Source organism: Cellulosimicrobium sp. Marseille-Q8652, assembly GCF_965112045.1.
In genome coordinates this window covers 285,606-1,208,351 of the sequence record NZ_CBCOPS010000002.1, presented here as the reverse complement: position 1 = coordinate 1,208,351, position 922,746 = coordinate 285,606, and the positions used below count along the sequence as shown (strand labels likewise).

Here is a 922,746-nt window from a genome sequence, read left to right as displayed (position 1 = left end):
CCACGTGCACGACGGCGGTCGCCGGGTCGATGCGCACGCCCAGCTCGCGCACGCGCACCCCGTCGACCTCGACGCGGCCGTCCGCGATGAGCTCCTCGCACGCGCGGCGCGAGCCGAGACCGGCCGACGCGAGGACCTTCTGCAGCCGCACGCCGTCCTCGACGTGCACGTCGCGGACCGGCTCCGTGGGCTCCGGCCGGCGGCGCTGCTGCTGCGGGGCAGGCCGTGCGCCGGGAGCGCCCCGACGGCCACGACCGGCGCCGCCCGGTGCACCGCCCCGACCCGAGGCCCCGCGACCGGTGCCACCGCCGGTGCGACCGGCGCCGCCCGCGCCGCGACCGGCGCCGCCGGTCCCCCGGCCTGCGTCGCGGCCCTGCGCGCCCTCGCGTCGTCGTGACCCGTCGCCGTCCCGGCGTCGGTCTGCTGTGCTCATCGCTGTCCTTCGTCCGTGCCCTCGTCGTGCGCCGCGTCGGTCGACGCGGCGTCGTCGGGCGTCTGTGCCACCGAGGGCCGTCGGGGGCCGGCCGACCGGAGGTCGGCGAGCCCGTCGATCCCCTCGAGATCGTCCATCCCCGGCAGGTGCGGCGCGAGCGGGGGCAGCTCGTCGAGCGACGAGAAGCCCATGCGCTCGAGGAAGTACCCGGTCGTGCCGAACAGGCCTGCGCCCGTGTGCGGGTCCTGCCCGACCTCGGCCACGAGCCCGCGCGCGGCGAGCGTGCGCACCACGCCGTCGACGTTCACGCCCCGGACCGCGGACACCTGCCCCCGGCTGACCGGTTGACGGTACGCGATGACGGCCAGAGTCTCCAACGCCGCCTGGGTCAGCCGGGCCGTCTGACCGCCCCGCACGAACCGCCCGACGACCTCGGCGTGCGCCGGCGCGGAGTACACGCGCCAGCCACCGCCCGCCTCGCGCAGCTCGAACCCGCGCGCCCGGCCGCCGTCCTCGCCGCGGTACTCGGCCGCGAGCGTGACGAGGGTCTCGGCGACCTCGTCGGTCGGGACGGCGAGCGCCGCGGCGAGCTCGACCACGGGGATCGGCTCGTCGGCGACCATGAGGACCGCCTCGAGCGCGGCGGGCAGCCCGCCGGGGAGCCCGTGGACGTCGGGCAGGTCGACGGCGTCGTCCGCCGTCACGGCAGACTCCTCCACGGTCGGGTCGTCCTCGACCTCGGTCACGCGTGCACCTCCGTCGCGTCGCGCGCCAGGACCACGTCCTGGTCGCGTCCCTGCTCGTCGTCCTCGTCGTCCTCGTCGAACTCGCTGCCGACACCGGCCGCGAGGCCCGCGTCGTCCTCGCCCGCCCACCGGACCGTGAGCTCGCCGAGCGGGGAGACCTGGTCGAACCCGACGAGCCCTTCGCGGAAGAGCTCGAGCAGCGCGAGGAAGCGCGCGACGACCACGACCGTCTCCCCCGCGTCCGCGACGAGGGCCCGGAAGGTCGTCGCGCCCTGGCGCCGCACGTGCGCCGCCACGACGTCCGCCTGCTCGCGCACGCTGACCGCCGGGGCGTGCAGGTGCGCGAGGTCGACCCCGGGCGGTGGCGCCTTCGGCGCGAGCGCACCCGCCGCGAGAGCCGCGAGGCGGTCGGGACCCATCGTCCACACGAGCTCCGGCAGGAGCGCGGCCAGGTGCGGTTCGAGCTGCACGACGCGCGGGAACCGACGGCCCTGGCTCTCCAGCCGCTGCGCGAGCACGCCCGACACCTCCTTGTACGCGCGGTACTGCAGGAGCCGGACGAAGAGCAGGTCGCGGGCCTCCAGGAGGGCGAGGTCGTCCTCGTCGTCGACGATCCCCGACGGGAGGAGCCGGGCCGCCTTGAGGTCGAGCAGGGTCGCCGCGACGACGAGGAACTCGCTCGCCGTCCCGAGGTCCCAGCCGGGGTGGGCGTCGCCCGCCGCGTGCGCCTGCGCCGCGGCGCGCTCCTGGGCGCGGATGTACCCGATGAAGTCGTCGGTCACGCGACCGAGCGCGATCTCCGTGATGTCGAGCTTGTGCTTCGTGATGAGCGACAGCAGCAGGTCGAACGGCCCGTTGAAGTTGTCGAGCCGGACCTCGAAGCCACGCGGCTCGGTGCGCGGGGGCGCGGCCTCGGTGTCAGGCGGCGTCGCCACGGGCGACCAGCTCCCGCGCGAGCTGCCGGTAGGCGTGGGCGCCCGGGTGGTTCGGCGCGTAGATGGTGATGGGCTCCGCGGCGACGGACGCGTCGGGGAACTTCACGGTGCGGCCGATCACCGTCTGGAGCAGCTTGTCGCCGAACGCCTCGTGCACGCGGGCGACGACCTCGCGCGAGTGCAGGGTCCGCGAGTCGAACATCGTCGCGAGGATGCCGTCGACGTCGAGGCGCGGGTTCAGCCGGTCGCGCACCTTCTCGATCGTCTCGACGAGCAGCGCCACGCCGCGCAGCGCGAAGAACTCGCACTCGAGCGGGATGAGGACGCCGTGGGCGGCGGTGAGCGCGTTGACGGTCAGCAGGCCGAGCGACGGCTGGCAGTCCACGAGGACGACGTCGTAGTCGTCGACCACGGGGCGCAGCACCCGGGACAGGACCGACTCGCGCGCGACCTCGCCGACGAGCTGGACCTCCGCCGCGGACAGGTCGATGTTCGCGGGCAGCAGGTCGAGGTTCTCGACGTCGGTGGGGACCAGCACGTCGTGGATGTCCGCGCCGCGCTCCATGAGGAGGTTGTAGACCGTGCGGTCCAGCTCGTGCGGGTTGACCCCCAGGCCGACGGAGGCGGCGCCCTGCGGGTCGAAGTCGACGAGGAGCACGCGGCGCCCGCACTCGGCGAGCGCCGCGCCGAGGTTGATCGTCGTGGTCGTCTTGCCGACGCCGCCCTTCTGGTTGCACATCGCGATGATGCGTCCCGGTCCGTGCGACGCGAGCGGCGCGGGGTCCGGGAACACCGGGAGCGGGCGGCCGACGACGTCGACACGCGGGGCCTCCGCCGCCGGGGTCGCGGGTTCCGCCGGCACGCCCGGCGACGCGTCCGAGGGGGCGGCGGGACGGGCGCCGGCACCGGGCGCGGGGTACGTGCCGCCGGTCTCGTGCTGGGTCTCGGCCTGGCTGCTCACGTCCGCCACGGTATCGCAGCCCTCCGTGCCCGCCCGTGCGCACGCGCCCGCGCGCCGCGATCCGGTGCCCGGACGACGGGGGCGGACGGCAGCCGGCGGGACGCCGAGCGGACGGCGTCCGACGGCGGGACTACGCGGTCCCGCGGGTGCGCGGCGCGCGACCGTCAGCCGAGCGCGCGCGGGTGCGAGGCCGTGTAGACCTCGCGGAGCGTGTCGGGCGTGACGAGCGTGTAGATCTGCGTCGTGGTCACGGACGCGTGGCCGAGCAGCTCCTGCACCACGCGCACGTCGGCGCCGCCGGCGAGGAGGTGCGTGGCGAACGAGTGGCGCAGGGTGTGCGGGGAGATCCGCTCGGGGTGCGCGAGCCCCGCCCGCTCCGCGGCGGTGCGCAGGACGGCCCACGCGCTCTGCCGCGACAGGCGCGCACCGCGCGTGTTGAGGAACGTCGCCGGTGTGCCCCGGCCGCGCGACGCGAGGTCCGGGCGGCCGCGGACGAGATAGGCGTCGAGCGCCCGCCGCGCGAACGAGCCGACCGGCACGACGCGCTCCTTGCCGCCCTTGCCGAGGAGGCGCACGGCGCCGGTTCCGAGGTCGAGGTCGTCGACGTCGAGGCTGACGGCCTCGGAGATGCGGGCCCCCGTGGAGTACACGAGCTCGAGCAGGGCCCGGTCGCGCAGCGGCGCAGCGCCGTCGCCCGCACCGGCCGCCTCGAGGATGCGCTCGACCTCGTCGGTCGAGATCGCCTTCGGCAGCCGCTTGCCCTGCGCGGGCGGGCGGACGTCGGCCGAGGCGTCACCGTCCGCGAGGCCCTCCGCGGCGCAGAAGCGGTGCCAGCCGCGCACCGCGGCCACGGACCGGGCCGTGGACGACGGCGAGAGGCACGCGCCGCCGTCGGACCCGGTGCGCAGCGCGGTGACGTACGCGCCGACGTCCTCCGCGGCGACGTCGCGCACGGCGTGGTTGCCGCGCCCGGCGAGGAACGCGACGTAGCGGGCCAGGTCCCGGCGGTACGCCGCGACGGTGTTGGCCGACAGCCCGCGCTCCACCGCGAGGTGCGCGAGGTACTCGCGCGCGGCCCGGTCGAGCGCGTCGGGCACGACGACGGGCGCCCGGGACGCCGCGGGCGCGGCGGGCTCTGCGGACGCGTCGGGGACGGCAGGCGCGGCGGGCGCCGGTTCGCCGGCTCGGGTGGAGAGGGCAGGGGGCACGGGTCCATCATGCCCGCGCGGACCGACGCGGCCCCGGAGGCTGCCCGGGCGACACCCAGGTCGGCGCAGAGCTCGGGTGGGCCCGGCCGCTGACCGCCAGGTCTCAGAAGGGCAGGAAGACGTCGACCGCGACGGCGACGAACAGCAGCGTCAGGTAGGTGATCGACGCGTGGAAGACCTTCATCGCGCCGATCTTGCCGCGCGACGGGTCCTGGGCGCGGCGCAGCATCGTCACGCACGACGCCATGAACCACACGCCGAGCACCGTCGCCACGAGGCCGTAGACCCAGGTCATCCCGGCGAGCGGCCACAGCGCGAGCGACGAGGCGACCATCGCGAGCCCGTACACGATCATCTCGCGCGCGACCCTGCGGTCGTCCGCGACGACGGGGAGCATCGGGACGCCCGCGTTCTCGTAGTCGCGCTTGAACTTGATCGACAGCGGCCAGTAGTGCGGCGGCGTCCAGAAGAAGATGACGAGGAAGAGCGCGACGGCGGCCCAGCTCAGCGAGTCCGCGACGGCGGACCACCCGATGAAGACCGGCATGCAGCCGGCGATGCCGCCCCAGACGATGTTCTGCGGCGTGCGGCGCTTGAGGATCATCGTGTAGCCGACGACGTAGATCGCGATGGCGGCGAACGTCAGCCACGCCGAGAGCGCGTTGACGAGCACGGCGAACCACACGAGCGCCACCACGCCGAGGACGGTGGCGAACACGAGCGCCGCGCGCGGCGTCACCTCGCCCGTGACGAGCGGGCGCCGCTTGGTGCGGTTCATCATCTCGTCGATGTCGCGGTCGAGGTAGCAGTTGTAGACGTTCGCGGACGCGGCGGCGAGGGTGCCGCCGACGAGGGTCGCGACGACCAGCCAGAAGTCCGGGAACCCGCCCGCCGCGAGGATCATCGTCGGGACGGTCGTGACGAGCAGGAGCTCGATGATGCGCGGCTTCGTCAGCGCGACGTACGCGCCGACGCGCTCCCTCACCCCGCGCGCCGCGACGGCCGCGGAGGGACGCGTCGCCTCGTCCGCCGACCCGGGGGTCGGCACGGTGCGCGACGGGACGACGGTCCCGTCGATCGGTGCCTGGCTCGTGGTGTGCACGCGCTTCGGTGTTCCGTTCTGACGAGGGGGGCGAGCGGGGACGGACCACCGGCCGTCCCCGAGCATCGTACGTCGCGACCTGCCACGGGGCCGACCGCACGGGCCCGCATATTGTGTGAGATCCGACCGAAATCCACGAGGTGAGCACCCACCGGGCGGGAACCGGGCACGTGTATAGGCTGGGTGGTGCAACCGCGCTGCGCCGCACCGTGCCCGTCGTCCGCTCGACCGGCGGGTCGCGCCGTCCGCGGCCGGTCCCGACGACGTCGGGGCGTTATCGGCAGGGACAGGTCGACGGTTGCTTCGAGTTGTCGCGAGGATCCGGGGCGCGCGCTCCGGACGGGAATGAGGTTCGGTGAACGCGTTGCCCCCTGCTCACACGCCCCTGGACTGGACGGACCTGGACGACCGGGCCGTCAAGGCGATCAAGGCGCTCGCCGCCGACGCCGTCGAGAAGGTCGGCAACGGCCACCCGGGCACGGCGATCTCGCTCGCGCCCGCGGCCTACCTCCTGTTCCAGAAGGTCATGCGCCACGACCCGGCCGACTCCCACTGGGTCGGCCGCGACCGCTTCGTGCTGTCGGCCGGCCACTCGTCCCTGACGCTGTACCTGCAGCTCTTCCTCGCGGGCTACGGCCTCGAGATGGACGACATCGCCGCGCTGCGCACGTGGGGCTCGAAGACCCCGGGCCACCCCGAGTACAAGCACACCAACGGCGTCGAGATCACGACCGGCCCGCTCGGCCAGGGCCTCGCGTCCGCCGTGGGCATGGCCTTCGCGTCGCGCCGCGAGCGCGGCCTGCTCGACCCGAACGCCGCGCCGGGCGAGTCGCCGTTCGACCACCACGTCTACGTCATCGCCTCCGACGGCGACCTGCAGGAGGGCGTGACCTCCGAGGCGTCGTCGCTCGCCGGCCACCAGCAGCTCGGCAACCTCGTCGTGATCTGGGACGACAACAAGATCTCCATCGAGGACGACACCGACATCGCGTTCACGGAGGACGTCCTCGCGCGCTACGCGGCGTACGGGTGGCACACCCAGCGCGTCGACTTCACGAACGGCGGCACGGGCTACACCGAGGACGTCGACGCCCTCGGCGCGGCGCTCCAGGCGGCGCGCGCCGAGACGGGCAAGCCGTCGATCATCGCGCTGCGCACGATCATCGGCTGGCCATCGCCCACGAAGCAGAACACGGGCGGCATCCACGGCTCCGCGATGGGCGCCGACGAGGTCCGCGGCCTCAAGGTCGAGCTCGGGCTCGACCCCGAGGCGACGTTCGCCATCGACGACGACGTGCTCGCCCACACGCGCGCCGTCGCCGAGCGCCAGGGCGACCAGCGCGCCGCGTGGGACACCGCGTTCGAGGCCTGGAAGACCGCGAGCCCGGCGGGCGTCGAGCTGCTCGAGCGCCTCACGACGCGCACCCTCCCCTCGGGCTGGGAGGACTCGCTCCCCTCGTTCGAGCCGGGCAAGGACGTCGCCACCCGGGCCGCCTCGGGCAAGGTCCTCACGGCGCTCAAGGACGTGCTGCCGGAGCTGTGGGGCGGCTCGGCCGACCTCGCGGGCTCCAACAACACGACCATGGACGGCGAGCCGTCGTTCGTGCCGGTCGAGCACGCCACGAAGAAGTTCCCCGGCAACGAGTACGGGCGCACGCTGCACTTCGGCATCCGTGAGCACGCGATGGGCTCGATCCTCAACGGCATCGTGCTGCACGGCGGGACGCGCGCCTACGGCGGCACGTTCCTCACGTTCTCCGACTACATGCGACCGGCCGTCCGTCTCGCCGCGCTCATGCAGATCCCGTCGACGTTCGTGTGGACGCACGACTCGATCGGCCTCGGCGAGGACGGGCCGACGCACCAGCCGATCGAGCACCTCGCGGCGCTGCGGGCCATCCCCGGTCTCGACGTGGTCCGCCCCGCCGACGCCAACGAGGTCGCGTGGGCCTGGCGCACGATCCTCGAGACGACCGAGCGCCCCGCGGGCCTCGTCCTCACGCGCCAGAACGTCCCGACGTTCCCGCGCGGCACGGACGGCTTCGCCGACGCGTCGGGCACCGCGCGCGGCGGCTACGTGCTCGTCGACGCCGAGGGCACGCCCGACGTCATCCTGCTCGGCACCGGCTCCGAGGTGCAGCTCGCCGTCGAGGCGCGCGAGCAGCTCGCGGCCGAGGGCGTGCAGGCGCGCGTCGTGTCGCTGCCGAGCCGCGAGTGGTTCGACCTCCAGGACGACGCGTACCGCGAGTCGGTCCTGCCGGCAGCGGTCCGGGCCCGCGTCTCCGTCGAGGCGGGCGTCGCCCAGGGCTGGCGCGAGCTGGTCGGCGACGCCGGTCGCGTCGTGAGCATCGAGCACTACGGCGCGTCGGCCGACTACAAGGTCCTGTACCGCGAGTTCGGCATCACGGCGGAGGCCGTCGCCGCGGCAGCCCGCGAGTCGATCGCGGCCGCGCGGGGCGGCGACGCCCCGGGCGGGCCTGCCAAGCCCGTCGAGGGCGGCACTGGCGACCTCTCCTGACCGACCGTAGATTCCGAGGTGGGGCCCCGGTCCCGGCGCCCCACCTCGGACCTGCGCCACGGGTCGTCGACCCGCGGCCCACCCGCCGGGACGGACCGCCGGGGCCCTCGAGCCCCGTCGAGGCACCACGAGAGGACCCCTCATGACGCAGACCACCGTCCCCGGACCGATCGAGCAGCTCACGCAGGCGGGTGTGTCCATCTGGCTCGACGACCTGTCCCGCGAGCGCCTGCGCTCGGGCAACCTCGCCGACCTCGTCGCCACGCGCGGCGTGGTGGGCGTGACGACGAACCCCACGATCTTCGCCGCCGCCCTGTCGAAGGGTGACGCCTACGACGCACAGCTCGCCGAGCTCGCGCCGTCCGGCACCGATGCCGCGGCGGTCGAGGCCGCGGTCGAGCGGATCACGACCGACGACGTGCGCGCCGCCGCGGACCTGCTGCGCCCGCTCTACGACGCCACCGACGGCGTCGACGGTCGCGTGTCGATCGAGGTCGACCCGCGCCTCGCGAACGAGGACGCCGCCGCCACGGTGGAGGTCGCGGAGCGCCTGTGGCGCACGATCGACCGACCCAACGTCTACATCAAGATCCCGGCCACGCTCACCGGCCTCGAGGCGATCACCGGGACCCTGGCCCAGGGCATCAGCGTCAACGTCACGCTCATCTTCTCGCTCGAGCGCTACCGCGCCGTCATGGACGCGTTCGCGACCGGGCTCGAGCAGGCGCGCGCGGCGGGCATCGACCTCGGCCCGATCGGCTCGGTCGCGTCCTTCTTCGTCTCGCGCGTCGACACGGCGGTGGACGCCGCCCTGGAGAAGGTCGGCAGCCCGGAGGCGCTGGACCTGCGCGGCCAGGCCGCGATCGCGAACGCACGCCTCGCGTTCGAGGCGTACGAGGAGTTCACCGGCACGGACCGCTGGCGCTCGCTCGCCGCGGCCGGTGCCCACCCCCAGCGGCCGCTCTGGGCGTCCACGGGCGTGAAGAACCCGGAGTACCGCGACACGATGTACGTCGACGAGCTCGTCACCGACGGCGTGGTCAACACCATGCCCGAGGGCACCCTCCAGGCGTTCGCGGACCACGGCGTCGTCACCGAGGACACGGTGACGGGGACGGCCGCCGCGGCGAGGCGCACGATCGAGACGGTCGAGTCGTTCGGCGTCTCGATCACGGAGGTCACCGCCCGCCTCGAGGCCGAGGGCGTGCGCAAGTTCGAGGACAGCTGGACCGAGCTCCTCGAGACCACCGCGGAGAACCTGCGCAAGGCCGCCGACCAGGGCTGACGCCCGTCCCGGTCCGCGAGCAGACCGCACGGGCGCGCCGCGTCCCCTCCTAGGATCGCGGCGCGCCCCAGACCCCTCTCCCCTCTTCGAACGGAACGGTGCCACCAGGTGAGACCGGCCAAGATCACGGCAGAGCACAACCCCCTGCGCGACCCCCTCGACCTGCGGCTGCCGCGCATCGCGGGCCCGTGCGGGCTCGTCATCTTCGGCGTGACGGGTGACCTCGCACGCAAGAAGCTCATGCCCGCGGTGTACGACCTCGCGAACCGCGGGCTCCTCCCCCCGGGCTTCGCGCTCACCGGCTTCGCGCGCCGTGACTGGGAGGACCAGGACTTCGCCCAGGTCGTCCACGACGCGGTGAAGGAGCACGCCCGCACGCCGTTCCGTGAGGCGACGTGGCGCCAGCTCGCCGAGGGCATCCGCTTCGTGCAGGGCTCGTTCGACGACGACGACGCGTTCGAGCGCCTGCGCGAGACCGTCGAGACGCTCGACGCGGAGCGCGGCACGGGCGGCAACCACGCGTTCTACCTCTCGGTCCCCCCGGGCGCCTTCCCGGTCGTGTGCCGCCAGCTCGCCGAGTCGGGCCTCTCGCGCTCCGAGGGCGACGCCTGGCGCCGCGTGGTCATCGAGAAGCCGTTCGGGCACGACCTCGAGAGCGCGCGCGAGCTCGACGCCGTCGTCTCCGAGGTCTTCCCCCCGGACTCGGTGTTCCGCATCGACCACTACCTCGGCAAGGAGACGGTCCAGAACCTCCTCGCCCTGCGCTTCGCGAACCAGATGTTCGAGCCGATCTGGAACGCGAACTACGTGGACCACGTGCAGATCACCATGGCCGAGGACATCGGCATCGGGGGCCGCGCCGGGTACTACGACGGCATCGGCGCCGCGCGCGACGTCATCCAGAACCACCTCCTCCAGCTCCTCGCGCTCGTCGCGATGGAGGAGCCGGTCTCGTTCGACGCACCGTCGCTGCGCGCCGAGAAGATCAAGGCGCTGTCCTCCGTCCGCGTGCCGCGCGAGATGTCGCGGCACACGGCCCGCGGCCAGTACGCCGCCGGGCTGCAGGGCGGCGAGGAGGTCATCGGGTTCCTCGACGAGGACGGCATCCCGGCCGAGTCGAAGACCGAGACCTACGCCGCGATCCGCGTCGACATCGACAACCGCCGCTGGGCGGGCGTGCCGTTCTACCTGCGCACCGGCAAGCGCCTCGGCCGGCGCGTGACCGAGGTCGCCGTCGTGTTCAAGAAGGCGCCGCACCTGCCGTTCGAGACGTCGCAGGCGTCCGACCTCGGCAACAACGCCCTCGTCATCCGCGTCCAGCCCGACGAGGGCGTGACGATGCGCTTCGGCGCCAAGGTGCCCGGGACGGCCATGGAGGTGCGCGACGTCACGATGGACTTCGGGTACGGCCACGCCTTCACGGAGTCGTCGCCCGAGGCGTACGAGCGCCTGATCCTCGACGTCCTGCTGGGCGACCCGCCCCTGTTCCCCACGCGCGAGGAGGTCGAGCTGTCGTGGAAGATCCTCGACCCGATCACCGCGCACTGGGCCGCGAAGGGTTCGCCCGAGCAGTACCGCTCCGGGACGTGGGGTCCGGCGTCGGCCGACGAGATGCTCGCGCGCGACGGTCGCTCGTGGCGGCGGCCGTGAGCGCTCGCACCGGCACCCGCCGCCCTGCCGGCGCCGCCGCCGGACCGCACCGACCCGCGCGTCTCCCGGCGCGCTCCGCCAGCACGCGACCGGGGAGGACCCCGCGATGATCATCGACCTGCCCGACACCACGACGAACGCCGTGAACAAGCGACTCGTGCGCCTGCGTGACGAGGGCGGCGCGATCGCCCTGGGTCGCGTCCTGACGCTCGTCGTCATCGCGCGCGAAGCCGACGTCGAGACCTCGATCGAGGCCGCGAACGACGCGAGTCGCGAGCACCCCTGCAGGGTCGTCGTCGTGGCTCCCGCGGCGCGCAGCAGCTCGGCACGCCTCGACGCGCAGATCCGCGTGGGCGGAGACGCCGGCGCGTCCGAGGTCGTCGTGCTGCGCACCTCGGGCCCGCTGCTCGAGCACGCCGACACCCTGGTCATGCCGCTCCTGCTGCCCGACGCCCCGATCGTCGTGTGGTGGCCCGGCGAGCCGCCGGCCTCGCCCGACGACGACCCGGTGGGTGCGATGGCCCAGCGCCGCATCACGGACTCCATCACGGCCAAGAACCCCGAGGCGACGCTCGCCACGCTCGCCACGACCTACGGCCCCGGGGACTCCGACCTCGCCTGGGCCCGCGTCACGCTGTGGCGAGGGCTCATCGCGGCGGCCCTCGACCAGCCGCCCTACGACCCCGTGACGAGCGTGACGGTCGAGGGGCAGGCCGGGCACACCTCGCTCGACCTCCTCGCCGCGTGGCTCGGGCAGCGCCTGCGCTGCCCCGCGGAGGTCGTCCGCCGCCGCGGCGCCGAGGCGATCACGCGCGTGACGCTCGAGCGCAAGAGCGGGCCCGTCGTCCTCGACCGGCCCGACGGCCGTACGGTGACGATCAGCCAGCCGGGCAAGCCCGACCGCCGCGTCGCGCTCCCGATCCGCACGCTCAGCGAGGCGCTCATCGAGGAGCTGCGGCGCCTCGACCCCGACGAGGTCTACGGCGAGGTGCTGACCAAGGGGCTCGCCAAGGTGGGCGCGTGAGCGGCGAGGGAACGGTCACCCCCGGTGCCGCCCACGCGTCGCACGCGCGCCTCGTCGTCGTGCACCCCGACGGCGCCGTCCTCGCGGAGGCCGTCGCCTCGCGCCTCGTGACGCGCCTCCTCGACGTGCAGTCGACGCGTCGACCCGTGCACGTCGTGCTGACGGGCGGCACGGTCGGGATCGCGAGCCTCGCCGCGCTCGCGCGCCATCCCGCCCGGGACGCGGTCGACTGGTCCGGCGTCCACCTGTGGTGGGGGGACGAGCGGTTCCTCGCGTCAGGTGACCCCGAGCGCAACGAGACCCAGGCCCGCGACGCCCTGCTCGCCCATCTGCCGCACCTTCCCGCCGAGAACGTGCACCCGATGCCGGCGTCCGACGTCGTCGCGACACCGGAGGACTCCGCGGCGCGCTACGCGGAGGAGCTCGCCGCCCACGCCGACGACGGTGCGGTCGTCCCGGAGTTCGACGTCCTGCTCCTGGGGATGGGGCCGGACGGGCACGTCGCCTCGCTCTTCCCCGGACACCCCGGGCTCGACGTGTCCGGCGTCCCGACGGCGGGCGTGCACGGCTCGCCGAAGCCGCCGCCGGAGCGCGTCACGCTGACGTTCGAGGCCCTCGCGGCCGCTCGTCAGGTCTGGGTCGTGGCGGCGGGTGCGGAGAAGGCGCCGGCGGTCGCCGCGGCACTCGGCGGCGCCGACCGGCACGACACCCCGGCCGCGGCCGTCGCCGGGACCGAGCGCACGCTGTGGCTCGTCGACGTCGCGGCCGCCGGGACCGGTGACGCGTCCGAGGAGACCTCGACGCGCTGACCCGAGCCGGACGAGACCCGGCGACCGGGACGGCCCGCCACCTCACGCTCGACGTGAGATGGCGGGCCGTCCCGCTCGTGCACAGGGCACCGTGCGCTGCGTCCCGACCGTGCTGCGGCGCGGTCAGCGCCCGCGGCGCGCCCGCAGAGCGGCGAGCGCCTCGTCGAGGATCGCGACGCCGTCCTCGTCGGAGCGCCGCTCCTTCACGTACGCGAGGTGCGTCTTGTAGGGCTCGTTGCGCACCGGGACGGGCGGGTTCTCGGGGTCCCGGCCGGCCGGGAAGCCGCAGCGCGGGCAGTCCCAGGTCTCGGGCGCCTGGATGTCGGCCTCCGACGAGAAGCTCGGCCGGGTCTCGTGACCGTTGGCGCACCAGTACGAGACCCCGAACCGGGGAGCCATGTCGCCGCGCTCGGACTCGCCGAGCGGACCGGCCCCCACCCGCGACCCACGGATCGCGCTACCACCTGCCACGTCTACTCCCCCGTCATGCGTGCCACCGTCGGCACCCGGTCGTTGCGGGCGGGGCACCTCGCCCCGCCCGACGCCGCCCCGTCCGGGGCGGCGGGGTCAGCTCACCTTCTGGATCAGACCCAGCAGGACGATGACGACGGCCCAGACGAGCGCGAAGGTCACCGTGATGCGGTTGAGGTTGCGCTCGGCGACGCCGGAGCTGCCCACCGAGCTCGAGATCCCGCCGCCGAACATGTCGGACAGGCCGCCGCCCTTGCCCTTGTGCATGAGCACGAGCAGAGTGAGGAAGCCGCTGGTGAGCACCAGCAGGATCTGGAGGATGATGCGCAGCGCGTCCACGAGTACGTCCTTGAGGCTCAGGGCCGGCTCGACGACGTCGAGGGCGACCGCTCGGTTGTCGTGGGCAGGACGTGGCCTGCCGCACAGGGGACAAGAGTAGGCGACGCGGGGCCACCACGGCCAACCTCCGCCGGTGGTGTCTCGCGTCCTGGCCGCGCGGCCCTCGGCGCACGCGCACCGAGGACCGCGGGCAGAGGCTCAGGCGGTCGCGTGCGCCTGGTACCGCGCGATCTTCGCGAACTCCTCGGGGTCGAGGCTCGCGCCGCCGACGAGCGCGCCGTCGACGTCCGGCTGGGCCATGATCGCGGCGACGTTCGACGACTTCACCGAGCCGCCGTAGAGCACGCGGGTCGCCGCGGCGACGTCCCCGTCGTACAGGTCGCCCAGGGCGCCGCGGATCGCGCCGCACACCTCCTGCGCGTCCTCGGGCGTCGCGACCTCGCCGGTGCCGATGGCCCAGACGGGCTCGTAGGCGATGACGAGGTCGGCGATCTGCGCCGCCGGGAGCCCGGCCAGCGCACCCTCGACCTGGGCGAGGGTGTAGGCGATCTGCTCGCCCGCCTTGCGGACGTCCAGGCCCTCGCCGACGCAGAGGATCGGGGCGAGGCCCTGACCGACGGCGGCGACGATCTTCTCGTTGACGAGCGCGTCCGACTCACCGTGGTACTGGCGACGCTCGGAGTGCCCGATCGCGACGTAGGACACGCCGAGCTTCGAGAGCATCGACGCGGAGATCTCGCCGGTGTACGCGCCCTCGGCGTGCGCCGAGACGTCCTGGGCGCCGTACTTCAGCTCGAGCTTGTCGGCGTCGACCAGCGTCTGCACGGACCGCAGGTCCGTGAAGGGCGGGAGGACGGCGACCTCGACGGCCGCGTAGTCGTGCTTGGCGTCCTTGAGGGTCCACGCCAGCTTCTGCACGGTGTGCGTCGCCTGGTGGTGGTCCAGGTTCATCTTCCAGTTGCCCGCCATGAGCGGGGTGCGGTTCGCCACGATCGTCTTCTCTCGTCGTGACGTGCGGCCCCGGTCCTCCGGGGCCGCACGTCGGGGATGTACAGGGGGATCAGGCCTCGAGGACCGAGATCCCCGGCAGCTCCTTGCCCTCGAGGAACTCGAGGCTCGCGCCGCCACCGGTCGAGATGTGGCTGAAGCCGGCCTCGTCGAACCCGAGCGTGCGCACGGCCGCGGCGGAGTCGCCGCCGCCGACGATCGTGAACGCGCCCCGGGCCGTCGCGTCGACGAGCGCCTGGGCCACGGCACGCGTGCCGCCGGCGAACGCGTCGAACTCGAACACGCCCATGGGGCCGTTCCACACGACCGTCCTCGCGTCGACGATCTTGCTCGCGAAGAGCTCGGCCGAGGCGGGACCGATGTCCAGGCCGATCTTGTCGGCGGGGATCGCGTCGGCGGCGACGACCTCGTGGGGCGAGTCGGCGGCGAACGCGTCCGCCGCGACGATGTCGGTCGGCAGGACGATCTCGACGCCGTTCTTCTCGGCGTCCGCGAGGTAGCCCTTCACCGTGTCGATCTGGTCGGCCTCGAGCAGCGACTTGCCGACCTGGTGGCCCTGCGCCGCGAGGAACGTGAAGACCATGCCGCCGCCGATGAGCAGGCGGTCGGCCTTGGTCAGGAGGTTCGCGATGACGCCGAGCTTGTCGGAGACCTTCGAGCCGCCGAGCACGACCACGTACGGACGCTCGGGGTCCTCGGTCGCGCGCTTGAGGGAGTCGACCTCCTTGAGCACGAGCTCGCCGACGGCGGCGGGCAGCACCTGCGCGACGTCGTAGACGGACGCCTGCTTGCGGTGCACCACGCCGAAGCCGTCCGAGACGAACGCGTCGGCCAGCCCGGCGAGGTCGTCCGCGAGCGCGCGACGCTCGGCGTCGTCCTTCGACGTCTCGCGAGCGTCGAAGCGGATGTTCTCGAGGAGGGCGACCTCGCCCTCGCCGAGCGCGTCGACCGTCGACCGCGCCGACGGGCCGACGACGTCCTCCGCGAGGTGCACGGGCACCCCGAGCAGCTCGCCGAGGCGGGCCGCCACGGGCGCGAGCGAGTACTTCGCGTCCGGCTCACCCTTGGGGCGCCCGAGGTGCGCCGTGACGATCACCTTCGCGCCGGCGTCGGTGAGCTTCTTCAGCGTGGGGAGGGCGGCGCGGATGCGACCGTCGTCCGTGATGGTCGTCCCGTCGAGCGGGACGTTGAAGTCGGAGCGGACGAGCACGCGCTTGCCGCGCAGGTCGCCCAGGTCGTCGATGGTCTTCATGCGGTCTCCTACGGTTCGGTCGCCGTCGTGCGGCGCGCGGCTCGGCCGGCGCGGCCCGCACATGAGGACGTCCGCGTGCGCGTCACCGGCCGTGGCCGGGACGCGCACGCGGACGCATGGTGCTCAGGGCTGGCGCTACGGGAGCGGCAGGGTCAGAGCTTGTCGCCGACCAGCTGGGTCAGCGCGACGAGGCTGTTCGAGTAGCCCCACTCGTTGTCGTACCAGGAGACGACCTTGACCTGGTCGCCGATCACCTTGGTGAGCTTCGAGTCGAAGATGCTCTGGTGCGGGTCGGTGACGATGTCGCTCGAGACGATCTCGTCCTCGACGTAGGACAGGACGCCCTTGAGCGGGCCCTCGGCGGCAGCCTTGACCGCGGCGTTGACCTCCTCGACCGTGACCTCCTTGGAGGCGGTGAAGGTGAGGTCCGTCGCCGAGCCGGTGATCGTCGGCACGCGGAGCGCGAAGCCGTCGAGCTTGCCCTTGAGCTCGGGGAGCACGAGGGAGACGGCCTTGGCGGCGCCCGTCGAGGTGGGGACGATGTTCTGCGCGGCGGCACGGGCGCGACGCAGGTCGCGGTGCGGGCCGTCCTGCAGGTTCTGGTCACCCGTGTAGGCGTGGATCGTGGTCATGAGACCACGCTCGATGCCGATCGAGTCGTTGAGCGCCTTCGCGAGCGGGGCGAGGCAGTTCGTGGTGCACGACGCGTTGGAGATGATGTGGTGCGCGGCCGGGTCGTACTGGTCCGAGTTGACGCCGACGACGAACGTCGCGTCCTCGTTCTTCGCCGGGGCGGAGATGATGACCTTCTTGGCGCCGCCGTCGATGTGCGCCTTGGCCTTCGTCGCGTCGGTGAAGAAGCCCGTCGACTCGATGACGATGTCGGCGCCCAGCTCACCCCAGGGGAGGTTCGCGGGGTCGCGCTCGGCGAGCGCACGGATCTTCTTGCCGTCGACGATGATGTTCTCGTCGTCGAAGTCCACGCTCAGGGGGAAACGGCCGAGGACCGTGTCGTACTTGAGCAGGTGCGCGAGCGTCTTGTTGTCGGTGAGGTCGTTGACACCGACGATCTCGATGTCAGCCCCCGACGCCACGATGGCGCGGTAGAAGTTCCGTCCGATACGACCGAAGCCGTTGATACCGACGCGGATGGTCACAATGCCCTCCTCAGGGCGCGCCGGGTGTACCGACGCACACGGTTGATGCCGAACGATCACGTACGACGGCGTACGCAGGTGGTGATCACGCCCGTGCTCGCTGCCCGATCATCGGCTCAGCACCCGTCGTGCTCGCGGGAACGTCACGGCGACAGCCGGGACCACCCACGCCCACGAGGGGTGTCAGCGAAGGAGCACGTCGTTGTCACCTGACGTACCCGAGCCTATACCAACACCTCTCCATCGTGTGACCTGGATCCCACGCTTCGGGACCATGGTCCCGACAGCGCATGACCACCACGGTGCCACGTGTCGCCGGGCGCGCAACAGGACCCGTCGCGCGTCGTCCCTCCGGCGCCGTCGGACGTCGAGGGCGACGCCGTCAGAGGTCGAGGAGCTCGGGGCTCAGACCGGCCTCGGTGTCGGGGATGCCCAGCTCGGCCGCCCGCTTGTCGGCGGTCGAGAGCAGCCGACGGATGCGCCCGGCCACGGCGTCCTTGGTCAGCGGCGGGTCCGCGAGCTGCCCGAGCTCCTCGAGCGACGCCTGCTTGTGCGCGAGACGGAGCTCGCCCGCCTCGCGCAGGTGGTCGGGCAGGTCCGGGCCCAGGATCTCGAAGGCGCGCTCGACGCGGGCGCCCGCCGCCACCGCGGCCCGCGCCGAGCGGCGCAGGTTCGCGTCGTCGAAGTTCGCCAGGCGGTTGGCGGTGCCGCGCACCTCGCGACGGGTGCGGCGCTCCTCCCAGACGAGGACGGCGTCGTGCGCACCGAGCCGCGTGAGGAGCGCGCTGATCGCGTCGCCGTCGCGGATGACCACCCGGTCGATGCCGCGCACCTCGCGCGACTTCGCGGAGATGCCGAGGCGGCGCGCCGCCCCGACGAGCGCCAACGCGGCCTCCGGGCCGGGGCACGTCACCTCGAGCGCCGACGACCGCCCCGGTTCCGTGAGGGAGCCGTGCGCGAGGAAGGCGCCGCGCCACGCCGCCTCGGACTCCTCGACCCCGCCGGACACGACCTGCGGGGGCAGGCCGCGCACCGGGCGGCCGCGCTGGTCCAGCAGCCCGGTCTGGCGGGCGAGCGACTCGCCGTCGCGCACGACCCGCACCACGTAGCGGCTGCTCTTGCGCAGCCCGCCGGCCGAGACGACGATCAGCTCGCTCGTGTGCCCGTAGACGTCCGCGATCGTCTCGCGCAGCCGCCGGGCGGCGATCGCGGTGTCGAGCTCGGCCTCGATGACGATGCGTCCCGAGATGAGGTGCAGGCCCCCGGAGAAGCGGAGCATCGCCGAGACCTCGGCCTTGCGGCACGCGGTCTTGTCCACGCGCACCCGTGCCAGCTCGTCCTTCACCTGTGCCGTGAGCGCCATGGCGACATCCTGCCATCGATCCACCGGCCGGGCGGCGGCGCCGACGGCGGCGGGGTCAGCGCGTGGGCGTCCCGACGTCGCCGAGGAAGTCGTCGAACACGTCGCGGTACGCCGCGGCGAGGCGCAGAGCGTCGTGGCGGGCGGTGCCGTCGCCGAGCGCGACCTGGCGCAGCAGGAGACGCGCCCCCATGCGCTGCGCCGCCTCGGCCAGCTGCTCCGTGTCCTCCACCGCGGTCGGGTCCGCGACGACGGCGTCGATCCGGAGCTCGGGCGCGTGCTTGTGCAGCGCCTCGAGGTGCTCCGTCGCGGACAGCCCGTACGTCTCGCCGGCCTCGCTCGAGAGGTTGAGCGTCACGCAGCGGCGCGCGCTCGTCTCGTGCAGGGCCGCCGCCAGCTCGGGGACCAGCAGGTGCGGCATGACGGACGAGAACCACGAGCCGGGGCCGAGGACGACCCAGTCCGCGTCCCGCACCGCGGCGACCGCCTCGGGGCACGCGGGCGGGTCGGGTGGCACGAGCCGCAGCTGCTCGATGCGGCCGTGGGTCACCGCGACCTCGCTCTGCCCCACGACGGTCTGGAGCCCGTCCTCGGTCCGCACGTCCGCCTCGATCCCCAGCGGCACCGCCGCCATGGGGAGCACACGACCGCGCGCCCCGAGCAGGCGCCCGACCCAGTCGAGCCCGGCGACCGGGTCGTCCAGGAGCTCCCACAGCGCGACGATGAGCAGGTTGCCCACGGCGTGGTTGTCGAGGTCGCCCTCGGACGTGAACCGGTGCTGCAGGAGCGCGCTCCACGTGCGTCCCCACTCGGAGTCGTCGCACAGCGCCGCGAGCGCCATGCGCAGGTCCCCGGGGGGCAGCACGCCGAGCTCGGCGCGCAACCGCCCCGACGACCCGCCGTCGTCGGCCACGGTGACGACGGCGGTCAGCCGGTCCGACATGAGACGCAGCGCGGACAGGCTCGCCGAGAGCCCGTGCCCGCCGCCGAGCGCGACGACCGCCGGCGACCTCCTCGTGACCACGGCCGGCTCACTCCTTCCCGAGGTCGCGCGCGGTCACGGTCACGCGCTGGCCCTGCGCGCGCAGGCGCACCGCGATCGCCTCGCTGATCGCGACGGAGCGGTGCTTGCCGCCGGTGCACCCGACGGCGATGGTCACGTAGCGCTTCTCCTCGCCGAGGTAGCCCGCGAGGACCGGCTCGAGGGCGCTGACGTACCGGTCGACGAACTCGACGGCCCCGGGCCGGCCGAGGACGTAGTCGCGCACCGGGACGTCGCGACCCGTGAGGTGGCGCAGCTCGGTGATCCAGTACGGGTTCGCGAGGAACCGCACGTCGACCACGTGGTCGGCGTCGAGCGGCAGCCCGTACTTGAAGCCGAACGAGACGACGTTGATCCGCAGGGCGTCGGGGGTGCCGTCCGCGACCGCCGAGCGCACCTCGCGCGCGAGGTCGTGCACGTTGAGCTCGGAGGTGTCGATGACGACGTCGGCGCGCTCCTCGAGGCTCGCGAGGAGCCGGCGCTCCTCGACCAGCCCGTCGAGGATGCGCCCCTCCCCCTGCAGCGGGTGCGGACGGCGCACCTGCTCGTACCGGCGGACGAGCACCTCGTCCGAGGCGTCGAGGAACAGGATCCGGTAGAAGACGCCGTTCTGCCGCAGGTGGTCGAGGACCTCCACCAGGTCGGTGAAGAACTCGCGGCCGCGCACGTCCACGACGGCGCCGATGCGCTCGAGCGTCGACCCGGAACGGGTCATGAGGTCGACGAGCGGCACGATCATGCGCGGGGGCAGGTTGTCGACGACGTACCAGTCGAGGTCCTCCAGGACCGCGGCCGCGCGCGAGCGCCCCGCGCCGGACATGCCGGTGATGATGAGCACCTCCGGCTCGCGGCGCTCCGGGGCGTGCGTGGCCGCCTCGATCGCCGGGATGCCGCTCGGGACCGTGGTCGGGGAGGGTTCCGGTCTCATGGTCCCAGCATGCCAGCCGGTCACGGCCGGACGGGGGCTGCGTCCGGGACCGGTGTGTCCGCGAGGGCGGTCCCGCCGTCAGGAGCGTCGGTCGTGGCCCCGGGTGCCGCGGGCGTGCCGCCCTCCGCGAGCGCCGCGACGACCGCCTGTGCGGTGCGCGCCCCCATGCCGGGGACCGTCGCGATCTCCTCGGCGCTCGCCGCGCGCAGGCGCTTGACCGAGCCGAAGTGCTTGAGCAGCGCCGCCTTGCGCGCCGGCCCGAGACCGGGGACGTCGTCGAGCGCGGACGCCGTCATGCCCTTGCTGCGCTTCCTGCGGTGCTGGCTGATCGCGAAGCGGTGGGCCTCGTCGCGCACGCGCTGCAACAGGTAGAGGCCCTCGGACGAGCGCTGCAAGATCACCGGGTAGTCCTCGCCCGGGAGCCAGACCTCCTCGAGGCGCTTGGCCAGCCCGCAGAGCGCGACGTCGTCGACGCCGAGCTCCGCGAGCGCGCGAGCGGCAGCCGCGACCTGGGGCGGGCCGCCGTCGACGACGACCAGGTTCGGCGGGTAGGCGAAGCGCGCCCGGCGGTCGGTGGGAGCGTCGGGGTCGACCTCGCCGCTGCGGGGCACGTACCCGGCCACGGCGGCGGCGCGCTGCGCCTCGCGGTCCGCGGCGTCGGCCCCGCCGGCCACGTCGTCGGCCTCGAGGTCCATCTCGACCTCGCCCGACCGCGAGCGGTCCGCGAGGTACCGCTTGAACCGCCGGGTGATGACCTCGTGCATCGCGGCGGTGTCGTCGCGCGCACCGTCGCCCTCGGGGCCGCGGATCGTGAAGTGCCGGTACTCGCTCTTGCGGGCGAGCCCGTCCTCGAACACCACCATGGACGCGACCTGGTACGTGCCCTGGTTGTGCGACACGTCGTAGCACTCGATCCGCAGGGGCGCGGTGTCCAGGTCGAGGGCCTCCTGGATCTCCCGGAGCGCCTGGCTGCGCGTGGTGAGGTCCCCCGCGCGGCGCGTGCGGTGCAGCGCGAGCGCGTGCTCGGCGTTGGCCCGCACGGTCGCGGCGAGCTCCTTCTTGTCCCCGCGCTGGGGGACGCGCACGTCGACGCGCGCCCCGCGCAGGCCGGTGAGCCACGTGGTCACCTGGTCCGGGTCGGGCGGGAGCACGGGCACGAGCACCTCGCGCGGCACGACGTCGCGGGCGCCGCCTCGCGCGCCGGCCCCGGTCCGGGCGTCGACCGCCGCGGCGTCCTCGGCCGCGCCGTACACCTGCTGCAGGAGGTGCTCGACGAGCTCCGCGTCGGTGACGTCCTCGACCTTCTCCACGATCCAGCCGCGCTGGCCCCGGATGCGCCCGCCCCGGACGTGGAAGACCTGGACGGCCGCCTCGAGCTCGTCCCCGGCGAGCGCGAACACGTCGGCGTCCGTCGCGTCACCGAGCACCACGGCGTTCTTCTCCGTGGCCCGCTGGAGCGCGCCCAGGTCGTCGCGCAGCCGCGCGGCGGCCTCGTACTCCATCGCCGCGGCCGCCTCGCGCATCTTGCGCTCGAGCCGCTTGACGAACCGCTGCGTGTCACCGGCCATGAAGTCGCAGAAGTCCTCCGCGAGGGCCTTGTGGTCCTCGGGCGTGATGCGCCCGACGCACGGCGCCGAGCACTTGTCGATGTAGCCCAGCAGGCACGGCCGGCCCGTCTGGTGCGCTCGCTTGAACACGCCTGCCGAGCACGTGCGCACCGGGAAGACGCGCAGGAGCAGGTCGAGCGTCTCGCGGATCGCCCAGGCGTGGCCGTACGGACCGAAGTAGCGCGTCCCCGCCCGCTTCGCGCCGCGCATGACCTGCGCCCGGGGGAACTCGTCGCCCATCGTCACCGCGAGGTACGGGTACGACTTGTCGTCGCGGTACTTGACGTTGAACCGCGGGTCGAACTCCTTGATCCACGTGTACTCGAGCGCGAGCGCCTCGACCTCGGTGCCGACCACGGTCCACTCGACCGACGCCGCCGTGGTGACCATCGTCTGCGTGCGGTGGTGGAGGTTGGCCACGTCCTGGAAGTAGCTGGACAGCCGGGAGCGCAGGTTCTTCGCCTTGCCGACGTAGATCACGCGGCCGTGCTCGTCCCGGAACCGGTAGACGCCCGGCGAGGTGGGGATCTCCCCCGGCGCAGGGCGGTACGTCGCGGGATCAGCCATGTTCTCCAGCCTAGGTCAGCGCACCGACAGCAGGGCGCCGTGCGGTCGTCTCGGATCGGTCGTCGGTCGGTCGTCGGTCGGTCGTCGGGTCGGTCGTGGACCGCTCGTGGAGCCGGCTGGTCGGGCCCTCCGGGGGCAGTGGTCCCCCGGCTCGGTCCCGCGGTGTGATCCGCACCACCGGCCGTTAGGGTGACGGGCATGAGCGCACAGCACGGGTACGCGGGGACGGTCCGCTGGACCGGGGCCGGCACGCGAGGGACGAGCTCCTACACCGCGTACGGGCGGGACCACGACGTCCTCCTCGACGGCCGACCGCCGCTGCCCGGCTCCGCCGACCCGGCCTTCCGCGGGGACCCGACGCGCTACAGCCCCGAGGAGCTGTTCGTCGTCAGCCTCTCCCAGTGCCACATGCTCTGGTTCCTGCACCTCGCCGCGGCGGCGGGCGTGGTCGTGCGCGAGTACGTGGACGACGTCACCGGCACGATGCGCGTCGAGTCGGGCGGGGAGGGCCAGTTCAGCGACGTGACGCTGCACCCGCGCGTCGTCGTCGACGACGGCCCGGGCACCGACGACGACGCGCTCGCCGTCCTGCACCGCCGGGCGCACGACCACTGCTTCATCGCGCGCTCGGTGAACTTCCGCGTCCTGGTCGAGCCGGCCCCGGCGCGGCGCGCCGCGGCCTGACACCTCCCGGCGACGTCGGTCGCCGGGAGGTGGGCGGCCCCTGCGCGGTCAGGCCGCGGAGGCCTTGCGCCGGGACGTGCCGCGGCCGGCTCCCGGCTCGTCGGTCGCCCGTCGCGCCCGGGCGGACCTGCCCTTGCCCGCGGGCGCGGGTGCCTCGGCCTGCTTCGCGACGGGGGCTGCGACCGGCACGTCGGGGTGCTCGTCGAGGATCTCCGCGAGGAACCGCCCGGTGTGGCTCGCGGCGACCCGAGCGACCTGCTCCGGGGTGCCCTGCGCGACGACCTTCCCGCCGCCCGAGCCGCCCTCGGGCCCCATGTCGACGACCCAGTCCGCGCTCTTGATCACGTCGAGGTTGTGCTCGATGACGAGGACGGAGTTGCCCTTGTCGACGAGCGACTGGAGCACCCCGAGCAGCTTGCGGATGTCCTCGAAGTGCAGGCCGGTCGTGGGCTCGTCGAGGACGTAGATCGTGCGTCCCGTCGAGCGCTTCTGCAGCTCGCTCGCGAGCTTCACGCGCTGCGCCTCGCCGCCCGACAGCGTCGGGGCGGGCTGGCCGAGCCGGACGTAGCCGAGCCCGACCTCGACGAGCGTCTTGAGGTGCCGCGAGATCGCCGGGACCGCGGCGAAGAACTCCGCGGCCTCCTCGATCGGCATGTCCAGCACGTCCGCGACCGTCTTGCCCTTGAAGTGGACCTCGAGCGTCTCGCGGTTGTACCGCGCGCCGTGGCACACCTCGCACGGCACGTAGACGTCCGGGAGGAAGTTCATCTCGATCTTCAGGGTGCCGTCGCCCGAGCACGCCTCGCAGCGCCCGCCCTTGACGTTGAACGAGAACCGGCCGGGCGTGTAGCCGCGCACCTTGGCCTCGGTGGTCTCGGCGAAGAGCTTGCGCACGTGGTCCCACACGCCCGTGTACGTCGCCGGGTTGGACCGCGGCGTGCGCCCGATCGGGCCCTGGTCGACGTGCACGACCTTGTCGAGGTGGTCGAGGCCGGTGACCCGCGTGTGCCGCCCGGCGACCTGACGGGCGCCGTTGAGCTCGTTCGCGAGCACCGTGTAGAGGATCGAGTTGACGAGCGTGGACTTGCCCGACCCCGACACGCCCGTCACGGCCGTGAACGTCCCGAGCGGGAAGCTCACGTCGATGCCCGTGAGGTTGTGCTCGCGCGCTCCGACCACCGTGATCTGCCGCTCCGGGTCCGTCGGACGCCGCTCCGCGGGCAGCGGGATGCTCCGCCGCCCGGAGAGGTAGGCACCCGTGACCGACTCCGGCGCCTCGAGCAGCCCGGCGTAGTCGCCCGAGTGGACGACGCGACCGCCGTGCTCCCCCGCGCCCGGGCCGATGTCGACGATCCAGTCCGCCGTGCGGATGGTGTCCTCGTCGTGCTCCACGACGATGAGCGTGTTCCCGAGGTCGCGCAGGCGCGTGAGCGTCTCGATGAGGCGGCGGTTGTCGCGCTGGTGGAGGCCGATGCTCGGTTCGTCGAGCACGTAGAGGACGCCGACGAGGCCGGAGCCGATCTGCGTCGCGAGCCGGATGCGCTGCGCCTCTCCTCCGGACAGCGTCGCCGCCGGTCGTTCGAGCGAGAGGTAGTCCAGGCCGACGTCGAGGAGGAAGCCGAGGCGGGCGTCGATCTCCTTGAGGACCTCCGTGGCGATCGCGCGCTCGCGCTGCCCGAGCTCGAGCGAGCCGAGGAACTGCGCGGCCTCGCGCAGCGGGAGCCGGCACACGTCCCAGATCGACTTCCCGCCGACCTTGACCGCGAGCACCTCGGGCTTGAGCCGCGCGCCGCGGCACACGGGGCACGGCACCTCGCGCATGTACGCCTCGTACTTCTCCTTCGACCAGTCCGACTCGGTCTCGGAGTGACGACGCTCGAGGAACGTGATGACGCCCTCGAAGCCCGTCGAGTACTGGCGCTCGCGGCCCCACCGGTTCTTGTACCGGACGTGCACCTCGTGGTTCTGCCCGTGCAGGACGGCCTTCTTCGCACGCTCGGGCAGCGCCCGCCACGGCGTGTCCATCGAGAAGCCGAGGTCGTCGGCGAGCGCCGTGAGGACTCGCTCGAAGTACTCGGACGAGACCTGCGCCCACGGCGCGACGGCACCCTCGGCCAGCGACTTCTCCTCGTCGGGGATCACGAGGTCCGGGTCGACCTCGAGCCGGAAGCCGATGCCCGTGCACTCGGGGCAGGCCCCGTACGGCGCGTTGAAGGAGAACGTGCGCGGCTCGATCTCGTCGAGCGCGAGCTCGTGGTCGTTGGGGCACGCGCGCTTCTCCGAGAAGCGGCGCTCGCGAGCGGGGTCGTCGGCCTCGGCGTCGACCAGCTCGACGACGACGAGCCCGCCCGCGAGGCCGAGCGCCGTCTCGACCGAGTCGGTGAGCCGACGCTGCACGCCCTCGCGCGCGACGAGCCGGTCCACGACCACCTCGATGTCGTGCTTGAGCTTCTTCTCGAGCGCCGGCGGGTCGGTGAGCGTGCGCACCTCGCCGTCGACGCGGGCACGGGCGAAGCCCTTGGCCTGCAGCTCCTTGAAGAGCTCCGAGTACTCGCCCTTGCGACCGCGCACGACCGGCGCGAGCACCTGGTAGCGGGTGCCCTCGGGCAGCTCGAGCAGGCGGTCGACGATCTGCTGCGGCGTCTGGGCGGTCACCCGCTCGCCGCACACCGGGCAGTGCTGCGTCCCCGCGCGCGAGAAGAGCAGGCGCAGGTAGTCGTAGACCTCGGTGATGGTGCCCACCGTCGACCGCGGGTTGCGGTTGGTCGACTTCTGGTCGATCGACACCGCGGGCGACAGCCCTTCGATGAAGTCGACGTCGGGCTTGTCCATCTGCCCGAGGAACTGCCGGGCGTACGCGGACAGGGACTCGACGTACCGGCGCTGGCCCTCGGCGAAGATCGTGTCGAACGCGAGCGACGACTTCCCGGACCCCGACAGGCCGGTGAAGACGATGAGCTGGTCGCGCGGGAGGTCGAGGTCGACGTCGCGGAGGTTGTGCTCGCGGGCACCGGAGATGACGAGGCGATTGCTCACCGAAGAATGGTACGACCGACCACTGACACTCGCACAGATGTTCGACGCGTCTCCTCCGGATCCGCACGTCCCGGTCCCCGGAGGTCCACGCCGGCGGCCCACGGCCGTCGCACGTCGGGGCCGACGCCGGTTCCGACCCCGATGCCGATGCCGATGCCGATGCCGACGCCGACGCTCGACCTGGACGCGTCGGCCCGACCGGCAGACTGTGCGTCATGACGTACACGGGCGAGGTCGTGGTGGGCGGACCGGCGGACGTGCGCCGGCTCGACGAGCTGGAGATCCGGAAGGTGGCGGTCGGACCTCTGGCGAACGACGCGTACCTCCTCGTGTGCCGGCGCACCGGCGAGCGGGTCCTCGTCGACGCCGCGGCCGAGCCGCGCCGGCTGCTCGACCTTCTCGCCGAGCACTTCGCCGAGCACTTCGCCGAGCCCTTCGCCGGGCCCCTCGCCGGGTCTCCCTCCGAGCGCGTCGTCGAGCCCGTCGTCGAGCCCGTCGTCGGGCCCGTCGTCGAGCCCGGCCACGCGCCCGCAGGCCGGTTGACGACGGTCGTCACGACCCACCGCCACCACGACCACGTCGGCGCGCTGGCCGACGTGGTGGCCGCCACCGGTGCCGTCGTCGCCGTCGGGGACGCGGACGCCGACGCGGTCACGACGGCGACCGGCGTCCCCGTCGACCGGAGGCTGCGCCACGGGGACACGGTCCGCGTCGGGCGTTCCCTCCTCGAGGTGGTCGCGCTGCGCGGGCACACCCCGGGGTCGGTCGCGCTCGCCTACCGGGAGCCGTCGCGCACGCACGCTCCCGACGCGGTGGCCGGCCGTGCGCACCTGTTCACCGGCGACTCGCTCTTCCCCGGTGGCGTGGGGAACACCGACCGTGACCCCGGCCGGTTCGCGCGGCTGCTCGGCGACGTCACGGAGCGGGTGTTCGACCGGTTCGGCGACGACACGTGGGTCTACCCCGGGCACGGCGCGGACACCACGCTCGGCGCGGAGCGCCCGCACCTCCCCGCGTGGCGCGCCCGCGGCTGGTGACCTCGGTGCCCCGGCGTCAGCGGGCGCCGCGCAGCGCCCGCGGCTCGAGGCGGGCCTCGACCGCCGTCGGCACACCGTCGGCGTCCTCCTCGCGCCGGACCTCCCACGCCCCCGCACCCCGGACCTCGGTGACGGCCTCGACGAGGTGGCCGCCCCGGTAGACCAGGCCGACGCCGTCGTCCGTCGCGTACGAGGTGGGCAGCGTCCCCTCCGCCACGAGCCGCTGCAGGAGCGGGCGGCGACCGGGCTCGGCGTCGTAGTGGACGCCGTTGCCGTACGGCACGAACGCGAGCCCGTCCGTCACGGGGCGCAGCCGCGGGCCGAACGAGTCCGTCGGACCTCCGACGTGCCAGCACAGCGACCCGGCGCTGATGCCGGCGAGCACGACACCGCTCTCCCCCACCGCCCGGAGGGTCTCCGGCAGGCCGTGCGCGCGCCAGACCGCGAGGAGGTTGACGACCGAGCCGCCCCCGACCCACACGACGTCGTGCTCGCGCAGGAAGGCCTCGACGTCGTCGACGTTGGGCATGCTGAACAACGAGAGGTGGGACATCCGCACCCCGGCGACCCGCGCGGCCTCGTCGAGCTCGGCGCGGAACCACGACTGGTCGCCGCCCGCCGTGCCGACGTGGCACACGCGCGGTGCGCCCTCGGCGCCGGAGAGGTCGGTGGCGTGCCGGACGATCGGTCCGAGCGCGAGGCGGGTCCGCAGACCGGGCGCGTACCCGCCGGACGTGGCGAGGATCGTGAGGTCGCTCATGCGCCGTGACCCTAGGCGCGTCGGGCGGCCACCGCCACGCCTTTCCCGGCGGGCGCCGGCTCCGCGGACGGACGACCACCGCGGCGCGCTGCCCTGCTTCAATGGCGCCATGCCGATCCACGCCGTGACCTACGTCTACCCCGACCGTCCCGCCGAGCTCGACGCGGTCCGGGCCGAGCACCGGGCCTTCCTCCGCGGGTTGCACGAGCAAGGGACGCTCCTCGCGTCGGGTCCTCTCCCCGCCACCGAGGACGCCCCCGCCGGCGCGCTGCTGGTGCTCGACGCCGCGTCGCCCGCCGCGGTGACCGAGATCCTCGACGCCGACCCGTTCGCGCACGCCGGCCTGGTGGCCGAGCGCACGGTGCGCCCGTGGTCGCCCGTGATCGGGGACTGGGCGCACCGCGCCTGACGGGCTACGGCGCGTCGCGAGGCGGCGAGGCGTCCCCGACGGCGGCCGCGTCGACCGGCGCGTCGACCGGCGAGTCGTCGGCCACGACGGGGGCCTCGCCGGTGACCTCCCGTGACCGGACCGCGCCCTGCGCGCGCGTGCGCAGCAGGCTCGCGACGGTCGTCACGAGGAGCGCGCCGACGATCACGACGAGCGACAACCAGATCGGGACGGTCGGCACGCTCTCGAGGTGCTCGCCGCCGTTGATGAACGGCAGCGTGTTCTCATGGAGCGCCTCGAGCACCAGCTTGACCCCGATGAAGCCGAGGATCACCGCGAGGCCGATCGGCAGGTAGACCAGCCTCTCGAGCAGGCCGCCGAGCAGGAAGTACAGCTGCCGCAGGCCCATGAGGGCGAAGACGTTCGTCGTGAACACGATGAACGGGTCCTGGGTGAGGCCGAAGATCGCCGGGATCGAGTCGAACGCGAAGAGCAGGTCGGTGCTGCCGATCGCGAGGAAGACGACGACGAGCGGGGTGAAGACCTTCCTGCCGTCCTCCACGGTGCGCAGGCGGCCGCCGTCGTAGCGCGTGCCGATCGGCACCACGCGGCGCAGCAGGCGCACCGCCCGGTTCTCGTGGTACTCCTCGGGTTCGTCGCCGCCCGTGACGAGCTTGATCGCCGTGTACACGAGGAACGCGCCGAACAGGTAGAACACCCAGACGAACTGCTCGAGGACCGCCGCGCCAGCGAGGATGAACGCGCCCCGGAGCACCAGGGCGACGATGATCCCCACCATGAGCACGCGCTGCTGCTGCTCCTTGGGCACCGCGAACCTCGCCATGATGATGACGAAGACGAAGAGGTTGTCGACCGACAGGCTGTACTCCGTCAGCCAGCCCGCGTAGAACTCCCCCGCCGGTGCCGCTCCCCCGACCGCACCGACGATCGCCCCGAAGGCGAGCGCGAGCGCGACGTAGAACCCGACCCACAGCGCGCTCTCGCGCATCGAGGGGACGTGCGGGCGCCGGCCGACGACGAACAGGTCGACGAGGAGGAGGACACCGAGCGCCGACAGCGACGCCCACTCGAACCAGAGCGGGAGCTCGTGGACCATCAAGAACCTTCTTCGATGCGCGCGTCCTCACGGCGACGGTCGGCGTTCGACCGGGCCAGGCTCGCGACGGTGGTGATCGTCAGGACGACGAGGATGAAGCCCAGCGAGACGGGCGTGGAGATCTCGGGGATGGCCGTGACGTGCTCGCCACCGTTGATGAAGGGCACCTCGTTGGTGTGCAGCGCGTGGATGACGAGCTTGATGCCGATGAAACCGAGGATCGCGGCGAGCCCGTAGTTGAGGTAGACGAGGCGGTCGAGGAGCCCGTCGATGAGGAAGTAGAGCTGGCGGAGGCCGAGCAGCGAGAACGCGTTCGCCGCGAAGACGAGGTAGGTCTCCTGCGTCAGGCCGAAGATCGCCGGGATGGAGTCGACGGCGAAGAGCAGGTCGGCGCTGCCGATCGCGATCATGACGATGAGCATCGGGGTGATGAACCGCTTGCCGTCGATCTTCGTGGTCATGTGGTCCTCGACGTACGTGTCCGTCGTCGGGAACAGGCGCCGCGTGAGGCGCAGGACCGCGTTCTCCTTGAACTCCTCCTCGTGCTCGGTCCCGGAGCGCGCCTGCGCGATCGCGGTCCAGATGAGGAAGGCGCCGAAGATGTAGAACACCCAGGCCCAGTTCTCGATGACCGCGGCACCCAGGAGGATGAAGATCGTGCGCAGGACCAGCGCGATGGTGATCCCGATGAGCAGGACCTTCTGCTGGTACAGCCTCGGGACGCGGAAGCTGGTCATGATGAGGACGAACACGAAGAGGTTGTCGACCGACAGGCTCTTCTCGGTGATGTACCCGGCGAAGTACTCGCCGCCGTACGTGCCGCCCCAGACCACCCAGACGATGACGCCGAACACGAGGGCGACGGCGACGTAGGCGATGGACCACCGCGTGGCCTCGCGCAGGCTGGGGGCGTGAGGCGTTCGGACGTGGCCGACGTAGTCGACGGCGAGCATCGCGAGGATCACGCCGACGGTGACGATCCAGACCCAGACGGGGACGTCCATGCAGAAACCTCCGGTACGTAGCACTGAGTACCGAAGGTCTCTTCCGCCACGCAGCGCACGACCGTAGAGACGGTACGGGGGCTGCGGGACCGGTGACACCGGGCCGACGACTGCGCCGGCCGTGATGACGACATCACCGCGGAGGAATACTCCCCTTCAACGAGGAGCCAGCATAGGCCATGCAGGCTCACCAGGGCACAACGTCCCGCGCCGTCGCCATCATCCCTGTCGCCGCTCGCTTCGCCGCGTCCCCGCCGTCGCGAGGGTCCGCGCACGTGTCACTGGAGGCAGAACTCGTTGCCCTCGGGGTCGGTGAGGACGACCCAGAACTCCCCGTCCTGCTCGACCTCGCGCTGCACGGCCGCGCCGCGGCCCACGAGGTGCCGGGCTCGCGCGCGGACGCGCTCGGCGCGCGCGGCGTCGTCCGCGGCCCCCGCGCCGACGTTCACGTCGAGGTGGACGCGGTTCTTCGCCGTCTTCGGCTCGGGCACCCGCTGGAGGTACACGCGCGGTCCCCGGCCGTCGGGGTCGACGATCGCGTACTGGTCACCGGCCCGCTCGGGCGGGACGCCCCACGACGCGAGCGCCTCCTCCCACGTCGCGAACCCCTCGGGCGGTGGCTGTTCCACGTAGCCGAGCACCTCGCACCAGAACCCGCCGAGCGCGCGCGGGTCCGCCGCGTCGAACGTCACCTGGACCTCGACCGCCATGTCCGTACCTCCCGTCGCCCGCCGTCGCCGTCGACGGCGGTCCGTGGCGCGACCCGTGCCTCCCGGGGCCGTCAGGCCGTCGCCGCCTGCATCTGCCGGAGCTCCTTCTTGAGCCCCGAGATCTCGTCGCGCAGCCGGGCCGCGAGCTCGAACTGGAGCTCGCCCGCCGCCGCGTGCATCTGGTCGCTGAGCTCCTGGATGAGCTCGGCGAGGTCGCTCGCCGCCGCGCCGGCGAGCCGGTTGCCCGACGTCGCGCCCTCCTTCGGCGCCCCCGGAACCGGCGCCTTGCCCTTGACGCCCTTGCCGGGCTGGCGGAAGCCTCCCGCGAGCAGCTCCGCGGTGTCGACGTCCTCCCGGGCGAGCATGTCGGTGACGTCGGAGATCCGCTTGCGCAGCGGCGTGGGGTCGATGCCGTGCTCGAGGTTGTACGCGACCTGCTTCTCGCGACGCCGGTCCGTCTCCTCGATCGCCGCCGCCATCGCGGCCGTGATGCGGTCCGCGTACATGTGCACCTGGCCGGAGACGTTGCGGGCCGCGCGACCGATCGTCTGGATGAGCGACGTCGGGGAGCGCAGGAAGCCCTCCTTGTCGGCGTCGAGGATCGCGACGAGCGACACCTCCGGCAGGTCGAGGCCCTCGCGCAGGAGGTTGATGCCGACGAGGACGTCGTACTGGCCGAGCCGCAGCTCGCGCAGCAGCTCCACCCGGCGCAGGGTGTCGACCTCCGAGTGCAGGTACCGCACCCGCACGTCCTTCTCGAGCAGGTAATCCGTGAGGTCCTCGGCCATCTTCTTCGTGAGCGTGGTGACGAGCACGCGCTCGTTGCGGTCCGCACGCTCGCGGATCTCGTGGAGGAGGTCGTCGATCTGCCCCGTGGTGGGCTTGACCACGACCTCCGGGTCCACCAGGCCGGTCGGGCGGATGATCTGCTCGACCACGCCGTCGGACATCGACATCTCGTACGACCCCGGCGTCGCGGACAGGTACACCGTCTGGCCGATCCGCTCGACGAACTCCTCCCAGCGCAGCGGCCGGTTGTCCATCGCGCTGGGGAGCCGGAAGCCGTGGTCGACGAGGCTGCGCTTGCGCGACATGTCGCCCTCGAACATCGCGCCGATCTGCGGGACGGTCACGTGCGACTCGTCGATGACGAGGAGGAAGTCCTCCGGGAAGTAGTCGAGCAGCGTGTTGGGCGGCGTGCCCTGCACGCGGCCGTCGATGTGGCGCGAGTAGTTCTCGATGCCGGAGCACGTGCCGATCTGGCGCATCATCTCGATGTCGTAGGTAGTGCGCATGCGCAGGCGCTGGGCCTCGAGCAGCTTGTTCTGCTGCTCGAGCTCCGCGAGGCGTTCCGCCAGCTCCGCCTCGATCGACGTGATCGCCCGCTCCATGCGCTCCGGCCCGGCGACGTAGTGCGTCGCGGGGAAGACGTGGATCGACGGCTCGGACCGGACCACGTCGCCCGTCAGCGGGTGCAGCGTCTGGATCGACTCGATCTCGTCACCGAAGAACTCGATCCGGATCGCGAGCTCCTCGTACACCGGGATGATCTCGACCGTGTCGCCGCGGACACGGAACGTGCCCCGCGTGAACGCCATGTCGTTGCGCGTGTACTGCATGGTGACGAACTGGCGCAGGAGGTCGTCGCGCTCGACCTGCATGCCGACGTCGAGCCGCACCATGCGGTCCACGTACTCCTGGGGCGTGCCCAGGCCGTAAATGCACGACACGGACGCGACGACGACGACGTCCCGCCGCGTGAGCAGGGAGCTCGTCGCCGAGTGCCGCAGGCGCTCGACCTCGTCGTTGATGGACGAGTCCTTCTCGATGTACGTGTCCGTCTGCGCGATGTACGCCTCGGGCTGGTAGTAGTCGTAGTACGAGACGAAGTACTCGACCGCGTTGTTGGGCAGGAGCTCGCGGAACTCCGTGGCGAGCTGCGCGGCGAGCGTCTTGTTCGGCGCCATCACGAGGGTCGGGCGCTGCAGCTCCTCGACGAGCCAGGCGGTCGTCGCGGACTTGCCCGTCCCGGTGGCGCCGAGCAGGACGACGTCCTTCTCCCCGGCCCGCACACGGCCGGCGAGGTCGGCGATGGCGGTGGGCTGGTCCCCCGAGGGCTGGAACTCCGAGATCACCTCGAAGGGCGCGGCGGTTCGCTGCAGGTCGGTCACGGGGCGCATGGACCCACGGTACGACCCGCCACCCACACCCACACGCGGCGTCAGCGCAGGGCTGAAGGACCGCGGCCGATCAGGACTCGGTGCCCGCGGCGAGCACCGGCTCGCGCGCACCGGCGAGCGCCGTGCGCGCCACGACGGCCACCGCGCGCACCTGCACCTCGACCGGCAGCACGTCCGCCGACGGCACGTGCACGAACCCGGCACGCACGCCGGGCGCACCGGCTGCGTGGTGCATCAGGCGGTAGAAGGTGGCGTTGCACACGTACGTCCCTGCCGTGCTCGACACCTCGGCGGGGATCTGCTCGGCCCGCAGCGCGGCGAGCGCACCCTTGAGCGGCAGGCCCGACCAGTACGCGACCGGCCCGTCGTCCACGACCGGCTCGTCGACGGGAGCGGCGCCCGCGTTGTCCGGGATCCGCGCGTCGACGACGTCGATCGCGACGCGCTCCAGCCGGATCGCGCGCGCACCGCCCGCCAGGCCCAGGGCGACCACCACGGACGGGTCGTGCGCCCGGATCGCCTCCTCGAGGACCGGCCACGCGCCGTCGAACGTGCACGGGAGGCGGACCGCGACGACGTCGTCGCCGACGAGCTCGTCCCCGCGCTCGGCGAGCGCCCGCGCGGTCTCCCACGACGGGTTGGTGTCGTCACCGCCGAACGGCTCGAACCCGCTGACCAGGACCGTCACGCGTCGGCCTCGCTCTCCTGGTCGAGCTCTCGGCAGACCTTCGCCCACAGGTCGTCGACCTGCGCGCGCAGCGCGTCGGCGGTGCCGCTCCCGTCGAGCGTCACGTCGGCGACCGCGAGACGTGCGTCGTCGTCCGCCTGGGCCGCGATCCGGGCGGCCGCCTCGGCCGGGTCGAGCCCGCGTCCCGCGAGCCGCTCCTCGCGCAGCGCGGACGGCGCGTGCACGACGACCACGAGGTGGAAGTGGGCCGGGTCCCCGGTCTCGACGAGCAGCGGGATGTCGTGCACGACGACGGCGCGCGGGTCGGCCGCCGCGGCGGCCGCCTCGTGCTCGGCCGCCAGGCGCCGCACCTCCGGGTGCACGACCGCGTTGAGACGTTCGCGCGCCGCGTCGTCGGCGAAGACGACCTGGGCGAGCGCGGCCCGGTCGAGCGTCCCGTCGGCGGCGAGGACGTCCCGTCCGAAGGCCTCGACGACCTCGTCGAGGCCGATCGACCCGGGCGCGACCGCGTCCCGGGCGAGGACGTCGTAGTCGACGACCACCGCGCCCAGCTCGGCGAAGCGTGCGAGGGCGACGGACTTGCCTGCCGCGATGCCTCCGGTCAACCCGATGCGGAACATGGGCCCATCCTGCCAGCCGGGACCGCCGGGCACCGGGCGAGGGCGTCAGGCGGGCGGCTCGCCGGCGACCGCCCGCAGGAGCCGCAGGAGCTCCGCCCGCTCGGAGCCGTCGAGGCGCGCGAGCAGCGTGCCGGCGCTGCTCGACCGTTCCGCGCCGACCCGCTCCACGACGTCGCGACCCCGCGAGGTGAGCTCGACCAGGGTCGCCCGACGGTCGTGCGGGTCGGGCGTGCGCCGCACGAGCCCCGCGGCCTCGGCGTCGTCGACCTTGGACGTCACCGACCGGGGGGCGACGTCGAGCGCGGCGGCCACCGCGCCCAGCCGGCACGGGCCGTCGCAGCGCGCGAGGTGGCGCAGCATGCGGAACTGGCCGGGGGTGGTCCCGGCCGGCTCGAGACGCTCGCTCGCCTCGCGGCGGACGGTGCGCAGGGCGGCGTGCAGCAGCGAGAGGAACTCCCCCGCCTCGTCCTCCGTGGCGGCGGCGCGCGGAGCGGCACCGGTCGCCGGGCGCTCGACGTCGTGATGGGTCACGAGCCGAGCGTACCCGCGCGAGGGCGTGTTGTGCGACGGCCTCATAGTGAGTTAGACTCAGCATCATGTGCGCGAGAGGCCCCGCCCCCACGAGGTGCCCGCGCCCGCAGGCCGGCGACCCACGCCGCCGCGGACGACCAGCGCTCCCTACCCCACGGGAGGCCAGATGACGTACCCCACTTCCTTCTCCGGACCGGGCTCCGGCGGCGGGCGCGGCATGCGCTCGTTCCGCCAGGACTCCAGCGTCGCCCACCGGCGGCTCCACCGCGGCACCGTGCGCCGCGTCCTCACCTTCGCGCGCCCCTACCGGCGCCAGCTCGCCGTGTTCCTCGCGCTGATCTCGGTCGACGCGGCCGCGGGAGCGGTCACCCCCCTCCTCTTCCAGCGGATCATCGACGACGGCATCGTCGAGGGCCGCGTCGACGTCGTCGTGACGTTCGCGCTCGTCGCCGCCGGCCTGGCCGTCCTCTCGGGCGGGCTGGGCGTCGTCCAGCGCTGGTTCTCCTCGCGCATCGGCGAGGGCCTCATCGTCGACCTGCGCACGGCCGTCTTCGACCACGTCCAGCGCATGCCCCTCGCGTTCTTCGCGCGCACGCGGACCGGCGCGCTCGTGCAGCGCCTCAACGGCGACGTGCTCGGCGCGCAGCAGGCCTTCACCTCGACGCTGTCGAACGTGTTCTCCAACCTGCTGACGGTCGTCTTCGTGCTCGCCGCGATGCTCTCGATGTCGTGGCAGCTCACGCTCCTCGCGCTCACGCTCCTGCCCGCGTTCGTCCTGCCCGCCCGCTGGGTGGGCAAGCGGCTCGCCGCGATCACGCGCGAGAGCTACGAGCTCAACGCCGAGGCCGCCCAGACGATGAACGAGCGGTTCAACGTCGCGGGCGCGCACCTCGTCAAGGTCTTCGGGGACCCCGAGCGCGAGTCGGAGCGCTTCGCCTCCCAGGCGGGGCGCGTGCGCGACATCGGCGTCAAGCAGGCGATGTACGGGACCGTGTTCCGCGTCGGGCTGACCGTCGTGGCCTCGGTCGCGGTGGCGATCGTCTACGGCCTCGGCGGGGTCATGGCCATCGGCGGGTCCCTGACCGTCGGCACCGTCGTGGCGCTCACCGCGTACCTCGGCCGGCTCTACGGCCCGCTGACCGCGATGTCGAACGTGCAGGTCGACGTCATGACCGCGCTCGTCAGCTTCGAGCGCGTGCTCGAGGTCCTCGACCTCGAGCCGACGGTCGTCGACGCGCCGGACGCCGACGACCTCGCCGACGACGTCGCGCGGCGCGGCGCGACGCTCGAGCTCGACGGGGTGCGGTTCCGCTACCCGTCCGCGGCAGAGGTCTCGCTCGCGTCCCTCGAGTCGGTGGCGCTCGACGGCGTCGACCCGACGACCGACACCCTCGTGGACGTCTCGTTCTCCGTCCCCGCCGGCGCGATGGTCGCCCTCGTCGGCGCGTCCGGCGCGGGCAAGACGACCGTCTCCCAGCTCGTCACGCGCATGTACGACCCGACGGACGGCGCCGTGCGCATCGCCGGCCGCGACCTGCGCGACGTCACCCAGGAGAGCCTGCACGACGCCGTCGGCGTGGTCACGCAGGAGGCGCATCTCTTCCACGACACGATCGCCGAGAACCTGCGCTACGCCAAGCAGGACGCGACCGACGCCGAGATCGAGGCGGCGCTGCGCCGCGCCCACGTGTGGGACGTCGTCGCCGCCCTGCCGTCCGGCATCGAGACGGTCGTCGGCGACCGCGGTTACCGCATGTCCGGCGGCGAGCGCCAGCGCCTCGCGATCGCGCGCGTCTTCCTCAAGGCCCCGGACGTCGTCGTGCTCGACGAGGCGACGGCGCACCTCGACTCGGGGTCCGAGGCCGCGGTCCAGGCCGCGCTCGCCGAGGCGCTGCGCGGGCGGACGTCGCTCGTCATCGCGCACCGGCTCTCGACCGTGCGCGAGGCCGACCTCATCGTCGTGCTCGACGCGGGCCGCGTCGTCGAGACGGGGACCCACGCCGAGCTGCTCGCCCAGGACGGGCGGTACGCCGAGCTGTACCGCACGCAGTTCGCGCAGTCGCCGGTCGCCGCCGCCTGAGCGCGGGAGCGACGACCCCCTCGTCGGCAGGGCACGCACCGCCGAGCTCGTGCCGACGGCGAAGGCCCGCCACCCCCAGGGGTGACGGGCCTTCGTGCTGTCCCGTTCGCGACCCGACGGGCCGCGGTCGGATCAGTTGCCGGTGAGCTTCTCGCGCAGAGCGGCGAGCGCCTCGTCCGAGGCGAGCGTGCCCGTCGCCTCGGCGGCCGGGGCCGACGAGTACGAGGAGCTGCTGCCGGCCGAGGACGAGGAGGACGACGACGACGAGGAGGACGAGTCGGAGCCCGCCGGGGTCTCGTAGTCCGCCTTCAGCGCCTCGGCGACCTGCTTGCGGTGCGCCTCCCAGCGCTCGTGGGCCTTGGCGTACTCGGCCTCCCACGCCTCGCGCTGGGTCTCGAAGCCCTCGAGCCACTCGTTGGTCTCCGGGTCGAAGCCCTCGGGGTACTTGTAGTTCCCCTGCTCGTCGTACTCGGCGGCCATGCCGTAGAGCGCGGGGTCGAAGTCGTCCGACTCCGGGTCCACGCCCTCGTTGGCCTGCTTGAGCGACAGCGAGATGCGGCGACGCTCGAGGTCGATGTCGATGACCTTGACGAAGACCTCGTCACCGACGTTGACGACCTGCTCGGGCAGCTCGACGTGGCGGACGGCGAGCTCGGAGATGTGCACGAGGCCCTCGATGCCGTCCTCGACGCGCACGAACGCACCGAACGGGACGAGCTTGGTGACCTTGCCCGGGACGACCTGGCCGATCGCGTGGGTCCGGGCGAACGTCTGCCACGGGTCCTCCTGCGTCGCCTTGAGCGACAGCGAGACGCGCTCGCGGTCGAAGTCGACGTCCAGGACCTCGACCGTGACCTCCTGGCCCACCTCGACGACCTCGGAGGGGTGGTCGATGTGCTTCCAGGACAGCTCGGAGACGTGCACGAGACCGTCGACGCCGCCGAGGTCCACGAACGCACCGAAGTTGACGATCGAGGAGACGACACCGGGGCGCACCTGGCCCTTCTGCAGCGTCTGCAGGAAGGTGGAGCGGACCTCGGACTGCGTCTGCTCGAGCCACGCACGGCGCGAGAGCACGACGTTGTTGCGGTTCTTGTCGAGCTCGATGATCTTCGCCTCGATCTCCTTGCCGACGTACGGCTGGAGGTCACGGACGCGACGCATCTCCACGAGGGACGCGGGCAGGAAGCCACGCAGGCCGATGTCGAGGATGAGGCCGCCCTTGACGACCTCGATGACGGTGCCGGTGACGACGCCGTCCTCTTCCTTGATCTTCTCGATCGTGCCCCAGGCGCGCTCGTACTGGGCGCGCTTCTTGGACAGGATCAGACGGCCTTCCTTGTCCTCCTTCTGGAGGACGAGGGCCTCGACCGCGTCGCCGACGTTGACGACCTCACCGGGGTCCACGTCGTGCTTGATGGACAGCTCGCGGGAGGGGATGACGCCCTCGGTCTTGTAGCCGATGTCGAGAAGGACCTCGTCGCGGTCCACCTTGACGATCGTGCCTTCGACGATGTCACCGTCGTTGAAGTACTTGATGGTCGCGTCAACGGCGGCGAGGAAGTCCTCCTCGGTGCCGATGTCGTTGACGGCAACCTGGGGTGCGGACTTCGCGGGGGTAGAGATGGTCATTGAGTTCGATGCTCCGATGCGGACAGGGAAGTCGTGCGGATAAGGGAGTGTGCAGGCGTCCTGAGGTGACGACGAGCACGGTGTGGTGGCGTAGGTCGTGACGACAGGCGCAATGCACCGCCGTCCATCCTACGCGTGGCGGGTCCGGAGGGTCAACGCGGGCGCGCGACCGAGCCACGGCCGTCTCCCGACCGGACTCCCGACCGGCCCGACGGCGACCCGGGGAGCGCGCTCAGGCGAGGACCTTCGCCACGCGCAGGAGCTCCGCCGGGACGCGCTTCGGCCGTCCCGCGACCTCGGCGAGCGGGACGAGCTCGACCCGCTCCCCGCGCAGCGCGGTCATGACGCCCGTCGTCCCCGCGCTCACGGCGTCGACCGCAGCGACGCCGAACCGGCTCCCGAGGATCCGGTCCGTCGGCGTCGGCTCGCCTCCGCGCTGCACGTGGCCGAGCACGGTCAGCCGGGTGTCGAAGCCCGTGCGTGCGGAGATCTCCGCGCTCACGCGCTCGCCCACGGACCCGGCGACGATCTCGCCGAACCGCCCGAGCTGCTGGGTGAACTCCATCGACGACCCCTCGCGCGGGACCGCGCCCTCGGCGACGACGACGATCGAGAAGTTGGCGTGCGCACGGTGACGGTGGCGCAGGAACTTCACGACCTGGTCGATGTCGAACGGCTCCTCGGGCGCGAGGACGACCTCGGCACCGCCGGCGATGCCCGCGTTCACCGCGATCCAGCCGGCGTGCCGGCCCATGACCTCGACGACCATGACACGGTTGTGGCTCTCCGCCGTCGTGTGCACGCGGTCGAGCGCCTCCGTCGCGATGTTCACGGCGGTGTGGAACCCGATCGAGAGGTCGGTGCCCTCGACGTCGTTGTCGATGGTCTTCGGGATCGCGACGATCGGGACCCCGGCCTCGCCGACGCGGCTCGCGGCGTGCAGCGTCCCGTCGCCGCCGATGCAGATCATCGCGTCGAGCCGCTCGGCCTCGACCGTCGCGAGCACCGCGTCCATGCTCCCGTCCTCGGTGCTCGGGTGGAACCGCGCGGTCCCGAGCAGCGTCCCGCCGACGGGCAGCACGTTGCGGATGTCCTGCCGTCCGAGCGGGTGCACGTCCCCGTCGACGACGCCACGCCACCCGTTGCGGAAGCCGATGATCGTGTGGCCGTACTCCCCCGTCCCCTGCTTCACCACGGCGCGGATCGCCGCGTTGAGCCCGGGGCAGTCTCCGCCGCCCGTGAGAAGTCCGATCCGCACCCTTGGTCCTCCGTCTCGTCGTCGGCGCGCCCGCGGCGCACCTGCCCGGCGAGACGGGGGCGCTGCCCCCGCGGCGCCGCGTCCGTCACCACCCTAGTCGCGCGACCCGTCGTGCCCGCGGCGCGTCCTGCCATCCGGGCGCACGCGAGACGAAGGTCCCGGCGACGGCGGGCAGGAAGGCCCGACAATGGCTCCATGCCTGCACCGACCTCTCCCCGGGACGAGCGTCCCGGACCTGCCTCGCCTCCCCCGGCGCCCCCCGGCCCCGTCGCGCACGCGGGCTACCGGGACGTCGCGGACTCCGACGGCGGTCGCGCGGGGCGGTCGTGGTGGGACGCGAACGCCGCCGAGTACCTCGCCGACCACGGCGACTTCCTCGGCGCGACCGACTTCTGCTGGTGCCCCGAGGGGCTCCGCGAGAAGGACGTCCACCTGCTCGGCGACGTCGCGGGGCGGCACGTCCTCGAGGTCGGGGCCGGCGCCGCTCAGTGCTCGCGCTGGCTCGTGACGCAGGGGGCCCTCGTCGTGGCGACCGACGTGTCGGGCGGGATGCTCGCCGCGGGCACGGACCTGGACCGGCGCAGCGGGGTCCGGGTGCCGCTCGTCCAGGCGGACGCGCGCCGCCTGCCGTTCGCGGACGCCACGTTCGACGTCGCGTTCACGTCGTTCGGCGCGCTCCCCTTCGTGCCCGACGCCGACGCCGTCCACCGGGAGGTCGCCCGCGTCCTGCGTCCGGGCGGGACGTGGACCTTCTCCGTCACGCACCCGTTCCGCTGGGCGTTCCCCGACGACCCCGGCGAGCACGGGCTGACCGCGAACCGCTCGTACTTCGACCGCCGGCCGTACGTCGAGTCCGACGCCACCGGTCGGGTGCTGTACGCGGAGTACCACCGCACGCTCGGCGACCACGTCCGGGACGTGGTCGCCGCCGGGCTCGTCGTGACCGACGTCGTCGAGCCCGAGTGGCCCGAGGACAACACCGAGGTCTGGGGCGGCTGGGGACCCGTGCGGGGCGCGCACCTCCCCGGGACGGCGATCTTCCGGACGCGCCGGCCCGCCTGAACCGACCGGCAGGCGGCGCCTTCGCACCGCCGGCCGGACGCGCTCGTCAGTGGCCGGCGTCGTGCCAGGTCGGCCCCGCGCCGACGGACACGTCGAGCGGCACGTCGAGCCGTGCCGCGGCGCCCATCTCCGTGCGCAGCACCGCCTCGACCTCGTCCCGCTCCCCGGGCGCCACCTCGACCACGAGCTCGTCGTGCACCTGGAGCAGCAGGCGCGAGCGCAGCCCGCGCTCGTCCAGCGCCCGCTGCACTCCGAGCATCGCGACCTTGATGAGGTCGGCCGCGCTGCCCTGGATGGGCGCGTTGAGCGCCATGCGCTCGGCCATCTGCCGACGCTGCCGGTTGTCGCTCGTGAGGTCGGGCAGGTAACGACGACGGCCGAGGATGGTCGCGGTGTACCCCGTCGCGCGCGCCTCGTCGACGACGCCCGTGAGGTACTCCCGGACGCCGCCGAAACGCTCGAAGTAGTCGTCCATGAGCTTCTGCGCCTCGCCGACCTCGATGGTCAGCTGCTGCGAGAGCCCGAACGCCGAGAGCCCGTAGGCGAGGCCGTAGGACATCGCCTTGATCTTGGAGCGCATCGCCGGGGTCACCTCGGCGGCGGGGACCTCGAAAACGCGCGAGCCGACGTAGCTGTGGAGGTCCTCGCCGGAGCGGAACGCCTCGATGAGGCCCTCGTCCCCGGACAGGTGCGCCATGATCCGCATCTCGATCTGGCTGTAGTCGGCGGTGAGGAGCGTCTCGTACCCCTCGCCGACGACGAACGCGCGCCGGATCCGGCGGCCCGCCTCGGTCCGGATCGGGATGTTCTGCAGGTTCGGGTCCGTCGAGCTGAGCCGGCCGGTCGCCGCGATCGTCTGCTGGAAGGTCGTGTGGATGCGCCCGTCGTCCGCCACGGACTTGAGCAGGCCCTCGACCGTCTGGCGCAGCCGCGACGCGTCCCGGTGCGCGAGCAGGTGCTCGAGGAACGGGTGCTGCGTCTTGACGAAGAGATCGGCGAGAGCCGAGGCGTCGGTCGTGTAGCCGGTCTTGATCTTCTTCGTCTTCGGCATCCCGAGCTGGTCGAACAGGACCTCCTGGAGCTGCTTGGGCGACCCGAGGTTCACCTCGCGGCCGATCACCGCGTAGGCCTCCGACGCGGCCGTCACGACGAGGTCCCCGAAGTGCCGCTCGAGCTCGGTGAGGTAGTCCACGTCCGCCGCGATGCCGGTGCGCTCGACGCGCGCGAGCACGCCGGTCAGCGGGAGCTCCAGGTCGGTCAGGAGGTGGCCGGCACCACGGTCGTCGAGCTCGCCCGTGAGGACCTCCGCGAGCTGCACGACGGCGAGCGCCCGGACCGCGTCGCGCTCCTGCTCGCCGTTGCCGTCGAGCGACAGGTCGAGCGCGCCCTGCGCGTCGCCGCCCGCGCCCGTGTCAGGTCGCAGTTCGCGGTGCAGGTGCCGCACGACGAGGTCGCCGAGGTCGTAGCCCCGCTGGTCGGGGTGGCACAGGTACGCGGCGAGCTCGGTGTCGAACACGACGCCCCGCAGGTCGAGGCCGCGCGCGGCCAGCTCGTGCCACGCGGACTTCGCGCCGTGGACCACCTTGGGCCGGTCGGCGTCCAGGAGCCACGCCGCGAGCGCCTGCTCGTCCGCGGGGTCGAGGTCGGCGAGGTCGAACGCGACGGCCGACCCCGCGTCGTCGGACAGGGCGAGCGCCCAGGCGTCCCCGCCCGCGGGCACGGCCTTGCCCGACACCTCGACGCCGAGGCGACGCTCGCCGTGCTCGGCGAGCCACGCCCCCAGACCGCCCGGGACCACGTCCGCCACGTCGACGTCGAAGCCCTCCTCCGTCTCGACCTCGCCCTCGGGCGCGATGGCGAACAGGCGGTCGCGCAGCGCGCGGAACTCGAGCGCGTCGAGCACCTGGTGCACCGCCTCCCGGTCCCACGGCCGCGCCGCCAGGTCGTCCGGGCCGACGGGCAGCTCGAGGTCGCACAGGAGCGCGTTGAGGCGCCGGTTGAGCCGGACCTGCTCGACGTGGGCGCGCAGGTTCTCCCCCGCCTTGCCCTTGATCTCGTCCGCGCGCTCGAGCAGCGCCTCGAGGTCGCCGTAGGTCGTGATCCACTTCGCGGCCGTCTTCGGCCCGACGCCGGGGATGCCCGGCAGGTTGTCCGACGTCTCGCCCACGAGCGCCGCGAGGTCCGGGTAGCGCTCGGGCGGCACGCCGTACTTCTCGACGACGGCGGCCGCGTCCATGCGCGCGAGCTCGGAGACCCCGCGCTTGGGGTACAGCACGGTGACGTCCGGGCCGATGAGCTGGAACGAGTCGCGGTCGCCGGAGCAGACCAGGACCTCCATGCCGGCGGCGGCGCCCTGCGTGGCGAGCGTCGCGAAGATGTCGTCCGCCTCGTAGCCCTCGCGCTCGAGCGTGGGGATCCGCAGCGTCTCGAGGATCTCCTTGATGAGCGGGACCTGGCCCTTGAACGGCTCCGGGGTCGACTCGCGCGTGCCCTTGTAGCTCGGGAGGACCTCGGTGCGGAACGACTGGCGACCGGCGTCGAAGGCGACCGCGACGTGGGTGGGCTCCTCGTCGCGCAGCAGGTTGATGAGCATCGACGTGAACCCGTAGACGGCGTTCGTGTGCTGGCCCGTCGTCGTCGAGAAGTTCTCGGCCGGGAGCGCGAAGAACGCGCGGTAGGCCATGGAGTGTCCGTCGATGAGCAGCAGGCGGGGTCGCGCGGAGGTCGTCACGGGTGCCAACCTATCGCCCATGACCGACACGAACGGTGCCGACGGCGCCCACCCCGCTCCCGCCGCTCCCGACGCCCCCGACGCCCCGCGGCACGCCTACGAGGCCCTCGGCCTGCGCACCGAGGGGACGCTCATCGAGCGCATGGGCATCGAGCTGGAGGACGTCGCGGCGGACCACGTGTCGGCGCGGATGCCCGTCGCGGGGAACACCCAGCCGGCCGGGCTGCTGCACGGCGGCGCCTCGGTCGTGCTCGCGGAGACGCTCGGGTCGATCGCCGCGCAGCTGCACGCCGGACCGGGTCGGGCGGCGGTGGGCATCGAGGTCAACGCGACCCATCACCGCTCCGCGCGCGAGGGCTGGGTGCACGGGGAGGCGCGCGCGCTCCACCGCGGCCGCACGACGGCGAGCTACGAGATCGTGGTGACCGACGACGCCGGGCGGCGTGTGTGCACGGCGCGGCTCACGTGCATGATCCTCGACCGGTCCTGACCCGCGGGCGCAGCCGTGTCGGGGGCGCGCCCCGACCCAGCCGCCGAGAGGGCTCAGCCGGACAGGCGCTCGTGCTCCGCGGCCCCGGCGCGACTGCGGTACTCGGCCTGGAACTCGCGCAGGTCCACCGGACCGCTCATGCCCTCGGTGCGCGCGCGACGTCGGCGGGCGATGAGGTCCTCGAGGGACCGCGTACCGCGCCGGGCGGGCGCGAGGTCGGCGGCGAGGCGACGCTGGAGCACCGCGGTCTGCACCACGCGGTGACCGGCGACGGGGCCGAAACCGAGCCGGGAGAGGAAGCGCTGCACACCGCGCGAGCCCGGGATCGGCACCGAGTAGACGTGCGACGCACCGGCTGACGCGGCGAGCTCGGCGGTCGCGCTGAGCAGCGCGTGGCCGACGCCGCGGCGTCGGGCGTCCTCGCCGACGTACACCGCCTCAACGTACAGGCTCGGCTCGTCGGCGAAGAGGTGGGGCTCGAGCACCCGGGCGAGGACGAACCCGACGGGACGGCCGTCCTGGAGCGCGACGAGCACGTTGCCCCCGGGCAGGGCGAGGAGCACGGAGAGGTGACGGACGAGCCGGTCCATGTCGGGTGCGCAGATCTGCGCGCCCGACGCCGACTCGGAACGGGCCTCCGCGCACAGCGTGGCGACACCGGGCAGGTCGTCACCGACCGCTGGCCTGACCTCGACTGCTTGGCGCACCGCTCCTCCTCGTTCTCACCGTGGTCCGACGGCACAGGGAGGACGTGGGGCGTGAGAAGGTCCACGTCGCTCCGTACGAGACGACAGCTGCCGATGGCTGCCGACCGAGCACTACGTGGCGACCGCGTTCACCGCCCCGGAAACAACTGGACGCCAGTCCAAGACGATAGCCCTGTTCCCGGGGGTGTGACAAAGGCCCAGATCAGGCACCCCTGACACCGCGGTCACCCGAGAAGGGTCAGGCTCCGCCCACCTGCTCGATGACGGCGTCCGCGACCTCGCGCATCGTGAGGCGGCGGTCCATCGACGTCTTCTGGATCCAGCGGAACGACTCCGGCTCCGACAGGCCCATCTTCGTCATGAGCAGACCCTTCGCCCGGTCGACGCGCTTGCGCGTCTCGAACCGCTCCGCGAGGTCCGCGACCTCGGACTCGAGCGCCGAGATCTGCGAGTAGCGCGAGATGGCGATCTCGACGGCCGGCAGGAGGTCCGCCGGGGTGAACGGCTTCACGACGTACGCCATCGCCCCCGCGTCCCGCGCGCGCTCGACGAGCTCGGCCTGCGAGAACGCGGTGAGCAGCACGACCGGCGCGGCGTGCGCCTTGCCGATCTGCTCCGCCGCCGAGATGCCGTCGAGCTCGGGCATCTTGACGTCCATGACGACGACGTCCGGCTTGAGCTCGAGCGCGAGCCGCACCGCGGTCGCGCCGTCGCCGGCCTCGCCGACGACGTCGAACCCGGCCTCGCGCAGCGTCTCGACGACGTCGAGGCGGATGAGCGCCTCGTCCTCGGCGACGACCGCGGTGCGTGCGGGACGACCCGTCGACGGCGGCGTCGTCTCGACGGGCTGGGGCTCGAGCATGGGGGGCAGGTCGAGCGGCTGCTTGTCCGCGGGCTGCGCTGTCTGGTCACTCACGGTGTTCATCGTAGTGCGCCCGACCCCCTGCCGCCCCCGGGTTCCACCGTGACGCGGTGTGATTCTCGCTCCACCTGCGCCGTGTGGTTCGATGGAGCCGCGCCACCGCCGTCGACGGCGGCGGCGCGAGGCCCCGGTAGCCCAACCGGCAGAGGCGTTCGGCTCAAACCCGATCCAGTGTGGGTTCGAATCCCACCCGGGGCACCTCGGCGCACGTCGCCGGCACCGACGTCACGTCGGTGCCGCGGGCAGCTCGGGCAGCCGCGCACCGAGGAGCCACGCGTCGAGGAGCGGGTCCACCTCCGCGCCCGCCGCGCGCAGCTCCGCCCGCAGGTCGTCCGTGGTCACCGAGCCGTGCCGGTGGACGTCGGTCCAGCGGCGCAGGAGCGCGAAGAAGTCGTCGTCCCCGAGCGTGAGCCGCAGCGCGTGCAGCGTCAGGGCGCCGCGCTTGTACAGCCGGTCGTCGAACATGAGGTCCGGCCCCGGGTCGGCCAGGACGAGGTCCTGCGGCAGCGCGGAGAGCCGGACGTGGGCCCCTCGCGCGTGCGCGTCGGCGCTCTCGCGTCCCGCCGCCTCGGACCAGAGCCACTCGGCGTAGCACGCGAAGCCCTCGTTGAGCCAGATGTCCCGCCAGCGCGCGACCGACACGCTGTTGCCGAACCACTGGTGCGCGAGCTCGTGCGCGACGAGCCGGTCCCAGGTCCCGTCGCCGTCCAGGTGGTTGGCGCCGAAGATCGACAGCCCCTGCGCCTCGAGCGGGATCTCGAGCTCGTCCTCCGTCACGACGATCCGGTAGCCCTCGTCGAACGGGTACGGCCCGAACATCGACTCGAACGCGCTCATCGTCTCGGCGTGCCGGGCGAGGTCGTGACGCACCGCGTCCCGCTGCGCCGCGTGCGCGAGCGCAGTCTGCGCCACGGGGTGCCGGACGACGTCCAGGAGGCCGGGGAGACCGGGACGGCGGCTGACGTCGAGGTCGTCGAACCGTCCCACGACCACGGTCGCGAGGTAGGTGCACATGGGTGCGGTGGGACCGAAGCGCCAGGTCCTGGTCGAGGCCTTGCGCGACACGTCGAGCAGCGGGCCGTTCGCCGCGACGGTGTAGCCCGCGTCGGCGGTCACGGTGATCTCGAACGTCGCCTTGTGCGCGGGCGTGTCGTTGCACGGGAACCACGTAGGGGCGCCGTCGGGCTGGCCCGCGACGAGCGAGCCCTCCGTGAGCTCCTCCCACCCGACGTCGCCCCACGGGCCGATCCACGGCCGGGGACGGCCGCCGTAGACGACCTCGACGCGCAGCGCGGTGCCGCGCACCGCGACCCGTCCCAGCCGGACGGTCAGCCTCCCCCCGGCGTGGCCGAACCGCACGGGCGCGCCGTCGACGCTCACGCGGGTCGCCTTGAGGTGGACGAGGTCGAGCACGACGGCGTCGACGTCGGCGTCCAGGACGACGTCGAGGGTCGCGACGCCGTCGAGACGGTTGGGGCGCACCCGGTACGACAGCCGGAGGCCGTAGCGGTTCACGTGGTGGTCGGACGACCCGCGGTGCGGGGCGTAGGGGTCGGGGCCGTTCAGCGATCGACGGTGGGCCACGGTCCGGCGTCCTCCAGGGTCGGGTCCGCCGCATCGTACGCGACGACGGGTCCGCTCACCGCCCGCTCGTCGGCCCTCACCGCACGGCCGGCGCGGGCAGCTCGCCCGTCCACGGGACGATGGGGTTCCCGTGCCAGAGCGACCCCGGCGGCACGAGCTCGCCGCGCATCACGAGCGACGCGGGGCCGACGCGGGCACCGTCCGCCACGACGGCGGCGGGCAGGACGACCCCGTGCGGGCCGATCGACGCACCGCGCGCGACGCGCACCGTGTCGAGGCTCATCACTCGGTCGTGGAACAGGTGGGTCTGCAGGACGCACCCGCGGCCGACGGTCGCGCCGTCGTCCAGGTGGACCAGGTCCGCCTCGGGGAGCCAGTACGTCTCGCACCACACGCCACGACCGACCCGCGCGCCGAGCGTGCGCAGCCAGGCCGGGAGCAGCGGGGTGCCGTAGACGTGCTCCGCGAACCACGGGGCGGCGACGACCTCGACGAAGGTGTCCTGGAGCTCGTTGCGCCAGACGAACGTGCTCCACAACGGGTGGTCCCCCACCCGGAACCGGCCGACCAGCACCCACTTGACCGCCGAGGTCACGAGCGCGCCCACCGCCCCAGCGGCGAGCAGGACGACCCCGGACAGGAGCGCGGCGACGCCCGCTCCACCGGCGTCGAGGACCGTCAGGAGCACGAGGACCACCGCGACGGCGAGGTACGCCGAGCACACGACCGCCAGCCAGCGCAGCAGCTCGAACGCGCCGCGCGCGACGAGGAGCCGGGCGGGCGGTGAGAACGTCCGGGACTCGTCGGTCTCGCCCTGGGCGACGCGCCGCAGCCGGGTCGGCGGGCTGCCGAGCCACGACGAGCCCGCCTTCGCCTTCGCCGGAGCGGCGGACAGCACGGCGACGAGACCGTTCTTCGGCACCGAGCGTCCGGGCGCGGTGATCCCCGAGTTGCCGAGGAACGCGCGCTTGCCCACGCGCGCCCGGGCGACCCGCACCCAGCCACCGCCGAGCTCGTAGGGCGCGACCATCGTGTCGTCGGCGAGGAACGCCCCGCGCGCGACCTCCATCATCGACGGGAGGCCCACCACGGTCGAGGCCTCGACGTCGCGGCCGACGCGAGCGCCCAGCAGGCGCAGCCACCCGGGGGTGAAGACGCTCGAGTACAGGGGGAACAGCGCCGTGCGCGCCGAGTCCATGAGGCGCTGCGTGACCCACGCCTGCCAGCCCTGGCGGCTGTGGACGGCGTGGTAGCCCTCGCCGAGCCCGAGGGCGAGGAGGCGCACGCACGCGAGCACGAGCAGGGCGTACGTCGCCGCGGCCGCGAGCGCCGCGACGGGTACCCATGCCGCGAGCGGCCCGAGCAGCGCGCCGACGTCCCGGGGGGAGCCGGTCACGGGGACGCCGGCGAGCAGGACGAGGAGCCCCACGGCGACGGCGAGCACGGGGAGCAGGCTCAGACCGAGCCCGCTCAGCCCGTAGGCGACCTCCCACCGGCGCCGGCGCGGAGGACGCTCGTCGGGCCAGGGGTGCTTCACCTCGCTGCGGACGCGCACCGCGGGCGAGCCCGCCCAGTACTCGCGAGCGCCCACGCGTCCGTCGACGCACGACCCGGCGGCCACGTCGGCGCCCTTGCCGACCCGGGCGCCGGGCAGCAGGGTCGAGCGGGCGCCGACCGTCGCACCGGCGCCGACCCGGACCCTGCCGAGGTGGAGCGTGTCGCCGTCGAGCCAGTGGCCGGACAGGTCGACCTCGGGCTCGACCGCGCACCCCTTGCCGAGGGTCAGCATCCCGGTCACGGGCGGCAGCGCGTGCAGCTCGGTGTCACGGCCGACCTGTGCGCCGAGGAGGCGGGCGTACAGCCCGACCAGGGGCGCCCCGGCGACCGTCACGCCGCCGCTCGCCCCGACCAGCCCCTCCGCCGCCCACAGCCGCAGGTGGACGCTGCCGCCGCGCGGGTAGCTGCCCGGGCGCACCCCGCGCAGGAGCACGCGCGCGCCGACCGCGGCGACGAGCAGGCGCCCGGGCGGGCTGACCAGCAGCAGCCACCCCGCGACGACCCACCACCAGGAGACGGGGCGGACGAACGACAGCGACGTCGTGGCGGCGAGCACGTTGCCGAGCGCGGCGACCCAGACCAGCCAGCGGAGGCCGGCGATCGTGCGCAGCGCGAGCACGACGAGCAGCTGGACCGCCTGCGTCCGCCGCCCCACGGGCGCGGCCGGGCTCGTCGGCCGGGCCGTCCGCCCGCCTGGCGCGGCGCCGACCGTGGCCGCGGCACGGGCCACGGCGCCGCGCTCGACGAACGCGGCGAGCTCCCCCAGCGACGGGTTGTCGTAGAGGTCGGCGACCGTGGTGCTCGGCAGGCGCTCGCGCAGCACCGAGACCACCTGGGCCGCCGTGAGGCTCCCGCCGCCCAGCTCGAAGAAGTCGTCGTCCGCGACCTGCGGCGCGGCACCGAGCACCGTCCGCCAGATCCCCGCGACCCACTCCTCGCCGGGAGTGAGCGGCGGGGCGTCGTCCGGCACGCGGGACTCCGCGGCGAGCTGCGCACCCTCCGGCAGCGGCCACGGGAGCGCGTCGCGGTCGACCTTGCCCGACGTCCGGGTCGGGATCTCGTCGACGACCGCGAGCAGGGGGACGAGCGCGGCGGGGAGCGTGTGGCGCAGCGCCTCGACGCTCGCCCGCGCGTCGAGCGGCTCGTCCCGACCCCGGTCCGGCACCAGGTACCCGACGAGCACCTGGTTCCCCGCCTCCGAGCGGCGCACGGCGCTCGCCGCGGCGCTCACGCCGTCGAGCGCGAGCAGCGCGGAGTCGATCTCGCCGAGCTCGATCCGCCGGCCGCCGACCTTCACCTGGTCGTCGGCACGGCCCACGAACAGCAGACCGGCGTCGTCCCGGACCACGAGGTCCCCCGACCGGTACGCGCGGTCCCACCCGAGCCCCGGGTGCGGGGCGTACTTCTCGGCGTCCTTGGCCGGGTCGAGGTAGCGCGCGAGCCCGACGCCGCCGATCACGAGCTCGCCCGTGGCGCCCTGGTCGACCGGTGCGCCGTCGGGCCCGACGACGGCGAGGTCCCAGCCGTCGAGCGGCAGACCGATGCGCACGGGCCCCGGTCCGCCGAGCGGCGCGGCGCAGGCGACGACGGTCGCCTCGGTCGGGCCGTAGGTGTTCCAGACCTCGCGCCCGGGGACGGCGAGCCGGTCGGCGAGCTCCGGCGGGCACGCCTCCCCGCCGAAGACGAGCAGGCGGACCGACCGCAGCGTCTCGGGCGCGAGGAGCCCTGCGAGCGTCGGGACGGTCGAGACGACGGTGATCGCGCGCTCCTCGATCCACGGGCCGAGGTCGACGCCGGTCCGCACGAGCGAGCGCGGGGCGGGCACGAGGCACGCGCCGTGGCGCCACGCGAGCCACATCTCCTCGCACGACGCGTCGAACGCGACGGACAGGCCGGCCAGGACGCGGTCGCCCGGTCCCAGGGGGGCGTCGCGCAGGAAGAGGCGCGCCTCGGCGTCGACGAACGCGGCGGCGCTGCGGTGGGTCACCGCGACGCCCTTGGGCGTCCCCGTCGACCCGGACGTGAAGATGACCCAGGCGTCGTCCCCCGGGCCGGGCCGCTCGCCCGCGCGGGGGTTCGGCGCGACGTCGGGCGGCACGGCGAGGTGCCCGTCGTCCCCCACGACGGCCTGGACGCCCGCTTCGGTGAAGACGAGCTCCGCCCGCTCCGCGGGGTCGTCCTTGTCGACCGGGACGTAGGCCGCTCCCGCGGCGAGGATCGCGAGGACGGACAGGTACAGATCCGCCCGACCGGACGTCGCCCGGACGCCCACGCGGTCCCCCGGCCCCACGCCCTGCTCGACGAGCAGGGCGGCCCGGGTGCGGACCCTGGCGAGGAGCTGCGCGTACGTCAGCGGACGGCCGTCGTCGAGCGCCGGCGCGTCCGGGTGCGCCTCCGCCGTCGCGGCGAGCACGTCCAGGAGCGTCCTCGGAGCGGGCGCGCGGTCGGCCGCGAGGAGGGGGTCGGGCGGGGTGGTGAGGGGCTGCACGCTGCTCCAGGGGTGAGGGACGGTCCTGGGCGAAGGGTAGACGGGGCAGGTGGACGGCGGGCGAACGGACGGTGCCGGTGGACGGTGCCGATCGGGTGCCGGTCGGCGGTGCCGGTGGGCGCTCGCCGGACCGGCACCCGCGTCACCTGACGGAAACTCCCCCGACACACCGCGGTCGTACCGTCGCAGCACGACGTCCGCACAGCACCGCGGCGCAGACCCGCGGTGCCGCGAGAGGGGGGCCATGACGGACAGCCTGCTCGACCTCGTCGACCCCTTCGTCGGCACGGAGGCCACCGCCCTGCCGCCCCCGACGGGCCTCGCGGCGACCTGGTGGGCGCCGAAGCCCCAGGTGGGCAACACCCACCCGGGCGCGTGCCACCCGCTCGGCATGGTGTCCGCGTGCGCCTACTCCGGCGCGTACCCCACCGGGTACGGGCGGTACGACATCAGCACCGAGGGGCGGCCCGTCCCCCTGGTCGACGACCACGTGGCGTCCGGCGTGACGCACTTCCAGCAGTCGGGCACGGGGGCGATCCGCAAGTACTACAACTACCTGCGCGTCACGCCGATGCTCGAGCCCCTCGACGCGCTCGGGCGCACGTGGCGGCTCCACGACGAGGTCGCCTCACCCGGGTCCTACGCGGCGACGCTGGACAGCGGCGTCCGGTGCGAGGTGACGGTGGGCCCCAAGAGCGCGGTGCACCGCTTCACCTTCCCCGAGCACCACGACGCGCGGATCGTCGTCGACCTGTCGCTCGGCGGCCTCGCCATCCCCTACGGCGCCACGGTCCCGCTGCGCGCCCACCTCGGGACCCTCGGGCCGGGGTCCGCCTACGGCGAGATCGTCGTCGAGGGCGCCCCGCTCGCCGCGCACCTCGAGTGCGACGCGCCCCGCTGGCGGCAGATGCTCTGGTACGACCGGCGCCTCATGCCCGGCAGCACGCGCCTGGAGTTCGGTGACATCCGGCCGACGACCCTGCGACCGTTCGGCCTCGTGTGGGCGGGCCCGACGAGCGCGGGCCAGGTCGTCGAGCTGCGCGTCGGCTTCTCGCTGCGCGGGCCGGCGCGGGCCCACGAGAACCTCGTCACGGACTGCGGGCCCGGCCCGACGTCCTTCGCGGAGCGGAGCACGGTCACGGCCGGGGCGTGGCGCGAGCACCTCGGTCGCGTCGAGGTCGACGGCGTCGACGACGACCGCCGGTCGGTCTTCGCGACCGCGCTCTACCACTCGCTCGTCAAACCGTGCCTCGCGCCCGACGAGAGCCCGTTCTGGCCCACCGACGGGCCGTTCGCGTACGACGTCTCCACGATGTGGGACATCTACCGCACGCAGCTCCCGCTGCTCACGACGTTCTTCCCGGAGCGCGCCGTCGAGCTCGCGACCGCGCTCCTGCACATCTGCGAGGAGGAGGGCAACTTCCCCATCGGCTACCGGATGGCGCGCGGCGCGGACCGGTTCTCCCGCCAGGCCAGCGCGCTCGCCCAGACGTTCCTCGCCGACCTGTGCGCGCTCGAGGTGCCGGGCCTGGACTGGGACTGGGCCCTGGTCCACATGCACAACGACCTCCGCCGGACGTACGGGGAGGACTATCTCCTGCACGGCGTCGCCCACCCGATCAGCCACACGCTCGACCTGGCGTTCGGGTACTGGTGCACGGAGCGCGTCGCCCGGCGCGTCGGCGACGTCGCGCTCTCGGACGAGCTCGCCCGGCTCGCCGCCGGGTGGGTCACCGCGTTCGACCCGTCCACGGGCCTGCTGCACGACTCCACGTTCTACGAGGGCGGGCGCTGGAACTACTCGTTCCGCCTCGTGCACGACATGGCCGCACGGATCGCGCTCGCGGGGGGAGACGCCGCGTTCGTCGCGCTGCTCGACCGGTTCTTCGGCTACGGCGCGGAGCCGGTCGTCCAGCCCGGAGAGCGACCGGGGGCCGCGGAGATGGCGGCGGGCTACGCGCTGGACCGGTTCGAGGGGCTCAACAACGAGCCCGACATGGAGGCGCCGTGGGCGTACCACTACGCGGGCCGCCCCGACCGCACCGCCGAGGTCGTGCACGCGGCCGTGCACCAGCGGTTCGGCACCGGCCCCGGCGGACTGCCCGGCAACGACGACTCGGGCGGGCTGAGCTCCTGGTACGTGTGGGCGTCGCTCGGCCTGTTCCCCGTCGCCGGGCAGGCGCTCTTCCTCGTCAACGCGCCCTCCTTCTCCGAGTCCCGGCTGCGCGTCCCGGGCGGCGTCCTCACGGTCGAGACCACCGGGTTCAGCCCGCCGGGACCGTCGACGCCGCCGCAGTACGTCCGCGCCGCCTGGCTCGACGGGCGGCCGCTCCCCCGCACCTGGCTGCCTGCGAGCGCCGTCCGGCGCGGCGGGCGCCTCCTCCTCGAGCTCGGACCGGAGCCGGCCGCGTGGGGCACGGCCCCCGCCGACCGGCCCCCGTCCTTCCCGCCGCCCCACCCGACCACCACCCCACCCTCCCGGGAGACGCCATGAACCGCACCGACGCCACCCGCGACCGCCGACTCGTGATCGTCGTCCGCGCCGACCCCGTGATCTGCGGCCACTCCGGAGAGGCGCGCAACCTCGCGGAGGCCGCGCTCCACCGAGGGTTCACCGACGTCCGGATCGTCACGTGGCCGGTCGACCGGCTGCGCGAGGCCGGGCTGCCGCTCAAGCCGCTCGACACCGTCCTGCCCTACAGCCCGGGCATCACCGTCGAGCGGCCGGAGCCCGTCGGCGACTACAAGGTCCCCGACGGCCGGTACCTCGCCGGGCTCACGGGTCGGCTCGTCGAGCTCTTCACCGACGGCGTCCCGACGGTCTGCCTCTCGCTCTACCTCAGCCCGCACACGACCGCGGTCTCCGACGCGGTGCGCGTCGCGCGCAGCACCGGTCTGCCGGTCGACGTCGCGACCGTCGCGGAGGCCGTCGGCTCGGACGTGACGAACGTCGTGCGCTCGTGCGTCGAGGCCGGGCGGTTCGGCGCCGCCGCGCACGTGCTCGCCGACTACCTGTCCAACGACCTGTGCGTCGCCGTGTCCCGCTACACGCGAGACCTCATCGTCGCGTGCGCCCAGGAGATCGACGACCGGCACGGGACCTTCTTCGCCCCGCAGTGCCGCGAGCGCGTGCGGGTCTCGTACCCGGCGATCGACACGAGCGCGTACACGGAGCTCGACCCGGCGACGACGGCCGCTGTCCTCGCGCGACGAGGGCTCCACGCGGACGGCTACGTGCTGTTCCTCTCGCGGCTCGCCGCCGCGAAGGGCGTCGACGACCTGATCGAGGGGTTCGCGCGCTCCGGTGCGGCCGCGACGCACCGGCTCGTCGTCGCGGGCCGTGGCCCGCAGGAGGCGGAGCTGCGCGCGCAGGCCGCCGCGAGCACGGTCGCCGACCGCATCACGTTCCTGGACGACGTCGACGACGCCGAGAAGCCGCACCTCATGGCGGCGAGCGCCGCGTTCGTGCTCCCGAGCAAGCCGCGGCCCGAGTTCGTCGAGACCTTCGGCATCGCCCTCGCCGAGTCGATGCTCGCCGGCGGGGGCCCGGTCGTGACGACGGACACCGGAGGCATCGGCGAGGCCGTCGGTGACCACGCGACGATCGTCCCGGTCGCCGACCCGGCGGCGATCGCCCGCGCCCTCGACGAGATCCTGGCGGCCGACCCGGCGGCGCGCGAGCGCGCGCGAGAGGCCGCGCGCGCCCACGCGCTGCAGTTCGACCGCGCCGCCGTCCTCGACGGCATGCTCCGGGCGCTCGCCCTCAGCCCGGACGCGCCGGCGTGGCTCACGCCGTGGGAACCGGCCGCCGTGTGACGTCCAGGGCGTACCGGTCCACGAGCCCGCGGAACGCCGCGGCGGCGGTCCCTCGCGCCCCCGCACGGTCCCCTGCGGCACCGTCCGCCGCCCCGCGGTCCGCACGCGTTCCGACCGCCGTCCGGGCGCGCTCGAACTCGTCCTCGACGAACCCCAGGAGGATGCCGGGGGCCGGTCCCGCCCCGGCCTCTCGCGTGACCGCCTTGCGCGCCACGAGGTCGGTCGCAGCGCGGACGACGGCGCCGGGCGCGTCCGACTCCTCGAGGAGCGCGAGCAGGTCGATCGGCGGCGCGACCGCGCCGTCGTGCACGCGCAGCCACCGCAGGGCCGCAGCGGGACGCAGGACGTAGAAGAACGTCTTCAACCGCGGCCCGGTCGCGGCGACCTGCACGCCGCCGTGGCCGGTCCCGTGCCGTCGCCCCTGGGCGAGCGCGACGTGCAGGTAGTGCCGTCGCAGGGCGTCACGCTCCACGACCTGCTCCGCGAGCCGCAGCATCTCGGTACGGAATCCGTCGTCCCCGCGATAGACGATCGGCGACCGCAGCCACTCGGTCACGGTCGCGTTCCCGCGCACCATGAGGCGCACGGCCTTGAGCAGGTCCCAGCCGTCGACGTCGAGCACGGCGTCGAGCGGCGTCTCGACGACGTCGCGCGGCGGCCAGGGGTCGAGGTAGTCCGCGCGCGACCGCACGTACAGGAACCGGCAGTCGTCGTCGGAGTCCGGCGACGGGAAGCCCCAGGCCCGGCTCCCGCTCTCCACGGCGAGCGGGATCGCGACCCGCTCGTCCCGCACCACGGCGTCGAGCCGCGCGTCGACCCGACGCACGACCTCGGGGTCCAGGGAGTCGGGCACGGCGCGCATCCCGAGAGGGTAGGGGCGTCGCCGGGTCGCTGTCGCTCCGTTTCCGTCCAGCTCGACCGCTCACGCCGCCATCTCGAGAGTGCGGGACGACGACGCCCGGGTGGGTGCGCCGTGCGGCGCGCCCACCCGGGCGTCGGGTCGTGCGCACCCTCACGGGTGCGACGGCGTCACTTCAGCGTGTCGGAGTGGTCGCCGATCTTGTGCACGAGGATCGAGTTCGTCGTGCCGGGCTGGCCGACCGGCGCGCCCGACACCACGACGACCAGGTCGCCGACCTCGGCGAGGCCGTTGGCCTGCAGCGTCGTGTCGACCTGGCCCACCATCGCGTCGGTGTTCTCGACCTCGGGGACCTGGTAGGTCTGGGTGCCCCACGAGAGCGACAGGACGTTGCGCACGTGCTCGCGCGGCGTGAAGGCAAGCAGCGGGATCGACGAGCGCAGGCGCGACATGCGGCGCGCGGAGTCGCCCGACTGCGTGAACGTCACGAGGTACTTGACGCCGAGGATCTCGCCGATCTCCGCCGCGGCACGCGTGATGGCGCCACCGCGGGTGTGCGGCGTGGAGCCGAGGGGGGCGATGCGCTCGCGCCCGGCCTCCTCCGTCGCCTCGATGATGCGGGCCATCGTCTGGACCGTGAGGATCGGGTACTCCCCGACGCTCGTCTCGCCGGACAGCATGACCGCGTCGGCGCCGTCGAGCACCGCGTTGGCGCAGTCGGACGCCTCGGCGCGCGTGGGGCGCGGCGAGTTCGTCATGGACTCGAGCACCTGCGTGGCCACGATGACGGGCTTGGCGTTGCGGCGCGCGAGCTCGACGATGCGCTTCTGCACGAGCGGGACCTGCTCGAGCGGGAGCTCGACGGCGAGGTCGCCGCGCGCGACCATGACGCCGTCGAAGGCGTCGACGATCTCGGCGAGGTTGTCGACGGCCTGCGGCTTCTCGATCTTCGCGACGACGGGGACCGTGCGGCCCTCCTCGTCCATGATCGTCTTGACGTCGTCGAAGTCCTTGGCCGAGCGCACGAAGGACAGCGCGATGATGTCGGCGCCGAGGCGCAGCGCCCAGCGCAGGTCGTCGCGGTCCTTCTCCGACAGGGCCGGCACGGAGACGGCGACGCCCGGCAGGTTCAGGCCCTTGTTGTTCGACACCGGGCCGGCCACCTCGACGCGCGTCACCACACGCGGTCCCTCGACCGCCGTGACCCGGACGAGGACCTTGCCGTCGTCGATGAGGATCGGGTCGCCCACGCGCGCGTCGCCCGGCAGGCCCTTGTGGGTCGTCGAGACGAGCTCCTTGGTGCCGACGACGTCCTCGGTCGTGATGGTGAACGTGTCGCCCTCGTCGAGCCAGTGCTTCTCGTCGCCGCCGAAACGCCCGAGGCGGATCTTCGGCCCCTGGAGGTCGACGAGGACGGCGACGGAACGGCCCGACGCTGCCGCTGCCTCACGGACGCCGTGGTAGACGGCCTCGTGCTCCGCGGCGCTGCCGTGGCTCCGGTTGATCCGGGCCACGTCCATCCCGGCGTCGACGAGCGCCTTGAGCTGCTCCTTCGACTCGGTCGCGGGTCCGATGGTGCAGACGATCTTTGCTCTGCGCATATCTCCAGCCTCTGGTTCTCCGACCGGCCGCGAGCCGGTCGTCGCGGGGTGCCCCTCCCAGGATGCCCCGCTCATCGTCCCGGCGCCGGACATCCGACGCCGGGTGCACGTCAAGCGCGCAAGGACACGGTGCTCGCGCGTACCGGCGCGGGCAGCTCCGTCCCTCCCTGAAGGTAGGCGTCGACGGATGCCGCCGCCGCCCGACCCTCGGCGATCGCCCACACGATCAGCGACTGACCGCGTCCGGCGTCCCCCGCCACGAAGACGCCGGGGAGCGTCGACGCGAAGTCGTCGTCGCGGGCCACGAGCCCGCGAGCCGTCAGACCGGCCTCCGACTGCCCCGTGAGGGTGTCGGTCTCCGGTCCGGTGAACCCCATCGCGACGAGCACGAGGTCTGCGGGGATCTCGCGCTCGGTGCCGGCCTTCGGCACGCGCCGGCCGTCCGGCAGGTACTCGGTCTCCGCGACGCGCAGCGCCGTGACCTTCCCGGAGGCGTCGCCGAGGAGCTCGACGGTCGAGGCGAGGTACTCGCGCTCGCCGCCCTCCTCGTGCGACGACGACACCTCGAAGAGGATCGGGTCGGTCGGCCACGGCTGGCTCGCCGCGCGCTCCAGCGGGGGCTGCTTGCCGATCGCGAGCGTCGTGACGCTCGCCGCGCCCTGCCGCAGGGAGGTCCCGAGGCAGTCGGAACCGGTGTCGCCGCCACCGATGACGATGACGTGCTTGCCCGTCGCCGTGATCTGGTCGGGGACCTCGCGCCCCGCGACGACCGCGTTCGCCTGGTGGAGGAACTCCATCGCGAAGTGGACGCCGTCGAGCTCGCGGCCGGGGATCGTCAGGTCGCGCGGCACCGTGGCGCCCGTCGCGACGACGACCGCGTCGAAGCGGGCCCGCAGCTCGTCCCACGTGATGTCGACGCCGATCTCGACGCCGGGGCGGAACCGCGTGCCCTCGGCCTCCATCTGCGCGATCCGACGGTCGATGTGGACCTTCTCGAGCTTGAAGTCGGGGATGCCGTACCGCAGCAGGCCGCCGATCGCGTCGTCCCGCTCGTACACGGCGACGGTGTGGCCGGCGCGCGTGAGCTGCTGGGCGGCGGCGAGCCCCGCGGGGCCGGACCCGACGACGGCGACGGTCGAGCCCGTCAGGCGCTGCGGCACCTGGGGCGTGACGTAGCCCCGGGCGAACGCCTCGTCGATGATCGAGACCTCGACGTTCTTGATCGTCACGGCCGGCTGGTTGATGCCGAGCACGCAGCTCGACTCGCACGGCGCCGGGCACACGCGACCGGTGAACTCGGGGAAGTTGTTCGTCTCGTGGAGGCGGTCGATCGCGTCGGCCCACTGCTCGCGGTAGACGAGGTCGTTCCACTCGGGGATGAGGTTCCCGAGCGGGCAGCCCTGGTGGCAGAACGGGATGCCGCAGTCCATGCAGCGGCCGGCCTGCTCCTTGAGGAAGACCTGCCCCTCCTCGAGGTGGGCGTGCACGTCCTTCCAGTCCCGCAGCCGCACGGCGACGGGCCGGTTCGGCGGGAGCTCGCGCTCCCGCACCTTCAGAAAGCCACGGGGGTCAGCCACGGGCCACCTCCAGAATCTGGTCCCACACGCCCGGGGCCGCCGGGTCGAGACCCGAGGACTCGGCCTTCTCGAGGGCGGAGCGCATGCGCGCGAAGTCGGTCGGCAGCACGCGGGTGAACCGCTGGACCGCCGCGGGGAAGTCGGCGAGGAGCTCGGCCGCGAGCATCGACCCGGTCTCCTCCTGGTGCCGGCGCACGAGCTGCTCGACGAGCTCGACCTCGGCGTCCTCGAGCGGTCCGAGACCCAGCTCTCCGGTGGCGAGGGCGCTCGTGTTGAGCGCCGCCTCCCGCAGGTCGAGGACGTACGCGGTGCCGCCGGACATGCCCGCGCCGAAGTTCCGCCCGGTCGGCCCGAGCACCAGCACGGTGCCGCCCGTCATGTACTCGCAGCCGTGGTCGCCCACGCCCTCGACGACGAGCGTCGCGCCCGAGTTGCGCACGCCGAACCGCTCGCCGACACGCCCGCGCAGGAAGATCTCGCCGGACGTCGCGCCGTAGCCGATGACGTTGCCCGCGACGACGTTGCTCGACCCGGTGAGGACCGCGTTGCGGTCGGGCCGCACGACGATGCGCCCGCCCGACAGGCCCTTGCCGACGTAGTCGTTCGCGTCGCCGAACAGGCGCAGCGTGACGCCGCGCGGCAGGAACGCGCCGAGGGACTGGCCGGCGGAGCCCGTGAGGGTCACGTCGATCGTGTCGTCGGGCAGGCCCTCGCCGTGGTAGCGCCGGGTCACCTCGTGGCCCAGCATCGTCCCGACGGTGCGGTTGACGTTGCGCACCGACAGCGAGATCCGCACCGGCTCCTGGCGCTCGAGCGCGTCGGCCGCGAGGGCGATGAGCTGGTTGTCGAGCGCCTTGTCGAGGCCGTGGTCCTGCGTCGTCGTGTTGCGCAGCGACGAGCCCTCGACCGGCACCGGCCGCTCGAGCACCGGACCGAGGTCCAGGCCCTGCGCCTTCCAGTGGTCGACGGCCTTGCGGGTGTCGAGGTACTCGACGTGCCCCACGGCCTCCTCGATGCTGCGGAAGCCCAGGCGCGCGAGGTACTCGCGCACCTCCTCGGCGATGAACTCGAAGAAGTTCACGACGAACTCGGGCTTGCCCGTGAAGCGTGCGCGCAGCTCGGGGTTCTGGGTCGCGACGCCCACCGGGCACGTGTCGAGGTGGCACACGCGCATCATGACGCAGCCCGAGACGACCATCGGGGCGGTCGCGAAGCCGAACTCCTCGGCCCCGAGCAGAGCGGCCACGACGACGTCGCGCCCGGTCTTCATCTGCCCGTCGACCTGCACGACGATCCGGTCGCGCAGGTTGTTGAGCACGAGCGTCTGCTGGGTCTCGGCCAGGCCGATCTCCCACGGCGTGCCGGCGTGCTTGAGCGAGGTCAGCGGGCTCGCGCCCGTGCCGCCGTCGTGCCCGGAGATGAGCACGACGTCCGCGTGCGCCTTGGACACTCCCGTCGCGACGGTCCCGACGCCGAACTCGGAGACGAGCTTGACGTGGATCCGCGCGGCCGGGTTCGCGTTCTTCGCGTCGTGGATGAGCTGCGCGAGGTCCTCGATCGAGTAGATGTCGTGGTGCGGCGGCGGCGAGATGAGGCCGACGCCCGGCGTCGAGTGCCGGGTCCTCGCGACCCACGGGTACACCTTGTGCCCCGGGAGCTGACCGCCCTCGCCGGGCTTGGCGCCCTGGGCGAGCTTGATCTGGATGTCGTCGGCGTTCGTCAGGTACTCGCTCGTGACGCCGAACCGGCCCGACGCGATCTGCTTGACCTTGGAGCGGCGCTCCGGGTCGTACAGGCGCTCCGGGTCCTCGCCGCCCTCGCCGGTGTTGGACCGGCCGCCGAGACGGTTCATCGCGATCGCGAGGGTCTCGTGCGCCTCGGCCGAGATCGACCCGTAGGACATCGCGCCCGTGTTGAAGCGCTTGACGATCTCGCTCACCGGCTCGACCTCGTCGAGCGGCACCGCGGGGCGCTCGCCCTCGCGCAGCGCGAGCAGCCCGCGCAGCGTCATGAGCCGCGACGACTGCTCGTCGACCCGGTGCGTGTACTCGCGGAAGACGTCGAACCGGCGCTCGCGCGTCGAGTGCTGCAGGCGGAAGACCGTCTCCGGGTCGAAGAGGTGCTCCTCGCCGTCGCGGCGCCACTGGTACTCGCCACCGGTGGTCAGGCGCACGTGCGCCTGGTGGTTGCCCGACGCCGGGTAGGCCTCCGCGTGCCGGGCCGCGACCTCGGCGGCGACGACGTCGAGCCCGATGCCGCCGAGCCGCGAGGTCGTGCCCGCGAAGTAGTCGCGCACGAGGTCGTGCGAGAGGCCGACGGCCTCGAACACCTGGGCGCCGCGGTACGAGGAGATGGTCGAGATGCCCATCTTGCTCATGACCTTGAGCACGCCCTTGCCGAGCGCCTTGATGAGGTTCGCGACGGCCTTCTCGGGGTCCACCGCGAGGTAGCCGCGGCGCGCGAGGTCCTCGACCGTCTCCATCGCGAGGTACGGGTTGACCGCGGCCGCGCCGTACCCGATGAGGAGCGCGACGTGGTGCGTCTCGCGCACGTCGCCCGCCTCGACGACGAGCGACACCTGGGTGCGGGTGTGCCGGCGCAGGAGGTGGTGGTGCACGGCGCTCGAGAGGAGCAGCGACGGGATCGGCGCGAGGTCGGAGTCGGAGTCGCGGTCGGACAGCACGATGAAGCTCGCGCCGGCCTCGACGTGCGCGTCGACCTCGGTGAAGATCTCCTCGAGCCGCTCGAGGAGCGCCTCTCCCCCGCCGGCGACGCGGTACAGGCCACGGACCGTGACGGCGCGGAAGATCCCGGCGAGGTTCGGGTCCTTGTCGACGCGGATGATCTTGGCGAGCTGGTCGTTGTCGAGCACGGGGAACGGCAGCACGAGCTTGCGCGCGTGCTCCGGCGTGTCGACGAGCAGGTTCGGCTCGGGACCGATCGCGCCGCCGATCGACGTCACGAGCTCCTCGCGGATCGCGTCCAGCGGCGGGTTCGTCACCTGGGCGAACATCTGCGTGAAGTAGTCGAACAGCAGGCGCGGGCGCTGCGAGAGCACCGCGACCGGCGTGTCGGTGCCCATCGCGCCGAGCGGCTCGGCGCCCGTGTTGCCCATCGGCGTGAGGATGATCCTGAGCTCCTCCTCCGTGTAGCCGAAGGCGCGCTGGCGGCGCTGCACCGACGCGGGGCTGTGCGCGACGTGCTCGCGCTCGGGGAGCTGGTCGAGGTAGACCGAGTTGTCGGCGACCCACTGCGCGTACGGACGCTGCGCGGCGAGCTGCGACTTGATCTCCTCGTCCTCGATGATCCGTCCCTGGCCCGTGTCGACGAGGAACATGCGCCCCGGCTCGAGGCGGCCCTTGCGCACGATCGTCGCCGGGTCGAGGTCGAGCACGCCCGCCTCGCTCGCGAGCACGACGAGACCGTCCTCGGTCACCCAGTACCGTCCCGGGCGCAGGCCGTTGCGGTCGAGGACGGCGCCGATGAGCGTGCCGTCGGTGAAGTTCAGGCAGGCCGGTCCGTCCCACGGCTCCATGAGGGCCGCGTGGTACTCGTAGAAGGCGCGCAGGTCCGGGTTCATCTCGGCGTGGTTCTCCCACGCCTCCGGGATCATCATGAGGACCGCGTGCGGCAGCGGGCGGCCCGACAGGTGCAGGAGCTCGAGCACCTCGTCGAAGCTCGCCGAGTCGCTCGAGCCGTCGGAGCACACGGGCAGCAGCGGGGCGAGGTCGCCGAGCGCCTCGCTCTCGAGCGTGCCCTCGCGCGCGGCCATCCAGTTGCGGTTGCCGCGGACCGTGTTGATCTCGCCGTTGTGGGCGATCATGCGGAACGGCTGCGCCAGGGGCCACGACGGGAAGGTGTTCGTGGAGAAGCGCGAGTGCACGAGCGCGATCTCGCTCGCGTAGCGCGGGTCGGAAAGGTCCGGGAAGAACGGCTCGAGCTGCGCCGTGGTCAGCATGCCCTTGTACGTGAGCGTGCGTGCGGACAGCGAGGCGAAGAACAGGCCGAGCTCGTTCTCGGCACGCTTGCGCAGCCGGAACGTGCGGCGGTCCAGGGCGACGCCCGAGAGCTCGCGCGCCGGGTCGGCGACGACGACCTGACGGAACGTGGGCATGGAGGCGCGCGCCGACGGGCCGACGAGGTCGGCCGTCACCGGCACGTCGCGCCAGGCGAGGACGTCGAGCTTCTCCTCGGCCGCGATCGCCTCGACCCCCCGGACGGCGGCCGCTGCGGCCTCGGCGTCCTGCGGGAGGAACGCCATGCCGATCGCGTAGTGCCCCGCGGGCGGGAGCTCGGCGTCGACGACGTCGCGCACGAACGCGTCGGGGATCTGCGTGAGGATCCCGGCGCCGTCGCCGCTGTTCTCCTCGGCGCCGACGGCGCCGCGGTGGTCGAGGTTGAGCAGGGCGGTGAGCCCCGCGTCAACGATGTCGCGTCCGGGCGTGCCGCGCAGCGTCGCCACGAAGGCGACACCGCACGCGTCGTGCTCGGCGGCGGGGTCGTACAGACCGAGAGCCGTGGGAGGCACGGACAGGGCAGGTGCCCGGTGCGCGTCCCGATGCTGCGGCGTGGTCATCAACACCGTCCTCACAGGCGCCCGGCCGCGAGGGCCGGGCTGGTTCCAGCTGGGGGGATTCGGGACGTCTTCGGCCCTACGGACATGACAGAACCCACCGGGCGGTCGCCCGGCGGATTCGCCGGTGAATGACGGGCGCTCAGCGACCTGGGTCTGGTCGCGCGGCACCTGCCTGTTCGGACTCCTCCGAGTCGTCGGAGTCCTCTTCGTGCTCGGCGGCGTCGGTCGACTGCTCGACCGGCCCCTCCGACTCCGTGGACGACGCCGCCTCGGCCGGTCCCTCGGGAGACGTCTCCAGCGAGACGTCCTCCTCACGCCCGGGGTGGCGGCGCCCGACCACGACGAACGCTATCAACGCACCGACACCGACCACGATCGAGGTCCAGACGTTCAGCCGGAGACCCATCACGAGCTCGGCCTCGTCGATGCGCAGCATCTCGATCCACACCCGACCCAGCGTGTAGACGAAGACGTACAGCCAGAATACCCGACCATGACCGAGCCGGAACCGGCGGTCCAGGTAGATGAGGAGGAAGGCGGCGCCGATGTTCCAGACCATCTCGTACAGGAACGTCGGGTGGAACAGGGTGCCCGGCGGGAAGCCCGCGGCGGCCGCCACGGAGTCGTCGACCCGCAGGCCCCAGGGCAGGGTCGTCGGGGAGCCGAACAGCTCCTGGTTGAACCAGTTGCCGAGCCGGCCGACCGCCTGCGCGAGGAGCAGCCCGGGCGCGAGCGCGTCGGCGAACGCGGGGAAGCTCACGCGCTGCCGGCGGCAGCCGATGTACGCGCCCACGGCGCCCAGGGCGACGGCCCCCCAGATCCCGAGGCCGCCCTCCCACACGTACAGCGCGCGGACGGGGTCGCCGCCCGGTCCCCAGTACGGGTCGGGCGTCGAGAAGACGTGGTAGAGCCGCCCGCCGACGATCCCGAACGGCACGGCCCAGAAGGCGATCTCGAGCACGTCGTCGGCGTCGCCGCCGCGCTCGACCCAGCGTCGCCGGGTGAGCCACAGCGCGACGACGATGCCCGCGAGGATCGCGAGCGCGTAGGCGCGGACCGGGAACGGCCCGAGGTACCACGTGTGCTGCGGCGGGCTCGGGATCGCCGCGGGCAGCGCGCCCGCGGCCTCGACGACCTGCGCGACGGCGAGGGCGGCGCTCATGCGAGCACCTCGCCCGCGCTCGCGGCCGGCCTGGCGTCCGCGGGTCCGTCGTCGGGCGCGGGACCGCGAGCCGCCCGGACGCCGTCGACGAGCGAGGACGCCACCGCGCGGAGCGTGGCGAGACGCTCCTCCCAGGGAGCGTCCGTGAGCAGCGGGCGCACGAACGCCGACCCGACGATCACGCCGTCGGCGAAGCGCGCGACCTCCGCGGCCTGCTCGCTCGTCGAGACGCCGAGGCCGACGCACACGAACGGCGCGCCCGCGGCGCGCGTGTCGGCCACGAGCTGCTCGGCACGAGGGCCGACCTGCGTCCGCTCCCCCGTGACACCCATCGTCGACGCCGCGTACACGAACCCGCGCGACGCGCGCACGGTCAGGCTCAGCCGCTCGGGCGTCGAGCTCGGCGCGACGAGGAACACGCGGTCCAGGCCGTGGCGGTCCGCGGCCTCGACCCACTCCCTGCCCTCGTCGGGGATGAGGTCCGGCGTGATGAGACCCGCTCCGCCGGCCGCGGCGAGGTCGCGCGCGAACGCCTCGACGCCGTAGCGCAGGACCGGGTTCCAGTAGGTCATGACGAGCACGGGGACCGCGCCGCGGGTGTGCGTGGTCACGGCGTCCACGACGCGGAACACGTCCGCGACGCGGCTCCCCGCGTCGAGCGCCGTCTGCGCCGCGGCCTGGATCACCGGCCCGTCCATCACCGGGTCGGTGTACGGGACGCCCAGCTCGAGGACGTCGACACCGGCGTCGACGAGCGCGAGCGCGGCCTCGACCGACCGGTCCACGGTCGGGAACCCGACCGGGAGGTAGCCGACGAGCGCCGCCCGCCCCTCGTCCCGCAGCGCCGCGAGGCGGTCGCCGGTGGGCGAGCCCCCCGGTCGCACCCCCGTCGGCACCGCGCCCGGGGCCTCCTGCACGCCGTTCACAGCTCTCCCTCCGTACCCGTCGCCGTCTCGGCGATCGCGTCGTCGTCGACGAGGTCGAACCACCGGGCGGCGGTCGCCACGTCCTTGTCCCCACGGCCCGAGAGGTTGACGAGGATCACGTGGTCCTCCCGGCCGGCGTCGACCGCGTCGCGGCCGAGCCGCAGCGCGCCCGCGAGGGCGTGCGCCGACTCGATCGCCGGGATGATGCCCTCCGTGCGGCACAGGAGACGGAACGCCTCCATCGCCTCCGCGTCCGTCACCGGCTGGTAGGTGGCCCGGCCGAGGTCGTGCAGCCACGCGTGCGCGGGGCCGACGCTCGGGTAGTCGAGCCCCGCCGACACCGAGTGGCTCGGCAGCGTCTGGCCGTCCTCGTCCTGGAGGAGGGACGAGCGAGCACCGTGCAGCACACCGGGGACGCCGCCGCTGAACCGGGCCGCGTGGCGGCCCGTCTCGACGCCCTCGCCGCCCGCCTCGAACCCGAACAGCTCGACGCCGTCGTCGTCGAGGAACGCGTTGAAGATGCCGAGCGCGTTGGACCCGCCCCCGACGCACGCCGCGACGGCGTCCGGGAGCCGGCCGACCCGGTCGAGGACCTGCGTGCGCGCCTCCTCGCCGATGACGCGGTGGAACTCGCGCACCATCTCCGGGAAGGGGTGCGGCCCCGTCACGGTGCCCAGGAGGTAGTGCGTGGAGTCGACGTTCGCGACCCAGTCGCGCAGGGCCTCGTTGATCGCGTCCTTGAGGGTGCGCTGCCCGATCGTCACGGGGACGACCTCGGCACCGAGGAGCCGCATCCGCGCGACGTTCAGCGCCTGGCGCCGCGTGTCCTCCTCGCCCATGTAGACGACGCACTCGAGGTCCATCAGCGCCGCGGCGGTCGCCGTCGCGACGCCGTGCTGGCCCGCCCCCGTCTCCGCGATGACGCGCGTCTTGCCCATGCGCTTGACGAGGAGGGCCTGGCCGAGCACGTTGTTGATCTTGTGCGAGCCCGTGTGGTTGAGGTCCTCGCGCTTGAGGAACATCCGGACCGCTCCCGGTGCCCCGCCGACCTGCGCGGCGAACCGGGGCACCTCCGTGAGCGGGCTGGGACGTCCGGTGTACTCGCGCTGGAGCCTGGCGAGCTCGTTGACGAAGGCGGGGTCGTCGAGCGCCTTGCGGTACTCGGTCTCGAGCTCGTCGAGAGCGGCGATGAGCGCCTCGGGGACGAAGCGTCCGCCGAACGCGCCGTAGTACGGACCTTCGTGGTTCGCGAGCGAGCGGGTGAGCTCGGCGCGCACGGAGGCGGTGTCGGCGGTCTCAGGGGTGGTGGGTGTCGAGTCGGGCACGGGGCCGGACCTCCTGCGGGAGACGGGGTGGGGGCCGGGGCGCGGCACCTGCTGCGTGACGGTCGGGGACGGTCGACGCCTCAGGGCCGCACCGACCACAGCGACGGGTGCGCTCCGGCCGCCACGAGGTCCGCGACCGACGCGCGCGGGGCGTCGTCCGTCACGAGCGCCTCGCCGACGAGCACGGCGTGCGCTCCGGACCGCGCGTAGTCCATGACGTCGTGCGGGCCGCGCACGCCCGACTCGGCGACGCGGACCACGTCGTCGGGGATGGCGGGCGCGAGGCGCGCGAAGGTCGTGCGGTCGACGTCGAGCGTCTTGAGGTCGCGCGCGTTCACGCCGACGACGCGGGCGCCGGCGTCCAGCGCGCGCCCCACCTCGTCGAGCGAGTGCACCTCGACGAGGGCCGTCATGCCGAGCGAGTGGACCCGCTCCACGAGGGACGTGAGGACGGTCTGCTCCAGCGCGGCGACGATGAGGAGCACGAGGTCGGCGCCGTGCGCACGGGCCTCCCACACCTGGTACGGCGTGACGACGAAGTCCTTGCGCAGCACGGGCACGTCGACCCGGGCGCGCACGGCGTCGAGGTCGGCGAGGCTGCCGTTGAACCGCCGCTCCTCGGTGAGCACGGAGATCGCGGACGCGCCGCCCTTCTCGTACTCGCCGGCGAGCTCGGCCGGGTCGGCGATCGAGGCGAGCGCACCCTTGCTCGGGCTCGAGCGCTTCACCTCGGCGATCACGGCGACCGCGTGGTCGGCCTTCAGCCGGCTCACGCACTCGAGCGCTCCGGGCACGCGTGACGCGCGTTCCTTGAGGTCGTCCAGCGAGGTCGTCGCCTGGCGTGCCGCGAGATCCTCGCGCACCCCGGCGACGATGTCGTCGAGTACCGTCATCGCCCCATCACTCCCCGTGCTCGTCCCCTCGGCCTCCGTCGTCGGTCGACCGGAACGGGCTCGTCCACAGGTACGAGTCGGCCCGTTGACACGGAGGTATCTGCCATCGTAGGGCCGTGCCCGAGTGACGATGACCACGGCCCACCCCCCGAGACGGGCGCCGGAGCCCTCAGGAGGGAACGGGTCCGAGCCACTCGACGAGCCCGGGGACGTTGCGCAGGACGCCGAACGCGACGAGCACGACGAGGCCCGCCCACGCCACGGCGGGCGAGAGCGTTGGGCCGGACCGGCCGCGCCAGGACCGGACGAGCCACACGCCCCACAGGGCCACCAGCAGCGGCGCGACGAGCACCCACAGGGGGTTCATCCCCCACGCGCCGGCCAGGTCGAGGTGGACCAGGTCGTGCGTCGCGCGCAGTCCGCCGCACCCCGGGCACGCGAGTCCCGTCAGCGCCAGCAGCGGGCACGTGAGGAAGTGGCCGGGACGGTTCGGGTCGACGAGCCCGACGTAGGCGACCGCGGCCGCGACCACGGCTCCGGTCGCCATCGGGGCGACCGCGCCGCGCGGACCGCGAGCCCGGCGCGCGGGCGTCGGTGCGGGCGTGGGTGCGGGCTCCGAGGCGCGCCCTGACCCGGGCCGGCCGACCGCAGGGACGGCCGCGGATCCGCGGGACGACGGCGCGGTCACTGCTGGTCCGGGATCGACCCGACCCACACGAGCAGCGCGGGGAACAGGACGGCGGCCAGGGCGATCGCCACGACGGACAGCGCGACCGAGATCCAGCCGAGCACGATCCCCGCGGTGGCCAGCCCGCCGTTGTCGGCCTGGCCGCTCGCCACCGCGCGCCTGGCCTGCGTGCCGAGGACGATCGCGGGGATACCCGTCAGGAACCCGCAGCTCAGGACGAACGACGCGATGCCGAGGACGAGCGACCACACCGCGAGGCCGTTCTGCGGCAGGACCGGCGGGTACGGGCCGGATCCGTACGGGGCGGGTCCGGGGTACGGAGCAGCGCCCGGGTTCGGAGCAGCGACCGGGTTCGGGGCAGCGCCGGGGTACGGCGACGCCGGAGGGCGCTCGCCCTCCGGCGGTCCGCTGACCGGCGGCTGGGTCACCGGGAGACGGACTTCTGCCCGTACCCCATGTTGCGGAGCACGACGCCCGCGACGAGGCTCAGCGCGACGACGCCCATGCCGACCCAGAACAGCCAGACGGCTGCGACGACGACGCCGATCGCGGCGACGAGCGCGCCGAGCATGATGCCGATCATCGTGGTCCACGCCGCGACGGTGTGTCCGTGGTTCGTGGGCGGCGCCGCGGGCGGCAGGTAGGCGATCTCGGTCGTCTTCTGGTTCTCGGCCATGGGGGTCGTGCCTTTCGTCAAGATGTGCAGCCAGACTATCGGAACCGTCCTCGGAGCCGCGCGTGCGGCGGGCCGTCGGCCGGGTCAGGTCAGGTGGGGTCGGGGGAAGGGGTCAGCGGTCGGTGGGGTCCTCGCCCCGGGACAGCGCGTCCCAGGCGTCGTGGTCGGTGAGGTCGTCGTCCTGCGGTGTCGTCGCCGTGGCACCGGTCCCTGCGGGCGCCTCCGGGGCGGTCGCCGCCCCGGCCTCGCCCGGCACCTGCACTGCTGCGGCGGCGGCACCGTCGCGCTCGTGCCGCGTCGAGGCCCGTTGCCAGCCCCTGGACCCGACGGCGACCCACACCACGGCCACGACGGTCAGCACGCCCAGCGCGGCGGCGACCCACGGCGCCGCCGTGAGCGAGACGGCCGACGTGAGCTCGGTGACCCCGGTCGCCTCCGCGACGGCGGACCGCGCGCTCGGCTCCGGGTCGAGCGCGACGCCGAGCGCCGCGGCCGTGGTGACGGCCCCGCTCGCCGCGGCGACGGCGAGCACGACCCACCGGCCGACACGACCGACGAGACCGAGCGCGAGGCCGGCGGCCACGAGGACGAGCGCGGCCGCTCCGACGCCGGGGGCCGCGGTCGTCCCGCTCACGGAGACCTCCACGACGGGATCGAGAGCGGTCGCCCCCGTCGTCGTGGACCACGTGACGGCCGACGCGGCCAGGGTGGCCCCGCCCAGGAGCAGGAGGAGCCAGATCGACGCGCGACGCGACGGCGCCCGCGCGCCGGCACCCGTCGCCGGACTCATCGCAGTCCTCGCAGCCGCGCCGCGACCTGGACCGCCCGGACGGCGGCCGCGGCCTTGTTCCGCGACTCCGCGTACTCGAGCGCGGGGACCGAGTCGGCCACGATCCCGCCCCCGGCCTGGACGCTCGCACGGCCGTCGCGGATGAGCGCGGTGCGGATCGCGATCGCCATGTCCATGTCGCCCGCGAAGTCGAAGTACCCGGCCGTGCCGCCGTAGATCCCGCGGCGCGCGGGCTCCAGCTCGTCGATCAGGGCGATGGCTCGCGGCTTGGGTGCACCCGAGAGCGTGCCGGCGGGGAACGTCGCGCGGAACGCGTCGAGCGCCGTCGCGCCGTCGCGCAGGGTGCCCACGACGGTCGAGCACAGGTGCATGATGTGGCTGAACCGCTTGGTCGCCATGAACTCGACGACCTCCACGGACGTCGGCTCGCAGACCTTGACGAGGTCGTTGCGCGACAGGTCGACGAGCATGATGTGCTCGGCGCGCTCCTTCGGGTCCTCGAGGAGCTCCTCGCCGAGCGCCACGTCCTCCTCGGGCGTCGCGCCACGCGGGCGCGAGCCGGCGATCGGGAAGGTCACGACGCGACCCGCGGTCACCTTGACGAGCGTCTCCGGGCTCGACCCCACGACGGCGAAGTCCCGGCCGTCGGGGTCGGTGAGCTGGAAGTAGTACATGTACGGGCTGGGGTTGATGGTCCGCAGCGCCCGGTAAACGTCGAGCGGCTCCGCCGGGCAGTCGAGGTCGAGCCGCTGCGACAGCACGACCTGGAACACCTCGCCCTCGCGGATCGCGTCCTTGCCCGCGACGACCGACGCCTCGAACTCCTCGCGCGTCGAGCGGAACTCCAGCTCGGGCTCGGGCACGTCCGCGCCGACCGACACGACGTGCGAGCCGCCGGACACGAGCCGCGCCTGCATCGCGTCGAGCCGCGCGACGGCGTCCGCGTAGGCCTCGTCGACGCGCTCGTCGGTGTCGTCGAAGTTGATCGCGTTCGCGACGAGCCACACGCTGCCCTCGCGGTGGTCGACCGCGGCGACGTCGGTCGCGAGGCACAGCGTCAGCTCGGGGACCCCGAGCTCGTCGGGTGCCGCGGCGGGCAGCGTGGGCTCCCAGTGCCGGATGACGTCCCAGCCGATCGCGCCCGCGAGGCCGCCGGTGAGCGGCGGGAGGCCCTCGACCGGCGGCGTGCGCAGGGCCTCGAGCGTCGCGTCGAGGACCTCGACGACGTCGCCGTCGGTCGGGATGCCCACCGGCACGTCGCCGGACCAGACGGCCCGGCCGTCGCGCGCCGTCAGCGTCGCGCGCGACGCGGCACCGACGAAGGACCAGCGGCCCCACGTGCCGTCCGACTCGGCGGACTCGAGCACGAAGGTGCCCGGCCGGCCCTGCGCGAGGGTGCGGTACAGCCCGACGGGCGTGACGTCGTCGGCCAGGAGGCGACGGACCACCGGCACGACGCGGCGCCCGGCCGCCAGGGCACGGAAGCCCTCGGCGGCGGGCCACGTCTCGCCCCACGCCGGTCCGCCTGCGGGGACGGTGACGGGCTCGGCCTGCGCGGTCGCGTTCACTGGTTCTCCTCCTCGGGGTCGGTCGCGGGACCGGACGTGGCGCCGGGAAGGGTCTCGGGGGCCGGGTCGGGAAGCTCTCCGACGACCGCGCCGAGGTCTCCACCGGCCTCGAAGCACGTCCGCGTGCCGGTGTGGCACGCCGCGCCGACCTGGTGGACGCGCACGAGCAGCGCGTCACCGTCGCAGTCGAGCGCGACCGAGCGCACGACCTGCACGTGCCCGGACGTGTCGCCCTTGCGCCAGTACTCCTGGCGCGACCGGCTCCAGAACGTCACGCGGCCGCTCGTGAGCGTGCGGTGCAGCGCCTCGTCGTCCATCCAGCCGAGCATGAGCACCTCGCCGGTGTCGTGCTGCTGGACGATCGCGGCGACGAGGCCGGCGTCGTCGCGCGTGAGGCGCGCCGCGACGTCGGGGTCGAGGGACGTGGTCGGCGCGGGGACGCGCGTGTCGTCGGGCACCCGAGAATCCTGCCAGACGCCGCGCGCCGCCGTGCCCCGTGTCTCGCCCGGGGCGGACGTGGTCCCCGTCACCGCGTCTGCGACACCCACGCGTCGTGCAGGTGCGCGTAGACGCCTCCGGCGCGCACGAGCTCGTCGTGGTGCCCCACCTCGACGACCCGGCCGGACTCGACCACGACCACGAGGTCGGCGGCCTCCGCCGTGGACAGCCGGTGCGCGATCGTCAGCGTCGACCGGCCCGCCGTGAGCGACGCGAGGGCGCGCGCGATGCGCACCTCGGTCGCCGGGTCCACGGCGGACGTCGCCTCGTCGAGGACGAGCAGGTCGGCCTCCGCGAGGTAGGCGCGCAGGAGCGCGACGAGCTGGCGCTCGCCCGCCGACAACGACTCGCCGCGCTGCCCGACCTCGGTGTCGAGGCCGTCGGGCAGGTCCGCGACCCAGTCGGCGAGCCCGAGCCGGTCGACCGCCGCCTCGATCTGCTCGCGGGCCGGCGTGCCCGCCGCGGGGACGCCCGGGTCGCCCCGCAGTCCGTAGGCCACGTTGTCGGCGAGCGTGCCGTCGAACAGGAAGCCCTCCTGCGGGACCAGCACGACGCGCTCGCGCAGGCTCGCGGTCCGGATGTCACGGAGGTCGACGCCGTCGAGCAGCACGCGGCCGGCGGTGGGGTCCATGAGCCGCGTGACGAGCTTGGCGATGGTCGTCTTGCCGGACCCGGTCGCCCCGACCACGGCCACCGAGGCGCGCGCCGGCAGGTCGAGGTCGACGCCGTGCAGCACCTCGGGACCGTCGGGGTAGGCGAACCGCACGCCCTCGAGCCGGACGTGCGCCGGCCCGCGCGGGCTCGTCGTGCCGGCCTCGCCCGGGTCGACGACCTCGACCGGGGTCTCCAGCACCGCGAGGACGCGGCGCCACCCGGCGACGGCGTTCTGCAGCTCGTTGAGGATCTCGGTCGCCATCTGGACCGGTCCGGTGAAGAGCTGGACGAGGAAGAGGAACGCGAGGAGCCGGCCCACGGAGATGTCCCCCGCCACGCCCAGGAAAGACCCGACGACCACGACGACGGCCAGGACGAGGTTCGCGACGAGGACGCCGCTGGAGAACACCACCGCGACGAGCTTCTGGGCGCGCACCATGGCGCGCCGCGTGCCGTCGACCGCGGCGTCGATCCGCCGCGCTGTCCGCGCACCGGCGCCGTAGGCGCGGATGGTCTCGGCGCCGACGACCGACTCGGAGATCGCGCCGAGCATCGCGCCGACGCGCGCCCGCACGGTCGTGTAGGCGTCGTTGACCCGCCGCTGCGCGGGACGCAGGACGAGGAAGAGCGGCACGAAGCACGCCCACACGACGATCGTGAGCTGCCACGAGTAGATCGCCATGAGCACCGTCGCGACGCCGATCTGCAGCACGGAGACGAGCAGCATGATGCCGCCCCACTGCACGAACAGCGAGATGGTGTCGACGTCGCTCGTCACGCGGGAGACGAGGGAGCCGCGACGCTCGGTGTTCTGCGTGAGGACCGACAGGTCGTGGACGTGGCGGAACGCGCGCACGCGCAGGTGCGCCAGGCCGGCCTCCGTCGACCGGAAGAGCCGGACGTTGACGAGCGCCGAGCACAGCCCCGCCACGACGAGCACCGCCGCGGCCGCGCCGACGAGCAGCCCGACCCGACCGGTGTCCGGGCCGCCGTCGGCGAGGATTCCGGTGTCGATCGTCTGCTGGACCGTGACCGGCACGACGACGCGCCCGAGCGCCGCCGCGACCGCGAGGCCGAGGGTGATCCACAGGCCGTCGAGGATCTGCGGCGAGACCTGCACGCCGCGGCGCAGCGTGGCGAGCACGCCCAGGGTGCTGGCCGAGGCGATGCGCGGGTCGGCGGTCGTCCTCGCGGTCCCGGTCGTGCCCGGGGTGTCCGTGGTCGTCGTCGTCACTCCTCCAGCGCCCCTGCCTCGGCCCGACGCACCACGTCGTCCGCCTCGTCCTCACGCCAGCCCTCGTGGCGGTCCAGGTCCTCCGTCGTGGGATCGGCCGTCTCGTCCGCCGCCCGCGCCTCGTGCCGGTGGATCTCGTCGTCGGCGGCGTCCTCCTCGTCGGCGGCGCGGCGCGCCGCCTCGCGCGCGTACGCGGTCGCGAGCTCCCGGTAGCCCGGGTCGCGCGCGAGCAGCTCCTCGTGCGTCCCGACGTCGACCACCCGGCCCGAGCCGACGTGCACGACGACGTCCGCGAGCGCCACGCTCGCCATCCGGTACGCGACCATGACGACCGTCGGGCGCTCGCGGCCCTCGTCCCGCAGCCCGGCGAGGATCTGCTGCTCGACGCGCGGGTCGACGGCGGACGTCGCGTCGTCGAGCACGAGCAGGCGCGGTCGCCGGACCAGGGCGCGGGCGATCGCGAGCCGCTGGCGCTGCCCGCCGGAGAGGTTCGCGCCGCGCTCGCCCAGCGGCGCGTCGAGGCCCTCCGGCAGCCGCTCGACCACGTCGTCGACGCGCGCGAGACGCAGCGCGTCCCACACCTGCGCGTCGTCGGGCCCGGTGCCCTCGTCGGCGAGCGTGACGTTCGAGCGCACGGTGTCCTCGAACACGAAGGCGTGCTGGGCGACGAGCGCGACCTGCGCGGTGAGGTCGGGCTGCCGCACGTCGCGCACGTCGGTGCCGTCGAGCGTGACGCGGCCCCGCGTGGGGTCGGACAGGCGGGCGAGGAGCGAGACGAGCGTCGTCTTGCCCGCGCCCGTCGAGCCCACGACGGCGACCGTGCTCCCGGGGGCGAGGTCGAGGTCGACCCCGTCGAGGAGCGTCACGGGCCGGCCGCCGGGGCGGACGTCGACGCCCACGCCCTCGAAGCGCACCCGCAGCCCGCCCGTGCCGGTGAGCGCCCGCGATCCCGGGACGAGCCCCGTCCCGGCGTCGACGACGCGGCTGATGCGCTCGTACCCGACGAGGCCGCGCGGCAGCTCGCCGAGGACCCAGCCGAACGCCCGCACCGGGACGGCCATGATCGTCAGGAGGTACGCCGCCGTGACGATCTCGCCGGGCTGGACGCCGCCCGCGGCGAGACGGACCGTGCCGACACCGAGGACGAGCAAGGTGCCGAGGGACGGCAGCAGCTCGATGACCGGGTCGAAGAAGGCCCGCACGACGCCGACGCGGACGTTCGCGGCGCGCAGGGTGTCGGTGCGCTCGGCGAACCGGCGCTCCTCGCGGTCCGCCGTGCCGAGCGACGTGACGAGCAGGGCTGCCTCGAAGCTCTCGTGCGCGACGTCGGCCACCTCGGCGCGCAGCTGCTGGGCGCGCGTGATGGCGGGCGACATGTACCGCTGGAAGACGACGTTCACGGCGACGGCGACCGGGATGACGACGAGCGCGGCGCACGCGAGCCAGACGTCGATCCGGAACAGCATCACGGCGGACACGCCGATCATCACGACGACGCCGAGCGCGAAGGGCAGCGGGTTGAACACGCCGGTCGCGGCCTCGACGTCCGAGCTCGCGTTCGACAGGAGCTGACCGGCCGGGTGCGCGCGGTGCCACGACATCGGCAGCCGCAGGTACTGCCGCGTCACGGCCGTGCGGTGCCGGGCCTGGAGCGCGGCGTAGCCGTTCCCGGCGAAGATGCGGCGGGCCGCGACGCTCGCCGCGAGCGAGACGGCGATGCCGGCGAGCACGAGCCCGGCCAGCCAGATGCGGTCCCGCGCGGCCGCGTCACCGGCGAGCGCGGGGACGACCACCTCGTCGGTGACCGTGCCGATCGCGCTGCTCACGCCGACCGTCAGCGCGCCGAAGAGCGCGGACGAGCCGATCGCCAGGACGTAGGTGCGCGGCTCGTCGCGCAGGCCGCGGCCCATGAGGGCGAGCGAGCGGCGTACGCGCGACCCGGTCAGGCCGTGCGGACGACGGACCCGCGGCTCTGCGGGGAGGGAGTCGGGGGCGGAGGGCTGGGCGTCGGCACCGTTCGGGCGCGTCGTGCTGCCGGGCACGGGACGTACCTCGTCTTTCGTTCGGGATCCGACGATCCTCTCACAGGGCGCCGACGCCGCCGTGGCCCGCCAGCAGGGCCCGACCGCTCCCCGACGCGCTCCCGGCCGGAGTCGTCCCGTCGTCCCGGCGCGGGGTCCTCGTCCGGGGCGCCGCCTTCAGCGCACCTCGACGCCGGCGGCGCGCAGGGCGTCCTTGACCTGGCCGACGGTGAGCGTGCCGAAGTGGAAGACGCTCGCCGCGAGGACGGCGTCCGCCCCCGCCCGCGCCGCCTCGACGAAGTGCTCCGGCGTGCCCGCTCCGCCGCTCGCGATGAGCGGCACGCGCACCTCGCGGCGGACCGCGGCGAGCATCTCGAGGTCGAAGCCCGCAGTCGTGCCGTCCGCGTCCATCGAGTTGAGCAGGATCTCGCCCGCCCCCAGCTCCGCCGCGCGCGCGGCCCAGCCGACCGCGTCGATGCCGGTGCCCCGCCGCCCGCCGTGGGTCGTGACCTCGTAGCCCGAGTCCGTGACCGTGTCCCCGGTGGTGCGGCGGGCGTCGACCGACAGCACGAGCACCTGGCTCCCGAACCGGTCGGCGATCTCGGCGATGAGCTCCGGGCGCGCGATCGCCGCGGTGTTCACGCCGACCTTGTCGGCCCCCGCGCGCAGGAGCCGGTCGACGTCGTCCACCGCGCGCACGCCGCCGCCCACGGTGAGCGGGACGAAGACCTGCTCGGCCGTCCGGCGCACGACGTCGTACGTCGTCTCCCGGTTGCCGGAGGACGCCGAGACGTCGAGGAACGTCACCTCGTCCGCACCGTCGCCGTCGTAGCGGGACGCGAGCTCGACGGGGTCGCCCGCGTCGCGCAGGTTCTCGAAGTTCACGCCCTTGACGACGCGGCCCGCGTCGACGTCGAGGCACGGGATCACGCGGATCGCGACGGTCATGAGGTCTCTCCTTGGTCGGCCGGCGCCTCGCCGGTCTGGTCGGGCGCGGCGGGATCGGCGTCCTCGGCCCCGCCCGCCGCCTCCTCCGCCGTCACGGGGAAGTGCGCGTCGAGGATGTCGACGACGTAGACGAGCGTCTCGCCCGCGAGCGGGCTCGCGGTCCCCTCGTAGCCGAGCTCCGGCGGGACGACGAGCATGACCTGGCTGCCCACCGACTGCTCGAGCAGCCCCTGCTCCCAGCCCTCGATGACCTCGCCGAGACCGATCATCACGGACGACGGCGCCGCGTCCGGCGCCCACGACGTGTCGAACACCTCGCCGTCCGACCAGCGCACGCCCGTGTAGCGGACGGTGACGACCTGGCCGGCCTCGACCTGGCGCCCGTCGCCCCGGATCAGCGGACGGATGCCGAGGTCTCCCGGCGGTGCGGAGTCCGGCGGGACCGCGATCGTCGGGGCGCCGTCCTCGGCGAGCGTCACCGTCGGCACGCCCTCGGCGGCCGCGGGCGCGACGGCCTCGCCCTCGGCCCGCGTGGGCAGCACGTCGGCGACGAGCACCACGGGGACGCCCTCGTCCTCCTCGACGTGCAGGAGACGGGCCCCGACGCGCTGCCCGCGCAGCTCGTCGGCCAGCTCGCTGCCCACCGACGCCTCGTCGAGCGTGAGCCACTGCGGGGCGTCGGCGTAGGTGTTCTGCAGCACCGTCCCGTCCCGCGCGTCCTGCGCGTAGAGGTTGAGCAGCACCGGGTCGCCGTCCACGAGCTCACGACCCGTCCCGGGCCACACCACCTCCGAGCGGCTCTCCGGGACGTCGAGCGGCGGCGTGTACTCGAGCGTGGGGGGCGCCCCGGCGGAGCCGGTCACCTCGAGCGCGGTGTTCGCCGGCGTCTCCGGCGTGTCCCCGGGCTCCTCGCACGCCCCCAGCAGCAGGGCGACGAGCACGATCCCGGCCGCACCGGCCCCGCGCACGCGACGTCGTACCGGCCGTGCCGTCCCCGGGAGGGTTCGCACGACCGTCGGGACACCGGTCCTCACATCAGGTCCCGCACGTCACATCGACTCGATGAGTCGTTCCACGCGCTCGTCCACGCTGCGGAAGGGGTCCTTGCACAGCACCGTGCGCTGCGCCTGGTCGTTGAGCTTGAGGTGCACCCAGTCCACCGTGTAGTCGCGGCGCGCCTCCTGCGCGGCGCGCACGAAGTCGCCGCGCAGCTTCGCGCGCGTGGTCTGCGGCGGCACGGCGGTCGACTCGAAGACCTCGAGGTCGGTGGTGATGCGCTCGACCATGCCACGGGCCGCGAGGAGGTTGTACAGGCCCTCGGTCCGCGAGATGTCGTGGTAGGCGAGGTCGAGCCGGGCGATGCGCGGGTCGTCGAGCTCGAGGCCGTGCTTGGCCTGGTAGCGCTGGATCAGCCGGTACTTGATGACCCAGTCGAGCTCGCGGTCCACGAGCGAGAGGTCGCCCGACTCGAGCGCGCGCAGCCCGCGCTCCCACAGGTCGAGCACCTGCTTGACGACCGGCGTCGGGGAGACCCCGTCCTCGACGAACTCCTTGACCCGCTGCAGGTACTCGCCCTGCAGGTCGATCGCCGTGACCGTGCGGCCGCTCGCCAGCTGGACCGGCTGCTTGCCCGTCATGTCGTGGCTGATCTCCCGGATCGCGCGGATCGGGTTCTCCAGCGCCAGGTCCCGCATCGGCACGCCGGCCTCGATCATGCGCAGGATGAGGTCGGTCGTCCCGACCTTGAGCATGGTCGTCGTCTCCGCCATCGACGAGTCGCCCACGATGACGTGCAGCCGCCGGTAGCTCTCGGCGTCGGCGTGCGGCTCGTCCCGCGTGTTGATGATGGGCCGCGAGCGCGTGGTCGCGCTCGACACGGCCTCCCAGATGTGGTCGGCGCGCTGCGACAGGCAGTACACCGCACCCCGCGGGGTCGAGAGCACCTTGCCGGCACCCGTGAGGACCTGACGGGTGATGAGGAACGGCACGAGCACGTCCGAGAGCCGGGCGAAGTCGCCCTGGCGGCGCACCAGGTAGTTCTCGTGGCACCCGTAGGAGTTGCCCGCCGAGTCCGTGTTGTTCTTGAACAGGTGGATCCGACCCGGCAGCCCCTCGTGCTCGAGGCGCTGCTGCGCGTCGGCGACGAGACCCTCGAGGATCCGCTCGCCGCCGCGGTCGTAGGCGACGAGCTGGCGCACGTCGTCGCACTCCGCGGTCGCGTACTCCGGGTGCGAGCCCACGTCGAGGTACAGGCGCGAGCCGTTGCGCAGGAACACGTTGGACGAGCGACCCCACGCGACGACCTTGCGGAACAGGTAGCGCGCGACCTCGTCGGCGGACAGCCCGCGGCCGTCGTCCGACGCGCACGTGACGCCGTACTCCGTCTCCAGGCCGAAGATCCTGCGGTCCATGCCGTCCTACCCCTCGCTCGTCGCGCCGGACGCGGGTCCCGCGTCGTCGCCCGCGGCCGGGGCCTCGCCGGGCGGCGCCTGCAGCAGGCCGTCGAGCACGGTCCCGGACAGCCTCCGGAACGCGCGCCGCGGTCGCGTGCGGTCGAGCACCGCGACCTCGAGCTGGTTCGCCGCGATCTCGCGCGGCTGCTCGCCCTCGCCGCCGGACCCCAGGGCCCGCACCGCGAGGCGCAGCACCTCGCCGAGCGACAGGTCGGGCTCCCACGCGTCGTCGAGGATGCGGCCCAGCTGCTCCGACCGCCCGCCCATGACGACGTGACCCTGCTCGTCGGCGACGGACCCGTCGTAGGAGATGCGGTAGATCTGGTCCTGCGCGGACGTCGGACCCACCTCGGCGACGACGAGCTCGACCTCGAGCGGCTTGGACTCCGTGGTGAAGACCGTGCCGAGCGTCTGCGCGTACGCGTTCGCGAGACCGCGCGCGTTGACGTCCGTCCGGTCGTAGGAGTAGCCGCGCAGGTCGGCGTAGCGCACTCCCGCGACGCGCAGGTTCTCGAACTCGTTGTACTTGCCCACCGCGGCGAACGCGATGCGGTCGTAGATCTCCGAGATCTTGTGCAGCGCGCGCGACGGGTTCTCGGTCGCGAACGCGATCCCGTCCTCGTACGCGAGCACGACGACGGAGCGGCCGCGGGCGATGCCCTTGCGCGCGAAGTCGGCCCGGTCCTTCATGAGCTGCTCGGGCGAGACGTAGAACGGCATCGTCATGCGAGGTCACCTCCCTGCTCGGTCGCGCCGCGCCCGCCCCCGGCGAGCCCGCGGCGCTCCTCGACGATCTGCTCGACGACGGCCTCGAGCTCCGCCTCCGGCACGCGCTCGTACCCGGCCCCCGTCACGACGGCGACGACCGGCCAGATCCGGCGGACCGTGTCCGGGCCGCCGGTCGCGGAGTCGTCGTCCGCGGCGTCGTACAGCGACTCGACCGCGACGCGCACGACCGCCTCGCGGTCCAGGCCCGGACGCCACAGCTTCTTCAGCGCGCCCCGCGCGAACACCGACCCCGAGCCGACGCTGTGGTGGTCGCGCTCCTCGTAGCGCCCGCCCGTCACGTCGTAGGAGAAGATCCGCCCCTGGCCGCGGTCGAGGTCGAAGCCCGCGAAGAGCGGCACCACGGCGAGGCCCTGCATCGCCATGCCGAGGTTCTGGCGGATCATCGTCGACAGCCGGTTGGCCTTGCCGTCGAGCGACAGCAGCGTGCCCTCGATCTTCTCGTAGTGCTCCAGCTCGAGCTGGAACAGGCGCACGAGCTCGACCGCGAGACCCGCCGTGCCGGCGATGCCGACGGCCGAGAACTCGTCCGCCGGGAAGACCTTCTCGATCTCGCGGTGCGCGATCATCGAGCCCATCGTGGCGCGCCGGTCACCGGCCATCACGACGCCGCCAGCGCCGTCCGTGCCGAACGTGCAGGCGACGATGGTCGTGGCGTGCGGGGCCGCGGGTGCGGCGCCCGAGCCGGCGTGCGACGCCGCGCGGCGGGACGGCAGCAGGTCAGGGGCGTGACCGGCGAGGAAGTCGAGGAACGACGACGACCCGGGGGTCGTGAACGCGTCGGGGAGCCGCCCGGGAAGGCGGTCGGGCTGGTGGGTGCTCATCAGCGGTCGGCCACGCTTCCTACTCGCCGCCCTTCTGGACGAATCCCCGGACGAACGACTCCGCGTTCGTCTCCAGGACCTCGTCGATCTCCTCGAGCAGCGCGTCCACCTCGGCGTCGCGGGACTGTGCCTGCGGCGCGGTGGGGACCTCCGGGGCGTCCGGCTCGTCGTCGGGACGACGGTCCTCGTGCGACGCGTGCGTGCGCTCGGTACCCGCCATGGTGGCCTCCTCGTCCGCCGGTCGTGACCGGCGCTCGTCGTCCGACCGCTCGCGGCCGCGGCCACGAGCGGTTCCTGCTCGCACGCGACGCCCCGTGGGGCGCCGTCGTACGTCCAGCCTAGTTCCTGACCGTCACCCCGGAGCCGCGAGACCCGCCAGGAGGGACGCCGCGTCGGTGCTCGCGTCGAGCAGCGCGCCGATGTGGGCACGGCTGCCCCGCAGCGGGTCCATCATCGGGACGCGCTGCAGCGACGGCGAGCCCGGCACGTCGAAGATCACGGAGTCCCAGCTGGCCGCCGAGACCTGGTCCCCGAACCGCGCCATGACCTCCCCGCGGAAGTACGCGCGCGTGTCCTCCGGCGCGTGGTGCACCGCCGCTCCCACCTCTCGCTCGGTGACGACCCGGTCGACGGCCCCCGCGGCGAGCAGGCGGTGGTAGATCCCGCGCTCGGGACGCACGTCGGACCACTGCAGGTCCAGCGCCGCCAGCCGGGAGTGGCCCCAGTCGAGACCGTCGCGCTCGCGCAGGCGGTCGAGCAGGCGCAGCTTCGCGACCCACTCGACGTCGCGCGCGCACGACTCCCGGTCGGTCGCGAGACGCGTCAGCACGGACTCCCAGCGCTCCAGGACGTCGCGCGTCGGCGCGTCCGTGCCGTCCCCGCCCGCGAGGCGCCGCGACGCCTCCGTCGCGACCTCGAGGTACTCGCGCTGGATCTCCAGCGCGGTGAGCGTCCGGCCGTCCGCGAGCCGCAGCCCCTGCGTCAGGTCGAGGTCGCGACTCACGCGCTGCACGTCGCCCACCGGGTCGGCGAGCCGCAGGCCCGCGAGGCGCGCCCGCACCGCGGCCCCCAGCTCCTCGAGGTGCTCGACCACGAACAGCACGAGCGACGTCGTGCCCGTCTTGAGGTACGTCGCCGTCTCGAAGAGGTTGGCGTCGCCGATGATGAGGTGCAGGCGCCGCCACCGCTGCCGGTCAGCGTGCGGCTCGTCGCGCGTGTTGACGATCGGGCGCCGCAGGGTGGTCTCGAGACCGACCTCGGCCTCGACGTAGTCCGCACGCTGCGAGACCTGGAACCCGTCCCCCTCGCCCGTCGGCCCCAGCCCGACCCGCCCCGACCCGGCGAACACCTGCCGCGTGACGAGGAACGGCGTGAGGACCTCGACGATCACGCCGAACGGCACCGCGCGGTCCACGAGGTAGTTCTCGTGCGTGCCGTAGCTCGCGCCCTTGCCGTCCGCGTTGTTCTTGTAGAGCACGACCGGCGCACCCGGCGCGCGGGCGAGCTCGCGCGACGCCGCGAGCATCACGCGCTCCCCCGCGACGTCCCAGCACACCACGTCGTGCGGCACGGTCACCTCGGGCGACGAGTACTCCGGGTGCGCGTGGTCGACGTACAGGCGTGCACCGTTCGTCAGGATGACGTTCGCCGCGCTCGGGTCGTCGTACTCCTCCGTCGTCGGTCGTGCGACCTCCTGGAACGACGCGTCCTTCTCGTCGGCCCCGTCCCCCGCGACCGGTCCCGACGGCGCCGGCGCGGCCGGGTCGTCCGTCAGCAGCGACGGGTGCGCCGACGCGCGCGGCACGTGGAACCCGCGCGCGTCCTGCAGCGGGTCCTCGTCGTCGTAGTCCCAGCGGGCGCGACCCCGCGCGCCGTCGCTGCGTGCGGCGAGCGCTCGGTACGTCGTGACGACCTGGCTCGACATGAGCATCGGGTTCGCCAGGGGCTGGCCCGGCTGCAGCACGCCGTACTCCGTCTCGATCCCCATGACCCGTCGAACGCTCACGCGCCCACCCTAAGCCGCACCTGCGACGACGCGTCGGCCGTGTCCACCATCGGTGCTCGGGCCGGCCGCGGGTCGTGGTGTCGGGTCCGCGGGTGGGGCGCCGTCGGTGCTCGGGCTGTCCGCGCCGTCGCCACAGTCTTTCGGCCGTGGGTTCTCGGAGCGCGGCCTCGACGCCCGTCGCATCCGACGTCGCCCCACCCGCTCGTCCGGTCCCTCACCGACTCGCTCGGTGAGGTCCGTACGCGACGGCGCCGGGGCGTGGCCGGAGGGGCGGCCGCCCCGGAGTGCCACGTCCCGGCGCCACCGACACCGCCTCTCGGAAGCCCGGGAGCGCTACAGGTACTGGCCGGTGTTCGTCACGGTGTCGATGGTGCGCGGGGAGCCGCCCTCGCCCTTCTTCTGGACGATCGTGCGGATGAAGACGATGCGCTCGCCCTTCTTGCCGCTGATGCGCGCCCAGTCGTCGGGGTTGGTGGTGTTCGGCAGGTCCTCGTTCTCCTTGAACTCGTCGACGCACGCCGCGAGCAGGTGGTCGACGCGGATGCCGCGCTGCCCGGTGGCGAGGAGGTCCTTGATCGCGGACTTCTTCGCGCGGTCGACGACGTTCTGGATCATCGCGCCGGAGTTGAAGTCCTTGAAGTAGAGGATCTCCTTGTCGCCGCTCGCGTAGGTGACCTCGAGGAACTGGTTCTCCTCGTCCTCGGAGTACATGCGCTCGACGACGGAACGGATCATCGCGTCGAGCACCTCGCGCTCGTCGCCGCCGTGCTCGGCGAGGTCCGCCGCGTGGATCGGCAGGTCGTCGGTGAGGTACTTCGCGAAGATCTCCTTGGCCCCCTCGGCGTCGGGCCGCTCGATCTTGATCTTGACGTCGAGGCGTCCGGGCCGCAGGATCGCCGGGTCGATCATGTCCTCGCGGTTCGAGGCGCCGATGACGATGACGTTGTCGAGGCGCTCGACGCCGTCGATCTCCGACAGGAGCTGCGGCACGATCGTCGTCTCGACGTCCGACGAGAGGCCGGTGCCGCGCGTGCGGAAAAGGGACTCCATCTCGTCGAAGAACACGACGACGGGCGTGCCCTGGGACGCCTTCTCCCGCGCCCGCGCGAAGATCAGCCGGATGTGCCGCTCGGTCTCGCCGACGTACTTGTTGAGGAGCTCGGGACCCTTGACGTTGAGGAAGAAGCTCTTCGCGCTGCCGGGCGCGACGTCCTCGCCGCGCGAGCGCGCGACGGTGTGCGCGAGCGAGTTCGCGACGGCCTTGGCGATGAGCGTCTTGCCGCAGCCGGGCGGGCCGTAGAGCAGGACGCCCTTGGGCGGGCGCAGCCCGTGCTCGCGGAAGAGGTCGGGGTGCGTGAACGGCAGCTCGACGGCGTCGCGGATCTGCTCGATCTGCGGGCCGAGCCCGCCGATGTCCTCGTACCGGATGTCCGGGACCTCCTCGAGGACGAGCTCCTCGACCTCGGACTTGGGGATCACCTCGAACACGAAGCCGGAGCGCGTGTCGATCGTCAGGGAGTCGCCGACGCGCAGCGCGGTGTGCGCGACGGATCCCGCGAGGCGCACCACGCGCTCCTCGTCGGCACGCCCGACGACGAGCGCGCGGTCGGCGTCGAGGATCTCCTTGACCGTGACGATCTCGCCGGTGCGCTCGTACCCGCCGGCGGCGACGACCGTCATCGCCTCGTTGAGCTTGACCTCCTGGCCCGGGCGCAGCCGCTCGACGTCGAGGCTCGGGCTCGCGCCGACGTGCATCTTGCGACCGGACGCCGACACGTCGACGGAGCCGTCCGGGTGCGCCGCGAGGAACACCGCGTACGTGCCCGGGGGCTTGGCCAGGTCGTCGATCTGGCGCTTGAGGTCGAGGATCTGGTCGCGCGCGGCGCGCAGCGCCTCGGCGAGCCTCTCGTTCTTCGCGGAGAGCAGCGCGAGCTCTCGCGCACCGCTGGGCGCGCCCTCGTCGCTTCGGCCGAATGTCTCGCTCATCGGGTGTTCCCCTCTCGCCGGCGGCTCCCCCGGTCGCCGCACGGCAGCCGGGAGGCCCGCGGCGTGAGCCGCGACCTGCCGTGGTCGGCCACCACCGGCGATCGGGTTCTAGACCTTAGGCACAATTCTGGTCCGCGTACACGGACGACACCCACCGTGAGACGACGCGGCACCGATCGTTACCGGAACGTCACGCACCCGACACGTCGTCCGGGGCCTCGCCGCCATCGCCCGACGCGGCCTCCGACGCGGTGTCGGGAGCGACCTCCGACGCGGTCTCCGGGGTGTCCGCCCCGGGTGCCTGCCCGACGTCGCGCCGCACGCGGCGGATCTTCTTCTCGGACACCGGGCGCTCCCCGAGCTCCTCGGGGGACCACTGCTCGGCGTCCGTCGGGTAGGCGCCCTTCGCGGGCCGGCGCCTGCGCTCCGGCGGCGCGACGCCGTCGGCGAGACGCCTCGCGGTGAGGAGGAAGCCGGTGTGCCCGATCATGCGGTGCTGCGGTCGCACCGCGAGCCCTTCGAGGTGCCAGCCGCGGACCATCGACTCCCACGCGACGGGCTCGGCGTAGCGGCCGTCGGAGCGCAGGTCCTCGGCGAGGCGGGAGAGCTGGGTGGTGGTCGCGACGTAGCAGACGAGCACCCCGCCCGGCACGAGCGCCCGCGCCACGACGTCGAGGTTCTCCCACGGGGCGAGCATGTCCAGGACCACGCGGTCCACCGTGCCGTCCGCGGCGACCGTCGGCAGGACGTCGGCGAGGTCGCCCACCGAGAGCGTCCACGCGGGGTGCTCGCCGCCGAAGAAGTTCTCGACGTTGCCGCGCGCGATCGCCGCGAAGTCCTCGCGCCGCTCGATCGAGTGCAGCTCGCCCGCGTCCCCGACGGCGCGCAGGAGCGACATGGTGAGCGCGCCCGAGCCCACCCCCGCCTCGATCACGCGCGCACCGGGGAAGACGTCGGCCATCGCGACGATCTGCCCGGCGTCCTTGGGGTAGACCACCGCGGCGCCGCGCGGCATGGAGAGCACGTAGTCGGAGAGCAGCGGGCGCAGGGCGAGGTACTCGATCCCCGCGGTGTTGCGCACGACGGAACCCTCGGGGGCACCGATGAGGTCGTCGTGCCGGAGGTAGCCCTTGTGGGTGTGGAACGTGGCCTCCGGCGCGAGCGTGATGGTGTGCAGGCGGCCCCGGGGGTCCGTGAGCTGCACCTTGTCCCCCACGCGCAGCGGGCCGCGCCGCTGGTCGGCGCCGGTCGCGCCGGCGGGCGCGGAGCGGTCCGCGGTCTCGGGGGCGGAGGGCTGGCCGGGCGGGGTGGCGGGGGGCTCGTCGGTCCCGGGCGACCATCCTACGGGCAGCCCCGCCGCGGTCCGCCCGGCGCGTAGGACGCCCGGGACCGCGAGGCGTCCGGGACGCCGGTCAGCGCCGTCGCGCGTCGCGGAGCGCGCCGACGACCCGCGCGACCTCGAGCACCCCGACGACGCGGCCGCCGTCGGTCACGGGCACGAGGGCCGTCTGGCGACCCACGCGGGCGAGCGCCGCGAGCATCTCCTGGCCGGCGAGAGCCGCGTCGACGGTGGCGCCCGGCGGGAGCGGCACGGCGACCGCCCCGACCGGGGTGGACTCGGCGGCGTCGGGCGGCACCGCGGCGGCCGCGGCCGGGTCGACGTACCCGACCGTCCTGCCGTCGGCGTCGACCAGCACGGCCAGAACGTGCGGTCCGCCCGCGACCGCGACGGCGCGGCCGGCCGCCGCGACCGAGGCACCGGGGCCGACCGGGACGGCAGGCCCGGCGAGCCCTCGCACGGACAGCCCCGAGACGGCCTCGCGCGTCCGGCCGGCGGCGATCGCCTGTCCTGCGCCGGACCACAGGAACGCGCCGATGAGCGCAGCCCACGCGACGGTCCAGAGAGAGGGCTGGGCGCCGACCGACAGCGGCCACAGCAGCGCCCACGCGACGACGCCCACGGCGACGGCCCGCCCGACCCACCCCGCGGCGACCGTGCCCCTGGTGCGCGACCCGGTCGCCGCCCACACGGCGGCCTCGAGGATCTGCCCGCCGTCGAGCGGCAGCCCGGGCAGGAGGTTGAAGAACCCGACGAACGCGTTGGAGAACGCGCCCGCGTAGAGCAGCAGAGCGGGGACGGAGAAGACGTCCATCGCCTGGAAGGAGAGCCAGAACACGACCGCGAGCGCGAGGTTCGTCAGCGGGCCGACGACCGAGATGAGGAACCCGTCGAGCGGACGGGCCGACGTCCCGGAGTAGGCGGTGTGCCCGCCCCACAGAGTCACGGCGAGCTCGGTCACGTGCTGGCCGCGCGCACGCGCGACGAGAGCGTGCGCGACCTCGTGGAGGAAGACGGAGCCGAAGAGCAGCAGGACGAAGACGAACGAGACGAGGAACCGCTCGCCGCCGAGCTGGGGCGCGAGGTTCTCGACCGTCGGGGCGAACAGCACGGTGAGGATCGCGGCGGCCAGGAACCACGACGGCGTGAGGATGACGGGAGCACCCGAGACGCGGCCGATCACCCAGCCCTTCGTGCGCCCGGGCACGTCCTGACGTGGGGGCGTGCGGGGGGCTCGGGGCTCTGGTCCGTCCACCGGCACAGACTATGCGGTCGCCGGGTCCGCTCCCCCGAGCACGACGGCGAGCTCCTCCCGCGAGTGGATCCCGAGCCGCGTGTAGACCTTGCGGAGGTGGTACTCGACCGTCTTGGGGCTGAGGAACAGGGCGGCGGCCGCCTCGCGCGTCGTCCGCCCCTCCGCGAGGAGGAGGCACACCTGCAGCTCCTGCGGGGTGAGCGCGTCGGCACCCGCTCCCTCCCGCGCGGGGACCCTCTCGCCGGTCGCCCCGAGCTCGGCCCGCGCGCTCGCCGCCCAGATGACGGCCCCGAGGGTCTCGAACGTGCCCAGCGCGTCCCGCAGGAGCGGCCGGGCGTCGACGCGGCGCGCGGCCCGACGCAGCCGCATCCCGTAGGCGAGCTGTGTCCGGGCGCGCTCGAAGAGGTCCCTCGTCCGTGCGTGCCGTGCGAGCGCCGAGTCGAAGTGCGCCGCGAGCTCGCCCTCGGCGGCGACGAGGCCGAGCGCCCGGTCGGCGCGCGCGAGCGTCCACGGACGCCCGCTGGCCGTCGCGGCGGCCGCGTACCGCACGGCGACCGTCCGCGCCTCGCCGGCCCGGCCGGTCCGCAGCAGGGCGTCGACCAGCTCCGGCCCGGGATGCAGGTCGGGGTCGCCGACACCCAGGAGCTCGAGGCGCGCCGCGAGCGCCGTGAGCCGGTCCGCCGCCTCGCCCGACGCGCCCTCCGACAGCGCGAGGTCGCCGAGCGCCAGCTCGCACCAGATCTCGCCGAACAGCATCGACCGCTCACGGCAGAGCGCCGACGCCTCCGCCGCGTGCTCCCGGCACGCCGCCGCCCGTCCCGCCCGCGACTCGAGCCAGGTGAGTCCCGCGAGCGCCATGGCGAGCCCGCCGCCCTGACCGGTCTCCCGGGCCAGGCGTGCCGCCTCGTCGTAGTTGGCGGCCGCCCGGTCCCAGGCGTTCGAGGTCGCCTGGTCCCGCGCGACGTGGAAGAGCACGTCGGGCAGCACGCCCACGCCGACGCGCGTGCGGACCTGGTCCACCAGGTCGCGCAGCCGCGCCCCGTCGACGGCGTCGCGCAGGAACAGCGGCGCCAGCATCAGCCACGGCAGCGCCGCGGGATGGGTGAGCGGGTCGACGTGCTCGGCGAGCAGCGCGACGGCGGCGCGCAGCCGGGCCGTGCTGTCCCGGCCGAGCAGGACGCCCGACGCCCCGGACGACGCCAGGCCGACGGCCCGCGCCACGGGGTCCGTCGTCCCGGGGAGCGCGGCGACGAGTCGGGCCTCGACCCGGCGCAGGGCCACCGTGTCGACGAGGTACATGCACGCGCGGCTCGCCTCCGCGAGCAGCAGCACGCGCTCGTCGGCAGCGGCGAGGCCGGCCGCCCGCTCGAGCAGGTCCAGGCCGGCGCGCACCGACCCGGAGCGCAGCGCGAGGGTCGCCCGCAGCTCCGCTCCCGTCGCGGTGAGGGGTCCGGTCGGCGGCTCGGCCTCGTCCAGCAGGGCCAGGGCACGCTCCGGCAGGCCTCCCGACGCCGCGGCGCGGGCCGACGCGAGCAGTCGTGACCGTGCCGCCTCGGGCGCCGGGCTGAGACGGGCCGCGCGCTCGAGCGCGGTCGACGCGACCGTGAACGCCGTCCGCGCCGTCGCGCGGGCACCGAGCTCCTCGAGGAGCGCCGCGACGTCCTCGTCGAGCCGGGTCGTGGCGGCCGCGAGGTGCCACGCGCACCGGTCGGCGTCCACGGCCCGGAGCTCGTCGGCGAGGCTCCGGTGCGCGCGACGCCGGAGGTCCTGGTCCGCCGCGCCGTAGACGACCGAGCGCAGCAGCGGGTGGCGGAAGGCGATGCGCGGGCCCTCGACCGTGACCAGCCCGGCCGCCGCGGCACCGTCGAGTCCGGCGGGGTCGAGCGCGAGCCGACGACAGGCCGCGCGGGTCAGGCGGAGGTCGCCCCCGGCCAGCGCCGCCACGAGGGCGACGGCGCGCTCGGCCGTCGACAGGGCGTCGAGCCGCCGGGCGAAGGCCCGCTGGAGCCTCTCGGGAAGCGTGTGCGGGAACCCCGCGGCGGCGTCGCCCGCCGTCGGGTCGTCGTCCGGCTCCCCCGCCAGCTCGAGCAGGGCGAGGGGGTTGCCGCCCGTCTGCCGGTAGAGCTCGTCGTGCGCCCGGGAGGGACCGTCCGGGTAGGCCTCGCGGAGCAGCCGCGTCGCGGCGTCCCGCGCGAGGCCTCCGAGGTCGAGACCGGGCAGGCCGCGCACGGGCTCCGGGAGCTCGCCGCTGCGTCCCGCGATCAGCACCGCGACGGGGTCGTCGCGCACGCGGCGGGCGGCGAAGGCCAGCGCGTCGACCGAGGGCCGGTCGGCCCACTGAGCGTCGTCCAGCACGACGACGACCGGGCCGTCCTCCGCGTACCGGCTGAGCAGGCTCAGCGTCGCCGCGCCGATGGCGAACCGGTCCCGCCCGTCGCCGGGACGAAGACTGAGCGCGGCCCCGAGCTCGACCGCCTGGGGCTGGGGGATCTCGTCGAGCAACGGCACGGCGGGCCGCAGCAGGGCGTGCAGCGCCGCGAACGGCAGCTCCTGCTCCACCTCCGCGGACGTCACCGCGAGCACGCGCGTGCCCCCTCCGTCACGGACGGACGTCGCGACGGCGTCGGTCAGCAGGGCCGTCTTGCCGATGCCGGGCTCCCCCGTGACGGTCAGCGCGCCACCACGCCCGAGACGCGCCGAGGCGAGGAGGCGGGAGACCACCTCCTGCTCGGCCGCCCTGCCGAGGAGCACCACGTCCATGAGTCTAGGGAGGCGTCGACCGGCCGCGCCGGGACGACTCTCCCGGCCCGAGGACCAGGGGGCCCACCTGACGCGGGGGCCAGGCTCCGACGCCTACGTTCACCGGTACCGGCACCCGCCGGGAACCGACACGACAGGAGCATCCGATGACCACCTCGAGCGAGGCGCCCCCGGCCCTCGACATGGACGCGCTCATGGCGTTCGTCTTCCGCGCGGTCGACGAGGTCGGCGCGACCCTCAACGCGGCGCTCGTCGTCCTCGGCGACAAGCTCGGCTACTACCGCGACCTCGCGGCCCACGGCCCCACGACGCCCGCCGAGCTGGCCGAGCGCACCGGGACCGCCGAGCCGTACGCCCGCGAGTGGCTCAACGCCCAGGCCGCGGGCGCCTACCTGACCTACGACCCGCCGTCGGGCCGCTACACGCTCCCGCCCGAGCAGGCGGTCGCGCTCACGGTGGAGGACAGCCCGGCGTTCCTGCCCGGCTTCTTCCAGATCGCCCTCGGCACGGTGCACGACGTCGACCACGTCCTCGACGCCGCCCGCAGCGGCGGGGGGTACGGGTGGCACGAGCACGTGCCGGACGTCCACGTGGGCTGCGAGCGGTTCTTCCGGCCCAGCTACCACGCGCACCTGGTCGCCGAGTGGCTCCCCGCGCTGGACGGGGTCGTGGAGAAGCTGCAGGCCGGCGCCCTCGTGGCGGACGTCGGGTGCGGGCACGGCGCCTCGACCGTGCTCATGGCCCAGGCCTTCCCGCGGTCCCGGTTCGTCGGCTCCGACTACCACGCCGAGTCGATCGCCACCGCGCGTCGGCGGGCGGCGGACGCGGGCGTCGCGGACCGCGTGCGGTTCGAGGTGGCCTCGGCCCAGGAGCTCCCGGGCACGAGCTTCGACCTCGTCACGATGTTCGACTGCCTGCACGACATGGGCGACCCCGTCGGGGCGGCCGAGCAGGTCCGGCGCGCGCTGGCTCCGGACGGCACCTGGATGGTCGTCGAGCCGATGGCCGGCGACCACGTGGAAGACAACCTCAACCCTGTGGGGCGGGCCTACTACGGCTTCTCCACGCTGCTGTGCACGCCCGCGTCGCTGTCCCAGGACGTCGGGCTCGCCCTCGGCACGCAGGCCGGGCCGGCGCGGATCCGCGACGTCGCGACCGCGGCGGGCTTCGGCCGGTTCGCGTCGGTCGCCGAGACGCCGTTCAACCGCGTGCTGGAGATCCGGCCCTGACAGACCGGCCCCGCGGGCTGTAGGAAGGAACCGAGAGGGAGGAAGGACATGCGAGCGGAGGAGCCGCGGCCGGCCCGGCTGCCCGACCGCACGGGCGTCACCGTCCGCGACGGCGTGCGGCTCCCCTGGGCCGTCCACGGCACCGGGTCCACCACCGTGTTGCTGCTGCCCACCTGGTCGCTCGTGCCCTCCCGCTTCTGGAAGGCGCAGGTGCCCTACCTCTCGCGGTCGTCGCGCGTCGTCACGTTCGACGGTCGCGGCAGCGGGGACGCCGGGCGGCCCGAGGGCGCCGCGGCCTACACCGACGAGCAGTACGCGGCCGACGCGGCCGCGGTGCTCGACGCGACGGGGACCGACCGCGCCGTCGTCGTCGGGTACTCGTGCGGGGCGGCCTGGGCGGTCCACCTGGCGGTGGCGCACCCGGCACGCGTGCAGGGGATCGTCGGCATCGCGCCGTCGTGCGGGCTCGACGTGGCAGCACCGGAGCGCGAGCGGTACGCGTGGGACACCCACCACGACACCACCGACGGCTGGGCCAAGTACAACAAGGAGTACTGGCTCGGCGGTGGCTACGACGACTACGTCGACTTCTTCGCCGGGCGGATGTTCACCGAGCCGCACTCCACGAAGCAGGTCGAGGACGTCGTGGGGTGGGCCCACGAGATCTCCCCGCAGACGCTCGCCGACACCACGGCGGGGCGGCTCGGGCTCGAGGGCGCCACCGCGACGCCGCTCGACCCCCTGTGCCGGCAGGTGCGCTGCCCGGTGCTCGTCGTGCACGGCGCGCAGGACGCGGTCCGGCCCGCCGCGATCGGGCGACGGCTCGCCGAGCTGACCGGCGGCGGTCTCGTCCTCGTCGAGGGCGGGGGCCACGGCCTGCCTGCGCGAGACCCCGTCCGGGTGAACCTGCTCCTGCACGAGTTCGTCGACGCGAGCACCGCCGCGCAGACCGGCTCCCCGCCGCGCCGGGGGACCTGGACGCGCGCGCAGCACCGTGGGCGTCGGGCGCTCTACCTGTCCTCCCCGATCGGCCTCGGCCACGCCCGGCGGGACCTGGCCGTCGCGCGCGGCCTGCGCGAGCACCACCCGGACCTCGAGGTCGAGTGGCTCACCCAGCACCCCGTGACCCGTGTGCTCGCCGACGCCGGCGAGCGGGTCCACCCCGCCTCGGCGTGGCTCGCGAACGAGTCCGCCCACGTCGAGGACGAGTCCGCCGACCACGACCTGCACGCGTTCCAGGCGATCCGCCGGATGGACGAGATCATGGTCGCGAACTTCATGGTGTTCGCGGAGGTGGTGGAGGAGGGCGGCTACGACCTCGTCGTCGGCGACGAGGCGTGGGACGTCGACTACTTCCTCCACGAGAACCCGGAGCTCAAGCGGTTCTCGTTCGCCTGGATGACCGACTTCGTCGGCTGGCTCCCGATGCCCGACGGCGGCGCCCACGAGGCGGCGCTCACCGCGGACTACAACGCCGAGATGATCGAGCAGCGCGAGCGCTTCCGGCGGGTCCGCGACCGCTCCGTCTTCGTCGGCGACCCGGCGGACGTCGTCGACCTCCCGTTCGGCCCCGGGCTGCCGGGCATCAGGGAGTGGACCGAGGCCCACTTCGACTTCGCCGGCTACGTCACGGGGTTCGTGCCGCCGACCGCGGAGGACCGGCAGGAGCTGCGACGGAGCCTGGGCGTCGGTCCCGACGACGTGCTGTGCGTCGTCACCGTCGGAGGGTCCGGGGTCGGCACGTCGCTCCTGCGGCGGGTGCTCGACGCGGTCCCGGTGGCGCGACGCCTCGACGACCGCCTCCGCTTCCTCGTCGTGACCGGCCCGCGGATCGATCCCGCCGCCCTCCCCCGGCGTCGTGGCGTCGCGTATCGCGGGTACGTGCCGGAGCTGTACCGGCACCTGGCCGCGTGCGACCTCGCCGTGGTCCAGGGCGGCCTGACGACGTGCATGGAGCTCGCCGCCGCGGGGACGCCGTTCCTCTACGTCCCGCTGCGGCACCACTTCGAGCAGAACGTCCACGTCCGGCACCGCCTCGAGCGCTACGGCGCCGGACGGTGCGTGGAGTACGCCGAGGCGTCCGACCCGGACGCGCTCGCCGCGGCGATGGTGGCCGAGCTCTCCGGCGGCCGCGACCGGCGCACCCTGCCGGTCGAGACCGGCGGCGCCGCGCGCGCCGCCTCGATGCTCGCCGAGCTGCTCTGACGCCGGGCTCCGCAGCGGCTCAGGGACGCGCGGCGGGCTCCGGGGCGCTCGGGGCGTCGTCGCCCAGGAGGTCGACGACCTCGCCGGACACGAGGCGCGCGAGGAGGCCGAGGTCGACGAGCTCGAGGGACGGGGTGCGGCTCAGCCCCGCCGCGCGCTCGACCGGCACGACCGCCTGCACGCCGAGCGTGGCCGCACCCGACGCGCGGGCCGACGCGATGCCCGCCGGCGAGTCCTCGATAGCGACGCACCGCGTGACGTCGACACCCAGGCGCTCCGCCGCGAGGAGGTACGGCTCCGGGTCGGGCTTGCCGCGCTCGACCTCGTCGCCGCACACGAGCACCTGGAACGCGTCCGACGGCGCGAGCTGTGCGACGGGCTCGGCGAGCTCGCGGTACGACATCGTCACGAGCGCGCACGGGACGCCCGCCTCGCGCAGCGCGACGAGCAGCTCGCGGGCACCGGGCTGCCAGGGCACCTCGACGCGGACCTGGTCGATGACGCGGCCGATGAGGAACTGCACGATCTCCTCGACCGGCAGGTCGACACCGCCGCGGTCGCGGATGATCTGCGCGGAGGTGAGCAGCGGGTTGCCGACGAGCGACATCGCGTCCTCGTGCGTCCACGTGCCGCCGTGCGCGTCGACGAGCTCGTGCTCCGCCGCGATCCAGTACGGCTCGGTGTCCACGAGCGTGCCGTCCATGTCCCACAGGACGGCCTCGGGCAGGGTGACGGGGACGGCGGGGTCCGCGGCGCTCTGACCTGCGGAGACGTCGGTGGTGCGAGAGGGCAAGAGGGATCTCCATCGTGAGTCGTGCGACCGGTCGCGCACCCACCGACCCTAACGGCATCGCGCGCCGCCGGCCGCGGGCGCCCCGGGTGCGGCACGTCACCCCGGCGCGAGGCCCTGGCGCGAGGCCCTGGCAGACCGAGCCCACGCGGCGTAGCGTGCCCTCGTCCGCTCTCGGTCCTGTCCCGACCCGTTCCCGAGCCCTTTCCTCTGCCGTCCGCGAGCCCGTCCGCGGGCGGTCCGCGTGCCGCCGAGGCCCGCCGAGGAGGTCCTCATGACACAGTTCGGCCGGTCCGACGACCTGCGGGGCGCGTCGTTCGTCGGCGCGGACCTGCGGGGCGCCCGGTTCGTCGAGTCCGACCTCTCCGGCGTCGTGATGCGGGGCGTCGAGGTGCGGTCGATGGACGTCGACGCGCCGTGGCTCGCCGACGCAGGCGCGTCCTTCCGGGTCAACGGCGTGGACGTGACCGCGTTCGTCGAGACGGAGCTCGACCGCCGGTTCCCCGGCCGGTCCCTGCGCCGTGCCACGGAGCCCGACGCGCTGAAGGAGGCCTGGGCCGCGCTGGAGCGCACGTGGGCGGCGACGCTGGACCGGGCCGGGTCGATGCCGGCCGGCACGGTCGACGTCCAGGTCGACGGCGAGTGGTCGTTCGCGCAGACGCTGCGGCACCTGGTCCTCGCCACGGACGTCTGGCTGCGGCGGGCGGTCCTGGGCGTGGAGCAGCCGTTCCACCCGCTCGGGCTGGCGGGCCCGGGTGCCGGGGACGACGGCCTGGACCTGTCGGTCCTCACGACGCGCACGCCGACGTACGCCGAGGTGCTCGAGGCCCGTGCCGGACGGGTCGCCATGGTGCGCGACGTCCTCGCCGCCGTGACGGCGGACGACCTCGCGACGGCGCGCACGAACCCGTGGTCCCCCGACCGCCCGGAGACGACGCTGTCGTGCCTGCACGTGGTCCTCGAGGAGGAGTGGGAGCACCACCGGTTCGCGGTGCGGGACCTGGAGACCATCGCGGCGCGCGGCGCGGACGGGTACGCCACGGGCGAACCTCTCCCGCCGCCGTCGGGCGGGTCCGCATAGGCTGGGGCGATGAGCGAGAACGCGCACGACGGCGCCCGCCAGACCGTGATGATCGCGGCGTTCGAGGGCTGGAACGACGCGGGGAGCGCCGCGACGTCCGCGCTGGCGCACCTGCACGAGGTGTGGGGGGCGGAGGACGTCGACGAGCTCGACCCCGAGGACTACCACGACTTCCAGGTCAACCGCCCGGTCGTGACGACCGACGAGGACGGCCGGCGCGAGATCACCTGGCCGACGACGACGATCGCGACCGCGACGATCGCCCCCAGCGGCCGCCGGGTCGTCCTCGTGCACGGGATCGAGCCGTCGATGCGGTGGCGCAGCTACTGCCGCGAGATCCTCGACATCGCCGTCGAGCACGACGTGCGCACCGTCGTCACGCTCGGCGCGCTGCTGGCCGACGTGCCGCACACGCGGCCGATCCCCATGACCGCGACCTCGGAGAGCGTCGGCCTGCAGGCCGTCCTCGACGTCGAGCCGAGCACGTACGAGGGGCCCACGGGCATCGTCGGCGTCCTGCAGCACGCCGCGGCGGAGCGGGGCATGCAGTCGGTCTCGCTGTGGGCGGCCGTCCCGCACTACGTCGCGCACCCGCCGTCGCCCAAGGCGACGCTGGCGATCCTCGCGCGCGTGGAGGAGCTCGTCTCCGAGGCGATCCCGCTCGGGGAGCTGCCCGAGGACGCGCAGGCGTGGCAGCACGGGGTCGACGAGCTCGCGGCCGAGGACGCCGAGATCGCGGAGTACGTGCAGCAGCTCGAGGAGGCGAAGGACACGGCCGAGCTCCCCGAGGCCAGCGGCGAGGCGATCGCGCGCGAGTTCGAGCGCTACCTGCGGCGGCGCGACCCGGGCGGTCCGGGCGAGCGCGGCAAGGGCCCGACGGTCTAGGGGCGCGCCGCCGGTTCCCGAGCGGTCAGAGCCGGACGCCCAGCAGGGCGTTGACCGCCCGGGCGACGACGCCGGGCGCGCCCTCGTCGTCCGCCCTCGTGTCCCGGCCGGGGCGCAGCGACTCCGCGGCCCACACGTCGACCGCCGCGAGCGCGGCGGGGGCGTCGAGGTCGGTGGCGAGCGCGGCCCGCACGGCGTCGAGCATCGCGGTGGCGTCGGGGCCACCGTTGCCCGAGACGGCGTCACGCCACGTCTCGAGCCGCGCAGCGGCGGTCGGCAGGTCGTCGTCCGTCCACTCCCACTCGGTGCGGTAGTGGTGCGCGAGGAGCGCGAGCCGGATCGCCATGGGGTCCACGCCCGTCGCGCGCAGGTTCGACACGAGCACGAGGTTGCCGAGCGACTTGCTCATCTTCTGGCCCTCGTAGGCGACCAGGCCCGCGTGCACGTGCACGCGCGGCGCCTCGCCGCCGGACAGGACGCGGTCGTGCGAGGACGACATCTCGTGGTGGGGGAAGAGCAGGTCCGCGCCGCCGCCCTGGACGTCGAACGGGAGGCCGAGACCGTCACGGGCGATGACCGCGCACTCGACGTGCCAGCCGGGACGACCGGTGCCGAGCACGCCGCCGTCCCACGCGGGCTCGCCCGACCGCTCGCGCCGCCACAGCAGCGGGTCGAGCCGGTCCTTCTTGCCGTCCCGGTCGGGGTCTCCCCCGCGTTCGGCGAACAACCGCTCCATGACGTCGCGCGGGAAGCGGGAGACGGACCCGAAGGCGCGGTCCGCCGACAGGTCTGCGTAGACGTCGCCCAGACCGGCGTCGGTGCCGCCCGCCCCGGGCTCGACGGGGACGCGGTACGCCGTCCCGTCCGCGAGCATCGCGGAGACCGCCTCCACGACGGCCGGGATCTTCTCGACCGCGCCGTCCCAGACGTCGGGCGGGACGACGCCGAGCGCCGTCATGTCCTCCGCGAAGAGCGCGATCTGCTGCGTCGCGAGCGCGCGCCAGTCGACGCCCGTGGCCGCGGCGCGCTCGAGCAGCGGGTCGTCGACGTCGGTGACGTTCGACGCGTACGTGACCCGCTGGCCGGCGTCGCGCCACGCGCGCACCAGGAGGTCGAACGCGACGTAGGTGTTCGCGTGGCCGATGTGCGTCGCGTCGTAGGGCGTGATGCCGCACGCGTAGAGCGTCGCGGTGTCACCGGGGGCGGCGACGACGAGCTCGCCGGTCGTCGAGTCGTGCACCCGGACGGGATGGCCACGGCCGGGAAGCTCGGGGATCTGGGGGGCGGGCCAGCTGTGCACGCGACCACCTTAACGGCCGCGTCGCACGCGTCGCGCCGCCGTCCCGCCCGGGCGGGCGCCCACGTGGCGCGCGACAATGCGGACGTGACGCACCCCACGCCCTCCGGCCCGTCCGCGCCGGGACGGCCGGCCGCAGGGCCTCGACCGGCCGCCGCCTGGCACGTCGACGCGGGCACGGCCGGCGAGGCCCGGCCGCTCGACCCAGGCGCGCTCGCGCCGGTCGCCGACCTGGTGCGCGGGCACGCCCCCACGGGACCGGCCGACGGGGCGACGTGGGTGCGCCTGCCGGACGTCGAGGCCCTGCACGAGGTCGCCGTGACGCTCGGCACCGACGCGCGCGCGGGGGCGCGGCGCCCGGACGCCCTCGGGTCGCGGCACCCGCTCGCCGTGGTCAAGCGCGTCACGGACGACTGGCTCCTCGTCGTGACGCCCACGGCCTGGTACACGCCGGACGACCGCCAGGTCCACACGGGCCGGTTCGCGACGCTCGTGGGCCCCGGCGTCGTGCTCACCGCCGAGGACGGTGGCGCCCGGGTGCACGACGAGATGCTCGACCGCCTGCAGGCTCCGGGCGCCCCGTGCGGCGGCGCGGTCCGGCGCGTGACCGCGGCCGCCGTCACCGCCGTCGTCGCCGGGGCCTCGGACGTCGAGCTGGAGCTCGGGGACGCGGTGGCGAGCACCGAGCGGATCGTGTTCGAGCAGCAGCGCGCCGACCCCCTCCAGCGCATCTACGACCTCAAGCGCGAGATCACCGAGGCGCGGCGCGCGCTGCTGCCCGTGACCGCCGAGCTGCCCGAGCTCCTGGACCCGGACGTGCCCGACCACCTCGGCGTGGACCGCCGCGTCCTCGAGCGCCTGGTCTCGACCGTCGAGCGCATCGACCGGCACCTCGACGCCCACGACGACCTGCTCTCCGACATGCTGCAGGTCCACATGTCGCAGGTCTCGGTCCGCCAGAACGAGGACATGCGCAAGATCTCGGCGTGGGCGGCGATCCTCGTCTACCCGACGATCGTCGCGGGCGTGTACGGCATGAACTTCGCCCACATGCCCGAGCTGGCCTGGACGCTCGGCTACCCCATGGCCCTCGCGCTCATGGCGGCCGGGTGCGTCGTGCTGTACCGGGTGTTCCGGCGCGCGGGGTGGCTCTGACCGGTCGTGCCGCCGTCGACGGTCAGGGCGTCGTGGCCGCGGTGCCGCCCGGCTCGAGGACCCCCGTCAGCAGGAGCAGCACGAGGAGCGCCGCGAGCACGAGGCGGTAGACGACGAACGGCGTGTAGCTGAAGGTCGAGACGATCTTGAGGAACGCGATGATGACGAAGTAGCCCACGACGAACGCGACGAGCGTGGCGATGAGCGTCGCCCCGGCGCCCGGTGCACCCGGCTGCGGCTCCCCCGCCGACTTGAACAGCTGGTAGAAGCCCGACCCGAGCACCGCGGGGATCGCGAGCAGGAACGAGTAGCGCGCCGCGGCCTCGCGCGTGAACCCCATGAGGAGCCCGGCGGTGATCGTGCCGCCGGAGCGGGAGACGCCCGGCACGAGCGCGAGCGCCTGCGCGAACCCGAACGCGACCGCCTGGCCGGGGGTCAGCTCGCGCAGCGCGCGACGCTTGGCGCCCACGCGGTCCGCCCAGCCGAGCAGGAGCGCGAAGACGGCCAGCATGAGGGCCGTGAGGTACAGGTTGCGGAACGTGTTCTCGATGGCGTCCTGGAACAGCAGCCCGAGGAGCACGATCGGGACCGAGCCCAGGGCGATGTACCAGGCCATCAGGGCGTCGTGGTCGCCGCGGCCCATGCGCGAGCGCCAGTCCGTGCCGTGGTCGCCGCGCAGCGCTCGCCACCACGCCACGCAGATCCGCGCGATGTCCCGGCGGAAGTAGAGCAGGACGGCCGTCTCGGTGCCGATCTGGGTGATGGCCGTGAAGGCCGCACCCGGGTCCTGGGACCCGATCAGCTCGCCGACGATGCGCAGGTGCGCGCTCGACGAGATCGGGAGGAACTCGGTCAGGCCCTGGACGAGGCCGAGGAGGACGGCTTCCCACGCATTCACGAGCGGCCACGATACCGGCCCGGGCACGCCGCCCCGACCACCGGGTGAACCTGCCTGCGACCGCGTCCGGCGGCGCGCGTCCGACCCGCGGGAGCCGGTGGGCGCCGGTACCCTCGGCTCCCATGGAACTCCGCCAGCTCGGCCGCACCGGCCTGCGCGTGTCCGTCCTCGGCCTCGGGACGATGACGTGGGCCCGCGACACCGACGAGCTCGACGCGGGAGAGCAGCTGCGCGACTTCGTGGACGCCGGCGGGACCCTCGTCGACACCGCGGCGTCGTACGCCGACGGGGACGCCGAGTCGCTGCTCGGGTCGCTGCTGGGCGACAAGGTCTCCCGGCGCGACGTGCTGCTGTGCACCAAGGCGGGCGTGCGGCACACGCCGCAGGGACCGGTCGTGGACGCGTCGCGCGGCGCGCTCCTCGACTCGCTCGACGACTCGCTCCACCGGCTGGGCACCGACCACGTCGACCTGTTCCTGGTGCACGCCCCCGACGCCGGCACGCCGTTCACGGAGACGCTCTCCGCGCTGCGCCACGCCGTCACGTCGGGTCGTGCGCGCTACGTGGGGCTCTCCAACCACCCCGGGTGGGCCACGGCGCAGGCCGCGGCGCTCCTCGGCGGGACCGACGACGTGGGCCTCGCGGCGGTCGAGGTCGAGTACTCGCTGCTGCAGCGCGGCGCAGAGCGGGAGGTCGTGCCCGCCGCCGAATCCCTCGGCCTGGGCCTCCTCGCGTGGTCGCCGCTCGGCCGCGGGGTGCTCACGGGCAAGTACCGCCGGTCGCTGCCCGCCGACTCGCGCGGGGCGTCGCCCCACCTGTCCGCGTTCGTCGAGCCGTACCTCGACCAGGGGTCGTCGGGCGTGGTCGAGGCCGTCGTGACCGCCGCGGAGGGCCTCGGGCGCGCGCCGCTCGACGTCGCGCTGTCCTGGCTGCTGGGTCGGCCCACCGTCGCGAGCGCCGTCGTCGGGGCCCGCACGCCCGCGCAGCTCCGCGCGTCGCTCGACGCGACCGACCTCGTGCTCCCGCACGCCGTGCGCGCGGCGCTCGACGACGTGAGCGAGATCGAGGTCGGGTACCCCGAGCGGTGGTGAGCCCGCGAGGTCAGCGCGCGCCGTCGGTCTCGAGCTCGCCCGCCAGCTCGTCGTCGTCGATCGTGTCGAGCGCGTCGTCCTCGTCGTCCGCCTCGTCCGCGTCCTCGTCGTCCTCGTCGTCCTCGTCGTCCTCCTCGGCGAGGTAGAACGGCGTCGCCTCCCCGTGCACCTGGCCGAGGGCCTCGTCGTAGACCTCGAAGGCGTCCGCGAGCACGTAGTAGGCGTCGTCCACGGACGGGTCGTCGTCCCCCCGGCGGGCGGCGACGGCGTTGTAGTGGGCCTCGAGCGCGGCGATGAACCGGTCGAGCGCGGCACGCGGGTCAGCGGTCATACCCTGACGGTAGCCCCGGGAGGGGCACAATGGGCACTCGAAAGTCGTCGGTGGCCGAGCGCGTCCGACCACCGACGGACCTGCGGAACGAGGACGGTGACACGTGGAGAGAAGGCCGACGTCACGCCGGCGGCCCGAGAGGGTCTCGCAGGGTGGGCAGTACGAGTACCGCGTCCTGACGATCGACCGCACGACGAGCCGGTCCGACGCGACCAGGCTCCTCACGGACGAGGCGGAGTACGGCCGGTGGGAGCTGGCCCGCACGCGCCTCTACGTCGGCGGGGAGCGGCGCGTGTGGCTGCGGCGCAAGATCATCCGGGTGCGCTCGACGCTGTGACCCGGGGGGCGCCCGCATGAGCGACGTCTTCACCAAGTCGCGCGCGGACGCGCCCCCGGGCTTCTTCGCGTGCGAGGCCGCCGGGCTCGCGTGGCTGCGCGTGCCCGGCGGCCCGCGCGTCGTGGAGGTCCGCGACGTGGGCCGCACGCACCTCGACCTGGAGCGGCTCGTGCCGAGCCGGCCGACCCCGTCGGCGGCCCGCGTGCTCGGGCGAGGGCTCGCCGTCGTGCACGACGCCGGCGCGCCCGCCTGGGGCGCGCCGCCCGCCGGCTGGGACGGGGACGGGTTCTTCGGCCCGCTCGACGACCCGCTGACGATGCCGACCGGCGCCTGGCCCGACTGGCCGACGTTCTACGCCGAGGCCCGCCTCGCGCCCGTGGTCGAGCAGGGTCGCCGACGCGGGGCGCTCGAGCCCGACGACGCGGCCCTCCTCGGGCGGCTCGCCGACCGTCTCCCCGACCTCGCGCGACCGGCGCTCGACGACTCCCCCGCGCGCGTGCACGGCGACCTGTGGTCCGGCAACCTCCTGTGGGTCGCCCCGGCGGGGACGCAGCGACCCGACGACGCGCCGGAGGCCGAGGGTGTGCTCATCGACCCCGCGGCGCACGGAGGGCACCGCGAGGCCGACCTCGCGATGCTCGCGCTCTTCGGCGCCCCGCACCTCGACGAGATCGTCGCGGGCTACCAGGAGGTCCGTCCGCTGGCCCGGGGGTGGCGGCACCGGGTCGCGCTCCACCAGGTCTACCCCGTCGCGGTGCACGCCGTGCTGTTCGGCGGCGGCTACCGCGCGCAGCTGCGCTCGACGGTCGCCGCGCTCCTCGACGGCCGCTGACGCGTCAGCAGGTGCGCAGGAGGCGGTCGAGCACGCGCACCCCGAACCGCAGCGAGTCGACGGGCACGCGCTCGTCGACGCCGTGGAACATGCCCGAGAAGTCGAGGTCGGCGGGCAGGCGCAGGGGCGCGAAACCGTAGCCCGTGATGCCGAGGCGCGCGAGCGACTTGTTGTCGGTCCCTCCCGAGAGCGTGTACGGCAGGACGGTCGCCTCCGGGTCCTCGGCGACCAGCGCGTCGACCATCGAGTCGACGAGGTCGCCCGTGAACGGCACCTCGAGCGCGATGTCGCGGTGGATCTCCTCGATCCGGACGTGCTCGCCCGCGAGCTCGCGGAGGCGTTCGAAGCCCTCCTCCTCGTGACCGGGGAGCAGTCGCGCGTCGATCGTGGCCTCCGCCCGGCCCGGGATGACGTTGGCCTTGTACCCGGCGCCGAGCTGGGTGGGGTTCGACGTGTGCCGCACCGTCGCGCCGACGAAGCGCGACGCGGGCCCGAGGGCTGCGACGAGCGCGTCGACGCTGCGCGGGTCCTCGGGGTCGTACCGCAGCCCCGTGAGGTCCGCGACGCCCCGCAGGAGCGCGTCGACCGTGGGCGTCAGCGTGTTCGGCCAGTGGTGCGTGCCGATGCGGGCGACGGCCTCGGCGAGACGCGTCACCGCGTTGTCGCCGTTGACCTGCGAGCCGTGGCCCGCGCGCCCCTCGGCGACGAGCCGCAGCCACGCGATGCCCTTCTCCGCGGTCTGCAGCAGGTACGCGCGCCGGCCGCCGACCTCCACGGAGAAGCCGCCCACCTCGCTGATCGCCTCGGTCGCGCCCTCGAAGAGCTCGGGCCGGTGGTCGACGGCGTAGCGCGCCCCGTAGGTCCCGCCCGCCTCCTCGTCGGCGAAGAACGCGACGACGACGTCGCGCGCCGGCTTGCGCCCCTCGCGCACCATCTGGCGCACGACGGCCAGGATCATCGCGTCCATGTCCTTCATGTCGACCGCGCCACGGCCCCACAGCAGGCCGTCGCGCTCCTCGCCGGCGAACGGGTCGACGGACCAGTCGGACGCCTGGGCCGGCACGACGTCGAGGTGCCCGTGGAGCACGAGCGCGGGCCGGGTCGGGTCCGTGCCCTCGAGCCGCACGACGACGCTCGCGCGCCCCGGTGCGGACTCGAAGAGCTCGGGCTCGAGCCCCACCTCGTGAAGGAGCGCCATGACGTGCTCGGCCGCAGCCCGCTCGCCGGGTCCGGACCCGTCGCCGAAGTTGGAGGTGTCGATGCGCAGGAGGTCCTGGCAGATGCGCACCACCTCGTCCTCGGCGGTCGGGACGGGCACGGCGGAGGACTCGGGGCGGACGCTCGTCATGCACCCACGCTACCGGGAGCGAGGTAGTACCCCGTTCCCGCGAGGTAGTACCCGGTGGTCACCGGGTACTACCTCGCGGGTGCGGGTGGGACGGTGCGTGGCGTCCCGTCAGCCGTCGAGGCCGCGCCGCGCGAGCAGCGGGGCGATGTCCGCGTCGCGCCCGCGCAGCTCGCGGAAGGACGCGAGCGGGTCCTGCGAGCCGCCGCGCGCGAGGAGCACGCGCCGGAACCGCTCGCCGTTCTCGCGCGTCAGCCCGCCGTTCTCGCGGTACCACTCGACCGTGTCGGCGTCGAGCACCTCGGACCAGATGTACGAGTAGTAGCCCGCCGAGTACCCGCCGCCGAACACGTGGTTGTAGTACGTCGTGCGGTAGCGCGGCGGGACGGGGGCGAACGCCACGCCCGCGGCCTCGAGCGCGGCCGTCTCGAAGGGCACCACCTCGTCGACGCCCGACGGCACGGCGTCCGGCGCGAGCTGGTGCCACGCCTGGTCCAGCAGCGCGGCGGCGAGGTACTCCGTGGTGCCGAAGCCCTCGTTGAACTGGCGCGACGCGAGCATCGTGTCCACCCACTCCGACGGCATGGGCTCGCCCGTCTCGTGGTGCACGGCGTAGGCGCGCAGGATCTCGGGCTCCCAGGCCCACATCTCGTTGACCTGCGAGGGGTACTCGACGAAGTCGCGCGGCACGTCGGTGCCCGACTGCGACGGGAACCGCACGTCGGAGAAGAGCCCGTGCAGCGCGTGCCCGAACTCGTGGAACAGCGTGATGACCTCGTCCCACACGAGCAGCGTCGGCTGGCCGGCCGGCGGCTTGACGATGTTGAGGTTGTTCACCACGACCGGCTTCTGGTCGAGCAGGTGGTTCTGGTCGACCAGGTTGTTCATCCACGCGCCGCCGCGCTTGGACTCGCGGGTGTACCAGTCCGCGAGGAACAGCCCCATGCCCTCGCCCGGCCCGCCCGGGGTCTCGGCGTCGAAGACCTCGAACACGCGGACGTCCGGGTGGTACCCGGCGAGGTCGGTGCGCTCGGTGAACGAGATGCCGAAGAGCCGGGTCGCGGCGCGGAAGACGCCGTCGTGCACGACCTTCTCGAGCTCGAGGTACGGGCGCAGGAGCGCGTCGTCGAGCGCGTAGCGGTCCTTGCGCACGCGCTCGGCGTAGAACGACCAGTCGGACGCACGGAGGCTCGCGCCGGCGTGGTCCGCGTGCAGGGCCGCCTCCAGGTCCGCGGCCTCGCGGCGGGCGTTCGCGACCGCGGCCGGCGCGAGCCGGGACAGCATCGCGTTCACGGCGTCGGTCGTCTTCGCCGTCGCGTCCTCGGCGACGTACGCCGCGTGGTGCTCGTAGCCGAGGAGGCGCGCGCGCTCGGCGCGCAGGCGCACGGTCTCCAGGACGATCTCGCGCGTGTCGTGGTCGTCGCCCGTCGCGCCGCGGGCCTCCGACGCCCGCTGCACGCGCTCGCGCACGTCGCGGTCCGCGAGGGACGCGAGGACTCCCTGCTGGGTCGGGAGCTGCATCTCGAGGAGCCACGCGCCCTCGTGCCCGCGCGCGGCCGCGGCCTCGGCCGCTCCCGCCACTGCGTCGTCCGCGAGCCCGGCGAGCTCGGCCCGGTCCGTGACGAGCACGCTCGCCGCGTTCGCACCGGCGAGGAGCCTGCGGCCGAACGCGGCCTCGAGGCTCGTCAGGCGGCCGTTGATCTCGCGGAGGCGCTCCTGCTGGGCGTCGTCGAGCTCGACGCCCGAGCGGCGGAAGTCGGTGAGCAGCGTGTGCAGGAGCCACGCGGCGTCGGGATCGAGCGTCGCGTCGCCGGCGTCGACCGCGTCCTGCAGGGCGCGGGCCCGGGCGTACAGCCGCGCGTCCATGTAGATCGCGTCGTGGTGGGCCGCGTACTCCGGGGCGAGCTCCTCCTCGATGTCCTCGAGGCCGGGCGTCGCGTCGGCGCTGAGCTGGTTGTAGAAGGCGTGCGCGACGCGCGAGAGGTCGCGGCCCGAGCGCTCGAGCGCCTCGAGCGTGTTGGCGAGCGTGGGCGCCTCCGGATCGGTGGCGATCGCCTCGACGGCGGTGCGCTGCGCGGCCATCGCGGCCCGCAGCGCGGGCACGTAGTGCTCCTCGCGGACCGCGGCGTAGTCGGGCAGCTCGTACGGCAGGGACGACGGCGCGGCGAACGGGTTGGCGGGGTCGAGGTCGAGGTCGGCGCTCGTGGGCGCCTGCGGCTGGGACGTCATGGGCCCATCCTCGCCCCGCGGCACCGCCCGGGTGAAACGGATCGCCCGGGCGGGCCGCCGGGCCTCACGAGGTCGTCGCGAGGCGCGGGACGTCTGCGGGCCACGGCTCGGCCGGCTCGCGCGGGTCCTCGGGGAGGAGCGTCGCGACCCAGGCGTCCCGGCGCACGCCGCGCTGCAGCGAGTGGCCCCGCACGGTGCCCTCGACCCGGAACCCGAGGCGCCACGCGAGGCGCCGCGACGGCCAGTTCCCGACGTACGCCTCCCACGACAGGCGGGCGAGGCCGAGGCCCTCGGGGTCGAACGCCCAGTCGACGACGAGACGGCCGGCCGCCGTGGCGAGTCCGCGACCCCTGCCCGCGGGCGACATCCAGTACCCGATCTCGGCCGAGCGCTGGCCGTCCGGGCCGTCGTCGAGGCCCAGGCCGAACATCCCGAGCAGCGGGCCGGACCCCTCCGGTCCGGGCACGCCCGACGGTCCGACCGACTCGCGCACCGCCCACGTGAAGACGTTCCCGCGCTCCCAGCCCGGCGCGACGTAGTCGCGCACGAAACCGAGCGCGTCGTCGCGCGTGTACGGGGACGGGACGACGGTCCAGGCGGCGACGTCGGGGTCCTGGCACGCGGCCGTGATCGCGTCGACGTCGTCGAGGGTCGGGGTGGCGAGGTGGACGACGCCGTCGTCCAGGGCGAAGGGCTGCACCGGGCCACCCTGCCACGGCGCGGTGCCGGGCCTCACGTCCTTTCCACCGGGCTCGGGGCGGTGCGGGCGGTCGGGCTCAGCCCGGCAGCGCCTCGCCGGGGGGCGACCACTCGAGCGCGTGCGCCGCCGCGACCGCCTCGTTGAGCAGCACGCCGTGGTGGGTCGACGCCCCGGTCCTCAGGAGCGGGTCGTCGCGGACCGCGTCGAGACCGCCGTCCGCGAGGGTCGCGACGTACGGGAGCGTCGCGCTCGTCAGCGCCTGCGTGCTCGTGACGGGCACGGCGCCGGGCATGTTGGCGACGCAGTAGAACGTCGTGCCGTGGACCGCGAACGTCGGGTCGTCGTGCGTCGTGGGCCGCGACCCCTCGAAGCACCCGCCCTGGTCGACCGCGACGTCGACGAGCACCGCCCCCGGGCGCATCCGGGCCACGAGGTCGTCGCTCACGAGGCGCGGCGCCCGCGCCCCCGTGACGAGCACCGCCCCGATCACGAGGTCGGCCTCGAGCACGGCCCGCTCGACGGCGTACAGGCTGGACGCGACGGTGCGCACGTGGCCGCTGAACTCCCGGTCCAGCGCGCGCAGGACCGGCAGCGACACGTCGAGGACGGTCACCTCGGCCCGCATCCCGACCGCGACCTGGGCCGCGTTGCGCCCCGCCGTCCCGCCGCCCAGGACGACGACCCGCGCCGGCGGCGTCCCCGGCACGCCGCCGAGCAGCACACCGCGCCCGCCGGCCGGGCGCTGCAGGAGCCAGGCACCCACCTGGGTCGCCATGCGCCCCGCCACCTCGCTCATCGGCGCGAGCAGGGGCAGGCTCCCGTCCGGTCCCCGCGCGGTCTCGTAGGCCACCGACGTCGTGCCGGCGGCGAGCAGGGCGTGCGTCCCCGCGGCGTCCGCGGCGAGGTGCAGGTAGGCGAACAGGAGCAGGTCCTCGCGCAGGAGGGCGTACTCGCTCGCGACCGGCTCCTTGACCTTGCACACGAGCTCGGCCTCGCCCCACACCTCCTCGGCCGTCGCGACGACGCGCGCGCCGGCGCGCTCGTACTCGTCGTCGGGCAGGTGGGAGCCGGTGCCGGCCCCGGACTGGACGAGCACCTCGTGCCCGGCCCGCACGAGGTGGTGGGCGCCGCCGGGGGTGAGCGCGACGCGGTCCTCGTGGTTCTTGACCTCGGTGGGTATCCCGATCCTCATGGACCAGTGTCGTCGCGGTCCGCGCCTTCGCGCACGACGGCGACGAGCAGGTGCCCGGGGCGTCGACCGTCCCGGCCGGCGGTCCCGTCCGCTACGGTCGGGCCATGCCCACGTGGACGGACCCCGGCGCGGTGGAGTTCGACGCCGTCCTCACCGACTCGGGCACGGCGACGGGGGTGTTCGTCGAGGTGCCGGTGGACACCGCCGAGCTGTTCGGCACGCGGGGCCGGGTCCCGGTGCGCGTCGAGGTCGACGACGTCGCCTACCACGCGTCGCTGGTCGCGTACGGCGGCCCCCACCTGCTCGCCGTCCTCCGGGCAGTCCGGGCCCGCCTCGGCAAGGGCGTGGGCGACCGCGTCCACGTGAGCCTCCGGCTCGAGTGCGGCGTCTCCACCGTCCCCCGCTGACCGGGGCAGCGGCGGCGCTCGCGCGCCGGTCAGCCCTCGTCGCGGGGGTGCAGCAGGGCCGACGGACCGTCCGAGAGCGCGATCTCCTTGGCCGTGGGGATCTCGTCCTCCATCGGCGGGTCCTTGTGCCGCAGCTTCGAGAACACCGCCCAGGCGACGGCCACGAGCGGCACGGACACCACGGCCCCGAGGATGCCGGCCAGCAGGGTCCCGCCCGTGACGGCGAGCGCGACGACCACCGGGTGCAGCGACACCTGGGCGCCCATGATGAGCGGCTGCAGGATGTGCCCCTCGAACTGCCCGATGAGCGCGATCCCGACCGTCACGATCAGCGCCGTGACGAAGCCGTCCGCCGCGAGCGCGACCACCGCGGCGATGATCATCGCGAGCGGCGCCCCGATGATGGGGATGAACGCTCCGATGAACACCAGCACCGCGAGCGGCGCGGCGAGCGGGACGCCGAGGATCGCGAGGAGGATGAAGGCGAGGACGCCGTCGGCGAGCGCGATGAGGACGGTCCCGCGCGCGTAGCCGGAGAACGTGTACCAGCCCGCTCCCCCCGCGATCTTCCAGCTGTCGCGCGAGCGCGCCGGGAGCTGGTTGAGGAACCACGTCCACAGGTCCTTGCCGCGCGCGAGGAAGAACACCGTGCAGAAGATGGCGAGCGCGATCGCGGCGAACGCCTCGAACACCGAGCCGGCGCTCGCGGCCGCCTGGCTGGCGATGTCGCCGCCGTGCTCGGCGAGCCACTGCCGTCCGTTCTCGATCCACTCGTTGACGTCGTCGCCCGTGATCGAGACCGGGAGCGGACCGTTCTCCAGGAAGTCGAGGATCTGGTCGATGCCGTCGCTGAACTCGCCCGCGAGCTCCTCCCACTGCCCCGCCACCGACGTGATGATGTACGTCAGCAGACCCGCGAAGAAGAGCAGCGCGGAGAGGATCGCGAGTGCGGTCGCGAGCCCGCGCGGCATGACCCGCGCGTAGAAGTCGGTCACCGGCCGCAGCACGGACGTGATGACGAGGGCCAGGAACACCGCGACGAACACGAGCTGGACCTGCGCCGTGGCGTAGAAGATCAGGGCGACCGCGGCCACGACCATGAGCAGCCGCCAGGACCAGCCGGCCGTCGTGCGCAGCCACGAGGGCACCGTGTCGTCGTACCCGACCACGGACGGGTTCCGGCGCGCCCCCGCGACCTTGCGCGCCTCGCGCGAGGCCCCGGCGAGGTGCTTGACCGACGCCGCCGAGCGATCGGACCCGGCGCCGGGGCGCGGGGTGGGAGTGGGCCCGCTCGCGGGCCGCTGCTCGTCCGTCACGCCCGGCACCGTCCGCTCGTCGCCCTCATGCGCCCAGTGTGCCCCAGGTCGTCCCCTCTCGCCGGGCACGGCGCACGGGTTCCGAGCAGGCGATCTGCACGCCTGCGCGACGTCGCTGCGGCTCCTCGACGCACGCCGCCGGACGGCCGGACGCGATGCAGGATCCCCCCGCGAACCGTGCTATGTTTTTCCCCGCACCGGAACGGCGGGAACGCCGGGAAGGTCCACTCGTCCGGGTGGCGGAATGGCAGACGCGCTAGCTTGAGGTGCTAGTGCCCTTTATCGGGCGTGGGGGTTCAAGTCCCCCTCCGGACACTCGTTGAGACAGCGACGGCGGAGCGGGTCCAGGGAAACCTGGGCCCGCTCCGTCGTTCTGCCGTCCGTCGACCTCAACCCGCCCGTCGACGTCACCCCGCGCTCTGCGGCGGCGTCCCGTCGCCGGGGGCCCGGTTCCAGGCCCGGAGCTTGTCCGGGCTGAGGACCGCCCAGGCATGGGTGACCCGCCCCGCGCGCACGGCCACGCTCAGGACCCCGGTGACCACGTCGTCGTGCCGCACGACGAGGGCTCCCGCGCCGTTCACCGACTGCACCGCGACCCGCACGCCCGGCCCCGCGGCGAGGATCCGGACCAGGTGCTGCGCGGCGTCGTCGGACCCCTCGACCGCGCCGAGCCCGTCCCCGTACGCGCTCCCCACGGCGTCGACGAGCAGGACGACCGCCGGGGCGAGCAGGGCGCGCACCCTCGCCACGTCGCCGTCCAGCACCGCACGCCGGAGCGCGGAGAGCACCCGGTCGTGCGCGAGCGCCCGGCCGACGCTGCGTCCTCGCCTGGTCATCCCGTGCCTACGACGTCAGCGGGGCGAGCTTCTTCGGGTTCATCATCCACAGCACCCGGTCGATGCCGTCGACGGCGGCGCGGACGGTGAGCACGGCGAAGACCGTGCCGTCGCGCGAGAGCAGGGCCGCCGCGCCACCGTTGACGTCAGCAGGCTCCACGTCGACCCCGACCCAGAAGTGGCTCGCGAACGCGTGCACGTACTTCGCGACGCGCTCGCGCCCCACCACGGGGAACTTCGACGCGCGCACGACGCCACCGCCGTCGGAGTAGGAGACCACGTCCTCGGCGAAGAGTCGCTCGAGCACCGCGACGTCGCCGACCTTGGCCGCGGCGACGAACGCCGTGAGCAGGGTGCGCTGCGCCTGGGGTGCGACCGGGGCGCGGCGCTCCTCGCCGAGGTGGCGACGGGCCCGGCTGACGAGCTGGCGCACGCTGGCCTGCGAGTGGCCGATCACCTCAGCGATCCGCGCATAGGGGTAGTCGAACGCCTCCCGCAGCACGTAGGCGGCGCGCTCCGTGGGCGTGAGCCGTTCCAGCAGCATGAGGATCGCCACCTCGAGGACCTCGCCGCGCTCGGCGCCGAGGGTCGGGTCCGCGCTCGTGTCCACCGGCTCGGGCAGCCAGGGCCCGACGTACGTCTCCCGGCGGACGCGCGCGGACTGCGCGACGTTGATCGCCAGCCGCGTGGTGGTCGTCGTGAGGAACGCCGCGGGGTTGCGCACCGCGGAGCGGTCGCACGTCTGCCAGCGCACCCAGGCGTCCTGCAGCACGTCGTCGGCCTCGGCCGCGCTGCCCAGGATCCGGTAGGCGATCCCGAACAGCTGTCGCCGCACCGCGCTGAACTGCCTCTCGGCCGCCGCGAGGTCCCCGGGCACCTCCGCCGTGCCTTCCGTGCCTTCCGTACCGCCCGTGTCGTCCGCCACCACGCGCCTCCGTCTCGACGTCCTCACCCCGGAGCGGGCGCTCCGAACCGTCCCTCGCGATCTCGACCGCGCAGGGCACGTCGTCGTGACAGCCTCCACCCTCGGGGTGGGGCGCGACGCGGCCGGCCTCGTGCCTCGGGGCCGCCGTGCGTCGGCTCAGTGCGCGCCGACCGCCCGCGCCCGCTCGACGGCCTCCTCGACGCTTCCCGTCCACGGGTCGCCGTGGCCCGGCAGGAGCGTCGTCGCCCCGGTCTCGACCAGCCGGTCGAGGGACGCGAGCGCCTGGGCGCTGTCGGCCGTCGCCGCGCCCGCGATGATCTGCGGTCCGCGGACCCCGGTGTAGGGGTCGAGCGTGACCAGGGCGTCGCCCGTGAGCAGGACGTCGCGCTCGGGCAGGTGCAGCGCGCAGTGCCCGGCCGTGTGCCCGGGGCTGAAGACGACCCGGGGCGAGCCCGGCACCGGGAGCGTCGCCCCGGGCTCCGCGTGCCGCAGACCCCGCACGCCGGGCACCCGCAGCGCGCCCGCCGCCGTCATGGACGCGAGGATGCGCAGCGCCGCCGGGTGGCGCAGCGGGTAGAGCGCGCGGACGTTCTCGTGCGCGTACCGGTACGGGTGGGCGGCGATGTGGGCGTCGTCGTCGTGGAGCCAGATCGGGACGCCGAGCCGCGCCTGGGCTCGCGCGGCCGAGCCGGTGTGGTCGAAGTGGGCGTGCGTGAGCACGACGGCCGCGACGTCGGCGGGGCGATGGCCCAGGTCGCGCAGCGCACGCCCGAGCAGGTCCCACGTCGCCGGGAGCCCGGTGTCCACGACGAGGACCCGGCCGTCGTCGTCGGCGACGAGGTAGACGTTGACGTAGGCGTGCTCGAGACGGTGCACGCGGTCGGCGACCTCGGTCAGCACGGCAGCTCCCTCCTCCGGCGGCAGTCCGGCCACGGTAGGCAGGGTCCCGCGCGCTCGCGCGCTGCGACCGTGACCGGGCCGGGCCGGGTCACGCCCGCGTCAGGCGCACCTCGGCGCGCAGGCCCCCGAGCGGCGACGCCGACAGCACCACGTCGTCGCCGTGCTCGCGCGCGGTCTCGCGGGCGATCGCCAGGCCGAGGCCCGTGCCGCCCGCGTCCCGCTCGCGCGCCTCGTCGAGCCGGGTGAAGCGTTCGAAGACGCGCTCGCGGTCGGCCACGTCGATGCCGGGGCCGTCGTCCTCGACGACGAGGCTGCCCGGTCCGGCCGTCACGCGGACGGACGACGCGGCGTGCCGGAGCGCGTTGTCGACGAGGTTGCGCAGGATCCGGGCGAGAGCGGACCGGTCGCCCCGCGCCGTGGCCGTGCCGTCGACGACGACCGTCACGACGACCGGGGGACGTCCCTGCTCCCCCGGCTGCTGCCTCTCCTCCGACACCGCGACCACCTCGCGCGCCAGCGCACCGAGGTCGACGTCCTGGTCGACGAGCGGCAGGGCACCGAGCCTCGCGAGGACGAGGAGGTCGTCGACGAGCGCCTGCAGACGACGCACCTCGTCCTCGAGCTCGACCGCGAGCTCGTTCCCGGGGTAGGCCGCCGGGTGCAGGCGCGCGACCTCGATGCTCGCGCGCAGCGCCGCCACGGGCGAGCGCAGCTCGTGCGCGGCGTCCGCGACGAACGACCGCTGTCGTGCGGCGGCGGCCTGCAGGCTGTCGAGCATCGCGTTCAGCGTGCGGGCGAGCGCCCCCAGCTCGTCGTCGGCGCGCGGCACCGGGAGCGCCCCCGGCCCTCCCGACCGGGCGATGGCGTCGGCACCCCTGCGCAGCTCCTCCACGGGGGACAGCGCCCGCCCCAGGACCGTCCAGACGACCGCCGCCGCCACGAGCGTGAGCAGCGGCACGACCACGGCGAGCGAGACGCGCAGCGCGCGCACCACCCCCTCGACCTCCTGCAGCGGCATGCTCGCCACGGCGGTGGCCCCGTCGGTCCCCGCTGCGGGCGCCACCGCGACCCGCGCCGCGGCGTCGTAGGCGCTGCGGTCCGTGCCGGCGACGCGCACGTCGTCCGCCGCGACGGCCTCGGCCCGCAGCGCCGAGACCTCGTCGGCCGGCAGGACCGGCAGGGTCCGGCTCGCCGACGCCGAGGACGCCAGGACGTCGCCCGCCGGCCCGAGGAGCTGCACGACCTCCCCCGGCTCGGAGACGGGCAGGACGTCCGGCACCTGGTCGCTCGTCGCGAGCCGGGCGACGAGGAGCGCACGGTCTCGCGCGATGTCGTCCAGCGCGGCGACGCGGCCCCCCGACACCACCGAGGACAGGGCGAGGGCGCCGACCGCGAGCGCCGCCGCGACGACCACGGACGCCAGCGCGGTGAGCCGGGCGCGCAACGACCAGGTCCGCACGGGCGTCACCGGTCCTCGGGACCGGTCACGGCGCGACGGGACGGGGTGGCGCGGGCGCCGCGGACGTCGCGGGCACCACGAGTCGGTACCCGGCGCCGCGCACGGTCTCGATGACCGCCTGGCCGAACTTGCGTCGCAGGTAGCCGACGTACACTTCGACGACGTTGAGGCCGTCGCCCGCCGCGTCCCACACGTGGTCCCGCAGCTCGCCCTTGCTCAGGACCTGTCCCGGCCGGCGCATGAAGTACTCGAGCAGCGCGAACTCGCGCGCCGTGGTCACGACCTCGTAGCCGCGCTGGGTCACGACGCGCGTCGCCGGGTCGAGGGTGAGCTCGCCGACCGTGAGGACCGTCGGTCGCGGCTGCGGTCCGCGTCGCACGAGGGCCCGCACCCGTGCGACGAGCTCGACGAACGAGAACGGCTTCGTGAGGTAGTCGTCGGCGCCGAGGTCGAGGCCGTCGGCGATGTCGTACTCGCCGTCCTTGGCGCTGAGGATCAGCACCGGCGTCCAGACCCGGAGCTCGCGGAGCCGGGCGACCACGTCGTACCCGTTGAGCCCCGGCAGCATGATGTCGACGAGGACCGCGTCGAACTCGCCCGACGCGGCGAGCTCGAGACCACGCCGCCCGTCGAGCGCGACGTCGACGGCGAACCCCTCGGCGAGGAGGCCGCGGCGCAGCGCGCGGGCGACGCCCCGCTCGTCCTCGACCACCAGCACCCGCACGCCGACAGCATCCCACCGACCCGGCGGCGGGCGCGCGGCGGGCGCGCCGTTCTCAGCGTGGCCACAGGTGCGGTGTGCGACGGTGACGTCATGGCTGCCGAACCCGTCTCCTCGTCCCCTCGCGAGCCTGCCCGCGGGCCGTCGCGCCGCGCCCGCTGGGCGGTGCCCGTCGTGGTCGCCGCCGTCGTCGGCGGCGCGTTCGCGGCGCCTGCGCTCATGGCGTCCGCCGACTCCGACCTGCCCGAGCTCACGCCCGCCGAGCTGCTGGCCCGGGTCGCGGAGGCCGACAGCGTCCCGCTGTCGGGGACCGTGGTCCACACCGCGCGCCTCGGGCTGCCCGAGCTACCGCTCGAGGAGATGCAGGGCGCGAGCCCGCTCGACCTCCTGGGCGGCAGCTCGACCGTCCGGCTGTGGTCCGACGGCGAGGACCGCTCGCGCGCCGCGCTGCTCGGCGACCTGTCCGAGTACTCCGTCGTCCGGGACGGGGCCGAGGCCTGGACGTACTCGAGCCGTGACGACGAGGTCGTCCACTACACGGTCGCGCCCGAGGACCTCGCGGCGTACGAGGAGCTCGACGAGGCAGCGCGCGCCGGCACCGCTCCGGACGTGGCGGGCGACCTGCCGACGCCCGCCGAGGCGGCCGACGCGATCGTCGCCTACGCCGGGCTCTCCACGGACGTGACGGTCGGCTCGGCCACCGAGGTCGCGGGCCGCGACGCCTACCAGCTCGGCCTCGTGCCGCGCACCGACGGCACGCTCGTGGAGCGGGTCCTCGTCGCGGTCGACGCCGAGACGTCCACGCCGCTGCGGGTCCAGGTCTGGAGCACGCAGGACACGCAGACGCCGGCGCTCGAGATCGGCTTCACCGACATCTCCTTCGCGACGCCGGACGACGCCGTCTTCGACTTCGCCGCTCCCGCGGGCGCTTCCACGAGCGAGGTCGAGGTCCCGCTGCCTGACCCGGCCGACCACCCGTCGTCGGGCCCCGAGGCGCTGACCGCGGCACCCGAGGGCGTCGCGGTGAGCGGCACCGGCTGGGAGACGGTCGTGTCGATCGATGGCGTCGACGTCCCCGGCCTGCTCGCCGGAGACCCGGCGTCGGCGGCCGCGCTGCCGGGGGCCGAGCGCAGCTTCGGCTCCGCCGGCGCCCAGGACCTCTACGGCGAGCTCGTCGGGGAGGACGGGACGGCGCCCGGGCTGCCGGAGATCGACGCCGCCGCGCTCTACGAGCAGCTGACCGAGGAGGTCCCGGAGGGCAGGCTGCTCTCGTCGGCCCTGCTGTCGGTGCTCGTGACCGACGACGGTCGCGTCCTCGTCGGGGCCGTGCCCGCCGAGGTGCTGCGCGACCTCGCATGACGCGTCCGACGAGCATGTCGAGCATGTCGAGCACCGCCACCGCGGCGCAGCTCGCCGTGAGCACCCGCGGTCTGACCAAGCGCTTCCGCTCGGGTCAGGTCGCGGTGGACGCGGTCGACCTCGCGGTGCCGCGCGGCGCCGTCTACGGCTTCCTCGGGCCCAACGGCTCGGGCAAGACGACAACGCTGCGCATGGTGCTGGGGCTGGTCGCCCCGACCTCCGGCACGGCCACGCTCCTCGGCGAGCCGATGCCCGGGGCCGGGGCACACGTCCTGCCCCGGGTCGGCGCGCTCGTCGAGGGCCCGGGGTTCCACCCCTACCTGTCCGGTCGCGCGAACCTCGACCGGCTCGACGCCGTCGACGCGACCGCCGACCCCCGGACACGCGACCGCCGGGCCGGCGCGGCCCTCGACCGGGTGGGGCTCACGGCGGCGGCACGCAAGCCGTTCCGGCAGTACTCGCTCGGGATGAAGCAGCGCCTCGGCCTGGCCGCGGCGCTGCTGCGGCCGCGCGAGCTGCTGGTCCTGGACGAGCCGACGAACGGTCTGGACCCCCAGGGCACGCGCGAGGTGCGACACCTCCTGCGCGAGCTCGCGGACGCGGGCACGACGGTCCTGGTGTCGTCGCACCTCCTCGGCGAGGTCGAGCAGGTGTGCACGCACGTGGGCGTCATGAGCCGGGGGCGGCTCCTCGTCCAGGGACCGCCCCAGGAGCTCGCCGCGGACGCCGAGACGACCGTGGTCGTCAGCACCACCCGCGCGGGCGTCGACGGCGCGACCCGGCTCCTCGCGGACCTCGGCCTGGTCGACGTGCAGGTCGAGGGCACGGCGCTCACGGCCCGCCTCGGCATGGTCGCGCCGGAGAAGATCTCGGCCGCCATGGTCGGCGCCGGGCTGGACCTCGTCGGGCTCGAGGTCCGACGACCGAGCCTCGAGAACCTGTTCGTCGAGCTGACCGGGGAGGGATTCGATGTCGCTCGCTGACGTGACGACCGCTGCGGAACGGTCGACGCCGCCCGCCCGCGCCCGCGGCTCCTTCGCCCGGCTGCTCACCAGCGAGCTCCGCCTGGTCCTGGGCCGGCGCCGCAACCTCGTCCTGCTGGTCGGCCTCGCCCTCGTGCCCGTGCTGATCGGCACCGTGGTGTTCGTGACCCAGGACACCGCGGTCGGTGCCGGCGGACCGCCGTTCCTCGACCGGGTGACCGGCAACGGCCTGTTCCTCGTGCTCACCGCGCTCGTCGCGTGCCTGCCCCTGCTGCTGCCGCTGGTGGTGGGGATCGTCGCGGGCGACGCGATCGCCGGCGAGGCGCAGGCCGGCACCCTGCGCTACCTCCTGCTCGTCCCCGTGCCGCGCACCCGGCTCCTCGCGGCCAAGGCGCTCGCGGTGCTCGTGTTCGCCGCGTGCACCGTCGTCGCGATCGCGCTGTCCGGGCTCGTCACCGGAGCGGCGTACTTCGGCGTCGGAGAGGTGACCCTGCTGTCGGGAGACACCGTCTCGACCGCCGAGGGCGTGGTGCGGACCGCCGGGATCGTCGCGTACGTCGGGCTGTCGCTCACCGGGCTCGTCGCGGTCGGGCTGTTCTTCTCGACGCTCACGGAGGTCCCGGTCGCGGCGATGGCGGCCACCGTCGTCGTCGCGATCGTGTCCGGCGTCCTCGACGCCCTCCCGCAGCTGTCCGCCGTGCACGGCGCGCTCCTCACCCACCACTGGCTCGACGTCGGCGAGCTGCTGCGCGCCGAGATCGACCTCGGCGTGCTCGGCGAGGGGCTCGCCGTCCAGGCGGCGTGGGTGGCCGTCTTCGGCGCCCTCGCCTGGAGCCGCTTCACGACGGCGGACGTGTCGTCCTGAGGCGACGGCGACGGCGCGCGGCGGCCCGTGGACAGGGCCCGGGTGCGAGCGGGCGCGGCGCCTGCGCACGATGGCGGACGGGCTCGAGCACACGGGTCCTCACCCCTGAGAACCAGGAGGTCGCCATGCGCGCAGTCGTCTACCGCGGGCCGAAGCAGGTCGAGGTCACCGAGGTCCCCGACGCCAGGATCGAGAAGCCGACGGACGCCCTCGTCCGGATCACGACCACGAACATCTGCGGATCCGACCTGCACATGTACGAGGGCCGGACCGCGGTCGAGGAGGGCAAGGTCCTCGGCCACGAGAACATGGGGATCGTCGAGGAGGTGGGCGACGCCGTCGACCGGGTCCGGGTCGGCGACCGGGTCTCGGTCCCCTTCAACATCGCGTGCGGCACCTGCCGGAACTGCATCGCCGGCTGGACGTCGTTCTGCCTGCGCACGAACCCGACGGAGGGCATGGAGGGCGCCGCCTACGGGTACGCGAACATGGGCCCGTACGACGGCGGCCAGGCCGAGGTGCTGCGCGTCCCGTACGCGGACTTCAACCTGCTCGAGCTTCCCGAGGGCACCGACCACGAGAACGACTTCACCATGCTCTCGGACATCTTCCCGACCGGCTGGCACGGCACCGAGCTCGCCGGCGTGTCCCCCGGTGACGACGTCGCGGTCTTCGGCGGCGGGCCCGTCGGCCTCATGGCCGCGCACAGCGCCCTGATCCGCGGGGCCGCGCGCGTGTTCGTCGTCGACAAGGAGCCTGACCGCCTGCGCCTCGCCGAGTCGATCGGCGCCCAGGGCGTCGACTTCTCCCAGGGCGACCCCGTCGAGCAGATCATGGAGGCCACGCTCGGTCGCGGCGTCGACAGCGGCGTCGAGGCCGTCGGCTACCAGGCGCACGACCCGTCCGGCGAGGAGCACCCCGAGCTCGTGCTCGACAACCTCGTGCAGGTCGTCCGCGCGACCGGCGGCATCGGCGTCGTGGGCGTCTACGTGCCCGAGGACCCGGGCGCGCAGGACGAGGGAGCGAAGCAGGGCCGCATCGGATGGGACTACGGGACGTTCTTCACCAAGGGCCAGCACATGGGCACCGGCCAGGCGCCGGTCATGCGGTACAACCGCCAGCTGCGCGACCTCATCGTGGCGGGCCGGGCACGGCCGTCGTTCATCGTGTCGCACGAGCTCGGGCTCGACGAGGCGGCGGACGGCTACGCGCGCTTCGACGCGCGCGAGGACGGCTGGACCAAGGTGCTGCTCAAGCCGGGCGGCTGACGGCCCGCCCGGCGCATCTCCACCCGCACGAGCACGACGGCGACGGTACGACGGACGCGGTCGACGCCGGGAGGTCCCGGCGCCGACCGCGTCCGTCGTGTCCGCACGTGTCCGCACGTGTCCGCACGTGTCCGCACGTGTCCGCACGTGTCCGTACGGTGGTCGCCGCGTCAGCCCTTGACGCAGAGCAGCGTGGTGAGCCGCGCGACGACCTCGACGAGGTCGGACTGCGCCGCGACGACCGCGTCGAGGTCCTTGCACGCGCCGGGGATCTCGTCGAGGACCCCGGCGTCCTTGCGGCACTCGACGCCCGCCGTCTGCACGGCGAGGTCGTCGAGCGTGAAGGTCTTCTTCGCCTTCGTCCGCGACATCCGGCGCCCGGCGCCGTGCGACGCCGACCAGTACGACGCCGGGTTGCCGAGGCCGCGGACGATGTACGAGCCGGTGCCCATCGACCCCGGGATGAGCCCGAGGTCGCCCGCGCCGGCGCGGATGGCGCCCTTGCGGGTGACGACGAGCTCCCGGCCGTCGACGTGCTCGACCGCGACGTAGTTGTGGTGGACGTTGACCGCCTCCTCGAACGTCACGTCCCGGTCGGGGAACGAGGCACGGACCGCGCCGACGACGAGCGTCATCATCACCGCGCGTGACCGCGCCGCGTACTCCTGGGCCCACCAGAGGTCGGCGAGGTACGCGTCCATCTCGGGCGTGCCGCCGAGGAACACCGCGAGCTAGCGGTCGACGAGTCCCTGGTTGTGCTCGAGCCGCTTCGCGATCGCGACGTGCTGCTCGGCGAGCGTCTTGCCGATGTTCCGCGACCCCGAGTGCAGCTGAAGCCAGACGCGGCCCTCGGTGTCCGAGCACAACTCGGCAAAGTGGTTGCCTGAGCCAAGCGTCCCGAGCTGACGACGGGCTCGAACCTCGAGGTCGGAGACCTTGCCGTGCAGGCCGCTGAACCTCGACCAGAACGCCTCGTCGCCGCGCGCGACCTCGGCCGGACCGTTCCCGGCGATCGACCGCAGCCGCCGCAGGTCGACGGCCTCGTCGTGCGCGTGGAACCCGACGGGGACGGCCGCCTCGATCCGCGAGCGGACCGCGTGCAGGTCGTCCGGCAGGTCCTCCACCGTGAGCGAGGTGCGCACGCCGATCATCCCGCAGCCGATGTCGACGCCGACCGCGTTCGGTGAGACCGCGTCGCGCATCGCGATGACCGAGCCGACGGTCGCGCCCTTGCCGAGGTGGACGTCGGGCATGACGCGCACGCCCTCGACCCACGGGAGCGCGGCGATGTTGCGCAGCTGCTGGAGTGCAGCGCTGTCGACCTCGTGCTCGTGCGCCCACATGAGGGTCGGCGCCTTCGCGCCGGACAACGGGACGGGGAACGCGTGGGCCTCGGTGCTCACGGTGATGACCTCCTCGGGTCGTCGTCTTCCCATGGTGCCCGCCGGGTGGCGGGACGGGGTGCGCGCGGAGGGGCTCGAACCCTCGACGCCCGGCCCGGAGGGCCGGCGCTCTTCCGCTGAGCTACGTGCGCTGGTGCCCTTTTGCGTCGGGCAGACGTCGTGACGAGAACACCACGAGAACGCGACAGGACTCACCGTCCTGCATTCACCACGGCCGCACGGACGGAGCACGCACGGCACCGGCAAGAAGGACGATGAATGGTCGCGAGAATGCAGCGCCGACCGATGGTCGGCGCACAAAAAAGCCGCTCTGGACGAATTCTCCGGAGCGGCCCGCCGTGTCGACGTGAGAGTCAGACGACGGAGCCCCCAGAGGGCTCGGCAGCATACGTGGAGCGGTGCTGCCGGAACATGACCGGCAGGACGAGGCCCTGCTCGTGACGCAGCACGGGACGACGCAGATCGCGTTCACGGAATACGCGCACGGTGCTGGTCCTCTCTCGTCGCTCTCCGGCCGGAAGGCCCACGTCTGGGTGGACCGAGGGAAACCGTACGGCACTGTCGAACGACGCACAACCCCTTTTTCGAATGCTCCGATCTGGGGAGATCAATGCGTGCACCAAGGCGCGGACCGAGAATCCGGTGCAGCTCAGGGCCGACGCCCGGGAGCACCGCCAGGATCCCGTGCGACGGACAGCGCCCAGGCGACGAGCGGGACCTGGAGCGGGAGCCGGCCCCACGCCACGGCCGGGCGGCGAGCCCACGCACGTGCACCACGGCGCGAGTCGAGCGCCATCTTCACGTTGCCCGGGAACACCCCGACGAGGAGGGCGGCGCTCGCCGCTCCCCCGAGCCGGCGGGTCGGCGGCAGCGCGAGCGCGGCGGCGCACGCGAGCTCGGCCGTCCCGCTGCCCACGACCCATGCCCTGGCGCAGCCGAGGGCGTGCGGGATCAGCGGCTCGAAGACCTGCGGGCGGACGAGGTGCAGCACGCCCGACGACCCGAGCAGTGCGGCGAGGCCGGCGGCGGAGAGGGTGCGAGGACGCATTCGCCGAGGCTACGGGCGCCGTCGTCCGCGCGCCCGGTGACGTCGCTCGCGTGCGACGCGGTCCGCGACAGGCCGCTTGGCACACTTTTCCGCTCGATGCCGTCGTGCCGCCCGGTGTCGGCGACCGCCGGTAGAGTTCGGACGTTCCGGACAGACCTCCCGACGCCGACGGACGCGGCGGGGCCGACGACGAGGAGACCGCCTCACCATGATGGGTGCCAACCACGCCGCGACAGGAGCCGCGGCCTGGATCGCGGTGACCTCCACGGCCCCGTTCGCCCTGGGTCTGCACCCGGTGTCCTCCGTGGGCGTCATGACCGGGGCGGTCGTGTGCGCGGGCGCCGCGCTCCTGCCGGACGCCGACCACCACAACGGCACGTTCGCCCACTCCCTGCCGCCCGTGAGCGAGTGGGTCTCCGACGCGGTCGAGGCGATCTCCGGGGGCCACCGGCAGGGCACGCACTCGTTCCTCGGCATCGCGGTGTTCACGGCGCTCGCCTGGGCCGCGGGGCTCGTCACGGTCGAGACCGAGTCGTTCGGCACCGTGTACGTCGGCGGCGGGATCCTCGCCGTGCTGCTCGTCGCGCTCGCCCTGAAGGCCCTCAAACTCACGCGCCGCGGCAAGCTCGCGCCGTGGCTCACGTCGCTCACCGTCGCCGCCCTCGTCGCCCTCTTCTCCCCCGAGGAGTGGAACTGGCTCCCCGTCGCCGTCGGCCTCGGCGTGACCGTCCACATCCTCGGCGACGTGCTCACGACGAACGGCGCGCCGCTGCTGTGGCCCGTGAAGCTCCGCTCGCCGCGCTGGGTGCGGCGCTCGTTCCTCGTGGACGACGTCTGGCGCCCCGGAGGCAGCTTCGCCGTCCCGCTCCTCGGCGATACCGGGTCCGTGCGCGAGTGGCTGCTCGCGACCGCCGTCGGGCTCTACGCCGTGGTCGGGTTCACGTGGTCGGCGCTCGACCAGATGGGCTTCGACACGCTCGGGACGTGGGAGCGGCTCGTCACGGTGATCGGCAGCGCGGTGGCCGTCGCGCTCTGACGGCAGGTGCCGGCAGGTGACGGCAGGTGACGAAACGGCGGTGGCGGAAAAGACGTTGCCGCACCGCACCCGGCGGTGGCACGGTCTGACCAGCCGCCCGCGTCGACGGGCACCGGAGGACGGAGGTACGCCATGAGCTGGACGAGCCAGTCCCGCGTGTCCACCACCCCCGGGAGCGCCGCGCGCCGCTGAAGCCGGCCGCCGTCCGCCCGCGCCGCACCGGCGCCGGGCCGGCACCGAGCGCTCCTCGCCCGAAGGAGCCACCCGTGCCCGAGCACGACCTGTCCGACCCGTACCCGTACCTGCCCCCGACGTTCGCGCGCGACCCGCGCACTCCCCCGCCGCGGCGTCTGCGTCGCACGGTCCGCCCTGACGATGCCGGCGATTCCCTCGGCGTGCTCGACGCCGCCCTCGGTCCCGATCAGCGGTGGTCGACGTGGCACGCCGTGGAGAAGGGCCAGCGCGGCCCCGAGCCGCACCCGCCGTGGCTCGTGACGGCCGACGCCGCCGTCGACACGGACCTCGGGGTCCTCAAGACCGGCAAGGAGGCGGACGTCTTCCTCGTCGAGCGCGCCGTCCCCGGCGACCCGGCCCGGCGGTCGCTGCTCGCCGCGAAGCGCTACCGCGACCTCGACCACCGGTCCTTCCGGCGCGACACCCTGTACACCGAGGACCGGAGCGTGCGCCGCACGCGCGACCGACGCGCCCTCGACCGCAAGTCCTCCTACGGGCGCCAGGTCGCGGCGGGTCAGTGGGCCGCGGCCGAGTTCGCGGCGCTCGGCGAGCTGTGGTCGGCGGGCGCGCCGGTCCCCTACCCCGTCCAGATCGACGGGAACGAGATCCTCATGGAGTTCGTCGGGTCGAGCGACGGCGAGGCCCACGAGGCCGCGCCACGCCTCGCGCGCACGCGACCGGGCGCCGACGTGCTCGCCTCGTGGTGGGACCAGCTGCGCGACGCCATGGCCGTGCTCGCGCGGCGGGGATACGCCCACGGCGACCTGTCCCCCTACAACGTGCTCGCCGACGACGACCGCCTCGTCCTCATCGACCTCCCGCAGGTCGTGGACCTCGTCGCGAACCCGTTCGGCACGGAGCTCCTCCTGCGCGACTGCCGGACCATGACCGCGTGGTTCCGCTCCCGCGGTCTCGACGCCGACGCGGACGACCTGTTCGCCGAGCTCCTCGCGCAGGCGTGGTGACGCGCGCGCCCGCCCGTGCCGCGCGGGCGCGCGCAGGGTAGAAACGAGGGCATGGAGTCCTATGACAGCGACGACGTCCAGGCGTTCCTCACGACGTTCGGGGTGGCGGTGAGCACAGGCGACCTCGACGCCATCGCCGACGGGTACGCGTTCCCCGCACTGGTCGTGGACCCGGCGTCGTCCCGGCTCGTGCCCGACCCCGACGCCGTGCGCGACGCCGCCGTGGGCGCCGCGCGGGGGCGGACCGAGCGCGGGCTCGTCGCCGCCGCCCCGTACCTCGAGGACGTCGAGGAGGTCGGTGACGCGCTCCTGTGGGCGCGCGTGCGCTGGAGCTACCGGGACGAGAACGCGAACGAGAAGGAGTCGAGCACCGTGCGCTACCTGCTGCGCCGGGCCCGGGACACGTTCGAGGTGTGCGTCGTCGTCGCGGAGGCGCCCGACGGCGCGTGAGGCTCGTCCTCAGCAGCCGCCGTCGGGTGCGACCGGTCCCTGTCGGGGCGCTCCGCCCTGCGGGTCCGGCGGGAGATAGTCCAGGCGCACCCCGTCCATGACCGGCACGGCGAGCACCGCGGAGTCCCGTGCCGCGCGCGACCAGTCGCGCGGGACGAGGAAGTACGTCCCGCCCGCCTGCTGCACGAGGACCAGCCCGTCGTACCGGTACCGGAAGGCGGTGCCCTCCGGACCGCAGACCCGCGGTTCCACGCCGGGCGCGACGAGCCGCAGGTCCGCCGTGCTGCGCACGACGACCCCCGGGTACGCGGCGAGCTCGGCCTCGAACTGGCGGCCGCGGTTCTCCCCGATGTCCGCCGAGTAGTTCGCGACCGCCCAGAAGAGCGAGACGGCCACGAGCACGAACACCGCTGCCCACTCGGTGAGACGTGCGGCGACGGACGGTGGACGCCACTCCGGGCGGGAACGTCGGAGCTCGTCGCGCCACCTCCGGACGACGGCGACCAGGACGAGGAGGCCGAGCGCGAGGCAGAGCGGCGCGACCCACGACGGGACGCCGTCGGCGAGCCCCCGTCCCGGCCAGACGGCCTGGAAGAGCCCGAACCCGATGAGGACCGCGGCGACCGCGCCGATACCGACGAGCGCGCGCGGGTGCGGCCGCCGCTCGTCCGCGCGGACCGAGCCGCCCCGCACCCAGAGAGCGACCAGGATGGCGACCGCCACCACCGCGAGCGGGAGGAGGATGCCGTCCTGCGCCTGCACCAGGTAGTCCGTCGACGTGAGCTGGAGGGACGTGACGTCGACGCCGAGGTACTGGTAGAAGAACATGACGCGCTGGCGGCCGAAGAAGTAGAGCAGGGCGCTGAGCAGGCTCGCCGGAGCCACGACCTGCGTCACGAACCGCACGAGGCGCGGCACGTCCGTGCTCGGGTCGGCGTCCTCCGGTGGCCGGGCGTCGTCCGGGCGGGCAGCACCGCTCGGTGCCGGAGGACCCTCGGTCACGGCCCGTCGCCCGTCGTGGCGCCCCCGCCGCCGTCGGTGCCGCCCGGTTCGCCGCCGGTGCCGGTGTCCGTGCCGTCGGTGCCGTCCGTGCTGTCGGTGCTGTCCGTGCTGTCGGTGCTGTCGGTGCTGTCGGTGCTGTCGGTATCGGTCGTGGTCGCGCTGCAGTCGGCCAGGAGGACGACGGTCGACCACCGCTCGACGGTGAGGCCCTCGCGCCATGCCGGGTCGGAGCCGTCGTAGAGGCACCCGCGCCCGGCGTCGGAGGGATCGGAGACGACGATCACGCACAGCTCCCCGCCGCAGCTCTCCGTCATCTCGTCGAGGAACGTCGCACGCACCTCGGCGAAGTCGATGCCGACCTGCTGCGCGGCGGTCCCCATCCTCACGGGCGAACCGCCGGTGGCTCCGCCCCGCGCCGGGGGCTCCCCACCGTCGGTCGCCGTCGCGTCGCCGGTCGCCGTCGCGTCGTCAGTCACCGTCCCGACGTCCGGTGCGGGCTGCTCACCGTCCCAGCTGCACGCGGCGGCCGCGCACACGACCCCGGCCGTCAGGAGCGCGGCGGTGACGCGACGCGAAGACCGGCGCCGTCCGCCCTGTCCTGTCTCCGTCGGCATGCCCGGTCCTTCCGTGGTCCTCTACGAGGAGGGAGCCACCGCGCGGAACGCGTGATACGGGCCGGCTCAGCGGAAGTCGCGCGACGTCGTCGACACCTGGAGCGAGAGCGGGGCGAGGTGCTCCGCGACGAGGTTCGTCGCGCCGTCGGCCCGCTCGAGCCTGCCCCGGACGACCATCGCAGCGGACGCCCGCGCGACCTTGCGGAACCGCCGCCAGAGCCCGGCCGAGCACACGACGTTGAGGATGCCGGTCTCGTCCTCGAGGGACAGGAAGGTCACGCCGCGCGCCGTGCCGGGCCGCTGCCGGTGGGTCACGACCCCCCCGACGGCGACGCGCGACCCCGGCCGCGTGCGGGTCCCGGGCGGCTCCCCCGCCGCTCGCTCGGCCTCGTCCGCACGCTCGATCGCCTCCGCCGCACGCACCGCGCCCGCGACGGTGAGCACGCCGGCGGCGTCGAGACCGGCGCGCACGTGCTGCGTCGGGTAGGAGTCGGTCGAGACCCCGGTGGCCCAGACGTCGGCGACGGCGGTCTCGACGTCGGTCATGCCGGGCAGCGCCGGCGCCTCGACCCCGACGCTCACGCCCGGCAGCGTGTCCGGGCCTTCCTGGGACAGCGCGCCCGCCGCCCACAGCGCCTCGCGCCGCGTCGTCCCGAGCGACTCCGTCGCCCCCGCCGTCGCGAGGCCCTCGAGCTGGGCGGTCGTGAGGTCCACGCGCCGCACGAGGTCACGCAGGTCGGTGAACGGCCGCGGCCCGTCGTCGGCCCACGGCGACGCGAGACCGGACGACGCCGTCCCGGGACCCCCGTCACGCGCCGCGACGATCCGCTCGGCGGCCTGCTTGCCCAGCCCCCGCACGCTCGCGAGCCCGAGCCGCACCGCGAGCCCGAGGTCCGGCTCGGGCCCGAACGCGGTGTCGATCCGCGGCCCCCCGCTCGGAGCGGGCACGGGCGAGGGCGGGGACCGCCGAGGGCCGTGGTCGGGCCTGGCGGGAGGACCCGAGGGACGAGGGTCCGGAGGGTAGGCCCGAGCGCGGTCCCCGCCCTCTCCCGTGCCCCCGTCCGCAGGGAGACGCTCGACCGTCGCCTCGACGCCCGACGCGTTGACGTCCGGGCGCAGCACCGTCACGCCACGGCGCCGCGCGTCGGCCACGAGCGACTGCGGCGAGTAGAACCCCATGGGCTGCGCCGCGAGCAGCCCCGCGTAGAACGCCGCGGGGTGGTGCACCTTGAGCCACGAGCTCGCGTACACGAGGAACGCGAACGAGTACGCGTGCGACTCCGGGAACCCGAAGTCCGCGAACGCCTTGAGCTTGTCGTAGATCTGCTCGCCCACGTCCGGAGGGACGCCGTTCCTCGCCATCCCCTCGAGGAGCCGCCCGTGCAGCGCCTCCATGCGCTCGACCGAGCGCTTCGACCCCATCGCGCGCCGCAGCTGGTCCGACTCCGCCGGCGAGAAGCCCGCGACGTCGATCGCCATCTGCATGAGCTGCTCCTGGAACAGCGGCACCCCGAGCGTCTTGCCCAGCGACTTCTCCAGCAGCGGGTGGAGGAACGTCACCGGCTCCCGCCCCCGCGCCCGGTTGATGTACGGGTGCACGGAGCCGCCCTGGATCGGTCCGGGGCGGATGAGCGCGACCTCGATGACGATGTCGTAGAACCGGCGCGGCCGCAGGCGCGGCAGCGTCGCCATCTGGGCGCGCGACTCCACCTGGAACACGCCCACGGTGTCCGCCGCGCACAGCAGGTCGTACACCGCCGGGTCGTCCTCGGGGAGCGTGTGCAGCTCCAGGTGCGACCCCTCGTGCTGCTCGACCAGGCCGAACCCGATGCGCAGCGCCGTGAGCATCCCGAGCCCCAGCAGGTCGAACTTCACCAGCCCCGCGTCGGCGCAGTCCTCCTTGTCCCACTGCAGGACCGTGCGCCCCTCCATGCGCGCCCACTCGACGGGGCACACCTCGATGACCGGGCGGTCGCACATGACCATGCCGCCCGAGTGGATCCCGAGGTGCCGCGGCAGGCGCAGCATCCGGTCCGCGAGGTCCAGCACCTCGTCGGGGATCTCGCCGTCCTCCGCGGCGGACGGCGGCCGCTGCTCGGGCACGACGTCGTGCGTGTCGTCCGCGCGCAGCGCGCCCTCGATCCTGTTCCTGTGGTCACCACGCTCCCGGTCGCCTCCGACCGGGGGGTGGGGACCGCGCTCGGGCCTACCATCCGGACCCTCGTCCCTCGGGCCCTCCCGCCAGGCCCGACCACGGCCCTCGGCGGTCCCCACCCCCCGACCTCTGCCGTGCCCGTCGCCCTGGTCCTCGGCGAGGGGGTCGACGACGCGCGGACGCACCGCCCGGCCCGTCAGGTCGGGCGACCAGTCGCCCCGGTGCCCGACGTGCGGCCGCTCACCGCGCCCACCGGACGTGGCGTCGCGCGAGGCACCGTCCCGGAAGGTGCCGGTGCGTCGAGAGGTGAGGCCGTCGTCGCCCGAGGCTCCACCTCGGGAGGTACCGGTGCGTGGGGAGGTGGGGGTGGCGCGCGCGGCCGTGGTCGGGTCTGGCGGGAGCGGGCCGAGGGACGAGGCCCGCGGAGGGTAGGCCGCGCGCGCCACCCCCACCTCCCTCCCAGGTGCCACCGACCCCGGAGAGACAGGACCCCAGAGCGCGGCGACGCGTGCGTCCTTCTCGGCGGTCTTCGTCGCGATGTCCCGCTCCTTGGCCGCACGGTCCGCCGCCGGCGAGGACGGGTCCGGTCCGCGCAGGGAGCCCCAGCGCTCGATGGACTTGCTCCAGGCGTCGGCCTGCCCGACGTCGTACCCGAGCGCCCGCGCGGCGTCGCGCACGGCGGACTTGGGACGGTAGGAGATGACGTTCGCGACCTGCGCGGCGTGGGTGCGGCCGAACGTCGCGTAGACGTGCTGGATGACCTCCTCGCGCCGCTCGGACTCGATGTCGACGTCGATGTCGGGCGGGCCGTCGCGCTCGGGCGCGAGGAAGCGCTCGAACAGCAGGCCGTGCTTCACGGCGTCGACGGCGGTGATGCCGAGCGCGTAGCAGACGGCGGAGTTCGCGGCGGACCCGCGGCCCTGGGCGAGGATCCCGTGGACGCGGCAGAACTCGACGAGGTCGTAGACGACGAGGAAGTACCCGGGGAACTCGAGGTCTTCGATGACCTTCAGCTCGTGGTCGATCTGCCGCCACGCGCCGGGCACGCGCTCGCTCTCGCCGGGCCGGGGGCGGGGCCCGTACCGGTCCTCGGCCCCGCGGCGCACGAGCTCGCGCAGCCACGTGGCCTCGGTGTGCCCGTCGGGCACGGGGTACGGCGGGAGCCGTGGCGCGACGAGGCTCAGGTCGAACGCGCACTCGTCGCCGAGCGCCGCGGCGGTCGCGACCGCCTCGGGATACCGGCGGTGGCGCGTCAGCATCTCGGCCGCGGAGCGCAGGTGGGCGGTGGGGGCGCCGGGCAGCCAGCCGTCCATGTCGTCGAGCGACGACCGGGCGCGCACGGCCGCGAGCGCCCCCGCGAGGTCCGCGTCCCGGGGCCGGGCGTAGTGCGCGGCGGTCGTCGCGACGAGCGGGAGCCGCGCGTCGGCGGCGAGGTCGGCGAGCGCGTCGTGCAGGTCGGCGGTGCGCGGGTCGTCGTCGGCGGTGATCTCGACGGCGACGTTCCCGGCGCCGAACACGGCGACGAGCCGGTCGAGCTCGCGGCGCGCGGCGGCGCGCCCCTCGGTGACGAGCGCCCGGCGCACGGCACCCTTGCGGCACCCGGTGAGGACGAGCCACTGCCCGTCGGCCTCGTGCCCGAGCCCCTCGAGCCGGTAGTCGGCGGCGCCCTTGGTCCCGGTCGCGAGGTGCGCGGTGGCGATCGCGCGCGACAGGTTCCGGTAGCCCTGGGGGCCGCGCGCGAGGGCGAGCAGGTGGGTGGAGCGCGGGTCGGGCACGCCGGTGGGCGGGTCGAGCACCGGTGCGCCCGAGCCGGCCGGGACCGGCAGGTGCAGCTCCGCGCCGAAGACGGTGGGCAGCGACACCTTCGCGGCGGCCTGGGAGAACCGGACGACGCCGTAGAGGCCGTCGTGGTCGGTGATCGCGAGCGCGGACAGCCCGAGGCGCGCGCCCTCGGCGGCGAGCTCCTCGGGGTGGGACGCGCCGTCGAGGAAGCTGAACGCGGAGTGGGCGTGCAGCTCGGCGTACCGCGGGGGGCGGTGGGTCATCAGTCGTACACCCCCTCGACGGTCCACCGACCGCGCGTGCTCGCGAGCAGCAGCCCGCGGCCGTCGTCGAGCAGCACCTGGAGGTGGACGCGGCGGCGGGGCGCGGGGGTCCACCAGCGCTCGGCGACGGGCCAGGGCCCGGCCCAGTCGACGACGGCGCCCTCCTCGCCCGCGGTCTCCTCGCCCACCCCCGCCGGCACCCGGCGGTCCGTCCCGGTCGTCTCGTCCGCGGGGCACCGCACGGTCGCCGGCTCGCCGCTCATCGCGAGGCGCGCGTCGACCACGACGGGGCGCCCGGCGTCGTCGAGCACGACGGCGTCCTGCGGCGCGGTGGGCACGACGGCGGGGGCCGGGCTGGGCAGCGCGCCGGGCCAGGGCCGGTCGGGGTCCCGCGGGAGCGCGACGTCCTCGCCGAACGGGGCGAGGTGGACGCGGTCGGCGGCCTCGCGGCCGCCCTGGACGCGCGCGCGCAGCACGGCGTCGCCGCCGAGCAGGCCCTGGACGCGGCCGAGCGCGCGGTGGGCGCGCTGGTCCTCCCCGCTGGAGGCGCCCCACAGGCGTGGTTGCTCGGCGCCCGCCGGGACGACCTCCTCGGCGGTGAGGGCGAGGCGCGCGAGGGGTGCGCCGTCGGGCACGGCGGCGGTGCCGCCGGGCCGCCCGGCGGCCCGGAGCGAGGCCGTGGTGAGCCAGCCCTCGAGCTGCCAGCGCACCCGGTCCGTGATGCGGGCGGGGCTCAGCACGCCCGTGGGGCCGTCGAGGCGCCACGTGCGCTCGAGGTCGTCGCCCTCGGTGGTGCGCGCGGTGATGCGCAGCCTCCCCGCGACGAGGGACCGGGTGACGAGCTGGTCGTGGAGGTCCTCCGCGAGGCGGCGCGCGGCGAACGTCGCGACGTCGACCCGCTCGGCGGGCGGGTCGAGCTCGGTGGCGACGGCGACGTCGGGCTCGACGCGCCGCCGGGCGGGCGGGCGCAGGTCCTCGCCGCGCGCGAGGCGGTGCGCCCACGCACCGGTCTCGCCGAAGCGCCCCTCGACGGTCGCGGGCGGCAGGGCGGCGAGCGCGCCGAGCGTGCGGACCCCGAGCCGGTCGAGGAGCTGGACGAGCTCGGTGACGGCGACCGCGACGTCGGGCCGGGTCGCGACGTGGACGAGGTCGGCCGCGGGGCGCGGCGCGAGGAACGCCGCGGCCCCGCCCCACGGCACCACGACCGAGGAGCGCGCGGCGAGCACCGCCGCGAGGATGCCGTCGGCGACGCCCACCTGGGCCTCGTGGCCCGTGCGCTCGACGACGCGCGCCACGAGCGCCTCCGCGAGCGCGGCGTCGGAGCCGTGGTAGCGGCTCGCGCCCGCGGCGGGCAGGAGCAGGAGGCCGGGCCGGGTGATCTCCAGCCCGGCCACGACGGACTCCGCCGCGAGCGCCACGGGCTCGAACTCGCGGGCGTCGCGCGCCTCGTCGACGTCGAGCAGCTCGAGCTCGGGGCAGCACTCGCGGGCCCGACGGCGCCGCATCCCCCGGCGCACCCCGGCGGCCCGCGCGGTGGCCGAGACGGCGACGACCCGGCGGCCGTCGTGCGTCGCGGCGGGCACGTGCGCGGGGATCTCGCGGACGGCCATCGCGGCGAGCACGGGCCAGTCCGGGACCCACAGGGCGGCGGTGCGCGTCGAGGCCCGGCCCGCGTCGGTCGGGCGGCTCATCCCACGAGCCTCAGCCGGTCCGCGCGCTGCGTCAGGGCGACCGGGTCGTCGGCCGTCCGCCGGTCGACCGCCGTCGCGCCGTCGCGCTCGACGAGGTACGCGGGCCAGTCCCGGCGGCCGAGCGGCAGCTCGACCTCGAGGCGGGCCGGGCGCGCCGCTCCCGCGCGTCCCGCGCGCTCGACGCGCAGCGTGCGGCGGCGCAGCCAGCCCGCGCCGTGGTCGGCACCCGACCAGGCCCCGCCGGTCACGGTGAGCGCGACGTGCGCCCCGGGCCACGTGGTCGTGGCGAGGAGCACCGTGCCGCGCTCCCTCGCCCGCGCGACGACGCGACGGCGGTCGGCGTCGACGAGCGCGGCCGCCGGGCCGACGACCACGACGTCCATCCCGTCGACGAGCGCCGCGAGGGCGACCGCGGCGTCCGGCCCCGGGCGCGGCACGAGCGCGAGGCGGCCGAGGTCGACGCCGGCGTCCGCGGCGGCGAGCAGCCCGACGTCGGGCAGGCCGACCGCCGTCGTCCACGCCCCGGCCGCCGACGCGCCCGCGACGAGCGCGAGCAGCAGGCTCGTCGAGCCCCGCACGGCGACGACCGTGCCGCGCTGGAGCGCACCGGTGGGGAGGAGGGGGGCGAGCGCGTCCTGCACGGGCCACGACCGCTCGTCGGGCGCCGTCGTCGTCCGTGACGGCTCGCGCGGCGGGACGGGCACCGCGGGCACGGCCCGCACGTCGGTGCGCACGTCATGGCGGACGTCGGTGCGCACGTCATGGCGCACGTCGGTGCGCACGTCATGGCGCACGTCCAGGACGCGGTCGGGGACGACGGCGACGGGCGTGACGGGAGCGAGGGTCGGCGTCGCGAGAGGGCGACGGCGGTCGTGGTGACGGACGCCTGCGCGCTCCTCCGCCCGGCGCAGGGCTGCCCGGGCCAGGGCGGCGCGATCGGCCGGGTCTGCGGCCGGGGACGTCGGGCCGGCCGGAGGTGTCGGGCGCTCGGCCGGATCGGCGAGGACGGTCATCTCGCCTCCAGGTCCTGCTCGTGCTCCACGGCGCGCGTCGGTCAGGACGAGCGCACGTATCGAACAGATGTTCGAACATCTCCAGTGTTCGACCGGCCCGGCGGCCCTGTCAACTCCGGAGGATCAGGTCGTCGGCTTCGTCCGAATGCTCCTCGTCGAACCCTCGACCACCGCTCGAACGTTGCTGCGCGTCGCGCTCGAACCCTCGACCTGAACCTGAGGGTCACTCGTTCGCCCGACGTCCGGCGTCGGCGCCCCGCACCGCGCTCCGCGACTCTCCCTGACTCTCCGTGACCCTCTCCGTGACGCTCCGCGAGATGCCTGCGAGCGTGGGGTTCGGCACGATGTGGCCATGACCCTGACCCTGGACCTCGACTCCCGTCCGACCGCACCCGACCCCTACGACCGGCTGCCCGCCGTGCCGTCCTTCGCGCTCACGAGCACCGACCTCGCCGAGGGCGAGCCCATGCCCGCCGCGCACGTCGCCGCGGAGGGCGACCGCTCCCCCGCTCTCGCGTGGTCCGGCGCACCCGAAGGAACGCGCTCGTTCGTCGTGTCGTGCTTCGACCCGGACGCCCCCACCCCCGCGGGCTTCTGGCACTGGACCGTCGCCGACGTCCCCGCCACCGTGACGTCCCTGCAGACCGGCGCCGGGGCGCCCGACGGTGCCGGCCTGCCCGACGGCGCCTTCCAGGTCCGCCACGACGGCGGCGGCCCCGGCTACACCGGCGCCGCGCCGCCCGCGGGCGACCGCCCGCACCGCTACGTGTTCGCGGTCCACGCGCTCGACGTCGACTCGCTCGCCGACGCCGCGGGACTGGGCCCCGACGCGACGCCGACCGCGGTAGCGTTCAACGCGCTGTTCCACACGCTCGCACGCGCGACCCTGACCGTGACCTACCAGGTGCAGGACTGACCGGCGGCCGCCAGGCCACCCTCCGGCCGCCTTCCACCCACCCCTCCGGGCAGGTGCGCGCCGTGCTGCCGACCCACCGGAAGGACCCATGGACGCACCGGCCCTGCCCACGCTCGGCTCCCTGCGCTGGGAGCCCGCGCTCGACCACCTCGACCTCGTCGCCCCCGTGACCGCGGACGCCCTGCGCCGCTGGGCCGACGTCGACCCGGACGTCGCCGCCCTCGTCGCCGTGACGGAGATCGACCCCGACCTCGCGGACACCGCGACCCTCAACGAGACGTTCGCGCTGCCCGTCGAGGCGTCGGCGAACTGCGTCGTCGTCGGCGGGTCGCGCGCGGGCGACGAGCGGATCGCCGCCGCCGTGGTCCGCGCGCACACGCGCGCGGACGTCAACACGCGCGTCCGCAAGCTCCTCGACGTGCGCAAGGCGTCGTTCCTGCCCACCGACCGCGCGACGGCCGGGTCCGGCATGGAGTACGGCGGGATCACCCCGATCGGGCTGCCCGAGGCATGGCGCGTCCTCGTCGACGCGCGCGTCGTGGCCGACGGCGAGCTCGCGCTGATCGGCAGCGGGGTGCGCCGGTCGAAGCTGCTCCTGCCCGGCGCGCTGCTGGGCCGCCTGCCGGGTGTCGAGGTGGTCGACGACCTCGCCGTCCCGGTCGGCTGACCTGCCGCACCGGTCCGCCCGCTACGGACGCCGAGGGCCCCGCCGGACGATCCCGGCGGGGCCCTCGCACGTCAGGACGGCCTCAGCTCTCGGCGCGGCCCTGGCGCCAGTACCCCATGAACGCGACGGCCCGGCGGTCGACGCCCAGCTCGGCGACGAGGTGGCGGCGCAGCGTCTTGATGACGCTCGCCTCGCCCGCGAGCCACGCGTACAGGACGGTCTCGTCCTCGAGCAGGGCCGGGACCTCCCACAGGATGGACGCGTCGACGTCGACGTCCTCGAGCGACTCCGCGGTCGCGCACTGCGTCGGCGGGTCCGTGCCCAGCACTCCGGCGGCGAGGATGCGCTCGGCGGCCTCCTTGACGGCGGGCACGAGCAGAGCGCCGTGCCCGGCGTGCGTGCGGCCGCCGGGCCCTGCCCCGGTCACGTCGTCCACCACGGCGTCGGTCTCCGTCGCGGCGTCGCGCGCGAGGAACGTCACGCGCACGCCGGGCGGCGCGACGAGCTCGCGCGCGTCCTGCGCGTGCGGAACCTCCACGTACACCTCGCCCCACGCGTCGGCGGGCAGGTCCTCGCAGATCGCGGCGATCGCGGGCAGCGCGGTCTCGTCGCCCGCGAGCAGGAGCGCGTGGGCCCTCGTCGGCGGGTGGAACTCGATGCCGCCGGTCGGGCCGTCGAACCGGGCGTCCGGGCCGAGCAGCACGAGCGGCGTGCCGACCTCGGCGTGCAGCGCCCATCGCGACGCCGGTCCGGCGTCCCCGTGGAGCACGACGTCGACGTCGACCTCGCCCGCCTCGGGGCGCACGGCGACGGTCGTGTAGGTGCGGAACGGGTTGCGCCGCTCCTCGGGCTGGGCGCGCCACGCGGCGTACCACTCGTCGGAGCGCACGAGGTGCTCGTAACCGCCGTCCGGGGCGGGCAGGACGAACTTGATCCGTACGTCGCGGCCCGGGTCGGCGAAGTGCGCGAGCTCGGGGCCGGTGAACGTGAAGCGGCGGAAGCTCGGCGTGACCTGCTCGATCCGAGCGACCTCGACGTCGAAGAACTGCCACGGGCTCGTGGCCCGCGCGGCGGCCCGTGCAGCGGGGCGGCGACGGGCGGCGGTCCGGGGCGTCTCGACGGTCTGGCTCACACAGGTGAGGCTAACCTACGCGGTGCCACCCGGGTCAACCCGTCCGGGCTCCGGACGACCACCGGACCCGGTGATCCGCGTCACGCGCCCCGGCCCCGGCTGCGCCAGAGCAGGTAGACGAAGTACGGCGCCCCGAGCAGCGCGGTGCCGAGGCCCGCCGGGATCTGCTCGGGAGCGATGACGACGCGCCCGAGCGTGTCCGCGACGGACACGAGGAGCGCGCCGAGGAGCATCGCGACAGGGACGACCCGCGCGTGCCGGGCGCCCACGAGCGCCCGCGCCGCGTGCGGGGCGACGAGCCCCACGAACGCGAGCGCGCCGATGGCGCACACGGCCGCGGCGGTGAGCAGGGCGGCGGCACCGAGCAGGAGCAGCCGCGTGCGGTCGAGCGCGACGCCGAGGACGCGCGGCGTGTCGTCGTCGAGCGCGACGACGTCGAGGTCGCGGCGGTACACGGCGGCGAGCGGCGTGATGACGAGGAGCGCGAGCGCGACCGGGAGGAGCTGCTCGAGCGTGCGCCCGTACGTCGAGCCCGAGAGCCACGTGAGCGCGAGGTTGACGTCCCACGGCGCGACGACGACGACGAGCAGCGTGATGACGGCCATGACGCCGGCCTGGGCGCCGATGCCGATGAGCACGAGCCGGTCCGAGCTCAGCCCGCCGCGGTACGACAGCCCGTAGACGAGGCCGAACACCGCGAAGGCCCCGGCCGCCGCGGCGGCCGACATCGGCCAGATGCCGACGCCCGGGACGAGGAGGATCATCGTCACGGCCCCGAGCCCGGCGCCCGAGGTCACGCCGAGCAGGCTGGGCTCGGCGAGCGGGTTGCGGCACACGGCCTGCACGATCGTGCCGGCGAGCGCGAGCGCCGCGCCGGCGAGCAGGGCGGCGAGCACGCGCGGGAAGCGCTGGTCGAGCACGAACGTCACGTGCCGTCCCGCGACGCCGTCCCACCAGTTCGCGACGTCGCCGAGCAGCACGACCCGATCCCCGAGCAGGAGCCCGGCGACGGCCGCCGCGGCGACCGCGAGGGACAGCACGACGACGACCGCGAGCACTGCGCGGCGCGAGCGCGGCCGGCTCAGCGCGCCGTGCGCGCCGCGCGCCCCGGACGCGGAGTCGCGCAGCCGCCGCGCGAGCCAGACGAGCAGGACGGCGCCGAGGACGGTGGTGACGACGCCCGTGGGCACCGCGATGGACAGCGTGCTCGGGAGCAGGAGGCGCAGCAGGACGTCCGCGCCGAGGACGACGACCACGCCGACGACGGCCGCGAACGGCAGGAGCAGCACGTGCCGCCCGAGCCCGGGGACGCGGCGCGCGACGAGCCGCGCGACGACGGGGGCGGCGAGCCCGACGAACCCGACAGGGCCGGCGACGCTCACCGCGATCGCGGCGAGCAGCACGGCGACGAGGACGGCGACGACGCGCGTGCGGCGCACGTCGACACCGAGGACGGTCGCGGCGTCGTCACCGAGGCCGAGGAGGTCGAGGCGCCGCGACAGGACGAGGGCGGCGAGCACGCCGACGACGACGACCGGTGTCGCCATCGCGACGGTGCGGGTGCCCGACTGCACGATGGACCCGCTCCCCCACGCGAACAGGCCCGTCGTCTCCTGCTCGAAGAGCACGAGCAGGACCATCGTCAGCGAGTGCAGCGCGAGCATGATCGCGGACCCGGCGAGCACGAGGCGGGTCGGCCCGTCGGCACCGCCGCGCGCGAGCACGAGCACGAGACCGGCCGCGGCGAGCCCACCGAGGAACGCCAGCCCGCCCTGGAGGTAGAACGGGATCGAGAGGCCGAACGCGGCGACGACCACGACCGTGAGGTACGCGCCGGCGTTCACCGCGAGCGTGTCCGGGGACGCGAGCGGGTTGCGCGCGACCGACTGCAGCACGGTGCCCGCGACGCCGAGCGCGACGCCCAGCAGCAGGCCCGCGAGGAGCCGCGGCACGCGCGAGGCCACGAGGACGGCGACGGTCTGGTCGACACCGTCCCCGCCGGTGGCCAGGCGGACCAGGTCGAGCGGTCCGACGTCGGCCGTGCCCTGCGTGAGGTGCACGGCGGCGAGGAGGGCCGCGACCACGAGCGCGACGACGAACGCCCCCGCGATCCCGAGCCGGGACGACGGCACGCGTGCCGCCGCCGTCCCGGTGGGGGTGCCGCCGGGGGTGCCGCGGCCGGCGCTCTCGGCCGTCGGCACGACGGCCGGGGCCGGGTCCTCCAGGAGGAGGGTGTCCGGCTCCGCCGTCGTGTGCTCTCGCCTGGTCACGGTCGGGGGGAGGTCAGGCGGTCAGCGCGTCGACGACCGCGTCGGCGTACGCGGAGGCCGACAGCGGGCCGCCGAACATCCAGATGCCGTCGGGCAGGCGGTGGACGTCGCCGGAGACGACGAACGGGAGCTGCTCCCACACGGCGTTGCCCTCCAGGCCGTCGGTGAACGGGTTGGGCTCCGACTCGCTCGCCACGTAGAGGAACTGCACGTCCCCGAGCTGCGTGAGGCCCTCGACGTCGGTCTGCGCGAGACCGTAGTCGGGGTCGCCGCCCTCGGTCCAGGCGTTGACGAGACCGAGCTCCTCGCCGATCGCGCCGAAGAACGAGCCGGGCGTGTACATGCGGACGGACACGGACCCGTTGGTGATCCAGCCGTCGGCCATGGCGAACTCGGCCCCGGCGAGGCCGGCCTCGTCGAGCGCCGCCGTGGCGTCCTCGATCGCCGCGTCGTAGTCCTCGAGAGCCGCGGTCGCCTCGTCCTCGCGGCCCGTGACGGTGGCCAGCGTCTCGACCGTGGACCGCATGTAGCCGATCGGGTCCTCGCCGTCGGAGCCGCGCAGCGCGAGCACCGGGGCGACCTCCTCGATCTGCGCGATGACGTTCTCCGGCAGGTCCGTCGTCGTGACGACGAGGTCGGGCTCGAGCGCCGAGATGGCGTCCAGGCTGGGCTCGCCCCGCGTGCCGACGTCGGGCGTGCCCGCGTCGATCGGCGCGACCGTGTCCCACGTGTTGTAGCCCTCGACGTCGGCCTGGCCGACGGGCTCGACGCCGAGCGCGACGAGGTTCTCCGTGAGCCCCCACTCGAGGGAGACGACGTCCGTCGCGGGGGCGTCGAGCGTGTGCTCGCCGCGCTCGTCGGTGTAGGTGACGGGGCCCGCCGTGGCCGCGGTCTCGGCGGTGTCCCTGCTGTCCGACGACGCGTCGGCGGCCGGGTCCTCCGTCGTGCCGCACGCGGCGAGGGCGAACGTCGCGGCGAGCGCGAGCGCGCCCGCGGCGAGGGATCGGGTTCGGGTCGAGCGCATGGGTGTCCTCACAGGTTCGGGCTGGGTGCCGGGCGCGACGGTGCGGCAGGAGGCCGCGCGGGACCCGGGCGTGGCGGGATGGGGGTCGTGGGGAGGGTCGTCAGGCGAGCACGGCGGCACCGACCCGGGCGGCGTGCCGCCCGAGCGGCTCGCAGCACGTGCGGCCCGTGAGCGGGTGGGTGTAGACGTCGACGTGGATGCCGTACACCTCGGTGAGGAGCTCCGAGGTGAGCACCGCGTCGGCGGGACCCGCCGCGCGCACCACCCCGTGGTGGAGCAGGACCACGTGGTCGGCCACGGAGGCCGCCTGGTTGAGGTCGTGCAGGACGACGCCGACCGCGACGCCGTGCTCGGCGGCCAGGTCGCGCACGAGGTCGAGCAGCTCGACCTGGTAGCGCAGGTCGAGGTACGTCGTGGGCTCGTCGAGCAGGAGCACGCCGGTGTCCTGGGCGAGGCACGTCGCGAGCCACACGCGCTGCAGCTCGCCGCCGGACAGCTCGTCGACGCCGCGGTCGGCCATCGCGGCGACCCCCGTCACCTCCATCGCGTGCGCGATCGCGCGCGGGCCGTCGGGGTCGTTCGCGCGGAACCGGCCGCGGTAGGGGTGACGGCCGTAGGCGACGACGTCGCGCACGCACACGCCCGACGGCGTGGGCCGGCTCTGGGACAGGAGCGTCACGCGCCGTGCGAAGTCCTTGGGGTGCAGCGCGAGGGCGTCGGTCGCGTCGTCGAGCGTGACGGAGCCGGTGTCGGGGCGGTGCAGCCGGGCCAGCGAGCGCAGCAGGGTGCTCTTGCCCGACCCGTTCGGCCCGATGAGCGCCGTGACCTCGCCGGGGACCAGGTCGAGCCCGGCGCCGTGGACGACCGTCCGGGCGTCGTAGGACAGGTGCAGGTCGTGCCCGGACAGCGCCGCGGCGCCGGGCCGGAGGCGGGTCGGGGTCTCGACTGAGGGTGCACTCACATAGGTGAGGCTAATCTACGTCGGCGGTTCTGGGCCAGCGCCTGGCGGTGCGACCGTCGTCACGCTCGTCGGGTGCCGGACTCCTGCTGGTGGCTCGACGGCGGGTGGTCCTCGTCGGCGGCGTGCGCGCGGGTCGGCGACGCGACGTGCTCGCCGCCGAGCGCGACCTGCACGACGAGCGCGCGGTGGTCCGACAGGCCCGTGTCGACGGCGACCGCCGGAGCCGTGGCGCGGACCGCCCCGTGGGCCAGCACGTGGTCGAGCTGGCGCGCCGGCGTGCCGACCGGGAACGTCGGGGCGCTCGCCAGCGGCTGCCAGCCGCTCGTGCGGGCGGCCTGCGGCGCGTCGATGTTGAGGTCGCCCATGAGCACGACGGGCTCCCCGGCCGGCGCGTCCTCGGCGAGCGAGCGCGTGAGCCGCACCAGCTGGGTGAGGTTGCGCCCGGGCACGAAGGTCAGGTGCGCGCACACGACGGTGAGCGGCCCGGCGGGTGCGTCGACGCGGGCGACGAGCGCGGCGCGCGGCTCGTCGCGCACGAGCGTGGGCACGCGGCTGCCGGGGAAGCGCACCGGGACGCGCGTGCGCGGCGGCGGCATGACGACGGTGCGCCAGGCACTGACCGGGTACCTGCTCACGACGGCGATCCCGTACGCCGCCTGGCCCGGCTGCTGCTCGCCCGTCGGCGCGGACCACACGCCCGGCTCCCCGACGAGCGTCGCGACGAACCGGTGGTCGACCGCTCCCGCGGCCTCGGCGGCGACCGCCGTCAGGTCGGCGCCGTGGGACCGCGGCTGGTCGCGGTCGACCTCCTGGAGCGCGAGGACGTCGGCGTCGAGCGCACGGACGGCGCCGGCGAACCGGTCGAGGTCGACCCGGTCGTCGACGGTCGACCGCCCGTGGAGGATGTTGAACGTCGCGAGGCGCATCGTCTCGATTCTGGGCGCGCGGGCGGGACGGCGCACCCGCAGCCGGTCGACGCGCGGTCCCGTGCGTCGTGACGTGCCGGCGGGCGTCCCGTGGTGTAGACCCTGGGGCATGGTGGACGACAGAGAGGCCCTGCACGACGGCCTGCGCATGACGGCGGCCGCGCTCGCCGAGGCCGGGATCCCGCACGCGCTCGTCGGCGGGTACGCCGCGTGGGCTCGCGGCGCGCCCGAGCCGAGCCACGACGCCGACTTCGCGATCCGCGAGGTCGACGTGGACCGGGCGCGCGAGGTGCTGGCCGAGGCGGGGCTCGAGATCACGGAGCCGACGGAGAACTGGCTCTTCAAGGCGTACCACCACGGCGAGCTCGTCGACGTGCTCTACCGCATGGTCGGCGAGCCGATCGACGACGACCTGCTGGCGCGCACCGACGAGCTCGAGGTGCTCGCGGTCCGCATGCCCGTGCTCTCGGCGACGGAGATCATGGCGTCGAAGCTGCGCGTCATCGGCGAGCACTTCTGCGACTTCTCGCGCCTGCTGCCCGTCGCCCGTGCGATGCGCGAGCAGATCGCGTGGCCCGAGGTGCGCGAGCGCGTCGACGACAACCCGTACGCCCGCGCGTTCCTCTTCCTCCTCGACGAGCTCGGTGTCGTCGACAAGGCGGACATGCGTGACCCGGCCGCGGGGCGCGAGGGGGCCTCCGGCCCCGCCTCGGGAGACCCGTCGAGCCACGTGGAGTGATCGGGGGGCGCTCGGCGCGCGAGCGGGCGCGAACCTGGTCAGGGTGGGGACGTACCGCCCGACAACGCCAGGAGGTATCACGATGAGCAACGTCACCCAGTCGATCGACGTCAGCGTCCCCGTCCGCACCGCCTACGACCAGTGGACGCAGTTCGAGGAGTTCCCCCGCTTCATGGAGGGCGTGGAGGAGATCCGGCAGATCGACGCGACGCACACGCACTGGAGGACGAAGATCGGCGGCGTGGAGCGCGAGTTCGACGCCGAGATCACCGAGCAGCACCCCGACGAGCGCGTCGCGTGGAACAGCACGTCGGGCCCCGACCACGCCGGCGTCGTGACGTTCCACCGCCTGAGCGACGCGGAGACGCGCGTGACGGTCCAGCTCGACTGGTCGCCCGAGGGCGTCGTGGAGAAGGCCGGCGACCTGCTGCAGCTCGACGAGCGCCGCGTCAAGGGCGACCTCGCGCGGTTCAAGGAGTTCATCGAGTCGCGCGGCGTCGAGACCGGCGCGTGGCGCGGTGACGTCAGCTGACGCACGCACGGCACGCACGACGACGGAGCGGGTCCGGGATCTCCCCGGGCCCGCTCCGTCGCGCCGGCGACCTCCGGCGGCCGTGCGCACCGGCCGCACGTGTCCCATGCTGAGGCCCATGCCCGCTCGCGCGTCGTCCTCGGTCCCGGTGGAGGACGAGACCGACGTGCGGTTCACCGTCGGCGACCTCACGGCCGTCGCGCACGTGAGCGGTGCCGTCTCCCCAGCGCTCGTCGTCGTCCTCGTGCACGGGCTGGGTTCCTCCGCGCGCGCCTTCCGTCCGGTCGTCGACGAGATCGCACGCCGCGACGACCTCCGCGCGGCCGTCCATGCCGTCGACCTCCCCGGGTACGGCGCCTCGCCGCGCACCGGTCGCGACGTCCCGCTCGAGGAGCACGCGACGCTCGTCGCCACGTACGTCCGCGACCACGCCCTGGCTGCGTCGCCCGACGGCGTCCCCGCGCCCCCGGTCGTGCTCGTGGGCCACTCGATGGGTGGGCAGGTCGTCGGCCAGGCGATGGCCGACCACCCTCGCGAGGCCCCCGCCGGGGTGCTCGTCGGACCGACTGCGGACCGTCACGCCCGCACCGCGCCGCACCACGCCCTGCGCCTCCTGCGCGACGGGTTCGGCGAGCGGCCCCGAGCGCTCGGCACGCTCGCCGTCGACTACGTGCTGCGCTGCACCCTGGCGTACTACGCGCGCCAGACGCGGCGCATGCTCGCTCACCACCTCGAGGAGGTCGTGCCGCGCGTGCCGGGACGTGTCGTCGTGCTGCGCGGCAGGGCCGACCCGATCGCGCCGCACCGCTGGGCCCGCGAGCTCGCGGACGCCGCGCCGCACGGCGAGCTGCGCGAGGTGGCCGGACGTCACCACGCCATGGACTCCGACCCGGGCGCGATCGTCGACGCGGTCGTCCACGCGGCGAAGGAGGTGCGGTGAGCGCGAGGATCTCCACCCGTGCGCGGCACCTGGCCGACTGGGCCGCGGACTACGTCTACGCGGGCACCCGCCAGCTCGAGCACGGGCTGCGCCCGCGCCGACCGGTGCCCGCCGGTGCGGGCGACCGGGCTCCGGTCCTGCTCCTGCCCGGCGTGTACGAGACGTGGCAGTTCCTCGCGCCCGTGGCCGGCCCGCTCGCGGCGGCGGGCCACCCGGTGCACGTCGTGCCGGACCTGCGGTACAACCGCGCACCCGTCGCGGCGGGCGCCGGGCTCGCCGCGGCGTACCTCGAGGAGGCCGACCTGCGCGGCGCGGTCCTCGTCGCGCACAGCAAGGGCGGCCTCATCGGCAAGCGCGTCATGCTCTCCCCCGCCGGCGGCCGCGTCGCCGGGATGGTCGCGGTCGCGACGCCGTTCCGCGGTTCGCGCTGGGCCCGCTACCTCGTCGGTCGCACGCTGCGCGCGTTCTCCCCGACCGACACCGAGCTCCTCGCCCTGGTGGCGGAGCGTGCCGTCGACGCGCGCATCACCGCCGTCTACCCGCGGTTCGACCCGCACATCCCCGAGACCGGCGCGCTGCCCGGCGCGACGAACATCGAGCTGCCGCTGTCGGGTCACTTCAAGCCGCTCGGCGACCCGCGCCTCGTCGAGGTCGTCGTGCGCGAGGTCGAGCGCCTCGCGGAGGCCGTCGCGCCTCGCCCCGAACCATGAGGCCGCGCCTCACGACGACCCGGGCCGCTCGAGGCGGCGCCCCACGCCAGCGTCCGCTCGCGTCACCATCGCCAGGAACACGACCGCGGACACCACGTGCGCCAGCGTCGCCGCGTCCGCCTCCCCCACGTGGCCGCCGTGACGCAGCACGTCGGCGACCGCGTGCTCGGTCCGGTCCACGATGGCGAGCGCCTCACGGTGGTCCGGCTCGTCCGGGTCGCCGAACACATCTCGCGCAGGGAGGTCCGGCCGTTCTCGACCTGGGTGCGGTTGCACTCGACGACGGGGCGGACGAGCGCGAGGACCGCGTCGAGCACCTCGGGAGCGTCCGCTGCGGTCTCGATGCCGCGAGCCAGGGCCTCGGCGTAGGACGCGTTCTGCGCGAGGAGCAGCAGATCCCCCTTGCTCCGCGCGTAGAGGAACAGGGTGCCGGCGCCGACGTCGGCTCGGTCTTGACCGAGCGCATTCACTGTTGAGTGCTCTTCGACATCCGTGTCAGGAAGCCCGTCCGCCGACACCCGCGCCGCCCGTGTCACGGGCCTCGTGCTCACGGGTGGCGGCCCAGGAGGCGAGGAGCTTGAGGCTGTCGTCGGAGGGTGAGCCGGGCAGAGCGGTGTAGACGTTGAGCTGGAGTCCGGTGTCGGCGGGCAGCACGAGCGCTTCGTAGTCGAGCTCGAGCGTGCCGACGACCGGGTGGTGGAAGACCTTGGTGCCGGTGCGGTGCAGGCGTACGTCGTGCGCGGCCCACAGGCGGCGGAAGTCCTCGCTGCGGGTGGACAGCTCGCCGACCAGCGCGGTGAGCGCCTTGTCGTACGGGTTGCGCCCGGCCTCGGCACGCAGGATCGCGACGGCGTCGTGCCCGATCCGCTCGTACCGCTCGCCCCAGAACGCCTGGGCCGCGACGGGGTCGAGGAACTGGAACCGGGCGGTGTTCACGGGCTTGTTGACGATCCGCTCGGGCGAGTCGTAGAGCGGTGCGTACAGCGCGCGCCCGAGCGGGTTCGCGCCGAGCACGTCGAGGCGCCCGTTGCGTACGAACGCGGGCGCGCCGTCCATCGCGTCGAGGATCCGCTGGACCGCCGGGCGCAGGACGGGTGCGGGGGTGCGCTTCGCGCGCGAACGCGCTGCCCCGGACTGGTTCGCCGCGCGCGCGAGGTCGAACAGGTGGCCGTGCTCGGCCTCGTCGAGCTGCAGAGCCTGGGCGAGGGCCTCGAGGATCTCCTCGGAGACGCCGGCGAGGTTGCCGCGCTCGAGGCGGGTGTAGTAGTCGACGCTCACGCCGGCGAGCATCGCGACCTCTTCGCGACGCAGCCCGGGCACGCGGCGGTTGCCGCCGTAGGCGGGCAGGCCGGCGCGCTCGGGCGTGATGCGTGCCCGGCGGCTGGCGAGGAACTCGCGGGTCTCGGCCTTCAGGTCCATGCCTTCGACGGTACGACCGCGTCCCGGCACGTGGGAGGTTCTGCTGGTACCCGGCACACGGGGATCTCCCTCATCGCCGCGTTCCGTCGTCTGCTGGTGGCCATGACCACCGCTCCTCCCACCGCGCGCCTCGCCGCGCCACGCACGTCGCCCCGTTCGGGCACGACCGCGATCCTCGCGATCATCCTGGTCGGGTACTTCATGGTGATCCTGGACAACTCGATCGTCATCACCGGGCTGCCGCACATCCGGGCAGAGCTCGGGCTGTCCGAGGCGGGCGTGGCCTGGGTGCAGGACGCCTACCTGCTCACGTTCGGTGGTCTGCTGCTGCTCGGCGCCCGGGCCGGTGACATCCTCGGACGCCGCCAGATGTTCGTGGCCGGACTCACACTGTTCACCCTGGCCTCGGTCGGGGTCGGGCTGGCCCCGACCGGTTCCTGGCTCGTCGGCGCCCGAGCACTGCAGGGCGTGGGCGCGGCGGTGCTCGCGCCCTCGACCCTGGCGCTGCTCACGGCGAGCTTCCCGGAAGGCCCTGAGCGCACCCGCGCCACCACGGCCTACGGCGCCGTGGCCGGGATCGGCGCGAGCGTCGGCCTGGTCGCCGGTGGTCTGCTCGCCGACCTCGTGTCCTGGCGCGCGGGCTTCCTCGTCAACCTGCCCATCGGCGTCGTCATGCTGCTCGCCGGTCTGAAGGTGCTGCCGCGCACCGCCCGCACGCCGGGTCGTCTCGACGTCCGGGGAGCCCTGCTCGCCACCGCTGGGCCCGCCGCGCTCGTGTACGGGTTCGTGCACGCTGCCGAGGACGGGTGGACCTCCCCGGTGACTCTCACCGCCATCGGTGCCGGAGCCCTGCTCCTGGTCGGGCTCGTCGCTGTCGAACGCACGGCCCGCCAGCCGGTGATGCCCCTGACGCTCTTCACGAGCCGAGAACGCGTCGGGGCCTACGCCGCCCGCATGCTGTTCATCGGCGCGATGATGGGCTTCTTCCTCCTCACGAGCCAGTATCTGCAGGACGAGCGCGGGTTCTCCGCCCTGGCCGCCGGGCTCGCCTTCTTTCCCATGACGGTCGTGAACTTCGTCGTCGCCCTCGCCGTGCCGCGCCTGCAACGGCGCACCAGCGGTCCGCTGCTGCTCGTCGCCGGGCTCGTGCTCGCCACGGCCGGGATGGCCTGGCTCGCCGCCGTCGACGCCACCACCTCCTACGCGCTGGGCGTCGCCCTGCCCATGGCGTTGATCGGCGCCGGCCAGGGTTTGGCGTTCGGGCCCCTCACCGCGTCGGGCATCGCCGGGGTCGAACCGGCGCAGGCCGGCGCCGCGTCGGGCGTCGTGAACTCGGTGCACCAGCTCGGCGGCGCCCTGGGCATGAGCCTCGTGCTCGCGGTGTCGAGCTCGTACGGCGGGGCGATGCTCGCCGGCACGGTGCTGCTCGGCGGGGCGCTGGTCGCGGCCGTGGCCCTGGTCCTGCCGACCGTGAGCCGGACCAGGCACCGGCCAGCGGGGTACCAGCAGGGCCTGCCTCATCCGAGCGACCCCTCCTAGCGTGGAAGGCATGACGACGAACGCGATCCCCACCCTGACTCTGAACAACGGCGTCACGATGCCCGCCCTCGGGTACGGCGTCTTCCAGACCCCGCCGCAGGAGACCGTCGACGCGGTCACCGAGGCGCTGCGCACCGGCTACCGCCACATCGACACCGCCGCCGCCTACGGCAACGAGCGCGAGGTCGGCCGCGCGATCGCCCAGTCCGGCCTCGACCGCGACGAGATCTTCGTCGAGACCAAGATCTGGATCAGCGACTACGGCGACGACTCCACCCTGCACGCGTTCGACAAGTCCGCCGGCAAGCTCGGCGTCGAGACGATCGACCTCCTGATCCTGCACCAGCCGCTGCCCAGCCGGTTCGACCTGACGATCGAGGCCTACCAGGCCCTCGAGACGCTGCTCGCCGACGGCAAGGTCCGCGCGATCGGCGTCAGCAACTTCATGCCCGAGCACCTGGACCGGCTCCTGGCCGAGACGTCCGTGGTGCCCGCGGTCAACCAGATCGAGGTCCACCCGTACTTCCGCCAGCCCGAGCTCCTGGCCGCGGACGCGCAGCACGGCATCGTGTCGCAGGCGTGGTCGCCGATCGGCGGCATCACGTTCTACCCCGGCTACGGGGAGGACCGCCGCAGCACGCTCGACGACCCGACCATCGGGCGGATCGCGACCTCCCACGGCAGGACAACGGCGCAGGTGATGCTCCGCTGGCACTTGCAGCAGGGCCGCTCCGCGATCCCCAAGTCCGTCACCCCGTCGCGCATCGCCGAGAACTTCGCCGTCACCGACTTCGAGCTCACCGACGACGACCTCGCCGCGATCGACGCCCTGGACACCGGCTCGCGCGGGGGCCCGGACCCCGCCGACATCACGCTCGAGAACTTCGGCATGGACATCCCCGAAGCCTGACCCCCCGTCCCCCTACCCGCAGATCCCGACCTGAGAGGCCACCGCTTCATGCGAGCAACGTTCATGTACGGCGCCGGCGACGTCCGCACCGAGACCGTCCCCGACCCCTCCATCCAGCGGCCCACCGACGCGATCGTGCGCGTCGTGCGGGCCTGCGTGTGCGGGTCCGACCTGCACCCCTACCACTCGATGCCCACCTCCCAGCAGGGCAACCCCATGGGTCACGAGCTCATCGGCGTCGTCGAGGAGACCGGCAGCGCGGTGCAGAACGTGACGAAGGGCGACTTCGTCATCGCCCCGTTCGCGTTCTCCGACAACACGTGCGTGTTCTGCCGCGAGGGATTCCAGACCTCGTGCGTCCACGGCGGCTGGTACGGCTCCCCCGAGACCGGCGGCCTGCAGGCCGAGCTCGCCCGCATCCCGCTGGCCGACGGCAGCCTCGTCGTCGTGCCCGACCTCGACCCGGCCACCACCGACGAGGGCATGCTGAACTCGCTGCTCACCCTGTCCGACGTCTACCTCACCGGATTCCACGCCGCGCACATGGCACAGGTCGAGGCCGGCCAGATCGTCACCGTGATCGGTGACGGCGCCGTCGGGCTGTCCGCCGTCCTCGCCGCCAAGCAGCTCGGCGCCGAGCGCATCATCCTCATGGGCCACCACACCGCACGCACCGACCTGGGCCGTGAGTTCGGCGCGACCGACGTCGTCGCCGAGCGCGGCGCGCAGGGCGTGGCCCGGGTCATGGACCTGACCGGCGGCGAGGGCTCGCACGCCGTGCTCGAGGCCGTCGGCCACATGCCCGCCTACGAGCAGGCCTACGGCGTCGTACGCCCCGGCGGGATCATCTCCCGCGTCGGCGTCCCCCAGTACGAGGACGCACCCGTCGGGTTCGGCTCTCTCTTCGGCAAGAACGCACGCCTTGCCGGCGGCCCGGCACCCGTGCGCGCCTATCAGGAGGCCGCGATCACCCAGGTCCTCACCGGGGAGATCGACCCCGGCAAGGTGTTCGACGCCACCCTCCCGCTCGAGGACGTCGCCGAGGCCTACCGGCTCATGGACTCGCGCGAGTCCCTCAAGGTCGCCCTGCGGCCCTGACACCACCAGGGGGTGGGCGCACCGGGCGCCCACCCTCTGCCGTTCCGTACGACCCGAACCGACAGGAGACATCCCATGGCTGACTGGACACCCGCCGACCTGGCCGCGATCGACCGCGACGGCGAGCTGCGAGTCGCGGCACACCGCCTCGACGGGACGCTGCGTACGCCGCGCACCGTGTGGCACGTCGTCGTCGACGGCGCCCTGTACGTCCGCTCCGTCCGCGGGCAGGACGGCGCCTGGTACCGCGGTGTGCGGCAGACCTCCACCGGAGCCGTCGACTCCGGTGGCGTACACGCCGAGGTCACGTTCACGCGCGACGACACCCGAGACGACGCGATCGACACCGCTTACCACGCCAAGTACGGCGACGGCTCGGCCGTCCAGGCCATCACCGCGCCCACCGCGCGCACCACCACGCTGCGCATCGACCCCCGCTGACCCCGAGCGACCAGGGTGCACCGCCCCGGCGCGTCCGCACACCCCGCGCGACGTAGCGTCATCACCGTCGTCGGACCGCAGGCGCAGCGGCAGGCGCCCGCCGCGCCGACAGCGGGGGCGGTCATCCCATCTGCACCTGGAACCGGCCGGAGAGGATGGAGGCGATGACGCCCCCATCGATGAGCAGGTCGGTGCCGGTGACGAATGCTCCGTCGGGGCCGAGCAGGAAGGCGGCGGCCGCGGCGACCTCGTCAGGCGACCCGACGCGCCCCGCGGCCGAGGTCCGGACCATCTCCTGGTACGCCTCGCCGGCGGGGCCGTTGAACTCGTCGAGGGCCAGAGGCGTCATGATGATGCCGGGGCTCAGGGAGTTGAGGCGGGCGCTCCGGTCGCCCCACCCGACGCTGGAGGCCTGGACCCGCAGCACGTTCGCGCGCTTGGCCAGGGCATAGGCGAACCCGGAGCTCGGCACGGCGTCCGCCTGCAGCATCGGCAGGTCGGTGAGGTCGCCCGCGGGCGTGCGGGACAGCGCCTCGTTCTGGTCGGCGGGCAGCGGCGGGATCATGTGCCCGGCCTGGCTGGCGATGACGATGCCGGACCCTCCCGGGGCGACCACGCGTCCGAACGCTTCCAGGACGTGAGCCGTACCGACGAGGTCGACGGCGATGATCGCCTGCGGGCTCGCCTGCGCCGGTGACAGGCCGGCGGTGTGGATGACGCGCGAGACGGCGCCGAGCGCGGCGGCCTGCTCGGCGAGAGCGCTGACGGACGCACCGTCGGAGACGTCGACGTGACCGGTGGTCACCCGGTAGCCGGCACCCTCGAGGTTGCGCGCCGCCGCAGCGGCGTTGTCGTCGTCGACGTCGGCCACCAGGACGGTGCGGCCGGCGGCGACCCGACGGACGATCGCCTGGCCGATGGCACCGGCGCCGATGACGACGACGACCTCGGTGGCGGGGGTGGATGTAGCTGGTACGGACATGACGCGCTCCTCGGTGTGGGTGTCCCGCACGGTGCGGGGACATCGGTCAGTACGTGGTGGCGGCGGAGCGGAGGACCGTCCATCGGCCGACACGGTGGGCGTAGCGGGTGGTCGACTCCAGCGGCCAGGTCGCGCGCGTTCGCCAGATGGTCGCAGTCACGAGGTTGCGGGTGACGAGCACGGCGGAGCCTTCGGCGACCCGAAGCTCGCTCGACTCCCTCTCGACGTGGTGGTAAGCCATCGCTCCGGACGAGACCTGGGCCAACCAGTCCGCGCGGCTCTGCTCCTGGCCGGTGATGTGCACCGCGACGAAGTCCGGGGAGAGGAGCCGCTCGAGCGCGCCCACGTCTCGTCGGACGAGCCCGTCGAGCAGCTCGCGGTCGGCCGCCAGGATCGCGCGCCGGTCGGCGCTGTCGTCGTGCGTCGAGGTCATGGTGCGATCTCCAGGTTCGTGTGGCCGGTCAGGGGTACGTCGGCTCGTCGCCCAGCCAATCAGCCGCGCGCAGGCCGAGGTAGTGACGGCTCTTGCAGGTAACGCCAGTACCTGCCTCAGGCCCGGGGACCGGACGTAGCGTGGCAGCATGGCGATCAGAGACGAGGTGCACGACTTTCTCCGAACCCGGCGTGCCCGCCTGTCCCCGGAGATGGTCGGGATGCCCGCAGGAGGCGGTCGACGGCGCGTGCCCGGACTACGGCGTGAGGAGATCGCCCTCCTCGCGGGGATGAGCGTGGACTACTACAACCGGTTCGAGCGGGGGAACGTCGCCGGGGCCTCCGAGCCCGTCCTGGACGCGCTGGCCCGCGCCCTTCGGCTCGACGCCGCCGAGCGCCAGCACCTGTTCGACCTCGCGCGCGCCGCTAGTGCCGGCGCTGGTCCGCGGCGGCGCAGGGCACCGGTGAAGCTCCCGCAGGGCGTGCAGCACCTGCTCGACGCCATGACCGGGGTCCCCGCGTTCGTCCGCAACGGGCGCCTCGACATCCTGGCGATGAACGACCTCTCCCGCGAGCTCTACCACCCCGGCGGGGTGACGCCCCCCGCCGCGGAGAACTTCGCGCGGTACCTCTTCCTCGACCCCGCAGCCCGCACCGCGCTCGAGCGGTGGGAGGACATGGCCGAGGACTCGGTCGCCATCCTGCGCCAAGAGGCCGGGCGCGCCCCGCACAGCCGAGAGCTCGCCGACCTCGTCGGTGAGCTCTCCGTCGGCAGCGACGACTTCCGGCGCATGTGGGCCGTGCACGACGTGCGCTTCCATCACAGCGGGGTCAAGCAGTTCCACCACCCGGATGTCGGGGACCTCGAGCTGTCCTTCCAGGCGCTGGAGCTCTCCGGTCTCGACGGCCTGACGCTCATCGCGTACTACGCCGAGCCCGGCACACCCGCGCACGACGCGCTCGCCCTGCTCACGGCGATCAGTGCGACGCACCGCCACGAGCCGTCGGACGCCAGCACTCCGGCCGGTCTCACCGCAGGTGCACGCGCTGACTCTGAGTAGGGCGATCGACTCGGTCGACCCGTGCAGGCGCCGATGATCGAGCGCAGGGTCACGATTCCTGCAGGCGACACGGCGAGAAGGTGGCACCCATGATCGGTCTCGAGCTCGTCGTGATCCTCGGCGCGGTGATCCTCGCGTGCGGGGTCCTGTCGCGCCGCACCGGCATCGCCGGGCCCGTCCTGCTCCTGGTCGCGGGGATCGTCCTCGGCTTCGCCCCCGCCCTGCGCGACGTGCACCTTCCCCCCGAGCTCATGCTCCTGGTCTTCCTCCCGATGCTCCTGTACTGGGAGGCCCTGACCACCTCCCTGCGCGAGATCCGCGCGACGTTCCGCGGCGTCGTGCTCACCAGCACCCTGCTCGTCGTGGCCACGGCGGCTGCCGTCGCCACCGTCGCCCACGCACTCGGCATGCCGTGGGGACCCGCCTGGGTCCTCGGTGCGGCGCTCGCCCCCACCGATGCGACCGCCGTCGGCGCCCTCGCCCGCTCCCTGCCCCGCCGTGACGTCACCGTGCTGCGGGCGGAGAGTCTCGTCAACGACGGCACCGCGCTCGTGCTGTACGGCGTCGCGGTCGGCGTGACCGTCGGCGACGAGACCCTCGCCGTCGGGCACATCGCCGGCCTCGTCGCCGTGTCCTACCTCGGCGGCATCGCGATCGGGGCAGTCGTCGCCGCGATCGCCGCTCTGGCCCGTCACCGCATCCGCGACACGCTGCTCAGCAACGTGCTGGTGATCCTCATCCCGTTCACCGCCTATCTCCTGGCCGAGCTCGTCGAGGCCTCCGGAGTCCTCGCGGTCGTCGTGGCGGGGCTCGTCATGAGCCAGGTGGGCCCCCGCGTCGGGACCGCGGCCGCGCGCCAGCAGAGCACTGCGTTCTGGACCCTCGCGACGTACCTCGTCAACGGCTCGCTCTTCGTGCTCGTCGGCCTCGAGGCCCACGCCTCCGTCCGCGCGCTCGACACCGACGAGCTGAGGACCGGCCTCCTCGGCGTGGCGCTGATCGTCCTCACCCTCGTCATCGTCCGGTTCACCTTCCTCGTGGCCTCCGCCTACACGATCCGCGCGCTCGACCGGCGGCCGTCGCAGCGCCTGCGCCGGGTCACCCACCGTGCGCGCATGGTGTCCACCGTGGCCGGCTTCCGAGGAGCCGTCTCCCTCGCCGTCGCACTCTCGGTACCCACCTCTCTCGGCTCCGGCGCACCGTTCCCGGACCGCGACCTCATCGTCTTCATCACCGCCGGCGTCGTCGCCACGACCCTCGTCGTCCAAGGACTGCTCCTGGCACCCGTCGTCCGCTGGGCTCACCTGCCCGACGACGACGGCGTCGTCCGCGAACGCCACCTCGCCGAGACGACCGCCACCGAGGAAGCGCTCCGGTCGCTGCCCGAGGTCGCGTCCGAGCTCGGCACCGACCCCACGATCGTCGACCGGCTGCGCGGAGAGTACGAGGAGCACCTCGCCGTCCTCCGCGCGCGCGCCGACGACGCCCCGCCTCACGACCTCACCGTCCGGCTCGACGACGAGTACACGGAACTCAGGCTCAGCCTCCTCGCGCGCAAGCGCGACACCGTCATCCGGCTGCGCGACCGGCGCGAGATCGACGACACCGTCCTGCGCCAGGTGCAGGCCCGGCTGGACACCGAGGAGCTCCGGCTCACCCGGACGACGACGACCGAGTAGCCGGCGGACCCACCGCCGGCTACTACGGGCCGGCGCCCTCCTGGCCCGCGATCCAGGCCGCTACGCGCGCGTCGCCCAGAACGCCACCGCCGACGCCGCCGCGACGTTGAGGGAGTCCACTCCCCCGGCCATCGGGATCGTCACGACCTGGTCGGCCGCCTCGACCGCGCCGCGCGACAGCCCGTCACCCTCCGTCCCGAGGACGAGCGCGAGGCGCTCCGGCGCGTCGGCGACGAGCTCGTCCAGGCTCACCGCGTCGTCGGACAGCGCGAGCGCCGCGACCGTGAACCCGTCCTCCTGCAGCGCCGCCAGGCCGCCGGGCCAGGACTCGAACCGCGTCCACGGCACCTGGAACACCGTGCCCATGCTCACGCGCACCGACCGGCGGTACAGCGGGTCCGCGCACCGCGGCGAGACGAGCACGGCGTCGACGCCGAGCGCGGCCGCCGAGCGGAAGATCGCGCCCACGTTGGTGTGGTCCACGACGTCCTCGAGCACGGCCACGCGCCGGGCCCCCGCGCCGCCGCGGGCGCCGGCGACGAGCTCGTGGACGCTCGGCAGCGGCGGCCGGTGCATGGCGGCGAGCGCACCGCGGTGCAGGTGGAACCCCGTGATCGCCTCGAGCACGTCGGGTTCGCCGACGAACACCGGGACGGGTTCGCCCGTGCCGCCCGGGGCGTCGTCGACGGGGAACCTCGCGGCGAGCGCCTCGATGTCCTCCGCCAGGTCAGCCAGCCAGCGCTCCGCCATGAGGAACGACCGCGGCCGGTGCCCCGCGGCGAGCGCCCGGCGGATGACGGTCGAGCTCTCGGCGATGTAGATCCCCTTCTCGGGCTCGTGCTTCGCGCGCAGCGCCACGTCGGTGAGGCTCGTGTAGTCGGCGAGCCGCTCGTCGGCGGGGTCGGTGACGCGGACGACGTGCAGGCTCTCGGGGGTCACGACGTCGATTGTCCCCGATCACGCGGCGCCGACCGGCACGGTGCCCACCGGCGGCGCGACCCGCGCACCGGTCGGCGGGGGCGGCGGCGCCCCGAGCCGGCCGAGCACCGTGTCGAGGGCGAGGTGGTACGCCCACGCACGGGGGTAGCCGCTGTGCGCGGCGACGGTGAACAGGTAGGCCCCGCGGTCGACCTCGTCCGCGCCGCGGTCCACGGGGTTCGTGCCGTAGGACACGACGGGGAAGCCGAGGACGTCGGTGCGCCGCCACAGGTTGACCCACGCGGGCTGCCGCTCGCGGTGCCGCAGGAGCCGGACGAGCGTGGGGGTCGCGGGGTCGAGCGGCGCGGAGCCCGGCCCGGCGCACGCGCGGGACCACGCCGCGTCGGCCGCGCGGCGCTCGGCGGTGGCGGCCTCCCCGTGGAGCCGCGCGGCACGGTAGGCCCGCTCCGTCGCGTCGGCCTCGAGGCCGAGCGCCCGCCGTCGCGTCGCGACCGCCCCCGCCACGACGTCCTCCGCCGCCTCCAGCGGCACCCTGGCCGCCTCGAGCGCCGCCGTCGCGGCGACGACCTCTGCCCGCAGCAGCTCGACGCGGCCGCCGGTCAGCCCGCGCGCCGTCGCCGCGCGCAGCCGGCGCTCGGCCTGCCGCAGCTCGGCGTCCCGCGCGACGGCCGTCCGGCGGAGCGCGTCGTGGGCGTCGAGCGCGATCCCGGCCGCGCTCCCGGCCCGCGCCCCGGGGCTCTGGAGCCGGACGGCCTCGCGCAGCGCGACCCGGGGGTCCGTGCTCTGCCGGCGCCAGGGGTCCCCGCGCCACGCCGGTCCGCCGCAGGGCGGCGTCCCGAGCACCTGCGGGCCGAGCAGGGACGGGAAGAACCTCCCGAAGTACGGACGGAGCTGGACCCCGTAGGTGAGGAGCCCGAGCCGCCCGTCGCCGTCCGCCCGGAGCGGGGGTGCGACGTCGTCCGTGCGCGGAGCCGGGTTGCCCGCCCGACCGAGCACGACGGCGACGGCCATGACGGCGCCGAGCGAGTGCGCCGAGAGGACGACGCGGCGGCGTGGTGCGGCTCCCGCTCGTCGAGGTGCCGGCAGGTCCTCGGCGTCGAGCCACGACTCCACGCGCGCCGCCACCTCGGGGACGGTGCGCTCCGCGTAGCAGGGCGGGCCGAAGGGGTGCGCGCTGCGCGGCAGGAAGCACATGAGGGCCCACAGCAGCCCCCACGGCCGGGAGAACCCCTCCGCCCCCGCGGCGACGAAGCCGGCCACGAGCCCCAGGGCCAGCGCCCCCACGGCGGGCACCGCGACGGCTGCCGGCTGGTCCTGGTCCCAGCTCCCAGACCCCCGCCACCGACTCCCCCGTCCGCCCGAGCAGGATCGTCACGACGAGCGTGCACCACGACGCGAGGGCCAGGACCCCGACGGCGTTCTCCGCCCGGTGCGTGACCGCGGCGAGCTGCCGGGCGCGGACGGCGCGGCGCGGCGCCACGGGGATGTCGGCGACGCGTTGCCGGGTGCCCTCGGTCCGTCGCTGCTCGGCGTCGGCGATGCTCGACGCGGCCCAGGCCGTCGGTCCGGTCGTGTCGGACTCCGTCCCGGCGGCACGCCCGACCCACGTCGTCCACGGCCGGGTGAGGTCGTGCAGGCCCGGAGCGGCGAGCGCGACGAGCCCGACGACCGCGGTCGCGCAGAGCACCAGCGCGCTGATGCCGAACTCGGTGTACGCCGACGGGACCGGCACGTCCTGCACGCCGGGGACGGTCCGCACGATCGCGACGCTGAGCTGCCCCTCGGCGTCCGGGCGCACGTCCCTGCCGCCGGCCAGGTACACCTGGGTCCCCAGGACGAGCAGGCTCGTGAGCACCGCCGCGGTCGCGGTCGCGGTGAGCAGGAACACGCCCGGTCCGGCGCCCGACCAGCCCGACCAGCGCTCAGGGCCCTGCCGCCGGACGGGCGCGAGCGCCGGGACGAGCGCGACGCCGAGCGGCACCGCGAGCGCCGCGACGGCGCCCCAGACGAGGAACGCGTTCGTGGTCCCCCCGTACGCCGCGACGGCCCCGCCGTCGTCCACCACCCGCGCGACGGCGACGACGGCGAGGCACGCCGTGACGACCACCGGCACGGCGGCCCACGCGAGCGTCGGGACGCGGCGCCGCCACACGAGGGCGGCCGCGGCGATCCCGGTGAGGACGGCGCCGAGCATCGTGGGCGCGACGTCGATCCCGACGTACGACGGCAGCTCTCCCCCCGGCGTCCGGCGCGCGCTGACCACCGCGGAGGCGGCCCAGACGAGCACGGCGAGGACCAGGGCGACGACGGCGAGCGTGCCCTTCCAGCGGGGCGGTGTCACCTGGATCCCCGCGTCGTCGTTGCGCAGCGCGACGACGGCGGCGGCCAGGGCGACCACGGCGGCACCGGCGACCAGCAGCACCGTGCCGGCCCCCGACCGGTCGTCCGTCCACGCGAGGAGCACCGCGACGAGCGCGACCGCCGCGGCGAGGTGCGCGAGGAGGGCCGACGGGCCGGCGACGCGCCGGCTCCAGAAGCCCGCCCGGTACAGCAGCGGTCCCGTCCCGGCCCCGACGCGCACCTGCCCCGCGCGCGCGAGGGAGACGCGCTCGTCGAACCGGACCTGGCCGGCACGCGCGACGGCGACCAGCAGGAGGACGACGAGGACGGGGACGAGCGAGAGCAGGACCACGCGGTCGCCGTGGTCCGTGCGGGCGAGGCCGTCGAGCAGCGTGGGGACGCGGGAGCACACGTCGACGGTCGTCGCGTCGGGCGCCACGACGCCCATGCACCGCGTCCCGACGACGAGGACCGTGACCGTCGTGACCGCCGCGGTGAGCAGGAGCGTGAGGGCGAGACCGAAGACGCGGACGGCCGCCGCCGTCGCCTCGGGCCGCGCGCGCTCGACGGTCTCGTCGGCACGACGGGCCGGGGTGCGGGCGACGTCGCCGTCCTCGGCACCGGGCACGCGCCGGGCCCAGTACGCGACGTTCGCGAGGCCGAACGGGACGTTGAGGGCCCACAGGGCGCGCGTGAGCCCGCGCCCGACCGCACCGACGACGCCGGAGAGCGGGAACGCGCCGAGCCGCGCCATCGCGCCCCACGAGTAGGCCTCGCGCCGCACGTCGGGACGGATGGCGTGCAGGTCGCCCGGGGCGACGGCGGACGGTCCGGTGGCGGCGACCCGGTCCCGCGCGTCGGCCGCGGCGGTCGGGACCCAGAAGCTGCCCAGGCCGTCGCCGTCGCACTGCTCGACCTCGCCCGGCGGGAGGTCGAGCATGCCGTGGGGCGGCGTGTTCGCCACGCCGTGGATCCGCAGCTCCAGGACGGTCTGCTCGGTCGTGCGCTCGTCAGGCATCCTGCCCACCTCCGACGTCGACGTCGTGCGGCCGTCGCGCGACGCTGCCCACCACGTAGAGAGGGTTGCAGGGCACGAACCTGCCACGGGGACGACACCGCGCGCCCTGACCAGACGGTCCAGACGGACGACCGGAGGTGGCGCCGATGACGAGCTGGCAGGTCCGGGAGGCGAAGCGACGTCTCTGCGAGGTGCTGCGGCAGGCAGCCGACGGCACACCCCAGGTGATATCCGGCACGGCAAGGACGTCGCCGTGGTCGTGGGGATCGACCTCTCACGAGCTGGCGGGGGTCCGGCTCGAGCTCGCCGACCACCTCCTGCCGGCGTCCGAGGCCGGCGACCTCGACGTGGTGCGCGACCGTCCACCCTGCGCGAGGTCGACCTGGGGACCGGTTCGTGAGGTATCTGCTCGACACGAACGTCGTCTCCGAGCTGGTCAGGTCGCGCCCCGACGCGCACGCTCCCGGCGATCGACTCGCTGCTCGCGGCGGCCGCGCTGGTGCACGGTCTCACGGTTTCCACCCGCGACGCCCGGAGCTTCCGTGACACGGGCGTCCCTGTCGTCGACCCGTTCACGGACCCGGACGGACGCTGAAGGACGTTCGCCCTCTCGCGCGATGCGCCCGCGGGCGGTCGAATGGGCACATGGGACCCGCGCCGGACGCCGTGCCGACCACGACCACGACCCACCCCGACGATCCTGCGCTCACCGCGCCGTGGTCGCGGCCACCGACCGACGTCGTCGCCGCGCTGCGCTCGACCGACGACGGGCTGACGGGCGACGACGCCGCCGCGCGGCTCGCGGAGGTGGGGCCGAACCGCCTGGCGCCGCCGCAGCGCGACCCGTTGTGGAAGCGGGTCCTCGTCCACTTCGACGACATCCTCATCTACATCCTGCTGGTGTCCGCGGTGCTCAAGGCGATCCTCGGCGACTGGGTCGACTTCACCGTGATCCTCGCCGTCGCCGTGATCAACGCGGCGATCGGGTTCATCCAGGAAGGGCGGGCCGAGAGCGCGCTCGACGGCATCCGGAACATGCTCTCGGTGACCGCGCAGGTCCGCCGCGACGGGGCGTGGGCGAGCATCGACGCCGACGACGTCGTGCCGGGGGACGTCGTGCGCGTGCGCTCGGGCGACAAGGTCCCCGCCGACGTGCGCCTGCTGCAGGCGACGAACCTGCGTGTCGAGGAGTCGGCGCTCACGGGCGAGTCGGTGGCGTCGTCGAAGAAGGTCGCGGCCGTCGAGGCGGACGCGGGCGTCGGCGACCGGACGAGCATGCTGTTCTCCGGGACGATCGTCGCCGCCGGGCAGGGCGTGGGAGTCGTCACGGCGACCGGCCAGGCGACCGAGATCGGCCGCATCCAGACGATGATCTCCGAGGTCCGCAACCTCGAGACGCCGCTCACGCGCCAGCTCGACCGCTTCGGCAAGATCCTCGCGGTCCTCATCCTCGCGATGGCCGTCGTCATGGTGATCATCGGGCGCGCAGTGCACGACTTCTCCGTGCCCGAGCTCATCTCGGCGTCGATCGGGTTCGCCGTCGCGGCGGTCCCGGAGGGCCTGCCCGCGCTCGTGACCATCACGCTCGCGCTCGGCGTGCAGCAGATGGCGCGCCGGCGCGCGATCACGCGCAAGCTCCCCGCGGTCGAGACGCTCGGCTCCGTGACGACGATCTGCTCGGACAAGACCGGGACGCTCACGAAGAACGAGATGACGGCCCGGACCGTGCGCACGGCCGTGCGGTCGTTCGCCGTCTCGGGCGCCGGGTACGCGCCCGTCGGTGACGTGACGCTCGGGCCCGACGACGCAGCGCCGGGCGGGGCGCGACCGGACGGCGCCGCGGACGGCCGGCACGCCGACCTCGCCGACGACCCGGACCTGGCGGCGGTCGCGACGGCCATGATGCTGTGCAACGACGCGCGCATCGTGCCCGACGAGGCGGACGCCGACGGCTGGCGCCTGGTCGGCGAGCCGACCGAGGGGGCGCTCCGGACGCTCGGCATGAAGGCGGGTGTCGACCCCACGGGGTGGCGGCGCGTCGCCGTCGTGCCGTTCGAGTCCGAGAACAAGTTCATGGCGACGCTCGACGCGGACCCCGCCGGCGCGCTGCACGTGCACGTCAAGGGGGCCCCGGACCGGGTGCTCGACCGCTGCACGACGCAGACCGGGCCGGACGGCCGCACGGCGCCGCTCGACCGTGACCTGTGGGAGCAGCAGATCGACGCCCTCGGCGCACGGGGGCTGCGCGTCCTCGCCGCCGCCCGCACGACGGCGGCCGAGGGCACCTCGACGCTCGACGCGGACGACGTCGCGACGGGCCTGGAGCTGTGCGGGCTCGTCGGGATCGTCGACCCTCCGCGGCCCGAGGCGGTCGCGGCGATCGCCGAGTGCCGCGACGCGGGCATCCGCGTGAAGATGATCACGGGCGACCACGCCGGCACCGCGGTCGCCATCGGGCGTGAGATGGGCATCGTCGACACCGCGCCCGGCGCGGACGGTCACGCCGCCGGGCCCACCGTCCTCACCGGCCCGGAGCTCGAGGCGATGTCGACGGAACGGCTGCGCGCGGTCGTGCGCGACGTCGACGTCTACGCGCGCACGAGCCCCGAGCACAAGATCCGGATCGTCTCGGCGCTGCAGTCCCACGGCGAGGTCGTCGCGATGACGGGCGACGGCGTGAACGACGCGCCCGCCCTCACCCAGGCGGACGTCGGCGTCGCGATGGGGATCAAGGGCACCGAGGCGACGAAGGAGGCCGCGGAGGTCGTCCTCGCGGACGACAACTTCGCGACGATCGAGCGCGCCGTGAAGGAGGGGCGCCGGATCTACGACAACATCCGCAAGTCGGTCCTGTTCCTCCTGCCGACCAACGGGGCGCAGTCGCTCGTGATCCTCGTCGCGGTGCTGTTCGGCCTCACGCTCCCGCTCCAGCCCGTCCAGGTGCTCTGGATCAACATGATCACCGCGGTGACGCTGTCCCTCGCGCTCGCCTACGAGAGGGCGGAGCCCGACGTCATGCGCCGCGCGCCGCGCGACCCCGGTGCGTCGATCCTCGACGGCGCGTACCTGCGCCGCGTCCTGCTCGTGTCGTTCCTCATCGGCGGCGCGACGATCCTGCTGTTCTACGTCGAGCGCTCGCAGGGCGTCCCGCTCGCGGAGGCGCAGACGACGGCCGTGACGATGCTGGCCCTCGGCCAGCTCGCGTACCTCTTCAACTGCCGGTTCCTCGACCGCTCGAGCCTCACGCCCGACGTCCTGCGCGGCAACCGTGTCATCTGGATCTCAGCCGCGACGCTGCTCGTGCTGCAGCTGGTCTTCGTCTACACGCCCTTCATGCACTCCTGGTTCGAGTCCGCACCGATCGGGCCCGCGGAGTGGGGCAAGACGCTCGGGCTCTCGGTCGTCGTGTTCCTGCTCGTCGAGGTCACGAAGTGGGTCGACCGGCGCTGGCTGGCGCGCGACCACGTCCCCGCGCCGGCGGTCCGGGCGTGAGCGGCGCGGGTCCGGACCCCGGCCGGCTCGCCCGGTCCCTCGTCGCGGAGAACGCGTACCTCACGCTCGCGACGGCCGACGCGGACGGGGTGCCGTGGGCGACGCCGGTCTGGTTCGCCGCGCGGGGGCTCGACGAGTACGTCTGGGCGTCGAAGCCCGGCGCGCGGCACTCCCGCAACATCGCCGAGCGGCCTCGCGTCTCGCTCGTGGTCTTCGACTCGAGCCGGCCTCCCGGTGCGGGCAGCGCGCTCTACGTCGCGGCCGACGCGAGCCTCGTCGACGAGCGCACGTTCGCCGACGCCCTCGCCGTCTACGACGCGCGATCGGTCGAGAGCGGGCTCGGCTCCTGGGACCCGGCGGCCCTGCGCGCCCCCGCGAGGCACCGCCTGTACCGCGCCGTCGCCGTCGAGCTCTTCGTGCTCGACGACCACGACGAGCGCGTCAGGGTCTCCTAGCCGGCACGTCGTCGACGTGCGCGGGCGACGCGGCGGGGTCCTCGGCCTCCGCCCCGACGGGAGCCGCGAACTGGCTCTCGTAGAGGCGCGAGTAGGCTCCGCCCGCGGCGAGCAGCTCGTCGTGCGAGCCCTGCTCGACGATCGAGCCCCGCTCCATGACGAGGATCGTGTCGGCGTCGCGGATGGTCGACAGCCGGTGCGCGATGACGAACGACGTGCGTCCCGCGCGCAGGGCGTTCATCGCCTCCTGGACGAGCACCTCGGTGCGCGTGTCGACCGAGCTCGTCGCCTCGTCGAGGACGAGGATCGCCGGGTCGGCGAGGAACGCCCGCGCGATCGTCAGGAGCTGCTTCTCCCCCGCCGAGACGCTGCTGCCCTCGTCGTCGATGACGGTCGCGTACCCGTCGGGCAGGGTCCGCACGAACGGGTCGACGGACGTCGCGCGCGTCGCGGCGAGGAACGCCTCGTCGTCGACACCGTCGGCCTGACGCGACTCCCTCACGCCGTAGCGCAGGTTCTCCTCGATCGTGCCCTTGAACAGCCACGTGTCCTGCAGCACCATGCCGATGTCGGAGCGCAGGTCGTCGCGCGTCATGTCGCGCGTGTCCACCCCGTCGAGCGTGATCCGCCCGGAGTCCACGTCGTAGAACCGCATGAGCAGGTTGACCAGCGTGGTCTTGCCGGCACCCGTCGGGCCGACGATCGCGATCGTCTGCCCGGGCTCCACGACGAGGTCGAGGTGCTCGATGAGCGGCACGTCCGGGTCGTACGAGAACGAGACGTCCTCGAACGCGACCCGGCCGCGCACGGGCTCGACCCGCACGGACGGCGACGGGTCGGGCGACTGCTCCTCGGCGTCGAGCAGGTCGTAGACGCGCTCCGCGGACGCGACGCCCGACTGGAGCAGGTTCATCATCGACGCGATCTGCGTGATGGGCTGCGTGAACTGGCGCGAGTACTGGATGAACGCCTGCACGTCGCCGAGCGTCATCGTCCCCGACGCCACGCGCAGACCGCCCACGACCGCCACGACGACGTAGTTGAGGTTCGCGACGAAACCCATCGCCGGCTGGATCGTGCCGGAGATGAACTGCGCCTTGAAGCTCGAGCGGTACAGCGCGTCGTTCTCGCGGTCGAAGTCCTCGATCGCCGCCTGCTGGTGGCCGTACACCTTGACGAGCGTGTGGCCGGTGTACATCTCCTCGATGTGCGCGTTGAGGCGGCCGGTCGCCGCCCACTGCTCGATGAACTGGGGCTGCGAGCGCTTCGCGATCTGCGCCGTGATCACCACCGACAGCGGCACCGTGACGAGCGCGACGACCGCGAGCAGCGGGGAGATCCAGAACATCATCGCGAGCACGCCGACCACCGTGAGGATCGAGGTGACGAGCTGGGACAGCGTCTGCGTGAGCGTCTGCGAGATGTTGTCGATGTCGTTCGTCACGCGCGAGAGGATCTCGCCGCGCGAGTTGCGGTCGAAGTACGACAGCGGCAGGCGGCCGAGCTTCGTCTGCACGTCCCCGCGCAGCCGGAACACGGTCCGCTGCACGACGATCGCCGTGATGCGCGCCTGCAGCCAGCCGAAGAGGAACGAGCCGACGTAGACAGCGAGCACCCACGCGAGGACCGTCGCGAGCGCCGTGAAGTCGATCCCCTGGCCCGGGACGAGGCCGACCATGCCCGACACGAGGTCGGCGAGCTGGTCCTGGCCCTGGTCCCGGAGCCCCTGCACCGCCTGCGCCTGCGTGATGCCGGCGGGCAGCTGCGCTCCCACGACGCCCGCGAAGATGACGTTCGTCGCGTTCCCGAGGAGCTTCGGTCCGGCGACGGCGAGCGCGACCGAGACGATGCCGAGGACGAGGACCGCGAGGACCGGCAGCCGCTCGGGGCGCAGCGCGCCGGCGAACCGGCGCAGGGTGCCACGGAAGTTCATCGCCTTCTCGCCGGGCATGCCCATGCCGCCCATCGGACCGTGGCCGCCCCCGGTGGGGCGGCCGCGGAGCCGGGTCGAGGCGACGTCGCGCGGTCCTGTCGTCGCGCCGTCGGGCGTCGTGCCGTCCGCCGTCGCGGAGGCGGCGTCGCCGCCGACCGGGGTGCTCTGCTCGCGGCTCATGCTGCCTCCTCCATGGAGAGCTGGGAGTAGACGATCTCCTGGTAGGTCTCGTTCGACTCGAGGAGCTCGCCGTGCGTCCCGCGGCCGACGATCCGGCCGTGGTCGAGCACGAGGATCTGGTCGGCACCGCGGATGGTCGCGACGCGCTGCGCGACGACGATGACGGTCGAGCGGCGGGTCCGTGGCGCGAGCGCGGCGCGCAGCCGTGCGTCGGTCGCGTAGTCGAGCGCGGAGAACGAGTCGTCGAAGAGGTAGACGGCCGGTTCGCGGACCACGGCGCGGGCGATCGCGAGCCGCTGCCGCTGACCGCCGGAGAAGTTCGTCCCGCCCTGCGCGACCGGGGACGCGAGCCCCTGGTCGAGCTCCTCGACGAAGTCCCGGGCCTGCGCGACCTCGAGGGCCGTCCAGAGCTCGTCGTCGGTCGCCTCCGGCCGGCCGTAGCGCAGGTTGTCGGCGACCGTCCCCGAGAACAGGTAGGCCTTCTGCGGCACGAGGCCGAGGAGCGAGCCGAGGTCCTCGCCGCGCAGGTCGCGCACGTCCGTGCCGTCGATCCGCACCGACCCGCCCGTGACGTCGAACAGCCGTGGCACGAGGTTGAGGAGCGTCGTCTTGCCCGAACCGGTCGAGCCGATGATCGCCGTCGTGCGGCCCGGCTCGGCGACGAACGACACGTCGTGCAGGACCGGCTCCTCCGCGCCCGGGTAGCGGAACTCGACGTGCTCGAGCTCGACCCGGCCGGTGCGCTCGACGAGCGGCGTGGGCCGCTCGGGCTCGACGACGGACGCCTGGGCGTCGAGCACCTCGGTGATGCGCTCGGCCGAGACCGCGGCACGCGGCACCATGACGAACATCATCGTCGACATCATCACGGCCATGAGGATGTACATGAGGTAGGACAGGAACGCCGTGAGCGCCCCGACCTCCATGTCGCCGGCGTCGATCTGCCGGCCGCCGAACCACAGCACCGCGACGCTCGACGCGTTCATGACGAGCATGACCGTCGGGAACATCAGGGCCATGAGCTTGCCGGCGCGCAGGGAGGTGTCGAACAGCGCCTCGTTGGCCGTCCCGAACCGCCGCTCCTCGTGGCGCTCGCGCACGAACGCCCGGATGACGCGGATGCCCGTGATCTGCTCGCGCAGGACGGCGTTGATCGTGTCGATGCGCTTCTGCATCTGCCGGAAGTACGGGACCATCCGGGCGACGATGAGGCCGACGGTCACGCCCAGCACGGGGACGATCACGAGCAGGAGCCCGGACAGCTCGACGTTCTCCTGCAGCGCCATGATGACGCCGCCCACGAGCATGATCGGCGCCATCACCATGATCGTGAAGGACAGCAGCACGACCATCTGCACCTGCTGGACGTCGTTGGTCGTGCGCGTGATGAGCGACGGTGCGCCGAACCGGCCCATCTCCTGCGCCGAGAAGAGCTGGACGTTGGTGAAGAGGCCGGCGCGCACGTCGCGACCGAGCGCCATCGCGACACGGGCGCCGTAGTAGACGGCGACGATCGCGCACACGACCTGCCCCAGGCTGACGGCGAGCATGACGCCGCCGGTGCGCATGATGTAGGCGGTGTCGCCCTGCGTCACGCCCTGGTCGATGATGTCGGCGTTGAGGCTCGGCAGGTAGAGGGTCGCCATGGTCTGGACGAGCTGGAGGACCAGGACGACCACGATCGACGTGGTGTACGGGCGCAGGTGGGCTCGCAGGAGTCTGAGGAGCATGGGAGTCCTGTCGCTGGGACGGATCAGGGACGGATCGGGGACGTCGCCACGGGCGACGCCGTCCGGGTCAGGGGGACGGGTCGGTGCCCGTGGGCTCGGCGATCCCGTGCAGGAGGAGGTCGGCGACCTGGTCGGCGTCGAGAGGGCTGGCGCCCGCGAGGTGCGGGACGGCGTTGCCGAAGACGAACGACGAGACGACCGTCGCCGCGACGTGCGCGGGCACGCGGAGCTCGTCGGCGTGCGGACGCAGCCGCTCCTCGATCGCCGTGCGCAGCGCCGCGACCGAGCGCTGGCGCGCGTCGAGACCGGGATGCCCGTGGCCCGCACGGTCGTGCACCGGCCGCGTCTCGCGGCTCGAGCCCTCGGGACCGAGGCGCCCGCCGAGGACCTGGTGCGCGACCGCGAAGACGCGCATGCCCGCCCGCTGGGCCTCGGCGAGGAGCCCGGCGAGCTCTCGGACGAGCGCGGCGAGATCGTCCCCCGGCAGGGCGAGGATCGCGTCGACGAGCGGCTGCGGGTCGAGCGAGCGGACCACGGCGGCGCGCAGGAGCTCGTCCTTGTCCGTGAACGCCCGGAAGAGCGTGCCCTCCGCGACGCCCGCGGCCTCGGCGATCTGACGCGTCGTGACGGCGGCACCGTGCTCCACGAGCAGCGGCACCGTCGCTGCCGCGATCGCGTCCCGCCGGTCCTCGCGGGACATGCGCGCGGCGCGCTCGGCGCGCGCGGCGACAGGAGGGGATACGACCACGGGACGAGCGTAAATGAGTGAGCACTCACTTGCAAGGGATTTTCCCGCAGCGGACCCGGGCGGGCGCACGAGGACCCCGCACACGGTCGTGCGGGGTCCTCGTCGGGTCTCCTGCGCGGTCCCGCGCGGCGTCCGCACCGGCGTCCGCAGGGCGTCGGTACGGGGGCACGGGCTCGGGGTCAGCGCCCCGGCTCGAACGACGGCGGCTGCCCGAACGGAGGCTCGTCCGTCGGCGGCTCGTCCTCGGTCGCGGGGGGCGGCGGCGGCGCCGCGGGCGAGCCGCCCAGCGGCCGGGGGGACGTCGACCCCGGCTCCGCGGGCGTCGCCCGACGTTCGCCACCGGGGTGCTGGCCGCGCTCCGTCGACGGGTCGAACGGGAGCCCGGAGCGCGTGCCCGAGCTCGTCGCGTCGGCCGTGGCCGCCTCGGCCAGGCGTCGCGCCTCGGCGAGCGCCTCGGCCGGGTCGGTGAGCGACGGCGTCCCGAACCGCACGCGGTCGCGGTCACGCTCCCGGCGGGCCTCCGCGCTGGCCTCCGCCGCCTCGGCGTCCTCCGCGGGCGTCGGACCGGGCACTCCCCCGCCCGCGAGGCCGGGGACGCCGCCGAAGCCCTTGGCGATCGAGCCGAGCGCAGCCGTGAACTCGGTCGGCACGACCCACAGCTTGCTCGCGCTCCCGTTCGCGATCTGCGGCAGCATCTGCAGGTACTGGTACGCGAGGAGCTTGGGGTCGGCGTCGCCCTCGTGGATCGCGTCGAACACCTGGAGGATCGCCCGCGACTCGCCCTCGGCCCGGAGGATCTGCGACTGCGCGTCACCCTCGGCGCGCAGGATCGCGGCCTGCTTCTCGCCCTCCGCCGTGAGCACCTGCGACTGCTTGACGCCCTCCGCCGTGAGGATCGCGGCGCGCCGGTCGCGCTCGGCGCGCATCTGCTGCTCCATCGAGCCCTGCACGCTCGCCGGCGGGTCGATCGACTTGAGCTCGACCCGGTTGACGCGGATGCCCCAGCGGCCGGTCGCCTCGTCGAGGACGCCGCGCAGCTGTCCGTTGATCTGGTCGCGGCTCGTGAGCGTCTGCTCGAGGTCCATCGACCCGATGACGTTGCGGAGCGTCGTGACGGTGAGCTGCTCGATCGCCGTGATGTAGTTCGCGATCTCGTACACCGCGGACTTCGGGTCCGTGACCTGGAAGTAGATGACGGTGTCGATGCTCACCACGAGGTTGTCGGACGTGATGACCGGCTGCGGCGGGAACGAGACCACCTGCTCGCGCAGGTCCACCGACGCACGGACGCGGTCCACGAACGGGACGAGCAGGTGCAGGCCCGGCTCCAGCGTGCGCGAGTAGCGCCCGAGCCGCTCGACGATCAGCGCCACGGCCTGCGGCACGATGCGCACCGCCTTGACCAGCGCGACGATCACGAAGATCAGGACGAGAGCGAGGACGATGTAGGCGAGGATCGTTCCGGGGCTGGGGTCGTTCATCGGCTGCCTCCTGGTCGTCGGCCCCCGTCGGCCGGGAGCGCGGGGTCGTCTCGGGTGTGGTCAGGTACCTCGGGGATGATCGGCCGGGAACGGGGCGACGACGGCCGTCGCGCCGTCGATGCGCAGCACGCGCACGTCCGCCCCGGCGGGGATCGGTGGCGCGTCGGGTTCCGTGCGCGCGGTCCAGACCTCGCCCACGAGCTTGACCCGGCCGCCGACCTCGGTGACCTGGTCGACGGCGAGCGCGGCGCGACCGACGTGCGCGGCGACGTTCGTCTCGGTGAGCGGGACGCGGTCGCGCAGCCCCCGCAGCAACCACGGGCGCAGGGTGAGGAGCAGGATCACGCTCACCACGGCGAACGTGAGGATCTGCAGCCACAGCGGTCCGCCCGCGGCGTTCACGCCGGCCGCCGCGAGCGCGCCGCCCGCGAACATGATGAGCACCAGGTCGAGCGAGATGATCTCGATCAGCGCGAAGACGAGCGCGCCCCCGACCCACCACAGCCAGTCCATCTCGACCCCCGATCGTCCGTGCGGTCTTTACGACTACTTTACCCGTTCGACGCGCCGCCTCGCACGCGCCCGCACCCGGGACCGGGACCGAAGACGTCCGGCGTCAGGTCACGGCCGCGCCGCGCGGGCCATCCAGCGCCCGCCGCCGTGCGCCACGACCAGCGGCAGCCCGAAGGCCTCGCTGAGGTTCTCGGCCGTGAGGACCTCACCGATGGGGCCCGCCCGGTGGACCTGGCCGTCGCGCAGGAGCATGAGGTGCGTGAAGCCCGGCGGGATCTCCTCGACGTGGTGCGTGACGAGCACGAGGACGGGCGACGCCGGGTCCCCCGCGAGCTCCGACAGCGCGGCGACGAGCTCCTCGCGCCCGCCGAGGTCCAGGCCGGCGGCGGGCTCGTCGAGCAGGAGGATCTCGGGGTCCGTCATGAGCGCGCGGGCGATCTGCGTCCGCTTGCGCTCGCCCTCCGACAGCGTCCCGAACGTGCGGTCCGCGAGACCGTCCACCCCGAACGCGCGCAGCAGGTCGTCCGCGCGCTCGGTGTCGAAGTCCTCGTAGCTCTCGCGCCACCGACCGGTCACGCCGTACGCGGCGGTGAGCACGACGTCGCGCACCGTCTCGTCGCCCGGGATGCGCTCGGCCAGCGCGGCCGAGGCGAGCCCGATACGAGGACGCAGCTCGAACACGTCGACGCGGCCCAGGCGCTCGCCCAGGACCTCGGCCGACCCCGACGTGGGGTGCATGCGCGCCGAGGCGATCTGCAGCATGGTGGTCTTGCCGGCACCGTTGCGGCCCAGGATCACCCAGCGCTCACCCTCCTTCACCTGCCAGTCCACGGCGTCGAGGATGGTCGTGGTGCCACGTCGGACGGTGACGCCCTGCAGGTCGAGAACGGCGCTCATGGTCACCGACCCTATAGGTTGGCCGACGTGGATTCCCATTCGTCCAGCAGGCCCGGGGCGGCCTCGGCGTCCGCGCCCGGCGCGCTGCCCCGCAGCGCCCTGCTCGCGCTGTGGCTGCGGGCCGCGCACCGTGCTCCCACCGACGACGACGCCCTCGCGCGCGCCGTGCGTGCCGTCGAGCGCGACGACGAGCCGCACGTCGCGTCCGGTGCGCTGGGCGACGTCCGGCTGGCCGACCTCGTCGGCGCGTGGTCCGGCGACGCCCACGCCGTCGTCGCGCTCGCACCCGTCCCCGGAGACGTGACGGGCGTCCCGCCCGAGGTCGCCCCCGCGGCCACCGACGTCGGGGAGTGCGTCCTCGTCACGACGCCCGCGGGGTCGTGGGCCCTCACCCCGGAGGTCAGCGAGTTCGGCAGCGACCTCGAGCCCGGGCACCTCGTGACGTGGCACGTGACGGCCGTCGCCCCCTGGGCGTCCCGGGTGCTCGGTTCGACCGGCACCCTCGGCGAGGCCGAGCACGAGCTCCGGACGGCCCTCCTCGTCGCGACGCAGGCGCTCGACGCGCTCGACGTCGCCCGGTGGCGCGAGGACGCGGCCGACGCCATCGCGGGCCTGCGCTCGGGCGGCGCGCCCTCGTGGCAGCTCCCCGCGGCTCTCGACGGTCGCGCGGTCCGCGTGCTCGAGCAGGCCGTGCGGCTGCGCGCGATCGTCGACCTCGCGACGGCCGACGACGGCGGCGCCGTGAACCTCTGGCAGGCCGACCAGCGCTCGACGGCGCTGCGCGAGGTGGACCGGGCGTCCCGCCGCGCGATCGGGGCGGCGACCCTCTGGGTGGGCGACGGCACGACCGGTACGCCCCTGCCCTGAGCCTCCCGCGTCGCAGGTTGCGTCCGCGGCGAGGTCGGTCCGTGCGCTCGGGCTGGCGCGCCGTCACCCCGATCTGCGAGGTCACGTTCTCGCGCGCGCTCCTACGCCCTTCGCACACGGTCCGCCCCCACCGCTCGTCCCGCCCGGCAGCGGCACGTCCTGGCCCGCCGAGTCGAGGACGTGGCCGCCGGGTCGGACGTGCCGCGGGGCGCGGCTCTGGCGAGAACCGGTCGAGGCGGGACGACGGCGGCCGGGGCGGGGGGCGGGCGGAGGGGGGCAGCCGTTTCTTATACACAACTCCGAGCCCACGAGACGGGCCCCTCATTCGGATTCCCCCTTTTTCCTTGAAAAAAAAAAAACAATATACATTCTGACGTCTTCATCTCCGTGGCAGCCCGAGCACGTGACCCGCCCCGGCCACCCGGCCCGACCACGTCGCCCGCACCACCCCTGGCGAACCTGCGTGCGTCAGGACTGTCCCAGCACCGTCCGGTAGACCTCGAGCGTGCGCTCGCCGATCGCCCACGCGAAGTGCTCCTCGACGCGCGCGCGCCGCGCGTCCCATCTCGGCGGCGCGCGCGGGGTCGGTGGCCAGGCCTGCGTGAGGGCGTCGGCGAGGTCGGCGACGAAGCGGTCGGGGTCGAGCGGGGTGCCCGTCCCGTCGTCCGCCTGGTCGATCGGGACGAGGAGGCCCGTCACGCCGTCGTCGACGACCTCCGGGATGCCGCCGGTCGCGGTCCCCACGACGGGCAGCCCCACGGCCATCGCCTCGAGGTTGACGATGCCGAGCGGCTCGTAGACCGACGGGCACACGAACACCGTCGACGCGGCGAGGACGGCGACGAGCTCGGCGCGGGGCAGCATCTGCTCGATCCACACGACGCCCGTGCGCTCGGACTGCAGCACCTCGACGGCGCCGCTGACCTCGGCGGCGATCTCGGGGTGTCGGGGGCGCCCGCGCACAGCACGACGGACCTGGACCTCGGGCAGCGCGCGCGCGCGCGCGCGCAGGTACGGCAGGCCCTTCTGCCGCGTGATCCGCCCGACGAAGACGACGGCGGGGCGCTCGGGGTCGATGCCGAGGTCCCGGACGACGCGGTCCGCGACCACGCGGTCGGCCTCGCCCTCGGGCCGGCGCCACCCCTCCAGGTCGATCCCGTTGTGGACGACGTGGACCTTCGCGGGGTCGACCTGCGGGTACACGCGCAGGATGTCGTCGCGCATGCCCGCCGAGACGGCGATGACGCCCGCGGCGCCCTCGTAGGCGGTGCGCTCGGCCCACGACGACAGCGCGTACCCGCCGCCGAGCCTGCTCGGCCTTCCACGGGCGCAGCGGCTCGAGCGAGTGAGCGGAGAGCACGTGCGGCACGCCGTGCAGGAGCCCCGCCAGGTGACCCCCGAGGTTGGCGTACCAGGTGTGGGAGTGGACGAGGTCGGCGCCGGCGACGTCCCCGGCCATCTCGAGGTCGACCCCGAACGTCCCGAGCGCGGCGTTGGCGGCGGAGAGGACGCCCGGCACGGAGTACCCCGTGACGCCCTCCTCGGAGCGCGGTCCGTCGAAGCAGCGCACACGCACGTCGACGTGGCGCCGCAGGACGGCGGACAGGCTCCGCCACGTGGACGCCGGCGCCCCCGTAGACGTGCGGCGGGTACTCGCGGGTCAGCAGGTCGACTCTCACGCGCCACACGCTAGTGCACGGGGCGCGCGCGCCACGGGACCGGCCGCGCGCCCGTCGCCCAGGATCCGGCCCCCGGCTGCGAGGCCACGGCCCGAGGGACTACCGTCTGGGCATGGCCGCCGCACCCCGAGTCCTCGCCATCGTCCTCGCCGGGGGCGAGGGCAAGCGCCTCATGCCCCTCACGGAGTCGCGGGCCAAGCCTGCCGTGCCGTTCGGCGGCATCTACCGCCTGGTCGACTTCGCCCTGTCGAACCTCGTGAACTCGCACTACCTGAAGATCGTCGTGCTGACGCAGTACAAGTCGCACAGCCTGGACCGGCACATCACGAAGACGTGGCGCATGTCGGCCCTGCTGGGCAACTACGTGGCGCCGGTCCCCGCGCAGCAGCGGGTCGGCAAGCACTGGTACCTCGGCAGCGCCGACGCGATCTACCAGTGCCTGAACATCATCGACGACGAGCGCCCCGACATCGTCGTCGTGGTCGGCGCCGACCACGTCTACCGCATGGACTTCTCCCAGATGGTCGACGCGCACGTCGAGTCGGGCGCGCAGGCTCACCGTCGCGGGCATCCGCCAGCCGATCGGCATGGCGGACCAGTTCGGCGTCATCGAGACGGACGCGAAGGACCCCACGAAGATCGCCGCCTTCCGGGAGAAGCCGACGGACCCGGTCGGGCTGCCCGACTCGCCGAAGGAGATCCTGGCGTCGATGGGCAACTACGTCATCGACACCGACGCGCTCGTCGAGGCGGTGACGTCCGACGCCGCGAACGCCGGTTCGCGCCACGACATGGGCGGGGACATCGTCCCGGCGTTCGTCGAGAAGGGCACGGCGGCGGTCTACGACTTCATCCGCAACGACGTCCCCGGCTCGACCGACCGCGACCGCGACTACTGGCGGGACGTCGGGACGATCGACTCGTACTACGACGCGAACAAGGACCTGATCGATCGCGGACGCCCGTGTTCAACCTCTACAACGAGGAGTGGCCGCTGCACACGGGCTACGTGGGTCTTCCCCCTGCGAAGTTCGTGCACGCCGGGCGGGGTCGCCTCGGGCACGCGGCGGACTCGCTCGTCTCCCCCGGCGTCATCATCTCGGGCGCGACGGCCGTCGGCTCGGTCCTGTCGCCCGGGACGTACCTGCACTCGTGGTCGTCCGTGTCGGACTCGGTCCTCATGGACGGCGTCCAGGTGCACCGGCACGCCCAGGTGCACCGCGCCATCATCGACAAGAACGTCGTCGTCCAGGAGCAGGCGCGCATCGGGCTCGACCCGGAGCAGGACCGCGCGCGCGGCTTCACGGTCACGGAGTCCGGCATCACCGTCGTGCCCAAGGGCACGGTCGTCGAGTGACGGCCTCCACCGCCGTCGACCAGGGTCAGGGACAGGACCACGAACAGGACGGACGCGCCGTGACGCCCACCCGCCCCGCCCGGCTGCTCGTCATGGACGTCGACTCGACGCTCATCGAGCAGGAGGTCATCGAGCTTCTCGCCGACCACGCCGGGACGCGCGAGCAGGTCGCGGCGGTCACCGAGCGCGCCATGCGCGGCGAGATCGACTTCGCCGCGTCGCTGCGCGAGCGCGTCGCCACGCTCGCGGGCGTCCCCGTCGGGGCGTTCGCGGACGTCCGCGACCGCGCCACCTTCACACCGGGCGCGGCGGAGCTCGTCGCGGAGGCGCGACGCCGCGGCTGGGAGGTCGGGCTCGTGTCGGGCGGCTTCGAGGAGATCGTGGCGCCGCTCGCCACGGAGCTCGGCATCACGCTGTTCCGCGCGAACCGGCTGGAGGTCTCGGACGGCCGCCTGACGGGTCGCACGGTGGGCCCGGTCGTCGACCGGGCCGCCAAGGCCGCCACGCTGCTCGAGCTGGCCGCACGCACGGGCGTACCCGTCGCGGACACGATCGCCGTCGGCGACGGCGCGAACGACCTCGACATGATCGCCGCGGCCGGTGTGGGGATCGCGTTCGCCGCCAAGCCGGTCGTGCGCGAGCAGGCGCCCTACAGCGTGGACGGGCCCCGCCTCGACGCCGTGCTGGACGTCGTCGACCGTGCGGACGCGGCGGCGGGTCGCCCGTCGCTCAGGCCGAGGGGCGCCCCACGTACGTGAGCAGCGCGCCACCCGGACGCCAGTCCTGCCAGGCGGCGTCGGACTCCAGGACGCTGTAGGTCGCGGTGGGCACGCCGACGCGCACCTGGGCGAGCGCCCCGCCGTCGGACGCGGGGTCCGCGAGGTAGGACGCCGTGGCGGCCATCGTGGGCTCGTGACCCACGACGAGCAGCGTGCGCACCCGCGGGTCGGTCTGCCGGAGCAGCTCGAGGACGTCCGCGACGTCCGCGACGTAGAGCGCGTCGGTGACGGTCACGTCCGGTCGGACGTCACCGAGGTGCGCCGCGAGGAGGTCCCAGGTCTGGCGCGTGCGGAGCGCGGACGAGCACAGCACGCGGTCGGGCACGAGGCCGCCCTCGCGCAGCGCGGCGCCGACGCGGCCGGCCTGGCGGCGCCCGTCCAGGCGCAGGGGGCGCAGGACGTCGTCGACGGCACCCGCCCGCTCGGCCTTGGCGTGGCGCAGGAGGACGAGCCGCCGCGCGCCCCCGTTCCCGGCCTCCTCGGTCACCTGCCTCACTGACCCATGGCGTGCACGCCGCCGTCGACGTGCACGATCTCGCCGGTCGTCGCCGGGAACCAGTCGGAGAGGAGGGCGACGACGGCACGCGCGGCCGGCTCGGCCGTGGTCTGGTCCCACCCGAGCGGGGCACGCGTCGGCCAGGCGTCCTCCATCGTCGCGAAGCCGGGGATCGACTTGGCGGCCGTCGTGCGGATCGGGCCGGCGGACACGAGGTTGGCGCGGATGCCGTCGGGGCCGAGGTCGCGCGCGAGGTAGCGGTTGGCGGACTCGAGACCGGCCTTCGCCACGCCCATCCAGTCGTACACGGGCCAGGCGAACTGCGCGTCGAACGTCAGGCCCACGAGCGCGCCGCCGTTCGTCATGAGCGGCTTGGCCGCCGTCGCGAGCGACTTGTAGGAGAACGTGGACACCTGGAGCGCGGTCGCGACGTCCTCCCACGTGGCGGAGAGGAAGTTGCCGCCCATGACGGACTGCGGGGCGAAGCCGATCGAGTGCACGACGCCGTCGAGGACGTCGACGTGCTCGCGCACCGCGTCGGCGAGGCCGTCGAGGTCCGACTGGTCCGTGACGTCGAGCTGGACGACGGGTGCCTCGGCGGGCAGGCGCTTGGCGAACGCCTGCGTGAGCTTCATCTGGCGGCCGAACGAGGAGAGCACCACCTGCGCTCCCTCCTCCTGGGCGAGCCGCGCCGCGTGGAACGCGATCGAGGAGTCCGTGAGGACCCCGGTCACCAGGAGCTTCTTGCCGTCGAGCAGACCCATCGGTTTCCTTCCGTCGTGCGCCCGGTGGACGGGCGCGCTGGGGCGAGCGTACTGAAAGAGAGCAGGACGCGGGCGGCGCGGGACGCCCGGACGTCGGGTGGCGAGGGCGTCAGTGGCCCATGCCGAGGCCGCCGTCGACGGGGACCACGGCCCCGGACACGTACGCGGCGTCGTCGGACGCGAGGAAGCGGACGACGCCCGCGACCTCCTCCGGCTGGGCGAACCGCCCGGCGGGGATCGCCGCCTTGTAGGCGGCCTGGCGGTCCTCCGGCAGCTCGGCGGTCATCGCGGTGTCGATGAAGCCCGGCGCGACGACGTTCGCCGTGATGCCGCGCGACCCGAGCTCGCGCGTGATCGAGCGCGCCATGCCGACGAGCGCGGCCTTCGACGAGGAGTAGTTGACCTGGCCGGCGCCGCCGTACAGGCCGATGACGGACGAGACGAGGACGATGCGCCCGCGGCGCTGGCGGATCATGCCCTTCGTGACGCGCCGCACGCAGCGGAAGGTCCCCGTGAGGTTGACGTCGACGACCGACTCGAAGTCCTCGTCGGTCATGCGCAGGAGGAGCTGGTCGCGCGTCACGCCGGCGTTCGCGACGAGCACCTCGACCGGCCCGAGCTCGTTCTCGATCTCGGTGAACGCGGCGTCGACCGCGGCCGAGTCCGTGATGTCGGCGACGGCACCGAAGACACCCTCCGGCAGGTCCCCGCCGCGGTACACCGTGGCGACGCGGTCGCCGTCGGCCACGAACCGCTCGGCGATGGCCCGGCCGATCCCGCGGGCGGCGCCGGTGACGACGACGGTGCGCGGGGCAGGATTGGTGACATCGGACACGTGGGTCTCCTCGGTGGCGACGGCGGGGAGGTGCGCGCCCGCGTCGGCAGGCGCTCGGCACCGGACCGAACCTACCCCGTGGGCCCACGACGGTGCGCGCGCAGACCCTCACACGTCCTCGCGACGCTTTGTGGGGTACGCACAAACGTAGACTGGGTCCGTGAGCACACGACGTGCGGGCGGACGGTCCCCGGAGCCCGTCCCGAGCATCACGGCCGCCCCCGAGCCGCTGGCCGAGGACCAGGCGCGCCGCACGCGCCGGTACCTCGTCCAGATGGGGATCCGCGTCGTGTGCCTCGTCGCGGCGGTCGCCGTGTGGAACGTCCTGCCGTGGCTCACGCTGATCCTGGCGGTCGCGGCCGTCGTGCTGCCGTACATCGCCGTCCTCGGCGCCAACGCCGGTCGCGACCAGGTCCACTACGAGACCTCTCCGATGGAGCACCGCGTGCTGCCGCCGGGAGAGGTGCCGGGCGGGCACGGCCTCGGTCCCGGCCCGACCTCCGGGGGCGAGCGATGACGGACGTGCTCGGCCTCGCCGACCCGGTCGGCGACGAGGAGCTCGTGTGCAGCGCCAAGGGCTGCCGCGAGAGCGCCGCGTGGGGCCTGCTGTGGAACAACCCCAAGATCCACACGCCTGAGCGGCGCAAGGTGTGGCTCGCGTGCGACGCGCACCGGGAGCACCTGGAGACCTTCCTCGGCGCGCGCTCGTTCTGGCGGTCGACGGTTCCCGTCGACGACCTCGAGCGCCGGTCGGCACCGTGACCGCAGCGCCGACCGACCCGGGTGCGGCTCCCGCCGCCCCGGGCCCGACGCCGCAGCGCGCCACAGCGGACGCGCACCAGCCGCGCACGCCGCGGCAGTGGGTGACGCTCGCCGTCGGCGTCGTGGTGCTCGTCGCGCTGTGCCTCCTCGCGGGGCGCTGGCAGTGGAACCGGTACGTCGCGCGCGACGCGGAGATCCAGCAGATCGAGGCGAACTACGTGTCCGACCCGGTCCCCGTGGCCGAGCTCCTGCCGTCGCCCGGCGCGCCGCTCGACGAGGCCGACGTGTGGCGGCCCGTGACCCTCGAGGGCCGGTACGCGACAGACGGCGCGGTCCTGCTGCGCAACCGCCCGGTCGGGGGCTCGCCCGGGTTCCACGTCCTCGTGCCGTTCGTCACCGAGCCGGCCCCGGGCGCGCCCGAAGGGCTCGTGGTCGTCGTGGACCGCGGCTTCGTGCCGCTCGGCACCGACGCGGTGACGCCCGGCGACCTGCCCGCCCCACCGGAGGGCGAGGTCCGGGCGACCGTCACGCTGCGGGCCGACGAGCCGCCGTCGGGCCGGGACGCGCCCGCCGGGCAGGTGCAGGCGATCTCGACCGACCAGGTGCTCGCCGCCGGGCCCGACGGCGCGGCGTGGGCCGACGGCCGGACGGTGGGCGCGTACGGGCAGCTGCGGTCGGAGGACCCGGCGCCGGCCGAGCCGCTCCAGGCCCTGCCGAAGCCGGACACGGACCCCGGGTCGCACCTGTCGTACGCGTTCCAGTGGGCGGTGTTCGCGCTCGGCGCCGTCATCGGGTTCTGGCTGCTCGTGCGCCGGGACCGGCGCGACGCGCGCGGCGAGGAGACCACGCTGACCGCGGGCGACCTCCTCGCCGCCGACGAACCGGGCGCCGCGCGCGACCGCCGCGACGCACGCACCCGGCGCCCCACGGCGGAGGACGAGGAGGACGCGCTCGTCGACGCCCAGCTCGACGCCGCGCGTCAGGCGAGCGAGACCAGCTCCGCGTAGCCGTCGTTCCAGAGGTCCTCGTCGCCGTCGGGCAGCAGCAGGACGCGCTCCGGCTCGAGCGCCTCGACCGCGCCGTCGTCGTGGGTGACCATGACGACGGCACCCTCGTACGTCTTGAGCGCGCCGAGGATCTCCGCGCGCGACGCGGGGTCGAGGTTGTTCGTGGGCTCGTCGAGCAGCAGCACGTTCGCGGACGACACGACGAGCGTCGCCAGGGCGAGCCGCGTCTTCTCGCCGCCGGACAGCACGCTGGTCGGCTTGTCCGCGTCGTCCCCGGAGAACAGGAACGAGCCGAGCGTCGAGCGGACCTCGGTGTCGGTGAGGTCCGGCGCGGCGTGGCGCAGGTTCTCCACGACGGTCACGTCCATGTCGAGCGTGTCGTGCTCCTGGGCGTAGTAGCCGATCTTCAGGCCGTGCCCGGGGTGCACCTCGCCCGTGTCCGGCTTCTCGACGCCGCCGAGGATGCGCAGGAGCGTCGTCTTGCCCGCGCCGTTGAGCCCGAGCACGACGACGCGGCTCCCCCGGTCGATCGCCAGGTCGACGCCCGCGAAGACCTCCTGCGACCCGTACGCCTTGGACAGGCCCGACGCGGTGAGGGGCGTGCGCCCGCACGGGGCGGGCTTCGGGAAGCGCAGCTTGGCGACCTTGTCGGACTGGCGCTCCCCCTCGATGCCGGCGAGCAGCTTCTCCGCGCGCCGCATCATGTTCTGCGCGGCCACGGCCTTGCTGGCCTTCGCGCGCATCTTCTCGCCCTGGGCCTGCAGCACCCCGGCCTTCTTCTCGGCGTTCTGCCGCTCGCGGCGACGCCGGCGCTCGTCCGACTCGCGCTGCGCGAGGTAGGCGTCCCAGCCGAGGTTGTACTGGTCGAGCTCGCCGCGGTTGGCGTCCAGGTGGAACACCTTGTTGACGGTCGCGCGCAGGAGCTCCGTGTCGTGCGAGATGACGACGAAGCCGCCGGAGTACGCCTTGAGGTAGTCGCGCAGCCAGATGATCGAGTCGGCGTCGAGGTGGTTCGTCGGCTCGTCGAGGAGCAGCGTCTCGACGCCGGAGAACAGGATGCGCGCGAGCTCGACGCGGCGGCGCTGCCCGCCCGACAGCGTGTTGAGCGGCTGCGCGAGCACGCGGTCGTCGAGGCCGAGGTTGTTCGTGATGCGGTGCGCCTCGCTCTCCGCGGCGTAGCCGCCCGCGGCCTGGAAGCGCGCCTCGAGCCTCGGGTAGCGCTCCATCGCGGCCTCGTGCGTCTCGACGTCGGCGCTCGCCATGGCGCCCTCCGTCTCGCGCATCTGGCGGACGATCGAGTCGAGGTTGCGGGCCGAGAGCACGCGGTCCAGCGCGACGACCTCGAGGTCGCCCGTGCGCGGGTCCTGCGGGAGGTAGCCGATGTCGCCGCCGCGCGTGATCTTCCCCGCCGTCGGCTGGGTCTCCCCCGCGAGCGTCTTGGTCAGGGTCGTCTTGCCGGCGCCGTTGCGCCCGACGAGGCCGATCCGGTCGCCGGAGGCGATCTGGAACGTGGCCTCGTGCAGCAGGACACGGGCGCCGACACGCAGCTCGACGCCGTGGGCGGTGATCACGGGAGGGTCCTCTCGGGTGGTTCGTGGTGCCCGACGGCGGCCGGTCGCCTCGGCCTCGGGACAGGCGCAGGGCCGTCGGAGGGTGGGACCGGCCCGCGGTGGGCCGGGTCGATTCTACGGGCCGGGCGGTCGGTCCACCGGACTGCCCGTCCGGGGGCCTGCCGACGGCCTCGGCGGTACGTTGTGCTCGTGACGTTCCAGGAGGGTGGCTCGTTCGAGGGCGGACGGGTCCGCAAGGGTGGCGGCGGAGGCCGCGGACCGATGATCGCGGGCGGCGGGATCGGCGCCGTGCTCGTCGCGCTCGCCATCGCGTTCTTCAGCGGTCAGACGGGCATCGACCTCGGCGGGCTGACCGGCGAGGACGGCGGAGGGTCGGACGCGCTAGGCGAGGGGCAGGCGCAGGCCGTCGGGGACTGCACCGCCGAGCAGGCCAACACCGACCTCGAGTGCGAGCTCAGCGCGACCGCGCAGGCGCTCGACGCGTACTGGGGCGAGGCCCTGCCCGCCCAGGCCGGAGTCCAGTACGAGCTCCCCGAGGTCGTGAGCTTCACCGGCCAGGTGTCGACCGGCTGCGGCTCCGCGACGAGCGCCGTCGGGCCGTTCTACTGTCCGAGCGACCGCACGGTGTACATCGACGTGGGCTTCTACGACGACCTCACGTCGCGCTTCGGCGCGAACGACGGCGGCCTCGCGCGCATGTACGTCGTCGCCCACGAGTTCGGCCACCACATCGAGCAGCAGGTCGGCGCGATGGAGGCGGCCGACCGCAGCGGCACCGGCCCGGAGTCCGACTCGGTGCGGATCGAGCTCATGGCCGACTGCCTCGCGGGCATGTGGGCCGGGCACGCCGCGACGACGGTCGACCCGGACACCGGCGTGACGTTCCTCGAGCCCGTCACGGAGCAGCAGCTGCGCGACGCGCTCTCCGCCGCGTCCGCCGTCGGCGACGACCGCATCCAGGAGTCCGCGACCGGTCAGGTGAACCCGGAGGCGTGGACGCACGGCTCGAGCGAGCAGCGCCAGCGCTGGTTCACGATCGGCTACGACGGCGGCACCGTCCAGGACTGCAACGCGCTCGACGCCCCCTCGCTCTGACCTCCGCGATCGGCGTCAGAGCTCGATCGAGTACATCCGCGAGCCGCTGACCTTCTCGTACCCGAGGCTCGCGTACAGCCCGTGGGCGCCCGACGGGTTCTCGGTGTCGACGTCGAGGCTCGCGTACTGCATCCCGTCCGCCTCCATCGCCCGCATGGCCGCCGCGAGCGCCGCCACGGCGACCTTGCGCCCGCGGTACGCGCGGCGCACGCCGAGCAGCTCGGTGTAGCCGAACGTGTACCCGCGGACCGGGAAGTCCTCGTCGTAGCGCCCGGCCATCTCGTACCCGACGACGAGCGGCGCGCCGGCGCGCAGCGCCGCCGCGGTCTCCGGGTCGGTGTGCGGGTCGGCCACGAGCGCGTCGACGTCGGGTGCGTCGTCGACCACGAGGAACGACCACTGCGGCGCGAACTCGCTGCGACCGTGCGTCCAGGCCTCGGGGGTGCGCGGCTCGCTGCCCCAGTGGTCGCGGAACGCGTCGTTGTGCGCGAGGCGCGTCGCCTCGTCCAGCTCCTCGGACCACGGCACGACGCGCAGCGACCCGTCGAGCGGGACGTCCGGGACCGGGGCGGCGAGGTCGCGGCGCAGGTCGGAGTAGAAGCGGCGGGCCTCGAGCCCGAACCGCTCGTAGAGCCGGGCCTTCGACGGAGGGTCGGTGTCCTCGCCGTACACGGCGAGGCGGGCGGGCAGCTCCTTGCCGCTCGCGGCGAGCACCTGGCGACCGCGTGCGAGCGTCCAGGCGAGCACCTCGCGGCCGACGCCGCGACCGCGGTGCGACGCGTGGACGCCGCCCCACAGGAACGCGCGGACGGTGTTCGTGTCGCCGGGGTGGGTGTCGACGAGGGCGTACGCGCGCAGCGTGCCGTCGGCGTCGACGCCGACGAGCGAGTCCGTCTCGAACGCGCGCCACGGTGCGGTGAACAGCTCCTCGACCTCGGCGAGCGTCTCGCGGTACGGCTCGGCGTCGCTCGCGGCGATCTCGTTCTTCAGCGCGAGCAGGGCGGGGGCGTCGGCCGCGACGGCGGGACGCCACGTCAGGTCGCCCGCCGTCACGGGCGGGAGGGCCGCGGGCGCCGCGGCACGCTCGGCGAGGGGGGCGAGCGGCGCGGCGGTCGCGCTCGTGGCAGGGCTGGAAGGCATGCGGACCACGCTAGGCGAGGGACCGGCGTCGGGCACGCACATTTCCCGGCGTCCGCCGCGCGCACCACGGGTGAGACGTCGCTCCGGGCCGTCGCGGTCGGCGTCTAGGCTTCCCCCATGCCGACTGCTGCCGTCCAGGAGATCGCCGACGCCCGCTCCCGGGCCTTCGCCGAGGCGCTGCGGACTCGCGTCGTCGTCGCCGACGGCGCGATGGGCACGATGATCCAGGCGCAGGACCCGAGCCTCGAGGACTACGAGGGGCTCGAGGGCTGCAACGAGATCCTCAACGTGTCGCGTCCGGACATCATCGGCTCCGTGCACGACGCGTACCTCGAGGTCGGCGTCGACGCGATCGAGACGAACACGTTCGGCGCGAACTGGTCCAACCTGTCGGACTACGACATCGACCACCGCATCCGCGAGCTCGCGGCGGCCGGCGCACGGATCGCGCGCGCGCGCGCCGACGCCTTCACGACGCCCGACCACCCGCGCTGGGTGCTCGGCTCCATGGGACCGGGCACGAAGCTGCCCAGCCTGGGGCACACGACGTACGCGCACCTGCGGGACACGTTCGCGGAGCAGGCCGCCGGCCTGCTGGAGGGTGGCGCGGACGCCATCCTGGTCGAGACGAGCCAGGACCTGCTCCAGACCAAGGCCGCGGTGAACGGGTCCCGCGCGGCGATGCGCGACGTCGGGCGCTCGGTCCCGGTCATCGCCCAGGTGACCGTCGAGACCACGGGCACGATGCTCATGGGCTCGGAGATCGGCGCGGCGCTCACGACGCTCCAGGCGCTGAAGGTCGACGCGATCGGGCTCAACTGCGCGACGGGCCCCGCGGAGATGAGCGAGCACCTGCGCCACCTGTCGCGCCACGCGGAGATCCCCGTGACGTGCATGCCCAACGCGGGCCTTCCGGTGCTCGGGCCCGACGGCGCGTCGTACCCGCTGACGCCCGACGAGCTCGCCGCCGCGCACACGCAGTTCGTGCAGGAGTTCGGGCTCGGGCTCGTCGGCGGCTGCTGCGGGACGACGCCCGAGCACCTGCGCCGCGTGGTCGAGGCGGTGCGCGGGCGCCCGGTGGCCGAGCGGCACCCCCAGCGTGAGAACGGCGTCGCGAGCCTGTACTCGCACACGGACCTGCACCAGGACGCGTCGGTCCTCGCGATCGGCGAGCGGACGAACGCGAACGGCTCCAAGGCGTTCCGCGAGGCGATGCTCGCGGAGAACTGGGAGGAGTGCGTCGAGATCGCGCGCGCGCAGACGCGCGACGGCGCCCACCTGCTCGACGTGTGCATCGACTACGTGGGCCGTGACGGCGTCGCAGACGTGCGCGAGGTCGTCTCGCGCCTCGCGAGCGCGTCGACCCTCCCGCTCGTCGTCGACTCGACCGAGCCGGAGGTCATCGCGGCGGGCCTCGAGCTCGTCGGCGGGCGCGCCGTCGTGAACTCGGTGAACTTCGAGGACGGCGACGGCCCGACGTCGCGGTTCGCGCGGGTCATGCCGCACGTCGTGGAGCACGGCGCGGCGGTCGTCGCGCTGACGATCGACGAGGAGGGCCAGGCGCGGACGACCGAGACGAAGGTCGCGATCGCGACACGCCTCGTGGAGACGCTCACGCGCGACTGGGGCATGCGGGTCGACGACATCATCGTCGACGCCCTGACGTTCCCCATCGCGACCGGGCAGGAGGAGACGCGCCGCGACGCGATCGAGACGATCGAGGCGATCCGCGAGATCACGCGCCGCTTCCCCGGGATCCACACGACGCTCGGGGTGTCGAACGTGTCGTTCGGGCTCAACCCGGCCGCGCGCACCGTGCTGAACTCGGTCTTCCTCCACGAGGCCGTCGAGGCGGGCCTGGACTCCGCGATCGTGCACGCGGCGAAGATCCTGCCGCTCGCGCAGATCCCCGACGAGCAGCGCGAGGCCGCTCTCGACCTCGTGTGGGACCGGCGCCGGTACGACGACGAGGGCAACCTCGTGCACGACCCGCTGGCGGTGCTGCTCGACCTCTTCGAGGGCGTGGACTCGGCCGCGCTCAAGGACCAGCGTGCGGCCGAGCTCGCCGCGCTGCCCGTCGGCGAGCGCCTCGAGCGGCGCATCGTCGACGGCGCGCGCAAAGGCCTCGAGGACGACCTCGACACCGCCCTGGCCGACGGCATGAAGGCGCTCGAGATCGTCAACGACCACCTGCTCGAGGGCATGAAGGTCGTCGGCGACCTGTTCGGGCGCGGCGAGATGCAGCTCCCGTTCGTGCTGCAGTCGGCCGAGGTGATGAAGACGGCCGTCGCGCACCTCGAGCCGCACATGGAGCGCGTCGAGGGCGACACGGGGAGCAAGGGCACGATCGTGCTCGCGACCGTGCGCGGCGACGTGCACGACATCGGCAAGAACCTCGTCGACATCATCCTCACGAACAACGGCTACACGGTCGTCAACATCGGCATCAAGCAGCCGATCTCGGCGATGATCGAGGCCGCCGAGCAGCACGACGCCGACGTCATCGGCATGTCGGGGCTCCTCGTGAAGTCGACGGTCGTCATGAAGGAGAACCTCGCGGAGCTCGCCTCGCGCGGGCTCGCGGAGCGGTGGCCGGTGCTGCTCGGGGGCGCCGCCCTGACCAGGACCTATGTCGAGGACGACCTCGCCGGGCAGTTCCCCGGCGTGGTGCGGTACGCGCGCGACGCGTTCGAAGGGCTGCGGCTCATGGAGCCGCTCGTGCGCGTCGCGCGCGGCGAGTCGGCCGACGCCGTCGGGCTGCCCGCGCTGAAGAAGCGCCGGCACGCGGTCGTCACCGTGACCGAGACCGCGCCCGAGGACCTGCCCGCACGGTCCGACGTCGCGGCGGACAACCCCGTGCCCGATCCCCCGTTCTGGGGAACGCGGCTCGTCAAGGGTGTGCGACTCGCCGACTACGCGGCGTTCCTCGACGAGCGCGCGACGTTCATGGGCCAGTGGGGTCTCAAGCCGGGGCGTGGGGACGACGGCGCGTCGTACGAGGAGCTCGTCGAGACCGAGGGCCGGCCGCGGCTCAACGAGTGGCTCGACCGGATCCGGACCGAGGGCATGGTCGACCCGTCGGTCGTCTACGGGTACTTCCCCGTGTGGTCCGAGGGCGACGACGTGGTCGTGGCCCACCACGGCGGCGGGCTCGCGGGGATCGGCGCGCCCGACGGCGGGTCGGGCGGCGAGCCGGGGACCGAGCGCCTGCGCTTCACGTTCCCCCGGCAGCGCCGCGACCGGCACCTGTGCCTCGCCGACTTCGTCAAGCCGCGGTCGTGGGTCGAGGAGACCGGCCGGTACGACGTGCTGCCCGTGCAGCTCGTGACGATGGGCGCGAGCGTCGACGAGCACACCGCCAAGCTGTTCGCCGGCAACCACTACCGCGAGTACATGGAGCTGCACGGTCTCTCGGTGCAGCTCACGGAGGCGCTCGCCGAGATGTGGCACGCGCGGGTGCGGTCGGAGCTGGGATTCGCCGACGAGGACCCGAGCGCGGTCGAGGACATGTTCAAGCTCGAGTACCGCGGCGCGCGCTTCTCGCTCGGGTACCCCGCGTGCCCGGACATGGAGGACCGGACCAAGGTCGTCGAGCTCCTGCGTCCGGAGCGCGTCGGGGTCGAGCTGTCGGCGGAGCTCCAGCTCCACCCGGAGCAGTCGACCGACGCGTTCGTCCTGCACCACCCCGAGGCCAAGTACTTCTCCGTCTGACGTCCTCCCAGGTGTGTCCTGGCGGGTCGACGCAACTCTCGGGGGCCGTGACCTGCTGTGATGATCGTGAGTCACGGATCCAGCCATCGCTGGACGTATCTGACCGTACCAAGGCGTGTCGTAAACGTGTCGCCGGGAGAGCTCAGTCGAGCCATCCCGGGGCCGACGACACGAAATGCGACATGCGGCGATGCTTGAACCTCGACGCAGTACCTGGTCGGCAGCCGATGCACGCGCGGTGCGAGAGTTCTCACCTCGGCACCAGCCGGTTCATCCCACGGAGCGTGACTTGAAGCCGGTCGTAGTCGCGAGGCTTGCGTGGCCATCGGCGCGGCGACTGCCTGTACCGCTTCGCACGAAGGCCCCCGAGCAGCTCGCACGGGGGCCTTAGTCATGCGCGCACCGGTGCACGCTGGTGGAGTGGGCCCATCCCGGCCGCGGATGGGAGTACGCGGCCGGGCGGGCGGTCTGTGGGTTGGTCAGCCGACGCCGACGCCGCAGCCGAAGCCGCCGCGCCACGACCAGCCGCACCCGGCGTTGATCGGCGAGTCGCCGTCGTCGGCGTCGGGGACGGTCACGTCGGCGCCCGGGGCGGGCTCGGCCGGCTCCGCGGGCGGGTACTGCTTCTCGGCGTACGCCTGCTCGGCTGCGGCGTCGGTCTTCCAGTTGTCGTCGCAGCCGGCAGGGCGTTTGGCTCGCAGCGGCTCCAGCGCGGCGGCGATCGTCGCGTTCGTCGCCTCGACTTGGTCGGCCGGCACCGAGCGCTCGATGTCATGCGTCGCGTCCCAGGCCATGTCGGTCCAGGACTCGCAGAGCTCGGTCTTGGCGGCGTCGAGGTGCCAGTCGTCACCACAGCCCGCGGGGCGCTCGGCCAGCTTCGCGATGTGCGCGGCGCTAGCGACGTCGAACCCGCCCTCGACGTGCGCGGCGGACCAGACCTCGTCCTGCCAGACCTCGCACGCCTCGGCGGCCTGCGCCTGCGCGGACATGCCGCAGCCGGTCAGCGTCGAGGCGGCCAGGGCGAGCGCCGTGAGAGCCAGCGCGAGGCGCGAGCGGGAGGTGGGTGCAGGCATGGGGCATCCAAGGTCGTTGTCAGGTGACATCAAGATGGTGACACGAGCCACCGACACGTAACGAACCTGCTGGTCTAAGCCACGGCCTTGACGCTGCGCGGGGCGTTCAAGGCGCGCAGGAAGTCGGTCGCCTGGTCCAGGCGCGAGGCGCGGCGGGTGAACATCCCGAGCGCTTCGAGGTACAACTGCCGGGTCGGCTCGGGGTAGTTCAGGGGTCCGGTCTTGAGCAGGCGAGGGTTGAGCGCGCCCACCACCCCGCGGTGGTTGACCGAGCGCACCAGGCGCCCGGCGGACTGCTCCAGGAGCACGGAGGCGTCGGTGACGTACACCCACCGCTCGGCCGACCAGCGGTCGGTGTTGCATGGGTTCCATGATCGCCTTGACACGCGCGTCGTCGACCGGGTCGGACGCCGCACGGGGGACGCGGTCAATGGCGACGAGCTGACAGGTGACCCCGGGGGCGTCAGTGCCGGTCATCAGGGAGCGGGTCCCCACGAGCACCGACGTCTCGTCCGCACGCCCTAGCCCTGCTCAGGCCGCCAGGAGGCCACGTCGCGGTCGTTGATCGTCTGGGCCGCCGCCTGCCCGAGACTCCCTCCCGCTGCGGCCGTAGCAACGCTGGCGCTCCTCCCGGCGAAGCATCAGGTCCCGCATGAGAACATCGTCGGTTCGCCGTCCTAGTCGGCCGTCGTTTCGACGGAGGAGGAACGCAAACGCCTTGGCTACCTGACATGTCGGGCCCGGTGCTGGCCGCAGCCGCGGCGGCCGGCGTGCGGGGCATCCCGGCCACGCAGGTCACGACCGGGCGAGCCAGCGAAGGGGTCGGTCTCGGGCGGTACTCGACTCCGTCGTTGCAGCTCGCCGTCGCCCGCGCAGTTGAGCGGGCCAGGCCCAGGGCGCTACCTAGCACCGACACAAACGCAAACTGTGCAGTGCCGACGTGGGTGCACCTGTAGGGGACCGGTCTGCCCTGGTGTGGTGTGCGCCGCGGGAGCGCCTCCCAGGATCTATAATGACTCTAAACGACTCTAGAGGAGCCGACGGCGAACGCGCGCCGGTTCGACGACAAAGCCGGTTCGTCGACGTGGTGCGCGCGCAGACGATCGCGTTGAAGGTCCGCGGCCTAGCGCCCACGCACTGGCGCGCGGTCATCGGCGAGGCCTCGGCCCGCGTCTGGTCGGCGGCCCGAGCGCGTACCAGGACTGACTAGAGCGACTTCAGGATGTTGGCGCGCAACGTCTCGTACTCCTCCTCGGAGATGAGCCCCTGGTCCCGCAGCCCGGTGAGCGAGCTCAGTCGCTCGCCGGCGTCCTGGGCCGCGGGTTGTCCCGGCACCGCTGGCCCGTCGACGGGCTGCGCCGGCTGCCCGTTCATCGCGCGCGCCTGGGCGCTGAGCACGCCGTTGCCCGCGCCCTCCAGCTTCTTGATGCTCTTCATGCTCATCGCTGTCGGTGACTCCTCGTGCAGGACGTGGGTCCTGACCTCGGTCACGATCGACAGGTAGGCGTCCCCGCGCTTGTTCGACGACAGCAGGTTCAGCCCACCGGTGAGCACCGCCCCGGCGGCTCGCCCCGCCCCGGTCTTCTTCGTGATGTCCGCCGAGGACTCGATGGCGATGAGCTTCTCGTACTCCGACTTGCCCAACCCGAACGCGCCACCGACCCGGACGTAGCCGTTCTCGTAGATCGCCACGGTCTTGAGCGCGAAGGTGTCGCGGGCGACCTCGCGCCCGCACCGTTCCAAGGTCTCCTGCTCCTCGCGCTCCTTGGCCGTGTAGGCATGCTCCGCCGCAGCGGAGACGCCCTCGGGTGCGGGGTTGGCGATCGCGTACTCCAGGAAGTGCTGGACCATCTCGACGCCCTCTTGACGGTGCGTCACCTTGAACGTGATGTCGGTGCCGTCGTCCGAGGTGACGTGCACCTGGCCCTTCTTCGGGTCGTACTCGCGCGCCGTGATGCGTGGGTGGGGCGCGGCAAAACCGAGCTTGCCGTCCGCACTCGCGACTGCCAGCAGCCGCGCGTTCGTCACGACGAGCAGGTCGACCAGCGGACGGAAGTTCCGCACGCTGACGACCGCCCAGGCCTCCTCGCCTTCGAGCAGCCCACCGGCCTTGGAGAGCCCCTTGTCGACCGTCTGCTGCTTGACGCCCTTCCCCAGCTGCATCAGGACCTCTTCCTCATCGTCACGCTCACGTCCTTGGGAGGTTATCTGGCATGCGAGTGCCTGGGCAGACGGGAAGCGGGTGAGATTGCGGACCACATGGCAGGGACTTCTCCGTGCGCGCGCCCCACTCCCCCGGTGGAAGGAACAACCGGCCGGGAGGAGCAGTGACCGTGTGCGAGATCAAGGACGCCGACGAGCTCGGCCTGATGCCGTACGCCGTGCGCGTCGTGGGCTGCTGGTCCGCCAAGCAGTACGTGGCCGACACCCTCGCAGCGCACACCACGTTCACCAGGCTCGGCGAGCCCACCGACTCTCCCGTGTGGCCAGAGCAGGTCATCGAGACCGAGGTGCAGGGTGTTCGTCCACCCGGACGACGTGCGCAAGATGCTCTCCAAGCTGGAAGCGCTCGACGGGTGCCACGACGAGCGCAACGACCTGCTGGAGTCCCTCATCTTCCGGCTGCGGGTCACCACTCGCGCGACCACCTGACTAGACCGCGGAGCGGCCACGTTGCGGTGCGTCGACGGGCGTCCGATGGATCGACCACAGCGCGACGTCAGCGCACCCCTCGGCGCAGTACATCCCGCACACCGGGCACCGCCACAGGACGTGGAACCGCTGGGCTGTGCAGGAGCACGTCACGTTCGACTCGCGCGGCCGCATCCGTCCGAACGACGACCACCGGTGCCCCGCGTGGCAACCTGGCGGCGGGACGCGCACCCATCCGGTGCGCACCTGCTCCCACCTGGACCAGTCGACATCCGGGCGTCATGACTCGACGCTAGGACCGACCGCCGACACCGCAGCCGGACCCGTGCCCGCGCGCAACGGCGCTGAGCGGATCATCATGGAGAGCATGACTCGCGCACGCGTGTGCCTGGTCGTCGCAGGGGTGGTTCTGGCGGCGGCGTCGTGCTCGTCCGGCGGGGGTGAGCCCGAGGTGGAGTGCACCGAGGCCTCGCCCGAGCTCGCCGCGCAGATCGCCGAGGGGGCGAACGGCGCGGCGATCACTCCCGTCGAGACGGCCACCGTCCAGTACGACGACGACCTGTGGCTCGTGCCGATGTCCTTCACGATCGAAGGCATTGACGACACGGTGGAGACCGGGGTGTGGGCGGTGACGACACCGGACGCCGGCGGAGGGTTGACGATGTCGGTCGACGGGTTCGCCCAGGAGTTCACCGACTGGCCGCAGGCACCCAGCCCGGCGAACGGATCAGAGGAGGTGCTCGACGCGAAGACCTGCGTCGAGGAGTAGCCTCCCCCGGTGCACCCGACCGACACCGCCCGGCCCCGACCGTGACCGGCGCACCGATCATCGACACGGCGATCGCCGGTGCCGCGGTGGCCGTCATCGTCGTGGTGCTCGCCCGCCAGCGGCGTGCGGTGCGCGGGGACCGGCAGCGTCGCAACCCCGGTGCGCGGTAGCACCGACACCCCCTCACCCGCTGCGACACCCCCGGGCTCCCCCGCCCTTCGGGCGGGCGCGCGATTGCGCCGTGATGCTGGCCGCTAGGCCCTGGCGGCGGCGGGGTGCTGGCGGCCGCCGGCCGCCTTAAGAGGCTTCGGGCGCTGCGCGCCCTCGGCGTGTTGGGCGGTGCGTGCAACGGGGCGTTGTTCGTTGCGGGGATCGTTCGCCGTCAGGCAAGTCGTTTCGTGTTCGTTGCGTGGTTCTTGCGGGGCGGGGTTCGTCGTGGTGGGCGAGGCGGTGCGTGCGCTGCGCGCCCGCCGAACTGGGCCATGCCCGGAGACCAGGCTCACACCGTTGGGCGGGTCCCGGCGTGCCGGGACACGTCACGCCCGTCAACAGCACAGGTGACACCCCGACCCGACGGCCGTCGGGACTGCCCCAGCATCGGTTGACTCTTCGAGTCAGGCCGCGAGGGCCAGGGTGTTGGCAGCGTAGACGGTCTCGAACTCGATCGGGGTCATGCGGCCGACTCGTTCTTGCCGGCGTCGGCGGTGGTAGGTCTTCTCGATCCAGGTAATGATCGCCAGGCGCAGCTCGTCACGGGTGGACCAGCACTTTCGGTTGAGGACGTTCTTCTGCAGCAGGGCGAAGAAGTGCCGAGGTGTCTGGCCCGGGTCGTCGGGTGTCGGGCCATGGACTGGGCGAGGGCGTCGTCGGTGGCGTCGTGACCGATGCGGGTCGCGACGAACTCGTGCCGCACCTCCTCAACACCGAACCGATCGACGGAGTACGAGCGCGTGCGTCCGGCGGCGACGAAGCGTTCGCCCTTGTGGAACTCGCCCACGAGCCGGGCGGAAGCCAAGTACTACTCCGTGTGAGAAACCGGGCGACGGGCACCGCGGACCGGCGTCAGGCGGCCGTGCCGCCGTAGTGCGCGGCCAGGCGCCGCAGCCCCTCGTCGACGCTCACGGCGGGGCGCCAGCGCAGGTCGCGGCGCGTGGCTCGCTGGTCGAACCAGTGCGCGGTCGACAGCTGCTCGGCGAGGAAGCGCGTCATCGGCGGCTCGTCGGCGCCCGGGCGCACGCGCCAGACGGCCTCGACGAGGCTGCCCGCGGCCCGCGCGACCCCGGCCGGCACGCGCCACCGCGGTGGCTCGACGCCGCCCGCGCGGCAGATGCCGGCGAGCAGGTCGGCGACGGTGCGCGGCTCGCCGTTGGTCAGCACGTACGCGCGCCCGTGCACGTCGTCGGCACGGTCGAGCGCGGCGACGATGCCGTCCGCGGCGTTGTCCACGTAGAGCGTGTCGATGAGCGCCGCGCCGTGCCCCAGCAGGGGCAGGCGCCCGCCCGCCGCCCGCTCGAGCACCCGCTCGACGAGCTGCGTGTCGCCCGGCCCCCACACGAGGTGCGGGCGCACGGCGACGACGCTCGGTCCGGTCCCGCCCGACCCGTCCGGCCGCCGACGGCGGTCGCGGCCCAGGGCGAGCAGCTCGCCCGCCGCCTTGGTGCGTGCGTACTCGCCGCGTGCGTGCCGGGGGTCGGCCGGCGTCGTGCCGGCCCCGACCAGGGACGAGCCCAGGTGGGCCACCGACGGCGAGGACACCTGCACGAACCGCTCGGCCCCGGCGCGCTCGGCCGCGTCGAGGAGCGCGCGGGTGCCCTCGACGTTCACGGCGTGGAACTCCGCGGGATCGCCCGCGAGCGACACCTTGGCCGCGAGGTGCACGACCGCGTCGACGCCCTCGACGGCGCGCGCGACGGCTGCCGGGTCGGTCACGGACCCCTGGACGTCCTGGACGCCCGGCACACCCGAGGAGCGGCGCTGGAGCGTGCGGACCTCGTCGCCGCGCGCCACGAGCGCGCGGGCGACGGCGCCTCCGAGCAGTCCCGACGCCCCGGTCACGAGCACGGTCACGGCCGCCCCACCCGCCCGCCGGCGAGGACGCCGTCCGCCCAGGTGGCGAGGCGCGTCCGGTCGATCTTGGAGTTGTGCCGCACGTCGGTGGGCATGCGCGGCACCACGAGCACGGCCGCGAGCGGCACGGGCGACACGGCGCGCACGGCGGCGGTCAGCGCCTCGGGCGCCAGCCCGGGGCGCCGGGCGCCGGGTACGGTCTCGACCACCGCGACCGCCTGCTGCAGGCCCGCGGGCCCGACGCCGACGACGGCGGCCCGCCGCACCTGCGCCACCCGCTCGACGTGCTGCTCCGGCCCCACGGGCGCCAGCGGGCCCTCGGCGGTGCGGAGCACGTGCCCGAGCCGCCCCTCGATCCACAGCCGGCCCTGCCCGTCGAGGTGTCCGACGTCGCCCGTGCGGTGCCAGCGCCCGGGCGGGGTGTCGCGCTCGGCGGCCAGGTCGGTGAGCCACAGCCGGTCGTAGCGCTCCTTGAGGTGCCCGGCCCGCACGAGGACCTCGCCGAGCACGCCGGGTGCCGCCGACGGCGCGCCGGTCGCGGCGCCGTCGTCGTCGAGCGCGCTGACGAGCACCTCCGCCCCGGGCACGGGGAGGCCGACGCACACGCCCGCGTCGGGGGCCGCGGCAGCGTCACGGATGCCGTCGAGCGTGACGTCCGTGACCAGCAGGCACTCCGTCATCCCGTACGGGGTGTGCGCGGTGGCCGCGGGCATGAGCCCGGCGGCCGAGCCGAGCAGCTCGGCCGAGATCGGCGCGCCCGTGGAGAGGAACGTGCGCACGCGCACGAGGGCGGCGCGGTCGGCGGTGTCGAGCGCGTCGGCGGTCGCGACCACGTTGAGGATCGCGGCGGGCGAGAGGAACACGATGCGCGCGTCCGACGCGCGCACGGCGTCGGCGACGGCCCGGGCGGTGAGCGTGCGCGGCGAGGAGACGTCCATGCGCGGCGTCACCGACCGGGTGCCGAGCGCCGGCCCGAGCAGCGCGAACGGGGCGAAGCCCGTGACGAGCCCGGTGTCGGGGCCGACGTCGAAGTGCTCGGCGAGCGTGTCCCGCAACGCGGAGAGGCGGGCGTGCGAGTAGACGACGCCCTTGGCCGGGCCCGTGGACCCGGACGTGAACAGCACGGCGGCCTCGTCGTCGGGGCCGGGCTCGGACGGCAGCGCGATGCCCTCCCCGGCGCGCGCGACGTCGACGAGCTCGTGCGCGACGCCCAGCGCCCGCCGGACCGCGGGCGCGAGCGGGTCGGCCGAGATCCGCACGCCGGGCCAGCCGAGCGCGCGCGCCGCGGCCAGGCCCTTGGTCTGCGCGACGACGAACCGCGGCCACGCCCCGCGCTGGGCGCGCGTGAGCCCGCGGACGCCCAGCCCGGCGTCGGCGACCACCACGACGGCCCCGATCCGCAGGCACGCGTACACCAGCGCGGTCAGCGTGGGCCCCGGCTCGACGAGCAGCGACACCCGGTCGCCCCGGCGCACGCCGATCGCGTGCAGCCCCGCGGCCACCCGCTGCACCTGTCGGTGCAGCGCCCGCCAGCTCACGGCCCGGGCAGAACCGTCGGCGTCGGTCACCCCCATGTCCAGCACCGCAGGCGCGTCGTCCCCCGCCCGCGCGTCCAGCCCCGCCCACAGTGGCACGAAGGGCGAGGCGGCTCCCCCGTCGGCGCCCGTGGTCCCCGCACCGACCGTGGACAGCACCTCGCCCCCGAGCCACCCGAGAACAGCAGGCGTCCAGTCCGCGTCCTCGGCGACGAGATGACCGGCGTCCGCGAACCGGTGCACGTGCGCGTGCGGCAGCCGGCGCACGAGGTCGTCGAGGTAGCGGTCGGAGAACACCGGGTCGTGCGGCCCCCACAGCAGCACGGCGGGCACGCGGAGCCGCGCGACGCCGGCGGCGACGCGGTCGAGCTCGGGCGCGCTGGGGTGCGCGGCGTCCACGGGGATGTCCGCGACGAAGCCCTCGATCCCGTCGCGGTCGTGCGCGGCGCGGTAGGGCAGCCGGTAGGCGCCCGCGACGTCGGCAGGCAGGCGCGGGCGCGCCAGCGCGAGCGTCGTGTCGAGGAAGGCACGGGACGTGCGGGTGCCGACCCGGTGCACGGGCCCGGCGAGCGCGAGGCGCAGCGGCGCGGGCAGCGTGGCGCCGTTGGGCTGGTGCACGGCCGTGTTGAGCAGAGCGACGCCGGCGAGGAGGTCGGGGTGGTCGACGGCCCAGCCGAGGGAGACGACGCCGCCCCAGTCGTGGCCGAGGGTGACGACGGGCCCGGCAAGGCCGAGAGCGTCGGTGAAGGCGCCCAGGTCGGCGACGCGGCGGGCGAGCGGGCGGTGCTCGCCGGTGCGCGCGGAGAAGCCCATCTCGAGCTGGTCGACGGCGACGACGCGCCATGCAGCACCGCCACCGCTGGCGGCGGCGACGGAGCCGGTCACGAGCCGCCGCCACAGGTAGGCCCACGTGGGGTTGCCGTGCACGGCGAGCACGGTGCCGACGGGCGCGAGGCCGCGCCGCTCGAGCTCGGGGCCCGTGTCGAGGTAGTGCCAGGTCGCGCCCCGGGCGTCGCGCAGCACGTGGCTGTACCGCGGGTCCAGGCCGGGCAGCCCGGGCGGGACGGTGCGAGCGGGGCGGAGGAGGGTGTCTGTCGCGGGCGGGGAGACGGGCCCGGTCACCAGGCCAGCTCCAGCATCGCCGTGTTGATGCCGGAGCCGACGCCCATGAGCAGCACGCGGTCGCCGGCGTCGAGCGTGCTCTGCTCCTCGACGAGCGTGATCGGCACGGACGCCGGCCCCACGTTGCCGAGCCGCTCGTAGGTGGTGGGCACGCGGGAGCGGTCCAGCCCCACCGCCTCGACGATGGCGTCGGTGTGCACGCGCGAGACCTGGTGCGTGATGTACCGGTCCATGGAGGCCCAGTCCCAGTCGGCGACGGCGTCCTTCCAGGCGTCCACGACGAGCTCGAGCCCACCCTCGAGAAGCGCTCTCGCATCGGTGAACATGCCGTCGGTGCTGCCCACGCACAGGTCGTGGAACCGGGTCGCTGCCCGGGTGACGCCGCCCAGCACGCGGTGGGCGCGCGGGTGCTCGTCCGCGCGACCCAGCACGGCGGCGGCCGAGCCGGATCCGAGCGTGAGCGAGGCGAACTCCTGCATGAAGTCGTCGCGGTCGCGGTCCTCGCGCAGCAGCCGCTCGATCGTGCGGTCGTGGATGACGTCGGCGTCCTCGCCGTCCACGACGACCGCGTAGCGGATCTGACCGGACTCGATCATGCCCGCGGCGAGGCTCATGCCGTTGATGAAGCCGAGGCACGCGTTGGCGACGTCGAAGTTGGTGGCGGACGACGGCAGGTCGAGCCCGTGGTGCAGCCGCACCGCGACCGACGGCTCGAGGTGCTTGCGCGTGACCGACGTGTTGATCAGGAGCCCGACGTCGGTCGCGTCCACCCCGGCGGCGCGGAGCGCCTCCTGCCCCGCGGCGACCGTCGCGTCGTCGACGTCCTCCTGGGCGGTCCAGGCGCGTCGCTCCTGCACGCCCGCCACGCGTTGCAGCAGCGTGGACGGCAGACGCAGCCGTCGCAGCGCGGGAGCGAGACGCTCCTGCACCTCGGCGGACGTCCGCACGCCGGCGGGAAGCCGGCTGGTGACGGACAGCAGCGCGACGTTGGTGAACCTGGCGGTGGCGTTACCTGACACACGAGCTCCAGACGGCCGGGCGCACGTGCGCCCGGCTCAGCGACGAGACGGCCGGGGGGCCCGACCGCCGGTGCGGCAGCGCGACCGCGCCGGGCGGTCGCCGACGGCTGGTGCCGTCCACTCCCGCGCCCCCGAGCGTAGGACGCTCGGCGGGTGCCCGCCGTTCCAACCGGGCGCGGTGGGATGCGCCACGTCGGTACGGTCGGGCCACGCGCGCGCCCCGGCAGCGGCTCTCCTCGTCGAGCACGCCCCGTTCGTCCTCGTCGCAGAGGGGCGTGGTGCTCCTCGGTGATCGATGACTTCCCCGGCGTCGCGCGGTCTACCCCGGGACCGACACGGCGCGCGACCTGGAGGCGACCATGGGACTCATCGAGATCGAGCTGTTCGCGACCCTCGACCTCGTCGGGCAGGCACCCGGCGGACCGGAGGAGGATCCGGCGGACGGGTTCCCGTTCGGCGGCTGGCAGGCGCCGCTGCTCGACGACGTCGCGGGCGCGCAGGTCGACGCGGCCTACGAGGGCACGGACGCCCTGCTGCTCGGTCGGCGCACGTACGACATCTTCGCCGCCTACTGGCCGCACCAGGAGGACGGCCCGGACGGCGGCTTCGCCACGCTCTTCAACCGCATCCCCAAGTACGTCGCGTCGCGGGGGACGCCGGACCTGCCGTGGGCCGGGTCGACGCTGCTCGGGCCGGACCTCGCGTCCGCCGTGCGCGAGGTGCGCGACCGGCACGAGCACGTCAAGGTCGTCGGCAGCCTGAACCTGGTGCAGTCCCTCCTGCGCGAGAGGCTGTTCGACCGCCTGGACGTGTGGGTGCACCCGATCGTCCTCGGCGTCGGGAAGACCGTGTTCGACGGCGGAGCGGTCCCCACCAACCTCACCCTCCTCGAGCCCGCGGCGACCAGCCCGACGGGCACGGTCCTCCTGCGGTACGGGCTCGCCGACGGGACGCCCCGGACCGGTGACATGAGCGCGCCCGGCCGCGGCCTCTGAGGCCGTCGAGCACGCCGCCGGGTCCGGGACCGGCCGGTCCCGACCGCCCCGCGGTCTGCGCTACGGTGCCGGGGCGGGCTCGCCCCGCAGGATCGACGTCATCTTCTTGCCGCGCGCGACCTCGTCGACGAGCTTGTCCATCCAGCGGATCTTCCTCATGAGCGGGTCCTCGATGTCCTCGACCCGGTAGCCGCAGATCACGCCGGTGATGAGCGACGCCTTCGGGTTCATCGCCGGCGCCTGCTCGAAGAACGTCGCGAGGTCGACCTCGTCCGCGATCGCCTTCTTCAGTCCCGCCTCGTCGTAGCCCGTGAGCCACGTGACGACCTGGTCCAGCTCGTCCACGGACCTGCCCTTGCGCTCGACCTTGGTCACGTAGAGCGGGTAGATGCTGGCAAAGCTCATCGCGAAGATCCGTGGGTGCGCCATCGGTTCCCTCCGTGCTCGGACGTGGGCGGCGTCCTCGACGCGTGGTGCCACCTGTCGCACGCTGCCGCCCTCCCCGACAGTCTCCCACCCGGTGCCACGGTCCTGTGGCACGATCCCGGGCGTGAGCTCCCCGCACAGGCGTCGGGCACGTCGACGGCACAGGCGTCCGGCGCGTCGACCGGGACCGCCGTCGACGTCGCGCTCGCACGTCGCGACGACCCTGACGAGGTCGTCCACCTCGTCTGCTGCCGCGACGTCCCGTGGGAGACCGCGTCCTGCGGCGAGCCCGGGGGCCACGCCAACCTCGCCGCGACGGTGCTCTGCACGGTCGCCGCGAGTCCGTCCGGATCCTAGGCTCGCAGGATGACGATCCAGAGGTTGGACAACGTCGCCGTCGTCGTCGACGACCTCGACGCGGCGGTCGCGTTCTTCACCGAGCTCGGGATGGAGCTCGAGGGCAGGATGCCGATCGAGGACCGGCGGGCGGAGCGCGTCGTCGGGCTCGACGGCATGCGCTCCGAGATCGCGATGATGCGCGTGCCCGACGGCGCCGGTCGCCTCGAGCTCACCACCTACCACTCGCCGGACCTGGTGGACCGGGGCCTGCGCGACGCACCGCCGAACACTCTCGGCCTGCACCGCGTGATGTTCGCCGTCGACGACATCGACGGCACGGTGCAGCGGCTGCGCGGCCACGGTGCCGAGCTCCTCGGCGAGATCGTGCGGTACGACGCGTACCTGCTCTGCTACCTGCGCGGGCCCAGCGGCATCATCGTCGCGCTCGCCGAGCAGGTCGGGTGAGCTCTCCTCACTGGCCCGCGAGCGCCGTCCGGAAGGCGTCGAGCAGGGTGTCGCTGAACAGCACGAACCGCACCTCCTCCACGCTGCCCTGGTCCTGCGGCCGCCAGCCCCGCACGGCGTCGACCGCGACGGTCGCGACGACGTCCGGGTCCCACCCGTAGACCCCGGCGCTCACGGCAGGGAACGCCACGGATCGCGCGCCGAGGTCCGCCGCGACGTCGAGCGAGCGGGTGAAGCACGACGCGAGCAGCGCGGGGTCCGTCTGCCCGCGGTGCCGGTTCGGCCCGACGGTGTGGACCACCCATCTCGACGGCAGGTCGAACGCGTCGGTGGCGACGGCGTCGCCCACGGGCAGGCCGTCGCGGTGGCTGGTCTTGCGCACTCGCCGGCACGCCTCGAGCAGGCGCGGCCCGGCGGCCGCGTGGATCGCGCCGTCGACCCCTCCCCCGCCCAGGAGGTTCGAGTTCGCCGCGTTGACGACGACGTCCGTCGCCACGCGCGTGATGTCACCGCGCTCCGCCGAGATCTGCATGCCGTCGACCCTACTGGCGGCCGGTCCGTCCTCCGCGCTGTCCGGCCCTGACTCGCGCGGCCGTCAGGCCGGGCGCACGACGGCGGCGGCCGCGAGACCGTGCGACGCCTCGAGCCGGTCGACGAGCAGCGTCCCCGCCGCGACGAGCGGGACGAGCACGAGGTTGCCCAGCAGCATCGTGCGCAGGAACGGCAGGCCGGCGACGTAGCTCGCGACGAGCCCGTCGACGCCCGCGGGGTACCACGTGCCACGACCCTGCAGCCACACGCCGAAGTTCGTCCAGGCGAAGAACCACAGCGACCCGGCGACGCCGAACGCGGCACCCGCACCGACGCGTCGCCATCCCGACGTGTTGCGCGCGAGGAGCGACCCGAGCCCGACGACGAGCCACGCGCTCCAGGTGAACAGCGCGATCGCGGTGTTGCCCAGCACGACGTCGGAGACGACCGTCACGGCGAGCGGCACGACGAACGCCCACCGCGAGCGCAGCAGGATCGTGGCCGCGAACGTCGCGGCCGTGACGAGCTCGAGGTTCGGCGGCGCGCCGAGGTCGGCCCGGACGAGGCGCCACACGACGGCGAGCGCCGCGAGCGCGACGACGAGCGCCGGGCGCCACCAGCGGGTCAGGAGGTGCGTCAGGAGGTGAACGTCTCGAGCTTCCACGTGATCTCGTCCCCGTCCTTCGTCTCGAGCGAGCCTGCCCCTACGGTAGCCATCTCACCGTTGACGTACAGCGCCCAGAACTCGCTGTCGGGGTCGGCCGCGACGCCGTCGACCGCGGTGACGAACGCGTTCTCGCCCTCGCCGGTCACCTCGGCGGACGGGTCCGCCTCGAGCAGCAGGTCGAGCGCCATGCGGCCCTCCTCGCCCTCGTACGAGAACTCGGGGGCCTCGTCCGACGACGCGTCGTCCGGGGCGCCGGACTCCTCGGCCGTGCTGCTCTCCGTCGCGGACGGTGAGGCGCTCGGGGTCGCGTCGCCGGCGTCGTCGGCCGACGAGCACCCCGCGAGGAGGCCCGCGGCGAGGAGGAGGGAGGTGAGGGCTGTGAGCGAGCGCGCGGGCGTCTCGCGAAGGGTCCGGAGGGTCACCGGCACAGCCTACGCAGCGCCGACCGCGTCGTGCCCGCCCGACCGACAGGCGGACGCGCTGTCAGACGTCGATGCGGGCCCGGTCGAGCTCGGCGGCCCCTGCGACGATGAAGTCCTTGCGCGGCGCGACGTCGCTGCCCATGAGCAGCTCGAACACGCGCTCCGCGGCCTCCGCGTGCGCGGCGGTGACACGGCGCAGCGTGCGGTGCCGCGGGTCCATCGTCGTCTCGGCGAGCTGGTCGGCGTCCATCTCCCCCAGGCCCTTGTACCGCTGGATGTCGTCCTTGTAGCGGCGCCCGGCGCGGTCGAGCTTCTTCAGCGTCGCGGTGAGCTCCGCCTCGGAGTACGTGTAGATGTACTCGTTCTTGCGCCGCCCGGAGCCGATGACCTCGACGCGGTGCAGCGGCGGCACGGCGGCGAACACGCGGCCGGCCTCGACCATGGGCTTCATGTACCGGTAGAACAGGGTGAGGAGCAGGGTGCGGATGTGGGCGCCGTCGACGTCGGCGTCCGTCATGAGGACGATCCGCCCGTAGCGCGCGGCCTCGAGGTCGAACGACCGGCCCGACCCGGCGCCGATCACCTGGATGATCGCCGTGCACTCGGCGTTGCGGAGCATGTCGCTCACGGACGCCTTCTGGACGTTGAGGATCTTGCCGCGGATCGGCAGGAGGGCCTGGAAGTCCGAGCTGCGGGCGAGACGCGCCGTGCCGAGCGCGCTGTCGCCCTCGACGATGAACAGCTCGCTGCGACCGACGTCGTCGCTGCGGCAGTCCACCAGCTTGGCCGGCAGGGACGAGGTCTCGAGCGCGTTCTTGCGGCGCGAGATCTCCTTCTGCTTGCGCGCGGTGATGCGGGCGCGCATCTCCGCGACGACCTTGTCGAGCAGCAGCGCGGCCTGGGTCTTCTCGTCGCGCTTCGTCGACGTCAGCAGCGCGTTCAGCTCCTTCTCCACCACGCGCGCCACGATCGCGCGCACGGGCGCCGTGCCGAGGACCTCCTTCGTCTGCCCCTCGAACTGGGGCTCGGCGAGCCGCACGGTGACGACCGCGGTGAGGCCGGCGAGGACGTCGTCCTTCTCGATGCGCTCCGACGCGTCCTTCGTCGAGACCTTGAGCCGGCGCGCGTTGGTCTCGACGGCCTTGCGCAGCACCTTGAGCAGACCGGCCTCGAACCCGCCGAGGTGGGACCCGCCCTTGGGCGTGGCGATGATGTTGACGAAGCTGCGCACCTCGGTCTCGTACCCCGAGCCCCAGCGGAGCGCGACGTCGACCTCGCACTCGCGCGTGACGGCCTGCGGCGACATGTGCCCGCGGTCGTCCAGGACCGGGACGGTCTCGGTGAAGGTGCCGCTCCCCGTGAGGTGCCAGGTCGCGGTGACGGGCGTGTCGGGCGCGAGGAACTCCACGAAGTCCACCGAGCCGCCGTGGTGGACGAACGTCTCCTCGTGCGGCCCGTCCTCCGCCGGCGTGCCGGGCAGGCCACGCTCGTCGCGGACCGTGACCTCGAGACCCGGGACGAGGAACGTCGTCTGCCGCACGCGCGTGACGAGCTCGTCGTAGGAGAAGACCGCGCTCTTCGGGAAGACCTGGCGGTCGGCCCAGTACCGCACGCGCGTCCCGGTGACGCCCCGGCGGGTCTTGCCGACCACCGCGAGCTCCGAGCGGCTCACGAACGGCTCGAACGGCGCGTCCGGCGTCGGTCCGGCCTTCGGGTCCGCGAACGTCCCCGGCTCGCCGCGGTGGAACGTCATCCGGTGCGTCTTGCCGCCACGGTCGACCTCGACGTCGAGACGTGCCGACAACGCGTTGACGACCGACGCACCGACGCCGTGGAGGCCACCGGACGCCGTGTACGAGCCGCCGCCGAACTTGCCGCCCGCGTGGAGCTTGGTGAAGACGACCTCGACGCCGGACAGCCCCGTCTTGGGCTCGATGTCGACGGGGATACCGCGACCGTCGTCCTCGACGGTGACCGACGTGTCCGCGTGCAGCACGACGCGGATGCGCGTGCAGTTGCCCGCGAGCGCCTCGTCGACGGAGTTGTCGATGATCTCCCACAGGCAGTGCATGAGCCCGCGGGAGTCCGTCGAGCCGATGTACATGCCCGGGCGCTTGCGCACGGCCTCGAGGCCCTCGAGCACGGACAGGTGCCGAGCGGTGTAGCTGGACTCAGCGGAGGTGGTCGTCACGGCGGACAGCGTAGTCGAGGCCGCCCACGCCGCCGTGCTGCCGTGCCGTGGGCGCCGATCCCGGCCTGATCCGCCCTCCGCGCGGGACCTCGCCGTATTCCCGCGCAGGGCGGGCTACGCGGGTAGCGAACCGGGCCCTCTTCGGCACCGCGGAGGCGGCACAAGATGGTTTCATGGTCGTGTGACTGCTACGACGACCACCACCGAACCCCTGACCGCGGCCGACCGCTGCGACCGTTGCGGGGCCCAGGCGTACGTCCGCGTGGTCCTGCCGAGCGGCGAGCTGCTGTTCTGCGGCCACCACGCACGGGCCCACGCCGACGCCTACTCGGGCGTCGCGACCCAGATCCAGGACGAGACGGACCGCCTGCACGCCGAGCACGGCGCGGGCGCGATGCGCTGAGGCCACCCCTACCCCACGACGCCCCTTCCGGTGACCACCCACCGGGAGGGGCGTCGTCGTCCCCGGACGACCCCGACCTCGGACCGGCGTCGGGTCGGCGGCGGGCGGTCGCGGGGGGCTCGAGCGCCGGAAGACCGGGGACGACGGCGTCGGCACCCCGGGGACGACGAAGGGCCCGGGCGGACGACCAGTCCTCCCGGGCCCTTCGCGCGACACGTCAGTCGAGGTAGTCCCGCAGGACCTGGGAGCGGCTCGGGTGCCGCAGCTTCGACATCGTCTTGGACTCGATCTGGCGGATGCGCTCACGCGTCACGCCGTAGACCTTGCCGATCTCGTCGAGCGTCTTCGGCTGTCCGTCGGACAGCCCGAAACGCATCGAGACCACGCCGGCCTCGCGCTCCGAGAGCGTGTCGAGGACCTGGTGCAGCTGCTCCTGCAGGAGCGTGAAGCTCACCGCGTCGGCCGGGACGATGGCCTCGGAGTCCTCGATGAGGTCACCGAACTCGGAGTCGCCGTCCTCGCCGAGCGGGGTGTGCAGCGAGATGGGCTCGCGCCCGTACTTCTGAACCTCGACGACCTTCTCGGGCGTCATGTCGAGCTCCTTGGCGAGCTCCTCGGGCGTGGGCTCACGACCCAGGTCCTGCAGCATCTGCCGCTGCACGCGGGCCAGCTTGTTGATGACCTCGACCATGTGCACCGGGATGCGGATGGTGCGCGCCTGGTCCGCCATCGCGCGCGTGATCGCCTGACGGATCCACCACGTCGCGTACGTCGAGAACTTGTAGCCCTTGGTGTAGTCGAACTTCTCGACCGCACGGATCAGACCGAGGTTGCCCTCCTGGATCAGGTCCAGGAACAGCATCCCGCGGCCCGTGTACCGCTTGGCCAGCGACACGACCAGGCGCAGGTTCGCCTCGAGCAGGTGGTTCTTCGCGCGCTTGCCGTCGTGCGCGATCCACTGCAGCTCACGCTTGAGCTTGCGGTCCAGGTCGTCGCCCTCGGCCGCGAGCTTCTCCTCCGCGAACAGGCCGGCCTCGATCCGCTTGGCGAGCTCGACCTCCTGCTCCGCGTTCAGCAGCGCGACCTTGCCGATCTGCTTGAGGTAGTCCTTCACCGGGTCCGCGGTCGCACCCGCGGTGACGACCTGCTGCACCGGGGCGTCGTCCTCGTCCGCGTCGGACACGACGAAGCCGCGCGCCTCCTCGGCGCCCTCGGTCGCGGGTGCGCCGGTCGCCTTCGCGCCGGCGGCTGCCGCCACGTCGCCCTCGACGACCTCGTCCGTGACGTCGATCTCGAGGTCCTCGACGTCGACCACGTCGTCCGCGTCGGCGTCCTTCACGACGCCCGCCTTCGCAGCGCCCGCCTTCGCAGCGCCCGCCTTGGCGGAGGCCGCCGACTTCGTGGCGGTGGACCGCGGCGCGCGCGTCGTCTTGGCGCCGGCGCTCTTCGCCGCGGCGCTCTTCGTCGCACGCGCCGGGGTGGCCGGCGCGGCGGCGTCGACCTCCTCGCCGGTCGCGTCGGCCGACGGCGCTGCGGCGCTCGTGGTGCGCTTGGCGCCGGTCGTGGCGGCGGCCTTGGGGGCGCGCGCCGTCGTCGTGCTGCGCGGGCTCGCCGCCGCCGCGACCGCGGTCGCGGTCGGGATCTCGACCTCGACGCCTGCACCCGCGAGCGCGCGGAACACCGCCTTCAGCCGCTTGGCGTCGTTGACGGCCGCCTGCTCGCACGCGGTGCGGAAGCTCTCGGCGTCGACGCGGCCGTTCGCACTCCCGCGGCGCAGGAGCTCCTGCAGTGCGGGGTGCTCGAACTCGCGCGGGAGTGCGGGGATCTGTGTGGAGGGCGCCACAAACCGACCTTTCGGCATCACTTGGGGGGCGGTAGGGCCACCAGAGCGGGGGACATGGACCGTGATCAGGGTGCTGACTCGGGGACTCTCACGGGCTCACTCTGACTCTCACGGCGAGTCGACGGGCTCGGGTGGACATCTCTATTGTACCGGCGATCCGCGCGCGGAGCGTCGCGACACGTGGCTGCACGCGCTCGTCGTCGGCGGCTTCTCGTGCTCAGTGCTGTGTCGCAGGGCGCTTCCGCGCCGGGGCCTTGTGGGGTCAACGACCGCGGCGCCCCGAAGATTCCCGGCGGGCGCCCTCGTCAGCGGGCCGCGGGACGCTCCGGCTTGACGGCGAGCACCGGGCACGGGGCGTCGAGGAGGATCCGCTGCGCGTTGGAGCCCAGGATGAGCTTGCCGACCGGGCTGCGTCGTCGCAGCCCGATGACGATCAGGTCCGCCGACGTCCGCTCCGCGACGGCCACGAGGTCCTCGGCGAGGTCCGCGCTCCCGCTCTCCACCCGGAGCGTCGCGCCCGCACCCTGGAGGCGGTCCTCGACCCGGCGCAGGTCGTCGTCGCGCACCGTGCCGGCCTCCGGGGAGACCACGGACTCCCCAACCACGACCACGAGCTCGGTCCCGCGGCGCACCGCCTCCGTCGCGGCGGTGTCGAGCGCCTCCCGGCCCTCGGGTGTGCTCAGGTGGGCGACGACGACGGTCATGTGTCCTCCGCGGGCGGCTCGTCGGGACGGGCGGTGGTGCGGCGCGCCACCGTGCCCGACCGTACCCGAAGCCGCCCGCCGCCGGAGGACCGGCGTCCTCACGCCCGGGCACGGACCCAGCCCGGTGGGACCCCGGCGTCGAGCGCGCTCGCGAGCAGGAGCGCGAGGCGGTACGACCCGTCCTGGGCGAGCGCCTCGCGCACGCGCTCGGCCGCCCGGCCCCCGTCCCCGTGCCACCACGCGATCAGGGCGAGCAGGGTCAGCGCCGGGGCCGCGCGTCGCCGGGCGGCGTGCGCGACGACGGCCTCGAGCACGGCACGCGCCGGCTCGGTCTCCTGCGGCACCGGGGCGATCGCGACGGCCGGGTCGACGATCCGGGCGATCGCCTCGCCCGTCCCCGCGTCGACGTCCCCGCCGCGCGCGGTCCGTTCGGGCAGGTCACCGACGCCGGGCACGAACGACAGGAGCACGGCGTCCCGCACGGGGACGGCGTCGAGAGCCGCCTCGACACGGCCGACCAGCGCCGGCGGGAGCTCTGCGCTCCGCCCGGGCGGCGCGCCCGCGACGAGCGCCACCGCGCGCCGCCAGGCCGCGAGGCCGTCCTGCCTCCAGGCGACGGCTCCCGGCGTCGACGGCGCCGTGGAGGCCGCCCGCGCTCGTCGTGACGCGCGAGCCGCGCTCCGGCGTGCGTCCGGAGCAGCCGGCGGGATGCGGAACGCGTCCTCGCGCGAGTCGGCGACCCCCGCGCCGGACAGGACCATGTGCGCACCGACCTCGCTCGACTCGAGCTCGCTCGTCGGCCGACCTCCCGGAGGGCAGCAGGCGGGGTCGTCGCAGTCGAGGCAGCCCCAGCCCGTCGTCGTGACGACCCACACGTCGGTGGGCCCGAACGTGTCCTCGACCGTCTCGCGGCAGTGCTCGACCGCGGCCCGTTCACGGGCGGCGGTCGGACCGTCGGCGCGCAGCGGCGCGTCGGTGTACACGACGACGGCGGCGCGGGACGCGCCGTCGGCAGCCAGGTGGGCGAGCACCGTGCGCGCGACCTGCGGCCCGTGCTCGAGGTCGGCGACGTCGTCGATGTCGACGCGCGCGACGAGGCCGACGCGACCGCGCGGGCCGCGCAGGCCCACGAGCACGACGCTCTCGTGCGGGCGGTAACCGAGGCGGTAGGGGACGTAGGCGAGCAGCTCGCGCGGGCCGCGGGCCCGGATCAGGGTCGACATGGTCACATCCCAGCCGTCCCGGGCCGCGGAGCAGGGGCCCGCCGCAGGCCTGTGGACGCGCCCGGGGGGTGTGGTCGACCGTCCTGACCGCTGCTGGCCCGTTCCCGCCACGATGGCTACGGTGTGCGCGTGCCCACTCGACCGCCTCGCGCGTCCCGCGACCGCGCGGCCCGGGCCCTCGTGGTCGCCGCCCTCGTCGTCGTCATGACCGCGTGCGGCCCGGGGAGCGACGACGCCCCCGACGCCGGCCCCTCGCAGAGCGGGCAGCCGGCGGGCGAGGCGGGCGACGTCGACGGCGCGGACGACGCCCCGGCCGCGCCTCGGGGCACCCCGCTGCCCGAGTACGACGTCGCCTCGGCGGTCGGCGACCTGGTCCAGGGGTTCCCCGCCGAGCTCGTGCCCGTGGCCCCCGGCTCGCAGGTCCTCGCGAGCTCGGCCCGCCCGTCCGACGACGGGACGTTCGTCGTCGTCACGCTCAACCTGCGCTCGGAGGAGACCGTCGAGGCGCTCACCGCCTACTACGCCGAGACCCTGGGAGCCGCCGGGTTCACGGTCTCGCCGTCGGTCGTGCCGAGCGCGCTCACGTCGTTGACCACGTTCGTGCGCGCCCCGGCGGCCGACGCCCCCGCCGAGTCGGTGGCCGTGGGCGTCTTCGACGACGAGGCCGAGCGTCTCGTGACGATCAGCGGCCAGGTCGTCGCGGGCTGACCGCCGTCGCATAGGCTGCGTCCGTGCCGAACGGGACCCCTAGCGCCTCCGCGCCTCACGCCGGTCCGTCCGAGGACGGGCGGACCACCGCGACGAGCCTCGTCGACCGGGAAGGGGTGCGCCCCGGCGTCGACGCCGCGCTGGGCGCCGCGTGCGCCGGGCTCGCCGACGAGCTCGCGGCGACGCACCCCGACGCCGCGCCGCTCGTCCGCGCCACGGACGAGCTCCTCGCGGGCGGGAAGCGCCTGCGGGCGGCGTTCTGCTACTGGTCGTGGCGCGCGCACGGCGGCGACCCCGAGGACGCGCGGCGTGACGCCGTGCTGCGCGCGGGCGCCGCGCTCGAGCTGTTCCAGGCGGCCGCGCTCTTCCACGACGACGTCATGGACGCGTCCGACACGCGCCGCGGCCGCCCGACGGCGCACCGGGCGTTCGCCGCGCACCACCGCGGCTCCGGGTGGCACGGCGACCCGGACCGGTACGGCGAGAGCACCGCGATCCTCCTCGGCGACCTGGCGCTCATCGCGAGCCACCGCGAGCTCGGCGACGCGCTGGAGAGCGTCCCGGCCGACGTCGCCGCCCGGGCGCGCGGCGTGTTCGGACGGATGCAGACGGAGGTGACCGTCGGCCAGTACCTCGACGTCCACGCCCAGGTCCTCCCGTGGGGCGAGGACCCCGCGGCGGACGAGGAGCGGGCCCGCGCGGTCGTGCGCTCGAAGTCGGCGCGCTACTCCGTCGAGCACCCGATCGCGCTGGGAGCCGCGCTCGCGGGCGCGGACGACGCGCAGGTCGCGGCGACGAGCGCGTTCGGGCTGCCCGTGGGTGAGGCGTTCCAGCTCCGTGACGACGTGCTCGGCGTCTTCGGCGACTCCCGGGTCACCGGCAAGCCCGCGGGCGACGACCTGCGCGAGGGCAAGCGGACCGTCCTGGTGGTCCGCGCCCTGGCCGCCGCGTCGCCCGAGCAGCGCGCGCTGCTGCTCGGCCGCCTCGGGGACCCCGGGCTCGACGCCGGGTCCGTCGAGCTCCTGCGTGACGTGCTCGTCGGCACGGGCGCCCTGGCCTCCGTCGAGGCGCTCATCGACGAGCTCACCGCCCAGGCCTTCTCCGCCCTCGGCTCCGTCGACCTCCGCGAACCCGGGGCGGGGATGCTCGCCGCGCTCGCGCGCGCCGCCGTCGAGCGCACGGCCTGACGCTCGGGTACCTCGCGTCGGCGCGGCGCCGAGGACGACGAGTGACCGACCGGCCAGGCCCGGCCCGTCAGGCGAGCGACTGGGCGATGCGCCGCACGTGCGCCTTGCGTCCCGCGACGAGCGCGTCCATCGGCGACTCCCCCAGCTCCTCCTCGGGGCGGAAGAGCCACCCGATGATCTCCTCGTCGCGGAAGCCGGCGTCGGTGAGGACCGCGATCGTGCCCTGCAGGCTCACGAGGACCCCGACCCGCCCGTCGCCCGACGGCTGCTTGGCGTTCGCGGGCTCGATGAGGTGCAGGGGGACCAGGAAGCGCGCCGGCACCTGGAACGTGGCGCGCTCGCCGCGGCGCATGCCGACGACGCGGCGGTCCTGGAGGATGCGCCGTGCCCTGCCGACGTCCGTCCCGAGGGCCTCGGCGAGGTCGGGCAGGGTGAGCCACTCGCCCACGAGGGCGTCGAGCTCGGCGGAGGGGTCGGCGGTCGCGTCGTGATCGGTCACGGGCCAAGCCTACGGCGCCTGCACAGGACGCCCACGACCCGACCGCCCCGGCTCACCGGAACGGAGCCGGTCGCCGCCTAGACTGCCCCCGTGGCCACCGTGACGACCGATCCCCTCGTAGGCCGCCTGGTCGACGGGCGCTACGAGGTCGTGTCCCGCATCGCCCGCGGCGGCATGGCCACGGTGTACCTCGCGGTCGACCGCCGGCTCGACCGCGACGTCGCGCTCAAGGTCATGCACCCCCACCTCGCCGAGGGCGCGACGGGCGCCGACTTCGTCTCCCGGTTCCGTCGCGAGGCGCGCGCCGCGGCCCGGCTCACCCACCCGGGCCTGGTGGCGGTCTACGACCAGGGCCTCGACGGCGAGACGAGCTACCTCACGATGGAGTACGTGGCCGGGACGAACCTGCGCCGCGTCATGCTCACGGAGCGCACCCTCACGCTCGGTCGGACCCTCGACGTGCTGGGCGAGGTCCTCGACGCCCTCGCCGCCGCCCACCGCGCCGGACTCGTGCACCGCGACGTCAAGCCGGAGAACGTCCTGCTGGACGCCGACGGCCGGATCAAGGTGACCGACTTCGGCCTCGCGCGCGCGGTCAACGAGGTCACGTCGACGACGACGGGAACGATCCTCGGCACGGTCGCCTACCTCTCCCCCGAGCTCATCGCGACGGGCGCGTGCGACGCCCGGACCGACGTGTACGCCGCCGGGATCCTCGCGTACGAGATGCTGCTCGGCTCGGTGCCCTACGTCGGGTCCACGCCCATCCAGGTGGCGTTCCAGCACGTCAACAACGACGTCCCCCCGCCGTCGGACACCGCCCCGTGGCTCCCGCCCGAGCTGGACGACCTGCTGTGCGCGCTCGCCGCACGCGACCCGGCGGACCGTCCCGCCGACGCCGGCGCGGCCCTCGCTCTCGTGCGGTCCGTCCGCGCGGCCCTCGACCCCGCGGACCTCGAGCGGCGCGTGACCCCGCCCGCCGCGCCCGGCACCGCGGAGCCCGCCGCGGTGCCCGCGACCGGCGCGGTCCCCCTCGGCACCCCCGACGACGCGGACCACGCGGGACCGGCGCCCACGGCGTCGCTCGCCGCGCTGAGCCTGCGGGACCGCGAGGCCGCGGGCCTCACGGAGCCGCTCGCCGTCGGGCACCTCATGGCTCCGACGACGCAGCCCGGTCCGCCGGTCCCGCCACGACCGGGCGGACCCGTCCGACGCGGGCGCGCCGCCCGCGCGCTCGTCTGGACGCTCGTCGTGCTCCTCGTGCTCGCCCTCGGGGGCGGCGGCGCGGCCTGGTGGTTCACCTCCGGTCCCGGCGCGTACACGACCGTGCCGGACGGCCTCACCGGTGTCTCGCGGGCCGAGGCGGGCACCGTCCTCGACCGGGCCGGACTCGGCGTGACCGTCGACGAGCGCTACGACGACACCGTGCCAGCGGGCGCCGTCGTCTCGACGGACCCGCCGTCGGGCGACGCGGTGCGCAAGGACGGCAGCGTCCAGCTCGTGGTGTCGCAGGGCGTGCGGATGCTCACGGTGCCGACCGGCCTCGTCGGCGCCACGCAGGTCGAGGCCACGGCCGCCGTCGAGGGAGCGGACCTGACCCTCGGCGAGCCCGTGTCGCAGCACCACGACGAGGTCCCCGCGGGCGAGGTCATGGCCGTCACCGATCCCGACGGCGCCGCGATCGAGGAGGGCTCGACGATCCGCCACGACGTCCCGGTCGTGCTCACCGTCTCGGCAGGACCGGCGCCGGTCGTCGTCCCGCAGGTCACCGGCGCGCAGCGGGACGCCGCGGTGCGCACCCTCGAGGAGGAGGGACTCGTCGTGGACGTCGCCGAGGAGTACTCGGAGACCGTCGCGACGGGTCTCGTCGTGAGCCAGTCCCCGGAGCAGGGCACCGACGCCGTCCGCACCGACACGGTGTCGATCGTCGTCTCCCTGGGGCCGCCGCTCGTCGAGGTCCCGAACACCAACACGCGCAACGCCGCCGACGCGGAGCAGCTCCTGAAGGACGCCGGGTTCGAGGTCGAGGTCCGCTACCCGCAGGGCATCCACCCGCTCAACATCGTCTACGCGCAGGACCCGGCCGGAGGCGACGGCAGGACCGCCCCGAAGGGCTCGACGATCGTGCTCAACGTCTTCTGAGCCGGCGGCTCAGCGTCGCAGCATCTCCGCCACCTGGAACGCCATCTCCAACGACTGCTGGTGGTTGAGCCGCGGGTCGACGAGCGTCTCGTACCGCAGCGCCAGGCCCGCGTCGTCGATCTCCTCGGACCCGCCGAGCACCTCGGTGACGTCGTCGCCCGTGAGCTCGACGTGCAGGCCGCCGGGGACGGTCCCCGCCGCACGGTGGACCTCGAAGAACCCCCGCACCTCGTCCAGCACGTCGTCGAAGCGGCGCGTCTTGTACCCGCTCGCGGACGTGATGGTGTTGCCGTGCATGGGGTCGGTCACCCAGGTGACGGGGACCTCCTCGCGCGCGACCGCCTCGACGAGCGGGGGCAGCGCCTCGCGGATCCTGCCGGCGCCCATGCGGGAGATGAACGTCAGGCGCCCCGGCACCCGTCCGGGGTTGAGCCGCTCGGCGAGCGCCAGGGCGTCGTCGGGCGAGGTCGTGGGACCGAGCTTGACGCCGATCGGGTTGGCGACGCGCGACAGGAACTCGACGTGCGCGCCGTCGAGCTGGCGCGTGCGCTCGCCGATCCACAGGAAGTGCGCGGACGTGTCGTACGCGTCGCCGGTCCGCGCGTCGAACCGCGTGAGCGCGCGCTCGTAGTCGAGCACGAGGGCCTCGTGGCTGACGAAGAACTCGACCGTGCGCAGCGCGTCGAAGTCGGCGCCGCACGCGTCCATGAAGCGGATCGCGCGGTCGATCTCGGACGCCGTCTGCTCGTAGCGCGCGTAGGCGGGGTTCCGCATGAAGCCGCGGTTCCACTCGTGGACCTGGCGCAGGTCGGCGAAGCCGCCGGTGGTGAAGGCCCGCACGACGTTCCACGTCGCGCTCGAGATCTGGTACGCCTCGACGAGCCGCTCGGGGTCCGGGACGCGCGAGCGGGCGGTGAAGGCGTGGCCGTTGATCATGTCGCCGCGGTAGGCGGGGAGCGTGACGCCGCCGCGCGTCTCGCTGTCCGAGCTGCGCGGCTTGGCGTACTGCCCGGCCATCCGGCCCATCTTCACGACCGGCGTGCTCGCGCCGTGCGTGAGGATCACGGCCATCTGGAGGATGGTCCGGATCTTGTTGCGGATGCGGTCGGCGTTGGCCTCCGCGAAGGTCTCGGCGCAGTCGCCGCCCTGGAGGAGGAACGCCTCGCCCCGGCTCGCCGCGGCGAGCCGGGAGCGCAGGGTGTCGGCGGCGGCGGGCACCACGAGCGGCGCGGAGGCCGACAGGCGCTCGCGCACGTCGGCGAGCGCCGCCTCGTCCGGCCACGTCGGCTGCTGGAGCGCGACGAGGGAACGGAAGTGGTCGAGGTCGGTGCCGACCTCCGGCTCGCTCGTGGTGGTCATCGCCGTGCCGCCGGCGTCAGTGCGCGGCCGGCGCGGCGGCGACGAGGGGCTGCCCGATGCCGTCGAGCAGCTCGCCGAACCACGCCTGCGTGACGTCGAACGCCTTGCCGCCCGCGATGCGCGGGAACTCGATCGCCCGCAGGCGGTCGCCCTGCTCCTCGTCGTGGCCGATGACGCCGGACTCGCCGCGCAGCGCGCACTCGACCGCGAGGTCGGTCATCGACTTGATGAGGCGCAGGTCCTCGGCGTTCGCGGCCGCGGCGCGCGAGAAGTAGCCGGACTTCTGGACCATGACCTTCTCGGCGCCCAGCTTCTCGGCGAACTGCTTCGCGAACCACTGGCCGGGGTTGACCGTGTCGAGCTTGACGTGGCCGAACGGGTCGCGCTCGACGGTCTCGCCCGCCGCCTCGAGCTGGGCGACGATCTCGTGCATGCCGGCGCCCTCGGACAGGAAGATGTTGACGTTGCCCTGGGAGTCCATGATGCCCTTGAGCCGCTCGGCCTCGGCGTCGATGTCGAGCGCCAGCTCGGGCAGGAACACGGCGTGCACGTCCCAGCGCTCGCGCGTCAGGCCGAGCGCCGGGGCCCACTCCTGGGCGTCGAGCCACTTGCGGTACTCGGCCGCGGACGCCGCCGTGAGCCAGCCGCAGTGGCGGCCCATGACCTCGTGCACGATGAGCATGCGCGGGCCCGAGCGGTGCTCGCCGATGACGTTCGCCGCGAAGCCGGCGGCCTCCTCGGCCGCGGTCCACGCGCCGAGCGACTGGCGGATCGGGATCACGTCGTTGTCGATCGTCTTGGGCAGGCCCACGACCGTGAGCTCGTACCCGTTGTCGTGCAGGTAGGCCGCGAGGTCGGCGGCGGTCGTGTTGGTGTCGTCGCCGCCGATGGTGTGGAGCACGTCCACGCCGTCCGTCTTGAGCTGCTCGGCCGCGACCTGCAGCGGGTCCTCGCCCTCCTGGACGAGCCCGCGCCTGACGCAGTCCTTCGCGTTCGTCAGCTTGACGCGCGAGTTGCCGATCGGCGAGCCGCCGAAGCGGTGCAGCAGGCCGGCCTGCTTGCGGCCCTCGTCGTCCACGACGATCTTCGTGCCCGTGAGCAGGCCGTGGTAGCCGTACTGGTAGGCGATGATCTCGATCTCCGGGTCGAGCTCCGTGTACCGCTCGATGAGCCCGCCGACGGCGGAGGACAGGCACGGGGCGAAGCCGCCCGCGGTGAGGAGGGCGACGCGACGAACCGACATGTGAACTCAGAACCTCTCGTGGGACGGGATCCGTGGGACGGGATCTGCTGGCGCCCGGGGCCGTCGTGCTCGTGCGGCCGACGGCGGAGGTGGGCACCCTGAGGGCCGGCGACGGACCCGGTGCTCGCGGTCGCGTCCGCCCGGCTCAGTCTACTGATGCGGCGTCGGGCTCCGGCGGCGGTTCCGGCACCTGGACGTCGGGGACGGGACGCCCGCCGGGGGCCCCTCCGCCCTGCTCGACCTCCTGGTGACCGGCGGCGATCCGGGCCTTGGCGGTCGCCGCGTAGATGTCGACGTACTCCTGCCCCGAGAGCCGCATGATCGCGTACATGATCTCGTCGGCCACGGAGCGCAGGATGAACCGGTCGTTCTCCATGCCGCGGTAGCGCGAGAAGTCGAGGGGCTCGCCGACGACGATCCCGATGCGCATCGGCTTCGGGATGACCTTGCCGATGGGCTGGGCGATGTTCGTCCCGATCATCGCGACGGGGACCACGGGCGCGCCGGACTCGAGCGCGAGGCGGGCGACGCCGGTCTTGCCGCGGTACAGCCGGCCGTCCGGGCTGCGCGTGCCCTCCGGGTAGATGCCGAAGAGGTCGCCGTCGCGCAGGACCCGCAGACCGGTGCTCAGCGCGGCCTCGCTCGCCTTGCCCCCCGCGCGGTCGACCGGGATCGTCCCGACGCCGCGCATGAAGCCTGCCGTCAGCCGGCCCTTGACCCCGGTCCCCGTGAAGTAGTCGGACTTCCCGAGGAACTGCACCTTGCGGCCCAGGACCAGCGGCAGGATGAACGAGTCGATGACGGCGAGGTGGTTGCTCGCGAGGATCGCACCACCGGAATCGGGCACGTTCTCCACGCCCCGCGTCCAGGGACGGTAGAGCACCCGGAGAAGGGGTCCGACCATCACCTGCTTCATGAACCAGTAGAACAACGTTCCTCCTCGCGGGGTCCCGGCGCGGGACGTGCATCCGACTCTAGAGTGATTGTCATGGCCGCACCGAATGCCCAGCCGGACGCCGGACCCCCCGACGACGTCCCCGAGCCCTCCCCGGACGGGACGCCGGAGCCCTCCGACGCCGATCGTCCCCAGCCCGACGGCACCGACCCCGACCCCGTCACCGAGGACGCCGGGGCGGCCGACGCGAGCCGCGACGCGGCGGGCGAGACGAGCGGCGGGACGAGCGGGGACGAGAACCTGGACGTGGACGCACGCTGGGCGGGCATCGTCGCCGAGCTCGGCGACCTGTCCGACCTCGATCCCGGCCCCGCGCGCCCCGGCCCGGCCGACGGCGAGGTGCCCGGCCGCGGGACGGCGTCGGGCACGGGCGAGGCTCCCCGCGGGCGCGACGTGATCGGCTCCGTGCCGGTCGCGCCCTGGGTCCAGCCCCCCGGTCCGCGCGACTGGCCCGCGACGCCCGACGTGGAGGCGCTCGAGGAGGCCGAGAGCCACTTCGTGCCCCCGGACCCGCCGCTCGTGCTCGGTCGCGACCCGCTCCTGACGATGGCGTGGTCGCTCGTCGTCGGGGTGCCGGTCGTCCTGCTCGTCCTGCTCGTCGTCGCGCGACCGTTCCCGGTGGTCGTGGCGCAGGTCGGCGGGGTCGCGTTCCTCGCGGGGCTCGCCGTGCTGCTGTGGCGCATGCCGCACCGGCGCGACGACGACCGGGGGCCGGGCGCCGTCGTCTGACCGGGCCGCGGGAGGGGTGGTCTGCGGACCGCCCCTCCGGCGGGCACGTCAGCGACGCGCGAGATCGGCCGCGCCGACGATGCCGGCCTCGTTCCCGTGCTCGGCGAGCTCGATCTTCGCCTCCGGCCGGTGGCCGCGCGCGGAGAGCTGGTCGGCGAACGCGCGGCGGACCGGCTGCAGGAGGAGGTCGCCGGCAGCGCCGACGCCGCCGCCGATGACGATGAGCTCCGGGTCGAGCAGTGCGGTCACCGACGCCGCGCCCTCGCCGATCCAGCGGCCCAGGTTCGCGAGGAGCTCGACGGCGAGGTCGTCGCCCTCCTGCGCCGCCTGCGTGATCTGCGGGCCCGTCAGCTTGTCGGCGTCGCCGCCGCACAGCTCGAGGAGCCGGTGCGCACGGTCGGGCTGCGCGACGAGCGCGCCCTGGCCGTCGCGCACGAGCGCCGTGCCCGAGGCGTACTGCTCCCAGCAGCCCTCGTGCCCGCACCCGCAGTAGTGCCCGCCGGGCACGACGCGCATGTGGCCCACCTCGGCGGCGACGCCCCACCGTCCGCGCACGAGCTCGCGGTCGACGACGATCGCGCCGCCGAGGCCGGTGCCCACGGTGAGCATGAGCATGTCGGTCGCGTCGCGCGCCACGCCGAACTGGAACTCCGCCCAGCCGGCCGCGTTGGCGTCGTTCTCCACGACGATGCGCACGTCCTCGTCGCCGATCAGGTCGCGCACGTTGCGCGCCAGGGGGTACTCGCGCCACGCGATGTTGGGTGCGAAGAGCACGGAGGTCCGGTCGGGGCTGACGAACCCGGCGGCCGCGAGACCCACGGCACCCACCTCGTGGACGGCGGACAGCTCGGCGTACACCTCGGCGATCGCGCGGTCGATGCTCGCGACGTCGTCGGGCTCGGTGTCGCGACGCGTCTGGGCGAGGATCTCACCCTTGTCGTCGACGACGCCGGCCGCGATCTTCGTCCCGCCGATGTCCACACCGATGGCGTGCATGTCCCGTCCTCACTCGCTAGAAGTCGCTGACCGAGCCGATGCCGGGCGCCCGCGGCCGGGCGCGCGAGGACGCGTCGGGCCGGAACTCCACGCACGCGCGAAACGTTGCGCAAGCAGCGCACAGCGACTGAAGCCTACCGACATCCGGTGGTCCCCGGCACGCATCGCCACTGGGTAGGGTTCTCCCACCGTCGACTACTGCCACTGGAGCCAGCATGGACGAGATCAGCGCCCCACGGATCGTCGAAGTCGATCCGTCGAAGAACCTCAACGACCTTCTCGCGAGCCGTGTTGCGGCCGACCCGGCGGCGCCCATGGTCGAACGCCCCACGGGACCGGACGGCTCGTGGGAGGCGCTCAGCGCGCGCGCGTTCGACGCCGAGGTCGTCGCCGTCGCCAAGGGGCTCGTGGCGCGCGGGATCCAGCCCGGTGACCACGTGGGCATCATGTCGCGCACGCGGTACGAGTGGACGCTCCTCGACTGGGCCACGTGGGCCGCGGGCGCCGTGCCGGTGCCGCTGTACGAGACCTCGAGCGCGGAGCAGGTCCAGTGGATCCTGTCCGACGCCGACGTGCGCCTCCTCGTCGTCGAGACGGAGGCCCACGCCGCGACGGTCGAGGAGGTCCGGCAGAGCACGCCCTCGCTCGGCGACGTGCTCGTGATCGACAGCGGGGCGGTCGCGTCCCTCACCGCTGACGGCTCAGCCGTCGACGACGCGGAGATCGTCCGCCGCCGCGGCCTGGCCGACCTCGCCGACGTCGCGACGATCATCTACACGTCCGGGACGACGGGCCGCCCGAAGGGCGCCGAGCTCACCCACGAGAACTTCTACTCGCTCACCGTCAACGCGGTCGAGGCCGTGCCCGAGGTCTTCAAGCAGCCCGGGGCGCGCACGCTGCTGTTCATGCCCCTCGCCCACGTGTTCGCGCGGTTCATCGGGGTGCTCGTCGTCGCCGGCGGGACGGTGCTCGGCCACACCCCGGACACGAAGACCCTGCTCGCGGACCTGGCCACCTTCAAGCCGACCTACATCCTCTCGGTGCCGCGCGTGTTCGAGAAGGTCTACAACTCCTCGGAGCAGAAGGCGGCCGCGGGCGGCAAGCTGAAGATCTTCCACTGGGCCGCGGCGACGGCGATCGCCTACTCGCGCGCGCTCGACGACCCGAAGGGCCCCGGCATCGGCCTCCGGGTGCAGCACAAGGTCGCCGACGCGCTGGTGTTCAAGAAGCTGCGCCACGCGCTCGGCGGGCACGCGAAGTACGCCGTCTCGGGTGGCGCGCCGCTCGGCGAGCGGCTCGGGCACTTCTACCGCGGCATCGGGGTGCGCATCCTCGAGGGCTACGGCCTCACGGAGACGACGGCGCCCACGGCGGTCAACCGCCCGCAGAGCACGCGGATCGGGACGGTGGGCACGCAGCTCCCCGGCTGCGCGGTCCGCATCGCGGCGGACGGCGAGATCCTGCTCAAGGGTCACCACGTGTTCCGCGGCTACCACGGCAACGAGCAGGCCACGCAGGACGCGTTCGTCGACGGCTGGTTCCGCACCGGGGACCTGGGCTCCCTCGACGAGGACGGCTTCCTGCGGATCACCGGCCGCAAGAAGGAGATCATCGTCACGGCCGGCGGCAAGAACGTGGCGCCCGCGATGCTCGAGGACCGGATCCGGGCGCACGCGCTCGTGTCGCAGTGCGTCGTGGTCGGCGACCAGAAGCCGTTCATCGGCGCGCTCGTCACCCTCGACCCCGAGGGCCTGCCCGGGTGGGCGAGCATGCACGGCAAGGGCGAGCTCTCCGTCGAGGAGGCGGCCAAGGACGCCGACGTCCTCGCGGCGCTGGACGCGGCCGTCACCCGCGCGAACCAGGCCGTCTCGCGGGCGGAGTCGATCCGCAAGTTCACCGTGCTGACCACCGACTTCACGGTCGAGAACGGCTACCTCACGCCGTCGCTCAAGGTGAAGCGGTCCGAGGTGATGAAGGACTTCGCCGCCGACGTCGACGCGCTCTACGTCGACGGGCCCGCACCCGTGCGCTGACCCGTCCCCGTCCGGCCCACGGCCCTCCCGGTGCACGCCGGGAGGGCCGTCGCTGTCGGAGGCCGTGGCTAGCCTTCCCGCCATGTCGCCGAGCCCGCTGCTGTCACCTCCCCGCGCTGCTCAGGACACGGCTCAGCCGGCGGCGGCGGTGACCCGGGGGACGGCGGTCCAGGCCTCCTTCGACGACCTGGGCACACCGCTGAGCGACGTGACGTTCGTCGTGGTCGACCTCGAGACGACGGGCGGGTCCCCGGCCGCCGAGGGCATCACCGAGATCGGTGCCGTCAAGGTGCGCGGCGGACAGGTGCTGGGCGAGTTCCAGACGCTCGTCGACCCGGGTCGCCCGGTCCCTGCCTTCGTCGCGCGCCTGACGGGGATCACGTCAGCGATGGTGGCCGCGGCACCGCGGATCGAGGCGGTCCTGCCGAGCTTCCTCGAGTTCGCGCGCGACGCGGTCCTCGTGGCCCACAACGCGCCGTTCGACATCTCGTTCCTCAAGGCCGCGTGCGCGGCGGCGGGGTACGACTGGCCCGGCAACCAGGTGCTCGACACGGTGCCGCTCGCGCGTCGCGTCGTGACGCGCGACGAGGCGCCGAACCACAAGCTCTCGACGCTCGCGGCGCTCTTCCGCGCGACGGTCACGCCCGACCACCGTGCCCTCGCCGACGCGCGGGCGACGGTGGACGTCCTGCACGCCCTGCTGGGCCGCCTCGGCCCGCTCGGCGTGACGCACCTCGAGGACCTCGCCACCGCGACGGACCCGGTGCCCCAGGACGTCCGGCGCAAGCGGCACCTGGCCGACGGCCTGCCCGACGCGCCCGGCGTGTACCTGTTCCGCGGACCGGGCGAGGAGGTCCTGTACGTCGGCACGTCGACCTCCATCCGGCGCCGCGTGCGCTCGTACTTCACGCGCTCGGAGAAGCGGGGCCGCATCACCGAGATGGTCCGCATCGCGCACGCCGTCACGCCCGTGGTGTGCGCGACCCCGCTCGAGGCGCAGGTGCGCGAGCTGCGGCTCATCGCCGAGCACGCGCCCCGGTACAACCGGCGCTCGCGCCACCCCGAGCGCATGACCTGGGTGCGCCTGACCCACGAGGCGTACCCCCGCCTGTCCGTCGTGCGCGACGTCCGGGCGCCCGCCGCCCACATCGGCCCCTTCTCGTCGGCCCGGCAGGCCCAGGCCGCGGTCGACGCGCTCCACGACGCCTTCCGCATCCGGCAGTGCACCCGGCGCCTGCCCGTCGTCGCGAGCGCGGGCGCGAGCGCGTGCGTGCTCGCCGAGATGGGCCGCTGCTCGGCACCGTGCACCGCGGCGACGCCGGACACCGGCTACTCCGCGGTCGCCGACGCGGTCCGCGGCGCCCTCGAGGGCGACCCGTCGCACGTCGTCGCCGAGCTCGGTCGGCGCATCGCCGCGCTCGCCCGGGAGGAGCGGTACGAGCAGGCCGGGGACGTCACGCACCGGCTGCGCGCGTTCCTCGCGGGCGCCGGGCGCGCGCAGCGCCTCGCCCCGCTGTCCGCGTGCGAGCAGCTCGTCGCAGCGCGCGAGACCGAGGCCGGCGGGTGGGAGATCGTCGTGGTGCGCCACGCCCGGCTCGCCGCGACGGGCGTGAGCCGTCCCGGCGAGGACCCGTGGCCGCTCGTCGGGGCGCTCGTCTCCACGGCGGAGGCGGTCCCCGCGCCGGTCCCGCCCGCTCCCGCGTGCCATCCCCACGAGGCCGAGATCGTGCTCGCGTGGCTCGAGCAGCCGGGGGTGCGCCTCGTCGACGTGACCGGCGCCTGGACGTCCCCCGTCCGCTCCGCCCGCTCCCACGCCGACCCCGCCGTCACGGCGCGCGAGGTGGCCCGGCACGGCGTGCCCGAGGACGCCCGGATCGCGCCCGTAGAGTGGGCGCACGACGACGACCCGTCCCCGGAGGAACCATGATCACCGCCATCGTCCTGATCGACACCGACCCCGCACGCATCCCCGAGGTGGCGTCCGAGGTCGCGGACCTCCGGGGCGTCAGCGAGGTCTACTCGGTGACGGGCAAGGCGGACCTCGTGGCCATGGTCCGCGTGCACGAGCACGACCAGCTCGCCGACGTGATCGCCGACCGCATCAGCAAGGTCGCGGGCGTCGTCCGTACCGAGACCTTCATCGCGTTCCGCGCGTACTCGAACGTCGACCTGGAGCAGGCCTTCGCCCTGGGTCTCGACGACTGACGTCCCGACGTCCGGGACTCGCGGCCCGGCACGTCGCGGCCCTGCACGTCGGGCGAGACGCCTCGCGGTCGGCTCGCGCACCCCGCGGTCAGTCCCGCGCGGCCGCCTCGGCCCAGCGGGCGAGCGCCTCGCGCGCGGAGCCGGAGTCGACGCTCGCGGCCGCGAGGCCGTAGGCCGCACGCAGCCTCTCGACGAGCGGTCCGTCGCCGGTCCCCGGAAGGGTGGCGTCGGCGACGAGCGCCGCGGCCGCGTTGAGGAGCACCGTCTCGCGCACCGGCCCGGGCTCGCCGTCGAGGAACCGTCGCGCGACCTCCGCGTTGTGCACGGCGTCGCCGCCGCGCAGGTCCTCGACGGCGATCGCCGCGAGGCCGAGGTCCGTCACGGGGTCGAGGCGGTGCTCGACGACGACGCCGTCACGCACCTCCCAGATCGTCGCGGTCCCGGTGGCGGCCAGCTCGTCGAGACCGTCGTCGCCCCGGAAGACGAGCGCCGACGTCCCGCGCGCGGCGAGGACGCCCGCGATGAGCGGCGCCATGCGGCGGTCGGCGACCCCGATCGCCGCCGCCGGGGGCTGCGCGGGGTTCGTCAGCGGCCCGAGGACGTTGAACGCGGTGGGGATGCCGAGCTCCTTGCGGGCCACGCCCGCGTGGCGCATGGAGGGGTGGAAGACCATCGCGAAGCAGAAGGTGATGCCCGCCTCGTCCGCGATCCGCGCGACGCGCTCCGGTCCGTGGTCGAGCCGGATCCCGAGGGCCTCGAGCACGTCCGCGGCACCGGACGACGACGTCGCGGCCCGGTTGCCGTGCTTGACGACCCGCGGTCCGGCGCCCGCGACGACGAGGGCCGCCATGGTCGACACGTTCACGGTGTGCGCCTGGTCGCCGCCCGTGCCGACGATGTCGACCGAGGGTCCCTCGACCACGAACCGGCTGGCGTGCCCGAGCATCGCGTCCGCGAGACCGGTGAGCTCCTCGACCGTCTCGCCCTTCGCCCGCAGCGCCACGAGGAAGCTCGCGAGCCGCACCGGCGAGACCTCGCCGGACATCACCTGGTCCATCGCCCACGACGCGTCGTCGACCGTCAGGTCCCGCCCCGCGACCAGCTCGGCGAGGAGCGCCGGCCAGGACCGCGTCGCCCCCGTCGGACCCGGTGTCGTGCTGGCGGGATGGGAGGTGGCGGTCACGAGGTCCTGCCCTTCGGCTGGTCGGTCACGGGGTGCCGGCGGCACCCAGCAGGTCGGCGACGGCGCGCTGCAGCTCCACCGCGTCGAACGGGCGAGGCACCGCGTCGTCGGCGAGCGACCACGATGCTAGCCAACCGTCCTGCGGCCTGCCGGTGAGGACCAGGACCGGTGGGCAGCGGTAGATCTCGTTCTTCAGCTGCCGGCACAGGCCCATGCCCCCGGCCTTGTCGGCCTCCCCGTCGAGGACGATGAGGTCCCAGCCGCCGGCGTCGGCCGCGCCGACGACGGCGGTCGCGGTGGCGACCTCGTGCCACGTAATGTCGGGGCTGCCCGCCCGGAGCCGCCTCCCGACGGCGAGGCGCACCTGCTCGCGCACGCTCACGTCGTCGCTGTACAGCAGGATGCGCGGCGCGCGCGCGAGGGGCGTCGCGGCGTCCCCGTGCGTGGTCGTCACGGTCGTCGTCATCGTCGTCACCGTCACCTTCGTCCTCGGCGGTCGGAGCAGGCGGGCGGTGGAGCCCGGCTCACGCTGGCATCTTGGCACGTCCGGCGCGCTCGCAGCACCCCTGGACGGTCCCCCCGCCCCGGGACCTCCGACCTGCAGCGGTCCGCACCCGGTCGGAGGCACGCCCGTCCCGGTCGCCGCCGATTTCATGGCACTTGACGGGGATCCGTCACCAAGTGCAGGTCCGTGTGGGAAGATCTGGAGACTTTGTGAGATTCACCGCCCACGGGTGGCACGCCCGGTGCCGCGAACCGCCCTGACGTCGGCCATAATGGCTGCTGTGTCGACCGCAACGGCTGCCCCCCACGCCCATCAGCACGTGAGCGTCAACCGACCGAACCCCGTCTCGGTCGGGACGATCGTGTGGCTGGCCAGCGAGCTCATGTTCTTCGCCGGCCTGTTCGCCATGTACTTCACCGTCCGCTCGGTGATGCCCGCCGAGGAGTGGGCCGCGCAGGCGGAGAAGCTCAACTTCCCCTTCGCCCTGACGAACACCATCGTGCTGGTCCTGTCGTCGGTGACGTGCCAGATGGGCGTCTGGGCCGCGGAGCGCTTCCAGCCCGTGCGCACCGGCTCGATCTGGCAGGTCAACCGCTGGGGCATGAACGAGTGGATCACGCTCACGTTCCTCATGGGCGCGTTCTTCATCGGCGGCCAGGTCTTCGAGTACGCGGAGCTCGTCGAGCACGGCGTCTCGATCTCCTCCACGCCGTACGGCTCGGTCTTCTACATCACGACGGGCTTCCACGGCCTGCACGTGGTCGGCGGGCTCATCGCCTTCCTCTTCCTTCTGGGCCGCTCGTTCTCGGCCAAGAACTTCGGGCACCACGAGGCCACGACGGGCATCGTGACGTCCTACTACTGGCACTTCGTCGACGTCGTGTGGATCGCGCTGTTCTTCGTGATCTACATCCTGCGCTGACCTCCCACCGGGCCCCGCGCCCCGCCAGACCTCCCGCCCCCTGCTCCCCCACCTGCGAGACGAGGATCATTTCGTGAAGGCACTCGCCGCCCGCAGACACCACCGCCTCGCGCCGGTCGTGCTGCTGCTGCTGGCGCTGCTGGTGACCGGTGGCGTCTACGCCGCCCTTGCACCGACCCCGGCGAACGCCGAGACCGCCAGCACCGAGGACATCGAGACCGGCCAGAAGCTGTTCCAGGCCAACTGCGCCACGTGCCACGGGCCGAACGCGGAGGGCACGGACTCCGCTCCGTCGCTCGTCGGCGTCGGTGCGGCCTCGGTCGACTTCCAGGTGTCCACCGGCCGCATGCCCATGCAGATGGACGGGCCGCAGGCGCTCCAGAAGCCCCGCCAGTTCGACGAGGAGCAGACGGCGCAGCTCGCCGCCTACGTCGCGTCGCTCGGTGCCGGTCCCGCGATCCCGACGGACGAGCAGGTGGACGCCGAGCTGGGCGACATCGCCAACGGCGCCTCGATCTTCCGGACGAACTGCGCCATGTGCCACAACGCCGTCGGCGCCGGTGGCGCACTCTCCGAGGGCAAGTTCGCACCCCCGCTGTGGGACGTCTCCGAGCGCAACATCTACCAGGCGATGCTCACCGGGCCGCAGTCGATGCCCGTGTTCAACGACGCGACCGTGACGCCCGAGGAGAAGCGCGACGTCATCGCGTTCCTCGTCGACCAGCGCGAGGGCTCGGCCGGCGGCCTCAGCCTCGGCTCCCTCGGCCCCGTCAGCGAGGGCCTGTGGGCGTGGATCGTCGGAATGGGCCTCCTCATCGGGGCCGCGGTGTGGATCGGAGCGAAGTCCTCGTGAGCGACTACCAGAACCCGCGATCGCCTGAGTCCTCGCACCGCGAGGTCGGGCACCGCGAGGAGCTCGGAACCCTCGAGCGGTTCCCGGACCCGGGGCTGCCGGAGCACAAAAGCCGCCAGGCGGACCGCGACCCGCGGGCCGCGAAGCGTGCCGAGCGTCAGACCGCGACCCTGTTCGGCATCTCCGTGATCGGCACCATCGCCTCGATGGTCGTCTACTTCGCGCTGCCGCCGGACGGCACCACGGCCGGGGTCCGTCTCTCGACGCTCTCGCTCGGCGTGGCGATCGCGTTCGCGCTCCTCGGCATCGGCCTCGGCGCCGTGCACTGGGCCAAGACCCTGATGTCCGACCACGAGAAGGTCGACGAGCGCCACCCGGTCGCGAGCGACGAGGAGACGCGCGTCGCCGCGATCGCCGAGCTCGAGGCCGGCGTGAAGGACTCCGGCATCGCCCGCCGCGGTGTCCTCAAGGGCGCCGTGATCTCCGCGCTCGCGCTCTTCCCGCTGACCATCGCCGTGCCGCTCGTGAGCAGCGTCGGCGGCGACTGGAACGTGTCGAAGTTCAAGCACACGATGTGGAGGACCGGGACGCGGCTCGCGATCGACCCGTCGGGCCGTCCCATCAAGGCGGCCGACGTGACGATCGGGTCCGTCGTGCACATCATCCCGGACGTCTCCGAGGAGGAGCGTCAGTCCCACGAGTGGATCACGGAGAAGGCCAAGGCCGTCGTCCTCCTGGTCCGTCTCGACCCGCGCGACCTGCAGGCCGACCAGTCCCCCGAGGGGGAGACCTGGTCGTACGACGGCATCGTCGCGTTCTCCAAGATCTGCACGCACGTCGGCTGCCCTGTCGCGCTCTACGAGCAGCAGACGCACCACCTGCTGTGCCCGTGCCACCAGTCGACGTTCGACGTGGCCGACGGCGCCAAGGTGGTCTTCGGCCCCGCCAAGCGGCCCCTGCCGCAGCTGCCGATCACCGTTGATGACGAGGGCTACCTGGTCGCGCAGAGCGACTTCCACGAGCCCATCGGTCCGAGCTTCTGGGAGCGTCTGAAGTGACCACCAGCACCGGGAACGCCGCACCGACCGCCCGCGCCGGCGGTGCCGCACCCACCACGCGCGCGGGCAAGGCGGCGGACTACCTCGACCAGCGGACGAGCATCGGCTCCGCGGTCAAGGAGTTCGCGCGCAAGGTCTTCCCCGACCACTGGTCGTTCCTGCTCGGCGAGATCGCGCTCTACTCGTTCATCGTGCTCATCATCACGGGCATCTTCCTGACGATGTTCTTCGTGCCGAGCATGTCGCTCGTCACGTACCACGGCGAGCCCGCCTCCATGGACGGCGTGCTCATGTCCGACGCGTTCGCGTCGACGCTGAACATGTCGTTCGAGGTCCGCGGCGGTCTGCTCATGCGGCAGATCCACCACTGGGCCGCGCTCGTCTTCATGGCCGCGATCGTCACCCACATGATGCGCGTCTTCTTCACGGGTGCCTTCCGCAAGCCGCGCGAGGTCAACTGGATCGTCGGCATGCTGCTGATGATCATGGGTCTGGCCGCCGGCTTCTCCGGCTACTCGCTCCCCGACGACGTGCTGTCCGGCAACGGCCTGCGCATCACCGACGGCGTCGTCAAGGCGATCCCGCTCATCGGCTCGTACCTGTCGTACTTCATCTTCGGCGGCGAGTTCCCGGGCGAGCACATCATCCCGAGACTGTTCACGGTGCACATCCTGCTCGTGCCGGGCCTGATCCTGGCGCTCGTCGCCCTCCACCTCTTCTTCGTCGTGCTGCACAAGCACACGCAGTACCCGGGCGGTGGCCGCACCGACAAGAACGTGGTCGGCTTCCCGCTGTTCCCGGTGTACGTGGCCAAGGCCGGCGGCTTCTTCTTCGTCGTGTTCGGCATCCTCGCCCTCATGGGCGGCACGATGGCGATCAACAACGTCTGGAACTACGGGCCGTTCGACCCGTCACCGGTGTCCGCGGGCGCCCAACCGGACTGGTACATGCTGTTCCTCGAGGGATCGCTGAGACTCATGCCCGGTGGGGCGGAGTTCGTGACCTGGGGCGACTACACGGTCCCGCTGAACGTGCTCATCCCCGCCGTGGTGGTCCCGGGTCTGCTGTTCACGTTCCTCTTCGTCTACCCGTTCCTCGAGGCCGCGGTGACGAAGGACAAGCGCGAGCACCACGTCCTCGACCGCCCGCGCAACGTCCCCGTCCGCACCGGGCTGGGCGTCGCGTTCCTGACGGCGTTCATCATCCTGGCGCTCGCCGGCTCGAACGACCTCATCGCCACGCACTTCCACATGTCGATCAACACGATCACGTGGGCGTTCCGGATCCTGTTCTTCGTCGGTCCGTGGTTCGCGTACTGGATCACCAAGCGGATCTGCCTGGGGCTCCAGCGCAAGGACCGGGAGCTCGTGCTCCACGGGCACGAGACCGGACGCATCGTGCGGTTCGCGCACGGCGAGTACATCGAGGTCCACCGCCCGCTGGACGAGCAGGAGCGCTGGCTGCGCGTCAACTACCAGGCGCACGCGCCGCTCGAGATCGAGCCGGCCACCGACTCGCGTGGTGTGCGGCGCAAGGGCTACAAGAGCGACAAGCGCATGCAGCGTCTCTCCCGGTTCTTCTACGAGGACCGCGTGGAGCCGGTGACGCCCGTCGAGCTCGCCGCCGCCCACTCGCACGGCGAGCACGACGCCATCGAGGGCGGCTCCCACGCCGAGCTCGAGTCCGGTGCCGCCGTCGGTGGCGGCCGTGACCTGGTCGAGCCCGAGGGCGGTGCCGACGAGCGTCGTCCCTGACGTTCCTGCACAGTAGGACGGTGACCCGCGACACAGCTCCTCGGACTTCCGAGGGCCGGTCGCGGGTCATCGGCGTCTCCGGGGGCGGCTGAACCACGCAACCGCCTCCCGTCGCCCACCGACCCGCCACCGCGACGACGACTACCCTGCGGTGGCCCAACGAGGAGGTACTTCGGATGCCTGTCTACACGCTGCCCGAGCTGTCCTACGACTACGGTGCGCTGGAGCCGCACATCTCCGGGCGGATCATGGAGCTGCACCACTCCAAGCACCACCAGGCCTACGTCACCGGCGCCAACACCGCCCTGGACAAGCTCGCCGAGGCCCGCGAGTCCGGCGACTTCGCCGCGATCAACCTCCACGAGAAGAACCTCGCGTTCAACCTCGGCGGCCACGTCAACCACTCCGCCTTCTGGACCAACCTCTCCCCCGAGGGCGGCGGCGAGCCCACCGGCGAGATCGGCGCCGCGATCGACGAGCACTTCGGCTCCTTCGACGCCTTCAAGAAGCAGTTCGCCGCCGTCGCCGCAGGCGTCCAGGGCTCCGGCTGGGCCATCCTCGCCTGGGACTCCATCGGCCAGAAGCTCATCACCGTCCAGCTCTACGACCAGCAGGGCAACATCCCCCTCGGCCTGACCCCGATCGTCCTGCTCGACGTGTGGGAGCACGCCTACTACCTCGACTACCAGAACGTGCGCGCCGACTACGTCACCGCCTGGTGGAACCTCGTCAGCTGGACCGACGCCGAGGCCCGCCTCCAGCGCGCCCGCACCCAGACCGCCGGGCTCATCGTCCCCTGAGCACACAGCCAGACGACACCGCCTGACGACGAGAACGTCCTGGGGGCCGCTATCCATCGGATAACGGCCCCCAGGACGTTCTCGGCAGCGCTCGCGCGCCCCCCGCGGGTTCAGACCGGAGGCTGCACGAGCCACTCTGTGAACGCGTCTGTCTGCCTGCCGAGCCTCGCGCCGAGCCCGGGGGCTTACGACGAAGGCCCGGCACCTCCGCAGGGAGGGCCGGGCCGATGCTCGTCAGCTGCCTGCGCGGCAACCGCGGTGGATCAGTGGGCGTGCTGCCCGCGCGAGAACTCGAAGACCCACCCGACCAGCGCGATCGCTCCGAAGACGACGCCCACGTAGACGAGCCACCATCCGACGGCGAGGCCGAGGAACGTGATGGCGCCGGCGGACGCGATCGCGAGCGGCCACCAGCTCCACGGCGCATAGACGCCCTGGTCGCCGGCACCCTGCTCGACGAGCCCGTCCGGGTCGTCCTCGGGACGCGCGTCGATCCGCTTCGCCGTGAGGGCCAGGTAGCCACCGATCATCGCGACGAGTGCCGCCGTCAGGAGGATCGCGACCGACCCGACCGGCTCCCAGCCGCTCCAGAAGCCGTAGACGACTCCTGCGAGCACGAAGAACGGGGTCCCGTAGAGGAACAGCTTGTACTCGACCTTCACTTGCCCGTCTCCTCGTCCGTCGGGCCCGTCGTGCCGGGCTCGTCGATGATCGTCGTCGACGAGGATCTGCTCGCCTCGTCGCTGCCGCTCAGGCGGTCGAGCGCCACGCTCTTCTCACCGCGACGGTCGGCCTCGCCGTACACCTGCTCGAGGATGTTGGGGTTCGGCTCGGCGTGGTCCATCGCCGCGACCTCGGGGTGGTGCAGGTCGAAGGCCGGCGACTCGGAACGGATGCGCGGCAGCGACGTGAAGTTGTGCCGCGGCGGCGGGCACGACGTCGCCCACTCGAGCGAGCGGCCGTAGCCCCACGGGTCGTCCACGGTGACCTTGGGTGCGTTGCGCCACGTCGTGTACACGTTCCACAGGAAGGGCAGCGTCGACGCGGCGAGGATGAACGCTCCGACGGTCGACACCTGGTTCTCCCAGGTGAAGCCGTCCGACGGCGCGTAGTCCGCGTAGCGGCGCGGCATGCCCTCGACGCCCAGCCAGTGCTGGATGAGGAACGTGGTGTGGAAGCCGATGAAGAGCAGCCAGAAGTGGATCTTGCCGAGGCGCTCGTTGAGCATGCGCCCCGTGAACTTGGGCCACCAGAAGTAGAAGCCGGCGAACATCGCGAACACGACGGTGCCGAAGACGACGTAGTGGAAGTGCGCCACGACGAAGTACGAGTCCGACAGGGAGAAGTCCAGGGCCGGGCTCGAGAGGATGATGCCCGTCAGGCCGCCGAAGAGGAACGTGACGAGGAAGCCGATCGACCAGAGCATCGGCGTCTCGAACGTCAGCTTGCCGCGCCACATCGTGCCGATCCAGTTGAAGAACTTCACACCGGTCGGGACGGCGATGAGCATCGTCATGAAGGCGAAGAACGGCAGCAGCACCGCACCGGTGACGTACATGTGGTGCGCCCACACCGTCACGGAGAGCGCCGCAATGGCGATCGTCGCGTACACGAGGCCCTTGTAGCCGAAGATCGGCTTGCGGCTGAACACCGGCAGGATCTCCGTGACGATGCCGAAGAACGGCAGCGCGATGATGTAGACCTCGGGGTGCCCGAAGAACCAGAACAGGTGCTGCCAGAGGATCGCGCCCCCGTTCTCGGGGTTGAAGATCTGCGCACCCAGGCGGCGGTCCGCGCCGAGGGCGAACAGCGCCGAGGCCAGCGGGGGGAACGCCATGAGCACGAGGAGGCTCGTGACGAGCGTGTTCCACGTGAAGATCGGCATCCGGAACATCGTCATGCCGGGAGCGCGCATGGTGATGATCGTCGTGATGAAGTTGACGGCGCCCAGGATGGTGCCGAAGCCGGCGAGCGCGAGGCCGAAGACCCAGAGGTCTCCCCCGAGCCCTGGACTGAACGTCGTGTTCGACAGCGGTGCGTAGGCGAACCACCCGAACGACGCGGCACCCTGCGGCGTGAAGAAGCCCGCCGAGGCGATGAGCCCGCCGAAGAGGTAGAGCCAGTACGCGAACATGTTCAGCCGCGGGAACGCGACGTCGGGAGCACCGATCTGCAGCGGCATGATGACGTTCGCGAAGCCCGCGAAGAGCGGGGTGGCGAACAGCAGCAGCATGATCGTGCCGTGCATCGTGAAGAGCTGGTTGTACTGCTCCTTGCTCTGCACGAGCTGGATCCCGGGCTCGAAGAGCTCCGCCCGGATCACGAGGGCCATGAGGCCGCCGATGCAGAAGAAGATGAACGACGAGATCAGGTAGAGGTACCCGATCGTCTTGTGGTCGGTGGACGTGACCCACTTGATCACGGTCCGCCCGAGGGTCTGGCGCCGGGGCGCGAGACCGGGGACGACTTCGGCCTGCGCGACCATCAGTGCTCACCCTCCGTGGTAGCGGCGACGGGGTTCGGGTCCTGGAGCCGGCTGAAGCCCTCGACGGGGATCTGCCCCTCCTGGCCCTTCTCGCGGAGCGCCTCCATCTGCGCGTCGAACTCGGCGCGGTCGACGACCTCGACGTTGAAGAGCATGCCCGAGTGGTGCTCGCCGCAGAGCTCGGCGCACTTGCCGGCGTAGACGCCCTCGCGGGTCGGGGTCACGACGAACTCGTTCGTGCGGTGCGGGATCATGTCCTGCTTGTAGAGGAACGCGGGGACCCAGAACGAGTGGATGACGTCGCGGGACTGCAGCTCGAACCGGATGCTCTCGTCGACCGGCAGGTACAGGGTCGGCAGCGCCGCACCCGTGCCGGGAGCACCGTCGATCGCGGCGTCCTCCGTCAGGGTCCCGCCCACGTCGGCCAGGTGCTGGCCCGACTCGTAGACGTCCTCGTCGACGTAGTTGAAGTCCCAGCTCCACTGCTTGCCGATGACCTGGATCGTCATGTCGGACTCGACGTCACGATCCTGGATCGCGCTCATGTCGCGGTCCGTGTAGAAGAACAGCACGAGGACCATGAGGATCGGCACGGCCGTGTACATGATCTCGAGCGGCAGGTGGTAGCGCGTCTGGACCGGCAGGACGTGGTCGTCCTTGCGCTTGCGGTAGGCGGCGACGCACCAGAGCATCAGGCCCCACGTGATGATGCCGACGATGAGCGCGGCGATCCACGAGCCGTTCCACAACGAGGTGATCCGTGCGGTCTGGTTGGTCACCTCCCCGTCGTCGTATCCGGGCAGGAACCCGCGCTGGACCGTGTCGCTGGCGCAGCCGGACGCCACCGCCGCGACGGCGACGGCGAGAGCCGTCGCCCGCAGGATGGTGCGCCGTGTGCGGCTAGGGGGTTGCGAGTGCAAGGGGGGCCTTTCACGTCACGTCCTGCCCGAACCCGTCTCCACGAGCCCAGCACAGGACCTTCGTCCTCGACACACGAAGCCTAGCGCGGGATTCCGCCCCTCGTGCCCCGGAACGCCGTCCACCGGCGGGAGATCCCCGACACGTCCGCGCCGGTCAGGCCCGGTTCGGAACACGCCGGGCGAGTCTGTCAGATCCTTCGGCGGCGGCGGGCCGCAGACGTTCGGCGGTACCGTGCTCGTGTCCGGCGCACGGCGGCCGCGGGCCCGCGCGAGCGCAACGATCCTGCCGGATAGACCGCGCGGCCGGTGGCCCGGGCCGGTCCGTGCGGCCCTGCGCAGCCCCCTCCTCACGCGATGCTGGAGACCTTGTGACGCACACCACCCGCCCGTCCCGCGTCCGCCTCGACAACGGGGGACGCGCTCCGTGGCACCCGCTCGCCCGCGAGGCGTTCGAGCAGGCGCTCGACGACGGCTGGGCCGACCCGCGCCGGCTCCACGCCGAGGGCCGCCGCGCGGCGGCGCTGCTCGACGGCGCCCGCGAGGCCGTGGCCGCCGCGCTCGACGCGCGGACCGAGGAGGTCGTGTTCACGACGTCGCACACCACGTCCCTCCACACCGCCGTGGCGGCCCTGGCCGCAGGACGACGGCGGGCCGGGACGCGCGTCGTCGTCGGCGCGGTCGAGCGCTCCGCCGTGCTGCACGCCGCGGAGCACGGGGGGCTGGACCGCCTGGTGGTGCCCGTCGACGCCTCGGGCCGGGTCGACGCCACCGCGATGTCCGACGCCGTGTCCCGCTCCGGGACGGCGCTCGCCGCGCTGCAGCACGCCAACGGCGAGGTGGGCACGCTCCAGCCGGTCGACGAGGTCCACGAGGCCGCACGCGCGGCGGGAGTCCCCCTGCTCGTCGACGCGGGCGCGAGCCTCGGGCACGCCCCCGTCGGGCCGTCGTGGGACGCGCTCGCCGCGGACCCGGGCGACTGGGGCGCGGCCCCCGGCGTGGGCGTCCTCGCCCTGCGCTCGCGCGTCCGACGACGCAGCCCGTTCCCGGAGGACCCCGACCCGCTCGCGCCCGGCGGCGTGAGCGTCCCCGCGGCGTTCTCCGCCGCCGTGGGTCTCCAGGCCGTCCTCTCGGACCGGGAGGCGCAGGACGCGCGCCGTCGCGCGCTCGTCGACCGCGTCCGCGCGCGCGTCGCGACGATCCCGGACGTCGAGGTGGTCGGGGACGCCGTCGACCGCCTCCCCCACGTCGTGACGTTCTCGTTCCTCTACGTCGACGGCGAGGCGCTGCTCACCGAGCTCGACCGCGAGGGGATCGCCGTCGGGTCGGGCTCGGCGTGCACGTCGAGCGCGCTCGAGCCGTCCCACGTCCTCGCGGCGATGGGCGTCCTCACGCACGGCAACGTCCGCGTCGCGGTCGACCGCTCGACGTCGGACGAGGACGTCGAGCGCCTCCTCGCCGTCCTGCCGGGTGCCGTCGCCCGGGTCCGTGCCGCGCTCGGGGTGGAGGGGCTGTGACCACCGGCGGAACGGCCGGCGCCGTGGGCGGGGACGACGGGGCCGTCGTGGTGGACGCCCGCGGGCTGCGCTGCCCGCTCCCGGTGATCCGCCTCGCGGCGGCGGCTCGCGAGCGCGGAGCGGGCGACCTGCTCACCGTGTGGTCGACCGACCCGGCCGCGCGGCTGGACGTCCCGGCGTGGGCGCGCATGCGCGGCCACCGCGTGGTCGAGGAGCGCGAGCTGCCGGGCTCGCCCGCGGCGTGGGCCGTGACGGTCGCGCTCGGCGCCTGAGCGCCAGGCCCTCCCTCGCGGTCACGGGCCTCCCGCGGGAGGACGACGAGAGCCCGGCCCCCGAGGGGACCGGGCTCTCGTCGAGTCCGTGGACCGGTGCGTCAGCTGAACGAGCCGCCGCACGCGCAGGCGCTGCCCGCGTTGGGGTTGTCGATCGTGAAGCCCTGCTTCTCGATGGTGTCGGCGAAGTCGATCGTCGCGCCCTCGAGGTAGGGGACGCTCATCTTGTCGACCACGACCTCGACGCCGTCGTAGTCGCGGAGCGCGTCGCCCTCGAGCAGGCGCTCGTCGAAGTAGAGCTGGTAGATCAGGCCGGAGCAGCCGCCGGGCTGCACCGCTACCCGCAGACGCAGGTCGTCACGGCCCTCCTGCTCGAGGAGGGTGCGGACCTTGTCCGCGGCCACATCGGTCAGGTCGACGCCGTGGGTGGCAGTCTCGGTGGTCTCGCTCATCTCGTCTCCGCGCTGTCGGGGGCACGTGTGCCCCGGTGGTGGCCGGCTCTCGTGGGTCCCCGGGTCGTTCTCCCGAGAGATCCCGTCAGGTCCTCAACACCACACGTGCCGGTCGTATTCCCGAGTCTACGACGCGCGCGGGGCGTAGGGTCGAACGCGCCCGGCGACACCGGGTCGACGACATCGGGGCACGACAGGGGCGGCCATGGACCAGGCGGTGCACTTCCTGACGATCGCGACGCGCGACCTCGACGCCGCGCGTCGTTTCTACGCGGCGCTCGGCTGGACCGCCCAGCTCGACGTCCCCGGCGAGATCCTCTTCTACCGCTCCGCGGCCGGGCAGCTCCTCGGCTTCTTCGAGCGGTCGAAGTTCGTCGAGGACCAGGCCGTCGGCGGGCACGACCCGTCGGTGGCCGGCGTCACCCTCTCCCACAACGTCGGCTCGCGGGACGAGGTGACCGAGGTCGTCGAGCGGATGCTCGCCGCGGGGGGCGACCTGCGCAAGGCACCGCAGGAGGGCCGCTTCGGCGGCGTCTTCCACGCGCACGTCGCCGACCCGAACGGCCTCGTCTGGGAGGTCGCCCACAACCCCGCGTGGCGGGTGCTGCCCGACGGCGGCGTCGACCTCGGCTGAACGCGGTCCGCGACGCGCCGGTCCCCGACGCGCCGGTCCGCGACACCGCCAGACCCGAGGCGTCAGGCGCGCGACCACGTCCGGGCGACGCGCTCCACGAGACCCTGCGCAGGGTCCTGCCCCCACGCGTAGACACCGCTCAGCCCGGCGGCCGCCTGCTCGCGCCGGCCGGCGACGACCGACCGGGCGACGACCACGACCGGCACCGCGTGCCGCGCGGCGCGCTGGGCCACCTCGAGCACCGCCCCCTCCCCCAGCTCGTGCGCACCGAGCTCGTCCGCGACGACGACGGCGAGGTCGGCGGCGGCGAGGCGGTCGTCGAGCCCGACCGCGTCCGCGACCACGCGCAGAGCCGGGACGAGCCGCCCGCCGAGCGCCGCGACGGCGAAGGCCGCGCCCCCGCCGCTGCCCGTGCCGGAGCCGCCGGCGAGCCGGCGCGGCGCCGCCGCGGCGAGCAGGTCTCGCCCGACCGGCGCGGAACCCTCGCCGTCGAGCACCTCGACGGCCGCCGCGACGTCGTGCGCGACGGCGCCGAGCCGGCGCTCCAGGTCCTGGGCGACGGTGTCGTCGACCCCGCGGGCCGCGAGCGCCGCGCTCGCGCCGTGCAGCCCGAGCAGCGGTGCGTCGGTGCCGACCGCTGCGACGAGGTCCACGTCCCGCAGCACGCGTCGTGCGGCGCGCAGCACGTCGACCACCGGACGGCCCTCCTCGCCGGGACCGGCGAGCGCGTGGAGGAGCCCCCGCCCGGCGTCGTGGCTGCGCGCGCCCCCGGTCGCGAGGACGACGCGTCCACGGCGGCCGTCGGCGGACCGCGCCGCCTCCGCGGCCAGCGCGAGGAGGCGGCCGACGGCCGCGGACGACCGGGCCGGCAGCGGGCCCGCCGGGCCGTCCTCTCCCCCGCGCGGCCCGGCGTCGTCCACGGCGGGGACCTGGGAGGCGTCGGCGTAGACGGTGCCGGTCCGGGGGTCGCGCCGCACCGCGACGGGGACCCCCACGCCTCCGGGTCCGGGGACGACGCCCGCGAGGACCTCCGGGGCCACAGGCTCCACGGCGTCGAGGAAGCCGGGCCCTGCGCTCGCGAGGTCGAGGTGGTCCGTCTCGACGACGGGGCCGGCGGGACCGCCCGTGACGGCGGTGCGGCACGCCTGCTCCCACCAGCGGGCGACGTCGCGCGGGCGGGGCCCGGCGGCCGACGTCGGGCCGGCGCCCCCGGGCCACGCGCCGTCGGGCACGAGCGGACCGGTCGAGCCGGTGACGAGGACGCGCATGCGGGGATTGTGCCAGCCCTGCGGTGCGCGACGGCGTCCGCCGACCGGCCCGCCCGGACCACGTCCTGACGACGACGTGCTGTGCGACGATGTTCCCGTGAGCACTGGTAGCACCTTGCTGGACTCGGGCCTGGCCGGCCGCGACGCGGCCCGCTCCTCGGGCACCGGCTTCGCGGAACCCGCCTCCTCCCCCCTGCTCCTCCTCGGGCAGGGGCGCGACCTCGCGTCCGAGCGCGGCGTGGAGTGCGTGGGCGACCTGCCGGCGCCGAGCGACCCCGACCTGGTCGAGCGCGCCCGCGCGGCGCGCGCGGCGCTCGGCGAGCGCGCGTTCGTCCTGGGCCACCACTACCAGCGCGACGAGGTCATCGACTTCGCCGACGTCACGGGCGACTCGTTCAAGCTCGCGCGCGAGGCGGCGGCGCGCCCCGAGGCCGAGTTCATCCTGTTCTGCGGGGTGCACTTCATGGCGGAGAGCGCGGACATCCTCACGTCCGACGCGCAGCAGGTGGTGCTGCCGGACCTCGCCGCGGGGTGCTCGATGGCCGACATGGCGGCCATCGACCAGGTCGAGGACGCGTGGGACGTGCTCGAGGAGGCGGGGATCGCCGACTCGACCGTTCCCGTGACCTACATGAACTCGTCGGCGGCGATCAAGGCCTTCACCGGTCGCCACGGCGGGACGGTGTGCACGTCGTCGAACGCGGAGGTCGCGCTGCGGTGGGCGTTCGACCAGGTCGGCGGCGTCGACGGCACGGGCAAGGTCCTCTTCCTGCCCGACCAGCACCTGGGCCGCAACACGGCCGTGCTGAAGCTCGCGATGTCGCTGGACGAGTGCGTCGTGTTCGACCCGCGCAAGCCCAACGGCGGCCTCACCGACGCCGAGCTGCGCGACGCGCGCATGATCCTGTGGCGCGGGCACTGCTCGGTCCACGGGCGGTTCTCCGCGAAGAACGTCTCCGACATCCGGGCGGCGGTCCCCGACGTCAACGTGCTCGTGCACCCCGAGTGCAAGCACGAGGTGGTCACGGCGGCCGACCACGTGGGCTCGACGGAGTACATCATCTCGATGCTCGACGCGGCGGAGCCCGGCTCGTCGTGGGCGATCGGGACCGAGCTCAACCTCGTGCGCCGCGTCGCGCGCGCCCACCCGGACAAGCAGGTGCACTACCTCGACTCCACGGTGTGCTTCTGCTCGACGATGAACCGGATCGACCTGCCGCACCTCGTGTGGGCGATGGAGTCGCTCGCCGCCGGGCGCGTGGTCAACCGGATCGTCGTGGACGCCGACGACGCGCACTGGGCGCGCGTCGCGCTCGACCAGATGCTGGCCCTGCCGGGGATCTAGCGGCCCGGCGCGACGAGGCCGTCGAGAGACCGGCGGCACGCGGAGGTGGGTGCATGAGCACCGGCAACGGGGTGAACGTCGGCATCTTCGTGTTCGACGAGGCGGAGGAGCTCGACGTCGCGGGCCCGTTCGAGGTCCTCACCGCGTGGGCGGAGCACTCCGCGATCAAGCCGCACGTCTCGACGTTCTCCTGGGACGGTGGCGGCGTCCGCCTCGCGAAGGGTCTGCGGCTCGTCCCGGACCGGTCGGCCGACGACGTCGGCCCGCTGCACGTGCTCGTGCACCCCGGCGGCTGGGGCACCCGCGCGCTCCTCGCCGACGGCGCGCACCTCGAGTGGCTGCACGCGATGCGCGCGCAGACGCCGATCATCGCGAGCGTGTGCACGGGCTCGCTCGTGCTCGCGGCCGCCGGACTGCTCGCGGGCCGCCCGGCGACGACGCACTGGGCGCACTACGACGACCTCGCGGAGATCGACGCGAGCGTCGTGCTGGACACGGAGGCGCGCTACGTCGACGACGGCGACGTGGTGACGTCGGCGGGCGTGTCGGCCGGCATCGACATGGCGCTGCACCTCGTGGCCCGGCTCGAGAGCCCGGACGTGGCGCGCGCCGTCCGGCGGGCGATCCAGTACGACCCGGCCCCTCCGGTCTGACCCGCGCCGACCGGCGTCAGCCCGCGACCGTCGGTGCGGGGCGTCGGGAGCGGTACCGGCCCGTGCGGTGCGCCCAGACGTCGAACGCGACGGTGCAGAACGGCGGGACGGTGGCCGCGAGCGCGAGGAAGGTCGTCCACAGCGACCAGCGCAGGCGCACGGCGACGACCAGCGCGAGCGCGACGTAGACGAGCACCAGGCCGCCGTGGACCGGCCCGAAGATCTCGACGCCCCGCTCGGTCGTCCCGGCGACCCACTTGAGGTACATCCCGACGAGCAGGCCGGCCCAGGAGAACGCCTCGGCGATCGCGACGGCGCGGAACGCGCGGACGACCCACGGGGGCCGGGCGGCGTCGGGGGTGGCGGGAGGGCGAGGGGCGGTGCTCGTCGTCGTCACGCCGCGCATCCTCGCACACGCGCCTGGGCACCGGGCCGCTCGGGTCGCGGCCGGGCCGGCACCCAGATACCTGATACCGCAGGTGCGGGGTAGTAGCCTGCGACGGTGACCCGCCGCCCGGGCTCCTCGTCGCCACCACGAAGCCGCGCCGCGCCGTCCCGGGCCGCGACGTCCTCGACCCGTCGGTCACGCGGATGCGCGTGCGGCCCGGCGACCTCGACCTCTACCTCCACGTGAACAACGGCGTGTACCTGCAGATGATGGACGTCGCGCGCAGCAACTTCATCGCCGACCTCGGCGGGTTCCCGCTCCTGCAGGACAAGGGCTGGTACCCCGTCGTCGCCGCGTCGACCGTGAAGTACCGCCGCTCGCTGCAGGCCTGTGGGACCGGTTCGAGATCACCACGCGCGTGCTCGGCTGGGACGAGCGCGTCATCTACCTCGAGCAGGTCTTCACGCGCCGCGGCGACCTGTGCGCGCGGGGTCTCGTCGCGGGCCGGTTCCTCGCCCGCGGTTCCGGAGAGCGCGTGCCCGCGCCGGCCGTCGTCGCGCTGCTCGGCGACGAGGTCGTCGCCCCCGACCTTCCCGACGACGTCGCGGCCTGGTCGCGCGCGCTCGACGTCGCCCACCGCACCGTCTGACCGAGGGTGGGGTGCCGTCGTCCGGAGCCGGACGGCGGCGGGCGGTCCCCGCGTCCCAGGTGGTTCGATGGGCGGATGGGAACGGACCCGTTCGACGCCACGATGGTGCCCGCGCTGCCCTGCCCGGACGTCGACGCGATGCGCGACTTCTGGGTGGACCTGGGGCTCGAGGTCACCTACCGCCAGGCTCCGGCCGAACCCGTACGTCGCGCTGCGCCGCGGAGGGTTCCAGATCCACTACTTCGGGCTCGTCGGCGTCGCGCCCGACGACTCGTACAGCACGTGCATCGCGGTCGTCGACGACACCGCGCCCGTGTTCGACACGTTCGCCACGGGGCTGCGTGCCCGGTACGGGCGGCTCCCGCTCACCGGCGTCCCGCGCATCACGCGCCCGCGCCGGCGCGCGAACGCGGGCGGCGCGGCCGGGTTCAGCGTCGTGGACCCGGCGGGCAACTGGGTGCGGGTCGTGCGACGTCCGCCCGCCGGTGCGGACGGCCACCGCGGCGGAGAGGACCACGAGGGTCGGGGAGCCCAGGAGGGCCCGGAAGATCGCGTCGGCGACGGGTCGGCGCGGCAGGCCTACGCCGAGCGGCCGGCGGGCCGGGTCGCGCGAGCCCTCGACGACGCCGTCGTGCAGGCCGACTCCCACGGGGACGTCGTGCAGGCGCGCCGGATCCTCTCGGGGGCGCTGCGGCGCGCGGGGGACGACACGGCTCCCGGGGACCGGGCCCGTGCGCTCGCCTACCTCGCGGAGGCTCGCGGTGCGCACGGACGACCCTGCGTCCGCGCGCGAGCACCTCGAGGCGCTCACCCTGCTCGCCCCGACGCTCGACGACGCCGCGCGGGAGTCCGCCGGGTCGGCGCTCGAGGACGCCGCAGAGCTGCGCGCGGACCTCGACCGCTGACGGCCGACCGTGGTGACCGCCCGCCCCGCGCCGCGCGGGGCGGGGCAGGGCGGACGGACGGGGCGGGGCGGACGGGTCGGGCGGACGGGTCGGGCGGACGGGTGGACCGGTCAGGCGCCCGCGGAGCCGAGCCGCGCGAGGAGCAGCGCCTCGGCGAGCACGACCTTCTCGAGCTCGCCGAGGTGCACCGACTCGTTCGCGCCGTGCGCGCGGGAGTCGGGGTCCTCGACGCCCGTGACGAGGATCGCCGCGTCGGGGAAGACCTCGAGCAGGTCGGCGATGAACGGGATCGACCCGCCGACGCCGATGTCCACGGGGTCGGTGCCCCACGACGTCGCGAACGCCCAGCGCGCCGCCTGCATCGCCGCGGAGTCCGGCGGCGCGAGGAACGGCTTGCCCTGCTCGCCGTCGCGCACGGTGACGTGGGCGCCGAGCGGCGCGTTCGCCTCGAGGTGCGCACGCAGGGCCGCCATCGCGGCGGCGGGGTCCTGCCCGGGCGCCAGGCGCACCGAGAGCTTCGCGGTCGCGCGCGGGGTGAGCGTGTTGGACGCGTGCGCGACGCTCGGGGCGTCGAGGCCGATGACCGCGATCGCCGGCTTGGTCCAGAGGCGTCCGGCGATCGACCCCTCCCCCGCGAGCGCCGTGCCGTCGAGGAGCGAGGAGTCCGCGCGGAAGTCGGCCTCGGCGTAGTCGACCGTCGGCTCGTCCGCGACGACGAGGCCCTCGACCGCGACGGCGCCGGCGTCGTCGTGCAGCGTGGCGACCAGGCGCGCGAGGAGCGTGACGGCGTCGAGCACCGGCCCGCCGTACATGCCGGAGTGCACGGCGTGGCCGAGCACGGCGACCTCGACCTCGCAGTCGACGAGGCCGCGCAGGGAGGTGGTGAGCGCGGGAACGCCCACCTTCCAGTTCGTCGAGTCGGCCACGACGATGACGTCGGCCGCGAGCAGGTCGCGGTGCTGGGTGAGGAACGGCAGGAACGTCGGCGAGCCGACCTCCTCCTCCCCCTCGACGAAGACCGTCACGCCGACCGGCAGGTCCTCGGACCCGCCGAGCGCGGTCAGCGCGCGCAGGGCGCCGAGGTGGGCCACGACCCCGGCCTTGTCGTCGGCCGCGCCGCGCCCGTAGAGGCGGCCGTCGCGCTCGGTGGGGACGAACGGCGCGGTGTCCCACGCGGCGTCGTCGCCCGGGGGCTGGACGTCGTGGTGCGCGTAGAGCAGCACGGTGGGGGCGCCGTCGGGGGCGGGACGACGTGCGACGACGGCGGGCGCGCCCTCGTGCCCGTCGTCGGTCGTCGCACGCAGGACCTGGACCTCGGGCATGCCCGCGTCGCGCAGCAGCGCGGCCACGGCGTCGGCGCTCGCCGCGACGTGCGCGGGGTCGAACGCGGCGTTCGAGACGCTCGGGATGCGCACGAGCGCCTCGAGGTCCGCGCGCAGCGCGGGGAACAGGGCGGCGACCGTCTCGCGGAGCGTCGTCACGAGGGCGGGATCGGTGGTGTCCGGTGAGTTCGTCACGACGAGCACCGTACGTCACCCGCCCGTGGAGGCGGGTGAGGAGGGTGCCCGCTCTCGACTACGCTGGACCCGTGTTCTCCCGCAACAAGTCCGGCGCCACGCCGCCTGCCCCCGACCCCGTCGACGCGGCGGCGGAGATCGAACGGGCCGGTGGCCCCACGGCAGCCAGCAAGGGCCGCCCGACGCCCAAGCGCAAGGTCTCGGAGGCCGCGAACAAGCGGCCCCTCGTGCCGAACGACCGCCGCGCGGCGGCGAAGTCGGCCCGCGAGAAGCAGCGCGAGATGCGCGACCGCCAGTACCAGGCGATGCAGACCGGCGACGAGCGCTACCTCCCGCCGCGCGACAAGGGGCCGGTCCGCCGCTACGTGCGCGACCACGTGGACGCCCGCTGGAACCTCGGCGAGTTCTTCCTGCCGATCGCCCTCGTCTTCATCGTCATGTCGCTGCTGACGGCCCAGAACCAGGGCCTCGCGTTCGTCACGGTCATGGCGCTGTACGTCATCGTGCTGCTGACGATCGTCGACGCCTTCATCATGTGGCGCGGCCTGCGCAAGCGGCTGGTCCGCAAGTTCGGCGAGGTGCCGAAGGGCACGGTCATGTACGCCGTCATGCGCGCGTTCCAGCTCCGCCGGGCCCGCCTGCCGAAGCCCGTGCACAAGAAGCACGGCGTCTACCCGGAGTGACCTGTGTGAGACCGCCGGCCGGTTCCCCGGGCAACGGTCTCGGGCGCTAGGTTGGGGACATGCCCAACTACCGCTACCTCGGCAACTCGGGGCTCAAGATCTCCGAGATCACCTACGGCAACTGGCTCACCCACGGCTCCCAGGTCGAGAACGACACCGCGACCGCGTGCGTCCACGCCGCGCTCGACGCCGGCATCACGTCGTTCGACACCGCGGACGTCTACGCCAACACGAAGGCCGAGCAGGTCCTCGGCGACGCGCTCAAGGGACAGCGGCGCGAGTCCCTCGAGATCTTCACGAAGGTCTACTGGCCGACGGGCCCCGGGGGGCCCAACGACTCGGGCCTGTCGCGCAAGCACGTCATGGAGTCGATCAACGGCTCGCTGACGCGCCTCGGCACGGACTACGTCGACCTCTACCAGGCCCACCGGTTCGACACCGAGACGCCGCTCGAGGAGACGATGCAGGCGTTCGCCGACATCGTCCGGCAGGGCAAGGCGCTGTACATCGGCGTCTCGGAGTGGACCGCCGACCAGATCCGCGCCGGCCACGCGCTCGCCCAGGACCTCGGCTTCCAGCTCATCTCGTCGCAGCCGCAGTACTCGATGCTGTGGCGCGTCATCGAGGACGAGGTCGTGCCGACCTCGCGCGAGCTCGGCGTGTCGCAGATCGTCTGGTCCCCCATGGCGCAGGGCGTCCTGTCCGGCAAGTACGTGCCGGGCCAGCCGCTGCCCGAGGGCTCGCGCGCCACGGACGACAAGGGTGGCGCCCGCATGATCCAGCGGTTCATGACCGACGACGTCCTGTCCCGCGTGCAGGACCTCAAGCCCGTCGCGGACGAGCTCGGTCTGTCCATGGCGCAGCTCGCGATCGCGTGGGTCCTGCAGAACGACAACGTCGCCGCGGCGCTCGTCGGCGCCTCGCGCCCCGAGCAGGTCGCGGAGAACGTCAAGGCCGCCGGCGTGACGATCCCCGCGGAGCTCCTCGCGCGGATCGACGAGGTCCTGGGCGACGTCGTCGAGCGCGACGCGCGCAGGACGGCGGAGGGCGCTCCGCAGAAGCGTCCTTCCTGACGCCTGACGCCTGACGCCTGAGCAGGACGACGCGCGGGGCACCCGGCCGGTGCCCCGCGCGTCGTCGTCCCACCGGCCCGGGCGCGGGCATGCCTCCCTCGCCCGGGCCGGGAGCCTCACCGCGCCGCGGGCGACACCGCGGCGTCCTGGAGCGGGGCGCTCGCCGACGGCACGGCCTCCTGCGGCGCGGTCTCGTCGACGAGGCCGCGCGGCGCGAACCAGCGCGCCGTGAGCTGGACCACCGGCCCGACACCGACGGCGTACGCGAGCGTGGCCCAGCCGAGCGTCCCGCCCAGCGCCCAGCCGAGCGAGACCACGACGACCTCGATGAGCGTGCGCACGAGGCGCACCGACAGACCGGTGCGTGCGACGAGACCGGTCATCAGGCCGTCCCTCGGCCCGGGCCCGAGCCGTACGCCGAGGTACGCCGCGGTCGCCACGCCGTTGAGCACGATGCCGCCGAGCGCGAGGGCGATGCCCGCCCCCGTCCCGGGCGACGGGACGACGCGCTCGACGAGGGCGATGGCGGGGTCGATGCTCACGCCGATCACCACGACGTTCACCAGCGTGCCGATGCCCGGCCGCTGGCGCAGGGGGATCCACGCCAGGAGCGCGAGCGCGCTCAGCGCCACGACGACGACCCCGAACGGCAGGCCGGTCCGTTCCACGACGCCCTGGTGGAGCACGTCCCACGGCATCCCGCCCTGACCGGCGTGGAGCAGCATCGCCATGGACAGGGCGTAGCCGAGGATGCCGAGGACGAGCTGGGCGGTGCGCCGGAACGGTGACATGGTCGCCATCCTGTGGTCTGATTGGCATCGACATCTATAGCCAATCTGGAGCCAGTGGCCTGATGAGCGTCCCGAGCACGACCCCCGCCGACACCCGGGCGAGCACCGCGAGCGCAGCGCTCGACGTCCACCGTCACCTGTCCCCCGCGGCCGCCGTGCGGCTCCTCGGGCGCTGGCACGCGGGCGGTCCCGCCTATGTCGCGCTCGCGGACGCCCTGCGGTCCGCCGTCCTCGCGGGCACCCTCGCGCCGTTCACGAGGCTGCCGTCGGAACGCGACCTCGCGACGGCCCTCGGCGTCTCCCGCACGACGACCGCCGCCGCGTACAAGCGCCTGCGCGAGCTCGGGTTCTCCCGGGCGCGCACCGGCGCCGGCACCGTCGTCGTGCTCCCTCGCAGCGGCCGGCGACGCTCGCCGGCGCGACCCACCGGCGGCGACGCGCCGGCACCCGCCGGACCGCAGCGGGCCGGGGCGGCGTTCGACCTCGCCGAGCTCTCGCAGGCGACCTCGGCGGCACCGTCGGGACTCCACGCCGCCTACGGGCGCGCGCTCGAACGGCTGCCCGAGCACCTCGCGGGCGGGGGGTACGAACCGTACGGGACCGCGGTGCTGCGCGAGGCGGTCGCCGCGCGGTTCACCGCGCGCGGGACGCCGACCGATCCCGACCAGGTCCTCGTCACCACGGGCGCGCAGCACGCCATCACGACGCTCGCGGCGACGCTCCTCGGCACCGGTGACCGGGCCGTCGTCCAGTCGCCGACGTACTACCACGCCATGGAGGCGCTGCGACGGGCCGGGGCACGGCTCGTCGCCCTGCCCGTCGGGCGCGGTGGCGAGGGCTCCGCGCCAGGGTTCGACGTCGGCCTGTTCGAGTCCACGCTGCGCCAGGTCTCCCCGCGGCTCGTCTACCTCGTGCCCGACTTCCACAACCCGACGGGCTACACGCTGACGCCGGACGAGCGGGCGGGCGTCCGCGAGGCCGCGGCGCGCCACCGCGTGACGGTCGTCGGCGACGAGACCCTCACCGACCTGTCCCTCGACACGGACCCGGACGACCCGGGCGACGTCGCGCCACCGCTCGCCGGGGACGGCTCGTCACCGTACGCCGTCACCGTCGGCTCGGCGTCGAAGTCCTTCTGGGGCGGCCTGCGCGTCGGGTGGGTCCGCGCGCACCCGGACCTCGTCGCGCGCCTCGCGCGCACGCGCCAGTCGGCGGACATCGCGACCGCGGTCCTCGAGCAGCTCGCCGTCGTCGAGCTCCTCGAGGACCGTGCGGCCCTGCTCGCCGAGCGCCGCGTCACGCTGCGCCAGCAGCGCGACCTCGTGTGCGGGCTGCTCGCCGACGCCCTGCCCGACTGGCACGTCCCCGTGCCGCCCGGAGGGCTGTCCCTGTGGGCGGAGCTGGGCGCCCCGCTCGCGCACGCGTTCACCGCCGCGGCCGCGGCCGAGGGCGTGCTCGTCAACGCCGGTCCGACGTTCACGCCGGACGGCAGCTCGACCGACAGGCTGCGCCTCACGTTCTCGCGACCGGCCGACGACCTCCGCCGGGCGGTGCCCCGCCTGGTGGCGGCGTGGCAGCGCGTCCGGGGCTGAGCGGCGACCTCCACGTCGAGACCGTCGCTGCCGGGGACGCGGCCGCGGTCAGCCGGCCCGGAGCTCCACGGGCGCCGTCGCCTGGGCGCCGTCGTGCAGGAGGCGCGCGACGACCGCACCGCCAGCGGCGAGCGAGCGCCACGTCTCGCCGAGCCACTGCTCGGCGTCGAACTGCGTCGTGAAGACCGGGCTCACCGGGGAGCCCAGCGGACGCCCGTCGGCGTCGTCGAGCTCCCAGACCCACTGCGGCCGGATCATCGTGCCCCCTCCGTGTCCGTGCTGCTCGTCGTGCCGTCCGCCGTGGCCGAGGCCGTCGCTGTGCTCGTCCGCATGTCCGTCGACGTGCCCGTCGACGTGCCCCGCACGTTCGCGCCCGGCTCGGGGTGGCGCACGAGCGAACGGTTGATGCGCGCCGCCCAGAACGGCCCCTGGTAGAGGAAGCCCGTGTACCCCTGGACGAGGTCGGCGCCCGCGTGCAGGTAGTCGCGCGCGTCGTGCGGGGTCGTGACGCCACCCACCCCGATGATCGCGCGCCGGTCGCCGAGCCGCTCGCGCAGCCGCGCCACCACCGCTCGTCCGCGGGCGAGCACCGGCGGGCCGGACAGGCCGCCCGGTCCGCGGTCGTGACCGATCGTCGTGTTCACGGCCACGACGCCGTCGAGGTCCAGCTCCTCGACGAGGTCCGCGACCGCGTCGACGTCCTCGTCGGCCAGGTCGGGGGCGATCTTCACGAGGAGCGGCACCCGGCCGACGCCCGCGGCCGCGGTCGAGGAGTCGGCGGCCTCGCGCACGGCGACGAGGATCGGGCGCAGCGACTCGACCTCCTGCAGGTCGCGCAGCCCGGGCGTGTTCGGCGACGACACGTTGACGACCAGGTAGTCGGCGAACGGCGCGAGCAGGCTCGCGCTCGTCGCGTAGTCCCCCGGCGCCTCCGCGGCGGGCGTGACCTTCGACTTGCCGATGTTCGCACCCACGAGCACCGCCCGGCCGGCGGGCGTGGAGCGCAGGTCCTCGAGACGACGGGCCGCCGCGGCCGCGCCCTCGTTGTTGAAGCCCATCCGGTTGCGCACGCCGCGCACGTCGAGCTCGCGCCACAGGCGCGGCTTCTCGTTGCCCGGCTGGGCGTGCGCGGTCACGGTCCCGATCTCGACGAACGCGAACCCCAGCATCGTCAGCCCGCGCACCGCCCGCGCGTTCTTGTCGAACCCGCCCGCGAGCCCGAACGGCGCCGGGAACACCGTGCCCAGCACCTCGACGCTCCCGCGCCCCCCGGCGCGGCGTCCCAGGTACGGCGCGAGCGCGCCCTGCACGACGTCGCGCAGCACCGGCACGCGGCCCGCGGCGGAGATGAGGGTGAACGCGACCTCGTGGGCCCGCTCGGGGTCCATGCGCGTGAACACGGTGTCGAACAGCAGCGAGTACAGGACCGGGCGGCGGCTCATGCGAGGTCCTCCGAGGTGTCGTTTGCGGACGGGCGGGAGGTCCCGCTCGCGGGAGGGACATCGTGGGGCCGGCTTGCGGGCGGGTCGTCGGGGTGCTCGTGCGGCACGGCGCGCGTGCGCCACAACCACCACAGACCGACGAACGGCAGGACGAGCGGCACGTAGCCGTAGCCCTGCCCGAAGCCGGACCACACCGTGGCGCGCGGGAACGCTGCGGGGTCGAGGAGCGAGAGCGTGCCGACGGCGAGCACGCCGACGAGCTCGACGCCCACCGCGCACCACGCGACCCGCCGCGCCACCGGACCGCCGCGCGCGAGGGCGACGGTGGCGACGACGTACACGAGCGCGGCGAACGCCGACAGGCCGTACGCGAGGGGCGCCTCGTGCCAGTCGCGCAGCAGCTGCACGGCCGCGCGGGCCGTGGCGGCGACGGCGAAGACGCCGTAGACCACGACCAGGACGCGGCCGAACCCGCTGCCGGTCGAGCGGGGTGCGCTCATCGAGACCTCCGGGTCACGTGTTCCAGATCTGCCAGACCCGCCACTCGAGGAAGGCCACGGTGAGCGCGGCGACCGCGAGCACCACGGAGCTCCAGCGCGTGCGCTCCGCGAACGCCCACAGCGCGGCGACCGGCAGGACGAACAGCGCGGTCACGAGGTAGCCCCACAGCAGCACCGGGTCGGTCGGGGCGGTCCCGGTGGCACCGAGGACCCCGAGGACGACGCACTGGACGAGGATCAGGCCCTCGACGACGGCGGCGCCCCAGAGCTGGCGCAGGACCACGGCACGGTCGCGCACGACGTAGACGGTCGCCCAGCCCGCGAGCGCCACGCACGCCGCGACGACGACGAGCACGAGGGGAAGGACCACGCCGCCGAGCGTACCGGCGCCAGGCCGCCCGGGCGGAATCCCCCCGGTCGCGGGGTTAGCATCGCCGGTGTGGCTGAACTGACCGTCTCCAGCAAGAATCCCGCCGGTGCCAAGGTCGACGTGCTCGTCGTCGGCACCCACACGTCGTCGGACGGCGTCGCGATCGTCGGGGGCGACCTGCCCCGCACGGTCGTCGGCGGCCTCGAGGACCTCGCTCCCGCGCTCGGCATCACCGGTGCCGCCGACGAGGTGCGCAAGGTCCCCGCCGGGGCCGAGCTCGCCGCCGACGTCCTCGTGCTGGTCGGGCTCGGCGCCCGCCGCGCCGACGGCACGTTCGACGCCGAGGCGCTGCGCCGCGCCGCCGGTGCCGCGGTGCGGGCGCTCGCCGGCACGGAGTCCGTGGCGATCGCGCTGCCCGTGGAGGACGACGCCGACGTCGCGGCCGTCGCGGAGGGCGCGCTGCTCGGTGCGTACGCCTTCGCGCGGTACCGCACGGGCGAGGCCGCGAGCGCACCGTCCGCGCAGCCCGTGGCGAGGATCGAGGTGCTGGCGGGGAACGCCCGCAGCGCCGCCGTGCGGACCGCCGTCGAGCGTGCGCGCGTCGTCGCCGACGCCGTCAACGCCACGCGCGACCTCGTCAACGCGGCACCGAACGACCTCTACCCCGAGGCCTTCGCCGACGCGGCCAAGCAGGCCGTGAAGGGATCCGGGGCCAAGGGGCTGAAGGTCACGGTCCTCGACGACAAGGCGCTCGCCGCCGGTGGGTACGGCGGCCTCGTGGGCGTCGGCCAGGGATCGACGCGCGGACCGCGCCTGGTCAAGGTGTCGTACTCCCCCTCGCGCCCGGCCGCCAAGGTCGCGCTCGTCGGCAAGGGCATCACGTTCGACTCGGGCGGCATCTCCATCAAGCCCGCGAAGGGCATGGAGGCCATGAAGTCCGACATGGCGGGTGCCGCCGCCGTCCTCAGCACGGTCGTCGCCGCGGCCCGCCTGGGCCTGCCCGTCGCCGTGACCGGCTGGCTCTGTCTCGCGGAGAACATGCCGTCGGGCGCGGCGCAGCGGCCGTCCGACGTCATCACGATCCGTGGCGGCAAGACGGTCGAGGTCCTCAACACCGACGCGGAGGGCCGCCTCGTCATGGCCGACGGCCTCGTCGCGGCCGTCGAGGAGAAGCCGGACGTCGTGCTCGACGTCGCGACGCTCACCGGCGCGCAGATGGTCGCGCTCGGCAACCGCGTGTCCGCCGTGATGGGGACCGACGCCGTGCGGTCCGAGGTCGTCGCGGCCGCGGGCGCCGCGGGCGAGCAGTTCTGGCCGATGCCGCTGCCCGAGGAGCTCGGGGCCTCCCTGAAGTCGAAGGTCGCCGACCTCGCGAACATCGGCGACCGGTTCGGGGGCATGCTCGTCGCGGGCCTGTTCCTCCAGGAGTTCGTCGGCAAGACGCCGTGGGCGCACCTCGACATCGCGGGACCCGCGTTCAACGAGGGCTCCGCGCACGGCTACACGCCCGTCGGCGGGACCGGCGTCGCGGTACGCACGCTGCTCTCGCTCGTCGAGGGCCGCGCAGCACGCTGAGGCCCGGGGACTCGCGCCGGCGTCAGCGCCGACGCTGGCGCGAGTTCCAGTCCCGCATGCGCTGCGGGTACCCCGTGAACCGCACGTTGTAGACGGGGACGCCGAGCGAGCCCGCCACGTCGAACGCCGTCCGCTCGTCCGGGACGCGCCGGCGCGTCCACTCCCCCGTCGTCGCGATGAGCAGGAGCGTGGCGCCCGTGTCCTGCGTCGGGGGCTCGACGTACGCCTCGACGCCGACGCGCGTGCGGACGAAGTCCTGCAGGTGCGCGAGGGTCGCCCTGCGGGCGTCCGAGGAGGCTGCCGGGGACGAGGCCGCGGCCGAGCTCGTGGTCGGACGACGGGAGAACAGTCGTGAGAGCCGGGACACACCGGCAGGGTACAGCGCGGTGCTGGAGGGTTCCCCGGGTGCGCGCCGGGCGACGCCGACGGCGGGCCCGCCCCCGGGTCCTGTCTCCATCGTCACAGCCGTCGGGGCCGCCCTCGATTGGGGGCGCGGTGCCCGAGGTGCCAAGATGGCTCCGGAGAACGTTCACGTACCGTGGGCCGGGACCCACCGGTCCCGTCGGCCCGTCGTCGTGCCGTGGACGTCCGACACCGCTCTCCCCTCGCTGAAGGAGTCGCACACGTGGCCGAACCCGGCACACCATTCGACGTCGTCGTCCTGGGCGGAGGCAGCGCCGGCTACGCCACCGCGCTGCGGGCCGCCCAGCTCGGCCTCGACGTCGCGCTCGTCGAGTCGGGCAAGCTGGGCGGGACGTGCCTGCACAACGGCTGCATCCCCACCAAGGCCCTGCTGCACGCGGCAGAGCTGGCCGACGGCGCCCGCGAGGGTTCACGCTTCGGCATCCGCAGCACGTTCGACGGCGTCGACATGGGCGGGGTGAACGACTACAAGGACGGTGTCGTCGCGGGCCTCTACAAGGGCCTGCAGGGACTCGTCGCGTCGCGCGGCATCACGTACGTCGAGGGCCACGGTCGCCTGGTCGGGCCGGACACCGTCGAGGTCGACGGCACGCGCTACACCGGTCGCCACGTCGTCCTCGCCACCGGCTCGTACTCCCGCACGCTGCCCGGCCTCGAGATCGGTGGCCGCGTCATCACCTCGGACCAGGCGCTCGGGCTCGACCGTGTGCCGTCGTCGGTGGTCGTGCTCGGCGGCGGCGTCATCGGCGTCGAGTTCGCGAGCGTCTGGCGCTCCTTCGGCGCCGAGGTGCAGATCGTCGAGGCGCTGCCCCACCTCGTCCCGAACGAGGACGTGGCGCTGTCCAAGTCCCTCGAGCGCGCGTTCCGCAAGCGCGGCATCGCGTTCTCGCTCGGCGACCGGTTCGCGGGCGTCAAGGAGACCGACTCGGGGGTCACCGTCACGCTCGAGTCCGGGAAGACCTTCGACGCCGAGCTGCTGCTGGTGGCCGTCGGCCGCGGGCCTCGCACGGCCGACCTCGGCTACGAGGAGCAGGGCGTCAGGCTCGACCGCGGCTTCGTCGTCGTCGACGAGCGCCTGCACACCGGGGTCGGCAACGTCTGGGCCGCGGGCGACATCGTCCCCGGCCTGCAGCTCGCCCACCGCGGTTTCGCGCAGGGCATCTTCCTGGCCGAGCAGATCGCCGGCCTGGAGCCGACGCCGATCGTCGAGTCGTCCATCCCGCGCGTCACCTACTGCGAGCCCGAGGTCGCGTCCGTCGGGCTCACCGAGGCCGACGCGCGCGAGACCTACGGGTCCGACGCCGTCGAGGCCCTCGAGTACAACCTCGCGGGCAACGGCAAGAGCAAGATCCTCGGGACGAGCGGCTTCGTGAAGCTCGTCCGTCGCAAGGACGGGCCCGTCGTCGGCGTGCACATGATCGGTGCGCGCGTCGGCGAGCTCGTCGGCGAGGGGCAGCTCATCGTGGGCTGGGAGGCGTACCCCGAGGACGTCGCCACCCTGGTCCACGCCCATCCCACCCAGAACGAGGCACTCGGAGAGGCGCACCTGGCACTTGCCGGCAAGCCTCTGCACGCCCACAACTGACCCCCAACGATCGAAGGAGACCAGGCAGGTCATGTCTGAGAACGTGCAGATGCCGGCACTCGGCGAGTCCGTCACCGAGGGCACCGTCACCCGTTGGCTCAAGTCCGTCGGCGACACCGTCGAGGTCGACGAGCCCTTGCTCGAGGTGTCCACCGACAAGGTCGACACCGAGATCCCCTCCCCCGTCGCGGGCGTCCTCGAGCAGATCCTCGTCCAGGAGGACGAGACCGTCGAGGTCGGCGCGAACCTGGCCGTCATCGGTTCCGGCGAGGGCGGCGGCTCGGCCGCGCCCGCGCAGGCCGAGGAGCCGGCGGCCGAGGAGAAGCCGGCCGAGGAGCCGGCCCCGCAGGCCGAGGACCCCGCTCCCGCCGCGCAGGAGGCCCCGGCGCAGGAGGCGCCCGCGCAGTCCGCTGAGCCTGCTCCCGCGGGCGGTTCGGGCGGTGAGGAGATCAAGCTCCCGGCGCTCGGCGAGTCCGTCACCGAGGGCACCGTCACGCGCTGGCTCAAGTCCGTCGGCGACAGCGTCGAGGTCGACGAGCCGCTGCTCGAGGTCTCGACCGACAAGGTCGACACCGAGGTCCCGTCGCCCGTCGCGGGCACCGTCCAGCAGATCCTCGTCCAGGAGGACGAGACGGTCGAGGTCGGCGCGGTCCTCGCGATCGTCGGCTCGGGCGCGGCCCCGGCCGCGGCGCAGGAGGCACCTCAGCAGGAGGCGTCCCCGCAGGAGGCCCCTCAGCAGGAGGCGCAGCCGCAGGAGACGCCGAAGCACGAGGAGCAGTCGGCGCAGAGCCCGGTCGAGGCGCAGACCCCGGCGAGCGAGGCGGACGTCCCCGCGCAGGCGGCCCAGGAGGAGGCGCCCGCCACGAGCGCTCCGTCCGAGCCGGCGAGGCCCGCGCAGGAGGCACCTTCCGCACCGGGTGCGACCCCGGCGCCGGCGGCGAAGGCCGGCGGCACCTACCTCACGCCGCTCGTGCGCAAGCTCGCGGCCGACAAGGGCGTGGACCTGTCGACCGTGACCGGCACCGGTGTCGGAGGCCGTGTCCGCAAGGAGGACGTCCTCGAGGCGGCGCGCAAGGCCGAGGAGGCCAAGGCCTCGGCGGCGGCACCGGCCGCCGCGGAGAAGGCGCCCTCGGCACCGAAGAAGCCGTCCGTCCCCGCCGTGTCGCCGCTGCGCGGCACCACGGAGAAGACGAGCCGGCTGCGCAAGCTCGTCGCGAGCCGCATGGTCGAGGCGCTCAGCACCCAGGCGCAGCTCACGACCGCGGTCGAGGTCGACGTGACCCGCGTCGCCGCGCTGCGCAACCGTGCGAAGGCGGACTTCAAGGCGCGCGAGGGCGCGAACCTCACGTTCCTGCCGTTCTTCACGCTCGCCGCGGTCGAGGCGCTCAAGGCGTACCCGAAGATCAACGCCACCTTCGCCGAGGACGAGATCACGTACCACGGCCAGGAGAACGTGGGCATCGCGGTCGACACCGAGCGTGGTCTCGTGGTCCCGGTGATCAAGGACGCGGGCGACCTCAACCTCGCCGGCATCGCGCGCAAGATCGCCGACCTCGGCGCTCGCACCCGGGCCAACAAGGTCGGGCCCGACGAGCTCGCGGGCGGGACGTTCACCATCACCAACACCGGATCGGGCGGCGCCGTCTTCGACACGCCGATCGTCCCGGTCGGGCAGGTCGCGATCCTCGGCACGGGCACCATCACGAAGCGCCCGGCCGTGGTGACGGACGCGGACGGGAACGACACGATCGGCATCCGCTCGACGTGCTTCATCTTCCTGTCGTACGACCACCGCCTGGTCGACGGCGCCGACGCCGCGCGCTTCCTCACCTCGATCAAGAACCGGATCGAGGAGGGCGCGTTCGAGTCCGAGGTCGGTCTCTGACCGGCACGCTCGTGCGCTGACGCCGCATCCCGCCGAGGGCCTCCGACCGCACCGGTCGGGGGCCCTCGGCGCGTGGGGCGCGCCGCTGCGCGCGAGCGGCCACGCCCCGTACCGTGGACCCATGGACATCGTGGTGGCCGGCTCGCACGGTCTCATCGGCGGCGAGCTGCTCGAACGGCTGCGCGAGGACGGCCACCACGTGCGCCGGCTCGTGCGGCGCCCCCCGCAGACGAGCGACGAGCGCCAGTGGGACCCGGACGCGGGGATCCTCGACCCCGCCGCCCTCGAGGGCGCGGACGCGGTCGTCAACCTCGCGGGCGCGGGCATCGCCGACCACCGCTGGACCACGGAGTACAAGCGGACGCTCGTGACGTCCCGCACGCGCACGACGGGCCTGCTCGCCCGGACCCTCGCGGGTCTCGACCGCCCCGTCCCCGTCTGGGTGCAGGGCTCGGCGATCGGCTACTACGGCGACCGCGGTGCGCAGGTCCTCACCGAGACCTCGGCCTCGGGCGACGGCTTCCTCGCGCGGCTCGTGCGCGAGTGGGAGGCGGCGACGGCGCCCGCAGAGGACGCCGGGGTCCGCGTCGTGCACGCGCGCACGGGGATCGTCCTGTCCCCGGAGGGCGGTGCGCTGGGCCGCCTCCTGCCGCTCCTGAGGCTCGGGGTGGGGGGACGCCTCGGCTCGGGTCGGCAGTACTGGAGCTGGATCACCCTGCGCGACGAGGTCGCCGCCCTGCGCCACCTGCTCACCGCACCCGTGCACGGCCCGGTGAACCTGTGCGCGCCGCTGCCCGCGACCAACGCCGAGATCACGGCGTCCCTCGCGCGCGCGCTGCACCGTCCGGCGGTCGTGGCGGTGCCCTCGTTCGCGCTGAAGATCGCCCTCGGCGAGCTCGCGTCCGACATCCTCGGCTCCCAGCGGGCGCTGCCGACCGTGCTGGAGGCGAGCGGGTTCCGGTTCGCCGATCCCGGTCTCGACGCCGCAGCACGGTCGGTCGTCGAGGGCTGAGCCGCACCGCCCAGAGCCGCCCCGCTCAGAGGCGCACCTCGGCGACCCGCCAGCCCTGGGCCGTCCAGCGCAGGACGAGGGCGACGGTCGCGCGCGGCGTCGCGGCGACCTGGACCTCGCCGTCCGGCGTGCGCTGACGGTGCGCGCCCACCGCGTAGTCGACCTCGACGTGCGCCTCGTCCGGCGGCCGCGACGTCGGCCCCGGCGTCGGGGACGGGGAGGCTCGCGAGACGGCGTGGCGCGCGTCGAACACCTCCACCTCCGCGTCGAGCACGACAGTGTCCTCGAGCTCGGCCAGGAGCCCCTGCTCGCTCGTCTCCGCGGGCGACCCCGGGACGACCACCGCCGCGAGGTCGCCGCCGCCCCCGGTGACGAGCGCCAGGTGCCGGACCGTCAGCTCGCGCGCGGCCCCGAGCGGGTCGCCCCGGTCGGTGGTGGGGTCGCTCACCGCGCCCGTCGCGGCACTGCGCCCTTCCTGCCCCCCGACCTCCGGCGTCCCGGTGACCTGGAGCAGGACGGCGACGAGCACGGCGCAGCCCGCGAGGACGCCTGCGGCAGTCAGCACGGACCGCGCCGCCCCGCCGCCCCGCCGCGGCGTCCCCGCCCCGGACCGGGCCCCACGGGACGCCGCCCGGCTCGGCACCGCGGTCTGGCCGCGGGCGCCGGGACCGGCGGAGCGGCGACGACCTCCGAGGGCCGCCGCGACGAGTCGTGCCGGGTCGGGCATCGCGACGGGGCTCGGCTCGACCGCGTCGTAGCAGCGGGCCGCGAACGTCCCTGCGGCAGGACGAGCCGCCGGGTCCTCGCGCAGCGCCACGACGAGCTCGCGGTGCAGCGCGGCCAGCGCCTCGGCCTCCGCCGTGCCCGCAGGAGCCGTCGCGGACGTCGGGTGGCTCGACGCCGGCGGCGGGACCAGCCCGAGCACGAGACGGGCGAGGTCGCGCACGTCGTCGGGCGCCGTGCCGTCGTACGGGACGAGCGGCGGCCGGACCGCCGCGCGGCCGTCCGGGGACACGACGACCGACCGCGCGTCGAGCGCCCCGTGCACCCGGCCCGTCCGGTGCAGCGCCGCGAGCGCCTGGGCGACCGGGACGAGGACGGTCACCGCCTCCCCGGCCTCGAAGGGGCCCCGTGCCGCGGCGAGCTCGTCGAGGCGCAGGCCGTCGACGTGGTCGCGGAGCACGGCGAGCCGGCCGTCCCCCGTCTCGACGACCGCCCGCACGGCGACGAGGTGCTCCTCGCCCGCGGCGAGCCCCTGCAGGTGCTCGACCAGCGCGGCCCGAGCACCGTGCTCGCCCGGGACCGTCACGACGTCGACCGTGCACTCCACGCCGGACGGGTCGCGCGCGAGGAGACCGCCGGGGACGCCCGGCCGGGACCTGGTCCGCCATCCTGCGGCGGCGAGCGACTCGACGACGCGTTCCGAGACGGTCGAGGGCTCGGTGGCGGACGACGGCGCGACGGGCATGGTCCATCTCACCGTGCCCGGGACCACCGGCACCGGTTGTCCACAGGCCGAGCGCACGGCGCTCCGCCCCGTCGACCCGTCACACGTCGATCCGGCGGCCCTCGGCGTCGCTGCGCCGCGCCGCGTCGAGCACCTCCGCGGTCCGGACCGCGTCGCGCGGGTCGACCGGCACCGGGCCGTCCTCGAGGACCCACGACGCCACGGCGCGGTAGAAGTCCGCATGGCCACCGGGGGCCCGCTCCACGGCGGCGCGCTCGCGTCCGTGCGTGAGCCAGCCCTCGGAGCCCGCCGGCGCGGCGTCGTCGAAGACCTCGAACGGGGACGCGTCGTTCTCGAAGGTCGTCACGACGTACGCCCCCGCCGACCCGAGGACCCGGGTGCGCGGACCCGGCGCACCGACGACCGACCCGGCCCAGAGCCGGCTGACGACCGCGTGGCCGGCGGCGTCGGGCGCGTGGTGCAGCACGAGGAAGACGTCGTCCTCGGTCGGGGTCGTCAGGGACCGCAGCTCCGCCCACACCGAGGTCACGGGCCCGAAGAGCTGCGTCGCCGAGTCCACCAGGTGGGGGCCGAGGTCGAGGAGGAGGCCGCCCCCGACGGGGTCGTTCTCCTTCCACCGCTGCTGGGGCACCGGTCGCCACCGCTCCCAGCGGCGCTCGAACGTGTGCACGACCCCGAGCTCGCCCCGGCGGAGCACCTGGCGCAGCGTCAGCTGCTCCGGGTCCCAGCGCCGGTTCTGGAACACGGTGAGGGGCGTCCCGGCTGCCTCCGCGACCTCGACGACGTCCCGTGCCGACGCCGTGTCGAGGGCGAGCGGCTTGTCGACGACCACCGGGAGGCCCCCTCGCGCGAGTGCCGTCGCGTGCTCGGCGTGCAGCGACGTCGGGCTCGCCACGACGACCACGTCGTAGGCGTCGCGGTCGGCCACGAGGGCGTCGAGGTCGTCGTGCAGGTGCACGCCGGGCCAGTCCTCCGACGCGGCCGCGCGCCGCTCGGGCGACCGCACCACGACGGCGGTCACGACGTGGCCCGCCTCCCGCACGAGCCGCGCGTGGATCCCCCGCCCCGCTCCCCCGTACCCGACGATGCCGACCCTGAGCGGACGTGCTGCGCTGACCATGCGACCACAGTAGCGGCGCGGTGCGCGCCGCCCGGGCCGTCCCGTCCGGGCCGCGGGGCCCGCGCTCCGGTGCCCGTGCGGGTCCTCCGGGACGCGGTCGGACCATGCGTCCGGACCTGGCAGAATGTGCGCGTTGGTCCGGATTGGTGTACTGCGTGCGGGTCCTGCGCGCGGGGGTAGAGGATCGGATTCGGGAAGGTCGTCCCTTGAGCACCACGAGCCGTCGGGTTCCTCGACGCATCGCCCTGCGCTACGTGCTCGTCGCGCTGGCCCTCCTCATCGTCCTCGCCAACGTGCTCGGCGAGCGGTCGGCCGCCGTCGACGCGCCGGACGCCGCACCGCGGGACGGCACGGCGCTGGCCGTGCTCGCGGGGCTCGAGGTCAAGGGGCCCGGACCCGACACCGGCTACGCGCGGTCGGAGTTCGGCAGCGCGTGGGTCGACGTCGACGACAACGGGTGCGACACGCGCAACGACGTCCTCGCGCGTGACCTCACGGACCTCACGTTCTCGACGCGCGGCGAACCGTGCGAGGTCCGCACCGGGACCTTCCACGACCCGTACACCGGGGAGACGATCGCGTTCCGCCGCGGCAACGCGACGAGCGCCGCCGTGCAGATCGACCACGTGGTGCCGCTGCTCGACGCCTGGCGCAAGGGCGCTCGCGCCTGGGACGAGGCGACGCGCACGCGCTTCGCGAACGACCCGCTCAACCTCCTGGCCTCGGACGGACCGTCGAACCAGGCGAAGGGCGCGCGCGACGCCTCCGCCTGGCTCCCGCCGAACCACGCGTTCCGCTGCCCGTACGTCGCGCGGCAGATCGCGGTGAAGGCGGAGTACGGGCTGTCGGTCACGCCGTCCGAGGCCGAGGCGATGGAGCGCGTCCTCGCGGACTGCCCCGCCGAGCCCGTCCCCGCGGGGTAGCCCCCGACCTCAGCCCGCGGCGTGCCCCGCCGGCGCTGCCGGGGCAGCGGGCTCCACCGGCTCGTCCCGCTCTCGGGCGCCACCGTCGGTGCGGCCGAGCGCGCTGGGCCACCACGAGCGCCGCCCCACGTCGTGCACGAGCGCCGGGACGAGCAGGCTGCGCACGACGAGCGTGTCCACGAGCACCCCGAACGCCACGATGAAGGCGAGCTGGGCGAGGAACAGCAGCGGGATGATCCCGAGCGCCGCGAAGGTGGCCGCGAGCACCACGCCGGCGGAGGTGATGACGGACCCCGTGACGGCCAGCGCGCGCAGCACGCCGCGCCGGGTCCCGACCTGGAGGCTCTCCTCGCGCACGCGTGTCATGAGGAAGATCGAGTAGTCCACGCCGAGGGCCACGAGGAAGCAGAACGCGTAGAGCGGCACGGCCGGGTCCGCCCCGGGGAAGTCGAGGACGTGGTTGAACACGAGCGCGGCGACACCGAGCGCGGCGCCGAACGACAGCACGTTGGCCGCCATGAGCAGCACGGGCGCCAGGATCGAGCGCAGCAGCAGGATGAGGATGAGCAGGATCACGACGAGCACGACCGGGACGATGATCCGCAGGTCCCGCTGACCGGCGAGCTGCGTGTCGAGCCGCTCGGCGGCCGCGCCGCCGACGACGGCCTCGGGCGAGACGTCGTGCACCGCGTCGCGCAGCGCGGACACCGTCTCGACGGCCTCCTGGCTGTCCGACGGCGCGTCCGTCGTCACGTCGACCCGCACCTGGCCGTCGACCACGAGCGGGTCGCCCTGGGCGGGTGCTCCCGGCGCGGGGGCCGGCTGGTCGGTCACGGGGCTCGCCGAGGCCACACCGTCGGTCGCCTCTGCGGCGTCCACGACGGCCTGCACGTCGGCCTCGGGGGCGACGACGATGGCGGGCTGCGCGGAGACGCCCTCGAAGTGCTCGGTGAGGACCTCCTCGCCGTCGACGGAGTCGACCTGGGTGAGGAAGACCTCCGAGTCCCCGGTGCCGTCGGCGTCCAGGGTCGGGACGAACGCCGCGCACGCGGCGAGCACGACGGCCGTGGCGATCCACACGCGACGGTCGTGGCGCCCGACGAAGCTCGCGACGCGCGACCAGACGCCGTGGCCCTCGACGCTCACGCTGTCCTCGGACGACGCCGCCGGCGCACGGGCCGGGGCCGGGGCGGACTCACGGGCGAGCGGCGAGGAGCCGACGGCGGCACCCGTGCCCGGCGTCGCCACGGCGTCCTGGGGCAGCGCGTGGTCGCCCGCGTACCGCGGCATGCGCGGCCAGAACAGCGCGCGCGAGCGCTGGCCGGCGATGAGCAGCAGCGCGGGCAGCAGCGTGAGCGCCGCGACGAACGCCGCCGCGATCCCGATCGCGGCGACGGGGCCGAGGCTGCGGTTCGAGGCGAGGTCGGACAGCAGGAGGCACAGGAGCCCCGCGATCACCGTGCCCGCGCTCGCGGCGATCGGCTCGACGGAGGCGCGGACGGCACGGCGCAGCGCGGTGACGGTCGAGCGCACGTGCCGCAGCTCCTCCCGGTACCGCGCCACGACGAGCAGCGAGTAGTCGACCGCGGCGCCGACGACGAGGATCGACAGGATGCCCTGCGACTGCCCGTTGAGCGTGAGGACGTCCGCCGCGGCCAGGTGGTAGACGACGAGGCCGGCGAGCGTCAGGGCGAGCACCGCGGTGAGGATGACGAGGAACGGCAGGACGGGCGAGCGGTAGACGATCGCCAGGATGACGAGCACGGCGCCGAGGGCGACGAGGAGCAGGACCGTGTCGATCCCGCCGAACGCGGTGACCAGGTCGGCCACGAAGCCCGCCGGCCCGGTGACGTAGACCTCGAGGTCCGTGCCGGCGAGCCCCCCGTCGGCGGCGTCGGCGGCGGCCAGGTCGCGCAGGGCCCCGACGGCGAGCTCGCTCACGCTGTCCTCGTCGGCGCCCACGCGGTCGGAGGCGACGGCGGCGTCGAGCGAGACCACGACGAGCGCCGCCTCCCCGTCCTCCGACGGCACGACGACCGGGTCCGCCGTGGACACGTCGCCGACGGTGCGCGGCTCGTCGCCCGACGTGCCCTCGAGCTCCGCGTCCGGCACGGCCGCGGCGTACGCCTCGAGCGCGGCGAGATCGTCCGCGGCGAGCGCCGACCCGTCGCCCGTCGAGGCGACGACGAGCGCGGGGAGCGACTCCGTGTCCACGAAGTCGTCCGCGAGCTCGGCGGCCTGCGTGGACTCGGCGCTCGCGGGGAGGAAGGCCGCGGCGTCGTTGGTCTGGACGGTGCTGAGCTTCCCCTGCGCCTGTCCCCCGAGCGCGCCGATGGCCATCCACACACCGATGACTGCGACAATGATCAGCCCGCGGAGGATCCCGCTCGTCCTGTTGCTCAGCATGCTGAGGAATGGTGCCATGTCCGAGGGAGGAATGCACGTGGAGACACCGGCCGTGCGCCGTGCCGCCGGGTCGGACGCCGACCCGGCCTTCGCCGACCCCGCGTCCCCCGACCCCGCGTCCTCCGACCCGGCGGAGTGGCCCACGGGCCGGATCCTGTTCGCCGTCGCCCGCCGCATCGAGCGGTCGTGGAACGCCCACCTCGGGCAGTGGGACCTCAACCACGCCGGCTTCCCCGTCCTCATGCACCTGCTGGGCGGACCCCGCTCGCAGCGGGAGCTCGCCGCCGACTCGGGCGTGACGGAGCAGACGATGAGCCGCATCGTCGCGCGCCTGGAGCGCTCGGGATACGTCACGCGCACGGGCGACCCGCAGGACCGGCGCCGCCGGGTCGTCGCGATCACGGACACCGGTCGTGACGCGGGTCTCACCGCCGCCCGCCGTCGTCCCGCCGAGGACCTCGCGACGCGCGGCCTCGACGACGACCAGGTCGACGCCCTGCGCACGCTCCTGCTCGCGATGCTCGAGACCTTGCCCACAGCGCCCCGCGCACCGGGCGACGACGGCTAGCCTGGCCCGATGGACGTGCTCACCCTGCCGGGCCGGACGGACTACCACGAGGCGTGGGAGCTCCAGCGCTCGGTGCACGACGCCGTCGCCTCCGGTGCGCGCGAGGACACGCTGATCCTCGTGGAGCACCCGGACGTGTACACGGCGGGTCGTCGCACGAACCGCACCGACCGCCCGGACGACGGCACGCCCGTCGTCGACGTCGACCGGGGCGGGAAGATCACGTGGCACGGGCCCGGGCAGCAGGTCGTCTACCCGATCGTCCGGCTCGCGGAGCCGGTCGACGTCGTCGCGTACGTCCGGGCGCTCGAGGACGCCGTCATGGCCGTGTGCGCCGGCCTGGGCCTCGCCACGACGCGCGTCGACGGCCGGAGCGGCGTGTGGTTCCGGGCCGACGCGACCCGGCGTGAGCGCAAGGTCTGCGCGATCGGCGTCCGGGTGGCCCGCGGCGTCACCATGCACGGCCTCGCGCTGAACTGCGACCCGGACCTGGCGCGCTTCGACCGGATCGTGCCGTGCGGCATCGAGGACGCCGACGTGACCTCGCTCACCGCGGAGCTCGGCCGGACGCTCACGCTCGCCGACGTCGCGCCCGTGCTGGTCCCGGCCCTGGAGACCGCGCTCGCCCCGCTCCGCGCCGCCACGGCCGCCGGCACCGCGGGTCCCGCGGACCCGGCCTCGGCCACGGCCACGGCCACGGCCACGATGGGTTCTGCGGCGCTCGCCGCCGGGTAGCGCACTCCCCCGCGTTATCCTGGTGGCTCAGGGACGTCTTGCGCTCCGGAGTACGGGTGGGTCGGCGCGCGACCGGTCGACCCTGGACACCGCATGACACCCTCCTCGCGCGACTGCCGTTCTCCATGCTGACGATCGGCACGCTGCTGCTCGTCACCCAGACGACGGGCTCCGTCGGCCTGGGCGGCCTCGCGTCGGCCGCGACGGCGCTCGGCACCGCCGTCGGCGGGCCCACGCAGGGCGCGGTGGCCGACCGCGTCGGGCAGCGCCGCGTCGTCCTGGTCTGCGCGCCGCTCGCGGGGATCGCCGTCCTCGCGCTGCTCGCCGCGAGCGCGGCGTCGTCCGGCTCGGTCGGCGTCGTGCTCGTCGCTGCGACGCTCGTCGGGGCGTCCGTGCCGCAGGTCGGGCCCCTCGCCCGCGTCCGCTGGTTCGCCCTGACCGACGACGAGCCCCGCAGCCTGTCGGCGGCGATGAGCTACGAGAGCACCGCGGACGAGCTGAGCTTCGTGCTCGGCCCGGCGCTGGTCGGCGTGCTGGCGGCGGTCGGCTCGCCGCGCACGGCGATGCTCGTCGCGGCCGCGCTCGTCGTCGTCGCCGGCACGGCCTTCGCGCTGCACCCGACGGCGCGCACTGGCTCCCGGGGCCGGACGGCACCACGCGACGCCGGACCGGAGCGACCGGGAGCGGCGCGGCCGGGGGCGGAACCCGAGAGCGCCTCGACCGGGCCACGCGCCGCGCTGCGCCTCGTGCGGCGCGAGGCCGTCGCCGTCGTGGGGATGGTCGCCATGGGGCTGGTGTTCGGCGGCACCCAGGCGTCGCTCACCGCCCTGACGCGCGACGTCGGCGCCCCGGACCTGGCCGGGCTCGTGTACGCGGTGATGGGCGTCGGGTCGGCCGTCACGGCGCTCTCGGTCGTCGCGCTGCCCGACCGGTGGTCGCAGGCCGGCCGGTGGACGGCGTTCTCCGGCGGGCTCCTGGTGAGCGCCCTCGCTCTCCTCGGAGCGGCGTCGACCGGCTCGCTGCCCCTCGTGGTCGGGGCGGTCGCGGTCGTCGGGCTGTTCGTCGGCCCCGTCATGGTCACGGTCTTCACCGTCGCCGGACGGCGCGCCCCAGCCGGGCGGACCGCGGCGGCGATGACGCTCGTCGCGAGCGCGAACGTCGTCGGCGTCGCCCTCGGGGCGACGAGCGCGGGCCTGCTCGCGGAGTCCGTCACCACGACCGCGGCCTTCGCCGTCCCCGTCGTCGCGGGGACGCTCCTCCTCGCGTCCGGGATGTCGCTGACGTCACGTCCACGTGCTGGTCGCGGGACGGGAGCGGGTGCAGGGGCTGCCGTACGCTGACCTCAGTCCGGCGTCGTACCGGGCGTCGCGCCCACCGGCGAGGCGCCCTCCTGACCGCTCGCGGTCGGACGCCGGCGCTCACCCGCCACGACGACCGGGAGACACCCGTGACGATCGCACCAGAAGGCCGGCGCATGCTGCGGGTCGAGGCCCGCAACGCCGCGACGCCGATCGAGAAGAAGCCCGAGTGGATCAAGACCCGCGCGACCATGGGCCCCGAGTACTCCGAGCTCAAGGGACTGGTCAAGCGCGAAGGGCTGCACACGGTCTGCGAGGAGGCGGGCTGCCCGAACATCTTCGAGTGCTGGGAGGACCGTGAGGCGACGTTCCTCATCGGTGGCGACCAGTGCACCCGACGCTGCGACTTCTGCCAGATCGACACGGGCAAGCCGGCGGACTTCGACGCCGACGAGCCGCGCCGCGTCGCCGAGTCGGTGCAGGCGATGGGCCTGCGCTACTCGACCATCACGGGCGTGGCCCGGGACGACCTGCCCGACGGCGGCGCCTGGCTCTACGCGGAGACCGTCCGCCAGATCCACGCGCTCAACCCCGGCACCGGCGTCGAGCTGCTCATCCCGGACTTCAACGCGATCCCCGAGCTGCTCGACGAGGTCAACGGCTCGCGGCCCGAGGTCCTGGCCCACAACCTCGAGACCGTGCCGCGCATCTTCAAGCAGATCCGGCCCGGCTTCCGGTACGAGCGCTCGCTCTCCGTGCTCACCCGGGCCCGCGAGGCCGGCCTCGTGACGAAGTCCAACATCATCCTCGGCATGGGCGAGACGATCGCCGAGGCGAAGGACGCCCTGCAGGACCTGCACGACGCGGGGTGCGACCTCGTGACCATCACGCAGTACCTGCGGCCGTCGCTTCGCCACCACCCGGTCGACCGGTGGGTCAGGCCGGAGGAGTTCGTCGAGCTCTCGGACGCGGCCGAGGAGATCGGGTTCCTCGGCGTCATGTCGGGTCCGCTCGTGCGCTCGTCCTACCGTGCGGGCCGCCTGTGGGGTCAGGCGATGACGCGCCGCGGCATGGAGATCCCGGCAGCGCTCGCGCACCTCGCCGAGCCCACCACCTCGCGCCAGGAGGCCGCGAGCCTCCTCGCCCGCGGACCGCACTAGACTGAGGGACCATGGCCCGCAAGAACTCCGACGCCACCGGCGCGCCCGCGGCCGGCGAGCAGGTCGGCAAGCAGAAGAAGCCCAAGAAGCAGCGCTGGTACCACCAGGTGTGGGCCGCGTACCAGATGACGCGCAAGCAGGACCCCGCGGTCACGTGGATCATGCTCGGCGTGTTCCTCGGGATCGTGGCGGTCGCCGTGGGCATCGGCCTGTGGTGGGGCCAGTGGGTCTACACGCTCATCGTCGGCATCCCGTTCGGGCTGCTCGGGGCGATGTTCGTCCTCACCCGACGCGCGGAGCGCGCCGCCTACAGCCAGATCGAGGGCCAGCCGGGCGCCGCGCGCGCCGCGCTCGGCACGATCCGCCGCGGTTGGACCTTCGACGAGGAGCCCGTCGCCATCGACCCCCGCACGCAGGACCTCGTGTTCCGCGGCGTCGGGCGTGCGGGCGTCGTGCTCGTCAGCGAGGGCCCGGCGCACCGCGCGAACCGGCTCCTCGAGAGCGAGCGCAAGCGCGTGGCCCGCGTCCTGCCGAACGTCCCGGTGACGACGATCCAGGTCGGCAACGAGGAGGGCCAGGTCGCTCTGCAGAAGCTGCCGCGGACCGTGCAGAAGCTCAAGCCGACCCTCACCAAGCCCGAGACGGCGCAGGTCTCCAAGCGTCTGCGGGCTCTCGGTGCGGCGCGCCTCCCGATCCCCAAGGGCATCGACCCGACGCGCGCCCGCCCGGACCGCAAGGGCATGAAGGGCCGCTGACGGCGCCACGGCCGCTCATCGCGACCGTCGCCGCCGCCCGCCGACGCCCGGTCGGCGAGGAGCACCTCCTCGCCGGCCGGGCGTCGTCGTGCCCGGGGCGCTCGAGGTGGTACCCCGGTCGATCAGGTGCGGACGAGCACGGTCCCGGCGGCCCGGTCGTGCAGGCCCCGCCCGTCGGAGTCCCAGACCACCGCAGGGATGACGAGCAGGAGGAGGGCCGTGCGCACGAGCGCGCGCCCGACGCCGACCATCCGCGTGGGCGCCGCGAGCCGGTGGACGCGCATGCCGAGGAGCCGGTGACCGACGGTGAACCCGAGCGTGCTGACGAGCAGCACGTTCTCGATCGCGAACACGAGCGGCTGCGACCACACGGGCAGGGCGGAGATCCCCTCGAAGAACCCGGGCGCGGACGGGCGGAAGAACAGGTAGGCGACGAGGGTCGCGAGGGTCCAGTCGATCACGAGCGCGACGACGCGCCGCCCGACCGTCGCGAGCGAGCCCGGGCCGTCCGGCGGGAGCCCGAGCCGGGCACCGCGGCCCTCCTGCCGGCCGCCCGGGGTGCCCTCGAGCCACGAACCCATGTCCTCGCGTGAAACCACGGCTCCAGGGTACGTGCCCGGTCGTGGACGCCCGCGCCGCCCGACGGGTCCGCGACGGTACTGTGCGTCACGGCGCTCGGCCCGCACGGGCCGGTCGCGCCTCGCGTAGCACGACCGTCACACAGGGACGCAGGACGTAACACGCCCGAAACAATGGGTACACGGCGGGGAAACCGCCGCGGCCTAGGTTCGTGGGCGCCACGTCAGCGGCTCGTGCCGCGCGGCCCGACGGCACCACCGATCAAGGAGCAACGGATGTTCAACAACGCGGAGGAGGCAATCGCCTTCACGCGGAACGAGGGCGTCGAGTTCGTCGACGTCCGGTTCTGCGACCTGCCCGGCATCATGCAGCACTTCAACATCCCCGTCTCTCAGTTCGACGAGGCGGCGTTCGAGGACGGCCTGATGTTCGACGGATCGTCGATCCGCGGCTTCCAGGCGATCCACGAGTCGGACATGAAGCTCGTGCCGGACGTCAAGACCGCGTTCGTGGACCCGTTCCGCAAGCGCAAGACGCTCGTCGTGAACTTCTCCATCGTCGACCCGTTCACGGGCGAGCCGTACTCGCGCGACCCCCGCAACATCGCCGCGAAGGCCGAGGCCTACCTCGCGTCGACCGGCATCGCCGACATCGCCTACTTCGCCCCCGAGGCCGAGTTCTACCTCTTCGACGAGGCGCGCTTCGCGACGAACCAGCACTCGAGCTTCTACCACCTCGACTCGGTCGAGGCCGCGTGGAACACCGGTCGCGAGGAGGAGGGTGGCAACCTCGCGTACAAGACGCGCTACAAGGGTGGCTACTTCCCCGTCTCGCCGTCGGACCGCTTCGCGGACCTGCGCGACGAGATGGTGGCCGTGCTCGGCCAGGTGGGTCTCGACGTCGAGCGCGCGCACCACGAGGTGGGCACCGCCGGCCAGCAGGAGATCAACTACCGCTTCAACACGCTGCTGCACGCGGCCGACGACCTCATGAAGTTCAAGTACGTCGTCCGCAACGTCGGCTTCGAGGCCGGCAAGTCCGTCACGTTCATGCCGAAGCCGATCTTCGGCGACAACGGCTCGGGCATGCACTCGCACCAGTCGCTGTGGCTGAACGGCGAGCCGCTGTTCTTCGACGAGAAGGGCTACGGCGGTCTCTCCGACCTCGCCCGCTGGTACATCGGTGGCCTGCTCAAGCACGCGCCGTCGCTGCTCGCGTTCACCAACCCCTCGGTGAACTCCTACCACCGCCTGGTCCCGGGCTACGAGGCCCCGGTCAACCTCGTGTACTCGGCGCGCAACCGCTCCGCGTGCATCCGCATCCCCGTCACGGGCTCCTCGGCGAAGGCCAAGCGCGTCGAGTTCCGCGTGCCGGACCCGTCGGCGAACCCCTACCTCGCGTTCGCCGCGCAGCTGCTCGCCGGCATCGACGGCATCAAGAACCGCATCGAGCCGCCGGAGCCGATCGACAAGGACCTCTACGAGCTGCCGCCCGAGGAGCACGCCCAGATCGCCCAGGTCCCGGCGTCGCTCGGCGAGGCCCTCGACGCGCTCGAGGCCGACCACGAGTACCTCACGCAGGGTGACGTCTTCACGCCCGACCTCATCGAGACGTGGATCGAGTACAAGCGCACCAACGAGATCGACCCGATCCGTCTGCGCCCGCACCCGCACGAGTTCGAGCTGTACTACGACATCTGATCGGTAGCCCGACCAGCCCGACGACGGTCCGTCACCTCGCGAGGTGGCGGACCGTCGTCGTCGTGGCGCGCGTCGACGGCACGTCAGCCCGCGGACGCGACCTCGGCCGGTTCCGGGTCTGGTCCCCGCACGTGCGCCGAGGGCAGGTCCGCGTCCGGCCGCAGACCGGCGTAGGCCTCCGCCTCGACCTCGGCGCACCGGTCCTGGTAGACGTGGCCGCCGCCGAGGTACACGCCCATCTCCTCGCGCTTGCCGGGCACGTTGCCGCCGAGGAACCACGCGCCGGCCTTGCGGCCCTCCGCGTACATCACGGTCGCGTGCGCGGCCTGCTCGGTCTCCGCGTGCCACCAGTCCTCCGCCGCTCGCGTCGGCTCGAGCCGGTCCACGCCGTTCTCGCGCGCGAACGTCAGCGCGCGCTGCAGCCACTGCGCGCCGAGCTGGACCGGGACGGGGAGGTTGGAGAGCGGCGTCTGCGGGCCGAGCGACATGAAGAAGTTGGGGAAGCCGTGGACGGCGATCCCGAGGTAGGTGCGCAGCCCGTCGCGCTCCCACCGCTCCCGCAGCGTGATCCCCTCGCTCCCCACGACGTCGAACGCCGTCAGTGCTCCCGTCATGGCGTCGAAGCCGGTCGCGAGCGCGAGCACGTCGACCTCGTGCTCGACGCCGCCGACCACCACGCCGTGCGGGGTGATCTGCGTGATCGGGGACGCGAGCACGTCGACGAGCTCGACGTTGTCCCGGTTGAAGGCCGCGTAGTAGCCGTGACCCGTGGGCGGGCGCTTGCCCATGAAGGTGTACGTCGACGGGCAGAGCGCCTCGGCGGTCCGCGGGTCGGTGACGACCTGACGGATCTTGTCGCGGACGAACTCGGACGCGAGCGCGCTCGCCTCCGGGCTCGACACCAGGTCGGTGAAGCACTCGTTGGCGAAGTGGAAGCCGCCGGCCTCCCACTGCGACTCGAACACGCGACGGCGCTCCTCGGCGTCGACCTCCAGGGCGGAGCGCGTGGGGATCTCCATCGGCACCCCGAACGGGTGCCTCGCGGCCCGGTCGAAGACGTCGTCGTAGTTCTCGCGCAACCACGCGAGCTCCTCCGGCGTGACGGCGGGGCTCGTGGACTCGACGACGTAGTTCGGGGTGCGCTGGAACACCGTGACGTGCGCGGCCTCGGCTGCCAGCTCGGGCAGCATCTGGATGCCGGACGCCCCGACGCCGATCATCCCCACGCGCCTGCCGGACACGTCCACGCCCTCGTGAGGCCACCGGGCCGAGTGGTACGCCGGCCCGGCGAACGTCGCCAGACCCGGGACGTCGGGGTACAGCGGCTGCGAGAGCAGGCCGGTCGCCGACACGAGGTAGGTCGCGCGCAGCCGCGTGCCGTCCGCGAGCGTGAGCACCCACCGGTTCGAGGCCTCCGAGCGCTCGGCCCGCTCGACCGTCGCGCCCAGCCGGACGTCCCGGCGCAGGTCGAGCCGGTCGGCGACGAACTCGAGGTACGCCCGGATCTCCTCGCCCCGGGGGTAGCGCTCGGTCCAGTCCCACTCGTCGCGCACCGCGGTGGAGAACGAGAACGCGTAGGCGAAGTACTCCGAGTCGGTGCGGACCCCCGGGTAGCGGTTGGCCCACCAGGTCCCGCCGACGCCGTCGGCGCGGTCCACCACGAGGACCGACAGCCCCGTCTCCCGCAGGTGGTGGAGCATCGCCAGCCCCGAGTAGCCAGCCCCGATCACGACGACGTCGTAGGTCTCGCCGCCACCGTTCGCGCTCTCCGCCATGCCGACTCCCGTGTCCGGTCTGCCAGGGCGCCGCGGGCAGGAGCACGCGCGACGCGGTAAACCGTCCCACGTGCGCGGTCCTCGTGCCAGGGTGGGCCCGACGTTCCCGGCGTGCCGCTCTCAGAACGGCCAGACGAGCGGCACGTACAGGACCGCGGCGGCGAGGAAGACGAGCGCGAGGGGCAGGCCGAGACGCCAGTAGTCGCCGAAGCGGTAGCCGCCCGGCTGCAGGACCATGAGGTTGACCGGCGTGGCGATCGGGGTGAGGAACGCCGCCGCCCCGGCGACGGTGAGCGCCATCATGAACGGCTGCGGGCTCACGCCGAGCGTCTGTGCGAACGACACCGCGACGGGGGCCATCACGAGGACCGTCGCGACGTTCGAGATGAACTGACCGAGCACGATCGTGAGGATGCACACCACGAGGAGCGCGAGGCGCGGGGAGCCGTCTCCGAGGAGTCCGAGCACGAGCCCGGCGATCTCATCGGCCGCCCCCGAGGAGACGAAGGCCGCCGACAGCGGGATGAGCGCCGCGATCAGGACGACGGTGTCCCACGAGATCGCGCGAAATCCTAGGGGGACGGTGACGACCTTGGTGAGCACGAGGGCCATCGCCGCGAGCAGGCCGGCGATCACCGGCGGGACGACCCCGGTCGCCAGCAGCACGATCGTCACGACGAGCACCGCGAGGCAGCGGCGCCAGCCGCGACCCAGAGGGACTCCCCGCTGCAGGCTGCGGGAAGAGTCGACGGCGATGACGTCGGGCGACTGCGTGTAGCGGTGGAGCGCGTCCCAGGGACCGCGCACGAGCACGGCGTCGCCGGGCTCGAGGGTCATGGCCCCCGAGAGGGTGTCGGTGTCCGGGCCCGTCGACCGGCCCTCGCCGCGGCGGAGCGCGACGACGACGAGGCCTTCGTCCCGCGTCGTCATGCCGGGGCTGACGGTCCGCCCGACCAGGGTCGAGCGCGGCGCGATGAGCACCTCGACGACCCCCGTGCCGCCGGTGAACAGCCGCCCCGTCTCCAGGTCGGCGGTGTAGCTCTCCCGCCACGAGCGCACCCGCTCGCGGGGGTCGGTCGCCGTGTCGGCGAGGTGCTCGGGGACGCGCTCAGGGAGCAGCCGGTCCCCGAGCGTCACGACGAGCACCGCCGTGGCGAGCACGAGAGGGATCCCCACCAGGGCGAACTCGAAGTAGCCGAACTCCCGGCCGCCCGCCTCGGCCGCCGCCTCGGAGACGATGATGTTCACGGGCGTGCCGGTCAGCGTCAGCAACGATCCCGCGCCGGCGGCGAACGCGAGCGGGACGAGCATGCGCGACGGGACGATGCCGGCCCGCGCCGCCGCGACGACCGCGACCGGGAGGAGTGCCGCGACCGCGCCGTTGATGCTGATGACCGCCGCGAGGAGCGCCGCGACCCCGACCATCAGCGCGAGCAGCCCGGCACGGCCGAGGGACGCGCGCCGTTCGAGCCACTGCCCGATCCACGCGGTGATCCCCGTGGAGTCCAGCGCCTCGCTGAGCACGAACAGCGACGCGATGAACAGCACGATCGGGTCGCTGAACCCTCCCAGCGCCTCGTCGAGCGGGAGCACCCCCGTCGCCCAGAGCGCCACCGGGACGAAGAGCGCGACGACCACGAGCGGCAACCGGTTGGTCATGAAGCCCACGACCGCGAGCGCCAGGATGACGAAGGTCGCGACCATCGGATCGATCATGGGCACCCCCTGGGACGCCAGGATGCCACACGGCGCCCCGCCCGGGAGGTCGCCGGAATAGCGGGCGCGCCGGTGCGTTGTCGATGACCATGACGACTCTCGGCATCATCGGCGCAGGCAACATCGGCTCACAGGTCGCCCGGGCGGCGATCGCCCACGGCTACGACGTGGTCATCGCGAACTCGCGGGACCCCCGGACGCTCGACGGCCTCGTCGCCGAGCTGGGTCCGCGGGCACGGGCGGCGACCGCCGAGGAGGCGGCGCGCGCCGCGGACGTCGCCGTCGTAGCGGTGCCCTTCGGGGCGTACCGCGACGTCCCCGCCGAGCCGCTCGACGGCAAGATCGTCCTCGACACGAACAACTACTACTGGGAGCGCGACGGGCACGTCGAGGCGCTCGACCGGGGTGAGGCCACGTCGTCGGGCCTGCTCCAGGAGCACCTGGCCGGGTCGAAGGTGGCCAAGGCGTTCAACCACATCCGGTCGACGGATATCACGACCGACGGGACCCACGCGGGCACCCCGGGACGCCGCGCGCTGGCGACCGCGAGCGACTTCCCCGAGGCCGCCGCCTGGGTCGTGCGGTTCTACGACGAGCTGGGGTTCGATGCCGTCGACACGAGCCCGCTCGCGGAGTCGTGGCGCGTCGAGCGCGACCGTCCGGCGTACGTCGCACGCCAGGACGCCGACGAGCTGCGCGCGAACCTCGACCGCGCGCCCCGCACCCTCTGACGTGCCCGTCCCGGGGCGGGTGCCTCACACGCGCTCGCCCCGGGCGACGAGGCCCGCGCCCACGATCAGCAGCACGAGGAGCGCGACCACGAGGCCGAGGAGCGCGAACGCGCGGGCCGGTCCGAGCGGACCCTCCACGAGGCGCGCTGACCGTCGGCAGCCGACGCCGCACAGGCCCCACAGCACCGCGGCGGCGAAGGGCTCGGGGCGCTGCCACGCGACGGTCAGCACGACCGCGAACGCTGCGAGCGCCCAGGCGATCCACCCTGCCCAGCGCAGGCGCGAGCCGTAGAACGACCCGGCCGGCCGGCGGCCGCGCTCGGGCGCCACGCGGCGGTCGCAAGAATCGCCGAGCACCCGGGGCTCGCGCCGGTCGAGCAGACCCGGGACGGGCGGCTCGGCGCGCCGGGCCACGGTCAGTCCTCGCCGTAGAAGACGCGTTCCATGACCGACCGGGCGCGCCGGGCGGTGCGCAGGTAGTGCTCCTCGAGCTCCGCGCCCGAGTCGACGTCCGGGAGGTCGAGCACGCGCGCGAGGCCGGTGAGCGCGAAGCGGTCGTGCGGCAGCACGTCGACGGTCGTCCCGGTGGTCCGGCCGGACCACAGCACGAGCGCGCTGCGCAGACGTGACGCCAGGTGCCACGCCTCTCCCAGCACGACGGCGTCGTCGGTGTCCACGAGACCGGCCGCGACCGCCGCGTCGAGCGCGTCCACCGTCGACGTCGTCCTCAGGCCGGGGACGTCGTGCGCGTGCTGGAGCTGCAGGAGCTGGACGGTCCACTCGACGTCGGACACGCCCCCGCGACCGAGCTTGAGGTGGCGCGAGGCCTCGACGCCGCGCGGCAGCCGCTCCGACTCGACGCGCGCCTTGATCCTGCGGACCTCGCGCACCTCGGCCGGGTCCAGACCGCCCGTCGGGTAGCGCCGGCGGTCCACGACCTCGAGGAACGCCTCCCCCAGCCCGTCGAGCTCCCCGGCGACCGGGCGCGCCCGCAGCAGCGCCTGCGCCTCCCACACGCTCGACCAGCGCTCGTAGTACTCCGTGTACGACGCGAGGGAGCGCACGAGCGGGCCGTTGCGGCCCTCGGGGCGCAGGTCGGCGTCGACGGGCAGCGCCGGCTCCGGCCCGACGGCGGACAGCAGCTGCCGCAGGCGCGTCGCCACACCGGTGGCGAAGGCCTGGGCGTCGCGGTCCGTCGCACCGTCCACCGGCCGGTGGACGAACATCACGTCGGCGTCGGAGCCGTACCCCATCTCGCGGCCACCGAGGCGTCCCATCGCGACGACGAGGAGGCGGGCGGGCGCCGACCCCGGGTCGCGGGCGTCGTAGCCGAGCTCGTCGCGGGCGACGAACTCGGCGACCCGCAGCGCGCCGACGAGCACGACGTCCGCCGCGTCCGAGATGCTGCGGGCCGCGTGGACCGGGTCGACGACACCCAGCAGCTCGGCCGCCCCGGTACGGGCGAGCTCGCGCCGGCGAACGGCTCGCAGGCTCACCGTCGCGGGCTCGACCTCGTCCGCGCGCGTGAGGATCGCGTCGGTCTCCCGCGCGAGCCGGTCGGCGCCGCGCGGGGTGAGGTCGGCGTCGTCGGCGAGCCAGCGCACCGACTCGGGCGAGCGCGCGAGCGCGTCCGCCAGGTAGCGCGAGCTGGACAGCAGGTGGGCGAGGCGTCGGGCCGCCGACCCGGAGTCGCGCAGGAGCTTGAGGTACCAGTGGGTCGTGCCCAGCGTCTCGGAGAGCGTCCGGAAGGCGAGCAGGCCCGCGTCGGGGTCCGCGCCCTCGGCGAACCAGCCGAGCATGACGGGCAGGAGCTGGCGCTGGATCGCCGCGCGCCGGCTCACGCCCTCCGTCAGCGCCAGGACGTGGCGCATCGCGCCGGCCGGGTCGCGGTAGCCGATCGCGGCGAAGCGAGCCTTGGCCGCCTCCGGGGCGAGGCTCACCTCGTCGGGCGAGAGCTGGGCGGTCGCGGGCAGCAGCGGGCGGTAGAACAGCTCCTCGTGCAGCGTGCGCACCTCACGGCGCGTCGCACGCCAGCGCTCGGTGAGCCCTGCGGCGCCCTCGGCCCGCAGGCCGAGGGAGCGGGCGAGCCGGCGCAGCTCGTCGTCGGACGTCGGCACGAGGTGCGTCCGCTTGAGCCGGAACAGCTGGATGCGGTGCTCGAGGGCCCGCAGGAACCGGTAGCACACGCCGAGCCGGGCCGCGTGGTCGCGCCCGACGTACCCGCCCGCCGCGAGCTCGGCGAGCGCGGTGAGCGTGCTGCGGCTGCGGATCGACTCGTCGGCGCGACCGTGGACGAGCTGCAGGAGCTGGACCGTGAACTCGACGTCGCGCAGGCCGCCCTTGCCGAGCTTGAGCTGACGGTCGGCCTCCGCCGCGGGCACGTGGTCCTCGACGCGGCGTCGCATCGCCTGCGAGTCCTCGACGAAGTTCTCACGACCGGCGGCCGACCACACGAACGGCGCGATCGCCTCCTCGTACGCGCGGCCCAGCTCGCGGTCCCCCGCGACCGTGCGGGCCTTGAGCAGCGCCTGGAACTCCCACGTCTTGGCCCAGCGCTCGTAGTACGCGACGTGGCTCGCGAGCGTGCGCACGAGCGGCCCCTGCTTGCCCTCGGGCCGCAGCGCGGCGTCGACCTGCCACAGCGGCGGCTCGCCGGACGTGCCCCAGCACACGCGCGCGAGGCCCGTCGCGAGGCGCGCCCCGACGCTCGTCGCGTACGCCTCGTCGTGCCCGTCGGTGGGCTCGACGACGTAGACCACGTCGACGTCGGAGACGTAGTTGAGCTCGCGCGCGCCGCACTTGCCCATGCCGATCACCGCGAGCCGCACGCCGTCACCGTGGTCGTCGAGCTCGGCGCGCGCGATCGCGAGCGCGCCGTCGAGCGCGGCCGCCGCGAGGTCCGCGAGCGCCGCGCCGACGCCGGGCATACGCGTGAGCGGGTCGGTCACCGTGAGGTCGGTCGCGGCGATGCGCAGGAGCCGCTCGCGGTACGCGCGGCGCAGGGCGTCCACGCGCGCGGGCCCGCGCTCGTCCGCGACCGGGACGGGGGCGTCGGGGTCCGCGCCGACCGCGCGCAGCAGCTCCGCGCGCACGTCGCGCGCGTCGACGCCCGTCCCGGACGTGGGGTCCGCGACGATCTCCAGGAGCTCCGGGCGACGCACGACGTCGTCGCCCAGCGCGACCGAGGCTCCGAGCACGGCGAGCAGGCGGTCGCGCGCCGCGCCCGGGGCGAGGCAGAGCCGAGCGAACGTCGCCGCCACGCCGCCCGCCTCGACCTGCGGCCGCAGCGCGCCGGCGATCCGCACGACCTGCAGGAGCGCGAGGTCGGGGTCGGCGGACGCGCCGAAGGCGGCGAGCAGGTCGTCGCTCACGAGCTCCGCCGCGCCCGGCCCCGGGGCGACGTCGTCGCCGGGGCCCCGACCGCCGTCGAGCAGCCGGGCGAGGTCGTCGTCGGCGATCAGGCTCGCGGAGCGCGTGATGTCGGCGAAGCCGACGCGCGCGAGCCGTCCCGTGAGCGTGGGCCGGCGCGACCCGCCGGACCGCCCTGACGTCGTCGTGGGTCCGCTGCTCACAGGACCTGGAGGAACCGCTTCAGCTCGAACGGCGTGACCTGGGCCCGGTAGGCGTCCCACTCCTGGCGCTTGTTGCGCAGCACGAAGTCGAACACGTGCTCGCCCAGCGTCTCGGCGACGAGCTCGGAGCTCTCCATGATCTGGATCGCCGCGTCGAGCGACTGCGGCAGCGGCTTGATGCCCAGCGCGCGGCGCTCGGCGTCGGTGAGCTCCCACACGTCGTCCTCGGTGGCCTCCGGGAGGTCGTAGCCCTCCTCGATACCCTTGAGGCCCGCGGCGAGCATGACGGCGAACGCGAGGTACGGGTTCGTGGCCGAGTCGAGCGCGCGGTACTCCACGCGGCTCGAGTTGCCCTTGCCCGGCTTGTACATCGGCACGCGCACGAGCGCGGAGCGGTTGTTGTGGCCCCAGCACACGTAGCTCGGCGCCTCGGCACCGCCCCACAGGCGCTTGTACGAGTTGACGTACTGGTTGGTGATCGCCGTGATCTCCGCGGCGTGCACGAGCAGGCCGGCGATGAACTGGCGCGCCGTCTTCGACAGCTCGAACTGGGCCCCGGGCTCGTGGAACGCGTTGCGGTCGCCCTCGAAGAGCGACAGGTGCGTGTGCATGCCCGACCCGGGGTGCTCGGCCATCGGCTTGGGCATGAAGGACGCGAACACGCCCTGCTCGAGCGCGACCTCCTTGACGACCGTGCGGAACGTCATGAGGTTGTCCGCGGTGGTCAGCGCGTCGGCGTAGCGCAGGTCGATCTCGTTCTGGCCCGGGCCCGCCTCGTGGTGGGAGAACTCCACGGAGATGCCCATGGACTCGAGCATCGTGATCGCGGCGCGGCGGAAGTCGTGCGTCGATCCCCGCGCGAGGTGGTCGAAGTAGCCGCCCTGGTCGACCGGCACGAGCGGCGACTCGGCGTCGGCCGGCTGGTTGAACAGGTAGAACTCGACCTCGGGGTGCGTGTAGAACGTGAAGCCCTTGTCGCTCGCCCTCGCGAGCGCGCGCTTGAGGACGTTGCGGCTGTCCGCGAGGGACGGCTCGCCGTCGGGCGTGAGGATGTCGCAGAACATGCGCGCCGTCCCGTGCCGCTCGCCGCGCCACGGGAGGACCTGGAACGTCGTCGGGTCCGGCTTGGCGATCATGTCGGCCTCGTACACGCGCGTGAGGCCCTCGATCGAGCTCCCGTCGAACCCGATGCCCTCGGCGAACGCCGACTCGAGCTCGGCCGGGGCGACCGCGACCGACTTGAGCATCCCGAGCACGTCGGTGAACCAGAGCCGGATGAAGCGGATGTCGCGCTCCTCGACCGTGCGGAGCACGAACTCCTGCTGCCTGTCCATGCGGTACATCCTGCCTGATCCGTGTGACGAACGGGTGACACGACCGCGTGGCGGACCCGTGACCGACGTGCGACGGGCCCCGAACGCCGTCCCGCCCCCGGGACGAGACGCACGCCGCGCTCGTCTACGCTGGCCGCATGGCTGATCTGCGCGTCGCGCTGGCACAGGTCGACACGTGCGTCGGCGACCTCGACGGCAACGCCGCCCTGGTCCTCGAACGCACCCGCGCGGCGGTCGCCGCCGGCGCCGGCCTCGTCGCCTTCCCCGAGATGACCCTCACCGGCTACCCGATCGAGGACCTGGCGCTGCGGGCGTCGTTCCGACGCGCCGCCTGGGACGCCGCCGCCGACATCGCGGCGCGGCTCGCGGCGGAGGGCCTCGGCGGGACCACGGTCGTGCTGGGGACCGTGGGCACCTCGGGCCGCCCCCGGGGCGCCGGCGCCGCCGAGCGCGAGGCGTCGGGCAGCCCCGCGGACCTCCCGACGAACCGCGCCGTGGTGCTGCGCGACGGCGTCGTGCAGGCGGCGTACGACAAGCACCACCTGCCGAACTACGGCGTCTTCGACGAGTTCCGGATCTTCGCCCCGGGAGCCACGACGACGGTCGTCGAGGTGGAGGGCCGTCGCGTCGGCGTCGCGATCTGCGAGGACATCTGGCAGGACGGCGGCCCGGTCGCCGAGATGGCGGCACTCGACGAGGCGGGGAACGGCCTCGACCTCCTCCTCGTGCTCAACGGCTCGCCGTACGAGGAGGGCAAGGGCCACGTGCGCACCGACCTCGCCGCGCGCCGGGCGCGCGAGGTGACCGCGCCCGTCGCCTACGTCAACCTCGTCGGCGGTCAGGACGACCTCGTGTTCGACGGCGGGTCGTTCGTCACCGACGCGACGGGCGCCGTCGTCGCCCGCGCGCCGCAGTTCGTCGAGGACCTCCTCGTGTGGGACCTGCCCGACGACGGCGGGGCACCGCGCGGCCCGAGCGCCCCCGAGCTGCACCCCGACGAGGAGGTCTACCGGGCGTGCGTCACGGGCCTCGCGGGGTACGTGCGCAAGAACGGCTTCCGGTCCGTCGTCCTCGGCGTCTCCGGCGGCATCGACTCCGCGCTCACGGCGACGATCGCGGCGGACGCGATCGGCGGCGAGAACGTCGTCGGCGTCTCCATGCCGTCGCGGTACTCGTCCGAGCACAGCAAGGACGACGCCGCCGACCTCGCCAAGCGGCTCGGCGCCGACTACCGCGTCCAGCCCATCGCGCCCATGGTCGAGGCGTTCCAGGGCGAGCTGGAGCTCGAGGGCGTCGCCGAGGAGAACCTCCAGGCGCGCGTGCGCGGGGTGCTCCTCATGGCCATCTCCAACCGCGAGGGGCACCTGGTCGTCGCGCCCGGCAACAAGTCCGAGCTCGCGACCGGCTACGCGACGATCTACGACGCGGGCAGCATCGGCGGCTTCGCTCCCCTCAAGGACGTCGACAAGTCGCGCGTGTGGCAGCTCGCGCGCTGGCGGAACGACGCCGCGCTCGACGCGGGCGAGATCCCGCCGATCCCCGAGTCGTCGATCACGAAGCCGCCCTCCGCGGAACTGCGCCCCGGTCAGACCGATCAGGACTCGCTCCCCCCGTACGACCTGCTCGACGAGGTGCTCGACGCGTACATCGAGCACGCCGAGGGCCGCACGGAGCTGCTCGCCCGCGGCTTCGACCCGGAGGTCGTCGACAAGGTCGTCACGCTCGTCGACCGCGCCGAGTGGAAACGACGCCAGTACCCGCCGGGCCCGAAGGTGACGGCCCTCGCGTTCGGTCGCGACCGCCGTCTGCCCATCACCAACCGCTGGCGCGAGCCGCTCGACTGACCGCCGCACCGCCGGTCGCCCCCTCCACCCCGTCCTCAGGAAGGTCGTCCATGTCCGCTCACACCACCCCCGAGCCCGCCGCGGCCGGCGGCACGGGGCCGCGTCGCGTGCGCGTGCACCACCTCGGCGAGGCCAAGGCGCGCGGGGAGAGGATCACGATGCTCACCGCGTACGACGCCGTGACCGCGCGGATCTTCGACGACGCGGGGATCGACGTGCTCCTCGTGGGCGACTCGATCGGCAACACGATGCACGGGCACGCGACGACGCTGCCCGTCACCGTCGACGACCTGATCCCTCCCGCACGGGCCGTGGCCCGCGCCGCGCGGCGCGCGTTCACCGTCGTCGACCTGCCGTTCGGCTCGTACGAGGCCGGTCCGGAGCAGGCGCTCGCGACGGCCGTGCGGTTCTTCAAGGAGACGGGCGTGAGCGCGGTCAAGCTCGAGGGCGGTCGCCGCATCGCCGCCCAGATCCGTGCGCTCACCGACGCGGGGATGCCCGTCGTCGGGCACCTCGGCTACACGCCCCAGTCCGAGAACCTGCTCGGCGGGCCCCGGGTCCAGGGCCGGGGCGACGACGCCGCCGAGCGCCTCAGCGAGGACGCGCTCGCCGTGGCCGAGGCGGGCGCCGTCGCCGTCGTGCTGGAGATGGTGCCGGTCGAGGTCGCCGCGCGCATCACCGAGATCCTGCGCATCCCCACCATCGGGATCGGCGCGGGCACCGCGTGCGACGGCCAGGTCCTCGTCTGGACCGACATGGCCGGCATGACCGACTGGTCACCGCGGTTCGCCAAGCGCTACGCGGAGATCGGCGCGGCGCTCGGCCGGGCGGCCGCCGACTTCGCCGCCGACGTCCGGGGCGGCACCTTCCCGGACGAGGACCACAGCTTCGCCCGCTGACCCCGGCGGGGCGCCCGGTGCGCGCCGGCGGACCGGCTACCGGTCGCCGGCCGCCCGGTCCGCCGCCCACGCCCGGAGCCCGGCGGCGAGCGCGTCCGCGTAGCGCTGGCGCCCGTCCTCGGACGCCATGACGGCGGCCTCGTCCGCGTTGCGCATCTCGCCGAGCTCCAGCACCACCGCAGGGCGCTCGGCGTGGTTGAGGGTCGCGAGGTCCTCCCGGCGCTGGATCGGTCCGTCGTCCGCCGCGACCGACGACGACGGCGCGAACCCGGCCGCCTCGAGCGCCGCCACCAGCTCGCGCGCGAGCTCGAGGCTCGGAGCCCCCTGCGCGTCGTGCACCGGCGGGTCGGAGACGATCGCGAAGAACCCTCGGGCGCGCCGGTCGTCCGTCCCGTTGGCGTGGACGGACACGAGCACGTCGGCCTCGTTCTCCTGCGGGAACCGCCCCCGGGCGTCGACGCACGGACCGACGCCCGCGTCGTCGGACCGAGTGAGGACCACGACCGCGCCGAGCTCGGTCAGCCGCGAGGCGAGCCGGCCGCTCACGTCCCACGTGAACGCGTGCTCCGGGTAGCCGGCGTCGGTCGACGCGCCGACGGTGTTGCAGGCCTTGCTCCCGCCGCGCCCGTCGTCGACGGGCGCGTTGACCGTCAGCGGGTGCGCAGCGTTCCCGCCGTTGTGCCCGGGGTCGACCGCGACCGTGAGCCCGTCGAGCGGCGGCGGCGGCGCGGTCCCGGCGGTGCTCGCGGGGTCCGGGGTCGCCGTCGTCGGGCCCGGGGTCGGCGAAGAGGCGACGGCGGCGCCCGACGGCGCGGGCGTCGTCGGGCCTCCCCCGGGACCGGCACGCACCTGGAGCGCGACGAGGAACGTCAGCGCCCCGACGGCCAGGCCGGCGAGGAGCAGCCCGAGGCGCCCCGACCAGGCTCGCCACGGACCGGGCGCGGGGGCGTGCGTCACTCTCCGCGCTCGTGCCGGTCTTCCTCGTCCCAGGCCTCGGACCGCTGCCGGGCCGTGTCGAGGGCCTTCTGCGCCGCCTCACGTGTCGGGTACGGGCCCATGCGGTGCGTCCAGGACCCGCTCGGCCCGCGGTGCACCTCGCCGGTCCTCGTGTCGTAGTAGTACTGCTCCTCGGTCGTGGGGGTCTCGCCGTCGTCGGCGACAGGTCCGCTGCTCATCCTCCGATCTTCCCCCAGGTCGCGGGTGCGTCGCACCCGCCCGCGCCTTCGTAGACTGCGGGCATGGCGTCGACCACCTCCTCCCCCGGCGCGGGCAGCGTCCCCCCGGCCCGCGCGCCTGCTCGTCGCGGTCCCCTCACCCCCGGGACGGTCGGTCCGCGGCGCGCGGTCCCCGCGACGATCGCGCGCCCCGAGTACGTCGGCCGCCCGGGCCCGCAGCCCTTCACCGGCAGCGAGGTCAACGACCCCGGGACGGTCGAGCGCATCCGGGCCGCGTCCCGCGTGGCGGCGCAGGCGCTCGCCGAGGTGGGGCGCCACGTCGCGCCCGGCGTCACGACGGACCAGCTGGACCGGGTGGGGCACGAGTTCCTCCTCGACCACGGCGCCTACCCCTCGACGCTCGGCTACCGGGGCTTCCCGAAGTCGCTGTGCACGTCGGTCAACGAGGTCGTGTGCCACGGCATCCCCGACTCCACCGAGCTCGTCGAGGGCGACATCGTCAACGTCGACGTCACGGCGTTCCTCGGCGGTGTCCACGGCGACACGAACGCGACCTTCGCGGTCGGGAGGATCGACGAGGAGTCCGAGCTGCTCGTCGAGCGCACGCGCGAGGCGCTCGCGCGGGGCATCAAGGCCGTGGCACCCGGGCGCGAGGTCAACGTGGTCGGCCGGGTCGTCGAGCGGTACGCGGCCCGCTTCGGGTACGGGGTCGTGCGCGAGTACACGGGCCACGGCGTGGGCCGGGCGTTCCACTCGGGCCTCGTGGTCCCGCACTACGACGCCGCGCCCCTGCACGACACCGTCATCGAGCCCGGGATGGTGTTCACGATCGAGCCCATGCTCACGCTCGGCACGTCCGAGTGGCGGATGTGGGACGACGGGTGGACGGTAGTCACCGCAGACACCTCGCGCACTGCTCAGTTCGAGCACACGCTGCTGGTGACCGACGACGGAGCGGAGATCCTCACACTCCCATGAACGCGCACAAGACCTCCCACCCCTCCGGCCCGACCGGGCTCGCCTTCGGCATCGACGTCGGCGGCAGCGGCATCAAGGGCGCACCCGTCGACCTCGCCACGGGCGAGTTCGCGCAGGACCGCCACCGGATCCCGACGCCGCAGCCCTCCACGCCGCAGGCCGTCGCCGAGGTGATCGCACGGCTCGTCGACGAGTACGACCTCCCGGCCGAGGTCCCCGTCGGCGTCGCGTTCCCGGCGCCGCTCCAGCACGGGGTCGTCCGGTTCATCGCCAACCTCGACAAGTCGTGGACCGGCGTGGACCTGCCCGCCCTCCTGCACCGCGAGACGGGTCGGCACGTGGTCGCCGTCAACGACGCCGACGCGGCCGGCATCGGCGAGGTGCGGTACGGCGCGGCGCGGGACGCCGACGGCGTGGTCCTCGTCGCGACGCTCGGCACCGGTATTGGCAGCGCGATCGTCGTCGAGGGCCACCTCCTGCCCAACACGGAGCTCGGCCACCTCGAGATCGACGGGCACGACGCCGAGACGAAGGCGTCGGACGCTGCCCGCGACCGCGAGGACCTGAGCTGGGAGCAGTGGGCGGAGCGGCTCCAGCGCTACTTCGGCGTGGTCGAGGACCTCTTCTCGCCCGACCTCATCGTCGTGGGCGGCGGGGTGAGCAAGAAGCACGAGCACTTCCTGCCGCACCTGCACCTGCGCGCGCCGATCGTCCCGGCACAGCTGCGCAACGCCGCCGGGATCGTGGGCGCGGCGTCGCTCGCGGCCGAGGACGCGAGGCGCACCGCAGGGGCCGTCTGACCGCAAGATGGGCGGCGCCGGCGCGCCCGACGCGCTCAGGCCGTCGTGACCTCGTGGGTCGTCGTGACCTCGCGCCGATCGGTGCCGAAGATCTCGATGACGCCGAGCATCTCGAGCACGTCCGTCACGACGCTGGGCGGGTTGCGCAGCGTCACCGAGAGCCCTTCCTCGGAACCGATCGTGTAGAACTGCACGAGGAACGCGATCCCGGTCGAGTCCATGAACGTCACCCGGGACGTGTCGATGACCACCGGGACGTCTCGTTCGAGCGCGTTCGCGAGCGCCGCGCTCGCCTCGCTGCGCAGCGCGACGTCGATCTCCCCCCACATGGCGACCACGCTGGAGCCCGGCTCCTCGATCAGGCGGATCCCGCCCGTCTCGACCCCCGCGCCCTTCGTCTCCGTCTGCTGCATCGCGATCGCCCCGCCTTCTTGCTGTCAGCCCCGCCCGCCCCGACGGGTCGACGCCACCTGCTTGACGTCACCGACCGACCTGCTTCGCCCTGCACGTCCTCGGACACGGCGGCATGTTCGGTCGACGCCAGGGTAGCCCAAGAATGCCGCCGAATGGGAGCCCTCTGGCAAGAACTTTACCTGGGAGCTCAGGAGGGCTCGCGAGCCGGACGATGGTTGACGATTCATTCACCTGTTGGACAGACGTCCAGATGCCGACGGCCGCCCGCGGAGCTCGCGCTCCGGGGGCGGCCGTCGGTGCGGGGCCCCGTCAGCCGGTGTTCTGCAGACCGGCGGCGACCCCGTTCACGGTGAGCAGCAGGAGGTGCTGGAGCTCGTCCTTCGTCACGCCCTCGGCGCCCGCCCGCAGCCCGCGCAGGGCACGGACCTGGAGCAGCGACAGAGCGTCGACGTACGGGCTGCGCAGCTGGACCGCGCGCCCGAGGACCCGCCGGCCGGAGAGCGGCCACGCGTTGCCCGTCACCGCGAGCACGCGCTCGCGCGTCAGCCGGAGCTCCTCGAGCACCGCGGTCGCCAGGTCGTCGCGGTCCCCCAGCGCGAGGTAGCGCTCCGCGATGCGTGCGTCCGTCTTCGCGAGCGACATCTCGACGTTGTCGAGGAGCGTCGCGAAGAGCGGCCACTCGCGGTGCGCCTCGCGCAGCAGCTCGAGGTCGCCGAACTCGGCGAGCGCCGTCCCGAGCCCGTACCAGCCCGCGAGGTTGATGCGCGCCTGGGACCACGAGAACACCCACGGGATGGCCCGGAGGTCGTCGAGCGACGACACGGACAGCCCGCGCCGCGCCGGCCGGGACCCGATCGGGAGCAGGCCCACCTCCTCGAGGGGCGTGACCTGCGCGAACCACTGCGGGAAGCCGTCCGCGCGCACGAGCTCGTGGAAGCGGCGGCGCGACGAGGCGTCGAGCGCCACGGCCAGGTCCCGGTAGCGGTCGGTCGCCTCGGCGTTGCGCTTCTCGGTCGACGGCGCGGACGCGAGCAGCGTCGCAGCCGCCACCTGCTCGATGTGGCGCGACGCGATGGTCGGGTCGCCGTACCGGGCGAGGATGACCTCGCCCTGCTCGGTGAGCTTGAACCGGCCGTCCACGGAGCCGGGCGGCTGCGCCAGGACCGCGCGGTTGGCGGGGCCGCCCCCGCGGCCGAGCGCACCGCCCCGGCCGTGGAAGAGGGTCAGCGTGATGTCGTGCCGCTCGGCCCACAGGGCGATGCGGCGCTGCGCGTCGTGGAGCGCGAGGGTCGCCGAGACGGGCCCGACGTCCTTCGACGAGTCCGAGTAGCCGAGCATGACCTCGACCCGGCGGCCGTTCTCGGCGAGCCGCTTCTGCACCTGCGGCAGATTGAGCATCGACTCGAGGATGTCGACGCTCGCCTCGAGGTCCGCGAAGGTCTCGAACAGCGGGATCGCGTCGACGACCGGCTTGTCGTCCGCGCCCGCGAACGCGTGCTCCGCGAGCTCGTACACGGCCGCGAGGTGCTCGGGCGCCTGGGTGAACGAGACGATGTAGCGGCGCGCCGCGCGCACGCCGTAGCGCTGCTGGACCGAGCCGAGCGCGCGGAACGTGTCGAGGACCTCGCGCGTGCGGTCGGACAGGTCACCGTGCACGCCCTTCTCCGCGATCTCCGCGAGCGCCGCGGCGTGCACCTGCGAGTGCTGGCGCACCTCGAGCTCCGCGAGGTGGAACCCGAACGTCTCGACCTGCCACACGAGCTGCTGGAGGTCGCCGTAGGCCGCCCGGGGCGCGCCCGCCGCGACGAGCGACTCCTGCACCACGCGCAGGTCCGACTCGAGCTGCTCGGGGTCGGCGTAGGCGAGGTCGGCGTTGCGCGCGCGCGTCGCCGCGACGCGCTCGGCCACGACGAGCAGCACGGCGCGGTGCGGCTCCCGCGGGGACGCGGCGGCGGCAGCGGCCGTGACGGCCTCGGAGAGCTGGCGCTGGCGCTGCCACAGCGCGCGCAGCCCGTCCGAGGGCGGCGTGCCGACCTCGTCCAGCGTGAGCTTGCGGCCGACCCGGCGGGTCTGCTCCTCGAGCGCGACGAGCGCGTGCTCGGAGGCGATCGCCGCGGCCTGCCGCGTGACCTCCGCCGTGACGTTGGGGTTCCCGTCGCGGTCACCGCCGATCCACGTGCCCAGGCTCACGAAGGGGCGGACGAGCGGCTCCTCGCGACCCGCCTCGTCGCCGAGCAGCCAGTCGTCGAGGCGACGGTAGACCGTGGGGAACGTGTCGAACATCGTCGCGTCGAACACGCCGAGCGCCGTCTTCACCTCGTCGAGGACGGACGGCTTGTGCTCGCGGATCGGGGCGGTGCGCCACATGGTGTCGATCTCGGCCAGCAGGCGGCGCTCGTTCTCCGCGAGGGACGTCCCGCCGAGCGGCTGGGCGTCGCGCTCGTCGAGCAGGGTCGCGATGCGACGCACCGCCCCCGAGACGGCCCGGCGGCGCGCCTCGGTGGGGTGGGCCGTGAGGACGGGGCGGAACTCGAGGCGACGCAGCCGGCGCAGCGCCTCCTCGCGGCCCACCTCGGCGACGAGCTGCTCGAACGCCTCGGGGAGCGAGTCGTCGTGCGTGACGGCGCGGGTCGCGAACTCGGCCTCGCGCTCGCGCAGGACGCGCACGCGGTGGTACTCCTCGGCGAGGTTCGCGAGGTGGAAGTAGCACGTGAAGGCGCGCGCGACCTGCTCCGCCCGCTCGATCGTCAGGCCCTCGACGAGCGCCTCGGCCTCGCCGAGCGCTGCGCCCGTCGTGTCGTCGTAGGCCGCGATCGCGAGCTCGCGCAGGCGCTCGACGTCGTCGAGCAGCCCCTGCCCGCCCGTCTCGCGCAGCACGGTGCCGAGGAGCCCGCCCAGGAGGCGGACGTCGTCGCGCAGCGGGGCGGGGACGTCGTGGCGCGCGAGACCGCGGCCCTTGTCGTCCGCGGCCCCGGGGACGGCGGTGCCGAGCCGGGCGGGGTCGCCGCTGCCGGGGGTCAGTTCCGGTGGGGAGAGGTCGTTCACGGGGACGAGGGTATTCCTTGACCGGCGCCCGACGCGCACGCGTCCGGTGGGTGATCCCCGATCAGGGGCGGTACGCGCCCTGCCAGACCGTGTCGAACGGCGTCGCCGCCGGGACGCGCGCGGCGATGCCCTGCGTGACGACCTCCTTGGCGACCTGCACGGCCGACCGGACGTCCGCGCCCTTCGCGAGCTCGGCCGTGATCGCGGCGGCGAACGTGCAGCCCGCGCCCGAGACGCGCTCCTCGCCGACCTTCGGCCGCGAGAGCACGAGGACCCCGTCGCCGTCCACGAGGACGTCCACGGCGTCGGGGCCCGCGAGCTCGACGCCGCCCTTCGCGACGACGACGTCCGGACCGAGGTCGCGGATGCGCCGCGCGGCGTCGACGAGCTCGTCGACGGTCTCGATGGAGTCCACGCCCGCGAGCGTGCGGGTCTCGAACAGGTTGGGCGTCACGACGGTCGCGAGCGGCAGCACCTGCTCGCGCAGCGCCGTGTCGGTGTCGAGCGCGGCGCCCGGCTCCTGGCCCTTGCAGATGAGGACGGGGTCGAGCACGACGTGCTCCCACGACCGCGAGCGCAGCGACGCCGCCACGACGTCGATCGTCGCGGGCGTGCCGAGCATCCCGACCTTCACGACCGACGGCGCGTGCGTGGCCACGGCGGCCTCGAACTGGTCCGCGACGACCTGCGCGTCCACCGGGACGAACCGGTGGCCCCAGTCGTTCCTCGGGTCGAACGACACGATGCACGTGAGCGTCCCGACGCCGTACGCGCCGAGCTGCTGGAACGTCTTCAGGTCGGCCTGGATGCCGGCGCCGCCGGTCGCCTCGGAGCCGGCGATCACGTAGGCGACGGGGGGATGCTGGGGCTGCTGGCTCATCGGGGGCTCCTCGGCGTCGTGCGGCACGGTGGCGGGTCGCTCCGTGCCGTCGTGCGAGGGCGCGGAGGTGCGGACGAGCCGGTCTGTACGCCGGGTTCTGTTCCCGCGCGCGGTTGCCCCCGCGCGGGCGACGGTCATCCATCTACGACGCACGTTGCCGTACGCCTCCAGCGGTCTACCCGACTGTGCTTCTCAACAGAGAATCGGGCGGGCCGCCCTCAGACACAGTCTGTCTGACCTTGCTCCAGGTGGGGTTTACCGAGCCGGACCGGTCACCCGGCCCGCTGGTGGTCTCTTACACCACCGTTTCACCCTTACCGCGCGTGCCGAGGCCGGAGCCTCGACCAGCACGGCGGTCTGTTCTCTGTGGCACTGTCCCGCGGGTCACCCCGGGTGGGCGTTACCCACCACCTTGCCCTTCGGAGCCCGGACGTTCCTCGGCGGGGAGGTCTGGCGACCTGCCCCGACGCGACCGTCCGACCGACTCGTCCGCACCGGCAAGGATACTGCCCCGGGGCGCGTCGCCGCGCCGGGCGTCGTCGGCCGCGGTCAGGCGTCGGCCCGGTCAGACGTCGACGGGGTACGTCAGCGCGAGCTCGTCGCCGCTCACGCCGCGGATCCCCCAGCTCTCGCGCGGGGCCTCGAGGATCACGAGCTCGACGTCGTCCGCGCCGATCCCGAGGGCGGGCGCGACGTCGTCGTACAGGGCGGCGACCAGGGCGCGCTTCGCCTCGCGCGTGCGCCCCGTGAAGCACACGACCTCGACGACCAGGTACGCGGCGGAGCGCGGGGCGACGAGGTCGTCGTCGTCGAGGAGCAGGAAGCGGTGGAACCTCTTGTCCTCGGGAAGGTGCCACGCGCGCACGAGCGCGCCGTGCAGCGCGTCGGACACCTCCGCGCGCCGCTCGCCCCACACGCTGCGCCGTCCGTAGATCTTCACCTGGGCCACCGCGGCAGCGTAGCGCCCGGGCCCGACGGCGTGACGCACCCCACCCGCCCGGTCGGACCGCCCGCGCGGGCACGCCCCGGACGCGACCGTAGAGTGACCGGGTGCTCGTGCTCCTCCTCCCCCGTCCGAGGGCAAGACGCCCGCGCCGGACGGCCCCCGCCCCTCGACCTCGGCACCCTCACCTCGCCCGTCCTCACCCCGCAGCGCGAGCGCGCGCTCGACGCGCTCGTCGCCGCGAGCGCCCGGGAGGACGCCGTCGAGGCGCTCGGGGTCAGCCCGGGTCTCGCGGCCGAGGTGCACCGCAACACCGGGCTGCGGGCGGCGCCGGCGGCCCCCGCGGCGCACGTCTACACGGGCGTGCTCTACGGCGCGGCCGACCTGGGCGGCGCGCTCGCCGGCGGCGGGGAGACCGGCCGCCGGGCCGCCGAGGACGTCCGCATCGTCTCCGGGCTGTGGGGCGTCCTGTCCCCCGCCGACCGGGTCCCCGCGTACCGCCTGTCCATGGGCGTCGCGCTCCCGGGGCTCGGGCGCCTCGCGACGGCCTGGCGCCCGCACCTCGGTGCGGCGCTGGACGACCGCGCGGCGGGCGACGTGGTCGTCGACTGCCGGTCGGCGACGTATGCCGCCGCGTGGCGCCCCCGCACGACCGGTGACGACGCCGCGCAGTGGGTCGCCGTGCGCGTGCTGCGTGAGGCGGACGGCAGGCGCTCGGTGGTGTCCCACAACGCCAAGCACACGCGGGGCGTGGTCACGGCCCACCTCCTGCGACGTGCGGGCGCCGTGGCGTCGGCGGACGAGCTGGCGAAGGCCGCCGACGAGCTCGTCGGCACCGCGCTCCTCGACGCGAGCCTCCACGACGAGGGACGAGGACGGTTCACGCTCGAGCTCGTCGTCGCCTGAGTCAGAGGTCGCTCGGGACGCCCTGCGCGACGAGCTCGCTCGTCCCGTCGGCCCACAGCCGCAGGATGCTCACCGACGCGGGCGGCACGCGGAACCTGGACCACTGGTCGGGGGGCGCCTGGACCGCGACGCCGATCGCGGCGCGCACCTGCACCGCGTGGCCCACGACCACGACCGTGCGCCCCGACGCGGGCGCGTCCTCCAGCTGCGCGGCCACGAGGTCCCGGAGCCCCGCGCGCACGCGCGCCCCGACGTCGGCGACGGACTCGCCGCCGGGCGCTGCGACGGTTCCGGTGGAGTACCAGTCGCGGCGCAGCCCGGGCCACCGCTCGTCGATCCGGTCGGCCGTGAGACCCTCCCAGTCCCCGAAGTCCACCTCGGCGAAACGCGCGTCGGTCGTCACGGGCAGCCCGAGGCGCCGGCTCACCGCGCGCGCCGTCTCCTGGGTGCGCACCATCGGGGACGCGACGAGGACGGACGGGCGCGGCACGTCCGTCCACGCCGAGCGGCCGACGCGGAACACGAGGTCGGCGGCGCGCGCCGCCTGCGTGCGACCGTGCGGCGTGAGCGACGGACCGGGGACCGACGAGCCGCTGAACGCGCCCGCGACCGTGTACGGCGTCTCTCCGTGCCGGACGAGGACGACCGTCAGCGCCGGGGCGTCGTCGAAGCGGATCGTCGCCCCGGAGGGCCGCGCGAGCGGACCGGCGGTACCGGCGGGCTCCGCGCGCCCCTCCCCGGGCGCCTGCTCGAGCGGCGCCTCGTCGTGCCCGGCAGCCACGCCGCCGTCGTCCGGCGGGTCGTCCGTGCCGTGGTCGCGGGCGATCGTCCCGCCGGTGTCCATCGCCTCGTTCGCGAGCCGGTCCGCGTCGGCGTTCTGCGCGCGCGGGATCCACTCGTACGTCACCTGGCCCCTCGGCAGGACGGTCGCGGCCTCCGCCGCAAGACGACGCATGTCGGCGTGCTTGATCTGCCAGCGCCCCGACATCTGCTCGACGACGAGGCGCGAGTCCATCCGGACCGTCACCCGGGCGTCGGGGTCGATCGCGGCGGCCGCCCGCAGCCCGGCGACGAGGCCGGAGTACTCGGCGACGTTGTTGGTCGTCGTGCCGAGGAACGCGGCACGCTCGGCGAGGACGCGGCCGCTCGCGCCGTCGCGCACGAGGGCGCCGAACCCGGCCGGCCCGGGGTTCCCCCGGGAGCCGCCGTCGGCCTCGACGACGAGGTGGCGCGGACCCGAGGAGCGTCCCGGGCCCGTCGGGGCGTCGTCGGGGCGTGCGTCCGCGCTCACGCGCCCGTGGCCTCCGGACGCACGACGATGTGTCCGTAGTCCTCGAGCCGGACGACCTGGTCGGGGCTCGCGGACGTCACGGCGGCGAGCTCGGCCGGGCTGAGGTCGACGTTGAGGCCCTCCAGCCGGCGGCCGCGCATCGCGACGACCCCGCGTCCGCCGTTCTGGTCGCGCACGCGCTCGTAGAGGGCGAGGAGGGTGGCGTCGATCCCGTCGGCGGCCGCACGGCGGCGCTCCGCGACCTGCGCGGCCTCGTCGTCGAGCTCGGCGAAGCGGGCGTCGCGCGCGGCGACGACCTCGGCGCGCGCGGCCTCCAGCTCGGCGTTGGCGGACTCCAGCCGACCGAGCGCCTCCTCGTGCGCCTCGAGGCGCTCCATGACGTCGAGCTCGACCTCCTCGAGCACGCCCTGCCGGCGCGCGAGCGACTCGAGCTCCCCGACGAGCGCCTGCGCGTCCTTCGCACCGACCTGGCCCGAGTCGAGACGCGCCTGGTCGCGTGCCGCGCGCGTGCGCACCTGCTCGACGTCGCCCTCCGCCTTCTTCAGCTCGCGGCGCAGGTCGGACGCCGCCGTGCGGGACTCGACGAGCGACGTCGCGAGGTCCTGCACCTGCGCGTCGAGCTCGGCGATGCGCGCGATCTCGGGCAGGTTCTTGCGCTGGTGGGCGAGCTGCTGGAGACGGGTGTCGAGCTCCTGGACGTCGAGGAGCCGGAGCTGGTCTGCGGGCGGGGCGGTGGCCACGTGGTGCTTCCTTTCGTGGGACCGGTCGGGTCGTGGGACCGGTCGGGTCGGGCAGGTGCGGGTCGCTGCGGGTGGGTCGCGCCGGACGGCGGCGCGGCCGCCGGGCTCAGCCCGTCGCCGTCGTCCCCGGCGCGGACGGGAGCCGTGCCGTCCAGGGATCCGTGACGGTCGTGCTGACCCGCGTCTCCACCTGCTCGCCGCGCGCGGCGAGCGCTCGCGCGAGGTCCTCGGCAGCGTAGCGGAGCCACGGCCACTCGGACGCGAAGTGCGGGACGTCGACGAGGAACGGCGTCGCCGACGGCCCGCCCTCGAGCCGCGCCCGCTCGCGCAGCTCGGACACCGGGTGGTGACGCAGGTCGGACGTGAGGTAGACGTCGGCCCCGCTCGCGCGCACCGCGTCGAACAGGGAGTCGCCGGACCCGCCCACGACCGCGACGGACCCGACCGTCGCGTCGAGGTCGCCCGCGACCCGCACCCCCTGCACGGTCGCGGGCAGGACCTCGGCGACGCGCTCGGCGAACGCACGCAGCGTCGTGGGCGCGGCGAGGCGGCCGACCCGTCCCGTACCGGTGGTCACCGTCCCGTGCGGGGCCGTCGCGACACCGCGCGCGGCGGGGTGCGGGACGAGCGGCACGCGGTGGAGCAGGTCGAGCGCGTCGGCGAGCGCGTCCGCGACGCCGCGCTCGGCGGCGTCGGCGTTGGTGTGCGCGACGTACAGGCCGCACCCGCCTCGGATGAGGCGGTGCACGAGCGAGCCCTTGAACGTCGTCGCGGCCACGGAGTGCACGGGGCGCAGGAACAGGGGGTGGTGCGTGACGAGGAGGTCGGCGCCCCAGGACAGCGCCTCGTCGGCGATCTCCTCGACCGGGTCGACGGCCAGCAGCACCTTGCGGACCGGCGCCTGCGGGTCTCCGGCGACCAGGCCGACGGCGTCCCAGTCCTCCGCCGTGGCCGGCGGGTACAGCTCGTCGAGCGTGCGCACGACCTGGCCGAGCGTCGGGGCCGCGGCCCCTGTGTCGGGCCCGGCGGTGGGGTCGAGGGTCATGGCGGCAGGCTATCCCGCCCGGCACCTCCGGACGCGGGCGTCACGTCGCCCGCGCAGGCGTGACGCGGGCGTCACTTCGCCTGCGCGTAGTGCTCGACGGCGGCGACCGTCAGCGGGAAGTCGACCGGGAAGTCGCCGAACAGCAGGCGCCCCGCCTCGACCGCGGCCTCGCGGACCTCGTGCTCCACCGCCTCGACCAGCTCCGCGGGCGCGTGCACGACGACCTCGTCGTGCAGGAAGAACACGAGGTGCGCCCGGCCCTCGAACGGGGCGCGGACCCGACCCGGGACGGCGTCGCTCACGGGGAGCTCCCAGAGCCGGCGCCGGATCGACGCGAGCCAGCACAGCGCCCACTCCGCCGCCGTGCCCTGGACCACGAAGTTGCGCGTGAAGCGACCCCAGGCCCGCGTCTGCGACCGGGCGCGCGACTGGGCGTCCGCGCCGCCTCCCGGACCGCCCGGCGCCCCGGCCGCCGCGTCGTCGGCGGCGTACGCCCCGGACTGCGCCTCCTGCCACGCGGCGCCCGGCTCCGGCGAGCTGCGCCCGAGCCGCGTGGTCACGACCTCGCCCCGCTCCCCGGCACGGGCCGCGCGCTCGACGAGGTCGATCGCGTCGGGGAACGCCTTCGCGAGCCGCGGCAGGACGAGGGCGCTGTCCCCCGTCGTCCCGCCGTACATGGCGCCGAGCATGCCGACCTTCGCGTGCTCCCGGCTCGCGACCGCCCCCGACGCGACGATCCCTGCGTAGAGGTCGACGCCCCGGCCGGCGTCCGCCATGCGCTCGTCGTGCGCGAGCCCCGCCAGGACGCGCGGCTCCAGCTGGGCGGCGTCGGCGACGACGAGCCGCCAGCCCGGGTCCGCGACGACCGCCCGGCGCACCTGCCGCGGCAGCTGGAGCGCTCCACCGCCGCTCGACGACCACCGGCCCGTGACGACGCCCCCGACGACGTACTCGGTGCGGAACCGGCCGTCGCGCACCCACGTGTCGAGCCACGCCCACCCGTTGGCCGTGAGCAGGCGCTGCAGCGTCTTGTACTCCAGCAGCGGCTCGATCACGGGGTGCTCGATCGTCTCCAGCTCACCCTTGCGCAGCGAGCGCGCGCCGACGCCCGCGTACTGCAGCGCCTTGAGCAGGTCCGGGTGGGAGTCGGGGTTGAGCGTCGACGGGGCGTCGAGCGCGTCGCGGATCGTGCGGGCGAGATCCTCCATGCGCGCCGGGCGCTCGCCGGCGCGCGGTCGCGGGCCCAGGACTCCCGCCAGGATCTCGTCGTGGACGTCCGCGCGCCACGGCAGGCCGGCGTGGTGCATCTCCGCGGCGACGAGCGCCCCGGCCGACTCGCCCGCGAGCAGCAGCCGCAGGCGACCCGCGGCGTCCGCGCCCTGCGCCGCCGCGACCGCCTCGAGCTGGTCGGCGAGCTCGGGCAGCGGGTCCAGGCCCGACGGCGCCGCGAGCGCACCGGGCGCGTCCGCGCCGAGGTCGAAGAGCGACTCGGGGCGGAGCGGGAGCGTCGGGTCGGGGCCGGCCGGCGCGGCGGTCAGGGCGTCCCAGGGCCCGGGATCCTCCCGGGCGTACGGCGTGCCCGCGGTGAGCGCGGACCCGCGCAGGATCGTGCGCGCGAGCCGCAGGTCGTGCGACCGCTCGACCCGGGCGCCCGCGGCGAGCAGCGCGGGGTACCAGCGGTTCGTGTCGTCCCACGTCCAGCGGGCGGCGGGACCGGTGTGCGCGAGCTCGTCGGCGACGTCGGCGAGCCGTCCGCGCTCGACCTCGCGCGTCGTCACCGGGCCGTCGCCCTCGGGCACGGTGGTGAGCACCGCGCGGTCGGCCGGGGCGCGGGACAGGACGAGGTGCACGGCGAGAGTCTGCCGGTCGCCACCCACGCGGGGACGCCCGGTACCGCGGCGTCGTCTCAGGACCGCCCCGCGCCGTCGTCCGTCGCACCGGTGCGCTCGAGCTCGAGCTCCGCGGCGAGCACCCCGCCGGCGAGCACCGCGATGCTCGTGAGCCACAGCCACAGCACGCCCGCGAGGACGAGCCCCAGCATCTGACCGGCCACGCGCACCAGCGTCGCGGAACCGTCCTCGACGCCCGGCGTGGACGGGACCGCGAGGGCCAGGTAGAGGCCGAACCCCGACGAGACGAGCAGCACGCCGAGCGTCCCCACGACGGCACCGGGCAGACAGCGGGTCCACGTCGTGTCGACGTTCGGCGCGTACCGGTACAGCAGCGTGAGGTAGCCCGCGCACACCGCGACGACGACGGGCCAGCGCAGCACGTCCCAGGAGACGCGGAACGCCTCGCCGAGCCCGAAGCGGTCGGCGAGCGTCGCGCCGTCGCCCAGGAGCGGCCCGACGACGACCATCCCCAGCACGACGACGAGGGTCGCGACCGCGCCCAGCGCCAGCGACAGCCCGAGGACGTACTGCGCGACGACGCCGCGACGGCGCTCGACGCGGTACGCGTCGTCGAGGGCCCGGACCGCGGCCCGGAACACGCGGCTCGCGAGCCAGAGCGCGACGAGGAACGCGCCGAGCGCGAACCCGGTGCGCTCCTCGTCGAGGAGGCCGTCGACCAGCGGTGCGAGGACGTCGCTCGCGACCTGCTCCGCGAAGACCGTCGTGAGCCCGTCGACGATCGACGACCGGATCTCGTCGACCTGCTCGTCCCCGAGCAGCGGGCGCAGGAAGCCGAGGCTCGCACCGAGCGCCGTCGTCAGCGGGACGAGCGAGATCAGGCCGTAGTAGGACATCTCCGCGGCGAGGCCGGTGACGCGGACGTCCCCCGACCGGAAGGCTGCCCGGAGCGCGACCTCGGCGACGGGGACGCCGCGGACCCGGCCCCGCGTCCGCGCGGCCCGTGCGAGCAGGCGGTCGCGCAGGTCCGGGGTGTCGCGCGACCGCTCGACGCGGCGGGCCACGAGGGGGCGGACCACCCGGACAGAGATCAGCGCCCCCAGCGCGACGGCCGCCGGGCACAGCAGGAGGGCGCCGCCGGCCGCGACGGCCGCACGCTCCCCGGGCTCGGCGACGACCGCGGTCGCCACGCCGAGCGCCACGCACCCCCCGAGGACGGCGAGGATCGTCGAGCTCGCGGTGCTGGTCGAGTCCCGCACGACGGGCACGCGGCGCGAGACCACCGCGACGAGGAGCCCGACGAGGGTCACGGCGACGAGCACGAGGACACCTCCCGGGACCGGGGGGTCGTGCGACGCGCCGGCGGACGACGTCGGGGCGGTCGGTGGTGGGGTGGACGTCGCACGACGTCGTGGTGGGCCCGGAGGGACTCGAACCCCCGACATCCACGGTGTAAGCGTGGCGCTCTGACCAGCTGAGCTACAGGCCCCGAACGAGCGGTGCACAGCCTACCGGTTCGCCTGCGCCCCGCGGTCCCGCGCGGCCCGTCCGGCGTCAGAGCTGTTCGAGCGCGCGCCGGTAGCCGTCGAGGTCGCGGCGCTGCCCGCGCGGGTTGACGACGGACCAGCGCACGATGCCGTCGGCGTCGACGAGGAACGACCCGCGCAGGGCGAGCCCGTTCTCCTCGTCGAGCACGCCGTAGGCACGGGCGACGTCGCCGTGGGGCCAGAAGTCCGCGAGGAGGTCGAACTCGAAGCCCTCCTGCTCGGCCCACGCCTTCTGGGCGAACACCGAGTCGCACGAGATGCCGAGGAGCGTCACGCCCGCGGCCTCGAACTCGTCGAGGTGGTCGCGCAGCTCGCACAGCTCGCCCGTGCAGATCCCCGAGAACGCGAAGGGGTAGAAGACGAGCAGCACCGGTCCCCCGCGCAGGTCGGCGAGGTGGACGGGCGTGCCGTGCGTGTCGGGGAGCGTGAAGTCCGGTGCCGGGTCGCCCGGTCCGGGTCGCGCGACGCCCGCGAGAGCCGACGGCGTCGTGGGCTCAGCGACCACGACCCCGCGTCCCGAGCCGCGTCGCGGACCAGTCCTGCGCGATCGAGAACGTGCTCGTCGCGTGCAGGCCCGCGGTCGTGGCGGCTTCCTGGATGTCGTTGTGCCCCACGTGCCCCGGCCGGCCCGGCTTGAGCGTGAGGATCCAGATCAGGCCCCCGTCGTCGAGGACGGTCTGGACGTCCACGAGCATGTCCGTGAGGTCCCCGTCGCCCTCGCGCCACCACACGATCACGCCGTCGGTGACGTCGTCGTAGTCCTCGTCGACCAGCTCTCCGCCGACGAGCTCCTCGAGGTCGGCGCGCAGGTCGTCGTCGACGTCCTCCGACCACCCGAACTCCTGGACCACGTTCCCGGGCGCGAACCCCAGGCGGTCGATACCGCCGGATCCTGCGGTGTCCGTCACAGTCGTGCCGTTCCTTTCCTCGTCCGTCTCTGTCCTCACCGGCCTCGACCGACCCGCACCCGCGGGTCCGGACGGCCGGTGGCGGACCACCGTGTGCCGTGTCTGGCAAAGGTAGCCCACCGTACGGTGCCCTGCTTGGCAAGGCAGGCCCCGTGGACACGGCCCGTCGGCACGTCCTCCGCGAGCATCCCGCCTCGCGCGCGTGTCATGGAGATCACGCCTCCTTGACCACTCGTTGGTGTGACTTCAGGGCCGGATGAGAACACAATGGGGAGACCACCCTGGTCTCGTGAAGAGGCGCGGTCGCCACCAGCGGCCGCGGCCGCGTGCCCGGTGTGGCTCCGAGACGGACGACCGGGCGTGTACCGCGCGACCGGCGTCCGGCATCCGACGAGATATGAGGTTGCTGGTGGCTTCGTACGACGAGACCGGACCGCTGATCAATGGTCTGCTCAGCCAGGTACCGGACATCGACCCCGCCGAGACCGGCGAGTGGGTCGAGTCCCTCGACGGCCTGATCGACGACCGCGGGGGCCCGCGCGCCCGCTACGTCCTGCTGAACCTGCTCAAGAGGGCCAGGGAGCGCAACGTCGCCATCCCGTCCTCCTTCGCCACGCCCTACGTGAACACGATCGGCGTGCACGAGGAGCCCTACTTCCCCGGCGACGAGGCGCTCGAGCGCCGCTACCGGTCCTGGATCCGCTGGAACGCCGCCGTCATGGTGACGCGCGCCCAGCGCCCCGGTATCGGGGTCGGCGGGCACATCTCCTCCTACGCGTCCGTCGCGACGCTGTACGAGGTGGGGCTCAACCACTTCTTCCGCGGCAAGGACCACCCGGGCGGCGGGGACCAGGTCTACTTCCAGGGCCACGCCTCGCCCGGCGTCTACGCGCGGGCGTTCCTCGAGGGCCGGCTGTCCGCCGACCAGCTCGACGGGTTCCGCCAGGAGAAGTCGCACGCGGGCGGCGGCCTGCCGTCGTACCCGCACCCGCGCCTCATGCCCGACTTCTGGGAGTACCCGACGGTCTCCATGGGCCTCGGCCCGGCGAGCGCCATCTACCAGGCGTGGACGGACCGGTACCTGCACAACCGCGGGATCAAGGACACGAGCCAGCAGGACGTGTGGGCGTTCCTCGGTGACGGCGAGATGGACGAGCCCGAGTCGCGCGGCATGCTCCAGCTCGCGGCGCAGCAGCAGCTGGACAACCTCACGTTCGTCGTCAACTGCAACCTGCAGCGCCTCGACGGCCCGGTGCGCGGCAACGGCAAGATCATCCAGGAGCTCGAGGCGCAGTTCCGCGGCGCGGGCTGGAACGTCATCAAGGTCATCTGGGGCCGCGAGTGGGACGTCCTGCTCAACGCGGACAAGGACCGCGCGCTGGTCAACCTCATGAACGCCACGCCCGACGGCGACTACCAGACGTACCGGGCGGAGAACGGCGCGTTCATCCGCGAGCACTTCTTCGGGCGCGACCCGCGCACCAAGCAGCTCGTCCAGAACATGACCGACGACGACATCTGGAACCTCAAGCGCGGCGGGCACGACTACCGCAAGCTCTACGCGGCGTACTCGGCGGCGCGCGCCCACACGGGCCAGCCGACGGTCATCCTCGCGCACACGGTGAAGGGCTACGGCCTCGGGTCGACCTTCGCGGGCCGCAACTCGACGCACCAGATGAAGAAGGTCAACCTCGCCGACCTCAAGACGCTGCGCGACTCGCTGCGGATCCCGATCACCGACGAGGAGCTCGAGGCCAACCCCTACGAGCCCCCGTACTTCCACCCGGGCCCCGACGCCCCGGAGATCCAGTACCTGCTGGACCGCCGCCGCCAGCTCGGCGGGTTCGTGCCGGAGCGCCGCTCGAAGCCGACGCCGGTCACCCTCCCGGGCGAGAAGACCTACGAGATCCTCAAGAAGGGCTCGGGCCAGCAGGAGATCGCCTCCACGATGGCCTTCGTGCGCCTCCTCAAGGACCTCATCAAGGACAAGGAGCTCGGCAGGCGCATCGTGCCGATCATCCCGGACGAGGCGCGCACGTTCGGCCTGGACTCGATCTTCCCGTCGGCGAAGATCTTCAACACCCAGGGCCAGCACTACCTCGCCGTGGACCGTGAGCTCATGCTGAGCTACAAGGAGTCCGAGGCCGGGCAGATCATGCACACCGGCATCAACGAGGCCGGCTCCGCCGCCGCGTTCCAGGCCGTGGGCACGTCCTACGCCACGCAGGGCGAGATCATGGTGCCGGTCTACATCTTCTACTCGATGTTCGGCTTCCAGCGCACGGGCGACCAGTTCTGGGCGGCGGGCGACCAGCTCACGCGCGGCTTCATCGTCGGCGCCACGGCGGGCCGCACGACGCTCACGGGCGAGGGCCTGCAGCACGCCGACGGGCACTCGCCGCTCCTCGCGGGCACGAACACCGCCATGGTCCAGTACGACCCGGTGTACGGCTACGAGATCCGCCACATCGTCCGCGACGGCATCGAGCGCATGTTCGGCGACGGCTCCGACGGCCGGGACCAGAACGTCATGTACTACCTCACGGTGTACAACGAGCCGATGGTCCAGCCGGCCGAGCCGGAGGACGTCGACGTCGAGGGCATCCTGCGCGGCATCCACCGCGTCTCGGTGTCCGAGGCGGAGGGCCCGAAGGCCCAGCTCCTCGCGTCCGGCGTGGGCGTGCCGTGGGCGCTCGAGGCGCAGCAGCTCCTCAAGGAGGACTGGGGCGTGTCGGCGGACGTGTGGAGCGTGACGAGCTGGAACGAGCTCCGTCGCGACGGCCTCGCCGCCGACCAGGCCGCGTTCCTCGACCCGGCGGCCGAGCCCCGCACGCCGTACGTCACCGCGAAGCTCGCGGGGGCCGAGGGCCCGTTCGTCGCGACGAGCGACTACGACCACCTCGTGCCGGACCAGATCCGCAAGTGGGTCCCCGGCGACTACGAGGTGCTCGGCGCGGACGGTTTCGGCTTCTCGGACACCCGGGCCGCCGCTCGCCGCCACTTCAAGATCGACGGTCCGTCCGTCGTCGTGCGCACGCTGCAGGCCCTCGCCAAGCAGGGCAAGGTGCCCGCCGACGCGTCGGCGAAGGCGATCGAGAAGTACCGCCTCATGGACGTCACCGCCGGGACGTCCGGCAACGTGGGCGGCGACTCCTGACGGTCGGCGCCCGCTGACCGCTGCACGACGACGGCCGGTCACCTCCCGCGGGAGGTGGCCGGCCGTCGTCGTGGTGCGGACCGCCGGGTGCTACGTGCCCGCGCGGTGCTGCTCGGCCTGCGCGACGGCGCGCTCGAGCTCCGCGCGCACGGACGCGACGGCGCGCGGGTCGCCGTACGTCGTGAGGGACTCGAGGTGGTGGCGCGCCTCGACGGCGCGGTCGGCCTCGATGGCGGCCAGGACGAGCTGCCTCCCCACCTCGGGGACGTGCTCGCGCGCGCGCCAGTGCCCGACGCCGAGCCCGAGCGCCTCGCCCGGGAGCCCGGCGTCGCGCAGGACCTCCATCGACTGGGCGAGGGCGCGGCCCGTGTGCTCGCGCTCGGCGGCGGTGGCGAAGCGGCGCAGCGCGGCCTCCGGGTCGTCGTCGAGCGAGAGCCGGCCGAGCTCGATGAGGGGGAACCACCCCTTGGGGTGTCCCGCGAGCTCCTCCGCCAGCGCCCACACCGCCAGGTCCGCGGCACGCTGCTTCTCGGACTCGTCGGCCGGCGCGGCGAGCGGGTCGTCGACGTGCGTCCCCTCGGCGGCGCGCCGCCGCACCAGCTCGGCGAGCGCGTGGAACGCCCGCTCGTCGTTGGGGTCGTCCACCAGCATCGCGCGCAGGGCGTCCTCGTGGACCGTGTCGCCGCGCTTCTCCCCGGAACGGGGACGGCGCGCGCCGACGGTCGACGCGGACGTCGGGCGTCGCATGAGCTGACGCAATCGGGGCATGAGAGCCATGTCCCGACCCTAGCGGCTCCCCCGGACGCTCACCCGACCACCCCGTGCGGAGGCGCCCGACCGGCCCGAGGCTCCGACGGTTTGTGGACTGTCCACAACACCGGCCCGTATGCTCGGCGCGTGACGGCCACCTCTCCGACAGCCGCCGGGCGCTCGCGCGCGACCGGCGCCGCCGGCAACGCGGACAACCTCCAGGGGCTGCGGGACGGGAGCGGGCTGCTCATGGCCGCCGCGCTCCGGCGGCTCGACGAGGAGGTGCCCTGGTACGGCGAGCTGCCGGCGGAGGACCGCTCGTACGTCGGCCTGGTCGCGCAGTCGGGCATCACCGCCTTCGTCACCTGGTACGCCGACCCCCTCGCCCCCCCGCACGGCGTGAGCGAGATCTTCGCCGCGGCGCCGCCCGAGCTCACGCGCTCGATCTCGCTCCAGAACACCCTCCAGCTCGTGCGCATCGTCGTCGAGGTGGTCGAGGCGCACTCGGACCAGCTCGCGGCCCCCGGCGGGGAGCGCGACCTGCGCGAGGCCGTGCTGCGCTACTCGCGCGAGGTCGCCTTCTCGGCCGCGGAGGTCTACGCACGGGCGGCCGAGGTGCGCGGCGCGTGGGACGCCCGCCTCGAGGCGCTCGTCGTCGACGCCCTCGTGCGCGGCGACGGCGACGACTCCCTGCGCTCCCGGGTGTCCGCGCTGGGCTGGGGAGGCCGCGGCTCGACGCTGGTCATCGCCGGGACGACGACGGCGACGCTCGACGAGGTGCGCACCGCCGAGCTGCGGCGCGCGACGCGCCGCGCCGCGGGGGACGCGCTGGTCGGCATCCACGGGGACCGCCTCGTCCTGGTCTTGGGCGGGGAGGGCGACCTGCAGGCCGCCGCGGCCTCGCTCCTGCCCCGGTTCGGCCCCGGTCCCGTGGTCATCGGCCCCACGGTCGCCGGCCTCGAGGAGGCCGGCCGCTCGGCGCAGGCCGCGCTCGCCGGCCTGCGGGCCGCTCCCGCGTGGCCGCAGGCCCCGCGCCCGGTGCTCGCGGACGACCTCCTGCCCGAGCGCGTGCTGACGGGCGACACGACCGCCCGGCGCACGCTCGTCACCCAGGCCTACCGGCCGCTCGCCGAGGCGACGGGCTCCGTGCTCGAGACGCTCAGCGCCTACCTCGGGACGGGGCGGTCGCTCGAGGCCGCCGCGCGCACGCTGTACGTGCACCCCAACACCGTGCGGTACCGCCTGCGCAAGGTCTCGGAGATCACGGGGTGGGACCCGCTCGACGCCCGGGAGTCGTTCGTGCTCCAGGTCGCGCTCGCCCTGGGTCAGCTCGCCGCGGTCCCGCGCTGACGCGCTCGCGCCGTTCTTGGAGGTTCCGCACAAACGCCCTGCGCAAGGTTGGTGCGGGTCGTGACGTGGTGCACCGCAGGCGCGTTGGCACAGTTGACAGGTGCTCGCCGTCTTGTGCCCTGGACAGGGCTCCCAGTCCCCCGGAATGCTCGCGCCCTGGCTCGAGCTGGCCGGCGTCGCCGACCGCCTCGCCGCGTTCGGCGCGGCCGCCGACACCGACCTCGTCGCACACGGCACGACGTCGGACGCGGAGACGATCCGGGACACCGCCGTCGCGCAGCCGCTGATCGTCGCCTCGTCGCTCGTCGCGCTCCGCGAGGTCCTCGACGGTCGTGACGCCACCGACGTCGTGGACGTCACCGCCGGCCACTCCGTCGGCGAGCTCGCCGCGGCGGCCGTCGCGGGTGTGGTCGACGACGCGGGTGCCGTCGGGCTCGTCTCGCACCGCGCACGGTTCATGGCGCAGGCCGCCGCCGCGAACCCCAGCGGGATGAGCGCCGTCGTCGGCGGCGACCCGGAGGAGGTCCTCGCGGCGATCGAGTCGGCGGGCCTGTGGCCGGCGAACGTCAACGGCGGCGGCCAGGTCGTGGCGGCGGGCGCCCTCGAGCACCTCCTCACGCTCGCCGAGAAGCCGCCCGCCAAGGCGCGCGTCATCCCCCTCCAGGTCGCCGGGGCGTTCCACACGCCGTTCATGCAGTCGGCCCTGGAGGCCTTCGAGCCCGTGGCCGCCTCCTGGGACGTCCGCGACCCGCGCCTGCCGTTCCTCTCGAACGCGGACGGCGAGCCCTACGGCCGCATCGACCTCGAGGGCAGCGACCACGGCAAGGCGCGCGACGTCGTGCGCCGCCTCACCGCGCAGATCGCCGCGCCGGTGCGCTGGGACCTGTGCCAGGAGACGCTCGCCGAGATGGGCGTCACCGGGATCCTCGAGCTCGCCCCGGGCGGCGTGCTCACCGGGCTCGCCCGCCGCACCCTGCCCGGCGTCGAGACCGTCGCGGTGAAGTCGCCCGCCGACGTCGACAAGGCGCGCGACCTCGTCGCGCGGCACTCCGTCGCCGCGGGAGCCGGGGCGTGACGAGCCCGACGCTGCGGCAGGCCACCGGGCCCGCGCACTCCCGGATCCTCGCGATCGGCGCCGCACGCGGCGAGGACGTCGTCACCAACGACGACCTCGCCGGCCCCATCGACTCGTCCGACGAGTGGATCCGCCAGCGGACGGGCATCGTCACGCGCCGCCGGGCGGGAGCCGAGGTCGACGTCGTCGACCTCGCCGAGGCCGCGGCGCGGCGCGCGCTCGACGCCGCGGGCCTGAGCGGCGAGGACGTCGACGCCGTGATCGTCGCGACCATCACCTGGTTCCACCAGACGCCGTCCGCCGCCGCCGTGCTGGCCCACCGGCTGGGCGCGACGCCCGCCGCGGCCTTCGACGTGTCGGCGGCGTGCGCCGGGTACGCCTACGGGATCGCCCAGGCCGACGCCCTGGTCCGGTCCGGCCTCGCCCGGCACGTCCTGGTCGTCGGCGCCGAGAAGCTCAGCGACTTCGTGGACCCCACGGACCGGACCATCTCGTTCCTGCTGGGCGACGGCGCGGGCGCCGCGGTCGTCGGGCCCTCGGACGTGCCGGGCATCGGCCCGACGGTGTGGGGCTCCGACGGCAGCCGCGCGACCGCCATCCGGCAGACGCACGCGTGGACCGACCTGCGCTCGGACCCCGGGGCCGGCTTCGCGACGATGCGCCAGGACGGGCAGACGGTCTTCAAGTGGGCGGGCTTCCAGATGGCGCCCGTCGCCGCCAAGGCGATGGCCGAGGCGGGCGTCGGTCCTCACGACATCCGCGCGTTCGTCCCGCACCAGGCGAACCTGCGGATCACCGACCAGCTCGTCAAGCAGCTCGGCCTGCCCGACACCGTGGCGGTCGCACGGGACATCGTCGAGACCGGCAACACGTCGGCCGCGTCGATCCCGCTCGCGACCGAGCGGCTCCTCGCCGAGGGCCAGGTCCGCTCCGGCGACCTCGCCCTCCAGATCGGCTTCGGGGCCGGGCTCGTCTACGCGGCGCAGGTGGTCGTCCTCCCGTAGGGAAGAATCACCCGTGGGCGGTCCGTCGTCGACCGACGGGCCACGCCGCAGCCAAGTACCGCACCACCGCTCGGGCCCGCCCGAGCGCCGCCACCGGGACCGGACCTCCGGTCCCACGACAAGGAGAAACCATGGCTTACACCGAGCAGGAAGTCCTCGCCGGCCTCGCGGAGATCGTCGCCGAGGAGACGGGTCTGCCGACGGACGCCGTCGCGCTCGAGAAGTCCTTCACCGACGACCTCGACATCGACTCCCTCTCGATGATGACGATCGTCACGCACGCCGAGGACAAGTTCGGGGTCCGCATCCCCGACGAGGAGGTCAAGAACCTCGCCACGGTCGGCGACGCCGTCTCGTACATCACGGGCGCCCAGGCCGCCTGAGCACCCGGCCTGCCCGGCAGGCCGTGCGGACGGGCCGGCGCCATCTCGCCGGCCCGTCCGCCCACCGTCGACCGAACACCCTCGAGGAGCTCCCATGTCTGCCGTCCGTGAAGTCGTCGTCACCGGCCTCGGCGCCACCACGCCGCTCGGCGGGGACGTGCCCACGACCTGGGCGGCCGCGCTCGCCGGCGAGTCCGGGGCGCGCACCCTCGACAACGACTGGTCCGAGCGCTACGAGATCCCCGTGACCTTCGCCGCGACGATCAAGGTCAAGCCCGAGGAGGTGCTCGCGCGTCCCGAGATGAAGCGCATGGACCCCTCGACGCAGTACGCGATCATCGCGACGCGCGAGGCGTGGGCGGACGCGGGCAGCCCCGACGTCGACGGCGACCGGCTCGGCACCGTCGTGTCGTCCGGCATCGGCGGCATCTGGACCACGCTCGACGGCTGGGACACGCTGCGCGAGCGCGGCACCCGCCGGATGCTGCCCATGACCGTGCCGATGCTCATGCCGAACTCCCCCACCGCGTACGTCTCGCTCGAGCTCGGTGCCCGCGCCGGTGCCCACGCGCTCGTCTCGGCGTGCGCGTCCGGCGCCGAGGCCATCGGCTACGGGGTCGACATGATCCGCGCGGGCCGCGCGGACGTGGTCGTCGCGGGCGGGACCGAGGCCACGATCCACCCCATGCCGATCGCGGCCTTCGCCGCGTCGCGCACGCTCTCCCTGCGCAACGACGACCCGCAGGGCGCCTCGCGCCCCTACGACGTCGACCGCGACGGGTTCGTCATCGGCGAGGGCGCGGGCGTCGTCGTGCTCGAGAGCGCGGAGCACGCCGCGGCGCGCGGCGCCCGCGTGTACGCGCGTCTGTCCGGCGTCGGCCTGTCCTCCGACGCCTACCACATCACGTCGCCCGACCCGGAGGGCCGCGGCCAGGTCGCCGCCATGCGCCGGGCGCTCGAGGAGGCCGGCGTCACGGGCCGCGACGTCGTGCACGTCAACGCGCACGCGACGTCCACCAAGGTCGGCGACCTAACCGAGACCCGTTCGATCCGCACGCTGCTCGGCGGGGACGCCGACCACGTCCAGCTCTCCGCGACGAAGTCGATGACCGGTCACCTCCTCGGAGGCGCCGGCGCGCTCGAGTCGATCTTCACGATCAAGGCCGTGGCGGAGCGCCTCGCGCCCCCGACGATCAACGTCGCGAACCCCGACCCGGAGCTCCAGGTCCCGCTCGTGCGCGACACGCCGTCGCCGCTGCCCGCGGGCGACGTCGTGGCGCTCAACAACTCGTTCGGCTTCGGCGGCCACAACGTCGCCCTCGCGGTGTCGAGCGTCTGACGGAGCCCCTGCGCACGCGAGGCCGCCTCCCCTGCGGGAGGCGGCCTCGCGTCGTCGTGCTCCTCCGTGCCGGGCGGCTCCGGCGGACCGGGTCAGCCCACGCGGTGCAGCCAGCGCACGGGAGCGCCCGCCCCGGCGTAGCGGAACGGCTCGAGCTCGTCGTCCCACGCCTTGCCGAGCGCGAGGTGCAGCGCCTCGCGCATGGCCCAGGGGTCGTTCGCCTGCTCGAGCGCGGCGCGCACGCGGTCCTCGGGCACGACGATGTTGCCGTGCACGTCTGTCGCGGCGTAGAAGATCCCGAGGTCGGGCGTGTGCGACCAGCGCCCGCCGTCGACGCCGTGGCTCGGCTCCTCGGTCACCTCGTACCGCAGGTGTGACCAGCCGCGCAGCGCGGACGCGAGCTTCGCACCCGTGCCCTGCGCGCCCTGCCACGAGTACTCGCCGCGGTACAGCCCGCGCGCCGCGGGCTGCTCGGTCCAGTCCAGGGAGACGCGCACGCCGAGGACGTTCCCGGCGGCCCACTCCATGTGCGGGCACAGAGCACGGGGTGCTGAGTGCACGTAAAGAACACCGCGGGTGATGGCACCGGCCATGTCTGCCTCCCTAGGTCGAGGTTTCGTCTTCCCCAACGTCCTCACCAGGGTGGTTCCACGGCACGTCGCACAGACCGTCACGGCGTGTCTCGTGCCTATCTTGCACGAGGACCCGTGGATGCGCGAGAGATCCGCAGGGCGAGCCCGCTGCCCGTGCCGACGGCCGGCGGCGCGTCGAGCCGTCAGAGCTGGGCGCGCAGCTCCCGCATCGCCTTCTTGCGGACCGAACGGTCGAGACGGTCGAGGTAGAGCATCCCGTCGAGGTGGTCGCACTCGTGCTGCAGGCAGCGGGCCATGAGCTCCGTGCCCTCGACGACGACCTCGTTGCCGTCGAGGTCCGTGCCGACGACGCGCGCGTACCAGGCGCGCCGCGTCGGGAACCACAGCTCCGGGACGGAGAGGCAGCCCTCGTCACCGTCCTGGAAGTCGTCGGAGAGCTCGACGATCCGGGGGTTGAGGACGTAGCCGATCTCGTCGTCGATGTTCCACGAGAACGCGCGGAGGCTGACCCCGATCTGGTTCGCGGCGAGACCCGCTCGGCCCTCGTGGTCCACCGTCTCGACGAGGTCGGCGACCAGGGACCGCACGCGGTCGTCGATCGTGGTGATCTCGTCGCAGGGCGTCCGGAGCACAGGGTCGGGGATGGTGCGGATCTCTCTCATCGCCATGCCCGCATTCTTCCACGACGGCACCGACGCCCGAGGTCCCGGGCGGGCCGCACCCGCGGGTCCGGGCCCGCCCGGGACGCACGTCACATGCGTGCGTACCGTGCGCGGGCGAACGAGTACAGGCCGTAGGCGGCGAACCCGAGCCCGATGGCCACCAGGAGCACGGCGCCGAAGGGCTGCGCCGCCACCGTCGCGAACGCGGCGTCGAGCCCGCCGGCCTGCTCCGGGTCGTTCTGCACCGCGGCCACGACGAAGAGCGCACCGAGGACGCCCAGGGCGATGCCCTTCGCGATGTAGCCGACGCGGCCGAGCTGCACGACGGCGCGCCCGACCTGGCCGCTCGTGCCGCCCCGCAGGTCCTCGAGGAACTTCTTCTTCCAGCCCTTGACGACGTGGTAGACGCCCGTCGCGACGATCCCGACGCCGACGGCGCCGACCAGCAGCGCGCCACCCGGGCTCTGCATGAGGCGAGCGGTGAAGCTCTCCTCCTGGCCCGAGCCGCTCGACGAGCCCGACACGACCTGCACGGCCAGCACGCCGAGCGCCACGTAGACGACCGCCTTGCCCGCGGCCTTCAGACGGTCGGAGGTCTCGAGCGCGCCGCTGAGGGCGACCGTCACCTGCCACAGGCCGAGCGCCGCGAACGCGACCACGGCGAACCACAGGAGCGCCGTGCCGCCGGGCGTCTCGGCGACGGCGGCGAGCGCCCCCGTCTGGCTCGCCTCCTCGCTCGACGCCCCACCGGTCGCGACCTGCACGGCCAGCACCCCGATCACGAGGTGGAGCACGCCGCTCATCGCGTACCCCGCGCGTGCCAGCAGCTCCAGCGTCTTGCTCCCCTGCGCGCTGCGAGCCGCCGACTTCCCTGCTGAGCTCATGCTCGGTGCCACGTGTTCTCCTTCACCTCAGGACGCCGCCCCTCGCGTCGCCGGGATCTCCGGCCCCGACACTGTGGCAGCAGTCGAGGTTCCGCGCATTTCGGACGTCGGCCCCCCGGGCGTGGCACATCACGGTTTGGTAACGTGCGGCGGATGTCCACGCCGTCCCCTCGTCTCGTCGCGCTCGACGGGCTCCGGTTCGCCGCCGCAGCGGCCGTCCTGGCGTACCACTTCGTCGCCGTCAACCACCATGCCTGGGGCGGGCGCACGAGCGCTGTGATGCCCGGCGTCCAGCAGGTCGCGGCGTTCGGCTCGTTCGGGGTGCAGCTGTTCTTCGTGATCAGCGGCTTCGTCATCCTCATGACCGCCTGGGGACGCGACGTCCGCGGCTTCGTCGCGTCCCGTGCGGGCCGCCTCTTCCCCGCCTACTGGGCCGCCGTCCTCGTGACGCTCGTGCTGCTCGTGCTCGTGGCCCCGGGTCGGCGCGACGTCGACCTGCCGCAGGCCGTGGTGAACCTCACGATGGTGCAGCGGGCGTTCGGCATCCAGGACGTGGAGGCCGTCTACTGGACCCTCTGGTCCGAGCTGCGGTTCTACGTCCTGGTCGGCGCACTCCTCGCGGTCGGCCTGACGCGCGGTCGGCTGATCGCGTTCGTCACGCTCTGGCCGGTCGCGGGCGCGATCGCGACGCAGACCGGGTCCGACCTCCTGGCGACCGTCCTGGTCGCGGCCGACGCCCCGCTGTTCGCCGGTGGCATGGTCCTCTTCCTGCTCACGCGCGAGCCGCGCTCACCGGTGCTCTGGCTCGCGCTCGGGCTCGACGTCGCGCTCGCGGCCGCGCACTCGGGCCGCATCCAGGCGGTGCGGATCGAGAACAGCACCGACCTCGCCCTCGGTCCGGCGACGTACTGGACCGCGATCGTCCTGTGCTTCGTCGTGGTCGCCGCCGCGACCCTGACGCCGCTCGCGCGGCTCTCCTGGAGGTGGCCCACCACGCTGGGCGCCCTGACGTACCCGCTCTACCTCGTCCACTCCTCGTGGGGTCGGTGGGTCATCGAGACGGCGCACCCCGCCCTGCCCGGCTGGGCCACCCTCGCGCTGGCCACCGCGACGTGCCTGCTCCTGGCACTGGTCATCCACCGGCTCGTCGAACGACCGCTCGGGCCGCGGCTGAGAAGGGCGCTCGACCGGGACCTCCGGCGCGAGAGCGGGCCGCGGGAGGCACGCCCGGAGGCTCCCTCACCGGCCGCTCAGGTCGAGGCGGCGGGCGTCCAGGCCTCCAGGTAGTCGCGCAGGACGACCGCCTGGTTGTGCTCCCTGTCCTTCGCGCCGTACAGGAGCGTGACCACGGGACGGGACGCGAGCACGTCTCGGAGGTCGGCGACCGCCGGGTTGGCGTCGAGCTCCGCGCGGTAGCGCCGCGCGAACTCCTCGAACCGCGGCTCCTCGTGGTGGAACCAGCGGCGCAGCCCGTCCGACGGCGCGACCTCCTTGAGCCACAGGTCCGCCCGCGCGCGCTCCCTGCTGAGCCCTCGGGGCCACAGCCGGTCCACGAGGACGCGGAACCCGTCGCGGTCGGTGGGCTCGTCGTAGACCCGTCGCGTGAGGACGACCATCCACCCATGACAGAGCAGGCGTCGCGCCCGCGCCACCCGAGGGGCGGCGCCACCCGACACGCCGCGCCGCTCCCGTTGCCGCTCCCGCTGCCGCACGGGTGCGCCCGTGCACCGTGGGTGAAGTCCTCGTCCCCGCGACGACACGGGTGGTCGCGGTGGGGAGACTGGCGCCATGGCACGTTCCCGCAGACGCGAGTCCCTGGTCGCCCTCGCGAACCTGCCGCTGCTCGGCCAGCCGGCCAGGCGACGCCTGCTGCAGCTCGCCGGGATCGTCTTCGAGGGCACGTGCGACGTCGCCACGGGGCTGCTCGTGAGCCGTGACGGACCGCTCGTCATCGGGGACGGCGCCTCTCTCAACCACGGCGTCTACGTCGACACCGCGGCGCCGGTCCGCATCGGAGCGCGGGTCGGGGTCGCCGACCACGTGCGCATCGTCACCGCGACCCACGAGACCGGCCCTTCGGCCGAACGCGCCGGGACGTGGGTGGCAGCCCCGGTGACGATCGGGGACGGCTGCTGGATCGGCTCGGGCGCCACGATCCTCCCGGGCGTCACCGTCGCGCCCGGGTGCGTCGTCGGCGCGGGGGCCGTCGTCACCGCGGACACGCAGCCCGACGGCCTGTACGTCGGGGTCCCCGCACGGCTCGTCCGCGACCTCGGCGCCGCGGCCGGGAGCGGGACCGCTCCCCGGTGAGCGGTCCACCCGTGAGGCCGGTGCCGGCCCTCGTCGGTGCCCCGTGCAGGACTTGAACCCGCGACCGAGAGATTATGAGTCTCCTGCTCTGACCAGCTGAGCTAACGGGGCGCGCCGTGAGCATACCGCCGCGTGTCGGCGCCCGGCGGCGCGCTCGCCCCGACGCCGACCTCGGGCCGTGCGCGCACACCGGCTACCGTAGGTCCGTGCCCTGGTTCCGTCGCCACTCGCTCCCCGACCCGGTCCGGCGCGCCCTCGACGTCCCTGCGGGCGACCGGGTGCTCGCGTCCGCGGAGCTCGTGGACGGGTCGTGGGCCGTCGCGACGCGGAGCACCCTCCTCACGTGCGGGCCGTCCGGCGCGGTGACGCTGCGGCGTCCGTGGTCGGACGTCGACCGCGCGTCGTACGCCCCGGAGTCCTCGACGATCTCCGTCACGTGGGTCGACGGAGACGCCCCGGCGGAGCTCCGGCTCGCCGACCCACGACGCTCGTCGCTCGTCCAGACGCTGCGCGAGCGCGTCCAGTCGTCCGTCGTCCTGTCGGAGACCGTGACGTTCGCCGCAGGGCGCACCGCGCGGGTGGCGGTGCGGCGCGATCTCGACGGCGGCCTGTTCTCCCAGGTGGTCACGGGACCGGGGGTCGACCTCGGCGACCCGGAGGTCGCCGCACGGGTCGACGCCGCCGAGTCCCGGGTCCGGTCGGCGTCCGGACTACCCCTCTGAGCCTGCTAGAGTTTTCCCCGGTCGCCACGGTGCAGCCGTGGCCGATCCCGCGTAGCTCAGCTGGCAGAGCATCCGACTGTTAATCGGACGGTCGTAGGTTCAAGTCCTACCGCGGGAGCCTCCGGGAGGGGCGTCGACACAGGTCGGCGCCCCTTTCCTCGTCCCGGCGGAATTGCCCCGGACGACACGACCGCTCCCCCGCACCGGTGGCTCCGCCGTCCACGGGGCCGTGCCGCGCTCAGGCGATCTCGCCCTCCCGCAGCGTGCGCCGCTCGGCCTCGACGGCGAGGAGCCGGGCGAAGGCCTCCTGGTAGGCCGCGACGTCGGCAGCCGGGTCGAGCCGCTGCAGCCGGCTCTTCGCGTCGGCGATGCGGCGGGGCAGCCCGAGGTCCACGAGCCCCCGGACGACACCCGCGACGTACCCGCCGACGACGCTCTCGCGGTCCTCCGGCAGCGGGGCGACGGCGAGCTCGGTGACGAGGCCCTGGACCGGCTCCGCGGCCTGCTCGACGACGGCCTCCACCCACCGGCCCGCGCCGAGCGCGGCTCCCTCGCGCGCACCGCCGGCGGCACGCACCGCGGCGTGCACGGCGCGCCAGGCGGGGACCGAGAAGGCGTCCTCGTCGAGCGTGTCGAACACCGGCGGCACGTGCTGCGGGTACTGCAGCACCGCGACGAGGGCGAGGCGCTCGCGGCGTGCGACCGGGTCGCGCGGGTCCGGCGCGGGCATCGCGGGCACGACCGGGGCGTCGTCGGCGGCGGTCTGGCGCGCCTCCCCGGGGCGCGACGTGCGCACGGGGCCGGGGGTCGTGCGTCGGCCCGCCGACGCGACCTCGCGTCGCACGCGGTCCGCGTCCATCCCGATCCACCCGGCGAGCAGGCGCGCGTACTCGGGGCGCAGCGCGGCGTCGCGGATGCCGGCGACGATCGGCGCGGCGGCGCGCAGCGCACCGACCCGCCCCTCGGCGGTGTCGAGGTCGAAACCGGCGAGCGTCGTGCGGATGACGAACTCGAACAGCGGCTGGCGCCCGTCGACGAGCGCGCGCACCGCGTCGGGGCCGCGCGCCATGCGCAGCTCGCACGGGTCCATGCCGCTGCGCTCGACGGAGACGAAGGTCTGCGCGTAGAAGCGCTGGTCCTCGCCGAACGCGCGCACCGCGGCCTTCTGCCCGGCGGCGTCGCCGTCGAACGTGAAGATCACCTCGCCGCCGACCGACGCGCCCGACGCGAGCTGCATGCCACCGCCCGCCGTGGTGTCCCCGAGGAGCCGGCGGACGATGCGCGCGTGGTCGGTGCCGAACGCCGTGCCGCACGTCGCGACGGCGGTCGTCACGCCGGACAGGTGCGCGGCCATGACGTCGGTGTAGCCCTCGACGACGACGACGCGCTTCTGCTTCGCGATCTCGCGCTTGGCCAGGTCGATGCCGTACAGCACGTTCGACTTCTTGTAGAGCGACGTCTCGGGCGTGTTGAGGTACTTGGGGCCCTGGTCCTCGTCGTACAGGCGGCGCGCGCCGAACCCGACGATCTCCCCCGTCACGTCCCGGATGGGCCACACGAGCCGGCCGCGGAAGCGGTCGTAGACCCCGCGCTGCCCCTGGCTCATGAGCCCCGACGCGACGAGCTCGGCCTGCGTGAAGCCTCGGCCCTGGAGGTGCCGCTGGAGGCTGTCCCAGCCCGTCGGTGCGTACCCGACGCCGAAGTGCTCGGCGTCGGACCGGTCGAAGCTGCGCTCGGCGAGGAAGGCGCGCGCGGCACCCGCCCCCGGGCCGACGAGCTGCTCGGCGTAGTACTGCGCCGCGACACGGTGCGCCTCGAGGAGCCGCTGGCGTCTGCCCGGCTCCTCGCGCGGTCGGGGCGCTCCCCCGCCGCGCCCGCTCTCCTCGTACCGGAGCTGGATGCCCACGCGGTCCGCGAGGTACTCCACGGCCTCGGTGAAGGTCAGCCCGTCCACCTTCTGCACGAAGGAGATGACGTCGCCGCCCTCGCCGCACCCGAAGCAGTGCCAGCGCCCGACCCCGGGCCGCACGTGGAACGAGGGCGACCGCTCGTCGTGGAACGGGCACAGGCCCTTGAGCGAGCCGACGCCGGCGGACTTGAGCGTGACGTGCGCCGAGACGATCTCGTCGATCCGTGCGCGGTCGCGGACGGCGTCCACGTCCTCGCGTCGGATCAGGCCTGCCACGACCCGAGTCTATGCGTCCGGGACGGTCGCCGAGGTCGCGCCCGGCGCCCCGCCGGAGGCCGCGCCGACGACGGCCGCGAGCGCCTCGCGCGACGCGGCGCAGCGCCGCGCGTACGTCGCCGGGGTGGTCCCGGTGACGCGGGCGAAGTCGGTCCCGAGGTGCGCCTGGTCGTAGTAGCCGACGGCGGTCGCGAGGGCCGCGAGGTCGTGCCCGGGATCGGCGGCGAGCAGGTCCGCGGCGAGGTGCACGCGGTGCCGTTGCAGCACCCACTTGGGGCTCACGCCGACGTACCGGGCGAACAGGCGCTGCAGCGTGCGGGGCGTCGTCCCGACGACGTCCGCGAGGTCCGGGACGCCGGCGTCCGGTCCGAGCCGGCCCGAGACCAGCGCCGCCATGACGCGCCGGACCCGGTCGAGGTCGCGCACGGCGCGCGGGGAGCGGGTGGTGCGGGCGCGCGCCCGCACGAGCGGCTCGACCGTCGCGACGGCCTCCTCCGAGCGGCCGGCGACGGCCAGGGCGACGGCCGTGCGGGACGCCGCGTCCGCCGTCGGGCCGAGGAACGACGCGGCCGGGACGAGCGCGCCGGGGCGCACGGCGTCGGCGGAACCGAGCAGGACACGGAAGGCGCCCGGTCGGAGCTTCGTCCCCACGACGGCACCGGTCCCGACGAGGGTGCGCTCGAACAGCCCCGGGGGGATGCCGTGCGCGGCGTAGCCGGACGCCTCCGCGACGACGTTGGCGACGGGGTGCGGGACGACCACCTGCGTGAACGACTCCCCCGGCGGCAGGTCCCACCGCACGACCCAGTGCCGCTCGACGACGTCGGCGACGTCGGGCGCCGGGTCGACGCGGACGAGCTCGAAGCCGCGGCGCGCGGCGGCGGGGTCGACGATCCCGCGCAGCGACGTCGTCGCGGGACGCGCCGCGCGGGAGCCCTCGGGTTCGAACACCTGTCGCATTCCTCCAAGACTGGCACGGCCGGCCGACACGAGCATGGTGGTCCCGGGACCGACCCGGGGCAAGAGACCGGACGCACCCTGCGCGGCGCGTCCCCGGAGGAGGAACCCATGGAGATGTCGGCGCTGCACCCCAACGTCACGGTGAGCGGGGCGCGCGAGGCCATCGCGTTCTACGAGGCGGCGCTCGGTGCCGAGGTGGTCGACGTGGTCACCGCCGGCGACGCGGTGATCCACTCGGACCTGCGGCTCACGTCGGCGGCGGGCGTCTCGACGTTCACGGTCGCGGAGGCGTTCCCGCCCGACTCGGTCGCACCGGAGCACGGTGCGCCGACCCACGCGTCCTTCTCCGTGCCGGTGGAGGACACCGACGCGGCGTACGCCCGCGCCGTCGCGGCGGGGGCGTCGGGTCTCGCCGAGCCGGCGGACTGGTTCGAGGGCTTCCGGCAGGCCGCCGTGCGCGACCCGTTCGGCCACCGCTGGTACTTCGTCACGGTCGCCGACTCCGTGACCGCGGAGGACGTGCAGCGTGCGAGCGACGCGTGGGTCAGCGAGCGCACCGACGGCTGAGGCGTCCCGGCGTCAGCCGCGCGGGGGAACGAGCCGCGCGTGGAGCTGCATCGCCGACACGTCGGTGAGGGACGCGACCTGGTCGACGACGACGCGCAGGCGCGCGGCGTCGTCGGCCGCCTCCGCCCAGTCGGCGGCGAACGACGGCTCGAGCGCGAGCGGCGCCCGGTCGGCGAGCACGTCGACGAGGTCCGCGATCACCTCGCGCTGGCGCTGGTAGAGCGGCTCCTGCTCCCGGGGCGCCATGACGTACGCGACGGCGATCCCCTTGAGCACGAGGATCTCGGCGACCGTCTCGTCGGGGACGACGAGCCGCGCCGCGTACCGGGTGAGGGGGCCGTCGCCGAAGACGGCGCGCGTCGCCTCCTGGGCGGCACCCGTGAAGCGGCCGATGAGCTGGCTCGTCGCGTCCTTGAGCGCGGCCAGCGCGCGGCGCGAGCCGTCGAACCCCGTGACGAGGTGCCCCGTCTTCTGCAGCCGCTCGATGGCGGCCTCGAGCCCGGCGGCGTCCTGTGCGGTGCCGTACCAGGCGTGCACGGCGCGCACCACGCGCTCCCGCTCCTCGGCGTCCTCGAGCGTCGAGAGCTCGATGCGGCCCCCGACGACCGCGTCCTCGACGTCGTGCACCGAGTAGGAGACGTCGTCGGCGAGGTCCATGACCTGCGCCTCGAGGCACTTCACCTGGCGCGGCGCGCCGGCGCGCAGCCAGTCGAAGACCGGTCGGTCGTCCTCGTACACGCCGAACTTGTGCGTCGCGCGCCCGTCGGCGCGGGCCGGGCCCTCGCCGGCACCCCACGGGTACTTCACGCTCGCGTCGAGGCTCGCGCGCGTGAGGTTGAGGCCGACGGGCCGGCCGTCGTCGGTGACGACCTTCGGCTCGAGCCGCGTGAGGAGGCGCAGCGTCTGCGCGTTGCCCTCGAACCCGCCGATGTCGACGGCGAGGTCCGCGAGCGCCCGCTCGCCGTTGTGCCCGAACGGCGGGTGCCCGAGGTCGTGCGCGAGGCACGCGGTGTCCACGATGTCCGGGTCGCAGCCGAGCGCCTTGCCGATCTCGCGACCCACCTGCGCCACCTCGAGCGTGTGGGTGAGGCGGGTGCGCACGAAGTCGTCGCTGCCCGGGCCGAGCACCTGGGTCTTGGCGCCGAGGCGCCGCAGCGCCGAGGAGTGGACGATGCGTGCGCGGTCGCGCTCGAACGGCGTGCGGGCCCGGGACTTGGGCTGCTCGACGGACCAGCGCTCGGTGTCGGCGTCGGTGTACGACGCCGTCCCCTCCTCGCCGGGGGCCGGACGGGGGAAGGACCCGACGACCGTCGGGTCGAACGCGCCCTGCTCGAAGGTCTGCACCGGCTCAGCGTAGCGAGGGACGGGGCCCGCACCCGCCGCCCGGCCGCTCCGGGCGGGCGGTCACGCCGCGCCGCCGGTCACGTCGGGCGGCCGCGCCAGACGGCGGTGCGCAGCTCGCGCGCCCACGCGTCGGCGGCGGGCATCCCGGCCGCGTGCGCGACGGCGATCTCCGCCTCGACGTCGTAGGGCACGCGGACGACCTGGAGGGAGAAGGGCCCGGGCTCGGGGGAACCGACCTCGCCCTCGAGGACCACGTACGACGGCGTCGGCTCGTCGAGCGGGTTGCCGGCGCTGCCGGTGTTGAACAGGGTCCGGCCCGCGACGGTCAGCACGAACGCGTCGTGGACGTCGCCGTACCCGACGACGCTCGGCTCGGGACCCGGGCCCGTGAGCTCCGTCGCGACGAACATGCCCGCGAACTCCTCGGGCGTGTGCCGGAGGAACAGCTTGCGGTGCACGGACGCGGCGGTCGCGTGGAGGAGCCGCACCCTGCGTCCGCTGACGACGAGGTCGTGGCTCAGCGGCAGCGACCCGAGCCACTCGCGCTGGTCGGCCCGCAGCTCGTCGCGCCACCACACGTGCTCGGGCAGCCCGTCGTCCGGCGTCCCGGGCAGGAAGTCCTCCCAGTTGCCGCGCACGTTCACCGCGCAGACGGCGCGGCACCGGTCCACGACGGCCTGCCCGCGCGGACCCTTGCCGACCATGTCGCCGAGGTTGAGCACCTGGCTCGCGCCCCGCGACGCGGCGTCGGCGAGCACCGCCTCGAGGGCGGACAGGTTTCCGTGGACGTCCGAGAGGATCGCGAGTCGCTCGACGGGCACGTCCGCGATCCTGCCACGGAGCGCTCGGTCGCTCAGCGCAGGCGCCACACGCCGACCGCGGGGCCGTCGCCCGCGAGCCGCCAGGCGCCGTCGTGCACGGACAGGTCGAGACCGCCGTGCAGGCGCTCGGCCTCGCGCGCCGCGCCCACGACCGCGGGGTGCAGGCGCGCCCCCGGCCAGGCGTCCCGCGCGACGGCGACGAGCACGCGCTCGTCGGGGGTCTCGCGCAGGTAGACGAGCGCGTCGTCGTCGACGTGGACCCACCGCAGCCCGCCCGACCGCAGCGCCGCGGACGACCGGCGCACGCCGATCAGCGAGCGGTAGAGGTCGAACGTGGGTGCGTCCCAGCGCTCCGGCTCGTCCCACGGCATGGTGGCGCGCGCGTGCTCGCCGTTCAGGCCGGTGAGACCGACCTCGTCGCCCGCGAACACCACGGGCGTGCCCGGGTACGTGAGCAGGAGCGTCGCCGCGACCTCGACGAGCTCGCGCGACCCGACGATCGAGCGCAGTCGCGGCGTGTCGTGCGAGCCGAGCATGTTCCACTGCGACGCCGTCACGCGCCACGGGTGCACCGCGTCGAAGTCGCGCATCGTCTCGACGACGGACCGGCCGGCGCGCCGCGGCGTGCGCACGGGCAGGCCGAGGTAGGGCACCGAGGACGCGGCCGGCGACAGCCACGTCCACACCGGTCTCGTGAACGCGGAGTAGTTCATGTTCGCGTGCCAGCCGTCGCCCGCGAGGTCGCCCGTCGCGTCGTGGAAGTGCTCGGCGACGAGCGCGGCGTCCGGGGCGATCGCGCGCATGGTCGCGCGCAGCGTGCGCGCGACGTCGAGCGTGCGGTCCTCGGCGCCGTAGCGGCCCGTCATGTTGGCGACGTCGATGCGCCAGCCGTCGAGCCCGAACGGCTCGCGCAGGTAGCGCCCCACGACGGAGCCCGGCCCGTCGATCATGCGCGCCGCGAGCTCGGGCGACCCGTAGGAGAGCTTCGGCAGCGAGGCGTGCTCGAGCCAGCCGACGTAGCCCGGGTCGTCGTCGGTCCAGTAGTAGAAGTCCCGCTCCGGCGCCGCGGGGTCCGCGAGCGCCCGGGAGAACCACTCGTGACCGACGCCCGTGTGGTTCGTCGTGAGGTCGCCCATGACGCGCAGCCCCCGCGCGTGCGCGGCCCGGACGAGCGACGCGTACGCCTCGTCGCCCCCGAGGAGCGGGTCGACCTGGTCGAACGTGCTCGCGTCGTAGCGGTGGTTCGAGCGCCCGGGGAAGACCGGCGTCGTGTACAGCGTGGAGACCCCCAGCGCGACGAGGTGGTCGAGACGTTCCTCGATCCCCGCGAGGTCGCCCCCGTAGTACTGCGTCCCGACGTCGGGGCCCCCGCCGTGCGGCTCGTCGTCCCACGCCGCGGGCACCGCCCAGCCGGGCAGGTCCCGGCGGCCCGAGGCGACCGAGCGCGCGAACCGGTCCGGGAAGACCTGGTACACCACGCCGTCGGCCATCCAGGACGGCGCGCCCTCGTGCACCGTGAGCCGGAAGTCCGCGGCGTCGGGCACGTCGCGGTCCCAGGTGCCGCGGCCGTTGAGCCAGCGGTAGCCGCTGGTCCCGTCGGCACCCGGCGCGTCGAGGAAGAAGCGGTACCCCGTCTCCGGGTTGTGCACGAGGACGTCGGCGACGTACCAGTCCTCGTGCTCGTCCGAGCGGTCGAGCCGCGCGGGCGACACGCGCGGCTCGCCGTCGCGGACCGAGCGCAGCCACACGTCCCGCACGCCCGCGGCGCGCGGCACGCGCACGCGGACCGGGACCGTGTCGCCGAGCGACGGCGTGCCCTCGGGGACGTAGAGCGCGGAGCCGTCGTGGTGGGCCACCGGCGTCGTGGTCGGCGCGGCCGTCGGGTCGGCCGGGCGGTAGGACGGGTGCTGCACGCGGCGTCAGCCCTTCACGGAGCCCGCGGTCAGGCCGCCGACGATGTACTTCTGCAGGTACAGGAACAGCGCGAGCACCGGGAGCGCCGAGATGACGGCACCCGCCGTGAACAGGCCCCAGTTGGCCTCGCGGAGCGAGGAGACCCACCCGTAGAGCCCGACGGCGAGCGTCCAGTTGCTCTCCGACGACAGGACGATGCGCGCGATGATGAACTCGCCGAACGTGCTGATGAAGGAGAGCAGCGCCACCACGGCGAGGATCGGCGCGACGAGGCGCAGGATGATCGTCCAGTAGATCTGCGTGTGCGTGGCGCCGTCGATCTTCGCGGCCTCGTCCAGCTCGCGCGGGACCGTGTTGAAGAACCCGTACATGAGGAACGTGTTCACGCCCAGCGCACCGCCGAGGTAGACCGCGATGAGCGCGATCTTGCTGTTGAGGCCGAGCGCGGGGACCACGTCGCCGAGCGCGAGCAGCAGCAGGAAGATCGCCACGAAGGCCAGCATCTGCGGGAACATCTGGATGATGAGCAGCGAGGTGAGCCCGACGCGGCGCCCGGCGAACCGGAAGCGCGAGAACGCGTACGCCGCGGCGGCGCCCATGAGCACGGTGCCGACGGACGTCACGACGGCGATGACGAGCGTGTTCGTCATCCACGTCCAGAACATCGTGGTGCCGAGCTCCGCGTAGTTCGACGTGCTGACGTCGGAGAACAGGGAGTTGGACCCGGTCAGCGTGCCGTTCTCCGAGAGCGACGCGGAGAGCACGTAGACGAGGGGGAACGCCGCGTAGACGACGGCGACGAGGCCGACGACGTGGCGCCAGCCGAGCTCGGTGAACCAGCGACCGGGCTTCATGCGGCGCTCGGGGGCCGGCCGGGCGGCGCCGTCGACGACGGGCGCGGCGTGGGTGGTCGCCATGTCAGCTGATCTCCTCGAACTTGCGCGTGGTCCGGAACGCCAGGGCGGAGATGGTCCCGACGATCAGGAAGATGACGATCGACAGGGCGCTCGCGAGACCGAAGTCCTTCGCGGCGGAGCCGTCGACGCCCGAGATCGAGTAGACCATCGAGATGAGGATGTCCGTGTGCCCGAGCGGGACGGACGCGTCGGCGAACCGTGGACCGCCGCCCGTGAGCATGTAGATGAGCGTGAAGTTGTTGAAGTTGAAGGCGAACGACGAGATGAGCAGCGGGGCCGTCGCGATGAGGAGCAGCGGCAGCGTGATCGACTTCCAGGTGCGCCAGCGCCCGGCGCCGTCGATCTTCGCGGCCTCCATGACGTCCGACGGCAGCGACTGGAGCGCGCCCGTGCAGATGAGGAACATGTAGGGGAAGCCGAGCCACAGGTTCACGCCGAGGACCGCGAGCTTCGCGAGCCACGGGTCGGTGAGCCACGGGATCTCCGCCCCGCCGAGCAGCACGGTGTTGATGTACCCGAACCGCGTGTTGAGCAGGCCGGACCACAGGAGCGCCGCGAGGAACCCCGGGATCGCGTACGGCAGGATCATGAGGGTCCGGTAGACCTTGCGGCCCCGCATGCGCGTGTCGTTGAACGTGATCGCGAGGAACAGGCCGAGCAGGAAGGTCGTCGCGACGGAGCCGACGGCGAAGACGAAGGTCCACACGAGGATCTTGAGGAACGGCTCCGCGTACCGGCTGTCGGTGAAGGCGGTCGCGAAGTTGTCGAGACCCACCGGGACGCGCCAGCCGACGGCGAGCGTCGTGCCGTCCGCCGCCTCGAACTGCCCGTCGTCGTTGGGCGCGTAGACCGTCCCCGTCGTCGTGTCCGTCATCGTGTCGGCCGCCGGGTCCCACTCGAGGACCGACGTGTAGACGTAGCCCGTGCGGGCGTCGGTCGTGCGGATCGAGCCGCCCTCGGGGTCCTCCGAGACGGGGACGCGCAGCTCGGTCACCTCGCCCTGCCTCTGCAGGACCTGGTCGCGCGGGAGCACGGTCCACCCCGGGACCTCGGTGACGCGGTCGTCCTCGACGGTCGCGTCGTCGGCGGGGGCGAGCGGTCGCTCGGCCGTGCCCACCTCCACGTCGCCGTCCTCGGTGAGGATCGCGAAGCCGAGCTCGTCCCCGTCGGCCACGACCGTGAGCGGGACGGAGGGCGAGCCCTCGACGCGGCGCTCGTTCTGCACGAGCAGCGCGGAGACCGCCTGCTCCTTCGTGCCGTTGTGCCCCGTCCCGTAGTTCGTGAACGCGACGTAGCCCGTGTAGGCCACGACGAAGATCTGGAAGACCAGCAGGAACCCGAGTCCCGGGAGGATGTACTTCAGCGGCAGGGCACGGCGCGAGAAGTACACCCAGTTCGCCGCGACGAACAGCGCCAGGCTCGCGACGAGGACGCCGTACGAGCCGGCCTGCCACGCCGACCACACGACGTAGACCCCGAGCGCGTCGACGACGGCCATGAGCGCGAGCTTGACGAAGAAGCCCGGCCCGTAGTCCCGCGCGTGCGAGCCGTCGCGCGGCCGCAGCGTCGGACGCCGGCGGGCCGGCGGGTCGACCGGTGGTGTGCCGACGGGCTCGTCGGTCGTGGTCTGAGGGGCGGACATCGTGGTGCCTCCGAGGTGGTCCGACGCGGCGGCGGCACCGCGTCACAGGTCGTGGGCCGCCCTGAGGCGGCGGACCGGTGGGCCGCCGTCGGTCGTGGGAGTCGTCCCACGGCCGACGACGGCCGGTACCGGTCGGGGTCCGGTCAGGAACCGATGGCGCCCTCGATGTCGGCGATCATCTTGTCCCAGGTCGCGACGGGGTCCGCACCGCTGACGATCGCGGCCTCGGTCACGCCCCAGAAGCTCCACACGGAGGCCATCTCGGGGATGGACGGCATCGGCACGGCCTCGGCGCCGACGTCACGGAAGCCCGCGACGATCGGGTCGGACGACGCGGCGGAGTCGGCGGCGGCGGTGAGCGCCGGCGGACGGTTGCCCGCCTGGTACAGCGCGAGCTGCGCCTCCTCGGTCGAGAGGAAGTTCACGAGGAAGTCGTTCGCCACGATGGCGTTCTCGCTCTCGGCGCTGAGGTAGAAGCCCTGCACGCCGACGAACGGCTGCGCGGGCTGGTCGCCCGCGGCCGGGATCGGGTCGATCGACAGGTCCATGCCCTCGAAGGACTCGATCATCCACGGGCCACCGACGATGAACGGCGACTCACCGTTCTTGAACGCCTCGACCGCGATGTCGTAGGTGGTGTCCTGGCTCAGCACGCCCGCGGCGCCCTGCTCGCCCAGCCACGTCGCGTAGGCCTGGCCCTCGGGGCCGCCCATGGCGAGCTCGGACGAGTAGCTGCCGTCCTCGTTCTGCGTGAAGACCGGGGCGCCGAACGAGGTCTGGAACGGGTAGTGCGTGTAGGGGTCGCCCTTGTCGTTGTCCGACTGCACGAGGACGGGGAACTTCGTCCCGGCGGCCTGGCCCGCCGCGACGGCGTCGTCCCACGTGGCCGGGGCCTCGGAGGCGAGCTGCGTGTTGCGGATGAGCGCGATGTTCTCGATCGCGTAGGGCAGGCCGTAGACCTGGCCGTCCTGCGTGAAGGCCTGGAGCGAGACGGTCTCGAACTCCGACGCCTTGTCGCCCAGCTCGAGCGGCGCGACGACGCCGTTCGTCGTGAGCTCGCCGAGCCAGTCGTGCGCACCCACCGTGATGTCCGGGCCCTCGCCCGTCGGCACCTGAGCGAGGAAGTCCGCGCGGATGTCCTCGAAGTTCTTCAGGACGACCTCGACGCTCGTCCCGGTCTCCTCCTCGAACGAGGTCGCGGCGGCGGTGACGGCGTCCTGGCGGGTCTCGTCGACCCAGACGGTGAGCGAGCCGGTGGAGGTGGCGGTCTCCTCGGGCTCCGTGGTGGTCTCGTCGCCGCTCTCGCCGGACGAGCAGGCCGCGAGGGCGAGCGTCGTGGTCAGCGCGGCGGCAAGAAGGATGCTCCGTCGCATCAGGGGCACTCCAAGCGTGTGGTGATGGTGGCCCGCTCCGGCTGGCGCCGGCGCCGGACCCTGATGCGACAGACCGTAGATCGGCGGGTGGCGCCTGTGCAAGTTGTTGCGGTAACTTTCATGCAACGCTTTTCAGGGCGCCCGACGGCGCCTGCCCGCCTCCTCCGGCAGGCGACCGTCGCGCGCCCCGCACCACGGGCTCGCGACTCACCGGCCGGACGACCAGGACGAGGAGGTCCGGTGTCCCCTACGCTTCCCCACGTGCGCACCCGTCTCAGTGATCTCGCCGCCCAGGCCGGCGTCTCCACGGCGACGGTCTCGCGTGTGCTCAACGGGAAGGCCGGCGTCGCGAGCGAGACGCGCCAGTCCGTGCTCGCCGCGCTCGACGTGCTGGGCTACGAACGGCCGTCGACCCTGCGCACCCGGTCGGCCGGCCTCGTCGGCCTCGTCGTGCCCGAGCTGACCAACCCGGTCTTCCCCGCGTTCGCCCAGACGATCGAGTCGGTGCTCGCCGAGCACGGCTACACGCCGCTGCTGTGCACGCAGTCGCCCGGCGGGACGACCGAGGACGACTACGTCGACATGCTCATGGACCACGCCGTCGACGGCATCGTCTTCGTCTCCGGCCTGCACGCCGACACCCAGGCGAGCCACGAGCGGTACGAGCGCCTGCGCAGCCGCGGCATTCCGATCGTCCTGGTGAACGGGTACGCGGAGGGCATCGACGCGCCGTTCGTCTCGCCCGACGACGTCTCGAGCGTCGAGCTGTCGGTGCGCCACCTCGTCTCCCTCGGCCACCGGAGCGTCGGGCTGGCGATCGGGCCCGACCGCTTCGTCCCGGCGCAGCGCAAGCTCGCGGCCTTCCGGGAAGCCCTCGTCCGCCACGAGCTCGTCGCCGACGTGGCGGACGTCGACGAGCACGTCGTCGTGACGCTCTACACGGTGGAGGGCGGGCAGGCCGCCGCGGGCGAGCTCATCGACGCCGGGCACACCGCGATCGTGTGCGGCTCCGACCTCATGGCGCTCGGCGCGATTCGCGCCGCGCGGTCACGAGGCCTGCGCGTTCCCGACGACGTGTCGGTCGTCGGCTACGACGACTCCCCGCTCATCGCGTTCACCGACCCGCCGCTCACCACCGTGCGCCAGCCCGTCACGGCCATGGCCCACGCGGCGATCAGCGCCCTGCTCACCGAGATCGCCGGCGAGCGGGCGCCCCGCTCGGAGCCTGCTGTTCCAGCCCGAGGCTCATCGTGCGCGACTCCACGGGCGCCGCCCCGTCACGACCCGCCCCCGCCGCCGCACCGCCCACCGGGGCCCCCGCCGCCTGAGCCCGGCACGGCGCCGTCGCACCTCGACACGCCCCGACACGCCCCGACCGCAAGCGCTTACACTCGATGGCGGGTCGGCGCGACCACGCCCTCGACGCCCTCGCCCCACGACCCCGACGCACGACCACTCACGTGAGGATCCACAGCTCGATGACTCGTATCGATTCGACGATGTCGACCACCACCCCCACCCTGCAGCCGCTCGCCGCGGGCGCTCTCGTGCACGCGGGCGCGGGCGAGGCCGCCGAGTGGTGGCGCGACGCGGTGATCTACCAGGTCTACCCGCGCTCGTTCGCCGACGGCGACGGCGACGGGGTCGGCGACCTGCCGGGCATCACGTCGAAGCTCGACCACCTCGCCGAGCTGGGCGTCGACGCGGTGTGGCTGAGCCCGTTCTACCGCTCGCCCCAGAAGGACGCCGGGTACGACGTGGCGGACTACCGCGACGTCGACCCGCTGTTCGGCTCGCTCGCCGACTTCGACGACCTCCTGGCCCAGGCGCACGCGCGCGGCATCCGCGTGATCGTCGACCTCGTGCCCAACCACACGTCCGACCAGCACGCCTGGTTCCAGGCAGCGCTCGCGGCCCCTGAGGGTTCCGCGGAGCGCGCGCGGTACGTGTTCCGCGAGGGCGAGGGCGAGCACGGGGAGCTCCCGCCGAACAACTGGCAGTCGATCTTCGGCGGCCCGGCATGGACGCGCGTCACGGCGGGCGCCGGCGCGCGCCCCGTCACGGGCGCGCCCGACGAGGTTCCCGGCCAGTGGTACCTGCACCTCTTCGACTCCTCGCAGCCGGACCTCGACTGGGAGAACCCCGAGGTGCGCTCGGAGTTCGAGGACGTCCTGCGCTTCTGGCTCGACAAGGGCGTGGACGGCTTCCGCATCGACGTCGCGCACGGCATGGTCAAGGCCCCGGGCCTGCCCGACTGGGACGGTTCCGTCTCGATGGTCGAGGGCACCGAGGGCGGCGGCGCGTCCGACGAGGTCGTGGACCCGGGCGCCCCGGAGGACGGCTCGACCGGTGCCGGGAACTCCGGGCCGATGTTCGACCAGGACGGCGTGCACGAGATCTACCGCGCGTGGCACCGCGTCCTCGCCGCGTACGACGGCGACCGCGCGCTCGTCGCCGAGGCCTGGGTCGAGCCGCTGTCCCGCCTCGCGCGGTACGTGCGCCCGGACGAGATGCACCAGGCGTTCAACTTCTCGTTCCTCACGACGCCGTGGTCCGCCGCCCCGCTGCGCACCGTCATCGCCGCGTCCCTGCGCGCGAACGACGAGGTCGGCGCCCCCACGACGTGGGTCCTGTCGAACCACGACGTCGTCCGCCACGCCTCGCGCCTCGGCCTGGCCGAGCCGGGCCTGCGCCCCAACGGGATCTTCGCCCACGAGCCCCAGCCGGACGAGGAGCTCGGGCTGCGCCGTGCCCGCGCCGCGTCGCTGCTCATGCTCGGCCTGCCGGGCTCGTCGTACCTCTACCAGGGCGAGGAGCTCGGCCTGCCCGAGCACACCGCGCTCCCGGACGACGTGCGCGAGGACCCGGCGTTCTTCCGGACCCAGGGCGCCGAGGCCGGCCGCGACGGCTGCCGGGTCCCGCTCCCCTGGCGGGCCGACGCCCCGGGCTACGGCTTCGGCCCGACCGGCGCGACGTGGCTGCCCCAGCCCGAGTCCTACGCGCGCTACGCCGCCGACGTCCAGCGCGGCGTCGCGGGCTCGACGTACGAGACCTACCGCGCCGCGCTCGCGACGCGACGCGCCGAGCGCCTGGGCACGGGCACGCTCGCGTGGGTCGCCGAGCACGAGGGTTCCGCCGACGTCATCGCGCTGCGCAACCGCGACGTCGTCGTGCTGACCAACCTCGGGAGCGAGCCGGTGCTCCTGCCCCGCGGCGCCGAGGTCCTCGTCGCGTCCGGCCCGGTCCTCACCGACCGCTCGGCCGACCCGCAGGTGCGCGTCCCGTCCGACACGACGGTCTGGCTCCGCGCCCTCTGACGCGATCGGCGACGGCCGGGACCCCGAGCGGGGTCCCGGCCGTCGTGCTCGGGGACAGCTCCTGCGCGCGGGGCGCGGTCAGCCGCCCGAGACGCTCAGCTCGGCCTCCCGCAGCCGCTCCGAGTGCTCGTCGTCGAGCTCGCGCGAGTCCAGCCACCCGTACGGCAGGTGCGGCGTCCTGGGCGACCCCGCGCGGCCCCGCTGCCCCTCGGCCGCCTCGCCCGGGTAGGGCGCGTCGAGGTCGAGCGCGTCGAGCAGGGTGCGCAGCTCCTCGAGCGTCGAGACCATCGCGAGCGCGCGCCGCGCGTCGCCCCCGACCGCGTAGCCCTTGAGGTACCAGGCCATGTGCTTGCGCAGGTCGCGCATGCCCTTGCCCTCGTCGCCGTCGAAGTAGTCGATCATCAGCTCGCCGTGCCGGAAGACCGTCTCCGCGACGTCGCGCAGACCGGGACGCACGCGCTCGGGACGACCGGCGAACGCGGCGGCGAGGTCGGCGAAGAGCCAGGGGCGACCCTGGCAGCCGCGCCCGACGACGACGCCGTCGCACCCCGTCTCGTCCACCATGCGCAGCGCGTCCTCCGCGGACCAGATGTCGCCGTTGCCGAGCACGGGGACGCTCGTCACGGTCTCCTTGAGCCGCGCGATCGCCGACCAGTCCGCGGTGCCCGAGTAGTGCTGGGCGGCCGTGCGCGCGTGCAGCGCGACCGCCGCGACGCCAAGGCCCTCCGCGATGCGCCCCGCCTCGAGGTAGGTCAGGTGGTCGTCGTCGATGCCCTTGCGCATCTTCACGGTCACGGGCACGCCGTAGGGCCGCGCGGCCTCCACGGCTCCGCGGACGATGGCGGTGAAGAGGTCGCGCTTCCAGGGCAGCGCGGCACCACCACCCCTGCGCGTGACCTTGGGCACGGGGCAGCCGAAGTTGAGGTCGACGTGGTCGGCCCGGTCCTCCGCGACGATGATCCGCACGGCCTCGCGCACCGTCGCGGGGTCGACGCCGTACACCTGGGCCGAGCGCGGGGACTCGTGCGCGCCGAACGTCACGATCCGCAGCGCCTCGGGGTTGCGCTCCACGAGGGCACGGCTCGTGACCATCTCCGCCACGTACAGACCGGGGTCCTCGCCGGTGCTCGCCCCCGCCTCGCGGCACAGCGTGCGGAACGCCGTGTTCGTCACGCCCGCCATGGGCGCGAGCACCACGGGCGTGTCCACCCGGAGCGGGCCGATCTGCAGCGGGGGAAGCACGGGGGCGGCCGCGCGGGCGGGGTTCGTCGTGTCGAGGGTCGGAGCACTCACGCGCTCCATTGTCCCACCCGTGCGCGACGGCGTGCCGCTCGCCTGCCTCGCCGCGCGAGATGCACCGAGCTGTGGGAGGGTTCCCAGGTCGGCATTTCGGCCGACAACAGGACGAAAGGAACTCCATGCCTCTCTGGCTGATCCTGGTCATCGTCGGTGCCGTGCTGCTCATCCTGGGCGTGGCGATCGAGGCTGCGAAGGTGCTGCTCTGGATCGGTGTCGCGATCCTCGTCGTGAGCCTGGTGCTCGCGGTGCTGAACAGGGGCAAGGGCGCGGCGAAGAAGATCTAGCGCCTGGCAGCAGGGGGTTCTCCGTCCGACGGAGACACAGGGAGGGCGGGGCAGCAGCCCCGCCCTCCGTCGTGCCCGGGCACCCCGCCTTCCCGGGAAGTGCCCCGCAGGAACGGAGCGACGTGAGGCTCGGCAGCGGACCTCGGGAGACCTCGACGCCGGAGGGGCGCGACGCCGCGGCGTCGCGCCCCTCCGGCGTGGTGCGTCAGGCTGCGTGGTGGGTCACGCGCCGAGCAGGTGACCGCCCAGGTACTCGGTCACCTTGTCGAGGGAGACGCGCTCCTGCGCCATCGAGTCGCGGTGGCGGATCGTCACCGCCTGGTCGTCGAGCGTGTCGAAGTCGACCGTGATGCAGAACGGCGTGCCGATCTCGTCCTGGCGGCGGTAGCGGCGGCCGATGGCGCCCGCGTCGTCGAAGTCGACGTTCCAGTACTTCCGCAGCTCGGTCGCGAGGTCCTTCGCCTTGGGCGAGAGCTGCTCGTTGCGGCTCAGGGGCAGCACGGCGGCCTTGACCGGGGCCAGGCGGTGGTCCAGGCGGAGCACGGTGCGCTTGTCGACACCGCCCTTGGCGTTGGGCGCCTCGTCCTCCGTGTACGCCTCGACGAGGAACGCCATGAGCGAGCGCGTCAGGCCGGCGGCCGGCTCGATGACGTACGGGACCCAGCGCTCGTTCTTCGTCTGGTCGAAGTACGACAGGTCCTTGCCGGAGTGCTCCGCGTGGGTCTTCAGGTCGAAGTCCGTGCGGTTCGCGATGCCCTCGAGCTCGCCCCACTCCGAGCCGGAGAAGCCGAAGCGGTACTCGATGTCAACCGTGCGGGTCGAGTAGTGCGACAGCTTCTCCTGCGGGTGCTCGTACAGGCGCAGGTTGTCGCGCGAGATGCCGAGGTCGACGTACCAGTCGGTGCGCGCGTCGATCCAGTACTGGTGCCACTCGGCGTCCGTGCCGGGCTCGACGAAGAACTCCATCTCCATCTGCTCGAACTCGCGCGTGCGGAAGATGAAGTTGCCGGGCGTGATCTCGTTGCGGAACGACTTGCCGATCTGGCCGATCCCGAACGGCGGCTTCTTGCGGCTCGCACCCATGACGTTGGCGAAGTTCACGAAGATGCCCTGCGCCGTCTCGGGACGCAGGTAGTGCAGCCCGGACTCGTCCTCGACGGGGCCCAGGTACGTCTTGAGCATCATGTTGAAGTCGCGCGGCTCGGTCCACTGCCCGCGCGTGCCGCAGTTCGGGCACGCGATCTCGGCGAGGCCGCCCTCGGGCGCGCGGCCCTTCTTCTCCTCGAACTCCTCGATCATCTGGTCCTCGCGGAACCGCTTGTGGCACGAGAGGCACTCGGTCAGGGGGTCGGTGAAGACGCCGACGTGCCCCGAGGCGACCCACACCTGTCGCGGGAGGATCACGGACGAGTCGAGGCCCACGACGTCGTCGCGGCTCGTGACCGTGGAGCGCCACCACTGCTTCTTGATGTTCTCCTTGAGCTCGGTGCCCAGCGGCCCGTAGTCCCACGCGGAGCGCGTGCCTCCGTAGATCTCGCCCGACGGGAAGACGAACCCGCGCCGCTTGGCGAGGGACACGACGGCGTCGAGGCGGGCGGTCGGTGAGGGCGCAGCGGCCACGGTCATCACTCCTGGAGCTCGGCCCCGCACGTGGCTCGTGGGGGCTGGACGGGTGGGCGGGCGCCCGGGAGGGCGCCGACCGACCAGCGTACCCCGCGGGTGACCCGCCTCACCGCGAACGGTTTTGACATCCATTTTCACTAAGGAGGACACTGGTGCCATGCCCACCTCCTCCCGCCTGCCCCGCCGCGCGCTCGCCACGACCGCGGTCCTGGCCACCGCGGCGCTCGTCGCCGCCTGCTCGACGGACGGCGGCGCCGGCGGGACGTCGGACGACGCCCGGCTGGAGGTCCTCGCGTCCTTCTACCCGCTCCAGTACGTCGCGGAGCAGGTGGGCGGCGACCTGGTGTCGGTCTCCAACCTCACTCCCCCGGCCGCCGAGCCGCACGACCTCGAGCTCGCCCCCGCGCAGGTGCGCGCGATCGGGACGGCCGACCTCGTCGTGTACCAGTCGGGCTTCCAGGCCGCCGTGGACGAGGGCGTGTCCCAGCGCGACCCCGCGCACGTCGTCGACGCGACGGAGGCGGCCCACCTCGAGGAGCACCCGGGCTCCGGCACGGCGAACGAGCAGGAGGGCCACGAGGGCGAGAGCGCCGAGGAGCACGCCGGGCACGCGGACGAGGGCACGGGCGACGCGCACGACCACGGCACGCTCGACCCGCACTTCTGGCTCGACCCGACGCGCCTCGCGGCCGTCGGTGACCAGGTCGCGGCCGAGCTGTCCGCGATCGACCCCGACCACGCGGACCGGTACGCGGCCAACGCGGAGGCGCTGACGACCGACCTCGGTGCCCTCGACGCCGAGTACGCCGAGGCGCTCGCACCGTGCACGGGGGCGACGCTCGTCACCTCGCACGAGGCGTTCGGGTACCTCGCGGAGCGCTACGACCTCGTGCAGGTCGGCATCTCCGGGATCGACCCCGAGGCGGAGCCGTCGCCGGCGCGGCTGCGCGAGGTGGGCGAGGTCGTCCGCGACAACGACGTGACCACGCTCTTCTTCGAGACCCTGACCAGCCCGAAGGTGACCCAGACCCTCGCCGACGACCTCGGCGTGGGCACCGCGGTGCTCGACCCCCTCGAGGGCCTGAGCGACGGGGCGACGGACTACCGTGGGGTCATGGAGTCCAACCTCGAGGCGCTGACGTCCGGGCTGGTCTGCTCGTGACCTCGCCGGCCCCGCTCGTCGCCGCGCGCGGCGTGCACGTGAGCCTCGGCGGCAGCGAGATCCTGCGGGGCGTCGACCTGACGGTGCCGGAGGGCGACGTCGTCGCCCTCCTCGGTGCCAACGGCTCGGGGAAGTCGACGCTCGTGCGCTCGCTCGTCGGCATCGTCCCGGCCTCGGCGGGCTCCGTCGAGCTGTTCGGCGCGCCCCTCGGCCCGCGCGTGCCGTGGCGCCGGCTGGGCTACGTCCCGCAGCGCGTCGCCGCGCCGTCGGGCATGCCGTCGACCGCCACGGAGGTCGTGGCCTCGGGGCTGCTGGGCGGAGGGCGCCTGCGCCTGCCGCGCGACTGGCGGGCGCGGGCCGTCGACGCGCTCGACCAGGTGGGGCTCGCCGACCGCGCGGAGGACTCGACGGCCGAGCTGTCGGGCGGCCAGCAGCAGCGCGTCCTCATCGCCCGCGCGCTCGTCCGGCGCCCGGACCTGCTGGTGCTCGACGAGCCGGTCGCCGGCGTCGACAAGGCGAGCCAGGAGTCGTTCGCCGCGTCGATGGCGCGGCTCGTCGGCGACGGCCTCACCGTGCTGGTCGTGCTGCACGAGCTCGGGGCGCTCGCGCCGCTCGTGCGTCGCGCCGTCGTCCTGCGCCACGGCCGCGTGGTGCACGACGGCGCCCCGCCGCGCCCGTCCTCCCTGCACGCCGGGGCGACGCACCAGCACCAGCACCCGCACGAGCCGGCCGACGACGGCGCACCCGCCGGTCCGACGACCGGGCTCGTCCACACCCTGCAGCACGACCCGGCAGCGGGTCACGGACCGAGGACGGCGTCATGACCGGGTCGATCACCTCCGAGCTCGCCGCGATGCTCACCGACCCGCTCATGCAGCGCGCTCTCGTCGCGGCTCTCCTCGTCGGCGTGAGCGCGCCGGTCGTCGGCACGTACCTCGTGCAGCGCAAGCTCTCCCTCCTCGGGGACGGCATCGGGCACGTCGCCCTCACGGGCGTCGCGCTCGGCTGGCTCGTCGGCTCCGCGATGGGCCTCGTCCCGAACGACGCCCTCGCGATCCCGGGCGCCGTCGTGGCCGCGGTGATCGGGTCCGTCGCGATCGAGCTCGTGCGCGAGCGTGGCCGCACGAGCGGCGACCTCGCGCTCGCGCTGCTCTTCTACGGCGGCATCGCGGGCGGCGTGCTCCTCATCGGGCTCGCGGGCGGCTCCGCGGGGAGCCTCATGCAGTACCTGTTCGGCTCGATCTCCACGGTGACGACGTCCGACCTCGTCCTCACCGTCGTGCTGAGCGCCGTGATCCTCCTCGTCGGCCTGGGGCTGCGCGCCGCGCTGTTCTCCGTGAGCCACGACGAGGAGTTCGCGCGCGCGTCCGGGCTGCCCGTGCGGGCGCTCAACATCGCGGTCGCCGTCGTCGCCGCGCTGACCGTGACGGTGGCGATGCGCGTCGTCGGGCTCCTCCTGGTCAGCGCCCTCATGATCGTGCCCGTCGCGGTCGCGCAGCTCGTCACGCGGTCCTTCCGCCGCACGATGCTCGTCGCGTGCCTCGTCGGCGTCGTCGTGTGCGTCGTCGGCCTGTCGATCACCTACTGGCAGCTGTTCTCGCCGGGCGCCACGATCGTCGTCCTCGCGATCGGGACCTACCTCGTCGTGGCCCTGGCCCGCCCGCTATGGGTCCGCCGTCGGCCGCGCGTCGCCCACGACCCGCACCCCGACATCCCGGACGACCTCGACCTGCCCGAGGACCGCCTCGTCCCCGCCGGCACCGACCGCACCGCCCGGGGAGGTGACACGTGCAGCGCATGACCCGCCAGCGCGCCGCGGTGTCCGACGCCCTCGAGGGCGTCGAGGACTTCCGCAGCGCCCAGCAGCTCCACGAGATCCTGCGCTCGCGCGGCGACTCCGTCGGTCTCGCGACCGTGTACCGCACGCTGCAGGGCCTCGCCGACGGCGGCGAGGTCGACGTCCTGCGCACCGAGGAGGGCGAGAACCTCTACCGGCGGTGCGAGCGGCGCGAGCACCACCACCACCTCGTGTGCCGCACGTGCGGACGCACCGTCGAGATCGACGGACCGACCGTCGAGGCCTGGGCGACCCAGGTCGGCGCGACCCACGGCTTCAGCGAGATCGAGCACACGGTCGAGCTCTTCGGGACGTGCGAGACGTGCGCGGCCCACGGGTCCGAGCAGGGCTGAGCCGTGCCGGAGGCGCTGGACGGCGCACCGTTCGCCGCGCTGTTCGCCTTCTTCTTCGCCGTCGTCCTCGTGCGCACGCAGGCGACGTACTGGGTCGCTCGGCTCGTCACCACCTGGACGCTCGACCGCACCCGGCCCGTGCGGCCGTGGGTCGCGCGGGTGCACGCGTGGCTCTCGGGAGCCTCCACGGCGCGCGGGATCGAGGTGCTGCGTCGCTGGGGCCTCGTCGCCGTCCCCGCGTCGTTCCTCGCGACGGGGACCAAGACGGTCGTCAACGCCGCGGCGGGCGTCGTGCGCATGCCGTTCGGCCGCTACCTCGCCGCGATGCTCGTCGGGTGCGCGCTGCACGCGACGATCTACGCGACCGTGGGATGGGCCGCGTGGTCGGCCGCGGTCGCGCTCGCCGCCGGGTCGCCGTGGGGCGCCGCGGCGCTGGTCCTCCTGGCCGCCGGTGCGGTGACCGCGGCCGTCCTCACGGTCCGGCGGCGCGCGGCCCGACGAGTTCGGGACGCGGCGCCGGTCTCCTCGACATGACGACCTTCCTCCTGCTGCCGGGCGCCGGCGGCCACCCCGCCTACTGGCAGCTCCTGGTACCCGAGCTCGCGGCCCGCGGTCATCGCGCCGTCGCCGTCGACCTCCCCCAGCACGACGAGGGCTACGGGTGGACGGAGCTCACGGACGTCGCCGTCGCGGCCCTCGACGCCGCCGGCTCCACCGACGGCCCGTCGGTCGTCGTCGCCCAGTCGATGGGCGCGTACGTCGGCGGTCTGGTGCCGGACCGGCTCCCCGTCCGCCTGCTCGTGCTGCTCAACCCGATGATCCCCGCTCCCGGCGAGACCGGCGCCGACTGGTGGTCGGCCACCGCGCACGAGGCGGCCCGCGCCGCCGCCGGTCTCGGGCCGTTCGACGTCGTCGAGGACTTCTTCCACGACGTCCCCGCGGACGTCACCGCGCGCGTCCTGGCCGACGGCGACCGCGGGCCCTCGTCCCGGTCGTTCGGCGAGCCGTGGCCGGCGACCGCGTGGCCCGACGTACCCACCGTCGTCCTGCAGGCCAGCGACGACCGCCTCTTCCCGCTCGCGTTCCAGCGCGAGGTCGCCCGCGAGCGGCTCGGGACCGCCGTCGACGTCATGCCCGGCGGCCACCTCGTCGCGCTGAGCCGCCCCGCAGAGCTCGCGGACCGGCTCGACGCGCTGGCGCAGGCCGCCACCGGCTGACCGGCGGGCCGTCAGGCTCCCGTGCCGACGGCGTCGACCGCTCCCCCGTACCGCCTGTCGCGCCGCGCGTACTCCTCGACCGCGCGCCACAGGTGGCGCCGGTCGACGTCCGGCCACGGCTCGGGCAGGAACACGAGCTCGGCGTAGGCCGCCTGCCACAGCATGAAGTTCGACGTCCGCTGCTCGCCGGAGCTGCGCAGGAACAGGTCGACGTCCGGCAGGTCGGGCTCGTCGAGGTACTTCTGCACGGTGCGCTCGGTGACCTTCGACGGGTCGAGCCGCCCGGCCGCCGCCTCGCGCGCGATCGCCGCGGCGGCGTCCGCGATCTCGGCCCGCCCGCCGTAGTTGACGCACATCGTCAGGGTGCAGACGTCGTTGTCCTTCGTCTGCTCCTCCGCGACCTCGAGCTCCTTGATGACCGAGCCCCACAGCCGTGGCCGGCGCCCCGCCCAGCGCACGCGCACGCCCCACGAGTCCATCTCGTCGCGACGACGCCGGATGACGTCGCGGTTGAAGCCCATGAGGAAGCGCACCTCGTCGGGCGAGCGCTTCCAGTTCTCGGTGGAGAACGCGTACGCGGAGACGTGCTTCACGCCGATCTCGACGGCCCCCGCGACGACGTCGAGCAGCGCCGCCTCCCCCGCCTCGTGGCCCGCGGTGCGCGGCAGTCCCCGCGCGTTCGCCCACCGGCCGTTGCCGTCCATGACGACCGCGACGTGGTCCGGCACGAACTGCTGCGGGATCGCCGGGGGGCGCGCGCCCGACGGGTGGGGGAACGGCGGGACGACGGGACGCGTGCGGCGCGCCATCAGGCGTCCCGCTCCACCATGCGCAGTGATCGCAACGTTCTCTCCAGGTGATATTGGCCGTAGGCGGCGACGAGGCCGCTCGCCTCCTTGCGGTGCCGCGCCGTGGAGGCGTCGGCGGTCTCCCACTCCCCCGCGAGCAGCGCGGCGAGGAGGGCGAAGGTCTCGGGGGCGGGCGACGTCGAGCCCGGCGGGCGGCACCGGCCGCACACCGCCCCGCCCTGCGCGACGGCGAACGCGTGGTGAGGACCGGGCTCCCCGCACCGGGCGCAGTCCGTGAACGACGGCGCCCAGCCGGCGACCGCCAGCGCCCGCAGGAGGTAGGAGTCGAGCACGAGGTTCGGGGCGTGGGCGTGCTCCGAGAGCGCGCGGAGCGCCCCGGCGAGCAGCCAGTACTGCTGCACGGCCGGCTCGCGCTCGTCGGCGACGAGACGCTCCGCGGTCTCGAGCATGACGGTCCCGGCGGTGTAGAGGGCGTAGTCCTCGCAGATGCGGCGCGCGTACGGGCCCACCGTCTCGGCCTGGGTCACGGTGTCGAGGGACCGGCCGGCGTGGAGCTGGACGTCCACGACCATGAACGGCTCGAGACGTGCACCGAACCGTGACGACGTGCGCCGGACGCCCTTGCCGACGGCGCGCACCTTGCCGTGCTCGCGCGTGAGCAGGGTGATGATGCGGTCCGCCTCGCCCAGCTTCTGGGTGCGCAGGACGATCGCGTCGTCTCGGTAGAGGACCACCCGACCATTGTCCCGCACGCCACCGACGTCCGGCGCGCACCCGCCGTCGACGGGCCGCCCCGTCCGCGGCGCGACCGGACCGGGGTCGTGGGCGGTCTCCCCCTGCGAGACCGCCCACGACCCGACGGCTCAGAGGCGAGCCGTCTCCACGCGCACGTCCATCGCGGCGACGTCCGCGTACGCCCTCGCCACCGCGGCGGCGACCGAGGTCACGCGGGGCAGGCCCAGCTCGTCGACGATGCGCTCGAGCCGGTGCTCGAGCGTCCCGCCGACGACGACGCACGGGATGCCGAGCGTCCCGAGCGTCGTGCGCAGCATCGTGTCGGAGCGCTCGCGGAACCGCTCCGACACCGGCCGGTGCCCGTCCGCCACGAGGGGGAACTCGACCGGCAGGTGGACGAAGAGGTCGTACGACCGCTGCGCGTGCCGGCGGACGACCCCTCCGAACGCTGCCATCGCGGAGGCGAGGAACTCGCGTTCGGACGCTCGTGCGTCGTCCTGGCCCTGGTCGCTCGGGACGATGCCCGTCTGCGCGCGGACCGCCCCGTACACCCACTCGTGCAGGGACGACCCGTCGGACAGGAAGTCGTCCCCCGCGCGGCTCTCGTGCACCGCGCGCTCCGTGTACCGGACGATCCCGAGCTCGAGCAGCTCGACCGCGGTGCAGTCCTCCAGCCGGCGCCCCGGCAGCACCTCGGGGAGGATCTCGCGCATCGAGCGGGCGTGCGTGCGCGGGAGACCCGTGAGGTGGCTCAGGGCCAGCGACGTCGTCGTCTTCCCGGCGGAGTAGGTGCCCGAGACCGCGATGCGCATCAGGCGGCCTCGCCCGGTGCGACGTGAGGAGGCTCGACGGAGCGGTCCTCGTCCGACGGGAGCTCGTGGGCGAGCGCGTAGCGCGCCGAGTACGCGTGGTACGTCGCCGACATCTCGACCGCGCGCCACGTCGAGCCGTGCAGGGGGACGAGTCGTGCCGTGCGGAGGTCGGCGTGGGTGCGGAACGGCTCGCGCGGGACCTCGGCGACGGGTGCCTCGAGCCGGACGCGGCGCATCCACATCGTGTGGGACCGTGCGCGGTCCACCGCGTCGAGCGCGTAGAGCAGCACCTCGGAGACCTGCGCGAGGCCGACGATCGCGTCGACGAACGTCACGGCGGGCCGGTACGAGGCGCCGAGGTCGCACCAGCGGGGCGCGGCGGCGTCCGCCGACGGGACGACGGCGGCACGCACGCCGCGCGCGTCGTCCAGCTCGACGTCGAGGATCTCCTGCGACGACGCGGTGTAGCCGCCCGCGTGGAACCTCCGGCCCGCGGGCCCCAGGAGGTCGTCGAGGACGACCGGACCGTCCACCGGCCGGCGGCGGACGCCGGGCGGGTGCACGACGACCAGGACGGCCGTGAGCGTGCCCACCCTCGCCTCGACGGTCGTGGCCGGGCCGTCGGGGCTCGTGGAGGACGCGACCACCCGGGCGCTCAGCGGGACGGCCTCCAGGTCCTCCTGCGGCTGCGTGCCGGACCGCAGGTCCACCGAGCGGACCCACGCGCGCGAGCGGTCCTCGTCGCCGAGCCCGAGGGACCGGGCGAGCAGGACCTCGGCGAGCTGGGCGGCGAGGACGAACGCGTCGATCGACGACACGTGCGGGACGAGCGCGCGCCCCTGCTTGCTGGACCAGGACGGCGGGTAGCGGAGCGACGCGGTACCCCGCACCCGGGACGCACCCGTCGGATCCGACTCGAGCACGAGGTCGTGGACCTCGTGACGCACCGCGCGGTAGCCCGACCCGAAGAACCGCGCGGACGCCGGCCCCAGCAGGTCGTCGATCGACGCAGCGGTGCTCATGCGGCTCCTCCGGGCGTGCGCCGTGCCGGGTGGCACGTCAGGTCTCGCAGTCTAGCGCTGGCACTGCACGATCCGACCATCTTTCACCCGCACTTCCTCGCAGGTCGTGGGTCTACCATGCCGTCATGGTCCGTTCCCATGACCGCGACGACCGAACGCGGGATGTTCGCATCCTGCTGGAGGCGGTAGCGGAACAGTCGGAGCGGGCGATCAGGGGGATGTACGAGCCCTACGGGCTCACGTGCACGCAGGCGTGCGCGGTACGCGACCTGGTCGACCCGCTCACGCCCAGCCAGCTCGCCGTGCTGCTCGAGTGCGAGCCGTCCAACGTGACGTTCGTCGTCTCCCGGCTCGTGGCGCTCGGCTACGCCGAGCGGCGCCCGCACCCGACGGACCGCCGCTCCAAGCTCGTCGCGCTCACGGCGCGCGGGCAGGAGGTCCGCCGGGCGATGCTCGACCGGCTGAGCGCGGAGTCGCCCCTCGAGCGGCTCGACGACGAGGACCTCGCCCAGCTCCAGGTGCTCCTGGCACGCGTGACGGCGACGGACCGGGCCGCGGCACCCACGGGGGCGTGAGCGCCGCGGCCTCGCCGTCGCAGCAGGCCGTCCGGGCGCTCAGCCCGCGACGCGCTCCGCGCGGTTGACGGCGGACACGATCGCCTTGAGCGACGCCGTCGTGATCGACGGGTCGATGCCGACGCCCCACAGGACGTCGTCGCCCACCTGGCACTCGACGTACGCCGCCGCCGTGGCGTCGCCGCCCTCGGCCAGGGCGTGCTCCGCGTAGTCCAGGACGCGCACGTCGACCCCGACCTGGGCGATCGCGTCGACGAACGCGGCGACCGGCCCGTTGCCCGTGCCCTCGAGCGTCAGCTCCTCGCCGCGGTCGACGACGTCGACGCTCAGCGTGTCCGGGCCGTCCTCGCTCGACGACGCGCGGGTCGCGCGCAGCTTGAGGCGCCCCCACGGCTCCAGGCCGGAGCCCGGCTCGACGGGGAGGTACTCGTCCGAGAAGATCCGCCAGATGTCCTGCCCCGTGACCTCCGAGCCGTGCTCGTCGGTGTGGGTCTGGACCGACTTCGAGAACTCGATCTGCAGCCTGCGCGGCAGGTCGAGGTGGCGCTCGGTCTTCAGCAGGTAGGCGATGCCGCCCTTCCCGGACTGCGAGTTCACGCGGATGACCGCCTCGTACGAGCGGCCGACGTCCTTCGGGTCGATCGGCAGGTACGGCACCGCCCAGACGAGGTCGTCGACGGTCGTGCCCTCGGCCTCGGCGTGCGCCGCCATGGCGTCGAAGCCCTTCTTGATCGCGTCCTGGTGCGAGCCGGAGAACGCGGTGAACACGAGGTCGCCCGCGTACGGGTGGCGCTCCGGGACGGCGAGCTGGTTGCAGTGCTCGACCGTGCGGCGCACGTGGTCGATGTCGGAGAAGTCGATCTGCGGGTCGACGCCCTGGCTGAACAGGTTCATGCCGAGCGTGACGAGGCAGACGTTGCCGGTGCGCTCCCCGTTGCCGAACAGGCAGCCCTCGATGCGGTCCGCGCCGGCCTGGTAGCCCAGCTCGGCGGCGGCGACCGCCGTGCCGCGGTCGTTGTGCGGGTGCAGCGACAGCACGACGTTCTCGCGGTGGTTCAGGTGCCGGTGCATCCACTCGATCGAGTCGGCGTAGACGTTGGGCGTCGCCATCTCGACGGTCGCGGGCAGGTTGATGATGACCTTGCGCTCGGGCGTGGGCTCGAAGACCTCGAGCACCTCGTTGCAGATGCGCGCGGCGAACTCGAGCTCGGTGCCCGTGTAGGACTCGGGCGAGTACTCGTAGTAGACGGTCGTCCCCGGGACCGTCTCCTCGAACTTCTTGCACAGCTTCGCGCCGTCCACGGCGATGCCCACGATGCCGTCGGGGTCCGAGCGGAACACCACCTCGCGCTGGAGGACCGACGTCGAGTTGTACAGGTGCACGATCGCCTGCTTCGCGCCCTTGATCGCCTCGTAGGTGCGCGCGATGAGGTGCTCGCGGGACTGCGTGAGCACCTGGATGACGACGTCGTCCGGGATGCGGTCCTCCTCGATGAGCATCCGCACGAAGTCGAAGTCGGTCTGCGACGCCGAGGGGAACCCGACCTCGATCTCCTTGTAGCCCATCTCGACCAGCAGCTCGAACATGCGCAGCTTGCGCTCGGGGTTCATCGGCTCGATGAGGGCCTGGTTGCCGTCCCGCAGGTCGACGGCGCACCAGCGGGGCGCCTGCGTGATGCGCCGGTCGGGCCAGGTCCGGTCCGGCAGCGCGACGTCGAGCTGGCGGTGGTACGGCAGGTACTTGTGGATCGGCATGCCCGACGGCTGCTGCGGGTTGGCCTGCGCGGCGTCGGTGCTGGAGGTGCTCGGGCGGGCTGAGGCGTTCATCATCGGTCCTTCGGGTCGTCCTGATCGGTGTCAGCCGGCACACCAACCACCGCGACGAGGGACCGGCTAGAGGGCCTCGCCGCGGCAACGAAGGAGGAGCCGCCGCATCAGGTGCACGCGTTCACTGTACCCCGAGCGCGTGCGGGTGACCGGGACGTCCGCGCCCCGAGCACCCGCACGCGCCGGCCGGAGCCGCTCGCCGGGACGGTCAGCCCCGCCGCGAGCGGAGAGCGGCGTCCACCGCGGGGTCCCCGAGGTTCCCGAGCCACTCGAGCAGCGCCGGGTACGTCGACGGGTTGGCCGCGACCTGCGGACGCAGGTGGGGCGCGTCCTGCACGATCTGGGCGAGCACCTCGAGCGGGGTCGTCGGGTCGAGCGCCTGCTCGGGCGTGAAGCCCTGCGGGGCCGCGTACGACTGCTGGGCGTGACCCTGCTGCCCGTAGCCCTGGGACGGCTGCTGCGCGTAGCCCGGCTGCGCCTGCTGGCCGTAGCCCTGCTGGCCGTAGCCCTGCGGGTCGTAGCCCTGCTGCGCCGTCTGGCCGGGTGCGGCCCGGTGCTGCGGGTCGACGGGCTGCTGCGGTGCGGTGTAGCCCTGCTGCGCCGTCTGGCCCGGGGCCTCGTGCGGCTCGCCGGTGACCGCGGGCATGACCGCGGTCGTCTGGGAGTCCACGGGCGTCAGACCCGGACGCGCGGCGTAGCCGCTGCGCTCGGGCTCGACCGTCTGCACCGGGAGGACCTCGGTCGCGCCCGCCGCGGGCGACCAGCCCGTCGAGCCCGTCACGGGTGACTCGGGGCCGGCGGCCGGCGCCGGAGCGGGCTTCGCGGGCCGCGGCGGCCGGGGCGCGGGGGGCTGCCAGACGTACGCCGCGGTCGGGGCTGCGCCCGCCGCCGGGTCGGGCCGGTGCTCGGTGAAGTACGTCCGGACCTCCTGCGGGACCGTCAGCGCGTAGACGACGAGGAGCGGGAGGCCGAACGCGAGGAGCAGGTGCTCGACGCTGCCGCCGTAGGCCACCCGGCTCGCGGTCACGACCAGCAGCACGATGCCGAGCAGCGCCACGACGCCCGTGGCCCCGAGCGCGAGGGGGCGCCCCGTGGCCGCGTCGCGCGCGAGCGAGCGGCGCGCGACGAGGGCGACGCCCGCGACGAGGAGGCCGATGACGACGGCGAGGACCACGGGGACGCCCCGCATGCCGTCGGCGAGCTCGAGCACCCCGTGCAGGGCGAGGAAGGCGCCGACGACGACCACGAGGTCCAGGCCGCGGGCCGCGACGCCCAGCCACGCCTCGACGGGCGGGACCGGGGTCATGGCACGGCGCACCGCGGGCGAGGACGCCACCGCCGCGAGCGCCGGCACGAGGACCAGGCCGAAGCGGCCGATGTGCGTCCCCTCCGTCGTGAGGATGCCGTTGTCGCCGGAACCGAGGAGGAACGCCGCGGCCACGATGATGCCCAGGCCGACGAGCGTGAGCCGTGCCGCCTCCGAGCGTCGCCACGTGCCGAGGGCGGGAAGACCCGCGAGGGCGACGACGAAGGCCGCGATGGCGAGCAGGTCGATCACGTCGACCGCATCGATCTCGGACGCGCTGACCACCGTGAGGACCACGGCGAGGAGCGCGCCGACCACGAGGACGGCCGACAGCACGAGGTGGACCCGCAGCCACTGGCCCGTGACGGCGCGGTCGAGGTCCTCCGGGCCGAGCTCGCTCTGCCGCGGCTGCGCGGCGAGCAGCGCGCCGGCGAGCCCGAGGGCGACCGCCGACCCGACGCCGCCCCACCCGTCCGAGAGGTCCCCGCCGCCCACGAGGTCGACGACGAGGTAGACGAGGACGAGCAGCGCGTAGGGCGCGTTGGCGAGCAGCCGCACCTGGCGCGTCGTGTGGACCGTCCAGGTCGCCGGCAGCACGCCCGTCCGGGCGAGGTACGGCAGGGCGAGCGACAGCAGGGACAGGATCGTCAGCAGGACGACCTCGACCTTGTCGGACGCACGGTGGGCGACGTCCCAGGGCAGGGCGAGCGAGACGAGGAGGAGGAACGCGGCCACGCCGTCGCGGACGAAGTCGCTCACCGGGATGCCGGAGAAGGGCGAGAGCCCGCCGGTCCCGGTCGCCTCCGTGGTCCGCTCTCGCTCGCCCGTCCCCCCGGGCCTGGGCTCGGCGGTCGCCGCCTCGTCGCCGGAGGTCGCCGGGGTCTCCCCGGTCGCGGGCCTCGGCTCCTCGGTCTGCGGCGCGCCGACCGCTGGGCTCTCGTTGGTCATCGTGGCTCCCTACGTGTCGCACGGTGCGCGTCGCACCGCGACGGGCCTGGAAAGACCCGCACCGTTTCTACCGGTTCCGCACGCCTCGCTCAAGCGGCCACGCGGCGTCGGTCAGGACACCGCCGTCAGGCGGTCGGTCCCGAGCAGGAAGAGCCGACCTCCGGAGGTGAACGCGTGGTAGGTGCGCTCCGGGACCGGCCACCGCCACTCGACGGTACCGTCCGCGAGCGCGATCGAGACGAGGTGCTGGCGTCGTCCGCCCTCACCCTCGCCCTCGGCCACGAGCAGCGAGCGGCCGTCCGTGAGCGCGGGCCACGTCGCCCCGTCGGCGAGGGGCACCTCCCACCGCGTCGCGCCCGAGGCCACGTCGACCCCGTGCAGCGTCGTGTCGGTGCGCAGGACGACCAGGCCGTCGACGCGGACGACGGGACGGTGACCCGCGCTCCCGGTCGTCCAGAGCGGGGCACCGGTGACGGCGTCGACGCCGGCGATGCCGCGGAACGTGTTCATGAGAAGGACGCCCGGGACCGACCCGTCGCTCAGGGCCGACTCGACGACCCTGCCCCGGACCTCGACCCGCGGTACGCCGTCCGCGGTGAACACGGTCGTCGTGCCGCTCCCGTACTCGTTGCCGACGTACCGCCCGTCGGGCAGGCGCACGACGGTCCACACGTCGCCCTCCTTCAGCACCGTCCCGTCCTCGGTGAGGCTCGCGACGACCCCCGGGGCCATGACGGTCACGACCCCGCGGCCGGCCTCCAGCACGATGCCGGTGCCCGACGAGCTCACGGCCAGCTCGACGCTGCCCGAGCGCTCGCGCTCGACGCGCCGCTCCCACCGGACCGTTCCCGTGGCGGCCTCCTCGCGCACGAGGACGACGTCCCCCTCGTCCCACCGCGCGCGCACGACGTCGGCCTCGCCCACGGGCACGACGGCGTGCGGGACCGCCTCGACGACGCGCTGGCCGAGGGTCCGGCCCGTCGCGGCCTGCAGGACCGTGAGGCGCACACCGGGGCCGTCCCACGGCGTCACGCACACGACGACCTCGGTCGGCGACCGGTCCGCGCGCGGCACGCACGTCGCGAGCTCGCCGGCCGCCTCGGAGCGCCACACGGGCGTGCCGTCGTCCACCGCGTACGCCGTCAGCCCGTCGCGCTGCACGACGACGACACCCGGGCCGGCGATCACCGCGCCCCCGCGGTCGACGGGCACCGACCAGCTCACGTCCAGGGGCGCCTCGATGGGCCGCAGCCCGCCCTCGAGCGCCGCGACGTCCACGCGCTGGGCCGACTCCAGGGCGCGCGTCGCGAGGAACGAGCCGCCGAGCGCGACGACGGTCACCGCCACGACCCACGGGACGGGGTGCGCGGACCAGCGCCGGCGCCGGCGCGGCGCGCCCCTGCCCGGCGTCGGGACGACGGCGAGCTCGGGCGGCACCACCGGAGGCTCGTCGTCGTCCGCGTCGTCGCCCGACACGAGGTCGAACCGCAGCGGCGCGCGCTCGTCGACCGCAGGAGCGTCCGGGGGGCCGTCCGCCCGCCCGCGGGCTGGTCCCGCTCCGTCGTGGCCGCGTCGACGAGGCCTCACCCGTCCACGGTAGGCGCGCCCGCCCGAGGTCGCCGCCCGGGCACCGCCCGGACGCCGCTCAGATCCCGAGCTGGTACACGCCCCAGTACGCGAGCACCACGAGGAGCATCGTCGCGCCGGTGAGCACGCTCCACAGCATGAGGTGCGCCGTGACGCCCTCCGCGACGCGCACCGCGGAGCCCCGCTCGCCCGGCCCGTCGGCGGGCACGCTGCCCGCGAAGCCCCTGCGCGCGCCCCGCACCTCGGCCCAGCGGTTGATGAGCAGGGCTGCGGCCACGAGCGTCGCGAGCCCCGCGAGCCGCACCGCGACCCAGCCGCCCTGGACGATCCACGCGTCCTTCTCGTAGTCGAGCGCGAGCCGGGCGACCGCCACGAGGTAGACGACGAGACCGACGACCGTCGCCAGCGCGCCCGCGCCGAGCCCCGCCAACGGGCCCCGGAAGCCGGGCGCGAGGCCCGAGGGGCGCGGCCTGCGCCCGACGACCCGGCGCAGGCGCTCGACGAGCGTCGCGACGAGCCGGACCACGGGGCCCACGACGAGCAGCCCGACGGCCACGAGGACGAGCGCGACGAACACGTCGCCGTTGCCGAACCAGCGCGGCGTGGGGACGGGCCCCGCGAGGTACTGCTGGTTCGGCCGGGCACCGGCGACCTGGGGCGGCGCGTCGGCGCTGGCCGGCAGGGACTGCACCCACGCGGCGGTGTCGCGCGGGAAGTCGGGCACCAGGACGCCGTCGATCTTGATGCCGTGGTTGGCGCCGCCGTAGTAGCGGACCGTCGTGCCGGCCCCCGGCTGGTCCGCGGTCGCGTCGAGCACCTGCTGCGCGCCCTGCTCGACGGGCATCGACGGGTCGGCGGTCCCGTAGACCACGAGCACCGGCTGCGTCAGCCGCTCGAGGAACGGCTCGACGTCGAAGTCCGCGTACTCGAAGCCACCACCCGGGATCGCCATGCCGACGGCCCGGGGGATGGCGCGGAACACGCCGTGCGGGACGTCGGTGTTGCGCAGGTAGCTGTCGACCGCGAACGCGGCCTGCTGCCGCGGAGGGACGACGGGGGCCGAGACGAGCACGGAGAACGCGATGCGCGGGTCGTCGGCCGCGACGACGGGCACGATCCACGTGCCCTCGGACTCGCCGTACAGCCCGACGGCGGCGGGGTCGACGCCGGGACGGCCGCGCAGGAGGTCGACCGACCGCGCGTAGTCGCGCGCCATCGCCTCGTAGTCGCGGTGACGGGTCGTGTAGGTGTCGAGCCGCTTGTCGGGGACGAGCGTCACCACCCCGGCGCTGGCGACGTCGGTCGCGACGTCGACGAAGGCCTGGGTGGCGTGGCCCGTGCCCGCGCCGTGGACGAAGACCATGCCCGGCCGGTCCCCCGGGGCGCCCACGGGCTCGCGCAGGACGCCGCCGACCGAGGTGCCGTCGAGCCGCACGGTCACGTCGGTCTCGCGCACCTCGTACGTCCCGACCGCGTCGGCACCGCCCGACGGCTGGCCGCCGATGGTCGTGTCCGACGTCTCCGGCTCGAGGTGCTCGGACACGGGTACCGGGTCCCACTGCGGGCCGGTGACCGCGCCGAGGACCGCGAGCACGATCGCGAGGGCGGCCGTCGTCGCCGCGGTCCGGAAGATCACCGGAGGATCGTACGCCGCGGGACGGACCGGGATCCCTGGGACCGGCCCGCCGGTCGGACGGGGGCGCTCCCCCGTCCCGGCCGCGTGGGGGGCACGCGTCAGAACCCGAGACGGTGCAGCTGCTTGGGGTCCCGCTGCCAGTCCTTGGCGACCTTGACGTGGAGGTCGAGGTAGACGCGCGTGCCCAGGAGCGCCTCGATGCCCTTGCGGGCACGGGTGCCGACGTCGCGCAGGCGCGCGCCACCCCGCCCGATGACGATCGCCTTCTGGCTGTCCCGCTCGACGAAGAGGTTGACGCGCACGTCGAGCAGGGGCGGCCGCCCCGACGCCTCGTCCCCGGAGCCCTCGCGGGGCAGGATCTCCTCGACCTGGACCGCGAGCGAGTGCGGCAGCTCGTCGCGCACACCCTCGAGCGCCGCCTCGCGCACGAGCTCGGCGACCATGACGGCCTCGGGCTCGTCCGTGAGCTCGCCCCCGGGATAGAGGTCGGGCCCCTCCGGCAGGTGGCTGACGAGCACGTCCGTGAGGACGTCGACCTGGTACCCGTCCTGCGCGGAGACCGGGACGATGTCGGCCCAGCCGCCCGCCTGCTCCCCGAGGCGGTCGACGGCGAGGAGGTGCGCCGCGAGCGTGCCGCGGTCCACGAGGTCGGCCTTCGTGACGACCGCGACGACCGGCGTGCGGTGGCGTCCGCGCCGGACCTCGGCGAGCTCGTTCGCGATGTACCGGTCGCCCGGGCCGATCTTCTGGTCCGCGGGCAGGCAGAACGCGATGACGTCGACCTCGGTCAGCGTGCCGCGCACCAGGTCGTTGAGCCGCTCGCCCAGGAGCGTGCGCGGCCGGTGCAGACCGGGGGTGTCGACGAGCACGAGCTGGGCGTCCGGGCGGTGCACGATGCCCCGGATCGTGTGCCGCGTCGTCTGCGGCCGGCCGGAGGTGATGGCGACCTTCTGGCCGACGAGGGCGTTCGTCAGCGTCGACTTGCCCGCGTTGGGGCGTCCCACGAGGCAGGCGAACCCGGAACGGTGCTCGGGCAGGGGGTGCTCATGGGGTGTCCTTCGCGGGGGGGTGCGTGGTCGGGGGTGGCACGGCCGGCGGACCGGGGCGCGGCCTGCGGAGCAGGGTCGTCGGGGGTCGCGCGGGGGCCGTGAGGAAGCCTGCGCGGGAGCCGACCCGCTGCTCGGCGCGCGAGGCGACGAGCGTCGCGAGCTGCTTGCGGCGACCCTGCACCCGGTCGGCCTCCAGGCGCAGGCCGTGGACCTCGGCCGAGGAGCCGGGCAGCGGCACCTTGCCGAGCGCCTTGGCGAGCAGACCGCCGGCGGTGTCGACGTCGTCGTCGTGGAGGTCGAGGTCGAACAGCTCGCCGAGCTCCTCGACCCCGAGGCGCGCCGGGACCCGCAGCCGCCCGTCGCCGAGGTCCTCGACCTCCGGCTCGGGCCGGTCGTGCTCGTCCGTGAGCTCGCCCACGATCTCCTCGAGCGCGTCCTCGATGGTCACGAGACCGGCGATGCCGCCGTACTCGTCGACGACCATCGCCATGTGCGACGACGAGGCCTGCATCTCGCGCAGGAGGTCGTCCGCGGGCTTCGACTCGGGGACGAAGATCGCCGGGCGCGCGACCTCCCCCACGGGTCGCGCGGCGTCGCCCGGCGCGGTCTCGAGCACCCGCACGACGTCCTTGAAGTACGCGACGCCCACGAGGTCGTCGGCCGACGTCCCGGTGACCGGGATGCGGGAGAACCCGGAGCGCAGGAAGAGCGTGAGCGCCTTGCGCAGCGGGGTGTCGCGCGACGTCGTGACCATGTCCGTGCGCGGCACCATGACCTCGCGCGTGAGCGTGCTGCCGAGCTCGAAGACCGACCGGATGAGCTCGCGCTCCTCGTCCTCGATGACCTCGGACTCGTTGACCCGGTCGACCATGTCCTGCAGCTCGCGCTCGTGCGCCCCGGCGTCCGGGGCCGGCGCGAGCCGGGTCAGCCAGCGCGTCGTCGCCGCGACCGCCGTGAGCAGCCCCGACAGCGCGAGCACCACCCGCACCGCGTGCCGCCGCCCGAGCGACCGCGGGCTCACGCGCACGACGACGAGCCCGACGACGACGCTCGCCGCGAGGGCGACGAGCAGGACCTGCCACCACGGCTCGATCCACGCCGCGACGAGGAGCGTGAGGCACGTGACGGCCACCATCTCGACGACGACGCGCGCGAACCCGACCGACCGCGCCGTCGCGGCGGGGTCGGCGAGCAGCGCGAGCGCGCGCCGGTCCCGCGCGGGCGCGCCGCCCGTGCCGGGACGCGCCGCCTCCGCGACCGCGGCGCGCGTGACGCGCGGTACCGCGGCCTCGGCCGCGCTGAGCGCCGCGGCGAGCAGGACCGCGACGACGGTCAGCGCCGCGAGGAGCGCGACGGGTTCGCCGCTCACCGGCCGGCGAGGAACGTCAGGAGCAGCCGGCGCTGCAGCGCGAACATCTCCTTCTCCTCCTCGGGCTCCACGTGGTCGTAGCCGAGCAGGTGGAGGATGCCGTGCGTCGTGAGGAGCAGCATCTCCTCCGCGGTCGAGTGTCCCGCGACGCGCGCCTGCTGGGCGGCGACCTCGGGGCACAGCACGACGTCGCCGAGCTGGCCGGGACCCGACACCTCGCCGTCGCGCCCGGGGCGCAGCTCGTCCATCGGGAACGACAGCACGTCGGTGGGGCCGGGCTCGTCCATCCACCGCACGTGCAGCTCGGTCATGACGTCCGTGTCGACGAAGAGGATCGACAGCTCGCTCTGCGGGTGCACCCGCATCGCGTCGAGCACGTACCGCGCGAGCGCGGCGAACTCCGCCTCGTCGACCTGCGCCTCGGTCTCGTTGTTGACCTCGATGCTCATCGTCCGCCCGTCCGCCCCTCGTGCCGCTGGTCCGTCCCCCGGCCGCCGCGCGGTGCCGAGCGGTCGCGCTCCGTCGCCGTCGCGACGTCCCAGCGGGCGTACGCGTCGATGATGTCGCTCACGAGCCGGTGCCGCACGACGTCGGACGACGTCAGCCGGCAGAACTCGACGTCGTCCACGCCCGTGAGCACGTCCTCGATGACGCGCAGACCCGAAGCGGTGCCGCCCGGGAGGTCCACCTGCGTCGCGTCGCCCGTGATGACCATCCGCGAGCCGAACCCGAGGCGCGTGAGGAACATCTTCATCTGCTCGGACGTCGTGTTCTGCGCCTCGTCGAGGATGATGAACGAGTCGTTGAGCGAGCGGCCCCGCATGAAGGCCAGCGGCGCGACCTCGATCGTCCCGGCGTCGACGAGCTTGGGGATCGCGTCCGGGTCCATCATGTCGTGGAGCGCGTCGTAGAGCGGTCGCAGGTACGGGTCGATCTTCTCGGTGAGCGACCCGGGGAGGAAGCCCAGCCGCTCCCCCGCCTCGACGGCCGGGCGGGTGAGGATGATCCGGTTGACCTGCTTCGACTGCAGCGCCTGGACGGCCTTGGCCATCGCGAGGTACGTCTTGCCGGTGCCGGCGGGGCCGATGCCGAACGTGATGGTGTTCGCGTCGATCGCGTCGACGTAGCGCTTCTGGCCGACGGTCTTCGGCCGGATCGTCCGGCCGCGGCTCGACAGGATGTTGAACGTCAGCACCTCGGCGGGTCGCGACGCGGTCGCGGCCGTGAGCATCCGGATCGACCGGCGGACGACGTCCGCGGTGAGCTGGGTGCCGGCCTCCACGACCTCGACGAGCTCGTCGAGCAGGCGGGACGCGAGGGCGACGTCGCCGGCGGGGCCGGTCACGGCGATCTCGTTGCCGCGCACGTGCACGTCCACGGCGGGGAACCCGTCCTCGACGGCGCGGAGCACGGAGTCGCCGCTGCCGAGGAGCGCGACCATCGGGACGTGGCCCGGGATGACGATGCGGTGCTCGACCCGGTGCTCGGTGGTTCCTCCGTCCGGCGAGCCGGGTGCGGTGTCTCGTGGCAGGGATGTCATGAGCCGGCTTGCGCCGCTGCGCTCCTTCGTTCGGGCCGTGGTGGTCGTGCCGTCAGGCATCTCCATCGTACCGAGCGGCAGGAGCGCGCACACGCCGTCTCCGGCGGCGCCGTGGCGCGGGCGCGGATCAGGCGGGCGACCAGCCCAGCTCGGCGCCGGCGATGACGTGCCCGTGCACGTGGAACACGCTCTGCCCCGCGCGCGGGCCGGAGTTGAAGATCAGGCGGAACTGCCCGTCCGCGAGCTCGCCCGCCACCTGGTCCGCGAGCGCGACGACGTCGCTCAGCAGCTCGGGGTCGGCCGCGGCGAGCTGCGCGATGTCCCCGTGGTGGTCGCGCGGGACGACGAGCACGTGCACGGGCGCCTGCGGGTCGATGTCGCGGAACGCGATCGAGCGCTCGCTCGTCGCGACGACCGTCGCGGGGACCTCGCCCGCGACGATCCGGCAGAAGAGGCAGTCGGTGTCGGTGCTCGTCATGCGCCCGAGGCTAGCCCACGGCCTGGGCGTTCGCCCGGGACCTGCGGTGCCGTGCGCGCGGTGGTCAGCCGGGCTCGACGCCCCACCGTCCGAGCCGCTGCGCGAGGAGCGCGATGGCCACGGGGCCGGCCGTGGACGTGCGCAGGACGTGCGGTCCCAGCCGGGCCGCCACCGCCCCCGCGGCCGTCAGCGACTCGACCTCGCGCTCGGAGATGCCGCCCTCGGGCCCGACGACGACGAGCACCTGCGGGGGCTCGGCGCCTGCCGACGTCGCGCCGGCCGCGGGGTCCGGCAGCGGGACGTCGGCGAGCGCGGTCGTCGCCTCCTCGTGGAGGACGAGCACGAGCCCGCCCGCGGCGCGGACCTCCGCGGCGCGCACCGCGAGCCCGCGGGAGTCGAGGGCTTCCTCGACGTGCGGCAGGCGGGCCCGCCGAGCCTGCTTCGTCGCGGTGCGCACCGTCGCGAGCCAGCGCGCCCGCGACCTCGCCGCGCGCTCCCCGCGCCACACCACGACCGACCGTTCCGCCTGCCACGGCACGACGGCGTCGACGCCGACCTCGGTCGCGGCCTCGATGGCCATCTCGTCCCGGTCGCCCTTCGCGAGGGCCTGGACGAGCGTCACGACGACGTCGGGCGCCGGCTCGCGGTCGACCTCCTGGACGAGCAGCGTCACCGTGCCCGCCTCGGCGTCCTCGACCACGCAGCGCAGGCGGACGCCTGCGCCGTCGACGACGTCGACGCGCTCGCCGCGCGCCTTGCGCTGCACGACCCCGGCGTGGCGGCCCTCGGCGCCCTCGAGGACGTACCGGTCCCCGGGCGCGACGCGGTCGATGCCGGTCTCGGCGAGGAAGACGGGGGCGCTCATCGACGCGGCTCGCTCACGCGCACCGGTCAGCGTCCGGAGAGCTTGTCGCGCAGCCGCGAGAACACGCCCGGGTGCGCGGCGGACAGGCGCGGGTCGGGCCGCTCCTCCCCCCGCAGCGCCGCGAGCGAGCGCAGGAGCTGCTCCTGCTCCTCGTCGAGCGCCATGGGGACCTGGACCTCGATGTGGACGTTGAGGTCGCCGCGTCCCGCGCCGTGGAGGTGACCGACGCCGAGGCTCTTCAGCGTGACGATCTGGCCCGGCTGCGTGCCGGGACGCAGGTCGATCTCCTGCGGGCCGTCGAGGGTCTCGAGCTCCAGCACGGTGCCGAGCGCGGCCGCCGTCATGGGCACCTGGAGCGTGCAGTGCAGGTCGTCGCCGCGCCGCACGAACGTGTCGTGGTTGCGCTCGCGGATCTCGACGTAGAGGTCGCCGGCCGGACCGCCGGCGGGGCCGACCTCGCCCTGCGACGTGAGCTTGATCCGCGTGCCGGTGTCGACGCCCGCGGGGACGTTGACGGCGATCGTGCGCCGGCTGCGGACCCGGCCCTCGCCCGAGCACTCCGCGCACGGCTCCGGGATGACCGTGCCGAAGCCCTGGCACGCGGCGCACGGGGCGCTCGTCATGACCTGCCCGAGGAACGAGCGCGCGACGCGCTGGACCGTGCCACGACCGTGGCACACGTCGCACGTGCGCGGCGACGTCCCCGGGCGGCAGCACGAGCCGCCGCACGTCCCGCAGACGACCGCGGTGTCGACCTGGAGCTCGCGCTTGGCCCCGAAGGTCGCCTCGGCGAGGTCGATGTCGAGCCGCACGAGCGCGTCCTGGCCGCGGCGCGCGCGCGGGATGGGTCCCTGCTGCGCCTGGCCGCCGCCGAAGAAGGTCTCGAAGATGTCCTGGAAGCCGAACCCGCCGCCCATCGGGCCGCCGGCTCCGCCGCCCGGGGCGGTCGGGTCCACGCCGAGGTCGTACTGCTGGCGCTTCTCCGGGTTCGAGAGCACCTCGTAGGCGCGCGCGACGTCCTTGAACCGGTCGCCCGACTCCTCCCCCGCGACGTCGGGGTGCAGCTCGCGGGCGAGCTTGCGGTAGGCCTTCTTGATCTGGTCCGGGCTGGCGTCGCGGGCCACGCCGAGGACCTCGTAGTAGTCGCTCACACGTCACTCTCTGCTGGTGCCGGGCGCCGGGTGTCGGGCCCGAGGGGGTCGGTGGTCGTCGATCGTCGGTCGGTGGTCGTCGGTGCGCGGCCGGTCACGTGCCGAGCGCCCGCGACAGGTACCGGGCGACCGCACGGACGGCGGCGATCGTCCCGGGGTAGTCCATGCGCGTGGGACCGATGGAGCCGACCAGGGCGACCGTGTCCCCGTCGTTACCGTAGCCCGTCGTCACGACGGACGTCTCCACGAGTCCTTCCAGCCGGTTCTCGTGACCGATCCGGATGTTCACGCCGGACTCGGCCGCCATCTCCGTGAGCAGGCCGAGCAGCACGACCTGCTCCTCGAGCGCCTCGAGGACGGGTCGCAGCGCGTGCTCGAACCGCATGCCGGCACGCGCCAGGTTCGCCGTCCCGGCGAGGACGAGGCGCTCCTCGCTCTCCTCGGCGAGCGTCTGCGCGACGAGGTCGCCGACGGCCCGGACGAGCGGGGCGTCGTCGGGCTGGAACGTCTCCGCGACCTCCGCGAGACCCGGGATGAGGTCCGCGAGCCGCTTGCCGGCGGCCGCGGCGTTGAGCCGCGCGCGGGCCTCGGCGAGCGTGCCCTCGTCCGGGACGCTGCCGACCTCGAGGGTGCGCTGCTCCACGCGCCCCGTGTCCGTGATGATGACGACGAGCAGGCGCCCCTCGGCGACCGGCACGAGCTCGAGGTGACGCAGCCCGGAGCGGCGCAGCGACGGGTACTGGACGACGGCGACCTGGCCCGTCAGCTGCGCGAGCAGCCTCCCGGCGCGCGCGATGACGTCGTCGAGGTCGACGCCCTCGGACAGGAAGGTCTCGATCGCGCGCTTCTCGGGCGCGGAGAGCGGCTTGACGCCGGAGAGGCGGTCGACGAAGAGCCGGTAGCCCTTGTCCGTCGGGATGCGGCCCGCCGAGGTGTGCGGCTGCGCGATGTACCCGGCGTCCTCGAGCGCGGCCATGTCGTTGCGGATCGTGGCGGGCGAGACGCCCAGGCCGTGGCGCTCGGTGAGCACGCGCGACCCCACGGGCTCGCGCGTGAGGACATAGTCCTCGACGATCGCCCGCAGGACCTCCAGCCGGCGTTCCTCGCTCACGTCCACCTCCTGCGCACCCGCGTGCCGTCGCCCGGCGCTGCACGCGCCCGGGGGGTCGGCACTCTCACCCGTCGAGTGCTAATCCTACGCGGCCGACGCCCGGGTCGAGCCGTCCTCCGCTCCGCGCGAACGCAGGTCCACCAGACCGATGAGCAGCGCGACGCCCACGAGCCCGATGGTGACGAGCATCGCGTGCCCCGTCGCCCGGGCGGCGTCGGAGCCGGCGGCCAGCCCGCCGTAGTACACCGAGAGGATCACCGAGATGCCCACCGCGGACCCGATGCGCTGCCCCACCTGGATCATGCTCCCGGCGACGCCCCCGCTCGCGACGGGGACCTGGGCGAGCGCGAGCGTCTGGTTGGGCGCGATGACCATGCCGCTGCCCGTCCCCGCGACGAGGAGCGCGGCGGCGAGCGCCCAGCCGATCACGGCGGGCTCGTCGCCGAGCGTGCGCACGAGGAAGTCCGCGGCGACCATGCCGGCCAGGACGAGCACCAGGCCGAGGACGACCAGGCGGCGTCCGAGGCGCGCGACCGCGCGCCCGGCCAGCCAGGCGGAGACGCCGGAGGCCGCCGCGAACGGCATGCCGACGAGCCCCGACTGCAGGGGCGTGTACCCGACCTCGTCCTGCAGGTAGAGCGTGACGACGAGGAAGATCCCCGTGAAGCCCGCGAAGTAGGCCATGCCGAGCAGCGCACCGTTGCGGAACGAGGAGAGCCCGAGCACGTCCGGGTCGAGCACCGCGGCCCCGGTCCGCCGCTGGTACCTGCGCTCCCACACCAGCGCCACGACGCCCACCGCCGCACCGAGGGCGAGCCACCACCAGCGCGAGGGGTCGTCGCCGCGGCCCGTCGTCGTGACGAACGGCAGCATGACCGCGACCGTCACGACCGCGAGCAGGGTGAGCCCGACGAGGTCGAGACGCCGTGGACCGCGTCGACGCACGGGCGTCGGGACGAGACGCCACGCGAACGGCAGCAGCACGGCGATCACCGGGATGTTGACGAGGAAGATCCAGCGCCAGCCGTCGTCGGAGCCGGCGATCGCGAGGATGATGCCGCCGAGCAGGGGCCCGATCGCGGTCGAGACACCCACCGTGGCGCCGAACAGCCCGAACGCCCGCCCGCGCTCCGCGCCCCCGAAGAGCTCCTGGATCAGGCCCACGACCTGAGGGTTGAGCAGGCCGGCGCTCACGCCCTGGAGCAGGCGCGCGACGCCGAGCAGCTCGTCCGTGGGCGCGAGCCCGGACGCGAGGCTGAACACCGCGAAGCCGACCAGGCCGGCGATGAAGAGACGACGGCGCCCTCCGGCGTCGCCGAGCCGGCCCGCCGGGACCAGGGCGAGGCCGAACGCGAGCGTGTACCCGGCGACGATGAGCTGCAGCTGGCTCGGACCCGCCTCGAGCGAGTCCTCGATCGAGGGCAGGGCGACGTTGACGATGGACACGTCGAGCGTCGTGACGAACCCCACCGCGAGGCACACCGCCAGGACGTGCCAGCGGTGCCGCTCGCGCTCCGGGGTCTCGGTCACCGGTCCGTCGTACCACCCGGGGAGCCGGTCCGCCCGCCCGGCGGGACCGCGCGGCCCGGCACGCTCGCGCGTGTCGCAGGCCCGCGGGACGCTCCCCGCGAACCTAGGGTTGCGTCGTGCCTGCAGACCGCTACGGATCCGACGTCCTCGGGGGCCCCGCCACGCCCCACCACCGTGCGCGCCCCGTCTCGCGCCCCCAGGCGGCCGAGCGCGGCCTCGTCGTCGAGGAGGTGCAGACCGGCTGGGTCGGGGCGGTGGTCCGCGTCGAGAAGTCCGGCGGCATGCACGTCGTCGTCCTCGAGGACCGTGCGGGCCGCACGCGGACGTTCCCGCTCGGCCCGGGGTTCTGGGTCGATGGCGCGCCCGTCGTGCTGACGGCGCCCGTGACCTCGCGGGCGCCCGCCGCACCCGCACGGACCGCGTCCGGGTCGCGGGCGGTCGCCGGGCAGCGGGCCCGCGTCGCGCGCGGCAGCCGCATCTGGGTCGAGGGCAACCACGACGCCGAGCTCGTCGAGAAGGTGTGGGGCGACGACCTGCGCGTCGAGGGAGTCGTCGTCGAGCTGCTCGACGGCGTCGACAACCTCGCCGACGCGCTGGCCGACTTCCGCCCGACGCCGCAGCAGCGGGTCGGCGTCCTCGTCGACCACCTCGTGCCGGGGAGCAAGGAGCAGCGGATCGCCGACGCGGCCCTGCGCACCGTGCCCACGGGGACCGTCCTGGTGCTGGGCCACCCCTACGTCGACGTGTGGCAGGCCGTCAAGCCCGGGCGGGTCGGCCTCGACCGGTGGCCCGTGATCGAGCGCGGCACCGAGTGGAAGCGCGGGATCCTGCGCGAGCTCGGCTGGCCCGCCGGCTCCCAGGCCGACGTCGCGCGCGCGTGGCAGCGCATCCTCGGGACGGTACGGAGCTACGCCGACCTCGAGCCGTCGCTGCTCGGCCGGGTCGAGGAGCTCATCGACTTCGTCACCGCGCCCTGACCCGTCGGGGTGGCCCTCCAGCACGCCGCGGCCGGCACCCCGCAGGGCGCCGGCCGCGGCGGTGGACGACGTCGGTCAGGCGGGCACCTGCCCGGTCAGGCGGCGGTAGGCGAACGCGACGGCGACGTAGCTCAGCGGGATGGTGACGAACAGGCCGAGCCCGCACGGGATCGCGCCCAGGATGTTGATGCCGAGCAGCGCGAGCAGGAGCAGGAAGACCGACCCGAAGTTCTTCGCGACGACCGACCAGCTCGACCGGATCGCGGAGATGGCGTCCTGGCGCTGGTCGAGCGCGAAGTAGTACACGAACGCCGAGAAGATCGCCACGGCGATGCCCGGGAGGATGCACAGGAAGAGCCCGATCCCGGTGAGCAGCCCCACGATCAGCGCGGCGAGCAGGACGTTGACGACGTTCCCGATCCGGAAGAAGGCCGCGACGTCCGGCCGCCGGCCGGCCGACTCGTCGAGCGCGCCGCGCGTCAGGAACGCGGTGACGAGGTAGCTGATGACCGTCCCGACGACCGAGAGCACGACGCTCGTGACAGTGATCCCGCCGAGCGCCGCGAAGCTGGTGTCGTCGAAGTCGTACCCCTCCCGGAACTGGTCGAAGCTGCCGGTGACGAGGTTCCACGCCACGGTGACCGCGATGAGGATCAGCGCGACGAGGATCCACGGCAGCAGGTTGGACGTGACCTTGCGCCAGCCGTAGGAGATCGCCTCGCCGACGGAGAAGACGGGTCCTGCGTACCCGCCCGTGGGGTGCGCGGGCGGCGGGTACCCCGGTGCGGGGCCCGCCGAGGGCGGGTAGCCGGCCTCCGGGCCCGGCGTCGGCGGCGGGAAGGCCCCGGGCGGCGGGTAGCCGGCCTGCGCCCCGGCGACCGGCGGCGGGGAGCCCGCGGGGGGGGGGGGGGCCGGGCCGGCGCCCCGGGCCGCGGGGGCGGGGCCGGCCCGGGCGGCGGCGCCGGCCCCCGGCGCGTCGTCGGCACCCTCGGGGCCGTCGCGGCGGGGCTCGTCGCTGGGGTGGGCGGGATCCTGTGTCATGGGGTTGCCTCGTTCCGGCTCGGGACGGCGTCCTCGCTCCTACGATGACCGGTCCGGCCGCCGACCGCGCGCGGACGCGCCGCACGACCCCCGACGCGCGAGAGGGAGGCGCCGGCGGGCGCCTCCCTCTCGTCGTGCGAGCGCCCCGTCAGACGGGCTGCTCCTGGTTGAGCCGTCGGTAGACGTACGCGGTGGCGATCTGCGCGACGGGCAGCGCGACCAGCAGGCCGACGTAGCAGAGCAGCGAGCCGATGATCTGCGCGGCGTAGACCGCGAGGAACAGCAGCAGGACGGTCGCGAGGTTCCTGCTCACGACCGTGAAGCTCGCCTTGAACGCGTCGAGCACGCCGAGGTTCTTGTCGATGACGTAGAAGATCGTGAAGAGGGCGAAGAACGCGAAGACGATCCCTCCGACGATCGTGATGCTCAGGATGCCGATCGCCAGCCCCAGGAGCAGCGCGGCGAGGATCACGTTGCCGAGGTTGGGCAGGCGGAAGAAGTCGGCGTACTCGAGCTTCTTGCCGCGCGTGACGAGCAGCGAGACGTTGACGACGACGCCCTGGACGAGGAAGCCGAGCACGGCCATCACGGCGATGAAGGCGAAGAGGCCGAACCCGAAGACGAGGCCGCCCGAGGTGCTGATCTCGTTCGTCACGGGGTCGATGCTCGTCGCGGCCGTGCCGATCAGCAGCGCGTAGAACAGGATGCTCAGCACGGCCAGGGCGGCGACGTACGTCAGCACGCCGCCGATGATGACGCCCGCGTTCTGGGTGAACCTGTTCCAGCCGTAGGTGAACGCCTCGCCGATCTGCACGGGCTGGTCGACCTGCCCGTACGGCGACCCGGGCGGCGGGTAGCCGGGCTGCCCGTACGGCTGCCCCGGCGGCGGGTAGCCCGGCTGGCCGTACGGCTGTCCGGGCGGAGGCTGCTGGCCGTAGGCCTGTCCGGGCGGCGGCTGCTGGCCGTAGGCCTGTCCGGGCGGAGGCTGCTGGCCGTACGGGTTCCCCGGCGGCGGGTAGCCCGGCTGGCCGTACGGCTGGTCGGTGGCCGGCTGCGCCGGGGCGGTCGGGCCGTCCGCCGCGTACGGGTCCTGCGGCGCCTCGGGCTGCGCGGGGCCGGGCAGGTCGGGGGTCCCCGGCTCCGGCGGCACGCCCGGGTCGTTCTCGTCGCGCGGCGGGCCGCCGGCGCTCGTGTCGCTCATCGCGTCTCCTCGTTCGGTGCGTCGACCGCCGGTGCGCACGTCGCGCGTCGTGTGGAGGACTCGTGCCTTTCGCACCTTCCGGCGGCCGGGTACACCCTGTCGGGAATCCGTGACGTGCGCTAGAGGAAACGCCGGGTCCGTCGCCGCTTCACCCGGCCGTGAGCTCCCGGACCACCGTGTCGGCCAGCAGCCGTCCCCGCAGGGTGAGCTCGCCGCGGCCCGCGACGGCGGCGCGGCCGTCCAGGAGCCCGTTCGCGACGAGCCCCGCGACGGCGTGACGACCCGCCGGGGACAGGACCGACAGGTCGAGCCCCTCGCGCAGCCGCACCCGGAGCATGACCCGCTCGAGGTGGGCCTCGCCGTGCGTCAGGAGCTCTCGTCCTGCCGCGGGGCTCGAGCCCGCCTCGAGCAGCGCCGCGTAGCGGCGCGGGTGCTTCACGTTCCACCAGCGCACGCCCGTGCGACCGTCGGGCTGCGACGCGCCCGGGTGGGCCGCGACGTACGAGTGCGCGCCGGGGCCGATCCCCCACCAGTCGTCGCCGCGCCAGTAGGCGAGGTTGTGCCGGCAGCGGTCGGCGTCGGTGCGGGCCCAGTTGCTCACCTCGTACCAGCCGAGGCCCGCCGCGGTGAGCAGCTCGTCGGCGAGCTCGTACTTCGTCGCCTGGTCGTCCTCGCTCGGCAGGGCGAGGTCCCCCCGTCGCACCTGGGCGGCCATCTTCGTCCCGGGCTCGACGACGAGCGCGTACGCCGAGACGTGGTCCACACCCGTCGAGAGGGCGGTCTCGAGGCTCGTGCGCCAGTCGTCGACGCTCTCCCCCGGGGTGCCGTAGATGAGGTCGAGCGAGACCTTGAGCCCCGCCTCGGTCGCCCAGCGCACGACGTCGGGGATGCGCCGGGGGTCGTGCGTGCGCTCGAGGGTCGCGAGGACGTGCGGCACGGCGGACTGCATGCCGAACGACACGCGCGTGAACCCCGCGGCGGCCAGCTCGACGAGCGAACCCGGTGTGACCGAGTCGGGGTTCGCCTCGGTCGTGACCTCGGCGCCGTCCGCGAGGCCCCACGCCGCGCGGACGCCCGCGACGAGGCGGCCGAGGTCGCCCGCCGGGAGGAGGGTCGGGGTCCCGCCGCCGACGAACACCGTCGAGACCCGGCGCTCGGGGACGCGCGCGTCCCGCAGGACGCGGGCCGCGAGGTCGATCTCGCGCAGCGCCGTCGTCGCGTACGACGCCTGGCTCGCCCCGCCCCCGAGCTCGGACGCGGTGTAGGTGTTGAAGTCGCAGTACCCGCAGCGCACCGAGCAGAACGGGACGTGCAGGTAGACGCCGAACGCCCGCGCCGCCACGTCGTCCCCGGCGTCCGCCGCGTCGGGACCGGCGTCACCGACCCACGCGGGGAGGGCGCCGTCGTCGGGCACGGGCTCGCCGTCCGGGAGGGCCGGGCTCACCGCGACGTCACTTCTTCGTCTTGTCCTTCGTCTCCTTGCCGCCCACGCCGTCCGAGGAGAGCGCCGCGATGAAGGCGTCCTTCGGGACCTCGACGGACCCGATGTTCTTCATGCGCTTCTTGCCCTCCTTCTGCTTCTCGAGCAGCTTGCGCTTGCGGCTGATGTCACCGCCGTAGCACTTGGCGAGGACGTCCTTGCGCATGGCCCGCACCGTCTCGCGCGCGATGACCCGCGCGCCGACGGCCGCCTGGATCGGCACCTCGAACTGCTGGCGCGGGATGATCTCCTTGAGCTTGGCGGTCATCATCACGCCGTAGTCGTACGCCTTGTCCTTGTGCACGATCGCGCTGAACGCGTCCACCTGGTCGCCCTGGAGCAGGATGTCGACCTTGACGAGGTCGGCGACCTGCTCGCCCGAGGGCTCGTAGTCGAGCGACGCGTAGCCGCGCGTGCGGGACTTCAGCTGGTCGAAGAAGTCGAAGACGATCTCGGCGAGCGGGAGCGTGAAGCGCAGCTCGACGCGGTCCTCCGAGAGGTAGTCCATGCCGAGCATCTGCCCGCGCCGGTCGTTGCACAGCCCCATGACCGTGCCCACGAACTCGCTCGGCGCCAGGATGGTCGCGCGCACGACCGGCTCGCTGACCTCCTTGATCTTGCCGCCCGGGAACTCCGACGGGTTGGTCACCTTGACGACGCTGCCGTCCTCGAGCGTGACGTCGTAGACGACGTTCGGCGCGGTCGAGATGAGGTCGAGGTCGAACTCGCGCTCGAGGCGCTCGCGCACGATCTCCAGGTGCAGCAGGCCGAGGAACCCCACGCGGAAGCCGAACCCGAGCGCGACGGACGTCTCCGGCTCGTAGTTGAGGGCGGCGTCGTTGAGCTTGAGCTTGTCCAGGGCGTCGCGCAGCGTCGGGTAGTCCGAGCCGTCGACGGGGTACAGGCCGGAGAAGACCATCGGCTTCGGGTCCGAGTACCCGCCGAGGGCTTCGGTCGCGGGCTTCGCCGCGTTCGTCACCGTGTCGCCGACCTTCGACTGCCGGACGTCCTTCACCCCGGTGATGAGGTAGCCGACCTCGCCGACCCCGAGGCCCTTCGTGATGATGGGCTCGGGCGAGATGACGCCGATCTCGAGGAGCTCGTGCGTCGCGCGCGTCGACATCATGACGATGCGCTCGCGCGGGTTCAGGTTGCCGTCGATGACGCGCACGTAGGTGACGACGCCGCGGTACGTGTCGTAGACGGAGTCGAAGATCATCGCGCGGGCCGGGGCGTCGGCGTCGCCGACCGGGGCCGGGACGCGCTCGACGATCCGGTCGAGCAGCACCTCGACGCCCTCGCCCGTCTTGCCGGAGACCTTGAGGACGTCCGCGGGGTCGCCGCCGACGAGCCCCGCGATCTCCTCGGCGTACTTCTCGGGCTGCGCCGCCGGGAGGTCGATCTTGTTGAGGACCGGGATGATCTCGAGCTCGTTCTCCATCGCGAGGTAGAGGTTCGCGAGGGTCTGCGCCTCGATGCCCTGCGCCGCGTCGACGAGCAGCACCGCGCCCTCGCACGCCGCGAGCGAGCGTGAGACCTCGTACGTGAAGTCGACGTGCCCCGGGGTGTCGATCATGTTCAGCGCGTACGCCTGGTCGGCCCCCGACGCGTCGGCGCGCCCCCACGGCATGCGCACGGCCTGCGACTTGATGGTGATGCCGCGCTCGCGCTCGATGTCCATGCGGTCGAGGTACTGCGCACGCATCGCGCGGGGCTCGACGACGCCGGTGAGCTGCAGCATGCGGTCGGCGAGCGTCGACTTGCCGTGGTCGATGTGCGCGATGATGCAGAAGTTGCGGATCAGCTCGGGCGGCGTGGCCGCCGGCTGGATCCGGGTGCTCAGCTCGGCGCTGGGGATCGGGGACAACGCGGGTGCGCTCCTGTGACGTCGGCGAAGGCGTGGGCTCGGGCGGATGTGGGCCCGAATCTCGGTCGGCGGTCACGCCGGTGGTCCGGCGAGCCGACACGGACCTCCATTGTCCCACGCGTGCCCCCACCGGCGGGACGGACCGCCTCGCCCTGCGAGACCGCGGTCGCCGACCTAGCGTGGAAGGAGAACCCCCCACGAGAGGAGACCACCGTGCCCGCAACGGACCTGACCGGCCGCCGCGTGCTGGCGATCGTCACGAACTACGGCGTCGAGCAGGACGAGCTCGTCGTCCCGCTCGACCACCTGCGCGGCGAGGGCGCCCGCGTGGACGTCGCCGCCGTCTCCACCGACGACGTGCAGACGCTCGTGGGCGACAAGGACCCCGGCCGCTCGGTGACGCCGGAGCTCACGTTCGGGGACGTCGACGCCGCGTCCTACGACCTGCTCCTCGTCCCGGGGGGCACGCTCAACGCCGACTCCCTGCGCCTGGAGGACGAGGCGATGGAGATCGTGCGCGCCTTCACCACGGGCGGCAAGCCCGTCGCGGCGATCTGCCACGGGCCGTGGGCCCTGGTCGAGACGGCGGCGGTCGAGGGCAAGACGCTCACGAGCTACCCCTCCCTCGAGACCGACGTCCTCAACGCGGGCGGGGCGTGGGTGGACCGCGAGGTCGTGCGCGACGACGAGGGCGGGTACACGCTCGTGACGTCCCGCAACCCGGACGACCTCGACGCGTTCCTGCGGGAGGTCGACGCGGTGCTCGCGGCCTGACGTCCTGCGGGAGGGTCGCCGCGGTGCTCGCCGTCCGACGGCTCGCGCCGGCGGCGCGGGCCGCCCCGCTCCCGTGTCCCCGGCGCGGGGCATACTCCCCCCATGGACGACGAGCTCGCTCTACTCGGACGGCTGCAGGGCGCGTTCCTCGCCGGCGTGCCGGGGGCCGACCCGCACGCTCCGGTGCCCGCGTGCGGCCGGTGGCGCGTGCGGAACCTCGTCGAGCACGTCGGACGGATCCACCACTGGGCGGCGGCGCAGGCGCGGCGCCGGCAGGAGACGCCGCTCGGCCGCGGGCCGTTCGACCTCGCGCCCTTCTACGCCGAGCAGGCGTCCGAGCTCCGCGAGACCCTCGCGACGCTCGACCCCGACGCGCGCGCCTGGACGCTCCTCGAGAGCGACGACCCGGGCTCGACCGTGCGGTTCTGGCACCGCCGGCAGGTGCACGAGACGCTCGTGCACCTCCACGACCTGCGTGCCGCGGCCGGGAGCGCGGTCGACGACGTCGCGCCGGACGTGTGGGCGGACACGGTCGACGAGGTCGTCACGGTGATGCAGCCCCGCCAGGTGCGCCTCGGGCGCATGACCCCGCTGGACCGCCCCGTGGCGCTCGTCGCCACCGACACGTCGCGGTCGTGGGTGCTCGGCGCCCCCGACGGGACGCCGGCCGCGGTGCGCGTGTCCGCCCCCGCGCGCGAGCTCGCGCTCGTCCTGTGGCGGCGGATCACGCCGGACCCCGACGCCGTCCCCGGGCTGGCGCTCGACGGCGACGTGTCGGCGCTCGACGCCGCGCTCGCCGAGCGCCTCACGCCGTGAGCGCGGCGACCGTCACGCCCCGGGCCCGCACGAACGGCTCGCGCGGTCGCCCGACGCGGCCGGACCGTCGACCCCGCGTGTAGGGTGCCGCGCGTGGCACGCAACCGATGGCTGGGACTGCTCGGCGACGCTGCGCGCGCCGTCGTGCGCGGCGTCTCGCGTCCTTCCGGGCGCTCCGGCACCACGGGGACCCGTGGCCCCCGTCCCGCACCGCGCCCCGCTCCCCCGCGCCCGACGCCGCGCGGCGCCGCCGGCCCCGCCACCCGTCCGGGCGGCGCGTACCCCGGCGACTACACGGGAGCAGTCCGCGCGCGGTACGCGCCCCGGCTCGACGGCGCACCGGACCCGGGCGAGATCGTGTGGACGTGGGTGCCGTTCGAGGAGGACCACTCCCAGGGCAAGGACCGCCCGGTGCTGCTCGTGGGAGCCGACGGGCCGTGGCTCCTCGGCGTGATGCTCACGAGCAAGGACCACTCGCGCGACGCTCGCGACGAGGCGCGGTGGGGACGGCACTGGCTCGACATCGGCTCCGGACCGTGGGACGCGAGGGGCAGGGACAGCGAGGTGCGCCTCGACCGCGTGCTGCGCATCGACCCGGGTGCCGTGCGCCGCGAGGGCGCCGTCGTCGGCCGCGCCGTGTTCGACCGCGTCGTCGCGGGCGTCGCCGCGCACCGCTGACGGAGGCCGGACGCCCTGGGTCGACTGGATCCGGAGGGGTCCGGGCTGGTAGTCTCGTTGGTCGCGTGTCCGCCCAGGTCGGCGGGCACCGCTCCAGCACCTCTCCACGGGTTCCCCACCCCAGTCCCGGAGCTGGAGCCGCCCTCTACGACCTATCCGCTCGCTTCGGCGAACACACCAGAAAGCTCACACGTGGCCAACATCAAGTCCCAGATCAAGCGCATCCGCACGAACGAGAAGGCTCGCCTGCGCAACAAGGCGGTCAAGTCCGAGCTCAAGACGTACGTGCGCCGCGTGCGCGAGGCCGTCGCCGCCGGCGACAAGGACGCGGCGAGCACCGCGCTCCAGGCTGCCTCGCGCAAGCTCGACAAGGCCGTCTCGAAGGGCGTCATCCACGCGAACCAGGCCGCGAACCGCAAGTCGGCCATCGCGAAGACGGTCAACGCGCTCTGAACGACGCGTCGCCCCTGAGGCGACCACAGGCTTCTCCACGAGGGGCGCCGACCCGGACGGGTCGGCGCCCCTCGCGCACGCTCCGGGGCGACGGCTCAGCGGCCGCGCGATCCCGCGATCGTCAGGACGGCGCGCTCCACGGCGAACACGGGGTCCCGTCCGGCCCCCTTGACCTCCGCGTCGGCCTGCGCCACGGCGCTGATCGCCGTCGCGAGCCCTTCCGGCGTCCAGCCCGAGAGCTCGCGCTTCGCGCGGTCCACCTGCCACGGCGCCATGCCCAGCTCCTTCGCCGACGCGCCACCCCGCCCGCGCATCGCGCCGACCTTCGCGAGCGCACGGAGCTTCATCGCGAGGGCCGCGACGAGCGGCACCGGGTCGGCACCCGTCGCGAGCGCGTGCCGCAGCAGCGCGACGGCCTCTCCCGCGTTCCCGGCGACCGCGGCGTCGGCCACGCGGAAGCCCGTCGCCTCGACGCGCCCTCCGTAGTAGCGGTCGACCACCTGCTCGGTCACCGTGCCGTCGGTGTCGGTGACCAGCTGGGCGCACGCCGCCGCGAGCTCGCGCAGGTCGTTGCCGAGCGCCTCGACCAGCGCCCGGACCCCCGTGCCGTCGATCCGGCGGCGCGCTCGGCGGAACTCCGCGGTGACGAACGCCGCCTTGTCGGCGTCCTTCTTGACCGCCTCGACCGTGACCACGGGCGCGCCGCTCGTGCGGATGGCGTCGAGCATGCGCTTGCCGCGCACGCCGCCACCGTGGACCACGACGACCGTCGTCGCCGGGTCCGCGACCGGCACGTACGCGACGACGTCGGCGACGAGGGCGTCGGTCGCGACCTCCGCCCCGCGCACGACGACGACCTTCGCCTCGCCGAACAGCGACGGGCTCGCCGCCACCGTGAGCATGCCGGGCTGGTACGTCGCCGCCTCCAGCTCGACCTTCTCCACCTCCGGGTCGCGCTCGCGCGCGAGGTCGACCACCGCGTCGACGGCCCGCTCCGCGAGCAGCGACTCCGGTCCCTGGACGAGCACGACCGGCGCGAGCCGCACGTCGTCCCACGCGGTCGCGACGGGCGGGCGGGCGGGGGACCGTGTCGACGCGGGCATGCGCCAAGCCTGCCACGCCCTGCCCACGCCCTGACCCGGAGGCGGCCGGCTCGGCCGGCGGGCGGGGCTCGGCCGGCGGGCGGGGCTCGGCCGGCGGGCGGGGCTCGGCCGGCGGGCGGGGCTCGGCCCGAGGTCCCGACGCCGCCCACGCCGACCACCCGCACGACCTGCGCGACGCGCGGGGCTCGGGCACGGAGATGGGCGCCGGGAGCCGGGTGTCGCGGGATCACGCGCATCCCGCGGCGCCGAGGACGCCGTCGCGCACGACGAGCGCGAACGTGCCGCACGTGTCGGTGCGCAGCACGCTCGCACCGACACCCTTGTAGAGGTCCAGCGCCCGGTCGGTCGGGTGCCCGTACGTGTTCTCCCCGGGCTCACCACCGCCACGGCCGGGGCGAGGATCTCCGCGAGCCGCTCGGACTGGGTCGCCGAGCCGTGGTGCGCGACCTTCACCACGTCCACCTCGCCCAGCCCGCGCGGCGCGAGGGACCGCGCGAGCGCGCCCTGCCCGGAGTCCTCGAGGTCGCCGAGCGTGACGACGTCGATTCCCGACACCCGTGCGAGGAGCGCGATGCTCGCGTCGTTCGCGCCGCCGTCGCCCTCGTCGGACCCCGCGCGGCGCGCCGGCACCCCTCCCCGGCGCCCTCGTCGCCCGGGCCCGCCTGGAGGACCTCCCATCGCGCCCCGCCCTGCGTGCCCGCGTCGCCGGCGACCGCGACCTGCACCGGCACACCCGCCGTCTCCAGCGCGCCGAGCGTCCTGTCCGCCTGCGCCGGCGGGTCCGCCGTGCCCGTCACGAGCGCGCGCGCGACGGTCCGTCCACGCAGCACGGCGTCGAGCCCGCCGACGTGGTCCGCGTGGAAGTGGGTGAGCACGAGCAGGTCGACCCGCTGCACGCCGAGCTCGTCGAGGCACCGGTCGGCGGCGTCGCCGGGGGCCGACGTCCACCACCACCGCGGAGCCCGGGCCGGCGCGCAGCACCAGCGCGTCACCCTGCCCGACGTCGCACGCCACGACCGCCCAGTCCGGCGGCACCGCACCGCTCCCCACGACGAGGGGTCGCACGAGCACACCGACGAGCCCCAGCACGACGACCAGCAGCACGGCCGTCGCGATCTCTCCGGGGCCGAGGTCCGGTCGTGGACGACCGACCGCCCCGCTCGCGCGGCCCCGGCGCGCCCCCACCCGCACCGCCCGCGCGACCCGCTCACGCAGCGGCGCCGACGGGGCACGGCGGAGCCCCGACGCTCGCCCGCCGTGCGCAGCGCGCGCGAGCGTCCCACGAGGAGGAGCACGACCACCGTGACCACGGCGAGGAGCACGAGCCCGCCGACGCCTCCGGGCCACGGCAGACGCGCGCCGGGCAGCCCGGCGAAGGTCTGCGCGACCCCCGCGATCCACCCGGTGAACAGTCCCGCCGACCACCCGAGCGCGGTCGCGGCCGCGGGCCACCACGGCGCGACGAGCGTCGCCAGGACGCCGAGGACCGTCGCGGGCCCGAGCGCCGGCGCGGCGACGAGGTTGGCCTGGACCGACCACATGCTGACGCTCGGGTCGAGCAGGACCAGCACGGGCGCGCACGCGAGCCTGCGCCGCGACCGGGACCGCGACGACGTGCGCGGCCGTGCGCCCGCACCAGGGCGCGAGGCGGCGGGCGATCGGCGCCGTGAGGAGCGCGAGGCCCGCGGTCGCGGCCACGGACAGGACGAAGCCGTACGACCGTGCGAGCCACGGGTCGAGCACGAGCAGCACCACGACGCCGGTGCCGAGCGCCGCGACGGCCCGCGAGGGTCGTCCCAGCGCGATCCCGGCGACGCCGACCCCTCCCATCGCCGCGGCGCGCAGGACGCTGGGCTCGGGATGGACCAGCGCGACGAAGCCCGCCATCGCCGCGCCGGTGACGACGACCCGCACCGGGCGCGGCAGACGGGCCGCCACGCACAGCGCCGCGACGCACGCCACGACGATCGCGAAGTGCCCGCCCGAGACCGCGGTCACGTGGGTGAGCGACGTCGTGCGCATCGCCTCGTCGAGCACCGGGTCGAGCCGCGAGGTGTCCCCGACCGCCACGCCCGGCACCAGCCCGCGCGCCTGCGGGCTCAGCCCGTCCGTCGCGTCGAGCAGGCCCTGTCGCATGGCGTGCGCGCCGCGCAGGAACGGTCCGGGTGGCGCGACGACGTGCGGCGGTCCGTCCGTGCGCAGGAGCGTCCGGTCGCCCAGGACGTCCAGGCGACCGGTCGCGGTGATCGTCGCACCGTAGGCCGCGTCGGCCCACCCGCCGGCCCACCCGCCGGCCGGCCCGCCGGCGACGTCGGTGCCCGTGACGACGAGCGGTCCGGTCGCCGCCGTCGTGACGCCCCGGGCCGTGAGCCCGACGAGCGCGACCCGGACCTCGAGCCGGTCCGTCTCGCCCGACCAGGGGTTGGCCCGCGCGACGACGGCGGAGCGCACGGTCGCCGTGACCGTCGCCGTCGCTCCCCGTGCGGCGAGGTCGGCGAGGCCCGGTCCCGACCGTGCGGCGAGGTCGCCGCCGTCCGAGATCAGCACGGCCGCGACGCACGCGAGGACGATCACCACCTGTCCGAGGAGGCGGACGGGTCGGGTCTCGTCGCACGAGGCGCGCCGCCTCCGCAGGACGGCCGCCGCCACGACCCCGAGCACGACCGCGAGCGCGACGGTCACGAGCACGGCGCCGCGCAGGACGGCGTCCGGCGACGCGTCCACCGCGAGGAACGCCGCCACCCACGCCGCGAGCGCCGACGGGACCAGCCGCAGGTCCCTCACACGCGGACGAGGTCGCGGACGTCGGCGAGGACGGCCGGGCCGATGCCGCTCACCTCGCCCAGGCTCCTCGACGGAGGTGAACCGACCGTTCTCGTCGCGCCACGCCACGATGCGCTCGGCGAGCACGGGCCCGATCCCGGGCAGCGCGTCGAGGGCGGCTGCGTCGGCAGCGTTGATCGAGCGGTCCGACCGCGGCGTCCGCGCCGCCCCCTGCGCCCCCGGGTCGGGGAGCGCCACGACCTCCCCGGCCGCGGCACGACGATCTGCTCCCCGTCCGTCACCGCCCGCGCCAGGTTGAGCGCCGCGAGGTCGGCGTCCGGCGTCGCACCGCCCGCGGCCCGGAGCGCGTCGGCCACCCGTGCGTCCGGGGGGACCGTCACGAGCCCGGGCGCCGCGACCTGCCCCACGACGTGCACGACGACTCCCTCGGGTGCGCTCGTGGCCACGGCGACGTCCTCGGCCGCAGGGCTCTCGGACGCCGCGCTCGTCGAGCCTCGTCGCGCCGTGTGCGTCCGCCTCCTGCCCGGTCGCCGCTGCCGAGGCGTCGACCTCTCCGACCTGGGCGACCGGCTCGACCTCGCCCGACGGGAGCCGGACCGCCACGACGCCCGCGGCGAGCGCGAGCGCGACGACGACGACAGCGCCACCACGGTGCGCGGCCGCACCGACCAGCGTGGACGGCCCTCGTCGGCGAGCCCGGCGAAGCCGGAGTGGGCGGTGGGGTGCCCGTGCGCGGCGGCGTACGCGCTCGCGGCCGTCTCCGCGGCGCGGCGGCGCATCGACCCGACGGCGTCCTGCGCCGCCGCCGCTCCCCCGTCCGTCGGCACCGCCGGAACGGCCGGGGTGCCCGTCGCGCCCCGCAGCGGCACCTCGCCGTGCCGCGGCACTCCCGCACCCGCTCCCGGTCGCACCGGCAGCCACCCGACCTCCCGGTCCGGCGGTGCGACGCCGTCGGTCCCGTCCGGCGGCTCGGCGTCGCCCCGTCCGCCGTCTCGGGGAGTCGGGTCCGCGTCCGTCCACGGGACGCCCCCGTCGTCGCGGTCGACGCCGTGGACGGCCTGCGCGTCGACCTGCGCCAGCGTGCCGGTCGCAGGATGCCAGGCCAGCGCCGGCCGACCGGACCGGGACACGGCGCGCAACCGCTGCCGGACGATCGCGTCCTGACGGTCGCGCCCGGTCCGTGCCTCTGGACTCGGCTCGTGTCGTGGTGTGCTCACGCCGGGGACGCTAGGCACCCGGCGCACCTCGCCGCGCGGACGGCGGACCGCCTGTGGACCGGCACCCCGCCGAGTCGGCCTGTGCACGGCCACGAACCGCACGGCCCCGGGACGTCGCGCCGCGCGTCCCGGCCGCCCGCGGTCGGCTCAGCCGGCGGGCGGCCGGTCCCCGACGCCCGAGCCGCGGTCCGCGAGGTCGGCGACGACGACCGCGAGCACCCCGGGGCCCACGTGCGCTCCCAGCACGGCGCTCACGGGGGTCACCTCGGCGCGCAGGCCCGTGCGGTCGGCGAGCTCGTCGGCGAGGCGGTGCGCGGCGTCGTCCGCCCCGACGGGGGGGACGGCGAGCGCGGGCCGGGCGCGCCGGCCCGCCGACTCCGCGGCGACCGCCGTCATCCGCTCGACCGCCGCCGCCTTCGTGCGGACCTTCTGGACGACGTCGATCCGGCCGTCCCGCACGGCCAGCAGCGGTCGCACGCCGAGCACCGTCCCCAGCGCGGCCGACGCCGCGCTGAGCCGCCCGCCCCGGCGCAGGTGGTCGAGCGACTCGACGAGGAAGATCGCGCGGCCGGCGTCGGCGACCTCGATCGCGCGCCGTGCGACGACGTCGGCGGGCGCGCCCTCGGCCGCGGCGCGGGCAGCCTCGCGGGCCGCGAACCCGAGCCCCATCGCGACCGTCCTCGAGTCGACGACGCGCACCGGGACCGGCGAGTCGGCGGCCGCGAGCGCCGCGGCGTGCACCGTCCCGGACAGCTCTCCCGACAGGTGGACGGAGACGATCTCGCGCGCCCCCGCCGCCGCGGCCGCCGCGTAGGCGTCGACGAACGCACGGGGTGTGGGCTGCGACGTCGTCACCCGGCGCCCGTCGTGCAGGTGGGCTGCGACGTCGGACGCGGTCAGTCCCACGCCCTCCAGGTACGACTCGTCGTCGACCACCACGTGCAGCGGGACGACCCGCAGCCGGGGGTGGTCGGCGGGTGGGAGGGACGCCGTCGAGTCGGTGACGACGTGCACGTGGTGGTCGGTCATGGCGGCGCCCACCCTACGGCGCTCGCAGGCCCGAGCGCATCAGCACGCCCGCCCACGCCCGGACCGTGACGAGGTCCGGGACGCCGGCGATGCCGTTCCTGGCCCAGGGCGACCGGCTGCCTGCGCCAGGGCGCACGCGCCCGCCTCGCCCTAGGATCCGAGGCATGGGCGACGACGCACCGACCGATCCCGAGCTCGCGGCGCTGCGTGCGGCCGCGGCGAGCGCCGCGGCGGAAGCGGCCGAGGCCAGGGCGCGCGCCGCCCAGGCAGCTCTCGACGCCGCGGAGGCGGCCGCCGCGAAGGCGGCCCCTGCGCACGACTCCTCCCGCCCGGCCCCGGAGCGGACGTCGGACGCGGCGCCGGCAGGGGCCGTGGAGGGCTACGCCGCCGAGGTCGCCGCGGGGTACGCGTACGAGGGCGGGACCCTCGCGCTCGGGGCGCTGCTGGAGGCTGAGCCGGGCGGCGAGCCGAGCCCCCGTGCGGACGTCCAGGTGGGCTTCGCGCTCTCGATGCTCAACCGGCACGGGCTGGTCGCCGGCGCGACCGGCACGGGCAAGACCAAGACGTTGCAGGGCATGGCGGAGGGCCTCTCCGCCGCGGGCGTGCCGGTGTTCCTCGCGGACGTCAAGGGCGACCTGTCCGGTCTGACGCAGCCCGGGGCGTCGACCGAGAAGATCGTCGAGCGGTCGCGCTCGATCGGGCAGGACTGGGCGCCCACCGCGTTCCCCGTCGAGCTGTACACGCTCGGCGGCCTGGGGACGGGCGTGCCGATCCGGACGACGGTCACGGACTTCGGGCCCCTGCTGCTGTCGAAGGTGCTGGGCCTCAACGAGACGCAGGAGTCGAGCCTCGGGCTCGTCTTCCACTGGGCGGACGCGCAGGGTCTCGCGCTCCTCGACCTCAAGGACCTGCAGTCCACGATCGCGTACCTCACGTCGGACGAGGGCAGGGCCGAGCTCAAGGGCCTCGGCGGCGTCTCCGCCGCGACGGCCGGCGTCATCCTGCGCGAGATCGTCGCGCTCCAGGCGCAGGGCGCGGACGTCTTCTTCGGGGAGCCGGCGTTCGCGACGTCGGACCTGCTGCGCACCGCACCCGACGGACGGGGCGTGGTCTCGGCGCTCGAGCTGCCCGCGGTGCAGGACCGGCCGGCACTGTTCTCGACCTTCCTCATGTGGCTGCTCGCCGACCTGTTCCAGGAGCTGCCCGAGGTCGGCGACGTCGAGAAGCCGCGGCTCGTGTTCTTCTTCGACGAGGCGCACCTGCTGTTCACGGGCGCGTCGAAGGACTTCCTCGAGCAGGTCGTGCAGACGGTCCGGCTGATCCGGTCCAAGGGCGTCGGCGTGTTCTTCGTGACGCAGAGCCCCAAGGACGTGCCCGCCGACGTGCTCGCGCAGCTCGGCAACCGCGTGCAGCACGCGCTGCGCGCGTTCACGCCCGACGACGCGTCCGCCCTGCGCGCGGCCGCGCGCACGTTCCCGCACTCGCCCTACGACCTGGAGCGGCTCCTGCAGTCGCTCGGCACCGGTGAGGCGGTGGTCACCGTGCTCACGGAGAAGGGCGCGCCGACGCCCGTCGCCTGGACCCGCGTCCGGGCGCCGCGGTCGTCGATGGACCCCGCGCCGACCGCCGCCCTGGAGGCCGCCGTGGCGGCGTCACCGGCCTACGCCCGGTACGGCACGCCGGTCGACGCCGAGTCCGCGTTCGAGCTGCTGCAGGTCCGCGCGCAGGAGCAGGCCGCCGCACGGGCCGCCGCGGAGGCCGCGGAGGCCGAGGCCGCCGCGCAGGAGAAGGCGGCGAAGGACGCGGCGAAGGAGGCCGAGCGCACGGCGAGGAAGGAGCAGGCGGAGCTCGAGAGGATGCGCGCGAAGCTGGAGCGCGACGCCGCGAGACCCCCGTCGAGGACCGGCTCGTCGGAGTCGTCGCGCTCGCGGTCGTCGAACCCGCTCGACGCGTTCCTCCGCTCGGCCGGGACCCAGCTCGGGCGCGAGCTCACCCGCACGATCTTCGGCACGCGCCGCCGCTGACGCGTTCCCGCTGAGTGCATGGAATAGTCGCGCCTGATCGCCTCGGACGCGACTATTCCATGCACTCAGCGGTTGGTCGTCCACAGGACTGGGGCCAGGCGCACGGCGGCCGACCGCTGTGCGGCACCCTCGGCGGCATGACCTCGCAGCTGCCCGACCGGCCGTTCCGCACGCGCACCGCGCAAACCTTCGGCAGCACCCCGGCCTCGTTGCGCAGTCCGACTCTCGACGCACCGTTCGCCGGCGTCCGGGTGCCGGCCGCGAGCATCGCCACGACCGTCGACCTGTGCCGTGCCGCGGCACTCGTGCTGCCCGACGGCGCGGCCTTCAGCCACGTCACCGCGCTCCGGCTCCACGGTGTCGAGCTCCCGTGGCAGCTCGCCGCCGACGACCGCGTGCACGTGGTCTCGCCACGGCGCGAGCTGCGGCCGCAACGGTCGAACCTCGTCGCGCACTACTGCGGGCAGCGCCGTCTGAGCACCACCCAGGCGCACGGGCTGCCCGTGACCTCTCCCGCGCAGACCTGGCTCCAGCTCGCGCACGCGCTGTCGCCGGAGGACCTGGTGGTCCTCGCCGACGCGATGACGAGGAGGAGGGACGCCGCCACGACGGTCCACGAGCTGCGCCGGCTCATGGACGCCACGTACAAGATGCGCGGCATCGTGCGGTGCCGCGAGGCGATCGACCTCGTGCGCGCGGGGACCGACTCGAGCATGGAGACCAGGACGCGGCTGATCCTCGTCCAGGCCGGTCTGCCGTGCCCGCAGGTCAACGTCCCGGCGCTCGACGGTGCCGGACGATTTCTCGCCCTGCCCGACCTCTCGTACCCGGAGCTGCGCGTCGCGATCGAGTACGACGGCGACATCCACCGGACCGACCCGGCGACGTGGCGTCGCGACGTCGAGCGGCGTCAGCGCCTCGAGGACGCCGGGTGGATCATCGTCACGGCGACGGCCGACGATGTGATCCGGAACCCCGAGCGTCTGGTGCGCCGCGTGCGCGCGGCGAGGGACCGCCGTCGGGCATCCGCCCGCCCGTGAGTGCATGAAATAGTCGCGCCCGAGCAGGTCGGACGCGACGATTTCATGCACTCAGCGAAAGGGTCAGACGACGATGTTCACCAGCTTCGGAGCGCGCACGATCACCTTGCGGACCTGAGCACCGTCGATCGCGCGCACGACGTTCGGCTCGGCGAGCGCGGCGGCCTCGAGGTCGGCCTCCGTGATCGACGGCGGCACCTCGAGCCGGCCGCGGACCTTGCCCTTGACCTGCACGACGCACGTCACGGTGTCCTCGACGAGGTACTGCGGGTCCGCCGTCGGGAACGGCGCGTGCGCGAGCGAGCCGTCGTGGCCCAGGCGCTGCCAGAGCTCCTCGGCGAGGTGCGGCGCCACCGGCGCCGTCATGAGCACGAGCGGCTCCACGGCCTCGCGCGGCACGCGGTCGAGCGACGTCAGGTGGTTGTTGAGCGTGATGAGCTTCGCGATCGCCGTGTTGGGGCGCATGTGCTCCATCTCGACCCGCACGTCCGCGATCGCGCGGTGCACGGCGCGCAGCGTCTCGGGCGACGCCGGCTCGTCCGAGACGGTCGTCTCCCCCGTGTCTTCACTCACGACGTTGCGCCACAGCCGCTGCAGGAAGCGCTGCGACCCGACGACGGCGCGCGTCTCCCACGGGCGCGACAGGTCGAGCGGACCCATCGACATCTCGTAGACGCGGAACGTGTCGGCGCCGTACTCGGCGTACATGTCGTCGGGCGTGACGACGTTCTTGAGCGACTTGCCCATCTTGCCGTACTCGCGCTGCACGACCTCGCCGTTCCAGCGGTACACGACCTCGCCCGAGCCGTCCGCCGCGGGCTCCTCGACGACCTCGCCCGCCGGGACGTACTGGCCGCGCGCGTCGGTGAACGCGTACGCCTGAACGTAGCCCTGGTTGAAGAGCTTGTGGAACGGCTCGACGCTCGAGACGTGCCCCAGGTCGTAGAGGACCTTGTGCCAGAACCGCGCGTAGAGCAGGTGCAGCACGGCGTGCTCGACGCCGCCGACGTACAGGTCGACGCCGCCCGCGCGCCCGGCGGACGCGTTGTGCTCCGGTCCCATCCAGTAGCGCTCGAGCTCGGGGTCGACCACGGTCACGTCGGCGTTCGCCGCCCTGCCCGCCGCCCCACGAGCCGCCTCGTCCGGCGACCCGGACCACGTCGGGTCGAGGTAGCGCAGGTAGTACCAGCACGACCCCGCCCAGTTGGGCATGGTGTTGGTGTCGCGGCGGTACTCCTGCGGCCCGTCGCCCAGGTCGAGCGTCACGCGGACCCAGTCGTCGTTGCGGCCGAGCGGCGCCTCCGGCGAGGAGTCCGCGTCGTCGGGCTCGAAGGTCCGCGGCGCGTAGTCGGGCACGTCGGGCAGGTCGACGGGCAGCATCGCGTCCGGGATCGCGACGGGCTGGTCGTTGGCGTCCCACACGATGGGGAACGGCTCGCCCCAGTAGCGCTGGCGGCTGAACAGCCAGTCGCGCAGGCGGTAGGTGGTGGTGCCCTCGCCGAGCCCCTTCGCGACGAGCCACTCCGTGATCGTCCGCTTCGCCGCCGGGACGTCGAGCCCGTCGAGCGACACCTCGTCGTTCGACGACGCGACGATCTCGCCGTCGCCCGTCCACGCGCCCGTGAAGCCCTCCGGGAACCCGCCGGCGGGCCGGACGGTGTGCACGACGGGCAGCCCGAACGCCTCGGCGAACGCGAAGTCGCGCTCGTCGCCGCCGGGGACGGCCATGATCGCCCCGGTGCCGTAGCCCATGAGGACGTAGTCGGCGGTGAAGACGGGGATGGTCGCGCCGTTGACCGGGTTGACCGCGAGGTGACCCGTGAAGACGCCGGTCTTCTTCCCGGCGTCGGCCTGGCGCTCGACGGCGGTCTTCGCCGCGGCCTCGCGCCGGTAGGCGGCGACGGCCTCGACCGGCGACCGGTGCCCGCCCGTCCACGCCGACGACGTCCCGTCGGGCCAGTGCGCGGGTACCTCGTCGAGCAGCGGGTGCTCGGGCGAGACGACCATGAACGTCGCACCGAACAGGGTGTCGGGGCGCGTCGTGAAGACCTCGACCTGCGAGCCGGACTCCGCCGCGGCGTCGTTGGCGCCGTCCGCGCTGCCGAGCACGGCGAAACGCACCAGCGCGCCCTCGCTGCGACCGATCCAGTTGCGCTGCATCGCCGTGACCTTGTCGGGCCAGTCGATGAGGTCCAGGTCGTCCGCGAGCCGGTCCGCGTACGCCGTGATGCGCATCTTCCACTGGCGCAGGCTGCGCTGGAAGACCGGGAAGTTGCCGCGCTCCGAGCGGCCGTCCGCGGTGACCTCCTCGTTCGCGAGCACGGTCCCGAGGCCGGGGGCCCAGTTCACCGGCGACTCGTCGACGTAGGCCAGGCGCTGCGGGTCGATCACCGCGCGCCGCTGCACGGGGGTGAGCGAGGCCCAGTCCGCGCCCTCGTCGACGCCGGGCACCCCGCCGGGCACGGGCCGCGACCCGTCGGCGTACTGCGCCTCCAGCTCGGCGATGCGGCGTGCGCGGCCGCGGCCGCCGTCGGGACGCTCCGCGTCGGGGTCGTACCACGAGTCGAAGATCTGCAGGAAGATCCACTGCGTCCAGCGCACGTACTCCGGGTCGATCGTCGCGAACGAGCGGCGGGAGTCGTGCGCGAGGCCGAGCCGGCGCAGCTGGCGACGCATGTTGAGGATGTTGGCCTCGGTCGTCGTGCGCGGGTGCTGGCCCGTCTGCACGGCGTACTGCTCGGCGGGCAGGCCGAAGGCGTCGTAGCCGAGGGCGTGCAGCACGTTGTCGCCGCACATGCGCCGGAAGCGCCCGACGACGTCGGTCGCGATGTACCCGAGCGGGTGCCCCACGTGCAGCCCCGCACCCGACGGGTACGGGAACATGTCCATGATGAAGTACGGGCTCGCGCCCTCGGGTCCCCTGCCGTCGCCGTCGGTGAGCCCGCCCGTGGGGTTGGCGGCGAAGAACGTGCCGCGCTGCTCCCACAGCTCCTGCCACTTGAGCTCGATCTGCTCCGCGAGCGCCGGGGTGTACCGGAAGGCGGGCTGGCCGGAGGCGTGCGTGATCTCGGTGGTGTCAGGGGTGGTCACGCGGCCGATTCTACCGACCGCGCGCAGGCCCGACGGCGGGCCTGCGGACGCGTGCGCCGTGGCAGGATGTGCGCGTGATCGTGGTGACGACCAACGAGGTCCCCGGGTACCGCATCGACGCCGTCCTCGGCGAGGTGATGGGCATGACCGTGCGCAGCGCCAACCTCGGCGCCAACTTCGTCGCGGGCTTCCGCGCGATCGGCGGCGGCGAGGTCAAGGAGTACACGCAGCTCGTGTACGAGTCGCGCCAGGAGGTCATGCACCGCATGGTCCAGGAGGCGCAGCGGCGGGGCGGGAACGCCGTCGTCGGCATGCGGTTCGACACGGGCGAGATCGCGCAGTCGTTCTCCGAGGTGTGCGCGTACGGGACCGCGGTCGTGGTCTCCCCGATCCCGGCGGGCCAGCCCGGCGCGACGTCGCAGTCCGCGCACCAGGCGGCTTCCGCGCCCGCCCCCGCGTACGGCAGCCCGGGCGGGCCGCAGGACGGCCCTCCGGACCAGCCGGCCTGGCGCTGACCACCGGCCGGTCGGCGCCGGTCCCCCAGGGCCAGGACGGCCGCGGTCCGGACGACCCGAGGTCCGGACGGCTCAGAAGCTCGTGAGGATGTACTGGCCCATGACCAGGAAGACCCAGGCGATCAGGGCCACGTAGCCGATCGCCAGGAACAGGTGCCGGTTGCCGACGACGGTCCGCCGCACGCCGTCGCTCGCGGGCAGGAAGCCCTCCTGCACCGCGTGGACCGCCTGGTACCAGAACAGCGGCAGCATGACGGCCCAGACGACCATGCACCACGGGCACAGGCGCACGAGCGCGTACAGGCTCGTCCAGACGAGGAAGACGACGAGCGCGAGGGCGACCGTCGTCACGGCGAGCAGCGACAGCCAGTACCAGCGCGGGAGCCGTGCTCCCGCGAGGACGACGACGCCGGTCGTGACGACGACCGAGAAGCCCGCGATGCCGAGCAGGGGGTTCGGGAAGCCGAGCAACGACCCCTGCCACGACCCCATCGCCGGACCGCAGTCGACGAACACGCTGAGCGTGCAGGACAGCGCGTGGTCCGGGTCGACCAAGGTCAGGTAGCGCTCGACGGTGAGGTCGGCCGACGCGAGGAGGCCGATCGCGCCGAGGACGACGAGCAGCCAGCCGAGGGTGCGGGCGCCCAGGGGGCGCGGTCCGCCGGGGAGCGGCTCCTCGAGCTCGTGGGGACCGGACTCGCCCGTCGTGTCGACAGGGGCGCTCTTGCTCACGGGGACGCTCCTCGTGGGTCGCCGGCTCGCACCGGACCGTCGTGGTCGCGCCGTCGGCGCGGTGGGCACAACCTATCGCGACTCGCTGGGACGCGGCTGTGAGGGAGCCGACGGCGGCCGGTCGGGTCTGGCGCGCCGCGTCCCGGCGCCACGCGTCGGGGGTGGCGACCGGTACCAGCTCGTCGACGCGGGAACGACCTCGGGGACCCGGGTGCTACCTCGGCGAGACGGTGGCCTCGGGCGAGCGGACGGCGTCGGGCAGCGTGGCGACGACGACGCCCGCGGGGCGGCGCCCGACCAGCAGGATGATCGCGAGGCCCGCCAGCGTGAGCGCCACGCCCGTCCACGCCGGGGCGAGGTAGCCCCAGCCGGCGGCGATGACGACGCCGCCGAGGAACGCGCCGTTCGCGTTGCCGACGTTGAGCGCCGAGTGGCACAGCGCGGCACCGAGCGACGGGGCGGACGGCGAGAGGTCCATGAGCCGGGTCTGGAGCGAGAGCCCGAGCACCTGCGACGTGACGCCCAGGAGGAACAGCGCGAGCACCGCAGGGACGGGGTGCTCGCCGGTGAGCGCGAAGAGGACGAGCGCGGCCGCGGTCGACACGAAGCCGACGTAGACGGTGCGCATGACCGAGCGGTCCGCCAGCCGGCCCCCGAGCAGCGTGCCGACCGTCATGCCGACGCCGAAGACCGCGAGCACGACAGGCACGGCGCCGGTCGCGAGGCCGGTGACGCGCGTGATGGTCGGCTCGACGTACGAGTACACCGCGAACATGCCGCCGAACCCGACGGACGCGGCGACGAAGCCGATCCACAGCGGGCGGTTGCGCAGCGCGGCGAGCTCGCGGCGCGCGCTCGACGCCTCGTGGCCCGCCCCGGCGGGCACGAGCCACCACAGCGCGGCGAGCGTGGCGAGGCCCAGCCCGCCGACCAGGACGAACGCGGCGCGCCACCCGAGCTGCTGGCCCACGTAGGTGGACAGCGGCACGCCGACGACGTTGGCGACGGTCAGTCCCGTCATCATCATCGCGACCGCGTGGCCGCGCCGGCCCGGACCCACGACGGCCGCGCCGACCGCGGCCCCGACGCCGAAGAACGCGCCGTGCGGGAGGCCGGCGAGGAACCGGCCGGCGACGAGCGTCTCGATGCTCCCGGCCGTCGCCGACAGCACGTTGGCCACCGCGTAGAAGCCCATGAGCGCGAGGAGGAGCGTCTTGCGGGGCAGGCGCGCGGCGAGCACGGTGAGCAGCGGCGCGCCGACGACGACGCCGACGGCGTACGCCGTGATCGCGTGCCCGGCCGTGGGGATGGACACGTCGAGGTCGGTCGCGATGTCGGACAGCAGGCCCATCGTGGCGAACTCGGTCGTGCCGATGGTGAAGCCGCCCATGGCGAGCGCGAGGAGCGCGGGCCCGGTCCTCGGTGCGGTCATGGTTCTCCCGGGGTCGTCGAGGTGGTCGAGGTGGTGGGTCGAATCGATTCGATCGGTGTCGACGACGGCGGCGACGAAAGGATGGTGTGCGCGCCAGTCTAGGCGGACGCGGCGGGCCCGCGCACGACCCACACGTGCCCGGCGGCGCGCAGGCCGAGCTGGGACGGCGCGGTCGTCCCGCGCGCCGGACCGGCACCGGCACGGGTGTCGGCACCTGCTCCGGACCAGGCGACGGTCAGCGTGCCGGCGTACTCGCGGCGCTCGGTGACCGCGACCCGGGTGTCGAGACCGACGCCGAGCTCGGCGAGGTAGCGCAGCACGTCGGGGTCGGCGTCGGAGATCCGCACCACGACACCCTCGTCACCGGCGACGAGCTCGGCGAGCGGTACGGCGGGCGGGCGGACCACGACCCCGTCGGGACCCGGGATCGGGTCGCCGTGGGGGTCGCGCGTCGGCCGGCCGAGACGGACGTCGATGCGCTCGATCATGAGGTCCGACACGGCGTGCTCGAGGACCTCCGCCTCGTCGTGGACCTCGTCCCAGGCGTAGCCGAGCTCGGAGACGAGATAGGTCTCCAGGAGCCGGTGCCTGCGCACCATCGCGAGGGCGAGAAGCCGGCCACGGTCGGTGAGCGCGATCGCCCCGTACGGCGCGTGCTCGAGCAGCCCCTGGGCGCTCAGGCGCCGCACGGTCTCCGAGACGGTCGACGCCCCCACGCCCATCCGCTCGGCGAGGAGCTTGGTGGTCACGCGCTCGTCCGACCACTCCTGCGCAGACCAGACGACCTTGAGGTAGTCCTGGGCCACGGGCGTGAGGTCGTCGGGGCGGTCCACGCGACCACCCTAGGACACGGTCCCGGCCACCGACACGGCGCCGGACGCACCCGACGCCGGTCAGCCCGTCGAGCGGGACAGCGCGAGGCTCACCTCGACGGTGCCCTCGTCGCGCACCTCGACGGGCGCGAGCTGCTGGGCGCCGATGCCGTAGTCGGAGAACGTGACGCCGATCGCGCCGTCGACCCGCAGACCCTCGCCCGAGCGCTGGACCTCGAGGGCGACCGTCACCGGCTCGGTGACGTCCCGCAGGGTCAGGGTCCCGCTCGCCTCGAGGCGCACGGGCCCGGTCGCGTCCTCCAGGGCGGTGACGTCGAGGGGTGTCGTCAGGGCGAAGACCGACGTCGGGTAGATGTCGACCTCCAGCACGCGCCGCAGGAGGGCGTCCTCGACGGCGTCCCCGGTCGTGATGGTCGCGGTCGCGACCTCGACGTGCGCCGTCGTCGCCTCGCCCGACACGACCTCCACGGCGCCCGTCACGTCCTGCGTGCTGCCCACGACCGTCGCCTCGTCCCGCGGGACGCCGAGCCGTTCGGCGCGGAACCCGGCCGCCGAGCCGGGTCCGGCGACCCACCGCCCGTCGACGTCGAACGGGCCCGGTGCCGGCGACTCGACCGCGGGCGACGTCTCCCCCGGCGTCTGCAGGCCGAGCGGCGGCGGCGTGCGCCCCTCGGTGAGCTCGCTGTAGACGAACGGGGCGAGCAGCAGCACGACGAGAGCGAGGACGACCGCGACGACGCCCCAGCGCGTGGACCTGCTCATGCGCCCCATCCTGCCGCTCCTCGACCCGGCCCGGCGCGACCGACGCGCACGTCCCGCCTCAGTCCTCGGCCGCCGGGGCGGCGTCCGTCGGGGCCGGCCACGCGAGGCGCGGCCAGACCGTCGCCGACGCGTCCGTGCCCACCTGGACGAGCTGCCAGTCGAGGATCCTGCGCTGCTGCGGGTCGAAGCGCAGGACGGTCATCTCGGAGGTGCCCTTGAGCGGGCCGACGCGGAGCTGGTCCTTCACCGCACCGGCGGTGCTCCCGCTGACGTAGCGCACGCCGTCGCCCATCCGCTCCGGTCCGGACCGCGTGTGCATGTGCCCGGAGATCTGGTTCGGCACGCACCCCGACTCGATGGCGTCGTTGCCCATGCGCGGCGTGTGGATCAGGAGCAGGTCGATGCCGTCGCCCTCCTCCTGCTCGGTGCACGCCGCCTCCGCGAGGCGCGCCGCGTACTCCTCGGGCGTCTCCTCGCGCGCGGGCTGCGCGGCGGCGGCGAGCCGCGTCTCGAGCGGGTCGCGGTCCCCGAGGATCCGGATGCCCTCGACCTCGACGACCTCGCCGTCGAGCACGACCTGGCCGTGACCGCGCTCCTGGGCGGACGTCTCGACGCTGTCGTGGTTGCCGTCCGCGACGACCGTCGTCACGCCGTTCGGGATCGCGCCCGCGAAGGCGTCGACGCAGAACGACTCCACGGCGGTCCCGTTCATCGTCGTGTCCCCCGCGTTGAGCACGACGCTCGCGCCCGACCCCTCGACGACCGTCCGGATCAGCGGAGCCATCCCGACGTTGCAGTGCAGGTCGGAGATGACGACCAGGGTGACGAGGTCCTCCTCGGCCGCCGGCTCGGGCGACGTCGGCGTGCCGGACGACCCGTCGTCGTCGGTCGTCGGTCCCTCCGTGCCGCCCGCACCGCTCGCGCCGTCACCGTCGGCCGGTTCCTCGGTCGCGGCGTCCGTCGTCGCGTCGGCGTCAGGGCGCGTCGGCTCGTCGTCCGGCGCGAGCGTCGCGACGGCCCTCCCGCCGTCGGCCCGCGCGCCGCGCTCCGCGGCGGCGGCGTTGAGCCGCTGGACGGTCTGCCGCCGGTCCCAGGCGGTGACGAGGTTGTCGTTCGCCTCCGCGTAGAACTCCTCGTTCTCGCGGTAGAAGTCCAGGACGAGCGAGCCGTAGGTGTCGACGACGCCGGCGAGCCGCCCGGTGATGCGCGCGCCCTCGAGCGGCGTGCCCGCGAACACGGCGGAGGCCGGCTGACCCTCGCCGCGCGACGCCGCGGGGTCGCTCGAGGAGAGGGACGCGGCCACGAGGCCCACGAGCACGACGCTCGCGGTGATCTCGAACGTCCGGGGCGCGGCGACCGCGGTGAGCTCCCGGCGCCTCGCCGCGCCGAGCAGCGCGTACAGCCCCGCGCCGCCCGCGGCGACGACGAGGATCGCGAAGCCGGTGCGGCGCAGGGCGTCGACGACGAGCGCTCGCGCGACCGACCCGATCGTCTCCTGGGGCCCGCCGAAGAAGCGCAGGTAGTCCTCGAGGTCCTGCGACAGGCCCTCGAGCGTGTCGGCCTGGCCGACGGCCGTGAGGTCGGCAGGGATCTCCTGGACCGTCACGTCGGCGCCGAGGCCCAGCGGCAGGGGCGACTCGATCTGGAGCGTCCCCAGGGGCCCGAGGTCGACGACGACGAGCCCGTCGGTCGTCACCTCGTAGGTCGCCTCGTGCGGGCCGAGGCTGCGCTCGGCGGTCGCCGTCGTGACCCCCCACACGACGCAGGGCACGAGGGCGGCGAGGATGCCCAGGGTCCAGCGGACCCAGCGGGGCGGGGTGCGGTGCGGGGTGCTCATCACCGCCCACCTTCCCGGATCCGTCGCCGCCTCGCCAACGCGTCCCGCCCGATCAGGCCCGTGCGGCGCGCAACGTGACGAGCGCCACGCCCGACGCGACGAGCATGAGCACGACGCCGATGAGCGACGTCACGCCGACGCCGCTGCCGAACGCCGCGTGCGCCGAGTCGAGCAGCGCCTGCGCCTGCGCCGCGGGCAGCGTCCCGGCGACCTGGGTCGCGCCGCCGAGCGTCTCGGCGGCCGCCGCCGCGTCCGCCGCGGGCACGCCCGCCGGGACGACGACGTTCGCGTGGTAGGACGCGGTGAGGATGCTGCCGAGCACCGCGGTGCCGAGCACGGCGCCGACCTCGTACGCCGTCTCGGAGATGGCGGACGCCGCGCCCGCCTTCTCCGCCGGCACCGAGGACACGATGAGGTCGTTGGACACGGTCTCGGCCGCGCCCACGCCGAACGACAGCACGACGAACGCGACGACGAGGAGCGCGAGCGTGCTCTCCCCCGCCCCGGCCGCGACGATCGCGTAGCCGGCCGCGGAGAACAGCAGCGCGACGGCGACGACGCGCGCCGGGCGCACGCGCCGCACGACCTTCACCACACCCAGCCCGGCGACGACCATGAGCACGAGGCCCGGAAGGAGCGCGATCCCCGCCTGCATGGGCGACAGGCCCAGCACGAGCTGCACGTCCTGCGACACGAAGAACAGGAAGCCGACGAGCGAGAACACCGAGAGCAGGTTGACCAGCACGGCACCGCTGAACGCGGCGCGCGTGAAGAGCCGGACGTCGAGCATCGGGTCGGGGCGGCGCAGCTGGCGTCGCACGAACAGCGCACCGGCCACGAGCCCGACGGCGACGCTCGCCAGGGCGAGCCCGCTCGGCCCGGACTTCGCGAGCGTCTTGATCCCGTAGACGACGGGGGTCATCGTCACGATCACCAGGAGGATCGACCACACGTCGACGCGTCCGGGTGCGGGGTCGCGCGACTCGGGCACGAAGAGCGGTGCGAGGACCAGGAGCAGGACGAGCACCGGGACGGCGAGGAGGAAGACCGAGCCCCACCAGAAGTGCTCGAGGAGGAATCCGCCCACGATCGGCCCGAGCGCCGACCCCGCCGCGAACCCGGCCGCCCAGATCGCGATCGCGAGCCGCCGCTCCTCGCGGTCGGTGAAGACGTTCCGCAGGAGCGACAGCGTCGACGGCATGAGCATCGCGCCGAAGAAGCCGAGGCCCGCACGCGTCGCGACGAGCGCCTCCGCGCTCGGCGCGTACGCGGCGACGACGGACACCGCGGCGAAGCCGACGGCACCGGCGAGCAGGAGTCGTCGTCGGCCGATGCGGTCGGCGAACGAGCCCATCGGCACGAGCAGGCCGGCGAGCACGAGCGGGTAGATGTCGATGATCCACAGCAGCTGTGTCCCGGTGGGACGCAGCGCCTCCGAGATCTGGGGCAGCGCGAAGCTGAGCACCGTGTTGTCGATCGACACGAGCAGCACGGGGAGCATGAGCACCGCGAGCGCGAGCCACCGGCGCGCCGCGCCGAGCGCGGTGGCGGCAGGGGCGTCCGGGCGGATCGCGGGGCGGTTGAGCTGGGTCGCCGTCACGACGAGGTCCTTCCACGACAGCGGACGGCCGGGGCGACGCGGTGGCGTCGAACTTCCGGACCGTCCAGACGGTACAGTAACGTCCTCGGCTCGCTCGGGTCATCCCGCGCCGGCTGTGACGCTCCGCACCACCGGGGCTGCGCGCTCGCACTACCCTCGACGACATGCCGCCGCCCCCCGCCGCCCGCGCCAAGGTCCTGCGCGCCTTCGCCGCGCTCCTCGTCGAGCACGGCGAGCGCGCCGCGACGCTCGAGGCCGTGGCCGAGCGCGCGGGCGTCTCCAAGGGCGGGCTGCTCTACCACTTCGGGTCCAAGGACGCGCTCGTCGACGGTCTGGTCGACCACCTGCGCGAGCTCACCGACGCCGACGTCGCCGTGATGCGCGCCGCACCCGAAGGTCCGGTCGACTACCTGCTGCGCACGTCGACCGTCGTCGACGGCGAGTTCGAGCTCGTCTACCTCGCCGTCTCACGGCTCGCGCAGGGCGCCTACCCGCGCGCCCGCGCCGCCCTCGACGGCGCGCACGACGCCTGGACGCGAGCCGTTCTCGACGAGGTCGGCGACCCCGTCGTCGCGCGCGCCGTCGTGCTCATCAGCGACGGCCTCTACGCGCACGCGGCCTTCGACGGCGCGGTGCTGGACCCGGGTGCGCCCGACGACGACGCGTCACGGGGCGCCCCGGCACCGGGCGTCCCGGCGCCCGACGGGTCAGCACCGGGAGGCCCGACGTCGGAGGGCGACGACACGGAGCGACTCACCTTCCGGGCGCCGCGCCGGGGCGACGACGTGGACGACCTGCTCGCGCTCGTCGCCGAGATCGTCGCGATGCGTCGCTGACGTCCGACCCGATTCTCCTCGGCCGGGTGGTGGGTGGACGAGGCGCACGCCCCGCCGACGTCAGCCCGCGTACGCGGCGCGCAGCGGTTCCAGGTCGAGCTTGGTCTGCGTCATCATGACGTCGACGACGCGCTGGACCTTCGTACCGTCGGGGTCCTGCAGCATCTCCAGGAACTCGGTCGGGACGATCTGCCAGGACAGGCCGAACCGGTCCTTGAGCCAGCCGCACTGCGACTCCTGGCCGCCGTTCGCGGTGAGGACGTCCCAGTACCGGTCGACCTCGTCCTGGGAGTCGCACTCGACGACGAACGACACCGCCTCCGTGAACGCGAACTGCGGACCGCCGTTGATGGCGGCGAACCGCTGCCCGGCGAGCTCGAAGTCGGCGGAGACGACCGTCCCGTCGGGCTGGCGGTACATCTCGCCGACCTTCGCGTCGGGGAACACGCTCGTGTAGAACTCCACGGCCTCCTCGAGGTTCATGTCGAACCACAGGCTCGGGACGATCGCTCGCATGGTGCCTCCTCGTGTCGGGCACGACCCGCCCGGGCCGTCACGAGGTAGGACCACGCCCGGCGCCCGAACTCATCGCCGGGACGGCGAGCGGCCCGACGGTCCGACGGGTCGCTCAGGCGGACGCCTTCTTGCGCGTGCTGGTCGACGCCTTCTTCGCCGCGGATCCCGACGAGGTCTTGGCGCCGGACGCGCTCTTGGTGCCCGAGGCGCTCTTCGTGCCCGACTTCGCCGTCGTCTTCGACCCGGACGATGCGCTCTTCCTCGACGAGGAGGACGTGGACGACGACGACGAGCGGGACGTCCCCTTCCCGGAGGAACCGCTCTTCGCCGTCGTGCCCGAGCCGCCGGACGACCGGGACGACGAGCCGGAGGAACCCGACGAGCTCTTGCCGCTCTTCGACGACGCGACGGACTTCCGCAGCGCCTCCATGAGGTCGATGACCTCGGCGCCCTCGCCCTCCTCGGCCTGCTCCCCGAACGTCTCGGCGGCGTCGAGCGCGTCACCCTGCTCGAGCTTCGCGTCGATGAGCTGGCGGAGCTGGACCTGGTAGTCGTCCTCGTACTCCTCGGGGGCGAAGTCCGCCTCGAAGCTCGCCACGAGCTGCGACGACATCGCGAGCTCCTTCTCGGTGACCTTCGCCTCGTCGTCGAGCGACGGGAACGCGGCGTCGCGCACCTCGTCGGCCCACAGGAGCGTCTGGATGACGAGCACGTCGTCGCGCACGCGCAGCGCGGCGAGGCGCGTGCGCTGGCGCAGCGCGAACTTCACGATCGCCGTCCGGTCGGTCTCCTCGAGCGTGCGCCGCATGAGCACGTACGCCTTGTTGGACTTCGAGTCGGGCTCGAGGTAGTAGCTGCGGTCGAGCAGCAGCGGGTCGATCTGGTCGCTCGGGACGAACTCGACGACCTCGATCTCGCGGCTGCGCTCGGCCGGCAGGGCCTCGAGGTCCTCCCCCGTGAGCACGACGGTCTGCTCGCCGTCGGTGTACGCCTTCGCGATGTTCTCGTAGGGCACGACCTCGCCGTCGATCTCGCACACGCGCCGGTAGCGGATGCGTCCGCCGTCCTTGTCGTGCACCTGGTGCAGCGGCACGTCGTGGTCCTCCGTCGCGGAGTAGACCTTGACGGGCACGTTGACGAGACCGAACGTGATGGCGCCCTTCCAGATGGCCCTCATCCGTCCATGGTGGCGTGCGACGCGCCCGGGCGCGACCCCTCGGACCGGTCCGCGTGTGGGTGGCCCGCGGCAGGATCGCGGGGTGGCGACGACCGGGGGACGAGAGATGGCTGGCACAGGTACCGGCGGCGGGACCCGCTTCGAGTTCGAGGCCGAGCTGTGGCGCTGGGAGGCGCGCACGGACAGCTGGGTCTTCGCCGCGCTCCCGGAGGACGTGAGCGACGAGATCGCCGAGCTGCCCCTGCCGCCCGCCGGGTTCGGCTCCGTCAAGGTCGAGGTGACGATCGGCGGCTCGCGCTGGTCCACGTCCGTCTTCCCGGACGCGGGCCGCAAGACCTACGTGCTCCCCGTCAAGGCCGCCGTGCGCCGCGCGGAGCAGGTGGACGTGGGCGACGTCGTCCGGATCGGCGTCGAGACGCTCCACTGAGGTGTCTCACCCGAGGATCCCGAGGTGGAGCGCGCGCAGCACGGCGCGCGTGCGGTCCCGCGTCCCGAGCTTGAGCAGCACGGTGGACACGTGGTTCTTCACCGTCCCCTCGGCGAGGAACATGCCGTGGGCGATCTCGCGGTTGGAGTACCCGGCCGCCACGAGCCGCAGCACCTCGAGCTCGCGCTCGGTGAGATCCTGGACGGGCACGCCGTCGTCCTCCTCCGGTTCCGCGGCGCCCGACCGCACGGCGCGCAGGAGCTGGTCGGTGATCGACGGCTGGACGAGGGTGCCGCCGTCGGCGAGCGTGCGGACGGCTCCCGTGAGCTGCTCGAGCGTGACGTCCTTGAGGAGGTAGCCGCGAGCGCCGGCGCGCAGGGCGCGCAGCACGAGGTCGTCGTCGTCGAACGTCGTGAGCACGAGCACGGGGACCTCGATCCCGCTCTCGCGCATCGCCTCGAGCGCCCAGATCCCGTCGTGGCGCGGCATGCGCAGGTCGAGCAGCACCACGTCTGGCGCGTGCTCGCGCACCGCCGCGACCGCCGACATGCCGTCCTCGGCCTCCGCGACGACCTCGACGTCCGGGGAGATGCCCAGGAGGCTGCGGATGCCCTGGCGCACGAGCGTCTGGTCGTCGACGAGCAGGACACGGATCACCGCACGGCCTCGCGCGGAAGCACGCCCTCGCGGGCCTCGGCGAGCGTGACCTCGACGCGGAAGCCCGACGCGCCGTCGACGCGCACGGTCCCGCCGAGGGCCTCGACGCGCTCGGTGATCCCCCGCAGGCCGTTCCCCGGCTCGACACGCCGGGCACCGCGGCCGTCGTCCTGGGCGACGAGACGGACCCGGCCGTCGTCGTCGGCGACGACCTCGATGGTGAGCGCGGTTGCCTCGGCGTGACGGATCGTGTTCGTCACGATCTCCTGCGCGGCACGCACGAGCACGACGGTCTGCTCCTCGTCGACCACGACGTCGTCGGCCACGAGCACGCGCACGCGCGGCGCGAGCACGCGCTCGACGAGCGACTCGATCGCGTCCTGCAGGCTCGGTGCGCGACGCCGCAGCTCGCCCACGGTGGCGCGCACGTCACCCAGGAGCTCGCGCGCCACCGTCTTGGCGCGCAGCACGTGCTCGTGTGCCCGCTCCCCCTCCTGGTGGCTCGCCGTCTCGAGCTCGAGCGCGAGCACCGTGAGCTGGTGGCCCAGCACGTCGTGCAGCTCGCGCGCGATGCGCAGGCGCTCGTCGGACCGGGTCGACACGTCGCGGAGGACGGCGGCCGCACGCAGCTCGACGTGCGCGGCGGCGAGCTGTTCGCGCATCTGCCTCTCGCGCTGGAGCGCGAACGTCGACCCGACGCTGGCGACCTGGATGAGCAGGTAGATGATCCCGCTGAGCACGGCGTCGGTGAACGACCCGCGCATCCCGACGGCGACGGTCACGACCACCACGTTCACGACCACCACGACGGTCGTCACGCGCACGGGGACGACGTAGACGCTCACGGCCGCGACGGCGACGAGCAGGATGGGCAACCACCCGGCGCCCGGTGCGCTGAGGACGAGCGCGCCGACGAGCACGACCTGCGTGACGAGCAGCAGGTAGGCGCGCACCGTGCCGAACCCCGCGCGGAGCACGAGCCACCCGGTGACGACGACGAACACCGCGAACACCGCGAGCCAGGTGCCGACGGGCACCAGCACCGCCCCCGGTGCGGCGATCGGGACGAGGGCGCCGATCCCGAGCACCACGACGAGCATCGCGATGCCGGCCCACACCTCCGGGTCGATGCGTCGCATCCCCTCACCCTACGGACCGACCGGCGTGCCGCCACGTGCCGGAAGTCATGGTCGACGGCCGTGACGACCGGCACGCGCGCGACGCCCCTGGCGCTCCGTAGCGTCGAGGAACCGCTCGCGGACCGGCCGCGGGAGAACGGACGGACCACCGACGGGAAGGACGTGGGCAGCGATGAGCGCCGTCGACGCACGAGACCTGACGAAACGCTACCGCCGCAGGCACGGGACGACGGTGGCGGTCGACGCCGTGAGCCTCGTCGCCGCCGAGGGCGAGATCCTCGGGATCCTCGGGCCGAACGGGGCGGGAAAGACCACGACCGTCGAGATGGTCGCCGGGGTCCGCCGACCCGACGGCGGCTCGGTGCGCGTCGCCGGCCTCGACCCCTTCACCGACCGCGCGGCGGTGCGGCAGGTGCTGGGCGTCCAGCTCCAGTCCGGCTACCTGCACGGGGCGCTCACGGTGCGCGAGCTCGCGCACCTGTACCGCTCGTTCTACGGGTCGGGGCGCGACCCGGACGGGCTGATCGAGACCCTCGGCCTCGGCGAGCAGCGCGACGTGCGCTACGAGAAGCTCTCGGGCGGCCAGCAGCAGCGGGTCGCGATCGTCCTCGCGCTCGTCGGCGACCCGCGCGTCGTGATCCTCGACGAGCTGACCACGGGCCTGGACCCGCAGGCACGCCGCCAGGTGTGGGGCGTCGTCGAGCGGTTGCGTGACGACGGGGTCACGGTCCTCCTGGTCTCCCACCTCATGGAGGAGGTCGAGCGCCTGTGCGACCGGGTGACGCTGCTCGACGGCGGCCGCGTCGTCGCCCACGACACCCCGGCCGGTCTGGTCGCGGGCGCGGGGCTGGACCAGCGCGTGCGCTTCCGGGTCGCGGCTCCGCTCCCGCCCGCGCTCCTGGACCGCGTGCCGGGCGTCGAGGGGGTCGAGGTTCGCGGTGAGCAGGTGGTCGTGACCGGGCACGGCGAGCTGCTCCAGGAGGTCAGCACCGCGCTCGTGCGCGCGGGCGTCGTCGCGACGGAGACGCGGCTCGAGCGCGCGACGCTCGACGACGCGTTCCTCGCGCTCACCGGCCGCTCGCTGGGCGACGGCGCCACCCCCACCACGCCCGAGGTGGCCGCCTGATGATCACCGTCGCCCCCACCACCGCTACCTCGCGCACCACGAGCGGGCCGGGCCCGCGCGCGTGGGCCGCGCTCGTCGTCGCCGAGGCCAAGATGGTCGTACGCGACACGGCCGGGCTCGTCATGCCCTTCGGCATGCCGGTCCTCATCCTCGTCATGTACGGGATCGGCGACGCGACCGCGATCGTCATCCCGGGCTCGGGCGGTCGCACCGCGTTCGACGTCTTCGTCGTGCCGGTCGTGCTCGCGATCGTCGTCGGGATCATCGGCGTGATCAACATGCCGAGCTTCCTCGCCTCCTATCGCCGCACCGGGGTCCTCAAGCGCCTGTCCGTGACTCCGGCCTCGCCGGCGATGGTGCTCGTCGCCCAGGTCGTGGTCAGCGCCGCCCAGACCGCGCTCGGCGTCGCGCTGGCGCTCGTCGTCGCGACGGCGGCGTTCGACGCCACGCTGCCCGCCTCCCCCGCGGCGGCACTGGGTGTCCTGGCGCTCTGCGCGACCGCGATGTACGCCGTCGGGATGCTCGTCGCCGCCGTCTCCCCGACGCCCAACGCGGCGCTCGCCATCGGTCTCGTCGTGTTCTTCGCCTTCGGCGCGACGGGCGGCATGTTCGGCGACGTGTCCGACCTGCCGGAGCCGGTGGCGCGCGTGGGAGAGCTCCTCCCCTTCGGCGCGTCCGTCCAGGCGCTCGGGGACGCGTGGGCCGGGCAGCCGGTAGAGGCCTCCCACCTCGTCGCCCTGGGCGGGGCGGTCGCCGTGTGCTCCGTCGTCGCCGCCCGGTTCTTCCGCTGGACGTGACCGGGCCGCTCCCGTGCGCACGGCGGGAGCCGGGTCGCGGACGGCGTCAGTCCCCCGGGCGCACGAGTCCCGTCTCGTAGGCGAGCACGACGAGCGCGGCGCGGTCGCGGGCGTCGAGCTTCGTGAGGAGGCGGCTCACGTAGGTCCGCGCGGTCGCGGGGCTGAGGAACAGCGCGCGCGCGATCTCGTCGTTCGTCAGGCCCCGACCGACCTGTTCCAGGACCTCGCGCTCGCGCGCCGTGAGGGTCTCCAGGCGCCCGGCGTCGAGGGCGCGCGGGACCGCCTCGACCGCGGCGCGCATGACCGACGCCGTGACGCCCGGGGACAGCAGCGAGCCCCCGTCGGCGACGACGCGGATCGCCGACCGCAGGTCCCCGGGCGAGACGTCCTTGAGCAGGTACCCGACGGCGCCCGCCCGGATCGCCTCGACCACGTGCTCGTCCTCGTCGAACGTCGTGAGGACGAGCACCCGCACGGCGTCGAGGGCCGGGTCGGCGACGATCGCCCGCGTCGCCTCGAGGCCGTCCATCTCGGGCATGCGGACGTCCATGAGCACGACGTCCGGACGGTGCTCGCGGACCCTGGCGAGGCCCTGGCGACCGGTCGCGGCCTCGGCGACGACCTCGACGTCGCCGTCGTGCACCGCGAGCGCCCGCAGCCCGGCGCGGACGAGCTCCTGGTCGTCGACGATCACGACGCGGATCACGGCGCGAGCCTCGCCGGGAGCTCGGCGGTGACCACGAACCCTCCGTCCGGCGCGTCCCGGGCGTCGAGCCGGCCCCCGAGGAGCGCGGCGCGCTCGACCATGCCCGCGATGCCCTGCCCGGTGGCCGCGCCGCTCCCGCTCCCCACCGGCCCCGCCGCGGTGGCCGGGCCGTCGCCTCGAGCGCGGTCCCCGCGGCCGTCGTCGGCGACCCGCACCAGCAGGAGCCCGTCGACGACGTGCGCGGCGACCGTCGCCCGCCGGGCGCCGGCGTGCCGCAGGACGTTCGTGAGGGACTCCTGGACGATCCGGAACGCCGCGGCGTCGATCGCGCCGTCGACCTCACCCGGCACGACGTCGACGTCGAGCTCCACGTCGAGGCCGGAGGCGCGCGCGGGCCGGACGAGCGCGTCGAGGCCCGCGAGCGACGTCGCCCCGCGCGGGGCGACGTCGGGCAGCGGCCCCCGCAGGACCTTGACGGTCGCGCGCAGCTCGCGCAGCGCCGCCGACGTCGCGTCGCCCACCTGGCCGAGCGCCGCCCGCGCCGCGTCGTCGTCGCGGCCCACGGCCTCGCCCGCCACGTTCGCGTGGAGGGCCACGACCGACAGGTGGTGACCGAGGACGTCGTGCAGGTCCCGTGCGATGCGCACCCGCTCGGCCTCGAGCCGCCGGTCGGCCGCCTGCGCCTGCTCCGCGGCGGTGAGGACGCGCACGCGCTCCGCCTGCTCGCGCGCGGCCCGCGTCAGCCGGACGGCGACCCCCAGCGCGATCGCCGCCGCGACGAGCGCGACGTTCGTCACGAGCTCGTATCCGTACAGGTACGTGACGGGCTGGCCCTCGGCGACGCGGAAGTACGCGGCGACGGCCACGAGCACGGCCCCTGACCCGACGGCCCACCACGTCCGGCCCAGCTCCGCCGCGGAGTAGAGCGCCGCGACCGCGGGCAGGGCCATCCCGATCACGGGCAGACCGAGCGCGTAGTAGGCGAAGATGCCCAGCACCGTGAGCACGAGCATCGTGCGCGGGGCCCGGCGCCGGATCGCGACCAGCGCGCCGAACCCGACCGCGAAGACGTACGCGAGGGGACCCGAGTCCCCGGGCCCGTCGAAGTCCGCGGCGATGACGACGGCGATCGCGAGCGTCATCGCGACCGCCAGCACGCCGTCCGTGAGCCGCGGGTCGACGCCCGGCCGGGCCGCGGCGGGGTCGACCGCCGGGCCTCCTGCCGCGGCGGGCTGTCGCGCACTCATGGCGCCAGCGTACGGAGCCCGGCACCCCGAGGCATCAGCCCTCGGTCTCGGGGTGGTGTCGCCCCGGGGCGACACCCGTCGTCGCCGCGCCACGACGGTCTGCGGCCCGAACAGCCGACCGGGGGCCGATGTGACGGACCCGGTGCGCTCGGCATCGTCGGAGCCATGACCTCTCCGCACCCTGCGTCCCGTCCCGCACGTCCCCAGGACGGCTCCCGCACGACCGGTCCGCTCTCGTGGCCGACCGTGCTCGGTCTCGGCTCGATGGCCCTGCTGTGGCCGCTCACCGGGCTCCTCGGCCTCGACGGCGGCGGCGGGCGTGCCCTCGCCGTCATCGGCGTGACCGCGCTCGTGTGGGTCGGGGTCGTCGGTCTCGGCCGGGTCGCACGCCCGGTCCTCACCCTCACGCTCGCCGGCCTGACGTCCGGCGTCGTCGCGGCGGTCGTGTCCGCGCTCGTCGGGCTCGACGGAGGGCGGCCGTCGTGGACGCTCGTCCCGGCGCTCGTGCTGAGCACGTCGTGGGGCGCCGCGGCCGGAGTCGTCGCAGCGTTCGTGCAGCGCGCGCGGGGCGGGGCGGCACGATGAGCCCCGCAGTCCACCACGGATCCCGCAGCCCGCGCGGTCCCCGCAGCCCTCGCGTCGCCCGCACGCGGCTCGCGCTCGCCGCAGCGGTGGCTGCTGTCGCGCTCGCGCTCGCCGGGTGCGCCCTCGCGCCGTCGGTCCACCCCGTCCAGGAGCAGGAGTTCACGACGGCGCTCGCGATCCCGCCGCTCGCGCCGTCGCGCGTCGTCGACGGCACGCGCGTGTTCTCGCTGACCGCCCAGGAGGGCACGACGTCGTTCCTGCCCGGCGTCGAGACCCCCACCTGGGGCTTCGACGGCGCCTACCTCGGCCCGACGCTGCGGGCCGCGCGCGGCGAGCGCGTCGCGGTCGAGGTGACGAACGACCTCGACGAGCCGACGAGCGTCCACTGGCACGGCATGCACCTGCCCGCGGCGATGGACGGCGGACCGCACCAGGAGATCGCGCCGGGCGCGACGTGGCGCCCGACGTGGATCGTCGACCAGCCCGCCGCGACGCTCTGGTACCACCCGCACCCTCACGGCTCGACGGAGGAGCACGTCTACCGCGGGCTCGCCGGGTTGTTCCTCCTCGACGACGACGCGTCGGCCGCGGCCTCGCTGCCGTCGCAGTACGGCGTCGACGACGTCCCGGTCGTCGTGCAGGACAAGACGTTCGACGACGAGGGCCGGCTCACGCTCGACGGCGCCGGCGAGCCGGGGATCCTGGGCGACGTCGTGATGACGAACGGCACGGTGGGCGCGTACCACGACGTGACGACGGACCGCGTGCGCCTGCGCCTGCTCAACGGCTCGACGGCGCGCACCTACGACCTCGGGTTCGCGGACCGGGAGATGGACTTCGTCGCGACGGACGGCGGGCTGCTCGACGCGCCGGCCCGGATCGACCGCGTGCGCCTCGCGCCGGGCGAGCGCGCCGAGGTGGTCGTGCGGATGTCACCCGGCGAGACCACGCGGCTGCACTCCTTCGCGGTCGACCTGGGCGGCGTCGCGGCGTCGTTCGCGATGGGCGGCAAGGAGGCGTTCGACGTCCTCGAGCTGCGCGCCGCGGACGAGCTGGCGCCGTCGCCCGAGCCGGCATGGGCACCGTCGACCCACGCGGCGGCCGACGCCCTGCACGCCGAGGACGCCACGGTCGAGCGGACCTTCGAGCTCGCCGATCGTGAGATCAACGGGCGCCGCATGGACCTCGGCCGCATCGACGAGACCGTCACCGTGGGCGACACGGAGGTCTGGACCGTGCGCAACGCGCACCCCGTCCCGCACAGCTTCCACGTCCACGACGTGCAGTTCCGCGTGCTCGACGTCGACGGGGAGCCGCCGCCCGCGGCGCTCGCCGGTCCCAAGGACACGATCTACCTCGAGCCCGGCCGGAACTACCGTCTGCTGCTGCGCTTCGACGACTACACCGACCCCGACGTCCCGTACATGTACCACTGCCACATGCTGCGGCACGAGGACGAGGGGATGATGGGGCAGCTCGTCGTCGTCGAGCCCGGCGGGTCGGCGGGCGAGATCAGGACGCCCGCCGGGTCGCACGACACCTCGCACGACACCTCGGACGACACCGCGCACGACACGGGGCACGACACGGGGCAGGACGTGGACGGGACGGGACGCGAGCCCGGCAGCGGTCCTCGCCAGGTGCCCGGCGCCGGGCTGGACGACGGCCACGGGGGCCACGGCGGGTGAGCGGCTCCGCGGACGACCCGGCTCGGAGCGCGAGCCGGGTCAGCCGTCCCGACGTCGGTCGTGGAACGCCTCGTCCGTGGCCTGGGCGGTGCGCATGATCGCCTCGAGCGTCTCGCGCGGCGTCGCGAGGGTCTCGGTCGTCTCCGCGGGATCGGGGCTCCCGTCGAGCTCGCGCACCTCGTCGTGGATCCGTTCCATCGTCGTGTCGAGCGTGGCGGCGACGTCGGCCGCGAGCCGGAGCGCGTCGGTGAGGTGGCCCGGGACGTCGCGCTGATACTTGTAGTAGATCTTGTGCTCGAGGCTCGCCCAGAAGTCCATGGCGATCGTCCGCAGCTGGATCTCGACGACGACGTCCTCGACCCGGTCCGAGAGGAAGACGGGCACCTGGACGATGAGGTGCAGGCTCTTGTACCCGTTGCCCTTCGGGTGGGCGATGTAGTCGCGCTCCTCCAGCACCGTGAGGTCGCGCTGCCCGACGAGCATGTCCCGCACCCGGTAGATGTCCGAGACGAAGCTGCAGGTCACGCGCACGCCCGCGACGTCGAACATGCTCTCCCGCACGCCCTCGGGCGTGAGCGGGATGCCCTTGCGCCGCGCCTTGGTGAGGATCGAGTCGATCGTCTTGAGCCGCGACCCGACGTGCTCGATCGGGTTGTAGTCGTGGATGTGCCGGAACTCGTCCCGCAGGACGGTGATCTTGGTCATCACCTCGTCGATGCCGAACTTGTAGGTCATCATGAGGCGCCGGAAGTCCCGCACGCGCGGGACGAGGTCCTCGGGCAGCGGCCGGTCGACCGTCGTCTCGTGCGTCACGTGCGTCCTCTCGCCGGTACGGGCGGTGCCCGCGGGCGCGTCGGCGCCGCGCCCTTCCCACTGTCCCACGACCGGCGGGCGCCACAGGTTCCCCGGCCGACGCGCGGAGGCTTCCCCGGCCGACGCGCGGGGGCCCGGCTCGCGCGCCACCATGACCTCATGCCTTCCGCACGGTCCGCCGCCCCCGGCGGCTCCTCCGGCCAGACCGTCACCGTCGACGGCCACAAGCTCAAGGTGACGAACCTCGACAAGGTTCTGTACCCCGCCACCGGGACCACGAAGGCCGACGTCCTGGCCTACCTCGCGTCGGTCGCCGACGTCATGCTCCCCCACTGCGCGAACCGGGCCGCGACGCGCAAGCGCTGGCCGGACGGCGTCGACGGCCAGGTGTTCTTCCAGAAGAACGCCGGGCAGGGCGTCCCGTCGTGGGTGCGCACGCGGCGCATCGAGCACAAGCACAGCGTCAACGACTACGTGCTCGTCAACGACCTCGCGACGCTCACGTGGCTCGGCCAGACAGGGTCCCTCGAGCTCCACGTGCCGCAGTGGCAGTTCGGGCGCACCGGCGTCCACCTCGACCCCGACCGCCTCGTGCTCGACCTCGACCCCGGACCGGGCGCCGGGCTGGCCGAGTGCGCCGAGGTGGCGCGGCTCGCCCGGCGCATCCTCCAGGGGATGGACCTCGAACCCCTCCCCGTGACGAGCGGGTCGAAGGGCATCCACCTCTACGCCGCGCTCGACGGCAAGCAGGACGCGGCGGCCGTCTCCGCCGTCGCGCACGAGCTCGCGCGCTACCTCGAGGCCGAGCACCCCGACCTCGTCGTGAGCGACATGAAGAAGTCGCTGCGCGGCGGCAAGGTGCTCGTGGACTGGAGCCAGAACAACGGCAACAAGACGACCATCGCGCCGTACTCGCTGCGGGGCCGCGAGCGCCCCACGGTCGCCGCCCCCCGCACGTGGGAGGAGCTCGACGACCCCGACCTGCGCCACCTGGAGGCCGACGAGGTCGTCGAGCGCGTCCGGACGATCGGCGACCCGCTCGCCGCCCTCACGGCAGGGCACCTCTCGGCCCTCGAGCCCACGCCCGAGCGGATGGCGACGTTCGAGCGCGCGGGGACGGACCGCCTCGCGACGTACCGGTCGATGCGCGACGCGGCGAAGACCCCCGAGCCCGTCCCCGCCGACGCCCCGCCGTCGAGCGACGGCATGAGCTTCGTCATCCAGGAGCACCACGCGCGCCGCCTGCACTGGGACTTCCGCCTCGAGCACGACGGCGTCCTCGTCAGCTGGGCGCTGCCGCGCGGCGAGCCCACCGACCCGAAGAAGAACCACCTCGCCGTCCAGACCGAGGACCACCCCCTCGCCTACGGCTCGTTCGAGGGCACCATCCCGAAGGGCGAGTACGGCGCGGGCGAGGTCACGATCTGGGACGCGGGGACCTACGAGCTCGAGAAGTGGCGCGACGGCGAGGAGGTCATCGTCACCCTCCACGGCGAGCAGCACGGCACCCGCCGCCTCGCCCTCATCCACACGCGCGGCCGCGGCGGCAAGGACGAGGAGAACAACTGGCTCATCCACCTCATGGCCCCGAAGGGCGCGCCGGCGGACGGCTCGCGCACCGATCGGGACCCGGGTCGGGGCGCGGCGGACGAGGATGCGGCGCCGGGTCGACCGTCCGCGGCTCGTCCCTCGCCGCTCCCGCCAGACCCGCCACGACCCGGCGCACCCTCCTCGTCCACCGCTTCGTCGTCTGCCGGCGAACCGTCGTGGGCCCGCACGGACTGGCGGCCCATGCTCGCCACGTCGGGCATCCCGTCCGACTTCGCCGACGGCGACGACGCATGGGCGTTCGAGATGAAGTGGGACGGCTTCCGGACGCTCGCCGAGGTGTCCGCGGGATCGGTGCGGCTCGTGAGCCGGTCCGGCATGGACATGACGGTCACGTACCCGGAGCTGCAGGCGCTCGCGGACCAGGTGCCGGCAGAGGCGCTGCCCGTCGTGCTCGACGGCGAGATCGTCGCCCTGGACGCCCAGGGGCGCCCGAGCTTCCGGCGGCTGCAGCAGCGCGCGAACATCGCGAAGCCCGCGGACGTCGCCGTCGCACGGCGCAGGGTGAAGGTCGACGTCATGGTGTTCGACGTCCTCGAGTCGGGCGGCCGGTCGCACGCGAAGCGGACCTACGACGAGCGCCGGGAGATCCTCGAGGAGCTGTTGGCGGACGCGAGCGCCCCCGTGCACGTGCCGCCCGCGTTCGACGGCGACCTCGACGCGGCGATGAGCACCTCGAAGCAGCTCGGGCTCGAGGGCGTCGTCGCGAAGCGGCGGGACAGCACGTACGTCGTGGGTCGGCGCTCGCAGCAGTGGCTCAAGCTCAAGCACGCCCGCTCGCAGGAGGTCGTGGTGGTGGGCTGGAGGCCGGGTCACGGCGACCGCACGCACCTCATGGGCTCGCTCCTGCTCGCCGTGCCCGACGACGGCCGGCTGGTCTACGTGGGTCGCGTCGGCTCGGGCTTCACGGACGCCGAGCGGAAGGGCCTGGTCACGGACCTCGGGAAGATCGAGCGGACCACGCCGGCCGCGGTCGGCGTGCCGCGCGAGGACGCCCGGGACGCGCGATGGGTCTCGCCACGTCGGGTGGCGGAGGTCGTGTACGGGGACTGGACGGGGCGGCCGGAGGGCGGAGCCGAGGACGTGGCCGACGGTGACACGCCCCTCGGCAAGCTGCGGCACCCGGTGTGGAAGGGCTGGCGCCGCGACAAGTCGCCGGACGACGTCGTGGTCGAGCTGCCTCCGGCGTGACGAGCCGAGCCGTTGACTCCCGCGGGCCGGCGCGGGACCGTGGGCTCGTCCGACGTCCTCGCCGCTCAGGAGGCGTGCTCATGGGTGACCCCACCGTCGACCGCTCCGGCACCGGGCAGGCGCCCCGCCTGCCCCCGCGCTGGTTCGTGCGGACGGCGTGGGTGGTGCACCGGGCCTGGTACCGCGTCACCGGCGGCCGTCGTGGGCTGTGGCGTCCTGGGCCCACCCGGTGGGGCACCCTCCTGCTGCGCACCGTCGGTCGGCGTTCGGGCCGGGAGCACGCCGTCATCGTCGGCTACCTCGAGGACGGGCCGAACCTCGTCACGCTGGCCATGAACGGGTGGGCGGCGCCCGAGCCCGCGTGGTGGCTCAACCTCCAGGCGTCCCCCGACACGACCGTCGTGCTCGACGCCGAGACGCGCGCCGTGCACGCCCGTGCGGCGCGAGGCGCGGAGCGCGAGCGGCTCTGGGCGCGGTGGCGCACGATCGACGAGAAGCTCGACGGCTTCGCGGCCCGGCGGCCGACCGAGACGGCCGTCGTCGTCCTCGCACCGCGACAGCCCGCGCCGCCCGCCCCCGACCGCGACACCTGACGCAGCCGAACCCGGCCGGCTCGAGGGGCGGTGGCAGGATGCGCGTCATGACACCGGACCTGCAGGCTGCGCAAGCCCTTCCCACGGACGAGCGGCTGCACCTCCGCTACGGAACGTCGCCGACGGGTTGAACCGCACCGCGCGGTTCCCTGCCACCACGCACGGAGGGGGCGTGACTCAGCGGTGGTCGCGCCGTCGAGCCGCGGCCTCGCGCGACGTCCGCAGGTGGGCGACGGCGTGCTCCGCGGCGGCATCGGCGTCGCGGGCTCGCACGGCGTCGAGCAGGGCACGGTGCTCCTCCACCATCTCGGCGAGGTCTTCGTGCTGGCCCAGGAGCCAGCGCACGCGGCTCGCCGTGACGGCCGCGATCTCGTCGAGCAGGGGGTTGCCGGCGGCCGCGAGCAGCGCCTCGTGGAAGTCGGCCGCGGCACGGCGGGCAGCGGTCCCGTCGCCGCGAGCGGCGGCCTCGCCCTGGCGGACGAGCGCGGCGTCGAGGGCGTCCAGCCCCGCGGGGTCGTGACGTTCCGCCGCGCGACGCGCGGCGAGCTGCTCGAGCGCGGACCGGACCTCGAGGAGGTGCTCGACGTCGTCGTCGGTGAACGTCCGCACGACGGCCCACGTGCGCGGCCGGGGCGTCACGAGCCCCTCGGCGGCGAGCGCCCGCAGGGCCTCGCGCACCGGCACCCGGCTGACACCGAGCTCGGCGGCGAGGTCGCGCTCGACGAGGCGGCTCCCGGGATCGCGCGCCCCGTCGACGATCTGGTCGCGCAGTGCGCGTGCGACGCGTCGCGCCTCCGGCTCGAACGGACCGTCGGACGGCGGGCGGGGATCGTCGGGACGTGCCGTCCCCGTGCTCTCGGCGGTCATGGCCCCATCCTCCCGGAGGACTGCCCGTACGGGTCACGGCGATCCCGCGGCACTCTCCGCACCAGCGCTCCTCGGTCGTAAATGGTATACCATCTGCGAATGCCCTCGCTTTGCCCGTCCGCACCGAGCACCGCCCGGCGTCCCGTCAGACGCTCCGGTCTCGCCACGTCGATCGGTACGCTCGTCGCCGTCCTGGCGCTCACGGTGCTCGCAGCCTGCTCGCCGGGAAGCACGCCCGGCGGCGCGACCGACCCGTCCGGAGCAGCCTCCGCGTCCCCGCCCGCGACCACTCCCGACGAGCCCACCGACGAGCCCACGACCGCGACCGACGAACCGACGGCGACGACGACGGATCCGGCGCAGCCGCGCCTCCTGCTCGCCACCGAGGCGGAGTCCGACGGGCTCGCGGTCGTCGACCCGACGGTGCGCGAGGGCAGCGCCGTCGTGGCACGGGTCGTCGTCGGCGCGGCGCCGTGGGGTGTCGCGACGCACGGCCGCACGGCCTACGTCGCGACCGCGCAGGGCGTCGCCGTCGTCGACCTCGACGCGCTCGTACGCACGGACCTGATCCCCTACCGCGACACCCCGGACCGCGTCGCGTACGGCGAGCACCGCCGCGGCGGCATGGGCATCGCCGTCTCGCCCGACGGCGCGCGCGTGCACGTCGCGGTGCACCGCGGCGGCGACTCGACGCTCGAGACGATCGACGTCGCGACGCGCGAGGTCGTCGCGAGCACACCCGTCGGGCTGCGGCCCTTCGACGTGCTCGTCTCGGCCGACGGCAGCGAGGTCTACACGGTCGACCACGACGAGTTCTCCGTGCACGTCGTCGACACGACGACCTTCGAGGCACGCCTCGTCGAGGTCGCGCCGTTCGGCACCGAGGACGGTCTCGCGTCGTTCGAGAAGCCGCACTACGCGGTGCTCGACGACGACGGCGCCCTGCTCCTGCCGTACCAGGGCAGGGTGCTCGTGCGCCTCGACCCGGCGACCGGCACGACGACGAGCGTGCCCTCCTCGGCGGACAGCCACCAGCACGGCGTCGCGCGCACGCCCGACGGACGCGTCGTCGTCGTCGGCAACGGCCCGTTCGGGAACGCGACGGGCGGACCGAACGTCGCGGTGCTCGACCCGGCGACCGGCGAGGAGCACGTCGCGCCGCTCGCGCGCCGGCACGAGACCGTGACGACGTGGACCGACCCGGGCTCGGGCGCGCTCCACGCCGTCCTCGCGGGCGGGTACTCCCAGGCCGAGGCGTGGGACGGCGCGACGGTCGTCGACCTCGCGACGCTCGAGACGTACGAGATCCAGATCCCCGGGCGACCTCAGGTGGTCGTCCCGCTGCCGGAAGGAACCGACCGATGACCGTCCCCGACCCCACCGCCCCGACGGCACCCGCTGCGCGATCCCTCACCCTCCTGCGCGACGTCCGTCCGTGGGGCGGGGACCGCGTCGACCTCCACGTGACCGACGGCCGCATCAGCGCGGTGACGCCGCACGTCCCGGCGGAGCCCGCCCCGGCGGGCAGCGAGCCCACCGTGGTGGAGGGAGGTGGCCTGCTCGCGCTGCCCGGGCTCGTCAACGCGCACGCGCACGTCGACAAGAGCTGGTGGGGCAAGCCGTGGGTGAGCTACGGCGGCGAGGCGACGACGCAGGGCCGCATCGCGCACGAGCGCGCCCACCGCGACGAGCTCGGCATCCCCGGCGTGGACGTCACGCTCGCCGTCCTGCGGGAGTTCGTCCGCCACGGCACGACGGCGATCCGTACCCACGTCGACGTCGACCTCGGGCTCGGGCTGCGCGGCATCGAGGTCGTGCGCGAGGCGCTCGCGGAGCTCGGCGGCGCGGTGCACGCCGAGATCGTCGCGTTCCCCCAGGACGGCGTGCTGCGCCGGCCCGGCGTCCTCGACCTGCTGGAGGCCGCGGCCGCGGCGGGCGCCGAGCACGTCGGCGGGCTCGACCCGGCGTCGATCGACCGCGACCCGGTCGGCCAGCTCGACGGCCTCTTCGCGATCGCGGAGCGTCGCGGCGTCGGGATCGACGTGCACCTGCACGACGGCGGTGAGCTCGGCGCGTTCCAGGTCGAGCTGATGGTCGACCGCACGCTGCGCGCGGGCCTGCAGGGGAAGGTCAACGTCGCGCACGGCTTCGCGGTCGGGCAGGTGCCCGCGTCACGCCAGGCCGAGCTCGTCGCCGCGATGGGCGAGGCGGGCATGACCATGACCACGGTCGCCCCGATCGGTGCCGCCCCCCTGCCGCTCCACGCACTGCGCGGGGCGGGCGTCGCCGTCGGGCTGGGGACCGACGGGATCCGTGACCTGTGGTCCCCCTACGGCACGGGCGACCTGCTCGCCCTCACGACGCAGCTCGCGCGGCTCTCGCGCTTCCGCCACGACGACGAGCTCGTCACCGCGGCACGGATCGCCACCGTGGACGCCGCCCGGTTCGTCGGGCGCGACGTGCACGACCTCGTCGTGGGCGCGCCCGCGGACGTCGTCCTCGTCGACGCCGAGAACGTCCCCGACGCCGTCGTGCGCGCGCCGCGGCGCGCGCTCGTGGTGGCCGGCGGCCGCGTCGTCGCGCGCGACGGCGACGTGCTGGTCTGACGCGTCCCCGGCCCGGGACCGTGCGGACCCGGGCGCGTGGGCGGCGGTCCTTCTCGGACCGCCGCCCACGCCGTCGTGCGCGGTCGACGCGTCAGGCGAGCGGCGCCGTCGTGCGGGCGTGCTCGAGCGCCCAGTCGAGCGCGTGGTCGGCGACCGCCTCCCATCCCGGGGCGGCGCACGTCCAGTGGTCGCGACCGGCGAACTCGTGGTACTGGGTGACGGCCGGGCTCTTCTCCCAGTGCTTGGCGTTCGACCGGTTCACCGAGGGCGGCATGATGTGGTCCTTCTCGCCGCCGATGAACAGCAGCGGCGCACGGTCCGCGGAGTAGTCCACCCAGGTGTCCTGGTGCCCGGGCTTGAAGTTCGCGATGAGCCCGTACTCCCAGACCCACGACCCGGGCGCCGGGATGGCGTAGCGGTCCCACACGGCGCGCGACTCCTCGGCCGTCAGCGTGTTCGTGAAGGCGTAGTGGAACTCCTCGGGCGTGAAACCGACCGCGCGGTGCCGGTTCGCGGGATTGCGCAGGGCAGGGAAGAGCGAGCGCGCCTGCGACGGCGGGTTGACGCGCACGCCCTCGGTCGGCGCCGAGTCGACGACGACGCCCGCCGCCCCGAGCCCGCGGGCGAGCAGCAGCTGCGTGAGCGTCCCGCCGAACGAGTGGCCCATGATGATCGGCGGCTCGTCGAGCGCCTCGATCACCCCGGCGAGGTGGTCGACGGTCGCGGGGACGGTGAGGTCGGCGATGATCTGCGGGTTCTCCCGCAGACCCTCCACCTCGATCTCGAAGCCCGGGTAGCCCGGCGTGAGGACGCGCAGACCCTTCGCCTCGTAGTGCTGGACCCAGCCCTCCCAGCTGCGCGGCGTCATCCAGAGCCCGTGGACGAGGACGACGGTGCTCGGTCCGGGCGGAGCGCCCTCGGGTGCGCCGGACGTGGTGCTCTCGGTCATGGTGCTTCTCCTCAGGAGTCGATGAAGTCGAGCAGGTCGGCGTGCAGCCGGTCGCGGTCGGTGTCCGGGAGTGCGTGCGGGCTGCCCTCGTAGACGACGAGCCGGGCGCCCTCGACGAGCTCGGCGGACCGCTTCCCGCCGACCTCGAAGGGCACAATCTGGTCGTCGTCGCCGTGGATGACGAGCGTGGGCACGTCGACCGCCGCGAGGTCGTCCCGGAAGTCGGTGGCGGAGAACGCCGCGATGCACTCGTATGCGCCCCGGTGGCCGGTCGTCATGCCCTGGAGCCAGAAGGCGTCCCGGAAGCCCTGGTCCACGTCGTTGTTGCGGTTGTGGCCGAAGAACGGGCCGTCGGCGAGGTCGCGGTAGAGCTGGGCCCGGTCGGCGAGCTCGCCCGCGCGGATCTGGTCGAAGACCTCCACGGGCAGCCCGTCGGGGTTGTCGTCGGTGCGGAGCATGAACGGCGGGACGGCCGAGACCAGCACGAGCCGGGCGACCCGCCCGGTGCCGTGCCGCCCGATGTAGCGGACGATCTCGCCGCCGCCCGTGGAGTGGCCGACGAGCGTCACGTCGCGCAGGTCGAGCGTCTCGACGAGCGTGGCGAGGTCGTCGGCGTAGGTGTCCATCTCGTTGCCGTGCCAGGTCTGCGTCGACCGCCCGTGACCGCGTCGGTCGTGGGCGACCACGCGGTGCCCGTGCCGGGCGAGGAACAGCGCGGCGGCGTCCCAGGCGTCCGCGTCGAGCGGCCACCCGTGGCTGAGGACGACCGGCGACCCGCCGTCGCCCCAGTCCTTGTAGAAGATCCGTGCTCCGTCCTCGGTGGTGACGTACGGCATGCTGCCTCCTCGGGGTGGGTGCCGATCACCACGAGCCTGTCGTCACGACGCCGCGCGCGGACCACGCGCGGCACGTAGTCCGCCGAGGTCGCCCCGCGACGGCTCAGGCCGACGGTCCGTGCGGGAAGCGCTCGCGCAGCTGCCGGCGGGACGAGACGCCGAGCTTCTGGAACACCTTGCGCAGGTGGTAGTCGACCGTGTTCGCGCTGATGAAGAGGGTCGCCCCGATCTCGGCGTTCGTCTCCCCCTGCGCGGCGAGCCGGGCGATCGTCTCCTCGCGCGGCGTGAGGAGCGAGGGTGTGCCGGCCCGGGCTCGGCCCGGTGCCTCGCCGGTCGCCTCCAGCTCCGCCCGCGCCCGCTCGGCGAACGCGGCGGCGTCCGCGGCCTCGAAGGCCGCGAGAGCGGGGCCCAGCCGTGCGCGCGCCTCGGCACGACGTCGGTCGCGGCGCAGGCGCTCCCCCAGCAGGAGCCTCGACCGTGCCGCCTCGACCACCGCACCGGCCTCGTCGAGCGCCTCCGCGGAGGCGTCGAGGAGGTCGGACGAGGCCGTCCCGGGCGTCACCAGGGCTCGGCACCGCAGGGCGACGCCTCTCGCCCAGGGCGACCCGGTCGCGTCCGCGACCCGTTCGACCCGGCCGACGTGGCGCGCCGCCTCGCCGTCGTGCCCGCTGCGGACCGCGGCCTCGACGAAGTCCGGGAGCTGCAAGGGCGTGACCTGGAGGAACGGGTCGTCCACGAGCGGCCGCAGCGCGACGTAGGCGTCGCGGTAGTGGCCCTGCGCGAGGTCGCGCACCGCGAGCGCCGCCCGTCCGCTCGACTCGACGCCGCCGTACCCGGCCTGCCCGGCGGCTGCCGCCACGGCCTCGACCTGCGCTCGCGGGGCGTCGGTCCAGGCGAGAAACGCCACGTTGACCACGTGCTCGCCGTCGTATCCGATGGCCCGTCGCAGCTCGCGCACCTGCTCGACGTACTGGCCGGCTCGCCGCGGGGTGCCGCCGCTGAGCTCCGCGAGGGACGAGATCCACAGCCCCGTGTCGACCATCTGCAGCGACCCGGCGTCGCGCGCCGCCTGGGTCACCTGCTCGAGCCACGCGGTGCGGGCCGCCAGGTCCCACAGGGCGGTCGCGAGCGCCACCCCCGCCGAGGCGTACGCCAGGACGGCGGGCCCGTCGAGCGCGCGCAGCGCGTCCAGACCGCGCCGGAGCGCGGGCACGGTGTCCTCGGGGTCGTGCAGCACCAGGGCGCTCAGCGCGCGCAGCACGCGCGACGCCGCGTCGTCCCCGGTACCCGCACCGTCGCCGAGACGCCGGCCGAGCTCGGGCAGGGTCACGCCGCGGCGGGAGCGCTCGGCGACGAGGGCGTACTCGAACGCGCGGACCAGCGCCTCCCGTTCGCGGTCCGGCTCGTGGCCGCGGAGCTGCTCGGCCGCCCGGAGGAGGTCGGCGGTCGCGTGGGCGAGCACGTCGGGGTCGCCCGTGAAGAGGCCCTGCGACACGCGGACCGCGGTCACCCGGGCCTGGTCGACCGGCGGGAGGCGCTCGTCCGCGAGCCCGTCGAGCAGGGTGGCGCCGACCTGCGCCGCACCGGCGGCGACGGCCGCCTCCGCGGCCGCGAGGACCCGGCGGTCGTGGGTCCGGCCGGGCGGGCTCAGCTCGGCGGCGCGCGTGAGCACGCGCGCCCGCGAGACGAAGCCTCCTCGGGCGCCGGCCGCGTCCGCGACGGCCTCGAGCCGGTCGGCGACGGCGGCGTCCACGCCCACCGTCGCCTTCGACGCGTGCCACGCCGCGAGCTCCGGCAGGTCGCACGCGTCGGCCGCGTCGGACAGCGCGCGATGGGCGCGACGCCGGTCCGGACCGGACGCGGCCCCGTAGGCTGCGGCCCGCACGAGGGGGTGGCGGAACCGCACGGTCGCGCCGAGGACGACGAGTCCGTGCTCCTCCGCCTCGTCGGCGGCGCGGAGGTCGACGCCGAGTCCCGCGCACGCCTGCGACACCAGGCGCGCCGTCCCCGTCGCCTCGGCGGCGGCGACGAGCAGCCACTCCTGCACGGCCGGCGACGTCCGCCGCACCCGCGCGACGTAGTGGGCCTCGAGGTGCCGGCCGACCGGGACGGGCTCCTCGCCCACGGCCGACTCGCTGAGCTCGTGGGCGGTGAGCTCGTGCGCGAGGTCGACGAGGGCGAGCGGGTTCCCGCCCGTTGCCCGGACGACGCGCGCGACGACGAGGGGGTCGACGCCGTCGGCGAGGCTCGCGACGAGGAGCCGTGCACCGGACAGCGCGTCGAGCCCTCGCAGGGCCAGCACCGGGACGCCGGCGAGGGCGTCGTCGAGGCGGTCGTCGTCGCGGGCCGCCATGAGCAGCGCGACCGGCTCCGCCCCGAGCCGGCGCGCGACGAACGCGAGCACCGCGACGGTCTCGGGGTCGATCCAGTGCACGTCGTCCACGACGCACACGAGCGGTCGCTCGCGCGCGGCCGCCGAGAGGAGCTCGAGCACGCCGAGCCCGACGAGGAAGCGGTCCGGTGCGGTCCCGTCGCGCCCGCCGAGCACCGACCGCAGCGCGCCGCGGTACCGCGGGGCGAGACCGTCGACGAGGGCGTGCCACGGTCCGGTCAGGCGGTGGAGGCCGGCGTAGGCGATCCCCGACTCCGCCTCGTACCCGTCGACGCGCACGACGCCGACGCCGTCGAGCGCGGCGGTCGACGCGGCGAGGAGCGCGGACTTGCCGATCCCGGCCTCGCCCCGGACGACCAGCGCGCCGGCGATGCCGTTCCGTGCGTCGCGCACGAGGGTCGCGACCCGGTGCAGCTCGTCGTCGCGCCCGAGCAGGTCGTCCGGCATGCGGCGTCCTTCCGTCGGCGCGCGCACGCGCGTCCCGGTCCTGCCGGGAGCGTAGCGAGCAGCGGACCTCGCGCGACACCCCCGACCGTCCCCGACGCCTGCCGTGACCCGCGGTGACCTGCGGTGATCTGGCGCGACCGGCGGCGATGAGTTCCTCGCCGACGTGCCGTCTACCCCCTCGAGACGACCGAACGGGCACCGCCCGGGCGCACCACGCGCCACGACGACCGGAGGAATCCATGAGCACCCAGATCTTCGTCAACCTGCCCGTCCACGACCTCGACGCGGCCAAGGCGTTCTACACCGCGCTCGGGTACTCGGTGAACGAGCAGTTCACGGACGAGAACGCGTCGTCCATCGTCATCAGCGACACGATCTACGTGATGCTCCTCACCGAGGAGTTCGCGAAGCAGTTCACGAACAAGTCGGTCGCGGACGCCACCACGACGACCGAGGTCATCAACGCGCTCGGCGTGGAGAGCCGGGAGGCCGTCGACCGCATCGCCGACGCCGCGTTCGCCGCGGGCGCGACGGCCGTCAAGGACCCGCAGGAGGAGGGCGGGTTCATGTACTCGCGCAGCTTCGCGGACCCGGACGGTCACCAGTGGGAGGTCCTCTACATGGACCCGAGCGCGCTCGAGGGCTGACCCGCCCGGGGAATCGAACGCGCCGGTCCGCCGTTGCCGCCCGTATGCGAGCCATCACGTACTCCCGCTACGGCGGTCCCGAGGTCCTCGAGCTCACCGAGCTCCCCACCCCCAAGGTCGGCCCGGACTCCGTCCTCGTGCGCGTCCGCGCCGCGAGCGTCAACCCGGTCGACTGGAAGGTGCGCCAGGGCTACCTCGACCCGGTCATGGACGTGTCGTTCCCCGTCGTCCCGGGGTGGGACGTCGCGGGCGTCGTCGAGCAGGTCGGCCTCGACACCCCCGAGCTCCAGGTCGGTGACGAGGTGTACGGGTACGTGCGCAAGGACGTCGTCGGCGGGCAGGTCTCGGGCGGCACGTTCGCCGAGCTCGTCGCCGCACCCGTGCGCACCCTCGCGCGCAAGCCCGCCGCGTGGTCGTTCGAGGAGGCGGCGGCGGTCCCGCTCGCCGGCCTGACGGCCTACCAGACGATCCGCCGTGCGGGCCTGCAGCCCGGGCAGACCGTCCTCGTGCACGCGGCGGCCGGTGGCGTCGGGTCGTTCGCCGTGCAGGTCGCGCGCTCGCTCGGCGCGCGCGTGATCGGCACGGCGTCCGAGAAGAACCACGACTACCTGCGCTCGCTGGGCGCGGAGCCGGTGACGTACGGCGACGGCCTCGCCGGGCGCGTGCGGGCACTGGCCCCGGAGGGCGTCGACGTGGTCCTGGACTACGTGGGCGGCGACGCGCTCGACTCGGTCCCGGACGTCCTGCGCGACGGCGGCACCGTCGCCTCGATCACCGACGCCCGGGCGCGTGACGAGCTCGGCGGGCAGTACGTGTGGGTCCGGCCCGACACCGCGGACCTCACCGAGCTCGCGCGGCTCGGCGACGCCGGGGTGCTGCGCCCCGAGGTCGCCCAGGTCTTCGACCTGGCGGACGCCGCCGCGGCGCACGAGCTCAGCGCGTCGGGCCACGTGCGCGGCAAGGTCGTCGTCCGCGTCTGACGGGGCGCGGAGCGCCCTCAGGGACCGGACGACGCGGATCAGACGTCGGGGAGCTCACGGACCGGCGACGTGAGCTCCCCGCCGGCGTCACCCGTGTTCACGGTCCCCTCCCGCTCGACGAGCACGACGGCCGTCTCGACGGCGGCGCGCGGGCGGTGCTCCACGCCGCTCGGCACGACCAGCACGTCGTGGGGCCCGAGGACGACGGCGCGCTCGACCCCGTCCTCGCGCAGGTCGACCGTCAGCTCGCCCGCGAGCACGAGGAACAGCTCGTCCGATTCGGGGTGCGAGTGCCAGACGAACTCGCCGAGCACCTTGACGACCTTGACGTCGTGGTCGTCGACGCTCGCCACGCGGTGCGGCTGCCAGTGGCCGTCGAACGCGTCGAGGGCGGCGAGGAGGTTGCGGGCACCGGTCATGCCCACACCCTGCCACGCGCCGTCGTGCCCCGACGTCCGCCGGGTGCCACGCTGGCCCCATGAGCAGCAGCCCGACGTCGCCCGCACGCCCCGCCGCTTTCGGTCCCGAGGTCTACGCCGCGCGGCGCGTCCGCGCGGCCGAGCAGGCGCGCACGGCCGGGCTCGACGGCCTGCTGGTCGCCCCCGGGCCCGAGCTCGCCTACTTCACCGGGTACACGCCGACCGCGGTCACCGAGCGGCTCACGCTGCTCACCATCCCCGCGTCGCTCCCCGACGACGGCACGGCCGCGGTCGTCGTGCCGCTCCTCGAGCGCGGCGACCTGCTGCGCGGCGCGGGCACGTCGGACCTCGAGGTCGTGCCCTGGCGCGACGGGGAGGACGAGCACGCGACGGCGGCCCGGCTCCTCGAGCGCGCCGGGTCGTACGCGGTGTCCGACTCGACGTGGGCGCTGCACGTGCTCGGCCTGCAGCGCACGCTGCCGGACGCGCGGCTCGTCGCGTTCACGCACGCGCTGCCGATGCTGCGCGCGGTCAAGGACGCGGCCGAGGTGGAGCGGCTCGCCGCCGCGGGCGCCGCGGCCGACGCCGCGTTCGCCGACGTGCTGCGGGTGCCGTTCGCCGGTCGTCGCGAGACCGAGGTCGCCGCGGACCTCGACCGCTTCCTGCGCGCGCACGGCCACGAGCAGGTCGACTTCACGCTCGTGTGCTCGGGACCGAACGGTGCTGACCCGCACCACGAGCCCGACGACCGCGTCATCGAGCCCGGCGACCTGGTCGTGCTCGACTTCGGCGGGCTCCGTGCCGGGTACGGGTCGGACACGAGCCGCACCGTCCTCGTCGACGGCGGCGCCGAGACGGCGCTCGCCGAGCAGCGCGCGGTCCACGAGGTCGTGCGGCGCGCGCAGCAGGCCGGGGTCGACGCGGTCCGGCCCGGCGCGACGTGCCAGGACGTGGACCGGGCGGCGCGCGCCGTCATCACCGACGCCGGCTACGGCGAGCAGTTCGTGCACCGCACGGGGCACGGCATCGGCACGACGACCCACGAGCCGCCGTACATGGTCGAGGGCGAGGAGCGGCCGATCGAGCCCGGGATGTGCTTCTCCGTCGAGCCGGGCATCTACCTCCCGGGCCGGTTCGGGGTGCGCATCGAGGACATCGTCGTCGCGTTCCCGCCGGACGTGCCCGACGGCGCCCGCCGCCTCAACACCTCGACGCACCGTCTCCAGGTGGTCCGCTGACGGCGCGCCCGCACCGCGGGTCGGTCCGGCCCCACGGCCGAGCACGGTGCTCATCGCCCGGCCGACGCTCCTCGCACGCGCTCGTTGCGGATGCCGACGAAGCTGAGCACGCCGCCGAGCACGAGGAGGGCAGCGGTGACCAGCAGCGAGCGGTGGAAGCCGTCGAGGTCCAGCACGCCGCCGACGATCACGCCCGCCATCGCGATGACGACCAGCCCGGCGACGCGCGACACCGCGTTGTTCACGGCGGACCCGATGCCGGCGTCGGCCGCGGGGATGGACCCGAGGATCGCGGACGTCAGCGGCGCGACGGTCATCGCGAGGCCCAGGCCGAAGACCACGAGGCCCGGAAGCACCTGGGTCACGTACACGGCGTCCTCCGTGGTGGTGAGCAGCAGGAGGTAGCCGACCCCGCCGACGATCGGCCCGACCGTCATGAACAGGCGCGGGCCGTAGCGGCCCGCGAGCGCTCCGAACCGGGTCGAGAGGGCGAGGAGGAGCAGCGTGATCGGCACCTGGGCGAGCCCTGCCTGCGTCGCGCTGTAGCCGCCGACCTGCTGGAGGAACACCGTGACGACGAACCCGCCGAAGTAGAGCGCGCCGTAGATCGCTGCCGTCGCCAGGTTGCCCCACGCGAAGTTGCGCACCGTGAACAGCCTCGGCGGGAGCATCGGGTCCGGTGCCCGCAGCTCCCAGACCACGAACGCGACGAGGCAGGCCACGCCGACGACGGCCGGCCCCCACACGACCGGGCTGGACCACCCGAAGCGTCCCTGCTCGATGAGCGCGAACACGGTCCCGGCGAGGCCGACGGCCGCGAGGGTGGCACCCAGCGTGTCGATCCGCCGCCCCGCCGCGGATCCGTCCTCCTCGGCGGCGCTGCGCGGGATGCCGCGCAGCAGCCACAGCGTCACCGCGACCGGCAGCACGTTGATCCAGAACACCCAGCGCCACGAGAACGCGTCGACGAGGACACCGCCGAGCAGCGGCCCGACGATCGACGCCGTGCTCGTCCACGCGGTCCAGGAGCCGATCGCGCGCGACTGCCGCTCGCCGTCGAACGTGGAGATGATCATGGCGAGAGAGCTCGGGACGAGCAGCGCGCCCGCGACGCCCTGGAGCCCGCGGGCGACGACGAGGACCAGCCCGTCGGGCGCGAGCGCGCACGCGACCGAGGTCACGGCGAACCCGACGAGCCCCACCGCCATGACCTTGCGACGGCCGTGCACGTCCGACAGGGATCCCGCGAGGAGGATGAGGGCCCCGAGCGTGATCATGTACGCGTCCACGACCCACTGCTGGAGCGCGAGGCCGGTGACGGGCCCCGTCGTCAGCTCGTCCGAGATCGCGGGCAGCGCGACGTTGACCACCGAGCCGTCCAGGAACGAGACGAACGACGCGAGGATCGCCACGACCAGCACGCGCTGCGGCACCGTCACCCGCCTACGGTACGACCGGATGTCCATGACGTACCGACCGAGCGGTGCACCGCGCCGTGACATGCTCGGCGTGCAGCCGACGAGGGGAGACGCCGTGAGCGAGCAGGCCGACGAGGCGGACGGTCGCGCACGACCGCAGGGGGGCGAGGGAGCGTCGCTCCGCGAGCGCCTGCGTGCCCTGCCGGTCTTCGGTGACGAGCGCCCGGGCCTCGACCCCGACGCCGCGCCGGACGACCCGGTCGACCTCTTCGTCGCGTGGCTCGAGGAGGCGATCGACGCCGGGCTGCCGGCCCCGCACGCGGCGACGCTCTCGACCGCCGACGCCGGCGGCCGGGTGGACGCCCGCACGCTGATCCTCAAGGACGTCGGACCGGGCGGCTGGTTCTTCGCGACGCGCTCCGACTCGCCCAAGGGCGTCGCGCTCGGGCAGAACCCCCACGCGGCGCTGACCTTCCTGTGGCGCGAGCACGGTCGACAGGTCCGGGTCCGCGGCCCCGTCGTGCCGCTCGGCGCCGAGGCCTCCGCGGCGGACTTCCTGGCGCGGTCGGAGGCGTCGCGCGCGACGGCGCTCGCCGGGACGCAGAGCGCGCCGCTCCCCTCGCTCAGCGCGTACCGCGAGGCGTGGGACGCCGCGCTCGGACGGGTGCGCGCGGAACCGGGGCTCGTCCTCGACACCTGGTCCGCGTTCGCGCTCGAGGCGACGGCCGTCGAGTTCTGGGCGTCGACGAGCGAGGGCCAGGTCCGGCTGCGCTACACCCCGTCCGCGACACCCTCGTCGCCCGCCGCGGCACCCTCCGGCGGCTGGACGAGGTCTCTTCTCTGGCCGTGACGGGCCCGCCACCGCCCCGAGGACAGCCGTCCTCCCCGGTCCTCCGGGACCTTGGTCCCCGAGGAATGTGACGCACGCCCGTGACGCACCGCACAGTTTGTGCACTCTGTCACAAGCGTAGAATCGGCGTGTGTCGAGTCGAGCGAGCAACCCCGCAAGCACCGCAGACCAGATCGACGTAGCCCTCATCGGCGGTGGCATCATGAGTGCCACCCTGGGCGCACTCATCAACGTCCTGGAGCCGTCCTGGACGGTGCGCGTCTACGAGCGCCTGGACGCGGTCGCGCAGGAGTCGTCGAACCCCTGGAACAACGCCGGGACCGGCCACGCCGCCCTGTGCGAGCTCAACTACACGCCCGAGCGGCCGGACGGCTCGATCGACATCACCAAGGCGGTGGCGATCAACGAGCAGTTCGAGGTCTCGCGCGAGTTCTGGCACCACCTGCTCACGACGGGCGCGCTCCCCCAGCCGGCGAGCTTCATCTCGCGCACCCCGCACATGACGTTCGTGCGCGGCGCGGAGAACGTCGACTACCTGCGCCGCCGCTTCGAGACGCTGCGCCAGCACCCGCTGTTCAGCGAGCTCGAGTTCTCCGACGACCCGGCGGTCGTCGCGCAGTGGGCGCCCCTCCTCGTCGCGGAGCGCGACGGCGACGAGCCGATCGCCGCGACGCGCGCCACGAGCGGCACCGACGTCGACTTCGGCGCTCTCACGCAGCAGCTCGTCGACCACCTGGTGGCGAGCGGCACGCAGCTGTTCCTCGAGCACGAGGTGAAGAACCTCAGGAAGACCAAGGACGGCCGCTGGCGCCTCACGGTCAAGGACCGGTCGTGGAACGCGCCCGCGCGCCGCTCGACGGTCGAGGCGCGCTTCGTCTTCGTCGGCGCCGGCGGCGGCGCCCTGCCGCTCCTGCAGAAGGCCGGCATCCCCGAGGCCAAGGGCTACGGCGGCTTCCCGATCAGCGGCGAGTTCCTGCGCACGGACGACCCGGAGCTCGTCGCGCAGCACCAGGCCAAGGTCTACGGCAAGGCCGACGTCGGCTCCCCGCCGATGTCCGTGCCGCACCTCGACACGCGCGTCGTCGACGGCAAGAGCTATCTCATGTTCGGCCCGTACGCCGGGTTCAGCCCCAAGTACCTCAAGAAGGGCCGGTACCTCGGCCTGTTCACGTCGCTGCGCCTGCACAACCTGGGGTCGATGGTCGGCGCGGGCATCAAGAACCTCGACCTGACGCAGTACCTCGTCGGGCAGGTCCTCGCGAGCCCCGAGACGAAGTTCACGGCGCTCCAGGGCTTCATGCCGACGGCGCACCCCAAGGACTGGGAGACCATCACCGCGGGCCAGCGCGTCCAGGTGATCAAGAAGGACGAGGACGGCAAGGGCGTCCTCGAGTTCGGCACCGAGGTCATCGCCGCGGCGGACGGCTCGATCGCCGGCCTGCTCGGCGCCTCCCCCGGCGCCTCGACCGCCGTCCCGGCGATGATCGACCTGCTCGAGCGCTGCTTCCCGAACCGCTTCACCAAGTGGCGCCCCGAGCTCGCGACGATGATCCCGAGCCTCGGCCAGGCGCCGTGGGAGGCGGAGGAGCTCGAGGGCCTCGACCAGCTCACCGGCGACGCCGACCTCGACGTCTCGACGCGCGCCTGACGCGACGGCACACCGCGACGACGGCCCGGCCCTCCACGGAGGTCCGGGCCGTCTCGCGTCCCGGGCGCGAGGCCACGGTGCACGACTCAGCGACGGTCGAGCTCCCGAGCGCCCGGCACCTCGCCGGACCCGGCGGGGAACCACGGGCGCGCCGGGTCCTCGCGGCGCACCGCGAGGGCCACGACCGTCGAGCCGACGACGACGAGGAGGGCGATCACGCCCCAGAGGATGTCCATGGCTCGAGCATCGTCGGGCCCGACCCACGCCACGAGTGGCAGGACTGACGGGTATCGACAAGATCCCGCCAGGCGTCTAGGGTCGGGCCATGATCCGCACCGTCGCGGCCGTCGTGAGCGACGGCCTGGCCCCGTTCGAGTTCGGCGTCGTCTGCGAGGTCTTCGGCCTCGACCGCAGCGACCAGGGCGTCCCGCGCTTCGACTTCCGGGTCTGCGGCCCCGTCGCGGGCGAGCCCGTGCGCACCTCGGTGGGCGCCCAGGTGGTCCCCGCGCTCGGCCTCGACGCGGTCGACGACGCCGACCTCGTGGTGGTGCCGGCCATCCGCATCGGCAGCCACTACCCCGAGGCGGTGCTCGACGCCCTGCGCCGGGCGTCGGCGCGCGGCGCGACCCTGCTCAGCGTCTGCTCGGGCGTGTTCGTGCTGGCGGCCGCGGGCGTGATCGACGGCCGTCGCGTCACGACCCACTGGATGCACGCCGAGGAGCTCCGCCGCCGCCACCCCACGCTGGACATCGACCCCGACGTGCTGTTCGTCGACGACGGCGACCTCATCACGAGCGCGGGGACGGCCGCCGGGATCGACGCGTGCCTGCACCTCGTCCGGCGCGAGCTCGGCTCGCGCGTCGCGAACGTCATCGCACGGCGCATGGTCGTCCCGCCGCAGCGCGAGGGCGGTCAGCGGCAGTTCGTCCAGCGCCCCGTCCCGGCCGCCGAGGAGGACTCGTTCGCCGAGCTGCTCGACTGGATGACGGAGCACCTCGACGAGCCCCTGACGGTCGGCGACCTCGCGCGCCGCGCGCACACGTCGGAGCGGACGTTCGCGCGGACGTTCGTCGCCCAGACGGGCACGACGCCGCTCGCGTGGCTCACCGCCCAGCGTGTCGCGCACGCCCAGACGCTCCTCGAGGAGTCGCGGGCCGACCTCGAGGACGTCGCGCGCCGGTGCGGCTTCGGGTCCGCGGCCCTGCTGCGCCACCACTTCCGGCGGACCGTGGGGGTCACGCCCACGGAGTTCCGGCACACGTTCCGACACGCCGCCTGACAGGCCTTCGCGGCTTCTTCACGTGGCCGACCGTTGCGAACAACCTACGGTCCCGTAGGATCGGGCCATCTGCACCACGAGCACCCGCTCATCGTCACGGCTGGGAAGTCGAACCGATCGCCGCAAGGATGCACATGACCTCTGCCGTCGTCCAACCGGGCTTCCGAGCCACCCGACCGAAGTCCGAGGACGGCGCAGCCGTCACCAGCACGTACACCGCACTGTCGCGGACCGTGCGTGACGCCGGACTCCTCGAGCGCGCTCAGGGCTACTACCTGTGGACGCTCGGTGTCCTGACGCTCGCCCTGGGCGGCGTCGTCACGGGCTTCGTCCTGCTGGGCGACTCATGGTTCCAGCTCCTCATGGCCGCGGCGCTCGGGCTGATCTTCACGCAGTTCGCCTTCGTCGCGCACGAGGCGTCGCACCGCCAGGTGTTCGCGTCGGGCCCCGTCAACGACCGGGTCGGCAAGATCCTCGCCAACGCGGTCGTGGGCATCAGCTACTCGTGGTGGATGAACAAGCACACGCGCCACCACGCGAACCCGAACCGCCGTGGCAAGGACCCGGACATCGACCCGGACGTCATCGTCTTCCTCGGCGACGACGCCAGCCGGGCCACCGGCATCAAGGCGTTCATCAACCGCTACCAGGGCTGGCTGTTCTTCCCGCTGCTGACCCTCGAGGGGCTCAACCTCCACGTCACGGCGTTCCGCAGCCTCATCACCGGCAACGCCGTCCGCGCCGACCTGCGCACGCGGATGACCGAGCTCGCGGTCATCACCGTGCGCCTCGCGACCTACGTCGCCGTGATCTTCTGGGCGCTCCCGCTCGGCATGGCGTTCGCCTTCCTCGCGATCCAGCTCGCCGTGTTCGGCGTGTACATGGGCGCGTCGTTCGCACCGAACCACAAGGGCATGGCGATCATCCCCGAGGACAGCAAGATCGACTTCCTGTCGAAGCAGGTGCTCACGTCGCGCAACATCCGCGGCGGATGGTTCATGAACATCCTCATGGGCGGCCTGAACTTCCAGATCGAGCACCACCTGTTCCCGAGCATGCCGCGCCCGCACCTCGCCCGCGCACGCGACATCGTCCGCGAGCACTGCGCCCGGCTCGGTCTGCCCTACACCGAGACGAGCCTCGCCCAGTCGTACGCGATCGTCGTCCGTTACCTCAACGAGGTCGGGCTGTCCGCTCGCGACCCGTTCGACTGCCCGATGTTCAAGCAGCTGCGCAAGGTCTGAGCCGCGGTCAGGCCGACGCGGCCTGCCCGTGCCGCCAGTAGCCGACGAAGTCGACGTGCGTCTTGGGCACGCCCCGGTCGTTGACGAGGTGGCGGCGCACGCCGGTCACCAGCGACGACTCGCCCACGGCGTACGCGTACACGGGCGCCGACGGGAGGTCGGCCGCGAGGACCGCGTCGAGCGCGAGCCGGCCGGGGACCACCTGCTCGGCCGCGGCGTGGTCCGACCGCGCGATCCAGCGCAGCTCGACCCCGGCGGGGACACGGAAGTCCTGGACGTCGGCCGGGTCGGGGAGCTCGACGACCGCGAGGCCGCGCGCGTCGTCGGGCAGGGACTCGCAGATGCCCGCCACGGCGGGCAGCCCGGTCTCGTCGGCGACCACGAGCGTCCAGTCGTGCTCGACGCGCGGGTTGTACCCGATCCCCTGGTCGAGCAGGCCCACGCGCTCCCCGGGCCGGGCGGTCAGCGCGAAGCGCGACGCCGGGCCCTCGTCGCCGTGGACCACGAAGTCGACGTCGAGCTCCCGCAGGTCGGGCCGCACCGCACGCACCGTGTAGCTGCGCACGAACGGCCGCCGCGCCTTCGGGGTGGCCAGGTACTGGACGTACCACAGGCCCGACGAGCGGGTCGGGAGGCTCAGGGCGTCCTGGTCGGGCCGCGTGAGGAAGAGGCGGAACCACTGGTCGTACCCCATCGCCGTGAAGTGGTCCATGCCCTCGCCGCCGAGCGTCACGCGCACGACGTGCGGGCTGACGCGCTTCGACCCGACGACCTCGAGCGTCAGGACGTGCGCGTCGGCGGGCTTGACCAACTTGTAGTTCGCCACCGTCGGCTCCTCGTTCATCCACGGGCCGGGAACCGGCACACCGCCGGACGACCGATCACCGCCGGGCGATCGTAGGAGAGCAACCTCAGGGCGACGTGCCGTCGATGTGCTCGACGCCACACCCTGCGCGCGGCCGCACGGGGCCGCGACGTCGACCGGTCCTCGCGACCTGGCATGCTCGGAGGGTGGAGCTCCCCCTCGTCTGGTCCCTGGTCCTCGTCGTCACGGGCGTCTGGAACGTCGTCGTCTGGCCGCGGTTCTGGCAGCGCATCGCGAAGGACCCGCGCTCGCGCGACGCCGACGGGCGCGCGACCCGATTCCTCACCGTGCACGCCGTGATCATCGGCGTGTCCCTCGCGCTCGGCGTCGCCGTCGGCGTGCTCGGGGTCCTCACGCTCCTCTGAGCCCGGCGGGCCGCTCGGGGCCGCGGAACACGAGGACGCGCCAGGCGGTCGCCCGCGAGATCGACGGACCCGGCCGTGACCGGCACGCCCTCCGCGGACCACAGGACGCCGCGCTCGCCGTTGGTCGTCGCCGGCTCGACCGCGCGAGGTCCACGCGTCCACGGCGACGTCACGGCCGGTGCGCCCGCCTCTCGTTGCCCCGGCGGTAGTTCCCCGTGGCACGGGCGAGGAGCAGCTGGACCTCGTGCTCGTCCCCCCGGGCCTGCGCGCGGTCCAGCGCGGCGACCAGCCGGTCGGCCGTCGCCCCGGCGACCGTGACGACGACGCGGCCCCCGCGGGCGACCCGGACCCGCCCGTCCTGGGTCACCCGGTGGTCGAACGGGTCGGGGAACGCGTCGTCGGGCATGTGCCTCACGCTAGGCGCGCCGACGCCGGGAGCGCACGCCCTTTCGCCGGGTCACGTCCGGGACCGCTCGGCGCCGCGGCGCCGGTCGCCGCGGCGGGTGAGGTCGGCGAGCGCGGAGTAGCGCGGGACCCAGCGCACGAGCGCAGCCGTCGACGCGCCACCGAGGGCGGCGGCGGCCCAGATCCCCGCGGCGAGCGACCCGAGCGCCGCTCCCGCCGCCAGCACGAGCGGCCCGAGCGCGTCGCCCGTGTCCTGGAACAGCCGCCACACGCTGAGGAAGGTCGGGCGCACGTCGGCCGGGGCGACGTCCGCTCCCAGCGTCATGACGATGCCTGAGCCCATGCCGTTCCCGATGCCGAGCAGCGCGGCGACGACGGCGAGCGCCGCGGGCGTGTGCGCGACGGGCACGAGGGCGAGCGCGAGCGCCATCGTGAGCATGGACGGGACCGCGACCCACAGCCGGCCGAACCGGTCCATGACCTTGCCCGCGGGGTAGAACAGCAGCATGTCGAGCGCGCCGGAGATCCCGAAGATCACGGACGTCACCTCGGCGTCCAGGCCGAGGTGCTCGCCCCACAGCGGGATCACCGTCTGCCGTGCCCCGCGCACCGCGGCGACCAGGAGGATCGCGACACCGAGGGTGCCGAACAGGCGCCGGTGGTCGCGCGCGACCTGCGCGATGCTCGCCCGCGGGCGCGTCGCCCGCCCGGTTCGGCCGGGCGCGTCGCCGCCGTCGCGCTCCGGCGGCACGACGGCGACGACGGCCACCGCCAGGAGCGCGCAGACCGCGCCGAGCCAGGACGCTCCGCGCACCGACGTCGCGGCGATGACCGCGGCGCCCGCGAACGGCCCGATGAACAGCCCGATGCGGTGCACGCCCGCGAGCGTGGACAGGACGCGCGCGCGGCGCAGGGGCGGGGTGATCTCCGTGAGGTAGGACTGCCGGGCGAGGTTGAACACGGCGGACGACGCCCCGAGCGCGAGCACGCCGGCGGCCAGGCCCCACAGCGCGCTCGTCAGCGCGACCGTCGAGAACGCGACGACCGCGAGGCCGCCCGCGAGCAGCATCGCGGTGCGGTCGCCGAGGCGCGTGGCGAGCGACCCCGCGGGCAGGTCGAAGAGGATCTTGCCGAGCGGCAGGAGCGCGGTCACGAGACCGGCGACCGTGAGGCTCGCGCCGCGGCCGGTCGCGGTCACGGCCACGACCGGCAGCATCGCGCCCACGCCGATCTCGAGGACGAGCGTCGGGACGAACGCCCCGAGGACGACGCTGCGCAGCGGGAACAGGGGCGCGTCGCCCTCCGGGCGGGTCGAGGTCGGCCCCGTCACGAGGCGTCGGCGGCCGGGACGTCCGCGGCGTGGACGGCGGCGGTCCGGCCGTCGGCGGTCTCGCCGTCGAGGACCTGGGCGTCGGCCCCGCGGCAGGCGGGCGCGTCCGCGAGGAGCTCGAGCAGCTGCGGCGCGGCCGACGACCCCGCCCCGCGGCGACCGGTCACGACCGACACGACCCATCCGGGTGTGCCCGCCTCGGGCAGGGGCACCGTCACGAGGCGCGCGGCCTGGGGTTTCGCGGCGACGTGGCGCGGCACCACGGCGATCCCGAGCCCGCGGTCGACGAGCTCCAGCAGCGTGTGGACGTCGTTCACCGTGAACCGCACCCGGCGGTGCGCGCCGTGGGCAGCGCACGCCGCGTCGTTCACGGGGCGCGCAGCCCACGAGGGGTCGAGGTCGACGAAGTCCTCGCCCACGAGGTCGGCCCACCCCACCCGTCCACGGGTCGCGAGGTGGTGCTCGGGCGGGCACACGAGGACGAGGGGCTCCCGGCCGAGCTCCGTCTGGGTCAGGGCACCGAGGTGCTCGGTCGTCGCGACGAAGGCGACGTCCACGTCGCCGTCCCGCACGCGCGCGAGCAGGTCGTGCGACCCGGCCTGCACGAAGTGGATCTCGACGAGCGGGAACCGTCGGTGGAAGCGCTCGAGGAGCGCGGCGACGTCGACGACCCCGAGGCACTGCTCGGCCCCGACCCGCAGCGAGCCCGAGAGCGCGTGCGTCGCGCGGACGACCGCGTCGCGAGCGGCGGCCGCCTGGGCGAGCATGGAGCGGGCGAACGGCAGCAGCGCGAGGCCGGCCTCGGTCGGCTCCACGCGGCGGGTCGTGCGCGTGAACAGGCTGGACCCGAGCTCGTCCTCGAGGCTGCGGATCGCGGCGGAGAGGCCGGACTGGGAGACGCCCGTGAGCGCGGCGGCGCGCGTGAACTGCCGCTCGTCCGCGAGCGCCACGAGGTACTCCATCTGACGCAGATCCATTGACCACTCATTCTTCTGGAATTGACGACCGACAATCGTTGGACTTCTAGGTTATCGGTTCCTACGCTCGACGAGAACGTGACCGACGTGACGTCGCACGTCTCGCCCCTCCCCCTCGACCCGTGAGGAAGCACCATGCAGCAGCGCACGCTCGGATCCCGGACCGTCTCCGCCGTCGGCCTCGGCGGCATGCCGATGTCGATCGAGGGCCGCCCGGACGAGGCCCGCTCCGTCGCGACGATCCACGCCGCCCTCGACGCGGGCGTCACCCTGGTCGACACCGCCGACGCCTACCATCTGCACGCCGACGAGGTCGGCCACAACGAGGAGCTCATCGCCCGCGCGCTCCGGTCGTACGGCGGCGACACCTCCGACGTGCTCGTCGCGACGAAGGGCGGCCACCTGCGCCCCGGCGACGGCACGTGGACGAAGAACGGCGACCCGGCCTACCTCAAGGCCGCGGCGAAGGAGTCGGCGCGCCGGCTCGGCGTCGAGGCGATCGGGCTCTACCAGTTCCACCGCCCGGACCCCGCCGTGCCCTACGCCGACTCCGTCGGTGCGCTCGCCGAGCTCCTCGACGAGGGCGTCATCGAGATGGCCGGCATCTCGAACGCCGACGTCGCGCAGATCGACCTCGCGAACGAGGTCCTCGGCGGCCGGCTGGTGTCCGTGCAGAACCAGTTCTCGCCGCGGTTCCGGTCCAGCCAGGGAGAGCTCGAGCACTGCGCGACGCTCGGGGTCGCGTTCCTGCCCTGGAGCCCGCTGGGCGGGATCGCGAACGCGGGCGAGCTGGGCAGCACCCACGCGGCCTTCCAGGAGGTGGCCGACGCCCACGGCGTGAGCGTCTACCAGGTGACGCTCGCGTGGGAGCTCGCGCTCGCGCCCGTGGTCGTCCCCATCCCGGGCGCGTCGCGACCCGAGAGCATCCGCGACTCCGCGGGAGCCGTCGACCTCGTCCTCGCCGACGACGAGGTCGCCCGGCTCTCGGCGGCCTGACCGCCGACGGACGGAGCACCACCGTGAAGACCTTCACCCTGCCCGGGACGGACCTCGTGGTCCCGAACGTCGTGCTCGGGCTCATGCGGATCCAGGACAAGACGGACGACGAGGTGCGCACGCTCGTGCGCACCGCTCGCGACGCGGGCATCACGTTCCTCGACCACGCCGACGTCTACGGCGACGCGCTGCACGGCTGCGAGCGCCGCTTCGCGGAGGCGACGCGCCTGTCCCCCGCCGAGCGCGCGGAATGGGTCATCCAGTCGAAGGCGGGGATCGTGCCGGACGGGCCGTTCTTCGACTTCTCGTACGACCACCTCGTCGGGTCGGTGCACGGGTCGCTCGAGGCGCTGGGGACCGACTACCTCGACATCCTCCTCCTGCACCGCCCGGACGCCCTCGTGGAGCCCGAGGAGGTCGCGCGCGCGTTCTCCGACCTCCACGCGGCCGGCAAGGTCCGCGCGTTCGGCGTCTCGAACCACACCCCCGGGCAGATCGAGCTGCTGCGCCGCTACGTCGAGCAGCCGATCGTCGCGAACCAGCTGCAGCTGTCCGTCACGCACGCGCCGCTCGTCGCGCAGGGCGTGGCGTCCAACATGGCGTCGCTCGACCAGTCGGTCAGCCGCGACGTGGGAACGCTCGACTACTGCCGCCTGCACGACATCACGGTCCAGGCGTGGTCACCGTTCCAGGCCGGCTTCTTCACGGGCGTGTTCCTCGGCTCCGACGAGTACCCGGAGCTGAACGAGGTGGTCGACCGCCTCGCCGCGCGGTACGACGTGCCGCCGATCGCGATCGCGACCGCGTGGATCACGCGCCACCCCGCCCGGATGCAGGTCGTCCTCGGCACGACGAGCCCCGACCGCGTCGCCGGCGCTGCGCAGGGGTCGGACGTGCCCCTGACGCGCGCCGAGTGGTACGAGCTCTTCCGCGCGGCGGGCCACACCGTGCCGTGACCCCCGAGGCGGCGCGGGCCCGAGGACCCGCGCCGCTCGGTGGTCAGCGGGCGAGGAGGCCGCGCAGCTCGGCCACGACCACGTCCGGCGACTCCTCCGCCATGAAGTGCCCGACGGCGAGGGTGCGGTGCACGAGGTCGGTCGCCCACCCGCCCCACAGCCCGGCGGCGTCGTAGCCGAGCCGCGCGCCCCAGTCCTGCTGCACGACGAGCGTCGGCATGCCCAGCGTCCTGCCCCGCTCGCGGTCCGCGCGGTCGTGCTCGAGGTCGAGGCCCGCCGACGCACGGTAGTCGGCGACGATCGATGTCACGGCCTCGCGCGACGCGCGCAGGTACTCCGCCCGCACGGGCGCGGGGATCGCCCCGGGGCGGCCCGTCCAGCCGTCGAGGAACGAGGAGAAGAACGCGTCGGCTGTGGCCTCGATCATCGCCTCGGGCAGGCCCGCGGGCTGGGCCATGAGGTACAGGTGCCACGCGACGCGTGCGTCGGCGCCGTGCAGGATCTCCCACGTGTCGAGGGTCGGCAGCACGTCGAGCGTCGCGAGGTGCGTGACGGCGTCGGGATGGTCGAGCGCCGTCCGGAACGCGACGAGCGCGCCGCGGTCGTGCCCCGCGAGCGCGAACCTCTCGAACCCGAGCCCGTGGGCCAGGGCCACGACGTCGGCACCCATCGTGCGTTTGGAGTACGTGCTGCCGTCGGCCTCGGCCGGCTTGTCGCTGGCGCCGTACCCGCGCAGGTCGGGGGCGATCACCGTGCGGTCGCGCGCGAGCTCGGTCGCGACGTGGCGCCACATGAGGTGCGTCTGCGGGAAGCCGTGGAGCAGGACGAGCGGGTCGCCCTGCCCGCCGACGGCCGCGTGCAGCGAGACTCCGTCGGCGACGGGCACCCGTCGCGTCTCGAAGCCGGGGATGGTGAGGGGCACGGGGGTTCCTTCCGTCGGGGTCCGGGGACGGCACCAGCCTCCGCCGCGGGGATCAGCAACGGATCAGTGCTGCGGTCGGGGCGGTCGGGCGGCCTACGCTGGCCGGGTGCGGGACGACGGGCAGGGCGCGGCGGGGGCGGAGGGCACGGTGCGGTTCCGCGTCCTCGGGCCGACCGCGGCGTGGGACGCCGCCGGCACGAGCGTGGGCCTGCGCGGCCCACGGCACCGCGAGCTCCTCGCCCGGCTGGTCGCGGCCCACGGACGCGCCGTTCCGGTCCCGACGCTCGTCGACGACCTGTGGGACGACCGCCCTCCACCGCGCGCGGTCGGGACCGTGCGGACCTTCGTCGCGGACCTGAGGGTCGCGCTGGAGCCGGGACGGCGACCGCGCTCCCCCGCCCGGGTGGTCGTGACCGAGGGAGACGGCTACGCGCTGCGCGTGCCGGCCGCGCACGTCGACGCGTGGCGGGCGGAGGCTGCGGTCGCGGCGTCGGCCCGGGCGTCGGCCGAGCAGGTGGTGAGGACGCTCGCGCCCGTGGTGGCGGACTGGGCGCCCGACGCCTACCCGGACCAGGCGGGCCGCCCGTGGGCAGGACCCGAGCGCGTGCGGCTCGCCGGGCTGCGCGCGCTCGCGGTCGAGCGGCTGGTCGACGCGCTCGCCGGCACCGGGCGCGCGGAGGACGCGGTCGCTCTCGCGGGACCGCACGTCGACGCGCACCCCTGGCGCGAGGAGGGGTGGCGCCTCCTGGCGCTCTCGCTCTACCGCGCCGGGCGGCAGGTCGACGCGCTCGACGTCCTGCGCCGCGCACGGGCCGCCCTGCACGACGAGCTCGGCCTCGACCCCTCGCCCGCGCTCGCGTCCCTCGAGCACGACCTGCTGAGCCACGACCCCCGGGTACGGCAGACGGACGACGTCCTGCGGCGGGTCACCGACGACTCCGTCCGCGTGCTCGGACCTGGTTCCCGCGCCCGCCTCGAGACGGCCGTGACCGTGCTCGGCCGGCTCGCGGTCTCGGCGCCCGCGCCCGCCGAGCCGCACGAGGACCTGCTCGCGGCCGCCCGGTCGGCGGAGGCCATGGGCGACCCCGCGCTCACGGCGCGCGTCCTCGGCGGCTTCGACGTGCCGAGCGTCTGGCCGCGCAGCGACGACCCGGCGCGGTCGCGGCAGGTCGCCGCGCTCGCCGTGCGCACGCTCGACGCGCTCTCCGACGAGGCCCCGCCCGCCGCCCGCGCCCGGCTCCACGTGCTGGTCGCGGTCGAGCTGCGCGGGCTGCCCGGCACCACGGGCCGCCGCCACGCCGACGAGGCGGTCCGGCTCGCACGCGGGCTCGGCGACGCCGCGCTCCTGTGCTCCGCGCTGGGCGCCCTCGCGGTGCACACGTGCGACCGGGCCGGGCTCGCGGCCGAGCGTGACCGGATCGGCACGGAGATCGTCGCCGTCGCGCGGCGGCACGACCTGCCGACGTCCGAGGTCCACGGTCTCCTCCTGCGCCTGCAGGCGTCGGGCGCGCTCGGCCGCACCGACGACGGGGACGCGCTCGCGCTCGAGATCGAGCAGGTGTCGGCGCGCCACGAGCGGCCGCGCGCGCCCCTGCTCGTCGCCGCGTACCGCGCGATGCGGGCGGCGCAGGACGGCGCACCCGACGCCGCCGACCGGCTCTCGCGGGCCGTCCAGGGGCTGGGAGACGCGGGCATGCCGGGCGTCGCGGACGGGCTGCTCCCGCTCGCGCTCCTCGGCCTGGACCTCGTCCGTGGTCGGGCTGAGCCCCTGCCGGCCGACGGCTGGGGGCCGTACGACGCGTGGGTCCACCCGCTGGTGCTCGCCCGGGCCGGGGATCTTCCCCGTGCCCGGCGGGAGCTCGACGGGCTCGCCGACCCGCCACCGGGCCTGCTCCTCGAGTCGCTGTGGTGCGTCGTCGCCCAGGCGGCGATCGAGACCGGGCACGACGGCGCGGCCACCCGCGCGACCGAGGCCCTCGCCCCCGCCGATGACGAGATCGCCGGGGCCGGCAGCGGGACGCTCACGTTCGGGCCCGTCGCCGACTGGCTCGAACGCCTCGAGACCGGATCCCTGGGACCGGCCGAGCACGATCGGTCAGGTTTCGAGAAGCGGTCCTGTCCGGCCGGTTCCTAGCATCGGGACATCGAACAGACCGACCGACCGAGAAGGAGCGTCCGATGACGGGCACGAAGAAGGCTGCCACGACGAGCTACGAGGGGTTCACCGCCGAGGAGCGGGCCGCGATGAAGGAGCGCGCCAAGGAGCTGAAGGCGGCGACCGACGGCGAGGCCGCGGTGCTCGCGAAGATCGCCGAGATGTCGGACGCCGACCGGGCTCTCGCCGAGGCCGTCCACGCGATCGTGCGGGCCGAGGCCCCGCACCTGGTCCCCCGCACCTGGTACGGGCAGCCGGCCTACGCCCTGCCCGGCGTGGGGAGGAAGCCGGGCCCGATCGTGTGCTTCTTCCAGGCGGCCGAGAAGTTCGGCACGCGGTACGCGACGCTCGGGTTCCAGGAGGACGCCCGGCTGGACGACGGCACGATGTGGCCCACCTCGTACGCCCTTGCCGGGATGACCGCGGCGACCGAGCAGGAGATCGCCCGGCTCGTGCGCACGGCGGCCGGCTGAGACTCCGGGGCGAGCGGGCCGGGACAGCGCACGTGCTGTCCCGGCCCGTCGACGGGCATCCTCGGCCGCTGCCGCTCAGCGTGACCGAGGGCCGCGCGCGGCCGCGCTCAGGCGCACGGCCCGACGGCCGACCAGGGTCCCCAGGCGTTCGCGCCGGGCTCCTGCCCCCGGGTCCACCACTGGGCGCGGTGGTTGACGCCGTCGTGCGCCACCAGCTCGCCGCCGTGGTAGACCGTGGACGCGTCCCACGGCGCGGCGCACGCGGCCACCACGGGTGCTCCGGTCGCCGGACCGACCTCGGCCCACGGACCGAACCACGACGTGCCCGGCTCCTGGCCGCGGGTCCACCACCGCGCCTCGTAGGCGATGCCGTCGTGCTGCACCACGTCGCCGCGCTGGTACACCGCGCCGGCGTACCACGGGTTCGGGCCCGGCTCGGCGGCAGCGACCTCCGGCATCAGCTCGATGACCGTCGGCTCCGTGACGGGGGCGAACCGGGCGCCCGTGCCCGACGGCGCGGCGTCGGTGAGCTCCAGCAGCCCCGACATGTCGACCGAGCCGTCGGCGGCGATCACGGGTCGCACGCCGTCGACGTCGAGCGAGACGAACCACGAGGCGTCCACCGCGGAGCCACCGCCGAGGTTCCAGTGGTTCGACGGGTCGGTGAGCAGCGACGTGTCGGCCTGCTTCAGGGCGAGCACGTCCACGGCCGGGTGCTGCCACGAGACGACGCCGCGGGCCTCGTAGGCGGTCGACGGCGCGTTGGTCTCCAGGCGGACGCCGCGGTCGTTCGCGACGGACGTGACGCCGTCGAGCCGGACGTCGGGCCCGGAGTTCGACGTCACGCCCGTGGCGAGGTTCCCGTAGCTGATCGAGCGGCGCAGCAGGTGGTCCCCCGGGATCGACTCGCCGCCGAGCTTGAACCCGTTGCCCTCCCCGGTCCGCGAGGGGTCGGCCTCGAGCCGACCGTTGTCGTACGCGACGGAGTCCTCGACGACCACCGTCCCGATCGGACCCGTGGTCGACTTCGCGTACAGGTCCCAGCCGTCGTCGATGTTGTGGTGGGCGATGCTGTGCCGGAACACGTTGCCCTCCCCGACCGTGAGCTTCGCGGCGAAGCCGTCCGCGTCGTTGCCCCCGGCGTCGGCGTTGTTGTGCGCCACGGAGGAGACGACGAGGTTGTGCGACGGCCACATCGACGCCGGCTCGGTGCTGCGGCCCGAGATCTGGATGCCGGTGTCGGCGTTGTGGTGCGACTCGACCCGCTCCACCACGTTGTGGTGGCCCTCGACGAGCATCGGCTTCGCCTTGTCGCGCGACCCGGTGATCTCGAGGTCGTAGACGTGCCACCAGTCGCCGCGCAGGACGAGGCCGCCGTCGGGCGACTGCGACAGGTCCAGCGTCGCGCGCGTGCCGGGCTCCGACAGCAGCGTGATCGGCGCGCCGGGGGTGCCGTCACGGCCCCGCTCCGCGACGATCCTGCGCGTCGGGGTGTAGACGCCGTCGGTCAGGACGATCTGCTGCCCGGCCTGCGCGAACCCGACCGCGGTGTGGAGGTCGAGCGGGTCGGCCCGCGTGCCGGTGCCGTCGGCCGAGCCGTCCGGCGCGACCCAGATCGACTGCCCCGGCTCGCCGAACCGCTCGACGGTGACGGTCAGGGGCACGTCGACCGCGTCGGTGGACTCGATCTCCTCGCGCTCCCCGAGGTGCGGCTGCTCGGCGTCGGGCAGCAGCCGGGCGGTGAGCTCGTTGACGCCGTCCTCCAGGGCGACGGTCGCCAGGGCGCGCTCGCCGGGCACGAGCTCGATGCCGTCGACCACGACCTCGCCCGCCGCGTCGAGGATCTGCCCGGTGCCGTACATGGTGGACACCAGCGGGACCTCGAGGCTGCGCTCCGGCGTCGTCGAGGTGATGTCGACGGCGAGCTCGGCCGGGACGTACTCGGTCGGGGGCTCCTGGGCCGGCTCGTCGTCGTCGGGGTGGATCGTGGTGAAGTCCCAGTCGGTGACGGTCACCTGGATCTTGCGGGCGACCGCCATCCCGACGTAGAAGCGGTCCGGGTCCTGCTGCAGCAGCATCTGGGGGTCGTACTGGATGACCTCCAGCGTCTCGCCGTCGCGCTCCCACACCGCGTGGAACCCGGTGTTGGACCTGCGCAGCGAGAGCTCGAGGACGTCGCCGGTGGCGAACTTCGGACCGGTGACGTCCGCCCGCCAGGTCTCGTCGAAGACCTCGGCGTCCGAGGTGTCCCGCGTCCCCGCGGAGCTGTCGTCGGGCGCTCCGGTGTAGCCGTGCACGAACCGCGCGCCGGGCGTGCCGTCGCGCACCGTCCCCGTGCCCTCGCCGTACCGCGTGACCAGCGCGCCGGCGGAGTTGAAGTAGCGGGCCGCGGACTCCCCGGGCACGAGGGTGTCGACCGCCAGCACGCCGAACCCGGACTGGTTGTCCTTCGCCGCGGCGTCGTCCACGTGGAACGTCGCGGTGAGCGTGAAGTTCTCCGTCGTCGGGTCGATCTCGGTGTAGAAGTACTGGAACCCGTCCTCGGACGAGGCGAGCTTCGTCGAGCTGGCGCGCGCGTCGAAGGTGATGGTGCCGTCCGCGTTCTCGACCACCTGGCCGCCCGAACCGGCGTTGGAGCCGATGTCGGCGATCTTCCAGCGTTCGACGGCGGTGGCGACGACGACCTCGAACGGCTCGCCCACGGCGGACTCGGCGCCGCGGTGGGCGACGGCGCGGAGCTGGTAGGTCGTGCCGGTGGCGAGCCCGGTCACGTCCGCCGTGGTGCCGACGACCCGGTCGACCGCGGTGACCCACGTGGCGCCGTCGTCGCTGACCTGGACGGAGTAGCCCTCGGCCTCGGGGGTCGCGGACCACTCCGTGGTGACGGTTCCCCGGCCTCCGGAGACGGCGGTGGTCAGGGCGGAGGCGATCTCCGGACCGACGAGCGGGAGCGAGAAGCCGGCGTGCACGGCTCGGGCCGAGGTCAGCGGCGCGTCCTCGCCGTAGCGCGTGATCGAGAGCTCGACCTCGTAGTCGCCCGACCGCGGCGGCGTCAGCGCGACGGTCCCGGTCGGGCCGTCGGCCACGGCCAGGGCCCGGTCGACGACGGCGCCGGTCGGGTCGTGGAGCGAGGCGTGGGCGACGTCGCCGCCGTCGGGGCCGAGCAGGCCCGTGTAGCCCACGAGCAGCGTGCCCGGGTCGGCCGGGTCGACGGCGACGGAGTCGACGGTCGGGGCCGCGACGTCGGCCCACGGCGCGCGGTCGCCGAGGTCCACGGGGCCGAGCTGGACGGCGAACACGTTCACGCCGGAGCTCGGGGACGCGAGGTAGTAGTCGCCGGGCGCGGTGACGTCGATCGTCGCGGTCGCGACGGGCACCGTCTCGTCGTCGGCGGGCGCAGGCACCCGGGCGACCTCCCCGGCCGCCCCGTAGAGGGCGAGCGCGCGTTCGCCGGCGCCGCTGCTGCGGGCGTTGACGACGACCTGGGTGGGCACGTCCGCGGGGTCGACGGTGAAGTGCAGGGACCGGGCCTCGGCGCTGCCGGACCCGTTGAGCTTGATGCGCTGGGAGTAGACGTCCCCCCGGTCGGAGACGCGGTCCGTCGCGTCGACGGTGACCTTCTTGGCCTCGGTGGCGTGGATCGCGAAGTCGGTGCCCGTGCCGACGACCGTGGCGTAGTCGCCCGGCGCGAGGTCGCTCGCGTCCAGCGCGGTCGTCGGTCCGACGGCGGCGGCCGTGACCGTCGACGTCAGGGTGAGTGCCGCCGCGACCACGACCGCGAGCGACGTGCGGAGGGTCCGCCCGATCGGTGACATGGATCTCCTCGTCGAGATGCGCGCCTGATCTGCGGTGAGCACGCGAGAAACCGGTTTCCCGCACCGTAGCCGCACGGTGCGGCCCGCGTCAAGACGTCGCCACCGCTGCCGCCGAAGCAGGCCTTCCGTGGCGGGGGTGACGACTTCCATAACGTTTTGGTTACACTGGCGCGGTCCCGTCCACCGATCCCTGGAGCGCCCGTGTCCCGTGGCCGCCACAGCGCAGCACCCGCCGCACCCTCGCGGTCCTACCGGCTGCCGGCCCTCGCGCTCGTCACGCTGCTCGGAGCCGGAGTCCTCGGCTCGGGACCGCAGCCGTCCGCCGAGAGCACCGAGCTCGCACCCCTGAGCGCCGAGCCGGTCGCGGACCGCTCCCAGGTCGCCGCCAGCCGGTCCTCCGCGCGCGTGCTGCTCGACACGCTCCAGGAGGCGGCGTCGGCCACCCAGGCAGCCGGCGCCGCAGCTCCGACGCCGGCCCCCGTCCCGTCGGTCGTCCCGGCCCCCGACGCGGCGCCCGAACCGGCTGCGGCTCCCGCGCCCGAACCCCTCCCGGCCGTCACGGGCCAGCTCTGGACCACGGACGCCGTCAACGTCCGGACCGGGCCGTCCGTCGACGCCGCACAGGTCACGACCGCGCCGTCCGCGACGGTCGTCGACGTGACCGGAGCCGTCGAGGGCGACTGGAGCCAGGTCGTCTGGGAGGGCGCCGTGGCCTGGGTCAGCTCGCGCTTCCTGTCCGAGACCGAGCCGCAGGCGGCACCGGCCGCCCCGGCAGGACCGTCGGGCGCCGCGTGCGGCGTCAACCCGGAGATCGAGTCGGGCCTGCGGAGCAACGCGATCGCGGTCTACCGCTCGGTGTGCGCGGCGTTCCCGCAGGTGTCGGCCTACGGCGGCGTGCGACCGGGCGACAGCGGCGACCACGGCACGGGCCGCGCGGTCGACGTCATGATCAGCGGCGACCTCGGCTGGGACATCGCCCGCTACGTCCAGGCGAACGCCGGCTCCCTCGGCGTGACCTACGTCATCTACCAGCAGCAGATGTGGATGGCGGGCGACCCCGCGGGTGCCTGGCGAGCGATGGAGGACCGCGGCGGCGTCACCGCGAACCACTACGACCACGTGCACGTCAGCACCTCGTGACGACCGCGCCCTGAGAGCTGCCCGACGACCGGCGGGCCGGCGGCCGGTCGCTCAGGTGGCCGGTCAGTCAGGTCACGAGGCGCGACGGGAGTGCCGCACGGCCGGAGCGCCCGAGGAAGAGCGCAGAACGTGAAAGACGCGGGACATCTCTCGGATGTCCCGCGTCTCTTCGTCGGTGGAGCTGAGGGGACTCGAACCCCTGACCCCCTGCATGCCATGCAGGTGCGCTACCAGCTGCGCCACAGCCCCGAGGACCCGAAGGTCCAGGTACGACGCTCCTCCGGACGGTTCCCGTCCCGCGGAGCGTCGCTAGTCTACGCAGAAACGGGCTCCAAGTTCCAATCCGGTCCCGCGTTCCACTCGTCCAGCGGGAACCCCGCGCCGACGTTGTGCGCGACGAGGCGCCACGCCGGCACCGCCGCGGGTCCGGACCGGTGCAGGTGGGACCAGTGCACGTTGTGCAGTCCGCTGATCCCCCGCCAGCCCGCCGGGTCGAGCCCGAGCAGGGCCGTCACGGCGAGCGTGATCGCTGCGCCGTGGGAGACGACGACGAGCGTGTCGTCGCGGTCGAGCGCGTCCGCGTGCTCCGTCACCGCGGCGAGCATGCGCGCCGCGACGTCGACCTTCGCCTCCGCCCCGGCGCGCGTCGGCTCCTCGCCCGCCCGCCACGCGGCGTGCTGCTCGGGCCAGCGCTCGGCGATCTCGTCGCCCGTGAGGCCCTCCCACTCGCCGAAGCCGCGCTCGCGCAGCCGGGCGTCGAACACCGGCTCCACGCCGACGGCCGCGCCGTACGCGCGGGCCGTGTCGGCAGCGCGACCGAGGTCGGACGTCACGACGCGCGTGGCACGGTGCGCGGTCGCGAGAGCCTTGGCGCCCTGCTCGGCCTGCCACCGCCCGACGTCGTCGAGCGGGACGTCGGACTGCCCCTGCAGCCGCAGCGCGGCGTTGAACGCCGTGCGCGCGTGGCGCAGGAGGACGACGGTGCCCGCTGTCACGCGAGCGGCTCGTCCGAGAGGCGGATCGCCCCGTCGTCCTCGGACCGGCTCCCGCCCGTGGTGTCGTCGGCCGCGTCGACCGCCCCGTCGCCGCCGCGGGCGTCCTCGGGCAGCTCGATCAGCGGGCAGTCCTTCCAGAGCCGCTCGAGCGCGTAGTAGACCCGGTCCTCCGCGTGCTGCACGTGCACGACGACGTCACCGAAGTCGAGGAGCACCCAGCGGGCCTCCTGCTTGCCCTCGCGGCGGATCGGCTTCGAGCCGGCCTTGAACATCGCCTCCTCGACCGCGTCGACGATGGCGGAGACCTGGCGCTCGTTCGTCCCCGACGCGATGAGGAACACGTCCGTGAGGACGAGCTGCTCGCTCACGTCGAGCGCGATGATCTCCTCGGCCTTGCGGTCCGACGCTGCGCGCGCCGCGGTGACGGCGAGCTCGACGGCCCGTTCGGTGGCAGTCACGTGGTGTCCGTTCGTCGGTGGTGTGGGGTGGGGCAGGTCAGCGGACGGTGCCGAGGGCGCCGTCGGGCGCCCACGCCGGGTCCGCCGGCTCGACGGTCTCGATCACGGCCGCCGCGTCGTCGACGGCCGGGGCGGTGTCGTCACGGGAGATGAGCTCCCACACGAGCAGGCCCAGCACGAAGGCGACCGCCACGAGGATGAGGTAGTGCAGCCAGGTGTAGGACGGGCCGCGCGGCTCGACGTCGTCCTCGGCCTCGTCGTCGGCGCTCTCCACCGACCGGCCGTGCACGCGCGGGAAGAGGTCGTCGCCGCCGGGGGCCGACGCCGCGGGTGCTACCGCCGCGGGCGAGCCCGAGGTGGTCCCGAACGGCGACACGGGCTTCTCGACGGGGCGGGCAGGCTCCGGCGCGTCGCCCGAGGTGATCGCCGCCCACGGCAGCGCCGACCCCGAGGGCTCCGCGGGGGGCGGCGTCGACGGCCGCGCGGGCGGCGCCTCGGCCGGCTCGCGCGCGGCGGGCTGCACCTGCGTCGCCCCCCAGGGGGTCGCGGACGGCGGCTCCGCGCTGCGCGGTGTCGTCGTCGCGGCCGTCGAGCTCGCGAACGCGGACATGCGCTGCGGCTGGCTCGTCGGGGGCAGGTTCGGCGCGGGCGCGGGCGCGGGCGTGACCCGCTGCCCGAACGGGCTCGGCGCGGGCGTCCCGGGTGCCGGGGTCCGGCCCGACGAGGTCGAGAAGGGGTCGCCCGTCGGCGTCGGCGGACGGACGGGACCGCTCGCACCGGGCACGGCCGGGCGCGGGGCGCCGGCCGGCGGTCGCGAGCTCGTCCGGGTCGGGACGGCCGGCGTCGGAGCCGGCGGGCGGATCATCACGCGCTCCGCGGTCTCCTGGACCGGCGTCAGACGGCCCGTCTCGTCGAGGCCACGCATGCCACCGGACGCCGCGGGCGGCCGGACGACGGAGGGCTGGGACGGGTGCTCCGTCGGCCCTGTCGTCTCGCGCAGGGTGCGCCGCGACGGCGGCGGCGTGGGCGCGGCGGCCGGGCGAGCCGGTTGCGCAGGCGTCCACTGCGAGGTCGCTCCCGTGGCGGAGGGCTCCGGTGCGGTACCGCCCGCCTGCGCCGCGCGCTGTGCTGCGGCCGCCTGCTCGCGCTCACGGATCTCGCGCCGCGTGAGGGGGCGGACGGGCTGCATGTTGCTGCCGTTGTCACTCATCGTGCTGACCTCGATACAAACCGTGCTTGGCGATGTACTGGACCACGCCGTCCGGCACCAGGTACCACACCGGCTGGCCCGCCTGAGCACGTCGGCGGCAGTCCGTCGATGAGATGGCGAGGGCCGGCACCTCGAGCGTCGTGACGACGCCCGGAGGCAGGCCGTCGACGCTCAGCGGGTGGTCGGGGCGCGTGACAGCCACGAAGTGTGCCATCTTCCACAGCTCGTCGGCATCCTTCCAGGTCAGGATCTGCTCGATGGCGTCAGCGCCCGAGATGAAGAAGAGCTCGGCGTCCGGTCGCGCGTCGCGCAGGTCGCGCAGCGTGTCCACGGTGAAGGTCAGGCCCGGCCGGTCGACGTCGACCCGGCTCACCGTGAAGCGAGGGTTCGACGCGGTGGCGATCACCGTCATGAGATACCGGTGCTCGGCGGGGCTGACCTTCTGGTGCTGCTTGAACGACGGGTTCCCCGTGGGGACGAAGACGACCTCGTCGAGGTCGAACCGCGCCGCCGCCTCGCTCGCGGCGACCAGGTGCCCGTGGTGGATCGGGTCGAACGTCCCGCCCATGACCCCCAGACGCGGTCGGCGCGAGCTCATCGGACGGTCCTCGGACGCGGCACGGGATCCCGTTCTCCCCGTCAGTGGCGCGTGCCCACGCTGCGGAACGCGTAGGTCACGAGAAGGAGCGCGACGAGGCCTCCGAACGCGAGCAGACCGAAGGCGATCGGCGGGATGGGCAGGTGCGACGCGGCCTCGGCGCCTTCCTCGGCAGCCTTCACGACGGCTGGGATCACGACGTCCTCCTCGAGAGTCGTCCCCGGGCGGGGTCGACCGTCCGGACGTGTCCGGACGGTGCGTGCTGGGATGCTTGCGGGCGACCGGAGGGGCCCCGGTCGCCGACCAGTGTCTCACGGTCCCGTGGGAGACCGGTCCGGACGGTACCGGGTACTTCCGGACGCACCGGTCGTCACGGACGAACGTGACCGTCGCCGTGCACGACCCATTTCGTCGTCGTGAGCTCGGCGAGGCCCATGGGACCGCGCGCGTGCAGCTTCTGGGTCGAGATCCCGATCTCCGCGCCGAGGCCCAGCTGCCCGCCGTCCGTGAAGCGCGTGGAGGCGTTCACCATGATGGCGGCCGAGTCGAGCTCGGCGACGAACCGCTCGGACGCCTGCAGGTCGCGCGTGACGATCGCCTCGGTGTGCCCGGACGTCCACGTGCGCACGTGCTCGATCGCCGCGTCGAGGTCGTCGACCACGCGGACCGCGAGCTCGAGCGCGAGGTACTCGGTCGCCCAGTCCTCGTCGGTCGCGGGCAGCACGTCGACGCCCGCGGGCGCGAGGGCCGCCGTCCGCTCGTCACCGTGGACGACGACTCCTGCGCGACCCAGCGCCGCGAGCGCGGCGGGCAGGAAGTCGTCGGCCGCGTCGGCGTGCACGAGCAGCGTCTCGGCCGCGTTGCACACCCCCACGCGCTGGGTCTTGGCGTTGAGCAGGATCTGGAGCGCCATGTCGCGGTCCGCGCTCGCGTCGACGTACACGTGCACGTTCCCCACGCCCGTCTCGATGACCGGGACCGTCGACTCCTCGACGACGGTCCGGATGAGGTCCGCCCCGCCGCGCGGGACGAGGACGTCGACGAGCCCGCGCGCGTGCATGAGGGCGACCGCGCCCGGGCGACCGTGGGCGTCGATGGACTGCACGAGGTCGCCGGGCAGGCCCTGTGCCTCCAGCGCGCGCGCGAGCACCGCGACGATCACCTCGTTCGAGCTCGCGGCCGCCGACCCGCCGCGCAGGATCACCGCGTTCCCGCTCTTCAGCGCGAGCCCCGCCGCGTCGACCGTGACGTTCGGGCGCGCCTCGTAGATCATCCCGACGACGCCCATCGGCACGCGCAGCTGGCGCAGCCGCAGGCCGTTCGGGAGCGTCGAGCCGCGCACGACCTCGCCCACCGGGTCGGGCAGGCCCGCGAGCTCGCGCAGCGCGTCCGCGATCGCGGCGACCCGCTCGGGCGTGAGGGCGAGCCGGTCGAGGAGACCCGAGGCCATGCCGCGCGCGCGGCCGCGGTCGAGGTCGAGGGCGTTCGCCGCGACGATCTCGTCCGTCGCGGCCACGAGCGCGTCGGCAAGCGCGAGCAGCGCCGCGTCCTTCGTCGCGCGGTTCGCGGTCGCGAGCGTGCGCGACGCCGTCTTCGCCCGGCGCGCGACGTCCTCGACGGCGGCGGCGACGTCGGTGGTCCCGGGCTCGACGGCGGCAGCGGGTCCGCTGGTCGCGGACGTGTCCTCGATGGTCGTCATGTGCCGAGCCTACGACCGGCGGGCCGGGTGGCGGGAGCGGTGTCCGCCGACCGTCCGGCCGTGCTCGCCGAGACCGCGGTCGTGCGGGCCCGCGGTCGTGCGGGCCCGCCGGCGACGAGCGGACACGTCAGCGGGCCCGCCTGCGCACGAGGACGAGGTCGTCCCGGTGCACGACCTCGCGGTCGTAGCCCTCGCCCAGCTCCGCGCGCAGGTCGGTCGTCGTGCGGCCCAGCAGCCCCGGGAGGTCGCGCGACTCGAACGCGACGAGCCCGCGCGCGACGACGCGCCCGTCGGACGCCACGAGCTCCACGGGGTCGCCGGCGTCGAACTCGCCCTCGACGGCCGTGACACCGGCCGGCAGGAGCGAGGCGCGGCCGCCCTGCACGGCCCGGACCGCGCCGTCGTCCAGGACGAGGCGACCGCGCGTGCGCGCCGCGTGCGCGAGCCAGAGCCGGCGGCGGGTCGTCCGCTTGCCGGTCGCCGCGAACCACGTGCCCACGGGGTCCCCGGCGAGCGCGGCCGCCGCGTTCTCGGCCTTGGTGAGCACCACGGGGATCCCCGTCCCGGTCGCGATCGTCACGGACTCCAGCTTGGTCACCATGCCCCCGGTCCCGACCGCGCTCCCCCGCGACGTCACCTCGACGCCCTCGACGTCGGCGGGCGAGCGCACCTCGGCGATGCGGCGCGTCCCGGGTCGCGACGGCGGGCCGTCGTACAACCCGTCGACGTCGGTGAGGAGCACCATCGCGTCGGCCCGCACGAGGTGCGAGACGAGCGCGGCGAGGCGGTCGTTGTCGCCGAACCGGATCTCGTCGGTCGCCACGGCGTCGTTCTCGTTGACGACGGGGACCACCCCGAGGTCGAGCAGCCGCTCGAGCGACCGCTGCGCGTTGCGGTAGTGCCCGCGGCGCACCGTGTCCTCGGCGGTGAGCAGCACCTGGCCGACGCGCAGCCCGTGCGTCGCGAACGCCTCGGTGTAGCGGGCGACGAGCATGCCCTGCCCCACCGACGCCGTCGCCTGCGCCGTGGCGAGGTCGCGCGGCCGCGCCGGGAGGCCCAGCGGCCCGAGGCCCGCGGCGATGGCGCCGGACGTGACGAGCACGACCTGGCCGCCGGCCGCGCGCCGGGCCGCGAGGACGTCGACGAGCGCGCGCAGGGCGGCGAGGTCGAGGTGCCCGTCCGCCCCCGTGAGCGACGACGAGCCGATCTTCACGACGACGCGGTGGGCGGTGGCGATCTGGGACCGGGAGGACAGGGCGTTCACCGCCCCATCATCGCGGCCGGACGGCTGAGCGCGCTCCGGATTTCACGAGGCAGGACGCCGGGACGCTCCTGCCGGGCGGGAGAGGGGCTGGTTCCGCGTGGGGAACCGCGCCCGTCTCCCGCCGGCGACGGCAGTCAGTCGGCGTCGGGATCCGTCCACGTGCCGGCCTGGCGCTCGGTCCACAGCTCGCGGCGGGCCTCGGCCTTGGCGTCCATGCGCTCGTGGTGCTCGCGGCGCTTCTCGGTGCGCGTCGGGCGCAGGCTCTCGTCGAGGCGGTTGTCGGACCCGCGCGGGCCACCGAGCAGCTCGGATCCCGTCATGAGCGTGGGCTCCCAGTCGAAGACGACCGCGTTGACGTCGCTGCCGATGCGCACCTCGTCGCCGGCGACGGCGCCCGCGGCGAACAGCTTCTCCTCGACGCCGATCCGGGCGAGCCGGTCGGCGAGGTATCCCACGGCCTCGTCGTTCGAGAAGTCGGTCTGGCGGACCCAGCGCTCGGGCTTCGCACCGCGCACCTGGAACCAGTAGTCGGTCGCCCCGCCCTTGCGCGTGACGGTGAAGCCCGCCTCGTCGACGGCCCGCGGCCGCAGGACGACGCGCGTCGGCTCGGGGGCCGGCGCCTCGGCACGGGCCTTCTCGACGAGCTCGGCGAGCGCGTAGGTGAGGGCACGCAGGCCCTCGTGGCTCGCCGTCGAGATCTCGAGCACCCGCAGGCCGCGCGCCTCGAGGTCGGGCTTGACGAGCTCCGCGAGCTCTCGCGCCTCGGGCACGTCGATCTTGTTGAGCACGACGAGGCGAGGACGCTCCATGAGCGGCACCCGCCCGCCCTCGATCTCCAGGTCGCCCGCGTACGAGGCGAGCTCCGCCTCGAGGACGTCGAGGTCGCTGATCGGGTCCCGGCCCGGCTCGAGCGTCGCGCAGTCGAGCACGTGCACGATCACGGCGGTGCGCTCGATGTGGCGCAGGAACTCCAGGCCGAGGCCCTTGCCCTCGCTCGCGCCGGGGATGAGCCCCGGGACGTCGGCGACGGTGTAGCGCGCACCGCCCGCCTGCACGACGCCGAGGTTCGGCACGAGCGTCGTGAACGGGTAGTCCGCGATCTTCGGCTTGGCCGCGGAGATCGCGGCGACGAGCGAGGACTTGCCCGCGCTCGGGTAGCCCACGAGGGCCACGTCGGCGATCGTCTTCAGCTCGAGCACGACGTCGCGCTCGTCGCCGGGCTCGCCCAGCAGCGCGAACCCGGGCGCCTTGCGCCGCTGGGACGACAGCGCGGCGTTGCCGAGCCCGCCGCGACCGCCCTCCGCGAGCACGTACTCGGCGCCCGCGCCGACGAGGTCGGCGAGCACGGTGCCGTCGGTGTCCTTGACCACGGTGCCGTCGGGGACGCGCAGCACGAGGTCCTCGCCGTTCGCGCCGTCGCGGTCGTCGCCCATGCCCTGCGTGCCGGAGGTAGCGTGCCGGTGCGGCGAGTGGTGGTACTCGAGGAGCGTCGTGGTCTGGGGGTCGACGACGAGGCGCACGGTCCCGCCGTCGCCGCCGTTGCCCCCGTCCGGCCCGGCGAGCGGCTTGAACTTCTCGCGGCGCACCGACGCGCAGCCGTTGCCACCGTCACCGCCGGAGACGTGCAGCACGACGCGATCGACGAACGTGGCCATGATCAGATCCTCTCGCAGGTGCGCGGAGCGCGGGCGGCGACGGAGGCGTCGACCGCCGGGGTGGAGCCGGGTGGTACGGCAGGAGGGGCGCACCGCATCGGTGCGCCCCTCCTGCGTTCAGCCGTGCTGGGTGGTCGTCAGACCTCGGCGGCGACGATGTCGACGACCTTGCGGCCGCGGCGCGTGCCGAACTGCACGGCGCCGGCAGCGAGGGCGAACAGCGTGTCGTCCTTGCCGCGGCCGACGTTCTCACCGGGGTGGAAGTGCGTGCCGCGCTGGCGGACGATGATCTCGCCCGACTTGACGACCTGACCGCCGAAGCGCTTGACGCCGAGGCGCTGGGCGTTCGAGTCGCGACCGTTGCGCGAGGAGCTCGCGCCCTTCTTGTGTGCCATGACGAACCTGCTTTCGTGCGAGGGGGAGGGTGCCGGGCGGCGGTCGGCGGGGCCTCTCGGCCCGCTGCCTCACGCCGCGAAGATCACTTGATGCCGGTGACCTTGAGGCGGGTCAGCTGCTGGCGGTGACCCTGACGACGGCGGTAACCGGTCTTGTTCTTGTACCGCAGGATCGTGATCTTCGGACCCTTCTCGTCCCGCACGACCTCGGCGGTGACCTTGACCTTCGCGAGCTTCGCCGCGTCGGTGGTCACCTTCTCCCCGTCCACCAGCAGGAGGGCGGGCAGCTCGAGGGACTCACCGACGCCGGCGGACACCCGGTCCACCACGACGATGTCGCCGACTGAGACCTTTTCCTGGCGGCCACCGGCCTTGACGATCGCGTACACCACGTTGCTGCTCATCTCTCCTAGTCTTGGCGTGCTCGTCACGGCGTGAGACGTCTTGGGAACTCGACCACGCCGCGGCGTGCGAGTGCGAAACCGTCCGTGGGCACACGGGACCGGCGCGCCTGGGCGCGCCGACGTTCAAGACTACGGAACGGCGGCGGGCAGGTCAAATGGCACCGACTCGCCCCGCCGGTCGCACGCCCCCGGATCAGTCCAGGACGAAGGTGATCTCGAGCATCACCTGCCACGCCACGATGCGGCCGTCCTGCACCTCGACCTTCTGCTCCTTGACCCACGCGCCCGAGACGTTGCGCAGCGTCTCGCTCGCGCGCTCGACCCCCGTGCGGACCGCGTCCTCGAAGCTCGTCTCCGACCGCGCGCTGATCTGCGTGACGCGCGCCACCGTTCCGGCCATGGTCGCTCCCTCCGTCGGACGGGCGCCCTGGCGCGCCCGCGCTCCCTCGAGCGTCCCGCCCTCCGGGGCCGCGCGCCAGCGGGAGGGCGACGCGCGACGGGTGGTGAGCGGCGGGCACCGGGCGGTCGTGCCAGCCTGGTGACCAGAGGTCGTCGGGAGGTGGTGAGCGCATGGGCACCGGTGCCGGGTCCCCTCGGGACCCCGTCGACCCTCCCCGGGACGCCGTCGCCGAGGCGATGGAGGCCGTCGACCGGCGTGGCTTCCTGCCCCGTGCCCAGCGGCCCTTCGCCGGACAGGACCGGCCGCTCGCGCTCGGCCACGGGCAGACGAGCTCCCAGCCGTCGACGGTCGCCGCGATGCTGCGTCTCCTGGACGTCCCCCGGGGCGCGCGCGTGCTCGACGTCGGCGCCGGGTCGGGCTGGACGACGGCGCTCCTCGCCCGGCTCGTCGGGCCCGGCGGCAGCGTGGTGGGCGTGGAGCGCGACGCGGAGATCGCGGCGTGGGGAGCGGCGAACCTCGCGCGGGCGGACGTCCCGTGGGCGTCGCTCGAGGCGGCGCGCCGCGGCGTCCTCGGACGGCCTGGCGAGACCTTCGACCGTGTCCTCGTCTCGGCGTCGGCGGCGGCGCTCCCCCGGACGCTCGTGGAGCAGGTCGCACCCGGCGGGCGGCTCGTCGTCCCGGTCCGGCACACGATGCTGCTCGTCGAGCGCGGCGCGGACGGCGTGCGCACGACCGAGCACGGCTCCTACTCGTTCGTCCCGCTCGTCGAGGACCCGCCCGACGACGGGCCCGCCTGAGCCGCAGTCATCCCGACCGACGCGGCCTGGTCGCGCCAGGGCGCCTCGGTGAGGTGCGTCCGGCACCGCGCCTCGTAGCGCTCCGACCCGCCCACGTGCGCCGGGTCGGCGACCAGCGCGTCGCCCTCCCCGGCACGGGCGTCGCTCCCCGCGTCGGCGTCGACATCCGCGTCGGCGTCGGCACGGACGCTCGGCGCGGGAGGCCCCGTCCGCACGTGGAAGGGCGCGTCCTCGCCGCACACGGCGCACACGGCGGTGAGCCGGTCGACGCGCTCCGCTCGCGCGCCGAGGCTCGGCAGCGGCTCGAAGGGACGGGCGTCGTACGTGACGTCGAGCCCCGCGACCACGACGACCGCGCCCTCGTCCGCCAGCCGCTGGACGACGTCGACGAGCGCGGGACCGAAGAACTGCGCCTCGTCCACGGCGACGAGGTCCCACGGGCCCTCGGATCCCACGACGGTCTCGAGCTCGTGCGCGTCGTGCACCGTGCGCGACGCGAGGGACAGCCCCGAGTGCGAGCTCACCGTGCCGCTCCCCCGCCGCGTGTCGAGGACGTGGTCGACGAGCAGCACGCGTCGCCCGGCCACCTGGGCCCGGCGCACCCGGCGCAGCAGCTCCTCGGTCTTGCCCGCGAACATGGGCCCGGACACGACCTCCACCCGACCGGTCATCTCGACGCCTACCGGTGCCGCGCCAGGCCCGGGGACTGCCGGACGGGGAGCGGCTTGGGCGCGGGCAGCGGCGCGGCCGGCGTCGCACCGCTCGACGGCCGGGCGTCCTCACGACGTGCCCGCCGGGACGCCTCGGCGCCCTCACCCTCGGGCCGCGTCCCGCCGAGCACGGTGAGCTCGGGAACGCGGGTCACGAGCGGCAGCTCCTTGGTCCCCGTGGCGCCGTCGAGGGTCCGCGTCGCCGCGACGACCGTCGACACGCGCACCACGCCCGGCACCGGGAGGGCGCTCGGTCCCGGGGGGAGGTCCGCGAGGCGGTCGCCCGCCGCGTCGTCGTGCGCAGGCGGGTCGTCCACGGGGACGGTGTCGGCGCGCGGGTCTCCGACCGCACGGTCCGGCTCGCCGCTGCCAGCGCTCGCCCCACCCTCGGGCGACCCTCCCGGTGCGGCCGCAGCCGTGGCGGCCGGGGCCGCCGGAGACGCCGGGGACGCCGGGGACGCCGGGGACGCCGGTGCGACGGTCCGCGCGTCGTCGGACGCGGGCGGGAGGGCCGAGGACGCCGTCGCGAGGACCGGCCGACCGGGCGCCGCACCGGCGGGAGCCGGACCGGGTGCCGGGTCGCGGTTCAGCGCGCCGTACGGGACGTGGACGCTCGGTGCGGCGCGCCGGGCGGACTCGACGTGCGCGCGCTGGTCGTCGAAGAAGATGTGCGGCCGCAGCACCTCGAGGATCCCCGACTTGTCGATCCCGCCGAGGAAGAACGCGTCGTCGACGGACACGCCCCAGGACTTGAGCGTCGCCACCGCGCGCTCGTGCGCGGGTGCGGAGCGTGCCGTGACGAGCGCGACGTGGACGCGCGGGTCGTACGAGGGATCGACGCGACGACGCGCCCTCTCGACCTCCTGGAGCCGGTGGATCCCGACGACCAGGTCGCGCAGCGGTCCCCCGCCGAGCGGCACGTCCGTCAGCTCCGCCTCGCGCCGGCGGTAGGACGCGAGGTCGCCGCCGCGGAACTGCTGCTCCGACGAGTCGTCGGCGAGCACGCCGTCGAAGTCGAACGCGATGCGCAGCTCGTCTCCCGGCTCGTCGGCGAACGTCGGGTCGAGCACGTACCCCGCGGGGAGCCCGAGCGCGACCGCGTCGCGCACCGACGCCTCGTCGGCCGAGAGAAAAAGGTCCATGTGGAGCGGGCGGATGAACTCGTAGGGCGTGTGGCCCTGGCGGAAGACCGCCCGCGTGATCGGGAGGTCGTGGTGGCGCACCGACCGCATGACGCGCAGGCCGGTCTCCGGCGAGTTCCGCGACATGACGATGACCTCGACCAGCGGGTCGTCCTGCGAGACCGCGAGGTCGTTGAGGGCCAGCAGGCGCCGCACGAAGCCGAACGCGACACCCGGCCGCAGCGGCTCGTCGAGGTGCTCCTCCTGGAACGCGCGGTACGCGGACTCACCGTCGGTCCGGAAGACGCGGTCCGAGTCGGTCAGGTCGAACAGTGCGGACGAGGCGACGCCGACGACGAGGCGGCCCGTGAGGTCGTAACCCATGCGCGCACTATGCCAGGCCCGCGGCCCCCGACGGAACGCCGCCCGACCAGGCGGACCACTCCTCCCGGAGCACGCCGAGCACCACCGCGTCGTACCGGACGCCGTCCACGACGCGCGCCCGGCGGAAGCGGCCCTCCTCGACGTACCCGAGCCGGCGACCGACCCCGAGCATGGGCTCGTTCCCGGACCACGTGGCGAGGTCCAGGCGGACCCAGTCCGTCGCCGAGAACAGGTACGTGGTCCAGGCGCGCAGCGCCTCCCGCCCGACACCCCGGCCGCGCAGCGCCGGGTCGAAGACCGTCACGCCGAGGCGTGCCCACTGCGTCTCCGCCGACTCCCAGTACCAGGAGCAGGTCCCGACGAGGCGGTCCTCCGCGTCGGCGACGACCACACGGCGGGGCGGCAGGCCGTCGCTACCGAGCCCGTGAGAGTCGCGCGCCTCGGCCGCCGCGGTGTCCCTCAGGCGCGCGACGAGCGCGTCGGCCGCCGCGTCGTCGGGCACCGGGTAGTACGGCCCGTCCCACCGGTGCCACTCGTGGTGCGGCCGCATCCACTCGCGGAAGGTGGCGACGTCGCGCGGGGTCCACCCGCGCAGCCGCACCCCGGGCCCGACGCCGTACGTCGGGACCGCGGTCACGCCCGGTCCTCGACCGCCTCGTCCGGGGTCCCGGCCGCGGCCGCGTCGTCCGGGGCTCCGGCCGCGTCGTCGATCGGGTCCGCGGTCGTCCCGTCCGTGGCCGGTCCGGCAGCCTGCGCCGGGTCGTCCTCGCGCGCGCCGCCGTCGCCCTCGGGGACGTGCCCCTCGTGCCCGGGGACGTCGCCGTCGTGCTCGTCCCCGTGCTCGTGCGCGTGGTCGTGCGCGTGGGCCGCCGCCGCCGCGATGGTGGCCAGCGTCGCCTTGACCGCCTCGCGAGCCTGCGAGGAGACCTCGGGCAGCACCGGGACGCCCGCGTGGGGCAGCGTGATCGGGACGTCCTGGGACGCCCCCTGCTCCGCGGCCGAGCCGCCGCGCTTGCGGCGCGAGCGCTGCTTGCCCTCGCCGTTGCCCTCGGGAGCCCCGCCGCCGTTGCCCTGGCCGCTGCCACCGCCCGACTTCTCGACGGGGTCGGTGTGCACGATGAACCCGCGCCCGTGGCAGTGCTCGCACGTCTCGCTGAACGCCTCGACGAGCCCCTGCCCGACGCGCTTGCGCGTCATCTGGACGAGACCGAGCGAGGTCACCTCGGCGACCTGGTGCTTGGTCCGGTCCCGGCCCAGGCACTCGACGAGCCGGCGCAGGACGAGGTCGCGGTTCGACTCGAGCACCATGTCGATGAAGTCGATGACGATGATCCCGCCGATGTCGCGCAGCCGGAGCTGACGGACGATCTCCTCCGCGGCCTCGAGGTTGTTGCGCGTCACGGTCTCCTCGAGCGTGCCGCCCGAGCCCGTGAACTTGCCGGTGTTGACGTCGACGACCGTCATCGCCTCGGTGCGGTCGATGACGAGCGACCCGCCCGACGGGAGCCAGACCTTGCGGTCCATGCCCTTCGCGAGCTGCTCGTCGACGCGGTGCACGGTGAAGACGTCCTGCGTGCCCGTCCACTTCGAGACGCGCTCGCGCAGGTCCGGGGCGAGCTCCTCGACGTACGAGGAGATCTCGGTCCACGCGCCGTCGCCCTGCACGACGAGCGACGTGAAGTCGTCGTTGAAGATGTCCCGGACCACGCGGATCGCGAGGTCGGGCTCGCCCTGGAGCAGCGCCGGGGCGCTCGACGACTTCTTCGCCTTCGCCTCGATGGACTCCCACTGGCCGCGCAGGCGCTCGACGTCGGCGCGCAGCTCGTCCTCGCTCGCACCCTCGGCGGCCGTGCGCACGATGACGCCCGCGCCGTCGGGCACGACCTCCTTGAGGATCTTCTTGAGGCGGTTGCGCTCCGTGTCGGGGAGCTTGCGGCTGATGCCGGTCATGCCGCCGCCCGGCACGAACACGAGGTAGCGGCCCGCGAGGGTGATCTGCGACGTCAGGCGGGCGCCCTTGTGGCCGATCGGGTCCTTCGTGACCTGCACGAGCACGGGGTCGCCGGACTTGAGCGCCTGCTCGATCCGGCGCGGCTGGCCCTCGAGGCCCGCGGCGTCCCAGTTGACCTCGCCGGCGTACAGCACGGCGTTGCGGCCCTTGCCGACGTCGATGAACGCGGCCTCCATGCTCGGCAGCACGTTCTGCACGCGGCCGAGGTACACATTGCCCGCCATCGACGTCTGCGACTGCTGCGACACGTAGTGCTCCACGAGCACGCCGTCCTCGAGCACCGCGATCTGCGTGCGCCCGTGCGTCTCGCGCACGACCATCGACCGTTCCACGGACTCGCGGCGCGCGAGGAACTCCGCCTCGCTGATGATCTGGCGACGACGCCCGGCGTCCCGGCCCTCACGACGGCGCTGGCGCTTCGCCTCGAGGCGCGTGGAGCCCTTGAGCGCCGTGACCTCGTCCGCGAGGCTGCGCTCGCGGGGACGGGTCCGGGTCGTGACCTCGCCGGGCTCGCCGCGGCCACCGCGACGACGGCGACGACGGCGGCGGCTCGAACCGCTCTCGTCCTCGCCCTCGGCCGGCTCGTCGGTCTCGGCGTCCTCCGGCGTCTCCTCGGTGGTGTCGACGGCGTCCGCGTCGTCCAGCGGCGTCTCGCCGCCGTCCCGACCGCCGTCGTTGCGCCCGCGGCGTCCGCGGCCGCCCCGGCGACGACGACGGCGCGGCGCACCCTCGGCGTCGTCACCCTCAGCCGCGTCCTCGACGTCCTCGGCCGCGTCGACGTCGGCCGTGTCGTCGTCGGCCGCGTCCGAGCGCTCGGCGTCGGCCGCGCCGGAGCGCTCCGCGTCGACAGTGCCCGAGAGGTCCGCGTCGGCGAAGTCCTCGGGGCCGAAGACCAGGTCGGACAGCTCGACGCCCTCGGCGACGAGCTCCGACTCGATGGCCTCGATCTCCTCGACCGCAGCGCGGTCCTCACCGCTCAGGACGAGCTCGGCCGGGGTGTCCGCGGCGGCCGCCGGTGCCTGCGACGACTCGACCGGCGCCGCAGCGGCGGGCGACGGCTCGACAGGCGCCGCCGCTGCCGGCCGCGCCGGACCGGCGGACCGGCCCGCGGAGCGACGCGACGAGCGGGACGACCGGCCGGCCGGCCGCTCCGACGCGGTCGCGGAACTCTCCGCGACCGGGGGTGCCGACACCGGCTGCTCGGACGTCGGGCGCTCGGGCGCCGGCTGCTCGGACGTCCGCTGCCGCTCCGACGTCGCGCGCGCGGGCTCCGCGGCGGGCTCCGCCACCGTCTCGTGGTGCACGGGCGGCCCGGCAGGGCTCTGGGCGCGGCGCGGTCGGCGCGGGGCGGCGGCGGGGTCGGGCGCCTGGAAGAGCAGCGCGGTCGTCGCGAGGCGCGGCGTCCCCGTGCCCGTCGTCGCCACCGGGGAGGAGGTCTGCGCAGCCGCGGGGGCGGACGCTGCGCTCTCGGGCTTCGTACGCCCGGGCGCGGTGCGCTCCGGCGTGGTGCGCTCCGGCGTGGTGCGCTCCGGCATGGTGCGCTCAGGCGCGGTGCGCTCGGGCGCCGGGGCGTCGGACGTCACGCTCGCCGGCGCGGCGGCCGAGGCGGTCTCGTCGGCCGCGGCCTTCGCCCGGCGCGCTCGACGCGCAGGCTTCTTCGCGGCGGCGGCGGGCTCGGGCTCCGCCGCCGGTGCGTCACCGGTGACGGGCGCGGCGCCGGTCGTCGCGGCGTCGGTCGACGCGGCGCCGGTCGCCACGGAGTCGGTCGCCACGGAGTCGTCCGTCGCGTCCCCCGGAGCACCCGTCTCGGCGGCCTTCGTCGCGGACGTCGCACGCCGGCTCGACCGCCTGGCACGACGCGGCTCCGCGGTCGCGCCGAGCAGCGCGTCGGCGTCAGGCCCGGTGGTCGGGGCGTCCGCGGGCGTCTCGGCCGGCGCCTCACGCAGGCCGAACTCGGAGAGCACGTCGAGCGCCGGTGTCCCGGCGTCCGGCAGGGGCGTCTCGGCGGGCGCGGCCTTCGTGCGCTTGGCCGCGCTCTTCGCCCGTCGCGGGGCAGGTGCCTTCTCTTCGGGCGTCCCGGCGGCCGCAGCGGCGTCGGTCCCGTCCGTCGTCGACGCGGCGCGCGACGTCGCGGCGGCCGCCGCGGGCACGTCGTCGGTGGTGCCCTCGGCCGCGGTCGTCGACCGGGTGGCGCGGCGCGGCCGGCGCGTCGTCCGGGCCGGCGCGGCGGTCTCCTCGCCGGCGTCGGGCCGGGGTGCGTCCTGCACGTCCTGCGCTGCCGGCGCGGCGGCGACGGGAGCGCTCGCGGTGACGGCATCCGGGGCGGCGACGGCCGGCTCGACCGCGGGCGGGGCGACGTTCCTGGTCGCGCGACGGCGACCGGTCTTGCGCACCGGCCCCGCCTGCGTGGTGGGGTCCTGCTCGACGCCGCCCGTCGAGGGGGCGTCAGCGGTGGTGTCGGAGGTGTTGTCGAGCGTCACGCGTCGTGCTCCAGCTTGCTCGAGGCCCCGCCCCGCACCGTGCGGCCCCTCGAGCGGTCGGTCGTCGCTCGGGGAGAGCGCACCGGAGCGCGTCTCCCCCGCGACGGAAGTCGTCGGTCACGGCCGCGGCACGCGAGGGCGGCGCGGGCGCCTGCCGTACCGGGCCCTTCGCCCCGTGGCGGCGCTCCGCGGGCCGCTGTCGCGACTGCTGCAAGCACGTGTGTGCCGGTGGACGATGCGGTGCCCTCCTGGCACGCCCAGTATCGCACAGGGGGGCCGGCCCTCCCCGCCGACACGCACCCCCTCCCGGGACGATCGTCGGACGGGCGCGGGACCTTGGTCCCGCGACCTTGTGAACATGGTCACAAGGGGCGAGATTTCAGCACTTTCCGTCATCTCGACCGCTCCCGATGGTGCAGATTGGGCGTACCGTCGGACGAGGCGGCGCCGTGCGGCGCCCCGTTCCTGGCGTCGTCCTTCCGACCCCGTCGGCCTCCCGAGGAGCGCACGTGGATGCTCTAGATCTCGCCCGGTGGCAGTTCGCCATCACCACCGTCTACCACTTCATCTTCGTGCCGCTGACGATCGGCCTTTCCCCCCTCGTCGCGATCATGCAGACAGCCTGGGTCCGCACCGGGAACGAGCGGTGGCTGCGCCTCACGAAGTTCTTCGGCAAGCTCCTGCTCATCAACTTCGCCCTCGGCGTCGTGACCGGCATCGTGCAGGAGTTCCAGTTCGGCATGAACTGGAGCGAGTACTCGCGCTTCGTCGGAGACGTGTTCGGCGCCCCGCTCGCGATGGAGGCGCTCGCCGCCTTCTTCGTCGAGTCCACGTTCCTCGGCCTGTGGATCTTCGGCTGGGACCGGCTCAACAAGAAGGTCCACCTCGCGTGCATCTGGGCGGTGGCCCTCGCCACCAACCTCTCCGCGTTCTTCATCCTCGCCGCGAACTCGTGGATGCAGCACCCGGTCGGAGCGGTCTACAACCCCGAGACCGGGCGCGCCGAGATGAACGACATCTGGGCCGTCCTCACCAACAACACCCTGCTCGCGGCGTTCCCGCACCAGATCACCGCCACGATGCTCACGGCGGGCACGTTCGTCACCGGGATCGCCGCGTGGTGGATGGTGCGTCTCGTCCGCACGAGGAAGGCCGAGAACGTCGAGCTCGCGCGCGACGTCTACCGCCCGGCGGTGACGCTCGGCGTCATCGCGATGCTCGTCGGCGGGATCGGCGTCGCGGTGTCCGGCGACATCCAGGGCAAGATCATGTACGAGCAGCAGCCCGGCAAGATGTCGTCCGCCGAGGCCCTGTGCCAGGGCGAGGAGGGGGCCGCGTTCTCCATCCTCACGATCGGCGACCTGTCGAACTCGTGCGAGAACGTGCGGCACCTCATCGAGATCCCCGGCCTCGCCTCCTACCTCGGCACGGGCCACTTCTCCGGTCCGGAGAGCTACCTGCCCGGCGTCGAGGACGTCCAGGACCAGATGACCGAGCGCTTCGGCGACACCACCGCCGCCGGCGACCCCGTCACGTACACGCCGAACCTCGCGATCACGTACTGGTCGTTCCGCCTCATGATCGGCATGGCGGCCGGCTCCGTGCTCCTCGCGCTCATGGCCCTGTGGCTGACGCGCCGGGGCCGGGTCACGGACAACGTCTGGTTCGCGCGCGTCGGGCTGATCGCGATCCCCATGCCCTTCCTGGCGAACTCGTTCGGCTGGATCTTCACCGAGGTCGGTCGCCAGCCGTGGGTCGTCGCGCCCAACCCGACGGGCATCGACCAGATCCGCCTGCTCACCGAGCGCGGCGTCTCGACGGTCGTCAGCCCCGGCATGGTCCTCACGTCCATGATCGTCTTCACGCTCGTCTACGGCGCGCTCGCCGCAGTGTGGTTCCTCCTCATGCGGCGCTACGCCGTCGAAGGGGTGCCCCTGTCGGTGCGCGACGAGTCGCCGGAGGCGCAGGAGCCACCGGACCCGGACGCGGAGTCCGCCGACCGCCCTCTGTCCTTCGCGTACTGACGCGACACCGCTAGGAGCGACCCACCGTGGATCTCGCCGTCGTCTGGTTCCTGCTCATCGCCGTCCTGTGGACGGGTTATCTCGTCCTCGAGGGCTTCGACTTCGGGGTGGGCATGCTCCTGTCGATCCTGCCCCGGGGCGACAAGGCGCACCGCGAGAAGGAGCGCCGCCTGCTCATCAACACCATCGGTCCGGTCTGGGACGGGAACGAGGTGTGGCTCCTCACCGCCGGCGGCGCGACGTTCGCCGCCTTCCCCGAGTGGTACGCGACCCTCTTCTCGGGGTTCTACCTGCCGCTCCTGCTCATCCTCGTCGCGCTCATCGTGCGCGGCGTGGCGTTCGAGTACCGCGGCAAGATCGCCGACCCGCGGTGGGCCCGGCGCTGCGACGTCGCGATCCAGGTGGGGTCGTGGGTGCCCGCCGTCCTGTGGGGCGTCGCGTTCGCCAACCTGGTGCGCGGGGTCGAGCTCGACCCCGACCACCAGTTCGTCGGCGGGTTCTTCTCGCTGCTCTCGCCGTTCGCGCTGCTCGGCGGTCTCGTCACCCTCAGCCTGTTCCTCCTGCACGGCGCGGTGTTCGTCGCGCTGAAGACCGACGGCGAGATCCGGCACCGCGCGCGGCAGCACGCGGGGGTCCTCGGCGTCGCAGCCCTCGTGCTCGCGGGCGGGTGGGCCGTGTGGGCACAGGTCGCGTACTCGGTCCCGTGGACGTGGCTCGCCGTCCTCGCCGCCGCGGGCGGCCTCATCGGGACGCTGGTCGCCAACGCCCGCGGTCGGGAGGGGCGCGCCTTCACCTTCTCTGCCCTGACGATCGTCGCCGCGGTCGTGCTGATCTTCGGCTCGATGTACCCCGACGTCATGCCCGCGACCGACCCCGCGAACTCCCTCACCGTCCACAACGCGTCGTCGACCGACTACACGCTCACCGTCATGACGTGGGTCGCGCTCGTGCTCACGCCCCTCGTCATCGGCTACCAGGCCTGGACCTACTGGGTCTTCCGTCGCCGCCTGTCGACGCGGGACATCCCGGCGCCCGCGGGGCTCTCGCTGAAGAAGGTCCGCGAGGCGGCCTTCGGCGGGGCGTCGTCGGGCGGCGCGGCAGGACGTGAGCTCGGTACCGGAGACGGGTCGCGCGGTCCCGGCCGCGGGGACTCCGGCGCGTGAAGCCGCTCGACCCGCGGCTCCTGCGGCAGGCGCGCGCCGCGCGGGGCTACGTCGTCCTCACCGCGGTGCTCGGGTTCGTCACGGCGGCGCTCGTCGTCGCGCAGGCGCTCCTGCTGGGCGCGATCCTCGCCCCGGCGATCCAGGGCACGGCCGGACCGTCCGACGTCGCGCACCTCGTGGCGCTCCTGGCCGCCGTGGTCGCGGCGCGGGCGGGCACGTCGTGGGCGCAGGAGCGGTTCGCGCTGCGCGCCGCGACGCGCACGGTCTCCGAGCTGCGCGAGCAGGTCGTCGCGCACGCGGCGGCGCTGGGCCCGCGGTGGCTCGCGAGCGGGCGCGGGCCGGCCGTCGCCACCCTCGCGACGCGCGGCCTCGACGCGCTCGAGCCCTACCTCGTGCGCTACCTGCCCCAGCTCCTGCTCGCCGCGACGGTCACGCCCGCCGCGCTCGCCGTCGTCCTCGGGCTGGACTGGGTCTCCGCGCTGGTGATCGCCGTGACCATCCCGCTCGTCCCGCTCTTCATGGTCCTCGTCGGCCAGCTCACCGCCGGGACGTCGGAGCGTCGGCTCGTCGTCATGCAACGGCTCGGTGCGCAGGTGCTGGACCTGCTCGCGGGCCTGCCCACGCTGCTCGCGTTCGGGCGCGCGCGCGGGCCCGAACGGCGCGTGCGGGCGCTCGGCGACGCCAACCGCCGCGCGACGATGGGCACGCTGCGCGTCGCGTTCCTCTCGGGCATGGTCCTCGAGCTGCTCACCACCTTGTCGGTCGCCGTCGTGGCGGTCGGCGTCGGCCTGCGGCTGGTGCACGGCGGGATGGGGCTCGAGCCGGCGATCGCGGTGCTCGTGCTGGCGCCCGAGGTCTACCTGCCCCTGCGGCAGGTCGGTCTGCACTTCCACGCGTCGACCGACGGCATCGCCGCCGCGCAGCAGGCGTTCGAGATCCTCGACGAGCCCGCCCCCGAGCCGGGTCGGCGCCCGGCGCCCCGGCTCGCGGGCTCCACGCTCACCCTGCGCGGCGTCGGCGTGCGCGCGGGCGAGCGCGACGTCCTCGCGCCCGCCGGCCTCGACCTCGAGCTGCGTGTCGCGCCGTCAGCGGGTCGGGGCCGTGTCGTCGCGCTCGTCGGGCCGAGCGGGGCCGGGAAGACGACGGCGGTGCAGGTGCTCCTCGGGCTCGTGCGGCCCGACGCCGGGGACGTGACCTGGACGGCGCCCGAGGGCGAGCGGGTCCCGCTCGCCGAGATCGACCTGCCGACGTACTGGCCGCAGGTCGCCTGGCTGCCCCAGCGCCCGGCGCTCGCTCCCGGGACCTTGCGCGAGTCGGTGACGGACGGCCTCGTGGTCGAGGGCACCGCGCTCGAGCGGGCGGCCCGCACCGCAGGGCTCGACGACGTCGTGGCCGCCCTCCCGGACGGGTGGGACACCCCGGTCGGGCGCGGCGGGACCGGCCTGAGCGTCGGGCAGCGGCAGCGTGCCGCGCTCACCGCGGCCCTCCTCGGCGACCCGGAGCGCACGCCGCTCGTGGTGCTCGACGAGCCGACCGCTCATCTGGACGCGCGAGGCGAGCAGGTCGTGCTCGACGCCGTGCGCACGTGGCGCGACCAGGGCCGTACCGTCCTGGTCGTCGCGCACCGCGCGTCGCTCGTGCGCGCCGCGGACGAGGTCGTCGAGGTGTCGGCCGCACCGGCCGCCACCGCCCCGGCGCAGGTGCCCGCATGACCCGCGACACCGCCCGTGCCACCGCGCCGCGCGGACCGCTGCGCGCGCGGCTCGCCTCCGACCCGCTGTGGCGGGCCGTGCGTCTGCTCGACGTGCGCTGGCGCCGCGTCGCGTGGGCGATCACCCTCGGCACGCTCGCGCTGGGCAGCTCGGTCGCCCTCGCGGCGGTCGCGGCGTGGCTCATCGCCCGCGCGTCGCAGATGCCGCCCGTGCTCACGCTGTCGGTCGCCGTCGTGGCCGTGCGCGCGTTCGGGATCTCACGCGGAGTCTTCCGCTACCTCGAGCGGCTCGCGTCGCACGACGTCGCGCTGCGCGGCATGGCCGCGCTGCGCGCCAACCTCTACGCGGCGCTCGCCGGCGGCTCACCCGCCGCGCTCGTGCGCGTGCGCCGCGGCGACCTGCTCGCGCGCGTCGGGGCCGACGTCGACGACGTCGGCGACGTGGTCGTCCGCGCCCTCGTCCCGGCGGGCGTCGCGCTCGCCGTGTCCGTCGGCTCCGTGGTGCTCGTCGCCGCGTTCCTCCCCGCCGCGGGCCTCGCCCTGGCACTGTGCCTCGTGCTCGCCGCGGTGGTGGCGCCCTGGCTGTCCGCGCGGTCCGCGCGCGACGTCGAGGTCCGCGGCGCCGCCGCACGCGCCGCGATGACCACGTCGGCGCTCGAGGTCCTCGAGGAGTCCGGCCCGCTCGCCGTCTCGGGTCGCCTCCCGGGCCGCCTCGCCGACCTGCGGACCGCGGACCGCGACCTCGCGCGCGCGACCGACGACGGCGCCCGCACCGCCGCGGTGTCCGCCGCTCTCGCCGCGGGGGCCGTCGGGACGGCGGTGCTCGCGGCGATCCTGCTCGGTATGCCCGCCGTCGTGTCCGGGACCCTGACGCCCGAGGAGCTGTCCGTCGTCGTTCTCACCCCGCTCGCCGTGTTCGAGGCGGCCACCGTGCTCCCGGCCGCGGCGGTCCAGCTCCACCGCTCCCGCCAGGCGGCGCAGCGCGTCATGGACCTCCTCGACGTGTCGGGCACACCGGTCACCGCACCGGCTCCTGCACCGGAGGCGCCGCGCGTCTCCGCCGTCGTGGCGGCGCGACGGGGCACCGACGGTGTCCCCCCGGCCGGCACCACGCTCGTGCTCGACGACGTCGCGTGCGCGTGGCAGGCCGACGGCCCGCGGTCCCGCACCGTCGTCCAGGGCGTCGACCTCACGCTGCACCCCGGGCGGGCGGTCGCGCTCGTCGGCCCGTCCGGCGTCGGGAAGACGACCCTGCTGGCGACCGCCGCGGGGCTGCTCGCGCCGGTGGCGGGACGAGCGACGCTCGACGGCGACGACGTCGCCGCCCTGCCGCGCGACGTGGCCGCCCGGGGGGTCGTGCTCGTCGCGGAGGACGGTCACGTCTTCGACACCACCGTGCTCGAGAACCTGCGCGTCGCGCGCGGGGACGTCACCGCGGCCGAGGCCGAGGCCGTGCTGCGCGACGTGGGCCTCGGCGCATGGCTCGCCGGCCTCCCGGAGGGCGTCGCCACGACCCTCGGCCCCGACGCGACGGACGTGTCGGGCGGCGAGCGGCGGCGGCTCCTCGTGGCCCGGGCGCTCCTGGCCCCCGCGCCGCTGCTGCTCGTCGACGAACCGGCCGAGCACCTCGACCCGCGCACCGCGGACGCCCTCGTCCGCCGGCTCGTCGCCACGACCCGCGCCACCGCGGGCCGCCGCGGCCTCGTCCTCGCGACCCACCGCCTCGGTGCGCTCGAGGCGGTCGACGAGGTGCTGCTCCTCGGGCGACCGGACGACGACCCCGACGCGCCCGCCCGCGTCGTCGCCCGCGGCACGCACGCGGAGCTGCTCGCGCTGCCCGCCTACCGCTGGGCGCTCGACCAGGAGGCCGCGCCGACCGGCTGACACGACGGCCGCAAGCACGGCCCGACCCCGGCCGGTGCCGCGCCGGGTCGGTCACCTGCTGCTACGGTCGCGGGCGCGACGTGCCGCGCGACGGCAGGACGGTGCGCCGCACCCCGACACCCCTGGAGACGACGGTGAAGATCCTCGTGCCCGACACGATCGACCTGGACGTCGACGCCGCCTCCGGCGACGACGTCGTGGTCTACGACGCGGCGGCGCCGGTCCCGGACCGGGCGCACGACGCGGACGTGCTCGTCGCGTGGGGGAACACGGCCGACAACCTCGCCGACGCCGCACGCCGCCTCACGGCTCTCCGCTGGGTCCAGACGCTCGCCGCCGGTCCGGACGCCGTGCTCGCCGCGGGCTTCGGCCCGCACGTGACGATCACGTCCGGGCGGTCCCTCCACGACGGCCCGGTCGCGGAGCACGCGCTCGCGCTCGTCCTCGCCGCGGTGCGGCACCTCGACGAGCTCGGCGCCGCGCAGCGGGACCACCGCTGGGACCGTGCCGTCAACGACGCCCAGGCGGACCCGGCGACCGCGCGGCGGTACACGCTCGACGGCGCGCACGTGGTGGTGTGGGGGTTCGGCTCGATCGCCGCACGCCTCGCGCCCCTGCTCGCCGCGCTGGGCGCCCGCATCACGGGTGTGGCGAGCAGCCCTGGCGAGCGTCACGGGTTCCCCGTCGTGACCGACGACGACCTCGACGCCGTCCTGCCGACCGCCGACGTCCTCGTCTCGCTCCTTCCCGCGCTCCCCGCGACGCGGCACGCGCTCGACACGCGGCGGATCGACCAGCTCCCCGACCACGCGGTCGTCGTCAACGTCGGCCGCGGTGCGACGGTGGACGAGGACGCGCTCGTCGCCGCGCTCCGCGAGGGCCGGCTCGGGGGCGCCGCCCTCGACGTCACCGAGACCGAACCGCTGCCGCCCGCCTCACCCCTGTGGGACGCGCCGCGCCTGATCCTCACGCCGCACGTCGCGGGCAACCGTCCGCAGCGCGCGTCGGACCTCGTCAACGCCAACCTCGCCGCCCTCCGGGCCGGCGCCGAGCTGCGCAACGTCGTCCCGCGCTGAGCGGCGACCGCTCACCAGCGGCCGTTGCGCGGCCTGGGCTGGCAGCGCGGGCACGTGTACGACGAGCGGTTCATGAACTCGTCGCGCCGCACCGGCGTCCCGCAGCGCGGGCACGGCTCGCCCTCCTGCCCGTACACGGCGAGCGAGCGGGAGAAGTAGCCCGACCGCCCGTTGACGTTCACGTACAGGGCGTCGAAGCTCGTCCCGCCCTGCGCGAGGGCCTCGGACATGACCTCGGCGGCGGCGTCGAGGAGGCGGTGGGCCTCGGTGCGGCGCAGCGTGTCCGTCGCCCGCGCGTAGTGCAGGCGGGCGCGCCACAGGGCCTCGTCGGCGTAGATGTTGCCGACGCCGGACACGACCGTCTGGTCGAGGAGCGCACGCTTGACGCCGGTCCGGCGACGGCGGATCGCGTCGACCACGACGTCGCGCCGCAGGGCGGGGTCGAGCAGGTCGCGCGCGATGTGCTCGACCGGTCCCGGGACGGCGGCGAGGTCCGAGCCCAGGCCGCCCGGTGCGCCGTCGGGCGTGGGGACGAGGTCCTGGACGGACAGGTGGCCGAACGTGCGCTGGTCGACGAAGTCGAGCGACCGCGCGTCCCCGCCGCCCTCGGGCTCGAGCAGGACCCGGACCCGCAGGTGGGGCGACCGCACGTCGAGCCCGGTCCCCGACCGCACGAGGAGCTGGCCGGACATGCCGAGGTGCGCGAGCAGCGCCGCGGCGGGGGCGGCGTCCGCACGGCCCCCGCCGAGCGCGGGGGACGGCGGTCCCAGCGGGAGCCACAGGAACTTGCCGCGCCGCACGGCGGCGTCGAGGCGCAGGCCGAGGAGCTGGTCGCGGAACCCCGGCGGGCCGCCGTCGTGACGCCGCACGCTGTAGTCGCGCAGCACCTCGACGTCGGTCACGACCGTGCCGAGCACGTGGCGCGCGAGACCCTCCCGGACGGTCTCGACCTCGGGGAGCTCAGGCACCCGCGCCCTCGGTCGCGCCGTCGGCCGCGTCCCCGGCCAGAGCCTGCGCCCGTTCGACGGCGATCGTGCGGTACGCGCGCTCGGCCGCCTCCTGCTCGGCGTACTTCTTCGCCGTGCCGCTGCCCGTGCCGTACAGGCGACCGTCGAGGTGCACGTACGACGTGAAGACGCGGGCGTGGTCGGGCCCGACGGCGTCGCTCGAGTACACGGGCGGGCTCATGCCCGCCTCGGCCGCGGCCTCCTGCAGCGAGGTCTTCCAGTCCAGCCCGGCGCCGAGGTCGGCCGCCGCGGCGAGCCGCGGCTCGACGAGCCGCAGCACGAGGCCGCGCGCCGTCTCCAGGCCGTGGCTCAGGTAGACGGCGCCGATGAGCGCCTCGACCGTGTCGGAGAGGATCGAGTCCTTGTCGTTGCCGCGCGTGCGGATCTCACCCTTGCCGAGCAGCACGTAGCGGCCCAGGTCGAGGGCGCGGGCGATGATCGCGAGCGACTTCTGCGAGACCGTCGCGGCCCGCATCTTGGCGAGCTCCCCCTCGGAGAGGTCGGGATGGCGGCGGTAGAGCGTCTCGGTGACGACGAGCCCGAGCACGGTGTCACCGAGGAACTCGAGGCGCTCGTTCGTCGGGATGCCGCCGTTCTCGTGCGCGAACGACCGGTGCGTGAGCGCAAGGACGAGAAGCTCGGGGTCCAGCTGGACCCCGAGCTTCTCGAGCAGACCGGTTGCCGGTGCAGCCGGTGCCACGCGCCTCAGCCTGCGTGCTCGGTGCGCAGCGCCTCGGCGTACTGGCGGGCCTTGTAGGTGCCGCACGTCGGGCAGGCTGCGTGCGACAGCTTGTCGCCCTTGCACTGCGGGCAGGTGGTGAGGTTCGCGGCGGTCGTCTTCCACTGCGAACGACGCGCACGGGTGTTGCTGCGCGACATCTTGCGCTTCGGAACAGCCACGGCTAGCTCTCTTTCGTCTCGTCGGACACGTTCGAGGTGTCGAACATGCTCTCCAGCGCCGACCACCGGGGGTCGGCAAGTTCGTGCGTGTGCCCCGGGTCCTCGGCGAGGCGCGCTCCGCACTCGGAGCACAGGCCCGGGCAGTCCGGACGGCACACCGGACTGAATGGTAGTGCAGTCACCACGGAATCCCGTAGCGCGGGCTCGAGGTCGGCCAGGTCGCCGTCGAGCTCGTAGACGTCCTCGGCGTCCTCGAGATCGTCTCCCGAGTCCTGCGCCGCCTGCGCCCGCTCGGGGTACGCGAACAGCTCGGTGAGCTGGACGGCCACGGGCTCGGTGACCTCGTCGAGGCACCGGACGCACTCCCCCACGGCCCGTCCGGAGACGGTGCCGGAGACCAGCACGCCCTCCATCACGGACTCGAGGCGCAGGTCCAGGTCCAGCTCGCTGCCCTCGGGGATGCCGATGACCGCCGTCCCGAGGTCCGCGGGTGCGGCGACCGTCCGGCGGACCTCGAGCATGCTCCCGGGTCGCCGACCGAGCTCGTGCGTGTCGAGCACGAGCGGCGACGTCTTCTCGGCGGCGATGGCGCGCTCCAGGGTCGGTACCTGCGGGGCAGGCGAGGTGATGGACGGTGTCGGGGACGGTCGGCCGGCGACTGTGCCGGTCACCGGCGCGAGGAGGCGCCGTGCGGAACATGGCGGGGGCCTCGCGACGGTCGGCAGGACGAGCACACCGAACCAAAGGACGATCTTACGGCACCACGGAGGGTGAGGCCAACGAGCCCCGGGTGCGGCTAGCGTGCCGGCCGCGCCGCGGGCCGCTCGGTCGACCGCTCGGGCGGACGCGGCGCCATCGTGCTCGGGAACGGCGACGGCTCCGGAGACGCTCCGGCACCGTCGAGGCGCCCCGCGAGCTTCGCGCGCCCCGCCTGGACCTGCGCGAGCACCTTGCCGAGGTCGACCTCGAAGTCGGCGAGCCGCTGGTCGCAGTAGTCGTCGGCGTCGCGGCGCAGCCCCTCGGCCGACCGCTCGGCCTCGGCCACGATCTCGTGGGCGCGCGACTGCGCCTGGACCACGACCTGCTCGGCCTGGACGAGCTCGATCGCCCGGGCGCGCGCCGTCGTGAGGATCTCCTCCGCCTGGCGGTGCGCGTCCTCGAGGACCGCGTCGGCCTCGGCGAGGACCTCGTCGGCGTGGGCGAGCTGCACCGGCAGCGCCGCACGCAGCTCGTCGACCAGCGCGAGCGCGTCCGCCCGGTGCACCAGGACGGAGGCCGACATCGGCATCGTCCGGGCGTTCTCGACGAGGTGCGCCAGGTCGTCGAGGATGGTGTGCAGCCCGGCCTGCGCCTCGTCGCCCGTCGGTGCGCCCACCGACCCGTCCCGCGTCCGCGCCACGTCGTGCTCGCTCATCCGTCCGGTCCTCTCCGTCGTGCTCACCTGCTCGCGCGCTCCCGCGCCAGCGCCTGCCGTACCGCGTCCCCGACGCCCGGAGGCACGAGGTCGTCCACCGGGCCGCCGTGCCGGGCCACGTCCTTCACGAGCGACGAGGCGACGTGCAGCAACGACGCCTCCCCGGCGACGAAGACCGTCTCCACGCCGGCCAGGTGCCGGTTCATCAGCGCCATGGGGAGCTCGGCGTCGAAGTCCGCGCCTCCCCGGAGGCCCTTGACGACCGCCGTCGCGCCGATCTCCCGGCAGAAGTCGACGAGGAGCCCCGGGACGACCTCGACGCGCACCCCGTCCAGGCCTGCCTGCTCGACGGCCCGGCGGGCGAGGACGACGCGCTCGTCGGCGCTCAGGAGCGTGTTCTTCGCCGCGTTGCGGGCGACGCCGACGACGACCTCGTCGAAGAGGGCGCGGGCGCGGCGCACGATGTCGAGGTGGCCCAGGGTGATCGGGTCGAACGACCCGGGACAGACGGCTGCGGTCACCTCGTCACGGTAGTACACGGGTCCCGGCAGGCCGGGACCGACGCACCGGGCCACGTTGCCCGCGCGGCCAGGCTCCGCTCCGACCGACACGTGCCGGTCTGCGCGTCCGGGCCTGCGCCACCCGACCTGCGCACCGTCGCCCGGAGCGGGACGATGGCCGCATGAGCGCGGACGGCACGCACCCCCGCGGCGCCTCGGGTGCCGGCGCGCGCCCGGGCGACCCGGGCGTCGTGCCGCTCGACACCCCCGAGCTCGTCGCGTCGCTCCACCGCGACGTCCTCGTGCCCTCGTTCCCCCCGGCGGAGCTGGTCGACGCCCCGACGTTCCTCGCCGAGCACGCGTCCGGGCGGCTGCGGAGCCTCGGCGTCGTGGAGGACGCCCGCGTCGTCGCGGGCGTGGTCGGCGCCTGGTCGCCGTCCGCGCGCACCCTCCTCGTCCAGTACCTCGCGATCGCCCCCGGCCGACGAGGCGGCGGGATCGGCGGCCGGCTCCTCGACGCGGCGGTCGACGCGTGGTCGCGCGAGCTCGGCCCGGAGCTGGTCCTCGCGGAGGTGGAGCATCCCGCCCACCACGCGACGAGCGCCGCGCACGGCGACCCCGCCGCGCGCCTGCGCTTCTACGCGCGACGCGGTGCCCGGGTGCTGGCCGTCCCGTACTTCCAGCCGGGCACCGGACCGGGAGCGGAGCGCGTGCCGGCCCTCCTGCTCGTCGCGCTCCCCCACCGCGGCGGCAAGGACGCCGCCGGTCTGCCCGACGCGGTCCCGGCCGGCCCGCTGCGCGCGTTCCTCGAGGAGAACCTCCGGGCGGGCGAGGGCCGCGTCGCCGGCGACGGCGCGACCCGGGCGCTGCTCGACGCCGCGCGCGGCAGCGTCCCGCTGGTCGACCCCGCCGACGCGGACGCGCTCGCCGCGGTCCCGGTGGGTCTCCTCGCCGACGACGAGCGGCGTGCGCCCGGCACCTGAGGTGGTGGTTCGTGGGGTCGACGGCCCGCGCGGGCTCGACGGCCCGGTCGGCGCGGCGCCTCAGCCCGTGGCCGCGGTCGCCTCGTCGTCCGGGACGACCGGTCCCGTGAAGAACACGGCCGTCTCGCCGTACTCCTTGCGTGCCAGGAGCTCCCACCCGGCGGGCCACGTCGGCTCGGCGCTGCGGGCCGAGCGCTCCACGACGACGACGGCCGCGGCGTCGAGCACCCCGGGAGCGGCGAGATGGTCGAGCACGCGGTCGAGCGCGTCCGGCGCGAGGTCGTACGGCGGGTCGAGGAACACGAGGTGGAAGGGCTCCCCGGCGGCACCCGGCTCCGCCGCGGACGCCGCGGCGAACGCCTCTGCGGACCGGGCGACGACCCGCACGTCGCGCAGGCCCAGGGTCGCGACGTTGCGCCGGGCGACCTCGACGGCGACGCGCGCGGAGTCGACGAGCGTGACCTCGCGCGCCCCCCGGCTCGCCGCCTCGAGGCCCAGCGCGCCGGAGCCGGCGTAGAGGTCGAGGACGCGCGCGTCGTCGACCACGCCGTAGTGGTCGAGCCGCGAGAAGATCGCCTCGCGGACCCGGTCGCTCGTGGGCCGCGTGCCCCGCGGTGGGACCTGCAGGGTGCGTCCGCCCACGGTCCCCGCCACGATCCTCGTCACGCGCACAGCCTAGCCAGGCGCGCGCTCCGCGCGGTCGCGACCAGGTCGCGCTCGTGCCGTCCGCGGTCGGTCACGCGCGCTCGAGGAACTCCTCGCGCTCGGGGTCGAGCTGGGTCGCGATCGCCGCGCGCAGGGCGGGGTGGTGCTCGAGGAGCGGGTCCTCTCCGACGACCGCCGCGGCGTCCTCGCGCGCCGTCGCGATGACGTCGGCGTCCTTGACGACCCGCAGGAGCTTGAGCGAGCTCGCGCGACCGGACTGCGCGGCCCCGAGCACGTCGCCCTCGCTGCGCAGCTCGAGGTCGACCGTCGCGAGCTCGAACCCGTCCGTGGTCCGCGCGAGCGTCTCGACGCGTGTCGACGCGGGCGTCCCGGGCTGCGCGGTCGAGACGAGGAGGCACAGACCCGGCGCGGACCCGCGCCCGACGCGGCCGCGGAGCTGGTGGAGCTGCGAGATGCCGAACCGGTCCGCGTCGTGCACCACCATGACGGTCGCCTCGGGGACGTCCACGCCGACCTCGACGACGGTCGTCGACACGAGCACCTGGACCTCGTCGCTCGCGAAGGCTGCCATCACGGCGTCCTTCTCCACCGGCGGCATCTGACCGTGCAGGACCCCGACCGCGACGCCGGCGAGCCGCGGGTGCGCGCGCAGCTCGTCGGCGACCTCGAGCACCGCGCGCAGCGGCGCGCGCTCGACCGCCGTCCCGTCCTCGAGGAGGAAGTCGGGCACCTCGTCGATGTCGTCGCCCTCCGCGCCGGCGCGCGGCGCGTCGGTCCCGGGCTCGTCCGGGTGGATCCGGGCGCAGACGACGTACGCGCGGTGGCCGGCGTCCACCTCCTCGCGCACGCGGGCCCACGTCCGGTCCATCCAGGCCGGGTTGTCCGCCGGGACGACGTGCGTCGTGATGCCGGCGCGGCCCGCCGGGATCTCCGTGAGCGCGGACGTCTCCAGGTCGCCGAACACCGTCATCGCGACGGTCCGCGGGATGGGCGTCGCGGTCATCACGAGCAGGTGCGGGCTCGTGCGGGCCTTGGCACGCAGCGCGTCGCGCTGCTCGACGCCGAACCGGTGCTGCTCGTCGACGACCACGAGGCCGAGGTCGGCGAACTGCACGTTCTCCGAGAGCAGCGCGTGCGTGCCGACGACGATCCCCGCGGCACCGCTCGCGGCGTCGAGCAGCGCCTCCTTGCGGGCCGCCGCGCCGAGCGACCCCGTGAGGAGCGCGACGCGCGTGCCGTGCTCCGCCCCTCCGAGGAACCCGCCCTCCGCGAGCGGCCCGAGGAGCGTGCGCAGCGTGCGGGCGTGCTGCGCCGCGAGCACCTCGGTCGGCGCGAGGAGCGCGGCCTGGCCGCCCGCGTCGACGACCTGGAGCATCGCGCGCAGGGCGACGACGGTCTTGCCCGACCCGACCTCGCCCTGCAGGAGCCGCTGCATCGGACGGGGCCGGGCGAGGTCCTGGGCGACCTGCTCGCCGATCTCGCGCTGGCCCCGGGTGAGCTCGAAGGGCAGCGCGGCGTCGAGGTCGGCGAGGATCCCGGGCTCGCCCGGCGCGCGCGGCGGCCGCGCCGTCGCCGGCTCCGCCTCGGCGCGCGCCCGACGCGCCGCGAGCGCCGTCTGGAGGACGAACGCCTCCTCGTAGCGCAGCCGGTCGCGACCGCGCTGCCACTGCTTCTCGTCGTACGGCTCGTGCACGTCGCGCAGCGCCTCGAGGCGCGTGCCGAACCCGTGCCGCTCGCGCACGGCGTCCGGCAGCGGGTCCGGCACGTCCTCCTCGCGCAGCGGGTCGAGCACCGTGCGGACGGCGGGCTGGATCTTCCAGCTCGGGATGCTCCCGCTCGCGGGGTAGATCGGGATGGGCCGGCTCGCCTCGAGCACGGCGCTCTCGGTGTCCTCGGCGTCGTCGTCCATGCCGATGATCCGGTAGTCCGGGTGCGCGAGCTGGCGCGCACCCCGGTAGACGCCGACGACGCCGGTGAAGAGACCGAGCCGGCCGGGCGCGAGCCGCTGCTCGTGGTAGCGCAGCGCGCCCGGGCCCTTGGCGAAGAACGTCAGGGAGAGCTGCTGCGGGCCGTCGGTGACGACCGCCTCGAGGATGGCGCCGGCGCGGTTGCGCATGCGCCGCACGGTCGCCGAGCGCACCTGCGCGACGATCGTCACGTGCTCGCCGAGCGCGAGCCCGCCGAGGTCGGTGAGCGTGCCCGGGTCGCCGTACCGGCGCGGGTAGTGGCCCAGGAGGTCGCCGACGGTGTGCACGCCGAGCTTCGCGAGCGCACCGGCGCTGCGCGTCCCGAGCGCCTTGGCGAGCGGCTCGGCCATCCGGTCCGTCATCCCGCGACCCCTCCCGCGTCGGGGCCGGCGACGCCCGGCGGCTCCGCGCCGAGGGTCACCCGGCCGCCCGTCCGGCCCGACCGGAGCACGACGGCCTCCGTCCCGTCCGCGGACGCCCGCCCCACGAGCGCGTCCAGCACCGCCGGCGCGACGTCGTCGTCGGCGAGCACCGTGAGGATCTCGGTCGGCCCGGCGAGGACGTCGTCGAGACCGGCACCGAGCCGCGCGGGCAGGTCGGCGCCGGAGGGGTCGCGGACGTCCTCGACGACGACGGCCCGCACCGCCGCGGCCGCGCGGCGCGCCGCGTCGACGCCGGTCCCGTCGCCCGTCGCACGCAGGTCGACGAGCTGCGTCGCGGCGAGCGCGACGACGACGTGCAGGTCCGTCGGGGCGTCGAGCACGTCGAGCCGCTCGACCCCGTCGGCCCGGGCTGCCGCGCGGGCGTCGGCCACGACGTCGTCGCCGAGATCGGTGCCGGGGACGAGCGCGACGTGCTGCGCACCCGTGTCGACGACGACGCGGTGCAGCGCGGCGGCGTCCACGGGGTCTCCCGGCTCGCGCAGGAGCACGACGGCGCCCGCGCGCGCGAGGTCCGCGACGAGGCCCGGCGCCGTCGTCACGGCGACGAGTCCGACCCGGCCCGCACGCGCCGCGACGGCGTCCCCTCCGGACCCCTCTCCCGCGGCGGCTCCTGCCGCGGAGGGGCCGGCAGGCCGCTGCCCCACGTCGTGACCGGAGCCGGGAAGGTGCCGGACGCGCACCTGGCGCAGCGACGCGCCGCCGGGCGGGAAGACCCGCAGCGCGTCCCGGCCGGCGGCGACCGCCGCGACAGCGTCGTCGGTGTGGACGTGCGCCTGCCAGAGGCCGCCGGGGCGGGCGGCTCCGTCCGGACCGGGAGGGTCGTCGTGCTCGCCGACGGTCCGCCCCCCGACCACGACGACCGAGTCGCCGACGGCTCCGAGCGCCCTCCGCAGACGACCGGCGACGTCGACCGGGCCTCTCCCTGCGCCCGGGGACGACGGGACCGGGCGCGTCGCCTCGACGACGTACATGACCTCGAGCTCGCCTCCCCCGCCCGGCCCGGCACCCGGCGCGTCCGGGCTCTGGTCGGCGCCGCGGAACGGCACCATGCCCGACATCATGTCGAGCACCTCCGACACGACGTCGCGCGCCGGACCGCCGTCGGCCGACGGGACCTCCCGGCCGAGGGCGACGCGCAGCGCCCCGAGGAGGAGGGTCAGGCCGAGTGCGCCCGCGTCGAGCACGCGCGCACGTGCGAGGACGTCGAGCTCGCCGCTCGAGCGCAGCGCCGCGGCGCGGGCGCCGTCGTGCGCGGCGGCCGCCACGACGACCGGAGCGGCGTGCTCCCCGGCGTCCGGGGACGGGCTCGCGGCGTGGGCCGCGCGCGGGCTCGCGGCGTGGGCAGCGGCACGGGCCGCGTCGTCCGCCGCGGTGAGGATGGTGCCCGGCAACGGCTGGGCGACCGCTCCCCGCGCCGTGCGCGCCGCGGCGGCGAGCGCCCCGGCGAGCGCAGGACCCGTCACGGTCCCGTGCGGGGCGAGCGCGACGGCCAGTCCCCGCAGGTACTCGCTGAGGATGACCCCGGAGTTCCCCCGCGCGCCCACGAGCGCGCCCCGCGCGAGCCGGACGAGCAGCTCCCCCGCACGCGCCTCGGCGGGGGCCGCGAGGGCGGTGAGGGCACGCGTCGCGTCGAGGAAGGTGAGGTACAGGTTCGTCCCCGTGTCGGCGTCGGCGACGGGGACGACGTTCACCCGGTCGAGGGCCGACCGTGCCTCGCCGAGCGCTGCCACCCCGCCGCGGGCCCAGGCGAGGACGTCCGCGGCGTCCATCGCGTCGGGACGGTGGCTCACGTCGGTCGGGCTCCTCGCTGGTCGGTCGCTGCTCGGCAACACCGTAGTCTCTGCTCCGGGACCCGGCCGCGGGGGCCCGGCCGCGGGAGCTCATTTGAGCAGACACCACCCGATCGGCTACCCTGAGGAGGTTGCCCGGGTGCTTCGCGCGCCACAAGCCGTACGACCTCGTCGTCCGTGCCCCACACCGTGCGAGCCACCGAGCAGAACCCACAGACCATTCACTACGTCGCGGCTGCCTGCGCGCGACGTGCACGACGATCAGGAGAAACCGTGGCTGCCAACTGCGACGTCTGCGGCAAGGGCCCGGGCTTCGGGCACAGCATCTCGCACTCCCACATCCGCACGAAGCGCCGCTGGAACCCGAACATCCAGCGCGTCCGTGCCGTGGTGTCGGGCACGCCCAAGCGCCTCAACGTGTGCACCTCGTGCCTCAAGGCCGGCAAGGTCACGCGTCCCGCCTGATCGCGAGAACGCCTCCACGGAGCGCCCGTCGGCCCTGCCGGCGGGCGCTTCGTCGTCCCCGGACCCGGATGACCGGCGCGGCCGGCCCGCTCCCGCCCTGGCCGCCGGATGCGGAGATCTCCTGGAGGTCGGGACAAACCGGTTTGGCGGAAACGCCGCCCGATGGCAGGCTTTGTCCATGGTGACGGAACTGAGCGAGGTAACCATCCGCCCCGCCCGCCCCGGGGACGCGAGCGCGATCGCCGCGGTGCACGTGGCGTCGTGGCGCGGTGCGTACGCGGGGATCGTGCCCGACGAGTACCTGGCCTCGCTCGACGTCGACCAGCGCGAGAAGCACTGGGTCGACAGCCTCTCGACGCCCGGCGCGCGCACGTGGCTCGCGGACGCCGACGGCCGGACCATCGGCTTCGCGACCCTCGGCCCCAGCCGCGACGAGGACGCCGACGTCGGCGACCTCGAGATCTACGCCATCTACCTCGACCCCGAGTCCTGGGGACGCGGGGTCGCGCGCGACCTCATGCGCACGCTGCTCGCCGACGTTCCGCCGGGCGTCGTCGTGACGCTCTGGGTCCTCGAGGACGCCGAGCGAGCGCGCCGCTTCTACCGCCGCCACGGCTTCGCGCCCGACGGCGTCGACCGTCGCGACGACATCGGCGGCAGGGACCTCACCGCCGTCCGCTACCGCCGGAGCTGACGCCCGCCCGCGTCCCGGGCGGCGCACGCCCCACGGCCGCCGTCGGCGGACGACCCCGCGTGCTCACGCGCCGAAGTGGTCCCACCCCGTCGCGCGGTCCGGCCGTCCGCCGTCGACCGTGACGCGCGGCCCGTCGTCGTCCGCGCCGCGCACGGTCCCGACGGCCCGGAACGGCTCCGGCAGCGCCGTGCCCGCCGGGAACGTCGCGAGCAGCGCGTGGTCCTCTCCCCCGGCGAGCACCCAGTCGTCGACGACGACGCGCCACCCGTCCACGCCCGCCGCGACCGCCTGCGGGCTGACGCCCTCGGCGGCGGCCACCAGCGCCGGGCCGCGCAGCGCGGCGCGGTCCGCGTCCAGCGCGCTGCTCGTGATGTCGATCCGCACGCCGCTCGCGCGAGCGATGCGGCCGGCGTCGCGCAGGAGCCCGTCGGAGACGTCCATCATGGCCGTGGCCCCGGCGTCGGCCGCGCGCGGACCGGCCGTCAGCGGGGGGTCCGGCCGCAGGTAGGCGTCGGTGAGCCACGGCTCGGGGCGTCCCGTCGAGAGCAGGTCGAGGCCTGCCGCCGACCGGCCCACGGTCCCCGCGAGCGCCACCACGTCCCCGGCGCGTGCGCCGGACCGCAGGACGGGCGGGCGCCCCTCGAGGTCGCCGTGGACGGTCACGGCCACGACCACCTGGTCGCCACCTGACAGGTCGCCGCCGACCACGGCCGCGCCCGCCGGCGTGCACGCGGCGGCGAGGCCGCGCGCGAGCCCCGTCACCCACTCGACGGGGAGGTCGCCCGGCATGACGAGCGAGACGACGAGGGCCGCGGGCCGCGCGCCCATGGACGCGACGTCGGCGAGGTTCTGCATCGCCGCACGCCACCCGACGTCGTACCCCGTCGACCACCGGCGCCGGAAGTGCCGGTCCTCGACGAGCACGTCGGTCGACACGACGTAGCGGCCGTCGGGCGCCGCGACGACGGCGCAGTCGTCTCCGGGGCCGACGATGGTCGTCGGCGCGGCGGGCAGGAGGGGGAAGATCCGGGCGAGGAGCTCCTCCTCGGCCACGTCGCGGACCAGCAGGGGCGTCTCGCTCACGCCGCCACCCTAGCCGTCGCCGCACGGCGCAGGAGTCCCCGCGGCGGGCACGTCGCCGCCGACGGCACAGGTCCCGAGCAGGGCCGGGAGACGGCTACCGTGGTCGCGTGCCCGGAACCACCCCTGCCCGACCCACCTCCTGCCCGCGTGCCGCACGCCGCCGCGCGCGCCGTGCCGTCGTCCTCCCCGTGGTCGCCGCCGTGACGGTCGCGGCGAGCGCGTGCGCCCCCCGCATCGGCGTCCCCGTCGCGGACGACGCCGCGAACCCGCTGTGCGCCGACGTCGTCCTGGCCGTGCCCGAGGCGCTCGCCGAGGACCTGCCCAAGGTCGGCACGACGAGCCAGGCGACCGCCGCGTGGGGCGAGCCGGGCGCCGCGGTCACGCTGCGCTGCGGGGTCGAGGTCCCCGGGCCGACGACGACCGCGTGCCAGAGCGTCGAGTCGACGTCCGGGACCGTGGACTGGCTCGTGGCCGAGGACGGCGAGGGCACGTGGACCTTCACGACCTACGGCCGCGACCCGGCGGTCCAGGTCGTCGTGCCTCCGGCCGTCGCCGCGAACCACTCGACGTCGTTCGTGGCGGACCTCACGCCCGCGGTCCTCGAGGTCCCGCAGACGCGCGCGTGCGTCGGCGCCGGCGACGCCGGCTGACGCCCCGCCGAAGCGCCGTGGGGCGGCCCGCGGGGCTCAGCGCAGGCCCGTGGGCCGTTCGAGGGCCAGCGCGATGAGCTCGTCGATGAGGTCGGGGTAGGCGAGACCGGACCTCTCCCACATGCGGGGGTACATCGAGAACGGCGTGAAGCCGGGCATCGTGTTGATCTCGTTGACGACGACCTGCTCGTCCGCGGTGACGAAGACGTCGACGCGCGACAGCCCTTCGGCCCCGACCGCCTCGAACGTGCGCACCGCGACGTCCTGGACCTCGGCGACGACGTGCGGGGGCAGGTCGGCCGGGCACGACAGCTCGACGCCCGCCTCGTCGAGGTACTTGGCCTCGAAGTCGTAGAAGGCGTGGTCCGCGCCGGTCACGACGATCTCCCCGGGCAGCGACGCCCGGGGGCGGCCGCCGTCCCGACCGCCGAGCACCGCGCACTCGATCTCCCGGCCGACGACGCCGGCCTCGACGAGCACCTTGGGGTCGTGCCGCTGCGCCTCGGCGATCGCGGCCGGGAGGTCCGCCAGGTCGTCGACCTTGGAGATGCCGAGGCTCGACCCGGCCCGCGCGGGCTTGACGAAGACGGGCAGGCCGAGGCCGGCGACGGTCTGCGTCCACGCGTCGGGGTTCCGCTCGAACTCGCCGGGCCGGATCACGGTGTACGGCGCGACGGGCAGGCCCTGGCCCGCGAGCACGAGCTTCATGAAGTGCTTGTCCATGCCGACCGCCGACGCGAGCACGCCGGCGCCGACGTAGCGCACGTCCGCGAGCTCCAGGAGCCCCTGCACCGTCCCGTCCTCGCCGTACGGACCGTGGAGCAGCGGGAAGACGACGTCGACCTCGCCGAGCTCGCGCGGGATCTCCCCCGGCGCGAGCACCCGCACGCCGCGACGGTCCGTCGCGAGCGGGAGCACCACCTCCTCGCCGGTCGCCTCGACGCGCGGCAGGCGGCCGTCGGCGATCTCCCAGCGCTCGGGCTCGTCCGCTGCGAGGACCCACCCGCCGTCGGGCGTGATGCCGACCGGGACGACGTCGTAGCGGGTCCGGTCGATCGCCCGGAGCACCCCGGCCGCCGTCGCGGCGGAGACGGCGTGCTCGCCGGAGCGGCCCCCGAAGAGGAGCAGGACGCGGATCCTGCGGGGCGTGGCGGAGGCCGCGTCCTGAGCCCGGTCGGGCTCGGCGCTGTGCGGGGAGGGCTGCTGGCTGGACATCGCGGACGACCCTACCGGACCCGCGTCCTCCGCCAGGCGCCCTCCGCGGCGAGGGTCTCCCGTCGAGCACGGGAACGAATCGGAGGGCCGCCGCGTTGGGGTCGTTCGTGGAAGAGATGACTCTCGAGGCCCCCGCGGCCGACGACCCCGACCATAGTCCCGGCCGCACCGGCCCCGGCGACAGGACGCGACACCGCGTCCGCGACGACCGGAGGACGGTGCGGGCCCGGTGATGACCTTCCTGTCCCTCCTCCTCGGACTCCTCGTGGTCCTCGCGATCACCGCCGCGACGGCGTACTTCGTCGCCCAGGAGTTCGCCTACATGACCGTCGACCGGTCGCGGCTCGGTGCGAAGGCCGCCGCGGGCGACGAGTCCGCGCGGCGCGCGCTCGCCGTCACCCGGCGCACCTCCTTCGTCCTGTCCGGCGCGCAGCTCGGCATCACGGTGACCGGGCTGCTCGTCGGCTACGTCGCCGAGCCGCTGATCGGCGAGTCCCTCGGCACCATGCTCGGCGGTGTCGGCGTCCCGAGCGGCGTCGGTGTCGCGGTGGGCACCGTGCTCGCCCTCGTGCTGTCGACCATCGTCCAGATGCTCTTCGGCGAGCTGTTCCCGAAGAACCTCGCCATCGCACGGCCCGAGCCGCTCGCCCGCGGGCTCGCCCGCTCGACGACCGCCTACCTGACGGTGTTCGGCTGGCTCATCGCCGTGTTCGACAAGGCGTCCAACGCGCTCCTGCGCCTGCTGAGGATCGAGCCCGTGCACGACGTCGACAGCACCGCCACGGCCCGCGACCTCGAGCACATCGTGGCGGAGTCGCGCGAGAGCGGCGACCTGCCCGACGAGCTGTCCGTGCTCCTCGACCGGATCCTCGACTTCCCCCACCAGGACGTCGAGCACGCGATGATCCCGCGCTCGCGGGTCGGGACGGTCCGGCCGGAGGCCACGGTGGCCGAGGTCCGCGAGCTCATGGCGCACGCGCACACGCGCTACCCCGTGGTCGACGACACCGACCAGCCGCTGGGCGTCGTCCAGCTCGCCGACCTGCTCGCCACCCCCCTGCCCGACGACGCCCCGGTGACCGCGCTCATGCGTCCCGCGGTGGTCCTGCCCACGGTGATGATGCTGCCCGACGCGCTCGCGCAGCTGACGAGCACGCGCAACCAGCTCGCGTGCGTGATCGACGAGTACGGCGGCTTCACCGGCGTGCTGACGCTCGAGGACCTGGCCGAGGAGGTCGTCGGCGAGATCACCGACGAGCACGACCCGGAGCAGCCCGTCACCGTGACCGCGGAGGACGACGACGTGTGGGTCATGGGCGGCGACGTCCACCTGGACGAGGCGGAGCGCGCCATCGGCCACGACCTGCCGCGCGGCGACCACGAGACGGTCTCCGGACTGCTCATCGCGCAGCACGGGGCGCTGCCCCGGGCCGGCGAGACGATCGAGGTCCCGCTCCCCCTCGACCCGGCCGACCTCGTCCACGACGAGCCGGTCACCCGCTGCCTCGTCGTCGACGTCCTGTCGGTCGAGCGCCACGTCCCGCACCTCGTGCGGGTCCGGCTCGAGGAGCACCGCGGCGGGGCTCGGAGCCACCAGACGACCACCGAGGAGGAGACCCGATGAGCAACCCCGGGGTCGTCGTCGCGGCGACCGTCGCGATCATCGCGCTCAGCGCGTTCTTCGTCGCCGTGGAGTTCGCGCTCCTCGGCGCCAAGCGGCACCGGCTCGAGGACGCCGCGGCCACGAGCCGCGCGGCCCGGGCGGCCCTGCGCAGCTCGAACGAGCTGACGCTCCTCATGGCCGGCGCCCAGCTCGGCATCACCGCGTGCACGCTCGCGCTGGGCGCGATCACCAAGCCGGCCGTGCACCACTGGATCACGCCGGTGATCGAGACGTGGGGCGCCCCGCTGTGGGTGGCCGACGTCGCGGGCTTCGTCCTCGCGCTGATCGTGGTGACGTTCCTGCACCTCGTCATCGGCGAGATGGCGCCGAAGTCGTGGGCGATCGCCCACCCCGAGCGGTCGGCGACGCTCCTCGCGCTGCCGATGCGCGGCTTCATGTGGGCGTTCCGCCCGCTGCTGCGCTGGCTCAACGCGCTGGCCAACCGGTGCGTGCGCGCCGTCGGCGTCGAGCCGGTGGAGAACGTCGAGGGCGGCGGGCAGGACCCCGCGACGCTGCGCCACCTCGTCGAGCACTCCGCGAACGTCGGCGCGCTCGAGGCCTCGTACCGGGCGCAGATCTCCGGGGCGATCGAGCTCGAGACCCTCACGGTGGACGCGCTCGTCCCGCCCGGGGCCACGCTCACGTCCGTCCCGTCGGACGCCGACGCGGCCGCCGTCCGCGCTGCCTCCGCCCGTTCCGGGCACCTGCGCATCCTCCTGCAGAACGGCAGCGCCGTGCCGCGCGTCGTCCACGTGCGGGACACGCTCCTCGAGCCGGACGACCGGCCCGCTCGTGAGCTCACCCGGCCGGGCTTCGTGCTCGAGTCCGGCACGACGGTGCACGCCGCGCTCGCGCGCATGCGGGAGTCGAGCGAACAGCTCGCCATGGTCATGGACGGCGACCGGTTCGTCGGCGTGGTGACGCTCGCCGACGTGCTGCGCCGGATCCTTCCGCATCCGGACGAGCCGGCCGTGGTGCTCTCCGCCTGACGCCGGAGGGCGTGACCGAGGGCCCCGGCGGCACGGACCGCCGGGGCCCTTCGTCGTGCGCCGACACGCCACCCTTCCTCTTGACGAGGGAAAACCCTTTCCTTAGCCTGCGAGGAGTCGTGCACACCGACGTGCACGACCCGACAGGAGAAGCGGACCGACGACCCCGGGGCGACGTGGCGACACCCACCCGACCCCGCACGACCCGCGGCGCGACGGTGCGCACCATCCGACGAAGTGGAGCAGACGATGACGTCTACGCAGTCGAGACGGCGAGGCAGAGCGGTCCTCTCGCTCTCCCTCGCGACCGTCCTGGGGGCGACCCTCCTCGGGCCGCCGGCGGCCGCCGAGGTGGCCGACGAGGAGTTCAGCGAGGTCCTGAGCTTCGAGACCTACGAGCGCAGGGCGCTGACGGGCCAGGACGGGTGGTCGGCCTCCACGGCGGCCCAGGTCGTCGCCGACCCGCTCAACGCGAACAACCAGGTCCTCGAGATGGTCGGCGGGGGGCAGAGGGCCCATCGCGCCGTCCCGGGGATCGCCGAGGGCGACACCGGGACCGTGTTCTTCCGCTTCATGCGGACGGGGAGCGTCGACACCTCGTTCGGCATCACGGACGTGGACGCGCCGTCCGACTACGTGAACAGCCGCGCCTACGTCAACAACCAGAACAACGACGTCATGCTCGTCCGCGACGGCGGGGGGTTCAAGCCCGCCGGCGTGTGGTCGCGCGACACCTGGCAGTGCGTGTGGATCGTCGCCGACAACGCCGCGGACAAGGTCGCGGTCTACAGCCAGGGCGGCCCGTACGAGGACGTCACACGGCTGCCCGAGGGCACCGAGCAGCTCTTCGGGTTCCGCCAGGCCGTCACCGGGGCCCTCGACCGGTTCTTCTGGATCAACGGCGCGAGCAGCGCGGGACGGCTCATGCTCGACGACGTCGCCGTCGACACCGCGGGCGAGAACCTCGCGATCCCCACGGGGAACCCCGCCGACTGCGCCGCGGGCGGCACCACGCCGAGCGAGCCGCTGCTCAACCCGCTGCCCGACCCCGCTCCCTCGGCGCTGGGCATCGAGGTCACCGAGCTCGCCCAGCTGCCCGCGTCGACGACGACGCCCGCGACCCAGGACCAGCGCCTGGTGCGGCACAACCGCATCACGCACCTCGACGAGATCCCCGACGGGTCGGGGCGGCTGATGGTGCCCGACAACAACGCCGTGCTCTACACGGTCGACAAGGACTCGGGCGAGCACGTGCCGTACCTGGACGTCCGGCAGGCGTTCCTCGACAACTTCCACAACAGCGCCGGCCTCGGCACGGGCCTCGGCTCGGCCGAGTTCCACCCGGAGTTCGCCGAGAACGGGAAGTTCTACACGGTCCACACCGAGGCGGGCACCGCGCTGACGCAGGACACCCCGGACTTCCCGGGCTACGGCAACACGGCCTTCCACAGCGTCCTCACCGAGTGGACCGCGACGGACCCGTCCGCCGAGGTCTTCGCGGGCACGAGCCGCGAGGTCCTGCGCGTGCCCTTCGCCGGACGCGTGCACACCGTCCAGCAGATCGCGTTCAACCCGACCGTCGAGCCGGGCGACCCCGACTACGGCAACCTCTACGTCCTCGTGGGCGACGGCGGCAACGGCGTGGGCAACGGCAACCCGCAGAACCTGGCGACCCCGCAGGGCAAGGTCCTGCGCATCGACCCGCTCGGCGACGACAGCGCCAACGGGCGGTACGGCGTCCCCGACGACAACCCGTTCCTCGACGAGCCGGGCGCGCTGCCCGAGATCTACGCCGTGGGCCTGCGCGACCCGCACCGCATCAGCTGGGACCCCGAGGGGGACCACACGATGTACCTGGGGCACATCGGCGAGTGGCAGGTCGAGTCCGTCTACGCGGTCGAGCCCGGGGACAACTTCGGCTGGTCCGTGCGCGAGGGCTCCTTCGTCGCGGACAACCGGCAGATCTACCCCCTGCCGGCGGACGACGCCGAGCGGTTCGACTTCACCTACCCCGTGGCGGCGTACGACCACAACCGCGACCCCGGGCAGACCGGCGACGCGGGCGTCGCGCTCAACGGCGGCTTCGTCTACCGCGGCGACATCCCCGAGCTGCAGGGCCGGTACCTGTTCACCGACCTCGTGCGCGGCTGGGTGCTCGCGACCGAGGCCGACGAGATGGTGCGCAACGACGGCGACATCGCGGACCTCGCGGAGATCGAGCACCTGCGGGTGTTCGAGGACGGCACCGAGACGACCTTCCAGGACCTGGTCGGCGACCGGCGGGTGGACCTGCGGTTCGGGTCGGACGCCGACGGCGAGCTGTACCTGATCTCCAAGGCGAACGGGAAGATCTGGAAGGTCACCGGCGCCCGGCACGCGGGCGCGTCGTCGCCCGTCGCCCTGCCGGAGCTCGCCCCGAACCTCGTCGCGCACTACGACTTCGACCACCCGGCCGAGGGCGCGCCCACGTGGGAGGCCGACCAGGGGTGGTCGGGCACCGACATCGAGCTGGTCAACGGCGGCGTCGAGATGCGCGTCGCGGACCGGGCCTACCCGGGTGCGGGCGAGGCGCTGCAGACCCAGCAGATGAGTCCGCTCACGTCCTCGAACGACGACTGGAAGGCCGGGGTCTACGACGCCGCGGGCGTCGACTCGCTCGGCGCCTTCGCCGGCACCGAGGAGATCTCGGTCATGGGCTGGTTCAAGCCCACCGGCGAGCACCCCGCGCCGAACTCCGGCACGGCGAACCCCGACGACCGGTACAACGCCATCGGCCTGGCCGGTGTGCTGACGGGGACCTCCGACGGCCACGCGGTGCGCGCGCTCCTCGAGGTCATCACCGTCGACGGCGAGCTCAAGCTGGTCGCCCTCGGCCGGCGCGTCGACGGCGCGGGGTCGTGGACCTTCGCGGCCGACCTGCCGTGGGACCAGATCCTCGAGCGGAACACGTGGGTCCACCTCGCAGCGACGTTCGACTTCGCGGGCGGCGAGATGAAGCTCTACATGAACGGCGAGGAGCTCGCCGGCCGGTACACGGCCGCCAACCCCTGGGGGGCGGGGGCCACGTCCCCGACCGACCCGGCGGGGCTCAAGATCGGGGGCAGCTTCCCGCAGGACACGCGCGAGGCCAACCCGTTCCACGGGCGGATGGACGACCTCATGTTCCTCGACACCGTCCCGACGCCCGAGCAGGTCGCCGCGCAGTACGCGCTGTTCGGCGCCGAGCCCGTGGAACCGCCCGCACCGCCGTCGTGCGCACCCGCGGGCGAGCAGATCACGGACGTCATGGGGGCCGAGAGCTGGGCTCCCCGGACGCCGGCCAAGTGGCAGTTCCCGGGCGAGGAGATCGTGCTCGCCGAGGTCGGGGACAACCCGAACGACGGCATCCGGCGGCCGTTCGAGTACGCCGTGCTCACCGACGGGCCCGCGCTGGGCTCGTTCGCGCTCGACGCCGAGGTACGTCTCGACGCTCCCGCCTCCGTGAACAACCGGGACGTCATCGTCGTCTTCGGGTGGCAGTCGGACACGGAGTACTACTACGCCCACCTCTCGCAGGACAACACGATCTACGCCCACAACGGGATCTTCAAGGTCGACGGCAAGGACCGGGAGCGGATCGACGACCAGTGGGACGGGGCGGTCGGCGCGCCGCCTGCGGTCACCGACGAGGAGTGGCACGACGTGCGCGTCGTGCGCTGCGCGGACAGCGGGGACATCGCCGTCTACGTCGACGGGCTCGACGACCCGCTCCTCACCGCGAGCGACACGACGTTCGCCGAGGGCCGCGTCGGGTTCGGCTCGTTCGACAACACCGGCCGCCTGCGCGACCTCACGGTCACGGCGGCCGAGGAGCCGGCCGAGATCGCGCTGGACGTCCAGGTGTCGCCGCGCTGCCTCGCAGGTCGCACGTACCTCGCGGTCGCCGCGACGAACGCGAGCGACGTGCCGGCGGACGTGACGCTCTCGACGGCGTTCGGCAGCCGGACGGTCGCGGACGTCGCACCCGGGGCGTCGGCCTACCAGGCCTTCGCGGTCCGGGCGCCGTCCCTCGCGGCCGGGTCCGTCACGGTCACGGCCGAGGCGACCGTCGACGGCGAGGAGGTGTCGTCGGAGGTGGTCGTGGAGCACGGCGCGCACACCTGCGGGTGAGGCCCGCCTGACGTGAGGGGGTGTGCGCGGGTGCCCGCGCGCACCCCCTCCGCCGTGGGACCGACCTCGATGTCCCGGCCGTGGACGCCCGGACCGTCAGCCGCGGCCGGCCGGGGGCGCCGTCGAGTCGCGCACGACGAGCGCGTGGCCCGTCGACCGGCGTCGGGGCCGGGCCGACGCCGGCCGCAGCGCCAGCTCGAGGGCGGCCGCGCCGATCTCGCTCATGGGCAGCCGTACCGTCGTCAGTGCCGGCGCGAGGTCCTGGGCCACCTGGATGTCGTCGAAGCCCGTCACGGACACCTCCTGCGGCACGGCGGTCCCCCGCTCGCGCAGGACGGAGAGGACCCCTGTCGCCATGGCGTCGTTGAGCGCGAGGATCGCCGTCGTGCCGGGGTGGTCGTCGAGCAGCCGCCGCGTCGCGTCGCGGCCGCCCTCGCGGGTGAACGGCGCGTGCGCGACGGGCAGCGCATCCGGGTCGAGACCGTGGCGCGCGACGGCCGTCCGGATGCCCGCGAGCCGGTCGGCGATCGTGGTGAGGTGGGCGGGGCCGGCCGCGACCGCGAGGCGGCGGTGGCCGAGCCCGAGGACGTGCTCGGCGATGCTCTCCCCGGCGGCCTCGTTGTCGGGCAGCACGGCGTCGCACCGCAGGCGGTGGCGCCCGACGACGACGACACGGCCGCCCGACTCCTCGAACGCGGCCAGCTCGCGGCCGGACTCGTCCTCCATCGTGGGGTCCACGTACCCGGACCCGGCGAGGACGACGGCCCCGACCCGGTGCGCGCGCAGGAGGCGGATCTGCGCCAGCTCCGCCGCCGGCTCGCGCTCGGTGTGGCTGATCTGCACGCTCCACCCGTGCTCGCCCGCGACGCGGACGACGCCGCTGGCGATCTCGGCGAAGTACGGGTCGCCGATCTCGTACACGATGAGGCCCGCGACCGACGTCCTGCCGCCGGCGAGCGTGCGGGCGTGGAGGTTCGCGACGTAGCCGAGCTGCGTCGCGACGGTGCGGACGTGCGCCGCGACCTCCTCCGACACGCCCACGCTGCCCGAGAGCGAGCGCGACGCGGTCGCGAGGGAGACGCCGGCCCGCTGGGCCACGTCAACGAGACGTGGCGAGCTCCGCTCCCGGACCGGACGACCCTCTCCCCGCACAGCCACTCCGATCGTTCGCGGGCCGGCCGCCCGACCGCCGCGGCTGACACCTCGTTGTGACGCTTGCCACAAGCGCTGTCGACAGCGTACTGTGACGAAAGCGCTTACGAAAGCGCTTCCGTACACCGAGGTACGGGTGAGTTCCTCACTACGACGAGGTAGGGAGACCCAGTCCCATGTCTTCACGGTTGCCCGCACGCACCGCACGCACCGCCCGCCGCCGCGCGATCGCCGTCGCCGCCGGTCTGTCCACCACGGCCCTGGTCCTGACCGCCTGCTCCGGCGGCGGCGGAGGAGACGGAGGCGGTGGGTCGGAGGACGACCCCATCGTCGTCGGCATCTCGCTCCCGCTCACCGGCGACTTCTCCGAGCCGGGCAAGGGCGTGCAGCGCGGGTACGAGGCCTGGGCCGAGTTCGTCAACGAGGACGGCGGGCTGCTCGGCCGCCAGGTCGAGCTGAAGATCCTCGACGACCAGTCGAACGCCGACCGCGTCGTGCAGGACTACGAGGCGCTCATCGCCCAGGACGAGGTCGACCTCGTGTTCGGCCCGTTCTCGACGCGCCTCGTGGTGCCGAGCGCCCGTGTCGCCGAGGAGTACGGGATGCTCTTCGTCGAGCCGGCGGGCGCGGCCAACGAGGTGTTCGAGCAGGGCTTCGAGAACCTTTTCTACGCCGCCCCGGCCATCGCCGACGACCACTACAACTACCTCGCGGACCACATCCTCGCCATGCCCGAGGGCGAGCGCCCGCAGACCGTCGCCGTCGCCGCCATGGACGACCCGTTCGCCCAGGGCACCGCGTACGGCCTGCGCGACAAGCTCGCGGACGCGGGCCTCGACGTCGTGGTCGACGAGGTCTACCCGCCGAACACGACCGACTTCTCGTCCATCGCCGCGAAGATCAGCGACTCCGACGCGGACATGGTCATCGGCGGCACGCAGTACCAGGACGCGGTCAACCTCATCGTGGCGCTGCAGCAGCTCGGCTACCAGCCCGACCTCGCGGCGTTCTCGACGGCTCCCACGAACCCCGAGTTCGCCTCCGCCATCGGCTCCAAGACCGAGGGCATCCTCTCGCCCACGGGATACACCGAGACGGCGAGCTGGCCCTCCAACGTCGACTTCGTCGAGCGGTACACGGAGCTGCACGGCAACCCGCCCGGCGAGGACGAGGCCAACGCCTACACGACCGGGCAGGTCGTCGCCGCAGCCGTCGAGGCCGTCGGCTGCGCGGAGCAGGGCGACTGCCAGCAGGAGCTGATCGACTGGCTGCGGGACAACGAGGTCGAGACCGTCGTCGGCCCGCTCACCTGGGACGAGACGGGCAAGCCGCAGGGCGCCCACCTCATCCAGCAGTACGTCGACGGCGAGATCCAGATCGTCCTCCCCGAGGACACCAAGGAGGCCGACTTCATCTTCCCGAAGCCGGCCTGGTGATCCCCTCGTGACGCTCACACTCCTCTTCCAGAGCCTCGTGCTCGGCGTGCTGCTGGGAGGGCTCTACGCCCTCCTGGCAGCGGGCCTGACCCTCTACTTCGGCGTGATGCGCGTCGTGATGATCGCCCACTCGGCGTTCCTCATCCTGGCCGCGTACCTCGCCTGGTTCTTCAACCAGCAGACGGGGATGGACCCGCTCCTGTCCCTCGTCGTCACGGTCCCGCTCTTCTTCCTCATGGGCGTGGGCATGCAGCGCCTGCTCATCACCCGGCTGCGGCCCGCGACGCTCACGATGATGTCGGTGCTCCTGACGTTCGCCGTCGCGCTCTTCATCGAGGGCATGATCGGGTTCGTCTGGAGCGGCACCCAGCGGCGCATCCAGCTCCCCTACTCCGGGGCGAGCATCGAGTTCTTCGGCGCGCGGATCGCCGTCGTGAAGCTCGTCGCGTTCGCCCTGGCCGCCCTCTCGCTCGCCCTGCTGTACGTCCTCATGAAGCACAGCCGGTTCGGCCAGGCGCTGCGCGCCACGATCCAGCACCGCGAGGCGGCGCAGCTCGTCGGCATCAAGACCGACCGCGTCGCGGGCTTCGGCTTCGGCCTCGGCCTCGCCACCGCGGCGATCGGCGGGACCGCGCTGTCGCTCGACGCGACCATCTACCCGTCGCTCCACTGGCACTGGATCGGACCGCTCATGGCGATCATCGTCGTCGGCGGTCTGGGCTCGATCCCGGGGGCGGCCGTCGCCGCGATGGTCCTCGGCATCGGCCAGAGCCTGCTCCAGGTGCCGCTCGGCACGACGTGGGCGCAGACCATCTTCTACGTCGCGCTCTTCGCGACGCTGATGCTGCGGCCCCAGGGATTCTTCGGAGGTCGCCTTGCGCAACGCTTCTGACACCCGTCCCGCGAGCCCGCCCGGGGGCCCTGTCGCCCCCGGAGCGCGCGGCCCGCTGCCCGACGGCGCCGGCCCGGCCACCGCTCCCGCCCCGCCCGCGGCGCGGCGACCGTGGGGTCGCGTCGTCCGCCTCGCCGCCCTCGCCGTGGGCGTCGCGCTCGTCCTCGCCTTCCCGACGATGGCGCCCAACGCGTACATCCTCTCGGCCGGCATCGTCGTCGCGTGCTACGCCTGCACGGCGACCGCCTGGAACTTCATGGGCGGGTTCACGGGCTACGTCTCGCTCGGCCACGCCGCGTTCTTCGGGCTCGGCGCGTACGGCACGGGCATCCTCATCCGCGACCTGGGCCTGCCGAGCTTCGTGGCCTGGCTCCTCGCGGGCCTGCTGGTCCTGCTCATCACCATCCCGCTCGGCATCGCGGCCCTGCGGGTGCGCGGCGCGTCGTTCGTCATCGTGTCGATCTCCTTCGTCCTGATCCTGCTGCTCGTCTTCCAGGCCTGGGGGTCGTTCACGGGCGGCTCGGACGGGCTCGTGGTCCCGCGGCCGTTCCCCGACCTGCTCCGGCCCGAGCACCACCGCGTGTTCTTCTACCTGTTCGCCGCGCTCCTCGCGGTCATGCTGGTCTGCTGGTGGATGATCGACCGCTCGCGCTTCGGCACCGGCCTCAAGGCGGTGCGCGAGGACGAGGACAAGGCCCAGGCCCTCGGCGTCCCGACGCGCAACTACAAGCTCGTCGCGTACGTCGTCTCGGCCACCTTCACCGGCCTCGCCGGCGGCATGTACGCGCTGTGGTTCGGCGACCTCGACCCGATCTTCCAGTTCTCCATCATGCTGGGCTCGTACATGGTGCTCATGGCGCTCTTCGGCGGCGTCCGGCACCTCTACGGCCCCCTGCTCGGCGCGGTCGTCGTCGGCTTCGGCCTCGAGTACTTCAAGCTCGAGTTCGGCGACACCCAGTTCCACCTCGTCGCCACCGCCCTGCTCCTCGGCATCGTCGTCCTGTTCATGCCGGACGGGATCATCCCCGCGGCCCAGGCGCTCCTCAAGCGTCTCGGTCCGCAGGACTCCTCGATCCGCGAGATGACCGCGGCCGACCTCCTCGAGCACAACCGCGCGGCGTCGGCCTCGACGGCGACCAGCACAGACGGCGACCCGGCCGCCGGAGCCGCGGCAGACGCCGTCGGGCACCAGCCGCGGCACGCGGAGGGCGCCGTGCCCACCGAGGGTCCGGGAGAGGACGAGGAGGACGACCGATGACCACCACGACAGCGCCACCCGAGGTCCGGAACCTGGAGACCGTCGGGCTCACCAAGTCGTTCGGCGGCGTCCACGCCGTGCGCGACGCGACGGTGACGTTCCAGCACGGGAGGATCAACGCGCTCATCGGCCCGAACGGGTCCGGCAAGACGACGTTCTTCAACTGCGTGACGGGAATGATCAAGCCGGACTCCGGCACGGTCACGTTCCGCGGCGAGGACATCACGCGCAAGGCGCCGCACAAGATCGCGCGGGCGGGGATCGGGCGCAGCTTCCAGCTCTGCCGGATCTTCCCGCGCATGACCGTGCTCGAGAACATGCTCGTCGCGGTCCGCCGGACGCGCGTGCGCGAGCTCCTCGCGGGCGCGCGCAACGCGGAGGAGATCGACAAGGCGCGCGCGCTGCTCGTGCGCGTCGGCATCGACCACCTGGAGAACGCCGAGGCGCGCAACCTGTCCTACGGGCAGCAGAAGCTGCTCGAGCTCGCGGGCGTCCTCATGGGTGATCCCGACACGATCATGCTCGACGAGCCCGCCGGCGGCGTGAACCCGGCGCTCATCGGTCGGATCGGGACGCTCGTGCAGGAGCTCAACGCCGAGGGCAGGACCTTCCTCGTCGTCGAGCACAACATGGACATGGTCATGAGCCTGTCCCACCACGTCATCGTGTTCGACCGGGGTCGGCCCATCGCCGAGGGCTCCCCCGCCGTCGTGCAGTCCGACCCGCGAGTCCTGGAGGCCTACCTTGGTGTCTGAGCCGACCCCCGCAGCGGGGGCGCAGCAGGAGTACCTCCTCGAGCTGGACGACATCCAGGCCGGCTACGGCCGCGCGGCGATGGTCCTGCGCGGGCTGACGATCAAGGTCCCGGCGTCGACGGTCGTGTGCCTCGTCGGCCCGAACGGGGCCGGGAAGTCGACCGTGCTCAAGGTCGCGAGCGGGCTGCTCAAGCCCCGGTCGGGCCGCATCCTCGTGGGCGGCCAGGACGTCACCGGGCAGGGCCCGCAGGAGATGCTCTCGTCCGGGCTCGCGCACGTGCTCCAGGGGCACAGCGTGTTCCGCGAGATGACGGTGGCGGAGAACGTGCTGCTCGGCGCCTACACGCTGCGCGACAAGCAGCAGGTCGCGGAGCGGGTGGCGTTCGTGCAGAACCTCTTCCCGATCGTCGGCGAGCGGTGGAAGCAGCTCGCCGGCCTGCTGTCGGGAGGGCAGCAGAAGCAGGTCGAGTTCGCGCGCTCGCTCATGGTGAGCCCGCGGGTCGTGCTGCTCGACGAGCCGTCGATGGGTCTCGACCCGAAGACCACGGCCACGGTGTTCGAGCAGGTCGTGCGGATGCGCGACGCCGGCGTCGCCGTCCTGCTCGTCGAGCAGAACGCGCGGCGGGCGCTCGAGACCGCCGACATCGGGTGCGTCCTCGACCTCGGGCGCGTCCACATCACGGGCCCGGCGCCCGAGCTCCTCGCCGACCCGCAGCTCTCCGAGCTCTACCTCGGCGGGCGCCCGGGCGAGCGCGCCGCGTCGGCGAACGGGTGAGCGCGGCGGCCTGACGGCGGGCCGACGTACGGTGGGCGTGGCCGGGTCCCTCCCGGCCACGCCCGCTGCCGTCCCACCGACCCGAGGACCACGATGCCCAGCCCCGTCCCGTTCGCACCTGCCCGCCGCCTGCTCGACGACGACCTCCTCGAGGCCGTCCGCGCTCGCGCCGCCGGGTACGACCGCGACAACGCGTACTTCGTCGACGACCTGGTGGACCTGGTCTCCTCGGGCTACCTGCGCGCCCTCGTCCCCGAGTCGTTCGGCGGCGCGGGGCTCGGCCTGCGCGAGACGGCGCGCGAGCAGGCGCGACTCGCGGGCGCCGCTCCCGCGACGGCGCTCGCCGTGAACATGCACCACGTCTGGACGGGCGTCGCGCGGTACCTCCACGACCGCGGGGACTCGTCGCTCGACTGGCTGCTCGAGGAGGCCGGGCGGGGCGAGGTGTTCGGCTTCGGGTACTCCGAGGCGGGCAACGACCTCGTCCTGCTCGGCTCACGGACCGAGGCTCGGCCCGACGGCTCGGGCGGGTACACGTTCCACGGGCGCAAGATCTTCACGTCCAACTCCCCCGGCTGGACGCGCCTCGGCGTCCTGGGGCTCGACACCGTGTCCGACGACGGCCCGCGCCTCGTGCACGCGTTCCTCGACCGGGACGCCGGCGGGTTCGAGATCCTCGACGACTGGGACACGATGGGCATGCGCGCGTCGCAGTCGCGCTCGACGGTGCTCGACGGCGCCCACGCGCCCGCCGCGCGCGTCGTGCGTCGCCTCGCTCCCGGCCCGACCCTCGACCCCCTCGTCGTGGGGATCTTCACGACGTTCGAGACCCTGCTCGCGGCCGTCTACACGGGGATCGCGGACCGCGCTCTCGAGCTCGCCGTGGCCGCGTCCCGTCGCCGGACCTCGATGAAGAACGACGGGGCGCCGCTCGCGCAGGACCCCGACATCCGGTGGCGGCTCGCCGACGCCGCCCTCGCGCTCGACGGCGTGTGGCCGCAGATCGACACGGTCGCGGGCGAGCTCGACGCGCTCGTCGACCGCGGCGCGGGCTGGTTCCGCGCCACGGCGGGACTCAAGGTGCGCGCGACGGAGACGGCGAAGCAGGTGGTCGAGCAGGCGGTGCGTGTCGCGGGCGGGTCGAGCTACTTCGCCGGCAACGAGCTGGGCCGCCTCTACGGCGACGTGCTCGCCGGGCTCTTCCACCCGTCGGACGACGAGTCGGCCCACTCGACGGTCGCCCAGTCGCTGCTCGGTCCGCTCGGCTGAGCAGCCGCCGGGCGGTCGCCCGGGGCACGCGGTGCCGGACGCGGCGTAGCCTGCCGCCATGACCTCGCACGACCTGCCCGACGCCGTCCCGTCCGGCCCGCACGACACCGGCCTCTCCCCCGCGACCCTCGTCGTCGCGGCGGGGCGGCCCGACCGGGTGCAGGGCGCTCCCGTCAACCCGCCGGTCGTGCTCTCGTCGACCTACGTCTCGCAGGGCGTGCAGCAGCCGGGCGAGCTGCTGTACGCGCGCATGGACACCGAGACGTGGCACCCGTTCGAGGAGGCGCTCGCCGCGCTCGAGGGCGCCGACCGACCCGCCGTCGCCTTCTCGTCGGGCATGGCCGCGATCGCCGCGGTGTTCTCCTTCGTCCCGGCGGGCGGCGTCGTCGTCCTCCCGCGGCACGCCTACCAGGTGACGCTCGGGTTCGCCGACGACCTCGCGCAGCGCGCGGGCGTCGAGGTCCGCCGCGTCGACGTCGCGGACACCGACCAGGTCGTCGCGGCGCTCGACGGGGCGTCGCTCCTCCTGGTCGAGTCGCCGACCAACCCCATGCTCGAGGTCGCGGACCTGCCGGTCGTCCTCGCCGCGGCGCGCGAGCGTGGCGTCCTCACCGCCGTGGACAACACCTTCGCGACGCCGCTCGGGCAGCGCCCGCTCGAGCACGGCGCCGACCTCGTCGTGCACTCCGTGACGAAGTACCTCGCCGGTCACTCCGACGTCGTCCTCGGCGCCGTGGTCGCGGCCACGGACGACGTCGCGAGCCGGGTGCGCGCGTACCGCACCCTGCACGGCGCGATCCCCGGACCGTTCGAGGTCTGGCTCGCGCTGCGCGGCCTGCGGACCCTCGCCCTGCGCGTCGAGCGCTCGCAGGCGAGCGCGGCCGAGCTCGCGCGTCGCCTCGCCGGCCATCCCGACGTCGCCGAGGTGCGGCACCCGAGCCTGCCCGACGACCCCGGCCACGAGCGCGCGGCGCGGCTCATGACGGGTTTCGGCTCGATCCTCGGGGTCCGTCCCGTCGGCGGTGCCGAGGGAGCGGACGCCGTGGTCGCGGCCGTGCGCCTCTGGGTCCCCGCCACGAGCCTCGGCGGCGTCGAGTCGAGCCTCGAGCGGCGACGGCGGTTCGCGACGGAGTCGGTCACCGTCCCCGAGGACCTGCTGCGGCTCTCGGTCGGCATCGAGGACGTCGAGGACCTGTGGCGCGACCTGGACGGGGCGCTGCGCTCGGCTCGCGGCTGACGGACGGCCGTCGGAACGTCGCCGAAGCGTGTCCGGACCGTCGCGCGGGCGTGACCGGCCCTTCCTAGGATCGAGGGATGACGACGACGACGACGAGGCGAGCGACCAGGACGAGGACCAGGACCAGGACACCGTTCGACCGGACCGTGGCGACGGCGGCCGCCGGGCTGCTCGGTCTGACGCTCGCCGCGTGCTCCACCGACGGCGGGGCGGACGACGACCCGACGCCGACGGCGTCGGCCACGAGCGAGGGCGAGAGCGAGACCCCGCGCCCGACCGAGTCCTCGGACGACGGCGCGACCGGGACCCCGACCGACGAGCCCTCCGCCCCCGCCGACGAGTCCGAGGAGCCGTCGGTCCCGTTCCCGGCGAACACCGACCCGGACCTCGCCGACCCGTCGGAGGGGGCGCTGCTCACCGTGACCGACATCCGCGTCGGGCAGCACGACGGGTACGACCGCGCGGTGTTCGAGCTCGGTGGGACGGGGACGCCCGGCTGGCGGGTCGAGTACGTCGACGCGCCGCTCGACGACGGGAGCGGCAAGCCCGCGGACGTCGAGGGCGACGCGTTCCTGCAGGTCATGATCTCCGGCTCGGGCTACCCCGCGGACACCGGTGTCGAGGAGCACTCCGAGCCGAACCCGGTCGTCGCCGCGGACGACGGCGTGATCGACGAGGTGCTCCTGCGCGGCGTCTTCGAGGGGTACACGCAGGCGTTCGTGGGCGTCGACGAGCAGCGGCCGTTCCGCGTGTTCGTGCTCGAGGACCCGACCCGCGTCGTCGTCGACGTGCGCGACGACGGCTGACCGCGACCGCCTCAGCGCTCTGCGGAGACCCCCTCGGCCTTCTGGGGCCGCGACAGCAGGCCGCGCGCCATCTCGTCGACGGGCATGCCCTCGTGCAGCACGGCGACGACGCCCGCGGTGATCGGCATCTCGACCCCCACCTTCTGCGCGAGCTCGAGCACGGACCGGCAGGACTTCACGCCCTCGGCCGTCCCGCCCGTCGCGACCACGGCCTCGTCGAGCGTCATGCCCTGGCCGATGTGCTTGCCGAGCGTGTGGTTGCGGGACAGCGGCGACGAGCAGGTCGCGACGAGGTCGCCGAGGCCGGCGAGACCGGGGAAGGTCGCGGCGTCCGCGCCGAGCGCGAGGCCGAGCCGAGTGATCTCGACGAGGCCGCGCGTGATGACGGTCGCGGTCGTGTTGTACCCGAAGCCGCGCCCCTGGGCGATGCCGACCGCGAGCGCGATGACGTTCTTCACCGCGCCGCACAGCTCGACGCCGACCACGTCGCGGTTCGTGTAGGGGCGGAAGTACGACGACGAGCACGCGCGGGCCACGAACCGCGCGACGTCCTCGTCGACGCACGAGACGACCGTCGCCGTCGGCTGCCGGTGCGCGATCTCGCGGGCGAGGTTCGGCCCGGAGACGACGGCGACCCGCTCGGCCGGGAGGCCGAGCGACTGCGCGACGACCTCGCTCATGCGCTGGTCGGTGCTCAGCTCGACGCCCTTCATGAGCGACACCGCGACCGCACCGGGCGCGACGAGGGGGGCGAGCTCCTCGAGCGTCGCGCGCGCGACCTGCGACGGGACCGCCACGACGACGAGACCCGCGCCCGCGAGCGCCTGCGCGGCGTCGGTGGTCGCGGCGATGCCCGCCGGCAGGTCGATCCCCGGCAGCCGCTTCTCGTTGCGGCGCGCGGTGTTCACCTGCTCGACGACGTCGGGGTCACGGCCCCAGAGGCGCACCTCGCACCCGGCGTCGGCGAGCACCGCGGCGAAGGTGGTGCCCCAGCTGCCGGAGCCGAGGACGGCGGCGACGACGCGTCCGTCGTCGGGCGTCGTCGCCGGGACCGCGGGTTCGACGGCCGTCACGGGCGCTTCTCCGAGCCGGGGTTCCTGCGCATGTCGAAGCGTTCCGCGGGCGCCTTCTCGCCGCGGATCTGCTCGACCTGCGCGGTGATCGCCGCCATGATGCGCTCGGTCGCCTCGCGCAGCGTCGCCGTGTCGAGCGGGCGGCCGTAGAGGTCGGACAGGTCGACGGGGGTGCCTGCGTGCACCGACACGCGCTTGCGCGGGATCGGCTTGAACACCTTGCCGTAGGGGGCCAGGATCTGCTCGGCGCCCCACTGGCCGATGGGGACGACGGGCGCGCGGCTCGTCAGGGCCAGTCGCGCGACCCCGGTCTTGCCCACCATGGGCCATCCGTCCGGGTCGCGCGTGAGGGTGCCCTCCGGGAAGAACACGACGCACTCGCCGCGGTCGAGCTGCGCGGTCGAGTCGACGAGCGACTGGGCCGCACCAGCGGTGCCGCGGTGGACGGGGATCATCCCCGTCCGGTCGAGGACGCCGCCGAGCACGGGCACCTTCCAGAGCGAGGCCTTCGCCGTGATCTTGGGCGCCCTGCCCTGGTCGTAGAGGAAGTGCGCGAGCGTCACCGGGTCGATCTCGGTGACGTGGTTCGCGGCGGCGATGAACCCGCGGTCGGGCAGGTTCTCCGCCCCCTGCCAGTCGCGGCGGGTGATCGCGGACAGGAGCGGTCGCAGGAAGAACGCGACGACACGGTACGCGCGCGGGGTGGGTGGCAGGCTCGGCACGAGCACCGAGCCTACCGGGGCCAGCGGCCCGTCCCGCCCCGCCGAGGTCCCGCCCGGGTGCCCCGTCAGATCCACCCGTGCCGGCGCGCGACGTGCACGGCCTCGTGGCGGTTGGCGGCGCCGAGCTTCGCGGCGGCCGACGACAGGTAGTTCCGTACCGTCCCCGGCGCGAGATGGGCCCGCGTCGCGATCTCCTCGACGGGAGCGCCGTCGGCCGCGAGCTCGAGGACGTCCGCCTCGCGCGGCGTGAGCGGGCTCTCCCCCGCGGCGATGGCCTCGGCGGCGAGCTCGGGGTCGACGTAGCGGCCGCCGTCGTGCACCTGGCGCACGACGTCCGCCAGGACGCGCGAGGAGACGGTCTTCGGCAGGAACCCGCGGGCGCCCGCCTCGAGCGCTCGCTTGAGGTACCCGGGCCGCCCGTGGCTCGTGACGATCACCACGCCGCACGCCGGGAGCTCGGTCGCGAGCCGCTCGGCGACCTCCACGCCGTCGAGCCCCGGCATCTGCAGGTCGAGCACCGCGACGTCGGGCGTGTGCTTGAGCGCGGCCGCGACCGCCTCGGGACCCGACGCCGCGAGGGCGACGATCTCGAGGTCCTCCTCGAGCCCGAGCAGGGACGCGATCGCGTCGCGGATGAGGTTCTCGTCGTCGGCGAGCAGGATGCGGATCACGAGCGTGGTGCCCTCTCGGTGGCAGGGAGCGCGAGCGGTGCGGAGGCGGGCTCCGGAGGTGGGTCGTCGTCGTCGGGCACGCGCGCCACCAGGCCGAACCGTCCCTCCTCGCTCCAGGTCTGGAGCTCTCCGCCCGCCGCGGCGAGCCGCTCGCCCAGCCCCGTGAGGCCGGAGCCGCTGCGCCGCACCGCTCCGGGCGAGACCCCGTCGTTGACGATCTCGACCACGCCGTGCCCGTCGGTCCGGTGGAGCGTGATCGTGCACGTGCCCGCCGACGAGTGGCGGACGACGTTGGTCACCCCTTCGCGGACCGCCCAGGCCAGCGCCTCCTGCGCGCGCGCGCCCACCACCGTCTCCTCGCCGTGCACGACGGTCTCGACGCCGGCGGAGCGCAGGACCGACCGGGCGCCGGCCATCTCGGCGGCGAGGTCGGCCGTGCGGTAGCCGGCGACGACGGCGCGCACCTCGCGCAGGGCGTCCTGGGCGATGCGCCGGACCTCGAGCATCTGCTCCTCGGCGCCGGGGCGGCCGCGCGCGGCGAGCTCGGCCGCGAGCTCGCTCTTCACCGCGACGACCGACAGCGTCCGGCCGAAGACGTCGTGCAGGTCGCGCGAGAACCGCAGCCGCTCCTCGGCGACGGCGAGCCGGGCGTGCAGGACGCGGTTGCGCTCCTGCTCCCACACGACGCCGAGCATCCACACCGACGCGCGGTAGGAGCCGAACATCGCGACGAGCATGAGGGCCGCGGACAGGAAGAGCCCGACCGCCATCCCGGCGGTCGTCGGGCTGATCGGCCCGGTGCCGACCCAGACCGAGCAGCCGGTGACCACGGCGAGGCCGAGCGCGACGACGGCGAGCCGGCGGAACGTGAGGGCCGGGACCAGCGCGAGGACACCGAACGCGACGCCGAGGAGCATCGCGTAGTACCGCGCGCTGCCCGCCACGTCCTCGGGTCCGTCGACGGGGAACGTCCAGAACGCGACCACGCTCACCCCGAGCGTGAGCACGCCGAGGGCCCCGAGCAGCGCGGGACGGACGGGAGGACCGCCGAGGAAGTGGGTGAGGCCCGCCCGCAGGGTCACGAGGCACACGACCGTGTGCGCCAGGACGAGGAGCAGCCAGACGCGCATGCCCTCGACGGTGAACGACGGGTCGATCCCGATGAGGGCGAGGGCCGCGAACGGCTCGGACGCGGACAGCAGGTACAGGGTCCAGCGCGTGTACGTGTCGAACCGCTCGGGGGCGGTCCTCCGGGACCACACCTCGAGGAAGGTCCGGGGTCGGGTTCTCACGGTGACCAGCCTGTCACGGCGCGCCGCGCGCACGCCGTGACAGGCGTCATGAGGTGGGTGACGCGACCGCCCGACCGGGCTCGGCGCCGATCAGCCGCGCGTCACGTCCGCGCCGAGCGCGGTGAGCTTCTCCTGGAAGTTCTCGTAGCCGCGGTCGATGAGGCTGATCCCGCGGACGGTCGACGTGCCCTTCGCCGCGAGCGCCGCGATGAGGTGGGAGAACCCGCCGCGCAGGTCCGGGACCTCGATGTCGGCGGCGGAGAGCGGCGTGGGGCCGGAGACGACGGCCGAGTGGTGGAAGTTGCGCTGCCCGAACCGGCAGTCGCGACCGCCGAGGCACTCCTTGTAGACCTGGATCGTCGCGCCCATGCCGCGCAGCGCGTCGGTGAAGCCGAACCGGTTCTCGTAGACCGTCTCGTGGACGATGGACAGGCCCCTGGCCTGCGTGAGCGCCACGACGAGCGGCTGCTGCCAGTCGGTCATGAACCCGGGGTGCACGTCGGTCTCGAGCACGATGGGGCTGAGGTCGCCGCCGGGGTGCCAGAAGCGGATGCCGTCGTCCTGGACGTCGAAGCGCCCGCCGACCTTCCGGAACGTGTTGAGGAACGTCATCATCTCGGGCTGGGTCGCGCCCTTGACGGTGATGTCGCCGCCGGTCGCGAGCGCCGCCGACGCCCACGAGGCCGCCTCGATGCGGTCGCCGAGCGCCGTGTGGGTGTAGCCGTCGAGGCGGTCCACGCCCTCGATGCGGATGACGCGGTCGGTGTCGACCGAGATGATCGCGCCCATCTTCTGCAGGACCGCGATGAGGTCCATGATCTCGGGCTCGATCGCGGCGTTCGCCAGCTCGGTGATGCCCTCGGCGCGCACGGCCGTGAGCAGGAGCTGCTCGGTCGCGCCGACGGACGGGTACGGCAGCGCGATCTTCGTTCCCTGGAGGCGGCGCGGCGCGCGGATGTGGATGCCGTTCTCGCGCTTGTCCACGACGGCGCCGAACTGGCGCAGGATGTCGAGGTGGTAGTTGATCGGCCGGTCGCCGATCCGGCACCCGCCGAGGTCGGGGATGAAGGCCTCGCCGAGGCGGTGCAGCAGCGGGCCGCAGAACAGGATGGGGATGCGGCTCGACCCGGCGTGGGCGTCGATGTCCGCGACGTGCGCCGACTCGACGTTCGAGGGGTCGAGGTCGAGGATGCCGGCGTCCGGGTCCGACTTGACCGCGACGCCGTGCAGCTCGAGCAGGCCCGTGACGACGCCGACGTCGCGGATCTGCGGCACGTTGCGCAGCACGCTGGGCGACTCGCCCAGGAGCGACGCCACCATCGCCTTGGACACGAAGTTCTTCGCGCCGCGGACGGTGATGGTCCCGTCCAGCGGGGTGCCACCGTTCACGTACAGCACGTCGTTCATCAGCTCAGGTCGCCCTCTCGACAGCGGGGTGGTCCGTGGGCCCGAGGCCGGGCCCTGGTGCGCCGAACGCGGGGCACCCGGAGATTATTCACCCCCGCGGGGGCCACCGACACCGCTGGCAGCCCGCGCGGCGCGATCGCGGCGCGACCCTCCACAGGACCACCACACCGGCTGACGCGATCCGCGACACCCCGGAGCCGGGCCGCGAGCCGGCACGGGTGCCGTCAGTCCGACGACGCCGTGTACGCCGCGACGTAGCCGTCGACCTGCGCGAGGTACGCGGCCCGCTGGGACCCGCCGAGCCACGACGCCTCGAACGAGTTCTTCGCGAGCGTGACGACCTCCGCCGTCGTGAGACCGGCGGCCTCCGCGAGCGCCACGTAGTTGTCCGCGACGTAGCCGCCGAAGTACGCCGGGTCGTCGGAGTTCACGGTGACGCGGACGCCGTCGCGCAGCAGACCCGCGATCTCCGCGGCCTTCATGTCGTCGGTGACGAACGAGTTCGAGACCGGGCAGCACGTCAGGCCGAGGCCGCGCTCGCGCACGACCGCGACGAGCGCGGGGTCCTCCACGACGTTCGTCCCGTGGTCGACGCGGTCCACGCCGATGTCCTCGAGCACCGTGCGGATGTTGTCGACGCTCCCCGGCTGGTCGATGTCGCAGTGCATCGTCAGGCGGTAGCCGAGCTCGCGCGCCCGCGCGAACACGTCGGCGAACTTCTCGGGCGGGTTCCCGCGCTCGTCGGAGTCGAGACCGACGCCGAGGATGCGGTCGCGGAACGGCACCGACGCCTCGAGCGTCTCGGCGGCGCTCTCGGCCGACATGTCGCGCAGGAAGCACAGGATCAGGTGCGCGTCGACGCCGTGCCTGGCCGCCGCCTCGCTCGCCGCCCGGTGGTATCCGGTCACGACGGTCTCGAACGGCACGCCGCGCGACGTGTGCGCCTGCGGGTCGAAGAACATCTCGACGTGCTTCACGCCGTCCGCCGCGGCGCGCGCCAGGTAGGCGTCGGCGAGCTCGAAGAAGTCGTCCGCGGTCTGCAGCACCTCCATCGCCGGGTAGTACACGGCGAGGAAGCTCGTCAGGGAGTCGAACGCGTACGTCGCGCGGACCTCCTCGACGGTCGACTGGCCGATGTCGATGCCGTTGCGCTGCGCGAGACGCAGCTTGAGGTCCGGCTCGAGCGTCCCCTCGAGGTGCAGGTGCAGCTCGGCCTTCGGCAGGCCGGTGATGAACTCGCGCGTGGGCGTCGTGGGCGCAGGCATGGGTCTCCTTCTCGAGCGGGTGTCCTCGGGTCCATCCTCTCCCGGGCCGGGCGGGGCGGACGAGGTCGGCCGAATCGATTAAGGCGGTACCGGTGCGACCGGCGTCGCGGCATGGTCGTCGTGTTCGACATCCGTGAGCGAAGGAGCTTGAGATGCGACGCACAGCAGCCTGGGCCGCCGCGGCGGTCCTCGGCGCGGCCGGCCTCGTGGCGGTCGCTCCACCCGCGCCCGCCGAGGCGCACGGCGCCGAGGTGTTCCCCGGCAGCCGCCAGTACCTGTGCTGGGTCGACGGCCAGACGCAGAACGGCCAGGTCGACCCGTCGAACCCGGCCTGTGCGAACGCCTACGCCGTCAGCGGCAGCTCGGCGTTCTACAACTGGTTCGGCAACCTGGACTCGAACGGCGCGGGCCGGACGGCGGGCTACGTCCCCGACGGTCAGATCTGCGACGGCGGAGGCCGCGGCCCGTACGACTTCTCCGGGTTCAACGCGGTGCGCGACGACTGGCCGAGGACGCACCTGACGGCCGGCGAGACGTACCAGTTCCAGCACAACAACTGGGCCGAGCACCCCGGTCGCTTCGACGTGTACGTCACCGAGGAGGGCTGGGACCCGTCCGGCCCGCTCTCCTGGAGCGACCTCGAGCTCGTCGACTCGGCGACCAACCCGCCCGACACCGGAGGCCCCGGCGCCCTGAACTACTACTACTGGGACGTCACCCTCCCGGCCGGCCGCACCGGCGACCACATGATCTTCACCCACTGGGTGCGGTCGGACAGCAACGAGAACTTCTACAGCTGCTCGGACGTCGCGTTCGACGGCGGTGACGGCGAGGTCACGGGGATCGGGGACGACGGCGGCAACCCGCCGACGGATCCCGTCTGCCCGGACGAGGCACCCGGTTCCCCGGGCGCTCCGATGGCCATGAGCATCACGCAGACCAGCGCGCACGTGATGTGGGGTGCCGCGCAGACCGGGTGCGTCACGGGGTACGACGTCCTCGACCCGGGCACCGGTGCGGTGCTCGCGAGCACCGACGGGTCACCGATGGTCGACCTGACCGGGCTCGAACCGGGCACCGAGCACACGGTGGCGGTCCGGTCGCGCAACGACCACACGGGCGCCGTCTCGAGCACCCGGACCGTCGCGTTCACCACGCTGGACGACGACGGGACGCCGGCTCCCACCGGCGCGTGCGAGGTCGACTACACCGCGTCTTCGTGGGGCGGCAGCAGCACCGGGTACACGGCCTCGGTCACCGTGAAGAACACGTCCGTCGTGGCCGTCCCCGACTGGGTGGTGTCGTTCGCGTACCCGGGCGGTCAGAAGGTCGACGAGCCCGGGTGGAGCGCGACGGTCGACCAGACGGGGACCGCCGTCACGGCGACGCGTCCGGCGTGGAAGACGAGCATCGCCCCGGGCGAGTCCGTGACGTTCGGCTTCAACGGCGCCACCACGGCGGCCGGGTCGCACCCCGAGCCGGCAGGGTTCGCGCTCAACGGGGCCGCCTGCAGCTGACGTGCCCGACGACGGTGCGCCGACGGAGACGTCTCCGCCGGCGCACCGTCGTGCCGAGCGCTCGGAACGGGGTGGTCCCGCGTGCCGTGAGGGCGTCGGGCAGCGCAGCAGCGCGCCGTCAGCCGCGGGCCTCGACGATGCGGACCCGCTCGGCGAGCCGGCGCACGACGTCGGAGCCCGGGTCCGCGTCGGTGACGACGCCGGCGACCTCGTCGAAGCCGACCACCCCGTACGCGGACGCTGCGCCGACCTTCTCGGACGAGCCGAGCACGTACGTCTCCGCCGCCCGGCTCGCCAGGACCCGCTTCATCGCCGCCTCGTCCCCGTCCCCCGTGGTCAGGCCGGCGTCCGGGTGGATCCCGGTGACGCCGAGGAGGAAGACGTCCGCCGTGATCCGCTGCGCCGCCTCGACCGTCGCGGCCCCGCTCGCCACCGCGGAGTGCTTGAAGAGCCTGCCGCCGAGGATGAACACCTCGACGCCGGGGTGCTCGACCAGCGCCGCCGCGACGGTCGGGCTGTGCGTGACCACGGTGCACCGCAGGGTGGGCGGCAGCGCGGACGCGACCGCGATCGCCGTGGTCCCGCCGTCGAGGATGACGGTGCTGCCCGGCTCGACGAGCCGCACCGCCGCGGCCGCCACCAGGCGCTTGCCGGCCGTCGCGACGCCCCGGCGCGTGCCGTAGTCGGCGGTGGCCGGCGAGACCGGCAGGGCCCCGCCGTAGACGCGCTGGCACAGGCCCTCCGCGGCCAGCTCTCGCAGGTCGCGCCGGATGCTGTCCTCCGAGAGCCCCAGCTCGGCGGCGACGCTCTTCGCCACGATTTTGCCGTCACGCCGGAGCGTCTCGAGGAGATGGTCCCGCCGCTCGGAGGCCAGCATGGTGTTTCTCGTTTCTTCGTAGTTCTGCACGTTCAGCGTAGTCTAGGGCCATGCCTCGACCTCTGCTCATCCTCATCGCCGGTCCCTACCGCTCCGGGACGGACGGCGACCCTGCCGCGATGGACGCGAACCTCCGACGCCTCGAGGAGGCCGCCTGGCCGATCTTCGCCGCGGGGCACGTCCCCGTGATCGGCGAGTGGGTCGCGCTGCCGGTCCTGCGCTCGGCCGGCGCCACGGTGGACGACGACCTGGCGGCCGACGTGCTCTACCCCACCGCGCGGCGGCTCCTCGAGCACTGCGACGCCGTGCTCCGGCTCCCCGGCGAGTCCGCGGGCGCCGACCAGGACGTCGCAATCGCCCTGAGCCGCGGGCTCCCCGTCTACCGCGACGTCACCGAGGTGCCACGCCTCGCGGAGCTCGCCCGATGACCGGGCGGCCGGGCGTGGACGTCCCGGACCACCGCGGCCGGACCGGCCTCGACCGGGCCGGACGGGCGCTGAGCCGCAACCCCGACGTCGTCGTCCGCGACGTCGAGCTCACCTCCGCGGGATGGCACGTGCTGCGCCGCACGACGCTCGACCACCGGCGACGGGACGGGACCTGGCACACCGTGCAGCGCGAGACCTACGACCGCGGGGACGGCGCGACCATCCTGCTGCACGACGACGCGAGGTCCACCGTGCTGCTCACGCGCCAGTTCCGCTTCCCCGCCTACGTCAACGACCACCCCGACGGGATGCTCCTCGAGACGGCCGCGGGCCTCCTGGACGACGACGACCCGGAGACGGCGATCCGGCGGGAGGTCGCAGAGGAGCTGGGCGTCACCGTCGGGCCCGTCGCGCACGTCTTCACCGCGTACATGAGCCCCGGGTCCGTCACGGAGAAGGTGTACTTCTACGCGGCGCCGTACACCCCGCTCGACCGCACCGGGCCGGGCGGCGGGGTCGCCGCGGAGGGCGAGGACATCGAGGTCGTCGAGCTCGACCTCGACGAGGCCCTGGCGATGGTCCACGACGGCCGCGTCGTCGACGGCAAGACGATCATGCTGCTCCAGTGGTGGGCGCTCCACCGCTGACTCCCGCGGCATTCCCGGCGTGGGGTGCCCTGACAGAGCCTCCCCGGCGCGACCGGTGGCGCATACCGTGGACGCGCACCACCGACGAAGGAGAACATCTGTGCGCACCGTCAACGCCTACGCCGCCCCGTCCGCGACCGAGCCCCTGGTCCCCACGACCGTCGAGCGTCGCGACGTCGGCCCGAAGGACGTCCTCATCGCGATCCGCTACGCCGGCATCTGCCACTCGGACATCCACACCGTGCGCGGCGACTGGGGCCCGATCACCTACCCGCAGGTCGTCGGTCACGAGATCGTCGGCGAGGTCGTCGAGGTCGGTCAGGACGTGACCCGGCACGCCGTGGGCGACCGGGTCGGCGTCGGCTGCATGGTCAACTCGTGCCGCGAGTGCGAGAACTGCCGCGCCGGCATGGAGAACTACTGCCTCGAGGGCAACGTCCAGACCTACGCCGGCCGCGACGTCGACGGCACCATCACGCAGGGCGGCTACTCGACCCACGTCGTCGTCGACGAGGACTTCGTCCTCCGCGTCCCCGACGCCATCCCCTACGAGGCCGCGGCGCCGCTGCTGTGCGCGGGCATCACCACCTACTCGCCGCTCGCGCACTGGAACGCGGGCCCGGGCAAGCGCGTCGCCGTCGTCGGCATGGGCGGCCTCGGCCACGTGGCCGTGAAGATCGCCGCGGCGATGGGCGCCGAGGTCACCGTCCTCTCGCGCACGCTGTCGAAGAAGGACGACGGCCTGGCCTTCGGCGCGACCGACTACTTCGCGACCGAGGACGACGCCACGTTCGAGGCCCTCGCCAACCGGTTCGACCTCATCCTCAACACCGTCAGCGCGCCGCTCGACCTCGACCGCTACCTGCGGCTGCTGCGCCTCGACGGCACGATGGTCAACGTCGGCGCTCCCCCGGAGCCGCTGCCCGTCACCGTGTTCACGCTGTTCGGCAACCGCCGGTCGTTCGCCGGGTCCGGCATCGGCTCCATCGCCGAGACCCAGGAGATGCTCGACTTCTGCGCCGAGCACGGCATCGCCCCGGAGACCGAGCTCATCGCCGCCGAGCAGATCAACGACGCCTACGAGCGCGTGCTCTCCAGCGACGTGCGCTACCGGTTCGTCATCGACACCGCGACCCTGTAGCGGACCGCAGGACGGTGGATCGCGCGCGTCGCTGGTCCGGGCCTCGGCGACACCCTGCGCGACGAGGGGCAGCCGATCCACCTCCTGATCGGCGACGCGGGAGCGATGCGCCTGCGGCAGCGACTGGCCGCGGTCGACCCTGCGCGAGCGGTGAGTTCTGCGGCCCCGTCACTTCACCGCACCGCCGAGGGCGCCGGCGGCGATGTACCGCTGCGCGAGGACCAGCAGCACGATCGCCGGGACGGAGGAGATCACGGCGCTCGCCATGACCGGCCCCCAGCTCTGCACGTTGCCCTGGAGGTAGTCATAGATGCCGAGGGTGATCGGCTTGATGTCGGCCCCGGTGGTCAGGGTGAGGCCGAACATGAAGTCGCTCCAGGCGAACAGGAAGCTGAACAGGCCGGCGGTGATGAGCGAGTTCCTGCTCACGGGCACGACGATCGACCAGAAGGCCCGCAGGTGCCCGGCTCCGTCGACGCGCGCCGCCTCGGTGAGCGCCGGCGGGATGGAGCGCATGAAGGCGCTCATGATGAGGATGGCGAAGGGGATGCCGTGGGTCGCGTTGGCGAGGATCAGGCCCGCGTAGGTGTTGAGCAGCCCCACGTCGTTGAACAGCGTGTACAGCGAGTTCGCGATGACGATGCCCGGGATCATCTGCGCCAGGAGCAGGACGAAGAGAAAGATCCCCATGCCGCGCAGGCGGAACCGGGACAGCGCGTACGCGGCGGGCGTGGCGACCACCAGCGACACCACGACGGCGCCGAGGGCCACGATCATGCTGGTGACGAGGTTGCCGGTCTGGTCCTCCAGCGCCCGCTGGTAACCCTCGAACGTGATCTCGGTCGGGAAGAAGGTGCTGTTGGCCGCGGTGCCGCCTCCCTGGAGGGACACGTTGACCATCCAGTAGACGGGGAACAGCATGAGCGCGAGGAGCACGATCCCGACGATCGTGTACCGCAGCTGTCGGGTGTCGGTCGTCTGCTTCACGATGAACCTCACTCATCCACGGCGCGTCGGTTGACGCGCAGGTACACGACGGCGAAGAGCAGCGACACCACGATGAGGATGTTGCTGACCGCCGCCCCGGTGCCGAAGGAGAACTCCTGGAAGGAGCGCCGGTAGGAGTCCGTGGCCAAGGTCTGGGTGGCGTTGGCCGGCCCGCCACCGGTCAGGCCCAGGATGATGTCGAGCACCTTGAGGGTGTAGATCACGCCGAGCACCAGGACGACGCTGACCACGGGGCGCAGGTTGGGCCACGTGATGTGCCAGAACGCCTTCACGCCGGTGGCGCCGTCGAGCGCGCCCGCCTCGTAGAGCTCGTCGGGGATGTTCTGCAGCCCCGAGTACAGCAGGGTCATGTTGAAGGGGATGCCGACCCACACGTTCACCAGGACCACGGCGACCAGCGCGACGTCGGGGCTCGTCAGCCAGTGGATCGGCGCCTCGATCACCCCGATCGCCCGCAGCGTCTCGTTGAGGACGCCGCCGTCCTGGTCCAAGATCCACTTCCACACCGCGGTGCCCGCGATCATCGGCAGCAGCCACGGCAGCAGGAGCAGCGAGCGCAGCACGTTACCCAGCGGGAACCGGCGCTTGAAGAACAGGGCGAGCAGCAGGCCGATGACGAACTGGCCGAGGATCGAGCCCACGGTGAACAGCGCCGTGTTGAGCACCGTGGTGCGGAAGAGGCCGCTGGAGACGACCTCCGCGTAGTTGTCCAGCCCGACCCACGGCGCCTCGCCCGACACGAACGTCCGCACCGTGTAGTCCTGGGACCCCATGACGAGGTTCTTGACGATCGGGTACCCGAAGAACACGAGCACGTAGGCGATCGCCGGGACGAGGAACATCCACTGGGCGGCCCGGTCCCGCGTCCGGGCGCGACGGCGCCGCGGCCCGGTCGCGGGACCGGCCGCGTCGACGGGCGCCGTTCCGGCGGCGAGGGTGGTGGTCATCGTCCGTCCTTCCTCGGTGACGTGCGCGACGTCGGCGTGCGCATCAGTTCTCCGCCGCCCGCTCGAGGGCGGCCGCGGGGGGCTCGCTGCCGGTCAGCGCGAGCTGCTGTGCGGTGTAGATCTGGGTGGCGGCGCGCGGCCAGCCGGGTCCGAGCAGGGCGGTCCGGGACCGTGCGGTCTGCACGGTGTCGACGAAGGTCGCGACGACCGGGTTCGCCTCCGCGGCCTCGGCGGCGACCTGCGTGTCCGACGGCACGGCTCCGCGCCCGGTGGCCATGGCGAGCTGGTGCTCACCGCGGGTCACGCAGGCGACGAACTCGCCTGCCTTCGCCATCTTGTCCGGGTTGCCGGTGCGCGGGACGGTGAACGCCTCGCCGCCGAGCGGCGCCTGGAGCGTGTCGCCCGCGTGCGGGACGGGAAGCGGTACGGCGGCGTAGTCGAGGCCCTCCGCGGCCTCGAGCGCCGGCATGTTCCACGGCCCGTTGACCATCATCGCCGCGTTCCCCGCGATGAACTGGTCGTTGACGTCGTTCTGCGACCAGTTGACGACGCCGGACGACGCGAGACCGTCGCGGACGAGGCCCTCGACGAAGCTCAGCGCCTCGACGGCCTCGGGAGACGTGAGGTCGTCCTCGTCCGCCCCGTTGGACCACAGGTAGGGCAGGAACTGCCACGTTCCCTCGAAGGTGTTGGCAGCGCTGAACGCGATGCCGTAGCGGTCGTCGGTGGTCAGCGCCTCGGCGGCGGCGCGGAGCTCGTCCCAGGTGGTGGGCGGTTCGATCCCCGCGTCGGCGAGTGCGTCGACGTCGTAGAAGAGCCCGACCGTGTTGACGACCGGCGCGACCCCGTAGAGGGCGCCGTCGTAGGTACCGGCGTCGACGACGCCCTGCGGGAAGCCCTCGCCCGAGATGCCGTAGTCGGTCAGCGGGCTCAGTGCACCGGAGGACGCGATCTGCTGGACGTCGGGGTTGTCGAGCATGAGGACGTCGGGGAGGGTGTCGGACGACGCCTGCTGCAGGACCGTCGCGATGAGACCGGAGCCGGCCACGTGGTTGGCCTGCACGGCCATGCCGACCTCTGCGGCGCAGGTGTCGTAGACCTCCTGGTAGACCGGCGCGCTGGTGTCCGACAACGTGTCGGTCACGACCAGCGTGCCCTCGTCCGCACGGGCGCCGCCGCTGCAGGCGGACAGGCACAGGACGACGGCGGCGGCCGACGCCGCACCGACGACGGTGTGGGTTCGTCGCACAGTCGAAGCTCCTTCGCTCGGTTCACGTGACGGCGAGGTTAGGCACGTCCTCGGGACCTTGTCAAAGCGCTTTACCAACCGTCGTGGGGTGTGTGATCATCGATCCGCAGCACCGTTCCCGAGCCCGAGGAGTGCCCTGTGGTGACCATGCAGGACGTGGCCGACCGTGCCGGTGTCTCCCTGACGACCGTGTCGTTCGTCGTCAACGGGACGAAGCGCGTCGCCCCGACGACGCGGAGCCGGGTCGAAGCGGCGATGGCCGACCTCGGCTACCGGCGGAACGTGCTCGCCCGCGCGCTGGCCAGCCGCCGCAGCCACATCGTGGCGTTGGTGTTCCCGGCCCTGCAGCACCGTCTGGGCAGCACCGCCCTGAGCATCGTCACCGCGGCCGCGAGCGCCGCCACCGAGCGAGGCTTCAACGTCGTGCTCTGGCCGGTCGACGACGCGGCGCAGCTCGACGACTACCTGTCCGGCGGCCTCGTCGACGGGGTCCTGCTCATGGAGGTCACGGCCGACGACGCGCGCGTCGCACTGCTCACGGAGCGAGGCGTGCCCTTCGGCCTCATCGGCCGCACGGACGACACGACCGGGCTGTCGTACGTCGACATGGACTTCGCCGGGATGGTCGCCACCGGGCTCGACCACCTCACGGAGCTCGGGCACCGCCGCGTCGCCCTGTTCCTCGGCGAACCCGACGGACCCGCCTGGTCGGGGTACGGGCCTGTCGTGCGTACCGAGGAGGCCTACCTGACCGAATCTGCCCGCCACGACGTCGACCCCCTCGTCGTCCGCGGTGGCCAGGACCCGCGCTCGGGCAGGTACGCCGCGACCGCGCTGGTCGCGGAGCACCCGGACGTCACGGCCGTCCTCGTCCTCAACGAGGCGGGGCTGTCGGGGTTCGTGAACGGGCTCGTCGCGGCAGGGCGCGCCGTCCCGGAGGACGTCTCCGTCCTCGCGCTCGCGACCTCGGCGGCCGACCTCGTGACCGCCGATCCCCCCGTCAGCGCGGTCGTGGCGCCGGGCGCGGAGCTCGGGGCGCGCAGCGTCCAGGGCCTCGTCGACCGGTTGGCCGATCCCGCCGCTCCGCCCGCGCACGACCTCCTGCCCGGCACCCTCGAGCTCGTCGGCTCCACCGCCGCCCGGCGCTGAGGCTCCCCCGCTCCCGCGCTCCACCCGCTCCACCCGCTCCACGACCACTGGAAGGCCCCGCCCCATGAAGTTCACCGACGGTTTCTGGCACGCCCGTCCTGGCGTCGCGATCCACTACGCCCGCGAGGTGGACCGGGTCACGGCGGACGGCTCGAGCCTGCGCTCCGTCGCGCCGACGAAGGCCGTGCGGCACCGGGGTGACACGCTCAACAACCCGGTCATCACCACGACGGTGTCGTCACCGATGGAGAACGTGGTGCGGGTACAGCACGTGCACCACCGAGGCCGGCCGGAGCCGCGTCGGTTCGAGCTCGACCTCGCCGACGGGATCGGCCGCGCGACCGTGGTCGACGGCGACGGCACCCTCGAGACGGGCGACCTCCGCGTCCGGCTGTCGGTCGGCGCGTCCTGGGAGCTGTCGTTCCACGCCGACGGCCGACGCCTCACCGGATCGAGCGGCAAGTCGGCCGCGTGGGCAGACGTCGCCCACGACGCCGCGGTCGACCACGGCCCGATCGAGCTGCGCCGCGAGGGTCGCACCAGCTACGTGTTCGACCAGCTCGACCTCGGCGTGGGCGAGCTCGTCTACGGCCTGGGCGAGCGGTTCGGCCCGGTGGTCAAGAACGGCCAGACGGTCGACATCTGGAACTACGACGGCGGCACCTCCAGCGAGCAGGCGTACAAGAACGTGCCGTTCTACCTGACCACCGGCGGCTACGGCGTGTTCGTCAACGACCCCGGGCACGTCTCCTTCGAGGTCGGTTCCGAGGCCGTCGAACGGGTGCAGTTCTCGGTGCTGGGCGAGGCGCTCGACTACTTCCTCGTCTACGGCCCCGACCCCAAGACGATCCTCGAGCGCTACACCGCGCTCACGGGCCGCCCCGCGGAGATCCCCGCCTGGACGTACGGACTGTGGCTGTCGACGAGCTTCACCACGGACTACGACGAGGCGACCGTCAGCTCGTTCATCGACGGGATGGCGGAGCGGGACATCCCGCTGAGCCTGTTCCACTTCGACTGCTTCTGGATGCGCGAGTTTAACTGGTGCGACTTCGAGTGGGACGCGCGCACGTTCCCCGACCCTGAGGGCATGCTGGCTCGGCTCCACGACCGCGAGCTGCGCGTGTGCGTGTGGATCAACCCGTACATCGCCCAGCAGTCGCCGCTGTTCGACGAGGGCATGGCCGCCGGCCATCTCGTCAAGCGCCGTGACGGGTCGGTCTGGCAGTGGGACCGCTGGCAGGGCGGGATGGCGTTGGTGGACTTCACGAGCCCGGACGCGACCGCCTGGTTCAAGGACAAGCTCCGGGTGCTCGTGCGCCAGGGCGTCGACGCGTTCAAGACGGACTTCGGCGAGCGCATCCCGGTGGACGTCGAGTACTTCGACGGCTCCGACCCGGAACGCATGCACAACTACTACACGCATCTCTACAACAAGGCGGTCCACGAGGTGCTCGCCGAGGAGCGCGGCGTCGGCGAGGCCGTCCTCTTCGCGCGGTCGGCCACCGCCGGTGGCCAGCAGTTCCCGGTGCACTGGGGCGGCGACTCCACCGCGTCGTACGTGTCGATGGCCGAGTCGCTGCGCGGTGGCCTGTCGCTCGCGTACAGCGGGTTCGGCTACTGGAGCCACGACATCGGCGGCTTCGAGATGACGCCCGACCCCGGCGTGTTCAAGCGCTGGACGGCGTTCGGCCTGTTCTCCAGCCACAGCCGCATGCACGGCAGCAGCTCCTACCGCGTTCCGTGGATGTTCGGCGAGGACGAGTCCGACCCGACGAGCGCCGTCGCGGTGACCCGCACGTTCGCCCGGTTCAAGAACCGGCTCGCGCCCTACCTGGTCGCCACCGGGCACGAGGCACACCGGTCGGGCACGCCGATGATGCGGCCCATGCTGCTGGAGTTCCCGCACGACCCGGCGGTGCCGCACCTGGACCGCCAGTACATGCTCGGTCCCGACCTGCTCGTGGCGCCGGTGTTCGACGCCGAGGGGGACGTCGACGTCTACCTGCCCGAGGGCGAGTGGGCCGGTCTCCTCTCCGGCGAGCGCGTCGCCGGCGGCCGCTGGGTGCGGGAGAACCACGACTTCGACTCCCTGCCCGTGTACGTGCGCCCCGGCGGCGTGATCCCGCTGAGCGCGCACGAGGAGCGTCCCGACGCTGACCACCTCGACGGCCTCACCCTGCTCGTGAACCCCGGCGACGACGGCTGGTCGCGGACCGTCGAGGTGCGCGGCGCCGACGGCGAGTACGTCGCGTTCACCGTGCGGCGGAGCGGCGACGACGTCGTGGTCGAGTCGTCGCTCGGTGCCGGCTGGTCCGTCGCGGTCGTGGGTGGCGACCGCGCGGACGCCGCGGACGGCATCGCCCGGGTGCCGGCGTGAGCGGGACGTCCTCGGGTCCCGGCGTGAGCGTGGCCCGCCTGGGCCCGGCCTGGCTGCCGGACGCCGTGACGTCCGCCGGCGCCCGGCTCGTCCCGCCGGGCCGGGACACGGACGCCCTGCTCTGGTTCGGGGGCGAGCAAGCCGACCTGCGGGCGGCGCTGGCGTCCGCGCCCGGGACGCGCTGGGTGCAGCTCCCGTCGGCGGGCGTCGACTCCTACGTCGACGTCGGTCTGCTCGAGACGCCCGGCGTCACCTGGACCTCCGCCAAGGGCGCGTTCTCCCGTCCTGTGGCCGAGCATGCTCTCGCACTGACGCTCGCGGCGCTCCGACACCTTCCGGAGCGCGCCCGCGCGCGGTCGTGGGGCGAGCCGGCGGGGACGTCGCTGTTCGGGGCGCACGTGCTCGTGCTGGGCGCCGGCGGCATCGCCCGGACGTACCTCGACCTGCTCGCGCCGTTCGACACGCGCAACGTCGTCGTGCGGCGTCGGGCCGAGCCCGTGCCCGGCGCCGAGCGCACCGTCACCACGGAGCGTCTGCACGACGAGCTCGCCCGGGCGGACGTCGTCGTGGTCGCGGCGGCACTGACGACGCAGACCCGCGCGCTGCTCGGTGCCGCCGAGCTGTCTGTCATGAAGCCCGGCGCGGTGCTCGTCAACATCGCAAGGGGCGGGCTCGTGGACACCGACGCCCTCGTCGCGTCGCTCGCCTCCGGCCGCCTCGGTGGCGCAGCGCTCGACGTCACCGACCCGGAGCCCCTGCCCGACGGCCACCCGCTGTGGGACCTGCCCACGGCGCTGGTGACCCCGCACACCGCGGACACCCGCGAGATGATCGAGCCGCTGCTCCGCGCGCGCGTCGAGGAGAACCTCCGGCGGTTCGTCGCGGGCGAGGCCCTCGACGGTGTCGTCGACCCGGCCGCGGGGTACTGACGTGGCGCGTATCGGCACCGGCGCCGTCGAGGGCGTGGTCGTCATGGGCGTCGCGGGGTGCGGCAAGTCGACGGTCGGCAGCCTTCTCGCGGCCCGCCTCGGGCTGCGCTTCGTCGACGCCGACGACCTGCACCCACCGGCGAACGTCACGAAGATGACGGCCGGGACTCCTCTGACCGACGACGACCGGCTCCCCTGGCTCGACCGCGTCGCGGACGTGATGCGGGCCGGCGCCGACGCGGGGACACCCGTCGTGGTGGCCTGCTCGGCCCTACGGCGGCCGTACCGGGACGCGCTCCGGCGCGGCGGCGACCTCGCGTTCGTCCACCTCCACGGCGACCGCGACCTGCTCGCGGGGCGGATCGCCGCACGTGCGGACCACTTCATGCCGTCGACGCTCCTCGACTCCCAGCTCGCTGCGCTGGAGCCCGTGGCGGACGACGAGACCGGCCTGGTCGTCGACGTCGCCCAGGCGCCGGCCCGCATCGTCGACCTGGTCACGGGCTGGCTCGGCGCCGGGGTCGCCGGCTCGGAGTCAGGGCCAGCTAGTCCGTCGTCGAGACCAGGCCCACCCGGTACGCGAGCACGACCGCCTGCACCCGGTCACGCAGTCCGAGCTTGGCCAGGATCCGGGACACGTAGGTCTTGACCGTCTCCGAGGTGATGACGAGCTCTCGCGCGATCTCCGCGTTGGACAGCCCGGCGGCGAGCTGCTCCAGCACCTCCCGCTCGCGCGGGGTCAGGCTGCGCACGACCTCGTCCCTCCCGCGGCCGGACGCGTCGGTCGGCCGCACCCGCTCGGCGTAGCGGCCGATCAGGGTGCGGGTCACGGACGGGGCCAGCAGCGACTCGCCCCGGGCGATGGTCCGGATGCCGTCGACCAGCTCGGCGGGAGGAGCGTCCTTGAGCAGGAACCCGCTCGCCCCGGCACGCAGCGCCTCGTAGACGTACTCGTCGACGTTGAAGGTGGTCACCATGAGCACCTTGACCGGCGTCTCGGCGTCCGGGCCGGCGATCTGCCGCGTCGCCTCGATGCCGTCGAGCACGGGCATCCGGATGTCCATGACCACGACGTCCGGGCGCAGCCGTCGCGCGGCCTCGACCGCTGCGCGTCCGTCCGCAGCCTCGCCGACGACCTCCATGTCGGCCTGCGCGGAGAAGATCGTGACGTAGCCGACCCGTACCAGCTCCTGGTCCTCGCAGACCAGGACGCGGATCGTGGAGCGTGGCTCCAACGGCGGAACGGTCATGGGCTGCTCCTGGTCGGGGCGGTGGGGATCTGGGCCCGCACGCGGAACCCGCCGTCGGGCGTCGGGCCGGCCTCGAGGTCGCCGTCGAGGACGCGGATGCGTTCGCGCAGACCGGCGAGGCCGCGCCCGGCGGGTGGTGCTCCCTCCACGGTGGCTGGCCCGTCCGGTGCGAGGGCGCCCGGCGTCGCCACCGATGAGCCGGGTCCACCGGTGGTCACCTCGGTCTCGAGGTGCTCGGCGCCGTGGTGCACGCGGACCGTGGTCGGCCGTCCGGGGGCGTGCCTGAGCGCGTTGGTGAGGCTCTCCTGCACCACCCGGTAGGCGGCGAGCTTGACGGCGTCGGGCAGGTCGCGCCGTCCGCCCTCCTCGGTCCACTCCACCGGCTGGCCCGACCGGCGGGCCTGCTCGACGAGGTCGCCCACCCGGCCGAGAGCCGGCGCTCGCCCCGTCGGCGCCGACTCGCCAGTCGCCTCGAGCACGCCCAGCAGGTAGCGGAGCTCGGTCAGCGCGCGTCGCCCGGTGCCGCTGATCGCGACCAGCCCGTCGGCCGCACGGTCCGGCGTCGCAGGAAGGAGATATTGCGCGGCGTCGGCCTGCACGACCATCGCCGTCACGTGGTGCGTCACCACGTCGTGCAGCTCCCGCGCGATCCGGGCGCGCTCCTGCGACGTCGCGACGGCGGCGGCCAGGCGCCGGCGTTCGACCTCCTCGGCCCGCCAGCGACGCACCCCCGTACCTGCCATCCGGATCACCACCAGCACGAGGTAGAAGGCGAGGAAGACCGGGAGCCGGTTGGGCGAACCGAGGCCGGACAGCGTGGCGGCCAGCGCCACGTAGCCCCCGGTCACCAGCGCGGCGGTGCTCCGCCGGAACTGCACCTGGTGGGCGCCCGCGGTGTACAGCGCGACGTAGAGGCCGACGCTCGCGAACGTCGGCGGGTACGACAGGACCTGGTCCGCGGCGAACGCCGCGCCGACGACGGCGAGGCAGGTAGCGGGGCTACGGCGGCGGATCGCGATGGGCAAGCTCTGCGCGAGGACCAGCGTCACGGCCAGCGCGTCCGCCGGCCGCTCGGGCAGGTCCCCGAGCTCGACGCCGATCGCCGACAGCGTCGGGACGAACCCGAGGCCCGCGAGGGTCACGGCCAGCAGGACGTCCATGACGTCCTGCCGGCTCGCACGCCACCGTCGAAGCGCCGGACCGGTGCGCGAGGCCCGGTCGAGGACGGGGTTGGCGGGCACGGCCCGAGCCTACGGGCGACGGCGGCGCGCACTGACCAGCGTCCCGCGGCGCCGCGCGAGCACGAGCATCGGGACGGTGATCAGCACACCGAGCGCGACGGTCACCACGGATGCCTCGATGCCGAAGGCACCGCCGGTCAGCGCGGGCGCCCCGGAGACGTCCGCGACCAGCAGGCCGGGGGCAGCGTGACCCGAGACAGGGATGCCGAGCAGCGCGACCGTGGCGTTCCAGGCGAAGTGCAGGCCGATGACGAACCAGAGGTTGCGACGCCAGAGGAACGCAGCGCCGAGCAGGCCACCGGCCTCGATCGCGATGGCGAGCGAGCTCCACAGGGTCGCTCCCGGGTTGAACAGGTGCGTCAGACCGAAGAACAGGGCCGTGACCCCCAGCGCGACCCAGCTGCCGAGCAGGCGCTCGAGAGCCTGGAGGGCGAAGCCGCGGAACGTGAGCTCCTCGGTGACCGCGGCGCCGACGGTGACCGCGAGGATCGGCGCCACCACGGCGAGGAGGTCGACGTCGGCGACGCGGAACGTGTAGCCCCCGAGGGCCGCGACGACGGCCGCGGACACCGCGACGAAACCCAGCCCGACGGCGGCACCCAGCAGCGCCTCCGGTACGGCACGGCGGGCGGCGATCTCGGGCGTGCGGCGCCGGGCGACGAACCGCATGACCACCCGGTAGACCACGACCGCGAGCGCCGCGCCCAGCACGGGGAGCACCAGGAACGGTTCGGCCGGCGCCGTCAGACCGGCGACGACGCCGACGCTGACCACGCCGATCAGCATCCACGTCAGGGGGTGCCGGAAGAAGCGGGCTACCCGACCGCTCGGGTGGTCGTCCAGCGCGTTCGGTCGGGGTTCCGTGGTCGTCGTGCTCATGAGGGCCTCCGTCGCTGCGTGGTCGCCCGGATCGGCGACCACCAGCAACGCTAGGAGCGCACGGCCGCGAGCGAATCGCCCGCAGGTGAGCAGCCGGGGTAGCTCTCTCGGGGGACAGATCGACATCCGCCCCGGAGTCGGAGTTCGTGCGAAGCACAGACTTGGCGTAGGCGTCGGACCCCGCGTTCTGGAAACCGTCCGCGCCCCTCGCCTGGCAAGAGCTGCCCGCGAGGAAGGCGAGCAGGATCATCCTGCGGCGGCACGGCGACTTTCGCGACGACGAGCAGGCGGCCCAGCTGGCCCGGTGGCTCGTCGCGACCGCGGAGAAGTTCGCCACGGTGTTCCCCGGGTACCTCTGAACACCGGCAGTCGATCCCCGGCCTTCCAGGCTCGTGCCAGTCCTCGTCTGTGCACGAAACTCCAGACAGGCTGAGGCCCGGAGCAGCGGAATTCCGCGGCTCCGGGCCTCTGGCAGGCGATCCCGTCCGGCTCGACCGGTCCGGCGATCAGAAGTTGATCATGTGCCCCGCGAGGCCGTGGATCGACTCCTGGACGGCCTCGGACAACGTCGGGTGCGTGTGCACGTTGCGCGACAGCTCGTTGACGGTGAGGTCCCACTTCTGCGCGAGCGTGAGCTCGGGCAGCATCTCGGAGACGTCCGGGCCGATGAGGTGCCCGCCGAGCAGCTCGCCGTAGGTCTCGTCGGAGATGAGCTTGACGAAGCCGACCGGGTCACCGAGGCCGTGCGCCTTGCCGTTCGCCATGAAGGGGAACGTCGCGACCTTGACCTGGTAGCCCTCGTCGCGCGCCTGCTGCTCGGTGAGGCCGAAGCTCGCGACCTGCGGCTGGCAGAACGTCGCCCGCGGCATCATGCGGTAGTCGCCGAGCGTGAGGGTCTCCGCGCCGCCGATGGTCTCGGCCGCGACGACGCCCTGCGCCTCCGCGACGTGCGCGAGCATGAGCTTCGCGGTGACGTCGCCGATCGCGTAGATGTTCTCGACGTTCGTGCGCATGACGTCGTCGATCGCGATGGCGCCGCGCTCGGTGAGCTGCACGCCGGTGTTCTCGAGGCCGAAGCCCTCGACGTTCGGGGCGAACCCGACGGCCATGAGCACCTTGTCGACGACGAGCTCGCCCGGCTTGTCGTCCTTGACGCCCTTGTAGGTGACCTTGACGCCGTCGGTCCCGTTGTCGGTGACCGTCTGGACCGCCGTCGACGTCAGCAGCTTCACGCCGAGCTTCTTGTACTGCTTGGCGATCTCCTTGGAGACGTCCGCGTCCTCGTTGGGCAGCGCGCGGTCGAGGAACTCGATGATCGTGACGTCCACGCCGTAGTTCTTGAGGACGTAGCCGAACTCCATGCCGATGGCGCCGGCGCCGACGATGGCGATCGACTTCGGCAGCTCCCGCGTGAGGATCTGCCTCTCGTACGTGACGACGTTGTCGGACAGCTCGACGCCCGGCAGCAGGCGCACCTTCGAGCCGGTCGCGATGATCACGTTGTCGAACGTCACCTGGTCGCTCGAGCCGTCGGACAGCTTCACGTCGAGCGTGTGCGCGTCGCGGAACGTGCCGCGGCCGTCGTACTCGGTGATCTTGTTCTTCTTCATGAGAAAGTGCACGCCCTTGACGCGACCGTCAGCGACCTGGCGCGAGCGGTCGAACGCCGCACCGAAGTCGAAGGTCACGTCGCCGGACATGCCGAAGGTCTTCGCGTCGTGCGTGAAGAGGTGCGCGAGCTCGGCGTTGCGCAGGAGCGCCTTGGAGGGGATGCAGCCCACGTTGAGGCACACCCCTCCCCAGTACTTCTCCTCCACGACCGCGACCTGCAGACCCAGCTGGGCTGCACGGATCGCGGCCACGTAACCACCGGGACCTGCACCGAGGACGACGACGTCGTAGTGGGATGCCATGGCGTCAAGCCTACTGGGGCTCGGGGGGCCGCGGACCGCCACGGCGGGCGACGTCCGCCACACCCCCGGCCCTCGCGGGCAGGTCGCCGTCAGGTCGCAGGGTTGACCGCGCGCTCCCGCCGGGCGACGATGTCCGGGATGCGACACCTGCGGCTCCTCCTTCCCGGGCCGCGCTGAGCCCGCCGGGCGGGCACGCTCGGCGCGGCGGTGCCTGCGCGTCCCGGTGACGGTTCCCGGGTGAGCACGGCGAGTGCCCGACGACGAAGCCCACCTTGTCGAGGAGCCTCACCGTGGACGCCGCACATCCTTCAACCCCCGCCACTCCCCCGACCACACGGTCGTCGACCGCCGAGATCGAGGACCGCTGGCAGCGGTCCTGGGACGAGCGCGGCACGTTCCGCGCCCGCGACGACGGCAGCCGCCCCCGCCGCTACCTGCTGACGATGTTCCCCTATCCCTCCGGCGACCTGCACATGGGTCACGCGGAGGTGTTCGCCCTGGAGGACGTCGTCGCGCGGTACTGGCGACTGCGCGGGTTCGACGTGCTCAACCCCATCGGCTGGGACTCGTTCGGCCTGCCCGCCGAGAACGCCGCGATCCGCCGCGGCGAGAACCCCGCCGTGTTCACCGAGGCGAACATCGCGACGCAGGCCGCGACCGCCCGCAGGTACGGCGTCTCGTTCGACTGGTCGCGACGCCTCGAGACCCACCGGCCGGAGTACTCGCGCTGGACGCAGTGGCTGTTCCTGCGCCTGCTGGAGAACGACCTCGCGTACCGCGCGACGGCGCCCGTGAACTGGTGCCCGACCGACCGGACCGTCCTCGCCAACGAGCAGGTCGTCGGCGGCCGGTGCGAGCGGTGCGGCGCGGAGGTCGTGCAGCGCGAGCTCACGCAGTGGTTCGTCCGCGTCACGGCCTACGCGGACCGGCTGCTCGACGACATGGCCGCGCTCGAGGGCGCGTGGCCCGAGCGCGTGCTCGCGATGCAGCGCCACTGGATCGGGCGCAGCGAGGGCGCGCGCATCCGGTTCGCGGTCGTGCCCGACGGCGACCCGCACCCGGTGCGGGACCCGGAGCGCCCCGCCGTGGTCGAGGCGTTCACGACGCGGCCCGACACGCTGCCCGGGGTCACGTTCCTCGCGGTCGCGCCCGAGAGCCCGCTCGCGACCGCGCTGTGCAGCCCGGACCGCGCCGGCGAGCTGGCCGCGTACCGGGCCGCCGCGCTCGCCGCGGGCGAGATCGCGCGGGCACGCACCGACCGTGGGTCCTCGGGACTGTTCCTCGGCGCGCACGTCCGGCACCCCGTGACGGGCGAGGACCTGCCGGTGTGGGCGGCCGAGCACGTCCTGCCCGGGTACGGCACGGGAGCCGTCATGGGCGTGCCCGCGCACGACGAGCGCGACGCCCGGTTCGCGGCCGCCCACGGCCTGCCGACGGGCTCGGGCGCGACGTGGCCGACGGTCGACGACGCCGTCGAGCGGCTGGAGGGCTCGGGTGCGGGCGAGCGCGCGACGTCGTACCGGCTGCGCGACTGGCTCGTGTCCCGGCAGCGCTACTGGGGCGCGCCGGTGCCCGTCGTGCACTGCGCGGCGTGCGGCGTCGTCCCCGTGCCCGACGAGGACCTGCCCGTGCGTCTGCCGGACCTCGCCGGCGACGACCTGCTCCCCCGCGGCCGCTCGCCGCTCGCGTCCCCCGCCGCCGACGCGTGGCGGCGCGTCCCGTGCCCGCGCTGCGGGGCGGACGCCGAGCGCGACCCGGACACGCTCGACACGTTCGTCGACTCGTCCTGGTACTTCCTGCGGTACTGCTCGCTCGGCGAGGCGGCCGACGGCGCGGGCCCACCCGACGACGCGCCGTTCCGCCCCGAGGACGCCCGCCGGTGGATGCCCGCCGCGCAATACGTGGGCGGCGTCGAGCACGCGATCCTGCACCTGCTCTACAGCCGGTTCGTCACGAAGGTGCTGCACGACCTGGGGTGGGTCGACGTCGTCGAGCCGTTCGCGACGCTGCTCAACCAGGGCCAGGTGCTCAACGGCGGCCGCGCGATGAGCAAGTCGCTGGGCAACGGCGTCGAGCTCGGCGCGCAGCTCGACCGGTGGGGCGTCGACGCGGTGCGCCTCGCGATGGTCTTCGCGGGGCCGCCCGAAGACGACGTGGACTGGGCCGACGTCGACCCGGCCGCGATGCGCCGCTTCTGCGAGCGCGTGCTGCGGCTCGTCGACGCGGTCGCGGGACCGGCCGGGCCCGGCACGGGCCGCTCCGCCGACGCCGGGCGGGCGCAGGCGTTGCCCGGGACGCGTGCGCACGCCCTGCGGCGCGCCACGCACCGGACCGTGCACGACGCCGAGGACCTCCTCGAGCGGTCGCGGTTCAACGTCGTCGTGGCGCGCGTCATGGAGCTCGTCTCGGCGGCGCGCCGGGCGGCGACGGACGGCCCGGACCCGGCGGAGGACGTGGCCGCGCACCACGCCGCCGTCCGCGAGGCCGCCGAGGTCGTCGCCGTGCTGCTCGGCCTGTTCGCCCCGTACACCGCCGAGGAGGCGTGGGAACGGCTCGGGCACGCGCCGTCGGTCGCGGAGGCGGCGTGGCCCGACGTCGACCCCGGACTGCTCGTCGAGGACACGGCCGAGGCCGTCGTCCAGGTCGACGGCAAGGTGCGCGGACGGCTCACGGTCGCCGCCGACGTCGACGAGGCGACGCTGCGGGACCGCGCGCTCGCCGTGCCGGGCGTCTCCCGGGCGACCGACGGGCGCGAGGTGGTGCGCGTCGTCGTGCGACCGCCGCGGCTCGTCAACGTCGTGACGCGCGCGTCGCGCGGATGACCGCCGACGCGCGAGCTCGTCTGCGACGGATACGATGCTGCGGCCGCGTCCCGACACGACCAGCGGACCCGCCCGCGGCACCTCGGGCCCGCGTACGGAGACCACCTCATGGCCGTCGGACTCGCTGCCCTCCTGGACGACATCGCGGCGTTCGCCAAGCTCGCGGCCGCCTCCGTCGACGACATCGGCGCGGCCGCCGGGCGCGCGAGCGTCAAGGCGACGGGTGTCGTCATCGACGACACGGCCGTCACGCCGCGCTACGTCGAGGGTCTGGCCGCGAAGCGCGAGCTGCCGATCATCCGGCGGATCGCCACGGGGTCGCTGCGGAACAAGCTGCTGTTCATCCTCCCGGCGGCGCTGCTCCTCAGCCAGTTCCTGCCCTGGCTGCTCACGCCGCTCCTCATGCTCGGCGGGACGTACCTCGCGTTCGAGGGCGCCGAGAAGCTGTGGGAGATGGTCTCGGGCAAGCACCACGGGGCGGTGGACGACGCGGCCGCGAAGAAGGCCGTCGACGAGGACAAGGTCGTGTCGAGCGCGGTGCGCACCGACTTCATCCTCAGCGCGGAGATCATGGTCATCGCGCTCAACGAGGTCGCCGACGAGGGCTTCTGGTCGCGCGCGATCATCCTCGTCATCGTCGCGGTCCTCATCACCGCGGTCGTCTACGGGATCGTCGCGCTCATCGTGAAGATGGACGACATCGGGCTGCACCTCGCACGCCGCCGCACCGGCTGGGTCCAGTCGTTCGGGCGCGGCCTGGTCACCGCGATGCCGCGCGTCATGTCCGTCATCTCGACGGTCGGCATCGTCGCCATGCTCTGGGTGGGTGGCCACATCCTCCTGCAGGGGACGTACGACCTCGGGTGGCACGCGCCATACGACCTCCTCCACGTGCTCGAGGACGCCGTGCACGGCGTGCCGGGCGTGGGCGGGTTCCTCGCATGGCTCGTCGACACCCTGGGTTCCGCGATCGTCGGCGTCGTGGTCGGCGCGGTCGTCGTGGCCGTGATCCACCTCGTGCAGCACCTGAGGCACCGGCGCACCGCGCCGGAACCCGAGGCGAGCTCGTCGCCCGAGGCGTGAGGGCCTCCCCGCCGCCTCGGCACGCCCGTCCCTGATTGGATGGGGCGATGGACTCCGGCACCTGGACCAACATCGCTCTCGTGCTGCTCTTCGTCCTCGTCGGCGGCGTGTTCGCCGGCACGGAGATCGCCCTCGTCTCCCTGCGCGAGAGCCAGGTGGCGCAGCTCGAGAAGCAGTCGGAGCGCGGTGCGCGCGTCGCGGCGGTGGCACGCGACCCCAACCGCTTCCTCGCCGCCGTCCAGATCGGCGTGACCGTCGCGGGGTTCTTCTCGGCCGCCTACGGCGCGTCGACGCTCGCCCCGGACCTCGCGCCGGTGCTCGAGGGCCTGGGCCTGCCGGAGCCGCTCGCGTCGACCGTCGCGCTCGTCCTGCTGACGCTGCTCGTCGCGTACCTCTCCCTCGTGCTCGGCGAGCTCGTGCCCAAGCGCGTCGCGCTCCAGCGCTCGGCGTCGGTCGCGCTCGCCGTCGCGCCCCCGCTCGACCGGTTCGCGACGCTCATGCGTCCCGTGATCTGGCTCCTGTCGCGGTCGACGGACGCCGTCGTGCGGCTGCTCGGGGGGAACCCGTCGGCGCGCGGCGAGGAGATGACCGAGGAGGAGCTGCGCGAGCTCGTCCTCGCGCACGAGGCGCTGCCGGAGGACGAGCGCCGCATCCTCGACGACGTCTTCGCCGCCGGCGACCGGTCGCTCGCCGAGGCGATGACGCCGCGCGGCGACGTCGCGTTCCTCTCCGGTGACGAGACGCTCGCCGACGCAGCCCGCACCGTCGCCGCCGGGCCGTTCTCGCGGTACCCCGTGACCGGAGAGGACTTCGACGACGTCGTCGGGTTCCTCCACGTGCGCGACCTGCTCGGGCGCGACTGCCCGGACCATCCGGAGCGGGACCCGGGGACCGGGCTCCCCGTGCTCGTGCGCGACGTCGTGCGGCCGATCCTCGAGCTGCCCGCGACCAACACGGTGCTGCCCGCGATGTCGCGCATGCGGAGCGAGGGGGTGCACATCGCCGTGGTCGTGGACGAGTACGGCGGCACGGACGGCATCGTCACGCTCGAGGACCTCGTCGAGGAGCTCGTCGGGGACATCCGCGACGAGTACGACCCGGACGACACACCGCCGGTGCCCGAGGACGGCGAGGCGACGAGCGTCGACGGCGGTCAGACCATCGAGGAGCTCGCCCGCCGTACCGGCATCGCGCTGCCCGACGGGCCGTACGAGACCGTCGCCGGATTCGTCGTGGCCGAGCTCGGGCGGCTCGCGGAGGTCGGCGACCACGTCGACGTCGCGGGTCGTCGCCTCACCGTGACGCAGGTGTCGCGCCGCCGGATCGTCCGCCTCGACATCACCCCCGCCCCGCTGAGTGCATGAAATAGTCGCGATCGGTGCCCTCTCGCGCGACTATTTCATGCACTCAGGCGGTGTCGGTGGGGGTGGGTAACGTCCAGGACATGAGTGCGACGGGGATCAAGGTCGGGGTCGTCGGGAGCTTCGGCTCGGTGACCGAGGTGGTCGACATGGCGGTCGCGGCGGAGGAGCACGGCTGGGACGGCTTCTTCTCGTGGGACGGCATGAGCATCATGGAGGTCGACACGTACGACCCCTGGGCCGTGCTCGCCGCGGTCGCCGTCCGGACCGAGCGGATCGCGCTGGGCGCGATGGTGTTCGCCTTCCCCCGGCGCAAGCCGTGGGAGGTCGTGCGGCAGTCGGTCACGGTCGACCACCTGTCCGGCGGGCGTCTCGTCCTGCCGGTGGGCGTGGGGGTGCTCGACGACGGCGGCTTCTCGGCCGTCCCCGGCGAGCCGCAGGCCCTGCGCGACCGGGCGGCGCAGCTCGACGACGCCCTCGCGTTCCTCGACCGCGCGTGGACCGGCGAGCCGTTCGCGTTCTCCGGCACGCGCCTCGAGACGAGCGAGATGCACTTCCTCCCGCGCCCGGTCGAGCGCCCGGTCGTCGGGCGGAGGATCCCCGTGTGGCCCGTCGGCGTCTGGGACGCCGAGCGTCCGCCCCTGCGGTCGCTCGACCGCACCCTGCACCACGACGGCATCGTCGTGCAGCTCAGGGGCGACCGCGGCTTCGACGTCCCCCGCCCCGACGACGTCGCCGCCCTGGTCACGTGGCTCACCGCGCGCCGCACCGAGCTGGGGCTCGAGGAGCGCCCGTTCGACGTCGTCCTCCAGGGCGAGCTCCCCACCGACCGCTCGGCGGCGCAGGACCAGCTCGCCGGCCTCGCGGACGCCGGCGCGACCTGGTGGGTCGAGTCGCGCTGGGACCCGGAGACCGCGACCCCGCAGTCCCTCCTCGACGCGATCCACCAGGGCCCGCCACGCCCCTGACCCTCACCGGGGCGAGGGACGAGCCCCACGGATGGTCGACCCCGTCGTCACCTCCGCAGGACCCGCCCCCCGCTCCGCCGTGCGTGAGGATCTCAGCCGACGGGCCGAGCCGCCTCGATCTCGACCTTCGGCAGCGTCTTCGCCGGCAGGGTCTTCGGCCGCCACGACGCTCGCGTCGCCTCGAACGCGGAGATCTCCTCCTCGTGCTGGAGCGTCAGGCCGATGTCGTCGAGACCCTCCATGAGGCGCCAGCGCGTGTAGTCGTCGATCTGGAACGCCACGGTGACGTCCTGCGCCGACGCGGTGCGCGCGACGAGGTCGACGGTCACCTCGGTGCCGGGGTTCGTCTCGAGGACCTTCCACAGGAGCTCGACGTCCTCCTGCGCGACGATCCCGGCGACGAGGCCCTGCTTGCCGGAGTTGCCGCGGAAGATGTCGGCGAAGCGGGACGCGAGGACGACACGGAAGCCGTAGTCCTTGAGCGCCCACACGGCGTGCTCGCGGGACGAGCCGGTGCCGAAGTCGGGGCCGGCGACGAGCACGGACCCGGTCTTGTAGGCGTCCTGGTTGAGGACGAACGAGGGGTCGCCGCGCCACGCCGCGAACAGCGCGTCCTCGAAGCCCGTGCGGGTGACGCGCTTGAGGTAGACGGCGGGGATGATCTGGTCGGTGTCGACGTTGCTGCGGCGCAGCGGGACGCCGACGCCGGTGTGGGTCGTGAACTTCTCCATGACGGGACCTTCTTCGGGGCTTCGGGGAGGGACGGCGGTCGGGCGCTGGGCGCTGCTCAGACCTGCACGAGGACGCGCGGGTCGAGCGGCGCGAGCGGCGTGCCGTCGAAGGACGTGATGTCGACGTCGGCCGGCAGGTCGAGGTCGGACAGCGACGACAGCGTGCCGCGCAGCGCGGTCGCGGCCGCGACGAGCGGCGAGACGAGGTGCGTGCGCCCGCCCTTGCCCTGACGGCCCTCGAAGTTGCGGTTCGACGTGGACGCGGCGCGCTCCCCCGGTGCGAGCTGGTCGGGGTTCATGCCGAGGCACATCGAGCAGCCGGCGTTGCGCCACTCGGCGCCGAAGTCCAGGAAGATCTTGTCGAGCCCCTCGGCCTCGGCCTGGAGGCGCACGCGCGCGGAGGCCGGGACGACGAGCACGCGCACGGCGTCGGCCTTCTTCTTGCCCTGCACGACCTTGGCGACGGACCGGAGATCCTCGATGCGGCCGTTGGTGCACGACCCGATGAACACGGTGTCGACGGGGATCTCGCGGAGCGGCTGCCCGGGCGTGAGGCCCATGTACTCGATGGCGCGCTCGGCGGCGACGCGCTCGTTCTCGTCGGCGATCTGCTCGGGGACGGGCACGGTCGCGGAGATCGGCAGGCCCTGGCCGGGGTTCGTGCCCCACGTGACGAACGGCTCGAGGTCGGCGGCCTCGAGGTAGACCTCGGTGTCGAACTCGGCGTCGTCGTCGGAGCGCAGCGTGCGCCAGTACTCGACGGCCGCGTCCCAGTCGGCGCCCTCGGGCGCGTGCGGGCGGCCCTTGAGGTACTCGAACGTCGTCTCGTCGGGCGCGATCATGCCCGCGCGGGCACCGGCCTCGATGGACATGTTGCAGATCGTCATCCGCGCCTCCATCGAGAGCCTGCGGATCGCGTCACCGCGGTACTCGAGCACGTAGCCCTGCCCGCCGCCGGTGCCGATCTTGGCGATGATCGCGAGGATGATGTCCTTGCTCGTCGCGCCGGGCGGCAGCTCGCCGTCGACGTTGATGGCCATCGTCTTGAAGGGCGCGAGCGGCAGCGTCTGCGTCGCGAGCACGTGCTCGACCTCGGACGTGCCGATGCCGAACGCGAGCGCGCCGAACGCGCCGTGCGTGGAGGTGTGGGAGTCGCCGCACACGACGGTCAGGCCCGGCATCGTCAGGCCGAGCTGCGGCCCGACCTGGTGGACGATGCCCTGGTCGGCGTCGCCCAGCGAGTGGATCCGGACGCCGAACTCGCGCGCGTTGTCGCGCAGCGTGTCGATCTGCGTGCGGCTCGTGAGGTCGGCGATCGGCAGGTCGATGTCGAGCGTCGGCGTGTTGTGGTCCTCGGTCGCGATGGTGAGGTCCGGGCGCCGGACGGGGCGGCCGGCGAGGCGCAGCCCTTCGAACGCCTGCGGGCTCGTGACCTCGTGCACGAGGTGGAGGTCGATGTAGAGGAGGTCGGGCGACCCGTCGGTGCCGCGTCGCACCAGGTGCGCGTCCCAGACCTTCTCCGCCAGCGTGCCGGCCATGTTGCTCATCTCCTCGTCGTCTGTCACGGCCGCTCCGCGGGGGCACGGAGAGCCGTCGGGGTCGATGGTCCGTCGTCGGGCGACGGGCCGTGGAGAGCGTCCAGCGGGTGGAACATCCTCGGCGGACTTGCATCTCATTGCATGAGACGCCAATATCGACCTATGGACAATACTAGCGGAGTCGGCGTGCTGGACAAGGCGGCCTCCGTCCTGGGCGCCCTGGAGTCCGGACCGGCCACCCTCGCGCAGCTCGTCACGGCCACGGGACTGGCCCGCCCGACGGCGCACCGCCTCGCCGTCGCGCTCGAGCACCACCGCATGGTCGCGCGCGACATGCAGGGGCGGTTCGTCCTCGGACCGCGCCTCAACGAGCTCTCGACCGCCGCCGGCGAGGACCGTCTCCTCGCCGCCGCGAACCCCGTGCTCACGGCCCTGCGCGACCACACCGGCGAGAGCGCCCAGCTCTACCGCCGCCAGGGCGACCACCGCATCTGCGTCGCCGCCGCGGAGCGCCCGGTCGGGCTGCGCGACTCGATCCCCGTGGGCGCCACGCTCACGATGAACGCCGGCTCCGCCGCCCAGATCCTGCTCGCGTGGGAGGAGCCCGACCGCCTGCACCGGGGTCTGCGCGAGGCCGTCTTCACGGCCACGATCCTCTCCGGGGTCCGACGCCGCGGCTGGGCCCAGTCGGTCTCGGAGCGCGAGCTCGGTGTCGCGTCCGTGTCGGCCCCCGTGCGCGGGCCGTCGGGCCGCGTGGTCGCGGCCGTGTCGATCTCCGGTCCCGTCGAGCGCCTGACCCGGCAGCCGGGCCGGCTCCACTCGGGCTCGGTCGCGGCGGCGGCGAACCGGCTCACCGAGGTGCTCCGCCGCGCCGGCGAGTAGTCGAGCCGGGGGCCGGCGCTCGGCACGCCGCACGGCGGGACGAGCCGCGCGGACTGCGCCGGGCCCGGCGCGCCGCGCGACGCAAACGGGACGCCCCCTGTCAAAATGACACCGTCTGCTGTCATGCTGTGCGGGCCGTCCGACGCGGCCCGACCCGGGGCGCACCGTCTGGCAGTCCGACCGACCTCGACACGGAGGAGCCCCGATGCATCCGAAGGTGAAGGCGATCCTGATCTGGGCGCTGGTGATCTTCGCGCTGTACGCGATCGTCACGAGCCCGGAACGAGCCGCCGACATCCTCGAGGGGATCTGGGACGTCATCGTCGGCGCGTTCCGCAGCATCGGCCAGTTCTTCAGCTCGCTCCTGGACTGAGCGGTGGCGGTGCGCGGCGGGCCCCGCAACCGGATCCTGGACCGCTACGTCCTGACCGGCGAGCGGGTCGTGGTCGCGACGCGCCACCACTGGGCCATGCTCCTCGAGCCCGTCGCGACGACGGTCGCGGGGCTGGTCGTCGTCGCCTGGCTCCTCGTGCAGGCGGGGCCGTCGGCGGGTGACGGCCTGCTCGTGCTGTGGCTGCTCTGGCTCGTGCTGGTGGTGCGGCTCGGGTGGAAGGTGCTCGAGTGGCGCAACGAGTGGTTCGTCGCCACCGACAAGCGGCTCCTGCTCCTCTACGGCCTGATCACGCACAAGGTCGCGATGATGCCCCTCACCAAGGTGACGGACCTCAACTACGGCCGCTCGCTCACCGGTCGGGTGCTCGGCTACGGCCAGTTCCTCCTGGAGTCGGCCGGCCAGGACCAGGCGCTGCGGCAGATCGACTGGGTGGCGCGACCGGAGGCGACCTACCGCCGGATCTGCGACACCCTCTTCGGCCCCGGCGGGATGGCCGGACGCCCGGGCGGCGGCTTCTCCGCGCCGCCCGCCACCGCCCCTCCGGGGACGCCCGCCGCGCGCCCCGGCGACGGCGGGCCGCCACCCCCGGTGCGCCCCGTGGAGACCGAGCCGCCCGACGCCGTCGGCCGGCCGGTGCCGGTACCCCCGGCGCCCGCCTGGGACGGCCGGAACCCCGTGCCACCCGCTCCGGTACCGCCGGCACCACCCGTCCCGCCGCGCGGCGACCCGGTCGTCGTCGCGGGCCGCGACGCACGGACGGACGCCGGGACGTCCGGGAAGTCGAGCGGACCGACGCAGCCGCTGCCCGCCGTCGGGCACCGCGGGGACCCGGACGACGGGCCCGGCTGGGCCGTCTCGGGCGAGCACCGCGCGACCTACGTCCCCGTGGTCCACGCACGGCCGGCGTCGCCGCCCGTGCCGAAGCCCTACGAGCCCGGCCCCGGGCGCGACGAAGCCCCCTGAGCGTCGGGACGAGTCGCCGTCCGGACGAGGCCCCCTCAGCGCCCGGGCGTGCGACGGGACACGGTCAGCCGGTGACGGCCCTCGCGGCCGGACCCGCACCGTCGCCACGGTCCTTGTCGCCGAGCTTCTCCTTGAGGAAGAACATCGGCAGGAGGAACGTGGCGAGCGCCGTGACGAGCCACACGACGAGGGTCGCGAGGATCCACGGGACGACGCCGCCCTCGATGCGCAGGCCGTCGCCGAACGCGGAGGCGATGAGGAGCGCGACGAAGGTCGAGACCAGACCGATCCCGCCGAGGAACGCGGGCGCGTACCGCGCCGTCATCTTGGCGATGAACGGGGAGAGCACGGCCTGCGCGACCGTGAAGACGGCGACCGCGACGGTGAAGCCCGCCGCGGTGAGCACGACGCCGTCGATGACCCAGCTCGCCACGAGCAGACCGAGGGCGACGGAGGCCAGGAGGATCAGCACGCGGATGAGGAATCGGACCATGCGGCGAGCATAGCGACGCACGTCACACTCGGCGCGGGCAGCGGTCGCTCCGTCCGGCGCGGGAACGGGCGCCGTCCATCCCGCCCGCCGCGGGGTGCCGGCCGGCGCGTTCCGCCCGAGGAGGACGGCGCCCGGCTCGGGACGTCCGGAGGAACGCCGAAGGCCCGGTCACCGTGTGGTGACCGGGCCTTCGAGATGTACCCCCAACGGGATTTGAACCCGTGTTACCGCCGTGAGAGGGCGACGTCCTAGGCCGCTAGACGATGGGGGCCTGTGGCTTCCGATCCGTTCCCGGAGCGTTTCACCGGTGAGAACTCTACCTCATGTCTCAGGCGGTTCTGACCGCCGATCCAGGAGCCGGAGCTCATCGCTGGGGTACCAGGACTCGAACCTAGACTAAGTGGACCAGAACCACTCGTGCTGCCAATTACACCATACCCCATGGTGGTATCCACCCCCTGTGATCAGCGGGCCGTTCGGACGGGTTGACACCTGTCCCCTCGGCCCCTCACGTGGAGGTCTCACCGGCCGAGAACATTACCGGACGCGGGGACGGGGACCAAATGCGACACCCGTGACGTGGACCGCACGCCCGCGCGACGGCGCACGACGACGGCCGCGACGCGTGTCGCCGGTCGCCGCGTCGTCGTCGGTCTGGCACCGTCGATCCATGACCACACCGCCGCCCCGTCCCGCGCCGACGGTCTCCCGACCGGGCCTCGTCACCTCCCCCGGGACCCACCGGCCGTCCCGCGTGGGGTGCCCCCGCGCCGACGCGGCCTCGGGAGCGGCGTGACCCCGCCGCCCTTCGGGACGGGCGACGGTGCGCACGGGCGCGCCGGATCTCGCGTCACCGGGGCCGACGTCCGCACCGCGGCGGCGTGGCTCGCGCGGGCTCTCGAGCGCCACGACGCGGCCGCGCTCGACGCGCAGGCCGGCCCCGTGCGCTGGTCGTGCTGGACGACGGCGGAGCACGTGGTCGACGACCTCGTGGCCTACGCCCTGCAGCTCGCCGCCCTCCCCCGGCTCGCGTACGTGCCCCTCGTCGGACCCCGCGGCGAGGACGAGATCGTGCACGTCGACCGCGAGACGGGGACGGCCGGTCTCACGGAGGCGCTGCTCGGCGGTGCCGAGCTGCTCGCGACGCTCGTCGAGAGCCGTCCCGACGGCGTGCGCGCCTACCACCCGTACGGGCTCTCCGACCCGGAGGGCTTCGCCGCCATGGGGGTCGTCGAGGTCCTGGTCCACGGGCACGACGTCCTCCTCGGGCTGACGGGCGAGCACGCCCCGTTCCCCGTCGGACTGGCGGCAGGCGTGCTCGGGCGCCTCTTCCCCGACGTCGCCGTCGAGGAGGTCGAGCCGGACCTCGTGCTCCTGTGGGCCACCGGGCGCGGCGAGCTCCCCGGGCGGCCCCGCCGCACGCGCTGGCGCTGGGACGCGACGGTGCGCTGACGGCACCCGGGCCGCGTGCCGGGCAGCAGGACGACGCTCAGGCGGCGCGGCGCACCCGGCGCCGCACGGCGCCGCGCACCCGCTCCGCGGTGGGCACCCGACGGAACGCCGCGGACCGCTCGTCGAGAGCCGCGACTTCGTCGTCCGCCAGACGCACCGTCGCGGCCTCGACGTTCTTCTCGAGCTGCTCGACGCTCGACGCGCCCGGGATCGCGAGCACGTTCGGGCGCGCCACGACCCAGGCGAGCGCGGCCTGCGACGCGGTGAGGTCGTGCGCCTCGCCGACCTGCCGCAGCGTGTCCAGGAGCGGAGCGAGGCGCGCGAGGTTCTCGGGCGCGAACAACGGGTTCGCCCTCCGCACGGCGTCCTGCGGACGGTCGTCCGCGGTGTACCGACCCGACAGCACGCCCTGCCCGAGCGGGCTGTACGCCACGACGACGCGCCCTGCGGTCCGTGCCCACGGGAGCAGCTCCTCCTCGGGGTCGCGGTGGACGAGCGAGTACTCGACCTGGTTGCTGACGACCGGTCCGCCGAGGGCGCGCTCCGCGGCCTGCCACCGGGCGAGGGCGTAGTTGGAGACGCCCACCTGGTCGACGAGGCCCGTGCGCTGCAGGGCTCCCATCCCCCGCATCGTCGTGCCGTCGCGCACGACCGGGTTCGCCTGGTGCACCTGGTACAGGTCGATGCGCCGGACGCCGAGCCGGTCGGCGGACGCGACGGCCCGCTGCTCGACGACCGGCGCCACGGGCAGGAGCGGGAAGATCTTCGTGGCGACGACCACGTCGTCGCGCCGGTCCCCCAGCGCCTCGCCCAGGATCCGCTCGCTGCGCCCGAATCCGTAGAGCTCCGCGGTGTCGAAGAACGTCACGCCGAGCTCGAGCGCGCGCCGCACGATCTCGCGTGCCTGCCGGTCGGCGAAGTCGTCGCCGTAGCCCCACTCGCGCGAGCCGAACTGCCACGTCCCGAGGCCGATCACGGAGGCGGGGACGTGGGTGCCGAGGTCGAGGGTGCGCATCGGGACACTCTCCGACGGCGTCGGCACCGCGGCAACCGGGGGCTTCGGACCCGCGGGAACGACCTGCGGGGACCGTCAGCCGGGGGCCGTCAGCCGGGGGCCGTCGCGTTCGCCGCGGCGGCGATGCGGCGCGCTCCGGCGGACAGCGCCGTGCCGTCCTTCCAGACCATCCGCAGCCGCCGGCGGAGCTCGAGCCCCGGGACGGCGAGCCGGACGAGCGCGCCCCGCTGGACGTCGTCGGCCACGGCGAGGCTCGAGAGGACCGCGACCGCACCGCCGTGCTGGACGGCGGTCTTGAGGGCCGCCGTCGACCCGAGGTAGGGCAGGTGGTCGGGCAGGCGCTCGCCGAGCGCCGCGAGGCCCCGCTCGAGCGTCTCGCGCGTGCCGGATCCTCCCTCCCGGACCACGAGCCCGCCGGAGAGCAGCTCGTCGACGCGCAGGGCGCTGCGACGCGCCCAGCGGTGCCCCGGGCCCACGACGACCACGAGCTCGTCGTGCGCCACCGTGCGGCTGCGCAGCCCTCGCCGCAGCGTCGCGCTCTCGACGAACCCCAGGTCGACGTCGCCCGCGAGGACCAGGTCCGTCACGTCGGTCGAGTTGCGCACGACGAGCTCGACGTCCGGGGCGTCCCGCGGCGAGCGCGACGTGTCCGTCAGCGCGAGACGCGCGAGCCACCGCGGTGCGAGGTACTCCGCGACGGTGAGGCTCGCGGCGACGCGCACCCGCTCGACGGGCTGCTCGCGCAGCGACGCGACGGACGTCTCGAACCGGTCGGAGGCGTCGATCACCTCGCGCGCCCACGCCGCGGTGGCGCGCCCGGTCTCGGTGAGCCGGGCACCCCGGGTCGTGCGCTCGAGCAGCTCCAGCCCGAGCCGGCGCTCGAGCGCGCGCAGCCCGGCCGACGCCGTCGGCTGCGCGACGCCCAGCGCACGGGCTGCGGCGCTGATCGACCCGTGCGAGTCGGTCGCGACGAGCAGCTCGAGCGCGCCGAGCGGGGTGCGGTGGTCTCGCGGCGTCGAAGCCATAGATTCATCCTATGGGTGCCGAGGGAGGTCGGCCTTCCCGCGCGAGCCCGCACGCGACAGCCTGGACGCATGACCATCGTCCGACCGACGACCGATCCCACTTGGCACGGCGCTCCCCCGGCGCCGACGGCCCCGCACCGGGCCGCGCACGCCCTCGCTCCCGGCCTCGGCGTCGTGGCCGTCGCCACCGTCGTCGTGCTGGGGGCGTCCCGGCTCGTCCCGTCGGTCTCGCCCCTCGTCGTCGCGCTCGTGCTCGGCGCGGTGGTGGGCTCCGTCGCGTTCGCGCGCGCCCGCGGCCCGCGCGCCGCGGCCCGGGTCGCGAGCCTCCGTCCGGGGATCGCGTGGACGACGTCGACGGTGCTGCGGACGGGCGTCGTCCTGCTCGGTCTGCAGCTGTCCCTGCCCGAGGTCCTCGCCCTGGGATGGCGCGGGCTCGTCGTCGTGACCACGACGCTCGCCGTGACGTTCGCCGGCACGCTCGCGCTGGGCCGCCTCCTGCGCGTCCCTCGCGCCACGTCGCGCCTCGTCGCCACCGGGTTCTCGATCTGCGGCGCGGCGGCGATCTCGGCGATGCAGGGGGTCGTCGCGCGGCCGGGGCGGACGCCCGGCCAGGTCCGCGAGGACGACGACGCCGTCGCCACCGCCCTCGCGCTCGTCACCGTGTACGGCACCCTGGCGATCGTCGTGCTGCCGTGGCTCGCCGGGCTCCTGCGCCTCGACGCCGCCCAGACCGGGCTGTGGATCGGCGCGAGCGTGCAGGAGGTGGCCCAGGTCGTCACGGCGGCGGGCACGGTGTCCGCGGCGGCGCTCGCGACGGCGACCGTCGCGAAGCTCGCGCGCGTCGCGCTGCTCGCGCCGGTCGTGACGGGGGCCGGGGTGCTCGCGGCCCGCCGAGGAGTGCCGGGCGGCCGCACGCGCGTGCCCCCGGTCCCGTGGTTCGTCGCCGGGTTCGTGGCCGCGGCGGCGCTGCGCAGCGTCGGCGTCGTGCCGCAGTCCGTGCTGGACGCCGGGTCGACCCTCATGACGGTCGCGTTCGTCGCGGCGATGTTCGCGCTCGGGCTCGGGGTCGACGTCCCGCACCTCGTGCGCACGGGCCGCCGTGCGCTCGTCCTCGGCGCGCTCTCGGCGCTCCTCGTCACGACGACGGCGCTCGTCGGGGTCCTGCTGCTCACCTGAGCCGCGCCGGACACGACCCGCGCCCGGTGGCGTGCGGATCCGGTGCCCGGCACTTCTCGACGGGGGCCACGCGTGCTACGTTCGAGGAACGCGTCGAGTGGGAGCGCTTCCACCGCTTCTTCGTCCCGCGAGTCTCGTCACCGTCGACGAAAGGACTCCCCGTGCACCGCACCCGATCTCTCGCTCTCGCCGCGACCGCGGCCCTGCTGCTCCCGCTCGCCGCCCCGGCCGCGGCCGACGTGGTCGACGGCGACTTCGACGACGGCGGCGGCGCCTGGTGGTCCACGTCCGAGGTCGCCACCACGGTCACGGACGGCGTGCTGTGCGCCGACGTGCCCGCCGGCGGCGACCCGTGGACCCACATCGTCGGCCAGGGCGGCGTCGACCTGCCCGCCGGCGAGTGGACCCTGACCTTCACCGCGTCCGGCGACGGACCCGTCCGGGCCAACGTCGCGCAGGACTACGCCCCCTACGACGCGTACGGGACGCTCGCGATCGCACCGGGCGCCGCGGCCGGGACGCACAGCGTCACCTTCGACGTCGCGGCGGACGAGCCGCAGGCCCAGGTCGGCTTCCAGCTCGGCGGGCACGACACCGCCTGGACGTTCTGCCTCGACGACGTCTCGCTGCTGCCTGCCGGGACCGAGCACCTGCCCCGGACCGACTTCACCGACGGCAGCGACCCGTGGTGGTACTCGCGCCCGACCGGGATCGACACCTCGTCCGGCGCCGCGTGCGTGGACGTCCCCGGCGGTGTCGGCACCTACGACGCGATCCTCGGGGTCAACGACCTCGAGCTGCCCGCCGGCGACTACGTCGCGCGGTACACGGGCACGGGCGACGGGCCGGTGCGGGCCGTCGTCGGGCTCCAGGTGGACCCGTACACCGCGTACGGCGAGGCGTCGGGCCCGAGCGGAGAGCTCGCGTTCACCCTCCCCGGCCCCGACGACGGCGGTCAGGAGACCTACCCGCAGACCCAGATGGCGTTCCAGCTCGGTGGCGCGAGCGAGGCGTGGACGTTCTGCCTCGAGACGGTCTCGCTCGTCTCGGGCGCGACCCTGCCGCCCTACGAGCCGGACACCGGCCCGCGCGTGCGCGTCAACCAGGTGGGCTACCTCGCCGACGGACCGCAGCGCGCGACGCTCGTGACCGACGCCGCCGGCCCCGTCGCCTGGCAGGTCCGGGCCGGCGAGGAGGTCGTCGCGTCCGGCGAGACCACGCCGGCGGGCGCCGACGCGTCGTCGGGCGAGACCGTGCACACGATCGACCTCGGCTCGCTGCCCGCCGGCACCTACACGCTCACCGCCGACGGCGAGACGTCCCACCCGTTCGACGTCGGGACCTCCGCCTACGACGCGCTGCGGTACGACGCTCTCGACTACTTCTACCTCGCGCGGTCGGGCACCGAGATCGACGCCGACCTCGTCGGCGAGGAGTACGCCCGGCCCGCCGGGCACGTCTCCTCCCCCGCCGACGGCGCGACCAACCAGGGCGACCTCGACGTCCCGTGCCAGCCCGCGGACGACCCCGTGCAGCCGTACGAGGAGCCGTGGACGTGCGACTACACGCTCGACGTCGTCGGCGGCTGGTACGACGCCGGGGACCACGGCAAGTACGTCGTCAACGGCGGCATCGCGACGGCGCAGCTCCTCGCGACCTACGAGCGGTCCCTGCACGCCGCCACGCGAGACGCCGGCGCGCTCGCCGACGGGACGCTCGCGATCCCCGAGGCCGCGAACGGCGTCCCGGACGTCCTCGACGAGGCGCGCTGGGAGCTGGAGTTCCTGCGGTCGATGACGGTACCGGAGGGCGAGCCGCTCGCGGGCATGGTCCACCACAAGGTGCACGACAAGGGCTGGACCGGTCTGCCGCTCCTGCCGCACGAGGACCCGCAGACGCGCTACCTGCACCGCCCGTCGACGGCGGCGACGCTCAACCTCGCCGCGACCGCCGCCCAGGGCGCCCGCCTCTTCGCGGCGCACGACGCGGACTACGCCGACGCGCTGCTCGCCGACGCCCGGACAGCCTGGGCCGCGGCGCTGGCCACGCCGGACCTCTACGCGCCCGCGGCCGACGGTGCCGACGGCGGCGGTCCGTACGACGACGCGGACGTCTCCGACGAGTTCTTCTGGGCGGCCGTCGAGCTGTACCTCACGACCGGCGAGCGGACGTTCGCCGACTACGTCCACGCCCATCTGGACGACGTCACCGACACGATCGGGCGCGGCGGGTTCAGCTGGGGGCAGGTCGGTCCGCTGGGGCTCCTCGACCTCGCGACGGTCCCGAACGAGCACCCGGACCGCGAGACCGCGCGGGACGTCGTGCTCGACGGCGCGGACGTGCTCCTCGCGGTCCAGCAGGGCGGGCCGTGGGGCGCCGCCTACGCCGGCGAGGAGGACGGCACGTACGTCTGGGGGTCGAACAGCTCGGTGCTCAACGCGCAGGTGGTGCTCGGCACGGCGTTCGACCTCACGGGCGACGTCGCGTACCGCGACGCCGTGATCGAGTCCACGGACTACCTGCTCGGGCGGAACGCGCTCAACCTGTCCTACGTGACGGGGTACGGCGAGGTCTTCGCGCAGAACCAGCACTCGCGCTGGTTCGCCGCGCAGCTCAACCCGGAGCTCCCGCACCCGCCCGCCGGGTCGGTGGCGGGCGGGCCGAACTCCGACGCGCCCACGTGGGACCCGACCATGCAGGGGCTCTTCCCCGACGGCTGCGCGCCGCAGACCTGCTACGTCGACGACATCTCGTCGTGGGCCAGCAACGAGATCACGATCAACTGGAACTCCGCGCTCACGTGGGTCGCCTCGTTCCTCGCGGACCAGGGCCAGGGCGAGGTCGTCGCGCCGACGTGCGAGGTGTCGTACACGGAGCACGGGTCGTGGCCCGGCGGGTTCAACGCCCAGCTCTGGCTGCGCTCGACGAGCGGTCCGCTCGACTGGTCGGAGCTCACGTGGTCGTGGGTCGGCGACCAGCGCATCACGCGCCAGGCGTGGAGCGCCGGGTGGTCGCAGGACGGCGAGACGGTCACCGCGACCTCGCTGCCCTGGAACGCGCACGCCGCGAAGAAGGTGACGGTCGGGTTCATCGGCGACCCGGGCTCGTTCGCGTCCCCCCAGCCGGAGCAGTTCTGGCTGGACGGCGCGGCGTGCCTGACGGTCGGCCGGACGGTCAGCCGGTAGTAGCGAGCACCGCGGGCAGCTCGTCCAGCCCGTGCACCACCAGGACGCCCGACGCGCGGGCCGCCTCCGGGTCCTCCGGGTGCGGCCCGCCGCGGCGCGTCCCGGGCCGGTCGAGCCACACGCCGACGAGCCCGGCCGCGAGCGCCGCGCGGGCGTCGACGTCGAGCTCGTCGCCCACGTACGCCGTGCGCGCCGGGTCGGTGCCGAGGCGGCGGCACGCCTCGGCGAACACGCGCGGGTCGGGCTTGCCGAAGCCGAGGGTGTCGACGCCGACGAGCAGGGGGACGTCGGGCAGGCCCGCGGCGGCGAGCTTGCGGGTCTGGAGCTCGACGCGCGCGTTCGACAGCGAGCCGACGCGGACCCCGGCGGCGGTCAGCGCGTCGACGACCGGGCGCGCGTCGTCGAAACCGGTCCACGAGTCCTCGAACGTGCCCCAGAAGAGGTCCTTCCAGTCCACGTACGCCGCGTCGTCGAGAAGGCGGCCACCGAAGGTCGCCTGCAGCTCGTTGGCGCGCGCCATGCGCTGCGCGTCGAAGTCGATCTCGCCGCGCGTGTAGGCCCGGTAGTGCTGGTTCGGGTCGGCGCGCCACAGCGCGAGGACCTCGTCGTACCGGTCCTCGGGGAGGTGCGGCAGCCAGACCCGGGACGCCGCGGTGATCGCGGCGGCGAACGCGGCCATCGTGTCGACGAGCGTGTCGTCGACGTCGAACAGCACGCCGTCCAGCGCCCGACCGGGCGACTCCACGGCAGTGCCGCCACCCACCGGTGCAGGGAGACCGCTCACAGCGCGGCCCGCAGGCTCGCGAGGCGCGCGAGCGTCGACTCCTTGCCGAGCAGCTCCATCGACTCGAACAGCGGCGGCGAGACGCGGCGCCCGCTGACGGCGACGCGCAGCGGCGTGAACGCGAGGCGCGGCTTGATGCCGAGACCCTCGACGATCGCGGCGTTCAGCGCGGCCTGGATCGGCTCGGCGGTGAAGTCGTCGACGTCGCCGAGCGCGGCCACGGCGGCGTCGAGCACCGGGGCTGCGGTGTCCTTGAGCGCGGACCGGGCGTCGTCCTCGATGACGAGCGCGTCGTCGGCGGTGAAGAGGAAGCCGAGCATCCCGACGGACTCGCCGAGGAGCACCATGCGCTCCTGGACGAGCGGCGCGGCGGCGGTGAGCAGGTCCTGGTGGCGCTGCTCCAGGTCGGCGAACGAGTCGGCGGGGACGAGGCCGCCCGCGTGCAGGTACGGGACGAGGCGGTCGCGGAAGTCCTCGGGCGCGAGCATCCGCACGTGCGTCGCGTTGATGGCCTCGGCCTTCTTGAGGTCGAAGCGCGCCGGGTTGGGCAGCACGTCGTGCACGTCGAACGCCGCGACCATCTCGTCGACCGAGAAGATGTCGTTGTCCGGCGAGATGGACCAGCCGAGCAGCGCGAGGTAGTTGAGCAGGCCCTCGGGCGTGAAGCCCCGCTCGCGGTGCAGGAAGAGGTTCGACTCGGGGTCGCGCTTCGAGAGCTTCTTGTTGCCCTCCCCCATGACGTACGGCAGGTGGCCGAACTCCGGCATCACCGTCGCGACGCCGATCTCGAGCAGCGCCCGGTACAGCGCGATCTGGCGCGGGGTCGAGGACAGCAGGTCCTCGCCGCGCAGCACGTGCGTGATGCCCATGAGCGCGTCGTCCACGGGGTTGACGAGCGTGTAGAGCGGCTGGCCGTTGGCGCGCACGAGCGCGTAGTCCGGCACCGAGCCGGCCTTGAAGGTGATCTCGCCGCGGACGAGGTCGGTGAAGGTGATGTCCTCGTCGGGCATCCGCAGGCGCAGGACGGGCTCGCGGCCCTCGGCCCGGAACGCGGCCTTCTGCTCGTCGGTGAGGGTGCGGTCGAAGTTGTCGTACCCCTTGGTCTTGATCCCGGCGGCGGCGTTGCGCGCGTCCGACTCCTCCGGGGTCGAGAACGACTCGTACACGTACCCGCCCTCGACGAGCCGCCGGATGACGTCCTGGTAGAGGTCCGCGCGCTGCGACTGCCGGTACGGCGCGTGCGGCCCGCCGACCTCGACGCCCTCGTCCCAGTCGAGCCCGAGCCAGCGCAGCGCGTCGAGGAGCTGCTGGTAGCTCTCCTCGCTGTCGCGCGCGGCGTCGGTGTCCTCGATGCGGAACACGAACGTCCCGCCCACGTGCCGCGCGTACGCCCAGTTGAACAGCGCGGTGCGGATGAGCCCGACGTGCGGCGTCCCGGTCGGGGACGGGCAGAAGCGGACACGGACGGGCGAGGAACCAGGTGCGGGGATCACGGGGACCAGCCTAGTGTCCGGCGCCGGACACCCACCCGGACGTCCGCCCTCGCCTCGGCCGGTGCCTCAGCCGCGGCGGACCACCGGGTTGCTCAGCACGCCGATGCCCTCGACCTCGCACTCGACGCGGTCACCGACGTCGACGAGCCCGACGCCCGCGGGCGTGCCCGTGAGGATGACGTCGCCCGGCAGGAGGGTCATGGCCTCGGAGACGTACGACACGAGGAACGGGATGTCGAAGACCATGTCGCTCGTGCGGCCGTCCTGCTTGGTCTCGCCGTTGACGCGGCTGCGGACGCCGACGTCCTCGGGGTCGAGGTCGGTGTCGATCCACGGGCCGAGCGGGCACGAGGAGTCGAAGCCCTTGGCGCGGGCCCACTGGCCGTCGGTGCGCTGGGCGTCGCGCGCGGTGACGTCGTTGGCGACGGTGTAGCCGAGCACGTAGGCCGACGCGGCCTCCGGCGTGACGTCCTTGGCGAGCCGACCGATGACGACGGCGAGCTCGGCCTCGTACGAGACCTCCTGCGAGAAGTCGGGCAGGACGATCGGGTCGTCCGGGCCGACGACCGACGTGTTCGGCTTGAGGAACAGCAGCGGGCTCGACGGGACGTCGTTGCCCATCTCCTTCGCGTGGTCCGCGTAGTTGCGGCCCACCGCGACGATCTTCGAGCGCGGGATCACCGGCGCGAGGAGGCGCACGCCGTCGCCCAGCTCGACGCGCTCCCCCGTCGGCGTGACCGGCATGTAGAGCGGGTCGCCCGTGAGGACCGCGAGGTACGTGCGGTTCCCCTCCTGCTGGACGAGGGCGTAGCGGGGGTCGTCTCCGGTGGTGAATCTCGCGATGCGCACGGGCCCAGGCTATCGGCCGGGCGCCGGCGCCACCGCGTCGGCGCTCACACCCGGGCGAGGACCTCGCCGTTGAGCAGCGCGAACCAGCCCGCCGGCTCCTCGGCCCACCGCAGCCAGTCCTGCGCGAGCAGCTCGAGCGCGACGTCGTCCGCGAGCGCCGACTCCTGCGCCTGCACGGCGAAGTTGGACGCGACGCAGCGCTCGGCCCACAGCCCGCCCCACCACGTGCGGTCCTCGGGCGTCGCGTAGCACCACGTGCTCGCCGACGGCACGATCCCCGCGAGGTCGAACCCGGCGTCCTGGACCCAGGCGAAGAGGCGGCGCCCGGCGTCGGCCTCGAACCCGTAGGCGTGCGTGACCTCGTGGTAGAGCGTGTTCCACTCCGTGAGCCCCGGGGACTCGGGGTACCAGGTCATGGCGGCGTAGTCGGCGTCGCGCACCGCGACGAGGCCACCGGGCTTCGCGACCCGCTTCATCTCGCGCAGCGCGGCGATCGGGTCGGACAGGTGCTGCAGGAGCTGGTGGGCGTAGACGACGTCGAACGTGCCGTCGGCGAACGGCAGCTCGTAGGCGTTCGCCTGCTGGAACGTGATGTTGGCCGTGCCGCGCTGGGCGGCGAGGTCGCGCGCGCTGTCGAGCACGGCGGCCGAGGCGTCCACGCCGACGACGCGCCCGCCGGCCACACGCTCCGCGAGGTCCACGGTGACCGTCGCGGGGCCGCACCCGACGTCGAGCACGCTCATGCCCTCACGCAGGTGCGGGAGGAGGAAGCCCGCGGAGTTCTCGGCCGTGCGCCACCGGTGGGACCGCAGCACGGACTCGTGGTGGCCGTGCGTGTAGGACTCGGACTCCTTGGAGGGGTTGGAGCCGGCAGCCCCGGTGGGGGCGTCGCCGCGGGGGTCGGCGGCGTCGGCGGCTCCGCTGAGAGGGGTTTCCGTCATACCCGCACGGTAGGCCGGACGTGGGGCGTTCTCGACCCCGTTCTCACACTCTGGTCGCCGGGGTCGCGAGAACGGCGCGCCAGACGTCGCACGCAGGGCCCGGGCGTCGGACAATCGCCCCCATGACTGCCGTCGCAACGCCCGGCCTCGCCCGCCGGCACGCCGACCTGCTGCTCGGCGGCCCGGGTCGCGTCACGGGTGTCGACGTCGCGCGCGGGCTCGCCGTGCTGGGGATGTTCACGGCGCACGTCGGGTTCACGTCCGCCGACGCCGGTGGCGTCGCCGCGTTCCTCGAGATCTCGCACGGCCGGTCGTCGATCCTCTTCGCGCTCGTCGCGGGCGTCTCCCTCGCGATCGTCTCGGGCGGGCGGACGCCGCTCACCGGCGTGCCCATGCTCCAGGCGCGGACCCGCATCCTCGTGCGGGCGGTGCTGCTCCTCGCGCTCGTGGGGCTGCTGGACCTGCTCGGCACGCGGGTGCTGCTCATCCTCGGTTTCTACGCCGCGTACTTCGTCCTCGCGCTGCCGTTCCTGCGCTGGCCGCCCGGGCGGCTCGCGGTGCTCGCGGGCACGGTCGCGCTCGTCGGGCCCGTTCTGGCGTACTACGGGCCCGAGGCGCTCGCGCGCGCCGGGCTGCACCTGCCCGACGACGGGTCGGGTGCCTTCACCGACTTCCTCGTCTCCGGCCACTACCCGGCGATCGTGTGGATGGCGTACGTCCTCGCCGGCCTGGCCATCGGCCGGCTCGACCTGACGTCGACGCCCGTGCGCCTGGTCCTCGTGACGGGCGGCCTGCTCGCGGCGGCGGTCGGGTACGGGGTGTCCGCGGCGGTCGTCGGCCCGCTCGGAGGTCCGCAGGCGGTGGAGGACGCCGCGGCGGCCTGGTCGAGCGACCTGCGGCCCGAGCCCCTCACCTGGTCCGCCCCGTGGCCCACGTCGGCCTACCTGTGGTTGGCCGGTCCGCACACCGACACCCTGCCCGAGGTCGTCGGGTCCGGCGGGTTCGCCGTCGCGGTGCTCGGCCTGTGCCTGTTCGTGGGTCGCGTCGGGCGGTGGGTCCTCGCGCCCGTCGCCGCCGTCGGGGCCATGGCGCTCAGCGTCTACTCCGTCCAGATCGTCGTCCTGTGGCTCTGGGGCGACGTCGCCTACGAGCAGACCACCAACGGGCCGCTGCTCGTGCTCGTGCTCGCGACGCTGGCCGCCGCGACGGCGTGGCGCTGGGCGTTCGGGCGCGGGCCGCTCGAGCGCCTGTTCGCCGCGGTGGCGGCCCGGTCGTCGGCGGTCGCCCCTCCCGCGAGGCCGGCCGACGCGTCGTAGGGTCGGCGCATGACGACCCAGGGACCCACCGACCAGCCCGTCGCGACGCCCGGCTCCACGGGCTCGACCCGGCCGGCACCGGGAGGTCCCGCGCTGCGCCGGCTCGGGCGCTCGGGCCTCGCCGTGTCGGCCGTCGGTCTCGGCTGCAACAACTTCGGGCGCGCGAAGACGGCGACGGAGACGCTCGACGGGACGCGCGCGGTCGTCGACGCGGCCCTGGAGTCCGGCGTGACGTTCTTCGACACCGCGGACACGTACGGGGCCCGCCCCGGCCTCAGCGAGGAGCTGCTGGGCCAGGCGCTCGGCGGGCGTCGCGACGACGTCGTCGTGGCCACCAAGTTCGGCATGTCGATGCGCGGCGCGGCGGGCGAGGACTTCGACGCGCGCGGGTCGCGGCGCTACGTCGTGCGCGCCGTCGAGGGCTCGCTGCGCCGCCTCGGCACGGACCGCATCGACCTGTACCAGTTCCACACCCCCGACCCGCTCACGCCGATCGACGAGACGCTCTCGGCGCTCGACGACCTCGTGCGCGCCGGGAAGGTGCTCTACGTCGGCCACTCCAACCGGGCCGGCTGGCAGATCGCCGAGGCCGAGCTCACGGCGCGCGCCGCCGGGACGGTGCGCTTCGTCTCCGCGCAGAACCAGTACAACCTCGTCGACCGCGCGGCGGAGCTCGAGGTCCTGCCCGCCGCCCAGGCGTACGGGTTGGGCGTCCTGCCCTACTTCCCCCTCGCGAACGGGCTGCTCACCGGCAAGTACGCGCACGGTGCCCGGCCCGACGACGGGCGCCTCGTGCGCTCGAAGCCCCACCTGCTCGAGTCCGCGCCGTGGGAGGCGCTCGCGCGCCTGCGCGCCTTCTGCGAGGTACAGGACCTCACGGAGGTGCAGGTGGCGTTCGGCTGGCTGCTGTCGCGCCCGCAGGTGTCGAGCGTCATCGCCGGCGCGACGAAGCCGGATCAGGTGCGGCAGAACGCGGCCGCCGGCGCGTGGGCACCGACGGCCGAGGACCTGGCGGAGCTCGACGACATCTTCCCGCCGGCCGCGAGGATCGCCCCGTTCTGACGCCACCGCGCTCGTCGGGCGCGCGGGGTACCGCCCGGACCGGTGCGGGCCTACCGTGGAGGTCATGGCCACGTGGGACGACGTCGACCGCATCGCCGCGGTCCTGCCCGACACCGCGCAGGACGAGCCGCACCAGTGGCGCGTCCACGGCAAGGCGTTCGTCTGGGAGCGTCCCCTGCGCCCCAAGGACCGCACCGAGCTCGGCGACGCCGCACCCGACGCGGCTCCGCTGGCGTTCTGGGTGGGCGACGAGGGCGAGAAGCAGGCGCTGCTCGGCGACGACCCGCAGACGTTCTTCACGACCTCGCACTTCGACGGCTACGCCATCGTCCTCGCGCGGCTCGACCGGGTCCCCGTCCCGGAGCTCGAGGAGGTCGTGCAGGACGCGTGGCTCGCGCGCGCCCCGAAGCGGCTGGCGGCGATGTACCTCGCGGCTTCGGAGTGATTCTGCGGCGCAGCGACCTCGTCGCACCCCCGGCCCGAGCCCGAGCCACCGTGCTGCCCCCGTCGGGCGCCCGGGCGGGGCGGAGCCGTCGGACGACGACGGCCTGTCCGGGAACCCGAGCAGGCCGTCGTGACGTGCGGCGGGTCAGTACTGACTGACCGACGTCACCTCGAACGTCGCGGTCTTCATCGCCTCGAGGTTCTCCGCGTCGATGAAGTCGAAGATCTCGACGGTCTCGGTCGCCCCCGGCTCGAGGGTCTCGGTGAAGGCGAAGTCCGACTCGATGACCGTGCCGTCCGCCGCGACCGCGTCGACGTCGAGGTCGTACATCATCGCCTCGTCGGCGTTGTTCGTGAGCGTGACGGACAGGGACGACTCGACCCAGCCGTACTCGTCGGCCGTGCCCTCGAACGTGCCGAACTCCACCCCGAGGTCGTTCGCGAGGATGTCCTCCGTCGCGTCACCGGACATGCGGTCGAGGTCCTGCTGCGACTCGGACTCGATCTCCGACAGCGTCTGCCCGTACTCCGTCGAGACGGAGTCGGCCCACGCGACGAGGAGCACGTAGGTGAGGACCGTCCCGAGGATCGCGAGCGCGCCGACGACGATCGCGGAGAGCGCGAACCCCTTGCCGGTCTTGCCGTTCTTCACCTGGAGGAGACCGACGATGCCGAGCACGAGGCCGGCGAGCCCCAGGATCGCGGCGAAGATGTTCAGGCCCGGGATCCAGCATCCGAGCAGGCCGACGATCGCGAGGACGAAGCCCGTGATCGCGAGCGTGTTCGTCGACGACGGCGCGGGCGGCCCGTATCCCGGGTACCCGCCGTACGGCGCACCGTAGGGCGGCTGCTGCGTCGGGTCCGGCGCACCGTAGGGCTGCGCGCCGTAGCCCTGCTGCGTCGGGTCCGGCGCGCCACCGTAGGGCGCGGCGTAGGGCTGCTGGGCCGCGCCGTCCGCGCCGTAGGGCTGCGCGCCGTAGGCCGGCGCGGCACCGTAGGGCGCCTGCCCCTGCTGGCCGGCCGGCTCGCCCCAGCCGGAGGCCTGCTGCGCCGCGCCGTCCGGGGCGCCCGACGGCGCGGGCGGCGCGTACGCGTCCGCGGAGGGCGAGCCGCCGGGCTGGTACGGGTCGTGCTGGTAGGGGTCGGGGGAGCCGGCGGGCGGCTGCGTCATGATGCTCCTTCGCGGTCTCGCCGCGTGATCGGGTGGGGTGCCGTGCCTCGGCGCGGCCTCCGCGGGCCTCCGCGGGGCTTCACAGCACGTTCACGCCCATTCTGTCGTCATCGGCGCCCCGTGACGCAATCGTCCACCGGGTGATCTTGGGCGCGACCTGCGGCGCGACCGGGGACCGCTGCCCGTCCCGGCTCTCGTACCCTGGGGTGGTGCCCACCACCGACCTCGCCCCGGCGCCGAGCCCGACCCCGCGCTCCGTCGGGCACGCGGACGCGGTGCCCGCGGACGTGTGGCAGGAGACCGCGCGACGGCACGCCGAGCGTGCCGACGCGTTCACCGCCGGCTGGCGCCTCCGCAAGCCGCTCGGCGAGAAGCACGCGATCGAGGACTTCCTCTTCACCTACTACCCCACCCGGCCCGCCCAGCTGCGTCGCTGGCACCCCGGCGCGGGCGTCGTGCTCGCCGAGCCGGGCGAGCGGGCCGCGTGGCGCTGGTACCGCGCGACGTCGGGCGGCGTGACCCTCGACGTCCCGGCCTACCTCGCCGAGCGTGGCGACACCGTCCGGTACGTCGTCGACCTCCTCGACGCGACGGCGTCGCGCCCGGGACGGTTCGGCTGCTTCGGGCTGCACGAGTGGGCGATGGTCTACCGCGACCGTGCCTCGGGGCGCGACCACCGCCACCCTCTCCCCCTGCGTCTCGGCCACGAGGGCACGGACGCCGTCGTCGCGTCGCACCCGGTCCAGTGCTCGCACTTCGACGCGTTCCGCTTCTTCACGCCCGACGCCGTGCCGCTCAACCGGCTGACCCCGACCCGCGAGTCCCAGCCGGCGCTCGAGCAGCCGGGCTGCCTGCACGCCACGATGGACCTGTACAAGTGGGCGCTGAAGCTCGGCCCGGCCGTGCCGGGCGACGTCCTGCTCGACACGTTCGAGCTCGCGCGCGACGTGCGCGCCGTCGACATGCAGGCCTCGCCGTACGACGTCTCGTCCTACGGGCTCGAGCCGGTCGCGATCGAGACGCCCGAGGGCAAGGCGGAGTACGTGCGCCACCAGCGCGCCTTCGCGGAGCGGGGCCAGGCGCTGCGGGAGCGTCTGCTCGCTGCGTGCACGGCGCTCGGCGAGAGCGCGTGAGCCGCCTCCCCGTCGCCGAGGTCCCGACCGGTCCCGTCACCGTCCCGGACGTGGTGCTCGCGCTCGCGGGCGACGACGTCGTCACGCCCGTGTGGCGCAACCAGCTCGGCGGGCTGACGTTCCGCCTCACGCCCGCCGACGTGGCCGCCCCGACGCGCTTCGTCAAGTGGGTCGCCGCCGGCACGCCCGGGATCGACCTCGCGGGCGAGGCCACGCGCCTCGCCTGGGCGGGCGGCCGGACCGCCGTCCCGCGCGTCCTCGACCACGGCACGGACACCGACGGCGCGTGGCTCGTCACCGCGGCGCTCGGCGGCGTCTCCGCGGTCGACGCGCGGTGGGTCGCCGAGCCCGCGACGGCCGCCCGCGCGATCGGTCGCGGGCTGCGCGTCCTGCACGACGCGCTGCCCGTCGACGCGTGCCCGTTCGACTGGGGGGTCGGGGTGCGCGTCGCGCAGGCCGACGCGCGGCTCGCCCTCGGCAGCGGCCCCCACGAGTGGTTCCCCGAGCACCGCGGCCTCCCGGCCGCCGAGGCCCGTGCCCTGCTCGACGCGCCGCCCGCCGTCGACCGTCTCGTCGTGTGCCACGGCGACGCGTGCGTGCCCAACACGCTCCTGCACGACGACGGCACGTTCGCCGCGCACGTCGACCTCGGCTCGCTCGGGGTCGCGGACCGGTGGGCCGACCTCGCCGTCGCGGCCTGGAGCACGGAGTGGAACTACGGCCCCGGCCACGACGGCGAGGTCTACGCGGGGTACGGCGTGGCGCCCGACCCGGAGCGCATCGCCTTCTACCGGCTCCTGTGGGACCTGGCCTGAGCCGTCACGCGGCACCCCCGGCCGCGACGGCTCAGCGCTCCTCGTGCGCGGGGTGGCCCGCGGGCGGCCGGTCGAGGAACGTCGTCACCGAGGACACGAGCCCGTCGGGCCGGACGAGCAGCACGTCCGTCCCCGTGGCGAACTCCGACCCGTCCGGGGAGAGAGCGCGCCAGCGAAGCCGGGCACGGTCGTCGCGCAGGTCCGGCTCCGCGCGCGGCTCGAACCGGTGGCTCGCGACGTGCGTGAGCAGCTCCGTCGCGAAGCCCAGCACCGCGTCGTACCCCTCCAGCCGCCGGAGCGGGGCGTCGTGCTCGACGTCGCGCGCGAAGGTGACGGTCGCGAGCCGGTCGCGATCCGTCGCGTCCGGCGTGTTCCAGAAGTCCAGGTAGCGCTCGACCGCCGCAGCGGCGGTCGTGGTGGTGGTGGTCATGCGCCCTCCTCGGGTTCGCGGCCACAGGGCGGCCGGTCCGGCACGGTGCCGGACCTCCACCGTCGGCGCACGACGTCGTGACGTCGATGACCTCGGAAGTAGTTGGCACGCGTCCGGTGCCCGGGCAGGGTGGTCCCATGACCGTCACCGACGCTCCCGCCGGCGCCCTCCTGCGCGAGTGGCGCGTCCGACGTCGGCGGTCCCAGCTCGACCTGGCCGTCGGGGCCGAGGTCTCCGCGCGGCACATCAGCTTCCTCGAGACCGGACGCGCACGGCCGAGCAGGGCGATGATCGAGCGGCTCTGCGACGAGCTCGACGTCCCGCTGCGCGCGCGCAACGACCTCTACCTCGCCGCAGGGTTCGCGCCGGTCCACCGCGAGTCGTCGCTCGCGTCGCAGGACCTCGCGGCGGCGTCCCGGGCGGTCGACCTCGTGCTCGCCGGGCACGAGCCGTTCCCCGCGCTCGCCGTCGACGGGCGCTGGGACCTCGTCGCGGCGAACACGGCGGCGCAGGGCTTCCTCGACGCGGCCGCGCCGGCGCTGCTCGAACCGCCGGTGAACGTGCTGCGGCTCACCCTCCACCCCGACGGCATGGCCGGCCGGATCCGCAACCTCCCGGAGTGGTCCCTGCACACGCTGCGCCGGGTCCGTCGTCGGCTCGAGCGGACCGGCGACCCTGCGCTGCGGGAGCTCCTCACCGAGCTGACGGTCTACGCGCCGGCAGCCGCGCGCGGCGCGGCGAGCACCGCGGGTTCGCCGGTCCGCGACGCTGTCGTGCCGCTCCAGGTGGCCGGTGAGCACGGCGACCTCGCGTTCTGCTACACGACGACCGTGTTCGGGTCCCCGCAGGACGTGACGCTCGACGAGATCGCCGTCGAGTCGTTCTTCCCCGCCGACGACGCGACCGCGGCCGCCCTCGGGGTGACCCGCCGCCCGGGGAGCGCCGGTCGCTAGCGGCGTGGCTGGTGCGCCGGGACGCCGAGCGCGGCCTGCTCGGCCGTCTCCGCGATGCGGCGCTCGCGGGTCTGCTCGCGACGCGCCTCGACGACCCACCCGAGGATCGACCGGCGCACGCCCGGCGTGAAGGCGTCGAACCGCTCGCGAGCCCCGGGCTGGGCCGCGAGCGCCGCCGCGAGGTCGTCCGGCACGACGAGCGCCTCGGCGTCGTCGTGCCGGGTCCACGACCCGTCGGCCTTCGCCGCGTCGACGACGGCGCGCCCGGCGGCGGTCATGCGGCCGTCCGCCTCGACGTGCGCGACCCGCTCCTTGCTGAGGCGGGTCCAGCGGCTGCCCGCGCGGCGTCGCGTGAACCACAGCGCGTGCCGCTCGTCGTCGACGGTGGCGGCCTGCCCGTCGATCCACCCGTACGCGAGCGCCTCCTCGATCCACGGCTCGTACCCGGGCACGGGGTGCCCGCTCCCCCGGCGCCAGGTGACGAGCCAGACCCCGGGCTCGGCGTCGTCGTGGTGCTCGGCGAGCCACGCGCGCCACTGCGCGGGATCGTCGGCCTGGAAGGCCGGCCGGCCGGCGTACGACTCCGTCGGGTGCGACGACGTGGTCATGGTGTGCGCGCCTCCTCGGGGGCGGCCCAGACGTCTCCCGGGAGCTGAGCCGGGAGCGTCGGGTTCGCGGTCGCGACGAACTGGTCGTCGCGACCCTCGCGCGTCATCCTCTCGTAGTCCCGCAGCGCCCCGAAGGCCCACCGACCGAGGAGCGAGATCGCGACGAGGTTGATGGTCGCCATGAACGCCATCGCGACGTCCGCCACGGCCCAGGCCGCCTCGAGCGCGACGAGAGCCCCGATGCCGACGGCGGCGAGCACGAGAGTGCGCAGGGCGGTCAGTGCTCTGCCACGGATGCCGAGGTACGTGAGGTTCACCTCGGCGTAGGAGTAGTTGCCCAGCACCGACGAGAACGCGAAGACGAAGATCAGGACGGTCATGACGGGCACGGTCCAGTCGCCCAGCTCGTGCGCGACGGCTGCCTGCGTGAGCGACCCTCCTGCGGCGTCCGTCGTGGTGCCGGGGTCGTAGACCGTCGGACCGGCCAGCAGGATCATGAACGCCGTCGCGGAGCAGACCACCATGGTGTCGACGAAGACCCCGAGCGACTGGACGAGCCCCTGCTTCGCCGGGTGGGACACGGTCGCGGTCGCCGCCGCGTTGGGCGCCGAGCCCATGCCCGCCTCGTTGGAGAACAGGCCGCGCTTCACGCCGTTGAGCAGCGCGGCGAGGATGCCTCCGGCCGTGCCCGCGATCGCCTGGTCGAGCCCGAAGGCCCCCCGGACGATCTGGCCCACCACCGCGGGCAGCTCCCCGAGGTTGGTGACGATGACGACGAGGGCGAGGAGCACGTAGACCAGCGCCATGACCGGCAGCACGGTCCCCGCGACGCGCGCGATCCGGCGCACCCCACCGAACAGCACGGGCGCCGCGAGGACCATGAGGACCACGGCCGTCCACCCCGGTGCGACCTGGTGACCGGACGCCAGCGCGTCGCTGATCGTGTTGGCCTGCACCATGTTGAACGCGAAGCCGAACGCGAAGATCAGGGCGAACGCGAACACGACGCCCCAGCGCCGCGAGCCGAGCCCTCGCTCGATGTAGTACGCCGGTCCGCCGCGGAACGTGCCGTCGTCGGCCCGGACCTTGAACAGCTGCGCCAGGGTCGCCTCGACGAACGCCGTGGCCATGCCGAGCAGCGCCACGCACCACATCCAGAAGATCGCTCCCGGGCCGCCGAGGGTCAGGGCGATCGCGACCCCGGCGATGTTCCCGGTGCCGACCCGTGACGCGAGCCCCACGCAGAACGCCTGGAACGAGGAGATGCCGCCCTCGGCGCCACCGCCGGACCTGCCGAGGATGCGGAGCATCCGCCCGAAGAGGCGGAGCTGGACGGCCCGGGTCCGGACCGTGAAGTACAGCCCTGCTCCGATGAGCAGGTAGACGAGGACGTACGTGTACAGGACGTCGTTCAACGGGTCGATCAAGGCGGACTGGATGGCGTCCATGGGGACCTCCGCGGCGCTCGGTCGTCCTGGGACGGTAGCGCCTCGCCCATGGTCCGGCGCGGTGAGCCGGAGCATGGGCGAGGCGGGGGTGTCGCGCGGGGGTCAGCAGGTCGGGGCCGGCACCTCCTCGGTGACCGTCTGCGTGCCCTCGTCGCCGGTGGCCGTGACCGTCACGTCGATCTCCCCCGTGACGCCGCGCACCGCGAACGCCTGGTAGGCGCTCGCACCGGGCGCGACCGCGTCGAACGCGCGCGTACCGAGCGCGCTCGAGAGCTCGACGTCGACCGGCCCGTCCGAGGCGTTGGTCGCGCGGACCGCGAGGTACGGCTTGCCGGCGAGGCAGCGCGGGCTGACGTCGACGGTGACGAGCTCGACGTCACCGGGCTCCTCGAGCGCGTCGATCGCCTCCTGGAGCGCCGCCCGCGCGTCGCGCAGCGCTGCGTCGGTCGCCGAGGCGTCGTCCAGGACCCCGGCGGCGGAGGCGAGGGCGGCGCGGAAGGCCGCCCACGACCCGGGGTCGTACCCGTCGTCCGTCACGGCCTCCGCGCTCGTCACGAGGTTCTCCAGCCGACGGCGCTCGGCCGGCACGAGCTGGTCGGTCGCCAGGCCGAGGCGCCGCGCCCGCTCGTCGACCTGCGCCTGGGTGGCTCCGGCCGCGCCGAGGACCTGCCGCGCGGCGTCGAGCTCGCGGGCGAAGACCCCCGCGTCGATCCGCCCGTACCGGTCGATCTCTGCCTCGAACGCCTCGGCGTCCTCGACCGACGCGGCGAGAGCCGCCGTGTCGGTCGGCGGGACCTCGGCCTCGTCGACGTCGGTGAAGAACGTCATGCTGTCGAGGTTCGCGACGTACGGGTGGTCGGCGTACGCCTCGGTCGTGAGGCGCACGAACACCTCGTGCGTGCCGCGCACGGCGCGGGGCAGGTCGACGGTCGCCGTGCCGTCCACGGTCCAGCTCGACCCGGTGGTGGGCAGCGGGACGGTGACGAAGGGCTCGCCCGGGTTCGCCGGGTCGAACTCGTCGAGGTACACCGACAGCGCCGAGCTCCTTCCGGAGCGGTTCGCGTTGTGCACGTAGTGGACGGCGAGCTGGTCGAGCGCGCCCGACCCGAGGTCGATCTCCCCGTAGGCGAGCCAGTCGCCGTCCGCGGTGCCGCCGACGTTCGTCACCGGCCCGCTCGCCCACGTCGAGCTCTCGTTCTTCAGCCCCCGACCGGAGTTCTGCGTCCAGGCCTCGGACTCGACGACGACCTCCGTCGGTCCGCCCGGGGCGAACGTGAGGCTGTCGAGGTTCGCGACGTACGGGTGGTCGGCGTACGCCTCGGTCGTCAGACGCACGAACACCTCGTGCGTCCCCTGGACCGTCTCGGGGAGCACGACCGTCGCCGTACCGTCCGTGGTCCAGCTCGACCCGGTGGTGGGCAGCGGGACGGTGACGAAGGGCTCGCCCGGGTTCGCCGGGTCGAACTCGTCGAGGTACACCGACAGCGCGGAGCTCCTCCCGGAGCGGTTCGCGTTGTGCACGTAGTGGACGGACAGCTCGCCGAGCGGCAGCTCGCCGAGGTCGACCTCGCCGTAGGCCAGCCAGTCACCGTCCGCGGTGCCGCCGACGTTCGTCACCGGCCCGCTCGCCCACGTCGAGGACTCCTTCTTGAGCCCACGGCCCGAGCTCGCGGTCCAGTCCTCGGCCTCGACCGTCACGGCCGGTGAGCCGCCCGGCTCGCCCGGGCCCGCGGGGTCCTCGGCGCCGAACCGGAACCAGTCGAAGTTGCCGACCCAGCTGCGGCCGGACGGCGCGAGGAGCTCGAACGTCACGACCTGCGCGTCGACGAGCGCCTGCACGTCGCCGAGCTCCGCCGTCACCTCGGTGTACCTTCCCCAGCCGCTCGTGCCCGTGAGCGGGACGGTCGCGACCGTCGGCCCCGTGACGTCTCCGGCGTGCACGACGACCGTGCTCGGCGCCTCCGACGGGGCGAAGCTGGTGTCGTAGCGCACCGTGAGGAACCGCGGCGCGTCGTCGAACGTCATGTCGCGGTACCGGACCCACGACCCGGAGCGCACGCCGCCGAGGTTTCCGGCGGAGCTGTTCGCCTCGTTCTTCAGCTCGCCGCCGGACCACGCCTCGGACCGCTCGGCCTCGAGCGTGCGGTAACCACCGCCGGTGAGGTCGAGGGCGTCGGCCGCGGCACCGAGCCCGTCCGCGGCGAACCGCAGGGCGACGCTCGTGGCCGCCTCGTCGGCGAGCACCTCCTGGGCCCGCCCGAGCGCCGCGGAGAAGCGGTCGAACGACGCCGAGGAGTAGTTCCCGTGGCGCACGATCACGGCGTCGTCGACGAGCGCGCCGAGCGCGTCGCGCTCGGCGGCCGCGACGGACAGCCGCAGCGGGGAGCGCACCGAGACGCCCTGTCCCTGCAGTGCCGTCGCGGCGACCCCGTCGGCGAGGGCCTCGTCGCGCAGGTGCACGTAGAAGCGCGCGTCGGCGGACACGGTCCCCCCGAGGGCGAGCCTCGCCGTCGTCGCGGACGCGACCGTCACGGACCCCGTGACGCCGTCCGGCAGCCCCACGACGCTCGCGTCCCCGCTCGCGACGAGGTCCGTGCCGGGCGACGCGGCGAACCGCGCGCCGTCCAGCGTCAGCGTCACGGTGGCGTCGACCGCGCCGCCGTCACCGGTCTGCACCGTCGTCGGGTCGGCGCTCACGCGCGGGCCCTCGGCGGGCTCGTCGGTGCTGGTGCTCATCGAGAACGCCGGCTCGGTGTCCGTGCCCCAGTCGCTCGGCTCCTCGCCCATCCGGAACGCGAGGTCCGCGCCCCCGACGACCGTCGGGTAGTCGAGCCACGTGTTGGCGAGGTCCGCGCCGTCGAGCGTCGCGGACTGCACGTAGAACGCGTCCTCGGACACGCCCTCGGCCGTCACCGCGAACGTGGCGCCGTCGTCGTAGGTGATGGTCGTGGAGTCGAAGAAGGGCGACCCGATCTGGAACTCCGACGACCCGGCCGTCACGGGGAACAGCCCGACGGCCGCGGCGACGAACATCGTCGACATGGTGCCGGCGTCGTTGTCCATCGTCGGGAGCATGCCGCGCGGGTCGAGCTGGTAGACCTTCGTCCTCACCGGCGGGGTGAACTCGCCGCCGCCGCTCGGCACCGCGCTGGAGGACCCGGTCGCGATGTACCGGTTCCAGGTCTCCTTCGTGTAGATCGCGCGCGTCCACTTCTGGGTGAGGCTCGGCTCCCCCGTGTAGTTGAAGAGGTAGGGCGCCTGGAGGTCGATCTCGTTGGCGTTCGAGTGGAGCATCGCCGTGCCGTCGTCGGGTGCGTGCTCGCCGAACATGTGGCGCAGCGCGAGCCGTGCGGCCTCCGTGCCGCCCATCGCCTCGATCAGCGCGTCCATGTCGTACGCGTCGTACCAGTGGTACTGCCAGAGCGTGCCCTGGTAGAGGCCCGCCGCCTCGAACCGCTCGTGGTCGGCGCTCTGCCAGGAGCCGTCGGCGGCGCGCGGGGTGAGCAGCCCGACCGGCGTGCCGTCGGCAGCGGTCCACGCGCCCGGCTTGGTGAGCTTGTCGATCGGCCACGCCGCCTGCTCGCGCAGGGTCTGCGCCTCGTCGGTGAGGCCGATCGCGTCGGCGACCACGGACAGTCCGTACTGGTCGTAGCCGCGCTGGACCGACGCACCGGGGTTGCCCGCCACGTAGCCGCGCTCGAGCTCCGCGGCGCTGTACTCGCCCACGAGGCGCTTCAGCGCCGGGTACGCCTCGTCGAGGCGGTCGAAGCCCTCGAAGCCCTTGGCGAGCGCGTCGGCCACGACGACGGACGACCGCTCCCAGCGGACCGTCGGGACGGAGTGCACGAACCCGCCGAGGCCGCCGCCCGTGCCCGTCGACTCCGCGTCGGCGAACAGGTAGACGAGCGACTGCACCATGTCGCGGTACAGCGCGGGGTCGATGTAGGCGATGACGGAGAACTTCCGGAAGTCGTCCCAGGTCGCCCACGAGTCGTAGTACGTGAAGCCCTGGGCGCTGTGGACCGCGCCGTCGACCCCGCGGTACGTGCCCGAGGTGCTCGTCGCGTTTATCGGCATGGCGAACATGCGGTACAGGTGCGTGTAGAAGAGCTTCTGCAGGTCGCCGGTGGGGTCGGTCGCGGTCGACGCCTCGACGTCGACCCGCCCGAGCGTCGTGTTCCACTCGGCGCGCGTGCGGTCGCGGACCTCGTCGAAGGTGAGGTCGCCGAGCTCGACCTGCTGGTCGAGCCGTGCCTGCTCGACGCTCACCGGCGACAGCGTGACCTGCAGCCCGACCTCGTCGGCGTGCGCCGGGTCGAACGTGAGGACCGCGCCGGTGTCACGACCGTCCTGGGACGTCGCGTCGACGAGCTGGTCGTCGTCGCCCCACGTGGTGACCTTCGCGACCGGCTGCGTGGTCTGCGCGTAGTAGTAGAGCGTGTACGCCGCGTTGTAGAAGTAGCCCGTGACCTGGCCCCGGAGCGCCGCGCGCCCGTCGGCGAGCGTCTCCACGTCGACCGACGACGACGTCCGGCTCGTGTTGTTCGTCTCGAGGTCGACGACGAGGGTCGGTGTCGCGCCGTCGGGGAACGCGTACCGGTGGACGCCCGACCGTGTCGTCGCCGTCACCTCGGCCTCGATGCTGCCCTCGGCGGCTCGGATCCCCCCGTCCGTCCCGGCGACGTTGCCGAGCGTCACCCCGTAGTAGCCGGGGCTGCCCGTCTCGGTGTCCTTCGAGAACGGGTGGGCGTACGTGCCGGTCCCGGGGCGCGCGGTGTAGCTGCCCGACGTCGGCACCACGAGGATGTCGCCGCCGGCGCCCGAGCCGCCCACGCCGTCGAGGTTCGTGTGCGTGAAGCCGGAGATCTGCGACTGCGCGTGGTCGTAGCCCGTGTTGTTGCGGCCCGGCGTGGTGCGCGGGTTGACCTTCGCGAGCCCGTTCGGCGCCTGGGCCGCCGGCATGTCGTTCCCGTAGTCGCCCTCGGTGCCGACGAAGACGTCGACGAGCGACGCCACGTCGCGGTCCTCGGCGGCCGTCGACGGAGCCTGCGTCGCGGACGCCGCAGGGGCGAGACCCACGACGACGAGGGCGGCGGCGACGGCGCCGGCGAGGAGACCGGAGCGGCGGCGGGCGGCGTCCCTCCTCGGTCCGGTGCCGGACGGCGGTGCGGCGGCGGGCACAGGAAGCGCGGCGCCTCGGTGGCGCGAAGGCCTGGAGCTCATGGGGTCCTCGTGGTCGGGGTCGTCGTGAGGGTCGGCGGTCCGGACGGCCGCCGGGTGGACGTGCGCGATGACAGCGGTGGCGCGGGCCGCCGGAGCACGGCCCGCGCCACCCTGTCAGGGACGGGTTACGAGCAGGTGATCGCCGGGTGGACGGCCGTGACCTGCTGCGGCTCGCCGTCGGCCGTGGTCACCGTCACGGTCACCTCGCCCTCCTCGACGTGCGCCGACCGGACCGCGAACGACTGGTACGCGCTCGCGCCCGGAGCGACCTGCGGGAACGCCTTCGCCCCGAAGTCCGTCGCGAGCTCGATCGCCGCGGGCTGCTCGCCCGTGTTGACCGCGCGGACCGCGACGTACGCCCGGCCGGCCAGGCAGCGCGCCTGCGCGGTGACCTCGACCTGCGGCGCCGGCGCGACACCGGTCGCGTCCGTCGCCACCGCGAAGACGTGGAGGCGCGTGTTGACGGGCAGCGTGAGGCTCGTGAGCACCTTCCCGTCCGGCACGGTGACCGGTGCCGTCGCGTACAGGCCGCAGCCGAACCGGTCCGTGCCCGTCCCGTTGCCTCGGGCGCCCGGCTTGGCGACGAGGATGTTGTCCGGCTCGGGCGAACCGGTGCACCAGTCGCTCAGCGCGACCTGGACGGTCTGGCTCGTGCCGTCGGCGAAGCCGAGGACGAGGTCCCCGCGCTGCGTGCCGTGGGTCGCGGTCCCGACGAGCGAGAGCGTGCGCGTCCCGCGCTGCGCCTCGGGCACCTCGAGCACCTGCCCGTCCGCGGCGACGTTGTCCGGCTCGCCCGCGGGCGGCGCGCCCAGCAGGTACGTCAGCTCCGTGCCCGGCACGGTGAGCTCGAGCCCCTGCACGACGCCGAGGTCGGCGAGCAGGTCGCGCAGCAGGTACGCGCCCGTCCCGTCGAGATCGGCGTTCGCGGCGCCGGCGTCCCCGATGCCGACGTTGTCGAACGCTCCGGCGATCCACGACTCGCCGGACACGACGACCTGGATCTCGCGCACGGCCTCGGTGCCCGCCGCGTCGCGCACGACGAGCCGCACGACGTGGCTGCCCGGCTCGGCGTCCGCGGCGGCCGACAGCGTGACCGTCCCCTCGACCGTCGCGGGCAGGCCCGCGGACTCCGCCGACCACTCGGCGAGGTCCGTGGTCGCGGTCACCGCGCCGTCGGACACGACCTCGAGCGTGCCGCTCGACGTCCCCGCGCCCTGGGCGACGACCTGGACCGAGACCTCGGTCTCCCCGCCCGGGGCGAGCACCGGCTGGCGCGGCGTCGCACCCACGAACAGGCGCTCGACCGTCCCGTCCGCCGGCACGACGGCGCCCGGGGAGGCCTCGGGCGCGGTCGCCCAGGCCGACGGCTCGGACCCGACGGTCACGTCGAGCGTCCCGGCCGAGGTGAGCTCGTCCCCCGTGACCCACGCGCGGTCGAGCGTCTCGCCGCCGAGGGAGACGGACTGCGTGTAGTGCGCGTCCGGCGCGACCCCGTCCGCGGTGAGGTGCAGGGAGTCCCGGCCGAACACGTCCGGGTCGAGCGTGACCGTCACGTCGTCGAACAGCGGCGTCGTCAGGCCCCACAGGTCCGTCCCCGGGACGATCGGGTAGACGCCGATCGAGGACAGCACGTGCCACGCCGACATCGTGCCGAGGTCGTCGTTGCCGGTCACGCCGTCGGGGCCGTCGGTGAAGAGCGTCGCCGCCGCGCGCACGACGTCCGTCGTCTTCCAGGGCTGCCCGGTCCACAGGTAGACGTACGGCGCGTGGAGGTTGGGCTCGTTGTTGGGGTTGTAGGTCTCCCAGCCGTAGTAGTCGTACGTGCCGTTGACCCAGACCTCGCTCGCGACGCGCGCCGGGTCCTCGACGAGCTCGTCGTAGGCGAAGAACGCGTCGAGGCGGTCGATCGCCGCGTCGGTCCCGCCCATGAGGTCGAAGAGGCCGGGCACGTCCTGCGGCACGAGCCACTGGTACTGCACGGCCGTGCCCTCGTGGAACCCGTCGGAGTGCGCCGGGTCGGGGTCGCCCACGAAGAACCCGTCGGCGCTGCGGGCGCGGAAGTTCTCGGTGCGCGGGTCGAACACGTTGCGGTAGCTCTGGCCGCGCGCCGCGTAGCGGTCGGCGTCCTCGTCGTGGCCGAGGCCGCGCGCCATCGTCGACAGCATCGCGTCCGCGAGCGCGTACTCCATCGTCGCGGACCCGCCGTGCTGCAGGTCGTAGTCGCCCGGCTTGCCCGAGCGCGCCGGCTCGTGCGGGACGAACCCGTCGCGCAGGTACTCGACGTTCGCGGCGCGCCCGTTGAACGGCGAGTCCTCGGGCGGCACGCCGTCCGCGTTCTGCCTCAGGACGGCGTACGCCTCCTCCTCGTGCCCCGCGAGCAGGCCCTGCTGCCACGCGCTGACGAGGAACGGCGTCGCCGGGTCGCCCGTCATGATGTTCGTCTCGACCGTGCCGTAGCCCCACCGCGGGAGCCAGCCGCCCTGCTCCGCCTGGCGCACGAGCGAGAGGGCCATGTCGGCCGACTCCTTCGGCGCGAGCAGGTAGAGGAGCTGCTGCTGGGTGCGGTAGGTGTCCCACAGCGAGTAGTTCTGGTAATACGTGCCGGGCTCGCCCTCGACGCCCGCCGTGTGGACCTCCTGGTCCCAGCCGCGGTAGCGGCCGTCGACGTCGGACGCCGTGTTGGGGGCGAGGAAGCTGCGGTACAGCGACGAGTAGAACGTGCGCAGGTCGGTCGCGTCGCCCTGGCCGACCTGGACCAGGCCGAGGCGGTCCTCCCAGGCCGAGCGCGCGGCGTCGTGCACGGCGTCGAACGTGCCCGCCTCGGCGGCGAGGTTCGCGGCCGCGCCGTCCGCACCGACGTAGCTCATGGCGGTGACGGCCTCGACGTCGAGGTCGCCGTCGGTCGTGTCGAACGTGACGTAGGCGCCGCGGCGCTGCTCGCCGCCGCTCGCGACGTCGGACCCGGCGGTGACGGCGTCACCGTCCCACGTGCCGTGCGCGGTGAACGGGCGGTCGAACGTCGTGCGGGTCCAGATGGTCTGCGGCTCGGTGTCCTGGCAGAACCCGCGGACGGTGATCTCGGTCTCGACGGTGCGGTCGTCGACGACGCGCACCTCGGACGACGTGACGCGGTTGAGCGCCTGGCCGGCGTTGAGCAGGACGTTCGCCTGCTCGGTCGCCGGGAAGGTGTAGCGCTGGACGCCCGTGCGCTCGGTCGCCGTGAGCTCGGCCTCGATCGTCCCGGCCGCGGACTGCAGCCCGACCCGGTAGTAGCCCGGCGAGGCGTCCTCGTCGTCGTGGGTGTACGGCAGGGCGTACGCCGCGTAGTCGGTCGACGCGACCGGACCGGTCGTCGGGAGCACGGGCAGCGGGCCGCCGAGGCCGCAGCCGACGCCCGAGAGGTGCACGAGGGAGAAGCCGCGGATGCTCGTGCGGTCGTGGTCGTACCCCACGTTGTGCCCGTTGTCGGGCGAGAGCTGGACCATCCCGAACGGGACGGCGGCACCGGGATAGGTGTTGCCGTCGTCCTTCGTCCCGATGAACGGGTTGACGAGGTCGACGAGCGGGCCCTCGACCGCGGTGGCAGCGGCGTCGTCGGACTCCGTCGCTGCCGGGGCCGCCGGCGCGGCCACCGCACCGGCCGCCGGGACGAGGAGCGCCGACGCGGTGAGCAGCGCCACGGCGGCGCGTGCCGTGGCGGGGCCACGCGTCAGGGCGGGACCGCGCAGAGTGGGGTTGCTGCGCCTGCGGAGGAAGGTCATCGGTCGGTCTCCCCTTCGTCCCACGACCTCGTGGGGCTCGTCGACTGCCGGCGGCGGCTCCGGACGCCCTTACCCTCACATCCTTTCGACAGCGCTGTCAACCGTCACCGCGCCCGACCTCTGGGAGACTCGACCCGTGACCACCACGACCGGCCGCACCCCCTCCCTGCTCGCGCACGTCCCCGCGCCCACCGGCGGCGCGCCCGACCCGGACGCGCTCTACGAGGGCTTCACGACGTGGGCCACGGAGCAGGGCCTCGACCTGTACCCGCACCAGAGCGAGGCGCTCATCGAGCTCGTCTCCGGGTCGCACGTCATCCTCGCCACCCCCACCGGTTCGGGGAAGTCGCTCGTCGCGATGGGCGCGCAGTTCGCCGCGCTCGCCGCGCACCGCTCGGGACGAGGCGGCCGCACGTACTACACCGCACCCCTCAAGGCGCTCGTGAGCGAGAAGTTCTTCGCGCTCGTCGCGGCGTTCGGGTCGAAGAACGTCGGCATGATGACGGGCGACTCGGCGGTGAACCCGGACGCCCCGATCATCTGCTGCACGGCCGAGATCCTCGCCAACCTCGCGCTGCGCCGCGGCGCGGGCGACGTCGCCGGCCGGCCCGGGGCGGACGAGCACGCGATCTCCCAGGTCGTCATGGACGAGTTCCACTTCTACGCCGACCCGCAGCGCGGCTGGGCGTGGCAGGTGCCGCTGCTCGAGCTGACGGACACCCAGTTCCTCCTCATGTCCGCGACGCTCGGCGACACGTCGCGCTTCGTCGAGGAGATCGAGGAGCGCACCGGGCGGCCCGTCGCCGAGGTCACGACGGCCGAGCGCCCGGTGCCGCTGCACTTCTCCTACGTCGTCGAACCGCTCACCGAGGTCATCGAGGAGCTCGTGACGACGCGCCGCTCCCCCGTCTACGTCGTGCACTTCACGCAGAAGGACGCCGTCGAGCGGGCGCAGTCGCTGCTCTCGATGAACGTCGCGTCGCGCGCCGAGAAGGACGCGATCGCCGCCGAGCTCGGCGACTTCCGCTTCGGGACGGGCTTCGGCAAGACGCTGAGCAAGTTCCTGCGGCACGGCGTCGGCGTGCACCACGCGGGCATGCTCCCCAAGTACCGGCGCCTCGTCGAGCGCCTCACGCAGTCCGGGCTGCTCAAGGTCGTGTGCGGCACCGACACGCTCGGCGTGGGCATCAACGTGCCCATCCGCACGGTCCTGCTGACGAGCCTCGTGAAGTTCGACGGCGAGCGCATGCGCCACCTCACCGCGCGCGAGTTCCACCAGATCGCGGGCCGCGCGGGCCGCGCCGGCTACGACACCGTGGGCGAGGTGCTCGTCATGGCGCCCGAGCACGTCGTCGAGAACCGCAAGATGCTCGCCAAGGCCGGCGACGACCCGAAGAAGCTCAAGAAGATCGTCCGCAAGAAGGCGCCGCAGGGGTCGGTGAACTGGACCGACGCGACGTTCGAGCGCCTGCGCGACGCCGACCCCGAGCCCTTGACGAGCCACTTCCGCGTCACGCACGCGATGGTCCTCAACGTCCTGGCGCGCTCGCAGCACGGCGAGGACCCGGTCGCTGCGATGGAGCACCTCCTCCTCGCGAACCACGACTCCGACTCCCAGCGGCGCGAGCACGTGCGCCAGACGTTCCGCGTCTACCGCTCGCTGCGCGTCGCGGGGATCGTCGAGCGCGTGCGCGTCCCGGACGCCTCGCGCCCCGCCGGCTACCGCCCGAGCGTGCGGCTGACCGTCGACGTGCCGCGCGACTTCGCGCTCAACCAGCCGCTCTCGCCGTTCGCGCTCGCCGCCCTGGACCTCCTGGACGTCGCGAGCCCGAGCCACGCGCTCGACGTCGTCTCCGTCATCGAGGCGACGCTCGACGACCCGCGCCAGGTGCTCTACGCGCAGCAGAACGCCGCGAAGGGCGAGGCGGTCGCCGCGATGAAGGCCGAGGGCTACGAGTACGAGGAGCGCATGGCGCTGCTCGAGGAGATCACCTGGCCGAAGCCGCTCGAGGAGCTGCTCGCGCCCGCGTTCGCGATGTACAAGCGGACGAACCCGTGGGTCGCGGACGCCGAGCTCTCGCCGAAGTCCGTCGTGCGCGACATGGTGGAGCGGGCCATGACCTTCACGGAGTTCGTGTCCGTGTACGGGCTCGAGCGCACGGAGGGCGTCGTCCTGCGATATCTCGCCGACGCGTACCGCGCGCTGCGCCAGGTGGTGCCCGAGGAGCACCGGACGGAGGACGTGCACGAGATCGTCGAGTGGCTCGGCGAGCTCGTGCGGGGCACCGACTCGTCGCTGCTCGACGAGTGGGAGCGGCTGTCCCGGCCGGTCGACGACGACGCCGACGACCTCGTGGGGGACGGCCCGCTCTCCGGGACGGGCGAGGAGGCCCCGGCCCGGCCGGTCACCGGCAACCCGCGCGCGTTCCGCCGTCTCGTGCGCAACGCGATGTTCCGTCGCGTCGAGCTCGCCGGGCGCGAGGACTACCGGGCGCTCGCGGCGCTCGACGGCACGAGCGGCTGGGACGCGGACGCGTGGGGCGACGCGCTCGACCCGCTGTTCGACGCGCAGGGCGACGACGCCGTCGGCATCGGCCCCAGCGCCCGCGCGGCCGCGCTGTTCCAGGTCGTCGAGCCGGGCGGCGAGATCCTGCCCGGCCACGACGGCCCGACGGCGGACCACGCGCCCGGCGGCGTCGTCCCGGCCGGCACGTGGCTGGTCCGGCAGGTGCTCGACGACGCGGCGGGCGACCACGACTGGGCGATCACGGCGTCGGTCGACCTCGCCGCGAGCGACGAGGCGGGCGCGCCGGTCATCACGGTCCTGGCGGTCGGCCCTCTGTAGAGAGGCGCCCGAGCGCTCTCACTACTCCTGCGCGACGGGCAGCAGCCCGAGGCCACACCGAAGACCGTCAAGGGCGTCACGTGGGCCCCGCACCGTCGTCGCGGCGACGGTCCCGCCGCTCGGGCAGATGCCGGAACCCGGCGGACGAGTAGGTCGCGACGGCAGCGAGGTTGGAGCTCGGGGTCGCCACGACGGCGCTCGACGCGCCCAGCCCGCGGAGGGCGACCGCCGCTGCGGTCGTCACCGCCCGGCCGTAGCCGTGACCGCGGTGGTCGCGGTGCACGCCCATCGGCTCGACCAGACCGGGCCGACCGGGGCCGGCCGACCACACCGCCACGACCGCCACCGCCGACCCCGGGCCGTCGTACGCGACGAGGCACCGTGCGTCGGTGAAGGGCAGCCCGGCCGCCATCGCGTGCCAGCGCTCGTCCGTGGACGTCGACCCGTCGAACGCCGCGCGCAGCACGTCGGTCCACACGGATGCCCGGTCCGGACCCACGTCCTCGACCCGGATCCCCGGGTCCTCCACCGGCGCGGCGAGATCCCGGCGCAGCACCGCCCACGGCTCGTCGGCACGCCATCCGGCGGCGGCCAGGTGCGCGTCGACCAGCGCCCCGACGGGCGCCTCGACCGACGCCGCTCCCTCACCCAGCACGCCGCGCGCGGGGTGCGCCACGTCCTCGACGAGCCGCTCGGCCAGCGCCACGTCCCCCAGCGCGTCGGGAGCGACCGCCACGCGGAGCAGGTCCGGGCCGTCGAGCAGCCCGACGGCGACCACCCGTTCGTCCCGGCGCCACGTCCGGACGGCCTCGGCCGTCGCGTCGGCCCCGAACCGCCAGAACCACCCGAGGTCGCCGGGGTGCAGCTGGAACGGCTCGTCGTCGTCCTGCCACGACCGCAGGACGTCGACCACCTCCCCGAGGTCGTCGACGTCCGGGGTGCCCGTCACGATCGTCATGCACCGATCACACACCAGGGCGAGGTCGGCCCGCGCCCCGATTTGCGCGACTCGACGACCACCGGCGTGACCGGTCGCCACCCGCGACGCACGCTCAGCGCAGGTCGAGACGCATGACCCGGCGCCGCGTCGTCGGGCGCGCGACCTCCACGAGGCCCGCGGCCCTGAACGCCTGCACGCTGCCGACCGAGTTCTCGCCCCACGTGATCGGCGCCCCGGACGGGTCGAGGATCGGGTACCCCTCGACGGCCGCCGCGCCGCGCTCGCGCGCGAAGGCCACCGCCGCGCGCGCGAGGTCGTAGGTGAGGCCGAGCCCGCGGAACCCGGCACGGACGACGAAGCACGCGACGGCCCACACCTCGGGATCGTCCTTGACCTGCTCGCCGCCCGCCGGGCGACCCTTCCACGGGACCGGGCTGCCCCGCAGGCGCCGGAACGACGGACGGGGCCCGACCGCGACCCACCCCGCGGGCTCGCCGTCGAGGGAGGCCACGAGGCCGCTCGTCGCGGGGGCGTCGGGGTCGTCACAGCTCGTCTGCTCGTGCAGGAGCCGGGCGCGCTCCTCGGGCGGGGTGGCGTACCAGGCGCGATCGCCGAGCACCTGCCGCTGGCACCAGCACGTCGCCGGGTAGCCCCGGTCCCCGAACACGGCGACGAGGTCGTCCCAGCTCGCCTCGTTCGCTGGCCGCACGTCGACGACGCCCTGCGGCACGGTCGCTCTCGTCACGAGGTCGACGCTACGCCGCGCGTCCCCCACGGGCCCGGTGGCGCAGCACCTACCGTGGCCCCATGGACGACGTCGCACCCCCCGGTGCCGGCAGCGGCATGCCGCACACCGGCGAGCCGCACGACCGGGAGAGCACGGGCAGCCGGCTCAACCGCCTGCGGGCCGGGGTGCTCGGGGCGAACGACGGGATCGTGTCGACCGCCGGCGTCGTCGTCGGGGTCGCGGCGACGAGCACGTCCATCCCGGTCATCGCGACGGCCGGCGGCGCGGCGCTCCTCGCCGGGGCGCTCTCGATGGCCGCGGGCGAGTACGTGTCGGTGAGCACGCAGCGCGACACGGAGAGGGCGCTGCTCGCCACGGAGCGCCGCGAGCTCGCGGAGATGCCCGACCAGGAGCTCGACGAGCTCGCCGGGCTCTACGAGGCGAAAGGGCTCACGCCGGACCTCGCGCGCGAGGTGGCCGTCCAGCTCACGGAGCGCGACGCGCTCGCCGCGCACGCCGACGCCGAGCTGCACCTCGACCCGGACGAGCTGACGAGCCCCTGGGAGGCCGCAGGCGCCTCGGTCGTCTCGTTCACGGTCGGCGGGCTGCTCCCGCTCGCGGCCGTCCTCCTGGCGCCGGCGCCGTGGCGCGTCCCGGTGACCTTCGTCGCGGTCGTCCTCGCCCTCGTCCTCACGGGCTGGGGGTCCGCCCGGCTGGGCCAGGCCCCGACCCGGCGCGCCACGGTCCGGACCGTCGTCGGCGGCGCGCTCGCGATGGCCGTCACCTACGGGATCGGTTCGCTCGTCGACGTGAACGTCTAGCGGCACCGCCGTCCTCGCTGCGGCACAATCGGGCCGTGGCCAAGAAGTCGAAGCCGTCCGCGCACGCCGGGACGCCCGCCGTCGTCCTCCTCGAGCGCGAGGGGGTCGCGTACACGCTGCACCCGTACGAGCACGACCCGTCGAGCGACCTGAGCTACGGGATGGAGGCCGCCGCGGCGATCGGCGCCGCACCGGAACAGGTGTTCAAGACGCTGCTCGCCGTGGTCGACGGCGGTCCGCTCGTCGTCGGGATCGTGCCGGTCGACCGTCAGCTCGACCTCAAGGCGCTCGCGCACGCCGCGGGCGGCAAGAAGGCGACGATGGCCGAGCCCACGGTCGCCGAGCGCGCGACGGGGTACGTCGTGGGCGGGATCTCGCCGCTCGGGCAGAAGCAGCACCACCGCACCGTGCTCGACGAGAGCGCGCTCGGGTTCGACGTCGTCTACGTCTCGGGCGGGCGGCGCGGCCTCGACGTCGGCCTCTCCCCCGCGGACCTGCTCCGCCTGACGGGCGGCACCACGGCCCCCGTCGCGAGGTAGACGATCAGCGGCCGTAGGCCGCGAACGGGGCGTCGGTCGGCACGATCTCCTTGCCCAGCGGCAGGAGCGAGACCGGGATCATCTTGAGGTTCGCGATGCCCAGCGGGATGCCGATGATCGACACGAACAGCGGGATCGCCGTGAGCACGTGCCCGATCGCGAGCCAGATGCCCGCGACGATCACCCAGACGACGTTGCCGATGGTCGACCACGCACCGGCCGTGGGCTTGTCGACGACCGTGCGCCCGAACGGCCACAGGGCATACCCGGCGATCCGGAACGAGGCGATGCCGAACGGGATCGTGATCACGAGTACGCAGCAGACGATGCCCGCGGCGACGTAGCCCAGGGCGAGCCAGAAGCCGGCGAGCACGAGCCAGATGATGTTGAGCAGGGTCTTCACCGGGCCATCCTCGCGCACCACGCCCGGCCGGCGGATCCGGGAACCCCCTGACCTCGACCCCGGTCCCGCCGAACCTAGACTGGCAGCATGCCCGACGCCGTCCCCTCCACGTCCCTCGATCTCGCCGGGCGCGTCGCGCGGAACCTCGACGTGGTGCGCTCCCGGATCGGTGCCGCGGCCCGCGCGGCCGGGCGCGAGCCGTCGGAGGTCCGGCTCCTCGTCGCGACGAAGACGCAGCCGGCCGAGGCCGTCCGCGCCGTCGTCGAGGCGGGTGTCGACCTCGTCGGCGAGAACCGGGTCCAGGAGCTCGTGGCGAAGGCGCCGGACCTTGCGGACGTCGTCGCCGCCGGTCGGGTGGACGTGCACATGATCGGCCACCTGCAGCGCAACAAGGTGAACCAGGTGCTCGCGACGGCGGCGGGCGTCGAGAGCGTGGACTCGCTCGAGCTCGCGGAGGCGCTGTCGGCCCGCTGCGCGCGCGACCACCGCACGCTCGACGTCATGGTGCAGGTCAACGTCTCGGGCGAGGCGTCCAAGTCGGGCGTGCTGACCGACGACGCCCCGCGCCTCGCGCACGACGTCGCGGCCCTCCCGGGACTGCGGCTCACGGGTTTCATGACGATCGGCGCGAACTCCCCCGACGAGGCGCTCGTGCGTGCGGGGTTCGCGCGGCTGCGCGCCGTGCGGGACACCGTGCTCGGCTCCGGCGCGCCCGGGACGTCGGGCGCCCGCGAGCTCTCGATGGGCATGAGCGGTGACCTGGAGGTCGCGATCGCCGAGGGGGCGACGGTCGTGCGCGTCGGCACGGCCGTGTTCGGTCCGCGTCCTACCCCGCCGCGGCCGCCGAGCTAGGACGCGGGAGCGTCAGCGCGCGGGCAGGGCGCCCAGCCGGGCGAGGGCGTCGCGCACGCCGCCCACGCCGTCGCCGCGCAGCGCGTCGCGCGCCGTCCCGGCGTCCGCTCCGGCGAGCAGCATGACGAGGGCGACGTGCACCTCGCCGTCGGCCGCGTGCAGCACGTCCTCGCACGCCTCGGGCTCGAGCCCCGTCGCCTGGACGAGCATGCGCACGATGCGCGCGCGCAGCTTCTGGTTGGTCGGCCGCACGTCGATCATGAGGTTCGAGTACGTCTTGCCGAGCCGGATCATCGTCGCGGTGGAGAACGTGTTGAGCACGAGCTTCTGCGCGGTCGCCGCCTTCATGCGGGTCGAGCCGGTGACCACCTCGGGACCCGTGTCGACGAGGATCGCGACGTCGACGTCGCGCGCGAGCGTCGCGCGCGGGTTCGCCGAGACGAGCACGGTCCGCGCGCCGCGCTCGCGCGCCACGTCGAGCGCGCCGCGCACGTAGGGCGTGCGGCCGCTCGCCGCGAGCCCGACCACGACGTCGTGCGGGCCGACCTCGTCCACGTCCTGCCGGCCCAGGTCGACGTCGTCCTCCGCCCCCTCGACCGCGAGCATCATGGCCCCGACACCGCCCGCGAGGTGCGCGACGAACCACTCCTCCCCCACGCCGTAGGTCGGCAGCAGCTCGACGGCGTCGAGCACGCCGAGCCGACCCGACGTCCCGGACCCCACGTAGTGCACGCGTCCGCCGGCCCGCAGCGCCTCGACCGCGAGGTCGACCGCCTCGGCGATCCGGTCGCGCTGCGCGCGCACGGCGTCGGCGACGGTCGCGTCCTCGTCGGTGATGCGGCGCACGACGTCCGCCGTGGGCAGGAGGTCGACGTCCGTGGTGCGCGGGTTGCGCTCCTCGGTCGGCGACGCGAGACGCAGCAGGTCGTGCCAGTCCTCGGTGGTCGTCGTGGGCTCGGTCATGGGGTGCTTCCCTTCGTGGGGCCCGGGACGGGGCCCCGTTCCCGCGGGAGTGACCGCGGCGTGTTGGCGAGGACCAGCCGGCGCACCGGCGTCGTCGCGGCGGGCCACGGGAGCGGACCCGGCGGCGTGAGCGACCCGAGCACGACGCCGCGTCGCGCCCCCGTGGCGCGGCGCCGGTGCTCGCCCTGGGCGGTGCCCGGCAGCCCGTGCGCGGAGAGGAACCCGAGCAGCGCGAAGAGGTAGGCCTCCTTGGCGTCGACCGGCAGCCCGAGCGCGTCGGCCGTCACGACCGCGCAGCCCGGCCCGACCCGGGCGTCCAGCGCCGCCCGCAGCCGGTCGAGCAGGACGGGGTTGCGCGCGCCGCCACCGGAGACGACGACGCGTCGCACGTCGTGCCCGGCGAGCGCGTCGGCGACGCTCACGGCCGTGAGCTCGGTGAGCGTCGCGACGAGGTCCGGCCCCGTGAGGTCGGGCCGCACCGCGGCGAGGCGCCGCGGGACGTACGTGCCGTCGAACAGCTCGCGCCCCGTGGACTTCGGCGCGGGCGCGGAGAAGTACGGGTCGTCGAGCAGCGCCGCGAGCGCCACCTCGTCCACCGTGCCCTGCGCGGCGAGCGCTCCGTCGCGGTCGTAGGCGAGACGCCCCTCCGTCAGCGCGGCGACCGCGACGTCGAGCAGGCAGTTGCCCGGCCCGGTGTCCCAGCCCGTCACCGGGTCGTCGACCCGCCCGACGAGCGTGACGTTCGCGATGCCGCCGACGTTGAGCGCCGCCGTGAGGCCGTCGTCCGGCGCGGCGGGGTCGCTCCCGAGCCACAGCGCGTCGAGCACGCTGACGAGCGGCGCGCCGTGCCCCCCGGCCGCGACGTCGGCGACGCGGAAGTCGCTGACCACCGGCCGCTTGACGTGCTCGGCGATCCAGGCGGCGTTGCCGAGCTGGAGCGTCCCGCGCGTCCTCGCCCCGACGACCCAGTGGTAGATCGTCTGCCCGTGCGAGGCGACGAGGTCGGCGTCCCCGCCGGCGACGTCGTCGATCGCCCGGCGCCCGGCGCGGCCCAGCTCCTGGCCGATGAGGGTGTCGAGCTGCGCGACCTCCGCGACGTCGACGGCGGCCGGCGGCAGCGCCTTGAGGATGCGTTCGCGCAGCACGGCGGGCCACGGGTACTCGGTGTGACCGAGCGCGCGCATGCGCAGCACACCGTCGACGCCCAGCGAGAAGTCGGCCGCGGCGGCGTCGATCGCGTCGACCGACGTGCCGGACGACAGGCCGAGGACGATCATCCGGTCACCTCCGCCTCGGGCCGGACGGCGGTCCGTGCCGCCCTTCCTGCCGCACCACCTGTCGCCGGACCAGCGAGCAGCGCGACGGCGGCGCGCGCGTTCGCGCGCCCGGTCCCGCACGCGACGACGACCGCAGCGGGCCGCACGCCCGCGGCGGCGCCGAACCACTGGTCGACCGCTCCGGGGAACCCGGTGTGCAGGACGACCAGCCCGGGCCGGGCGGCGAGGAGCGCGTCGAGACGTGCGCGCTCTCGCGAGCCCGGGAGCGGCTCGCGCGTGAGCACGACGAGCGGGCGGTCGGACGCGCCGACCGCGTCGAGCGTCCGGGCCCAGCTCTCCTCGTCCGCGGGCCGCAGGTGCCGCACGGCGCCGGTGCCGAACGCCTCGTCCAGCGCGCGCTGCACGTGCTGCGCGGTGCGCCCTGCGGCGTGGTCGAAGCGCACCCGCAGGTCGACGACGTCGGGCGCCCCGGTCAGCGGGAGCGGCGAGGTGCCTCCCGCAGGCCCGGTCGTCACGCGCACGGCGCGCGCGGCGGCGTCCGCCCCCACGGCCTCGAGGTCGGCGAGCGCCTCGAGCGCCGCCGCGGGAGAGCACACGACGCCGGACGCGGCCTGGCGCGCACGGGTCGCCGCGAGGGTCCGTGCCGTGCGGGTGGCGGACTCGCGCAGGCGGTCGACGGTCACGCGGCCCGACTCCACCGCACGGACGAGCGCGTCCTGCGCCTGCCGGAACAGCGTCTCGTCGTCGCGGCCCACCGTCGTGCCGAGGCACAGGAGGTCGGCGCCGCCCTCGATCGCGCGGACGGCCAGCTCGCCGACGTCGTGGGGCGCCGCCCCGACGCCGGCGCGCTCCGGGCCGCCCGGGTCCGCACCGCCCGCGTGCGCCGCGAGCGCGCCCATGTCGAGCGCGTCGGTGACGATCGGGCCGTCGAACCCCAACGACCGGGCCAGGTCCGCCACGGCGGGCTCGAGCGTCCCGGGCAGGGTCCCGAGCGCCGGGACGACGACGTGCGCCGTCATCACCGCGTCGAGCCGCTCCTCGGGCGCGGCGGACTCCCCGACGGTCGCGGCGAACGGCGGCAGGTCGCGCGCCCGGAGCTCGGCGAGGCTCGCGTCGACGACCGGGAGGGACAGGTGCGAGTCCACGTTCGTCGCGCCGTGCCCCGGGAAGTGCTTGCCGCACGCCCCGGCCCCGCCGGCGTGCAGCCCGCGGACGAAGGCCGCCCCGTGCCGCGCGACGAGCGCCGGGTCGGCGCCGAACGAACGCACGCCGATGACGGGGTTGTCGGGGTCGGAGTTCACGTCCAGGTCGGGCGCGAGGTCGAGGTCGACGCCCGTCGCCGAGAGCAGGCGCCCGAGCGCCCGGCCGACCGTCTCGGTGAGCGCGACGTCGTCCACGACGCCGAGCGCCGCGCTGCCCGGGATGCTCGACCCGGTGACCGCCTCCAGCCGGGAGACGTCCCCGCCCTCCTCGTCGACGGCGACCAGGAGGTCGGGCGCGACCTCGCGCAGGCGCGCCGACAGGCGCGCGGTGGTCGCGACGTCGGGCGTGTTGTGCCCGAAGCAGAGCACGCCCGCGAGGCCGTGCCGAGCGGCGTCGACCAGCCACGCGGGCGGCTCCTGGGTGCCCGTGAAGCCCGGGAGGAGGACGCCGTTCACGGCGCGGACGACGTCGTCCGCGGTCGGGGCGCTCATCCCTTCACCGAGCCCGCGGTCAGGCCCGACGACAGGTTGCGCTGGACGAGCACGAAGAAGATCAGCACGGGCAGCGTGATGATCGTCGACGCGGCCATCACCGCGCCCCAGTCGGTGGTGTTCTCCCCGAAGAACTTCTGCAGGCCGATCGGCACCGTGTACTTGCTCGACTGCTGGAGGAAGGTCAGCGCGAAGATGAACTCGTTCCACGCGGTGATGAAGGAGAAGACGCTCGTCGCGACGACGCCGGGAGCGACGAGCGGCACGAGGATCTTCCAGAACATGCGGCCCCACGACGCGCCGTCGAGGTAGGCGGCCTCCTCGAGCTCGACCGGCACCGCCGCGACGAACCCGCGCAGCGTCCAGATCGCGAACGGCAGCGCGAAGGCCAGGTAGACGATCGTCAGGCCGAGCAGCGAGTTCAGCATGTTGAGGGTGCGCATCTGGAGGAACAGCGGGATGACCAGCGCCTCGAGCGGCACCATCTGCACCATGAGGATCAGCACGAGCATCGACCGGCGGAACCGGAAGCGGAAACGGCTGACCGCGACGGCCGCGAGCAGCGCGATGATCGACGACGCGAGCACGGTCCCGACCGCGACGAGCACCGAGTTGCGCAGGTACTGGCCGAAGCCGCCGTCGTCGATCACCGTGCGGAAGTTGTCCCAGGTGACGCCCGCCGGCAGCAGCCGGGCGCCGCGCGTCGCCGCCTCCGGGTCGATCGCGGACGAGAACATCCAGTACGCGGGGAAGAGCGAGAAGAGCAGCAGCGCGACCATGCCGGCGGTCTTCGCGCCGGCGGCGCCGGGTCGGCGGCGGTGCGCGCGCAGGACCTGAGGGGTCCGCGAGCCCGGGCCGTCGGTGCTGCCGGTGCTGCCGGCGCCGTGGGAGGCCGTGCCACGGTCGAGGGTCGGGGCGCTCACAGCTCCTCCTCCTTGAACAGGGTGCGCATGTACACGAGGGTGATGCCGAGCAGGATGAGCGTGAGGAGGACGGCGATCGCCGAGCCCATGCCGTACTTGCCCTGCGCGAACGACTCGATGTACGACCACACGCCGAGGTTGAACACGTCCTTGTTGCCGCCGTTGCCGCCGGGCATGAGGTAGATCTGCGTGAAGACCTTGAAGTCCCAGATGGTCGACAGGATCGTCACGACGGCGAACACCGGGCGCAGGATCGGCGCGGTGATGGACCAGAACCGGCGCCACGCCGAGGCGCCGTCGACCTTGGCGGCCTCGTGCAGCTCGTGCGGGATGGTCATGAGGCCGGCGAGCACCGTGATCGCGACGAACGGGAAGCCGTGGTGCACGACGTTGAGCGTCGCGATCGCGTAGAACGACAGGCGCTCGGTGAACCAGTTCACCGTCCCGGGCTCGATCGCTCCGACGCCCTCGAGGACGGAGGCCACGAGACCGTTGAGCGGGTCGAAGATCCAGATCCACACGTACGTGCCGGTGATCGCGGGCACGGCCCAGGCGACCATGATCGCCGTCGCGCCGACGCCCCTCCACACCGGTCCGAGCGTGTTGAGGAACAGCGCGACCGCCGTCCCGAGGACGACCGTGAGCACCACGCACGCCAGCGCGAAGAGCACGGTGTTCGGCAGGACCACGGTCCACAGGTAGCTGTCGCCGAGGATGTCGGCGTAGTTCTGCAGCCCGATCCAGTTGGACTCGCCGCTCGCGATCTGCCGGAGCCCGTAGTCCTGGAGGGACAGCAGCACGACGCGCACGAGCGGCCACAGGAGCAGCACGCCGAGCACGACGAGGGCGGGGCCGAGCAGCAGCCAGGGACGCAGCGCGGACCGGTGGCCCAGTACCGGGCGGCGTCTCGCGGGGCGGGTCGTGGTGGTGGCCGACGCCACCGGCGCTCCCGGTCCTGCCGGGTCCACCGAGGCGCCGGGAGCGGCTCTCAGGTCTGCCATGGGTCGTCCTTGCGTGTCGTTCGTGCGGGCGAGCGTGCTGGGGCGGGGCGGCCGCCGGACGTGGCGCCGGGCCGCGGGGTCACCGCGGCCCGGCGTCGGTCGCGTCCGGTCAGGAACCGAACGTCTCGTCCATGTCGGCGGCGGCGGTGTCCGCCGCCTCCTGGACGCTCGCGCTGCCCGAGAGGATCGACTGCAGCATCGTCTCCAGGGTCTTCTTGCCCTGGATCTGCCCGTACAGCGGCGTCACCGGCACGGACCGGCCGGCCTCGACCATCTGCTCGGCGAAGGGCGCCACCAGCGGGTCGTCCTCGGCGATGACGTTCTCCAGCAGCGACGTCTGGCCCGGGAAGTAGCCGGACTGCTGTCCCCACTCCTCGGCGAAGTCGCCCGTCGACATCATCTCGACGAACTCCCAGGCGAGGTCCTGCTTGTCGCTCTCCGCGAAGACGCCGAGGTGCGAGCCCCCGAGGAACGAGTCGGACAGGCCCTCGGTCTGGCCGGGGATCGGGAAGGCACCGATCTTGCCCTCCATCTCGGGGACGTCGGCCAGGATCTTGCCCGGCGTCCACGATCCCGAGATCATCATGCCGACCTGCCCCTGCTCGAACGCCGCGAGGAGGTCGGTCTCCTTCCACGTGGTGGCCGCAGCGGTCGAGAAGTCGTGCTCCGTCGCGAGGCCGGTGTAGAACTCGAGGCCCTCGACCGACGCGGGAGAGCTGATCTCCGACGTCCAGGTGTCGCCGTCCTGCGTCGCGAGGTCGCCGCCCGCGCCCCAGATGAACGGCATCGCGCCGTACTGGCTGTCACCCGCGACGGGGAACGGGATGATCTCCGGGTTCGCGGCCTTCAGCGCGTCGGCGGCCTCGACGAGCCCGTCCCACGAGGTCGGGGGCTCGATGCCCGCGGCCTCGAACAGGTCGGTGCGGTAGACGATCGACCGGACGCCCGCGTACCACGGCATGCCGTAGATGCCGCCGTCGAGGGTCGCCGACTCGAGCAGCCCCGGCACGAGGTCGTCCTCGAGCCCGGCCTCGGAGATCCGGTCGGTGAGGTCCGCCAGAGCGCCGACCTCGGCGAACTCTCCGGTCCACGTGGTGCCGACCTCGGCCACGTCGGGCGTGGTACCACCCGCGATGGAGGTCGTGAACTTGTCGTGGGCGCTGGCCCACGGCTGGAACTCGATCTGGAGGTCGGCGCCCGTCTCGTCCTTGAAAGCGGTCGTCACCTCGTCGAAGAACGCGTCCGCGTCGGGGTTGGTGCCCTCCATGATCCAGACGGTGAGGGTCTCGCCCGTGAAGTCGCCGGAGCCGGAGTCCGCGGAGCCGTCCGCGTCACCGCCGCCGTCCGACCCGCCGCACGCGGACAGCCCGAGTGCGAGGAGGAGGGTGCCCGTGACGGCCACCGTGCTGCGTCGCTGCATGCCGTGACACTTCCTTTCTGGTCGGCCGCTGGGGAGACGGCCGGTTCGTGTGCCCTGGTGAGCCTCGAGCTGGCAGGCTGCGAGGCGTGAAACTAAGTTCCATCGCTGGGCGTATGTGTGGAGATTACTGCCACACCGCCGCGAACGGAAGCCGTCTCGCGAGATGTTGCAGGATCTTGACCTCACCGACCCCGCACGGGACGGCCGGGTCGGACGCGGTCGGACCGCGGTCCGCGACGTGGTGCGCCCGCGGGGCGCGCGTCACGGGACGGGCGTCACGGGACGCGCGCGGTCCACTCCGGCGTCGAGAACTTCGTCCGGGCCAGCTCCTCGGCGAGCGCGCGCTCCTCGGGCGTGACCTTGCCGTCGACCGTGCGGTACCGGGAGCGGAAGTGCGCCTTGAACGCCTCGATCACGTCCTCGCGTGCCATGCCCGTCTGCGAGCGCACCGGGTCGACCCGCTTGTTCGCGCTCTTCGTGCCCTTGTCGGAGAGCTTCTCGCGCCCGATGCGCAGGACCTCGGTCATCTTGTCGGCGTCGATGTCGTACGCCATCGTCACGTGGTGGAGCACCGCTCCCCCGCGCAGGCGCTTCTGCGCCGCCCCGGCGATCTTGCCCGCCGGTGACGCGATGTCGTTGAGCGGCTTGTACGTCGCCTCCACGCCGACGTCGGCGAGCGCGCCGAGCACCCAGTCGTCGAGGAACGCGTAGGACCGCTCGAAGCTCAGCCCTTCGACGAGCGACGCCGGCACGTACAGCGAGTACGTGATGGTGTTCCCGGGCTCGACGAACATCGCTCCACCCCCGGAGATCCGGCGCACCACCGTGACGCCGTGGCGCTCGGCACCCTCGAGGTCGACCTCGTTCCGCAACGACTGGAACGAGCCGATGATCACGGCGGGCGAGGCCCACTCCCAGATCCGCAGCGTCGGGCCGCGCCGACCCGCGTCCAGCTCCTCGGTCAGCACCTGGTCGAGCGCGAGGTGCATCGCCGGGCTCTCGGGCCCCTCGTGGACCACCTCGAACTCGTGGTCGTGCCAGCCCGTCGCGTGGCCGAGCGCGCGGCGCACCGCGATCGCCACGGCCTCGGGCGAGAACCCGACCATCGTCACGCCGTCGCCGATCACGCCCTGGACGGCGCTCGCGAGCTGTGTCACGGTCGCCGTCTCCGGCATCCCCGTCAGCGCACCGTCGATGTCCTCGAGCGCGTCGTCGGGCTCGAGGAAGAAGTCGCCGCTCACCGCGACGCGGGCGAGCCGCCCCTCCTCCACCTCGACGTCGACCGCCACGAGCTTGCCACCGGGGACCTTGTACTCACCACGCACCCGCCCAGCCTAAGCCCGCCACGACAGACCCGGCGGCCGACGTCGGTACAACCTCGCGCTACCGCGGTACCACCTCCGAGACGGCGAGACGGCGCACGAGCGGGCGGGCCGGAGCGGGCGGGCCGGAGCGGGCGGGCCGGAGCGGGCGTGCCGGAGCGGGCGGGGTCGCGGGTCGTGGCGGGTCTGGCGGGAGGCCGCGAGGCACGAGCGGCCGGATGGTAGACCCGCGACCCCGCCCGCGGAGGCCCACCCGCGGACGCCCGCCCGCGAAGGCCCACCCCCGCGACCCGCCCGCGAAGGCCCACCCGCGGACCCCGCACACGAACCCACGCGACCTCAGCGGGGCTCGACCCCCGCATGCACGAGCCCGAAGATCGCCGAGTCCGTCAACGCCTCCCACGCCGCCTCGATGAGGTTCGGGCCGACCCCGACGGTGGACCACGACGACGCGCCGTCGGTCGTCTCGATGAGCACGCGCGTGATCGCGTCGGTCCCCTGCTCGGTGTCGAGGATGCGCACCTTGAAGTCGATGAGCTCGAACTCCTCGATCTCGGGGTAGACGCGGGTGAGCGCGAGCCGCAGCGCGTGGTCGAGCGCGTTGACGGGGCCGTTGCCCTCGCCGGTCGTGACGATGCGCTCGCCGCCGGCGTGCAGCTTGACGGTGGCCTCCGCCGTGGCCTCGGTCCCGCGGGAGCCGGCGCGCTCGACGATCGTGCGCCAGCTCTCGACGCGGAAGTAGCCCGGCCGCTCCCCGGTCATCTCCTCGCGCAGGAGGAGCTCGAAGGACGCGTCGGCGGCCTCGTAGGTGTAGCCGTTCGCCTCGTCGTCCTTGACACGGTTGGTCACCCGGGAGAGCAGCTCGCCCTGGCCCGAGAGGTCGAACCCGAGCTCGCGGCCCTTGAGCTCGATCGACGCGCGGCCGGCCATGTCGGAGATGAGCATGCGGATGTCGTTGCCGACGGCGGTCGGGTCGATGTGCTGGTAGAGGTCGGGGTCGACCTTGATCGCGCTCGCGTGCAGGCCGGCCTTGTGCGCGAACGCGCTGGCGCCGACGTACGGCTGGCGCGCGTAGGGCGAGATGTTGGTGATCTCGGAGACGGCGTGCGCGATGCGCGTCGCCTCCTCGAGCCCGTCCCCGGCGAGCGTGCGGAGGCCGTGCTTGATCTCGAGGTTCGCGACGACGGTCAGGAGCTCGACGTTGCCCGTCCGCTCGCCGTACCCGTTGACCGTTCCCTGGACGTGCGCGGCGCCTGCCTCGACGGCGGCGAGGGTGTTCCCGACGGCGCAGCCCGAGTCGTTGTGCGCGTGCATCCCGAGCAGCGGGTCTCCCGGGAGCGCGTCGCGCCCGTGCACGAGCCCGACGGCGTCGCGCAGCTCCGTGACGATCTCGCCGACCCAGGTGGGCAGCATGCCGCCGTTGGTGTCGCACAGGGCGACGACCTCGGCGCCGGCGTCGAACGCCGCCTGCACGGCGGCGCGCGTGAAGGCCGGGTCGTGGCGGTAGCCGTCGAAGAAGTGCTCGGCGTCGACGACGACGCGGCGCCCCTCGCCCACGAGGAACGACACGGTGTCGGTGATCATCGCGAGCCCCTCGTCGGTCGTCGTGCGCAGCGCGCGCTCGACGTGCCGGACGTCCGACTTGGCGACGAGGGTGACGACCGGAGCCTCGGAGTCGACCAGCGCCCGGACCTGCGGGTCGTCCCAGGCGCGCAGCCCGGCCTTGCGCGTGGCCCCGAACGCGGCGAGCACCGCGTGCTTCAGGTGCAGCTCCTTGGCGGCGCGCCGGAAGAACTCCGTGTCCTTCGGCACGGCACCGGGCCAGCCGCCCTCGACGAACCCGACGCCCAGCTCGTCCAGCAGCGGCGCGATCGCGAGCTTGTCCGCGACGGAGAGGTTCATGCCCTCCTGCTGCGCGCCGTCACGCAGGGTCGTGTCGTAGACGTGGAAGACCCGGGGCCTGCGGGGGCCGGTCGCGGGGGTCGTCACCGAGGTCATCGTGCTACTTCCTGCCGTTCGTCGGGAGGTGCCGGGGGCACCGACAGCGCGGCGCCGAGAGAGCCGCGTGACACCGTTCCCTGGGAGCCGGGTCGTGCCCTCGTGAGGCGGTGGGCCCGGCGTCCGTGCCGCCGGGCGGGGGTGGTGCCCGGCAACAAAAAGACCCCCCGAGGGTGCGGGAGGTCTGCGCGTCCGGTGAGTGGTTCCGGACGCGCTACTCGATAATGAGGTGGGAGACGAGGTGTGTCACAGGGCACATCGTGCCACAGTCCGACAGGATGGACGAGAGCGTCCACCCACTGGGCAGCAGCGCAGCGACGCGACCGACGGAGGAGTGACGATGAGCGACCCGACACCCGGGTACGACCCGCAGAACCCCCAGACCCGCCGCTACGGACAACCGCCGGTCCAGCCGGCCGCCCCGGTGCCGGGACAGCCCCCCGCGCTGCCGCCGACGCACGACCCGCGCGCCGAGTTCCCGGAACCGCAGCGCACGGTGAGCCCCGCCGACCCCCGCCTCACGGTCGAGGCCGGGCGCTTCTGGGCGGGCGCCGCCGCGACCGCCCTGGTCGCCGCGCTCATCGGCCTCATCGGCGTCCTCGTGTTCGAGCGCATCTTCACGATCGAGCTCGTCCCGCCGCCCGACCTCTTCTCGACCGGCTCGCAGCAGGCGGCCTGGGCGATCGACGGCGCGATCCTCGCGATCCTCGCCGCCGGGCTGCTCCACCTGCTCATCCTCAGCACGCCGCGGCCGCGCGCGTTCTTCGGCTGGATCATGGCGCTCGTCATCGTCGTGATCGCCGTCCTGCCGTTCGCGTGGTCGAGCGACGTGACCGCCGCGGCGCTCTCGGGGCTCATCAACCTGCTCATCGGGATCGCCGTGTGGTCGCTGCTCGCGGGCGTCGCGGGCCGCACCATCGTGCGACGCCCGCCGGTCTGACGGCTGCCCCTCCCTGCACGACGCCGGGGCGCGCCTCCGGCGGGAGACGCGCCCCGGCGTCGTGCACGGGCGGGGAGAGCGGTCAGGCGAGGCGGCGCAGCCAGCCGTGCCGGTCCGCCGACCTACCCGTCTGGATGTCGGTGAGCTCCGTCCGGATCGCCATGGTCAGCTGGCCGGCCTCGCCGCTCGCGATGGTCTCGTCGAAGTCGGACCCGGCGAGCCGGCCGATCGGCGTGACGACCGCCGCCGTGCCGCAGGCGAACACCTCGGTGACCGACCCGTCGCGGATGCCGTCGAGGAGGTCCGTCAGCGGGATGCGCCGCTCGACGACCTCGTGGCCGCGGTCCGTGAGGAGCTGGATGATCGACGAGCGCGTGACGCCCTCGAGGATCGAGCCGCTGAGCTCGGGCGTCTCCACGGAGCCGTCGGCGCGCACGACGAAGACGTTCATGCCGCCGAGCTCCTCGAGGAACGTCCGCGTGCTCGCGTCGAGGAAGCACACCTGCTCGCACCCGTGCTGCTGCGCGACCACCTGCGGCAGGAGGCTCGACGCGTAGTTCCCGCCGCACTTCGCGGCTCCCGTGCCGCCGGCACCGGCACGGCTGTACTCGCGGTCCACCCAGATCGACACGGGCTTCACGCCACCCGAGAAGTAGGGACCGACGGGCGACGCGATGACCAGGTACTCGGCCTCGAGCGAGGGGCGCACGCCGAGGAAGGCCTCCGACGCGTACATGAACGGACGCAGGTACAGGCTCGCCTCCTCGCCCGTGGGCACCCAGTCGACGTCGGTGCGCACGAGCGCCGTGACGGAGCCGACGAAGTCGTCCACGGAGAGCGCGGGCAGCGCGAGGCGGTGCGCCGAGCGGGCGAACCGGGCGGCGTTCGCCTCGGGACGGAACGTCCACACCGACCCGTCGGCGTGCCGGTACGCCTTCATGCCCTCGAAGATCTCCTGCCCGTAGTGCAGGACGGCGGTCGCCGGGTCGATCTGCAGCGGCCCGTACTTCTCGATGCGCCGGTCGACCCACCCGTCGGTGGAGTTCCAGCTGATCCGCGCCATGTGGTCGGTGAAGACCGTGCCGAACTTGGGAGCGGCGATGGCGGCCTCGCGCTCCGCCGTCGGGCGGGGCGCATCGGTGCGGCGGACGTCGAACAGGGCGATGAGGTCCTCCGTCGAGGAGGACGGCTGGTGCTGCGCTGCAAGCGGGGTGCTCATCATGAGGCCTTTCACCTGGCGACCCGGGTGGTCTCCGCCTAGTTTTCCACGACGGCTCGCCCGGTGCGGGCAGCACGACGTCGGGACGGCGTCACCGGGTCAGAACGGGAGGGGTTCCGGTCCGGGATGACGACGACCGAGGCGTAGGACTGGGTCCTCCGGTGCCGGGGCACCGGTCGAGGGCTCAGCCGGCGACGCGAGCGGCGAGCTCGCGGCCCACCTCGGCCGTCGAGCGTACTCGGCCGCCGCGCTCCGCACCGCGGTCAGCGAGGTCGGCCGCGACGGCCGCCTCGACGCGACGCGCCTCGCCGGAGAGACCGAGGTGGTCGAGCAGCAGCGCGACGGACAGCACCGTCGCGGTGGGGTCGGCCTTGCCCTGGCCGGCGATGTCCGGCGCGGAGCCGTGGACCGGCTCGAACATGGACGGGGCGGTGCGGTCCGGGTTGATGTTCGCGGACGCCGCGAGACCGATACCGCCGGTGATGGCTGCCGCCTGGTCCGTGAGGATGTCGCCGAACAGGTTGTCCGTGACGATGACGTCGAAGCGCGACGGGTTCGTCGTGAGGAAGATCGTCGCGGCGTCGACGTGCAGGTAGTCGGTCGTCACGTCGGGGAAGTCCGCGTTCACGGCCTCGACCGTGCGACGCCACAGGTGGCCGGCGTGCACGAGCACGTTGTGCTTGTGCACGAGCGTGAGGTGCTTGCGCGGTCGCGCCTGGGCGCGGGCGAACGCGTCGCGCACGACGCGCTCGACGCCGAACGCGGTGTTCACCGAGACCTCCGTGGCGATCTCGTGCGGCGTCCCGGTGCGCAGCGCACCGCCGTTGCCGACGTACGGGCCCTCGGTCCCCTCGCGCACCACGACGAAGTCGATCTCGCCCGGGTCGGCCAGCGGCGACGTGACGCCGGGGTAGAGCTTGCCGGGGCGCAGGTTCACGTAGTGGTCGAGCGCGAAGCGCAGCTTGAGCAGCAGTCCGCGCTCGAGGACGCCCGACGGCACGCTCGGGTCGCCGATCGCGCCCAGCAGGATCGCGTCGTGGCCGCGGATCGCCTCGAGGTCGGCGTCGGTGAGGGTCTCCCCCGTGGCGTGCCAGCGTCGCGCACCCAGGTCGAAGGGCGTCGTCGTGACCTTGACGTCCGTACCGGTGAGCACGGACTCGAGCACGGCGAGGCCCTGCTCGACGACCTCGGTCCCGATGCCGTCGCCGGCGACGACTGCCAGATCAATGGTGCGCGTCATGCCGTCGACCCTACGCCCGCCAACCATCCCTCGGGACGCTGGTCTCATCTCTCGGACGAGTCGCCCGGTCGTCCGCGGCGTGGGGACGCGGCGCCGCCTCCGAGTTGCGTCCGGAGCCCGCGACAAGGCACAGTTAGGAAACTTTCCTAAGATCGCTCAGAAGGGCGACCGATGACCGACCCCTCCGCAGCGAGGATCCCCGGGACGCCCGGGCTGCTCCGCACGATCAACGACCGTGCTGCGCTCGAGCTCCTCCTCGACGAGGGGCCGATGACGCGCTCGCTGATCGGCGACCGGACCGGCGTGTCCCGCCCGACCGCGTCCCAGATCGTCGCACGGCTCGAGCAGTCGGGTCTCATCGAGCCGACGGGCGTCGTCCAGGGGTCGCGCGGCCCGCAGGCCGTGACGTACGCCGCGCGCACCGACGTCGTGGTCGGGCTCGCCCTGGACGTCCTGCCGAGCGGCGTCCGAGCCAGCGTGGTGGACGCCCTGGGGACCCCGCTCGGAGACACCGTCGTCCGGTCCGGCCCGGACCGGACCGCCGTCGACGACGTCCGCACCGCGTGGCGCGACGCGTGCGCGGCCGCACGCGTACCGCAGGACCGGGTCGCGTGCGCCGTCGTGGGGGTGCAGGCCGCTCCCGACCCCCGCAGCGGGGACCTGACCCTCGTCGGCGAGCTGCCCGGCTGGCCGAGGCGCGGGCTGCGCGCGCACCTCGAGAGCGCGCTCGGCGTCTCGGTGCGCATCGAGAACGACGTCAACCTGGCCGCCATCGCCGAGCGGGACGCCGGGCTGGCCGACGCCACCTTCAGCCTCCTGTGGCTCGGCGAGGGCATCGGCCTGGGGTCCTGGGTCGACGGGCGGGTCCATCGCGGCACGGCGGGCGGCGCCGGCGAGATCGGCTACCTCCCCGTCCCGGCGCACCACATCGACGACTCGGTCAACGCCCAGGACCTCGTCGGCGGGCTGCGGGTCGTCGAGATCGCGGCGCGCGCAGGGATCCCCGGCGTCACCGCGGGCATGCCCTACGACGCGATGGTCGACGCTATCGCGCAGCACGCCGGGACCCCCGCGGCGGACGCGTTCGTCACCGACCTGGCGCGGCGCGTGGCCGTGGTCCTGCAGCCCGTGGTCGCCATCCTCGAACCCGAAACCGTGGTCCTGGGTGGCCCCACGGGCGTCGCGGGCGGCCCCGCGCTGGCCGAGGAGACCGCCCGGGTCCTGCGGGCGACCGACCAGTCGACCGGGTCGATCGTCACGAGCGCCGTGGCCGAGCCGGCCGTGCTGCGGGGCGCACGCTCCGTCGTCGCGCAGGACGTGCGGGCCCTCCTGCTCGCCGCCGCGGGGCGGCCCGGCCACGCGCCCGCCGCCATGCCCATCGTCTCGGGGTAGTCCTCTTCCCTGCCCCGCCGGGTGGCGGCCGTCCGACCGTGGCACGGACGGCCGCCACCCACCCTCGGCGCGGGCTACCTCGGGTACCGCAGCTCGAACCGCTCGCACACGACCGGCATGTCCTCGGGAACCTCCCGCTCGAGCACGCGGGCGAAGTAGCGCCGGTGCCCCTCGCGCCATGCCTCGAGCGACCCGTCGTCCTCCCCCTCGGCGAGCGCGAAGTCCGCGTCGACGTCGCCGAACGGCACGACGTCGACCGTCGTCGTCCGGATGAGTGCCCGCGGACGGCCGGCGCCGTCGAGCAGGATCGACAGCTCCCCCTTCTCGGGGACGGGGGTCTCGTCGTCGTACTCCCACAGGGACGACGACGTCGCCGTCTTGGCACCGGAGAGGACGGCCGCGAGCAGCGAGTCGGCGAGCTCCGGGTTGTCCCCGAAGGACCAGGCGGCAGGCGGCACGCTCTCGGTCACCCCCGTACCGACCACGACACCGATCTTGCCGAGACCGGCGCTGGGCCGCGCGGCCTCCCAGAAGGCGAGGATCGCCTGCGCCTGCTCGTCGTTCGCGCCGGCCAGCTCCGCGGGCTCCGCCCGCTCCGGCCCGCCGCCGTTCTCGTCGTCCGCCATCGCATCGCCCGTCGGTGCCGTCATGCACTCATTTTGGCCCACCGCGCGCCGAAGCGCCCCGACCGCCGCCCTCTTCGTCCCGATCGTGTCGCCTGCCCGCTCGTCGGACCGACGTCATGTCGACGCCTCGACACGTGCCTGGCACATGCCGGGGCGAGAAGAGCAGGAGGGGTGGGTGACGCGTGCTGCGCGGTCGTGGTCGGGCCTGACGGGAGCGCCGAGGCACGAGGCGCGGATGGTAGACCGCGCAGCACGCGTCACCCACCCCGGAAGGCGAGCGCGAGACGGTTCAGGACGAGCTCAGCGAGCAGCCGACCCGTCGGTGTAGTCCTCGTCCTGCTGCTTCCACGCGAACAGCGCACGCAGGTCCTTGCCGACCTTCTCGATCGGGTGCTGGGCACCCTGCTCGCGCAGGCGGTGGAACTCGGGCGCGCCGGCGTCCTGGTCGTCGATGAAGCGCTGCGCGAACGCGCCGGACTGGATGTCGGCGAGGACGGCCTGCATGTTCTCCTTGACGTGCGGGTCGATGACGCGCGGGCCGGAGACGTAGTCGCCGTACTCGGCGGTGTCGGAGACGGACCAGCGCTGCTTGGCGATGCCGCCCTCCCACATGAGGTCGACGATGAGCTTCAGCTCGTGCAGCACCTCGAAGTAGGCGATCTCGGGCTGGTAGCCCGCCTCGGTGAGGGTCTCGAAGCCGTACTGGACGAGCTGCGAGACGCCACCGCACAAGACGGCCTGCTCGCCGAACAGGTCGGTCTCGGTCTCCTCCGTGAAGGTCGTCTTGATGACGCCCGCACGCGTGCCGCCGATGGCCTTGGCGTAGGACAGCGCGGTCTCCCAGGCGTGGCCCGAGGCGTCCTTCTCGACGGCGATGATGTCGGGGATGCCGCGACCCGCGACGAACTCGCGGCGGACCGTGTGGCCCGGCGCCTTCGGCGCGACGAGGACGACGTCGACGCCCTCGGGAGCCTCGATGTAGCCGAAGCGGATGTTGAAGCCGTGCGCGAACGCGAGCGTCTTGCCGGCCGCGAGGTTCGGCTTGATCTCGTCGTTGTAGATCGAGCGCTGGTGCTGGTCCGGCGCGAGGATCATGATCAGGTCGGCCCACGTCGCGGCGTCCGCGACGGTCTTCACCTCGAAGCCCGCGTCGGTCGCCTTCGCGATGGACTTCGAGCCCTCCTTGAGCGCGATGACCACCTCGACGCCGGAGTCGCGCAGGTTCATCGCGTGCGCGTGCCCCTGGCTCCCGTAGCCGACGACCGCGACCTTCTTGCTCTGGATGATGGACAGGTCGGCGTCGTCGTCGTAGAACAGCTCAGCCACGGTGGATCTCCTCGTTCTTCGGTGCGGTGCAGGGTCTGGTGGGAGGGTAGGCGATGGTCAGGCCGACCGGACGACGCGTTCCAGCGCTCGGTCGGTGATGGAGCGGGCGCCGCGCCCGACGGCGACGGTCCCGGACTTGACGATCTCGCGGACGCCGTAGGGCTCCAGCGCGCCGAGGAGGGCGTCGAGCTTCTCGCCCGTGCCCGTGGCCTCGATGGTCACGGCGTCGGGGACGACGTCGACGACCTTCGCACGGAAGAGGTTCACGACCTCGAGGACGCCGGTGCGGTTCGCGCCGTCGGCGCGGACCTTGACGAGCAGGAGCTCGCGCTGCACGGACGCCGCGGCGTCGAGCTCGACGATCTTGATGACGTTGACCAGCTTGTTGAGCTGCTTGGTCACGTGCTCGAGAGGGCGCTCCTCGACGTCGACGACGACGGTGATGCGCGAGATCTCCTCGTGCTCCGTCGGGCCGACGGCGAGCGAGTGGATGTTGAACGCGCGGCGTGCGAACAGGCCCGCGACGCGCGTCAGCACGCCGGGCTTGTTCTCGACGAGCACGGAGAGGGTGTGGCGGGACATGGCTCAGTCCTCCCGGTCCCACGCGGGCGAGATGCCGCGTGCATATTGGATGTCGTCGTTGCTCACGCCGGCGGCGACCATCGGCCACACCATGGCGTCCCGCGACACGTTGAAGTCGACCACGACGGGCCGGTCGTCGATCTCCATCGCCCGCTTGATCGCGGCGTCGACGTCGCCCGCGGACTCCACCCGGATGCCTTCGCAGCCGTAGGCGTCGGCGAGCTTGACGAAGTCGGGCACGCGCGCGGTCCCGTGCCCGGTGTGCAGGTCGGTGTTGGAGTACCGCTTGTCGTAGAACAGGGTCTGCCACTGGCGCACCATGCCGAGCGAGCTGTTGTTGATCAGCGCGACCTTGATGGGGATCTCGTTGATCGTGCAGGTGGCGAGCTCCTGGTTGGTCATCTGGAAGCAGCCGTCGCCGTCGATCGCCCACACGGTGGCGTCCGGACGCCCAACCTTCGCGCCCATCGCCGCGGGGATCGAGAAGCCCATCGTGCCGAGCCCGCCCGAGTTGAGCCACGTGCGCGGGTGCTCGTACCGGATGAACTGCGCGGCCCACATCTGGTGCTGCCCCACGCCCGCGACGTAGATCGCCTCGGGGCCGGCGATCTCGCCCAGCCGGGAGATGACGTGCTGGGGGGCGAGGTGGCCGTCCTCGGGCTCGGTGTAGCCGAGCGGGTAGGTCTCGCGCCAGTCGTCGATCTGGTGCCACCACGCCGCGACGTCGGGCTTGCCCTGGGCCGCGTGCTCGCGCTCGAGCTCCGGCACGAGGTCGGTGAGGACCTCCTTGAGGTCACCGACGATCGGGACGTCCACGTCGCGGTTCTTGCCGATCTCGGCAGGGTCGATGTCGGCGTGCACGATCGCGGCGTGCGGCGCGAAGCTCGACAGCTTGCCGGTCACGCGGTCGTCGAAGCGCGCTCCGAGCGCGACGATCAGGTCGGCCTTCTGCAGCGCTGCCACGGCCGGGACGGTGCCGTGCATCCCGGGCATGCCGAGGTTCTGCGGGTGCGTGTCGGGCACGGCGCCGCGGGCCATGAGCGTCGTCACGACGGGCGCTCCCGACAGGTCGACCAGGCGGCGCAGCTCGGGCGTCGCGTTCGCGCGGACCACGCCGCCACCCACGTAGAGCACGGGGCGCCGCGCGGACGCGAGGAGGCGCGCCGCCTCCTTGATCTGCTTGCTGTGCGGCTTGGTGACCGGGTGGTACCCCGGCAGGTGGACGTCCTGCGGCCAGGAGAACGTCGTCCGCGACTGCATCGCGGACTTCGCGATGTCCACGAGCACGGGACCGGGCCGGCCGGTCGACGCGATGTGGAACGCCTCGGCGATGGTCCGCGGGATGTCGTCGGGGTCGGTGACGAGGAAGTTGTGCTTGGTGATCGGCAGCGTGATGCCGACGATGTCCGCCTCCTGGAAGGCGTCGGTGCCGATCGCGCCGGCCGCGACCTGGCCCGTGATCGCGACGAGGGGGATGGAGTCCATGTTCGCGTCGGCGATGGGCGTCACGAGGTTCGTCGCGCCGGGGCCGGACGTCGCCATGGTGACCCCGACCCGGCCGGTCGCGTGGGCGTAGCCCTGGGCCGCGTGCCCGCCGCCCTGCTCGTGGCGCACGAGGATGTGGCGCAGCCGCTTGCTGTCCATGAGCGGGTCGTACGTGGGGAGGATCGCACCACCCGGGATCCCGAAGACGACCTCGGCCCCGGCCTCCTCGAGCGAGCGGACGATCGACTGGGCGCCGGTCATCTCCTCACCGGGCGCCGTCGGCTGGGCGGGCCGGACCTGCGCGCGGCGGGTGTCGCCGCGACCCCGGGGGAGGGGGGCGGGCCGCAGCGGGGGCGGGCGGGCGCGGTCCCCCCCGGCCGGCGGGCGGGGGGGGCGACCGGGGTCTTGGCGGGGCGGCGGGGCGCGGGGGGGCGGGGCGGCCCCCGGGCGCCCCGCGGGGGGGCGCTCCGCCGGTTCCGGGGCCGACCGTGGTGGTGCGGTCGTGCCGGTCGCGCTGCGGCGTGCCGGTCCCGCGGGTCTCGCGGTGCGGCGGTCGCGGTGGCCGTGGTGGGCCGGTCGCGCGGTGCTGTGCTGTTGTGGTGGCAACAAAAAACCCCTCGAACCCGGATGACGGGCTGAACGAGGGGTGAGCGCGCTGACGAAGCCTGTGGGCGTGGCCTCAGCCGGCGCGCTCAGGAAGTACTACAAGGAGGATCGTCTGCACGTCATGGGACTGTACGCGCATGTTTCGGGGATGTCACGTACCGAGGAACCCGTCTCACGGGGTGGGACACCAGGCCGTGGGACGGACTCTCCGGCGAGGGGGCGTCAGGACACGTCGCGACGACGGAACACCACGGCGGCGATCACGGCCAGGACGACCGCGGCTCCTGCGACGACGAGTCCGCCCTGCGTCAGGGACACGACCCGTTCGACGCCCTCGCACGCGGTCCCGCCCGCGTCGGTCTCGCACGTCATGACCCAGTAGCTCGACCCGTCCTGGACCCACGCCAGGAGGTTCGTGAGGAGCGACCAGCGCTGCAGCTCCGCCACGGCGGCGATCGCGAGCCGCTCGAGCACGAGCCACGCGGCGACGACCCCGACCGCGGCGGCGGCGTGCCGGACCACCGTGCCCACGGCGACGCCGATCGCCGCGAACGCCGCGGTCGCGGCCACGGCGCGAGCGGCGAGACCGGCGAGGTCCGTCCAGGTCTGCGCGGTCACCGTGCCGAGCTGGTCGTTCGCCGCGTAGGCGCCCCACGCGCCGCCGACCATGACGAGCGCCGCCAGCGCGGCGAGCGGGAGCGCACCGACGGCGGCCGCGACGAGCTTCGACCAGTACACGCGCCGACGGCGCGGCTCGAACGTGAGCCAGAGCCCGATCGCGCCGGTCGAGAGCTCTGCCGTGACGAAGGTGATGCCGATGACGAGGCCGGCGAGCGCGAGGAACGGCAGCTGCGTCGTCAGCGTCCGGACGCCGGACGGCGGCCAGGTGTCGTCCACGCCCTCGAACGTCGGGACCGGCGTGAGGAAGTGCTCGAGCCGGGGTTCGCCGCTCTCGCACCCGAAGTCGATCGTGGGGTCCGCCTCGCGAGCCTGCTCCTCGTCCTCCTGGCACTGGGCGAGGCCCTCGTCCTGCCACCACTCCTGCTGCTCGGCGAGGCCGCTCTCCGCCGCGGCGACCTGCTCGGGCGGCGTGGGGCGGCTCGCCAGGAGCGCGACGAGCACGGTGAGGAGGGCGACGACGACGGTCGCGGCGGACAGCCAGCGGATCGCCGAGCGGGCGCGGTACCGCCGCAGCTCGACACGCACGAGCCGGTTCACGCGGCCACCTCCGCGGCGCGGGCACCGCGGCGCGACCGCGCGGGAGCGCCGTCGGCGTCGGCCTGGGCCGTGAGGTCGAGGAACACGGACTCGAGGTCCGCCCGGACCGGCACGAGCTCGGTCACCCACAGGTCGTGCGCGGCCAGGGTGCGCGTGATGTCCGCCGCGTCCGCGACGCCGTCGGCGAGCAGGTGGCTGCCGTCCTCCCGGACGACGACGCCCGCCGCGCGCAGGAGCGCCGCGGCGCGCGCCGGCTCGGCCACGCGGACGCGCACGGACACCCCGCCCGCACCGATGAGCTCCTCCACGCGCCCGCTCGCGACGAGGCGGCCGTGCGCGATGATCGAGACGGTCTCGGCCACCTGCTCCACCTCGGCGAGGATGTGGCTGCTCACGAGCACCGTCCTGCCGCGCGCGGCGAGGCCGCGCATCGTGTCGCGGATCTCGCGGATCCCGGCGGGGTCGAGCCCGTTCGTCGGCTCGTCGAAGATGAGCAGGTCCGGGTCCTTGAGCAGCGTGGCGGCGATCGCGAGACGCTGCTTCATGCCGAGCGAGTACCCGCGGTAGCGGTCACCGGCGCGTTCGGCGAGCCCGACCTCCTCCAGCACCTCTCCGACGCGGCCACCGGGCGCACCGATCGCGCCGGCGAGCAGGTCGAGGTTCCGGCGCGCGCTGAACGTGGGGAAGAACTTCGGGGACTCGACGATCGCGCCCACCCGCCCCACGACGTCGGGCAGGTGTCGTGGGACCTCCTGGCCGAAGATGCGCGCCGTGCCCGAGTCGGCGCGGACGAGGCCGAGGAGCATGCGGATCGTCGTCGTCTTGCCCGACCCGTTCGGCCCGAGGAAGCCGTGGACCCCGCCCACGGGGACCACCAGGTCGAGCCCCTCGACGCCGACCGCCCTGCCCCGCCGGCTCCGGTACGTCTTGCGCAGCCCTCGCGTCTCGATCGCGGGAACCTCCGCCGTGCTGTGCACCCCTGCGCCCCCCTCTGCGACCGACGACCCGGCCCCTCCACCGGCGTCGTCGCCGGCTGGGAGGATCCTAGGGCATGCTTGGCGGTCTGCGGGACAAGATCCGACGCGGGCATGACCCACCCCCTACCCGGTCGGGAGCGCCGCCCGACGGCGCAGGACCACTCCCTCCCAGGGCCTCAGGCGCCCGACCGCACCGCCTCGGCCGGCGTCGTCGGGCACGTCGTGCGTGGACACCAGGACGGACGACCCGTCCCAGCCCTCGAGGACCGCGGACGGCACGTCCTGCGGCGCCCCGCCCACGTTGACCAGGACCAGGAGCTCGTCCCGGACCCACGCGACGCCGGGCTCGGCGCCGTCCGACGGCGCGTCGAGCGCCCGGGTGAACGCGTAGACCGCCTCGTGGTCCGGGAGGAGCATGCGGAAGTCGCCCAGCGCGACCACCGGCACGTCGTGCCGCAGCGCGTGGAGGCGGCGGTAGAAGTGGAGGACGGAGCCCTCGTCGGCCCACGCCGCCTCGGCGTTGACCTCGTCATGGTTCGGGTTGACCTCGAGCCACGGCGTGCCCGTCGTGAAGCCGGCGTGCTCGCTCGCGTCCCACTGCACGGGCGTGCGCGCGTTGTCCCGACCCATCGCCGCGAGCGCCGCGAGCATCTGGTCGGGCGACGCGACGCCGTGCTCGACCATCTCGCGGTAGTGGCCGAGCGACTCCACGTCCTGGTACTGCTCGACGCGCGTGAAGTGCGCGTTCGTCATCCCGAGCTCCTCGCCCTGGTACACGTACGGCGTGCCACGGTGCAGGTGCAGGAGCAGGGCGAGCGCCTTGGCCGAGGCGACACGGTGCTCGGGCGAGTCGTCCCCGAACCGGGAGACGACGCGCGGCTGGTCGTGGTTGTCCCAGTACAGCGAGTTCCAGCCCGCCTCGGCCAGGCCGGCCTGCCAGCGACCGAACGTCGCCTTGAGGTCCGTCAGGCGCATCGGCACGGGGTCCCACTTGGAGGCGCCGTGGTCGACGCCCATGTGCTCGAACTGGAACACCATGTCGACCTCCCGGCGCGCCGGGTCGGTGTAGCGGCGGCCGTGGTCGACCGTCACGCCCGGCGTCTCGCCCACCGTGAGGATCTCCCGTCCCGCTGCCCGGTACGGCGCGAAGACCTCCCGGTGCATCTCCGCGAGGTACTCGTGCACGCGCGGACCGTCGGTGTAGTGCGGGCTGCCGTCGCCGAGCACGCCGTAGTGCACCTCGCCGTCCGGCAGCGACCCGTCGGGGCCGACGACCTTGGAGACGAGGTTGATGACGTCCATGCGGAACCCGTCGACCCCGCGGTCGAGCCACCACCGCATCATCGCGTGGACCGCGCGGCGGACCTCCTGGTTCTCCCAGTTGAGGTCCGGCTGCTTGGTGTCGAACAGGTGCAGGTAGTACTCGCCGCTCGCCTCGTCGTACTGCCAGGCGCTGCCACCGAAGAACGAGCGCCAGTTCGTCGGCTCGGCCCCCGGCGCCCCCGGCTCCATGCCCGGCCGCGGGGGACGCCACCAGTACCAGTCGCGCCTCGAGGAGTCCGTGCTCGCCCTGCTCTCGCGGAACCACGGGTGCTCGTCGCTCGTGTGGTTGACCACCAGGTCCATGACGAGCTTCATGCCGCGCTCGTGCAGGCCCGCGATCAGCGCGTCGAGGTCCGCGAGGGAGCCGAACAGCGGGTCGACGTCCTGGTAGTCGCTGATGTCGTAGCCGTTGTCCGCCTGCGGCGACCGGTACACCGGCGAGAGCCACACGACGTCGACGCCGAGCCGTTCGAGGTGGTCGAGCCGGCGCAGCACGCCGGGGAGGTCGCCGACGCCGTCGCCGTCGGAGTCCTGGAACGAGCGCGGGTAGACCTGGTAGACGACGGCGCGCGTCCACCACGGGGCGTCGTCCGGGGAGTCCGTGCCCGGCCAGCCGCCACGCGGCGTGTCGGGGGCGGTTCCGGCGGCGGTGTCGGCGGCGGTGTCGGCGGCAGGGGTCGGGTGCGTCATGCGTCGGCGGTCCTCTCGCGTCGGACGGTGGGATTTCCACCCTGCCCGACGCCGCCGCCGTCGGCGACGCGAGCGCGCGCGAGCCGCTCGCGCGCGGCCCCGCGGACGCGCCGCGTCCGCCCGTGCTCGGCGAGGGCGGCCAGCACCCGCCTCCCGTCGACCTCCGTGACGACGCGTCGCTGGAGCCAGTCCGACCAGCCGTTGACGTCCTGCGCCGACGGCGCCGTGTCGAGAGAGCGGACCCCGCGCAGGACGGCGATCTCGGCGGCCCGGCTCTCCACGCGTCGGCGGTCCGGGGCCGGCACGGCGGCGACCCATCGTGCCGTCTCCGCGTCGTCGCGCTCGAGCACGGCCCACGCGACGCCGACCGCGACCGCGGCGTCCGGCTCGACCTCGACGGCCCTGAGGAGCGTCGTACGGAGGGCCGGAACCTCCGTGGCGCGTCGATACACGGCCCACCGCCAGTGCTCGTCGGCGGCGTCCCCCGTCATGGCGAGCGCGTCGGCGAGCTCCTCGAGCCGCTCGCCGTCGCCGTGGGCGCGCGGTCCGGCCGACCGGTCGTCGCCGGGCGAGGCTGCCGTCCGCGTCATCGCGCGCCGTCGGCGACGGGTCGGGCGACCGCACGGGCAGCCGCGACGCGACGTGCCGGGTCCGTCAGGACGTCGACGTCGTCCACCCACTGCTCCACCGACCCGACCCCGGGTGGCAGAGCCCGGATCTCCGGGTCCACGATCGACGCGGCCACCGCCTCCGGCACCGGGCCGATCCCCCGGTACGGCCGGTCCCAGAACGGAGCGGTCGCGCTCGGGGCCGTCGGCAGGCCGACGTCGGCCTGGAGCGCGTGGAGGAGCTCCACCGCACGGCAGATCGCCGCCTCACGGTCCCGCCAGTCCTCGGCCGCGAGCGCCGCGCGCAGCGCGGGGGCGGCCTCGCCCGCCCGCGGCAGAGCCTCGAAGAGCGTGCCGAACCACTTCGCGTACGGCGGCCACCTCCGCTCGAGGAGGAAGCCCAGGTGCATCGCCACCCGGACGAGCCGTGCGGCGATCACCCGGGACCCGAGGTCGTCGCCGCGGTCGCCGGCGCGTCCGACGAACGACAGCTCCTGCCCGAGCCGTACCCAGTCCGTCGCGACGACGTACCGCCACACGTCGTCCGGGTAGCGTGCGAGGCGCTCGCGCGCCGCGGTGAGGCGGCCGTCGGTGTCCGTGAAGACGGGACCGGCCGTCACCTCGAGGACCGCCTGACCGGTGAGCGCGAGCCAGTCCGCCACGCTCATCGGCCGCGTCGCGTCGACCCCGAGTCGGGACGTCACGAACGCCTGGGGAGCGGCGACCTCGACCTGGTGCGGACGGTGCGGCGCCCACGTCGTCGGGAAGCGCGTCGGCAGCCCGTCGAACGTGTCGGGGAGCTCGGCGTCGAGCAGCGCGTCCACGTCCGCGACCATCGGCCGGTCGACGAGGAGAGTGAGCCGCAGCCCCCAGTCGTGGTCGCGGGACGTCGGGTCGTCGAGGCCGAGCACGTCCGACCCGCTGCCCAGGCGCGCCGCCGCGTACGTCAGACCGGGCAACCGGCCGAGCACGAGCGGCGCCACCACGACGTCGTGGTAGCGGCGGGCGAGAGCGGTCCCGGTGAGCACGCGGTCATCCTCCCGGGAGGGCGTCCCGGGCGCGAGGTCATTCCTCGCGGCGCCCGGCGCGCGTCAGTCGCGGGACTGCCACGTGCACACGCACGCCTCGTTGCCCTCCGCGTCGGCGAGCACCCAGAACGCGGGCGCACGGCCGTCGGACACCAGGTGACCTCCGGCGGCGATCGCCGCCGTGACGCGCGCCTCCGCGACGTCGTGCGGCACGATGACGTCGACGTGGATGCGGTTGCGCTGCGGGCGGGGCGCGTCCATCTGCTGGAACCAGAAGGCCGGTGCGTGCGCCGCCGGGTCCGTGAGCGCCGGCGCGGCCGACGCGTCGCCCGCGTCCTCGTCGTACCCGAGGACGGCACGCCAGAACGGCTGGACCGTCGGACCCACCAGGGCGTCGACGGCGATCTCGAGCTCCTGGACGGACGTCGGGTCGGCGAGGAGGTCGAGCTCGCGCGCGGCGTCGGAGATGCGGCGTGCGAGCTCCACGTCACGGCGGCTCAGCCCGCCCACGTCGTGCGACGTGAGCCGGACGGTGACCGTGCCGTAGCGCAGGTCCACGTCCGGGTGGTGGTCGGCCGCGTCGGCCAGCTCCCCGATCGCGTCGACGAGCTCGACCCCCGCGGTGAACGAGCCCGTGCGGAACCGTGTCTGGGCCGTCGCGAGCAGGACCCGCCAGTCCTCCACGCCGTCGCTGTCGTGGAACTCGCGTGCGGTGATGCGGTCACCCGTCGCGTCGGTCATCTCGAAGCCTCCCGGTACGGTGCAGGACCCTGGCCCTCCCTGACCCGCCTCACGGTAGCGAGACGCGCCCGGGCGCGCCCGCCCGAGCCGTCCTATGCTGGCGCGGGCCGCCGCTCCGCGAGCGCGGCCGGACCTGCCGGCGTGGTGCACGCGGGCGAGCACGCACCGCGAGCACGACGACCGTCAGGAGGACGCACCGTGGGCCGCACCCTCGACGACCTCCCGCGGGTCGAGGACCTGCCGGGCCTCGAGCGGGCCACGTTCGGCGAGCGCACCCCGTCCTCGGGAGCGTCGGCGGAGCCGGCGGTCTGGTGGGGCACGGTCGAGCGGTGCGCCCCCTGGGCGGCGCCGCTCGGTGCCCGCGTCCTCGACGCGGACGAGCGCGACCGGGCGGACCGGTACGTGGACGACGTCGACCGCGCGACCTACGTGGTCTCGCACGTGGTCCTGCGGCTGCTCCTCGCGCGCGAGCTGTCGGCGGCACCCGAGGAGCTGGCACCACGACCGTCGCCGTGCCCGTCGTGCGGCGGTCCGCACGGCAAGCCCGTGCTCGACGGCGGCCCCGAGTTCTCGCTCGCGCACACGCGCGGCGCGTTCGCCGTCGCGATCGGCCCCACGCCGCTCGGCGTCGACGTCGAGGGCACGCCCGACGACCGGGTGGTACGCAGCATCTCCAGCTCCCTCCACCCCCGGGAGCGGACCGAGATCGCCGCGCACGGGCCGACGGCGCGGGGCGCGGCCTTCGCCCGGGCGTGGACGCGCAAGGAGTCGTTCCTCAAGGCGCTCGGGACCGGACTCTCGCGCGACCTCTCGATCGACGACGTCGGAGCGGGAGACACCCCACGGGCGCCCGCCCCGGGCTGGCACGTCGCGGACGTGCGGCTCACGGCACCGTTCACGGGCGCCGTCGTGTGGTCCGACCCGGACGCTCCCGGCGTCCCGGCCGACGACGCGCGCCGCTGACGACCGCGGCCGGCGACGCGCGGCGCTGACGACCGGCCGGGCCACGCCCGCCCGGCCCCGCGCGGCCCGGGCCCCCGGTCCCCGGGTCGGGCGTCCTACTCGAGGATCGCTCCTCGCGACGCGGACTGCACGAGCTTGGCGTACTTGGCGAGCACCCCGCGCGTGAACGTCGGCGGGAGCGGAACCCAGCCGTCGCGGCGCACCTCGAGCTCGGCGGGGTCCACGAGGAGGTCGAGCGTCTTGTTCGCGACGTCGAGCCGGATCCGGTCGCCGTCCCGGACGAAGGCGACCGGGCCGCCGTCGACGGCCTCCGGCGCGACGTGGCCCACGCAGAGCCCGGTGGTCCCGCCGGAGAAGCGGCCGTCGGTGAGGAGCAGGACGGTCTTTCCCAGCCCCGCGCCCTTGATCGCGCCCGTGATGGCGAGCATCTCGCGCATCCCCGGACCGCCCTTGGGCCCCTCGTACCGGATGACGACGACGTCGCCGTCCGTGATCGTCCCGTCCTCGAGCGCGTCGAGCGCCGCGCGCTCGCGCTCGAAGACGCGCGCCGTGCCCTCGAACACGTCCTCGTCAAACCCGGCGCTCTTGACCACCGCACCCTCGGGCGCGAGCGACCCGTGCAGGATCGTGATCCCGCCGGTGTGGTGGATCGGGTTGTCGAGCGCGCGCAGGATCTTGCCGTCGGGGTCGGGCGGGGCGATGGCCGAGAGGTTCTCCGCCACCGTGCGACCCGTGACCGTGAGCGCGTCGCCGTGCAGGAGCCCGGCGTCGAGCAGCGCCTTCATGACGACGGGCACTCCCCCGATGCGGTCGACGTCGTTCATGACGTACCGGCCGAAGGGCTTGAGGTCGCCGAGGTGCGGCACGCGGCCCGCGACGCGGTCGAAGTCGGCGAGCGTGAGCTCGACCTCGGCCTCGTGGGCGATGGCGAGCAGGTGCAGGACGGCGTTGGTCGACCCGCCGAACGCCATGACGACGGCGATCGCGTTCTCGAACGCCTCCTTCGTCATGATGTCTCGCGCGGTGATCCCCCGGCGCAGGAGCTCGACGACCGCCTCGCCCGAGCGGTGCGCGAACGCGTCCCGGCGGCGGTCCGCCGACGGCGGCGCCGCCGACCCGGGCAGCGACATGCCCATCGCCTCGGCGACGGACGCCATGGTGTTCGCCGTGTACATGCCGCCGCACGCGCCTTCACCGGGACAGATCGCGCGCTCGATCCGGTCCACGTCCTCACGGCTCATGAGCCCGCGCGCGCACGCGCCGACGGCCTCGAACGCGTCGATGAGCGTGACGTCCTTCTCCGTGCCGTCGGAGAGCTTCACCCAGCCGGGCATGATGGACCCGGCGTAGAGGAACACGCTCGCGAGGTCGAGGCGTGCCGCGGCCATGAGCATCCCCGGCAGCGACTTGTCGCAGCCCGCGAGGAGCACCGTCCCGTCGAGCCGCTCCGCCTGCACGACCGTCTCGACGGAGTCCGCGATGACGTCCCGGCTCACGAGCGAGAAGTGCATGCCCTCGTGGCCCATCGAGATGCCGTCGGAGACCGAGATCGTGCCGAACTGCAGCGGGTACCCGCCGCCCGCGTGGACGCCTTCCTTGGCGCCCTGGGCCAGCCGGTCGAGCGACAGGTTGCACGGCGTGATCTCGTTCCACGAGCTCGCGATGCCGATCTGCGGCTTCGCGAAGTCCTCGTCGCCCATCCCGACGGCGCGCAGCATCCCGCGCGACGCCGTCGCCTCCAGGCCGTCGGTGACCTGGCGGGAACGAGGCTTGAGGTCGGGTCCGGCATCGGTGTCCGTCATGGACCCACTCTAGGAACCCACCGCGCGCTCGGCGAGGTAGAACCGCAGGTCGACGGTGTCGAGGTCAGCGACGCCGGATGAGCGACACGTCGCGCACCGCGCCCCGGTCCGCCGACGTCGCCATCGCGGCGTAGGCCTGCAGCGCCGGCGACACGTACCGGTCGCGGTCGACGGGCTGCCACGGGTTCTCGCGCGCCTCCATCTTGGCGCGGCGCTCGGCGAGCACCTCGTCGGGGACGTTGAGCCGGATGAGGCGCGTGTCGACGTCGATCTCGATCTCGTCGCCGTCCTCGACGAGCCCGATCACTCCCCCGGCGGCGGCCTCGGGCGACACGTGGCCCACGGAGATGCCGCTGGACCCGCCGGAGAACCGGCCGTCGGTGATGAGCGCGCACACCTTGCCCAGACCGCGGCCCTTGATGAACGACGTCGGGTAGAGCATCTCCTGCATGCCCGGCCCGCCCGCGGGGCCCTCGTACCGCACGACGACGACGTGCCCGGGCTGGACCTGCTTGGTGAGGATCTTCTCGACCGCCTCGTCCTGCGACTCGCAGACGAGCGCCGTCCCGACGAAGTGGAAGACGTCCGGGTCGACGCCCGCGGTCTTGAACACGGCGCCGTCCTCGGCGAGGTTGCCGCGCAGCACGGCGAGGCCGCCCTCGACGGTGTAGGCGTGCTCGACGTCGTGGATGCAGCCGTTCTCGGCATCCGTGTCGAGCGACTCCCAGCGGTTGGACGTGGAGAACGCCTGCGTGGTCCGCACGCCGCCGGGCGCGGCGTGGAACAGCTCGACCGCGCGCTCGGTGGCCTTGCCGCCCCGGATGTCCCAGTCGTCGAGCCACGCGCGCAGCGTCGGCGTGTGGACGGAGGTCACGTCGTGGTCGAGCAGGCCGCCGCGGTCGAGCTCGCCGAGGAGCGCGGGGATGCCGCCGGCGCGGTGGACGTCCTCCATGTGGAAGCTCGGGTGGTTGGGCGCGACCTTCGACAGGCACGGCACCCGGCGGCTGATGCGCTCGATGTCGGTGAGGTCGAAGTCGATCTCGCCCTCCTGCGCGGCCGCGAGGATGTGCAGCACGGTGTTGGTGGAACCACCCATCGCGACGTCGAGCGCCATCGCGTTGGAGAACGCCGCCTTGGTGGCGATGGAGCGCGGCGCCACCGAGTCGTCCTCGTCGTCGTAGTAGCGGCGCGCGAGGTCGACGATGGTCCGGCCGGCCTCGAGGAACAGCTCGCGGCGCGCCGAGTGCGTGGCGAGCGTCGAGCCGTTGCCGGGCAGGGCCAGGCCGAGGGCCTCCGTGAGGCAGTTCATCGAGTTCGCGGTGAACATGCCGGAGCACGACCCGCACGTGGGGCACGCGTTCTCCTCGACCTGGTTCAGCGCCTCGTCCGACACGTTGTCGTCGGCCGAGTAGTTGATGGCGTTGATGAGGTTGAGCGGCGTCTTCGCCACGCCGTCCGCGACGATCGCCTTGCCGGCCTCCATCGGTCCGCCGGACACGAAGATCACCGGGATGTTCAGGCGCAGCGCCGCGTTGAGCATGCCCGGCGTGATCTTGTCGCAGTTGGAGATGCACACGAGCGCGTCGGCGCAGTGCGCGTTGACCATGTACTCGACCGAGTCGGCGATGAGGTCGCGGCTGGGGAGCGAGTACAGCATCCCGGCGTGGCCCATGGCGATGCCGTCGTCGACGGCGATGGTGTTGAACTCCTTGGAGACGCCGCCCGCCTCGCGGATCGCCGACGCGACGAGGTCGCCCATGTCCTTGAGGTGGACGTGGCCCGGGACGAACTGCGTGTACGAGTTCGCGATCGCGATGATCGGCTTCCCGAAGTCCTCCGCACCCATGCCGGTCGCGCGCCACAGGGCGCGGGCGCCGGACATGTTGCGACCGTGGGTGGACGTCCGAGAGCGCAGGGGGCGGCTCATGTCGGGTCAGCTCCTTCGACGGGTGGCCGCGGCCGATCCTCCGGCCGCCGGGTCACATTACGCCTCTCCCGGACCGCGCGAGGGGTGCGTCCGTGTCGTGGTCGTCACGCTACGTACGGGTGATCCCCGCCCGTGAGGGATCTCCGCTTAAACGTTACGTAAGGGTTGAACCGGACCCTGTCCGGTGCCACGGTGGTCGGGCACGGCAGGCCGGTCCTCGGCCGCCCGCAGCGAGAGCGACCGACGCGCACGGCGCCGGGTCGTCACGATCGAGGGGGCTCGTATGAACACGTCCGTCACCAGGGCACCGCAGCACCGCACCGCCGACGTGCCCGACGCCGCGGCGCCGGGCGGTCCCGCATCGCCGGGTCCGCACCCGGCCCGTGCGGTCGTGACCCAGGAGCGCGTGGTGACCCGGGTGTCGGCCCGGCGGGCGCTCGCCCTGGCGCGGCTCGGGACGGCCGTCGTCTTCCTGTGGCCGTTCGCCGACAAGCTGGTCGGCCTCGGGTACGCGACACCGGCCGAGGGCGCGTGGCTCGCCGGGGCCGCTCCGACGCAGGGGTACCTCGAGCACGGCGCCCAGGGCCCGCTCGCGGGCACGTTCGCCTCGATGGCGGGTCCCGTGACCGACTGGCTCTTCATGCTGGCCCTGCTCGGCACGGGCCTCGCTCTGCTGCTGGGGACCGCGGTCCGGGCCGCCGCCGTGTGCGGCGGTCTGCTGTTCGCGATGCTCTGGCTCTCGCAGTGGCCCCTCGCCGCCGGGTCGAACAACCCCGTCGTCGACCAGCACGTGGTGGTGGTCCTGCTCCTCGCCGTGCTCGCCACGACACTGGCGGGCGACACGTGGGGGCTCGGCCGCCGCTGGGCCGGGGTGCCGCTCGTGCGGCGCGCGGCCTGGCTCCGGTGAGCGCCGACCGTCACGCGCCGACGGTGTGCGCCCCCTCGAGCTCGTCCGCGTGGCGGATGTGCCGCGTGACCCACGGCGCGAGCGCGAACAGGGCGAGCGCGAAGACGAGCGCCACCGCGCCGATCACCCCGAAGTACGCGGTGTCCGAGGCGCCCTCCGTCACCTGGACGACCTGCGCCGTGATCGCCTGCCCCGCGGCCGGCGCGAGGAACCACAGCGCCATCGCCTGCGAGCGGAACGCGCGCGGCGCGAGGAGCGTCGTCGCGGCGAGGCCGACGGGCGACAGGCACAGCTCGCCGAGCGTCTGGATGACGTAGACGAGCACGAGCACCCACGCCGGAGCCTTGCCCTCCCCCACGACCGCCGACGCGACCGCGAGGAAGAGGAACGACACCGACGCGAGCGTGAGACCGATCGCGAACTTGTTCGCCGTCGCCGGACGGTCCCCGGTCTTGAGCCAGATCCACGCGAACACCGGGGCGAGCAGGATGATCGACAGCGGGTTCACCGACTGGAAGAACTCCGGGCTGATGCCGATGCCGAAGATGCTCAGCTCGGTGCGGTCCTTCGCGAACGCCGACAGGGTCGTCGCGGCCTGCTCGAAGATCATCCAGAACAGCATCGCGGCGACGAACAGCGGGATGTAGGCGATGACCCGGGGGCGCTCGGCGTCGGTGACCTTCGGGGAGCGGTACATGACGACGAAGTACGCGATCGGCGCGAGGAACGCGAGGTAGGACATCGTGTCGATGAACGTCGAGATCCTGAACCCGCCGGAGACGACCACGGCGACCAGTCCCACGACCACGACGCCCGCCGCGATGACCGCGAAGAGCCGCGCGATCTTCGCGCGCTCCTCCGGCCGGACCGGGTTGGGCACGTGGGCGCCCGCCTCGCCGAGGTAGCGACGGCCGGCGACGAAGAAGACGAGCGCGACGCCCATGCCGATCGCGGCGACCGCGAACCCTGCGTGGTACCCGCCCCAGGCCCGCGCGGCGCCGACGAGGAACGGCGCGACGAACGAGCCGATGTTGATGCCCATGTAGAAGATCGAGAACGCCGAGTCGCGGCGCGGGTCGTCGCGGGCGTAGAGCTCGCCGACCATCGAGGACACGTTGGGCTTGAGCAGTCCGGTGCCGAGCGCGACGAGCGCGATCCCGACCATCGAGAACCCGACGCCCGGGACCGTGAGGCTCACGTGCCCCGCGGCGATGATGATGCCGCCGTACAGGACGGAGCGCCGTGACCCGATGACGCGGTCCGCGAGCCAGCCGCCGACGACCGACAGCAGGTACACGCTCGTGCCGTAGATCGACACGAGCGCGAGGCCGGTCGTCTCGTCGAGCCCGAGACCGCCGTCGGCGACCGTGTCCGTGAGGTAGAAGAGCAGGATGGCGCGCATCCCGTAGTAGCTGAACCGCTCCCACAGCTCCGTGGTGAACAGCGTCGCCAGGCCTCTCGGCTGGCCGAAGAACGCGTGGTCGCCCTCGATGTGACCGGCCGCGGGCCCGGTCCCGAGCTCCGACGCCCCGACCCCGGCCGCGGTCCCCGGGCCGATCGGCGGCGCGCCGGGGTCCGGCTCGGTCACGGCCTCGCGCTCGAGGCGGCGCGCGGCGTCGTCGTGCTCGTCCGTCCCGTCGTGGCGACCGCCCCTGTCCATGAGTGCGATGCTCCCACCGGCGAGCCGGACCGGCGACCGTTAGCGTGACGTGATGCCCTCGACTGCGCCCGCGATCTGGTGGTGCCGCCGCGACCTGCGCCTGGCGGACAACCCTGCCCTGGTCGCGGCCGTGGACGCCGCCCGCCGGGACGACGGCGAGGTCGTCGCCCTGTACGTCCTCGACCCCGGGCTCTGGGACGTCGCCGGCAGCCCGCGGCTGTCCTACCTGGCCCGCAGCCTCGCCGCGCTCGACGAGGCGACCGGAGCCCGGCTCGTCGTGCGGCACGGCGACCCGCGTGACGTCGTCCCGGCGGTCGCGCGCGAGGTGGGGTCGGCGGAGGTCCACGTCGCCGCGTCCTTCGAGCCGTACGGGATGGCCCGTGACACGGCCGTCGAGGCCGCGCTGCCCGACGCCGGCGCGCGCCTCGTGCGCACCGGCTCGCCCTACGCCGTGGCGCCGGGCCGGGTGCTGACCCGGCAGGGCGGACCGTTCCAGGTCTTCACGCCGTTCCGCGACGCGTGGGTCGAGCACGGCTGGCGCGACCCGGCTCCGCGCCCGCGCTCGGTGCCGTGGGCGGTCGTGCGCTCGGACGGCCTGCCGGCCGACCCCGGCACGGACGCCGACCTCCCGCCGGCGGGCGAGGCCGCGGCGCGCCACCGCTGGCACGCGTTCCTCGAGGACCACCTCGCCGGCTACGCGCGCGAGCGCGACCGCCCCGACCGGCCCGCGACGTCCGGCATGTCGATCCCGCTGAAGTGGGGCGAGCTGCACCCGCGCACGCTGCTCGCCGACCTGCGCGACGCTGTGCACGAGGCTCGCCGCGACGGCGCCGACCTCTCCGACGACGCCCTCGCCTACCGGTCCGAGCTCGCCTGGCGCGAGTTCCACGCCGACGTCCTGTTCCACCAGCCGGGGGCGGCGCACCGGTCGCTGCGGGACGTGGTGCCCGACGACGCGTGGGCGACGGGCGCGGACGAGGACCGGTTCCTGGCGGCGTGGGCCGCGGGCCGCACGGGCTACCCCCTCGTCGACGCCGGGATGCGTCAGCTGCTCGGCGAGGGCTGGATGCACAACCGGGTGCGGATGGTCGTCGCGTCGTTCCTCGTCAAGGACCTGCACGTGCGGTGGCAGCGTGGCGCGGAGCACTTCATGGCGCACCTCGCCGACGGCGACGTGTCGCAGAACCAGCTGAACTGGCAGTGGGTCGCCGGCACGGGGCGCGACGCGGCGCCCTACTTCCGCATCTTCAACCCCGTGACGCAGTCGAGGAAGTTCGACCCGGACGGGACGTACGTGCGGCGGTGGCTGCCCGAGCTGCGCGGGCTGGAGGGCAGCGCGGTGCACGAGCCGTGGAAGCTCCCGGAGCAGCCGCCGGGCTATCCCGAGAGGATCGTCGACCACGCCGAGGAGCGGAAGGTCTCCCTCGACGACTTCGAGCGCGGCCGTCGCCGCTGACCTTTTATCAACCAGAGGGTTGACACGCAGGTGGACCGCGCGTAGCGTCGTCATCAACCAAGCAGTTGACAAGCAGTGGAGAAGCGAGCGGCCCTTCCCCGCTCCGACGAGGGAGGTCCCGTGACGGCAGACCCGCTCTCGCGCGTGTTCTCGGCGCTCGCCGACCCCACGCGTCGCGACATGGTGGCCCGGCTCGCGTCGGGCGACGCCAGCGTCGGCGAGCTGGCCCAGCCGTACGACATGTCCGTCCAGGCGGTGTCCAAGCACCTGCGGGTGCTCGAGGACTCCGGGCTGGTGACCCGCACGACGGACGCCCGGCGCGCCCCCGTGCACCTCGAGGCGGAGGTCTTCGACCTCATGACGAAGTGGATCGAGCGCTACCGGCGCGAGGCCGAGGACCGCTACCGCCGCCTCGACGACGTCCTGCGCGACCTGCCCGACCGACCGGCCGGGCCCGAGAACGACCCGACGACGGGAGAAGCACCATGAGCACCACGAGCACCCACGAGACCGAGATCATCGTCCCGAAGGACGTCCCGAGCGTCCGCATCGTGCGCGAGTTCGACGCGCCCGCGGAGAAGGTCTTCCGCGCCCACCTCGACCCCGAGGTGTTCGCCCGCTGGAACGGCCCGCGCTACCTGTCGCAGCGCAACGAGCACTGGGACGTGCGCACGGGCGGTGCGTACCGCTACGTGCAGGTCGACCCGGACGGGAACGAGTACGCGTTCTTCGGGAGCGTCCACGAGGTGCGCCCGAACGAGCTCATCGTCCAGACGTTCACCTACGAGGGGTTCCCCGACGGCGTCTCGCTCGACCGGCTCGAGTTCGAGGACCTCCCGGACGGTCGCTGCCGCCTCACGGCGACGTCGCTCGTCGACTCGTTCGAGGGTCGCGACGGCTTCGTGGCGAGCGGCATGGAGGTCGGGATCCGGGAGGGCTACGAGCAGCTCGACGAGATCCTCGCCGAGGGCTGAGCCCGCGGCACGACCGCGACCCACGACCCTGAGGACGCCGGACGAGGCGCGACCCCCACCAGCGGGGCCGCGCCTCGTCCGTGCGCGCGGGCCGGGCCGGCGAGGGTCAGGCGTCGCCGCGCGCCAGCAGCCGGCCGGTCGGGCGGTCGAAGGTGATCTCCTCGCCCCGCAGGTACGTCGCGACGACAGCGCCCGACAGCGCGCGGTCGGCGTACGGGGTGATGGGGTTCTTGTGGTGCAGGCGGGCCGGGTCGACGACGAACGCGGTGTCCGGCTCGACGACCGCGAGGTCCCCGTCCCGGCCGAGGGCGATCTCGCCCTTGCGCCGCAGCCCGGCGATCCCGGCCGGCCGTGCCGACATCCACTCCACGACGCGCGCGAACGAGATGCCGCGCGTGCGGGCCTCCGTCCAGACGATCGCGAGCCCGAGCTGGAGCGACGAGACCCCGCCCCACGCCGTCCCGAAGTCCCCCGTGTCGAGCTCCTTGAGGTCGGGCGTGCTCGGCGAGTGGTCGGAGACGATGCAGTCGATCGTCCCGTCGAGCAGGCCCTCCCAGAGCAGCTCCCGGTTGTCGATCTCCCGGATGGGCGGGCAGCACTTGAACTGGGTCGCGCCGTCCGGGATCTCCTCGGCCGCGAGCGCCAGGTAGTGCGGGCACGTCTCGACCGTGAGGCGCACGCCCTCGCGCTTCGCGCTGCGGATCATCGGCAGCGCGTCCGAGCTCGACAGGTGGAGCACGTGCGCCCGGGCGCCGGTCCAGCGCGCCGCCTCGATCACCGCGGCGATCGCGACGTTCTCGGCGCCGCGCGGGCGCGACGCGAGGAAGACGTCGTAGTGGTCGCCGTGGGGCTTGGGCGCGCGGTCGATCGCCCGGGAGTCCTCGGCGTGCACGAGCATGAGGCCGTCGAAGTCGGCGAGGACCCGCAGGTCCTCCTCGAGCTCGTCGGGCTCGAGGTAGCCGAACTCGTCGACGCCCGAGTGCAGCAGGAAGCACTTGAAGCCGAAGACGCCGGCGTCCCACAGCCCGCGCAGCTCTCCCGTGTTGCCCGGGACGGCCCCGCCCCAGAACCCCACGTCGACGAACGCCTGGTCGTGCGCGACCTTCTGCTTGAGCTCGAGCGCCGCGACGTCGACCGTCGGCGGGATCGAGTTGAGCGGCATGTCGACGATGGTCGTCACCCCGCCCGCGGCGGCGGCCCGCGTCGCGGACGCGAAGCCCTCCCACTCGGTGCGGCCCGGCTCGTTGACGTGCACGTGGGTGTCGACCAGGCCGGGGATCAGCACCTGCTGCGCGGTCAGCTCGACGACGCGCCGGCCCTCCAGCCCTGCACCGAGCGGCTCGACCGCCGTGATGACGCCGTCGGTCACCGCGACCTCGCGCGGCTGCTCGCCCGACGCGACGAGCACGCGCTCGCCGCGCACGACGAGGTCGGGCAGCCGGTCGCCCGCCGTCGCTCCCCTGCCGGTCTCTCCACCCGTGCTCATCCCACCACTCTCCCTCACTCGTGGTCCGTCGCTCAGTCGAGCAGGGCCGACGCCGTCGGCGCGTCGTCCGCGGAGATCGCGAGCGCCTCGAACTCGTTCACGGCGTCGATCCCGGCCGCCCCCATGGCGATGTTCGTCACGCGCTCGAGGATGACCTCGACCACCACGGGCACCTTGTACTCCTCCGCGAGCCCCTGCGCCTTGGCGAACGCCTCGCCGAGCTCGTCCGGGTCGGTGACGCGGATCGCCTTGCACCCGAGACCCTCGGCGACCTTCACGTGGTCGACGCCGTAGCCGCCGATCTCCGGGGAGTTGACGTTCTCGAAGGACAGCTGCACGTGGTAGTCCATGTCGAACGCCCGCTGCGCCTGACGGATCAGGCCGAGGTAGGAGTTGTTCACGACGACGTGCACGTACGGCAGGTTGAACTGCGCGCCGACCGCGAGCTCCTCGATCATGAACTGGAAGTCGTAGTCGCCCGAGAGCGCGACGACCTTCTCCGCCGGGTCGTCGGCGAGCGCCTGCACGACGCCGAGCGCGGCGGGACCGGTCCAGCCCAGCGGGCCCGCCTGGCCCGCGTTGATCCAGTGCCGCGGCTCGTACACGTGGAGGAACTGGGCGCCGGCGATCTGGGAGAGGCCGATCGTCGTGACGTACCGCGTGTCGCGGCCGAACGACTTGTTCATCTCCTCGTACACGCGCTGCGGCTTGATCGGGATCTCGGTGAAGTGCGTCTTGCGCTGCAGCGTCGCCTTGTTGTGCTGGACCTGCTCGACCCACGCGGAGTAGTCGCGCGCCGTGCCGGCGGCCGTGCGCTCGCGCGCGACCTCGACGAACAGCTCGAGCGCGGCCTTCGCGTCGGAGACGATGCCGTAGTCCGGGGCGAACACGCGGCCGATCTGCGTGGGCTCGATGTCGACGTGGACGAACGTACGGCCGTCGCGGTAGACGTCGAGGGCGCCCGTGTGGCGGTTCGCCCACCGGTTGCCGATGCCGAGCACGAAGTCCGACGCCAGCAGGTTCGCGTTCCCGTAGCGCTGCGACGTCTGCAGCCCGGCCATCCCGGCGGCGAGCGGGTGGTCGTCGCCGATGACGCCCCACCCCATGAGGGTCGGGACCACCGGGACGCGCAGCGTCTCGGCGAGCTCGACGAGCAGCGCCTCGCCGCCGGCGTTGACGATGCCGCCGCCCGCGATGAGGACCGGCCGCTCGGCGTCGAGGAGCATCTCGATCGCGCGCTCGGCCTGGGCCCGCGTGGCGGCGGGCTTGTTCACCGGCAGGGGCGCGTAGGTGGCGGGGTCGAACTCGATCTCCGTGAGCTGCACGTCGATCGGGAGGTCGATGAGCACGGGGCCCGGACGGCCCGACCGCATGGTCTGGAAGGCCTGCTGGAAGACCTGCGGCACCTGGCCCGCCTCGAGGACGGTCTTGGCGAGCTTCGTCACGGGCTTCGCGATGCTCGCGATGTCGACCGCCTGGAAGTCCTCCTTGTCGAGCTTCGCGACGGGGGCCTGGCCCGTGATGCACAGGATCGGCACGGAGTCGGCCCACGCGGCGTAGAGGCCCGTGATCATGTCGGTGCCCGCCGGGCCCGACGTCCCGATGCAGATGCCGATGTTGCCCTCCCGCGCACGGGAGTAGCCGTCGGCCATGTGCGAGGCGCCCTCGACGTGACGGGCGAGGACGTGACGGATGCCGCCGTGGCGCTGCATCGCCGAGTAGAAGGGGTTGATGGCGGCTCCGGGGAGGCCGAAGGCCTGCGTGGCGCCCTCGATCTCGAGGATCGCCACGGCGGCGTCGACCGCGCGCATACGAGGCATGGTGTGCTCCTTGCTGGGGTGACTTCGTCGTCGAGGTGGGAGAGGTGGCGGACGGCTCAGGAGTCGAGGCGCCCGGAGAGGCGCTCGACGCCGCGGAGCAGGCCCGAGTGGTCCAGGTCGCCGTCGCCGTTGGCGAGGGCCGACCCCATGAGCTGCGCGACGAGCGCGCCGAGCGGCACGACGACGCCCTGCTCCCGGGCGGCGGCCGTGACGATGCCGAGGTCCTTGTGGTGGAGCGCGATGCGGAACCCGGGGGTGAAGGACTTGTCGATCATGTTCTGCTTCTTCTGGTCGAGGACCTTCGAGCCGGCGAGCCCGCCGCCGAGCACCTCGAGCGCGCTGGGCAGGTCCACTCCGTAGGCCTCGAGGAACGCGACGGCCTCGGCGAGCGCCTGGATGTTGGCCGCGACGACGAGCTGGTTGGCGGCCTTGACGGTCTGCCCGGAACCGGTCGGCCCCACGTGGACGACGGTCTTGCCCACGGCGTCGAAGACGGGCCGCGCGGCCTCGAAGTCGGCCGCCTCGCCGCCGACCATGATCGACAGCGCCGCGTTCTTCGCGCCCGCCTCGCCACCGGACACCGGAGCGTCGAGGTAGCGCAGGCCGCGCTCGCGGGCGGCCTCGGCGAGGCGCACGGTGACGTCCGGCCGGATCGACGAGAAGTCGACGACGAGCGTGCCCGGCTGCGCGTTGTCGAGGACACCGCCCTCACCGGTGAGGACCTGCTCGACGTCCGGGGAGTCGGGGACCATGACGGCGACGACGTCGGCGGACTTCACCGCGTCCGCGATCGAGCCCGCGGCGGTGCCCCCTGCCGCGACGAGCGGTGCGGTCTTCTCCGGGCTGCGGTTGTAGCCGAGGACCTGGTGCCCGGCCTCCTGGAGGTGGACGGCCATGGGGCTCCCCATGATGCCGAGGCCGATGAACGCGATGCTCTGCTTCGTCATGTCGTGCTCCTTGCGTGCGGAAGGTCGAGGGAGGAGGCCGGTCGTGCCGGCTGCTGCGCTCGTCAGCGCTGGTCAGCGCTGGTCAGCGCTGGTCGGTGGGCAGCCAGGCGAACGGGTCGGCGGCGTCGGTCTTGTACTCGAGACCGATCCAGCCGGCGTAGCCTCCGGCGCGCAGGTCCTTCGTCCAGCGGTCGATCGGGAGGTCCCCCGTCCCCGGCTCGCCGCGCCCGGGGGCGTCGGCGACCTGCACGTGGGCGATGCGCCCGCGGTAGGTCGAGATCGCCGCGTCGACGTCGTCGCCGTTGACCGACAGGTGGTAGACGTCGAGCAGCAGGCCGACGTTCGTCTCGCCGTGGTCCGCGGCGACCCGGTCGATGACGCGGACGGCGTCCGCGGCGGTCCGCAGGGGGTACGCGGGCGCGCCGCTCACCGGCTCGACGAGCACCGTGCCGCCGATGCGCGCGACCGCCCGCGCCGCGAGCGCCAGGTTCTCCGCGCCGAGCTCGTCCTGCTGCTCGGCCGGGACGCCCTCCTGGCGGTTGCCGTAGAGCGCGTTGAACGCGCGGCATCCCGTGCGCTCCCCGATCGCCGTGACGACGTCCAGGTTGGCGCGGAGGTCCGCGGACCGCTCCGGCCACGACACGAGGCCGCGGTCTCCGCCGGGCATGTTCCCCGCGTCGAAGTTGAGGCCGGTGAGCTGGACCCCCGCGCTCTCGATCGCGTCGACGAGCGCGCCCACCTCGTCGGGCTCGGGCGTGGGCGTCGCGAAGGGCCACCAGAGCTCGATCCCGCGGAAGCCCGCCGCCGCGGCGGCGGCCGGCCGCTCGAGGAGCGGCAGGTCCGTGAGCAGGATCGAGCAGTTGACGGTGTACGTCGGGTCGGTCGCGTTCGTCATCGTCGTCTCCCGGGTCGGGCCCCGCAGTGTCGCCTCGTCGCGACTTCCATTCTGCGGAACTTTTATTCTGCTACATGGAAGTGTAGGCAGTCGTGCGCGCGGCAGTCAACACCTGGGCGGCGCCCGGAGCGTCCGGCTCCTCGTCGAGGGCATGACGAGGGCCCGGTCTCGCGGACGAGACCGGGCCCTGTTCGTGCCCGCAGCGCGTGCGGGGCGTCAGCGGCGGTCGAGCCTGACCTGCCGGTTCACGTCCTTGTAGAGCAGGTAGCGGAACGGCTTGGGGCCGCCCGCGTAGCACGCCTGCGGGCAGAAGGCCCGGAGCCACATGAAGTCGCCCTCCTGGACCTCGACCCAGTCCCCGTTGAGGCGGTAGACGGCCTTGCCCTCGAGCACGTAGAGGCCGTGCTCCATGATGTGCGTCTCCGCGAACGGGATCGACCCGCCCGGCTGGAAGGTCACGATGTTGACGTGCATGTCGTGCGCGAGGTCGTCGGGGTCGACGAACCGCGTCGTCGCCCACACGCCGTCGGTGTCGGGCATCTCGCGCGGCTCGACGTCCTGCTCCCGCGTCACGAACGACGTCGCGCGGTGCCCGGCGACCGGCTCGTACACCTTGCGCACCCACTGGAACGACGCCTTGGCGTCCGACCGGTTGTGCAGGCCCCACCGCTCCCCCGCCGCGAGGTAGGCGTAGCCGCCCGGCTCGAGCACGTGCTCGGTGCCGTCGAGCGTCAGGACGAGCGTGCCCTCGGTGACGAAGACGACCGACTGGACCGTCTCCTCGTCCTCGCCCTGGTCGGCCCCGCCGCCCGGCGCGACCTCCATGACGTACTGCGCGAACGTCGTCGCGAAGCCCTCGATGGGCCGCGCGAGGACCCACAGCCGCGTCGACTCCCAGCCCGGCAGCTTGCTCGTCACGATGTCGCGCAGCACGCCGCGCGGGATCACCGTGTACGCCTCGGTGACGATCGCACGGTCGGTGAGCAGCTCGGTCTGGCCGGGCAGGCCACCCTGGGGGGTGTAGTAGCGGGTGGTCTGGGTCATGTCTCTCTCCTCGGGGTCGTGGCCGGCAGGACCGGCCGCAGCGTGCGGGAACCCGGGGCTACCGGGGTGACGTCGGGCGGGGGCGTCAGCCCGCCACGGGCGCGGGGGCGTGGCCCGTGACGCGCACGCGGTCCAGGCCGTCCCGGTCCAGCCCGGTGGCCGTCCGGACCTCCGCCTCCGTGAGGGCGCCGCAGTCGACGCCGCGGCCGAGGAACCAGGCCATCGCCTTGGCGGTGGCGGGCTCGTCGAGCACGCCGCCGGCGTCCGGCACGAAGCCCACGTAGGCGGCGAGACGCGCGAGCGCCTCGACGGCGCCCTCCCGGTAGAAGGCGTACGTCGCCGCGAACCGGCTGGGGAGCTGCGCGGGGTGCAGGTCCCACCCCTGGTAGTAGCCGCGCTCGAGCGAGCGCCGCACGAGCCGACCGTGCAGGCGCCACGCGGCGTCGACGGACCCGGCCTCCCCGACGGGCAGCACGTTCGTCGAGCCGTCCGAGAGGCGCACGCCCGTGCCCGCGACCGCGAGCTGCATGACCTGCTTCGCGTGGTCGGCCACCGGGTGCTCCATCGACTGGTACCCGGCCGCGACGCCGAGCGACGCCGAGTAGTCGTACGTCCCGTAGTGCAGGCTCGTCACCCGGCCCGGGGCCGCGTGCACGAGCCGTGCGACCGTCGCGGTGCCGTCCGCCGCGAGGATCGCCTGCGGCGTCTCGACCTGGACCTCGAACCGCAGCGTCCCGGGCTCGAGCCCGTTCGCGTCCTCGACCTGCTCGCACACGCGCGCCATCGCGACCACCTGCTCGGGCGACGTCACCTTGGCGAGGGTGACGACGAAGCCCTCCGGCAGACCGCCGAGCCCGCGTGCGCCGCGCTCGGCCACGAGCTCGGCGACGAACAGGGCCGCTGTCCGGACCCCGCGCCGGCGCGTCGCGGGCTCGAGGCACTTGATCCGGATGCCGCTGAAGGGCGTCGCCGTGCCGTCCGCCTCCGACGCCGCGAGAGCCCGTGCCGCCGCGACCACCGCGGCGTCCTCGGCCGCGTCACCCCGGTCGCCGAACCCGTCCTCGAAGTCGACGCGCAGGTCCTCGATCGCCTCGGCGGCGAGCTTGGCCGTCACGCGCTCCGTGACCGCCGCGGCGAGCACGGGGTCCTCGATGCCCAGCACGTCGACGAGGCGCCGCACCCCGCCCGCGGACTCGACGGCCGCCCGGGCCTGGGCGGCCCACTCGGCCGCGAGCCCGGCGGTGTAGTTGTGACCCGGCACGTAGACGGTGTGCACCGGCTGGCGCGAGCCGTCGTCCCCCGGGTAGCGGGCCTCGAGCTCCGCGTCCCAGGGGCCGAGCAGACCGTCGAGCGTCGTGTGCAGCGCCTCGACCTCGCCCTCGGAGAACCCGGCGGGCATCAGGACGCCTCGTCCGACGACTCCGCCGCGACGACCGCGTCGTACGCGGGCACGGTGAGGAAGTCGACGTAGCGGTCGTCGAGCGCGATGCTCTCGACGAGCGTGCGGGCCTGCTCGTAGGGCCCGGCGTCGTACGCCTCGGGCCCGACGTCGGCCCGCAGGCGGGCGGTCTCCTCGCCCAGCAGCGTGCGGACCAGGTCCGCGGTGATCGTCGTGCCGGCACCCTCACCGGCCGTGAAGCGGGCGCCCGAGCGCACCCACTGCCACACCTGCGAGCGCGAGATCTCCGCCGTGGCGGCGTCCTCCATGAGGTTGTGGATCGCCACCGCCCCGTTGCCCGCGAGCCACGCGGCGACGTACGCGACCGACACGTAGAGGTTGTTGCGCAGCCCGGTCTCGGTGATGTCGCCCTGCGCGGACGACACGTCGAGGAGCTGGTCCGCCGTCACGTGGACGTCGGGCCGCTGCCGGTCGAGCTGGTTCGGGCGGTCGCCGAGCACCTCGTCGAACACCTCGCGGCAGACCGGCACGAGGTCCGGGTGGGCGACCCAGGAACCGTCGAAGCCGTCGCCCGCCTCGCGCTGCTTGTCCGCGCGCACCTTGTCGAACGCCTGCGCGGTGACCTCCGGCTCGCGCCGGTTCGGGATGACGGCGGCCATGCCGCCCATCGCGAACGCTCCGCGCCGGTGGCACGTCGAGACGAGCAGCTCGGTGTACGCGCGCATGAACGGCGCCGTCATGGTGATCGCTCCGCGGTCGGGCAGGGTGAACGCCGACCCCGAGTCGCGGAAGTACTTGATGACGGAGAACAGGTAGTCCCAGCGGCCCGCGTTGAGCCCCGACGCGTGGTCGCGCAGCTCGTAGAGGATCTCGTCCATCTCGAAGGCCGCGGGGATCGTCTCGATGAGGACCGTCGCGCGGACGGTCCCGTGCGGGACGCCGAGCGCCTCCTGCGCGACCGTGAAGACGTCGTTCCACAGGCGCGCCTCGAGGTGCGACTCCATCTTCGGCAGGTAGTAGTACGGCCCGGACCCCCGCGCGAGCAGCTCCGTCGCGTTGTGGAAGAAGTGCAGGCCGAAGTCGACCAGGGCGCCGACGGCGGGTGCGCCGTCGACCTGGACGTGCACCTCGTCGAAGTGCCAGCCGCGCGGCCGGACGACCATGACGGCGAGCGGCGCGTCGTCGGTCTCGGGGCGCAGCGCGTACTGCTTGCCCTCGGGCGACGTGAACGCGAGGGTGCGGCGGGTCGCGTCGTGCAGCGCGACCTGGCCGCCGACGACGCTGGCCCAGTGCGGTGTCGACGCGTCCTCGAGGTCCGCGAGCCAGACCTTGGCCCCCGAGTTCAGCGCGTTGATCGCCATCTTCGGGGTCGGCGGGCCGGTGATCTCGACGCGACGGTCGAGGAGGTCGGCCGGCGCACCCGCGACCGTCCAGTCCGCCGCGCGCACGTCGGCCGTCTCGGGCAGGAAGTCCAGCCGTCCGGTGCGCGAGACCTCCTCGCGCCGCGCGGCGCGCGCCGCGAGGAGCTCGTCGCGGCGCGCACCGAACCGGCGCTGGAGGTCGGCGACGAACGCGAGGGCCTCGGGCGTGAGGATCTCGTCCGCGCGCTCGACGGCGGGGCCGTGGACGGAGACGGCCGTGGTGGTGGTCATGGTGTGTCCTCTCTGCGGGATGCTCTCGGCGCCACGGGGGCGGTCGCCGTCAGGACCGTGCGGCGGGGGCGCCGGCCGGGCGGCCCGACGGGGCGCTCCCCTGAGCCTGGCCCGCGCGGTCGCGCTCCGCGACCTCGGCGACCGCGCGGGCCACCGACGTCGCGACGGCGGGCTCGAACACGCTCGGCACGATGTAGCTCGCGCTGAGCTCGGCGGGCTCGACGGCGTCGGCGATCGCGACGGCGGCGACCCGCAGCATCTCGTCGGTGATCTCGCGCGCCCCGGCGTCGAGCAGCCCGCGGAACAGGCCCGGGAACGCGAGCACGTTGTTGATCTGGTTCGGGAAGTCGCTACGGCCCGTCGCGACGACGGTCGCGTGCTGCGCGGCGGCGATCGGGTCGACCTCGGGCGTCGGGTTGGCGAGCGCGAACACGATCGCGTCGTCGGCCATCGTCGCGACGTCGTCCCCGGTGAGGATGTTCGGGCCCGAGACCCCGACGAACACGTCCGCCCCGGCGAGACCCTCGCGCAGGGTCCCCGTGAACCCGTCGGCGTTCGTCGTCGCCGCGAGCCGGCGGCGGTTCTCGTCGTCGCCCGCGTTGCCCGCGTGGAGCGCGCCCTTGCGGTCGAACGCCACGACGTGCCGCGCGCCCTGACCCTGCAGGAGCTTGATGATCGCCGATCCCGCGGCACCCACGCCGGACACGACGATCCGCACGCCCTCGATGGACTTCCCGACGACGCGCAGCGCGTTGGTCAGCGCGGCGAGCACGACGATCGCGGTGCCGTGCTGGTCGTCGTGGAACACGGGGATGTCGAGCTCGTCGCGCAGGCGGCGCTCGATCTCGAAGCAGCGCGGCGCCGAGATGTCCTCGAGGTTGATCCCGCCGTAGACCGGCGCGATCGCCTTGACCGTGCGGATGATCTCCTCGGTGTCCGTCGTGTCGAGGCACACGGGCCACGCGTCCACGCCCGCGAACTGCTTGAACAGCGCGGCCTTGCCCTCCATTACGGGCAGGGCGGCCGCAGGGCCGATGTCGCCGAGGCCGAGGACCGCGGTGCCGTCGGTGACGACCGCGACGGTGTTGCGCTTGACCGTGAGGCGGCGCGCGTCCTCGGGCCGCTCCGCGATGGCGAGGCACACGCGCGCGACCCCGGGCGTGTACGCCCGGGCGAGGTCGGCGCGGTGGCGCAGCGGCACCTTGGGGTTGACCTCCAGCTTGCCGCCGAGGTGCATGAGGAAGGTCGCGTCGCTCACGTGCCGGACGGTGATGCCGTCGAGCGCGCCGAGGGCGTCGCGGATCTGCTCGACGTGCGCGGCGTCGACCGTGTCGGCCGTGATGTCCACGACGAGGACGTCGGCGCCGGACTCCGAGACGTCCACGCCGGTGATCGCCGCGCCCGTGGCGCTCACCGCGGCGACGAGGTCGCTCGCCGTACGGTGCCCGCTTGGGGCCTCGACGCGCAGCGTGATGGAGTAGCTGGGGCTCGTCGCGACGTGCGCGGCGTGCGGCGTGGGCGTGGTGGGCTGCGGTTCGGACGTCATGGTCGTTCCTTCTTCTCGTATGCTGAGGCGTATCTTCCGTGATGCGGAAGCGAGGGCGGGCGAGCCGCTCTCTTCAGGTCGAGGTGCGAGCCCGTCGCCGGGCCCCGCCCGGTGGACAGGAGATGGTGATGGCCGAGAGCTCCCCGGCGAGGCCGGCAGGCGGCGTGCAGTCCGTCGACCGGGCGATCGAGCTGCTCGAGCTGCTCGCGGACTTCGGCGGCGAGTCGGGCCTGAGCGAGCTCGCGCAGCACGCGGGCCTCCCGCTGCCGACGATCCACCGCCTCCTGCGCACGCTGCTCGCGCAGGGGTACGTCCGCCAGACGCCGTCGCGCCGGTACACGCTCGGCCCCCGCCTCATCCGGCTCGGGGAGTCCGCGGGTCGTCAGCTCGGTGCCGGCGCCCGCCCGTACCTCGAGCGGCTCACCGTGGAGCTCGGCGAGTCGGCGAACCTCGCGATGATCGACCGCGACATGGCGGTGTACGTCGCCCAGGCGTCGTCGCGGCACTCGATGCGGATGTTCACCGAGGTCGGGCGCCGCGTGTTCACGCACTGCACGGGCGTCGGCAAGGCGGTGCTCGCCCAGCTCCCCGACCAGACCGTGCGGGAGATCGTCGCCCGCGTGGGCATGCCGCCCGCGACGGACCAGTCGATCACCGACGTCGACGACCTCCTCAAGGAGCTCGACCGCACGCGCGAGCGCGGGTACGCGATCGACGACGGCGAGCAGGAGCTCGGCGTGCGCTGCTTCGCCGTGGCCGTGCCGGGCGCCCCGACGCCCACCGCGCTGTCCGTCTCGGGACCGGCCGCCCGCGTGACGTACGAGTTCGGCGAGCGCGCCGTCCCCGTGCTGCACCGCGTGGCCGCCGAGCTCGCGGGCGAGCTCATCACGACGGCGCCCTGAGCAAGGGCCCGGCCGACCGCCCGACGGCGACGCGCCCGGCCGGGCCGCGGTGGCCCCGCGGTCCGGCAGGGCGCGTCGCGTCGTCACGTCGTGGCCATGGTCGTCGGGCGCCCGTTGCTCAGCAGAACCCGGTGACGGTCGCCCAGGCACGCGGCTCGGGCGCGACGCCCTCGCGCTGGACGGTCGCCTCGATGAGACCGTACGGGCGGTCGGCCGCGTAGAAGACCTCGTTCGGGTTGTCCAGGCCGAACGGGCCCAGGTCCACGAGGAAGTGGTGCTTGTTGGGCATCGAGAACTTGATCTCGGCGATCTCGGGGACCGCCTCGAGCACGGCCTTGCCCATCGCGAAGAGCGTCTGCTGCAGCGCGAGCGAGTGCGTCGTCGCGAACGCCTCGAGCTGGATTGCGCGGACCCTGGCGTAGACCGCGTCGAAGTCGAGGTCCGTCGTCGTGTACCGCCAGCGCGACGTGACGGACGTCGCGAGGATGCGGTCGTCGGTCTCGACGAGCGTCGTGTACCGGTCCCGCGGGAAGCCGTGGAACTCCGAGCCCGTCGACTTGAGCACGACGAGGTCCGTCAGACCGGAGACCACGAAGACGTCGTCGCCGTCGCGCTGGACGACGGTGGTGCGCGTCTCCTGGTTGTTCCGGACGAACGCGTGGTCGTGCTCGCCGTCGGCGGTCTCGATCCGCTCCCAGGAGTACTGCTCGACCTCCCAGCGGCCGCCCTCGATCCAGTCGAAGTCCTCGACGAAGTGCGTGCCGAGGCGGATCGCGAACTCCTCGATCGCGCCGACCCCGTCCCGGGCGAACGCGTAGACCGTGTTCTTCTGCGTGTCGGTCGCGACGCAGCGCGAGTTGTCGCCCTCGTAGTGCGTCGCCTCCTGGCCGCCCCGCAGCTGCGAGGAGACGTTCACGTCGGTGATGCGGTGGCGGGGGGTGGAGCGGTCGACGCGCACGAGGCGCACCTCCGCCTTGCCCCACTGGTTGTCGCCGAGCACGATGGCGCCGGTCGCGCCCGTCGTCTGCTGGGCTGCCCCGGTGCTGCTCAGGGTCTCGGTCATGTCAGCTCCCTCGATAGGTCGAGTAGGCGAACGGGCTGAGCAGGACGGGGACGTGGTAGTGCTGCTCGGCGCTCGCCACCCGGAAGACGATGACGACCTCCGGGTAGAAGGACACGGTGCTCTGCCGGTCGAAGTACGCGCCCGTGTCGAACACGAGCCGGTACGTGCCGGGGACGAGGGTCTCGGGCCCGAGCTCGGGCACCCGACCGTCGTCGTTCGTGCGGGAGGACGCCACCAGGGACCAGCCCTGCCCCGTCGTCCTGCCCGCGATCTCCGGAGCCGCCTCCAGGCGGACGTCGATCCCCTCGGCGGGCCTACCGCTGGCCGCGTCGAGTACGTGCGTGGTGATGTGGCTGGCGTGCGCGCTCATGCGGACAGCACCCCTTCCAGCCGCAGCGCGGCGATCTCGCGCAGGTTGCGCGCGGCGTTCGCCCGCTCGGTCTGCGCGTCGTTGCCCAGACGCTCCGTGAGCTGCTCGAGGATCTCCTCGGCGCTCCGGCCGGCGGCCCGGACGAGGAAGACGTGACCGAACTTCTCCTCGTAGGCGCGGTTGCCGTCGGCGAGCCGTCGCGCGACGCCGTCGTCGCCCGTGTCGACACCGGACTGCTCGCTGCGGGACATGCGCGCGTCGGCCCGCTCGCCGCTCGCCCGCTCCCCGATGCGCGGGTGGCGCGCCAGCGCGGCGTCGACCTCCGCGTCGGTCCACGGGTCCGCGGCGGTCGAGGCGGCCCTCACGGCGTCGGCGACGGTCGCGTACGGGCGCCCGCCGGCCACGTCGTCGGCCCACCGCTCGACGTGCGCGCACGCGAGCAGCGTGTCCCGCGCGTCCTGCCGGGACATCCCGTTGAACTCGTCCAGCGTCATCGCCGTCCTCTTCGCCAGTCGGAAGTCGGAGTGCTTATCCACATCGCGGAACTTTGTTTCCGCTCAATGAATGTACGCCGCCGCATCGCGAGGTGTCAACCAGACTTCCGCGGAGGGGACGAGCGCGTACCCTCGGCCGCCGCGCCCGTCGCGCCCACCGCAGAGGGGCCCCGGGACGACGACGGGCCCGACAGCGACGCTGCCGGGCCCGAGGTGGTCGTGCCGAGAGGAGGACGGACGGTCAGGCGGAACCGAGACCGACCCGGAACTCGTCCTCGAGGATGCTCATGATCGTCGCGTCGGCCCAGCCGTCGCCGTCGCGGTAGACGTCGCGCAGGCGTCCCTCCTCGCGGAAGCCGAGCGACTCGTAGAGCATGCGCGCCCGCGGGTTGATGCTCAGGACGTCGAGGCTCACGCGGTGCAGGTGCGGACCGTCGTGCCGGACGCCGTCCACGTCGGTGGTGCCGTCGAACGCGAAGCGCAGGACCTCGAAGATCGCCTCCCGCCCGTAGCCGCGCCCACGGTAGTTGGGCAGCAGAGCGAGGCGCAGGTTCGCCGAGCGCGCGTGCTCGTCGATGTCGTTGAGGACGATCTCACCGATCATCTCGTCGCTCACCTGGTGCCCGTCACGCACGGCACCCGACGTGATCGCCCAGTCGTACCGTCCGTCGCGGTCGCTGATCGTCGCCGACCACTCGTCGATCTGCGCGCGCGTGAAGGTCGCCGTCGTCCCCGTGAGCCGGTTCGACTCCGGGTCCTGCAGCGACTCCCACATGCGGTCCGCGTCGCGCGCCTCGATCGGCCGCAGCCGCATCATCTCGCCGAGCAGGACGGGCCCCCTGGTCATGCGATCACCCGATCCGCTCGAGGACGAGCTCGCGCACGCGCCCGGCGTCCGCCTGGCCCCGCGTCGCCTTCATGACCGCGCCGATGATCGCGCCGACCGGGCCGAGGTTCCCGCCCCGGACCTTGGCGGCGACGTCCGGCTGCGCGGCGAGCGCCTCGTCGATCGCGGCGAGCAGCGCGCCGTCGTCCGACACGACCTCGAGGCCACGGGCCACGACGACCTGTTCCGGGTCGCCCTCGCCGGCGAGCACCCCCTCCAGCACCTGGCGCGCCAGCTTGTCGTTGATGCGACCGGAGTCGACGAGACCCTGGAGCTGGGCGATCTGAGCCGGCGTGACCGTGAGGGCGGCGAGCTCCACGTCGTCCTGCTTCGCGCGCCGCGCGAGCTCGCCCATCCACCACTTGCGCGCGCCGGCCGGGCTCGTCCCCGCGGACACGGTCGCCTCGATGAGGTCGATCGCACCGGCGTTGACGACGTCGCGCATCTCGGCGTCCGCGTACCCCCACTCGCCCTGCAGGCGGCGACGGCGCGCGACCGGGAGCTCGGGGAGCCCGGCGCGGATCTCCTCGATCCACTCGCGCGGCGGGGCGACCGGGACGAGGTCCGGCTCGGGGAAGTACCGGTAGTCCTCCGCGTCCGACTTCACGCGGCCCGACGTGGTGACGCCGGTGTCCTCGTGCCAGTGCCGGGTCTCCTGGATCACGGTCCCGCCGGCGTCGAGCACCGCGGCCTGCCGCGAGACCTCGTAGCGCACCGCGCGCTCGACCGAACGGAAGGAGTTGACGTTCTTGGTCTCCGTCCGCGTGCCGAGGGGCGACTCCGGGGTCGGGCGCAGCGACAGGTTGACGTCCGCGCGCACGTTGCCGCGCTCCATGCGGGCCTCGGACACGTCGAGCGCGCGGAAGATGTCGCGCAGGGTCTGCACGTACGCGCGCGCCACCTCCGGGGCCCGCTCCCCCGCGCCCGTGATGGGACGCGTGACGATCTCGACGAGCGGGATGCCCGCACGGTTGTAGTCCACGAGCGAGTACTCGGCGCCGTGGATGCGGCCGGTGGCGCCGCCGACGTGGGTGTTCTTGCCGGCGTCCTCCTCCATGTGCGCGCGCTCGATCTCCACGCGGAACACGGTGCCGTCCTCGAGCTCGACGTCGATCCACCCGTCGTGGGCGATCGGCTCGTCGTACTGCGACGTCTGGAAGTTCTTCGGCACGTCCGGGTAGAAGTAGTTCTTGCGCGCGAAGCGGCAGCTCTCCGCGATCTCGCAGTTGAGCGCGAGCCCGATGCGGATGGCGTACTCGACGGCCTTGCCGTTGACGACCGGCAGCGCGCCGGGGAGCCCGAGCGAGACGGGCGTGACCTGGGTGTTGGGCTCGGCGCCGAAGCTCACCTCGGCGGCGCAGAACATCTTGGTCAGCGTGCCGAGCTCGACGTGCACCTCGATCCCGATGACGGGGTCGTAGCGACGGACGGCGTCGGCGTAGTCGACGAGGTCGACGGTGGTGGCGGTCATCTCGACTCAGCCCTCCTGCTCGGTGTCGGCCGTGGGCAGCGCGGGCGCGCGGTCGAGCAGCGGCCCGCCCCACGCACCGTGCAGCGCCGCCTCGAGCGCGGCGCCCACGCGGTACATGCGGTCGTCGGCCTTCGCGGGTGCGAGGACCTGGAACCCGACGGGGAGGCCGTCGTCCGACAGCCCGGCCGGGACGGACATCCCCGGGACCCCGGCGAGGTTCGCGGGGATCGTCGCGACGTCGTTGAGGTACATCGCGAGCGGGTCGTCGAGCTTCTCGCCGAACCGGAACGCCGTCGTGGGCGCGGTCGGCGAGACGAGCACGTCGGCCTGGCCGAACGCCGCGTCGAAGTCGCGCTGGATGAGGGTACGGACCTTCTGCGCGCTCCCGTAGTACGCGTCGTAGTACCCCGCGGACAGCGCGTAGGTACCGAGGATGATGCGGCGCTTCACCTCGTCGCCGAAGCCGGCGCCGCGGGTCGCGGCCATGACGCGCTCGGCGGTCACGGGGCCGTCCTCGGGCTCGACGCGGAGACCGAACCGCATGCCGTCGAACTTGGCGAGGTTGCTCGACGCCTCGCTCGGCATGATGAGGTAGTAGGCACCGAGGGCGTACTCGAAGTGCGGGCAGGAGACCTCGACGACCTCGGCGCCCATGCCCCGCAGCAGGTCGAGTGACTCCTCGAACCGTGCGCTGACGCCGTCCTGGTAGCCGTCACCGCTCAGCTCGGTGACCACACCGACCCGGACGCCGCTCAGGTCGCCCGTCGCGCCCCGACGCGCCGCCTCGACGAGCGCGGGCACCTTCTCGCGGATCGACGTCGAGTCGCGCGGGTCGTGCCCGCCGACGAGCTCGTGGAGCAGCGCCGAGTCGAGGACCGTCCGCGTGACGGGCCCCGCCTGGTCGAGCGACGACGCCATGGCGATGAGGCCGTACCGGGAGACGCCCCCGTACGTGGGCTTCACGCCGACGGTCCCGGTCACGGCACCCGGCTGGCGGATCGAGCCACCGGTGTCGGTGCCGATCGCGAGCGGCGCCTCGAACGCCGCGACGGCCGCGGCGGACCCGCCGCCGGACCCGCCGGGGATCCGGTCGAGGTCCCACGGGTTCCGGGTGTTGCCGTAGGCGGAGTGCTCCGTCGAGGAGCCCATCGCGAACTCGTCCATGTTCGTCTTGCCGAGGATCGGCAGCCGTGCGGCGCGGAGGCGCTCGACGATCGTCGCGTCGTACGGAGGGACCCAGCCCTCGAGGATGCGCGAGCCGGCCGTCGTGGGCATGCCCTTCGTCACGACGACGTCCTTGACCGCGATGGGGACGCCCGCGAGCGGGTGCAGCTCGTCGCCGGCAGCGCGTCGCTCGTCGACGTCGCGCGCGGTCCGGAGGGCGTCCTCGGTGCTCACGTGGAGGAAGGCGTGGACGGCACCGTCGACGGCGCCGATCCGGTCGAGGTGGGCCTGCGTCACCTCGACGCTCGACGCGTCGCCGGCAGCGAGGCGCGCGGAGAGCTCGGCGGCCGAGAGCCGCGTGAGGTCGTCGGTCATCATTCCTCCCCGAGGATCTGCGGGACGGCGAACCGGCCGTCCTCGGCCGACGGCGCACCGGCGAGGACGTCGGCCACCGGCAGCGCCGGTACGGGGACGTCGTCACGGAAGACGTTGGTGAGCGGGAGCGGATGGCTCGTCGCGGGGACGTCGGGCGTGGCGACCTCGCTGACCTTCGCGATGGCGTCGACGATCACGTCGAGCTCGCCCGCGAGCCGGTCCAGCTCCTCGGGTCGCAGGTCGATGCGGGCCAGCGCGGCGACGCGCGCGACCTCGTCACGGGAGATGGTGGACATGGTCGCCATTCTAGAGGGGCGGCGACGGCGGCAGGAGCGCGCGCCGGCCGGATCGGTCAGACAGCGACCGCGGAGCCGCACGGCTCGGCGGGTGCTCGTCCCGGTCGGAAGGCGGCCGCCTCCTCGTCCGAGCGGGTCGCCGACTGCGTGGGAGCACGCAGAGAGGACTGCGCGAGGGTACGCAGAAATGCCGAAGGCCCACCCCGTGGGGGTGGGCCTTCGGTGAAGGGTTGTCCGGCGGCGTCCTACTCTCCCACCCCGTCTCCAGGGCAGTACCATCGGCGCTGAAGGGCTTAGCTTCCGGGTTCGGTATGGGACCGGGCGTTTCCCCTTCGCTGTGACCGCCGTAACTTCGTCGAACTCGTCCAACCTGGGTGCCTCCCCTGGTGTGGGGGGGTGGGGGTTGGTGGTTCGGGAACCGCACAGTGGACGCGTAGCAATGAGTGTGTTGGGTGTTGAAGTTGTCGGCTGATTAGTACCGGTCAGCTGCACGGGTCGTTGGTCCCCGTTTCCACGTCCGGCCTATCTACCCAGTGTTCTGCTGGGTGCCTCTCACCCCGTAGGGTATGGAAACCTCATCTTGAAGCAGGCTTCCCGCTTAGATGCTTTCAGCGGTTATCCCTTCCGAACGTAGCCAACCAGCGGTGCTCCTGGCGGAACAACTGGCACACCAGAGGTTCGTCCGTCCCGGTCCTCTCGTACTAGGGACAGCCCTTCTCAAGTTTCCTGCGCGCGCAGCGGATAGGGACCGAACTGTCTCACGACGTTCTAAACCCAGCTCGCGTACCGCTTTAATGGGCGAACAGCCCAACCCTTGGGACCTACTCCAGCCCCAGGATGCGACGAGCCGACATCGAGGTGCCAAACCATGCCGTCGATATGGACTCTTGGGCAAGATCAGCCTGTTATCCCCGGGGTACCTTTTATCCGTTGAGCGACGGCGCTTCCACAAGCCACCGCCGGATCACTAGTTCCGACTTTCGTCCCTGCTCGACCTGTCAGTCTCACAGTCAAGCTCCCTTGTGCACTTGCACTCGACACCTGATTGCCAACCAGGCTGAGGGAACCTTTGAGCGCCTCCGTTACATTTTAGGAGGCAACCGCCCCAGTTAAACTACCCACCAGGCACTGTCCCTGGTCCGGATCACGGACCGAGGTTAGACATCCGAAGCGGCCAGAGTGGTATTTCAACGTTGACTCCACCCGCACTGGCGTGCGGGCTTCACAGTCTCCCACCTATCCTACACAAGCCGCACCGAACACCAATACCAAGCTATAGTAAAGGTCCCGGGGTCTTTCCGTCCTGCTGCGCGTAACGAGCATCTTTACTCGTAGTGCAATTTCGCCGAGTTCGCGGTTGAGACAGCGGAGAAGTCGTTACGCCATTCGTGCAGGTCGGAACTTACCCGACAAGGAATTTCGCTACCTTAGGATGGTTATAGTTACCACCGCCGTTTACTGGGGCTTAAATTCTGAGCTTCACCCACGAAGGGTTGACCCGTCCTCTTAACCTTCCAGCACCGGGCAGGCGTCAGTCCGTATACATCGTCTTGCGACTTCGCACGGACCTGTGTTTTTAGTAAACAGTCGCTTCTCCCTGGTCTCTGCGGCCGTCCACGCTCCCCGAGCAAGTCGGTTCACGTTTCGGGCCCCCCTTCTCCCGAAGTTACGGGGGCATTTTGCCGAGTTCCTTAACCACGATTCGCTCGATCGCCTTGGTATTCTCTACCTGACCACCTGAGTCGGTTTGGGGTACGGGCGGCTAGAACCTCGCGCCGAGGCTTTTCTTGGCAGCATAGGATCACCCGTTTCGCGCATACGCGCTCACTATCAGCTCTCAGCCTGGTGCCGGGCGGATTTGCCTACCCGACGGCCTACAGCCTTGGACGTGGACTACCATCGCCACGCCGGGCTACCTTCCTGCGTCACCCCTGTTAATACGCTTACCTACTACCGGTTCGGGTCCCGCGCGCCCCTGTCCGGTGACCCCGAAGGGTCGGTGGACAGGTTTGGGCGGTTAGCATCACCGGGCTCGGTATGGGCGGTTCTTCGCCGGTAGGAGAATATCAACTCCTTGTCCATCGACTACGCCTGTCGGCCTCGCCTTAGGTCCCGACTTACCCAGGGCGGATTAACCTGGCCCTGGAACCCTTGGTCATTCGGCGGACGGGTTTCTCACCCGTCATTCGCTACTCATGCCTGCATTCTCACTCGTGTGGCCTCCACCGCTGGGTTCCCCCGCGGCTTCACCGGCCACACGACGCTCCCCTACCCACCTGCGCCTCTGGACCACGAAGGCCTGAGTTACGCGCAGATGCCACGGCTTCGGCGGTGTACTTGAGCCCCGCTACATTGTCGGCGCGGAATCACTTGACCAGTGAGCTATTACGCACTCTTTCAAGGGTGGCTGCTTCTAAGCCAACCTCCTGGTTGTCTGTGCAACTCCACATCCTTTCCCACTTAGCACACGCTTGGGGGCCTTAGCCGGTGGTCTGGGCTGTTTCCCTCTCGACTACGGAGCTTATCCCCCGCAGTCTCACTGCCACGCTTCCACTTACCGGCATTCGGAGTTTGGCTGACGTCAGTAACCTTGTAGGGCCCATCGGCCATCCAGTAGCTCTACCTCCGGCAAGAAACACGTGACGCTGCACCTAAATGCATTTCGGGGAGAACCAGCTATCACGAAGTTTGATTGGCCTTTCACCCCTAACCACAGGTCATCCCCCAGGTTTTCAACCCTGGTGGGTTCGGTCCTCCACGCGGTCTTACCCGCGCTTCAACCTGCCCATGGCTAGATCACTTCGCTTCGGGTCTAGACCCAGCGACTATGGGCGCCCTGTTCGGACTCGCTTTCGCTACGGCTTCCCCACACGGGTTAACCTCGCCACTGAGCACTAACTCGCAGGCTCATTCTTCAAAAGGCACGCTGTCACCCCAACCAAGGAGGCTCCAACGGATTGTAGGCACACGGTTTCAGGTACTATTTCACTCCCCTCCCGGGGTACTTTTCACCTTTCCCTCACGGTACTGGTCCGCTATCGGTCACTAGGTAGTATTTAGGCTTAGCAAGTGGTCTTGCCAGATTCACACGAGATTTCTCGGGCCCCGTGCTACTTGGGATCCCCTTCGGGAGGCCGCGCCATTTCGTCTACCGGACTCGCACCGTCTGTGGTCCGCCTTTCAATGCGGTTCGACTATGACACGGCTTTCTGACTCCCCGGTGGACTGTCAGATCCACCAGAAGGGTCCCACAACCCCGGACACGCAACGCCTGACAGCTTTACCACGCGCCCGGTTTGGCCTCATCCGCTTTCGCTCGCCACTACTCACGGAATATCTCTTCCTGCCGGTACTGAGATGTTTCACTTCCCGGCGTTCCCTCCACACACCCTATATATTCAGGTGCAGGTCGCACGACATGACTCGTACGGGGTTCCCCCATTCGGAAACCCTCGGATCACAGCTCGTTTGCCAGCTCCCCGAGGCTTATCGCAGGCTACGACGTCCTTCTTCGGCTCCTAGTGCCAAGGCATCCACCGTGTGCCCTTAAAAACTTCGACACACACACTACAATCTATTCGCAGAGACCAAGAACAAAAACCACGGGAACACCCCACGAGGAGGCACACCCGAGCTTTTTGCATCTTGATCACTTCAAAGATGCTCGCGTCCACTGTGCAGTTCTCAAACAACCAACGACCCCGACCCGCACAGACCCGCCTACCCACCGCAGCACAGCTGCGACGAGCGGTTCGCGATCCACGGACCGACCCGTACCAGGCACCACCACCCAACGTGGCCGATGACCTGAGGACCCAACAGTGTGCTCGACGAGCCCCGGACCCCACCCGCGATGTTCCACCACACCACCCGGCACCACCGACCCCTCCCGAAGAAGGACCCAGCAGACCAGGCGACGCAGGTACTGACACCAGCGAGACCCGACGCTCTTTCGTCAATGTTCCACCCATGAGCAACCACCCCCACACGCGAACGGCGTGGGCCGTGGCCACCACACACCCCACCCACCCCCGAAGAGGCAAGGCGCCGGCGTGCGTTGAAGCTCCTTAGAAAGGAGGTGATCCAGCCGCACCTTCCGGTACGGCTACCTTGTTACGACTTAGTCCCAATCGCCAGTCCCACCTTCGACCACTCCCCCCGGCGAACCGGTTGGGCCATGGGCTTCGGGTGTTACCGACTTTCGTGACTTGACGGGCGGTGTGTACAAGGCCCGGGAACGTATTCACCGCAGCGTTGCTGATCTGCGATTACTAGCGACTCCGACTTCATGGGGTCGAGTTGCAGACCCCAATCCGAACTGAGACCGGCTTTTTGGGATTCGCTCCACCTTACGGTATCGCAGCCCTTTGTACCGGCCATTGTAGCATGCGTGAAGCCCAAGACATAAGGGGCATGATGATTTGACGTCATCCCCACCTTCCTCCGAGTTGACCCCGGCAGTCTCCCATGAGTCCCCGGCATAACCCGCTGGCAACATGGGACGAGGGTTGCGCTCGTTGCGGGACTTAACCCAACATCTCACGACACGAGCTGACGACAACCATGCACCACCTGTGCACGAGTGTCCAAAGAGACCACCATCTCTGGTGGCTTCCCGTGCATGTCAAGCCTTGGTAAGGTTCTTCGCGTTGCATCGAATTAATCCGCATGCTCCGCCGCTTGTGCGGGCCCCCGTCAATTCCTTTGAGTTTTAGCCTTGCGGCCGTACTCCCCAGGCGGGGCACTTAATGCGTTTGCTGCGGCACGGAACTCGTGGAATGAGCCCCACACCTAGTGCCCAACGTTTACGGCATGGACTACCAGGGTATCTAATCCTGTTCGCTCCCCATGCTTTCGCTCCTCAGCGTCAGTTGCGGCCCAGAGACCTGCCTTCGCCATCGGTGTTCCTCCTGATATCTGCGCATTCCACCGCTACACCAGGAATTCCAGTCTCCCCTACCGCACTCTAGTCTGCCCGTACCCGATGCAAGCTCGAGGTTGAGCCTCGAGTTTTCACACCAGACGCGACAAACCGCCTACGAGCTCTTTACGCCCAATAATTCCGGACAACGCTTGCGCCCTACGTATTACCGCGGCTGCTGGCACGTAGTTAGCCGGCGCTTCTTCTGCAGGTACCGTCACTTGCGCTTCTTCCCTGCTGAAAGAGGTTTACAACCCGAAGGCCGTCATCCCTCACGCGGCGTCGCTGCATCAGGCTTTCGCCCATTGTGCAATATTCCCCACTGCTGCCTCCCGTAGGAGTCTGGGCCGTGTCTCAGTCCCAGTGTGGCCGGTCGCCCTCTCAGGCCGGCTACCCGTCGTCGCCTTGGTAGGCCATCACCCCACCAACAAGCTGATAGGCCGCGAGCCCATCCCTGACCGAAAAACTTTCCAACCACCCCCATGCGAGGACGGCTCATATCCGGTATTAGCCCCGGTTTCCCGGAGTTATCCCGAAGTCAGGGGCAGGTTACTCACGTGTTACTCACCCGTTCGCCACTAATCAACCCAGCAAGCTGGGCATCATCGTTCGACTTGCATGTGTTAAGCACGCCGCCAGCGTTCGTCCTGAGCCAGGATCAAACTCTCCGTAAATGATCAACGCCCACCACCAGGCACAACACCCAGCAGCGAACAATCCATACGAAGCGAACCCCCAAAGGGTTCACAAAACTGGCCTACAAACGAAAAACAATCTGACGATCATTCTCCGAAATCAACCAAAGGAATCCCCAGACACAACCAACCAGCCACCCGGACGGGCAACCCAGCCAGCCATGCCCACGAGGACAAAAATTGGCATTGACTAACAAGCACACTGTTGAGTTCTCAAACAACCGACACACACCAACTCAGCCAGACCCAGGGGCCCAACCTCGCTTGGGGCAACTTCTCAACCCTACCAGGTCTCTCTCGGCTTCTCAACCAGCGCTGCTCGCCCTGGTCACCGTGAGGGTCCCCGCTGGCGCACGTCTGTCGACGCGGTTCCTGCGGAGGTAGGATTTTTGGCCCCGGGACCAGCCACCGTCGCGGTGTCTGTTCCTCCCTGTCGGGCCGACATCCAGAACATTACGCGGCTCGGCGCGACGGGGTCAAGCCGCCCTCCGGTGACCCGCCACACATCCCCGCGCACGGCCTGTCGCTCCCGCCCGGGAGCCCTCTGCGGCCCGGTCAGCCGGCGGCGGACCGGTCGCCGGAGCCGGCGGTCCCGAACGCCGCGAGGCGCGCTCTCCCCGTCCGGCGCGCAGTGCCCTCAGCGTCCGGCACGCAGCGGTCGCAGGCGGACCGCGTCGCCCGGACGCAGCTGCGCGGCACGGTCCGCGGCGTCCGCCGTGAGGACGCCGATCACCGGGTACCCGCCCGTCACCGGGTGGTCCGCGAGGAAGACGACCGGTCGGCCGTCGGGCGGGACCTGGACCGCTCCTCGCACCACTCCCTCGGACGGCAGCTCCCCGCCTCGTCGCGGGACCGCCTGCCCGTCGAGCCGCAGGGCGACCCGGTCGCTGTCCGGGGCGACCGCGCGCAGCGCACCGAGCGCCTGCCACGCACCGGGCAGGAACCAGTCCGGTCGCGGGCCGGCGAGGACGGGCAGCACCACGTGGCGCTCGCCCGGCCGGAGCGCGCCGGCCTCGTGGCGGACCGGCGCGGTCTCCACCGGGGCAGGGTCTCCGGTCGCCACGCCGACGCGGAGCACGTCGCCCGCCGCCAGCGGCCGCGGTCCCAGGCCGGAGAGCACGTCGCGCGAGCGTGATCCCAGGACGGGGTCGACGTCCACGCCGCCTCGCACGGCGACGTAGGTCCGCACCCCGTGCGGCGGCGTCCCGAGGCTCAGGACGGCGCCCGCGCGGACCCGGAGCGCGGCGTGCCGGCCGACGGGCGTCCCGTCCACCCGCGCCGGCGCAGCGGCACCGGCCAGGGCGACGAGGGCAGGCATGTCGAACCGCAGGACCAGACCCCCGAGCGTCACCTCGAGGAGCGCCGCGGGCCGGTCGTTCCCGACGAGGCGGTTCGCGAGCGCCGCCGCCCCGCGGTCCGCGACGCCGGAGGGGCCCACGCCGATCCCGCCGAGCCCGGGGCGGCCTGCGTCCTCGACGAGCGTCTGCGGTCCCGGCGCGACGACCGTCACCGTCGACGCTCCGGCACCACCGGCACCACCGGCACCACCGGCGACAGGCACGGTCCGGGTCTCGATCCCGGTCCGGGTCTCGATCCCGGACCCGGACCCGGACCCGGACCCGGACCCGGATCCGGATCCGGAGGAGGCTCGTGGGCCACGCGCCGAGACCGTGCCGGCCGTCGCACCGCCTGCTGCGCCGGGCGTGGTCGCGGTGTCAGCCGCCGCTCCGGTCGCCGCCCCTGCGGAGACGCCCGCTCGCACCGGCGCGCGTGCACAACGCCCGGGGCCGACCACGGCGGCCCTCGTGGGCAGGAACCGGACCCGCCACCCCGGGGCCACGAGCGCGGGCGGGTCCCGGTCGACGTCGAACAGTCGCTCGGCGGTCGTGCCCAGCAGGCGCCACCCGCCCGGCGACGACGCCGGGTAGACGGCCGTGAGCTCGCCCGCGAGCGCCACCGCGCCCGCCGGGACGCGCGGGCGGGGGGTCGCGAGCCGTGGCGCGGCGATCACCGGGTCGACGCCCACGAGGTAGACGAAACCGGGCGCGAACCCGCTGAACGCGGCGTCGTACACCCGCCCGGCGTGCCGTGCGACGACCTCCGCCTCGCTGACGCCCGCCCACGCCGCGACGTCCGCCAGGTCGGCACCGTCGTAGACGACCGGGAGCTCGACCAGCGGGGTCTCGACCAGCGGGGTCTCGGCCCCCGACGTCCCGCCGGACGCGCCGGACGCCGCGGGGGTCGCGCCCGCGGTCGCCCCGGCGGGCTGCACGGCGGCGCGCCGCGCTGCCTCACGGACCCAGCGCTCCACGACCGGCGCGTGGGCCGCGTCGCGGAAGGTGACGAGCACGCTCCGCGCGGCGGGCACGACGTCGAGCACCTCGCCCGGGCGGTCCGACGTCAGCCGGCGGTCGAGCGCACGCACCGCGGCGAGGTCGGGCAGGTCGACGAGGAACGCCGTCTCGCCGTAGCGGCGCACGTCCTCGGCGCGGTTCACCGCGCCTCGCGCTCGTCCCCGACGGCGAACGCCTGCACGACGACGTCCGCCTCGTCGAGCGCGCGCCGCACCGCACCGAGGAGGTCGACGGCGCCCGGGGTGTCCGAGTGCACGCAGACGGAGTCGGCGTCGACGGGGACCGGCGTCCCGTCGACCGCGTGCACCGTGCCGCTCGTCACGAGGCCGACGACGCGAGCGGCGACCTCGGCGGCGTCGTGCAGCACCGCGCCCTCGCGCCCCCGCGGGACGAGCTCGCCCGTCGGGAGATAGCCGCGGTCGGCGAACGCCTCGCGCACGGTGGGCAGCCCCGCCTCGTCGGCGAGCCGCAGCACGGCGGATCCCGGGAACCCGACCACGGGCAGCGTCGGGTCGTACGCCCGGACCGCCTCGACGACGGCGAGGGCCTGCGCCTCGTGGTGCGTCATCGCGTGGTAGAGCGCGCCGTGCGGCTTGACGTACCGCACGCGGTCCCCCGCGACGCGCGCGAAGCCGTCGAGCGCCCCGAGCTGGTAGAGCACGTCGTCCCTCAGGTCCCCGGGCGCGACGTCGACGAAGCGACGGCCGAACCCGGCGAGGTCCCGGTAGCCCACGTGCGCGCCGATGCTGACCCCGGCGGCCACCGCGCCGCTCGTGACCGCGCGCATCGTCCCCGGGTCGCCGGCGTGGAAGCCGCACGCGACGTTCGCGCTGGTCACCAGGCCGAGGAGGGCGGCGTCGTCGGCGAACGTCCAGGGGCCGAAGCCCTCGCCCAGGTCCGCGTTGAGGTCGATGCGCGTCACTCCCCCATCATGCCGTCGCCACCGGCGTCAGGTCGCACCGCGGAGCACGGCGGAGCACCGCCAGGACGCGGCCGGCCGGGTACATTCGCCGTCGTGACCGATCCCCACCTCGCGGCACCGCGCGTGCGGACCGCGACGCCCGACGACGCGCCGTCCCTCGCCCGGCTCGCCGCGCTGACGTTCCCGCTCGCGTGCCCGCCCGGGACGTCGCCGCAGGCGATCGCCGAGCACGTCGCGGTGCAGCTCTCCCCCGACCGCTTCCGGGCGTGGGCCGCGAGCGCCGAGCACGTGCTGCTCGTCGCGGACGCCCACGGGAGCGGTCGCGACGGCCGGCTCGTCGGGTACGCGCTGCTGGTGCGCGCGGTGCCCGACGACGCCGACGTCGCGCGGGCCGTCGGGCCGGGCGAGGCGGTGGAGCTCTCGAAGATCTACGTGCATCCGGAGGCGCAGGGGACGGGCGTCGCGGCCGCGCTCATGACGGCCGCCCGGGACGCCGCCGCCGCGCTGGCCCCCGGCCGTCGGGTGTGGCTCGGCACGAACGTGCTCAACGCGCGCGCGCAGGCCTTCTACCGCAAGAGCGGCTTCGCCCTCGTCGGGGAGCGGACGTACGTCGTGGGCGGCGAGGAGCACTCCGACGTCGTCATGGTGCACGGCGCCTGACCGGTCGAGCCCGCCGGCACCCGGACAGGGCGGTCGGGTGCCGCTCAGTGGTCGTGGCCGTCGCTCTCGGGCTCCTCCGCGCCGTGCATGTCCATGCCGCCGTCGAGGGAGTCGCCCGGGCGCACGGGCAGGAAGACGTGCACGTGGCCCTGGTCGGCCGCGACGGCGCGCAGGTCCAGCTGGATCGCCGCGAGGCCCCAGGTGTCGACCGCGCGCGAGCGCAGCTCGCCGGCGAGGGCGTAGAGGTCCGGCGCGGCGCTCGCGCCCGCCGAGCGCGCGAGGTCGACGGCGTCGACCGTGTCGCCGAGCAGCTCGAGCGAGGTGAGCATCCCGTTCCGCACGATGTTGTGCTCCGAGGTCCCGCTCGCGAGGTTCTCGGTCTCGCCCGTCAGCACGTCGAGCTGTGCGCGCCACGACGCCACGTCCTCGGCGGTGGGCGGCGTCGCGGTCGTGCCGTCCACCGGCAGCGCCGCATGGAGGTCGTGCAGGACCGGGACGAGCTCGGTCTGGACGTGGCGCGCGTGCTCGATCGAGGCCGTGAGGTTCTCCGCGTCTCGCTCGACCTCGGCGGCCTCGAGCTCGGCGACGCGCGCCGGGTCGACGGCGAACCCGCCGTCGTCGGTCTCGTCACCGCCACCGCGCGTGAGCGCGACGACGAGGACGACCACCACGACCGCGACCGCGACCGCCCCGGCGGCGAGCAGCGCCCAGCCGCGCGGTCCGGCGCCCTGCAGCCACCGGCGCACGCGGACGTGCGCCGGTGGCCGAGGCTCGAGGCGGCCGGCACCGCCCCGGTCGGCAGGACGGGACCGGGCCGCGGACGGCGTCGTGCGCGACGTCGGACGCCCCGACGTCGGACCTGCCCCGGTGCGCGGTGCCCGCGAGGTGGAGGGCCGGCCCCCGGTCCGCTGTGCCATGTCGTCGTCCCGTCCTGTGGTCGTGTCCTCCGCGCGGTCCGTCCGCGCGGTCGGGTCCCCGCCCGTCCGGCCGGACCGGCCGGACGGGCGGGTTGCCGGCGGTGGGCCGGTCGGCCCACCGCCGGCGGTCGTCACCCGCAGGTGTGGGCGTCGAACGGCACCTCGAGCGTGGCCGTCCTGTCCCCGATCGTCGCCGTGACGGTCGCAGCGCCCGCCTCGACGTCCGCGGCACGGACGGCGAACGACTGGTACGCGCTCTTGCCGACCGCGACCTCGCCGAACTCCTTGGTGCCGTACGGCGTGGCGAGGGTGATCGCCGCGGCCGCCTCGTCGGCGTTCGTCGCGCGGACCGCGACGTACGCCTTGCCCGCGAGGCAGCGGACCGAGGCCTCCGCCTCGACCGCGACCGCGGGCTCCTCGTCGCCGGCCGTGAGCCGGAACCAGTCGAACGCCACGGTGACGGGCGTCTCCTGCTCCGGCCCGATGGCCATGACGCCGACCGACGTGAGCGGCACGTCGTTCGTCACCGGCTCCCCGAGGGGCTGCCAGCTCACGCCGCCGTCGCTGACCCAGCCCTGGTACGTGCTGCCCGTCTTCTCCAGCCGCAGGTACCAGTAGCCGGACTCCGTGGAGTCCGCGATCTCCAGCGCACGGTTGCCGCCGTTGCCGAACTGGGCGCCCTTCTCCGAGACGAGCTCGGCACCCAGGTTCAGCGCCGCACCCGGCGCGTTCTTGGCCACCACGTCGAGCTTGACGTAGTTGTCGTCGTCCGCGTAGGCGAGCAGACCGGCGAGCTGCCAGCGGTGCGCGAGCGGCGCCTTGAACCGCGTCTCGGCCACCCAGTCGCCCTCCGGTGCCGTCTGGAGGACGAAGTTGCGCGGGTCGCCGTTGGCCGCCGCGTTGATGTCACCCGGCTGGGTGGTGACGCGCAGCTCGCCGCCGCCGACCACGGCCTTCGTGCCGTCGTACCGCACGACCGCGTCCCAGCGGCACCCGTCGAGGGCGTCGCCCTCGAACTCGTCGCTCGGCTCGCGCTCGCCGTCGTCCGGCTCCGCCCCGCTGACGCGGACGTAGTCGACCTTCGCGACGGTGTTCGCCGTGGCGGTGTCGCCGCCGGCCATGACGCCGAAGGTCGCACCGTCCTTGACCGGGGCGGCCCCGTCCAGGTCGGTCCACGTCTCGCCGTCGGCCGAGTACGCCGCCGTGATCTGCTCCCCGTCGGACACGAGGCGCAGGTGGATGGCCGACGGGAAGTCCGCGGCGACGTTCCCCTGGCCGTGCCAGGTGCGCGTGCCGCCCGTCTCGGTCTGGAACTCGAGGAAGCGGTTGCCGTTCTGGTTCTTCGTGAACGCGAGCTTGGTGTACTCGTCGTCGCTCGCGTGCACCAGCAGACCGGCGTGCTGCCAGTGCCGCGCGAGCGGCACGTCGAGCTTCGTCTCCAGCGTCCAGGCACCGGCGGGAGCGGGCTGACCCAGGTAGCTGATCGGTCCCGTCATCGCCTCGTTGATGTCGCCCTGGACGACCGGCAGGACCGCGTGGCCGTCGGCGACGCTGATCGCGCTGCCCTCGGCCTGGCGCACGACGGTCCAGCGACCGTCGAGCTCGTCGCCGTCGAACTCGTCCGACGCGTGCGCGAGGCACTGCGGCGGCGTCTGCTCGCCCGGCTCCTCCGGCGTGGTCGGATCGTCGTCGAACACGAAGTCCTGGAACTCCACCGCGCTGGTCGTCGTGGTGCTGTGCGCGGTGACGAACAGGCCCACGTCCTGGACGGACGCCGCTCCCGGCAGGGCCTGCGGCTCGCCGATCTGCGTGAAGCTCTGCCCGTCCTTGCTCCAGGAGGCGGTGTACAGGTCGCCGTCACGGACGATGCGCACCCACGCGGGGTAGCTCGTCGTGCTGGCGCTGGTCGACGTCGCGAGCTGGCCGCTCGCGTTGCCCCGCAGCCACTCGAACCCGCCGCTGGGGCGGATGCCGAGGGCCGCGTAGCCCGGCGAGCCGCCCGCCTGCGTGACGTCGTTGCGGACGATGATCCCCGCCTTGGCGGACCCGTTCGAGTTGCCCTGGCTGTTGATCCGCACCGTCGCCGACCAGTCCTCGTCGGCCGACTGCTCGCGGTAGATGGAGGAGTACTCGTTCGTCCCCTGCCACATGTTCGCGCCGCCCGACGTGATGAGGTACCTGCCCTCGGCGAGCTGCTCGAACGTGCCGTTCGCGTTGGTGAAGGTCTTCATCTCGGCGAACAGGTCGCCGACCTGGGCGACCACGACGCGGGACCGGGTGTACAGCCCCTTGTCGTTGGTGGCGACCGCGGTCAGCTCGTACGTGTTGTCCGCCGTCACCTCCCACGTCGCCTCGTACGGCGCCTCGGTGTCCGTCCCGATCGGCTCGCCGTCGACGAAGAACTCGACCTGGGTGACCGTGTTCTCGGTGTCGTCGGCCTCCGCCGTCACCGTGATCTCGCCCTGCTCCAGCTCCGCCCCCGCCGCGGGGGACGTGATGCTGACCTTCGGACGCGTCGTGTCGGACACGGCCTTGCCGTCCGCCTCGATGAAGTTGAGGCGGCGCTCGCCCGCGCCGGGGAAGACCACGTAGAGCGTGAACGGCTCCATCGGGTCGGTCGCCTCGACGCGCACGTCGGTGAACGTGCCGAGCCCGGTCTGCGGCACCTCGGCCGTGCCGAGCAGCTCGCCGTCGGGTGCGTCGCGACGCAGCTCGATCGTGCCCGCGGACGCCGAGGCGACCCGCAGGTTGAGCGCCTCGACCCCGTACAGGCTCACCGGGTCGTAGGACGCCCAGGCGCCGTCGGCCCCGGTGACGACGGACCCGCCGCCCTCGACGTCGCGGCTCGGGATCGTCGTGGTGCCCTCGGCCGCCGTGTGGAACTCGGCCTCGCGCTTCTTCGGGAAGATCAGCGTGGTGTCCGAACCCGTCAGCGCGGGCACGTCACCCTCGCCGCCGTCGTCGGTGTACCGCGCGTCGATCACGTAGAAGACGTTCATGTCTTCGCCGTGACCGCCGCCGAGGCTCGTCTGCACCGTGCCCGTGCGGCCGTGGAGCGGCTCTGACGGGTGCGCGTGCGCGTCGTGCCCCAGCGCCGGCTGGATGATGACCTGCTCGTCGTCGATCGCGTCGCCGTCCGGCGAGTCCTCCGCGTCCGTCACGGAGACGTCCCACGTGATCGCGTCGCCGAAGTTGAAGAACGCCCCCGTCGGCGGCAGGCCGAAGTCGACCTCGGGCCGGGTGTTGCCCACGGTGATCGGCACGGTGGCCGTGCCGGTCTTGCCCGAGGGGTCGGTCACCGTGAGGCGGGCGTCGTAGACGCCGTTCTCGGTGTACGTGTGGCTCGGCGCGACCTCGGTCGAGTCGGTCTGGCCGTCACCGTCGAAGTCCCACGCGAAGGCGAGGTCCTCGTTCTCCGGGTCGGAGCTGTCCGAGCCGTCGAAGGAGACCACGAGCGGCGCGATGCCGGAGTCGGGGGTCGCCGTGGGCGACGCGACCGGCGAGCGCGAGCCCGACACGTAGTCGATGCGGTGCAGGCCCGAGCTCGGGTTGTCACGGCCGTAGCCGCCGCCCCAGTCGAGCACGTACATCGCGCCGTCGGGACCGAACTTCGAGTCGATCGGCGCGAGGAACTCCTCCTGCGGGAGGAAGGGGTTGACCTTCTCCACGTCGGTGACGCCGGCCGCGGCCTCGGGGTCCTTGAGGTCGATCGAGTACATCGCGTTGCGCGCCCAGTCGTAGAAGAAGGGCTTGCCGTCGTAGTACCCGGGGAACTTGGTGTCGGACTCGAGCTCCGGGTCGAACTGGTAGAACGGTCCGCCCATCGGCGCGAGGCCGCCGCCGGCGTTGATGCCGCCGGGCACGGACGAGCGCTGGTAGCCGTACCACATGTCGGCCGGCTGGGCCGCGGGCAGCTCGGTCAGGCCCGTGTTGAGGATCGAGTCGTTGACCGGGGCGTCGCAGTCGAAGAAGGCGCCCACCGTGACGGGGCTCGTCCGGTAGTCGACGTCGCGGAACGGCTCGTTGTCGCCCATGCACAAGGGCCAGCCGAAGTTGCCGGGCTCCTTGACGAGGTTCCACTCGGCGATGCCGGCGGGACCGCGGGTGGCGGGGGCGTCGGACCCGTTGTCCGGGGAGTAGTCGGCGACGCCGAGGTTCCCCGTGTCCGGGTCGATGGTGAACCGGAACGGGTTGCGGAAGCCCATCGCGTAGATCTCGGGCAGCGTCTTCTCGGTCCCCGGGGCGAAGAGGTTGCCCTCGGGGATCGTGTACGTGCCGTCGTCCTCGGGGTGGATGCGCAGCACCTTGCCGCGCAGGTCGTTCGTGTTCGCCGACGTCGCGCGCGCGTCGTGCAGACGGCCGTCGCGCTCGGACAGCGGGGCGTAGCCGCCCGACGGCTCCGAGTGCGGGTTCACGTCGTCGCCCACGCCCAGGTAGAGGTCACCCGTGGCCGGGTCGACGATGACTCCGCCACCCGTGTGCCCCGGCTCGTCCGGCAGACGACCGGCCGGGACCTCCAGGAGCACGACCTCCGACGCGGGGTCGATGACCGTGGACCCCGGCCCGTCGGACGAGACCGTGAACCGCGAGAGGCGGTTGAAGAAGTTGTCGGCGTTCGTGTCGTCGGCGCTCGCCGGCGAGTAGTACTGGTACAGGTAGCCGTTGGACGCGAAGTCCTCGTCCAGGGCGAGCCCGAGCAGGCCGTCCTCACCGCCCGAGTACACCGGGAGGGTGATCGCCGTGGTCGTGTTCCGGGTCTCCGGGTCGTACACGCGGATCTGCCCGCGCACGAGCTCCGTGAAGAACACCCGGCCGTCCGGCGCGACGTCCATCGAGTACGGGGCGCTCGTGTTCGTGTCGAGCGCGACCTTCTCGAACTGGCTCCAGTCCGTGCCGCCGCAGTCGCCCTCGACCATGCCCGCCGCCCACTCCACGCCGCCGACGATGTGCTGGACGAGGTCGGGCTCCTGCGTGTAGTGCGCGCCGAAGTGGCCCATGCCGGTCATCCAGGCACGGCCGCCGTCGTAGGGCTTGCACCACGAGATCGGGTGGTCGTAGCCCATGCGGTTGCCGCCCGGGTCGTACGTGGACTCGTCCATCGTCGCGAGGACGTGCGCGTCGCCGCGCACGTTGGCCGAGAAGTTGTACCACTCGTCCGCGCGGTCCCAGCGCTGCGGCAGGTGCTCGGTCGACGGGTGCGTGCGGTCCTCGACGCGGACCGTGCCGGGCAGGCCCGGGCTCGACCCGGTGGCCGCGTGACCGGGCATGAGCGCCCCGATCATGTCGTCCCACCAGTCGTAGCTGCCGCGCATGTCCGTGGCGTTGTGGATGGCGACGATGCCGCCGCCCGCCTGCTGGTAGCGCTCGAGGGCGGCCTTCTGGTCCGCGTCCCACGGGTCTCCCGAGGTCTGGAACATGACGAGCGCGTCGTAGTCCGCGAGGCCCTCGTCGGTGAAGACGCTCGAGTCCTCCGTGTGGTCGGACTCGATGCCCGCCTCGGCGAACGCGGCCTCGAGCACCGGGGTGCCCTGCGTGATCGCCTCGGAGTGCCGGAACTGCGTGGTCTTGGTGAAGATGAGCACCTTGTGCTCGTCGTCGGGTTCGATCGGTACGACGTCGGCCGAGGCCATCGTGACGGGCGCGAGCGTGAACGCCAGCGCTCCGATGGTCAGGGCCGCGACGGACCTCCCCCTACGGGGACGTCGTGCGGTCATCGTGGTGCCTCCAGGGGCATGACGTGCGGGCCCGGGCGTCGTCGTCCGGGCAGGGTGGTCGTCATCCCGCGGCGTGCCGGCGCCGGCGGTCGAGCTACGACTACGAGAGCTCCGGCGTGGGCATCAGTCCTCTCAGGTGGGCCAGGCCATCGACGGCGATGGCGTCCTGGGTCGGTGCCAGCGGCCGCCAGATCGAGGCGGCCGTGGCGATGGTCGCGTTCTCGGCCGTGAACGACTCGATCACGAGCGGGCCGTCGTAGCCCGTCGCGTCGAGCGCCCCGAGGAACGCGGGCCAGTCGAGGTGGTCGGTCCCGGGCGCGCCGCGGTCGTTGCCGCACACCTGGACGTGCGCGATGCGCTCGCCCGCGCGCCGCACGGCGGCGGGCAGGTCCGTCTCCTCGATGTTCATGTGGTAGATGTCGAGCATCAGGCCGATGCCCTCCGCGGGGAGCCGCCCGACGACCTCGAGGCCCTGGTCGACGGTGTTCACCAGGCTGGTCTCGTACCGGTTCAGCGGCTCGAGCCCGACGACGACCCCCGCCTCGACGGCGTGCTCGACGACGGGTCCGAGGTGCTCGGCGAGCTCGTCGTAGGCGGCCTCGCGCTCGGCGTCGGTCAGGCGCCAGGTACGCCCCACGGACGCGTAGGCGGGGCCGCCGATCACCGGTGCCCCGACCGTGCCGGCCGCGTCGACGACGCGGCGCAGGTAGTCCTGCGTCGTGCGGACGGTCGCGGCGTCCGTCGCGACGAGCTCGCGCCCGTCGCCCATGACGAGCGACACGCTCGCGCCGAGCCCGTGGTCGGCGAGGACGCGCGCCGCGAGGGACGGGTCCCAGTCGTCGACGTGCTCGACGGGCAGCTCGAGCACGTCGAAGCCCCAGCCGGCGACGCGTGGCGCGATCTCGCGCAGGGCCGCGTCGGTGAGGGGTGAGGTCCACACCCAGGTGTTGACGCCGAGGCGCCGGGAACGCAGGGCGGTCTGGTCGGGATGAGCCACGTCGCTCTCTCTCGTCGGTGGTCCGTGCCCGTGCCCGACGGCGGGCCGTCGCCTCCGGCGAGGAGGCGACGGTCCGCCGTCGGGCACCGGGCCGCGAGCGGTCCGCCGGGGACCGGTCAGCGGTCGGTCGGCAGCAGGTCGGCGGTCCGTCAGCGGTCCGTCCACGCCTCCGGGTAGCCCGGGAGGTCCTCGCCGCCGAACTTCGCGTAGTGCAGCGACGGCATCTCGGAGTTCGCCTCGAGGTACGCGTCGAGCTCGTCGGCCTCGATCGGGTCCTGCGGGAGGACCCACTCGGAGGGGACCTCCTCGCCGGCCCAGATCATCTGCGCCGCGAGGATCGGGGTGCGCCACTGGAAGTTCGAGTACACGGCCCCGATCCCGGTCATGTCCGTCTCCTGCCACTTGCGCAGGAAGCTCATCTCGTCCTCGCCCATGAACACCGGGTACGGCTTGCCGGCGTCCTCGAACGCCTCGACCGCGGCGACGGCGCCGTCGCCCGCGTCCATCCAGATGCCGTCCACGTCACCGCGCTGGAGGTACTGCGTGACGATGTCCTTGATCTGCGCGGCGTCACCACCGGTGAACTCCTGGCCGACGACCTCGAGGCCCGACTCGGAGAAGATCTTGTCGGCGGCGGCCCAGCGGTTCTCCAGGACGTCGACGCCCGGGAGGATGCGCAGCGCGAGGACCGTGGAGCCCTCGTCGAGGTTGTCGACGAGGAACTCCGCGCCGTCGGCGCCGTACGCGTAGCCGCCGATCGGGTGGATGAAGGTGACCATGCAGTCGGTCTCGACGCCACGGTCGAACACGATGACGGGCTTGCCGCTCTCGCACGCCGCCTCGACGGCCGGGGTCAGGGTCGCGGTCGTCGACGGCGAGATGATGATCGCGTCGCAGTCGCCCGCCGCGACGAAGGCCTGGATGTCGGAGATCTGCTTGTTGTCGTCGTCGGCGGCGTCCGAGACCCGGAACTCGCCGATGACGCCCTCCTCCTCGAGGACCTGCACCTGCTGCTGCATCGTGATGAAGCCCGTGACGCGCCACGGGTTGGAGACCGAGGCGTTGGAGAAGCACAGCGTCTTGTCGCCGCCCTCGCTCGCGAACTCGGCCGTGTCCACGTACTCCGGCTCGATCGCCTGGAGCCACGGCTCGTCGGCCGGGCCCTCGGGGTCGATGTCGCGCTGCGCGAGCTGGCGGTCGTAGTCGGCCTGGACGAACCACTCGGAGTCCGCGCCGCCGTTCTCCTCGCCGCCCTCGGTCTCCTCGGCCGAGGTCTCGCCGCCCTCCGGCGTGTCCGTCGGGGTGTCGGTGGTGCAGGCGGCGGTGAGGAACAGTGTCGCCACTGCCGCGCCGGCCAGGAGTGCTCGTGTACGTCGCATGTCCTTCTCTCTCCTTGGTGGACGTCGTCGTCCCGCGGGTGCGGGGGAAGGTGTGGTGCTGGGGACCCGTCGCGGCGGTGCGACCCGTCGCGGGGCTGGTGGCTGTCTCGGTCGGGTGTCGCCGCCGGCGTCGGCCGGGGCCGCTGCGTCAGACGTGGGCGGGGGCGGGCTCCTTCGGCTCGGCGGACGGCCCCGCGGCGGACGGGGTCTCGCCCGGGGTGGCACGCCGCCTGCCCCGGCGGGGCATCGCCGCGTACGCGACCGCGGCGATGATGATCACGCCCTGCACCGCGGGCCGGATCGTGGACGGCAGGCTGAGCTGGTTGAAGAGCGTGAACAGCGCCTCGAGCGTGAGGGCACCGGCCATGGCCGCGACGACGGTCCCCCGGCCGCCGCCGAGGACGACACCACCGAGGACGACGGCCGTGATCGCCATGAACTCGAGGCCCTGGCCGACCTGCGCCGTGACCCCGGCGTAGCCGCCGATGAGGACCGCGGCGACGGTCGCCATGAATCCCGAGAGCAGGAAGGCGCGCGTGCGCACCCACCAGACGGACGAGCCGGAGTAGGCCGCCGCCACGTCGTTGTCACCGGTCGCGACGAGCGTGCGACCGAACGGGCGGCGCATGAGCAGGGCCGCCAGCACGCCCAGCACCACGACGACCATGAGCGCCCACGGGACCTGGAACTGGCCGGGGTTGTCGGGCACTCCCCCGCGGCCCCACTGCCGGAAGCCCTCGGTGAGGGCGCCGGTCGGCGCACCGCCGGTCCAGAGCCGGATCGCCCCGTACAGCACGAGCATCATGCCGAGCGTGGTGATGAACGACGGCACCTTGAGCAGCGTCGTCACGAGACCGTTGACGAGGCCGACCGCGAGACCGAAGACGAGCATGAGCGCCATGACGGGCCACGTCATGGAGTCCTCGCCGTCCATGAGCTTGGCCGCGATGACGACCTGCGCACCCACGAGCGAGCCGACCGACAGGTCGAACTCGCCCGACACGATGACGAAGTACTGGCCGATCGCGAGGATGACGAGCGGCGCGGCCTTCTTGACGAACGCCATGAGCGACGTCGGCTCGCCGAACGACGGGTTCATCACGAGGATCACGACGAAGACGAGGACGAGCAGGGCGAAGACCGTCCAGCTCCCGCCCGCGGTGAGCCGCTCGACGAGGCCGGCCCTGGGGGCGCGGGACGGGATGGTCCGGCGCGGCGCGACGGTGGTCATGCGGACGCACCTCCTGCGGTGGTCGTCGGGGCGTCGGGCCGAGGCTGCGCGCGTCCCGGTGGCGCGCCGCGCCCGCCCGTGCGGAACCGGGCGCGGCTGCTCGCCGGGTCGATCTGGCGGCGGGCGTACAGCGCGACGGCGGCGATGATGACGACCCCGCGCAGGACGTCCTTGAAGAACGGGTCGACGTCGAGCACGTTGAACACCGTGTCGAGCACCGCGAGGATGAGCACGCCCCCGACCGTGCCGACGATCGAGCCGCGGCCGCCCATGAGCAGGGTCCCGCCGAGGACCACGGCGGCGATCGAGTCGAGATCGAGGCCGTAGGAGTAGACGAGCGCGTTGCCCGTGCCGAAGCGCGCCGCGATCAGCAGGCCGGCGACGCCCGCGCACACCGAGCAGAGCACGTGCGCGAGGATCAGCGTCCGGTCGGTGCGGATCCCCGAGAGCCGCGCGACGTCGGTGTTCCCGCCGACGGCGAACATGTGGTACCCGGGACGCGTCCGCGTGAGCAGGACCACGCCGACCGCCGCGACGACCAGCATGACGATCGTGGACACCGGCACCGGACCGACGCGCGTGTACCCGAACATCTGGAACGACGCCGGGACGTCGCCCGCCGGGCCCTTGAACTGGGTGTCGAGGTAGCCCTTGACGATGAGCCCGACGCCGAGAGTGGCGATGAACGGGTTGACGCGGAGCTTGGTGATCACGAGCCCGTTGACCAGGCCGACGACCGCCGCGACGCCGACGGCCGCGAGCACCCCGAGCCACACGCGCGACGGGTCGCCGGCCATCGTCGTGGCGCCGACGATCGAGCACAGCGCGACGACGTAGCCGACGGACAGGTCGAGGGACCGGCACAGGATGACGAACGTCTGCCCGATCGCGACGAAGCCGAGCAGGCTCGTCTGCGTGAGCATGTACGCCGTGTTGGCCGTGCTGAACAGGTTGCCCCCGCCGGCCGCCACGAGCACGCCGGCGATGACGAGGATGCCCACGAGGGCGAGGTAGACGATCTCCGTCGACCCGATGCGCCGCCGACGTCGCGCGGCGGGGCGTGCGGTGGGGGCGGCGGTCGCGACCGCGGTGCTCATCGGTCCTCCTTCGGGCCGTGCGAGCCGGTCCGGGTGTCGTCCCGTCCGTCCGGGCGGGTCCCGGACGGGTCGTGCCCGGGCAGGTCGTCGGTGTGCGCCACGACGGCGAGGTCGACCGCGACGTGCTCCGCCGACTCCTCGCCCGCACCTGTCGCGAGCGCCATGACGGTCTCCTCGTCGCTCCCCGCGGGCAGCTCGCCGGCGAGCCGGCCGTCCCGCATCACGAGGATGCGGTCCGCCATCGCGACGACCTCGGGCAGCTCGGAGGAGATGACGAGGACGGCGACGCCGCTCGCGGTGAGCTCGCGCATGAGGTCGTACACCGCGCGCTTGGCGCCGACGTCGATGCCGCGCGTCGGCTCGTCCAGGACGATGACCTGCGGGTCCGTCACGAGCCACTTGGCCAGGACGACCTTCTGCTGGTTGCCGCCCGACAGGTACTGGACCTCCGACTCCTGCGAGCTCGCGACGAGCTCGAGCGACGAGAGGATGCCCGGGATGCGCCGCGCGCGCCGGTCGGCCGTGCCGGGCAGGACGGAGTCGAGCACGAGGCGCGCGTTGGCGAGGATCGACTGGCCGAGCGCGAGACCCTCGGCCTTGCGGTCCTCGGTGACGAGCGCGAGCCCCGCGCGGACCGCCTGGCGCGGCGAGCGCACGTCGACCGGCTTCCCACCGACGAGCACGCGGCCCCGCGTGAAGCCGGCGATGCCGAAGACGCCGTGCGCGATCTCGGTGCGTCCCGAGCCCTGGAGACCCGCGAGCGCCACGATCTCGCCCGCGCGCACCTCGAGGGTCACGTCGTCGACCTGGCTGTTCCCGACGCCCTCGAGCGCGAGGCGCACCTCGCCGGGGACCACGGCAGGGTCCTTGGCCGGGAAGTACCCCGCGAACTCGCGGCCCACCATGGTCCGCACGAGGCCGTCGGGGTCGATGTCGGTCGTCGGCGTCGTGAGGACGTGGTTGCCGTCCTTGAGCACGGTGATGGTGTCGCAGAGGTCGAAGATCTCCTTGAGCCGGTGCGACACGTAGAGGATCGCGACGCCCCGCTCCTTGAGCCGGTGGACGAGCTCGTAGAGGAGCTCGACCTCCTGGTCGGCGAGCGCCGCGGTCGGCTCGTCCATCGAGATGATGCGGGCGTCGTACGACACGGCCTTGACGATCTCGACGACCTGCTGCTGCGCGACCGAGAGCGAGCCGACGCGCTGGTGCGCCGAGAGGCTCGACAGCCCGAGGTCGGCGAGGAGCCGGTCCGTGTCGTCGTGCATGCGGCGCCGGTCGACGAGCCCGGCGCGGCGCGGCTCGCGGCCGAGGTAGACGTTCTCGGCGACGGACCGCTCGGGCAGGAGGTTGAACTCCTGGAAGACGGTCGAGACGCCGGCGTGCTGGGCGGCGAGCGGCGACGCGAAGGTGATGACCTGCCCGTCCAGCTCGAGCGTGCCGCCGTCGGGGCGGTGGACGCCGGCGATGATCTTCATGAGCGTGGACTTGCCGGCGCCGTTCTCCCCGACGAGCGCGTGCACCTCCCCGGCACGCACGTCGAGGTCGATGTCGCGCAGCACGGAGTTGCCGAAGAACTCCTTGCCGACGCCGCGCAGGCGCAGGAGGGGTCCCGGCACGCCGTCCCCGGAGGCGGGACGCTGCGGCTCGCGCGTCGTGGTCGCGGTCATCGGGGCACCTCCACCCAGCCGCCGGACCGCACCGACTCGCCCACGGCGGCCGCGAGCCGGGCGGCGCGCAGGCCGTCGTCGAACGTGGGCAGCCCGTCCGGGACGGTCCCCCGGACCGCGGCGGCCGTGTCCGCGACGAGCGCGTCGAAGCAGTCCTGGTACCCCTGGGCGTGCCCGGCGGGGAGCCTCGAGTACGGCGCGGCGGCCGGCGAGAGCGTCTCCGGGTCGCGCACGAGCAGCCTGCTGCCGTCGCGGCGACCCTCCCAGAGGGTCTCGGGCTGCTCCTGGTCGAACGCGAGCGTGGACTGCGAGCCGGAGATCTCGAGGTGGAGCCGGTTCTTCCGGCCCGCCGACACCTGCGAGATCACGGCGGTCCCGAGCGCGCCGTGGTCGGTCTCGTACTGGAGCGTGACGAGGTCCTCGGTCGCCACGGGGCGCGCGACCCCGTCGGCTCCGCGCCGGAGCGGGTTGACCGTGGCCGACCGGGCGACGAGACGGGCGATGCGGTGGCCCGTGGTGAACTCGACGAGGTCGCAGAAGTGCGAGCCGATGTCGCCGAACGCACGGCTCCGGCCGCCGAGGGCGGGGTCCACGCGCCAGTTGTCGTCGGAGTCGCGCAGGAGCCAGTCCTGCAGGTAGGAGCCGTGCACGAGCGAGACGGCCCCGACCTGCCCGGCGCGCACCCGCTCGCGCGCCTCGCGGACCATCGGGTGGAAGCGGTAGACGAACGGCACGACGGCGACCCTCCCGTCGGCCGCGCGCGCCTCGCCCGCGAGAGCGGCGAGCTCCTCGGCGCCCTCCACGTCGACCGCGAGCGGCTTCTCGCACACCACGTGCTTGCCGGCCTCGAGCGCCGCACGGGCGAGCTCGACGTGGAGGTGGTTGGGCGTGCAGACGTGCACGACGTCCACGTCGGGAGACGTCACGAGCTCCTCGGCGGTCTCGACGGCGGCTCGCGCGCCGAGCGCGCCCGCCCCGGCGAGCGCGGTCTCGAGGTCGTGGGCCGCGACGAGGGTGACCGACCCGCCGCCGGTCCGCACGGCCCGGGCGTGCACGCCGCCCATGAAGCCGGTGCCGAGGATGCCGGCGCGGTACCCGGACGCGGGCAGACCGTCCGGGACGGGCCGGGCACGACGTCCGGGGTGGTCCGAGGGGGCGGTCGGTGCGCCAGGGGCAGTGGTCGTCGCTCCCGCGTCCCGCGTGCCCGGCACCAACGCCTGGGCAAGCAGGTCCTGCGCGACGTCATCGGCTCGCATGACTGACAACGTAGGGCCACTTATGACGACCGTCAACCAAAAGCCGAACGATTGTGGTCTCGGTTAGATAAAACCGCCCGTAGAACAATCAGGAACGATCACGCACGCCACCGCCCCCGGCCGCAGGGCGGACGGAGGCGGTGGCGCATCGGACGGCAGGACCCGGGCGCTCGGCCCGGGAAGAGGTGCGGGCAGATCCCTACTTCGTCGAGAACGCGGCGTCGAACGCGGCGTCGGGTGCGTCGAACGCGTACTTCTTGACGAACTCGAGGGCCTCGGGGGCACCGATCAGGCGGTCCATGCCGGCGTCCTCCCACTCGACGGAGATCGGGCCGTCGTAGCCGATCGTGTTGAGCATGCGGAACGCGTCCTCCCACGGCACGTCCCCGTGGCCGGTCGAGATGAAGTCCCAGCCCCGGCGCGGGTCGGCCCACGCCAGGTGCGAGCCCATGCGGCCGTTGCGGCCGTTGCCCATGCGCTTCTTCGTGTCCTTGCAGTCCACGTGGTAGATGCGGTCCTTGAAGTCCCACAGGAAGCTCACCGGGTCGAGGTCCTGCCACACCATGTGGCTCGGGTCCCAGTTGAGGCCGAACGCCTCGCGGTGCCCGATCGCCTCGAGCGTGCGCACGGTCGTCCAGTAGTCGTACGCGATCTCGCTCGGGTGCACCTCGTGCGCGAACCGCACCCCGACCTCGTCGAACACGTCGAGGATCGGGTTCCAGCGGTCGGCGAAGTCCTGGTAGCCCGCGTCGATGGCCTCCTGGGAGACCGGCGGGAACATCGCGACGTACTTCCAGATCGCCGAGCCCGTGAAGCCGACGACCGTCTTCACGCCGAGCTTCGCGGCGAGGCGTGCGGTGTACTTCATCTCCTCCGCGGCGCGCTGGCGCACGCCCTCGGGGTCGCCGTCGCCCCACACGACGTCCGGCAGGATGTCGCGGTGGCGCTGGTCGATCGGGTCGTCGCACACGGCCTGGCCCTTGAGGTGGTTCGAGATGGCGTAGACCTCGAGGTCGTACTTCGCGAGCAGGTCGAGCTTGCCCTGGACGTACTCCTCGTCGTCCCAGCGCCACGGGTCGAGGTGGTCGCCCCAGCAGGCGATCTCGAGCCCGTCGTAGCCCCACCCGGACGCCAGGCGGGCCACCTCCTCGAACGGCAGGTCGGCCCACTGCCCCGTGAAGAGGGTGATCGGTCGTGCCATGGTGGTTCTCCTTCGTCGATCTCGGTTCGGCCCGGGGTCACCGGGTGGACGTGCTGGTCAGGGTCCGGGAGCGCCGCCGTGCCACGACGACGCCCAGCGCGCCGGCCGCGACGACGGCGGCGGCGAGCAGCGCCCACAGGAGCGCACCGGGGCCGGAGGACGACGCCGCGTCGTCCTCCGCGGGGTCGGCGGCCGCGTCGGACCCGGTCGCGGACCCCGCGGCGGCGTCCCCCTCGGCCGCTTCCGTCGCGCTCGCGTCGTCCTCCGCGGACGCCGGCGGCGCGGCGGGCGGGACGACGTCGACCTCGGCGGTCGCGGTCGCCTCGGCCGGCTCGGTCATCGTCGCCGAGAGGACCCAGTGGCCCTCCGCGAGCACGCCGGGGTCGGAGACGTACCAGCCGACCCCTTCCGAGGCGGAGCGCAGGGCGATCGGCCCGACGGTCTCCCCCGCGTCCGACTCCGCCGTCACGGAGACGTCGGCCGCCTCCTCCACCGGGTGGCCGTCGATCTTGTAGGTGAGGTTCGCCGAGACGCCGCCCGCTCCGTCGGTCCCGAGCGAGATGACGACGTCGCCGCCGTGCGCCGTCGCCGGCGTCGCCAGGCCCGCGAGGACGAGCGCGGCGCCCACCACCGCGGTCAGGAGCGTGCGGACCGCGGCCACGGGTGCCGCCGGGGCCGGTGTCCGCCGCGCGGCGGTCCGGGAGGAACGGGACATCGGGTGGTCTCCTCGTCGTGTCGTGCGGAGGTCTGCGGGCCGGTCGGCCGTGGGGCCTCCCGGGGTGCCCCGGCGCCGGGCCGGAGCGCCCGGTACCCGGGCGCCGGGGCCGAGGACCGCGGACGGTCCCCGTCGTGCTCGTCGTGCGGGCAGGGTACGGGCGGTCCGGCCGATGGACCGCCCGTACCCCTGTGCGCCCGCACGGCGAGCGCGTCGCCCGGCGGGTCGACGTGCGCCGACCCGCCGGAACCTGTCAGGAGCAGCTCAGAGCGGTGTGCTCCACCGTCTCGGAGAACGTCCTCCCCTCGGCGTCGGTGGCCGTGACCGTCACGGACCCCGCGTCCACCGCGACGGCTCGTGCGGCGAACGACTGGTAGGCGGCCTTGCCCGGGGCGACGTCGGCGAACGACTTGGACCCGAACGGGGTCGCGAAGGACACCGCGAGCGGCACCTCGTCGTCGTTCGTCGCCCGCACCGCGAGGAAGACCTTGCCGGCGACGCAGCGCGGCTCGGCCGTCACGGTGACCGCGAGCGGGTCGGGCTGGGTCTCGTCGACCACCCGGAAGTGGGCGAACGACACGGCGGCACCGGTGTCGGCGGCGGCACCGAGCGCGAAGAGACCGACCTGCGCGTCGGCGGCCGGCGCGTTGGTCACGCTCTCGTCGAACGTGGTCCAGGTCGTGCCGTCGGCGCTGTACGCACCGGTGAACGTGTCACCGGAGCGCGTGAGACGCAGGTGCCACACCGAGTCGGTGAGGTTGCCCACCTGCGGCTGCGGGTTCTGCACCACGCCGCCCACCTCGCTGCGCAGCTCGATCCGGGCGTTCTTGGCCTGGCCCGCCTGGTTGTCGACGACGAAGTCGAGCTTGACGTAGTTGTCGTCGTCGCCGTAGACGAGCAGACCGCCCTGCTGGTACTGGCGGTCCAGCGCCGAGCCGTCGACCACGGTCTCGACCGTCCACTCCTCACCCGGCTGGTCCTGCAGCACCAGGTTCGGCACGGGTCGGTTGTCCGTCCCGTAGATGTCGGTCGGGGTCGTGTCGATCTGCAGTGATCCGTCGGCCACGCGGTACCCGGTCGGGTCCTCGTTCACGACCGTCCAGCGGCACGCGTCGAGCGTGTCGCCGTCGAACTCGTCGTCCGGCCCGGGGGCCGTCGCCGTGTCGTCGGGCGTGATGTGGAACCAGTCGAACTGGGCGTCCAGGACCGGCGACGCCGTCCCGTTGCCCTTGAGCGACACGAGGCCGATCTGCGCGTTCTCCAGGTCGGCGACCGACTTGGTCTGCGGCATCGTCGTGAAGTCGATGCCGTCGGCCGAGTACGCCGCCCGGAGGTTCTGCCCGTCGCTGACGAACCGCACGTACACCGTGTCGGGGAACGCTGCGCCGAGCGCCGCGGAGTTGGACTCCCCGACCTCGTTCGGCTGGGCGTTCTCCTCGCGGATGAACTGGAAGATGCGCGTCGCCGCGTCGGCCGAGGCCGAGCGACCCTGGAGCACCATCTTCGCGTAGTTGTCCTGGTCCTCCCAGATGACGAGACCCGCCTGCTGGTACTGCTGGCGTGCCGGCAGCGTCAGCTTGGCCGTGGCCGTGAACGGCCCGTCCGGCAGGTCCTGGAGCACCAGGTTGGGCACCGTCGTGTTGTTCGTCCCGTAGAAGTCGGTCGCGGTCGTCGGGAGGACGACGTGACCGTCGCGCACGGCGAGGTTCTGGTCGCGGTTGAGCACCGTCCAGCGGTCCTCGTCGAGCTCCGCGCCGAGGAAGTCGTCCGAGCGGCCCGAGAAGCACATCCCCGGGTCGGTCTGCTCGGCCTCGACCGTCACGGTCGTGTACTCGACCGAGTACGCGCCGCGCTCGTCGGTCGCACGGACCTGGAGCCGGTACTCGCCCGGCTCGTCGTACGTGACCTCGAACGAGCCCGTCCCGTCGACGAAGCCGTCACCGAGACCGGCGTCCCAGGCGAACGTGACCGCCTCGTCCTCCGGGTCGGTGGCCGTCGCCGTCGCCGTGACGGTGAGCGGGGCGGTGCCGGACGTCGGCGTGACCTCGAACGTGTCGATCGACGGACGGACGTTGTCCGTGACCCCGCGACCGTTGACGACCATCCAGTTGACGTTCGACTGCCCGGTCGTCTGGACGAAGTAGAGCGTCCCGCTGCCCGACGGGACGTCGGACAGCTCGGCCGTGATGTCCGAGTACGTCTGCCAGGCACCCGCGGGAACCGTGAGGCTGCCGATCTCCGGACCGTCCGGGGCGTTCCAGCGCAGCGAGACGCTCCCGCCGGGCTGGGACGCCGCACGCAGCGTGATCGAGTCGACGCCCGCGAGCGAGATCGGCTCGTGCGCCCACCAGTCACCGGGCTCGATGAACCCGATGTTGAGGCCGCCGCCCGCCGTGTCGGCCGTCGTCTCGGTCTGCACGCCCGGGTCGCCCGTGCTCGTGGAGCCCTCGAGACGACCGGTCGACGTGAAGAACTCCGACTGGAGCAGCTTCGGCTGGAGGATCTGCAGGTCGTTCGCCGACAGCGGGACGCCCACGGCGCCGCCGTCGTCGGTGTACATCGCCTCGACCACCCAGAAGATGTTCGACTCGATGCCGTGGCCCTCGTCGCGCGCCGTCTGGAGCGTGCCCTCGCAGCCCGTGAGCTCCTCCATGGGGTGCGCGTGCGAGTCGTGGCCGAGCGAGGTGAACAGCGTGACGTTCTCGCACGTGACCTCCCCGTCGGGGTCGTCCACGGCGATCTCGTACTTCACCTGGTCGCCCCACTCGAAGAAGCCGCCGTTCTCCGGGAACGTGATGGAGACGGTCGGTGCCTGGTTGCCCACGACGATCGTCACGTTCGCGACGCCCGTCGCGCCGTTCTCGTCGGTCGCGACCAGCTGGGCGGTGTAGCTGCCGTTGTCCGTGTACGTGTGGACCGGGTTCGCCTCGGTGGACGGCTCCGAGCCGTCGCCGAAGGTCCACTGCAGGGTCACGGGGTCGCCCGCCGGGTGGCGGGTGCCCTCGGAGGAGAACTGCACCGTCAGCGGTGCAGCGCCGCTCGTCACGTCCGCGCTCGCGCGGGCGATCGGGGCGGGGTCGCCCTGGACGTAGCTGACCTTGTAGACGCCGCTCGAGTCGTTGTTGCCGCCGAAGCCCGAGCCCCAGTCGATGACGTACAGCGCGCCGTCGGGCCCGAAGTCGAAGTCCATGGGCCGGTCGAAGCCGGCCGACGGGTCGAAGATCTTCGGGAGCACGCGGTTGATGTCGACGAGGTCGTCACGCTTCTCGCCGTCGAGCTGGAACGAGTAGACCTTGCCCTGGTTCCACTCGCCGAACAGGGCCTTGCCGTCCCAGTACGCCGGCCACTTGACGTCGGAGTCGAGCTCGGGGTCGTAGTCGTACACCGGTCCGCCCATGGGCGCACCGCCACCGCCGATCTCCGGGAAGCTCGGGTTGCCCCCGTAGCCGTACCAGACCTCGGCCTCGATCGCCCCCGGCAGCTGCTGCAGGCCCGTGTTGTTGGGCGAGTTGTTCACCACGCCCGCGGCACAGTCGAAGGCGGTGCCGGACTGCCCCGTGGCGAAGTTGTAGTCGACGTAGGCGTTGTTCGCGCCGGTGCAGTACGGCCAGCCGTAGAAGCCCGGGTCGCTCACGACGTTCCACTCGACCGTGCCCTCCGGGCCGCGCGTCGCGCTGGCGCTGCCGGCGTCAGGACCGTAGTCCCCGACGAGCACGTTGCCCGTCGAGGGGTCGACGCCGATGCGGAACGGGTTGCGGAAGCCCATCGCGAAGATCTCGGGCTTCGTCTGCGCGGTGCCCGGCGCGAACATGTTCCCCTCGGGGACCGTGTACGTGCCGTCGTCCTCCGGGTGGATCCGCAGGACCTTGCCGCGCAGGTCGTTCGTGTTCGCCGACGTGCGCTGCGCGTCGAAGTTCTGCCGCCCCGCACGCTCGTCGATCGGCGCGAAGCCGCCCGACTCGAACGGGTTGGTGTTGTCACCGGTCACGATGACGAGGTTGCCCTCGGCGTCGAAGACCATGTCGCCGCCCGCGTGGCAGCACGTCTCGCGCTGCGTCGGGATCTTGAGCACGGCCTTCTCGGACGCGAGGTCGACCGTCTTGGACGTCGCGTCGTAGTCGAAGCGCGAGACCCGGTTGTGCGGGCCGTCGGCCCCGACGTTCTGGGGCGACCAGAAGAGGTAGACCCAGCCGTTCTCGGCGAAGCCCGGGTCGAGCACCACGCCTGTGAGCCCGTCCTCGTTCGCCTGCGTCACGGCCAGCGTCGCGGCCGTGGTCGTCTGGTTCGTCGCCGGGTCGATGACGCGCACGCGCCCGTCGCGCTCGACGTAGAACACCGTCCCGTCCGGGGCGACGTCGAGCATCATCGGGTTCGCCGTGCTCTCGTCCAGCGGCACCATCTCGTAGCTGTCGGACTGCGTCGCGTTGCAGTCGGAGGGCACGACGCCCGCGGCCGTCTGGATGCCGCCCAGCAGGTGCTGCAGGAACTCCGGCTCCGCGTACGACTGGTCCGTGTGACCGCCGCCGGTGTACCAGGACCGGCCGCCGTCGTACACCTGGCACCAGGCCGTGGGGTGCTCGGCGCCCATCGCGCCGGAGCCCGCGGAGTAGGTCGTCTCGTCGAGGCTCGCGAGCACGTGCACCGAGTCGCGCGGGTTCGTGCGGAAGTTGTACCACTCGTCGAAGCGGTCCCAGCGCGCCGGGAGGTGCGCCGTGGACTCGTGGACGTGGTCCTCGACCTTGATGGTCGCGTCCTGGTTCTGCGGGTGCGCGCTGAAGTAGGCGCCGACGAGCTCGCCGTACCACGGCCAGTCGTACTCGGTGTCGGACGCCGCGTGGATGCCGGCGTACCCGCCGCCGGACTGGACGTACCGCTCGAACGCGGCCTGCTGGTCGTCGTTGAGCACGTCGCCGGTCGTGGAGAGCCACACCACGGCCTCGTACTGCGCGAGGTTCTCGTCGGTGAACGCGCCCGCGTCCTCCGTGGCCGTCACCTCGAAACCGTTGTCGGAACCGAGCTGCTGGATCGCCGCGATCCCCGCGGGGATCGACCCGTGGCGGAACCCGGCGGTCTTGCTGAAGACGAGCACGTCGAACGGGGCGGTCTCCGCGGCCGCGGCCACGGGCGCTGCCGCGATCGGGCTCGAGGATGAAGGGGCTGCCGTGGCCGACGTCGCCGTCGCCAGGGTCAAGGGCAGAGCGACCGCTGCCGCGGCCACCGCCGCGACCGTGCGCCGTCGGGCGCGCGATCCTCCAAGCACGTTTCTCACAAGGTCTCCTCGTCGAGATGGGGAACAGTGCTGCGCTCCGCCCGGGGCGGCGTCGTCGGCCTGCGTGCCGAGTCCCGGGACCGTCGGCGGGCCGTGCCGGCCCGTCCGTCGTGGCCGCTGCGTCGCGGCCCGCGACCTCCTCTCGTCCGACCGGTCCGCCCGGCCCGCACCGTCGCGGGCCCGGGAGAACCGGTGCTTGCGGTGACCGGTCCGGCGCCTCTCGGCGCCGGACCGGTGCGATCAGGGTTCGACCCAGGCTCCGGACGCCGCGCTGCGCTCGACCGCGTCGAGCACGCGCTGGACCGCGAGGCCGTCCGCGAACGTCGGTGCCGGCTGCCTGCCCGCCGCGATCGCCTCGACGAGGTCGACCACCTGGTGGGTGAACGCGTGCTCGTACCCGAGCCCGTGCCCTGCCGGCCACCAGTTCCCGACGTACGCGTGCTCGGGCTCGGTGACGACGATGCGCCGGAAGCCCGCCGTCACGGCGTCCTCGGCCGCGTCGAAGAAGTGCAGGACGTTCATGTCCTCGAAGTCGAACGCGAGCGATCCCCGGGAGCCGTTGATCTCGAGGCGGATCGCGTTCTTGCGCCCGTAGGCGAACCGGGTCGCCTCGAAGGTCCCGATGCCACCACCGGACAGGCGCGCGAGGAAGATCGCGGCGTCGTCGACCGTGACCGGCCCGCGCTCGTCGCCGCCCTGGCCCGTGAGGCCGGTGAACTCCGTCGCGACGGGACGCTCGGTCACGAAGGTCTCGAGCAGGCCCGACACGCTCGTCACCCGCTCGCCCGTGATGAACTGCGCGAGGTCGATGACGTGCGCGCCGATGTCCCCCAGCGCGCCGCTCCCGGCCTTCGTCTTGTCGAGACGCCACGAGAGCGGGGCGTTCTCGTCCGCGATCCAGTCCTGCAGGTACTGGGCCCGCACGTGGCGGACGGTGCCGATACGGCCGTCGGTGACGAGCCGGCGCGCGAGCTGGATCGCGGGGACGCGGCGGTAGGTGAAGCCCACCATCGCGACCTGGCCGCGTGCCGCGGCCGCCTCCGCCGCGGCGACCATCTGCTCCGCCTCGGCGACGGTGTTGGCGAGCGGCTTCTCGCACAGCACGTGCTTGCCCGCCTCGAGCGCGGCGATCGCGATCTCGGCGTGCGTGTCGCCGGGGGTGCACACGTCGACGAGGTCGACGTCCTCCCGGGCGACGAGAGACTGCCAGCTCGTCTCCGTGGACTCCCACCCGAGGCGCTCCGCGGCGGCCTTGACCGCTCCCGGGTTGCGGCCGCCGAGGACGCGCATGCGCGGCTCGAGGGGGAGGTCGAAGAACCGGGGGGCGGTACGCCATGCCTGCGAGTGCGCTGCCCCCATGAACGAGTACCCGACCATGCCGACGCCGAGCTGCGCGCCGTTGCTGTCTGCCATGACGTTCCCTTCCGTGCGCGCGCCCACGGTCCGGCCGGGCTCCCGCCCGGGCGGACCGTGGGCGCGGTCCGCGTGCTGCTGGTCTGGCTCCGACCTCAGGAGTCGAACGCGGTCGGCAGGTACTGCTCGACGTTGTCCGCGGTGACGACCGGGGCGAAGAGCTGGACCGTGCGCGGCACGCCGGACGACGCGAGGTCGCTCATGTTCTTCTCGTGCGCGACGAGACGGGCGAGCTTGATGCCGTCCGCGGCCTGCGTGGACGGGTAGACGACGGTGGCCTGGAGGACCGAGTCGCCGGCCTCGATGTGCTCCATGACCTGCTTGGAGCCGGCGCCGCCGACCATGAAGAACTCGTCGCGGCCCGCGTTCTCGATCGCGGAGAGCACGCCGACGCCCTGGTCGTCGTCGTGGTTCCAGATGGCGTCGATCTCCGGCTCGGCCTGCAGCAGGTTTGCCGTCGCCGCCTCGCCGCCCTGGACGGTGAAGTCGCCCTGGACCTGCGTCGAGACCTCGAGGCCGCAGTCGGACAGCGAGTCCGCGAAGCCCTGGCTGCGGTCCTGCGTGAGCGGCAGCGACGCGATGCCCTGGATCTCGGCCACGACGGCGTCGGGGTTGTCGCCGAGCTGCTCGCAGATGTAGGTGCCGGCGGACACGCCCATGCCGTAGTTGTCGCCGAGGACCGTCGAGCGGGCGGCGAACGGGCTGGAGAACTCGCGGTCCACGTTGATGACCGGGATCCCGGCCTCCATCGCCTGCGTCGCGACGTCGGTGAGGGCCGCGCCGTCGAACGGCAGGAGCACGATCGCGTCGACGCCGTCGTTGATGAAGCCCTCGATCTGGCTGATCTGCACGTTGACGTCGTTCGTGCCCTCGGCGACGCGGAGCTCGACGTCCTCGTAGTTCTCCGCCTCGGCCCGGGCGGCCGCCGTGATGGCGCCCATCCAGCCGTGGTCGGCGGCAGGGGCCGAGAAGCCGATGACGACCTCCTCGCCCGCGGCGTCGTTGTCGGAGACGGCCTGGCTGGTGCCGCCGCCGCCGTCACCTTCCGCCGTGTCCTCTTCGGCCGGGGTGTTCGAGGTACATGCCGTGGCGATCAGCGCGATCGACGCGGCGGAGACCGTCGCGATCGTGATGCGGCGACGGAGGGTGGTGCGTGCGGACATGGGATCTCCTTCGATGCTGTCCTGCTGGGAGCGGGGACTACGCGGGTGGTGCTTGAGAACGGGGTGGGTGGTGCGAGGACGACGCCGGGGCGTCATGTCCGGCGGACGAGGCGCTGCTGGAGCAGGACCGCGCCGACGATGATGGCCCCCTTGACGATCTGCTGGACCGAGCTGTCGACGTCGTTGAGGATGAACACGTTGGTGAGCGTCGTGAAGATGAGGACGCCCAGGACCGTGCCGACGATCGTGCCGCGGCCGCCCACGAGGAGCGTGCCGCCGACGACCACCGCGGCGATGGCGTCGAGCTCGAGGAGCAGACCGTTGGTCGAGGCGCCGGCGCTCGTGCGGGCGAGGATCATCACCGCGGCGATGCCCGCCGTGAGCCCGGACAGCGCGTACACGTACATGAGGTGACGCTTGACCTTGATGCCCGCGAGGCGCGCGGCCTCGGGGTTGCCGCCCACCGCGACGGTCCGGCGGCCGAACGTCGTGCGGTTGAACAGGAACCAGCCGAGCACGGCGACGAGCGCGAAGATCCAGACGATCTTCGGGACGCCGAGGAGGTTGCCCTTGAAGACGTCGTTGAACTGCTGGACGTCCACGATCTGCGTGCGCCGCTGCGCGATGAGCTCGGCGAGACCGCGTGCGGCGACGAGCATCGCGAGCGTCGCGATGAACGCCACGACCCGCCCGTAGGCGATGATCACGCCGTTGATGAGGCCGGCGCAGAGGCCGACGGCGACCGCGCAGAGGAGCATGACGGGCCAGCCGTACGACTGGGTCGCGAGGGTCGTCGCCCAGACCGAGGCGAGACCGAGCACGGAACCCACCGACAGGTCGATGCCGCCCGTCGTGATGACGAACGTCATCCCGATGCTCACCACGCCGAGGACGGAGCCCAGGCTGAGGATGGTCATGAGGTTGCTGACGCTCGCGAAGCGCTCCCCCGCCGTCGCGAAGCCCACGACGCACAGGAGGAGCAGGGCCACGACCAGACCCACGTTGCGTCCCGCTGCTCCTGACAGGAGGCCGCCGCGACGCGAGCCGCTCGCCGCGTCCTGCTTCTCGACGCGGGCCGACTCGTCCGCGGTCGGCGTCGATGCCGACACCCTTTGCTCGCTCACGCGACACTTCCTTCCATGACCATGTCGAGCACCTGGTGCTCGTCGATCGCTGCGGTGGGTCCTTCGTGCACCACGCGGCCCTCGGAGATGACGAGGACGCGGTCCGCCAGACCCAGGACTTCGGGGATCTCGCTCGAGACGACGACGACGGCGGCGCCCTCGGCGGCGAGGCGGCGGATCAGGGCGTAGATCTCCGCGCGGGCCCCGACGTCCACGCCGCGCGTGGGCTCGTCGAGGAGCAGGACGCGGCACCCGTGGACGAGCCACCGGGCGAGCATCGCCTTCTGCTGGTTCCCGCCCGAGAGCGTGCGGATGGGGCGGTCCACGCCGGTGGGGCGCAGCTCGAGCGAGTCGGCCTGCTCCTTCGCCGCGCGGCGCTCGGCGCGCTCGTCGAGGAAGCCTCCCTTGGCGAACCGGGAGAAGGTCGAGAGCGTGACGTTGCGGTAGACCGGCTCGTCGAGGAGGAGCCCCTGGCTCTTGCGCTCCTCGGGCGCGAGGCCGATCCCCGCGCCCACGGCCGAGGCGACCGACCCGACGCGCAGCCGGCGCCCGTCGACCTCGACGCGACCGGCGGTCGCACGGCGTGCCCCGTAGACGGTCTCGAGGATCTCCGACCGCCCGGAGCCGACGAGGCCCGCGAGCCCGACGATCTCCCCGGCACGGACCTGCATGCTCACGTCGGCGAACGTGCCGCGCAGGGACAGACCCGCGACGTCCAGGACGACGGGGGCGTCGTCCGGGTGCTCGGTGGCGTCCGGGAAGACGTACTCGACGGACCGGCCCGTCATGAGGGTGATGAGCTTGGCCGTCGGCGTCTCGGAGACCGGGAGGTTCTGGGCCACGGTGCGCCCGTCCTTGAGGACGGTGATGCGGTCGCCGATCTCCCGGATCTCCTCGAGCCGGTGCGAGATGTAGACGACGGCGACGCCCGCGGCCGTGAGCTCCTTGACGACGCGGAAGAGGTTGCTGACCTCCTCGGAGTCGAGCACCGCGGACGGCTCGTCCATGACGATGACGCGCGCGTCGTGCGACAGGGCCCGCGCCATCGAGACGATCTGCTTCCCGGCCGCGGACAGGTTCCCGACCTCCCGGCTCGGCGAGATCTCCGAGTGACCGAGCCGCTTGAGGATGTCGCGCGTGCTGCGCACCGCCTCGCGGCGCTGGGAGAACCCGAGCGTGGACAGCTCGTGGCCCAGGTAGACGTTCTCGGCGACGGTCAGGCCGTCCACGACGTCGAGCTCCTGGTACATCGTCGCGACCCCGTGCCGCAGCGCGGCGACCGGGTCGGAGATGCTGATGGGCTCCCCGTCGAGGAGGATCTGCCCCTCGGTCGGCTGATGGGCGCCGGCGAGCACCTTGATGAGGGTGGACTTGCCGGCACCGTTCTGACCGAGGAGGCAGTGGACCTCACCGGGGAGGATCTCGAGGTCCACCCCGTCGAGCGCTCGCGCTCCGGGGAAGACCTTGACGATGCCCTGCATCTGCAGGAAAGGCTGGTGGGGGTCTGCTCTGACCATGTGGCTGAACCTAGGGCATCTTTTGCCGAGCGTCAATCATAAGTCCCGGAGATTCACCCGCGTTACCGGACTGTTACCGACAAAAGTTCTCTGGGGTCGGCCGGCTGCACGATCCGCGGCTGCCGCGGAGGAGGCCCACCGGGACGGCGGGACGCGCGCGGATGCTGGGGTGGGAGGCCTCGACCTCGGCGGTTCGAGCCGTTCGTGCGGCGACGGTGCGGCAGCGGGCTACGGGGCCGGACGAGCGGGTCCCGGAGCGCGGCGACCTCGGTGTCGCCGTACTGACGGACGGTAGGGTATCTTTTGTCGATCGTCAAGCAAAAGACGTCAGAGTCGCCGTCGACACGGACGGCTGTCGAGAGGCTTCGTGGTTCACTGTGCTCATGGAGGAGCTCCTGAAGTTCGCACCGCGTCCGACGGGCGCCGGAGACATGTTCCAGCTGCTCCGGGACGGCCAGCCGCGCACGCGAGCAGACCTCGCGTCGATCACCGGACAGGCCCGGTCGACGATCGCGGCCCGGATCGACCTCCTCATGTCCTCGGGCCTCATCGCCCCCGCCGGCGAGGCGAGCTCGACGGGCGGACGCCCGCCCGTGACCTTCGCGTTCAACCCCGGTGCCCGCATCGTGCTCGCCGTCGACCTCGGGGCCACCCACGCGCGCCTGGCCGTCACGGACCTCGCGTCCAACGTGCTCGCGGAGACCGACGCCGCGCTCGCGATCGCCGACGGACCGGACGTCGTCCTCTCCTGGGTCGCGGAGACGGGCGAGAAGCTCGTCGCGACGACCGGCCGCAGCGTCGACGACCTCGTGAGCGTCGGCGTGGGCCTCCCGGGCCCGGTCGAGCACTCCACGGGCCGGCCCATCAACCCGCCGATCATGCCGTCGTGGGACGACGTCGACGTGCCGGGCATCCTCGCGAAGCGCTTCGACGCGTCGGTGCTCGTCGACAACGACGTGAACATCATGGCCCTCGGCGAGCACCGCACGGCCTGGCCCGAGGTCACCGACATGCTCTTCGTCAAGGTCGCGACCGGCATCGGCTCGGGCATCATCGCCGACGGCGAGCTGCGACGCGGCGCGCAGGGCGCCGCCGGGGACATCGGCCACGTCGCGGTGCCCAGCGCGGCGGACGTCCCGTGCCGGTGCGGCAACGTCGGGTGCCTCGAGGCCGTCGCCAGCGGGCAGTCCGTCGCGAGCATCCTCACGGCCGCCGGGCTCGACGCGCGCACCAGCGCCGACGTCGTGGCGCTCGTCCGCGCGGGCGACCTCACGGCGAGCCAGGCGGTGCGCCAGGCCGGTCGCGACATCGGCTCCGTGCTCGCGGCGTGCGTGAGCCTGCTGAACCCCTCCCTCATCGTCATCGGCGGCATCGTCGCCGAGGCCGGCGAGCACCTGATCGCCGGCATCCGGGAGATCGTGTACCAGCGGTCGCTCCCCCTGGCGACGCAGCACCTGCGCATCGTCACGTCGCAGGCCCGGGGCCAGGCCGGGGTGCTCGGTGCCAGCGCCATGGCGGTCGATCACGTACTCTCTCCCGCAGCGATCGACGCGCTCGTCGGCTGAGCCGTCGGTCGTCGGCCGGTGCCGACGAGGGCGACCGCCGAGACGACGAGTGTGACGATGCACGAGGAGGACTCATGACCGAGCGGGACCGTCGGGCGCTGGTGGTCCGGGGCGGTTGGCCCGGGCACGCGCCCGAGGAGGCGGCGGAGCTGTTCGTCCCGTTCCTGGAGGCGTCGGGCTTCGACGTCACGCTCGAGGGCTCGCTCGAGGCCTACGCGGACACGCAGTTCATGACCGACCTCGACCTCGTCGTCCAGTGCTGGACGATGGGCGAGATCCTCCCCGACGAGATGCGCGGCCTGCGCACCGCCGTCGCGAACGGCACGGGCTTCGCCGGCTGGCACGGCGGCATCGTCGACTCGTTCCGCCTCGCGACCGACTACCTGCAGATGGTCGGCGGCCAGTTCGCCGCCCACGCGCACGACCTCCTCGACCACACGGTGGACATCGTGCCGGAGCGCGCCGACCACGAGATCGTCGCGGGCCTCGACAGCACCATCTCGCTGCACTCCGAGCAGTACTGGGTCCTGGCCGACTCGTACAACGACGTCCTCGCGACGACCACCATCCACCCACGTGCCGGCGACCCGTGGCACGAGCCCGTCGTGTGCCCCGCCGTCTGGACGCGGCACTGGGGCGAGGGTCGCGTCTTCGTCTCCACGGCGGGCCACCAGCTCGCCGACCTCGAGGTCCCGGCCGTCCGGACGATCGTCGAGCGCGGGATCCTCTGGGCGGCGCGCTGAGCGGTCGGGCGGCGCGCTGAGCGGTCGGGCGGCGCGTTGAGCGGTCGGGCGGCGCTGAGCCGTCCGGCCGGACGCACCGGTCCGCGGCCGCGTCCCGTCGCTACCCTCGACCCGTGACCTTCCGCGGGCTCGTCCCCTACCCCCTCACCCCGCTCACGCCCGACGACGTCCCGGACCTCGCCGCGCTCGCCCGCCTCGTCCGTGGCGCAGGGTCCGCCGGGGCGGACGCCGTCACGGTGCTCGCGACGTCGGGCGCCGGCGTGACGTTCGACGCCGTCGAGCGCGACGCCGTCGTCCGGGCCGCGGTCGAGGCGGCCGCCGACGCACCGGGCGGGCCGCTCCCCGTGCACGTCGCCGTGAGCGCCCCGTCGACCCGCGACGTCGTCCGGCACGCCCGCGCGGCGCGGGCCGGCGGTGCCGCCGGGATCGTCCTGACGCCGTTCGCGTACGTGCCGCTCGTCGACGACGAGGTGGTCGCGCTCTTCCGGGCCGCGGCGGACGCCGCGGACCTGCGCGTGTGCTTCTACAACAAGCCGCTCCAGACGGGGTACGACGTCTCCGCCGACGTCCTGACCCGCCTCGCGCAGACCGCGCGCGTCGTCGCGGTGAAGGACCCCGCGGTGCTGCCCGCGCGCCCGGCCGGCCGCGTCGCCGAGCTGCGCGACGCGGCGCGCGGGCTCGGCCTGGACGTGGGGCTCAGCGGTGACGTCCCGCTCCTCGACGGCGCGCCCGCGGCCGACGCGTGGCACAGCGGGATCGCGGCGCTCGCCCCGGCGGAGTACGCCACGGTGCGCCGGGAGCGGGTCGACGGCGCGCCCACCGCGGCCGGCGAGGCGTCGCGGCGGTGGCTGCTCGACGTCGCCCGCGCGCTCGCGGCGGCCCGCCCGGTGAGCGGGCTGCACGCTCTCGCGAGCGCGCTGGGCGAGCAGACCGCGCCGCCGCGCGGCCCCTCGCTGCCCGCCACGGCCGAGCAGCACGCCGCGCTGCGCGCGCTGGTCGCACGCCGTCCGGGCGGTCCCGCCACGGCCGGTCCCGCCACGGCGTGAGCGACGTCCGGGCACGGCCCGGTGACGGACCGGGAGGGCCCCTCAGCCGGCGTCCTCCGCGGACTCGGCGGACGGTGCGCCGTCCTCCGACGCCGCGCCCACGAGGTCCGCGACCGCCGCCGGCCCGCCCTCGAGGAGCGCGACGAAACCGGGCTCGTCGAGGATCGGCAGGCCGAGGTCGCGGGCCTTCGTCTCCTTGGAGCCCGCGTTCTCGCCGACCACGACGAAGTCGGTCCGCTTCGAGACCGAGCCGGAGGACTTGCCGCCGGCGGCGACGATCGCCTCCTTCGCGCCGTCGCGGCTGAAGCCCTCGAGCCCTCCCGTCACGACGACGGTCAGGCCGTCGAGCGGACCCGACGGCGCCTCGGCCTTCCCCGGGCCGGGGTGACCGGGGATCTCGAACCGGACGCCCGCGGCCGCCCACCGCTCGACGATCTCGACGTGCCACCCGACGGTGAACCACTCGACGACCTGGTCGGCGATGACCGGGCCGACGCCCTCGACGGCCGCGAGCTCGTCGCGCGACGCGGCCCGGACCGCGTCGAGCGACCCGAACCAGTCGGCGAGCGCCCGCGCGGCGACGGGGCCGACGTGGCGGATGTTGAGGCTCACGAGGATGCGCCACAGGTCCTTGGTCTTCGCGAGCTCGAGCTCCTCGACGAGCTTCGTGGCGTTCGTCGACGCCTCGAACAGCGGCTCCCCCGCCGCGACCGCCTCCCGCTCGGCCGCCTTGGACAGCTTGCGGCGCTTGCGGAACGGCCAGACCGTCTTGACGGTCGCGGTCGAGCCGTCGGGCATCGTGATCTCGGCGGGCTCGCCCGTGCCGTCGAACTCGCGCGGCAGGCCGGTCTCGGCGTCCCGCACCACCACGCGGATCGGCACGAGCTGCTCGACGCTGAGCTCGAAGAGGCCGGCCTCGGTCGCGAGCGGCGGCTCGGCGGGCTCCAGCGGGCGGGTGAGCGCTGCCGCGGTGACCTCGCCGAGCACCTCGACGTCGAGGCCTCCGCGCGACCCGATGTGCTCGACGCGGCCCCGGACCTGCGCGGGGCACGACTCGGCGTTGGGGCAGCGCAGGTCGACGTCGCCCTCCTTCATGGGGCGCAGGGGCGTCCCGCACTCGGGGCACTCCGCCGGCATGACGAAGTCCTCGCGCGGGTAGCCGTCGTCCGCGAGCGCCGCGACCGGTCCGAGGATCTCGGGGATCACGTCCCCGGCCTTGCGCAGCACGACCATGTCGCCGATGCGCACGCCCTTGGCCCGCACCACGTCCTGGTTGTGCAGCGTGGCCTGACGGACCGTGGACCCCGCGACCTTGACCGGCTCCATGACGGCGTACGGCGTCGCGCGCCCGGTGCGGCCGACACCGACCTGGATCGCGAGGAGGCGCGTGTTGACCTCCTCCGGCGGGTACTTGTAGGCGATGGCCCAGCGCGGGGCCCGGCTCGTCGCGCCGAGCCGGCGCTGGAGCGCGAGCTCGTCGACCTTCACGACGATGCCGTCGAGCTCGTGCTCGATGTCGTGCCGGTGCTCGCCGAAGTACGCGATCCGCTCCATCACCTCGTCGAGGCCCGAGACCACCCGGTTGTGCGGCGAGACGGGGACACCCCACTGCTCGAACAGGGCGTAGGCGTCGGACTGCCGCCCCAGCTCGGCGTGCTCGCCCGCCTCCCACTGCAGCGCCCCGACGCCGTGCGCGTACATCCGCAGGTTGCGGCTCGCGGTGACGGCCGGGTCCTTCTGCCGCAGCGACCCGGCCGCGGTGTTGCGCGGGTTGGCGTACGGCGCCTGGCCCGCGGCGACGAGGCTCTCGTTGAGCGCCGCGAAGTCGGCGACCCCCAGGAAGACCTCGCCGCGGATCTCGATGACGTCGGGGTGCGTGGCGGGGTCGCCCGCGAGCTGCTGCGGGATCGACCCGATGGTCCGCACGTTGGCCGAGACGTCCTCGCCGGTCCGTCCGTCACCGCGGGTCGCGGCCCGCACGAGCCGGCCCTTCTCGTACAGGAGGGCGATCGCGAGACCGTCGATCTTCACCTCGCACAGGTACTCCACGCCGGCGTCCGGCGCGACGCCGAGGTCGCGGTGCACGCGCGCGGCCCAGGCGGCGAGGTCCTCGGCGCTGAACGCGTTGTCGAGGGACAGCATCGGCTCGAGGTGCTCGACGGTCGCGAAGCCGGCAGCGGCCCTGCCCCCGACCCGCTGCGTCGGCGACTCGGGCGACTGCAGCGCCGGGTGGGCGGCCTCGAGCGCCTGGAGCTCGTGCATCCGCGCGTCGTACTCGGCGTCCGAGGACACCGGCTGGTCCTCCTCGTAGTACGCGCGCTGGTCCGCCTCGATCTGGGCGACGAGCTCCGACCAGCGGCGCTGGGCCGTCGCCTCGTCGACCTCGGCCGCGGACCCGGCCTCGAGGACGCCGGGACGGGAGGGGCCGGTCGGGTCGCCGGACGGTCGGTCGGTCGCGTCGGTGCTCTCGGTCACCCGCACATCATCGCGCGGACCGCCGACACGCGCGCCACGCGTCACCAGCCGTGCGACGCGTCCTCGTGCATCGCCGGGCACGTGCCGCCCGGCTCGGTCGCGGCCTCATAGTGCCACACCTCGTTCGCGTACGTCTGGCACAGCCCGAAGGCCGCACCGTGCTGCTGGAGCCAGTACGCCCCCTCGGTCGGCCCGACGTCGACCGCCGCGCCCGCGACGTGCTCCGACGTCGCGGGCGGCAGGACCCAGCGCCGCGCCTCCGCGACCGACCCATGACGCTCGACCGCGTCGTCGACGAGCTCCTGCTGCTCGTCGGCGGTCCGCCACCCGGACGTGATCCACAGGTCGACGCCGTCCTCGGCCGCGGCGGCCCGCGCCTCGTCGAACCGCCGCTGCAGCTCCGGGTCGAGCCCGTCGACCGGGGCCGGCGCCTCGTCGACCGTCGGCGTCACCGGGCCGGGTGCCCGGTCCCCGGGCGGCGGGGAGACCAGCTGGACGACCGCGACCGCGCACGCGGCGAGGCCCGCCACGACGGATCCGGCGTAGACGCGCCGGGCGGCGCGCCGCCGGAGGACGGGGGCACGTTCGGGGATCGTGTGCATGGTTCCGACCCTCGCGCGCACCGCGGGCCCCGGGCATCGGCCCGAGGTGCCGTCACGCGCCTCGACCGAGGGCTGGCGCCGGCCCGCCGCCCTCCGCCCCCGGGCTGAGGACCGGGCGGGCGACGCCCGTCCGGGGGCGGTCCCGCGGTGCGCGGGCCGCCCGCTACCGTGGGCCCGTGCCGTCCGCCTCCCGCCTGCCCGTGTGGGCACAGGACCTCGCGGTCGCCCTCACGGTGGGCGTCGTGTGGTTCACGGTCGTCACGGTCATGGAGCAGGGGGATTACTGGTACCCGCGCAACCCCGGCTCCTACCGGGTGGCCGGCGTGTGGATCGTCGGCACGCTCGCCCTGCGGCGCGTGACGCCCGGTCTGCTCTTCTGGTCCACGGTGATGCTCTACCCGCTGGCCCTGCCCGCCGTCATGCAGACGCCCTTCGAGCTCCTCCCGCTGATGGTCGCCGGGTTCGCGGCGACCCGTTCGGGAGCCGTCCCCTGGGCGCTCGCCGCCGTCGCCGCGGGCCTCTCCGCGTTCTCCCTGCTGCTCCTGGGCCGCCCCACCCTCGCGCTCCCGCCCCGCGTCTTCTCCCGTCAGGAGCTCTGGCTCGGGCACTCCCCGTCCGACGTCCTCGTCGCGCTGGCCCTCGTGCTCGGCGCGGTCGCGGCCGGGATCTTCGCCCGTCGGCTCGCGCTCACCTCGGAGCGGCTCGGCGAGCGCAACGCCGAGCTCCAGGCCCTGCAGGCCGAGCTCGCGGAGCGCGCGGTCCTCGCGGAGCGCACCCGCATCGCGCGCGAGCTGCACGACGTCGTCGCGCACCACGTGTCGGCGATCGTCGTGCGCGCGCAGGCCGCCGACCGGGTCGCCGCGAACCAGCCGGAGGCCCCGCGCGAGGCGGTCCGCTGGATCACCGACGAGGGCAAGCGCGCCCTGACGTCGATGCGGTCCGTCGTGCACGTGCTGCGCCGCGAGGACGCGCTCGACGGCGGCGTCGCGACGCTCGCGCCCACGCCCGGGACCGACGACGACACCGCCGACCAGCTGCGCGCCGCGGCGCGCCGGCTCACCGACGCGGGCCGGGACGTCGCCCTCACCCTGCCCGAACCGTGGCCGACGACGAGCGCCGAGACCGGTCTCGCCGTCGTCCGCATCACCCAGGAGGCCCTGACCAACGTGCTGCTGCACTCCCTCGCCCCCGACGTCACGGTGACGGTGACCGCCACCGGCACCCGTCTCGGCGTGCGCGTCCACGACGCCGGCCCCCCGCTCCCCGACGACCCGTCGGGCCGCACCGGCTTCGGCCTGTCCTCGATGCGCGAGCGCGCGGCCGCGGCCGGCGGGCAGCTCGGCGCGGGGCCGGACGGTCGCGGCGGCTGGCTCGTCGAGGCGACCCTCCCCCGGGACGTGCGGTGAGCGGCGCGGCCCCGGCCGGGCCGGCGGTCGGGCCCGTGCGCGTCGTCGTCGCCGACGACCAGGCGACGATCCGCCTCGGGCTGCGCATGATCCTCGACAACGAGCCGGACGTCACCGTGGTCGGGGAGGCGGGGGACGGGGAGACCGCGGTCACGATGGCGCGGGCGGTGCGTCCCGACGTCGTGCTCATGGACGTGCGGATGCCGCGCCTCGACGGGATCGGGGCGACGGCGCGCATCGCCGCCGACCCCGACCTCGCGGGCGTGCGCACGCTCGTCCTCACGACCTTCGACGACGACGAGTACGTCTACGGGGCCCTGCGCGCCGGGGCCGCCGGCTTCCTGCTCAAGGACACGGACCCGCAGGTCCTCGTCGACGCGGTGCACCGCGTGCGGGCGGGCGACTCGCTCCTCGACCCGGCGGTGACCGGACGGATCATCTCGACGTACGTCGCGCTCGCGCGGCACACGCCGCTCGCCGGGGCCGCGGACCGGGGTGACGGGAGCACCGGGCTGGACGCCGCGACGCCGCGCGAGCGCGAGGTGCTGCTCGCGGTCGCGCGAGGGCTGTCGAACCGCGAGATCGGGGCCGAGCTGCACCTCACCGAGGCGACGGTGAAGAGCCACGTGCGCTCGCTGCTCACCAAGGTGGGTCTCACGAACCGCGTCCAGCTCGTCGTCCTCGCGTACGAGGCGGGCCTCGTCCGGCCGGGCGACGGCGCCTGAGCCGAGGCCGGGCACGACCGTGCCCGACGGCGCGAGGGGACGCGCGTCGTCGGGCACGGTGTCCTGCGGCCGGCGGTCGGGTCAGCCGGCCGGCACGGCCTCCTCGGCCGGCGCGCGGTCGGCCGCGAGGCGCGCGGCCCGGACCTCCTCGCGGCTCGTGCCGCGGTAGGCGGCGGCGAGGATGTCGCGCATGTCCTCCAGGACCGGCATGCGCGGGTTCGCCGGCGCGCACTGGTCCTCGAACGAGCGCAGCGCGAGCTCGTCGAGGCGGCTCATGAAGGCCTTCTCGTCGACGCCCTGGTCGGCGAACGTCGGCTCGATGCCGACCTTCGCGCGCAGCTCCTCGACGGCGCGGGCGTACGACTCGACGCCCTCCTCCGGCGTGGCGGCCGGGAGGCCGAGGTGCTGGGCGATCTGCTGGAAGCGCTCCGGGGCGACGTAGCGCTCGTACTTCGGCCAGCTCGTGAGCTTGGTCGGGACCTGTCCGTTGTAGCGGATCACGTGCGGGAGGAGGACCGCGTTGGTCCGACCGTGGACGAGGTGGAACGTCGAGCCGACGGTGTGCGCCATGGCGTGCACGATGCCGAGCATCGCCGAGCCGAACGCCATGCCCGCGATGGTCGCGGCGTTGTGCATCCGCTCGCGCGCCCTGGGCGCGGCCGAGCCCCGCGTGACCGACTCCTCGATGCTCTCGAAGACCATCCTGATGGCCTGCAGGCACAGGCCGTCGGTGAAGTCGTTCGCGTACACGGACACGAACGCCTCGGTCGCGTGGGTCAGGGCGTCGAAGCCCGAGTCCGCGGCGAGCCTCGCCGGCATGGTCTCGGTGAGGACAGGGTCGACGATCGCGACGGTCGGTGTGAGCGCGTAGTCGGCGAGCGGGTACTTGAAGCCCGTCTCCTCGTCGGTGATGACCGCGAACGGCGTCACCTCGGCGCCCGTGCCCGACGACGTCGGGACGCACACGAGCTTCGCCCGCTCCCCCAGCTCGGGGAACTTGTACGCGCGCTTGCGCACGTCGAAGAACTTCTCGCGCATGTCGGAGAACTCGATCTCCGGGTGCTCGTAGCGCAGCCACATGACCTTCGCGGCGTCCATCGGCGAGCCGCCGCCGATCGCGACGATCGTGTCCGGCTCGAAGTCGCGCATCGACTCGGCACCGCGGTTCACGGTCCCGACGCTCGGCTCGGGCTCGACGTCGTCGATGATCTGGATCGCGACGCGCTCCTCGCGGCGGCCGAGGACGTCGAGCACGCGGTCCACGACGCCGATGCGGCTCATCACCTTGTCCGTGACGACCGTGACGCGGTGCACGTCGCGCATCTGGGCGAGGTACTGGAGCGCGTTCGGCTCGAAGTAGGTCTTGGCGGGGACCTTGAACCACTGCATGTTGTTGTTGCGCCGCCCGATCCGCTTGACGTTGATGAGGTTGACCGCGGAGACGTTGTTCGACACCGAGTTGGCCCCGTAGCTGCCGCAGCCGAGCGTGAGCGACGGCAGGAGCGCGTTGTAGATGTCGCCGATGCCGCCGAGCGACGTCGGGCTGTTCCACAGCACGCGCACCGCCTTGACGCGCGACCCGTACCGCTCGACGAGCGCCTCGTCCGACGTGTGGATCGCGGCCGAGTGCCCGAGCCCGTCGAGCTCGACCATGCGCTCCGCGAGCGTGATCCCGTGCTCGGTGTCCCGCGCGCGCAGCACGGCGAGGACCGGCGTGAGCTTCTCGCGGCTCAGGGGCTCCTGCGGCCCGACGTCGTCGATCTCCGCGAGGATGATCGACGTGTCGTCGGGCACCTCGAAGCCGGCCTCGCGCGCGATCCACACCGGCGACTGCCCGACGACCTTCGGGTTGAGCCTCGCCCCGGCGCAGTTCGCGCCGCTCGCCTCGACGCCGAAGATCAGGCGCTCGAGCATCGCCTTCTCCTGCGGCGTCGCGCGGTAGGCGTGCAGCCGGTCGAGCTCGCGCATCGCGTCGTCGTAGACCGGGTCGTCGAGGATGAGCGCCTGCTCGGACGCGCACACCATGCCGTTGTCGAACGCCTTGGACATCACGACGTCGTTGATCGCGCGGCCGAGGTCGGCGCTCTTCTCGACGTAGGCGGGGACGTTGCCCGCGCCGACGCCGAGGGCCGGCTTCCCGGCCGAGTAGGCGGCGCGGACCATGCCGTTGCCGCCCGTGGCGAGGATGAGCGAGACGCCGGGGTGGTGCATGAGCGTGCTCGTCGCCTCGATGGACGGGTGCTCGACCCACTGGATGCAGTCGTCCGGCGCGCCGGCGGCGACGGCGGCGTCGCGCACGACGCGCGCCGCCTCGACCGAGGAGCGCTGCGCGCTCGGGTGGAACGCGAAGACCACGGGGTTGCGCGTCTTGAGCGCGATGAGGGACTTGAAGATCGTGGTCGACGTCGGGTTGGTCACCGGGGTGACCGCGCACACGACGCCGACGGGCTCCGCGATCTCGACGACGCCCGTCAGCTCGTCGCGGCCGACGACCCCGACGGTCTTGAGCCGGGCCATCGAGTTCGGCACGTGCTCGCACGCGAAGATGTTCTTCGTCGCCTTGTCCTCGAAGACCCCGCGGCCGGTCTCGGCGACGGCCATCTGCGCCAGGTGGCCGTGCTTGCTCAGCCCCGCCACGGACGCCTTGAGGACGATCCGGTCCACGTCCTCCTGCGTGAGGCTCATGTACCGGTCGAGGGCCTTGCGGGCCCGCTCGACGAGGACGTCGATCTCCTCGGTCGTGCGGGTGCGGATCTCGTCCTGACGGGTCTCGGCGACCTTCGTGCTCGTGCCCTTCGCGCTCATGCGTCCCCTCCGGAGCCCGGTCGGACCGGGCGACGGGCCGCGGGTGCTGCCAGGGCCGGATGCCCCGGCTCCTTCGGCGGTCTCTACTTGTGAAGACTTTCACAAGCCGCGGGCGGCGGCAAGGGCCCGCGCGTGTCGCGGCGAACACAGGTCTTTGGTCCCGTCCCGGACCGTCGCCGTAGGGTGGGGTCCCATGACAGCCGAGCACGTGACGGACGCGATCACCCCTGCGACCACCGACACCGACCCGTACCTGTGGCTCGAGGAGGTCGAGGGCGACGAGGCCCTCGCCTGGGTGCGGGCCCGCAACGCCGAGGTCGCCGCGACGCTCGAGGTCCCCGAGTCGTTCGCCGCGACCGAGGCGGCGATCCGCGAGGTCCTCGACTCCGACGCGAAGATCCCCGAGGTCTCCCTCATCGGCGACCGCCTGTACAACTTCTGGCGCGACGCGCGCCACGAGCGCGGCCTGTGGCGCCGCACGACCGTGGACTCCTACCGCACGGACGCCCCCGAGTGGGAGACCGTGCTCGACCTCGACGCGCTCGCGGCGCGCGAGGGCGAGAGCTGGGTGTGGCACGGCGCGAGCGTCCTGCGCCCGACGCCCGCGCAGCTCGCGGCCGGGGAGCCCTGGCGGCACGCGCTCGTCGAGCTCTCCCCCGGCGGCTCCGACGCCGACGTGACGCGCGAGTTCGACCTCGTGGAGAAGCGGTTCGTCGAGCCCGCCGAGGGCGGCTTCCACCGCGCCGAGGCGAAGGGGTCGCTCGGCTGGGTCGACGCCGACACCGTCTACGTCTTCACCGACTTCGGCCCGGGGACGCTCACGCCGTCGGGCTACCCGCGCGTCGTCAAGCGCTGGACGCGCGGCACACCGCTCGCCGACGCCGTGACGGTGTTCGAGGGCACGGACGAGGACATGTACATCTCGGCGTGGCGCTCGCACACGCCCGGCTTCGAGCGCGACTTCGTGCACCGCTCCAAGGCCTTCTACTCCGACGAGCTCTACCTCGCCGAGGCCCCCGGCACGCCCGAGCAGCGCCTCACGAAGATCGACGTCCCCGACTCGGCCGAGGTCGGCGTGCGCCGCGAGTGGATGCTCGTCGAGCTGCGTGACGACTGGACGGTCGGGGGCGCGACGTACGTCGCGGGGTCGCTCCTCGTCACCCGGCTCGACGACTTCCTCGCCGGCGACCGTGGCTTCACCGTGCTCTTCGAGCCGACGGCGACGACGTCGCTCGCGGGCGCCACGTGGACCCGCCACCACCTCGTCGTCAACGTGCTCGACGACGTGAAGAACCGTCTCCACGTCCTCACGCCGCCCGCGGAGACGGCGGAGGACGCCGCCTGGGTGCGCTCCGAGATCCCGGGCCTGCCTGCGCTGGGCACGATCGGCGTCGGCGCGGTCGACCCCGTCGAGACGGACGACCTGTGGCTCGTCACGACCGACTACCTCACGCCGACCACGCTGTCGCTGGTCCGCCTCGGCGAGCACCCCGGGGACGCCGTCGCGCCCGAGCCGCTCAAGTCCAACCCCGCGTTCTTCGACGCCTCCGGCATGACCGTCGCCCAGCACTTCGCCACGTCCGACGACGGCACGCGCGTCCCGTACTTCGTCGTCGGCCGCGCGGACCTGGTCGCGGGCGGAGCGGGGGTCGACGACGCGGCCGGCGGCACCCCGTCGGGCGGCGGTCCCGCCCCCACCCTGCTGTACGGGTACGGCGGCTTCGAGGTCTCCCTCACGCCCGGCTACTCGGGCGCGCTCGGTCGCGCCTGGCTGTCGCAGGGCGGCGTGTACGTCGTCGCGAACATCCGTGGCGGCGGCGAGTACGGGCCCTCGTGGCACCAGGCCGCGCTCAAGGCCGACCGGCACCGGGCCTACGAGGACTTCGCCGCGGTCGCCCGCGACCTCGTCGCGCGCGGCATCACCACGCACGAGCACCTCGGCATGGAGGGCCGGTCCAACGGCGGCCTGCTCGCGGGCAACATGCTCACGCAGTACCCGGACCTGTTCGCCGCGGTGATCGTGGGCGTCCCGCTGCTCGACATGAAGCGGTACACGAAGCTCCTCGCCGGCGCGTCGTGGGCCGCCGAGTACGGCGACCCGGACGACCCGGACCAGTGGGAGTTCCTGCGCACGTTCTCGCCGTACCACCTGTTCGACGGCGACCGCGCGTACCCGCCGGTGCTCTTCACGACGTCGACCAAGGACGACCGCGTCCACCCCGGCCACGCGCGCAAGCTCGCCGCGCTCATGCTCTCCGCGGGCAAGGACGTCACGTACTACGAGAACATCGAGGGCGGCCACGGCGGCGCCGCGAACAACGCCCAGGCGGCCCACATGGCGGCGGTGCACTACCGCTTCCTCGCCGAGCGCCTCGCCTGAGTCCGGCTCGGGACGACGACCAGCTCGGCGACGAGGCCGCCGGCCAGGGTGAAGCGGTGGTCGAGCTCGACCACGCCGCCGGGGAAGTCGCCCTCGAGCCGCTGGGTGACCACCCAGCGGGTGTCGTCGGTGCGCCGGGCACCGACGAGCTCGGTGGTGTAGCGGAACGCGGCCCCGGCGTGGCGCAGGAAGCCGGAGATCTCCTCGGTCCCCCGGAAGGTCCGGCCGTCGTCGACGACCACGGCGGCCGGTGCGCAGTGCGGCGCCGCCGTCCCGGCGACCACGGTGGCCGCCGTCGAGGACGACGTGGACCACGACGACGTCCTGTCCTGGTACTCCGGCGCCATGGCCGAGCTGGACGCGGTGGTCGGCGCGCCGAGCGGCGCGCCGGGCGGGCTGTACGACGCCGGTCTGTTCACGAGCGTCCACGGCCACGTCCTCGTGTACCGGCCGACGGCGCAGCCGCCCCGCAGCGGCCGCGTGCACCCGGTGACGCTCCCCGCCGTCGAGCTCGCCGTCGCGACCCACGTCGGCGACCACGACGACGTCGACGTCACCTACGGGGAGGTCGGCGCCTGCGTGGTCGACAACGCGCTCGCGGTGGCCGGGCCGGTGCGGGAGCGCTACCTGGTCGGTCCGCGGGACACGCGCGAACCGGCCGCGTGGCGCACCGAGATCGGGTGGCCCGTGTTCCGGGTGTCCGCGGGCTGACCCGGTACGGCTCGGGTCCGCCGGGGTGCTGCCCCGGCGGACCGCGGTGCCACCCCCGGCGCCCGGCGCGCCGCCTCAGGAGTGCGGGACCGTCGCGGTGATGAGCGTGCCGTCCTCGCGGCGGTTGCCGGAGAGCGCGCGCAGGCTCGGGCGACCGGGCCGGACCGGACCCTGGTCCTCGAGGGGCACGCGCGTGACCTCGCCCGGCGCGACGTCGACCTGCTTGCCCCGCACGGCGACCTGCACGGTCTCCCCCGTCTCCACGACGAGCTCGACCGCGTCGGGCAGCACGGTGACCTTGAGCCGCGACCCCTGCCAGGTGAGGCGGAACGCGAGCGACTCCCAGCCCTGCGGCAGGCGCGGGTCGAACGTCAGCTCGCCGTTGTAGTCGCGCATGCCGCCGAAGCCGCACACGAGCGCCGACCACGTGCCGCCGGCCGAGGCGACGTGCACGCCGTCGGCCGCGTTCGCGTGGAGGTTCGCGAGGTCCACGAACAGCGACGACAGGAAGTACTCGATCGCGAGCTCGTGGTAGCCGACCTCGGCCGCGATGATCGACTGCACGACGCCCGAGAGCGTCGAGTCGCCGGTCGTCAACGGGTCGTAGTACTCGAAGTCGGCCAGCTTCTCCTCGGCCGTGAAGTGCTGGCCCTGGAGGAACAGCGCGAGCACGACGTCGGCCTGCTTGAGCACCTGGTAGCGGTAGATGACGAGCGGGTGGTAGTGCAGCAGGAGCGGCCGCTTGTCCGCGGGGGTGTGCGCGAGGTCCCAGATCTCGCGCTCGAGGAAGTGCGAGTCCTGCGGGTGGATGCCGATGCCCTCGGCGTACGGGATGGACATGTGGTCCGCCGCGCGCACCCACTCGGTGGGCTCGGTGATGCCCAGGCCGAGCCGGTCGACCATCTGGGCGTAGTCGTCGGGGAAGTCCTCGCGCATGCGCTCGACGACGAACGCCGCGGCGCGCAGGTTGAAGCGCGCCATGACGTTGGTGAAGAGGTTGTCGTTGACGACCGTCGTGTACTCGTCCGGGCCGGTGACGCCGTGGATGTGGAAGTTGTCGTCCCCGTTGACGCGCCAGAACCCGAGGTCCTCCCACATCCGGGCCGTCTCGACGAGGATGTCGACCGCCTCGCGCCGCAGGAAGTCCGTGTCGCCCGTCGCGCGGACGTACTGCACGAGGGCATAGCTGACGTCGGCGTCGATGTGGTACTGCGCGGTGCCGGCGGCGTAGTAGGCCGAGGCCTCCTCGCCGTTGATCGTGCGCCAGGGGAACAGCACGCCCTTCTGCGACAGCTCCTGCGCCCGGCGTCGCGCGGCGTCGAGCATCTGGTAGCGGAACCGCAGCGCGTTGCGCGCGTAGCGCGGGCTCGTGTACGTGAGGAAGGGCAGGACGTAGATCTCGGTGTCCCAGAAGTAGTGCCCGCTGTAGCCCGAGCCGGTCAGGCCCTTCGCCGGGACGCCGTTGCCCTCCGCGCGCGCCGTCGCCTGGGCGAGCTGGAACAGGTTCCAGCGCACGGCCTGCTGGATCTCGGGGCGGCCCTCGATCTCGACGTCGGACCGCGACCAGAAGTCGTCGAGCCACGTGCGCTGGTCGGCCATCTCCGCCGCGACGCCGCGGTCGCGGACGCGGTCGAGGGAGCGGCGGCAGCGGTCCACGAGCTCGCGCGACGGGACGCCGCGCGACGTGTGGTACGCGACGGTCTTCGTGAGACGGATGGGTCGACCGGGCTCGGCCTGCACGCGGAACACGTGCTTCGCGAGGTCCTCGTCGACCTGCGTGCGCACGTCCCACTCGTTCTCGGTCTCGAGGTGGTCGTCCGCCGCGACGGCGAGCGTCATGCCCGAGTTCGTGCACCGGTACGACAGGACGAGGCGCTCGTCGTCGCCCCACTGGGTCTGCGGCTGGAGCACCCGCCCGGCGAACTGCTCGGCCCGGCGCGGGTCGAAGCCCTCCCCGAGGGACGCCGACCGCACGTGGTACTCGTCCTGGCCGTCCTGCCGGTTGAGCACCTGCGACGAGATGGCCACGGGTGCCGCGTCGTCGAGCAGGGTCACCTCGAACGTCATGACGGCGATGTGCCGCTCGACGAACGAGACCATGCGCTCCGACCGGATCCGCACGCGCTTGCCCGAGGGCGTGCGCCACAGCAGCTCGCGGCGCAGCACGCCGTCGCGCAGGTCGAGCGAGCGCTCGTAGTCGACGAGGTCCGCGACGGGCAGCAGGAGCGGCTCGTCGTCGACGTAGAGGCGGATCACCTTGGCGTCGGGGACGTTGACGATGGTCTGCCCGACCTTCGCGAACCCGTACGCCTCCTCGGCGTGGTGGATCGACCAGGTCTCGTGGAAGCCGTTGATGAACGTGCCGTGCGCGTGCGACTCGCGCCCTTCCTCGACGTTGCCGCGCATGCCGAGGTAGCCGTTGGCGGTGGCGAACAGCGTCTCGGTGACCCCGAGGTCCTCGGCGGAGAACCGTGCCTCGACGAGGCGCCACGGGTCGGCGGGGAAGCGCAGGCGGTCGACGGTGTGCTGCTCGTCGGAGGTCTTGCGGATCATGCGACGCCGCCCTGGCGGGCCGGGGCGTCGAGCACCGACGCGTCGAGGTCGCCCAGGTCCGCCACGACGAGGTCCGCGCCGTGCTCCCGCAGCACCTCGGGACCCACGCCCCGGTCGACGCCGACCACCAGGCCGAAGCCACCGGCCGCCCCGGCCTGCACGCCGGACAGCGCGTCCTCGACGACGACCGCCGCGACGGGCGGCACGCCGAGGAGCTCCGCGGCACGCAGGAACATGTCCGGCCCCGGCTTGCCGGGGATGCCCTCGCGCGCCGCGACGTTGCCGTCCACGACCACCTCGAAGCGGTCCGCGAGGCCCGCCGCGGCGAGGACCGCCGGGGTGTTGCGCGACGACGACACGACCGCGACGGCCGCGCCCGCCGCCGTCACGGCGTCGAGGAACCGGACCGAGCCCGGGTAGGGCGCGATGCCCTCCTCGGCGAAGATCCGGTTGACGATCTCGTCCTTGCGGTTCCCGAGCGCGCACACGGTGCTCTCCCCCGGCGCGTCGTCCACGGTGCCGCGCGGCAGGTCGACGCCCCGCGACGCCAGGAACGTCGCGACGCCGTCGTACCGCGGCTTGCCGTCGATGTGGGCGAAGTAGTCGGCGGACGTGTAGGGCGCCAGGCCGCGCGCCGCGCTGAACGGCGCGAACAGGCGCTCCCAGGCGCGCATGTGGAGCTCGGCGGTCGGGGTGAGGACGCCGTCGAGGTCGAAGAGCACGGCTCGCAGGACGGGCATGGAGGTCCTTCGCGGTGGGGCGGGGCGGGGAACGGTGAGAGCCCGGACCGGTCCGGACCGGACCGGACCGGACGAGGATTCACGACAGGTCACGACGCACGAGCACCCCCGGGCGGGTGGCGCCCGCGGCCGGGACCAGCCTACGCACCCGCGGGCGCCCGCGAGAAGCGGCTCACGCCTGGGCGCGCTCCGCGAGCACCTCCGCGACGCGGCCGAGGTTCGCGAGGAGCGCACGGTGGTCGTCCGGCGTCCCGCCGACCGTCCGCCCGAGCCCCGCGGCGTGCGTGCGCGACGCGCCGAGGAGCGTCACGTCGTCGAGCGCGGTGGACGGGAGACCGATGCGGCGCCAGGGTGTCGCGACGAGGTCGGCCAGCTCGCCGAGCGCCGGGCCGGCGCACTGCGAGACCTTCGCGGGCGGCAGGGCGGCCCACAGCCCCACGCCCCGCTCGACGGCCCGGGCGACCGTCTCCCACAGGCGCTCGTCCCACGCCCCCAGCGCGAGCCCGACGGCGTCCGCGCCTGCCAGCACGACCGGCGCGATCCCGACGCGTGCCGACCCCACGTGCACGACCGTCGACGCGCCGGCCCCGCGCGCGGCGTCGAGCACGGGGCGCAGCCCGTCGACGAGGTCCGGGCCTGAGACCGCGCGCAGCCGCGAGAACCCCGAGAAGCTCGGCAGCGCCCCCGCGCCGACCGCGGCGAGGAGGGGCTCGTCGACCTGCACGACGACCTCGGCCCCGGGGACCTGGCGCCGCACCTCGGCGACGTGCTCCCCGACGCCGGTGGCGAGCGCCTCCACGAGGTCGTGGACGGCGCCCCGGTCGGACAGCACGCGGTCACCGCGGGCGAGGTAGAGCTCCGCCGCGAGCGTCCACGGACCCTGCACCGTCACGGCGAGCGGCCCGGTGTGCCCGGACGCCGCGATCGCGAGCGCCTCGACGTCCTCGCGGACCAGGGCCTCGGCGCGGCGCTCGTCCGCACCGGAGTGGTCGGCGAGCCGCCAGCCGTGCGGACCGAGCTCGACCGGCAGGCCGGGCAGGAGCGCGGCGGTGCGGCCCGTCGCGTCCGCACCCGGACCGCGCCCGGGCAGCTGCACGAGGAACGGAACCCCCCGCACCCCGGTGGGCACCGCGGCGAGGTCGCCGAGGACCGTGAGCTGCGCCTCGAGGACCTCGCCCTCGCCGCCCGGCCACGGCCCGAGACCCGAGACGGCCGTCATCGGCCGCCCCGCCCCTCGGACGTCGGGATGCGTTCCACGTCACGGACCATGCGTCCGCCACCTCTCTCCAGGAGTACTCGAAGGACGGAGCCGTGCCGAGACCTCGCCGAGGCCCGGGGGCGCACCTCCACCCGGGACGGTACCGACCGGAGGGCACGACCGACATGAGGGTCCACGACGCCACCCCCCGCACGACGCCGCCGCGCGCCGCGGCGACCAACAAGGCCGTCGCGATCACCGTGCACACGCAGGCCATCCCGGGCAACCACGCGGACGTGCTCGCCCGTCTGCTCGCACCCGGGTTCCGCGACCACGACGCCGGCGGTGACGGCGGGATCGAGTCGCTCGTCGCGACGATGCACTGGCACGCGGACGCGTTCGACGACCAGCGGGTCGACGTGCTGCACGCGGTCGCGGAGGGCGACCTCGTCGCGCTGCACGTCGAGGTGAGCGCCCGGCACACGGGCTTCTACCGCGGGCTCGCGCCGACCGGCCGGCGGTTCCGGCTGCGCGAGATGCACGTCCTGCGCTTCGCGGAGGGCCGGGAGGTCGAGCACTGGTGCGTGCGCGACGAGCCGGCGCTGGCGCGGGCCCTCGCTCAGGACGGCACCCCCGTGCGAGCGGGCTGAACGGACGCCGGGGCGCCGGGGGCGCCGGGGGCGCGGTGGGCACGGTAGGCCCGGTCGACGGTGGCCTGGCCGAGCACCCGGGTGCCGGCGTAGACGACCAGCGACTGGCCCGCGGCGACCCCGCGCAGCGGCGCGCCCGTGAGCTCGACCGTCAGCCCCGCCGCGTCCGCCGGGCCTCCGGTCCCGCCCTCGGGGGCGGACGCGCGGACCCGCGCGGCGACCGGCGCACCGTGCGCGCGGACCTGCACCTCGGCGTCGAACGCCTCGCCCGGCCGGGCGACCGGTGCCGGGCCGTCGAGGACGCCGTCGAACCACACCGCTCCCCCGGCCTCGATCCGGTCGACGCTCAGCAGCTCGGCCGGCCCGACCACCACCCGGTTGGTCGCGGGCTGCACGTCCAGCACGTAGCGCGGCCGGCCGTCCGGGGCGGGCCGGTCGATGCCGAGGCCCTTGCGCTGGCCGACGGTGTAGGAGTAGGCGCCGTCGTGCTCGCCGAGCACGCGGCCCTCGGTGTCGACGACCTCGCCCGGGCGGGAGCCGAGCCGGTCGCGCAGGAAGCCCTGGGTGTCCCCGTCGGCGACGAAGCAGATGTCGTAGGAGTCGGGCTTGGCCGAGACCGACAGGCCGCGGCGTGCCGCCTCGGCGCGGACCTCGTCCTTCGACCCGAAGCCGCCGAGCGGGAACATCGCGCGCGCGAGGCGCTCGGGCCCCATGACCGCGAGGACGTAGGACTGGTCCTTCGCCCCGTTCGGCGAGCGGTGCAGCTCGCGGACCCCGCCCGTCCCGTCGGGGGCGGGACCGCGCGTCACGACGCGCGCGTAGTGGCCGGTCGCGACGGCATCGAAGCCGAGCGCGGTCGCCTTGTCGAGGAGCGCCTCGAACTTGATGTGCTCGTTGCAGCGCACGCAGGGGTTGGGCGTGCGGCCCGCCTCGTACTCGGCGAGGAAGTCCGCGACGACGGTGTCCTCGAACCGCTCCGAGAGGTCCCACACGTAGTACGGGATGCCGAGGACGTCCGCGGCCCGGCGCGCGTCCCCGGCGTCCTCGATCGAGCAGCAGCCGCGCGACCCGGTGCGGAACTGGTCCCGGTCGCGCGACAGCGCCATGTGCACGCCGACGACGTCGTGCCCCGCCTCGAGCGCGAGGGCGGCGGCGACCGCGGAGTCGACCCCTCCGGACATGGCGGCGAGCACCCTCATGCCGCACCCTCCGTCGTGGCGGGCGACCGCGGCACGTGGCGCGGCCGTGCGGGCGCCGACGCCAGACCCGCCGCGCGGGCTCGGTCCACCGCGGCGGGCAGGGTGTCGAGGAGGTGGGCGACGTCGTCGGGCGTGGACGTGGCCCCGAGCGAGAAGCGCAGCGCGCCGCGCGCGTCCGTCTCGGACACGCCCATCGCGAGCAGGACGTGGGACGGCTGCGGCACGCCCGCCTGGCAGGCCGACCCGGTCGACGCCTGCACGCCCGCGGAGTCGAGCAGGTAGAGCAGCGAGTCGCCCTCCGCTCCGGGGAACGTGAAGTGGGCGTTCCCGGGAAGTCTCTCGCGCCGCTCGTCGCCCGGGCCGGTACCGGGCTCCGGTCCGCTGAGGACGGCGTCCGGGACGACCCGGCGCACTCCGGCGACGAGGTCGTCGCGCAGCGACGCCAGGTGCCTCGCCCGCTCCGCACGCTGCCCGACCGCCTCGGCGACGGCGACCCCGAACGCACGGATCGCGGGAGCGTCGAGCGTGCCCGAGCGCACCCCGCGCTCCTGGCCGCCGCCGTGCAGCACCGGCGTCAGCGGGGCGTCGCGGCGCGCGACGAGCGCACCGACGCCGACGGGGCCGCCCAGCTTGTGCCCCGAGACGGTCATCGCGTCGAGGCCGCTGGCAGCGAAGTCGACCGGTACCTGGCCCACGGCCTGGACCGCGTCCGAGTGCACGGGGATGCCGTGGGGGCGCGCGAGCTGGACGACCTCGTGCACGGGCTGCACCGTGCCGACCTCGTTGTTCGCCCACATGACCGAGATGAGCGCGATCTCCTCGGCGTGGGCCTCGAGCTCCGCCCGGAGCGCGTCGAGGTCGACTCGGCCCTGCGCGTCGACGGGGAGCAGCACGATCTCCGCACCGGCGTGCTCCGCCATCCAGAACGCCGGGTCGAGGACCGCGTGGTGCTCGACGGCGGACACGACGATGCGCAGCCGGCGCGGGTCCGTCGTGCGACGGCCCCAGAACAGTCCCTTGATCGCGAGGTTGTCGGCCTCGGTGCCGCCTGCCGTGAGCACGACCTCGCTCGGTCGTGCGCCGAGCGCGAGCGCGACGGCCTCGCGCGCCTCCTCGACCGTGCGTCGCGCCGCGCGGCCGGCCGCGTGCAGCGACGACGGGTTGCCCGTGCGCGACAGCTCGTCGACGAGGGCGTCCCGGGACGCCGCGGACAGAGGCGTCGTGGCGGCGTGGTCGAGGTACGCGACTCCTCGGACGGGGGCTGCGGGGGCCGCGGACGGGGCGCCGGATGGCTGGGTCACGGTCACCCAGTCTACGAAGCGCGGGCCCCGGACGGTTCACCCTGCGGTCCGTCGCTGGACAATCGTCCTGGACGCGCTATTTTGTCTGGGGTCTGTGCCCGGCCGTCCGCCGGTCCCCGACCATCGACCCGGGCCGCGCGCCAACCGTTCCGTCGCACGCCCGGTACCCCGGCAGACAGCCTCGTGCGGCCCGGCGCAGCACGGGCGGCGCTGCCGGCACGCCCGAGAGCCGACCAGGGAAATGGCACCACGATGCCCGACGACGTCGCCCCCGCCGTGGACGAGACCTGCCACGTGCCGGTCGCGGCCGGTGGACGCCGCCTGCGCTGGCACGACCTGCCGTCCGCGCTGCGCGACGAGCTCGAGGCCGTCGCCGGCGGGCGGGTGGTCGCCGAGACGTCCGTGGAGTCGGGCTTCAGCCCCGGCCTGGCGTCGGTCCTGGAGCTCGACGACGGTCAGCGGCTGTTCGTCAAGGCGGCCCGCACCGCGGACGAGCCCGTCACGGCCGACCTGCACCGCGCCGAGGCGAGGATCGCCATCCGCCTGCCGCGCCAGGTGCCGACGCCCCGGTTCGCCTGGGGGCACGGCGACGGCGACTGGATCGTCCTCGCGTTCGAGGTGGTCGACGGGCACGTCCCCGCCACGCCGTGGGTGCCCGACGAGCTGGACCGCGTGCTCGCGGCGCTCGAGACGCTGGCGACCGTCCCCGGCGCCCGCGCGTTGCGCCTCCCGCCCACCGGTCCCGACTTCGCGAACCTGTCGACGGGGTGGCGGTCGCTGCGCGACGACCCGGACCCGGGCCTCGCGACGCTGGTGCCGTGGGCGGCGGAGCATCTCGACGCGCTGGCCGAGGCGGAGCGCAGCGCGCTCGTCGCGTGCGAGGGCGAGGCCTTCGTGCACGGCGACCTGCGCGCCGACAACGTGCTGCTCACGCCGTCGGCCGTCTACCTCGTCGACTGGCCCCACGCGTCGCGCGGCGCGCGGTGGCTCGACCTCGCGATGTTCCTGCCGAGCGTCGTCATGCAGGGCGTCCTCGGCGTCGTGGACCCCGTCACGCCGCACGCGGACGCGGCCCGGCGGGCGCGCGGCGGGGCGTGGGCGGCGTCGACGTTCGCCGCGCACCCGCTCGCGCGGGAGGTCCACCCCGCCGACCTGCGCGCGGTCGTCGCCGGCATCGCCGGGTACTTCCTCCACTCGGCGCGCAAGCCCGCCGTGCCGACCCTCCCGAACCTGCGCCCGTTCCAGCGCGCCCAAGGGGTCGCGGCGGTCGCGTGGCTCGAGCACGTCGGTCTCTGCGACCGCTGACCCCCGCGCACGCCGACGGCGCCGGCCCCCAGGGGTGACCGGCGCCGTCGGACCGTGCGTCAGTCGCGCCAGACCTGGACGACGGACGGGCGCGGCCCGGCGAACGCGCCGGCGGGGACCGGGGCGCCGGGGGTCACGTAGTCCGGGAAGCGGGACTGCGGGCTCGCGAAGGAGCCGTCCTCGCCCGGGTGCTGGACCGCGACGTAGACCATCCGGTCCTCGGAGTCCACGACAGGACCGCACGTCTCGGCACCGGCCGGCACGGACAGGAACTGCTGGACCCGCCCGCGCTCACGACCGCTGAGCGGCACCTTGAACAGGCCGTCGCACTTCTGGATCGTGCTCGGCTGGCCGTCCGTGGAGATCCAGAGGTTGCCCTCGGCGTCGAACGCGAGGTTGTCGGGGCACGAGATCGGCGACACCTTGTCCTTCGGGTAGCCCGCGAAGTACGTGGAGGCGTTCGTCGACGGGTCGCCGGCGACGAGGAGCAGGTTCCAGCGGAACGAGCGTGCGGCGGCGTCGTCCCCGTCCTCGACGATCTCGACGACGTGCCCGTCGCGGTTGGTGCTCCGCGGGTTCGGCTCCGTCGCGGCCTCCGCGCCCGACGGACCGCGCGAGGTGTTGTTCGTGCACGCCACGTAGACGCGACCCGTCACCGGGTTCGGCTCGACGTCCTCGGGGCGGTCCATCTTCGTCGCGCCGACCTTGTCCGCCGCGACGCGCGTGTAGACCAGCACCTCCTCGACGGACATGCCCTCGACCTTGCTGCGCCCGTCGACCACGAGCGGCAGCCACGTGCCGCGGCCGTCGAACGCGCCGTCGGACGGCAGCGCGCCCGAGCCGTCGATCTCCGCGGCCGGCGAGTCGCCGACGAACTGCGCGACGTACAGCGATCCCTCGCTGAGCAGCGCCTTGTTGTGCCGGCGTGCCCCGTCGCTGTTGCCGGGACGCATCGTCCGCGAGGAGACGAACTTGTAGACGTAGTCGAAGCGCTCGTCGTCGCCCATGTACGCCACCGCGTGGCCACGGCGGGACAGGATGACGTTCGCGCCCTCGTGCTTGAAGCGCCCCAGCGCCGTGTGCTTCACGGGCGCCTCGTCCGGCGCGTAGGGGTCGATCTCGACGATCCACCCGAACCGGTTCGGCTCGTTCTCGTAGCCGGCGTTGCGCGCGTCGAAGCGCGGGTCGTCGAGCTCCCAGCCGTAGCCGGTCGCGGCGTCGCGCAGACCGTAGCGGCCGTCGTGCCCGGTGCCCGCGGTCCGGAAGTAGCCGTGGAAGTTCTCCTCGCCCGACAGGACCGTTCCCCACGGCGTCGTGCCGCCGGCACAGTTGTTCAGCGTGCCGAGCACGCGCGTCCCGGACGGGTCGGCGACGGTCTTCAGCAGGGCGGAGCCGGCGGCCGGGCCGTCGACGCGGAACGCGGTGCCGAGGTGGACCCGGCGGTTGGAGCGGCTGTCGGGCACGTACTCCCAGGGCTGGCCGGTGCGCCGACGGCGGACCTCCACCACCGACATGCCGTGCGCGGCACGCTCGATGGCGCGCCGGGTCGGGGCGTCGTACGACGCGTCGAACATGATGCCGGGGTTCGTGTACTCGTGGTTCGTCACGAGCAGGCCCCGGGTGCCGCGGCCGTCGTCCCGGTGGCGGCCCCACCACCACAGCCCGCGGTTGCGCTCGTACGGGAGGATGTCGAGGTAGTCGTTGTTGTAGCCGAACTGCAGCAGCTGCTGCTCGGGCGACTGGCTCGCCGGGTCGAACGGGCGCCCGCCGCGCAGGATCGGGTCGCCCCAGCGGATGATCGGGCGCCACGCGTAGCCGTCGGGCACGACGAGCGCGTCGGTCGCCGCGGCCTGCGGGGCGATCGGGCCGAACGCCAGGCCCCGGCCCGCGCCGTGGCCTCCCCCGCCCCACCCTCCGTGCGCCGGCACCGCGGCCTGCGCGGACGGCGCGGTCGTGGCCTGCGCGCCGACCACGACGACCGCGGCCCCGACGGCGAGCCCGCCGAGCAGCGCGCGGCGGGAGAGCGCCTGGCCGGCGACGTCGCGGAAGTACGCGTTGTCGCTCGCGTTGGGTGCGGCGTGCGAGCACGCGTCGGCGCACTTCAGGCGGCACGTCACGGGGCTGCGCTTGCCGCGCGCGTACGGCGCGAGGGGCAGCATCGTGCGTCGGTCGGGTGCGGGAGTGGTCGTCATCGGGCTTCTCCACGGGTCGGGGGGCCTCCTCGTGACGAGGAGTCGGCCCGACGCTAGGAACGGTCCGTGACGACCGCGGTGCCTGCGGGTGGCGAGGGGGTGAACTCTGGGTGCCCAGCCGGTGCGCGCCCGGCGCCCGCCGTGCGGGCGCCGGGACCAGGGTCAGGCCTGCGCGTCCCGGTGCTCCCGGATCATCTGCGCCGCCTGGGGCAGCACGTCGGCCAGGTCACCGACGACCGCGAAGTCCGAGATCTCGAACAGCGGGCACTCCGGGTCGTTGTTCACCGCGACGACCACCTGCGACGCCTGCATGCCGCCCCGGTGGTGCGGTGCGCCCGAGACGCCCGCGCCGATGTACAGCCGCGGCGCGACGGTGACCCCGGTCTGACCGACGAACTGGTCGTGCCACCCCTCGTAGACGGCGTCGCGCGTCGCGCCGACCGCCGCGCCGAGGGCGTCGGCGAGCTCGAGGACGGGCTCGAAGTCGCCGTTCGTCCCGCGCCCGCCGGTGACGACGATCGCAGCCTCGCCGAGCGCCGGGCGACCCGCGGCCGACGTCGGGTGCACGGTGCGCGAGACGACGCGCGCGGCCGTGGCGGCGGCCGTGAGGTCGACGGAGAACCCGACGACCTCGGTGGCGACGGCCTCGGCGGCGGGCTCCGGTGCCACGGAGTTGGCGCGGACGGTGAGGACCGCGAGCTCCGTCGTCACGGCGCTGCGCACGTCCCACGCGCCGGCGAAGACGCGCTTGTCCGCGACCACGTGCCCGGCGTCCGCGCCGTCGTCGGCCACGTCCAGCGCGGTCGCGTCGACGACGAGGCCGGCGCCGCTGAGGAACGCGAGGCGTGCCGCCGCCTCCTTGTTCGGGAACGACGACGTGAGCAGGACGACGTCGGCGTCCGTCGCGCGCACCGCCGCGGCGAGGGCCTCGGCGACGACCGGGGTGAGGTGCGCGACGTCGCCGCCCACCCCGTGCCCGTCGGCGGAGAGCTCGGCCTGCCGGACGGTGTCGACGCCGTACGCGCCGAGCTGGGCGAGCACGTCGAGGCTCGGGGCCTCGAGAGCGACGGCCTCGACGCGGCCGACGGCGCGCGCGTGCGTGAGCAGCTCGAGCACGGGCGAGCGCAGCTCGGAGCCCGGTGTGTCGAGGAGGACGAGGACGGTGCGGTTGCCCGTGGGAGTCGTTGCGGTCATGGTGGCGTCCTCTCAGACCAGCTCGTTGCGGATGAGGTACTCGGCGAGCGCGCGGCCGCCCTCCCCCTTGTCGACGACGATCTCGACCTCGGGCCGCGGCGGGCGCGGCGTCGCGGCGAGCACGCGCGTGCGAGCGCCCGCGTCGCCGACCTCGGCCGGTGCGACGTCCAGGTCGGCGAGGCTCCACGCCTCCACCTGCTTGGTCCGGGCCGCCATGATGAGCTTGAAGTTGGGGAACCGCGGGTCGTTCGCGTGGTCGGTGACGCTGACGACGGCCGGCAACGGTGCCTCGAGCACCTCGTCGACGCCGTCGAGCTCGCGCGTGACGCGCGCGGTGCGGGCGCCCGCCTCGCCGTCGAGCTCGAGCGTCCCCGCGAGCGTGAGCTGGGGCAGGTCGAGCTCGGCCGCGAGGAGCGCCGGCACGACGGACCCCAGCCCGTCGAGCGCCGCCATGCCCGTGACCACGAGGTCGACCGGGGACTCCGCGGAGAGGCGGCGCACGGCCGCGGCGAGCACGCGCGCGGTGCCGAAGTAGTCCGAGCCCGCGATCGCGTCGTCGCTCACGCGCACGCCGCGGTCCACGCCGAGCTGGAACGCCTTCTTCACGGCCGCGTCCGCGTCGGGGCCGGCGACGGTGACGACGACGACCTCGCTCGTGGCGCGCTCGTCCTCCGGGAGGCCCTCGACGACGCGCAGCGCCGCCTCGAGCGCGTTCTCGTCGAGCTCGTTGAGCGTCCCCTCGTCGGAGCGGCGGACGACGCGTCCGCCCTCGAAGGCCCGGTCGGCATGGATGTCCGGGACGTACTTCACGGCGACCACGATCCGCATCGAGTGCTCACTCCCTGGTGCTGGGCGGTGTCCGGGCCTGTGCCCGCTCCGCCCCCGAGCGTACCGGCGGCGGGACGGCGGGGTCGGGGACACCCGCCACAATGGACGCGTGCACGCCACGACCCCTCCGGAGCCCGCCCGCCCTCCCCGGCCCGACCGCCACGCCCCGCTGCCGCCCCTCGGCGTGCGGCTCGTCGGCGACGGGATCGACGTCGCCGTCCAGGCGTCGCACGCGAGCGCCGTCGAGCTGTGCCTGGTGGACGTCGACGACCGGGCCGGCGACGACACCTCGTCGGCGCCGGTCCACCGCGAGCGCCGCGTACCGCTCGAGGGGCCGGCGTTCGGCGTCTGGCGCGCGCACGTGCCCGGCGTCCGCGCGGGGCAGCGGTACGGCTTCCGCGTCCACGGCGCGTGGGACCCGGCGGCCGGGCTGCGGCACAACCCGGCGAAGCTCCTCGTCGACCCGTACGCGCGCGGCCTCGTGGGCGCGCTCGTCGACGACCCGGCGATCCGCGGCCACGCGGGCGACGACCCGTACGGGCCCGCCGACGACCGCGACTCGCTCCCGTTCGTCCCGCACTCCGTCGTCGTCGCGGAGCCGACCGGCCCCCTCGCCCCCCGACCGCGCGTGCCCTGGTCGCAGACCGTGGTGTACGAGGCGCACGTGCGCGGGCTCACGCAGCGCCTGGAGGCGCTCCCCGAGCACCTGCGCGGGACGTACGCGGGGCTCGCGCACCCGGTGACGATCGACCACCTGCGCTCGTTGGGCGTCACGACGGTCGAGCTGCTGCCCGTGCACGCGAGCGTCCCGGAGCCGCACCTGCTGGCGAGCGGCCGCACCAACTACTGGGGCTACTCGACGCTCGGCTTCTTCGCCCCGCACGCCGCGTACGCCACGCGCGCCGCGCAGGACGCCGGTCCCGGAGCCGTCCTCGACGAGGTGCGGGGCATGGTGCACCTGCTGCACGAGGCGGGGCTCGAGGTGCTGCTCGACGTCGTGCACAACCACACGTGCGAGGGCGGCGCCGACGGGTACCACCTGGCGTGGCGCGGCCTCGACAACCCGCTCTACTACCTGCACGACGGCGCGACGCCCGCCCGGCTCGCCGACGTCACCGGGACGGGCAACTCGCTCGACTTCCGTCGTCCGGCGGTCGTGCGCGCCGCGCTCGACTCGTTGCGGTACTGGGCCGAGGTCGTGGGCGTGGACGGGTTCCGGTTCGACCTCGCCGTCACGCTGGGACGCGGCGAGAGCGGGTTCGACCCGGACCACCCGTTCCTCGTCGCGCTCCAGACCGACCCCGTGCTCAGCGGGCTCAAGCACGTGGCCGAGCCCTGGGACGTCGGGCCCGGCGGGTGGCGCACGGGCCAGTTCCCCCCGCCGATGGCCGAGTGGAACGACCGCTTCCGGGACGCCGTCCGCCAGTTCTGGCTCGCCGACGCGCGCGAGGCCTCGCACGGGCGACCGGGCCACGGCGTGCGCGACCTCGCGACCCGCCTCGCGGGCTCCGCGGACCTGTTCGGCCACAGCCACCCGCCGCTCCTGCGCGGGCCCGTCGCGTCGGTGAGCTACGTGACCGCGCACGACGGGTTCACGCTGGCCGACCTCGTCGCGTACGACCACAAGCACAACCTCGCGAACGGCGAGGGCAACCGCGACGGCACGAACGACAACAGGTCGTGGAACCACGGCCTCGAGGGCCCCGTCGCGACCCCCGACGCGACGGTCGCGGCGGGCGGCGCGGGCGCGGTCCCCGAGGACGGGCACGGTGCGGGCGCGCTCGGGCCGGGCGTCGAGATCGCGCCGCTGCGGCGTCGGTCGATCCGCAACGTCCTCGCGACGCTCGTGCTCGCAGCCGGCACGCCCATGATCACGGCCGGCGACGAGATGGGCCGCACCCAGCGCGGCAACAACAACGCGTACGTGCAGGACGACGAGACGTCCTGGGTCTCGTGGGACCTGTCGCCCTGGCGCAAGGACCTCCTGGCGACCGCCCGCCACCTGCTCGCGCTGCGTCGCGAGCACCCGGCCCTGCGCCCGGACACCTTCTACACCGGACGCCCGGTGCCCGGGTCGGACGGCGCCGGGGTGCCCGACCTCGTGTGGTTCGACGCCGACGGCGCGCTCCTCGACCACGGGACGTGGCACGACCCGCACGTGCGCACGCTGCAGATGCTGCGCACCGCGCCCGAGCCGGGCGCGTGCGACGTGCTCGTCGTGCTGGCGGGCTCGCTCGACGCCGTCGACGTGACGCTGCCGGGCGTGCGCGCCGCAGCCGGGAGCACCCCCGAGCGGTGGACGCTCGCGTGGGACTCCGACTGGGAGCACCCGGACGACCGCGCCGCGGGCGACGAGGCCGGCCCGGGCGCGACGGGGGGCGGGGGCGCCGCGGACGGCGGGACCGGCGAGCGCGACGGGCACGCCCGGCCGGGCGACGTCGTCGTGCTCGAGCCGCTGAGCGTGCAGGTGTACGTGTCCCCCACCGGTCGGGCGACACCCCCGGCGCCGTGACCTCGGACGGGGCGTCGCACCGGGGGCTCCCGCCCGTGCACGGCGTGCTCTAGTGTTCGCGCATGGGTGACACCGTGGTCGACTCCTCCGCCAGCTCGCACACCGTCGAGGCCCCGGACGTCGTGGTCGTGGGGGCCGGTCTCGCCGGTCTGGTCGCGGCGACCGAGCTCACCGCCGCAGGCCGTCGGGTCGTGCTGCTCGAGCAGGAGCCCGCGGCGAGCCTCGGCGGTCAGGCCTGGTGGTCGTTCGGCGGCCTGTTCCTCGTCGGGTCGCCCGAGCAGCGCCGCATGGGGGTCACCGACTCGCCCGACCTCGCGTTCGACGACTGGCTCGGGTCGGCGCAGTTCGCCCCCGGCGCCGAGCGCGGGGAGGGGCCCGACCGGCACGGGTACGCCTGGGCGAAGGCGTTCGTCGAGTTCGCGGCCGGCGACCTGCGGCCCTGGCTGCACGGCAAGGGGGTGCGCTGGTTCCCGCTCGTGCAGTGGGCCGAGCGGGGCGGCTACCCGGTGCTCTCCGACGCCCACGGCACGTCCGGCGCGCACGGCAACTCCGTCCCGCGGTTCCACGTGACGTGGGGAACCGGCCCGGGAGTCCTCGAGCCCTTCGTGCGCGCCGCGCTCGACGCGCGGGCCGCGGGCCTGCTCGACGTCCGGTTCCGGCACCGCGTGACCTCGCTCGTGACGACCGACGGGGCGGTGACCGGCGTGCGCGCCGAGGTCCTCGCGCCGTCCGACGCCGAGCGCGGTGCGCCCTCCTCGCGGGACGCGGTGGGCGAGGTCGAGATTGCGGCGAGCGCCGTCGTCGTGACGTCCGGAGGGATCGGGGCGAACCACGAGCTCGTGCGCTCCCGGTGGCCGCGGTCCGCCGGGACGCTGCCGGACCGGATGCTCTCCGGCGTCCCGGACTCCACGGACGGCCTGATGATCGGCGTCGCGGCCGACGCGGGAGCCGGCCTCGTGCACGAGGACCGCATGTGGCACTACCCCGAGGGCATCGCGAACCACTCCCCCGTGTGGTCCGACCACGGCATCCGCATCCTGCCCGGGCCGAGCTCGCTGTGGCTCGACGCCGACGGCGACCGGCTCCCCGCGCCCCTGTTCCCGGGGTTCGACGCGCTCGGCGCGCTCCGGCACGTCACCGCGCGCGGCGACGACCACTCCTGGTTCGTGCTCAACAAGGCGATCATGGAGAGCGAGTTCGCGCTGTCGGGCTCCGAGCAGAACCCCGACCTCACGGGCAAGGACGTGCGGCTCCTGGCGCAGCGCGTGCTGCCCGGCGCGGTCGGTCCGGTCGCGCGGTTCGCGGAGCAGTCGCCCGAGTTCGTGTGGGCGGACACGCCCGAGGAGCTCGCTGGACGCATGAACGCGCTCGTCGACGCCACGCCGGGCTCACGGGGGCACGTCGACCCCGCGGCCCTGGCGCGGCTCGTCCACCTGCGCGACGAGCAGGTCCGCACCGGGCTCGGCAAGGACCCGCAGGTCGTCGCGACCGCCATGGCCCGCCGCTACCGCGTCGACCGGCTCATCCGCGTGTCGCCGCCCCGCCCGCTGACGACGCCGAAGGACGGCCCGCTGCTCGCCGTGCGCCTGTCGGTGCTCACGCGCAAGACGCTCGGCGGCCTGTGGACCGACACGTCCGCGCGCGTCCTGCGCGCGGACGGCTCCGTGCTGCCCGGGCTCTGGGCAGCGGGCGAGGCGGCCGGCTTCGGCGGCGGCGGGGTGCACGGGCACCGCGCGCTCGAGGGCACGTTCCTCGGCGGCTGCCTGTTCTCCGGGCGCGTCGCCGGCCGCGCCCTCGCGGCCGAGCTGGCCTGAGGCGGGTCGGTCCGCGCCGACCCACCCACGGTTCGCCGGTAGGGTCCCGGCCATGACCGTGCCCGACGACGCGTCCCCGGCCCCTGCGCCCGACGTCGCCCTGCTCGACGCCGCGGCGTGCGAGCGGTCCTTCCGCCGCAACGGCCTGCCCCTGCTCGTCGAGGGGCACTCGCTCGACCGCGACGTGTTCGGGCGCTCCGCGCCGTTCCTCCTCGTGGTGCTGCTCGCGGAGCTGTCGGGGGCGGTCCGGATGGGCTGGCCCGCCTGGGCCAACGCGCTCGCCCTGCTCGGCGGGGCCGTGCTCGTCGGCGCCGCGTACGCGGGGCTCAACGTGCTGCGCGGCCGGCGGTGGTCGACGCTGCCGCAGTCCGTCGGCGTGCCCGAGCTCGCGTTCTTCGTCCTCGCACCCGCGCTGCTCCCGCTCGTGTTCGGCGGCCAGTGGGCCGACGCGCTGCTCACCGTGGTCGGTAACCTCGCGCTGCTGGGTGTCGTGCGCGTGGTCGTGGGGTACGGGGTCCTGTCGTCGCTGTGGTGGGGGCTGGCGCGCGTGGTCGACGAGCTCGGGGCGTCGCTGCTGCGGCTCGTGCGCCTGCTGCCACTGCTCCTCGTGTTCTCGCTCGTGCTGTTCTACAACGCCGAGGTGTGGCAGGTGTTCGACCGCACGCACGGCGTCGCGGACCTCGTGCTCGGCGGGTTCTTCCTCCTGCTGGTCGTGCTCTTCGTGGCGCTGCGCGTGCCCGGCGAGGCGCGCGAGGCGCTCGCCGACGCCGCCGCCGAGGTGCCCGACGGCGAGCGCGCCGCGCGGTTCACGCGCCGGCAGATGGCGAACCTCGCGGCGATGATCGCGACGAGCCAGCTCCTGCAGGTGCTCGTCGTGAGCCTCGGCATGGGGGTGTTCTTCATGGCGCTCGGCACGCTCACCGTCACGCCCGAGGTCATGGCGCTGTGGGACGTCGACGGCGGCACGTGGGAGCGGTCGTTCGCGCTCGCGGGCGGACCGGGCGTCGAGGGAGCGCAGCTCGTCGTCACGCAGACGCTGCTGCGCGTGTCGGTCGCGATCGCCACGTTCACGGGCCTCTACTACGCCATCTCCGTCCAGGTCGACGCGGTGTACCGCGAGGAGTTCGTCGAGGGCATCGGCACCCAGCTCCGCGACGTCCTGCGCACGCGCGCCCGCTACCTCACCCTCCTCCCTCGCGAGATGGACACCCCAGCCGCGAGATAGAGCTCCCGGAGCTCTGTCTCGGGACCGGGTTCCACCTCACGACCGCGGGTTCTACCTCGCGATCACGCCGCGGGCGTCAGGCGTTGGCGACCAGGCCCAGCTCGGCGACGCTCGGCAGGCCCTCGTGCCGCGGCACGACGCGCACCGTGTAGCCGAAGGGGCCGGACGACTCGAGCACGACCTCGCCCGCGAACGCGTGCCGACCCGCCTCGTAGGTCTCCGCGAGCGCGAGCGGCTCGGCGGTGAACTCCTCGATGACGTCGGCCTCGGTGACGCGGCCGTGCACGACCTGCACCTCGACGTCCTCCGGGCGCAGGTCGCCGAGCGAGACGTACGCGCGCACCGTGAGCCTGTCGCCCACCTGCGGGACCTCGCTGATGCCGCTCGAGTCGACGTGGTCGACGCGCACGCGGGACCAGCCGTCGCGCACGGACCGCTTCCAGTGCGCGAGCTCGCGCGCCGGCTCGAGCCCGTCGGCGGCGAGCGCCCGCCCGGCGGCGGCCGCGGGCGCGTACAGCCGCGTGACGTACTCGCCGACCATGCGCGTGGCCTGCACCTTCGGCCCGAGCGTCGCGAGCGTGTGCCGCACCATCTCGAGCCACCGCTCGGGCACCCCGTCGGCGGAGCGGTCGTAGAAGCGCGTGGCGACCTGCTGCTCGACGAGGTCGTAGAGCGCCGCGGCCTCGAGGTCGTCGCGGCGGTCCGGGTCGTCGACGCCGTCGGCGGTCGGGATGGCCCAGCCGTTCTCGCCGTCGAACCACTCGTCCCACCAGCCGTCGAGGATCGACAGGTTGAGTCCGCCGTTGAGCGCCGACTTCATGCCCGACGTCCCCGAGGCCTCCAGCGGACGCAGCGGGTTGTTGAGCCACACGTCGCAGCCCGGGTACAGCGACTGCGCCATGGCGATGTCGTAGTTCGGCAGGAACACGATGCGGTGACGCACCTCGGGGTCGTCGGTGAACCGGACGAGCTGCTGGATGAGGCGCTTGCCCTGGTCGTCGGCGGGGTGCGACTTGCCCGCGACGACGAGCTGCACGGGACGCTCGGGGTGCAGCAGGAGCGCCTTGAGCCGCGCCGGGTCGCGCAGCATGAGCGTGAGCCGCTTGTACGTGGGCACGCGGCGCGCGAACCCGATCGTGAGCACGTCGGGCGACAGGACGTCGTCCACCCAGCCCAGCTCGGCCGGGCTCGCGCCGCGCTCGCGCCACGACTTGCGGACGCGGCGGCGCGCCTCGTCCACGAGCCGGCCGCGCATCTCACGCCGGATGGCCCACAGCTCGCCGTCGCTCACCGCGGGCCCGTCGCCCGAGCCGTCGCGGCCGGTCCGGAGCCAGCCCGACGACGCGGCGTCGGCCGTGAGCTCGTCGAGCCCGAGCCGTTCGGCCTCCAGGGCCGCGAGCGCCGGGTCGACCCAGGTGGGCGAGTGGACGCCGTTGGTCACCGACGTGATCGGCACCTCGCGCGCGTCGAACCCCGGCCACAGGCCCTCGAACATGCCGCGGGACACCTGCCCGTGCAGGAGCGAGACGCCGTTGGCGCGGCCGCCGAGCCGCAGGCCCATGACCGCCATGTTGAACACCGTGGGGTCGCCGCCGTCGTAGTCCTCGGCGCCGAGCGCGAGGATCCGGTCGACGGGGAGCCCGTCGACGGCCATGTCGCCGCCGAAGTACTGCGTGACGAGGTCGCGGCCGAAGCGGTCGATGCCTGCCGGGACGGGGGTGTGCGTCGTGAACACGGTCGCGGCGCGCACGGCCTCGAGCGCCTCCTCGAACGTCAGGCCCTGCTCGACGAGCTCGCGGATCCGCTCGACGCCGAGGAACCCCGCGTGGCCCTCGTTCGTGTGGTAGACCTCCGGGGCCGGGGCGCCGGTGAGGCGCGACCACAGACGCAGCGCCCGCACGCCGCCGACGCCGAGGAGCAGCTCCTGCTGGAGACGGTGCTCGCCGCCGCCGCCGTACAGGCGGTCGGTCACCTTGCGCGCGGCCTCGTCGTTGCCCGGCACGTTGGAGTCGAGGAGCAGCAGCGGCACGCGGCCGACGGCCGCGACCCACACGTGCGCGTGGAGCGCGCGCCCGCCGGGGAGCGCGAGCGAGACGCGCGCCGGCGTCCCGTCGTCCTCGCGCAGGAGGGTGAGGGGCAGCCCGTCCGGGTCGAGCAGCGGGTAGGTCTCGACCTGCCAGCCGTCGCGCGTGAGGGACTGCTTGAAGTACCCGGCGCCGTACAGGAGCCCGACGCCGACGATCGGCACGCCCAGGTCGCTCGCGCTCTTGAGGTGGTCGCCCGCGAGGATGCCGAGGCCGCCGGAGTACTGCGGCAGGACGGAGGTGATCCCGAACTCGGGCGAGAAGTACGCGATGGCGGCCGGCAGACCGCCCTGGCCGTCCGCCGAGGCCGACCCCGACGCGGACTGCTGCTGGTACCACAGGTCGTCCTGCAGGTAGTGGCGCAGGTCGTCGGCCGCGGCGCGCACGCGCTCGACGAAGGCCGCGTCGGCGGCGAGCTCCGCGAGCCGCTCGGGACCGAGCACGCCGAGCAGCGCGACGGGGTCGCCGTGGACGGTCGCCCAGCACTCGGGGTCGATCCCGGCGAACAGGTCGTGCGTCGGGGCGTGCCACGACCAGCGCAGGTTGTGGGCCAGCTCGTCGAGGTCGCGCAGCGCGGCGGGCAGCAGGGTGCGGACGGTGAACCGTCGGATCGCTCTCACGGGGACGAGACTACGCAGCCCGACGACCCGGCACACCCCGTCCGTGTCACCTCGGCGTAACGCTTGCATGAAATCTCGGCCTCACCTCCCGGCGCGCCGAGAGTGCTCCCCAGGTGCCGGGCCCCCGCAGCCCTCGCTACGTTGTCCGTGTGACGTCGACCCCACCGGCCAGCGCCCCCTCCGCTCGCCCGTCCCCTCCCCTGCCCCTGCGACACCGATCGGCCGCATCCCCGTCCTCAAGGTCTCCCCCGTCGACGAGGGCGGGCGCTGGCCCGCCAAGGCCGTGGTGGGCGAGATGGTGCCGATCGAGGCCACGGTGTTCCGCGAGGGTCACGACGCCGTCGCGGCGACCGCGGTCCTCGTCGCCCCCGACGGGTCGGAGCGCACCGCGCGCATGGTGGACGTGGCACCGGGGCTCGACCGGTTCCGCGCGACGCTCCACCCCGACGTCGAGGGCCCCTGGTCCCTGCGTGTCGAGGCGTGGAGCGACCCCTACGGGACGTGGCTGCACGACGCGACGATCAAGATCGAGGCGGGCGTCGACGTCGACCTCATGCTCGACGAGGGCGTGCGGCTCTTCGACCGCATCCTGGCCGACGGCGCGGCGCCGGGCGGGCGGCACGCTTCCTCGACCACGGCACCGGCCGAGCCCGCGAGCGCGCGTCCGCCCCGTGACCCCGCCGACGCGCGCACGCTCGCCGACGCCGCCGCCGCGCTCGCCGACGCGAGCCGCCCGGCGCTCGCGCGCCTCGCCGCGGCGACGGCCCCCGAGGTCCGCGACGCCCTGGACCGCGAGCCGCTGCGCGACCACGTGACGGCGTCGGCCACGTACGACCTGCGTGTGGAGCGGCCGCTCGCGCTCGCGGGCGCGTGGTACGAGATGTTCCCGCGCTCGGAGGGCGCACGCCGGCTCAAGGACGGCCGCTGGCGGTCGGGCACGTTCACGAGCGCGGCCCGCCGGCTGCCCGCGATCGCGGCGATGGGCTTCGACGTCGTCTACCTCACGCCGGTCCACCCGATCGGCACGACCCACCGCAAGGGCCGCAACAACTCGCTCACGGCGCTGCCGGGCGACCCGGGCAGCCCGTACGCGATCGGCTCGAAGGACGGCGGCCACGACGCGATCCACCCCGAGCTGGGCAGCGAGCGGACGTTCAAGGCGTTCGTCAAGGAGGCCCGGCGGAACGGGCTCGAGGTCGCGATCGACCTCGCGCTGCAGTGCTCCCCGGACCACCCGTGGGTGACGGAGCACCCGGAGTGGTTCACGACGCGCGCCGACGGCTCGATCGCGTACGCCGAGAACCCGCCGAAGAAGTACCAGGACATCTACCCGCTGAACTTCGACAACGACCCGGCGGGCATCTACGCCGAGGTGCTGCGCGTCGTGCGCGTGTGGATCGCGCGCGGCGTGACCGCGTTCCGCGTCGACAACCCGCACACCAAGCCCCTCGACTTCTGGGAGTGGCTGCTCGCCGAGGTGCGGCGCACGAACCCCGAGGTGATCTTCCTGTCGGAGGCGTTCACCAAGCCCGCGATGATGCACACGCTCGCGCGCATCGGGTTCCACCAGTCGTACACGTACTTCACCTGGCGCAACACGCGCACGGAGCTCGCGGAGTACCTCGAGGAGGTGTCGGGGCCCGCGGGCGCGTACATGCGCCCGTCGTTCTGGCCGACGACGCACGACATCCTCCCGCCGTACCTCCAGCACGGCGGGGTGGCCGGGTTCGCGGTGCGCGCGGTGCTCGCGGCGCTCGGCTCGCCGACCTGGGGCATCTACTCCGGCTACGAGCTCGTCGAGAACGTCCCGCGACCGGGCGTCGAGGAGCAGATCGACAACGAGAAGTACGAGTACAAGCCGCGCGACTGGGCCGCCGCCGAGGAGATCGGGATCTCGACGCTGCTCACGCGGCTCAACGAGATCCGCCGCGACCACCCCGCCCTGCGGCAGCTGCGCAACCTCACGGTCCACCCCACGACGAACGACCAGGTGCTGGCCTTCTCGCGCCACCTGCCCGCCGAGCACTCCCCGACGGGCGAGGCGGACACGGTCGTCGTCGTGGTGAACCTCGACCCCCACTCGCCCCAGGAGTCGGACGTGCACCTCGACCCGGCCACGCTCGGCCTGCCCGTACCCCCGGTCGGCCACGACCCGTGGTCACCGTCGTTCGTCGCGCACGACGAGCTGTCGGGCGAGAGCTTCGGCTGGGGCGAGAACGTCTACGTCCGGCTCGAGCCGATGCGCCAGGTCGCGCACGTCGTGCACGTGAGGCAGGCATGATGCCGCCCTCGGTCGGGCGCGGCGACGACGGCGGGACCACCTGGGTCGCGGGCGTGCCCGTGCAGAACCGGGGCGTGGTCGCCGGACCGGCGCCGGTGCCGCCGATCACGGCCCCCGTCCCGATGGCGGCGCTGCCGCCGCGCCGCCAGCCGGTCGCGACGACCGAGACACGTCCCGGCCTCTCCGACGACCCGGACTGGTACCGCACGGCGGTGTTCTACGAGGTCATCGTGCGTGCGTTCTCCGACTCCGACGGCTCGGGCACGGGCGACCTGCGCGGTCTGGTCGACCGCCTCGACTACCTCCAGTGGCTCGGCATCGACGCGCTCTGGCTGCCGCCGTTCTTCCCGTCGCCGCTGCGCGACGGCGGGTACGACGTGTCCGACTACACCGCCATCGCGCCGCAGTACGGGTCGACGTCCGACTTCGCCGAGCTCGTCCGCGAGGCGCACGTGCGCGGGATCCGCGTCGTCATCGACCTCGTCATGAACCACACGAGCGACCAGCACCCGTGGTTCCAGGCGTCGCGCGCCGACCCCGAAGGCCCGTACGGCGACTTCTACGTCTGGAGCGACGACGACTCGCGCTACCCCGACGCGCGCATCATCTTCGTCGACACCGAGACGTCGAACTGGACGTTCGACCCCGTCCGGCGCCAGTACTTCTGGCACCGGTTCTTCTCCCACCAGCCGGACCTCAACTTCGAGAACCCGCGCGTCGCGGACTCGATGCTCGACGTCGCCCGCTTCTGGCTGCAGATGGGTGTCGACGGGTTCCGGCTCGACGCCGTGCCGTACCTGTACGAGGAGGAGGGCACGAACTGCGAGAACCTCCCCCGCACGCACGACTTCCTGCGTCGCGTGCGGAAGATGGTGGACACGGAGTTCCCCGGCCGGATCCTCCTCGCCGAGGCCAACCAGTGGCCGCGCGACGTGGTGGACTACTTCGGCACCGAGGAGGAGCCGGAGTGCCACATGTGCTTCCACTTCCCGGTGATGCCGCGCATCTTCTACGCGATCCGCGACCAGCGGGCGAACCAGGTCCTCGAGATCCTCGCGGACACGCCCGACATCCCGCCCGGGGCGCAGTGGAGCACGTTCCTGCGCAACCACGACGAGCTCACGCTCGAGATGGTCTCCACCGAGGAGCGCGCGTCGATGTACGGCTGGTACGCGCAGGACCCCCGCATGCGCGCGAACGTCGGCATCCGGCGCCGGCTCGCGACGCTCCTCGACAACTCGCGCAAGGAGGTCGAGCTCGCCCACGCGCTCCTGCTCTCGCTGCCGGGCAGCCCGTGCCTCTACTACGGCGACGAGATCGGGATGGGCGACAACATCTGGCTCCCCGACCGCGACGCCGTGCGCACGCCCATGCAGTGGACCCCCGACCGCAACGCCGGGTTCTCGACGGCCGACCCCGGCAAGCTGTACCTGCCGCTCGTCCAGTCGCTCGTGCACCACTACGGGTACGTCAACGTCGAGGCGCAGCTCGAGCAGTCCACGTCCCTGCTGCACTGGGTGCACGGCATGCTCAAGGTCCGGCGCCGCCACCCGGCGTTCGGCACCGGGGACTTCGTGGCGCTCGAGTGCGACAACGAGTCGATCCTCGCGTTCCTGCGCCGCACCTCGGACGAGACGCTCCTGTGCGTCGCGAACCTGTCCGCGACGGCGCGCTCGGCGACCGTCCGGCTGGACGGCCACGCGGGGGCGACCCTCACCGACGTCTTCGGCGGCGCGCGCTTCCCCGACGTCGGCGAGGACGGCACGGTGTCCATGACGTGGGGCTCGCGCGACTTCTACTGGCTCGTGGTGGGCCAGCGGGACGAGGACGACTGACCGAGCTCGAACATCGCGGCCTTCTCCACCACCGCCGCCCGTTCGCCGCACGCCGCGCACGTGAACCAGTTGACGATCGAGACGACGTGCCGCAGCGGCACCGACTCGCTCGTCAGGCGTACGTCGTGGTGCTCGCAGTCCATGGTCCGTCCTCCGGTCGGTGCGTGCTCGCCACGGCGACCGCCGTGACGAGCACACCGTCGCACGTGCCACCCACGCGACGGCCCGCCCGCGCGGCGCGCGACGCGGTCCCGTGGTGCCATGGGAGACCACCGACGACCTGAAGGAGACGCGTGCCCGTTCGACGGACCGACCCGCCCTCGCCCGCGCTGCTCGCACTCCTGGACGACTGGCTCCCCGCACGGCGCTGGTACCCCGTCAAGGGTGTCGAGGTGCGCCACGTCCCGTGGGTCTCGTACGCGCTCGACGACCCCGACGGGACGCAGCCCTCGCCGAGCGCGGCGCCGCGCGTCGACCTGCACCTGCTGCGGCTCGTCGGGGACGGCGTGGACCTCGTGGTCCAGGTCCCCGTGGTCCTCGAGCCCGCCGGAGCGGCGGCGACCGGCGGTCCGTCCCGCATCGGCGAGGTGACCGAGGACGGCGTCCCGTGGGTCGTGCACGACGGCGCCGCGCACCCCGCCGGCTGGGCGGCGCTCCTCGCAGCGTCGACGTGGGACGGCGACGAGCCCGGCCCGGTGGACCTCGAGGGCGGTCGTGCGCTCGCCGTCGAGCAGTCGAACAGCTCGGTGCTCCTGCCCGGGACGGCGGGCGGCACGATGCTCAAGGTCCTGCGGGCCATCGCGATCGGCCCGAACCCCGACCTGACGATCCCGCGCGCGCTCGGCGCGCAGGGGTGGTCGGGCGTGCCCCGGCCGCTCGCCTGGCTCGAGGTCACGTGGGGACCCGAGGACGACGCCCCGACGCGCACCGGGGCGGCGGTGCCGGCAGCCGTCGCGGAACCCGCGCCCGAGAGCTCGGGCACGCCCGTGCGCTCGGCGCACCTCGCGATCCTCAGCGAGTTCGTGGAGGGCGCGCGCGACGGCTTCGACCTCGCGTGCGCGTACGCGGGCCAGGACGAGTCGTTCGCCGACCTCGCGGTCGACCTCGGCCGGCTCCTCGCCGACCTGCACGCGGCGCTGCGCGACGCGTTCGGCGTCGGGTCGCCCGTGGACGCGGGCTGGCTCGTCGCCGACCTGCGCCGGCGCTCCGAGGAGGCGGTCGCGTCGTCGCGCGCGCTCTCCCGGCGCGCCGACGCCGTCGCGGAGTTCTGGGACCGCACGGCCGCGCGCCTCGAGGCCGTCGAACAGGTCCCCGACGCCCTGCCCCGGCTCCAGACCGTGCACGGCGACCTGCACCTCGGGCAGGTGCTGCACGCCCGCCGGTTCGGGTGGAAGGTGCTCGACTTCGAGGGCGAGCCCCTGCGGCCCGTCGCCGAGCGCACGCGTCCCGACCTCGCCCTGCGCGACGTCGCCGGGATCGTCCGCTCCTTCGACTACGCCGCGGCGGTGGGCCGCGCGACGAACCCCGGCTGGGCCGTGCAGGCGCGCAGCGCCTTCCTCGACGCCTACGCGCGGGCCGACACCGCGGGCGTCGACCGGGACACGTCCGAGGCCCTCGTGCGCGCGCTCACGCTCGACAAGGCGCTCTACGAGGTCGTGTACGAGTCCCGCAACCGGCCCGACTGGGAGCCGATCCCGCTCGCCGCGGTCGACCGGCTGCTCGCCGGGAACGGGTGAGGCGGGCGCGCGGAGCACGCCACGCGGTCCTGACCGGCGAGCCCGTCAGGTGGGGGAAACGGGTCCGTGGAAAGGTTGGCCCATGACCGGGCCTGCCGAATCCACCACCCCGCCTCCCGTCGTCGCACCACCGGAGGCGCTCGCCGCGACCGCGTCCGGACGGACGTTCGACCCCCACGCCGTGCTGGGCCCGCACCTGGGACCCGACCCCGACGACGCGCGCGCCGTCGTGCGCGTGCTGCGCCCCCTCGCCGACGAGGTCGTGGTCGTCACGCTCGACGGCGAGCACCCGGCCGTGCACGAGCAGGACGGGGTGTGGGCCGCCGTCGTGCCGGCTCCCGTGGACGACGCCGGTGCGCGCCACGCGCCGGACTACCGGGTCCGTGCGCGGTACGGCGACCAGACCACGACCGGGGACGACCCGTACCGCTTCCTGCCGACCGTCGGCGAGGTGGACCAGCACCTCATCCGCGAGGGCCGCCACGAGCAGCTCTGGACCGCGCTCGGCGCGAACGTGCGGTCGTTCCCCAGCGTGCTCGGCGCGACGACCGGCACCGCGTTCGCCGTGTGGGCGCCGAACGCGCGCGCGGTGCGCGTCATCGGCGACTTCAACGGGTGGGGCGCCACGCACCCCATGCGCTCGCTCGGGTCGACCGGCGTCTGGGAGCTCTTCGTCCCCGGCGTGGGCGGGGGCGCCCGGTACAAGTACGAGATCCTCGGCCCGGACGGCTCGTGGCGGCAGAAGGCCGACCCCCTCGCGAAGGCCGCGGAGGTCCCGCCCGCCACCGCGAGCGTCGTCGTCGAGTCCGCCTACTCGTGGTCCGACGACGCCTGGCTCGCCGACCGCGCGACGCGGGACCCGCACTCCGGGCCCCTGAGCGTCTACGAGGTCCACCTCGGCTCGTGGCGGCAGGGGCTGTCGTACCGGGACCTCGCGGACCAGCTCACCGGCTACGTGGTCGAGCAGGGCTTCACGCACGTCGAGCTCCTGCCCGTCGCCGAGCACCCGTTCGGCGGCTCGTGGGGCTACCAGGTCACCGGCTACTACGCGCCCACGTCCCGCTTCGGCCACCCCGACGACTTCCGGTACCTCGTCGACCGCCTGCACGCCGCGGGGGTCGGCGTCATCGTCGACTGGGTGCCCGCCCACTTCCCCCGCGACGAGTGGGCGCTCGCCCGCTTCGACGGCACTCCGCTGTACGAGCACGCCGACCCCCTGCGCGGGGAGCAGCCCGACTGGGGCACGTTCGTCTTCGACTTCGGGCGCAACGAGGTGCGCAACTTCCTCGTCGCGAACGCGACCTACTGGTTCGAGGAGTTCCACGTCGACGCGCTGCGCGTCGACGCCGTCGCCTCGATGCTCTACCTCGACTACTCGCGCGGCCCCGGGCAGTGGCATCCCAACGTGCACGGCGGTCGCGAGAACCTCGAGGCCATCGCGTTCCTCCAGGAGACCAACGCGACCGCCTACCGCCGCACGCCGGGCGTCATGATGATCGCGGAGGAGTCCACGGCGTGGCCCGGCGTCACGCGGCCCACCTCCGCGGGCGGCCTCGGCTTCGGGCTCAAGTGGAACATGGGCTGGATGAACGACTCCCTGCGCTACGTCGCCGAGGAGCCGATCAACCGGCGCTACCACCACCACGAGATCACCTTCTCGATGGTCTACGCGTACTCCGAGCAGTTCGTGCTCCCCATCAGCCACGACGAGGTCGTGCACGGCAAGGGCTCGCTCTACGGCAAGATGCCCGGCGACGACTGGCAGAAGCGGGCGGGCGTGCGCGCCTTTCTGGCCTACCAGTGGTCGCACCCCGGGAAGCAGCTGCTCTTCATGGGCAGCGAGATCGGCCAGCACACCGAGTGGAACGAAGGACGCTCGCTCGACTGGGACGGCCTCGCCGCCGACCCCGGCCGGGCCGGGGTGCAGCGCGCCGTGCGCGACCTCAACGCGCTCTACCGCGCGACGCCCGCGCTGTGGGAGCTCGACCACGACCCGTCGGGGTTCGAGTGGCTCGACGCGGACGACGCCGGGCACAACGTGCTCGCGTACGTGCGGCGCGGGCGCGACGGCGGCCAGGTGGCCGTCGTCGTGAACTTCGCCGGGACGCCGCACGAGGGCTACCGGGTCGCGCTGCCCGCCGGCGGCGCGTGGCGCGAGGTGCTCAACACCGACGCCGAGGTGTACGGCGGGTCGGGTGTCGGGAACCTCGGCACGGTGGAGGCGGAGGCCGTGCCGTGGAAGGGCCGGGCGCACTCCGCCCTGCTGCGCGTGCCGCCGCTCGGTGCGCTGTACCTCGTGCCGGCATAGCCCCGGTCCGCCGCGGCGGGGACGACGGCGGCCCGGTCACCTCGTGAGGTGACCGGGCCGCCTCCGGGCTGCTCGCGTGTCAGTAGAGGCTGATCGCCAGGCGCTGACGGGCCTTGCCGACGCGGGGGTCGGCGGGGCCGACGACCTCGAAGTAGTCGAGGAGGCGGACGCGGATCTTCTCCTTCGCGTCCGCGTCCGCGCCGGGCAGGAGGTCCAGCAGGCGGCCGAGCGCGTCGTCGACCTTGCCGCCGAGGAGGTCCAGGTCGGCGACGGCGAGCTGGGCGTCGACGTCCGACGGTGCCGCGGCCGCGGCCGCCCGCACGGCGCCCAGGTCGGCGTCCCGCGTCCGGCGCAGGAGGTGGACCTGCGCGAGGCCCGCGACGGCGAGGGCGTCCTTCGGGTCCTGCTTGATGGCCTTCTCGTACGCGGCGACCGCCGAGTCGAGGTCGTCGCGCTCGATCGCGTCGTACGCCTCCTGGTGCAGCGGCGGCAGCTCGGGCTCGGGCTCGGCGACCGGCTCCGCGACGTCGTCGGCGGGCGCGCCGTCCGGGGACGGGACCCGGCCCGTGACGCCGTTGGCCTCGGCGGCCTGGAGCACCTGGTCGAGCACCTCGCGGATCTGCTCCACGGGCGCGGCTCCCTGGAAGAGCGGCAGCGGCTGACCCTGCAGCACGGCCACCACGGTCGGGACGCCCTGGACCTGGAACGCCGCGGCGACCTGCGGGTACGCCTGGGCGTCGACCCGAGCGAGCAGGAAGCGGCCGGCGTACTCGTCGGCCAGCGCGCCGAGGTCCGTACCGACCTGGGCGTTGGCCTGGTCCGTCGGGATCCACAGCAGCACGACGACCGGGTACTGCGTGGAGTCCTGGACGAGCTGCGGGAACGTCTCGTCGGTGACGTCGACGACGTAGCCTCCCGCCGCCGGCGCACCGCCCTCCGTACCGGGCGGAGGGGCCTGCGGGCGGGTGAGCGCGGACAGGTCGACCGCGCCGCGCACGTCGAAGGTGGGCTGGGTGGGTTCGCTCATGGGTGCATCCTACGGAGCGTCAGGCGTTGGCCGCCGACGTCGCGACGTGCTCCGTGCCGAGCACCCGCATCTGCTCCTCCGAGCCCGCCGGCGGCACGTAGATCGCCACGACGTCGCGGTACTCGACCTTGAGGACGTTCGTCGTCCCCGCGGAGCCGAAGAGGGCCTTCACCGACTCCGTGTCCGGCGGGACCTGCGCCCCCTCCTCGGCCGTCATGGACTCCGCGGACGTGAGCGTGCCGACGACGAGCGCGCCGCCGTCCGCCGTGCGCACGGACCGGACGGGCTGGTCCGGGTCCGGCGTGAAGGTCAGGGTGTACTTCCCCGCCGCCGGGGCGAGCGCGTCCGTCCACACCTTGGCGCGCTCGGCGAGCTGGGCGCGGAACGAGTCGTCCGGGAACGACTTCGCGAAGCTCGACGACGACCCCACGTTGAGGACGTCGGCGTACTGCGCGACGGCGTCCGTGGGCGTGACGAGCAGCGAGTCGTCGTCGGGGGCGACGGCCTCGCTCCCGAGCGTCGGCGCCGCGAAGCTCGGCAGGGTCGTGCTGGGGAAGAGCCGCACCCAGCCCCACAGCTCGTACTCGTCGCGCGCGCCGGCCTGCTCGTAGACGCTGAGGCGCGGGGGCTGGAGGCTCTCGGGCTGCACGCTCACGCCGTACGACGTGCGGGGCCACGTCTGCGTCGTCGGGATGACGACCTGCTGGACGTCGGTCGGCAGCTCCGTCACCAGGTCGTCGTTGCCGCGCGCCTTGGCGACCTTGAGCTGGCTCGTGCGGATGGCGAGCGCCGGCCCGGAGACGCGCTCCTTGAGCAGGGCCGGGTCCGTGGCGGCACCGGCCTCCTCGAGCGTCGTGCCGACCGCCGCGAGGACGTCGGCCTGCTGCGTCTCGTCGAGCACGGGCGGCGGGGTCGCGGCGGTCTCCTCGGGCTGCGGCGTCGGGAGCGGCGCGGCGCAGCCCGCGAGCAGGGCCATGCCGGCGGCCGCCGCGACCGCCGCGAGGCGGGCGCGGTGGGGGCGGGCGGTGGTGCGGTGCTGCGTGCTCATCGTGTGGCGTCCTTCGTCTCGTCCTCGTCGCGCGTGGCCTCGGGCGCCGACGCACCGGCGCTGAAGCCCCACGTGCGACGCCAGGCGTCGGCACGGGTCACCGCGCTGTCCTGCTCCGTCGGGTGGGCGACGGCCGGGTCGACGGCGGGCTGCGCGGCGGTCTTGGGGCGACGGTCGCGCGGCACGACCGGGATCTGCCCGGTCAGCCACGCGCGCCGCGGCTTCTGCGCCTTGGTCTGCTGCTCGGCCAGCCGGTCGGCCTCCTCGCGCTCGCGCAGGCTCGCGGCGCGTGAGCATCCGGACCTGCGCGGTGTCGGTCGGCGCCTCGCCCGGGGCGCCGTCCGGCCCCTGACCGGACGAGGCCGGTGCGCCACCCACCACAGGCGTCGCGCCGGTCGACGACCGGCGGCCGGTGGTCTTGCGCTTCGGGCGCATCGCCGCGGCGCCGATCCCCAGGCCGAGCAGGATCAGGACGATCCCGCCGACCACGCCGGGCCACAGGTAGGGCGTCTCGACCTCGCGCGGCCACGAGAGCTCGACCGTCGGCGCGACCGCGCCCTCTCCCACGCCGGCGGCGAGGAGCTGCCAGCGCCCGGGCTGGTCGTCCCAGCGCAGGGTCACGGAACCGGTCCCGGTGGTCTCGGCGACCCACATGTCGGAGCCGGCCGGGTCGACGCCGACGACGGGCTCCTCCTCGGCCGGGGCCTCTCCCTCGGCGGGCGTCTCGCCCTCCGCGGGGCTCTCGCCCTCGGCGGGAGCGTCCTCGGCCGGCGCCTCGCCCTCGGCGGGGGTCTCGGTCGAGGCCTCGCCGTCCGCGGGCTCCTCGGCCTCCGGGTCCTCCGGGACGACGGCGCTCGTGGCGAGGCGGTCCCAGTCCGAGAGACCGGTCACGACGCCGTGCGGGTCGTCACCGACCCACCCCGTGACGTCGACCTCGCGACCGATCGCCAGGGTCACCTGCTGCTCGTCGGGCACCGTCGCGCGGATCGTCACGCCGTCGTCCACGAGGTCCAGGACCCCGGGCTCGGTGACGAGCAGCGTGCCGTCGCCGTCGAACGCCGTGGTCGCGGCGACCGTGTCGCTGTCCCGCCAGACCGTGGCGGACGCGACGCCGAGACCCACCGCGACGAGCCCTCCCACGATCAGGACGGCGGCGATGATTCGTTGCAGCACCGAGTGTTCCCTTCGTCGACCGACGTTCAAGGATAGGTGCGAACGCCCGCGTCGATCGACCGTCGGGCGCTCGCTGTGGATCTCTCACCAACCGTTCACGACACGGCCGCGAGCCGGTCCCCAGGCTGTCACGACGGCACGGCACGAGCCCGGCGAGCGGTGGGCAGGGCCGGGCGCGGGGGGCCCGGCGTCGCCTCGGGGGACGTCCCCGCACCCCTCGTCGTGTGAGCCATTCCGGGTATTCAGGACAGCGGCCCTCCCCGTATCCTGGACGGACCACGTGGGGCCGCGGCGCGGACCGCCGCCCTCCGACCAGCGCTGGAGGCCACCTCGCCCAGCGGTGGAGTCCACGACGAACCACACCGGAGGTCATCGACGTGTCCGACGAGCGCACGCTCTTCCCCATCACCATGCGCGGGTACGACCGCGTCCAGGTCGAGGCCCAGCTCGCGAAGCTGGAGAAGGCGCTCGAGGACGCGCGCTCACGGCTCGAGTCGTCCGACGGCCGGATCATGCAGCTGACGACCGAGCTCGGGGACGCGCAGCGCCAGCTGCGCGAGGCGGACCGCCCGTCGTACGCGGGGCTCGGGTCGCGGATCGAGCAGCTCATGCGGTCCGCCGAGGAGCAGTCCGCGGACATCCTCTCCCAGGCGAACGCGCAGGCCGCCGACATCATGGCGCGCGCGAAGCTGTCGGCCGGGCAGGTCCGCTCCCGCGCCGAGAACGAGGTCGCGGAGATGCTCAACAGCGCCCGCCTCGAGGCGGAGGAGATCCGCAGCACGAGCGCCTCCGAGGTCGAGAGCACGCTCGTCGGTGCGCAGCGACGCGCCGAGGAGCTCGTCGGGTCCGCGGAGCGCGAGGCCGCGCGCATCCAGAGCGCGATCGCGACGGAGGAGAGCGAGCGCAGGGCGTCGCTCGAGCGCGAGCTGGGCACGCTGCGCGCGTCCGTCGAGCGCGAGACGACGGAGCTGCGCGTCGGCACGGAGCGCGAGGCCGCGGAGCTGCGTGCGCGGGTCGCGGCCGAGACCGCGGCGCAGCGCGAGGCGGCGGACCGCGAGACGTCGGAGCTGCTGGAGAACGCACGGCGCGAGGCCCAGCGCCAGGTCGACGAGGCCCAGCGCCAGGCGTCGGAAGCCGCGAACGCCGTCACGTCCGAGATGGAGGAGCTCCGCGACCGGGCCCGGACCGCGCTCGCCGACGCCGAGCTCGAGGTGGTCCGTCGTCGCGAGGAGGCCGAGCAGGAGAACGCCGCGCGTCACGTCGCCGCGAAGACCGAGACCGAGAAGCTCGTCGCGACCGCGGAGGAGCACGCCGCCGAGGCCGAGAAGCGCGTGGCCCTCGCCCTCGAGCAGGCCGAGAAGGTGCGCGCCGAGTCGGACGCGTACGTCAAGGAGCTCATGCAGAACGCCCGGCGCAACGCGGACCGGGTCGTCGCCGAGGCGCGCGAGTTCGCGGAGCAGACGGTGGGCGACGCGAAGGCGGAGGCCGAGCAGCAGCGCGCCGTCGCCCAGCGCCAGCTCGAGGACCTCACGCGCCAGCACGACTCGATCAACACCTACCTCGACGAGCTCCGCGGCCTGCTCGCCAGCGACACGGAGGCCGCCTCCAAGGCCACGCCGCGGGCCGACGCCGTCCCGGCGGGCACGCCCGCGCAGCAGGCGCGGGCCGCGCAGCTCGTGACGGCCGAGGTCCCCGAGGTCACCGAGGAGCAGGCGAAGCCCGTCGCCACGGTCCAGGCCCCCCGGCGCGGGACCCCGAAGGTCCCGGCGCCCTCGGACCGCGAGACCGACGCGCCCGCCAAGGCCTGACCGGTGACGGACGGCAGCACCGCTGCCGACGCGGACGCCTGGCGCCGGCAGCGGACGGAGGCGGCGGAGCACCAGCAGCGGGAGCTGGACCGTCGACGCGCGCAGGAGTCGGCGGCGGCGCGTGCGCTGCTCGCCGACTTCGTCGAGCGCGCCCGGGACCGTGGTCTCGAGCCCGAGGCGCTGCGTGCGCGGTCGTTCGACGGCCGGGCGACGTACCGCACCCCGGTGCGCGGCTGGTACCTGCGCAAGAACCGGTCCGTGGCCGTCGGCACCGACGGCGCGTTCTACGTCCTCGGTGTCCCGGCCAGCCTCGCCGCGCGCGTGCGCGGTGCGACGCTCACGCCGTCGGACCCGCCGCTCGTGCTCGGCAAGGGCGGGCGGGACGGCGAGTCGATCGACCTCGCCGACGCGCTCGCCCTGGTCCTCGACGGCTCCTGACGCCGCAGGTCTTCCCGGCCGGGTCCGCCGGTCAGGACGCCGCGCGCGCCAGGAGGTCCGCGAGAGCGTCCGCGACCGCGGCAGGGTCCTCGAGCGCGCTCATGTGCCCCGCGCCCTGGACCTGGACGAGCTGCGCGTGCGGTGCCGCGGAGGCCATGTGCTCGGCCTCGGCGACCGGCGTGACCTGGTCCTCCTCGCCGACGACCACCGCGACCGGACCGGCGAACGCCTCGAGCACGTGCGTCCGGTCGGGGCGCGCCGCCATGGCCCGCTGCGACCACGCGACGCCCGCGGCCCGCTGGCCACGGATCCACTCCTCGAGACGGGACGTCAGGTGCTTGCGCACCGTCTTGCTCGTCTCGCCGAGGAGCACCCCCGGCATGCCGAGGACGGCGTCGACGGTCTGCTCCGACGCCACGCGGTCGGCGATGCGCAGCCGGTTCGCGCGCGCCTCGTCGGTGTCGGCGGTGGACTTCGTGTCGACGAGCCCGAGACCGGCGACGAGGTCGGGGTACCGCTCCGCGAGCGCGAGGGCGACGTACCCGCCCATGGAGAGCCCCGCGACGACGGCGCGCGCGACGCCCGCCCGGCCCAGCGCCTCGGCGGTCGCGTCCGCCGCCGCCTCGATCGACGGCGGCTCCGCCCCGAGCGGGCTCTGTCCGAGACCCGGCAGGTCCACCGCGAGGACGGTCGGCTCACCGGGGAAGGCCTCCGCGACGTCCGACCACATCCGGTGGTCGACGGGGAAGCCGTGCAGGAGGACGAGCGGCAGGCCGGACCCGTCGCGGAGGGTGAAGGTCTCGAGCCGTCCCTGGGACCGTGCGGTCGTCACGTGCGCTCCTTCTGTCGTCGGTGCTGCGTCCCCCTGCCGGTCGCGCGGGACGGGCCACCCTCCACGCTGCCACGAACAGGGCCTCCCTGCCGCTGCGGGAGCGGATCAGTCCGCGGCCCCGTCCTCCCGGCTCGCGTCGTAGCTCGCCTGGTCGGTGTTCTCGGTGTCCTGCTCGGCGGCGCTCGCCGCCCCGGCGGAGCCGGACCACGTCGTCGGCAGCGGGAGCGGGTGGTCGGGCAGGACGTGCCCGACGATCTCGTCGAGCACGCGGCGCACCGACGACTCGCCCACCCACAGGTGCTTCGCGTCGTCGACCGCGATGACCTCCGCCTGCCGCACGCGGGCGAACCGACGGCGCGCCTCGTCCGGGCGGAGGTAGTCGTCGAGCTCGGGGACGAGCACGACGAGCGGCTTGCCGAACGCGTCCCAGCGGTCGAGGTCCTCGTCCGTGGCGCGGTGCAGCGGTGGCGAGAGGAGGATCGCGCCCTCGACGGCCGGGTCCGTGCCGTGCTTGAGCGCGAGCTCCGTGCCGAACGACCACCCGACGAGCCACGGGTGCGGCAGGTCGTGGAACTCGGCGTACTCGATGGCGGCGGCGACGTCGAAGCGCTCGGACTCCCCGCCGTCGAAGGCCCCCTCGCTCGTCCCGCGGGGCGAGGACGTGCCCCGCGTGTTGAACCGCAGCACGGCGAGGTCCGCGAGCGCCGGGAGGCGCCACGCGGCCTTGCGGTAGACGTGGGAGTCCATGTAGCCGCCGTGGGTCGGCAGCGGGTGCAGCGTGAGCAGCGTCGCGGCGGGGGCGCGGTGCTCGGGGAGGGCCAGCTCCCCGACGAGGGTCAGGCCGTCGGCGGTGTGGAGCTCGATGTCCTCGCGCCGCGCGGGCAGGACCGTCAGGGACCGGATCGGGGTGGCGTCATCGCCACGGCCGTCGGGGCCGTCGGGTGCGGCGGGCTGGGCGGGCGCGGCGTCGGGTGCGGTGCTCATCGGTTCGAGCCTAGTTGCTCGCCCTCGCTTCCTCGCCGCGCACGCGGGCGTCAGCGGGGCCGACGCCGCCCGCGTGCCTGCCAGCACGCCGTGTGCCAGTGCCGGCGGTGCTCCAGGGCGGTCTGGGCCCCGAAGAACGAGTCCTCCTGCCAGGCGACGACGTGGCCGGTCCCCGGCGGGATCGTCTGGTTGCAGCCCGGGCACAGGTACGACTTGTCGGCGCCTCGCACGGTGCGGACCGACCACTCGCCGTCGGACCCGGACTCCCTGCGTGCTCCGCCGAGGGCACGGTCGAGGTCGAGCGGTGCGGGCTCGGCGCTCCAGGGGCGCTTGCGGGACGGTCGACGGGACGGCACCCCTCCATGATCCCCCGGCGGCCGCCGGTCGCCGAACCGGGTTCCCAGCGGGCGTCCAGACCGGACCGCTAGAGTGTCCGGGCCGGTGCTGCACCCGAGGATCGATCGCGTCGTCGTGACGCGGCCCGTCCGGTTGCGGCACAGACCCCGACGGCGCGCGCGTCGTCCCCTCGACCGAAGGACTCCCCCACGTGAAGCACCGCACCCTGCGCGGCGTCGCCGCGCTCACCCTCGGCGCCTCCCTCCTGCTCGCCGGCTGCGGTTCGGGCGACGGCGGGTCGGACGCCGAGACGTCGCCGAGCCCTTCGGCGAGCGACGCGCCGACCGCGTCGCCCGAGGACCTCGCCGCGCTCGAGGCCATCACCGTCACGGGCGACCCCGGTGCCGAGCCGACGCTCGAGTTCGAGGCGCCTCTCGAGGTCTCGGCCGCGGTCACGAGCCTGCACGACGAGGGCACGGGTGCGGAGCTCGAGGAGGGCATGCAGGTGACGATGCAGTACGTCGCCTACAACGGGACGGACGCGACGCGCGCCGGCTCGACGTGGGAGGACGACGCGCCGCAGTCCTTCACGCTCGGCGACCCGCAGTTCGACCTGCTCACGGACCCGCTCCTCGGCCAGAAGGTCGGCGCCCGCCTGCTCTTCGCCGGGCCGGACCAGTCGGGCGGCACCGTCGTCAACCTCATCGAGGTCGTCGACGCCAAGAAGATCCCCTCGCGCGCCGAGGGCGAGGCCGTGACGCCGGCCGAGGGCCTGCCCACCGTGACGCTCGACGACACGGGCAAGCCGACCATCGAGATCCCCGAGGGTTACGAGGCGCCGACCGAGCTCGTCGCGCAGACGCTCATCAAGGGCGACGGCCCGGTCGTCACCGAGGACCAGACGGTCACCGCGCACTACACGGGCATGCTGCTCGACGGCACGGTCTTCGACTCGTCCTGGGAGCGCGGCACGCCGACGAGCTTCTCCCTGCAGCAGGTCGTCCCGGGCTGGACGCAGGGCATCGCCGGCCAGACGGTCGGCAGCCAGGTGCTGCTCGTGATCCCGTCCGAGCTGGGCTACGGCGAGCAGGGCAGCGGCGACACCATCCCGCCGGACTCGCCGCTGGTGTTCGTCGTCGACATCCTCGCGGCGGAGTGACGGCCGCACAGCGACCGCCTCTCGCGCACTGACGCACAGGGCCGCCTCCCGTTCGACGGGGGGCGGCCCTCGTCGTGGGCCCGGGACCCCGGCGGTCGCCGTAGGCTCGACGTATGACCGAACCCTCGACGTACCCCGCTGCGCCCCCGGCGCCCTCCGTGCCCGGTGTGCCCGCCGCACCCGTCGTGACGTCGCCACCCGAGGCCGGGGTACCGCCCGAGCGCGAGGTCCTCACGTGGGAGACGTTCGGCGTGGCCGCGCGGGAGCTCGCGGAGCAGGTCGTGGCGAGCGGGTTCCGGCCGGACGTCGTCGTCGCGGTCGCGCGGGGTGGCCTCCTGCCCGGCGGCGCGGTCGCGTACGCGCTCGGGACGAAGGGCGTGGGCACGCTCAACGTCGAGTTCTACACGGACATCGGCCAGACCCTCGACGACCCGCGCGTGCTCCCGCCCCTCATGGACACCTCCGACCTCCCCGGTGCCCACGTCCTCGTGGTCGACGACGTCGCCGACTCGGGCCGCACGCTCGCCCTGGTCATGGAGATGCTCTCGCACCACGGCGCGGAGGCCCGGTCCGCGGTGCTCTACACGAAGCCGCGCACGATCATCCAGCCGGACTTCTCCTGGAAGGACACCGACCTCTGGATCACGTTCCCGTGGTCGGCCGACCCGCCCGTCGAGGGCGCGCAGCCGCGCCCCGCGGACTGAGCCCCGCTGGCCCGGGCCGCAGCAGGTCCGCGACGGACCGGCACGGACGACGACGGCCGCCTTCCCCACGCCGGGGTGGCGGCCGTCGTCGTCCGGTGTGCGGGACGGGTCAGAAGTCCCAGTCGTCGTCCTCGGTGTTCACGGCCTTGCCGATGACGTACGACGAGCCCGACCCGGAGAAGAAGTCGTGGTTCTCGTCGGCGTTCGGCGACAGGGCCGAGAGGATCGCCGGGTTGACGTCGGTCTCGTCCTTGGGGAACAGCGCCTCGTAGCCGAGGTTCATGAGCGCCTTGTTCGCGTTGTACCGCAGGAACTTCTTGACGTCCTCGGTGAGCCCGACGCCGTCGTAGAGGTCCTCCGTGTACTGCACCTCGTTGTCGTAGAGCTCGAAGAGGAGCTCGAACGTGTAGCCCTTGAGCTCCTCGCGCTCGGCCGGCGAGAGCTTCTCGAGGCCCTTCTGGTACTTGTAGCCGATGTAGTACCCGTGCACGGCCTCGTCACGGATGATGAGGCGGATGAGGTCGGCCGTGTTCGTCAGCTTGGCGCGCGACGACCAGTACATCGGCAGGTAGAAGCCGGAGTAGAAGAGGAACGACTCGAGGAGCGTGCTCGCGACCTTGCGCTTGAGCGGCGAGTCACCCTTGTAGTACTCCATGACGATCTCGGCCTTGCGCTGCAGGTTCGGGTTCTCCTCCGACCAGCGGAACGCGTCGTCGATCTCGCGCGTCGAGCACAGCGTCGAGAAGATCGACGAGTAGCTCTTGGCGTGCACCGACTCCATGAACGCGATGTTCGTGTACACCGCCTCCTCGTGCGGTGTGATCGCGTCCGGGATGAGCGACACGGCACCGACGGTGCCCTGGATCGTGTCGAGCAGCGTCAGGCCCGTGAACACGCGCATGGTGAGCTCCTGCTCCTGCGCGGTGAGCGTGTGCCACGACTGGATGTCGTTGGACACCGGCACCTTCTCGGGCAGCCAGAAGTTCCCGACGAGGCGGTCCCAGACCTCGAGGTCCTTCTCGTCCTCCAGACGGTTCCAGTTGATCGCGCTCACGCGATCGATGAGCTTGAGCTTCCCGGTGGGCGACATCTGCCTTCTTCTCTCCTGCTGACCCCGGACCGACCGGGACGTTTCGACTGACCGGACCCTTCGTCGTCGGGCACCGCTGCCGACGACGAAGGTGAGCCGCACGGTGAGCGGCGGGAGGAGCGAGGGGCGCCGGTCGTGGCGGGCCTGGCGGGGGGCCGCGAGGCACGAGCGGCCGGATGGTAGACCGGCGCCCCTTGCTCCGGACGGCGCGGCAGCGAGGCCGCGACGTCGTCAACTCACAGCATGCAGCTGACGCAGCCCTCCACCTCGGTCCCCTCCAGGGCCATCTGGCGGAGACGGATGTAGTAGAGCGTCTTGATGCCCTTGCGCCACGCGTAGATCTGCGCGCGGTTGACGTCGCGCGTGGTGACCGTGTCCTTGAAGAACAGCGTGAGGCTCAGGCCCTGGTCGACGTGCTGCGTCGCGGCGGCGTAGGTGTCGATGATCTTCTCGTACCCGATCTCGTACGCGTCCTCGTAGAACTCGAGGTTGTCGTTCGTGAGGTACGGCGCCGGGTAGTAGACGCGGCCGATCTTGCCTTCCTTGCGGATCTCGATCTTCGACGGCACCGGGTGGATCGACGACGTCGAGTTGTTGATGTACGAGATCGAGCCGGTCGGCGGGACGGCCTGGAGGTTCTGGTTGTAGATCCCGTGCTCCATGACCGAGGCCTTGAGGGCCTTCCAGTCGTCCTGGGTGGGGATGTGCACGCCGGCGTCGGTGAACAGGGCGCGGACGCGGTCGGTCTCCGGCTCCCACACCCGGTCGGTGTACTTGTCGAAGTACTCGCCGGTCGCGTACTTCGAGTCCTCGAAGCCGCCGAACGCGCGCCCGCGCTCGATCGCGAGCCGGTTGGAGGCCGCGATCGCGTGGTAGGCGACGGTGTAGAAGTAGATGTTCGTGAAGTCGACGCCCTCGGTGGACCCGTAGTGGATCCGCTCGCGCGCGAGGTAGCCGTGCAGGTTCATCTGGCCGAGACCGATCGCGTGCCCGGAGTCGTTGGCGCGCTTGATCGACGGCACGGACTCGATGCTCGTCTGGTCGGAGACGGCCGTGAGCGCCCGGATCGCGGTGTCGATCGACTTCGCGAAGTCGGGCGAGTCCATCGTCTTCGCGATGTTCAGCGAGCCGAGGTTGCAGGAGATGTCGCGGCCGACGTGCTCGTACGAGAGGTCCTCGTTGAACGTCGACGGCGTCGACACCTGGAGGATCTCGGAGCACAGGTTCGAGTGGGTGATGCGGCCCTTGATCGGGTTCGCCCTGTTCACCGTGTCCTCGAACATGATGTACGGGTACCCGGACTCGAACTGGAGCTCCGCGATGGTCTGGAAGAAGTCGCGGGCCTTGATCTTCGTCTTGCGGATGCGCGAGTCGTCGACCATCTCGTCGTACTTCTCCGTGACCGAGATGTCGGCGAACGGCACGCCGTAGACGCGCTCGACGTCGTACGGCGAGAAGAGGTACATGTCCTCGTTCTTCTTGGCGAGCTCGAACGTGATGTCCGGGATCACGACGCCGAGCGACAGCGTCTTGATGCGGATCTTCTCGTCGGCGTTCTCGCGCTTGGTGTCGAGGAACCGCAGGATGTCCGGGTGGTGCGCGTGGAGGTACACCGCGCCCGCGCCCTGGCGCGCGCCGAGCTGGTTGGCGTAGGAGAAGGAGTCCTCGAGGAGCTTCATCACGGGGATGACGCCGGACGACTGGTTCTCGATGTGCTTGATCGGTGCGCCGTGCTCGCGGATGTTGCTCAGGAGCAGGGCGACGCCGCCGCCACGCTTGGAGAGCTGCAGCGCGGAGTTGATGCCGCGCGCGATGGACTCCATGTTGTCCTCGATGCGCAGCAGGAAGCAGGACACGGGCTCGCCGCGCTGCGCCTTGCCGACGTTGAGGAAGGTCGGGGTGGCGGGCTGAAAGCGGCCGCTGATGACCTCCTCGACGATGTCGAGCGCCTGCTGCTCGTTCCCGTCCGCGAGCCCGAGCGCGACCATGCACACGCGGTCCTCGAACCGCTCGAGGTAGCGCTTGCCGTCGAACGTCTTGAGCGTGTACGAGGTGTAGTACTTGAACGCGCCGAGGAACGTCTCGAACCGGAACTTCTTCGAGTACGCGAACTCGAACAGCGACGTCACGAACGCCGGGTCGTACTTCGCGAGCACGGCCGGGTCGTAGTACTTGTTCTCGACGAGGTAGTCGAGCTTCTCGGAGAGGTCGTGGAAGAACACCGTGTTCTGGTTCACGTGCTGCAGGAAGTACTGCCGCGCGGCCTCACGGTCCTTGTCGAACTGGATCTCGCCGTTCGGGCCGTAGAGGTTGAGCATCGCGTTGAGCGCGTGGAAGTCGAGCTGCGAGCTCGAGAGCGACACCTTCTGCGCCGCCAGCGCCACGTCGCCCGTCCCTGCGCTCTCGGAGATCACGCCGGAATCTGTGACTGTCGTTGCCAAAATCGTCCCAATCCGTCGCGGACGCGCGCGGCGTCCTCGGCTGTTCCCAGGAGTTCGAAGGCGTACAGGTAGGGCACCTGGCACTTCGCGGAGATGATGTCGCCGGCGATGCAGTAGGCCTCGCCGAAGTTGGTGTTGCCCGCGGCGATGACGCCACGGATCAACGACCGGTTGTGGACGTCGTTCAAGAACTTCACGACCTGGCGCGGGACGGCCCCGCCCTCGTTGCCGCCCCCGTAGGTCGGGACCATGAGCACGTACGGCTCGTCGACCCGCAGGAACCCCTCGGTGGGTCGCGTCGGGATGCGTCGCACGTCGATGCCCAGACCGGGCAGGCCGAGCCGCTGGACGAAGCGGTGCGTGTTCTCGCTGACGCTGGAGAAGTAGACGAGCGACCCCATGGGGACCGCACCTCCGTCCTGCTGTGCTCGCGACCTGCTGTCGTGCTGCCAGGAGGGCTCGCGCCGCCCCGGTGGTGCGGGCGGCACCGTCTCCGGCCCGCCCTGCCGATCGTCAGGCGACGACCGGGGAGACCTTCTGCGCGAGGGCGTTGATCTGGTCGGGGCGGAAGCCCGACCAGTGCTCGTCGCCGGCCACGACCACGGGGGCCTGCAGGTAGCCGAGCCCGCGCACCAGCTCGAGCGCCTCGGCGTCCTGGCTGATGTCCACGACGGTGTACTCGACGCCCTTCTTGTCGAGAGCGCGGTACGTCGCGTCGCACTGAACGCAAGCCGGCTTGCTGTAGACCGTGACGCTCATGGTGGTGACTCCTCGCTTCTCGTCCTGGGCCCGGTCCTCGGGGAGGGAGAAGAGTCTCTGACCTCGAAGGACACCGCTGGAACTACGTCTGTGTGATTCCCCGGAGAGCCTTCGCCCCCTGGGTGTGAAACCACTATACCTAGGGGTTCGGACACTGCCACCCCACTACATGTCGTGTCTGAACTTCACCCCGCCACATGTGGTAGCACCCATGGATCCATGGTCCCAGGGCCCTCTGACACGCTCTTCCACACCCCGTCGTCCACCGCTCGGTGAGGCCGAGAACGGCGTCGTGACGCGGCCCGAACACCGTCGTCCACAGGGTGGGGACGACCACGATCCACACCCTGTGCAGGCTGGCGGGGCACCCCTGGGGGACGACACGCGGCGATCGGGACGCCCCACCAGAACGCCCTAATCCGGACACCCGAGCCGCAGAACTCGTCGGCGTGTCGCGTTCCGTCGGCGTGTCGCGCCGTCGAGGGGCTGGACGCCCGACCTGCGACGAACGTCACCCCCGGCCGGAGCGGGCGGGCCGGAGCGGGCGGGGTCGCGGGTCGTGGCGGGTCTGGCGGGAGGCCGCGAGGCACGAGCGGCCGGATGGTAGACCCGCGACCCCGCCCGCGAAGGCCCGCCCGCTAAGGCCGCCCACGAAGGCCCGCCCGCAGATGGCCCGCCCACGGAGGCCCGCCCGCGGACCCCGCACACCGACCGACGCACGTGAAGAGCCCGCCCTCGGCACACACCGAGGACGGGCTCCGGAGACTGAGACCGGGTCAGGCGGTCTCGTCGACCCCCGGCAGCACGTTCGACGTCGCGAGCCGGCGGTACCAGTGCGCCGAGTCCTTCCACGTGCGCTCGAGCGTCTCGTAGTCGACGCGGATGATGCCGAAGCGACGGTCGTAGCCGTAGCCCCACTCGAAGTTGTCGAGCAGCGACCACGCGAAGTACCCGCGCACGTCCGCGCCGGCGTCGACGGCGGCACCGACGGCGTCGACGTGGTCGTGCAGGTACGCGACGCGGCGGTCGTCGTGCACGCGCCGGGTGCCGTCGGGCGCGACGGTCACCTCGTCGTCGAACGCGGCGCCGTTCTCGGTGACCATGAGGGGCTGGTCGGGGTACGTCCGCGCGAGCGACACGAGCAGCTCGGTCATCCCGGCGGGCTCGATGTTCCAGCCCATCGCCGTGTACGGGCCGGGCTGCTGGACGAACTCGACGTCGGTGACCCCGATCCACGGGCTGTGGGTCGACGCGCCGTGGCCGTCGTTCTCGGCCCGCTCGCCGGTGCCGTCGTAGTGGCGCACGCGCACGGTCGAGTAGTAGTTGACGCCGAGGATCGACACGGGCTGGCGCACGAGCTCGAGGTCGCCGTCGTGCACGAAGGACCAGTCGGTGACGTGCGCGGTGTCGGTGAGCAGGTCGGCCGGGTAGGCGCCGTCGAGGATCGGGCCGAGGAACGCGCGGTTGGCGAGCGCGTCGATCTTCCGGACGGCGTCGAGGTCGTTCGCGTTCGCGGGGTCGTCCGGGCGGATCACGTGGAGGTTGAGCGTGACCGACGTCTTGACGTCCTCGCCCAGCTCGTCGCGGATCGCCGCGACGGCGAGACCGTGGGCGAGGTTGAGGTGGTGCACGGCCGCGAGCGCCGCCGCGGGCTCGGTGCGGCCGGGCGCGTGCACGCCCGAGCCGTAGCCGAGGTACGCGGAGCACCAGGGCTCGTTGAGCGTGGTCCACGTGTCGATGCGGTCGCCGAGCTCACGGGCCATGTGGCGGGCGTACTCCGCGAAGGCGTACGCGGTGTCGCGGTTGGCCCAGCCCCCGGCGTCCTCGAGCTCCTGCGGGAGGTCCCAGTGGTAGAGCGTGACGACGGGCTTGACGCCCTTCTCGAGGAGCGCGTCCACCAGGCGCGAGTAGAACGCGACGCCCTCGAGGTTGAGCGGTCCGGTCCCTCCGGGCTGCACGCGCGACCAGGAGATGGAGAAGCGGTAGGCGCCGAGACCGAGGTCGGCGATGTGCTGCACGTCCTCGGCCCACCGGTGGTAGTGGTCGTCGGCGACGTCGCCGGTGTCGCCGTTGAGGATGCGTCCGGGCGTGTGGGAGTACGTGTCCCAGATCGACGGCGTGCGTCCGCCCTCGGCGGCGGCGCCCTCGATCTGGTACGAGGCGGTGGCCGATCCCCAGACGAAGTCCGGGGGGAAGGCGCGGCCCGACGGCGCGGGCTCGGGGCTGGTGCCGGGCGTGGCCCCGGCGGGACGGGTGGGGGTGTCGGTCGTCACGAGATCCTCGCTGATCGGGTGCCGGGGCCTGGGCGGTCCCGGTGCGGGGCGGCGGAAGACCGGCATGGTAGCGCTTCCACGCCGGTCTTCCCAGGGTACCTCGGTCAGGGCAGCAGGAGCGTCACCGACCCGGGACCGGCGGCGGCCGCCGTCGCGCCGTCGGCCTCCACCGACCAGGCACCGGGGGCGTCGTCGGTCACCACCGTCAGCTCCTGACCGGTGCGCCGGACGCGGAACGTCGTCGGCGCGTCGCCCGGCCGCGGGACGACGACGTCGCCCTCGTAGCCGTCGGGCAGCGCGAACGCCCGGAGCGTGACGCCGTCGGCCCAGTCGTACTCGGGCCGGTCGTCGCGCGCCCCGACGGGAAGCACCGACCCCGCGCGCACGAGCACCGGCAGCGAGTCGAAGCCGTGCGTCTCGGTGACCCACCGCGGGCCCGTCACGGTCGCCGGGAGGGTGCCGGCAGGACCGTCCGGCGCGCCGTCGACGAGCCGCGTCCACGTGCCCTCGGGCACGTAGTACTCGACCTGGCCGTCGGCGCGGAACACGGGGGCGACGAGCAGCGCGTCCCCGAGCATGTACTCCGTGTCGACGAGCGCCGCGGTGCGGTCCGCGGGGTGCTCGAGCACCATCGGACGCATGACGGGCACGCCGTCGGTGTGCGCCTCCTCGCCGAGCCGCGCGAGGTACGGCATGAGCGACATCTTGAGTCGCGTGAAGCGGCGGGTGACGTCGACGGCCTCGTCGTCGAACGCCCACGGGACGCGGTAGGAGTCCGAGCCGTGCAGGCGCGAGTGGGACGAGAGCATGCCGAACGCGACCCAGCGCTTGAACACCGCGGGGTCGGGCGTGCCCTCGAACCCGCCGATGTCGTGGCTCCAGTAGCCGAACCCGGACAGCGCGAGCGACAGCCCGCCGCGCAGGGACTCCGCCATCGCGACGAAGGTCGACTCGCAGTCGCCGCCCCAGTGCACGGGGAACTGCTGCCCGCCCGCGGTCGCGGAACGTGCGAAGAGGACGGCGTCGCCGCTGCCGCGCTCCTGCTCGAGCACCTCGAACACGGCCTCGTTGTACAGGTGCGTGTAGTAGTTGTGCATGCGCTGCGGGTCGGAGCCGTCGTGCCAGACGACGTCCGTGGGGATGCGCTCGCCGAAGTCGGTCTTGAAGCAGTCGACGCCCTGCCGCAGCAGGCCGCGCAGCTTCTCCTGGTACCAGGCCCGCGCCTCGGGGTTGGTGAAGTCGACGAGCGCCATGCCCGCCTGCCACAGGTCCCACTGCCAGACGTCGCCCGCGGGCGTCGTCACGAGGTAGCCGCGCTCGCGCCCCTCGTCGAACAGGTGCGAGCGCTGCGCGATGTACGGGTTGATCCACGCGCTGACGCGCAGGCCGCGCCCCCGCAGGCGCGCGAGCATCCCCTCGGGGTCCGGGAACGTCTTCGGGTCCCAGACGAAGTCGCACCAGTGGAACTGCCGCATCCAGAAGCAGTCGAAGTGGAAGACGCTCAGCGGGATCTCGCGCTCGGCCATGCCCTCGACGAAGCGCGTGACCGTGGCCTCGTCGTAGTCGGTCGTGAACGACGTCGAGAGCCACAGCCCGTACGACCACGCCGGGACGCGCGCGGGCCGGCCCGTGAGGGCCGTGTACCGGCGCAGCACGTCCTTGGGCGTCGGCCCCTGGATGACGTAGTACTGCAGGGCCTGGCCCTCGACGGAGAACTGCGCGCGCGAGACGACCTCGGTCCCGAGCTCGAACGACACCCGCTCGGGGTGGGCCACGAGCACGCCGTAGCCCTTGTCGCTCAGGTAGAACGGCACGTTCTTGTACGCGAGGTCGCTCGCCGTCCCGCCGTCCTCGTTCCACACGTCGACGCTCTGCCCGTTCTTGACGAACGCGCCGAACCGCTCGCCGAGACCGTAGAGGTGCTCCCCCACGCCGAGGGCGAGCTGCTCGTGCACGTGCGAGCGCCCGTCGGCCGTCGTCGCGATCCCGATGCTGCGGTCGAGCGACGAGGTGAGCACGGTGCCGTCGGCCTCGAAGTCCACGTGCCACGGCCCGTCCGTCCGCACGCGCGCGGTGAGCCCTCCCGAGGTGATCGTGGCCTCGGGGGCGCCGATGAGCTCGGGCAGCGCCACCTTCGCGCCGGGCGTCGAGCGCTCGAGGGCGAAGTGCGGCCCGCGGTCGCGGCGCCCGCGGTGGTGCTCGATCCGGACACCGATCACACCCTCGGCGGGCGCGTCGAAGGTCACGGTGACGACCGGCTGGTTGAGGGTGTCGCCGCGCGTCGCGACGACCGCCGTGGGCGCGTGCACGACGAGGCGCTCGCCCTCGTCGACGACCTCGTCGATCGAGCGCGGGCGCAGCATGCCGACCCCGGGTCGCAGCTGCCAGTACCCGTCGGTGAACTTCATGGCGTCCTTTCGGTGGGGTGGTCGACCAGCGCGGCGACGTCGTGCGCGGCGAGGTGCGCGGCGTCGTCGACCGGTCGCCCGGTGAGGAGGTCGAGGTGGGGGCCGTCGACGGGCACGGTGACCGGCGCGTCGGTGTGGTTGAGCACGAAGAGCACGTCGCCGCGGCGCACGGCCTCGACCCCGGGGCGCCGGTCCGCCCCGGCCAGCGTGGGCGCGACGCCCGCGCGGTCGAGGGCGGCGCCCAGGACGGCGCCGAGGAGGCCCTCGTCGGGGACCGTCGCGACGTACCACGCCTCGCCGTCCCCGTACGCGTGCCGGGTCACGGCGGGACCGCCGGCGAGGTGGCCGTGGGCGAACGTCGCGAGCACCGTCGCGCCGTCCGCCTCGAGGAGCTCGCCGAGCACGTGGGCGCGGGCGCCGCCGGTCGCGGGCTCCACGACGTCGAGGTCCACGCCGTCGTCGGGGAGCGGGACCCACTCCTCGCCGCTGACGCCCAGGACGTCGTGCAGGAGTGCCGGGAAGCGCCCGGTGCGCACGTGGGCGTTCCGGTCCGCGACCCCGCTGAACGGCCCGACGACGAGCGTGGCGCCCCCGTGCGCCGCCGCGCGCAGCGCGCCCGAGGCGTCCTCGTCGAGCAGGTAGAGCTGCGGGACGAGGACGGCACGGTAGCCCGTCAGGTCCCGGCCGGGCGGCACGAGGTCGCACGCGACGTCGCGGGCCCACAGCACGCGGTACCAGGCGCGCAGCTGCTCGACCGCGTCGAGGCGGTCGGTGGGGCGCGCGACCTCCCCGCTGGCCCACCACGACGGCCAGTCGACGACGACGGCGACGTCCGCCGCGACCCGTCCCCCGACGACCGGCGCCAGCCGGGCGAGGTCCGCGCCGAGGCGTCGGACGCCGCGGTGCACGCGGGTCTCGGGACCGGCGTGCGGGAGCATCGCCGAGTGGAAGCGCTCGGCGCCGCTGCGCGACGCGCGCCACTGGAAGAAGCACACGCCGTCCGCGCCGCGCGCGACCGCCTGGAGCGACTCGAGCCGGGAGCGCTCGGGGGACTTCGGGAGGTTGTGCGGCCGCCAGCTCACCGCGCTCGTCGCGGACTCCATGAGCAGCCAGGGCGCGCCGTCGCCCAGCGAGCGCATCAGGTCCTGCGTGAGCGCGGCGTCCGCCGGCGCGCGCGGGTCGCCCGGGTCCGGGTACGCGTCGTCCGCGACCACGTCGACGTCGTCGGCCCACGACCACGGGTCGATGCCCGGGAAGAAGCCCATGAAGTTCGTCGTCACGGGACGCTCGACGTCGTACGTGCGGATCAGGTCCCGCTGCTCGCGGTACAGCGCGAGGAGCTGGTCGGAGCAGTACCGCCGCCAGTCGAGCGCCTGCGAGGGGTTGACGTGGTAGACCGTGCGGCGCGGCGGCACGACCTCCGACCAGTCGGCGTAGTGCTGCGACCACACCGTGGTGCCCCACGCCTCGTTGAGCGCGTCGATTGTCCCGTGGCGGCGCTGGAGCCAGGCACGGAACGCACCCGCCGACTCGTCGCCGTAGCAGACCTGGCCGAACTCGTTCCCGACGTGCCACATGCGCACCGCGGGGTGGTCGGCGTACCGGGCGACGAGCGCGTCGGTGATCGCGAGCGCGTGCTCGCGGTACACGCGGGACGCAGGGCTGAACTGGTTGCGCGAGCCCGCGACGAGCCGCACGCCGTCCTGGTCGACCGGGAGCGTGTCGGGGTGCAGGACGCCGAGCCACGGCGGCGGCGAGGCCGTGGGCGTCGCGAGGTCGACGCCGACGCCGTGCTCGCCGAGCACGTCGAGGACCTCGTCGAGCCACGCGAAGTCGCGGGCGCCCGGCGACGGCTCGTAGCGCGCCCAGGAGAAGACGCCCACGGTCACGAGGTTCACGTGCGCCTCGCGCATGAGGCGCGCGTCCTCCCGCCAGACGTGCGCGGGCCACTGCTCCGGGTTGTAGTCGCCCCCGAAACGGATCCCGTCCGGCGTGAGGGCCGCGAGCCCCCGGCCGTGCGGGGACGCGTCGATCGCGTCCGTCGGCACCGTCGCCTCCCTTCGTCGTCTCTCACGACGACGCGGCAGGAGCGCCATCGTCGAAGCGTTTCAACACGCTAGCCTGTGGCCCACGCGCTTGTCCAGGACACAGCCTGACCATCCGGCCGAATCACCCGCACCCGACGACGCCGTCGGCCCGACCGGCCGGAGAACAGCGCGATCGCCCGACCACCAGAGGATCCGCTCCATGACCGGCACCGCCGTCACGCCCCTGCCACCGCTCCCGGAGGGAGCTCCGCCGCGCCTGCGCCGCCGGTCGCGTCCGGCGCGATGCGGCACCCGCGGGATCGAAGCGCTTCCCTCGGTCGCGGCCGGGTGCGGCGCCCCTCGGGTCGGGCGGTCCACGGCCCGTCCGCACCGGCGGCCCGTCACCGACGCCCCGGGCGCCGCGCCAGGCGCTACCGTGTCCCCCGAGCGGTCGCGCGGTCGAGCACGTCTCGACCGCCGCGATCCCGTCACCTGAGGAGAAGCAGTGGCCACCATCGAGGACGTCGCACGGACGGCCGGGGTCTCCGCGTCGACCGTCTCCTACGTGCTGTCGGGCAAGCGCAGCATCTCCGCCCCCACGCGCCGTCGCGTCGAGAAGGCGATCCAGCAGCTCGGCTACCGCCCTCACGCGGGCGCGCGCGCCCTCGCCTCCTCCCGGACCAACGTGCTCGCGCTCATGGCCCCGCTGCGCGCGGGCGTCGACGTCAACGTCATCATGCAGTTCGTCTCGGGCGTCCTGCTGCGTGCGCGCGAGCACTCCCACGACGTCCTGCTGCTGACCCAGGACGACGTCTCCGGCGCCGAGCGCGTCGGCTCGGGGTCGATGGTGGACGGCATCGTCGTCATGGACGTCGAGGCGCACGACGAGCGGCTCCCGAGCCTCGCCCGGCTGCGCCAGCCCGCGGTCCTCATCGGGCTGCCGGCCGACCCGGGCACCCTCAGCTGCGTCGACCTCGACTTCGAGGCCGCGGGACGGCTCGGCCTCGAGCACCTCGCACGCCTCGGCCACCGCCGGGTCGCGTTCCTCGGGCCTCCCCCCGAGGTCGTGGCCCGCCACACCTCCTACGCCGACCGCGTCCTGCGCGGCTTCACCGTCGCCGCGCACGACGAGGGCGTCCACGCACGCACCGTCGAGACCCCGACGGCCCGCGACGGGGTCGTCGCGTCCGTCGACGCGCTGCTCGAGCAGGAACCGCAGCTGACGGCCCTCCTCGTGCACAACGAGGCCGCCCTGCCCCACGTCCTGGCACGCCTGGCGGAGCGGGGCCGCCGCGTCCCGGAGGACCTCTCGGTCGTGACGATCAGCCCGGCGGACGTCGCGGCGGCCCAGGTCGTCCCCGTCACGGGCATCGACATCCCCGCCGAGCGCATCGGCCACGTGGCGGTCGACATGGTCATGGCGCGCATCGAGGACGACGAGCCGGCCGAGACCCGGCTCCTCACGCCGGTGCTCACCGAGCGCGGGTCGACGCGCGCGCCGCGCTGACCGGGCTGCCGCACGACGGAGGCCGACCGGACGGCGCGGGGGCGCACGCCGTCCGGTCGGCCGATCTGTCGACCGGGCCCGCTCAGCCCTTGATGGCCCCGAAGATCACGCCCTTGGTGAAGTGGCGCTGCACGAACGGGTACACGAGGAGGATCGGGACCACGGCGAGCACCATGATCGCCATCTTCACCGGCAGGCCCGTGACGGCACCCGTCGCCACGTCGACCTGGCCCGTGCCGCTGCCCGGGAGGGTGACGCCCTGCAGGACGTAGGAGCGCAGGACGAGCTGCAGGGGCCACTTCGCGTTGTCGTTGATGTAGAGCATCGCGTTGAAGAACGCGTTGAAGTAGCCCACCCCGTAGAACAGCGCGACGACGGCGATCGCCGCCTTCGACATCGGGGCGACGATCTGGCCCATGATCCGCCAGTCCCCCGCGCCGTCGATCCGGGCGGCGTCCGTGATGGACGCGTCGATGTTCATGAAGAAGTTGCGCAGGATGAGGACGTTGAACGCTGAGACCGCGCCGGGCAGGATGAGCGCCCACAGGCTGTCGATGAGGCCGAGGTTGCTCACGAGCAGGTACGTCGGGATCATGCCCGCGCCGAAGAACATCGTGATGAGGAAGACGAACAGGATCGTCCGGTGCCCCAGGCTCGACGGCCGCGAGAGACCGTAGGCCGCGAGGATCGAGACCACCGTGGAGAGCACGGTGCCGATGGTCGTGACCACGATCGAGACCATCGCGGCGCGCGTGACGATCCCTCCCGAGAGGATCTGCTCGTAGGCCGCCGTGGTGAACCCCCCGGGCACGACGACCATCCCGCCCGAGCGGTTGATGTCGGCCTGCGTCGAGAACGACGTGAGGACGACCGTGTAGAGCGGGAAGAGGACGACCAGCACGATGAGGAGGAGCGCCAGCCCCTTGCCGGCCTGGCCGAGCGGGCTCGGCGTGCCCTCCCACGCGGCGCGGTGCGGCGAGCGGCGCCGGCGGCGGCGTCGAGCGGCCTCCGGCGGCGCGGGGAACGGCACCGCGTCGGGGTGGCTCAGGGGCCCCTGCCCCGTGTCGTTGGTGATGCTCATGACTTCTTGTACACCCCTGCCTCACCGAAGACGTGCGCGAGCTTGTTCGCGCCGAGGACGAGCGCGAGCGAGACGAGCCCCTTGACGAGCCCGGCCGCCGCGGCGAATGCCCAGTCGCCGTTCACGACGCCCTGGTAGTACACGAAGGTGTCGATGACCTCCGACACCTCGGCGCCGACCGCGGCGCGCTGGAGGATGAGCTGCTCGAACCCGACCGTGAGCGCGTCGCCCAGGCGCAGGATGAGCAGCAGGATGATCGTCGGCCGCAGCGCGGGCAGCGTGATGTGCCAGGTGCGACGCCACCGGCCGGCCCCGTCCATCGCCGCCGCCTCGTGGAGCGCCGGGTCGACCGTGCTCAGGGCGGCGAGGAAGATGATGATGCCCCAGCCCGCGTCCTTCCACACCGACTGCATGGTGATGAGGACGAGGAACGTGTCCGGGTTCGTCATGAGGTCGAACCCGGCGTACCCGTTCTCGGCGAGGACCCGGTTCACGAGCCCGGCACCGCCGAAGAGCTGCTGGAAGATCGTCACGACGAGCACCCACGAGAAGAAGTGGGGCAGGTAGACGATCGACTGGATCGTCGTCCGGACCGCCGGCGTGACGACGCTGTTGAGCAGGAGCGCGAGCGCGATGGGGATCGGGAAGTAGAAGACGAGCTGGAACGCCGTGATGGCGAGGGTGTTGCCCACCGCCTGGAGGAACAGCGGGTTCGTGAAGACGCGCTCGAAGTTCCACCAGCCGACGAACGGCGAGTCCAGGATCCCGACGTAGGGCGAGTAGTCCTGCCAGGCGATGACGTTCCCCAGCATCGGGACGTAGGCGAACACGACGAGCAGGGCCACGCCCGGCAGCGTCATGAGGAGGAGCGAGCGGTCCCGGCGCAACCGCGCCCGGAACGACATGCGCCGCTGCCCGGCGGTGTCCGGCCGGCCCGGTCGTGCCGTGCGGGCCCTCCGGCCCGGCGTCGCCGCCGGGCCGGAGGGGTCCTTCGTCGCCGTGTCCGCGCTCGGCACGTCCGTGGCGTCGGAGATCTCGGTGCTCACAACGTGCTCACTCGCCGTCGGTCTCGGCCGACCCGCCGTCGAGGATCTCCTGGTAGTACGCGCGCAGCTCCTCACCGCCCGACGACCGCCAGGTCTCGACGGCCGCGTCGAGGTCGTCGAGGGACTTGCGCCCGCGGGCGATGTCCTTCTCCAGGTCCTCGAACGGCTGGCCGAGCGACGCGTACTGCGCCGGCTCCGTGATCTGCATGCCGTAGAAGAGGGGCTCCTCGACGTACGGCGCCGCCTCGGCCATCCAGGTCGTGAAGTCCTCGACGAAGCCGGGGTACTGGACCTTCGCGTTCACCATGGGCGGGCCGACGAGGAAGATGTACGACGGCTGCACCTCGGTCGCGGCGAGCTCGGTGGCGACGGGGAGACGGTTCTCGTCGAGCGTGTAGTGCACGTCCTCGACGCCGTAGTTGACGAGCTGGTACTCGGCGGTGCCGAAGGGCGAGGCGAGGAAGTCGGCCGCGGAGAGGAGCTCCTCGATCGCGCCCTCGGTGTCGGTCTTCTTCAGGTACGAGCACATGCTCGCGGCGCCGCCCTTGAAGATCTTCGGCTCGCCACCGTCGGCCGCGATGAGCGGCAGGGGCTGCTGCGAGAACTCGGGGTTCGAGGGCAGGTTGCGGCCGAGCGCCTCGTGCCACGCGCCCACGCCGTCCGAGGTCACGAGCACCTGGCCGGACTCGAACCGCTCCTTGCCGTCACCGGACTCGGCGACCGCGTCGGGGTGCACGGCGCCGGACGCGTAGAGCTTGGAGATCCACTCGAGGGCGTCGCGGTACTCCTGCGTCTCGACGCGGTGCACGAGGTTGCCCTCCTCGTCCTGCGTCCACTTCGGCACGACGGAGAACATCTGCGTCGCGAGGACCCACAGGTCGTTGCTCCCCCACTGGCGCGCGTCGGCGTCGGTGAGAGACGAGACGAACTCGAGGGCCTCGTCGGCGTCCGTCGGCAGCTCCGTGCCCTCGGGCAGGAGGTCGGCGCGGTAGAACGTCGCGTCGTTGACCAGCTCGCCGGGGAGCGGCAGGCCGTAGAGCTTGCCGTTCCACATGCACGCGCGCCACGCGTCCGTCGGGATGTTCGCGAGGTTGGGGTAGGCCTCGACCTTGTCGCCCTCGAGGTACGGCGTGAGGTCGGTGAAGATCGTGTCGACCGCCTGGCCGAAGCGCGGCGGGACGTTCCACGACGGGATGGTGACCCAGTCCGCGACGTCCTTCGGCGAGGCCAGCACGGCGGCGAGCTTGTCCCCGTAGGTGTTGCCGTCGGAGATCTGGAACGTGAGGTCGGTGCCGATCGCCTCGTTGACCGCGTCGAAGTACTGGTTGCCCTCGGTGGGCGGGATGGTTCCCCACAGCGGTGTCATCACGGTGTACGAGCCACCGGAGCCGGGCGGGGAGTCGAAGACCTGGACGAACTCCTCGGGCACCGTCTCGAAGCCGGCCGTCGAGCCCTCGACGCTCGGGAAGTCCGGCTCGACGTACTCGACCGGGACGTGGTTCGGGAGCACGGCGTCGTTGCCCACCTGCTGGTCCGGGTCGGCGACGTTGCCGCCGCCCCCACCGCTGCACGCCGCCGTGAGTGAGATCGCTCCCACGGCCGCGAGGACGGCGCTCCAGCGCCGGCCGTTTCCGTGCCTGAATGCCCTCATCGACGTCGCACTCCTTCGTGACCTCGGGAGGGCTGCCGCTCTGCCGCCCTCCGGTGCCCGGTCCCCCGGGCTGGCTCGACATGCTCGGCGATGTCGAAGCGCTTCAACGGAGAGTACGGGCTGACCCCGTCCAGTGCAAGACTCGTCGGGTCACCGTCCGGTCTCGATCCGACCGCCGCGGTCCGGTCCGGGACGTGTGGCACCATGGGCGCGATGCGTCGCACGGTCGCGACGCCGCGTCGAACCGTTTCGAACACGGATTCGACGTGATCCCGTGCCAGGAAGGACGATGCCGTGCCGCCCGAGGCGATCACCGACGTACCCCCGTACCTGCGCGAGGAGCTGCCCGTCCCGGTCCGGGCGGCAGACCTCCTCGAGCGGCTCACGCCCGACGAGCGGCTGGCCCTGCTGCACCAGCACGCACCGGCCGTCGACCGCCTCGGGCTCGCCGCCTTCCGGACCGGCACCGAAGGACTGCACGGGGTCTCCTGGCTGGGCACGGCGACCGTCTTCCCCCAGCCCGTCGGCCTCGCGGCCACGTGGGACCCCGAGCTGCTGCGTCGCGTGGGCGAGGCCGTCGGCACCGAGGTCCGCGCCAAGCACGCGGCGGACCCGACCGTGAGCCTCAACGTGTGGGCACCCGTCGTCAACCCGCTCCGGCACCCGCGCTGGGGCCGGAACGAGGAGGGCTTCTCCGAGGACCCGCACGTGACGGCGTGGCTCGCGAGCTCCTACGCACGGGGCCTGCGCGGCGACCACCCGCGCGTGTGGCGGACGGTCCCCACGCTCAAGCACTTCCTCGCGTACTCCAGCGAGACCGACCGCGCCGTGACGAGCTCGCACGTCCCGCTGCGGCTCCTGCACGAGTGGGAGCTGCCCGCGTTCCGCGGCCCGCTCGCCGACGGGACCGCCGGCGCGGTCATGCCCGGGTACAACCTCACGAACGGGCGGCCCAACCACGTCGCGCGGGGCCTGCTCGACGAGCTGCGCTCGTGGACCGACGGCTCGGTCGCCGTGGTCTCCGACGCCTCGGCGCCCACGAACCTCGTGGTCGGCGAGCGGTACTTCCCCGACCACGTCGCGTCGCACGCCGCGTCGCTGCGCGCGGGCGTGGACTCCTTCACCGACAACGACGCCGACCCGCACCTCACGCTCGAGCGCCTGCGGGTCGGGCTCGAGCAGGGGCTCGTCTCGCAGGACGACGTCGACCGCGCGGCGCTGCGGCTCCTCGAGCTGCGCCTGCGCACGGGCGAGCTCGACGTCGCGGACGACCCGTGGTCGGGGGTGGGTTCCGACGGCGTCGACGTGCCGGAGCACCGCGCGCTCGCGCGCGAGGCCGTGGCCCGCTCGGTCGTCCTCCTGCGCAACGACCCCGCGGGCGCCGGCGCTCCTGTCCTGCCGCTCCCGGCGGCCCCCGCGCGCGTCGCCGTCGTGGGTCCGCTCGCGGACCGGGTGCTCCACGACTGGTACTCGGGGACCCCGCCGTACACGACGTCGGTCGCCGCTGCCCTCGCGGCGCGCTACCCGGGTGCGGAGGTCGTCGTCGCCGACGGCGCCGACCGTGTCGCGCTGCGCTCGACCACCACGGGCGCCTACCTGGAGGTCGGCGACGACGCGGCGGTCGTCACGGCGAGCTCCGCGGCCGCCGGCCCGAGCGCCCACCTCGACGTCACCGACTGGGGCGACGGCGTGCTCACGCTGCGCTCGGTCGCGACGGGCCGCCTGCTGAGCGGGGCGTCGTGGATCGTGTCCGCCGACGCGGAGCGCGTCGGCGGCTGGGTCGTCCAGGAGAGCTTCCGCCGCCACCAGCACGGCGACGGCACGTGGTCGCTCCAGCACGTCGCCTCGGGCCGGTGGCTGCGCGTCCAGCACGGGTCGGGCCTGCTCGTCGCCGAGGCCCCGTCCTGGGACGCGGCGGAGCGCTTCGTGTGGCGCACCGTCCGCGCCGGCCACGAGGCGGTCGAGGAGGCAGCGCGCGCCGCCGACGCCGTCCTCGCCGTCGTGGGCAACGACCCGCACCTCGCGGGTCGCGAGACCGAGGACCGCCCGCACCTCGCGCTGCCGTCGGCGGCCGAGGAGATCTGGCGCGCCGCGCGGGACGTCAGCGCGCGTGCCGCGCTCGTCGTCGTCTCGAGCTACCCGTACGTCCTCGGCCCGGCGACGCACGACGCCGCGGCCGTCGTCTGGACGTCGCACGGCGGCCAGGAGCTCGGCCCCGGGCTCGTCGACGTCCTGAGCGGCGACGTCGAGCCGTCGGGACGCCTCGCGCAGTCGTGGCCGGGCGACGAGGACCAGGCCGGTCCGCTGCTCGAGTACGACGTCCAGCGCGCGGGCCTGACGTACCGGTACGCGGACGGTGCGCCGGCGTTCGCGTTCGGGCACGGCCTGACCTACTCGCACGTGACGTACACGGGGGTGACGCTGGACCGGGACCACGTCGACGCCCCGGCCGCCTGGTCGGCGCGCGCCGTGCCGGACGTCGGGCGGGTGGTGGCTCGCGTCGTCGTGCGCAACGACGGCGACCGGCCCGCCGAGGAGCTGGTCCAGCTCTACGCCCTCGCGCCCGCTGGCCTGCCGGTGCCGGCACCCCGCCGCGTCCTCGTCGCCCACGCGCGCGTCCGGCTCGACGTCGGCGAGCGCCGGGAGGTCGCGCTCGCCGTCGACCTCGCGCGGCTCGCGGTGTGGGACGTGACCGCCACGCCGGCCGACGACCGGCTCGCGGACCTGCTCGCCGGGGCGGACCCCGACCTGCACGTCGGTGCGTTCCGCGTGCAGGCGGGCACCTACGTCCTCGCGGCGGGCCCGTCGAGCGCCGACCTGCCGGTCCGGGCGTCGCTGCGGGTGCACGGCGCGGGTCCCGCGCCGCGACCGGCGGTGGGCCTGCGCCTCGCCGCTCACGGCTTCAGCGCGTACGACGGCGTCGTCACCGCCGAGCGGACCGCCGAGGCGGGGTGGGCGGTCGACGTCGCGCCCGGACGTCGTGACGGGTGGGTCGTCTACGACCGGGTCGACCTGACGGGTGTCGACGCGGTCGTGCTCGACGTCGCGCGGACCGGGCCGGGCGCGACGCGTCCCGCGCGCGTCGAGACGCGCGCCGCGGGCACCGAGGACGCGTGGTCGACCCTCGCCGTCGTCGGTCCCGGCCAGGCCGACCAGGCCGACCAGGCCGACCAGGCCGACCAGGCCGACCAGGGAGACGGCGGCACGGCGGCTCGCCACCGCTGGGTCGAGGTCACGGTCGCGGCCGACGCGCCGGCCGGTGCGCACGACGTCCGTGTGGTGCTGCCCGCGGGCGTGCGCCTCGGCGCGGTCCGCTTCACCGGGACGACGCCGGTCGCGTGACTCGACCCGTCGTGCCGGGGGCGACGCGCGTCGCCCCCGGCACGACGGTCAGGCGTGCGTGACGTCCTCGCCGGCCCGCAGGACGCGCCGCACGCGCAGGTCCGCGTCGGTGACCACGACGTCGGCACGCCGGCCGACGACGATCCCTCCGACGTCGTCGAGCCCGAGGACCCCCGCGGGCGTCCAGGACGCGGCGCGCACGGCGTCGGCGAGGGTCACCCCGGACGCGACCGTCTCGCGGACGACGTCGAGCAGGTGGAAGGTCCCGCCGGCGATCGCCCCGCCGTCGGTCAGGCGCGCGACCCCGTCCGCGACGGTGACGCGCACCGGGCCGAGCTCGTACGCGCCGTCGGCCATCCCGGCCGCCGCCATGGCGTCGGTGACGAGCGCGACGGCGTCCGGCCCGGTCGCCGTGCCGCCGTCGACCCTCGCGCCGACGACGTCCACGACGCTGCGCGTCGTGCCGGGCGCGAGGTGCGTCCCGTCCGCGACGAGCTCGACGACCATCTCCCCCCGGGCCGCGGCCGCGAGGCACGCGGCGATCGGGCCCGGCTCGCGGTGGTGGAGCGGTCGCATGCCGTTGAAGAGGTGCGTCGCGGTGAGGCGGGCGGCCGGGCGCCCGGCGGCGGCGAACGCCGCGCGGGCAGCGGCGATCGCCGCCTCGGTCTGCTCGGTGCTCGCGTCCGTGTGCCCGATCGACGGGACCGCGCCGAGCTCGACGAGCGTGTCGATCACGCCGCCAGGCCCGACGACGCCGGGCACCTCGGGCGCGACCGTCATGGTCCGCAGGTGGCCCCGCGCGGCGGCCGCGAGCGCGCGGACGAGCCCGGCGTCGCCGTCGAGCATGTCGTGCGGGTTCTGCGCGCCGCAGCGCGCCGTCGACAGGAAGGGGCCCTCGAGGTGGATCCCCGCGAGCTCGCCCGCGTCCGCGAGGTCCGCGAGCGTCGCGACCCGCTCCAGCAGGACGTCGCGGGGCGCCGTGACGAGCGACGCGACGAGGCTCGTCGTGCCGTGGCGCAGGTGCTCGCGCGCCGCGACGCGCGCCTCGTCGGCGGTCGTTGCGTCGGGGAAGCTCGCCCCGCCGCCGCCGTGGTCGTGCAGGTCGACGAGCCCCGGGAGGATCGTGACCTCGCCCGCCGGGTCCGTCGGGTCAGACCCCGCCTCGCCGGTCCCCGTGCCTGCGAACCCGGCCTCCGCCGCGGCCGCACGCGGGCCCACCCAGGCGATGCGCTCGCCGTGCAGGACCACGACGCCGTCCTCGACGACGCCGTCCGGGGTCACGACGCGACCGGTGAGGACGATCGGGACCGGGTGCTCGCCGGGGCGCTGCGCGGGGTGCTCGGGGACCATGCGCTCATTGTGGCGTACTTCGTACACCTGGCGCACAAACTCTCGCGGTCACGCCCGGTCGGAGCGGAGGAGCCGTGCCGCCCCCCTGCCCAGGTGGTGCGCGAACAGGCGCTGGAACGTCGGGACGGCCCACGAGAGCGGCCGGAGCCACCACAGCACGGGTCGGCTGAACACCTCGACGCGCCACCACAGGTCACCCGCGTCGTCGCGCTCGACGGCGAACATCTCCTCCCCCACGAAGGCATGACCGGGGAGCGTCCCGTAGCCGAACGCGACTCGGTCCGTGCCGCGCTCGACCCAGACGACCTCGCACCGCTCCCGCAGGACGAGCGGCGCGACCCCGAGCAGGGTGGTCACCCGGACGCCGGGTGCCGCGACGGGCGCGTCGGCCTCGACCCGCACGCGCGCGGCGGCGTGGACGCGCCATGCGAGGAGCTGCTCGCCGAGCCGTGCGAGGTCCTGCGGCGGGTGGGCGCGCCGCGACAGCCGCCGGCGCACGGTGAGGTGCCGGTAGCCCGCTGGGCGGTCCCCCGTGCGCGTGGCCCCGACCTCGGGGTAGGTGAAGGTCATCGTGCCCTCCGGGTGTCTGCCCCGTGCGGGGCGAGGTGGTTCGTCTCGCGGTCGCGGACGAGGAGGCGCAGCCCGAGGAGGCTGCACAGGACGAGACCGAGCGCGTTCGCGACGCCGTGCGTCGCCGCCATGACGTCGAGGTCCGGGTGCGGGAGGTCGAGCGCCTCGCCCGCCGCCCACCACACGGCGAGCAGCATCGAGAGCACGACGACCACGGCGCCCGCGACGCAGAGGACCCGAGCGGCCCGGTGGACCGGGTTCTCGGGCGGGAGACCGCGCTCCGCGGGCAGGGGGACGAGCGACCGCACGGTGGCGAAGGCGGTGGCCCACAGCGCGGCGGTGAGGACGAGCGCGCCGAGGAGCTCGGCGGTGTCCCCGACGAAGTAGCCGACCAGCACGAGGAGGGTCCCCACCGGGACGCCCCAGGCCCCGGCGACCGCGCCGCGGTCACCGGGTGCGAGGCGTGCGACCGTCCCCGCGACGAGCGCCGCGCCGAAGCCCGCGTACAGCATGTGCGGCACGGTCAGCGCGAGGTAGGTCCCCGAGAAGCCGAGCAGTCCCCAGCCCGCCCGTTCCGCGACGAGCGCGCTCGCGCCCACGGCCGGCGTCGCGAGCGCGACGACCGTCGCGAGGTCGGCGCCGAGAGCGGACCACCGCGGGGGCCGACGTCCGTGCTCGTCCGACGACGAGGTCGACGAGATCGACGAGGTCGGCGAGGTCGACGAGGTCGGCGAGGTCGGCGAGGGCACCGGCGGGCCGCTCGGCAGCCGATCGTCGCGCGGAGCGGTCGCCCGACGCCCCGCGGCGAGCGCGACGCGGGCCGCGGCGCCGAGCAGCACGACCGTGGCCGCGGCGAAGACCGCAGCGAGCACCGCGGCGACCGGCCCGCGTGGCAGCACGAGGCTCACCGCGCCCGCGAGGCCGGCGAGCGGCCACGCGAGGCTGCGCGGCGCGGGGACGGTCGGCGAGCCGAGCAGCCGCAGCCCGAGCGGGAGGACCACGACCATGCCCAGCACGACGAGCGCCGTGACCACCGCCGCACCGCCGGCGCTCACGCCCGACCGCCCGCGGCGCCGGGGTGCACCGACCGCAGGAGGCGCAGCGCGTCGTCGACCACGCCGCGCGCGACCGGGAGCCGGGCCAGCCGGACGACGTCGCCGACGAGTCGCGAGCCCCCGGCCACGAGCCGCCGGGTCCGGGCGAACCCGGGCGAGGTGTCGTGCACCCAGAAGAGCGTCACGCCGAGCTGCGCGAGCCACAGCAGCTCCGGGAGGTCGGCCCGCAGCCGCGCCGGCACGGCGGGCTCCGCCCCGGCCACGACGGCCTCGAACAGCTCGCGCGACTGCTCGCGCGCAGCGGTCGAGGCGCCGGAGAACGGGCTCGCGTCGGAGCCGGGACGGATCGCCACGGACACGAACTCGGCGCCGAAGGCGTGGAACGGGGCGAACGCGTCGACCGACGCGTCCCAGACACCGCGCAGCCGCTCGGCGAGCGTCCCCCCGGCCGCGAGCACGGGCGCGGCGAGCGTCGCGTGCTCGCGCTGCACGTCGAGGTAGAGCTCCTGGACCAGCGCGTCCTTCGACGGGAAGTGGTAGTACGCGTTCCCGGTGCTCACGCCCGCCTCGGTGGCGATCGCGCGCATCGTCGTGCGCTCGTACCCCACCTCCCGGAGCATGCGGATCGCCACCTCCCGCACCTGGGCCCGCGTGCGCTCCGACTTGGCCGTCGCACCGCTCACGGCTCCACCCCGACACACTTTCTGAACATGTTCAAAACCTAGCAGACGAACAGAGCCCTGCCCCACGCACGAGGAGGACCCGCTCAGGCAGAGGGCGGACTGTCGGGCACGAGAGTCGAGGGCGCGCCGCGAGGGCGAGGAGCGACGAGGGCGGACGGGACGGGTCCCGGCGGGTCGTGGCGGGTCTGGCGGGAGGACCCGAGGAACGAGGGTCCGGATGGTAGACCCGCCGGGACCCGTCCCGTCCGCCCACCCGACCACAACCACCACCACGACCACGGCCACGGCCACGGCCACGGCCACCGCGACCACCCCGCCGCGAACCGGACGACGGCTCAGAAGAGACGCGAGTCCACGTCGTCGACGCCCCGCATCGCGTCGTAGTCCAGGACCAGGCACCCGATGCCCCGGTCCGCCGCGAGGACGCGTGCCTGCGGCTTGATCTCCTGTGCCGCGAACACCCCGCGGACCGGCGCGAGCAGCGGGTCGCGGTTCAGCAGGTCGAGGTAGCGGGTGAGCTGCTCGACGCCGTCGATGTCGCCGCGGCGCTTGATCTCGACGGCGACGGTCGCGCCGGTCGCGTCCTTGGCGAGGATGTCGACCGGGCCGATCGCCGTGGGGTACTCCCGACGCACCAGGGTGTGCCCGCCGCCGAGGAGCTCGATCTGCGCGGCGAGCATCTCCTGCAGGTGGGCCTCGACGCCGTCCTTGACGAGGCCGGGGTCCACGCCGAGCTCGTGCTGGCTGTCGTGCAGCACCTCGTGCAGCTCGATCTCGAGGCGGTCGTCGCTCTTGGCGTGCTGGACCGCCCAGACCTCGCTGACTCCGCGCTCGCGCGCCTCGGCGGTGGGTTCCCGCGCCGCGAGCGAGCACGGCGGGCTCATCCAGTTCAGCGGCTTGTACGACCCGCCGTCGGAGTGGAGGAGCACGCTCCCGTCGGCCTTGACGAGGAGCACGCGGGTCGCGAGGGGCAGGTGGGCCGACAGCCGACCCGTGTAGCGGGCGGAGCAGCGGGCGACGACGAGGCGCATGGAGCGGCAGGTCCTCCGGTGTCGGGGTTCGGGACGGTCGGGGTCAGACGACGACGTCGCGCCGGCCCGGCGGGGCGGCCTCGAGCCAGGAGGCGAGGCCTTCGTAGGCGCCACGGGACATCGACAGCTCGAACTCCTGGTCCCGGTAGCGACAGCGCACGAGGTACGTGTCCGGGCGGGACTCGGCGGTCGTCAGGGGCTCCCGACCGGTGATGAGCAGGTCGTGGCGCGCCCACGTCCTGCCGGGACGCAGCGAGAGGGACCAGCTGCGCCACCAGTCGATGCGACCGACCCCGTAGTGCGCGATCCCGAGCGTCCAGGACCCGTCCCCGCCCGCCGGGCGCGCGCCGCACTCGAAGGAGCCGACCCGGTGCGAGAGCGCGCGCAGACGGAACGCTCCCAGCCCGGCCACCACCAGGACCGCGAGGAGCAGTCCGAGAGCGATCCAGGCCGGGAGCGTCATGGTCGTGCGGTCCCGGTGGTCAGCGGTTCGGTGCGGACTCGACGGAGTCCGCGACGATCGTCACGTGGTTCGAGTCCACCGAGATGAACCCGCCCGTGACGTGGACCTCGACGGGCGCACCCTGGCCGCCCTTGATGCGGACCTGGCCCTCGCGCAGGACCGAGAGCAGCGGCGAGTGGTCCGCGAGGATGCCGATCTCGCCGTCCGCCGCGGGCGCGCTCACCTGCTGCGCGGTGCCCGACCAGATCTTCCGGTCCGCCGCCACGAGGTCGACGTTCAGCTCTGCCACTGCAACTCCTCCATGCCCGGCACGCGGTCCGGATCGGGTCCGGACGCCGTCCCGGCGCTCGGTGGCCGGTCACGACGTCCGACGACGTTCCCCACGGTCCGTGGACGGACCGTGCGATGACGCTGCCGCGGGGTCGGGCCGGACGGCCCGGCCCCGCGACGGACGTCAGGTCAGGCGCCGTACTCCTTCTGGATACGGGCCCAGTTGCGGTCGAGGTCCTCGAGACCGCCGATGTTGAAGAACGCCTGCTCGGCGACGTGGTCGAACTCGCCGTCCGCGATCTTCTTGAAGGCCTCGATGGTCTCGCTCAGCGGCACCGTCGAGCCGACGACGCCCGTGAACTTCTCCGCCATGTACGTGTTCTGGGAGAGGAACTGCTGGATGCGGCGCGCACGCGCGACGACCGTCTTGTCCTCCTCCGAGAGCTCGTCCACACCGAGGATCGCGATGATGTCCTGGAGCTCCTTGTTGCGCTGCAGGATCGACTTCACGCGCGTCGCGACCTCGTAGTGCTCCTGGCCCACGTAGCGCGGGTCGAGGATGCGCGACGTCGAGGCCAGCGGGTCGATCGCGGGGTACAGACCACGCGACGCGATCTCGCGGGACAGCTCCGTGGTCGCGTCGAGGTGCGCGAACGTCGTCGCCGGGGCGGGGTCGGTGTAGTCGTCCGCCGGGACGTAGATCGCCTGGAGCGACGTGATCGAGTGACCACGCGTCGAGGTGATGCGCTCCTGGAGCAGACCCATCTCGTCGGCCAGGTTCGGCTGGTAGCCCACCGCGGACGGCATGCGGCCGAGCAGCGTCGAGACCTCGGACCCCGCCTGCGTGAAGCGGAAGATGTTGTCGATGAAGAGGAGCACGTCCTGCTTCTTCACGTCGCGGAAGTACTCCGCCATCGTGAGGGCCGACAGCGCGACGCGCAGTCGCGTGCCCGGCGGCTCGTCCATCTGGCCGAAGACGAGCGCGGTCTTGTCGAAGACGCCCGCCTCCTCCATCTCGACGATGAGGTCGTTGCCCTCACGCGTGCGCTCGCCGACGCCGGCGAACACCGAGACACCGCCGTGGTTCTGGGCGACGCGCTGGATCATCTCCTGGATGAGGACGGTCTTGCCGACGCCCGCACCACCGAAGAGGCCGATCTTCCCACCCTGCACGTACGGGGTGAGGAGGTCGATCGACTTGATGCCCGTCTCGAACATCGTGGTCTTCGACTCGAGCTGGTCGAACGCCGGGGGCCGGCGGTGGATCGGCCAGCGCTCGGTGACCTCGATCGTCTCGCCCGGCTCGGCGTTGAGGATGTCACCGGTCACGTTGAACACGCGGCCCTTGGTGACGTCGCCGACGGGGACGCTGATCGGGGCACCGGTGTCGGTGACCTGGGCGCCGCGGACGAGACCGTCCGTGGGCTTGAGCGCGATGGCGCGCACCAGCGAGTCGCCGAGGTGCTGGGCGACCTCGAGCATGAGCGTGAAGCTCTTCTCGTCCTCGCCCTGTGCCGACAGGTCGATGTCGACCTTCAGCGCGTTGTAGATGTCGGGGATGGCGTCCGCCGGGAACTCGATGTCCACGACGGGGCCGATCACGCGGGCGACACGGCCGACGCCGGGCCCGCTGGAGTGCCCGACCTGTGCTTCCACGGTGGTGGCGGTCATTTCTGGCCTCGCTTCGCAGTGCCGGAGCGGGGTCCGGCGGTCTCGATGGAGATGGTCTGAGGAGTGGTGTCGCCGGCTCGGGCGACGGTGCGCGCCGTCATGACGCCGCCAGCGCGTCGGCACCCGAGACGATCTCGCTGATCTCCTGGGTGATGTCCGCCTGCCGCGCCTGGTTCGCCAGACGGGTGTACGTGCGGATGAGGTCCTCCGCGTTGTCCGTCGCCGTGTGCATCGCGCGCTGACGGGCCGCCAGCTCGGACGCCGCCGCCTCGAGGAGGCAGCTGAAGATCCGGCTGCGCACGTAGCGCGGGAGCAGCGCGTCGAGCACGGCCTCGGGCGACGGCTCGAAGTCGTACAGCGGCAGCACGTCGTGCTTGCCGGCGGGCGCGACGCCCTCGACGACCTCGAGCGGCAGCATGCGCACCACGCGGGGACGCTGCGTCACCATGTTGACGAACTGCGTGTACACGATGTGCAGCTCGCTCACGCCGCCCTCGGCGACCGGGGCGAGGAACGCCCCGAGGAGCGAGTCCGCGATCTCGGCCGCCACGTCGGCGTCCGGTGCGTCGGACCCGTACGACCACGTCCCGGCGAGCTCGCGCCCGCGGAACGTGTAGTACGAGATCGCCCGGCGCCCGGAGGCGTAGAGCGCGACGTCCTTGCCCTCGGCCGTGAGCCGCTCCACGAGCCGCTCGGACTCGCGCAGGATCGACGCCGAGTAGGAGCCGGCCATGCCGCGGTCCGACGCCACGACGAGCACCGCGACACGGTTCGTGTCGGTGCGCTCGCTCGTGAGCGGGTGCGAGGTCGAGGAGTGCGTCGCGACCGCGGACACGGCGCGCGTGATGGCGCGCGCGTACGGGACCGACGCCGCGGTCCGCGCCCGGGCCTTGCCGATGCGCGAGGCCGCGATGAGCTCCTGCGCCCGGAACATCTTCTTCAGGGACTGCGTCGACTTGATCCGCTGCTTGTAGACGCGCTGGGATCCGGCCATGCTCAGCCCCTCTTCTGGCGGACGATCTGCTCCTGCTCGACGTCCACGCCCTCGTCCTCCGCCTCGTCCCCGCCGACGAGCGGCGAGCCGTCGGCCTTGAGGAAGCCGGCACGCACGGCGTCGACCGCCGAGGCGAGCTGCGCCTCGGTGTCCTCGGCCAGCTTGCCGGTGTCGGCGATGACCGAGAGCACGTCCGTGTTGCGGCGCAGGTGGTCGAGCATCTCGGACTCGAAGCGGCGCACGTCCTCGACGGGGACGTCGTCCAGCTTGCCCTTGGTGCCGGCCCAGATGGACGCGACCTGCTCCTCGACCGGGTACGGCGAGTACTGGCCCTGCTTGAGCAGCTCCATGAGCACCGCGCCACGGGCGAGCTGACCGCGCGAGGCGGCGTCGAGGTCGGACGCGAACATCGCGAAGGCCTCGAGCGAGCGGTACTGCGCGAGCTCGAGCTTCAGCGTGCCCGAGACCTGCTTCATGGCCTTGACCTGCGCGGCACCACCGACGCGGGACACCGAGATGCCGACGTCGACGGCCGGGCGCTGGTCGGCGTTGAACAGGTCGGACTGGAGGAAGATCTGCCCGTCCGTGATGGAGATGACGTTCGTCGGGATGTACGCCGAGACGTCGTTCGCCTTCGTCTCGATGACGGGCAGGCCCGTCATCGAGCCCGCGCCCAGCTCGTCCGAGAGCTTCGCGCAACGCTCGAGCAGACGGGAGTGCAGGTAGAAGACGTCACCCGGGTACGCCTCGCGGCCCGGCGGGCGGCGCAGCAGCAGCGACACGGCACGGTACGCCTCGGCCTGCTTCGACAGGTCGTCGAACACGATGAGGACGTGCTTGCCCTGGTACATCCAGTGCTGGCCGATGGCCGAGCCGGTGTACGGCGCGAGGTACTTGAAGCCGGCCGGGTCGGACGCGGGAGCCGCGACGATCGTCGTGTACTCGAGCGCGCCTGCCTCCTCGAGGGCACCGCGCACCGCGGCGATCGTCGAGCCCTTCTGGCCGATCGCGACGTAGATGCAGCGGACCTGCTTCTCGGGGTCGCCGGTCTCCCAGTTCGCCTTCTGGTTGATGATCGTGTCGGTCGCGATCGCCGTCTTGCCGGTCTGGCGGTCGCCGATGATCAGCTGGCGCTGGCCGCGGCCGATCGGGATCATCGAGTCGATCGCCTTGAGGCCGGTCTGCAGCGGCTCGTGGACCGACTTGCGGGCCATGACGCCGGGAGCCTGGAGCTCCAGCGCGCGGCGGCCCTCGGTCGCGATCTCGCCGAGACCGTCGATCGGGTTGCCGAGCGGGTCGACGACGCGACCCAGGTAGCCCTCGCCGACCGGGACCGACAGGACCTCGCCCGTGCGACGGACCTCCTGGCCCTCCTCGATGCCGGTGAACTCGCCGAGGACGACGACACCGATCTCGCGGACGTCGAGGTTGAGGGCGAGACCGAGGGTCCCGTCCTCGAAGCGCAGCAGCTCGTTGGCCATCGCGCCCGGCAGACCCTCGACGTTGGCGATGCCGTCGGCGGCCAGGGTGACCCGGCCCACCTCCTCGGACACGGCGCCCTCGGGCTCGTAGGACTTCACGAAGCTGTCCAGAGCGGCCCGGATCTCCTCCGGCCGGATCGTCAGCTCAGCCATTGCTCTTCTCCTGTCGTAACCGCGCCTCGTGGTTCGGGTGCGGTCGAACGTGTGTGGGTTGTGCGGCCGGTGGCCGGCGGTCGGTCGTCGGTCGGGAGATCGTCGGCTCGCGGGCGTCAGCTCACGAGTCGCCGACGGGCGTCGGCGAGACGGGACAGGACGGTGGAGTCCACGACGTCGGCGCCCACCTGCACGCGCAGCCCGCCGAGCACGGCCGGGTCGACCGTGACGTTGAGCTGCACGGCACGGCCGTACGCCCGCTCGAGCAGCGCACCGAGACGGGCGAGCTGCGCGGAGTCGAGGACGACGGCCGACGTGACCGAGGCCACGAGGCGCTGACGGCGCTCGGCCGCGACGTCGCCGAACCAGCCGAGCGTCGGCACGAACCGCCGGCCGCGCAGGGCTCGCGTCGCGTGCTGCGCGAGCACCGCCGTCACGCGGTCGACCTTGCCGTCGAGCAGCTCGGCCACGAAGGCCGCGCGACGCGCCGGGTCGGTCCCGGCGTCGGAGAGGACCTGCCGGGCCTCGCGCTGCCCGACGAGCGAGCGCGACACGCGGAAGAGCTCGTCCTCGACCTTCTCGAGGGCGCCCCGCGACTCGGCGGAGGCGAGCACCGCGTCGAGCCCGAGACGCTCGATCGCGTCGCCCAGGTCGCGCTCGTGCGACCAGCGCGAGCGGACGACGCCCGCCACGAGGTCGACGACGCGGCCGTCGAAGCTGGAGCCGAGGACCGCCGTCACGAGCGCGGCCTTGTCGTCGCCCGACCGCGAGGGGTCGGCGAGCCCGCGGCGCAGCGGCGCCGACTCGTCGAGCGCCGCGGTGACCGCGAACAGCTGCTCGCCCAGGGTGAGGCCGTCGTCCCCCGCCGAACGCAGGACCGGCTCGAACCGCTCCCGGGCCTGGTGCAGGGACTCTCCGCTCGTACCGCGCATCAGCTCTCCTCTGCGGCCCGACCGCCGACGGCGCTCGCCGTCGCGGGACCCGCGGCCTCGAGCTCGTCGAGGAAGCGGTCGACCACACGGCTCTGGCGCGCCGAGTCGGCGAGCGACTCGCCGACGATCTTCGACGCGAGCTCGGTCGCGAGCAGGCCGACGTCGTTGCGCAGCGAGATCGCCGCCTGCTGACGCTCGGCCTCGATCTGGCGGTGCGCCGTCTCGACGATGCGCGCCGCGTCGTCGGATGCCTTGGTCCGCAGGTCGGCCACGATGGCGCCGCCCTCGGCACGCGCCTCCTCGCGGATCTTCGCGGCCTCGGCACGCGCCTCCTGGAGCTGCTGGTGGTACTCCGCCAGCGCTGCAGCGGCCTCCGCCTGGGCGGACTCCGCCTTGGCGAGGCCACCCTCGATCTTCGCGGTGCGCTCGTCGAGCACGGCCTGGAACTTCGGGAGGACCGCCTTGTAGAAGACGACCGCGATGACCAGGAGGACGACGGACGACCAGAGGATGTCGTACGGGGCGGGGAGGAACAGGTCAATGCCCTGCGGCTCCTCGCCCGTCTCCGCCGCGACGTTCAGCGCGGCGGTCGCCAGCGCCGACATCACGCCGTGAAGAGGAAGCCGGCGACGAGACCGAGCAGCGCGAGCACCTCGACGAACGCGACACCGATGAACATGGTGGCGCGGAGCTGCCCGGCGACCTCGGGCTGGCGGGCGATGCCCTCGATGGTCTTGCCGATGAGGATGCCGAGACCGATGCCCGGGCCGATCGCGGCGAGGCCGTAACCGACGGTGCCGATGTTGCCGGTGACCTCAGCGAGAGTGGTGACGTCCACGATTGCTCGTTCCTTCCGTTGGGCGCCCGACCGGGTGACCGGGCGTCGCGTTGGTACTGCGCTTGATGGTGTGTCTGGTGGAGCGGAGTCGGCGCACGACCGCGGGGGTCAGTGCTCCTCCTCGAGCGACATGTTGATGTACACGGCGGCGAGGAGCGCGAAGATGTAGGCCTGCAGGAACGCCACGAGGATCTCGAAGAGCGTGATCGCGAAGCCGCCGACGAGCGTCAGCGCGCCGAAGGCCTTCATCGCGGGCACGGCCTCGAACACGAAGTACTGCGTCGCCGCGAAGCACAGGACGAGCATGATGTGCCCGGCGATCATGTTGGCCGCGAGCCGGATGGCCAGCGACGCGGGCCGGATGACGAGGATCTGCAGCAGCTCGATCGGCGTGACGATGAGGTAGATCGGCCACGGGATGCCCGGGGGGAAGAGGTTGTTCTTCAGGTAGCCGCCGAGGCCGTGCTTCTTGATGCCGACCGCCCAGTAGGTGACGAACACCCACAGCGCGAGCATGATCGGGAGGCCGATGCGGGACGAGCCCGCCAGGTTGAGCCCGGGGATCACGCTCGTGATGTTGAACGCGAGGACGGCGAAGAAGATCGTCGCGATCATCGGGACGAACCGGCGCGCGTTCTCCTTCCCCATGATCTCCTCGACGATCTGGACGCGCACGAAGTCGATGAGCATCTCGAGGGCGTTCTGGAACCGGCCGGGGACGAGCCGCGCACGACGCGCCCCGATGACGAAGATCGTCAGCAGGACGACGGTCGCGACGACGCGGATGATCCAGATGCGGTCGATCTGGAAGATCGTGTCCTCGAAGAGGATCGCCGGCGGGAAGAAGTCGGCGATGGACGGCGCGTGGAAGCCACCTTCGCTCTCTGAAGCAGCGAGGAGCACGGGGGTCGCAAGCGTGGACAGGGTGGACTCCCAATGGTCGTGTGGTCCGGGCACTCACCACTCGATCGTGGGCACGCCGTCGGACCTGGCCGTCATGGATTCGCCGCTAGCCTAACGTATGGATCGGCGTGCTCACGCCGATCCTGGGGCGCTTGTGACTTTTTGCTCATGCGCCTCGGGCAACCGTCGCGGCGGGGCTTCCTGCGGCCCGGGCAGGTCACGCGCGCGGCTCGACGTACGGGATGCGGCCCCTGTTCACGGCCCGGTAGTCCAGCACGGCCGAGCCGATCACCCCGACGAGCAGCACGCCGGCGAACACCCACCGGTCGTAGAAGTCCAGGCCGCGCAGCACGACGAGGACGACGATCAGGACGACCATCTTGGCGAGCCAGCTCCCCATGACGACGGCGGCCGTCGTCGTGGGCGTCGAGTCGACGGTGCGCAGCATCGTCCACACGGTCGTGGCCGAGAAGACGAGGGCCACCGCGACACCGAGCAGCGCGCCCCAGACCCCCGGCAGCCCTGCCACCAGAGCGCCGATCACGACGCCGAGCACGGTGAGCACGCCGAGGAGGACCAGCACGTCGCGCAGCGCGGTACGGAACACGGAGCGCACCGCCTGCCCGTGCGGTCCGACCGTCTGCGCGTCGGGGCCCTGCGCGGAGCGGGCGGTCTCGTCGTCGGGGCGCGCGGGCTCGGGCACGTTCGTGGGCATCTCAGGCTTCCTTCGAGGGGGTGGTCGGGGCGGACGGGACCGTGGGCTGCGCGGCGGTCGTCGGCTCCTGGTCGTCGAGGAACCGCCCCCGGGTGCGCAGCGGCCCGAGCGTGAGCAGGAGCGCGACGACGGCCGCGACACCGAGCCCGATCGCCACCGTGCGCACGTCCCAGTACACGAGGGCGACCGCGCCGAACGCGAACACCGCGGTCCACACGTAGAGGATGAGGACGGCTCGCCGGTGCGAGTGCCCGATCGCGAGCATGCGGTGGTGCAGGTGCATCCGGTCCGGGTGGAAGGGCGACTTCCCCGCGAGCACGCGGCGCACGACGGCCATGCCCATGTCGAGCAGGGGCAGCAGGATCACGGCCAGGGGCAGGAGGAGCGGGATGTAGGCGGGCAGCGTCGCGGCCCCGGAGGTCACCCCGGGGTCGATGTTCCCGGTGACGACGATGGCCGCCCCGGACAGGACGAGGCCGAGGACCATCGACCCGGAGTCCCCCATGAAGATCCGGGCGGGGTTGAGGTTATGGGGCAGGAAGCCGACGCACACGCCGACCAGCGCGGCCATGACGAGCGTCGCGAGGCTCGAGTAGTCGTCCGGGTTGGTGCGCAGCGTCAGCACGTAGGAGTACAGGAAGAAGGCGGTCCCCCCGATCGCGACGAGCCCGGCGGCGAGCCCGTCGAGCCCGTCGACGAAGTTCACCGCGTTCATCGCGACGACCACGACGAGGATCGTCACGGCGAGCTGCATGCGCGACGACGGCAGCGTCAGGAGGTCACCGGTCGGGAGCGTGTAGAGCACGACGCCCTGCGCCGCCATGAGCCCGGCGGCGAGGACCTGCCCGGCCAGCTTCGTCATCCAGTCGAGGTCCCAGATGTCGTCGGCGACACCCAGGAGGCACACGATCGCCGCCGCTCCGAGGATGCCCCATACCCGGCTGTCCACGTAGGGCACGCCGCCGACGTCGCGCACGAAGACGCCCTCGAGGAAGGGCATCTGCGACGCCAGCACGACGGCGACCACGAGGCCCAGCAGCATCGCCACGCCGCCGAGCCGCGGCGTCGGGACGGTGTGCACGTCGCGCGCGCGCACCGCCGTGATCGCGCCCGTCCGCATGGCGACCCACCGGGCGAAGGGTGTCGTCAGGAACGTCACCGCGGCGGCGACGAGCATGACGAGCAGGTAGACCCTCACCCGCCGTTCGCCTCCGGCGCGCTCTCCGGGTTCTCGTCGCGGGCCTCGTCGCGGGCCTCGTCGCGTGCAGGGTCCGGGCTCGCGTCCTCGGGACCGTCGACGGGCGCGATCTCGCGCAGCCGCTCCAGGGGGACGGCGCCGGCGCGCACGACGCGCAGCGTGCCGGACGTCGCGTCGACGATCGTCGACGCCACTCCCCCGGGTGCGACGCCGCCGTCGAGGTAGACCGAGACGGCGTCCCCCAGCTGGGTCCGCGCGTCGTCGACGTCGAGCGCGGCGGGGCTGCCCGTCCTGTTCGCGGACGACACGGCGAGCGGACCCGTCCGGCGCAGCAGGGCGAGCGCGGCCTCGTGGTCGGGCATGCGCAGCGCGACCGTCCCGTGCGTCTCCCCGAGGTCCCACGCGAGCGAGGGCTGGGCCCTCAGGACGATCGTGAAGCCGCCCGGCCACAGCTCCTCGACGAGGCGGCGCGCGTCGTCGGGCACGTCCGCGGCCAGTCCGTCGAGCGTGCGCGCGTCGGGCACGAGGACGGGCGGCGGCATCTGCCGGCCGCGGCCCTTGGCGGCGAGCAGCGCGGCGACGGCGTCGGCGTCGAACGCGTCGGCGCCGATGCCGTAGACGGTGTCGGTGGGCAGGACCACGAGGCCGCCGCGGGCGACCGCGTTGACCGCCTCGTCGATCCCAGGGCCCCAGCTGTTCGGGTCGGTCACGGGGTGGACGGAGCTCACGGGTCCAGTCTTCCACGCTCGTCGGCCCGGTCCGCGCCGCGCCCCGGCACCGTGTCGGCACGGCGGGCGACGACCATGCGGTCGCGCCCGGTGAGGTCCGCCCGGGTGCGGACGTCGACGAACGCCCCGGTCGCGCCGACCATCGCGCGCGCCGCCGCGGCCTGCACCTCGGCGTGCTCCATGACGTACAGGCCCCCGGGGCGCAGGAGCCGGGCCGCGGCGGCGGTGACCCCGCGCGGCACCTCGAGCCCGTCCGCGCCGAGGCCGTACAGCGCGACCGCGGGGTCGTGCTCGGCGACCTCGGGGTCGCGCGGGACGGCGTCGGACGGGACGTACGGCGGGTTGGACACGACGACGTCGCACGCCCCGTCGAGCCCGCCGGCGGCCGGGTGCCCCGCGAGGGCGCGGCGGGCGTCGCCGCGCACGAGGTGCACGACGGCGCCCGTCGCCGCGCGCGCGGCCGCCACGTTGCGCGCCGCCCACGCGTGCGCGTCCCCGTCGAGCTCGACCGCGTGCACCTCGGTGCCCGGCACCTCGCTCGCCACCGCGAGCGCGATCGCGCCGGACCCCGTGCACAGGTCGACCACGACGGCGCGGCCCTCGCGCGCGACGACCGCGGCGGCCTCGTCGACCGCGACCTGCGCCACCTGCTCGGTCTCGGGCCGCGGCACGAAGACCCCGGGCCCGACGACGAGCTCGAGGTGCCGGAACGGCGCCGTGCCCGTGAGGTGCTGCAGCGGGACGCGCTCCGCACGCCGGGCGACCAGCTCGGCGAAGGCCTGCGCCGCGTCGTCGGGCAGCGGTCGGTCGAGCACGACGAGCCGCCGCACCTCGTCCCGGGGAACGGCCAGCGCGTGCGCGAGCAGCAGCTCGGCGTCGGCGCGCGCCGACGCCACCCCCGCGTCGGCGAGCAGGCCGGTCGCCCAGCGCACGCGCGCAGAAGGACGGGGGTCGCGGACCGCCTCAGGCATCGCCGGCCGCCGCGAGCCGCGCGGCCTCGTCGGCCTCGATCGCCGACCGGACGACCGGGTCAAGGTCGCCGTCGAGCACGTGGTCGAGGTTGTACGCCTTGTACCCGGTCCGGTGGTCCGCGATGCGGTTCTCGGGGTAGTTGTACGTCCGGATGCGCTCGGACCGGTCGACGGTGCGCACCTGCGACCGCCGCAGGTCCGCGGCCTCGGCCGCGGCCGCCTCCTGCTGCGCGGCGAGCAGGCGCGCCCGCAGGACGCGCATCGCCTGCTCGCGGTTCTGCAGCTGCGACTTCTCGTTCTGCATCGACACGACGATGCCCGTGGGCACGTGCGTGATCCGCACGGCGGAGTCCGTCGTGTTGACGGACTGCCCGCCCGGGCCCGACGACCGGTAGACGTCGATGCGCAGGTCGTTCGGGTCGATCTCGACCTCGCCCGCGTCCTCGACCTCGGGGAACACGAGCACGCCCGCGGCGGACGTGTGGATCCGCCCCTGGGACTCCGTGACGGGGACGCGCTGGACGCGGTGCACGCCGCCCTCGTACTTGAGGTTCGCCCAGACGCCCTCCGCGGGGTCCGACGGCGTGCCCTTCGCCTTCACGGCGACCTGGACGTCCTTGTAGCCGCCGAGGTCGGACTCCGTCGCCTCGAGCACCTCGGTCCTCCAGCCGCGCCGCTCGGCGTACCGCAGGTACATGCGCAGGAGGTCGCCCGCGAACAGGGCCGACTCCTCGCCGCCCTCGCCCGCCTTGATCTCGAGGATGACGTCGCGGCCGTCGTCGGGGTCGCGCGGGACGAGCACGCGACGCAGCCGCTCCGCCGCCGCGTCGGCCACCTCGCGCAGCGCGGGCAGCTCCGCGGCGAACCCCTCGTCCTCGTCCGCGAGCTCGGCCGCGGCCTCGGCGTCGTCCGACGCCTCGCGCCACGCCCGGTAGGCCCCGACGACCTGGTTGAGCTCCGCGTAGCGCCGGCCGAGGGAGCGGGCACGCGCGGCGTCCGCGTGCACGGCGGGATCGGCGAGCTGGGCCTCGATCTCCGCGTGCTCGGCGAGGAGCGGCCGCGTCGCGGCGAACTGGTCGGTCACGAAGGGGCTCCTCGGTGGGGCGGGTGCGCGCGGGGACGTGCGGACGGTGTCGCGGGAGAGGTCCCGGACAACGCGACAGCGCCGGTGGTCCGAGCTCGTCGACTGCCCCTGGAGAGGTTGTCGGGCTCGGACCACCGGCGCTGCGGGAGTGCTACTTGTCGGCGTCCTTCTTGCCGTAGCGCGCCTGGAACCGGGCCACGCGGCCACCGGTGTCCAGGATCTTCTGCTTGCCCGTGTAGAACGGGTGGCAGGCGCTGCACACGTCCGAGCTGATCTTGCCGGACGTCTCCGTGCTGCGCGTCACGAAGGCGTTGCCACAGGTGCACGTCACCTCGGTGACGACGTACTCGGGGTGGATACCAGACTTCACGGTTGCTCCTTGGGTGAGATGCCTCCGGGTCAGGACGGGACACCCCGTGCCTGTGAACCGCAGGCGGGCCTGCGCTACGCAGGCCGACGAACCATTGTGCCAGAACGCGGGACCGTGCCGAAATCTTCCCGGCACGGTCCCGCAGGGCCTCGGACCGCGCGTGCGCGACCGGGCCGGAGGTCAGATCGTGCGACCCACGTTCTCGTCGTCCGCGAGACCGCTCGGCGTCGTCTTCTGCACGTGCAGCAGGAACTCGACGTTGGTCGCCGTCTTCTTCAGCTGACCGAGCAGCAGCTCGATCGCCTGCTGCTGGTCGAGGGCGCCCATGACGCGGCGCAGCTTGTAGACGATGCGCAGCTCGTCCGGCGAGAGCAGCACCTCCTCGCGGCGGGTGCCGGACGCGTTGACGTCCACCGCCGGGAAGATGCGCTTGTCGGCGAGGTTGCGCGAGAGGCGGAGCTCCATGTTCCCCGTGCCCTTGAACTCCTCGAAGATGACCTCGTCCATCTTGGACCCGGTCTCCACGAGCGCGGACGCGAGGATGGTGAGCGAGCCACCGTTCTCGATGTTGCGCGCGGCGCCGAAGAACCGCTTCGGCGGGTAGAGCGCCGAGGCGTCCACACCACCGGAGAGGATGCGGCCCGAGGCGGGCGCCGCGAGGTTGTACGCCCGGGACAGGCGCGTGAGCGAGTCGAGCAGCACCACGACGTCCTGGCCCAGCTCCACGAGCCGCTTCGCGCGCTCGATGGCGAGCTCGGCGACGATCGTGTGGTCGGACGCGGGGCGGTCGAACGTCGAGGCGATGACCTCGCCCTTGACCGTCCGCTCCATGTCGGTGACCTCTTCGGGCCGCTCGTCCACGAGCACCACCATGAGGTGGACCTCGGGGTTGTTCGCGGTGATCGCGTTGGCGATCTGCTGCATGATGATCGTCTTGCCGGCCTTGGGGGGCGCGACGATGAGGCCGCGCTGGCCCTTCCCGATCGGGGCGACGATGTCGATCACGCGCGGGGTGAGGCGCGTGGCCTCCGGGTTCTCCAGGCGCAGCCGCTCCTGCGGGTACAGCGGCGTGAGCTTCGTGAAGTCGGGGCGCTCGCGCGCCTCGTCCGGCGACATGCCGTTCACGGAGTCGAGGCGCACCAGCGCGTTGAACTTCTGGCGCGCCGTGTTGGCCGCGGTCTCGCCGTCGCGCGGCTGGCGCACGGCACCGACGATCGCGTCGCCGCGGCGCAGGCCCGACTTCTTGACCTGGCCGAGGGACACGTACACGTCGTTCGCGCCGGGCAGGTAGCCGCTCGTGCGGACGAACGCGTAGTTGTCGAGGATGTCGAGGATGCCGGCCACGGGCAGCAGCACGTCGTCGTCGGCCACCTCGATGTCGTCGAGGCCCGCGACGTCCGGCCCCTGGCGACCGCGACCACGCTTGCGGTCACGCTCCCGGCCGCGGTCGCGGCCGCGACGCCGACGGCCGCCGCGCTCGTCCTCGAGGAGGGCCTGCCGGTCGGCGGCCCGCTCCCCGCGCTGGCCGCCCTGGTCGCCCTGGCGCGGCGCCTGCTGCCGCTCGGGCTGACGCTCCTGCTGCCGGTCGACCGGGCGCTCGGCGCGCTGGCCGGCGGGCTCCGCCGTGACGTCGCCCGACGGCGCGCCGGCGCCGCGGCCCGAGCGGCGCGAGCCACGCTCGCCCGTCACGAGCCCGACCGCCGCCGCGGCACGGGCGGCCCGCTCGTCGGGCGTCTCGCCGTCGTCGCGGGTGCGCACGCCCTGCTCGCCGAGCGCCTCGGCGACCGCCGCGGCGGCCTCGGGGCGCACGTCGCGCGAGCGGTCGCGGCGCGAGCCGTTGACGCGCGCGTCGTCGGCACGCACGTCGTCCGCGCGGACGTCGTCGGCGCGGACGGGCAGGTCGAGCACCGGGGCGGCGCTGCGGTCCTCGCGGCTCGCCGCCGCGGGCGCGGCGGAGCGCGCGTCGGTGGTCTCGGCCGCGGCGCTCGCGGGCCGGTCCGCGCGGCGGCCACGACCGCGCGCGGGACGGGTCTCGGCCACGTCCGGCGACGGTGCGACCGCGACCGAGTCGTTCTGGGGCGCCGCGCCCGCGGCACGCGCGGGGGCGCTCTGCTCGCCGGTGCGAGCACGGATGACGTCCACGAGATCGCTCTTGCGCATCTTGGACGTGCCCTTGACCCCGAGCTGCGAGGCGAGCGCCTGCAGCTCCGGGAGACGCAGCGCGCTGAGCGCACCGGTCCGGGCCTGACCGCCTGCAGCGGCCGTACCGGTCGCGCTGCTCGTGGCGGTGTCGATGGTGTCTGTCACGAAGGACCCTTCCCCCTCGTTCGCGCCCACCTCTCAGAGGGTGGGCCGCGGGTGGTCGACGCTCGGCGCGTGACGGCCGGAGCGCAGGTGTTACCACGCGTCAGTGGTACGACGACGTCAGCTGACGTGGGCTGGATGGCCTTCTCTCGGGCGGTCCTCGCCTCGGCCGCACGAGATGGCGGTCGAGACGTGCGCGGCGGGACACCTGACGGGGCGCCCGACGGTACGGGAGAACGTGACCGAAGGCTGACCCCATCCTAGCACCGGGACTACGCCCCCTGGAGACGCTCGGCCACGACACCGCGCTGGTCGACGTCGATCGCGCGGACCTCCCAGTCGGGCGTCCCGCCGACGAGCTCGGCCGCGACCCGGCCCGCGTCGTCCGGCCCCGCCGCGTCACCGAGCACGAGGACCGTGGGGCCCGCTCCGGAGACCGTCGCCGCGACGCCCTCGGCGCGCAGCGCCTGCACGAGCTCGACCGTCGACGGCATGACGTCGGACCGGTACTCCTGGTGGAGCCGGTCCTCGGTCGCCTCGAGCAGGAGGTCGGGCCTGCGGGTGAGCGCCTCGACGAGGAGCGCCGCACGGCCGGCGTTGAAGGCGGCGTCCGCGTGGGGCACCGTCTCGGGCAGGACACCGCGGGCGTGGCTCGTCGCGAGCCGCGTCGACGGGACGAGCACCGTCGCACGCACGTCGGGGTGCACGTCGAGCCGCGCGGCTCGTGCCCCTCCTGCGGTCCCGGCGAGCCATGCCACGGTCGCCCCGCCCAGGAGCGCGGGTGCGGCGTTGTCGGGGTGCCCCTCGAGGACGGTCGCGAGGTCCAGGACGGTCGCGTCGTCGAGCACGGTCGGGTCGGCGACGAGGGCGCGCGCCGCGACGATCCCCGCCACGACGGCGGCCGCGGACGACCCGAGCCCTCTCCCGTGCGGGATCCGGTTGACGCACGTCAGGTGCAGGCCCGTCTGCGGGGCCCCCGCGACGTCCAGCGCGGCGCGCAGCGCCCGCACGACGAGATGGGTCTCGTCGCCGGGGACCTCGCCGGCACCCTCGCCCTCGACGTCGACCACGACGGTGTCGCTCGCGAGCGCCCGGACCTCGAGGACGTCGTGGAGCGCGAGCGCGAGGCCGAGCGCGTCGAAGCCCGGACCGAGGTTCGCGCTCGTCGCAGGGACGCGGACCCGGACGTGGTCGGCGCCGAGCTGCATCAGCCGAGGCCGAGCGCGTCGGCGATGGACACGACGTCGGCACCGACGCGCGTCGGGACGACCTCGCCGCCGTCCGCCGTCCGCAGCGCCCACTGCGGGTCCTTGAGGCCGTGGCCCGTCACCGTGACGACGATCCGCGCGCCGGCCGGGACGAGCCCGCGCTCGGCGCGAGCGAGGACACCGGCGACCCCCGCCGCCGACGCGGGCTCGACGAACACGCCGACCTCGCTCGACAGCACGCGGTGCGCCGCGAGGATCTGCTCGTCGGTGACGGCCTCGATGACGCCGCCGGACTCGTCGCGAGCCGCCTCCGCGAGCTCCCACGACGCGGGGTTGCCGATGCGGATGGCGGTCGCGATCGTCTCGGGCTCGGTGATCGGGTGGCCCGCGACGATCGGCGCGGCGCCCGCGGCCTGGAAGCCCCACATCCGGGGGACGCGCGTCGAGACCGCCGGCAGCGCCTCGCCCGGGTGGCCGGGAGCGCCCTGGCCCGCGTACTCGCGGAACCCGCGCCAGTACGCCGTGATGTTCCCCGCGTTGCCCACGGGCAGCGCGTGGATGTCGGGGGCGTCGCCGAGCGCGTCGACGATCTCGAAGGCGCCGGTCTTCTGGCCCTCGATCCGGTCGGGGTTCACCGAGTTCACGAGCTCGATGGGGTGGGTCTCGGCGAGCTTGCGCGCGGCGACCAGGCAGTCGTCGAAGTTGCCGTCGACCTGGAGGAGGCGCGCGCCGTGCGCGATCGCCTGGCTGAGCTTGCCCATCGCGATCTTGCCGTCGGGCACCAGGACGGCGCACAGCATGCCCGCGCGCGTGGCGTACGCCGCGGCCGACGCGGACGTGTTCCCCGTGGAGGCGCACACGACCGCCTTCGCGCCGCGCGCCGCCGCGGCGGAGATGGCCGTCGTCATGCCGCGGTCCTTGAAGGACCCGGTCGGGTTCATGCCCTCGACCTTGACGAAGACCTGCGCCCCGGTGCGGTCGGACAGCGCGGGCGCCTCGACGAGCGGCGTGCCGCCCTCGCCCAGCGTCACGACGCGCTCCGACACGTGGGCGGGCAGGCGGTCGGCGTACTCGGCGATGATGCCGCGCCACTGGTGGGCCATCCGGCCGGTCATCTCAGGCTCCCTCGACTCTCAGGACGGACGTGACGGTGCGGACGGGCCCGAGTCCCGCGACGGCCTCGACGGTCGCCGCGAGCGCCGACTCCGGCGCGGTGTGCGTGGTGATGACGAGCTGCGCGACCGCAGGGTCCTCGCCTCCCCCGGCGGTCTCCGCGGCCTCCGGCGTGCCCGGCTGTCGCACGGCCTCGATCGACACGCCGTGCGCGGCGAGCGCCTGCGCGACCTGCGCGAGGACCCCGGGACGGTCGTCGACCTCGAGCCGCACCTGGTAGCGCGTGCGCGCGGCGCTCGGGGGCAGGATCGCGAGCTCGGCGTAGGTGGACTCCTGCGGACCCTTGCCGCCGAGGACCCGGTGGCGCGCGGCGGAGACGACGTCGCCGAGCACCGCCGACGCCGTGGGCGCGCCGCCCGCGCCGCGGCCGTAGAACATGAGCTCGCCCGCCGACTCCGCCTCGACGAACACGGCGTTGAACGACCCGCGCACGTTCGCGAGCGGGTGGGTCGTCGGGACGAGCGCGGGGTGCACGCGCACGGAGACCCCGGCCGCACCGCCCGCCGTCGCGTCGTCGTGCAGCTCCGCGATGGCGAGCAGCTTGATGACGTGGCCGGTCTGCGCGGCCCACGCGACGTCGTCGGCGGTGACGGACATGATGCCCGCGCGCGCGACGTCGTCCAGCGAGACGCGCGTGTGGAAGGCGAGGCTCGCGAGGATCGCCGCCTTGGCCGCGGCGTCGTAGCCCTCGACGTCGGCCGTCGGGTCGGCCTCGGCGTACCCGAGGTCCTGGGCCTCCTCGACCGCCTCCTCGAGGCTCATGCCCGTGGTCGTCATCTGGTCGAGCACGTAGTTCGTGGTCCCGTTGACGATGCCGAGCACGCGGCGCACGTGGTCCCCCGCGAGCGACTCGCGCACGGGACGCACGATGGGGATGGCACCCGCGACCGCGGCCTCGAAGTAGATGTCGACCCCCGCGTCGTCGGCGGCCTTGTAGAGCGTCGGGCCGTCCTCGGCGAGCAGCGCCTTGTTCGCGGTGACGACCGCGGCCCCCGCGCCGATCGCGCGGAGCAGCAGGTCCCTGGCCGGCTCGATGCCGCCGACGACCTCGACGACGATGTCCGCGCGCTCGACGAGCGCCGCGGCGTCCTCGGTGAGCAGCGACCGGTCGATCGCGGGGTCGCGCGGCGCGGACGCGTCCCGCACCGCGATCCCCACGAGCTCGAGGCGCGCGCCGGCTCGCGACGCCAGGTCGTCCGCCTGCTGCGTCAGCAGCCGCGCGACCTGCGTGCCGACGACTCCGCAGCCCAGGAGGGCGACGCGCAGGGACGGGTGTTGCTCGGCGGGGACAGCGGGCACGGAACTTCTTTCGGTCGTCCGGCGAGGCCGGTCGGGCTCCTGGGCGGGGCGGCGCGACGCCGCACGGCACAGGATACGTGCGCGCGGGCACGGCCCGTCGCCCCTCCCGAGGAGTGGTCACGGCCCCGACCTGCGCATCGAGAGCGACCGCGTCGGCGAGCGCCGCACACGGTCGGCGCCGCCGCGGGTGCGCTCAGCCCTCGTCGAGCGCGAGGAGGTCGTCCACGGTCTCGCGCCGGACGAGGACGCGCGCCGTCCCGTCCGTGACGGCGACCACCGGCGGTCGCGTCAGGAGGTTGTAGTTCGACGCCATCGACCGCCCGTAGGCGCCCGTCGCGGGGACGGCGAGGAGGTCGCCCGCCCGCACGTCGGCGGGGAGCATCACCTCGTGGACCACGATGTCCCCGCTCTCGCAGTGCTTGCCGACGACGCGCGCGAGCACGGGCTCCGCGCCGGACGCCCGGCTCACGACCTCCGCGTGGTACTGCGCGCCGTACAGCGCGGGACGGATGTTGTCGCTCATGCCGCCGTCGACGGAGACGTAGGTCCGGACGCGGCCGTCGTCGAGCGTCACGGGCTTGACCGTGCCGACCGTGTAGAGGGTGAGGCCGGCCGGCCCGACGATCGCGCGGCCGGGCTCGATGGAGAACCGCGGGAGCGGAGTGCCGAGACGGGTCGCGACCGTGTCCACCGCCGCCGCGACGTCCTTCGCGATCCGCTCCGGGTCGAGCGCGACGTCGCCGGGGAGGTACGCGATGCCGTACCCGCCGCCGATGTCCACCTCGTCGACGAGCACGCCCGTGCGCGCCGCGAGGTCGGCGCGGAGCTCGAGCACCGCACGGGCCGCGACCTCGAACCCCGTCGGGTCGAGGATCTGGGACCCGATGTGCGAGTGGATCCCGAGCAGGTGCAGCTCGGGACGGCGCACCACGTCGAGCAGCGCGGTCATGGCGGGCGAGTCGGAGGGTGCGTCCGGCCCGTCGGCGGGGCGCCGCGACGCGGCGATCGACAGGCCGAACTTCTGGTCCTCGTGCGCGGTCGAGATGTACTCGTGCCCGCCCGCGTGCACGCCCGTCGTCACGCGGACCATGACGGGCGCGACGACCCCGCGGGCCGCGGCGGCGCGGGCGACGCGCTCGATCTCGACGAGCGAGTCCACGATGATGCGGCCGACGCCGACCTCGAGGGCGCGGTCGAGCTCCGCGTCGGACTTGTTGTTGCCGTGCAGCCCGATCTCGGCCCCCGGGACACCCGCGCGCAGCGCGACGGCGAGCTCGCCGCCCGACGCCGTGTCGACGCGCAGGCCCTCCTCGCGCGCCCAGCGCGCGACGGCGACCGTCAGCAGCGCCTTGCCCGCGTAGTAGACGTCGACGTCGGTCCCGACGGCGCGGAAGGCCGTCTGGAACGCCGTGCGGTAGGCACGGGCACGGGCCCGGAAGTCCGCCTCGTCGAGCACGTAGGCGGGCGTGCCGACCTGGTCCGCGAGGTCGTGGACGTCGAGACCCGCGACCTCGACGACGCCGTCGTCACGACGGCGCACGCCCCGCGACCACGGCTCCCCCGGGTGCCCCGCGCCCGCCGTCACATGCGCTCCGGCGCGGAGACGCCGAGCAGGCCGAGCCCGTTGGCGAGGACCTGGCGCACCGCGTCGTTGAGCCACAGGCGCGTGCGGTGGGTGTCCGTGACCTCCTCGTCGGGGTACGGCAGCACGCGGCGGTCCTTCTGCTGGTACCACGTGTGGTAGTCCCCGGCGAGCGCCTCGAGGTAGCGCGCGACGCGGTGCGGCTCGCGCAGCTCGGCGGCCTGGGCCACGATCCGGGGGAACTCCGTGAGGCGCCCGATCAGCGCCGCCTCCGTCGGGTGGTCGAGCAGCGCCGGCTCGAACCCGTCGGCGCGGGACACGCCGCGGTCGGCCGCGTTGCGGTCCACGGCCGCCGTGCGCGAGTGCGCGTACTGGACGTAGAAGACCGGGTTCTCGTTGGTCGCGCGCGTGAGCAGGTCGAGGTCGAGGTCGATGCTCGAGTCGGCGGACGAGCGCGTGAGCGAGTAGCGCGCGGCGTCGACGCCGACGGCGCCCACGAGGTCGTCGATCGTGAGCACCGTGCCGGCTCGCTTGGACATGCGCACGGGCTCGCCGTCCTTGACGAGGTTCACGAGCTGGCCGATGAGGATCTGCAGGTTCCTGCCCGGCTCGTCCCCGAACGCCGCGCACACGGCCATCATCCGGCCGATGTACCCGTGGTGGTCCGCGCCGAGCATGATGATGACCTCGTCGAAGCCGCGCTCGCGCTTGTCGAGGTAGTACGCGATGTCGCCCGCGATGTACGCGGCCTCGCCGTCGGACTTGATGACGACGCGGTCCTTGTCGTCGCCGAAGTCGGTGGTGCGCAGCCACGTCGCGCCGTCGTGCTCGAAGACGTGGCCGGACTCGCGCAGCCGTGCGACGGCGCGCTCGACGGCACCGGACTCGTGGAGCGAGTCCTCGTGGAAGTACAGGTCGAAGTCGACGCCGAAGTCGTGCAGCGACGCCTTGATCTCGCCGAACATCCGCTCGACGCCACGGGCCCGGAAGGCCTCGAGCGCCTCGTCGTCGGGCAGGGTGCGCGGGTCCGGCTCCCCCGCCGCGACAGCGTCCGCGACGACCGCGTCGGCGATCTCGGTGATGTACTGGCCGCCGTAGCCGTCCTCCGGCGCCCCCTCGCCACGGGCGCGGGCGAGGAGCGAGCGCGCGAACCGGTCGATCTGTGCGCCGTGGTCGTTGAAGTAGTACTCGCGCGCCACCTCGGCGCCGCTCGCCTCGAGCACGCGAGCGAGCGAGTCGCCGACGGCCGCCCAGCGCACACCGCCGATGTGGAGCGGTCCCGTGGGGTTCGCGGACACGAACTCGAGGTTGACGCGCTTGCCCGCCTCCGAGTCGCCGCGGCCGTACGCGGCGCCCGCCTCGACGATCGTGCGGGCGAGCTCGCCGGCCGCACCGGCCTCGAGCGTGATGTTGAGGAAGCCCGGCCCGGCGACGTCGACCGCCTTGACGCCCGGCGTCGCGGCGAGGCGGGTCGCGAGGTCCTCGGCGAGCGCGCGCGGCGTCGTTCCCGCCTTCTTCGCGAGCTGCAGCGCGACGTTGGTGGCCCAGTCGCCGTGCTCGCGCTGGCGGGGTCGCTCGACGTGCACGGAGGCCGGCACGGCGTCCGCGGGCAGGGCGAGGGTGCCGTCGGCGACGGCGGCGGCCAGGGCAGCGCTCAGCGCTTCGGAGAGCTCGTCGGGGGTCACGGGAGAATCCTACCGACGCACCACCTGCGGCCCGTCGCCGGTCGCCGTGCGGTACCCGTCCGCGACCGCGCGCGAACCGGTTGCCGACCCGGCCCGGCGGGCTGGTAGTCTCGTGCATCGCGCCGCCGGGTCGTCCCGCAGTCGGTCCCCCGCGGCGCACGCCCTCGTAGCTCAGTGGATAGAGCGTCTGCCTCCGGAGCAGAAGGTCGTAGGTTCGAATCCTATCGAGGGCACCCTCAGGTCCGCTGTCGTCCGGCATCTCCTGGACGCCGCTCCCCCGCTCTTCGCTACGGTGTCCCCATGACCGACGGCGGCTACGGGGACTTCGAGTTCGAACGACGCTTCCTCGTGCACGAGCTGCCCGCGGAGCTGCGCGACGCGCCCGCCCTGATCGTGCAGAGCTACTACCTCGCCGACGAGGGGTACGCGCTGCGCCTGCGCGCCACGGCTCCCGGGGTCGACGCGACGATGGACCGCGAGGCGGACGCGATCACGCTCCTCGACCGCTACGCGTCGGAGGTCGACCTGTGCACGCTCACCGTGAAGGGTCCGATGGCGGGGGGCACGCGGTACGAGGCGGAGCGTGAGGTCGACGTCGCCGTCGGGCTCCAGATGATCCGCCGCGGCGGGTCGCGCATCGTCAAGACGCGCTGGTCCGTGTGGCTCGGTGACGACGGCTGGGTCGTGGACGTGTTCGGCGGGGCGGACCACCCGCTCGTCGTCGCGGAGTGCGAGCGCTCCGGTCCCGTCACGGACCTGCAGATCCCCGCGTTCTGCGTCACCGAGCTGACGGACGACCCCCGGTTCTCGAACGACGCGCTCGCGAGCCGGCCCTTCGCGGGCTGGCGGGCGGCGTACGCGGCCGAGCTCGCGGCGTCGGGACCGCGCTTCCTCCAGGACTTCGGGCGCAACGAGCGTCTCGCCGGCCCGTAGCCCGCGCGCCGCTCAGACCCGCGCCGCTCCGGCCCGCGCGGCGCTCAGGCCGGCGCGGCGCTCAGGCCGGCGCGGCGCGGCCGTGGCCGACGACGCGGCGGGAGAGGGCGTCGGCGGCCGCGCACAGGGCGGCGACGTCCACCCGGACCGACCGGTGGTCCACCGGGACCCATCCCGGCTCGTGGCCGAAGAGCACCGCCCACGGCAGCAGGCCCGGTGACACGTGCGCCCGCCCCGCGTCCCGGCGTCGTGCCTCGGCGACCTCGCGCTCGACGGTGTCCTCCAGCGCGACGAGGTCGGCGCGCAGCGCCTGCCCCTTCTCGGTCGGGTGGTTCCCGCGCCCCGCGTCGAGGAGCCCGTCGCGCCGCGCCGCGCGGGCGACCCCGGCCGCGGCGGCTCGCAGGCGCCCGCGGAGGCCGGCGTCGTCGGGGTCGAGCCGCAGCCGCGCACCGGCACGCGGCGCGTCACCGACGAGGGCGGCGAGCAGGTCCGTCTCGTGCCCGGTCGCGCGGGAGGGGTCCACCAGCTCGAGGACCGGCACGACGGCCGCACCCCCGGGCCCGGCGGACGGCGACGGTCCCGGGGCGACCGCGGGGTCACGGACCTCCCGGACGACGCCGTGCAGCGCGAGGGCGACGAGCTGCGCCGCGAGCGCGTGCTCGGGACGGCGCAGCACGACCGCGGCGAGCAGCAGGTCCGCCATGGGACGACCCTAGCCGCGCGCGGTCCGACCGGCTCAGGCGCCGCCCATCTCCTCGACGCCCTGGGTGAACTCGAAGTGCCACGGCTCGTAGGCACCGCCACCGCCGCGCTTGGCCCACGGGGGGTTGGCCCAGCCGTAGGTCTCACCGTTCGCGGTGAGCCACGCGTACACGTCGCGCGAGCCGGTCTCGATCGAGCACAGGTCGATGGCGAGGCCCCAGCCGTGCATCGAGGTGCCGGGGCGGGCGGCGAAGCCGCCGCGCGTGGACTTCAGGGAGACCTGCGTCGAGAGCGTGCGGTACGACGAGACGAGGCACAGGTCGCGGCCGAAGCTCGCGCGGAACGCCTCGTTGAGCGCGGACAGCGCGACGGCGGCGTCGGGGCGGAGGAAGTCGCCGGCCTGCCACAGCTCGCACAGCTCGTGCTGGTCGAGGTTCCCGTTCGTCCCGGTGGGCCGGACGGTGGGGTCGCACCCCGGGAGGGGTTCCCGTTCGAACGAGCGGGACGCGCCGGAGTCGCGGGCCACGGTCCGCGGGGCCGCCGCGACGCTCTCCGAGAGAGCGGGGACGGTCGAGGCGGCGGTGGCGAGGTCGAGGGCGCTCGGGCCGGCCGGGCGGGTGTCGGGCTCGAACGGGGACCTGGCGCCCAGGCCGTCCTCGGCGCCGGCGGACAGCGGCATCGCGATCGTCGCGACGGCGAGGGTGCTGAGGACCGCCACCCGGGGGACCCACCGGTGCTGGCCCGGTACCTGGGCCTGGCTGCGTCGCTGGCGACGGGGTCCGTGCTCGGCCTCGCGCCGTGCGCGGCGGGACTCGAGGGCGGGGGCGTCGGTCTGCTGCGACTCCACCCGCCACCTGCCTTCTGCACTCGGAACGGACGTCGGACGACAGCGGCCAGCCGGTGATCGACACGGCGACCGCGGTCAATCACGGAACAGTAACGAAGCACTTCGACGTTGCCAAGTCTCCTGGTCAGCGCCGCGGGAGGGCTCCCACGCCGGCCGTGACGAGCGGGTCCCGCGAGCGACCGTCCGGGGACGTCAGTGCGGGCGTCGCTGCATCGCGTCACGGACCTCGCCCACGAGCTCCTCGAGGATGTCCTCGAGGAACACCACGCCGAGCGCGCCGTGCGGCCCCTCGACGCGCGCCAGATGGGCGCCCGAGCCCTGCATGGCACGCAGCGCGTCCTCGACCTCGTCGTCCGGGGCCGACACGGCGAGCGCCCGCACGCGCCAGCCGGGGACGGGGTGGTGACGGGTCGTGTCGTCGGCGTAGAGGACGTCCTTGACGTGCAGGTAGCCCACGAGGTCGCCCGAGCCGTCCGCGACGGGGAAGCGCGAGAACCCCGTCTGGGCGACGAGCCGCTCGATCTCGTCGGGCGTGCACCCCTCGACGACGGTCACGAGGTCGGCGACGGGGACCATCACGTCGCTCGCGGTGCGCTCGGAGAACTCGATCGCGCCCGACAGCAGGCCCTGCTCGTCGCGCAGCACGCCCTCGGCCTGGGAGTGCTCGACGATCGACTGCACCTCCTCGGCCGTGTAGGCCGACGCCACCTCGTCCCGGGGCTCCACGCCGGACCAGCGCACGACGTGGTTCGCGACCCAGTTGAGCGCGACGATGACGGGCCGCAGCACCCGTCCGATCCACACGAGCGGCGGGCCGAACCACAGCACGGCCCGGTCCGGGCCCGCCACCGCGAGGTTCTTCGGCACCATCTCGCCGAGCACCACGTGGAGGTAGACGACCACCGCCAGCGCGACCACGAACGCGATGGGGTGCGCGAGGGACGTGCTCACGCCGAGCGCGTGCAGCGGCCCCTCGACGAGGTGCGCCAGAGCAGGCTCGGCGACGACGCCGAGGCCGGTCGAGCACACCGTCACGCCGAGCTGCGCGCACGCGAGCATGAGCGAGACGTTCTCCATCGCCCACAGCACCGTCTGCGCGCGCCGGTCGCCCCGCGCGGCGAGCGGCTCGATCGCGGAGCGGCGCGCCGAGATCACGGCGAACTCGGCTCCGACGAAGAAGGCGTTCCCCGCGAGGAGGACGAGCCCGAGGAGCAGCGCGGTCGTCGAGCTCATGCCCCGTCCTCCCCGGGTACCGGACGCACGGTGACCCGCTCGACGCGACGGCCCTCCATCGCCTCCACGCGGACGACGACGCGCTCCGCGCCGTCGCCGACGGAGACCTCGTCCCCCGTCGTGGGCACGCGACCGAGGCGCGACATGACGAGACCTCCGAGGGTCTCGTAGGCGGCGTCCTCGGGGACCCGCAGGCCGGTCACCTCGGTGAGCTCGTCCGGGCGCAGGACGCCGGGGACGAACCAGGACCCGTCGGCGCGCCGCGCGGCACCCGCCCGGCTCCGGTCGTGCTCGTCCGCCACGTCGCCGACGAGCTCCTCGACGACGTCCTCCAGCGTCACGACGCCCGACGTCCCCCCGTACTCGTCGACGACGACCGCCATCTGCAGCCCGAACCCGCGCAGCTCGACGAGCAGGGGACCCAGGCGGACCGTCTCGGGGACGCGCGGCGCGTCGACCATGAGCGCCGCGGCGGGCACCTCCGGGCGGCGCTCGTGCGGCACGGCCACCGCCCGCCGCAGGTGCACGAGGCCGACGACGTCGTCGCGGTCGTCGCCGATGACCGGGAAGCGCGAGTGACCGGTGCGACGGGCGGCGTCGACCACGTCGGCCGCCGTCGCGTCCCGGTCCACGACGACCATGCGCATGCGGTCGGTCATGACGTCGACGGCCGAGAGCGTGTCGAGCTCGATCGAGTTGGTGAGCAGCGTGGCGACCGAGACGTCGAGCGTGCCCTCCTGCGCCGAGCGCCGCACGAGCGCGGCGAGCTCCGTGGCGGACCGCGCGCCCGACAGCTCCTCACGCGGCTCCACGCCCACGCGCCGCAGGATGGCGTTCGCCGACCCGTTGAGGACCGCGATCACCGGGCGGAAGAGCTTCGTGAACTGCCGCTGGAGGGGGACGACCTGCCGGGCCGTCGCGTACGGGGCGCTCAGCGCGAAGTTCTTGGGGATGAGCTCCCCGACGACCATCGAGAACGCGTTGACCACGACGAGGGCCAGGATCCCCGCGAGCACGCCCGCGACGGCCTGGCTGAGCGGCGTGCGCCCCAGGCCGTCCGCGAGGAGCGACAGCAGCGCGGGCTGCGCGGTGTAGCCGAGCAGGATCGTGGTGAGGGTGATGCCCACCTGGGCCGAGCTCAGCTCGGTCGACAGGTGCTTGAGGGCGGCCCGGACGCTGCGGTCGCGCCGGTCGTCGCGACCGTCGGGTCTGTCGCCCTCCTCGTCGGACGGCTCGTCACCAGGTCCGACGACGGCCGGGTCGAGGGTGACCAGGGAGAACTCACCGGCCACGAAGACGGCGGTTCCTGCGGTGAGGAGCACCCCGAGCGCGACCATGACCCAGTCGCCTACCACGAGGTGCTCCACGGATATCGGGACGTGCTCTTCATCGTGCGCAGCATGCTAGCGCCCGGGCGCGACGGCGGCCCCGGGGGCGGGTCGGCGGTCGCCCGAAATACGGCCGACCTGGACCGACGTGTGCCACGCTGTACCCCATGGCAGATCCGAGGGCAGCGAGCGCATTCCCCACCGGAGCGGGTGCAGGGCCGACCACGAGCCGCACGCCCGCTCCCCCGACCGGACCGGCCGGCCAGCAGACCGCGACCGTGCTCGTCGTCGAGGACGAGCCGGCGATCGCGACGGCCATCGCGCAGCGCCTGAGCGCCGAGGGCTGGCGCGTCGAGGTCGCGCGCGACGGGCTGTCCGGCGTCGACGCGGCGGCCCGCCTGCGGCCCGACGTCGTCGTACTCGACGTGATGCTCCCGGGCATCGACGGGCTCGAGGTGACGCGCCGCATCCAGGCCGACCAGCCGGTGCCCATCCTCATGCTCACGGCCCGCGACGACGAGACGGACATGCTCATCGGGCTCGGGGTCGGCGCGGACGACTACATGACGAAGCCCTTCTCGATGCGCGAGCTCGTCGCGCGCATCAAGGCCCTCCTGCGGCGCATGGACCGTGCGGCGCAGGCGGCGAGCACGACCCCCGCGGAGCCGCCCATGGCCGTGGGCGACGTGACGATCGACAAGGCTCAGCGCCGCGTGTACCGCGCCGGCGAGGAGGTGCACCTCACGCCCACGGAGTTCGAGCTCCTCGTGATGCTCGCGAGCTCGCCCAAGACGGTGCTCACGCGCGAGCGGCTGCTCGCCGAGGTCTGGGACTGGGCCGACGCGAGCGGCACGCGCACCGTGGACTCGCACATCAAGGCGCTGCGGCGCAAGCTCGGCGCGGACCTCATCCGCACGGTGCACGGCGTGGGGTACGCGTTCGAGCCGCCGGCCGGATGACGACGCCCACCGGTGGCTCGGACCGCCCGGGCCCGTCCCGCAGCCAGCCGCACCGGTCCCACACGATCAGGCCGCACCTGCCCGACGTCCGGCCGCTCGACTCGTTCCGCTCGCTGAAGATCAAGCTGGGCGTGCTCGTCGCGGCCACCGTGACGCTCGCCGTGCTCATCACGTGGATCGGCCTGCAGAACCAGCTCGGCCCGTCGCGGACCTTCCCGCTCGCGATCGTCCTGTCGCTCTTGCTGACCCAGCTCCTGGCGCGGGGCATGACGTCCCCGCTGCGGGAGATGACCGCCGCCGCCCGCGCGATGGCCGACGGCGACTACACCCGCCGCGTGCGGGCCACGAGCCGCGACGAGGTGGGGCAGCTCGCGGTCGCGTTCAACGTCATGGCGGAGGACCTCGCGACGAGCGACCAGGTGCGGCGCGAGCTCATCGCCAACGTGTCGCACGAGCTGCGCACGCCGATCGCCGCGCTGCAGGCACAGCTCGAGAACGTCGTGGACGGCGTGACGCAGCCGACGCCCGCGACGATGGAGATGGCGCTCGCGCAGACGGAGCGCCTCACGCGCCTCGTCGCCTACCTGCTCGACCTGTCGCGCATCGAGGCCGGTGCGGCGGCGCTGAACATCACCGAGATCGAGGTCGGCGACTTCCTCGAGGAGAACGCCGAGGCGGTCTCCATGGTCGACGCGGCCAAGGGGCTGCGCTACGTCGTCGACGTCACCCCGCCGGACCTCGTGCTGGAGGCCGACCGCGAGCGCCTCCACCAGGTCGTCGTGAACCTGCTCCAGAACGCGATCCGGCACTCTCCTCCGGGCGGCGAGATCCGGCTCGAGTCGTACCCCGTCGACGACGAGGTCGTCATCGAGGTCGTCGACGAAGGACCGGGCATCGCGAAGGAGGACCGCGAGCGGATCTTCGAGCGCTTCGCGCGGGCCAGCGCGACGGGGACGCACGCGACGGGGACGCACCCGTCGGGCGGCGGCTCGACGGGCGGGACCGGGATCGGGCTCGCGATCGTCCGGTGGGCGGTCGACCTGCACGGCGGCCGGATCGAGGTCGCCGACTCGCGCCGCGGCGCGACGATGCGCGTGACGCTCCCCGCGCGCGCGGGCGACCTGGCGCCGCCCCTGGACGACGGCGCGCCCTGACCGCGCCGTGACCGCCGCGCCCGCCCACGACGTGCGTGAGAGATGCGTCACACGCCGGTCCGCCCATACCCCGTGATGGCGTGGAATTCCGCGCTCTTGCCCGCAGTCGAGGAGGGCGTTGCACCGCGTTTGCCTCGGGCAGACACGGCGTGAAGAACCCGCGCACGCCTCGCGGGAGAACTCCCCGGGCGGCCCTGCGAGCGGCGCCGTAGGGCCTAGGCTGGTGTGGTCCGGATGCCGGACGAGTCTGTGCCGGGGCGCGTCGTCGTCTCGCCGTCACGCGCCGACACGACTGTGACCGTACAGCGACCTGTGTGTGAAAGTGGGCGATCCTCGCGTGTCCCCGAAGGCTGAGTCAGAGGCGATCAGCGACGCAAGCTCCGTGTTCGGAGCGAACGAGTGGCTGGTCGACGAGCTCTACGAGCAGTACCTGAAGGACAAGAACGCGGTAGACCCCGCGTGGTGGGACTTCTTCGAGGACTACCGTCCGGCGGAGCGCGACGACGAGGGTGCCGACCGCACCGCACCGTCCCCCGCGCCGGCGTCGTCGTCCACGAACGGCACCACGGCGCAGAGCGCGCCCTCCGCCCCGGCGCCAACCGCCCGTCCCGCGGAGGCCGCGAAGCCGACGCCGGCGACGGACGGCTCGGCCGCGGCCGAGGCGGCGCAGCGCGTCAAGCCCCCGAAGCTGCCGGCGGACCCCGCCGTCAACGCCGCGGTCGAGGCCGTGCGTGCGCACAAGCCCGTCGCGACGGCGCAGCCCGCCACCGCGCCCTACGCGCAGGTCCCGGCCCGCAAGGTGGCCGGCGCGCCGGACGAGCAGACCGAGGCGGTCGACGACGTCCAGAAGCTGCGCGGGCCGGCCGCGCGCGTCGTGACGAACATGGAGTCGAGCCTGCAGGTTCCCACGGCGACGTCCGTGCGCGCCGTGCCGGCCAAGCTCATGGTCGACAACCGCATCGTCATCAACAACCACCTCGCGCGCGGTCGCGGCGGCAAGATCTCGTTCACCCACCTCATCGGCTTCGCGCTCGTCGAGGCGCTGGCGGACATGCCGGCGATGAACTCGAGCTACACCGAGCTCGACGGCAAGCCCGCCGTCAACCAGCCCGCGCACGTGAACTTCGGCCTCGCGATCGACCTCGCGAAGCCGGACGGCACACGACAGCTCCTCGTCCCGAGCGTCAAGAAGGCCGAGACGATGGACTTCGCCCAGTTCTGGGCGGCCTACGAGGACCTCGTGCGCCGCGCGCGCGGCGGCAAGCTGGGGGTCGACGACTTCGCCGGCACGACCATCTCCCTGACGAACCCGGGCGGCATCGGCACCGTGCACTCGGTGCCCCGCCTCATGCAGGGTCAGGGCACGATCATCGGCGTCGGCGCGATGGACTACCCGGCGGAGTTCGCGGGCGCCTCGACGGAGCGGCTCGCCCGCCTCGGCATCTCGAAGGTCCTGACGATCACGTCGACCTACGACCACCGCATCATCCAGGGCGCCCAGTCCGGCGAGTTCCTGCGCATCCTGTCGCAGAAGCTCCTCGGCGAGGACGGCTTCTACGACCGCGTGTTCGCGGCGCTGCGGATCCCCTACGAGCCGGTGCGCTGGGTGCGGGACAACACGACGGACGCCGACGTCGAGGCGGCCAAGCCCGCGAAGATCGCGGAGCTCGTCCACTCGTACCGCTCGCGCGGCCACCTCATGGCGGACACCGACCCGCTCGCGTACCGCCAGCGCAAGCACGGCGACCTCGACATCCAGAACCACGGCCTCACGCTGTGGGACCTCGACCGGACGTTCCCCACGGGCGGGTTCGGCGGGAAGACGAAGTCGTCGCTGCGCGACATCCTCGGCCTCCTGCGCGACTCGTACTGCCGCACCGTCGGCGTCGAGTACATGCACCTCGCCGACCGCACGCAGCGCAAGTGGCTGCAGGAGCGCCTGGAGTCGGGGTACGCCCGCACGCCGCGCGAGGACCAGCTGCGCATCCTGCGCCGCCTCAACTCCGCCGAGGCGTTCGAGACCTTCCTCCAGACGAAGTTCGTCGGCCAGAAGCGCTTCTCGCTCGAGGGCGGCGAGTCCCTCATCCCGCTGCTCGACGCGATCCTGTCGAAGGCTGCCGAGAACGGCCTCGACGAGGTCGGGATCGGCATGGCGCACCGCGGACGCCTCAACGTCCTCGCGAACATCGCCGGCAAGAGCTACGCGCAGATCTTCGCGGAGTTCGAGGGCAACCTCGACCCGAAGAGCGTGCAGGGCTCCGGCGACGTGAAGTACCACCTCGGTACCGAGGGCACGTTCACGGCGGAGTCGGGCGCGACGACCAAGGTCTACCTCGCGGCCAACCCGTCGCACCTCGAGGCCGTCGACCCGGTGCTCGAGGGCATCGTGCGCGCCAAGCAGGACCGCATCGACCTCGGCGGCGACGGCTTCTCCGTGCTGCCGATCCTCATCCACGGCGACGCCGCCTTCGCCGGCCAGGGCGTCGTGCCCGAGGTGCTCAACCTCGCCCAGCTGCGCGGCTACCGCACGGGTGGCACGGTCCACGTCGTCGTCAACAACCAGGTGGGCTTCACCACCGGACCGTCGTCGTCGCGCTCGACGACGTACGCGACCGACGTGGCCAAGGGCTACCAGGTGCCGATCTTCCACGTGAACGGCGACGACCCCGAGGCGTGCGTGCGGGTCGCCGAGCTGGCCTTCGCGTTCCGCGAGCAGTTCGACCGCGACGTCATCATCGACCTCATCTGCTACCGCCGCCGCGGTCACAACGAGGGCGACGACCCGTCGATGACGCAGCCGCTCATGTACAACCTCATCGAGGCGAAGCGCTCGGTCCGCAAGCTCTACACGGAGAACCTCGTCGCGCGCGGCGACATCACGCTCGAGGAGGCCGAGCACGTCCTGCAGGACTACCAGGCCCAGCTCGAGCGCGTCTTCACGGAGACCAAGGAGGGCGGCTACACGCCGTCCGCCTCGTCGGAGCCCGTGGCCGGCCTCGAGCGTCCCGAGTCCCAGCTCGAGGACGCCGGCACGATGGTCGGCTGGCGCACCGCGGTCGACGCGGACGTCGTCGAGCGCATCGGCCAGGTGCACGTCGCGCCGCCCGAGGGGTTCACGGTGCACCCCAAGCTCGCGCAGCTCCTGGAGAAGCGCCGGCAGATGTCGGTCGACGGCGGGATCGACTGGGGGTTCGGCGAGCTCCTCGCGTTCGGCTCGCTCCTCGTCGAGGGCACGCCGGTCCGCCTCGCCGGCCAGGACTCGCGCCGCGGCACGTTCGTGCAGCGTCACGCCGTCCTGCACGACCGCGAGACCGGCGCCGAGTGGACCCCCCTGCTCTACCTCTCCGCCGACCAGGCGAAGTTCTGGGTCTACGACTCCTCGCTCTCCGAGTACGCCGCGCTCGGCTTCGAGTACGGCTACTCCGTCGAGCGTCCCGACGCCCTGGTGCTGTGGGAGGCGCAGTTCGGCGACTTCGTCAACGGCGCCCAGACCGTCATCGACGAGTTCATCTCGTCGGCGGAGCAGAAGTGGGGCCAGTACTCCTCGGTCGTCATGCTGCTCCCCCACGGCTACGAGGGCCAGGGCCCGGACCACTCGTCCGCGCGCATCGAGCGCTTCCTGCAGCTCGCCGCCGAGGACAACGTGACCATCGCGCAGCCGTCGACGCCCGCGTCGTACTTCCACCTGCTGCGTCGTCAGGCGTACGACCGCCCGCGTCGTCCGCTCGTGGTCTTCACGCCGAAGCAGCTGCTGCGCCTCAAGGCGGCCGCGTCCCCGGTCGAGGAGTTCACGCAGGGCACGTTCAGGCCCGTGATCGGGGACGCCGCGGCCGACCCGGCCAAGGTCGACCGCGTGCTGCTGTGCACGGGACGCGTCTACTACGACCTCCTCGCCGAGCGCACGAAGCGCGGGGACGAGGCCACCGCGATCGTCCGCCTCGAGCAGCTCTACCCGCTCGACGTCGACGCGATCCGCGCCGAGATCGCGAAGTACGGCGACGCCGAGGTCGTGTGGGTCCAGGACGAGCCGGAGAACCAGGGCGCCTGGTCGTTCGTCCACATCAACCTGCCGGAGGACCTGCCGCGCGTACGCGTCGTCTCCCGGCCGGCGTCGGCCTCCACGGCCGCCGGCACGGCGAAGAAGCACCAGGCCCAGCAGGCGGTCCTCCTCGAGCAGGCGTTCACCCGCTGACGACCTGCCCGCTCTCGCGGAGCTGAGCACCACGAAGGCCCCCTCCCACGGGAGGGGGCCTTCGTCGTCGTGCGTCGTGGACGCGTCCGGCGGCGGTCCAGGTGCGTCTGGCGCGAGGGACGAGCGCCGCGGATGGTAGACCCGCCGCCGCTCCTCCGGTCGCGCCCGACCCGACCACGACCGCGCGACCGACGCGCCTCACCAGCGGTCGTGGACCGCCGCCCGGAAGTGCTCGTCGTAGATCTCGCGGACGCCGGACGCGAAGAGCGGGCCGAGCACCTCGGCCGACCCCGCGACGGCGTTGGAGCGCGCCTGCTCGACGTTGCGCGCGCCGGGGATGACCGTCGTGACGCCGGGCTGCTGCCAGATCCAGGCGATGGCCGCCTGGGCCGGGGTGAGGTCCTGGGAGACGGTGTCGCGGACGAGGTCGGAGAACTTCCGTGCCGCCTCGACGCCGGTCTCGAAGTCGACGCCGGAGAAGGTCTCGCCCACGTCGAACGCGCTGCCGTCGCGGTTGAAGCTACGGTGGTCGTCGTCCGAGAAGGTGGTGTCGCGCGTGTACTTCCCGGACAGCAGCCCCGACGCGAGCGGCACGCGCGCGATGATGCCGACGCCGGCCGCGGACGCGGCGGCGAGCACCTCGTCGAGCGGCTTGAGGCGGAAGGCGTTGAGGATGATCTGGACGGACGCGACCCCCGGGCGTGCGATCGCCGTCAACGCCTCGTCGACCCTCTCGACGCTCACGCCGTAGGACGCGATGGCGCCGTCGGCGACGAGGGTGTCGAGGGCGTCGTAGACCTCGTCGCGCGAGTAGACCGCCGTGGGCGGGCAGTGCAGCTGGACGAGGTCGAGCCGCTCGGTCCGCAGGTTCGCGCGCGAGCGGTCGGTCCACTCGCGGAACTTCGCGAGCGTGAAGTCGTCCGGGTCCTGCGCCTCCCGTCGGCCCATCTTCGTGGCGACGGTGATCCCGTGGCCGGGGTTGTCGGCGAGGTACGAGCCGATGATCTGCTCGCTGCGGCCGTCGCCGTACACGTCGGCGGTGTCGAAGAAGGTGACGCCGGCCTCTGCGGAGGCGTCGAGCACCGCGCGGGCGTCGCCCTCCTCGACGTCGCCCCAGTCGGCTCCGAGCTGCCATGTCCCGAGTCCCACCACCGAGACCAGCCGTCCCGTGCGTCCGAGCACACGTCGTTCCATCGTTCCTCCTCGTGCTGCGTCGGGCGCGCAGGCGCACGTGCCCGGGCACCGAGTCTGACGGGCGAGGGCTCATCGTGCACCCGCGCACGCCGAGTACCGTATGTGAGCGTGAACACCGACGCACCTTCCGGCGCCCAGCTGCGCATCGCCCACGGCGACCACGTCGCCACGATCACCGAGGTCGGAGCGGCGGTGCGCGAGTACGCCGTCGCCGGCCGGCCGGTCTTCGTCCCCTTCGGGGAGGACGAGGTCGCCCCCGCGTTCAACGCCGCGGTGCTGCTGCCGTGGCCCAACCGCCTGCGTGACGGTCAGTACGAGATCGACGGCACGAGGTACCAGGTCCCCGTCACCGAGTTCGCGCGCAGCACGGCGCTCCACGGTCTCGCGTGCTGGCAGCGGTGGACGGTCGTCGAGCACACCGGCGCCGCGGTGACGCTCGAGCTGCGGCTCGTGCCCACGCCCGGCTACCCGTTCGCGCTCGTGTCCCGCGTCGAGTACTCGCTGAGCGACGCCGGGCTGCGCGTGCACGTCCGCACGACGAACGCCGGCCGCGGCACGGCGCCGTACGGGATCGGCTTCCACCCGTGGCTCTCGCCGGACGGCGCGGACCTCGACGACTGCACGATCCGTCTCGACGCCGTCTCGCGCGTCACGACCGACGACCGCCTGCTGCCCACCGGGACCGAGCCGGTGTCCGGCACGTTCGACCTGCGTGAGACCCGCTCCCTGCGCGGTGTCGACCTCGACGACGCGTACGTCGACGTGACGCGCGACACGGACGGCCTGTCGTGGATCCGGCTCGGCGCGCCGGACGGTCGCACCGCCGCCGTGTGGATGGACGCGTCGATGGACGCGTGGCAGATCTGCACGGGCGACCACGTGGGCGACGCGGCGTTCCGCCGGTCCGGCGTCGCCGCAGAGCCGATGAGCTGCATCGCGGACGCCTTCCGCACCGGGGACCGGCTCGTGCGCCTCGCGCCGGGCGAGTCGCACGAGGTGACGTGGGGTGCCAGCCTCCTCTGAGAGCGGGCCGGTGCCCGTGCGCGACGGTCGCGCACGGGCACCGACACGCCGAGCGGACGGCCCCGGATCGACCGCGGCTCCCGGCGTCGGGGAGAATGGGTCTCGTGGAGGACGCAGCACGTCGAGAAGTCCGGATCTGCGTCGTCGGCGACGAGCTGAGCGCCGGCGTCGGGGACGCCAAGGCCCTGGGGTGGTCGGGGCGCGTCGTCGCGCGCACGCGCTTCCCGCAGCCGGTGTACGTCTTCCCGCTCGCGATCCCCGGGGAGACGACGACGGCCCTCAGCCAGCGCTGGGAGGCGGAGACCGCTCGGCGGTTCTCCCCCGAGCCCGACGTCGACAACCGGCTCGTCGTCGGCCTGGGCCGCCACGACCTCGACTCGGGCCTGTCCGTGGCGCGGTCGCGTCTCAACCTCGCGAACGTGCTCGACGTCGCGGAGTCACGGCGCCTGCCGACGTTCGTCGTCGGGCCGCCGCCCGGGCACCCGCAGGACGCGGACCGGCTCGCCGAGCTCTCGAACGCGTTCGCGGACGTCGCGAACCGTCGTCGGGTCCCGTACGTCGACACGTTCAGCCCGCTCGTGACGCACGAGCAGTGGCTCGCGGACCTCGCCCAGAGCGGCAACGGGTTCCCGGGCCAGGCGGGCTACGGCCTCATGGCGTGGCTCGTGCTGCACACGGGGTGGCACGCCTGGCTCGGCCTGCCCGACGACACGCCCTGAGGCGCGTCCTCGGGCAGACCGTCCGGTTCGTCGGGCAGGCCGTCCGGTTCAGCCGCGCGAGACCGTGAGGTCGCCCGACACGGTGCTCGCCGAGACGTAGGCGCCGCCGGCGGCGGGCGTCTCGGCCGGACGGTCGACGTGGTCGACCGAGGTCGTGCGCTGCGCGGAGCTCTCGAGGCGCACGCCGTCGAGCACGGCCTTGCCCGTGACGCTGCGCGCCTTGAGGTTCACGGGAGCGCCGGCGCCGAGGCGCACGGCGACGTCGCCGGAGACCGTGCGGGCGTCGACGAGCGGCGTGCTCTCGCGCGCGACCACCTCGACGCCGCTCGTCACGGTCGTGACCGACACGCGGCCCAGCGACCCCGCCACGTTGACGGCGCCGGAGGCGGTGCTCACCCGGACGTCCCCGACGTGCTCGACGACGTCCACGGGCGCGGAGGCCGTCTTGACGGAGACGGGGCCCGTCGTGCCCTGGACGCGCACCGGGCCGGTGGCGGTGGTCACCGACAGGTCGGCCGTGGTGCCCGTGACGGTGGTGGCGGCACGCGCCGTCGTCACCTTGACGGGCACGTCGGCCGGGACGGTGACGCGCACGACGGCGCGGTCCTTGTCGCGCAGGCCCTTCGCGCGGTCGACGACGCCCTCGATGCCGGCGAAGTCGTACCCGATGCGGAGCTCGCCGTCGTGCGCGCTCACCTGCAGCGGTCGCTCGGTGACGTCGCCGATCTCGACGTGCGCCCCGTCGGCGCGGTTCGGGTCCGCGACGACGTCGACGGAACCGTCGGTCAGCTGGACGACGACGCGGCGTACCTCGGCGACGTCGACGGTCTGCGGGGTGGTGACCACCCAGGTCTCGGTGCTCATGGATCTCTCCTCGTTCGGTGTTCGGTCGAGATGGTCGGGGTGCTGGTCGTGGTGGTCCGGAGCGCCGCCCCTCAGGGCAGGGTGGCCCGGACGGCTCGGCGCGCGCTGTCGAGGACGGTGCGCAGCGTGTCCACGGTGAGCTCCGTGACGACGCTCGACGCGTCGGCGCGGCGCAGGTCGGCGCGCACGTCGTCCCGGAAGCGCTGGACGAGGGCCTCGGCCTCCATGCGCCAGGCGTAGGACTCCCGGCGCCGCGGGTCGGGCTCGCCGTCGCGCGGGCGTGCGCGTGCCGACTGCGCCGCGGCGGCGAGCTCGGCGCGCAGCCCCTGGAGCGAGCCCTGGACCTCGGCGCGCAGGGCCTGGGCGCGCTGCCGCACGGTCTCCGCGATGCCGTGCTCGAGCTGCGCGACGTCCGCGCGCCGCGCCTCGATCTCGGCACGGCCGGCGGGCGTGAGCTCGTAGGTCGTCTTGCGCCCCTCGACGCTGCGGCGCACGAGCCCTTCGTCCTCGAGGCGCCCGAGACGCGGGTAGATGGTCCCCGCGCTCGGCCGGTACGTGCCGCCGAAGCGGTCCGTGAGCTCGGTGATGAGCTCGTACCCGTGCTTCGGCCCGGTGTCGAGGAGCGCGAGGAGGTACAGGCGGAGCTCGCCGTGGGCGAAGACCGTGGCCATCAGCGGTCCACCGGGCCGTGCGTCGACGCCGCGCGCGCGCCGGGCGATCCCCAGACCGGGCCGCCGTCGGTCGCGCGCTCGGACGCGTCCGCGAAGGCGTGGGCCCCGTCCTCCTCGGACACGCCGCGCAGCACCGTGACGTTCCCGGAGACGGCCGAGACCCGGACGGGCGCCGCCGGCCGGTGCAGGGCCGCCCGGGTGAACGAGCCGGCCGTGCCGCGCTGCTCGGTGCCGTCGACGAGCAGCCGCCCGCTCAGGCACCGGATCGCGTACGACATGGCGTCCGGGTCGGGCAGCCGCACGAGCACGTCGGCGGAGACGGCGCTCACGCTCACCTCGGAGGGCGTCGTGCGGGTGTCGACCGTCACCGCGCCCGAGACGGACTCGAGCCGCAGCGAGCGCAGCGCTCCCGTCGCCGTGAGGCCTCCCGAGACGGACTCCATCCGGACCGTGCCGTCGTGCTCGCTCGCGGACACCTCTCCGGAGACCGTGTCGACGCGCAGCTCGCCCGCTGTGCGGCTGGTCATGACCGAGCCGGTGACCGTGCCCACGCGCACGCCTTCCCGGAGCCCCGCGACGAGCCCCTCGCCCTGGACGGTCACGACCTTCGCCCGCGTCGTCGCGGGGACGGCGACGTGCACGTCGGCGGCGTCCTTGCCGGTGTAGGTGCGGAAGCGCTCGAGGAAGCCCTTCCACCCGGCCTCGTACGAGCCGTACCCGATGCGCAGGGTCGCGCCCTCCCGCGTCACCTCGAGCGCGCGCCCCGTCACGGAGTGCACCTCGACCACGACGTCGGTCCGGGCGGGGTCGTCGTGGGCGACGACGTCGATGCGCCCCCCGATCACCGTGGCGTCGAGCACGGTGACGTGCTCGAGCCCGATCGTCCGCGGACCGCTGACGGCCCAGCTCTCGTGCGTCATCGGACGCCCGTCCTCTCGTCCAGCGGTGTCGCGCCGGGGCGGCGCCGGCGACGGACCTGCGGTCCGCCACCGTCCGAGGTCGCGATATATCGCGTTCCTCGAGACACGATATATCGCGTTCCGGCGAAGGGCAAGGGATGACGTGTGGGACCATGGGAGGCGGACCGGACCCGCCGCGGGCGGCCGTTCCCGCCGAGATTCCCCCGGGACGGCACTCCCCCAGACGATCAGGAGAACATCATGAGCAAGCGCGGACGCAAGCGTCGCAGCCGCAAGGGCAACGCCGCGAACCACGGCAAGCGCCCCAACGCCTGAGACACGGCGCACACGCACGAAGGGCCCTGACCGACGTCGTCGGTCCGGGCCCTTCGTCGTGCCGTGGTCGGCGGGCGCTCGCGCGGCTCAGCGCGTCTCGACCACCGTCGTGGTCGTCATGACGACGAGCTGCGCGTGGATCCGCGCACGCAGGCTCGCCGGCGCCTGCTCGTGGCACGAACGGCGCACGAGCCGCTTCACGAGCTCCTCGACGCTCAGCTCGGCGAGGCACGGCGAGCAGTGCGCGACGTGCGCGCGCATGCGCAGCTCGTCGTCCGCCGTCATCTCCGAGTCCAGGTACTCGTAGAGGTGCAGGAGCGCGTGCTCGCACTCCGACTCGCCCTCGGTGGCGTGCGGGATGGGCGTGACCGCCTCGTCGGGTACCCGCAGGCCCGGCGTCCGGCTCTCTGACGTGCTCACGACTCACCTCCGGGAGCCTTCGCCCCCACCAGTCCTCGCTTCGCGGCGTAGTCGGCCAGCAGCTCGCGCAGCTGGCGCCTGCCCCGGTGCAGGCGGGACATGACCGTACCGATCGGTGTCCCCATGATCTCCGCGATCTCCTTGTACGGGAAGCCCTCGACGTCCGCGTAGTACACGACCATGCGGCGGTCCTCGGGCAGCTCCTGCAGAGCACGCTTCACGTCCGTGTCCGGCAGGCGGTCCAGCGCCTCCGCCTCCGCGGATCGCAGCCCCTGCGACGTGTGCGACGCGGCGCGGGCGATCTGCCAGTCCTCGACGTCCTCCGCCTGGGACTGCTGCGGCTCGCGCTGCTTCTTGCGGTACGTGTTGATGAACGTGTTCGTGAGGATCCGGTACAGCCACGCCTTGAGGTTCGTCCCCGGGCGGTACTGGTGGAACGCCGCGAACGCCTTGGCGAACGTCTCCTGCACGAGGTCCTCGGCGTCCGACGGGTTGCGCGTCATGCGCAGCGCCGCGGAGTACAGCTGGTCGAGGTACTGCAGCGCGTCGCGCTCGAACCGCGCCGCCCGCGCGGCGTCGTCCTCCGCCGCCGGGGCGCGGTTCGTGTCGGTGTCGTCGTCCGTACCGGTGGTCGCGGGGAGGTCGCTCCCCGTCCCCTCGGGCAGCGCGGAGGTCGGCGTCGCGGACGGCGCCGTCTCGGGGCTCCCGGGGATCTGCTCAGTCATCGACAACGAGCCTAGTCCCCTGTTCGTCAGGTTGTTCGCTGGGGCGGACCTCGCGGCAGGACCGGCCGAGAAGGCCGCCGCGAAGGCCTCGTCCGGGGAGGCCGGGGCGGCCGCCCGAGCGGCGGTCGACCGGGCGTCGAGGAGGATGGTCACGAGGTGTGCAACCACCACGCGCGACGGCCCATTCCCGGCCGCGGGCAGGGGGTGTGCCGCGCGGCCGACGTCGCTACCGTGACGCCCATGACCACCACCGAGATCCCGTCCCGCTTCCTCACCCTCCTGCGCGAGCAGGTCGCGCACGAGCTCGACGCGCACCAGCAGTACATCGCGATCGCCGTGTGGTTCGACTCGCACGACCTGCCCCAGCTCGCCGCGCACTTCTACCGCCAGTCGGTCGAGGAGCGCAACCACGCGATGATGATCGTGCAGTACCACCTCGACCGGGACCTGCCCGTCGTCATCCCGGGCACGAGCGACGTGCGCAACGACTTCTCGTCCGTCGTCGAGCCGCTCCAGCTCGCCCTCGACCAGGAGAAGCAGGTCACGGCCCAGATCGAGGCGATCTTCCGCGCGGCGCGCGAGGAGGGCGACGCCCTGGGCGAGCAGTTCCTCCTGTGGTTCCTCAAGGAGCAGGTGGAGGAGGTCGCGTCGGCGACGACGCTCCTCACCGTCGCGCAGCGCGCCGGGGACAACCTCTTCGACCTCGAGAACTACGTCGCCCGCGAGACGATCGGCGACTCGGGCGAGTCCGCGGACGCGCCCGAGGCCGCCGGCGGAGCGCTCTGAGGGCATTCGTGTCCTGATCGCACCACCGGGTGAGGTGAGGGAGGGCGCGCGCGATCCACCATCCGCCCGCTCGTCCCTCGCGGGCTCTCGCCAGGCCCGCCACGATCGCGCGCGCCCTCCCTCACCTCCCCCTCGCCCGTCGCCTCGCCCTCGTCCCGTCTCTCCCTCGTCTCCCGCGGTTCTCAGGCCCTCAGGACCGGTCGCCGGTGGCGCGCGGAGCGCGGGCGCGGCAGGCTGGAGCGACACGCGACCGAAGGAGTACCGATGCTGCTGCGTCACCTCGCGAGGCCCATGCTGGCCTCCTGGTTCGTCTACGACGGCGTCCAGACCGCACTCAAGCCGGCCGAGCACGTCCGCGCCGCGCGGAGCGGCGTCGAGCTCGTCGAGAAGGGCGCCGGCGTGGAGGCTCCGCTCAGCGACGCACAGGTCACGGCGCTCGTCCGGGCGCACGGTGTCGCCACCGCGGTCGCGGGCCTCTGCCTCGCCGTCAGCAAGGCCCCCCGCACCGCGGCGCTCACGCTCGCGGCGCTCACCGTCCCGCTCGCCGTCGTCAACCAGCCGTTCACCGGCGGCGAGGCGACCCGGTCGGAGCGCACGCGCAAGTTCGTGGCCAACATCGGGGCGATCGGTGCCGCGCTCATCGCCGGGGCCGACTACGAGGGACGGCCGGGGGTGCAGTGGCGGCTCGAGAAGGCGCGCCACGACCTGGTCCGGGCCAAGCAGGCGAAGCAGGAAGCCGTCGTCGCGAGCGCCAAGGGCACGGCGAAGGGTGTCAGGGGGACGGCGAAGGGCGTGACGGGCTCCGCGAAGCAGGCGTCGGCCGACGCCGGGCGCGCCGCACGCCGGGCGGCGAAGGCGGCGCGCGAGGCCGCCGAGCACGCCGCGAGCCTCACGTCGGGTGCGGTGCACGACGCCGGTGCGGCCGTCCGCTCCAAGGTGGCCTGAGCACGCGCACGGCGGTGGGGCGTCCGGGCGGGCGCGTCCGGGCTGCGGGAGGGTCCGGCGTCGGGCCCTCCCCCTCCACTAGCCTGGGCACCATGACCGACCCGCGCGCCGCAGCCCCCGTCCCCGCCGAGGCGGAAGGGTGGGCCGCGCCGACGGTGGCGGGGCCGCTCGACGCGACCGTCGAGGTGCCGGGCTCGAAGTCGCTGACGAACCGCCTGCTCGTGCTCGCCGCCCTCGCGGACGGCCCCGGCGTGCTGCGCGGCGCGCTGCGCAGCCGCGACGCCGACCTCATGGCCGCGGGGCTGCGCGCGCTCGGCGTCGACGTGACCGAGGGAGCGTCCCCCAGCGAGCTGCACGTCGTCCCGGGCGCACTGCGCGGGCCGGCGGAGATCGACTGCGGCCTCGCCGGCACGGTCATGCGGTTCCTCCCCCCGCTCGCGGCCCTCGCGGAAGGCCCGGTCCGCTTCGACGGCGACGAGGGCGCTCGGGTCCGCCCGATGGGTCCGGTCCTCACGGCGCTGCGCGCCCTGGACGTGGGGGTCGCGGGCGACGCCGGCGGGTCACCGGGCCCCCCGACGACCCTCCCGTTCACCGTCCGGGGTCGCGGCCGGGTGCGCGGCGGGTCCGTCGACGTCGACGCGTCGGCGTCGAGCCAGTTCGTCTCGGGCCTGCTGCTCGCTGCCGCGCGGTTCGACCAGGGCCTCACGCTGCGCCACGTCGGCACCACGCTGCCGAGCATGCCGCACATCGACATGACGGTGGAGGTCCTGCGCGAGGTCGGCGTGGTGATCGACGACTCGCGGCCTGCGATCTGGCGCGTCGAGCCCGGACCGATCACCGCACGCGACGTCCAGGTGGAGCCCGACCTCTCCAACGCCGGACCCTTCCTCGCCGCGGCCCTGGTCGCCGGGGGCACGGTCCGCGTGCCGGGCTGGCCGACCACCACCACCCAGCCCGGCGCGATGCTGGGCGAGCTCCTCACGGCGATGGGCGGCACGGCGAGCCTCGAGGACGGGGTCATGTCCGTGACGGGAACCGGCGAGATCCGCGGCGTCGACGTCGACCTCCGCGCGGCGGGCGAGCTCGCGCCGACCATCGCCGCGCTCGCGGCGCTGGCAGACGCCCCGAGCCGTCTGCGCGGCATCGCGCACCTGCGCGGTCACGAGACGGACCGGCTCGCCGCGCTCGCCACCGAGATCACGCGGCTCGGCGGCCGGGCGGAGGAGACGCGCGACGGGCTCGTCATCACGCCGCGCCCCCTGCACGGCGCGACGTTCCGCACGTACCACGACCACCGGATGGCCACGTCGGCCGCGCTCATCGGTCTGCGCGTGCCCGGGGTCGCCGTGGAGAACGTGGAGACGACCGCGAAGACGCTGCCCGGGTTCGCGGGCATGTGGGAGCGCATGCTCGACGGCGGCGCACCCGGAGCTGCCGCGCCGGGCGCGCCGGCCGCCCCCGTCGAGGGGGTGGCGGCCCGCTGATGGCACGACGCGTCCCCGACGAGTCGGACTTCCGGTCCCGCCCCGGCAAGCGGGGCAGCCGCCCGCGCACCAAGCAGCGGCCCGAGCACGCGGACGCGGTGACCGGCTTCGTCACGGGGGTCGACCGCGGGCGCTACACGCTCCTGGTCGACGCGGACGGGCCCGACGAGCGGGTCGTCGTCGCCATGAAGGCACGCGACATCGGGCGCACCCGCGTGGTGTGCGGCGACCGGGTCGACCTCGTCGGCGACGTGACGGGCGACGACGGGAGCCTCGCGCGCATCGTCCGCATCCAGGAGCGCACCGCCGTCCTGCGACGGACCGCCGACGACACGGACCCCTACGAGCGGGTCATCGTCGCCAACGCCGACCAGCTCGTGGTCGTCACCGCGCTCGCCGAGCCCGAGCCGCGCACGCGCATGATCGACCGGTGCGTCGTCGCGGCGTACGACGCGGGCATGGACGTCCTGCTGTGCCTCACCAAGGCGGACCTCGCCGACGCCGCCCCGCTGCGCGCGCTCTACGAGCCGCTCGGGGTCTCGGTCGTCGAGACGCGACGCGTCCCGGACGGCCTCGCCGCGAACGGGTGGGCGATCGAGCCGCTCGACGCGGTGCGCGCCGCTCTCGCCGGACGCACCTCGGTGTTCGTGGGGCACTCAGGCGTCGGCAAGTCCACGCTCGTCAACGCGCTCGTGCCCGACGCCCGGCGGGCGACGGGGATCGTGAACGACGTGACGGGCCGCGGCCGGCACACGTCGACCTCCGCCGTCGCGCTGCGCCTGCCCGGCGGTGGGTGGGTGATCGACACCCCCGGCGTGCGGTCGTTCGGGCTCGCGCACGTCGAGGTCGGGAACCTGCTGCGCGCGTTCGACGACCTGGACGAGGTCGCCGAGGCGTGCCCGCGCGGGTGCACGCACCTCGACGACGCCCCGGACTGCGCGCTCGACGAGTGGGTCGAGGCGTCACCCGACGACGAGACGCGCGCGGCCCGCGCCGCACGGCTCGAGTCCTTCCGCCGCGTGCTGACCTCGCGCACCGGCGCGGCCTGAGTCCGCGGTGCCGGGTCGCACCGCTACGGTGTGAGCCATGACGCCCCCCTCGACGCGGAGCTACGACGACGACCTGCGCCTCGCCCACGTGATCGCCGACCAGGTCGACGGCCACACGATGTCCCGGTTCAAGGCGATCGACCTGCACGTCGAGTCGAAGCCCGACTCGACCCCGGTGAGCGACGCCGACCGCGCCGCGGAGGAGATCATCCGCGCCGGGCTCGGGCGGGCCAGGGGGCGGGACGCGATCGTCGGCGAGGAGTACGGCGAGACCGGTCACGGCTCACGCCGCTGGATCGTCGACCCCATCGACGGGACGAAGAACTTCGTGCGGGGCGTACCGGTGTGGGCGACGCTCATCGCGCTCGCCGACGGCGACGAGGTCGTCGTGGGCCTCGTCTCGGCACCGGCCCTCGGGCGCCGGTGGTGGGCCGCGAAGGGCACGGGCGCGTGGACCGGCAAGTCGCTCGCCGCGGCCTCGCGCCTGCACGTCTCCGCGGTCTCGCGCTGGGAGGACGCCTCGCTCGCCTACTCCTCGCTCGGCGGCTGGGAGGAGCGCGGACGGCTCGACCCCTTCCTCGACCTCATGCGCGGCGCGTGGCGCACGCGCGGGTACGGGGACTTCTGGTCGTACATGCTCGTGGCAGAGGGCGCCGTCGACGCCGCGGCCGAGCCCGAGCTCGAGCTCTACGACATGGCCGCGCTCGTGCCGATCGTCACCGAGGCCGGCGGCCGGTTCACGTCGCTCGACGGCGCCGGCGGGCCGTGGGGCGGCAACGCCGTCGCGACGAACGGCCTCCTCCACGACGAGGTGCTCGGCCGGCTGGGCTGAGGTCCCACCGCACCGCGCGTCGGCGACCGCGGCCGACCGGCGTCAGGCGCGCGGCACGTCCGGGAGCTCCGACCAGTCATACCAGAGCAGGTCGCGCTCGGTGACCCGGTCGAGCGCGGCGTCGAGCAGCGCGTCGGCCTCGGGGCCGTCGCCGTCGGCCGCGGCGAGCACCGCCTCGACGTCGGGGGCGGCCTCGGGCTCGTCGACGTGCACGCACACGATCGCGACGTCGGCCACGGTCCGCACGACCCGGACCGCGCTCGGTGCCGGTTCGTCGTCGTCACCGGACGCGGCCTCGACGACCTGGACCGCGTCGTCGGGGACCTCGATCGTCACGACGAGCCGCTGCCGCGGTGCGTCCGGCCGGGAGGCGACGAGGGCGAGCGAGTCGTCGGCCGCCTCGAGGGCCGCCGCGTACTCGAGCCCTTCCTCGTCCTCGTCGGGCAGGGACCGACCGAGCGCCGACGTCACGGCGTGCGCGCCGCGCGGCGCCACCGTCCAGAGCGCGGCGTCGTCGGTGACGGCCGCGGCGTCGAGCTCGTCCAGCGTGGCGGGGAGGTAGATGCGCATGGGCTCAGTGTGCCGTCTGGAGGTGCCCGGTGCTGGCCACGGGCACGGGCGTCGAGGTGCGCACGTGCGCGGCGAGCCGCGCGAGGGCGCGTCGCGCGGGGCTGCCGGGCGCCACCTCGGCCAGGACGCGGCCCTCCCGCAGCGCGAGGTCCAGCGACCGGTCCTCGGGGACGGCCTGGAGGTCGTCCACGCCCGCGTAGCGCGCGAGCGCCTCACGCACGGCCCGCTCGGGTCGCGGCCCGACGACCCCCGAGCGCACCCGGTTCACGACGACGACCCGCAGCGCACCGGCCGCGGCTCCGACGGCGTCGAGCTCGTCGAGCGCCCGCACGAGCCGCTGCAGGGAGACCGGGTCGGCACCGCCGACCACGACGACCGTGTCCGCCGCCCCGAGCGCGCTGAGCGTGGCTGCGTTGCGCTGGGGAGCGCGCGTGTCGTAGGTGAGGAGCTCGTCGGTCTCGATGCCGAACCCGCAGTCGACGACCGTCCAGTCCGCGACCGAGCGGGCCACGTCCCACACGACGTCCAGCGACGGCCCGGGCAGCTCCGGCCAGCGCGCGGCCCGGGCGAGACCGGTGAGGACCTGGAGGCGCGGGACGACGGTCGGCGCGAGCTCCTGGAGGCCGACGGCGTCGAGGGCTCCGTGGCCCGCGCTGCGCGCCGCCGCCGCGAGCCCCGGCGACTCGTCGAGCATCCCGAGGTGCTGGGCGACCGACCCGCCGTACGTGTCCGCGTCGACCAGCAGGACGCCGGACTCGGGGCCGGTCGGCGCGACGGCGGGGAGCGCGACCTCGGACGGGCGGCGGTCGCGCCGCGAGCCGCGCCGACCCGACGACGGCGGACCGGCGAGCTCGGCGGCCAGGTTGACCGCGACCGTCGTGCGGCCGGGCGCGCCCGTCGGACCCCAGACGGCGACGACCCGTCCGGTGGGCGGCGCCGGCTCGACGCCGACCGGCGCCGGGGCCGGCGGGCCGTGCGGGCCGTCGGGAGCCAGGGCTGTCGGCACCGGTCGCGCGACGACCGTGCGCACGGCCTCCCGGAGCGAGTCGGCGGACGCCGCGGGGTCCACGACGACGTCGACCCCGAGCGCGCGGAGCCGGTTCTCCTCCCACGAGCCGGGCACGGCCAGCCCCACGACGCGGACGGCGTGCGCGTGGGGCTCCGCGACCGCCTCCCGGTCGAACGCCGGCAGGTCGGCGGACACCACCCCCACCTGCCCCGGCCCCTGCCGCCGCCGCGGCCCGCGGCTCGACCACGTCGGCGCAGCGTCGCGTCACCTGCAGACCCGGGGCGTCGAGCGCCGTGACGACCTCGGCCTCGAGCGGACCGCGGACCGCGCAGAGCACCGTGGCGACGGCCGTCGCCCCGCTCACCCCGCACCGCCCACGGGGACGACGGCGATCGACCCCTCGCCGGCCACGGCACCGAGCACCGTGGGGAGGTCGTCGGCGCCGACGAGGACGTGGATCGTCACGGGGCCGCCGGCGACGAACGTCCCGTCCGCCTCGTCGACCTCCGCCACGGTCACGCCCTCGACCAGGACCGCCGGTCCGGCTCCCGCGCCCGCAGCCCCCGGCTCGCCCGTGCCGGACGGCGGTGCCGGCACGTGCCACAGGTCGACCGCGGCCCCGGCCACGATCCGGTCCGACAGACCGGTCGTCACGGGCACCGCGACGGCGCGCACGCCGAGGTCGTCGGCAGCGCCCAGCGCGCTCGCCGGGAGCAGCTCCCCCGGCTCGACGGTGCGGAGCACGACCGCGCCCTCGGGGAGGCCGTCGGCGGCGAGGAGGTACCCGTCGGTCTCGCTGCCGAGCCGGACCTCGACGACGCGCAGGTCCTCGGCGCTGACCGTGTCACCGGGGGTCAGCACGTCGTCGGCCGCGTACACGGCGTCCGTGTGCCCGGCCGCTGCGACCGCCCAGGACCCGAGCGCGACCGACGCGGCGACGACGACCAGGCCGACGAGGAGCCGCGGGTCGCGCCAGGTCGGCCGTCGCAGCCGGGTGGCCGCGCGGGGAGGAGGGGCCGTCGCCGTCGTGTCGCGCGAGGGGCGTTCCAGGGTCGTCGTCATCGAGTCCCGTCCGTGGTCGTGTCGGTGGTCCTGCACGTGCTCCGGTGGGCGGCCGGCGGCCGCCGGTCCCATGATCGTCGTCGGCGCCGCGCCGCGGGGGTGGCTGTGGACGACGTCGGGGCGTCGTCGGGCCCGTGCCAGACTTGCGCCATGGCCCAGCGCTTCCTCACCCTCGCCGACGTCACGGAAGAGCTCAACATCTCCGCGGCGCAGGCGTACGCGCTCGTCCGGTCGGGCGAGCTGCCCGCGATCCAGGTCGGGGGCCGCGGCCAGTGGCGCGTCGAGGCCAGCGAGCTCGAGGGGTACATCCAGCGCATGTACGCGCAGACCCGCCAGCGGATCGACGCGGGCGAGTTCGACGGCTGAGCCACGCCGCGCACGCACCGTCGCCCCACCGCGCCGGTCGGCTCGCGGCGCCCGACCCTCGACCGCTCCCCCTGCGTCGTGATCATCGGGCGACGCCGCCCGGCCCTGCGTCGCTGACGCACAGCAGCGCGGAGTAGGGTACCGACCGGGTCCCGTGCCGTGCTCCCGGCTCGACCTCCAGGTCCAGGTGGTCCGTGCCCACCCGCGCGATCCAACCCGGGAAGGCGGCGGCCTCGACGCGCACCTGCACCGGACGGCGGTCCCGCATGAGGGCCCGCAGCACGTGACCCAGACCGAGCCGGTCCGCGCGTCCCGAGACGGGGGGACGCGCGAACCTGTCGAGCCCGGTGACCGCCGCGACGGCTCCCGAGGGGACGAGGTGCTGGCGCTGCCGCTCCGCCACGAGCACCCACTCCCTCGCGACGTCACGGACGGCGCCGGTGATCCGCGCCCCGTCCCGGAGCTCGAGGGTGACGGTCCCCGTCGTGCCCCGGAGCCGCTCGGCGAGCGAGACGGTGGCGTGCTCGGCGCGCGTCAGGTCGGCGACCGCGTCGGCGAGCTCGGCACGCTCGGCGGCGGCAAGCTGCGCCGCGAGGTCGTCGAAGAGGGCGTCCCACCGCACGGGCACACGGTAGCGGTGGAGGCGCCAGGCGGGGTCAGCCCCGTCCACATCACGAGAGACCCCTGGACATCGACACCAAGGTCCCCTTAGATGTGTTGAACGAGATCAAACTCGATCAAATGTCATCAAGACACGTCCGCGGCACCCGCGGTCGGTACCAGGGGGACCCATGGCACGGCGATCCGACCCGCGACCTTCGCTCGATCATCCCTCTCCCGCGACCGACCCAGCTCCCGATCCGCCACGGAGCGGTCGCCTCCGCGACACCGGGATGCTCGCGCTCCTCCTGGCCGCGATGTCGGGGGCCTCGGCGGGCCTGACGGCACGTGCCCTCCACCTCGCCGGGGCGTTGCACCCCGCGCGGTTCGAGAGCCATCTCGAGCTCGGAGCGGTGGTCGTCGGCGCCGTCGCCGCCGGATGGGTCGCCGTGAGCTGCGCGCTGGCGCTCGGCTGCCTGGCCGTCCGGGCAGGCGGCCGCACCTGGACCGTGGGCGAGCGGCTCGTCGCGCGCCACGCCCCCGCGGTCGTGCGCCGGACGGCGCGCATCGGGGTCACCGTGGCGGTCGGCACCGGGCTCGTCCTCGGCGGGGGCACCGCCCAGGCGGACGAGGGCCGGGCCGAGGACCGGTCGGCGGTCGTCGCCGTGGACCTCGGCTGGCGCGCGTCCGTCCCGCCGACCGCCCCCGCGACCGCGGGACCGGGTCCGGACGCCGCCACCGAGGGCGCCCCACCGCAGGCGCCCGGCCACCCCGCGCCGGCGCCGACCGACGCGCCCACCGTTCCTGCCCCGGGCGCGACGGGGACGAGCACCCCACCCGCCGACCGCTCGGCCCCGGCACTGCCGCCCGCGGAACGGGACGCCGCCCTCACCGTCACGCGCGAGGTGACCGCGACCGGCACGGAGGTCGTCGTGCTGCGCGGCGACACGTTGTGGGGGATCGCCGCACGGTCGCTCCCGGCGGACGCCACCGACGCCGACGTCGCCGCGGCCGTGGCGCGGTGGCACTCGGCGAACGTCGCGGTGATCGGCGACGACCCCGACCTCATCCGGCCCGGCCAGGTGCTCGTCGCACCGTCGGCATGACCCACCGTCCAGAACTCCCGAGGAGCCGACGATGACGACCAGCCTGCGCGACCCCCAGCCCGCCGTGTCCCCGCGGTCCACCGGCGTCCCGGCCGACGAGACCGGCGCACGGCTGCTCCGGTGCGTCGGCGAGCCGCCCACGACGGCCGTCGACGTCCGCGACCCCCGGGCCGCCGTCCCGCGTCACGTCGCGCACGGCCGTCCGCTGGTCCCGACGGCGCCCGTCCCGCTGCCGGACCCGACGCCGCTGTGCTGCGCCGTCGTGAGGGCCGCCGTCGAGGTGGTGCGCGGCGACCGCACGGTCCAGCAGCTCGCGCGCTGGGTGACGCCCGAGATCTACGAGGCGCTCGCCCGTCGTGCCCGGATCGTCCTCGAGGCCGACCTCGCTCCGGGCACCGCGACACGCCCCGTCACGGTCCGGCGTGCCCGCGTCCTGCGCCTCGGGGCCGAGGTCGCCGAGGCGACGGTCGTCGTCGACGACGGCGACCGGGTCCGGGCGGCCGCTGCCCGGCTCGAGGTGCGCCGCGGCACCTGGCGCGTGGTCGCGCTCGAGATCGGGTGACCCCCCGCGGCGCCCGCAGGTCGGGGCGCGACGCGAGGAGGGGCGGTCGCACGGCGACCGCCCCTCCTCGTCCGTCGGGGGCGACGCGCCCCCGACAGGTCAGTCCTCGTTCTGCCCGTGGCAGACCTTGTACTTCTTGCCCGAGCCGCACGGGCACTGCGCGTTGCGCGGGGTGCCCGGGAACGTCCGGCCGTCGCTCTCGACCGCGGTCGCCTCGCCGTGCAGCGCGCGGCGCGACCGGCGACCGGCGTCGCCCGTGACGACCGCGGCGCCCGTGCCGTCCTCGCTCGGCGCGCTGTACGAGAGCGGCACCTGACGCTCGGGGCCGTCGAGACCCTTCGCGATGAGCGTGCCGGTACGGTCGCCGGACGGTGCCGGCGCCGCCACGGGCGCGCCCTCGGCAGCGGCCGCCTGCACGGGCGGCTCGTCGACCGAGGACTTCGCGACCGACGGCGCCTCCGCCGGCGCGTCCTCGACGGTCGCGTCCTCCACGGCGTCCGCGGTGGCGTCCTCGACCGGGGACGGCGCCGGGGCGGGCCGCGTCGTCGACGCCTGGGCCGCGGCGGCGAGACCGGCGACCGCGCCCGCCGAGGCCGCGCCCGCGGCCCCGCCGAGGGCCTGACCGGCCGCGGACTGCGCCGCCTGGGCCGCCTGCGCGGCGTCGATCACCGCGGGCTGGCCCTGCGCCGCACCGGGCTCGGCGACCTTGACCTCGAGGTTGAAGAGGAACCCGACGGTCTCCTCCTTGATCGCCTCGGTCATCGCCTGGAAGAGCTGGTAGCCCTCGCGCTGGTACTCGACGAGCGGGTCGCGCTGGGCCATCGCGCGCAGGCCGATGCCCTCCTTGAGGTAGTCCATCTCGTAGAGGTGCTCGCGCCACTTGCGGTCGAGGACGGAGAGGGTCACGCGGCGCTCGAGCTGGCGCATGTTCGCGGAGCCGAGCTGCTCCTCGCGGTTCTCGTAGGCGATGCGGGCGTCGGACAGGATCTCCTCGAGCAGGAGCTCCTGCGTGAGGCGGGTCGCACCCCCGGCCTGCTCGACGACCTCGTCGACCTCGATCGAGATGGGGTACACGGCCTTGACCGCGGTCCACAGCGCGTCGAGGTCCCAGTTCTCGGGGTTGCCCTCGGCCGTCGCCGCCTCCACGTAGGCCGTGATCACGTCGGTGAGGAAGTGCTGCACCTGCTCGTGCAGGTCCTCGCCCTCGAGCACGCGGCGGCGCTCGTCGTAGATGACGGTGCGCTGCCGGGACAGGACGTCGTCGTACTTGAGGACGTTCTTGCGGATCTCGAAGTTGCGCGACTCGACCTGGCCCTGCGCGCTCGCGATGCCGCGCGTGACCATCTTCGACTCGAGCGGGACGTCGTCGGGGAACCCGGCGCGGTTCATCATCGACTCGGCGAGACCCGAGTTGAACAGGCGCATGAGGTCGTCCTGCATCGACAGGTAGAACCGGGACTCCCCCGGGTCGCCCTGACGGCCCGACCGACCACGCAGCTGGTTGTCGATGCGGCGCGACTCGTGGCGCTCCGTGCCGAGCACGTAGAGACCGCCGAGCTCCTTGACCTCGTCATGCTCCGCGGCGACGGCGGCCTTCGCCTTCTCGAGCGCGTCGGGCCAGGCGGCCTCGTACTCCTCGGCGTTCTCCGCCGCGTCGAGCCCGCGGGCCGCGAGGTCGGCGACCGCCATGAACTCGGCGTTGCCGCCGAGCATGATGTCGGTGCCTCGTCCGGCCATGTTCGTCGCCACCGTGACCGCGCCCTTGCGGCCGGCCTGCGCGACGATCGCGGCCTCGCGCGCGTGCTGCTTCGCGTTGAGGACCTCGTGCGGCACGCCCTGCTTCTTCAGCTTGGAGGACAGCAGCTCCGACTTCTCCACGCTCGTCGTGCCGACGAGCACGGGCTGACCGTGCGCGTGGCGCTCGACGATGTCGGCGACGACGGCGTCGAACTTCCCGTCCTCGTTCTTGTAGACGAGGTCGGCCTGGTCGAGGCGCTGCATCGGGCGGTTCGTCGGGATCGGCACGACCCCGAGCTTGTACGTGCCCTGGAACTCGGCGGCCTCGGTGTCGGCGGTACCCGTCATGCCCGCGAGCTTGGAGTACAGGCGGAAGTAGTTCTGGAGCGTGATCGTGGCGAGCGTCTGGTTCTCGGCCTTGATCTGCACGCCCTCCTTGGCCTCGATGGCCTGGTGCATGCCCTCGTTGTACCGACGGCCGGGCAGGATGCGCCCCGTGTGCTCGTCGACGATCATCACCTCGCCGTTGAGCACGACGTAGTCCTTGTCCCGCTTGAAGAGCTCCTTCGCCTTGATGGCGTTGTTGAGGAACCCGATGAGGGGCGTGTTGAGGGACTCGTAGAGGTTGTCGATGCCGAGGTAGTCCTCGATCTTCTCGATCCCCGGCTCGAGCACGCCGACGGTGCGCTTCTTCTCGTCGACCTCGTAGTCGGTCCCGCCGTTCAGGCGGCGCACGACCTTGGCGAACTCGCCGTACCAGCGGTTCGCGTCGCCCGAGGCCGGGCCCGAGATGATGAGCGGCGTGCGCGCCTCGTCGATGAGGATCGAGTCGACCTCGTCGACGATCGCGAAGTTGTGGCCGCGCTGGACGAGGTCGTCGGTGGACCACGCCATGTTGTCGCGCAGGTAGTCGAACCCGAACTCGTTGTTCGTGCCGTACGTGATGTCCGCGGCGTACTCCTGGCGGCGCTGCGCGGGTGTCTGGCCCGAGAGGATCACGCCCGTCGTGAGCCCGAGGAAGCGGTAGACGCGGCCCATGAGCTCGCTCTGGTACTTCGCCAGGTAGTCGTTGACGGTGACGACGTGCACGCCCTTGCCCTCGAGCGCGTTGAGGTAGGCGGCCGTCGTCGCGACGAGCGTCTTGCCCTCACCGGTCTTCATCTCGGCGATGTTGCCGAGGTGCAGCGCCGCCCCGCCCATGAGCTGGACGTCGAAGTGCCGCTGCCCGAGCGTGCGCCGCGCCGCCTCGCGGACGGTCGCGAACGCCTCCGGCAGGATCTCGTCCAGGGTGGCGCCGTCGGCGAGGCGAGCCTTGAACCGGTCCGTCTCCTCCCGCAGCTCCTCGTCGGTGAGATCCTCGAAGCTGGGCTCCAGCTTGTTGATCTGGTCGGCGATGCCGGACAGCTTCTTGAGGATCCGGCCCTCGCCGATGCGAAGGACCTTGTCGAGGATCGAAGGCACGCAGAACTCCCGTATCGATCGCGTCCCGGGCCGGACGGCGCGGGAAGGCCGCCGCTCCTCACCGCGGGAGCGCGGGTCGGGCGTCGGCAACGTCACACAACATCGTAGGGGAGCCTGAGGCCTCCTGGCCCCGTCCGCGTTTCGCCGACGACGAACCGCGCCGCGGCCGTCCGCCCACCGGGCGGCGCCCGTAGGCTCGGGCTCGTGGCGCACGTGCTCGTGACGGGGATGTCGGGTGTCGGGAAGTCGACGGCGCTCGGCGGTCTCGCGAGCCGCGGTGTGGACGTCGTCGAGACCGACGACGGCGACTGGTGCGTCCTCGCACAGGTGCCCGGTGCCCCGCGCGGCACGGTCGACCGCGTGTGGCGGACGGACCGGATGGCGGCCCTGCTCGACGACCGGGCGGGTCGTCCGCTCGTCGTCGCCGGGACGGCGCCGAACCAAGGCGTGCTCCGCGACCGGTTCGACGCGGTGGTGCTGCTCACGGCACCGCTCGACGTCATGCTCGACCGGGTCGCCCGACGGACCACCAACCCGTTCGGCAAGGATCAGGCAGAGCGCGGGCGGATCGTCGCCGACACCCGCGCCGTCGTGCCGCCGCTGCGTGCGGCGTGCACCCACGAGATCGACACGAGCGTGACGTCGCCCGACGACGTCGTCCGCCGGCTGGCCGCGCTCGCCCTCAGACGCTGACCGCGACCTCCGCCGAGAGCGCCGCGGCGAGGTCGCCGGAGGGCGCGACCTCGACCTCGGGCACGCCCAGCCACGCGCCGAGCACGCGCAGCTCGGCGGCGAGCCGGGCCGCGGTCTCGGCACCCGCCGCCTGCTCCCGGTGCGCGGAGAGGACCCGCAGGACGCCGGCCCGCCGGTCGGCCTTGAGGTCGACGCGTGCCGTGAGGTCCTCGCCGTCGAGGAACGGCAGCACGTAGTAGCCGTGCACCCGCTTCGCGGCCGGGACGTAGATCTCGATCCGGTAGCGCACGTCGAACAGCCGCTCGAGCCGGGTGCGCTCGAACACCAGGGGGTCGAACGGGTTGAGCAGCGTGGTCGCCGTCGCGCGCCGTGGCAGGGCGGCGTCGGCGTGCAGGTAGGTCGGCTCGTCCCAGCCGCGCACGGCGACGGGCCGCAGCGTCCCGGCCTCGACGAGCTCGGCGAGCGCCGTGCCCACGGCCGGGCCCGCGAGCCGGAAGTAGTCCTTGAAGCAGCGCAGGGTGCCGATGCCGTGGGCGCGGGCCCCGATCTCGAGGAGCGCCCGCACGGCGTCGGCGTCCGGGACCGGGTCGGCCGAGACGACCTCGGGCGGCAGGACGCGCTCGGTGAGGTCGTAGCACCGCTCGAACGCCCCGTTGCGGCGCGCCGACGTGATCTCGCCCGTGAAGAAGAGGAACTCGAGCGCCCGCTTGGCGACCGTCCAGTTCCAGCCCCACTGCGACCGGTCGCGCGGGTGGGCGCGCCCTTCCTCCTCGAGGACCGCGTGCACCTCGCTCGCCGTGATCGGACCTCGGTCGGTCACGAGACGGCGCACGTCCTCCACCGTCTCGGAGTGGCTCATCTCGACGCCGCTGATGGTGCCCCAGGCCTCCGTGCGATAGCGGCGGCGCCTCCACTCCAGCAGGGGCCAGGTGGACGGCGGCACGTAGGACGCGACGTGCGCCCACGTCTCCACGAGCCGGCGCGGCGCGCGTCCGGCGGCCCGGTCGAGCAGCGCGGTGTCGTACGGCCCGATGCGCGCGTACAGCGGCATGAGGTGCGCCCGCGCCAGGACGTTCACCGAGTCGATCTGCAGCAGCCCGAGCCGGTCGACCACCCCCTGCACGTGGCGCATCGTCGGCGCCCCGGCACGCCCCTCTCCCCCGGCGCCCCCGAAGGGGCGCGGCCGGTGCAGACCCTGCGCCGCGAGCGCGACCCGCCTGGCCTGCGACAACGACATCGTCTCGACGGTGACCACCCCCCGATCCTGCCCGACCCCACCCACACGGAGCGACGGTCCGCCTCGCACGACGCGAGGCGGCCCGGACAGGAGAGGACGAGGTGAGGGTGGGCGCGCGCGACCGCGCCCACCCTCACCTCGTCCGGAGGCGACTCAGGACCGCAAGGGGTCCAGGAGGGTCAGGCGGACCTCTCGACCTTCGCCTCGGCGCAGTCGCACGACGTGTCGAGCGCGACGACGCCGTAGGTCCACCCGCGTCGCCGGTACGCGACGGACGGGCGCGCGGTCTCGACGTCGACGAAGAGGAAGAAGTCGTGCCCGACCATCTCCATCTCGTAGAGCGCGTCGTCGACGGTCATGGGCTCGGCGCTGTGCAGCTTCTGCCGGATCACGACCGGCGAGTCGCCGTCGCCCAGGGGCGTCTCGACCGCCTCGCCGGGCTCGGTGGGGGCCGTCGGCGTGGGCGCGGCCGGCGCGGAGTGCGCCACGGGGTCGTAGGGACGGACGTCGACGGGCGGCACGACGGTGTGGTTCCGGTGGTCCTTGCGGCGGTCGCGCACGCGGCGCAGGCGCTCGGCGAGCTTCTCCATCGCCAGGTCGAGGGCACCGAACCGGTCGTCGGCGGCGGCCTCGGCCCGCACGACGGGCCCCTTGGCCCGGACGGTGAGCTCGACGCGTTCGCGGACCCCGGAGAGCCTGGGGTTGTTCTCGTGGGTGACCTCGACGTCCACGCGCTGCGCCGTGGGCGCGAGCTGCTGGACCTTGGCGAGCTTGTCCTCCGCGTGCTGCCGGAAGCGGTCGGCCACCTCGGTGTGCCTGCCGACGACGACGATCTCCATGTGAGCCTCCACGAGGGTAGTGACGCCCGATTCTCGAGCGTCGGTCCGGATCTGGTAGGGCACCGTGGTCGGTGCCGGTGGTCTACCACCTCCTTGCGACGCCGGGGCGTCCCGCTCGGCGGGCTCGCGCGGAGAACGGCACAGGTGTCCCTGTGCGCCCGGTCCCCGCGGCGACTGGCCCTCAGCGTAACCCCCGGTCCGTGGTGTCGGCAGTCTCAACGGGAGGTGAACACCGGGACCTTCGACCGTTGCCCGCGGGACCCGCGGGAGCGCGCGGAGCAGGTCACGGATCGCGCCGCGGTGACGGCGTGGCGGCGAGCACGAAGGCCGCGAGGACGGGGATCCCGGCGCCGGCGAGAGCCGTCTCGCACGCGGCGAGGGTCGCTCCCGTGGTGAGCACGTCGTCGACCAGGAGCACCGACGTGGCGGGGCCGACGACGCGGCGCACCCGGTCCGGCCGGGCGAGCCGGACCGCGCGGAGCCGGTCGCCGCGGGCGCGCGTCCCGAGCCCGACCTGGTCGCGTCCCCCGCCGCGCTGCACGAGGACCCGCGCGGTGCGGGCGGGCGGCCCCAGCCCTGCGGCGAACGCCTGGGCGATCCCCGCCACCGGGTCCCGGCCCCGGGTCCGGCGCGCGGCCCGGGTGGTCGGGGCGGGCACGACGAGGACCGGCCCGCCGGGGCCGAGCACGGGGCGCAGGTGCGCGCCCGCCTCCCGGGCGGCCGTGCGCAGCGGGGTGTCGAGGTCCGCCCGGCCCCGGTCCTTCCACGCGACGACGACGTCGCGCAGGCCGCCGGCGTAGCCGGCGAGGGCCCACACCGGGAGCGGGTCGACGCCGTCGAACCGGTCGAGGCGCGGCGCGGTGGCCTCGCAGCGCCACGGGGTGGCGCCCAGCACGGCGAGGCAGGGCGTGCACCAGCGGACGTCCGGTGCCCCGCACCCGGGGCACGTCACGGGGAGGGCGAGGCGCACGACGTCGCGCACGCCACGGGCGAGGACAGCGGGGACGGATCGCGCGGGCACGGGACGGCTGCTCATCGCCGCAGGGTCGCGCACCGGGGCGACCGGGCCCGGGCCGCCCTCAGGTCCTGTGGACGAGCCGCGCCGCACCGGGCCTGTGGACGGCCGGGCCCGGCGTGCTCAGCCGGGGAACGTCGGGAGCCGCACCTCGGTGGCCACGCGCGTCCACAACGAGGAGGAGCCGGCGGCGTACAGGCTGCCCTCGCTCGTCCCGAGCAGCATCGTGCCGACGCCGGTCCCGGAGGCGAGCGAGACGGCGTCCTCGAGCGGGGACACCTTGCTCGTCGGGCCGCCCACGGGCACGAGGTGGACCACCGGCGCGGTGTCGCCGCTCGACCGGCCGAGCACGCCGAGGGTCGTCCGGTCCACCCACACCACCTGGCTCGCCGCGACGATCGGCTGCCCCACGCGCACCGGCTCGGAGAGCTCGGTCGGCAGGCCCTCCTCGTCCCGCAGGACCCCCGCGACGTGCACCTGCAGGCCCGTCCCCGTCGCGCTGACGACGGCGATGCGAGCGCCGTCGGGCGCGACCCGCAGCGACATGACGGTCCGGCCGTCGAGCCACGGCGCGGCCACCTCGGTGACGGTCCCCTCGAGGTCGGCGACCCGGAACGACCCGGGCTGCTCCTGCGGGCCGCTCCACACGAGGCCGAACCGGTCCACGCTCGGCGCCAGGAGGTTCTCGCCCTCCATGAGCACGACGGGCTCCTCGTCCGCGGTGGGCGCCGTCACGAGGCGGCGGGACCCGTCGCGCACGACGAACGTCGCGTCGGACGACGAGCCGGTGAACGCCAGCGCGGTCGGCTGCAGGCCCGTGAGCGGGGCGACGGACTCCAGGGGCTGGGTGGATCGTCCGACGATGCTCGTCACCTGGTCGCCGGCGAGGACGACCGGGTCGTTCGGCGTCGTGGCCGGCCGCGCCGTGGTCTCGTCCACGGCGCCGAGCGGCACGCCCTCGACCGTGATCTGCACCTCGCGCGGCGACGGGTTCCCCAGCGACGCCCCGAGCTGCGCGACGAGCACCGCGCGGTCCTCCGGCGACGTCCCCGAGACGGCGTCCGTGAGCGGCACCTCGACGGGCCCGGACGGGGGCGCGGTGACCGAGTCGATGCTCAGCGCGGTCCCCTCCGGGACCACCGTCGTCACGGACCCGGCGAGCCACGGGACGGGGCCGACCAGCGTCTCGCGCACCGCGAGCGTCTGCCAGTTCCGGCTCGGGAACCACCGGGCGTCGGGCACGAGGTACCGGCGGTCGGGCGTCGGGAAGTACAGGTCCGTCGCGCGGTACGTCTGCACGAAGTTCGTCGCCGAGACCGCGAGGCCGTCGTCCGTCGCGTCGACGCGCCACTGGCCCTCGTCGTCGCGCACGAGCCCGTACACGAGGTCCGTCGTGGTGCCCGGGACCTCCTCGGTGTACACCCCGTGGGCGTCGACCGTGCCGACGACGTCGGCGGTCGCGCGCACCGTCGCGACGCCCTCCTCGGCGCGCGAGTCGTCCACCACGAGCTCCGGCTCGGCACCCAGCACGGCGACCTGCGCGAGCGGCGACCACGTCGTGGCGGTCTCCGGCGTCAGGTACTGCGTGGCCACGTCGAACGAGCCGGACGCGCCCTCGGCCTGCGCCGTGAGGAAGCCGCGCACGATCTGCTCGGGCAGCGCGTCCTCACGCGGGGCGTCGGCGCGCACGAAGACCGGTCCGCGCTGCGACAGGACCGTCTCCCCGTCGACGACCGGACCCGACGTCGGGATGGACGCGCAGGCCGCGACGGGCCCCACGGCGAGCGCCGCGACGAGGGCCGCGAGCGCCGCGCGGTGCGGCCGGCGACGCGTCGCCCGGGCCGCCGTCATCGCCCGACCCCGCGCACGGACGGGTCGTCCCCGGCCGGGAGCACCACCGGGATGCCGCCGGTGACCGACGGCAGGTCGGCCGGCCCGACGGTGCCGTCGACGTCCTCGACGACGGCGGCGTGGGCGGTCCAGCCGCTGCCGAGCCCGCGGTCGCCGGTGACCTCGGAGACCAGCGGGAGCGGCGAGGACTGGAGCCGGATGCCCGCGCGACGCGGCAGGGTGAGCCGGAAGGCGGCCCCGCGCCCCGGCCGCCCCCACGCCTCGAGCCAGCCCCCGTGCAGGTGCGCGTCCTCCAGCGAGATCGCCAGCCCGAGGCCGGTGCCGCCCGTCGTCCGGGCCCGTGCGGGGTCCGCGCGCCAGAACCGGTCGAACACGTGCTGGACCTCGTCGGGCGTCATCCCGACCCCGTGGTCGCGGACGACCACAGCGATCGCGTGCCCGTCGCCCTCGACGGTGATCTCCACCGGCTTGTCCTCCGCGTGCTCGATCGCGTTGACGACGAGGTTCCGCACGACGCGCTCGACGCGCCGCGGGTCGACGTCGGCCGTGACGGGCTCGTCCCCCAGGTGCACCGACAGCCACACGCCCTTGCGCTCCGCGAGCGGTGCGGCGTGGTCCACGGCGGCGTTGACGACGTCGCGCACGTCGCGGCGCTCCGCGTCGAGGACCGCCGCGCCGGCGTCGAACCGGCTGATCTCCAGGAGGTCGGCGAGCAGGTCCTCGAACCGGTCGAGCTGGGCCTGGAGCAGCTCGGTCGAGCGCCGCGAGACCGGGTCGAACTCGTCCCGCGAGGAGTGCAGCACCTCCGACGCCATGCGGATCGTGGTGAGCGGGGTGCGCAGCTCGTGCGACACGTCGGACACGAAGCGACGCTGCAGCATCGACAGCTCCTCCATGCGCCCGATCTGCTCCTGGAGGCTGTGCGCCATCTCGTTGAAGGTCCGGGCGAGCGAGGCCATCTCGTCGTGCCCCTTGACGGGCAGCCGCTCGTCGAGGTGCCCGTCGGCGAGACGCTCCGCGACCCGCGCGGCCTGCCGCACGGGCACGACCGCCTGCCGCGTGACGAGCGCGGTGATCCCGCCGAGCAGCGCGAGCAGGACGAGCGCCCCGACGAGCAGGACCGACTGCAGGAACGACAGCGTCTCCTGGTCCGCCTCGAGGTCGTACAGGTAGTAGAGCTCGTAGGTCCCGCCGATCGGCACCTCGACCGTCGAGCCGACGACGACGCCCGGCACCACGGGGGAACCCGGGTCGGACGGGTCCTGCGGGATGGCCACGGACTGGCGCTTCTGCCCGCCGTCCGCCGCGAGCGTCTGCTCGCGCATCTCGGGCGAGACGAGCCCGTCGAGCTGGTCGTTCGACGAGAGGTCGAGGAGCGCGCCGGACGTCTCGTCGTCCGCGCGCCACAGGAAGACCTCGCGCGAGGCCGAGCCGCTGTACAGGAGCATCGAGTAGAGGTCGTACAGGAGGGACTGCGCCTCGGACACGCTGGACGCGGGCGACGCGTCGAGCGTACGCCGGGCCTGCGCCGTCGACTGCGCGCTCTCCAGGTCGATCTCGGCCATGCGGCGCTCGAACAGGCCGTCGCGCATCGAGTCCGACAGGGACGCGCCGAGCGCGGCGACCACCACGACACCGACGACGAGCGCCGACGTGACGACGCGCAGCTGCATCGACGACCGCCACCGCCACACGGCGCGGCGCACGGCGGCCCGTGCGCGGACCCTGAGCCGGGTCCACGCACCGCGTCGCCGCGCGCCCGTGCCGGCCGTCGTGCTCACGTCCGCGCCGCACCCGCCTTGTACCCGACGCCACGGACGGTGAGCACGATCTCGGGGTTCTCCGGGTCGTGCTCGATCTTCGACCGCAGGCGCTGGACGTGGACGTTGACGAGCCGGGTGTCGGCCGCGTGCCGGTAGCCCCAGACCTTCTCGAGCAGGACCTCGCGCGTGAAGACCTGCCACGGCTTGCGCGCGAGCGCCACCAGCAGGTCGAACTCCAGCGGGGTCAGCGCGATCGCCTCGCCGCCGCGCAGCACGCGGTGCCCCGTGACGTCGATCTCGACGTCGCCGATGGCGAGGTGCTCCGGCGCGGGCTCGTCCGTGCGGCGCAGGCGCGCGCGGATCCGGGCCACGAGCTCCTTGGGCTTGAACGGCTTCGAGATGTAGTCGTCCGCGCCCGACTCCAGGCCGAGCACGACGTCGACCGTGTCGCTCTTGGCCGTCAGCATGATCACGGGGACGCCCGACTCCGCCCGGATGAGGCGGCACACCTCGGTGCCGTCCTTGCCGGGGAGCATGAGGTCGAGCAGCACGAGGTCCGGCTGCGCGTTGCGGAACGTCTCCAGCGCGAGGTCGCCGTCCGCGCAGAAGACCGGCTCGAAACCCTCCGAGCGCAGCACGATGCCGATCATCTCGGCCAGAGCGGTGTCGTCGTCGACCACGAGCACGCGAACCTTCATGCGCACATCTTGCCATCGCGGGGCGACGGCACCGGTGGGCGTGCTCCCGTCGCACGTCGTGGCCCCGTACTAGGGTGGCCTCGCCGGCGGTGCCGCGTCGCGTCCCGGGAGGTCGGGCGGTCGTCGGCGGCCGGCACGCGGACGGCGAGCTGGCGGCGCTGACGGCGAGCAGGGCACGAGCAGGCGACGACACACGACGAGCGAGGACGACGGCCCCGATGAGCACACCTGACGCCCCCGACACGCCGGACGGATCGGCCCCGGACGCGCCGGACGCAGGGGCCACGGCCCCCGGAGCGGGTGGCGCGCCGTCGCAGCCGTCCGCCTGGGGGACGCCGACGTACGGGCAGCCGGGCTACGGCCCCGCGACGGGCGCGTCGCCGGGACCGCCCCGGTACGGCCAGCCCGCGTACGGCCAGCCCGGCCAGCAGCCCGCGTACGGGCAGCCCGGGCAGCAGCCCGCGTACGGGCAGCCCGGTCAGGGCCAGTACGGGCAGGGCCAGTACGGTCAGGGCCAGTACGGTCAGCAGCAGTTCGGCCAGCCGGGCTACGGGCCCCCGGCCGGGTTCGGCGGGGTGCCGTACGTCCCGCCGGCCTCGAAGCCCGGCATCATCCCGCTGCGACCGCTGACGCTGGGCGAGATCTTCGACGGGTCCTTCGGCGCGATCCGGCACAACCCGCGCGTCATGCTCGGCATGAGCACGATCGTCGTCGTGGTCGCCACGATCGTGGGGGCGCTCATCGGCTACGCCTTCTCGGGCTACGTCGCGGACGCGTTCTTCGCCCTCCCCTCGGAGGCGGGGCTCGGCGGGATGGAGTCGCAGTTCGCCACCCTCTACTCGACGCTCTTCGGCACGACGATCACCACGGCTCTCGCCACGCCGATCGTCAGCGGGCTCCTCACCGTCTCCATCGGCCAGTCGGTCATCGGCCGCCGGGCGAGCGTCGGCGAGGTCTGGTCGCAGGTCGGACGGCGTGCGTGGTTCCTCATCGGCTTCACGCTGCTCCTCGGTCTCGCCGGGGCGCTGCTCGTCACGGCGCTCGTGCTCCTCGTGGTGCTCGCCTTCTCCGTCGACCCCGCGCTCGGCGGCGTCTCGGTACTCCTCGCGATCCCCGCCTACCTCGTGCTCGTGGTGTGGGTCGGCGTGCGGACGGGCCTCGTGCCGCCCGCGCTCGCGCTCGAGGGGCAGCCGTTCTGGGTCACGGTGTCGCGGGTCTGGCGGCTCACGCGCGGGTCGTTCTGGCGCCTCCTGGGCATCTACCTGCTCGCGTACGTGGCGATCTACGTCGTCACGCAGATCCTCATCACCCCGTTCAGCCTCGTCGGCGGGATCGCTCTCGGCGCCGGGCAGGTCTTCGTCGGCAACCTCGTCACGACGCTCGGGGTCGCGGTGTCGACGATCGCCCTGACGCTCTTCCTGGGCAGCATCGTCGCGCTCCTCTACATCGACGTGCGCATGCGGCGCGAAGGCCTCGACGTCGAGCTCGCCGCGGCAGCGAGCGAGCAGCCCCCCGCATGATCCTCACCCTGCTCGCGGCCGACGTGCCGGTCGAGCCCGACGCCGACGAGGCGCGCCGCTGGGTCCTCGAGGAGCTCGCGAAGCCGGAGTACAGCACCGACCCGTCCCTCCTGGCACGGTTCATCGAGTGGCTCACCGGCCTGTTCGACGGAGCTCCCGTCCTGGACCTCTCGACGCCCTGGGTGGCGCTCGTGATCGTCGCGGTCGTCCTCCTCGTCGCGGGGATCGCCTACCGCGTCGCGGGTCCGGTGCGGCTCTCCCGGCGGAGGGCCTCCTCGGCGGTCGTCCTGGAGGACGACACGCGCAGCGCGACCGAGCTGCGGGCCGCGGCCGACGCCGCCGCCGCGACCGGCGACTGGGCGACGGCCGTGCTCGAACGGTTCCGCGCCGTCGTGCGCGCGCTCGAGGAGCGGGCGCTGCTCGACCCGCGACCGGGCCGCACGGCCTGGGAGGCGGCGCAGGCGGCCGGCGAGCGCCTGCCCGACGTCGCGGGCGACCTCGGGCGTGGTGCCCACCTCTTCGACGACGTCTGCTACGGCAAGGTGGCCGTCGGCCCCGACGCCGACGCCTTCCTGCGCGACCTCGACGCGCGCGCCGCCGCGGCGCGTCCGCTCGCGCGCGCGGAGCTCGTGGCGGCCGGTGCCGCACCCGGCGGAGGTGACGCATGAGCACGGCGACGCCACCACCACCGGCGACGACCGCGGCCGGCCCCACGCGTCTCGTCGCGACCGCGCACGTGCCGGTCGTCGGCGACGGCTCCACGGGTGCCACCCGGGCACGCCGCCGCTGGCGGCGCGCCCGCTGGCCCGTCGCGGTCCTCGTCGCGCTCCTGGCGCTCGCCGGCCTCTCCGCGGTCGCGCGCCCGGCGACGTCGAGCACGCCGCTGGCCCCCGACAACCCCGGACCGGGGGGCGGCCGGGCCGTCGCCGAGGTGCTGGGCGACCGGGGCGTCGACGTCACGTACGTGCGGACCGTCGGCGACGCCGTCGCCGCGGCGGGCGACGACACGACGGTGCTCGTCGCGCAGAGCGACTTCCTCCTCGACGAGCAGGCCGACGCGCTCGTGGCGACCGCGGCGGACCTCGTGCTCGTCGCGCCGAACGAGTACCTCCTGTCGACCGCGACCGCCGGGACGGCGGAGCTCGTGTACGACTGGCCGGACGGCTCCGCCGTGCGCGAGCCGCGGTGCGAGGACCCCGCCGCGAACGCCGCCGGGGGGCTCCGGTCGAACGGCGTCGGCTTCGCCCTCACCGGTGCGGGCACCGGGGCGAGCACGGTCGTGTGCTTCCCCTCCCCCACCGACACGACCGCCGGCGCGTACCTCGTCCACGAGGCCGACGGCCGCACGGTGCGCGCGGTGGACACCGCCGCCGTCCTGCGCAACGACACCGTGACCGAGGACGGGAACGCGGCGCTCGCCCTGTGGGCCCTCGGCGCGGACGAGCGACTGGTCTGGCTCGTCCCCGACCCCTTCGACACCACGCTGTCCGGCGGGGACGAGCAGCCGGCCCTGACGCTGCCGCCGTGGACCGGCGTGGTCGCTCTCCAGCTCCTCGTCCTCGTGCTCGTCGTCGCGCTGTGGCGCGGGCGCCGGCTCGGGCCGCTCGTCACCGAGGACCTACCGGTCGTCGTGCGCGCGGCGGAGACGACACGCGGGCGCGGGCGCCTCTACCGCCGTGCCGGGTCCCGCGGCCACGCCGCCGCCGGTCTGCGGGCGAGCGCGGCCGACCGGCTCGCCGGACGCCTCGGCCTCCCGCGCTCCGCCGACGCGGCGTCCCTGGTGGACGCGGTCGCGCGCGCGACCGGTCGCCCGCCGGACCAGCTCGCCCACCTCCTGTACGGACCCCCACCCGCCGACGACGCGGCGCTGCTCGAGCTCGCGCGTCACCTTGACCAGATCGAGAGCGAGGTCTACCACTCGTGACGCAGCACACCGAGGGCCCCGAGAGCACGCCGGCCCAGCCCGACCGCTTCGCCCCCGCACCACGGTCCGACGCACCGCCGAGCCCCTCCGGCGACAGGCCGCACGACGAGCCGGCCTCCGGCTCGGTCGCGGACCGCGTGAGCGCCGCCGCCCAGGGTCCTGCCGCGGGGCACGACGCGTCCCGGCAGCCCGCCGACCGGCCCGACGGCGCGCCGTCGTCCCGGCAGCCGCAGCCGTACGCGCCGCAGCAGGCCGCACCGCGTCCTCCCGCGGCCGCGCACGGAGCCCCGCCCGCGCCGTCGCTCGAGCTGCGCCAGGCCCTGGCCGCGGTCCGCACCGAGGTCGGCAAGGCCGTCGTCGGGCAGGACGGCGCCGTGACGAGCCTGCTCATCGCCCTGCTCTGCAAGGGGCACGTGCTGCTCGAGGGCGTGCCCGGCGTCGCGAAGACGCTGCTCGTGCGCACCCTCGCCGCGTCGCTCGACCTCGGCACCAAGCGCGTGCAGTTCACGCCCGACCTCATGCCGGGCGACGTCACGGGGTCGCTCGTCTACGACGCGCGCACGGCCGAGTTCTCGTTCCGCGAGGGACCCGTCTTCACGAACCTCCTGCTCGCCGACGAGATCAACCGCACGCCCCCCAAGACGCAGGCGTCGCTCCTCGAGGCGATGGAGGAGCGTCAGGTCTCCGTCGACGGGACGCCGCGGCCGCTGCCCGACCCGTTCCTCGTCATCGCGACGCAGAACCCCGTCGAGTACGAGGGCACGTACCCCCTGCCCGAGGCCCAGCTCGACCGCTTCCTCCTCAAGGTCGTGCTGCCGCTCCCCGAGCGCGAGCAGGAGGTCGAGGTCCTCGCCCGGCACGCGGCCGGGTTCGACCCGCGCGACCTGGCAGGGGCGGGCGTGCGTCCCGTCGCTGCGCGGGCCGTCCTCGACCGGGCTCGTGCGGAGGTCGCGCGCGTGCAGGTGGCGCGCGAGGTCCTCGGCTACGCGGTCGACGTGTGCCGCGCGACGCGTCACTCGCCGTCCCTGTCGCTCGGCGTCTCTCCGCGCGGCGCCACGGCGCTGCTCGCGACGTCCCGCGCGTGGGCGTGGCTGTCCGGCCGCTCGTACGTGACGCCCGACGACGTCAAGGCCCTCGCGCACCCCACGCTGCGCCACCGCGTGCAGCTGCGGCCCGAGGCAGAGCTCGAGGGCGTCACCGCGGAGAGCGTGCTCGACACGGTCCTCGCCTCCGTGCCCGTCCCCCGCTGAGGCGCTCGACGTGGCCCTGACGTGGCGCGCCGTCGTGCTGGTGGCGCTCGGCCTCGTGCCCGTGCTGCTGTTCCCCGTGCCGGGCACGGTGCTCGTGTGGGCGCTGCTCGTCGTCGCGGTGTGCTCGCTCGACGTCGCGCTCGCCGCGTCCCCGCGACGCGTCGCGATCGAGCGGCGCGTGCCGGGCTCCGTCCGGCTCACCGACCGCGCGGCGTCGACCCTGACCCTGACCAACCTCGCGCCGCGGCGCCTGCGCGCGCTCGTGCGCGACGCGTGGCCCCCGTCGGCGGGCACGCAGGCCAACCGGCACACGGTGGACCTGCCACCCGGCGAGGCGACGCGCGCCGTGACCGTGCTCGTCCCGACCCGGCGCGGCGAGCGCGTGGCCGACCGCGTGACGATCCGGTCGTTCGGCCCGCTGCGGCTCGCGGCCCGTCAGGCGTCGATCCCGGTGCCCGGGCGGCTGCGCGTCCTGCCCGAGTTCGCCTCGCGCCGGCACCTGCCGAGCCGCCTGGCGCGACTGCGTGAGATGGACGGTCGCGCGGCGGTGCAGGTCCGCGGCGAGGGCACCGAGTTCGACTCCCTGCGCGAGTACGTCATCGGCGACGACGTGCGCTCCATCGACTGGCGCGCGTCGGCCCGGGGCCGCGACATGGTGGTGCGCACGTGGCGGCCCGAGCGGGACCGCCGCGTGCTGATCGTCGTCGACACCTCGCGGACGTCGGCCACGCGCCTCGGCGACGAGCCGCGGCTCGACGCGAGCATCGAGGCGGCGCTCCTCCTGGCCGCGCTCGCGGGCCGCGCGGGCGACCGGGTCGAGCTCGTCGCGTTCGACCGCACGGTCCGCGCCCGGGTCGCCGGGGCCGCGGGCCCCCGGCTCATGCCCGCGATGGCCGACGCCCTCGCGCCGCTCGAGCCCGCTCTCCTCGAGACGGACTGGCCCGGCCTCGTCGGCGCCGTCCAGGAGCGGCTCTCGCAGCGCGCGCTCGTGGTGCTCCTCTCCACGCTCGACGCCGCGGCGGTCGAGACCGGCCTCCTGCCCGTCGTCGGGCAGCTCACGTCGAAGCACCAGGTGGTCCTCGCGGCGGCGGGAGACCCGGAGGTCGCCGAGCTGCGGGCCGACCGGAGCGGCACCGCGGAGGTCTACGACGCCGCCGCCGCGGCCCGCGGGGAGATCGAGCGCGCCGCCGTCACGACGGTCCTGCGGCAGCGGGGCGTCGAGGTCGTCGACGCCCTGCCCGACGAGCTCGCGCCGCGGCTCGCCGACACCTACCTCGCCCTCAAGGCCGCGGGTCGCCTCTGACCTCGCCGCCCGCAGCCACGAGGTGGTACCCCGTCGCGGGAGGTGGTACCCCGGTCGGGTACCGCCCCGCCCACCGCGGTTCTCCTCGGGTGAGGGCGCGTCGGTGCCGCACGGTAGGGTCGTGGCCGCACGACCCCCGACCTCAGGAGTGCCCGTGGCCTGGCAGCCGACCGACCCGCGCGACCGCGAGCGGCGCAACCGGCGCGTCGCGATCATCGTCGTCGCCGCGCTGCTCGCGACGTTCGTCATCCCCGCGCTCGCCATCGTCCTGTCCTGACCCGGCGGTGAGGGGCGTGGGCGACGACCGGTACGGGCCGTGGCTCGACCACGACGACCTGAACCGCGCGCTGCTCGCGCGTCAGCACCTCGCTCCACGGCGTCCCGAGGTTCCTGACGGGGCTCCTGCCGACGTCGCGACGGGCGTCGTCGCCGAGGTGGGCCATCTCGTGGGCCTCCAGTCGCAGGTCCCGTCGTCGCCCTACGCCGGCCTGTGGTCGCGGATGCCCGGGTTCGCGACGGACGACCTCGGCGCGCGGCTCCTGGACCGCTCTCTCGTGCGGATCGCGACGCTGCGGGGCACGGTGCACCTCGTCACCGCCGACGACGCGTTCGAGCTCGCCGCCCACGCGCGCCCCGCGCTCGTCGCGTACCTGCGCGCGAAGAACCAGCACGGCGACGCCCTGCGGGACGTCGACCTCGACGAGCTCGAGCAGGTCGCCACCGACCTGCTCGCGGAGCCGCTCACGTCCGTCGAGCTGGGGCGTCGCCTGGCCGCGCGCTGGCCGGAGGTCGACCCGAAGCACCTCGCGTACGGTGCGCGCTGCCTGCTGCCCCTGGTCCAGGTCCCGCCGCGCGGGCTGTGGGGCGCGAGCGGGCCCGGCACCACCACGACGTGGACGACGGCGCACGCCTGGCTCGGCGGCCCGACGCACCGGTCCGCGGACGAGCTGGGCGCCGTCGCGACGGCGAGCGACCCGGACGCGGTGCTCGCCGCGCGCGTCCGGCTCGTGCGCCGCTATCTCGCCGCGTTCGGCCCCGCGACGGTCGCCGACGTGCAGCGGTGGTCCGGGCTGACCCGGCTGCGCACCGCGGTCGAGGCGCTGCGACCCGAGCTCGTGACGTTCTCGGGCCCCGGTCGACCGGGTGCCGGCGGAGCGGGTGCCGGCGGAGCGGGTGCCCGGAGCGCCGGTGCACCGCCCGCCGTCGAGCTGTTCGACCTTCCCGACGCCCCGCGCCCGCGCGGCGACGAGCCCGTCCCCGTGGTGCTCGCCGCGGACTTCGACAACCTCGTGCTCGCCCACGACGACCGCGCCCGCGTCCTCGGCGGGGTCGCCGTGAAGCAGGTCGTGAGCGTCAACGGGCAGGTCGCGGCCACGGTGCTCGTCGACGGCCGGGTGGCCGGCACCTGGACGTGGAGCACCGCGACCGACGGCGGCGAGCCCGTCGCGCGGGTCGACGTGCGGCCCCTGGCGCCGTCGGGGAGCGGCGCCGTCGCGAGCCCGACGAGCACCGCGGGTGCGCCGGCGGCCCGGCTCGCCGAGGCCGCCGTCCGGGACGAGGTCGTCGCGCGAGCGCAGGACTGGCTGCGCGTCGCGGTCCCCGGCGCGCGACCGAGCGTCGTCCTGCACGCCTGAGCCCCGTCGCCCGGCGAGGCCGGGACCGACGGCTCGGGGACGGAGCCGACGGCTCAGGGCCGCCGGGACGGACGGCTCAGGCGGCGACGGGGGCGACGTCGCCGGCCTCGTCGGCCGAGAGGTCGCCCGTCTCCCCCGCGCGCACCGCACGACGGCCGAGCACGATCGTGTAGACCCAGAAGCCCGCGAGCGCGATCGCGCCGATGACGATCTTCAGCCACCACGGCATGGTCGACCCGGTGACGAAGCCCTCGATGAGCCCCGAGACCGCGAGCGCGATGGTGAGGCCGATCGCCACGGTGACGAGCGCGCGCGCTTCCTGCGCGAGCGCGCGCGAGCGCGGCAGCGGCCCGGGGTCGACCCAGGCCCAGAAGATGCGCAGCCCGGCAGCGCCCGCGACGAAGATCGACATGAGCTCGAGCAGGCCGTGCGGCGCGATGAGGGTGAGGAACAGGTCGAGCTCGCCGTGCGCGGCCATCATCCCGCCGGTCGACCCGACGCCGACCGCGTTGGCGAACAGCACGTAGGCCGGGTAGACGCCCGTGATGCCGAGCCCGATGCACTGGACGGCGATCCACGCGTTGTTCGTCCACACGACGGCCGCGAAGTCGAGGCCGGGGTCGTAGTACGACGCGAACGCGTTCTGGACGTACTCCTCCTGGACGCTCGGCGGGCCCATCGACGCCAGCCCCTCGGGCGTCGTCGCGACCCACACTCCCGCGACCAGCGCGACGACGAGGAACGCCACCGTGACGCCGACCGACCACCAGCGGATCCGGTACAGCGCCGCGGGCAGGGAGACGACGAGGAAGCGCACGACGTCGCGCCAGGCCGGCTCGTGCGCGCCCGCGATACGGGTGCGGGCGCGGCCCAGCAGGTCGGAGAGCCGCGTGACGAGCACGGGGTCCGGGGCGACGGAGCGGATCGTCGAGAGGTGCGTGGCCACGGCCTGGTACAGGCGCACGAGCTCGTCCGCCTCCGCGCCGTCGAGCGACCGCCGCTTGGTCAGCGTCTCCAGGCGGTCCCACTGCGCGCGGTGCACGTCGGTGAAGGCGTCGAGGTCCACGACCGATACCCTGCCACACGGAAAGGTCGCGCAGCGGCGCGACCGGACCGGGCAACCCGGCCGGGCACCTCGGCCGTCAGCGGCCGGTCCAGGACGGGACGAGGCGAGGAGCGACGTGCGCGACGGCATCCTGATCGGTGAGGGCGTGGTCCTCGACGCGCGGCCGGCGTCCTTCCTCTCCCGGGGGCTCGGCTTCTTCCTCGACGTCCTCGCGATCGGGGTCGTCCTCGTCGGCCTCTCCTTCGTCGTCGCCCGCTCCCTGTCCTTCGTCGACCCCGCCTTCGGCCCGGCGATCCTCATCACGCTGCTCGCGCTCGTCATGGTCGTGATTCCCACGACCGTGGAGACCCTCACGCGCGGCCGCTCGCTCGGCAAGCTGGCGCTCGGGATCCGCGTGGTCCGGGACGACGGCGGTCCGGTCCGGTTCCGGCACGCCTTCCTCCGGGCGCTCGTGGGCATCGGGGAGCTGTGGCTCACGTTCGGGACCGTCGCGCTCGTCGCGTCGCTGACCAACGACCGCGGCAAGCGGCTCGGCGACATGGCGGCCGGGACCTACGCGATCCGCGTGCGGGGCGGCCGGGCGACCCTCGCCCCGCTGGCCATGCCGCCGTTCCTCCAGGCCTGGGCGTCGCACGCGGACATGCGGCGGCTCCCCGACGGCCTGGCGCTCGCCGCCCGGCAGTTCCTCGCGCGCGCCGACCGGCTCAACCCGGCCTCGCGCGCCCGGCTCGGGCAGGAGCTCGCCGGCCAGGTCGAGCGGTACGTCGCGCCGGGACCGCCCCCAGGGACGCACCCCGAGCTGTTCCTGCTCGCCGTGCTCGCGGAGCGCCGGGACCGTGACTGGGTCACCGCGCGACGCCAGCAGGCGCTCGCCGCCGAGCAGGCCGAGCTCCTGCACCGGCTGCCGTACTCGGTGCCCGACCCGTCGCGGTGACCGGCCGGGCGGCACCGGTCCTGCGCCGGGTGCCGGCATCCTTGCGCGCGGGCCCCTCGAACCGCCCGACGACGCGCGCGACCCCTGCGAGGACGAGCGCGAACGCCCCGAACCACAGCGGCCGGCTCGCCCACCAGTCGGCGGACCCCGGCTCCGGGAGCGGCGTGCCGAGGACCACGAGCACGAACGCCACCACCGCGATCATCGCGGTGACGTGCCACAGGTAGACCGTCATCGACCGGGCCGCGAGCGCGGCCACCACGCCGCGTCCGGGGCCGTCCGCCCAGCGCACGAGGGCACCGCGCGCCGCGACCACCAGCGCGACGAGGCCGACCGCGTGGAGGAGGACGGGAGCCGTCGGCGGGCCGAGGTTCGACATCGGGTCGCCCGGCATCCCGATGAGGGACACGGGGTACGGCCCGACGGCGACCAGGAGCGCCGCGAGCGCGAGCGCCCCGGCGGCGACCGCGACGAGCACCGTGCGGGACGGCAGGACCGCGACCGGCACGACGCGCCCGCGACGCACCACCCGGATCCCGGCGCGCGCGTCGGCGTAGAGGACGCCGAGCGCGTACGGGACCGCCCACACCAGCACGACGTCGACGAGCGCGAGCCGTTCGAGGCCCGCCCCGAAGCGCAGGGCCTCGACGGCGAGCGGCACCGCCGTGAGCCCGGCGACGCCCCACCAGCCGGTCGCGTGCAGCGCGCGCCGCAGGACCGGCGTGAGCGCGACGAGCACGACGTAGACGCCGAGGAACCACAGGAGCTGCGGCGCGAGGCGCGCGAGGGCCAGCACCACGTCGTCGGGCATCCCGAGGGCGAGGAGGGCGCCCACCACGGCGACCCACGCACCGACGAAGACCCCGACCGGCCGCAGCAGCCTCGGCAGGCGCCGGACGACGAGCCGCAGCCCGGACGTCGTCGCAGCGTCGGGCTCGCGCTGGAGCCCGTAGGCGGCCGACGCCCCGGCCGTGAAGAACAGGAGCGCGAGCACCTGCAGCACCCACGTCGCGGTCCAGCCGTACCCGTGGGCGAGCGCGTTGCCGAGCTCGAGGCGCCGGCCGTCCCACGTCGCGTCGGCCATGAGCCAGTGCACCGTCACGACGCACACCGTGGCGACCGCCCGGACGGCGTCGACGAAGACGTCGCGCGGTGGTCCGGGGGCGTCGTCGGTGGTCGCGCGCCGCGCGACGGCGAGGCGCTGCCCCGCCGTCGAGGTGGCCGCCGGCGGGCGCTCCGCGTGCGGTGTCCGGGGTGGGCGGGGTGGGTCGAGCAGGGCGGTCACGAGACGCTCCTCGGTCGGTGGGAGCCGGCGTCATCCGGCTCTCACCAGTCTTGAGAAACATGCCCTGACCTGGAACGGGACCCGCCCCCGCCCTCTGCGCGGCCAGCCGCCCGGCCACACCGGGGTTCTCCCCGCGCCCTACGGCGGTACGGGGCGCCCTAGACCTTGAGGTAGCGCAGCACGGCGAGGACGCGACGGTGGTCGCCCGCGTCCTGCGGGAGGCCCAGCTTGCCGAAGATCGACGTCACGTTCTTCTCGACGGCGCCGTACGAGAGGAAGAGCGACTCGGCGATCGCGGAGTTCGAGCGCCCCTGGGCCATGAGCTCGAGCACCTCGGTCTCGCGCGGCGTGAGGCGCGCGAGGCCGTCGTCGGACCGCGACGCGCCCATGAGCTGGCTGACGACCTCCGGGTCGAGGACCGTCTGGCCCGCCGCGATGCGCGTGAGCGCGTCGACGAACTCGCTCACGTCGGCCACGCGGTCCTTGAGCAGGTAGCCCACGCCCTGGGCGCCGCCCGTCAGCAGCTCGCTCGCGAAGCGCGTCTCGACGTACTGCGAGAACAGCAGGACGCCGAGGCCCGGGTGCGCGGCACGCAGCGCGAGCGCGGCACGGAGCCCTTCGTCGGTGAAGGTCGGGGGCATGCGGATGTCGACGACCGCGACGTCGGGCAGCGCGCCCTCGGCCGCGAGGCGCGTCACCGCGGCGACGAGCGCGTCGCCGTCGGGCACGTCGGCCACGACCTCGTGGCCGCGGCGCGTGACGAGCGCGACGAGCCCGTCGCGCAGGATGGCCGAGTCCTCGGCGATGACGAGCCGCATGGTGTCCTTCCGGTCGAGGGCCGCACGCCCCGGTCGGGTGAGCGCCCCGGGCCATCCTGCCCGACGACGCGAGGCGCGCGCCGCGGCGACGTCGCCGCGGCCGCGGTCAGACCCGGACGGGCAGGAGCACCGTCACGACGGTCGGCCCGCCGACGGGGCTCGTCAGCTCGAACGACCCGTCGACCGAGCGCACGCGCTCCGCGAGACCGGCGAGACCGGACCGCTGGCCGTCGGAGCCGGGCTGCACGACGCGCGCACCGCCCTGTCCGTCGTCGCGCACGCGCAGCCGCAGGCGTGCGGCGCGACCGGTGCCCTGCCGCTCGACGAGCACGTAGACGCCCGTGGCGCGGGCGTGCTTCACGGCGTTCGTCACCAGCTCCGCGACGCAGAAGTACGCGATCGACTCCACCGCGGGCGCGAGCCGGCCCGACGCCTCGACCGCCGGGTCGACGTCGACCGTCACGGGCAGGGGCGACCGGGCGGCGAGCGTCTCGAGGGCGACGGCGAGGCCGTTGTCCAGCGCGGGCGGGTGGATGCCGCGGGCGAGCTCGCGCAGCTCGACGAGCGCCTCCTTGGTCGAGGAGTGGGCGAGGTCGACGAGGTCGAGCGCCTCGTCCGCGTCGCCGCCCGTCGCGAGCTGCTCCTTCGCCTCGCCGAGCTGCATCGCGACCGCGACGAGACGCGCCTGCGTGCCGTCGTGCAGGTCGCGCTCGATGCGCCGCAGCTTGGCGTCGGCGTCCTCCACCGTGCGGCCGCGCGACTCCTCGAGGTCCGCGACGCGCAGGCTCGACAGGGTGGGGCCCAGCAGGGCGACGGTGAGCACGCGGAAGAGGTGCGCGAACGCGCGCGTGACGTGCGGCCAGACCCACAGGAAGAGGGCGCCGACGAGCACGAGCCCGAGCTGGCGCGCGGGCGTGTCCACGAACCAGTCGGTGCCGAACGAGGCGCCCCGGTGCCAGGTCCCGTCGCCGGCCTGCTGGAGCGGCAGCCACCGCGACCAGACCCAGTGGGTCATGGCGCCGAGACCGACGGCGAGGAACACGACGCTCGTGACGAACGAGACGATCGCGAGCGGGAGGGCCACGACGAGGAACAGCACGGCGCGCCAGCCGGCCCCGTCGCCGACACCGCTCCACAGGGTGCGCCAGAAGCCGCGCGGCCGGACGTAGGGAGCGGGTGCCGCGACGTCGACGTCGAGCATCGTGCGGGCCATCGCCCGGTACATCGAGGCCCAGCCCCGTCCCCCCAGCACGAGGCCGCCGGCGACGAAGATCCCGAGCACCGTGACGAGCACCCCGGCGAGGAAGGACACGGTGAACACCGCGTACGCGAACCCGAACGGCGCGAGCAGCAGCGCGAGCCACAGGTACCCGTGCTCGCGCCAGGTCCGGCCCGCGAACGGCGCGCGCAGGAACGGGACCGGCCTGCGGTGGTCGACGTAGCGCGGGTCGGGGCGCGTGCCGGCGAACGTGGCCGGGGCGGCGGGGTCCGGGGCGCCCGCGGTGGCGGACGTCGCGGGGGTGCCCGACGACGACGGCTCGGCCGCGGGGACGACGCCCGGCTGGTCAGGGGTCACGGCGATCATGGTGCCAGTCTGGCGACACCGACCACGCCTCCACCAGGGAGCGGTCCACCGGACCGGAGGGGGGACATCCCGACGTCGGGCGTCGAAGCGGTCGGGCAGCGCACCGCCGGAGCACCGCCGGAGCAGGCCGCGGCGTGCCCCGCGGCGCCCTCCCGGTGGAGGGCGCCGCGCGGCGACGCACGACCTCGTCAGTAGCGGTAGTGCTCCGGCTTGTACGGACCGCTGACCGGCACGCCGAGGTAGTCGGCCTGGGACGGCGAGAGCTCGGTGAGCCGCACGCCCAGCGCGTCCAGGTGCAGTCGCGCGACCTTCTCGTCGAGCACCTTCGGCAGGCGGTACACCTGGTGCTCGTAGGAGCGCTCGCGGCCGGCCTCGGCCGACTCCACGGCGTCGCGGTACAGCTCGATCTGCCCGATCACCTGGTTGGAGAACGAGTTGCTCATGACGAACGACGGGTGGCCGGTCGCGTTGCCCAGGTTGAGCAGGCGCCCCTCGGAGAGCACGATGATCGACCGCTCGCCGCGCTCCGTGCCGTCGTGCCCCGTGCCCGCGGGGAAGGTCCACTCGTGGACCTGCGCCTTGATCTCGGTCCGCGTGACGCCCGGGAGGTCGGCCAGCCCGGCCATGTCGATCTCGTTGTCGAAGTGGCCGATGTTCCCCACGACGGCCTTGTTCTTCATCGCGGCCATGTGGTCGGCGCGGATGACGTCCTTGTTGCCCGTCGTGGTGATGAAGAAGTCGGCCTCGTCGAGGACGTCCTCGATGCGTGCGACCTGGTAGCCGTCCATCGCGGCCTGCAGCGCGCAGATCGGGTCGACCTCCGAGACGATGACGCGCGCGCCCTGGCCGCGGAACGCCTCCGCGGCGCCCTTGCCGACGTCGCCGTAGCCGGCGACGAACGCGACCTTGCCGCCCATGAGGACGTCGGTCGCGCGGTTGATGCCGTCGGGCAGCGAGTGCCGGATGCCGTACTTGTTGTCGAACTTCGACTTCGTCACGGAGTCGTTGACGTTGATCGCGGGGAACAGCAGCTCGCCGGCCTCCGCGAGCTGGTACAGGCGGTGCACGCCCGTCGTCGTCTCCTCGGTGACGCCCTGGATCGCCTGCGCGATCGTCGTCCAGCGCAGCGGGTCCTGCTCCAGCGCGCGGCGCAGGACGGAGCGCACGACGTTCATCTCGTGCGTGTGGTCCGGCTCCCCCGGCAGCGTGTCGGGCGGGACGACGCCCGCGCGCTCGTACTGCAGTCCCAGGTGGACGAGCATCGTCGCGTCGCCGCCGTCGTCGAGGATCATGTTCGGGCCGGCGGCACCCTCGCCCGGCCACACGAGGATCTGCTCGGTGCAGTCCCAGTACTCCTCGAGGCTCTCGCCCTTCCAGGCGAACACGGGCACGCCGCGCGGGTCCTCGGGCGTGCCGTCGGGGCCGACGACGACGGCGGCAGCGGCCTCGTCCTGCGTCGAGAAGATGTTGCAGCTCGCCCAGCGCACCTCGGCGCCGAGGGCCACGAGCGTCTCGATGAGCACCGCGGTCTGGACGGTCATGTGCAGCGACCCGGCGATGCGCGCCCCGGCGAGGGGCTGCGACGCGCCGTACTCGGCGCGCAGGGCCATGAGGCCGGGCATCTCGTGCTCGGCGAGGCGGAGCTGGTGGCGTCCGGCCTCGGCGAGGGCGAGGTCGCGGACCTTGTAACGGCCGGGGAGCTCGTCGAAGCCGGGGGCCGTGGTGGGGGCTGGCGCCGTCGTGGACATGGTTCTCCTTGGGGACGATCACGGTCGAGGTCTGCGCTGGGGGCTCCCGTCCGCGCCTGTCCGTCGACCTCGCCGACGGACACCCCCACCCTACCCAGCGAGCCGCGAGGCGGACCGGGACCTTCCGGGCGCGGGCGCGCGCGCTATCACGAACTCTTGACCGAATCAACATCACGAAGAGATAACGATCCGCGATCCGGCGTGATCCGCACGCTGCCAACGATCATGGGTCAAGAATCCCTCTGCAAACGTCCCCAGATCCCGGGACCTCGGTCGCAATTCGGCCTGGATTGAGGCAGGGTGCTGGGGAACCGATTGACATCGGATCAGCGTGAGGTCCTGTGTGCGCCGGCCCTGCAGGGGGCGTCGGCCGGACGAGCCGCCCGACGGAGGCCGTCCTCGCACCGGGACCTCGTCCCGTGCCACCGTCGACGTCCCCCTCCCGGGGCGACCGTCCGGCGCGCCCGGGCACGCCGGTCCACGGACGGAAGGTGGCGACACCACCGCATGACAGCTCTCAGCACCACGGCACCACCAGGCCCCGCGGAACCCGGCGGCCGTCCCGGCACCGACCCCGCAGCGAGCGCCGGGCGCGAGACCGCGCTCTCGGTCCGCGACGTCTACAAGGTCTTCGGGCGCAGGCCCGTCGAAGCCGTCCGACGGCTCGAGCAGGGCGCGTCGCGCGACGACGTCAAGCCGCTCGGCACCGCCGCGGTCATCGACGCGAGCTTCGACGTCCGGCAGGGCGAGATCTTCGTCGTCATGGGCCTCTCCGGGTCCGGCAAGTCGACGCTCATCCGCATGCTCAACGGCCTGTGGAAGCCGACGTCGGGCCAGGTCCTGCTCGGCGGCACCGACCTCGCCCAGGCGGACGCGCAGCAGATGCGCGCGCTGCGGCGCCAGCACGTGAGCATGGTGTTCCAGCACTTCGCGCTCCTCCCCCACCGGACGGTCCTCGACAACGCGGCCTACCCCCTGGAGATCCAGGGCATGGGCAAGGCCGAGCGCCGCGAGAAGGCGCAGCAGGCGCTCGACCTCGTCGGGCTCGGCGGCTGGCAGGACTCCCTGCCGTCGCAGCTCTCCGGCGGCATGCGCCAGCGCGTCGGGCTCGCCCGCGCCCTCGCGGCCGACACCGACGTGCTCCTCATGGACGAGGCGTTCAGCGCGCTCGACCCGCTGATCCGCCGCGAGATGCAGGAGCAGCTCCTCGAGCTGCAGCAGACGCTGGGCAAGACGATCGTCTTCATCACGCACGACCTCAACGAGGCCATGCACCTGGGCGACCGGATCGCCGTCATGCGCGACGGCCGCATCGTCCAGATCGGCACCGCCGAGCAGATCCTGTCCGACCCCGCGAACGACTACGTCGCGCAGTTCGTCGCCGACGTGGACCGCACGCGCGTGCTCACCGCGTCGTCCGTCATGGTGCGCCCGGCCGTCGTCGTGCCGATGGGCGGCGGGCCGCGCCAGGCGAGCCGCACCATGCGCGAGGCGCAGGTGTCGGCCGCGTACGTCGTCGACCGCCAGCGCCGCCTGCAGGGCGTCGTGCGCGACGACGACGCGGTCGCCGCGATCAAGGCGGGCAAGGAGTCCCTCGAGGGGATCGTGCGGGACGGCGTCACGCCGGTCTCCCCCGACACGGCCCTGGCCGAGATCTTCGCGCCCGCCGCGGAGTCGCCGCTGCCCGTGGCCGTGACGGACGAGGCGGGCCGCCTGGTCGGCGTCGTGCCCCGCGTGACCCTCCTCGAGGCCATGGTCCCGGGAGACCAGCCCCGCACCGGCGAGGTCTCCGTGCCCGCGGTCCAGGAGGCCGTCGCGCACGACCGCGCCGAGGACCTCCCCGCCGCGCAGTCCCCCGAGCCCGACGTCCCCGTGGAGGACGGCGCCGTGGACGGCCGTCCCGTGACCGGGGGAGGTGCCCGATGACCGACACGCTCGTTCCCCGCCTGCCCCTGGGCGAGTGGGTCGAGGCCTTCGTCGACTGGGTGACCGACGTCTTCGACCCCGTCTTCGACGTCGTCAAGGACGTGCTCACCAGCGTCTACGACGTGTTCGAGACCGTCCTGGCGACGCCTCCCTTCTGGATCGTCGCGCTCGCGCTCGCCGCGGTCGCGTTCGCGGCCAAGGGGTGGAAGCTCGCCGTCGGCTCGCTCGTCGGCTTCCTCGTCATCGCCGGGGTCGCCCAGTGGGACAACGCGATGGACACCCTCGCGCTCGTGCTCCTGGCCACGGCGATCACCCTCGCGATCGCCGTACCGCTCGGCATCTGGGCGGCGCGCGACGACCGGGTCTCGCGCACCGTCCGACCGGTGCTCGACTTCATGCAGACCATGCCGGCGTTCGTGTACCTCATCCCGACCGTCGTCATCTTCCTCACGGGCCCCGTCCCCGGCATCATCGCGACGATCGTCTTCGCGATGGCTCCGGGCGTGCGGTTCACCGAGCTCGGCATCCGCCAGGTCGACAAGGAGGTGGTCGAGGCCGGCCACGCGTTCGGCTCGACCCCCGGGCGGATCCTGCGCCAGATCCAGCTCCCCCTCGCGATGCCCACGATCATGGCGGGCGTCAACCAGGTGATCATGCTGTCGCTGTCCATGGTCGTCATCGCCGGCTTCGTCGGCGCGGGCGGCCTCGGGCAGCCCGTCGTCCAGGCGCTGAGCAGCATCGACGTGGCCCTCGGCTTCGAGGCCGGCCTGTCCGTCGTCATCCTCGCGATGTTCCTCGACCGCGTGACGTCGGCCCTCGCCGACCGCGCCCCCGTCTCCAGGGCTCTCGCCGCCGCGCGCGTCTGAGCCACCGGCGGCGCGGCACGACCCCGCGCCGCCGCGCACCACCCGACCGGGCCCGCACGGGCCCAAGGAAGGAACGCATGACCCCCGCACGCACCACCCACCGCACCGCCCGCCGCACGGCGGCCGTCGCCACCGCGGCCGTCCTCGGCCTCACCCTGTCCGCCTGCGCGTCCGACACCGAGTCCGGTGACTCGGGCGACGCCTCCACGGGCGAGGACGAGACGTCGGTCTCGATCGGCATCCCCTCGGGCTGGGACGAGGGCATCGCGGTCTCCCACCTGTGGAAGGCGATCCTCGAGGACGAGGGGTACGACGTCGAGACGCAGACCGCCGACATCGGCATCGTCTTCACCGGTCTCGCCGGCGGCGACTTCGACCTGCTGTTCGACACGTGGCTGCCCATCACCCACGCGTCCTACCTGGAGGAGTACGGCGACGACGTCACCGACCTCGGCGTCTGGTACGACGACGCGAAGCTCACCGTCGCGGTGAACGAGGACTCGCCGGCCCAGTCGCTCGAGGACCTCGCGGGCATGGCCGACGAGTACGGCAACAAGCTCGTCGGCATCGAGGCGGGCGCGGGCCTGACCAAGGTCACGCAGGAGGAGGTCATCCCGACCTACGGCCTCGAGGACATGGACTACACGATCTCGTCGACCCCCGCGATGCTCGCCGAGCTCAAGGGCGCGACGGGCTCCGGCGAGAACATCGCCGTGACCCTGTGGCGCCCGCACTGGGCCTACGACGAGTTCCCCGTCCGCGACCTCGAGGACCCCGAGGGCACGCTCGGCGACGCCGAGGAGATCCACACGTACGGCGCGGGCGACTTCGAGGACCGCTACCCGACGCTCACGAAGCTCGTCGGCGCGTTCGAGCTGGACGACGAGCAGCTGTTCTCGCTCGAGAACATGATGTTCAACTCCGACGAGTACTCCGACGAGGACGCCGCCGTCGAGGCGTGGCTCGAGGAGAACCCGACGTTCGTCGACGACCTCAAGGAGGCCGCGGGCGTCTGACGCCTGCCTCCCCCACCGACCGGCTGCGGTCCTCGGTCCGCAGCCACGTCCGCACGACGGTGTCGGACGCCGAAGGCCGGCTCCCCCGCGGGGAGCCGGCCTTCGTGCTGCGCCTCAGAGCGCCCGGGCGTCGTCCTCCAGGAGGACGGGGATCCCGTCCCGCACCGGGTACGCGAGGGGTCGCTCGGGGTCCGTCGAGTGCAGCTCGGGTGCGCCGTCCGGGCCCGTGCCGTCCACGAGCGTCGCGCCCGTGACGGGGCACCGCAGCGCCTCGCGCACCCAGGGGTCGACCTGCAGGCTCATGCTCGCTCCTCGCTCGTGCCCGGTGCCGCGGCGTCGTCCGCCCGGACGAGCGACAGGACGTCGTCGCGCACCTTCTCCAGGATGTCCTGGTCCGCGGCCTCGACGTTGAGCCGCAGCAGCGGCTCGGTGTTCGACGCGCGCAGGTTGAACCACCACTGGGGGTGGGAGTCCCAGTGCGAGACGGTCAGCCCGTCGAGCTCGTCCACCTCGACCGGTCCGGCGCCCTGCTGCGTCACGTAGGCCTCGACCACGCGGGCCCGCGCCGCCGGGACGTCGGCCACGGTGGAGTTGATCTCCCCGGACGCGACGTACGGCTCGTACATCTCCCCGAGGGCCGACATCGGGTGGGGCTGCGTGCCCAGCGCCGCGAGCACGTGCATCGCGGCGAGCATGCCCGTGTCCGCGAAGAAGAAGTCGCGGAAGTAGTAGTGCGCGCTGTGCTCCCCGCCGAACACGGCGTCGTTGTCGGCCATCTGCGCCTTGATGAACGAGTGGCCGACGCGCGTGCGCACCGTCCGCGCGCCCGCGGCGCCGAGGAAGTCGGGCACCGCGCGCGACGTGATGAGGTTGTGGATGACCGTCGGCGTACGACCCGCCTCGAGCTCCTTGCCCACCTCGCGCAGGCCCACGAGCGCCGTGATCGCCGACGGCGACACCGGGGCGCCCTGCTCGTCGACGACGAAGCAGCGGTCCGCGTCGCCGTCGAACGCGAGCCCGATGTCGGCCCCGTGCTCGACGACCGCGGCCTGCAGGTCGACGAGGTTCTTCGGGTCCAGGGGGTTGGCCTCGTGGTTCGGGAACGTCCCGTCGAGCTCGAAGTACAGCGGGACGACGTCGAGGGGCAGCGCCGGCAGGCCCGCACCCGTCCCGAGGACCGCGGGGACCGTGTACCCGCCCATGCCGTTCCCCGCGTCGACGACCACCTTGAGCGGCCGGACGCCGGACAGGTCGACGAGCCCGCGCAGGAACGCCGCGTAGTCGGCGAGCATCTCGCGGTCCGTGACCGTGCCTCGCTCCGCCACCGGGGACGGGAGCCCGTCGTCGAGGAAGCCCTCCGCGAGGCGGCGGACGTCGGCGAGGCCGGAGTCCTGGCCGACGGGCCGCGCACCCGCGCGGCACAGCTTGATGCCGTTGTACTCGGCGGGGTTGTGGCTCGCGGTGAACATCGCGCCCGGCACGCCGAGGACGCCCGACGCGTGGTAGAGCCCGTCGGTCGAGCAGAGCCCGATGCGCACCACGTCGACGCCCGCGTCGGCGAGGCCCGCGGCGAACGCGTCGACGAGCTCCGGACCGGAGTCCCGCATGTCGTGCCCGACGACGACGCTCGGCCGCGCCGCCCCGTCGCCGACCGGTGCCTCCGGGAGCACGACCGCCCGGGCGAACGCGGCGCCGATCGCGCGCGTCACCCCCGGGTTCAGCTGGTCCGGGACGGTGCCGCGCACGTCGTAGGCCTTGATGAGGTGGGAGAGATCGCTCGTGGTCACCCGACAACAGTAGTGGGGACGGACCACCGGCCGTCGTCGGGCGGAGTCCCGCGCGGCGCCCCGGCGGTGCGGACGCCTCGGCTACGCTGGCCGGAGACCTCAACGGCCCGCGCGGGGCGGACGCGCCCCGCCAGACGAACGCGAGACCTCTCACCATGCTCACCCGGCACTTCCGGCTCGACAACACGGTCCAGCACTACGACTGGGGCTCGCCGACGCGGATCCACGAGCTCCTCGGCTCGACCCCGGACGGCCGTCCTGCCGCGGAGCTCTGGCTCGGAGCGCACCGGAGCGCGCCGTCGACGGTGCTGGACGCGGCACCGGGCGCCTCGACCGAGGGCGTCTCGCTCGCCGACCTCGTCCAGAGCGACCCGGAGGGGATGCTCGGCCGACGCGTGGCGGACACCTTCGGCCCGAGGCTGCCCTACCTCCTCAAGGTGCTCGCCGCGGACCGCGCCCTGTCGCTCCAGGTGCACCCGCGGCCCCACCACGCCCGCGCCGGCTTCAACCGCGAGAACCTCGACGGGCTGCCCCACGGGTCCCCCGACCGCTCGTTCCACGACGACCAGCACAAGCCCGAGATGGTCGTCGCCCTCTCGCAGTTCGAGGGGCTCGTCGGCTTCCGCACCCCGCGCGCCGTCCTCTCGCTCCTCGACGGCCTCGACGGGCCGCTCGTCGCGACGGTCCGCGAGGTGCTCTCCTCCGACCGGTCCGCCCGCGGCATCCGCACCGCCTTCACGGGGCTCGTCGCCTCGCGGCACGACGCGGGGACCCCTGCCGCGCTCGAGGTGTCCCTCGAGTCCGTGCGCCGTCGGCTGCACGCCGGTTCGCCCTACGAGCGAGCCGACCGCACCGTCATGCTCCTCGCGGAGCAGCACCCCGGCGACCCCGGGGCCCTCGTCTCGCTCCTGCTCAACCGGGTGACGCTCGAGCCGGGCGAGTCGTTGTTCATCCCGGCCGGCGTCGTCCACGCCTACGTCAGCGGCCTCGGCATCGAGGTCATGGCGAGCTCGGACAACGTGCTCCGCGCGGGCCTCACGTCGAAGCGGGTCGACGAGGCGGCGCTGGTCGAGTGCGCCGTCTTCGAGCCGAGCGGTCCGACGGTCCCCACCGTCACCACCTCCGGCGACCGCGGACAGCTCCACACGTACCGCGTCCCGGTCGAGGAGTTCGGGCTCGTCGTCGCCGACGTCGACGAGGACGAGGTCCTGACGTTCCCGTCGGACGGCCCGCGCATCGTCCTGTGCCTCGACGGGAAGGCCGTCCTGCACGGGGGCGACGAGGACCTGGTCCTCGCGCGCGGCGAGTCCGCGTTCGTCCCGCACCGCACCGGTCCCCTGCAGGTCGGCGGGCACGGCCACGTCGTGTGCGTCTGGACCCCGTAGGGGAGCGGACGGCGGGGCAGGACCGGCAGGCCGGACGCCTCAGTCGCCCTCGGCGCGCAGCACGCGCAGGTGACCTCGCCGTCCGACCTCGGTGACGGCAGCCGGCTCCGGGTCGCTCCGCACCTTGCCCGCCTCGCGGACGGCGTCCGCGAGCGCCGACAGGTCGTCGTCGCTCGGGCCCGTCTCGACGAACTCCGGCGACAGCCGCACGACCTCCCACCCCCGCGGGGCGGTGAGGCGCTCGGCGTGCTCGGCGCACAGGTCGTAGCTGTGGGGCTCGGCGAGGTGCGCGAGCGGGCCCAGGACGGCCGTCGAGTCGGCGTACACGTAGGTGAGGGTCGCGACGGCGGCACGGACGCACGCCGTGCGCGAGCACTGCCTGACGGATCTCACGGGGTGACCTTACGCCTTTCCCGAGGTCGGCGGACGCGGCACACGCCGTCGTGCGCGGGTCACCGGCTCGCCGGGGCGCTGCGGGACAGCACCCGTCCCGCGCGTCTACAGTCGTCGTGTGCGCGGCTTCCCCTCCTTCCCTGGTTCCCGGCCCGAGCCGGCGGGGCGCGGACGCCGGTCGCGCGACCGCGCCGCCGGTCGCCGCCCCGTCGCTCCCGCGGAGCAGGTGCCGGGCGACCCGTCGTCCGACGACCTCGACATCCCGCTCAGGGCTCCCGGTCCGGGCGGCCACGGTCCGGCCGCACGACGCCGCGACCGTCGGGGTCGCGGCATCCGGGGCCCGCTGCTCCCGCCGTCCGCCCCGGCGAACCGCACGCGGGCCGAGCGCTTCGACGACGTCGTCGTCGAGGTCGTCGAGCGCGTGGAACGGGCGTGGGCCAAGCAGCTGCGCGGCACGGAGTTCGCCGTCGAGGACGTCCCGCCGTCGGACCCCGCGCCGTGGGAGCAGGGCGGGGTCCCGCTCGGGCGCTGCTTCCCGGCGGAGTCGGGCCAGCCGGCCCGCGTCGTCGTCTACCGCCGGCCGGTCGAGGCCAGGGCGCTGGACGCCGAGGACCTCGAGGACCTCGTGCGCGACGTCGTGGTCGAGCAGGTCGCGCACCTGCTCGCCCGCTCGCCCGAGGAGATCGACCCGCGCTACACCGGCGACCACTGACGCCTCCCGCCGGGCGGTCGCCGGCTACCCGCCGAGGCCGGCCGTCCCGGTCGCGCGGACCGCGACCTCGCGCGGGGCCGAGCCGTCCCCGACCGGCAGCAGCACCGACAGCAGGCTCGGTGTCCTGTCGCCCTTCTCCCCGCTCGGCGGCCCGGCGCTCGCGAGCACCGACCAGAGCGGGACCAGCCCGTCGGCGCCCTGGTCCACGTCGACGGTGACGCTCGCCGGCGCCTCGTCGGACCCCTTCGGGCGCAGCGACTCGGGCGCGAGCGTGGCCGTGGTGCCCGCGGCGACCGCGACGGACTTCTCGCCGAGGAGCGCGCCGTCGGCGCCGTAGGCGCGCACGACCAGCCCGAGCTCGCCGGAGGCCGCCTCGTTCCCCTCGCCGTCGAGCGGCACGGCCGCGAGCGACAGGCTCGACGACGTGCCTGGGACGAGCGCGACCTGTCCCGCGCGGACCGGCCCCGACGCCGCGTCGGGCTCCACGAGCGGCACCGCGGCGACCCAGGCGCGGTCGTACTGGCGCTCCTCGTGGAGGAGGTCGGGGTCCGGCTCGCCCCGCCGGTCGACCGACCCGCCGGCGACCACCGGGACGTCCGCGTGGACGGCGACGGTGTACCGGCCCGCGGGCAGGCCGCCCAGCGACACGTCCGTCACGACACCCGGCGTGAGCGCGACCTCCTCGACCCCGCGCAGCGGCACGACGCCGTCGGCACCGTGCACGACGACCCGCGCCGTCCCCGGGTCCGGACCGGGGGCGAGCACGCGCAGCCGCGGCGCGTGCGGGTCGTCGACGGCCTCCCCCACGCTCGCGAGCCCGGTCACCGCGAGGTCGTGGGCGGGTTCCGCGCCCGGCACCACGTAGTCGAGCCCGAGAGGGACGAGCCCGTCGAGGGTGGTGTGCTGCAGGTACGCCGAGACGAGGCCGCCGGACGCCTCGACGTGCACGACCAGGCGCCGCTGCTCGGGCGCGGCCGCCTCGACGAGCGTCACGACCTCCTCGCCCGGTCCGACGAGCTGCTGCCCGCCCCCGGCGAGCACCGCCTGGCCGCCCTGGCCCCACACGCTCACCTGCACCGTGGCCGGCGTGAGGCCGGGGTTCTGGAGGACGAGCTGAGCGCTGCTGCCGATCTCGGTGCTGCCGCCGACGAGCCACTGGCTCACCCCCGGGCGGCCGCAGCTCGCCGCGGCGAGGCCGCGCAGGTCGCCGGCGCTCGTCGAGGAGCCCACCGACGCCGCGGAGCGGGGCGGGTCGCCCTCGCCCGGCCGGACCGCGAGAACGGACCCGACGGTCGGGTCCTCCACGGTCGTCGAGACCGGTCCGACGGCGTCCGCGGTGGCGTCCAGCTCGGCGCCCGCGCCGCCGTCGAGCGGCGTGAGCGTCGACGTCGCGACGCCCTGCACCGCGGTGCGCAGCACGCTCGACGTCCCGACCGGCGCCGGCGCGAACTGGGCGTCGCCGACGGCCTCGGGGTCGGTGAGACGTGCCGGGCCGGGACAGACGAGGAGGTCCTGCGCGGGGGCGACCGTCACGTGCTGGACCGGGTCGGCGACCGCCAGCTCGGGCACGCGCTCCGTGAGGGCACCGCCGAACGCCGCGACCGCGCCGACGGCGACGATGCCGACCACTCCCGCACCGGTCCTCGCGAGCCGGCCGAGGACGTGCCGCGGGCCCGTCATCGGGCCACCGGCCGTCGTCGCCGCACCGGGACCGCGAGCAGGACGTACACGAGCAGCACGACGCCCGTGACGGCCAGCCACCCCGTGCGGTGGTCCGCGGCGTGGAAGACCGCGAGGCGCCCGCCGTCCGCGCCGAGCTCGAACGCCTGCAAACCGCCGGTCAGCGCCGGGTCGACCGCGTCGAGCGACCGGCCGTCGAGCGTCGCGCGCCAGCCCGGACCCGCGTTCTCCGCCAGCACGACCGTGCGGTCCGCCGGCCCCGCGGCCACGCGCGCGTCGACCGGTCGCAGGGCGCTCCGGTCGGCGGCGAGCGGCTCGACGGCGCCGTCGGCCGACTCGAGCCGCGCGTACGACGGCTCCACGCCCTCGGGTGCCACCCGCCACGTCACCTCCGACCGTCCCTCCGTCATGCGCTCGAGGCCCGGCACCATGTCGAGCCGCGCGACGAGCTCGGCGCGCTCCTGGTCCACCGGGACCGACGCCGGCACGAGGACGGCGCCGACGCCCAGCCGCGCGAGGCTCGCGGCGGCGTCGTCGGACGTCCCCGCGGTGAGCTCGGCGACGGTCGTGGGCAGGTCCGCCTCGACGACCCCCGGAGCGACCGCCTGGCGCGACCGCACGACGGCGGACGAGTCCACGGCCTGGGGTCCGTCCCCGCGCAGCGCCGCGTACGCGACGACGCCGTCCGCCCCGGGCTCGAGCGTCAGCACGCGCGCCTGGCGCGGGGAGGTCTGCATCTGCCGCCCGACCGGCGGGACGACCGGCTGCGCGGTCGCGCGGACGGCACCGACGCTCGCGTCGGTCCGGTCGAGGACCTGCGTCGTCCACGACGCGGCGGTCCCCAGCGGGAGCAGGGTGACGACGAGCGCGAGCGCGACGACGCTCCCCGTGCGCCACGCGGGCCCGTCCCGGTCCGGGAGCCGCGGCAGACCGGCGAGCGCCGCGCCGAGGAGCGCGAGCAGCGTCAACGACACGCCCGCGCCCGGCCAGCCCGTGACCGTGGCGTCGGCCGCCGGCCCGGGGGCGACGGTCGTGGCGCCCGCGAGGATCCCGACGGCCAGCCCGGCGGCCGCGACGAACCACGCGCCCACGGCGACGCGACGGCCCCGCGCGACGGCGACGACGGCGAGCACGACGACGACGCCGCCCGCGACGAAGGGCGCCCACCGCGCGAGGAGGTCGACGGCGTCCGTCCCGTCCGCGCCGAACCACGGCTGCGGGGCGACGGGGAGCCCGAGCACCTGCTGCCAGCCGGGTGCCACGTCGGAGGCGACGGGCGCCCCGGGGTCGGCGAGCAGGAGCCGCCACCCGCCGTCGGACCACGTGCGGGCCACGTGCACCAGGAACGGCGCGAACACCACGAGCGCGGGGACCGGGACGAGCGCGAGGTAGCGACGGTGGCGGCGCACGCCGAGCGCCGCGACGCCCAGGGCCAGCAGACCCGCCGGCAGGAGGACGGGTGCCCCGGCGACCGCGACCGCGAACGCGAAGCCGGCCGCCGCCGCGGCGGCGAGCGAACCCGGCTCGGGCCGTGCGGAGCGGTGCGGCGCGTCGGGCGTGGGCGGGGCGACGACGTCGACGCGCTGCAGGCCGACGGCACGCACGACGGTCAGCGCGACCCACGGCAGCGCGGCGTGCGCGAGGACGGCCCCCACCCGGCCCGAGCCCACGGCCGCGAGGAGGCTGGGCGCCGCGACCCACACGAGCGTCGCCCACGCGCGCAGCGCCACCGACCGGGTGAGCGTGCCGGCCGCGAACCACGCGCCCAGCCCGGCCACGAGGAAGCAGGCCGGGACGAGGACGTCGACCGCGGCCTGGGCCGACCCCCCGGCGAGGAGCGCCCCGGGGACCAGCACGGAGACGAACGGGTCGGCGGGCGCGGAGGCGCCGAGCTCCGTCGTGACCCAGCCCGTCGTGGCCGCGCGCCACACGTCCCCGAGCGTGCTGCCGGCCGGCAGCACGCCTCCGCCGACGAGCCGGCCCCCCGCCAGGAGCGGGCCCACGAGGGGGCCGAAGACGAGCGCGGTCAGCCCCGCCAGCCCGGCGACCACGACGCCCAGCCCCGCGCGACGGCGCACGGCGAGCGCGCGCAGCTCGCGCCGCTCGATGTCGGTGGGCGCCCACACCGTGCGCCGGAGCTCCGCGCGCGCGAGGCGGCGGTCGCGACGTTCCGCGAGGACCTCGCGCCACGTGCCCCGGAGCGGACGGAGCGTGCTGCGCGGCAGGCGCGCGGTCCCGCGTGCCCGTCGGCGCGCCCGCACGACCGGCCCGACCCGCGCGAGCGCCCAGACCGGCGCCACGACCTCGTCCCGCGCGTGACCGGGCTGCTTGACGAGCAGGCGGTACATCGCGTGGAAGGGGGCCGCGAGCAGCATGGCCAGCACGGCGAGCGGCAGCCACGGCAGGGCGACACCCACGAGGCGCGCGTGCAGGTGCGCCCGCCGCCGCTGGACGTACGACGCGTCCGGGTCGGGCGTCGGCGCGTGCGCGCCGGGCCGACGGGCGGACCGGTCCCGCAGCCCGAGGAGAGACGCCTGCACGTGACGCACGACGGCCGACGGGACGACGACCACCCGGTGCCCGGCGAGCCGGGCGCGTCGGCACAGGTCCAGCCCGTCGCCGAACGGACCCAGCTCGGGGTCCGTCCCGCCCAGCTCCTCCCACACGGTCCGCCGCACGAGCGCGCCCGCGAGGCCGACCGCGAGCACGTCGTCGCGCGCGTCGTGCTGGCCTTGGTCGATCTCGTCGTCGTCGATGCCCGTCATGCGGCGGCCGAGCGGCGTCGTCGTGAAGCCGACCTCGAGGAGGCGCCCCGGGCTCCCGGGTTCGAACGGGTCCGCCGGCTCCGGCTCCGGGCCGGGCAGCCACCGCTCCTGCTTCGGCCCCGCGACGGCGACTGCGCTCGAGTGCTCGACGGCGCGCAGCAGCTCGGCCAGGGCGTCGGGGGCCGGCGCGGAGTCGTCGTGGAGGAGCCAGAGCCACGTGCCGGCGTCGTGGTGCGCGAGGGCGGCGTCCACGGCGTCGCCGAACGAGCGGGCACCGGGCGCCGCGACGAACCGGGCGTCCCCGAGGTGGAGGTCGGGGTGCTGGGCCCCCGGACCCCCGCTCGCGGCGTCGACGACCACGACGGCGTCCGGGCCGCTGGTCTGGGCGCGCACGGCGGCGAGCGTCCGGCGCAGGTACGGCGACCGTCCCCGCGTGACGACCACCGCGGTCACGGACACGACGACGGGCATCGCGCCGGTCACCGTCGCGACGACGTCCGGCGCCGTGACCGGCACCCCCGTCGGGGGCGACGTCGGGAAGGAGGGCTCGCCGTACGGGCGCACCACGGTCCGCGCCGTGCCCGGCTGGGTGGCGCGCGCGCTGCTCGTGAGGTCCGAAGTCATGTCCCGTCGATCATGCGACGAGGACGGCGCGGGACCCGGCATTTGCGCGCCCCGGTGTGGCGGGGGTGTCGCACCCCGCGGGAGAGGTCACGGACGGACGTCCCGACGGCGCTCGACGCCGCCCGTCCCGTCCGGCCCGCAGGCGCCCCGTCAGACGACGCGGCGCTTGAGCTTGCGGCGCTCCCGCTCGGAGAGACCGCCCCAGATGCCGAAGCGCTCGTCGTTCTCGAGCGCGTACTCGAGGCACTCTGCGCGGACCTCGCAGCCCGTGCAGACCTTCTTGGCCTCGCGCGTCGACCCGCCCTTCTCCGGGAAGAAGGCCTCGGGGTCGGTCTGAGCGCACAGCGCGCGCTCCTGCCATCCCATGAGCCCGTCGTCGACCGGCTCGCCGAAGAGAGGCAGCACGGGCGCTACCCGCTCCACCTCACGTCCTGCGTCGGAGGGAAGGTCCCCTCCGGCTCCGTCCAGCATGTTCCACATCGTGCGCCCCTTCATGCCGTTCACGAGAAACTGCATTGAAGAAATTACACGCGTGTCATCCGCGGGCGTCAAGCCGAAATGTGATAACCCCGCGAAGGCCGAGGGGTGAAATCCCGACATGTCCGGACGCATAACACACCGCCTAGGGTGGAGCCATGGTGACCTCTCCCCATGCCGGCGCGGTCGGACCGCGCGCTCCCCAGGGCCGACCCGCGCACGTCGCTGAACTGCTGCGTCTCCTGACCCGCGAGCCGGGCCGTCCCCGCCTCACGTGGTACGGCGACGACGGTGAACGCGTCGAGCTCTCCGGCGCCGTGCTGGAAAACTGGATCAACAAGACGACGAACCTGCTCGTCGAGGAATTCGACGCCGGCCCCGGAACGCGCGTCGTGATCGACCTCCCCGTGCATTGGCGGAGCGTCGTCTGGGCGTTCGCCGTGTGGCGCGTCGGGGCGACGGTCGTGCTGGTGGAGGGAGACCCGGCGACCGGACCGGCCGAGGTGCCCGACGTCGTCGTGACGGCGCGACCCGCGGCGTGGACAGGGTCCACGGCCGAGCTCGTCGCCGTCTCGCTCCCCGCCCTCGCGCGGCGGTTCGACGGCGACCTGCCGCCCGGGGCGCTCGACGCGGCGTCGGCCGTGATGACGTACGGCGACCAGGTCGCCTGGGCCCCCGAGCCGGACCTCGGCCTCCCCGCGGTCGTCGGCGCCGGCACCTGGGAGCACGCGCAGCTCGTCGACCCCCCGGAGCGGGACGGGACGGCGGGCGCGACGGCCGCGGCCGGGCGCCGCGAGCTCGTGCCCGCCGCGGGGCGGTCGCTCGACGACGTCCTGCGGACGGCCCTGCGCGCGTGGGGCTCGGACGGCTCCGTGGTGCTCGCCCGCACCGAGGACCCGTCCCGCCTCGAGCGCATCGCCCGGGACGAGCGCGTCAGCGGCTGACGCGCCAGGGCGAGAGGTCAGGGGCGGCCGAGCGCCCGGTAGGTCCAGCCGGCGGCGCGCCACGCGACCGGGTCGAGGACGTTCCGTCCGTCGAGGATCCGCATCCCCGCGACCTTCTCGGCGAGCTCGGACGGCACGAGGTCGCGGTAGTCCTGCCACTCCGTGAGCAGGAGCACGATCTCGGCGTCCACGACCGCCTCGTCGAGGGACTCGACGAGCTGGAGCTCGGGGTGCAGGCGACGCGCGTTCGGGACCGCCTCGGGGTCCGTCACGCGGACGTCCGCGCCCTGCCGGGCGAGCTGCACCGCCACGTCGAGGGCCGGCGAGTCCCGGACGTCGTCGCTGTTGGGCTTGAACGCCGCCCCGAGCACCGCGACGCGCTTGCCCACGATGGAGCCGTCGAGCACCTCGCGCGCGAGGTCGACCATCCGGACCCGACGACGCGTGTTGATGGCGTCGATCTCCTTGAGGAACGCCACGGCCTGGTCCGCCCCGAGCTCTCCCGCGCGCGCCATGAAGGCGCGGATGTCCTTCGGGAGGCAGCCGCCCCCGAACCCGAGGCCGGCGTTGAGGAACTTGCGACCGATGCGGTCGTCGTAGCCGATCGCGTCGGCGAGGCGCGTGACGTCGGCGCCCGTCTCCTCGCACAGCTCGGCCATCGCGTTGATGAACGAGATCTTCGTCGCGAGGAACGAGTTGGCGGCGACCTTCACCAGCTCCGCGGTCGGGTAGTCCGTCACGACGCGGGGGGTGTGCTCCGACAGCGGGACGGCGTACACCTCGTCGAGCTGTGCGACGGCGCGCTCCCCCGCCTCGGCGCCGGGGACGCCGTAGACGAGCCGGTCCGGGTGGAGCGTGTCCTTGACCGCGAAGCCCTCGCGGAGGAACTCCGGGTTCCACGCGAGGGACACCCCGCGGGCCTCCCGCCCGAGCCGCTCCGCGATGTCCGCGGCCGTGCCGACCGGGACGGTCGACTTGCCGACGACCAGGTCGCCCTCTCGCAGGTGGGGGATCAGGGCGGTGACGGCGCTCTCGACGTACCGCAGGTCGGCGGCGTACTCGCCGCGGCGCTGGGGCGTCCCGACGCAGACGAAGTGGACCTGTGAGCCCGCGACCTCCGCCATGTCCGTGGTGAAGCGGAGGGTCCCGGTGCCGGAGACCTCCGTGAGCAGCTCGGGCAGGCCCGGCTCGAAGAACGGGGCGCGTCCCGCGGCGAGCGCGGCGACCTTCGCCTCGTCGACGTCGACGCCCACCACCTCGTGGCCGAGCTTCGCCATGCACGCCGCGTGCACCGCACCGAGGTAACCGCAACCGATCACTGAGATTTTCACGCCGTGTCCTTCGGGCCGATTTCGCGAGGAGGCTATCCGATGCGGACCCTACGCCCCAATCGCCACGACGTGCCCGACGGGCGCCGGGCGACCGCTAGGCTCGCGTGCCATGCCGTCCGCCCCTCCGCCGGTCCGTCCTGCCGTCCGCGTCGTCTGCGTCGTGTTCAACCCCGGCCCCGAGCTCGAGGCCTTCGCACGGTCCCTGCGCACGGCGACGCGCGAGACGTACGAGCTCGTCCTGGTGAACAACGGCGGTCCCAGCACGGTCGTGCAGGGACTGGTCGACGAGGGCACGGCACGGCTCGTGGAGTCGGGCGGCAACGTCGGCTACGGCCGCGCCGCGAACATCGGCGCCCAGGGCTCCACGTCGCCCTGGCTCGTGGTCGCGAACCCCGACGTCGTCTGGGAGCCCGGGTCCCTGGACGCCCTGCTCGACGCCGCCACGCGCCATCCGGCGGCCGGCTCGCTCGGGCCGCGGATCCTCAACGAGGACGGGACGGTGTACCCGTCGGCGCGGGCGGTCCCCTCGCTGTGGCTCGGGGCCGGCCACGCGCTCCTGGTCCGGGTCTGGCCCTCGAACCCGCTCTCGCGTCGCTACCGCCGCGAGAACCCGCAGGACCCGGGCGCCGAGCGCGCCGTCGGCTGGCTCTCGGGCGCGCTGCTCCTGCTGCGCCGGGAGGCGTTCGAGGCCGTCTCCGGCTTCGACAGCGGCTACTTCATGTTCTTCGAGGACCTCGACCTCGGCGAGCGGCTCGGCCGCGCGGGGTGGGAGAACGTCGTCGTCCCCTCGGCCACCGTGACGCACATCCAGGGCGCGTCCTGGAAGCGGACGCCGGAGCCGATGATCCGCGCCCACCACGCGAGCGCTCGACGGTACGTGCGGCGTCGCTACCGCCGCTGGTTCGAGGCCCCGGTGCGCTGGGCGGCGGTCCTCGGCCTGCGGGTGCGCGAGCGGGTGGAGGTCGCGGGGTCGCGGCGGGCGGCGCGGTCCTGAGCGACGCGGGGTGCGGCACAATGGCGACCATGCGTGGAATCATCCTGGCCGGCGGCTCCGGCACCCGACTGCACCCCATCACCCTCGGGGTGAGCAAGCAGCTCGTCCCGGTGTACGACAAGCCGATGATCTACTACCCGCTGTCCACGCTGATCCTCGCGGGCGTCCGCGACATCCTCGTCATCACCACCCCGCACGACGCCGAGCAGTTCCGGCGCCTGCTCGGTGACGGGTCGCAGTTCGGCGTCTCGATCAGCTACACCGTCCAGGCCGAGCCCAACGGCCTCGCCCAGGCCTTCGTCCTCGGCGCCGACTTCATCGGCGACGACTCCGCCGCCCTGGTGCTCGGCGACAACATCTTCTACGGCCCCGGCCTGGGCTCCCAGCTCACGCGGTTCGAGGACATCGACGGCGGCGCCGTCTTCGCCTACCGGGTCTCGGACCCGACCGCGTACGGCGTGGTCGAGTTCGACGCCGACGGCCGCGCGCTGTCGCTCGAGGAGAAGCCCGCCCACCCGCGCTCCAGCTACGCCGTGCCGGGCCTGTACTTCTACGACAACGACGTCGTCGCGATCGCGCGCGACCTCGAGCCGTCCGCGCGCGGCGAGTACGAGATCACGGACGTCAACCGCGAGTACCTGCGCCAGGGCCGCCTCCAGGTCGAGGTCCTGCCCCGCGGCACGGCCTGGCTCGACACCGGCACGTTCGACTCGCTGCTCGAGGCCTCCGACTTCGTGCGCACCATCGAGAACCGTCAGGGTCTGAAGATCGGGTCGCCCGAGGAGGTCGCCTGGCGTCGCGGCTTCCTCACCGACGACGAGCTCCGCGAGCGCGGCGAGGCCCTCGTGAAGTCGGGCTACGGCTCCTACCTCGTGAGCCTCCTCGACGCGTAGCCGTATCGCGGCGCCGCGCACCCGGGCGCCGGCGGACCGCACCGTACTGTGGGCCCGTGACGTCTGAGGAGCCCGTGGCCGAGCAGGACGAGGCCCGCCCGACCAGTGCCCGAGCCCGGTGGGTCCGCCTCGCGGGCCGGCTCGTCGCCGTCGTCGCCGTCGCGCTGTGCGTGTGGACGGTCGTCACCCAGTGGGACCGCATCGAGGGGGACCTGCGGTCGGCCGACGTGACGCTCCTCGTCGTCGCCCTCGTGGTCAGCGCCCTCGCGGGCCTCGTGCTGGCCGTCGCGTGGTCGTACTGCCTGCGGATCGTCGGCCACGGCCGCACCCTGGCCGACGTCCTCGCCTGGTACTTCGGGGGCGAGATCGGCAAGTACCTGCCCGGAGGGATCTGGGCGATCGTCGGGCGCGGCGAGCTGTCGGTGCGCGGCGGCATCGACCGGCGGACCAGCTACGCCTCGACGCTCCTGTCCCTCGGCGCGATCGTGGTCTCCGGCGGCTGGTTCTGCGGTGTCGTCGGCCCGCTCGCCGTCGGTCTGGGCGACGCACCGGCCTGGGTGGCGTGGTTCGCCCTCGCCCTCCCCGTGGGAGCGGCCCTGCTCCACCCGCGGGTCGTCGGGCTCGGGCTGCGCCTGATGCACGTCGCGCTGCGCGGGGACCGGATGCTCACCGTGCCGGGCTGGGGGGCGATGTGCCGGCTGACCCTGCTCACCCTCCCGTCGTGGCTCTTCGTCGGCGGCGCCGCGGTCCTCGTCACGGCGTCGCTGGGGTACGGGCAGTCCCCCGCGGCCGTCGCGATGGCCGCCGTCGCGGCGTGGACGGTGGGGATCGTCGCGGTCCCCGTGCCCGCCGGCGCGGGGCTGCGCGAGATCGTCTTCGCCGCCCTGTGCGGCCTCGGCGCGGCACCCGGTGTGATCGTTGCCACGGTCTCCCGGCTGCTCTATGTTCTCGTGGACGGCGCTGCCGCCCTGGTGGCGTTCTCGTATCTTCGTCGTCGGGGTCGTCCGGCGACCGTCGAGGAGCAGACCTGATGAGAGACACCGTCCTCCGCATGTCGAAGAGCGCCTACGTGTCCGGCATGAAGACGCTCGGGACGGGGCTGCGAGCCCTCCACGTCCTCGACGACGCGCCCCCGCCCCGCTCCGCGCGCACCAAGCACTGGTTCTACAGCCTCACGCGCGTGTACGACCCGCAGGCGATGATCCAGATGGACGTCCCCTGGTGGACGTACGACGCGATCGACGCGGTGGAGGCCTGGCTCCGGGGCCGCGAGCAGGCGAGGATCTTCGAGTACGGTTCCGGCGCGAGCTCGCTCTGGCTCGCGCGCCGCGCGGGCGAGGTGCACTCCGTGGAGCACCACGAGGGCTTCTACGAGTACATGCGCCCGTCCTTCGAGGCGCAGGCGAACCTCAGCGTCGAGCTCGTCGAGCCGGAGGTGTCCGACCACCCCGCCGTGCCGTCCCAGAAGGAGGGCCAGTCCGGGCTGGACTTCGCCGACTACGTCGCCGCGATCGACCGCGCCGGGGGCACGTTCGACCTCGTCGTGGTCGACGGCCGCGCGCGCGGCGCGAGCCTCGAGCGCGCCGTGAGCCGTCTCGCCCCGGACGGGCTCGTGGTGTTCGACAACAGCCGTCGGGCCCGGTACCGGTCGGCGATCGAGGCCAGCGGGCTGCGCGAGACCCGGTGCACCGGCCTCACGCCGACCCTCCCCTACGGCGAGCAGACGTCGCTCCTCACCCCTGCCTGATCAGGCCGTGCCGAGCACCGTGGGCGCGGCGAGCGCCCACCGCTCCTCCCACGACCCGATCGGCTCGACGCCGGCGGCACGCAGCGCGTCGTGCCCCAGCACGGAGTAGGCCGGGCGGGGCGCCGGACGGACGAAGCCCTCGCTCGTCGTCGGGACGACGCGCGCCCCGCCGCCCGCCGACGCCACGACGTGCCGGGCGAACTCGAACCACGACGCGGCACCCGAGGACGTGCCGTGGTAGGTCCCGCTCGGCGCCTGCGCCGCGACCAGGCGCACCACGAGGTCGGCCAGGTCGACGGTCCAGGTCGGCTGACCGACCTGGTCGTCGACGACCGTCAGCTCGTCGCGCTCCCCCGCGAGCCGGGCCATCGTCCTGGGGAAGCACGCGCCGTGCGCCCCGTAGAGCCACGCGGTCCGCACGACGAGATGGTCCGGGGCCTCGGCCCGGACGGCCCACTCCCCCGCCGCCTTCGTGCGGCCGTAGGCGGAGCGGGGCGCGGGCGGGGCGTCCTCCGCGTAGGGGGTGGAGGCGCGACCGTCGAACACGTAGTCGGTCGAGACGTGCACGACCCGTGCGCCCGCACGGGCGGCCCCCCGTGCGACGTTCGCGGCGCCCGTGCCGTTCACCGCGAAGGCGGCCTGCTCCTGCGACTCGGCGTCGTCCACCGCGGTCCAGGCGGCGCAGTTGACGACCACGTCGAAGCCTCGGGCCGCCGCGGCTGTCGCGCTCGGGTCGGTGACGTCCAGGGAGCGGCGGTCGACCGGTACGACCTCGTCCCCCGAGGCCGCGACGGCCGCCACGACGTCCTGCCCCAGCATGCCGCCCGCCCCGACCACGAGCCATCGGCGTGCGGTGGGGGCGGAGCCCGTCCGCGGGGTCCCGTGGTCCTTCGTCTCGTCCACGACGCTCCGTCCCTGGAAGTGACCGCGCAGGGCGGTCGATGTGCGACGGCATGCCCGCCCGCGTCGTGCGGGAGGCCGCGCCGTGCGCCCGGTCGGGCACCGTAAGATCCTAGAGCCCGCCGCACGACGTCCGCGGCGAGCCCGTCGCGCCGTCCGAAGAGGAGCACCCCCGATGCAGTTCCGCGAGCTCGCCGTCCCCGGTGCGTGGGAGATCACGCCGAAGCAGCACGGCGACCCGCGCGGGGTGTTCCTCGAGTGGTTCAAGGCGGGGCCGTTCGCCGACGCGGTGGGGCACCCGCTCGACCTGCAGCAGGCCAACTGCTCGGTCTCCGCCGCCGGCGTCCTGCGCGGGATCCACTTCGCCGACGTCCCGCCCGGTCAGGCCAAGTACGTCACGTGCGCGCGGGGCGCCGTGCTCGACGTCGTCGTGGACGTCCGCGTCGGGTCGCCCACGTTCGGGGCCTGGGACTCCGTCCTGCTGGACGACGTGGACCGTCGCGCCATCTACCTGGGCGAAGGCCTCGGGCACGCCTTCCTGTCGCTCGAGGACGACTCGACGGTCCTGTACCTGTGCTCGACCGGCTACGCGCCGGGCCGTGAGCACGGCATCCACCCGCTCGACCCGGCGGTCGGCATCGAGTGGCCGACGACGGCGCGCGACGGCTCGCCGCTGGTCCCGCAGCTGTCCGAGAAGGACGAGGCCGCGCCCGGGCTGCACGAGGCGGCCGCGCAGGGCCTGCTCCCGACCGCCGCCGCCGTCGAGGAGTTCATCGCCTCCCTGCGCGCCTGATCGCGGCCTCGTACGCCTCGACGTGGACGCCGGCCGCGGCGGCCCACGTGAACTCCTGCGCGCGGACGGCCGCGGCCTCCGCGAGCCGCGTCCGGCGTGCGGGGTCGCGCAGCAACGAGGACAGCTCGCGGCCGATGGACTCGTCGTCGGTCCCGCAGTACGCGACCGCGTCCCCGCCCACCTCGGGCAAGGACAGCTCGCGCGTCGTGAGGACGGTGGCCCGGCAGGCCATGGCCTCGAGGACGGGCAGGCCGAACCCCTCGCCGAGGCTCGGGTAGGCGAGCACGCTCGCCCCGCCCAGGAAGCCCGGCAGGTCGTCGAGCGGGAGGTACCCCGGCCGGCGCACCGTCAGGTGCTCCGGGACGCGCGCCACCTCGGCGTCGATCCGGTCGTCCCACCCGCGCCCGCCCGCGAGGACGAGAGCCGGCGGGTCCGCGAGACCGTCGCACGCCTCGACCCACCCCCGGACCAGGGCAGGGACGTTCTTGCGGGGCTCGAGCGTCCCGAGGAAGCCGACGTACGGCGCGTCCCCGACGTCGAGCGTGGCGCGGACGCGCTCGTGCTCGGCGGTGCTCGTCGGGTGGAACCGTCCGTGGTCCACGCCGTGGTAGGCGACGAAGAACTTCCCGGCGTCCGCACCGACGAGCCGGACGACCTCGTCCCGCGTGGCGCGGGACGGGACGACGAGCGCGTCGGCACGACGGGACGCGACCTTGATCGCGTTGCGGAAGAAGACGGCCTTGGAGCGCAGGTGCAGCTCCGGCGTCGTGAAGAACGTCGCGTCGTGGAGCGTGACCACCGTCGGGGCGCCCGTGACGAGCGGGAGCGTGTAGTGCGGCGAGTGCACGACGTCCGGGCGGACCGAGCGCACGAGCGCCGGCAGGCCGGACTGCTCCCAGGCTATGCGGGCCGCGCGCCGCGCGACGGCGGACGGCGCCGGCACGAGGTCCGCGGCGGGCGCGACGCGCGCGAAGAGCTCGACGTCGCGCTGCTGCACGGCGAGCACGAGGTCGACCCCGGCGGCGACGAGCTCGGGGACGAGCTCGTCGACGTAGCGACCGACGCCGCCCCGATCCGCCGGCACCGCCGTCGCGTCTAGCAGAACCCGCACGTGCACTCCTCTCGACCGGGCCCCGACCCTAGCAACCCGGGCGCGGGACGACCGGCCGCGACCCCGCGCAGACCCGACGAATCGCCGGGGCCGGGGACATGTCCGGGCGGCTCCCCGCGCACCGGTAGACTTGCCGGAGCCAAATCGCCGTCCTGTGAGTGTGAGATGAAGGTATTCGTCCAGATCCCGTGCCTCAACGAGGAGACGACGCTCGGCTCCGTCCTCGCGTCGATCCCTCGGGAGATCGACGGGGTCGACGAGATCCACGTCCTCGTCATCGACGACGGCTCGAGCGACCGCACGGTCGAGGTCGCGCGCGCCCACGGCGTCGTGCACTTCGTGCGCCACACGCGGAACATGGGGCTCGCGCGCTCGTTCCGCGACGGCGTCGACTACGCGCTCAAGCACGGCGCCGACATCGTCGTCAACACCGACGGTGACAACCAGTACCCGCAGGAGCGCATCGGGGACCTCGTGGCGCCCGTCGTGCGCGGCGAGGCCGACATCGCGATCGGCGACCGCCAGACGGCGACGATCGCGCACTTCTCCCCGTTCAAGAAGGCCATGCAGCGCGTGGGCAGCGAGGTCGTCAACTTCGCCGCCGGGACCGACCTCCCCGACGCGGCGAGCGGCTTCCGCGCCTACTCGCGCGCGGCGCTCATCCGCCTCAACGTCGTCACGCAGTTCAGCTACTGCATGGAGACGATCATCCAGGCGGGCAACAAGCGGCTGCGGATCGCCAGCGTGCCCATCACCACCAACGCGAAGACCCGCGAGTCGCGGCTCTTCAAGAACATCGGGCAGCACATGATGAAGTCCGGCCAGGCGATCGCGCGCAGCTACATCATGTTCAAGCCGCACACCGTCTTCGTGACGCTCGGGGCGGTCTTCCTCGTCGCCGCGCTCATCCCGTTCGTGCGGTTCCTCGTGCTGTGGATCGCGGGCAGCGCGGGCGGGCACGTCCAGTCGTTGATCTTCGGCACCGCGATGCTCGTGGGATCGCTCCTGTGCTTCGCCCTGCTCGTCATCGCCGACCTCCTCAAGACGAACAGGACGCTCGCGGAGGACACCCTCGAGCGCATCAAGGAGATCCAGTACGCCCGTGACCGCCAGGTCGCGCCCGGCGTCGACGGCATCCCGGCCGCTCCCCAGGGCGCGGCCGGCGTGCCCGTCCTCGAGGCGGACGCCGAGGAGCTGCTGCTCGGCGAGCACACCTCGCCGTCGGTCCGGTGACCGGGACCGGCTCGCCGTCCCCACCCTCCGCAGGCACGCACCACCGGCGCGCGCACGTGCCGCGCCCAGCCCGACACGACCCCTCCGCACGACCGGCGTCCCGCCGGCTCGACCAGACCTGAGGTGCACGCAGTGCTGAAGAAGCTGAAGAAGTTCGCGAAGGACGCGCTCGCCGTGCCCGCGGTACGCCGGACCTACGAGAAGACGACCCTCGGCGTCCTGCAGGTGTTCGGCAGCAACCGCGTGACGGCGACCCTCTACTCCGTCCCCGGGCTCGGCACGTTCAACCGCGAGCAGTACGGCATCCTCGCGGGACGCCGGGCCTACTACCGCAACCTCAGCCGTGCCCGGCGCTCGCACGTCGAGCTGCGCCGCAACGTGCACCGGCTCGAGAAGGGCATCCTCATGGAGCCGCGCCGCGACGTGTTCGCGCGCGACTACGTCGAGGAGACCGTCGCGTTCTACGCGCAGGCCGTGCAGGGCCGCGCGGGCGGCACCGGGATCGACGACGTCGAGCTCCAGTGGGCGCACGCCGTCCTCTCGGAGTACTTCTCCATCGTCCGTCACGGCGAGCCCGCCATCGACCGCGCACGCCAGGTGTTCGAGGCCCAGCCGGTCCCCGAGGACGTCGTCGTCGACCGTCCGCTCTTCCCGTACCCGCACGCGGACATCAAGCGCAGCGACGTCTCCTACGACGACCTCCTCGCGCTCGCGAACCAGCGGCGCTCGGTGCGCTGGTTCGAGGACCGGCCCGTGCCCCGCGAGCTGGTCGACAAGGCGCTGCTCGTGGGCCGCGAGGCACCGACCGCGTGCAACCGGCTGCCGTACGAGTTCCTCGTCTTCGACGACCCGGAGGCCGTGCAGAAGGTCGCCTCGATCCCGTTCGGCGCCGGTGGGTACGGGCACCAGATCCCGACGGTGATCGTCGTCAAGGGCCGGTTCGACAGCTACTTCTCCCCCCGCGACCGCCACGTGCCGTACGTGGACGCGTCGCTCGCGGCCATGGGCTTCATGCTCGCCCTCGAGACGCTCGGCCTGGCGTCGAGCGTCATCAACTGGCCCGACTTCGAGCCCCTCGAGATGAAGATGCAGAAGGTCCTCGGGCTGGAGCCGTACGAGCGGGTCGTCTTCCTCATCGCGGTCGGGTTCCCGCGCTCCGACGCCCTCGTCGCGTCGTCACCGAAGAAGTCGTTGGACGTGATGCGTTCGTTCAATGCCCTCGCGGAGTAACCGCGTGGCGGACGCGCGTCCGCGTCGTCGTCGGCTGCTGCGGTTCGCGCTCGCGACCGTCGTCGTCCTCGTCGTCGGGTACTTCTTCGGGCGGTCGCTCGCCGCGAACCTGGACGCGGTCCAGGACATCGCCTTCACGGTCGACGGCTGGATCGTCGCGTCGGTCGTCCTCTTCGCGCTCGCCGTCGTGCTCTCGGGCCTGCTGTGGGGCGCCATGACCGCCGAGCTCTCGGGCCGCCCGGTGCCCGCGCTCGAGGCCGTCCGCGTGCACTCGCTGTCGTGGCTGCTGAAGTACGTCCCGGGGCAGGTCGGCTCGGTGGTCAACAAGATCTCGTGGGCCGCGACGGCCGGGATCTCCCGGACGCTCGTCACGCTCACGTTCGTCTACGAGAACGTCTTCCTCCTCGTCGGCTCGCTCGTGCCGCCGACCGTCGTGCTCCTCGCGATGGGGACGTTCGACGTGAGCGGCAACGGGATGCTCGTCGTCGCGCTCGTCTCCCTGGTCCCGCTCCTCGCCCTGACGAACCGCCGGTTCTTCCGCTGGATCTCGAACCTGCTGGCCCGGCGCACCCTCCGCCGCGAGATCCCCCACGAGTACTTCCTCAGCTCCGGTCAGTCGCTGCGCTACCAGGCCCTGTACCTCCTGCCGCGCGCGCTCAACGGCGCCGGGCTGGTCGCGATCGCCATCTCGATGGTCGGCCCGCCGGCGTCCACCTACCTGCCCCTCGCGTCCGCCTACGTCATCGCGGGCGCGGTCGGCATCCTCGCGGTGTTCGTCCCGAGCGGCATCGGCGTCCGCGAGTCGGTGTTCGTGCTCCTCGCCACGCCGTACATCCCCGTCGAGCAGGCCATCGTCCTCTCGATCGCGGCGCGTCTGCTCGCCACGCTCTCCGACCTCGTGGTCGCCGCCGTCTACCTCGCGCTCCGAGCGCTCTCCAACAGAAAGGGATCCCCCGCATGAGGATCGCGATCATCGGCTCCGCCTTCTCCGGGAACAAGGGCGCGTCCGCCATGCTGGAGAGCTCCGTGCAGCATCTCAGCGCGCGCGACGAGGACGCCCGGTTCGTCCTCCTGAGCATGTACCCGGACTCGGACCGCCGCCTGAACCCCTTCCGGAACCTGCAGGTCCTGCGGGCGGACCCGATCCGGCTGGGCGTCCTCATCAACGGCGCGGCGCTCCTGCACCGGCTGCTGCCACCGCTGCGCGGGGCCATCCGGGCGCGCGTCCCGGAGGTGCGCGCGCTCGCGGAGAGCGACGTGCTCCTCGACGAGGGTGGCATCACGTTCGTCGACGGCCGCGGCAAGTTCCTCGTCTACAACGTCGCGAGCATCCTGCCCGCCCTCCTCGTCGGCACCCCCGTGGTCAAGGTGGCCCAGGCCATGGGTCCCTTCGAGGAGCCGCTGAACCGCGCCGCCGCGAAGGCGCTCCTCCCCCGGGTGGCGGCCATCGTCTCGCGCGGCGCCATCACGCACGAGCACCTCCTCGGCCTGGGTCTGCGCAACGTCCACGCGGGCGCCGACCTCGCGTTCACCCTCCAGGTGGGCGAGGAGGACGTCCGCGCCGCCGAGGCCGCGGCCGACACCTCGTTCTTCGAGAGCGGCGACGTCGTCGGGTTCTCCCCGAGCGCCGTCCTCGCCAAGGCGGCCGCCGGGCGCGGCGAGGACTACGTCACCGAGGTGGTCGGGCAGATCGACCACATCACGCAGACCCTCGGGCGCAAGGTCTTCCTCGTCGCGCACAGCGCGCGCTCGCACACGGACAAGGCCCACAACAACGACCTGCCGCTGTGCCGGGAGATCGCCGCACGCGTCGCCTCACCGGACAAGGTGCTCTTCGTCGACGACGAGCTGAGCTCGCAGTCCCTGAGGCACCTCATCTCGCTCTGCGACGTCTTCGTCGCGTCGCGCTTCCACGCCATGGTGTCGTCCCTCGCGACCACGGTGCCCACCCTCGTCGTGGGCTGGAGCCACAAGTACCGCGAGGTGCTCGACATGTTCGGCCAGTCGCGCTTCGCGGTCGGACACCAGGAGCTCACCGACGAGACCTTCCGGACGCTGCTGGACGACCTGGTCGCGCACCGGGCCGAGCTCCACGAGGAGATCGCCGAGGCGCTCGTCACCGTGCAGGCGAAGGCTCTCGAGCAGGTCGGGATCATCGAGGACGTCGCGCGCTCCCGCCGCTGAGGTACCGGTCGCCCCCGGCACGCGCAGGTCACCGCGCGCCGGGGGCGACGTCGTCCGCCGGGCCGTCGTCGCCCGAGACCCGGATCAGGCGCAGGCGGCGGTCCCCGCAGGCTCCGTCGCGCGAGCCGGGGACACGCTCCCGTCGGGATCGAGCGGCTCCGGCGTGGTGCCGGGCGCGAGGATGCGGGACGTGAGGGCGAAGGCGCCCAGGAACGCGACCGTCCCCACCAGGCAGACCACGTCCGCGGAGAACGGCACGCCCTCCCACCACCACTCGGCGGGCGTCAGCCGCAGGCGGACCACGTCCTCGCCGGTCACGTAGCGTCGCACGTTCGTGTACAGGGCGACGGCGCCCGCCGTGCTCACCGCGAGCACGACGACCCATCGCTGGACGGTCGTCAGCCCGAAGTCCCTCCGCTCGCGCTCCGTGCTCGTCGTCGCGACGGCCGCGAGGAGGATCAGCAGCGGGTAGAGGTAGCGCGCCTGGACGCTCCCGGCAGGGCTCGCCGACGTCGCCTCGATGTAGGTGGGGACCACGACCGCAGCGAGAGCCACGCCGGCCACCATCGCCCCGCGCCACACGCCGACGTGGGCCAGGCCGGCGAGCACGACGGCGAAGAAGCACCCCGTGACGAGCACCCACACGACGGCGGGCAGAGAGGTGTCGAGCCAGCCGAGCGGGCTCATCCCGAGAGCCCCGACCCAGTACCCGAGCGCGTCCCACGCCACGAGGACGAAGTCGCCGACGCTCGCCCGGACGGTCTCACCACCGCCGACCGCCTGGCCCGCGGTGAGGTAGCTCCACGCCGCGACCGCGGCGAGCACGACCGGCAGCGGCAGCCGGACGAGCGCCCGGCGGGTGACGCCGGTGACCGAGAGCGCCGTGACGACCGCTGCCCCGATGCCGACGATCGAGTACACGGACGCGTCGGCCCGGGACCCCGCCGCGAGCGCCAGGGACGCCACGGACACGAGGGCGAGCACGACCACCCGCCAACGGTCCCGCGCGGTCAGGAAGCCGAGGACCCCGAAGAACAGCGTGAGCGCGGACGTGACCGCCCAGCTGCTCGGGTTGATCGAGGGGATGACGAACGCGCCGAGCGGGACCACGGTGACGCCGACGGTCGCGACGACCGCCCGCCGCACCCGGCCGGAGCTCGCGACGTAGGTGGCGGCCAGCATCGCCGCGGCGACCAGCACGTTGACGAGCCGCATCACGAGGACGGAGCGCTCGAGGTCCGGACCGACGAAGGCGCTCATGGTCGCGTAGAAGACGGGCGGGTAGTCGCCCGCGTGCGCGCCGAAGTTCCCGCGCTCGGTCTCGACCATCCCTGGCTCGTCGGCGCGCTGGCAGGCCGCGGACTCGGCGGGGTCGAAGGCGAAGCAGGGAGCGTTGCGCACGTCGACCGGGACGGCGTACGTGGCGCCGGCACCCTCGCCGTCGACGACGCACGCCCCGTCGCGGTCGCCCTGCGCGCACCAGATGCTCGCCAGGTGGTAGTCCTCGTCGGGGCTCGAGCCCACGGGTGAGGCCAGCGCCCACGACGTGAGGAAGACGACGAACAGCAGGAGACCGACCAGCGGTGCCGCGGCGGCGCCCGCCGCCCGTCGGGACCGCCGGGTGCCCGGAGACACCGACGCCGACCGGTCTGCGGCGACCCGCTCCACGCTCAGGCCTCGGTCTCGACGGCGTCGGGCACCGAGGTGGCGGCGGAGGCGGTGACGTCGACCGTGCCGGAGGACGGCGACGACGGAGGGGTCGCCCCGGCGCCCGTCCGCCTCTCCAGGTCCAGCCGGAGCATCGCCAGCTCCTCGGCGAGCGTGCGCGTCTCCTCCTCCAGCGTGGTCAGCTCGACGCTCAGCTGGATGCAGACGCCGAGGAGCACGGCGAGAGCCGCGGCGAACAGCAGGTTGCTCGGGGTCGCCACGCCGAGCACGGAGGCGATCGCCGTCACCACCACCGGGAACGCCCCGATGACGGACACCGCGACGGCGAGCAGCAGCCACGCCGCCGCGTACTTCTCCTTGAGGCGGCGCGTCCGCAGCAGCACGACGAGGAAGACGACGAGGGCGACGACGACGGCGAGCGCGAGGTAGTACGTGTTCATCGGGTCTCGACCTGGGGTGTGACGGGGCGCGTCAGCGCGATGAGGAGCGCGAGCATCGCCCGCGAGAGGAAGAGCGCGGCCTTCGCGGCGTTGTGCGACGGCGTGCCGCCTGCGCGCGCGCGCATCGAGACGCCGACCTGCCGCACCGTGAGGCCGGCGCGCGCGGCGATGACGAGGGACTCCACCGTGTCGCCGAGGTACTCGGCGGGGTACTCGCGCGCGAACAGCTCGACGGCACGACGGTTCGACGCCTTGAAGCCCGACGTCGTGTCGGTCAGGCGCGTCCCCGCGACCCGCGACAGGACGCGCGAGAGCAGGCGCATCGCCCAGCGGCGCGGTCCCCGGACGGAGTACGACCCCGTGCCGGCGAACCGCGCGCCGATCACCACGTCGGCGCCCTCGACGGCCAGGGTGTCCACGAGCTTGGTGACCTCGGCCGGGTCGTGCTGTCCGTCCGCGTCGAGCTGCACCGCGACGTCGTAGCCCTCGTTGCGCGCGAACTTGTACCCGGCGCGCATGGCACCGCCGACACCGAGGTTGAGCGGAAGGTCGAGCACCATCGCGCCGCCCTGCCGCGCGACGCGGCCGGTGCCGTCGGTCGAGCCGTCGTTGACGACGAGGACGTCGGCCCGGGGGAGGCGGACGCGGAGGTCGGCCAGCACGCCCGGCAGCGCCTCCTCCTCGTTCCACGCGGGCAGGATCACCAGCATGCGCGGCGGCGAGGGGGCGGTCACGAGGGTGCATCCTACCGCTGTCCGCACCGCCGCCCGGCCCGCGTGCGTCCGAGCACCGGCGGGGTCAGATCATGCTCTCCACGGTGTCCGCGACGACCGCGCTGGGGCGCGCCGAGTCGGTCGCGTCACCCGTCCGGTAGTCCTCGACGTGCTCGAGGAACGCGGCCAGCCGCCCGCGGTCCATCTCGGTGAGCACGACGTTGGCGCCCAGCCCCTGGTGCCGCTCCGTCTTCAGGCGGTGCACCGCGCACGGGATGCCGAGGTGGGCGCACTCCTCCTGGACCCCGCCGCTGTCGGTCACGACGAACTCCGCCCCCGAGAGCACGGGCAGGAACTCGACGTAGCGGAGCTTGTCCCGGAGGAGCAGGTGCTCGCCGTCGAACACCTCGGTCAGGCCGTACTCCCGGAGCCGCGCCTTCTCGGACTCCCCGGCGAAGTACACGATCGGGATCCGCGCCGCGTGCTCCCGCAGGACGGCGAGCGCGGCCGCGTAGGCGTCCCTGTCCCGCACGAGCTCGAACCGGTGCAGCGTCGCGAGCCCGTAGCGCTCCGGCAGCTGCAGGGACGCGCCGCCGGCGTCCTCCGCGAGCGCCGTCCGCACCGCGTCGATGACCGTGTTCCCCCCGGTGACCACGACGCCTCGCCGCCCGGCGAGGTTCTTCGCCTCGACCTCGCCGGGTGCGAAGTGGACGTGGGCCAGCCGCGCGGTGAGCTTGCGGTTGATCTCCTCGGGGAACGGGTGGAGGAGGTGCCCGCTGCGCAGCCCGGCCTCGACGTGCCCGACGCGCGCGCCGAGCACCCTGCCGATCACCGCGCCGAACAGCGTGGTGAAGGTGTCGCCGTGCACGAGCACGACCGGCGCAGCGCCGTCGGCCCGCAGGCGCGCGCGCAGCTCGCGGCGTCGCGTGAGCACGGTGCGGGCCAGGCGGAGCACCCACCCGGGGACCTGCCCGGTCCGGGCGAGGTTCGTGGCCCCCTCCTCGGGGACCAGCCACACGGCGGGCTCCGGGAGGTGCAGGTCGGCGAGGACGCCGGGCAGCTCGTTGACGTGCTGTCCGGTGTACCAGATCTCCGCCGACCGGCCCCGGGAGCCGAGCTCGTGGTGGACGGGGGCGATCTTGATGAGCTCGGCAGTGGTGCCGACGATGAAGGCGATCAACGTAGCCAGGGTCCCTCCGCGTGACGTCGCGCCAGCCTACAGGCGCGCGGAGGGCGGCTAGCCTATGCGCGTGACCACTCCCCTGCCCGATCTCGCGCCGACGACGGGCGCCCCGTTGACGGACCTGAGCGTCGTGATCCCCGTCTACGACGAGGAGACGTGGATCCGGCGCTCGGTGGGTGCGGTGCTCGCCGCCGCGGACCGCGCGGGGGTGCGCGCGGAGGTCGTCGTCGTGGACGACGGCAGCACCGACGGCACGGCCGACGTCGTCGACGAGCTGGCGTCGGCCGACGCGCGCGTCCGTCGCCTCAGCCAGCCGAACGCGGGGCGGATGGCCGCCCGGACGGCCGGCGCCCGCGCGGCACGGAACCGCTGGGTCCTCCTGCTCGACTCGCGCGTGCTCGTCGGCGAGGACTCGCTGCGCTGGATGGTCGAGAACCTGCCCGCCCGGCCCGAGGCCACGGTGTGGTGCGGCCACGTCGACGTCGAGACCCGGGGCAACGCCACGGCGGCCTTCTGGTCGGGTCTGGCCAAGGTCGGCTGGCGCCGGTACTTCGCGGACCCCCGGCTCGTGTCGTTCGGGGCGGACGACTTCGACCTCTACCCCAAGGGCACGACGTGCCTCCTCCTCGAGCGCGAGCACTTCCTCGAGCTCGCGGCGTCGTTCGACTCGCTGTTCGCGTCCCACCAGCTCGCGAGCGACGACACCCGGCTGCTGCGCCGGGCCGCCGCCGAGCGGCGCATCTGGCTCTCGCCGGACTTCGCGTTCACCTACCACGGCAAGTCGGGCGTCTCGGGCTTCCGCCGGCAGGCCTACTTCCGCGGGACCACCTTCGTGGACAGCTATCTCGGCCAGTCCCGGCTGCTCGGCGGCCTGCTCGTCGCGGCGACCGTCGGCGGGGCGGGCCTGGTCGCGCTCACGGTGGCCCGACCGGTGCTGGGTGCCGTCGGGCTCGGGGCCGTCTGGGCGCTCGTGCCGGCCGCCGTCGCCGCGTCGGGCGGCAAGGGCGCGGAGGTGCGTGCCGCCGCGGCGCTGACCCCCGCGTTCGTCGCGCTCTTCGGCGCGGGCGTGCTCCGAGGCTTCTTCCTGGCGGCCCGGCACGCGCTGCGGTCCCGCGGCTCGCGGGCGTGAGCCCGGCACGCGGCGGCGGGAGCGCGCGCGTCCTCAGCGTGGGCGTCGCGATCGCGATCTCGAGCGTCGTCGGCTACCTCCTGCTCGCGGTCGTCGGCCGTGCGCTCACCCCGGCGGAGTTCGGCCTGTTCGTCTCGTTCTGGGGCGTGCTCTTCGGGCTCGCCGGCTCGTTGTCCACCATTGAGCAGGAGGCCGCCCGGCAGGCGGCGGAACCGGGGACCAGCGCGCGCGCGCCGATCCGCCGCGTGGCGGCGACCGCCGGCGTCATCGCGGCGACCGCCGCGGCGCTCACGCTCCTGCCGCCGGTCGCCCTGCGCTTCTACGGCGACGCCGACAGCCGGCTCGGGGTCCTCGTCCTCGTCGCGGTCCTCGGCTTCGCCGTGCAGTTCACGGTCCGCGGCATCCTCGTCGGGAGCGGGCAGGTCCGCCGCTACAGCGTCCTCGTGATCCTCGAGGCCGTCTCGCGACTCGTCGTCCTGCTGGTGCTCTGGGCGACCGTCGGCCTGACCCTCGGCACCGCCGCCGCGGCAGTGGTCGTCGGGTCGTACGCCTGGCTCGTGTACGCCCGGCAGCTCCGCCGTCCGGCGTCCGGCCCGGTCACGGACCCGGGCAGGGGTACGACCACGGGCACGGACGACGGGCGTGCGTCGTGGTCCGCCTCCGCCGCGCGCGCAGGCTCGCTCATGCTCGCCGCGGGCCTGACGGCGAGCATGATCACCGGGTACCCCACGATGGTGACGGCCTTCTCGGGCGGGGAGCTCGGCGCGGCGGGCGGCACGGTCTTCGCCGCGCTCACCGTCTCGCGCGTGCCGCTGCTCTTCGTCGCGCCGCTCCAGGCCCTCGCCGTGCCCGCCATCGTGCGGTGGCGCCACTCGGGCGGGGGCACGGCTCGCGCGCGCCGGTTCCTCCTCCTCGGCGTGGCCGCGACGCTCGTCGTGGGCGCGGCCCTCGCGACGGGTGCCTGGTTCCTCGGTCCGTGGGCCGTGCGGCTCGCCTACGGCGCGGACTACGTGATCGCTCCCGCCGCCATCGCGGGCCTGGTGTTCTCGGCGTGCCTCCTCGCCGGCCTCCAGCTCATGTCCGCCGCCCTCATCGCGTTCGGGAGCTACCGCTGGGTCGTCGTCGTCTGGGCGACGGGAGCGGTGTCGACCGCGCTGTGGCTCCTGCTGAGCCCGCTCGACCTCGTCCCGTCCGCGGTGGTCGGCGCGGTCGTCGGACCGCTGACGGGCGCGCTCGTCGCGGCCGTGACCCTGTGGCGGCTGTCGACGGGACTCGTGACGGCGGCGCCGCGCCCGGCGACCGGCAGCGTCTAGGCTGCATCGCGTGCCTCCCCACCCCGCGAGACTGCGCGTCACGCTCACCGTCGAACAGCTCTGGCAGCCGGTACCGGGCGGTTCCGGGACCTACGTGCGCGAGCTGTCCCGGGGCCTCTGGGAGCGTGACGACGTCGTCGTCGCCGGTGCCCGGGCGCGCGGTCCGGCCGACGACCGCGGGCTCCCGCCCGCGATGCCGGTCCACCGGTCCGTCCTCCCGCGCCCCGTGCTCTACGAGGCGTGGTCCCGCTGGCGTCGCCCGCGCGTCCCGGGTCCGCGGCCCGACGTGGTCCACGCCACCACCTGGGCCGTCCCGCCGCGGACGGCGCCCCTGGTCGTCACCGTGCACGACCTCGCGTTCCGCCGTGCCCCGGAGCACTTCACCGCCCGCGGCGTCGAGTTCTTCGAGCGTGGGCTCGCCGTCGTGCGCCGGGAGGCCGACGTCGTCGTCACGCCGTCCGAGGCGACGCGGCAGGACTGCATCGAGGCGGGCGTCGACGCCGAGCGCGTCCGCGTGATCCCGCACGGCGCGGAGGGCCCGCGGGTCACCGCGGAGCAGGCCCGCTCCTTCCGGCAGCGGCACGGCCTCGACCGTCCGTTCGTGCTCTGGTGCGGCGCGCTCGAGCCGCGCAAGAACGTCGCGGGCCTCGTGGACGCCTACCGGGACCTGGTCGCCCGTGGCACCGAGCTCGACCTCGTCCTCGCCGGTCCGCCCGGCTGGGGCGACGCGGGGCGCGACGTCGCCTCCCGGCTCGCGCACGTGCCGCCCGGACGGGTCCACCTCCTCGGTGCGCTCAGCGTGCACGACCTCCACCTCGCGTACGCGTCCGCACGGGTCTTCGCGTTCCCGTCGTGGTGGGAGGGGTTCGGGATGCCGGTCCTCGAGGCGCAGGCGCACGGCACCCCCGTCGTCACGTCGGTCGGCACCTCGATGGCGGAGGTCGGGGGCGACGGCGTCGTCCTCGTCGACCCGGCGGACACCGGCTCCCTCGCCGCGGGGATCGAGCGCGCGGCCGGCGACGCCCACGACGCGCTCGCGCGCGCCGCCCGGGAGAACGCCGCGCTGTACACGTGGGAGCGATCGGCCGCCGCGCACGCCGAGGCGTACCGGGACGCGCTCGGGGCGGCCGCGTGAGCGCCCCGGTGGCGCCCCGGGTGCGGGCCGTCGTGGTCACCTGGAACGGCGCGGACCTCCTGCGCGAGTCGCTCCCCTCGCTGCTCGACCAGGACCTCGCCGACGGGGAGCTCGACGTCCTGGTCGTGGACAACGGCTCGTCGGACGGGACGCTCGCGATGCTCGCCGCGGAGTTCCCGACGGTCCGCGTGGTCGCGAGCCCGGTGAACCTCGGCTTCGCCGGAGGAGCCGAGCTCGGGCTGCGGGACCTCGACGCGGAGTACGCCGTGCTGCTCAACAACGACGCCCGGTTCGAGCCCGACGCCGTGCGGCAGATGGTGGCGGTGGCCGACGCCGAGCCCGCCGTCGGTGCGGTGACCGCGCGGATCCTGCTCGTGGAGCACGACGCGCTCGGCCGGACGGTCGTCAACTCGACGGGCAACGTCGTGGGCCCCGACGGCGCGGGCGGCGACCGGGACTGGCTGGCCGTGGACGGCACGATCGACCCGGACCCCGAGGTCTTCGGCTTCTGCGGAGGAGCGGCACTGCTTCGGGCCGCCGCGCTCCGCGAGGTCGGGTCGTTCGACCCGTGGCTCTTCCTCTACTACGAGGACACCGACCTCTCGTGGCGGCTGCGGGCCCGGGGCTGGACCGTGCGCTACTGCGCGACCGCCGTCGCCCACCACCGCCACGCCGCGAGCAGCGACGCCACGAGCCCGCTGTTCCGCTACTACAACACGCGCAACTCCCTCGTCGTCCTCGCCCGGCACGCGCCGCCGGTCGTGGTGGCGCGCTCCACCGTGCGCCAGGTCGCCGCGGCCGTCGTGCACAGCGTGCGCCGCTCGGAGCGGTCCGCCGTGACCGCCGCCCGCCGTCGCGCCGTGGTCGACGCCGTCCGCCGCGCGCCGACCACGTGGCGCGAGCGGCGGAGCCTCTGGCGCGGAGCGCGCCGCACCCGGGCCGAGGTGTTCCGCGTCGCGACGGCGCAGGGTGCCCGCCCCACCGCTCCCCGCCCGCCCGACTAGGCTCTGATCCTTCCGTCCAGCACCAGGAGGCCGTGTGACCGTCGTCGTCGTCGCCACCGCACCCACGAACGCCGCGGCCCGCGCGACCGTCCGGTCCGTCCACCGCGTCGACCCGGGCGCGCCCGTCGTGGTCCTCGCGGTCGACGACGGGTACGTGCCCGTGCGCGACGAGGAGGTGCGGCGCCCCGAGGACGTCCTGCCGGACGCGGAGCTGCACCGGTGGGCGGCGCTGCTCGCGGAGGACCAGCTCGTGCGGCTCCTGGGCACGCGGCTCGCGGGCGAACTGCTCGCCGCGGGGCACGCGGTGCTCCTGGTCACCGCCGGCGTCGTCCTGCTCTCCTCCCCTGCCAGGATCACGCAGCGCGTCGACGAGACGGGGCTCGTCGTCCTCAGCCGGACGACGGACCCGCTCGCCCCCGGGCCCCAGGACACGGCGGCGGCGCTCGTCCCGCGACCGCGGCTGGCGACCGACCTGCTCGCGCTCGGGCCGGCGGTCCTGCCCGCGCTCCCTTCCCTCGTCCGTCTGCTCGAGTCGTGGGAGGTGGGCGACGCCGCGCTGGACCTGTTCGCGATGGCGGTGCCCGTCACCGTGGTGCGCGACGACGCGGCGCTCGTGTCCCGCTGGAACACGCCGCGCCAGGCACGCTTCGACGAGGAAGGTGCCGTCCTGCGCCGCGACGGGCGGGACGTCGTCGCGCTGGACCTCGGCGGCCTCGACCCCGCCCGACCCTGGCTCTTCGACGTCCGGAGCGACGACCCGCCCCGGCTCCTCCTCAGCGAGCACCCCGTCCTGGCGCGCCGGTGCGCGCGCGAGGCCGTGCAGCGCGAGCAGGACGTGCAGCGCGAGCAGGACGCGCGGCGGCCCGCCCGACGGTTCTCCACGACGGCGTCGGGCGTCCCGGTCCACGACCACCTCCGCCGGGTCTTCCGGCGGGCGGCGTCCGAGGGCACCGCGTTCCCCGACCCCTTCGACACCGGGTCCGTGCCGGCCCTGGACGCCTGGCTGCTCGAGGCGCTGCCGCCGGGTCACGAGGCGGGCGTCGCGCGCTACCTCGCGGCGGCGTACGACGAGCGCGACGACCTGCGCGCGGCCTTCCCGCTGGTCCCCGGGCCCGACACGCGGGCGCTGGTCGACTGGGCGCTGGCGAGCGGGGTCGGCGAGGAGCCCTACGACGCGGGGCTGATGCGGGCCGCCGCGAGGGCCACGGCGGCGGCGCAGCGGGCTGCCCCGCTGCGGCAGCAGGGTCACCACCCGCACGGGGTCAACCTCGTCGGGTACCTCGCGGGCGAGCTCGGGGTGGGCGAGTCGGCGCGCCTCGTGGAGCAGGCGCTCACGGCGGGCGGCGTCCGGCACTCCACCGTGCCCGTGGCACGGAACCTGCAGAGCCGGAACTCTGCCGCCTACGAGGCGTCCCGGGACGACGAGGTCTTCGACGTCACGCTGCTGTGCGTCAACGCCGACCAGACCCCGGAGATCGCGGCCGCGGTCGAGGGCATCACCGCGGGGTCCCGGCGGATCGGCATGTGGTACTGGGAGGTCGAGTCGTTCCCTGCCGACCACGCCGCGGCGTTCGAGCACGTCGACGAGGTGTGGACCGCCACGGACTTCGTGCGCGACGCCGTCGCCGCCGTCTCACCGGTGCCCGTCGTCACCGTGCCGCCGCCCCTCCCCCAGCGGTCGCCCGAGCGCCCGGCGCTCCCCGAGGGCCTCGGCATCCCCGCCGGTCGCCCGTACTTCCTCTTCGCCTTCGACTACCTGAGCACCGTGGAGCGCAAGAACCCCTGGGCGGTCGTCGACGCGTTCCGGACCGCCTTCGCCCCGGGCGAGGGGCCCGTGCTGGTGCTCAAGACCATCAACGCCGACCGACGTCCGGCCGACGCCGAACGGCTCCGGCTCCTCGTCGCCGGGGACCCGGACGTCGTGCTGATCGAGGGATACCTCGCGGCCGCCGAACGGGACGCTCTCGCGGCGTCCTGCGCGTGCTACGTCTCGCTCCACCGGTCCGAAGGGCTGGGCCTGACCATCGCCGAGGCCATGGCGTGGGGCCGGCCGGTCGTCGCGACGGCGTACTCGGGCAACATGCAGTTCATGACCGAGGACAACTCGTTCCTCGTCCCGTGGACGAGCACGCCGATCCCCGAAGGAGCCGACCCGTACCCGGCGGGGAGCCGGTGGGCGGATCCCGACGTCGCCGCCGCAGCAGCGCACCTGCGCACCGTGATCGACGACCCGGAACGCGCCCGGGCGGTCGGTCGACGGGCCGCGGAGGACATCCGGACGCTGCACTCGCCCCAGGTGGCGGGACGACGGATGGCCGAGCGCCTCGCGGAGGTGCGCAGGACGAGGAGCGCCGACCGGCTGACGGGCCTGCGCGACGTCGTCGCCCGCCGTGGGCGAGCGCTGCGGGGCTCCTTGCCCTTCACGCGCTGAGGGCGGGCGCGCCGCGCGCACCCGCCCTCTGTCCGCGGTCCGGTCAGGACGAGGGGCCGAGAGCCCTGCGCACGCGACCGCCGGCCCGTCGGGCGACCTCCCCGATCCCACCGGCGCGCAGGTAGTCGCGCGCCAGCGCGAGGTCCGCACGCAGCCCGCCTCGACGCTCGAAGCCGCGGGCGACGGTCTCCGGGTCCCCGAGGTCGTAGTGCAGGTCGGCCGCGCGGCGCGGGAAGCGGCAGAACTCGACGAGCGGTCGCAGGACCTCCGCCCAGCGGTACGACTGCGCGAAGCTCTTCACGTTCCGACGCGCGGCGGCGATCGCCTCGTCGTCGAAGAGGTAGGTCTCGAGCGCCGCCTCGAGCGCCTCGACGTCCTCGGGCGGCACGGCCGCTCCCAGGCCGTGCTCGGTGATGAGCCCGCCGAACGTGTCACCGCTCGTCGCCACGATGGGCAGCTCGGCCCACAGGTAGTCGAGGATGCGCGTGCGGAAGCTGAACGCCGTCTCGACGTGGTGGAAGTGCGTCGAGACGCCGAGGTCCGCGTCCAGCAGGTAGTCGGCACGCTCGCCGTACGGCACCCATCCCTCGTTGAAGAAGATGTGCTTGCCGGTCAGCCCCAGCTCGTCGGAGAGCTGCTGGAGCTCCCAGGCGATCCGCATGTCGGGCACGCCGGGGTTGGGGTGCTTCAGGCCCAGGAAGTACAGGCGCACCTCCGGGTGCCGACGGCGCAGCCGGTCGACCGCCCGCACGAGGGTCAGCGGGTCGAACCAGTTGTAGACCCCACCGCCCCAGAGGATGACCTTGTCGTCGGGGCCGATCCCGGGGACCGTGCCCTTGATCGCGTGCCGGCGCTGGACCGGGTCCTCGTCGGCGATGCCGAACGGGACGACGGCGATGAGCGAGTCGAGGCTCTCGTCCTCGTCGTAGACCGCGGCGTTCACCCGGCCCTGACCCGCCATCTGCCCGAGCCAGAAGTCGCGCTGCTTCTCGGAGGCGCACAGGACGAAGTCCGCGCGCGCGAGCTGCTCGTTGAGCACACGCGTCGTCTCCCGGATCGACCGGTCACGACCGCTCGGACCGAGGTCCTTCGCCTGCTCGAGCTGCTCGAGGTGCATCGGGTCGTAGACGTCGGCGACGAGGATCTTCGAGCTCTCCTTGAGCCAGGGCGCGCCCTCCAGGAGGAAGCCCTGGAAGACGATGACGTCCGCCCAGTCGGTCTGCTTGCGCAGCTCGCGGCCGTGCGCGTGCACGACGTCGAACTCGGGAGACTCCACCTTGACGCCGGCCGTCGACAGGAGCCGGACCTCGGCGACCGGGGCGAGCGCGTGCGCGATCTCCCACGCACGGATCGCCGGTCCGGCCATCCGCTCCAGGAGGGGCTCGCCGGTCACGACGAGCACGCGCTGCCGCGACACGAAGTGCTCGTCGATGCCGAACGCCGCGACGAGGTCGGTGTGGGCCGTCAGGTAGCTCTCGATCGCGTAGGCGGGCTCGATCGCGTGCCGGAAGAGCGGGAACAGCTCGCGGTCCGAGCGCCGGCGCCGGGCCTGCAGCTCCCGGCGCGACTCGACGAGCGACGGGAGCTGCTCCACGAAGTAGTCGATCGCGAGCGGGCCCGTGAGCGCCATCTTCTCGACCTCGACCGTGCCGACGTCGTCGCCGCCGGGCGACCGCTGCAGGTCGAGCATCGTGGCGTCCGTGCCGGTGCGTGCGACGGACCGCCGGACGGCGAGCGCCATCGCGGCCGGAAGGGCTCGCGCGAGCGACTCGTCGTCGAGGTTCTTGTACATCGAGAGCAGCGCGTTGCGCTCCAGGAGGTACGACTCCCGGTAGTTCCCGAACTTCTTCATCGTGACGTGGTGCTTGTGGTACGCCACGGACCCCGGGACGTACCGGACGCGGTAGCCGAGGAGGTTCAGGCGCCAGCCGAGGTCGACGTCCTCGTAGAACATGAAGAAGCGCTCGTCGAACCCGCCGACCTCCCGGTACAGCGCGGCCGGGACGAACATCGCCGCGCCGGTCCCGAACAGGACGTCCTTCGGCACGTCGTACTCCGGCGAGTCGGGCCACTCCGCCTCGCGCTTGTAGCCCATGCCGTACCAGGTGAGCGACCCGTCGACGTAGTCGACGAGCTTCCCCTCCCAGTCGAGGACCTTCGAGGCGACGGCACCGACCGAGGGGTCGGCGCTCATCGCCTCGACCGCCGCCGTGATCCACCCCGGGCCGGGACGGGCGTCGTTGTTGATGAAGCCCACCCACTGACCGGTGGCGTGCGCGACACCCGTGTTGCACCCGCCGGCGAAGCCGAGGTTGCCGCCCGACTCCACGACCTTCGCGTGGGGCACGGCCGCACGGATCCGCTCGGCGCTCCCGTCCTGCGAGTCGTTGTCGACGACGATCAGCTCGAGCCGCTCGCTCGGCCAGTCGACCTCGTCGAAGGCCCGGAGGCACGTGATCGTGTCGTCCGCGCCCTTGTAGTTGACCAGGACGACGGAGACCACACCGTCGCGCACTGTCGGCTCGTTCACGTCGGCGTCAGCCCTTTCCTGCGAGGGCGAGGTCGTGGTCGACCATCCGCCCCACGATCTCGTCGAATCCTACGGTGGGCGCCCAGCCCAGGACGGAGCGCGCCCTCGAGGCGTCGCCCACCTGCTCGGCGGCGTCCGCGGGTCGGACGAACCGCTGGTCGACCTCGACGTGCGAGCGCCAGTCCTCGATCCCGGCGCGCTGGAGCGCGACGCGGACGAAGTCCTCGACCGAGTGCGTCGTGCCCGTCGCGACGACGTAGTCGTCGGCCTCCGCGTGCCGGACGGCGCGCACCATGGCGTCCACGTAGTCCGGCGCCCAGCCCCAGTCCCGGCGGACGTCGAGCCGACCGAGCGTGACGACCCCTCCGCCGTCCCGCGCGATCCGCGCGGCGGCCGCGGTGATCTTGCGGGTCACGAAGGACTCGGGCCGCCGCGGCGACTCGTGGTTGTACAGCACGCACGTCGAGACGGCGAGACCGCGGCTGCGGTAGACCGCCGCCGACTGGTGCGCGTAGGCCTTGGCCGCGCCGTACGGCGACAGCGGACGGACCGAGGTCTGCTCGTCCTGGGGCGTGCGGTCGGGGGACCCGAAGATCTCCGCACTCGACGCCTGCAGGACGCGCACCGGCCGACCGGACGCGTCCTGCGCCCGGCGCGCGGCCTCGAACAGGGCCACGGCCCCGAGCCCGCTCACGCTGCCGGTCTCCACCGGGTGGTCCCACGAGTAGGCGACCGAGCTGATCCCGCCGAGGTTGTAGACCTCGTCCGGCTGGACGTCCTGGACGATCCGGGCGACGCCCTCGGCGTCCCGCAGGTCGCCCTCGTGCGCCACGACGCCCGCGGGCACGGCCGGCCCGCCGGACGACGAGTGGACGATGCCGTGGACCTCCACGCCCTCCGCGACGAGCCGTTCCGCGAGGTAGGAGCCGTCCTGACCGGTGACGCCGGTCACGAGGGCTGTCGTCATCCCCGTCACCGACCGGCGTGCTCGGACTGCTCCCGGAGGTCGTTCTCGACCATCATCCCCACGAGGCCCGGGAAGTCGACCTTGCGCTCCCAGCCGAGCTTCTCGTGCGCCTTGGCCGGGTCGCCGATGAGCAGCTCCACCTCGGCCGGACGCATGAACCGCGGGTCCTGCTTGACGTAGCCCGACCAGTCCTCGATGCCGACGTGCGCGAACGCGTGGTCGAGCAGGTCGCGGATCGAGTGGGTCTCGCCCGTCGCGACGACGTAGTCGTCGGCCTCCGGCTGCTGGAGCATGCGCCACATCGCCTCGACGTAGTCCCCGGCGAAGCCCCAGTCGCGCTTCGCGTCGAGGTTCCCGAGGACGAGGTCGTCCTGGAGTCCGAGCTTGATCCGCGCGACGGCCTGCGTCACCTTGCGCGTGACGAACTCGGGGCCGCGGCGCGGGGACTCGTGGTTGAAGAGGATGCCGCTCGAGGCGTGCATGCCGTACGACTCGCGGTAGTTGATGGTCATGTAGTGACCGAAGACCTTGGCGACGCCGTAGGGCGAGCGCGGCCAGAGGAGGGTCGACTCGCGCTGCGGGACCTCCTGCACCTTGCCGAACATCTCCGAGCTCGACGCCTGGTAGAAGCGGACCTTCGACGGGTCGTCGTTCGAGTAGAGGCGCACGGCCTCGAGGATGTTGAGCACGCCCTTGCCGGTGACGTCGCTCGTCAGGGTGGCGTTCTCCCACGAGTAGGCCACGAACGAGATCGCGCCGAGGTTGTACACCTCGTCGGGCTGGGCGACCTGGAGCGCGCGCAGCAGCGACGACAGGTCGGTCAGGTCACCCGTCACGAGCTTGACGTCGGGCACGGTCTCACGGACCAGGTCGAGCTTCGGGTTGTTCTGTCCACGGATGAGCCCGTAGACCTCGTAACCCTTCGAGAGCAGCAGCTCCGAGAGGTACAGACCGTCCTGGCCGGTGATGCCGGTGATGAGCGCGCGTGCCATGGTTCCTCGTCTGGTTCGGGTTCGGGGACCGAGCAAGCGTAGCCGAGGGCCGAGGGCGCGCGTCGAGGCGTGCACGGCGAGCCGTTCGTCGCGGATATGCTGGCGCCCATGCCCGACGGTCCCCTCATCTCGTACGCGCAGAACCGCGAGGACGTCGTCCTCTGGCGCGCTCTCGGTCACGTCCTCAACGGGCGCTACGTCGAGGTCGGTGCGAACCACCCTCTCGTCGACTCGGTGAGCCGCGCCTTCTACGACCGGGGGTGGAGCGGGATCACGGTCGAGCCCGTCGAGGCGTTCGCCACCACCTACCGGGACGAGCGGCCCCGCGACCGGGTCGTCCAGGCGGCGATCACGGACGAGCCCGTGGACACGATCACGCTCCACGTCGTCCCCGGCACCGGCCTGTCCACCCTCGTGGACTCGGTGAGCGAGCGGCACGACCTGGCCGGCTTCGAGCACGAGGACATGGTCGTCCCCGCGCGCTCGCTGGACTCCGTGCTCGAGGAGAGCGGGTGGACGGGCCAGGAGATCCACTTCATGCTCGTCGACGTCGAGGGCGCCGAGGAGTCCGTCCTGCGGAGCGTCGACCTCCACACGTGGCGGCCCTGGGTCCTCGTCGTCGAGTCGACCCTGCCCAACTCGACGGAGCCCTCGCACGAGTCCTGGGAGCCGCTCCTCGTCGAGGCCGGGTACGAGTTCTGCCTCTTCGACGGGCTGTCGCGGTTCTACGTCGCCCAGGAGCGTGCCGACGAGCTCCGCACCGCGCTGTCGTACCCGGCGTGCCCCCTCGACCAGTTCGTGCCCTACGCGGTGGTCGAGGCCCGCACCACGGCGTCGCGGTCCCTCGAGACCAAGGACCAGGAGATGGAGGAGGTCGAGCGCCAGCTCGTGCAGTGGCGCACGCGGGCGCTCGTCCAGTGGGCGGAGGCCCAGGCGCAGGCCCAGCAGCAGCCGCCCGCCCCGGACGACTCGGCACGCCGGGAGCTCGAGGCCATCCACCGGACCCTCTCGTGGCGCGTCACGAAGCCGCTGCGCGCCGTCCGCCGCCTGGCTGCGAGGAAGGGTTCGTGACGTCGACCGCCGCCCCCGTCACGGCCGCGCGGTTCCTGGACGCCCTGGACTCCCGGCTGACGACGGCGGCAGACATCGTCCTGGGCGAGGGCGCCGGTGTCGCGCACGCCGAGGCCGGGACGACGGCGGCGACCCTGCTGCCCCGTCTCGTCGAGGCGGTCCGTGACGCCGAGGTCGGCGACGACGCCCGCTGGCTCGTCCTGGTCGCGGCCCTGGGACGCTACCCGTCCTCGGACGAGCTCGTGTCCTTCCGGCGCTCGCTCGAGCTCGACCCGCCGGAGGCGGTCGAGACCGAGCTCCTGACGATCGCGCTCCGCCGTCCCGCGATGTACGCCGACCGGCCGATGCGTGTCGTCCGGTCGACCGTCGTGGAGACCGACTACAGCGCCCGGCACGACCACCACACCGGCATCCAGCGCGTCGTCCGCGAGACCGTCCCGCGGTGGGCGGCCGAGAACGACCTCGTCCTCGCCGCCTGGAGCGACGACCACTCCTCGCTGCGCACCCTCGCGCCCCGCGAGTCGCAGCGGGTCCTGGCCTTCGGCACCGGCGCGGGCGGCGACGGGCGTCACGGCCACGACGAGGCCGCCGAGTACTCCCACGCGATGATCGTCCCGTGGCGCACGCGCGTCCTGCTGCCCGACGTGCCTGTGGGCGCCGCGAGCGACGTCCTCGCGACCCTCGCGCGGTGGTCGGGCAGCACGGTCGGGCTCGTGGGCTACGACCTCATCCCCATCACGAGCGCGGACCTGCGTCCGTGGGGCGAGGCGAACGGCACCGCGGGGCTCCTGCACGTGGTCAAGCACGCCGAGCGCGTCGCGTGCATCAGCCGTTCCGCGACCGCCGAGTTCCGGGGCTTCGTGGAGGCCCTCCCGGCACAGGGGCTCGTCGGGCCGCTGGTCGACGAGGTGCAGCTCCCGGCCATCTCCTCGCCGATGCCCGGTTCGGCCCCCGCGCGCCCCGCGTCGTCGCGCCCCGTCGTGCTGTGCACCGGGACGCGCGAGCCGCACAAGAACCACCGCGCCGTCGTCCACGCCGCCGAGCGGCTGTGGCGCGAGGGCGTGGACTTCGAGCTCCGTCTCGTCGGAGGGTTCGGCTGGTCCGACGTCCCGCTGGGCGACGCCACCGCGCGGCTCCGGGCCGAGGGCAGGCCTCTCGTCGAGCTGGGCCGCGTCAGCGAGCAGGTCCTGTGGGACGAGCTGCGCGCGGCCGACGCGGTCGCGTTCGTCTCGCTCCACGAGGGGTACGGGCTCCCGATCGCCGAGGCGCTCTCCGTCGGCACGCCCGTGCTCACGACGGCGTACGGCAGCCAGGCCGAGGTCGCCGCCGGCGGCGGTTGCCTGCTGGTCGACCCGCGCGACGACGACCAGGTGACCGAAGGACTGCGCAGGCTCGTGACCGACGACGCCCTGCGCGAGCGGCTCAAGGGTGAGGCGCGGAACCGTCCGGAACGGACGTGGGACGACTACGCCGCCGACCTGTGGGACTTCCTGACAGGAGCGGAGCCGCCGAAGGGGGAGCACTGATGACGCCGACGAGACCGTGGACCCGGAGGCGGCCCGCACCGGGCCCACCGCAGCTCGACCCCGACGTCGTCGCCGCCTGGTGCCGCCGGGTCCCCGTCCTCGCGGCGGCCCTCGACACCGCGGCCGAGGTCCCCGAGGCCACCCCGTCGGCCGTCCGGGACGCCGTCGGACGGTTCGTCGACGCCCGGGACCCCGCCCAGGTGTGGTTGGCGCTCGCCGTCCTCTCCGGGGTCCTGCCCGACGACACGACCGTCATCGAGACGACACGGGCGAGCGAGTCGGACCCGTCCGCGCTCGTGGACCGGGTCACCCTCCTCACCACGCCGGAGTCCGCACGCCGCCGCGTCCGCGTGGAGTCGGGCAGCACCGTGGTCGACGTCGCGCACACCGCCTCGACGACCCTCATGACGGGGATCCAGCGCGTCGCCCGCGAGTCCACCCGGCGCTGGCTCGCCCGGGACGTGGTCCCGGTCTCCTGGACGACCGACCTCGACGCGGTCCGGGAGCTCACGCCCGCCGAGCACGACCGGATCGTGCGAGCCGTCGCGGCCGACGAGAGCGACGAGGCCCTGGACGAGGCCGCCGTCGTCGTGCCCTGGCGCACCACCTACGTGCTGCCCGAGCTCGCGATCGACCAGCCCCGCACCGAGCGCCTCCGCGCGCTCGCCCGCTTCTCCCGCAGCAGCTTCACCGCGATCGGCTTCGACCTCATCCCCCTGACGACGGGCGAGACCACGGCCCCCGGGATGCCGGGGGCCTTCGCCGGCACGATGACCGCGATGCGGCACGGCACGCGCGTCGCCCCCATCTCCCGTGCCGCCGCCGTGGAGTACCGGGGCTGGCGCACGATGCTGGGCGCGACAGGGCTCGCGGGCCCCGAGATCGAGCCGGTGCTCCTGCCGACCGAGGCACCGTCCTCCACCGAGGAGGACCTCCGGGACGCCGCGGAGCGGTTCCTCGTGGGGTCCATGCCGCTGGTGCTCGTCGTCGGCAGCCACGAGCCGCGCAAGAACCACCGCGCGGTCCTCCACGCCGCCGAGGTCCTGTGGCGCGAGGGCCACGAGTTCTCCCTGACCTTCGTCGGGGGGAACGCGTGGAACAGCGAGGAGTTCGTCGAGCGCCTCCGACGGCTCCAGGACCAGGGCCGCCCCGTGGAGTCCGCCTCCCGCGTGCCGGACAGGCTCCTGTGGGCCGCCTACCGGCTCGCCCGCTTCACCGTGTTCCCCTCGCTCAACGAAGGCTACGGGCTCCCCGTCGCGGAGTCGCTGGCCGTCGGGACGCCGGTGGTGACCTCCGCGTTCGGTAGCATGGCCGAGATCGCCGACGGTGGCGGGGCCCTCCTGGTCGACCCTCGCGACGACGTCTCGCTGCGAGACGGCATGCGGGCCCTGCTCGCCGACGACGCCACCCTCCTCCGGCTCCGCGCCGAGGCGGCCGCACGGTCGGTCCGCACGTGGGACGAGTATGCGGAGGATGTGTGGCGCTTCCTCGTGGAGGGCGCTCCCCCGGCCCGGTGAGGCCGGACGGCACGACTACTCTTGGGCGACCTCACGGAACCCCCCGACCGATCAGGACGGCGATGAACGACCAGCGCTCCGCGCGCGCCTCGACGCTCGAGGCCGAATCCTTCCGCCCTGCCGGGCCCCGCCCCGGCTTCGTCGGCGGCACCGTCCAGTCCGTCCGCGACATCTGGGGCCACCGCGAGCTGCTCGGGCTGCTGACCCGCAGGGAGATCAAGGCGCGCTACAAGGACAGCGTCCTGGGCTTCTTCTGGAGCCTCGCCCGGCCCCTCGCGATGCTCATGGTCTACTGGGTCGCGATCGGCAAGTTCCTCGGGGCCGAGCGCGCCATCCCCGAGTTCGCGATCTACATCTTCACCGGCCTGACGGCCTGGCAGCTGTTCTCCGACATCGTCCTCAGCGGTACGGGCTCGATCGTCGCCAACTCCGGCCTCATCAAGAAGGTGTACGTCCCGCGCGAGGTCTACCCGCTCTCGGCGGTCGGCTCCGCGCTGTTCAACTTCGTGATCCAGCTCGGGATCCTCATCGCGTTCACGGTCGTGCGGGGCCAGTTCCCCCTCGGAGCCCGATGGCTCTACTTCGTGCTCGCCGTCGCGGTGCTCGTCACGTTCGCGACCGCCGTCGCCCTCTTCCTGTCCGCGGTGAACGTGTACCTGCGCGACGTGCAGTACCTCGTCGACATCTCGCTCATGCTGCTGTTCTGGGCGTCGCCGATCGTCTACTCGTGGAGCCAGGTGTCGCAGTACCTCGACGGGATCCTCGAGACGATCTACCTGGCGAACCCGATGACGCAGGTGGTGCTCGCGTTCCAGCAGACCTTCTGGGTCGCCGGCGACGGGCAGCCCGTGCCCGAGAACCTCGGGACGAACCTCCTCATCACGCTGGGGATCTCGGTCGTCCTCCTCTGGCTGGGTCAGCGCACGTTCGCCCGCCTCCAGAGCAACTTCGCGCAGGAGCTGTGATGAGCACACCCGTCATCCGCATCGACGACCTCTCCAAGCGGTTCGTCATCCGCAAGGAGAAGTCCCTCAAGGAACGGCTCGTCAACTTCGGGCGGTCCAACAAGCACAAGGACGACTTCTGGGCCCTGCGGGACGTGAGCCTGGAGATCGAGTCCGGCTCGACGGTCGGGCTCGTCGGCCCGAACGGGTCCGGCAAGAGCACGCTGCTGAAGATGATCGGCGGCATCCTGCAGCCCACCACGGGCACGGTGAGCCTGCGGGGCCGGCTCGCGGCCCTCCTCGAGCTGGGGGCCGGGTTCCACCCCGACCTCACGGGCCGCGAGAACGTCTACCTCAACGCGTCGATCCTCGGGCTCTCCCGGGAGCAGACGGACGGCTACTTCGACGCGATCGTCGACTTCTCGGGCATCGAGAAGTTCATCGACACGCAGGTGAAGTTCTACTCCTCCGGCATGTACGTCCGGCTCGCCTTCGCCGTGGCCGTGCACGTGGACCCCGACATCCTGCTCGTCGACGAGGTGCTCGCCGTCGGCGACGAGCCGTTCCAGCGCAAGTGCATGGACCGCATCCGCCAGTTCCAGCACGACGGCCGCACGATCGTCTTCGTGAGCCACTCGCTCGACCAGGTCGCCGACCTCTGCGACCGCGCCGTGGTCCTGGAGAGCGGCCGGATGATCGCCGACGGCGAGCCGCGCGACGCGCTGCGGACGCTGCGCACGGAGTTCGACCAGATCCGCCGGGAGGACCGGCGCACCGTGCAGGCGGCCCGCGCGGTCGAGGACGTCGAGGACGCGCAGCCGGAGGACGTCGTGACCGTCCGCGCGGTCGACGTGGTCCGCTCCGACGGCGCCCCGGTCACCGAGATCTCGCCGGGCGAGGACGTCACCGTGGTCGTCTCCGTCCACGCCTCCGCCCCGGTCGAGGACGCGGTGGTCGGGACGGGCATCGACTCCGGGCTCGGCGTCGCCGTCATCGGGACGAACACCCAGCTGCTCAGCCGCAGGATGCCGCGCCTCGAGGGCGACGTGCGGATCGCGTTCGACTTCCGCAACCTCCAGCTCGGCGAGGGCACCTACACGGTCCACGGCGCGGTCGCGAACGAGGCCGGCGTCGAGCTCGACCGGCTCCGCGACGCCTCGACGCTCCTCGTGGCCGGGGACGGCCGGTCCGTCGGGTTCACCACGAGCCCGGTCCAGGTGCGCGTGCTGGAGCCGGGAAGCGTGGCGGCGTCGGCATGAGCCGTCTCGACGTGCGGCACGCCCGCCCGCGGCTCCGCGCGGCGGCGCTCCTCGTCGCAGCGCCCGACCGCGTCCAGACGCTGCTGCTCAGCCTGAGCATCGCCGTGTCGGTCACGGTCCTCCTCGAGGCGTTCCGGCCTCTCGTCGTCCTGCCGCTCACGGCGGTGCTCGTCGCCCTGCTGTGGCGCCTCGTCCCGGACCCGGTGCCGGCCACCCGGCGCGCCGTGATCGGCACGTCGGCGGCACTGGGCGTCGTCCTCGTCTGGCTCGCCGTCAACGTGCCCTTCGCGGCGCGGTTCGTCGTGGTGACGCGTGACCCGGGCTTCCTCACGCTCGAGGGCTTCTGGCTCCGCGACAACAGCTCTCCCGACATCCCGCTCGGCGCCGGTGCCGACCTGCTCGCCCAGATCGACGGGGTCCGCATCGCGTCGATGGCGTACTCGACGAGCGGCGACGTCGTCCACGTCCAGGGAGCCAAGCTCCTGCCCGGGATCCTCGCGGTCGGTGGATGGGCGGGAGGAGACCTCGGCATCCTCGTGGGCAACCTCGTGCTCGGCGCCGTCGCGCTGCTCGCCGTGTACGCCTTCGCGCGCCGGCTCGTCGGGCCGCTCTGGGCGCTCGTCCCGCTGGTCGGCATGGCGTGCAGCGTGCCGTTCGCGGCCTTCACCCGCGCCGCCTACACCGAGCCGATCACGGTCGCCTTCGGCTTCGCCGGACTCACGCTGGCCTGGAGCGCGGTCGCCGCGCGGTCGTGGTGGCAGTTCGCCGGAGCCGGCGCGTTCATCGGCGCGACCGCGCTCGCCCGCGTCGACGGTGCCGCCCAGATGATCGGGCTCGTCGCGGCGCTGGGCCTCGCCGCGGCGTGCGCGACGCTCCCCGCCGCCCGCCGGCGGCTCGTCGTCGCGCTCGCGGCCGCGACCGCGGGCGGTCTCGTGCTCGTCGCGCTCGGGTATCTCGACCTCGCGGTCCACAGCCCGAAGTACCTCTCCGACCTGTCGGCCCGCGTCAACATGCTGGGGCTCGCGCTCGCGGCGACCGTCGTCGTCGCGGTCCTCGTCAACGTCCCGCTCCTCGCGCGGCTCCTGGGCTGGGTGACGCTCCGTGGGCGCCGCCTGCTCGCATGGGGGTGCGCGGCCGCCGTCGTCGTCGTGGCGCTCGTCCTGGTCACCAGGCCCCTGTGGACCGAGAAGCACAACATCGACGGCGCCTCGCCCTATGCCGGCTTCATCGAGAACATCCAGAAGCTCGACGGGCTGCCGCTCGACGGGACACGGTCGTACGACGAGCTGTCCGTGAACTGGTTGACCTGGTACTTCGGCGTGCCCATGGTCGTCCTGGCCTTCGCGGGCCTGGCCGTCGCGACCTACCGTGCCGTGGACCGCCGCGACCCCCGTCTCCTGATCTTCGTGGGTGTGGTCGCCGCGCCGAGCGCGCTCTACCTGTGGCGGGTGAGCATCACCCCGGACCAGGTCTGGGCGATGCGGCGGTTCCTCCCGGTGACCATCCCCGGCTTCCTCGTCGCGGCGACGCTCGCGCTCGTCGTGATCTGGGAGACCCGTCGCCGGTGGGCACGCGTGCTCGCCGTCCTCGGGGCGGTCGCGGTGGCCGGGTGGCCCCTGCTCACCTGGTCGAACATCTTCACGGTGGTCGAGCAGGACGGGCGGTTCGGCGAGGCGACCGCGGCGTGCGACGCTGCGGCCGGTCGACCCGTCGCGGTGCTGGAGACGGTCATACCGTACGAGGCGACGCTCCGGGCCATCTGCGGGACGGAGACGGTCGCCGTCTCGAACGCGGAACCCGAGACCCTTGCACGCCTCCGAGAGGCGTGGGGAGGCGACGTGGCCGTCGTCGCGTTCCACGGCGAGGTCATCCCGTGGTCCGACGGCGTCGTGCCGCCACCCCTGCGGACGACGACGGAGACGATCTGGGAGCGCACGCTCGTGAGCCCACCCCAGGAGGCTCGCACCACGGAGTCCCGGCTCTGGATGGGTGTCATCGAGCCCGACGGCACCGTCGTGCCCGTGCCGTCCGGGTCCTGACGGGCCGGCGCACCGTCAGGGGAAGCGGCGGAGCGCGAGGTTGCGGTACTCGACCGAGCCCGCGATCCCCTCCCGCACCGCGCCCTCACCCCGCGTGAGCAGCACACCGCCCCACGACGACTTGCCCGCACGGTCCGGCGCGCGCCCGAGGAACACCTCGTAGTACCCGCCCGCCCGGTTGTTCGCCGCCTCCCGCGACCACCACACCCCGGACGCCACCGCGGCCCGGCCCGACGACGCGATCTGCCCCCGCCAGTGCGCCACCTCCGACGCCGACGCCGAGCGCCCGAGCATGACCTGGTACAGCCGCCGCACGAACGCGTCGTCGTTGCCCCCCGACCGCTGGTAGAACTCCGGCGTCCGGTGGAACAGCAGCGCGACCGCGTCCACCGAGATGTCCCCCGACATCACGCCCCGCGTCCAGCTGTTCAGACCCGCGGCGTCCGGCTGACGACCCAGCACGTCCACGTACGCCTCGCGCACCCGCAGCCGCACGTACTCCTCCGACCGGGTCAACGACCGCACCAGTGCGGCACGGCTCGTCCCCGAGACCAGCGCGGACGACCAGGTGGACAGTCCTGCCGCGTCCACGGGCCGCCCCAGCAGGTCCTCGTACAGGGCCCGCACCACGGACTGCGCCTCGGCCGGCGAGACCCCGGAGACGGTGAACCAGTCGCTCTTCAGCCCGAGCCGGGTGCGTACCTGACTCCCCGTGAGCGCCACGACCTGCCCGCCCGTGGTGGTGACGTCCACCCGCGTCGCACGGCCCCCGAGCTCGCCCAGACCGTTGCGGGCGGCGACCCGGACGCTCGCGACGGTCCCGACCCCGAGCCGTGCCGAGAGCTCCTCCGGCGTGAACGTGACGGCCCACGAGCGGTGGGGGTTGCTCGCCGTCGCGTCGCCGGCGTCCGCGACGGCCGGGAACGTGCCGCCGGCGGAGTACCCCCCGGTCGAGCTGCTGAACTCGGTGAGCGCGATCCTGCCGTCGCCGTGCCGCATGACCTGCCCCGACGTCGCCGAGACCGCGGCGTCCGACAGCGCGTGCTCGAGGGAGGCACGCGCCCCGGCGTCGGTGACCGTCGTCGCGCCCAGGTAGACCTGGCACGCGGTCGTGTCGCACGTCTGGGCGCCCGAGGCCCGCACGCCGCGCGGCGCGAGGGCGTAGGAGCGCGCGGCCACCGACTGCGCCCGCAGCGCCTGGGCGCCACGTCCGCTCCCGAGCGCACCCCACGACGCCGGCATCTCGCGCGGCACGACGCCGCGCAGGTAGGAGTTCACCGGGAGCGTGTTGACCGTGAACTGCGTGCCCCCGGTCGCGACGGCCCGCAGCGTGCCGCGGTAGCCGTGGTCGACACCGGCCTCGCAGAGCTGCAGCAGGTTCGCGGTGCTCGACGGGTCGGCCGTCGTCGAGACGACGGCCCCGGACGCGACCTCACCGCGGTCCGACCACGGACCGGCGCACCCAGGACCCGTGTGGTAGCGCAGACGGCCGTCCGCGACGCGCACGAGCCGCACGGCCGCGGCGCCGGCGGACGTGCCGTTCACACGCAGCGACGGTCCCGTCACGATCGTGTCCGTCCCGGTCTTGCGGAGGAGCTCGACCGACAGGGAGCCGTTCCCGGCGTCGGCCCGCAGGCTCGTCCCGCCGTAGAAGTGCTGGAGGATCTGGGAGTGCGACCACCCGTGGTCGACGGCGTACCCGAGCGCCCCGTACTGGCCCATGCCGCGGCCGTGCCCGTAGCCGCGGCCCGCGAACGTGAACGTCCCGTCGGCCGCGGCAGCCGGCGGTGCGGGCGGCACGACCACGGCGAGGAGGCCCACCATGGTGAGCACGAGAGCCTGGACGACCGAGCGGGAGCGCATGGCCGTCAGGGGAACCGGCGGAGCGCGAGGTTGCGGTACTCGACCGAGCCCGCGATCCCCTCCCGCACCGCGCCCTCGCCACGCGTGAGCAGCACACCGCCCCACGACGACTTGCCGGCGCGGTCCGGCGCGCGCCCGAGGAACACCTCGTAGTACCCGCCCGCCCGGTTGTTCGCCGCCTCCCGCGACCACCACACCCCGGACGCCACCGCGGCCCGGCCCGACGACGCGATCTGCCCCCGCCAGTGCGCCACCTCCGACGCCGACGCCGAGCGCCCGAGCATGACCTGGTACAGCCGCCGCACGAACGCGTCGTCGTTGCCCCCCGACCGCTGGTAGAACTCCGGCGTCCGGTGGAACAGCAGCGCGACCGCGTCCACCGAGATGTCCCCCGACATCACGCCCCGCGTCCAGCTGTTCAGACCCGCGGCGTCCGGCTGACGACCCAGCACGTCCACGTACGCCTCGCGCACCCGCAGCCGCACGTACTCCTCCGACCGGGTCAACGACCGCACGAGCGAGGCGCGGCTCGTCCCCGACGCGAGCTTCGTCGACCACGTCGAGAGCCCCGCCGCGTCCACGGGACGCCCCAGCAGGTCGTCGTACAGCGCCCGCACCACGGACCGTGCCTGGTTGAACGTCGCACCGTAGCCGTACTGGGCGGCCCGGTTGCGGATGCTCTGCAGCTGCACGTAGCCGGCCTGACCAGGACAGGCCGTGTAGGAGACGTCGCGGTGGCCGAACGTCGTCGGCAGCGTGACCGTCGTCCCGGCGGAGTACTTGGAGTTCTCGCCCCCGTTGGTCCGGTAGCTCATGAACACGTCCGGTCGCACGCCGTAGGCGCCCAGCCGGAAGCCGATGACATGGGCCACGCCCTGGAGAGCGGCGCTGCTCGGGTTGAGGGACGAGTGGTCACCGAGGAGCGCGACGCCGACGGTCGAGGTGTTGAACCCGCCCGCGTGCACGCCGACGATCGCCTTCGTCAGGCTGTTGGCGCGACCCTCGTAGATGTTTCCCCACTTGTCGACGAGGAAGTTGTACCCGATGTCGCACCAGCCGCGCGTGTTGATGTGGTACGCCTGGTCGTTGCGGATGAGCTGCATGGCCTGCGCCACCGTCGTGTAGCTGTTGGGGTTCACCGTGTGGTGCACGACGGCACCGACGAGCCGCGAGGCGGTGTCGGGGGTGCACGCCTGCGGCGCCGCCCCCCACCCGCCGCGGGAGATGACCGACGGTCCGGCCGCCGCGGCGACCACCGCGGCGGACTCGCTCTCGACGTACAACGCGTTCGACACGACGGCGGACCCGGAGCCGGCCGAGGCCCCCTCGGTGACGACCTCGTCCGGGACGGCCGTGGGCTCGGGGGACGAGATGAGCGCCAGGCGCACGTCGCCAGGGAGCTCGTCGACCGCGTCGACCGTCGCGAGCTGGACGGCGTCCGACTCCCCGACGTACATCGTCGCGGTGCCGGCCCGCTCCTGGTGCGCGGCGTCGGCCGTCCCGTCGTCGGGGCTCTCGTCACCGACCTCGAGGTGCTGCCAGTCGGTCCAGCCGCCGTCCTGCGCGCGTGTCCGGACCTGGAGCCCGGGCACGCCGTCCTCCGTCGCGGGCCACGAGACCGCCACCGACTGGAAGCCGTCGTTCTCGACGACCTCGCCGGCCGCGACCTCGCCCGTCGCCTGGAGCGCGAGCTCCTCGCCGGGCGCGACCGGGTCGACGGGCTCGGCCGGAGGCTCCGCGAGTGCCGGGTCCTGCGCCTCCGCGTGCTCGTCCGGCTCCTCACCCTCGGTGTCCTCGTGCGGCTCGCCCTCCTGCGGCTCGCCCTCCTGCGGCTCGCCCTCCTGCGGCTCGCCCTCCTGCGGCTCGCCCTCCTGCGGCAGCCCGCCCTCGGGGGCGGTGCCGTCGGGCGACCCCGGCTCCGTGGCGTCCGGCGCGGCGGACGCGCGGCCCTCCGGCGAGGCCTGCTCGGGCGCGGGCTCCTCGACCACCACGGGGTACTCGTCGATCCTCGACCCGCCGGCCTCGTCCGCCGCGGGCGCGACCGACGCCGCGGGTGCCGCGAGCGCCGCGGGCGACGACGTCTGCACGGACGCGGACGCCCGTGCAGACGGGGGCGCGGCGGCGGGTGACGCCAGCAGAGGCACCAGCAGCGAGGCCGTGGCGACGAACGCAGGGAACACGGCGGGTGACACCATCGACACTCCTCGGGACGGCAGGCCTGTAGTTGCAGTCAACGCCAGAGACCCAGGGTCGGCAAGGTGACAGGACGTACGCCGCGTGATCCGTCGCGCGGAGGTCAGTACAGTAGGTGCCGCCCACGACCCCTCTCGAAGGACCGTCACCATGCGTCTGCTCGTCACCGGCGGAGCCGGCTTCATCGGCTCCAACTTCGTCCACCAGACGGTGCGCGAACGTCCGGACGTCCAGGTGACCGTCCTCGACGCCCTGACCTACGCGGGCGACCGCACGTCGCTCGCCCCCGTGGCCGACGCGATCACGCTCGTCGAGGGCAGCATCACGGACGCCCCGCTCGTCGACCGCCTCGTCGGCGAGTCGGACCTGGTCGTCCACTTCGCCGCCGAGTCGCACAACGACAACTCGCTGGACGACCCGTCGCCCTTCGTCCAGACCAACGTCGTCGGCACGTTCACGCTGCTCGAGGCCGTCCGCAAGCACGGCACCCGGTTCCACCACATCTCGACGGACGAGGTCTACGGCGACCTCGAGCTCGACGACCCGGCGAAGTTCACGGCCAGCACGCCGTACAACCCGTCGAGCCCGTACTCCTCGACGAAGGCAGGCAGCGACCTCCTCGTCCGGGCGTGGGCGCGGTCGTTCGGGGTGCAGGCCACGATCTCGAACTGCTCCAACAACTACGGTCCGTACCAGCACATCGAGAAGTTCATCCCGCGCCAGATCACCAACCTCATCGACGGCGTGCGGCCGAAGCTCTACGGCGCCGGGCTCAACGTGCGCGACTGGATCCACGTCGAGGACCACAACGCCGCGGTGTGGACCATCATCGACGAGGGCCGCCCGGGCGAGACGTACCTCATCGGCGCGGACGGCGAGAAGAACAACCTCGAGGTCGTGCAGACGCTGCTCGAGATCTTCGGGCGCGACGCCGACGACTTCGAGCACGTCACCGACCGGCCGGGCCACGACCTGCGCTACGCGATCGACGCCTCGAAGCTGCGCGACGAGCTCGGGTGGTCCCCGCGGTACACCGACTTCCGCGACGGCCTCGAGGCGACCGTCGCCTGGTACCGCGAGAACGAGGCGTGGTGGCGTCCGGCGAAGGCCGCGACCGAGGCGAGGTACGCCGCCGTCGGTCAGTGACGCCCGCCCGGTGGGTCGCCCTCCCGCGGCCCGCCGGACCCCGCGGCGCCGTCGTTCTCCACGATTCCTCTACCCGCCGGGTCCGGGGGGGACGCAGATCGGTGACCTCCACCGCCTATGCTCGTCCGTCGTGAGCTCTCGGCATGGCGGACCGTCCGCACCGCACCGGCCACGGACCGCGACCGGTCCGGCGCACGCGCGACGCCTCCCGTCGAGGTCCGTCCTGCGCGTGCTGGCGCTGTGCGTGACGGCGTGCGTCGCGTTCGCGGGAGTCGGTGGCGCGACCGCGCTCTCGCGCTTCACGGGGAACATCGACGACGTCGACGCCGACACCCTGCTGGGTGAGGACCGTCCGGAGGCCAGCACCCCCGACCCCCAGGACCCGAACGCCGGGACGCCCCTGAACATCGTCCTCATGGGGAGCGACGACCGGTCGGGGGCCAACGCGGGCCTCGTGGCCGACGGCACCGAGGGCATGCGCTCGGACACGACGATGATCCTGCACGTCTCCGCCGACCGGTCGCGCGTCGAGCTCGTGTCCGTCCCGCGCGACTCGACGGTCGACGTCCCCTCGTGCCCGACGACCGCGGGGTCCACGACCAGCCCCATCTCGGCCACGAAGTTCAACGCGGCGTTCGCGGCCGGCGCGGACCTCGGAGGCGACGTCGCCTCCGGTGCCCTCTGCACGATGCGCACGATCGAGAGCCTGACGGACGTCCGGATGGACGGGTTCGTCGTCATCGACTTCGCCGGGTTCCAGGCGATGATCGACGCGCTCGACGGCGTCGAGCTGTGCATCCCCGAGGCGGTGCACTCGCCGAAGGCCAACAACCTCACGCTTCCCGCCGGGGTGCAGAGGCTCGACGGCGGGACCGCGCTGAGCTACGCGCGGGCACGCACCGGGGAGGGCCTCGGCGACGGCTCGGACCTCGGCCGGATCGGTCGTCAGCAGGAGCTCATGGCCGCCCTCGTGCGCACCGTGCTCGGGAAGAACCTCCTGACCGACGCCGGCGCGCTGGTGCAGTTCCTCGACGCGGTGACGAGCTCGCTGACCATGAGCGACAACTTCTCGTCCGTGACGGGACTCGCCGGACTGGCCTACAGCGCCAAGGGCATCGACCTTGGCAGCATCACGTTCATGACGGTCCCGAACGGCACCGACCCGACGAATCCGAACAACGTGGTGTGGACGTCCGACGCGGACCAGCTCTGGGAGAACCTCAAGAACGACCGCCCGGCGGGTGCGACCGGGCAGGACGGCGGCGAGCAGGACGCGGCCAGCCCGCCGGGTCCCGGTTCGACCGAGGGCACGCCCGAGGACGGCGCCGGCACGGCGGGCTCGGAGGACGCGGACGACGCGGCACCGGCTCCGGCCGAGACCAAGGACGCCGGCGAGGAGGCGTTCTCCGCGCAGGACGTCACGTCGGTCTGTGGGTGAGCCGATGACGCACGACGGCACCGACCCGGGGCGACGCCCACCGAGCTTCACGCCGCAGGGCGGCCGGTCCCCGCGCCCGTCCTCGGTCGACGACGCCATCACGATCGGCAACAGCGGCCAGCGCCCCGCACCCCGCCGGCAGCCCGCCGCCGACGACGCGGTGCGGTCCGAGCCGCGCATCCGGCGCCAGTCGTCGCGCGAGATCCCCGTGACCCCGGCGCGCTCCTCGACACCGCCCCCCGCACGGCCCGCGCGCCCCGTCCGCGGCCCGGTGGCGACGTCCACGCCCCCGCCGTCGGTCGCGCCCGCGCGATCCGCCCAGCAACGGACGTCGCCACCCCGCGTCTCGTCCTCACCGCACGGGTCGAGCCGCACGGTCCCGCCCGCGCGGCGCACGGGCGCCGCCCCGACGCCTCCGGGACGTCCGCCTGCGGGCAGGCCCGGACCGACGGCGCCCGCCGGGGCCCCGCGCGGTCGCGGCCCCCTCCGGGTCCGCAAGGGCCGGGTCGCGGCTCTCGTGGCGTGCGTCGTGCTCGTCGGCCTGCTCGCGTGGCCGATCGGTCTGCTCGTGTGGGCGAACGGCAAGATCGAGCACGTCGAGGCGCTCTCGGGCGCCGCCGGGACCTCGGGCAACACGTACCTGCTCGCCGGCTCGGACGCGCGCGGCGAGGTCGTCGGGGAGGACGGCACCGAGGGCGCCCGGACGGACACGATCCTTCTTCTGCACGCGCCGTCGAGCGGACCGGTGGCCCTCATCAGCCTGCCGCGCGACACCTACGCCGAGATCCCCGACAACGGGGCCAGCAAGCTGAACTCGGCGTACTCCTGGGGTGGCGCGCCGCTCCTCGTGCGCACCGTCGAGCAGCTGACCGGCCTCACCGTGGACCACTACGTGGAGATCGGGTTCGGAGGCGTCCAGGGTGTCGTGGACGCCGTGGGCGGCGTCGAGCTGTGCCTCGACTACGACGTCAACGACCCCAACAGCGGTCTCGTCTGGACCGCGGGCTGCCACGTGGCCGACGGGACCACGGCGATCGCCTTCTCCCGCATGCGCTACTCCGACCCGAAGGGCGACATCGGCCGCGCGGAGCGCCAGCGCCAGGTGATCGGTGCGGTCTCCTCCCAGGCGGCGGACCCTGGCATCCTCTTCCGACCGGCCGACCAGGTCTCGCTCCTCGACGCCGGCCTCGGTGCGCTCACGGTCGACGAGAGCACCGGGATCGTCGACCTGGGCAAGATGGCTCTCGCGTTCCGTGCCGCCAACGGACCCGACGGCATCACGGGCACGCCGCCCATCGGCAACCCCGACTACCGTCCCGGGAACGTCGGCTCGACGGTGCAGCTCGACCCCGAGCTCGCCCCGCAGTTCTGGGAGGACGTCCGCGACGGCAACCTCCCGCCGGGGCAGGTCGGCGGGCTCCCCCAGCCGTAGCCCGGACCGCAGCTCGGACCACGCCGCGGGCGCCCGGACGTCGCGGCACGTCTCGAGGGGCCCCTCAGCCCTCCGGACGCGCCGTCGCCCGGCCCGGCAGCTCGGACGACGCGACGAGCTCGACCCGCTCGACCGCGACGTCGAGCGGGTCGTCGGGAAGGTCGGGCACGGAGACCGCGAAGACCGCCGGGGCCAGGTCGTCCGTGCAGACGCGGTCCGTCCCCTCCCGCTCGGCGTCCTCGGCGGTGAAGGAGGCGACCTCGAGCACGACCGTGTCGCCGACCCAGCGCGCCGCACGAGGGGTCACGGGGCACGACGAGCTGCCCCGGGTGACCACGAGGAGCTCCTCGGGCGCGTCGGACCGCAGCACGACCGGGCGGGGGTCGTCGGCGTCCGTGGTGGCCGCGGCGCGGTCCACGGTCTCCCGGTGGCGCGGATCCTGCGGGTCGACCGCCGTGACCACCAGCTCCGACGTCGCGCCCGAGGACTCCGACGGGAGCGGTCCGGACGCGTCACCCACCGTGCCGCCGGTACCGCCGCAGCCGACCGCCAGGGCGGCGACCAGGCCGACGGTCCCGACCACCCCGGCACGGGCGGCGGGACGCCGCAGGAGCTCGTGCACGCTCATACCCTGCCTGTGTCGGCAGGACGCAGGGTCTTGCCGTCGACGCCGTCGACGCCGCCGAACGCCGCCGACCGGGTGACCCGGTGATGAACGGCGGCCGCCTACCGTGCCCGCGACGCGCGCAGGCGCTCACCCTTGGTCCGCGCCTGGTCGGCCAGGTCCTCCTGGAACGCGACCATCCGCTCGCGCAGCCGCAGCGCGGCGTCGTCGGTCCCCGACGCGAGGATGCGTGCGGCGAGCAGGCCGGCGTTGCGCGCCCCGCCGATCGAGACGGTCGCGACGGGCACGCCCGCGGGCATCTGCACGATGGACAGCAGCGAGTCCATGCCGTCGAGGTGCTGGAGCGGCACGGGCACGCCGATCACGGGCAGCGCGGTCACGGCGGCCAGCATCCCGGGGAGGTGGGCCGCTCCCCCGGCGCCGGCGACGATCGCGCGCAGGCCGCGCTCCGACGCGGTGCGCCCGTAGTCGACCATCTCGACGGGCATGCGGTGCGCCGAGACGACGTCGACCTCGACGGGCACGTCGAACTCGGCCAGGGCGTCGGCCGCGGCCTGCATCACGGGCCAGTCGGAGTCCGACCCCATGACGATGCCGACGATCGGGTTCTCGTTCACGGTCAGCTCTCCTGGTCCGAAGGGTCGGCGGTCTGCTGCTCGGCGGCCTCGCCGCGCAGGATCGCGGCGGCGGCGACCGCCCGACGGCGCACGGCGTCCAGGTCGTCGCCGCTGACGGTGACGTGCCCGAGCTTGCGACCGGGCCGCACGCCCTTGCCGTAGAGGTTCACCCGCGCGTCCGGGTAGGTCCCGAGCACGTCGGGCAGCGCGTCGGTGAGCTCGTCCAGGGCGGAGCCGAGGACGTTCGCCATGACGGTCCACCGGGCGGTCGGTGCCGTGTCGCCGAGGGGGAGGTCGAGGACCGCGCGCAGGTGCTGCTCGAACTGGCTCGTCACGGCCCCGTCGATGGTCCAGTGCCCGGAGTTGTGGGGGCGCATGGCCAGCTCGTTGACGAGGATGCGCGACGGCGCGGCGTCGCCGTCCGTCCGGCCCGCGCCCGCCGGCACCTCGAACATCTCGACCGCGAGCACGCCGGTCACGCCGAGCCCCTCGGCGATGCGCACGGCCGCGTCGCGGGCCCGCTCGGCGTCGGCGGCGGACAGGTCCGGCGCCGGGGCGACCACCTCGGCGCACACGCCGTCGCGCTGGACCGACTCGACGACGGGCCACGTGCGGACCTCGCCGCGGCCGTCCTCCCCGCCGGACGGCCGGCGCGCGACGAGCACCGCGAGCTCCCGCACGAACGGGACCTTCTCCTCGACGAGGAGCGCCGGCCCGCCGGCCGCGGCGGCGTCGATCCACTCCGCGACCTGCTCGGCGCCGCCGCCTGCCGTCGACACGACCCGCACGCCCTTGCCGTCGTAACCCCCGCGCGACGTCTTGACGACGGCCTCGCCCCCGAGCTCGTCGAGGAACACGGTGAGCGCGGCGCGCGCGGCGTCGGGCTCGGTGGGGAGCGCGGCCCAGCGCGGGCTGGGCACGCCGAGCTCGGTGAGCCGGCGTCGCATGACGATCTTGTCCTGCGCGTGGACGAGCGCGTCGGGACCCGGGCGCACGGGGGTGCCGTGCTCGAGGAGGTCCGTGAGCAGGGCGTTGGGCACGTGCTCGTGCTCGAACGTGAGCACCGCCGCGGGCTCGCCCTCGGCCGGCGCGATGAGCGACCGGATCGCCGCCTCGTCCGACGCCGCGCCCACGGGGGCGTCGGTCACGACCTGGGCCGCCGACGAGCCGGGGTCCTCCACGAGCACCCGCAGGTGCACGCCGAGCTCTCCCGCTGCCGGGGCCATCATCCGCGCGAGCTGTCCGCCGCCGACCACGGCGATCACTGGTGCTGCCACGTGCACACACCCTAGTGCCTGTGCTCGCCGGTGCCCGCGCTCGCCGGCACCCGCCGCCCCCGCGACCACCCGCCGGCACGGCGTGCTGCCCGGCTGGGCCGGTAGCCTCGGTGCCATGGCCCCCGGCTCCCGCTCCGCGCGACAGCGGATCGCCGACCGCGTGCGCGAGCTCGCGAAGTTCGGCTCCGTCGGCGCGCTCGCGTACGTCGTGGACCTCGGCCTGTTCAACCTGCTGAGCTTCGGGCCGGGCGAGGTGCTCGGGCACAAGCCCTTGACCGCGAAGGCCGTCTCGGTCGCCGTCGCGACGCTCGTCTCCTGGCTGGGCAACCGGTACTGGACGTTCTCCGCACGTCGCACGGAGACGCGCGGGCGCGAGCTGACGGCGTTCGTCGTCGTGAACGTGGGCGGCATGCTCATCGCCGTGGGGTGCCTCGCGTTCTCCACGTACGTCCTCGGTCTGACGTCGCCGCTCGCGAAGAACGTGTCCGCCAACGTCGTGGGCCTGGTGCTCGGCACGGCGTTCCGCTACGTGGCGTACCGGCACCTCGTCTTCACCGGGTCGACCGAGCCCGCGGACGAGGACGCCGAGCCCGCGCGGGCCGGCTGACGCCCTGCCGCGCGGAACGCGGGCCTGCAAACCCGGCGTCCCGCCGACGGCGGCGGAGGGGGACGGTCAGCGGCGACGACGGCGGCGACGGGACGGGACGGCCGTACCCGTCGGCAGCACGACGCGCGGGTCGAGCCGCCGGGGCACCCCCGCGAGGAAGAGCGCGAAGACCGGCGGGCGGCGCTGGGCGAGCTCGAGCCGCCCACCGTCCGACGCCGCGAGGTCGCGCGCGAGGGCCAGCCCGAGCCCGGTGCCGGCACCGGACGTCACCTCGCGCTCGAAGATCCGTGGCGCGAGGTCGTCCGGCACCCCGGCGCCCTCGTCGGACACCTCGGTCACCACCGCCCCGCTGGTGCCGGACGGCCGCGCCCGCACCGTCGTCGTGCCCGCGCCGTGCTTGAGCGAGTTCTCGATGAGCGTCGCGAGCACCTGGGCGAGCGCGCCCGGCGTCGCGAGGACCTGGTAGTCGGGAGGGACGTCGACGACGAGCCGCCGCCCCGCCTTCTCGAAGGTCGGGACCCACTCCTCCTCCTGCTGGTGGACCACCTCGAGGAGGTTGACGGCCTCGGTGGTGCCGCCCTGCGCCTGGCGTGACGACTGGAGCAGGTCGTCGACGACTCCCACGAGCCGCTCCACCTGCTCGAGCGAGATGCGGGCCTCCTCCTGCACGGCCGGGTCGTCGGACGCGAGGGAGATCTCCTCCAGGCGCATGCTCAGCGCGGTGAGCGGGGTCCGCAGCTGGTGCGACGCGTCCGCCGCGAACTGCCGCTCGGCCGCGAGCCGCCCGGCGAGCCGGTCCGAGCTGCGGGCGAGCTCCGCCGCGACGAGGTCGATCTCCTCGACCCCGGAGGGCTCCAGCCGCGGTCGTACCTGTCCCGAGCCGAGCTGCTCCGCCGAGGCCGCGAGGTACACGAGCGGCGCGGAGAGCCGGTTCGCCTGCCAGACGGCCATGACGATCCCCGCGGCGAACGCGACGACGGCGGCCGCGACGACGAGGATGACGATCTGGGCGGCGCGCCAGTAGGCCTCCCAGTAGGAGATCTCGACGACCACGAGGGCACCGGACTCCGACGTCGTGGCCGTACGGATCGCGCGGCCCGTCACCTCCTCGCCGGCGCGCAGGAGCGTGCCGTCGGGGAGCTGGACGTACACGGAGGCCGGGATGTCTTTGCCGGCGCCCTGCACGGCCTCCTCGATCGTGACGTCGGGGATCTCCTCGCCCGCGTCGACGCGCCGGTCGACCCGGGTCGCGAGACGGTCGGCGCGTGCCTGGACGTCGTCGGCCTCGCCCTGCAGGACGAACTGCGCCCCGAAGAACGCGAGGGGGAACCCCAGCAGGATCACGGCGACGGCGACCGCCGCCACCGTGGCCTGCAGCATCCGGCGCCGCACGCTACTCCTTGCCCTCCACGACCCGGCGGATCAGCTCTCGCCGGTCTCGAAGCGGAACCCGAGCCCGCGGACCGTCGAGATGTAGCGGGGCGAGTTGGCGTCGTCGCCGAGCTTGCGCCGCAACCACGACACGTGCATGTCCAGCGTCTTCGTCGAGCCCACGGGCTCGGACCCCCACACGTCGCGCATGAGCGCGTCGCGCACGACGACCGACCCGGCGTTGGCGACGAGCACGCGCAGGAGCTCGAACTCCTTCGTGGTCAGGTGCAGCTCGCGCTCGCCCTGGAAGGCGCGGTGCGCGGAGACGTCGACCCGCACGTCCTGCGCGCCCAGCTCCTCCTCGTCCCCCGTCTCGCCGTGGCTGCGCCGCAGCAGCGCCCGCACGCGGGCGAGCAGCTCGGCGAGCCGGAACGGCTTCGTCACGTAGTCGTCCGCCCCGGCGTCGAGGCCGACGACGAGGTCCACCTCGTCGGCCCGGGCGGTGAGCACGAGCACCGGGGTGCTCAGGCCCTTGTGCCGGATCTCGCGCGCGACGTCGAGCCCGTCCATGTCCGGCAGCCCGAGGTCGAGCACCACGATGTCGGCGCCGCTCGCGGAGTCGATCGCCCCTTGACCAGTTCCTTGGACGACGACGTTGTAACCCTCACGTGTCAGCGCACGTGCCAAAGGTTCGGCAATCGCCGGGTCGTCCTCCGCTAGCAGTACGTGGGTCATTCGCTCATGCTAGGGCATCACTACGACTTCGGTCCCCTCGTGAACCGACTCCTGTCCGACCGTGGGCGGACGTCACACGGACGCCCCCTGCCTAGGCTGAGGGGCATGGGGTGGTACGCACGGCTCGGGCAGTGGAACGAGCAGCACAGGTTCGGGGTCGACCTCACCCTCACGCTGCTCGTCGCGGTCGTCTTCATCCCCTCGTCCGCCGCGTTCGCGCCGAGCGCCGGTGCCGTCGACTCCAGCCTCAGCGGTGGCTGGGGGGCCGTCTGGGCCGCGCTCGTGCTCGCCCCGCTGCCCTGGCGGCGCGTGCGCCCGGTGACGTCGGCGGCCGCGGTGTTCGCCGTCGCGCTGCTGCACCTGCTCGCCGGCTACCTCGTCCTGCTCCCCGCGGACTTCGCGGTGCTCGTCGCCCTCTACTCGGTGACGGTCTACGGTCCGCGCTGGGCGCACCGCACGGCGATCGTCTCGGCGCTCGTCGGTGCGGTCGTCCTCGGCCTGGCCCTCGGGGTGCGCACGGGGAGCCTCGCGGACCTCGCGACCATGGTGTTCTTCACGTCGGCCCTCGGCGGCACGACGTTCCTCGCGGTGTGGGCGTTCGGCCTCGTGCGGCGCTCGCGCCGCGAGACCATCGCGGCGCTCGTCGACCGGGCCGAGCGCCTCGAGGTCGAGCGGGACCAGCAGGCGCAGATCGCCACCTCGGCCGAGCGCGCGCGCATCGCGCGCGAGATGCACGACATCGTGGCGCACTCCCTGTCCGTGATCATCGCCCAGGCCGACGGCGGCCGGTACGCCGCGGCGTCCGACCCCGCGGCCGCGCAGCGGGCGCTGACGACCGTGTCCGAGACCGGCCGCGCGGCGCTCGCCGACATGCGCCGCCTGCTCGGCGTCCTGCGCACCGAGGCACCGCGCACGGTCGCCGGCCCGTCCGCGAGACCGTCGGCGCTCGGTGCCGGTCCGCCGCCGCCCCCCGCGCCCGGCGGGCTCCTGCCCCCGGGCACGGCCCGAGGGCTGACGGACCCCGCGGTCGCGGCCCTCGAGCGGGCTCCGCAGCCCGACACCGCCGACCTCGAGACGCTCGTCGCGCAGGTGCGCGACAGCGGCCTGCGCGTGTCCCTCGTCCGGGTCGGCGAGACGCGGACCCTGCCGCCCGGCGCCGGCCTCACGGTCTACCGCGTGTGCCAGGAGGCGCTGACGAACGTGCTCAAGCACGCCGGTCCCGACCCGACCGTGACGGTCGTCGTGCGCTGGGACGCGACCTCGCTCTCCCTCCTCGTCGAGGACGACGGCCGCGGCGCGGCCGCGGAGCCCCCGGGCGCCGCGCCGGGGCGGTCGGGCGGCTACGGCCTGCTCGGCATGCGCGAGCGCGCCGCCCTGTTCGGCGGCAGCGTGACGACCGGCCCGCGCCCCGGCGGCGGGTTCCGTGTCCACCTCACCCTTCCGGTCCCGCCGGTGACCCGCGCGCGCCGGGCCCGCGCCGTCGGGCACGACGCCGACCCCCGCGGCGGGCCCCGCCACGGGCCCGGCGGCCACCCTCCCCACCCCGACCACCGACAGGACGCCATGACCGACGCCACCGCCCTCCTCCCGTCCGACGAGCCCGCGAGCGCCCCGGTGCGCGTCGCGCTCGTCGACGACCAGCAGCTCGTGCGCGCCGGGTTCCGCATGGTCATCGACTCCCAGCCCGACCTGCAGGTCACGGTCGAGGCGGGCGACGGCCTGCAGGCGCTGCGGCTCCTCGCCGACCACCCGGTCGACGTCGTGCTCATGGACGTGCGCATGCCGCACCTCGACGGCCTGCAGACGACGGCACGGCTCACCGCGGCCGCCGCCGACGGGGTGCACGTCCCCCGCGTCATCGTCCTCACGACGTTCGACCTCGACGAGTACGTCCTGGAGGCGATCCGGACCGGCGCGAGCGGCTTCCTGCTCAAGGACGCCCCGCCGGAGGAGATGCTCGCGGCCATCCGCACGGTGCACCGCGGGGACGCGGTGATCGCGCCCTCCTCGACACGACGTCTCCTCGAGCACCTCGTCACGGCGCTGCCCGCCGAGCAGGTCGCGGACTCCCCCGCGCACGCGGCCGTCGAGGGCCTGACGGAGCGCGAGCGCGAGGTGCTCCTGCTCATGGCGCGCGGCCGGTCCAACACGGAGATCGCGAGCGACCTGTTCGTCGCCGAGGCCACGGTCAAGACCCACGTCGGCCGGATCCTCGCCAAGCTCGGTGCGCGCGACCGGGTCCAGGCCGTCGTGACGGCCTACGAGACCGGGCTCGTGCGACCCGGCGCCTGACGTCGTACGACCACGGGATGACGCCGGGACCTGCAGGTCCCGACCGACGCGGGACGCGACGCCGGGGGTCCGGTCCGTAGCGTCGAGGACGTTCCCGGGCGACGTCCCGGGCGCACCTCTCGAGACATCCCCACAGCAGCTGACACCAGGAGACGACGTGGACACGACCGTGTACCGACCCGCCGAGCCCGCACCCGACGGCGGTCCCGGAACGAGGACGGCCGGCCCTGCGGTGCGCGCCCGCGCGCTGCGCAAGACCTACGGCACGGGCGAGGCGGTCGTGCGCGCGCTCGACGGCGTGGACGTGGACTTCGAGCGCGGGCACTTCACCGCGATCATGGGCCCGTCCGGCTCGGGCAAGTCGACGCTCATGCACCTGCTCGCCGGGCTGGACTCGGCGACGGACGGGCACGCCTTCATCGGCGACACCGACGTCACGCGCCTGAACGACAACGCGCTCACGCAGCTGCGCCGCGACCGGGTCGGCTTCGTGTTCCAGTCGTTCAACCTGCTGCCGATGTTCACGGCGGAGCAGAACATCACGCTGCCGGTGGAGCTCGCCGGCGGCACGGTCGACCGCGCGTGGTTCGACACCCTGGTGGGGACGCTCGGCCTGCAGGCGCGCCTCACGCACCGGCCGAGCGAGCTCTCGGGCGGCCAGCAGCAGCGCGTCGCCATCGCGCGCGCGCTCATCGCGGCCCCGGAGGTCGTGTTCGCGGACGAGCCGACGGGCAACCTCGACTCGCGCTCCGGCGCCGAGGTGCTCAGCTTCCTGCGCCGCAGCGTCCGCGAGCTCGGCCGCACGATCATCATGGTCACGCACGACCCGGCGGCCGCCGCGTACGCGGACCGTGTCGTGCTCATCGCGGACGGCCGGATCGCCGGCGACATCGCCGACCCGACGCCCGAGTCCGTGCTCGCCGGGCTCGACGCGCTGCGCACGCTCGAGGCCCCGGCGCCGGGCGAGCACCGCGACGGCTTCGCGGCGGCCGGCGGGGCGGTGCGCGCCTGATGCTCCGCCTCACCCTGGCGCAGATGCGCCGCAGCCTGGGCCGCCTCACCGCGGCCGGCATCGCGATCGTCATCGGGACGGCCTTCGTCACGGCGACGCTCATCGCGGGCAACGTCATCACCCGGACCACCAACGACTCGATCGCCGCGCAGTTCGCCGACGCGGACCTCGTGGTGTCCGCCCCCGGCGAGCTCACCGCCGCGGACGTCGACGCGCTCGCCGACGCCGAGGGCGTCGAGGCGGTCGACGCCGTGCAGCTGACCTACCTGGACCTGTCGAACGGCTCGAAGCGCGTCTTCCAGATGGGGGTCCCGGCGCCGTCGGACCCGCGGTTCCAGGCGCTGGAGGTCGTCGAGGGCTCGCTCCCGAGCGCGCCCGGACAGCTCGCGCTGCCCGAGAGCGTCGCCGAACGCCTCGACGTCGCGGTGGGCGACACCGTCGTGAGCCTGCGCAACGTGTGGGACGACTCGGCACCCGACGGCGGGGCGTACGAGGAGCTCCGCGACGAGCTGACGGTCGTCGGCACGACGGACGACCCGTACGGCGCGTACGCCCAGATGGGAGGCGCGGCGGTCCTGTCGGCCGCCGACCTGGCCGCGTGGGAGGACGCCCAGCGGTCCCCGGAGGACGCCGAGCGCACCTACTCCGCCGCGATGGTGGGGCTCGCACCCGGCACGGACCTCGAGGCGGCCCGCACGGCGCTGGTCGCGCAGGGCCCGGACGGGTCGCGGGCCGTCACGCCGTCCGAGCACGCGCAGGACGTCGCGCGCAGCATGACGGGAGACCGCGACGTGTTCACGTACGTCATCCTCGGCTTCGCCGCGGTGGCCCTGATCGTCGCCGCGCTCGTCATCGCGAACACGTTCCAGGTGCTCGTCGCCCAGCGCACCCGCACGCTCGCGCTGCTGCGCGCCGTCGGGGCGAACAAGGCGCAGCTCGCGCGCTCGGTGCTCTCCGAGGCGACGATCCTCGGCGTGGCGTCGTCCGTGGGCGGCGTCCTGCTCGGCGCCCTGCTCACGCAGGTCGCGCTGCTCGTCGCCCGCGGCGCCGACCTCGGCGTGCCCGTCCCCGCGACGATCACGGTCACCCCGGCGGTCGTGCTCGTGCCGCTCCTCGTCGGCACGCTCGTCACGCTCGTCGCGTCCCTGGCACCGGCCCGCGCGGCGACCCGCGTCGCACCGCTCGAGGCGCTGCGCCCGGCCGACGCCCCGAGCGTGCGCGGCGGCGGACGCGTGCGCCTCGTGCTCGCGTCCCTCCTCACGCTCGGTGGCGCCGCGCTCCTCGCGGGCGGGATCGTGCTGGGTGCCGACAGCCCCGAGGCCGGGATCCTCGTCGGGGTCGCGGGCGGCGCGCTGTCGTTCGTCGGCGTGCTCGTCGGTGCCGTGTTCTGGCTCCCGAAGGTCGTCGCGCTCGTCGGCCGCCTCCTCGCGGGCACCGGGTCGACGGCACGCCTCGCCGCGGCGAACACCCTGCGCAACCCGCGGCGCACCACGGCGACCAGCACCGCCCTGCTCATCGGCGTCACGCTCGTCGCGATGATGTCCACCGGGGCCGCGAGCGCCCGGTCCAGCCTCGACTCGGCGCTCGACGACCAGTACCCCGTGGACGTGATGGTCGCGGCCGACAACTACGGGTCGACGGACCAGGCCGTCCCCGACACGGTCGTGCGCGCGGTGTCCGAGGTGGACGGCGTCGCGGGCGTCGTCGGGCTCACCGGGACGGAGGTCACGCTGCCCGACGGGGGCTACGCCTCGGTGCACGGCGTGGATCCCGCGGAGGCGCTCGACGTCGTCCGCTCGCCCGAGACGCTCGAGGCGTTCGGCGAGGGCACGGTCATGGTGCCCGAGTACTCCGCCGAGTCGTACGGCGTCTCCGACGGCGACGAGCTGACGCTCACCGGACCGACCGGCGAGACGGTCGAGCTCACGGCCCACGTCGGGGCGATCGGCGACCGCTGGCTCATGACCACCGCCGACGCCCTGGCGGTCGACCCGTCGGCCGTCGTCTCGCGCCTGTGGGTCGGCCTCGGCTCGCCCGACGACGCGATGCAGGTGGTGCCCGCGATCCAGGACGCGATCGTCGGGACGGACGCGCCCGTGGAGGTGATCGGCGTCGCGGTCGAGCGCGCGACGATGCAGCAGGTCATCGACACGATCCTCGCGGTGATCATCGGGCTGCTCGCCGTGGCGGTCGTCATCGCCCTCATCGGCGTGGCGAACACGCTCTCGCTGTCCGTCATCGAGCGGCGGCGCGAGTCCGCGACGCTGCGCGCGATCGGGCTCAGCCGCTCGCAGCTGCGCTGGATGCTGGCGCTCGAGGGCATGCTCATCGCGGGCGTCGGCGCGCTGCTCGGGATCGTGCTCGGCGTGCTCTACGGCTGGGCCGGGTCGGCGACCGCGCTGAGCATCATGGGCGACGTGTCGCTCACGGTGCCGTGGCGGGACATCGCGCTCGTGCTCGTCGTGGCCCTCGTGGCCGGGCTCGTGGCCTCCGTGGTCCCCGGTCGGACGGCGGCCCGGACGTCCCCGGTCGCGGCGCTCGCCGTGGACTGACCTCGCGGAGGTCCCCGACGGGACCGGCGGGCGCCCCTGTGGACGGTTGTCCACAGGGGCGTCCGTCGTCGGGGCGCGGGGGCGCCCGGCGCGACAGGATCGGCGCGTGACCGCCCCGACCGCTCCCGCCGCCCCGCGGCTCCTCGCCGCACCGCCGGCTCCGTCACCACGCGCGGCGGGCGCGGTGCGGGTCACCCTGCGACCGGGCACGGACGTGCTGGTCGACGTCGGCGTCCGGCTCGGCGACGCACGACCGGCGCTCGCGGACCTGACGTGCCGACCGGAGCTCCTCGCCGCGCGGCTGCACGTCGACGGCGTCCCCGTCGACGACGACCAGCGGTGCGGCACCCGGCCCCTGCTGCCGGGCGTCACGCTGGGCACGGGCGACGGACGCGGGGGCGCCTCCCGCTCCGGCGCCGCCGACGTCCTCGCCGCCCCGTGGCACGTCGCCGTGCTCAGCGGTCCTCGCGCCGGCCGCCTCGTGCCGGTACCGGGGCACGTGCCGGTGCCGGTGGCTCGCCCGACCGGGCCGGGCCGGCGGACCGGTGCCGACCGACGGACCGGCGCCGACGGGCCGGCGAGGGCGACGGCCCGCGACGGCGCGGCCGTCGTCGTGGTCGACGCGCTCGCGGCGCGCACGGCCCGGTCGCGGCGCGGGCACGCGGTGCTCGTCCGAGGGCCGCGCAGCGCGTACCGCGTGCGGGCGGCAGACCCGGGCGACGGCGCCGCCGGGATCTCGAGGCGGCGGCGCCGTCGCCTCTCGCCGCGACGGGCGACCCGCTGGCGCGAGGGGTACGTCGTCGTGCACGGCCCGGCGACCTATGCGCTGCGCCCGCGCCCGCACCTCGAGCTCGCGCCCCGCGGTGCAGACCCGGGCTCGGACGCCGCCACGCCGGCGGTCCCCGAGGCGCCGCGCCGGTGGACCGCGCACCTCGCGACGGCGCTCACCCCGGCCGTGGCGTCGCTCGCGCTCGCGGTGACGCTCCGCCAACCGCTCTACGCGCTGCTCGCCCTCGTCGGTCCGCTCGCGGTCCTGGTCCCGGCGCTCGTGGACGCCCGCCGGCGCGCGGGCACGGGCAGGCCGGCACCGCCCCTCCCGCCCGACCCCCTGCGACCTCGCCCCGCCGACCTGCTGGCGTGGGCGGCGGTCGCCCACCTGGCCCCCGACGGCGCCTCGCCGGACGCTCCCGACCGGACCGCACCCGTGGCCGGGTCGGCCGGCGGCCGGACCGACGGAGGACCGACCGGGGCGGCGCCGACCGGGGCGGGCGCGGTGCCCCGCGTGCGGCTCCCGGACGGCTGCGTGGCGGTGGTCGGCCCGCGTTCCGCCGCCCTCGCGGCAGCGCGCGCCGTGCTCGCCGAGCTGCTCTGCTCCGGGGCGGCGCTGACGGTCCGGCACGCCCCCGGTGCGGCGCCCGACTGGTCCTGGTGCCGGTGGCTGCCGCGGAGCGCGCTCGTCCGGACCCTCGACGACGCCGTGCTCGACGTCGCGAGGGTGCTCGTCGTCGACGGCGACCTCGCGCCCGGCGAGCTCGCCGCCGCGTGGGACCGGCTCGGCCCGGCGGGCGCGCGCCTCGTCCTCGTGGCCCGCGACGTGGGCGCCGTGCCCGCGTGGTGCCGCACCGTCCTGGAGGTCGGCGGCGCCACCGCCGTGCTGACCGGTGCGGACGGCGTCGGTGCCCCGGTGCCGTACGTCGGCGTGGACGTCGGGTGGGCCGAGGAGCTCGCGCGTCACCTCGCCGCGGCCGAGCACCTCGGGAGGCTCCGTCCGCCCGGGGTCACGGCGGCCCCGGACGGCTGCGACCCCGCCGCACCGTCCCTCCCGGACGACGTCTCGCTCGCCGAGCTCCTGGGCGTGCCCCCTGACCCCGGGCCCGACGGCGCGGCGACCGTCGTCTGGGTCGCGGACCGGTGGCAGCGCGCCACGACGCGCGACGGCCGAGGCCTCCCGGTCCCGATCGGCGTCGGGCCGGACGGGACGCCGGTGGTCGTGGACCTCGTCGGCGACGGCCCGCACGTGCTCGTGGCGGGCACGACCGGGGCCGGCAAGTCCGAGCTGCTCCAGACGCTGGTCACCGGGCTCGCGCTCGGCCGCTCGCCCGCCGAGGTGACGTTCGCGCTCGTCGACTTCAAGGGCGGTGCGAGCTTCGGCGCGTGCGGGAGGCTGCCGCACGTCGTGGGTCAGGTGACGGACCTCGACCCCGGTCTCGCCGGACGCGCGCTCGCCGGGCTCCGCGCCGAGCTGCGTCGCCGGGAGCACGTCCTCGCCGCCACGCGCGCGGCGGACGTCGACGACCTCCCCGCGGGCACGCTGCCCCGGCTCGTCGTGGTCATCGACGAGTTCCGCGCGCTCGCCGACGAGCTGCCCGACTTCCTCCCGGGGCTCCTGCGCGTCGCCGCCCAGGGCCGCTCGCTCGGCGTCCACCTCGTGCTCGCGACGCAGCGCCCCGCGGGCGCCGTGAGCGCGGACGTGCGCGCCAACATCACGCTGCGGCTCGCGCTGCGCGTCGTCGACGCCGCGGACTCGCGCGACGTCGTCGAGTCGCCCCACGCGGCGCAGATCCCCGCCAGGACGCCCGGCCGCCTCGTGGTGCGGTGCGGTGCCGCCCCGCCCGTCGCGCTCCAGGGCGCTCGCGCCGGCGCACCCCTGCCGACGCGCACGGCCGGGGTCCGCGCCGCACCGGCGTGGGGCGCCCCGCCGCCGCTCGACGACCGGCCCGCAGCCGGGACAGCGGGAGACCGGGGGGCGCCCGACACGCTCTCGCTGCTGGTGGACGCCGCCCGGACCGTGGCCGACCGGGCCGGCATGACGACGCCCAGCCCCCCGTGGCTGCCCGCGCTGCCCGACGAGGTCCGCGCGCGCGACCTCGACGCCGTGCACGACGTCGGAGCGCCGCACGAGGTCCGTGCAGCGGACGCCGTCGCCACCGAGGCGCTCCCCCTCGCTCTCGGCGACGACCCCGACCACCAGCGCCGCGTCGTCGTCCGCTGGGACCCGCGGGACGGGCACCTCGCCGTCCTCGGCCGGTCGCGTTCCGGACGGACGACGACGCTGCTCGCCCTGGCGCACGCCGCCCTCCGGGAGGGCTGGCACGTGCACGCGATCGGTGCGCGGCTCGACGGGCTCGCGGTGCACCCGCGCGTGGGAACGGTCGTCGCCCGCTCCGACGCGCGGCGCGTCGCGCGGCTCCTGCGCCTCCTCGCGCGCCACGACGACGCGCAGGTCCGGCCGGACGGCGCCCGACCGACCGCTCGCACGCTCGTGCTCGTCGACGACGTCGAGGCGGTCCGTGCGACGGTGTCGTCGCTCGCGGGCGGTGCGGGAGCCGACCTGCTCGCCGAGGCGCTCGCCGAGTCCGGGGCGGCCTTCGCCCTCGCGGGTTCCGGTCCCACGGTGGCCGGGCTGGCCGGGCACGTCGGGGTCCGGGCGGTCCTGTCGTCGCGCGACCGCCACGACGACGTGTCCCTCGGCGTGCCCGCTCCGCTGGCGGGACGAGGTGGCCCTCCCGGTCGGGCGGTGTGGGTCGGGCCGGGGGAACCGCTCCTCTGCCAGGTCGTCCGGCCGGACGCCGGTCCCCGGGACGTCCGTCCTCCGACCGTCCGTCCTCCGACCGTCGGTCCTCCGACCGTCCGGCCGCTGCGGCTCGCCGCCCTGCCGGACCGGGTCCTCGCCGGCGCGCTGCGCTTCCCCGTCCGGCCCGCGGCGCACGCGGGCCCGGCCGGCAGGTCCGGCACGGTGGGCGCCGTCGGTGCGGTGGGCGCCGTCGGTGCGGTGCCCGTGGGCGTCGGCGGCGACGCCGCCACGGTCCTGACGCTCGACGCGAGCCGCGGCGCGCTGGTCGTGGGGCCGCCCGGCAGCGGTCGCACGACGGCGCTCGCCCTGCTCGCCCGGCACGCGGCGGCGGCGGGCGTGCTGCGCGGGGTCCTCGCCCGCGACCCGTCGTGGGAAGACGTCGCGGACCTGGGGGTCCCCGTCGCGGGACGCTTCTCGCCGGCAGAGGTCGGGCGCCTCCTGGACGCGGTCGCCGCGCCGGGATCGCCGTCGAGCACGACGGGCCAGCCCGTGCTCGTCGTCGACGACCTCGACCTGCTCGCGCAGCTCTGCGTGCTCGAGGCCGACCGTGTCGCCGCGCTGTGCCGGGAGGGCGTGCGCCTCGTCGCCTCGGCCACGACGGGTGCTGCCGCCATGGCGCTGCGCGGTCCGCTCGCCGAGCTGCGCGCGCAGCGCGCGGGGATCGTCCTCGCCCCCGCGGAGCGCGGGAGCGGCGAGGTCTTCGGTCACGACCTGTCCTGGCTCACCGACCCGGGACGGCCGCGACCGGGGCGCGGCGTCCTCGTCGACGGCGCGGTGCTCGCCCCGGTGCAGGTCGCCGTCCCGGAGGGGCCCTGAGGGTTCAGGCCGCCGGACGGGCGTCCCGGGTCGTCGCCTCGACGACGCGCGGCAGGAGGAGGAGCACGAGGACGAGGACGGCGAGCGCCAGCGCTACCACGACCCACGCCGTGGCCCCGACCTGCATCGAGCTGATCGCGACGACGGCCTGCAGGATCTGCCACGTGGCGACCGGGGACCTGGCCCACCGACGGCCCTGCAGGAGGCCGCGGACGCACAGCACGAGGAGGGACGCGACACCGAGCGCGAACACCACGAGGAACAGGCTCACGCCGACCGAGAGCGACCCCCCGGCGACGAGCTCCACGAGCACGAGGACGCCTCCCACGACGAGCGCGAGGGCCTCGGCGAGGACGCCGACGACGAGGGCGAGGAGGGCTGCGGGGCGGCCCCCGGGGCCAGGCTCGGGACGGGCTTCTGGGGCGGGTCGAGAGGGCACGATCACCCAGCGTACGCCGCGACCTGCGGCTTCACTCCCCTGTGACGCACACCTCACGATTCATCCGGAGGAAACTTCCTCGTAACCCCTTGTGCTCGTCTTCACGAGGTGTGAACCTGGTTCAAGCATCAATTACCCCCGCTCGGAACCTGGCCTTGCGGCGCCCACCGCGCAGCGTCATCACCTGCGTCCAGGTTCCCCCCGTACCGAGGAGACACACCATGGACTGGCGCCACCGCGCAGCCTGCCTGGACGAAGACCCCGAGCTGTTCTTCCCGATCGGCAACACGGGCCCCGCCCTCCTGCAGATCGAGGAGGCGAAGGCCGTGTGCCGTCGCTGCGACGTCGTCGACACGTGCCTCAAGTGGGCGATCGAGTCGGGCCAGGACGCCGGCGTCTGGGGCGGTCTGTCCGAGGACGAGCGCCGCGCGCTCAAGCGCCGCACCGCCCGGGCCCGCCGCGCGGGCTGAGGCCGCGCCGCGCGTCCGTCGCGCCGCAGCACCTTCACGAAGGGCCGTCACCCACCGGGTGGCGGCCCTTCGTCGTGGCACGACCCGGGGGCACGACCCGGGGGCCCGTCCCGGGCCGGAGCCCAGCTCGCGCCGTCAGGCGTGCCGGGACCCGGCGCCGTCGCGCAGGACGAGCTGCAGCACGACCTGCGTGCCCCCGCCCGGACGCGCGCCCCACTCGATCGAGCCGCCGAGCTCGTTCGTCACGAGGGTCTGGACGATCTGCGAGCCGAGCCCGCTCTTCGCGACGCGGCCCGCGTGGGCCACGCCGCCGTCGGGCATGCCGATCCCGTCGTCGGAGACGACGATGCGGACCGCGGAGCCGTCGCGGTCGACGGCCACCTCGACCGTCCCCGACTCCTGCTTCGCCAGGCCGTGCTCGACCGCGTTCGTGACGAGCTCCGTGAGGACGAGCGCCAGCGCGGTCGCGTCCTCGGCGGGGACGAGGCCGAAGCTGCCCGTGCGCACGGTGCGCACGCTCGTGTCGGCGGACGCGACGTCGGCGGCGAGGCGCAGGGCGCGGCCGACCATGTCGTCGAACTCGACCTCCTCGTCCAGGGTCTGCGACAGGCTCTCGTGGACGAGCGCGATGGTCGCGACGCGGCGCATCGCCTCCTCGAGCGCGGCGCGCGCCTCGGGGATGTCCATCCGCCGGGCCTGGAGCCGCAGGAGCGCGGCGACGGTCTGCAGGTTGTTCTTCACGCGGTGGTGGATCTCGCGGATCGTCGCGTCCTTGGTGATGAGCTCGCGCTCGCGCCGCCGCAGCTCCGACACGTCCCGGCACAGCAGGACCGCGCCGATGCGCTGGCCCGACTCCGTGAGCGGCAGGGCGCGCAGCGACAGGGCGACGCGGTGCGCCTCGATGTCGGTGCGCCACGGCGCGCGGCCCATGACGACGAGGGGCAGGGACTCGTCGACCGTCCGTTCGTGCTCGATGAGGTCGGTCGTCACCTCGACGAGCGACCGGCCGACGAGCGGGCCGATGACGCCGAGGCGGTGGAAGCAGCTCAGGGCGTTGGGGCTCGCGTAGAGCACCTCGCCCTCGGAGTTGAGGCGGATCAGCCCGTCACCCACGCGGGGGGCGCCGCGGCGCGGGCCCGTGGCCGCGTTCGGGAACGGGAACTCGCCGCGCGAGATCATCGCGATGAGGTCGTCGGCCGCCTCGACGTAGTTGAGCTCGAGCCGGCTCGGGGTGCGGCCGCTGCCGAGGTTGGTCTGGCGCGCGACGACGGCGATCGCCCGGCCCTCGTGGACGACGGGGATGGCCTCCTCGCGCACGGCGTACGCCCCGAACCAGCGGGGCTCGCGCGAGCGCTGCGAGCGCGCCTCCGTGAGGGCGCGCTCGAGCTGGGGGCGCTGACCGTCGGGGGCGAGCGATCCGACGATGTCGTCGTAGTGGACGGTCGCGCCCGTCGAGGGACGGCACTGGGACACGGCGACGAAGTTGCCGTCCTGCGTGGGGAGCCACAGCACGAGGTCGGCGAAGGCGAGGTCGGAGATCACCTGCCAGTCCCCCACGAGCAGGTGGAGCCACTCGTTGTCACCGGCGCTGAGGTCGGCGTGGCGGGAGATGAGGTCACTCATGGCAGACACGGACCCCAGCGTAGTTGTGCGCAGCCCGTTAGAGTCCCGATGAGCGCCCGCGCCCCGGGCGCGCCCCCGAGGAGGTCCTGTGCACCTGAGCGTCGAGCTGCGCTATCCCGCACCCGTCCAGGAGGTCGGAGCGATGCTCGCCGACGAGTCGTTCGTCCGGTGGCGCGCCGAGCGGTCGGGCGGGCCCGGCGCGGCCGTCGTGCAGGTCGACGTCACGGGCGGCGCCGCGGCGGGCTTCACCGTCGCCGTGCGCCGCGAGCTCCCGACGGACCAGATCCCGGCGCACGTGCGCGGCTTCGTCGGGGGACGCCTGGAGATCCGCCAGGCCGAGGCGTGGGAGCCGGAGCGCGACGGCGTCCGCACGGGCACGGTGTCCCTGGAGATCACCGGGGCACCCGTCCGGCTGACGGGCACCGTCCGGCTCACGCCCGCGCCCGACGACCCGACCTCGACCGTGCAGACGTACACCGGGGAGATCAAGGCCTCCGTCCCGCTGTTCGGCGGTGCGATCGAGGAGGCCGCGGCGGAGGCCGTGCGCGGCGCGCTCGCCGCGGAGGAGCGCGCAGGGCGCGAGTGGCTCTCCCGCTGACGGCCCGCCGAGGGGTCTCGAACCGGTAACAATTTCGGCCGCATCCGGGGCCCGCACGACTCCGGCGCGCTCCTGACCTGCGACGATGCGGGTATGGGAGCGCGCCCACCGCGATCCGCCGCAGGGCGGCGCTTGACACGCCCCACCCGGCCCGAGCACCATCGAGCCACGTTCGTGGAAGCGCTACCACTCTGGAGTGGGAGCGCTGCCATCCCGTCCCACCGACAAGGGAGTCACCGTGCTGAGCAGCACCCGTTCGACCCGCCGGTCCCGCAAGGCGATCTCCGCCGCTGCGGGCCTCGCGGCCATCACCCTCACCCTCACCGCGTGCTCGAGCGGCACGGGTTCCGACGACGAGACGTCCGCGTCGAGCGACGAGGAGATCACCCTCACCGTCGCGACGTTCAACGACTTCGGCTACACCGACGAGCTGCTCGCGGCGTACTCGGAGGAGCACCCCAACGTCACGGTCAAGCAGACGAAGGCCGCCAAGTCGGAGGACGCGCGGACCAACCTCACGACGAAGCTCGCCGCCGGTGGCGAGGGTCTCGCCGACATCGAGGCGATCGAGGTCGACTGGCTCCCCGAGCTCATGCAGTACCCCGACCTCTTCGAGGACCTGTCCGACGACGCGCTCGAGGGCCGCTGGGTGGACTGGAAGGTCCAGCAGGCGACGACGACCGACGGCAAGCTCATCGGCTACGGCACCGACATCGGCCCGAGCGCGATCTGCTACCGCCAGGACCTCTTCGAGGCCGCCGGCCTCGAGAGCGACCCGGCCGCCGTCGCCGAGCTGCTCGGTGGCGAGGACGCGACGTGGGACGACTACTTCGCCGCCGGCGCGCAGTTCGTCGAGGCGAGCGACGCGGCCTGGTACGACTCGGCCATGTCGATCTCGCAGGGCATGGTCAACCAGATCGACAACGCCTACGAGGAGTCCGACGGCACGCCGAAGGACCTCGCGGAGAACACCGAGATCAAGGACATCTACGACACCGTCCTGGAGCAGTCCACGACGAACGGCCTGTCCGCCGGCCTCGAGCAGTGGTCCGCCGACTGGGACGCCGCGTTCCAGAACGACGGCTTCGCGACGATGATCTGCCCGGCCTGGATGACCGGTCCGATCGAGGAGCGCTCGGGCGGCGTCGCCGGCTGGAACGTCGCCGACGTGTTCCCCGGTGGCGGCCTCAACTGGGGCGGCTCGTTCCTCACGGTCCCGGCCACGGGCCCGAACGCGGAGGCGGCCAAGGAGCTCGCCGCGTGGCTGACCGACCCGGCGCAGCAGACCACGGCCTTCGAGAACGCGGGCACCTTCCCGTCGCAGGTCGAGGCGCAGGAGTCCGAGGCGGTCCAGTCCTTCACGAACGAGTTCTTCAACGCCGCCCCGGTCGGTGAGATCTTCGTGAACCGTGCGCTCGCGATCGACGGCGCCCCGTTCAAGGGCGCGAACTACTTCGCGATCCACACGACGGTGCAGGACGGCATCAAGCGCGTCGACGTCGAGAAGACCGACGACGCCGCGTCCTCGTGGGACAAGACGCTCCAGTCCTTCCAGGACCTGGGTCTCTGACCTGACGGGGCCGGGCCGGCGCGCACGCGTCGGCCCGGCCCCCGCCGTGCGTCCTCGGGCGCACCCGCCCGCCCACCGCACCGCGTCGCTCGCCGGACGACGACGCCACCCGCCGCACAGGAACTCACATGGCCGTCCTCACCCCCACCCAGCCCTCACCCGGGCTCCGCGGGCCGAAAGAGCGCGCACCGCGCCGCCTCGGCTTCTCCCAGCGCATGAGCCGCTGGGACGTCAAGGTGTCCCCCTACCTCTACATCTCGCCGTTCTTCGTGCTCTTCGCGATCACGGGCCTGTTCCCGCTCGTCTACACGGCCGTCGTGTCGGTGTACGACTGGAACCTCCTGGGTGGCCAGGGCGACTTCGTCGGTCTCCAGAACTACTCCGACGTCCTCGCGCAGCCCACCTTCTGGAAGTCGCTGCGCAACACGCTCTCGATCTTCGTGCTCTCGTCCGTGCCGCAGGTGATCGCCGCGATCGCGATCGCCGCCCTGCTGGACCAGAACCTGCGCACCGCGACGTTCTGGCGCATGGGCGTCCTGCTCCCCTACGTCGTCGCGCCGGTCGCCGTCTCGATGATCTTCGGCCGCCTGTTCGCCGACCAGTACGGCCTCATCAACGAGCTCCTCGGCCTCGTCGGCGTGGAGCCGATCCGCTGGCACGCCGACGCCCTGGCGAGCCACGTCGCGATCTCGTCGATGGTCAACTTCCGCTGGACCGGCTACAACGCGCTGATCTTCCTCGCCGCGATGCAGGCCGTGCCGCGCGAGCTCTACGAGGCCGCGATCATCGACGGCGCGGGCCGCGTCCGCCAGTTCTTCTCGGTGACGGTCCCGCAGATCCGCGCGACGATCATCTTCGTCGTCATCACGTCGACCATCGGTGGCCTGCAGATCTTCGACGAGCCGCGCATGTACGACGCGCAGGGCCTCGGCGGCGCCGACCGGCAGTGGATGACGACCGTGCTGTACCTGTACGACGTCGCGTGGGGCAACCAGAAGAACTTCGGCCGAGCGGCCGCGATCGCCTGGCTGCTGTTCCTGCTCATCCTGCTCATCGGGATGGTCAACTTCCTCGTGACCCGACGGATCTCGACCTCGGGAGCGCCCACGGGCGACTCGCGACGGGAGCGCCGTCGACGCGCGGCGCGCGCCCGCGCCGAGCTCGCCTCGTCGTCGCAGCCGACCGCCCCCGCCCGTCACGTCGGACCGTCGGCAGGCGGCTCGACGCCCAGCACCACCGATCGGAGGAAGCGATGAGCTCCGTCCCCGTCGTCGCCCAGACCGCCGGGCCGGGCGCCGCGCGCGCCGCAGCCCGCCGCCGTTCCGCAGGCAAGAACGTCGGCGGCACCCAGCGCCGTCCTCGTTGGGTCACGTACACGCTGCTCGGCATCGTCCTGCTGATCTCGGTCTTCCCGCTGTACTTCACCCTCATCCTGGGGTCGTCGACCCCGGAGGAGATCTCCCGCAACGCCCTGCCGCAGCTCCTGCCGGACTCGAGCCTCTTCACCCAGTTCGCGGCGGTCATCAGCTCGGACGCGATCAACTTCTGGAAGGCGGCGTGGAACTCCGTCGTCATCGCGGTGATCACGTCCCTGTCGGTCGTGCTGTTCTCGACGCTCGCCGGGTTCTCGTTCTCCAAGCTCCGGTTCAAGGGGCGCGGCCCGCTCCTGGTGTTCGTCATCGCCACGATGGCGGTCCCCACCCAGCTCGGCGTCATCCCGATGTACATCCTCATGTCGGACCTCGGGTGGATCGGCAAGCTGCAGGCGGTCATCGTGCCGGCCCTCGTCACGGCGTTCGGCGTGTTCTGGATGACGCAGTACCTCGGCGAGGCCCTGCCGTACGAGCTCATCGAGGCCGCGCGCGTCGACGGCGCGTCGATGTTCCGCACGTTCTGGTCGATCGCCCTGCCCGCGGCGCGCCCCGCCGCCGCGATGCTCGGCCTGTTCACGTTCGTCCAGCAGTGGACCAACTTCTTCTGGCCGTCCATCGTGCTCAACCAGAACAATCCGACGCTGCCCCTCGTCGTCCGGTCCCTGCAGTCGAACTTCTTCGTCGACTACTCGCTCGTCATGGCGGGCATCTTCCTCGTGACGCTGCCGCTCATCGTGATCTTCATGTTCACGGGACGCCAGCTCGTCGCGGGCATCATGCAGGGCGCCGTCAAGGGCTGACACCGCCCCGTCACCGCACCGGCCCACCGGGCGGGCTCCTGACCGGGGCCCGTCCGGTGGTCCCCCGTACCTTTCGAAGGACAATCGACCCATGAGCCTCTTCGTCCCGTCCACGCCGCTCGCGCCCAACCCGGCGACGGCCACCGGCCGCGTCGAGATGCCGCACGGATTCCTCTGGGGCGCGGCGACCGCGTCCTTCCAGATCGAGGGTGCCGCGCAGACCGACGGCCGCACGGACTCGGTGTGGGACGCCTTCGCCCGCGTCCCCGGCGCGGTGGTGAACGGCGACGACGGCCTGGTCGCGTGCGACCACTACCACCGGTACCGCGAGGACGTCGCGCTCATGCGGGACCTGAACCTCGGCGCCTACCGCTTCTCGAGCTCGTGGGCCCGCGTCCGGCCGGACGGCGGCGCGGTGAACCCGCAGGGGCTCGCGTTCTACGACCGCCTCGTCGACGAGCTGCTCGACGCCGAGATCCTCCCGTGGATCACGCTCTACCACTGGGACCTGCCGCAGGCGCTGGAGGACAAGGGCGGGTGGACGAACCGCGACACCGCGTCCCTGTTCGCGGAGTACGCCGTGACGATGCACGAGGCGCTCGGGGACCGGGTCGGCGTGTGGACGACCCTCAACGAGCCGTGGTGCTCCGCGTTCCTCGGGTACACCGCGGGGGTGCACGCCCCGGGTCGCCGGTCGCGCCCGGACGGTCTCGCCGCGGCCCACCACCTCCTGCTCGGGCACGGCCTCGCGGTGCAGGCGCTGCGCGAGCGCGCGCCGCAGGCGAACCTCGGCATCACCCTGAACTTCACGGTGGCGGACCCGGTCGACCCGGCCGACCCCGCCGACGTCGACGCCGCCCGCCGGATCGACGGCCAGTTCAACCGGATCTTCCTCGACCCGCTGTTCCGCGGCGCCTACCCGCAGGACGTGCTGGACGACGTCGCGCCCTACGGGCTGCTCGACCACGTCCGGGACGGCGACCTCGAGACCATCTCGACCCCGATCGACACGCTCGGCGTCAACTACTACAACGGCGGCGCGTTCTCGGCCCGCCCGCAGGAGACGGGCTCGGCGGACGGCGGCACGCGTCCCGAGGGCGTGCGCGCGGCCGACGACGAGGCGACCGCCAGCGTCCCGGTGCGCGAGACGTCGTCGCCGTACCCCGCCGCGGACGGGGTGCACGGTCACTCGCGCGGCCTGCCCCTCACGGACATGGGCTGGGAGGTCCAGCCCGAGGGCCTGACGCGCCTGCTCACGCGCCTGCAGGAGGAGTACACGGGCCCGCTCGGCGTGAGCATGTACGTCACGGAGAACGGCGCGGCCTACCCCGACACGGTCGAGACCGACGGGTCGGTCGACGACCAGGACCGGCTCGGGTTCCTCGACGCGCACCTGCGCGCGACGAAGGACGCGATCGACGCCGGCGCGGACGTGCGCGGGTACTTCGCGTGGTCGCTCATGGACAACTTCGAGTGGGCCCTGGGCTACACGAAGCGCTTCGGCATCGTCCGCGTCGACTACGGCACGCAGGAGCGCACGGTCAAGGCCAGCGGCCGGTGGTACGCGCGCGTCGCCCAGGCGAACGCCGTGCCCGCCCGGGACGACGCGCAGGACGACGCGGGGCACTGATGAGCGCCCTGACGCCGTCGCGTCCCGCTCCCAGGACCATCGGGAGCGGGACGCGGGATACTGGTCGGATGAGCACTCCGAGCATCGCCCCGACCCTGGACGAGGTGGCCCAGGCGGCGGGAGTCTCCCGGTCGACGGCGTCACGCGCGATCAACGGCGGTCTGCGCGTCTCCCCCGAGGCGCAGGCGGCGGTCGACGCCGCCGTCGCCGAGCTCGGCTACACGCCGAACCGTGCCGCACGGTCGCTCGTGACGCGCCGGACCGACTCGATCGCGCTCGTGGTCCCCGAGCCCGATGAGCGCATCCTCACCGACCCCTTCCTCGCCGGCACGATGCGGGGCGTCAGCGCGGCGCTCGGCGGGACGGACCTCCAGCTCGTCCTCCTGTTCGCGCGGCCGGACGAGCAGCCCGGGCGGATCGTGCGCTACCTGCGCAGCGGCCACGTCGACGGCGCGATCGTGGCCTCGCACCACCGCGACGACGAGCTCGAGGAGGCGCTGCTCGCGACGCGGCTGCCCGCGGTGTTCGTCGGCCGCCCGTTCCGCCCGACCCCGGACCTCGTCTACGTGGACGTCGACAACGTCGAGGGCGGACGGCTCGCCGCCCGGCGCCTCGTCGAGGCGGGGTGCCGCCGGATCGCCACGATCGCGGGGCCGCAGGACATGACCGCGGGCGTCGACCGGCTCACGGGCTGGCGCGAGGTGCTGCGCGACGCCGGCCTGCCCGACGACGCGGTCGAGGTGGGCGACTTCGCCGCCTCGGGCGGAGCCACCGCGATGGAACGGATCCTCGCGGAGCACCCGGACGTCGACGGCCTCTTCGCCGCGTCGGACCTCATGGCCGAGGGCGCGATGCGCGTCCTCGCCCAGCACGGGCGCAGCGTCCCGGGGGACGTCTCCGTGGTCGGCTTCGACAACCTCGCGAACGCCGCGACGACGTCGCCGCCGCTCACCACGGTCCAGAACCCGATGGTCGAGATGGTGCGCAACGCGACCGACCTCCTGCTCGACCTCGTCGCGCACCGCTCGGACGAGGTCAGCTCGTGCGTGCTCTCGCCCGAGCTCGTGGAGCGCGCCTCCGTCTGACGACGCCCCGTGGGCGGCCGGTCGTAGCGTGAGGACGTGACCAGGAACGACCCCGCCTCGCGCGCGGGCGCGCCCTTGCGCGTCACGCGTGCCGCCGTCCTCGCCTTCCGCCGGCACGCGCAGGAGCTGGACCGCGACCCCGGTCCCGCCCGTTCCCCGCTGGACGCGGCGGTCCTCGACCTGGGCGTCCAGGACACCGGTCCCGACGGCGCGCGCTGGGCCCTCGAGCTGCGCGGGGCTCCCCCGGCGGGACCCGGCGACCTCGCGCTCGCCTGGACGCTGCGCGGCGCGCCGCACGCGTACCGTCGTACCGATCTCGGGTCCGTCGCGGTCGCCACGGCGCCGCTGTCGGAGGCCGACGCCGCGAAGCGCGTGTACGACGCGAGTCGCCCGCTGCGCGCGGCCGGGACCTCCGTGCTCGACGCGCTGCGCACCGTCGCCGAGAACGAGCGCGCGATCGTGACGTCACCGACGGTCAAGGGCGAGCTGTCCACCCGGCTCACCGAGCGGCTCACCGAGCCCTACCTGCGCTGGTGCCGATCCTGCGACGCGACGCACAGCTACGAGATGACGTTCCGGCTCGCGGCCCTGCAGGCCGGGCTCGAGCTCGAGCCCGGCACCTCGCCGCCGGTCCTGCGGCGCGCGGCCGGGCTCGACGCCCCGCTCTACCGGCGGCTGGCCGACGAGGCGGACCCGCGGCTCGACGTCGTGCGTGGGTACCTGCGCCTGCTCGGCCCGGCGAGCGTGCAGGACGTCGCGGCGTTCCTCGACGCGCCGGTCCGCGACGTGCGGGCCGCCTGGCCCGAGGACGCGGTCGCCGTGGACGTGGTGGACGGGGACGCCTCCGGCGAGGGCCGGCGCGCGCAGCGGTGGGTTCTCGCCGACGACGCGGACACGCTCGCCGGTGCGGCGGACCGGCTCTCCGACGCCGACGGCGCAGAACGGGTCCGCCTCCTCGGTCCGTACGACCTCTACGTCCAGCTTCGGGACCGCCGGCTGCTCGTCCCGGACGCGTCTCGTGCGCAGGACCTGTGGCGCACCCTGGGTCGCCCGGGAGCCGTGCTCGCCGGGTCCGAGGTGGTCGGGACGTGGCGGCCCCGGGCGTCGGGCCGGCGGCTCGCCGTCGTCACCGATCCCTGGACCGCCTGGGACACGGCGCTCGACACCGCCGTCGTCGCCCAGGCCGAGCGGCTCGCCGCCTTCCGCGGGGCGTCGACGGTGGACGTCGTGCGCTCCGCCTGACGCCTCGCCGACGAGCCCGGTCCGCCGCCGGGTCGTGCTCGGGCGCGTCGTCAGCGGCGCACGTGGCCGTACCGGTGCGTCGTGCGGCTCACGGCCTGCTCGTGGAGCACCGCGAGCATCTCGCGGCGACCGCTCGCGACGACCGGCTGGTCGAGCACCGTCACCTCGCCGACGCGCTCCGCGGCGGCCTCGCGCAACCCGGCCGACGAGCCGACGACGCGCACCCGGCCCCGCACGCGGCCGTCGCCGACGCGGGCGGCGAAGTCCTCGTCGGTCACCTCGACCGCACCCCGCGCCCCCGGCGCCCCGGGGGCCGGCACGACGATCGCCGGCACGCCCGCGGTGCGCGCCGCGTGCAGGACCCGCTCGACCTCGGCCGGCACGGCGTCGGAGCCCACCCGGACGGTGAGGACGTCGACCGGCCGGTACCGGAAGACGTTCGACTCGGCCTGCAGGTCCGAGGGGTCGTGGTCCACGGAGAACTCGTCCGCCCACCACCGGGCGTCGTCCGCCTTCGCCCACGCGAGCCACCGCTCCGGCGCGACGTCGCGCGCGGGCGGGAGGCCGCCGTCGGGAGCGTCCTGCGACGACGCAGGGACGCCCGCGATCTCGTCGGCCCACCGGCCGAGCTGCGCCACGTAGTTCGGGCCGCCCGCCTTGGCGCCCGGCCCGACGGCCGACTGCTTCCAGCCGCCGAACGACTGGCGCTGCACGATCGCACCGGTGATGTGGCGGTTGACGTACGCGTTGCCGACCTCGACCGCGTCGAGCCAGCGGGCGACCTCGTCGTCGTCGAGGCTGTGGATGCCGCCCGTGAGGCCGAACGGGACGGCGTTCTGCAGCGCGATCGCGTCGTCGAGCGTCGCGGCCGTCATGATGCCGAGGACCGGCCCGAAGTACTCCGTGAGGTGGAACGCCGACCCGGGGCGCACCCCCTCCTTGAGGCCCGGCGTCCAGAGCCTGCCCGCCCCGTCCTCGCCGGCGTCCAGGCAGCGGGGCTCCACGAGCCAGGACTCGCCCTCCTCGAGCGTCGTCAGCGCGCGCAGGAGCTTGCCGGACGCGGGCTCGGTCAGCGGGCCGGTCGTCGTCGACAGGTCGGTCGCCGGGCCGACGACGAGCGAGCGCACGGCGTCGACGAGCTGGCGCCGCACGCGGCGCCCCGTCTCGGTGCGCGGGTCTCCCGCGGAGCCGACGAGGATCGCGAGCGACGCCGCCGAGCACTTCTGCCCCGCGTGCCCGAACGCCGAGCGCACGAGGTCCGCGACCGCGAGGTCGAGGTCCGCGGACGGCGTGACGACGAGCGCGTTCTTGCCGGACGTCTCCGCGAGCACCGGGCGCTCCGGCTTCCAGCGCGCGAAGAGCTGGGCCGTCTCGATCGAGCCCGTCAGCACGACCCGGGCGACGCCGTCGTGCGTGACGAGGTGGGTGCCACGCTCGTCGTCGGGCACGCGGACGTACTGGACCACCTCGGCGACCGTGCCCGGCTCCAACCCGGCGGCGGCGAAGGGCTCGGGGTCGGCCGCGAGGGCGTCGCGGAGGCCGGCGTGGATCGCGTCGACCGCGACCTCGAGGCAGCGCGGCGTCGGCGGTGCGGGCTTGGCGACGACGGCGGACCCGGCCGCGAGCGCCGCGAGGACACCGCCGACGGGGATCGCGACGGGGAAGTTCCACGGCGGGGTGACGAGCGTGACGCCGTCGGGCGTGAACCGCGCTCCCGGGTAGGCACCGGACGCCGGGTCGAGCTCGGCGGCCCGGTCCGCGTAGTAGGCGGCGAAGTCGACGGCCTCGCTCACCTCGGGGTCGGCCTCGGCGACGGTCTTGCCGGGCTCGTGCACCATGGCGGCGACGAGGTCGGTGCGCGCCTCCTCGAGGCGGCGTGCGACGGCGCGCAGCGCGACGGCGCGCGCGGCCGGCGTGACCCGGGACCAGGCCGCGGTGGCGCGCCCGGCCCGGGCGACGACGTCGTCCACCTCCGCCGTGGACGCGAGCTCGGGCGTCCGGACGGGCACGAACCCGCTGTCCGGGCCCGTGACGTGCGCCGCCCACGCGCGGTGCTCCGCGACGGCCGGGTCGGTGTCGGCCGCGTTGGCGAACCCCGGGTCGTCGGCCACGCGGACGTCCTCGTGACGCACGGACCGGGGTCCGGCGCCGGCGCGGGGCTCGACCGCGGGCGCCGGCGCCGTGCGCGGGCGGCGGCGGGGCGTCACGTCGGCCTCGGTGTGGTGGACGCCGTGGTGCACGGACGCGCGGAACGCGTCCTCCTGCCGCTCCATCGCGCTGCGCCCGTCGCCGGCGAACATCGCGTGGAGGAAGTTCTGCTCGGCGGCGTTCTCCTCGAGCCGGCGCACGAGGTAGGAGATCGCGACGTCGAAGTCCTCGTCGCGCACGACCGGGGTGTAGAGCACCACCCGGCCGCCCCGCCCGGCGTGCGGCTCGGCCTGCGCCCGGTCCCGCGCGACCTCGTCGCGCACCGCGCGCGCCTCTCCCGGCGCCATGCCCTGGAGCATCTCGACGTCGAGCGCGTGGCTCACGCCGCGCGCGCGGCCCAGCAGCACGGCGAGCGCGACGTGGAAGAGGTTGTGGCTCGCGACGCCGATCCGGACGGCGTCGGCGCGCGGAGCGCGCAGCGCGTGGTCGAGCAGGCGGACGTAGTTCGCGTCGACGTCGGGCTTCGTCGGGTAGGGCGCCTGCGGCCACCCGTGCAGCTCGGCCTCCACGGCCTCCATCGCGAGGTTCGCGCCCTTGACGAGACGGACCTTGATCGGCGCTCCCCCGGCGGCGACGCGCTCGGTCGCGAACGCCGTCAGGCCGTCGAGCGCGCCGAGGGCGTCGGGCAGGTACGCCTGGAGCACGATCCCGGCCTCGAGGTCGCGGAGCTCGTCGCGGCCGAGGACCGCGCGGAACACCTCGGTGGTCAGCGCGAGGTCGCGGTACTCCTCCATGTCGAGGTTGAGGAACACGCCGTGGTCGCGCGCCGCCCGGTACAGGGGCAGCAGGCGCTCGACGACCCGGTCGCGCGACCCCTCGAGGTCCCACGTGACGAGCTGGGACGCCACCGAGGACACCTTGACCGACACGTAGTCGACGTCGGGACGCTCGACGAGGGCGATCGTCCGCTCGAGCCGCGCCCGGGCCTCGTCCTCGCCCAGCACCGCCTCGCCCAGGAGGTTGACGTTGAGCGCGTAGCCCTCCTCGCGCGTACGGGCGAGGTGCGCGCCGAGGCCCTTCCCGGCGTCGGCCACGAGGTGGCCCACGAGCTGTCGCAGGCGCACGCGCGCGGCGGGCACGACGACGCCCGGCAGCACGGGTGCGACGCCCGCCCCGACGCGCAGGAGCGTCCGGTCCACGGGCCCGAGGAAGGAGCCCGCGCTCCCCGCGAGCTCGCCGATCCGGGCGAGCGCGCGCGCCGCGACGCGCGCGTCCTGGGGGCGCGCGACGTCGTCGACGAACCGGACGGCGAGCTCCAGCCCGGCCGGGTCGGAGACGAGGGCGCCGAGCCGCTCCGCCGTCCGACGCTCGCGGGCCTGCGCGCGCGCGTCGCCCGTCCCCTCGCTCGCGGCGAGCCAGCGGCGGGCCAGGTCGACCGCGTCGTCGACGAGGTCCTCGGGCGAGGTGAGGGTCGTGGCGGCGGCGGCTCCGGGGGTGGGGAGAGGCCGCGTGGTGGCGTCGTCGCTCATCCCTCCAGCGTGCCTCTCCGCGCGCGCCCTGTCTTGTACGATCCGGGACGACATGGCACACCTCCGCGACAACGCCGACCCGCTGCGGCACCCCGCCGGCACGGCGACCGCGGACGCGCTCCTCGCGGCGCTCAGCCCGGCGATGGTCGCGCTCATGGACGAGCTGCCCGACACGATGTTCTGCGCGAAGGACGTCACCGGGCGCTACGTCGCCGTGAACCCCGTGTTCGTCGCACGGACCACGGAGCGCTCGCGCCGCGCCGTCGTCGGTCGGCGCGCGGGAGACCTGTTCGTGCCCCAGCTCGCCGAGCGCTACGAGCAGCAGGACGCCGAGGTGCTGCGCACGGGCCGCCCGCTGCGGGGCGAGCTCGAGCGCATCCGCCGGCTCGGCGGCACGTCGGGCTGGTTCCTCACCGCGAAGCTGCCCGTGCACGACGACGCCGGCCGGCTCGTCGGGCTCGTGTCCGTCTCGCACGACCTGCGGGCGGGCGCGGCCGACGACGCGACGATGGCGTCGCTGTCCGCGCTCGTGGCCGCGGTCGAGGCGGATCTCGGCGCACGCTGGACGGCGGAGCTCCTCGCGGCGGCCGCGGGCTGCACGCCGTCGACGCTCGAGCGCCGGGTGCGGCGCGTCTACGGCGTGACCCCGCGCCAGCTCGTGCTGCGCACGCGCGTCGACCGGGCGACCCGGCTCCTCGCCGCGCGCGAGGGGTCGATCGCCGAGGTCGCGGCGGCGTCGGGCTTCTACGACCAGCCGTCGTTCACGCGTACCTTCGCGCGCCTCACGGGAGAGACCCCCGCGCAGTACCGCCGGCGCACCGCGCGCTGAGCCCGCGCCGGGTGGCGAGGGACGGCGTCGGGCACGAAGACTGGTCCCCATGACCACAGGACCCGACACCTCACGACCCGACACCTCCGGCATCCCCACCGCGACCCTCCCCGGCGGGGAGATCCCGCTCCTCGGCCTCGGCACCTGGCAGTCCGAGGGCGACGACGCCTACCGCTCCGTGCGCCACGCGCTCGACGTGGGCTACCGGCACGTGGACACCGCGACCGGCTACGGCAACGAGTCGCAGGTCGGCCGGGCGCTCGCCGGGTCGGGCGTCGACCGCGCCGACGTGTTCGTCACGACGAAGCTCCCGCCGGACGCCGCCGGGAAGGAGCGCGAGACGCTCGAGGCGTCGCTGCGCGACCTCGGCACCGAGTACGTCGACCTGTGGCTCATCCACTGGCCGCCGTCGGGCGAGGCGTCGCCGTGGGTCTGGGAGCGGTTCGTCGAGCTGCGGAACGAGGGCAAGGTCCGATCGATCGGGGTGAGCAACTACTCCGTCGAGCAGGTCGACATCCTCTCCGCGCAGGTCGGCGAGACGCCCGCCGTGGACCAGATCCCGTGGAGCCCCGCGGACTACGACCGGAAGGTCGCGTCGGAGCTCACGACGCGCGGCGTGGTGCTCGAGGGGTACAGCCCGTTCAAGCGGACCGACCTCGACGCCCCGGTGCTCGCCGAGGTCGCCGCGGCGCACGGCGTCACGCCGACGCAGGTCGTGCTGCGCTGGCACCTCGACCACGGGTTCGTCGTCATCCCGAAGTCCGTCACGCCGGAGCGGATCGAGGCGAACTTCCAGGTCACCGGCTTCTCGCTCACCGCCGAGGAGCGCGCCGCGGTCGACGCGCTGGGCGGCTGACCACGGGCTGCGTGCCCCGCGGGCCGCGGTAGCGTGGTCCCGGACCCGGCACACCCCCGCCGGGCCCGGGACCACCTCGAACCGGAGGACCAGTGACGACGACGTCAGCACCCCAGACGACCCTGCCCGCCGAGACCGCGGCACCGCCCGCGCCCGGCCCGCGCGACGACGCGCCGCTCGCGGGGCGCGCGCCCGACGCCGGCTCGCCCCTCGCCACCGCCCACGCCCAGCTCGCCGGCGCGGTCGGCTTCCTCGGCTACGACGACGGCCTCCACCAGATGCTCGCGACGCCGCGGCGCGAGGTGAACGTGGCCGTCCCGCTGCGCCGCGACGACGGCCGCACGGTCCTGTTCCACGGCTACCGCGTCCAGCACAACGTCTCGCGCGGGCCCGGCAAGGGCGGGTTGCGCTACTCCCCCGGCGTCGACCTCGACGAGGTCCGGGCGCTCGCGATGTGGATGACGTGGAAGTGCGCGCTCGTCGACCTGCCCTACGGCGGCGCCAAGGGGGGCGTGACGATCGACCCGCGCGAGCACTCCGACGCGGAGCTCGAGCGCGTCACGCGCCGCTACACGTCGGAGATCATGCCGGTGATCGGGCCGGAGCGGGACATCATGGCGCCCGACATGGGCACCAACGAGCAGACGATGGCCTGGGTCATGGACACCTACTCGGTGAACCAGGGGTACACGATCCCCGGCGTGGTCACCGGCAAGCCCATCACCGTCGGCGGCTCGCTCGGCCGCACGACGGCGACCTCCGCCGGCGTGGTGCACGTGACGAGCGCTGCGCTCGCCGAGGAGGACGCCGACCTCTCGGACGTCAGCGTCGCCATCCAGGGCTTCGGCAAGGTCGGGTCGCACGCGGCGGCGATCTTCGCGGCGCGGGGGGCGCGCGTGGTCGCCGTGTCCGACCAGTACGGCGGCGTGCACGACCCCGACGGCCTCGACGTGCGGGGTCTGCTCGAGCACGTGGGCGCGACGGGCAGCGTCGTGGGGTTCGAGCGCGGCGAGGCGATCGCCAACGACGCGCTGCTCGCGCTCGAGGTCGACGTGCTCGTCCCGGCCGCGGTCGGCGGCGTGCTCGACGAGGACTCCGCGGGACGGGTCCGCGCGCGGTGGGTCGTCGAGGGCGCCAACGGGCCGACGACGGCCGAGGGCGACCGCGTCCTGGCGAAGAACGGGGTGACCGTGGTCCCCGACGTGCTCGCGAACGCGGGCGGCGTCGTCGTCTCCTACTTCGAGTGGGTGCAGGCGAACCAGGCCTACTGGTGGACCGCGCAGGAGATCGGCGAGAAGCTCGAGCACCGGATGCAGCACGCGTACGACGAGGTGTCGTCGTTCGCGCGGCGCGAGGAGCTGAGCCTGCGCGACGCGGCGCTCGTCATCGGCGTGCAGCGCGTCGCGGAGGCGCACCAGATCCGGGGCCTGTACCCGTAGCCTGCGGGCGGTCCTGCCGCCGTGCCGGGCGTCGGCTCAGCCGCGGCGGCGCACCACGACCGCTGCGAGCGCCGCGACGAGCGCGACGGCCGACGCCGCGGCGGCGGCCCAGGCCACCGTCGTGTCCTCGAGCGGTCCCGTGAAGCGCCCCGCGGCGATCCACGCGAGCCCCCACGACATGGCGAGGCCGATGCCGAGGGCGAGCGCGCGACGGCGTCCCGTGAACGCCGCCCAGGCCACGGCGAGCGCCGCGGCGAGCGCGACCAGGACGACGGACCATCCCGTGGCGCCGAGGCCGAGGTCGCCGACCCCCGCGTCGGCGAGCGTCGCGGCGACGTTCGCGAGCGTCGCGACGCTCACCCACCCGGTGTAGAGGCCGACGGTGCCGTCGAGCACGACGGCCTGCACCCGGCTGTCGGGCGTGCTGCGGACGAGGCGCACGACGATCACGGCGAGGACGGCGAGGAGGGCCGCGATCACCGCGACGCTCGCGGGGAGCCAGCCGGCCTGGACCACGCCGATCCATGCCGCGTTGAGCACCATCGAGGCGAGCACCCACCACGCGGTCGCGCGCAGGCGTGGCGTCGCGGCGTGGCGCGGGAGCACCTGGTAGACCGCGAACACGAAGAGCCCGAGGTAGATCACGGACCAGATGCGGAACGCCGGGTTGTCGGGCGCGACCGGCGTCGCGTCGGCCGAGAGCGCTCCCCCGGCGGTCTGCTCGACGGCCGTGCCGCCGAACGCGCCCGCGCCGTACGCGGCGGCACCGGCGGCGACGAGGGAGCCGACGAGCACGACGACCTGGCGGACCCGGTCGGTGGTCGTCGGAGGGACGGTCAGGGACGAGGAGGCGGCTGCAGTCGTCATGGCTCCAGCCTGACATCGCTCAGCATGCTGAGCATCTTGGGAGGGTCGTCCCCGGACGCCGCTGGTCCGGACCGCCTGCGAGGCGCTAGGCTCCGGCGCCAGATCGCCGCACAGGCGCGGCGCACGTGAAAGGCACGCCCGTGACCACGACCCTGCGCGCAGCGCTCTCGGTCCTCCTCCTCGTCGGCTTCTACGTCCTCGCGCTCGGCGCCGTGGTCGGTCTGGGCGCCGCGAGCGTCTGGGCCTTCTCCGAGCACGCCGGGGCCGGCGCGGCCAAGCTCGGCTTCCTCACCGTCGTCGTCGCGATCGGTCTCGTCGTCGCGCTGTGGCGGGTGGCCCGGGCGGAGAAGCACCCGCCGTCGGGCGTCCTGCTCGACGAGCACGACGCACCCGAGCTCTGGGCCACGGTGCGCGAGCTCGCGCAGGTGGCCGACACGCGCGCGCCGGACGAGATCCGCCTCGTCGCGGACGTCAACGCGGCGGTCAACGAGGAGACCCGGCTGCTCGGTCTCGTGGGCGGCACCCGGCGCCTGTTCCTCGGCGTCCCCCTGCTCCAGGGCCTCGACGCCGCCCAGCTCCGGTCGGTCCTCGCGCACGAGCTCGGGCACTACTCCCGCTCGCACACGCGCCTCGGCCCCCTCACCTACCGCGGGCGCGAGGCGATCGTCGCGACCGTCCAGCAGCTCCGGGGCAACGTCGTCGGCTGGCTCCTCATGCAGTACGCGAAGCTCTACCTCCTCGTGTCCGCCGCCGTGAGCCGCCGCCAGGAGCTCGAGGCGGACGAGCTCTCCGTCCGCGCCGCCGGCCGGGCGACCGCGCAGTCCGCGCTGCGCGAGCTGCCGACGCTCGACGCCGCGTGGGGCTTCTACACCGCGCGGTACGTCGGCCTCGGGTGGGACCACGGCTACGCCCCCGCCCCCGCGGACGTCTTCGACGGGTTCTCGCGGCTGCTGGACGCACGCGCCGAGGAGATCTCGACGCTGCGTACCGACGCCCCGCCCGCCGACCAGTCCCGCTGGGACAGCCACCCGTCGATCGCCGCGCGCGTCGCGGCCATGGAGACGATGCCCGACGGCGAGGTCGCGACCGACCGCAGGCCGGCGACGGCCTTCGTCCCGGCGTTCGCCGAGCGCGCGGCGCAGGTCGCCGAGGAGCAGGTCGACTACGGCTCGCGGGCCCGGCTCGGGTGGGACGCGCTCGTCGCGACCACGATGCCGCTGCACGACCAGCGCCTGGCGGACACGCTCTACCGGGCCGTCGGCCGCGCCGCCGGCACGGGGCGCGGCGACCTCTCGGCGCTCCTCGACGTGGTCGCGGCGGGGCGCCTCGACGCCGTGCGCCGCGACCTCGTGCCGAACCACCCGCTCCCCGAGGCGCGCGAGGAGCTCGTCGCGGCGACGACCGCCGCGCTGCGCGCCGCCGCGGTCACGTCCCGGGTCGCGTCCTGGCAGGCGTCCTGGTCCGGGCCGGCGCGCCTCGTCAGCACCTCCACCGGCGCGGAGCTCGACCTCGAGCCCGTCGCGCGTCAGGCGCTCGACGCGGCCACCGCCCCGGCGGCGCGCGAGCGGCTCCTCGAGCTCGGAGTCGACGTGGCCGCCGCGGCGCAGGTCGCCGAGACGGCGACCGCGCACGGCGGCGAGATCGTGGGCGGGCTGGCGAACGTCAAGGTCGACGGCGCGCCCCACGACGTCCTCGTGCTCGACAACGGCCTGATCCTCGTACCGTCACCGAAGAAGACCGAGGGCGGCAAGGCCCGGCTCGTCGGGCTCGTGCAGTCGGCACCCGTGGACCGGCTCGCCGCCGCCCACCGCTTCCTCGCGTACGAGGAGATCGCGTCCGCGGTCGTGCGCAAGGTCACGCCCGCGCGGGTCGAGCTCACGCTGCACGACGGGACGACCGTCTCGCTGCACGAGACCTGGTCGGGCGAGCGGCTCACGAAGGACAGCGACGAGGCCCTCGTGGCGCACGTCGCACCGTACGTGCGCGAGGGCGAGCCCGACGCGGTCCCCGCGGGGTGAGCCCCGGGCGGCCGGCCGCGCGCCTCAGGCGAACGGCGCCTCAGGCGAACGGCTGGCGGTCCGCCCACGCGGTGAGCGCCGTGCGCGGCCCGGTGAAGAACGGGACCTCCTCGCGCACGTGACGGCGCGCCTCGGTGTTGCGCAGCTCGCGCATGAGGTCGACGATGCGGTGAAGCTCGTCCGCCTCGAACGCGAGGATCCACTCGTAGTCGCCGAGCGCGAACGAGGCGACCGTGTTGGCGCGCACGTCCGGGTAGTCCTTCGCCGCCAGGCCGTGGTCGCGCAGCATGGTGCGGCGCTCGGCGTCGGGCAGCAGGTACCAGTCGTAGGAGCGCACGAACGGGTAGACGCTCAGGTAGTCCCGCGGCGCCTCGCCCGCGAGGAACGCGGGGACGTGCCCCCGGTTGAACTCGGCCGGGCGGTGCAGCGCCACGTTCGACCAGACGGGCTCGAGGTGGGCGCCGAGCCCGCTCTGGCGCAGGCGCTGGTACGCGCCCTGGACCGACTCCACGGTCGGGCCGTGCCACCAGACCATGAGGTCCGCGTCGGAGCGCAGGCCCGCCACGTCGTACCAGCCGCGGACCACGAGGTCGCCGTCCGTCGCGGCGGGGTCGTCGCCGCCGCCGACGGCGTCGAGCGCCTGCGTGGGGGGCGGCCCGCTCCTCGGGGTGGGCGGGCAGGGGCGCCGCCGTCGCGAACACCGACCACATCGCGTAGCGGATGGTCGAGTTGATCTGGTCGTGGTCGGCGGGGACGCGGGCGGCGTCGCTCATCGGGGGTCCTCTCGGGTGGCCGGGTGCCGGCGGGTCAGCTGTGGAGGTCGGTGCTGCAGAGCGCGGGGACGCCGCTCGGCTCGCCGTCGCGGCGCAGGCAGCAGCCCGGTGCGCAGACGGAGCGGAAGGGGGGCAGGCCACCGACGGTGGCCTGCTCGACGTCCTCGCCGCGCGCCATGGCCGCGCGCTCCAGGAGCAGGTCGACGAGCCCGCGCACGAAGGGCTCGCGCGTGCTGACCGTGCCGGCGCGGACGGCCGTCATCCCCAGCTTCTCCGCCGTCTCCAGGGCCTCGGTGTCGAGGTCGTAGGCGACCTCCATGTGGTCCGAGACGAACCCGATCGGGGACAGCACGACGTCGCGCACGCCGTCCTGCGCGAGCGCCTCGAGGTGGTCGTTGACGTCGGGCTCGAGCCACGGCTGGCTCGGCGGACCCGAGCGCGAGCAGTAGGCGAGGTCCCACGCCACCTCGTGGCCGAGGCGCTCGGAGACCCGGCCGGCGACCACGCGCGCGAGGTCGAGGTGCTGCTCGGAGTACGTCGCGAACGCGATGCGCGACGCCGCCTCCATCGTGTCCGGGATCGAGTGGGTGACGAACACGAGGCGGGCCGCGGCGCCGTCGCCGCCCTTCGCCGCGAGCGCGGCGTAGCCGTCGAGGACCGCGTCGACGTTGCCCTGCGCGAAGCCCGGGTGGTTGAAGTAGGAGCGGATCTTGTCGAACCGGACCCCGGTGGACCCCTCGTCGTCGAGCTGGCCGCGCTCGCCGAGGACGACCGCGAGGTCCTCGCGGTACTGGCGGCACCCGGAGTAGGACGAGTAGGCCGACGTCACGAGCGCGACCGCGCGCTCGGCGCCGAGCGCCTCGAGCTCGGTGATCGCGTCGTCGGTGTACGGCTCCCAGTTGCGGTTGCCCCACACGACCGGCAGCTCGATGCCGCGGCGCGCGAGCTCGCCCTCGAGGGCCGCCTTGAGCGCGAGGTTCTGCTCGTTGATGGGGCTCTTGCCGCCGAAGCCGTAGTAGTGCTCGCCGACCTCCTCGAGGCGCGAGTCCGGGATCCCCCGGCCGACCGTGACGTTGCGCAGGAACGGCACGACGTCCTCGGGCTTGTTGGGCCCGCCGAACGAGTAGAGGAACAGCGCGTCGTACGGGCGGACGTCGGCGGCGGGCGAGGGGGCGGTCTGCGTCGCACCGGCCGGAGCGGCGTCGGCGGCGGCGTCCTGGGGGGAGAACGAGGGCATGGTCTCGATGATGTCACCGCCGCCGCCGCACGCCCGCCCGGAACCTGCCGATCCGGACGTGACATCGACCGGACACCGTGTCACCTCCCCCGAGTTGTGTACCCGGCCGTGCGACCTAGCGTGGGTCGGGTCCGGCGGCAGCGACGCCGCCGGCGCCGGCCCGCCGACGGCGGTGCCTCCCACCGCCGTGCGACCGCCGGAGATCCCGACGGGCGCAGGGGCCGACGACGCCGAGAGTCTCGAGGGAGAGCTCATGGATGCACGACGCACCACGTTCAGGTCCGGCGCGGCAGGGATCGCCGCGGGCATCGCGCTCGCCGCGGTCCTGCCCCTGGGCGGCGACGGCGACCGCGGGGGCGGCCACGGCCGTCCCGACGACCGCGGCGGGAGCGACCGCGCCCGCAACGTCATCTTCATCCAGGGGGACGGCCTCGGGCTGTCGCACCGCGAGGTGATCCGGCTCGCGACGGTCGGCACGGACGGGCAACTCGCCATGGACTCGCTCGAGCACGCGGGCTGGACGACGACCGACTCCGCCGATCCCGAGGACGCCGTCACCGACTCGGCCGCGGGCGCGACGGCGTTCGCGTCGGGCGTGCGGACCTACAACGGGGCGGTCGGGGTCGACGCCGCCGGGAACCCCGTGCCGACGCTCCTCGAGCGGGCCCGCCAGGCCGGCAAGGCGACGGGGCTGGTCACGACCGCGCAGGTCACCGACGCGACGCCCGCCGCGTTCGGCGCGCACGTGCCCGACCGCGGCGACCAGAGCGAGATCGCGCGCCAGTTCCTCGAGAGCTCGCGGCCCGACGTCATCCTGGGCGGCGGCGAGGACTGGTGGCTGCCCGCCGGTGACCCCGGCGCCTGGCCCGACAACCCGCCGAAGGACCGGACCGAGCAGAGCAAGGGCACGGAGGGCGACCTCGTCGCGCGCGCGCAGCAGCTCGGGTACACGTACGTGACCGACGCCGAGGGCCTCGACGCGGCGGGCCGCGGCAAGCTCCTCGGCCTGTTCGCCAACGAGGAGATGTTCGAGCAGCGCAACGAGGGCGAGGGCGACCTGTACGAGCCCGAGGTGCCGCTCGTCGACATGACCGCCAAGGCGCTCGACACGCTGTCGCGCGACCGCGACGGGTTCTTCCTCGTGGTCGAGGAGGAGGCGGTGGACGAGTTCGCCCACCGCAGCAACGCGACGCGCACGATCCAGGCGGGGCAGGCGCTCGACGAGACCGTCGCGCTCGCGCTCGACTTCGCGTCGCGGAACCGCGGGACGCTCGTGCTCGTGGTCGGCGACCACGCCACCGGCGGCCTCGCCATCGAGAACGTCGACGACGCGGACGAGGGCGGCGAGGGCGCGACGGCCGAGGACGGCCCGTTCGACCTCGCGGGCTCCGACCTGCAGTTCACGGTCGACTGGACGACGGGCGGCCACACGGGTGAGGCGACGCCGCTGACGGCGCAGGGCCCGAGCGCTGCGGACCTCACGGGCGCGCAGCGCAACACCGACGTCCACGACGTCGTGCTCCGCGCGATGGTCGGCCGGGGCCGCGGCTGAGGCGACCCGACCGCCGGGGCCGCGCGTCCGCCGTCGAGCACGACGTGGCGCGCGGCCGAGCACGACCTGGGTGCCGCTATCGGGCTGATCACGGCACCCAGGTCGTGTTCGGCACCAGCCCCGAGCCCGGCGGACGCCCGGCGCCCGGGCTCAGCCCTTGACCGCTCCCCCGAGGCCCGCGCCCTGGAGGAACATGCGCTGGAAGACGACGAACAGCGCCACCGGGATGAGCGTCGAGATCGCGAGGGACGCGAGGAACACCCCGAGGTCCGTCGTCGCCTCGATCGACGGCAGGCGCACGGACAGCGGCTGGATCTCCGGGTCCTTGAGCACGAGCAGCGGCCAGAGGAAGTCCTTCCACGCCGCGATGACGGCGAACACGGACACCACGCCGACGATCGGTCGCGACATCGGCAGCACGACCGACCAGAAGAGCCGGTAGGGACCTGCGCCGTCGACGCGCGCGGCCTCGAACACCTCGCGCGGCAGGCTGTCGAAGAACCGCTGGACGAGGAGCACGTTGAACGCGCTCGCGCCCGCGGGCAGCCAGACCGCCCAGAAGCTGTCGACGAGCGACTGCCCGAGCAGCGGAGGGTCGAGGATCGTCAGGTAGAGCGGGACGAGCAGCACGATCGCCGGGACGAACATCGTCGACAGCACGAGCGCCTGGACGACCCTGCCGTACCGCGGGCGCAGGACCGACAGCGCGTACCCGCCCGTCGTCGCGACGACGATCTGCGACGCCCACGACCCCACGGCGAGCCAGATGGTGTTGAGGAAGTAGCGGCTGACCTGGACGTCGTTCCACGCCTTGTCGAGGTTGTCCCACGCGATGCCGTTCGGGAAGACCGCCATGGGCGTGCGGAGGATGTCCTGCGTCGGGGTCACGGCGAACTTCGCGAGCAGGAGCATCGGCCCGAGGCCCGCGACGAGGAGGACCACGAGCAGCAGGACGTGGGTCGAGCCCATCCCCCACCGGACGCCCGGGCGGCGCCAGTCCGCCGCGGACAGCGCGCCGCGGTCCTCGACGCCGTCGAGCGCGCGGCGACGCCGGGCGCGTGCGCGGCGCTGCTCCGCCTCGCGGCGCGAGCGGCTCGCGTCGGACGCACGGCGCGCCGCGGCGTCGGGGCCCGGGCCGGTGCCGGGCGGCGCGGGCGTGCCGGCCGCGGCGGCCGAGTCCTGGGAGACCACGCCGATCTCGCTCGGGTTGTCGGTGGGCGAGAGGGTCATGACGTGCTCCAGGACCGGGTGAGCCGGAAGTAGGCCAGCGAGAAGACGGCCAGGACGGCCGCGAGCATGAGCGACAGGGCCGTCGCGGCGCCGTAGTCGCCGCCGAGGCTGTTCTGGAAGGCGTAGCGGTAGATGAGCAGCAGGACGGTCAGGGTCGCGTTGTTGGGCCCGCCGCCGGTGAACAGGTAGGGCTCGAGGAAGACCTGCGCGGTCCCGATGACCTGCAGGACGAGCGTGATGAACAGGACGCCGCGCAGCTGCGGCAGCGTGACGTGCCAGATCTTGCGCCACAGCCCCGCGCCGTCGACCTCGGACGCGTCGTAGAGCTCGGGCGGCACGCTCGTCAGCGCGGCGAGGTAGATGATGACCGTCGCGCCCGCGCCCGCCCACGTGGCGGCGAGGACGAGCGACGGCATCGCCGTCGACGCGTCCTGCAGCCAGGGGTAGGGCCCGAGACCGACCCAGCCGAGGATCGTGTTGAACACGCCCGTCGGGCTGCCGTTGTAGAAGAACTTCCAGAGCAGCACCGCGACGACCGGCGGCACGACGACCGGCAGGTAGGCGAGCGCCGAGTACAGGCCACGACCCCGGCGGACCTCGCGCACGAGGACCGCCGCGACGAGCGGGACCGGGTACCCGAACAGCAGCGCGAGGAACGCGAAGTACAGCGTGTTGCGCACCGCCTTCCACAGGAGCGGGTCGGCGAGCACCTGGCGGAAGTTGTCCAGCCCGACGAACGTCGGGTCGCTCACGAGGTTCGTCTCCTGGAAGCTCATGACCACCGCGCGCACGATGGGGAACCACGAGAAGAGCCCGAAGATCACGAGCAGCGGGAGCAGGAAGACGAGGTTGTGCAGCCCGCCGCCGCGCACCCACGTCGCCGGGCTGCGGCGTCGGCCGCCACGTCCGGCGCGGTGGGCGGGTCCGGAGGCCGGGTCCGCCCGCGCGTGCGTCGGGCGGGGCCGTGGCGGCGGTGCGGTGGTCGCGGTCACGAGGTGTCCTTCGGGTGCGGTGGAGGGTGCCCGACGGCGGGAGGTGCGTCCCGTCGTCGGGCACCGGCGGGTGCGGTCCGGCCGGTGGGGGCGCCACCGGCCGGACCGGTCGGCCGGGCCGTGCCGACGGTCCGTCAGCCCTGGTCGAGCAGGGCCTGCGCCTCCTGGTCGGCGCTCTCGAGGAGCGCGTCGACGTCGGCGTTCTCGTCGGTGAGGACCGCCTGCACGACCGGGTCGAGCAGCGCGTAGATCTCCTGCGTCTTCTGCGAGGGCTCGCCGACGAGCGGGAGGTCGAACATCGTGTCGGTGTAGCCCGTCATCTGGTCGAGCGGGACGTTGACGTAGTCCGCGATCCACTCCTGGTTCTGCTCGTACTGCTCCTGGGAGAACATCGGCAGGACGGGCGTGCCCACGGGCTGGTCGTTCGCGACGAGCGTCTCGGCGTCCGCGACGGCGCGGTCCTCGTCGACGAGCTTGGCGAGGTAGAAGAAGTCGATCCACTTGATCGCGGCCGCCTTCTTCTCCTCCTCGACGTCCGCCGGCATCGCGGCGAGCGTGCCGCCCGTGAGGACGCCCGCGTCGTCGCCCTCGAGCGGCAGCGCGGCGAGGCCGTACATGGCCGGGTCGATCGCGTTCGTCTGCACGAGCGCGGTGTAGACGTCGGAGCCCGACGTGTACATCGCGACCTGGCCCGCCGCGAACGCCTGGTTCATGGTGCCCCAGTCGAGGAGGAAGTTGCTCCCGAGGGAGTTGTCCTCCCACCGCATGGCCTGGAGCCACTCGAGCGCCTCCTTGGTGCCGTCGTTCGCGAGGGTCGACGTGGCGGTGCCGTCGTCGGCGACCTCCTGCGTTCGACCGCCGCGGGCGAACGTGTTGACCGTGAGCTGCCAGCCGCCCGTGTTGTTCTGCGACATCTGCATGTAGCCCGCGACGCCGGGGTTGGCGTCCGCGATCTTCTTCGCGGCCTCGCGGACCTCGTCCCAGGTGGTCGGCGGGTCGTCGGGGTCGAGACCGGCCGACTCGAAGAGCTGGCGGTTGTAGTGCAGGCCGACGCCGTACACGTTCTTGGCGGGGACCGCGTAGACGTGGCCGTCGGAGCCCGTGCCCGCCTCGATGATCGCGGGGTTGAACCTGTCGGCGTAGGGCAGGGTGCGGAACTGCTCGTCGAGGTCCGCGAGCTGCCCGTTCTCGACGAGCGTCTTCGCGTCGGTGAAGGGGATCTCGAAGACGTCGGGCAGCGTGCCGCCGGCGAGCTGGGGGGCGAACGTCGTCGCCTTCCACTCGTACTCCTCCGGCACGACGTCGATGTCGGGGTTCGCGGCCTCGAACTCCGCGACCTGGGCCTCGAAGGCGTCGATCGCCTCCTGCTCGGAGCCCGGCAGGAGGGAGACCACCTTGAGGGTGACCTTCCCGTCCCCGTCCGTGCCCTCGCCGCCGTCCTCGTCGCCCGAGCCGCTGCTCGAGCACGCGGCGAGCGTGCTGACCGCGAGCGCCCCTGCGAGGGTGAGGGCGATCGCCTGACGTGTGGACTTCATCGTCACTCCTGTGTCCGGTGGTGCGGGGTGTGCTGGGTGTGCTGCCTGCGGTGGTGGCCGGGCTGCCGGGGCTGGGTGCTCAGAGCCGGAGCCACACCGCGGTGTCGGTCACGAGCCGGCCGGGCGCGTCGTCGCCCCGGTGCGGCTCGCTGCGGAGGAGGACGTGCGCGCCGGCGGGCAGCGGCACGTCCTCGGTGCCGAGGTTGACGACGCACGCGACGTCCCCCCGGGAGAACGCGAGCACGTCGTCGCCCAGCGCGACGCCACCGAGGGTGTCGAGCCAGCGGAACGTCTCGCCGTGCAGCGCGCGCTCGGCCCGGCGGGTCGCGAGCACGCGACGGTAGAGGGAGAGCATCGACGCGTCGTCGTGCTCCTGGGCCTCGACGGACTGCTCGCCCCACCCGGTCGGCTGGGGCAGCCACGCCGGGGCGCCGCCGTCGGGCCCGAACCCGAACGTGGTGCCGCCGCGTGTCCACGGGAGCGGCACGCGGCAGCCGTCGCGGCCCGGGTCGACGCCGTCCGAGCGGAAGTGCATCGGGTCCTGGATCGTGTGGGGCGGGAGGTCCTCGACCTCGGGCAGACCGAGCTCGTCGCCCTGGTACACGTAGAGCGAGCCCGGCAGGGCGGCGGTGAGCAGTGCCGCGGCCCGTGCCCGACGGCGCCCGGTGGCCAGGTCGGTCGGCGTCCCGAAGCGCTTGCTGAGGAAGGCGAACGAGCTGTCCTCGCGCCCGTAGCGCGTCACCGGACGGGTCACGTCGTGGTTCGACAGGACCCACGTCGCCGGTGCGGAGACGGGCGCGTGGGCGTCGAGCGTCGTCTGGACGGACTCGCGCAGGGCCTTCGCGTCCCACGGGCGGGCCATGAAGTCGAAGTTGAACGCCGTGTGCATCTCGTCCGGGCGCAGGTACTGCGCGAAGCGCGCCCGGTCCGCGAGCCACACCTCGCCGATGAGGACGCGCGGCTCGTCGTAGGACTGGGCGACCGCGCGCCACGCGCGGTAGATGTCGTGGAGCTCGTCACGGTCGACGTGCGGGTGCTCGCCGGGCGCCGGGTGCGCGGGGACGACGTCGGGGAGCTCGGGGTCCTTGACGAGCTGCGCGGCGGAGTCGATGCGGATGCCGGCGGCCCCGCGGTCGAACCAGAAGCGCAGGATCTCCTCGTGCTCGCGGCGCACGTCGGGGTGGTTCCAGTTGAGGTCCGGCTGCTCGGGGGCGAACACGTGCAGGTACCACTCGCCCGGCGTGCCGTCGGGTTCCGTCGTGCGGGTCCACGTGGTGCCCTGGAACTCCGAGACCCAGCGCGTAGGGATCCGCGCGCCGTCCTCGCCCTTGCCGGGGTGGAACCAGAACCGCTCGCGCTCCGGGGAGCCCGGACCGGCGGCCAGCGCGGCACGGAACCACTCGTGCTCCGCGGACACGTGGTTGGGGACGACGTCGACGATGGTGCGGATCCCGAGCCCGCGCGCCTCGGCGATGAGCTGCTCGGCCTCGGCGAGCGTGCCGAACTGCGGGTCGATCGCGCGGTAGTCCGCGACGTCGTACCCGCCGTCGGCGAGCGGCGAGACGTACCAGGGCGTGAACCAGATCGCGTCGACGCCGAGGTCGCGCAGGTACGGCAGGCGGCTGCGGACGCCGGCGAGGTCCCCGGTGCCGTCGCCGTTCCCGTCCGCGAAGCTGCGCACGTACACCTGGTAGATGACCGCGGTGCGCCACCACTCCTGGCCGGGCTGGTCGTCGCTCACCGGGTCCTCTTCTCCTGGTCGGCGCTCCCGCTGCGGTGCGGGTGCCGTGCTGCGTGCGCCGTCGCCGCCTCCGGCGCCGGGACGGCCGTCGTCCGCAGGGCGGTGACGGCGTCGTCGAGCACGACAGTAACTAGGCGACAGGATCGACGCAAGAACCAGACATCGTCGTTATCGAAACGCTATCTCAGGGCGTCGAGAACGGTACGGTCTACGGCGTCCACGAGCACGGCGCCCGGGGTCGACGACGAGGCGACCGGTCCGCCGGACCGGTCGCCTCGGGTGGGGGCGCGAGCCCCGCAGGAGGGCGGAGCGGGCGCTACGGGGCGATCGGCTCGCGACCGGTCGAGCGCGCCGCCGCGGTCGACCGTCGCACGACGAGCTCGGGCTCGAACAGCAGCTCGTCCCGGGACACGTCGGCCCCCGCGATCATGCTCGCCAGCAGGTCGACCGCCGCGCGACCCATCGGCTCGATGGGCTGGCGCACGGTCGTCAGCGCGGGATCCGTGGAGTTCATGAGGTTCGAGTCGTCGTAGCCCACGACGGACACGTCGGCGGGCACGTCGAGCCCGGCGCGACGCACGGCACGCACCGCCCCGAGCGCCAGCGGGTCGCTCGCGCACACGATCGCCGTCGCGCCGGCCTCGAGCAGCCGGTTGGCCGCGGCCTGCCCGCTCTCGAGCGAGTACTGGCTGTGCACGACGAGCGCCGGGTCGAGCGTCAGCCCGTTGCGCTCCACGAACGAGTGCGCCGCCGCGAGCTTGCGCTCCGACGGCACGTGGTCCGCCGGCCCCAGCAGCAGGCCCACGCGCTCGTGCCCGAGCGAGAGCACGTGGCCCAGCGCCTGGTTCACGGCGACGAGGTCGTCGCACGAGACGCGGGGGAAGTCGAGGTCCTCGATGGACGCGTTCATGAGGACGACGGGCAGGCCGAGCTTCTCCAGGCGGCGGAAGTGGGCGTGGTCGGCCTGACGCTCGGCGTAGAACCCGCCGGCGAAGATCACGCCCGAGACGTGCTGCCCGAGGAGCAGGTCGATGTACTCGGCCTCGGTGACGCCGCCCGCGGTGCGCGTGCACAGCACGGGCGTGAAGCCCTGCTGGGCCAGCGCTCCCCCGATGACCTCGGCGAACGCCGGGAAGATCGGGTTGACGAGCTCCGGCAGCACGAGCCCGACGAGCCGCCCGCGCTCGCCGCGCAGCTTCGTGGGCCGCTCGTAGCCGAGGACGTCGAGCGCGGTGAGGACCGCGTCGCGCGTCGCCTGGGACACGCCCGGCTTCCCGTTGAGCACGCGGCTCACCGTGGCCTCGCTCACCCCGACCTTGGTAGCGACCTCCGCAAGACGTCTCGACATGTCGCCGACTATACGCGCGGCGCGCAAGCCGCTTGCGTGAACTGAACGTCGCGGCCCGCATCCTTGCGCTCGCCCTCCGCCACCCGCCGACCGCTCCGCCGAACCCCGGGGTGCGCATCGGCACCGGCGCGCCCGGAGGGGACACCCGACCGGGGTTCGGTGGGAGGGTGTCGCCCGAGGGTGCCTCCGGCTAGGCTCGTTCGGTGTCCTTCCAAATACCGCAGGGGCTGGTCCCGCGCCCCGTGTCGGTCCGCTCCGCGCCCGGCGTCACGACCGTCGCCACCGGGAGCCTCGTCGCCCACGACCCCGCGCTGCGGCCCGCGGCCCGCTGGTGGCGCCGGGTCACCGAGGACGCGTTCGACCTGGATCTGGTCCCCGCGCCCGACGACGCGGCCCGGCACGGCGCGGCCGCCACCACCGCGACGGTGCGGTTCGCGGTCGACGACTCCCTGCCGCCGTCGGGCTACCGGCTCACGGTGGACGACGCCGGCGTGCGCGTGGACGCCGCCGACCTCGACGGCGCGCACGCCGCCGCCCAGACGCTGCGCCAGCTCGCGGGCCCTGCCGCCTTCCGGCGCGCGCCCGCGCGTCCCGCGGGCGCCCAGCGGCTCGAGCTGCCGCACGTCACGATCACCGACCACCCCCGGTTCGCCTGGCGCGGCGTCCTGCTCGACGTCGCGCGCCACGTCCTGCCGAAGGCCGACGTGCTGCGCTTCGTCGACCTCGCGGCGGCGCACCGGCTCAACGTCGTGCAGCTCCACCTCACCGACGACCAGGGCTGGCGCATGGAGGTCCGGCGCCACCCGCGGCTGACCGAGGTCGGCGGGTGGCGGCGCGAGTCGGGCGTCGGGACGTGGCGGGCCGGCGTCGTCGACGGGCGGCCGCACGGCGGGTACTACACCCAGGACGACCTGCGGGAGATCGTCGCCTACGCGCGCGAGCGCGGCGTCACCGTCGTCCCGGAGATCGACGTCCCCGGGCACGTCGAGGCGGCCGTCGCCGCGTACCCGGAGCTCGGGACGCGCAAGCAGCCGCACGAGGTCCGTACGACGTGGGGCGTGAGCACCGAGGTGCTCGACCCGTCGGACGAGTCGCTGGCGTTCTTCCGGGACGTGCTCGACGAGGTCCTCGACGTGTTCGACGCCCCGTTCGTCGCGCTCGGCGGCGACGAGGTCCCGACGACCCTGTGGCGCGAGAACCCGGCGGTCGTCGCGCGGGCCGCGGCGCTCGGGCTCGACGACGTCCGCGACCTGCACGGGTGGTTCCTCGCGCGCCTCGCGGAGCACGTCACGACGCGCGGGCGGCGGGCCGTGGTCTGGGACGAGGCGTTCGGGCCCGCGCTGCCGCGCGACGTCGTCGTGACGTCGTGGCGCGGCTGGGCGGTCGGCGCGGACGCGCTCGCGGCGGGCCACGACGTCGTCATGGCGCCCGAGCAGGTCGTGTACCTCGACCACCGCGCCGGTGACGGACCCGACGAGCCCGTGCCGGTCGGCTTCCTCCGCACGCTCGACGACGTGTACGCGTTCGAGCCCCTCCCCGCCGGGCTGGGCACCGGACCGGGCACGCTGCTCGGCGGCCAGGCGCAGGTCTGGACGGAGCACCTCGACTCCGTCCGCCGCGTCGACTACGCCACCTTCCCCCGGCTCGCGGCGTTCGCCGAGGTCATGTGGTCCCCCGCCACGGACCGCTCGCCCGGGTCGGACGCCTCGCGCGCGTTCCGCGAGCGCCTCGAGGCGCACCACCTGCCCCGCCTCGACGCGTACGGCGTCGAGTACCGCCCGCTCGACGGCCCGCACCCGTGGCAGACGCGGCCCGGCGTGCACGGCTGGCCGCGCGACCTCGAGGCCGAGCTCGCCGCGGGCGGGCTCCGCGGTGTCGGCGGCTGGGTCGAGGGCGACGAGGACGCGGGAGGCCCCGCGTGAGGCCGGCGGCGCAGCGCTCCGCGGTCGCCGACGGTGCGCCGCTCGTCGTGCACGGCGCCCGCCTGCCGGCGGCCGACGGCGGGTTCTCCGGCCCGGTCGACGTAATGCTGGCCGGGGGTCGCGTCGCGTCCGTCTCCCCCGCCGGCCGCTCGACGGCGCTGCCCGACGGCGCGCGCCTCCTCGACGCCGGCGGTCGCCTCGCGCTCCCGGGCTTGATCGACGCCCACGTGCACGGGGCGGCGGCCGTCCTCGACGACGACGTCCAGCTCGCGATGCTGCGGCAGGGCGTCACGGGGATCGTCGTCGGGCAGGACGGGGTCTCGTACGCGCCGTCCCCTCCGGACGCCGCCCACGACGCCCACGCCTGGGCGAGCGCCTACTTCGCCGCGATCGACGGCGAGCACCCGACGTTCCGGGGCGGGTCCCTGGCCGACCTCCTCGCGACGTACGACGGCACCACGCGCGTGAACGTCGGGTCGCTCGCGGCCCACGGCACGATCCGGTACGCCGTGCTGGGCCCGGCGGCACGAGCAGCCACCGCGGCCGAGCGGGACCGCATGGTGGCGCTGCTCCGCGCGGCCCTCGACGACGGGGCGCTCGGGATGTCGACCGGGCTCGAGTACGTCCCGGCCGCGTACGCCGACGAGGACGAGGTCGTCGCGCTCGCCCGCGTCGTCGCGGCGCGCGGGCTGCCGCACGTGTCGCACATGCGCGGCTACGAGGACCGCGCCGGGCCGGCGTTCGCCGAGCTCGTGCGCATCGCGCGCGCGGCGGGCGTCGCGACGCACGTGTCGCACTACCACGGCCCCGCCGACGAGCTCGTGGGCTACGTCGACGACGCGCGCGCCGCCGGGCTCGACGTGACCTTCGACTCCTACCCGTACCTGCGGGGCTGCTCGATCCTCTCGATGGTGACGCTGCCGACCTGGCTCCCGATCGCCGACCCCGACGCGACCGTCGCGGCGCTGCGCGACCCGGCCGTCCTCGACCGGCTCCACCGCGAGCACCTCCCGGCGCTCGCGGACCTCTGGCCGCGCGTGACGATGGCCGCCGTGCCCACCGAGGACCTCGCGTGGGCGGAGGGCCTCGCCCTGACCGACGTCGCCGGCCGGCTCGGCCTCTCCCCCGCCGACGCCGCGGTCCGCCTCCTCGTCGCGACGCGACTGCGGGCGAGCTGCGTGTTCGCCCAGCCCCCGACGAGCTCCCCCGCGTCCGTGCGCGCCCTGCTCCGGCACCCGGCGCACGTCGGAGGCTCGGACGCGATCTACGCGCCCGTCGGCGGCGGGGGCCGCCCGCACCCGCGGGGCTGGGGCGCCTTCGCGCGCTTCCTCGCCGAGCACGTGCGTACGCTCGAGGACTGGACGTGGCACGACGCCGCGACGCACCTGTCCGCCGCCACGGCGCGACGCTTCGGCCTCGCGGACCGTGGGGCCCTGGTGCCGGGCGCGGTCGCCGACGTCGCGCTCGTCGACCCGGACCGGGTCCGGGACGAGGCGACGTACGAGCGGCCGCGCGTCCCGGCGTCGGGCATCGACGACGTGCTCGTGGCGGGCGTGCCCGTCCTGGTGGGTGGCGCCCTGACGGACGCGACCCCGGGACGCCCCCTGCGTCCGGGCCCGCGCCCGGGCCGGGGCGTCCCCGACCGTGAAGCCGACCAGAGGAGCACCGCATGACCACCGGAACCCCCGCACCGGGCGACCTGCGCGCGTGGGCGGGAGACGTCGTCGGGCCCCGGACCAAGGGCCTGCGCCTCGACGCCACCGCGACGGTGGCCGAGGTGCTGGCGCCCGTCACGGGCGACGCCGGCGCGACGCGACCGCCGCGCCTCACGGACGACGCCTTCTCCTGGCCGCTCCTCACGCTCGACGACGCGGCGCTCGACCACAACGTCGGCCTCATGGCGCGCCTGTGCGCGGAGCGCGGCGTCGAGCACGCCCCGCACGTGAAGACGGCCATGTCGCGCGCGCTGTACGCGCGCCAGGTCGCGGCGGGCGCGTGGGGCGCGACGGTCGCGACGCCCGCGCAGCTGCGCGCGGTGCGCGACTGGGGCAGCGAGCGGGTGTTCCTCGCGAACGAGCTCGTCGACCCGAGAGAGCTCGCGTGGCTGCGCCACGCGCTCGAGACGGCCGGGGCCCTCGAGGTGTGGCTGTACGTCGACTCGACCCGCGGCGTCGACCTCCTCTCCCGCGCGTTCGCGGGGGCCGACGCGGAGGTGCTCTCCCGGCTCGGCGTGCTGGTCGAGGTCGGCGTGCCGGGCGGACGCACGGGCGTGCGCAACGACGTCGAGGCCCTCGACGTCGCCCGCGCGGTGCACGCCACCGGCCTGCGCCTGCTCGGCGCCGCGGGGTACGAGGGCTCCGTCGCCGGCGGCACGAGCGCCGAGCAGCTCGACGCCGTCGCCGCGTGGTGCCGCCACCTGCGGGAGGTCGGCGCCGCGCTCGTGCGCTCCGGGCTGGCGGGGACGGACGAGCCGCTCGTGCTCTCGGCGGGCGGCAGCTCCTTCCTCGACGTCGTGCTCGCCGAGCTCCCCGGTCCCCTCTCCCCCGCCGAGGCGGGCGACCACTCCCGCGGCGAGGCGGTGGTGCTGGAGCGCGACGTCCGCGTCGTCGTGCGCTCGGGCGCCTACCTCACGCACGACCACGGGTTCTGCGCGCGCATGGACCCGTGGGACCGGATCCCCGGGGCCGAGCCCATGCACGCCGCCGCGACGGTGTGGGGCCAGGTCCTGTCCGTGCCGGAGCCCGGGCTGGTGATCTGCGGCGTGGGGCGTCGCGACGTGTCGTTCGACATCGACCTGCCCGTGGCGCTCGCGCTGCGCTCGCTGGGCGACGACGGCGAGCTGCGGCCCGCCCGCGAGCTCGCCGGCGCGCGCGTCACCGCGCTCAACGACCAGCACCTGTTCCTCGCGCTCGACCCGTCCGTGGACTCGCCCGCGACGTCGCACGTGCGCCCGGGCGACGTCGTCGGGTTCGGGATCTCCCACCCCTGCACGACGCTCGACCGCTGGCACGTCGCCGCGGTCGTGCGCGGCGACGAGGTCGTCGACCTCGTCACCACCGACTTCTGACGGACGCCCGCCCGGCGCACGCGCCGTCGCCCCCGCGTCCACGACATCCCGACACCCGACACCCCCACAGCCCTGGAGGGCCCATGAGCACCGAGAAGACCGCCGTCTCGACCCCCGACGCCCCGGCGCCCGCGCACACGTTCCACCAGGGCGTGCGCAGGGGCCCGTTCGTCCAGGTGTCGGGCCAGGGCCCGGTGGACCCCGCCACGAACGAGTACCTCCACCCGGGCGACGTCGCGGCCCAGACCACGCGGACCCTGGAGAACGTCCGGGCGATCGTCGAGGCGGCCGGCGCGACGTTCGACGACGTCGTCATGCTGCGCGTGTACCTCACGAGGCGTGAGGACTTCCCGGTGATGAACGAGGCGTACGGCGCGTTCGTCGCGCAGCACTCGACGCGGGGCGTGCTGCCGGGCCGCACGACCGTGTTCACCGGGCTCCCGCGCGAGGAGATGCTCGTGGAGATCGACGCGTTCGCGATCACGGACTGACGTGCCTGCCCCCTCGTCGTGGGGTGGGTGGCGCGCCCTAGGGTCGTCCGCATGACCGGGGCGCGCAGATGATCGGGACCGTGGCCGTCGAGGGGTACCGCTCGCTGCGGCACGTCGTGCTGCCGCTCGGACGGGTCACCGTGGTGACGGGCGCGAACGGCACGGGCAAGTCGAACCTCTACCGGTCGCTGCGGCTCCTCGCGCAGTGCGCGCTCGACGGAGCCGTCGGTGCCCTCGCGCGCGAGGGCGGGCTGCGGTCGACGCTCTGGGCCGGCCCGCAGCACGGGACCCGCGCCACGCGCGACGGCGACCTGCGGGCCCGGCTCCGCACCGGTCCCGTCGCGCTGCGCCTCGGCGTCGCGGGCGTCGAGGCGGCGGACCTCGGCTACGCCGTCGACCTCGGGCTGCCCCAGGACGGCGGGTCGGCGTTCGCGCTCGACCCCGAGATCAAGGTCGAGGCCGTGTGGTCGGGCCCGGCGCTGCGCCCCGCGACCCTGCAGGCCGAGCGTCGCGGCCCCGCCGTGCGCCTGCGGGACGACGACGGCGCGTGGGTCACCTCGCCCGCGCGCCTGCGCACGTTCGACAGCATGCTCGCCGAGCACGTCGACCCCGTCGGTGCCCCCGAGGTCGTCGCGGTGCGCGAGGCGCTGCGCTCGTGGCGCTTCTACGACCAGTTCCGCACCGACCCGCTCGCCCCCGCGCGCGCCGTGCAGGTGGGGACCCGCACGCCGGTCCTCGCGCACGACGGCGCCGACCTCGCCGCCGCGCTCGAGACGGTCCGCGACCTCGGCCGGGCCGACGAGCTCGACGCCGCGGTCTCCGACGCCTTCCCGGGAGCCCGTGTCGAGGTCCGCGCCGACGACGGCCGCTTCGAGCTCGCGTTCCACCAGCAGGGCCTCCTGCGGCCGCTCTCCGGCGCGGAGCTCTCCGACGGCACGCTGCGCTACCTGCTGTGGGTCGCCGCGCTGCTCAGCCCGCGGCCTCCGGCGCTGCTCGTCCTCAACGAGCCGGAGACGAGCCTGCACCCGGACCTGCTGCCCGCGCTCGGCACGCTCGTCCACTCCGCGGCGCGGGACACGCAGGTCGTCGTGGTGACCCACTCGACGCCGCTCGTCGACGCGCTCCGCCGCGCCGCGGCGTCGGGCGCCGCGTCGGGTGCCGCCGACCTGCCCGGCCCGGCCGACCTCCAGGAGGTCGCGCTGGAGAAGTCGTCGGGCGAGACGGTCGTCGTGGGCCGCGAGGGCATGCTCGACCAGCCCGTCTGGCACTGGCCCAGGCGTTGACCCGCTCTCGGTCCCCGGACCGCCGTGCGTCAGCCCCGCGCGGCGAGGACGAGGCTCGTCACGGTCGCCGCGAGGTCGGTGAGCCGCGACGCCGTGCGGTCGAGCAGGTCGTCGAGCGCGATGGGGCCCGGGGCGATGCTGAACGCCGCGGCGATCCCGGCCGCGCGCGCCTGGTCCGCGGGCAGCAGCACGCGGCCCGCGAGCACGACGACGGGCGGTCGTCCGGGCGCCTGCGCCGCGAGCGCGCCGATCGCGTCGGCGACCTTGCCGTGGACGGACTGCGAGTCGAACGACCCCTCACCGGTCACCACCAGGTCGGCGCGGGCGATCTCGCCGGGCAGCCCGACCGCATCGGCGACGAGCTGCGCGCCCGGCTCGAGCTCCGCGCCCAGGACGGCGACGAGCCCCGCGGGCACGCCCCCGGCCGCGCCGGCGCCGGCGACCTCCTCGACCGCGACCCCGGTCTCCTCGGAGAGCACCGCCGCCCAGCGGCGCAGCGCGTCGTCGAGGAAGGCGACGTCCGCGGGCCGGGCACCCTTCTGCGGGCCGAACACGTGGGCCGCGCCGCGCTCGCCGTGCAGCGGGTTGGTCACGTCGACGGCGAGCCGCCACCGGACGGCGCGCGCCCGTGGGTGCAGGGTCCGCAGGTCGAGGCGGGCCACCTGCGCGAGGCCCTCCCCGCCGTCGGGCACGACCTCGCCGGCCTCGTCGAGGAGCCGGGCGCCGAGGCCCGTGAGGATGCCGGCCCCGCCGTCGGTCGAGGCGGAGCCGCCGAGGCACACGACCACCTCCTGGACGCCCGCGTCGAGCACCGCCGCCGCGGCGGCGCCCGTCCCGAGCGTGTGCGCGTGCAGCGGCTGCAGGGACACGTCGCTGACCTGCGGGAGCCCGCTCGCCTCGGCGAGCTCGACGACACCCACCCGGCCGTCGGCGGAGACGCCGTAGCGCGCGGTGCGCGGGCGGCCGATCGCGTCGACGGTGGGGACCTCGCGCGCGGGCACCCCCCAGACGGCGAGCAGCGTGTCGAGGGTGCCCTCCCCGCCGTCGGCCATCGGCAGCTCGACGACGTGCGCGGCGGGGACGACGCTGCGCACGCCCGCGGCCACCGCCTCCGCGACCTCGGCCGCGCTCAGGCTGCCCTTGAAGGAGTCGGGCGCGACGACGACGCGCAGCGGGCTCTCGCCGCGCGGGGCGGGACGGACGGGTTCGGTGCTCGGCGCTGAGGACACGCGGCGATTCTAGGCAGGCACCCCGGTCGCGGGCGGGTCGACGTCCGGGTCGTCCGCCGTGTTTCCCGCCACACCCGCCCCGCGCGCGCGGTCCGGTCCGACCGGCGGGATCGTCCTCTGGGCCGCGCGGAGCCGCTCGAGCAGCGCGCCGAGGGCCTCGAGCTCGTCGTCGTCCAGCGCACCGCCGACGTAGGTCGCGATCGCGCGCGCGTGGGCCCGGCCGATCACCCGCTGCCGGTCGGCGCCGCGCTCCGTGAGGCGCACCACCGTGCCGCGCGCGTCACCGGGGTCGGCCGAGCGGTCCACGAGACCGCGCCGCTCGAGGCGCTCGACCATGCGGCTCAGGGAGGGCTGGCTCAGGAGGATCAGCGCGTTGAGGTCGCGCAGCCGCATGCCCTCCGCGGGCCCCTTGGTGAGGGAGAAGAGGACGTCGTACTCGCGCATCGTCAGGTCGTCCCAGACCGGGTCCGACTGCAGTCGCCGCATGAGCGCGACCTGGGCGCGGAAGAGCGACTCCCACGTCTCGACGGCGAGACGTGCGCTGCCGACGTCCCGGGCCGACTCCCTCATGACACCTCCGGTCGATGCGTCTGCATCGACCCTACCCGGACGGGCTGCGGCTCACCGGCCGAGGCGTCGCTCGCGCTGGGAGTAGGACCGCAGCGCGCGCAGGTAGTCGACGCGCCGGAAGTCCGGCCAGTACGCCTCGCAGAAGTAGAACTCCGAGTGCGCGCTCTGCCACAGCAGGAACCCGCCGAGGCGCTGCTCGCCCGACGTGCGGATCACGAGCTCCGGGTCCGGCTGCCCCTTCGTGTACAGGTGCTCCTCGATGTGCTCGACGTCGAGGTTCTCCGCGAGGTCCTCGAGCCTCGCGCCCGCGTCGGCCTGCTCGCGCAGGTAGGAGCGCACCGCGTCGGCGATCTCGTGCCGGCCGCCGTAGCCGATGGCCACGTTCACCTGCAGCCCGTCCACCGCGGCGGTCCGCTGCTGCGCCTCGCGCAGCGCCGACGCGAGCCGCTCGGGCAGCAGGTCGAGACGGCCCATGACGCGCAGCCGCCACCGCCCGGACTGGGCCAGGTCGCGCACCGCGTCCTCGATGATGTCGAGCAGCGCCGACAGCTCCTCCTGCGAGCGGGACAGGTTGTCCGTCGAGAGCATCCACAGCGTGACGACCTCGATGCCGAGGTCCTCGCTCCAGCCGAGGAACTCGTCGATCTTGTCGGCGCCGCGGCGGTGACCCGTGGCGGCCGTCTCGCCGAACGAGCGGGCCCAGCGCCGGTTGCCGTCGAGGATGACGCCCACGTGCCGGGGGAACCCCTCGCGCGACAGCGACGCGGCCAGCCGACGCTCGTAGAGTCCGTAGACGGGATGGGGCAGTCGCACGACGGTTCCTCGGCGGTGGGCTCGGCGGGTGGTCTGGTGGCAGTGCGGCGGCAGGGCGGCACCGGCTGGCGCGTCGGCCCGGCCGACCGGACTGCCACACGGTACTCCTCGGAGCAGCGCGGTCACGGCCACGGGGTCCGGGGCGACGACCCCCTGCCCAGGATCTTCACACCGGCGGCCGGCACCTCGGGCGCCTACCTACGCATGCGTAACCTACGATGGCGTAGGTTCGCGGGAGAACGACCCCGCACCACCCGACCGACCCTTGACCGAGACCCTGGAGGACCGGTGGCCCGAGCGACGTCCGACCGCGACCCGGCACCTGGAGCCGGCACGCCCGACCCGCGCGACGAGCGTCCCGACGACGCCGCCACCGGGACGGCGGAGACCGTGCGCGAGTCCGTGACGGACGCCGTCGCGCAGGTCGCCGAGGCGGTGAAGCCCCGGCTGCGCGGCTGGATCCACGCGGGCACCTTCCCGCTCGCCCTGGTCGCCAGCATCGTGCTCGTCGTCATCGCGCCGCCCGTCGCGGGCAAGGTGTCGTGCGCCGTCTTCGGGATCTCCGCGTGCCTCCTGTTCGGCACGAGCGCCGTCTACCACCGCGGGACCTGGTCACCACGCGTCGCGGGCATCCTGCGCCGCGCCGACCACTCCAACATCTTCCTCATCATCGCGGGGACCTACACCCCGCTCGCCGTGCTGCTCCTGCCCCAGCGCACGGCGACGACCCTGCTGGTGATCGTGTGGAGCGGCGCGCTCCTCGGGCTCCTCGCGCGGATCCTGTGGCTCGACGCGCCGCGCTGGGTCTACGTCCCGATCTACGTCGCGCTCGGCTGGGTCGCCGTCGGCTACATGCCGCAGTTCTGGACCACGACCGACGGGCCCGCGATCGTCTGGCTCGTCGCGATCGGCGGGCTCGCCTACACGCTGGGCGCCGTCGTGTACGGCATCAAGCGGCCGAACCCCAGCCCGCGCTGGTTCGGTTTCCACGAGATCTTCCACGTGCTCACCGTCATCGGGTTCGGGTGCCACTACGCGGCGATCCTGCTGGCGGCTCTCGCCGCACGCTGATCTCGGTCGCAGCGTCCGGGGTGCGTCCGGGGTGGTGCCTCCCGAGGGGCGGCGGCGGGTCTACCATCCGCCCGCTCGTCCCTCGCGGTCTCCCGCCAGACCCACCACGACCCGCCGCCGCCCCTCGTCCGGCACCACCCCTCGTCCGGCACCACCCGTCGTCTCCGGTCGCGCCTCGCGCGTGCCCGGGCAGGTCGTGGTCGCCGCCTGTCGTCAGTCGCGCGGGACGACGGCGTAGCGGCGGTTCGCGAGGGAGGGGTTGCGCTCGCGCACGGCGGCGAGGGCGGCCGGGTCGAGGTCGGCGCTGCGCAGCTCGGCCGACTCGCCCAGCTCGAGGCCGACCTGGCCGTCCGGGCCGACCAGCAGGGAACGGCCCGTCACGCCCCTGCCGGCCTGGCCGACCGCCAGCACGACGGCGGTGTTCTCGATCGCGCGGGCTCGCGCGAGCGTGCGCCAGTGGTCGGCCTTGAGCGGGCCCGCGGCCCAGGCGGCCGGGACGACGAGCACGTCCGCACCCGCGTCGACGAGGCGCCGCGCGCTCTCGGGGAAGCGCAGGTCGTAGCACGTCATGACGCCGAAGGCGAGGCCTCCCAGGTGCAGCACGAGCGGCTCGGCTGCCGGGTCGCCCGCCTCGAGCCGGTCGGACTCGCGGTGGCCGAACGCGTCGTACAGGTGCACCTTGCGGTAGACCCCGGCGAGCTCGCCCTGCGCGTCGACCGCGACGACCGCGTTGGCCGCCTTCCCCGGTGCGGTCGCGGGCACGAGCGTCCCGGCGACCGCCGCCACGCCGTGCTCGCGCGCGAGGCGTCGGAGCCCCGTGACGAACGGGCCGTCGAGCGGCTCGGCGTGCTCGGGCCCCGTCCCGCCCGGGTCGAACGCCGCGGCGTACTCCGGCAGCACGAGGAGGTCGGCGTGGACGCGCGCGGCCTCGCGGAACGCCGAGCGCACGGCGACGAGGTTCGCCGCGTGGTCGGTCGAGACCTCCAGCTGGCCGAGGGTGACGCGCGCCCCGTCGGCCACGGTCAGCCGTCCCGCCGCGGGCTGCCCGACGCCGTGCCGTCGCCCGGCGCAGGCCCGTCACCGGGAGCGCGCCCGTCACCGGGAGTCCCGCCGGCCGCCCCCTCGCCGTCAGGGCCGCCGCCCGCACCCGCCTCCGGGCCGTCCGGGCCGATGCCGCGCACCTCGGCGTTGTGCCGCATGCGGCGGAGCTGCCGCGAGAGCGCGAAGAAGAGACCGACCGCGGCGAGCGCGACGGCGAAGATCGCGAGGAAGCCCGCGAGCCCCGGCGACACGTCCGTGGGCTCGAGGTCCTCGCGCAGCGGGTCGTCGGACGGGCCCGGTGTCGCCGTCTCGGCGACGACCTCGGCCGCCCACCCGGGGCCGCCCGCGCCGGTGGGGACCGCGGCACCCGGCAGCAGCCCGGCCTCGGGCAGCACCGCGTGCGGGGCGCCGGCGTCGAGCAGGCCGACCCCCGCCAGGTCCCAGGACACCGTCGGCGCGCTCATGCCGCGCCCCCCGACGTCCCGAGGCGTCCCCGGACGCCCGCGAACAGGTCGTCCTCGGGCAGGTCCACGGGCACGCGCGACTCCGCGAGCTCGTACTCCTCGAACGGCCACACGTCGACCTCGAGGTCGCGCGGGATGGCGAAGAAGAAGCCCTCCGGGTCGATCTGCGACGCGTGCGCGATGAGCGCGGCGTCGCGCTGCGCGTAGTAGCGGGCCACGGGCACGCGCGTGGTGACCTGCCGCTCCGGGATCTCGCGCGCCGAGCGGGACTCGACCCAGTCGCCGAACGGCGACTCGAGGCCCGCGCCCTGCATCGCCTCGTGCAGCGTGCGGATCCGGTTCATCGAGAAGTCGTGGTTGTAGTACAGCTTCAGCGGCGCCCACGGCGCGGCGCCGCCGTCGCGCCGGTAGCGGTCGGCGTCGCCCGCCGCGTGGAAGGCCTCGGACGCGACACGGTGGCACATCACGTGGTCGGGGTGCGGGTAGCCGCCCGACGGGTCGTACGTCGTCATGACGTGCGGTCGGAACTCGCGCACGAGCTCGACGAGGGGCGCGGCGGCCTCCTCGAGCGGGACCAGGGCGAAGCAGCCGTCCGGCAAGGGGGGCAGCGGGTCACCCTCGGGCAGGCCGGAGTCCACGAACCCGAGCCAGTGCTGGCGGACGCCGAGCGCCCGGGCCGCAGCCGCCATCTCCTCGCGGCGCAGCGCGCGCATGCCCTCGACGTCCGCCGGGCCCGCGCCGAAGCTCGGGTTGAGGATGTCGCCACGCTCACCGCCCGTGCACGTCGCGACGAGCACCTCGACGCCCTCCGCCGCGTAGCGCGCCGTCGTCGCGGCGCCCTTGCTCGACTCGTCGTCCGGGTGCGCGTGCACGGCGAGCAGCCGCAACGGCTCCTCCTCGCCCTGCTCGCGGCGGGGCGTCGGTCCGGCCGTGGGATCGGCCACTGGTCCTCCCGGGATACCTCGTGCGTCTCCGCGCAGGCGCCCGAGGGCGCGCCACGGTCGGGTCCCGGCCGTGCCACGGCACCCGCCGGGCTCTGCGAAGATGGTCGAGGACCATGATCCCCCACCCCGCCCACCGCCACGAACAGTCACGACCGGAGCAGCGGCCGAGACCAGCAGCCAGGACGACCGCGACGGCAGCGGACGGGCGGGCCACCGAACCAGGACACGCGACGTGACGAACGAGACCACCGCCCCCCAGCCCGCTCCCGGCACGCCCGCGCGGCCGCCCGCGGGACGGTACGGGCCGGAGCCGACGCCGCGGCGACGACGCCTCGCGATCGCGGCGGTCGCGGTGCTCGCCGCCGTGGGGCTCGCGGTCGTCGTCGTCATCGGGATCCGGTTCGCGAGCGAGCCGGTGCGGCACAAGCTCGTCGGGTTCGACGTCGTGGACTCCGAGCGCGTCGACGTGACGTTCGAGGTCTCCATGGAGCCCGGGACCGTCGCGGAGTGCACCGTCGACACGATGGCGGACAGCTACGCGCAGGTCGGCACGCTCGACGTGACCGTCGGCCCGGTGGACACGCTCGAGTCCCGCTGGACCGTGAGCGTCGCCACGTCCGAGCTGGCGACGACGGGCGTGGTCGAGTCGTGCCGCGTCGTGGACTGACGCCCTCGTCCGCGCCGACCGGTGGGTGCCCTTTGCTATCCTGAGGGATTCCTGCGCAGGACTGCGCCCGGACGAGCCGCGACCGTCGAGACCGACGGGACGACCGCCGTCGGGCACCGGAGCACCGCGCGGAAGACCAGCCACATGCGCTGCCACCCGGGCAGCGTCACCGACCCGGGCAGGCAGGCGCACCGCGAGAGCTCGCGCCTCGGCTGCCCGCACCTGCACGGCCGCCCGGGTGCGGCCGTCGACTTGGAAAGGAAGGAGCGAACCGTGACCAACACCACCGTCACCTGGCTGACCCAGGAGGCGCACGACAGGCTGCAGGCCGAGCTCGCCCACCTGTCCGGCGAGGGCCGCACCGAGATCGCCGAGCGCATCGCCGCCGCGCGCGACGAGGGCGACCTCAAGGAGAACGGCGGCTACCACGCCGCGCGCGAGGAGCAGGCCAAGAACGAGGCCCGCATCCGCGAGCTCACCGAGAAGCTGCGCAACGTGCAGATCGGCACGCCGCCGGACGACGGCAAGGTCGAGCCCGGCATGGTCGTGACCGCCGAGGTCGCGGGCGACGAGATGGTCTTCCTCCTCGGCTCGCGCGAGATCGCCGGCACGACGGACCTCGACGTGTACTCGCCGACGTCGCCGCTCGGTGCCGCGATCGACGGCAAGTCCGTCGGGGACGCGACGAGCTACACCGCGCCCAACGGCAACGAGATCGCCGTGAAGATCACCGGCGCGAAGCCGTTCGAGGGCTGACGACCCCCGCACGACGACGCACGCCTGCCACGACGGCCCGGCACCCATCGGGTGCCGGGCCGTCGGCGTAGCGGCAGGGTGCCGGCCGCGGGTCGGCCGGGCGTCAGCCGCCGCGGGTGGCGGGTCGGCGGGTGGCGGGTCGGGCGGGCGGCACGTCAGGCGGGCGACGACCGCTCCGACCGCTCGACGCGGTAGCCCTCGCGCGCAGCCGCGCGACGAACTCGTCGCAGTGCTCAGGACCCTTCGTCTCGACCTGCATGCGCACCCAGGCCTCGCCGATCGCGAGGCCGACGTCGGTGCGGTCGTGGTCGATGTGCATGACGTTGCCGCGCACCGCGGAGACGACCTCGAGGAGGCCCGCGAGCGCGCCCGGCCGGTCGTCGAGGAGCACCTGGAGCTGGATGTAGCGGCCCGCCGCGGCGAGGCCGTGGCGCACGACCCGCAGCAGGACGAGGGGGTCGACGTTGCCGCCCGAGAGGACGACGACGACCGGTCCCTCGAGCGGCGCGGTCCCCGCCGAGGGGTCGGCGACGTCGAGCGCGCGCGACGCCGCGAGCAGCGCCGCGACCCCGGCCGCGCCGGCCGGCTCGACGAGGAGCTTGGCGCGCTCGGCGACCATGAGCAGGGACCGGGAGATCTCCTCCTCGGTGACGGTCCGCACCTCGACGCCGTGCCGGGCGAGGAGCTCGAACGGCACGGCACCCGGCGTGCCGACCGCGATGCCGTCGGCCATCGTCGCGGCGACGCGTGCCGTCGTCGGCTCTCCCGCGGCGAGCGACGCGGGGTAGGCCGCGGCCCGGGCGGCCTGCACGCCGACGACCCGCACGTGGGGGGCGGCCTCCGCGAGCGTCGCCGCGAGCCCCGCCACGAGCCCTCCCCCGCCGAGCGGCGCGACGACGGTCCGCACGTCCGGGACCTGCTCGAGGATCTCGAGCGCGATGGTGCCCTGGCCGGCGACGACGTCGGCGTGGTCGAAGGGGTGGATGAGCACCGCGCCCGTGCGCCCGGCCTCGTCCCTCGCCGCGGCGAGCGTCGCGTCGACGTCCTCGCCCACGAGCCGGACCTCGGCCCCGTACTGACGCGTCGCGGCGACCTTGGGCAGCGCGGCGTCCACGGGCATGTACACGACGGCCCGGATGCCCAGCAGGCCGGCGGCGAACGCGACGCCCTGCGCGTGGTTGCCCGCGCTCGCGGCGACGACGCCGCGTGCCTTCTCGTCCGCGGTCAGGCGCGCCATGCGCACGTACGCGCCGCGCACCTTGAACGACCCGGCGCGCTGCAGGTTCTCGCACTTGAGCAGGACCCGGACGCCCGCGGCCTCGCTGATCGCGCGCGACGTCTGCACCGGCGTGACCGTCGCGACGCCGTCGAGCAGGCGGGCGGCGTCCCGGACGTCGTCGAGCGTGACGTGGTCGGGACCGCTCATGCGGACGGGCCGTCGCCGGCGTCCTCGGTGCTCGCGACGGGCGAGTCCTCCTGGGCCGGCCCACCGCGACGACGTCCGGCCCACCGGCGCCTGGTGGGCTCGTCGAGGTCCGCCTCCGCACGCGTGACGACCGGTGGCTGCGGGCTGCCCCGGACGACGACGCGGTCGTCGGTCCCGAGCTCGGGGAACTTGTCGTGCCCGTGCAGGTAGAGCACCACGGTGTTGAGGACGGCGGCGATCGGCACCGCGAACAGCGCACCGACGATGCCGGCGGCGAAGCTGCCGGCCGCGACGACGAGCAGCACCGCGACCGGGTGCAGCGAGACCGCGTGGCCCATGAGGAAGGGCTGGAGGATGTGACCCTCGATCTGCTGCACGAGCAGGACGATCGCGAGCATGATGAGCGCCTGCGGCCAGCCCTGCGCCACGAGGACGACGAGCACCGCGATCGAGCCGGTGACGATCGCACCGACGATGGGGATGAACGAGCCGACGAACACGAGGATGGCCAGCGGCAGCGCGAGGGACGGCACGAAGAAGGCCGCACCGATGCCGATGCCGACGGCGTCGACGGCCGCCACGAGGATCTGGGTCCGGGTGTAGGCGGACAGCGTGATGATGCCCCGGCGCCCCGCCTGGTGGACCCGGTCGCGGGACCGGAGCGGGAGGAGCCCGACGGCCCACGACCAGATCGTCCGGCCGTCGAGCAGGAAGAAGAAGGTGCAGAACAGGGCGATGAGCGCGCCCGCGAGCACGTGGCCGACCGTGGTGGCGGCGCCCAGGGCGCCGGACACGATGCTGCTCTGGTTCTCGGAGAGGGCGGACTGCGCCTGGTCGAGGTAGGAGTCGAGCGTCACCGAGTCGAGCTTCAGCGGGCCGTCGGCGAGCCAGGCCGTGAACTGCTGGAAGCCCTCGACCGCCTGGTCGCGCAGCTCCTGGAACCCGCTGACGATCTGCTGCCCGGCGAGCGTGACGAGCCCCGCGACGACGAGCAGCAGCCCGAGGAGCGCGACCCCGGACGCGAGCCCGCGCGACATGCCGAGACGCCGCTGGCAGAACCGCTGCACGGGCGTGAGCAGCACCGTGAGCAGGAGGGCGACGGCGATCGGCACGACGATCACCTTGAGCTGTGTGACCACCCAGAGCGTCGCCGCGACGAGCGCGCCGATGAGCAGGAGCCGCCACGACCAGGCGGCGGCTGCGCGCACCGAGTCCGGCACCGCCGCCGCACCGGGTCGGCCCGGTGGGAGCGGGGAGGGGTCTGCGGTCTGGTCGTGCTGGTCCGGCCGGTCGGTCTGCGCGCTCACAGCGCAACCCTAGGCGAGCGGGCACCGCTCGCGCGTGCCCGCACCGCGCGTCCGCC

Annotated in this window: 765 protein-coding genes, 10 tRNA genes, 3 rRNA genes, 1 other RNA gene and 8 pseudogenes (1 of these 787 cut by a window edge); 312 read left to right on the top strand and 475 right to left on the bottom strand. The window is 74.1% G+C overall.

The features are described from left to right. The 6 genes from ACWPWV_RS15220 to ACWPWV_RS15195 all read right to left on the bottom strand — a co-directional run. On the bottom strand, positions 1-433 hold the 5' portion of the coding sequence (locus tag ACWPWV_RS15220; RefSeq protein WP_454043788.1) for a pseudouridine synthase. Its footprint begins 566 nt before the window's first position; only the first 433 of its 999 coding nucleotides appear in the window; it begins with the start codon at positions 431-433; the stop codon falls past the left edge of the window. Further along, positions 430-1,137 (bottom strand): SMC-Scp complex subunit ScpB, encoded by a 708-nt coding sequence (gene scpB / locus ACWPWV_RS15215; protein ID WP_454044558.1) that lies wholly within the window; start codon positions 1,135-1,137, stop codon positions 430-432. Before scpB ends, ACWPWV_RS15220 begins: the two co-directional genes overlap by 4 nt. Before the next feature lie 38 nt (positions 1,138-1,175). Beyond that, on the bottom strand, positions 1,176-2,114 hold the full coding sequence (locus ACWPWV_RS15210; protein WP_454043787.1) for a segregation and condensation protein A: 939 nt from the start codon (positions 2,112-2,114) through the stop codon (positions 1,176-1,178). Next, positions 2,098-2,976 (bottom strand): ParA family protein, encoded by an 879-nt coding sequence (locus ACWPWV_RS15205; protein WP_454044557.1) that lies wholly within the window; start codon positions 2,974-2,976, stop codon positions 2,098-2,100. The genes ACWPWV_RS15210 and ACWPWV_RS15205 overlap by 17 nt, the downstream gene beginning before the upstream one ends. 263 nt (positions 2,977-3,239) lie before the next feature. Continuing rightward, positions 3,240-4,283 (bottom strand): site-specific tyrosine recombinase XerD, encoded by a 1,044-nt coding sequence (gene xerD / locus ACWPWV_RS15200; RefSeq protein ID WP_454043786.1) that lies wholly within the window; start codon positions 4,281-4,283, stop codon positions 3,240-3,242. 103 nt (positions 4,284-4,386) lie between these two features. After that, positions 4,387-5,385 (bottom strand): heme o synthase, encoded by a 999-nt coding sequence (locus tag ACWPWV_RS15195; protein ID WP_454043785.1) that lies wholly within the window; start codon positions 5,383-5,385, stop codon positions 4,387-4,389. 355 nt (positions 5,386-5,740) lie between these two features. Here ACWPWV_RS15195 and tkt point away from each other — a divergent pair, with 355 nt between their 5' ends. The 5 genes from tkt to pgl all read left to right on the top strand — a co-directional run bounded on the left by tkt (position 5,741) and on the right by pgl (position 12,671). Continuing rightward, positions 5,741-7,903: a transketolase gene (gene tkt / locus ACWPWV_RS15190; protein ID WP_454043784.1), complete on the top strand. Its 2,163-nt coding sequence runs from the start codon at positions 5,741-5,743 to the stop codon at positions 7,901-7,903. 142 nt (positions 7,904-8,045) lie between these two features. Beyond that, positions 8,046-9,188 carry a transaldolase gene (gene tal, locus ACWPWV_RS15185; protein WP_454043783.1) on the top strand — a complete coding sequence of 381 codons (1,143 nt, stop codon included), beginning with the start codon at positions 8,046-8,048 and terminating at the stop codon, positions 9,186-9,188. A 108-nt stretch (positions 9,189-9,296) separates the two neighbouring features. Then, positions 9,297-10,838: a glucose-6-phosphate dehydrogenase gene (gene zwf, locus ACWPWV_RS15180; protein ID WP_454043782.1), complete on the top strand. Its 1,542-nt coding sequence runs from the start codon at positions 9,297-9,299 to the stop codon at positions 10,836-10,838. A 106-nt stretch (positions 10,839-10,944) separates the two neighbouring features. Next, entirely contained in the window at positions 10,945-11,862 is a 918-nt protein-coding gene (opcA, locus tag ACWPWV_RS15175) for a glucose-6-phosphate dehydrogenase assembly protein OpcA (RefSeq protein ID WP_454043781.1), read from the top strand. Further along, on the top strand, positions 11,859-12,671 hold the full coding sequence (gene pgl / locus ACWPWV_RS15170) for a 6-phosphogluconolactonase (protein ID WP_454043780.1): 813 nt from the start codon (positions 11,859-11,861) through the stop codon (positions 12,669-12,671). The genes opcA and pgl overlap by 4 nt, the downstream gene beginning before the upstream one ends. Positions 12,672-12,794: 123 nt before the next feature. Here pgl and ACWPWV_RS15165 read toward each other — a convergent pair whose 3' ends face one another. From ACWPWV_RS15165 to uvrC, 9 genes are all read right to left on the bottom strand, one after another. Further along, positions 12,795-13,142 (bottom strand): RNA polymerase-binding protein RbpA, encoded by a 348-nt coding sequence (locus ACWPWV_RS15165; protein ID WP_454043779.1) that lies wholly within the window; start codon positions 13,140-13,142, stop codon positions 12,795-12,797. Positions 13,143-13,238: 96 nt separating this feature from the next. After that, positions 13,239-13,481, bottom strand: coding sequence for a preprotein translocase subunit SecG (gene secG / locus ACWPWV_RS15160; protein ID WP_454043778.1), 243 nt, complete (start codon positions 13,479-13,481; stop codon positions 13,239-13,241). 198 nt (positions 13,482-13,679) lie between these two features. Next, positions 13,680-14,471: a triose-phosphate isomerase gene (gene tpiA / locus ACWPWV_RS15155; RefSeq protein ID WP_454043777.1), complete on the bottom strand. Its 792-nt coding sequence runs from the start codon at positions 14,469-14,471 to the stop codon at positions 13,680-13,682. 70 nt (positions 14,472-14,541) lie between these two features. After that, the gene (locus ACWPWV_RS15150) at positions 14,542-15,741 is read right to left on the bottom strand and encodes a phosphoglycerate kinase (protein ID WP_454043776.1); all 1,200 of its coding nucleotides are present in this window, start codon (positions 15,739-15,741) and stop codon (positions 14,542-14,544) included. Positions 15,742-15,893: 152 nt separating this feature from the next. Beyond that, on the bottom strand, positions 15,894-16,898 hold the full coding sequence (gene gap, locus ACWPWV_RS15145) for a type I glyceraldehyde-3-phosphate dehydrogenase (protein ID WP_251151132.1): 1,005 nt from the start codon (positions 16,896-16,898) through the stop codon (positions 15,894-15,896). Positions 16,899-17,280: 382 nt separating this feature from the next. Beyond that, positions 17,281-18,261, bottom strand: coding sequence for a DNA-binding protein WhiA (gene whiA, locus ACWPWV_RS15140; protein ID WP_454043775.1), 981 nt, complete (start codon positions 18,259-18,261; stop codon positions 17,281-17,283). A gap of 55 nt (positions 18,262-18,316) precedes the next feature. Continuing rightward, complete coding sequence (locus ACWPWV_RS15135; protein WP_454043774.1) at positions 18,317-19,282, bottom strand: gluconeogenesis factor YvcK family protein; 966 nt, start codon at positions 19,280-19,282, stop codon at positions 18,317-18,319. 7 nt (positions 19,283-19,289) lie between these two features. Next, positions 19,290-20,228 carry an RNase adapter RapZ gene (gene rapZ / locus ACWPWV_RS15130; protein ID WP_454043773.1) on the bottom strand — a complete coding sequence of 313 codons (939 nt, stop codon included), beginning with the start codon at positions 20,226-20,228 and terminating at the stop codon, positions 19,290-19,292. A gap of 20 nt (positions 20,229-20,248) precedes the next feature. After that, entirely contained in the window at positions 20,249-22,402 is a 2,154-nt protein-coding gene (gene uvrC / locus ACWPWV_RS15125) for an excinuclease ABC subunit UvrC (RefSeq protein WP_454043772.1), read from the bottom strand. 198 nt (positions 22,403-22,600) lie between these two features. On the opposite strand from uvrC, the gene ACWPWV_RS15120 reads away from it, so the two are divergent. Continuing rightward, the gene (locus ACWPWV_RS15120; protein ID WP_454043771.1) at positions 22,601-23,086 is read left to right on the top strand and encodes an OsmC family protein; all 486 of its coding nucleotides are present in this window, start codon (positions 22,601-22,603) and stop codon (positions 23,084-23,086) included. A 48-nt stretch (positions 23,087-23,134) separates the two neighbouring features. On the opposite strand, the gene uvrA is transcribed toward ACWPWV_RS15120, so the two are convergent. Then, on the bottom strand, positions 23,135-26,122 hold the full coding sequence (gene uvrA, locus ACWPWV_RS15115) for an excinuclease ABC subunit UvrA (protein WP_454043770.1): 2,988 nt from the start codon (positions 26,120-26,122) through the stop codon (positions 23,135-23,137). Between the two features lie 215 nt (positions 26,123-26,337). Between uvrA and ACWPWV_RS15110 the strand changes: the two genes are divergently transcribed. After that, positions 26,338-27,159, top strand: a complete 822-nt coding sequence (locus tag ACWPWV_RS15110; protein WP_454043769.1) for an MBL fold metallo-hydrolase — start codon at positions 26,338-26,340, stop codon at positions 27,157-27,159. 16 nt (positions 27,160-27,175) lie between these two features. On the opposite strand, the gene ACWPWV_RS15105 is transcribed toward ACWPWV_RS15110, so the two are convergent. After that, positions 27,176-27,919: a Type 1 glutamine amidotransferase-like domain-containing protein gene (locus ACWPWV_RS15105; protein WP_454043768.1), complete on the bottom strand. Its 744-nt coding sequence runs from the start codon at positions 27,917-27,919 to the stop codon at positions 27,176-27,178. Between the two features lie 109 nt (positions 27,920-28,028). Between ACWPWV_RS15105 and ACWPWV_RS15100 the strand changes: the two genes are divergently transcribed. Further along, positions 28,029-28,328 carry a YciI family protein gene (locus ACWPWV_RS15100; RefSeq protein ID WP_454043767.1) on the top strand — a complete coding sequence of 100 codons (300 nt, stop codon included), beginning with the start codon at positions 28,029-28,031 and terminating at the stop codon, positions 28,326-28,328. Positions 28,329-28,332: 4 nt separating this feature from the next. Here the strand turns inward: ACWPWV_RS15100 and ACWPWV_RS15095 are convergent, their stop codons facing one another. The 7 genes from ACWPWV_RS15095 to ACWPWV_RS15065 all read right to left on the bottom strand — a co-directional run bounded on the left by ACWPWV_RS15095 (position 28,333) and on the right by ACWPWV_RS15065 (position 35,157). After that, positions 28,333-29,424 (bottom strand): TerC family protein, encoded by a 1,092-nt coding sequence (locus tag ACWPWV_RS15095; RefSeq protein ID WP_454043766.1) that lies wholly within the window; start codon positions 29,422-29,424, stop codon positions 28,333-28,335. Next, entirely contained in the window at positions 29,424-30,428 is a 1,005-nt protein-coding gene (locus ACWPWV_RS15090; RefSeq protein ID WP_454043765.1) for a TerC family protein, read from the bottom strand. Before ACWPWV_RS15090 ends, ACWPWV_RS15095 begins: the two co-directional genes overlap by 1 nt. Positions 30,429-30,706: 278 nt before the next feature. Further along, positions 30,707-31,138 carry a VOC family protein gene (locus ACWPWV_RS15085; RefSeq protein WP_454043764.1) on the bottom strand — a complete coding sequence of 144 codons (432 nt, stop codon included), beginning with the start codon at positions 31,136-31,138 and terminating at the stop codon, positions 30,707-30,709. Positions 31,139-31,209: 71 nt separating this feature from the next. Further along, the gene (uvrB, locus tag ACWPWV_RS15080; RefSeq protein ID WP_454043763.1) at positions 31,210-33,318 is read right to left on the bottom strand and encodes an excinuclease ABC subunit UvrB; all 2,109 of its coding nucleotides are present in this window, start codon (positions 33,316-33,318) and stop codon (positions 31,210-31,212) included. A gap of 70 nt (positions 33,319-33,388) precedes the next feature. Further along, positions 33,389-34,006: a pyroglutamyl-peptidase I gene (locus ACWPWV_RS15075; RefSeq protein WP_454043762.1), complete on the bottom strand. Its 618-nt coding sequence runs from the start codon at positions 34,004-34,006 to the stop codon at positions 33,389-33,391. Continuing rightward, positions 34,003-34,626: a dephospho-CoA kinase gene (gene coaE, locus ACWPWV_RS15070; protein ID WP_454043761.1), complete on the bottom strand. Its 624-nt coding sequence runs from the start codon at positions 34,624-34,626 to the stop codon at positions 34,003-34,005. The genes ACWPWV_RS15075 and coaE overlap by 4 nt, the downstream gene beginning before the upstream one ends. Positions 34,627-34,671: 45 nt before the next feature. Beyond that, positions 34,672-35,157: a MarR family winged helix-turn-helix transcriptional regulator gene (locus tag ACWPWV_RS15065; protein WP_454043760.1), complete on the bottom strand. Its 486-nt coding sequence runs from the start codon at positions 35,155-35,157 to the stop codon at positions 34,672-34,674. A gap of 166 nt (positions 35,158-35,323) precedes the next feature. Between ACWPWV_RS15065 and ACWPWV_RS15060 the strand changes: the two genes are divergently transcribed. Further along, entirely contained in the window at positions 35,324-37,237 is a 1,914-nt protein-coding gene (locus ACWPWV_RS15060; RefSeq protein ID WP_454043759.1) for an ABC transporter ATP-binding protein, read from the top strand. Between the two features lie 132 nt (positions 37,238-37,369). Here the strand turns inward: ACWPWV_RS15060 and rpsA are convergent, their stop codons facing one another. Both rpsA and ACWPWV_RS15050 read right to left on the bottom strand, forming a co-directional pair. After that, entirely contained in the window at positions 37,370-38,869 is a 1,500-nt protein-coding gene (gene rpsA, locus ACWPWV_RS15055; protein WP_454043758.1) for a 30S ribosomal protein S1, read from the bottom strand. Between the two features lie 232 nt (positions 38,870-39,101). Continuing rightward, positions 39,102-40,127 (bottom strand): 6-phosphofructokinase, encoded by a 1,026-nt coding sequence (locus tag ACWPWV_RS15050; RefSeq protein WP_454043757.1) that lies wholly within the window; start codon positions 40,125-40,127, stop codon positions 39,102-39,104. Positions 40,128-40,322: 195 nt separating this feature from the next. Between ACWPWV_RS15050 and ACWPWV_RS15045 the strand changes: the two genes are divergently transcribed. Further along, the gene (locus tag ACWPWV_RS15045) at positions 40,323-41,189 is read left to right on the top strand and encodes a class I SAM-dependent methyltransferase (protein ID WP_454043756.1); all 867 of its coding nucleotides are present in this window, start codon (positions 40,323-40,325) and stop codon (positions 41,187-41,189) included. 46 nt (positions 41,190-41,235) lie between these two features. Here ACWPWV_RS15045 and polA read toward each other — a convergent pair whose 3' ends face one another. Further along, on the bottom strand, positions 41,236-43,941 hold the full coding sequence (gene polA, locus ACWPWV_RS15040) for a DNA polymerase I (RefSeq protein WP_454043755.1): 2,706 nt from the start codon (positions 43,939-43,941) through the stop codon (positions 41,236-41,238). Positions 43,942-44,062: 121 nt separating this feature from the next. Here polA and ACWPWV_RS15035 point away from each other — a divergent pair, with 121 nt between their 5' ends. After that, positions 44,063-44,410, top strand: coding sequence for a PaaI family thioesterase (locus ACWPWV_RS15035; protein WP_454044556.1), 348 nt, complete (start codon positions 44,063-44,065; stop codon positions 44,408-44,410). A gap of 53 nt (positions 44,411-44,463) precedes the next feature. On the opposite strand, the gene ACWPWV_RS15030 is transcribed toward ACWPWV_RS15035, so the two are convergent. Both ACWPWV_RS15030 and ACWPWV_RS15025 read right to left on the bottom strand, forming a co-directional pair. Beyond that, positions 44,464-45,117, bottom strand: coding sequence for an N-acetyltransferase family protein (locus tag ACWPWV_RS15030; protein WP_454043754.1), 654 nt, complete (start codon positions 45,115-45,117; stop codon positions 44,464-44,466). A gap of 238 nt (positions 45,118-45,355) precedes the next feature. Then, on the bottom strand, positions 45,356-45,979 hold the full coding sequence (locus ACWPWV_RS15025) for an ANTAR domain-containing response regulator (RefSeq protein WP_454044555.1): 624 nt from the start codon (positions 45,977-45,979) through the stop codon (positions 45,356-45,358). A 184-nt stretch (positions 45,980-46,163) separates the two neighbouring features. On the opposite strand from ACWPWV_RS15025, the gene ACWPWV_RS15020 reads away from it, so the two are divergent. Further along, positions 46,164-46,237 (top strand) — tRNA-Leu (locus ACWPWV_RS15020). A 27-nt stretch (positions 46,238-46,264) separates the two neighbouring features. Here the strand turns inward: ACWPWV_RS15020 and ACWPWV_RS15015 are convergent. Next, positions 46,265-47,623 (bottom strand): M1 family metallopeptidase, encoded by a 1,359-nt coding sequence (locus ACWPWV_RS15015; RefSeq protein ID WP_454043753.1) that lies wholly within the window; start codon positions 47,621-47,623, stop codon positions 46,265-46,267. 76 nt (positions 47,624-47,699) lie between these two features. Further along, on the bottom strand, positions 47,700-51,668 hold the full coding sequence (locus ACWPWV_RS15010) for a Pls/PosA family non-ribosomal peptide synthetase (protein WP_454043752.1): 3,969 nt from the start codon (positions 51,666-51,668) through the stop codon (positions 47,700-47,702). Positions 51,669-51,912: 244 nt separating this feature from the next. Here ACWPWV_RS15010 and ACWPWV_RS15005 point away from each other — a divergent pair, with 244 nt between their 5' ends. Both ACWPWV_RS15005 and ACWPWV_RS15000 read left to right on the top strand, forming a co-directional pair. Further along, positions 51,913-54,162 carry a glycoside hydrolase domain-containing protein gene (locus ACWPWV_RS15005; RefSeq protein ID WP_454043751.1) on the top strand — a complete coding sequence of 750 codons (2,250 nt, stop codon included), beginning with the start codon at positions 51,913-51,915 and terminating at the stop codon, positions 54,160-54,162. Continuing rightward, positions 54,159-55,484, top strand: a complete 1,326-nt coding sequence (locus tag ACWPWV_RS15000) for a glycosyltransferase (protein ID WP_454043750.1) — start codon at positions 54,159-54,161, stop codon at positions 55,482-55,484. Before ACWPWV_RS15005 ends, ACWPWV_RS15000 begins: the two co-directional genes overlap by 4 nt. Here ACWPWV_RS15000 and ACWPWV_RS14995 read toward each other — a convergent pair. The 27 genes from ACWPWV_RS14995 to ACWPWV_RS14865 form a co-directional block, all read right to left on the bottom strand. Then, the gene (locus ACWPWV_RS14995; RefSeq protein WP_454043749.1) at positions 55,456-56,346 is read right to left on the bottom strand and encodes a nucleotidyltransferase domain-containing protein; all 891 of its coding nucleotides are present in this window, start codon (positions 56,344-56,346) and stop codon (positions 55,456-55,458) included. The two genes, ACWPWV_RS15000 and ACWPWV_RS14995, sit on opposite strands and share 29 nt — an antisense overlap. Positions 56,347-56,513: 167 nt before the next feature. Continuing rightward, the gene (pyk, locus tag ACWPWV_RS14990) at positions 56,514-57,944 is read right to left on the bottom strand and encodes a pyruvate kinase (protein ID WP_454043748.1); all 1,431 of its coding nucleotides are present in this window, start codon (positions 57,942-57,944) and stop codon (positions 56,514-56,516) included. A gap of 110 nt (positions 57,945-58,054) precedes the next feature. Beyond that, positions 58,055-59,521, bottom strand: coding sequence for a glutamate synthase subunit beta (locus ACWPWV_RS14985; protein ID WP_454043747.1), 1,467 nt, complete (start codon positions 59,519-59,521; stop codon positions 58,055-58,057). Next, positions 59,514-64,097 (bottom strand): glutamate synthase large subunit, encoded by a 4,584-nt coding sequence (gene gltB / locus ACWPWV_RS14980; protein ID WP_454043746.1) that lies wholly within the window; start codon positions 64,095-64,097, stop codon positions 59,514-59,516. The genes ACWPWV_RS14985 and gltB overlap by 8 nt, the downstream gene beginning before the upstream one ends. 139 nt (positions 64,098-64,236) lie before the next feature. Then, a complete protein-coding gene (lgt, locus tag ACWPWV_RS14975) occupies positions 64,237-65,259 on the bottom strand; it encodes a prolipoprotein diacylglyceryl transferase (RefSeq protein WP_454043745.1) in 1,023 nt (340 codons plus the stop codon). Beyond that, positions 65,256-66,176, bottom strand: coding sequence for a tryptophan synthase subunit alpha (gene trpA, locus ACWPWV_RS14970; RefSeq protein ID WP_454044554.1), 921 nt, complete (start codon positions 66,174-66,176; stop codon positions 65,256-65,258). The genes lgt and trpA overlap by 4 nt, the downstream gene beginning before the upstream one ends. A gap of 5 nt (positions 66,177-66,181) precedes the next feature. Then, a complete protein-coding gene (gene trpB, locus ACWPWV_RS14965) occupies positions 66,182-67,462 on the bottom strand; it encodes a tryptophan synthase subunit beta (protein ID WP_454044553.1) in 1,281 nt (426 codons plus the stop codon). Between the two features lie 128 nt (positions 67,463-67,590). Further along, on the bottom strand, positions 67,591-68,403 hold the full coding sequence (gene trpC, locus ACWPWV_RS14960) for an indole-3-glycerol phosphate synthase TrpC (protein ID WP_454043744.1): 813 nt from the start codon (positions 68,401-68,403) through the stop codon (positions 67,591-67,593). Positions 68,404-68,572: 169 nt separating this feature from the next. After that, a complete protein-coding gene (locus ACWPWV_RS14955; protein WP_454043743.1) occupies positions 68,573-68,950 on the bottom strand; it encodes a DUF2752 domain-containing protein in 378 nt (125 codons plus the stop codon). Between the two features lie 137 nt (positions 68,951-69,087). Next, entirely contained in the window at positions 69,088-69,519 is a 432-nt protein-coding gene (locus ACWPWV_RS14950; RefSeq protein ID WP_454043742.1) for a DUF4190 domain-containing protein, read from the bottom strand. After that, the gene (locus ACWPWV_RS14945; RefSeq protein ID WP_454043741.1) at positions 69,516-69,767 is read right to left on the bottom strand and encodes an HGxxPAAW family protein; all 252 of its coding nucleotides are present in this window, start codon (positions 69,765-69,767) and stop codon (positions 69,516-69,518) included. Before ACWPWV_RS14945 ends, ACWPWV_RS14950 begins: the two co-directional genes overlap by 4 nt. A 112-nt stretch (positions 69,768-69,879) precedes the next feature. Further along, complete coding sequence (locus ACWPWV_RS14940) at positions 69,880-70,557, bottom strand: Trp biosynthesis-associated membrane protein (RefSeq protein WP_454043740.1); 678 nt, start codon at positions 70,555-70,557, stop codon at positions 69,880-69,882. Further along, positions 70,554-72,125 (bottom strand): anthranilate synthase component I, encoded by a 1,572-nt coding sequence (locus ACWPWV_RS14935; RefSeq protein WP_454043739.1) that lies wholly within the window; start codon positions 72,123-72,125, stop codon positions 70,554-70,556. Before ACWPWV_RS14935 ends, ACWPWV_RS14940 begins: the two co-directional genes overlap by 4 nt. After that, positions 72,122-72,583 (bottom strand): phosphoribosyl-AMP cyclohydrolase, encoded by a 462-nt coding sequence (gene hisI, locus ACWPWV_RS14930; protein ID WP_454043738.1) that lies wholly within the window; start codon positions 72,581-72,583, stop codon positions 72,122-72,124. The genes ACWPWV_RS14935 and hisI overlap by 4 nt, the downstream gene beginning before the upstream one ends. Before the next feature lie 68 nt (positions 72,584-72,651). After that, a complete protein-coding gene (locus ACWPWV_RS14925) occupies positions 72,652-74,511 on the bottom strand; it encodes an ABC transporter ATP-binding protein (protein WP_454043737.1) in 1,860 nt (619 codons plus the stop codon). After that, positions 74,508-76,421 carry an ABC transporter ATP-binding protein gene (locus ACWPWV_RS14920; protein ID WP_454044552.1) on the bottom strand — a complete coding sequence of 638 codons (1,914 nt, stop codon included), beginning with the start codon at positions 76,419-76,421 and terminating at the stop codon, positions 74,508-74,510. The genes ACWPWV_RS14925 and ACWPWV_RS14920 overlap by 4 nt, the downstream gene beginning before the upstream one ends. 288 nt (positions 76,422-76,709) lie before the next feature. Continuing rightward, positions 76,710-77,480, bottom strand: a complete 771-nt coding sequence (gene hisF / locus ACWPWV_RS14915) for an imidazole glycerol phosphate synthase subunit HisF (protein WP_454043736.1) — start codon at positions 77,478-77,480, stop codon at positions 76,710-76,712. Then, positions 77,477-78,448: an FKBP-type peptidyl-prolyl cis-trans isomerase gene (locus tag ACWPWV_RS14910; RefSeq protein ID WP_454043735.1), complete on the bottom strand. Its 972-nt coding sequence runs from the start codon at positions 78,446-78,448 to the stop codon at positions 77,477-77,479. Before ACWPWV_RS14910 ends, hisF begins: the two co-directional genes overlap by 4 nt. 81 nt (positions 78,449-78,529) lie before the next feature. Then, positions 78,530-79,891, bottom strand: a complete 1,362-nt coding sequence (gene pafA, locus ACWPWV_RS14905) for a Pup--protein ligase (protein WP_454043734.1) — start codon at positions 79,889-79,891, stop codon at positions 78,530-78,532. 6 nt (positions 79,892-79,897) lie between these two features. Next, positions 79,898-80,659, bottom strand: coding sequence for a proteasome subunit alpha (gene prcA / locus ACWPWV_RS14900; protein ID WP_454043733.1), 762 nt, complete (start codon positions 80,657-80,659; stop codon positions 79,898-79,900). After that, positions 80,656-81,543: a proteasome subunit beta gene (gene prcB, locus ACWPWV_RS14895; RefSeq protein WP_454043732.1), complete on the bottom strand. Its 888-nt coding sequence runs from the start codon at positions 81,541-81,543 to the stop codon at positions 80,656-80,658. The genes prcA and prcB overlap by 4 nt, the downstream gene beginning before the upstream one ends. A 19-nt stretch (positions 81,544-81,562) precedes the next feature. Next, entirely contained in the window at positions 81,563-81,763 is a 201-nt protein-coding gene (locus ACWPWV_RS14890) for a ubiquitin-like protein Pup (protein ID WP_069386939.1), read from the bottom strand. Positions 81,764-81,895: 132 nt separating this feature from the next. Next, the gene (gene dop / locus ACWPWV_RS14885) at positions 81,896-83,530 is read right to left on the bottom strand and encodes a depupylase/deamidase Dop (protein ID WP_454044551.1); all 1,635 of its coding nucleotides are present in this window, start codon (positions 83,528-83,530) and stop codon (positions 81,896-81,898) included. Between the two features lie 351 nt (positions 83,531-83,881). Further along, positions 83,882-85,534 (bottom strand): proteasome ATPase, encoded by a 1,653-nt coding sequence (gene arc, locus ACWPWV_RS14880; protein WP_454043731.1) that lies wholly within the window; start codon positions 85,532-85,534, stop codon positions 83,882-83,884. Between the two features lie 190 nt (positions 85,535-85,724). Continuing rightward, positions 85,725-86,750 carry a tRNA (adenine-N1)-methyltransferase gene (locus tag ACWPWV_RS14875; RefSeq protein WP_454043730.1) on the bottom strand — a complete coding sequence of 342 codons (1,026 nt, stop codon included), beginning with the start codon at positions 86,748-86,750 and terminating at the stop codon, positions 85,725-85,727. Between the two features lie 196 nt (positions 86,751-86,946). Next, a complete protein-coding gene (locus ACWPWV_RS14870; RefSeq protein ID WP_454043729.1) occupies positions 86,947-88,080 on the bottom strand; it encodes a site-2 protease family protein in 1,134 nt (377 codons plus the stop codon). A gap of 57 nt (positions 88,081-88,137) precedes the next feature. Further along, positions 88,138-90,882, bottom strand: coding sequence for an ATP-binding protein (locus ACWPWV_RS14865; protein ID WP_454043728.1), 2,745 nt, complete (start codon positions 90,880-90,882; stop codon positions 88,138-88,140). A gap of 152 nt (positions 90,883-91,034) precedes the next feature. Between ACWPWV_RS14865 and ACWPWV_RS14860 the strand changes: the two genes are divergently transcribed. Next, a complete protein-coding gene (locus ACWPWV_RS14860) occupies positions 91,035-92,117 on the top strand; it encodes a class I SAM-dependent methyltransferase (RefSeq protein ID WP_454043727.1) in 1,083 nt (360 codons plus the stop codon). Positions 92,118-92,165: 48 nt separating this feature from the next. After that, complete coding sequence (locus ACWPWV_RS14855) at positions 92,166-94,322, top strand: alpha/beta fold hydrolase (protein ID WP_454043726.1); 2,157 nt, start codon at positions 92,166-92,168, stop codon at positions 94,320-94,322. Between the two features lie 19 nt (positions 94,323-94,341). Here ACWPWV_RS14855 and ACWPWV_RS14850 read toward each other — a convergent pair whose 3' ends face one another. Next, positions 94,342-95,115, bottom strand: coding sequence for an HAD family hydrolase (locus tag ACWPWV_RS14850; RefSeq protein WP_454043725.1), 774 nt, complete (start codon positions 95,113-95,115; stop codon positions 94,342-94,344). A gap of 271 nt (positions 95,116-95,386) precedes the next feature. Between ACWPWV_RS14850 and ACWPWV_RS14845 the strand changes: the two genes are divergently transcribed. Together ACWPWV_RS14845 and ACWPWV_RS14840 are read left to right on the top strand one after the other, a co-directional pair. Continuing rightward, the gene (locus ACWPWV_RS14845; RefSeq protein ID WP_454043724.1) at positions 95,387-96,193 is read left to right on the top strand and encodes a DinB family protein; all 807 of its coding nucleotides are present in this window, start codon (positions 95,387-95,389) and stop codon (positions 96,191-96,193) included. Between the two features lie 9 nt (positions 96,194-96,202). Next, on the top strand, positions 96,203-97,078 hold the full coding sequence (locus tag ACWPWV_RS14840; protein WP_454043723.1) for a PAC2 family protein: 876 nt from the start codon (positions 96,203-96,205) through the stop codon (positions 97,076-97,078). A gap of 25 nt (positions 97,079-97,103) precedes the next feature. On the opposite strand, the gene mshC is transcribed toward ACWPWV_RS14840, so the two are convergent. Continuing rightward, positions 97,104-98,378: a cysteine--1-D-myo-inosityl 2-amino-2-deoxy-alpha-D-glucopyranoside ligase gene (gene mshC / locus ACWPWV_RS14835; RefSeq protein WP_454043722.1), complete on the bottom strand. Its 1,275-nt coding sequence runs from the start codon at positions 98,376-98,378 to the stop codon at positions 97,104-97,106. Between the two features lie 84 nt (positions 98,379-98,462). Between mshC and ACWPWV_RS14830 the strand changes: the two genes are divergently transcribed. Beyond that, positions 98,463-99,530, top strand: coding sequence for a CorA family divalent cation transporter (locus ACWPWV_RS14830; protein ID WP_454043721.1), 1,068 nt, complete (start codon positions 98,463-98,465; stop codon positions 99,528-99,530). A 22-nt stretch (positions 99,531-99,552) separates the two neighbouring features. Here ACWPWV_RS14830 and ACWPWV_RS14825 read toward each other — a convergent pair whose 3' ends face one another. Further along, positions 99,553-100,428 (bottom strand): undecaprenyl-diphosphate phosphatase, encoded by an 876-nt coding sequence (locus ACWPWV_RS14825; protein WP_454043720.1) that lies wholly within the window; start codon positions 100,426-100,428, stop codon positions 99,553-99,555. Positions 100,429-100,550: 122 nt separating this feature from the next. On the opposite strand from ACWPWV_RS14825, the gene ACWPWV_RS14820 reads away from it, so the two are divergent. After that, a complete protein-coding gene (locus tag ACWPWV_RS14820) occupies positions 100,551-101,519 on the top strand; it encodes an aldo/keto reductase (RefSeq protein WP_454043719.1) in 969 nt (322 codons plus the stop codon). 10 nt (positions 101,520-101,529) lie between these two features. Here the strand turns inward: ACWPWV_RS14820 and ACWPWV_RS14815 are convergent, their stop codons facing one another. Continuing rightward, a complete protein-coding gene (locus ACWPWV_RS14815; protein WP_454043718.1) occupies positions 101,530-101,850 on the bottom strand; it encodes a primosomal protein in 321 nt (106 codons plus the stop codon). 103 nt (positions 101,851-101,953) lie between these two features. On the opposite strand from ACWPWV_RS14815, the gene ACWPWV_RS14810 reads away from it, so the two are divergent. Then, on the top strand, positions 101,954-102,187 hold the full coding sequence (locus tag ACWPWV_RS14810; RefSeq protein ID WP_454043717.1) for a DUF5703 family protein: 234 nt from the start codon (positions 101,954-101,956) through the stop codon (positions 102,185-102,187). 16 nt (positions 102,188-102,203) lie between these two features. Further along, positions 102,204-103,019: a fructosamine kinase family protein gene (locus ACWPWV_RS14805; RefSeq protein WP_454043716.1), complete on the top strand. Its 816-nt coding sequence runs from the start codon at positions 102,204-102,206 to the stop codon at positions 103,017-103,019. 4 nt (positions 103,020-103,023) lie between these two features. Here the strand turns inward: ACWPWV_RS14805 and ACWPWV_RS14800 are convergent, their stop codons facing one another. The 4 genes from ACWPWV_RS14800 to ald all read right to left on the bottom strand — a co-directional run bounded on the left by ACWPWV_RS14800 (position 103,024) and on the right by ald (position 108,485). Further along, positions 103,024-104,367, bottom strand: a complete 1,344-nt coding sequence (locus ACWPWV_RS14800) for a M20/M25/M40 family metallo-hydrolase (RefSeq protein ID WP_454043715.1) — start codon at positions 104,365-104,367, stop codon at positions 103,024-103,026. Positions 104,368-104,475: 108 nt separating this feature from the next. Then, positions 104,476-106,593, bottom strand: coding sequence for a M3 family metallopeptidase (locus tag ACWPWV_RS14795; protein WP_454043714.1), 2,118 nt, complete (start codon positions 106,591-106,593; stop codon positions 104,476-104,478). Positions 106,594-106,657: 64 nt separating this feature from the next. Beyond that, a complete protein-coding gene (locus ACWPWV_RS14790) occupies positions 106,658-107,293 on the bottom strand; it encodes a GNAT family N-acetyltransferase (protein ID WP_454043713.1) in 636 nt (211 codons plus the stop codon). 76 nt (positions 107,294-107,369) lie between these two features. Continuing rightward, complete coding sequence (ald, locus tag ACWPWV_RS14785; RefSeq protein ID WP_454043712.1) at positions 107,370-108,485, bottom strand: alanine dehydrogenase; 1,116 nt, start codon at positions 108,483-108,485, stop codon at positions 107,370-107,372. Between the two features lie 104 nt (positions 108,486-108,589). Between ald and ACWPWV_RS14780 the strand changes: the two genes are divergently transcribed. After that, positions 108,590-108,892: a DUF1905 domain-containing protein gene (locus ACWPWV_RS14780; RefSeq protein ID WP_454043711.1), complete on the top strand. Its 303-nt coding sequence runs from the start codon at positions 108,590-108,592 to the stop codon at positions 108,890-108,892. Positions 108,893-108,921: 29 nt separating this feature from the next. Here the strand turns inward: ACWPWV_RS14780 and ACWPWV_RS14775 are convergent, their stop codons facing one another. Beyond that, positions 108,922-110,208, bottom strand: coding sequence for an AI-2E family transporter (locus ACWPWV_RS14775; protein ID WP_454043710.1), 1,287 nt, complete (start codon positions 110,206-110,208; stop codon positions 108,922-108,924). 230 nt (positions 110,209-110,438) lie between these two features. Here ACWPWV_RS14775 and ACWPWV_RS14770 point away from each other — a divergent pair. Beyond that, positions 110,439-110,523, top strand: a tRNA-Leu gene (locus ACWPWV_RS14770). Positions 110,524-110,615: 92 nt separating this feature from the next. Here the strand turns inward: ACWPWV_RS14770 and ACWPWV_RS14765 are convergent. From ACWPWV_RS14765 to ACWPWV_RS14745, 5 genes are all read right to left on the bottom strand, one after another. Beyond that, positions 110,616-111,044: a hypothetical protein gene (locus ACWPWV_RS14765; protein WP_454043709.1), complete on the bottom strand. Its 429-nt coding sequence runs from the start codon at positions 111,042-111,044 to the stop codon at positions 110,616-110,618. A gap of 7 nt (positions 111,045-111,051) precedes the next feature. Beyond that, positions 111,052-111,969 (bottom strand): RNA polymerase sigma-70 factor, encoded by a 918-nt coding sequence (locus ACWPWV_RS14760; protein WP_454043708.1) that lies wholly within the window; start codon positions 111,967-111,969, stop codon positions 111,052-111,054. A 156-nt stretch (positions 111,970-112,125) separates the two neighbouring features. Continuing rightward, positions 112,126-112,869, bottom strand: coding sequence for an MBL fold metallo-hydrolase (locus ACWPWV_RS14755; RefSeq protein ID WP_454043707.1), 744 nt, complete (start codon positions 112,867-112,869; stop codon positions 112,126-112,128). A gap of 88 nt (positions 112,870-112,957) precedes the next feature. Beyond that, the gene (locus ACWPWV_RS14750; RefSeq protein WP_454043706.1) at positions 112,958-114,337 is read right to left on the bottom strand and encodes an ATP-binding protein; all 1,380 of its coding nucleotides are present in this window, start codon (positions 114,335-114,337) and stop codon (positions 112,958-112,960) included. A gap of 16 nt (positions 114,338-114,353) precedes the next feature. Next, the gene (locus ACWPWV_RS14745) at positions 114,354-115,052 is read right to left on the bottom strand and encodes a response regulator transcription factor (RefSeq protein ID WP_454043705.1); all 699 of its coding nucleotides are present in this window, start codon (positions 115,050-115,052) and stop codon (positions 114,354-114,356) included. A 90-nt stretch (positions 115,053-115,142) separates the two neighbouring features. On the opposite strand from ACWPWV_RS14745, the gene ACWPWV_RS14740 reads away from it, so the two are divergent. From ACWPWV_RS14740 to ACWPWV_RS14725, 4 genes are all read left to right on the top strand, one after another. Next, entirely contained in the window at positions 115,143-116,408 is a 1,266-nt protein-coding gene (locus ACWPWV_RS14740) for a LolA family protein (RefSeq protein ID WP_454043704.1), read from the top strand. 23 nt (positions 116,409-116,431) lie between these two features. Further along, a complete protein-coding gene (locus tag ACWPWV_RS14735) occupies positions 116,432-117,391 on the top strand; it encodes an ATP-binding cassette domain-containing protein (RefSeq protein ID WP_454043703.1) in 960 nt (319 codons plus the stop codon). Next, on the top strand, positions 117,378-118,256 hold the full coding sequence (locus ACWPWV_RS14730; protein WP_454043702.1) for an ABC transporter permease: 879 nt from the start codon (positions 117,378-117,380) through the stop codon (positions 118,254-118,256). Before ACWPWV_RS14735 ends, ACWPWV_RS14730 begins: the two co-directional genes overlap by 14 nt. A 125-nt stretch (positions 118,257-118,381) precedes the next feature. Further along, the gene (locus ACWPWV_RS14725) at positions 118,382-119,524 is read left to right on the top strand and encodes a glutathione-independent formaldehyde dehydrogenase (RefSeq protein WP_454043701.1); all 1,143 of its coding nucleotides are present in this window, start codon (positions 118,382-118,384) and stop codon (positions 119,522-119,524) included. 170 nt (positions 119,525-119,694) lie between these two features. On the opposite strand, the pseudogene ACWPWV_RS14720 reads toward ACWPWV_RS14725, so the two are convergent. From ACWPWV_RS14720 to ACWPWV_RS14710, 3 genes and pseudogenes are all read right to left on the bottom strand, one after another. Then, positions 119,695-120,960 (bottom strand): annotated as a pseudogene (locus tag ACWPWV_RS14720) (RtcB family protein). Between the two features lie 26 nt (positions 120,961-120,986). After that, a tRNA-Gly gene (locus ACWPWV_RS14715) sits at positions 120,987-121,058 on the bottom strand. A gap of 518 nt (positions 121,059-121,576) precedes the next feature. Next, a complete protein-coding gene (locus ACWPWV_RS14710; RefSeq protein ID WP_454043700.1) occupies positions 121,577-121,975 on the bottom strand; it encodes a DoxX family protein in 399 nt (132 codons plus the stop codon). Between the two features lie 208 nt (positions 121,976-122,183). Between ACWPWV_RS14710 and ACWPWV_RS14705 the strand changes: the two genes are divergently transcribed. The 3 genes from ACWPWV_RS14705 (at position 122,184) to ACWPWV_RS14695 (ending at position 124,660) form a co-directional block, all read left to right on the top strand. Next, positions 122,184-123,011, top strand: coding sequence for a metal-dependent hydrolase (locus ACWPWV_RS14705; RefSeq protein WP_454043699.1), 828 nt, complete (start codon positions 122,184-122,186; stop codon positions 123,009-123,011). Between the two features lie 266 nt (positions 123,012-123,277). After that, positions 123,278-124,210, top strand: a complete 933-nt coding sequence (locus ACWPWV_RS14700) for a serine protein kinase RIO (protein WP_454043698.1) — start codon at positions 123,278-123,280, stop codon at positions 124,208-124,210. Positions 124,211-124,261: 51 nt separating this feature from the next. Continuing rightward, entirely contained in the window at positions 124,262-124,660 is a 399-nt protein-coding gene (locus ACWPWV_RS14695; RefSeq protein WP_454043697.1) for a hypothetical protein, read from the top strand. A 9-nt stretch (positions 124,661-124,669) separates the two neighbouring features. Here the strand turns inward: ACWPWV_RS14695 and ACWPWV_RS14690 are convergent, their stop codons facing one another. The 5 genes from ACWPWV_RS14690 to ACWPWV_RS14670 all read right to left on the bottom strand — a co-directional run bounded on the left by ACWPWV_RS14690 (position 124,670) and on the right by ACWPWV_RS14670 (position 133,180). After that, complete coding sequence (locus ACWPWV_RS14690; RefSeq protein ID WP_454043696.1) at positions 124,670-125,662, bottom strand: hypothetical protein; 993 nt, start codon at positions 125,660-125,662, stop codon at positions 124,670-124,672. After that, positions 125,659-126,276, bottom strand: coding sequence for a hypothetical protein (locus tag ACWPWV_RS14685; protein WP_454043695.1), 618 nt, complete (start codon positions 126,274-126,276; stop codon positions 125,659-125,661). The genes ACWPWV_RS14690 and ACWPWV_RS14685 overlap by 4 nt, the downstream gene beginning before the upstream one ends. Positions 126,277-126,342: 66 nt before the next feature. Beyond that, the gene (locus tag ACWPWV_RS14680; protein ID WP_454043694.1) at positions 126,343-130,476 is read right to left on the bottom strand and encodes a PHP domain-containing protein; all 4,134 of its coding nucleotides are present in this window, start codon (positions 130,474-130,476) and stop codon (positions 126,343-126,345) included. After that, the gene (locus tag ACWPWV_RS14675) at positions 130,476-132,167 is read right to left on the bottom strand and encodes a DNA polymerase Y family protein (protein ID WP_454043693.1); all 1,692 of its coding nucleotides are present in this window, start codon (positions 132,165-132,167) and stop codon (positions 130,476-130,478) included. The genes ACWPWV_RS14680 and ACWPWV_RS14675 overlap by 1 nt, the downstream gene beginning before the upstream one ends. Continuing rightward, positions 132,164-133,180, bottom strand: a complete 1,017-nt coding sequence (locus ACWPWV_RS14670; protein WP_454043692.1) for a hypothetical protein — start codon at positions 133,178-133,180, stop codon at positions 132,164-132,166. The genes ACWPWV_RS14675 and ACWPWV_RS14670 overlap by 4 nt, the downstream gene beginning before the upstream one ends. Before the next feature lie 352 nt (positions 133,181-133,532). Here ACWPWV_RS14670 and ACWPWV_RS14665 point away from each other — a divergent pair, with 352 nt between their 5' ends. Beyond that, entirely contained in the window at positions 133,533-134,096 is a 564-nt protein-coding gene (locus ACWPWV_RS14665; protein WP_454043691.1) for a YbhB/YbcL family Raf kinase inhibitor-like protein, read from the top strand. Positions 134,097-134,184: 88 nt separating this feature from the next. Beyond that, positions 134,185-134,763 carry a YbaK/EbsC family protein gene (locus ACWPWV_RS14660; protein WP_454043690.1) on the top strand — a complete coding sequence of 193 codons (579 nt, stop codon included), beginning with the start codon at positions 134,185-134,187 and terminating at the stop codon, positions 134,761-134,763. Between the two features lie 82 nt (positions 134,764-134,845). Here the strand turns inward: ACWPWV_RS14660 and ACWPWV_RS14655 are convergent, their stop codons facing one another. The 5 genes from ACWPWV_RS14655 to ACWPWV_RS14635 all read right to left on the bottom strand — a co-directional run bounded on the left by ACWPWV_RS14655 (position 134,846) and on the right by ACWPWV_RS14635 (position 141,076). Further along, the gene (locus ACWPWV_RS14655) at positions 134,846-135,895 is read right to left on the bottom strand and encodes a siderophore-interacting protein (protein ID WP_454043689.1); all 1,050 of its coding nucleotides are present in this window, start codon (positions 135,893-135,895) and stop codon (positions 134,846-134,848) included. Positions 135,896-135,975: 80 nt separating this feature from the next. Further along, a complete protein-coding gene (locus tag ACWPWV_RS14650; RefSeq protein WP_454044550.1) occupies positions 135,976-138,096 on the bottom strand; it encodes an iron ABC transporter permease in 2,121 nt (706 codons plus the stop codon). An 82-nt stretch (positions 138,097-138,178) separates the two neighbouring features. Continuing rightward, a complete protein-coding gene (locus ACWPWV_RS14645) occupies positions 138,179-139,189 on the bottom strand; it encodes an ABC transporter substrate-binding protein (RefSeq protein ID WP_454043688.1) in 1,011 nt (336 codons plus the stop codon). A 100-nt stretch (positions 139,190-139,289) separates the two neighbouring features. Then, a complete protein-coding gene (locus ACWPWV_RS14640) occupies positions 139,290-140,150 on the bottom strand; it encodes an ABC transporter ATP-binding protein (RefSeq protein ID WP_454043687.1) in 861 nt (286 codons plus the stop codon). A gap of 59 nt (positions 140,151-140,209) precedes the next feature. Next, on the bottom strand, positions 140,210-141,076 hold the full coding sequence (locus ACWPWV_RS14635) for an endonuclease/exonuclease/phosphatase family protein (protein WP_454043686.1): 867 nt from the start codon (positions 141,074-141,076) through the stop codon (positions 140,210-140,212). A gap of 109 nt (positions 141,077-141,185) precedes the next feature. On the opposite strand from ACWPWV_RS14635, the gene ACWPWV_RS14630 reads away from it, so the two are divergent. The 4 genes from ACWPWV_RS14630 (at position 141,186) to ACWPWV_RS14615 (ending at position 143,997) form a co-directional block, all read left to right on the top strand. Then, the gene (locus tag ACWPWV_RS14630) at positions 141,186-141,815 is read left to right on the top strand and encodes a nucleotidyltransferase family protein (protein WP_454043685.1); all 630 of its coding nucleotides are present in this window, start codon (positions 141,186-141,188) and stop codon (positions 141,813-141,815) included. A gap of 82 nt (positions 141,816-141,897) precedes the next feature. Continuing rightward, positions 141,898-142,347, top strand: coding sequence for an SRPBCC family protein (locus ACWPWV_RS14625; protein WP_454043684.1), 450 nt, complete (start codon positions 141,898-141,900; stop codon positions 142,345-142,347). Between the two features lie 118 nt (positions 142,348-142,465). Next, positions 142,466-143,287 (top strand): alpha/beta fold hydrolase, encoded by an 822-nt coding sequence (locus tag ACWPWV_RS14620; RefSeq protein ID WP_454043683.1) that lies wholly within the window; start codon positions 142,466-142,468, stop codon positions 143,285-143,287. Then, on the top strand, positions 143,284-143,997 hold the full coding sequence (locus ACWPWV_RS14615; RefSeq protein WP_454043682.1) for an esterase/lipase family protein: 714 nt from the start codon (positions 143,284-143,286) through the stop codon (positions 143,995-143,997). Before ACWPWV_RS14620 ends, ACWPWV_RS14615 begins: the two co-directional genes overlap by 4 nt. A 9-nt stretch (positions 143,998-144,006) precedes the next feature. Here the strand turns inward: ACWPWV_RS14615 and ACWPWV_RS14610 are convergent, their stop codons facing one another. Beyond that, complete coding sequence (locus ACWPWV_RS14610) at positions 144,007-144,225, bottom strand: hypothetical protein (protein WP_454043681.1); 219 nt, start codon at positions 144,223-144,225, stop codon at positions 144,007-144,009. 267 nt (positions 144,226-144,492) lie between these two features. Next, the gene (locus ACWPWV_RS14605; RefSeq protein WP_454043680.1) at positions 144,493-145,416 is read right to left on the bottom strand and encodes a helix-turn-helix transcriptional regulator; all 924 of its coding nucleotides are present in this window, start codon (positions 145,414-145,416) and stop codon (positions 144,493-144,495) included. A gap of 102 nt (positions 145,417-145,518) precedes the next feature. Between ACWPWV_RS14605 and ACWPWV_RS14600 the strand changes: the two genes are divergently transcribed. From ACWPWV_RS14600 to ACWPWV_RS14585, 4 genes are all read left to right on the top strand, one after another. Next, the gene (locus ACWPWV_RS14600) at positions 145,519-146,955 is read left to right on the top strand and encodes an MFS transporter (protein ID WP_454043679.1); all 1,437 of its coding nucleotides are present in this window, start codon (positions 145,519-145,521) and stop codon (positions 146,953-146,955) included. A gap of 10 nt (positions 146,956-146,965) precedes the next feature. Next, on the top strand, positions 146,966-147,865 hold the full coding sequence (locus ACWPWV_RS14595; protein ID WP_454043678.1) for an aldo/keto reductase: 900 nt from the start codon (positions 146,966-146,968) through the stop codon (positions 147,863-147,865). A gap of 48 nt (positions 147,866-147,913) precedes the next feature. Next, complete coding sequence (locus ACWPWV_RS14590; RefSeq protein WP_454043677.1) at positions 147,914-148,963, top strand: zinc-binding dehydrogenase; 1,050 nt, start codon at positions 147,914-147,916, stop codon at positions 148,961-148,963. A gap of 75 nt (positions 148,964-149,038) precedes the next feature. Further along, entirely contained in the window at positions 149,039-149,404 is a 366-nt protein-coding gene (locus ACWPWV_RS14585; RefSeq protein WP_454043676.1) for a DUF2255 family protein, read from the top strand. Between the two features lie 121 nt (positions 149,405-149,525). On the opposite strand, the gene ACWPWV_RS14580 is transcribed toward ACWPWV_RS14585, so the two are convergent. Beyond that, positions 149,526-150,386, bottom strand: a complete 861-nt coding sequence (locus ACWPWV_RS14580) for an SDR family oxidoreductase (protein ID WP_454043675.1) — start codon at positions 150,384-150,386, stop codon at positions 149,526-149,528. Positions 150,387-150,432: 46 nt separating this feature from the next. Next, positions 150,433-150,819 (bottom strand): nuclear transport factor 2 family protein, encoded by a 387-nt coding sequence (locus tag ACWPWV_RS14575; RefSeq protein ID WP_454043674.1) that lies wholly within the window; start codon positions 150,817-150,819, stop codon positions 150,433-150,435. A gap of 148 nt (positions 150,820-150,967) precedes the next feature. On the opposite strand from ACWPWV_RS14575, the gene ACWPWV_RS14570 reads away from it, so the two are divergent. Then, on the top strand, positions 150,968-151,879 hold the full coding sequence (locus tag ACWPWV_RS14570; RefSeq protein ID WP_454043673.1) for a helix-turn-helix transcriptional regulator: 912 nt from the start codon (positions 150,968-150,970) through the stop codon (positions 151,877-151,879). An 89-nt stretch (positions 151,880-151,968) separates the two neighbouring features. Beyond that, on the top strand, positions 151,969-153,558 hold the full coding sequence (locus ACWPWV_RS14565) for a Na+/H+ antiporter (protein ID WP_454043672.1): 1,590 nt from the start codon (positions 151,969-151,971) through the stop codon (positions 153,556-153,558). Between the two features lie 60 nt (positions 153,559-153,618). Here ACWPWV_RS14565 and ACWPWV_RS14560 read toward each other — a convergent pair whose 3' ends face one another. Together ACWPWV_RS14560 and ACWPWV_RS14555 are read right to left on the bottom strand one after the other, a co-directional pair. Next, positions 153,619-154,497, bottom strand: a complete 879-nt coding sequence (locus ACWPWV_RS14560) for a TrmH family RNA methyltransferase (RefSeq protein ID WP_454043671.1) — start codon at positions 154,495-154,497, stop codon at positions 153,619-153,621. A gap of 18 nt (positions 154,498-154,515) precedes the next feature. Beyond that, positions 154,516-155,781 (bottom strand): hypothetical protein, encoded by a 1,266-nt coding sequence (locus ACWPWV_RS14555; RefSeq protein WP_454043670.1) that lies wholly within the window; start codon positions 155,779-155,781, stop codon positions 154,516-154,518. A 221-nt stretch (positions 155,782-156,002) separates the two neighbouring features. Between ACWPWV_RS14555 and ACWPWV_RS14550 the strand changes: the two genes are divergently transcribed. The 3 genes from ACWPWV_RS14550 to ACWPWV_RS14540 all read left to right on the top strand — a co-directional run bounded on the left by ACWPWV_RS14550 (position 156,003) and on the right by ACWPWV_RS14540 (position 161,802). Then, entirely contained in the window at positions 156,003-157,607 is a 1,605-nt protein-coding gene (locus ACWPWV_RS14550) for a hypothetical protein (protein WP_454043669.1), read from the top strand. Positions 157,608-158,500: 893 nt separating this feature from the next. After that, positions 158,501-161,347, top strand: a complete 2,847-nt coding sequence (locus ACWPWV_RS14545) for a cation-translocating P-type ATPase (protein ID WP_454043668.1) — start codon at positions 158,501-158,503, stop codon at positions 161,345-161,347. Beyond that, positions 161,344-161,802 (top strand): pyridoxamine 5'-phosphate oxidase family protein, encoded by a 459-nt coding sequence (locus ACWPWV_RS14540; protein WP_454043667.1) that lies wholly within the window; start codon positions 161,344-161,346, stop codon positions 161,800-161,802. Before ACWPWV_RS14545 ends, ACWPWV_RS14540 begins: the two co-directional genes overlap by 4 nt. On the opposite strand, the gene ACWPWV_RS14535 is transcribed toward ACWPWV_RS14540, so the two are convergent. From ACWPWV_RS14535 to ACWPWV_RS14510, 6 genes are all read right to left on the bottom strand, one after another. Continuing rightward, positions 161,789-163,915, bottom strand: coding sequence for an ABC transporter ATP-binding protein (locus tag ACWPWV_RS14535; RefSeq protein ID WP_454043666.1), 2,127 nt, complete (start codon positions 163,913-163,915; stop codon positions 161,789-161,791). The two genes, ACWPWV_RS14540 and ACWPWV_RS14535, sit on opposite strands and share 14 nt — an antisense overlap. After that, on the bottom strand, positions 163,912-165,645 hold the full coding sequence (locus ACWPWV_RS14530; RefSeq protein WP_454043665.1) for an ABC transporter ATP-binding protein: 1,734 nt from the start codon (positions 165,643-165,645) through the stop codon (positions 163,912-163,914). The genes ACWPWV_RS14535 and ACWPWV_RS14530 overlap by 4 nt, the downstream gene beginning before the upstream one ends. A gap of 67 nt (positions 165,646-165,712) precedes the next feature. Then, a complete protein-coding gene (locus ACWPWV_RS14525; protein WP_454043664.1) occupies positions 165,713-166,393 on the bottom strand; it encodes a TetR/AcrR family transcriptional regulator in 681 nt (226 codons plus the stop codon). Between the two features lie 179 nt (positions 166,394-166,572). Next, entirely contained in the window at positions 166,573-167,874 is a 1,302-nt protein-coding gene (locus ACWPWV_RS14520; protein WP_454043663.1) for an SPFH domain-containing protein, read from the bottom strand. Between the two features lie 60 nt (positions 167,875-167,934). Continuing rightward, a complete protein-coding gene (locus ACWPWV_RS14515) occupies positions 167,935-168,387 on the bottom strand; it encodes an NfeD family protein (RefSeq protein WP_454043662.1) in 453 nt (150 codons plus the stop codon). Positions 168,388-168,495: 108 nt separating this feature from the next. Further along, a complete protein-coding gene (locus ACWPWV_RS14510) occupies positions 168,496-169,284 on the bottom strand; it encodes an ABC transporter ATP-binding protein (protein WP_454043661.1) in 789 nt (262 codons plus the stop codon). 27 nt (positions 169,285-169,311) lie between these two features. Between ACWPWV_RS14510 and ACWPWV_RS14505 the strand changes: the two genes are divergently transcribed. After that, on the top strand, positions 169,312-170,151 hold the full coding sequence (locus ACWPWV_RS14505; RefSeq protein WP_454043660.1) for a hypothetical protein: 840 nt from the start codon (positions 169,312-169,314) through the stop codon (positions 170,149-170,151). Between the two features lie 468 nt (positions 170,152-170,619). Here ACWPWV_RS14505 and ACWPWV_RS14500 read toward each other — a convergent pair whose 3' ends face one another. Continuing rightward, complete coding sequence (locus tag ACWPWV_RS14500; protein ID WP_454043659.1) at positions 170,620-171,723, bottom strand: glycosyltransferase; 1,104 nt, start codon at positions 171,721-171,723, stop codon at positions 170,620-170,622. Positions 171,724-171,942: 219 nt separating this feature from the next. Between ACWPWV_RS14500 and glgC the strand changes: the two are divergent. After that, positions 171,943-173,187: pseudogene (gene glgC / locus ACWPWV_RS14495) on the top strand (glucose-1-phosphate adenylyltransferase). A 59-nt stretch (positions 173,188-173,246) separates the two neighbouring features. After that, a complete protein-coding gene (gene serB / locus ACWPWV_RS14490) occupies positions 173,247-173,945 on the top strand; it encodes a phosphoserine phosphatase SerB (RefSeq protein ID WP_454043658.1) in 699 nt (232 codons plus the stop codon). On the opposite strand, the gene ACWPWV_RS14485 is transcribed toward serB, so the two are convergent. From ACWPWV_RS14485 to ACWPWV_RS14475, 3 genes are all read right to left on the bottom strand, one after another. Next, on the bottom strand, positions 173,917-174,462 hold the full coding sequence (locus ACWPWV_RS14485) for a SixA phosphatase family protein (protein ID WP_454043657.1): 546 nt from the start codon (positions 174,460-174,462) through the stop codon (positions 173,917-173,919). The genes serB and ACWPWV_RS14485 overlap by 29 nt on opposite strands. Continuing rightward, complete coding sequence (gene fabI / locus ACWPWV_RS14480) at positions 174,459-175,226, bottom strand: enoyl-ACP reductase FabI (RefSeq protein ID WP_454043656.1); 768 nt, start codon at positions 175,224-175,226, stop codon at positions 174,459-174,461. Before fabI ends, ACWPWV_RS14485 begins: the two co-directional genes overlap by 4 nt. A gap of 109 nt (positions 175,227-175,335) precedes the next feature. Beyond that, positions 175,336-176,061 (bottom strand): beta-ketoacyl-ACP reductase, encoded by a 726-nt coding sequence (locus ACWPWV_RS14475; protein ID WP_454043655.1) that lies wholly within the window; start codon positions 176,059-176,061, stop codon positions 175,336-175,338. 160 nt (positions 176,062-176,221) lie between these two features. Between ACWPWV_RS14475 and ACWPWV_RS14470 the strand changes: the two genes are divergently transcribed. The 3 genes from ACWPWV_RS14470 to ACWPWV_RS14460 are packed head-to-tail and all read left to right on the top strand — an operon-like array spanning position 176,222 to position 177,830. Beyond that, positions 176,222-176,578, top strand: coding sequence for a DUF3099 domain-containing protein (locus tag ACWPWV_RS14470; protein ID WP_454043654.1), 357 nt, complete (start codon positions 176,222-176,224; stop codon positions 176,576-176,578). Continuing rightward, on the top strand, positions 176,575-176,823 hold the full coding sequence (locus tag ACWPWV_RS14465; protein WP_454043653.1) for a hypothetical protein: 249 nt from the start codon (positions 176,575-176,577) through the stop codon (positions 176,821-176,823). Before ACWPWV_RS14470 ends, ACWPWV_RS14465 begins: the two co-directional genes overlap by 4 nt. Further along, positions 176,820-177,830, top strand: a complete 1,011-nt coding sequence (locus tag ACWPWV_RS14460; protein ID WP_454043652.1) for an SURF1 family cytochrome oxidase biogenesis protein — start codon at positions 176,820-176,822, stop codon at positions 177,828-177,830. The genes ACWPWV_RS14465 and ACWPWV_RS14460 overlap by 4 nt, the downstream gene beginning before the upstream one ends. Here ACWPWV_RS14460 and ACWPWV_RS14455 read toward each other — a convergent pair. Further along, the gene (locus ACWPWV_RS14455; RefSeq protein WP_454043651.1) at positions 177,803-179,401 is read right to left on the bottom strand and encodes an ABC-F family ATP-binding cassette domain-containing protein; all 1,599 of its coding nucleotides are present in this window, start codon (positions 179,399-179,401) and stop codon (positions 177,803-177,805) included. The two genes, ACWPWV_RS14460 and ACWPWV_RS14455, sit on opposite strands and share 28 nt — an antisense overlap. Before the next feature lie 189 nt (positions 179,402-179,590). On the opposite strand from ACWPWV_RS14455, the gene ypfJ reads away from it, so the two are divergent. After that, the gene (ypfJ, locus tag ACWPWV_RS14450) at positions 179,591-180,496 is read left to right on the top strand and encodes a KPN_02809 family neutral zinc metallopeptidase (protein WP_454043650.1); all 906 of its coding nucleotides are present in this window, start codon (positions 179,591-179,593) and stop codon (positions 180,494-180,496) included. A gap of 15 nt (positions 180,497-180,511) precedes the next feature. Here ypfJ and ACWPWV_RS14445 read toward each other — a convergent pair whose 3' ends face one another. After that, positions 180,512-181,636, bottom strand: a complete 1,125-nt coding sequence (locus ACWPWV_RS14445) for a GNAT family N-acetyltransferase (RefSeq protein WP_454043649.1) — start codon at positions 181,634-181,636, stop codon at positions 180,512-180,514. Positions 181,637-181,753: 117 nt separating this feature from the next. Here ACWPWV_RS14445 and metH point away from each other — a divergent pair, with 117 nt between their 5' ends. Then, positions 181,754-185,347, top strand: coding sequence for a methionine synthase (metH, locus tag ACWPWV_RS14440; RefSeq protein ID WP_454043648.1), 3,594 nt, complete (start codon positions 181,754-181,756; stop codon positions 185,345-185,347). A gap of 479 nt (positions 185,348-185,826) precedes the next feature. Here the strand turns inward: metH and ACWPWV_RS14435 are convergent, their stop codons facing one another. The 3 genes from ACWPWV_RS14435 to ACWPWV_RS14425 form a co-directional block, all read right to left on the bottom strand. After that, positions 185,827-186,420, bottom strand: coding sequence for a hypothetical protein (locus ACWPWV_RS14435; RefSeq protein ID WP_454043647.1), 594 nt, complete (start codon positions 186,418-186,420; stop codon positions 185,827-185,829). A 74-nt stretch (positions 186,421-186,494) separates the two neighbouring features. Next, on the bottom strand, positions 186,495-186,749 hold the full coding sequence (locus ACWPWV_RS14430; RefSeq protein WP_454043646.1) for a hypothetical protein: 255 nt from the start codon (positions 186,747-186,749) through the stop codon (positions 186,495-186,497). A gap of 877 nt (positions 186,750-187,626) precedes the next feature. Next, positions 187,627-188,583, bottom strand: a complete 957-nt coding sequence (locus ACWPWV_RS14425) for an SHOCT domain-containing protein (protein ID WP_454043645.1) — start codon at positions 188,581-188,583, stop codon at positions 187,627-187,629. Positions 188,584-188,937: 354 nt separating this feature from the next. Between ACWPWV_RS14425 and ACWPWV_RS14420 the strand changes: the two genes are divergently transcribed. The 3 genes from ACWPWV_RS14420 to ACWPWV_RS14410 all read left to right on the top strand — a co-directional run bounded on the left by ACWPWV_RS14420 (position 188,938) and on the right by ACWPWV_RS14410 (position 190,011). Further along, positions 188,938-189,072, top strand: coding sequence for a hypothetical protein (locus ACWPWV_RS14420; protein WP_454043644.1), 135 nt, complete (start codon positions 188,938-188,940; stop codon positions 189,070-189,072). 367 nt (positions 189,073-189,439) lie between these two features. Beyond that, positions 189,440-189,841 carry a hypothetical protein gene (locus ACWPWV_RS14415; protein WP_454043643.1) on the top strand — a complete coding sequence of 134 codons (402 nt, stop codon included), beginning with the start codon at positions 189,440-189,442 and terminating at the stop codon, positions 189,839-189,841. Positions 189,842-189,882: 41 nt separating this feature from the next. Continuing rightward, positions 189,883-190,011 (top strand): hypothetical protein, encoded by a 129-nt coding sequence (locus ACWPWV_RS14410; protein WP_454043642.1) that lies wholly within the window; start codon positions 189,883-189,885, stop codon positions 190,009-190,011. A gap of 444 nt (positions 190,012-190,455) precedes the next feature. On the opposite strand, the pseudogene ACWPWV_RS14405 reads toward ACWPWV_RS14410, so the two are convergent. The 4 genes and pseudogenes from ACWPWV_RS14405 to ACWPWV_RS14390 all read right to left on the bottom strand — a co-directional run. Then, positions 190,456-190,647, bottom strand: a pseudogene (locus ACWPWV_RS14405) (IS3 family transposase); the annotation flags it as partial. A 256-nt stretch (positions 190,648-190,903) separates the two neighbouring features. Continuing rightward, positions 190,904-191,908, bottom strand: coding sequence for an NAD-dependent epimerase/dehydratase family protein (locus ACWPWV_RS14400; protein ID WP_454043641.1), 1,005 nt, complete (start codon positions 191,906-191,908; stop codon positions 190,904-190,906). Next, positions 191,905-194,565 (bottom strand): alpha/beta fold hydrolase, encoded by a 2,661-nt coding sequence (locus tag ACWPWV_RS14395; RefSeq protein WP_454043640.1) that lies wholly within the window; start codon positions 194,563-194,565, stop codon positions 191,905-191,907. The genes ACWPWV_RS14400 and ACWPWV_RS14395 overlap by 4 nt, the downstream gene beginning before the upstream one ends. Further along, entirely contained in the window at positions 194,562-195,584 is a 1,023-nt protein-coding gene (locus ACWPWV_RS14390; protein ID WP_454043639.1) for a 3-oxoacyl-ACP synthase III, read from the bottom strand. Before ACWPWV_RS14390 ends, ACWPWV_RS14395 begins: the two co-directional genes overlap by 4 nt. Before the next feature lie 359 nt (positions 195,585-195,943). Between ACWPWV_RS14390 and ACWPWV_RS14385 the strand changes: the two genes are divergently transcribed. Continuing rightward, a complete protein-coding gene (locus tag ACWPWV_RS14385) occupies positions 195,944-196,579 on the top strand; it encodes a dihydrofolate reductase family protein (RefSeq protein ID WP_454043638.1) in 636 nt (211 codons plus the stop codon). 60 nt (positions 196,580-196,639) lie between these two features. On the opposite strand, the gene ACWPWV_RS14380 is transcribed toward ACWPWV_RS14385, so the two are convergent. Next, on the bottom strand, positions 196,640-197,008 hold the full coding sequence (locus ACWPWV_RS14380) for a DUF2200 domain-containing protein (RefSeq protein WP_454043637.1): 369 nt from the start codon (positions 197,006-197,008) through the stop codon (positions 196,640-196,642). 363 nt (positions 197,009-197,371) lie between these two features. Between ACWPWV_RS14380 and ACWPWV_RS14375 the strand changes: the two genes are divergently transcribed. Then, positions 197,372-197,809 (top strand): VOC family protein, encoded by a 438-nt coding sequence (locus ACWPWV_RS14375; RefSeq protein ID WP_454043636.1) that lies wholly within the window; start codon positions 197,372-197,374, stop codon positions 197,807-197,809. A gap of 7 nt (positions 197,810-197,816) precedes the next feature. Here the strand turns inward: ACWPWV_RS14375 and ACWPWV_RS14370 are convergent, their stop codons facing one another. From ACWPWV_RS14370 to ACWPWV_RS14355, 4 genes are all read right to left on the bottom strand, one after another. Continuing rightward, entirely contained in the window at positions 197,817-198,341 is a 525-nt protein-coding gene (locus ACWPWV_RS14370; RefSeq protein WP_454043635.1) for an O-acetyl-ADP-ribose deacetylase, read from the bottom strand. 63 nt (positions 198,342-198,404) lie between these two features. Continuing rightward, the gene (locus tag ACWPWV_RS14365) at positions 198,405-199,004 is read right to left on the bottom strand and encodes a DUF6580 family putative transport protein (protein ID WP_454043634.1); all 600 of its coding nucleotides are present in this window, start codon (positions 199,002-199,004) and stop codon (positions 198,405-198,407) included. Next, a complete protein-coding gene (locus tag ACWPWV_RS14360; RefSeq protein WP_454043633.1) occupies positions 198,977-199,429 on the bottom strand; it encodes a DUF4430 domain-containing protein in 453 nt (150 codons plus the stop codon). The genes ACWPWV_RS14365 and ACWPWV_RS14360 overlap by 28 nt, the downstream gene beginning before the upstream one ends. A gap of 61 nt (positions 199,430-199,490) precedes the next feature. Continuing rightward, entirely contained in the window at positions 199,491-201,620 is a 2,130-nt protein-coding gene (locus tag ACWPWV_RS14355) for a DNA gyrase/topoisomerase IV subunit B (protein ID WP_454043632.1), read from the bottom strand. A 181-nt stretch (positions 201,621-201,801) separates the two neighbouring features. Between ACWPWV_RS14355 and ACWPWV_RS14350 the strand changes: the two genes are divergently transcribed. After that, the gene (locus ACWPWV_RS14350) at positions 201,802-202,023 is read left to right on the top strand and encodes a DUF7455 domain-containing protein (protein ID WP_435736190.1); all 222 of its coding nucleotides are present in this window, start codon (positions 201,802-201,804) and stop codon (positions 202,021-202,023) included. Positions 202,024-202,240: 217 nt separating this feature from the next. Here the strand turns inward: ACWPWV_RS14350 and ACWPWV_RS14345 are convergent, their stop codons facing one another. From ACWPWV_RS14345 to ACWPWV_RS14335, 3 genes are all read right to left on the bottom strand, one after another. Next, positions 202,241-203,866: an RNA polymerase sigma factor gene (locus ACWPWV_RS14345; RefSeq protein WP_454043631.1), complete on the bottom strand. Its 1,626-nt coding sequence runs from the start codon at positions 203,864-203,866 to the stop codon at positions 202,241-202,243. A gap of 305 nt (positions 203,867-204,171) precedes the next feature. Continuing rightward, positions 204,172-204,570, bottom strand: coding sequence for a universal stress protein (locus tag ACWPWV_RS14340; protein ID WP_454043630.1), 399 nt, complete (start codon positions 204,568-204,570; stop codon positions 204,172-204,174). Positions 204,571-204,668: 98 nt separating this feature from the next. Further along, positions 204,669-205,793, bottom strand: a complete 1,125-nt coding sequence (locus ACWPWV_RS14335; protein ID WP_454043629.1) for a DUF4192 domain-containing protein — start codon at positions 205,791-205,793, stop codon at positions 204,669-204,671. A gap of 129 nt (positions 205,794-205,922) precedes the next feature. Here ACWPWV_RS14335 and ACWPWV_RS14330 point away from each other — a divergent pair, with 129 nt between their 5' ends. Both ACWPWV_RS14330 and ACWPWV_RS14325 read left to right on the top strand, forming a co-directional pair. Continuing rightward, positions 205,923-206,501, top strand: coding sequence for a hypothetical protein (locus ACWPWV_RS14330; protein WP_454043628.1), 579 nt, complete (start codon positions 205,923-205,925; stop codon positions 206,499-206,501). A gap of 23 nt (positions 206,502-206,524) precedes the next feature. Further along, positions 206,525-207,688 carry a polyprenyl synthetase family protein gene (locus ACWPWV_RS14325; protein ID WP_454043627.1) on the top strand — a complete coding sequence of 388 codons (1,164 nt, stop codon included), beginning with the start codon at positions 206,525-206,527 and terminating at the stop codon, positions 207,686-207,688. Positions 207,689-207,755: 67 nt separating this feature from the next. Here the strand turns inward: ACWPWV_RS14325 and ACWPWV_RS14320 are convergent, their stop codons facing one another. Next, positions 207,756-208,187 (bottom strand): Rv2175c family DNA-binding protein, encoded by a 432-nt coding sequence (locus tag ACWPWV_RS14320; RefSeq protein WP_454043626.1) that lies wholly within the window; start codon positions 208,185-208,187, stop codon positions 207,756-207,758. Positions 208,188-208,277: 90 nt separating this feature from the next. On the opposite strand from ACWPWV_RS14320, the gene pknB reads away from it, so the two are divergent. Beyond that, the gene (gene pknB, locus ACWPWV_RS14315; RefSeq protein WP_454043625.1) at positions 208,278-210,329 is read left to right on the top strand and encodes a Stk1 family PASTA domain-containing Ser/Thr kinase; all 2,052 of its coding nucleotides are present in this window, start codon (positions 208,278-208,280) and stop codon (positions 210,327-210,329) included. Between the two features lie 9 nt (positions 210,330-210,338). Here pknB and ACWPWV_RS14310 read toward each other — a convergent pair whose 3' ends face one another. From ACWPWV_RS14310 to ACWPWV_RS14300, 3 genes are all read right to left on the bottom strand, one after another. Then, positions 210,339-211,688, bottom strand: coding sequence for a class II 3-deoxy-7-phosphoheptulonate synthase (locus tag ACWPWV_RS14310; protein ID WP_454043624.1), 1,350 nt, complete (start codon positions 211,686-211,688; stop codon positions 210,339-210,341). A 16-nt stretch (positions 211,689-211,704) separates the two neighbouring features. Next, positions 211,705-212,931, bottom strand: a complete 1,227-nt coding sequence (locus ACWPWV_RS14305) for a pyrophosphate--fructose-6-phosphate 1-phosphotransferase (protein ID WP_454043623.1) — start codon at positions 212,929-212,931, stop codon at positions 211,705-211,707. A gap of 145 nt (positions 212,932-213,076) precedes the next feature. Beyond that, positions 213,077-213,862 carry a lysophospholipid acyltransferase family protein gene (locus ACWPWV_RS14300; protein ID WP_454043622.1) on the bottom strand — a complete coding sequence of 262 codons (786 nt, stop codon included), beginning with the start codon at positions 213,860-213,862 and terminating at the stop codon, positions 213,077-213,079. 57 nt (positions 213,863-213,919) lie between these two features. On the opposite strand from ACWPWV_RS14300, the gene ACWPWV_RS14295 reads away from it, so the two are divergent. Then, the gene (locus ACWPWV_RS14295) at positions 213,920-214,615 is read left to right on the top strand and encodes a hypothetical protein (RefSeq protein ID WP_454043621.1); all 696 of its coding nucleotides are present in this window, start codon (positions 213,920-213,922) and stop codon (positions 214,613-214,615) included. Positions 214,616-214,663: 48 nt separating this feature from the next. Here ACWPWV_RS14295 and ACWPWV_RS14290 read toward each other — a convergent pair whose 3' ends face one another. Beyond that, positions 214,664-215,611: an ROK family glucokinase gene (locus tag ACWPWV_RS14290; protein WP_454043620.1), complete on the bottom strand. Its 948-nt coding sequence runs from the start codon at positions 215,609-215,611 to the stop codon at positions 214,664-214,666. Positions 215,612-215,826: 215 nt separating this feature from the next. Between ACWPWV_RS14290 and ACWPWV_RS14285 the strand changes: the two genes are divergently transcribed. From ACWPWV_RS14285 to ACWPWV_RS14275, 3 genes are all read left to right on the top strand, one after another. Continuing rightward, a complete protein-coding gene (locus ACWPWV_RS14285) occupies positions 215,827-217,644 on the top strand; it encodes an AMP-dependent synthetase/ligase (protein WP_454043619.1) in 1,818 nt (605 codons plus the stop codon). 82 nt (positions 217,645-217,726) lie between these two features. Continuing rightward, the gene (locus tag ACWPWV_RS14280) at positions 217,727-219,571 is read left to right on the top strand and encodes a DEDD exonuclease domain-containing protein (RefSeq protein ID WP_454043618.1); all 1,845 of its coding nucleotides are present in this window, start codon (positions 217,727-217,729) and stop codon (positions 219,569-219,571) included. Beyond that, a complete protein-coding gene (locus ACWPWV_RS14275; RefSeq protein WP_454043617.1) occupies positions 219,568-219,849 on the top strand; it encodes an Lrp/AsnC family transcriptional regulator in 282 nt (93 codons plus the stop codon). The genes ACWPWV_RS14280 and ACWPWV_RS14275 overlap by 4 nt, the downstream gene beginning before the upstream one ends. Positions 219,850-219,937: 88 nt before the next feature. On the opposite strand, the gene trpD is transcribed toward ACWPWV_RS14275, so the two are convergent. Continuing rightward, a complete protein-coding gene (gene trpD, locus ACWPWV_RS14270; RefSeq protein ID WP_454043616.1) occupies positions 219,938-221,032 on the bottom strand; it encodes an anthranilate phosphoribosyltransferase in 1,095 nt (364 codons plus the stop codon). A 25-nt stretch (positions 221,033-221,057) separates the two neighbouring features. Continuing rightward, the gene (locus ACWPWV_RS14265; RefSeq protein ID WP_454043615.1) at positions 221,058-221,498 is read right to left on the bottom strand and encodes a hypothetical protein; all 441 of its coding nucleotides are present in this window, start codon (positions 221,496-221,498) and stop codon (positions 221,058-221,060) included. A 310-nt stretch (positions 221,499-221,808) separates the two neighbouring features. Here ACWPWV_RS14265 and ctaE point away from each other — a divergent pair, with 310 nt between their 5' ends. The 5 genes from ctaE to ACWPWV_RS14240 all read left to right on the top strand — a co-directional run bounded on the left by ctaE (position 221,809) and on the right by ACWPWV_RS14240 (position 226,924). Then, the gene (ctaE, locus tag ACWPWV_RS14260) at positions 221,809-222,459 is read left to right on the top strand and encodes an aa3-type cytochrome oxidase subunit III (protein ID WP_454043614.1); all 651 of its coding nucleotides are present in this window, start codon (positions 221,809-221,811) and stop codon (positions 222,457-222,459) included. 73 nt (positions 222,460-222,532) lie between these two features. Next, entirely contained in the window at positions 222,533-223,312 is a 780-nt protein-coding gene (qcrC, locus tag ACWPWV_RS14255) for a cytochrome bc1 complex diheme cytochrome c subunit (protein WP_454043613.1), read from the top strand. Continuing rightward, positions 223,309-224,370, top strand: coding sequence for a cytochrome bc1 complex Rieske iron-sulfur subunit (qcrA, locus tag ACWPWV_RS14250; RefSeq protein WP_454043612.1), 1,062 nt, complete (start codon positions 223,309-223,311; stop codon positions 224,368-224,370). Before qcrC ends, qcrA begins: the two co-directional genes overlap by 4 nt. Beyond that, complete coding sequence (gene qcrB, locus ACWPWV_RS14245; protein WP_454043611.1) at positions 224,367-226,124, top strand: cytochrome bc1 complex cytochrome b subunit; 1,758 nt, start codon at positions 224,367-224,369, stop codon at positions 226,122-226,124. Before qcrA ends, qcrB begins: the two co-directional genes overlap by 4 nt. A gap of 176 nt (positions 226,125-226,300) precedes the next feature. Beyond that, positions 226,301-226,924 (top strand): superoxide dismutase, encoded by a 624-nt coding sequence (locus ACWPWV_RS14240; protein WP_454042142.1) that lies wholly within the window; start codon positions 226,301-226,303, stop codon positions 226,922-226,924. Positions 226,925-227,187: 263 nt separating this feature from the next. Here the strand turns inward: ACWPWV_RS14240 and ACWPWV_RS14235 are convergent, their stop codons facing one another. From ACWPWV_RS14235 to ctaC, 3 genes are read right to left on the bottom strand one after another with little or no spacing between them, the layout of a single operon-like run. Further along, positions 227,188-227,586 carry a cytochrome c oxidase subunit 4 gene (locus ACWPWV_RS14235; RefSeq protein ID WP_454043610.1) on the bottom strand — a complete coding sequence of 133 codons (399 nt, stop codon included), beginning with the start codon at positions 227,584-227,586 and terminating at the stop codon, positions 227,188-227,190. Further along, positions 227,583-229,409, bottom strand: coding sequence for an aa3-type cytochrome oxidase subunit I (ctaD, locus tag ACWPWV_RS14230; RefSeq protein WP_454043609.1), 1,827 nt, complete (start codon positions 229,407-229,409; stop codon positions 227,583-227,585). Before ctaD ends, ACWPWV_RS14235 begins: the two co-directional genes overlap by 4 nt. Continuing rightward, the gene (gene ctaC / locus ACWPWV_RS14225) at positions 229,409-230,329 is read right to left on the bottom strand and encodes an aa3-type cytochrome oxidase subunit II (protein WP_454043608.1); all 921 of its coding nucleotides are present in this window, start codon (positions 230,327-230,329) and stop codon (positions 229,409-229,411) included. The genes ctaD and ctaC overlap by 1 nt, the downstream gene beginning before the upstream one ends. Positions 230,330-230,697: 368 nt before the next feature. Here ctaC and ACWPWV_RS14220 point away from each other — a divergent pair, with 368 nt between their 5' ends. Both ACWPWV_RS14220 and ACWPWV_RS14215 read left to right on the top strand, forming a co-directional pair. Then, positions 230,698-231,843, top strand: a complete 1,146-nt coding sequence (locus tag ACWPWV_RS14220) for a cysteine desulfurase family protein (protein ID WP_454043607.1) — start codon at positions 230,698-230,700, stop codon at positions 231,841-231,843. Next, positions 231,840-232,115 (top strand): sulfurtransferase TusA family protein, encoded by a 276-nt coding sequence (locus ACWPWV_RS14215; RefSeq protein WP_454043606.1) that lies wholly within the window; start codon positions 231,840-231,842, stop codon positions 232,113-232,115. Before ACWPWV_RS14220 ends, ACWPWV_RS14215 begins: the two co-directional genes overlap by 4 nt. Positions 232,116-232,216: 101 nt before the next feature. On the opposite strand, the gene erpA is transcribed toward ACWPWV_RS14215, so the two are convergent. After that, a complete protein-coding gene (erpA, locus tag ACWPWV_RS14210) occupies positions 232,217-232,567 on the bottom strand; it encodes an iron-sulfur cluster insertion protein ErpA (RefSeq protein ID WP_454043605.1) in 351 nt (116 codons plus the stop codon). Positions 232,568-232,772: 205 nt separating this feature from the next. On the opposite strand from erpA, the gene ACWPWV_RS14205 reads away from it, so the two are divergent. After that, positions 232,773-233,201 (top strand): VOC family protein, encoded by a 429-nt coding sequence (locus ACWPWV_RS14205; RefSeq protein WP_454043604.1) that lies wholly within the window; start codon positions 232,773-232,775, stop codon positions 233,199-233,201. 62 nt (positions 233,202-233,263) lie between these two features. Here ACWPWV_RS14205 and ACWPWV_RS14200 read toward each other — a convergent pair whose 3' ends face one another. Next, a complete protein-coding gene (locus ACWPWV_RS14200; protein WP_454043603.1) occupies positions 233,264-234,469 on the bottom strand; it encodes a glycerate kinase in 1,206 nt (401 codons plus the stop codon). A gap of 97 nt (positions 234,470-234,566) precedes the next feature. Here ACWPWV_RS14200 and nadA point away from each other — a divergent pair, with 97 nt between their 5' ends. Then, positions 234,567-235,814 (top strand): quinolinate synthase NadA, encoded by a 1,248-nt coding sequence (gene nadA / locus ACWPWV_RS14195; RefSeq protein WP_454043602.1) that lies wholly within the window; start codon positions 234,567-234,569, stop codon positions 235,812-235,814. Positions 235,815-235,867: 53 nt separating this feature from the next. Next, positions 235,868-236,467 carry a DJ-1/PfpI family protein gene (locus ACWPWV_RS14190; RefSeq protein ID WP_454043601.1) on the top strand — a complete coding sequence of 200 codons (600 nt, stop codon included), beginning with the start codon at positions 235,868-235,870 and terminating at the stop codon, positions 236,465-236,467. A gap of 16 nt (positions 236,468-236,483) precedes the next feature. Here ACWPWV_RS14190 and ACWPWV_RS14185 read toward each other — a convergent pair whose 3' ends face one another. Then, a complete protein-coding gene (locus tag ACWPWV_RS14185; RefSeq protein ID WP_454043600.1) occupies positions 236,484-236,864 on the bottom strand; it encodes a DUF3817 domain-containing protein in 381 nt (126 codons plus the stop codon). 122 nt (positions 236,865-236,986) lie between these two features. Here ACWPWV_RS14185 and ACWPWV_RS14180 point away from each other — a divergent pair. Then, positions 236,987-237,504: pseudogene (locus tag ACWPWV_RS14180) on the top strand (acyl-CoA thioesterase); the annotation flags it as partial. Positions 237,505-237,741: 237 nt separating this feature from the next. Here the strand turns inward: ACWPWV_RS14180 and ACWPWV_RS14175 are convergent. Continuing rightward, positions 237,742-237,957, bottom strand: coding sequence for a hypothetical protein (locus ACWPWV_RS14175; protein WP_454043599.1), 216 nt, complete (start codon positions 237,955-237,957; stop codon positions 237,742-237,744). Positions 237,958-238,265: 308 nt separating this feature from the next. Between ACWPWV_RS14175 and ACWPWV_RS14170 the strand changes: the two genes are divergently transcribed. Next, on the top strand, positions 238,266-238,409 hold the full coding sequence (locus ACWPWV_RS14170) for a hypothetical protein (protein WP_454043598.1): 144 nt from the start codon (positions 238,266-238,268) through the stop codon (positions 238,407-238,409). 110 nt (positions 238,410-238,519) lie between these two features. On the opposite strand, the gene ACWPWV_RS14165 is transcribed toward ACWPWV_RS14170, so the two are convergent. Further along, complete coding sequence (locus tag ACWPWV_RS14165) at positions 238,520-239,926, bottom strand: M20/M25/M40 family metallo-hydrolase (protein ID WP_454043597.1); 1,407 nt, start codon at positions 239,924-239,926, stop codon at positions 238,520-238,522. Between the two features lie 71 nt (positions 239,927-239,997). Here ACWPWV_RS14165 and ACWPWV_RS14160 point away from each other — a divergent pair, with 71 nt between their 5' ends. Together ACWPWV_RS14160 and ACWPWV_RS14155 are read left to right on the top strand one after the other, a co-directional pair. After that, positions 239,998-240,609 (top strand): DUF3043 domain-containing protein, encoded by a 612-nt coding sequence (locus ACWPWV_RS14160; RefSeq protein WP_251151488.1) that lies wholly within the window; start codon positions 239,998-240,000, stop codon positions 240,607-240,609. 59 nt (positions 240,610-240,668) lie between these two features. Further along, a complete protein-coding gene (locus ACWPWV_RS14155) occupies positions 240,669-241,682 on the top strand; it encodes an aldo/keto reductase family protein (protein ID WP_454043596.1) in 1,014 nt (337 codons plus the stop codon). Between the two features lie 116 nt (positions 241,683-241,798). On the opposite strand, the gene yczE is transcribed toward ACWPWV_RS14155, so the two are convergent. Continuing rightward, positions 241,799-242,473 carry a membrane protein YczE gene (yczE, locus tag ACWPWV_RS14150; RefSeq protein WP_454043595.1) on the bottom strand — a complete coding sequence of 225 codons (675 nt, stop codon included), beginning with the start codon at positions 242,471-242,473 and terminating at the stop codon, positions 241,799-241,801. A gap of 62 nt (positions 242,474-242,535) precedes the next feature. Between yczE and yczR the strand changes: the two genes are divergently transcribed. Next, positions 242,536-244,065 (top strand): MocR-like transcription factor YczR, encoded by a 1,530-nt coding sequence (gene yczR / locus ACWPWV_RS14145; RefSeq protein ID WP_454043594.1) that lies wholly within the window; start codon positions 242,536-242,538, stop codon positions 244,063-244,065. 48 nt (positions 244,066-244,113) lie between these two features. On the opposite strand, the gene ACWPWV_RS14140 is transcribed toward yczR, so the two are convergent. The 4 genes from ACWPWV_RS14140 to ACWPWV_RS14125 are packed head-to-tail and all read right to left on the bottom strand — an operon-like array spanning position 244,114 to position 246,377. Next, positions 244,114-244,323 carry a hypothetical protein gene (locus ACWPWV_RS14140; RefSeq protein WP_454043593.1) on the bottom strand — a complete coding sequence of 70 codons (210 nt, stop codon included), beginning with the start codon at positions 244,321-244,323 and terminating at the stop codon, positions 244,114-244,116. After that, positions 244,320-245,507 carry a quinone-dependent dihydroorotate dehydrogenase gene (locus ACWPWV_RS14135; protein ID WP_454043592.1) on the bottom strand — a complete coding sequence of 396 codons (1,188 nt, stop codon included), beginning with the start codon at positions 245,505-245,507 and terminating at the stop codon, positions 244,320-244,322. Before ACWPWV_RS14135 ends, ACWPWV_RS14140 begins: the two co-directional genes overlap by 4 nt. Continuing rightward, positions 245,504-246,007, bottom strand: a complete 504-nt coding sequence (locus tag ACWPWV_RS14130; protein ID WP_454043591.1) for a hypothetical protein — start codon at positions 246,005-246,007, stop codon at positions 245,504-245,506. The genes ACWPWV_RS14135 and ACWPWV_RS14130 overlap by 4 nt, the downstream gene beginning before the upstream one ends. 13 nt (positions 246,008-246,020) lie before the next feature. After that, positions 246,021-246,377 carry a hypothetical protein gene (locus tag ACWPWV_RS14125; protein ID WP_454043590.1) on the bottom strand — a complete coding sequence of 119 codons (357 nt, stop codon included), beginning with the start codon at positions 246,375-246,377 and terminating at the stop codon, positions 246,021-246,023. 69 nt (positions 246,378-246,446) lie between these two features. On the opposite strand from ACWPWV_RS14125, the gene ACWPWV_RS14120 reads away from it, so the two are divergent. After that, entirely contained in the window at positions 246,447-247,952 is a 1,506-nt protein-coding gene (locus ACWPWV_RS14120) for a leucyl aminopeptidase (protein ID WP_454043589.1), read from the top strand. 22 nt (positions 247,953-247,974) lie between these two features. Here ACWPWV_RS14120 and ACWPWV_RS14115 read toward each other — a convergent pair whose 3' ends face one another. Continuing rightward, entirely contained in the window at positions 247,975-248,319 is a 345-nt protein-coding gene (locus ACWPWV_RS14115; protein ID WP_454043588.1) for an oxidoreductase, read from the bottom strand. 258 nt (positions 248,320-248,577) lie between these two features. Here ACWPWV_RS14115 and lpdA (ACWPWV_RS14110) point away from each other — a divergent pair, with 258 nt between their 5' ends. From lpdA (ACWPWV_RS14110) to ACWPWV_RS14100, 3 genes are all read left to right on the top strand, one after another. Further along, the gene (lpdA, locus tag ACWPWV_RS14110; protein ID WP_454043587.1) at positions 248,578-249,960 is read left to right on the top strand and encodes a dihydrolipoyl dehydrogenase; all 1,383 of its coding nucleotides are present in this window, start codon (positions 248,578-248,580) and stop codon (positions 249,958-249,960) included. A 31-nt stretch (positions 249,961-249,991) separates the two neighbouring features. Then, positions 249,992-251,845: a 2-oxoglutarate dehydrogenase, E2 component, dihydrolipoamide succinyltransferase gene (gene sucB, locus ACWPWV_RS14105; protein WP_454043586.1), complete on the top strand. Its 1,854-nt coding sequence runs from the start codon at positions 249,992-249,994 to the stop codon at positions 251,843-251,845. Positions 251,846-251,966: 121 nt separating this feature from the next. Beyond that, positions 251,967-252,857, top strand: coding sequence for a TIGR01777 family oxidoreductase (locus ACWPWV_RS14100; protein WP_454043585.1), 891 nt, complete (start codon positions 251,967-251,969; stop codon positions 252,855-252,857). Positions 252,858-252,882: 25 nt separating this feature from the next. On the opposite strand, the gene ACWPWV_RS14095 is transcribed toward ACWPWV_RS14100, so the two are convergent. Together ACWPWV_RS14095 and ACWPWV_RS14090 are read right to left on the bottom strand one after the other, a co-directional pair. Beyond that, positions 252,883-254,325, bottom strand: a complete 1,443-nt coding sequence (locus ACWPWV_RS14095; protein ID WP_454043584.1) for a hypothetical protein — start codon at positions 254,323-254,325, stop codon at positions 252,883-252,885. 79 nt (positions 254,326-254,404) lie between these two features. Further along, the gene (locus ACWPWV_RS14090) at positions 254,405-255,445 is read right to left on the bottom strand and encodes a Gfo/Idh/MocA family protein (RefSeq protein WP_454043583.1); all 1,041 of its coding nucleotides are present in this window, start codon (positions 255,443-255,445) and stop codon (positions 254,405-254,407) included. A gap of 206 nt (positions 255,446-255,651) precedes the next feature. Here ACWPWV_RS14090 and ACWPWV_RS14085 point away from each other — a divergent pair, with 206 nt between their 5' ends. Continuing rightward, positions 255,652-256,368 (top strand): HNH endonuclease family protein, encoded by a 717-nt coding sequence (locus ACWPWV_RS14085; protein ID WP_454043582.1) that lies wholly within the window; start codon positions 255,652-255,654, stop codon positions 256,366-256,368. 9 nt (positions 256,369-256,377) lie between these two features. Here the strand turns inward: ACWPWV_RS14085 and ACWPWV_RS14080 are convergent, their stop codons facing one another. After that, positions 256,378-258,774 (bottom strand): MMPL family transporter, encoded by a 2,397-nt coding sequence (locus ACWPWV_RS14080; protein ID WP_454043581.1) that lies wholly within the window; start codon positions 258,772-258,774, stop codon positions 256,378-256,380. Between the two features lie 37 nt (positions 258,775-258,811). Between ACWPWV_RS14080 and ACWPWV_RS14075 the strand changes: the two genes are divergently transcribed. The 5 genes from ACWPWV_RS14075 (at position 258,812) to ACWPWV_RS14055 (ending at position 263,290) form a co-directional block, all read left to right on the top strand. Beyond that, complete coding sequence (locus tag ACWPWV_RS14075) at positions 258,812-259,342, top strand: MarR family winged helix-turn-helix transcriptional regulator (protein WP_454043580.1); 531 nt, start codon at positions 258,812-258,814, stop codon at positions 259,340-259,342. Positions 259,343-259,351: 9 nt separating this feature from the next. Beyond that, entirely contained in the window at positions 259,352-260,077 is a 726-nt protein-coding gene (lipB, locus tag ACWPWV_RS14070) for a lipoyl(octanoyl) transferase LipB (protein ID WP_454043579.1), read from the top strand. 125 nt (positions 260,078-260,202) lie between these two features. Then, positions 260,203-261,417 carry an MFS transporter gene (locus tag ACWPWV_RS14065; RefSeq protein WP_454043578.1) on the top strand — a complete coding sequence of 405 codons (1,215 nt, stop codon included), beginning with the start codon at positions 260,203-260,205 and terminating at the stop codon, positions 261,415-261,417. Positions 261,418-261,524: 107 nt separating this feature from the next. After that, positions 261,525-262,535 carry a lipoyl synthase gene (lipA, locus tag ACWPWV_RS14060; protein WP_454043577.1) on the top strand — a complete coding sequence of 337 codons (1,011 nt, stop codon included), beginning with the start codon at positions 261,525-261,527 and terminating at the stop codon, positions 262,533-262,535. A gap of 11 nt (positions 262,536-262,546) precedes the next feature. Next, positions 262,547-263,290 (top strand): DUF4191 domain-containing protein, encoded by a 744-nt coding sequence (locus ACWPWV_RS14055; protein ID WP_454043576.1) that lies wholly within the window; start codon positions 262,547-262,549, stop codon positions 263,288-263,290. Positions 263,291-263,412: 122 nt separating this feature from the next. Here ACWPWV_RS14055 and ACWPWV_RS14050 read toward each other — a convergent pair whose 3' ends face one another. Beyond that, a complete protein-coding gene (locus ACWPWV_RS14050; RefSeq protein ID WP_454043575.1) occupies positions 263,413-263,889 on the bottom strand; it encodes an RDD family protein in 477 nt (158 codons plus the stop codon). A gap of 255 nt (positions 263,890-264,144) precedes the next feature. Between ACWPWV_RS14050 and glnA the strand changes: the two genes are divergently transcribed. Then, a complete protein-coding gene (gene glnA / locus ACWPWV_RS14045; protein WP_454043574.1) occupies positions 264,145-265,569 on the top strand; it encodes a type I glutamate--ammonia ligase in 1,425 nt (474 codons plus the stop codon). A gap of 83 nt (positions 265,570-265,652) precedes the next feature. On the opposite strand, the gene ACWPWV_RS14040 is transcribed toward glnA, so the two are convergent. Together ACWPWV_RS14040 and ACWPWV_RS14035 are read right to left on the bottom strand one after the other, a co-directional pair. Further along, a complete protein-coding gene (locus ACWPWV_RS14040) occupies positions 265,653-267,344 on the bottom strand; it encodes a flavin-containing monooxygenase (RefSeq protein ID WP_454043573.1) in 1,692 nt (563 codons plus the stop codon). Positions 267,345-267,464: 120 nt separating this feature from the next. Further along, positions 267,465-269,060 carry an SLC13 family permease gene (locus ACWPWV_RS14035; RefSeq protein WP_454043572.1) on the bottom strand — a complete coding sequence of 532 codons (1,596 nt, stop codon included), beginning with the start codon at positions 269,058-269,060 and terminating at the stop codon, positions 267,465-267,467. Between the two features lie 89 nt (positions 269,061-269,149). On the opposite strand from ACWPWV_RS14035, the gene ACWPWV_RS14030 reads away from it, so the two are divergent. After that, positions 269,150-269,791: an NADPH-dependent F420 reductase gene (locus ACWPWV_RS14030; protein WP_454044549.1), complete on the top strand. Its 642-nt coding sequence runs from the start codon at positions 269,150-269,152 to the stop codon at positions 269,789-269,791. 24 nt (positions 269,792-269,815) lie between these two features. On the opposite strand, the gene ACWPWV_RS14025 is transcribed toward ACWPWV_RS14030, so the two are convergent. From ACWPWV_RS14025 to ACWPWV_RS14015, 3 genes are read right to left on the bottom strand one after another with little or no spacing between them, the layout of a single operon-like run. Next, entirely contained in the window at positions 269,816-270,205 is a 390-nt protein-coding gene (locus ACWPWV_RS14025) for a hypothetical protein (RefSeq protein WP_454043571.1), read from the bottom strand. Between the two features lie 2 nt (positions 270,206-270,207). Beyond that, positions 270,208-273,363: a bifunctional [glutamine synthetase] adenylyltransferase/[glutamine synthetase]-adenylyl-L-tyrosine phosphorylase gene (locus ACWPWV_RS14020; protein WP_454043570.1), complete on the bottom strand. Its 3,156-nt coding sequence runs from the start codon at positions 273,361-273,363 to the stop codon at positions 270,208-270,210. Next, positions 273,360-274,697 (bottom strand): glutamine synthetase family protein, encoded by a 1,338-nt coding sequence (locus ACWPWV_RS14015; RefSeq protein WP_454043569.1) that lies wholly within the window; start codon positions 274,695-274,697, stop codon positions 273,360-273,362. Before ACWPWV_RS14015 ends, ACWPWV_RS14020 begins: the two co-directional genes overlap by 4 nt. A gap of 137 nt (positions 274,698-274,834) precedes the next feature. On the opposite strand from ACWPWV_RS14015, the gene ACWPWV_RS14010 reads away from it, so the two are divergent. Both ACWPWV_RS14010 and panB read left to right on the top strand, forming a co-directional pair. Continuing rightward, entirely contained in the window at positions 274,835-276,541 is a 1,707-nt protein-coding gene (locus tag ACWPWV_RS14010; protein ID WP_454043568.1) for an NAD+ synthase, read from the top strand. A 50-nt stretch (positions 276,542-276,591) separates the two neighbouring features. Further along, a complete protein-coding gene (gene panB, locus ACWPWV_RS14005; RefSeq protein ID WP_454043567.1) occupies positions 276,592-277,440 on the top strand; it encodes a 3-methyl-2-oxobutanoate hydroxymethyltransferase in 849 nt (282 codons plus the stop codon). Positions 277,441-277,476: 36 nt separating this feature from the next. Here the strand turns inward: panB and ACWPWV_RS14000 are convergent, their stop codons facing one another. Beyond that, entirely contained in the window at positions 277,477-278,397 is a 921-nt protein-coding gene (locus ACWPWV_RS14000; RefSeq protein WP_454043566.1) for an N-acetylmuramoyl-L-alanine amidase, read from the bottom strand. After that, a complete protein-coding gene (locus tag ACWPWV_RS13995) occupies positions 278,394-278,615 on the bottom strand; it encodes an SPOR domain-containing protein (protein WP_454043565.1) in 222 nt (73 codons plus the stop codon). The genes ACWPWV_RS14000 and ACWPWV_RS13995 overlap by 4 nt, the downstream gene beginning before the upstream one ends. A gap of 63 nt (positions 278,616-278,678) precedes the next feature. Between ACWPWV_RS13995 and map the strand changes: the two genes are divergently transcribed. Then, entirely contained in the window at positions 278,679-279,593 is a 915-nt protein-coding gene (map, locus tag ACWPWV_RS13990; protein ID WP_454043564.1) for a type I methionyl aminopeptidase, read from the top strand. Then, positions 279,590-280,393 (top strand): polyphosphate--glucose phosphotransferase, encoded by an 804-nt coding sequence (ppgK, locus tag ACWPWV_RS13985; protein ID WP_454043563.1) that lies wholly within the window; start codon positions 279,590-279,592, stop codon positions 280,391-280,393. Before map ends, ppgK begins: the two co-directional genes overlap by 4 nt. 35 nt (positions 280,394-280,428) lie before the next feature. Here the strand turns inward: ppgK and ACWPWV_RS13980 are convergent, their stop codons facing one another. The 5 genes from ACWPWV_RS13980 to ACWPWV_RS13960 all read right to left on the bottom strand — a co-directional run bounded on the left by ACWPWV_RS13980 (position 280,429) and on the right by ACWPWV_RS13960 (position 285,681). Beyond that, positions 280,429-280,806 carry an STAS domain-containing protein gene (locus ACWPWV_RS13980; RefSeq protein ID WP_454043562.1) on the bottom strand — a complete coding sequence of 126 codons (378 nt, stop codon included), beginning with the start codon at positions 280,804-280,806 and terminating at the stop codon, positions 280,429-280,431. Between the two features lie 310 nt (positions 280,807-281,116). Next, entirely contained in the window at positions 281,117-283,726 is a 2,610-nt protein-coding gene (locus ACWPWV_RS13975) for a phosphoenolpyruvate carboxylase (RefSeq protein ID WP_454044548.1), read from the bottom strand. A gap of 187 nt (positions 283,727-283,913) precedes the next feature. Next, complete coding sequence (locus ACWPWV_RS13970) at positions 283,914-284,732, bottom strand: hydroxymethylpyrimidine/phosphomethylpyrimidine kinase (protein WP_454043561.1); 819 nt, start codon at positions 284,730-284,732, stop codon at positions 283,914-283,916. 70 nt (positions 284,733-284,802) lie between these two features. After that, an RNA gene (rnpB, locus tag ACWPWV_RS13965) (RNase P RNA component class A) lies at positions 284,803-285,220 on the bottom strand. Positions 285,221-285,297: 77 nt separating this feature from the next. Next, positions 285,298-285,681 carry a tautomerase family protein gene (locus ACWPWV_RS13960; RefSeq protein ID WP_454043560.1) on the bottom strand — a complete coding sequence of 128 codons (384 nt, stop codon included), beginning with the start codon at positions 285,679-285,681 and terminating at the stop codon, positions 285,298-285,300. Positions 285,682-285,774: 93 nt separating this feature from the next. Here ACWPWV_RS13960 and ACWPWV_RS13955 point away from each other — a divergent pair, with 93 nt between their 5' ends. Further along, complete coding sequence (locus ACWPWV_RS13955; protein WP_454043559.1) at positions 285,775-286,581, top strand: YaaA family protein; 807 nt, start codon at positions 285,775-285,777, stop codon at positions 286,579-286,581. Between the two features lies 1 nt (position 286,582). Here the strand turns inward: ACWPWV_RS13955 and ACWPWV_RS13950 are convergent, their stop codons facing one another. The 8 genes from ACWPWV_RS13950 to ACWPWV_RS13915 form a co-directional block, all read right to left on the bottom strand. Beyond that, positions 286,583-287,872, bottom strand: a complete 1,290-nt coding sequence (locus ACWPWV_RS13950; RefSeq protein ID WP_454043558.1) for a bifunctional RNase H/acid phosphatase — start codon at positions 287,870-287,872, stop codon at positions 286,583-286,585. Next, complete coding sequence (locus ACWPWV_RS13945; protein WP_454043557.1) at positions 287,869-288,612, bottom strand: zinc ribbon domain-containing protein; 744 nt, start codon at positions 288,610-288,612, stop codon at positions 287,869-287,871. Before ACWPWV_RS13945 ends, ACWPWV_RS13950 begins: the two co-directional genes overlap by 4 nt. 106 nt (positions 288,613-288,718) lie before the next feature. Then, positions 288,719-289,657, bottom strand: a complete 939-nt coding sequence (locus ACWPWV_RS13940; protein ID WP_454043556.1) for a Nif3-like dinuclear metal center hexameric protein — start codon at positions 289,655-289,657, stop codon at positions 288,719-288,721. Positions 289,658-289,728: 71 nt separating this feature from the next. Continuing rightward, positions 289,729-291,507, bottom strand: coding sequence for a bifunctional 3'-5' exonuclease/DNA polymerase (locus ACWPWV_RS13935; RefSeq protein WP_454043555.1), 1,779 nt, complete (start codon positions 291,505-291,507; stop codon positions 289,729-289,731). 56 nt (positions 291,508-291,563) lie between these two features. Beyond that, a complete protein-coding gene (locus ACWPWV_RS13930; protein ID WP_454043554.1) occupies positions 291,564-292,829 on the bottom strand; it encodes a YihY/virulence factor BrkB family protein in 1,266 nt (421 codons plus the stop codon). Positions 292,830-292,919: 90 nt separating this feature from the next. Beyond that, a tRNA-Val gene (locus tag ACWPWV_RS13925) sits at positions 292,920-292,996 on the bottom strand. Between the two features lie 65 nt (positions 292,997-293,061). After that, positions 293,062-293,559, bottom strand: a complete 498-nt coding sequence (locus ACWPWV_RS13920) for a peroxiredoxin (protein WP_454043553.1) — start codon at positions 293,557-293,559, stop codon at positions 293,062-293,064. Next, a complete protein-coding gene (locus tag ACWPWV_RS13915) occupies positions 293,549-293,962 on the bottom strand; it encodes a DUF3052 domain-containing protein (RefSeq protein WP_251151542.1) in 414 nt (137 codons plus the stop codon). Before ACWPWV_RS13915 ends, ACWPWV_RS13920 begins: the two co-directional genes overlap by 11 nt. 409 nt (positions 293,963-294,371) lie before the next feature. Here ACWPWV_RS13915 and aceE point away from each other — a divergent pair, with 409 nt between their 5' ends. Beyond that, a complete protein-coding gene (gene aceE / locus ACWPWV_RS13910) occupies positions 294,372-297,119 on the top strand; it encodes a pyruvate dehydrogenase (acetyl-transferring), homodimeric type (protein WP_454043552.1) in 2,748 nt (915 codons plus the stop codon). 90 nt (positions 297,120-297,209) lie between these two features. On the opposite strand, the gene ACWPWV_RS13905 is transcribed toward aceE, so the two are convergent. Then, positions 297,210-297,896: a hypothetical protein gene (locus tag ACWPWV_RS13905; RefSeq protein WP_454043551.1), complete on the bottom strand. Its 687-nt coding sequence runs from the start codon at positions 297,894-297,896 to the stop codon at positions 297,210-297,212. A 198-nt stretch (positions 297,897-298,094) separates the two neighbouring features. Here ACWPWV_RS13905 and ACWPWV_RS13900 point away from each other — a divergent pair, with 198 nt between their 5' ends. From ACWPWV_RS13900 to ACWPWV_RS13880, 5 genes are all read left to right on the top strand, one after another. Further along, a complete protein-coding gene (locus ACWPWV_RS13900) occupies positions 298,095-299,219 on the top strand; it encodes a PucR family transcriptional regulator (RefSeq protein WP_454044547.1) in 1,125 nt (374 codons plus the stop codon). 100 nt (positions 299,220-299,319) lie between these two features. Beyond that, positions 299,320-300,294 carry an ACP S-malonyltransferase gene (locus tag ACWPWV_RS13895; RefSeq protein WP_454043550.1) on the top strand — a complete coding sequence of 325 codons (975 nt, stop codon included), beginning with the start codon at positions 299,320-299,322 and terminating at the stop codon, positions 300,292-300,294. Further along, on the top strand, positions 300,291-301,298 hold the full coding sequence (locus ACWPWV_RS13890) for a beta-ketoacyl-ACP synthase III (protein ID WP_454043549.1): 1,008 nt from the start codon (positions 300,291-300,293) through the stop codon (positions 301,296-301,298). Before ACWPWV_RS13895 ends, ACWPWV_RS13890 begins: the two co-directional genes overlap by 4 nt. A 131-nt stretch (positions 301,299-301,429) precedes the next feature. After that, positions 301,430-301,681: an acyl carrier protein gene (locus ACWPWV_RS13885; protein ID WP_454043548.1), complete on the top strand. Its 252-nt coding sequence runs from the start codon at positions 301,430-301,432 to the stop codon at positions 301,679-301,681. 94 nt (positions 301,682-301,775) lie between these two features. Next, positions 301,776-303,020 carry a beta-ketoacyl-[acyl-carrier-protein] synthase family protein gene (locus tag ACWPWV_RS13880; protein ID WP_454043547.1) on the top strand — a complete coding sequence of 415 codons (1,245 nt, stop codon included), beginning with the start codon at positions 301,776-301,778 and terminating at the stop codon, positions 303,018-303,020. A 92-nt stretch (positions 303,021-303,112) separates the two neighbouring features. Here the strand turns inward: ACWPWV_RS13880 and ACWPWV_RS13875 are convergent, their stop codons facing one another. The 3 genes from ACWPWV_RS13875 to ACWPWV_RS13865 all read right to left on the bottom strand — a co-directional run bounded on the left by ACWPWV_RS13875 (position 303,113) and on the right by ACWPWV_RS13865 (position 305,171). After that, positions 303,113-303,613 carry a DUF3145 domain-containing protein gene (locus ACWPWV_RS13875; RefSeq protein WP_454043546.1) on the bottom strand — a complete coding sequence of 167 codons (501 nt, stop codon included), beginning with the start codon at positions 303,611-303,613 and terminating at the stop codon, positions 303,113-303,115. A 182-nt stretch (positions 303,614-303,795) separates the two neighbouring features. Then, positions 303,796-304,281: a peptide deformylase gene (gene def / locus ACWPWV_RS13870; protein ID WP_435736277.1), complete on the bottom strand. Its 486-nt coding sequence runs from the start codon at positions 304,279-304,281 to the stop codon at positions 303,796-303,798. A gap of 83 nt (positions 304,282-304,364) precedes the next feature. Beyond that, positions 304,365-305,171 carry a DUF1206 domain-containing protein gene (locus ACWPWV_RS13865; protein ID WP_454043545.1) on the bottom strand — a complete coding sequence of 269 codons (807 nt, stop codon included), beginning with the start codon at positions 305,169-305,171 and terminating at the stop codon, positions 304,365-304,367. A 141-nt stretch (positions 305,172-305,312) separates the two neighbouring features. On the opposite strand from ACWPWV_RS13865, the gene ACWPWV_RS13860 reads away from it, so the two are divergent. Further along, positions 305,313-306,446 carry an acyltransferase family protein gene (locus ACWPWV_RS13860; RefSeq protein ID WP_454043544.1) on the top strand — a complete coding sequence of 378 codons (1,134 nt, stop codon included), beginning with the start codon at positions 305,313-305,315 and terminating at the stop codon, positions 306,444-306,446. Here the strand turns inward: ACWPWV_RS13860 and ACWPWV_RS13855 are convergent. Then, entirely contained in the window at positions 306,410-306,775 is a 366-nt protein-coding gene (locus ACWPWV_RS13855; protein ID WP_454043543.1) for a DUF488 domain-containing protein, read from the bottom strand. The two genes, ACWPWV_RS13860 and ACWPWV_RS13855, sit on opposite strands and share 37 nt — an antisense overlap. A gap of 172 nt (positions 306,776-306,947) precedes the next feature. On the opposite strand from ACWPWV_RS13855, the gene ACWPWV_RS13850 reads away from it, so the two are divergent. Then, entirely contained in the window at positions 306,948-307,469 is a 522-nt protein-coding gene (locus tag ACWPWV_RS13850; RefSeq protein WP_454043542.1) for an acyltransferase, read from the top strand. A 37-nt stretch (positions 307,470-307,506) separates the two neighbouring features. Here the strand turns inward: ACWPWV_RS13850 and ACWPWV_RS13845 are convergent. Further along, a tRNA-Ile gene (locus ACWPWV_RS13845) sits at positions 307,507-307,580 on the bottom strand. A gap of 95 nt (positions 307,581-307,675) precedes the next feature. On the opposite strand from ACWPWV_RS13845, the gene ACWPWV_RS13840 reads away from it, so the two are divergent. Both ACWPWV_RS13840 and ACWPWV_RS13835 read left to right on the top strand, forming a co-directional pair. Next, positions 307,676-308,191 (top strand): hypothetical protein, encoded by a 516-nt coding sequence (locus ACWPWV_RS13840; protein ID WP_454043541.1) that lies wholly within the window; start codon positions 307,676-307,678, stop codon positions 308,189-308,191. Between the two features lie 45 nt (positions 308,192-308,236). Next, positions 308,237-308,309, top strand: a tRNA-Asn gene (locus ACWPWV_RS13835). Between the two features lie 120 nt (positions 308,310-308,429). On the opposite strand, the gene dnaG is transcribed toward ACWPWV_RS13835, so the two are convergent. Continuing rightward, positions 308,430-310,376: a DNA primase gene (dnaG, locus tag ACWPWV_RS13830; protein ID WP_454043540.1), complete on the bottom strand. Its 1,947-nt coding sequence runs from the start codon at positions 310,374-310,376 to the stop codon at positions 308,430-308,432. A 9-nt stretch (positions 310,377-310,385) separates the two neighbouring features. Further along, positions 310,386-311,336 carry a helix-turn-helix domain-containing protein gene (locus tag ACWPWV_RS13825; protein WP_454043539.1) on the bottom strand — a complete coding sequence of 317 codons (951 nt, stop codon included), beginning with the start codon at positions 311,334-311,336 and terminating at the stop codon, positions 310,386-310,388. A 108-nt stretch (positions 311,337-311,444) separates the two neighbouring features. On the opposite strand from ACWPWV_RS13825, the gene ACWPWV_RS13820 reads away from it, so the two are divergent. Beyond that, the gene (locus ACWPWV_RS13820; protein ID WP_454043538.1) at positions 311,445-311,903 is read left to right on the top strand and encodes a VOC family protein; all 459 of its coding nucleotides are present in this window, start codon (positions 311,445-311,447) and stop codon (positions 311,901-311,903) included. 12 nt (positions 311,904-311,915) lie between these two features. Here ACWPWV_RS13820 and ACWPWV_RS13815 read toward each other — a convergent pair whose 3' ends face one another. From ACWPWV_RS13815 to ACWPWV_RS13790, 6 genes are all read right to left on the bottom strand, one after another. After that, the gene (locus ACWPWV_RS13815; protein ID WP_454043537.1) at positions 311,916-313,247 is read right to left on the bottom strand and encodes a deoxyguanosinetriphosphate triphosphohydrolase; all 1,332 of its coding nucleotides are present in this window, start codon (positions 313,245-313,247) and stop codon (positions 311,916-311,918) included. 77 nt (positions 313,248-313,324) lie between these two features. Continuing rightward, on the bottom strand, positions 313,325-314,068 hold the full coding sequence (locus ACWPWV_RS13810; protein WP_454043536.1) for a metallophosphoesterase family protein: 744 nt from the start codon (positions 314,066-314,068) through the stop codon (positions 313,325-313,327). A 32-nt stretch (positions 314,069-314,100) separates the two neighbouring features. Beyond that, entirely contained in the window at positions 314,101-315,981 is a 1,881-nt protein-coding gene (locus ACWPWV_RS13805; RefSeq protein ID WP_454043535.1) for a glycoside hydrolase family 13 protein, read from the bottom strand. A 6-nt stretch (positions 315,982-315,987) separates the two neighbouring features. Continuing rightward, positions 315,988-316,899, bottom strand: coding sequence for a sugar ABC transporter permease (locus tag ACWPWV_RS13800; RefSeq protein ID WP_454043534.1), 912 nt, complete (start codon positions 316,897-316,899; stop codon positions 315,988-315,990). Between the two features lies 1 nt (position 316,900). Then, positions 316,901-318,541 (bottom strand): ABC transporter permease subunit, encoded by a 1,641-nt coding sequence (locus ACWPWV_RS13795; RefSeq protein ID WP_454043533.1) that lies wholly within the window; start codon positions 318,539-318,541, stop codon positions 316,901-316,903. A 143-nt stretch (positions 318,542-318,684) separates the two neighbouring features. Further along, positions 318,685-319,914, bottom strand: coding sequence for a sugar ABC transporter substrate-binding protein (locus ACWPWV_RS13790; protein WP_454043532.1), 1,230 nt, complete (start codon positions 319,912-319,914; stop codon positions 318,685-318,687). 261 nt (positions 319,915-320,175) lie between these two features. Between ACWPWV_RS13790 and ACWPWV_RS13785 the strand changes: the two genes are divergently transcribed. Further along, positions 320,176-321,378 (top strand): LacI family DNA-binding transcriptional regulator, encoded by a 1,203-nt coding sequence (locus ACWPWV_RS13785; protein ID WP_454043531.1) that lies wholly within the window; start codon positions 320,176-320,178, stop codon positions 321,376-321,378. Between the two features lie 35 nt (positions 321,379-321,413). Next, positions 321,414-323,231, top strand: a complete 1,818-nt coding sequence (locus ACWPWV_RS13780; RefSeq protein ID WP_454043530.1) for a glycoside hydrolase family 13 protein — start codon at positions 321,414-321,416, stop codon at positions 323,229-323,231. Between the two features lie 78 nt (positions 323,232-323,309). Here the strand turns inward: ACWPWV_RS13780 and dusB are convergent, their stop codons facing one another. After that, a complete protein-coding gene (dusB, locus tag ACWPWV_RS13775; RefSeq protein ID WP_454043529.1) occupies positions 323,310-324,533 on the bottom strand; it encodes a tRNA dihydrouridine synthase DusB in 1,224 nt (407 codons plus the stop codon). A 116-nt stretch (positions 324,534-324,649) separates the two neighbouring features. Between dusB and ACWPWV_RS13770 the strand changes: the two genes are divergently transcribed. Continuing rightward, positions 324,650-324,814, top strand: coding sequence for a hypothetical protein (locus tag ACWPWV_RS13770; protein WP_251151566.1), 165 nt, complete (start codon positions 324,650-324,652; stop codon positions 324,812-324,814). Between the two features lie 222 nt (positions 324,815-325,036). Here ACWPWV_RS13770 and ACWPWV_RS13765 read toward each other — a convergent pair whose 3' ends face one another. After that, positions 325,037-326,440 (bottom strand): glycine--tRNA ligase, encoded by a 1,404-nt coding sequence (locus ACWPWV_RS13765; RefSeq protein ID WP_454043528.1) that lies wholly within the window; start codon positions 326,438-326,440, stop codon positions 325,037-325,039. Positions 326,441-326,594: 154 nt separating this feature from the next. On the opposite strand from ACWPWV_RS13765, the gene ACWPWV_RS13760 reads away from it, so the two are divergent. The 6 genes from ACWPWV_RS13760 to ACWPWV_RS13735 are packed head-to-tail and all read left to right on the top strand — an operon-like array spanning position 326,595 to position 331,006. Beyond that, positions 326,595-327,599, top strand: a complete 1,005-nt coding sequence (locus ACWPWV_RS13760) for a metal ABC transporter substrate-binding protein (RefSeq protein WP_454043527.1) — start codon at positions 326,595-326,597, stop codon at positions 327,597-327,599. Next, positions 327,596-328,423: a metal ABC transporter ATP-binding protein gene (locus tag ACWPWV_RS13755; RefSeq protein ID WP_454043526.1), complete on the top strand. Its 828-nt coding sequence runs from the start codon at positions 327,596-327,598 to the stop codon at positions 328,421-328,423. The genes ACWPWV_RS13760 and ACWPWV_RS13755 overlap by 4 nt, the downstream gene beginning before the upstream one ends. Then, positions 328,420-329,400 carry a metal ABC transporter permease gene (locus tag ACWPWV_RS13750; RefSeq protein ID WP_454043525.1) on the top strand — a complete coding sequence of 327 codons (981 nt, stop codon included), beginning with the start codon at positions 328,420-328,422 and terminating at the stop codon, positions 329,398-329,400. The genes ACWPWV_RS13755 and ACWPWV_RS13750 overlap by 4 nt, the downstream gene beginning before the upstream one ends. Beyond that, a complete protein-coding gene (locus ACWPWV_RS13745; RefSeq protein ID WP_454043524.1) occupies positions 329,397-329,789 on the top strand; it encodes a Fur family transcriptional regulator in 393 nt (130 codons plus the stop codon). Before ACWPWV_RS13750 ends, ACWPWV_RS13745 begins: the two co-directional genes overlap by 4 nt. Before the next feature lie 3 nt (positions 329,790-329,792). Further along, complete coding sequence (locus tag ACWPWV_RS13740) at positions 329,793-330,323, top strand: hypothetical protein (protein WP_454043523.1); 531 nt, start codon at positions 329,793-329,795, stop codon at positions 330,321-330,323. Continuing rightward, positions 330,320-331,006, top strand: a complete 687-nt coding sequence (locus ACWPWV_RS13735) for an alpha/beta hydrolase (protein ID WP_454043522.1) — start codon at positions 330,320-330,322, stop codon at positions 331,004-331,006. Before ACWPWV_RS13740 ends, ACWPWV_RS13735 begins: the two co-directional genes overlap by 4 nt. Before the next feature lie 11 nt (positions 331,007-331,017). Here ACWPWV_RS13735 and ACWPWV_RS13730 read toward each other — a convergent pair whose 3' ends face one another. The 4 genes from ACWPWV_RS13730 to ACWPWV_RS13715 all read right to left on the bottom strand — a co-directional run bounded on the left by ACWPWV_RS13730 (position 331,018) and on the right by ACWPWV_RS13715 (position 334,384). Further along, positions 331,018-331,815 carry an isoprenyl transferase gene (locus ACWPWV_RS13730; protein WP_454043521.1) on the bottom strand — a complete coding sequence of 266 codons (798 nt, stop codon included), beginning with the start codon at positions 331,813-331,815 and terminating at the stop codon, positions 331,018-331,020. Beyond that, entirely contained in the window at positions 331,815-332,549 is a 735-nt protein-coding gene (gene recO / locus ACWPWV_RS13725) for a DNA repair protein RecO (RefSeq protein WP_454043520.1), read from the bottom strand. Before recO ends, ACWPWV_RS13730 begins: the two co-directional genes overlap by 1 nt. 129 nt (positions 332,550-332,678) lie before the next feature. Further along, positions 332,679-333,362: an ATP/GTP-binding protein gene (locus tag ACWPWV_RS13720; RefSeq protein WP_454043519.1), complete on the bottom strand. Its 684-nt coding sequence runs from the start codon at positions 333,360-333,362 to the stop codon at positions 332,679-332,681. Further along, positions 333,362-334,384, bottom strand: a complete 1,023-nt coding sequence (locus ACWPWV_RS13715) for an AvrD family protein (protein WP_454043518.1) — start codon at positions 334,382-334,384, stop codon at positions 333,362-333,364. Before ACWPWV_RS13715 ends, ACWPWV_RS13720 begins: the two co-directional genes overlap by 1 nt. Before the next feature lie 218 nt (positions 334,385-334,602). On the opposite strand from ACWPWV_RS13715, the gene ACWPWV_RS13710 reads away from it, so the two are divergent. After that, positions 334,603-334,959: a MarR family winged helix-turn-helix transcriptional regulator gene (locus tag ACWPWV_RS13710; RefSeq protein WP_454043517.1), complete on the top strand. Its 357-nt coding sequence runs from the start codon at positions 334,603-334,605 to the stop codon at positions 334,957-334,959. Between the two features lie 39 nt (positions 334,960-334,998). Here the strand turns inward: ACWPWV_RS13710 and leuA are convergent, their stop codons facing one another. The 13 genes from leuA to ACWPWV_RS13645 form a co-directional block, all read right to left on the bottom strand. Beyond that, on the bottom strand, positions 334,999-336,786 hold the full coding sequence (gene leuA, locus ACWPWV_RS13705; protein WP_454043516.1) for a 2-isopropylmalate synthase: 1,788 nt from the start codon (positions 336,784-336,786) through the stop codon (positions 334,999-335,001). Positions 336,787-336,994: 208 nt separating this feature from the next. Continuing rightward, complete coding sequence (locus tag ACWPWV_RS13700) at positions 336,995-339,040, bottom strand: DUF7937 domain-containing protein (RefSeq protein WP_454043515.1); 2,046 nt, start codon at positions 339,038-339,040, stop codon at positions 336,995-336,997. Between the two features lie 111 nt (positions 339,041-339,151). Next, complete coding sequence (locus ACWPWV_RS13695) at positions 339,152-340,627, bottom strand: outer membrane protein assembly factor BamB family protein (protein ID WP_454043514.1); 1,476 nt, start codon at positions 340,625-340,627, stop codon at positions 339,152-339,154. Positions 340,628-340,685: 58 nt separating this feature from the next. After that, positions 340,686-342,263, bottom strand: coding sequence for an alpha/beta hydrolase family protein (locus ACWPWV_RS13690; protein ID WP_454043513.1), 1,578 nt, complete (start codon positions 342,261-342,263; stop codon positions 340,686-340,688). A gap of 98 nt (positions 342,264-342,361) precedes the next feature. Next, entirely contained in the window at positions 342,362-343,300 is a 939-nt protein-coding gene (gene era, locus ACWPWV_RS13685; protein ID WP_454044546.1) for a GTPase Era, read from the bottom strand. Positions 343,301-343,307: 7 nt separating this feature from the next. Then, the gene (locus tag ACWPWV_RS13680) at positions 343,308-344,681 is read right to left on the bottom strand and encodes a hemolysin family protein (protein ID WP_454043512.1); all 1,374 of its coding nucleotides are present in this window, start codon (positions 344,679-344,681) and stop codon (positions 343,308-343,310) included. Further along, entirely contained in the window at positions 344,678-345,130 is a 453-nt protein-coding gene (gene ybeY, locus ACWPWV_RS13675; protein ID WP_454043511.1) for an rRNA maturation RNase YbeY, read from the bottom strand. The genes ACWPWV_RS13680 and ybeY overlap by 4 nt, the downstream gene beginning before the upstream one ends. Continuing rightward, positions 345,127-346,221 (bottom strand): PhoH family protein, encoded by a 1,095-nt coding sequence (locus ACWPWV_RS13670; protein ID WP_454044545.1) that lies wholly within the window; start codon positions 346,219-346,221, stop codon positions 345,127-345,129. Before ACWPWV_RS13670 ends, ybeY begins: the two co-directional genes overlap by 4 nt. 127 nt (positions 346,222-346,348) lie before the next feature. Next, a complete protein-coding gene (locus ACWPWV_RS13665; protein ID WP_454043510.1) occupies positions 346,349-346,699 on the bottom strand; it encodes an HIT domain-containing protein in 351 nt (116 codons plus the stop codon). A 64-nt stretch (positions 346,700-346,763) separates the two neighbouring features. Further along, the gene (locus tag ACWPWV_RS13660; RefSeq protein WP_454043509.1) at positions 346,764-347,564 is read right to left on the bottom strand and encodes a 16S rRNA (uracil(1498)-N(3))-methyltransferase; all 801 of its coding nucleotides are present in this window, start codon (positions 347,562-347,564) and stop codon (positions 346,764-346,766) included. A gap of 26 nt (positions 347,565-347,590) precedes the next feature. Further along, the gene (gene dnaJ / locus ACWPWV_RS13655) at positions 347,591-348,715 is read right to left on the bottom strand and encodes a molecular chaperone DnaJ (protein ID WP_454043508.1); all 1,125 of its coding nucleotides are present in this window, start codon (positions 348,713-348,715) and stop codon (positions 347,591-347,593) included. A 94-nt stretch (positions 348,716-348,809) separates the two neighbouring features. Then, positions 348,810-349,826: a heat-inducible transcriptional repressor HrcA gene (gene hrcA / locus ACWPWV_RS13650; RefSeq protein ID WP_454043507.1), complete on the bottom strand. Its 1,017-nt coding sequence runs from the start codon at positions 349,824-349,826 to the stop codon at positions 348,810-348,812. Positions 349,827-349,910: 84 nt separating this feature from the next. Continuing rightward, positions 349,911-351,356 (bottom strand): MFS transporter, encoded by a 1,446-nt coding sequence (locus tag ACWPWV_RS13645; protein WP_454043506.1) that lies wholly within the window; start codon positions 351,354-351,356, stop codon positions 349,911-349,913. Positions 351,357-351,472: 116 nt separating this feature from the next. Between ACWPWV_RS13645 and ACWPWV_RS13640 the strand changes: the two genes are divergently transcribed. Further along, entirely contained in the window at positions 351,473-352,333 is an 861-nt protein-coding gene (locus ACWPWV_RS13640; RefSeq protein WP_454043505.1) for a DUF3097 domain-containing protein, read from the top strand. 75 nt (positions 352,334-352,408) lie between these two features. Here the strand turns inward: ACWPWV_RS13640 and ACWPWV_RS13635 are convergent, their stop codons facing one another. The 4 genes from ACWPWV_RS13635 to lepA form a co-directional block, all read right to left on the bottom strand. Continuing rightward, positions 352,409-353,374 (bottom strand): hypothetical protein, encoded by a 966-nt coding sequence (locus ACWPWV_RS13635; RefSeq protein WP_454043504.1) that lies wholly within the window; start codon positions 353,372-353,374, stop codon positions 352,409-352,411. 148 nt (positions 353,375-353,522) lie between these two features. Beyond that, positions 353,523-354,575 (bottom strand): hypothetical protein, encoded by a 1,053-nt coding sequence (locus ACWPWV_RS13630; RefSeq protein WP_454043503.1) that lies wholly within the window; start codon positions 354,573-354,575, stop codon positions 353,523-353,525. Between the two features lie 148 nt (positions 354,576-354,723). After that, the gene (gene hemW / locus ACWPWV_RS13625) at positions 354,724-356,019 is read right to left on the bottom strand and encodes a radical SAM family heme chaperone HemW (protein ID WP_454043502.1); all 1,296 of its coding nucleotides are present in this window, start codon (positions 356,017-356,019) and stop codon (positions 354,724-354,726) included. Positions 356,020-356,026: 7 nt separating this feature from the next. Continuing rightward, positions 356,027-357,922: a translation elongation factor 4 gene (gene lepA / locus ACWPWV_RS13620; RefSeq protein ID WP_454043501.1), complete on the bottom strand. Its 1,896-nt coding sequence runs from the start codon at positions 357,920-357,922 to the stop codon at positions 356,027-356,029. 213 nt (positions 357,923-358,135) lie between these two features. Here lepA and ACWPWV_RS13615 point away from each other — a divergent pair, with 213 nt between their 5' ends. The 4 genes from ACWPWV_RS13615 (at position 358,136) to rpsT (ending at position 360,643) form a co-directional block, all read left to right on the top strand. After that, on the top strand, positions 358,136-358,696 hold the full coding sequence (locus ACWPWV_RS13615; protein ID WP_454043500.1) for a type 1 glutamine amidotransferase domain-containing protein: 561 nt from the start codon (positions 358,136-358,138) through the stop codon (positions 358,694-358,696). Positions 358,697-358,798: 102 nt separating this feature from the next. Next, the gene (locus ACWPWV_RS13610) at positions 358,799-359,512 is read left to right on the top strand and encodes a maleylpyruvate isomerase family mycothiol-dependent enzyme (RefSeq protein WP_454043499.1); all 714 of its coding nucleotides are present in this window, start codon (positions 358,799-358,801) and stop codon (positions 359,510-359,512) included. A 93-nt stretch (positions 359,513-359,605) separates the two neighbouring features. Further along, positions 359,606-360,190 carry a type II toxin-antitoxin system PemK/MazF family toxin gene (locus tag ACWPWV_RS13605; protein ID WP_454043498.1) on the top strand — a complete coding sequence of 195 codons (585 nt, stop codon included), beginning with the start codon at positions 359,606-359,608 and terminating at the stop codon, positions 360,188-360,190. 192 nt (positions 360,191-360,382) lie between these two features. Beyond that, on the top strand, positions 360,383-360,643 hold the full coding sequence (gene rpsT / locus ACWPWV_RS13600) for a 30S ribosomal protein S20 (RefSeq protein ID WP_454043497.1): 261 nt from the start codon (positions 360,383-360,385) through the stop codon (positions 360,641-360,643). 95 nt (positions 360,644-360,738) lie between these two features. On the opposite strand, the gene holA is transcribed toward rpsT, so the two are convergent. From holA to ACWPWV_RS13575, 5 genes and pseudogenes are all read right to left on the bottom strand, one after another. Then, positions 360,739-361,746 (bottom strand): DNA polymerase III subunit delta, encoded by a 1,008-nt coding sequence (holA, locus tag ACWPWV_RS13595; RefSeq protein WP_454044544.1) that lies wholly within the window; start codon positions 361,744-361,746, stop codon positions 360,739-360,741. Between the two features lie 449 nt (positions 361,747-362,195). Further along, complete coding sequence (locus tag ACWPWV_RS13590) at positions 362,196-363,287, bottom strand: ComEC/Rec2 family competence protein (protein WP_454044543.1); 1,092 nt, start codon at positions 363,285-363,287, stop codon at positions 362,196-362,198. A gap of 106 nt (positions 363,288-363,393) precedes the next feature. Continuing rightward, positions 363,394-364,656, bottom strand: a pseudogene (locus ACWPWV_RS13585) (ComEC/Rec2 family competence protein); the annotation flags it as partial. Between the two features lie 188 nt (positions 364,657-364,844). Then, positions 364,845-365,309 (bottom strand): annotated as a pseudogene (locus ACWPWV_RS13580) (SLBB domain-containing protein); the annotation flags it as partial. A 585-nt stretch (positions 365,310-365,894) separates the two neighbouring features. Next, positions 365,895-366,776 (bottom strand): DegV family protein, encoded by an 882-nt coding sequence (locus ACWPWV_RS13575; RefSeq protein ID WP_454043496.1) that lies wholly within the window; start codon positions 366,774-366,776, stop codon positions 365,895-365,897. 164 nt (positions 366,777-366,940) lie between these two features. On the opposite strand from ACWPWV_RS13575, the gene ACWPWV_RS13570 reads away from it, so the two are divergent. Both ACWPWV_RS13570 and ACWPWV_RS13565 read left to right on the top strand, forming a co-directional pair. Then, positions 366,941-368,800 carry a helicase HerA-like domain-containing protein gene (locus ACWPWV_RS13570; protein WP_454043495.1) on the top strand — a complete coding sequence of 620 codons (1,860 nt, stop codon included), beginning with the start codon at positions 366,941-366,943 and terminating at the stop codon, positions 368,798-368,800. Between the two features lie 137 nt (positions 368,801-368,937). Beyond that, positions 368,938-369,840, top strand: a complete 903-nt coding sequence (locus ACWPWV_RS13565) for a hypothetical protein (RefSeq protein WP_454043494.1) — start codon at positions 368,938-368,940, stop codon at positions 369,838-369,840. Positions 369,841-369,903: 63 nt separating this feature from the next. Here ACWPWV_RS13565 and leuS read toward each other — a convergent pair whose 3' ends face one another. Then, complete coding sequence (gene leuS, locus ACWPWV_RS13560) at positions 369,904-372,930, bottom strand: leucine--tRNA ligase (protein WP_454043493.1); 3,027 nt, start codon at positions 372,928-372,930, stop codon at positions 369,904-369,906. Between the two features lie 74 nt (positions 372,931-373,004). Between leuS and ACWPWV_RS13555 the strand changes: the two genes are divergently transcribed. Beyond that, positions 373,005-373,445, top strand: coding sequence for a YbjQ family protein (locus ACWPWV_RS13555; protein WP_454043492.1), 441 nt, complete (start codon positions 373,005-373,007; stop codon positions 373,443-373,445). Positions 373,446-373,517: 72 nt separating this feature from the next. Here ACWPWV_RS13555 and ACWPWV_RS13550 read toward each other — a convergent pair whose 3' ends face one another. The 6 genes from ACWPWV_RS13550 to ACWPWV_RS13525 form a co-directional block, all read right to left on the bottom strand. Beyond that, on the bottom strand, positions 373,518-374,177 hold the full coding sequence (locus tag ACWPWV_RS13550) for a vitamin K epoxide reductase family protein (protein WP_454043491.1): 660 nt from the start codon (positions 374,175-374,177) through the stop codon (positions 373,518-373,520). A 214-nt stretch (positions 374,178-374,391) separates the two neighbouring features. Continuing rightward, positions 374,392-375,609, bottom strand: a complete 1,218-nt coding sequence (locus tag ACWPWV_RS13545) for an MFS transporter (protein WP_454043490.1) — start codon at positions 375,607-375,609, stop codon at positions 374,392-374,394. Positions 375,610-375,707: 98 nt separating this feature from the next. Continuing rightward, positions 375,708-376,442, bottom strand: coding sequence for a metal-dependent transcriptional regulator (locus ACWPWV_RS13540; RefSeq protein ID WP_454043489.1), 735 nt, complete (start codon positions 376,440-376,442; stop codon positions 375,708-375,710). Between the two features lie 60 nt (positions 376,443-376,502). Beyond that, entirely contained in the window at positions 376,503-377,204 is a 702-nt protein-coding gene (locus ACWPWV_RS13535) for a YceI family protein (RefSeq protein ID WP_454043488.1), read from the bottom strand. A 58-nt stretch (positions 377,205-377,262) separates the two neighbouring features. Beyond that, positions 377,263-379,041 (bottom strand): metallophosphoesterase family protein, encoded by a 1,779-nt coding sequence (locus ACWPWV_RS13530; RefSeq protein WP_454043487.1) that lies wholly within the window; start codon positions 379,039-379,041, stop codon positions 377,263-377,265. Between the two features lie 52 nt (positions 379,042-379,093). After that, a complete protein-coding gene (locus ACWPWV_RS13525; RefSeq protein ID WP_454043486.1) occupies positions 379,094-380,641 on the bottom strand; it encodes an MFS transporter in 1,548 nt (515 codons plus the stop codon). Positions 380,642-380,805: 164 nt separating this feature from the next. Here ACWPWV_RS13525 and ACWPWV_RS13520 point away from each other — a divergent pair, with 164 nt between their 5' ends. Then, entirely contained in the window at positions 380,806-381,477 is a 672-nt protein-coding gene (locus ACWPWV_RS13520) for a TetR/AcrR family transcriptional regulator (protein ID WP_454043485.1), read from the top strand. 60 nt (positions 381,478-381,537) lie between these two features. Here ACWPWV_RS13520 and ACWPWV_RS13515 read toward each other — a convergent pair whose 3' ends face one another. Further along, the gene (locus ACWPWV_RS13515; RefSeq protein ID WP_454043484.1) at positions 381,538-381,993 is read right to left on the bottom strand and encodes a VOC family protein; all 456 of its coding nucleotides are present in this window, start codon (positions 381,991-381,993) and stop codon (positions 381,538-381,540) included. Between the two features lie 112 nt (positions 381,994-382,105). Further along, positions 382,106-383,170 (bottom strand): non-homologous end joining protein Ku, encoded by a 1,065-nt coding sequence (gene ku / locus ACWPWV_RS13510; RefSeq protein WP_454043483.1) that lies wholly within the window; start codon positions 383,168-383,170, stop codon positions 382,106-382,108. 106 nt (positions 383,171-383,276) lie between these two features. Here ku and ACWPWV_RS13505 point away from each other — a divergent pair, with 106 nt between their 5' ends. Beyond that, entirely contained in the window at positions 383,277-383,597 is a 321-nt protein-coding gene (locus ACWPWV_RS13505) for a DUF1905 domain-containing protein (protein WP_454043482.1), read from the top strand. A 6-nt stretch (positions 383,598-383,603) separates the two neighbouring features. Here ACWPWV_RS13505 and ACWPWV_RS13500 read toward each other — a convergent pair whose 3' ends face one another. After that, positions 383,604-384,254 carry a response regulator gene (locus ACWPWV_RS13500; RefSeq protein ID WP_454043481.1) on the bottom strand — a complete coding sequence of 217 codons (651 nt, stop codon included), beginning with the start codon at positions 384,252-384,254 and terminating at the stop codon, positions 383,604-383,606. Next, the gene (locus tag ACWPWV_RS13495) at positions 384,251-385,393 is read right to left on the bottom strand and encodes a sensor histidine kinase (protein ID WP_454043480.1); all 1,143 of its coding nucleotides are present in this window, start codon (positions 385,391-385,393) and stop codon (positions 384,251-384,253) included. The genes ACWPWV_RS13500 and ACWPWV_RS13495 overlap by 4 nt, the downstream gene beginning before the upstream one ends. Positions 385,394-385,565: 172 nt before the next feature. On the opposite strand from ACWPWV_RS13495, the gene ACWPWV_RS13490 reads away from it, so the two are divergent. Further along, on the top strand, positions 385,566-386,519 hold the full coding sequence (locus ACWPWV_RS13490) for an ABC transporter ATP-binding protein (RefSeq protein ID WP_454043479.1): 954 nt from the start codon (positions 385,566-385,568) through the stop codon (positions 386,517-386,519). Next, positions 386,519-387,316, top strand: coding sequence for an ABC transporter permease (locus tag ACWPWV_RS13485; RefSeq protein ID WP_454043478.1), 798 nt, complete (start codon positions 386,519-386,521; stop codon positions 387,314-387,316). The genes ACWPWV_RS13490 and ACWPWV_RS13485 overlap by 1 nt, the downstream gene beginning before the upstream one ends. Before the next feature lie 46 nt (positions 387,317-387,362). Here the strand turns inward: ACWPWV_RS13485 and ACWPWV_RS13480 are convergent, their stop codons facing one another. Both ACWPWV_RS13480 and ACWPWV_RS13475 read right to left on the bottom strand, forming a co-directional pair. Next, on the bottom strand, positions 387,363-388,022 hold the full coding sequence (locus ACWPWV_RS13480) for a response regulator (RefSeq protein WP_454043477.1): 660 nt from the start codon (positions 388,020-388,022) through the stop codon (positions 387,363-387,365). Next, positions 388,019-389,269, bottom strand: coding sequence for a sensor histidine kinase (locus ACWPWV_RS13475; protein ID WP_454043476.1), 1,251 nt, complete (start codon positions 389,267-389,269; stop codon positions 388,019-388,021). The genes ACWPWV_RS13480 and ACWPWV_RS13475 overlap by 4 nt, the downstream gene beginning before the upstream one ends. A gap of 165 nt (positions 389,270-389,434) precedes the next feature. Between ACWPWV_RS13475 and ACWPWV_RS13470 the strand changes: the two genes are divergently transcribed. After that, positions 389,435-389,854 (top strand): hypothetical protein, encoded by a 420-nt coding sequence (locus tag ACWPWV_RS13470; protein WP_454043475.1) that lies wholly within the window; start codon positions 389,435-389,437, stop codon positions 389,852-389,854. Then, positions 389,851-391,542, top strand: a complete 1,692-nt coding sequence (locus ACWPWV_RS13465) for a multicopper oxidase family protein (RefSeq protein ID WP_454043474.1) — start codon at positions 389,851-389,853, stop codon at positions 391,540-391,542. Before ACWPWV_RS13470 ends, ACWPWV_RS13465 begins: the two co-directional genes overlap by 4 nt. Positions 391,543-391,581: 39 nt before the next feature. Here ACWPWV_RS13465 and ACWPWV_RS13460 read toward each other — a convergent pair whose 3' ends face one another. After that, positions 391,582-392,280, bottom strand: coding sequence for a GTP pyrophosphokinase (locus ACWPWV_RS13460; RefSeq protein WP_454044542.1), 699 nt, complete (start codon positions 392,278-392,280; stop codon positions 391,582-391,584). Positions 392,281-392,514: 234 nt separating this feature from the next. Here ACWPWV_RS13460 and ACWPWV_RS13455 point away from each other — a divergent pair, with 234 nt between their 5' ends. Next, entirely contained in the window at positions 392,515-395,154 is a 2,640-nt protein-coding gene (locus tag ACWPWV_RS13455) for an ATP-dependent DNA ligase (RefSeq protein WP_454043473.1), read from the top strand. 80 nt (positions 395,155-395,234) lie between these two features. Continuing rightward, complete coding sequence (locus tag ACWPWV_RS13450; RefSeq protein WP_454043472.1) at positions 395,235-395,747, top strand: nitroreductase/quinone reductase family protein; 513 nt, start codon at positions 395,235-395,237, stop codon at positions 395,745-395,747. A 177-nt stretch (positions 395,748-395,924) separates the two neighbouring features. Here ACWPWV_RS13450 and ACWPWV_RS13445 read toward each other — a convergent pair whose 3' ends face one another. Continuing rightward, the gene (locus tag ACWPWV_RS13445) at positions 395,925-396,614 is read right to left on the bottom strand and encodes a GntR family transcriptional regulator (RefSeq protein ID WP_454043471.1); all 690 of its coding nucleotides are present in this window, start codon (positions 396,612-396,614) and stop codon (positions 395,925-395,927) included. 99 nt (positions 396,615-396,713) lie between these two features. Here ACWPWV_RS13445 and ACWPWV_RS13440 point away from each other — a divergent pair, with 99 nt between their 5' ends. Further along, positions 396,714-397,979 (top strand): hypothetical protein, encoded by a 1,266-nt coding sequence (locus ACWPWV_RS13440; protein ID WP_454043470.1) that lies wholly within the window; start codon positions 396,714-396,716, stop codon positions 397,977-397,979. Then, entirely contained in the window at positions 397,976-399,220 is a 1,245-nt protein-coding gene (locus ACWPWV_RS13435; RefSeq protein WP_454043469.1) for an amidohydrolase, read from the top strand. Before ACWPWV_RS13440 ends, ACWPWV_RS13435 begins: the two co-directional genes overlap by 4 nt. Before the next feature lie 91 nt (positions 399,221-399,311). On the opposite strand, the gene ACWPWV_RS13430 is transcribed toward ACWPWV_RS13435, so the two are convergent. The 3 genes from ACWPWV_RS13430 to ACWPWV_RS13420 all read right to left on the bottom strand — a co-directional run bounded on the left by ACWPWV_RS13430 (position 399,312) and on the right by ACWPWV_RS13420 (position 403,844). Then, positions 399,312-400,169: an alpha/beta hydrolase gene (locus ACWPWV_RS13430; RefSeq protein WP_454043468.1), complete on the bottom strand. Its 858-nt coding sequence runs from the start codon at positions 400,167-400,169 to the stop codon at positions 399,312-399,314. Between the two features lie 11 nt (positions 400,170-400,180). Then, a complete protein-coding gene (locus ACWPWV_RS13425) occupies positions 400,181-401,005 on the bottom strand; it encodes an alpha/beta fold hydrolase (RefSeq protein ID WP_454043467.1) in 825 nt (274 codons plus the stop codon). A 103-nt stretch (positions 401,006-401,108) separates the two neighbouring features. Then, positions 401,109-403,844 (bottom strand): AAA family ATPase, encoded by a 2,736-nt coding sequence (locus ACWPWV_RS13420; protein ID WP_454043466.1) that lies wholly within the window; start codon positions 403,842-403,844, stop codon positions 401,109-401,111. Positions 403,845-404,083: 239 nt separating this feature from the next. Between ACWPWV_RS13420 and ACWPWV_RS13415 the strand changes: the two genes are divergently transcribed. After that, a complete protein-coding gene (locus ACWPWV_RS13415; RefSeq protein WP_454043465.1) occupies positions 404,084-404,491 on the top strand; it encodes a VOC family protein in 408 nt (135 codons plus the stop codon). Positions 404,492-404,535: 44 nt separating this feature from the next. After that, complete coding sequence (locus ACWPWV_RS13410; protein WP_454043464.1) at positions 404,536-405,471, top strand: NADP-dependent oxidoreductase; 936 nt, start codon at positions 404,536-404,538, stop codon at positions 405,469-405,471. Between the two features lie 38 nt (positions 405,472-405,509). Here the strand turns inward: ACWPWV_RS13410 and ACWPWV_RS13405 are convergent, their stop codons facing one another. After that, on the bottom strand, positions 405,510-405,890 hold the full coding sequence (locus ACWPWV_RS13405) for a cupin domain-containing protein (RefSeq protein ID WP_454043463.1): 381 nt from the start codon (positions 405,888-405,890) through the stop codon (positions 405,510-405,512). Between the two features lie 59 nt (positions 405,891-405,949). On the opposite strand from ACWPWV_RS13405, the gene ACWPWV_RS13400 reads away from it, so the two are divergent. Beyond that, positions 405,950-407,128, top strand: coding sequence for an aminopeptidase P family protein (locus tag ACWPWV_RS13400; RefSeq protein ID WP_454043462.1), 1,179 nt, complete (start codon positions 405,950-405,952; stop codon positions 407,126-407,128). Between the two features lie 50 nt (positions 407,129-407,178). On the opposite strand, the gene ACWPWV_RS13395 is transcribed toward ACWPWV_RS13400, so the two are convergent. Further along, positions 407,179-408,594, bottom strand: a complete 1,416-nt coding sequence (locus ACWPWV_RS13395) for a DHA2 family efflux MFS transporter permease subunit (protein WP_454043461.1) — start codon at positions 408,592-408,594, stop codon at positions 407,179-407,181. Between the two features lie 67 nt (positions 408,595-408,661). Here ACWPWV_RS13395 and ACWPWV_RS13390 point away from each other — a divergent pair, with 67 nt between their 5' ends. Next, positions 408,662-409,396, top strand: a complete 735-nt coding sequence (locus ACWPWV_RS13390) for a pyridoxine/pyridoxamine 5'-phosphate oxidase (protein ID WP_454043460.1) — start codon at positions 408,662-408,664, stop codon at positions 409,394-409,396. 130 nt (positions 409,397-409,526) lie between these two features. Further along, a complete protein-coding gene (gene mqo / locus ACWPWV_RS13385) occupies positions 409,527-411,044 on the top strand; it encodes a malate dehydrogenase (quinone) (protein ID WP_454043459.1) in 1,518 nt (505 codons plus the stop codon). 86 nt (positions 411,045-411,130) lie between these two features. Here the strand turns inward: mqo and ACWPWV_RS13380 are convergent, their stop codons facing one another. Continuing rightward, positions 411,131-411,280 carry a hypothetical protein gene (locus ACWPWV_RS13380; protein ID WP_454043458.1) on the bottom strand — a complete coding sequence of 50 codons (150 nt, stop codon included), beginning with the start codon at positions 411,278-411,280 and terminating at the stop codon, positions 411,131-411,133. An 89-nt stretch (positions 411,281-411,369) separates the two neighbouring features. Between ACWPWV_RS13380 and ACWPWV_RS13375 the strand changes: the two genes are divergently transcribed. After that, positions 411,370-412,323: a helix-turn-helix domain-containing protein gene (locus ACWPWV_RS13375; RefSeq protein WP_454043457.1), complete on the top strand. Its 954-nt coding sequence runs from the start codon at positions 411,370-411,372 to the stop codon at positions 412,321-412,323. A gap of 134 nt (positions 412,324-412,457) precedes the next feature. Further along, on the top strand, positions 412,458-413,567 hold the full coding sequence (locus ACWPWV_RS13370) for a fatty acid desaturase family protein (RefSeq protein WP_454043456.1): 1,110 nt from the start codon (positions 412,458-412,460) through the stop codon (positions 413,565-413,567). A 7-nt stretch (positions 413,568-413,574) separates the two neighbouring features. On the opposite strand, the gene ACWPWV_RS13365 is transcribed toward ACWPWV_RS13370, so the two are convergent. Beyond that, the gene (locus tag ACWPWV_RS13365) at positions 413,575-414,393 is read right to left on the bottom strand and encodes a siderophore-interacting protein (protein WP_454043455.1); all 819 of its coding nucleotides are present in this window, start codon (positions 414,391-414,393) and stop codon (positions 413,575-413,577) included. A 185-nt stretch (positions 414,394-414,578) separates the two neighbouring features. Here ACWPWV_RS13365 and ACWPWV_RS13360 point away from each other — a divergent pair, with 185 nt between their 5' ends. Then, positions 414,579-414,797 carry an SCO4848 family membrane protein gene (locus tag ACWPWV_RS13360; RefSeq protein ID WP_454043454.1) on the top strand — a complete coding sequence of 73 codons (219 nt, stop codon included), beginning with the start codon at positions 414,579-414,581 and terminating at the stop codon, positions 414,795-414,797. 169 nt (positions 414,798-414,966) lie between these two features. On the opposite strand, the gene ACWPWV_RS13355 is transcribed toward ACWPWV_RS13360, so the two are convergent. Genes ACWPWV_RS13355 through ACWPWV_RS13345 form a run of 3 tightly spaced genes read right to left on the bottom strand, consistent with a single transcriptional unit; the run spans position 414,967 to position 417,509 of the window. Further along, entirely contained in the window at positions 414,967-415,203 is a 237-nt protein-coding gene (locus ACWPWV_RS13355) for a hypothetical protein (protein ID WP_454043453.1), read from the bottom strand. 51 nt (positions 415,204-415,254) lie between these two features. Beyond that, positions 415,255-416,532, bottom strand: coding sequence for an MFS transporter (locus ACWPWV_RS13350; protein WP_454043452.1), 1,278 nt, complete (start codon positions 416,530-416,532; stop codon positions 415,255-415,257). After that, entirely contained in the window at positions 416,529-417,509 is a 981-nt protein-coding gene (locus ACWPWV_RS13345; protein WP_454043451.1) for a LysR family transcriptional regulator, read from the bottom strand. Before ACWPWV_RS13345 ends, ACWPWV_RS13350 begins: the two co-directional genes overlap by 4 nt. 135 nt (positions 417,510-417,644) lie before the next feature. On the opposite strand from ACWPWV_RS13345, the gene ACWPWV_RS13340 reads away from it, so the two are divergent. Together ACWPWV_RS13340 and ACWPWV_RS13335 are read left to right on the top strand one after the other, a co-directional pair. Continuing rightward, complete coding sequence (locus ACWPWV_RS13340) at positions 417,645-418,505, top strand: aldo/keto reductase (protein WP_454043450.1); 861 nt, start codon at positions 417,645-417,647, stop codon at positions 418,503-418,505. Positions 418,506-418,528: 23 nt separating this feature from the next. Beyond that, entirely contained in the window at positions 418,529-419,461 is a 933-nt protein-coding gene (locus tag ACWPWV_RS13335) for an aldo/keto reductase (protein ID WP_454043449.1), read from the top strand. Positions 419,462-419,504: 43 nt separating this feature from the next. Here the strand turns inward: ACWPWV_RS13335 and ACWPWV_RS13330 are convergent, their stop codons facing one another. Next, complete coding sequence (locus ACWPWV_RS13330) at positions 419,505-420,383, bottom strand: alpha/beta fold hydrolase (protein ID WP_454043448.1); 879 nt, start codon at positions 420,381-420,383, stop codon at positions 419,505-419,507. 106 nt (positions 420,384-420,489) lie between these two features. Here ACWPWV_RS13330 and ACWPWV_RS13325 point away from each other — a divergent pair, with 106 nt between their 5' ends. Next, positions 420,490-422,517 carry a BTAD domain-containing putative transcriptional regulator gene (locus tag ACWPWV_RS13325; protein WP_454043447.1) on the top strand — a complete coding sequence of 676 codons (2,028 nt, stop codon included), beginning with the start codon at positions 420,490-420,492 and terminating at the stop codon, positions 422,515-422,517. Positions 422,518-422,561: 44 nt separating this feature from the next. Then, complete coding sequence (locus tag ACWPWV_RS13320) at positions 422,562-423,011, top strand: iron chaperone (RefSeq protein WP_454043446.1); 450 nt, start codon at positions 422,562-422,564, stop codon at positions 423,009-423,011. Between the two features lie 107 nt (positions 423,012-423,118). Here the strand turns inward: ACWPWV_RS13320 and ACWPWV_RS13315 are convergent, their stop codons facing one another. Next, on the bottom strand, positions 423,119-426,826 hold the full coding sequence (locus ACWPWV_RS13315; RefSeq protein WP_454043445.1) for a carbohydrate-binding protein: 3,708 nt from the start codon (positions 426,824-426,826) through the stop codon (positions 423,119-423,121). A gap of 201 nt (positions 426,827-427,027) precedes the next feature. On the opposite strand from ACWPWV_RS13315, the gene ACWPWV_RS13310 reads away from it, so the two are divergent. After that, positions 427,028-427,966 carry an SH3 domain-containing protein gene (locus tag ACWPWV_RS13310; protein WP_454043444.1) on the top strand — a complete coding sequence of 313 codons (939 nt, stop codon included), beginning with the start codon at positions 427,028-427,030 and terminating at the stop codon, positions 427,964-427,966. Positions 427,967-428,142: 176 nt separating this feature from the next. On the opposite strand, the gene ACWPWV_RS13305 is transcribed toward ACWPWV_RS13310, so the two are convergent. The 12 genes from ACWPWV_RS13305 to ACWPWV_RS13250 form a co-directional block, all read right to left on the bottom strand. Further along, positions 428,143-428,215 (bottom strand) — tRNA-Ala (locus ACWPWV_RS13305). A 65-nt stretch (positions 428,216-428,280) separates the two neighbouring features. Further along, positions 428,281-428,961 (bottom strand): histidine phosphatase family protein, encoded by a 681-nt coding sequence (locus tag ACWPWV_RS13300; protein ID WP_454043443.1) that lies wholly within the window; start codon positions 428,959-428,961, stop codon positions 428,281-428,283. Next, complete coding sequence (rsfS, locus tag ACWPWV_RS13295; protein WP_454043442.1) at positions 428,958-429,419, bottom strand: ribosome silencing factor; 462 nt, start codon at positions 429,417-429,419, stop codon at positions 428,958-428,960. Before rsfS ends, ACWPWV_RS13300 begins: the two co-directional genes overlap by 4 nt. A 37-nt stretch (positions 429,420-429,456) precedes the next feature. Continuing rightward, the gene (locus ACWPWV_RS13290) at positions 429,457-430,629 is read right to left on the bottom strand and encodes a hypothetical protein (RefSeq protein WP_454043441.1); all 1,173 of its coding nucleotides are present in this window, start codon (positions 430,627-430,629) and stop codon (positions 429,457-429,459) included. Then, on the bottom strand, positions 430,622-431,227 hold the full coding sequence (gene nadD, locus ACWPWV_RS13285; protein WP_454043440.1) for a nicotinate-nucleotide adenylyltransferase: 606 nt from the start codon (positions 431,225-431,227) through the stop codon (positions 430,622-430,624). The genes ACWPWV_RS13290 and nadD overlap by 8 nt, the downstream gene beginning before the upstream one ends. A 41-nt stretch (positions 431,228-431,268) precedes the next feature. Next, positions 431,269-431,424, bottom strand: a complete 156-nt coding sequence (locus tag ACWPWV_RS13280; RefSeq protein ID WP_454043439.1) for a hypothetical protein — start codon at positions 431,422-431,424, stop codon at positions 431,269-431,271. A 173-nt stretch (positions 431,425-431,597) separates the two neighbouring features. Then, complete coding sequence (locus ACWPWV_RS13275) at positions 431,598-432,926, bottom strand: glutamate-5-semialdehyde dehydrogenase (protein WP_454043438.1); 1,329 nt, start codon at positions 432,924-432,926, stop codon at positions 431,598-431,600. Between the two features lie 127 nt (positions 432,927-433,053). Continuing rightward, positions 433,054-434,181 carry a glutamate 5-kinase gene (gene proB / locus ACWPWV_RS13270; RefSeq protein WP_454044541.1) on the bottom strand — a complete coding sequence of 376 codons (1,128 nt, stop codon included), beginning with the start codon at positions 434,179-434,181 and terminating at the stop codon, positions 433,054-433,056. Positions 434,182-434,324: 143 nt separating this feature from the next. Beyond that, complete coding sequence (gene obgE, locus ACWPWV_RS13265; protein ID WP_454043437.1) at positions 434,325-435,845, bottom strand: GTPase ObgE; 1,521 nt, start codon at positions 435,843-435,845, stop codon at positions 434,325-434,327. 137 nt (positions 435,846-435,982) lie between these two features. Beyond that, positions 435,983-436,240 carry a 50S ribosomal protein L27 gene (gene rpmA / locus ACWPWV_RS13260; RefSeq protein ID WP_454043436.1) on the bottom strand — a complete coding sequence of 86 codons (258 nt, stop codon included), beginning with the start codon at positions 436,238-436,240 and terminating at the stop codon, positions 435,983-435,985. Between the two features lie 83 nt (positions 436,241-436,323). After that, a complete protein-coding gene (gene rplU / locus ACWPWV_RS13255; RefSeq protein ID WP_251151886.1) occupies positions 436,324-436,632 on the bottom strand; it encodes a 50S ribosomal protein L21 in 309 nt (102 codons plus the stop codon). Positions 436,633-436,837: 205 nt separating this feature from the next. Next, positions 436,838-437,044, bottom strand: a complete 207-nt coding sequence (locus ACWPWV_RS13250) for a dodecin family protein (RefSeq protein ID WP_454043435.1) — start codon at positions 437,042-437,044, stop codon at positions 436,838-436,840. A gap of 170 nt (positions 437,045-437,214) precedes the next feature. On the opposite strand from ACWPWV_RS13250, the gene ACWPWV_RS13245 reads away from it, so the two are divergent. Further along, entirely contained in the window at positions 437,215-437,841 is a 627-nt protein-coding gene (locus tag ACWPWV_RS13245) for a protein-L-isoaspartate O-methyltransferase family protein (RefSeq protein ID WP_454043434.1), read from the top strand. Here ACWPWV_RS13245 and ACWPWV_RS13240 read toward each other — a convergent pair. The 4 genes from ACWPWV_RS13240 to ACWPWV_RS13225 are packed head-to-tail and all read right to left on the bottom strand — an operon-like array spanning position 437,790 to position 444,547. Continuing rightward, entirely contained in the window at positions 437,790-438,491 is a 702-nt protein-coding gene (locus ACWPWV_RS13240) for a thymidine kinase (RefSeq protein WP_454043433.1), read from the bottom strand. The genes ACWPWV_RS13245 and ACWPWV_RS13240 overlap by 52 nt on opposite strands. 29 nt (positions 438,492-438,520) lie before the next feature. After that, the gene (locus ACWPWV_RS13235; protein WP_454043432.1) at positions 438,521-440,056 is read right to left on the bottom strand and encodes a 5'-nucleotidase; all 1,536 of its coding nucleotides are present in this window, start codon (positions 440,054-440,056) and stop codon (positions 438,521-438,523) included. 7 nt (positions 440,057-440,063) lie between these two features. Further along, entirely contained in the window at positions 440,064-440,693 is a 630-nt protein-coding gene (locus ACWPWV_RS13230) for a GNAT family N-acetyltransferase (RefSeq protein WP_454043431.1), read from the bottom strand. Continuing rightward, positions 440,690-444,547 carry an Rne/Rng family ribonuclease gene (locus ACWPWV_RS13225; RefSeq protein WP_454043430.1) on the bottom strand — a complete coding sequence of 1,286 codons (3,858 nt, stop codon included), beginning with the start codon at positions 444,545-444,547 and terminating at the stop codon, positions 440,690-440,692. Before ACWPWV_RS13225 ends, ACWPWV_RS13230 begins: the two co-directional genes overlap by 4 nt. 509 nt (positions 444,548-445,056) lie before the next feature. On the opposite strand from ACWPWV_RS13225, the gene ACWPWV_RS13220 reads away from it, so the two are divergent. From ACWPWV_RS13220 to ACWPWV_RS13200, 5 genes are all read left to right on the top strand, one after another. Further along, on the top strand, positions 445,057-446,571 hold the full coding sequence (locus ACWPWV_RS13220) for a cytochrome ubiquinol oxidase subunit I (protein WP_454043429.1): 1,515 nt from the start codon (positions 445,057-445,059) through the stop codon (positions 446,569-446,571). 26 nt (positions 446,572-446,597) lie between these two features. Beyond that, positions 446,598-447,734: a cytochrome d ubiquinol oxidase subunit II gene (cydB, locus tag ACWPWV_RS13215; RefSeq protein WP_454043428.1), complete on the top strand. Its 1,137-nt coding sequence runs from the start codon at positions 446,598-446,600 to the stop codon at positions 447,732-447,734. Beyond that, the gene (gene cydD / locus ACWPWV_RS13210; RefSeq protein WP_454043427.1) at positions 447,731-449,446 is read left to right on the top strand and encodes a thiol reductant ABC exporter subunit CydD; all 1,716 of its coding nucleotides are present in this window, start codon (positions 447,731-447,733) and stop codon (positions 449,444-449,446) included. Before cydB ends, cydD begins: the two co-directional genes overlap by 4 nt. After that, positions 449,443-451,329 carry a thiol reductant ABC exporter subunit CydC gene (gene cydC, locus ACWPWV_RS13205; protein ID WP_454043426.1) on the top strand — a complete coding sequence of 629 codons (1,887 nt, stop codon included), beginning with the start codon at positions 449,443-449,445 and terminating at the stop codon, positions 451,327-451,329. Before cydD ends, cydC begins: the two co-directional genes overlap by 4 nt. Before the next feature lie 134 nt (positions 451,330-451,463). Beyond that, positions 451,464-452,405 carry an NAD(P)-dependent oxidoreductase gene (locus tag ACWPWV_RS13200; protein ID WP_454044540.1) on the top strand — a complete coding sequence of 314 codons (942 nt, stop codon included), beginning with the start codon at positions 451,464-451,466 and terminating at the stop codon, positions 452,403-452,405. Positions 452,406-452,416: 11 nt separating this feature from the next. On the opposite strand, the gene mutM is transcribed toward ACWPWV_RS13200, so the two are convergent. The 6 genes from mutM to coaD all read right to left on the bottom strand — a co-directional run bounded on the left by mutM (position 452,417) and on the right by coaD (position 456,247). Continuing rightward, a complete protein-coding gene (gene mutM / locus ACWPWV_RS13195) occupies positions 452,417-453,373 on the bottom strand; it encodes a bifunctional DNA-formamidopyrimidine glycosylase/DNA-(apurinic or apyrimidinic site) lyase (RefSeq protein WP_454043425.1) in 957 nt (318 codons plus the stop codon). Next, positions 453,366-454,112, bottom strand: coding sequence for a ribonuclease III (rnc, locus tag ACWPWV_RS13190; protein WP_454043424.1), 747 nt, complete (start codon positions 454,110-454,112; stop codon positions 453,366-453,368). Before rnc ends, mutM begins: the two co-directional genes overlap by 8 nt. A 5-nt stretch (positions 454,113-454,117) precedes the next feature. Continuing rightward, the gene (rpmF, locus tag ACWPWV_RS13185; protein ID WP_251151686.1) at positions 454,118-454,312 is read right to left on the bottom strand and encodes a 50S ribosomal protein L32; all 195 of its coding nucleotides are present in this window, start codon (positions 454,310-454,312) and stop codon (positions 454,118-454,120) included. Positions 454,313-454,314: 2 nt separating this feature from the next. Further along, positions 454,315-454,833, bottom strand: a complete 519-nt coding sequence (locus ACWPWV_RS13180) for a YceD family protein (protein WP_454044539.1) — start codon at positions 454,831-454,833, stop codon at positions 454,315-454,317. Between the two features lie 275 nt (positions 454,834-455,108). Next, a complete protein-coding gene (locus tag ACWPWV_RS13175) occupies positions 455,109-455,726 on the bottom strand; it encodes a hypothetical protein (RefSeq protein ID WP_454043423.1) in 618 nt (205 codons plus the stop codon). A gap of 23 nt (positions 455,727-455,749) precedes the next feature. Continuing rightward, positions 455,750-456,247 carry a pantetheine-phosphate adenylyltransferase gene (gene coaD, locus ACWPWV_RS13170; protein ID WP_454043422.1) on the bottom strand — a complete coding sequence of 166 codons (498 nt, stop codon included), beginning with the start codon at positions 456,245-456,247 and terminating at the stop codon, positions 455,750-455,752. 161 nt (positions 456,248-456,408) lie between these two features. Here coaD and ACWPWV_RS13165 point away from each other — a divergent pair, with 161 nt between their 5' ends. Further along, complete coding sequence (locus ACWPWV_RS13165) at positions 456,409-457,209, top strand: GNAT family N-acetyltransferase (protein WP_454043421.1); 801 nt, start codon at positions 456,409-456,411, stop codon at positions 457,207-457,209. A gap of 60 nt (positions 457,210-457,269) precedes the next feature. On the opposite strand, the gene rsmD is transcribed toward ACWPWV_RS13165, so the two are convergent. The 3 genes from rsmD to ACWPWV_RS13150 form a co-directional block, all read right to left on the bottom strand. Beyond that, positions 457,270-457,875, bottom strand: a complete 606-nt coding sequence (gene rsmD / locus ACWPWV_RS13160; RefSeq protein WP_454043420.1) for a 16S rRNA (guanine(966)-N(2))-methyltransferase RsmD — start codon at positions 457,873-457,875, stop codon at positions 457,270-457,272. Positions 457,876-457,945: 70 nt separating this feature from the next. Next, positions 457,946-460,204, bottom strand: coding sequence for an ATP-dependent DNA helicase RecG (locus tag ACWPWV_RS13155; protein WP_454043419.1), 2,259 nt, complete (start codon positions 460,202-460,204; stop codon positions 457,946-457,948). After that, on the bottom strand, positions 460,201-462,075 hold the full coding sequence (locus tag ACWPWV_RS13150; RefSeq protein WP_454043418.1) for a DAK2 domain-containing protein: 1,875 nt from the start codon (positions 462,073-462,075) through the stop codon (positions 460,201-460,203). Before ACWPWV_RS13150 ends, ACWPWV_RS13155 begins: the two co-directional genes overlap by 4 nt. A 273-nt stretch (positions 462,076-462,348) precedes the next feature. On the opposite strand from ACWPWV_RS13150, the gene rpmB reads away from it, so the two are divergent. Beyond that, entirely contained in the window at positions 462,349-462,540 is a 192-nt protein-coding gene (gene rpmB / locus ACWPWV_RS13145) for a 50S ribosomal protein L28 (RefSeq protein WP_251151694.1), read from the top strand. A 178-nt stretch (positions 462,541-462,718) separates the two neighbouring features. Then, positions 462,719-463,234 (top strand): N-acetyltransferase family protein, encoded by a 516-nt coding sequence (locus ACWPWV_RS13140; RefSeq protein WP_454043417.1) that lies wholly within the window; start codon positions 462,719-462,721, stop codon positions 463,232-463,234. Between the two features lie 63 nt (positions 463,235-463,297). On the opposite strand, the gene ACWPWV_RS13135 is transcribed toward ACWPWV_RS13140, so the two are convergent. Next, positions 463,298-464,317, bottom strand: coding sequence for a thiamine-phosphate kinase (locus ACWPWV_RS13135; RefSeq protein WP_454043416.1), 1,020 nt, complete (start codon positions 464,315-464,317; stop codon positions 463,298-463,300). A gap of 107 nt (positions 464,318-464,424) precedes the next feature. Between ACWPWV_RS13135 and ACWPWV_RS13130 the strand changes: the two genes are divergently transcribed. Continuing rightward, positions 464,425-464,967, top strand: coding sequence for a DUF3515 family protein (locus ACWPWV_RS13130; protein ID WP_454043415.1), 543 nt, complete (start codon positions 464,425-464,427; stop codon positions 464,965-464,967). Between the two features lie 36 nt (positions 464,968-465,003). Here the strand turns inward: ACWPWV_RS13130 and ACWPWV_RS13125 are convergent, their stop codons facing one another. After that, a complete protein-coding gene (locus ACWPWV_RS13125; protein WP_454043414.1) occupies positions 465,004-466,182 on the bottom strand; it encodes a D-alanine--D-alanine ligase family protein in 1,179 nt (392 codons plus the stop codon). 232 nt (positions 466,183-466,414) lie between these two features. Between ACWPWV_RS13125 and ACWPWV_RS13120 the strand changes: the two genes are divergently transcribed. From ACWPWV_RS13120 to ACWPWV_RS13110, 3 genes are all read left to right on the top strand, one after another. Further along, positions 466,415-467,806, top strand: a complete 1,392-nt coding sequence (locus ACWPWV_RS13120) for a hemolysin family protein (RefSeq protein WP_454043413.1) — start codon at positions 466,415-466,417, stop codon at positions 467,804-467,806. Further along, the gene (locus ACWPWV_RS13115) at positions 467,803-468,834 is read left to right on the top strand and encodes a CNNM domain-containing protein (protein WP_454043412.1); all 1,032 of its coding nucleotides are present in this window, start codon (positions 467,803-467,805) and stop codon (positions 468,832-468,834) included. Before ACWPWV_RS13120 ends, ACWPWV_RS13115 begins: the two co-directional genes overlap by 4 nt. Before the next feature lie 249 nt (positions 468,835-469,083). After that, a complete protein-coding gene (locus ACWPWV_RS13110) occupies positions 469,084-472,983 on the top strand; it encodes a PQQ-dependent sugar dehydrogenase (protein WP_454043411.1) in 3,900 nt (1,299 codons plus the stop codon). Positions 472,984-473,079: 96 nt separating this feature from the next. Here the strand turns inward: ACWPWV_RS13110 and ACWPWV_RS13105 are convergent, their stop codons facing one another. Then, complete coding sequence (locus ACWPWV_RS13105) at positions 473,080-474,081, bottom strand: LacI family DNA-binding transcriptional regulator (protein WP_454043410.1); 1,002 nt, start codon at positions 474,079-474,081, stop codon at positions 473,080-473,082. Between the two features lie 230 nt (positions 474,082-474,311). On the opposite strand from ACWPWV_RS13105, the gene ACWPWV_RS13100 reads away from it, so the two are divergent. The 8 genes from ACWPWV_RS13100 (at position 474,312) to ACWPWV_RS13065 (ending at position 482,563) form a co-directional block, all read left to right on the top strand. Then, the gene (locus ACWPWV_RS13100) at positions 474,312-475,571 is read left to right on the top strand and encodes an amino acid ABC transporter substrate-binding protein (protein ID WP_454043409.1); all 1,260 of its coding nucleotides are present in this window, start codon (positions 474,312-474,314) and stop codon (positions 475,569-475,571) included. A 7-nt stretch (positions 475,572-475,578) separates the two neighbouring features. Then, entirely contained in the window at positions 475,579-476,463 is an 885-nt protein-coding gene (locus ACWPWV_RS13095; protein ID WP_251151710.1) for a branched-chain amino acid ABC transporter permease, read from the top strand. Further along, complete coding sequence (locus ACWPWV_RS13090; protein WP_454043408.1) at positions 476,447-477,721, top strand: branched-chain amino acid ABC transporter permease; 1,275 nt, start codon at positions 476,447-476,449, stop codon at positions 477,719-477,721. Before ACWPWV_RS13095 ends, ACWPWV_RS13090 begins: the two co-directional genes overlap by 17 nt. Next, positions 477,718-478,476 (top strand): ABC transporter ATP-binding protein, encoded by a 759-nt coding sequence (locus ACWPWV_RS13085; RefSeq protein ID WP_454043407.1) that lies wholly within the window; start codon positions 477,718-477,720, stop codon positions 478,474-478,476. The genes ACWPWV_RS13090 and ACWPWV_RS13085 overlap by 4 nt, the downstream gene beginning before the upstream one ends. Then, positions 478,469-479,251: an ABC transporter ATP-binding protein gene (locus ACWPWV_RS13080; protein ID WP_454043406.1), complete on the top strand. Its 783-nt coding sequence runs from the start codon at positions 478,469-478,471 to the stop codon at positions 479,249-479,251. Before ACWPWV_RS13085 ends, ACWPWV_RS13080 begins: the two co-directional genes overlap by 8 nt. A 93-nt stretch (positions 479,252-479,344) precedes the next feature. Beyond that, positions 479,345-480,520 carry an acyl-CoA dehydrogenase family protein gene (locus ACWPWV_RS13075; protein ID WP_454043405.1) on the top strand — a complete coding sequence of 392 codons (1,176 nt, stop codon included), beginning with the start codon at positions 479,345-479,347 and terminating at the stop codon, positions 480,518-480,520. 58 nt (positions 480,521-480,578) lie between these two features. Beyond that, positions 480,579-481,757 carry a trans-sulfuration enzyme family protein gene (locus tag ACWPWV_RS13070; protein ID WP_454043404.1) on the top strand — a complete coding sequence of 393 codons (1,179 nt, stop codon included), beginning with the start codon at positions 480,579-480,581 and terminating at the stop codon, positions 481,755-481,757. A gap of 77 nt (positions 481,758-481,834) precedes the next feature. Then, complete coding sequence (locus tag ACWPWV_RS13065; protein ID WP_454043403.1) at positions 481,835-482,563, top strand: AMIN-like domain-containing (lipo)protein; 729 nt, start codon at positions 481,835-481,837, stop codon at positions 482,561-482,563. Positions 482,564-482,574: 11 nt separating this feature from the next. Here ACWPWV_RS13065 and ACWPWV_RS13060 read toward each other — a convergent pair whose 3' ends face one another. The 6 genes from ACWPWV_RS13060 to ACWPWV_RS13035 form a co-directional block, all read right to left on the bottom strand. Further along, positions 482,575-483,636, bottom strand: a complete 1,062-nt coding sequence (locus tag ACWPWV_RS13060) for an NAD(P)H-dependent glycerol-3-phosphate dehydrogenase (protein ID WP_454043402.1) — start codon at positions 483,634-483,636, stop codon at positions 482,575-482,577. Next, on the bottom strand, positions 483,633-484,358 hold the full coding sequence (locus tag ACWPWV_RS13055; RefSeq protein WP_454043401.1) for a lysophospholipid acyltransferase family protein: 726 nt from the start codon (positions 484,356-484,358) through the stop codon (positions 483,633-483,635). The genes ACWPWV_RS13060 and ACWPWV_RS13055 overlap by 4 nt, the downstream gene beginning before the upstream one ends. Before the next feature lie 65 nt (positions 484,359-484,423). Beyond that, on the bottom strand, positions 484,424-485,029 hold the full coding sequence (locus ACWPWV_RS13050) for a response regulator (protein ID WP_454043400.1): 606 nt from the start codon (positions 485,027-485,029) through the stop codon (positions 484,424-484,426). Next, positions 485,026-486,321, bottom strand: coding sequence for a sensor histidine kinase (locus tag ACWPWV_RS13045; protein ID WP_454043399.1), 1,296 nt, complete (start codon positions 486,319-486,321; stop codon positions 485,026-485,028). The genes ACWPWV_RS13050 and ACWPWV_RS13045 overlap by 4 nt, the downstream gene beginning before the upstream one ends. Before the next feature lie 90 nt (positions 486,322-486,411). After that, a complete protein-coding gene (gene murA / locus ACWPWV_RS13040) occupies positions 486,412-487,728 on the bottom strand; it encodes a UDP-N-acetylglucosamine 1-carboxyvinyltransferase (protein WP_454043398.1) in 1,317 nt (438 codons plus the stop codon). Positions 487,729-487,952: 224 nt separating this feature from the next. Continuing rightward, complete coding sequence (locus tag ACWPWV_RS13035) at positions 487,953-488,993, bottom strand: adenosine deaminase (RefSeq protein ID WP_454043397.1); 1,041 nt, start codon at positions 488,991-488,993, stop codon at positions 487,953-487,955. 152 nt (positions 488,994-489,145) lie between these two features. On the opposite strand from ACWPWV_RS13035, the gene ACWPWV_RS13030 reads away from it, so the two are divergent. Beyond that, on the top strand, positions 489,146-490,510 hold the full coding sequence (locus tag ACWPWV_RS13030; RefSeq protein WP_454043396.1) for a lytic polysaccharide monooxygenase: 1,365 nt from the start codon (positions 489,146-489,148) through the stop codon (positions 490,508-490,510). A 118-nt stretch (positions 490,511-490,628) separates the two neighbouring features. Here the strand turns inward: ACWPWV_RS13030 and ACWPWV_RS13025 are convergent, their stop codons facing one another. Continuing rightward, on the bottom strand, positions 490,629-491,387 hold the full coding sequence (locus tag ACWPWV_RS13025) for a DeoR/GlpR family DNA-binding transcription regulator (protein WP_454043395.1): 759 nt from the start codon (positions 491,385-491,387) through the stop codon (positions 490,629-490,631). Between the two features lie 50 nt (positions 491,388-491,437). Here ACWPWV_RS13025 and ACWPWV_RS13020 point away from each other — a divergent pair, with 50 nt between their 5' ends. The 3 genes from ACWPWV_RS13020 (at position 491,438) to ACWPWV_RS13010 (ending at position 493,603) form a co-directional block, all read left to right on the top strand. Further along, entirely contained in the window at positions 491,438-491,815 is a 378-nt protein-coding gene (locus tag ACWPWV_RS13020; RefSeq protein WP_454043394.1) for a DUF4406 domain-containing protein, read from the top strand. Continuing rightward, positions 491,812-492,462 carry an NUDIX domain-containing protein gene (locus tag ACWPWV_RS13015; protein WP_454043393.1) on the top strand — a complete coding sequence of 217 codons (651 nt, stop codon included), beginning with the start codon at positions 491,812-491,814 and terminating at the stop codon, positions 492,460-492,462. Before ACWPWV_RS13020 ends, ACWPWV_RS13015 begins: the two co-directional genes overlap by 4 nt. A 100-nt stretch (positions 492,463-492,562) precedes the next feature. After that, complete coding sequence (locus ACWPWV_RS13010; protein WP_454043392.1) at positions 492,563-493,603, top strand: NAD(P)-dependent alcohol dehydrogenase; 1,041 nt, start codon at positions 492,563-492,565, stop codon at positions 493,601-493,603. Positions 493,604-493,771: 168 nt separating this feature from the next. Here the strand turns inward: ACWPWV_RS13010 and ACWPWV_RS13005 are convergent, their stop codons facing one another. The 3 genes from ACWPWV_RS13005 to ACWPWV_RS12995 form a co-directional block, all read right to left on the bottom strand. Further along, positions 493,772-494,524, bottom strand: a complete 753-nt coding sequence (locus ACWPWV_RS13005; RefSeq protein WP_454044538.1) for a carbohydrate ABC transporter permease — start codon at positions 494,522-494,524, stop codon at positions 493,772-493,774. Between the two features lie 74 nt (positions 494,525-494,598). Continuing rightward, positions 494,599-495,558: a carbohydrate ABC transporter permease gene (locus ACWPWV_RS13000; protein WP_454043391.1), complete on the bottom strand. Its 960-nt coding sequence runs from the start codon at positions 495,556-495,558 to the stop codon at positions 494,599-494,601. A 43-nt stretch (positions 495,559-495,601) separates the two neighbouring features. Beyond that, positions 495,602-496,807, bottom strand: a complete 1,206-nt coding sequence (locus tag ACWPWV_RS12995; protein WP_454043390.1) for a sugar ABC transporter substrate-binding protein — start codon at positions 496,805-496,807, stop codon at positions 495,602-495,604. A gap of 147 nt (positions 496,808-496,954) precedes the next feature. Between ACWPWV_RS12995 and ACWPWV_RS12990 the strand changes: the two genes are divergently transcribed. The 4 genes from ACWPWV_RS12990 to ACWPWV_RS12975 all read left to right on the top strand — a co-directional run bounded on the left by ACWPWV_RS12990 (position 496,955) and on the right by ACWPWV_RS12975 (position 501,914). Beyond that, positions 496,955-497,956 carry a LacI family DNA-binding transcriptional regulator gene (locus ACWPWV_RS12990; RefSeq protein WP_454044537.1) on the top strand — a complete coding sequence of 334 codons (1,002 nt, stop codon included), beginning with the start codon at positions 496,955-496,957 and terminating at the stop codon, positions 497,954-497,956. A 64-nt stretch (positions 497,957-498,020) separates the two neighbouring features. Continuing rightward, positions 498,021-500,336: an alpha-xylosidase gene (yicI, locus tag ACWPWV_RS12985; RefSeq protein WP_454043389.1), complete on the top strand. Its 2,316-nt coding sequence runs from the start codon at positions 498,021-498,023 to the stop codon at positions 500,334-500,336. Beyond that, positions 500,333-501,265, top strand: a complete 933-nt coding sequence (locus ACWPWV_RS12980; RefSeq protein ID WP_454043388.1) for an NAD(P)-dependent oxidoreductase — start codon at positions 500,333-500,335, stop codon at positions 501,263-501,265. Before yicI (ACWPWV_RS12985) ends, ACWPWV_RS12980 begins: the two co-directional genes overlap by 4 nt. A gap of 1 nt (position 501,266) precedes the next feature. After that, the gene (locus ACWPWV_RS12975; protein ID WP_454043387.1) at positions 501,267-501,914 is read left to right on the top strand and encodes a gluconokinase; all 648 of its coding nucleotides are present in this window, start codon (positions 501,267-501,269) and stop codon (positions 501,912-501,914) included. On the opposite strand, the gene ACWPWV_RS12970 is transcribed toward ACWPWV_RS12975, so the two are convergent. The 4 genes from ACWPWV_RS12970 to lpdA (ACWPWV_RS12955) all read right to left on the bottom strand — a co-directional run bounded on the left by ACWPWV_RS12970 (position 501,811) and on the right by lpdA (ACWPWV_RS12955) (position 506,548). Further along, positions 501,811-502,515, bottom strand: a complete 705-nt coding sequence (locus ACWPWV_RS12970; protein ID WP_454043386.1) for a response regulator — start codon at positions 502,513-502,515, stop codon at positions 501,811-501,813. The genes ACWPWV_RS12975 and ACWPWV_RS12970 overlap by 104 nt on opposite strands. Then, the gene (locus ACWPWV_RS12965; protein WP_454043385.1) at positions 502,512-503,756 is read right to left on the bottom strand and encodes a sensor histidine kinase; all 1,245 of its coding nucleotides are present in this window, start codon (positions 503,754-503,756) and stop codon (positions 502,512-502,514) included. The genes ACWPWV_RS12970 and ACWPWV_RS12965 overlap by 4 nt, the downstream gene beginning before the upstream one ends. A 9-nt stretch (positions 503,757-503,765) precedes the next feature. Further along, positions 503,766-504,635 (bottom strand): CPBP family intramembrane glutamic endopeptidase, encoded by an 870-nt coding sequence (locus ACWPWV_RS12960; protein ID WP_454043384.1) that lies wholly within the window; start codon positions 504,633-504,635, stop codon positions 503,766-503,768. A gap of 506 nt (positions 504,636-505,141) precedes the next feature. Beyond that, positions 505,142-506,548, bottom strand: coding sequence for a dihydrolipoyl dehydrogenase (gene lpdA / locus ACWPWV_RS12955; RefSeq protein WP_454043383.1), 1,407 nt, complete (start codon positions 506,546-506,548; stop codon positions 505,142-505,144). Between the two features lie 290 nt (positions 506,549-506,838). Here lpdA (ACWPWV_RS12955) and ACWPWV_RS12950 point away from each other — a divergent pair, with 290 nt between their 5' ends. From ACWPWV_RS12950 to ACWPWV_RS12935, 4 genes are all read left to right on the top strand, one after another. Then, positions 506,839-509,370, top strand: a complete 2,532-nt coding sequence (locus ACWPWV_RS12950) for a leucine--tRNA ligase (RefSeq protein WP_454043382.1) — start codon at positions 506,839-506,841, stop codon at positions 509,368-509,370. Between the two features lie 108 nt (positions 509,371-509,478). Continuing rightward, positions 509,479-510,453: a DUF808 domain-containing protein gene (locus ACWPWV_RS12945; protein WP_454043381.1), complete on the top strand. Its 975-nt coding sequence runs from the start codon at positions 509,479-509,481 to the stop codon at positions 510,451-510,453. A gap of 47 nt (positions 510,454-510,500) precedes the next feature. After that, positions 510,501-511,817, top strand: a complete 1,317-nt coding sequence (locus tag ACWPWV_RS12940) for a hemolysin family protein (protein WP_454043380.1) — start codon at positions 510,501-510,503, stop codon at positions 511,815-511,817. An 80-nt stretch (positions 511,818-511,897) separates the two neighbouring features. Next, the gene (locus ACWPWV_RS12935; protein ID WP_454043379.1) at positions 511,898-512,782 is read left to right on the top strand and encodes an LLM class flavin-dependent oxidoreductase; all 885 of its coding nucleotides are present in this window, start codon (positions 511,898-511,900) and stop codon (positions 512,780-512,782) included. Positions 512,783-512,874: 92 nt separating this feature from the next. Here the strand turns inward: ACWPWV_RS12935 and leuD are convergent, their stop codons facing one another. Both leuD and leuC read right to left on the bottom strand, forming a co-directional pair. Then, the gene (gene leuD / locus ACWPWV_RS12930; RefSeq protein ID WP_454043378.1) at positions 512,875-513,513 is read right to left on the bottom strand and encodes a 3-isopropylmalate dehydratase small subunit; all 639 of its coding nucleotides are present in this window, start codon (positions 513,511-513,513) and stop codon (positions 512,875-512,877) included. A 56-nt stretch (positions 513,514-513,569) separates the two neighbouring features. Beyond that, positions 513,570-515,051, bottom strand: coding sequence for a 3-isopropylmalate dehydratase large subunit (gene leuC, locus ACWPWV_RS12925; RefSeq protein ID WP_454044536.1), 1,482 nt, complete (start codon positions 515,049-515,051; stop codon positions 513,570-513,572). 162 nt (positions 515,052-515,213) lie between these two features. Here leuC and ACWPWV_RS12920 point away from each other — a divergent pair, with 162 nt between their 5' ends. The 3 genes from ACWPWV_RS12920 to ACWPWV_RS12910 all read left to right on the top strand — a co-directional run bounded on the left by ACWPWV_RS12920 (position 515,214) and on the right by ACWPWV_RS12910 (position 517,290). Next, positions 515,214-515,933 carry an IclR family transcriptional regulator gene (locus tag ACWPWV_RS12920; protein WP_454043377.1) on the top strand — a complete coding sequence of 240 codons (720 nt, stop codon included), beginning with the start codon at positions 515,214-515,216 and terminating at the stop codon, positions 515,931-515,933. A gap of 205 nt (positions 515,934-516,138) precedes the next feature. Further along, positions 516,139-516,306 (top strand): hypothetical protein, encoded by a 168-nt coding sequence (locus ACWPWV_RS12915; RefSeq protein WP_251151738.1) that lies wholly within the window; start codon positions 516,139-516,141, stop codon positions 516,304-516,306. A 9-nt stretch (positions 516,307-516,315) separates the two neighbouring features. Further along, on the top strand, positions 516,316-517,290 hold the full coding sequence (locus ACWPWV_RS12910) for a PH domain-containing protein (protein WP_454043376.1): 975 nt from the start codon (positions 516,316-516,318) through the stop codon (positions 517,288-517,290). A 64-nt stretch (positions 517,291-517,354) separates the two neighbouring features. Here the strand turns inward: ACWPWV_RS12910 and ACWPWV_RS12905 are convergent, their stop codons facing one another. From ACWPWV_RS12905 to ACWPWV_RS12895, 3 genes are all read right to left on the bottom strand, one after another. Then, entirely contained in the window at positions 517,355-517,783 is a 429-nt protein-coding gene (locus ACWPWV_RS12905) for a hypothetical protein (protein ID WP_454043375.1), read from the bottom strand. A gap of 198 nt (positions 517,784-517,981) precedes the next feature. Further along, positions 517,982-518,054, bottom strand: a tRNA-Glu gene (locus ACWPWV_RS12900). A 99-nt stretch (positions 518,055-518,153) separates the two neighbouring features. Continuing rightward, positions 518,154-518,225 (bottom strand) — tRNA-Gln (locus ACWPWV_RS12895). 350 nt (positions 518,226-518,575) lie between these two features. Here ACWPWV_RS12895 and ACWPWV_RS12890 point away from each other — a divergent pair. Continuing rightward, positions 518,576-519,235 (top strand): hypothetical protein, encoded by a 660-nt coding sequence (locus ACWPWV_RS12890; protein ID WP_454043374.1) that lies wholly within the window; start codon positions 518,576-518,578, stop codon positions 519,233-519,235. Positions 519,236-519,272: 37 nt separating this feature from the next. On the opposite strand, the gene ACWPWV_RS12885 is transcribed toward ACWPWV_RS12890, so the two are convergent. Continuing rightward, positions 519,273-520,250, bottom strand: a complete 978-nt coding sequence (locus ACWPWV_RS12885; protein WP_454043373.1) for an aldo/keto reductase — start codon at positions 520,248-520,250, stop codon at positions 519,273-519,275. Between the two features lie 89 nt (positions 520,251-520,339). Continuing rightward, positions 520,340-521,275, bottom strand: a complete 936-nt coding sequence (locus ACWPWV_RS12880) for a LysR family transcriptional regulator (RefSeq protein ID WP_454043372.1) — start codon at positions 521,273-521,275, stop codon at positions 520,340-520,342. 69 nt (positions 521,276-521,344) lie between these two features. On the opposite strand from ACWPWV_RS12880, the gene ACWPWV_RS12875 reads away from it, so the two are divergent. Further along, positions 521,345-522,451, top strand: coding sequence for a YeiH family protein (locus tag ACWPWV_RS12875; RefSeq protein WP_454043371.1), 1,107 nt, complete (start codon positions 521,345-521,347; stop codon positions 522,449-522,451). A 161-nt stretch (positions 522,452-522,612) separates the two neighbouring features. After that, positions 522,613-525,636 (top strand): glycoside hydrolase family 9 protein, encoded by a 3,024-nt coding sequence (locus ACWPWV_RS12870; RefSeq protein ID WP_454043370.1) that lies wholly within the window; start codon positions 522,613-522,615, stop codon positions 525,634-525,636. On the opposite strand, the gene ACWPWV_RS12865 is transcribed toward ACWPWV_RS12870, so the two are convergent. The 4 genes from ACWPWV_RS12865 to ACWPWV_RS12850 form a co-directional block, all read right to left on the bottom strand. Further along, positions 525,626-526,399, bottom strand: coding sequence for an HAD family hydrolase (locus ACWPWV_RS12865; RefSeq protein ID WP_454043369.1), 774 nt, complete (start codon positions 526,397-526,399; stop codon positions 525,626-525,628). The two genes, ACWPWV_RS12870 and ACWPWV_RS12865, sit on opposite strands and share 11 nt — an antisense overlap. A 17-nt stretch (positions 526,400-526,416) precedes the next feature. Then, complete coding sequence (gene gltX, locus ACWPWV_RS12860; RefSeq protein WP_454043368.1) at positions 526,417-527,913, bottom strand: glutamate--tRNA ligase; 1,497 nt, start codon at positions 527,911-527,913, stop codon at positions 526,417-526,419. A gap of 66 nt (positions 527,914-527,979) precedes the next feature. Then, positions 527,980-528,762: a fumarylacetoacetate hydrolase family protein gene (locus ACWPWV_RS12855; RefSeq protein ID WP_454043367.1), complete on the bottom strand. Its 783-nt coding sequence runs from the start codon at positions 528,760-528,762 to the stop codon at positions 527,980-527,982. 44 nt (positions 528,763-528,806) lie between these two features. Then, a complete protein-coding gene (locus tag ACWPWV_RS12850) occupies positions 528,807-529,703 on the bottom strand; it encodes a methyltransferase domain-containing protein (protein WP_454043366.1) in 897 nt (298 codons plus the stop codon). 122 nt (positions 529,704-529,825) lie between these two features. Here ACWPWV_RS12850 and ACWPWV_RS12845 point away from each other — a divergent pair, with 122 nt between their 5' ends. The 3 genes from ACWPWV_RS12845 (at position 529,826) to ACWPWV_RS12835 (ending at position 532,526) form a co-directional block, all read left to right on the top strand. Next, a complete protein-coding gene (locus tag ACWPWV_RS12845; RefSeq protein ID WP_454043365.1) occupies positions 529,826-531,019 on the top strand; it encodes a heparan-alpha-glucosaminide N-acetyltransferase domain-containing protein in 1,194 nt (397 codons plus the stop codon). Between the two features lie 9 nt (positions 531,020-531,028). Next, complete coding sequence (locus tag ACWPWV_RS12840; RefSeq protein WP_454043364.1) at positions 531,029-532,081, top strand: aldo/keto reductase; 1,053 nt, start codon at positions 531,029-531,031, stop codon at positions 532,079-532,081. Positions 532,082-532,145: 64 nt separating this feature from the next. Next, the gene (locus ACWPWV_RS12835; protein WP_454043363.1) at positions 532,146-532,526 is read left to right on the top strand and encodes an MmcQ/YjbR family DNA-binding protein; all 381 of its coding nucleotides are present in this window, start codon (positions 532,146-532,148) and stop codon (positions 532,524-532,526) included. A 144-nt stretch (positions 532,527-532,670) separates the two neighbouring features. Here the strand turns inward: ACWPWV_RS12835 and ACWPWV_RS12830 are convergent, their stop codons facing one another. Continuing rightward, the gene (locus ACWPWV_RS12830) at positions 532,671-533,696 is read right to left on the bottom strand and encodes a hypothetical protein (protein WP_454043362.1); all 1,026 of its coding nucleotides are present in this window, start codon (positions 533,694-533,696) and stop codon (positions 532,671-532,673) included. Between the two features lie 206 nt (positions 533,697-533,902). Between ACWPWV_RS12830 and ACWPWV_RS12825 the strand changes: the two genes are divergently transcribed. Next, positions 533,903-534,829 (top strand): 3-methyladenine DNA glycosylase, encoded by a 927-nt coding sequence (locus ACWPWV_RS12825; RefSeq protein WP_454043361.1) that lies wholly within the window; start codon positions 533,903-533,905, stop codon positions 534,827-534,829. Beyond that, entirely contained in the window at positions 534,826-535,644 is an 819-nt protein-coding gene (locus ACWPWV_RS12820; protein WP_454043360.1) for a phosphotransferase, read from the top strand. Before ACWPWV_RS12825 ends, ACWPWV_RS12820 begins: the two co-directional genes overlap by 4 nt. A gap of 31 nt (positions 535,645-535,675) precedes the next feature. On the opposite strand, the gene ACWPWV_RS12815 is transcribed toward ACWPWV_RS12820, so the two are convergent. Next, positions 535,676-536,074, bottom strand: a complete 399-nt coding sequence (locus ACWPWV_RS12815) for an isomerase (protein ID WP_454043359.1) — start codon at positions 536,072-536,074, stop codon at positions 535,676-535,678. A 137-nt stretch (positions 536,075-536,211) separates the two neighbouring features. Here ACWPWV_RS12815 and ACWPWV_RS12810 point away from each other — a divergent pair, with 137 nt between their 5' ends. After that, positions 536,212-537,027: a helix-turn-helix domain-containing protein gene (locus ACWPWV_RS12810; protein WP_454043358.1), complete on the top strand. Its 816-nt coding sequence runs from the start codon at positions 536,212-536,214 to the stop codon at positions 537,025-537,027. On the opposite strand, the gene ACWPWV_RS12805 is transcribed toward ACWPWV_RS12810, so the two are convergent. The 4 genes from ACWPWV_RS12805 to ACWPWV_RS12790 all read right to left on the bottom strand — a co-directional run bounded on the left by ACWPWV_RS12805 (position 537,024) and on the right by ACWPWV_RS12790 (position 548,067). Then, a complete protein-coding gene (locus tag ACWPWV_RS12805; RefSeq protein WP_454043357.1) occupies positions 537,024-537,635 on the bottom strand; it encodes a YdeI/OmpD-associated family protein in 612 nt (203 codons plus the stop codon). The genes ACWPWV_RS12810 and ACWPWV_RS12805 overlap by 4 nt on opposite strands. After that, positions 537,632-539,083, bottom strand: coding sequence for an alanine/glycine:cation symporter family protein (locus ACWPWV_RS12800; protein ID WP_454043356.1), 1,452 nt, complete (start codon positions 539,081-539,083; stop codon positions 537,632-537,634). Before ACWPWV_RS12800 ends, ACWPWV_RS12805 begins: the two co-directional genes overlap by 4 nt. A 102-nt stretch (positions 539,084-539,185) precedes the next feature. After that, positions 539,186-544,306, bottom strand: coding sequence for a glycoside hydrolase domain-containing protein (locus tag ACWPWV_RS12795; RefSeq protein WP_454043355.1), 5,121 nt, complete (start codon positions 544,304-544,306; stop codon positions 539,186-539,188). A gap of 125 nt (positions 544,307-544,431) precedes the next feature. Beyond that, positions 544,432-548,067: a GH92 family glycosyl hydrolase gene (locus ACWPWV_RS12790; protein WP_454043354.1), complete on the bottom strand. Its 3,636-nt coding sequence runs from the start codon at positions 548,065-548,067 to the stop codon at positions 544,432-544,434. 136 nt (positions 548,068-548,203) lie between these two features. On the opposite strand from ACWPWV_RS12790, the gene ACWPWV_RS12785 reads away from it, so the two are divergent. Then, positions 548,204-550,912: a DEAD/DEAH box helicase gene (locus ACWPWV_RS12785; protein ID WP_454043353.1), complete on the top strand. Its 2,709-nt coding sequence runs from the start codon at positions 548,204-548,206 to the stop codon at positions 550,910-550,912. A 76-nt stretch (positions 550,913-550,988) separates the two neighbouring features. Here the strand turns inward: ACWPWV_RS12785 and ACWPWV_RS12780 are convergent, their stop codons facing one another. Both ACWPWV_RS12780 and ACWPWV_RS12775 read right to left on the bottom strand, forming a co-directional pair. Then, the gene (locus tag ACWPWV_RS12780) at positions 550,989-551,870 is read right to left on the bottom strand and encodes a GNAT family N-acetyltransferase (protein WP_454043352.1); all 882 of its coding nucleotides are present in this window, start codon (positions 551,868-551,870) and stop codon (positions 550,989-550,991) included. Positions 551,871-551,964: 94 nt separating this feature from the next. Next, positions 551,965-552,597, bottom strand: a complete 633-nt coding sequence (locus tag ACWPWV_RS12775; RefSeq protein ID WP_454043351.1) for an N-acetyltransferase family protein — start codon at positions 552,595-552,597, stop codon at positions 551,965-551,967. Between the two features lie 62 nt (positions 552,598-552,659). Here ACWPWV_RS12775 and ACWPWV_RS12770 point away from each other — a divergent pair, with 62 nt between their 5' ends. Together ACWPWV_RS12770 and ybaK are read left to right on the top strand one after the other, a co-directional pair. Next, entirely contained in the window at positions 552,660-553,400 is a 741-nt protein-coding gene (locus ACWPWV_RS12770; RefSeq protein WP_454043350.1) for a VIT1/CCC1 transporter family protein, read from the top strand. A gap of 35 nt (positions 553,401-553,435) precedes the next feature. Then, a complete protein-coding gene (gene ybaK / locus ACWPWV_RS12765; RefSeq protein ID WP_454043349.1) occupies positions 553,436-553,939 on the top strand; it encodes a Cys-tRNA(Pro) deacylase in 504 nt (167 codons plus the stop codon). A gap of 4 nt (positions 553,940-553,943) precedes the next feature. Here ybaK and ACWPWV_RS12760 read toward each other — a convergent pair whose 3' ends face one another. Next, the gene (locus ACWPWV_RS12760) at positions 553,944-554,342 is read right to left on the bottom strand and encodes a YccF domain-containing protein (RefSeq protein ID WP_454043348.1); all 399 of its coding nucleotides are present in this window, start codon (positions 554,340-554,342) and stop codon (positions 553,944-553,946) included. 87 nt (positions 554,343-554,429) lie between these two features. Here ACWPWV_RS12760 and ACWPWV_RS12755 point away from each other — a divergent pair, with 87 nt between their 5' ends. Beyond that, entirely contained in the window at positions 554,430-555,194 is a 765-nt protein-coding gene (locus ACWPWV_RS12755; RefSeq protein WP_454043347.1) for a YggS family pyridoxal phosphate-dependent enzyme, read from the top strand. 12 nt (positions 555,195-555,206) lie between these two features. Here ACWPWV_RS12755 and murQ read toward each other — a convergent pair whose 3' ends face one another. From murQ to cimA, 8 genes are all read right to left on the bottom strand, one after another. Next, positions 555,207-556,157: an N-acetylmuramic acid 6-phosphate etherase gene (gene murQ, locus ACWPWV_RS12750; RefSeq protein WP_454043346.1), complete on the bottom strand. Its 951-nt coding sequence runs from the start codon at positions 556,155-556,157 to the stop codon at positions 555,207-555,209. Next, positions 556,154-557,434 carry an anhydro-N-acetylmuramic acid kinase gene (locus ACWPWV_RS12745; protein WP_454043345.1) on the bottom strand — a complete coding sequence of 427 codons (1,281 nt, stop codon included), beginning with the start codon at positions 557,432-557,434 and terminating at the stop codon, positions 556,154-556,156. The genes murQ and ACWPWV_RS12745 overlap by 4 nt, the downstream gene beginning before the upstream one ends. Next, positions 557,431-559,128, bottom strand: coding sequence for a glycoside hydrolase family 3 N-terminal domain-containing protein (locus tag ACWPWV_RS12740; RefSeq protein ID WP_454043344.1), 1,698 nt, complete (start codon positions 559,126-559,128; stop codon positions 557,431-557,433). Before ACWPWV_RS12740 ends, ACWPWV_RS12745 begins: the two co-directional genes overlap by 4 nt. Further along, positions 559,125-559,907 (bottom strand): carbohydrate ABC transporter permease, encoded by a 783-nt coding sequence (locus ACWPWV_RS12735; RefSeq protein ID WP_454044535.1) that lies wholly within the window; start codon positions 559,905-559,907, stop codon positions 559,125-559,127. Before ACWPWV_RS12735 ends, ACWPWV_RS12740 begins: the two co-directional genes overlap by 4 nt. Before the next feature lie 140 nt (positions 559,908-560,047). Beyond that, the gene (locus ACWPWV_RS12730) at positions 560,048-561,052 is read right to left on the bottom strand and encodes a carbohydrate ABC transporter permease (protein ID WP_454043343.1); all 1,005 of its coding nucleotides are present in this window, start codon (positions 561,050-561,052) and stop codon (positions 560,048-560,050) included. 109 nt (positions 561,053-561,161) lie between these two features. Then, positions 561,162-562,472 carry a sugar ABC transporter substrate-binding protein gene (locus ACWPWV_RS12725; RefSeq protein ID WP_454043342.1) on the bottom strand — a complete coding sequence of 437 codons (1,311 nt, stop codon included), beginning with the start codon at positions 562,470-562,472 and terminating at the stop codon, positions 561,162-561,164. Between the two features lie 275 nt (positions 562,473-562,747). Further along, positions 562,748-563,797, bottom strand: a complete 1,050-nt coding sequence (locus ACWPWV_RS12720; protein ID WP_454043341.1) for a lipoate--protein ligase family protein — start codon at positions 563,795-563,797, stop codon at positions 562,748-562,750. 336 nt (positions 563,798-564,133) lie between these two features. Beyond that, positions 564,134-565,792 carry a citramalate synthase gene (cimA, locus tag ACWPWV_RS12715; protein WP_454043340.1) on the bottom strand — a complete coding sequence of 553 codons (1,659 nt, stop codon included), beginning with the start codon at positions 565,790-565,792 and terminating at the stop codon, positions 564,134-564,136. Between the two features lie 340 nt (positions 565,793-566,132). On the opposite strand from cimA, the gene ACWPWV_RS12710 reads away from it, so the two are divergent. Beyond that, positions 566,133-566,732, top strand: coding sequence for a hypothetical protein (locus ACWPWV_RS12710; protein WP_454043339.1), 600 nt, complete (start codon positions 566,133-566,135; stop codon positions 566,730-566,732). A gap of 82 nt (positions 566,733-566,814) precedes the next feature. Here the strand turns inward: ACWPWV_RS12710 and ACWPWV_RS12705 are convergent, their stop codons facing one another. Further along, complete coding sequence (locus ACWPWV_RS12705) at positions 566,815-567,951, bottom strand: branched-chain amino acid aminotransferase (protein WP_454043338.1); 1,137 nt, start codon at positions 567,949-567,951, stop codon at positions 566,815-566,817. A gap of 184 nt (positions 567,952-568,135) precedes the next feature. Continuing rightward, the gene (locus ACWPWV_RS12700; protein ID WP_454043337.1) at positions 568,136-569,191 is read right to left on the bottom strand and encodes a 3-isopropylmalate dehydrogenase; all 1,056 of its coding nucleotides are present in this window, start codon (positions 569,189-569,191) and stop codon (positions 568,136-568,138) included. Positions 569,192-569,362: 171 nt separating this feature from the next. Here ACWPWV_RS12700 and ACWPWV_RS12695 point away from each other — a divergent pair, with 171 nt between their 5' ends. After that, a complete protein-coding gene (locus ACWPWV_RS12695) occupies positions 569,363-570,583 on the top strand; it encodes an ROK family transcriptional regulator (protein WP_454043336.1) in 1,221 nt (406 codons plus the stop codon). A 74-nt stretch (positions 570,584-570,657) separates the two neighbouring features. On the opposite strand, the gene ACWPWV_RS12690 is transcribed toward ACWPWV_RS12695, so the two are convergent. The 10 genes from ACWPWV_RS12690 to ACWPWV_RS12645 all read right to left on the bottom strand — a co-directional run bounded on the left by ACWPWV_RS12690 (position 570,658) and on the right by ACWPWV_RS12645 (position 581,793). Next, entirely contained in the window at positions 570,658-571,233 is a 576-nt protein-coding gene (locus ACWPWV_RS12690) for an ASCH domain-containing protein (RefSeq protein ID WP_454043335.1), read from the bottom strand. A 276-nt stretch (positions 571,234-571,509) separates the two neighbouring features. Then, positions 571,510-572,535 carry a ketol-acid reductoisomerase gene (ilvC, locus tag ACWPWV_RS12685; RefSeq protein WP_454043334.1) on the bottom strand — a complete coding sequence of 342 codons (1,026 nt, stop codon included), beginning with the start codon at positions 572,533-572,535 and terminating at the stop codon, positions 571,510-571,512. 57 nt (positions 572,536-572,592) lie between these two features. Beyond that, positions 572,593-573,117: an acetolactate synthase small subunit gene (gene ilvN / locus ACWPWV_RS12680; RefSeq protein ID WP_251151781.1), complete on the bottom strand. Its 525-nt coding sequence runs from the start codon at positions 573,115-573,117 to the stop codon at positions 572,593-572,595. A gap of 3 nt (positions 573,118-573,120) precedes the next feature. Next, the gene (locus tag ACWPWV_RS12675) at positions 573,121-574,863 is read right to left on the bottom strand and encodes an acetolactate synthase large subunit (RefSeq protein ID WP_454043333.1); all 1,743 of its coding nucleotides are present in this window, start codon (positions 574,861-574,863) and stop codon (positions 573,121-573,123) included. A gap of 567 nt (positions 574,864-575,430) precedes the next feature. After that, the gene (locus tag ACWPWV_RS12670; RefSeq protein WP_454043332.1) at positions 575,431-576,426 is read right to left on the bottom strand and encodes an ABC transporter permease subunit; all 996 of its coding nucleotides are present in this window, start codon (positions 576,424-576,426) and stop codon (positions 575,431-575,433) included. Next, positions 576,423-577,403 carry an ABC transporter ATP-binding protein gene (locus ACWPWV_RS12665; protein WP_454043331.1) on the bottom strand — a complete coding sequence of 327 codons (981 nt, stop codon included), beginning with the start codon at positions 577,401-577,403 and terminating at the stop codon, positions 576,423-576,425. The genes ACWPWV_RS12670 and ACWPWV_RS12665 overlap by 4 nt, the downstream gene beginning before the upstream one ends. Positions 577,404-577,526: 123 nt before the next feature. Then, the gene (locus tag ACWPWV_RS12660; RefSeq protein ID WP_454043330.1) at positions 577,527-579,416 is read right to left on the bottom strand and encodes a glycoside hydrolase family 13 protein; all 1,890 of its coding nucleotides are present in this window, start codon (positions 579,414-579,416) and stop codon (positions 577,527-577,529) included. Continuing rightward, positions 579,413-580,006 carry a hypothetical protein gene (locus tag ACWPWV_RS12655; protein ID WP_454043329.1) on the bottom strand — a complete coding sequence of 198 codons (594 nt, stop codon included), beginning with the start codon at positions 580,004-580,006 and terminating at the stop codon, positions 579,413-579,415. The genes ACWPWV_RS12660 and ACWPWV_RS12655 overlap by 4 nt, the downstream gene beginning before the upstream one ends. Then, positions 580,003-581,052, bottom strand: coding sequence for a DUF4037 domain-containing protein (locus ACWPWV_RS12650; RefSeq protein WP_454043328.1), 1,050 nt, complete (start codon positions 581,050-581,052; stop codon positions 580,003-580,005). The genes ACWPWV_RS12655 and ACWPWV_RS12650 overlap by 4 nt, the downstream gene beginning before the upstream one ends. A 63-nt stretch (positions 581,053-581,115) precedes the next feature. Then, entirely contained in the window at positions 581,116-581,793 is a 678-nt protein-coding gene (locus tag ACWPWV_RS12645) for a 4a-hydroxytetrahydrobiopterin dehydratase (protein WP_454043327.1), read from the bottom strand. Positions 581,794-581,991: 198 nt separating this feature from the next. Here ACWPWV_RS12645 and ACWPWV_RS12640 point away from each other — a divergent pair, with 198 nt between their 5' ends. Continuing rightward, positions 581,992-582,756: a 4'-phosphopantetheinyl transferase family protein gene (locus ACWPWV_RS12640; protein WP_454043326.1), complete on the top strand. Its 765-nt coding sequence runs from the start codon at positions 581,992-581,994 to the stop codon at positions 582,754-582,756. Positions 582,757-582,851: 95 nt separating this feature from the next. On the opposite strand, the gene ilvD (ACWPWV_RS12635) is transcribed toward ACWPWV_RS12640, so the two are convergent. Continuing rightward, the gene (gene ilvD, locus ACWPWV_RS12635) at positions 582,852-584,558 is read right to left on the bottom strand and encodes a dihydroxy-acid dehydratase (protein ID WP_454043325.1); all 1,707 of its coding nucleotides are present in this window, start codon (positions 584,556-584,558) and stop codon (positions 582,852-582,854) included. A 64-nt stretch (positions 584,559-584,622) separates the two neighbouring features. Continuing rightward, on the bottom strand, positions 584,623-586,485 hold the full coding sequence (ilvD, locus tag ACWPWV_RS12630) for a dihydroxy-acid dehydratase (RefSeq protein WP_454043324.1): 1,863 nt from the start codon (positions 586,483-586,485) through the stop codon (positions 584,623-584,625). Between the two features lie 283 nt (positions 586,486-586,768). Here ilvD (ACWPWV_RS12630) and ACWPWV_RS12625 point away from each other — a divergent pair, with 283 nt between their 5' ends. Beyond that, positions 586,769-587,392, top strand: coding sequence for a DoxX family protein (locus tag ACWPWV_RS12625; RefSeq protein WP_454043323.1), 624 nt, complete (start codon positions 586,769-586,771; stop codon positions 587,390-587,392). Positions 587,393-587,402: 10 nt separating this feature from the next. Here ACWPWV_RS12625 and ACWPWV_RS12620 read toward each other — a convergent pair whose 3' ends face one another. Further along, positions 587,403-589,052, bottom strand: a complete 1,650-nt coding sequence (locus ACWPWV_RS12620) for a peptide MFS transporter (protein WP_454043322.1) — start codon at positions 589,050-589,052, stop codon at positions 587,403-587,405. A 52-nt stretch (positions 589,053-589,104) separates the two neighbouring features. On the opposite strand from ACWPWV_RS12620, the gene ACWPWV_RS12615 reads away from it, so the two are divergent. The 3 genes from ACWPWV_RS12615 (at position 589,105) to ACWPWV_RS12605 (ending at position 591,482) form a co-directional block, all read left to right on the top strand. Continuing rightward, complete coding sequence (locus ACWPWV_RS12615) at positions 589,105-590,508, top strand: cryptochrome/photolyase family protein (protein ID WP_454043321.1); 1,404 nt, start codon at positions 589,105-589,107, stop codon at positions 590,506-590,508. Positions 590,509-590,628: 120 nt separating this feature from the next. After that, positions 590,629-590,997, top strand: a complete 369-nt coding sequence (locus ACWPWV_RS12610; RefSeq protein ID WP_285821121.1) for an ArsR/SmtB family transcription factor — start codon at positions 590,629-590,631, stop codon at positions 590,995-590,997. Then, positions 590,994-591,482 (top strand): SRPBCC family protein, encoded by a 489-nt coding sequence (locus ACWPWV_RS12605; RefSeq protein WP_454043320.1) that lies wholly within the window; start codon positions 590,994-590,996, stop codon positions 591,480-591,482. Before ACWPWV_RS12610 ends, ACWPWV_RS12605 begins: the two co-directional genes overlap by 4 nt. 106 nt (positions 591,483-591,588) lie before the next feature. Here ACWPWV_RS12605 and allB read toward each other — a convergent pair whose 3' ends face one another. From allB to ACWPWV_RS12565, 8 genes are all read right to left on the bottom strand, one after another. Further along, positions 591,589-592,968 (bottom strand): allantoinase AllB, encoded by a 1,380-nt coding sequence (allB, locus tag ACWPWV_RS12600; protein WP_454043319.1) that lies wholly within the window; start codon positions 592,966-592,968, stop codon positions 591,589-591,591. Between the two features lie 32 nt (positions 592,969-593,000). Further along, positions 593,001-594,788, bottom strand: coding sequence for a glyoxylate carboligase (gene gcl, locus ACWPWV_RS12595; RefSeq protein WP_454043318.1), 1,788 nt, complete (start codon positions 594,786-594,788; stop codon positions 593,001-593,003). A 56-nt stretch (positions 594,789-594,844) separates the two neighbouring features. Beyond that, positions 594,845-595,801: a 2-hydroxy-3-oxopropionate reductase gene (locus tag ACWPWV_RS12590; RefSeq protein WP_454044534.1), complete on the bottom strand. Its 957-nt coding sequence runs from the start codon at positions 595,799-595,801 to the stop codon at positions 594,845-594,847. Positions 595,802-595,817: 16 nt separating this feature from the next. Further along, complete coding sequence (locus tag ACWPWV_RS12585; RefSeq protein ID WP_454043317.1) at positions 595,818-596,630, bottom strand: hydroxypyruvate isomerase family protein; 813 nt, start codon at positions 596,628-596,630, stop codon at positions 595,818-595,820. 216 nt (positions 596,631-596,846) lie between these two features. Further along, complete coding sequence (locus ACWPWV_RS12580) at positions 596,847-597,674, bottom strand: bifunctional allantoicase/(S)-ureidoglycine aminohydrolase (protein ID WP_454043316.1); 828 nt, start codon at positions 597,672-597,674, stop codon at positions 596,847-596,849. Positions 597,675-597,759: 85 nt separating this feature from the next. Next, the gene (locus ACWPWV_RS12575; RefSeq protein ID WP_454043315.1) at positions 597,760-599,073 is read right to left on the bottom strand and encodes a DUF6986 family protein; all 1,314 of its coding nucleotides are present in this window, start codon (positions 599,071-599,073) and stop codon (positions 597,760-597,762) included. Then, on the bottom strand, positions 599,073-600,725 hold the full coding sequence (gene aceB, locus ACWPWV_RS12570) for a malate synthase A (RefSeq protein WP_454043314.1): 1,653 nt from the start codon (positions 600,723-600,725) through the stop codon (positions 599,073-599,075). The genes ACWPWV_RS12575 and aceB overlap by 1 nt, the downstream gene beginning before the upstream one ends. A 49-nt stretch (positions 600,726-600,774) precedes the next feature. Further along, positions 600,775-602,271 (bottom strand): malic enzyme-like NAD(P)-binding protein, encoded by a 1,497-nt coding sequence (locus tag ACWPWV_RS12565; RefSeq protein ID WP_454043313.1) that lies wholly within the window; start codon positions 602,269-602,271, stop codon positions 600,775-600,777. A 128-nt stretch (positions 602,272-602,399) separates the two neighbouring features. Between ACWPWV_RS12565 and ACWPWV_RS12560 the strand changes: the two genes are divergently transcribed. Then, positions 602,400-603,173, top strand: a complete 774-nt coding sequence (locus ACWPWV_RS12560) for an IclR family transcriptional regulator (protein ID WP_454043312.1) — start codon at positions 602,400-602,402, stop codon at positions 603,171-603,173. Positions 603,174-603,291: 118 nt separating this feature from the next. Here ACWPWV_RS12560 and pucL read toward each other — a convergent pair whose 3' ends face one another. The 12 genes from pucL to ACWPWV_RS12500 all read right to left on the bottom strand — a co-directional run bounded on the left by pucL (position 603,292) and on the right by ACWPWV_RS12500 (position 618,184). Further along, entirely contained in the window at positions 603,292-604,236 is a 945-nt protein-coding gene (gene pucL, locus ACWPWV_RS12555) for a factor-independent urate hydroxylase (protein ID WP_454043311.1), read from the bottom strand. A gap of 1 nt (position 604,237) precedes the next feature. Continuing rightward, the gene (gene uraH / locus ACWPWV_RS12550) at positions 604,238-604,606 is read right to left on the bottom strand and encodes a hydroxyisourate hydrolase (protein ID WP_454043310.1); all 369 of its coding nucleotides are present in this window, start codon (positions 604,604-604,606) and stop codon (positions 604,238-604,240) included. Next, a complete protein-coding gene (gene uraD / locus ACWPWV_RS12545; RefSeq protein WP_454043309.1) occupies positions 604,603-605,100 on the bottom strand; it encodes a 2-oxo-4-hydroxy-4-carboxy-5-ureidoimidazoline decarboxylase in 498 nt (165 codons plus the stop codon). The genes uraH and uraD overlap by 4 nt, the downstream gene beginning before the upstream one ends. A 241-nt stretch (positions 605,101-605,341) precedes the next feature. Continuing rightward, complete coding sequence (locus ACWPWV_RS12540; RefSeq protein WP_454043308.1) at positions 605,342-605,947, bottom strand: GNAT family N-acetyltransferase; 606 nt, start codon at positions 605,945-605,947, stop codon at positions 605,342-605,344. Positions 605,948-605,951: 4 nt separating this feature from the next. After that, complete coding sequence (gene gatB / locus ACWPWV_RS12535) at positions 605,952-607,457, bottom strand: Asp-tRNA(Asn)/Glu-tRNA(Gln) amidotransferase subunit GatB (RefSeq protein ID WP_454043307.1); 1,506 nt, start codon at positions 607,455-607,457, stop codon at positions 605,952-605,954. 6 nt (positions 607,458-607,463) lie between these two features. Next, entirely contained in the window at positions 607,464-608,996 is a 1,533-nt protein-coding gene (gatA, locus tag ACWPWV_RS12530; protein WP_454043306.1) for an Asp-tRNA(Asn)/Glu-tRNA(Gln) amidotransferase subunit GatA, read from the bottom strand. Further along, positions 608,996-609,292, bottom strand: a complete 297-nt coding sequence (gene gatC, locus ACWPWV_RS12525) for an Asp-tRNA(Asn)/Glu-tRNA(Gln) amidotransferase subunit GatC (protein ID WP_454043305.1) — start codon at positions 609,290-609,292, stop codon at positions 608,996-608,998. The genes gatA and gatC overlap by 1 nt, the downstream gene beginning before the upstream one ends. Before the next feature lie 232 nt (positions 609,293-609,524). Next, positions 609,525-609,641, bottom strand: a 5S ribosomal RNA gene (gene rrf, locus ACWPWV_RS12520). Between the two features lie 103 nt (positions 609,642-609,744). After that, positions 609,745-612,852: ribosomal RNA gene (locus ACWPWV_RS12515) — 23S ribosomal RNA — on the bottom strand. Positions 612,853-613,363: 511 nt separating this feature from the next. After that, positions 613,364-614,887: ribosomal RNA gene (locus ACWPWV_RS12510) — 16S ribosomal RNA — on the bottom strand. The 16S, 23S and 5S rRNA genes sit together here, the layout of an rRNA operon. 658 nt (positions 614,888-615,545) lie before the next feature. Then, the gene (locus ACWPWV_RS12505) at positions 615,546-617,405 is read right to left on the bottom strand and encodes a 5-oxoprolinase subunit B/C family protein (protein ID WP_454043304.1); all 1,860 of its coding nucleotides are present in this window, start codon (positions 617,403-617,405) and stop codon (positions 615,546-615,548) included. Then, positions 617,402-618,184, bottom strand: coding sequence for a LamB/YcsF family protein (locus ACWPWV_RS12500; protein WP_454043303.1), 783 nt, complete (start codon positions 618,182-618,184; stop codon positions 617,402-617,404). Before ACWPWV_RS12500 ends, ACWPWV_RS12505 begins: the two co-directional genes overlap by 4 nt. A 93-nt stretch (positions 618,185-618,277) precedes the next feature. On the opposite strand from ACWPWV_RS12500, the gene ACWPWV_RS12495 reads away from it, so the two are divergent. Further along, positions 618,278-618,844: an N-acetyltransferase family protein gene (locus tag ACWPWV_RS12495; protein WP_454043302.1), complete on the top strand. Its 567-nt coding sequence runs from the start codon at positions 618,278-618,280 to the stop codon at positions 618,842-618,844. A gap of 44 nt (positions 618,845-618,888) precedes the next feature. Here ACWPWV_RS12495 and ACWPWV_RS12490 read toward each other — a convergent pair whose 3' ends face one another. From ACWPWV_RS12490 to ACWPWV_RS12420, 15 genes are all read right to left on the bottom strand, one after another. Then, complete coding sequence (locus ACWPWV_RS12490) at positions 618,889-619,590, bottom strand: hypothetical protein (protein WP_454043301.1); 702 nt, start codon at positions 619,588-619,590, stop codon at positions 618,889-618,891. 302 nt (positions 619,591-619,892) lie between these two features. Further along, a complete protein-coding gene (locus tag ACWPWV_RS12485; RefSeq protein ID WP_454043300.1) occupies positions 619,893-625,475 on the bottom strand; it encodes a ThuA domain-containing protein in 5,583 nt (1,860 codons plus the stop codon). A 100-nt stretch (positions 625,476-625,575) separates the two neighbouring features. Next, complete coding sequence (locus ACWPWV_RS12480; protein ID WP_454043299.1) at positions 625,576-626,472, bottom strand: sugar phosphate isomerase/epimerase family protein; 897 nt, start codon at positions 626,470-626,472, stop codon at positions 625,576-625,578. A gap of 149 nt (positions 626,473-626,621) precedes the next feature. Then, entirely contained in the window at positions 626,622-627,851 is a 1,230-nt protein-coding gene (locus ACWPWV_RS12475) for a substrate-binding domain-containing protein (RefSeq protein WP_454043298.1), read from the bottom strand. 148 nt (positions 627,852-627,999) lie between these two features. Continuing rightward, the gene (locus tag ACWPWV_RS12470; RefSeq protein ID WP_454043297.1) at positions 628,000-629,082 is read right to left on the bottom strand and encodes an ABC transporter permease; all 1,083 of its coding nucleotides are present in this window, start codon (positions 629,080-629,082) and stop codon (positions 628,000-628,002) included. Further along, positions 629,079-630,179, bottom strand: coding sequence for an ABC transporter permease (locus ACWPWV_RS12465; RefSeq protein WP_454043296.1), 1,101 nt, complete (start codon positions 630,177-630,179; stop codon positions 629,079-629,081). The genes ACWPWV_RS12470 and ACWPWV_RS12465 overlap by 4 nt, the downstream gene beginning before the upstream one ends. After that, the gene (locus tag ACWPWV_RS12460; protein WP_454043295.1) at positions 630,176-631,846 is read right to left on the bottom strand and encodes a sugar ABC transporter ATP-binding protein; all 1,671 of its coding nucleotides are present in this window, start codon (positions 631,844-631,846) and stop codon (positions 630,176-630,178) included. The genes ACWPWV_RS12465 and ACWPWV_RS12460 overlap by 4 nt, the downstream gene beginning before the upstream one ends. Beyond that, positions 631,843-633,102 carry a Gfo/Idh/MocA family protein gene (locus tag ACWPWV_RS12455; protein ID WP_454043294.1) on the bottom strand — a complete coding sequence of 420 codons (1,260 nt, stop codon included), beginning with the start codon at positions 633,100-633,102 and terminating at the stop codon, positions 631,843-631,845. Before ACWPWV_RS12455 ends, ACWPWV_RS12460 begins: the two co-directional genes overlap by 4 nt. A gap of 199 nt (positions 633,103-633,301) precedes the next feature. Continuing rightward, positions 633,302-634,303 (bottom strand): sugar phosphate isomerase/epimerase family protein, encoded by a 1,002-nt coding sequence (locus ACWPWV_RS12450; protein ID WP_454043293.1) that lies wholly within the window; start codon positions 634,301-634,303, stop codon positions 633,302-633,304. Between the two features lie 37 nt (positions 634,304-634,340). Further along, positions 634,341-635,018 (bottom strand): hypothetical protein, encoded by a 678-nt coding sequence (locus tag ACWPWV_RS12445; RefSeq protein ID WP_454043292.1) that lies wholly within the window; start codon positions 635,016-635,018, stop codon positions 634,341-634,343. Positions 635,019-635,271: 253 nt separating this feature from the next. Next, a complete protein-coding gene (locus ACWPWV_RS12440) occupies positions 635,272-640,236 on the bottom strand; it encodes a ThuA domain-containing protein (RefSeq protein ID WP_454043291.1) in 4,965 nt (1,654 codons plus the stop codon). A gap of 291 nt (positions 640,237-640,527) precedes the next feature. After that, positions 640,528-641,700: a Gfo/Idh/MocA family protein gene (locus ACWPWV_RS12435; RefSeq protein ID WP_454043290.1), complete on the bottom strand. Its 1,173-nt coding sequence runs from the start codon at positions 641,698-641,700 to the stop codon at positions 640,528-640,530. Between the two features lie 95 nt (positions 641,701-641,795). Next, on the bottom strand, positions 641,796-642,863 hold the full coding sequence (locus tag ACWPWV_RS12430) for a substrate-binding domain-containing protein (RefSeq protein WP_454043289.1): 1,068 nt from the start codon (positions 642,861-642,863) through the stop codon (positions 641,796-641,798). A 92-nt stretch (positions 642,864-642,955) separates the two neighbouring features. Further along, the gene (locus ACWPWV_RS12425) at positions 642,956-643,987 is read right to left on the bottom strand and encodes an ABC transporter permease (protein ID WP_454043288.1); all 1,032 of its coding nucleotides are present in this window, start codon (positions 643,985-643,987) and stop codon (positions 642,956-642,958) included. After that, a complete protein-coding gene (locus ACWPWV_RS12420; protein ID WP_454043287.1) occupies positions 643,984-645,504 on the bottom strand; it encodes a sugar ABC transporter ATP-binding protein in 1,521 nt (506 codons plus the stop codon). The genes ACWPWV_RS12425 and ACWPWV_RS12420 overlap by 4 nt, the downstream gene beginning before the upstream one ends. 383 nt (positions 645,505-645,887) lie before the next feature. Here ACWPWV_RS12420 and ACWPWV_RS12415 point away from each other — a divergent pair, with 383 nt between their 5' ends. The 3 genes from ACWPWV_RS12415 (at position 645,888) to ACWPWV_RS12405 (ending at position 648,858) form a co-directional block, all read left to right on the top strand. Next, on the top strand, positions 645,888-647,069 hold the full coding sequence (locus ACWPWV_RS12415; protein ID WP_454043286.1) for an ROK family protein: 1,182 nt from the start codon (positions 645,888-645,890) through the stop codon (positions 647,067-647,069). A gap of 74 nt (positions 647,070-647,143) precedes the next feature. Then, a complete protein-coding gene (locus tag ACWPWV_RS12410) occupies positions 647,144-647,812 on the top strand; it encodes a ThuA domain-containing protein (RefSeq protein WP_454043285.1) in 669 nt (222 codons plus the stop codon). A gap of 113 nt (positions 647,813-647,925) precedes the next feature. Next, on the top strand, positions 647,926-648,858 hold the full coding sequence (locus tag ACWPWV_RS12405) for a dihydrodipicolinate synthase family protein (RefSeq protein ID WP_454043284.1): 933 nt from the start codon (positions 647,926-647,928) through the stop codon (positions 648,856-648,858). A 42-nt stretch (positions 648,859-648,900) separates the two neighbouring features. On the opposite strand, the gene ligA is transcribed toward ACWPWV_RS12405, so the two are convergent. Both ligA and ACWPWV_RS12395 read right to left on the bottom strand, forming a co-directional pair. After that, the gene (ligA, locus tag ACWPWV_RS12400) at positions 648,901-651,333 is read right to left on the bottom strand and encodes an NAD-dependent DNA ligase LigA (protein ID WP_454043283.1); all 2,433 of its coding nucleotides are present in this window, start codon (positions 651,331-651,333) and stop codon (positions 648,901-648,903) included. A gap of 41 nt (positions 651,334-651,374) precedes the next feature. Beyond that, positions 651,375-651,935 (bottom strand): M15 family metallopeptidase, encoded by a 561-nt coding sequence (locus ACWPWV_RS12395; RefSeq protein ID WP_454043282.1) that lies wholly within the window; start codon positions 651,933-651,935, stop codon positions 651,375-651,377. Positions 651,936-652,111: 176 nt separating this feature from the next. On the opposite strand from ACWPWV_RS12395, the gene ACWPWV_RS12390 reads away from it, so the two are divergent. Together ACWPWV_RS12390 and ACWPWV_RS12385 are read left to right on the top strand one after the other, a co-directional pair. Continuing rightward, complete coding sequence (locus ACWPWV_RS12390; protein ID WP_454043281.1) at positions 652,112-653,341, top strand: sensor histidine kinase; 1,230 nt, start codon at positions 652,112-652,114, stop codon at positions 653,339-653,341. Next, positions 653,338-654,066 carry a response regulator gene (locus ACWPWV_RS12385; protein WP_454043280.1) on the top strand — a complete coding sequence of 243 codons (729 nt, stop codon included), beginning with the start codon at positions 653,338-653,340 and terminating at the stop codon, positions 654,064-654,066. Before ACWPWV_RS12390 ends, ACWPWV_RS12385 begins: the two co-directional genes overlap by 4 nt. Positions 654,067-654,147: 81 nt before the next feature. Here the strand turns inward: ACWPWV_RS12385 and adhE are convergent, their stop codons facing one another. After that, the gene (gene adhE, locus ACWPWV_RS12380) at positions 654,148-656,871 is read right to left on the bottom strand and encodes a bifunctional acetaldehyde-CoA/alcohol dehydrogenase (protein WP_454043279.1); all 2,724 of its coding nucleotides are present in this window, start codon (positions 656,869-656,871) and stop codon (positions 654,148-654,150) included. Between the two features lie 193 nt (positions 656,872-657,064). Here adhE and ACWPWV_RS12375 point away from each other — a divergent pair, with 193 nt between their 5' ends. Further along, the gene (locus ACWPWV_RS12375; RefSeq protein ID WP_454043278.1) at positions 657,065-659,251 is read left to right on the top strand and encodes a prolyl oligopeptidase family serine peptidase; all 2,187 of its coding nucleotides are present in this window, start codon (positions 657,065-657,067) and stop codon (positions 659,249-659,251) included. Here ACWPWV_RS12375 and ACWPWV_RS12370 read toward each other — a convergent pair. Beyond that, positions 659,221-659,535, bottom strand: coding sequence for a hypothetical protein (locus ACWPWV_RS12370; protein WP_454043277.1), 315 nt, complete (start codon positions 659,533-659,535; stop codon positions 659,221-659,223). The two genes, ACWPWV_RS12375 and ACWPWV_RS12370, sit on opposite strands and share 31 nt — an antisense overlap. A 1-nt stretch (position 659,536) precedes the next feature. On the opposite strand from ACWPWV_RS12370, the gene ACWPWV_RS12365 reads away from it, so the two are divergent. After that, the gene (locus ACWPWV_RS12365; RefSeq protein WP_454043276.1) at positions 659,537-659,962 is read left to right on the top strand and encodes a GyrI-like domain-containing protein; all 426 of its coding nucleotides are present in this window, start codon (positions 659,537-659,539) and stop codon (positions 659,960-659,962) included. 75 nt (positions 659,963-660,037) lie between these two features. Here ACWPWV_RS12365 and ACWPWV_RS12360 read toward each other — a convergent pair whose 3' ends face one another. The 3 genes from ACWPWV_RS12360 to ACWPWV_RS12350 all read right to left on the bottom strand — a co-directional run bounded on the left by ACWPWV_RS12360 (position 660,038) and on the right by ACWPWV_RS12350 (position 664,474). Continuing rightward, positions 660,038-662,515, bottom strand: a complete 2,478-nt coding sequence (locus ACWPWV_RS12360) for a glycoside hydrolase family 65 protein (protein WP_454043275.1) — start codon at positions 662,513-662,515, stop codon at positions 660,038-660,040. Then, a complete protein-coding gene (locus ACWPWV_RS12355) occupies positions 662,512-663,255 on the bottom strand; it encodes an HAD family hydrolase (RefSeq protein WP_454043274.1) in 744 nt (247 codons plus the stop codon). Before ACWPWV_RS12355 ends, ACWPWV_RS12360 begins: the two co-directional genes overlap by 4 nt. 172 nt (positions 663,256-663,427) lie before the next feature. Further along, positions 663,428-664,474 carry a hypothetical protein gene (locus ACWPWV_RS12350; protein ID WP_454043273.1) on the bottom strand — a complete coding sequence of 349 codons (1,047 nt, stop codon included), beginning with the start codon at positions 664,472-664,474 and terminating at the stop codon, positions 663,428-663,430. 164 nt (positions 664,475-664,638) lie between these two features. Here ACWPWV_RS12350 and ACWPWV_RS12345 point away from each other — a divergent pair, with 164 nt between their 5' ends. Beyond that, complete coding sequence (locus tag ACWPWV_RS12345; RefSeq protein ID WP_454043272.1) at positions 664,639-665,103, top strand: ester cyclase; 465 nt, start codon at positions 664,639-664,641, stop codon at positions 665,101-665,103. On the opposite strand, the gene mnmA is transcribed toward ACWPWV_RS12345, so the two are convergent. Together mnmA and ACWPWV_RS12335 are read right to left on the bottom strand one after the other, a co-directional pair. Continuing rightward, complete coding sequence (gene mnmA, locus ACWPWV_RS12340; RefSeq protein WP_454043271.1) at positions 665,073-666,302, bottom strand: tRNA 2-thiouridine(34) synthase MnmA; 1,230 nt, start codon at positions 666,300-666,302, stop codon at positions 665,073-665,075. The genes ACWPWV_RS12345 and mnmA overlap by 31 nt on opposite strands. Next, positions 666,299-667,603: a cysteine desulfurase family protein gene (locus ACWPWV_RS12335; RefSeq protein WP_454043270.1), complete on the bottom strand. Its 1,305-nt coding sequence runs from the start codon at positions 667,601-667,603 to the stop codon at positions 666,299-666,301. The genes mnmA and ACWPWV_RS12335 overlap by 4 nt, the downstream gene beginning before the upstream one ends. A 252-nt stretch (positions 667,604-667,855) precedes the next feature. Between ACWPWV_RS12335 and ACWPWV_RS12330 the strand changes: the two genes are divergently transcribed. Beyond that, a complete protein-coding gene (locus ACWPWV_RS12330; protein ID WP_454043269.1) occupies positions 667,856-668,908 on the top strand; it encodes an aminoglycoside phosphotransferase family protein in 1,053 nt (350 codons plus the stop codon). 59 nt (positions 668,909-668,967) lie between these two features. Here the strand turns inward: ACWPWV_RS12330 and ACWPWV_RS12325 are convergent, their stop codons facing one another. From ACWPWV_RS12325 to ACWPWV_RS12315, 3 genes are all read right to left on the bottom strand, one after another. Next, the gene (locus ACWPWV_RS12325) at positions 668,968-671,100 is read right to left on the bottom strand and encodes a PhoX family protein (RefSeq protein WP_454043268.1); all 2,133 of its coding nucleotides are present in this window, start codon (positions 671,098-671,100) and stop codon (positions 668,968-668,970) included. A gap of 162 nt (positions 671,101-671,262) precedes the next feature. Continuing rightward, positions 671,263-672,294: an electron transfer flavoprotein subunit alpha/FixB family protein gene (locus tag ACWPWV_RS12320; protein ID WP_454043267.1), complete on the bottom strand. Its 1,032-nt coding sequence runs from the start codon at positions 672,292-672,294 to the stop codon at positions 671,263-671,265. Positions 672,295-672,306: 12 nt separating this feature from the next. Beyond that, complete coding sequence (locus ACWPWV_RS12315) at positions 672,307-673,122, bottom strand: electron transfer flavoprotein subunit beta/FixA family protein (RefSeq protein WP_454043266.1); 816 nt, start codon at positions 673,120-673,122, stop codon at positions 672,307-672,309. A gap of 109 nt (positions 673,123-673,231) precedes the next feature. Between ACWPWV_RS12315 and glgX the strand changes: the two genes are divergently transcribed. The 3 genes from glgX to ACWPWV_RS12300 all read left to right on the top strand — a co-directional run bounded on the left by glgX (position 673,232) and on the right by ACWPWV_RS12300 (position 678,673). Further along, positions 673,232-675,634, top strand: a complete 2,403-nt coding sequence (glgX, locus tag ACWPWV_RS12310) for a glycogen debranching protein GlgX (RefSeq protein WP_454043265.1) — start codon at positions 673,232-673,234, stop codon at positions 675,632-675,634. Positions 675,635-675,696: 62 nt separating this feature from the next. Further along, a complete protein-coding gene (locus tag ACWPWV_RS12305; RefSeq protein ID WP_454043264.1) occupies positions 675,697-677,448 on the top strand; it encodes an FAD-binding dehydrogenase in 1,752 nt (583 codons plus the stop codon). Between the two features lie 52 nt (positions 677,449-677,500). After that, positions 677,501-678,673 carry a hypothetical protein gene (locus tag ACWPWV_RS12300; protein WP_454043263.1) on the top strand — a complete coding sequence of 391 codons (1,173 nt, stop codon included), beginning with the start codon at positions 677,501-677,503 and terminating at the stop codon, positions 678,671-678,673. A gap of 76 nt (positions 678,674-678,749) precedes the next feature. Here the strand turns inward: ACWPWV_RS12300 and glgP are convergent, their stop codons facing one another. Then, positions 678,750-681,377, bottom strand: a complete 2,628-nt coding sequence (glgP, locus tag ACWPWV_RS12295; RefSeq protein WP_454043262.1) for an alpha-glucan family phosphorylase — start codon at positions 681,375-681,377, stop codon at positions 678,750-678,752. 67 nt (positions 681,378-681,444) lie between these two features. Between glgP and ACWPWV_RS12290 the strand changes: the two genes are divergently transcribed. After that, positions 681,445-683,658 (top strand): maltotransferase domain-containing protein, encoded by a 2,214-nt coding sequence (locus tag ACWPWV_RS12290; RefSeq protein WP_454043261.1) that lies wholly within the window; start codon positions 681,445-681,447, stop codon positions 683,656-683,658. Positions 683,659-683,780: 122 nt separating this feature from the next. After that, positions 683,781-685,493, top strand: a complete 1,713-nt coding sequence (gene treS, locus ACWPWV_RS12285) for a maltose alpha-D-glucosyltransferase (protein WP_454044533.1) — start codon at positions 683,781-683,783, stop codon at positions 685,491-685,493. Here the strand turns inward: treS and ACWPWV_RS12280 are convergent. Beyond that, positions 685,454-685,636, bottom strand: a complete 183-nt coding sequence (locus tag ACWPWV_RS12280; RefSeq protein ID WP_454043260.1) for a hypothetical protein — start codon at positions 685,634-685,636, stop codon at positions 685,454-685,456. The two genes, treS and ACWPWV_RS12280, sit on opposite strands and share 40 nt — an antisense overlap. A 150-nt stretch (positions 685,637-685,786) precedes the next feature. On the opposite strand from ACWPWV_RS12280, the gene ACWPWV_RS12275 reads away from it, so the two are divergent. Then, a complete protein-coding gene (locus ACWPWV_RS12275) occupies positions 685,787-687,229 on the top strand; it encodes a maltokinase N-terminal cap-like domain-containing protein (RefSeq protein ID WP_454043259.1) in 1,443 nt (480 codons plus the stop codon). A gap of 82 nt (positions 687,230-687,311) precedes the next feature. Next, positions 687,312-689,537 (top strand): 1,4-alpha-glucan branching protein GlgB, encoded by a 2,226-nt coding sequence (gene glgB / locus ACWPWV_RS12270; protein ID WP_454043258.1) that lies wholly within the window; start codon positions 687,312-687,314, stop codon positions 689,535-689,537. Between the two features lie 79 nt (positions 689,538-689,616). Here glgB and ACWPWV_RS12265 read toward each other — a convergent pair whose 3' ends face one another. After that, on the bottom strand, positions 689,617-690,564 hold the full coding sequence (locus tag ACWPWV_RS12265; protein WP_454043257.1) for a tetratricopeptide repeat protein: 948 nt from the start codon (positions 690,562-690,564) through the stop codon (positions 689,617-689,619). A 19-nt stretch (positions 690,565-690,583) separates the two neighbouring features. Further along, entirely contained in the window at positions 690,584-692,785 is a 2,202-nt protein-coding gene (locus tag ACWPWV_RS12260; RefSeq protein ID WP_454043256.1) for a hypothetical protein, read from the bottom strand. Positions 692,786-693,162: 377 nt separating this feature from the next. Between ACWPWV_RS12260 and ACWPWV_RS12255 the strand changes: the two genes are divergently transcribed. Beyond that, positions 693,163-694,593, top strand: a complete 1,431-nt coding sequence (locus ACWPWV_RS12255) for a hypothetical protein (protein ID WP_454043255.1) — start codon at positions 693,163-693,165, stop codon at positions 694,591-694,593. Between the two features lie 3 nt (positions 694,594-694,596). After that, on the top strand, positions 694,597-695,031 hold the full coding sequence (locus ACWPWV_RS12250) for a hypothetical protein (protein ID WP_454043254.1): 435 nt from the start codon (positions 694,597-694,599) through the stop codon (positions 695,029-695,031). 31 nt (positions 695,032-695,062) lie between these two features. Here the strand turns inward: ACWPWV_RS12250 and ACWPWV_RS12245 are convergent, their stop codons facing one another. The 3 genes from ACWPWV_RS12245 to ACWPWV_RS12235 all read right to left on the bottom strand — a co-directional run bounded on the left by ACWPWV_RS12245 (position 695,063) and on the right by ACWPWV_RS12235 (position 697,203). Next, positions 695,063-695,863 carry an alpha/beta fold hydrolase gene (locus ACWPWV_RS12245; RefSeq protein WP_454043253.1) on the bottom strand — a complete coding sequence of 267 codons (801 nt, stop codon included), beginning with the start codon at positions 695,861-695,863 and terminating at the stop codon, positions 695,063-695,065. A 105-nt stretch (positions 695,864-695,968) separates the two neighbouring features. Continuing rightward, positions 695,969-696,847 carry an alpha/beta hydrolase gene (locus tag ACWPWV_RS12240; RefSeq protein WP_454043252.1) on the bottom strand — a complete coding sequence of 293 codons (879 nt, stop codon included), beginning with the start codon at positions 696,845-696,847 and terminating at the stop codon, positions 695,969-695,971. Between the two features lie 50 nt (positions 696,848-696,897). Then, positions 696,898-697,203, bottom strand: coding sequence for a hypothetical protein (locus ACWPWV_RS12235; protein ID WP_251150249.1), 306 nt, complete (start codon positions 697,201-697,203; stop codon positions 696,898-696,900). A 191-nt stretch (positions 697,204-697,394) separates the two neighbouring features. Between ACWPWV_RS12235 and ACWPWV_RS12230 the strand changes: the two genes are divergently transcribed. Both ACWPWV_RS12230 and ACWPWV_RS12225 read left to right on the top strand, forming a co-directional pair. Next, the gene (locus ACWPWV_RS12230) at positions 697,395-698,342 is read left to right on the top strand and encodes an FKBP-type peptidyl-prolyl cis-trans isomerase (protein ID WP_454043251.1); all 948 of its coding nucleotides are present in this window, start codon (positions 697,395-697,397) and stop codon (positions 698,340-698,342) included. Between the two features lie 113 nt (positions 698,343-698,455). Beyond that, complete coding sequence (locus ACWPWV_RS12225) at positions 698,456-699,046, top strand: phosphoribosyltransferase (protein WP_454043250.1); 591 nt, start codon at positions 698,456-698,458, stop codon at positions 699,044-699,046. Positions 699,047-699,155: 109 nt separating this feature from the next. Here the strand turns inward: ACWPWV_RS12225 and nrdF are convergent, their stop codons facing one another. The 7 genes from nrdF to ACWPWV_RS12190 form a co-directional block, all read right to left on the bottom strand. Continuing rightward, positions 699,156-700,136, bottom strand: a complete 981-nt coding sequence (nrdF, locus tag ACWPWV_RS12220; RefSeq protein WP_435736603.1) for a class 1b ribonucleoside-diphosphate reductase subunit beta — start codon at positions 700,134-700,136, stop codon at positions 699,156-699,158. A 236-nt stretch (positions 700,137-700,372) separates the two neighbouring features. Continuing rightward, positions 700,373-702,520 carry a class 1b ribonucleoside-diphosphate reductase subunit alpha gene (nrdE, locus tag ACWPWV_RS12215; protein ID WP_454044532.1) on the bottom strand — a complete coding sequence of 716 codons (2,148 nt, stop codon included), beginning with the start codon at positions 702,518-702,520 and terminating at the stop codon, positions 700,373-700,375. Between the two features lie 26 nt (positions 702,521-702,546). Next, positions 702,547-702,978: a class Ib ribonucleoside-diphosphate reductase assembly flavoprotein NrdI gene (gene nrdI, locus ACWPWV_RS12210; RefSeq protein ID WP_454043249.1), complete on the bottom strand. Its 432-nt coding sequence runs from the start codon at positions 702,976-702,978 to the stop codon at positions 702,547-702,549. Between the two features lie 112 nt (positions 702,979-703,090). Then, positions 703,091-703,336: a glutaredoxin-like protein NrdH gene (gene nrdH / locus ACWPWV_RS12205; protein WP_154798230.1), complete on the bottom strand. Its 246-nt coding sequence runs from the start codon at positions 703,334-703,336 to the stop codon at positions 703,091-703,093. A gap of 776 nt (positions 703,337-704,112) precedes the next feature. Continuing rightward, the gene (locus ACWPWV_RS12200; protein WP_454043248.1) at positions 704,113-705,609 is read right to left on the bottom strand and encodes a GH1 family beta-glucosidase; all 1,497 of its coding nucleotides are present in this window, start codon (positions 705,607-705,609) and stop codon (positions 704,113-704,115) included. Between the two features lie 104 nt (positions 705,610-705,713). Next, a complete protein-coding gene (gene yicI, locus ACWPWV_RS12195; protein WP_454043247.1) occupies positions 705,714-708,017 on the bottom strand; it encodes an alpha-xylosidase in 2,304 nt (767 codons plus the stop codon). Further along, positions 708,014-710,065: a beta-galactosidase gene (locus ACWPWV_RS12190; RefSeq protein ID WP_454043246.1), complete on the bottom strand. Its 2,052-nt coding sequence runs from the start codon at positions 710,063-710,065 to the stop codon at positions 708,014-708,016. Before ACWPWV_RS12190 ends, yicI (ACWPWV_RS12195) begins: the two co-directional genes overlap by 4 nt. Before the next feature lie 484 nt (positions 710,066-710,549). Between ACWPWV_RS12190 and ACWPWV_RS12185 the strand changes: the two genes are divergently transcribed. After that, the gene (locus tag ACWPWV_RS12185; RefSeq protein ID WP_454043245.1) at positions 710,550-711,551 is read left to right on the top strand and encodes a LacI family DNA-binding transcriptional regulator; all 1,002 of its coding nucleotides are present in this window, start codon (positions 710,550-710,552) and stop codon (positions 711,549-711,551) included. Between the two features lie 82 nt (positions 711,552-711,633). On the opposite strand, the gene ACWPWV_RS12180 is transcribed toward ACWPWV_RS12185, so the two are convergent. From ACWPWV_RS12180 to ACWPWV_RS12170, 3 genes are read right to left on the bottom strand one after another with little or no spacing between them, the layout of a single operon-like run. Continuing rightward, positions 711,634-712,632, bottom strand: coding sequence for a carbohydrate ABC transporter permease (locus ACWPWV_RS12180; protein ID WP_454043244.1), 999 nt, complete (start codon positions 712,630-712,632; stop codon positions 711,634-711,636). After that, positions 712,629-713,678, bottom strand: a complete 1,050-nt coding sequence (locus ACWPWV_RS12175) for an ABC transporter permease (protein WP_454043243.1) — start codon at positions 713,676-713,678, stop codon at positions 712,629-712,631. The genes ACWPWV_RS12180 and ACWPWV_RS12175 overlap by 4 nt, the downstream gene beginning before the upstream one ends. Positions 713,679-713,685: 7 nt before the next feature. Beyond that, positions 713,686-715,275, bottom strand: a complete 1,590-nt coding sequence (locus tag ACWPWV_RS12170; RefSeq protein WP_454043242.1) for an extracellular solute-binding protein — start codon at positions 715,273-715,275, stop codon at positions 713,686-713,688. Between the two features lie 348 nt (positions 715,276-715,623). Here ACWPWV_RS12170 and ACWPWV_RS12165 point away from each other — a divergent pair, with 348 nt between their 5' ends. After that, positions 715,624-718,671, top strand: coding sequence for a glycoside hydrolase family 3 C-terminal domain-containing protein (locus ACWPWV_RS12165; RefSeq protein ID WP_454043241.1), 3,048 nt, complete (start codon positions 715,624-715,626; stop codon positions 718,669-718,671). Between the two features lie 48 nt (positions 718,672-718,719). Here the strand turns inward: ACWPWV_RS12165 and ACWPWV_RS12160 are convergent, their stop codons facing one another. The 26 genes from ACWPWV_RS12160 to argS form a co-directional block, all read right to left on the bottom strand. Then, positions 718,720-720,021, bottom strand: a complete 1,302-nt coding sequence (locus tag ACWPWV_RS12160; protein ID WP_454043240.1) for an N-acetylglucosamine-6-phosphate deacetylase — start codon at positions 720,019-720,021, stop codon at positions 718,720-718,722. Between the two features lie 48 nt (positions 720,022-720,069). Then, complete coding sequence (locus ACWPWV_RS12155) at positions 720,070-720,591, bottom strand: DUF1990 family protein (RefSeq protein ID WP_454043239.1); 522 nt, start codon at positions 720,589-720,591, stop codon at positions 720,070-720,072. Next, complete coding sequence (locus tag ACWPWV_RS12150) at positions 720,588-721,646, bottom strand: YndJ family protein (RefSeq protein ID WP_454043238.1); 1,059 nt, start codon at positions 721,644-721,646, stop codon at positions 720,588-720,590. Before ACWPWV_RS12150 ends, ACWPWV_RS12155 begins: the two co-directional genes overlap by 4 nt. Beyond that, positions 721,643-722,329 carry a TetR family transcriptional regulator gene (locus tag ACWPWV_RS12145; RefSeq protein ID WP_454043237.1) on the bottom strand — a complete coding sequence of 229 codons (687 nt, stop codon included), beginning with the start codon at positions 722,327-722,329 and terminating at the stop codon, positions 721,643-721,645. The genes ACWPWV_RS12150 and ACWPWV_RS12145 overlap by 4 nt, the downstream gene beginning before the upstream one ends. A gap of 335 nt (positions 722,330-722,664) precedes the next feature. Beyond that, the gene (gene nucS / locus ACWPWV_RS12140) at positions 722,665-723,360 is read right to left on the bottom strand and encodes an endonuclease NucS (RefSeq protein WP_454043236.1); all 696 of its coding nucleotides are present in this window, start codon (positions 723,358-723,360) and stop codon (positions 722,665-722,667) included. A gap of 43 nt (positions 723,361-723,403) precedes the next feature. Beyond that, positions 723,404-723,823: a DUF2550 domain-containing protein gene (locus ACWPWV_RS12135; protein WP_454043235.1), complete on the bottom strand. Its 420-nt coding sequence runs from the start codon at positions 723,821-723,823 to the stop codon at positions 723,404-723,406. A gap of 19 nt (positions 723,824-723,842) precedes the next feature. Then, positions 723,843-724,112, bottom strand: coding sequence for a F0F1 ATP synthase subunit epsilon (locus ACWPWV_RS12130; RefSeq protein WP_454043234.1), 270 nt, complete (start codon positions 724,110-724,112; stop codon positions 723,843-723,845). A 170-nt stretch (positions 724,113-724,282) separates the two neighbouring features. Then, a complete protein-coding gene (atpD, locus tag ACWPWV_RS12125) occupies positions 724,283-725,764 on the bottom strand; it encodes a F0F1 ATP synthase subunit beta (protein WP_454043233.1) in 1,482 nt (493 codons plus the stop codon). Between the two features lie 97 nt (positions 725,765-725,861). Next, entirely contained in the window at positions 725,862-726,758 is an 897-nt protein-coding gene (locus tag ACWPWV_RS12120) for a F0F1 ATP synthase subunit gamma (protein ID WP_454043232.1), read from the bottom strand. Positions 726,759-726,760: 2 nt separating this feature from the next. Then, positions 726,761-728,392, bottom strand: a complete 1,632-nt coding sequence (gene atpA / locus ACWPWV_RS12115; RefSeq protein WP_454043231.1) for a F0F1 ATP synthase subunit alpha — start codon at positions 728,390-728,392, stop codon at positions 726,761-726,763. 116 nt (positions 728,393-728,508) lie between these two features. Then, positions 728,509-729,324: a F0F1 ATP synthase subunit delta gene (locus ACWPWV_RS12110; RefSeq protein WP_454043230.1), complete on the bottom strand. Its 816-nt coding sequence runs from the start codon at positions 729,322-729,324 to the stop codon at positions 728,509-728,511. Continuing rightward, positions 729,324-729,929: a F0F1 ATP synthase subunit B gene (locus ACWPWV_RS12105; protein ID WP_454044531.1), complete on the bottom strand. Its 606-nt coding sequence runs from the start codon at positions 729,927-729,929 to the stop codon at positions 729,324-729,326. The genes ACWPWV_RS12110 and ACWPWV_RS12105 overlap by 1 nt, the downstream gene beginning before the upstream one ends. Beyond that, positions 729,929-730,162 carry an ATP synthase F0 subunit C gene (locus ACWPWV_RS12100; RefSeq protein WP_141389322.1) on the bottom strand — a complete coding sequence of 78 codons (234 nt, stop codon included), beginning with the start codon at positions 730,160-730,162 and terminating at the stop codon, positions 729,929-729,931. Before ACWPWV_RS12100 ends, ACWPWV_RS12105 begins: the two co-directional genes overlap by 1 nt. Positions 730,163-730,270: 108 nt before the next feature. Further along, positions 730,271-731,065: a F0F1 ATP synthase subunit A gene (gene atpB / locus ACWPWV_RS12095; RefSeq protein ID WP_251150270.1), complete on the bottom strand. Its 795-nt coding sequence runs from the start codon at positions 731,063-731,065 to the stop codon at positions 730,271-730,273. Positions 731,066-731,282: 217 nt separating this feature from the next. Beyond that, the gene (locus ACWPWV_RS12090; RefSeq protein ID WP_454043229.1) at positions 731,283-731,780 is read right to left on the bottom strand and encodes a hypothetical protein; all 498 of its coding nucleotides are present in this window, start codon (positions 731,778-731,780) and stop codon (positions 731,283-731,285) included. Between the two features lies 1 nt (position 731,781). Then, positions 731,782-732,978 carry a glycosyltransferase family 4 protein gene (locus tag ACWPWV_RS12085; RefSeq protein ID WP_454043228.1) on the bottom strand — a complete coding sequence of 399 codons (1,197 nt, stop codon included), beginning with the start codon at positions 732,976-732,978 and terminating at the stop codon, positions 731,782-731,784. Further along, positions 732,975-733,706 (bottom strand): L-threonylcarbamoyladenylate synthase, encoded by a 732-nt coding sequence (locus tag ACWPWV_RS12080; protein WP_454043227.1) that lies wholly within the window; start codon positions 733,704-733,706, stop codon positions 732,975-732,977. The genes ACWPWV_RS12085 and ACWPWV_RS12080 overlap by 4 nt, the downstream gene beginning before the upstream one ends. Beyond that, positions 733,703-734,677 carry a peptide chain release factor N(5)-glutamine methyltransferase gene (prmC, locus tag ACWPWV_RS12075; protein ID WP_454043226.1) on the bottom strand — a complete coding sequence of 325 codons (975 nt, stop codon included), beginning with the start codon at positions 734,675-734,677 and terminating at the stop codon, positions 733,703-733,705. The genes ACWPWV_RS12080 and prmC overlap by 4 nt, the downstream gene beginning before the upstream one ends. Next, on the bottom strand, positions 734,670-735,761 hold the full coding sequence (gene prfA / locus ACWPWV_RS12070; RefSeq protein WP_454043225.1) for a peptide chain release factor 1: 1,092 nt from the start codon (positions 735,759-735,761) through the stop codon (positions 734,670-734,672). Before prfA ends, prmC begins: the two co-directional genes overlap by 8 nt. Positions 735,762-735,912: 151 nt before the next feature. Further along, entirely contained in the window at positions 735,913-736,131 is a 219-nt protein-coding gene (rpmE, locus tag ACWPWV_RS12065; RefSeq protein ID WP_454043224.1) for a 50S ribosomal protein L31, read from the bottom strand. Positions 736,132-736,311: 180 nt separating this feature from the next. Continuing rightward, positions 736,312-738,438: a transcription termination factor Rho gene (gene rho / locus ACWPWV_RS12060; RefSeq protein WP_454043223.1), complete on the bottom strand. Its 2,127-nt coding sequence runs from the start codon at positions 738,436-738,438 to the stop codon at positions 736,312-736,314. Positions 738,439-738,707: 269 nt separating this feature from the next. Then, positions 738,708-739,643, bottom strand: coding sequence for a homoserine kinase (gene thrB / locus ACWPWV_RS12055; protein ID WP_454043222.1), 936 nt, complete (start codon positions 739,641-739,643; stop codon positions 738,708-738,710). Next, positions 739,643-740,746: a threonine synthase gene (gene thrC, locus ACWPWV_RS12050; protein ID WP_454044530.1), complete on the bottom strand. Its 1,104-nt coding sequence runs from the start codon at positions 740,744-740,746 to the stop codon at positions 739,643-739,645. Before thrC ends, thrB begins: the two co-directional genes overlap by 1 nt. Before the next feature lie 13 nt (positions 740,747-740,759). Then, positions 740,760-742,115 carry a homoserine dehydrogenase gene (locus ACWPWV_RS12045; RefSeq protein ID WP_454043221.1) on the bottom strand — a complete coding sequence of 452 codons (1,356 nt, stop codon included), beginning with the start codon at positions 742,113-742,115 and terminating at the stop codon, positions 740,760-740,762. Between the two features lie 193 nt (positions 742,116-742,308). Then, positions 742,309-743,700, bottom strand: a complete 1,392-nt coding sequence (gene lysA / locus ACWPWV_RS12040; protein WP_454043220.1) for a diaminopimelate decarboxylase — start codon at positions 743,698-743,700, stop codon at positions 742,309-742,311. Then, the gene (argS, locus tag ACWPWV_RS12035) at positions 743,697-745,382 is read right to left on the bottom strand and encodes an arginine--tRNA ligase (RefSeq protein ID WP_454043219.1); all 1,686 of its coding nucleotides are present in this window, start codon (positions 745,380-745,382) and stop codon (positions 743,697-743,699) included. Before argS ends, lysA begins: the two co-directional genes overlap by 4 nt. 160 nt (positions 745,383-745,542) lie before the next feature. Here argS and ACWPWV_RS12030 point away from each other — a divergent pair. Both ACWPWV_RS12030 and ACWPWV_RS12025 read left to right on the top strand, forming a co-directional pair. Beyond that, a tRNA-Arg gene (locus ACWPWV_RS12030) sits at positions 745,543-745,615 on the top strand. A gap of 67 nt (positions 745,616-745,682) precedes the next feature. Further along, on the top strand, positions 745,683-746,315 hold the full coding sequence (locus ACWPWV_RS12025; protein WP_454043218.1) for a hypothetical protein: 633 nt from the start codon (positions 745,683-745,685) through the stop codon (positions 746,313-746,315). A 61-nt stretch (positions 746,316-746,376) separates the two neighbouring features. On the opposite strand, the gene ACWPWV_RS12020 is transcribed toward ACWPWV_RS12025, so the two are convergent. The 4 genes from ACWPWV_RS12020 to ACWPWV_RS12005 form a co-directional block, all read right to left on the bottom strand. Then, on the bottom strand, positions 746,377-747,018 hold the full coding sequence (locus ACWPWV_RS12020) for a hypothetical protein (RefSeq protein ID WP_454043217.1): 642 nt from the start codon (positions 747,016-747,018) through the stop codon (positions 746,377-746,379). Positions 747,019-747,051: 33 nt separating this feature from the next. Further along, the gene (locus ACWPWV_RS12015) at positions 747,052-747,864 is read right to left on the bottom strand and encodes a M15 family metallopeptidase (RefSeq protein ID WP_454043216.1); all 813 of its coding nucleotides are present in this window, start codon (positions 747,862-747,864) and stop codon (positions 747,052-747,054) included. 192 nt (positions 747,865-748,056) lie between these two features. Beyond that, entirely contained in the window at positions 748,057-749,097 is a 1,041-nt protein-coding gene (locus ACWPWV_RS12010; RefSeq protein ID WP_454043215.1) for a hemolysin family protein, read from the bottom strand. Beyond that, a complete protein-coding gene (locus ACWPWV_RS12005; RefSeq protein WP_454043214.1) occupies positions 749,094-750,452 on the bottom strand; it encodes a hemolysin family protein in 1,359 nt (452 codons plus the stop codon). Before ACWPWV_RS12005 ends, ACWPWV_RS12010 begins: the two co-directional genes overlap by 4 nt. A gap of 140 nt (positions 750,453-750,592) precedes the next feature. On the opposite strand from ACWPWV_RS12005, the gene ACWPWV_RS12000 reads away from it, so the two are divergent. The 3 genes from ACWPWV_RS12000 to ACWPWV_RS11990 all read left to right on the top strand — a co-directional run bounded on the left by ACWPWV_RS12000 (position 750,593) and on the right by ACWPWV_RS11990 (position 756,730). Next, positions 750,593-751,384, top strand: a complete 792-nt coding sequence (locus ACWPWV_RS12000; RefSeq protein WP_454043213.1) for a response regulator transcription factor — start codon at positions 750,593-750,595, stop codon at positions 751,382-751,384. Next, on the top strand, positions 751,381-752,538 hold the full coding sequence (locus ACWPWV_RS11995) for a sensor histidine kinase (protein WP_454043212.1): 1,158 nt from the start codon (positions 751,381-751,383) through the stop codon (positions 752,536-752,538). The genes ACWPWV_RS12000 and ACWPWV_RS11995 overlap by 4 nt, the downstream gene beginning before the upstream one ends. Before the next feature lie 382 nt (positions 752,539-752,920). Further along, the gene (locus tag ACWPWV_RS11990) at positions 752,921-756,730 is read left to right on the top strand and encodes a multifunctional oxoglutarate decarboxylase/oxoglutarate dehydrogenase thiamine pyrophosphate-binding subunit/dihydrolipoyllysine-residue succinyltransferase subunit (protein WP_454043211.1); all 3,810 of its coding nucleotides are present in this window, start codon (positions 752,921-752,923) and stop codon (positions 756,728-756,730) included. Positions 756,731-756,928: 198 nt separating this feature from the next. On the opposite strand, the gene ACWPWV_RS11985 is transcribed toward ACWPWV_RS11990, so the two are convergent. Beyond that, the gene (locus tag ACWPWV_RS11985; protein ID WP_454043210.1) at positions 756,929-757,924 is read right to left on the bottom strand and encodes an aldo/keto reductase; all 996 of its coding nucleotides are present in this window, start codon (positions 757,922-757,924) and stop codon (positions 756,929-756,931) included. Positions 757,925-758,032: 108 nt separating this feature from the next. On the opposite strand from ACWPWV_RS11985, the gene ACWPWV_RS11980 reads away from it, so the two are divergent. After that, positions 758,033-758,947 carry an aldose 1-epimerase family protein gene (locus ACWPWV_RS11980; protein WP_454043209.1) on the top strand — a complete coding sequence of 305 codons (915 nt, stop codon included), beginning with the start codon at positions 758,033-758,035 and terminating at the stop codon, positions 758,945-758,947. Positions 758,948-759,051: 104 nt separating this feature from the next. Then, positions 759,052-759,666 (top strand): GDSL-type esterase/lipase family protein, encoded by a 615-nt coding sequence (locus ACWPWV_RS11975; protein ID WP_454043208.1) that lies wholly within the window; start codon positions 759,052-759,054, stop codon positions 759,664-759,666. 48 nt (positions 759,667-759,714) lie between these two features. Here ACWPWV_RS11975 and ACWPWV_RS11970 read toward each other — a convergent pair whose 3' ends face one another. The 3 genes from ACWPWV_RS11970 to ACWPWV_RS11960 form a co-directional block, all read right to left on the bottom strand. Further along, positions 759,715-760,530: a DUF4097 family beta strand repeat-containing protein gene (locus ACWPWV_RS11970; protein ID WP_454043207.1), complete on the bottom strand. Its 816-nt coding sequence runs from the start codon at positions 760,528-760,530 to the stop codon at positions 759,715-759,717. A gap of 71 nt (positions 760,531-760,601) precedes the next feature. Beyond that, a complete protein-coding gene (locus ACWPWV_RS11965; protein WP_454043206.1) occupies positions 760,602-761,201 on the bottom strand; it encodes a PadR family transcriptional regulator in 600 nt (199 codons plus the stop codon). Further along, entirely contained in the window at positions 761,201-762,121 is a 921-nt protein-coding gene (locus ACWPWV_RS11960; protein ID WP_454043205.1) for a DUF4097 family beta strand repeat-containing protein, read from the bottom strand. Before ACWPWV_RS11960 ends, ACWPWV_RS11965 begins: the two co-directional genes overlap by 1 nt. Positions 762,122-762,361: 240 nt before the next feature. Between ACWPWV_RS11960 and ACWPWV_RS11955 the strand changes: the two genes are divergently transcribed. Continuing rightward, the gene (locus ACWPWV_RS11955; RefSeq protein ID WP_099052597.1) at positions 762,362-762,436 is read left to right on the top strand and encodes a 50S ribosomal protein bL37; all 75 of its coding nucleotides are present in this window, start codon (positions 762,362-762,364) and stop codon (positions 762,434-762,436) included. 87 nt (positions 762,437-762,523) lie between these two features. On the opposite strand, the gene rsrA is transcribed toward ACWPWV_RS11955, so the two are convergent. Both rsrA and ACWPWV_RS11945 read right to left on the bottom strand, forming a co-directional pair. Further along, the gene (gene rsrA, locus ACWPWV_RS11950) at positions 762,524-762,856 is read right to left on the bottom strand and encodes a mycothiol system anti-sigma-R factor (RefSeq protein ID WP_454043204.1); all 333 of its coding nucleotides are present in this window, start codon (positions 762,854-762,856) and stop codon (positions 762,524-762,526) included. Then, complete coding sequence (locus ACWPWV_RS11945) at positions 762,853-763,581, bottom strand: sigma-70 family RNA polymerase sigma factor (RefSeq protein ID WP_454043203.1); 729 nt, start codon at positions 763,579-763,581, stop codon at positions 762,853-762,855. The genes rsrA and ACWPWV_RS11945 overlap by 4 nt, the downstream gene beginning before the upstream one ends. A gap of 240 nt (positions 763,582-763,821) precedes the next feature. Here ACWPWV_RS11945 and ACWPWV_RS11940 point away from each other — a divergent pair, with 240 nt between their 5' ends. The 5 genes from ACWPWV_RS11940 to hisN all read left to right on the top strand — a co-directional run bounded on the left by ACWPWV_RS11940 (position 763,822) and on the right by hisN (position 768,677). Beyond that, positions 763,822-764,367, top strand: coding sequence for a ferritin (locus tag ACWPWV_RS11940; RefSeq protein ID WP_454043202.1), 546 nt, complete (start codon positions 763,822-763,824; stop codon positions 764,365-764,367). Between the two features lie 264 nt (positions 764,368-764,631). Next, a complete protein-coding gene (locus ACWPWV_RS11935; RefSeq protein ID WP_454043201.1) occupies positions 764,632-765,312 on the top strand; it encodes a DoxX family membrane protein in 681 nt (226 codons plus the stop codon). A 92-nt stretch (positions 765,313-765,404) separates the two neighbouring features. Beyond that, the gene (gene aroA / locus ACWPWV_RS11930) at positions 765,405-766,796 is read left to right on the top strand and encodes a 3-phosphoshikimate 1-carboxyvinyltransferase (RefSeq protein ID WP_454043200.1); all 1,392 of its coding nucleotides are present in this window, start codon (positions 765,405-765,407) and stop codon (positions 766,794-766,796) included. Then, positions 766,796-767,845, top strand: coding sequence for a ribosome small subunit-dependent GTPase A (gene rsgA / locus ACWPWV_RS11925; protein WP_454043199.1), 1,050 nt, complete (start codon positions 766,796-766,798; stop codon positions 767,843-767,845). Before aroA ends, rsgA begins: the two co-directional genes overlap by 1 nt. Before the next feature lie 37 nt (positions 767,846-767,882). Further along, the gene (gene hisN / locus ACWPWV_RS11920; RefSeq protein ID WP_454043198.1) at positions 767,883-768,677 is read left to right on the top strand and encodes a histidinol-phosphatase; all 795 of its coding nucleotides are present in this window, start codon (positions 767,883-767,885) and stop codon (positions 768,675-768,677) included. A 42-nt stretch (positions 768,678-768,719) separates the two neighbouring features. Here the strand turns inward: hisN and ACWPWV_RS11915 are convergent, their stop codons facing one another. The 3 genes from ACWPWV_RS11915 to ACWPWV_RS11905 all read right to left on the bottom strand — a co-directional run bounded on the left by ACWPWV_RS11915 (position 768,720) and on the right by ACWPWV_RS11905 (position 771,318). After that, positions 768,720-769,247: a DUF6912 family protein gene (locus ACWPWV_RS11915; RefSeq protein WP_454043197.1), complete on the bottom strand. Its 528-nt coding sequence runs from the start codon at positions 769,245-769,247 to the stop codon at positions 768,720-768,722. A gap of 4 nt (positions 769,248-769,251) precedes the next feature. Further along, positions 769,252-770,451: an AAA family ATPase gene (locus ACWPWV_RS11910; protein ID WP_454043196.1), complete on the bottom strand. Its 1,200-nt coding sequence runs from the start codon at positions 770,449-770,451 to the stop codon at positions 769,252-769,254. Positions 770,452-770,616: 165 nt separating this feature from the next. Next, positions 770,617-771,318 (bottom strand): SAF domain-containing protein, encoded by a 702-nt coding sequence (locus tag ACWPWV_RS11905; protein WP_454043195.1) that lies wholly within the window; start codon positions 771,316-771,318, stop codon positions 770,617-770,619. A gap of 150 nt (positions 771,319-771,468) precedes the next feature. Between ACWPWV_RS11905 and ACWPWV_RS11900 the strand changes: the two genes are divergently transcribed. Beyond that, the gene (locus tag ACWPWV_RS11900; protein WP_454043194.1) at positions 771,469-771,684 is read left to right on the top strand and encodes a helix-turn-helix domain-containing protein; all 216 of its coding nucleotides are present in this window, start codon (positions 771,469-771,471) and stop codon (positions 771,682-771,684) included. An 82-nt stretch (positions 771,685-771,766) separates the two neighbouring features. Here the strand turns inward: ACWPWV_RS11900 and ACWPWV_RS11895 are convergent, their stop codons facing one another. Further along, positions 771,767-772,306, bottom strand: coding sequence for a hypothetical protein (locus tag ACWPWV_RS11895; protein WP_454043193.1), 540 nt, complete (start codon positions 772,304-772,306; stop codon positions 771,767-771,769). A gap of 271 nt (positions 772,307-772,577) precedes the next feature. On the opposite strand from ACWPWV_RS11895, the gene ACWPWV_RS11890 reads away from it, so the two are divergent. Together ACWPWV_RS11890 and ACWPWV_RS11885 are read left to right on the top strand one after the other, a co-directional pair. Continuing rightward, positions 772,578-773,390 (top strand): LysM peptidoglycan-binding domain-containing protein, encoded by an 813-nt coding sequence (locus ACWPWV_RS11890; RefSeq protein ID WP_454043192.1) that lies wholly within the window; start codon positions 772,578-772,580, stop codon positions 773,388-773,390. 31 nt (positions 773,391-773,421) lie between these two features. Beyond that, entirely contained in the window at positions 773,422-773,952 is a 531-nt protein-coding gene (locus tag ACWPWV_RS11885; protein ID WP_454043191.1) for an Rv3235 family protein, read from the top strand. A 99-nt stretch (positions 773,953-774,051) separates the two neighbouring features. On the opposite strand, the gene secA is transcribed toward ACWPWV_RS11885, so the two are convergent. Beyond that, entirely contained in the window at positions 774,052-777,150 is a 3,099-nt protein-coding gene (gene secA / locus ACWPWV_RS11880) for a preprotein translocase subunit SecA (protein WP_454043190.1), read from the bottom strand. A gap of 204 nt (positions 777,151-777,354) precedes the next feature. Between secA and ACWPWV_RS11875 the strand changes: the two genes are divergently transcribed. After that, positions 777,355-777,843 carry an AAA family ATPase gene (locus ACWPWV_RS11875; RefSeq protein ID WP_454043189.1) on the top strand — a complete coding sequence of 163 codons (489 nt, stop codon included), beginning with the start codon at positions 777,355-777,357 and terminating at the stop codon, positions 777,841-777,843. Here the strand turns inward: ACWPWV_RS11875 and ACWPWV_RS11870 are convergent. From ACWPWV_RS11870 to mtrA, 6 genes are all read right to left on the bottom strand, one after another. Continuing rightward, the gene (locus ACWPWV_RS11870) at positions 777,833-779,080 is read right to left on the bottom strand and encodes a winged helix-turn-helix domain-containing protein (RefSeq protein ID WP_454044529.1); all 1,248 of its coding nucleotides are present in this window, start codon (positions 779,078-779,080) and stop codon (positions 777,833-777,835) included. The two genes, ACWPWV_RS11875 and ACWPWV_RS11870, sit on opposite strands and share 11 nt — an antisense overlap. A 179-nt stretch (positions 779,081-779,259) precedes the next feature. Further along, positions 779,260-779,919: a ribosome hibernation-promoting factor, HPF/YfiA family gene (gene hpf, locus ACWPWV_RS11865; protein WP_454043188.1), complete on the bottom strand. Its 660-nt coding sequence runs from the start codon at positions 779,917-779,919 to the stop codon at positions 779,260-779,262. A 283-nt stretch (positions 779,920-780,202) separates the two neighbouring features. Continuing rightward, on the bottom strand, positions 780,203-780,955 hold the full coding sequence (locus tag ACWPWV_RS11860; RefSeq protein ID WP_454043187.1) for a ComF family protein: 753 nt from the start codon (positions 780,953-780,955) through the stop codon (positions 780,203-780,205). 102 nt (positions 780,956-781,057) lie between these two features. Further along, positions 781,058-782,785 carry an LpqB family beta-propeller domain-containing protein gene (locus ACWPWV_RS11855; RefSeq protein WP_454043186.1) on the bottom strand — a complete coding sequence of 576 codons (1,728 nt, stop codon included), beginning with the start codon at positions 782,783-782,785 and terminating at the stop codon, positions 781,058-781,060. Further along, complete coding sequence (mtrB, locus tag ACWPWV_RS11850) at positions 782,782-784,566, bottom strand: MtrAB system histidine kinase MtrB (RefSeq protein ID WP_454043185.1); 1,785 nt, start codon at positions 784,564-784,566, stop codon at positions 782,782-782,784. Before mtrB ends, ACWPWV_RS11855 begins: the two co-directional genes overlap by 4 nt. Continuing rightward, on the bottom strand, positions 784,563-785,246 hold the full coding sequence (mtrA, locus tag ACWPWV_RS11845) for an MtrAB system response regulator MtrA (protein WP_435736671.1): 684 nt from the start codon (positions 785,244-785,246) through the stop codon (positions 784,563-784,565). The genes mtrB and mtrA overlap by 4 nt, the downstream gene beginning before the upstream one ends. Before the next feature lie 218 nt (positions 785,247-785,464). On the opposite strand from mtrA, the gene ACWPWV_RS11840 reads away from it, so the two are divergent. The 7 genes from ACWPWV_RS11840 to ACWPWV_RS11810 all read left to right on the top strand — a co-directional run bounded on the left by ACWPWV_RS11840 (position 785,465) and on the right by ACWPWV_RS11810 (position 792,877). Beyond that, positions 785,465-786,766, top strand: a complete 1,302-nt coding sequence (locus tag ACWPWV_RS11840; RefSeq protein ID WP_454043184.1) for a DUF7544 domain-containing protein — start codon at positions 785,465-785,467, stop codon at positions 786,764-786,766. Continuing rightward, positions 786,763-787,434 (top strand): DUF4129 domain-containing protein, encoded by a 672-nt coding sequence (locus ACWPWV_RS11835; RefSeq protein ID WP_454043183.1) that lies wholly within the window; start codon positions 786,763-786,765, stop codon positions 787,432-787,434. Before ACWPWV_RS11840 ends, ACWPWV_RS11835 begins: the two co-directional genes overlap by 4 nt. After that, positions 787,431-788,690 (top strand): DUF4350 domain-containing protein, encoded by a 1,260-nt coding sequence (locus ACWPWV_RS11830; RefSeq protein WP_454043182.1) that lies wholly within the window; start codon positions 787,431-787,433, stop codon positions 788,688-788,690. The genes ACWPWV_RS11835 and ACWPWV_RS11830 overlap by 4 nt, the downstream gene beginning before the upstream one ends. A 137-nt stretch (positions 788,691-788,827) precedes the next feature. Next, positions 788,828-789,940 (top strand): AAA family ATPase, encoded by a 1,113-nt coding sequence (locus tag ACWPWV_RS11825; protein ID WP_454044528.1) that lies wholly within the window; start codon positions 788,828-788,830, stop codon positions 789,938-789,940. A 10-nt stretch (positions 789,941-789,950) separates the two neighbouring features. After that, on the top strand, positions 789,951-791,243 hold the full coding sequence (locus ACWPWV_RS11820) for a DUF58 domain-containing protein (protein WP_454043181.1): 1,293 nt from the start codon (positions 789,951-789,953) through the stop codon (positions 791,241-791,243). Between the two features lie 154 nt (positions 791,244-791,397). Beyond that, positions 791,398-791,520, top strand: coding sequence for a hypothetical protein (locus ACWPWV_RS11815; protein WP_285821096.1), 123 nt, complete (start codon positions 791,398-791,400; stop codon positions 791,518-791,520). 16 nt (positions 791,521-791,536) lie between these two features. Then, the gene (locus ACWPWV_RS11810; protein WP_454043180.1) at positions 791,537-792,877 is read left to right on the top strand and encodes a winged helix DNA-binding domain-containing protein; all 1,341 of its coding nucleotides are present in this window, start codon (positions 791,537-791,539) and stop codon (positions 792,875-792,877) included. Positions 792,878-792,953: 76 nt separating this feature from the next. On the opposite strand, the gene ACWPWV_RS11805 is transcribed toward ACWPWV_RS11810, so the two are convergent. Continuing rightward, the gene (locus ACWPWV_RS11805) at positions 792,954-793,943 is read right to left on the bottom strand and encodes a stage II sporulation protein M (RefSeq protein ID WP_454043179.1); all 990 of its coding nucleotides are present in this window, start codon (positions 793,941-793,943) and stop codon (positions 792,954-792,956) included. 115 nt (positions 793,944-794,058) lie between these two features. Here ACWPWV_RS11805 and ACWPWV_RS11800 point away from each other — a divergent pair, with 115 nt between their 5' ends. After that, on the top strand, positions 794,059-794,877 hold the full coding sequence (locus ACWPWV_RS11800; protein WP_454043178.1) for an RDD family protein: 819 nt from the start codon (positions 794,059-794,061) through the stop codon (positions 794,875-794,877). Here the strand turns inward: ACWPWV_RS11800 and ACWPWV_RS11795 are convergent. The 4 genes from ACWPWV_RS11795 to ahcY form a co-directional block, all read right to left on the bottom strand. Further along, positions 794,789-796,162, bottom strand: a complete 1,374-nt coding sequence (locus tag ACWPWV_RS11795) for an acyltransferase family protein (protein WP_454043177.1) — start codon at positions 796,160-796,162, stop codon at positions 794,789-794,791. The genes ACWPWV_RS11800 and ACWPWV_RS11795 overlap by 89 nt on opposite strands. A gap of 158 nt (positions 796,163-796,320) precedes the next feature. Next, positions 796,321-796,980 (bottom strand): response regulator transcription factor, encoded by a 660-nt coding sequence (locus ACWPWV_RS11790; RefSeq protein WP_454043176.1) that lies wholly within the window; start codon positions 796,978-796,980, stop codon positions 796,321-796,323. A 106-nt stretch (positions 796,981-797,086) separates the two neighbouring features. Beyond that, a complete protein-coding gene (locus tag ACWPWV_RS11785; RefSeq protein ID WP_454043175.1) occupies positions 797,087-798,565 on the bottom strand; it encodes a sensor histidine kinase in 1,479 nt (492 codons plus the stop codon). A gap of 188 nt (positions 798,566-798,753) precedes the next feature. Continuing rightward, a complete protein-coding gene (ahcY, locus tag ACWPWV_RS11780) occupies positions 798,754-800,313 on the bottom strand; it encodes an adenosylhomocysteinase (RefSeq protein ID WP_454043174.1) in 1,560 nt (519 codons plus the stop codon). A 507-nt stretch (positions 800,314-800,820) separates the two neighbouring features. Here ahcY and ACWPWV_RS11775 point away from each other — a divergent pair. The 3 genes from ACWPWV_RS11775 to ACWPWV_RS11765 all read left to right on the top strand — a co-directional run bounded on the left by ACWPWV_RS11775 (position 800,821) and on the right by ACWPWV_RS11765 (position 804,121). Next, entirely contained in the window at positions 800,821-802,239 is a 1,419-nt protein-coding gene (locus ACWPWV_RS11775) for a quaternary amine ABC transporter ATP-binding protein (RefSeq protein WP_454043173.1), read from the top strand. Beyond that, positions 802,236-803,105: an ABC transporter permease gene (locus tag ACWPWV_RS11770; RefSeq protein ID WP_454043172.1), complete on the top strand. Its 870-nt coding sequence runs from the start codon at positions 802,236-802,238 to the stop codon at positions 803,103-803,105. Before ACWPWV_RS11775 ends, ACWPWV_RS11770 begins: the two co-directional genes overlap by 4 nt. Positions 803,106-803,182: 77 nt before the next feature. Further along, positions 803,183-804,121, top strand: a complete 939-nt coding sequence (locus ACWPWV_RS11765; RefSeq protein ID WP_454043171.1) for a glycine betaine ABC transporter substrate-binding protein — start codon at positions 803,183-803,185, stop codon at positions 804,119-804,121. Positions 804,122-804,235: 114 nt separating this feature from the next. Here ACWPWV_RS11765 and ACWPWV_RS11760 read toward each other — a convergent pair whose 3' ends face one another. Together ACWPWV_RS11760 and ACWPWV_RS11755 are read right to left on the bottom strand one after the other, a co-directional pair. Beyond that, positions 804,236-804,424, bottom strand: a complete 189-nt coding sequence (locus ACWPWV_RS11760) for a Trm112 family protein (protein WP_454043170.1) — start codon at positions 804,422-804,424, stop codon at positions 804,236-804,238. Beyond that, a complete protein-coding gene (locus ACWPWV_RS11755) occupies positions 804,421-805,908 on the bottom strand; it encodes a phosphomannomutase/phosphoglucomutase (RefSeq protein ID WP_454043169.1) in 1,488 nt (495 codons plus the stop codon). Before ACWPWV_RS11755 ends, ACWPWV_RS11760 begins: the two co-directional genes overlap by 4 nt. Before the next feature lie 155 nt (positions 805,909-806,063). On the opposite strand from ACWPWV_RS11755, the gene manA reads away from it, so the two are divergent. Then, complete coding sequence (gene manA / locus ACWPWV_RS11750; RefSeq protein ID WP_454043168.1) at positions 806,064-807,293, top strand: mannose-6-phosphate isomerase, class I; 1,230 nt, start codon at positions 806,064-806,066, stop codon at positions 807,291-807,293. A gap of 39 nt (positions 807,294-807,332) precedes the next feature. Here manA and ACWPWV_RS11745 read toward each other — a convergent pair whose 3' ends face one another. After that, on the bottom strand, positions 807,333-807,686 hold the full coding sequence (locus ACWPWV_RS11745) for a DUF3499 domain-containing protein (protein WP_454043167.1): 354 nt from the start codon (positions 807,684-807,686) through the stop codon (positions 807,333-807,335). A gap of 118 nt (positions 807,687-807,804) precedes the next feature. Here ACWPWV_RS11745 and ACWPWV_RS11740 point away from each other — a divergent pair, with 118 nt between their 5' ends. Then, complete coding sequence (locus ACWPWV_RS11740; RefSeq protein WP_454043166.1) at positions 807,805-808,398, top strand: metallopeptidase family protein; 594 nt, start codon at positions 807,805-807,807, stop codon at positions 808,396-808,398. Between the two features lie 24 nt (positions 808,399-808,422). Here ACWPWV_RS11740 and ACWPWV_RS11735 read toward each other — a convergent pair whose 3' ends face one another. The 3 genes from ACWPWV_RS11735 to ACWPWV_RS11725 form a co-directional block, all read right to left on the bottom strand. Further along, a complete protein-coding gene (locus ACWPWV_RS11735) occupies positions 808,423-810,078 on the bottom strand; it encodes a DUF5719 family protein (protein WP_454043165.1) in 1,656 nt (551 codons plus the stop codon). Next, positions 810,075-813,467: a glycosyltransferase family 2 protein gene (locus ACWPWV_RS11730; protein WP_454043164.1), complete on the bottom strand. Its 3,393-nt coding sequence runs from the start codon at positions 813,465-813,467 to the stop codon at positions 810,075-810,077. The genes ACWPWV_RS11735 and ACWPWV_RS11730 overlap by 4 nt, the downstream gene beginning before the upstream one ends. A 150-nt stretch (positions 813,468-813,617) precedes the next feature. Next, complete coding sequence (locus tag ACWPWV_RS11725; RefSeq protein ID WP_454044527.1) at positions 813,618-813,947, bottom strand: WhiB family transcriptional regulator; 330 nt, start codon at positions 813,945-813,947, stop codon at positions 813,618-813,620. A 155-nt stretch (positions 813,948-814,102) separates the two neighbouring features. Between ACWPWV_RS11725 and ACWPWV_RS11720 the strand changes: the two genes are divergently transcribed. Then, entirely contained in the window at positions 814,103-814,888 is a 786-nt protein-coding gene (locus ACWPWV_RS11720; protein WP_454043163.1) for a TIGR03089 family protein, read from the top strand. A gap of 17 nt (positions 814,889-814,905) precedes the next feature. Here the strand turns inward: ACWPWV_RS11720 and ACWPWV_RS11715 are convergent, their stop codons facing one another. Further along, positions 814,906-816,219: a UDP-glucose dehydrogenase family protein gene (locus ACWPWV_RS11715; protein WP_454043162.1), complete on the bottom strand. Its 1,314-nt coding sequence runs from the start codon at positions 816,217-816,219 to the stop codon at positions 814,906-814,908. Between the two features lie 109 nt (positions 816,220-816,328). On the opposite strand from ACWPWV_RS11715, the gene ACWPWV_RS11710 reads away from it, so the two are divergent. From ACWPWV_RS11710 to ACWPWV_RS11695, 4 genes are read left to right on the top strand one after another with little or no spacing between them, the layout of a single operon-like run. Continuing rightward, entirely contained in the window at positions 816,329-817,213 is an 885-nt protein-coding gene (locus ACWPWV_RS11710; protein WP_454043161.1) for a glycosyltransferase family 2 protein, read from the top strand. A gap of 29 nt (positions 817,214-817,242) precedes the next feature. Continuing rightward, positions 817,243-818,106 (top strand): glucose-1-phosphate thymidylyltransferase RfbA, encoded by an 864-nt coding sequence (gene rfbA / locus ACWPWV_RS11705; RefSeq protein WP_454043160.1) that lies wholly within the window; start codon positions 817,243-817,245, stop codon positions 818,104-818,106. Between the two features lie 56 nt (positions 818,107-818,162). After that, the gene (locus ACWPWV_RS11700; RefSeq protein WP_454043159.1) at positions 818,163-819,137 is read left to right on the top strand and encodes a lysylphosphatidylglycerol synthase domain-containing protein; all 975 of its coding nucleotides are present in this window, start codon (positions 818,163-818,165) and stop codon (positions 819,135-819,137) included. Then, positions 819,137-819,853 carry a class I SAM-dependent methyltransferase gene (locus tag ACWPWV_RS11695; RefSeq protein WP_454043158.1) on the top strand — a complete coding sequence of 239 codons (717 nt, stop codon included), beginning with the start codon at positions 819,137-819,139 and terminating at the stop codon, positions 819,851-819,853. The genes ACWPWV_RS11700 and ACWPWV_RS11695 overlap by 1 nt, the downstream gene beginning before the upstream one ends. Here ACWPWV_RS11695 and rfbD read toward each other — a convergent pair whose 3' ends face one another. Further along, positions 819,854-820,756 (bottom strand): dTDP-4-dehydrorhamnose reductase, encoded by a 903-nt coding sequence (rfbD, locus tag ACWPWV_RS11690; protein WP_454043157.1) that lies wholly within the window; start codon positions 820,754-820,756, stop codon positions 819,854-819,856. It abuts the gene before it with no gap. A 172-nt stretch (positions 820,757-820,928) separates the two neighbouring features. On the opposite strand from rfbD, the gene ACWPWV_RS11685 reads away from it, so the two are divergent. Further along, positions 820,929-821,546 carry a dTDP-4-dehydrorhamnose 3,5-epimerase family protein gene (locus ACWPWV_RS11685; RefSeq protein ID WP_454043156.1) on the top strand — a complete coding sequence of 206 codons (618 nt, stop codon included), beginning with the start codon at positions 820,929-820,931 and terminating at the stop codon, positions 821,544-821,546. Here the strand turns inward: ACWPWV_RS11685 and ACWPWV_RS11680 are convergent. After that, positions 821,524-822,657, bottom strand: coding sequence for a glycosyltransferase family 4 protein (locus tag ACWPWV_RS11680; protein ID WP_454043155.1), 1,134 nt, complete (start codon positions 822,655-822,657; stop codon positions 821,524-821,526). The genes ACWPWV_RS11685 and ACWPWV_RS11680 overlap by 23 nt on opposite strands. A 165-nt stretch (positions 822,658-822,822) precedes the next feature. On the opposite strand from ACWPWV_RS11680, the gene ACWPWV_RS11675 reads away from it, so the two are divergent. The 4 genes from ACWPWV_RS11675 (at position 822,823) to ACWPWV_RS11660 (ending at position 827,304) form a co-directional block, all read left to right on the top strand. Then, positions 822,823-823,890: a glycosyltransferase family 2 protein gene (locus tag ACWPWV_RS11675; protein WP_454043154.1), complete on the top strand. Its 1,068-nt coding sequence runs from the start codon at positions 822,823-822,825 to the stop codon at positions 823,888-823,890. A 132-nt stretch (positions 823,891-824,022) separates the two neighbouring features. Further along, entirely contained in the window at positions 824,023-825,120 is a 1,098-nt protein-coding gene (locus tag ACWPWV_RS11670) for a nitroreductase family protein (protein ID WP_454043153.1), read from the top strand. Positions 825,121-825,124: 4 nt separating this feature from the next. Then, a complete protein-coding gene (locus tag ACWPWV_RS11665) occupies positions 825,125-826,081 on the top strand; it encodes a lysylphosphatidylglycerol synthase domain-containing protein (RefSeq protein ID WP_454043152.1) in 957 nt (318 codons plus the stop codon). After that, positions 826,078-827,304 carry a polysaccharide pyruvyl transferase family protein gene (locus ACWPWV_RS11660; RefSeq protein ID WP_454043151.1) on the top strand — a complete coding sequence of 409 codons (1,227 nt, stop codon included), beginning with the start codon at positions 826,078-826,080 and terminating at the stop codon, positions 827,302-827,304. The genes ACWPWV_RS11665 and ACWPWV_RS11660 overlap by 4 nt, the downstream gene beginning before the upstream one ends. An 84-nt stretch (positions 827,305-827,388) precedes the next feature. Here the strand turns inward: ACWPWV_RS11660 and ACWPWV_RS11655 are convergent, their stop codons facing one another. From ACWPWV_RS11655 to ACWPWV_RS11640, 4 genes are all read right to left on the bottom strand, one after another. Then, a complete protein-coding gene (locus tag ACWPWV_RS11655) occupies positions 827,389-828,939 on the bottom strand; it encodes a DUF2142 domain-containing protein (RefSeq protein ID WP_454043150.1) in 1,551 nt (516 codons plus the stop codon). Positions 828,940-828,974: 35 nt separating this feature from the next. Then, a complete protein-coding gene (locus ACWPWV_RS11650; protein ID WP_454043149.1) occupies positions 828,975-829,412 on the bottom strand; it encodes a DUF2304 family protein in 438 nt (145 codons plus the stop codon). Then, positions 829,409-830,122 (bottom strand): glycosyltransferase family 2 protein, encoded by a 714-nt coding sequence (locus ACWPWV_RS11645; protein WP_454044526.1) that lies wholly within the window; start codon positions 830,120-830,122, stop codon positions 829,409-829,411. The genes ACWPWV_RS11650 and ACWPWV_RS11645 overlap by 4 nt, the downstream gene beginning before the upstream one ends. An 88-nt stretch (positions 830,123-830,210) precedes the next feature. Next, positions 830,211-831,305: a UDP-N-acetylglucosamine 2-epimerase gene (locus ACWPWV_RS11640; RefSeq protein ID WP_454043148.1), complete on the bottom strand. Its 1,095-nt coding sequence runs from the start codon at positions 831,303-831,305 to the stop codon at positions 830,211-830,213. Between the two features lie 70 nt (positions 831,306-831,375). On the opposite strand from ACWPWV_RS11640, the gene ACWPWV_RS11635 reads away from it, so the two are divergent. From ACWPWV_RS11635 to ACWPWV_RS11615, 5 genes are read left to right on the top strand one after another with little or no spacing between them, the layout of a single operon-like run. Next, the gene (locus ACWPWV_RS11635) at positions 831,376-832,437 is read left to right on the top strand and encodes a glycosyltransferase (RefSeq protein WP_454043147.1); all 1,062 of its coding nucleotides are present in this window, start codon (positions 831,376-831,378) and stop codon (positions 832,435-832,437) included. Beyond that, positions 832,434-833,750 carry a hypothetical protein gene (locus ACWPWV_RS11630; protein WP_454043146.1) on the top strand — a complete coding sequence of 439 codons (1,317 nt, stop codon included), beginning with the start codon at positions 832,434-832,436 and terminating at the stop codon, positions 833,748-833,750. The genes ACWPWV_RS11635 and ACWPWV_RS11630 overlap by 4 nt, the downstream gene beginning before the upstream one ends. Positions 833,751-833,760: 10 nt before the next feature. After that, entirely contained in the window at positions 833,761-834,885 is a 1,125-nt protein-coding gene (locus ACWPWV_RS11625; protein ID WP_454043145.1) for a glycosyltransferase family 4 protein, read from the top strand. After that, a complete protein-coding gene (locus ACWPWV_RS11620; protein WP_454043144.1) occupies positions 834,882-835,889 on the top strand; it encodes a glycosyltransferase family 2 protein in 1,008 nt (335 codons plus the stop codon). Before ACWPWV_RS11625 ends, ACWPWV_RS11620 begins: the two co-directional genes overlap by 4 nt. A 34-nt stretch (positions 835,890-835,923) precedes the next feature. Next, positions 835,924-838,320, top strand: a complete 2,397-nt coding sequence (locus tag ACWPWV_RS11615; protein WP_454043143.1) for a glycosyltransferase — start codon at positions 835,924-835,926, stop codon at positions 838,318-838,320. Positions 838,321-838,363: 43 nt separating this feature from the next. Here the strand turns inward: ACWPWV_RS11615 and ACWPWV_RS11610 are convergent, their stop codons facing one another. From ACWPWV_RS11610 to ACWPWV_RS11600, 3 genes are read right to left on the bottom strand one after another with little or no spacing between them, the layout of a single operon-like run. After that, positions 838,364-840,850, bottom strand: coding sequence for a glycosyltransferase (locus tag ACWPWV_RS11610; protein WP_454043142.1), 2,487 nt, complete (start codon positions 840,848-840,850; stop codon positions 838,364-838,366). A gap of 7 nt (positions 840,851-840,857) precedes the next feature. Further along, entirely contained in the window at positions 840,858-841,817 is a 960-nt protein-coding gene (locus tag ACWPWV_RS11605; RefSeq protein ID WP_454043141.1) for a GDP-mannose 4,6-dehydratase, read from the bottom strand. Positions 841,818-841,822: 5 nt separating this feature from the next. Then, positions 841,823-842,809 carry a GDP-mannose 4,6-dehydratase gene (locus ACWPWV_RS11600; protein ID WP_454043140.1) on the bottom strand — a complete coding sequence of 329 codons (987 nt, stop codon included), beginning with the start codon at positions 842,807-842,809 and terminating at the stop codon, positions 841,823-841,825. Between the two features lie 108 nt (positions 842,810-842,917). Between ACWPWV_RS11600 and ACWPWV_RS11595 the strand changes: the two genes are divergently transcribed. The 6 genes from ACWPWV_RS11595 (at position 842,918) to ACWPWV_RS11570 (ending at position 851,165) form a co-directional block, all read left to right on the top strand. Next, entirely contained in the window at positions 842,918-843,880 is a 963-nt protein-coding gene (locus ACWPWV_RS11595) for an FkbM family methyltransferase (RefSeq protein ID WP_454043139.1), read from the top strand. Beyond that, entirely contained in the window at positions 843,877-845,406 is a 1,530-nt protein-coding gene (locus ACWPWV_RS11590) for a glycosyltransferase family 4 protein (protein ID WP_454043138.1), read from the top strand. Before ACWPWV_RS11595 ends, ACWPWV_RS11590 begins: the two co-directional genes overlap by 4 nt. After that, the gene (locus tag ACWPWV_RS11585; RefSeq protein ID WP_454043137.1) at positions 845,406-846,923 is read left to right on the top strand and encodes a glycosyltransferase family 4 protein; all 1,518 of its coding nucleotides are present in this window, start codon (positions 845,406-845,408) and stop codon (positions 846,921-846,923) included. The genes ACWPWV_RS11590 and ACWPWV_RS11585 overlap by 1 nt, the downstream gene beginning before the upstream one ends. Positions 846,924-846,985: 62 nt before the next feature. Continuing rightward, a complete protein-coding gene (locus tag ACWPWV_RS11580; RefSeq protein ID WP_454043136.1) occupies positions 846,986-847,888 on the top strand; it encodes an ABC transporter permease in 903 nt (300 codons plus the stop codon). Then, positions 847,888-849,126 carry an ABC transporter ATP-binding protein gene (locus tag ACWPWV_RS11575; RefSeq protein ID WP_454043135.1) on the top strand — a complete coding sequence of 413 codons (1,239 nt, stop codon included), beginning with the start codon at positions 847,888-847,890 and terminating at the stop codon, positions 849,124-849,126. Before ACWPWV_RS11580 ends, ACWPWV_RS11575 begins: the two co-directional genes overlap by 1 nt. Further along, positions 849,123-851,165, top strand: a complete 2,043-nt coding sequence (locus ACWPWV_RS11570) for an ArnT family glycosyltransferase (RefSeq protein ID WP_454043134.1) — start codon at positions 849,123-849,125, stop codon at positions 851,163-851,165. Before ACWPWV_RS11575 ends, ACWPWV_RS11570 begins: the two co-directional genes overlap by 4 nt. A gap of 15 nt (positions 851,166-851,180) precedes the next feature. On the opposite strand, the gene ACWPWV_RS11565 is transcribed toward ACWPWV_RS11570, so the two are convergent. Both ACWPWV_RS11565 and ACWPWV_RS11560 read right to left on the bottom strand, forming a co-directional pair. Then, entirely contained in the window at positions 851,181-853,028 is a 1,848-nt protein-coding gene (locus tag ACWPWV_RS11565; RefSeq protein WP_454043133.1) for a DUF4214 domain-containing protein, read from the bottom strand. 5 nt (positions 853,029-853,033) lie between these two features. Next, the gene (locus ACWPWV_RS11560) at positions 853,034-855,223 is read right to left on the bottom strand and encodes a DUF4214 domain-containing protein (RefSeq protein ID WP_454043132.1); all 2,190 of its coding nucleotides are present in this window, start codon (positions 855,221-855,223) and stop codon (positions 853,034-853,036) included. A gap of 148 nt (positions 855,224-855,371) precedes the next feature. On the opposite strand from ACWPWV_RS11560, the gene rfbB reads away from it, so the two are divergent. From rfbB to ACWPWV_RS11545, 3 genes are all read left to right on the top strand, one after another. Continuing rightward, positions 855,372-856,367 carry a dTDP-glucose 4,6-dehydratase gene (gene rfbB / locus ACWPWV_RS11555; RefSeq protein WP_454043131.1) on the top strand — a complete coding sequence of 332 codons (996 nt, stop codon included), beginning with the start codon at positions 855,372-855,374 and terminating at the stop codon, positions 856,365-856,367. Positions 856,368-856,497: 130 nt separating this feature from the next. Further along, positions 856,498-857,805: an LCP family protein gene (locus tag ACWPWV_RS11550; protein ID WP_454043130.1), complete on the top strand. Its 1,308-nt coding sequence runs from the start codon at positions 856,498-856,500 to the stop codon at positions 857,803-857,805. 4 nt (positions 857,806-857,809) lie between these two features. Continuing rightward, positions 857,810-859,237 carry an LCP family glycopolymer transferase gene (locus ACWPWV_RS11545; RefSeq protein WP_454043129.1) on the top strand — a complete coding sequence of 476 codons (1,428 nt, stop codon included), beginning with the start codon at positions 857,810-857,812 and terminating at the stop codon, positions 859,235-859,237. A gap of 64 nt (positions 859,238-859,301) precedes the next feature. On the opposite strand, the gene ACWPWV_RS11540 is transcribed toward ACWPWV_RS11545, so the two are convergent. The 3 genes from ACWPWV_RS11540 to ACWPWV_RS11530 all read right to left on the bottom strand — a co-directional run bounded on the left by ACWPWV_RS11540 (position 859,302) and on the right by ACWPWV_RS11530 (position 861,756). Continuing rightward, on the bottom strand, positions 859,302-859,865 hold the full coding sequence (locus tag ACWPWV_RS11540) for a hypothetical protein (protein ID WP_454043128.1): 564 nt from the start codon (positions 859,863-859,865) through the stop codon (positions 859,302-859,304). Positions 859,866-859,963: 98 nt separating this feature from the next. Next, positions 859,964-860,449 carry a 5-(carboxyamino)imidazole ribonucleotide mutase gene (purE, locus tag ACWPWV_RS11535; RefSeq protein WP_454044525.1) on the bottom strand — a complete coding sequence of 162 codons (486 nt, stop codon included), beginning with the start codon at positions 860,447-860,449 and terminating at the stop codon, positions 859,964-859,966. A gap of 32 nt (positions 860,450-860,481) precedes the next feature. Further along, a complete protein-coding gene (locus ACWPWV_RS11530) occupies positions 860,482-861,756 on the bottom strand; it encodes a 5-(carboxyamino)imidazole ribonucleotide synthase (protein ID WP_454043127.1) in 1,275 nt (424 codons plus the stop codon). 115 nt (positions 861,757-861,871) lie between these two features. On the opposite strand from ACWPWV_RS11530, the gene ACWPWV_RS11525 reads away from it, so the two are divergent. Continuing rightward, complete coding sequence (locus tag ACWPWV_RS11525) at positions 861,872-862,363, top strand: GtrA family protein (RefSeq protein WP_454043126.1); 492 nt, start codon at positions 861,872-861,874, stop codon at positions 862,361-862,363. A 66-nt stretch (positions 862,364-862,429) separates the two neighbouring features. On the opposite strand, the gene ACWPWV_RS11520 is transcribed toward ACWPWV_RS11525, so the two are convergent. Beyond that, positions 862,430-863,755, bottom strand: a complete 1,326-nt coding sequence (locus tag ACWPWV_RS11520; protein ID WP_454043125.1) for an ATP-binding protein — start codon at positions 863,753-863,755, stop codon at positions 862,430-862,432. Between the two features lie 30 nt (positions 863,756-863,785). Next, positions 863,786-864,469 (bottom strand): response regulator transcription factor, encoded by a 684-nt coding sequence (locus ACWPWV_RS11515; RefSeq protein WP_251150375.1) that lies wholly within the window; start codon positions 864,467-864,469, stop codon positions 863,786-863,788. A gap of 6 nt (positions 864,470-864,475) precedes the next feature. On the opposite strand from ACWPWV_RS11515, the pseudogene ACWPWV_RS11510 reads away from it, so the two are divergent. The 5 genes and pseudogenes from ACWPWV_RS11510 to ACWPWV_RS11490 all read left to right on the top strand — a co-directional run. Continuing rightward, positions 864,476-865,906 (top strand): annotated as a pseudogene (locus ACWPWV_RS11510) (sensor histidine kinase); the annotation flags it as partial. Between the two features lie 126 nt (positions 865,907-866,032). After that, on the top strand, positions 866,033-866,761 hold the full coding sequence (locus tag ACWPWV_RS11505; RefSeq protein WP_454044524.1) for a response regulator: 729 nt from the start codon (positions 866,033-866,035) through the stop codon (positions 866,759-866,761). 157 nt (positions 866,762-866,918) lie between these two features. Further along, positions 866,919-867,773, top strand: a complete 855-nt coding sequence (locus ACWPWV_RS11500) for an ABC transporter ATP-binding protein (protein WP_454043124.1) — start codon at positions 866,919-866,921, stop codon at positions 867,771-867,773. Further along, on the top strand, positions 867,773-870,325 hold the full coding sequence (locus ACWPWV_RS11495) for an ABC transporter permease (protein ID WP_454043123.1): 2,553 nt from the start codon (positions 867,773-867,775) through the stop codon (positions 870,323-870,325). The genes ACWPWV_RS11500 and ACWPWV_RS11495 overlap by 1 nt, the downstream gene beginning before the upstream one ends. Positions 870,326-870,431: 106 nt before the next feature. Then, a complete protein-coding gene (locus ACWPWV_RS11490; protein WP_454043122.1) occupies positions 870,432-874,715 on the top strand; it encodes an FtsK/SpoIIIE domain-containing protein in 4,284 nt (1,427 codons plus the stop codon). 4 nt (positions 874,716-874,719) lie between these two features. Here ACWPWV_RS11490 and ACWPWV_RS11485 read toward each other — a convergent pair whose 3' ends face one another. Then, positions 874,720-875,154, bottom strand: coding sequence for a hypothetical protein (locus ACWPWV_RS11485; protein WP_454043121.1), 435 nt, complete (start codon positions 875,152-875,154; stop codon positions 874,720-874,722). 221 nt (positions 875,155-875,375) lie between these two features. On the opposite strand from ACWPWV_RS11485, the gene ACWPWV_RS11480 reads away from it, so the two are divergent. Next, positions 875,376-875,624: a WhiB family transcriptional regulator gene (locus ACWPWV_RS11480; protein WP_021481972.1), complete on the top strand. Its 249-nt coding sequence runs from the start codon at positions 875,376-875,378 to the stop codon at positions 875,622-875,624. A 135-nt stretch (positions 875,625-875,759) separates the two neighbouring features. On the opposite strand, the gene ACWPWV_RS11475 is transcribed toward ACWPWV_RS11480, so the two are convergent. Next, on the bottom strand, positions 875,760-877,247 hold the full coding sequence (locus tag ACWPWV_RS11475) for a sensor histidine kinase (RefSeq protein WP_454044523.1): 1,488 nt from the start codon (positions 877,245-877,247) through the stop codon (positions 875,760-875,762). An 88-nt stretch (positions 877,248-877,335) separates the two neighbouring features. Between ACWPWV_RS11475 and ACWPWV_RS11470 the strand changes: the two genes are divergently transcribed. The 7 genes from ACWPWV_RS11470 to ACWPWV_RS11440 all read left to right on the top strand — a co-directional run bounded on the left by ACWPWV_RS11470 (position 877,336) and on the right by ACWPWV_RS11440 (position 885,545). After that, a complete protein-coding gene (locus ACWPWV_RS11470) occupies positions 877,336-877,845 on the top strand; it encodes a DUF2505 domain-containing protein (protein ID WP_454043120.1) in 510 nt (169 codons plus the stop codon). 238 nt (positions 877,846-878,083) lie between these two features. Further along, positions 878,084-879,415 (top strand): ABC transporter substrate-binding protein, encoded by a 1,332-nt coding sequence (locus ACWPWV_RS11465; RefSeq protein ID WP_454043119.1) that lies wholly within the window; start codon positions 878,084-878,086, stop codon positions 879,413-879,415. 128 nt (positions 879,416-879,543) lie between these two features. Further along, positions 879,544-880,671, top strand: coding sequence for a carbohydrate ABC transporter permease (locus tag ACWPWV_RS11460; RefSeq protein WP_454043118.1), 1,128 nt, complete (start codon positions 879,544-879,546; stop codon positions 880,669-880,671). Then, entirely contained in the window at positions 880,668-881,588 is a 921-nt protein-coding gene (locus ACWPWV_RS11455; protein WP_454043117.1) for a carbohydrate ABC transporter permease, read from the top strand. The genes ACWPWV_RS11460 and ACWPWV_RS11455 overlap by 4 nt, the downstream gene beginning before the upstream one ends. Positions 881,589-881,679: 91 nt before the next feature. Beyond that, positions 881,680-883,218 carry a glycoside hydrolase family 1 protein gene (locus tag ACWPWV_RS11450; protein WP_454043116.1) on the top strand — a complete coding sequence of 513 codons (1,539 nt, stop codon included), beginning with the start codon at positions 881,680-881,682 and terminating at the stop codon, positions 883,216-883,218. Between the two features lie 68 nt (positions 883,219-883,286). Beyond that, positions 883,287-884,303, top strand: a complete 1,017-nt coding sequence (locus tag ACWPWV_RS11445) for a LacI family DNA-binding transcriptional regulator (protein WP_454043115.1) — start codon at positions 883,287-883,289, stop codon at positions 884,301-884,303. 36 nt (positions 884,304-884,339) lie between these two features. Then, complete coding sequence (locus ACWPWV_RS11440) at positions 884,340-885,545, top strand: DNA glycosylase AlkZ-like family protein (RefSeq protein ID WP_454043114.1); 1,206 nt, start codon at positions 884,340-884,342, stop codon at positions 885,543-885,545. 50 nt (positions 885,546-885,595) lie between these two features. Here the strand turns inward: ACWPWV_RS11440 and ACWPWV_RS11435 are convergent, their stop codons facing one another. Continuing rightward, positions 885,596-889,222 carry a proline dehydrogenase family protein gene (locus ACWPWV_RS11435; protein ID WP_454043113.1) on the bottom strand — a complete coding sequence of 1,209 codons (3,627 nt, stop codon included), beginning with the start codon at positions 889,220-889,222 and terminating at the stop codon, positions 885,596-885,598. A 52-nt stretch (positions 889,223-889,274) separates the two neighbouring features. Here ACWPWV_RS11435 and ACWPWV_RS11430 point away from each other — a divergent pair, with 52 nt between their 5' ends. The 3 genes from ACWPWV_RS11430 (at position 889,275) to ACWPWV_RS11420 (ending at position 892,346) form a co-directional block, all read left to right on the top strand. Continuing rightward, entirely contained in the window at positions 889,275-890,051 is a 777-nt protein-coding gene (locus tag ACWPWV_RS11430; protein WP_454043112.1) for a helix-turn-helix domain-containing protein, read from the top strand. Between the two features lie 49 nt (positions 890,052-890,100). Next, complete coding sequence (locus ACWPWV_RS11425; RefSeq protein WP_454043111.1) at positions 890,101-890,907, top strand: aldo/keto reductase; 807 nt, start codon at positions 890,101-890,103, stop codon at positions 890,905-890,907. 92 nt (positions 890,908-890,999) lie between these two features. Then, positions 891,000-892,346 (top strand): Glu/Leu/Phe/Val family dehydrogenase, encoded by a 1,347-nt coding sequence (locus tag ACWPWV_RS11420; RefSeq protein ID WP_454043110.1) that lies wholly within the window; start codon positions 891,000-891,002, stop codon positions 892,344-892,346. A 36-nt stretch (positions 892,347-892,382) separates the two neighbouring features. Here ACWPWV_RS11420 and ACWPWV_RS11415 read toward each other — a convergent pair whose 3' ends face one another. Beyond that, a complete protein-coding gene (locus ACWPWV_RS11415) occupies positions 892,383-893,213 on the bottom strand; it encodes a tryptophan-rich sensory protein (protein WP_454043109.1) in 831 nt (276 codons plus the stop codon). 140 nt (positions 893,214-893,353) lie between these two features. Between ACWPWV_RS11415 and ACWPWV_RS11410 the strand changes: the two genes are divergently transcribed. Further along, positions 893,354-895,231, top strand: coding sequence for a M48 family metalloprotease (locus ACWPWV_RS11410; RefSeq protein ID WP_454043108.1), 1,878 nt, complete (start codon positions 893,354-893,356; stop codon positions 895,229-895,231). Between the two features lie 40 nt (positions 895,232-895,271). Here ACWPWV_RS11410 and hemQ read toward each other — a convergent pair. Both hemQ and ACWPWV_RS11400 read right to left on the bottom strand, forming a co-directional pair. Next, positions 895,272-896,004 (bottom strand): annotated as a pseudogene (gene hemQ, locus ACWPWV_RS11405) (hydrogen peroxide-dependent heme synthase). Between the two features lie 34 nt (positions 896,005-896,038). After that, positions 896,039-897,241 (bottom strand): ferrochelatase, encoded by a 1,203-nt coding sequence (locus ACWPWV_RS11400; RefSeq protein ID WP_454043107.1) that lies wholly within the window; start codon positions 897,239-897,241, stop codon positions 896,039-896,041. Between the two features lie 253 nt (positions 897,242-897,494). Between ACWPWV_RS11400 and ACWPWV_RS11395 the strand changes: the two genes are divergently transcribed. Continuing rightward, positions 897,495-898,793, top strand: a complete 1,299-nt coding sequence (locus ACWPWV_RS11395) for an alkaline phosphatase (RefSeq protein WP_454043106.1) — start codon at positions 897,495-897,497, stop codon at positions 898,791-898,793. A 150-nt stretch (positions 898,794-898,943) separates the two neighbouring features. Here the strand turns inward: ACWPWV_RS11395 and ACWPWV_RS11390 are convergent, their stop codons facing one another. The 5 genes from ACWPWV_RS11390 to ACWPWV_RS11370 all read right to left on the bottom strand — a co-directional run bounded on the left by ACWPWV_RS11390 (position 898,944) and on the right by ACWPWV_RS11370 (position 905,639). After that, positions 898,944-900,023: a carbohydrate ABC transporter permease gene (locus tag ACWPWV_RS11390; protein WP_454043105.1), complete on the bottom strand. Its 1,080-nt coding sequence runs from the start codon at positions 900,021-900,023 to the stop codon at positions 898,944-898,946. Continuing rightward, positions 900,020-900,895 carry a carbohydrate ABC transporter permease gene (locus ACWPWV_RS11385; protein WP_454044522.1) on the bottom strand — a complete coding sequence of 292 codons (876 nt, stop codon included), beginning with the start codon at positions 900,893-900,895 and terminating at the stop codon, positions 900,020-900,022. Before ACWPWV_RS11385 ends, ACWPWV_RS11390 begins: the two co-directional genes overlap by 4 nt. A 254-nt stretch (positions 900,896-901,149) precedes the next feature. Further along, positions 901,150-902,550 (bottom strand): ABC transporter substrate-binding protein, encoded by a 1,401-nt coding sequence (locus tag ACWPWV_RS11380; protein WP_454043104.1) that lies wholly within the window; start codon positions 902,548-902,550, stop codon positions 901,150-901,152. Positions 902,551-902,629: 79 nt separating this feature from the next. Then, a complete protein-coding gene (locus ACWPWV_RS11375; RefSeq protein WP_454043103.1) occupies positions 902,630-904,291 on the bottom strand; it encodes a glycoside hydrolase family 13 protein in 1,662 nt (553 codons plus the stop codon). A 316-nt stretch (positions 904,292-904,607) separates the two neighbouring features. Continuing rightward, positions 904,608-905,639, bottom strand: coding sequence for a LacI family DNA-binding transcriptional regulator (locus tag ACWPWV_RS11370; RefSeq protein ID WP_454043102.1), 1,032 nt, complete (start codon positions 905,637-905,639; stop codon positions 904,608-904,610). A gap of 203 nt (positions 905,640-905,842) precedes the next feature. On the opposite strand from ACWPWV_RS11370, the gene ACWPWV_RS11365 reads away from it, so the two are divergent. The 5 genes from ACWPWV_RS11365 (at position 905,843) to ACWPWV_RS11345 (ending at position 912,402) form a co-directional block, all read left to right on the top strand. Further along, positions 905,843-907,561, top strand: a complete 1,719-nt coding sequence (locus ACWPWV_RS11365) for a beta-N-acetylhexosaminidase (protein WP_454043101.1) — start codon at positions 905,843-905,845, stop codon at positions 907,559-907,561. Then, a complete protein-coding gene (locus ACWPWV_RS11360) occupies positions 907,558-909,234 on the top strand; it encodes an N-acyl-D-amino-acid deacylase family protein (protein WP_454043100.1) in 1,677 nt (558 codons plus the stop codon). Before ACWPWV_RS11365 ends, ACWPWV_RS11360 begins: the two co-directional genes overlap by 4 nt. Next, entirely contained in the window at positions 909,231-910,628 is a 1,398-nt protein-coding gene (locus tag ACWPWV_RS11355; protein WP_454043099.1) for an alanine racemase, read from the top strand. The genes ACWPWV_RS11360 and ACWPWV_RS11355 overlap by 4 nt, the downstream gene beginning before the upstream one ends. A gap of 83 nt (positions 910,629-910,711) precedes the next feature. Beyond that, complete coding sequence (locus ACWPWV_RS11350; RefSeq protein WP_454043098.1) at positions 910,712-911,119, top strand: RidA family protein; 408 nt, start codon at positions 910,712-910,714, stop codon at positions 911,117-911,119. A 68-nt stretch (positions 911,120-911,187) separates the two neighbouring features. Then, positions 911,188-912,402: an AAA family ATPase gene (locus tag ACWPWV_RS11345; protein ID WP_454043097.1), complete on the top strand. Its 1,215-nt coding sequence runs from the start codon at positions 911,188-911,190 to the stop codon at positions 912,400-912,402. 29 nt (positions 912,403-912,431) lie between these two features. Here ACWPWV_RS11345 and ACWPWV_RS11340 read toward each other — a convergent pair whose 3' ends face one another. The 3 genes from ACWPWV_RS11340 to ACWPWV_RS11330 are packed head-to-tail and all read right to left on the bottom strand — an operon-like array spanning position 912,432 to position 915,014. After that, complete coding sequence (locus tag ACWPWV_RS11340) at positions 912,432-913,631, bottom strand: glycerate kinase (protein ID WP_454043096.1); 1,200 nt, start codon at positions 913,629-913,631, stop codon at positions 912,432-912,434. 9 nt (positions 913,632-913,640) lie between these two features. Beyond that, positions 913,641-914,201 (bottom strand): MarR family winged helix-turn-helix transcriptional regulator, encoded by a 561-nt coding sequence (locus ACWPWV_RS11335; protein ID WP_454043095.1) that lies wholly within the window; start codon positions 914,199-914,201, stop codon positions 913,641-913,643. Positions 914,202-914,252: 51 nt separating this feature from the next. Then, entirely contained in the window at positions 914,253-915,014 is a 762-nt protein-coding gene (locus ACWPWV_RS11330; RefSeq protein ID WP_454043094.1) for an isoprenyl transferase, read from the bottom strand. A gap of 288 nt (positions 915,015-915,302) precedes the next feature. Here ACWPWV_RS11330 and trhA point away from each other — a divergent pair, with 288 nt between their 5' ends. Then, a complete protein-coding gene (gene trhA, locus ACWPWV_RS11325) occupies positions 915,303-916,085 on the top strand; it encodes a PAQR family membrane homeostasis protein TrhA (protein ID WP_454043093.1) in 783 nt (260 codons plus the stop codon). A gap of 213 nt (positions 916,086-916,298) precedes the next feature. Here trhA and ACWPWV_RS11320 read toward each other — a convergent pair whose 3' ends face one another. The 3 genes from ACWPWV_RS11320 to mca are packed head-to-tail and all read right to left on the bottom strand — an operon-like array spanning position 916,299 to position 918,534. Continuing rightward, on the bottom strand, positions 916,299-917,105 hold the full coding sequence (locus tag ACWPWV_RS11320; RefSeq protein WP_454043092.1) for a carbon-nitrogen hydrolase family protein: 807 nt from the start codon (positions 917,103-917,105) through the stop codon (positions 916,299-916,301). Between the two features lie 2 nt (positions 917,106-917,107). Next, positions 917,108-917,590, bottom strand: a complete 483-nt coding sequence (locus tag ACWPWV_RS11315) for a hypothetical protein (RefSeq protein WP_454043091.1) — start codon at positions 917,588-917,590, stop codon at positions 917,108-917,110. After that, positions 917,587-918,534: a mycothiol conjugate amidase Mca gene (mca, locus tag ACWPWV_RS11310; RefSeq protein ID WP_454043090.1), complete on the bottom strand. Its 948-nt coding sequence runs from the start codon at positions 918,532-918,534 to the stop codon at positions 917,587-917,589. Before mca ends, ACWPWV_RS11315 begins: the two co-directional genes overlap by 4 nt. 232 nt (positions 918,535-918,766) lie before the next feature. Between mca and ACWPWV_RS11305 the strand changes: the two genes are divergently transcribed. Together ACWPWV_RS11305 and greA are read left to right on the top strand one after the other, a co-directional pair. Beyond that, on the top strand, positions 918,767-919,201 hold the full coding sequence (locus tag ACWPWV_RS11305; protein WP_454043089.1) for a DUF4307 domain-containing protein: 435 nt from the start codon (positions 918,767-918,769) through the stop codon (positions 919,199-919,201). Positions 919,202-919,474: 273 nt separating this feature from the next. After that, positions 919,475-919,957, top strand: coding sequence for a transcription elongation factor GreA (greA, locus tag ACWPWV_RS11300; protein ID WP_454043088.1), 483 nt, complete (start codon positions 919,475-919,477; stop codon positions 919,955-919,957). A gap of 103 nt (positions 919,958-920,060) precedes the next feature. On the opposite strand, the gene ilvA is transcribed toward greA, so the two are convergent. Together ilvA and ACWPWV_RS11290 are read right to left on the bottom strand one after the other, a co-directional pair. Continuing rightward, positions 920,061-921,383: a threonine ammonia-lyase gene (gene ilvA / locus ACWPWV_RS11295; RefSeq protein WP_454043087.1), complete on the bottom strand. Its 1,323-nt coding sequence runs from the start codon at positions 921,381-921,383 to the stop codon at positions 920,061-920,063. Beyond that, positions 921,380-922,690: an AI-2E family transporter gene (locus tag ACWPWV_RS11290; protein WP_454043086.1), complete on the bottom strand. Its 1,311-nt coding sequence runs from the start codon at positions 922,688-922,690 to the stop codon at positions 921,380-921,382. The genes ilvA and ACWPWV_RS11290 overlap by 4 nt, the downstream gene beginning before the upstream one ends. Between the last annotated feature and the right edge of the window lie 56 nt (positions 922,691-922,746).

Coding starts and splice junctions, on each gene's coding strand:
- tal (WP_454043783.1), top strand. CDS start 8,046: ATGACGCAGACCACCGTCCCCGGACCGATCGAGCAGCTCACGCAGGCG.
- opcA (WP_454043781.1), top strand. CDS start 10,945: ATGATCATCGACCTGCCCGACACCACGACGAACGCCGTGAACAAGCGA.
- ACWPWV_RS15150 (WP_454043776.1), bottom strand. CDS start 15,741: ATGAAGACCATCGACGACCTGGGCGACCTGCGCGGCAAGCGCGTGCTC.
- whiA (WP_454043775.1), bottom strand. CDS start 18,261: ATGGCGCTCACGGCACAGGTGAAGGACGAGCTGGCACGGGTGCGCGTG.
- rapZ (WP_454043773.1), bottom strand. CDS start 20,228: ATGAGACCGGAACCCTCCCCGACCACGGTCCCGAGCGGCATCCCGGCG.
- uvrC (WP_454043772.1), bottom strand. CDS start 22,402: ATGGCTGATCCCGCGACGTACCGCCCTGCGCCGGGGGAGATCCCCACC.
- ACWPWV_RS15120 (WP_454043771.1), top strand. CDS start 22,601: ATGAGCGCACAGCACGGGTACGCGGGGACGGTCCGCTGGACCGGGGCC.
- ACWPWV_RS15110 (WP_454043769.1), top strand. CDS start 26,338: ATGACGTACACGGGCGAGGTCGTGGTGGGCGGACCGGCGGACGTGCGC.
- ACWPWV_RS15105 (WP_454043768.1), bottom strand. CDS start 27,919: ATGAGCGACCTCACGATCCTCGCCACGTCCGGCGGGTACGCGCCCGGT.
- ACWPWV_RS15100 (WP_454043767.1), top strand. CDS start 28,029: ATGCCGATCCACGCCGTGACCTACGTCTACCCCGACCGTCCCGCCGAG.
- ACWPWV_RS15095 (WP_454043766.1), bottom strand. CDS start 29,424: ATGGTCCACGAGCTCCCGCTCTGGTTCGAGTGGGCGTCGCTGTCGGCG.
- ACWPWV_RS15090 (WP_454043765.1), bottom strand. CDS start 30,428: ATGGACGTCCCCGTCTGGGTCTGGATCGTCACCGTCGGCGTGATCCTC.
- ACWPWV_RS15085 (WP_454043764.1), bottom strand. CDS start 31,138: ATGGCGGTCGAGGTCCAGGTGACGTTCGACGCGGCGGACCCGCGCGCG.
- uvrB (WP_454043763.1), bottom strand. CDS start 33,318: ATGCGCCCCGTGACCGACCTGCAGCGAACCGCCGCGCCCTTCGAGGTG.
- coaE (WP_454043761.1), bottom strand. CDS start 34,626: ATGTTCCGCATCGGGTTGACCGGAGGCATCGCGGCAGGCAAGTCCGTC.
- ACWPWV_RS15060 (WP_454043759.1), top strand. CDS start 35,324: ATGACGTACCCCACTTCCTTCTCCGGACCGGGCTCCGGCGGCGGGCGC.
- rpsA (WP_454043758.1), bottom strand. CDS start 38,869: ATGACCATCTCTACCCCCGCGAAGTCCGCACCCCAGGTTGCCGTCAAC.
- ACWPWV_RS15045 (WP_454043756.1), top strand. CDS start 40,323: ATGCCTGCACCGACCTCTCCCCGGGACGAGCGTCCCGGACCTGCCTCG.
- polA (WP_454043755.1), bottom strand. CDS start 43,941: ATGGGCGATAGGTTGGCACCCGTGACGACCTCCGCGCGACCCCGCCTG.
- ACWPWV_RS15035 (WP_454044556.1), top strand. CDS start 44,063: ATGGGCATCGAGCTGGAGGACGTCGCGGCGGACCACGTGTCGGCGCGG.
- ACWPWV_RS15025 (WP_454044555.1), bottom strand. CDS start 45,979: ATGCTCGAGCCCCAGCCCGTCGAGACGACGCCGCCGTCGACGGGTCGT.
- ACWPWV_RS15005 (WP_454043751.1), top strand. CDS start 51,913: ATGACGGACAGCCTGCTCGACCTCGTCGACCCCTTCGTCGGCACGGAG.
- ACWPWV_RS15000 (WP_454043750.1), top strand. CDS start 54,159: ATGAACCGCACCGACGCCACCCGCGACCGCCGACTCGTGATCGTCGTC.
- ACWPWV_RS14995 (WP_454043749.1), bottom strand. CDS start 56,346: ATGCGCGCCGTGCCCGACTCCCTGGACCCCGAGGTCGTGCGTCGGGTC.
- pyk (WP_454043748.1), bottom strand. CDS start 57,944: ATGCGCAGAGCAAAGATCGTCTGCACCATCGGACCCGCGACCGAGTCG.
- gltB (WP_454043746.1), bottom strand. CDS start 64,097: ATGACCACGCCGCAGCATCGGGACGCGCACCGGGCACCTGCCCTGTCC.
- lgt (WP_454043745.1), bottom strand. CDS start 65,259: ATGAGCGCCGCCCTCGCCGTCGCGCAGGTCGTCGAGGCCGCGGGCGCG.
- trpC (WP_454043744.1), bottom strand. CDS start 68,403: ATGACGGTACTCGACGACATCGTCGCCGGGGTGCGCGAGGATCTCGCG.
- ACWPWV_RS14955 (WP_454043743.1), bottom strand. CDS start 68,950: ATGGCGACCGGAGCCGTGGTCGCGGCCGCGGTCGCCTACGTCGGGCTC.
- ACWPWV_RS14945 (WP_454043741.1), bottom strand. CDS start 69,767: ATGGCCGAGAACCAGAAGACGACCGAGATCGCCTACCTGCCGCCCGCG.
- ACWPWV_RS14940 (WP_454043740.1), bottom strand. CDS start 70,557: ATGAGTCCGGCGACGGGTGCCGGCGCGCGGGCGCCGTCGCGTCGCGCG.
- ACWPWV_RS14920 (WP_454044552.1), bottom strand. CDS start 76,421: ATGGGCCGCGGCCTGCGCGACGAGCCGCGCACCTACGTCCTGGCGATC.
- hisF (WP_454043736.1), bottom strand. CDS start 77,480: ATGACCGTCGCGATCCGCGTGATCCCGTGCCTCGACGTCGACGCGGGC.
- pafA (WP_454043734.1), bottom strand. CDS start 79,891: ATGGACCGCAGGATCTTCGGCCTGGAGACGGAGTACGGCGTCACGTGC.
- prcA (WP_454043733.1), bottom strand. CDS start 80,659: ATGACGATGCCGTTCTACGTCTCGCCCGAGCAGCTCATGAAGGACCGG.
- prcB (WP_454043732.1), bottom strand. CDS start 81,543: ATGAGCACCCACCAGCCCGACCGCCTTCCCGGGCGGCTCCCCGACGCG.
- ACWPWV_RS14890 (WP_069386939.1), bottom strand. CDS start 81,763: ATGGCGGGTACCGAGCGCACGCACGCGTCGCACGAGGACCGTCGTCCC.
- dop (WP_454044551.1), bottom strand. CDS start 83,530: ATGGGGATCGAGACGGAGTACGGCGTGCTGCAGCCGGGCCAGCCCCTG.
- arc (WP_454043731.1), bottom strand. CDS start 85,534: ATGAGCGAGACATTCGGCCGAAGCGACGAGGGCGCGCCCAGCGGTGCG.
- ACWPWV_RS14860 (WP_454043727.1), top strand. CDS start 91,035: ATGACCACCTCGAGCGAGGCGCCCCCGGCCCTCGACATGGACGCGCTC.
- ACWPWV_RS14855 (WP_454043726.1), top strand. CDS start 92,166: ATGCGAGCGGAGGAGCCGCGGCCGGCCCGGCTGCCCGACCGCACGGGC.
- ACWPWV_RS14845 (WP_454043724.1), top strand. CDS start 95,387: ATGACACAGTTCGGCCGGTCCGACGACCTGCGGGGCGCGTCGTTCGTC.
- ACWPWV_RS14840 (WP_454043723.1), top strand. CDS start 96,203: ATGAGCGAGAACGCGCACGACGGCGCCCGCCAGACCGTGATGATCGCG.
- ACWPWV_RS14820 (WP_454043719.1), top strand. CDS start 100,551: ATGGAACTCCGCCAGCTCGGCCGCACCGGCCTGCGCGTGTCCGTCCTC.
- ACWPWV_RS14815 (WP_454043718.1), bottom strand. CDS start 101,850: ATGACCGCTGACCCGCGTGCCGCGCTCGACCGGTTCATCGCCGCGCTC.
- ACWPWV_RS14805 (WP_454043716.1), top strand. CDS start 102,204: ATGAGCGACGTCTTCACCAAGTCGCGCGCGGACGCGCCCCCGGGCTTC.
- ACWPWV_RS14800 (WP_454043715.1), bottom strand. CDS start 104,367: ATGACGAGCGTCCGCCCCGAGTCCTCCGCCGTGCCCGTCCCGACCGCC.
- ACWPWV_RS14795 (WP_454043714.1), bottom strand. CDS start 106,593: ATGACGTCCCAGCCGCAGGCGCCCACGAGCGCCGACCTCGACCTCGAC.
- ald (WP_454043712.1), bottom strand. CDS start 108,485: ATGAGGATCGGGATACCCACCGAGGTCAAGAACCACGAGGACCGCGTC.
- ACWPWV_RS14780 (WP_454043711.1), top strand. CDS start 108,590: ATGCCCACGTGGACGGACCCCGGCGCGGTGGAGTTCGACGCCGTCCTC.
- ACWPWV_RS14765 (WP_454043709.1), bottom strand. CDS start 111,044: ATGACCAGGCGAGGACGCAGCGTCGGCCGGGCGCTCGCGCACGACCGG.
- ACWPWV_RS14740 (WP_454043704.1), top strand. CDS start 115,143: ATGGCTGCCGAACCCGTCTCCTCGTCCCCTCGCGAGCCTGCCCGCGGG.
- ACWPWV_RS14735 (WP_454043703.1), top strand. CDS start 116,432: ATGTCGAGCACCGCCACCGCGGCGCAGCTCGCCGTGAGCACCCGCGGT.
- ACWPWV_RS14730 (WP_454043702.1), top strand. CDS start 117,378: ATGTCGCTCGCTGACGTGACGACCGCTGCGGAACGGTCGACGCCGCCC.
- ACWPWV_RS14725 (WP_454043701.1), top strand. CDS start 118,382: ATGCGCGCAGTCGTCTACCGCGGGCCGAAGCAGGTCGAGGTCACCGAG.
- ACWPWV_RS14710 (WP_454043700.1), bottom strand. CDS start 121,975: ATGCGTCCTCGCACCCTCTCCGCCGCCGGCCTCGCCGCACTGCTCGGG.
- ACWPWV_RS14705 (WP_454043699.1), top strand. CDS start 122,184: ATGATGGGTGCCAACCACGCCGCGACAGGAGCCGCGGCCTGGATCGCG.
- ACWPWV_RS14695 (WP_454043697.1), top strand. CDS start 124,262: ATGGAGTCCTATGACAGCGACGACGTCCAGGCGTTCCTCACGACGTTC.
- ACWPWV_RS14685 (WP_454043695.1), bottom strand. CDS start 126,276: ATGCCGACGGAGACAGGACAGGGCGGACGGCGCCGGTCTTCGCGTCGC.
- ACWPWV_RS14680 (WP_454043694.1), bottom strand. CDS start 130,476: ATGACCCACCGCCCCCCGCGGTACGCCGAGCTGCACGCCCACTCCGCG.
- ACWPWV_RS14675 (WP_454043693.1), bottom strand. CDS start 132,167: ATGAGCCGCCCGACCGACGCGGGCCGGGCCTCGACGCGCACCGCCGCC.
- ACWPWV_RS14670 (WP_454043692.1), bottom strand. CDS start 133,180: ATGACCGTCCTCGCCGATCCGGCCGAGCGCCCGACACCTCCGGCCGGC.
- ACWPWV_RS14665 (WP_454043691.1), top strand. CDS start 133,533: ATGACCCTGACCCTGGACCTCGACTCCCGTCCGACCGCACCCGACCCC.
- ACWPWV_RS14660 (WP_454043690.1), top strand. CDS start 134,185: ATGGACGCACCGGCCCTGCCCACGCTCGGCTCCCTGCGCTGGGAGCCC.
- ACWPWV_RS14645 (WP_454043688.1), bottom strand. CDS start 139,189: ATGCGCTCGACCCGAACCCGATCCCTCGCCGCGGGCGCGCTCGCGCTC.
- ACWPWV_RS14635 (WP_454043686.1), bottom strand. CDS start 141,076: ATGCGCCTCGCGACGTTCAACATCCTCCACGGGCGGTCGACCGTCGAC.
- ACWPWV_RS14630 (WP_454043685.1), top strand. CDS start 141,186: ATGGTGGACGACAGAGAGGCCCTGCACGACGGCCTGCGCATGACGGCG.
- ACWPWV_RS14625 (WP_454043684.1), top strand. CDS start 141,898: ATGAGCAACGTCACCCAGTCGATCGACGTCAGCGTCCCCGTCCGCACC.
- ACWPWV_RS14620 (WP_454043683.1), top strand. CDS start 142,466: ATGCCCGCTCGCGCGTCGTCCTCGGTCCCGGTGGAGGACGAGACCGAC.
- ACWPWV_RS14605 (WP_454043680.1), bottom strand. CDS start 145,416: ATGGACCTGAAGGCCGAGACCCGCGAGTTCCTCGCCAGCCGCCGGGCA.
- ACWPWV_RS14600 (WP_454043679.1), top strand. CDS start 145,519: ATGACCACCGCTCCTCCCACCGCGCGCCTCGCCGCGCCACGCACGTCG.
- ACWPWV_RS14595 (WP_454043678.1), top strand. CDS start 146,966: ATGACGACGAACGCGATCCCCACCCTGACTCTGAACAACGGCGTCACG.
- ACWPWV_RS14590 (WP_454043677.1), top strand. CDS start 147,914: ATGCGAGCAACGTTCATGTACGGCGCCGGCGACGTCCGCACCGAGACC.
- ACWPWV_RS14585 (WP_454043676.1), top strand. CDS start 149,039: ATGGCTGACTGGACACCCGCCGACCTGGCCGCGATCGACCGCGACGGC.
- ACWPWV_RS14580 (WP_454043675.1), bottom strand. CDS start 150,386: ATGTCCGTACCAGCTACATCCACCCCCGCCACCGAGGTCGTCGTCGTC.
- ACWPWV_RS14575 (WP_454043674.1), bottom strand. CDS start 150,819: ATGACCTCGACGCACGACGACAGCGCCGACCGGCGCGCGATCCTGGCG.
- ACWPWV_RS14570 (WP_454043673.1), top strand. CDS start 150,968: ATGGCGATCAGAGACGAGGTGCACGACTTTCTCCGAACCCGGCGTGCC.
- ACWPWV_RS14565 (WP_454043672.1), top strand. CDS start 151,969: ATGATCGGTCTCGAGCTCGTCGTGATCCTCGGCGCGGTGATCCTCGCG.
- ACWPWV_RS14545 (WP_454043668.1), top strand. CDS start 158,501: ATGGGACCCGCGCCGGACGCCGTGCCGACCACGACCACGACCCACCCC.
- ACWPWV_RS14535 (WP_454043666.1), bottom strand. CDS start 163,915: ATGAGCCGCGAGCAGAGCACCCCGGTCGGCGGCGACGCCGCCTCCGCG.
- ACWPWV_RS14530 (WP_454043665.1), bottom strand. CDS start 165,645: ATGCTCCTCAGACTCCTGCGAGCCCACCTGCGCCCGTACACCACGTCG.
- ACWPWV_RS14520 (WP_454043663.1), bottom strand. CDS start 167,874: ATGAACGACCCCAGCCCCGGAACGATCCTCGCCTACATCGTCCTCGCT.
- ACWPWV_RS14515 (WP_454043662.1), bottom strand. CDS start 168,387: ATGGACTGGCTGTGGTGGGTCGGGGGCGCGCTCGTCTTCGCGCTGATC.
- ACWPWV_RS14510 (WP_454043661.1), bottom strand. CDS start 169,284: ATGAGCGCCGTTCTCGACCTGCAGGGCGTCACCGTCCGACGTGGCACC.
- fabI (WP_454043656.1), bottom strand. CDS start 175,226: ATGGGTCTGCTCGACGGCAAGAAGCTCCTGGTGACCGGGGTCCTCACG.
- ACWPWV_RS14465 (WP_454043653.1), top strand. CDS start 176,575: ATGACGGACGTGCTCGGCCTCGCCGACCCGGTCGGCGACGAGGAGCTC.
- ACWPWV_RS14445 (WP_454043649.1), bottom strand. CDS start 181,636: ATGCCTTCCAGCCCTGCCACGAGCGCGACCGCCGCGCCGCTCGCCCCC.
- metH (WP_454043648.1), top strand. CDS start 181,754: ATGCCGACTGCTGCCGTCCAGGAGATCGCCGACGCCCGCTCCCGGGCC.
- ACWPWV_RS14435 (WP_454043647.1), bottom strand. CDS start 186,420: ATGCCTGCACCCACCTCCCGCTCGCGCCTCGCGCTGGCTCTCACGGCG.
- ACWPWV_RS14425 (WP_454043645.1), bottom strand. CDS start 188,583: ATGCAGCTGGGGAAGGGCGTCAAGCAGCAGACGGTCGACAAGGGGCTC.
- ACWPWV_RS14415 (WP_454043643.1), top strand. CDS start 189,440: ATGACTCGCGCACGCGTGTGCCTGGTCGTCGCAGGGGTGGTTCTGGCG.
- ACWPWV_RS14385 (WP_454043638.1), top strand. CDS start 195,944: ATGGGACTCATCGAGATCGAGCTGTTCGCGACCCTCGACCTCGTCGGG.
- ACWPWV_RS14380 (WP_454043637.1), bottom strand. CDS start 197,008: ATGGCGCACCCACGGATCTTCGCGATGAGCTTTGCCAGCATCTACCCG.
- ACWPWV_RS14375 (WP_454043636.1), top strand. CDS start 197,372: ATGACGATCCAGAGGTTGGACAACGTCGCCGTCGTCGTCGACGACCTC.
- ACWPWV_RS14370 (WP_454043635.1), bottom strand. CDS start 198,341: ATGCAGATCTCGGCGGAGCGCGGTGACATCACGCGCGTGGCGACGGAC.
- ACWPWV_RS14340 (WP_454043630.1), bottom strand. CDS start 204,570: ATGACCGTCGTCGTCGCCCACCTGAGCACACCCGAGGGCCGGGAGGCG.
- ACWPWV_RS14335 (WP_454043629.1), bottom strand. CDS start 205,793: ATGTCGACCCTGATCCGGGCCCGCGGCCCGCGCGAGCTGCTCGCCTAC.
- ACWPWV_RS14310 (WP_454043624.1), bottom strand. CDS start 211,688: ATGACCACCACGAGCGAGCCGGAGGTCGGCACCGACCTCGACCACTTC.
- ACWPWV_RS14305 (WP_454043623.1), bottom strand. CDS start 212,931: ATGTCGGTTCGTCGCGTCGCCCTCCTCACCGCGGGCGGCTTCGCCCCG.
- ACWPWV_RS14295 (WP_454043621.1), top strand. CDS start 213,920: ATGGCCGCACCGAATGCCCAGCCGGACGCCGGACCCCCCGACGACGTC.
- ACWPWV_RS14290 (WP_454043620.1), bottom strand. CDS start 215,611: ATGCACGCCATCGGTGTGGACATCGGCGGGACGAAGATCGCGGCCGGC.
- ACWPWV_RS14285 (WP_454043619.1), top strand. CDS start 215,827: ATGGACGAGATCAGCGCCCCACGGATCGTCGAAGTCGATCCGTCGAAG.
- ACWPWV_RS14280 (WP_454043618.1), top strand. CDS start 217,727: ATGTCGCCGAGCCCGCTGCTGTCACCTCCCCGCGCTGCTCAGGACACG.
- ACWPWV_RS14275 (WP_454043617.1), top strand. CDS start 219,568: ATGATCACCGCCATCGTCCTGATCGACACCGACCCCGCACGCATCCCC.
- ACWPWV_RS14265 (WP_454043615.1), bottom strand. CDS start 221,498: ATGACGACGACCGTGACGACCACGCACGGGGACGCCGCGACGCCCCTC.
- ctaE (WP_454043614.1), top strand. CDS start 221,809: ATGGCTGCTGTGTCGACCGCAACGGCTGCCCCCCACGCCCATCAGCAC.
- ACWPWV_RS14240 (WP_454042142.1), top strand. CDS start 226,301: ATGCCTGTCTACACGCTGCCCGAGCTGTCCTACGACTACGGTGCGCTG.
- ctaD (WP_454043609.1), bottom strand. CDS start 229,409: ATGGTCGCGCAGGCCGAAGTCGTCCCCGGTCTCGCGCCCCGGCGCCAG.
- erpA (WP_454043605.1), bottom strand. CDS start 232,567: ATGAGCGAGACCACCGAGACTGCCACCCACGGCGTCGACCTGACCGAT.
- ACWPWV_RS14205 (WP_454043604.1), top strand. CDS start 232,773: ATGGACCAGGCGGTGCACTTCCTGACGATCGCGACGCGCGACCTCGAC.
- ACWPWV_RS14200 (WP_454043603.1), bottom strand. CDS start 234,469: ATGCGCGTCCTCGTCACCGGCTCGACCGGTCCGCTCGTGCCCGACGGC.
- ACWPWV_RS14190 (WP_454043601.1), top strand. CDS start 235,868: ATGAGCACCGGCAACGGGGTGAACGTCGGCATCTTCGTGTTCGACGAG.
- ACWPWV_RS14155 (WP_454043596.1), top strand. CDS start 240,669: ATGCCCAACTACCGCTACCTCGGCAACTCGGGGCTCAAGATCTCCGAG.
- yczE (WP_454043595.1), bottom strand. CDS start 242,473: ATGTCACCGTTCCGGCGCACCGCCCAGCTCGTCCTCGGCATCCTCGGC.
- yczR (WP_454043594.1), top strand. CDS start 242,536: ATGAGCGTCCCGAGCACGACCCCCGCCGACACCCGGGCGAGCACCGCG.
- ACWPWV_RS14140 (WP_454043593.1), bottom strand. CDS start 244,323: ATGATCCGGCCGCAGTGGGTCTGGGAGCTCGACGACGCCGACGGGCGT.
- ACWPWV_RS14135 (WP_454043592.1), bottom strand. CDS start 245,507: ATGAGCCGCCGCCCGGTCCTGTACTCGCTGCTGTTCGACACCGTGTTC.
- ACWPWV_RS14130 (WP_454043591.1), bottom strand. CDS start 246,007: ATGAGCGCACCCCGCTCGACCGGCAGCGGGTTCGGCCGCGTCCTGGTC.
- sucB (WP_454043586.1), top strand. CDS start 249,992: ATGTCTGAGAACGTGCAGATGCCGGCACTCGGCGAGTCCGTCACCGAG.
- ACWPWV_RS14100 (WP_454043585.1), top strand. CDS start 251,967: ATGGACATCGTGGTGGCCGGCTCGCACGGTCTCATCGGCGGCGAGCTG.
- ACWPWV_RS14095 (WP_454043584.1), bottom strand. CDS start 254,325: ATGCCCGTCGCGCCGTCGTCCGCCACCGAGCCCTCGACCGTCTCGGAA.
- ACWPWV_RS14090 (WP_454043583.1), bottom strand. CDS start 255,445: ATGGTCAGCGCAGCACGTCCGCTCAGGGTCGGCATCGTCGGGTACGGG.
- ACWPWV_RS14080 (WP_454043581.1), bottom strand. CDS start 258,774: ATGCTGAGCAACAGGACGAGCGGGATCCTCCGCGGGCTGATCATTGTC.
- lipB (WP_454043579.1), top strand. CDS start 259,352: ATGGACGTGCTCACCCTGCCGGGCCGGACGGACTACCACGAGGCGTGG.
- ACWPWV_RS14065 (WP_454043578.1), top strand. CDS start 260,203: ATGCTGACGATCGGCACGCTGCTGCTCGTCACCCAGACGACGGGCTCC.
- ACWPWV_RS14055 (WP_454043576.1), top strand. CDS start 262,547: ATGGCCCGCAAGAACTCCGACGCCACCGGCGCGCCCGCGGCCGGCGAG.
- glnA (WP_454043574.1), top strand. CDS start 264,145: ATGTTCAACAACGCGGAGGAGGCAATCGCCTTCACGCGGAACGAGGGC.
- ACWPWV_RS14040 (WP_454043573.1), bottom strand. CDS start 267,344: ATGGCGGAGAGCGCGAACGGTGGCGGCGAGACCTACGACGTCGTCGTG.
- ACWPWV_RS14035 (WP_454043572.1), bottom strand. CDS start 269,060: ATGATCGATCCGATGGTCGCGACCTTCGTCATCCTGGCGCTCGCGGTC.
- ACWPWV_RS14030 (WP_454044549.1), top strand. CDS start 269,150: ATGACGACTCTCGGCATCATCGGCGCAGGCAACATCGGCTCACAGGTC.
- ACWPWV_RS14015 (WP_454043569.1), bottom strand. CDS start 274,697: ATGGACAGGCAGCAGGAGTTCGTGCTCCGCACGGTCGAGGAGCGCGAC.
- ACWPWV_RS14010 (WP_454043568.1), top strand. CDS start 274,835: ATGGCTGATCTGCGCGTCGCGCTGGCACAGGTCGACACGTGCGTCGGC.
- panB (WP_454043567.1), top strand. CDS start 276,592: ATGTCCGCTCACACCACCCCCGAGCCCGCCGCGGCCGGCGGCACGGGG.
- ACWPWV_RS13995 (WP_454043565.1), bottom strand. CDS start 278,615: ATGAGCAGCGGACCTGTCGCCGACGACGGCGAGACCCCCACGACCGAG.
- map (WP_454043564.1), top strand. CDS start 278,679: ATGGCGTCGACCACCTCCTCCCCCGGCGCGGGCAGCGTCCCCCCGGCC.
- ppgK (WP_454043563.1), top strand. CDS start 279,590: ATGAACGCGCACAAGACCTCCCACCCCTCCGGCCCGACCGGGCTCGCC.
- ACWPWV_RS13980 (WP_454043562.1), bottom strand. CDS start 280,806: ATGCAGCAGACGGAGACGAAGGGCGCGGGGGTCGAGACGGGCGGGATC.
- ACWPWV_RS13970 (WP_454043561.1), bottom strand. CDS start 284,732: ATGAGCCAGCAGCCCCAGCATCCCCCCGTCGCCTACGTGATCGCCGGC.
- ACWPWV_RS13940 (WP_454043556.1), bottom strand. CDS start 289,657: ATGACCCTCGACCCCACCGCCGGGCCCGACACAGGGGCCGCGGCCCCG.
- ACWPWV_RS13905 (WP_454043551.1), bottom strand. CDS start 297,896: ATGGCTCTCATGCCCCGATTGCGTCAGCTCATGCGACGCCCGACGTCC.
- ACWPWV_RS13885 (WP_454043548.1), top strand. CDS start 301,430: ATGGCTTACACCGAGCAGGAAGTCCTCGCCGGCCTCGCGGAGATCGTC.
- ACWPWV_RS13880 (WP_454043547.1), top strand. CDS start 301,776: ATGTCTGCCGTCCGTGAAGTCGTCGTCACCGGCCTCGGCGCCACCACG.
- ACWPWV_RS13875 (WP_454043546.1), bottom strand. CDS start 303,613: ATGGCCGGTGCCATCACCCGCGGTGTTCTTTACGTGCACTCAGCACCC.
- def (WP_435736277.1), bottom strand. CDS start 304,281: ATGGCGATGAGAGAGATCCGCACCATCCCCGACCCTGTGCTCCGGACG.
- ACWPWV_RS13860 (WP_454043544.1), top strand. CDS start 305,313: ATGTCCACGCCGTCCCCTCGTCTCGTCGCGCTCGACGGGCTCCGGTTC.
- ACWPWV_RS13855 (WP_454043543.1), bottom strand. CDS start 306,775: ATGGTCGTCCTCACGCGACGGGTCTACGACGAGCCCACCGACCGCGAC.
- ACWPWV_RS13850 (WP_454043542.1), top strand. CDS start 306,948: ATGGCACGTTCCCGCAGACGCGAGTCCCTGGTCGCCCTCGCGAACCTG.
- ACWPWV_RS13825 (WP_454043539.1), bottom strand. CDS start 311,336: ATGCGACAGGTGTTCGAACCCGAGGGCTCCCGCGCGGCGCGTCCCGCG.
- ACWPWV_RS13820 (WP_454043538.1), top strand. CDS start 311,445: ATGGAGATGTCGGCGCTGCACCCCAACGTCACGGTGAGCGGGGCGCGC.
- ACWPWV_RS13800 (WP_454043534.1), bottom strand. CDS start 316,899: ATGGCGACCACCCACGCCGCGCCCGTCGTCGACGGCGCCGCCCGGCCG.
- ACWPWV_RS13795 (WP_454043533.1), bottom strand. CDS start 318,541: ATGTCCGCCCCTCAGACCACGACCGACGAGCCCGTCGGCACACCACCG.
- ACWPWV_RS13790 (WP_454043532.1), bottom strand. CDS start 319,914: ATGCGACGGAGCATCCTTCTTGCCGCCGCGCTGACCACGACGCTCGCC.
- ACWPWV_RS13780 (WP_454043530.1), top strand. CDS start 321,414: ATGTCGACCACCACCCCCACCCTGCAGCCGCTCGCCGCGGGCGCTCTC.
- dusB (WP_454043529.1), bottom strand. CDS start 324,533: ATGGAGCGCGTGAGTGCTCCGACCCTCGACACGACGAACCCCGCCCGC.
- ACWPWV_RS13770 (WP_251151566.1), top strand. CDS start 324,650: ATGCCTCTCTGGCTGATCCTGGTCATCGTCGGTGCCGTGCTGCTCATC.
- ACWPWV_RS13765 (WP_454043528.1), bottom strand. CDS start 326,440: ATGACCGTGGCCGCTGCGCCCTCACCGACCGCCCGCCTCGACGCCGTC.
- ACWPWV_RS13760 (WP_454043527.1), top strand. CDS start 326,595: ATGCCCACCTCCTCCCGCCTGCCCCGCCGCGCGCTCGCCACGACCGCG.
- ACWPWV_RS13750 (WP_454043525.1), top strand. CDS start 328,420: ATGACCGGGTCGATCACCTCCGAGCTCGCCGCGATGCTCACCGACCCG.
- ACWPWV_RS13745 (WP_454043524.1), top strand. CDS start 329,397: ATGACCCGCCAGCGCGCCGCGGTGTCCGACGCCCTCGAGGGCGTCGAG.
- ACWPWV_RS13735 (WP_454043522.1), top strand. CDS start 330,320: ATGACGACCTTCCTCCTGCTGCCGGGCGCCGGCGGCCACCCCGCCTAC.
- ACWPWV_RS13730 (WP_454043521.1), bottom strand. CDS start 331,815: ATGGCGCGCCGCACGCGTCCCGTCGTCCCGCCGTTCCCCCACCCGTCG.
- ACWPWV_RS13720 (WP_454043519.1), bottom strand. CDS start 333,362: ATGCGCATCGCGGTCTCGGGCACCTACTCCGCCGGGAAGACGACGACG.
- ACWPWV_RS13715 (WP_454043518.1), bottom strand. CDS start 334,384: ATGAGCACCGCTGCGTCGATCGACGACCTGCTGGGGCCGGCGTCCGCG.
- ACWPWV_RS13710 (WP_454043517.1), top strand. CDS start 334,603: ATGTACGAGCCCTACGGGCTCACGTGCACGCAGGCGTGCGCGGTACGC.
- leuA (WP_454043516.1), bottom strand. CDS start 336,786: ATGAACGCCTCAGCCCGCCCGAGCACCTCCAGCACCGACGCCGCGCAG.
- ACWPWV_RS13700 (WP_454043515.1), bottom strand. CDS start 339,040: ATGACCAACGAGAGCCCAGCGGTCGGCGCGCCGCAGACCGAGGAGCCG.
- ybeY (WP_454043511.1), bottom strand. CDS start 345,130: ATGAGCATCGAGGTCAACAACGAGACCGAGGCGCAGGTCGACGAGGCG.
- ACWPWV_RS13670 (WP_454044545.1), bottom strand. CDS start 346,221: ATGACATCCCTGCCACGAGACACCGCACCCGGCTCGCCGGACGGAGGA.
- ACWPWV_RS13665 (WP_454043510.1), bottom strand. CDS start 346,699: ATGACGAGCACCGACACCGACTGCCTCTTCTGCCGGATCGTCGCGGGC.
- ACWPWV_RS13660 (WP_454043509.1), bottom strand. CDS start 347,564: ATGAGCGCCCCCGTCTTCCTCGCCGAGACCGGCATCGACCGCGTCGCG.
- ACWPWV_RS13635 (WP_454043504.1), bottom strand. CDS start 353,374: ATGACACAGGATCCCGCCCACCCCAGCGACGAGCCCCGCCGCGACGGC.
- ACWPWV_RS13630 (WP_454043503.1), bottom strand. CDS start 354,575: ATGAGCGACACGAGCGCCGGCGGCCCGCCGCGCGACGAGAACGACCCG.
- ACWPWV_RS13610 (WP_454043499.1), top strand. CDS start 358,799: ATGGACGACGAGCTCGCTCTACTCGGACGGCTGCAGGGCGCGTTCCTC.
- holA (WP_454044544.1), bottom strand. CDS start 361,746: ATGCCCGCGTCGACACGGTCCCCCGCCCGCCCGCCCGTCGCGACCGCG.
- ACWPWV_RS13590 (WP_454044543.1), bottom strand. CDS start 363,287: ATGTGGTCGGTCCAGGCCAACCTCGTCGCCGCGCCGGCGCTCGGGCCC.
- ACWPWV_RS13575 (WP_454043496.1), bottom strand. CDS start 366,776: ATGACCGACCACCACGTGCACGTCGTCACCGACTCGACGGCGTCCCTC.
- ACWPWV_RS13570 (WP_454043495.1), top strand. CDS start 366,941: ATGGGCGACGACGCACCGACCGATCCCGAGCTCGCGGCGCTGCGTGCG.
- ACWPWV_RS13565 (WP_454043494.1), top strand. CDS start 368,938: ATGACCTCGCAGCTGCCCGACCGGCCGTTCCGCACGCGCACCGCGCAA.
- ACWPWV_RS13545 (WP_454043490.1), bottom strand. CDS start 375,609: ATGACCGCACCGAGGACCGGGCCCGCGCTCCTCGCGCTCGCCATGGGC.
- ACWPWV_RS13535 (WP_454043488.1), bottom strand. CDS start 377,204: ATGAGCAGGTCCACGCGCTGGGGCGTCGTCGCGGTCGTCCTCGCTCTC.
- ACWPWV_RS13530 (WP_454043487.1), bottom strand. CDS start 379,041: ATGAGCACCCCGCACCGCACCCCGCCCCGCTGGGTCCGCTGGACCCTG.
- ACWPWV_RS13520 (WP_454043485.1), top strand. CDS start 380,806: ATGCCGCCGCCCCCCGCCGCCCGCGCCAAGGTCCTGCGCGCCTTCGCC.
- ACWPWV_RS13515 (WP_454043484.1), bottom strand. CDS start 381,993: ATGCGAGCGATCGTCCCGAGCCTGTGGTTCGACATGAACCTCGAGGAG.
- ku (WP_454043483.1), bottom strand. CDS start 383,170: ATGAGGGCCATCTGGAAGGGCGCCATCACGTTCGGTCTCGTCAACGTG.
- ACWPWV_RS13505 (WP_454043482.1), top strand. CDS start 383,277: ATGGCTGGCACAGGTACCGGCGGCGGGACCCGCTTCGAGTTCGAGGCC.
- ACWPWV_RS13495 (WP_454043480.1), bottom strand. CDS start 385,393: ATGCGACGCATCGACCCGGAGGTGTGGGCCGGCATCGCGATGCTCGTC.
- ACWPWV_RS13490 (WP_454043479.1), top strand. CDS start 385,566: ATGAGCGCCGTCGACGCACGAGACCTGACGAAACGCTACCGCCGCAGG.
- ACWPWV_RS13485 (WP_454043478.1), top strand. CDS start 386,519: ATGATCACCGTCGCCCCCACCACCGCTACCTCGCGCACCACGAGCGGG.
- ACWPWV_RS13475 (WP_454043476.1), bottom strand. CDS start 389,269: ATGAGTGCGCGACAGCCCGCCGCGGCAGGAGGCCCGGCGGTCGACCCC.
- ACWPWV_RS13470 (WP_454043475.1), top strand. CDS start 389,435: ATGACCTCTCCGCACCCTGCGTCCCGTCCCGCACGTCCCCAGGACGGC.
- ACWPWV_RS13465 (WP_454043474.1), top strand. CDS start 389,851: ATGAGCCCCGCAGTCCACCACGGATCCCGCAGCCCGCGCGGTCCCCGC.
- ACWPWV_RS13460 (WP_454044542.1), bottom strand. CDS start 392,280: ATGATGACCTACAAGTTCGGCATCGACGAGGTGATGACCAAGATCACC.
- ACWPWV_RS13455 (WP_454043473.1), top strand. CDS start 392,515: ATGCCTTCCGCACGGTCCGCCGCCCCCGGCGGCTCCTCCGGCCAGACC.
- ACWPWV_RS13450 (WP_454043472.1), top strand. CDS start 395,235: ATGGGTGACCCCACCGTCGACCGCTCCGGCACCGGGCAGGCGCCCCGC.
- ACWPWV_RS13445 (WP_454043471.1), bottom strand. CDS start 396,614: ATGACCGCCGAGAGCACGGGGACGGCACGTCCCGACGATCCCCGCCCG.
- ACWPWV_RS13440 (WP_454043470.1), top strand. CDS start 396,714: ATGCCCTCGCTTTGCCCGTCCGCACCGAGCACCGCCCGGCGTCCCGTC.
- ACWPWV_RS13435 (WP_454043469.1), top strand. CDS start 397,976: ATGACCGTCCCCGACCCCACCGCCCCGACGGCACCCGCTGCGCGATCC.
- ACWPWV_RS13430 (WP_454043468.1), bottom strand. CDS start 400,169: ATGACCGAGAGCACCACGTCCGGCGCACCCGAGGGCGCTCCGCCCGGA.
- ACWPWV_RS13425 (WP_454043467.1), bottom strand. CDS start 401,005: ATGCCGTACGTCACCACCGAGGACGGAGCACGGATCTTCTACAAGGAC.
- ACWPWV_RS13420 (WP_454043466.1), bottom strand. CDS start 403,844: ATGCCGGACGACCTGCTCGGGCGCGACGACGAGCTGCACCGGGTCGCG.
- ACWPWV_RS13415 (WP_454043465.1), top strand. CDS start 404,084: ATGAGCACCCAGATCTTCGTCAACCTGCCCGTCCACGACCTCGACGCG.
- ACWPWV_RS13410 (WP_454043464.1), top strand. CDS start 404,536: ATGCGAGCCATCACGTACTCCCGCTACGGCGGTCCCGAGGTCCTCGAG.
- ACWPWV_RS13405 (WP_454043463.1), bottom strand. CDS start 405,890: ATGACCGGTGCCCGCAACCTCCTCGCCGCCCTCGACGCGTTCGACGGC.
- ACWPWV_RS13400 (WP_454043462.1), top strand. CDS start 405,950: ATGAGCAGCAGCCCGACGTCGCCCGCACGCCCCGCCGCTTTCGGTCCC.
- ACWPWV_RS13395 (WP_454043461.1), bottom strand. CDS start 408,594: ATGGACATCCGGTCGTACCGTAGGCGGGTGACGGTGCCGCAGCGCGTG.
- ACWPWV_RS13380 (WP_454043458.1), bottom strand. CDS start 411,280: ATGGACATCCTCTGGGGCGTGATCGCCCTCCTCGTCGTCGTCGGCTCG.
- ACWPWV_RS13375 (WP_454043457.1), top strand. CDS start 411,370: ATGATCCGCACCGTCGCGGCCGTCGTGAGCGACGGCCTGGCCCCGTTC.
- ACWPWV_RS13370 (WP_454043456.1), top strand. CDS start 412,458: ATGACCTCTGCCGTCGTCCAACCGGGCTTCCGAGCCACCCGACCGAAG.
- ACWPWV_RS13355 (WP_454043453.1), bottom strand. CDS start 415,203: ATGCCCGACGACGCGTTCCCCGACCCGTTCGACCACCGGGTGACCCAG.
- ACWPWV_RS13345 (WP_454043451.1), bottom strand. CDS start 417,509: ATGGATCTGCGTCAGATGGAGTACCTCGTGGCGCTCGCGGACGAGCGG.
- ACWPWV_RS13340 (WP_454043450.1), top strand. CDS start 417,645: ATGCAGCAGCGCACGCTCGGATCCCGGACCGTCTCCGCCGTCGGCCTC.
- ACWPWV_RS13320 (WP_454043446.1), top strand. CDS start 422,562: ATGACGGGCACGAAGAAGGCTGCCACGACGAGCTACGAGGGGTTCACC.
- ACWPWV_RS13315 (WP_454043445.1), bottom strand. CDS start 426,826: ATGTCACCGATCGGGCGGACCCTCCGCACGTCGCTCGCGGTCGTGGTC.
- ACWPWV_RS13290 (WP_454043441.1), bottom strand. CDS start 430,629: ATGAGTGACAACGGCAGCAACATGCAGCCCGTCCGCCCCCTCACGCGG.
- nadD (WP_454043440.1), bottom strand. CDS start 431,227: ATGAGCTCGCGCCGACCGCGTCTGGGGGTCATGGGCGGGACGTTCGAC.
- ACWPWV_RS13275 (WP_454043438.1), bottom strand. CDS start 432,926: ATGACGACCATCGAGGACACGTCCGCGACCAGCGGACCCGCTGCCGCC.
- obgE (WP_454043437.1), bottom strand. CDS start 435,845: ATGGCCACGTTCGTCGATCGCGTCGTGCTGCACGTCTCCGGCGGTGAC.
- rpmA (WP_454043436.1), bottom strand. CDS start 436,240: ATGGCACACAAGAAGGGCGCGAGCTCCTCGCGCAACGGTCGCGACTCG.
- ACWPWV_RS13250 (WP_454043435.1), bottom strand. CDS start 437,044: ATGGCCGGAACGGTGGCGCGCGTCACGCAGATCAGCGCGCGGTCGGAG.
- ACWPWV_RS13245 (WP_454043434.1), top strand. CDS start 437,215: ATGGGCACCGGTGCCGGGTCCCCTCGGGACCCCGTCGACCCTCCCCGG.
- ACWPWV_RS13235 (WP_454043432.1), bottom strand. CDS start 440,056: ATGGGTTACGACCTCACGGGCCGCCTCGTCGTCGGCGTCGCCTCGTCC.
- cydC (WP_454043426.1), top strand. CDS start 449,443: ATGACCCGCGACACCGCCCGTGCCACCGCGCCGCGCGGACCGCTGCGC.
- ACWPWV_RS13180 (WP_454044539.1), bottom strand. CDS start 454,833: ATGCTCGAGGTCCGCCGGACGGTCGCCGCACCCGCGGACCTCGGGACG.
- ACWPWV_RS13175 (WP_454043423.1), bottom strand. CDS start 455,726: ATGAGCGAGCACGACGTGGCGCGGACGCGGGACGGGTCGGTGGGCGCA.
- ACWPWV_RS13165 (WP_454043421.1), top strand. CDS start 456,409: ATGAGCGCGGACGGCACGCACCCCCGCGGCGCCTCGGGTGCCGGCGCG.
- ACWPWV_RS13155 (WP_454043419.1), bottom strand. CDS start 460,204: ATGACGGACCGGATGGCCGAGCCGCTCGCCAAGGCGCTCGGGACGCGC.
- ACWPWV_RS13140 (WP_454043417.1), top strand. CDS start 462,719: ATGGTGACGGAACTGAGCGAGGTAACCATCCGCCCCGCCCGCCCCGGG.
- ACWPWV_RS13125 (WP_454043414.1), bottom strand. CDS start 466,182: ATGTCCAGCCAGCAGCCCTCCCCGCACAGCGCCGAGCCCGACCGGGCT.
- ACWPWV_RS13120 (WP_454043413.1), top strand. CDS start 466,415: ATGACCTTCCTGTCCCTCCTCCTCGGACTCCTCGTGGTCCTCGCGATC.
- ACWPWV_RS13115 (WP_454043412.1), top strand. CDS start 467,803: ATGAGCAACCCCGGGGTCGTCGTCGCGGCGACCGTCGCGATCATCGCG.
- ACWPWV_RS13110 (WP_454043411.1), top strand. CDS start 469,084: ATGACGTCTACGCAGTCGAGACGGCGAGGCAGAGCGGTCCTCTCGCTC.
- ACWPWV_RS13100 (WP_454043409.1), top strand. CDS start 474,312: ATGTCTTCACGGTTGCCCGCACGCACCGCACGCACCGCCCGCCGCCGC.
- ACWPWV_RS13085 (WP_454043407.1), top strand. CDS start 477,718: ATGACCACCACGACAGCGCCACCCGAGGTCCGGAACCTGGAGACCGTC.
- ACWPWV_RS13075 (WP_454043405.1), top strand. CDS start 479,345: ATGCCCAGCCCCGTCCCGTTCGCACCTGCCCGCCGCCTGCTCGACGAC.
- ACWPWV_RS13070 (WP_454043404.1), top strand. CDS start 480,579: ATGACCTCGCACGACCTGCCCGACGCCGTCCCGTCCGGCCCGCACGAC.
- ACWPWV_RS13065 (WP_454043403.1), top strand. CDS start 481,835: ATGACGACGACGACGACGAGGCGAGCGACCAGGACGAGGACCAGGACC.
- murA (WP_454043398.1), bottom strand. CDS start 487,728: ATGAACGACGTGCTGTACGTGAACGGTGGCACCCCGCTGGACGGGACC.
- ACWPWV_RS13035 (WP_454043397.1), bottom strand. CDS start 488,993: ATGCCTGCGCCCACGACGCCCACGCGCGAGTTCATCACCGGCCTGCCG.
- ACWPWV_RS13030 (WP_454043396.1), top strand. CDS start 489,146: ATGCGACGCACAGCAGCCTGGGCCGCCGCGGCGGTCCTCGGCGCGGCC.
- ACWPWV_RS13025 (WP_454043395.1), bottom strand. CDS start 491,387: ATGCTGGCCTCCGAGCGGCGGGACCATCTCCTCGAGACGCTCCGGCGT.
- ACWPWV_RS13020 (WP_454043394.1), top strand. CDS start 491,438: ATGCCTCGACCTCTGCTCATCCTCATCGCCGGTCCCTACCGCTCCGGG.
- ACWPWV_RS13015 (WP_454043393.1), top strand. CDS start 491,812: ATGACCGGGCGGCCGGGCGTGGACGTCCCGGACCACCGCGGCCGGACC.
- ACWPWV_RS13005 (WP_454044538.1), bottom strand. CDS start 494,524: ATGCTGTTCCCCGTCTACTGGATGGTCAACGTGTCCCTCCAGGGAGGC.
- ACWPWV_RS13000 (WP_454043391.1), bottom strand. CDS start 495,558: ATGACCACCACCCTCGCCGCCGGAACGGCGCCCGTCGACGCGGCCGGT.
- ACWPWV_RS12990 (WP_454044537.1), top strand. CDS start 496,955: ATGCAGGACGTGGCCGACCGTGCCGGTGTCTCCCTGACGACCGTGTCG.
- yicI (WP_454043389.1), top strand. CDS start 498,021: ATGAAGTTCACCGACGGTTTCTGGCACGCCCGTCCTGGCGTCGCGATC.
- ACWPWV_RS12970 (WP_454043386.1), bottom strand. CDS start 502,515: ATGACCGTTCCGCCGTTGGAGCCACGCTCCACGATCCGCGTCCTGGTC.
- ACWPWV_RS12960 (WP_454043384.1), bottom strand. CDS start 504,635: ATGAGCACGACGACCACGGAACCCCGACCGAACGCGCTGGACGACCAC.
- lpdA (WP_454043383.1), bottom strand. CDS start 506,548: ATGGCATCCCACTACGACGTCGTCGTCCTCGGTGCAGGTCCCGGTGGT.
- ACWPWV_RS12945 (WP_454043381.1), top strand. CDS start 509,479: ATGGCCGTCGGACTCGCTGCCCTCCTGGACGACATCGCGGCGTTCGCC.
- ACWPWV_RS12940 (WP_454043380.1), top strand. CDS start 510,501: ATGGACTCCGGCACCTGGACCAACATCGCTCTCGTGCTGCTCTTCGTC.
- ACWPWV_RS12935 (WP_454043379.1), top strand. CDS start 511,898: ATGAGTGCGACGGGGATCAAGGTCGGGGTCGTCGGGAGCTTCGGCTCG.
- leuD (WP_454043378.1), bottom strand. CDS start 513,513: ATGGAGAAGTTCACGACCCACACCGGCGTCGGCGTCCCGCTGCGCCGC.
- leuC (WP_454044536.1), bottom strand. CDS start 515,051: ATGGCCGGCACGCTGGCGGAGAAGGTCTGGGACGCGCACCTGGTGCGA.
- ACWPWV_RS12920 (WP_454043377.1), top strand. CDS start 515,214: ATGGACAATACTAGCGGAGTCGGCGTGCTGGACAAGGCGGCCTCCGTC.
- ACWPWV_RS12915 (WP_251151738.1), top strand. CDS start 516,139: ATGCATCCGAAGGTGAAGGCGATCCTGATCTGGGCGCTGGTGATCTTC.
- ACWPWV_RS12905 (WP_454043375.1), bottom strand. CDS start 517,783: ATGGTCCGATTCCTCATCCGCGTGCTGATCCTCCTGGCCTCCGTCGCC.
- ACWPWV_RS12885 (WP_454043373.1), bottom strand. CDS start 520,250: ATGCGCACCCTCGACCTCGGCACCCACGTCCCCGCCTCCGTGATCGGC.
- ACWPWV_RS12880 (WP_454043372.1), bottom strand. CDS start 521,275: ATGGCTTCGACGCCGCGAGACCACCGCACCCCGCTCGGCGCGCTCGAG.
- ACWPWV_RS12875 (WP_454043371.1), top strand. CDS start 521,345: ATGACCATCGTCCGACCGACGACCGATCCCACTTGGCACGGCGCTCCC.
- ACWPWV_RS12850 (WP_454043366.1), bottom strand. CDS start 529,703: ATGACGGAAACCCCTCTCAGCGGAGCCGCCGACGCCGCCGACCCCCGC.
- ACWPWV_RS12845 (WP_454043365.1), top strand. CDS start 529,826: ATGACTGCCGTCGCAACGCCCGGCCTCGCCCGCCGGCACGCCGACCTG.
- ACWPWV_RS12840 (WP_454043364.1), top strand. CDS start 531,029: ATGACGACCCAGGGACCCACCGACCAGCCCGTCGCGACGCCCGGCTCC.
- ACWPWV_RS12835 (WP_454043363.1), top strand. CDS start 532,146: ATGGCCACGTGGGACGACGTCGACCGCATCGCCGCGGTCCTGCCCGAC.
- ACWPWV_RS12830 (WP_454043362.1), bottom strand. CDS start 533,696: ATGACGCAGCCGCCCGCCGGCTCCCCCGACCCCTACCAGCACGACCCG.
- ACWPWV_RS12815 (WP_454043359.1), bottom strand. CDS start 536,074: ATGACCACCACCACCACGACCGCCGCTGCGGCGGTCGAGCGCTACCTG.
- ACWPWV_RS12810 (WP_454043358.1), top strand. CDS start 536,212: ATGACCGTCACCGACGCTCCCGCCGGCGCCCTCCTGCGCGAGTGGCGC.
- ACWPWV_RS12805 (WP_454043357.1), bottom strand. CDS start 537,635: ATGACCACGTCGTCGCACCCGACGGAGTCGTACGCCGGCCGGCCGGCC.
- ACWPWV_RS12800 (WP_454043356.1), bottom strand. CDS start 539,083: ATGGACGCCATCCAGTCCGCCTTGATCGACCCGTTGAACGACGTCCTG.
- ACWPWV_RS12795 (WP_454043355.1), bottom strand. CDS start 544,306: ATGAGCTCCAGGCCTTCGCGCCACCGAGGCGCCGCGCTTCCTGTGCCC.
- ACWPWV_RS12790 (WP_454043354.1), bottom strand. CDS start 548,067: ATGACCTTCCTCCGCAGGCGCAGCAACCCCACTCTGCGCGGTCCCGCC.
- ACWPWV_RS12780 (WP_454043352.1), bottom strand. CDS start 551,870: ATGACGATCGTGACGGGCACCCCGGACGTCGACGACCTCGGGGAGGTG.
- ACWPWV_RS12770 (WP_454043350.1), top strand. CDS start 552,660: ATGGACGACGTCGCACCCCCCGGTGCCGGCAGCGGCATGCCGCACACC.
- ACWPWV_RS12755 (WP_454043347.1), top strand. CDS start 554,430: ATGCCCGACGCCGTCCCCTCCACGTCCCTCGATCTCGCCGGGCGCGTC.
- murQ (WP_454043346.1), bottom strand. CDS start 556,157: ATGACCGAGCCCACGACGACCACCGAGGACTGGCACGACCTGCTGCGT.
- ACWPWV_RS12745 (WP_454043345.1), bottom strand. CDS start 557,434: ATGATCGTCCTCGGCCTGTCGTCCGGCACGTCGGTCGACGCGATCGAC.
- ACWPWV_RS12740 (WP_454043344.1), bottom strand. CDS start 559,128: ATGAGCGCCCCGACCGCGGACGACGTCGTCCGCGCCGTGAACGGCGTC.
- ACWPWV_RS12735 (WP_454044535.1), bottom strand. CDS start 559,907: ATGGTCGCGCTGCTGCTCTTCTCGCTCTTCCCCGCGTACTGGATGTTC.
- ACWPWV_RS12730 (WP_454043343.1), bottom strand. CDS start 561,052: ATGGCAGACCTGAGAGCCGCTCCCGGCGCCTCGGTGGACCCGGCAGGA.
- ACWPWV_RS12725 (WP_454043342.1), bottom strand. CDS start 562,472: ATGCAGCGACGCAGCACGGTGGCCGTCACGGGCACCCTCCTCCTCGCA.
- cimA (WP_454043340.1), bottom strand. CDS start 565,792: ATGACCTCGGTGACGACCCCCGCGACCGGCCCCCGCAGGCCCCGGGTC.
- ACWPWV_RS12710 (WP_454043339.1), top strand. CDS start 566,133: ATGAGCGACCCGACACCCGGGTACGACCCGCAGAACCCCCAGACCCGC.
- ACWPWV_RS12705 (WP_454043338.1), bottom strand. CDS start 567,951: ATGAGCACCCCGCTTGCAGCGCAGCACCAGCCGTCCTCCTCGACGGAG.
- ACWPWV_RS12700 (WP_454043337.1), bottom strand. CDS start 569,191: ATGACGCGCACCATTGATCTGGCAGTCGTCGCCGGCGACGGCATCGGG.
- ACWPWV_RS12695 (WP_454043336.1), top strand. CDS start 569,363: ATGACCGACCCCTCCGCAGCGAGGATCCCCGGGACGCCCGGGCTGCTC.
- ACWPWV_RS12690 (WP_454043335.1), bottom strand. CDS start 571,233: ATGACGGCACCGACGGGCGATGCGATGGCGGACGACGAGAACGGCGGC.
- ilvN (WP_251151781.1), bottom strand. CDS start 573,117: ATGTCCCGCCACACCCTCTCCGTGCTCGTCGAGAACAAGCCCGGCGTG.
- ACWPWV_RS12675 (WP_454043333.1), bottom strand. CDS start 574,863: ATGACCGGCGCCCAGTCGATCGTCCGCTCGCTCGAGGAGGCCGGGGCC.
- ACWPWV_RS12660 (WP_454043330.1), bottom strand. CDS start 579,416: ATGACGCACCCGACCCCTGCCGCCGACACCGCCGCCGACACCGCCGCC.
- ACWPWV_RS12655 (WP_454043329.1), bottom strand. CDS start 580,006: ATGACGCGGACGGCAGCCTCGCCCGGCGACGACCGGTCGGCCGGACCG.
- ACWPWV_RS12645 (WP_454043327.1), bottom strand. CDS start 581,793: ATGACCGACGCGACGGGTGACCGCATCACCGCACGCGAGTTCCACGAC.
- ilvD (WP_454043325.1), bottom strand. CDS start 584,558: ATGACGGACACCGATGCCGGACCCGACCTCAAGCCTCGTTCCCGCCAG.
- ilvD (WP_454043324.1), bottom strand. CDS start 586,485: ATGAGCCGCCCCCTGCGCTCTCGGACGTCCACCCACGGTCGCAACATG.
- ACWPWV_RS12625 (WP_454043323.1), top strand. CDS start 586,769: ATGAACACGTCCGTCACCAGGGCACCGCAGCACCGCACCGCCGACGTG.
- ACWPWV_RS12620 (WP_454043322.1), bottom strand. CDS start 589,052: ATGGACAGGGGCGGTCGCCACGACGGGACGGACGAGCACGACGACGCC.
- ACWPWV_RS12615 (WP_454043321.1), top strand. CDS start 589,105: ATGCCCTCGACTGCGCCCGCGATCTGGTGGTGCCGCCGCGACCTGCGC.
- ACWPWV_RS12605 (WP_454043320.1), top strand. CDS start 590,994: ATGAGCACCACGAGCACCCACGAGACCGAGATCATCGTCCCGAAGGAC.
- allB (WP_454043319.1), bottom strand. CDS start 592,968: ATGAGCACGGGTGGAGAGACCGGCAGGGGAGCGACGGCGGGCGACCGG.
- gcl (WP_454043318.1), bottom strand. CDS start 594,788: ATGCCTCGTATGCGCGCGGTCGACGCCGCCGTGGCGATCCTCGAGATC.
- ACWPWV_RS12585 (WP_454043317.1), bottom strand. CDS start 596,630: ATGACGAACGCGACCGACCCGACGTACACCGTCAACTGCTCGATCCTG.
- ACWPWV_RS12580 (WP_454043316.1), bottom strand. CDS start 597,674: ATGACCCAGACCACCCGCTACTACACCCCCCAGGGTGGCCTGCCCGGC.
- ACWPWV_RS12575 (WP_454043315.1), bottom strand. CDS start 599,073: ATGCCCGCCGGGTTCTCCGAGGGCGAGGTCGAGGCGCTGCACACGACG.
- aceB (WP_454043314.1), bottom strand. CDS start 600,725: ATGACCACCACCACGGCCGTCTCCGTCCACGGCCCCGCCGTCGAGCGC.
- ACWPWV_RS12565 (WP_454043313.1), bottom strand. CDS start 602,271: ATGACGTCCGAACCGCAGCCCACCACGCCCACGCCGCACGCCGCGCAC.
- ACWPWV_RS12560 (WP_454043312.1), top strand. CDS start 602,400: ATGGCCGAGAGCTCCCCGGCGAGGCCGGCAGGCGGCGTGCAGTCCGTC.
- pucL (WP_454043311.1), bottom strand. CDS start 604,236: ATGACCGAGACCCTGAGCAGCACCGGGGCAGCCCAGCAGACGACGGGC.
- uraH (WP_454043310.1), bottom strand. CDS start 604,606: ATGAGCGCGCACGCCAGCCACATCACCACGCACGTACTCGACGCGGCC.
- uraD (WP_454043309.1), bottom strand. CDS start 605,100: ATGACGCTGGACGAGTTCAACGGGATGTCCCGGCAGGACGCGCGGGAC.
- ACWPWV_RS12540 (WP_454043308.1), bottom strand. CDS start 605,947: ATGACCAGGGGGCCCGTCCTGCTCGGCGAGATGATGCGGCTGCGGCCG.
- gatB (WP_454043307.1), bottom strand. CDS start 607,457: ATGACCGCCACCACCGTCGACCTCGTCGACTACGCCGACGCCGTCCGT.
- gatA (WP_454043306.1), bottom strand. CDS start 608,996: ATGACCGACGACCTCACGCGGCTCTCGGCCGCCGAGCTCTCCGCGCGC.
- gatC (WP_454043305.1), bottom strand. CDS start 609,292: ATGTCCACCATCTCCCGTGACGAGGTCGCGCGCGTCGCCGCGCTGGCC.
- ACWPWV_RS12485 (WP_454043300.1), bottom strand. CDS start 625,475: ATGACCGCACGACGTCCCCGTAGGGGGAGGTCCGTCGCGGCCCTGACC.
- ACWPWV_RS12475 (WP_454043298.1), bottom strand. CDS start 627,851: ATGCGACGTACACGAGCACTCCTGGCCGGCGCGGCAGTGGCGACACTG.
- ACWPWV_RS12470 (WP_454043297.1), bottom strand. CDS start 629,082: ATGACCACCGTCGCGCCGCGCCGGACCATCCCGTCCCGCGCCCCCAGG.
- ACWPWV_RS12465 (WP_454043296.1), bottom strand. CDS start 630,179: ATGAGCACCGCGGTCGCGACCGCCGCCCCCACCGCACGCCCCGCCGCG.
- ACWPWV_RS12460 (WP_454043295.1), bottom strand. CDS start 631,846: ATGACCGCGACCACGACGCGCGAGCCGCAGCGTCCCGCCTCCGGGGAC.
- ACWPWV_RS12455 (WP_454043294.1), bottom strand. CDS start 633,102: ATGCGAGCCGATGACGTCGCGCAGGACCTGCTTGCCCAGGCGTTGGTG.
- ACWPWV_RS12450 (WP_454043293.1), bottom strand. CDS start 634,303: ATGGCACGACCGATCACCCTCTTCACGGGGCAGTGGGCCGACCTGCCG.
- ACWPWV_RS12445 (WP_454043292.1), bottom strand. CDS start 635,018: ATGTCCCGTTCCTCCCGGACCGCCGCGCGGCGGACACCGGCCCCGGCG.
- ACWPWV_RS12435 (WP_454043290.1), bottom strand. CDS start 641,700: ATGGCAGACAGCAACGGCGCGCAGCTCGGCGTCGGCATGGTCGGGTAC.
- ACWPWV_RS12430 (WP_454043289.1), bottom strand. CDS start 642,863: ATGTCCGCACGCACCACCCTCCGTCGCCGCATCACGATCGCGACGGTC.
- ACWPWV_RS12420 (WP_454043287.1), bottom strand. CDS start 645,504: ATGGTCAGAGCAGACCCCCACCAGCCTTTCCTGCAGATGCAGGGCATC.
- ACWPWV_RS12415 (WP_454043286.1), top strand. CDS start 645,888: ATGGAGGAGCTCCTGAAGTTCGCACCGCGTCCGACGGGCGCCGGAGAC.
- ACWPWV_RS12410 (WP_454043285.1), top strand. CDS start 647,144: ATGACCGAGCGGGACCGTCGGGCGCTGGTGGTCCGGGGCGGTTGGCCC.
- ACWPWV_RS12395 (WP_454043282.1), bottom strand. CDS start 651,935: ATGCACACGATCCCCGAACGTGCCCCCGTCCTCCGGCGGCGCGCCGCC.
- adhE (WP_454043279.1), bottom strand. CDS start 656,871: ATGAGCGCGAAGGGCACGAGCACGAAGGTCGCCGAGACCCGTCAGGAC.
- ACWPWV_RS12375 (WP_454043278.1), top strand. CDS start 657,065: ATGACAGCCGAGCACGTGACGGACGCGATCACCCCTGCGACCACCGAC.
- ACWPWV_RS12360 (WP_454043275.1), bottom strand. CDS start 662,515: ATGATCCGCAAGACCTCCGACGAGCAGCACACCGTCGACCGCCTGCGC.
- ACWPWV_RS12355 (WP_454043274.1), bottom strand. CDS start 663,255: ATGCCCGTCCTGCGAGCCGTGCTCTTCGACCTCGACGGCGTCCTCACC.
- ACWPWV_RS12350 (WP_454043273.1), bottom strand. CDS start 664,474: ATGACGGCCGTCTCGGGTCTCGGGCCGTGGCCGGGCGGCGAGGGCGAG.
- ACWPWV_RS12345 (WP_454043272.1), top strand. CDS start 664,639: ATGAGGGTCCACGACGCCACCCCCCGCACGACGCCGCCGCGCGCCGCG.
- mnmA (WP_454043271.1), bottom strand. CDS start 666,302: ATGAGGGTGCTCGCCGCCATGTCCGGAGGGGTCGACTCCGCGGTCGCC.
- ACWPWV_RS12330 (WP_454043269.1), top strand. CDS start 667,856: ATGCCCGACGACGTCGCCCCCGCCGTGGACGAGACCTGCCACGTGCCG.
- ACWPWV_RS12325 (WP_454043268.1), bottom strand. CDS start 671,100: ATGACGACCACTCCCGCACCCGACCGACGCACGATGCTGCCCCTCGCG.
- ACWPWV_RS12320 (WP_454043267.1), bottom strand. CDS start 672,294: ATGACCGCAACGACTCCCACGGGCAACCGCACCGTCCTCGTCCTCCTC.
- ACWPWV_RS12315 (WP_454043266.1), bottom strand. CDS start 673,122: ATGCGGATCGTGGTCGCCGTGAAGTACGTCCCGGACATCCATGCCGAC.
- ACWPWV_RS12305 (WP_454043264.1), top strand. CDS start 675,697: ATGGGTGACACCGTGGTCGACTCCTCCGCCAGCTCGCACACCGTCGAG.
- ACWPWV_RS12300 (WP_454043263.1), top strand. CDS start 677,501: ATGACCGTGCCCGACGACGCGTCCCCGGCCCCTGCGCCCGACGTCGCC.
- ACWPWV_RS12290 (WP_454043261.1), top strand. CDS start 681,445: ATGAAATCTCGGCCTCACCTCCCGGCGCGCCGAGAGTGCTCCCCAGGT.
- treS (WP_454044533.1), top strand. CDS start 683,781: ATGGCGGCGCTGCCGCCGCGCCGCCAGCCGGTCGCGACGACCGAGACA.
- ACWPWV_RS12280 (WP_454043260.1), bottom strand. CDS start 685,636: ATGGACTGCGAGCACCACGACGTACGCCTGACGAGCGAGTCGGTGCCG.
- glgB (WP_454043258.1), top strand. CDS start 687,312: ATGACCGGGCCTGCCGAATCCACCACCCCGCCTCCCGTCGTCGCACCA.
- ACWPWV_RS12265 (WP_454043257.1), bottom strand. CDS start 690,564: ATGAGCGAACCCACCCAGCCCACCTTCGACGTGCGCGGCGCGGTCGAC.
- ACWPWV_RS12240 (WP_454043252.1), bottom strand. CDS start 696,847: ATGAGCACCGCACCCGACGCCGCGCCCGCCCAGCCCGCCGCACCCGAC.
- ACWPWV_RS12225 (WP_454043250.1), top strand. CDS start 698,456: ATGACCGAACCCTCGACGTACCCCGCTGCGCCCCCGGCGCCCTCCGTG.
- nrdF (WP_435736603.1), bottom strand. CDS start 700,136: ATGTCGCCCACCGGGAAGCTCAAGCTCATCGATCGCGTGAGCGCGATC.
- nrdI (WP_454043249.1), bottom strand. CDS start 702,978: ATGGGGTCGCTCGTCTACTTCTCCAGCGTCAGCGAGAACACGCACCGC.
- nrdH (WP_154798230.1), bottom strand. CDS start 703,336: ATGAGCGTCACGGTCTACAGCAAGCCGGCTTGCGTTCAGTGCGACGCG.
- yicI (WP_454043247.1), bottom strand. CDS start 708,017: ATGAAGTTCACCGACGGGTACTGGCAGCTGCGACCCGGGGTCGGCATG.
- ACWPWV_RS12180 (WP_454043244.1), bottom strand. CDS start 712,632: ATGAGCATCACCAACGACACGGGGCAGGGGCCCCTGAGCCACCCCGAC.
- ACWPWV_RS12160 (WP_454043240.1), bottom strand. CDS start 720,021: ATGGTCCCCGAGCACCCCGCGCAGCGCCCCGGCGAGCACCCGGTCCCG.
- ACWPWV_RS12155 (WP_454043239.1), bottom strand. CDS start 720,591: ATGACCTTCACCTACCCCGAGGTCGGGGCCACGCGCACGGGGGACCGC.
- nucS (WP_454043236.1), bottom strand. CDS start 723,360: ATGCGCCTCGTCGTCGCCCGCTGCTCCGCCCGCTACACGGGTCGGCTG.
- ACWPWV_RS12135 (WP_454043235.1), bottom strand. CDS start 723,823: ATGACGCTCCCGGCCTGGATCGCTCTCGGACTGCTCCTCGCGGTCCTG.
- atpD (WP_454043233.1), bottom strand. CDS start 725,764: ATGACCGCCACCACCGTGGAAGCACAGGTCGGGCACTCCAGCGGGCCC.
- ACWPWV_RS12120 (WP_454043232.1), bottom strand. CDS start 726,758: ATGGCCGGATCCCAGCGCGTCTACAAGCAGCGGATCAAGTCGACGCAG.
- atpA (WP_454043231.1), bottom strand. CDS start 728,392: ATGGCTGAGCTGACGATCCGGCCGGAGGAGATCCGGGCCGCTCTGGAC.
- ACWPWV_RS12110 (WP_454043230.1), bottom strand. CDS start 729,324: ATGCGCGGTACGAGCGGAGAGTCCCTGCACCAGGCCCGGGAGCGGTTC.
- ACWPWV_RS12105 (WP_454044531.1), bottom strand. CDS start 729,929: ATGTCGGCGCTGGCGACCGCCGCGCTGAACGTCGCGGCGGAGACGGGC.
- ACWPWV_RS12090 (WP_454043229.1), bottom strand. CDS start 731,780: ATGCCCACGAACGTGCCCGAGCCCGCGCGCCCCGACGACGAGACCGCC.
- prmC (WP_454043226.1), bottom strand. CDS start 734,677: ATGCCTGAGGCGGTCCGCGACCCCCGTCCTTCTGCGCGCGTGCGCTGG.
- thrB (WP_454043222.1), bottom strand. CDS start 739,643: ATGCAGCTCGGCGCCGACCACGTCCGGGTCCGCGTCCCTGCGACGAGC.
- thrC (WP_454044530.1), bottom strand. CDS start 740,746: ATGGCCCACCAGTGGCGCGGCATCATCGCCGAGTACGCCGACCGCCTG.
- ACWPWV_RS12025 (WP_454043218.1), top strand. CDS start 745,683: ATGACCGACGGCGGCTACGGGGACTTCGAGTTCGAACGACGCTTCCTC.
- ACWPWV_RS12020 (WP_454043217.1), bottom strand. CDS start 747,018: ATGGCGGACCTGCTGCTCGCCGCGGTCGTGCTGCGCCGTCCCGAGCAC.
- ACWPWV_RS12010 (WP_454043215.1), bottom strand. CDS start 749,097: ATGAGCTCGACGACCGCGCTGCTCCTCGGGCTCGTCCTCCTCGCGGGG.
- ACWPWV_RS12000 (WP_454043213.1), top strand. CDS start 750,593: ATGGCAGATCCGAGGGCAGCGAGCGCATTCCCCACCGGAGCGGGTGCA.
- ACWPWV_RS11995 (WP_454043212.1), top strand. CDS start 751,381: ATGACGACGCCCACCGGTGGCTCGGACCGCCCGGGCCCGTCCCGCAGC.
- ACWPWV_RS11985 (WP_454043210.1), bottom strand. CDS start 757,924: ATGGAACGACGTGTGCTCGGACGCACGGGACGGCTGGTCTCGGTGGTG.
- ACWPWV_RS11970 (WP_454043207.1), bottom strand. CDS start 760,530: ATGAGCACCGAGACCTGGGTGGTCACCACCCCGCAGACCGTCGACGTC.
- ACWPWV_RS11965 (WP_454043206.1), bottom strand. CDS start 761,201: ATGGCCACGGTCTTCGCCCACGGCGAGCTCCGCCTGTACCTCCTCGCG.
- ACWPWV_RS11960 (WP_454043205.1), bottom strand. CDS start 762,121: ATGACGCACGAGAGCTGGGCCGTCAGCGGTCCGCGGACGATCGGGCTC.
- ACWPWV_RS11945 (WP_454043203.1), bottom strand. CDS start 763,581: ATGACTGAGCAGATCCCCGGGAGCCCCGAGACGGCGCCGTCCGCGACG.
- ACWPWV_RS11940 (WP_454043202.1), top strand. CDS start 763,822: ATGACCACCACCGAGATCCCGTCCCGCTTCCTCACCCTCCTGCGCGAG.
- ACWPWV_RS11935 (WP_454043201.1), top strand. CDS start 764,632: ATGCTGCTGCGTCACCTCGCGAGGCCCATGCTGGCCTCCTGGTTCGTC.
- aroA (WP_454043200.1), top strand. CDS start 765,405: ATGACCGACCCGCGCGCCGCAGCCCCCGTCCCCGCCGAGGCGGAAGGG.
- rsgA (WP_454043199.1), top strand. CDS start 766,796: ATGGCACGACGCGTCCCCGACGAGTCGGACTTCCGGTCCCGCCCCGGC.
- hisN (WP_454043198.1), top strand. CDS start 767,883: ATGACGCCCCCCTCGACGCGGAGCTACGACGACGACCTGCGCCTCGCC.
- ACWPWV_RS11915 (WP_454043197.1), bottom strand. CDS start 769,247: ATGCGCATCTACCTCCCCGCCACGCTGGACGAGCTCGACGCCGCGGCC.
- ACWPWV_RS11905 (WP_454043195.1), bottom strand. CDS start 771,318: ATGACGACGACCCTGGAACGCCCCTCGCGCGACACGACGGCGACGGCC.
- ACWPWV_RS11900 (WP_454043194.1), top strand. CDS start 771,469: ATGGCCCAGCGCTTCCTCACCCTCGCCGACGTCACGGAAGAGCTCAAC.
- ACWPWV_RS11890 (WP_454043192.1), top strand. CDS start 772,578: ATGCTCGCGCTCCTCCTGGCCGCGATGTCGGGGGCCTCGGCGGGCCTG.
- ACWPWV_RS11885 (WP_454043191.1), top strand. CDS start 773,422: ATGACGACCAGCCTGCGCGACCCCCAGCCCGCCGTGTCCCCGCGGTCC.
- ACWPWV_RS11870 (WP_454044529.1), bottom strand. CDS start 779,080: ATGTCGTTGTCGCAGGCCAGGCGGGTCGCGCTCGCGGCGCAGGGTCTG.
- hpf (WP_454043188.1), bottom strand. CDS start 779,919: ATGGAGATCGTCGTCGTCGGCAGGCACACCGAGGTGGCCGACCGCTTC.
- ACWPWV_RS11860 (WP_454043187.1), bottom strand. CDS start 780,955: ATGAGCAGCCGTCCCGTGCCCGCGCGATCCGTCCCCGCTGTCCTCGCC.
- ACWPWV_RS11855 (WP_454043186.1), bottom strand. CDS start 782,785: ATGACGGCGGCCCGGGCGACGCGTCGCCGGCCGCACCGCGCGGCGCTC.
- mtrA (WP_435736671.1), bottom strand. CDS start 785,246: ATGAAGGTTCGCGTGCTCGTGGTCGACGACGACACCGCTCTGGCCGAG.
- ACWPWV_RS11840 (WP_454043184.1), top strand. CDS start 785,465: ATGAGCACACCTGACGCCCCCGACACGCCGGACGGATCGGCCCCGGAC.
- ACWPWV_RS11835 (WP_454043183.1), top strand. CDS start 786,763: ATGATCCTCACCCTGCTCGCGGCCGACGTGCCGGTCGAGCCCGACGCC.
- ACWPWV_RS11830 (WP_454043182.1), top strand. CDS start 787,431: ATGAGCACGGCGACGCCACCACCACCGGCGACGACCGCGGCCGGCCCC.
- ACWPWV_RS11790 (WP_454043176.1), bottom strand. CDS start 796,980: ATGCGGCTCGTCATCGCCGAGGACTCGGCCATCCTGCGCGACGGGCTC.
- ACWPWV_RS11785 (WP_454043175.1), bottom strand. CDS start 798,565: ATGATCGCCGTGACCCCTGACCAGCCGGGCGTCGTCCCCGCGGCCGAG.
- ahcY (WP_454043174.1), bottom strand. CDS start 800,313: ATGTCCACGACGGCGCCAGCCCCCACCACGGCCCCCGGCTTCGACGAG.
- ACWPWV_RS11775 (WP_454043173.1), top strand. CDS start 800,821: ATGACAGCTCTCAGCACCACGGCACCACCAGGCCCCGCGGAACCCGGC.
- ACWPWV_RS11770 (WP_454043172.1), top strand. CDS start 802,236: ATGACCGACACGCTCGTTCCCCGCCTGCCCCTGGGCGAGTGGGTCGAG.
- ACWPWV_RS11765 (WP_454043171.1), top strand. CDS start 803,183: ATGACCCCCGCACGCACCACCCACCGCACCGCCCGCCGCACGGCGGCC.
- ACWPWV_RS11760 (WP_454043170.1), bottom strand. CDS start 804,424: ATGAGCCTGCAGGTCGACCCCTGGGTGCGCGAGGCGCTGCGGTGCCCC.
- manA (WP_454043168.1), top strand. CDS start 806,064: ATGCTCACCCGGCACTTCCGGCTCGACAACACGGTCCAGCACTACGAC.
- ACWPWV_RS11735 (WP_454043165.1), bottom strand. CDS start 810,078: ATGACGGGCCCGCGGCACGTCCTCGGCCGGCTCGCGAGGACCGGTGCG.
- ACWPWV_RS11730 (WP_454043164.1), bottom strand. CDS start 813,467: ATGACTTCGGACCTCACGAGCAGCGCGCGCGCCACCCAGCCGGGCACG.
- ACWPWV_RS11725 (WP_454044527.1), bottom strand. CDS start 813,947: ATGTGGAACATGCTGGACGGAGCCGGAGGGGACCTTCCCTCCGACGCA.
- ACWPWV_RS11720 (WP_454043163.1), top strand. CDS start 814,103: ATGGTGACCTCTCCCCATGCCGGCGCGGTCGGACCGCGCGCTCCCCAG.
- ACWPWV_RS11710 (WP_454043161.1), top strand. CDS start 816,329: ATGCCGTCCGCCCCTCCGCCGGTCCGTCCTGCCGTCCGCGTCGTCTGC.
- rfbA (WP_454043160.1), top strand. CDS start 817,243: ATGCGTGGAATCATCCTGGCCGGCGGCTCCGGCACCCGACTGCACCCC.
- ACWPWV_RS11695 (WP_454043158.1), top strand. CDS start 819,137: ATGAGAGACACCGTCCTCCGCATGTCGAAGAGCGCCTACGTGTCCGGC.
- ACWPWV_RS11685 (WP_454043156.1), top strand. CDS start 820,929: ATGCAGTTCCGCGAGCTCGCCGTCCCCGGTGCGTGGGAGATCACGCCG.
- ACWPWV_RS11675 (WP_454043154.1), top strand. CDS start 822,823: ATGAAGGTATTCGTCCAGATCCCGTGCCTCAACGAGGAGACGACGCTC.
- ACWPWV_RS11660 (WP_454043151.1), top strand. CDS start 826,078: ATGAGGATCGCGATCATCGGCTCCGCCTTCTCCGGGAACAAGGGCGCG.
- ACWPWV_RS11650 (WP_454043149.1), bottom strand. CDS start 829,412: ATGAACACGTACTACCTCGCGCTCGCCGTCGTCGTCGCCCTCGTCGTC.
- ACWPWV_RS11645 (WP_454044526.1), bottom strand. CDS start 830,122: ATGCTGGTGATCCTGCCCGCGTGGAACGAGGAGGAGGCGCTGCCGGGC.
- ACWPWV_RS11605 (WP_454043141.1), bottom strand. CDS start 841,817: ATGACGACAGCCCTCGTGACCGGCGTCACCGGTCAGGACGGCTCCTAC.
- ACWPWV_RS11600 (WP_454043140.1), bottom strand. CDS start 842,809: ATGGCACGCGCGCTCATCACCGGCATCACCGGCCAGGACGGTCTGTAC.
- ACWPWV_RS11595 (WP_454043139.1), top strand. CDS start 842,918: ATGCCCGACGGTCCCCTCATCTCGTACGCGCAGAACCGCGAGGACGTC.
- ACWPWV_RS11585 (WP_454043137.1), top strand. CDS start 845,406: ATGACGCCGACGAGACCGTGGACCCGGAGGCGGCCCGCACCGGGCCCA.
- ACWPWV_RS11580 (WP_454043136.1), top strand. CDS start 846,986: ATGAACGACCAGCGCTCCGCGCGCGCCTCGACGCTCGAGGCCGAATCC.
- ACWPWV_RS11575 (WP_454043135.1), top strand. CDS start 847,888: ATGAGCACACCCGTCATCCGCATCGACGACCTCTCCAAGCGGTTCGTC.
- ACWPWV_RS11570 (WP_454043134.1), top strand. CDS start 849,123: ATGAGCCGTCTCGACGTGCGGCACGCCCGCCCGCGGCTCCGCGCGGCG.
- ACWPWV_RS11565 (WP_454043133.1), bottom strand. CDS start 853,028: ATGCGCTCCCGCTCGGTCGTCCAGGCTCTCGTGCTCACCATGGTGGGC.
- ACWPWV_RS11560 (WP_454043132.1), bottom strand. CDS start 855,223: ATGGTGTCACCCGCCGTGTTCCCTGCGTTCGTCGCCACGGCCTCGCTG.
- rfbB (WP_454043131.1), top strand. CDS start 855,372: ATGCGTCTGCTCGTCACCGGCGGAGCCGGCTTCATCGGCTCCAACTTC.
- ACWPWV_RS11545 (WP_454043129.1), top strand. CDS start 857,810: ATGACGCACGACGGCACCGACCCGGGGCGACGCCCACCGAGCTTCACG.
- ACWPWV_RS11540 (WP_454043128.1), bottom strand. CDS start 859,865: ATGAGCGTGCACGAGCTCCTGCGGCGTCCCGCCGCCCGTGCCGGGGTG.
- purE (WP_454044525.1), bottom strand. CDS start 860,449: ATGGGGTCGGACTCCGACTGGCCCGTGATGCAGGCCGCGGCCGACGCC.
- ACWPWV_RS11525 (WP_454043126.1), top strand. CDS start 861,872: ATGGCCCCCGGCTCCCGCTCCGCGCGACAGCGGATCGCCGACCGCGTG.
- ACWPWV_RS11515 (WP_251150375.1), bottom strand. CDS start 864,469: ATGACCCACGTACTGCTAGCGGAGGACGACCCGGCGATTGCCGAACCT.
- ACWPWV_RS11505 (WP_454044524.1), top strand. CDS start 866,033: ATGACCGACGCCACCGCCCTCCTCCCGTCCGACGAGCCCGCGAGCGCC.
- ACWPWV_RS11495 (WP_454043123.1), top strand. CDS start 867,773: ATGCTCCGCCTCACCCTGGCGCAGATGCGCCGCAGCCTGGGCCGCCTC.
- ACWPWV_RS11480 (WP_021481972.1), top strand. CDS start 875,376: ATGGACTGGCGCCACCGCGCAGCCTGCCTGGACGAAGACCCCGAGCTG.
- ACWPWV_RS11475 (WP_454044523.1), bottom strand. CDS start 877,247: ATGAGTGACCTCATCTCCCGCCACGCCGACCTCAGCGCCGGTGACAAC.
- ACWPWV_RS11460 (WP_454043118.1), top strand. CDS start 879,544: ATGGCCGTCCTCACCCCCACCCAGCCCTCACCCGGGCTCCGCGGGCCG.
- ACWPWV_RS11455 (WP_454043117.1), top strand. CDS start 880,668: ATGAGCTCCGTCCCCGTCGTCGCCCAGACCGCCGGGCCGGGCGCCGCG.
- ACWPWV_RS11450 (WP_454043116.1), top strand. CDS start 881,680: ATGAGCCTCTTCGTCCCGTCCACGCCGCTCGCGCCCAACCCGGCGACG.
- ACWPWV_RS11445 (WP_454043115.1), top strand. CDS start 883,287: ATGAGCACTCCGAGCATCGCCCCGACCCTGGACGAGGTGGCCCAGGCG.
- ACWPWV_RS11435 (WP_454043113.1), bottom strand. CDS start 889,222: ATGAGCGACGACGCCACCACGCGGCCTCTCCCCACCCCCGGAGCCGCC.
- ACWPWV_RS11430 (WP_454043112.1), top strand. CDS start 889,275: ATGGCACACCTCCGCGACAACGCCGACCCGCTGCGGCACCCCGCCGGC.
- ACWPWV_RS11425 (WP_454043111.1), top strand. CDS start 890,101: ATGACCACAGGACCCGACACCTCACGACCCGACACCTCCGGCATCCCC.
- ACWPWV_RS11415 (WP_454043109.1), bottom strand. CDS start 893,213: ATGACGACTGCAGCCGCCTCCTCGTCCCTGACCGTCCCTCCGACGACC.
- ACWPWV_RS11400 (WP_454043107.1), bottom strand. CDS start 897,241: ATGCCCTCGTTCTCCCCCCAGGACGCCGCCGCCGACGCCGCTCCGGCC.
- ACWPWV_RS11395 (WP_454043106.1), top strand. CDS start 897,495: ATGGATGCACGACGCACCACGTTCAGGTCCGGCGCGGCAGGGATCGCC.
- ACWPWV_RS11390 (WP_454043105.1), bottom strand. CDS start 900,023: ATGACCCTCTCGCCCACCGACAACCCGAGCGAGATCGGCGTGGTCTCC.
- ACWPWV_RS11380 (WP_454043104.1), bottom strand. CDS start 902,550: ATGAAGTCCACACGTCAGGCGATCGCCCTCACCCTCGCAGGGGCGCTC.
- ACWPWV_RS11370 (WP_454043102.1), bottom strand. CDS start 905,639: ATGTCGAGACGTCTTGCGGAGGTCGCTACCAAGGTCGGGGTGAGCGAG.
- ACWPWV_RS11355 (WP_454043099.1), top strand. CDS start 909,231: ATGACCACCGGAACCCCCGCACCGGGCGACCTGCGCGCGTGGGCGGGA.
- ACWPWV_RS11350 (WP_454043098.1), top strand. CDS start 910,712: ATGAGCACCGAGAAGACCGCCGTCTCGACCCCCGACGCCCCGGCGCCC.
- ACWPWV_RS11345 (WP_454043097.1), top strand. CDS start 911,188: ATGATCGGGACCGTGGCCGTCGAGGGGTACCGCTCGCTGCGGCACGTC.
- ACWPWV_RS11335 (WP_454043095.1), bottom strand. CDS start 914,201: ATGAGGGAGTCGGCCCGGGACGTCGGCAGCGCACGTCTCGCCGTCGAG.
- ACWPWV_RS11315 (WP_454043091.1), bottom strand. CDS start 917,590: ATGAGCGCGCCGACGGTGTCCTGGGACCTGGCGGGGGTCGGCCTGCTC.
- ilvA (WP_454043087.1), bottom strand. CDS start 921,383: ATGAGCGGTCCCGACCACGTCACGCTCGACGACGTCCGGGACGCCGCC.